Raw genomic sequence first — 922746 nt, forward strand, 5'->3', positions numbered from 1 at the left:
CGGTCAGCGCCCGCCGCAGGTCGCCGAGCAGGGTGAGCCGGTCGGTGCTGTCCTGTGCGGAGTGTCCGGTGAACCGGCGGTACCCGTCGTGCTGTTCCTTCGCGTCGTGCAGGGCGCTGTCGGCGTTCCCGAGCAGGGTGCTCACGTCGTCGCCGTCGGCCGCCGTGGCCGCGCCGATGCTGATCTCCAGGTCCACGGTGACGTCGTCGAGCTGGAACGGCTCGTCGAAGGCCTCCCGCAGCCGGGCCGCCACGTCCTCGGCCCGGGCCGGGTCCAGGTCGCGCAGCATGATCGCGAACTCGTCGCCGCCGGTGCGGGCCACCATGTCGGTGTCGCGCACCACGGTGGACAGTCGCCGGCCCGCCTCGGCCAGCAGCCGGTCACCGACGTGCGGGCCGAGCTGGTCGTTGACGTGCCGGAAGCCGTTGATGTTGACGGTCAGCACGGTGACGCCGGGCGCCGTACGGTCGGGCGGGGCGACGGCCAGCGCCCGATGCAGGTGCTCGGTGAACGCGATCCGGTTCGGCAGCCCGGTGAGCATGTCGGTCGTGGCCATCGTCTCCACCTGGCGGCGGTGCGCGCGGCTGTTCCAGACGAACAGCGCGATCACGATCAGGCTCAGCACGAACGTGAAGACGGCGGCGAGCAGCAGCCGCCGGGAGTCGTGGCGGGCGTCGGCCACCCGCTGGTCGTACTCCTGCTGGTAGCGGTTGCGCAGTTCGAGCAGCTTGGCGGCGTTGCGCCGGTAGGTGGGGGCGATCGCGGTCTCCAGCGACTCCCGCGCCTCGGTGATCTTGCCATGGTCCAGCATCGACAGATACCCGATGATCACCTGGCGCAGGTGGATCTGCCGCTGGACGACGGTCGTCGCCTCCGGGTTGAGCTCGGCGATCCGCAGCGTCGCCTGGTAGGCCTCGGTGTCCGCGCCGAGCACCTGGCGCCGCTCCGCGCTCCGCGGGTTGGCGGCACTCGCCCGGAGCAGCGACATCTCCCGCGCCGACAGGTACGCGGCGTCCTGGTAGGCCGACACCTGGTCGCCGGCGTGGGCGATGTCCTCGACGATGCGGGCGTGCCGCTGACTGTCCACCAGGGCCAGCCCGGACAGCAGCGCCAGCGACGCGATCAGGGAGCCGAACATCAACCGGCGGGAACGGTGCCTCATCCGGCCACCACCCGGTTGCGCCCGGTGTGCTTGGCCGCGTACAGGGCTTCGTCGGCGAATTTGATCATGTGCTCGGGCTCGTCGCCGTCGGCCGGGGAGCCGGACGTGACGCCGACGCTGACGGTGACGACGCCGCCGTCGGTGAGCGCGTGCGGCTCCGCCAGTTGGGACACGGACCGGCAGGCCCGTTCGGCGACGATCATCGCGTTCTCCGGGGACGCGCCGGGCATCACTATGCAGAACTCCTCGCCGCCGTAGCGGGCCACCAGGTCGGTCGTCCGTGCCGAGGCGAGCAGTGCCTCCGCGACCAGCCTGAGGGTGTCGTCGCCACCCTGGTGGCCGTAGTGGTCGTTGTACTTCTTGAAGTGGTCGATGTCGATCATGGCGATGCCGACCGGCTCCCGGGACCGGGCCGCACGCTGCCACGCCTCGTCCAGGAACATGGTGAGCTTGCGCCGGTTCGGCAGACCGGTCAGCGGGTCGGTGACGGTGAGCAGCTCCAGCTGGTGGTTGGCCTCGGCCAGCTCCTCCGTGCGCTCGGCGACGGCCCGCTCCAGCGACGCGTAGACCTGCGCGTTCTCCAGCGAGACGGTGGGTTGCCCGGCGATCAGCAGGACCGCGTCGAGCCGGCCGGCCGAGAACGCGCGACGGCTCAGCCGGTTCTCCAGCACCAGCACGGCACGCGGCTGCCCCTGCCCGATGACCGGCACGACCAGCAGCGAGCAGTGGTCCAGACCGGCCAGGTACGGGTCCCGCCCCACCCGGTCGTCGAGCGTCACGTCGTCGACGAGCAGCGGTTCGCGGGTGCGCTCGGCGTACCGGATCGCGGTCAGCGGCAACAGGCCGAGCCGTGCCGCCCGGTCCGCGTCCATCTCCGGCCGGTCGCCGTCCCCGGGCAGAACCCATCCACCGGTACGGTCATCGCGCAGCACCACATGCACGGCGGTGGCCCCGGTCATCGCGCCGAGCACCTGCCGCACCCGCACCCGCAGCGCGTCGAGACTCGTCTCCGAGCTGAGTGCCCGCGCCGCCTCGAGGACCGCCATCAGGTCGATCACCTCGGTGGACAGGTTCACGCTGTGGCCGCCGCCGAGCGTGGAGGCCCGGGTCCCGGAGGTACCGGCGACCGCCGATCCGAGCGCCGGATGGGTGCGCTTGAGGGCGTGCACCTTGCCGGTGGCGCCCCAGCGCGCGTACCCGGGCAGCGCCTCGGCCAGCAGCCGGGCGCCCACGTGCTCCAGACCGGCGTCCAGGTAGAACAGTGCCGCCCGCTCGGTGATCAGCGGCGTGTGCCAGGACCGTCCGGCGGTGACGGCGTCGGCCATCGCGGCGTCGTACGCGGCCGCCGCCGACGCGAAGTCGCCGTGTGCCGCGGCCCGGGTCGCCTCGGCGAACCGGTGCAGGTGCCGGAAGTTGCCCGGCTGCGCGGCGGCGCGGGCGGCCAGGAACGCGACACCGCGGTCCATGACGGCCAGGGCCCGCTCGCGGTCGGCGCCGGTGGCGGTACGCGCGGACACCTCGGCGCCGAGCACGGCCAGCAGGTGCGCCGGAACGTGCAGGTAGGTGCCGGGCACGGCGGGCAGCAGCGCCACCGCTGCCGCACTGTGCCGGACCAGCGCCTCGTCGTCGCCGAAGATCGCCGCGTCCAGCGCCCGTACGGTCGAGTAGAACTGTGTGGCCGGCTCGTTGCCGGTCAGCGTCTCCAGGTAGGCGTCGTCGAAGGTGGTCTCGCCGCGCAGCGAGGCGACCAGGTGGGCCGCGATGACGAACATGGAGGTCTCCGGCCCGGCGCCGATCCGCTCGCCGAACTCCAGCGCGGTCCGGGCCTCCCGGTGGAAGGACGCCAGGTCGGCCGAGCAGTCCAGCATCTGCGGAACCGATGCGAAGTACGTGTAGAGCGCGGTACGCAGGTCGCCGCCACGCAGCAGCCCGTCGCGGGCCTCGTGTGCCAGCCGCACAGCGGCCTCCATCGGCTCGAACCAGGGCACGGTGCCCAGCGCGTGCAGGAACCGCACCTGCGAGGTCTCCGGCTCGTGGCCGTGCTCCTCGCCGGCCGCCAGCACCCGGCACATCGCCCGGTAGGCGGCCCGGTGGCCGCCGCCGCCGGCGATCGTGACCACACCCAGGTGGCCGAGCGCGCCGGTCAGGGCGGCACAGGTGCCGTGCGCCGACCACAGTTCGGCGGCCTCCACCACGAGCCAGGCCATCGTCGTACGGTCGGCGAAGAACGCGGTCGGGACCAGCCGGTTGATCAGGTGGGCGACGGCCAGCAGCCGCGGATCGGTCAGCTCCGGCCGGACGGCTCCGGAGGCGCCCGGCCCGCCGTGGAAGGCGGCCAGCCCGGCGCCGATCCGGGCGCCCATCGCGGCCGGCTCCGGCACGTCGACGCCGAGCCGGGCGAGCAGGCCGGTACCGAGCGTCAGGGCGTCGCCGAGCATCCGGCGGTTGGTCAGTGCGCCGATCTGCTCGGCCACCGGGCGGGCCAGCCACACCGGGTCGCCGGCGTCCGCGGTGATCTCGGCGAAAACCTGGTCGGCCTCTTCGAATCTGGCCAGCGCGCACAGGACGGCATGACGATCGGCGCGCGTGTCCGCGTACCCCTCGCCGGTCCTGTCCAGAAGACGCAGCGCGACCGAGAGATGCACCTCGGCCTCCGCATGGTCGGCGACCAGCCGGGCCGACGTGGCGGCCCGGCGCAGCAACGCCGCGGCCGACGCCCGCTCGGCCGGATCGGTGAGCAGATCCGCCGCGGCCAGATACAGCGGCGCGGCGGCCGGGGCCGGGGCGATCCGGCGCGCGAGCGCCAGACTCAGCCGGGCCCGGTCGTCCAGGGAAAGGCGGGCGTACGCGGCCTGATGCACCCGATCGTGCCGGAACCGCGCGCGGCCGCCGTCGACCACGACCAGGCCGTCGTCGACCGCCGGCTGCAACGCCGCGGACGCCTCCAGCGAATCGCCGAGACAGGCCATGACGTCGACGAGCTCACGTGCCCGCGGCGGCAGCGCCTCGATCCGGGCGCTGATCAGGGCGACCACATCGCCGTGGCCGACGAAGTCCCGCACCTCGGCCGGATCCCAGCGCCAGCCGCCGTCCTCCGGGACCAGCACACCCTCCCGGCGCAGCGCGTTGACCAGTTCCACGGTGTCGAACGGGTTCCCGCCGGTCCGCTCGGCCAGCACGGCGGCCAGCGGCGCCGCGTCCGCCCCGGGCAGGCGCAGCATCCCGGCGATCAGCCCGGCCAGGTCGTCACCGCTCAACGGGGAGAGCGCGATCCGGTGCGCCCGCGCCACGATCGCGGTCAGCGGGTGCGTCTCGTCCACCTCCTCCTCCCGGTAGGCGCCCAGCACCAGCAGGCCCGGCAGGTCGCCGGCGTCGAGCACGTCGCCCAGGAACGGCAGCGACGGGCCGGACGCCCACTGCAGGTCGTCGAGGAAGAGCACCAGCGGGCGCTCGGCGCTCGCCAGCGCCCGCAGCAGGGTGAGCGCGGCCGTGCGCATTCGCGCGAACACCACCCGCGGGTCGTCGCCGGACGGCTCCTCCGGCTCCACGGCCAGCAGCGGCCGGAACGACGGCATGATCGCGGCGATCAGGCCGCGGTCCGGGCCGAGCGCGGTACGCAGCCGGTCGCGCAACCCGGCGACCACGTCCTCCGGTTCGGCCAGCAGCTGCTCGCCCAGCCGGTCGAACGCCTCCCGGATCCCGCCGGCCAGATCGTGGTGGAACTGGTCGAACCGGCCGGCCACGAACCGGCCCCCGGCCCTGGCCAGCGCCGGGCGCAACCGATCCACCAGGGCGGTCTTGCCTACCCCGGCGGGCCCGGTGATCATCGCGAGCCGGCCGGATCCGGCGGTCCCGCTGTCTTCGGTGGCTCCGGCGGTCGCGCTGTCTCCGGCGGTTCCACTGCCCTCGGTTGCTCCGGTTGCTCCGGTTGCTCCGGTTGCTCCGGTTGCTCCGGTTGCTCCGGTTGCTCCGGTTGCTCCGGTTGCTCCGGTGGCTGCGGCGGTCGCCTCGGTCAACAGGGCATGCAGGGCGGCCAGCGGCTCGTCCCGGCCGATCAGGCGGGCGGGCGGCGCGAGACGCAGCGGGAAGTCGTGCTCACCCAGCTCGAACGCCTCTTCCGCACGGAACCGGACGAGGTCGTGGATCAGACCCTCGTCGCTCTGGTAGCGCTGGTCGGGCTCCTTGCACAGCAGCCGCAGGATGATCCGCGACAGAGCGGACGGGATGGCCGGATTCACCTCGTCCGGCGGCATCGGGACACGGGCCAGGTGGTCGTGGATCAGACTGAGCGGCTCCCGGTCACGGCCGAACGGCGGCTCCCCGGTGGCCAGCTCGTACAGGGTGGCGCCGAGGGCGTACAGGTCGCTGCGGTGGTCGACCGGCCGACCGGTGCGCCCGGTCTGCTCCGGCGACAGATAGGGCAGGGTGCCGGCCAGCACCTCGCCCGCCTCCCGGCCCGCGTCCCCGGCCAGCTCGAAGTCGATCAGCGTGGGCCGGCCGTCGTCGTCGACCAGCACGTTCGCCGGGCTCACGTCCCGGTGCACCACGCCACGCCGATGAATCCCGGCGAGCACGCCGGCCAGGCGGACGGCCAGCTCCGTCAGCGCGCCCGGCTCCCACGGCCGTTCAACATCAGCGAGCGTACGCGCGGCGTCGTCCACCAGCGCCAAGGAGCGCTCGTCCAGCTGCCCGGCCAGCCGCGGGGTACCCGGAACACCGTCGAGGCGGCGCAGCATAGCGATCTCGTTACGCAGCCGGTCAGCCGCACCAGGCCCGAGCGGCTGCTTGCGAACCACCCACGCGCCACCCACCACGTGGACGCGCGAAACACGGGTGCGGTCGCTGTCATGCAGCACTTCTTCCAGGCCGTTGAGAGTCACGAAGTGCGAATCGGCCCCCCACGACCCTCACTGAGCCTTGCTACCGCACCGCCACCGTTCACCCACCCACCCCCACCCCCACCCACCCACCTGCCGTTCACCCGCTGCCCACCACCTGCCGATCACCCGCTGCCCGCTGCCCGCTGCCCGTCGCCGCCCGCCTGCCGTTCACTTGCCGGCCGTTGCGTCCGGCCCGCCGCCGTGGTCGCGTCCGCGCACCCGTCGCCCACCACCTGCCGTTCACCCGCTGCCCGCTGCCCGCTGCCCGTCGCCGCCCGCCTGCCGTTCACTTGCCGGCCGTTGCGTCCGGCCCGCCGCCGTGGTCGCGTCCGCGCACCCGTCGCCCGCCCACCTGCCTTTCATCCGCCGCCCGTCGCCGCCCGTCGCCGCCGGCCTCCCAGCCGCCACCATTCCGCTGTCCTGCCTGCCTCCCGCGGCCTCCACACCGCTTCTATTTCGCGGTCTCCGTTGGGTTGCTGCCTCCGAATCGCTGCGCCGCTGAACTCGTGGTCGCGACCCAAGCCGCCAGTGGATAGTTCGCGGGTCGACTGGCAGCCTTTCCGGGGTAATACAGCTGCGGTGCACAGGTGATGGGGTGCCGGTACCAGATCGGAATTGAATCGATTCCGAGATGGCCTTGCGTATTTTGCCTCCCGCGATGGGTTTCTCCATGCGGCAGCATGAATGCAGGAGTGAGCCGTACTTTCCAGCCTTTCTCCTTCGCCGTTCGTTGATGGCGGAGAAGGATGATGGTCGGGCTTGGAGTTACGGTGATCGTCTATGTATCGGCGCGATGGCGGCGGGTAGAACACCCCCATCTGGCCACTTTGGTCGCCTCCTCGCCCCGTTCAGGAAGGTCGCCGGCAGCGGACCCCGCGCCCTCATTGGCCGATGATCGCCTTGGCTTGGCTGGCCGAATCGGTGGCCGACGCGGCGGCTCGATGTCGGTTGATGGGCCGTCATGGTCGGCGGCCTACCCCGGTGTGCGGTGGTGGTCGCCGACCTGTCGGGGTGCGGTAGTGGTCGCCGACCTGCCTGGGTGCGCGGTAGTGGTCGCCGACCTGCCTGGGTGCGCGGTAGTGGTCGCCGACCTACCTCGGTGTGGGGTTGTGGTCGGCGACCTACCTCGGTGTGGGGTTGTGGTCGGCGACCTTCCGCGATGGGGGTGTAGTTGGCGGGTTCGGTCGGTGTGGAGTTGCGGGCGGTGGGTTTGACGGGTGCGGGGTTGTGGGTGATGGGTTTGACGGGTACGGGGTTGTGGGTGATGGGTTTGATCGGCCTGGAGTCGTGGCCGGCGGGCACGATCGATTTGCCTACGTGGTTGGTGCACCTGAGCGGTGGGCCACTACGGGCGAAGGCCTTGAGTGGCGGGCGGTTCCGTTCACGCGGCGGGCCGGTCCGTTCATCGAGGCTGGTGAGTTGATCAGCGGTTTCGTCCGCGGAAGGGCCGTCGGTGGTGACGGTGCCAGCATGCTGGCCCGGTGTGCGGAACTGCTCGGTGGAGTCTTCCGGAGCGCCCGTGTCGTTGGCCTGTTCGTGCAGCTCAAACACTTGATCTACGGGTCTTCCAGCCGTGCGGTCCGGGGCTGGTCCCCGAAGTGAGGTGCTCCTCGGCCGGCCAGGTCGCGGCTCCGCCCGACAGCCATGGGGCTGGATCAGGCCGTCACTAATCGGCTGATCTTGTGCTGCCGACCGCTCAACCGGGTGCGTGCCGTTCCGTTCCAGAGCGGGCTGTGCACCGACCGGCGGGGTGGGGCAGGCCGTGCCCAGGCGCGCTGGGGTAGTCCTGTCCAGGCGCGGTGGGGTGGCCGTGTTTGGCTGCGCGGGAGTAGTCCTGTTCGGACGAGGTGGGGTGGCCGTGTTTGGCTGCGCGGGAGTAGTCCTGTTCGGACGAGGTGGGATGGTCGTGTCTGGCCGCGCTGGGGTGGTCGTGTTCGGGCGCGCTGGGGTGGTCCTGTCCAGGCGCGGTGGGGTGGCCGTGTTTGGCTGCGCGGGAGTAGTCCTGTTCGGACGAGGTGGGATGGTCGTGTCTGGCCGCAGCGAGGTGGTCCTGTTCGGTCGCGCTGAGGTGGTCGTGTTCGGGCGCGCTGGAGTGGTCGTGTTCGGGCGCGCTGGAGTGGTCCTGTTCGGGCGCGCTGAGGTGGTTGTGGTCGGGCGCTGTGACGTGGTCGTTTCGGGGCGCGCTGGGGTGGTCCTGTCCGGTTGGGGTGGGCTGGTTGTGTCCGGGCGCCCGTCCGCGCTGTGCTCCGGCGCGCGGCCGATCGACTGAGTTGCCTCGTCGGCGCGGATGCGGCGGAGGCGCTCAGCGTGTCGCCTGCGTAGACCCCATGCGCGGTGACGCTCGTGTTCGCGACGGAATTTTTCAGCGGCTGGGGAGTGGTTTCGGCGCGCGCTCCGGTCACGCATCTCGGAAATCTCTTCCCTGGTGAACAATTGGAGCTGCGGCATACTTCAATTCTCCTGCGCCGACGCGAAGAAGTGTAAGCCTGACCTTAAAGTCGATCATGCCAAATTGGCTTCCGCGGGGGATACTCTTTCGCGGCCGGTAGATATCCTCGCTGTCGGCATCGTCCGCCGCCATTCCGAGTTCGGATGCACTCACGTGGTCAAGGCATTTAATGGGCGTCTCTGAGATGATCTTGCGGATCCGGGCTGGTATGGCAGACCCGGTGATCGGCCGATGTGAGGCTCAGGTCGAGCAGTTGCCAACCGAGACCCGAAGCCTCGACGCCACCTTCCCGGCCCGTGGCTGGAACTCGGCGATCTCCAACTTCTCGCCACCGAAGACGACCGACTTGATCGAATCCTCGGCCCGAATCCTCGGCCCGAATCCTCGGTGGTTAGGGCGTTCGCGGGTGCTCCGATCGTTCGGGGCGGGGTGGGGTGGGGTGGGGCGTCGGTGGAGACGGGTCTCGGGGTCAGCGTTTGCGGACGATCAGGAAGGCGCCCTGCCTTGTGGGGTTCGGGACGGTGTAGGGCGGGGGGATCTCGTGGATCGTTGTCACCGCCGGCTCGAAGCCGGCTTCGGTGAGCAGGGCGGCGACCGCTTCCGGGCGGCGGCGATGGATGGTCAGGGTGACCTCGTGACCCCACGCCTCGGTGTAGTGCTTGTCGTCGTCGCCGGCCTGGAAGGCCAGCATCAGGTGGGCGCCGGGTCGTAGTACGCGGTGGAATTCGGCGAACACGCCGGGTAGTTCGCGGTCCGGTACGTGGATGGTGGAGAACCAGGCGTTCAGGCCGGCGAGGCTTTCGGTGGGCAGGTCGAGGGCGGTCATCGAGCCAACCTCGAAACGTAGGTCCGGGTAGTTGGCGCGAGCCTGTTCGACCATGCCGGGGGAGAGGTCGACACCGAAGACGTCCAGGCCCCGGCCGTGCAGGAAAGCGGTGACGTGGCCGGGGCCGCAACCGACGTCGGCGGCCGGGCCGTCCACCAGGTCGGTGAAGAGGGCGAGCAGGCTTCGCTTCAGCGGCTGGCGCGGCAGGTCGTCGGTGAACAGGGTGGAGTAGCTGGCGGCCACCGTGTCGTACGAGGAACGGGTTTGATCGAGGAAGTCCAGATCGCGCATGGCCGGGAAGGCTATCGGGCCGAGCCGGACGGGAACCGTTTCCGCCCAACGGGGCTGCTCGGAGAGGCGAGTCGGGTTCTCGACCGCAAGCGGGTGCTGGCGTAGCCGTACCGGAAGGGTCTGGAACGGCGACCGCGTGCCGGAGCGCGGCAGTTGGGTGGGGCCCGGATGGTGGCGTGGGCTGCGGGCGCGGTGTGCCGGAGCGCGGCAGGAGGGTGAGGGCCCGGGCGGTGGCGTGGGCTGCGGGCGCGGTGTGCCGGAGCGCGGCAGGAGGGTGAGGGCCCGGGCGGTGGCGTGGGCTGCGGGCGCGGTGTGCCGGAGCGCGGCAGGAGGGTGAGGGCCCGGGCGGTGGCGTGGGCTGCGGGCGCGGTGTGCCGGAGCGCGGTAGGAGGGTGAGGGCGCGGATGGTGGCGTGGGCTGCGGGCGCGGCAGGAGGGTGAGGGCCCGGGCGGTGGCGTGGGCTGCGGGCGCGGCAGGGGGGGGTGAGGGCGTGGGAAGCGGGTGAGGGGTGTGGGAAGCGGGAGAAAGAGGACGCGCGGAAAAGTGAGTGGAGGCAGGGGCGGGCGTGACGCGTCCCCCGTGCGCGTCACGCCCGGGTGCCCGGTCCATCCCCCACCGTCCTGGGGATGGACCGGGACGAATCAGTCCTAGAGGGACCACCACACGGTGGTGTCCGGCGGAAGGACCACGTTGTCGCTGGTGCCGTCGATCGGGCCGCTGGCCAGCAGCAGCTCGCCGGGGCGGCCGACGGCGACCGGCTGGTCGCTCATGTTGACCGTGCAGCGGAAGACCGGTGCGCCCTCGACCTCGCGTTCGAAGGCGAGCACGCCGGCCGGTGCGGGCACCCAGCGCAGGTTGTCGGTGGGGGCGAGCGCCGGGTCGGTGCGGCGGATCGCGAGGGCCGAGCGGTACAGCTCCAGGGTGGAGCCGGTGGCGCCGGCCTGCGCCGCGACGCTGAGGGCCGCCCACGAGTCCGGCTGCGGCAGCCAGCTTCCGCCGCCGTCGGGGCCGAAGCCGTACGGGGCCTCGGAGCCGCTCCACGGGATCGGCACGCGGCAGCCGTCGCGGTAGCCGTCCTGGCCGGCGGCCCGGTGGAACGCCGGGTCCTGGCGCACCTCCGGCGGCAGGTCGACGACCTCGGGCAGGCCGAGCTCCTCGCCCTGGTAGAGGTAGGCCGAACCGGGCAGGGCGAGCATCAGCGTGCTGGCCGCGCGACCGCGGCGCAGACCGGCCGCGTCGTCGACCGCGGTGGGTTTGCGGCCGGCCGCCTCGCCGTCGATCTTCTGCATCAGGCGGGTGGTGTGGCGGACCACGTCGTGGTTGGACAGTGTCCAGGTGGTCGGAGCGCCCACCTCGCGCATGGCGGCGAGCGAGTCCTCGATCATCTGGCGCTGCTCGTGCACGTTCCACGCGGTGCCCAGGTAGCTGAAGTTGAACGCCTGGTGCAGTTCGTCGTCGCGGACGTAGTTGGAGACCCGGGCCAGCGTCGGCGCCCACGCCTCGGCCACGGCGATGCGCTCGCCGGGGTACTCGTCGAGGATCTTGCGCCAGTCGCGGTAGATCTCGTGCACGCCGTCCCGGTCGAAGAACGGGCTCTCACCGGCGCCGAGCAGGTGCCACTCGCCGGTGTCGCCGATGTCGGGCAGGCCGTCCTCCTTGACCATGCCGTGCGCCACGTCCACCCGGAAGCCGTCGACGCCCAGGTCGAGCCAGAACCGCAGGATGGTCTTGAACTCGTCCCGTACGGCCGGGTGCTCCCAGTTGAAGTCGGGCTGTTCGGGGGCGAACAGGTGCAGGTACCACTCGCCGTCCGCGACGCGGGTCCAGGCCGGCCCGCCGAAGATCGACGGCCAGTCGTTCGGCGGGAGTTCGCCGTTCTCACCCTTGCCGGGGCGGAAGTGGTAGCGCTCGCGGAACGGCGAGCCGGGGCCCTCGGCGAGCGCCCGCTTGAACCAGTCGTGCTGGTCCGAGGAGTGGTTGGGAACCAGGTCGACGATGACTCGCAGACCGAGGGCGTGCGCGCCGGCGATCAACTGCTCGGCGTCGGCGACGGTGCCGAAGATCGGGTCGACGGTCCGGTAGTCCGAGACGTCGTAGCCCGCGTCCGCCTGCGGCGAGGCGTAGAAGGGGGAGAGCCACACCGCGTCCACACCGAGATCCCGCAGATACGGCAGCCGGCTGCTGATGCCGGGCAGGTCGCCGATGCCGTCGCCGTTCGAGTCGGCGAAGCTGCGCGGGTAGATCTGGTAGATGACCGCGTTGCGCCACCACGATGCCGGGGGCGCCTCCACGGTGGGCGGTGCGATCAGTTGATCCGTCATGGCGACGAACGCTAGCAAGAAACTAACACGTGTTACATAGCCCGAGGCTTGCTTTCTTGCAGCAAGTTCTTGCAACAGTCGGTTATGCCGGTTTTGTGGTTGATTCCCGGACGATCAGCGAGGTGCCGAGAACCTGGTGCGGGTGCTGTTCCTCACCCCTGATCGCCGAGATCAGGAACTCCGCGGCCATCCGCCCCTTGGTGACGATCGGCTGCCGGACGGTGGTGAGCCGGGGACGGAACCAGGCCGACTCGGAGAGGTCGTCGAACCCGGTCACGGACACCTCTGAGGGCACTTTTATTGCAAGTTCTTGCAAGGCATCCACGGCCCCGTACGCGAGGATGTCGGACAGCGCGAGGATAGCGGTGGGAGCGTGCCCACCGGCCATCAGGTCCCGGGTCGCCCGGTAGCCCTCGGCGCGGGTCACCGGCACCTCGACGAGCTGGACGTCGGCCATCGTGAGATCGCATTCGGCCAGCGCGTCGGCGATCCCGGCCATCCGCCGGGCCAGCGGCCCCCGGTAGCCGCGCTCGGTCACCGCGGCGCCCGGGTCCATGGACAGCACTGCCAGCCGGCGGTGGCCGAGATCGAGCAGGTAGCGGGCCACCTCGCGGGCGCCGCCCCGGTCGTCGACCTCGACGCTGGGCGCGCCCGGCACCCGGTCGCTGTCGATCAGCACGAACGGGATGCCGCGCCGGCTCAGCTCGGCCACCTCGCCGCGGTCGGCCTCCAGGCCGCAGACGACGAAACCGTCGACCGCGGCGTACGGAATGGCCTTGAGCACCGAGTCCTGCAGCGGCGGGGTGAGCAGCAGCGTGTAACCCTCCTGATCGCACACCTGCCCGGCGCCCATCAGGAAGCGGGAATAGTACGGGTTCTCCAGGATCCAGGCCAGCCGCTGGGGCAGCAGCACGCCGATCGAGTTGGTGGTGCCGGCCCGCAGCATCCGGCCCAGCGGGTCCGGCGTGTAGCCCAGTTCCTCGGCGGCGGCCAGGATCCGCTCCCTGGTCGCCACCGAGATCCGCTGCGGGTTGTTGAACGCGAACGAGACCGCCGAGCGGGAGACGCCCGCCGCTGCCGCGACGTCGTTCGACGTGGCCTTCCTCGACGACATGGGCCATGTTATCGAGGCCGGGTCACACGGCGCTCACCGGCACACGGACCACCGCGTTGAAGACGTAACCGAGCGTGTTGTGCCGGGCCGCGTCGGGCTGGGTGTTCCCGCGTACGTCGGTGGCCCGCGCCAGCAGGGTGTGCTCCCCGGCCGCCGGCGTCCAGTCGACCTCCCAGCGCTGCCAGACCCCACCCGGGGTGGCGCCGTACGGGCGGGCCCGCCGCCACGTCGTACCCCCGTCGGTGCTGACCTGGACGTGCCGGATCGGGCCGTCCGCCGACCACGAGCGCCCGGTGAGCCGCGTCCGTACCCCCGCGGTGAAGGTCGTTCCCGGGTCCAGTTCGAAGGCGCTCTTGATCACCTGCCGGTCGAAGGGCTGCCCCTCGGCCGGGTAGCCCTCGCCGAACAGCCGGTAGAACTGCGTGTTCCAGGGGGAGAAGAGCGGCTCGGTGGACACGTCGATCCGGCCCACCCACTTGATCGAGGAGATGCCGATCCAGTGCGGGACGACGACGCGGACCGGGAAACCGTGATCCGGCGGCAGCGGCTCGCCGTTGAGCTCGTAGGCGAGCAGCACGTCGTCGAACGCCTTGCCGACCGGGAGCGGCCGGCGGACCGGGCCGAGGTCGACGCCGCCGCTCACGAAGTTCGGGTCGAGGCCGATCGGCTGCACGTCGACGGTCTTCCTCGAGATGCCCGCCCGGCGCAGGACGGTGGACAGTCTGACACCGGTCCACTTGCCTACGCCGATGCCGCCCAGGCCCCACGCCGTACCGGAGACGGTCTGGCCCTGCTGTGAGGTGTAGTAGCTGCGGCCGTTGCCGGCGCACTCGATGGCGACCGGCCGGGTTTCGCGGGGAAGCCTCTTCAGGTCGTCCAGGCTGAAGTGCGCGGCCTGGGCGAGCCCGGATCCGGAGAGCTCCAGCGACCAGGTGGAGGCGTCGATCGCCGGTGTGACGGTGTGGTTGCGGACGAAGAACCGGTCCACCGGGACGTAGTAGCCCTGGTCCTTGAGCGCCGACCATTTGGTTTCAGCGTTGGTTCCCAGCTGCCGGAACAGCTCGGGCGGCAGGGGTTTGACGATCGGGCCGGCGGCCAGCGCCGGACCAGGGATCGCCGCGCCCGCGCCCACCGCGGCGGTGAGTGCCAGCAGGTTCCGCCGGGAGAAGCCACGGGTCCGCCCGGCAAGGAAATCGCGCAGTCTGCGCTCGTCGTATGCGCCCTCGTTCATAACTACTCATCCTATCGACTACATAGGATTTGTGGAAAGGGTGGCGGAAACGCCGACGCCGGGTGGTCCCTGTCAGGGACCACCCGGCGTCCTTCTCTGGCGGTGAGTGAAGCCTCAGGCCTTCGGCCCGTCGGCCGTCTCGGAGAGTTTCGTCCGGTCGACGGCGTCCCAGTCGGTGTGCGGCCGGGCCGGCGCGGGAACGGTTCCGGCCGCGACGGCCGCCGGGCGGCCGGGCCACCAGAACCGGTCGCCGGTGAGCGTGGCCAGGGCCGGGACCAGGACGGTACGCACGAGCAGCGTGTCCAGGAGCACTCCGATGCCGACGATGACGCCGATCTGGGTGAGCGTGACCACCGGCAGCACCCCGAGGACCGCGAACACCGCCGCCAGCAGGATCCCGGCGCTGGTGATGACGGCGCCGGTGACCGCGAGAGCGTGCACCATGCCGTCCCGGGTGCCCCGGGTGGCCGCCTCCTCCTTGGCCCGGGTGACCAGGAAGATGTTGTAGTCGACGCCGAGCGCCACCAGGAACAGGAACGAGAACAGCGGGACCGCGTTGTCCAGGGCCGGGTAGTCGAACACGGTGCGGAACAGCCACGATCCGGCGCCCAGCGAGGCCAGGAAGCTGACCACCACGGTGATCATCAGCAGGATCGGGGCGACCAGGGCGCGCAGCAGGGCGACCAGGACCAGGAACACCACCGCGAGGATGACCGGGACGATGACGATCAGGTCGCGGCGGGCGGCGTCCCGGGTGTCCAGGGCGGTCGCCACGGTGCCGCCGACCAGGGCGTCGCCGTCGAGGTTCGCGCGCAGGTCGCGGATGGTCTGGAAGGCCTCGGCGGTGTCCGGGGCGGCCTCCAGCACGGCGCTGATGCTGACCCGGGCCGGAGTCTCCTCGGCGATGCGGGCCTGGGCGACGCCGGGCGTGCCGGAGACGGTTTCCAGCACCTGGGAAGCCTGATCCGGGGTGGTCAGGACCACCGCCGGCCCCGCGGCGCCGGCCGGGAAATACTTGGAGAGCGTTTCCAGGCCCTGCACCGACTCGGCCTCGACCCGGAACTGCTCGGTCTGCGACAGGCCCACCTTGGTGCCGAGGCCGCCGAGCGACAGCAGCCCGAGCACCACCGCGGACACGACGGTCACCGCGACCGGGCGGCGCACCACGGCCCGGCCGACCTTGGCCCACATGCCCTTGCCGTCCTCCGGACCGGACTCGCCGACCCGGGGGATGAACGGCCAGAACAGGCCGCGACCGCAGACCACGAGCGCGGCCGGCAGCACCACCAGGGCGAACAGGGCGGCGATGGCGACACCGGCGGCCGACGTGATGCCCAGCGCGGTGTTGCTCTTCAGGGTGGCCAGCACCAGCGTGAGCAGCGCCAGGATGACGGTGCCGGCACTCGCCGCGATGGCCGGGCCGGCGCCGCGCAGGGCCTTGCCCATGGCCTCGAACCGGTTCTCGTACTTGTGCAGCTCCTCCCGGTAGCGGGAGATCAGCAGCAGCGCGTAGTCGGTGCCGGCGCCGAAGACCAGCACCGTGACGATGCCGGTGGTCGAGCCGTTGACGGCCAGGTCGGTGTGCTGGGAGAGCAGGGCGACGACCTTGGCGGCGAGCTGGTCGGCGAACCCGACGACGAACAGCGGGACGATCCACAGGATCGGGCTGCGGTACGTGACCAGCAGCAGCACCGTGACCACCACGACGGTGACGAGCAGCAGTTTGGTGTTGGCGCCGCTGAAGCTGTCGGCCAGGTCGGCGCTGAAGCCGGCCCCGCCGGTGACCTGGGCGGTGACGCCGGGCGGCAGGCCGGTGGAGGCCTTCTCGCGCAGGTCGCGCACCGCGTCGATGGTGGCGGTGGCGTCACCGGTGGTCGGCAGCGGCACGGTGATCAGGGCCGCCTTGCGGTCCTCCGACAGGATCGGCCGGCCGAGGGCCTGCACCGTCGCCAGATCCGCGTCGGAGAGCGGTTGCCCGCCCTTGGCGACCACGATCAGCGCCGGGTTGGTCCGCCCGGACGGCAGCTCCTTCTGGAGCTGGGCGACCTTCGTCGACTCCGCCGAGGACGGCAGCGAGGAGGCCGGATCGTTGTCCGTCTCCGTGGAACCGGCGAGACCGAGGACCAGCCCGCCGAGCAGCAGGGCCAGCAGAAGCGTCGCCCATGCCCTTCTCATCTGAAAGCCTCCAAGAGCGAGAATCTTTACAATCGAGATTGTTCACGACGAAGCCGGGATCTGCAACACTTACCCCGTGGAAGGCAATGAGACCGCGGAACGCCAGCGGTTACGCGGGGACCTCGTCGATCTGTTGAACACGTACAGCAGCGAGGCGAATCACATCGGGCACGCCTTCGCGCACCTGCACCGGCTGAACGCGACGGATCTGCACGCGCTGCTCGCCGTCATGCACGCCGAACGGCGCGGGGCCCCGCTCACCCCCGGCAAGCTGGGCGAGGCCATCGGCCTCACCTCCGGCGCCACCACGGCGCTGATCGACCGGCTGGAACGCGGCGGCCACCTGCGCCGATCACGGGAGAGCGCGGACCGGCGGGTGGTCCATCTGCGCTACGCGGACGCCGGCATGGCCCTCGCCCTGTCGTTCTTCGCCCCGCTCTCCCCGCGCACCGACGAGGTGATGGCCCAGTTCGGCGTCGGAGAGCTGCAGACCATCGAGAAGTTCCTGCACGGCATGATCTCCGCGCTCATCTCCTACCGCGACGAGCTGCGCAGTCACTGATCAAAACCATTTCATCGGTACGGGCTGGAGAGCCCTTTCCCGGCACTCCGCGAGCCGCTGCCGGGTCCGGCCGGTGCCGCGACCGCCGGGCGTAGATCGGTGGTCGCCCCGCGCGAGAGCGCTTACTCCGTACCGGGAATGGTGTTGATCGTGATTTTGCAACGCAGCCGCACCGGATGATCATCGGAGGTCGGGCGGTCGGCTGCCGATCGAAGGGCCGTGCGAACCGAGCCCCTCCTGGCCGAGGCCGACGCCCTGCTCGCCCGCGGGCGTGCCCAGCATGCCGAACGGCTGCTCACCCCGTTCGTCGTGCGGGAACCGGAGAACGTCGGCGCCTGGCACCGGATGACCCGGGCCCGGCTCGACCTCGGTGACACCGCCGGCGCGCTGCTGGCCGCGCGGGCCGCCTGGAACCTGGACCCGCACGGCGCCGAGTCGCTGCTCTGGCTGAGCGCCGCCCGCTCGCGGGCCGGTGACCACGCCGAGGCGCTCGCGGCCGCGGCCGCGGCATGCCGGGAGGACCCCGGCAACCCCCGCCTGCACAACCGGCTGGCCCGTGCGCAGCTCGCCGCCGGGCTGCCCGGCGAAGCCGCCGAAAACCTGCGCTGTGTCGCCGACCTGGCCGGGTACGACGCGGATCTCCAGGTCACCTACGGTCAGGCGCTGTTCGCGATCGGCCGGCCGCTGAGCGCCCGCGAGGCGATCGGGCGGGCCCTGACGATCGATTCCGGACATGCCGGAGCGCGCGCCACGCTGAGGACCTTCGCGAAGGTGATGCGCACGGCCGTCGACGCCGCGTCGCTGGCCCGGGCGGCGGACGAGTTCGGCGAGTCGCTGCGGATCCATCCCGGCCGTACCGCCCGCCGCGCAGGCGCCGGCCGGGACGCTCTGGCGCACGTGGCGCGGGTGTCGCTGGTCTGGTTCCTGGTCGCGCTCGCCGCGGTGGGCGCCGTTCAGGCGGCCGGCCTGCTGACCGTGCCGTTCAGCCTCTACCTCACCCTGATCTGCGCCGCCGGTGTGGCGGGTTGCGTCTCCGCGGTGGCCCGCCCGCCGTCAGCGGGCGTCGCGTAGTGCCGGGCTTCGCGTCCTTACTCACCGGGCTTCGCGTAGCAGGTTCAGGATGCGTGCCAGTTCGGTCCGGTCGGCCGGGTCGAGCCCGGCGAACAGGCGCTCGCCCTCGGTGGCCCGGGCCTCGTGGATGGCGGCGGCCGTGGCGACACCGCCGGGGGTGAGCACGACCAGCGTGGCGCGGCGGTCGGTCGGGTCCGGCTTGCGCTCGACCAGACCGCGTTCCTGCAGGTCGTCGACGACCTCGGTGGCCGAGCGGGGAGCGATGTGGAGCCGCTCGGCGAGCACGCTGAGCCGGACCTCGCCGTGCCTGCTCAGCACGCCCAGCGCCCGTGACTGCGACGGCGAGACGTGCCACGGCTCCAGGGTGATCTTCGTCCGCTCGCGCAGGCGCCGGGTCACCGCCCAGAACGATTCCAGCAGGCTGTCGTCCTCCACCGGAACAAGATAGCAGCGACTACCGTTGTTCCCTCATGTTGAGGTAACCTCAGCTTGTCGTCGTCGTCCGGAGAGAGGCCCCATTTGCCGAAGGATCTACCCCGCAGACTCACCACCGAGGAGAGAGCGCAGGCCCGCGCCGTCTCCCTGCGCCGCATCGGCGCCCTGTTCACCGGCCACCGCCGGCACCTCGCCGTCGTCGTTGCCGTCATCGTCCTGTCGTCCGTCATCTCGATGGGCTCGCCGTTCCTGCTGCGCGAGGTCATCGACGTCGCCCTCCCACAGTCCGACCTGCGCCTGCTGTCGCTGCTGGTCGCCGGCATGGTCGGCATCGCCGCGGCCACCTCCGCGCTCGGCGTGGTGCAGACGTGGATCTCCACCACCGTCGGGCAGCGGGTCATGCACCGGCTGCGCACCGACGTCTTCGCCCACCTCCAGCGGCAGTCCGTGGGCTTCTTCACCCGCACCCGCACCGGCGAGGTGCAGTCCCGCATCACCAACGACATCGGCGGCATGCAGCGGGTGGTCACCTCCACCGCCACGTCCGTCGCCGCCAACCTGACCACGGTGATCGCCACCCTGGTCGCGATGACCGCCCTCTCCTGGCAGCTCACCCTCGCCTCGCTGGTCGCACTGCCCCCGGCGATCTACTGGACCCGGCGGGTCGCCCGCATGCGGCAGAGGATCACCGCCCAGCGGCAGCGCGAGCTCGCCGACCTCAACGTCATCATCGACGAGGGCCTGTCCATCAGCGGCGTCCAGCTGGCCAAGACGATGGGCGCCGGCGGTGCGCTGATCGAGCGGTTCACCGGCTCCTCGGCCCGTCTCATCGACCTCGAGCTGCGGTCCGAGCTGGCCGGCCGCTGGCGGATGGCCACGATGAACGTGGTGTTCGCCGTCATCCCCGCGGCCATCTACCTCGCCGCCGGCCTGCCGTTCGCGGCCGGCGCCATGAGCATCGGCACCCTGGTCGCCTTCACCGGCCTCCAGACGGGCCTGTTCCGGCCGCTGATGAGCCTGCTCGACGTCGGGGTCACCCTCACCGCGTCACTCGCGCTGTTCCAGCGCATCTTCGAATACCTCGACCTGCCGGTCGGCATCCGGGAGCCGGCCGAGCCCGTGCGCCTGCCCACGGTGCGCGGCCACCTGCGCTTCGAGGACGTCACTTTCGCGTACGACGGGGGCGCCACCGCCGCACTCGCCGGCGTGAGCCTCGACGTGCCCGCCGGCACCTCCCTGGCCCTGGTCGGCGAGACCGGCTCCGGCAAGAGCACCATCGCCGCCCTGATCGCCCGGCTCCACGACCCCACGTCCGGCCGGGTCACCATCGACGGCGCCGATGTGCGCGACCTGGCCCTCGACGACCTGGCCGCCATCGTCGGCGTGGTCAGCCAGGAGACGTACCTGCTGCACACCACGATCCGGGAGAACCTGCGCTACGCGAAACCCGGCGCCACCGACGCCGAGATCGAGCGTGCCGCCCGCGCCGCCCAGATCCACGACCTGATCGCCGCCCTGCCCGACGGCTACGACACGATGGTCGGCTCCCGCGGTCACCGCTTCTCCGGCGGCGAGAAGCAGCGCATCGCGATCGCCCGCACGCTGCTGCGCGACCCCCGCATCCTGGTCCTCGACGAGGCCACCAGCGCGCTGGACAACGAGACCGAGCGCGCCGTCCAGCGCGCTTTCGACGAGCTGTCCCACGGCCGCACCACGGTGACCATCGCCCACCGCCTGTCGACGATCCGCGACGCCGACCAGATCGCCGTGATCGACCACGGCCGCATCCTGGAGTCCGGCACCCACGACACCCTCCTGGAGGCGGAGGGCCACTACTGGACCCTGGCCCGCTGACCGCCCCCGGTCACTCGCTGCGCCCCCGGTCACTCGCTGCGCCTCCGGTCTCGCGAACCGCCGGCTCCCGCCTGGCGGCCCGTTCGCCGCGGTGCGGGTCATCGGCCGGCCCAGCGCTGCGGCGCCCGCCTCCGATGTGTCCGTCCCGCCGGGGCCCGTCCCGCCGGCCCGGGCTCGGCGGGCGTCGGGCGGTGGCGGTTCGCCGATGGTTCAGTCGTGCGCCAGGATCAGCGTCTCCAGGAGTTCCGGGCGGGCGCGGCGCTCCTCCAGCAGGCAGGTGGCGGCGGCCAGCTCGATCAGGGTGGCGGTGAGGCGGTTGTTGTCGGCCTTCTGCGCGAACCGGGCCAGGACCAGTGCGGGAGCGCGGATGGCGGCGGCGGCCGCCGGAGTGATCAGGCGCTCCCGGGTCACGATCGGCTGCGCCACCCGGAGCAGCCGGTTCAGCGCCGCTTCGAAAGGCGAGGCGTCGGCGGGTGATCCGAGGCGTTCCGGCATCGCCCAGAGCCTGGCCACCAGACCACTGAGGTCGACCGGGAACCGATTCGCCTTGACCTGGCGGTCGGGCAGCAGCGACTCGGCCACGATGCGTACCGGGTCGCCGGGCCCGGCCGACACCGGTAGCGCGAGGTCGCGGTAGGAGATCGGCCCGAGGACGTGGTCGATCGCTGACTGTCGTTCGACGGCCGGGGGAGCGCCGTCGGCGATCGACCGGATCCGGCTGACCAGGGTGCCGATCTCCTCGAATTCCGCGCGGATGATCGGGAAGAACCCCCTGGCGCGGGGCGTGCTGCCCGGCTCCGCCGACTTGAGCGCCCGTCGCACCCGGCCGAGGTCGACCACCAGGTCTCCCCATCTCGCCGAGGCCCGGCGACGGTCGGACATCCCGAGCAGCACGGTCTCCAGTCGGCCGAGCTCCGTGTGCAGGCGTTCGGCTCTGTCCCGTAGATCCTCCACCATGCCGCCGGTCCGGTTCCCGGGTGCGTTGTCCGTGTCTGCGGACCGGACGTACTGGGTGCTCTCCCTGACGAGTTCGGCCATCTGGGCGGCGACATGGTTCATCTCGGTCATGGACCGGCGGACCATGTCGGTCTGGCGGGCCGCCAGGTCCTCCAGCCCCTTGTCGAGCAGGCGCGATCCGGCGAGGTCGGCGCTGAGCGCGTCGAGCAGCGCGCCGGCGGTGACAACCGCCGCCTTCCTGTTCGGGTACCAGACCCTCCACCGTTCGTCCACGACCCACACCGGTTGGGCCGGGTGCACCGTGGCGAGCTCCGCGCCGGCCGGCAGGCGGAACACGATGCCCTTGCCGCTTCGGGGGCCGGCCGCGACCAGCGCGTTGATCCAGGTCAGGAACGCTTTCGCGTCTCGCTGCCAGATGCCGCGGGCCGGAGCGTCCGGGTCGGCCGGTTCCGTGCCCTCGATGAAGGGTGTGCCGGTCTCCGAGCAGAACAGCTCGTACAGTTCGGTCGTGATCGGCCACCGGCTGATCCGGGTGCCGTCCGGCGTGGTCACCATCGCGCGCAGCATGCGGCCGATGAGGACGTCGAGGGCCAGGGTCCGGTCGGCGGCGTCGGCGTCCGGACGCAGACCGCGGTGCAGGAGGCGATCCAGTTCGGCACGCAGCCCTCGGTCGACGCGGTCGTCGGATTCGGCGAGTTCGAAGGCCAGGGAACGGGCGACGAGGGTGCCCGAACGCACGGCGCTCGCCACGATCGGGTTCGGGTCCTCACCGGCCCCGTACAGCAGGATGGTCTCCCGCCACCACGGGTCGTCGACCACTTCGGTGAGCAGGTGGTGCAGGCCGCTCTCGGCGATGTAGGCGGCGGCCAGGTACTCCTGGAAGGTCTGGTGGGTGAAGGCGAAGTTCTCCAGGTCGGGGACCGGTAGCAGACCGGTGGCCTCCATGTCCTCCAGGAACCGCTCGGCGGTGATCCCGGGCGCGGTCTCGTCGAGCCAGGGCTGCACCGTCCGGACCAGGGTGCGCCGGTCCTGGCCGCGGATTCCCTGGCGCATCCACTCGAAGGCGAGCCGGCCGAGCAGCATCAGCCGCTGCCGGAGCGCCAGCGCGACGATCTGGCCGCGTGCCTCGTCGCGGCGGCCCAGCATCGTCTCGCACACCTCGCGGTAGAGCATGGCGCGGTTCTCCGGGAGCTGCTTCCCGTACCGGTGCACATTGGCGATCATCGTGAGCAGCAGCGGGTTCGCGGTGAGATCGGTCAGCCCGGGAATGGCGTCGATCTGCCCCAGCAGGTGCGCGGCCGCCTCCTTTCCGCGTTCGGCGGCGACCGCGTGCCCGTCGTTGTCGGCGTCGTGCCGTTCCGCGGCGGTGTACCACTTCTCCAGGAAGGCGCGGACCTGCGGCCGGCCGAACGGCAGCACCTGGACCGTCTCGGTGGCGTCGACGAACGCGTTGCGATAGCCGGGCGGCCGTGAGGTGATCACGAAGTCGTTGCCCGGATGCGCCGCGACCTGCCGGTTGACCCATTGCGCCACGTCGCGGCGCGTCCCGGCCTCGCCCGCCTCGTCGAGCCCGTCGAGCAGGATCACACAGCGGCCGCCGCGAAGCCGCTTCTCCCACCAGCGGGCCGGTTCGGGGCCGACCGAGTCCGGGATGGAGTCACGAATCAGGCTGGGCAGTGAGACGTTCGGGTCGGCGACGATGGCCTTGGCCTGGTCGCGCAGTTGCAGCCACACCGGGACCGGGCGCGTCATCGCACGGTTCGCCTCGACCGTCCGCCGCGCGACATGGCTCAGCAGGGTGGTCTTGCCGCTGCCCGGCGCGCCGAGCACCGCGAGCACGACGCGTCGCCGGCGGTTCAGGAAATACCAGATCGTACGATCGCGGCCGTTCTCCCGGGCGGTCGGCACCATGCCGGAACCCACCTGGCCGGGCGCGCTCGACGTCAGCGCCAGGCGGACGAAACTGGCGTCCAGCTCGGGGATGAACGGGCCGATGATGTTCAGCCCCTTGGCGTCCAGGTTGCGGCGGCTCTCACTGACCCAGCGCCGGTAGTCGCGGGCGTACCGGGAAGTGAGGAGGTCGAGAAGCGCACGGGCGCCGCCCGGCGTGTCCGGGTCGCGCCGCAGGTGGCGGACGGCCACGGTGATCGACAGCACCAGGCAGCCCACGAAGATCGCGCCCATCAGCTTCACGTCGCCGGCCCACTTCCAGTCGGCCGGGAACGTGTTGGTGAAGACGTTGGTGACGGTCCCGAGGGCGGCGCCCGCGAGCACGCCGACGGTCACGGACGACCGGCTGTCCGTGGGCCGGCGACCGTCCGTCATCGAGACATGATGGCAGTCCCGCGCCGCCGCCGGAACCCGGGAACGTCCTCTGTGAACGCCGGGCCGACGACCCTGACCGGCTGGCCGTGAGCGCTGTTCCGGGGTCGTTGATACAGCCCTTCCCCGCCAGCCGGGGTCCGTCACCGGAGGTGGTGGTCGCGCGGGTGGGCGGGGTCGCGGTCCAGGGTGACGGTGCGCGAGCTGCGCCGGTGGGGAGTCGCTCCGCGCTCAGATCCGGCGGGTGCGCTGCGGCCTTGCGCTGCGGCCTTGCGCTGCAGTGCGCCCACGCGGGTGCGCTGCGGCCTTGCGCTGCAGTGCGCCCACGCGGGTGCGCTGCGGCCTTGCGCTGCAGTGCGCCCACGCGGGTGCGCTGCGGCCTTGCGCTGCAGTGCGCCCACGCGGGTGCGCTGCGGCCTTGCGCTGCAGTGCGCCCACGCGGGTGCGCTGCGGCCTTGCGCTGCAGTGCGCCCACGCGGGTACGCTGCGGCCTTGCGCTGCAGTGCGCCCGCGCGGGTACGGGAAGCGGTTCAGCTCACCCGTACCATCAGGCGGTTTGGAACTTCTCGAAATGGACCACCTCGTCGAGTGGGCGGCGCTTCGGCTGGGACCAGCGGCCCTTCGCGGGGTAGCCGAGCGGGATCAGCGCCATCGTGAGGGCGTCCTCGGGAAGGCCGAGCAGTTCGCGGACCTCCTCCTCGTGGCCGATGTGCAGGGTGGTGAGGGTGGCGCCGAGGCCGTGCGCGCGGGCCGCGAGGATCAGCTGCTGGACGGCGCCGTAGATCGACGAGCCCAGCCGCGGGTTGGTGGACCTCGCGGCGCCGAGCAGCACCGGGAAGACCCAGACGGGGGCTTCCTCCAGGTGGTTGGCCAGGTGGTCGGCGGCGAGGAAGCTGGCCTTGCTCATCGGGCCGCCCTCGGGCGCGTTCAGGATCTGCTCGCGGCGGGAGCCGTAGTGGCGCTCCCAGCCCTCCCGGTACCAGCCGGCGATCCGCTTCTTCGTCTCCGGGTCACGGACCACGATCCACGCCCAGAACTGGCCGTTGCCGGCGGACGGGCCACGGATCGCGGCGTCGAGGATGTCCCGGATCACGTCGTCGGCGATCGGCTCGGTGGACAGGTAGCGGCGGGCCGGGGTGGAGTGCAGCGCCTCCAGCACGGACAGGTCGGTGGTCATGAGGTGAGACTAATGATCCGTTCAGCGACGCGCCGAGCTCCCGCCCCTTGCAGGATCGTGTAGTGGTTGACGTCGGGAATCAACTCGGCGTCAACTCCAGTCAACTGTTCATGTTGATACAGTCCACGCGGTTCATCCATCAGTCCACGTGGCGCCCACAGCAGGGGATGGGGCGCCGGGATCGGGTTGGTCAACATGTCGTGCGCGTCGGCGCGGATGGCGTCGATGTTGCAGGACGATCCGGTACCGGTGAAGTCGCGGAGGATGTAGGCCGCCAGTTCCGGCGTCCAGTGGTCGCCCAGCGCCGGGTTCTGCCGGAAGTAGTCGAGGTAGGCGGTCTCGTCGCTGAACGTCATCGACAGCCGGCGCATCGCCGGGCCGATGACCGCGTGCAGCGCCGTGTCGATGTCGATGCCCGGCGGCACGGGCAGCGCGATCCCGCCGTCGACCATCAGCACCGGGCCGACGTCATGAGCGGCCGCGGTGACCGCGACCACGAAGGCGCCCATCGAATGGCCGACGAGCGCGGGCCGCTCGATGCCGAAATGGTCGGACACCGCGATCAGGTCGGCGATGTGCGCGGCCATGCCGAACGGTCCGGGCAGATGCGCGCTTCCCGCGCGACCCCGCAGATCAGGGGCGATCAGATGTACGCGTCCGCGCAGCTCCCGGGCCACCGAGGTCCAGGACAGCGCGTTGGCCGTGATCCCGTGCACGGCCAGCACCACCGGACCGTCCCCCGGCCAGCTCACCACTCGTAGCTTCCCGCCGGTCACCGCGATGTCGATCTCTTCCATCACGTCAGTGTGCCGTCCATCCGCAGTCGATGGTGATCGAGGATCCGGTGATCAGCCGGGCCGGCGGCGTGCACAGGTAGGCCGCCAGCTCCGCCACGTCCGCCGGGTCGACCAGTTCCTTGATCGCCGCCCGGGCCAGCAGGATCCGCCCGATCACCTCGGACTCGCCGATGCCGTGCACCGCGGCCTGGTCGGCGATCTGCTTGTCGACCAGCGGCGTCCGGACGAATCCGGGGTTGATGCAGTTGGAGGTGACGCCGTGTGCGGCCCCCTCCAGGGCGGTGACCTTGGACAGCCCCTCCATGGCGTGCTTGGCGCTCACGTAGGCGGCCTTGTACGGCGACGCCACCAGTCCGTGCACCGACGATATGTTGACGATCCGACCCCATCCACGTTGATACATGTGTGGAAGCGCCAGCTTGATGAGCCGGAACGGCGCCTCGGCCATCACCTTCTGGATCAGCGAGTACTTGTCCGGCGGGAACTCGGTCAGCGGCGCCACCACCTGCAACCCGGCATTGTTGACCAGCACGTCCACCTGTGCCGGCAACTCGTCCACCCGGTCCAGATCGGACAGGTCCGCCGGGAACGCCCGGCCTCCGGTCGCGGCGGCCACCTCCTTCGCCGCCCGCTCGTCGATGTCCACCACCACCACGTCCGCGCCGGCCGCGGCCAGCCGTTCGGCGCAGGCGCGCCCGATACCGCTGCCGGCGCCGGTCACCAGCGCGGTGCGGCCGGTCAGATCAAGGTCGACCACTCGTGCCGTCGTCATGGCGGTGAACGTACGGGCCGGGCCGTTCCCGCGCCTATGTGCGCGGCCCACACATCCGGCCACCGTCCCGTGTGATCGACGCCCGTGGTTTTGATGCGGCCGTGTTTCTAGCGTGTGGCCACATGAAACGAGTTCGTATGACTTCCGTCCTCGCGGCGGTGACCCTTTCCCTGGCCGCGTGCGGCAGCCCACAGGCCGCCACCGACGGCGGCTCAGGCCCGCTCAAGGTCGGCATCGTCTACTCGTATTGATTCGGCCGCTGTACACACGACACACCGAACAGGTGCTGGTCACCGTCGGGCTGTCGCTGGCCGGCGTCGCGCTGCTCCAGTCGGTGTGGGGCGCCGACGCCCGCGTCTTCCCCCGTCCCGCGTGGGCGTCGTCGGTCGTCAGCGTCGCCGGGGCGCAGGTGCCGGCCGACCGGTTCCTGCTCATCGGCGCGGCCGTGCTCGTGCTCCTCGGCCTGCTCGCGTTCCTCCGATTCACCCGGTACGGCCTGGTCATCCGGGCCGTTGTGGAGAACCGCGACATGGTCAGCGCCCTCGGCATCGACGTACGCAACGCGTTCACGCTGGTGTTCACGATCGGCGGGGCGCTCGCCGGGCTCGCCGGGATCCTCGCCGGCATGTACTTCAGCTTGATCTCACCGGGGCAGGGCGCCTCCCTGCTGCTTCGGTCTCCTGGCCGGATCCGCTTCGGTCTCCTGGCCGGATCCGCTTCGGTCTCCTGGCCGGGATGCTTCGGTCTCCTGGCCGGGATGCTTCGGTCTCCTGGCCGGGATGCTTCGGTCTCCTGGCCGGGATCAGAGTGGCGGCAGGCCCGCGTAGGCGCCGGTCGGGCGAAAGCGGCTCGGCCGATCCCCGTACTCCTCCAGCGCGTGCGCCAGCCATCCCGCGGTCCGGGCCACCGCGAAGATCGCCTCGCCGGCGTCCGCCGGCATGCCGTGATGCAGCGTGAACGCGGCGAGCGCGAGGTCGATGTTGGGAGCCTGTTCCGCTCTCGCGCGTACCGTGTCCGCCACCTCCAGCGCGGTCTCCCGCACCGGCCCGTCGGCGATCAGGTCGAACAGCGTCCTGGCACGCGGATCGCCGTCCGGATACAGCGGATGCCCGAAACCCGGGATCGGTGTTCCGGACCGGTGGAGATCAGAGAGGGCGGCCACCGGGCCGGGGCCCCTCACGGCCTCCGCCAAGAGGGGGTACGCCAGCGCGCTCGCCGCCCCGTGCAGCGGCCCGTCGAGTGCGGCGAGTCCGGCGCTGACCACCGCATAGGGATGTGCCCGGGTGGAGGCGGCCACCCGGGCGGCCAGTGTCGAAGCGGCGATGTCGTGATCGGCGAGCAGGATCAGCGCGGCGTTGAGCGCACGCAGGCCGGGCTGGGTCGGGGTCTCCCTGGTGAGCCGGTGCCAGAGCTCCTTGGCGAACGACGCCCCCTCGACCGGGTACACACCGGACCGCGACGGCAGAGCCTGCACCATCGTGGCCAGCAACTGACGGCCGGTGGCGAGGACGGCGGCCGGCGCGATGTCGAAACGGAGCGGGTCGGCGGCGGCCGCCGCGGCGACCGTGACCCGGAGGCGGTCGGTGAGCCGGGCGGTCTCCGGCAGTGGCGCGGTCACGGCGACGGCAAGTTCCCGCAGCTCGGGCGCGGCTTTGAACGGCGTGTCCTGGAGGTCACCGGTCCAGAGCAGTGCGGCAACGGCCTCGTAGGTGGCGGTACGGGCGAGCACCGTGGCGTCCCGTCCGCGGAAGTAGAGGGATCCGTCCTTGATCAGGGTGATGCCGGTCTGGATGCCGGGGGTGGTGGTGCGTTTGCGGCTTGCCAGGAACGCGTCTACGTCGGTCTTCGCGAACAGGCTGTTCTTGCCGTCGGCGTTGCGCTGGCTGGTGAGCAGTCCGCGGCTGACGTAGGCGTACACGGTAGTGGGTTTGACACCCAGGAGGACGGCGACCTCTTCGGTCGTCAGCAGCGGCTGTGCATTCATGTCATCAGGCTCTCATATTGACTGGATCAACATTGACATCAACACATGACGAGTACAGATTGACGTCATGTTGACAGTCAATCCAGGACTCGCCGGTGTCGTTGCATTCGACACCGAGATCGCCGAACCCGACCGGGACGGCGGGGCGCTGCGATACCGCGGCGTCGACATCACCGCACTCGCCGGAACGGTGTCGTTCGGCGACGTATGGGGCCTGCTCGTCGACGGCGACTTCACCCGCGGCCTTCCGGTCGCGGAGCCACTGCCGCCGCTGACGGCCAGCGGTGACATCCGGGCCGACGTGCAGGCGGCGGTCTCTCTGCTGGCGCCCCGGTGGGGGCTCGGGCAGCTGATCGACATTCCTGACGATCAGGCCCGGGACGACCTGGCCCGGGCATCGGCGGCCACGCTGTCCTATGTGGCCCAGGCGGCCCGGGCAGCCTATCCGCCCGCGCCGCGATCGGCCCGGGCCCCTGTGGACAACCGTGCGGTGTGGACTCCCGCTGTGCCGCAGCGTCTCGTCGACGCCGGGCGGACCGCCACCGAACGGTTCATGATCGCCTGGCAGGGCGAGCCGGACCCGCGGCACGTCGCGGCGATCGACCGGTACTGGATCTGCGCGGCGGAACACGGCATGAACGCCTCCACGTTCACCGGCCGGGTGGTCGCCAGCACCGGCGCGGACGCCCCGGCCTGTCTGTCGGCGGCCGTCGCGGCGTTGTCCGGCCCGTTGCACGGCGGGGCGCCGTCCCGGGCGCTGGGGATGATCGAGGAGGTCGAGAGCGGGGTCGACGCCCGCCGCTACGTGCGCCGGATCCTGGACGGCGGCCAGCGGCTGATGGGTTTCGGGCACGCGATCTACCGGGCTGAGGACCCTCGGGCGCGCATTCTGCGGGACGCCGCTCGCGAGCTCGCCGCACCCCGTTACGAGGTGGCCCGCGAACTCGAGCTGGCGGCCCTGGCCGAGCTGCACGACCGCAAGCCGGACCGGGTACTGGCCACGAACGTCGAATTCTGGGCCGCGGTGATCCTGGACTTCGCGGGGGTGCCGGCCGAGATGTTCACGTCCATGTTCACCTGCGCCCGTACGGCCGGCTGGAGCGCGCACATCCTGGAACAGAAGCGCCTGGGCAAGATCATCCGCCCGTCCGCGGACTACGTGGGCCCCACCGGGCGCCCGGCCGCCGAGGTGCACGGCTGGCCGGAGGCCCTCCGCCGCAGCTCGTGATCGTGGGCGTGGCCGGTCCGGGCTTTCGGTTCGCTGAGGTGCGTGGCCGGCTCGATGTCCTTCGCCGCGGCTCTGTTCTGTGAGTCCGGCGGGTCTGGCTTCTTCGTCTGCCGAGGTGTGCGGTTGATCCGAGGCTTTCCGCCGCGACTTCTGATGGCGAGTGTGGTCGGACTCGGCCTTTCGTTCGCCGTCGTCGGTTCCCGTGTGCCCGTCGCTGTCGGCCCCGCGGGCATGCGGTTCATGGCGGGCGAGGTGCCGGCCAGCCGTGGTCGGTGCCCAGAAGGGAGAGTAGCGCCACAATTCCGACACTACGGACAACCGCATCTAAGTCGGGAGTGTCCCGGTTATCGGGACGGATGGCGTCCCCAAGCGCTGTCCTCCGGCCGGCGGTTCTGCCGCCGGCCGCCGATCACGGGTTGCCGGTTCGCCGTGAGGCCCTGATCGCGGACTTCCGCCTCGATGGAAGGCCGCCTGGTCAGGTTCTTTCCGGATTGCCGGCGGGCCACGTGCGCAGCGCACCGGGTCGTCCGGTCGCTCTGGGCACGGGCCGCGGTTCGCTGCTTGACCCGTAGATCGGGATGGGCTCCTGGTCCGGCGTTCGGCTCGCGATACGCGGGCTGATCGCGGTCAGGCGGCCCAGCTCCCGGCCGCGGTCAACCGGCGGCCCCCGACCAGGCAGAAGGTGTTCGATGGCAGTCACCCCCCGAGGAAACGCGTCCGATGACCTACCCGGGTATCCCGCAGCATCCGTACCTGACCCGGTCGGATGCGGGTCTACTGCAACAACCTCAATATCAAGCCGTTCTGCAATCCCGCCAACATTGATCACCTCAACGCCGAGTCCGTCAACGCCGAGTCCGTCAACGCCGAGTCCGTCAACGTTGACGGACGCAACGTTGATCCAGCCAATCATTGTGGACTCGCCGTCAATCCGTTCAGCATTGAGTGGTACAACGACGAGCGGTCCAGCATCGAGCGGTGCGACACCGATGAATCCATCATTGAGCGGTACGACGGCGAGGAGTGCAGCGGCGAGTAGCTCGGTGTTGAGCGGTACGACCGCGAGCAGTTCAGCGCTGAGTGGAGCGATGTCGGGCGGTGCGGCGGTGAATGCTTCGGTGCCGGGCAGTGTGACCGCGAGCAGTTCAGTGCTGAGTGGTGTGTTGCCGGGCGGTGCGGCGGCGAGTGGTTCGGTGCCGGGCAGTGTGACCGCGAGCAGTTCAGTGCTGAATGGTGCGTTGTCGAGTAGTGCGGCGACGAGTGGTTCGGTGTTCAGCGGTTCGATGTCGGGCGGTGCGGCGGCGAGCACATTGGTGCTGAAGGGTGTGCCGGCGGACAGGTCCACGTTGAGCGGATCAGCGCCACGCCGCACGGGGGCGGGTGACTCGGGTGTCTGGTCGCGGGTGCCGAATGGTGGCCGTCCGAGGCGGCCAACGCTCGCCGAGTTGGCTGAGACACAGGTGATGTCGAGCGAGGCGATCACCGCACGCATCACCGCGAGCCGAATGGGCGGCGAAGGCCCGGCCGGATCCTTCCCGCGAGCAGGCTCCGGGGTCACCGCCACGGGCCGTGCTCGGCTCGCCGCTCCGGCGCCCGCAGGTCTGTCAGCGGTGCGGGGGCGATCCACCGTGGTGGCATCGCGGCTGCTGAATGCGACCGGCAACCTCGCGGCCCTCGGATGGGCCGCACGGAAACGACCGGCCCTGAGTGTCACCTTCGCCGCCGCCGGGCTCGGGGCGGTCGTCGCGTCCGTGTTCGGGCTGGCGCCGGAGCGTGCGGAGTTCCGTCCGCCGCCGGTTTCCGGTCTGCGGGCTCCCACCACCGCGAAGGCCTCCGCCGATGCCGCCCACGCCGGGATCGCCCCCTATGCGCCCACCTCGGCCGCGGCCGGCGAGCAAGTCACACCCGGAACCCGGTCGGGCCGGGCCAGGAACGGCCGGTCATCGGCTCGCCCCTCGTCGAGCGGCAGCATGTCGGCGGACTCCCTGGTGAGTGCCGACCCGGCGACGCCGAAACCACGCGGCGCCAAGGCGCGGGACCACACCGGCCCGGCCGGCTCCGGAACCCCGGAGACCGCGTCGATCAGGCTGGGCCAGCCAAGCGACGGCGGCACTCTCAGCGCCGGTACGTCGATCACCGGCAGCGCCGACCTTCCCGCCAATCACCAGATCTGGCTGTTGTGGCGGCAGGGAGCCGGCTCCTACCACGTCGGAGGCGCCTGCCGCGGTGGCCGGACCTTCACCTGCGATCCTCCCGGACTCGAAAGCGGCGGCGACGACACCTTCCAGCTCACGGTTGTCGTCGTCGATCCGGACACCGGGCGGACACTTCACGCCGGCGAGACCCGCGATGCCCTGCCGAGCCACCTCGCCCGTCACGACATCACGATCACGGTCCGCCGCGCCGCGGGGTAGCGGTGCCCACTACGACTGGCCAGGCGTCTCACCTGTCACGACATCGATGCTGGGGTTGTGGCGCCGAGTCCTGGTGTGACCGTCCTACCCGGAGGGTGGCGGGCCCGGGCGGCGCCCCCTTGACGCCACCCGGACCGCGCTCGCCTTCCGGGGAAGGGCTTCAGACGGCCACCTTCGCCAGCATCGGGCGGACCAGGCCGGCGAACTCCTCCGGCCGTTCGATCTGAGGCATGTGGCCGGTTTTCGCGAACATGTGCGACTGCGCGTGCGGGAACGCCGTCCGCGCCGCGGCCAGGTGGGTGCTCGGCAGGATCCGGTCGCGGTCGCCCCAGACGATCATCGTGGGCCTGGCATTGCCGGCGACGCGGGACAGCAGGTCGGCACGCCAGGCGGCGGCTACACCGCGGAGACCGCCGAGTTCCTTGGCGATCTCCAGGTAGACGGCGGCGAAGTCCGGCTGCCGGGCGATCCGGATGGCCATCTCGATGCGCTCGGCGGTGACCAGCGTGCGGTCCGCGAAGATCATCCGTTCCATCCGGGGTGCGGTGAGCCGGTCGATGCGGCGCAGCATCTGCCTGCCCAGCCCGGGTACGGCGAGCATGCGCAGCGCGACGGTCACCTCCTTGCCGAACCCGGCGCTGTTCACCAGGGTCAGCGTGGACACCCGCTCGGGCGCGCCGGCCAGCATGGTCATCGACACGGCGCCGCCGAGCGAGTTGCCCATCAGGTGCACGGGACGGGTCTCGCCGAGTTCGTCGAGGGTGGCCCACACGCCGTCGGCGAGCACGCCGAGCGTTGTCGGCAACGGCATTCGTTGCGACAGGCCGAAGCCGGGCATGTCCACACTGATCACCCGGTACTCGCCGTCGAGCAGCGGATGCTGCAATGCCCAGTCCTCCAGGCTGCGGCCGATGCCGTGCAGCAGGACAACCGGCGGAGCGGCCGGATCCCCGCTCTCGTGAAAACGAATCCGGCTTCCGCGTACCTCCAGATATCTCATCGCCGGGCCACCGATCTCGCCGGACGCGCGCCGCGGGACACCGACGCCGTGGTCAGCGCGCGCACGATCCGTGCGTGACCGACCGGCAGAAGCCGGGCCAGCAGGTCCGGGGCCTTGGCGCTGGAGGCGATCAGCAGCCGGGCCTTCCGCTTCGCGACGGCCCGCAGGATCTGCTCCGCGGCCTTGTCGGCGGGATAGCTGAGCAGCGCGGCGAAGACTTTGCGGTTGGGTTCGATCTCTTCTTCCGGTACGTGTGAGCCGACCAGCGCCGATTCCGCGATCCTGGTCCGGATGCCCCCGGGGTGCACCGTCGTGACGCCCACCCCGCTGTCGGCGAGCTCGCCGCGCAGCGACTCACTCAGCCCGCGCAGTGCGAACTTGCTGGCGCTGTAGGCGGTCTGCCCCGGCGGCGCGATCAATCCGAACAGACTGGACACGTTGACGAGATGTCCACCCGGTGTGGCGGTCAACGCCGGGAGCAATGCGTGGATGAGCAGCATCGGCGCCCGGAAGTTGACGTTCATGACCTTTTCGAACTGCTCGACCGACACCTGGTCGAAGCGCCCGCCGAGCGCGATCCCGGCATTGTTGACCAGCAGACCGATCGCCGGGTGCCCGGTGAGCACCCGCGCGGCCACCGATTCGACCGCTGCCCGGTCGGAGAGGTCAGCGACAATCGTTTCCACCTGGAGAGCGGGATGGGCGCTCCGGATCCGCTCGGCCACCGGGTTGAGCCGGTCCTCGTCGACGTCGATCAGGACCAGGTCACTGCCGCGCAAGGCCAGGCCGTAGGCGAGTTGTTCACCGATGCCGCTGGCCGCGCCGGTGAGCACGGTGGTGCGCCCGGCGAACCGGTACTCGGGGAGTCGGGTCATGAGACCACCTCTTCAGGGCGACGGACGGGTGCGGGACGACGGGTGAAGCTCATGTCGCGGGTGACATCGGCACGCGGGGTGGTGAGGACGTCGCGCAGATAGTTCTGCCGGACCAGCCACGGATCGCGGTTTCCCTGGTGCGGGAACTTGTCGAGGGCGCGCTGCACGTATCCGGACGACAGGTCGAGCAGCGGGCGGCCGGTCCCGGACGGGGCGGTCGGGGTGGCGCTCGCGTAGCCGTGCCGTTCCATGTGGTCGAGCAGTTTCAGCAGGTAGCGGTGGGACAGGTCGGCGCGCAGGGTCCACGACGCGTTGACGTATCCGATGCAGTAGGCGAAGTTCGGCACCCCGCCGAGCATCAGCCCGCGGTAGGCGGCCGTCCCGCCGACCTCCACCGGGTCACCGTCGACGGACAGCGCGATCCCACCGACCGGCAGCAGGGACAGCCCGGTGGCGGAGACGACGACGTCGGCATCGACAACCGTTCCCGACCTGAGGCGGATACCTCCGGGAACGAACGTCTCGATGTGGTCGGTCACCACCGAGGCGCGGCCACTCGTGATCGACTGGTAGAGGTCGCCGGACGGGATCACGCACAGGCGCTGGTCCCACGGGTCGTAGTGCGGTTTGAAGTGCTCGTCCACGTACCCCGGATTGTGGAGGAAGTGGATGGCGACGCTGCGCAACGCGCGTCGCACGAGCTTGGGGCGCCGCCTCGCGAGTTGGTAGAAACCCTGCGTGAGCAGGATGTTCTTGGCGCGTGCCACGCGGTTGGCCGCCTTCGGCGGCAGCAGGCGACGGGCCAGGTCGGCGATCACGTCACGGTTCGGCAGAGGAGTGACGTACGTGGGGGAGCGCTGCACCATCGTGACGTGCGCCGCGTCGGCGGCCATGGCCGGAACCAGCGTGACAGCGGTCGCGCCGCTGCCGATGACCGCGACGCGCTTGCCCCGGTAATCGAGATCCGGTGGCCAGAACTGCGGGTGCACGAGCCGCCCGGTGTAGTCGCCGAGGCCCGGGAAGTCCGGCTGGTAGCCCTCGTCGTAGCTGTAGTAGCCGGCGCAGCCGTAGATAAAACCGCAGGTCAGGACCTCCCCGTCGGCGATGTGCACGGTCCAGCGGGCGTCTGCGGTGGACCAGTCGGCACGCACCACCCGGGCGCCGAAGCGGATGTGCCGGGTGATGCCGGCCTCGTCGGCGGTGTCCTCGATGTACCTGCGGATCTTGTCGCCGGAGGCGAGTGACTCGGATTCTCGCCACGGGCGGAACGGGTAGCTGAGCGTGTACATGTCCGAGTCGGAGCGGACGCCCGGGTAGCGGAACAGGTCCCAGGTGCCGCCGATCGCGCCGCGCGCCTCGAGGATGGCGTAAGTGTCGCGCGGGCGCTGCTTCTGCAGCCGCCAGGCGGCGCCGATCCCGGACAGGCCCGCGCCGACGATCAGGACGTCGAAGTGCTGGTCAGTGGGCATCTTGAGCCTCCCTCGGAAGCGGTGTGAACCACGGTGGAGTGCCGGTGCCGGAGATTCGGACGCCACCCCAGGGGTCCGGATCACTCAGCTTCACCGTGGTCTCGGGCGAGCCGGGAACGACAATCGTCGCCATGCGCAGGCCACCGCTGACCCGCTCGCGCAGCAGATCCGACGGCCCGGTGCGCCCGGCCCAGCGGAACCGGCCCTCCACCGGCTCGAAGTGGGCCGACATGCGCACCTCGACCGCGACCGTGCCGTGGTCGTCGATGCGTAACGTGGCCGGTCCGCGGTACTCCTCCTCGCCGGTGCTCACTGGTCTCTGGCCCACCCGACGCGAGCGGCGAGTCCGCCGGGGACGTCGGCGGCGCGGCGCATGCCGGCGATGCCTCCCCAGAGGAACGTCGTCAGGTATTCGCTGAGCGCTTCCCGGCTGATCGGCTGCTGCTGGCGCAGCCACCAGTCGCCGACCGCCTGCACGTAGCCGACCACCCCGTACGCCCAGGGCAGCGCGGCGCCGGAGTCGAGGCCGCGGGCGCGCAGCCGGTCGCCGAAGATCCGGGCCAGGCCGCTGGCCACGGTGTCCATCACGTCGGCGACCACGTCGCGATGCCGGGCGATGTCCGGCTGATGCACGACGAACCGGTACAGGTTGAGATCGGCCTCGATGTGCGCCAGGTAGACGTCGATCGCGGCGCCCACGATCGCCCGTTCCTCGCGGACCGCCGCGACCGCCGGGACGATCGCCTCCAGGACCATGGCGCCGGCCTGCTGTCCGACGGCCAGCCACAGTTCCGACTTGTCGGCGAAGTAGCGGTAGAGGACCGGCTTGCTGACGCCGGCGTGGGCGGCGATGGCCTCCATGCCGACGTCGGGGCCGTGCATCCGGATCGCCTCGATGGCGGCGGTGGTCAGCTCCGCCCGGCGCTGTTCACGATGACCGTCCCAGCGGCCTCGACGGCCGTCGCCTCGATGGGCACCTGATGAGCCGCCGGCCGAGCCGGGATTGACTGGCGGAGTGACCGAGTTCATAGTACTAGAAGTAACTGTTACCGCCGGTAACGTCAAGTGCGTTGAGGCGATCGTATTGATCAATCCAGTCGACTTGAGTTGATCAAGTCCAATCAAGGCAACGTCAGAGTTCGGAGGACGGCATGACCACAGTGACTCCGCCCGATCGTGACCGCACCGCCACTCGGCTGCTTCGCTCCTCGGCCGAGCATTCGTACGACCCCGAGGTGGAGATCGACTGGGAGGCGCCGCTCGTCCCCGGCAAGTACTTCGTTCCCCCGCACCGCTCCAGCCTCTACGGCACCCCGCTGTGGGAGGGCATGACCGAGGACCAGCGCATCGAGCTGACCAGACACGAGGTCGCCAGCATCGCGGGGCTCGGCGTCTGGTTCGAGACGATCCTCATGCAGTTGCTCATCCGGGAGTACTTCAAACAGGACCCGACCGCACCCCACGCCCAGTACGCGCTCACCGAGATCGGCGACGAGTGCCGCCACTCGGTGATGTTCGGCCGCATGATCGCCCGCCTGGGGACCCCGATCTACCAGCCCACCGGCGTCAACCAGTGGCTCGGCAAGTGGATCGCCCACACCGGAGTCGGCCCCCGCATGTACGCCGCCATCCTCATCGCCGAGGAGATCCTGGACACCCTGCAACGCGAGGCGATGAACGACGAGAACGTGCAGCCGCTGGTCCGGATGGTCTCCCGCATCCACGTCGTGGAGGAGGCCCGGCACGTCCGGTACGCCCGCGAGGAACTGGCCCGCCAGATCCGGTCCGCCGGCCGCGGCCGCCTCGCCTTCGACAAACTGGTCATCGGCCGGGCGGCCTACCTGACCGGGACACGGCTCGTCGACCCGCGCGTCTACCGGGCGGTCGGCCTCGACCCGGAGGAGGGCCGGCGGGCCGCGCGCGCCAACCCGCACTTCCGCGAGACGATGCGGTGGGCGGGGGAGCGGGTGGTCGCCTTCCTCACCGATCTCGACCTGATCGGCGGTCCGGGCACGGCGCTCTGGCACGCCTCGGGGCTTCTTCCGCGTACGGTGCGCTCATAGATCCTGTCCGGTGTGACCGGGTGGCCTCCGCCGCCGCCCGAACCTCGTCTCGCGCCCGCGTGATCGACCGGGGCATGCACAAGCGTCTCGCGCCCGCGTGATCTACCGGGGCACGCACAAGCGTCTCGCGCCCGGGATCCGCCGGGCAGGAACAAGATCGATCCTCTGGATCCTCTTTGGAGCGTCGGGAGGTCCTACTGTGAGGGCATGCGTGTCGCCGTGTTCAGCGCCAAGCCCTACGACCGACGATTCCTGACCGAGGCCGACCAGGGGGCCGGCCACGAGCTGGTCTTCCTGGAGCCCCGGCTGTCACCGGACACGGCATCCCTCGCCGGCGGGTGCGACGCGGTGTGCGCGTTCGTCAACGACGACCTGAGCGCGCCGGTGCTGGAGCGGCTCGCCGCGATCGGGGTCCGGCTGGTCGCGCTGCGCTCGGCCGGTTACAACCACGTCGACCTGACCGCGGCCCGCAAGCTGGGCCTCGCGGTCACCCGGGTGCCGGGCTATTCGCCGTACGCGGTGGCCGAACACTGCGCCGGCCTGGTGCTCGCCCTCAACCGCCGGATCCACCGCGCCTACAACCGGGTACGCGAGCACAACTTCGCACTCAACGGCCTGCTCGGCTTCGACCTGCACGGCCGTACCGTCGGGGTGATCGGCACCGGGAAGATCGGCGTCCGCTTCATCCGGATCATGGCCGGGTTCGGGTGCCGGGTGCTGGCCTACGACCCGTACCCGGGCGACGAGGCGGTCGCGGCCGGCGCCCGGTACGTGCCGCTCGAGACGCTGCTCGGCGAGTCGGACATCGTCACGCTGCACTGTCCGCTCACGCCCGGCACCTACCACCTGATCGACGAGCGGCGGATCGCGCAGATGCGCGACGGCGTCATGCTGATCAACACGAGCCGGGGCGCGCTGATCGACACGGCGGCCGTGCTGCGGGCGCTGAAGACGGGCCGCATCGGACATCTCGGCCTCGACGTCTACGAGGAGGAGGCGGACCTCTTCTTCGAGGACCTCTCCGACGAGATGCCCGGCGACGACGTGTTCAGCCGCCTGGTCACCTTCCCGAACGTGCTCATCACCGGTCACCAGGCGTTCTTCACCGAGGACGCGCTGCGCAACATTGCGGCCAGCACGGTGGCGAGCCTGACCGCGTACGCCCGGGACGGCTCCACCGCCGCCATCGCACCCGACGCGCTGGTGTGCTGACCTTTCCGCACGCGTACGCCCGGGGCGGCTCCACCGCCGCCATCGCACCCGACGCGCTGGTGTGCTGACCTTTCCGCACGCGTACGCCCGGGGCGGCTCATCGCCGCCACCGCCCGCGGCGCGCTGGTGTGCTGACGTTTCCGCACGCGTACGCCCGCGGCGCGCTGGTCTGCTGATGTTTCCGCACGCGTACGCCCGCGGCGCGCTGGTCTGCTGATGTTTCCGGCGCAAGCGGGCCGGAGGCCCCGCCGGAAGGGGACCTCCGCCTTCCTCGGCGGCCCTAGTTGATCAATACCGTTGCTGGTGGAGATCGGGGGAGGTGGGTTCCATGAGCGAACTCGGCGGCGGCTGGCAGGACCTGTGGCTCGGCACGGCGACCGCGTGCACGGACCGCACGGCGGAGGCGGCCGGACAGGCGAAGAACCGGGACGGTTCGATCAGCGTCACCGTCGGGTCCGCCGGGCAACTGCTGAGCCTCGACCTGGACGACCGTGTCCGCGACCTGACCGGCCCGCAACTCGCCCGCGAGATCCTGATGGTGATGCGCTGCGCCCACGCCTACATCCCGGCGCCCGCCCACTGACCGTTGGCCCCGGCCTTGCCCCTTTCGGCCGACCGACGTGGCCCGGTTCGGCGGAGGCGGGGTCAGCCGCCGACCAGGGGGACCAGGCGGATGAACGCGACGGCGCCGCCGTCGCGCAGGTCGATCGGCTCGTCGAGATCCTCCACCTGACGGCCGCCGGCGAGCATGATGAAGGCGTTGCGGTCGAAGGCCCGGCAGGCCGCGTCGGCCTGGGCCTCCCCGTCGATGCGGGCGCTCCCCGGCATGCGGAAGCCCTGCGGAGTCTCGGTGGCCCCGCACGGCTGGACCAGACCGTGGAACGTCTCGTCCCGGGTCGCGTTGAAGCGGGCCACCTCCGCACGGACCCGGAGACGGATCAGTTCGCGGGCGGTGATCCGGTCCGGGAGATCCGGCAGCACCCAGGAGGTGATCTCCCGCCCGGTCATCGTCTCGTCGCGCAGCAGCGCCTCGGCCATCGGCTTTCTCCTCGTCTCGTGGTTCAGCGGGGCAGCTGGCGCAGGATCGTCGGGTCGGTGATGCGCTGGTCGGCGGCGAGCAGGAACGCCTTGGACAGGATCAGCGACAACCGCTCGTCGTCGTCGAACGGCAGGCTCACCCGCGCGCCCCGGCCACCGGGCACGATGCACAGATAGGCGTCGTTCGGCTCCATCAGCACGTTGCCGGACCCCAGGTGGATCCGGTAGACGGCACGGGTGCCGCGGACCCGCAGGAAACGGTCGGTCAGCTCGCACTTCGGGCCGATCGCCAGCCCGGGCAGCAGGCGGGCCAGCACGTCCCGGCGCACCTCGGCGCTGCCCGACAGGTCACCGAAGACGGCATTCGACCAGTACGCCCGGAACGGGTGCTCGCCCCGGTCGAACCAGCTCTCGTCGGCGGCGATCGACGTCACCCCGACGAACAGGTCGACGTCGCGCATCGCCTCGCTGAGCACCCGTTGCGGCACCTCGGCGAGCGGTGCCGGCTCCCACCGGCGGCCCTCCCGGCGGGCGAACCGCACCTGATCGGTCGAGCAGAACTCCGCCTCGTGGCCGCCGGAGTCGACGGCCTCGTGAAAGAACGACGCCTGCCAGCCGCCGGCCGCGAACTCCTTGACGGCCTCGCTGCGATGGCCGCCGTCCCACGGGCCGAGGAATCCGGCCGACCAGCCGCGCACCCGCATGAGGGCGTGGGCCTGCCGGTACCTCAGGATGTGCCCGGCGAACCGGTTGGAGTAGACGCGGGTCTGCTCCTCGGCCGGCGTCAGCGCGTACACCTCCCGGAATGCCTGTTTGAACGGCTGCCGCAGCCCGGCCGCGGTGATCCGGTCACGCCAGCCGGACACCTCGGCCGCGTCGGCGACCGCCGGATGCCACAGCCGCACGGCGCACCCCGGACCGCTCAGGCCGCCCACCGACCAGCCGTCGCCGGCCGGCTCGGGCAGCCCGGTCACCCAGCTCCGCCGGTCGGTGGAGACCTGCCAGATCAGCCGCCGCCCGAGCGTGCCGGTGACCGGATGCCGCAGGTAGCGCCGCTCCCACGTCTCCCACTCCCAGACCCGGTCCAGGGAGGACAGTGCCTCCACCCGGACCCGCTCGGTGGCCAGCGTGGCGGTGACCTGCTTGGCGAACTCCTTCGCCGCCCTGACCACCTCGTCGTCCCGGATCGCGGCCGGCATGCTCCGCAGCGGCTGCCCGGCCCGCCAGGCCCGGACCACGGCCTTCTCCCCGGCGATCTCGGCGATCACGGTGTGCCCGCCGGGCGCCGGCCAGGAGCGGCGGCCGTCGGCGTCGAGGTCGTGATGGTCGACCGCCAGCTCGAGTGCCTCGCCCGGCTCCCAGCCGCGGACCGTGCCCATCCGCTCCAGCCCGGTCCGCACGCGGGCGCGGACGGGCCTGCTGCGGGCGGTCAGGGCGAGCCGGGCCAGCACCCGGGCCGGCTCCGGGCCCGGCCGCTCCACCAGGATCTCGATGACGGCGGCCGCGGTGCGTGACGCCCTCGGCTCGGCGGTGCGGCCCGGCGACCGACCGGCCGACTCGGCGACCCGCGCCAGCCGCACGGTCGTCTCCTCGGACGGGTCGGTCGCGGCCAGCCAGCAGAGGCCCCGCACCAGCCGGTCCTGAGTCTCCCGTGTCCAGCCGGTTGTCCCGGTATAGATGTCGAGGACGTCATGCACCGCCGCGACGGCCTGTGGCGTGTCCCGCAGCAGGGCCTCGCCCTGGCGCAGCCACGCCTTCGTGGGCACGGGCTTCGGCAGGGTGGACGCGAACTCCAGCACGGCGATCGTGCCCGGATCGGTGAGCCGCCCGCCCAGTTGGCGGCGGGCGGCCAGGCCGGCCGCGTCGTACGCGGGCAGCAGGTGCGCCGGCACGCCGGCGCCGACCCGGGTCAGCAGCCGCTCATATCGCCCGGCCAGCGGATCGCGGAGGGAGTGCGGCATGAAGTAGCCGGAGCAGGTCTCCTCGAGGATCGAGGCGAGAGCCGGCTCGAAGGCGGCCAGCCGCTCGGCCGGCAACTGCTCGGCGATCAGGAGCGGCAGGTGGTAGAGCATGCCGTCGTAGATGCGGCCGCCGTGCGCGACCCGCAGTGCCCACCCCAGATCGCCGGTCGTCCAGGGCAGGGGACCGGCGGCGATCCGGTGGATCTCCGGATCGCGGTCGAAGCTCGGCTTCTCGATCTCGGAGGCGGCCAGGTGCCACCGCAACGCCAGCACGCGCCGCCGCTCGCCGCCGTCCGCCGGCGCCGACGGATCGGCCGACGCCACCCAGGCCGTGTCGATGTCACCGGGAGCCGGCGGCGGGATCAGATCGAGCCACTTGAACATGCCCGCATCATGCCGAGCGGGTACGACAAGAAATGCCACGCCGGCGGACGGCCGGGTGGCCGGGGCACGTTCAGCGGTGGACGGGTGATCGGGACGCCGCAGCGGTGGACCGGCCGGGTGACCGGGAAAGCGCTCACCGGCGCCGGGTCACCGGAAAGCGCTCACCGGCGGACCGCCCACGCGCCGGGAGCGCGCCAGCCCCGCCACAGGGCGAGCAGGCGGAGGCCGGAGACGAACACGGCCGCCCCGGCCGCGGCCGCCGGCAGCAGCCATCCGCTCTGGTAGGCGACGGCCACGATGATCGCCCCGATCGCGGACGGCACGGCGTACAACTCGTTCTCGGTTTTGAAGAGCTCCGGGGTCTCGCGGGCGAGCACGTCACGGAGCACGCCGCCGCCGACGGCCGTGGTGACGCCGAGGATGACGGCCTGGAGCATGCCGAGGCCGGCGTCGAGAGCCTTCACCGTGCCGGTCACGGTGTAGAGGCCGAGGCCGCCGGCGTCGAAGATCAGCACGGCGATGCCGAGCCGGGCGACCTGCGGGTGGAAGAAGAAGGTGACCGCCGCGGCGACCAGGGGGATGGCCAGGTAGAGCGGATCCCGGAAGGCGGCCGGGGGATGGGCGCCGATGATGACGTCACGCAGGACGCCGCCGCCCAGAGCGGTCGTCTCGGCGAGCACCACGATGCCGACCACGTCGAAACCGCTGCGGATCGCCATCAGCGCCCCGGACGTGGCGAAGACGAACACGCCGATGAGCTCGAGCACGTAGATGGCGGTGTCCGGCGACATTACGGCAGCGTACGAGATCGGGTTTGTGATCTTCCGATTGCGCGCCGTGACGGTTCTGAGCTGCGGTGACGTAGATCGCATGGGGTGCGGAACGGTTTCAGCGAGGTTGCCGGTGTACCACCGACGGCCGTACCGGCCGGCGCGCCCGAGGGCCCGGGCCGAACCGGACAAACGGATGGTGGGCCGATCTTTCACGGTGTGCGAGATTGTCGCGGCGTTGCGCGTGGGGAAACCGTGGCGTGCGCGTGGCAGGACGACGGAATCACGCGGCGACGCCGGGAGAGAGGAAACGATGGACGACGCTCTGGTCGCCTACAACGCCGGGCGGGTGGACGGCGCGGCCGGGTACCGGGACCCGCAGGTCGCCGAGGATCCCGAGGTGGGCGCCGACTACCGGATCGGGCTGCTGGACGGGCGGATCGCGGCGTTCCACCTGATCGCGGAGGTGCGGAGGATCCTCGGGGCGGAAGGGTCCCTCTTCGACCGCCCGGACGATGTCACCGACTCATGATCAACTAGTCACACGGTTCCGAGTGGCCAAGTGAGTGGCCGTTATTCTCGCGGAAACATTCACTTGGCGGTCCCGAAACCAGGCCTTAGGACTCTTGCACCGGACAGCGGCACAGGATGGGGACCGGATGATCGAGGGCGCACTGGCCGGCTTCACCGTGGCGGTGACCGCGGAACGACGCCGGAGTGAGATGGCCGCGCTGCTGGAACGGCGCGGAGCACGGGTGATCAGCGCACCCGCGATCACCATCATTCCACTGATCGACGACGAGGCATTGCACGCGGCGACGGCGGCCTGCATCGGCCTGGAACCGCATCTCGTGGTGGCCACCACCGGCTTCGGGTTCCGCGGCTGGCTGGAAGCGGCCGAGGGCTGGGGGCTCGCCGAGAAGCTCCGCGAGGTGCTGGGCCAGGCCCGGATCCTGGCCCGCGGGCCGAAGCCGTGCGGGGCGATCCGGGCGGCCGGGCTCACCGAGGAGTGGGCGGCGAAGACCGAGGCCTCCGAGGAGGTGCTCGAACGGCTGCTCAGCGAAGGCGTCGCCGGCAAGCGGATCGTCGTGCAGGAGCACGGTGAGCCGCAGACCGAGTTCGTCAATGCGCTGCGTGCGGCCGGTGCGGCCGTCGTCGAGGTGCCGGTCTACCGGTGGGCGATGCCCTCCGACACGGCCCCGGTGCGGCGGCTGGCCGAGCAGGTCGCGGCCGGTCAGGTCGACGCGGTGACGTTCACCAGCGCGCCGGCGGTCAAGGCGTTCATGCAGATCGCGGAGGAGGCCGGCGCCGATGTCGAGCAGGCGTTCGCCTGTCGCACCCTGGCGGCCTGCGTCGGCCCGGTCACAGCCGCGCCGCTGATCGAGCGCGGGATTCCGGTGGTGATGCCCGAGCGCTACCGGCTGGGGGCGCTGATCAAGACGGTCACCGACGAGCTGCCGCGGCGCGCGGTCCGGCTTCCGGTCGCCGGATCAACCCTTGAGGTACGCGGACACGCCGTCCTCATCGACGGAGTTACGCACGCGCTGGCCCCGGCGGCGATGGCGATCCTGTCGGCGCTGGCCCGCAAGCCCGGCGCCGTGGTGTCGAAGGACCAGCTGGCGGCCGCGCTGCCCCGCGGCAACGACGGTCATGCGGTCGATGTGGCGGTGGCGCGATTGCGTGCGGCGCTCGGTTCGGGCAAGCACATCGAGACGGTGATCAAGCGTGGTTACCGCCTTCGCATCGACGAGGCGGCCTGACCACCCGATCAACCCGTCAAGACGTCAACTCAATCAAGACGTCAACACGTCAACTCAATCAACCGAATCAAGTCGTTCGACTCAAGCAGGACGGTCAACTCAAGCAAGTCGTTCAACTCAAGCAGGACGGTCAACTCAAGCAAGTCGTTCAACTCAAGCAGGACGGTCAACTCAAGCAGGACGGTCAACTCAAGCAAGGCGTCAACTTGAGTAGCTGAGTCAAGGCAAGCAAGACGATCAACGCGAGCAAGACGTCAAGTAGTGCCGAGTGCCGGACGTGACAACCCGATGACCAGCCGGGGCCGTCCGGTCAGCTCAACCCCCGGCGACGAGGCCGGATCCGGATGAGCCCGATGTCCATGCCGGGCCACCAGGAACCCGAGGTCGACGACACGATCTGCCGCACGCCCACCGCGATCAAGTGGGCGCGCGGCCGATCGATGGCCCGCACCCGGATCGGTTACTGGACGACCAGGGACCGCTCCGGCCGTACCGGAAACGAATCGCGTGCCCGGCGCCGATGCCAGGCCGCACCTGATCACGCACCGCAACCCGTGATCGTGCCGTGAGGTGCGTGGAGCGGGCCGGGCACCGCAACCCGTGAACGCGCCGTGAGGCGTGTGACCTGGGCCGAAGACCGAGGAGACGTCCCGTGAGTGAGTCCACCACCCTGATCGCCGTGGCGCACGGCACCCGCTCGCCCGCCGGCATCCGTCAGATCCAGGAGCTGGCCGCCGCGGTGGCCCGGCGCCGCCCCGGCCTGGACGTCCGCCTCTGCTACGTCGACGTGCAGGAGCCGAAGGTCGCCGACATCGTCCCCACCTGCGAGGACGCGGTCGTCGTCCCGTTGCTGCTGTCGTGCGGCTACCACGTGCGGGTGGACATCGCCGAAGCCGTCGCGGGCACCCACTTCCCGGTGTCGGCGCCGCTGGGCCCGGACCCCGTGTTCACCGAGAGCCTGCGCCGAAACATTCCCGTCACAGCGGACGCGATCGTGCTGGCGAGCGCCGGCTCCTCGGACCCACTGTGGGTGGCCGGCATCCGCGAGGTGGCCGCCCAACTGCCCGGCCGGGTCGAGCTCGGTTACACCTCCGGCGGCGGCCCGCGCGTCGCCGACGTGGTGGCAAAGCTGCGCGCCGAGGGCGCCCGGAGGATCGCCGTGGCCGCGTATCTGCTGGCCGAGGGCCTGTTCTACCGCACCCTGCACCAGGCCGGCGCCGACTGGGTGACCCCGCCGCTGTGCCACGACCCGGCGGTCGCCGACCTGGTATTGCGTCGGTTCGATGCCATGCGGCTCACAGCGGTGGGTAGCCGTTTGTAGTCACAACTGTGGCGAGGCGGTTGTGGGGATTCCTGAACAACAGCGTCACCGTGAAGCGTCGTAAGGGTTAACGGCGGCCCGCAAACATCATCGGTGTGACGGCGACCCAGACGCATTGCCCCTACTGCGCTTTGCAGTGCGGGATGACGCTGACGCCCGAGATCCCTCGGGTGCGGCTTGAGCCGGCCGAGTTCCCGGTCAACCGGGGCGGCCTGTGCGCCAAGGGCTTCACCGCGGCGGACCTGCTGGACCACCCGGATCGGCTGCTGACGCCGCTGGTCCGCAAGGAGCCCGGCAACCGGGAGTCTCCCCTGCGGGAGGCGTCCTGGGAGGAGGCGTACGAGCGGATCGTCACCGCGATCCGGGACAGCCAGGAGCGGTTCGGCCCGGACAGCGTCGGATGTTTCGGCGGTGGCGGGCTGACCAACGAGAAGGCGTACGCCCTCGGCAAGTTCGTCCGTGTGGCCCTGCGGTCGTCGGCGATCGACTACAACGGCCGGTTCTGCATGTCGAGTGCGGCGACGGCGGCCAACCGGGCCCTCGGGATCGACCGTGGCCTGCCGTTCCCGCTTGCCGACGTGGCCGAGGCGAAGACGGTGATGCTGGTCGGCGCGAACCCGGCCGACGCGATGCCGCCGTCGATGCAGTACCTGGACACGGGGCGGGCCAACGGCGCCAAGCACATCGTGATCGACCCGCGCCGCACCAACACGGCCAACGGCGCGCACATGCACCTGGCGCCGCTGCCCGGCACCGATCTGGCGCTGGCGAACGGGATGCTGCACATCGCGATCCGCGAGGGCTGGATCGACGAGGCGTACATCGCGGAACGAACCGAAGGGTTCGAGACCCTCAACAAAGCGAACGCCTACTGGCCGGAGCGGGTCGAGCGGATGACCGGCGTCCCGGAGGCGCAGTTGCGCGAGGCGGTGCGGCTGCTCGCCACCGAGGGCCCGAGCATGATCCTCACCGCGCGCGGCGCCGAACAGCACAGCAACGGTACGAACACCGCGCAGGCGTGGCTCAACCTGGCGCTCGCGCTGGGCCTGGTCGGCCGGCCGTTCTCCGGGTACGGCACGATCACCGGCCAGGGCAACGGGCAGGGCGGCCGCGAGCACGGTCAGAAGGCCGATCAGCTGCCCGGTTACCGCCGGCTCGACGACCCCGCGGCGCGCGCCCACGTGGCCGGGGTCTGGGGCATCGATCCCGACGAGCTGCCACAGCCGGGGCGTTCCGCGTACGAAATGATCGACGCTCTCGGCAGTGACGGCGGCGTCCGGGTGCTCTGGATCCTGGCGAGCAACATCGCCGTGTCGGCCCCGCACACCAGTCACGTCGTGAATCAACTCAACATGACCGACTTCCTCGTCGTCTCGGACATCTTCCCGTCGGAGACCGCGCAGCTCGCCGACGTCATCCTCCCCACCGCCCAGTGGGCGGAGGAGGAGGGCACCATGACCAACCTCGAAGGAAGAGTCATCCGCCGGAGGATGGCGCTGCCCCCGCCGCCGATGGTGAAGAGCGACCTCACGGTGCTGACCGAGCTGGCCGGCCTGTTGGGCCGCGGCGAGTTCTTCACCGACGAGCCGAAGGCGGTGTTCGAGGAGCTGCGCCGGGCGAGCGCCGGCGGGATCGCCGACTACGCCGGCATCAGCTACGAGCGCATCGAGGCGGAACAGGGCGTGTTCTGGCCGTGCCCGGACGAGCAGCATCCGGGCACGCGCCGGCTGTTCGCCGACGGCTTCCCCACGGCCTCCGGCCGGGCCAGGTTCGTGCGGGTCGATCACCGTGATCCGGCCGAGGTTCCCGACGATGCCTTCCCGTACGTGTTGACGACCGGCCGCAACATGCAGCAGTACCAGAGCGGCACCCAGACCCGGCGGGTTCGGGCGCTCAATGTGGCGCTGCCCGAACCGCGCGCCGAGATCCACCCCGACCTGGCCCGCCGGCACGGCATCGCCGACGGCGACATGGTCGAACTGCGCAGCCGCCGGGGCGCCGCGACGTTGCGGGCCCGCCTCAGCGACGGCATCCGCCCGGACACGGTGTTCGCGCCGTTCCACTGGCCCGGAGCCAACCTCTTGACCAACCCGGCACTGGATCCCCATTCCAAGATGCCTGCTTTCAAGGTGTGCGCGATCGCTCTTTGCAAAGCCGAAGAAGGGAGTTCCTGACGATGTACTCCACACCTCGCTTCCTGCAGGGCGTGTTCGCCTTCGAGGGCAAGGGCCTGGACGAGCCGGCCCCGCTCGGCGCGGCCCTCAGCTACACCGTTCCGGCCGGTGCGACCGCGCAGGCCGTCTACTTCCGTGGCGGGAACGCCTCGGACGAACTGATCTGCGTCGTGCTGGTGCGCGACGGAGCACCCATGCGGTACTTCCCGGTCGGCGCGAAGAGCGACGTCCACGTGCCGCTGCGGGTGCTGGAGGACCTCGCCGGTGGCACCACGGTGGAGCTGTGGCTCGCCGCGCCGGCCGGACTGAACGGAAATGTGATCGTGGACCTCGGACTGGTGGAGATCTGATGACCCAGCGACTTGTAGTCATCGGCAACGGCATGGCGGGCGCCCGTACGGTGGAGGAGATCCTCGCCCGCAACGGCGACTTCACCGTCACGATGTTCGGTGACGAGCCGTACGGCAACTACAACCGGATCATGCTCTCCAACCTGCTGGCGGGTGTGGAGAGCGAAGAGGGCATCTACCTCAACGACCTGGCCTGGTACCAGGACAACGGGATCACCCTGAACGCCGGTGTGCGGATCGAGCGGATCGACCGGTTCGCCAAGATGGTGTACGCGACGGACGGGACGGCCACCCCGTACGACAAGCTGATCATCGCGACCGGGTCGTACTCGTGGACGCCGCCGATCAAGAACATCCACAACCCGAAGCGCGGCTTCCACCAGGGCGTCTTCGCGTTCCGGACGCTCGACGACACCCGCGGCATGATCCGGTACGCCCGGGACCACGAGCGCGCGGTCGTGATCGGCGGCGGCCTGCTCGGCCTGGAGGCGGCTCGCGGCCTGCAGAACCACCTCAGCGACGTGACGCTCCTGCACGCCATGGGCCACCTGATGGAGCGGCAGCTGGACGAGAAGGCCGGCCACATGCTGCAGGCCAGCGTGGAGAACAAGCTGGGCATCAAGGTCATCACCAACGCGATGACGACCGAGATCCTCGGCAAGGACCGGGTCACCGGGGTCAAGCTGGCCGACGGCACGGTGATCCCGTGCGACGTCGTGGTGGTCGCCGCCGGCATCCGGCCGAGCACCCAGGTCGCCGCGGACAGCGGGCTGACCGTCGAGCGCGGCATCGTGGTCGACGACCAGATGCGGGTGCAGGACGAGGACGACATCTACTCGGTCGGTGAGTGCGCCCAGCACCGCGGCAACCTGTACGGCCTGGTCGCGCCGCTGTGGGACCAGGCGAAGGTGCTCGCCGACCACATCACCGGCCGGGACACCGAGGCCGCCTACACCGGTTCGAAGCTCTCCACCAAGCTCAAGGTCGCCGGCATCGACGTCGCCTCGATGGGTCTCATCGCCCCGGAGACCGACGACGACGAGGTGATCATCTACAACGAGCCGAAGAAGGGCGTCTACAAGCAGCTCATCATCCGTGAAGGGGCGCTGGTCGGCGCGATCCTGGTCGGCGACAACAGCAAGGCCGCCAGCCTGATCCAGTCGTTCGACCGGGTTCAGGCCCTGCCGGAGGAGCGCGCCGAGCTGCTGTTCGACATCGGCGGCCCGGCCGGCGAGGTCAAGCCGGAGGACATGCCGGACGACGCCCAGGTCTGCAACTGCAACGGCGTCAGCAAGGGCGCCATCTGCGGCGTCGTCAACGCCGGCTGCAAGACGGTCAGCGGCGTGATGGACAAGACCCGCGCAGGCAAGGGCTGCGGCACCTGCAAGCCGCTGGTGCAGCGGATCGTCGAGTGGGCCGCCGGCGGCGAGGCCGAGGAGGACCCGGCCGCGTCCTGGTACGTGCCGGGCGTGCCGATGCCGAAGCCGGAGCTGATGGCCGCGATCCGCAAGTACGAGCTGAAGAGCGTGTCGGCGGTCTTCGACAAGCTGGTGGCGGGCGGCGAGCACGACGCCAAGAGCAAGATGGGCCTGGCCTCGCTGCTCAAGATGATGTGGGCCGATCAGTACGTCGACGAGCGCGACGCCCGGTTCATCAACGACCGGGTGCACGGCAACATCCAGAAGGACGGCACCTTCTCGGTGGTCCCGCAGATGAAGGGCGGTGTCACCACCCCGGCCGAGCTCAAGCGGATCGCCGAGGTGGCCGAGCGGTACAACGTGCCGATGGTGAAGCTCACCGGCGGCCAGCGCATCGATCTGCTGGGCATCCCCAAGGAGCAGCTGCCGGCGATCTGGGCGGACCTCGACATCCCGTCCGGGTACGCCTACGCGAAGAGCTTCCGCACCGTGAAGACCTGTGTCGGCTCCGACTTCTGCCGGTTCGGTGTCGGTGACTCGACGGCGCTGGGCATCGCGATCGAGGAGCGGTTCCAGGGTCTCGAGGGTCCCGGCAAGATGAAGCTGGCGGTCACCGGCTGCCCGCGGAACTGTGCTGAGGCGTACGTCAAGGATCTCGGTGTCGTCGCGATCGACGGCGGTAAGTGGGAGATCTACGTCGGCGGCGCCGCCGGCGCCCACATCCGCAAGGGCGACCTGCTCGCCACGGTGGATTCGGCCGAAGAGGTCATCCGCCTGACCGGCCGGTTCCTCCAGTACTACCGCGAGAACGCCAACTGGCTGGAGCGCACCTACGCGTGGGTGCCGCGGGTCGGCATCGAGAAGATCCGCGCGGTGGTCGTCGACGACGCCGAGGGCATCGCCGAGGCTCTGGACGCCGCGATCGAAGAGGCCGTGCAGGCCTACAAGGACCCCTGGAAGGAGCGGGCCGTCCCGGCCACGCCCGGCCAGTTCCGTACCTCTCTTCCCCTGACCGTTCTCCCCCAGGTTCCGGTGCGCTCATGACCATCGCCCCCATCGCCAAGACCATCCTCGGCCCGATCGACGAGATCCCGTTCGGCGAAGGACGCACCTACGCCGTCGGGCCCGACATGATCGCAGTCTTCCGCCTCCGCGACGGCTCCCTTCGCGCGGTGTCCGCGGTCTGCCCGCACAAGGGCGGCCCGCTCGCGGACGGACAGATCGACAACAAGGTTGTCGTCTGCCCCTTGCACCTGTACGCATGGGACCTCTCCACCGGGTGTTCCCAGTCCGGCCAGCCCCCGATCAGCGTCTACCCGGTCCGGGTCGATGACGGTCACATCATTCTGGGAGACTGAACATGACTGCGACATTGCCCGCTGCCGACATCTCGGCCGCGAGACCCGGCGCCGCGACACTCAAGGGTCACTGGATCGACGACTGGCGGCCCGAGGACCGGGAGTTCTGGGAGGCCGGCGGTAAGAAGGTCGCCAAGCGCAACCTGATCTTCTCGATCTTCTCCGAGCACATCGGCTTCTCGGTGTGGTCGCTCTGGTCGGTGATGGTGCTCTTCCTGGGCCCGCAGTACGGCTTCGACCCGGCCCAGAAGTTCCTGCTCACCGCCGTTCCCACGCTGGTCGGCGCGGCGCTGCGGATCCCGTACACGTTCGCGGTGGCGAAGTTCGGCGGCCGGAACTGGACGATCGTCAGCGCGTCGCTGCTGCTCATCCCGTCGGTGCTGATGTCCTTCATGATCCAGCCGGGGGTCGAGTACAACACGCTGCTGGTCCTGGCGGCGCTGGCCGGCGTCGGCGGCGGCAACTTCGCCTCCTCGATGGCGAACATCAACGCCTTCTACCCGGACCGGCTCAAGGGCTGGGCGCTCGGCATCAACGCCGGCGGCGGCAACATCGGCGTACCGGCGGTGCAGCTGGTCGGCCTGTTCGTCCTCGCGGTCTTCGGCGCCGACAACCCGGGCATCGTGGCCGGGATCTACATCCCGCTGATCGTGATCGCGGCGCTCGGCTCGGCGCTCTACATGGACAACCTGACCCAGGCCAGGAACGAGAAGGGCGGCATGCGCGCCGCCGCCAAGGAGGGCCACACCTGGATCATGTCGGTGCTCTACATCGGCACCTTCGGGTCGTTCATCGGCTTCGGGTTCGCGTTCGGCCAGGTGCTCCAGGTGCAGTTCGCGGAGACGTTCAACACGCCGATCAAGGCCGCCTATCTGACCTTCCTCGGGCCGCTGCTGGGCTCGCTGATCCGCCCGTTCGGTGGGGCGCTGGCCGACAAGCTGGGTGGCGCGAAGGTCACGTTCGTCAACTTCATCGCCATGGCGGTGGGCGCCTCGATCGTCCTGTTCGCGGCGCAGCAGCGGTCGCTGCCGCTCTACCTGCTCGGCTTCATCACGCTGTTCATCCTCAGCGGACTGGGCAACGGCTCGACGTACAAGATGATCCCGGCGATCTTCAAGCAGAAGTACGCCGGTGACGAGCCGCGCGCCCGCCGGGTCTCCGGTGCGGTCATCGGCATCGCCGGCGCGATCGGCGCGGTCGGTGGTGTGCTGGTCAACCTGGCCTTCCGCCAGTCGTTCCTGACCTACAAGGACGCCGACGCCGCGTACATGGCGTTCATCGGGTTCTACGCGCTCTGTGTGCTGGTCACCTGGGTGGTCTACCTCCGCCCGGCGGCCCGTACGAAGATCGCGGTCTGACGTTCCACTTTCAGCCGAAGAGCCCTCCCCTTTTCGGGGGAGGGCTCTTCGGCTGTCCGGGGGAGGTTTTCGAGATTGATCACCCGATCGTGGTGTGCGTGTTCCCGGTCGAAGATCGCGGCGATTCATAAGATCCAACTTGTCCAGAAATTACCCTTTCTTGCGGAAAGAGTGATCCGATGAACAAGATGACGCGCGCGTTCGTCATGACTGGCGTGGCCGCTGCCGCCGGCCTGGCGATCTCCGCGGGCCCGGCAGTCGCCTCCCCGGCGGGGCCGTTCGCCGCCGAGGTCAAGCCGAAGGCCGCCGCGACGCAGCAGAAGGGCTTCAAGGGCCGCGAACGGATCCACGGGTTCTACCGCAGCCCGCGGACCTGCCACCGGATCGGCAAGTCCGGCGTCTGGCAGGACCGGTGGGAGCGGTACACCTGCTTCCGCGTCTACCGTGGCATCCACCGCGGCGAGTGGGCCCTGAAGGTCTCCTACGGCTTCGGCTTCAACGACCGCGACCGCAACCGGGACTGGAACGACGGCCCGAACAACAACAACCGCTGGAACGACGGTCCCAACAACAACAACCGCTGGAACGATGGCCCGAACGACAACCGGCGGAACGACGGGCCGAACGACAACCGGCGGAACGACGGGCCGAACGACAACCAGTGGAACGGCGGTCCCAACGACCGTGACCAGGGCCCCCGCGGTCAGTGGAAGAAGAACTGAGCGCACCGCTCGATCGGCCGAGGGCCGCACCCGTCATCGGGTGCGGCCCTCGGCCGATCGAACGAACTCACCGGCACGGGCCGCCGTGCACACCGAGCCCAGCGCCGCCACGTCCCGGTTCACCCCGCCGGACGGGGACGGCGACCCCACAGCACCAGCCCGGTCAGCAGTATCGCGCCGCCCAGGGCGACCATCGCGACGGCCGTGCCGGTGCGGGCGCCACCCTCCAGATGCGACGCCACGATCCACCCGCCGGAGATGTCGAACACCAGCACCATGAGCCCCTGGGGGATGACCGGGATCCAGCCGACCGTCAGCAGAGCCAGAGCCCAGGCGGTGGGGCGATTCTCCCGGTACCAGTCGGCGTCCCACTTCATCGGGATCGGCGTCTCCGGCGCGCGTGTCCGCTGCCCGGCCGCGGTCAGAACCTCGGCGCCACGGTTGGTCAGCCGGTCGTCGGCCAGCCACGCGCCACCCCACCAGGCGCCGGCGCCGGCCGCGATTCCGGCCAGCGGAGCGAGCCAGCGCAGGCTCTCCGGACCCCAGATCAACATCGCCATCGGTACGGACGACGCGATCACGGCGGCGCCGGACGCCACCAGCACGCTGATGATGTCGGTCGGATTGTCCGCCGAGGTGGGATGCCGCGGATCGGGCACCGGCCGAACCCGTAGCAGCGACACCCAGACCGGCACCGTGGCACCCGCCCCCAGCACGGCGGGCAGCACCGCGAACGCGGGCAACGGGTCGACATGCGGAGCGGCCAGAACTCCACCGACAGTCAGCAACAGCGCGATCGGGGTGACCAGAAGCAGCCAGGCGAGCGCCCGCCCGCGCACCTCGGCCCGCTCCCCACCGGGCACGGTGAACGGCATCCACAGAGCGGTGCCGTCCAGTCCGACGAGCCCGGCCGACATGGCCGCTGCCCACAGTGCGGTGAAGACCCCGGCCCACGGCACGAGCAGATCCGCGTCGGCGAGCATCGGCAGCCCGGCGAGCAGTACCCCGTAGACGACCGCGAACGCCAGATACTGCACTCGCAGCGGATGCCGCGCCCAGGTACGCAGCTCCCGCCCAGTGACCGCCCACACCGGCCCGGGCCCCCACCTGCCGCCCGGCATCCGCCCCACACCGCCCACGCCCACTGCATCGCGCGCGTTCGCTGAGTTGTTCGTGTTGACGGCATTGCTCGTGTTGACGGCATTGCTCGTGTTGATCGGGTTGCTTGCGTTGACGGCATTGCCTGTGTTGATCGGGTTGCTTGCGTTGACTGGGCCGCCGGTGTTGACTCTGTTGCTCGTGCTGGGCGGGGGAGCGAGTATCGGGGCGGGTTCGAGACGGAGACCCGCTGGGCGGCGGGGGCGCCACGACGAGCCGGCCACCAGGGTTCGCCGGACGAGTGCCACATAGGCGGCGGCCGTCGCCGCGACCAGCAGCACCAGGCCGGTGATCATCCAGAGGCCCTGGAGCGGCGGGCCGGACACCGCGGACACCGGCCAACTGCCGGGGAAGTAGCGCAGCCAGCGGGCGATGTGCTCGGGCGCCCCGTCGAGCAGGACCGTGATCCACGGCGCGACCGCCCACGCCGAGCCGAGTACGCCCATCACGGTGCCGGTGAAGGCGCCGGTCACGATGGCGCCGACCGGGCCGCCGGCGTGGCCGACCGTCTCCAGGGCGACCGCCGAGCCGATCAGCCCGGTCAGCCACAACAGCAGCGCCCCGAGCCCGGCGACCAGGACACCGTCCGGACCGTACCGGGCGGCGTGCACCGGCAGTGACGCCAGCGCGATCAGCGAGACCACCGGGCCGATGCCGACCGCGGACGCGGCGAGCAGACCGGCCGCCGCGGTCGCGCCACCGACCGGCTCCAGGCGCAGGTGGGAGGGGCGGACCCGGCCGCGGCCACCGCCCAGCATCAGCGGGAGAACGATCCAGCCGAGCACCCAGCTGCCTGCCAGGATGGAGAGGGTGTGCTGGTCGCCGCGTACCGCGTACCGGATCAGCCATGCGGCCGCGAGAAGACCGCACAGGCCGGCCACCGCGGGACCGGGATGCTCGCGCAGCGAGCGCCGCAGCATAGCGACCCGCATCCGGGCGACGAAACCGGCCGTGCTCATCGCACCGATCCCGGCGCGCTGCGAGCTCGTGGCCTCGGTCGCCGCGTCGCCGCCTGGGTCCGATGATGGGTTCGCGATGATGGTCGTCGCGTCGTCGCCGCCCGGGGATGGGCTCGTGGTCTCGGTCATCGGACCAGCCAGCCCAGGCCGTCGGCGCCCCCGGCCTCGGCGCCGACCAATTCGACGAAGCGGTCCTCCAGGGCGACGCCGCCGGCTACCTCGGCGACCGGCCCGGCGGCCACCACGCGGCCCTGGTGGATGACGGTGACCTCGTCGCACATCTGCTCGACCAGCATCATCGAGTGGGTGGACAGCACGCACGTGCCGCCGCCGTCGACGAAGCGGCGCAGCACCCGGCGGATACTCGCCGCCGACACCGGGTCGACCGCCTCGAACGGCTCGTCGAGCACCAGCAGGCGGGGAGCGTGCAGCAGCGCCTGGGCCAGGCCGACCTTCTTGCGGTTGCCGGTGGAGCAGTCGGCGAGCGGGGTGGCGGCCGCCTTGGTGATGCCGAGTACCTGGATGAGTTCGGTGACGCGTTCGGCGGCGGCGCTGCGGGACAGGCCGCGCAGCCCGGCGCTGTAGCGCAGCAGTTCCGCGCCGGTGAGGCGTTCCGGCAGGTCGAGCCCGTCGGGCAGGACGCCGGTGAGGGAGCGGGCGGCGCCCCGGTCGTGCACCGCGTCGATGCCCAGGATGCTGATCTCGCCCGCGTCCGGGACGACGAGACCGACCGCCATGCCGATCGTGGTGGATTTGCCCGCGCCGTTGGGGCCCACGATGCCGTGGAAGGTGCCGGGACGGACGACGAGGTCTATGTTGTCCACCGCCCGGAATGTCCCGAAAGTTTTGCAGAGTCCACGGATCTCCAGGGCGGGGGATGGCATGACCGTGAGGATAGTCAATGTCTGGACCGCGGGGGTTCCCATCGGCAGGGGTTGATGGAAGCGTGTCCACATGGGATGGAGAAGATCTTTCGCCGTGACACTCGTCGCGGCCATCGTGGCGGCCTCGGCGGGACCCGCCGGCTCCGCCGCGGCCGCGTCGTCGTTCGGCTATCTACAGCCGGGCGGTCAGCCACGCCTCGTCGAGAAGGTGCCGGTCAACGTGGTGTTCGTCGGCTACGAGCCGGCCCAGGTGGCGAAGTCCGGCTTCCTGGCCGAGTTGGCCGGGGAGTACGAGCCGGTGGTCCGTTCCCGGCTGTGGTACGGCGTGACCGAGAAGCTCGGCATCAAGTACCGATACGACTACCGCCTCACGTACACCGGCAAGCCGTACGAGGACCAGCTTTTCAAGCAGCTCGGCAAACTGGCGAAGCCGGCGCCGCTCACCGCCTACCAGCAGGCCTACAACGACCAGGCGAACAACGTCCTGGACATCGCGGACAACCACACGATCGACGCCCCGAGCGTGGAGAAGTGGCTGGCCTTCAACCCGCCGGCCGGTGTGGACACCCGCCGCAACACCGTCTTCTTCATCAACTGGTACGGGCGCAGCGATTTCGAGCACCACGTCTACACGAAGACCGGTGAGCCCGACCCGGACACCGGCTACGACTTCGGTGTCCAGCGGGAGAGCCGCAAGCTGATCGCCTGGGGCGGCACCACCGCCGACGACGAGGAGACCGGTCTGGGCGCCACCCGGCGGGTCTGGTTCCACGACCTGTCGGCCGGCCCGGAGGCCTGGACCAGCAATTTCGACGTGGACAACCCGGACCTCGACGGTGACGGCGTGGTCGACTACCGGATGCCGCCGACCTGGGAGTACGCCACCGGTGGCTTCCGCTCGCCGTCCGCGCTCGCCGGCGACCTCGGCAAAATCACCCGGTACGTGGCGCTGAACCTGCTGTTCACCACGTCCCCGATCTACCCGGTGGAGCTGCCGACCACCAACCCGCCGCGGACGCTCAACCTTGACAACAACACGTACGAGGGCTGGCCCGGTGTTGACGCGTCGGCCAGGTACATCAAGCCGAAGCTGCTCATTGACGAGTTGAGTGAACTGCGCTGGCGCAACCGGTTCAGCCACGACCAGCAGGATCTGCCGTACGATGCCCGCGCCGAGGAGTGCTATCTCGGTGTGCTCACCGACGAGTCGTGCTACCCGGACAGCGGCTACCCGGCGGTCGCCAACCTGTACCTTTACAACACCGAGAACCTCGACCGCGCCCTCGACGACCAGGGCAAGGTGGACTACGAGATCCCGCTGTTCAACTACGCGGTCGGTGAGGGTGTGGACACCCCGGGCCTCGGGTTCGCCGACGACAACTACGTCGACGGCGACCAGAGCTACGTGTTCTCGTTCATCTCCCCGGACGTGGTCGCCTCCGGCTACGGCCTGACCACCACCCAGATCCACGAGGTCGGCCACCACCTGGGCATGAGCCACCCGCACGACGGCTACGACAGCGCCACCGGCGTCGACTACGGCACGGACGGCGAGTTCTACTTCGCCAACGCCGGCGACGAGAACAACTCGATGATGAGTTACATCGACGTGAACTGGGACTTCAGCCAGTTCGACCGGGACAACAGCGACCGGTTCCTGACCGCCGCCTACTGGGAGGCCGCGAACCGGCTCGCCGCGACCGTCCCGGCGGGTAAGGGCCGGACCGCGCTGAAGGCCGCCGACCTGCTGCTGGGCGGCGCGTCGAAGGCGTTCGCGGCGCACGACTACCGGGCCGCGTACGCGCTGGCCGACAAGGCCTACAGCACGGTCGCCGCCATCCCGGGCGTCGACGCCGGCTCGGTGTCCGCGCAGATGCGCGCCGAGGCCGAGCAGGCCCGCAAGAGCAGCAAGATCCACGACGCCCACGAGTTCATCGACACGCTGGCCCCGGAGAGCCCGCGCAGCCAGCCGTGACCCCGCGCCGGCCCCGGGCTTCCCGGGGCCGGCTTTCCACCCCGTGGGTGGTCACTCACAGGTCGCAGAGTCGCGCTCCGGTGCGCATTTCCGAGAGGTACGACCGGAGCGCGGCCGTCCGTTCCTCAGCTTCCCGGATCAGGGTCTCCGCCACACCTCCCCAATCGTCCGGGCCCGGATCGTCGGGCAGCGCGGCGAACACCTCGGCGATCTCCCGGACGGTGAGGCCGACCCGCTGCGCCACCTTCGCCACCCGGATCCGGCAGGCCGCGTCGGTACTGAACCGGCGCTGGTCACTGCTGGTGCGCTCGGCCCGGACGATGCCGTGCCGTTCGTAGAACCGAACCGCCGAGGTGGCCACCCCGCTGTCCGCGGCAACCTCCCCGACCGTCAGCGTGTAACTGCTGGAGAGCTGTGCGGTCATTTCCTCATACTGCTCCGCGCCGGGCCTTGACTTCAACATATGTTGAAGGCCGAGTCTGGCCGTATGACTGAGACGTCCGTTGCCGAAGTACCCACCTCCAGCACCGTGGGAGACGAGCCGCTGCGACTCGCGGTGATCTCCGCCAGCGTCCGTGACCAGCGGATGGGGCGCGCCCTGGCCGAGTGGGCGGCCTTCCGCGCCGCGGCCGCCGGCGCCGAGGTGGACCTGATCGACTGCGCCGAGTGCGCGCTGCCCGACGACGGCGGACTGCGTCCCGGCGGAAGCACCGGCTCACCGGTCGCCGAGCGCCTCGACGCCGCCGACGCCTTCGTGTTCGTCACCCCGGAGTACAACCACAGCTATCCGGCGAGCATCAAGCGCCTCATCGACTGGCACTACCGGGAGTGGATGTTCAAGCCGGCCACCGTTCTGTCATACGGCGTCCACGGTGGCCTGCTCGCCACCGAGCACCTGCGCGGCGTCCTGGCCGAACTGCACGTCGTCACCACCCGGCGGGTCGTCGGCCTGAGCCAACCGTGGTCCGACCTGAGCCCCGCCGGATACACCCCACCCGCCGACGTGACCGAGGCGTTCGGCTCCGCCGTCCACGAACTCACCTGGTGGGCCGGCCTGCTGCGCACCGCCCGCCGCGAGCGCCCCTACGCCCGCTGATGCCACGCCACACCGAAACGCGGTAAGCCGGGCTGCCGAACCACACCGGCCAAGCGCGGACCGAGCTGCCCGCCTTGCCGCGGCAACTGTCGACGGCGATCGGCGGGGCGGCCGTCGCGGTGACGCTCAGCGTGCTGGTCCGCGAGCGGACCGGTGATGGGGGAGTGGCCGCGATGCTCAGGTGGACCGTCACCGCTGACCGGCCGAATCGCAAGGCGGCCGCGATGGTGGTGAGACCGGGCGGCCCCGACGGGGGGTGGGGCCGCCCGGATCGCCGGGTGGCCTCGATGGTGGTGAGCTTGCGCCCGGGATCCACACGGCGATGGTCAGGCTCATCGGGGCGCGCGCAGGCCGGCGATCAGGATGGCGGTCATTCGGCGCGGGTCGTACCGGTCGTCGCTGGCCGCGCCGATGCAGAGGTTTCCGACCGCGCGCAGCAGTTGGTAGGCGCCCAGGCCGGGGATCACCTGGCCGGCCTCGGTGGCGGCGGCGAGCAGGGTGTCGCAGACCGGTACGAGCCGGTCCACGAAGTAGGCGTGCAGGGCCTCGAAGGTGGCGTCGCCGGAGCGCAGCGCCTCGGGTAGGCCGTGCTTGGTGATCAGGAAGTCGACGAACAGGTCGATCCAGCGGGCCAGCGCCTCGTGCGGGGTCGCGCTGTCGGCGAGCAGGGCGGGCCCGGCCTCGGCGCAGGCCTCCACCTGGTGCCGGTAGACGGCGACGATCAGGTCGGCGCGGGTCGGGAAGTGCCGGTAGATGGTGCCGACGCCGACCCCGGCCCGGAAGGCGATGTCGCGGACGGGGGCGTCGACGCCGGATGCCACGAACGCCGCGGCGGCCGCGTCCAGCAGGGTCTGCTCGTTGCGGCGGGCGTCGGCCCGTTTCCGCGGCACGGCGGCCACCTGTTACCTCCGTCACTCCGATTGGTAAACGGAACACTGTTCCGTATCGTTGGTTAACGGAACGTGGTTCCGGTTCCACTCACGTTACCTGAGGAGACCGCCATGCAGTACCGCACCCTCGGCCGTACCGGCGTGCAGGTCAGCACCCTCGTGCTCGGCGCGATGAACTTCGGCCGGATCGGGAACACCACCCAGCGGGACGCCGACGCCATGATCGGCGCCGCCCTCGACGCCGGCGTCAACCTGATCGACACCGCCGACTGGTACAGCGACGGTCAGTCGGAGGAGATGGTCGGCAAGGCCATCGCCGGCCGCCGCGACGACATCGTGCTGGCCACCAAGGCGACCATGCCGATGAGCGACAACCCCAACCACCGGGGCGGTTCACGCCGCTGGCTCTTCACGGCGCTCGACGACAGTCTGCGCCGCCTCGGCGCCGACCACGTCGACCTCTACCAGATCCACCGGTGGGATCCGGAGACCGGCGACGAGGAGACCCTGGCCGCGCTGACCGACCTGCAACGTGCCGGGAAGATCCGCTACTTCGGGTCGTCGACGTTCCCCGCCTACCGGATCGTGCAGGCGCAGTGGGCGGCCCGGGAGCACCGTCTGAGCCGGTATGTCACCGAGCAGCCCAGCTACTCGATCCTCCAGCGCGGCATCGAGGCCCACGTCCTGCCGGCCACCCGGGAGTACGGGATGGGCGTGCTGACCTGGAGCCCGCTCGCCTCGGGCTGGCTGTCCGGGGCGGTCCGGGTCGGCCGGGAGATCACCACGAACCGCTCGGCGATCCTGCCCGAGCGCTTCGACCTCACCATCGCGTCCAACCGGGCCCGGATGGACGCCGTCGAACGGCTCGCCGTGGTCGCCGACCAGGCCGGACTCACGATGATCCAGCTGGCCCTCGGCTTCGTCACCGCGCACCCGGCGGTGACCGGTGCGATCATCGGCCCGCGCACGACGGCCCACCTGGAGGCGCAGCTCGCGGCCGCGGACACGGTGCTGCCGGCGGACGTGCTGGACGCGATCGACGAGATCGTCGCGCCCGGGGTGGATCTGGCCGCGCACGAGAAGTTCGACACGCCCCCGGACCTGCTGGATGCCGCGCTGCGCCGCCGGTGAGAAGCGGCAGAGCCGCCGCCGGGTCGCAGCAACGCCCGGCGGCGCCTCGCGGGCCGGACCCGGCAGATGGTCGCGGCGCGCCAGGGGACGGCGACCGGTGCGGTCGGGGACGGCTCACCCCGTACCGGAAATGGTCGAAGGCCGCACCCTCGCGCGGAGAATGCGGCCTTCGGGGGTCTTGCGGAGGGGTCAGCCCTTGACGCTGCCCGCGAGCAGGCCGCGGACGAAGTAGCGCTGGAGCAGGAGGAACACCGTGACCGGCACGATGATCGACACGAAGGCGCCGGCGGAGAGCAGGTGCCAGGCCGTGCCGCGGGTGCCGCTCAGGTTGGACAGCTGCACCGTCATCGGGGAGATCTCCGGCGAGCCGGCGAAGGTCAGCGAGACCAGCAGGTCGTTCCACACCCAGAGGAACTGGAAGATGCCGAACGCGGCCAGGGCCGGCACGAGCAGCGGCAACAGCACCTTGAAGAAGATCGACACGTGACCCGCGCCGTCGATGCGGGCGGCCTCGATGAGGCTGGCCGGGACCTCTTTGATGAAGTTGTGCAGCAGGTAGATCGCCAGCGGCAGCGCGAACGTGGAGTGCGACAGCCACAGCGTCCAGAACGTGTTGTTCAGGCCGGCCTTCACGTAGAGCTGCAGCAGCGGCACCAGGGTGACCTGGAGCGGGACGATCTGCAGCGCGAAGATCGCGATGAACAGGACGTTCTTGCCGGGGAAGTTCATCCAGGCGAACGCGTACGCGGCCAGCGACGCCAGACACAGCGGGATCACCACCGAGGGGATGGTGATGACCAGCGAGTTCAGGAAGAAGTCGGCCAGGTTGATGCCGCCGTCGTCGAAGACGGCCCGGTAGTTGTCCAGCGTGACTTCGGGGTCGGAGAAGAACGTCCACCAGCCGGTCCGCTTGATCGCCATCTCCGGGCGGAACGAGGAGATCAGCAGGCCGAACGTGGGGATCGTCCAGAGCACGGCGATGACGACCGCGGCGAGCGACGCCCACGGCGAGGTGAGCCGGTTCTTCGCATCCGCCGCGGCGGACAGCTTATGGGCTTCCGACTTCGACACCGGCGTGGTGGTGAGAGGAGCTGCGGTGGTCATCTCACGCCTCCGAACGGCGAAGCTGGCGGATGTTGTACACGACGATCGGGATGACGAGGATGAACAGCACCACCGCGAGCGCCGAGCCGAGGCCCTTGTCGTTGCTGCGGAAGCTCTGGCTGTAGAACTCGTTGGCGATCACGTTCGTGTCGAACCGGCCACCGGTCATGGTCTGGACGATGTCGAAGACCTTCAGGGTGCCGATCGCGATGGTGGTCAGCACGACCACGACCGCGGGGCGGATCGCGGGCAGCGTGACGAACCGGAACATGCCCCACGGGCCGACGCCGTCGAGGCGGGCCGCTTCGATGATGTCGTCCGGGATCGCCTTGATGGCCGCCGACAGGACGGTCATCGCGAACCCGGCCTGGATCCAGATCATGACCACGATCAGCAGGAAGGTGTTCAGCGGCGACTCGATCAGCAACTGCACCGGCTCGCCGCCGAGCCAGACGATGACCTGGTTGATCAGGCCGATCTGCTGGACGTTGCGCTGGTCGGGGCGGTATTCGTACATGAACTTCCAGATCACCGACGCCGCGACGAACGAGATCGACATGGGCAGGAAGATCAGTGCTTTGGCGAACGACTCCATCCGGGCCTTGTCGACCAGGATGGCGTAGAGCAGGCCGATGCCGGTCGCCGCGAACGGGGTGACCAGCACCCAGAACGCCGTGTTGCGCAGCACGATGAGCTGCTCGGCGTCGGTGAAGATCTTCGTGTAGTTGTCCAGGCCGATGAAGTTGCTCAGCGAGGCGTCGAAGAACGACTGGTAGATGGTGCGAACACCGGGGTAGAGCAGCCCGACGCCGAGCATCAGCACGGTCGGGAGGAGATAGAGCGCGGCGACCGCACGGTCGCGCTTGCCGGACACCCGGCTGGCGGCGAACAGGACCAGGCCGACGACGGCGGTGAACAACAGGATCGCCGCGAACATCTGCAGGATCTTGTCTGAGGTGGTGGAGGCGGTGGTGAACACGCGGCCCGTTCCTCCTTGGCTTGACGCAAGCGAGAGGTTAAGTGAAGAACAGATGTGGGCGAACTGCCAGGGCCGGTCGGGTATGACCCCCGACCGGCCCCGGTATTACCAGTTCGTCACTTGGGCCAAGAGTTCTCGATGTTGTCGAGCGTGGTCTTGGTGTCCTGACCGGTGATCCAGGCCGTCGTCTGCTTCCAGAACGAGTTGGCGCCGACCGCACCGGGCATCATGTCCGAACCGTCGAAGCGGAACTGCGCGTTCGGGTCCTGGAGGATGCCGGCCGAGAGCTGGTCGATCGGGTTGGTCAGGTTCGCCGGGTCGAGACCCTTGTTCGCGGAGACCCAGCCCGAGGAGAGCTTGGCCTTGGTGTTCGCCCACACGTCGCTGGACAGGTAGGTCTGGAAGGCCTTGACCTCCGGACGGTCCGCGAACGCCAGGACGAACTCACCGCCGCCGAGGACCGGCTTGCTGGTGGCGTCCTTGCCCGGCAGGTAGAAGGCGTAGATGTCGCCGTCCTTGGCCACCTTGGTGCCGGCCGGGAAGTTGGCCGCGTAGAAGCTGGCCTGGCGGTGCAGCGAGCACTGGCCGTCGAGGATCGGCAGACCCGCGTCCTGGAAGGTGGTGCCGGCGATGCTCTTGACGTCGCCGAGGCCGCCGTTCACGTACTTGTCGTTCTTGAGGTAGGCGCCCACGGCGTCCAGGGCCTGGGTGGCCTCGGGGCCGTTGAAGGGGATCTCGTGCTTGACCCACTTGTCGTAGGCCTCCGCCCCGGAGAGGCGGAGCATGAAGTCCTCCATCCAGTCGGTGAGCGGCCAACCGGTCGCCTCACCGGACGCGATGCCGGCACACCACGGCTTGCCGCCGTCCGCGACGATCTTGTCGCTGAGCGCCTTGAGCTCGTCGAGGGTGGTCGGGATCTGGTAGCCCTTGTCCGCGAACTCCTTCGGCGAATACCACACCAGGGACTTCACGTTGGCGCCCAGCGGCGCGGCGTAGAACTTGCCGTCGACCGTGCCGTAGGCCTTCCAGTCGGGGCCGAAGAACTTGTCGACGTTGGCGGCGGTCTCGGCCGGGGCCTCGACGGCCTTGCCGGTCTTCACCAGGTTCTGCAGCAGACCCGGCTGCGGCACGTAGGCGATGTCCGGCGGGCTGCCGGCCTCGGCGCGGACCAGGATCTGGGTCTCGAAGGCCTTGTCGCCCTCGTACTTGACCGTGACACCGGTGCACTGCTCGAAGGGCTTGTAGGACTCCTTGTGCGGAGTGTCCTCCGGGGTGACGATGCCGGTGTAGATCGTGACCGTCTTGCCCTTCAGGTCACCGAACGCGGTGTAGGGCGAGCAGTCGATCGCCGCCGCCGACGAGCCGTTGGTGGCCTCGGTGTCGTCGCTGTCGCCGCAGGCGCTGAGGCCGAAGACCAGCCCCACGCTGAGGGCACCGGCGAGCGCGACCCGCGATCGCGAACTCCCACGTTGAACGAACATACCGCTCCCTATGTCTATAGCGCCTCCGGCGCCTTGCGGCGCCGCCGTCCGAAGCGCTTCTTGACCAACAGTCAAGAGGTAACCAGCAAGTTGCGCAATGATTTCAGCGCGATCGAGTCGGTAACGATATCGCTGCGACCCATCGGCACCTTAACCGGTTAAGGATATTGGCGGAAGAGCCTACCGGGCCCCGGGATTTCCCGGAGCGTATATCCAGTTTTTTCCGGATAAAACCTTGGGTGAGTCGGTTTTGTTGGCGCTACTTCTGGCGATACGGGTCCACTGTCGCAAAAAGGAACCGCCGCACCCCTCGGCGAGGGATGCGGCGGTTCCGGCGATCAGCGTTCTAGCGGGCGACTGCGAGGTACTTGTAGCCGATCCGGCGCATCCGCTCCGGGTCCAGGACATGACGGCCGTCGAGCACCACCGGGTTGCGCATCAGGCCGATGAACTTCGACCAGTCCAGCTCCAGGTACTGCGCCCACTCGGTGACCAGCACAACCGCGTCGCAGTCGGCGAACAGGTCGTCGATCGTGGCGCTCAGGTACGGCGCCAGCTCCGGCTGCTCGGCGCGGAACCGCTCGGCCGCCACCGGGTCGTGCAGCTTCACCCGGGCGCCCCGGGCCAGCAGCGAGTTCGCGATGTCCAGCGCCGGCGCGTCGCGCAGGTCGTCGGTGTTCGGCTTGAACGCCAGCCCGAGCAGGCCGATCTTGCGGCCCTTCAGGATGCGCAGCTCGTCCTGGAGCCGCTCGACGGCGATGGCCCGCTGCCGGCTGTTGACGTCGCGGGCCGCCTTCACGATCGGCATCTCGAGGTTGTACTCGGACGCGGTGGCGATCAGGGCCTTGGTGTCCTTGCCGAAGCAGGAGCCGCCCCAGCCCACGCCGGGCTGGAGGAACCGGGAGCCGATCCGCTGGTCCAGCCCCATGCCGCGGGCGACCTCGGTGATGTCGGCGCCGACCTTGGCGGCCAGCTGGCCGATCTCGTTGGCGTAGCTGATCTTGAGGGCCAGGAACGCGTTGGCCGCGTACTTGATCAGCTCGGCGGAGGCCAGGTCGGTGGAGACCAGCGGGACCGCGTTGGCGTCCTCCGGCCGGGGCATGAAGGTCGGCGGCGTGAACGTCTGGTTGATGATCGGCCGGTAGAGGCGGTTGAGCACCTCGAGGCTGCGCGGGTTGTCCGAGCCGATGACGATCCGGTCCGGGTACAGGGTGTCGGCGATGGCGTTGCCCTCACGCAGGAACTCCGGGTTCGACGCGACCGCGAACTCGGCGCCCTCCGGCCGGTCCTCCCGGGTGGCGAACGAGTCACGCAGGATGGCGTCCACCCAGTTGCCGCTGCCGATCGGGACCGTGGACTTGTTGACCACCACGGTGAAGTCGTGGTCGAGAGCGTGCGCCACGCTCTCCGCCGCGCCGCGCAGGTAACGCAGATCCGGGCTGCCGTCCGGGGCCGACGGGGTCTGCACCGCCACGAAGACCACGTCCGCGCCGGGGACGGCCTCCTCGTACGACGTCGTGAACGTGAGGTTCTGCGCCGCCTCGGCGAGCAGATCCTCCATCCCGGGCTCGTAGATCGGGCACTTGCCACCGCGCAGCATGTCGACCTTGGCCTGGTCGAGGTCGACACAGGTGACGTCATGGCCGAGGAAGGCCAGGCTGACGCCCGTGGTGAGGCCGACATAGCCGGTACCGACAACGCAAACCTTCATGCAATCTCCTCCACCGCTATGCCGGCCCGCGGTTACACCACGTATCGGGGGCGTGGCTCACCGGCCTCTGTCGGAGCCGGCCGGCCGATGCCGCCGATGGCACCGACCTGCGTGTTCCGCCGAATGATACACAGCCTTTTGGCTCACTTTTTGTCACTGAATGTGGCCTTCCAGCGAGCCGGGTTCCCTCCTCATCGGCAGTTGAACCCGGAGTGCTGCGAAGGATGCGGAAAGTTTCCGGCTCTTGACAGGAAGATGACGGAGACCGACGCTGCTGGGAGCGCTCCCACTTACATGCTTCAATGGAAGGGTCGTCCCCCATGCGAAGGTCCCCCGGCGGCGCGATCGTCGCCGCCCTCGTGACGGCAGCGACCGCCGTCGCTGTCGCGTCAGGCCCGAACATAGCCTCGGCCGCCCCCGCCGAGCCCTACACCTGGAAAAACGTCCGGATCGACGGCGGTGGTTTCATCCCCGGCATCGTCTTCAACCCGGGCGAGAAGGACCTCATCTACGCGCGCACCGACATCGGCGGCGCCTACCGCTGGACCCAGTCCACCCAGAGCTGGACCCCGCTGCTCGACTGGGTCGGTCAGGACGACTGGGGACACAACGGCGTACTCAGCATCGCCCCGGACCCGGTCGACACCGCCCGGGTCTACGCGGCCGTCGGCATGTACACCAACAGCTGGGACCCCAACAACGGCGCCATCCTGCGCTCCACCGACAAGGGAAACACCTGGCAGCGGACCGCCCTGCCGTTCAAGGTCGGCGGCAACATGCCCGGCCGTGGCATGGGCGAGCGCCTCGCCGTGGACCCGCGGAACAACCGGAACGTCTATTTCGCCGCCGAGGGTGGAAACGGGCTCTGGCGCAGCACCGACTACGGGGCCACCTGGGCGAAGGTGTCCAACTTCCCGAACGTGGGCAACTACGTGGCCGACCCGTCCGACACGAACGGCTACCTGAGCCAGAACCAGGGGCTGACGTGGGTCACCTTCGACCCGGCGTCGACCAACGTCTACGTGGGCGTGGCCGACAAGGAGAACCCGGTCTACCGGTCCACCGACTCCGGCGCCACCTGGTCGCGGATCGCCGGGCAGCCCACCGGCTACCTCGCGCACAAGGGCGTGGTGCAGGGCAACTACCTGTTCATCGCCACCAGTGACACCGGCGGCCCGTACGACGGGACGGCCGGCCAGGTCGCCCGGCTGGACACCACCACCGGCGTCTGGACCGACATCTCGCCGACCCCGGTGGCCGACCGCTACTACGGCTACTCCGGGCTCACCGTCGACAAGCAGAAGCCCGGCACGCTCATGGTCGCCACCCAGACCTCCTGGTGGCCGGACGCGATCTTCTTCCGGTCCACCGACTACGGCGCCACCTGGACCCGGATCTGGGACTGGAACGGCTACCCGAGTCAGACGAAGCGTTACACCATGGACATCTCGGCCAACCCGTGGCTGGACTTCAACAGCAATCCGCAGCCTCCGGAGAGCACCCCGAAGCTCGGCTGGATGAACGAGAGCCTGGCGATCGACCCGTTCGACTCCAACCGGCTGCTCTACGGCACCGGCGCCACCCTCTACGGCACCACCCAGCTCACCAACTGGGACTCCAACACCACCTTCTCGATCAAGCCGTTCGCCAAGGGCATCGAGGAGACCGCGGTCCAGGACCTGGCCAGCCCGCCGACCGGGGCGCCGCTGGTCAGCGCCCTCTACGACGTCGGCGGCTTCTACCACGCCGACCTCGACACCGTGCAGGCGAGCTTCCACGACAGCCCGGCGCTGGGCAGCAACACCGGCCTGGACTTCGCCGAGCTCAACCCGCAGTTCTTCGTCCGGGTCGGCAACGCCTCGGCCGCCCCGCACATCGGCATCTCCAACGACGGCGGCAAGAACTGGTACCAGGGCCAGGAGCCGTCCGGCGTGACCGGCGGCGGCACCGTCGCGGTCGGCGCCGACGCCAACGCGGTGGTCTGGTCCCCGGCCGGCACCGGCGTGTACTACTCCACCACCCGGGGCAGCTCGTGGACCGCGTCGACCGGCATCCCGGCCGGGGCGAAGGTGGAGAGCGACCGGGTCAACCCCAAGACCTTCTACGGGTACGCCGCGGGCAAGTTCTACACGTCCACCGACGGCGGGGCCACCTTCACCGCCTCGGCGGCCGCCATGCCGACCGAGGGCCGGGTCAACCTGAAGGCCGTGCCGGGCGCCGCCGGTGAGGTGTGGCTGGCCGGCAAGACCGGGCTGCTGCGCTCCACCAACTCCGGCCAGACGTTCACCACGATCGGCGGTGGCGTGTCGGAGGGGATCAACGTGGCCTTCGGCAAGGCCGCTCCGGGCGCCACCGCCCCGGCGGTCTACCTGGTCGGCACGGTCGACGGCGTGAAGGGCGTGTTCCGGTCCGACAACACCGGCGCCTACTGGGTCCGGATCAACGACGACAAGCACCAGTACGGCAACGCCGGCGACGCCCTGGCCGGTGACCCGCGCGTCTACGGCCGGGTCTACCTGGGCACCAACGGCCGCGGCATCCTCTACGCCGACCGGCAGGGCGGGCCGACCTCGCCGACCCCGTCGACGTCGGCCTCCTCGGCGTCACCGTCCCCGTCGGTCTCGGTCTCGGTGTCCCCGTCCGTGTCGGTCTCGCCGTCCGTGTCGGTGTCGCCCTCCACCTCACCCAGCACCTCCACCGGCTGCACCGCCACCTACAAGGTGACCGGGCAGTGGGGCGGCGGCTTCCAGGGCGAGGTGACCGTCAAGAACACCGGTACGGCCTCCACCACCGGGTGGAAGGTCGGCTGGACCTACACGGCCGGGCAGACCGTCACGCAGAGCTGGGGCGGCACCGCCACCCAGTCCGGCGCCGCGGTCACCGTCGTGAACGCCGGATACAACGGCACCCTCACGTCCGGGGCGTCCACCACGTTCGGATTCCTCGGCAGCAACACCGGCACCACCAACCCCGTTCCGTCCCCGATCAGCTGTTCCACCACCCCGTAGGCCGGATCCCGGGCGGTCTACGGGCCGCCCGGGCCCCGGCGGAGAGGAACATCCCCCGTGAGTCCATTCAGAGACCGCCTGCGACGCAGGCTGGCCCTCTCCGGCGTCGCCGTTCTCGGCGCCGGAGCGGTCCTCGCGGCCGGCGCCCCGGCCTATGCCGCGGCCGGCTGCACCGTCGTGTACAAGGTGCAGAGCCAGTGGACCGGCGGGTTCACCGGCGACATCCAGATCAAGAACACCGGTGACCCGCTGACCAGCTGGAAGCTCGAGTTCGACTTCCCGGACGCGGCCCAGAAGGCGGTGCAGGGCTGGAACGGCGTCTACAGCCAGTCCGGTCAGCACGTCACCGTCAACAACGCCGCCTGGAACGGCTCGATCGCCACCAACGGCACCGTGGGCACCGGCTTCAACGGCACCTTCGGCTCGGCCAACCCGGTGCCGACCGCGTTCACCCTCAACGGCACCGCCTGCAACCAGGCGGCGAACGCGCCGACCGTGGCGATCAGCAGCCCGGCCGCCAACACCCGCTACACCGCGCCCGCGTCCATCCCGATCGCGGCGACCGCCACGGCGGCCAGCGGGCAGACCATCAGCAAGGTCGAGTTCTACCACGACGGCCTGTTGCTGGGCACCGACACGACCTCGCCGTACGCGTACACCTGGGACGGGGTGCCGGCGCAGACCGCGGCCTACCACCTCCAGGCGATCGCGTACGACAACGCCGGCACCAAGAGCAGCACCGCCGACGTGCCGGTCTTCGTCGACGCGGCGACCACCCCGGCGATCGTCGCCGACGCCACCTCGCTGGCGATCAACCCGGGCGCCAGTGGTTCGTTCAAGCTCGCGCTGAGCAAGGCGCCGACCGCGAGCGTCACCGTGGCCGTGGCCCGTTCCGCGGGTTCCACCGCGGTCACCGTGGCCCCGGCGACGCTGACCTTCACCACGTCGAACTGGAGCACCGGCCAGGCGGTCACCGTCTCGGCCGCCAGCACGGCGACGGCCGGTTCCACCGCGACGATCACCGCCAGCTCGACCGGCTACACGTCGGCCCAGCTGGGTGTCACGGTCACCGAGCCCGGTTCGGTCGACACCAGGTTCACGCAGCTCTACAACGACCTGAAGAACCCGGCGAACGGCTACTTCAGCCCGGAGGGCGTGCCCTACCACTCGATCGAGACGCTGATCGACGAGGCGCCCGACCACGGTCACGAGACCACCAGTGAGGCGTTCTCCTACTGGCTGTGGCTGGAGGCCGCGAACTCGCGGATCACCGGCGACTGGGCGCCGTTCAACAGCGCCTGGACCACGATGGAGAAGTACATCATCCCGTCGCACGCCGACCAGCCGACGAACGCGAACTACAACGCGTCCAAGCCGGCGACGTACGCGGCCGAGTACCCGCTGCCGTCGCAGTACCCGTCCCAGCTCGACACCGGCGTCTCGGTCGGCACCGACCCGCTGGCCGCCGAGCTGAAGAGCGCGTACGGCACCGACGACATCTACGGCATGCACTGGCTGCTGGACGTCGACAACACCTACGGCTTCGGCCACTGCGGTGACGGCACCACCCGGGTCGCGTACATCAACACCTTCCAGCGTGGCACGCAGGAGTCGACCTGGGAGACCGTGCCGCAGCCGTCCTGCGACACGTTCAAGCACGGCGGCCCGAACGGCTACCTGGACCTGTTCACCAAGGACGCGTCCTACGCCAAGCAGTGGAAGTACACCAACGCGCCGGACGCCGACGCCCGTGCCGTGCAGGTCGCCTACTGGGCGCTGCAGTGGGCCACCGAGCAGGGCAAGCAGTCGCAGATCTCGACGACCGTCGCGAACGCCGCCAAGATGGGCGACTACCTGCGGTACTCGTTCTACGACAAGTACTTCAAGCAGCCCGGCTGCGCGTCCACCTCGTGTGCCGCGGGCACCGGCAAGAACGCCTCCAGCAACCTGATGTCGTGGTACTACGCCTGGGGCGGGGCCTACGACACCAGCGCCGGCTGGGCGTGGCGCATCGGTTCCAGCACCAGCCACTTCGGCTACCAGAACCCGATGGCCGCCTACATCATGTCCAACGTCAGCGCCTTCAACCCGAAGTCGCCGACCGCGAAGGCCGACTGGCAGGCCAGCCTGACCCGCCAGCTGGAGTTCTACCAGTGGCTCCAGTCGTCCGAGGGCGCCATCGCCGGCGGCGCGACGAACAGCTGGAACGGCAACTACTCGGCGCGGCCGACCGGCACGCCGACCTTCTACGGCCTGGCCTACGTGGAGGCCCCGGTCTACTCCGACCCGCCGTCCAACCAGTGGTTCGGCATGCAGGCCTGGTCGCTGGAGCGGCTGGCCGAGTACTACTACACGACCGGTGACGCCAAGGCCAAGACGATCCTCGACAAGTGGGTCACCTGGGCGCTGGCGAACTCCACCATCACCGCCACCAGCTTCGAGATCCCGTCCGACCTGACCTGGTCCGGCGCGCCGGCCACGTGGAACCCGTCGAGCCCGGCGGCCAACACCGGCCTGCACGTCACGGTCAAGACCAAGGGCACCGACCTGGGTGTCGCGGGCTCGTTCGCGAAGCTGCTCACCTTCTACGCCGCCAAGTCCGGCAACGCGGCGGCGAAGACGGCGGCGAAGAACCTGCTCGACGCGATCTGGACGCACAAGGACGGCAAGGGCGTCTCGGTGACCGAGACCCGTGCCGACTACAACCGGTTCGACGACGTCTACAACGCCTCCACCGGTCAGGGCATCTACATCCCGCAGGGCTGGACCGGGAAGATGCCGAACGGCGACGTGATCCAGCCGGGTGTCTCGTTCCTGGACATCCGCAGCTTCTACCGCAGCGACCCGGACTTCCCCAAGGTCCAGGCCTACCTGAACGGCGGCGCCGCGCCGACGTTCAACTACCACCGGTTCTGGGCGCAGGTCGACGTCGCCACCGGCTACGCCGAGTACGCCCGCCTCTTCCCCCAGGGGTGACGATGTGAGAATCCTTCGATTGGCCGCGGTGGCCCTGTTCGCCGCCGCGGCCGGGCTCCTGGCCCTGCCCAGCAGCCCGGCCCAGGCCCACGGCGCCATCCAGGTGCCCGGCAGCCGTACCTGGTTCTGCTACCAGGACGGCCGTAACCCGACCACCGGCGCCATCGAGCCGAAGAACGCGGCCTGCGCCGCGGCGGTGGCGCAGAGCGGGGTCAACGCGCTGTACAACTGGTTCGCCGTGCTCCGGTCCGACGGGGCCGGGCGGGTCAGCGGGTTCCTCCCGGACGGCCAGTTGTGCAGCGGCGGGACGGGTGGGCCGTACAACTTCACCGGGTTCAACCTGGCCCGCACCGACTGGCCGACGACGCACCTGACGGCCGGGGCGAACATCCAGTTCAAGTACAACGACTGGGCGAAGCACCCGGGCACGTTCTACCTCTACATCACCAAGGACGGCTACGACCCGACCAAGCCGCTCGCCTGGAGCGACCTCGAGCCGACGCCGTTCGACCAGGTGACCAACCCGCCGGCCAACGGCGGGCCGGGCACCGACGACGGCCACTACTACTGGAACGGGAACCTTCCCGCGGGGAAGACCGGCCGGCACCTGATCTACTCGGTGTGGTCGCGCTCGGACAGCACGGAGACCTTCTACGGCTGCTCGGACGTGGTCTTCGACGGCGGTAACGGCGAGGTCACCGGGATCGGTAGCGGGGGCACCACCAGCCCGTCCCCGAGCACCCCGGCCAGCCCGTCGCCGAGCGTCTCGGTGTCGCCCAGCACGCCGGGCGGCGGAACCGGCGGCTGCTCCGGCATGTACAACGTGGTCTCGGCGTGGAGCGGTGGCTTCCAGGGTCAGGTCATGGTGCACGCCGGCGCGACGGCGGTGAACGGCTGGAACGTCTCCTGGACGTTCCCGGGCGACCAGAAACTCGCCCAGCTGTGGAGTGGGAAGGCCACCAGCAGCGGATCGCTGGTGTCGGTGACCAACGAGAGCTGGAACGCGAGCGTCCCAGCGAACGGTTCCGTCACCTTCGGGTTCCTGGCGTCCGGCACAGCCGCGACACAGCTGCAGAACCTAACCTGCACCACGGGGTGACACCCCGGTGACGGTTCCCCCGGCAGTGTGATGGAGGTCGCGCCGCCGGGGGCGCCGTACATCGGGAGGTAGCTTGACGAGCTACGGACGATATCCGTACCTTACCCGCATTAAGAATAAAAGCTCTATTTCACGTCGATCGGGTCAAGAAGAACCACCCGGTCCAGCCGGCCGGCCCGCGGTCGGCCGCGCGCTCACCCGCCGGGGCCTGCTGCTGGCCGGTGGCGGTGCCACGCTCGTCGTGGCCACGCCCGGCGCCGCCGGGCAGCGCGCCACCCTGGAACGTGAGCCCCCGCGGGTCGGCACCTGGGCGGCCGCCCCCACCGCGGTTCCGGTGAAGAAGGTTCTCACGCTCGAGGACCAGACCGTACGGCAGGTCCTGCACACCAGCATCGGCGGCGACCTTCCACAGCTCACCCTGTCGAACGAGTACGGCGCCGAACCGGTGCGCATCGGCGCCGCCCGGATCGGGGTGCGTACCGGTGGCCTGGGATCCAGCGCCACCGTCCCGGGCAGTGACCGGCCGCTCACCTTCAACGGCTCGCCGGCCCCCGTCCTGGCTCCCGGGCAGGTGCTGGTCAGCGACCCCACCGACCTCGTCATCGGGGCCGGCTCCGACGTGGTGGTCAGCCTCTACCTGCCGGAACGCGTCCGGGCCGGCACGATCAGCCCCCGGTCGAAGCAGGAGAACCTGATCGTCGCGGGCGACGCCACCGCACGGCCCGAGCCGGGCCCCGGCCGGACCATCACCCGGTACCTGTGGGTGACCGGGCTGAGCGTCCGCGCGGTCCGGGCGGCGTCCGCGATCGTCACCCTCGGTGACTCGATCACCTGCGGCACCGAGACCACCGACAACGCCAATCACCGCTGGCCCGACCTGCTGGCCGCCCGGCTGCGCGTCGAAGGGCTGCCCCGCGGGGTGCTCAACGTCGGGCTCAGCGGCAACCGGCTGCTGTTCGGCTACGAGGACCCGACCGGCAGCGCGGACAAGAAGGCGTACATCGGCGCGGCCGCGCTCCGGCGCTTCGACCGCGACGTGCTCACCCACCCGGGGGTGGGCCACGTGATCGTCCTGATCGGCGTGAACGACCTGGCCAACAAGCCGGCCCGGACCGCCGGCGAGATGATCGCCGGGCACCGGGAGTTGATCCTGCGGTCCCACGCGGCCGGGCTGCGGGTGATCGGCGGCACCCTGCTGCCCTTCGCCGGCGCCTCGGACCGCTACGACAGGCAGCCCAACCAGCGGGTCCGAACGGAACTCAACGCGTGGATCCGGGGCAGTGGCGAGTACGACGCGGTGATCGACTTCGACGCGGCGCTGCGCGACCCCAACGATCCGTGGCGGCTGAACCCCCGCTACGACTCCGGGGACGGGCTGCACCCGAACGACGAGGGCACCGCGGCGCTGGCCGCGGCCGTGCCGCTGAACCTGTTCGGGGACTGACCCGTCACCTCCGGTGCGGATCAAACCTCGCTCGTGAACCGGTACGGATCCCCGGCGCCCACCCGCAGGATCTCCGGGGCGCCGCCGGACAGGTCGATCACCGTGGTCGGCTCGGTGCCGCAGTCGCCGGAGTCGACCACCGCGTCCAGGGCGTGGTCCAGTTCCTCCTTGATCTGCCAGCCGTGCGTCATCGGCTCGGTCTCGCCGGGCAGCAGCAGCGTGCTGGAGACCAGCGGCTCGCCCAGTTCGGCCAGGATCGCCTGCGCCGTGACGTGACCGGTGATCCGTACCCCCACGGTCTTCTTCTTGGGGTGCAGCAGACGCCGGGGAACCTCCTTGGTGGCCGGGAGGATGAACGTGAACGGCCCCGGGGTCGACGCCTTCACCGCCCGGAACAGCGCGTTGTTGATCGTCACGAAATGGCCCAGCTGGGCGAAGTCGTGACACATCAGGGTGAAATGGTGCCGATCGTCGAGATGACGGATCGCCCGGATCCGGTCCAGCGCCTCCTTGCTGCCCATCCGGCACCCCAGCGCGAAGCACGAGTCCGTCGGATAGGCGATCAGAGCGTCGCCGCGGATCAGGTCGGCGATCTGATGGATGCTGCGCTGCTGCGGATTGTCCGGGTGCACGTCGAAGTACTTGGCCACTCGTCGCAGCTTAGGCTGCGGGCATGGCATCCGTTCACCGCCCGGCTGCACGAGTGATCTGTTTCGACGCCGACGGGCGCGTCCTGCTCCTGCACTGGGAGGATCCGGTCACCGGCGACCGCCTCTGGGAGCCGCCCGGCGGAGGCATCGACCCGGGCGAGACGCCGCTGCGGGCCGCCCGGCGCGAACTGGCCGAGGAGACCGGGCTCGACCCGTCCGCGGTCCGGGAGCGGTGCATCGACGTGCCGCGCGACACCTGGTGGAAGGGGACCCACTTCGTGGGCCCCGAACAGTTCTTCCCGGCCTTCTTCGGCACCGCACGGCCGTCCGTGACCAGAGAGAACCTGCTTTCGTACGAGCAGAGCGAACTCCAGGGACATCGGTGGGTCCACCCCGCCGACCTGCACACGCTGCCCGGCCGCCTCGAACCGCCCGATCTGGCGGCCGTGATCCGCGAGTTGAGCTGAGCTACCCCGGCCCGGGCATGGACAGCTTCGCGCAGGCAGCCCGGTCGGCGGCGCAGTCCCGGCGGACGATCACGTCGTCGTCGCCCCACTCGTACTGGAGCCGGTAGTCCTCGCCGCGCGGCGCGAAAGCGGTCATCCGGAACGTTCCCGGAACCGTCAGCTCCCGTTCGGCGCCCCGGTAGCGGATTCGCAGGTACAGACGCCAGGCGTGCTCGTGGCGGGTCGCGGTGTTCAGGATGCTGATCACCCAGATCTCGTTGCGGGTCAGCGAGATGTGCTTGGCCGCGAAGTACGGGCCGCCGTCCGGGGTGGCCACGGCCGGGATCGGGGCGTCCAGGTTCAGCACCAGCTCGGTGCCGTCGCCCTCGCCCTGCGCGCCGATCGCGTAGACGGTCCCGGTGCGGATCTCCTTCCGCTCGGCGACCTCCACGCGTACGTCGAGGATCGTCACCGCCGAGGAGCGCTTGCCCTCCAGGATCACCTTGGTGCGGGAGCGCCCCGCCGGGACGAAACGTGGGTCCTTCCCCGGGTCGGCCGGCTCGGTGGCCACGGCCTCCGCGGCCGCGAGGAAGAGGCCTTTTTCGGACACGCCGAAGTCGGCCCGCACGGTGACCACGTCCGCGCCGGCCAGGTCGAGCACCCGGTCCGAGAGGTACGGGATGACGCCCGGCACCACCGTGGCGATCGCGGTGGTCGCCACCAGCGCCACCCAGGTCTTGGTCCACCGAGACAGCCGGGTCCAGCCGGTGGCCTCCGGCGCGGTCGTCTCCGCCGGGGCCGGCGGGGCCGCTCGCCGATCCCGCTGCCTGCGCCGCGCCCGGCTCATGCGGCGCTCCTCGACGGGCCGGGCAGCAGGGCGAACGCCGCGCCGAACGCCAGCATCGAGCACGCCGCCAGCAGGTAGCCGCTGTCCGCCGCCACCGTGGCGGTGGCGCGGACCGACGGGGCCGTGATCCGGGCGGCGTCCCAGCGCAGCACGTAGTAGCCGGCCGCCAGGATCGCGAACACCGCTCCGGCCAGCGTGATCCCGGCCGTCCCGGCCCAGTGCGCCACCCGTGGCGCCAGCAGCGCGGGCGCCATCAGGGCCAGGCATCCGGCCAGGCCCACCCGGTACAGGGTGGCCCACCGGTCCACGTCCGCCGGGGCCGGCGCCAGCGGGTCCAGAACGAACAGCCCGATCGCGGACGGGGCCACGTGATGCCACGACAGGGCGACGGCGAGCACCGCGCCGATCAGCGCGGCCCCGAGACTCACCCGGAACGCGACCGGCGCCGCCACCGGGAGCCCGCGGCCGGCGGCGAGGAGGCCGAGCAGGGCCAGCACCAGGCCGCCGATGAAGAGCAGGCCGCCCACCGCGGGCGTGACCTCGCCGACCGCCAGCTGTCGCGGGACGTGGTCCGTCGTGTTGTACGCCACGACGAACCGGTTCGCGGTGGTGTGGACGGTCAGGAACACGGCCAGGACGGCGGCCCCCTCCAGCAGGAAGACCGTCCCCCAGCGCAGCGGAACGGCCAGCGGCCGCCGCGAGCCGAAACAGACCACGGTGGCGGCCGAGGCGACGATCACCACCAGCACGGCCCGGGTCGCGCCGAGCGGCCACAGATCGCCGAGCATCACGTACCGCCGGATCCCGTCACCCAGCGGCGGCACCTCCAGGTACGCCCACGGCAACGTCGTGCCGATCAGCGCGGCGGCCAGGCCGTTGCCGGCGCTGAGCAGCCCGAGCCACCACCACCCGGACCGTCCCGCCGACCCTTCGCCCTCCATGGGCCATCATCTTAGTGATCCCGATCTATCGCTGTCGGAATCAGCCGGAGAAGCGGGTGGAGCGCACCATCCTGCGGTAGGCGGCCAGCGCCTCGGCGTCGCTGTCCGGCCGGAAGTTGCGGGACGTCCCCTTCTGCCGGTCGGTGTCGAACCAGACGACCGCACCGACCGACGGGGTCTCCTTCACGTAGGCGGAGAGCTTCCGGATCCACGGGGCCTTGGTGCCCTTGCCGTGGCCGATCGCCGCCGTCTCGGCCAGCACGATCGGCTTGCGCTTGCCGTAGGCCGACACGATCGGGCTGAACAGCGTCCGCGGCGACTCCTTGGAGAAGTTGTAGCCGGAGACGCCCACCCAGTCGACGTAGGCGTCGCCCGGGTAGTAGTTCTCGAACCGGTTCCACGAGACGTCCGGGCCGGAGTTCCAGTTCGGCGCCCACACCCAGGCCACATTCGTCGCGCCCTCGTCCCGGAAGATGCGGTGGATGCGCCGCCACGACTTGATGTAGCCGGACGGCTTCTTCCCGTTGTGGGCGCCGTCCCAGGCGAACCAGTTGCCGTTCATCTCCCAGGCCCAGCGCAGCATGATCGGCCGTTTCATGCCGGCCAGCCGGTTCGCCATCAGGGCGATGTCCTTGTCGGACTTGCCGCTGGTGATCCGCTGGTGGGTGGTGCCGTCCCAGGAGATCATCAGGACCGCGCCCGCGGGGACCTCCGGCTCGGCGAGCGGCGCGTACCCGGACCACGGGTAGTACCGGTGCACGATCCGCTGCTCCCGGCCGAGCTGCTGTCGGCGCAGCGCCAGACTCTCGGTGAGGGTCCGCCCGCGCAACGACAGATACGAGCCGAGCAGCGCCTTGCCCTTCCGGAAGGGGACCGCGCCGCCCCGGGCGGCGGCCGCCTCGGCGCCGCCCGCGACGGCGCCGGACAGGGCCACGGCCGGCACGGTCAAGGACAGCAGGCTCAGCACCCGCCGGCGGGCCAGCCCGTCAAGCTGCTCGTTCTCCACCAGCACCAGACTGCCGCAGACCCGGGCGGTCGCCCTCACACCCGCGGCCCGTGAAGATCACCCGTTCAGCCGTACGGACCTCAGCGATCCAGCAGGTCGCGGCGCGCCTCCGCCAGCGCGTCGGTGACGTCCTCCGGATCGAGACGGCGTACGTCCCAGGCGTCGACCAGATGCCCGGCGAGCCCGTCCCAGATCTCGATGGCCTCCTCGACCAGCTCCAGCGCCTCCGTGCCGGCCGGCCCGGCGCACAGGATCTCGGTCTCGGTGATGAGGCGGCGGCCCGCGTCCTCCACGTCGGCGATCTCCCACCGGGATCCTGTGGTCACGGCCGCGACCTCCTGGAGGACGGCCTCGTACACCTCGACCGCGGAACGGTGCTCGAGCAGGCCCGCCGCGCTCAGCAGGCGGGCCGCGAACAGCCGGTCCCGGGTCGCGTGATCGACCACCAGCGCGGCCAGCCGCCCGGGGTCGAGCGACCGGACGGCCCGCTCGTAGACGACGTGGTCCGGCTCCTCGGCGTACGGGTCGGCCTCGGCGGCGAACCGCACGTCGGCGTCGAAGGAGGCCAGCGCCACGGCGACGGCGTGGGCGCAGAACCCGTCGTCGTCGGCCGGGCCGTCGCAGTCGCACTCGCCGGTGAACGCCCGGTCGACGACACCCACCCAGGCCAGGAACACCGCGCCGTCGTCGGTCACCTCGGCCTGCGCGCCGCCGCCGACGGACGCCAGCTCGCCGACGGCGCCGGTGGCGGTCAGACGGTCGGCGACCGCGATGATGCCGGAGGGGATCGAGTCACGGAACGCGGGTACGTCGATGAGAGCCGCCATGATCCGGAACCCTACCGGTTGGTAGACGCCACCACATGGCGGTCAGCGACGGTGGCCCCGGCTCTGCAGGCGGGTCAGCAGGTTGCGGAGGCGGGCCTGGTTCTCCGGCTTGGCCAGCTCGCGGCGGCCCCTGTCGACGATCTGCCGGCCGCGCGGGCTGTTCAGAAACGCTTGGATGCGCTGCGTGATGGTGGGCATGTCCCCAGTGTGCCCGGCTTCGCGTGGCGCGGCGCGTGCGAGCGGACGATGCTGAGGGCGTAACCACCGTGAGTGTGAGGAGTCCCCGTGGAGACCGATCTGTTCATCGCCGGGAAGTGGGTGCCCGCGTCCTCGGGCGGCCGGTTCGACGTGCTCGATCCGGCGACCGGTGACATCATCGCGTCGGTCGCCGACGGCGGGGAGGCGGATGCGATCGCCGCGGTGGAGGCGGCCGCCGCGGCCGGCCCGGGCTGGGCCGCGACCCCGCCGCGGGTCCGGTCGGAGGTGCTGCGCAGGGCGTTCGAGCTGATCACCGAACGCGCCGCGGACCTGGCGAGGCTGATCAGCCTGGAGAACGGCAAGGCGCTCACCGACGCGAAGGGTGAGGTGACGTACGCCGCCGAGTTCTTCCGCTGGTTCGCCGAGGAGGCGGTGCGGGGCGACGGTGCGATCGCGACGGCGCCGTCCGGCGCCAACCGGATCCTGGTGGTACGCCAGCCGGTCGGCGTGTGCGTTCTGGTGACGCCGTGGAACTTCCCGGCCGCGATGGCCACCCGCAAGATCGGCCCGGCGCTGGCCGCCGGCTGCACGGTGATCCTCAAGCCGGCCAGCGACACGCCGCTCACCGCTCTGGCGATGGCCGCGATCCTGGCCGAGGCCGGCGTTCCGGACGGTGTGGTGAACGTGCTGCCGTCCCGTGGTTCGGGCCGGGTGGTGTCGGCCATGCTGCGTGACTCCCGGGTGCGCAAGCTGTCGTTCACCGGTTCCACCGAGGTCGGCCGGATCCTGCTGGCCCAGGCCGCGGAGAACGTCGTGAACACGTCGATGGAGCTGGGCGGGAACGCCCCGTTCGTGGTGTTCGCCGATGCCGACCTGGACGCCGCGATCGAGGGCGCGATGATCGCGAAGATGCGCAACGGCGGGGAGGCGTGCACCGCGGCGAACCGGTTCTTCGTCGAGGCGCCGGTGGCCGACGAGTTCGCCCGGCGGCTGGCGCTGCGCATGTCGGAGCTGGTGGTGGGCCCGGGCACGGACGAGAAGACGCAGGTCGGGCCGCTGGTCAACGAGGACACGGTGGCCAAGGTGGACAGTCTGGTCCGGGGCGCCCTGGACGGTGGCGCGTCGGCTGTCACCGGGGGCAGCCGACCGGACGGTCCGGGCTTCTACTATCCGCCGACGGTGTTGACCGGGGTGGCCGCGGACGCGCCGATCCTGCGGGAGGAGATCTTCGGGCCGGTCGCGCCGATCGTCACGTTCACCGGCGAGGACGAGGCGGTCGGGCTGGCCAACGACACCGAGTACGGCCTGGTCGCGTACGTCTACACCAGAGACCTGGCGCGCGGCCTGCGGGTGAGCGAGGCGATCGAGGCCGGCATGGTCGGCATCAATCGGGGCCTGGTCAGCGACCCGGCCGCGCCGTTCGGCGGGGTGAAGCAGAGCGGCATCGGCCGGGAGGGCGGCCACGAGGGTCTGCTCGAGTACCTCGAATCGAAGTACATCGCCGTCAACTGGTGATCCGCCTTCAGCTATTCTGCTAGGCAACTAGTGGAATAGAGGTTGCGGATGATCGAGTTCCATCTGGACGCCCGGTCCGGTGTGTCGCCGTACATGCAGCTCATCCAGCAGGTGCGGCACGCGCTGCGGCTGGGCGTCCTGCGCGAGGGCGACAAGCTGCCCACCGTCAAGGAGGTGGTGGCCCGGCTCGCCATCAACCCGAACACGGTGTCCAAGGCGTACCGGGAGCTGGAGTACGAGGGGCTGGTCCAAGCGCGGCCCGGGCTCGGCACGTTCGTCACGCGGACCCTCGCCGGGGACGCCGAGATCCATCGGCCGCTGCGCCGCGACCTGGAGCGATGGCTGGCCGGGGCGCGCGCCGCCGGCCTCGACGACGAGAGCATCGAGGCCCTCTTCCTCAGCGCGTTCCGCGCGTCCCAGGAGGCGCGACCGTGAGCGCCGCGCTGGAAACCCGAAACCTCACCAAACGGTACGGGCGGCGCACCGCATTGTCCGACTGCACCCTCACGGTGCCGGCCGGCCGGGTCGTCGGGCTGGTCGGGCCGAACGGCGCCGGCAAGTCCACCCTGCTCCAGCTCGCCTGCGGCCTGCTCACCCCGAGCGGCGGCGACATCCGGGTGCTGGGGGAGCGGCCGGTCAGCGGCTCCCCGCGGGTGGCGTTCGTGGCCCAGGACACCCCGGTCTACCCGGGTTTCACCGTCGCCGAGCACCTGCGCCTCGGCGCCCACCTCAACCCGTCCTGGGACTCCGGGTACGCCGACCGCAGGATCGCCGCCCTCGGCCTGGACCCGGCGCAGAGGGCGGGCAGCCTCTCCGGGGGCCAGCGCGCCCAGCTCGCCCTCACGGTGGCCGCCGCGAAACGGCCCGAGCTGCTGATCCTGGACGAGCCGGTGGCCGCGCTCGACCCGCTCGCACGGCGCGGCTTCCTCCAGGCGCTGATGGAGCTGGCCGCCGAGTCCGAGGTCAGCGTGATCATGTCGTCGCACCTGATCGCCGACCTGGAGCGCACCTGCGACCACCTGATCGTGCTGCGCGGCTCGCGGGTGGGGGTGGCCGCCGACGTCGACGACCTGCTCGCCACCCACCACCGGCTGACCGGCCGCCGACGGGATCCGGCCGCGGTCTCCGCCGGCCGGGTCGTGATCGGAGAACGGCACACCGACGTGCAGTCGACGCTGATCGTGCGCAGCACCGCGCCGATCGACGACCCGGAGTGGCAGGCCGGCCGGCTCGACCTGGAGGACATCGTCCTGGCGTACCTGACGGAGGGACAGCGATGATCTGGCTCACCTGGCGGCAGTCCCGGGCGCAGGCCCTGGCCGCCGCCGCGCTCCTGCTCGTGGTGCTGACCGCCGTCGCCCTGACCTGGCCGTCCCTCACCGACGCCGCCCGGGTCAGCGGCTTCGCGGCCTGCCACGGCGACTGCGAGGCGGCCGCCGGCGAGTTCTCCGCCCTGGTGGCGCAGCGGACCGCGGTCCTCGTCTACTACGCCGGCACCGCGCTGCTGCTCCTGCTGCCCGCCCTGGCCGGCGCGTTCTGGGGCGCGCCGCTGGTGGCCCGCGAGCTGGAGTCGGGCACGTACCGCATGGTGTGGAGCCAGAGCGTCCCGGCCCGGCGGTGGCTCGCCGTCAAACTGGCCGGCGTGGGCGGCGGGGTGGTCCTGCTGGCCGCGGCGACCAGCACGACGCTGACCGTCTGGGCGGGGGAGATCGACCGGGCGTACGCGAACCGGGTCGAACCGGTGATCTTCGCGGCCCGCGGTGCCGTCCCGGTCGGCTACGCGGCGCTGGCCCTGGTCACCGGGGTGCTCCTGGGTCTGCTGCTGCGCCGTAGCCTGCCGGCGATGGCGGTGACGCTGCTCGTGGTGGCGGCCGTGCAACTGGCCGTCCCGGTCACGGTGCGCCCGCTGCTGGCCGACCCGGTCACCACCGTCTCCGCCCTGGAGCTGACCGCGGAGAGTGGGCTGTCCCTGTCGGTCGACGAACGGGACGGCAGCGTGGAGGTGCTGGTGGATCCCGGCGTCACCGGGTCCTGGGTGCTCGGCAACCGGGTGCTCACCGCGGGCGGCGAGGAGTTCACCGGGCCGATGGATCCCACCCGCTGCGGCCTCACGGCGGCCCACGGCGCCTGCCTCGCCTGGCTGGGAGAGCAGGGTCTGCGGCACGAGGTGACGCACGTGCCGGCCGACCGGTTCTGGGCTCTCCAGTGGCGTGAGTTCGGGGTCCTGGCACTGCTCACGGGCGTATTGTCCTGGTTTTGTCTGTCGCGTAGCCGTCGCCGGAACCGGGGAGCCGCTGATGGCGGATCGCGCCGATGAGACCGCCCTGACGGCCGGTGTGGTGATCCCCCCACCGGCTATTCCCCGAGGGGCCTAACGGCCGGTACCGAGGAGAGATCGCACCATCACACGCAGTGATTGTTGGCAGTCGGCGTACAGAAATGAATAATCTTGTTTCCCGGCCCCCCAACCCGACGATCATCACGGTGCGTTCTGACCGATACTTGGCGGACCGTTCAGTGCTCACCGCAGCTCGGGACACCCTGAGAGGACACCTATAGCCATGCGCAAGTCTTTGCTCGCTCTGGTCGCCGCCGGCCTGCTGACCACGGCCACGCTCACGGCTTGTGATGACGGGGGTGACACTGAGACGGCGGGTGGCAACACCTCGACGACCACGAACGGTGGCAGCGAGGAGGTGACCGGCGAGGGTGGCATCGGCGTGATCCTGCCCGACACCAAGAGCTCCCAGCGGTGGAAGTCGGACGACCCCCGCTACATCGAGGCGGCCTTCAAGAAGGCCGGCGTCAAGGACTACTCGATCGTCAACGCCGAGGGCGACAAGGAGCAGTTCAAGCGTCTCGCCGAGACCATGCTCGACAAGGGCTTCAAGGTCCTGGTGATCGTGAACCTCGACTCGGTCAGCGGCAAGGCCGTCATCGACAACGCCCACTCCCGCGGCGTCCCGGTGATCGACTACGACCGGCTCACCCTGAACGGCGCCGCCGACTACTACGTGAGCTTCGACAACGAGGCCGTCGGCCAGCTGCAGGCCAAGGAGCTGCTGAACTGCCTGGACCAGAAGAAGGTGACCAACGCGGTGGTCGCCGAGCTCAACGGCTCACCCACCGACAACAACGCCACCCTCTTCAAGAACGGCTACGACACCGTCCTCAGCGCCAAGTACGACTCGGCCCAGCTGATCAAGGGCCCGGACCAGTGGGTGCCGGACTGGGACAACGACGAGGGCCGCGAGATGTTCTCGCTGATGCTCAAGCAGTACCCGAACATCGGTGGGGTGCTCGCCGCCAACGACGGTCTCGGCAACTCGGCCATCGAGGTCCTGCGGGAGAAGAAGCTCAACGGCAAGGTTCCGGTCACCGGGCAGGACGCCACCGTCCAGGGCCTCCAGAACATCCTCACCGGCGACCAGTGCATGACCGTCTACAAGGACGTGAAGCAGGAGGCGGACGCCGCCGCCGAGCTGGCGATCAACCTGTTCAACGGCGTCAAGCCGGGCCTCCCCGACAAGCTCAAGGACCCGGAGTCCGGCCTCTACATCCCGTTCAAGAGGCTGCTGCCGAAGGCCATCACGATCAAGAACGTGAAGTCGGTCGTCGAGTCCGGCTTCGTCGACGTGAACACGCTGTGCAACGCCAAGTACAAGAACGCCTGCAAGGAAGCCAACGTCATCAAGTGATGACCGGCACGGGCCGGTAGGACCTAGTCCGCGATCCTGATCCGGACGCGGCGGTTCTGCCGGCCCTTGCTCTCCACCTTCACCACCTCGACCCGGCCCACCTGCGCGGTCGACGCCACATGCGTCCCGCCGTCGGCCTGCACGTCCAGCCCCATGATGTCGATCACCCGGATCTCCGGATGATCCAGCGGCGGCAGCGCGTCCTGCGTCCGCACCAGTGTCGGAATCTCCAGCGCCTCCGCCCGGGGCAGCACCCGCGCCACGATCTTCCGGTCCGCCGCGATCTCCGCGTTGACCGCGTCCTCCAGCGCCTGTTTGAAGCCCGGCGGAACCTCCGGCAGGTTGAAGTCCATCCGCGCCTCGCCCGGCTGCATGTTCCCACCGGTCACCAGCGCCCCGAAATCCCGGAACACGGTCCCGCACAGAATGTGCAGCCCCGAGTGCGTCCGCATCAGGCTGCCGCGCCGCGCGTCGTCGATCGCCCCGCGCACCGTCGTCCCCGCCTTCGGCACCGGATCCCCGGGCGCCGGGATCAGATACTGCTCGTCGCCCTTGCGCGTGTCGACGATCCGGGTCTGCACACCCTCCCAGAGCAGCACCCCGTGATCCGGCGGCTGCCCACCCCCACCGGGATAGAACGCCGACCGGTCCAGCACGATCCCCGCCTCCGGATCGGACCACAACACCGTGCAGTCCCATTCGCGCACAGTCGGGTCGATCCAGTCCAGCCGCTCCGTCACACCCCGACTCTATGACAAACACCCCACCGGCGCGGTCACCCTCACCGCCACCAGGCCTTTCCCCCATATTTCGTACGGCCTGCGCCGCCCCCGACCACACCACCGGCGTCCCGCCACCTCCGCGACCCGGTGCCGGGTCGAGCCCGCGAGGCCCCGCCGGGCGGAGATCGCCGCTCACCCTCCCGCTGCGCGAACAGCCCGCCATGGCACGCTGGAGACCGAACACCGCCAGAGATGAGGCGACGCCGGAGCGAAGCGGAGGTGGCGCAATGAGCTTGGCAGTGCTGGAGCACCCGGAGCCGTGGACCGAAGACGAATACTTCGCGCTCGGCGAGACCTCGAATCGAATCGAGCTGATCGATGGGAGCCTGTGGGTGGGTCCCGCGCCGGGCAAACGACACCAGCACATCGCGTTTCTGCTCGCTATGGGGCTCTACGCCGCAGCCGAACGATCGGGATTCCTGGTGCTGCAGGATGTCAATCTGAGGCTGGCCGGTGGCCGGATTCTCCAACCCGACATCGTCGTGGCCGACACCGACGACCTCGGCACGACGGTGGAGGCGGCCGAGGCCAAGCTCGTCGTCGAGGTGGTGTCACCGAGCAACGCCGGTACAGACCGCCTCCTGAAGCCCCAGTTGTACGCGGCGGCCGGAATCGGGTGGTATTTGCGCGTGGAGCAGCCGGACGACTCGGTCGAACTGCACCTGCACCGGCTGGTCGACGATCGCTATGCTCCGGCCGAGGTCGTAGGCCCCGGCCAGACACTCACCTCCGACGAACCGTTCCCCTTCGCGATCGAAGTGGCGTCCCTGCTGCGCCGCCGTCCCCGCGACTGAATGGAGCTACTCCGTCAGGAGTTCGCGGACTCGGGGGACGACCTCGGTGGCGTAGAGCTCGACGCAGGTCATCAGGTGCTCGTGGGGGAGCGGGCCGTGTGAGTACTTCAGGTCGAAGCGGTCGATGCCCAGGTCGCGGATCGTGGTGGCGATCTTCTGGGCGACCGTGTCCGGGGAACCGACGTGCCAGGCACCCTCGGTGATGTCGGCCTCGAAGCGGTCCCGGGTGATCGGGGGCCAGCCCCGTTCGCGGCCGATGCGGTCCAGGTTGCGGCGGGCGTGCGGCCACAGGATGTCGACGGCCTCGGCGTCGGTGGCGGCCACGAAACCGGGGCAGTGCACGGCGATCGGCTGCGGCTCCCGCTCCAGCTCCTTGAGCGCCCGGTGGTAGAGGTCGACGTACGGCGCGAAGCGGGCCGGGGCGCCGCCGATGATCGCCAGGACGAGCGGCATGCCGTACCGGGCGGCGCGGACCACCGACTCGGGGCTGCCGCCCACGCCGATCCAGGTGCGGATCCGGCCCGACTCGGTCTTCGGGTAGACCTGCTGGGCGCGCAGGGCCGGGCGGATCGAACCCGCCCAGGTGACCGGGCCCTCGGTGAGCAGCTCGGCCATCAGGTCCAGCTTCTCGGCGAACAACCGCTCGTAGTCGGCCAGGTCGTAGCCGAACAGCGGGAACGACTCGGTGAACGAGCCGCGGCCCAGGATGATCTCGGCACGCCCGTTCGCCACGGCGTCCAGCGTGGCGAAGCGCTCGAACACCCGTACCGGATCATCGGAGCTCAGAACGGTGACCGCCGTGCCCAGCCGGACCCGCTCGGTCCTCGCGGCGATCGCCGCGAGGACGATCTCCGGAGCCGAGATCGCGTAGTCGTCGCGGTGGTGCTCGCCCACCCCGAAGAAGTCCAGGCCGAGCCGGTCGGCGAGCACACCCTGCTCGACCACGTCCCGGATGACCTGCGCGTACGGCTGGTCGTTGACGTCGCCGAAGGTGTCCAGACCGAATTCCACCAGTCGACCCTACCGGCGGCCCTTCAACCGCCGGCCCATCTCCTTGGCGATCTCCTTCTTGGCGTCCCGCTCGGCCATGACCTGCCGTTTGTCGTAGCTCTTCAGGCCGCGGGCCAGGCCCAGCTCGATCTTCGCCCAGCCGTCCTTGAAGTAGAGCGACAGCGGCACCAGGGTCAGCCCGGAGCCGTCGCGCAGCTGGTTGAGGATCTTCACGATCTCGACCTTGTGCAGGAGCAGTTTCCGGGTCCGCCGTGGGGCGTGGTTGGTCCACGAGCCGAACCCGTACTCGGCGATGTGCAGGCCGTACAGCATGATCTCGCCCTCGTGCTCCTGGGCGAACGTGTCGACCAGCGACGCCCGGCCCAGCCGCAGCGACTTCACCTCGGTCCCGGCCAGGACCAGACCCGCCTCGTACGTCCTGAGGATCGCGTAGTCGTGCCGGGCCTTCTTGTTCGACGCGATCAGCTTGACGCCGGTCTCCCTAGGCACCTGGATCCACCAGGTTCGATGGGACCGGCCGGCGCATCGAGTAGGTGACGCTGTTGAGCCGGTGCGGCTCGCCCAGCACATGGATCGCCGCACGGTTGTACGCCTGCCACCCGGCCGCCCCCGCCCGGTTCAGGTGGCGCAGGTCGTCGAACCGCTCGTCGGTGCCCCAGCGCAGCACCCCGCCCGGGTGGTGGAAGGTGGCGGTCCAGTCCATGTACCGGTCCTCGCCGAGGGTGCCGGCCGCGCGGTACTCCAGGCGCGCGTATTCCCAGTTGTCCACCGGATGATTATGACGTCCGATTCGAGCGGAGGCCGCCCGGAGACGACCATCCGGCCGTCCAATGCCGGAAACCCCTCGACGACCAGGCCTTTCATCACAGCTCGGCCGACGTCGGCGCGTCGTTGGGGTTGGCGTACGCTCACCCGCCATGACCAGGGGTGACGGGGTGCTGCGGCACCAGTCTCAGCATGACGGCTTCGTGCCGTCGCAGGGCGCGCGGCAGGAGATCGCCGAGGCCATCGACCAGCACATCGCCGAGCACTTCGGGCCGGTCGAGTTCGTCTACCACGAGATGCTGTCGCACCTGGTGGCCGTGCACGTCCACCTGGTGGAGCCGACCGAGGACCGGCCGTACCGGACGCTGATCACCTCCGGCATGAGCGAGCTGCCGATGGCCGTTCCGGACGGCGTCAGCCCGTACGCCGAACTGATGCTCTGCCTGCCCGCCGACTGGCCGCTGGACCAGGAGGCGCTGTCGGATCCGGCGGTCCACTGGCCGATCCGGGTCCTCAAGGAGATCGCCCGGCTGCCGCACGAGTACGGCACCTGGATCGGTGAGTGGCACTCGGTCCCGAACGGCGACCCGGCCGAGCCGTACGCTCCTGGCGTGCCCTTCGCCGGTGTCGTCGTCACGCCGATGGTGCGGGCGCCGGAGGAGGCGGGCACGATCGTCGCGCCGGACGGCACCGAGATCAACGTGCTCGCGGTGATCCCGCTGCACCCGGCCGAGGTGGCGGTCAAGACCGGCCAGGGCACGCAGGCCCTCATCGAGATCCTCAACCGGGGTCACGTCTCCGAGCTCCTCGACCCGGCGCGCCCGTCCTTCGCCTGACCGCGCTGTCTCACGGGCCCTGAGCCAGCCCTGACAGCCAGCCGGGATCGGCCGATCTGTGCCAGATATCGGGTTGGCTCCATTTCGGTCGGGGATCCGATTGCCCGGTGTGTTCGGGATGGGTCACGGTGGAGTCCGCGAAGCATTTCGGCCGGGTGGGCGGAGGATGCCGTGGACAACGCGTTTTCGCTGAATCAGGGCCGGGCGGACGGTGGGCCGGTCAACCGCAAGGCATACACGAGCAGGTCACCCCGGGGTGACGCGCTGGCCCGCAAGCCACCGGGCCGCTGCTGGATCCACGACTACGAGGACGGTGCGGACGGGCCGCGGTTCGTCTGCCGGGATGCGGACGGGGAGACGGTCGTCGCGGTGCGGAACGTTCCGCACCATCGTTTTCGGTCAGCCGGGAATTCCGATCCCGACGTGCGGGACGAGCCCGGGGACATGCGGTAGTGCCGGTGGGCCCGGCGCCCTCTCCGTACCGCGAAGAGGGCGCCGGGCCTGGAGTTGCGCCGGGCCTGGAGAGGCGCCGGGCCGGCGCGATCGCCTGTCGCGAACGCGCCGGGCCGGCGGGACCGGGTCAGGCGATCGCGGCCTGGACCGCCGGGAGCCAGCGGGCGGCGATCTTGACGTTGCCGGCGTCGTTGGGGTGGACGCCGTCGTAGGTGTCGGTGGTGGTGTTGAAGCCGGTCCACTGGTCGACCACGGTGACCGGCGACGCGGCGGTGTTCAGTGAGGCCGCCCAGGCCGGGATGGCCGCGTTCAGGTTGACCACGCGCTGGCCGCAGTCGGTGCAGGTGGACGGGTTCAGCGGGATGATCTGCGCGACGATGATCTTCATGTTCGGCTTGTAGGCGCGCATCTGCCCGACCAGGGTGGTGTAGGCGTTCAGGATCGTGGTCGTGGAGAGGTTGCTCCAGGCGTCGTTCGTGCCGAAGTGCATGAGGACGACGTCCGGGCCGGAGGCGGAGAGCCAGGCCGGCAGCATGTTCTGGCTGGCGACGTTGGTGACCAGGTAACCGCCGTGGCCCTCGTGCTCGCCGTCGTAGGGGAAGCCGCATCCGTCGCCGGGCAGGGTGCCGACGAAGTCCACCTGGGCGGCCGGGAGTTGCTGCCAGAGCAGGGCACGCCAGCATCCGGGGGAGCCGGTGATCGAGTCGCCGAGCGCCATGATCTTCTTCTTGGTGGTGGCCGAACTGCTCGGCGAGGGAGGTCCCGAGACGTCGGTGGGTGTGGGCACGACGCCTCCGGTACAGGTCACGCCGTTGAGGGTGAACGACGCGGGGACCGGGTTGCTGCCGGTCCACGAGCCGTTGAAGCCGAACGACGCCTTGCCGTTCGTGGCGATGGCGCCGTTCCAGGCGGCGTTCTTGACGGTGACCGTGGATCCGGACTGGGTGACCGTGCCGTTCCACAGTTGGGTGATCGTCTGGCCGGCCGGGAACGTGAACACCAGCGACCAGGAGGAGACCGGGTCGCCGAGATTGGTGACGTCCACGGCCGCGCCGAATCCGCCGGGCCACTGGCTGCTGACGGTGTACTTGACGGCGCAGCCGGCGGCCGCGTTCGCGCTGGTGGCGGTGGCTACGGCGGTTGCTGAGAGCAGGGCGGTGACGAGGCCGAGGACGGCCGCCTTTCGTCGTTGCATCGGGATGCCTCCGGGGATGTGCTTGACGGGGGTCCGGGGACGGAGCACGCTGGGAGCGCTCCCAATTAACGCACATCAATGCGTGGTTGGAGAAGGGCGTGCGGCGCGATGGGATGGGCGCCGCGCGGGTGGGCGACTGCGGTGGGGGTGAGATCCGCGCGCGATTTCACCCGGCAGCCGTCCGGCCGGGAGAGCGGGGAGAGCGGGTGCTACGGGGCCCGCCTCCCCGCGTTACCCCACCAGGTGATCAATCACGGTCGAGGAGTGCCGCGGGGCCGAGATTGCGGATCGACGCGTCCAGGACGTGGACGGTGTGCGCCAGGGCGATCGACCCGCCCCGGCGGCGGACCGCGGCCGCCACCTGCATGAGACAACCCGGGTTGGCCGTCACCAGCAGGTCGGCGCCGGTCGCCAGGACCGCCTTCGCCTTGCGGTCGCCCAGTTCGGCGGCCGGGACCGGGTTCAGCACGTTCCACACGCCGGCCGAACCGCAGCAGATCTCCGGATCGGCGATCGCCCGCAGCTCCACCCCCGGGATGCCGCGCAGCAGGGCCCGCGGCTGCGCCCGGACGCCCTGGGCATGCGCCAGATGGCAGGCGTCGTGATAGGCCACGGTCAGCGGCAGCGGATGACGCGGCGCGACCGGGCCCAGCTCGGCCAGCAGCTCGGACAGGTCGCGGACCTTCGCGGTGAACGCGGCCGCCCGCTCGGCGTAGACCGGATCGTCGGCGAGCAGCTCGCCGTACTCCTTCAGCGACGAGCCGCAGCCCGCCGCGTTGACCACGAAGTAGTCCATGCCGCAGCGCTCGAACGTGTCGATCAGCTTCCGGGCGAACCGCTGCGCCTCGGCACGGCGCCCGTTGTGCACGCTCAGCGCCCCGCAACAGCCCTGGCCGGGCGGGATCAGCACCTCACAGCCCTCGGCGGCGAGGACCCGTACCGTCGCCGAATTGACGTCCGGGAAGAACGCGGACTGAACACAACCGGTCAGCATGCCCACCACCGCGCGCCGGGCGCCGCGTGCGCGCACGCGCGCCGGCGGACGCGGCACGCCGCGCAGCCGCGGCGCCAGCGAATCCAGTGTGGCGAGCGTCGGGGCCAGCCGCTGGAGCAGGCCACTGCGGGCCACCAGCCTTTGCAGACCCGACATCTGGTACGCGCGAAGCGGCCCCCGCAGCAGCCGGAGCCGTTTCGGGTACGGGAAGAGCGCGAAGATCGCCGTCCGCAGGGCCCGCTCCCGGGCCGTCCGTGGGTGCCGGCGCTCCACCTGGGCGCGGGTGTCCTCGATCAGCCGGTCGTAGCGCACCCCGGACGGGCACGCGGTCACACAGGCCATGCAGCCCAGACAACGGTCGAAGTGGGTGACCATCGAGTCGCTCAGCGGCTCCCCGGACAGACCCTGCCCGATCAGATGGATCCGTCCGCGAGGCGAGTCCATCTCCTCACCCCACAGCACGTAGGTGGGGCAGGTGGTCAGGCAGAACCCGCAGTGCACACAGTCCGACACCAGATCGGCGCGCGGCGGATGGTCGGAGTCGAACGCCGGCCCGCCCACCGGCGGACCGGGCGTCCCGGCCGCCCGCAGCGCGTCGACCGGCGGCGTCCCGATCCCGCGTGCCGCGTCCACCGGCGTGTGGAGTCCGTCGTCGATATCGGACATCAGATCCCTCCCACGAATCGGCCGGGCGCGAAGCGGTGGTCCGGATCGAACTGGTCCTTCACCCGGCGCATCAGCTCCAGCCCGGGCACCGGCCCCCACATGTCCAGGCCGTCGAGGGTCCCGTCGGGCGCGGTCAGCACGACGGCATGGCCCTCGGCCCGGGTGGCCGCCGCCCGCAAGGCGCCCACCACTCCCGGGATCCCGGCCGGCGCCCCGGACGGGAACCCCGCGTGGAGGACACCGGTGGCGGCCGAACCACGGATCGTGCCGCCGGCCGCGATCACGGCCTTCACCAGGGCGGGGACCGCGGAGAGGACGCCGGTCAACTTCACGCCGAGACCGCCCGGCGGCCACGGTGGGGTGTCCCACCAGGACGGCGGCAGGTCGGTGACCTCACCGTCGAGGAGCCGGGCCAGGGCGGCCGCGCGGTCGCGGACACCCTCCTCGGTGCCCTCCACCAGGACCGCGATCTCCGGGGGCGCGCCGGGCCCGGCGTCGATCTCCACGGCGCTCGGGGCCAGCTGGGCGGCCAGGATCCGCGCCACCGCGGTGGGCGGGGCGGTCGCCCGTACGAAAGCGGTGTCGAGAGGGACCGGATGCAGGCGGAAGACGCACTCGGTGATCAGCCCGAGCGTGCCCTGCGCGCCGGTGTAGAGCTTGCCCAGGTCGTACCCGGCGACGTTCTTCACCACCTTGCCGCCCGCCCGGGCGATCCGGCCGTCCGGCCGCACCACCGTGACGCCGATCAGCAGGTCGCGGGCCGTGCCGTAGCGCAGGCGCCGCGGCCCGGAGGCGTTCGCCGAGACGGCGCCGCCGGCCGTCGCGGTGGGCGGCGCGTCCAGCGCCAGCTGCTGGCCGGGCAGGGCGTGCAGCTCGGCCATCGGGGTGCCGGCCCGGACGACGGTGATCAGGTCCCCGGCGGCGTGCTCCACCACCCCGGCCAGCCGGCGGGTGTCGATGATCAGATCCAGGTCACGCGGTGGCGGTCCCTGCTGGATCTTCGTGCCGCCGCCGCGGATCACGACGGTGAGATCGCGGGCGGCCGCGATCAGCGCGGCGGCCTCCTCGGTGCTTGCCGGAGCGGCGACGAAGCGGGCCGGAACACCGCACACCACATCGTCGTCACCCGCCTTGACGGCGAGGTCGTCGAGAACGCTCATCAGAAGATCTCCGCCACGCCGGACTCCTGCAGGGGATGTGGGCCGGTGCGGCGGCCGGGGCGTTCGCCGCACAGGCGGGGAGTGGGGAAGATCTTGCCCGGATTGGCCAGGCCGCCGGGGTCGAAGGCGCAGCGGACCAGCTGCATGGTGTCCAGGTCGGTGTCGGTGAACATGCGCGGCATGTAGTGGGCCTTCTCGACGCCGACGCCGTGCTCGCCGGTGATGGAGCCGCCGTACTCGATGCAGAGGTCGATGATGGCGCCGGAGACGGTCTCGGCGCGGCCCTCCTCGCCGGGAACCCGGGCGTCGAACAGGACCAGCGGGTGCAGGTTGCCATCACCGGCGTGGAAGACGTTCGCCACCCGGACGCCGTGCGAGGAGGCCACCTCGTCGATGCGGCGCAGCACCTCCGGCAGCGCGGTCCGGGGGATCACCCCGTCCTGGACGATGTAGTCGGGGCTGATCCGGCCGACCGCCGCGAACGCCGACTTGCGGCCCCGCCAGATCAGCTGCCGCTCGTCGTCGTCGGCGGCCACCCGGGTCTCGAAGGCGCCGTTGGCGTCGCAGAGCCGGGTCACCTCGTCGAACTGGGCGGCGACCTCGGCCGACGGTCCGTCCAGCTCGACGATCAGGACGGCGCCCGCACCGGCCGGATAGCCGCAGTGGACGGCGGCCTCGGCGGCCTCGATGGACAGCGCGTCCATCATCTCGATGGCGGCCGGCACCACCCCGGCCGCGATGATCGCCGAGGTGGCGGCGCCCGCCTGGTCGGTGCCGTGGAAGGCGGCCAGCAGTGTGCGCACGGTCTCCGGCAGCCGGGTCAGACGTACCGTCACCTCGGTGGCGACCCCGAGCGTGCCCTCCGAGCCGACGAACGCGCCGAGCAGGTCGTAGCCGGGGGTGTCCGGGGCGGCGCCGCCGAGCCGGACCCGGTCGCCGTCCGGCGTGACCACCTCCAGCCCGGTCACGTGGTTGGTGGTGAAGCCGTACTTGAGGCAGTGTGCCCCGCCCGCGTTCTCCGCCACGTTGCCGCCGATGGAGCAGATCTGCTGGCTGGACGGGTCGGGGGCGTAGTAGTAGCCGTGCTCCTTCGACACCGTCGACACCTGGAGGTTGATGACGCCGGGCTGGACGACGGCCCGCTCGTCCTCCGGCCGCAGCGACAGGATCTCCCGCAGCTGCGAGGTCACGATGAGCACCCCCTCGGCGTGCGGGAGCGCCCCACCGGACAGGCCGGTGCCGGATCCGCGGGCCACGAACGGCACCCCCGCCCCGGCACAGGCGCGGACCACGGCGGCGACCTCGGCGGCGGTGTGCGGGAGGGCGACCAGCGCCGGGATCACGCGGTAGTGGGCGAGGCCGTCACACTCGTACGTCCGCAACTGCTGCCGGTCGGTGAGCACCTGGTTCGGGCCCATTTCGGCCCGCAACCGCACGGCCAAGGCGTCGATGCCCATCGCGAACCTCCTCGGCGTCACTGCCCTGGGCTCACGCTAACCGTGATCGTCCCGCCGCGCGATGGGAAGCCGGCCGGATCGACCGCCCGGCATCTTTCGGCCGGCGGTCTGGCACTATTGCCGGATGCTCCAGACCGCCAGACCCCTCCGTGCCGTCCTCGGCGCCGCCTGCGCCCTGGTCCTGGCGGCGGGGTGCACCTCCTCGGACGACCCCGACGAGAGCCTGATCACCACCACCACCATGCGCGGCGCGTTCCTGCAGCCCACCGAGATCGGCCCGGCCTGGGCGGCCCCGGAGGAGAGCGCGAGCCCGCAGCAGATGGTCAGCTTCTGCGGCGGCGCGAGCACGCCACCGCAGGCCCCGCCGGGCGCCGAGGTGGTGACGTCGTCGGCCGCCGACGAGGGGGAGAAGGGCGCGCAGACCCTGCACCAGACCGCTCTCGTCTTCGCCGACGAGGCGAGCGCCAAGGCCGGGCAGGAGCTGCTGCGGGTGGTCGCCGACCAGTGCCCGCCCTCGGCGAGTGTGGCGGCGGCCCAGACCGCCGACCGCAACGAGCCCGCCTACACCGAGACGGCCGAGGTGCGCGATCTCAGTGAGGGCGCCTGGTCCGGGTTCGTGATCGTCCGCCACAAGCTGTACGAGTCGGAGCACCCCGGCACCGCCGACACCGCCGTGTCCGTGCTGCGCACCCGCAATGTGGTGCTCGTCGGCACGTACGCCATCTACCGGCTGGAGAACAGCACCCCGTCGCCGGGCTTCGAGGCCGACTGGCAGCGGCTGGTCGGCTCGGTCGTGCAGCGGGTGGGATAGACACACGGACAAACGTCGTCTAATGTTCGCGGTGCGCCGTTGCGAGTTCTTCCCCCGTGGAATTCGCAGCGGCGCCCTTACTTCTGCCGGACTCTTCGCCCCCGTGCGCGTTGCTGCGCGGAGAGAGCGCGTACCGAGCAGACATCACCGAACCCCTGTGGAAAAGTCCACGAGACTGTTAACTATTCACTCCGGACGTGCTTAGCCTTACGAATCCCAGGGCAGGACTTAGTATCCGCCGCGGATTCTTCACCGGAGGTATGGGGCATGAAGTTCGTCTACGACTTCGCCGAGGGCAACAAGGACCTCAAGGATCTGCTGGGTGGCAAGGGCGCCAATCTCGCGGAGATGACGAACCTGGGCCTGCCCGTGCCGCCCGGCTTCACGATCACCACCGAAGCCTGTCAGCAGTACCTGCGCAACGGCACCCACGTCGACGGCCTCGCCGCCGAGATCGACGCGCACCTCGCCGCGCTCGAGGCCGGGATGGGCCGCCGCCTCGGCGACCCGGCCGACCCACTCCTCGTGTCGGTCCGCTCCGGCGCGAAGTTCTCCATGCCCGGCATGATGGAGACCGTCCTCAACGTGGGGCTCAACGACGAATCGGTGGCCGGGCTGTCCCGTCAGGCCGGAGGCAACGACCGGTTCGCGTGGGACTCGTACCGGCGTCTCATCCAGATGTTCGGCAAGACCGTGTGCGAGGTGCCCGGCCACGAGTTCGAGGACGCGCTGCACGAGGCCAAGGTCGCCAAGGGGGTGCGCGACGACGTCCAGCTCGGCGCCGACGACCTGCGGGAGCTGGTCACCGCGTACAAGAAGGTCTTCGCCAAGCACACCGGCCACGAGTTCCCGCAGGACCCGCGCGAGCAGCTCGACCTCGCCGTCGAGGCGGTCTTCCGGTCGTGGAACGCCGACCGCGCCGTCCTCTACCGCCGCCAGGAGCGCATCCCCGCCGACCTGGGCACCGCCGTCAACGTGGTCGCCATGGTCTTCGGCAACCTCGGCGCCGACTCCGGCACCGGCGTCGCCTTCACCCGCGACCCGGCCACCGGCGAGCCCGGCGTCTACGGCGACTACCTGGCCAACGCGCAGGGCGAGGACGTGGTCGCCGGCATCCGCAACACGCTCCCGCTGGCCGACCTGGAACGGCTCGACCCCGACTCGTACGCCGAGCTGATGCGGATCATGGCCACTCTCGAGGGCCACTACCGCGACCTGTGCGACATCGAGTTCACCATCGAGCGCGGCAAACTGTGGATGCTCCAGACCCGCGTCGGCAAGCGCACCGCGGCCGCCGCCTTCACCATCGCCGCCCAGCTCGTCGACGAGGGCGTCATCGACCTCGACGAGGCCCTCACCCGGGTCACCGGCGCGCAGCTCGGCCAGCTGATGTTCCCCCGATTCGACCTCACTTTCGAGCCTTCTTCGTTGACGCGCGGCATCGGAGCGTCACCGGGCGCGGCCTACGGACAGGTCGTCTTCACCTCGCAGCGGGCCGTCGAAGTGGCCGCCTCCGGCGCGCCCGTCATCCTGGTTCGGCGCGAGACCAACCCCGACGATCTGCCCGGCATGATCGCCGCCAACGGCATCCTCACCAGCCGCGGCGGCAAGACGTCGCACGCCGCCGTGGTCGCCCGCGGCATGGGCAAGACCTGCGTCTGTGGCGCCGACGAGATGGAAGTCTCCTCCGCCAGCTTCACCATCGGCTCACACACCGTCCGCGAGGGCGACACGATCTCCATCGACGGCACCACCGGCCGCGTCTACCTCGGCGAGGTCCCGGTCCGGCCCAGTGAGGTCGTGCAGTACTTCGAGGGCGACCTGGACCCGTTGAACGCCAACGATCCACTGGTCGCGGCCGTGCACCGGATCCTCACCCACGCCGACTCGGCGCGGCGGCTCAAGGTGCGCACCAACGCCGACACCGGCCTCGACGCCGCCCGCGCCCGGCGCTTCGGCGCCCAGGGCATCGGCCTGTGCCGCACCGAGCACATGTTCCTCGGCGACCGGCGGGAACTCGTCGAACGCCTGATCCTGGCCCGCAACGAGGCCGAGCGCAACGACGCCCTCGCCGCCCTCCAGCCACTCCAGCGCGCCGACTTCCTGGAGATCTTCCGGGAGATGAACGGGCTGCCCGTCACCATCCGGCTCATCGACCCGCCGCTGCACGAGTTCCTGCCCTCACTGGAAGAACTCGCCGTCAAGGTCGCCGTCGCGCACGAACACGGCCGGCACGTCGAACACGACGAACAACTGCTCGCCGCGGTCCGCCGGATGCACGAGCAGAACCCGATGCTGGGGCTGCGCGGCGTACGCCTCGGCCTGGTCATCCCCGGCCTGTTCGCCATGCAGGTCCGCGCCATCGCCGAGGCCGCCGTCGCACTCGCCGCCGAAGGCGGCCGACCCCGACCCGAGATCATGGTCCCGCTGGTCGGCGCCGTCCAGGAACTGGAGACGGTCCGCGCCGAAGCCGAGAAGATCATCGCCGCGACCGTCGGCGACTCCGGCGTCGACATCCTGATCGGCACCATGATCGAGGTCCCGCGCGCGGCCCTCACCGCCGGCCAGATCGCCGAGGCCGCCGAGTTCTTCTCCTTCGGCACCAACGACCTCACCCAGATGGGCTGGGGCTTCTCCCGCGACGACGTCGAAGGCGCCTTCTTCTGGCGCTACCTCGAACTCGGCATCTTCGGCATCAGCCCCTTCGAATCCATCGACACCGACGGCGTCGGCCGCCTCGTGAAGATCGCCGCCGACGAGGGCCGCGCCGCCCGCCCCGGCCTCAAACTGGGCGTCTGCGGCGAACACGGTGGCGACCCCGACTCCGTCCACTTCTTCCACGAGGTCGGCCTCGACTACGTGTCCTGCTCGCCCTTCCGGGTGCCGATCGCCCGCCTGGAAGCCGGCCGGGCGGCCATCGAATCCGAGGGCTCCGACCACCGCTGATCTCTACCCACTCAGCCGGGCGGTGGGTGCGGCTCCGTTCGCACCCACCGCCCAACCCCATTTCCGGTACGCACGTCGCCGCCCCCAAACGCACCTTCCCCGTCCCGCCGGCTCCCGAGATCTTGGACGTCTATCCACCGCGTCCGGTGATGATTCGTCCAAGGTCCGGCAGGGCTGGTGTGTCCTGTTTGCGTCGTGCCCTGCCGTCCGAGATCTTGGACGTCTGCCCACCGCGTCCGGTGATGATTCGTCCAAGGTCCGGCAGGGCTGGTGCGTCCTGTTTGCGTCGTGCCCTGCCGTCCGAGATCTTGGACGTCTGCCCACCGCGTCCGGTGATGATTCGTCCAAGGTCCGGCAGGGCTGATGCGTCCTGTTTGCGCCGTGCCCTGCAGTCCGAGATCTTGGGCGATCAGCCACCAGCGCGGGTGGGAAATCGTCCAAGATCGCGACGGGTGGTGGGTGGCGGTGGGCGGTGGGTTGGGGCCGTGAGGCCTGGAGTGAGGGGCGTCGGTGGTGATGATCTTGGGTGATCGGATACGCCCCGCCCGGACAGCCGCAATGGTGCAAATCGCGCCATTCAGCGACGATCGCTCAAGGTCTACATCGGTACTTGCGGATGGCTCGAGCGGTCGGCGGTGACCGGTCGAATGTCGCGGCGAAGGCGGGAAAGCACGCGAGCAGGCGACTTTGCATCGACGCCAGGCAACAACCGAAGAAGAGACTCCCAGGGCTGTCTCAACTGCCTCGAATCGATCCGCGCCTGGCCGGACCAGCAGCGCCTGGCCGGACCAGCAGCGTCTGGCCAGGCGCGGATCGCCGCGGCCGGACCGGGTCGGCCGGCGCAACCGCCCTGAAACCAGCCGCTGAGATCCACAAGCTCGTCGCTTCCCGACCCGCAGCCTGACCGCCGGCTCCTTGCCCGGCGAGCCGGAGTGCGGCCCGCCCTTGTCCGGTCAGAGCCGGGTGGCGGTGGTCTCCACCTACCCATCCGTACTCGCGCGTTGCGTGTTCGCCGAAGCAAGCGCTGTCAGCGAGCGGAAGTCCCGGCCGGGGCCTGGGGGTCAACTGGTTGCCGAGAGGGCGTAGAAGAGGGGGATACGTGGGGCGTCGTCGGGAAGGCGCCAGAAGCCGGTGCCGATGGGGCGCATGTGGGGCCAGCGTGGCCAGGGGATCTCGTCGCTCTCGTGCAGGGAGCGGATGGTCAGACCAGCCTGGACCAGGGATGTCACCACCTCGCCGAGACCGTGGGACCACTCGTAGCTGACGGTGGCCCCGGTCAGGGCCGGGCCGTCGGTGTAGGTGCGGGTGGCGTCGAGTTCAGCGGCACCGCGGCCGGCGAGGTAGTCCTTGCGGAGCAGCAGGGACTGATCGCCGGGGTCGCGCTGAACCATGCCGATCGACTGGAGCACCGGGTGAAACTCGACCACGTAAAGTGAGCCACCGGGCTTCAGGAGTTGCTTGATCACGCCGGCCCAGCGATCCAGGTCCGGTAGGTAGCAGAGGGCGCCCTTCCCGGTGTAGACCAGGTCGAAACTGCGGCCCGGCAGGGCCTCTGCGGCGTCGTAGACGTTGGCGTGGACGTATTCGATCGGGAGGCCGGCGTCGGCGGCCAGCTTGCGCGCTGTCCGGACGGAGGCGCTGGACACGTCGAGGCCGGTCACGGAGTGTGCGCCCCGGCGGGCGAATGCGGCTGTCTCGGTGCCGAGGTGGCACTGGAGATGCAGGACGTCGCGGCCGGTCAGGTCACCCATGTCGGACCACTCGTAGTCGGCGAACCAGCTCTCCGGGTCGCGACCGGCCACATCGTAGAACCGGCTCGCGGCGTGGATGGGGGTGCGCTCGTCCCAATTCGCCTCGATGGCGGCCATGCGATCGCGGGTCGCGTCGTCGAAGGTCATCGGATTCCTTTCAGGACCGTGATTCCGCCGGGTGGGACCCCGCGGGTCTCGCTTCGGTTCGGCCGGTGCTGAGCCGGCCGCTCCGTGGGTTCGGATGGGCGGGGTTGGTTCGGGTTCGCCGGTTGGGGCTGGCGTTTTTGTGGGCTCGGGCGGCCGGGGTTGGTTCGGGTTCGCCGGTTGGGGCCGGCGTTTTGTGAGTTCGGGCGGCCGGGGCTGGTTCGGGCTCGCCGGGCTGGGGGGCGTTCTGTGGGCGCTGTGGGACGGGATCAGCCGCTGGCGTCGGGGTAGGTGCCGTCGATCACCGAGGGTGGGCTTGCGCCGGGTGGGGTGGCGCAGGTGAACGCGCTGGTCACGGCTCGGTGCAGGTCGTGGGCTATGCGTGGGCCGGCCGACGCGAGCAACTCGGTGACGGCGTGCTCCAAGACGGCCGCGGCGGTCGGCCAGTCGGCGACGGCGGCGGCGCTCAGGTGGCGGGCGGCCTCGGCCGGGCGATGCCGGAAGAGCAGCGTCGACAGCTCGGGAACCGGTGGGCCGGCGGCGGCCAGGACCGCCTGCGGGGTGGCGTAGGCGGCGCCGGCCAGGACCGCGAGCGGATCGGTGTAACCGGCGTCGGCCAGGATGAACAGGGCCTCTCGGTCGTCGCGGGCGGTGGCCTCGGCGCGGACCCGGCCGGCCAGGGCCGCGACGATCGGGGTGTCGGCGTTGTGGCGGACTATTCCCGCATACGCCGGCAGGCGAGCCGGATCGAGCGGGGCGGGCACCGGCTCCGGGGTCAGGTCGTCGGCCCCCAATTGGTGGGCGCGGACGGTGCGCGCGGTGATCCGGGCGTGCAGGCGGTAGACCGGGTCGGCGACCGGCAGCTCCGGACCGCCGAGGATCTGCTCGTTCGCGGAGACGACCGCCGCCGCCACGGCGCTGCTGCTCGACGGGGTCTGCCGGATGGTGTTGTGCGCGTGGGCGAGAGCGGGGTCGGGCCGGCGGCCGGCCAGGCGCTGGGCGGTGTAGCGGTCGGAGGCGTCGCACGCGTAGGCCTCCCGGTAGACGGCGCTCAGCCCCGGCAGCTCGGCGAGCAGGGCACGGCCCAGGTCGGGGGCCAGCTCGAGGATGCCGATCGCGGTGTCGAACCGGGCCCGGTGATCGGGCCGCAGATAGGCCAGGACGTCACGGTCGTGGGCGGTCGCGCCGCCGGGCCAGGACAGTGACGGCATCCGGGTGATCAGGTGCCGCAGCCGGGACCAGGCGTGTGCCTCACCCTCCAGGTCGTGGACCCGGACGGCGGCGCGGACCAGGGCGCAGTGGGCGACGGCGGCCTCGCCGGGATCCTCGATCAGGTTGGCCAGGGCGGTCGCGGTGTGGCGGTCGGTGGGCGCCAGGTGGGTGACGAAGACGCGCAGGAGGCGGGCCAGCGAATACGGGTTGCCCGGATGGGGTGGCGCCGGGAGCAGGGCACGGGGCAGGTCGGCGGGCGCGGTGAACAGGTGCCGGCGGGGGTCGGCGGGCTGCTCGCTCCGGCGCGGGCCCGGGGCGGCCGGGGTGGAGAGCAGGCCCCGGAGCACGCTCAGATGGAGGATCCGCGGCAGGTCGGCCCCGGTGCCGAGGACGGTTGCCAGGGCGTCGTCGAGCAGGCATCGGAAGTGGTCGTCGGAGCCGTTGCGGGTGTGCAGGGACAGCCGCAGCGTGCGGTCGAGGATGGTCACGCCGTGATCTTCGGTCGCGGTCACGTGTCCTCCGATCGATGGTGGTGCCTGCCGGTCTGCTGCGGGAATGCTACCGGCCGGGTACGACAAGTCACGTTCCGTCGCCGACCCGGCCGGGTGGAGCGGAGCCGATCGGGCCGAAAACGTCAGGGGGCGGGTCTAGCGTTCGAGGGGATCGCGAATTCGACGATGATGGAGTGCTAGATGACGTCCCGGCTCAACCCGTACATCGCGTTCAGCGGAAACGCGCGTGAGGCCATCGAGTTCTATCAGTCGATCTTCGGTGGTGACCTGACATTGCACACGTTCGGCCAGTTCGGCGCGCCCGATCCGGCCATCGCCGACCAGGTGATGCACGCCCAGCTCGAGACGCCGCAGGGCTACACCCTGATGGTGTCCGACACCCCGCCGGGCATGAGCCACACGCCGGGCGACAACATCACCGTCAGCCTCAGCGGCGGGGACGGTGACGAGCTGCGCAAGGCCTGGGCGGGGCTCTCGGCGGGCGGCACGATCAACGTGCCGCTGGAGAAGCAGATGTGGGGCGACGAGTTCGGCCAGCTGGTCGACCGGTTCGGCATCCCATGGATGGTCAACATCGTCGGGGCCAACTGACGGCGGCCCGTGGGTGGCCCCGATGACGCCGGGGCCGCCCATGGGCCGGAGGCCGGGTGGCCACGGCTTTCCAGGATCTCGCGGATGGGGGTCGGAGGTCAGGTGGCCGCGGCTTCCAGGATCTCGCGGATGGGGGTCGGAGGTCAGGCGGCCGCGGCTTCCAGGATCTCGCGGATGGGCCGGAGCGCGGCGAGCGCCTTCGGCAGCCCGTCCTCCCACAGCTCGGCCCACTCGGAGTCGTCGCCGGCCACCCGGTCCAGGGCGCGCAGGGCCAGGGCGGGCAGGTCGCCCGGCAGGTCGAGGACGCCGCCCTCGGTGCGGAAATCCGGGGCGTAGGGGGTGGTCAGCGCCGTGCCGCCGGGTAGCAGCGAGGCGATCACGGCCGCCGCGGCGACGGCATGGTTGCCGGAGTCCACTTGGAGGTATTCGCCCTCGTGCAGGACTTCCTCGAGGGTTTCGCGGATCAGGACGGCGCGCTCGCCGGGGGCGGCCTCACGCAGGTCGCCGCTCCAATCTGCGGCGTCGTCGTTGTCGAACGGCCCGAAGTCCCAGGCGCCCATCCATTTCCTCCTATGTGTTTCGTGGCGTCGTGTCCTGGAGATGATCACACGTTCCCCGGTGACTCCAATGGTGAAGGTGTTGCGTCACGCTGAGTGACAGTCAAGCGCTACGCGCACTCCGTGTCACTCTTCCGACAGGGGTCTTGGAGGGGTGTCCCGGATAGTGCGACGGAATGGCGTTCCCGCTGCTCAGGAAGAGTGAGAAGGGGCACGCGCGGCCGATGATTTTGGGGGCTAATGACCAATCTTCGGGTGGCTGGTCCACTGTGGTGGCCGACACGAAACGCATTCCTCGGGGTGACTGTGTGATCACAGTCGTGCTTAGACTCCCGGAGAAATCGACATCAGGCGAGCCGGGGGGCTCGTGCGCCGCCGTGCGGCCATGATGTTGCTTGAGGGGGAGAGCGACGTGACGGTCGACCGGCCGATCCGTGAGTGGAACGGCCTGATCATTCCGGACCCAGGGGTTTACACACTGGACGAGGCACACAAGAGGATCGGCTTCGAGGCACAGCACATGATGGTCAGCCCGATCCGGGGTGAATTCGCGAAAGGCGGCGCGACGATCGTGGTGGCGGGGGATCCGCTGCGGTCGTCGATCACCGCGACCATTCGGGCGGACTCCATCAACACCCACAATCCGGAGCGGGACGCGCACCTGTCCAGCCCGGATTTCCTGGACGTGCAGCGTTATCCGACGCTGACGTACCGCAGCACCGGCATCGTCTGGGAGTCGGACAGTGATCCGATCTTCCACTGGGCCCGGCTGCGCAACAATCCGCTCGGCCGCCGGGGGACCACCGCCGATCTGCCGCCCGCGGCGACCCGGGACTCCGGCCGTTTCGTGATCAAGGGCTATCTGACGGTCAAGAACGTGAGCCGGCAGATCGACATGCACATGGAGTTCGGTGGGGCCCGCCGCGATCCGTACGGCCGGGAGATCTTCGGGTTCAGCGCCACCGCCGAGATCGACCGCGAGGACTACGGCCTCATCTGGAACGTGATGCTGGAGGCGGGCGGCGTCCTGGTCGGCAAGAAGATCCGCATCGAGATCGCCGGCGAGGCCGTTCGCGACTCCTGACCCGGCCTGTGAGCCCGGATCCGTCCGGGCTCACAGGGGGTGCCGCGCGAGACCGTCGGCCTCAGTCGTCGAACGGGTTGGGCTCCTCGTCGAAGAGGTCGTACTCGGCGTATCCGGGGTCGGCCTCGGGCTCCGGCCCGTTGTAGAGGCCGGCGGGCCCGGTGGACTGCCGCGGAGGCCGGGCGCCCGACGATCCGCCGGAACCCGGGCGGGCGGCACGACCCGAATCCCGGGCGGTGGAAACAGGCGCCGAGCCCGGCCCGGAAGCGGGAGCCGATGCCGTCCCGGAGGTGGAGGCCAGGGCGGAGGCAGAGGCAGAGGCAGGGGCGGAGGCGGAGGCGGAGGCAGGGGCAGGGGCAGGGGCAGGGGCGGAGGCGGAGGCAGAGGCCGGGGCGGAGGCAGGGGCAGGGGCAGGGGCGGAGCCGGAAAGGTCGGCCGCGGCGGCATCGGGCAAGGGCTCGCCGAGGACCACGGCCAGGACCTGGTCACCGAACTTGGTGAGCTTGCTCTGGCCGACCCCGCTCACCGTCCCGAGCTGGTCCAGCGAGGTGGGCGCCAGAGCCGCGACGGCCCGCAGCGTGGCGTCGTGGAAGATGACGTACGCCGGGACGCCCTGCTCCTTGGCGGTGGCGCCGCGCCAGGTCCGCAGCCGTTCGAAGAGACCCACCGCCTCCCCGGTGAGGTCGGCCGGCGCGGCGGCCGCCTTGGTCGCGGACCGGGAGGAGGACCGGGACGCTCGCGGGGCCGCCACCTCACGGCGCATCAGCAGTTTCCGTTCCCCGCGCAGCACCTCACCGCTGCGCGCGGTCAGCGTGATCGTCTGATGGGCGGGTTCGACGGCCAGGAAGTCGCCGGCGAGCAGTTGCCGCACCACGTTGCGCCACTCGACCTCGGTCAGGTCGGCGCCGATCCCGAAGACGGTCAGCTGGTCGTGGCGGAACCGGCTCACCTTGTCGGTGCGCTTGCCGAGCAGGATGTCGATGGTCTGCTGGGCGCCGAACCGCTGCCCCCGCTCCTTGTGCAGCCGGTACACCGTGGACAGCAGTTTCTGCGCGGGCACCGTGCCGTCCCACGACTCCGGCGGGTTGAGGCAGCTGTCGCAGTTCCCGCACGCCTTCTCGAAGGTCTCGCCGAAGTACTGGAGGATCTGCGCCCGCCGGCAGGTGACGCTCTCGCACAGGGCCAGCATGGCCTCCAGGTGGCGGGCCGCGTTGCGCCGGAACGCCAGGTCGCCCTCGGAGCCCTCGATCATGCGGCGCTGCTGCATCACGTCCTGCAGCCCGTACGCCAGCCAGGCCGTGGACGGCGACCCGTCCCGTCCGGCGCGCCCGGTCTCCTGGTAGTACCCCTCCAGTGACTTCGGCAGGTCGAGGTGTGCGACGAAGCGTACGTCCGGCTTGTCGATGCCCATGCCGAAGGCGATGGTGGCGACCATGACGAGACCGTCTTCACGCAGGAAGCGCGACTGGTTCTGGAAGCGGGTCCGCGCGTCGAGGCCGGCGTGGTAGGGCAGCGCCGGGATCCCGTTCTGGGAGAGGAACTCGGCGTGCTTCTCCACCGACGCGCGGGACAGGCAGTAGACGATCCCGGAGTCGCCGGCGTGCTCGGTGCGCAGCAGGTCGAGCAGCTGACGGGACGGGTTGTTCTTGGGCACGATCCGGTACTGGATGTTGGGCCGGTCGAAACTGGCGGTGAAGTGCCGCGCGTCGGTGAGCTGGAGCCGGGTGGCGATCTCGTCGCGGGTGGCCGGGGTGGCGGTGGCGGTCAGGGCGATCCGCGGCACGTCCGGCCAGCGCTCGTGCAGCATCGACAGGGCCAGGTAGTCGGGCCGGAAGTCGTGGCCCCACTGCGACACGCAGTGCGCCTCGTCGATGGCGAACAGCGAGATCTTCCCCCGGTCGAGGAGCCGCTGCACCCCGGCCGTGCCGAGGCCCTCGGGCGCCACGTAGAGCAGGTCGAGCTCGCCGGCCACGAACTCGGCCTCGACGACGCGCCGTTCCTCCAGGTCCTGCGACGAGTTCAGGAAGTTCGCCCGGACGCCCAGGGTGCGCAGCGCGTCGACCTGGTCCTGCATGAGCGCGATCAATGGGGAGACCACCACGCCGGTGCCGGGCCGGACCAGCGCCGGGATCTGGTAGCACAGCGACTTGCCGCCGCCGGTGGGCATCAGCACCAGGGCGTCGCCGCCGCCGATGACGTGTTCGACGATGTCGCCCTGCTGCCCGCGGAACGACGGGTAGCCGAAGACCCGGTTGAGGGCGTCGGTGGCGCTGGACACGGAAAGCGAGGGGGCCGAAGTCACCCCGCGAAGTCTAGAGAGCCGAACGGATGATCGGTTTCACCCTGTGGATGACGGGAGTCCGACCAGGTCGAGAATCCGCTGAGCCGGGGAACCGGTGGCCGCGACCAGGACGAGCGGCGCCTTCTCGTCGTGGTGGCTCTCGGCGACCTGGTGCAGCGCGGACACCCCGGCGCTGGCCAGGTGGCTGACCCCGGACAGGTCGACGGTCATCGGCACGGTGCCGCCCCGGCTGCGGCGCAGCAGCTCCTGCCGCACCTGCTGGGCCGACGCGGCGTCCACCGGGCCGTCCAGGCGGACCCGGGCCTCGACCCCACCGGGCAGTTCGGCGATGGTGAGTTCGGTGGCGTGGGGCACGACGACGGCCGCCTCGTCGAAGCGGACCAGCAGCCGGGCCGGGCGGGCCAGCGGATGCCGGACGGTGACGACGGTGCCGTCGGCGCCCGGCTCGACCCGCAGGCTGCGCACCAGTTGGGCGGTGAGCGCCAGGCCCCGGCCGCGGGCCGGCTGCCGTTGCGGCACCTGCCAGCCGCCGTGGTCGGTGACCGTGACCTCGACCGTGCCGGTACGGTCCAGCCCGGCCCGGATCTCGACGACGTCGCGGCCGAACTCGTACCCGTGCTCGATCGCGTTGGTGGTCAGTTCCCCGACGGCGTGCTGGAGGGCGAAGACGTCGTGTTCGGCCGCGCCGACCTCGGCCAGCCAGGCGGCCAGCCGGCTGCGGACGCCGCGCAGCGCCGCCGCCTCCGCCGGCAGATCGATCGTCAGTTCCGGTACGGCCGGGACACGCTGGGCGGCCAGCAACGTGATGTCGTCGGCGTGCCCACCTGCCCGGACCAGCAGCTCCAGCGTCTGGGTGCAGACCCGCTCGGCGGCCGTCTCCGGGTCCCGCAGCGCCCGCCCGGCCGCCGCGTCCGCCGCCACGTGCGCCAGTTCGACGGCACTGTCCAGGGTGCCGTCGCGCCCGTTGCCGGGCCGTTCCAGGATCCCGTCGGTGTAGAGCAGCAGCAGGTCGCCCTCGGCGAGCCGTTCGGTGCGGACCGGGAACGTTCCGCCGGTGCCGAGCGGGACACCCCACGTGCCGGGCAGGTAGCGGGCGTCGCGGCCGGCCGGGATGAGCAGCGGCGCCGGATGGCCGGCCGTGCAGTACGACAGCTCACCGGTGCCCGCGTCGAGGACGGCCAGGCACACCGTCGCCGCGTACGCCGCCCGCACCCGCCCGGCGAACCGGTCCGCGGCGGCCAGCGCCTCGGAGATGCCGGCCCCGGCGTCGAGCCGTTCCTGGAGCACCGCCCGCAGCTGCCCCATCACCCCGGAGGCGGTGACCCCGTGCCCCACCACGTCGCCGACCACCAGCGCGACCCGCCCGTCCGGCCGGGCCACCACGTCGAACCAGTCGCCGCCGGCCGCCGTGTCCGCGTCGGCGAGCAGATAGCTGGCCGCCACCTGCAACCCGGGCAGCACCGGCAGCCCGGCCGGCAGCAGCTCCCGTTGCAGGGCGTTTATCACGTCCCGGCTCTGCTCGTAGCGGCGGCGCAGCCGGTCCGCCTCGGCCTCGGCGGCCAGCCGGGTACGGGCGAGTTCGGTGACGTCGAACCCGGCCCCGATGACGCCGCGCCGCCCGCCGTCGGCGTCCAGCCACGGCACGATCGTGAACGTCGCGAACATCTCCAGCACCGAGCCGTCGGGCTGCTCGATGTGGGTCCGCCACTGCCGCCCGATGACGGGCTCCCCGGTGCGGTACACCTCGTGATAGGCGTCCACATACTGCTGTCCGGCCAGGTCGGCGATGACCTCCCGGATCGGGCGGCCCAGGATGTCGCGCCCGGGCAGTACCGCACGGGTCGCCGCGTTGCACGCCACCAGCAGCAGATCCGGCCCCTCGCACACGGCGACGATGAAGGGCAGCTGATCGACCGCGGCCATCATCGCGTCGAGCTCACCGGCATCCGGTAGGTTCACGCTCGTCACCATGCCATCGTGCCGGACCCGCCGCTAGAAGGCGCCGAACGTCACTCGGCCAGGGACAGATCGATGGTGTGGGCGGTGTGCGACGCCTTGACGCTCAGGTAGCGGACGTTGGCGGCGGACAGGTGCACCCCGGTCGGGATCCGCTGAGTGACGTCGATCCCGAGGTCGGCCAGCTGGCCGGCCTTGTCCGGGTTGTTGCTGAGCAGCCGCACCCGGTCGACACCGAGGGCGAGCAGCATCTGCGCGGCCGCCGTGTAGTCGCGTTCGTCCTCGCCCCGCCCCAGCGCCACGTTCGCCTGGTAGGTGTCGAGGCCGTCGTCCTGGAGCGCGTACGCGTCGAGTTTCGCGTACAGGCCGATGCCCCGGCCCTCCTGGCGCAGGTAGAGCAGGAAACCGCCCTGTTCGGCGATCCGTTCGACGGCCTCGCGCAGCTGCGGACCGCAGTCGCAGCGCTGGCTGCCGAAGACGTCGCCGGTGAGGCACTCGCTGTGCGGGCGGACCAGCGGGGCCCGCCCGCCGGCCGCCGACTTGGTCAGGGCCCGTTGCCAGTCGCCGAGGCCGAGCGCCAGATGTTCCTTGCCGTCGTCCAGCCCGTTGAAGGTCATCACCCGGGCGGTCGTCGCGTAGCCGTCGGGGAAACGCAGCGGCACGGTGACCTGACGGCGAATGCTCGCCTTGGCAACCGTCATATGCATGGCCGTGGCCTCGAACATCGGTCCTCCTCGTTGGTTCCCGCCGTGCTCGGCGACGTCAGATGCACTGCCCGGAGATCGGTCCTCGCACACAGCGGATTATGGTGAGGAACAATCCCGGGAGGCGTCATCGGTGGCTGAGCGTCCTTACACCTTGCTGAGCTGTGGCATGTCCATCGACGGTTACGTCGACGACACGACCGAGGAGCGGCTGCTCCTCTCGAACGACGCGGATTTCGACCGGGTCGACGAGGTCCGCGCACAGTGCGACGCGATCCTGGTCGGCGCCGGCACGATCCGCCAGGACAATCCGCGGCTGCTGGTGCGCTCGGCGACCCGCCGGGCCGAGCGGATCGCCCGCGGGGAAGATCCGGACCCGGTGAAGGTCACCGTAACGGGTAGCTGCCACCTCGACCCGGGGGCGTCCTTCTTCACCACGGGGGAGTCCGCGAAGCTGGTCTACTGCGCCACGTCGACCGTGGACGAGGCCCGGAAGCTGCTGGACGACCGGGCCACCGTGGTCGACGGAGGTGACCCGGTGGACGTCCGCCGTGTCTCCGCCGACCTCGGCGCGCGCGGCATCCGCCGCCTCATGGTGGAGGGCGGTGGTCACATGCACACCCAGTTCCTCGCCGCCGGTCTCGCCGACGAGTTGCAGCTGGTGGTGGCCCCGTTCTTCGTCGGCGACTCGCGGGCGCCGCGGTTCGTCTACGACGGCGACTTCCCGTGGAGCTCCGGCAACCGGGCCACTCTCGCCGAGGTCCGCCCGATGGGTGACGTGGTGCTGCTGCGCTACGCGCTGTCCGAGCGGTTCGGCCGACCCTGAGATCAAGCCGCGACCCCGCCGGAGTAGGCGGGGCGCGCCCCCACCCGTACCGGAACTCGCCGGCCACGATCGGCCGGAAGCGGCACGATGACCGGGAGCGGCGCCATGGCCGGCGCCGGAACGACCGGGAGCGTCACCGGGGCAGCGGTGAGCGCTGGGAGCGCCGGGGCGGCCATCGGCTGCTCGCGACGGCGCGCCACCAGGCGCAGCACCAGGATCACCGCGCCGGGCGCCGCCGCCACGAACGCCAGGATGCCGTAGGCCACCGCGATCGTCAGACCCTGCGCCGCGCTCAGCCCGGCCGCGCCGAACGCCCACGCCATGATCCCCTCCCGGGGACCCCAGCCGCCGACGTTGACCGGCAGGCCCATCGCCAGCAGCGCGAGCAGCAGCATCGGGGCCAGTTCCAGCAGCGACGCCGTGCTGCCCGCGGCCCGCGCCGCCACCATGAACATCGCCAGGTGCCCGGCCAGCGCCGCGGCCGACGCCAGCAGCACCGCGGGCCCGTTGCGCCGCGACAGCAGACCCACGCGGATCTCGGCCATCCCGGTCCGGGCCGCGCCGGCCGTCCGGGAACGCCCACGCCGCAGCCGCCGCAGACCGGCGACGATCAGGACGCCGGCCAGCGCGACACCCACGCTCACCGCGGCCACCCGCGCCGCGTTCCCCTTCATCAGGGTCAACACCGGCGATGGTACGGAGACGAGCACCGCAGCACCGACCACCAGCAGCACGACCTGCCCCGCGATCCGTTCCAGGACCACCGCCCGGACGCCGCGGCCCAGGTCACCGGAGTCCCGGCCGTGCCGGACCGCCCGGTCCACGTCGCCGAGGATCCCGCCCGGCAGCGCGGCGTTGAGGAACAGCGCCTGGTAGTAGTCGGCGGTCGCGTCCTTCAGCGACAGCCGCATGCCCAGGGCACGCGCCACCACACACCACCGCCATGCGGTCAGCACCGTGGTCGCCGCGCCGATCCCCAGCGCCGCCACCAGCGCGCCCGTGTCGAGCACACGCAATCCGTCCAGGAACGCGCCGGTCCCGAACCGCCACAGGACCAGTGCCAGGATGCCGGCACCGCCCAGCAGTTTCAGCCAGGTCCAGATCGCTCGCGTCACGTCCATCGTCCCCTCGTAGCCTTCGAGGACTAGTACGCCCGACCGGCGGCTTAAGGTTCAGCTGAAGATCGCTAAAACATCCTGGTGTCCCACGGACGCGTGCGGTAGCGACGCCAGACGCCGCTCCACGTAGTCGCCGACCGGCAGATCGGGCCGCTGATCGAGAGCCGCCGCGACCCAGCCGCGCAGCCATTCGGCGGTCAGCGCGGGCAGCGCCGGCCCCAGCCGCCACGCGCTCGGCCGGACGATCACCCGGGCGCCCACCTTCTCGAACGCCGCGACCGCCACCTCCGGCGCGTCCGGCCCGAGCAGCCGGCGGCCACCCTCGGCGCGCCGCTGGTGCTCGTTGAACGCCGCCTCGATCTCCGTGTCGAGCGGGTCGTCCGGCGCGAGCCGCACCTCGCCGGTCACCGACAGCGTGAACAGTGCCGCCACCCTCGCCTCGGCGCACACCGCGGCCAGCCGCTCCACCTCCGCGGCGGTCAGCAGGTCCAGCAGCGCCGAACACGTCACCAGGTCGGTGCCGGCCAGGTCGGCGGCGGTCAGCTCGGTCACGTCACGGCGCTGGGTGCTGACGGTCACCCCCTCGGGCATGTCCCCGGCGGCCCGCAGCAGCAGCGCCGGGTCCCGGTCCGTCATGATCCAGTGCTGGGGCAGCGGCAGCCGCGGGGACAGCCACCGGCCCAGCGAACCGGTCCCGCAGCCCAGGTCACGCACCGTCCGTACCGGGCCGGGCAGCTCTCCGACCAGCTCGGCGGCCCGGGCGGCCGCGTCGGCGGGCTCGCGCAGCGCCAGCCAGGACGCGCTGAAGTCGCCCTCGCCGTCGCCGCTGATCGTCGCCGCCCGCTCGTGCCCCGCGGCGCGCGGCCCGGCCCCGCTGATCGGCCCACTCTCAGTGAGAGTCCCGATCCCCCCGGTCCCGCCGAGCGCCCCGCCCAGGTTGAGCGGCCCGGTTTCGCTCAGCGTCTCGATCTCCCCGGCCGTCCCGCTGTCGCCGGGCGTCCCGGTCTCGCTGAGCGGTTCGCCTTCATGGAAGGGGCCGGTCTCGCTGAACGGTCCGATTCCACCGGCGGTCTCGCCCGCACCGGCCGTCCCGGTCCCACCGGCGGTCCCGCCCTCGCTGAGCGTGCCCGTCTCGGTGAGCGGTTCGCTCTCACGGAACGGGCCGGCCTCGCTGAACGTGGCGATCTCCTGGTCCGTGTGGTCGCGCAGTGCCGTGCCGGGCGCCGCCGGGTCGTCCCCGATCTCGATCCTGCCGTGCACTTCCGTCATGACTGCCTCCTCGGCGTGGTCGCCCGGTCCGGGCGCGGTCCCGGCCGGCTGTCAACGCTGTGTCCCGGCCCGGGAGACAGCACTGACAGCCGGCCGGATGAGTTCCGGAGAGCGCGCTCGGTCATGCGAGCGCCGCGACTCACGATCGGCGTCGCGTGTGCCCGCGCCAGGCCGGTGACCGCGGTGAGCGGGCCGCCTCGCCTCGTACTCGGGTGATCCACCGGACAGGTCCTAGCAGCGACGCGGCGCGCTGTGGTGTTGGTGTGCGCCTGGGCGATGTCGGTCGGGTTCCAGGCTGTCAGGTTTCGGTGGCGGCGGGCGCGGGTTGGTGCTTCGGGGGCGCGGAGCGGCCGGGCGGGGTCAGGGGAGGCCATCGAGCACCTCGCGGATGCGCTTCGCGGTCTCGTCCCAGCCGGTCAGGGTCTCGCGGCGGGCGCGGGCCCGGTCGCGCCAGCGGGCTCGCAGCCCGGGGTCGGTGAGCCACTCGCGCAGGGCGCCGGCGAGGGCGTCGCGGTCGCCGGGCGGGATCAGCCTGCCGGGGCGGCCGCCGCCTGCTTCGCCGAGAGCCTCCGGGACTCCGCCGACGTCCGTCGCCAGCACCGGCAGGCCGCGGGCGAGCGCTTCGGTCACCACCATCCCGTACGTCTCCGCGCGCGACGGCAGCACGAACAGGTCGGCGTCCGCGTAGACGGCGTCGAGCGCGGCCCCGGTCAGCGGCCCGGTGAACCGCACACTGCCCTGATCCGGAACCGGCCCGTCCCGCTCCGGCCGGCTGACCCGCCAGCTCCCCTCGGCCGCCCGGCCAGCGGCGCCGTCGCCGAGCCGCCCGGCCTCGTCGCCGAGCCGTCCAGGACCGTCGTCGAACTGCCCGGCCTCGTCGCCGAGCTGGCCGGCGCTGTCCGGGGTTCGCGCTTCGGTGCGCCGGGGCAGCGGGTCGCCGTTCGCATCGAGGGTGGCGCCCAGGCCGGAGGGGGTGGTCAGGGTGAGGGTGGCGGGGGTGGGGATCTCGCCCAGGATGCGGCCCGCGCCGGCGATGGTGCACGTCCACGGGAGGCCGGTGAGGGTCTGGAGGGCCTGGAGCAGCAGGGGGTAGCCCTTGCGCGGGGTCAATGAGGCGACCATGAGCAGCCGGTGGCCGGTGGGCGACGGGACGGCCGGGGGAGCGGGGTCGACGCCGGGTGGGACGGCGTGGACGCCGGTCAGGTCGTGGAGTTCCTCGACGCGGCGGGCGGCCGGGGTGCTGGTGGCGATGACGGCGGCGGCCAGGTGCAGGGCGCGGCGTTCCCGGGCGCGCAGGTCGGCGGCGGCCTCGGGGGTGAGGCCGGTCTCGTCGCAGAGCGGCAGGTGCACGAGGATCACCGGGCGCAGCCGGGTGGCGTGCGGTTCGAGCAGGTCCGGGACACCGCAGACGATCAGGCCGTCGAGCAGGACGACGGCGCCGTCGGGGATGTCGGCGAGGATCCGGGCCAGTGCCTCGCGGGCGGCCGGCGCGGGACGGGGCCAGTCGCCGGGGACGAGCTTCTCCCGTACCGCTGAAGGGGTTTGATCGCCGGAGGCGGGGGAGGGACCACCGGGGAGGGTGAGGCGGCGCAGCACCTCGCGGTCGTAGCGGTTGCCGCCGGACGGTGCCGCCGGGTCGTCGATCGACGCCGGCAGCACCGCGAACAGCGTGTGGATCACCGCAGGGTGCGCTCGTAGGTCGCCCAGGCGATGTGCGACTCGTGCAGGGTGATCGAGATGCCGGTGAGGCCGGACGCGCCGCGGCCGAATTCGCCGGCGTGGATGCGGACCGCCAGCCGGTCAGCGATGATCTTGGCGAGGAATTCGGTGGACGTGTTGACGCCGGTGAACTCGGGATCGTCGTCGAGGTTGCGGTAGCTGAGCCCGTGGCAGACGGTGTGCAGCTGTTCGCTCGCCTTGCCGATGTCCACGACGATGTTGTCGTCGTCCAGGTCGGGACGGCGGAAGGTGGCGTCGACGACGAAGGTGGCGCCGTGCAGGCGCTGCGCCGGGCCGAAGACCTCGCCGGTGAAGCTGTGCGCGATCATGATGTGGTCGCGGACGGTGACGCTGAACAAGGGCTCAACTCCTCAGGTGCGGTTCGTGAGGTAGTACGGGTACCCGTTCCGGAAAGATCAATTCGCCGGATGGTCGATGACGTGACAGAGCGCGGGCAGTGAGCCGTCGGCGATCCGTGGCATCACCTCGGGCAGGTCGTCGAAACCGCTGCGGCCGCTGATCAGGGCGTCGAAGCGCGGGTCTTTCAGCAGGTCGAGGGCAAGGGCGAGACGCTGCGCGTAGGAGCGGCGGCGGGCCGGGGCGATGCCGCCGACCTGGCTGCTGCGGATGGTCAGGCGACGGGAGTGGAAGAACTCACCCAGGGGTACGGCGATGCGGCGGTCGCCGTACCAGGAGAGTTCGACGACCGTGCCCTCGGCGGCCAGTAGTTCGAGGGCGGTGGTGAGGCCCTGTTCGGTGGCGCTGGCGTGGATGACGATGTCGCGTTCTTTCCGCGCCTCGGCCGGCAGTGCGAAACCGACATTCAGCTTGTTAGCTTCTTTTTCGCGATTTTGTACGTCGACCAGCTCGACATCCGTGCCCGGCATCCCGGCCAGCACCGCGGCCACCGACAGGCCGACCATTCCGCCGCCCACCACCGAGATCCGGTCACCGATCTGCGGGGCGGCGTCCCACACCGCGTTCACCGCCGTCTCCACCGTCCCGGTCAGGACGGCCCGTGCCGCGGGCACCCCGTCCGGCACCACGGTCACCGCGGTCGCCGGGACCACGTACCGGGTCTGGTGGGGGAAAAGGCAGAACACCGTCTTCCCGATCAGCTCCGGGACGCCGGCCTCGACGAGTCCCACGTTCAGGTAGCCGTACTTGACCGGGGCCGGGAAGTCGCCACTCTGGAAGGGGGCGCGCATCGAGGGCCACTGGCTCTCCGGGACCCGCCCCTGGAACACCAGCGTCTCGGTGCCCCGGCTCACCCCGGAGTGCAGAGTCCGGACGAGCACCTCATCCGGGCCGGGATCGGGCACCCGTTCGGTGCGTATCTCCCCGATCCCCGGGGAAGTCATCCAGAACGCGCGAGCCGTCAAGAGCCTCATCCTTTTGCGCCGTTGAACCGGGTGCCCCCGGTCGGTGTGTCCACTGGTTGAACCCTATGTTGTTCAGGAGGAATGGTGACGATCAGTACGACACTGCGGCCTCTGGCCGGGTTTGCCGCGCAGATCCTCCTGCTCGCCGTACTCGCCGCCACCGTCGGCCTCACCGGGTGGGGATGGCTCGCCGGGCTGCTGTACGGCCTCCTGCTCTGCGGCCTGCTCGCGGCCGGCCTGCGCCGCGCCGGAATGACCAGTCTCGGATGGGCGAACGCGGTCACGTTCGGTCGCGCGATCCTGGCTGGCGGGGTCACCGCGATGGCCGCCGGCTCGGGCGCCCCGGCCTGGCTGCTGGCGACCGTCGCCGGGGTGGCCCTCGCGATGGACGGGCTGGACGGGCAGATCGCCCGGCGGACCGGCACCACCACCGGACTGGGCGCCCGCTTCGACATGGAGGTCGACTCGGCGCTGGCCCTGGTCCTGAGCGTGTACGTGGCCGTCGGCCAGCACTGGCTCGCCCTGGTCATCGGTCTGGCCCGCTACCTGTTCGGCGCCGCGTCGTGGGCGCTGCCCTGGCTGAACGCGCCCCTGCCGCCGCGATTCAGCCGCAAGGTCGTCGCCGCCGAGCAGGGCGTCGTGCTGGTGGCCGTGGCGAGCGGGGTGCTGCCGCCGGTGCTCGCGGTGGCCGCCCTGGCGGTGTCGGTGGCGTCGCTGGCCTGGTCGTTCGGCACCGACGTGTTCTGGCTGTACCGGGCGTCCCGGGTCCGGGAGCAGGCCCGCAGCCGCTGGTCCGGAACGCGGGAGCACGCCCTCGCCCGCAGTTGACCCGGTGGCCCACTCCCACCCGGGACGGTCCACGATGTCCCGATGGGTGCGCAACAGCATGGCGCGAGCCGGTGGACACCGTGGCGGCAGACGCGGCAGACGGTCACCGGCAGTGTCGTCCTCGGTGACGTCGTCCAGGTCGCGCACGTCGGCGGGGACGTCACGATCAGCCCGGACCGCCCGGCCTACCGGGTGACGGCCGCCCAGGCCGCCGCGGTACCGCTGGACCAGGAGGACGCCCGCCGGCAACCGAGCCGGCTGCTGGCGGCCCGCCACCGGATCGTGCCGTTCACCGGACGTCATGCCGAACTGGACGAACTCGCCGCGTGGGCCGGGTCGGCGGCCACCGTCTCGGCGCGGCTCGTGCACGCCGCCGGCGGGCAGGGCAAGAGCCGGCTCGCCGCCGAGGTCGCCGCCCGGTGCGCCGGCGCCGGATGGACGGTCTGGGAGGTCACCCACGGTGCGGCGCCCGCCGCCGGGGAGCGGGTCGAACTGGACAGCGGCGCCCTGCTCGCGGTGGTGGACTACGCCGACCGGTGGCCCATGGACGACCTGCTCGGGCTGCTCGGCCAGATGCGGGCGCTGCACGCCAGGACCGGGACACGCGTACGGGTCCTGATGCTCGCCCGCTCGGCCGGCTACTGGTGGCCGAGCCTCGCCGGACGGGCCGAGAACGATCACGGCATCGACACCGGGCCGATCGTCCTGGGCGGGCTGGACGCCGGCCGGGAGACGCTGTTCGCCGCGGCGGCCGCCCGGTTCGCCGCCGCACTCGGCGTGCCGGACGCGGACTGGATCGCGCCCGACCTGTCCGGGCCGGGGTTCGCGCAGGTGCTGCCGGTGCACATGGCGGCGCTCGCGGCCGTCGAGGCCCGGCGGCACGGTGACGAGGCGCCGGTCAGCCCGCGGGCGGTCTCCGAGTACCTGCTGGTCCGGGAACAGCGGTTCTGGAACATGAGTGAGGTCATGCACCGGGCCGTGTACACCGCGACCCTGACCGGGCCGGTGCCCCGCGACACCGCCCGGCGTGCCCTGGGCGCGGCCGGTCTCGCCGACGGGACCGCCGCCGCCGATCGTGTCATCGACGACCATCGGGCCTGCTATCCGCCGGCCGACCGCCGGCTCGTGTTCGAACCGTTGCATCCGGACCGGCTCGGCGAGGACCTGATCGCCCTGTCCACGCCCGGCCACGACGAGCCGACCGTGTTCGCCTACGACGACTGGCCGCTCAGCGCACCGGCCGCCCTGCTCGCACACGCGGAACGGCCCACGGAGTGGACGGCGACGGCGATGACCGTTCTGATCGAGGCCACCCACCGGTGGCCGCACCTCGCCGGGGAGGTGCTGTATCCGCTGATCCGCCGGGACCCGTGCGTCGCGGTCGAGGCGGGCGGCGCCGCCCTCATCCGGCTGGCCACCCTGCCCGGGATCGACCCCGGCGTGCTCGCCTCCGTCCAGGCGGCGATGCCGGACGGCCGGTTCCTCGAACTGGACGTCGCGGCCGCCGTGATCAGCGATCAGCTCACCGGGCCCCGGCTGCGGGCGGCCGGCGACCCGGCGACCACCGCGGCCGTGCACGCCGATCACGCGTACCGGCTCTCCCGTGCCGGCCGCTGGACCGAGGCGCTCGGCGCGGGCGAGGCGGCGGTTGCCCTGCTCCGGCCGCTCGCCGGGCAGGACCCCGGCAGGTATCTGCCGGAGCTGGCGATCGCCGTCAACAACGTGGGCACCTTCCTCTCCGAACTGGGCCGCCGCGAGGAGGCGCTGGCCCTCGGGCAGGAGGCGGTCGCGATCCGCCGCCGGCTGGCCGGGACCGACCCGGCCGCCGTGCCCGCCCTGGCCGGGAACCTGGCCGACGTGGCGGCCCGCTTGGCGGCCCTGGACCGGCGCGAGGAGTGCCTGGCGCCCGCGGCCGAGGCGGTGGACCTGCTTCGTGGGCTCGCCACGCACCGGTACGAGCTGGCGCTCGCCCTGAACAACCACGGCGCGTTCCTGGCCGACGCCGGCCAGTGGCAGGCGGGCCTCGACCTCACCGAGGAGGCGGTCGGACTGCTGCGGGACACCTCCGAACACCTGCCGGATCTCGCCATGTTGCTGGGGAACCTGGGCAACCGCATGTCCGATACCGGCCGCCATACCGAGGCGCTCGCCCCCGCCGCCGCCTCGACCGACCTCTACCGCGCGCTCGCGGACGTGAATCCGGCCCGGTACCGGCCCGATCTCGCCCTGTCGCTGAGCAACCTCGCCATCAAGCACGCCGAGCTGGGCCGCTGGGCGGAGGCGCTGCCGCCGTCCGAGGAAGCGGTCGCCCTCTACCGAGAACTGGCCGGGACGAACCCGGACCGGTACCGGCCCGACCTGGCTCGCGCCCTGAGCAACCACAGCCTGCGGCTGACCGAGATCGGGCGCTTCGGTGAGGCGGTCGCACCCGCCGAGGAGGCCGTCGCCCTGGGGCTCGGCGGGGAGCGGCTCGCGGTGGCGCTGACCAATCTGAGCGCGGCTCTCACCGGCCTGCGCCGCCACGCGGAGGCGCTGGCCGCGATCGACGAGGCGACCGCCCTCTGGCAGCGGATGGCCGAAGACCACCCGGAGGTGCACCTGCCCGACGTCGCCGTCTCGCTGTGCAACCGCGGGGCGGCCCTGTCCAATCTGGGCCGGACGGCGGAGGCCGTGGAACCGACGACCGAGGCGGTGGCGCTGCTGCGGCGGCTGGCCGGGGAGGACCCTGCCGTGCACGAATTCCGCCTGGCCGCCGCCCTGGGCAGCCTGGGCAGCCTGCTCGCCGCGACCGACCGCTCCGGGGAGGCCCTGTCGGTGCTGGAGGAGGCGGCCGCGCTGCACCGGCGGCTGGCCGAGACGAACCGGGAGGTCAACCTGCCGGGGCTCGCCGACTCGCTGCGCGGCCGGGGGATCCGGCTGTCCGAGACCGGGCACGCCGACGAGGCACTGACCTGCGCCGTGGAGGCGGTGGACCTCTACCGGCGGCTGGCCGGGGCCTACCCGGAGAAGCACCTGTCCGGATTCGGCGGGGCGCTGACGCACCTGCTCATCGCGCTGTGCGACCTGGGCCGGCTCGCCGAGGCGCGGCCGGTGTGCAAGGAGGCCCGGACGGTGCTGCGCCGGCTCGCCCGTCACGAGGAGACGGCGCTACAGGGTCTGGGCCTGGCCTCGACGATGTACGCCTGGATCTGTCTGGAGCTGCGGCGCGACCTGCTCGGCGCCGAGGCGGCGGCCGTCGAGTCGGTGCGGATCCACACGTCCCTGGCCGAGCGATACCCGGACGTCTTCGCGGACCGGCTGGCGGAGGCCCACGCCGTCCACGCCGCCGTGCTGGAGGCGCCCGGCAGACGTCCGCGGTTCCTCAGCGCCCAGCGGTGAGGACCACGGCGCGGCCGTCCACGTTGAGGACGTGACCGTCACCCAGGGTGGCCACCGGCTCGTGCCAGTGCACGTGACCGCAGACGGTGAGGGCCGGGCCGGCGAGCAGCACGCCCACCCGTTCGGGCGGTGTGCCGGGCAAACGCATCATCGGGTGCCTGCCTCGGGCTCGTCAGGGAGCCCTAGTGTTGCATTACGGTGAACTTCTTCTATGCCTGGCAGCCGGGGCCCGCGGGCTTGCCCCCGACGATCCGGTACCGCGAGATGTCCCCGCTCACGTAGTCGCCGAGCTGTCGTACCGAGGTGGGCGCGACCCCGTTGTTCATCACGTAACCCACGATCGCCGTCTCCACGGTCCGGCAGTTGGCCTGGTCGGCGACGACCTGGGCACGTGCCTCGAGCTTCGCGGGGTTCACCGCAACGTAAGAAACACCGCCGATACTCACCGTAAGGGCGCTGGCCATCGCAAGTTCGATCAAACGCACTGACGCAGGCTAGCCATGATCACTCACCGTAGGAAAGTGGGCCTTTCGGTCGAGATCAACAACCCTCTGTCACGGTACGGGCGGGCGAATGAATCGACGTGAGCCGCCCTCCGGGTGTTACCTTGATTACTCGGAGCAACGGTTTGATTGCGCTGGAGGATCCCATGCGTCGTGCCGCTGTCGTTCTCGCCCTCGTCCTCGCCGGTCTCTGGGTCGCCTCACCCGCCCAGGCGTTCGCGCACACCGCCGTGCACAACCCGGCCCTGCACACCCTGCTCGACGGGCTCACCCTGCTGGTCGCCACGGCGCCGGTGTGGACCGCCCTGCTCTGGGCCGGTGATCGTCGCTGGCTGCTCGCCGCACTGATCGGCGTGGTCCAGATCCCGGTCGCGATCATCGGCTTCATGCCGATCGCGAACCCGTGGCTGCACCTGTCCCTGTTCGCCCTCGCGCTCGGCCTGACCGCGGTGTCGCTGCGGGTGGTGCGTGGACAGGCACGGTCCACCGCCGCTGTCACGACTGTTCGCTGACAGGCCGCCTCCGGCCGCCGCGGCGTCCTCGCGCCGCGGCGGCCTCTGGCGCATGATCGGTCCCGTTGTTGCCGCGGCGGGATCTTCGCAGGTGCCGGTCCTGCTCCCGCGCCGTTCCCTCCACCGGAATCCCGGGTCTCGGCCGGTGCCTGTCCCGCTCCCACCCTTCGGCCATGCGGCCCGGCGGATGTCGATCGTGCGATGCGGGTGTTGCGGGAGCCTCTCAGCAAGCACGTCGTCGGATGTGATGTCGGCGTAACGTGGTCGTCAGTGAGGCTGGCCACAATGAATTCGTGGTGACGGAGACGATGATGCCGGTCAACGGCATCCAGGTGTGCCTGGAGACCTTCGGCGAGCCCACCGATGCCCCGCTGCTGCTCCTGGCCGGGGATGCCAGTCCGATGGACTGGTGGGACGACGAGTTCTGCCGCCGGCTAGCGGCCGGCGGCCGGTTCGTGATCCGCTACGACCACCGGGACACCGGCCGGTCCACCTCCTACCCGGCCGGCGCGACCGCCTACTCCGGCGCCGACCTCATGGACGACGCCGTCGGCGTGCTCGACGCGCTTCGGGTGCCGGCCGCGCACCTGGTCGGCTTCTCGCTCGGCGGCGCGCTCGCGCAGCGCATCGCGGTCCACCATCCCGAGCGGGTGCTGTCGCTCACCCTCATGGCGACCAGCGCCGACGGGGCGGGAGGGGAGACCGCGCCGGTCACCGTGGGCGGTCCGGTCACGGTCGTCGCGGGCACGGTCACGGCCGGCATCCGTACGGTGGAAGCCGCCCCGATCACCGACGAGACCGACTGGTCGAACCGGAAGTCCGCGGTCGCCCGGATGATCGCCGAGGTGCGCGACCACGGTGGCCCGTTCACCCCCGACGAGCCGCAGCTGCGCCGCCTGGCCGAGCGCATCTTCGACCGTTCCGCCGACCTGGCCGCCACCCGCCTCAATCACCGCCGTGCCGGTTACGGCCCCCCGGTCCGCGACCTGCTCGGCGCCATCGAGACCCGGACCGTGGTCCTGCACGGCACCCTCGACCGCCGCTTCCCGGCCGAACACCCGGAGGAGCTGGCCCGCTGCATCCCCGACGCCCGCCTGGTGTGGCTGGACGGCGTCGGCCACGAGTTCCCGCCCCGGGCCGTCTGGGACCAGGTCCTCGACGAGATCCTCCACTGACACCGTCCAGCCCGCGCCGCCGGGCTTGATCGGCTGTGCGAGCATCGCCGCGTGCGAGTGTTCCGGGGCGCTGGGCGGGATCGGCTCGGGTGGTTCGCCGCCGTACCGCTCGGGGTCCTGGCCGCCGGGGCGATGGTCGCCCACCCGGCGCTGCCCGGCGGAAGCCTGCTGCCGACCTTCCTGCCGTGGCTGGGGTTGAGCGTTCTCCCGATCCTCGCCCTGGCCGCGTGGCGCCGCTCCGGGATCGCACTGGCCGCGGCGCTGTTCCCGCTGACGGCCTGGCTCGCCCTCTTCGGCGGTCACCTCGTCCCGGCCCGGGAGCCCGCGCCCGATCTGGTCGCCGTGCAGCACAACGTCAGCGACGAGAACCCCGACGTGCCCGGCACCGTCCGCACGCTCCTGGAAGCCGACCCCGACCTGGTGGCCCTGGAGGAGGTCACGCCGGAGGCACTGCCCGCCTACCGGGCCGCGTTCCCGGCCGCCTACTCCCATCACAGCGTCCACGGCACGGTCGCGCTCTGGTCCCGGCACCCGCTCGCTGAGGAGGCCGCGCTCGACATCCGCCCGGCGACCCTCGGCGCCGACTGGAACCGCGGCCTGCGCGCCGTCGCCCGCACCCCGTACGGGGACATCGCCGTCTACGTGGTCCACCTGCCCTCGGTGCGGCCCGGCCCGGCCGGCCTGGACGCGGAACGCCGCGACGACAGCGCCCGCCGTCTCGCCGCGGCCCTCGCCGCCGAGCCGCTCGACCGGGTGATCCTCCTCGGCGACCTGAATGCCACCACGAAGGACCGTGGCCTCGAACCGGTCACCTCCCTGCTCGGCACCGCCGAGTCGGATTTCGCCTTCAGCTGGCCCGCCGCGTTCCCGGTCGCCCGCATCGATCAGGTCCTGGCCCGCTCGCTGACGGTCACCTCGGTCCGCACCCTCCCCGGAACCGGCAGCGACCACCTACCGATAGCCGCGCACCTCCGCCGGTGAGCGTCAGTGTGGCCGGCGCCGGGATCCGGCAGCATGGGTGCATGCGACTGGTCTCCCTTCTCCCGTCCGCGACCGAGATCGTCTATGCCCTGGGGCTGGGCGACGATCTGGTCGGGGTGACGTTCGAGTGCGACGAGCCGGCGTCCGCCCGGCAGACGAAGGCGGTCGTGGTCGGTGGGCGGGACACCCGCGGTATGACGCCCGCCGAGATCGACGACTACGTGCGCACGCAGATGTCGGCCGGCGGCGACCTCTACACCCTGCACGCGGACGCGCTGGCCGGGCTGGATCCGGAGCTGATCCTCACCCAGGATCTGTGCCGCGTCTGCGCGCTGCCGTCGGGGCACGTCGATCAGGCGCTGAGCCATCTGGGCTGCCGGTCGGAGGTGCTGTCGCTCGATCCGTACTCGCTGGAGGAGGTCCTCGGCACGTTTGTCGAGGTGGCGCGCGCGGCGGGCGTACCGGAACGGGGTGTGGAGCTGGTCGGCGCTCTGCGGGAGAGGCTGCGCGGGGTGAGTGACGCGGTGGCCGGGAGGCGGCGACCGAAGGTCGCGGTGGTGGAGTGGGTGGATCCGCCGTTCACGGCGGGGCACTGGGTGCCGGATCTGGTGGTCGCGGCCGGTGGGGAGCCGGTGGCGGCGCGGGCCGGGAAGCGGTCGGTGCAGGTGTCGTGGGCCGAGCTGGCCGCGCCCGAGCCGGAGATCGTGCTGGTCACGCCGTGCGGTTACCACCTGGACGGTGCGGCCCGGCAGGCCGGGGCGGTGATCGAGCACTTCCCGAAGGCCGCGGTGTGGGCGATCGACGGGGACGGGCTGGTGGTCCGGCCGGGGCCGCGCCTGGTCGACGGGGTCGAGGCGATCGCCGCGATCCTGCATCCCGGGGCGGTCCCGGCGCCTGCCGAAGGAGCGATCCGGCGGGTCAGCTGACCCGGGGCGCATCGGCGGCCGGGCGGTCGTCCTACGATCGTGGTGAACCACCGGACATGACGGAAACGGGTGACGATGGAGACGTTGGAGTTCCAGGCCGAGGCGCGCCAGCTACTGCAGCTGATGGTCCATTCGATCTACTCGAACAAGGACATCTTCCTGCGCGAGCTGATCTCGAACGCGTCGGACGCGCTGGACAAGCTGCGCCTGGCCAAGTTGCAGGACGGCCTGGAGGCGGACACCTCCGACCTGCACATCGAGATCGAGGTCGACGCGGAGGCGCGGACGCTGACCGTGCGGGACAACGGCATCGGCATGACCCGCGACGAGGTCGTCGAGTTGATCGGCACGATCGCCAAATCGGGCACGGCCGAGCTTCTCGGCAAGCTCAAGGAGGCCAAGGAGAGTCCCGAGCTGATCGGCCAGTTCGGCGTCGGCTTCTACTCGACCTTCATGGTCGCCGACAAGGTCACGCTGGTGACCCACAAGGCGGGCACCGAGGGCCACGGCACGCGCTGGGAGTCGGCGGGCGAGGGCACGTTCACGATCGACGACGCGCCGGACGCGCCGGTCGGCACCACGATCACGCTGCACCTGCGTCCCAAGGACGAGGACGACGCGCTCTACGACTACACCGACGAGTGGAAGATCAAGGAGATCGTCAAGCGGTACTCGGACTTCATCTCGTTCCCGATCCGCAAGGTCTCCGGTGACGGCGAGGCGGAGACGCTCAACTCGATGAAGGCGCTGTGGGCCCGGCCGCGCAGCGAGGTCACCGACGAGGAGTACCACCAGTTCTACCGGCACATCAGCCACGACTGGACCGACCCGCTCGAGATCATCAACATGAAGGCGGAGGGCACCTTCGAGTACGAGGCCCTGCTCTTCATCCCGGCGCGGGCCCCGCACGACCTGTTCCAGCGGGATGCCCGCCGTGGCCTCCAGCTGTATGTCAAGCGCGTCTTCATCATGGACGACAGCAAGGAGCTGATCCCCGACTACCTGCGCTTCGTCAAGGGCGTGGTGGACGCGGCCGACCTCTCGCTGAACATCTCCCGCGAGATCCTGCAGCAGGACCGGCACATCCAGATGATCCGGCGCCGCCTGGTCAAGAAGGTCCTCTCCACGATCAAGGACCTGATGGGCGGCAACCCGGAGAAGTACGCGACGTTCTGGCGCGAGTTCGGCCGGGCCGTCAAGGAGGGCCTGCTCGCCGAGCCGGACAACCACAAGCCGATCCTGGAGATCGCGTCGTTCGCCACCACTGCGCTCACTACCGACGGTGGCAGCGAGCCAACCACCCTAGCGGCATACGTGGAGCGGATGAAGGAGGGCCAGGAGGAGATCTACTTCCTGACCGGCGAGAGCCGCTCCCAGGTGGAGAACTCGCCGCACATGGAGGCCTTCCAGGCGGAGGGCTACGAGGTGCTGATCCTCACCGACCCGGTCGACGAGGTGTGGGTCGACGTGGTGCCCGAGTTCGACGGCAAGAAGCTGCGGTCCATCGCCCGGGGCACCGTCGACCTCAAGAAGGACGAGGAGGAGAAGCAGCCGGAGGGCGACTTCGGGCCGCTGCTCGGGTTCCTCACCGAGAAGCTGGACGAGCGGGTCAAGGAGGTGCGCCTGTCGCACCGGCTCACCACCTCGGCGGCCTGCCTGGTCAGCGATGCCGACGACATCACTCCGGCGCTGGAGAAGATGTACCGGGCGATGGGCCAGGAGGGGCCGCGGGTGAAGCGGATCCTCGAACTCAACCCGAACCATCCGCTGGTCGCCGGTCTGCGGTCGGCACACGAGCGCAAGGCCGACGACCCGGCCCTGCCGGACACCGCCGAGCTGCTGTACGGGACGGCGCTGCTGGCCGAGGGCGGCGACCTGGACGACCCGGCCAGGTTCGCCAAGCTGCTCGCCGACCGGCTCGCGCAGACGGTCTGAGGGAGTCCCGCCCGCCGGACCGATCCGGCGGGCGGGGCGGCCCGGTCAGGGAAGCGGCAGGTGGGCCAGCCAGGCGCGGGGCCCGGCGTGCGCTACCCGGGTGGCGGCCACGCGCACGGCGTACCCGATGGCGGTTTGAAGATCGTCGCTCTGGGTGAGGGCGACGGCGAGCGCGCCGTGGAAGGCGTCGCCGGCGCCGGAGGTGTCGACCGCCGTGACCCGCGGCACCGGGACGTGTCCCGATGAGCCCGCGCTGAACCAGCTCACCGGCGCGTCACCGTGGGTGATCACCACGTGCGGCGCGGGGACGGCGGCCGCGATCGCCGCGTCGCCCGGACCGGCCGCCGCCGGATGGCGGAAGTCGCCGGAGCAGGCCACCACCTCGGCGTGCGGGAAGACGTCGGCGAAGACCGGGCGCCAGCTTCCGGCGTCGACCAGCAGGCGCCGCGCCGACCGCGCCGCGGCCATCGCCAGCGCGGGATGATGTCCGTCGACCAGCGTCAGGTCCGCGTCCGGCAGACCCCTCTCCGGTACGGCCACCGCACGCGTCCCGGCGTTGCGGCTGACGATCGTCCGTTCACCGGTCGCGTCGAGCACCGTGACGGCGGAGACCGGCGGCGGCTGTTCCGCATCGGGCGCCGCGTCGATCAGGGTCACCCCGTGCGCGGCCAGATCAGCCCGCACCAGGTCACCGAGCGGATGCGCGCCGACCGCGGTGACCAGCGTGACGTCGGCGCCGAGCGCGGCCGCGGTGACCGCCGCGTTGGCCGCCGGCCCGCCCGCCGCCACGTCCACCGACTCGGACTGCACCTTCTCGTCGATGCCCGGCATCCGCGCGACCCGCTGCACGAGGTCGACCGTGGCCAGGCCGACGCACAGGATGCGCACGTCAGTCGTTGGCCAGTTCCACGAAGAACGTGCCGATGTTGGTGAAGATGTCGGCTATGCCCTGCCCGATGCTGCGGGTCACGTCGGCGGCCGAGGCCGGGTCGGTGCCGATCCAGAAGATGAGCAGGAACAGCAGGATCCAGCCCAGAATCTTCTTCATCGGAGCTCCTCCACTGGTGCAACGCCGCCCAAGATCGTGACACAACCTCGCAACCGCCGCAGGCGGGCGCGCCGCACGGGGGTAAATGGCAGTCACTTGTTTTTGAGAGCTACTGTCATTTCATGGCAACTTCCTCATCACCCCGGCGCTGGTACGCGCTGATCGCCCTCGCCCTCTGCACCCTGGCCATCGGTCTGGACAGCACGGTCCTCAGCGTCGCGCTGCCCACCCTGGCCCGCGACCTCGGCGCCACCACCGGCGACCTCCAGTGGTTCACCACGTCGTACCTGCTGGTCCTGGCCGCCGCGCTGCTCCCGGCCGGCATGCTCGGCGACCGGTACGGCCGCAAGCGCCTCCTCCTGATCGCCCTGGTCCTGTTCGGCGCCGCGTCGGCCGCCTGCGCCTGCGCCGAGACCACCGGCCAGCTGATCGCCGCCCGCGCCGCCCTCGGACTCGGCTCCGCGGTGATCCTGGCCCTGATGGGCGCCGTCCTCACCGTCCTGTTCGGCGAGGACGAGCGGCCCCGCGCCCTGTCCGTCTGGGTCACCGCCAACGCGCTCGGCGTACCGCTCGGACCGCTGCTCGGCGGCTGGCTGCTCGACAACTTCCACTGGGGTTCGGTCTTCCTGATCAACCTGCCGCTCGTCGTCCTCGGGCTGGTCGCCGTGGCCACCCTGCTGCCCGAGTCGCACGGCGACCGGGAGCGCCGCTTCGACTGGCTCGGCGTGGTGCTGTCGGCTTCCGGGCTGGTCGCTCTGACGTACGGCATCATCGAAGCCGGGGAACGTGGCTGGAGTGACCCGCGCGCCCTGCTCACCATCGCCTTCGGCGTGCTCGCGCTCGGCGCGCTGGTGTTCTGGCAGCGGCGCGCGTCCGCCCCGCTGATCGAACTCGAACTGTTCCGCGACCGCGCGTTCACCGGCGGCACCGTGCTCTCCACGATCGCCGGATTCGCCTTCTTCGGGCTGCTCTTCGCGTTGCCGCAGCTGTTCCAGGCGGTCGGCGGCCACGACGCGCTCGGCACCGGCATGCGGCTGCTCCCGGTGATCGGCGGCCTGATCGCCGGCGCCCGGGCCGCCGACCGGCTCACCGCCCGGCTCGGCGCCCGTACCCTGATCGCCGCCGGGCTCACGGTGATCGCCGTGGCCCTCGCGGCCGGCGCCGTCCTCGGCTACACCCTGTACGGCGTGTGGGTCACCGCGGCCGGTGTGGGTCTCGGCCTCACCATGCCGCCGGCCATGAACGCCGCCCTCGGCGCGCTCACCCCCGGCCGCAGCGGCGTCGGCAACGCCATGGTGCAGTCGATGCGGCAGGTCGGCAGCGCGATCGGCGTGGCGGTGCTCGGCACGGCGATGAACACCGCCTACCGCGACGCGCTGCCCGCCGCCGCGCCCGACGGGGTTCGCGACAGCGTCACCGCCGGGGTCGCGGTCGCCGGGCGGCTCGGCGATCCGGTGCTGCTCGGTGCGGTGCGGGCCGCGTTCACGGACGGGATGGGTGTGTCGCTGCTCGTGGCGGCCTTGGTGTCGGCGGTGGGCGCGGTGCTCGCGCTGGTGCTGCTCCCGGCGCGGATGGAGCGGGCGGCGGTGCCGGCGGAATCCGGGACATGAGGAACGGCCTCCGCTCCCGGCGCGGAGTCCGGGACATGATGAACGGCCTCCGCTCCCGGAACGGATGGAGCGGGCGGCGGTGCTGGCAGAATCCGGGACATGACGAACGGCCTCCGTGAGCGCAAGAAGGCGAAGACCCGGGCCGCGATCCGCGACCACGCCCTGCGGTTGTTCGAGGAGCGGGGGTACGCGGCGACCACCGTGGACCAGATCGCGGACGCGGCCGAGGTCTCGCCCAGCACGTTCTTCCGGTACTTCCCGACGAAGGAGGACGTCATCCTGGTCGACGACGTCGACGAGGTGCTGCTCGGGGCGATCCGGGCCCAGCCCGCCGGGGTCCCGCCGATCGAGGCGATCCGGCGGGCCATGCGCGAGGTGTTCGACGCCATGAGCCCGGAGGCGTGGGAGTTCGAACGCCGCCGGCAGCGGCTGGTGCTCATCGTGCCCGAGTTGCGGATGCGCATGCTCCAGCAGATGACCGGGGCCATCGACCTCATGGCCGGGGTGATCGCCGAGCGCGCCGGCCGTCCGGACGGCGACTTCGCCGCCCGGGTGACCGCGGGCGCCGCGGTCGGGGCGATGCTGTCGGTGCTGCCGACCGGCCACATCGACGGGGTTCAACCGGCCGACTTCCAGCGGGTGGAACAGGCTCTCACGCTGCTGCAGAACGGTCTGCCCCTGGACTGACCGGGCGCCCTTGCATCGGCAGGCTTGAATGGGTCGCGTTGCTGTCGCCGACCCGTGAGGTTGCCCATGCGCCGCATCACCGTACCGATCGCTCTGCTCGCCCTGTTCGGACCGGCCGTCCCGGCGGCGGCCGCCCAGGCCGCGCCACCATCGCCGTCCATCGCCTGGACCGCGTGCGATCCCGCGGAGGAGGCCCCGGAAGGTCTGCTCTGCGCCACGATCAAGGTTCCGGTCGACTGGTCGAAGCCGGGCGGGCCCACCATCGACCTGGCGCTGGCCAAGCGGCCCGCCACCGACCCGGCCCGGCGGATCGGCTCGCTGCTGATCAACCCCGGCGGGCCGGGCGGCTCCGGGGTCGACTTCGCCTACTTCTCCGGTGAGGCGTTCTCGCCGGCCGTCACCGACCGCTTCGACGTCGTCGGGTTCGACCCGCGCGGGCAGGCCCGCAGCAGCGTGATCAACTGCGACAGCGAGCTGATCGGCGCCCAGGCGATCCGGCTCTACCCGGACGATCATGCGGAGTACGCCGACCTGCGCGCCACCAACAAGGCCCTCGCCCTGAGCTGCCGCGAACTGAGCGGCCCGCTGGTGAAGTACGTCGACACCGCCGGCGTGGCCCGGGACATGGACGCCATCCGCGCCGGGCTCGGCGAGAAGAAGATCAGCTACTACGGCGTCTCCTACGGCACCATGATCGGCCAGCAGTACGCCGAACTGTTCCCGGGCCGGATCCGCGCCCTGGCCCTGGACTCGAACATGGACCACGCGCAGACCATCGCGGGCTACCAGAAATGGGAGACGCTCGCCATGGAGGGCTCGTTCCTCCAGTTCACCGCCTGGTGCGACCGGACCGAGGCCTGCGCGCTGCACGAGCAGGGGGCCCTCGCCCACTTCGACGAACTGTACGCCCGGGCCGAGGCCGGCGAGCTGATCGTCGACGGGGCGCCGCTACCGCCGGAGGACCTGGTCAACTGGGTCTTCGGCTACATGTACAACCCGAACTCCTGGTTCGACCTCGCGGAAACGCTGATCTACATCCAGGAGGGCGGCGAGAGCGCTCGCGGCGAGCCCGCGCCCAACGGGTACCTGCCGGTGATGTGCTCCGACTTCCACTTCGACGTCGGAGCCTTCCCGGTGATGCGGGCCATCGAGCTGGCGCAGAACCGGCTCGCCCCGCACACCCGGCTCAACCCGTTGGCCTGGTCCGATCTGGCCAGCTGCCAGAACTGGCCGTGGGAGGTCACCAACCCGCCGCACCGGCTGCGGGCGTCGGCCAAGCTGCCGCCGATCCTGCTGGCCAACAGCCGGTGGGACGTCGCCACCCCGTACGAGTGGGGCACCAGCCTGGCAAGCCAGCTGCCGAGCGCCACGTTCCTGACCTACGACGGCGTGGGGCACGGCACCTACTGGCGCAGCGACTGTGCCCGGGCGGCGATCGACACGTACCTGGTCGAGCTGCGTACCCCGAAGAAGGGCACGCACTGCCCGGCCGTCTTCCCGTCGTCGCCGGTCACCGCGCAGGCGGCACCGACGGTGGTGGACCCGCTGCCTGAGTTGACCGGCCCGTCCCGCCGGTGATCATGGCGTAGGGGCGCCGCTGGTCGCGGCCCGCGGGCCGACCGCTTTGCGGGCCGCTTTGCGGGCCGCTTGGCGGGACCGCTTTGCAGGCCGCTTGGCGGGACCGCTTGGCGGGCCGCGACCAGAACCCGGTTCGCCGGGCGAAATCCTCGACCCCGCCGGACCGTGGATTGAAACAGGTTTCGATGGGGTAGAGCCGCCCCATGACGACCATCGCCGCTGAGTCCATCACCGACGCCGGGACCACGCAGCTCGTTCTCGCCGCGGTGCTCGGCATCGCGGCCGTCGTCCTACTGATCGCCTGGGCCAAGTGGCACCCGTTCCTGGCCCTGATCTCCGGCGCCGGCGTCCTCGGCCTGGCCGCGGGCGCCGCTCCGGAGGCGGTCGTCGACTCGTTCACCGCCGGGCTCGGCACCACGGCCGGCGGCGTCGGTGTGCTCATCGCGCTCGGCTCGATGATCGGCGCGCTGCTGGCCGAATCCGGGGGCGCCGACGGCATCGTGACCCGGATCGTCAACGGCGTCTCCGGGGCCGCGCTGCCATGGGCCATGGCCGGGGTCGCCGCGCTCATCGGGCTACCACTGTTCTTCGAGGTCGGCGTCGTGCTCCTGGTGCCGATCGTGCTGCTCGTCGCACGGCGTACCGATGTCGGCCTGCTCCGTCTCGGCATCCCGGCCCTGGCCGGACTGTCGGTGCTGCACGGGCTCGTGCCACCACACCCCGGACCGCTGGTCGCCATCGAGAGCCTCCAGGCCGACCTGGGCCTCACCCTGCTGCTCGGCCTGATCTGCGCGATCCCCACGGTGATCGTCGCCGGCCCGGTCTTCGGCAACTTCATCGCCAAGCGGGTCCCGCTGCCGGTGCCCGCGCTGCTCGCCACCCCCTCTTCTTCCGGCGGCCCCGTCTCCGGCCCCTCGTCCTCCGGCGGCCCCGTCTCCGGCCCCTCGTCTTCCGACCGCCCCGTCTCCGGACCCACTGGCGGGCAGGACTTCGTCGACCGTGGCGATCTCGCCAACCCGACCGCTCCCGGCGAACTCGTCGACGACCAGGTCGGACCACGCCGCAACCCCGGTTTCTGGCCCGCGGTCCTGACCGTACTGTTGCCGGTCGTCCTGATGCTGGCCCGCGGCATCGCCGAACTGCTCCTCCCCGAGGGATCCGCCCTGCGCGACGCCCTCGAGGTCCTAGGCGAACCGGTCGTCGCTCTGCTCGCCGGTGTCTTCGTCGCGATGTACGCCCTCGGCAAACGGGCCGGCTTCGACCGCGGAGAGACATCCGCGGTGCTCGGCGGCGCCCTCCCGCCGATCGCCGGCATCCTGCTGATCGTCGCGGCGGGAGGCGGATTCAAGCAGGTCCTGGTGGACGTCGGCGTAGGAAACGTGATCGCCGACGCGGCCCGCGACGCCAACATCAACGCCCTGCTGCTCGGCTTCCTGGTGGCCGTCGGCATCCGGGTCGCCACCGGTTCGGCCACCGTCGCCACGATCACCGCGGCCGGCATCGTCGCCCCACTCGCCACCACCCTCGACCGCACCGACGTCTCACTGCTCGCCCTCGCGATCGGCGCCGGCTCACTCTTCTTCTCGCACGTCAACGACGCTGGCTTCTGGATGGTCAAGGAATACTTCGGCATGACCGTCGGCCAGACCATCAAGACCTGGTCGGTCATGGAGACCATCATCTCGGTGGTCGGTTTCGCGTGCGTCATGTCGCTGTCGCTGCTTCTCTGAAGTCCTTTCCCCGGTACGCCTACCCGAACCCGCCGTAGCAGACCCGCGAGGCGCTGCAACTCCAGACCATGCCGTGCCTGCCGGCCGTTCGCCCTCACCCTGCCGTGCCTGCCGGCCGTTCGCCCTCACCCTGCCGTGCCTGCCGGCCGTTCGCCCTCACCCTGCCGTGCCTGCCGGCCGTTCGCCCTCACCCTGCCGGGCCTGCCGGCCGTTCGCCCTCACCCTGCCGTGCCTGCCGGCCGTTCGCCCTCACCCTGCCGTGCCTGCCGGCCGTTCGCCCTCACCCTGCCGTGCCTGCCGGCCGTTCGCCCTCACCCTGCCGTGCCTGCCGGCCGTTCGCCCTCACCCTGCCGTGCCTGCCGGCCGTTCGCCCTCACCCTGCCGGGCCTGCCGGCCGTTCGCCCTCACCCTGCCGTGCCTGCCGGCCGTTCGCCCTCACCCTGCCGTGCCTGCCGGCCGTTCGCCCTCACCCTGCCGTGCCTGCCGGCCGTTCGCCCTCACCCTGCCGTGCCTGCCGGCCGTTCGCCCTCACCCTGCCGGGCCTGCCGGCCGTTCGCCCTCACCCTGCCGTGCCTGCCGGCCGTTCGCCCTCACCCTGCCGGGCCTGCCGGCCGTTCGCCCTCACCCTGCCGTGACCGTCCAGCCACCTGCCAATTCGCCCATCCGGCCCTCACCTCTGTCCCGCCACAGCCGAGACAGCGCCGACCCTGCTGATCAATTGGTCTACTGTCCGTTCCTCCGGCTCGTGTGCGCCGGCTGGCGCACACGAGCCGGTTTCCGTGGTCGCCCGCCCGCGTCATGGCGGCAGGCCGAGCACGCGGACGGTGCGACGTGAGCACCCGCCGGGCCGGAAAGCGCGGGCGGCGCATGGCTTCGGGGGCGCGGCGAGCCCTACGGCGTTCGGCCCGTGAACCCGTGGCGGGATGGTGGAGCGAATTCTGCAAGATCATCACTATGATCGGCGGCCATGGGGAGCACCTATCAGACCGTGCTGGCCACCGGTGACCTGGACGGTGTCCGTAGAGCGCTGGCCGAGTCCCGGCAGAAAGCCGTGATCATCCCGGTGGCCGAGCGGCGCTGGGCGGTGATCCCGCGCGGCGAGAGCGGCTACGCCGAGACCGCGACCCTGGCCCGGCTCATGAGCTTGCGCGCTGGTGAGTACGCGGCCCGGTTCGAGATGTACGACTCCGACGCACTGCTCGTGGAGATCCTGCACCGCGGGGCGACCGTCCACGACTACGTCTCCGAGCAGCGGTTCGTCATCGAGGACTGGGACGACGAGGACAACGAGATCCTGGTCGACCTGCGCGGCAACGTCTACCACGACCTGGAGGACGTGCCGCGCGGTCCATACGGCGCCGACTCGTTGGCATTCGCCCCGCTCGGCGTCGGCACGGTGGACTTGACCGGACTGGACGCCGCTCTACGTGGTCCACAGTTGATGGCCGAGTCGCAACATCATGACGCGATGCATGCTCTCAATGTTGATCCTCGTCCACTGCAGATGACATATGAACAGGCCCGCAAGTCACGTCTAGGCGTCTGAACGGTCGCCCGGGCCGTCCAGCGGATACGGCGGCAAGGGCGGCGCGGTGGCGCTGGGTGGCGGGTGCGGCGGCCGGGTCGTTGGGGTGGCGCTGGGCGGTGCGGTGGCGCCGGGCGGACGGTGGAAGAAGGCGAGCGATGACGGCCGCAGCACCAACACCACGGCGCCGGCCTGCGCGACCATCGATGTGGCGAGCACCAGCCAGGCGAGCGCGGGACCGGACGGATTCTGCACAGCCAGGCCGGCGCACCAGACGGAGAGAAGGGGCAGCGCCGCCGTCGCGATGTGCGCCCCCGGATAGCCGGACCAGACGGCCATCGCCGCGGCCGCGAACAACGGCATGGTGACCAGCCCACCGCAGATCCAGATGTTGCCGGGAAACCCGTCATACACCGTGCTGCCGACAAAGCACATGGTCAATTGCAGTGCTGCGCAGAGCCAGAGGAGCAGCGCCGCGACGGACACGCCGCCGGGCCGGGTGGCCGGGGGAGGATTGGACACGGCCGGACCGTAACCGCCTTCCGCCCGGTGGAGCCGTCTACACGCAACCCCTGCCTGGAACCTCCACGACTCCGTCACCGACGCGGCACACCCAGGAACGAGTACCGGCGCACCGTCGGCACCGACTCACCGGCCGGCACCGGCTTGCGGCGGGGCCGGTTTACGGCGGGGCCGGTTTACGGCGGGGCCGGTTTACGGCGGGGCCGGTTTACGGCGGGGCCGGTTTACGGCGGCACCGGCTTGCGGCGGGGCCGGCTCACCGGCGGGGCGGGTTCGCCGTGGCGAGCGGCCTGCGGACAGGGCTGGCCGACCCAGAGGGGTGGTGACGGGCGAAGGCTGGATGAGTGGTGGGGGGAGTGGCTTGCGGACGCGAGGACGGGCGTGAACCCCGCGACCTCGTGACGGGACCGGTCAGCGGGCCTCGGGGTCGGGGCCGTTGACCGCGCGGCCGCCGTCGACCGGGAGGACCGCCCCGTTGATGAAACCGGCGGCCGGGGAGAGCAGGAAGGCGACGGCGGCCGCCACCTCGCCGGGGGTGCCGACCCGGCCCAGCGGGTGCAGTGCGGCCATCTGGGCGTCGGCTTCCGGGTGTTCGGCGCGGTACTTCTCGTACCGTGCCGTGGTGATCGAGCCGAGCGCGACCGCGTTGGCGCGGATGCCGTCCGGGCCGTGGTCGACGGCGACCGCCCGGGTCAGGCCCTCGATCGCGGCCTTCGCCGTGGCGTAGGTGAGCGCGCCGCGAACCGGGCGCTGCGCCTGGTGCGACGAGACGTTGACGATCGCGCCCGGGCGGCCGTGGGCGCGGAAGTGGTTGACGGCGGTGTGGCAGCCGGTCACCGCGAGGGCGAGGTTCGTGGTGATCAGGTCGAGGACGCGCGGAACCGGATCGGATGCCAGCCCGGCGTCGTGGAAGACCGCCGCGTTGTTGACCCAGCCGGCCAGCGGGCCGGTGGCCTCGGCGGTAGCGGCCGCGTGCCGTGCCGCCACCGGGTCGGCGGCGTCGCCGGATACCAGCGTGACCCGGTTGTGCTGCCAGTCGAGCCGGCCGACGAGGTCCATGACGACCACGTGACCGTCGGTGGCCAGGCGTTCGGCGATGGCTCGGCCGACGCCCTGAGCCGCCCCGGTCACCACGAAGGAGAAGGACATGTCGGCATCCTGCCTCGGGAAAGCACTCTGTCTGGATCCGGTATCGGGTATTTGCGGTGGAGAGATGGTCACCTGAGAGAGTTACTGCATATCTGGAAACTTTATGCCTATAACAAACTGAAAAGGCCTGTAAGTCCGTTTCTATATACCGTATTGTCGGGATGACATGTTTCTAGGATGTTTCGTACCCAATTTCTCCTGCGGGCGCTTCGTCGGGATGCCTAAGATTGGGACAAATCGGACCCCATTCAGAAAGGTTCTTGGGTCAACATGAAGCACATCACTCGTAAGGCCTTCGCCGTCGCCGCTCTCGCCGCCGGTGCCCTGATGATCGCTCCGGCCGCCGCTCAGGCGGGTGGCCCCCCGCCGAAGCCGGCCGGCCACGGCGGTGGCTTCGACTTCGACTTCGACCAGAGGAACGACTGCGGCAAGATCGGTGACCAGGGTGGTAGCCAGTTCGGCCTGCTCAACCTGCAGGACGTCGATGTCGACGTCCAGGCCCTGAGCGGTATCGGCATCCTCGGCTACGGCTCTGCCAACCAGAACGACTACGACATCAACGCTTGCATCCCGTCGAACAGCATTTTCGGCAAGTGACACTGTCACTCGCTGGGTGAACTAAGTGGTACGGCCCCCACCGTTCGGTGGGGGCCGTCTCGCGTTTCCGCCGAACCCGTCGGACGATAGTGGAGGGTGCTGATCGACGCCGGTCCGGAAGCCTCCGGCGAGGAGCGCGGGACTCCGTCCGACCGCCCTCCGATCAGGACCGACATCCATTACTGGGTCGTGTGAACCGTTTGCGGGGTTCGATCCGATGATGGGTTGTGACCAGTACGCGCGGGCCCGGCCCGACGGACGCCGACCTACTGACCCGCATCGCGGGCGGCGACCGGAGCGCGTTCGAGGCGTTCTACCGGCGTCACGCGGCGTGGCTGGTGCTGCGCCTGCGCTACCGCTGTCTCGACGACGCCGTCGTCGATGACGTGGTGCAGGAGACCTTCCTGGCCGTGTGGCGGGGGACTGCCAAGTTCCGGGATCCGGGCGGTGACGTCGCCGGATGGCTGTGGCGGATCGGTTCCCGCCGGCTGATCGACTCACTGCGGGGGCACGGGGCCCGGCAGCGGTTGACCGGCCTGCTGGCCCGGCGCCGGTCCACCGAGGAGCCCTCCGCCGAGGAACAGGTGCTGGTCGGCGTGGAACACGGCGACCTCGGTGGCGCGCTCGCCCGGCTCTCCCCGGAACTGCGCGCGGTGGTGCAGGCGACCGTCCTGGACGGGCTCACCACCGCGGAGGCCGCCGTGCTGCTCGGCATCCCTGCGGGCACGGTCAAGACCAGAGCCATGCGGGCCCGCCGGCAGCTCCGCCAGGAGCTGGCGTGATCGACGAGGGGAGGGCGGCCATGGAAGCGTGGCATCTGCCGGACGAGGAACTGCGACGGTACGGGGAGCGGACACTGGCGCCACCCGTGCTCTGGTCGGTCGAGGCGCACCTGACGGCGTGCGCGCACTGCCGGGACCGGCTCGCCGCCACACAGCCCGGCCTGGTGCGGGACGGCTGGGAGAGGCTGGACGCCGAACTGGACGCACCCGTCCCGGGAGCGGTCGAGCGCCTGCTGACCCGGGCCGGGGTGGCCGAGCACACCGCCCGCCTGCTCGCCGCGACACCGGTGCTGCGACTGTCCTGGCTGGCCGCCGTGGTGTCGACGCTGGCGCTCACGGCGGTGCTGGCCGCCGTCCTGCATCCGGTGGTCTTCCTGGCCGCGGCGCCGTTGCTGCCGGTCTGCGGGGTCGCGCTGTCGTTCGGGCCGCGCGCCGATCCGACGTACGAGATCGCCGTGGTCGCCCCGATGCACACGTTCCGGCTGCTCCTGCTGCGCTGTGCGGCCGTGCTGTCGGCCACCACCGCGCTCAGCGCGGTGGCGAGTCTCGCGGTGCCCGACGCCGGCCTGGCCGCCCTCGGCTGGTTTCTGCCGGCACTGACGCTGACGCTGCTCAGTCTCGCACTGACCGCCCGCCTCGGCCCGGTCCTCGCCGCCGCCTGCGTGGCTCTCGGCTGGATCGCGGTGGTGGTGGCCACCCGGGGCGCCGGCGCGGGAGGTTCCGCCGTCTTCGTCCCGGCCGGTCAGCTCGCGTCGGCGGTCGCCGCCGTGCTGGCCGCCGTCGTCCTCGCCCGGATCCACCGGGCGTTCGAATCCCCCAGGAGGTTCCGGTGACCGTCGCCGCGGCCACGTCCGTGGTCCACGCGTCCGGCCTGACCCTGCGGTACGGCCGCACCGCCGCACTGTCCGATGTGTCCTTCACCCTGTACGACGGCGTGACCGGCCTGGTCGGCCCGAACGGGGCGGGCAAGACGACGCTGCTGCGGATCGTCGCCACCGCGCTCCCGCCCGACCAGGGATCGCTCAGCGTGCTGGGCAACGACCCGCGCACTCCGGCCGGCCGGCTCGCCGTGCGGCGCCGCCTCGGCTACCTGCCGCAGGATCCCGGTTTCCATCCGGGTTTCACCGCGTTCGAGTTCGTCGACTACGTGGCGATCCTCAAGGAACTGACCGACCGTCGCGCCCGCCATCAGGAGGTACGCCGGGTGCTGGACGCGGTCGGGCTGTCCGGTCAGCGCGGCCGGCGGATCCGGGCGCTGTCCGGCGGGATGCGGCAGCGGGTGGCGCTGGCCGCGGCGCTGGTCGGCGACCCGGACCTGCTCGTCCTCGACGAACCGACGGTGGGCCTCGACCCCGAGCAGCGGCTGCGGTTCCGGGAGGTGATCGCGGAGCTGGGCGAGGGCCGCTCGGTGCTGCTGTCCACCCACCAGACCGAGGAGGTGATGGCGCTCTGCCAGCGCGTGGTCGTGCTGGACGGGGGCACGGTCCGGTTCGAGGGCGCCCCGGCGGATCTCGCCGCGCTCGCCCGGGGCCGGGTGTGGACCAGCGGCGCCCGGGTGCCCGGGGCGCTCGCGTCCTGGCGGGCCGGCGACGGGCGCTACCGCAACGTCGGCGACCCGCCGGCCGGTGCCGACCTGCTCGAACCCACCGTCGAGGACGGCTATCTGACGCTCGTCGACGCTGATGAGGAGCCCACGCGATGACCGCCGCACTGGCCCGACGGCAGACCCCTGCCCCGTCACGGCCGGGCGATCCGCGCCGGGCCATGCTGGCCCTCACCCGGACCGAGGGGGTACGGCTGCTGCGCCATCCGGCGGTGATCGCCGGGCTGCTGCTGTTCACCGGCCCGGAGATCTACCGGTGGCTGACCGGCCGGGCCAACCGGTTCCCGGTCCTCCAGGACGAGGACTGGTCGACACAGTTCCTCGCCCTGCTGGTGCTGGGCGGCGGCGCGCTGATCGCGGCCAACCTCGCGGCGTTGCGCGCCGACCGGCACGCCACCACCGGGCTGTACGACACCCTCGTACTGCCTCCTCCGTGGCGGACCGGCGCCTTCCTGCTGGCCGTGCTGCCGTTCACGGTCCTGGTCGCGGTGCTGACCGCCACCCGGATCGCGCTGCTGGCCGCGCTGCCCGGCTCGGCCGGCCGCCCCGATCCCGCCGAGCTGGCCCTGCATCCCGCGGTGGTGCTGCTGTTCGGCGCGGCCGGGGTGCTGCTGGCGCGGCTGGCCCGTACCGTGATCGTGGCGCCCTTGTTGTTGCTGGCCGCGGCCGTCGCCGTCTATGCCGCCGGGCTGTCGTCGCTGCCGGGTCACGTCCGCTGGCTGCTTCCGGTGGCCCTGGAGCAACCGCCGATGCCGGTGCCGGTCGCGCTGACGTCCCGGCCGTCCGGCTGGCACCTGGCGTACGTCTCCGGTCTGATCTTTCTGGTGGCGTTGGCCGCGCTGGCCGCAGCGGGCGCCCGGAGCCGCCGCCTCGTGATGGCCGGCGCGGCCGCCCTGTCCGTCACCGCCGGGGCCGGAGCGGCCCAGTACCTGCCGGTCGGCGACGCCGTCCGAAACGCCCGGGTCACCGCCGCCGAGCATCCCGCCGAGATGCAGGACTGCCGCTCGATCGGCTCGGTCACCTACTGCGCGTTCGGCGACTTCCGGTCCTGGACCGGCGGCTGGGACGCGGTGGTGCGCGGCGTGCTCCGCGGGGTTCCGGCCGAGGCGGCCGGCCGGCCGCTCGTCGTCAGGCAACGGGTGTCCACCGACGACCGGATGATCGACGGCCGGGTGGTGACCGCCGAGGAGCAGGTCGCCGCGGCGGCGGAATGGCAGCGGATCGAGCCCGGCGCGGTCACGGTCGGCACACGGTGGGGCGACGGCCGGTCCGAGATGTCGCTGGCCGGCCTGGTCGCGTACCGGATCGTCACCGGTGAGGCGGCGCCCGCACACATCCCGGTCTGCGGCGCTCGCGGCGTGCTGGTCGCCTGGCTCGCCGGGCAGGCGACCCCGGCGACGGCCGCCGGCCTGCGGGCGGTCGACGCCACCAGCTGGGGCGGTGTGCCGTTCGGCGACATGCAGTTCCCGGTCGGGTTCTCGGTGCCGGACCGCGAGATGTCGGCGGCATCGGCGCTGCTACGGCGCCCACCCGGGGACGTCGCCGCGACGGTCGCGCGCTCCTGGACCGAACTGACCGCCGCGGGCGCCACCGCCGACCGGGCCGGTGAGCTGCTCGGCGTCGGAGTCCCGCCGCTGCCGCCCGTCGAGGAGCGGACCCGGTGCGACGGATGAGCGTACGGGTCCTGCCCCTGCTGGTGCTCCCGGCCGCGCGGGCCACACCGTGGACGGCATTCCTGGCCGCGGCCGGTGTGGGGCTGACGATCGTCGCCGTGCCCGCCGCCCTCCGGGTGGAACTGACCGCCGAGGATCTCGTGGGCCTGCTGCGCGCCGCCGCGGTCTGCGGTGCGCTCGGCCTGGCGTTCGTCCTGGACGACCCGGCCGCGCGCACCATCGCGACGGTGCCCACCCCGCGCCCGCTCCGGTACGCCGCCCGGGCCGGCGTCATCCTCCCCGCGGCGGCGGCCTGGTGGGCTCTCGTCCTGACGATCACCGGCGCCGGTGATGTCCTCCCGCTGGGCGGCGTCACGGTGGAGGCGGCCGCGCTCGGCGGGGTGGCGCTGGCGGCGGGGGCCGTCCGCCTGCGATCCGGCGACAGCGGCGGCATCGTGGCGGCCCCGGCCGTGTTGGTCCTGGTGGTCGCGGCGAGCCGGATCCCACCGAAGCTGGCCCTCTTCGTGCCGCCCGGCGACGAACGCTGGGCCGCCGCCCACGATCGCTGGGCCGTCCTGCTGGCGGCGGCCGTCGTGGTGTCGGTATGGGCCGCCGCGGAGCCGGTCCGACAGGGCCCTCAATGGTGACCGAAATAGATTACAAAACCTCTTCAGGGTACGACCGAAGCATTCCCGAAAGTGTTTCACGCATTGAACACGCTGATAGCCTGGGATGCGTTTCGCTTTCGGGGGTGATCGGCTGTGAGCGAGGAAATGCACGGTGCGGTGTTCGGTGGTCCGCTCGAACGGCTGCGCCAAGCCGCCCGGATCGACCTGCCACGCCTGGTGGACGAGTATGCGCAGATCCGCAACGCGTGTGAGACCACCTCGAGCTATGACGACCGGCTCGACCGGCCCGGCTACTTCGGGCCACCGGCTTTCCAGAGCAGCTGGACACGACTGCGCGACATCGTCTGGACCGCCGCCGGCGAGACCAGCGACAACCTGTGGGAACTGTCGCAGGGCCTCGAAGCCGCGCTCAACCGCTTCCTCCACGAGGACGACATCGCGGCGCGCGAGATGGACGAGATCCGTGACCGCCTGCAGGGCGACAGGTCCCCGGGCAACGACGAGTGGACGGTAGGCCACGACAGCGGCGAATACCCGAGGTGACGATGGCGGATTTTCCGAAGAGTCTCGAGTTCGCGATCAGCGGCCTCGTCAACACGCTCGTCAACAAGGTCATGACCCGTGCGGGCGACGCCGACGCGCTCGAGGAACTCGTCCAGGTCACCGGAGTTCCGTACGTCAGCGACGTCACGATTCGCGACTACGCCACCCGGAAGGCCGAGGAGATCTGGGGTCCCTACATGGAGCTTCCCCCACCCTCCTCGTTCGACGGAGCGATCGAGGCTCTGCGCGGCGCGCACCAACGGCTCACCAACACCGGGGTCACCAGCATCGAGGACGCCGAGCTGTTCAGCCTCGGCGCGCTGGTGCCGGACTTCATGGCGGACTTCCGGACCAATCAGGCCGGCTGGCGCGGCCGGACCATCGACGCCGTCCGCAGCGGCTACCTCGACCGGTGGGGAGGGATGGTGTTCCTCCAGGCCAACACCATCGCGCTCCTCTGGCTGGTGCTGCGGGGATATCAGGAGCAGGTCAGGCAGGCGCAGAACGACGTGGTCAAACTCGTCGAACTCGCCGAGGAGGTCATCGCCGCGTACGACCCGCAGTCGCTGTGCGGATCGACCGAGAGCAAGAACCTGACGTTCAACATCGCCATCGGTGTGCTGGGTGTCCTGTCCGCCGGCGCCGGGGCGGCCGGGATGGCCGTCGCCAGCGTGGTCGCGGCGGTCGGCGCGGCCGGCCTCGGCGTGGCCAAGGACATGTATGAGCCGGACGCGCCCCGGGACGCGGACATCGGGGGCGACAGTGTCGGCGCGATCTGGCAGAGCATCCTCGACGCGACCGAGAAGCTCCGCCTCCAATTCAGCGCATCAGAGAGGGAACTGCACGACATCATCGACGGATTTCACAACAGGGTCGTCAGCGGAAGCATTCTTCTCGGAGTGTCCGGAGCAGGGGTGAGACAGACCGTGCCGGCGCTGGAAGCGTTCCGGTCGAAGCCGTTGGGTGTGAGCGTCAGCAACCTGGAACGGCCGCGGACGGGTTCGGACAATCCTGACCCGGCCCATTCGCCGGAGTACTGATCCGCACCCGCATCGGAGGGGAGGAACCATGGCCACCATCGCGGACGACCTCAACGCGATAGTCGTCAGGGCGAGTTCACCGGATGGGCGCATCGAAGGGGAGGTGGAGTCGCTGCAGCACATCACGCTGCGGTTCGTGCACGACAGCTATGAGCGGTACTACCGGGACCGTGACGCCGGGACGCTGGCGCATCAACTCGGGCGCGGGGCGACGTTGATGGCCGCGGCATACCAGAAAGCGCGGCGGGAGGTCATGCGCGCGCACAGCTTCGAGCGGTACAGCGAGCTGAGCCCGCCGTTCTCGTCCCGGCATCGGGAGTACCTGGAGCGGGGAGCGAGACTCACCGCGCACGGCAGCTCGCCGGATCGGGAGATCGTGGTGACGACGGTCGGCCTCCTCGACTTCCACGTAAGCATCGCGCCCGACGTGATGGAACGCCACGACGAGCGGGAATTTCTCCAGCTCGCCGACCGCGCGATGAGGGACCTGCAGGCCGGCCATCAGCGGGCGCACACCGAGTTGCGGCACGAGCTGTATCTGAAATACAGGGACAGGGAACGGTGAATCACCTCCCGCGACTGCCACGACGGCGCCTGCTCGCGGCCGCGCTCGGTGCGGCCGGCCTCGCGGTGACCGCCGGCTGCACCGGGCCGCCGGAGAACCACGACCCGCCCGAGCCGTCGGCCAGTCCCGACCCGGCGATGCTTCGCGACGACATTGTCGATGGAGTCACCGTCGACGAGCGGGGATTCGCGACCTTCCCCGTACCGAGTGGCGACGCCACGAGGCGCATCGTCGGCGCGGCGGCGGTCTTCCGGAACGGTTCGGACCAGCCGATCAGGGTCCATGTCCGTTTCCAGTTCGTGGACGGCGCGGGGCGGGGGTGGCGTTCCGAGGACCTGAACGACTGGCAGGCGATCGTCAATGCGGGCTGGGCCTACCTGCCGGCGGGGCAGGCCGTCGAACTCGGGGGCATTCTGCAGGTCGGCGCGGACGAGGCCGGGCGGGTCGCGCGGATCGTGCTGGACGTGACGGGGGAGGGGATACCGCCGCCGCGGTCCGTGCTGCTGCCGGCGAGGATCGATGCGTTGCGGCACCGGCCCACCCCGAAGGACGAGTGGGACTACGTCTCGTTCGACGTGGACAACCCCACCGCCGGTTTCGAGGAGCCGAACTACGGCCTGGTGTACCGGTCCACCGACGGGCGCCTGATCGGCGGATGGTTCGTCGACCGTGCCCACTGGTGGGACATCGAGTCGGCGCTGCCGGAGGGCGAGACCGACGAGTACCCCCGGGGCATCAGCCGCCACACCCTGCCCACGTGGCTGCCGCCGGACATCCAGCCGAGCGGCGTGACCATGTACGTGTGGCCGCGGTGACCACATCGACTGTCGATGGCCTTGAGGGGTGTCGGCCCGTCGTCAAGAGTTGGCTGATGCCGCTGAACAACCGCCGAATTGCTGTCGAATCCGTCACATTGCCGAAGGAGGCGCCCGGGGCGTCCGTCATGAGTGGCCATGAAAACTCGTGAGGACGTGCAGGTCTGGCTGCCCGGGGCGATCCGCCCGGCCGACGCCGTCATCGACGGCTATCGCCGCCTCGGGCTCTGGCACGACGAGCACCTGCTGACCCATCTGGAACGGCACCGGCGGCAGCGGCCGAACGCGACCGCGCTCATCGGCTTCCACGCCGAGGGCCCGGCCGACGTGGTGTCCTGGTCGCGGTACGCCGCGGAGGTGGAGAAGTACGCCGCGGCCCTGCGCGCGCTCGGCGTCGGTCCCGGGCAGGTCGTCGCCGTCCAGATGCCGAACCGCTGGGAGACCGCCGCGCTGATGCTCGCCGTCATGCACACCGGCGCGATCCTGGCACCGTTGGTCACCGCCATCCGCGGGCGGGAGCTCGAGAAGATGCTCGTCCAGCTGCGGGCCACCGTCGTGGTGACGGTCGGCGAGTGGGCCGGCTTCGACCACGCGTCATCCCTCGCCGAACTGGCCGGCCGCCTGCCGGATCTGCGGCACCGGGTCGTGCTCGGCTCGAAGTCGGGCGGCGAGATCGATTTCGACGCCCACTTCCGGAACACCGACTGGACCGCCGACCACCCGTCGCCGCTGGCGCACAGCGTCGCCGACCCGGACAACGTCGCCGTGGTGCTCTTCACCTCCGGCACGACCGGCGAACCCAAGGCCGTCCTGCACACGGCCAGCACCCTCCAGGCCGGCGCAGCGCCCGTGGTGAACGAGGAGAAGCTCGGAACCGGCGACGTCAGCTACAACCCGCACAACCTGACACACATCTTCGGCATCACCACCGGCCTCGCCTTCCCGCTGCTCAGCGGCGGCTCGGCGGTCCTGCTCGACACCTGGTCACCGGCCCGGGCGGCCGAGATCATCCGGGACGCGCGGGTGACGGTCTTCTCCGGCGCCGCGGTCTTCCTCGATGCGGTCGCCAAAGTGGCGGACGACCTGTCCTCGCTGCGCCTGCTGTGCTGCGCCGCCGCCCCGGTGCCGCCGAAGCTGGTCCGGGAGATCCACGCGAAACTCGGCGTGCCGCTACGGGCCGGCTGGGGCATGACCGAGGTGCCGCTGGGCACCTTCACCCGCGCCGGCGACCCGGTCGACCACGCCACCATCAGCGACGGACGGCCACCGGCCACCCTGGAACTCGATCTGCGCGTCGAGGGCACGCTCTCCAAAGAAAACCCGGCCCGGCTGTACGTCCGTGGCGCCGCGCTGTGCATCGCGCTCGTCGGGCGGGACACCGGCACGGTCCACGTGCTCGCCGACCACGACAACGGCTGGTTCGACACCGGGGATCTGGTCCTGCCGGACGGTCACGGCGGCATCCGCCTGGCCGGGCGGGCCGCCGACCGGGTCGGCGGAATCCTGATGGTCCCGGTGGCCGACGTCGAGGCCCAGCTGCTGGAGCATCCGGCGGTCGCGGACGTCGCCATCGTCGGCTACGAGGACGAGCACGGGCACGACGCGCCCTGCGCGGTCGTCGTCCCGGCCGGCGAACCGCCCACACTCGCCGGCCTGCGCACCTATCTCGACGGTGTCGGGATGACCGAGTTCTACCAGCCGACCCGGCTCGAACTGGTGCCGATGCTGCCCCGCACGGTCAGCGGCAAGGTGCTGAAGCGGGAGCTGCGCGACCGGCTCAAACGCTGAGGTGATCAGTGGGGGTTGGCCTGGTAGCCGTGGATGTCAGACTCTGGGGTGCCGGCGCGGCGGCACACCTGGACGTGGTCGGCTTCGGGCTCAGTTGTGGAGGCCGGCCGCCTGCCCCAGTCGATTCACGAATCGAACCCGGACGTCACCGCCGCCGCTCGCGTTGTTTTCGGGGGCAGAGCTGCTGCAGGCTCCGATCGCACGGCAGGCTCGTGGGGCCGCGACGGACGATGACGCCAAGCCGAGTGTGGCCGTCAGCAGGCCGATCGCTGCTGCCACCAGTCCAGTGGTACGTCCCGTCACGCCGCCCCCACTTCCGCTGTTCTCCGAAGTGGAACTCTATAGCTCTGCCACGGCCGGCAAAGGTCGCCACCGTTGTGCCAATAGCAACCGCGATGGTTAACCCTACGTTCAGGGTCGGTCGAACGGATGAATCAACGAGGAGTCAACGCCTGCACGCCGGTCCGCAGGGCACCCGATCAACGTACCGGCCAAGGGGGTTGATCTTCGAAAGGGTTGACCAACCGGCCTAGCGGACATGCAGATCATGGAAGCGGCGAGTCAGCGGCTGGTAGGGAGGTCACCTGCGTGGAGCTGGGGTCTCTGGTCGGGATGATCGAAATAGAACCTGATTGCCTGGTATGCCGGTACCGCATTGGCGCCGAGCCATGAGGTTCGGGCGACGAGGAAGGGAAGGAGTCCTCCCTCGAAGGTGTGAAGGCGTCCGGTATGGCGACGCTCGCGGGTGCCGTCCATGGGTAGCGCCTTGACGGTGATCCATGGGTTGGGTCCGTCGCGGGCCTGGACATCGACGACCGCGTCCCACGGGACGAAGTGTTCGAGGACCAGGGAACGATGGTAGATCCCGGAGGGGGTCAGCACGATGGTGCCCGGTGCCAAACGCAACAGGACGATGAGGAACCAGCTGGCGAAGACAGCGAATCCTCCGGAGATGGCCGCCAGCACCCAGCCGGTAGCACTGCCACCGGCAGCCATCACGGCGGTGAAACCCGCGGCAAGCAGGGCGACCAGGACCAACGTCACCGTGATCAGGTAGTACGGCAAACGGGCGTACGGGAAAGCCAATCCGCTCTCCCCTCGATCGTTGACACCGGCCGAGGGAGGCTCGGTGGCTGGGCGAGGATGCCGCAGACCCGTGATCCCTATCGCGGTGACATGGCCGGCAAGGATGGCCGCCAGGCCGAACCCGATCGCTTCCACGGTGTCACCGGTCACCGCGGCGGCGACCGCGACGACTGCGATGAGGCCGCTGATCAGGCCGAGGAAAATCGCGGCCAGCACTCGGACGGCGGAGCGGCGAGGTGCCGGCCATCCGGTCAGAGGGTCAGGGTTCAATGGCATTCGTGTGTACGCCTTCGTGAGTCGAATCAGAAGATGCTGTTCCAGACCTTCTTCGCGTTGTCGGCGACTGCCTCTCTGGCGTCAAGCACAGGCAGGGGCTACCACGAGTGGTTGGCCGCCGAACCCGCCCGGCAGGCACGCGAAGTCGACGACGAGCACCTCGCTGCTCTGATCCGGCAGATCCAGGCCGAACACCGAGGCTACGGGTGCCGCGGATCGCTGCCGAGCTGCGCCGCTGCGGCCTGCGGATCAACCGTGAATGTGGTCGACGGTGCGGGCCATGTCGGCGAGCAGCTCCGGGTTGCGGTAGTTGTTGCAGGCGACCAGTGCGCTGATCTCCACCCGCGATGTGGACTCGGCCCAGGCGGCGAACATGGTCCAGCACTTGAAGTGCAGACCGTCCGGCTCGCCGCTGAGCGGGTAGAAGTGGTCCCAGATCTTTTGCCTACCGCAACCAGTCACGCGACAAGCCCCGGTGGACGGGACTCGGCGGAAGCGTAGCCCGACCGGTGACGCTGTGCTACCGCGAGGATGGGGCCACGGTATCTTTGGGCCGACAGCCGAGCAGTGTTCGGGAGGTGTACATGACTGCCGAGATGGTCGCGCCAGCCTGGATGCATGAGCAGGTCACGGCTGAGCGATACGCGACGTGGACAGAAGAGCAGTGCGCCGGTATCGAGATCGTGGATGGGATGGTCCTCGAGAGCCCGAGTGCCTCCAAGCGGCACAACCGCTTGGCCAGACTTCTGGCCAACGCACTGGACGCTGCCGCCGGCCCGGATTGGAACGCTGACACCGACTTCGACGTACGGCTTCAGGACGTGCCGTTGAACAATCGTCGGCCCGACGTGACGGTCTATCGGGCGGAGACCATCGACATCACTCCGACCCGGCCCGAGCATGTGCTTCTCGTGGTCGAGGTGGTCTCTTCCGGCTCGGAGACGACTGATCGGATCGTCAAGGTCGACCAGTACGCGCGAGCTGGTATTCAGTTCTATTGGCGTGTTGAGCAGGCCGCGACTGGTGCGCCTCTCATCTATACCTACATCCTCGACCCGGCAGCCGGACGTTACCGCGATGGCGATGTCTTCACTGGGATCGTGAAGCTGACCGCGCCCTTCGCCATCGAAATCGATCTCGGCCAGCTCTGATTCCGCCAGGTCCCGGCGGCGGTGATCAATGAGTCGATCATCGGGCCTACGGTTTCGGCGGCCAGTGCGGTGCGATGCTCGGCGACCCGCCGACGGTGCTCGAACAGATCCCGGTCCGGGTCGGCCTGCACGGCCCTGCCCCGGATCGGCCAGGAGATCGGCGTCCTGCCGACGACTTCTTCTTACGCTTGCGAGACACCGGCATGTCGGCGAGTCCTACTGGGGGGCGGGACGGCCACTTCTCAGCCGGTTGGGCGCCGCACCAGGAGGCGCCGGGCCGATGGCGTGCCGGTGGGGGCGGTTCTGATGAGAGGGAGGCCCGCCCCCGCCGTAGGTGCTACGCGTTCAGTTTGTCGCGCCAGGCGAGGAAGTCGCGGAGGTCGGTGAGGTCGGGCTCCGGGCCGCCGGTGTGGATGGTGAAGAGGCGGGCGCCCAGCTCGTACATCTCGTCGCGGTTCTCGGTGTTGCCCATGACTGAGATCTCGATCTCGGCGGGGTCGCGGCCGATGTCGGCGCAGTGCTGTCCGAGGATGCCCAGCTTGCGCTCCAACGTCGAAGGGTCGGAGAAGCTGTGCCAGATGTCGGCGTGTTTCGCCGTGAGGCGCAGGGTCTTCTTCTCGCCGCCGCCGCCGATCAGCACCGGGATGTCGCGGGTCGGCTTCGGGTTCAGTTTCTCCCAGCGGGACTCGATGCGGGGCATGGCGACGGCCAGGTCGTCGAGGCGGCTTCCGGCGGTGCCGAACTCGTAGCCGTACTCGGTGTAGTCGCGTTCGAACCAGCCGGAGCCGATGCCGAGGATCAGGCGGCCGTCGGAGATGTGGTCGACGGTGCGGGCCATGTCGGCGAGCAGCTCCGGGTTGCGGTAGCTGTTGCAGGCGACCAGTGCGCCGATTTCCACCCGCGATGTGGACTCGGCCCAGGCGGCGAGCATGGTCCAGCACTCGAAGTGCAGACCGTCCGGCTCGCCGCTGAGCGGGTAGAAGTGGTCCCAGTTGAACAGGATGTCCAGGCCCAGGTCCTCGGCCTCGGAGGCGGTACGCCGGATGGTGGCGTAGTCCATGTGTTGCGGCTGTAGTTGCAGCGCGATGCGAACCGGCCTATCGATCATGTGACCGAGCCTACGTGGGCTCGCCGCCGATGGTGGCGAACCCGGCCGGGCCCGCTCGCCGGCCGGGTGACGGGCCTGGTCAGCAGTGGGACAGACTGAAGTTGAAAAGGGTGTCGACGTCGCCCTCGGTGGTGTTCATCGACATCGTGCTGAGGCCGGTGGAGGTTCCCGGGTCGATGCGCAGTTCGGTGTTGACGTTGAGGACGCTCTGCGAGCCGCACTCCGCGTAGGTGAGCACGGGTGCGACGTCCCAGGTGGTCCAGAGACCGTTCAGCGGCCCGGCGAACGTGGCGTCCTTGCGCTGGGTCGCGGAGGAGCCCTGCCAGTAGTAGCTGGTGCGCTGGAGGGCGGTCGCGCCGGACCGGAGGCTCGCCTTGCCGCGGTAGTTGGCGGAGGCGATCGCGATGGTCCAGCCGTCCGGGATGGTCACCAGGACGCCGAGCTGGCAGTTCTTGCGGCGGTCGATCAGGGCGGCGCCGTCGCCGGCCTCGGCCACGAAGTCCCGGTACTTGACCCGGAATCCGGTGTCGTCGCCGTTGCTCACGACCGTGGCGGTGCCGGGCGCGCATCCGGATCCGCTGCTGGCGAGCACCTCCACGGTGATCGCGGCCGCGGCCGCGGCGTGGGCGGGTGTGCCGAGGGGAAGCGCGAGAGCGGTGGCCAGCACGGCCGCCATCACGCGGTTGCGGTTCTTCATGGACTTCCTCCGGGGGGAACGGGGCATGCTTTCTGGAACCATTCCAGAATGACGGTCATCGCGTCCGCGACCACCGTAGTGGTGCACCTCAGGCATTTACAAGTATGAATTGCTAATGATCTCGGCATGGGCAAAAACCTCCCATAGGGGTGAAATTTCGGGGGCTTTGCGACCTTTGTGAGCTTCGGAAATCATCCTACAACGATTGACTTCCATTGATTTTCATCAATAGCTTCAGCTCGATCCGTTCCCGATCCCGAAGGGGATGAAAAATGAAAAGGTTGTTAACCCGCGGTTGTGCGGTGCTGGCGCTTCTGGCGTCGTCGCTGCTCGTCGCGACACCGGCCTCGGCGATCATCGTCATCGTCGACCCGCCGCCCGCCGGCGAGATGTCCATCGAGCTGGTCGCGATGGCCGGCTCGGGCTGCGCCCCGGGCACCGCCGACGTGGCGATCTCGCCGGACAACTCCGCGTTCACCGCGATCTACAGCGCCTATCTGGCGCAGGCGGGCCCCAGCGTGCCGGTCACCGAGAATCGCAAGAACTGCCAGCTCAACGTGCTGGTCCACGCGCCGTCCGGCTTCACCTTCGCGATCGCCAAGGTGGACTACCGCGGCTACGGGTACCTCCAGCCCGGCGCGGTCGCGCAGCAACGGGCCAACTACTACTTCCAGGGCATGACGGTCGGCAGCTACGCCAATCACGCGATCGCGGCGCCGCTGGACGACAACTGGATCGTCACCGACCAGGTGCCGATCGCCTCGCAGGTCTTCCGGCCTTGTGGCGAGCAGCGGAATCTCAACATCAACACCGAGCTGCGGGTCGCCAAGGGCACCTCGACCGACGTCAGCTACCTGACGATGGACTCCACCGACGGCAGCATCGAGACGATCTACCACTTCTCCTGGATGCGGTGTAACAACAAGTGAGTGAACGGGTGGCGATGGCGGTTCGCGCCGCCATCGCTACTCGAGGCACGTGCCGTCGAGCCTCTGGCCGATGGTGGCGAACTCGCCGGTCAGGAACGCCTCCGGGTCGGTCTGCCGGGATCCTTCGGTGAGGGCGGCGGCGATCTCGCCGGTCGCGGCCCGCTGGACGGGGTCGGTGCTCTGCTCGCCGGCGGTCGTCACCTGGCTCGCCATGTCGGCGAACGTCCGCTGCAACCCCGCGGCGTCGTCGTTGGCGGTGTGCTCGGCCAGCCGGACCGCGCCCTCGGTGAGGATCTTGTAGACGGTGCTGCACACGTACTTCGGCTGACCCGCCGAGGCCGACGGCACCGGCGCGATGCTGACCGGTGCGGGCAGGGATCCGGCCGGGACCTCGATCTCGATCCCGTCGCATCCGGCGGCGGCGACGGCCAGGCCCGCGATCAGGGCGGTGGTCACGGCCGTGCGGCGACGTTGCGGCACTCGATTCCCCTCCTTCGATGGCGTACGCCGGAGCATAGTGCCCGCCGTGACTTTTGCGGATCTCGGAAGTTAGCTCTGACGTGGTCAATATCCCCAAAAACGGCAAAAAGGTGGTACGCCGTGCGATGATCACCGGCCTGGCGACGGTTCTCGTCGCGGTCGGTGGCACGGCGTTCGCGGAGATCGTCTCGTCCCGGCCGGCTTCGTCCCCCTCGTTCAACGGCCCCGTCTACGCGGTCGCCTACCACGGCGACACCGTCTACGTCGGCGGCAACTTCACCACTGCCTCGGTCAACGGGCGCACCCAACAGCGGACCCGGCTGGCCGCCTTCGACGCGCACACCGGCGCGCTGCGCGACTGGAAACCGGCCGCCGACGCCAACGTGCGCGCGCTCGCCGTCGGCGACGGGGTGGTCTACGCGGCCGGGGACTTCGACACGGTCAACGGTGAGTCGCGGGATGCGGTGGCCGGCATCGGCGAGGCGGACGGGCAGGTCACGTCGCTGCGGCACACCGTCGCGGGGCAGCCGAACGCGATCGCCGCCGGGCACGGCCGCATCTACCTGGGCGGCCGGATCAACTCCGTGGACGGTCAGCCGCGCCGCAACCTGGCGGCCTTCACCGCCGCCGACGGGACGCTGGACGCGTGGGCGCCGACCACCGACGACACGGTCAACGCGCTCGCCGTCACCGACGACCGGGTCTATCTGGGCGGAAGCTTCCATCGTACGAACGACGTGCGCTCGACACTGCGGCTGACCGCCGTCGACCCGGACACCGGCGTGCTCGACCGGAGTTTCGCGCCGAAGCCGGTGTCGCAGGTGTTCGCGCTGGCCACCCACACCGACGGGGTGTACGCGGCGCTCGGCGGACAGGGTGGGCGAGCGGTGTCGTACACCCGGGAGGGGCAGACCCGCTGGACCCGGGTGTTCGACGGCGACGCCCAGGCGATCACCCAGCTCTCCGATGTGATCTACGTGGGCGGGCACTTCGACAAGGCGTGCACCACCACCAACAACGGGGTACGGGGCGTCTGCACCGACGGCTCGGTGATCCGCGGCAAACTGGCGGCGATCGACCGGGAGGGCAACCTGCTCGAATGGGCGCCGCAGGCCAACGGGATCGTCGGCACCCGGCAGTTGGCGGCCAGCGCCCGGCTCGCCTCGGTCAGCGCGGTCGGCGACTTCACCCAGGTGGACGGGGTGATCCGGAAACGGTACGCCGAGTTCACCGGGGTCATGCCACGGACGGAGAAGGCGGCCGTGGACGATGTGGCGGCGTACAACTTCGACACCACCATCGCGGACGGCACCTTCGACGACGGCTCCGGGCACGGCCACCTGCTGCGGACGGTCACCCGCAACGGCGGGGAGCCGCGGATGGTGCCGCACGGGAGCGGCCAGGCGCTGAGCTTCCCGGCCAAGTGCCCCACCGAGAGCAGCTGCCCGCGCCTGATTCTGCAGGCCGGCGACACTCCGGATCTCAACCCCGGGACCAAACCTCTGCGGTACGGGGCGGGCGTGCTGTTGTCGCTCGCGGAGACCGGCGGGGGCGAGAACATCCTCCAGAAGGGCTACTCGAACGGCGGCGGCCAGTACAAGCTCCAGGTCGACGGCCAGTCCGGCAAGCCGAGCTGCGGCATCAGCGACCGGACCGGCACGACGGTGTACGTGGCCCGCAGCCGGACCTCGGTGGCCGACGGCCGCTGGCACAACCTGGAGTGCCGCCGCACCGGCCCCACGCTGGCGATCATGGTCGACGACCGCCTGGAGACGGTGACCGCCGTCCCGGAAACCCTGTCTGTGGAGACGAACCAGCCCTTCACCGTCGGAGGCAAGGGCGTCGGCCAGAACAACGACCAGTTCCACGGAACCTTGGACGACATCTGGGTCCACATCGGCTGAACAAAAAAAGAGCCGACAACAAGCAAAGGCCGACAACAAGCAAAAGGCGCTTCAAGCGATCTTCTTGAAGCGCCTAGGAGCACTTCAAGTGGGTTGTCTTGAAGTGCGACCTTTTCAGTTTTCCGCCGCGGATTAGCAGAGTGTGCCGGTCGGAGGGCCGGCACACGCTGCTTCACCACTCACGCGCGCCTAGGGGGAGGCCTGGGCGGCGGGGGTTCCGTGTCGTCCGGTCCGGGGAGAGCGGGGCGGGATCACGCCGGCGAGGACGGTGCCGGCGAGTCCCGCGTGACCGGGCGGCGCAGAATCGAAGGTCATCGTTGCAGCGATGTTGCGGCGATGCAACAGTCTGTTTCGACTTGTTTCAGATTCGGTTCGGCAGCCGGGTGGCGACGATCGCGCCGACCGCGAGGATCGCCGCTCCGGTGAGCACCGCCGGCACCACGCCGTCGACGAAGTTCTGGGCGCTCGCGAAACCGCCCTGGCTGCTGAAGACGGAGGAGAGCGTGGCGACCCCGGCCGCCACCCCGAACTCCCGGATCGTGTTGTTGGCGCCCGAGGCCACCCCGCGCTGCTGTTCGCCGACGCTGGCCAGGGTGACCGTGCTGATCGGCGCGAAGGTCAGGCCCATGCCGATGCCGCCCAGCACGAAGGCGCCGATGAATCGGGCGTACCCGGCGTCGGTGGTGGTGGCCAGCCCGATCCAGAGGATGCCGGCGGCCAGGAGCACCTGCCCCGCCACGATCAGGTTGCGCAGCCCGATACGGGACCCGAAGATGCCGGCGAGCGGGGCGACCACCATCGGGGCCGCGGTCCACGGCAGCGTCCGCAGGCCGGACTCCAGCGGGGTGAGGCCCTGCACCACCTGGAAGTACTGGGCGAGCAGGAAGACCGAGCCGAACGCGCCCGCCGAGAAGGTCAGGGTCACCACGTTGACCAGGCTGAACGACCGGGACTTGAACAGGCTCAGCGGCAGCATGGGCGTACGATTGCGGCTTTGCCAGAAGAGGAACCCGGCGAGAAGCGCGACGCCCGCGCTCAGCATGAGTGGCACTCGGCCGCTGGTCCACCCGCGTTCCGGGCCGTCGACGATGCCCCAGATCAGCAGCAGCATGCCGCTCGCCGACAGCAGCAGGCCGAACGGGTCGAGTTTGCGGGCGCCGCCGTAGGACTCGCCGAGCACGAAGGCGGCCAGCGCCAGGGCGACCACGCCGATCGGCACGTTGACCCAGAAGATCCAGTTCCAGGTGAGGCCGTCGACGACCGCGCCGCCGATGACCGGGCCGAGCGCGACGCCGAGGCCGGTGATGCCGCCCCAGATGCCGACCGCGGCATTGCGCAGCCGGTCCGGTACGGCGGCGGCCAGCAGGGTCAGCGACAGTGGCGCGATCATGGCGCCGCCGATGCCCTGCGCGGCCCGGGAGGCGGTGAGCTGCCACGGTTCGGTGGAGAGCGCGGCCCCTGCCGAGGCCAGGGTGAACAGGGCGATGCCGGCCAGGTACATCCGGCGGCGGCCCAGCCGGTCACCGAGCGCGGCCGCGGTGAGCAGGAACGCGGCGAACGGCAGGGTGTACGCGTTCACGAACCACTGGAGGTCGGAGATGGACGCGCCGAGTTCGGTGCGGATGACCGGGAGCGCGGTGCTGACGACCAGGTTGTCGAGGGCGCCCATGAAGGCCGGGATGCCGACGGCGGCGATCACCAGGCCCAGCGGGCGGGTCTTGGCTGTCTTTGCGGTGCCGAGGGTGGCGGTGGCCACGAACTTCCCCCTAGAAGTTGTTATCCACTGATAACTAAGCACGGTAAGCATCGACTGATAACCTGTCAATGTGACCCGGATCCGTCTCACTGCTCAGGAACGCCACGCTCAACTGGTGGCGGCCGCCGTCACCGCCTTCGCCCGGGGCGGCTACGCCGGCACCACCACCGACCAGGTGGCCCGCATCGCCGGCGTCTCCCAGCCGTACGTGATCCGGATCTTCGGCTCGAAGCAGGAGCTGTTCCTGGCCACCATGTGGCACGCGTCCGACCGGGTGCAGCGGATCTGGCGGGAGGCGGCCGCCGTCGATCCCACGCTCCCCGGGCTGGGCAAGGCGTTCAAGGCGCTGCTCGCCGAACGGGACCTGCTGGTCGTGCTGCTGCACGCGTTCACGACCGGGGCCGACCCGGGGCTCGGCGACGCGGTCCGCCAGTGCTACGGCAACATGTTCATGCTGGTCCGCGAGCTGACCGGGGCGACCGCCGAACAGGCACGGGACTTCTTCGCCGCCGGCATGCTGATCACCGTGCTCGGCGCGATGCGGGTGCTGGGGCCGGACGCGGTGCCGCCCCAGCCGTGGATGACCGACCTGTTGGGCACCCTGCCCTACGACCAGGAGTGAGGCGTCACATGTTGTGGCGGGTGTAGGCCGGCTCCCGCCAGCCCAGCATCGCCTCGGTCATCCGGATCGCGTCGTGGTTCGCCCGTACGTCGTGCACCCGCATGATCCGGGCGCCCCGCATGATCGAGAAGACCACCGTGGCCAGCGTGCCGGCCAGCCGCTCCTGCTGCGGCCGGTCCAGCGTCTCGCCGATGAAGTCCTTGTTGCTCAGCGCCGCCAGCATCGGAAAGCCGATCGCCGCGATCTCGTCCAGCCGCCGGGTCAGCTCCAGCGAGTGGTAGGTGTTCTTGTTCAGGTCGTGACCCGGATCGATGATGATCTGGTCCGGGCGGACCCCACGGGACAGCGCCAGCTCCACCTTCTCCCGCAGGAACGCGCCCACCTCGGCGGTCACGTCGTGGTACCGCGGCTTCGGGTACTCGGTGCGCGGCGCGGCCAGGCTGTGACAGATCACCAGCTGCGCGTCCGTCCCCGCCACGGCGTCGGCCATCGCCGGATCACGCAGCCCGGACGTGTCGTTGACGACCCCGGCGCCCGCCCTGATCACCTCGGCGGCGACCTCGGGCCGGAACGTGTCCACCGACACCACCGCCAGACCACGGGCCGCCTCGACGACCGGCAGCACCCGGTCCAGCTCCTCGGCGGCGGTCACCTCCGGGCCGGGCGCGAACGGGACACCACCGATGTCGATCCAGTCGGCGCCGTCCGCGGCCGCCGCCCGCACCGCCTCGGTCGCCTTCTCCAGCGCGAACGTCCGGCCCTTGTCGTGGAACGAATCCGGCGTACGGTTCACGATCGCCATCACCACGACCTGCCGGGAGAAGTCGTAGGTCCGGCCGCCGATGATCCGCTCGCTCACACCCGGACCCTAACAGGCGGCGTTTGGGCCGCTCACGGCCACGGCGGCGACGCGGGCGCGGGCGGCGGGCGCGGTGCCTGCCGGGGCACCCACCTTCCGCGATCTTGGACGTTTTCCCGCCGAGTGCGGTGGCCTATCGTCCAAGATCGCGTTCGGCGGCGGGGTGCTGCGGGGCCTGGCACGACCGTACGGATCAGGGGAAGCCTTGGGTGCGGCGGACGGTGACGTAGGTTTCGGTGGCCTCGTCGATGTTGCCCGGGTCTGCGCGTAGCGCTCGGAGGATGAGGCGTGCGGATTGTGCCTGGGTCAGGGCGGCGGGGTTTTCGGGGTTACGGCCGGCGGCGGCGGTGAGGGCGCGCGCGAACCGGGTGAGGACCTCGGCGCAGGTGCCGCCGGGGACCGCGGGCCAGCCGTAGCGGGAGGCCGCGGCGCACGCGTAGTCGGCGGCCGGGCCGGGGCGGTCGGCGCGCAGGTGGGTGACCGCCGCGTGCACCAGGATCGTGGTGGCCTCGGCGTCCGGGACGGCGGGGCGGGAACCGGCCAGGGTGACGGCGCGGGCGGTGAGGCGGCAGGCGATCCTGTGGTCGCGGGCGGCGCTGCGTAGCAGGCCCGCCTCGGCGGCGGCGACCGGCAGCAGGTCGGGCAGCGGGGTGTGGCGGCAGAGGGCGAAGGCCTCCATGGACAGTTCGACGGCCTCGCGGAGGCGCCCGGAGTGGCGGGCGACGGTGACCGCCTCGGCCAGGTCGCCGGCGAGCAGGGCGGCGCGGTCCGGGTCGGCGCGGTAGGTGTCGTGCAGGGAGCGGCTCATCGCCAGCCCGGCGGCGTAGACCGGTTCGGCGTCGGCGAGCCGGCCGGTACGGCGCAGGCAGCGGCCCAGATGGCGATGCATCAGGGCGACCCGTTCGCGGGGGGCGCGTACCGGCGGGTCGAGGGTGGGATCCCGGTCGAGGCAGTGGCGCAGGTCGTCGATCGCCTCGGCGGGCCGGTCCAGGTCGGACAGCAGCAGGCCACGCAGCCCCCGCAACTCGATGAGCGCGATCTGCTCGTCGTAGGTGCGGGCCACCGGTTCGGCGTACTGGCACACCTGGAGAGCGACTTCCGGATCGACTACCTCGATGAACGCCATGGCCATGTCGTAGAGCGGCAGCCCCAGCCATTCGGCGGCGTTCGGGCCGGGCATGTCGAGGACCGCGCGGACCTCCGACCACCGGGCGGCGGCCTCCTCCGGGTCGCCGTCGTGGGCCGCGTCGACGGCGAGCCCGGCGGCGACGCCGGCGTGCAGGGCGCGGTCCGGCAGGGTGACCCCACCGCGGGTCCGGTCCAGCAGTTCGCGCGCCTTGCCGGTGCCGGCGGCCACATCGGTGAGGTGGTAGCCGAGCAGCCCCAGCCGGACGAGCAGGGTGGACGCGATCTGATCGTCCGGGTCGGCCGGATCCTTCTCCGGCACCAGGGAGAACGCGGCCGTGAACAGGCGGCGGGCGTGCTTCGGCCGGTCGCCGACGTGGGCGATCACCCCGCCGTCGTGGAGTTCGATGACGCGCATCAGGTGCTCGGACGTGTACGGCGTGGGCGGGTCACCGGCCCGCTGCCCGATCCGGCGGGCGCTGTCGTGCTCGTGGCGCAGCCGGCAGTGCAGTGACAGCAGGTGTACCAGCCGGTCGCGGGTGAACGGCAGGTCGACGCCGTCGGTGACCGCCTGTTCCCGGATCGCGCGGTCGTAGTCGCGGGCCTCCGCCATGCCGGTGTGGTTCTCGGCGGCGGCGAGCATCCCGGCGGCGACCCGGCTGTGCAGGTTGAGGCCGAACGCCGACGAGTCCACCAGCGGGGGAAGCAGTTCCTGGACCGCGCCGAGCTGGGCGTGGGCGCCGGCCGGGTCGGCGCCGATGAGATGGTGGGCGAGGGCGAGCCGGGCCAGTGCCAGCGACTCGACCGCGCCCGGCCGGCGGTCGGCGGCCGGCTGGGCGCCCAGCGCGACGGCCTCGACGGCGTACGCCCCTCCTGCGTCGACGTCGAGGAAGTGCGCGGCCCGGATCGCGGCCCGGGCCAGCGCCTGGAACAGGTCGGTCTCGCCGATCGGCTGGCCCGCGGCGATCCGGCTTCGGCACACGTCGACCAGGTCCAGCGTGGTCCGGTACGCCTGGAGACCGAGGCCGTGCTGTTCCTGCCAGTCGGCGAGTTCCCCGGCGACGGTGGGCAGCCCGGCCGCCGCCCACATCGCCGGCGCCTTCGCGACGACCGCCTCGATCTGTCGTTTCGCCTGGCTGCCCGCGCTGATCGCGCCGGAGATGTCACCGGCCTCGATGCGCAGCAGGCCCAGCATCCGCCACATCTCGCCGTCGCGGACGGCGAAGCCCGGCTCGCTGACGTCGTCGGGCACGGTGCCGCGCAGCCCTTCGACCAGGTGCCGTTCGGCGTCGGCGTTGCGGTCCGTGAGAATCGCCAGCCGGGCGGCGGCCCAGTGCGCGGACCGTCGCAGGTGCACGCCGATGGGCAGGCCGCTGACCCGCTCGGCGACCCGGAACGACTCGTCGGACCAGCGCTGGGCCAGGCCGTGGTCGTCCAGTTGGGCCGCGATGCCGATCGCCACCACCAGCGACTGGGCGAGCAGGATCTGCATCTGGGTGTAGCTGGGCGGCTCGGCGCGCAGCAGCGCGAACAGCTCCTCCGCCTCGGCCAGCGTGTCGGCGGTGACGGTGCCGATGGCCAGGACCTGGAGACGCAGATGGCCCACGAAGATCGAGGCCGTGCGGTAGACCGGGTGGTCGCCGGGGATGCTCGCGAGCGTGTCCACGGCCTGCTGGGCGAGCCGGGTGGCCTGGTCGTGGTCACCGACCACGACCAGGTTCATGGCGTTGCTGGCCAGGGTGATGGCCAGTTGCATGGCGGCCACCGGGTTCATGCCGATCCGCTGGTAGGCCTGGTGCGCCTCGTCGAAGAACGCGGACGCCTCGGTGGCCGACCCCTGCGACATCAGGATCTGGCCGAGACCCAGGCTGGCCTCGGCCACCTGTACGTCGTCGAGCCCGCTGGCCCGGCGCAGCAGCCGCAGCGCCCGGCCGGAGGCGGCGCTGGCCTCGCCCGGCTGCCCGAGACCGTTGTGCAGCTGCGCCTTGAGGGTGAGCGCCTCGACCAGCCGGCCGGTGCGCTCGGGACCGTCGGGGGTGATCCGGATCGCCGGTTCCAGCCGGTCCAGGGCCTCCCGCAACTGGCCGCCGACGAGCAGGTAGCGGGCGATCGTGATGCGGAACATGACGACCACCGACTCCTCGAACCCGTCGTGGCCGGCCGCGTCCAGGATCTTGCCGAGGACCACGACGGCCAGGTCCTTGAGCGCCCATTCGACGTGGTCGGGCAGGTAGGAGCCGACCTCGTAGAACAGGTCGTCGTCCAGGGCCAGCTGCGCCTCGACCACGGCGCCGGCCGCGTTGCCGAGCTCACCGCCGACCGACGGGGCGAGGCGTACGGCCAGTGGCACCAGCCGGCGGATGTCGGCGCCGAGCAGGTCACGCAGGGCGGCCGTGGCGGTGGGGGAGTGCCGTCCGGCCCGGGCCAGCACGGTCAGCGCCTGCCCGGCGCGGCGGTCGTCGACGACGGCGACGACCCGGCGCAGCAGGTCCGGCTCGGCCTCGCAGACCTCGGCGGCGAGGCGTTCGGCGAGCAGGTCGGGGCCGAGCGGGGTCCAGTAGCCGGTACCGTGCTGGGCGCCGTCGTACAGGTCGTGCAGCCACTCCGCGACCGGCTCGGCGCGTTCCAGCCGCCAGCCCAGCACGTCACCGAGCAGGGCGCATCCCTCCGCCTCGGCGGCGGCGCCGGCCAGGCTCATCAGCGCCACGGCCCGGCGCTGCGCCAACGGGTCGAGGCGCAGTCCGGCGACCCGGGCGGTGGCCTTCCAGTAGACGTGCTCGTGTTCCAGAACGGCATCGAGGGCGTTCACACCGCTGCGCGCGACCGTGCCCGGGTTCAGGGCGGCCACCACGGCCGCGGCGTGCAGGTGCAGCAGCGGGGTGTCGCCGCGGAAGTCCGGCGGCGGGCCCGGCGGTCCGGGCGGCACCCCGGCGTGGGCGGCGAACGCGGCCAGGGCCCGTTCGTACTCGCCGGTCCAGTCGCCGGGCGCGACACCGGGCAGGTGCAGCCCGCAGATCCGGGCGTCCAGGTTGGTCCTCAGGGAGGCGCTGATGCCGATGCCGACGTCCTTCCACCAGGCGCCGGCCCGGCGGGCCAGGACCAGCAGCCGGATCGGTGGGCGCTCCGAGCGGGCCAGCTCGTCCAGTTCGGAGATCAAATGCCTGAGGCGTACGTGGTCCTCGCCGTAGTCGGCGACGATCAGCACCGGTTCGCCCAGCCTGTCGAGCGCCTCGATGAGCCGGTCGACCGGGCCGGGGCCGGGGTCCATCCGGTCCACCGGCCGCAGGAACCCGGCCACCCAGCCGTGCTCGTGCCGGCCGCTGACCAGCTGCCCGGCCAGCCGGGTCTTGCCGACGCCGCCCGCGCCGGTGACCAGCCGCACCGAGAACGGCTCGGCCGAGTCGCACCAGGCGGTGAGCGCCTCGATCTCGGCGTCGCGGCCCTCGAACGGCACGATGCCGCGTTCCGGGCGCAGCAGGTCGGCGGTGCTGCCGTGGGCGCCGCCGCGGGTCGCGCGCTCACCGGGCCGGTGCAGGATGGAGCCGAGTCTCGGGACCAGCCAGCGGCGGCGGGCCGCCTTCCAGCCGGGACTGCCGTCCAGACCCTCCAGACCGGGTACGCCGGCGAGCGGCACCACCCAACCGCCGCGGGCCCCGTGCTCGCCGCCGCGGGTGGCCTTGACCGGCCCGATCACCCGCCCGGTCCGCACGTCGAACGCCGGTGACCCGCTGATCCCCGGCTCGACCGTGTCGTCCCCGATCTGGAGGAACCGGACGCCGTCGGCCTCGGTCGGGCCGTCGATCCGGTACCGGCCGTGGACCAGGGTGGGCCGGTCGCTGAACAGCCGCTGGTAGCCGGCGATCCGGACCTCGCCCGGATGGGCCTCGTCGGGGCGCGGGGCGTGCTGCACATCGGCGTACGGGTGCTCGTCGCCGATCGTCACGTCCACGACCGCGAGGTCCGGCAGCGGGGTCCAGCCGTCGTCCGGCCGCTGCTCGGGGCGCCGCCAGCGGACCGTGCCCGGGTAGTCGCGGCCGTGCCAGTGGACCGTGCACTCCGCGTGGTCCTGAACCACGTGCGCGCAGGTGACCAGGACTCCCGGCGCGACGAAGAAGCCGTTGCCGTCCGAGTCGCCGGCCCGGACGGCCGCACACACGTCGTACAGCTCGTCGGTCGTCACGCCGACGATGCTCCCGTGCGGACGGTGCGGGCGACATACCTCGTTCGGTTTCGTTCACCAGCCGGAGGGCGGGGCCTCGCTCGGCTCTGTTCACCGGCCGGTGGGGGCCTCCAGGTGCACCACTGTGGTCACGGTCTCGGCCAGTCCGCCCACACCGGATCGTACGGAAACGTGCCTTGCGGCAAATGTTCGCCGTGAAAGTGCAGGAAAACCGGGATACCAGCTATCCGGGGGAAGTTGATGATCATGCGGTTAGAGCGGAGATCCAGGGGTATGCGGCCCGGCATGCGCGTTCTCGGGATCAACGCCCAGACCTACCGGAGCGTGGAGTGACGTTCGCCAGCATCGTCGTACCCACCGTCGGACGGGTCAGCCTCGGCGCGCTGCTGGCCGCGCTCGGTTCGCTGCCGCCCGACATCGAGCTGCTGATCGTCGACGACCGGGCCGACCGGCGTACCCCTCTCGAAGTGCCCGCCCGGGTGATCGCGGGCCGCGCCGCCGGGCCCGCCGCGGCCCGCAACACCGGTTGGCGGGCCGCTGCGGGCGAATGGGTGGCGTTCCTCGACGACGACGTGCTGCCCGACCCGGACTGGGTCGAACGGCTGGTCGACGATCTGCGATCGACGGCCCCGACCGTCGGCGGGGTGCAGGGCGATCTCCGGGTGCCGCTGCCGCCGGACCGGCCGCCCACCGACTGGGAGCGGGTCACCGCGTCCCTCGCCGACGGCGAGTGGCTCACCGCGGACATGGCCTACCGCCGGGCCGCGCTGGCCCGCGCCGGCGGCTTCGACGAACGGCTGCCGCGCGCCTTCCGCGAGGACGCCGAGCTGGCCTTCCGGGTCCGGCTGGCGGGCTGGGAGCTGCACCGCGGCCGTCGCCGGGCCACCCATCCGGTCCGTCCGGAAGATCGATGGATCAGCGTACGGGTACAGCGCGGCAACGCCGACGACGCCCTGCTGCGCCGCCTCTACGGACCGGCCTGGCATACGGTGCTCGGGATTCCGCCCGGACGCAGGCACCGGCACGCCGTGGTCACCGCCTGCCTGGCCGCGGCCGCCGGATCGGCCCTCCTGCGCGTGGCCACCGGAGACCGGGTCTGGTCGCCGGTGGCCGCCCTGGCCGCGGCCGGCTGGGCGGCCGGGACCGCCGAGTTCGCGCTGGCCCGCATCGCTCCCGGCCCCCGCGACTCCCGCGAGGTCGCCACCATGCTGGTGACCAGCACCGTCATCCCCCCGGTGGCGATCGCCCACTGGCTGCGCGGCTGGTTGCGATGGCGCGGCGCCGAGCCGCACCGGCCGGTTCCCGAGGCGCCGTCCGTTCCACTGCCCGACGGTTCCACCGCGCCACACGGAGGGTGGCCCCGGTGAGCGCGCCGCTCCACGACGCGGTGCCGTTCGACCGGGACGGCCTGCTGGAGGCGGAGACATGCGCATCGCGATGATCTCCGAACACGCCAGCCCGCTCGCGGCGCTCGGTGGCGCCGGCGCGGGCGGGCAGAACTCGCACGTCGCCGAACTCGCCGCCGCCCTGGCCGCCAACGGGCACGAGGTACGCGTCTACACCCGCCGGGACAGCCCCGGCCTGCCGGAGGTCGTGCCGATGGGGGAGCGGGCCGACGTGGTCCACGTACCGGCCGGGCCGGCCGAGGCGCTGCCCGAGGATGAGCTGCTGCCGTACCTGGGCGCCTTCGCGGCGTGGATGGCCGCCGACTGGCGCGCCGAGTGGATGCCGGACGTGGCGCACGCCCACTTCTGGATGAGCGGGCTGGCCGCCCTCGACGCCGGGCACTCCTGCGGGGTGCCGATGGTGCAGACCTTCCACGCCCTCGGCACCGTCGAACGCCGCCACCAGGGCGCCGCCGACACCAGCCCGCCCGGGCGGATCGGCTACGAACGGCACATCGGGCGGGCCGCCGACCGGGTGATCGTGCAATGCCGCGACGAGGTCGGGGAACTGCTGCCCCTCGGGGTGCCGCGGTCGAGGATGTCGCTGGTGCCGTCCGGGGTCGACACCGAACGGTTCAGCTCGCGGGGTCCGGCCGTGGAGCGCACCCCCGGGCTGAACCGGATCCTGACGGTGGCCCGGTTCGTCGAGCGCAAGGGCATCGAGGACAGCATCCGGGCCATGCCGGCGGTGCCCGGCGCCGAGCTCGTGGTGGTCGGCGGTCCACCGGCCGCGGAACTCGACGCCGAGCCGTACGCCCGCCGGCTCCGGGCTCTCGCCGAGCACTGCCGGGTCGCGGACCGGGTCCGGCTGGCCGGCGCGGTTCCGGCGCACGAGATGCCGGCCTGGTACCGGTCCGCCGACGTGCTCGCCACCACGCCCTGGTACGAGCCGTTCGGTCTCACCCCGCTGGAGGCGATGGCCTGCGGGGTGCCGGTGGTCGCCACCGCGGTCGGCGGGCTCACCGACACGGTCGTCGACGGCGTCACCGGCGATCTGGTGCCGCCCCGCAACCCGCGCGCCCTGGCCCTCGCGCTGCGCCGGCTCGCCGGGGACGAGGTCCGCCGGTACGGCTACGCCGCCGCGGCCGCCGACCGGGCCGCCGCCTCCTACTCGTGGCCACGTATCGCCGAGCGCCTGACCGCCGTCTACGCGGCCGTCGCGAACCTGGAGGCAGTCGCTTGAACCCCCTCGACGTCCACCTGACCGGGCTCGTACAGGAGAGCTCGTACCCGTGATCCTGGTCCTGCGCGCGCTCGGTGTGGGAGATCTGGCGACCGCGGTGCCCGCCCTGCGCGGGCTCCGCGCCGCCTTTCCCGGCGAGACCCTCGCGCTGGCCGCCCCCGCCTGGCTCACCCCGCTGATCGTCACGATCGGCGGTATCGACCGGATCGTCCCGGCCGGCGAGCTCGAACCCCTCGACGGCGCGCCCGCCGAGCCCCGGCTCGCGGTCAACCTGCACGGCTCCGGTCCCGAATCGCACCGCCGCCTGCTGGCGCTGCGGCCGGGCGCGCTGTGGGCGTTCGCCAGCACGCCGGCCGGGCACCACGACGGGCCCGGCTGGCACGACGACGAACACGAGGTCCGGCGCTGGTGCCGGTTGGTGCGCTATTACGGCGTACCCTGCTCGGAAATTGATCTTGATCTTGAAGCGCCGCACGCGGATGTCCCGGCCGGGATGACGATCATCCATCCCGGCGCGAAATCGCCGGCCCGGCGATGGCCTCCGGACCGCTACGCGGCCGTCGCACGACGGTTGCGCGCCGCGGGCCACCACCCGCTGATCACCGGTTCCGCCGCCGAGAGAGACCTATGTGTACGGGTGAGCGCGCTCGCCGGGCTCCCGGAGGAGGCGGTCGCGCGCACCGGGCTGAGCGAACTCGCCGCCCTGGTCGCGTCCGCCCGGCTGGTGATCAGCGGCGACACCGGGATCTCCCATCTCGCCACCGCCTACCGGACGCCGTCGGTCACCCTGTTCGGCCCGGTGTCGCCGCAACGCTGGGGGCCGCCGGCGGACCGCCCCTGTCATCGCCCGATCTGGCACGGCACCCGCAGCGAACGCGGCGACCTGCCCGGCCCGGTCCACCCCGCGCTGCTCGCGATCACCCCCGACGAGGTGCTCGCCGCCGCCGACGAGGTCCAGGTAGTCGAGTTGCCGACCGAGGATTCTGGTTGACTTTCGCCGTGGGCGACTGGGAAGTACGGCTGATCGGATCCGACGGGCTGACCGAGGGGGAGACCGCCGGTGTCGTGGCGCTGCTGCGCGCCCTGGTCGCCGGTGGCGCGGCGCTCGGCTGGGTGGAGCCGCCGCCGGCCGCCGAGGTGGCCGCCCTGCTGGAGACGCTGACCGCGGCCGTCCCGTCCGGCGACGCCGCGATCGCCCTGGCCGTCCTCCCCACCGACGGCGGCGAGGAGGTGGCCGGATTCGGGTACTGGCGCCGTTACGGCCGGCCCACCCACCGGCCCAACGCCGACCTGGAGAAACTCGCCGTCGACCCGGACCGGCAGGGCCTCGGCCTCGGGCGGACCCTGCTGACCGCTCTGATCGCGGCCGCGCTGCGCCACCGGATCGAGGTCCTCACCCTCGACCTGCGCGGCGACAACACCCGCGCGGCGGCCCTCTACAAGAAACTCGGCTTCCACCAGTACGGCCGTCTCGACCGTTTCGTGGCCGTCGGCGAGGCCCGCTACGACAAACTCCTCTACGCCCTGGACCTGCGCGAACTCCGCTAGTTCGGGGCGACCCGGCCGGGGATGGTGGCGATCAGCACGTGGGCGATCGTCCGCCAGCCCAGCCTAGGGTAGAGCATCTGGCCGTCCACGCTCGCGATGAGCAGGCCCTGCTCGGCGCCCGCCGCCACCGCCTCGGCCGCCAGCGAGCCCATCACCGTGCTGGCCAGACCCCGGCGCCGGTGGGCGGCATGTGTCTCGATCTTGTCGGCGACCGCGTCCGTGCCGGACAGCCCGGCGTTGCCCCACGCGGCCACCTCACCCGACTCGTGGACGACGGTGGCCGTCACCACCGCACCGGACCGGACGGTCTCCACCCGGTAGCCGGCGGCCGCCTCCCGCCGGGGATGCTTCCGCAGGTCGATCGCCATCATCGCCTCGGACTTCTGCAGCAGCACCAGCCCGGCCGCCTCCAGCGCCGCGGCCGTCGCGTCCGGATCGATGGTCGCCACGGTCAGCCAGGTCACCGCCCGCTCCGCCGCGACCCGGCCGGCCAGCCCGGCGAGCGTGGCCGGATCCACGTCGAGGGCCAGGTAATCGACATCGCGGGTCGGCTGCCGGGAATCCGACCGCAGCCCGCCGTCGACCGCCTCCGGCGGGGCGACCGAACGCGCCACCGCCCAGCCGTGCTGCCACCGGACGACGGTCTCACGTAGATCAGTCACCCACCCAGTAGATCATCCACACGCGACTACCAGTCCATCCAGCCGTCCAGGCTGGGTTTGCGCAGGTAGGGCGGCTCCTCGAAGTCGATCGCGGTCAGCCACCGGGTGCCCGGCTCGACCCGGTGGCCGATCCTCCGCAGCTCGCGGACCACGACCGGGATGTGCAGGGCGCCGAAGACGACGGCGACCTCCATGTCCTCCGCCGCGAACTCGCCGTCGATCTCCCCGATCGCGCCGAGCAGCAGTTCGTCGCGTTCGGTGAGGATGATCCGGGTCAGGTACTCGTCGGCGAACCGCGGCCTGCTCTCGTCGGTCAGTTCCAGCGACGTCATGCCCTCCACCGGGTCGGACCCGGTGAGAGCCATCTGGATGGCGAGATACGGGGTCATGAGGGCGAGATCCGCCAACCCTTCGCGGGGCATGCGACGGTCCGGCTGCGCTTCCGGCCCCAGGTGCGCGTCCGGAAAGATGATCGGTACGCCCAGAGCGCCGTAGTCGATGTCCTGGTGCACCAGTCGCCGGGCCACCCGCTGCCCGGTCCAGCGCATCGCGGTGATGTAGGCGAGCCCGGTCGAGCTGGGCCCGTCGTACTGTTCGGCGATGACCGCCTGACAGGTGCGAAGCCGCTGCCAGATCTCCCAGTAGTAGTCCGCATGCCCCATGTGGATCGTCGGGATCAGCACCCAGCGGATGCCGCCGCCCGGCCGTCCCAGCACGCTGATCGAGGTCCGGTAGCAGGTGCCGCTCATCTCCGTCAGCCGCATCCCGCCAGAGTAAGTAAGCTTCGCTTCTCACCAGGCTCTTGGCCGTAGGCAGCGCTCCGTCCGCCGTCCTTGGCCCGCCGTCCTTGGCCCGCCGTCCTTGGCCCGCCGTCCTTGGCCCGCCGTCCTTGGCCCGCCGTCCTTGGCCCGCCGTCCTTGGCCCGCCGTCCTTGGCCCGCCGTCCTTGGCCCGCCGTCCTTGGCCCGCCGTCCTTGGCCCGCCGTCCTTGGCCCGCCGTCCTTGGCCCGCCGTCCTTGGCCCGCCGTCCTTGGCCCGCTGCCCTTGGCCCGCTGCCCTTCGCCCGCCGGCCGTCGGCCTTCGGGTGCCGCGTCGGCCGGCGTTTGCCGCCTTTGGGTAGTGCGGCCGCGGCCGGGCGCCGTGGAGGGGCGGCTCCCGGACCGGTCAGCCGCGCCGGGCCTCGATCAGCGTCCGAGTCGAGCACGCGGCGAACGACCCGTGTTCCCGGATGTGCGCGTCCAGCGCCCGTAGCCGCTCGCGATACCTGTCGACGGTGAAGTCCGGCACCCACCAGACGCATTTACGCAGGATCCATACGACGGCCCCGATGTCGCAGAACTCCATCCGGCACCGCGCCGTCCGCAGATCCACGACCTCCAGGCCGGCCCGCCGTGCCGCCGCCGCCTCGCTTTCCGGATCGCGAGCGAGATTCGTCACCGGCAGCGGCCCGAGAAACCACTCGATCAGCTCGAACGCCGACGCCGGACCGACATGCTGCGCCAGGTAGCCGCCACCGGGCACCAGCACCCGGGCGATCTCCGGCCAGTCCGGCCGCACCGGATGACGGCTGCTGACCAGCTCGAACGTCCTGTCCGCGAAGGGCAGCGGATCACCCGGCGCGACCTCGGCGACCACCACGCCACGCGGCCCCAGCAGCTGCCGGGCACGTGCGGCGTTCGGCGGCCAGCCCTCGGTCACCACCATCCGCGGCGGCAGCACCGGCATCCCACCGATGATCTCCCCACCGCCGGTGTCCACATCCACCGCCGACGACACCCCGGCCAGCCGGGCCGCGAGCAGCCGCGCATATCCCCACGGCGGCCGCTCCTCGGTGGCCCGCCCGTCCAGCCAGCCGAAACCCCACCCGTCGACGTCCGCCGAAGAGCCTTCCAGAACCAATTCCTCAAACGTACGCACGACGCGCTCCCCCCGATGCCGCTCCGCAGTCTGCCCGCGCCACAGCCGAAAACGCATCCCGTTTCCGCGGCCGCCGACCGTCAGCCAGGCGGTCGACCCCGGCCTTCAACTTCGCGGGCCAGGCTCCCGGCCCCGGCTTATCCGCTTCGTGGGCTAGGTTCGCGGCCTCGGCTTATCCCGGCCCGTGGGTTCCCGCCGACGCCGACCGCCGGGATTCGCGCGGTGGTCCGCTGGCCTCACCGGATCTGCGGCCGCTGTTCGCAGGAGAGGCCACGCCCGCCCTGGATCTGCGGCCGGCTCCGGTGCAACCGGGAATCGTTCTCGGCAACGACGCGGTCGGCCTGCTGCGCGACGGACTCGGCCGGTACGCAATGGAGATCCGCTGGATGGTCCACCTCGATGACGCCGGCGTGCTGCGGTTGTGGCGGTCGTGGAAGGGTCAGCAGGTCTACGAGGCACGGCTCGTCCCCGGGCCGGACGGCGCGACGCTGACCGGGCTCACGGTCGAGCAGGATCAGTCGCGCTACCAGGGAACGCTGGACCGGGAGCCGGACCTCTTCGAGAAGGTGCTGCGGTCGTGCCTCGATCACCTGCGGCGATTCCGGGCCGGTCACACTCCGTACGGGCTGTCATCGGTCACACGCACTCGCGGCTGAGCGTGATGACACCGGTCCCGTCGAGACGCATTGACAGCAGGCGCAACTCCATCTCGGTGCCGGTCACACCTTGACCAGTCAATGTCGTCAACATTGCGGCGATGTCGGAGAGTGCCGCGCCACGCTCCCGGAGCACCTTCATCACGGTGACCCGCGAGGTGATCCCGGACAGGCGCAGCCGGAACACGCCGCACTGGTCCAGCAGCACCTGACGCAACTCCGGCGGAGGCTCGTCCCAGCCGCATTCCAGGACCGGGCCGTCCGTACAGGAGTGGAGACGTGACCAGCACAGACGGCCGTAGGCGATCGTCTCGCTGAACGTGGCGGTCGCGCCCGGCGGACAGGTGCCGCAGTCGAACGGCACGACAGCTTCGTCCGGGAATGCCGTCACGGGAGCGGAACGTCCTGACGGTGGAGGGTGATCCGGTCCCGGGAGATCGTGCCGGGAAGGTATTCGAACCCCTTCGGCGACATGACGAGCGACGCCGGGTCGATGCCGTCGGCCGCCCACACGTCCACCGGTCCGCCCGTGTTGTTGATCCGGATGAAGAAGCCGGCGGTGTGCTCGTCCACCAGGAAGATCCCGTCGACCTCTGGTCCCCGGCTGCCCGCGATGCCACGGGCCGCGCCCATCCGTGACGAGTCCAGGCCGAATCTCCGGATCGAATCCCGGTTGCGGACCGAGGTGACATGGTAGAGACGTTCCACCGGCCGAACATAGCGGTCGCCCCCGACCCGCTCACCCGGATATTCGTAGGCCACCCTCCCGACCCCGGATCCCGAGACCGACCCGGCTTCGCGCTGGCTCTCCCGGCTTCGCGCTGGCTCTCCCGGCTTCGCGCTGGCTCTCCCGGCTTCGCGCTGGCTCTCCCGGCTTCGCGCCGGCTCTCCCGGCTTCGCGCCGGGTAGGTGCGCTTCGTGGTCGGGTGGCGCCTCAACGGGTGGCGCTGATGACGCTGCCGGGTTCCGCGCGGACCAGTTCGGTGATCCATTCGACGGCGACGTCGGCCTGCCCGGGCGGCCCGGTGTACAGGCCGTTCACGATGAGCCAGATCCGGTCGGCGAGCAGTGCGTTCCCGCCGATGCCGGTGACGAGGCGGTCCCACTGAGCGCGGCTGTCGGCCAGATAGGCCTGGGCGACACGGGCGGGCTCGTCGTCCTCGTCCGGGAACTCGGTCAGATAGTTGCGGAATGCGCACCCCCGATAGCCCGGCCGCCGAACCATGTCGGCGACCTCCCCGGTCAGCGCGAGCAGCCGATCAACCGGATCGGTGGACCAGTGCAGAGCCTCGGTCACCGAGCGTTCCCGCTCATGGCGGACGAGCGTGAGGTACGCCGCCGCCAGCTCCGCCTTGCTCGGAAAGTGCCTGTAGAGCAGGTTCTTGCCGCAGCCGGCCGCCTCGACCACCTGGGCCATGCTGACAGCGCGGACGCCGTGCTCGTAGAAGAGCCCGGCGGCCGCGGTCAGGATGCTGTCCCGGGTGCCCGGTGCAGGCGTGCGTGCCACGATATCCAGCTTAAGGGGTTATATCGGTCAGTTTGCCTCGGCTGAGGCTGAGGATCCGGTCCGCGAGCCCGAAACCCTCCACACGATGCGCGAAGACCAGCACGGTACGCCCGTCGGCCGCCCCCAGTAGGTCCGCCATCAGCCGGTGCGCGCCGTCCTCGTCGATCCCTTCGGTGGGTTCGTCGAGAATCAGCAGCGCCGGATCCGCGAGGAGCGCCCGTGCGGTCGCGAGACGGCGGCGTTGCCCACCGGATACGGTGCTGCCGCCGGTGCCCAGCCAGGTGTCCAGCCCGGCCGGCAGCCCCGCCAGCCACTCACCGAGCCCCACCCGCCGAAGAACAGCGTCGAGCTGCTCATCGCTCGCGGCCCGGTCCCCGAGCCGCAGATTCTCCCGCACGGTCGACGCGAAGACATGCCCGGTGTCGTCCCCCACCAGCACGGTCTGCCCCACCGCGGTGACAGTGGTGGTGCGGTTGCCGCCGGCGGTGCCGCCTTCGGTTCCGGTGCGGGTGCCGCCCTCGAAAGCGGTGCGGGCGCCGTCTCGGGTAGCGGCGTGCGCGCCGGTGTTGTCTGCGTTGCCAGTGCTGGGCGCGTCGACGATGGCCGTGCCGGCGTCGGGCACATTCACGATGGCCGTGCCGGTGTTGGGCGTGTTGGCATTGGTTGTGCCGGCGTCGGGCGTGTTGACGATGACCGCACCGGCGTGGGGCGTCAGGAGACCCGCGAGTACGGCGGCGAGCGTCGACTTGCCGGAGCCTGATCGTCCGGTGACCACCGTCCGCGATCCCGCGGGAAGGTGCAGATCCAGGCAGTTGAGTACCGGCTCCCGCCTCGGATCCCACCCGGCGACAAGCCCTTCGACCCGAACCTCGCCCCGTCCACGGTCGACCACGGCGCCGGCCGCCCGCATCTCCGATGATTCCGAGGCTTCCGCGGCCGGCATCGGGCGAGCAACGGAGATGCGCCCATCCACGCCGAGAATGTTGACGTCTGTATGGATTACGCCGTCATCCATGTTGAAGTCGGCATCGGCTGCACCGTCGTCCATATCGAAATCTGGCTTGACTGTCATGTTGATCGGTGGGCGACCGGCTGTCAGGACGGAGACACGGTGCTCGGCTCCGGCGGCACGCCGCCCGGCGATCGCTGCCTCAGGTAGGCCGGCCACCGTTTCGCCGAGCACGATCACGCTCAGCAGCACCACGGCGCTCCACTCCGCGGACAGACCTCCGCGCGTGAGAAGAACAGCGGCTCCGGCAGCGGCAGCGCCCCAGCCCAGGTGGGCGGTCGCCGCTGCCAGCCCGGCTCCACGGGCCGCCCGTGCCTCCAGCGCGGCCAGGGTTCGGCTTCGCTCCTGTGGTACGCCCGGGTGGCCGCCTCCGCCGCTCAGTTCCTCGATTCCGTCGACGGTCTCCACGACCGCGTCGCGGAGTGCCGAGCGGGCCGCGCCGGTTGCCGCTTCCTGGCGGTCCACCTGCCGGGCGGCGATCGCCGGGGCGAGGACTCCCGCGATCACCAGGCCCACCGCGAGCGGTACCCCCAGCGCCGGGGCCGCCCACACCACCACCAGCACGCAGACCGTCACCGTCACGGCGGCGGTGATCATAGGCAGGCGGCCGCGGAGGAGCCCGTCGACCCGGGCGTCGACATCATCGACGAGCCGGGTGAGCAGGTCGCCGCGCCGGTGCAGCCGCGGCCCCGGAACGTGCGGGATCAGGTTGGCGTAGACCTGCGCACGGCGGGCGCCCAAGGAGGCGAACGCCACGTCGTGCGCGAGTAGCCGTTCCAGGTAGCGCAACAGCGGCCGGGCCACCGCGCTGCCCCGCACCAGCACGACCGCCGCCGAGAGACTCAGCACCGGCGGCAGGACGGATGCCCGTACGAGAAGCCACGCCGCAGCCCCGGTGAGCAGGATCCCGGCCAGCGACGACCCGGCGCCGAGCGCGACCGCCGTCCCGGGCCGCCGCAACCGGCCCCACCCCCGCCGCCCTGGGAAGCCGCGGCCGGCTTCGGCGGCTTTCTGGGCCGTGCCCTGTCGTTCTTTCGGGCCTGATCGGCTGGGGCGGGTGTGGGTGGTGGCGTTCAGGTCTCGTGCGGCTTCGGCTGCCTTCTGTGCCGTGCCCTGTCGCCCTGGCCGGCTGGCCGTGTGCGGGGCCAGGCCATGCGGTGGTGGTGCCGTATTCGGGGCCGGAGTGGGCAGCGGCTGGGCGGGTGTGGCCGGCGATGGCTGAACCGGCTGGTGGGTGGGGGTGGGCGATGAGGTCGTGGGCCGGAGGACGGCGGCCGTCGATGGCCCGGCCGACCAGGAGGGCTGTTCGGCATCGTTGGGGATGACGGCCGTCACCGTGCTGGTCAGCAGGGCCGGGGCAGCGGGTGGGGCGACGTCGATGATGCGGTCGGCGGCGGCCAGCAGGGCCGGGCGGTGGGCGACCACCAGGACGGCACAGCCCCGGGCGGCAAGGTCTCGCAGGCGGTTGATGATCAGGCGTTCCGCCGTCACGTCCAGGTGGGCGGTCGGCTCGTCCAGCAGCAACGTGACCACCGGTGGGGGGAACCGGGGCGCCAGGCGGCCCTGTGCGGTGGTGACCAGGCGCGAGGAGGAGGACGACATCGCCCGGCCGGCCCGGTGCAGCAGCACGGCGAGCGCCAGGCGCTGGCGCTGGCCCGCGGAGATTCCGGAGACCTGTTCGCCGAGTGGTGTCTCCGGGGTGATCTCGCCGGTCAGGCCGGCTGATCGCAGCGCGGCAAGGATCTCCGCGGGGCCGGTCCCGGCCGGGAAGGCGTCGGCGACCGTACGGGCGTGCGGCAACGCCGAGCGCTGCGGCAGGTAGAACGTGCTGCCCACGGCGAGCGCACCGGATTCGGCGGGATGCAGTCCGGCCAGTACGCGCAGCGCGGTGGTCTTGCCCGCGCCGGACGGGCCACGCAACGCGACCAGTTCCCCCGCGTGCACGAACAGCTCCGGCAGGAGCAGCGCGTCGGTGAGCGAGCCGGGGTAGCGGGCCCGGAGCCCGGCGGCGCGGACACCCCACCGGCCGGTGTCGCTCGGCCGGAATCCCTCGGGCGCCGGGACCCGGTGCGATGAGGTGGGGACGCATCGGACCTCGACGGCGAGACCGGTCGCTGACGGTGACGGGGCGGTGAGGATCTCGTCGACGTCGGCGATGACGGCGCCCGCGTCGGTGGAGGCGTGGTAGCGGGCGGCCATCTCACGCAGCGGGCGGTAGGCCTCCGGTGCCAGCAGGATCACCAGCAGGGCCGGGCCGAGGTCCATGGCGCCGGCCGCCACCCGGAGGCCCGCCTGGACGGCGATCAGGCCGACCGCGAGGGTGCCGACCAGGTCCAGGGCGGTCGAGGAGAGGAACGCGACCCGCAGCACACGCATGGTCGCCGCTCGATGGCGGTCGGTCAGATCGGCGATGACGTCGATCTGGTGGTCGGCGCGCCCGTACATCTTGAGGGTCGGCAGGCCGCGCACGACGTCGAGGAAGTGACCCGCCAAGCGTGCGTCCGCGGCCCAGCGCCGTTCGGCGCGGGCCTTGGTGGCCCAGCCGATCAGAGCACCCAGGATCGGCAGCAACGGCATTGTGAGCAGGGCGATCACCGCGGAGGCGGGATCCACCGCGGCCATGATCACGATGACGAGCGGGGGCAGGAGGGCGCCCAGCACGAGCGCGGGCAGGTAACCAGAGAACCATGGGCGCAGGGCGTCGAGGCCGGTACCCAGTACGGTCGTCAGCCGGCCGGAGCCGTAGGCGGCGACCCAGGCGGGGCCGCGACGGATCACCCGGTCCAGGAGGGAGCGGCGCAGCTCGTCGGTGACCGTGGCGGCGGTGCGCTGGGCGACCACCTGTTCCGCCCAGGCCAGTGCGCCGCGTGCCGTGAACGCGGCGGCCAGCAGGAGGATCGCGGTCGTCCCGGTCAGTTGCTCGGGGAAGACCGTCACGGAGCGGCCGGTCACGAGCCCGGTCACGATCCCGCACAGGGCCACCGCGATGGCGATCGTTGCCGCGGCCTGGCCGATACCGATGAGCGTGAGCAGGGCGATCCCGGCTCGGCTGGTCCGTGCGTGGCGGAGCAGCCGTGGGTCGACCGGCCCGCGGGAGACCCGCGCGCCCGTCAGTCCCGACGTCGTCTCCTGTCGCGCGGCCGCACTCGGCCGCGACTCCTGTCGTCCGGTCCGCCTCGCAACCTTGGGCCTCTCCCCACCCGTCGCGGTGGTGGATCGTCCAAGATTCGCCGTGGCTGGCTCGCGGTCCTCCCGCTCCCGGATCTTGGGCGCTTTCCCACCCGTCGCGGTGGTGGATCGTCCAAGATTCGCCGTGGCTGGCTCGCGGTCCTCCCGCTTCGCGATCTTGGGTGTTTTCCCACCCGTCGCGGTGGTGGATCGTCCAAGATTCGCCGTGGCTGGCTCGCGGTCCTCCCGCTTCGCGATCTTGGGTGTTTTCCCGCCCGTGGCGGTGGTCGATCGTCCAAGATCGCCAGACGTGGCGGGTGAGGGTGCGGCGGGTGAGGATGTGGAAGAAGGGGAGGTGGGGGCGCCTCTGGGTGCGGGGTGAGGGCCGTTTGCCGAGAGCTGTTCGGGGGAGGGCGGCTCGTCGACGGTGGCCCGGGAGACGGGGTGGGCCGGGTTCACGAGGCGACCCGCTCGCTGGCGACACGGCGCCGGAAGACCCAGTACGACCAGGCCTGATAGACCAGGACGCCGGGCAGGATGAGCACCCCGGCGATGGTGATCAGGCGGAGGGCCTCGGGGCCGGCGGCGGCCGAGGCACGGGTCAGGGACCAGGCCGGGTCGAGGGTGCTGCGCAGCACCACCGATCCGTGGGCGGTGAAGACCGCGGCGACCGCGCCGGCGACGGCCAGGGCGACGGCCGTGAAGGCGGTGCCCTCCCGGGAGCGCCGCGCCTGCAGCCCGGCGATGAACACGACGGCCGCCGCCGCCAGGGCGAGGCGATTGCCCGTACCGATGCCGATGAGCAGAAGGGTGACCGCGCCGGCCGTGCCGGTGTGGCGTGCCACGTCGCGTGCCCGGCGGCGCACCGGGCCGGTGGTGCGCAGCGCGAGGAACGTCGCGCCCAGCAGGACGGCGGCGAGCAGCGCGGCGAGCGCGCCGAGACCGGCGGCGGGGCTGAGCAGGGGACCGAGGCTGCGGCTGAGCCCGGTGCCGGTGACCTCGCCGTCGCTGCCGAGGGCGAGGCCGTCGACCAGTACGCCGAGGACCGCTCCCCAGAGCAGCACGATGCCACCGGAACTCGCGGCGAGCAGCAGGTCGCAGCGACGGCGCCACGACGGCGAGTCGTGTTTGCCGCGGAACTCGAGAGCGACTCCGCGAACCGCGAGGAGCAGCAGGATGGCGACCATCGGCAGGTAGAGGGCGGACATCAGCGCGGCGTACCAGGCGGGGAAGGCGGCGAAGGTGACGCCGACCGCGGCGACCAGCCAGACCTCGTTGCCGTCCCAGAACGGGCCGACGGTACGGATGATCGCGCCGCGCTCGTGCTCCTCGCGGCCGAGGACCGGGGAGAGGACGCCGACGCCGAAGTCGAAGCCCTCGAGGACGAAGTAGAGCACCCAGGTGAGGACGAGGACCGCGAACCAGAACGTGATCATGGGAGACGACTCCTAGTAGGCGGGAACCGGCTCGGGCTCTTCCTGCTCGGAAGCGACCGGGGTGAGCGGCTGGCGGGAGAGGTGGACGATCAGGCGGTACCAGGCGATGGCGAGCAGGCCATAGATCAGGGTGAATCCGGCCAGGGAGGCGATCACCTCGGCGCTGGTGAGGCCGGGGGAGACGCCGTCCTCCACTTTCGAGATGCCGAACGCGAGCCAGGGCTGTCGTGCGGTCTCGGTGAAGATCCAGCCGAAGGTGTTGGCGGCGGCCGGCAGCGCCGGGGCGAGCAGGACGAACCGGCGCAGCCAGCGTGGCGTGCCCTGGCCGGGCCGCAGGAACGCGGGGAGCGGCGGGACACGCCGGGTGGTCTCCCAGGTGGACCACAGGTGGTAGGCGGCGACCGCCATCGCCAGGATCCCGGCGCCCATCATGAGGCGGAAGGTCCAGAACGCGACCGGGATCATCGGTACGTAACTGCCCGGCCCGTACTGGGCGGTGTACGCCGTCTGCAGGTCGTCGATGCCCTGCACGGTCCCGCCGAACGATCCGGTGCCGAGGAAGGACAGCAGGCCCGGGATCTCGATGCTGAAGAACGGCCGGTCGTGGCCCAGCTCGCCGATCGCGAAGACGGAGAACGGCGCCGCGGTCGCGGTCTCGTAGAGGGCCTCGGCGGCGGCCATCTTCATCGGCTGCACGGCCGTCATCACCTTGCCCAGGTGGTCGCCGCTGATCGCGGTGACCGCACCGCCGATCAGCATGGTCCAGGCGCCGACCCGGGCGAGCGTGCGGAAGGCGGGGTCGGCGACGGTGCGCCAGATGCCGATGGCCATGAGGAGCCCGCCGCCGGCCATCGCGGCGCCGCCCATCGTGTGCGGGAACGCGGCGAGCACCACCTCGTTGGTCATCAGCTCGGTGAAGCTGGTGAGCACGGCCCGCCCGGTCGACGGATCCAGTTCGTACGCCACCGGGTTCTGCATGAACGAGTTGGCGGCCAGGATGATGTACGCCGACAGCAGCGTGCCGACCGCGACGACCACGATGGTGGCGGCGTGCAGGCGGCGGGGCAGCCGGTCCCACCCGAAATACCACAGCGCCAGGAACGTGGCCTCGAGGAAGAACGCGAGCATCCCCTCGATGGCCAGCGTCGGCCCGAACACGTCGCCGTAGAACCGGGCGAACGCGCTCCAGCCGAGCCCGAACTGGAATTCCTGCACCAGGCCGGTGACCACGCCGACCGCGAACGTGACGATCAGCAGCTTCCCGGTGAACTTGGTCAGGTGCAGGTACTTCTCGCGGGCGGTGCGCAGCCAGGCCAGGTGGAATCCGGCCGCCGTGGCGGACAGGCAGATCGACACCGGCACGAACAGGTAGTGGTAGATCGTCACGACCGCGAACTGCAATCGAGTCAGGTCGAGCACGTCCATGGCAACCCCTCTACGACGATTCGTAGTAGATACTACGACTCGTAGTACGACGCTGTGCAGTAGACTGCCTCACATGGCGAGGAACGACCTCGAGCGCGAGGTCATGGCGAAACTGTGGGACGCACGCGAGCCGCTCACCGTCCGGCAGGTGCACGACCGGCTCAGCCGTGACCGCGACCTGGCGTACACGACGGTGATGACCGTCCTCGACCGGCTCGCCAAGAAGGGCCTGGTCGTTCAGCAGCGAGCGGATCGCGCCTACCGTTACGCCCCGGCGCAGACCCGCGAGGAGATGACCGCCGGTGTGATGCTGGACGCGCTGAGCGCCACGCCGGACCGGGATGCCGCGCTCGCCTACTTCGTCGGCCAGCTGCCACCGGAAGCGCTGAAGGCGGCCATCGAGAAGGCCGCCCGTAACATCGAGCGGTGACCGCCCTCCTGCTCGGCGCCCTCGGGCTGACACTGTCGCTTGCCGTGCCGAGGCTGCTGGCGAACGCCCGCTGGCCGGACCGCGCCCCGGTCGCCGCGGTGCTGCTCTGGCAGGCGCTGACCCTGACCGCCGTGCTCTGTGCGCTCGGGGTCGTGCTCGCCGCCCCGGAGGAGGTGGTCCGTGCGGCCGGCGCACGGCACCCGGAGACCGTCGCGGCGCTGCTGTTCTCCCTGGCGGTGGCCGCGACCATCGTGACCCGGCTGGTGGTCTCGCTCGTCAAGGTGACCTCCCGGGCCCGTGCCCGGCGCGACCGGCATCGCATGCTCGTCGACCTCCTTGATCGGGTGGAACGCCATGACGGGCTGAGCGGGGGAGAGGTGCGGGTGCTGGAGGCGCCCCTGCCGCTGGCCTACTGCGTGCCGGGCCGGAACCCGCGGGTGGTGCTCAGCGACGGCGTGCTCGACGTGCTCGACCGGGAGCAGATCGACGCCGTCCTCGCCCACGAGCGAGCCCACCTGCGGCACAAGCATGAACTGGTGATGGAGTCGTTCACGGCCTTCTATCAGGCCGTGCCCGGGCCGCTGCGGTCGAAGGCGCCGCTGGACGCCGTACACCTGTTGTTGGAGATGGTGGCCGACGATGCCGCGAGGCGCCGCGCCGGGCACGCGCCGCTGCGGGCCGCGCTGGCTCGTCTCGCCGACGCCGTCCCCTTGGCGGAGGAGGTGACCGCCGACCCGGAGGGTGAATCGCGGCGGCGGCGCCTGGCGCGGCTGGATCGTCCGGGCCGTAGCTCGACGGCCCTCGCGGTGGCCGGGACGGCAGCGGCCGCGGGCCTGTTGGTGTTACCCACAGTGATCGTCGTCGTGCCGTGGCTGGGGCGTGCACTGAATACCTGGCCATTTTAGTAACCCTCCGTATCGACAACTGTTCGTACAGTTCGGCGGGCTGTGCGACCTTCATTTGCCGGCATGATCCGAGTACGGTGGTCCCCGGTTCGGCAGCCCCCCATCGTCCATCCGGCCGATCTGGCGAACCACCGCCCAATCGCGACACGCGAACCGGGGACCCAGGTCAGTGGGGTGAAGCCGTGGCACCACGCCCGGCCGGGCATGCTTCCCGCCCGAACCCGTCAGCTAACCCGGTCGGCGGCTGAGTGGGAAGAAAGGACGACGCACACAACGTGAAACGCAATGGCGCGCGTCGCGCCGGCCTGCTGCGCATCCTGGTTTGCGCGCTCGCCGCGGCCGGCCTGGTGATCACGGGTCCGGTGGCGGCCCATGCCACTCCCTCGCCGTCCACCGTCGAGGGTCAGATCGACGAAGAGTGGAACAAACTCGAGCCCGTCATCGAGGATTACAACGCCAACCACACGAAGCTGACCAAGCTGCGGAAGCAGCAGAAGCAGCTGGCGAAGACGCTGACGCCGCTTCAGCTTCAGGTGGATGTCGCGATGGCGCAGGTGCGAGGTCTGGCGGTCGACGCCTACATGCAGGGCCCGCCGGGAAACCTCAACGCTCTGCTGAGTGGTGACCCGGACGGTCTGGTGGAGAAGCTCACGCTGCTCGACCAGCTCGCCCAGAACCAGGAGGCCTCGATCTCCAACGTCGCGAAGCTCCGCGACAAGTACGCCGCCGACAAGGCCAAGGTCGACCAGCTCGAGTCCGAGATCTCCGCCCGCGACACGGATCTCGGGACGAAGAAGACGGCGATCGAGAAGGAGATCACGAAGCTCCAGAAGCTCCGGATCCAGGCGTACGGCGACGCGAACATCGACGACGGCCCTCTGCGCACCGGCCCGTGCCCGGTCACGTACACCAACGACAAGGGTGGCCGTGCCGCGCAGAAGGCGTGCGACCTGATCGGCAAGCCCTATGTCTTCGGCTCCGAGGGGCCGGGCAGTTACGACTGCTCGGGCCTGACGAAGGAGGCGTGGGCCGCGGTCGGTGTGCACCTCGAGCACTACACGAAGGACCAGTGGGGCTCGGGCACAGCGGTGAGCCGGAGCGAGTTGAAGCCGGGTGACCTCGTCTTCTACTACTCCGACGTGCATCACGTCGCCATCTACATCGGTGGCGGTCAGGTGGTGCACGCTCCGCACACGGGAGACCATGTGCGGATGGCCACCATCGATCGGGGGCCCATCGCCGGCTATCGCCGACCGGGCTAGAAAACCCTCCGGGAAAGACCGCCGTCGTTTCGCGCCGGCGGTCTTTCTTTTGATTCCGTACGCCTTCGTGAACCGCCGTGGGCGACCCGCGAGCTCTCCGGTCCGTCCCGGCCGTGCCGCGCCCGCCGGGCGTGAGCGGCCCGTCACCCACCCGATCGATGGTGCTCCCACAGTCGCTGCAGCAGCCCGGTCAGCTGCTCGCGCTCGGGGCCGGACAGGGGCGCCAGCAGCTCGTCCTGGACCGCGTGCGCCCGCTCCGACAACTCCACGGCCCGCTCCCGCCCTCGCTCGGTGAGCCCGACGACGTTGCGCCGCCGGTCCGCCGGGTCGGGTGACCGCTGCACATAGCCCGCCGACTCCAGCTCGTTGAGCGCCCCGACCAGATCGCTCAGATAGATCCCGGTGCGGCGGCCGAGCGCCGCCTGACTGGCCGGACCGTCGGTGACCAGTGAGTGCAGCAGCCGGTAGTGGTAGCCCCGCGCCCCCACCGCCCCGAACCTCTCGACGATGATCCGGTGACCCTGCGCCGAGACCTGACTCAGCACCCAGCTTGGCAGCTCTTCCACGTAGCGATTTTAACATTGGGCTCTCTAACGTTGATGAATCTAACGTTGGACTTCTGAACGTTCGCCAGTCTAACGTTAGCCACATGAACGAATCCAGTCTCCGGGTCCCGCAATCCGAACTCGACGATCTGACCGCCCGGCTCGGCCGCACCCGGTGGCCCGACGCCGCACCCGGCGACTACGGCATCCGGCTCGACCGGGTCCGGGCACTCGCCGACCGCTGGCTCGGGTTCGACTGGCGGGCGCACGAGGCCGAGCTCAACGCCATCCCGCGGCAGGTCGTCGAGATCGGCGGCGACCGGATCCACCTCTTCCACGTCCGTTCGGCCGACCCCGGGGCCCTGCCTCTGGTGCTCACCCACGGCTGGCCCGGCTCCACCGTCGAGTTCCTCGACGTCATCGGCCCGCTCAGCGAGCACTTCCACGTCGTCGTCCCGGCCATCCCCGGGTTCGGGCTCTCCGGGCCCACCACCCGGCCATGGGGCCTGCGCCGGGTCGCCGAGGCCTGGGCCGAGCTGATGTCCCGCCTCGGATACCAGCGCTACGGCGCCCAGGGCGGTGACTGGGGCTCCGGCATCTCCCGGGCGCTCGCCGCGGTCGCCCCCGACCGGGTCGTCGGCGTCCACGTCAACTACCTGCCGACCCCTGGCCGGGCGGAGGGTCTCGGCCCCGAGGATCAGGAGCGGCTCGCCAGGACGATGCGGCTGGCCGCCAACCGGCACCCGCACCAGATCCTGTTCGCCGCGACTCCGCAGACCCCGGCGTATGCGTTGAACGACTCCCCGGCCGGGCTGCTCGCCTTCCTGGGGGAGAAGTTCGACACCTGGGCCGACCCGGCCACGCCCGTCCCCGACGACCGCATCGTGGCGGACGTCGCCCATCACTGGCTGTTCCGCACCGCGGGTTCGGCGGCCCGCATCGTCAAGGAGAGCGGCCTGGACGGTCAGCAGGCGCCGTGCCCGGTCCCGCTGGGCGTGGCCGTCCTGCCCGGCGACATCACGCAGTCCGTGCGCCCGCTCGCCGAGCAGCGCCACGACATCCGCCACTGGACGGAGTTCCCGCGCGGCGGCCACTTCGCCGCCCTGGAGGTCCCCGATCTGTTCACCGCGGACGTGACCACCTTCTTCCGCACCCTGACCGGCCGATGACCCCGGCACGAGCGCCGGGAGCGGCCAGGGAGGAGCGGTGGGTGCGAAAAGCGGATCGGCGTCGGGACAGCCGTCGGGGCCCGTCCGTGGCCGGTGGGCGGCGCGACGGGGGCATAATCGCCCGCATGAGCGATGCCTTGATCAACAGCCTGGCGGCCGCCGTCGAAGCACGGCCCGACGACCTGACGCTGCGGCTGCACCTGGCCGAGATGCTGGTGGCCGCCGGCCGGGGGCCGGAGGCGATCGGGCATGCCGCTCAGATCCTGGCTCGCGAACCCGGCAACACCGGAGCGCAGCAGGTCATGGCCCGGGCGCTGGGCGGGACAGCGCCGCCCGTGCCTCCGGCTGGTGAAGACCCGGCGCCACCGACCGCGACCGACGTGCCCGCGCAGCCGCCGGAAGCGGCGCCGGAGGGACCCGCGCCGAGCGGGTCCCGCATCGACTGGGCGGCCATGGAGGAGCAGTTCGGGGACGTGGTGCCACCACGGTTCGCACGTGCCGACGGGGAGCCCGATCCGGTGCGCGGGAACGCCGACCGGGCCTTCGACGTGGAGCGCTCCGCCGTCACACTCGCCGACGTCGGCGGCATGGCCGAGGTGAAGAAGCGGCTGGAGGTGTCGTTCCTCGGGCCGCTGCGGAACCCGAAGCTGCGCAGCCTGTTCGGCAAGAGCCTGCGTGGTGGGCTGCTGCTCTACGGTCCGCCGGGGTGCGGCAAGACGTTCCTGGCGCGGGCGGTCGCCGGCGAGATGGGGGCGGCGTTCATCTCGCTGTCGATCACCGACGTGCTGAACATGTGGATCGGCAGCTCCGAGCGCAACCTGCACGACCTGTTCGAGTCGGCCCGCGGGCACGCTCCGTGCGTGCTGTTCCTCGATGAGATCGACGCCCTCGGGCACAAGCGCAGCCAGTTGCAGTCGTCCATGCGCACTGTGGTGAACCAGCTGCTCACCGAACTGGACGGCGTCGACGGCGGCAACGACGGGGTGTTCGTGCTGGCCGCCACGAACGCGCCGTGGGACGTCGACTCGGCCCTGCGCCGCCCCGGCCGCCTGGACCGCACCGTGCTGGTGCTCCCACCGGACCGGCCCGCGCGCGAGGCCATCCTGGAATACCACCTGCGGGACCGCCCGGTCGCCGGGATCGACCTGGCCGCCGTCGCCGCCGCGACCGAGCACTACTCCGGCGCCGACCTGGCCCACGTCTGCGAGACCGCCGCCGAGTACGCGATGCGCGACTCGATCGCCGCCGGCGAGGTCCGCATGATCAGCCAGGCCGACATGCTGAGCGCGGCGCGCGAGGTCCGGCCGTCGACGGACGCCTGGTTCGCCACCGCCCGCAACGTGGCGATGTTCGCCAACGAGAGCGGCGAGTACGACGATCTGGCCGCCTACCTCAAGAAGCGCAAGATCCGATGATCCGCTCCCTCGTCGCGGCGGTCGTCCTCTCCGCTGTCCGCGTTCTGCTGGCCGGTTGCCACCTGCTGCGGGCGGGCCGGCCGGCCGCGGCCCGTTTCCTGCGCGCGACCCGCTTCGGGTTCACGGCCCGGATCCTGCGCGCGGTGCGCCTGGTGTTCGCGGCCCGTGTCCTGGGCGCGGCCCGCCTCCTGCTCGCCGTCCGGCTCCCCACCGCGGCACGCTTCCTGTTGGCCGCGCGCCTCCTGCACGCGGCCCGCTCTCTCGCCGTGGCCCACCCACGTATCGCGACCGGTGACGGCGGCGGCCGGTGAGTGCCGCGGCGCGGGCACGGGCGCTTGCCGACGTCGGGCGTCTCGAACAGGCCGAGTCGGCCGTTCGTGCGGGACTGGGCGAGACGCCCGCCGACCCGGAGTTGCTCGGACTGCTCGCCGGTCTCCTGCGGCTGCAAGGCCGTCACCAGGACGCTCTGGTGTCGGCCGAGGCCGCGGTCGCGGTGGCTCCGGAGATGGCCGCCGTGCACATCGAGCACGCCGAGTGCCTGCTGTTGCTCTCCCGGCTGGACGACGCGCTGGCCGCCGCCCGCGAGTCGGCCCGGCTCCGCCCGGACGCTCCGGAGCCGCACCGCTCGGTGGCCCGTTGCCTCATACTGCGCCGCGACTTCGACGGTGCCCGCGAGGCGGCCGGGCGTGCGGTCGGGATCGCGCCGCAGTCCGTACCGGATCTGATGACGCTGGCGGAAGCGGAACGCCATGCCGGCCACCGCGACGCCGCCCGCGCGGCAGCGGCCCGGGCACTGGCCGAAGACCCGGACGACGCCGACGGCCGCTGGATGATGGCCCTGCTCGACGCGGAACGGATGCGTGTCCGCGACGCCATGCGGGGGCTCCGGCGACTCGCCGCCGACCGGCCCGACCGGTACGGCGCGCCCGCCCTCACCTGGCCCGTCCGCGGTCTGCTCGCGGGTCTGCGCCGCGGCCTGTTCGCCGGGATCCCGCTCACCGCCGTCCTGGCCGTGATCGGTCACTGGTGGGCGCCGGCGGAACTGCTGGCCCGCGGCGCCGCCGCCGTCATGGTGTTCGTGACGGTCGGCCTGGCCGGCCGCGTGCTGATCCCGGCCGGCCGGCTCCCGTGGATCTGCGTGGGCCTGCTTCCGGCCCGCACGCGCCGCGCCGTCGTGGTCGGCCTGATCAGCGCGGTCGCCCTTCTGCCAATTCTCATCCGGTACGCGGTGAGCGCCACGTGGCCGACCCTGGCCTGCGCGTTCGCGGTGCTGATCGTGCTGCTCACCGCCGGAGCGGTCGAGCGAACGGACGGTGATCTTCCCGATTAAAACTTGCCCAATCGGCAAGATCGTCGGATGCTATGCCCCTTGATCGACGGGGGAGCGTCATGGCGATTTCACATTCCAGTGACCCAGCGGATACCTCGGAGTCTCCGCCCCCGTCCCGTACCCGCGTGCCCAGGCAGCGTGGCGCCGGCAGTGCGTCGGGTGCCGCCGGCCGTCCGGGCCGTGCGGCGGGTGCTACCGCCCGCCTGGAGGGTCCCGGCCATGGAATGGGTGGCGCCGGACGTCCGGAGGGTTGGCGTCGGGCGCCGGGCGTTGCCGGCGGCCATGGGACGGGTGGCGCCAAGCGTTCGGGGAGCCTACGCCGTGGAGTGGGTGCCGGTGGGCGCTCGGGCCGCGCGGCGGGTGCTGCCACCCGCCTGGACGGACCCGGCCAACGACTGAGCGCTCCTGATCATCTGGCCGAAACGGGGAAAACCAGGCTGGGTCGGTTGCCGGCGTTGTGGGGCTGGGCCGGGACAACGGGGCCCGGTCGATTGTCGGCGGGGCGGGGATCGGCCGAAGCGGCTGCGTCGGGTCAGCTGTCGGCGGGGCGGGGATCGGCCGGGGCAACCGGGCCGGGACGGTTGTCGGCGCTGCGGGAGTTCGCGCTGATCGCCGTGCTGTTTCTCGTCTACAAGGTGGCGCGGCTGGCAGTGAACGGCCACGTCGACGAGGCGTTCCGCAACGCGCGCGCCGTCTGGGACGCCGAACGCTGGCTGCGCCTGCCCGGCGAACTGGCCGCCCAGCAGAGCCTGCTCGGCTGGGACATCCTGGTCGAGGCGGCGAACAGCTACTACGCGTACGTGCACTTTCCGGCGACCGCCGCCTGCCTCATCTGGCTGTACCGCTACCGCCCCGCCCACTACCGCTGGACGCGGAACGTGCTGGTCCTGCTCACGGGCGGTGCCCTGGGCGTACATTTCCTGGTCCCGCTCGCCCCGCCCCGCATGCTGACCGAAACCGGAATGCTGGATCTCGGCCGTCTCTACGGCCCGGCCGTCTACGGCCCGCCGGAGACCGATCAGATCTCCAACCAGTACGCGGCCATGCCGAGCTTGCACGTCGGCTGGGCCCTGGTCGTCGCGATCGCCCTGATCGCCGCGACCACCTCCCGGTATCGCGGCCTGTGGCTGCTGCACCCGGCGATCACCCTGCTGGTGGTCGTGGTCACCGGCAACCACTACTGGCTCGACGCGCTCGCCGCCGCGGCGCTGCTGGTAGTCGCCTACACCATGCTGCGTGGCCAGCGCCCGGTGCCGGCGGTTCCGCGACCACGTGCCGAGGAGGCCCTGGCTCACGTACCGTGAGCGTCCGGTCAGGCGCTGGACACGGCGGCCTATGTTCGCGGATGTGCGACTCGACTGGCCGGACTGCGGCAATGCCCGTGACCTGGGCGGCACTCCCACCCGTGACGGCGGGCGGGTCCGTGCCGGCGCGCTGATCCGTTCCGACAGCCATGCCCGGATGACCGCCGCCTCGGTCGGCGTGCTGCGCGGCCACGGTCCCGGGCTGATCCTGGATCTGCGCTGGGTTCATGAATGCGACAGTGCGCCGAGCCCGTTCGCGGCCGATCCGGTCTACCGGAACGTGCCCCTGCTTCCCGATCCGATGGACTACGAGGTTCCCGACCACACGTACGTGCCGATGCTCGATCACAACGGCGAGCGCGTCGCCCGCGCCGTCCACGAGATCGCCGTCGCTCCACCGGGCGCTGTGGTGATCCACTGCCACGGTGGACGGGACCGGACCGGCCTTCTGGTGGCCCTCCTGCTCGGCATCGCCGGGGTGGACGCCGACGTGATCGCGGCCGACTTCGCCCGGACCCCGGGAACCGATCCCGCCGCCATGCGCGACACTCTCACGTACGCCGACGCCCGCTACGGCGGAATGGTGCCCTACCTGCTTCTTCACGGTGTCCCGCCGGCGGAGGTCACCGCGATCCGCCATCGTCTGGTGGACCGCTGAAACCCGTCACGCCGCGTCAGGAGCAGCCGCAGAAGCCGAGTCGAAGTCGCGGCCACGGCCGGACGCGTTCGCGTACCACTCGTTGATCGACTCCGCCATGGATCCCCCAAGCCATGCTGATGTGCCGCACCTCGGACGCTACGGGGCCTTCAGCGGCACGCGCATGATCTACAAAGGCAGTGGATCATCAGACGGTCGGTCGGCTCCAGTGGAGGGTGAGGCCGTGCACGGCCCGCTCGGTACGGATCTCCATGGCCGACCCCAGGATGGTCGCCCGGTCCACCACCAGGGCCGAGTCGTCCAGCCCGTACGAGATCCGCTCGGACATCAGCACCGGCTCGCCGGGGGAGCGGCGCAGCAGCGTGGCCGCCGGTTCCTCCAGCAGAGCGGGCCGCACCACCTCGGACGCCCGCCGGACGCCGATGCCGTACTCGGCCAGCGCCGCGTAGAGCGAGGTGCCGCTCAGGTCGGCGCCGGCCAGGACGGTGCCGCGGATCCACGAGAGCTGGTGGACGGCGGGACGCCCGGCGACCAGCCGCAGCCGTTCGAGGCGGACCGCGGGGCCGTCGCCGAGGACCGTGCCGGCCCAGTCCGGGGGTGTTCCGGTGTCCTGGCCGAGGATCTCGGTGGTCACCGTCTGCCCCTGGGCGCGCAGGTCCTCGGCGAAGCCGCGCAGGGAGTCGAGTGTGTACGTCGCCCGCGGTGAGAACACGAACGTCCCCCGTCCGGCCTGCTGGGAGAGCAGCCCCTCGTCCTCCAGCCGCTTCAGCGCCTGCCGCAGCGTGGCCAGCGTGACCCCGTAGCGGGCGCTGAGCTCCTTCTGCGGCGGCAGCGCGGAGCCCGGCGGCAGCTCCCCAGCGCGGATCTTGCTGCTCAGGTCAGCCGCGATCACCTGATACTTCGGCGTGCGCGTGGTCAGCGGGCACCTCCTGGTCGGCCTGGTCGACGGCGGCCCGCAGCGCGGCGACGTCGTCCAACAGCTCGCCGGGTGTGGCCCCGTCCAGAACCCTACGCATCAGGGCGGAGGCGACGACCACCCCGTCCCCGGCCCGGGCCGCGGTGGTGGCGTGTTCCGGACGGGAGATGCCGAAGCCGATCAGCACCGGCAGATCGGTGACCGCCTTGATCCGGGCGGCGAGCGGCGCGGCGGTGCCGGCCAGTTCGTCCCGCTCGCCGGTGGTGCCCAGCACGCTGACCGCGTAGACGAAGCCCCGGCTGCGCGCGGCGATCTCGGCGAGCCGCTCCGGCGGGGTGACCGGGGCGGCCAGAAGGACCAGGTCGACCCCGGCCGCCTCGGCCGCGGCGGAGAGACCGTCGGCCTCGTCGACCGGCACGTCCGGCACGATCAGCCCGGAGACGCCCGCCTCGGCCAGCCGCCGGCAGAACACCTCGGGACCGTCACTGAAGACCAGGTTCGCATAGGTCATCGCGAACAGCGGAACGGTGATCCGGTCGCGCACGGCGGCCAGGTCGGCCAGGATTGCGTCGACCGTGGCGCCACGGCGCAGCGCCCGGTCGGAGGCCTGCTGAATGGTCGTGCCGTCGAGCATCGGATCGGAGAACGGCAGGCCGATCTCGATGGCATCGGCCCCGGCCTCCTGATAGGCGAGCAGGTAGTCGGTCCAGTCCTCGGTGATGCCGCCGGTCAGATAGGGGTAGAGCCGCTTCATGCGGCACCTCCAGTCGGTAGAGGAAGCACGCGGCGGTGCCGCGCGGGAATGTGGGTCTCGCGGATGAGCCGCCGGCCGGGGCCGGCCCTGATCAGTGGGCGACGAACACAGGGCGGCGGGGGCCGGGGAGAACGCCCGTCAGCGACGAGCCGGGACGACCGGCGTTGCGGTCGAACCCGTGCCCGGGACGACCGGGGAAGTGCCGTCCCGAAAGTGAGGCGGATCGTGAGGGAGGGGCGACCGGGATGCGACGCCGGCGGGATCACTCGGTGACGCCGGCCAGGGTGGCCATGTCCTTGTCGCCGCGGCCGGAGAGGGTGAGCAGCACAGTGGAGCCGGCCGGCAGCTCGGGTGTGCCGGCGGCGCGGAGCACCCAGGCGACCGCGTGCGCCGACTCCAGGGCGCAGATGATGCCCTCGGCGCGGGCCAGGCGGCCGAGCGCGGCGACCGCCTCGTCGTCGGTGACGGTCGCGTACTCCGCGCGGCCGGTGGCGCCGAGATGGGCGTGCTCGGGGCCGATGCCGGGGTAGTCCAGTCCGGCGGAGATGGACTCGGCCTCCAGGATCTGGCCCTGGTCGTCCTGGAGCAGCATCGAGCGGTAGCCGTGGACGATGCCGGGCCGGCCGTGGGTCATGGCGGCCCCGCCGGCGGCCTCCACACCGACCAGCCGCGCCCGGGTGTCGGCGAACCCGGCGAACGTGCCGGCCGCGTTGGAGCCGCCGCCCACACAGGCCACCACCACATCGGGCTGAACCGCGGCCTGGGCCCGGGCCTCCTCGCCGATCACCCGCTGGAACTGGCGGACCAACCACGGGTACGGATGCGGGCCCGCCGTCGAGCCGAGGCAGAAGTGCGCCTCCTCGACGGCGGCCACCCAGCCGCGCATGGCCTCGTTGGTGGCGTCCTTCAGCGTGCGGCTGCCGGCGGTGACCGGGATGACCTCGGCGCCGAGCAGCTCCATGCGGAAGACGTTGAGCCGCTGCCGGGCCATGTCGCGCTCGCCCATGTAGATGGTCGCGCGCATGCCGAACAGGGCGGCCGCGGTCGCGGTGGCCACGCCGTGCTGACCGGCGCCGGTCTCGGCGATCAGGCGGGTCTTGCCCATCCGCTGGGCGAGCAGCGCCTGCCCGAGGACGTTGTTGATCTTGTGGGACCCGGTGTGTGCCAGATCCTCCCGCTTGAGCATCAGGGTGATGCCCAGGTCGGCGGAGAGCGTGGTGGCCGGGGTCAGCGCGGTGGGCCGCCCGGCGTAGACGGAGCGCAGCTCGGCGAGGCGCTCGTGGAAGGTGGCATCGGCCCAGGCCTCCCGGAAGGCCGTCTCCAGCGCCGCGCACGCCGGGACGAGGGACTCGGGCACGTAGCGCCCGCCGAAATCACCGAAGCGGCCGCCGGTGGGAGGGGCCATCGATTCGAGCACGGTCATCACCATCTCCTAGAGTTCTAGAACTCTTGCCACTCCAGTCTGCCATGAACGCGGCGAGAGTTCTATAACTGTAGGCGGGTGCAAACGGAAGAACGCCCCGGCAGCGTGCACCGGGGCGTTCTGCGTGTAGCTGACTACTTGGCGGCCGCCGCGTACAGCGCCTCCGGCGAGACCAGCCCGCCGAGCACCCGTCCGTCGTCGGTCAGCAGCACGCTGAACAGCGAGCTGCGGAGCAACCGGCCCTTGCCCCAGGACCCCTCGACCTTCTCCAGGGTGCCGAGGAACTGCTCGGCGACCTGACCCGCCTGAGTTTCCTCAGGCGAGGAGGAAGAGGACTTGGCGCCCTCCAGTTCGTCGAGCACCGGCGCCTTCCCGACCACGATCGTCGTCCAGCCCTCGCCGATGACCTTGACGCCGTCGCCGGCCGGAGAACCGGCCGGAGCGCCGGGAACGGACGGCTTGGCCGGAACACCAGGAGCGCCCGGAACCGCCTTGCCGGAGTGGTCGGCGATGCCACCCTCACTGACCTTCGCACCCGGCGGCGGGTTGAAGCTGAACTGGTCGTCCGCCGGAACCTCGAAGGTGATCTGCTCGAACGCCACCCGGAACGCGGGCTTGCTGGTGTTCTTCGCGTAGACGTCCACCCGCAGCGGGATGTGCTGCTCGGCGTCGATCGCCAGGCGCACCTGCCCGACCAGCGACGCGGTGTCCCGCGGGCTGAGCACCAGCTCGTACGCGTCCCGCCCGGCCACCTCGGCGGCGCCGGTCGTCTCCACCTTGGTGCTCTCGTCGATCGCGGCGAGTGCGGCCTCGGCGGCCTCCTGCGGCGTCGCCGGGAGCCCGGCCGGCGCCTTGTCCGGCTTCCCGCCCACGTCGGCGGGGAGCTTCACGTGCGTACCGGTGTTGTCCTTGCTGCTCCAGATCCACACGTCGGAACCGTTGCGGATCACGTCGGTCTCGCCGCTCGTGCCGAGCAGCGCGAACCGTGCCTTGTCCTCTCCCGCGTACCAGACGCGGGCGGTGTTGCTCCCGGCGATCAGGCTGGTCAGGTTGCCGCCACCGCCGGAGACGTTGCCGAGCAGCCCCGCGATGCCCGGAAGCCCCAGGTCGGCGCTCTGCACCAGGGTGCCGGACAGACCTTGCGGATCGGCGCTCTGCAGGTCGACGAGCAACTGTGCGGCACTGCGCTCCGGCAGTGCCGGGTCGGCGTTCGCCACGATCGTCCCGGCCGCTGCGCCGCCCCCGATGACCGCCACCGCCGCAGCCGACGGGACCAGCCAGCGCAGCGCCGGCCTGGACCTCAACACGGACACGATGTCCACCTCCCGAATCTCTGGGGCAATCGTGCATCGGGGCCGCTGTGATCCCGCTGAGAAGCTCCCCTAGGGGTTCGACGCCGATATAGCGTTATATGAGACATAGGGGGAATTCATGGCTTCCTATCGGGGGCGTCCACTGCCCCGGCCCGACGAGGACATTCTCCACCAGGGTCTGGCCTTCGACCTGGCCACCATGCGCCGCCGTCAGGCGCTGCGCGTCCTCGGGCTGGGCGCGGTCGCCCTCGGGCTCGGCGGCTGCGGCGACGACGAGGAGACGCCGAGCACCGAGACCGACACGGTGATCGGCGAGATCCCCGACGAGACCGCCGGGCCCTACCCGGGCGACGGCTCGAACGGGCCCGACGTGCTGACCCGGAGCGGCGTGGTCCGCAGCGACATCCGGTCCAGCTTCGGCAGCTCGACCACCCGTGCCGAGGGCATCCCGATGACCCTCACCCTGGCCGTCCAGGATCTGGCCGGCGGCGGCGCCCCCTTCGCCGGCGTGGCCGTCTACGTCTGGCACTGCGACCGGTCCGGCCGCTACTCGCTCTACTCCGAGGGCATCACCGGCGAGAACTACCTGCGCGGCGTCCAGATCGCCGACGACGGTGGCGAGGTGACCTTCACCAGCATCTTCCCGGCCTGCTACACCGGCCGGTGGCCACACATTCACTTCGAGGTCTACCCCGACCAGGCGAGCATCTCCGATGCCTCGAACGCCATCGCCACGTCGCAGGTCGCGCTTCCGGAGAACATCTGCGAGGAGGCATACACCCAGACCGGGTACGAGGCCTCGGTCACCAATCTCGCCCAGGTCTCGCTGGACACCGACAACGTGTTCGGCGACGATTCCGGCGCGCTCCAGCTGGCCACCGTGACCGGCGACGCGATGAGCGGGTACACGGTCACCCTCGAGGCCGGCGTGGACACCACGACCACCCCGACCGGCGGCCGGCTCACCGGCGACGGCGCCCCGTCCGGAGCGCCACCGGGTGGCCCACCGCCCAGCGGAGGGCCGGGCGGGCCGGGTGGGCCACCGCCGAGCCGCTGAGAGGTCGCTGAGAGTCCCTGACAATCGCGTGCCCCGGCATGCCAAGGTGTGGGGGTGCGGTTGCTGGTGGTGGAGGACGAGGCGCGGTTGGCCGCCGCGCTACGGCGTGGCCTGCAGGCCGAGGGCTTCGCGGTGGACATCGCCGCCGACGGCCAGGACGGTCTCGAGATGGCCCGCCATGGTGGGTACGACGCGATGATCCTGGACGTGATGCTGCCCCGCCTCTCCGGCTACCGGGTGGTGCGCCAGCTGCGCGCCGAGCGGCACTGGCTGCCGGTGCTCATGCTGAGCGCCAAGGACGGGGAGTACGACCAGGCCGACGGCCTCGACTGCGGCGCCGACGACTACCTGACCAAGCCTTTCTCGTACGTCGTGCTGTTGGCCCGTCTCCGCGCCCTGCTGCGCCGCGGCGCCCAGGCCCGTCCCGTCGTGCTCGCGTTCGGTGATGTCGAGTTGGATCCGGCGGAACGCCGGGTCCTGGTCCGCGGCGACGAGGTGACCCTGACAGCCCGCGAGTTCGCCCTGCTGGAGTACCTGATGCGCCATCCCGGCCAGGTCGTCTCCAAGACCGAGCTGCTCGACCATGTGTGGGATGCCGCGCTCGAGACCGCGCCGAACGCGGTCGAGGTCTACGTCGGCTACCTGCGCCGCAAGATCGGCCGGGAGCGGCTGGAGACGGTCCGCGGCGCCGGCTACCGGCTGGCGACAGTCGAGTAGACGATGCAACGCGTCAAGGAGCTGAGCCTGCGGGCACGGCTGCTGCTCGTCTCCCTCGCCGGCCTCGTCTTCGGCCTGTCCGCCGGCGCCGTCCTGCTGATCGCGGTCCTGGGATATGCCCAGGTCCGCTCGGTGCAGAGCGAGGCGATGGCCACCGCCCGCGGCGTGGCCGCGCTCGTGGACCAGGGCGCGCTGCCGAACCCGATCCCGGTCACCCCGGGCGTCCAGGTGCAGGTCATCGACGACGACAACAGGGTGCTGGCGTCGTCGGCCACCGCCGACGACCTCACCCCCATGCTCGGCGCCGCGGAGCTCGCCCACCTGCGCGACGGCGAGGGCCGGCAGATCCCTGGCTACCTGATTCACGACCAGGGCGAGGCCCGTGTCGTTCAGCTCACCGCCGGCCCGCCGACCGCGCCCGTCCGCATCCTGGTGGCCCGTTCCATCGACCACGTGACGCAGAACCTGCACATCCTGCGGATCACCCTGCTGATCCTGTTCCCGCTGCTGGCCGCGTTGCTGGCGGCCGGCCTGTGGCGGGCGCTCGGCGCGGCGCTGCGGCCGGTCGACGCGCTGCGGGCCGGCGCCGAGGAGATCACCGGCGGCACCCGGGCCGGCCGGCTGCCGGTGCCGGACTCCCGCGACGAGGTCCACCGGCTGGCCGTGACGCTCAACGACATGCTGCACCGGCTCGACGCGGCCCGCGCACGGCAGCGCGCGTTCGTCGCCGACGCCGCGCACGAGCTGCGCAGCCCGCTCACCAACATCCGTACCGAACTGGAGGTCGCGCAGCACCTGCCGGACGACACCGACTGGCCGGCGCTCACCGATGATCTTCTGGCCGACGTGCAGCGACTGTCCCGCCTGGTCGACGACCTGCTGCTGCTGGCCCGCTCGGACGAGGGCGTGCCCGCCACCCGTCTCGAGGAGATCGATCTCGCCCAGTTCGTCGGCGAGGCGGCGCTGCGCTACCCCGATGTGGAATACCGGGATCCGGGCACGCCGCTGCCCACGCTCGCCGAGCCGGACGCGCTGGCCCGGGTGGTGACCAACCTGCTGGACAACGCGGAGCGGCACAAACGCGAGAAGGTGACGGTCAGTGTCTCGGCCGGCGGCGGGCACCTGCTCATCGTGGTCACCGACGACGGCCCCGGCATCCCGGAACACGACCGGGAGCGGGTGTTCCAGCGCTTCACCCGCCTCGACGACGCCCGGGCCCGCGACGCGGGCGGCTCCGGCCTCGGCCTCGCCATCGTCCGCGAGCTGGTCCGCCGGCATCGCGGTTCGGTCACCCTCGGCGACAATCACCCCGGTCTCCGGGTCGAGGTACGCCTACCGAAAGCGTGACCACCCGCGTTACCCTTCCGCGGCGAGTTCGGTGAGGGGTGGGGAAGTCATGAGGTCCCGGGTCTGGCACGGCGCCCTCGCCGTGATCGTGTTCGCGTCGCTGGTCACCCAGATCGTGCTGACCGCCACCGACACCGCCCCGCACGCCGGGCCGCCCGTGTACGAGCCGGCGTTCACCCGCTTCGAGCGCCTGTTCAGCTACTTCACCATCCAGAGCAACCTGCTTCTGCTGATCGCCGTGACGGCCCTCGCCGTGGACCCGCGCCGCGACGGCCGGGTGTGGCGGGTGATCCGCCTCGACGCCATGCTCGGCATCGTGATCACCGGCATCGTCTACGGCACGATCCTGGCCGGCCAGGTCGAACTGCACGGCGCCGCCTACCTGTCCAATCTGGGCTTCCACTACATCGCCCCGTGGGCGGCCCTGCTCGGCTGGCTCCTGTTCGGCCCGCACCAGCGCATCGACGCCCGCACCATGGCGTGGGCGGCCCTGTGGCCCCTGCTGTGGATCACCTACACCCTGGCCCACGGCGCCGCCACCGACTGGTACCCGTACCCGTTCTCCGATGTGACCGTGCTCGGCTACCCGGCCGTGCTGATCAATCTGGGCGTGGTCGTGCTGATCGCGGTCCTGCTCGGGGCGGTGCTGCGGCTGCTCGACACCCGCCTCCCGTTCCGGCCGCCGGCCGGGGCCGTCGCCGACCGGGAGAACAGCGCCGGCCGCTAGAGATCCTTCGTGGGCGGCAAGGATCTGCTACGTGGCCGCCCGGCGGGTGCTGCCATGGAGCATCTTCTTGTCATTGTTCGGTCCGTGCGCGTCTACCTAACGTGAGGTGATCGACAAGGAGGTGTCTGTGCCCGAAACACAGGAGATTCAGCGGTTCCCGTTCCCCACGGCGTTGCCGGCGGAGCCCGCCCCACGATATGCGGAACTGCGGAACACGGAGCCCGTCTCGCCCGTGCTGCTGCCGACCGGGCACGCGGGCTGGGTGGTCACCCGCTACGACGACGTCCGGGCGGTCTGCACCGATGCGCGGTTCAGCAAGCAGGCGGTCACCGAGCCCGGTGCGCCGCGCCTTCTGCCGATCTTCCAGGAGCTCAGGTCCATCGTGGTGATGGACGCGCCGGAGCACACCCGGCTGCGCAAGCTGGTGGTGAAGGCGTTCAGTGCCCGGCGGGTGGAGAGCCTCCGGCCGTACATGCGGCAGGTGACCGAGGAGCTGATCGCGGCGATGACCGCGGGGCCGCCGGAGGCCGATGTGGTCGCCGCGGTGGCCATGCCGCTGCCGATCAAGGTCATCTGCGAGTTGCTGGGGGTGCCGTTCCAGGACCGTGAGCAGTTCCGGATCTGGGGCGACGCGGTCGTCGGCCTCTCCGGCTCGGCGGGCGGCCCGGACGCGGTGAAGGAGGCGGCCGTCCAGCTGTTCGGCTACCTCGACGCGCTGATCGACAGCAAGCGCCGTACGCCGGCCGATGACCTGCTCACCGCCCTGCTGGCCGCGCACGAGGCGGACGACCGGCTGTCCGCCGAGGAGTTGCGGGTCTTCGCGCTCACGCTGCTGATGGCCGGCTACCACACCACGGCGAGCGCGATCAGCCAGGCGCTGTTCCATCTGCTGCGCCGGCCGGAGAGCTACCGTTCGCTGGTGGGCGCGCCGGGCGACGTGCTGGACCGGGCGCTGGAGGAGCTGCTGCGCTACAGCCAGGTGGCCAACGGGCTGGGCGCGATGCGGATCGCGCTGGAGGACGTGGAGCTGTCCGGTGTGCTCATCCGCAAGGGCGACGCGGTGGTGCCGGCGTTCGGATCGGCCAACCGTGACGGCGCCGTCTTCCCCGACGCGGACCGGCTCGTCCTCGACCGGCAGGACAACCCGCACATCTCCTTCGGCGCCGGTATCCACTACTGTCTCGGCGCCCAGCTCGCCCGGGCGGAGATGCAGATCCTGCTGGCCACCCTCACCGAGCGGCTGCCGACCCTGTCCCTGGTGAACCCGGACGACCCGCTGACCTGGACCACTCCGGCCTTCCCCCGGCCCGCCGCGATGCTCGTGCGGTGGTGAGCCGGAGCCGGCCGGGCCGCGACGGCCCGGCCGGCTCCGCGGGCTACCGCCAGTCGCCCAGCATCTCGACGTGCACCAGGGCGCGCGCCGGCCGGCCACGGTACGTCCCGGTCGCGGTGGCCGCCCCCTCGTACACCCCGGACGCGGCACTGGTGCGCACGATCTCCTGCGCCCGGGGACGCGCGTCCACCACGAGACTGGTGTCGATCGACGGGATGCGCACCACCCATCGGGTCGGGAACCGCTTCCCGGTCACCGGGCTCGTCCAGAAGGCGCCCGCGTCCTCGGCGAGCGGCACCAGTTCGGCGACCTCGATGCGGCCGTCGGGGTGCAGCACGGTCGCGGCGTGGTCCTCGTCGACGGTGGAGTAGTTGTCCAGCAGCGCGATCCGGTCCCCGTTGTCCAGGGTGACGGCCATCCACGTCCACTTCTTGAACTTGGAGAAGTCGCCGGCGAAGTACTGGTGGTCCATCCACGCCGTACCGGTCACCGGGTATTTCGTTCCGTCCACGGTGAGTGTCCCGGCGGCGGCGAGGTACGGCAGCTCGATGTTGTAGGTGGTCGTGCCCCACAGCGGGATGAGCCCGGTGCCGCCGAAGTACAGCGCCGGCCCGGTGGCCCGGAGGCCGAGGTCGATGTCGGCGTTCGGCAGGACTCCGCGCAGTGACAGCGCGTCGAGTGTGCCGGTCAGCGACCCGGTCGGCATCTGCACCGCGATCTCCGACCCGGAGGCGCTGACCTGGTCCAGCGGAAAGCTGCTCCACTTCTGGTGGAAGGCGCCGGTGTTCAGGTCGGTGACGGCGATGTTGGTCTCCGCGGTGTTCTTACCGACGGTGAACGCCACCTGGTAGGCGAACTGGTGCGGGCCCGCGCACAGGTGGCCGACGAAATACCAGCCCTCCCAGCCGATCCCGGGGTGGGCGGCCAGGTCGCCGGGCAGTTTCGGGAATGTCGGGAAAGCGGGATCGGCGGGCACCGCGGTCGGTGCGGCGCCGGCCGTGCAGGCGATCCTCTTGAACGGATCGGCGGAGCTCTCTCCCGCGGCGGAACCGCGCACCGGTGCGAGCACGATCAGTGCGGCCACCCCTGATGCCGTAATTCTTCGCCAACTCTTGGCGTACCTCATGTCATTTCCTCCCCGTAGGCGTGCGGCAGCCCCGCACTTTTCGCGCGGCCTGCGGCAGATGAATCCATTGATGCGGCGCCGAATGCGCCCGGGCCAGGGTAGGAGCGGTGCCGGTGGACCGCCAATAGCAATTTACTGCCGGGTGCCATCGGGCCGTACCCGCACCGAACCGAACCCCGTACAAAACTCATTTCCGCATTGACGCTCGCCGAGCACGGCTAAAAGACTCGGGGCAACAACCCGGATTCATGGGAGTCCGCAATCGGGAGATGAGAACATGACCGCCACCTATCTCGAAGTGGCCGCCGCCACGGCCGCCGTCGATGTCGCGATCAGGAACTTCTTCATCGAACGCCGTGCCGAGGCCGCCGCGCTCGGACCGGACTTCGCGGTGATGGTCGGCGATCTGGAGAGTTTCGTGCTGCGCGGCGGCAAGCGCATCCGGCCGACCTTCGCCTGGCTGGGCTGGATCGGTGCGGGCGGGGACCCGGAGGGCCCGGGCGCCGAGGCGGTGCTGAGCGCCTGTTCCGGTTTCGAGCTGCTGCACGCGGCCGGCCTGATCCACGACGACATCATCGACGCGTCCCGGACCCGCCGGGGGCATCCCGCCGCGCACATCACGTACGCCGAACGGCACCGGGCGAGCCGTTTCTCCGGTGACTCGCAGATCTTCGGCACCGGCACCGCCATCCTGATCGGCGATCTGGCCCTGATCTGGGCCGACGTCCTGGTCCGGGGGTCCGGGCTGCCGGCCGACGCGCAGGCCCGGGTGTCGCCGGTGTGGTCCGCGGTGCGTTCCGAGGTGATGTACGGCCAGCTGCTCGACCTGATCAGCCAGGCCCGCGACGACGAGGACGTCGACGCGGCGCTGCGGGTGAACCGGTACAAGACGGCGTCGTACACGGTGGAACGTCCGTTGCAGTTCGGGGCGGCCATCGCCGGCGCCTCGCCCGATCTCATCGCGGCGTACCGGAGTTTCGGCGCCGGTCTGGGGATCGCGTTCCAGCTCCGCGACGACCTGCTCGGTGTCTTCGGCGATCCGGAGGTGACCGGCAAACCGTCCGGTGACGACCTGCGCGAGGGCAAGCGGACGGTGCTGCTCGCGACCGCGCTGAAGCTGGCCGACGAACAGGACCCGGAGGCCGCGGCCTTCCTGCGGGCGAGCGTCGGCACCGACATCTCCGAGGCGGACCTCGCCCGGATCCGCGCCGTCCTCGTCGACGTCGGCGCCGTCGAGCACACCGAACGGCAGATCACGCTGCGCACCGACGAGGCGGTGGCCGTGCTGGAGGCGAGCAGTGCCACGAGTCCCGCGAAACATCAGCTCGCCGAAATGGCGATCAAGGTGACGCAGCGGGCCCTGTGATGTCGTCGACGGATCTGGTCACCTTTCCCGGCCGCGGTGGCACGGGCGCCGACGCCGGCCGCCCCGGTGTCGGCCGCGCGCACGCCAAAGCCATCCTGCTCGGCGAGCACGCCGTCGTGTACGGCGCTCCGGCGCTGGTCATGCCGATGCCGGAGCTGACCGTGACGGTGCACGCGACACGGTTCGCGTGCCCGGGCGACGGCGCCGACAAGATCTCCTTCGCGATCGCCGGGCAGCATCCCGCACCGGTGACGCCACTGGTCACCGACGGCCTGCGGTACCTGGTGGAGAAGTTCAGGGAGAGGGCCGCCGTCACCGGGCGGATGTGCGCCGACGTGCTCATCGACTCCGGCATCCCGCAGGGCCGTGGGCTCGGCTCCAGCGCCGCGTGCGCCCGGGCGGCGGTGCTCGCCCTGGCGGACGCCTTCGGCCGCCCGCTCGACGCCGGCGCGGTCTACGACCTCGTGCAGGCGTCGGAGACGGTGGCGCACGGCCGGGCGAGCGGCATCGACGCGCTCGCCACCGGGGCGACGGCCCCGCTGCTCTTCCGCGGCGGCAGCGCCCGGGAGCTGCCGATCACCATGTCCGGGCCGCGGCCCGCCGACGGCGTCTTCGTGGTCGCGGACAGCGGCGCCGGGGGCAGCACCAAGGAGGCGGTGGAGCTGTTGCGGCACCGGTTCGAACAGGACGAACAGATCAAAGAAGCATTCGTACGCCGGGTGTCGGACCTGACCGTCGCGGCACTGCGCGATCTCGAGGCCGGCCGGCTCACCGGGTTCGGCGCCCACATGACCGAGAACCACCGGCTGCTCCGTGATCTCGGGATCAGCACGGCGCCGATCGACGCGATGGTCGAGGCGGCGCTGGCCGCCGGTGGCCTGGGCGCCAAGATCACCGGCGGTGGGCTGGGCGGCTGCATGATCGCGCTGGCCGGCGACCCGGGCCGGGCGGAAGCGGTCGCGCACGGCATCGAGGCGGCCGGCGCGGTGAGGACCTGGGTCGTACCGGTGGGGAGGGTTCGCCAGTCATGACCGTTGAAAATCAGTTGAAAGCCGCTGCCGCGACCGCGGTGGCCCATCCGAACATCGCGCTGATCAAGTACTGGGGCAAGAGCGACGAGCGCCTGATGATCCCGTACGTCGACAGCCTGTCGATGACCCTGGACATCCTCCCCACCGTCACCACCGTCCGGCTCGGCCCGGGGGAGCGGACCGATCAGGTCACGCTCGACGGCGCACCGGCCGAGGGCGACTTCCGGCAGCGCGTCGTCACCTTCCTGGACCTGCTGCGGGCGATGGCCGGGCGCGACGAGCGGGCCGTCGTCGACACCCGCAACGTCGTACCCACCGGGGCCGGGCTCGCCTCCTCGGCGAGCGGGTTCGCCGCGCTCGCCGTGGCGGGCGCCGCCGCGTACGGTCTCGATCCCGATCCCACCGCTCTCTCCCGGCTGGCACGGCGGGGCTCGGCGTCGGCCTCCCGGTCGATCTTCGGCGGCTTCGCGATCTGCCACGCCGGTCAGGGTGGCGGTGAGGCCGCCGACCGGAGTGCCTTCGCCGAGCCGGTGCCCGTCACCGGCCTGGACCCGGCACTGGTGATCGCGCTGGTCAACGCGGGTCCCAAGGCCGTGTCCAGCCGGGAGGCGATGCGGCGTACCGTCGCCACGTCACCGCTCTACCAGTCCTGGGCGGCGTCCAGCAAGATCGACCTGGCCGAGATGCGGGGCGCGCTGCACCGCGGCGATCTGGCGGCGGTGGGGGAGATCGCCGAGCGCAACGCGCTCGGCATGCACGCCACGATGCTGGCCGCACGCCCCGCGGTGCGATACCTGTCCGCGGACACCGTGACCGTGCTCGACAGCGTCCTGCGACTGCGGGCGGACGGCGTCGCGGCCTACGCGACCATGGACGCCGGACCGAACGTCAAGGTGCTCTGCCACCGGGCGGACGCCGGCCGGGTGGCCGACGCGGTGCGCGCCGCCGTACCGGACTGCTCGGTGCTCACCGCCGGTCCGGGGCCGGCCGCCGTGCTGCGGACGGAGGCCGGGCGGTGAGCGGCCCGCCCCCGGTCCGCTCGGACGCGCCGGGAAAGCTGTTCGTCGCGGGCGAGTACGCGGTGATGGAACCGGGCCATCCGGCGATCCTGATCGCCGTCGACCGGCAGGTGAGCGTCACCGTGTCCACACCGGACGGCGCCGACGTCGTGATCGACTCCGATCTGAACCCGGCCGAGACGCGACTGGAGCGGCGCGGTGGCGACCTCGTGGTGGCCGGCGCGGACACGGGGCAGAAATCCGAAGGGCTCGGCCACGTGCTGTCGGCGATCGGTGTGGTCGGCGAACTGCTGGCCGAACGCGGGTCGCGGATGCCCGCCGTGCACCTGTCGATCCGCAGCCGCCTGCACCGCGACGGCACCAAGTTCGGCCTGGGTTCGAGCGGCGCGGTCACGGTGGCGGTGGTGACGGCGGTGGCGTCGTACTGCGGCGTGGAGCTGTCCCCCGAACAGCGGTACCGGCTGGCGATGCTGGCGACGGCACGGCACGACGCCGGCTCGTCCGGGGGTGACCTGGCCGCCAGCGTGTGGGGCGGGTGGCTGGCGTACCACGCGCCGGACCGGGCCGTCGTCCTCGACATGGCCGGCCGGCGCGGTGTCGGGGAGATGCTGCGCAGCCCGTGGCCGGGTTTCTCGGTCCGCCGGCTGGAACCGCCGCGGGGACTGGCCCTGGAGGTGGGCTGGACGGGCCAGCCCGCCAGCACGTTCTCCCTGGCCCAGCGCCTGGGCTCGGGGCGCTGGCGGGGCAGCGCGGCGCAACGTGGCTTCCTGGCGCGCAGCGACGAGTGCGTACGGGCCGCGATCGGGGCCCTGGACCGGGGTGACGACCGGGAGCTGCTGGAGCACATCCGGGGCGCCCGCCGGGTGCTCGCCGAACTGGACGACGAGGTCCGGCTGGGCATCTTCACCCCCCGGCTCACGGCGCTGTGCGACGCCGCCGACGCCGTCGGTGGAGCGGCCAAACCGTCGGGCGCCGGCGGTGGCGACTGCGGCATCGCCCTGCTGGACGCCACCGCCAAACGGGAGATCTCACAGCTGCGGAAGGAATGGGTCGCCGCCGGGGTGCTGCCCATGCCGATCCATGTCCAGCCCACGAAGGGAAGCCCAGAATGATCGCCAACCGGAAGGACGACCACGTCCGTTTCGCCGCCGAGCAGCAGCGCCGCCCCGACGGGCACAACCAGTTCGACGACGTGTCCTTCGTCCACCACGCGCTGGCCGGCATCGACCGTACCGACGTCTCGCTGACCACCCGGTTCGGCGGCATCGAGTGGCCGGTCCCGCTGTACATCAACGCGATGACCGGCGGCAGCGCCAAGACCGGCCTCATCAACCGGGATCTCGCGATCGCCGCCCAGGAGACCGGGGTGCCCATCGCCACCGGGTCGATGAGCGCGTACTTCGCCGACGACGCGGTGGCGGACACGTTCAGCGTGATGCGCCGGGAGAACCCGAAGGGGTTCATCATCGCGAACGTCAACGCCAACGCCACCGTCGACAGGGCGCGCCGGGCGATCGACCTGATGGAGGCCGACGCACTCCAGATCCACCTGAACTCCATCCAGGAGACGGTGATGCCGGAGGGCGACCGCGCGTTCTCGTCGTGGGGGCCGCAGATCGGGAGGATCGTGGCCGGCGCCGGCGTACCGGTGATCGTCAAGGAGGTCGGCTTCGGGCTCAGCCGCGAGACCCTGGACCGGTTGCGGGATCTCGGCGTGACGGTGGCCGACGTCGCGGGCAGCGGCGGCACGAACTTCGCGCGGATCGAGAACGACCGGCGGGACCGGGCCGACTACTCCTTCCTCAACGGGTGGGGACAGTCCACCCCCGCCTGCCTGCTGGACGCCCAGGGCGCCGGCATCCCGGTGCTCGGCTCGGGCGGGGTACGCCACCCGCTCGACGTGGTACGCGCCCTGGCGCTCGGCGCCTCCGCCGTCGGAGCGTCCGGCCTGTTCCTCACCACCGTGCTCGACGGCGGCCCGCCCGCCCTGATCGCGCTGATCTCCGGATGGCTCGATCAGCTGAGATCCCTGATGACCGCGCTGGGCGCGCGGAACCCGGCGGAACTGACCCGGTGCGATGTGCTGATCAGCGACGGCCTGCGCGACTTCTGCGCCGACCGGGACATCGACATCCGCCGGCTCGCTACACGCTCCCGGTCGCACCGTGGCGACTCGGAGCCGATCGGAGGTACGCGATGAGCGACACGACATTGACCGCCAGTGTTCCCCTGCGGTGGGTGGGCCCGCTGCGCATCACCGGGAACGTGGGAGACATCGAGACGGAGGTCCCGCTCGCCACCTACGAGTCGCCGCTGTGGCCCTCGGTCGGCCGGGGCGCGAAGATCTCCCGGCTGGTCGGGCCGGGCATCGTCACCACCCTCGTCGACGAGCGCATGACCCGTTCGGTGCTGGTCCGGGCGGAGGACGCGCAGACCGCCTACCTGGCGGCGCTGGAGGTCGACGCCCGGCTCGACGAGCTGCGGGAGATCGTGCGCACCTGCGGCCGGTTCGTCGAGCTGATCGGCTTCCACCACGAGATCACCGCGCACCTGCTGTATCTCCGCTTCGACTTCACCACCGGCGACGCGTCCGGGCACAACATGGCGACGCTGGCCGCCGACGCGCTCCTCGCGCACATCCTCAAGACGATTCCGGGGATTTCGTACGGATCGATCTCGGGAAACTACTGCACCGACAAGAAGGCGACCGCGGTCAACGGCATCCTCGGCCGCGGCAAGAACGTCATCACCGAACTGACGATCCCGCGCGACATCGTCCGCGACAACCTGCACACGACGGCCGCCGCGATCGCCGAGCTCAACGTGCAGAAGAACCTGATCGGCACGCTGCTCGCCGGTGGTATCCGCTCGGCCAACGCGCACTACGCGAACATGCTGCTCGGGATCTATCTGGCGACCGGGCAGGACGCCGCCAACATCATCGAGGGCTCGCAGGGCGTGACGGTGGCCGAGGACCGGGACGGCGACCTCTACTTCTCCTGCACCCTGCCGAACCTGATCCTCGGCACCGTCGGCAACGGCAAGGGACTCGACTTCGTCGAGGAGAACCTGGCCCGGCTGGGCTGCCGGGAGGCGCGCGAGCCCGGTGAGAACGCCCGCCGGCTCGCGGTGATCACCGCGGCCACCGTGCTGTGCGGGGAACTGTCCCTGCTCGCGGCGCAGACCAACCCGGGTGAGCTGATGCAGGCGCACGTCCGGTTGGAGCGCGACACCAAGACCGCCAAGATCGGAGAGTAGCGATGTCCGCGGATTTCGCCATCGGCCTGCACGACTTCTCGGCAGCGACCGGCCAGTACGTTCTGACGCACGAGACGCTGGCCGCCGAGAACGGCGCCGACGTCGCCAAGTACCACAAGGGCATCGGCCAGCGGTCGATGAGCGTGCCCGCCGTCGACGAGGACATCGTGACGATGGCGGCCGCGGCGGCCGCGCCCGTCGTCGCCCGGCACGGCGCCGACCAGATCCGGACGGTCCTGTTCGCCACGGAGTCGTCCATCGACCAGGCGAAGGCCGCCGGCATCTATGTCCACTCGCTGCTGGGCCTGCCGGCCGGCGCCCGGGTCGTCGAGCTCAAGCAGGCCTGCTACAGCGGCACCGCCGCGCTCCAGTTCGCGCTCGGACTGGTCCACCGGGACCGTTCCGAGCAGGTCCTGGTGATCGCCAGTGACGTCTCGAAGTACGAGCGGGGCACGCCCGGCGAGGCCACCCAGGGGGCCGCCGCGGTGGCCATGCTGGTCAGCGCGGAGCCCGCGCTGATGCGGATCGAGAACCCCTCGGGCATGTTCACCGCCGACATCATGGACTTCTGGCGCCCGAACTACCGCACCACCGCCCTGGTCGACGGGCAGGAGTCCATCTCCGCCTACCTCCAGGCGGTGGAGGGCGCGTGGAAGGACTACACCGAGCGAGGGGGCCGCTCGCTCGACGAGTTCACCGCGTTCTGCTACCACCAGCCGTTCACGAAGATGGCCTACAAGGCACACCGGCACCTGCTCGACCACTGCGGGTACGACGTCGACGACGGCGAGATCACCCGGGCCATCGGCCAGACGACCGGCTACAACGCCGTCATCGGCAACAGCTACACCGCGTCGGTGTACCTCGCGCTCGCCTCGCTGCTCGACAACGCCGACGACCTGACCGACCGGACCGTCGGTTTCCTCAGCTACGGCTCCGGCAGCGTCGCCGAGTTCTTCGCCGGCACGGTGGTGCCGGGGTACCGCTCACACCTGCGTACCGACATGCACCGGGAGGCGATCGACCGGCGGCAGGAGATCGGCTACGCCAAGTACCGGGAGATCCATGACCATTCCTTCCCGGTCGACGGCGGGAACCACCCCGTGCCGAGGGAGACCACCGGCCCCTACCGCCTGGCCGGGATCGCCGGCCACAAGCGCCTCTACGAGCAGCGGTGACCGGGCGCCTTCGTCAGGAGCGGGCGGGCGCCTGCTCCGGCTGATCGATGAAGTGGTCGTGGGCCCAGCGGTCGAGCTCCTGCAACGCCGGCCGCAGCGCCGCGCCTTTGGCGGTCAACCGGTACTGAACGCCGAGCGGCGGGCCCTCCAGCACCTCACGCACCACCAGGCCGGACTCCGTCAACTCGGCGAGCCGGGCGGCCAGCATGCGCTCGCCGATGCCGGGAACCGCCTGGCGAAGCTGCCCGAACCGGGCGGGGCCGCCGAGCAGGATCGCCAGGATCAAGCCGTTCCACCGCTTGCCGAGCACGGCGAAGACCTGCGTCAGGGCGTCGCTGACGCTCTCGCACTCGTCATGACCGGCATCCACCCGCCCAGGTTACCCCGGTGGCGCCGTTGCACCCGAGGACCCGGACACCGTACGACCGCGACAAGGGGGAGACATGGGAATCCTGTCGGCAGAGCACATGACGCCCCGGCACGGCACGACCGTCCGGCTGCCGGGCCGGGTATCGATCGGGATCCTGGCGACCGGCTCCTACCTGCCGGAGACCGAGATCGGCAACGACGAGGTCGCCGGACCGGCCGGAGTGGACGCCGCGTGGATCAGCGAACGGACCGGCATCCTCAGCCGCCGCCGGGCCGCACCCGACCAGGCGACGTCCGACCTGGCGATCGCCGCGGCCCGCCGGGCGCTGGAGGAGGCGGCGGTGCGTGCCGGGGACCTCCAGCTGATCATCGTCGCCACCTCGACGCCGGACTACCCCCAGCCGTCGACCGCCTCGCTGGTGCAGGGCGCGCTCGGCGCCACCGGTGCCGCCGCCTTCGACATCAACGCCGTGTGCAGCGGGTTCGTCTTCGCGCTCTCGGTGGCGCAGCGCTTCCTGGCACAGACCGCCGGCGGCCGGGCCCTGGTGATCGGTGCGGACGTCTACTCGCGCATCCTCAACCGCACCGACCGGCGTACCAGCACACTCTTCGGCGACGGGGCCGGAGCCGTGGTCCTCGGCGACGTCCCGCCGGAGCGGGGCATGGTGGCCGACCAGCTGGCCAGCTTCGGCGAGTACGCGGATCTCATCCGGGTGCCCGGCGGCGGCAGCCGTACCCCGCTGACCACCGAGGCCCTCGCCGCCGGCCTCCAGCACTTCACCATGCAGGGCCGGGCGGTGCGCGAGTTCGTCGAGAACCACCTGCCGCCCGCGGTCGCCGGGTTCCTCAAGGACGCGGGGCTGTCCCCGGACGACATCGATCACGTCGTCCCGCACCAGGCCAACGGGCGGATGCTCGACAGCCTGCTGCCGCACCTGGACCTGCCACGGGCGGTGCTGCACCGCACCGTCGAGCGCTACGGCAACACCGGCGCCGCCTCGATCCCCATCACGCTCGACCACGCCAACCGGTCCGGCCGGCTGCGAGCCGGTGACGTGGTGCTGCTCGCCGGCTTCGGTGGCGGAATGGCGACCGGGATCAGCGTCCTGCATTGGTGAGGACAAGCGATTCCCATTCTTTCGAAAGGCCGGGAAACGGTACGGCCACCCGAACCGATCCCCGAACAGAATAGACGGTGATCTTGTTGGGCCAGCAATGCGAACCGAGACTCGGAGCATCACCACGGGGCATATACGGGAGAGGCGATGAATGACCCAGGACCGATCACCGTGACGGGCAGCAGCGGTTCCGTCGTGGCGTCCGAGAGGCTGGTGGCGGGCCGCAACGGGCGCGACACCCCGGTGTATCAGGTGCGGAGCTGGTCGGTGACGGCTCCGGACGAGTTCGCCTACGAGGTCCAGCTCGCCGACGGCCTGCTCGACCCGGAGAACCCCGCGCTGCTGGACGCCGCCGGCGGTTCAGGCGGCCCGGCGCGCCGCTTCGTGGTCATCGACGACCGGGTGGCCGACCACTACGGCGACCGGGTGCGCGACTACCTCACCCGCAACCAGGTCCAGCACCGCATCCTGCGGCTGCGGGTCTCCGAGGAGACCAAGACGATGCGGGCGGTCCTGCGGCTGGTGTCGGCGCTGGACGACTTCGGCATCAGCCGCCGGCGCGAGCCGATCATCGCGATCGGCGGTGGGGTCCTGCTGGACATCGCCGGTCTCGCCGCCAGCCTGTACCGCCGGGGCACCCCCCACGTCCGGGTGCCGACCACGCTGGTCGGGCTGATCGATGCGGGGATCGGGGTCAAGACCGGCGTCAACCACGGTGCCCACAAGAACCGGCTCGGCACCTACTTCGCGCCGGCCGCCGTACTGCTGGACCGGTCGTTCCTGGCGACGCTGGACCGCCGCCATCTCAGCAACGGCCTCGCCGAGATCCTGAAGATCGCCCTGGTCACCGACGCGCGCCTGTTCGACCTCCTGGAGACGCACGGTCAGCTCCTGATCGACGAGCGGTTCCAGGGCACGACGGAGACCGGCCGGCGGGCCGCGGACGAGGTCCTGGACCGGGCGATCGCCGGGATGCTGCACGAGCTGGCCCCCAACCTCAAGGAGCAGCAGCTGGACCGGCTCGTCGACTTCGGGCACTCGATCAGCCCCAGCATCGAGATGGTCGCCCTGCCCGAGCTGCTGCACGGCGAGGCGGTCGCGATCGACATGGCCCTGTTCACCATGCTGGCCGCCCGGCGCGGTTCGGTCGGCCCGGAGGAGAGCGGTCGCGTCCTGCGGCTGATGCGCGCGCTCGACCTCCCGGTGGACCACCCCGCCGTCGACTGGCCGCTGCTGGTGGAGGCCATGGAGAGCACCATCCGGCACCGGGACGGGCTGCAACGGCTGCCCCTGCCGGCCGGGATCGGCACGGCCGCGTTCGCCAACGACGTCACCCTCGGCGAGCTCGCCCGCGCGCTGGAGGACCTACGGGAGATGGAGCGTGCCCATGCGTGACGGGGTGGTGGTCGCCGACGTGTCGGATCCGTCGGTGGTCTACGGGGTGCACGGCACCGAGGGCGCGTCCCGGTGGAAGTGCCTCGCCCGGCGGGCCGGGCTGTCCGCCGGCTGGGAGGCGATCGAGTGGGCGTGCCTGCCGCCCGGCGGCGTGAGCGGGGAACACCTGCACACCCGTACCGAGGAGATCTATTTCGTGCTGTCCGGTACCGGCGAGATCCTCCTCGACGGCGTGGCGACCCGGGTGACGGCGGGGTCCCTGATCCTGACCGGCGCCGGGGTGACGCACGGGCTGCGCAACGTCGGCGAGGACGACCTCGCCTGGCTGGTCGTGGAGATGTCGACACCCGCCACCGCAGCGGTGTTGAGCGAAGGGAGTGAGGCGGGATGAGCCGTGCACAGGTGATCGGTCTTCAACAGCCCGGCGAGGTCGACCCGGCCGGCGTCCTCGGCGGGCCGGTGCGCGGCATCCGGCGGGTGCGGCTGGAGGCGGGCGAGCAACGGCTGCTCTCCAGCCCCGGTACGGAGACCACGCTCTTCGTCCTCGACGGCGACGGCGACGCGCGCTCGGGCGCCACCACCGCGGCTCTGACCAGCGGGGTGTCGGTGACGGTGCCGCTGGAGACGGAACTGTGGATCACCGCCGGTACGGGCGGGATCGAGTACTTCGCCGTCGTCCTGGCCGTCCCGGAGACGGCACGATGATCGTCACCCGTACCGCGCGGGGCTCCCGCACCGTGGCGCGGACCGGCGAGCGCATCGACTGGCGCTGCCTGGCCAGGCGCGGCATGCTGCACAGCGAGTGCGAGTCCATCGACCATCTGCGGCTGGCGCCCGGCACCGAGTTCGCACTGACCGGCCGCTCCGGCCTGGAGAGCGTCTGGCTGGTCGTGGACGGCGCCGGGGAGCTCTTCGACGGCGGCCCCCGGCCCCGGCCGATCGCGGCCGGCGACGCCGTGCTCACCCCGCAGGAGCGCCGGATCCGGCTGCGCGGCGGTGACGACGGCCTGGAACTGCTGTGGATCGCCGTGCTGCCCGAACCGGTCAGCGCACGGCTGCCCGGCCGGAAGCCGAGGCTGTGATGTCGCTGCTCAGCGAGGTCCGCACCGAGCCTTCCGCCGGGTGGCCGTCCGGCTCGATGGAAGCGGTCACCATCGTCGGCCCGGGACGTCTGGAAACGGCCTCGGTGCCGGTGCCGGAGCCGCTGCCGGGCACCGTCCTGGTGGCTCCGCGACATGTCGGGATCTGCGGGACCGATCTGGAGCTGTTCCACGGCACGTCGAGCTACCTCGCCGACGGCCGGGCGGCCACCCCGCTGATCTTCGGCCACGAGTGGTGCGGCCGGGTGGTCAGCGCCGATCCGGGCACCGGCTGGCGGCCGGGCGACCGGGTGGCCGGTCAGACCATGGTGCCGTGCGGCGGCTGCGCCCGCTGCCGGGCCGGGCGGCGCGGACTGTGCCGGCGCATGCGCGAGGTCGGGCTGTACGGGCTCGACGGCGCCGCCGCGAAGTACATCCGGGTCCCGGGGCACGCCCTGGCCCGGCTGCCCGAGGCGGTGCCGGACCGGACCGCGGCCCTGGTCGAGCCGGCGGTCACGGTGGTCGAGTCGTTCGCGCGTACGGGCTGTTCCTTCTACGACCGGGTCGCCGTCCTCGGCACCGGCACGATCGGCCTGCTCGCTGTGCAGTTCGCCCGCCGGGTGGCCGGCGAGGTGGACGCCGTCGGCGTGGACCCGGCCGGGCTGGCGCTGGCCGTCCGCTGCGGCGCGGACCGGGCGATACCGGTGGGCGAGACGACCGCCGGCTCGTACTCCCTGGTCGTGGAGGCCTCCGGGGCCCCGGAGGCGTTCGCCCACGCGCTCGACCTGGTCGAGCCGGGTGGGCGGGTCGGGGTCATCGGGGTGGCCAACGAGCCGACCGTGGGAGTGGTCGCCGGGTCCGTCGCGCTGCGCGGTGTCTCCGTCCTCGGCATCCAGCACGGACTCGACCACTACGACCGCACGATCGAGCTCTTCGCGACCGGCGCGCTCACGGCGGACCCGCTGATCGGGGCGACGTTCCCGGCCGGGGCCGCGGCCGAGGCGTTCGCCTTCATGGAGAGCGCCCGGTCCGGGCCGCCCAAGGTGCTGCTGGACCTCACCGAGTGGGAAGGGGACCGGTGATGCGCCTGATCCACACGCACGACGACGCCGGCGAAGGCATGCGGCGGCTGGTCGCCGGGGCGCGGGGCTCGCTCGCGGTGCACCGGCTCACCCCCGGCGCGGTCGCCTCCGGCATGCCGGAGACCGAGACCGCGGTGCTCGTACGGGAGGGCGGCGCGCGCTGGCACGACGAGGCGGGCGACCAGCCGCTCGGCCCCGGCGACGGCATGTTCGCCGCCGCTCCCGGCGGCCGGTGGCGGGTGACCGCCGGTCCGGCCGGCGCGACGCTGCTCCTGGTCCAGGGCGGGGAGACCGCCCCCGGCACGGTCGCCGCCACGGCCCCGGCCGGACGGTTCACGCTCGACGCCCGGCCGCACGGCGACGCGCTGACCGGCTTCGACGGCTTCGCCGACATGGGGGTGCGCTGGCTGGTCACCGCCGCCACGCTGGGCGCCCGGAGCCTCGTCGTGGCCACCTCCACGTTCACCCCCGGCGGCAGCCACGACCTGCACCGTCATCCGTCCGCGGACGAGTACTTCCTGGTCCTGTCCGGCGGTGGCGAGCACCTGACCGAGTCCGGCCCGGTGCCGGTGGGTCCCGGCGACCTGGTGTACGTGCCGGCCGGCGAATGGCACGGCTACCGCACCTCACCCGGCGTGATCACCCGCACGGTCTACGGCTACCTCGGCGCCGGTGACCTCGACACGGCCGGATACCAGCTGATGTCCCGGAAGGCGAACGCATGAGTGACAAGCGACGACCGATCGCGATCGTGACCGGCGCCAGCTCCGGCATCGGCCGGGCCACGGCGACCGTCCTCGCCGGACGTGGTTTCGACGTGGGCATCGGCTACCGGGCCAACGAGAAGGCCGCCCACGAGACCGCCGAGGCGGTGGCCGCCCGCGGCGCCGCCGCCCTGGTGTTCGCGCAGGACCTGGCCGATCCGGCGGGTGCGGCGGAGGCCCTCGACGCCGCGGTCGAACGGCTGGGCGGGGTGGACGTGTTCGTCAACAACGCGGGCGTGAACCGGCGTGCGCCGTTCCTGGAGGAGACCCTCCAGGACTGGCAGCGGGTGCTCGCCGTCGACCTCACCGGACCGTTCGGCTGCGCCCAGGTCGCCGCCCGTCACATGGTCCGGCAGGGGCGTGGCGGCCGGATCGTCAACGTCAGCTCGGTGCACGACACGATTCCGATCGCGGGCGGCGCCACCTACTGCGCGGCCAAGGGCGGGCTGTCGATGCTCACCAGGGTGATGGCGCTGGAGCTGGCCGGACACGACATCACCGTCAACGCGGTCAGCCCGGGCGAGACGGCCACGCCGATGAACGGCGTGCCCGACGAGGTCGACGCCGCCGAGGTCGCCCGGCCGGAGATCCCGCTGGGCCGGCCCGGACGGTCGCGCGAGGTCGCCGAGCTCATCGCCTTCCTGGCCGGGCCCGGCGCCGCCTACCTGACCGGCGCCCTGATCACCGTCGACGGCGGCCTCTCGCTGATGGCCGCCGTGGCCAACGCGCGCTACGCCGGGCGCAACTGAGCCGCACCCGCGGCACCGCATCCACGAAGGAGACCACCAGCATGGCAGCACAGGGAATTCCGGGCGCCGGGTACGTGCACCACGTCGCCTACACGGTGCCGGATCTGGACGAGGCGGTCCGGTTCTTCGTCGACGTGATCGGCGCACGGCTGCTCTACCGCCTCGGGCCGGTGGAGGACACCACCGGCGACTGGATGACGCGCCAGCTGGACGTCGACGCGAAGGCCTCGGCCCACATCGCGATGCTCCGGCTCGGGCCGTCGACCAATCTGGAGCTTTTCGAGTACGACGCGCCCGGCCAGAACCGCAGGCTCCCGCGCAACAGCGACTGGGGCGGCCACCACCTCGCCATCCACGTCGACGATGTGGACGCCGCCGTCGAGTACCTGCGCGCCCAGCCCGGGGTGCGGATCCTCGGCGAGCCGCAGACCATCACCGACGGGGTCATCGCCGGGGACCGGTGGGTCTACTTCACCACGCCGTGGGGCCTGCAGATGGAGGTCCTCAACATGCCCGCCGGCATGCCGTACGAGGCCCAGGTGCCCGACCGGCTCGCCGCCGTAGACGCGACCTGGAACGACTGAGGCGCCGCGGATGACCGCCGTCGACAACGAGCGGGCCGCGCCGCCCCGGTCCCGCCGGGAGGTGATCCTCGCCTTCATCCGGCTGGCCCGGCTGAAGTTCCTGCTGGAGAGCCTCATCACGGTGGCGCTCGGGATGGGGCTGGCCGCGCTGGCGGGGGAGGGGCTGCGGTGGCGTGAGTACCTGCTCGCCCAGGTCTTCATCTCCGGCACCCACCTGATGACCCACTTCTGCAACGAGTACTTCGACTGGGACGCCGACACCGCGCACGCCTCGCCGACCGCCTGGACCGGGGGCAGCCGGGTGCTGACCCAGGGCCTGCTGACCCCGATGGCCAGCCTCTCGGCGGCGTTCGTGGCACTGTTCGCGATGACGGCGGTGGCCGCCCTGATGCCGTCGGCGGGCAGCCGGCTGACCGCCGTCCTGATCCTGGCGCTCGCCTGGTTCTACACCGCGCCGCCGGTCCGGCTGAACTACCGCGCGCTGGGCGAGGTGACGACCGCCGCCGTGCTCACCCTGCTCACCCCGGGCCTGGTGTGCTACCTCCAGGCGGGCCGCATCCCGGTCGAGCTGCCGGCGGTGTGCGTACCGCTCTTCCTGGTGATGAGCGCCCGCATGATGGTGATGAACCTGTGCGACCACGAGGCGGACCTCGCGGTCGGCAAGCACACGGTGCCCAACCGGCTGGGTCCCCGGCGCGCCGTCGGGCTGATCGCCGTGCTGAACGTCGCCGCGTACCTGCTGCTGATCGTGGTGACGGTCGCGGGCGCCCTGCCGCCGGTGGTGGGGGTGGCCGTGCTGCTCACCGCGCCACTGGCGTACTGGCTGGTGCGGGGTCTGCTGGACGATCCGCTGAGCGACCCGGCACGCAGCAACGCGGTGGCGTTGCGGGCCACGCTGCACGCCGCCTCCACGGGTTTCGCCGCGACGCTCGGCGTGCTGATCCAGGCCGGCGGCGACCCGCTGGTGGGCGCCCTGCTGGTGGCGTACCTGCTGCTGTTCATCGTCCTGATCGCGGGCGTCCGTCGCCGGGCCTGACCCCCGTCCCGCTTCCTTCACGAGAGGTCTCTCCGCATGCCGCAATGGGAAGCGCTGCTCGCCGCCGGTGACCCGGTGCCGGCGCTGGCGCCCAAACACGAGATCGACCTGACCGTGCAGACGATCCTCCAGCTGGTCTTCGCGGTCGGCTGGTCGGCCATCTACCTGATGGCGATCCGGCGCGGTTTCAAGGACGGGCGCCTGGGCATCCCGCTGCTCGCGCTCGCCGGCAACATCGGCTGGGAGACGATGTTCACCTGGGTGTTCCCGGTGGACCGTGCGAACTGGACCATCAACGTCTTCTGGTTCGCCATCGACCTGGTCATCGTCTACCAGGCGATCAGGTTCGGCCGGCGCGACTTCCCCGGGGTCCCGCCGGCGGTCTACCGCTGGTCCGTCGCCGGCCTCTTCGCGTTCGGGTTCGGGTTCATGTACGCGCTCCCGCACGACCTGGGCGGCGACTTCCTGTACCCGGCCCTGCTCCTCGACTGTTTCCTGAGCTACGCCTTCATCTGGATGCTGCTGCGCCGCGGTTCGACGGACGGGCAGACGATGTACATCGCGGTGCTCAAGCTGGTGGCGAACGCGGCCGCCACGGTCCTCGCGATCGCCAACTATCCCGACCGGCTGCTGTTCCCGGTGCTCTTCGCCACCACCGTGGTGCTCGACATCCTCTACATCGTGATGCTGCACCGCGCCTTCGTGAAGGAGGGCCGGCCGATCTGGCGTACGGTATGACCGGGTCTAGTCACTGCAAAAAAAGAAGTTACTATACTTCCTGCCGGTAGATGCCGTCGTCTGGTCTCCGAAGGGCTGTCTCATGTCTGTCGTCTCGACCACCCTGTCGATCCTTCTCGCCGTCGTGTTCCTGTCGCTGGGGCTCGCGAAACTGTTCGGGGCCAAGCCGATCCGGGAGACCTCGGAGCGGATCGGTGTCCCGTTCCCGTTCCTGCGGTTCGTCGGCGTGCTGGAGGTCTCCGCCGCGGTGGGCCTGCTCATCGGCCTCGCCTGGAAACCGCTGGGTGTCGCCGCCGCGATCGGGCTGACCCTCCTGATGGCCGGTGGCTACATCGCCCACGCCCGGGCCAAGGAGCCGGCCCAGGGACTGCCGGCCGCTGTGCTGGCCGTCCTCGCCGGCGGCGCGGCCACCGCTCTCACCCTCAGCTGAGCGGGTGGCCCACCGAGGCCGCCACGGCGGACGTCGCCGTGGCGGCCTCAACTCTCCAGAGCGGATCTCAGTGGCCCGGGGCGGACTCCATCGCGGCCGGCAACTGGAGCCGCCCGGCGATGCCGAGCTTGCGGTACACCGAGGTGAGCGCCTTCTCCACGGCCCGCTGACTGACGAAGAGGCGGGCCGCGATGTCCCGGTTGGAGCAGCCACGGGCGGCCTCCATCGCGGTGCGCTGCTCGGTCGGGGTGAGGGCGGCCAGGCCCGTCCCGCGCAACCGGCGCGGCCTCGCCCCGGTGGCCACCAGAGCCGCGTAGGCCTGCTCGGCCAGCGGCAGCGCGCCGCACTCCTGGGCCAGGTCCAGCCCGCGGCGCAGGTGCGGGCGCGCCTGCTCCGGCTGGTCCTGTCCGGCCAGGGCCGTACCGAGGTCGACCAGGGTGCGGGCGTGTTCGAGGCGGGCCGGCGACCCGGCCAGCACCGCGGCCGACTCCTCCAGCAGGCGCAGCCCGTCCGCCCCCGGGGTGACGTTGCCCAGCGTCCGCAGGGCCGCGCCCACCGGCGTGGCGGCGCCCCAGCTGCGGGCCAGCGCGAGCTCCTGCACGGCGAGCCGCCGCGCGGCCTGGGAGCGGCCCGTCTCGGCGTACGCGATCACCGTCATCGACCGCCAGTTCAGGATCGCCGGGTTGGCCCACGGCGCCCAGGAGACGAAGTTGCTGCACGCGAGCAGGTCCGCCAGCGCCCCGGCGTGGTCGCCCTGGATGTGCCGCAGCCGGCCGCAGGCCACCAGCAGCGCGGCCCAGCCCTGGGTGCCGGGTACGGTGTCGCCCCGCCACTCGCGCAGCAGGGCCTCCGCCTCCTCGTGCTGCCCCATGCTCATCAGCGTGTCGGCGAGACCCGCGGCGGCCGTGGCGCTGAACAGCATTTGGCGGTCGGCGCGCCGCAGGATCCGTACCGCGTCCCGGCCCGCCGTCCGGGCGGCCGCCAGATCTCCGGTGCGCCGGGCGAGGTCGGCGCGGACCAGCGAGACCAGCCCCTCCATCAGGCTGGAGTGCAGGCAGCGCGGCGTGTCCAGCGGCCAGCTCAGCAGGTGCTCGGCGAAGTCGATCCGGTCGCTGAGGCCGAGGGCGGTCAGCGCGCAGAGGAAGTAGGGCAGACCGGAAGCCGCCGCGTGCAGGCCCGCGGTGAGCTGCCGCTCGATGACGGCGGCCGTCTTCTCGGCCGAGGCGGAGAGCGCCGCGGCCCGGCACAGCGCGGCCACCGCGAGCGCCTGCTGCTCGTCGTGGGTGCGCCCCGGCACGGTACGGCTGATCCGGTCGGCCAGCGCGGCGGCGTCCGGTGCGGTGGCGGAGCACCAGTACCCGTGGAACATCAGTTGCGTCTGCAGTTGCAGCGTCAGCGTGCGGTCCGCCTCGTCGTCGCTGCCGGCCAGGCCGTTGATCGCGTTGTGCAGGGCCTCCGCGGTGCCGCAGGGATTGCGCGCGCTGTGCAGGCTGTAGGCCAGCCGGGCCGCCACGGTGCCGCGTTCGTGCGGGGTGGCGGCCAGTCGCATCCCCTCGTCCAGCCCGTGCATGCCGCCGGTGTTGCTGCCGGCCTCGATCTGCGCGGTGGCCAGCGCCAACGGCACGTTGAGCCGCTGCTCGCCGTCGAGGGGCTCCCGCATCGCCCGGCGCAGCAACCGGGCCGCGGTCCCGGCCCGGCCGCCCGCCATGTGCTCCCGGGCCGCTTGCAGGAGCGTGCACACCACCCACTTCTCGCCGTACGTCGGGGCGGCGAGCAACTGCTCGGCGATGTCGGAATGGCTGGCCCCCCGCCGGCGCAGGGCCAGGGCGGTACGGGTGTGCTGGGCGCCGCGTTCGTCCGGGCTCAGACTCGCGCGGATCGCGTCACGCAGACCCGGGTCGCTCAGCCGCCCGGGATCGTCCGGATGCAACAGTCCGATGTCGGCGAGCTGTTCGAGCGCGTGCTCGATCCCGGGCGCGTCGGCCATGGCGACCTCGGCCACCAGGTCACGGTCGGAGTGCTCGGGGAGGACGGCCAGCGCCGCCGCGACCGCGGCGAGCTGCCGGGGCTGTCGGTGCAGCCGCGCCAGCAGGGTGTCCAGCAGGACCGGGCGGAAGACCTCCTCCAGATGATGGACCGGGGTGGCGGTGGCCAGCCGTTCCAGCAGTGCGCGGACCAGCTGCGGATTGCCCCGGCAGAGGGTGTGGCAGGCGAGGACGAAACGGTCGTCGACCGGGTGGTCCAGGATCGTCCCGGCCAGTCTCCGGACCCCGTTGACGCTCAGCGGCGGCAGGCGCACCCGGGTGAAGGCGGTGTGCGCGGCCAGTTCCGCGAGGACCACGGCGTGCTCGCCGCGCTGTGACGGGCGCCGGGTGAGAAGCAGCAGCACCGGCAGGCCGTCCAGCCGGCGGCCGGTGTAGTCGAGCCAGCGCAGCGACTCGTCGTCGGCGAGATGCATGTCGTCGACGACGAGGATGACCGGCTGCTGCCGGGCCAGCTCGGCGAGCTGGTGGTGCAGCCGGTGATGGACGGTGTACGCGGTGGGCAGCCCGCCGCGCAGCGCCTGGCGGCCGGCGACCGGGGTGGCCGGTTCGAACAGCTGCCGGACGGTGCTCAACGGCTTGTCCTGCTCCAGTTGACCGCACCGGGCGCGCATCGTCCGCCATCCGCCGGCGTGGCCGGTCAGGAACTCGTTGACGAGGGCGGTCTTGCCGGCCCCCGCGGATCCCTCCACCAGCACCACCTGTGCGGCCCCGGTCTCGGCCAGATCGGCGAGCCGGCGAAGATCGTCAAGACGGCGCGACTCATCGAGATAGTGCGTCCTGGTCAACACAGCCACTCGGATCCCCCATTAACTGTTCTTATCCGATGAAACGCAGCCCGCTGCGGACTTCGGTAACCCTAGCTCGCCCATATATGGACGTCGATTAAATTCTCTTTTCGAGAAAGTGTCACGAGTCACCCGCCGAAATTGTTGGGAGCCTTTCCGAAAATGAAATGCCGAATCGGGGGACGCTCCGGTGAGCCCCCCTTTCGGCGACGGTTCGCGGGTGGCCGGGATCAGGCGGCGGTTCCCTGGAGCCGCAGCACGGCGGCGGACACCGCGCCGGGCCGGGTGTCCCGGTAGTTCTCGGCGAGGGCGGAACAGAACGCCTCCGGTGTGAAGGCGTACTCCTGGCTGCCCTCGTGCCGCAGCGCGAAGGCGGCGACCTGGCATCCGACCGCGGCGGCGTCGCCCGGCGCGAGTCCCCAGGCGATCCCGGCGACGAATCCCGAGCGGAACGCGTCACCTCCTCCGGTCGGGTCCACCACCGCCGGGACCGGCGCCGCGGGCACCGACGTCTCGCCGTGCCGGTCCCGGATCCGGACTCCCCGCTCGCCCCGGGTGGTCACCACCGTGCCGACCAGGCCGAGCAGGTCCGGTTCGTGGATCCCGCACTTCTCCAGGAGCAGATTCAGCTCGTACTCGTTGGTCATCAGGTAGTGCGCGCCCGAGACGAAATCCTTGATCTCGGGGCCCGACATCCGGGCGATCTGCTGCGACGGATCCGCCGCGAACGGCCACCCGTGCTCGCGGCAGGCGGCCGCGTGCCGCACCATGGCGCCCGGCGCGTCGGGCGCGACGATCACCAGTTCGGGCCGCGTCGCGCCGACGATGCCGGCCAGGTCGATCGTGGCGGCCTCCGCCATGGCGCCCGGGTAGAACGACGCGATCTGGCACTGCCGGGCGTCGGTGGTGCAGATGAACCGCGCGGTGTGGGCGGTGCGGCTGACGTGTACCGCGGAGCAGTCCACCCCGGAGCGTTCCAGCCGGCGGCGATACCCGTCGAAGTCGGCGCCGACCGCGCCGACCAGCCGGGGGTGACGGCCGAGCAGGGCCAGGCCGTAGGCGATGTTCGCGGCGACCCCGCCATGACGTACGACCAGGTCGTCCACCAGGAACGACAGGGACACGGCGTCGAGGCGGTCGGCGATGAGCTGCTCGGCGAAGCTGCCGGGGAACGTCATCAGATGGTCGGTCGCGATCGACCCGGTCACGTAGATGCCGGTCATCTCAGGCCGTTGCCGCGCTCTTGAGATCGGTCGCCCGGTCGGTGCTCTCCCACTTCAGGTCCGGCAGCTCGCGGCCGAAGTGGCCGTAGGCGGCGGTCTGCTGGTAGATCGGGCGGAGCAGGTCGAGGTCGCGGATGATCGCGGCCGGGCGCAGGTCGAAGACCTCGTTGATGGCCTTCTCGATCCGCTCGACCGGCACGTTCTCGGTGCCGAACGTCTCGACGAACAGCGAGACCGGGTGGGCCTTGCCGATCGCGTAGGCGACCTGGATCTCGCAGCGCTCGGCCAGGCCGGCGGCCACCACGTTCTTGGCGACCCAGCGGGTGGCGTACGCCGCGGAGCGGTCCACCTTGGACGGGTCCTTGCCGGAGAACGCGCCACCACCGTGCCGGGCGTAGCCACCGTAGGTGTCCACAATGATCTTCCGGCCGGTCAGGCCGGCGTCACCCATCGGGCCACCGATCTCGAAACGGCCGGTCGGGTTGACCAGCAGCCGGTAGCCGTCGGTGTCCAGGCCGAGACCCTCCAGCTCCGGCGCGATCACGTGCTCCCGGACGTCCGGGGTGAGCAGCGATTCGAGGGAGATGTCGGCGGCGTGCTGCGACGACACGACGACCGTGTTCAGGCGGACCGGGCGCAGGCCGTCGTACTCGATGGTGACCTGGGTCTTGCCGTCCGGGCGCAGGTAGGGGATCGTGCCGTCCTTGCGGGCGGCGGACAGGCGCCGGGCCAGCCGGTGCGCCAGCGCGATCGGCAGCGGCATCAGCTCGGGCGTCTCCGAGCAGGCGAAACCGAACATCATGCCCTGGTCGCCGGCACCCTGCGAGTCCAGGGAGTCCCCGTCGACACCGAGGGCGATGTCCGGTGACTGCCCGCCGATCGACACGCTCACCCCACAGGAGGCGCCGTCGAAGCCCTTCTTCGACGAGTCGTAGCCGATGGTCAGGACGGTGTCGCGCACGATCTTGGGGATGTCGGCGTAGGCCTGGGTGGTGACCTCACCCGCCACGTGCACCTGGCCGGTGGTGATCAGGGTCTCCACCGCGACACGGCTACGCGGATCCTGCGCGAGCAGGGCGTCGAGAATCCCGTCGCTGATCTGGTCAGCGATCTTGTCCGGGTGGCCTTCCGTGACCGACTCGGAGGTGAACAAGCGAAGGTTCATCGTCTTCTCCAGCTGTCCGGGATGAGATGTGGGGCCTGACCGGGCACGCGCCGCCGGGTCAGGATCAGGTGGGCCAGGATTCCGAGGACCAGGCCCCAGAACGGGGCGGCGAGACCGAGCACGGTGATGCCCGACCCGCTCACCAGGAACGTGATCAGCGCGCTCTCCCGGTCCCGCGGCTCGGCGAACGCCCCGGCCAGGCCGTTCAGCAGCGGGCCGAGCAGCGCGATCCCGGCCATCAGCGCCACCAGGTGCGACGGCAGGGCCAGGAAGACCTGGGCGAGCGCCATGCCCACCGAGCCGACCAGCAGATACCAGAAGCCGGTCGACAGGCCGGCGATGTACCGACGGCGCGGATCCGGGTGGGCGTCGGGGCCCGCGCAGATCGCCGCGGTGATCGCCGCGACGTTGATGCCGGGGCTGCCGAACGGCGCGAGCGCCACCGACGCGACCCCGGTCGCCAGCACCACCCGGCCGGCCGGTGGGTGGTAGCCGGCCGCGTTCAGCACCGCGAAGCCCGGCGCGTTCTGCGAGGTCATGGTGACCACGAAGAGCGGCAGCGCCAGACCCACCAGCGCGGCGGCACTGAACTGCGGCGTCGTCCAGAGCGGGACGGCCGGGTCGAGCCGGGCGCCGCCGAGGTGCAGGCCGGTGGTGACCGCCGTGGTGAGCACCCCGGTCGCGAGGGTGAGGGCCAGGGCGTACCGGGGGAGCAGGCGCCGCGCCACCACGTACGTCAGGATCATGACGCTCGCCAGCAACGGAGCCTCGTCGAGGGCGCCGAAGGCGCCGAGGCCGTAGCGCAGCAGGATGCCGGCCAGCATCGCGGCGGCGATCGTCACCGGGATGCGCGCCATCAGCCGGGTCAGCACCCCGCTCAGGCCGGCGAGGACGGTGAGCACCCCGGCGACCAGGTAGGCGCCGACCGCCTCGGCGTACCGGTACTCGGCGAGCCCGGTGACCAGCAGCGCGGCGCCCGGGGTGGACCAGGCCGCCAGGATCGGCATCCGGTACCGCAGGGAGAGCACGATGCCGACCAGCCCGCTGCCGATCGAGATCGCCCAGATCCACGACGCGAGCCGCTCGTCGCTCAGCTGCGCCGCCCGGGCCGCCTGGATGACGACCACGAGCGGGCCCGCGTAGGAGACCAGGGCGGCCACGAGACCGGCCACCACGGCCGGGAACGAGAAGTCGCGCAGCAGGGACGGCTCAGAGGAGTTCGACATTGGCGTGCCCGGCCGGCGTCCGGTTCCGGCAGTCGAAGACGTACCGCGCGTGGCGTACGACCATGTCGTAGTCGAAGTCGTCGTGGTCGGTCAGGATGACCGCGACGTCGGCCGCCTCCACCTCCTGGCGGGTCAGTTCGACCCGGGTGACGCCGGCGCCCGGCGGGGGCGCCTCGACGGCGTGCGGCTCCGCGGCCCGGACGTCGGCGCCCCGTGCGGCGAGCAGTTCGGCGACCCGTACGGCGGGCGACTCCCGTACGTCACTGGTGTTCTTCTTGTAGGCCAGCCCGAGCAGCAGCACCCGCGAGCCGTTGATCGCCTGCCGCTGCCGGTTGAGCCCCTGCAACAGCCGGTTGACCACGTAGTTGGGCATGTGCTCGTTGACGTCGTTGGCGAGTTCCACGAACAGGAACCGTTTGCCCAGCTTGCGCTGCACCCGCCAGGACAGGTAGTGCGGATCGATCGGCAGGCAGTGGCCGCCGACCCCGGGCCCGGGCGTGAACCGCATGAACCCGAACGGCTTGCTGGAGGCGGCGTCGATCGCCTCCCAGACGTCGATGCCGAGCTCCTCGGCGCACATCGCGACCTCGTTGACGAAGCCGATGTTGACGTGCCGGAAGGTGTTCTCGATGAGTTTGGACAGTTCGGCCACCTTCGGCGAGCTGACCGGGACGGTGCGCTCGACGACGCTGCCGTAGAACTGCTCGGCCCGCCGCAGCGCCGCCTCGCCGAGCCCGGAGACCAGCTTGGGCGTGTTCTCCAGGTGCCATTCCCGGTTGCCCGGGTCGATCCGCTCGGGGCTGTAGCCGAGATGGAAGTCGTCGAGCCGCAACCCGGACGCCGCCGTGAGCAGCGGCGCCACGATCTCCTCGGTGGTGCCCGGATAGGTGGTGGACTCCAGGATCACCAGGGCGCCGGGCCGCAGATGCCGCCCGAGGGTCCGGGACGCGTCCTCGATGTACGACAGGTCGGGCGCGCCGTCGCGCAGCGGCGTCGGCACAGTGATCACCGCGACGTCGAACCCGGCCAGGTCGGCCTCGACGAGCGTGGGCTGGAACCGGCCGCTGCCCAGCACGGCGGCGAGCCGCTCGGCCGGGATGTCCTCGACGTACGACTCGCCGGCCGCCAGTCGCTTGATCCGGCGCTCGTCCACGTCGTACCCGATGACGGTGTGCCCGACCTCGGCGGCCCGGACGGCCAGTGGCAGCCCGACGTAACCCTGGCCCACGACGACGACCCGCAAGCCGCTGTCGTGGACGTCGGTGGCCGGCGCCGGGCCGGCTTCGATGCGCGTCACCATCGCTGATCTCCTTGTGCGTGCGTTCGATTGCGTACGGTGCTCAGCGGACGTGGAAGATGAGCAGGTTCGCCACGACCAGGACGGCCACCCCGGTCCGGTGCGCGGTGATGCCCAGCTTGCGGGCGGCGAGGGGCTGCGCGCGCAGCAGGCCGAAGCCCACCTGCCGGAGCCGGATCAGCAGCACCGGCAGGTAGACCAGGGCGAACCACCACGGCGCCGCTCCGGTGGCGATGGCGACGCCGATCGCCACCGGTTCGAGCAGGGTCAGCAGGCCGATCAGCACCCGGTAGGTGTCCGGGGACACCCGGGTGGCGAGGTTGCGCCGGCCGGCCGCGCGGTCGCCCTCGACGTCGTTGACGTTCGAGTAGACCGAGACGAGCAGGCTCCACAGGCCGAACAGGAACGACTCCAGCAGCGCCAGCCCGCTGACCGAGCCGGCCAGCAGCCAGTACGGGATGAGCACGCAGAGCGCCGTGCTGAGCAGGATCACCAGCTCCTGGCCGCCGCGGTAGCTCAGCCGCAGGCCGTACGAGTACTGCACGCTGATGAACACCGAGAACGCGGCCGCCACGATGGCCCCCACCGGCTGGTACGGGGCGATCAGGATCGCCGCGGTCCAGCAGAGCACCCCCCACAGCGCCGCCGCGTAGCCGAACCGCACCGCCTGCCTGACGGTCAGCGCCCCGCTCAGCAGCGGCTTGCGGGCCCGGTCGCGCAGCACCGCCCCGGGCGCGTAGTTGCGGTCGTCGCTGCCGTCGCGGTAGCCGGTCACGTCGTCGAGGGTGACCGTCGCCGCGACCACGCCGACCCAGCCCAGATCGAAGAGCAGCAGCACGGCGAAGGTGCTCGGATCGGTCCGCGCCGGTGCGGTGAGCAGCGTCCACACGACGAAGACGCAGAGGTAGTAGTCGTAGAAGGAGAGCTTCGCCAGTTTCGCGTACGCCCGCAGCCGGTCGCCGAGCGGTGGCGTCACCGGCAGCACGGTCATCGGCCGGCTCCCGGTGAGCCGGAGGGCCGGCGGGCGATCGTGGAGATGAGGATCTGGCTGAGCCAGTAGTTCTCCGGGTCCGCCATCTCGGCCAGCGCCTCGTCGATCCGCTCGGCGGTGAGCAGCCCGGCCGCCAGGATCCTCGGGCGCATGTAGTCGAGCCACAGCATGTAGTGGCGGGCCTGCGGGGAGCCGCCGCGCACCATCACCACACGCCCGTCGGCCTGGGCGTCCAGCCCGAGCGCCCGGGCCGCCTGGAGGTCGAAGTGGCCGCCGCGGGGCTCGTGCCCGGCCTGGGCCATCAGCCCGTACCCGGCTTCCCGGACGTCCTGGAGGAAGTCGGTCGAGCGGAAGCTGCGGAACAGCGGCAGCGAGTCGGTGTCCTCCAGGAAGAGGGTGCCGCCCGGGCGCAGGGCCCGGACCAGCCGGGCGATGGCCGCCTCCCGGTCCGGCAGGTGCTGGATCAGCATCCGGGAGTGGATCAGGTCGAACGCGTCGGCCGGCAGGTCGTCGGAACGCAGGTCGTGGCACCACACCTCGACCTGGTGGCCGCTCAGCCAGCCCAGCCGCTCGACCTCCAGATCGGTGGCGACCACGCGGCCGCCGGGCCCGACCCGGTCGGCCAGCCACTGGGCCGCGGAGCCGTACCCGGCGCCCACTTCCAGGCAGGACCAGCCGGGGGCGACACCGATCTGGTCGAAGCGCGCGACCGTTCCGGGGTCCCAGAGGGCCTCGTTGGTGCGCAGCCGTTCGGTCTCGCGGTCCCAGCCGGGATCGAAGACGTAGCCGGAGGAGATGTCGTCGGTGGAGGATTCGAGCAGATTCATGTGGGTGGCTCCAGTGGTCACGGGCGGCGGCTCTCAGGAGACGAACGCGCAGACGGTGTCGGCGATGTACTCGACGTCGGCGTCGGTGAGGTGCGGCCAGATCGGGATGGCCAGGTTGGTGCGGCCGGCCCGGCGGGCGTTCGGCCAGGTCCGGTCCGGCGTGGCGAAGTTCGCGAAGGCCTGCTGCTCCGGCAGGGGGACCGGGTAGTAGACGTGCGACCCGATGCCCTTCTCGGTCAGCCAGGCCCGCATCTCGTCACGACGGTCCACGAGCAGGGAGTAGACGTAGTAGCAGCGGCCGTCGCGGCCGGGCGGCGGCGCCTGCACCCCGCGGTCGGCGAGCCCGGCGAAACGCGCGGTGTAGTAGTCGGCGATCCGCGCCCGGCGTTCCAGCCGGTCGGCGAAGCCGGGCAGCCGGTGCAGCTGGAACGCGGCGAGCACCTCGTCGAAGCGGCTGTTGACGCCGAGCCGGTGGTGCAGGAAGCGGGTCACACCGTCCTGGCCGTGGTTGCGGATCATCCGGCAGGCCCGCGCCAGCTCGTCGTCGTCGGTGAGCACCATGCCGCCCTCACCCGGCGTGCCGAACGCCTTGACCTGGAAGAAGGAGAACACCCCCAGGTCACCCCAGCGGCCGGCCGGGTGGTCGCCGAGCACCGCGCCCTGGGCGACCGCGGCGTCCTCGACGAGCGCCAGCGAGTGGCGCGCCGCGATGTCCCGGAACGCGGGCATGTCGGCCATGATCGAGAAGACGTGGGCGGGCAGCAGCGCCCGGGTCCGTGGCGTGATCAGTTTCTCGGTCTCGACCGGGTCCATGACCAGCGTCCACGGGTCGATGTCGGCGAACACCGGCACCGCCCCCACGTTGGCCACCGCGCTGGCGACCGGCTGGCAGCAGAAGGCCGGCACGATGACCTCGTCGCCGGGGCCGAGGCCGAGCGCCCGCACGCTCAGCTCCAGCCCGCCGGTCCCGCTGCCGCAGGCGATGACGTGCCGGGCGCCGGTCATCTCGGCCAGCGCGGCCTCCAGCCGGGCGGTGCGCTCGCCGAGGATGAATCTCTGGTCCGGTGTCGTGCCGACCTCGTGCACCAGGGCGAGCATCGCGTCGCGGTCGGTCTCGAACAGGTCGGGCGGGAAGAAGGGCAGATTCACGCGGCGCTCCCGGTGTAGAACTCGCGGACGGCGTCGCACACCCGGTCCACGTCGTCGATGCTCAGGTCGGGGTGGAACGGCAGGCCGACCGCGTGCCGGCAGGCCGCCTCGGCGTGCGGGAACCGGCCCTGGCGATAGCCCAGCTCGGCGAAGACGGGTTGGGTGTGCAGCGGGATCGGGTAGTAGACCTCGGTGCCGATGCCCCGGGCGGTGAGGTGCGCGACCAGGTCGTCGCGGCGGTCCACCTCGATCAGGTAGACGTAGAAGACCGAGTCGGTGGGCACCGGCCGGGTCACCACCCGCGGCGTCTTCCGCACCCCCGGCACGCCGGTGAGCCGCGCGGTGTAGGCCTCGGCGAGCCGGGCCCGGGTGGCGATGTCGTCGTCCAGGTGCGGCAGTTTGGCGAGCAGGACCGCGGCCTGCAGATCGTCCATCTTGCTGTTGGTGCCGGAGGCGCCGGAGAGGTTGGAGATCCCCGCGATGTGGTCGATGGTCCGGCCGATGCGCCCGTGGTGGCGCAGCGTGCCGGCCCGGTCGGCGATCCCCGGGTCGTCCGTGATGATCATTCCGGCGTCACCGATCGCGCCGAGCGTCTTGGTCGGGAAGAACGAGAGCACGCCACCCGCGCCGAGCAGCCCGGCGTGCCGCCCGTCCCAGCGCATGCCGATCGCCTCGGCGCTGTCCTCCAGCACCGTGATCCCGTGCCGGGCGGCGACCTGGAGCACACCCTCCATGTCGCACATCTGCGTGAACAGGTGCACCGGCATGATCCCGGCGGTCCGGGGCGTGATCGCCGCCTCGGCGGAGGCGGGATCGATGCCGTAGGTGTCCGGGTCGATGTCGGCGAAGGTGGGGCGGGCCCGTGCCAGCGCCACCGAGCTGGCCGACGCCACGAAGGTGAAGGCGGGCACCACGACCTCGTCGCCCGGGCCGATCCCGGCGGCGCGCAGCAGCAGCGTCAGGGCGTCCGTGCCGTTGTTGACGGCCACCGCGAACCGGGCGCCGGTGTAGCCGGCGATCGCCTGCTCCAGTTCCTCGACCTTGCGGCCGTGCGAGAACTTGCCGCGGTCGAAGACGTCGTGGAGGTGCCGGGCGATCTCCGGCCACCTGGCGTCGAAGCTTTTCGCCTGGGTGAAGAACGGGACACCGGCAGGTGGTGCCGTTGCTGGCTTCACGCGCAGCTCCTCAGAATCGGTGAATGCGGGAGTCTCTTTACAGGTCGTGGACAACCCGGAGAATGTTTCGAAAGATTCGCCGACGTCAATCGTGGTCGATCGTGGGCAACCTCGACGAAGCCTAGGTCACGGCTATCTCCAGCGACAACTGACAGCTTCTGGCAATGCCTATCGGCGGCCATAACAAGAACCAGCCATGCCTTGCCAGGGTCCTGCCAGGGGAGGGGGCAGACCGGATTTATCGGGCATTCCTGGTGCCATTTGCCCGTTATATCAGTCTATTTAGCAACGCCCGAATGTCCTTGACAAGGTACGCGGTGGTCCCCGAGCGTATTAGCCGACGCGCTGCCGGGCCTCTTCCGGCGGCATCCGGCCTCCTTTCAGGCGTTACTCGGTTATCGGCAGCCGACCGGATTCCGCGCGTTCAATTTCAGTTCAGCAGTGGTGGATCGGGGGCTTCATTTATGTCCGCAGATCAGGAAACCGGCCTGCCGCCGGCCGCTCAGGCCGCGGCCGCGGCCCGGGACCGCCTGCTCGCCCGCGCCGACGAACGCATCGGCGAGCTGCTGGCCGGCGAGCGCGCCCGGTGGTCCGCGGTGCACGACCTGGCGGCCGCCCCGGTCGAGGCGATCGAGACGCTGGTCGGATCCGGGGGCAAGCGGCTCCGGCCGTCCCTCGTGATCAGCGGTTACCTCGCCGCGGGCGGTGACGAGGCGGCGTCCGGGCCGGTCGTCGACGCGGCCGCGGCGATCGAACTGCTGCACGCCTTCCTGCTGCTGCACGACGACGTCTTCGACGACTCGGCGCTGCGCCGCGGCCGGCCGACCGCCCACGAGCACCACGCCGATCAGCACCGCGCCGCCGGGTGGGCCGGAGAGTCCCGCCGCTACGGCGAGGCGGTGGCGATCCTCGCCGGCGACCTGGCGCACGGCTACGCCGACCGGCTGACGGCCGACCTGCCCGCCGACGCCCGCCGGATCTGGTTCGAGCTGCGCGAGGAGGTCCTCGTCGGGCAGTTCCTCGATCTGCGGGCGGCGGCCGGGCGCCGGTTCGACGCCCCGCTGGCCCGCTGGATCGCCATCGCCAAGTCCGGCCGGTACAGCATCCAGCGGCCGCTCGCCCTCGGCGCCGTCCTGGCCGGGCGGCCCGATCTGATCGAGCCGTTCACCCGCTTCGGCGACGCGCTCGGCGAGGCGTTCCAGCTTCGCGACGACCTGATCGACACGTACGGCGACTCCGCCGCCTCGGGCAAGCCGTCCCGACTCGACGTCGCCGGGCACAAGATGACCCTGCTCCTGGCCCTCGCGGCCGCCCAGAACGACCGGATCGGCGACCTGCTCGACCGCGCCGAGACCGATGCCGGGACCGGCGCCGCGACGCTGATCGGCGAGCTCGACCGGCTCGGGGTACGCGAGCAGGTGGAGAAGCACATCGACGAGCTGGTGGCCGAGGCCGGAACCGCCCTCGACGGGGTCGACCTGTCACCCGGCTGGGATCCGGCACTGCGGCTGACGGCGAATCACGTCGCCTACCGCGACCGGTGACGAGGGGGAGACCGTCATGTTCCATGTCTTGATCATCGGCTTCGGGCGCTCGGGCCACGGCCTGCACCTGCCCGTCCTGCGCAGGCTGCGCGAGGGGCGGCACGCCGGCCTGTTCACGGGCGCGCCGATCGTGGTCCACGACCCGTACGCGCCCGCACCGGCCCCCGAGCCGGACCTGCGGTCGCTCGCCGACCTGGCCACCGCCCCCGCCGTGGCGCCGCCGGACGAGACCGTGGTGCATCTCTGCACCCCACCCGAGGTACGGGTTCGCGTCCTGCGCGAGCTGGCCGCGAGGGGCTACCGGCGTTTCCTGGTGGAGAAGCCGGTGGCCACCGACGAGGCCTCGGCCGAGCAGATCCTCGACCTGCGGCGCCGCCTCGGCCTGCACCTGGTGGTGGTGGCGCCGTGGCTGGCCAGCACCCTCACCGCCGGCCTGCGCCGGCTGGTCACGGACGGCACGCTCGGCACGCTCAGCCGCATCGACATCCTCCAGACCAAGCCGCGCCTCGGGCGTACGCTGCGCGGCGACGGCCACCCGACCGCGCTCGACGTCGAGGTGCCGCACTCGACCGGCGTGGCGCTGCGCCTGGCCGGCCCCGCCCGGCTGGTCGACGCCGGCTGGACCGACATGCGCGCCGGCGACCAGGTGGTCCCGCGGATGGGCACCGGCCGGCTGACCCTGGCACACGCCACCGGTGCCCGTACGCACATCTTCACCGACCTCACCTCGCCGATCCGCGAGCGGCGGATCACCCTGACCTTCACCGGGGGACAGGCCGTCGGGTTCTACCCGAGCAGCGAGACCGACCACTACGCGCATCTGCGGACCTCCGGACTGGCCCATCCCGGCGCACGGCAGATGTTCGTCGACGACTCGCTGACCGAGTTCATGCTGCGCGCGTACACGGCGTTCCGGGACGAGACCGACCACGAGCTGGACCTGCTGCTCAACATGGACGTGGTACGCCTGATCAGCGCGGCGAAGACCCGGATCACGGCGGCCGAGCAGGCGACGCGGCCGCCGACGCTCGCCGGGACCAGTCATGGCTGAGCGGCGGCTGACCGTGGCGCCCTCGGGCATCACCCTGGGCGGCATCGGCGACGAGGCGGCCCCCGATCTGGCCGGGCAGATCGAGGCGCACACCCGGCTCGGCTGGTCGGCGATCGAGCTGCGCAACGTCGATGGCCACGCTCTGGCCGACCTCGGCGACGGCGCCTTCGAGCAGGCCCGGGAGTCGATCGCCGCGGCCGGCCTGCGGGTGACCTGTGTGGACTCGCGGATCGCGAACTGGGGCCGGCCGATCAGCGGCAACCTGGGCGCCGATGTCGCCGAGCTGGCCACCCTCGCGCCGCGCTGCCGGGCGCTGGGCACCCGGTACGTGCGCATCATGTCCTACCCCAACGACGGGCTGACCGCGGCACAGTGGGGCGCCGAGGTGGTCCGCCGGATCCGGTTGCTCGCCGCCCAGGCGGCCGACGAGGGACTGGTCCTGCTGCACGAGAACTGTGCCGGCTGGGCGGGGGAGAGCGCCGAACGGACGCTGCGCCTGCTGGACGCGGTGCAGAGCCCCGCACTACGGCTCGTCTTCGACATCGGCAACGGCCTGGCGTACGGCTACCAGGGCTACCACTTCCTCACCCAGGTGGTCGACGCGGTGGCGCACGTGCACATCAAGGACGGCGTCGTCCGGGCCGGCACCCCGGTCTGGACCGGTCCCGGTGACGGCGACTGCCGGGTCGCCGACTGCCTGCGCCTGCTCGCCGAACGGAACTGGACCGGGGTCTGCTCCATCGAACCGCACCTCAACGTCCAGCCGCACGCCGGCGTGACCGACGCCGGGGCCGCCGGGAAGGACGCCTTCGTGGCGTACGGCCGGCGGCTCGAGGAGCTGCTGCGCACCGCCGACCCGCGACTACGGGTCCGCACGTGAGCGCCCCGCAGATCCCGGCCGGGCAGGTGGAGCTGCGGCGCGCGGACCGTGACCTCCTGCTGCGCCTGCTCGCCGTGGACACCGTCAGCCCGCTGGAGACCGGGGTCCTCTCGGACGGTCTGTGGCAGGCCCAGCGTGCCTACGCGGCCGCGGCGGCGGAGCAGGGTTTCGTGGTGGCCCGGCACGAGGCGCCGACCGCCGCCGACCTGACCGGGACCGGGGTGCCGGAGTCGGTCCGGCGGGCGGCGGCCGACCCGGGGTTCCTCGCCTGCCAGCCGAGCCTGGTGCTCCGGCTCGGTCCGCGGCGGGCCGCCGCCCGCACCGTGATGTTCAACGTCCACCTCGACACGGTCGCCGGCCTGGAGCCGGTCCGGGAGGAGGCGGACCGGATCCACGGCCGCGGCGCGGTGGACGCCAAGGGCCCGGCGGTGGCCCTGCTCGCCGGCGTCCGCGCCGCACTGGAGACCGAGCCGCGGCTCACCGACCGGGTCACCGTGCTGATCCAGGCGGTGGCCGGCGAGGAGGGCGGCGCGATGGGGGTCTTCGGCACCCGGCCCCTGGTGCGGGCCGGCTTCACCGGCCGGATCAACCTGTTCTGCGAACCGACCGGCGGCCGGCTGCTGGACCACTGCACCGCGTCGATGACCGCGTGCCTGTCGGTCGACGGGGAGGACGCCATCGACGACCGGCCCGGCGCCGGGCACAACGCGACAGTGCTCCTCGGCTACCTGGCCCAGCACCTGGCCGTGGCGCTGTCCGCCGGGACCGCGGGCGGACAGGTCTGCGTCGCCGGGATGCACACCGGCGACGCCCACAACCGGGTGTACGGCTCGGGCCGCCTGCTGCTCAACCTGTCGTACGGCACCCCGGAGGCGGGCCGGGCGCTGGCCGCCGCGACCGAACAGGCCGTGGCCGAGGGGCTCGCCTCCTTCCGTACCGTCTTCGCCGGCCGGCCGGGATTCGCCCGGACCGCGACCGACGCCGCCGCGGTGACCCGCCTGGAATGGCTCAAGCGCGACCTGCCCGCGCTGACCCCGTCCGCCGACCCGGTCGCCCGGGCGCTCCTGGAGGAGCACGCCGGACTGCCGCGCTGGCCGGCGGACGAGCCGGGCTTCACCTGCGACGCCATCTGGATGCAGGGGGTGCCCGGCGCGCACACCGCCGTGTTCGGGCCCGGCGATCTCGCCGCCAACCGGGCACACGCGGCGGGGGAGTACGTCGACGTGGCCGACCTCGAGCGGTACGCCGCCGCGATCGGCCGTGTCCTGGTCCAGTTCAGCCGAACCGAAAGTTGACCATCGATGACCTCAGCAAGCACCGTGGCGGTGACCGGAGACGTCTCGGTCGCCTACCCGGACCTGATCACCTTCACCACCGGCGTCTTCGAACATCACGGGGTGCCGGCCGCTCGGGCCAGGACGGCGGCCGAGGCCCTGTGCCACGGCGACCTGACCGGCGTGCGATCGCACGGGCTGGCCAATCTGACCCGCCTCTACCTGCCCCTGTTCGCCGAGGGGCGGGCCGATCCGGTCGCCGAACCGCGGGTGCTCGCCGACCGCGGCGCCAGCGTGCTGCTCGACGGCGGCCGGGCGCTGGGCCTGTGGCTGGCCGCCGAGGCGGTGGACCTCGCCGTCGAACGGGCCCGCGAGCACGGTGTCGGCCTGGTGTCGATCCGCAACGCCACCCACTTCGGCTGCGCGGGCTTCCACGCGGCCCGCGCCGTCCCGCACGACATGGTCGGCCTGTTGGCCGGCAACTGCGGCCGGCAGCGGATCGCCCGGCCCCCGGGCGCCCGGCCCGCGCTGCTCGGCACCAACCCGCTGAGCATCGCCGCGCCGGCCGGCCCGCACCACCCCTTCGTGCTGGACATGAGCACGACGGTGGTGCCGACCGGGCGGATCCGGGCGGCCGAGCGCGCCGGCGAGACGATCCCGGTGGGCTGGCTGGAGGACACCGGCGGCCGGGCGGTCACCGACCCGGGCGCGCTGGACCGGCGGGAGGCGTACGTGCAGTGGCTCGGCGGCTCGCCGGAGACCGGCGCCTTCAAGGGGTACGGGCTCGCGCTGCTGGTCGAGGTGCTGGCGGCCGCGGTCGCCGGAGCCGGCCTGGGCCCCGATCCGGAGGCGTTCGGCGGCGACGGCGGCCCCACCGGCCGGGACGACGACATCGGTGTCTTCGCCCTGGCCGTCGCGCCCGGCGAACTGCGCGGCGCGGACGGCTTCCGGCAGACCGTCACCGGGCTGTTCGGCGCGCTGCTCGACAGCCCGGCGGTGCGGCCCGGCCAGGCGGTCCGCTACCCCGGCTGGTACGAGGCGGAGCGGGCCGGCGAGTACCGGCGAGACGGTGTTCCGCTCGGCGCGGCCCTCGCGGCCGAACTGCGTACGGTCGCCGAACAGACCGGCGTCGCCTTCCCGGAGGTGGCGCGATGAGCGAGTCGTCGAGCACGCTGCGGGTGGGTGTGATCGGCCTCGGCGTGATCTCCCGGTTCTACGTCGAGGCGTTCGCCGGGGTGCCCGGCATCCGCCTCGAGGCGGTGTGCGACCTGCGCCCGGAGGTGCTCGCCCCGTTCGCCGGGCGGGCGCGGCGGTACACCGGCCACCGGGAGATGCTGGCGGCCGGTGGGATCGACGCCGTCGTGGTCAACGCCCCGAACGACGTGCACCTGGAGATCTGCCGGGACGTGCTGAACGCGGGCCTGCCGGTCTGCGTGGAGAAGCCGCTGGCCCTCGACGTCGCCGGGGGCCGCGAACTGTCCGATCTGGCCCGTGCCCGTGGGCTCACCCTGTTCACCGCCTTCCACCGCCGGTACAACGACAACGTCCTGCGGCTGCGCGACGGGCTGCCGGCCGGGGTGCCGATCGCCGGCCTGACCGTGCGGTACCTGGAGAAGATCGAGGAACACGCCGGCACGGACAGCTGGTACCTGGACCCGGGCCGGTGCGGTGGCGGCTGCGTCGCCGACAACGGGCCGAACGCGTACGACCTGGTGCGGCTCTTCCTCGGTGAGGTCTCCGTCGAGGACGTCCGGGTGACCCGGGACGGCGCCGGCGTCGACCAGCAGGCCGTCGTGGAGCTGCGGTCCGCCGGCGGGGTCCCGGCCCGGGTCGAGCTGGACTGGGCCTACCCCGGAGAGACCAAGGACGTCACGGTACGGCTGGCCGACGGGACCACCGTGTACGCCGACATGCTGGCCGGCCACTCCGAGTTCAAGAGCTCGCTGTGGCACGAGTACGTCGCGGTGCTCACCGACTTCGCGGCGGCGGTGCGGGGCGAGCCGTCGTCGCACCGTACCGAGGACGGTCTCGCCGCGCTCCGGCTGGTCGAGCAGACGTACGCCCGGGAGGAGCGATGAACCCGGCCGAGGACGGGCCGAAGCGCCCGGTCCGCGCGGTGGTCGTCAAGACGCTGGTCCACCGGCGTGACGACCGCGGCATGAGCCTGGAGCCGTTCGCGAGCCGTTGCGTGCGGGCCGGCGAGGTGCACGAGCTGGTCACCACCGACCACACCGAGACCGCCGCGGGCGCCCGGATCGACCGGGTCGGCTTCCTCGGGTTCGCCGAGGTCGGCAACGCCGGCGTGCTGGACCGCGGCGACGAGGTGGTGATCGGCGGCGAGGTGGTGGGCACGGTGCTCGGCTTCGACGGCTGCCACTTCCCGAACCACTACAACGTGCTGATCCACACCCCGGTGCCGGTCACCGGACCCGACCTGGGCCTGAAGCCGGAGATCGAGATCCAGTTCCGCCCAGCCCGGCGTTTCCCGAAGGAGAACAGCATGTCAGCCAACCGTGCGATCACGTTCGACGTCGCGCTGCACGACGGCGATCCGGTCCGTTACCCGGTGCACGCCGAGCTCTTCCTGCCCGAGGGCGAGACCCCCGAGTCCGTTCAGGTCCTGATCTCCGGACTGACCTACGACAGCCGGTACTGGACGCTGCCCGGGGAGAACGACTACGTGGCACACCAGGTCCGGGCCGGTCGCGCCGTGCTGGCCCTGGACCGGATCGGCACCGGGCGCAGCGGCCGGCCGCCGGCCACCGAGGTCACCGTGGACGGCAACCTCGCGGTGCTGCACCAGGTGATCACCGCGCTGCGGGCCGGTCACGCCGGCCTGCCCGCGTTCCGCCGGGTGGTCGCGGTCGGGCACTCGCTCGGCTCCGGCCTGGCGCTGCTGGAGGCCGCCGAGCACGGGGACCTCGACGGCGTGGTGGTCACCGGGCTCCAGCACCGCCTCGGCCCGCTCCACGACGAGGTCGCCGGTGGGCTCTACCCGGCGGCGCTCGATCCGGCGTTCGAGGCGGACGCCGCGCCGGACGGGTACCTCACCACCCAGCCCGGAAAGCGGGCCGACTTCTACGAGCACCCCGGCGCGGTGACACCCGAGCTGAGCAAGTGGCACGAGGAGACGAAGTCGACGGTCACCCTCGGCGAGGGCGGCACCCTCCAGCGGATCTACGACCCGGCGGTGCCGGCCGGCGTACAGGTCCCGGTCCTGCTGGTGGTGGGAGCCGAGGACCGGATCTTCGGCGGCGGTGACGCCGCCACGGTCCTCGCGCACGAGCGTCAGCTGTACGCGCCCGCGGCCCGGCTGGAGGTGTTCGTGCTCCCCGCCGCCGGTCATGCGCTGAACGTGCACACGAACGCCGCGGAGTGGTTCGCCGCCGCCGGCGCCTGGATCGACGGGATCCTCCGGTGACCGCCCCGGCCGTCGGCGGCCACGCGATCGTGCTCGGCGCCAGCCTCACCGGCCTGGTCATGGCCCGGGTCATGGCCGACCACGTGGAACGGGTGACGATCGTCGAGCGCGACACGCTGCCGGACCGGCCCGCCTGGCGGCGCGGTGTGCCGCAGGCGCGGCACACCCACAACCTGCTCGCCGCCGGGCAGCGGGCGCTCGACGAGCTCTTCCCCGGCCTCACCGGCCAGTTGCGCACGGCCGGCATGGTGCCGGTCCGGATGCCCCGCGACATGCTGCTGCTGGTCGCCGGCGGCTGGGTGAACCGGTTCGACGGCCCGCACGTGGTGCTGACCGGGACGCGCGACCTGCTGGACCATCACGTGCGGTCCCGGCTTCGCGAGATCCCGAACGTCGACTGGCTGGAGGCCACCGAGGCGACCGGTCTGCTCGCCGCCGAGGACGGTGGCGTCGCCGGGGTCCGGGTCCGCACCCGGACCGCCGGCGGCGGCACCGAGGAGAGCGACCTGCGGGCCGACCTGGTGGTGGACGCGACGGGCCGCACCTCACAGGCGGCGAACTGGCTGCGGGCCCTCGGGTACGACGCGCCGGAGGAGTCCGTGGTGGACCCCCGGACCTCCTACGCGACGTGCGTGTTCGAGCCCGGGCCGGATCAGCGGCGCGACTGGAAGTGCATCCTGATCCAGTCCACCGAACGGGAACCGCGCCAGGGCATCCTCAACCCGATCGAGGGCGGGCGCTGGATGGTGTCGGTGACCGGGATGAACGGGGAACGCCCGCCACACGATCACGACGGCTTCGTGGAATTCGCGCGGGGACTGCGTACCCCGGTGCTCTACGAGGCGCTGCGGACCGCGACCCCGGTGTCGCCGGTGTACGGGTCCGGCCGTACCGAGAACCGCCGCCGGCACTACGAGCGGCTGTCCCGCTGGCCGGACCGGTTCATCGTGGCCGGTGACGCGTTCGGCTCCTTCAACCCCTCGTACGGCCAGGGCATCTCGGTGGCCGCCCGGACCGCGGTGACGGTGGGCAGGGCGATGGCCGCGGCCCGGGAGCGCAACGGCGGCCGCCTGCCGGCCGGGCTCGCGGCCCGCCTGCGCAAACCGATCGCGGCCGAGGTGAACGCGGCCTGGGCGCTGTCGGCGGCGGCCGACTCGGGCTACCCCTGGGCGCGCGAGGGCAGGCAGCCGCTGCCGGACCGGCTCGCCGGCCGGTACATGCAGCGCCTGCTCCGGGTGGTCACCGACGACCAGCGTGCGGCCAGCGCGCTGTTCGACATGACGCATCTGGTCGCGCCGCCCACCGTGGTCTTCCGGCCGGGCATCGTGGCCGCGGTGCTCCGCGGCCCCCGCCGGACCGTCATCGACACCGTCACACCCCCGGCCGACCGGGGCCTGATCTTCGAGGGGGAGCGGTCATGACCGTCGACGAGAACCGCCGCATGGTGGATGTCTACCGCAATCTGGCCGGCAGGTACGACATCCTGTCGAACCGGCTGTACGTGGTCGGCCAGCGCACGATGGCCTACAAGCATCTGGCCGTCCAGCAGCTCGACCTCAAGCCGGGCGACACCGTCGTGGACGCGGGCTGCGGCACCGGCCACAATCTGCCGCTGCTGTCGAAGGCGGTGGGTCCGACCGGGAGGGTCATCGGTGTCGATCTCACCGACGCCATGCTGGCCCGGGCCGACGACCGGGTGCGCCAGCACGGTCTGACCAACGTCACGTTGCAGGAGGCGGACCTGACCAGGTTCGTCTTCCCGAAGGACACCGCCGGCATCATCGCGTGCTTCTCGCTGACCCTGATCAGGGAATTCGGCACGGTGGTCCAGCACGGGTTCGATGCGCTGGCGCCCGGCGGCCGGTTCGTGGTGCTGGACTACAAGCTGCCGCGCTGGTGGCCGAATTTCGCGGTGCCGGCGATCGGGCCGATGGTGGCGCCGTTCGGCGGGACGCTGGAGATGGTGCGGCGCAAGCCCTTCGAGGAGGTGGACCGCCATGCGGAGACCATGCGCATGCTGGAACGCTACTTCGGCTGGGTGTACGTCGCCGTCGGTGTCGCGGGCGAGAGATCAACGGTTTGATCGACGTTTATGTAATGTCAATCACGCCTGGCGATCTGCGCCCGGAAGGTGGGAGAACTATCTAATGGGACGACGAGAGCCGATGTAACGGCTCGCTTACCGATTGGTGATCTTCATCAGATGTACGGGGGCTATGAGGTGTCGCGTGATCATTTACCGGGGGTTACTGAAACGATCGAGCGCTCCTCAGGATTCATTCCGGTCGGTTCGCTCCTGCCGCTCGTCGGCCGCACCGAGGAACTCGCGACGCTCACCGGGCACCTGCTCTCCCCGGACCTCCGCATCCTGAACCTGACCGGGCCGGGTGGGGTCGGCAAGACCCGCCTGGCCCTGGCCGCCACCGAGCTCGCCGCCGACGAGCACCCGGTCGACGTCGTCATCGCCGATCTGGCCGGGGTGACCGACGGCCGTGCGGCGCTCGCCGCCCTCGCCGACCGGGTCTTCCCGCCGGGCGCCGGCGACGGGCACGAACTGCTGCTGGTGCTCGACGGCTGCGAGCGGGCCGCCGGCCTCGCCGCCGAGCTGCATCACCTCCTCACCGCGGCGCCCCGGCTGCGGGTGCTGGCCACCAGCCGGGAAGCCCTGGGGGTGTACGGCGAGCGCCTGTTCCGGGTGGACCCGCTGCCCACGCCGCGCCAGGGTGCCCGGGCCGACCCGCTGGAGATCGAGGAGTACGCCTCGGTGGCGCTCTTCGTCCAGCGTGCCCGGACCGTCGACCCCGCCTTCGCCCTCACCGCGGACAACGCCGCCGTGGTCGCGCGGCTCTGCGCCCGGCTCGACGGACTGCCGCTGGCCATCGAGCTGTGCGCCGGGCGCCTACGGCTGTTCTCCCTCGCCACGATGCTGACCCGGGTGCGCGCCGGCAACGGTGTGCTCACCGGGGGACATGTGGCCGCACATCCCCGTCAGCGTTCCCTGACAGCCACCATCGAGTGGAGCCTCGACGCGCTCGAACCGCCGCTGCGGGAGGCCCTGGACCGGCTCAGCCTCTGCCTCGACGGCTTCGACCTGCGAACCGTCGAGGAGCTGTGCGAGCTCACCCCCGATGCGGCCGAGCACACGGTCGAGGCCCTCGCCGACCGGAGCCTGATCACGGCCGCGGAGCACACCGGCGACGAGCCGCGGTTCCGGATGCTGCGGACCATGGCGGCGCACTGCCGGGACCGGCTCACCCGGATCCCCGGACAGCTGGAGGCCGCACGGGACCGCCACGCCCGCTACTTCGCCGCGCTCGCCGCCCGGACCGGGCCCGCCCTCGACGGCAGCACCCAGGCCACCGCCCTGAGCCGGCTGCGCACCGTCCACGACGATCTGCTCGCGGCCCTGACCCACCTGAGCGCCGGCGGCCTGCACCGGGAGGTGGCCGCGCACTGCCTGAACCTGCACCGGTACTTCCTGATCGACACCCGCGCGGCGGAGGGCCTGCGGCTGCTGGACGCCGCCGCCGAGCAGTGCGCCGAGACCGACCCGTCGCTCGCCGCCCGGGTCCGGGACGCGGCCGGCCAGCTGGCCATGGCCATCGGCGACCCGGGCGCCGCCGCCTCGCGGCACGAGCGGGCGGTGGACGTGCTGGCCGATGCGGTCGGCGACCCCGCCGACGCGCTCCAGGCCCGGGCCCGCGGCCGCACGGCACGCCTGCTCGCCGGTTCCGGCACCGGCCGCGACCCGGCCGCCAGAATCCTGCCGGCCCTCGACGAGTCCCGGCCCGCGGCGGCCGCGGCCGTCCGCCTGAGCCTCGCCGACGTCCTGATCCGCAACGGTGACCTGGTCGCCGCGGCGGAACACGCGGAGACCGCGCTCGCGGCGTACCGGCGCCTCGACGACACCTACGGCGAGGCCCTGGCCCTGCGCCAGGCCGCCGTCATCGCCGACGCCGAGGGCGCCGTCGAACGTGCCGACCAGTTGCACCGCCGCAGCCTGCGCATGCTGTACGAGGTCGGCGCCGAAGGTGAGCTCGGCCGCGGGATGACCCACGCCGCGCTGCTGCTGCTGTCCTGTGTGGCCGGGCAGGAGACCCGGGTCGCCCGGGTGCTCGGCACCGCCGACGCGGTGCGCGAACGCGCCGGCATCACGCTGCTGCCCCACGAATCGGCGGCGCTGCGGACCGCGGCGGACGACGTCCGTACCCGGCTCGGAGCCCTGGCCTTCGAGACCGCGTGGCGCACCGGCGGCCGGTCCAGCGCCGCCGCCGCGACCCTGGACCTGCTGTCCGCACCCGGCGCCGAGCCGGTCGAGATCCTCGACGGCAGCCGCGCCCGCACCCTGACCGCCCGGCAGTTCCAGGTCGCGATGCTGGTCGGGCAGGGCATGACGAACCGGCAAGTGGCCAAGCGCCTCGAACTGTCGGAGTGGACGGTGATCAACCACGTCCGGCAGATCATGCGCAAGCTCGACCTGCCGTCGCGGGTGCACGTGGCTCAGTGGATCTCGCAGCAGCGGGGCGCCGAGTCCACCGGTTACGCCGAGGCCGCCGGGCGTGCCGATGCCGGCTAGAGATCTGTCGTGGCCGAGGTCCATGTTTCGCTTCCGGCGCGCGTACCGGAAAAGTGCCGGAAGCGAATCGCGGACCTCGACCACCAGGGATCCCTAGGCGCCGACCGGGCCGAGCCGGGTGAGTTTCTCCGGGTTGCGGACCAGCCGGACCACGGCCACCCGGCCCTGCTCGTCGAGGTCGAGCAGGACCGCCGCGGCGATCCCGTCGGCGGTGGCGAGCAGGCCGGCGGGCCCTCCGTTGAGGTCGGCCGGGAGTGCCGCGATGTCCGGGGGGAACAGCTTGATCGAGTCGCGGAAGAACGCGAGCACCGCGTCCCAGCCGTACAGGACCTCGCGCGGCATCTCGTTGGAGCCGTTCGCGTCGGCCCACAGCGCGACGTCGGGGGCGAGCACGTCCATCAGCCCGCTCAGGTCACCGCCCAGGCAGACCTTGAGGAACCGGTCCGTGACGGTCCGCCGGAGCGCGGGGTCGGCGTTGTACCGCGGGCGGCGTTCGCGAACGTGCGCGCGGGCCCGGGCGGCGAGCTGGCGCACCGCGGGCTCGGCACGGCCGACGGCCTCGGCCACCTCGGGGTAACCGAACTCGAAGACGTCGTGCAGCACGAAGACGGCACGCTCCAACGGCGACAGCGACTCCAGCAGCACCAGCATGGCCATCGAGACGGACTCGGTCCGCGCCACCGGCTCGTCGGGGCCCGGCGTGCTCGGCAGCGGCTCGGGCAGCCAGGGTCCGATGTACGCCTCCCGGCGCACCCGCTCGCGGCGGAGATGGTCGATCGCCAGTCGGGTGGCGGTGCGCACCAGGAAGGCACGCGGGTCACGGACCGTCCCGGGCTCCACCCGGTGCCAGCGCAGCCAGGTCTCCTGGACCACGTCCTCGGCGTCGGCGGTGCTGCCGGTCATCCGGTACGTCAGCTGGAACAGCAGCCCGCGATGGCGCTGGAAATCGTCGGTGAACACGGTCTGTCCGGACACGCGCGGCCTCCTGCCGTGGCTTACCGATCTCGATTTCACCTTACTTCGCGCGGCATGTCACAGACGACGGGTGCCCCGCGTCGTATGGGCCGAACGCACCGACGCGGAACCGAAATCCGAGGAGACGTGATAGTGAGGAAGTTGCAAGGAAACCCGTGGGCCGTGCTCGTCACCCTGTGCCTCGGCTTCTTCATGGTCCTGCTGGACACCACCATCGTGAACATCGCGATTCCCAGCCTGACCGCCGATCTGGGCGCCTCGTTCGACGAGATTCTGTGGATCGTCAACGCGTACACCCTGGTGTTCGCGGCGCTGCTGCTGGTCGGCAGCCGGCTGGGTGACGTGCTGGGCCGGCGTACCGTGCTGATCACCGGTGTCCTGGTCTTCACCGCCGCATCGCTGCTGTGCGGCCTGGCGCAGACCTCCGCCCAGCTGATCGGCGCCCGGGCTCTGCAGGGTGTCGGCGGCATGCTGTTGCTGCCGCAGACACTGGCGCTGATCACGATGGTCTTCCCGCGCGAGAAGCGGGGCACCGCCTTCGGGGTGTGGAGCGGTGTCGCCGGCCTGGCCCCGGTGGCCGGCCCGATCGTGGGTGGCGTGCTGGTCGACAACGGGTCCTGGCGCTGGATCTTCTACGTCAACGTGCCGATCGGCCTCGCGGTCCTCGCCCTCGCGGTGCTCGTGATCCCGGCCACACCCCGGATCGGCCGCTCGATGGACCCGCTGGGCGCGCTGCTCTCCACCGTGGGCCTGACGGCGGTGATCTACGCGCTGATCGAGGGCGAGCGCTACGACTGGGGCCGGATCAACGCGGTCTTCTCCATCCCGCTGCTGCTGGGCGCGGGTCTGCTGCTGCTCGCCCTCTTCGTGGCCGACCAGTGGCGGCGCCGTGACCGCAACCCGCTGCTGCCGCTGAGTCTCTTCGCCGGCCGCGACTTCTCGGTGATGGCCTTCGTGACGACCGCCGTCCTGTTCTCGGTGGCCGCGCTCCTGCTGCCGCTGACCCTCTACCTCCAGTCGGTGCTGGGCCTGTCGCCGTTGCAGGCCGGGCTGGTGCTGGCCCCGCCGTCGATCGTCCAGCTGCTGATCGCCCCGTTCGCGGGCAAGCTCGCCGACCGGGTCGGCGGCAAGTTCATCCTGTTCGGAGGTCTGGTCCTGTTCGCGGCCGGTTTCGGGATCCTCGCGGCCACCGCCGAGGCCGACTCGTCGCGCCTGTCCCTGATGCCGGGTCTGCTGGTCGCGGGCGTCGGCATGGGCGCGGTCTTCGCGCCGATGAACACGCTGGCCATGCGGGGCGTCACGGTGCAGATGGCGGGCGCGGCCTCCGGCGTGATCAGCCTCGCCCGCCAGTTCGGGGCGGTGCTCGGCGGCGCCGCCGTCGGCGCGCTGTTGCAGTCCCAGCTGTCGAGCCGGATCGTCGTGGCCGCGTCCGACCGGGCCGGCGAGGTGCCGCCGGGTGTGCGCGACGGGTTCGTGGCCGCCATGCACAGCATCGCCGACGGCAGCTCCTCGTTCTCGCCGCTGGCCGCGCTGGCCCGCCTCGGCATCCCCGAGGCCCAGCGGGCGCAGGTCGGCGCGCTGGCCTCCGAGGTGTTCGGGCGGAGCTTCGCCGAGGCGCTGCCCCCCACGCTGCTGCTGCCCATCGCGACCCTGGTGGTCGCCGCCCTCCTCTGCCTTCTGCTGTCCAACCGCGACGCGGTTCCGGCCACCCCCGAACGGCCGGAGACCGAGGACGTCACCGAGCCGGCGACCGCTGTCCAGCAGGTCCGCTGATCCGTTCCACTTCGACCGAAAGGCAACAACCATGACCGACAGCTTCGGCGTCCGCTACCTCACCGCGGTGGCCTCCGCGGACTACGACACCCTGACCGAGATGTACGCCGACGACGTCGTCTTCTACACCCCGTTCCGCCGCGGTGACACCGGCGTCGCCTTCATCAAGGGCTTCCTCGCGGCGTTCCACCGGGCACACCCGGGGCTGACGGCCTCGCTGCACGACGAGTTCAGCAACGCCGACGGCACCAAGGTCACGCTCCGGATGAGCATCCGGTGGCACAACACCGGCCCGTTCATGACGTTCCCGCCCACCGGATCCGAGGGCGTGGAGAGCGAGATCCACACCTTCCGGCTGCGTGACGGCCGGATCGTCGAGCAGTGGGTCGGCCACAACACCCTCGGGCTGACCCGCCAGCAGCTGACCGACTGGCAGATGCCCCTGCCGCAGGACGAACAGGATCCGGCCCCGGCGATCGTGACCGTCCAGGCGACGCCGGTCGAGGTCGGCTGACACCGAGAAGAGGAGATCGAGATGCCGTCGTCACCGGTACTGGTGGAGGAACAGAGCGATTTCGCCGCGCTGGCCCGGGCGCTGCGACCACCGCCGTACGTCGCTGACCGTTTCTATGCCGAGGGCTGGTGGCGACGGCAGACCATCCTGCACGACCTCTATCTGGTGGCCGCCCGCTACCCGGACCGGCCGGCGTTCCTGCTGCACCAGGCGGCCGCCGGCCGTACCGTCACCATGCGGTACGCCCAGCTGGTGCAGCACGTCGACCGCTTCGCCCGGGCGCTGCTCGCCCTCGGGGTCCGCCGCGGCGATCCGGTGGTGGTCCAGCTGCCCAACTCGTGGGAGGCGATCGCCCTCCTGCTGGCCTGCCTGCGTGCCGGGGCGGTCGCGGTGCCGGTCTCCCCGTCGGTCCGCCAGCGGGAGCTCGAACGCGTGCTGCGGATGACCCAGGCGACGGTGTGCGTGGTGCCCGACCAGTGGCACGGCTTCCCGCACGCCGAGGCACTGGCCGAGGTGGCTCCCCGGCTGCTCTGGCTGCGGCACCGGGTGGTGCTCGGCGACGCGGCCGCCACCGGGGCGATCGACTTCGCCGGCTTCTTCGTGCACACCTGGCACGACCTGCCGGACGCGCCGCACCGGCTCACCCTCGACGACCCCGACCGGGCGTCCATGGTGGTCTTCACCTCGGGCAGCACCGGCGAGATGAAGGCGGTCCTGCACAGCCACAACACGTTCCGCTGCGGGACCGGCGCCCATGCCGCCGAGCAGGAGCGGGGCTGGGGTGACAACGAGGTGTTCGCGACACCGTTCGCGGCGTACGACACCACCTCGCTGCTGTTCGCGGTGTGGGGGCCGATCCTCTCCGGCGGCACCGGGATCTTCCTGGACCGCTGGGATCCGGAGGTCATGCTCGACGTGGCGGACGGCGCGGGCGTCACCCAGCTGTCCGCCGCGCCGCCGCACTGGCAGGAGCTGGCCGCCGCCCAGCGCCGCCGGCCCCGCGCGCTCACCCGGCTGCGGACCGCCATCACCACCGGCGCCGCCATGCGACCGGCCATGTTGCAGGAGGTGTCGGCCGCGTTCGGCAAGCCGATGCACCGCGTGTGGGGGATGACCGAGACCGGCATGGGCATCCGCACCCGCCCGGACGCTCCGCCCGCGGCGGACGACCTCCAGGTGGGGTACCCGGTGACCGGCCTGGAGACCGATCTGGTGTCCACCGGGGATGCGGACGAGATCTTCCCGATGCGGGTCCGTGGGCCGTCCGTCTGCCTGGGCGTGTGGCACGACCAGCTCACCGTGCGCGAGACCTGGAAGCACGACGACGGCTGGTTCTCCACCGGGGACCTGGTCACCCGCGTGACCAGCGGGGCGATGAGCATCGCCGGGCGCGTCGACGACCGGATCGGCCATCCGCACATGATCCCGGTGCAGGAGGTCGAGATGGAACTGGCCCGGCATCCCGCGGTGCGCGAGGTCGCGGTGGTGGGGTACGTCGACCAGCGGGGCGGCGAGCAGCCGTGCGCGGTGGTCGTACCCAACGGGGTCCCGCCGACCCTGACCGAACTGCGCGACTACCTGACGTGGCGGGGGATGACCGGCTGGTACCGGCCGACCCGGCTGGAGGTGGCGGCCGCGCTGCCCCGCAGCCACGTCGGCAAGATCCGCAAGGACGTGCTGCGCCGCTGGCTTGCCGGCGCCGAGGTGCCGGACTGAGCGCGGGTCAACCGTCCATGGCCCGGGCGAGCAGGCCGACCGCCCGGGTTCTGGCGGTGGCGCACCTGGCCGCCGGCCCGGGCTCAGCGGCGGCAGCGGTAGACGACCGGCGCCGTGGCCTGGACCGGTGACGGCTCGATGATGTTGACGGTGGCGGTCTCGGTGGCCGTGCCGACGCCGCTGAACGTCCAGGTGAGCGTGAGAGTGGCGGTGTCCTGTCCGCGGCCCACCCGTTCGGTGAGCACCGGTCCCGGCGGCGCGTCCGAGCGGAACCACTGGTAGCGGATCGTGCCGCCGCGGCCGTTGGTGCGCACGGTGGCGACCACGTCGACGGCGACGTCGCAGCGGTTCCCGGCGGGCCGGGGCACGGCCACCGTGGCGCCCTCCACCTCGAGGGGGCGCAGCCGCTGCCACAGGTAGAGGCCGACCACCACGACCAGCGCGAGGGTCAGCAGGCCGGAGACCAGCGACACCAGCCGGCGCAGCAGCGGGCGCGGGCGGGCGGCCGGGGCGGCGGCCGGCCAGGCGGGGGTGGCCACCGGGGTCACCGGGACGCCGGGCCCGAAGCGCATCTCACTGTGGGCGCGGAGGGTCGGCTCGGACTCACCGCCCGCGTGGACGGTCGGCGCGAGCGGCGGCCCGGACAGGTGCACCGTCTGGTCGGGCGAACCGATGGAGACGGTTGCGTCCAGATCACCGAAATGAGCGGTGCGTTCCTCCGCGGAACCGAGATATGCGGTGCGCTCGTCGGGAGTACCGGGGCGGCCGATGGTCCGCCACGGATCGGCGGGCTCCGGCATCGCCCGCTCGTCGAAGTGTTCCTCCGGCACGGCGTACTCCTAACCGGGGGTGCAGATGTTGTCGAGGGTCACGTAGACCGGTGACGCCGACGAGCCCGAATTGCCGGCGGCGTCGACGGCGACGACGGTGATCGGGATCCTGGTGGCCACCTTGGGCATCGGCAGCGAGGTGAGCGTCCCCCGGAAGAGGTTGCGGCCGGCCGAGCTCATCGCGACGGTCGAGGTGGCGCCGTTCAGGGTGTAGCGGAAGGTCACCTTCAGGTCGGCCGCCCCGCTCACGTCGTCGGTGACGGTGGCCGTGACGGTGCTCGACCGGTTGCCGTAGGTGCACTTCTCCGACTCCAGCGCGGTCGGGCTCGCCCGGACCGCGCCGACCGTGGGCGCGACGGTGTCCGGCGGGGGCGTGGGGGAGGTGCTGACCGACGGGCTCGGCGCGCTCGTGGTGGCCGGTGTGGACGGTGACCTGGTCGTGGGGGCTGTCGTCGGTGTCGGGCCGGTCGTGGCGTCCGGTGTCTCCGGGCTCTCCGTGGTCGGCGCGACCGTGGTGGGTGTCGCCGACGCGGCCGGGGGGATGGTGCCGGACGGTTCGGTCGATGCCGGTGCGGCCGCGGTGGGGCTGCCGGCCTCACCCGCCGCGATGACGGGGGAGACGTCGTCGGCGGCGGCGAAGCGGTATCCCGCCCCGCCGATCACCAGGGTCGCGACGACGGCGGCCGCGGCGAACACGGTCACCTTGCGGCTGCGGCGGCCGGTGGCGGCGCCGGACCCGAGCGCCGTGGAGGCGAGGCTGGTGGCGTTCCCGGCCTGGTCGGGGAACGGCCACAGCATGGCGAGCAGGGCGGCCCGGCGGGCCAGTTCGCGCAGCCCACGGTCCTCCCAGTCCGGCCCGTACGCCGCACCGGCCACCCGTTCCAGGATGTCGAGGAAGGCGACGGCGTGCTGGGGCCGGTCGGCGGGCTGCTTGGCCATGCCCTGCCGGAGAAGGTCGTGCACCGGTGCCGGGGCCGGATCGGTCGGGATGGGCGCGTTGGCGTGCTGGTCGTGCAGGGCGAACAGGTTCGCCCCGTCGTACGGCGGCCGGCCGGTGAGGCATTCGAAGAAGGTGGCGGTGGCGGCGTAGATGTCGCAGGCGGGTGTCGCCGGGGCGCCGGTCCACTGCTCGGGGGCCATGTAGCGGGGGTGCCGGTGACGACGGTGCCGGTGCCCTGACCGGCCTGCGTGGCGATGCCGAAGTCGGCGAGTTTGCTCAGCCCGTCGCCGGTGACCAGCACGTTCTCCGGCTTGTAGTCGCGGTGCACGACTCCGTGGGCGTGCGCCGCGGCCAGTCCGGCGAGGGATCCTTTCAGCACCACCAGCGCCGACTCGGGGGTGGTGGGGCCGTTCTCCCGCAGCATCTGCCGCAGCGACACCCCGTTGACCAGCTCCATCACGATCGCCGCGCCGTCGGCGGTCTCCACGTACTCGTAGAGGCGGGAGACGTGCGGGTCGTCGATCTCGCCGAGCAGCTGTGCCTCCCGGCGGAACGCGGCCCGGAAGGCGGCGTCGTCGCCGAGCACGTGCACCAGGTACTTGATGGCGACCGGGGTGCCGGTCTCGTCGTGGGTGGCGAGCACGACGCTGCCCGACGCGCCGGCGCCGAGCTGACGAACGGTCGTGTAGCCGGACAGCTGCCAGCTGCTCATGTCGACCCACTCCACCATCCAAGGGGCGGAGGCCCCCTCCGCCGCGCCGATCATTCTGGTCGCGGAACAGCCACCCGGGGGATCAGCGCATCGGGTGATTTCCCCGGGCCGGATCGGCGACCTCGAATGCGTCCAGAGCCCGAACGTGTACTGACCAGCCCGACGCTATCGACTGGCCGCAAGTGTCAAAAATCGGTGCGTAATGTGGGCATCGCGGTGTGTCAGTAGACACGTATACGTCATTCCGGCGTCGTTTTCCGTTCTCGTCTCGTAGTTTCGAAGGCTGCCGCGGACGGTTTCCGGGGCGGAGAGGAAGTGCGCCCGGTGACCGCGACGACCGACCTGCGACTGATCGAGCTTCCCGAGTTCACCCTCGAGCCGGAGGCTCCGGCGGTGTTCCGCTCCCGGTCCACCCCGGTCCGGCGCACGCTGGTCGACATCCTCGACGCGACGATCGCGGCCCACGCCGACTCCCCCGCGATCGACACCGATGCCGGCGCGCTGACCTACCGGCGGCTGTCCGCCGAGGTGGAGGCGCTGCGCGCCACGCTGAGCGGGCACGGGATCGGCGTCGGCGACCGGGTCGGCATCAGGATCTCCTCCGGTACGGCGGAGCTGTACCTGGCCATCCTCGGTGTGCTGGCGGCCGGAGCCGCGTACGTGCCGGTCGACGCCGACGACCCGGAGGAGCGCGCCGAGCTCGTCTTCGCCGAGGCGGGCGTCTGCGCCGTCCTGGGCGACGACCGGGACGTGTCGCTGCGGCGTACCCCGCAAGGGCGGCCCGGGCGCCCGGGCCCGGCCGACGACGCCTGGATCATCTTCACCTCGGGATCCACCGGCACCCCGAAGGGGGTGGCGGTCCCGCACGGCGCCGCCGCCGCGTTCGTCGACGCCGAGGCGCAACTGTTCCTCACCGGCGACGGCGTCGCGCCGCTCGGGCCGGGCGACCGCGTCCTGGCCGGCCTGTCGGTGGCCTTCGACGCGTCCTGTGAGGAGATGTGGCTCGCCTGGCGGCACGGCGCCTGCCTGGTGCCGGCCGCGCGGTCGCTGGTGCGCAGCGGCGTCGACCTGGGCCCGTGGCTGGCCGGGCAGCGCATCACGGTGGTGTCCACGGTGCCGACGCTCGCCGCGCTGTGGCCCGCCGAGGCGCTCGAGGACGTCCGGCTGCTGATCTTCGGTGGTGAGGCGTGCCCGCCGGAGCTGGCCGAGCGGCTGGCCGTCGGGGGCCGCGAGTTGTGGAACACGTACGGCCCGACCGAGGCGACCGTGGTGGCCTGCGCCGCCCGGATGACCGGCGAGGGCCCGGTGCGGATCGGGCTGCCGCTGGCCGGCTGGGAGCTGGCCGTCGTCGATGCGTCCGGTGAGCCGGTCACCATGGGGCAGACCGGCGAGCTGGTGATCGGTGGTGTCGGCCTGGCCCGCTACCTCGACGCCGCCAAGGACGCCGAGAAGTTCGCGCCGCTGCCCGCCCTGGACTGGGATCGTGCCTATCGCAGCGGCGACATCGTCCGCGCCGAGCCGGAGGGTCTGCTGTTCCTGGGCCGCGGCGACGAGCAGGTGAAACTCGGCGGCCGCCGGATCGAGCTGGGTGAGGTGGACGCGGCGCTGCAGGCACTGTCCGGGGTGGCCGGCGCGGCCGCCGCGGTGCAGCGGACCGCCGGCGGCAACCAGCTCCTGGTCGGCTACCTGGTGCCGCACGACGGCGAGAGCTTCGACCTGGAGGCCGCCAACCGGCGGATCCGCGAGCAGCTCCCGGCCGCGCTCGTCCCGCTGCTGGCCGTGGTGGACGGGCTCCCGACCCGCACCTCGGGCAAGGTGGACCGGGCGGCGCTGCCCTGGCCGCTGGCCGTGCCCGGCGCGTCGCCGGACGGCGAGCTGACCGCGACCGAGCAGTGGCTGGCCGGCGGCTGGGAGGAGATCCTCGGGGTCCGCCCGGCCGAGGCCGGCGCCGACTTCTTCAGCAGCGGCGGCAGCAGCCTGAACGCGGCGCAGCTGGTCGCCTGGATCCGGCGGGACCACCCGCGGGTGTCGGTGGCCGACGTCTACCAGAACCCGCGACTGTCCGAGATGGCGAGCGTCCTCGACGGCCTCGGCGCCGAGACCACGGTCCACCGGGCGGTGCGGCCCACGCCCCGGCGGACCGGTTTCGTCCAGGCCCTGCTCATGGTGCCGATGCTGGCGATGGTGGGGCTCCGCTGGCTCACCGTGGTCGCCGCGCTCGGCAAGGTCGTGGGGCTCGTCCCGGCGGTCTCCTGGTGGTGGATCGCGGCGTCCTGGGCGCTGCTGTTCAGCCCGCCGGGCCGGATCGTCATGGCCGCGTCCGCCGCCCGGCTGCTGCTGCGCGGCGTCGGCCCCGGCGCCTACCCGCGCGGCGGGCACGTCCACCTCCGGCTGTGGGCGGCCGAACGCTTCGCCGAGCTGACCGGCGCGACCGGGGTGGCCGGGGCGGGCTGGATGATCACCTACGCGAAGGCGCTCGGCGCACGGCTCGGCCGGGACGTCGACCTGCACTCCGCGCCGCCGGTCACCGGGCTGCTCAAGCTCGGCCGCGGTGCCGCGATCGAGCCGGAGGTCGACCTCTCCGGCTACTGGGTCGACGGTGACGTGGTCCGGATCGGCACGGTGCGCGCCGGCGCCGGCGCCCGGGTCGGCTCCCGGAGCACCCTGATGCCCGGCGCCCGGGTCGGCAAGGGCGCGCGGATCGGCGCCGGCTCGACCGTGACCGGCACGGTGCCGGCCGGACAGCGCTGGGCCGGCTCCCCGGCCGTACCGGTCGCCGGGAAGGACGCGACCGGCTGGCCGGAGCGGCGCCCGGAGCCCTCCCGGCTCGGCGGCCCGTTCTGGGTGACCGCCTACAGCGCCACCGCGCAGCTGCTGGGCCTGCTCCCGGTGCTGGCCGCGCTACCCGCGCTCGCCCTGGTCGGCTGGGCGTTCACCGGCGGGCCCGCGCTGCTCGCCGTCCCGGCCGCGCCGGTCGCCTACCTGGTCGCCTACGCCCTGCTCGTGCTGGTGGCGGTCCGCCTGCTCAGCATCGGCCTGCGGGAGGGGTTCCACCCGGTCCGCGGGCGCGTCGCCTGGCAGGTGTGGACCACCGAGCGCCTGATGGGGATGGCCCGCGTCGCGCTGTTCCCGATCTACTCCAGCATGTTCACCCCGGTGTGGCTGCGCCTGCTCGGCGCGAAGGTGGGCCGCGGCGCGGAGATCTCCACGGTCCTGGCGGTCCCGGCCATGACCACCGTCGACGACCACGCCTTCCTGGCCGACGACACGATGGTGGCCACCTACGAGCTGAGCCACGGCTGGCTGCGGGTCGCCCCGGCCCGGATCGGCAAGCAGGCGTTCCTCGGCAACTCGGGGATGGCCGCGCCGGGCCGGTCGGTGCCCAAACGCGGCCTGGTCGGGGTGCTGTCGTCGGCGCCGCGCGGGGCGAAGAAGGGCTCGTCCTGGCTGGGCGCCCCGCCGATGCCGCTGCGCCGCGTCGTCGAGGCCGCCGACACCGGCCGCACCTTCGCCCCGCCGCTGCGGCTGCGGTTGGCCCGGGCCGCGATCGAACTGTGCCGGGTCGTCCCGGTGATCTGCGCCGGCGCCCTCGCGGTCCTGGTGCTCGCCGTGCTCGCGCTGATCTGGCGGACCGCCGGCGGACCGGTGGCCGTGCTCGCCGCCGGTCCGGTGCTGGCCGCCGCCGCGATCGTCGCGGGACTCACCGCGTCGGCCGCCAAGTGGCTGCTCGTGGGCCGGTTCCGGGCCGGCGAGCGGGCGCTGTGGACGTCGTTCGTCTGGCGCAACGAGCTCGCCGACACGTTCGTCGAGGTGCTCGGCGCGCCCTGGCTGTTCCGGTTCGTCACCGGGACGCCGCTGCTGAACCTGTGGCTGCGGACGCTCGGCGCGCGGATCGGCCGCGGCGTGTGGCTGGAGACGCTGTGGCTGCCGGAGTACGACCTGGTCCGTCTCGGCGCCGGCGCGACCGTGAACCGGGGGTGCGTGGTGCAGACCCACCTGTTCCATGATCGGATCATGAGCATGGATGAGGTCACTCTCGGCGCGGGCGCCACCCTCGGCCCGCACGGCATCGTGCTGCCCGGCGCGAGCATCGGCGCCCGCACCACCGTGGGCCCCGGCTCGCTGGTCACCCGCGGCGACGCCGTGCCCGCCGACACCTGCTGGCTCGGCAACCCGATCGCGACCTGGGCATGAACCCACCGGCCACGCCGGGCGCCGACCGTTCCCCCGATCCCTACCTGCCGGAGCACGGCAACGGCGGCTATCGGGTGCTGCACTACGAACTCGACCTCGACTACCGGGTGATGTCGAACCGGCTGGCCGGAAAGGCGATCGTCACGGCGCGGGCGGTCCAGCCGCTGTCGCGGTTCAGCCTGGACCTGGCCGGGATGCGGGTCCAGGGGGTGCGCGTCGACGGCCGCCCGGCGAGCTTCGACCACCGGCGGGGCAAGCTCCGGATCAAACCGGAGCGCCCGATCGGCTACGGCGTCACCTTCAAGACCGAGATCCGGTACGGGGGGAAGCCCGCGCCGGTCTCGGGGCGGTGGGGCGACATCGGGTGGGACGAGCTGACCGACGGTGTGCTCGTGGCGAGCCAGCCGAACGGGGCGCCGTCCTGGTTCCCGTGCAACGACCGGCCGGACGACAAGGCGAGTTTCCTGGTGCGGTTCACCGCGCCGTCGCCGTACACCGTGCTGGTCACCGGCGACCTGGTGTCCCGGCGCCGCGGGGCCGGTTCGACCACCTGGGTGTACGAGCGCGACGAGCCGACCGCCCCGTACCTGATGAGCGTCCAGATCGGCCGCTACGACCTGGTGGAGCTGGCCGCCGGCGGGGTGACCCAGCGGGCCGCGATCACCCCTCGGGTGCGTCACGCCTTCCGGCACGACTTCGGCCGGCACGGCGAGATCATGGCGGCCCTGGAGCGGCTGCTCGGGCCGTACCCGTTCCGCGAGTACGTCGTGGTGGTCACCGACGACGAGCTGGACGACCCGATCGAGGCGCAGGGCATGGCCGTCTTCGGGCGCAACCACGTCGACGGGCGGCGCACCCACGAGCGGCTGGTCGTGCACGAGCTGGCCCATCAGTGGTTCGGCAACAGCCTGACGGTCGCCGACTGGCGGCACATCTGGCTCAACGAGGGCTTCGCCACGTACGCCGAATGGTTGTGGTCCGAGGTCTCCGGCGGCGTGCCGGAGCATGTGCACGCGGCCCGATGGCACGCCTGGGCGGCGGCGCAGCCGGCGACCGTCGTCGTCGGCGACCCGGGCGTCGACAAGATGTTCGACCCGCGCGTCTACAAGCGCGGCGCGCTGACCCTGCACGCCCTGCGCGTGCGGGTCGGTGAGCAGGCGTTCTTCGCGTTGCTGCGCTCCTGGGTGGCCGAGCACCGGCACCGGACCGTGACGACCGCGCAGTTCCGGGCGCATGCCGCCCGCTTCACGGCCGCGCCGCTGGACGACCTGTTCACCGCGTGGCTGGACCGCCCGGTGCTGCCGCCGCCCCCGCGCCTGCTCTGACCCGCCCACCGGCACCGTTCATGTTCGTCTGTGAACGGTTCTGAGTGCCCTTGCTCGCTTCGTGGACACGTGCCTACCCGACTGAACATATTCAGGTGCGGTCCACGAAGGGAGGAAGGAATGAAACGCATTCTGATGGCGGTGACCGGTCTGGTCGCCCTCGTCCTCGGCGGCCTGGCCCTGCCCCAGCCCGCCAGCGCGGCGACGACGCTGATCTACGCCACCTTCAAAGGTGACGCGGCGGCCGACCAGGAACTGTGGATCTACCAGTCCACCAACGGCGGCACCACCTACAACGTCCTGTACGACACCAACTTCCGGGGCCCGACCGGGGTGCTGCGCGACCCGAGCATCATCAAGCGGGGCAGCACGTACTTCATCGCCTACACCTGGCAGTCCTGGACGACGAACTCGACGTACTTCGCCGTGGCCCGTAGCACCGACCTGCTGAACTGGACCAACATCGCCACGGTCCCGTCCGGGATCAGCAGCACCCGGTTCACCTGGGCGCCGGAGTTCTACATCGAGGGCACGACGGTCAACATCATCGCCAACGTGGCCCAGACGACCTGCTCCAACTGCTTCCGGCCGTACGTCTACACGGCGCAGAACAGCGACCTCACCTCGTGGAGCGGGCCGCAGCAGATGTGGGGCCTCGGCTTCAACCACATCGACGCGTACGTGGTGAAGTCCGGCAGCACGTGGCACTCCTTCGTCAAGAACGAGACCACCAAGTACATCGAGCACTGGACCAGCACCGACCGGCTCACCGGCGGCTGGATCAACCAGGGCACCCTGTGGGCCTCGGGTTACGAGGGGCCGTCGCTGGTCCGGCTGGACGACGGCCGGTGGCGCATCTACATCGACAAGTACACCAACGGCGGGATCTGGACCGCGACCAGCTCCGACCTCAACACGTGGACCGGCCTGAGCGCGGTCGGCTGCTCGGGTTGCCGCCACGGCACCGCCATCCCCCGATGATTGGATCCCCATGACACCGTTGCGCAGGCTCCTCACCCCCCTCCTGGTGACCGCCCTGACCGCGCTGGGCGCCGTCGCCGTCGGCTCGTCGCCGGCGGTTGCCGCCACCAACCAGTTCCGCGGCATGAACTGGGCGGTGCTGGGTGACAACTTCAGCACCGGCCCGCTGGTCGTGCAGGGCCTCAGCTCGTCGGACAGCAACGCGACGGTCCGGGCCAAGGCCAACGCCCTGTACGACGACATGGCCGCGATCGGCGTCAACACGGTCCGGCTGCCGATCAACACGCACACCGTCGGCACGGCATGGTGGGAGAACTACCGGGGCGCCATCGACGCCGCCACCGCCCGCGGGTTCAAGGTGATCCTCGCCTACTGGGAGGACGGCGCCGCCTCCGGTGGCCGGATCACCAACATCGCCGCGTGGAACACCATGTGGTCGAAGGTGACCTACCAGTACGGCGCCAACACCAACGTCTACTTCGAGCCGATGAACGAGCCGCACGGCTACACCTCGGCGGAGTGGCGCAACGTGGCGGCGACCTGGATGAGCTACCACTACTCGGCGGTGCCGGCCCGGACGCTGATCGGCGGCACCGGGTACAGCCAGGACCTGCGCGACGTCTGCAACGACAGCCGGTTCAGCGGCACGCTGCTCTCGTTCCACCACTACGCGTTCTTCTACAGCGCGATGACCTACGACGCCTTCCGCAGCCACGTCCAGACCCGGCTCGGCAACTGCGCCTCCCGCGCCGTGGTCACCGAGTTCGGCGCCCCGATGTCGACCGGGCTCAACTACGCCGACGCCAACAGCACCGACAATTTCGTACGCCACATCCGCGCCGTCACCCAGGTGATGCGGGACAACCAGATGGGCGGCACCTACTGGCCGGCCCTGGGTGGCAAGCCCACCGGCACCTCGGGCTTCGACTACTACTCGATGTTCGCCTTCAGTGGCAGCGGCACCAACCTCAACCTGGCCGTCCGCAACGCCTCCGGCCGCGACCGCATCCGGTACGGCTGGGGCCTCTGACGCTCGGAACGGACCGGCCCCCTGCCACGGCACGTGCCGCTGTGGCAGGGGGCCGGTCCATGTCGAACAGACACGGCACGGGTGGAGCCGCGTGCCGGGGCCGCGACCGCCGGTCCTCCCGGCGGCCGGCCCGTTGGTGTGAAGCCCGGCACGCCGGAGAATCTCCCGGCGGCCCGGCCGTCCGCTTGACCCTATTCTGGTAGCCCCCGGACCCGGGGGAGGCAGGTCACGCCCTCGACCGGATCCGGAGTCACTCGGGATGTATGCGCTCGGCATCGATCTGGGAACCACCTACACCGCCGCCGCCGTCTGGCGCTCCGGTCATGCCGAGATCGTCTCGCTGGGCAGCAGGACGGCGGCCGTCCCGACGGTGGTGCTGTTGCGGGCCGACGAGAGCATCCTGACCGGCGAGATCGCCAGCCGGCGAGGGCTGACCGAACCGCACCGGATGGCCCGCGAGTTCAAGCGGCGCCTCGGTGACCCCACGCCGATCCTGCTCGGTGGGGTGCCGTACTCGGCCGAGTCGCTGATGGCCCGGATGCTGCGGGCCGTGATCGACGAGGTGTCGTCACGAGAGGGCGGCGAACCGAACGCCATCTGCGTCTCGCATCCGGCCAACTGGGGGCCGTACAAGATCGATCTGTTGTATCAGGTGATCCGCCTCGCCGGCATCGAGCTGCCGGTCCAGTTGATCACCGAGCCGCACGCCGCGGCGGTCTTCTACGCCCGGCAGCAGCGGCTGGAGCCGGACGCGACGGTGGCCGTCTACGACCTCGGCGGCGGCACCTTCGACGCGGCGGTGCTGCGCAAGACCCCGGAGGGTTTCGAGCTCATCGGCAAGCCGGAGGGGATCGAGCGGCTCGGCGGCGTCGACTTCGACGCCGCCATCTTCGCCCATGTGGCCGGGGCGCTCGACGGCGCGCTGGACGACCTCGACGAACAGGATCCGGCGGCGAGCGCCGCGGTCGCCCGACTCCGCGAGGAGTGCGTGCAGGCCAAGGAGGCTCTGTCGGCGGACACCGACGTGACGATTCCGGTGCTGCTGCCGGCCGTCACCACCGAGGTCCGGCTCACTCGCGCCGAGTTGGAGGCGATGGTCCGCCCGGTGCTGAGCGGCCCGATCGAGGCGCTGCGCCGAGCCGTCAAGTCGGCCGGGATCGAGCCGGCGGACCTGCACTCGGTGCTGCTGGTCGGCGGTTCGTCGCGGATTCCGCTGGTCGCGCGGATGGTCGGTGCGGAGTTCGGGCGGCCGGTCGCGGTCGACGCCCACCCCAAGCATGCGGTGGCGCTCGGCGCGGCCTGGCATGCCGGTGCCTCGATCGCCGAGGCCCAGACGGCGCTGGTGCTGCCCGAGGCCGTCGACCCGTGGGCGACCGGCGCCGCCGAGGCGGTCGCCCCGGCCTGGCCGGACGCCCTCGTGGTTCCCGCCGAGCCCGCCCAGCCGGTCCAGCCGTCTCCGGCGGCGCCCTCCCCGGCGTCTTCGCCGGAGCCGGAGCCGGTCTCGTCCCCGGAGGCAGCCGGGCCGACCGCCGCCGTCGCGCTGCCCGCCGATGCGGCGACTCGGGTACGGATTCTCGGCGCTGTTCTGGCTGCCGCCGTGGTGGTGTTGCTCGCCGGCGTCACCGGCGCCGTCTGGGCCGTCGACAGGTTCGGCGGCGACGGCAAGAAGGACGTTCCGGCGACCGGGGCCGGCATGCACAGCCCGATCCCGAGCGCGGCCGCCTCGGCGGGCGCGAGCGTGCCGGCCAGCGCGGCCGCCGCCCCGGTGCCGGCCGACGAGGCGTGCACCGATCAGATGAGGCAGAGTCCTCGCTGGGTCTGCCTCACCCGGGCCACCGTCCGGGACGGAAGGTTCACCGTCTGGTACGAGGCGGACTGGAACGGCGAGACCCCGGACACCGCGAAGGGCTTCCACCTGCACATCTACGGCGGCGACGGGCAGAGCCCCGACGAGACGACGATGGGCAGCCAGGCGACCGCACACGGCGAGTACTACTTCGAGGACCAGCAGCCCTCGGTGCGGCGGACCGGCGACGCCGACTTCGAGGCCGTCAGCGATGCCCCGAAGGTGTGCGCCCGCATTGCCAAGAGCGGGCACGGGCTGGCCAGGGCCGCCGACGGCAGCTACCACACCGGCAACTGCATCCCCATCCAGCGGGACTGACGGCCGCGCGCCGGTGCCGGGCCGGGGCGGCACGACCACACCGTCAGCAGCGCTGTAACCATCCCCGACGGCACCGCCGCCGTGATCCGGTCGACCGTCGTCCGGTTCATGGGGGCGAGCTTTCGCGCGAACATGTCCGAAGCTGTTGCCTTCTGTTGACTTCATACATGCAAATAGTTCAGTGTGTTTGCAGTCTCGTCGATCGAAGGGAAACAATCGATGCCCCGATCACCCGGGAGAACCCTGCTCCTCGCCGTCCTGCTGGTTCTCTCCGTCCTCGGCGTGCCCGCCGCGCCCGCCTCCGCCGCGGCGCCGGTGCACGGTCTCAAGGGTGAGTACTTCCGGATGTCCGCACCGGGCGCCCGGGACTTCGCCGAACTCGGCGGGATCGTGCTCGACCCGAACATCGACCTGCCCGGCCTGGCCGGCACGTTCGAGTCGCTGACCGGGCGCACCGAGCACACCACCGCCCGCTGGACCGGGAAGATCACCGCGCCGGCCACCGGCGACTACACGTTCTCCATGATCGGCGACAACGGGTTCCGGTTCCTGATCGACGGGCGGCCGGTGATCGACCACTGGGTCGGTGACTGGGACCGCGAGCAGGTCAGTGCCCCGGTGCCGCTGGTGGCGGGGGAGGCGCACGACCTCCGCATCGAGATGTTCCAGGACGTCGGCGGCGCGAACCTGTTCCTGCGCTGGTCGGGCGCCGGGCTCGATAAGCAGATCGTTCCGGAGAGCGCTTTCACGCCGCCGGACGGCTTCCAGATCTTCCCGGTCGCGTTCACCGTCCAGCCGGACGGCCGCACCCTGATCGCCGACTTCGACGCGGCCGTTGACGACCTCGGCGCGCTGGCCGAACACCTCAAGGTCGAGGTCGACACCACCGTCTTCCCGATCCGGAGCGTCCGCGGGAGCGGCGACAAGGCGGTCGTCACCCTCAGCGAGAAGATCCAGAAGGACCAGCGGGTCCGCGTCAACTACGACGGCACCGGCGGGCTCGTCGTCGGCGGCGAGACCGTTCCGCAGGTCATCCGTTCGGCGGGCAACACGTCCACGCACCGGCTCACCACCCCGTGGGGCGACCGGGTCGACGAGCGTCATCCCCTGCCCGAATACCCGCGTCCACAGTTGATCCGCAAGGACTGGATCAACCTGAACGGGCCGTGGGAGTTCGCCGCCGCCCAGGCCGGGGAGCAGCCGGTCTTCGGCAAGGCCCTCGGCGAGCGGATCATCGTGCCCTACCCGGTCGAGTCGCTGCTGTCCGGCATCGAACGGCGCGAGGACCACATGTTCTACCGCAAGCTCGTCACCGTTCCCGGCAACTGGACCGGCAAGCGGATCAGGCTCAACTTCGGCGCCGTCGACTACGAGGCGAAGGTGTGGGTCAACGGCACGCTCGTCATCACGCACACCGGCGGCTACACGGCGTTCACCGCCGACATCACCGGCGCGCTCCGTAGGCACGGGCCGCAGGAGATCATCGTCGCGGTCACCGACGTGACCGGGCCGAACCAGCCGAAGGGCAAGCAGTCGCTGAACCCGGGCGGCATCGTCTACGAGCCGTCGTCCGGCATCTGGCAGACGGTCTGGATGGAGCCGGTCGCGCCGGTCGCCGTCGACGGCCTCGTCATCACCCCCGACGTCGCGACCGGGTCGGTCGTCGTCCGGGTCGATTCCGCGGCCGATGCGACGGCGGTCATCGTGGCCCGGGACAGGAAGGGCCGGATCTCGGGTAGGGCTGTAGCGAGGACCAACACCGACGTCCGGCTCAAGATCGATAAGCCGCGTCTGTGGAGCCCCGACGACCCCTACCTCTACGACCTCGACGTGCGGCTCGGCAGCGATTCCGTCCGCGGCGATTCCGTCCGCGGCGACGCTGTCCGCGGCGACGCTGTCCGCGGCGATTCCGTCCGCGGCGATTCCGTCCGCGGAGACGCTGTCCGCGGCGATTCCGTTCGCGGCTACTTCGGCCTCCGTGAAGTCGCCGTCCAGAACGTCGGTGGTTTTCCGAAACTGGTGCTGAACGGCAAGCCGATCTTCTCGCTCGCCACCCTCGACCAGGGGTTCTGGCCGGACGGCCTGTACACCCAGCCCAGCGACGCGGCCCTGCGCTTCGACCTGGAGGAGACGAAGAAGCTCGGCTTCAACGCGGTCCGCAAGCACATCAAGGTGGAGTCGGCCCGCTGGTACCGGCACGCCGACGAACTCGGCCTGCTCGTCTGGCAGGACTTCGTCTCCGCCGACATCAACAGCACGGCCGGCCAGGAGGCGTTCCTGAGCCAGAGCCGGGAGATGATGCGCCAGCTGCACGGCTTCCCGTCGATCATCGGGTGGATCGTCTTCAACGAGGGCTGGGGTGAATGGGACCGCACGACGACTGGACAGATCGCCACCGCCGTCAAGATTGACGACCCGTCCCGCATCGTCAATGCGCACAGTGGCGTCAACTGTTGCGCGTCCAAGGGTGACTCCGGCAAGGGTGACGTGATCGATCACCACGACTACGTCAACAATGATCCGCCCTACCCGGACGCCACCCGTATCGCGATGGACGGTGAACACGGTGGCTTCACCCTGCGCACCCCCGGGCACATGTGGCCGGGCACGCCCGCCGTCATCTACAGCGGAGTCGCCGACAAGGCGGCACTGACCGCGAAGTACGTCGACAACACCGAGCGCTTCTACCTGGAGGCGGCCGGGGCCGAGTTGTCCGGCTCGGTCTACACGCAGATCACCGACCTGGAGACCGAGCTCAACGGCCTCTGGACCTACGACCGGCGAGAGATAAAGGTCAACCCCTCGGCGGTACGGGCGGTGAACGCGAAAGTGATCGCGGCCGGGGCGGCGTCCGGTCAGGCCCGGACGTATCCCGGGCACGGCGACTGGAACCTGGACGAGGGCAGCGGCACGACCGCCCGCGACAGCGGCGGCGACAGCCACCTCACCCTGACCGGCGACACCGCGTGGGCTCCCGGCGTGAGCGGCACGGCGCTGCGGTTCGACGGTGACGGCGACTACGCCGACACGGCGGCGCCGGTGCTCGACACCACGAAGGACTACACGGTCGCGGCCTGGGTGACCCTCGACGAACTGCCCGGCAACTACGCCACCGCGCTCAGCCAGGACGGCCGCCGCACCGAGAACCCCTTCTACCTCCAGTACGGGCAGGGCGCCTTCGCGTTCAGCACCCCCGGCGGCAACCGGGCCCGGCTGGTCACCACGCCCGAACTGAACCGCTGGTACCACCTGACCGGCGTCCGCGACCACACCACCGGCGAGATCCGCCTCTACGTCGACGGCAAGCGTGTCGCCACGGTCCCGGCCGGTCCGGACGTGGTGAGCACCGGCCCGCTGTCGGTGGGCCGGGCGAAGTACGCGGGCAACCGCACCGACTTCTGGTCCGGCTCGATCGACCGGGTGCACGCCTACAACCGCGGCCTGACCGACGAGGAGGTGTCCGCCCTCTACACGGCCGAGGCCGCCTGACCGGCCCCGGCGAGGATGGCCGGGGCCTGCTGACCCACTCCGGCGAGGATGGCTGGAGCCGGCAGGCCGTCCCGGCGCCGGGATCGTCCTGATCCCGGCGCCGGGATCGTCCTGATCCCGGCGCCGGACATGACCGAAGAAGTAGTTCGCCGCCACCACGAAGATCACCAGGCTCACCAGGCCGGCGATCAGCCAGGCCCGGGCGCGTACGGTCTCGCGCTGCACCCGCTTCTGCACCGGCAGGGCGGTGATGCCCTTGAGGCGCAGCCGCTCCTGCCGGAGGACGGCCTTGCCCTCGGCGGGCGTCAGACCCAGTTCGGTCAGCATCCGGCGGTGCGGGACCCTGAGGACGGCCCCGACCGCGACGCCCAGCGGCCCGCCGAAGCTCGCCAGCTGGGTGGCGCCGCTGGCGATCGCGACCGCCGGCACCGCGCCCATCAGCACGACCACCGCCACGGCCGACCGCTTCAGTTGGCGATTCGAGCGTTTCAACCGGTCCAGCTCGCCCGCGTCCAGGTCGCGCATCGTCTCTCCCGGTCTCTGTCCCGTTCCGGCCGCCGGAATCTACGCGGGGAGAGGCCGTGCCGGGTTGCCCGCGGCATGCCGGACGGTGTCGTGCGACCGTGCTGAGCTGCTGGGACAGCCGGAGCGCCGATTTCGGCCGGTGTCCGGCCGTGTCCGACGTGAGCCCGGCAGTGCCGAAATTCAATCGATGGACATCGAAGCTTGACCCTCGATTGAATCGTTAACATACTCAAGAAACCGCGAGCCGCCCCGAGGCTCGTTCCGCCCGCGCTTTCCCCGAGCGCGGTCCGTGTGTCCCCGTTCCTGCACACGATGGGATCCCCATGCACATCTCTGCCCTGCCCCGGAAGGCCGTCGCGCTGACGGCCACGACCCTGCTCCTGCTCGGCGGCGCCACCTCCGTGGCCGCCGCCGCCGAGAGCGGCCCCCTCGCGGCTGCCGCGCCGTCCGCCCGTACCACTGAAGATCTTGATCGTGGTCTGATCGCTCTGCGCACGTCGGGCGGGAACTTCCTGTCGTGGCGGCTGCTCACGTCGGACCCGGCCGGGGTGGCGTTCAACGTCTACCGCGGATCGGTCAAGGTCAACGCCGCGCCGATCGCCGCCGGCACGAACTACACCGACGCCGGCGCGCCGGCCGGCGCCTCCTACACCGTGCGGCCGGTCGTCGACGGCGCCGAGGCCGTCACCCTGGCCGCCGAGGAACCCAGCGTCGGGCTGCTGGCCGCCTACCAGGACGTGCCGATCCAGATCCCGGGCGGCGGCACCACACCGGACGGGGTGGCCTACACCTACTCGGCCAACGACGCGTCGGTGGGCGACCTCGACGGCGACGGCCAGTACGAGATCGTCCTCAAGTGGGACCCGTCGAACGCCAAGGACAACTCGCAGTCCGGCTACACCGGCAACGTGTTCATCGACGCCTACAAGCTCAACGGCACCCGGCTGTGGCGCATCGACCTGGGCCGCAACATCCGGGCGGGCGCGCACTACACCCAGTTCCAGGTGTTCGACTACGACGGCGACGGCAAGGCCGAGGTCGCGATGAAGACCGCCGACGGTACGAAGGACGGCGCCGGCGTGGTGATCGGCAGCTCGAGCGCCGACTACCGCAACTCGTCGGGCTACATCCTGTCCGGTCCCGAGTTCCTGACCGTGTTCAACGGGCAGACCGGGCGGGCCATGGCCACCGCCGACTACGTGCCCGCCCGCGGCACCGTCTCGTCGTGGGGCGACTCCTACGGCAACCGCGTCGACCGGTTCCTGGCCGGAACCGCCTACCTCAACGGGTCGTACCCGAGCATCATCATGGCCCGCGGCTACTACACCCGCAGCGTGATCGTCGCCTGGGACTTCCGCAACGGCGCGCTGACCCGGAAGTGGACGTTCGACAGCAACTCGTCCACCAACGGCTCCGCCTGGGCCGGGCAGGGCAACCACCAGCTGTCGATCGCCGACGTGGACGCCGACGGCCGCGACGAGATCATGTACGGCGCCATGGCGGTCGACGACAACGGCTACGGACTGTGGACCACGGGCCGGGGACACGGCGACGCCTACCACGTCAGCGACCTGATCCCGAGCCGGTCGGGGCAGGAGGTCTTCAAGGTGTCCGAGGACGGGACCAAGCCGGCCATGTGGATGGCGGACGCCCGTACCGGTGCTCTGATCTGGTCGACCGCGACGTGCGGCTGCGACAACGGCCGGGGCGTGTCCGCCGACATCTACGCGGGCAGCGCGGGCGCCGAGTCGTGGTCGTCGGCGGTCGACGGCCTGCGCAGCGCCAGCGGCGCGAACATCGGCCGCAAGCCGTCGTCGACGAACTTCGTGATCTGGTGGGACGGTGACGCCCAGCGGGAGCTGCTCGACCAGACCCGGATCGACAAGTACGGGACCGGCGCCGACACCCGGCTGCTGACCGCCAGCGGCGTGCACTCGAACAACGGCACCAAGGCCACCCCGTCGTTGCAGGCCGACATCCTCGGTGACTGGCGCGAGGAGGTCATCTGGCCGACCACGAACAACACCGCCCTGCGGATCTACTCGACCACCGATGCGACCAGCATCTCGCGGGCCTCGCTGATGCAGGACCGGCAGTACCGGGAGGCGGTCGCCTGGCAGAACACCGCGTACAACCAGCCGCCGCACCCGAGCTTCGCGATCGGCTGAGTTTCCGCATGACGAAGGGGCGGCGGCAGATGCCGCCGCCCCTTCGTCAAGGTCAGCCGAGTCGCCAGTTCTGGGCGGCCAGGCTGTTGCAGGTGTAGAGGGAGAGGCGGGCGCCGTTGGCGGCGTCCCAGTTGTAGTTGTCCAGGCACGTGTTGCCGGCGACGTTGCGCAGCGAGAACCAGCCGCTGCCCCGGTCCAGCACGATCCACTGCTGGCTGGTGGAGCCGTTGCAGGTGTAGAGGCCGACGTCGGCGTTCGCGGCGGTGCTGGCGTTGATGTTCGACAGGCAGGTGCCGGTGTTGCGGTTACGGATCTCGTAGTACGACCCGTTCTTGTAGGTCAGCTCGAAGTGCTGGGCCGTGCCGCCGTTGCAGTCGTAGAGGCGGACCAGGGCGCCGAGCGTGGTGTCGCGGTTGTAGTTGTCGACGCACCGGTTGCTGTGCTGGCCCCGGATGCCCGGGTTGGTGACGGTGCTCGGGATCGGCTGGCCGAAGAACGGGTCGCCGTTCTCCCGCCACAGAAGCTGCTGCATGCGGGTGTGCCGGTTCGGGTCGGTCAGCGCGTCCGGCGTCGGGGTGGCGTAGTCGCGGGCGTGGTAGACCAGCATGTCGGTGACGCCGTCCTCGGCGACGGTGAAGCTGCCGTGGCCGGGACCGTAGACGCCGTTCGCGGTCTGGAAGACCGGGTTCGGGTGCTTGTACCAGGACGCCGGGTCGAGCAGGTCGGCGGTGTCCCACGAGGACAGCAGGCCCAGCTTGTAGCGGGAGTCGGTCGCGGACGCCGAGTAGGCGATGTAGACGCGGCCGTTCTTGACCAGCGGCGACGGCCCCTCGACGACGCCGGCGACGCCCTCCTTCTCCCACGCCACGGTGGGCCGGGCGATCTCCACGGCGGTGCCGGTGATCGCGGTCGGGCCGTTCATCTTGGCGATGTACATGTGGCTGTTGAAGCTGGTGGACGGGCTGTCCTGGGCCCAGGCGAAGTAGCGGACACCCTTGTTGACGAAGACCGCGGCGTCCAGCTGGAACGACTCCCAGCCGGTGTTGAAGCGCTGCGGGGCGCTCCACGTACCGGTCATGGGGTTGGCGCTGGTGTTGCGGATCCAGTAGAGCCGCTGGTCGAACTGGGCGGTGTTGGGCGACGCCGAGAAGTACATGTACCAGGCGCCGTCGATGTACTGGATGTCGGGCGCCCAGATCCAGCCACTGAGGGCGCCGCTGGACGGGGCGACGAACGCGTTGCTCGTGGCGGCGGTGCCGAGACCCTGGAGGGTGGTGGCACGGCGCAGTTCGACGCGCTTGTAGTCGGGCACCGACGCGGTCATGTAGTAGTAGCCGTCGGTGTGCTTGAAGATCGCGGTGTCGGCGCGCTGCGAGATGACCGGGTTCTTGACGCTGATGTATTGGGCGGACGCCGGGGAGGCGAAGCCGGCCAGCAGCACGACCGTCACGGCCAGCGCGACGGTGAGCTTGCGACGGACTCGAGCACGAAGATCCATCGATGACTTCCTTGTGGGGTGGGGACGGGATGTGTGATCGTTAACATGCACGTCGATCACCCGTTACGTCAAGAAACGTCGCCGAAATAGAAGGCGGTCGCGGGAGCTGGAGATCAAGCCTTGTGACGGGTATGGATGTCTCGTAACATGCCGGTCATCTTTGTGAGCGTTAACGCTGAGGAGGCGCGCCGTGCGGATACGGGCCATGATCACCGCGTTGATCACCGCGATGGCTCTCATCGGGACGCCCGACCCAGCCCTCGCCGCGCCGGGAGCGTCCTATCAGAACCCCGTCGTCGGCACGCCCAACAGCGCCGACCCGTGGATGAGCTACTACAACGGCAACTACTACTACGCCGCCACGACGTGGACCGGGAAGATCCTCATCCGTAGGTCGGCCACCCTGGCCGGGCTGAAGACCGCCGCCGAGACGACCGTGTTCACGATGTCGCAGCCCAACGCGGTGTCGAACATGTGGGCGCCCAGCCTGCACCTGCTCAACGGGCCGAACGGGCAGCGCTGGTACCTCTACTACTCGGCCGGGCCGTCGGCCTGCTGCGGCGGGCAGCGCCAGCACGTGCTGGAGAGCGCCGGCACCGACCCGATGGGGCCGTACACGTACAAGGGCGCACTCACCCTGATGCCGAACAACGGCTGGTCGATCGACGGCAGCGTGATGACCGTCGGTGGGGTCAACTACTTCGTGTTCTCCGCCTTCAACAACAACAGCGGATTCGAGAACGGCGGGCTCCAGAGCCTCTTCATCACCCGCCTGACCAACCCGTGGACACCGGCGTCGCTCGGCATCATCATCTCCGAGCCGACGCTGTCCTGGGAGCGGGTCGGCAACCCGGTCAACGAGGGGCCGTACGTGCTCCAGCGCAACGGCCGCACCTTCCTGACCTACTCGGCCAGCTACTGCGGCACCCCCGACTACAAGATCGGCGCGCTCGAGCTCACCGGCTCCGACCCGCTCAGCCGTTCCGCGTGGACCAAGCTCGCCAACCCGCTCTTCCAGCGCAGCGACGCCAACGGGGTCTACGGGCCGGCCCACCACAGCTTCTTCAAGTCACCGGACGGCACCGAGGACTGGATCGTCTACCACGCCAACGACTCCACCTCGCAGGGGTGCGGCACCACGCGTACCAGCCGGGCCCAGCGGATCTCCTGGAACGCCGACGGCACCCCCAACCTGGGCGTCCCGGTCTCCACCGCGACGGTGCTGGCCGGACCCTCCGGCGAGCTGGGCAACCCGGGCGCGGTCACGGTCCAGCGGATCCAGTCCTACAACTTCCAGGATCGATTCGTACGCCACTCGAACTTCGCCACCCGCATCGACGCGAACGTGACCCCGGCGCTGGACTCGCAGTTCCGTGTCGTGGCCGGTCTCGCCGACAGCACCGCCGTGTCGTTCGAGTCGGTCAACTTCCCCGGCCACTACCTGCGGCACAACAACTACGTCCTGCGGCTCGAACCGAACAACGGGACGGCGACGTTCCGGCAGGACGCCACCTTCCGTCAGGTGGCCGGGCTGGCGGACTCCTCCTGGTCGTCGTTCCAGTCGTACAACTTCCCGGACCGCTACATCCGGCACAGCAACTACGTGCTGCGGATCGACCCCGTCTCCACCGCCACCGAACGCGCCGACGCCACCTTCCGCCGCACCTCCTGACCGCGTTCGCCGTCGGTCGCCAGCCACAGCCACACCAGGAAGGCGCCGGCGACGACCGCGGCGATCCCGGCCGCCCCGGAGGCGACAGCGATACGGCTCGGCTCCGGGGTGGTGGTCATCGGCTCGGACGCCTTCGCGGCGAGGAAGCCGAGAGCCGCGGCGGGCGCCGTGACCAGGCCGGTCAGGGCCAGCGGCAGCACACCCAGCGGGCTCGGGCGGCCGGTCGCGGCCGCCCGGTCCCGGCTCGCCAGCCGTACGCCGAGGAGCACCAGCGCACCCCAGCCCAGCACCACGAGCATGGCGGCGACCGCGTCACTGGGCCGGTGCCACTGCGACCACACGGTGGCGATCGCGATGGCCGCCGTGTAACCGGCCCCGCACAGGGCGGCGGTGGCGCGGACCGCCTCGGGCAGTACCAGGACCACCGCGAACGCCACCGACGCGGCGGCCGTCGTATGGCCACTGGGCAACGAGTTCGCGAACTCCAGCCGGTCGATGGGCGGCCGGGTCAGGACGTCCTTGAGGAGCTGGGTGGTGCCGTTCGCGCCGAGCACCAGCACGGCCGCCGCCACCGCCAGGCCGGGCCGCCGCCGGATCACGCCGACCGCGACCACGACCAGGCAGACCAGCACCAGACCGGCCAGCGTGGTGCCGTTCAGCACCCGGGTCAGGATCTGCACGAGCCGGGGATGATCCACGTCGGTGCCGAGCATCGCCGCGGTGTCCAGCCACTGCCCGGAGATGGTGCGCACGAACACGTGATAGGTCGCCAGCGTCCCGAGAGCGGCGAGCACGCCGACGACCAGCGGTGCCAGCAGACGACGCCGGTGGGTCATGTCGGTCATGTCGCGGCCGCCTCCAGCATGTCGAGCGACCGAGCTTAGAACCCCGGGTCAACCGGCGCTTCTCAGGGACCCCGGCCGCCGATCACGGTGGAATGACGAACGGCGACCCGCTGAACCAGCCGGGCCGCCGTTCGAAGATCGGAGATCAGATCGTACGAATGTTCTCCGCCTGCGGACCCTTCTGGCCCTGGGCGATGTCGAACTCCACGCGCTGATTCTCTTCCAGGGTGCGGAATCCGCTCGTCGCGATCGCCGAGAAATGCGCGAAGACGTCGGGGCCGCCGTCATCCTGGCTGATGAAGCCGAAACCCTTGTCGGCGTTGAACCACTTCACGGTGCCTGTAGCCATGTCTGCTCCTTAGCAGGCTGTAGGAGGGCCGCAAAGCCCGGCCCTCGTCGCCGCCCAGTTGATCGCCCGCGCCGAACCGACACGAAAACGAAAAGCGCCCGGATGGGTTGTTGGATGACCCATCAGGCGCTTGATACGTCTACGGAAATCAAGAGTGCAACATCGGGAAACCTACCACAGCGAACCGGCGCCGTCGGGTGAACGGGACCGGTGTCGCACGGCGGCGCGATCGCGAGGGCCCTCAGACGGGGGCCGGCACCGGGCGGGCCAGTTCGGTCAGCTCCCCGTCGAGCAGTTCGGCCAGCCGTTCGTAGCGGTCCGGCTGCGCCTCCCGGGTGATCCGCCGGCTCGGCATCTCCACGGTCATCAGCAGGTAGAGGTGCAGCCGGTAGAGGCTGAGGCGGCGCAGCACCGGTGCGTCGAGACGGACCCCGCCGTACCCCTGGAGGAAGGGGTGTTCGGGTTCGTCCTCGATGCGCCGGAACAGGGCGGCCGAGGTGAAGTCGAGCAGCGGGTCGCCGTAGAGGAACCGCTCGCCGTCCACGAACCCGGTCAGGCGGCCGTCCGCCACCAGCAGGTTGCCGTCCCAGCCGTCGAAGTGCAGCAGCGCCGGGCGGCGCACGCTGTCGAGCAGTCCCGCGTGCCGGACGATCAGGTCGCGGATCCGCCCGGCCGGGGCGGGCGTCTCGACCTGCCACTCGGCCGCGTCGTCGAGCAGGTCATCGATCATCGCGAGGAACGCGGCCGACCAGGTGGAGGCGCTGGTCCGGCCGGCGTCGTAGCCGAACCGGTCGCCGGTGAGCCGGTGCACCCGAGCCAGTTCGGCGCCGAACGCGGCCCGGACCGGCGCGTCGTCCACCGGCGCCGGGCCCGACTGGACCTCGAACAGGTTGCGGCCGGGCAGGCGTTCGGTGACCAGGAGATCCGGCGACGCGTGCAGCACCCGCGGCACCCGCACCTCCGGCGCCTCGGCCGCCAGCCGCCGCAGGTAGCGGCCCTCGGCGGCGATCAGATCCCGCTCGTAGCGCAGCAATCGCACATCGTCGCGGGGCGCCACCTTGAGCACCACGTCGGCGCCGTCGTCCAGCCGTGCCGACCAGACCGTGGCGAAACCGCCCCCGCTGAGCGGTGCGGACGTCACCACCCGCCGGCCCGGGAGAACCGTGGCCACCGATCGTTCGATGTCGGTGGCATCGAGGAGGCGCTGGGTCGGGCTCGGCTCGCTCACCCGCCCGACCCTACCGGGACGAGATTTTTCTCCGATGGGAGCAACCAATCCATGATCCGTCACCACTAGTGGGTGATCGACACGGCGGCCATCCCCCAGTGCCCGCCGCCTCATCCCCCGGAGAACAGGTGAACACCATGAAACGATCAGTCGCGCTGCGACTCTCCGCCGTCCTCGGCGTGGCCGGCGTCGCCGGAGCCATCGCCTTCGGGCTGCCTCAGCACGACGCGTCGGCCGCGGAGGCCACCGTCACCGGTTTCGCCAGCGAGAACGGCGGCACCACCGGCGGCGCGGGCGGGGCCACCGTCAAGGCCACCACCGGCACCCAGATCCACAACGCGCTGTGCACCCGGGCGGCGAGCGACACGCCGATCATCATCCAGGTCGAGGGCACGATCAATCACGGCAACACGACCAAGGTGTCCGGCGACAGCTGCAACACGGCGGCCGACAAGATCGAGCTGAAAGAGATCAGCAACGTCACGATCGTCGGCGTGGGCGCGGGCGCCACGTTCGATCAACTCGGTATCCACATCCGGGACTCCAGCAACATCGTCATCCAGAACGTGACGGTGCAGAACGTCAAGAAGTCCGGCTCGCCGCTGTCCAACGGTGGCGACGCGATCAGCATGGAGAGCACGGTCCGCAACGTGTGGGTGGACCACACCACGCTGATCGCCTCGGGTGGTGAGTCGGAGGGCTTCGACGGCCTGTTCGACATGAAGGACGACACCGAGTACGTGACGCTGTCCTACAGCATCCTGCGCAACTCCGGCCGCGGTGGCCTGATCGGCTCCAGCGAGACCGACACCGGCAACACCAACATCACGTTCCACCACAACAAATACGAGAACATCGACTCGCGTACGCCGTTGCTGCGCGGCGGGATCGCCCACATCTACAACAACCACTACTTCAGCCTCAACGAGTCGGGCATCAACTCGCGGGCCGGCGCCAAGGCCCGGGTGGACAACAACTACTTCGAGGACTCGAAGGACGTGCTCGGCACCTTCTACACCGACGCGGCCGGCTACTGGCAGGTGTCCGGCAACGTCCTCGACAACGTGACCTGGTCGGCGAAGGGCACCGAGAACAACCCGGCCGGCCCGGACCTGGTGTCCACCACCAGCGTCACCATCCCGTACGCGTTCGCGCTGGACAACGCGTCCTGCGTGCCGTCGATCGTGGCGGCCACCGCGGGCGCCGGCACCGGGCTGAAGGTCTCGGACGGCAAGTGCAGCGCCACCGCAGCGCCGACCACCTCGGCCACCGCCACCGCGACCGCCACCGTTTCTCCCACCGCGACCGCCACCGTTTCTCCCACCGCGACCGCTTCGGCGACCGCTTCTCCGACGGTCACCGCGACCAGCGGCGTCAACCTGAGCATCGGCGCCGGCGCGGACGGTTCCAGCAAGGCGAGCGGCACCAGCTACGGCAACGTGAAGGACGGCAACACGGCCACCTACTGGTCGCCGAGCGGCGCCACCGGTGACATCTCGATCAAGTGGTCGGCGGCCACCAAGGTCTCCCGCATCACCATCGTCGAGGCGTCCGGCTCGTCGATCGGCGCCTACCAGGTGATCAACGGCGCGACCGGCGCGGTCCTGGCCTCCGGCACGGGCGGCGGGACCGTCACCTTCGCGGCCACCGCCACCACCAAGCTGACCTTCAAGATCACAAGCTCTTCCGGTACGCCGAAGATCGCCGAATTCCAGACGTACGCCTCCTGACGGACCGTCGCCGGACCGGGCGCACCCCGGTCCGGCGACGGCTCAGTTCTTCTGTTCGGCGAGGGTGTGGGCGACCAGGGCGTTGGCGTGCCCGTGCCCGAGGCCGTGCTCGGTCTTCAGCCAGGAGACCAGCTCGCCGTGCCGGGTGAGCGGGGACGAGCGGATGAGTTCGGTCCAGTACGCGATCGGCTGCCCGTACTTCTTCTCGATCGACGGAAAATAGCTGGCAGGGCCCTTCACCGGGTTGGTCATACGGGGTGGACCGGCCCCGGCCCGGGAACTCATCGGTGATCTGGGTCACCGAAAGGTATTTCCTGAAATCCGTTCATGTTCTTCAATGGATGGGTGCTCATCGTCGTACGCCTGCTCGTTGTCCTGTCGTTGTCGTTCGCGACCCTGCTGCCCGGCGCGCCGTCCGCCGTCGCGGCCGAAACCGGATGGACCGGCCCGTTGTCGACCCGTGGCCGCTACATCGTCGACGCCGACGGGCAGCGTTTCAAACTGCGCTCCGGCAACTGGCACGGCGCGAACGGCACGTGGAACGGCTCCGGCGACACGGCCGACAACGCCAACCACCACGCGGGGGAGAACTCGGGGCGGATCCCGCTCGGGCTCGACCGGGCGCCGCTGGACACCATCGTCGCCGGATTTCGGGAGCTGGGGCTCAACAGCGTACGGCTGCCGTTCTCGAACGAGATGCTGCGCGACACCGTCCCGGTGACCGACCCGGCCGTCGCCGCGAATCCGCAGCTGCGCGGGCTCACGCCGTTGCAGGTGTACGACCGGGTCGTCGCCGCGCTCACCGGCGCCGGGATCGCCGTCATCCTCAACAACCACACCAACACCACCCGCTGGTGCTGCGCCGTCGACGGCAACGAGCGCTGGAACACGTCGCAGAGCGTGCAGCAGTGGGAGGACGACTGGCTGTTCATGGCCCGGCGCTACCGCGACAATCCGCGGGTGGTCGGTGCCGACCTCTACAACGAGGTGCGGCGTACCGTCCTGGACGACCCGAACTGGGGCTGGGGAAACGCCCACGACTGGTTCGCCGCGTCGCAGCGCACCGGCGACCGGATCCTCGCCGAGGCCAACCCGAACCTGCTGATCATCGTGGAGGGGATCAACTGGACCGGGATCCCGGTGGACGGGTTCGCGCACGAGCGGCCCACGCTGCGGCCGGTCCGTACCCTGTCGCACACCCTGGTCCGGTCCGGGAAGCTGGTGTATTCGGCGCATTTCTACGACTACACCGGCCCGAATCACAGCGGTGCCACCGGGACCGGCGAGACCAGCGATCCCCGCTACCGGGATCTGAGCGCCGCCGATCTGGCCGCCGTCGTGCAGCGGGACGCCCTGTTCGTGGCGGGGGAGCCCGGCAACCACTTCACGGCGCCGGTGTGGATCAGCGAGTTCGGGGTGGCCGCCGACGCCGCGCCGGGCAGTCTGCAACGGGCCTGGTTCGAGAACTTCGTCGACATCCTGATCCGGGCCGACGCCGACTTCGCCTACTGGCCGGTGGTCGGCTGGGCGGAGAGCGGCAACGAGTGGGGGCTGCTGTTCTTCGATGCCGCGGGGCGGCGATCCGGGCTGCTCGACGGTCCGGATTGGCGGTCGGCCGCCTGGCAGCGGCTGGTCAACGCCACGACACGACAGGGGTACGTTGATCCGGTCCCGTCGCGGTCAATGTTGAGCCCGGATCATGTTGACTTCATCGCGTCAACGTTGATGCATGCACAGCCGGACTGGGACCGGGGCGCCCGCAAGGCCGCCTGCCCGGACGGTCAACGGTTGATCGGGTTGAGCCACACCGGCAACCGCGGCCTGTGCACCGACGTGTCCGGCGCGACCGTCTGGAGCAGCTACCAGGTGGTGACCGACGAACGGCACGTCTCCCGGGACTGGGCGTCCGGCTACACGAAGTTGCAGTGCCCGGCGTCGTCGGTGCTGATCGGCTACGCGGTGCGGGGCGCCGCCGTGTCCAGCGTCCTGTGCGCCACCGCCCTGCCCACGGCGGCCACCGACACCGGCCGGACCGTGTGGTTCGACCGCGGCGACAACCGCCCGGCCGGTGGGCCGGGCGGTGACTTCGCGAGCGGCCACTACAAGGGCCAGTGCGCCGACAACGAGTACGCGGCCGGCATCGCCTACACCGGCCGCTTCCTGTCCTCGAAAACCCCGGACGCCCTCTTCTGCCGTCGCCTATGAGCGGCCGGGCGCCTGTCCGCCGTCGTCCGCGCCCAGCCGTGCGCCTGTTCCGCTGTTGCGGGTGAGCGGCCGGGCAGCCGGGCGGTCGTCCGCGTCAGGCAGCGCGGCCAGTGCCTCCCGCGGGCGGTCCGGTCGCGTGCGCCTTGGCTGTTGCTGGTGAGCGGCCGGGCGCCTGTCCGCCGTCGCCTATGACAGGCCGGCGTCGAACACCCCGTCGAGGCGGAGGCCCGGGTGGCGGCCGGCCACCGTGCGCATCCGCCAGCGGTGCTGGAAGACGGCGAGCAGCGCGTCGTCGCGGACCCGGGTCATCACCTCGACGTTCGACTCGCCGCGCAGCATGTCGCGGCCGGCCGCGTCGGTGACGGCGGCGATCTCGTACGGCAGGAACTCCAGCCGCACCCGCACCCCGAACTCGGCCTCGAGGCGGTGGGTGGCGACCTCGAACTGCATCGGCCCGACGGCGGCGAACACCGGTGTGCCGTCGCCGCGCTGCTCGGAGCGCAGCACCTGGATCACACCCTCGGCGTCGAGCTGCTCGATGCCGCGGCGGAACCGCTTGTAGGCCGAGGTGTCGTCGGTGCGGACCGCGGCGAAGTGCTCCGGCGGGAACGACGGCAGTGCCGGGTACCGCACCGGGCGGCCCGCGTAGAGGGTGTCGCCGATGCCCAGCGCCGTCGCGTTGACCAGGCCGACCACGTCGCCCGGGAACGCCTCGTCGATGGTGTCGCGGCCCTGCCCGAAGATCTGCTGCGCGTACTTCGTGGTGAACGGCTTGCCGGTGCCGCCGTGGGTGACGACCATGCCGCGCTCGAACCGGCCCGAGCACACCCGCATGAACGCCACCTGGTCGCGGTGGGCCCGGTTCATGTTCGCCTGGATCTTGAAGACGAACCCGGAGAACGGCGCGTCGACCGGCTGGTCGGCGCCGGCCGCGGTCGGCCGCGCGGTCGCCGGCGGCGCCAGCTCCACGAGCACGTTCAACAGCTGGCGTACGCCGAGGTTCGCGACCGCCGCGCCGAACAGCACCGGAGTCGTGGTCGCCCCCAGGAACGCCTCCTGGTCGTGGTCGGCGCCGGTCAGGTCGAGGAGTTCCAGCTCCTCGGTGGCGGTGGTCCAGTCCGCACCGAACCGCTCGGCCGCCTCCTCGGCGGTCATGTCCTCCTCGATCGCCAGGTCGGCGCCGCCGGGGGAGCGCTGCATGCGGGTGAACACCCCGGTCCGGCGGTCGATCACGCCGTGGAAGTGCCCGGCGATGCCGACCGGCCAGGTCAGCGGCGTCGGCTTCAGCCCGATCCGCTGCTCGATCTCGTCCATCAGGGCGAGCGCGTCGTTGCCCGGACGGTCCCACTTGTTGATGAAGGTGATCACCGGGATGCCGCGCTGCCGGCACACCTCGAACAGCTTCAGCGTCTGCGGTTCGAGGCCCTTCGCGGCGTCCAACAGCATGACGGCGCTGTCCACCGCGGTGATCACCCGGTAGGTGTCCTCGGAGAAGTCGGCGTGACCCGGCGTGTCCAGCAGGTTGATGACCGTGTCCCGGTAGGAGAACTGCAACGCGGCCGAGGTGACCGAGATGCCGCGCTCCTGCTCCATGGCCATCCAGTCGGAGACCACGCCCCGGCGGTCGCCCTTGCCGTGCACCGCGCCGGCCTGGCCGATCACCCGCGCGTGCAGGGCGAGCGCCTCGGTCATGGTCGACTTGCCGGCGTCCGGGTGCGAGATCACCGCGAAGGTACGCCGTTTGGCCGCCTGGACTCCGACACCCGCCGTCGTGGCTGCTGACGACACGCTCTGACTCACGAAACCCCAACTTCCCGTGTGACCCGCCCGGCGCCTCCGCGCCGCCGCCCCTGCAACTTTAGGGTCGGCCCGGATCAGTCCCACGGAAAGCCCCGGTGGGAAGCGTCATACCTGGCGTCACGGGAGCCTTGACTTCGATGTTTATCGATGCCTAGTCTCGCGGTGACAGGCTGTCGTGAAACGATTCATCCCCCGATCGTGCAGCGACCGCTCCCCGTAGCCGTGCATCCCCACATGGAGGACCCATGCGCACGCTCCGTCTCCTGATCGCCACCGCACTCGCCGTGCCGCTGCTCCTGGCCGCCCCCGCCTCGGCCGACCTGCCCGGATGCGGCGCCCGCCCCGCGGCCGCGGCGGAGGCCGCGGCCACCACCACGGTCTGGCTCGCCGGCGACTCCACCATGGCGAACCCGTCCGCCACCTGCCCGGTGGGCTGGGGCGCCCAGTTCGACCCCCTGTTCACCAGCGACGTCGTCGTCAACAACCTGGCCCTCGGCGGCCGCAGCATCCAGACGTGGCTCTACGAGGGCAACGTCACCTCCACCATCGGCGCCGACGGTGAATGCGTGCTGAGCTCGACGACGGCGTCGGCGCGCTGGCAGCGGGTGCTCGACGGCATCAAGGCCGGCGACTACCTGTTCATCCAGTTCGGCATCAACGACGGCTCCACCACCTGCCCCCGTCATGTCGGGGCCGCCCGCTACCAGCAGCTGATGACGATGATGGCCCGCACGGCACTGGCCCGGGGCGCCCACCCGGTGCTGCTCACCGCGGTGGCGGCCATCACCTGCTCGGGCAGCACCGCGGTCAAGAACCGCGGCTTCGTCACCCAGACCCAGGCGGCCGCCACCGCGACCGGCGCCCCGCTCATCGATCTGCAGACGCTCAGCGTCAACCACTACAACGCGGTCCGGCTCTGCCCCAACAACGGCGACTACACCGCCGGGCTGGTCGGACAGTACTTCTGCAACGACCACACCCACTTCGAGACATACGGCGCACAGCGCATCGCCGGCCTGGTCGCCGGCGCACTCCGCACCCAGAACATCCCGCTGGCCACCTACCTGCTGTAGACGGTGTCGGCGGAGGCGTCGCGCATGGCGTCGAGGATGGCGCCCGCGCCGAGTTCGCCGATGCGGCCCACGTCGTGGCTCATGGCGGACAGTGCGGCACGGCGAGTTGGCACTGGGCCGAGTCGTCCCAGGCCACGACCGAGACCTCCGCCGGGACCCGGAGACCGCGTTCGCGTGGCTCCTCCCCGAGGACCTGCGAGGCGCGGGCCAGCACCAGACCGACCCGCGGTGGTTCCAGGGACACCGATCTCCTCCTTCTGATGAATTCCGCTCCGCGACGGCCCATCCGTACGGGAGGAGGCGCCGACCGGGCCCCCGCGAGATCCTGCGGCGATGAGGCGGAGACCCGGGGCGGCGGTGCTCGTGTGCCTGCTGGCGGCCGCCGCACTGGTGACCCCGGCGCCGGCCGCCGCCTTCGGGACGATCGAGGGTGGCGGCCAGCATCGCGAGCACGAGCACATCACCCGTGCCGCGCTGGCCTGCCCCGGCCGTGACTGTTTCGAGCCCGGCACGCTCGGCCGGCTCGCCGGGGACGGCCGGGGGTTCGGCGCGGTCGGGTCACCGGACCTCACCGAGGTGAACGTCCCGGCCGCCCACTGCGACGACGCCGACTTCCTGGCCGGCGGATACCCGCGCACCCGGGGCCAGGCCACCGCGGCCGTCACCGCCTGTGTGGAGCATCTGCGCGGCCGTTTCCGGGCGGCGGTCCGCGACGCCGCGGGACTGCTCGACGGGTATGGCCGGATCCTGCCGGACGAGGTGCTTCTGGACGGCGGCTGCGCCCTGGCCGAGCAGGGGGAGCAGCGCGCCAAGTGCACGACCCTGGAGGAGTTCGGGCGGGCGCTGCACGGCGTACAGGACTTCTACGCGCACAGCTCCTGGGCCGACGAGGCCGACCCGGCGCGCCCGGTCGGCCCGGACAACCCGCCGGGCCTGAACCGGCCCGCGCCCAGCCCGGTGCTCGATCTGCGCGGCACCGGGGCGCCGGACGTGCCGCCGGACCTGGCGACCGGCTGCTTCGTGCTGCACGACGCCGTCCCCGGGGTGGGCGTGTGTGAGCGGCGGATCACCCATGCGGCCCTCAACAAGGACAACGGCCTGATCGACGCGGTCACCGGTGAGGCGACCGGGCCGGGCACACCGCGCGGCCGGGTGGGGACCAACTTCGCGAAGGCGGTGACCGGCGCCGTCGTGGAGAGCCGGCACCAGTGGCGGGAACTGCGGGACGCGTTGCGCGACGAGTACGGCGAGCGGCGCGCGTCGGTGATGGTGTGCGCGCTGACCCACGACGATCCGCTGTCCGATTGCGGCGGTGCTTCCGACCGTACGATGATTGCGTCCTTTGTCATGTTTGCCCTGTTCCTTGGGGTGATCGCGCTCTCGTCGCGGCGTCGGAACCCGGCCGGGTGACGCAGGTCTCCTCACTGAATCGGGGTTTCCGGGCCATCGAAGGCGGATGCGGTGTATCGGGCAGGCTCAAGATCTGTCAGGATGTCCTCTCCAGAAACACACCTGCATAGTTCGATCGACTCGACAGGCAACGTTCCGAGCCTCAGCCACGTCATCTAGATGAACGACATCAAGATGTACGGCCCCGGATGGCGCCGACGGGACCCCCTCGATTGTGAGAGCCATGATTCAGCGACGTAAGGTCATCATCGGCACACTGGGCGTGGCCGCAGCCGCCACGGCAGCCGGGTGCACCTCGCGTGACAGCAAAGGCGGCACCGACTGGGTCGAGCCGGTGGCGAACATCGAGCCCCCGGTCGCGCCGGTCAAGCTGAACGTGACGCCCGTGAGTGGCACCAAGGACGTGTCGCCGGTGACGCCGATCACCGTGGCCGTCGAGGAGGGCACGCTCCAGTCCGTCACCGTCACGGTCGGCAAGGCCAAGGTCGAGGGCGCGCTCCAGGTCGACGGCACGTGGAAGTCGACCGAGGACCTGGACTACGGCAAGACCTACAAGGTGGTCGCGACGGCCGCCGACAGCAAGGGTGTGGCCAGCGAGCACACCTCGAGTTTCGCCACGGTGAACCCGAAGAACGTCGCCAAGATCACGTTCCAGGCCAACGCCATGACGTCGCTCAAGACCGGGCAGACGTACGGCGCCGGCCAGCCGGTGATCGTCGCGTTCAGCCGCGCCGTCAACAAGGCCGCGGCCGAGAAGGCCATCGAGATCACCACCTCGCCGTCGGTCGACGGCAAGTTCTACTGGAAAGACGACAAGACCGTGCACTGGCGGCCCGCGAAGTACTGGGCCGCCGGCACGCGCGTCAAGGTCAAGGTCAATGCCTTCGGCGTCAAACTCGGCAAGACGGTGTACGGCGCGAAGAACGCCTCCACCAGCTTCGACGTCCGTCGTCAGCTGATCGCGATCAGTGACAACCGGACGCACATGACGAAGGTCTACATCAACGGCAAGCTCGTCCGCAGCATGAAGAGCAGCCTCGGCAAGGGCGGCGGCACCACCGGGGCCAACGGCGAGCGGATCAGCTACTGGACGACCGGCGGCCCGCACGTCGTGCTCGGCCGGCTGCGGACGCACACGATGACCTCGGCGAGCTACGGCGTCAGCGACCCGAAGGACCCGAACTACTACGTCTCCGAGGACATCGAGTACTGCACCCGGATCAGTTACTCCGGTGAGTACCTGCACGCCGCCCCGTGGAACGGCTCGCTGGGCCGGGCGAACCTGTCGCACGGCTGCATCAACCTGAGCACCTCCGACGCCAAGTGGGTGTACGAGAACTTCCTGATCGGCGACATCGTCGACGTCAAGAACAGCCCCCGGGAGCTTCAGATAGGGAACGGTCTCGGCGACTGGACCGTCCCCTTCGACAAGTACGGTCGCTGACGACGAACAGTGAAAGGCCCCGCCGATCCACTCGGCGGGGCCTTTCACTGTTTTTTCAGGCGGTGACCGGTTCCGCGGTGGCGCCGGCCTTCCGGCGGGACAGCAGCGCCTCCACCGACCACGGGCCCGCGCCGAGGGCGGCCACGGCCAGGAACGACCACGCGTAGAGCGCCGAGGTGACGCCGCCGTTCTCGATGGGCATCAGGCCGGTCTTCTGGTGGACGACGAAGTAGGCGTACGCCATCGAACCGGACGCCAGGATCGCCGCCGGGCGCGTGAACAGGCCGATCAGGACCAGGCCGCCGCAGACCAGCTGGATGACGGCCGCGTACCAGCCGGGCCAGGTGCCGAGCGGGACGGCCTCGCCGGTGCCCTTGCTGCCGCCCAGCAGACCGAACAGGCCGGCGAGGCCGTGGCAGGCGAAGAGCAGGCCGACGACTATCCGGAAAAGCGACCAGACCGGGCCGGTGAAGCGGTCGAACGTCATGGGGATCTCCTAGATCATCTGGGGTGAGGTAAGGCTACCCTAAATAGAGATCATTCGATTGAGTGAAAAGCGGAGGGACCTGTGGCGTGAGCCACAGGTCCCTCGGGAGAGCCTGAATCAGCGTTTACGGGCGACCAGCGCGTTGCACATGACGTCGGCGGCGGACGGCCGGGCCGGATCGTCGTTGTGCCAGTGGGCCACCGAGACGACACCCGGCTCGACGATCTCCACCCGGTCGCCGAACAGATCGCGGAGCCGGTCCCCGTCGCGCGGGACGAACCGGCCGTCCCGGTTGGCCTTCGCCAGGCCGGCGACCACCTCGGCGGGCATGAACTCGTACGTCGCGTGACTGGCGGCGACCCAGCTGCCGGCCGGAAGCCGGTCGAGCAGCTTGGTGACGACCCCCTCGACGTCCTCGTCGTCCCGGACGAAATGCAGCACCGCGATCAGCAGCAACCCGACCGGCCGGGAGAAGTCGATCAGCGCGCGCAGGTCGTCGTGCTCCAGGATGGCGGCCGGATCCCGCAGGTCGGCGTCCAGGTACGCGATCGTGCCGGGCGTCCCGGACAGCAGCGCGCGGGCGTGCGCCAGCACCAGCGGATCGTTGTCGACGTAGACCACCCGGGTCGCCGGATCGATGGCCTGGACGACCTCATGGGTGTTGCCCGGAGCCGGGATGCCGGTGCCGATGTCGAGGAACTGCCGCACCCCCTGCTCGGCGATGTGCCGGGCCGCGCGGCCGAGGAAGGCCCGGTTCTCCAGCGCGGCCGTGCGGATCGACGGCGTCACCGCGGCGATCTGGTCACCGGACTCCCGGTCGGCGGCGAAATTGTCCTTCCCGCCCAGCCAGTAGTTGTACCGGCGGGCCGGATGCGGCCTGCTCGAATCGATCGGTTCCGTCACCGCTGCACCTTTCACCCCGTATAGACGTCTCGGGATGTTACCGGAGGTCTGTATCCGATGTGGACCGATGCTCAACCTTTGGCGAGACGGGGCAGCAGCACCAGCAGCACCACCGAGAGTGCCGCCAGCACGACGACCGCCTTGAGCAGCCGCTCCCTGCGCAGCCGGGCCCGGATCAGGCGGGCCGCGTCCGGCCGCTCACCCGCCCACTGGGCCACCAGCCGCTCGAACGGATCCGTGGTGGCGCCGGCCGGGCAGGCCGTCTCCAGGCGGTTGCAGACATCGGCGACCCCCGGGAAGCCGCTGGCGACCTCACCCGCGACGGCCCTCGCCCGAACCGAGCCGACCACGCCGGTCAGCGTGACGACCCGGTTCTGCGCCACCACGCCGATGGGCTCACCCGCGAGCCGGGGATCGGCCAGGATCCGCTCGGTCACCCGCCAGGCGAGCCGGAGATCCGGGCTGATCACCGGCGGGTCTTCCATGCTGTACTCCGTCCACTGCGCGGCGCGCTCGGCCCCCGTGGGACGGACGCGGTTACACGGCACAGTCTGGGAAACGGGCGCAAGCCGCCAGGATCGCGGCGAAACGGCGACGGGCGGACCTTGGCCACGAACGATCTTCAGCAGCCCAGGCGGTTCGAGGAGAGGGCTATGTCGTCGATCCAGAGGTTGAACTCGGTGGGGGTGGTGTTCGGCTGGTAGAGCTGCCAGCCGATCTTCACGGTGTCGACCGTGGGGAGGATGAACGGGACGTCGTTGCCGCCGTGGTCGGTGGTGGAGGCGGTCAGGTCGGGGTTGGCCACGCCGTCGATCCAGACGGTGATCCGGTTGTCGGTGCGGTCCAGGGACCATTCGAAGCACTGCCAGGTGTCCTCGGCCACCGGGGCGGATTCGCGCCATTCGGTCCAGTCGCCGGTGGGGCCGCCGTCGGCGCCTACGCCCCAGAACGTGCCGGGGACGGTGGGGGCGTACTGGCCGCCGATCGGGCGGACCACCTCGGGGCTGCCGGTTCCGGTGGCCTCGACCAGGGTGAAGTGGGCCCAGTCGGGGGCGGTGGGGAAGGCGTCCACCCGCAGCCGCATCCGGCCGAAGAAGCGGGTGCCGGGCGCGGTGAGGTCGTCGACGCGGAGGAAGGCGCGGCCGTTGTCGACCGTGTGGATGTGCAGGTGCTTGCCGTGGCGGGCGCGTTCGACGGTGAGGGTGCCGTTGCGGGTGTCGACGCCCCAGTTCAGGGTGTTCGGGCCGCCGGACGGCAGGCGGTCGAAGTCCTCGCAGAAGAGCAGGTCGCGGGTACAGGAGCCGCGGTGGGTGGCGCCTGCCGGGCTGGACGGGACGCTGCCGGCCGCGATACCGGCCACCAGGGCCGCGGCGCACGCGGCGAGGAGCTTGCGCATCGTTCTCCTTCGGAAGGTCGTGAGTGGCGGCCGGCTGGACGAGATCAGCGGCTGGCCGGGCGGTTGTTGAGGGTGGGTCCGGATGTTCTGGGGCTGGGGAGAGGGCCGGGGAAGGGGAAGGGGAGGGGTGTGTTGCGGTTGGGGACGGGACGGTTGGGTGAGGGCTGCGGTCGGGTGGTGGGGGGTTGGGGTGAGGGTGAGGTGGCGCTCACGCCCGGCGGGCGCGGCACGGCCGGGAGGGGGCGCCTGGCTCGTGGGGAGACGGCGGGGCGGGTGGTGTGCGGTCGGGGGCGGCGACGTGCGTACCGGAAATGGGGTTGGAGAGGCCGCCGGGGATCGACGGCCTCTCCGGAGGGTGATCAGGCTCGGGTGCAGGCGGTTCCGTTCAGGGTGAACGTGGTGGGTGAGGTGAACGTGCCGCCGTAGGTGCCCTGGAAGCCGAAGGATGTGCTGCCGCCGGCCGGGATGCTGCCGTTGTGGCCGGCGTTGCGGGCCGTGATCGCGCCGGATGTGCCGCTGAGGGTGGCGTTCCACGAGCCGGTGACGGACTGGCCGGACGGCAGGGTGAAGTCGAGGGCCCAGCCGTTGACGGCGCTGGTTCCGGTGTTGGCGAGGGTGACGTTCGCGGTGAAGCCGGTGTTCCAGACGTTGGTGGCGTAGGTGACCCGGCAGGCCGCCGTGCCGGTGGGCGGGCTGGACGACGACGCTGACGGGGACGGCACGGTGCCGCCGCCGTTGACCGCCGCGGCGAAGCTGTTGACGGCGAGGCCGGCGCCGCCGATCCAGGGTTCGAAGCCGGCCTGGATGCTGGTCAGATACCACGAGCCGGTGATGGCGCCGCGGTTCTTCACGTCGGTGATGAAGTCCAGGACGCTGAAGTTCCAGCTGGAGACGGGGGAGGGCGCCACATAGGAGACGACGGCGTTGGAGCCGTTGCTGCCCTGCCACACGTCCCAGGAGCGGCCGCCGATGGTGGCCGTGCCGATGCGGGAGCCGATCGGCTGGATGCTGCCCTGCCGGTTGAACCAGATCATGATCTCCTGCGCGTTGACCCCGTCGGTCTTCGGCGCCGGGTCGAGCCAGATGTCGTAGGCGGCGTCGTAGGTGGCGCCGGAGACGAAGTTGTAGCTGATGCTGCTCGTGGCGCTGCTGATCGCGTCGACGCGGATCGGCAGGTTCGTGCCGGGGGAGCACTTCGTGTAGTGGCAGCCGAGGTAGACCGCGGGGTAGGACACCGGGGCGCCGCTGGTGTTGCCGGTGCCCTGCTGGCTGGTGATGGTGAAGCCGGAGGCGGTGACGTTGATGCACTGCTCGGCGCTGGTGCCCCAGCGGTTGTTCATCGCGATGTAGCGGCCGCCGATCGTGGTGGAACCGTACTGATCGCAGATGAGGGTGTCGGCCTGGGCGGGGGTGGCCAGGGTGAGGGCGGTCAACCCGGTCGCGGCCAGCAGGCCGGCGGCGAACAGGGCACGGAGGGAACGGGCCATGGAAGCTCCTTCAGGGGATTGTGGGAGCGCTCCCAGATCACGTTAGCCTCCTCCCGGGTTCGTGCCAACGGGCATCTTCTTCACAGGAACTTCATAGCCGTCCTATTCGGATGAACCGGCCGCGGCCATCCCTCGGCCGCCCGACCGGAAGGACAGCATGACCGATCCGACGAACCGTCGTCGCCGTTCCCGCCTGCTGACCCTCGGCGCCGTCACCGGCGCTCTCGTGCTCACCGCCGCCGGCGTGGGGGTGGCGCAGGCCGCGGCCACGCCGCCACCGCTCTCCTTCGTGGCCGCCAGCACCACGGTGACCGCCGAACGCTACGACTACGACGGCGAGATCTATCTCTCGCTCGACCTCGGCCTGCACGTGATCGCCGGCAAGGACCCGTTCGAGATCTGGGCCAAGCGGTCCGGGTACGACAAGCCGATCACCGCCGAACGGGTGGTGGTGCAGAACGGCAAGAAGAAGAAGGTGGCCCTGCCGTCCGGGACCGTCACCGACTTCTACGGTCTCAAGGACTTCACCACGATCAGCTTCACCGACGAGTCCGGGGCGAAGGTCGCCGAGTACAAGACCACGTTCTGCGGCAACGGCTGGGGCTCGGCGCGGACCCGGCCGGACGCGCCGGCGACCAACCCGTACCCGACGGGCTGCAACGGCTACAACCCGTTCACCCTGGGCGCCGTCTGGGGTGTGCAGGCCGGGTGGAACGCGCAGGTGCCGGACCAGCCGAACTACGTGCCGGGCCAGCCCTCGTTCGACCTGGCGCCCGGGAAGTACACGGCCACCGCCACGGTGAACCCGGTCTACCGCGAGATGTTCGGCATCCCGGAGGGGTCGGCGACCGCCACGGTCGGCGTCGACGTGGTCGACGAGTCCAAGGGCGGCGAGGCCGCGCTGGCCAAGGCCAGGAAGGCGGAACCGGCCGCCGCGCCGCCGGCCGAGGGCGAGCACGCCCTGCACGCCGGTGAGGGCGACGCGAGCCGGCAGGTGTCGTCGTACCTGCCGGAGTTCCGTGCCCCGGCCAAGCGCCCGGCCACGCTGAAGGCGGCGCCGGCCAGCGGGCCCAAGCCGGACCTCAAGTCGCTCCCGGCCTGGGGGATAACCCTCAGTGACGAGGACGGCAAGTGGTACGTCAACTTCGGCGCCACGGTCTGGAACGCCGGCACGTCCCCGCTGCTGGTGGACGGCTTCCGGCGGACCGGAACGGATCTGATGGACGCCTACCAGTACTTCTTCGACGCCAAGGGCAACCAGGTCGGGTCGAAGGAGGCCGGCACCATGCAGTGGGACCCGCGGGAGGGGCACAAGCACTGGCACTTCACCGACTTCGCCCAGTACAACCTGCTCTCGTCCGACCAGAAACTGGCGGTGCGCAGCGGCAAGGAGGCGTTCTGCCTGGCCAACACGGACGCGGTCGACTACACCATCACGGGCGCCAAGTGGCGGCCGGAGAACACCTCGCTGGAGACCTCGTGCGGCGCGGACACCGTGGTTGCGGTGCGTGAGGTGCTGGACATCGGCAACGGTGACACGTACAGCCAGGACCGGCCCGGCCAGTCGTTCGAGATCACCGATCTGCCGAACGGCACCTACTACATCCAGGTGCTGGCCAATCCGGAGAAGAAGCTCGCCGAGCTGAGCACCACCAACAACACGGCGCTGCGCGAGATCATCCTCGGTGGCACGCCGCAGGCGCGGACGTTGACCGTTCCGCCGGTGCACGGCCTCGACGGCTGACCGATAGCGTTCACCGTCGGCGCCCGTTGTGGGGCGTCGGCGGTGAATGTATCGATTGAGTCTTATAAGTGCTGTCCAGGGCCGCTGATATGACTCGGAAGATATAGATGCCCTTCGCTTAATATTCTCCATACTGGGCCGACACGTTGTCCGACGTGGATATCGGGTTCGGGGAGGAACCAAGTGAAGAGACCCCTTGCGCTGGCCGGCGCCACCCTGTTGGCCGGCAGCGTCCTCGTGGCCACCGCCACGAGCACCTCAGCGGCGCCCACGCCCCCCGTCACTCCGCCCTCGGAAGCACAGGCGGTCCGTACGGCCGAGGACCACATCGACGCCCGCCCGGCCGCCATCGAGGCGGCGCCCGGCGAGACCTATTCCGCCTACCGCACCACGGTGGACGACAACGGCGCGGCGCACGTCCGGTACACCCGCGAATACCAGGGGCTGCGGGTCTACGGCGGCGACTTCGTCGTGCACTCCAAGCCGGGCGGCGCCTTCGACGGCACCTCGGTCGGCCTGGCCGGCCCGCTCAGCCTGAGCACCACCGCGAAGGTCAGCGCGGCCAAGGCGCAGAAGGCGGCCAAGGCCCGCTTCTCCGGCCGGATCACCGGTACGCAGAGCCCGGAACTGTTCGTCGACGCGAGCACCGGCACCGGCGTGCTGGCCTGGGAGACCGTCGTCGACGGCTGGGCGCCGGACGGGCAGACCCCGTCCAAGCTGCACGTCATCAGCGACGCGGTCACCGGCACGTACATCGGCGAGTTCGACGACATCGAGACGGTCGCCGGCACCGGCGCGAGCCTCTACTCGGGCAGCGTCGCCGTCGACACCACGCTCTCCGGCTCCACCTACAGCATGATCGACCCGTCGCACGGCAACGGCCGCACCTGCGACATGAACAACGGCACCAGCACCTGCACGACCTTCACCGACGCCGACAACGCGTGGGGCACCGGGGCCAACTCCAACCGGCAGTCCGCCGGGGTCGACGCCCACTTCGGCGCCGCCAAGACCTTCGACTACTTCAAGAACGTGCACGGCCGCAACGGCATCTTCGGCAACGGCACCGGCGTCCCGTCGCGCGTCCACTACGGCAGCGCGTACGTCAACGCGTTCTGGGACGGCGCCCAGATGACCTACGGCGACGGCTCCGGCAACTCCCGCCCGCTGGTCGCGCTGGACGTGGCCGGCCACGAGATGTCGCACGGCGTCACCGAGAACGTCGTCTCCGGCGGTCTCACCTACTCCGGCGAGTCCGGCGGCCTGAACGAGTCCACCAGCGACATCTTCGGCGCGATGGTCGAGTTCTACGCCAACACCAGCGCCGACCCCGGTGACTACCAGGTCGGCGAGAAGATCAACATCAACGGCAACGGTACGCCGCTGCGGTACATGTACAACCCGACGCTGGACGGATCCTCGCACGGCTGCTGGTCCACCAGCACGAACAGCGTCAACGTGCACTACTCGTCGGGCCCGGGCAACCACTTCTTCTTCAACCTGTCCGAGGGCACCGGGGCGACCTCCTACGGCACCTCGCCGGTGTGCGGCTCGGCACCCGCGGTGACCGGCATCGGCCGGGACAAGGCAGCCGCCATCTGGTACCGGGCGCTCGACTCCTACTTCACCTCCAACACCCGCTACGTCAACTCGTCCACCCCGGCGAACACGTCGCGGGCCTACACCCTGCGGGCCGCCACCGACCTGTACGGCTCCTGCTCCACCGAGTACAAGGCCGTGCAGGCCGCCTGGACCGCCGTGAACGTGGCCGGCAGCGACGCCACCTGCTCCACCGGCAACGACTTCTCGGTCGCCGTGTCGCCCACCTCCGGCTCGGTCAACCCCGGCTCGTCCGCCACCGCCACCGTCAGCACCGCCGTCACCAGCGGCTCCGCGCAGACCGTGACGTTCAGCGCGAGCGGCCTGCCGACCGGCGCGACCGCCTCGTTCAGCCCGGCCTCGGTCACCGCCGGCGGCACCTCGACGGTCACCATCGCCACCACGACGGCCACCCCGGCCGGCACCTACACGGTCACCCTCAGCGGCGCCGGCACCTCGGCGACCCGGACCGCGTCCTTCACCCTGACCGTCAACGGCGCGGGCGGCACCTGCTCGGGTACCAACGCCACCGACGTGACGATCCCGGACAACACCACCGTCACCTCGACGATCGCGATCAGCGGCTGCGCCCGTAACGCGTCGTCGACCAGCACCGTCGAGATCCACATCGTCCACACGTACGTCGGTGACCTGGTGGTGGCCCTGGTCGCGCCGGACGGCAGCGCCTACACCCTGCGCAACCGCAGCGGTGGCAGCGCCGACAACATCGACACCACCTACACGGCCAACGTGTCCTCCGAGGCGGCCAACGGCACCTGGACCCTGCGGGTCCAGGACGCCGCCTCCGCCGACACCGGATACATCAACAGCTGGACCCTGACGCTCTGAGCCCGTGAGCGGTCGTCAGGATGAGGGCATGACGACTCATCAGGACGACAGCCGAATCGTCAGCGCCGGCCGCGTGATCGCGGCCGGCGCCGACCGGATCTTCGAGCTCATCGCCGACCCGGCGCGACAGCCGCACTGGGACGGCAACGACAACCTCGCCGAGGCGGCCGCCGGCCAGCGGGTCCGGGCCGCCGGCCAGGTCTTCACCATGGCCACCACGAACAACAACGTCCGGGAGAACCACGTCGTCGAGTTCACCGAGGGCCGGCTCATCGCGTGGCGGCCCGCCGAGCCCGGGCAGCCGGCGCCCGGCCACCTGTGGCGGTGGGAGCTGGAACCGGTCGACGCCACCCACACCCGGGTCACGCACACCTACGACTGGACCGAACTCACCGACGAGCGGCGCCTCCCCCGGGCGCGGGCCACCACGAGCGAACGGCTCCAAGCGTCGGTGGACCGCCTGGCGGCCCTCGCCGAAGAGCCGGTGGGGTCACCTGCCGTCACCACCTGACCGCGGCCGTACAGATGTCCCGCCGGCGAGGGACAATGGTCGCTGGTGGGCCGGTCTAGACGGAAAGGTGACGCCATGGGAACCGGTGACAGGCAACGCGAGTTCGAGCAGATCGTGGCGGGCCTGACCGCCGACTACCCCTCCCTGGCGGGCCGGCGCCGCTGGTCAGGCGCCACCCGGGCGGTCGTCGCGGTGGTCGGCGGCGTGGTGTGGGCGCTGCTGTCGGTGGCGATGGTCGCCTGGGGGACCGCCGGGGTGCTGCTCACCCTCGCGGTGGTCGCGCTCGCCGCCACGGCCGCGGCCGTCGACGCCCACCGCCGTCGTCGCTGGTGAGTCAGGCGACCACCAGGGTCCGGGTGCCGCATCCTCACCGCTGAGTGAGCGTGGCGAGCAGATCGCGGGCCAGCGGGGCGGCCAGAAGATCCTCGACCGGGGCGGGCAGGGCGATCCGCCAGTTCGGGTACTCGTCGATGGTGCCCGGCATGTTGGGCCGCTCGGCGACCCCGGCGGCGTCGTCCAGGGTGGCCAGCGCGATCCGGGACGGGCAGGCCGCCAGCCGCCGGTGCTGGGCCAGCACCGCCGTACGGATCTGCTCCGGCCCGACCGGCCGTGCCGGATCGATGCCGGCGTCCCGCCGCAGCTCGTCGCGGGTCCGCTCGATGTCGGCGGCGTCGAAGTCCTTGCCGATGCCGGCCATGTCCTGCTGGTCGGAGCGGGTCAGGATGCCGGCGATGGTGGCCTGGTCGTGGGTGCCGGTCGCGCCGACCGTGTTCTCCGGGTTCCACGCGCAGCGGTCACCGGTCTCGGTCCGGTAGCCGAGCATGCCGATCGCCGCCATCGCCTCGCGGACCTCCCCGGCGACCGTGCCGATGTCCTCGCCGACGATCCACGCGCCGGCCCGGCACGCCTCGATGCGAATCACGGCGAGCAGCGCGTCCACCGGGTACCGCACGTAGGCGCCGTCGGCGACCCGGCCGCCGGCCGGCACCCAGAACAGCCGCCACAGCTGCATCACGTGGTCGATGCGCAGCGCGCCGGCGTGCCGCAGCGCCGACCGGACCAGGTTGCGCAGCGGCGCGAACCCGGCCGCCGCGAGGGCGTGCGGGTCGAACGGCGGCAGGCCCCAGCGCTGGCCCTCCCTGTTCCACGGATCGGCCGGGCAGCCCACCTCGAAGTCCAGGGCCAGCAGATCCTGGTACAGCCAGGCGTCCGCCGAACCGAAGTCGAAACCGACCGCGGCGTCCAGGCAGATCGTCACCCCGCTGTGGCAGGCCACCGCGAGCTGCCGGTCCGCGACCCACTGGCACCACATGTGGAAACGCACCCGGTCGGCGTGCTGATCGGCGAACGCGGCCACCGCCGGGGCGAGCGGGTGCGCGTACCCCTCGGGCCACGCCCGCCAGTCGCCGCCGTGGGTCTCGGCCAGCACCGTCCACGTCGCGAACGCGCGCAGGTCGTCGCCGTGGCCGGCCGCCCAGTCCCGGAACTCGGCCGGCTCGTCGTCGCGGACCACCGCCCAGATCCGGGCCAGCGCCTCCTGCTTGATCCGGGACACCGCGTCCCGGTCGATACGCCGGGCGGCGTTCAGCGCCCGGCCCGCCGCGGCCAGGTCGGACAGGCCGGCCCGCTCCGCGCCCGGGGCGTCACCGGGGGCGATGTGCAGCACGTTCAGCCACTGCCGGCTGGCCGGGCTGTACGGCGAGTTCGGCGCCGGCCGGACCGGGGCCATCGCGTGCACCGGGCTGACCAGCAGCACGCCCGCGCCGCGCGCCGCCACCGACCGGGCGAGGTACGCCAGGTCCCGGAAGTCGCCGATGCCCCACGAGTCGCGGGTCCGGGCGGCGTACAGCTGCACGGCCAGGCCGGCGGTCCGCGGCGGCTGCGGCAGGTACTCCTCGGCGGCGAGCACCTGGCGTACCGTGCCGTCGTCGGCGGTCAGCGTGTGGTAGCCGGCCCGGTCGACGGTGCCGTCGGCCCGGGTCGTCGTGCCGTCCTCGTGGCGCAGCGTGCCGTACAGGGCCGGATGGTGCCGGCCGGGGGTGGCCACGAGCGGCTCGGCCGCCAGCAGGCTGGTGCGCCGGAACCGCTCGGCGAGGGCCCGGCGGGTCGGCTCGGCCGGCGTCCGCTCGACACCGAACGCGTCGGTGAAGCTCGGCACGACACCGAGAGCGGCGAGGTCAACGGCAGGCGACGGAGCGGTCATGGCGTTCACGGTTCCGGCCGCCGGGTGTCGGCCGGGCCCGGCCGGGGAGCGATCCGGGTGCCAGGGCCTGCCGGCCCTACCGGCCCGGCGCCCGGCGGAAGCACTCTGGGGACAGCCACCCGAGGGGAGCGCATCATGACACCGCTCGACGAGCGAGCTCTCGCCGACTGCGTGGAGACCGCGGCGCTGGCGCCGTCGCTGCACAACAGCCAGCCGTGGCGGTTCCGGATCTCCGGCGACACGGTCGAGGTGTACGCCGACCACGGCCGGCAGCTCGAGGTCCTCGACCCGGCCGGCCGGGAACTGCTGATCAGCGTCGGCGCCGCGCTGTTCACCCTGCGGCTCGCGATCGGCGTACGCGGATGGGTGCCGGAGGTGTCGGTGCGGCCCGACCCGGACACGCCCGACCTGGTGGCCCGGATCCGGGCCGACCGGGCCACCACACCGTCGGAGCAGGTCGGCGCCCTGGCCGCGGCGATCCCCGCCCGGCACACCAACCGGCTCCCGTTCACCACCGCCGTGGTCCCCGCCGACGTCATCGAACAGCTGGCCGGGGCCGCTTCCGCGGAGGGCGCGACACTCACCGTGGCCGGCGCGGTCAGCCGCGACGCGATCATCGGCCTCGCCCGGGCCGCCGAGCAACGGCTCGGGACACGCGGCGGCTACCGGGCCGAACTCGGCCGGTGGACCCGTCCCGGCCCGCACCGCCGCGACGGCGTCCCACCGACCGCGATCGGCCCGTGGGACGCCCTCGAACACCTGCCGATGCGCGACTTCGGCCTGGTCCACCCGCAGCCGTTCCGGCCGTCGGAACGCTTCGAGCCGCATCCCACGATCGTCGTGCTCGCCACCGGCGGCGACGGCCCGGCCGACTGGATCCGGGCCGGCCAGGCCCTGCAACGGGTCCTGCTGACCGCCACCCACCTGCATCTGGCCACCACGCCGATCAGTCAGGCGCTGGAGGTCCCCGCCGTCCGGGCGATGCTCACCGGGACCGGCGACCACCGGTGGCCGCAGATGATCATCCGGATCGGTTACGCGGCACCGGCGGCCGCGACCCCGCGCCGCCCGGTCGGCGACATCCTGATCTGAGGATCACCGGCCCAGGTGCACGAAGGCCGCCCACCCGTGGTCGTCGTCGTCCTCGTCCAGCTCGCCCAGCATGGCGAGCTGGGCCAGCCGCAGCGCGTCCACCGGGGCGTGGCCGCCCACCGACAGGTGCTGGTGCATGTCGTACATCAGCCGCGCCGTGCCGTCGTCCGGCACCGGCCACAGCGAGCCGAAGACGGTGTGCGCGCCACCGGCCAGGAACGCGGTCGCCAGACTGACCGCCTCGTCGTGCAGCGAGCCGACCGCCCCGGTGGAACAGGCGGACAGCACCACCCGGTCCAGGTCGAGCCCGGCCGAGCGGGCCCGGGCGAGCAGCTCCAGCACCGGCAGGTCACCGTCGGCCAGGGCCAGGCGCGCCTCCGCCGGACGGTCCTGGTCGACGTGCCCGTGGCAGGCCAGGTGCAGCAGCGACGGGCCGCGGCCCGGCTTGGCGATCCAGTCGAGCACGTCGTCCCGGGTGGCCGTGTGCAGCAGCGTGCCGCCGGGATGGAAGTCGCGGTGCACGTCGCGCGCCTCCTCGGCGGCGTACCGCAGATCGCCGCGGGGGTCGCCGACGATCAGCGCCGACTCCGGGGACCGCAGCGGCATCCCGGCGGTGTCCCGGAACATCCGGGCCGAGACGCTGTACGAGACGACCAGCCGTTCGATCGCGTGGTGCCGGCCGGTGTCGTCGTCGTATCGGGCGGCGTGCCACGGCACCAGGGTCAGCGCGCCGGTCGGGATCAGCACCAGCCGGGCCGGCCGGTCCAGCCGCCACCGGCCGGTGAACGCGGTGAGCGGCTCCATGCACGCCGTCCACGCCCACCGGCAGACGTCGTCGAACGAGTCCCGGCCGTCGTCGTCCTCCGGCACCAGGTCCCGGCCGGACTCGATCCATCCACCGACGGCCCGCCCGGCGGCCAGATCCGGCAGCGGCAGCACGTGGACCGGGCCGGTCACCGGCACGATCACCGCCAGGCCGGGCCGGTCGTCGTCGGCCGCGACCAGGTAGACCAGCGCGTCCGCGCCGACCGCGGTCAGGGACCGCCGGATCCCGGCCGGATCCGGGGCGGCGAACAGGCCGGAGCCGGCGGTGAGGGCGTGCAGCGCGCGTACCCGCAGATTGTCGTCGGGTGAGTCACCGGCGCCGCTCGTCTCCCGCCAGGCGGTGGCGAGATCCGGGTGGCCGGCGGCGATCAGCCGCTCGGGCATCGAGCGGGACGCCGAGGCGGCGTGCAGGGCCAGGCCCCGGCCGGCGTCGAGGACGGCCACCAGGTCGTCGGCGGCGGCCGGATCGGCGGCGTCCTCGGCGCACCAGGCGACGACGGCCCGCACGTGACGGGCGGCGGCGGCCGCCGACTCCAGGGCACGGTCGGTGTCCGCCTGGATCAGCGCCTGCCAGGTGAGCGCGATCAGGGCGGACCGGCCCAGTTCCCGGCTGCGGGCCCGGTCCGGGCGGTCACCGAGACGCAGGCTCTGGCCGTGTGCCACGACCAGCTGCGGCCAGAGCGCGTGGTGCGGGCCGCCGGCGAGCGCGCACGCGGCGGCGTAGTGGGCGGCCGCCCGAGCGGCCGCGCCACCGGACGGGTCGCGGCGGGCCAGCTCCCGTTCGGCGGAGCCCGCGGTCTGGTACGCCGGGATCTTGAGCATCGCGTAGTCGTCCGGGATGTGGCCGAGCAACCCGCCCACCTCGGCGGCGAGCCGGCGCAGAGCCGCCGTGTCGTCCGCGGACGCCGCGGTGTACACCGCTCTGGCCAGCGTGTAGACGCGGGTGGCGGCCGCGACCGGGCTGTCGGCGGGATCCCCGGTCACAGTGCCACCGAGGATGCCGCGCAGCAGGTCGGTCGCGGGATTTCCGGTGGGCAGCGCCTCTCCGGCCGCGTACAGGACGGCGGCGGCCTCCAGTTCGTCACCCTCCTCGGCCAGCCGGAGCGCCTCGCGGCGGGCGGTGAAGACCGTGGCGAGGGCCCGCAGGGCCGGGTCGGACGCGTCCTGGAACTCGGTGAGGACGTTCTCGAAGGCGGCGAGATCGCCCTCCTGCAGGGCACGGCCGCCGCGCGCGAGGGCGAGCATGTCGGCGAAGTCGGCGCGGTTCCTCTCCGGATAGCGGTCGTCACCGGTGAGGTTGGCGAGGATGCCGACGCCCCGATCGAGGTCGCCGGGAGTGCCGGCGATCTGGTCGAGGAGCGCCTGGGCGGCGTCGAGCTCGGCACGCAGGTGCGGGTCGGGCAGCTCCACGTCGCGGTACCGGGCGAGCAGGTCCCGGACCCGGGTGAAGTCGTGGGCGCGGCCCTCCGGCTCGGCGGTGCCGATCTCCACCATGGCCAAGGTTCCGGCCAGCAGCGCCTGGTCGCCCAGGGCGGCGTCGCCGGGGGCGTCGAGCACGACGTATCCGAGATCGACGTAGCCGTGGAACTCGTCGCGTCCGAGCTCCTTGCGGCCGTACCGGATGAACGCGGCCCGTAGCTGCTCGCGGGCGATCTCGCAGCGCAGCTGATCGTCGGGGTCGCGCCGCAGAGCCTCGGCGAACCGGTCGAGCGCCACGGCGAGACCGTCCCGCTGCCCGCCGGAGAACGCCCGCACCAGGTGGGCCCGGCCGGACAGGTGCCAGGCCGCGCCGTTGTCGAGGGTCCGGGTCGCGATGTCCGCGAGATGCACGGCCCGTGCCATGTCGGCCCGGTCGCGGGTGCGCTCGGCCAAGAAGGTGACGAGGGTGCCGCAGAAGAAGGCGGCGACCGGGTCCTCCGGCGTGCGGTCGAGGACGTGCTGCCAGAGGCCGATGGCCCGGCCGGCGTCGTCGAAGCGGGCGCGGTCGCGGTTCCACCGCTCGTGGAGGGCGATCGCGAGCAGCCGTTGCGCCTCACCGCCGGTGTCCGCCGCCAGGGCGGGCCGTCCCCGGCTGATCACCGTGTCGAGCTCGGGGCCGGACACGGTCTCGCCGTCCGTGACCCGCTGCCACCAGTCGCGCAGGGCGGCCAGGGCGGTGTTCGCGTCGTTCTCCGGCATCCGTGTCCCTCTCGCGCCGCGTCGTCGGACGCCGGGTACTGACGGACCGGAAACGCGTCAGGGGTGCGGATCGGGTGAATGCGGGCGTTCGGACAGCCCGTGCCGGGTCTCGGCCGGGTGAACCGGTCCGGCGCTCCCGGGCGGTACCGGCGGCAGCGTGAAGGTGAACCGGGAGCCGCCACCGGGGTCGTCGGCCGCGCTGATCACGCCACCGTGCCGGTGGACGATCCGCTGGCAGATGCTCAGCCCGAGGCCGGTGCCGGCGAACGAGGAGCCGGTGTGCGCCCGGTGGAAATTGCCGAAGATCGCCTCGTGCTGGCCGGCCGGGATGCCGACGCCGTTGTCGGCCACCGTCACCGCGATCCGGTCGTCCTGCTCGGCCGACGTGACGGTGACGGCCGGCACGACGTCCCCGGCCGTGTACTTGATCGCGTTGCCGATCAGGTTGTCCAGCAGCTGCCGGATCAGGGGCGGGTCCCCGTACACCTGATGTGGGGTGTTGATCGTGAAGCGTGGCACCAGGCCGCCGGCGGCGATCGCGGCATCGACCCGCGCCGAGGCGATGTCGGTGACCAGACGTTCCAGGTCGAGCGCGACCGGCCGTACGGTGGCGTCCCGGGCCGTGGTGTAGGCGAGCAGATCATCGATCAGGGCCCGCATCCGGGCGCCGGCCCGCTGCGCGCGCAGCAGGCTGCTCTCCGCCTCGCTCACCATCGGGTGCGGCGGCACGTCCTGGAGCGCGTCGGCGGCCGCCTCGGTCCAGGCGCGCATGGCCATCAGCGGGTTCTGGAGATCGTGGGCGACCACCCCGGCGAACGCGGTGAGCTCGTCACGGTGCCGCCGTTCGGCGGTCGCGTCGTGCAGCACCACGACGGCGAGCGGAGCGCCCTGCCCGTCGAACAGGCGGGTGCCGGTGGCGGTGACGATCTTGCCCTCCGGCACCTCCGGGTTGCGCAGCAGCATCTCGACCCAGGCCCGTTCCTCGCCGGCCAGCACACGCGCGTTCACCGTCTCGTGGTCGGCCATCGGCCGGCCGTCGAGGTGGTACAGCCCGTAGAAGGAGGTGCTAGCGACCCGGTCGGTCGGGCTGATCCGGCCACCCAGCAGCCGGACCAGGGCCGCGTTGCGCAGCACCACCCGGCCGTCGGCCTCGACCACCGTGACGCCGTCGGTCATCGAGTCGATGATCGCGCCCAGCAGTTGGCCGTGCCGCTGGGCCTGGTCCTTCTGCCGGGCCAGGTCGGCCTTGTCGCCGGTGAGCTGCCGCAGCAGCGCCTGCCGTTCGTCCCGGCCCAGTGCCAGGACCAGGCCGACCACCGCGACCATGCTGACGAACAGCTGTGCGACGAATGCCCGTGGGGCGTGCCCGGCGATGCCGGCGAACGGCCCGGGCCCGGCGAGGGTGAACGTCACGGCCACGGCGCCCGCCACCAGGCCGTGCGCGGCCACGAAGGTGGTCGGCATCCGCAGCCCGGCCCAGATCGTGATCGCGATCAGGGTGAAGGCCACCGGCAGGCCGTTCAGGACGACGAACGTGAACCAGTACGCCAGCACGGAGCCGGCGATCAGGGCCCCGCACTCCGCGCCGCGCCACCACGGGACGGCCCGCCACCACGTCGCCCGGACCGTCAGACGGCGCAACCGCAGCCCCACCGGCACGATCAGCAGCACACCGGCGGCGTTGCGGATCAGCCACACCGCGCCGCTGGACGCCGAGACGTCCCCGTTGATCAGCCACATCCCCACGGTGCCCACGACAGCGCCCAGGGCGGTGCCGGCGATCGTGACGGCCAGCAGGATCCACAGGTCACGGGGGCGGGCGAGATCCAGTTGACGGTCCGCGCGCCACTGCGCCGGCTGCCATCGGCGCAGCAACCACAGGGTGAGCGCGACCTGGCAGAGATTGGCGACCACGACGACCACCACGAAACGGCCACTCGCGCCGGTGGACAGGTTGACCACCACCGTGACCGCGACCAGCGCGGCGACGTCCACCGCGAGAGTGCGCGAGTGCCGTTGCGCGCAGAGCCACAGCACCATCACCCCGGCCGCGGGCCACACCATGCTCAGATTGGTGTCGTCCATGACGGTCAGCCGGCCGGCGACCGTGGCCACGGCGTACGCCAGCGCGAACAGGCCGGTCCGGAGCAGAGACATGCCGCACCCCCCCTTCGGCACGGTCGCCGGGGACACTGAACCCCGTTACCAGATTGGCCCCGGAAGGCGGCGCGCGTTGTGACTTCGGCCGCTGTCACAGGATCCTGTAAGGCGGGCTCGGTAGTTTCGCGGCCATGACCGTCACCGATGCGCCGCCCGGGAAACGCCCGAGCCGCGGCCGGACCGTCCTGTCCGTGGCGATCTGGCTGCTTCTGACGCCCGGTGCCCTCTGGCTGGTGGGCCGGGCCCTCGGGCTCGAACGCGGTCCACTGATCACGCTGTTCGCCGCCACGCCGTACGTCGCCGCCGCGACCCTGATCCCGCTGCTCGCCGCGCTCGCCGCCAAACGGTGGCGGGCCGCCGCGGTGGCCGGGCTGGTCGCCGCCGGAATGGGCGCGTGCGTGCTGCCCCGCGCCGTGCCGGACTTCGACAAAGGCCCGTCCGAGGGAGTCGCGCTGCGGGTGCTCACCCTCAACACCCTGTACGGCGAGGCCGACCCGGCGCAGGTCGTCCAACTGGTTCGCGACAACGACGTGGCAGTGCTCGCCGTACAGGAGTTCACCCCCGACGGCGAGGCGGCCCTGAACGCGGCCGGCATCGGCGAACTGCTGCCCTACCAGCAGCTTTCCCCGGCGTACGATGCGGGCGGCTCCGGCCTCTACTCCCGCCACCCGATGCTCACCAAGGCGACCCGCCGCAACGACGGTGGCTTCCAGCAGGCGTACGCCACGATCCAGCCACCCGGCGCCGCCGCCGTGCACGTCGAATCGGTGCATCCGCTGGCGCCGGTCGGCCCCGAGATGTACCCCCGTTGGAGGGCTGACCTGCGGGAACAGCCGCACGCCGGGACCGGCGGCCCGCCGCCCATCCTGCTCGGCGACTTCAACGCCACCCTCGACCACGCCGAACTGCGCGACCTGATCGACACCGGCTACCGCGATGCGGCCGACGCCGTAGGGGCGGGCCTGACCACCACCTGGCCGTCCTTCGACGGATCCCGCGGGCTGGTGACCATCGACCACGTGCTCGCCGACGAACGCATCGGGGTGCGCGACGTCTCGGTGCACACCGTGCGCGGCTCCGATCACCGCGCGGTCCTCGCCTCCCTCACCCTTCCGGCCGGTTAGATATCCGGTACGGGCGACGGTCGTCCCGTCCTTTTCAGGGCCGTTCCGCCCGGCTACGCGATCTCGCTGCCACTCCCGCCTGTGCCGCCCCGCCGGGCTGAGATCGGTGGCCCGGCGGGCCGGCCCGCCGCCCCGGCCCCGCTCCTCTGGCGCCTCTCGTGTCCCGCGCTCTCGTGTCCCGCGCTCTCGTGTCCCGCGCTCTCGTGTCCCGCGCTCTCGTGTCCCGCGCTTCCGTGCCTCGCGCTCTCTGACCCCGCGATCTTGAACGCGTTCTCACCGCCGAGGGTGGCTGATCACCCACGATCGCGCCCGGCGCGCGGCTGTCAGCCGCTACCCTCTAGCGATTCTCGCGCTTTGCTCGATCGTGGACGTTTTCTCACCGTTGGGGGTGGCTGGTCGTCCAAGATCGTGCCTGGCGGTGGTGGTGTCGGCCGTTAACCTCCCGCGCTTCGCGCTCTTTTCGCGATCGTGGACGTTTTCTCACCGTTGGGGGTGGCTGGTCGTCCAAGAACGCGTCGGGCGGTGGTGGTGTCGGCCGTTAACCTCCCGCGCTTCGCGCTCTTTTCGCGATCGTGGACGTTTTCTCACCGCTGAGGGTGGCTGGTCGTCCAAGATCGTGCCTGGCGGGGATGGCGTCTGCCGCTACGCTTCCGCGCCTTTCTGTCTTCCATGCCATCCCCCGCGATCTTGGGCGCTTTTCGACCGCTCGGAAGATCATCGATCTACTGCACACCTCTTCGCGCTCATCGCCACAGTCACGGTGAGTGACTTTCGGCGGGGTTTCCCATGGCGCGACCGGCATCAAGCGCCACCACCCGCCTGGCGCGACCGGCGCGACGGCCGGGACCAGGCAACCTCCGTGCCTGGCGAGCACTACGGCGACCACTGATCGGCGTGACCGATGGCAGGAGCAGGGGCGGGTGTTCGCGGGCGGGCTGGCGGCGGGGCGGGTGTTCGCGGGCGGGGCCGGCGGCGGGGCGGGTGTTCGCGGGCGGGGCCGGCGGCAGAGGGCTGGGGCAAGGCGGAGGCCGGCCTGCCAGCGATCTCAGCCCGGCGGGGCGGCACGGGCGGGAGTGGGCAGTTGGATCGCGTGGCAGGGCGGGACTGTCCTGATAAGGACGGGACGGGCGTTACACGTACCGAAAGTTAGGGTTTGGGGCTGTCTGTGGCGGTTTTTGCTTGGCGGTCGTCGCCTGTGGCCCGGTCGACGTCGGCGGCGAAGCGTTCCTCGTCGAAGTCCTCCAAGCGCTCCAGGCCCTGCTGGAGTGCGTCGCGGAAGAAGCTGGAGGCGGCCACCTGTTTCAGGTCGATGGCGCCGTCACGTAGCTGTTCGCCCATTTCGCGCAGCACCGGGTCGCTGGTGCCGGCCAGGGTTTCGAAGAGGAAACGGTTGCCGGCGCGCTCGTCGAGGAGGATGTCGCGGTAGCCGGCGTCGGCGACCTTCTGGAGCATGTCGCGCAGGTGCGGAGGGTATTCGTCGAACGAGCCCATCGGGTCTCCTTCCGAGGTCAGCGGGGTCAGGGTCGCGGGCTGGGTCATCGGGGGCCGAGATCAGCGAGGGCCGAGGTCAGCGGGGCGGGGTCAGCGGGGCGGGGTCAGCGAGGGCCGAGATCAGCGGGGGCCGAGGTCAGCAAGGGCGGGGTCAGCGGGGGCGGGGTCGGCGGGGGTGGGGTCAGCGGGGCAGTGTGGGGGCCGGGGGGGAGTGGGGCGGAGCCGAAGTCGCTGACGTCGAGTATGCCGAAGTCGCCGGCGCTGGCGTCGACGGCGCTGACGGCGGCATTCACCCGGGAGACCATGTCCGCGATGATCTTGATCATGGTGTAGACCTCCTTGCACACCCGGTAGACCTTGGTCACCGTGAACGCGCCGAGCAGCAGGGCGATCGGCACGCCGGCGCCGCTCGCGGTGAGGGCTCCGGTCGCGGCGGCACCGGCGGCGGCGGCCACCGCGGCGTCGGTGATGTCGGACAGGATGTTGCCGATGGTCCCGCTCATGTCGTAGCAGCCCTCGGCCGCGTCGTCGTACTCCTTGCCGATTTTGAGCAGGGCGGTGGCGGTCCGCAGCAGCGACTTGCGGACCTCGTGCAGGTTGGCGACCGCGGCGTCGGCCGCGTTGCCCTCCCAACTGCCGCGGATGCCCAGGATCGCGCGTCCCAGGTTGGAGTGCAGGTCGACGATCGCGTTCGACAGGTTGACCATCGTGACGCCGGTCGCCTTCATGCCGGCCCAGTCGCCCAGCACCGGCTTCAGGACCACCTCGGCGATGTCGTACTGCCGGTCGCAGACGCCGAGTTTCATGCCGAGCCAGGTGACCGACCAGATGGCGTCGCGCAGCAGCGACGTCGGGCTGGACAGGTCGGTCCAGCTCGGCTGGTACGGCATCCGCTGGTTGAAGTTCGGCAGCCCGGCCAGGCGGGCGCCCGGGTCGGCGGCGTCACTGAACGACGGCGCGGGCCGGTAGTAGTCGAACGCGATCGGCACGTCACCGTCGGCGGCGGCCGTCACGTTCGCACCCGGCAGGGCGCTGTCGATGCTCGCGGCGGCGGCCTGATCGGTCGCTCGGTAGTGCCGGGCGGCCATGTCGATCGCCTCGGCCAGGCCCGGCATCGTCCGGCCGGCGAGGGTGTCCAGATAGGAGCCGATGCTGCTCTCGACGTGGTCGTCGGAGCGCTGGATGAGGTTGATGACGCCCTCACCGAGGAAGTCGATGCCGGCGTTGCCCTCCCAGTAGGAGCGCATCGACGACGCGTCCTCACTGCCGCGTTCCAGCAGTTTCCTCAGCGACTCCATGGCCGCGAGATCGACGTCGAACCGCACGGAGTCCCCACCCCCTCGGACGAAGGGCAGAGGCTAGCACTTCAGCGGGTCCCCGGGCCGCCCCGTGCCACAATGGCACCCGTGTGGGAGACCCGCGTGCTGCGCTCCAGGTACAACAGCACGGTCCACGCCATCGTGGCGGCGGCCTTCGCGGCGGGAGCGATCACGACGGTGGCGATCGTCGCCACACAGGACTGGGAGGCGCCCGGCCGGCTGGTGCTCGCCGCCGTCGCGCTGCTGTTCGGTGCGGTCTCGTTCCGGCTGAGCCGGCTGCGGGTGGTGCTGCACGCGGATCATGTGGAGCTGGTCAATCCACTGCGGACCCACCGCATCCCGTGGCGGGAGATCGACGCGGTCGAGGCGTTCGTGTTCGCCGGCTGGCGGGTGCGGGTGTGGAGCGGGGGCCGGGCCCGGGTCGCGTTCGGGCTCTCGCAGTACAGCAAGTACACGCCGGCCCGCCCCGGCGACGACGTCGACGAACACGCCCCGAAGTGGCTCAGCCAGGGCTATCACGAGCTGCGTGACACCTGGCAGGAGCGGCGCCGGGTGTCCGGCTGACGCGACTCGTCGGTTCCCTGCCTTGTCCGTACCGGGGAGGGGTTTGAAAAAAGTGATATCACATTGCTATTGTTGAGCCATCGAACACGGGAGGAGCCCCACATGACCGAACACCTCGACCTGCCGGCCCCGCAGGTCCGCGAGCGCGCCGCCCGGGACGTCTCGGGCTGGCCTTTCATGATCACCGCCCTGGTGGTGGTGGTCCTCAGCATCGTGGTCTTCTTCATCGTCGTCCCGCGGGACGACGCGGTGGCCGGGATCGTCGGTGGCCTCTGCGTCCTGCTCCTGCTCGGCGCCCTGATCACCCTGGTCGGTCTCACTCCGGTCGCGCCCGGTGAGGCCCGCGTCCTGCAACTGCTCGGGCGGTACACCGGAACGGTGCGCGACGACGGGCTCCGCTGGGTCAACCCGCTCACCGCCCGGCACAAGATCTCCACCCGGATCCGCAACCACGAGACCGACGTCCTCAAGGTCAACGACGCCGATGGCAACCCGATCGAGATCGCCGCCGTCGTCGTCTGGCAGGTGGAGGACACCGCCCGCGCCGTCTTCGAGGTCGACGACTTCATCGAGTTCGTCGCCATCCAGACCGAGACCGCGGTGCGGCACATCGCCAACAGCTACTCCTACGACTCCCACGACACCGACCGGATGTCGCTGCGCGACAACGCCGACGAGATCACCGCGCGGCTGTCCGAGGAGATCGGGGTACGGGTGGCGGCCGCCGGAGTGACGATCGTCGAGTCCCGGCTGACCCGCCTCGCCTACTCGCCCGAGATCGCCCACGCCATGCTCCGCCGGCAGCAGGCGAACGCCATCGTCGCCGCCCGGACCCGGATCGTCGAGGGCGCCGTGGGCATGGTGGAGATGGCCCTGCTCCGCCTCGCCGAGCACGACGTCGTCGACCTCGACGAGGAGCGCAAGGCCGCCATGGTCAGCAACCTGCTGGTGGTCCTGTGCGGCGACCGGGACGCGCAGCCCGTGGTCAACGCGGGAACGCTCTACTCCTGATCGGATGGCCACCGAACGCAAGAAGCTGCTGTTGCGGCTCGATCCCGCGGTGCACGACGCGCTCGCCCGCTGGGCCGGGGACGAGCTGCGCAGCACCAATGCGCAGATCGAGTACCTGCTGCGCAAGGCCCTCGCCGACGCCGGCCGCCTTCCCGGTGGCGTCGGCCGGATGCGGGGGCCCGGCCGGCCTTCCGCCACACCTGAACCGTCCGAGCCGGAAGAGGAGTGACATGGCAGTTCCCGGAAGTCTTCCCCTGCGCGTCTACCTGCTGGCCCACGATCCCGCCAAGGGCCGGGTCCGGTTCACCACCCAGCTCGGCGCCATGCTGCGCGCCGCGGCCCTCGCCGACCTGTACGGCAGCGGCCACCTGACCGACGAGAAGGGCCGCGCCGTCGTCTCCGGAAGGCATCGCCCCTGCGGCGACCCCTTCCTGGAGTCGGTCCGCGCCGAGATCGCCGCCGCCAAGCCGCGCAAGTGGCAGCACTGGGTCGGCCGCAACCAGGGCGCAGCCACCAGGGCGGTCCGGCAGCAGCTCGGCGACGGTGGCTGGGCCCGCCTCCGGCCGTACCGGATTCTCGGGTTGTTCCCGGCGACCAGGGTGACCATCCGTGATCCCCGGGTCCGCAAGGAGCTGCTCGGCCGGGTCAACAACGCCGTGAAGAAACCGATGGGCCGCGTCGACGCGGCCGACGCCGCACTGGTGGCCGTGATCGCGGCGGGCGACCTGGGCCTGGTCCTCGACCGCCGGACACGGCGTACCCACAAGCGGCGGATCCACGAGCTGACCGAGATCAGCGGGCCGGTCGCGCCCGCCCTGAAGAAGTCGATCGAGGCCGCCAACAGCGGCGGTTGACCTCATGCATGGACCACTGGCGATTTCACGGATGTGTGGCGAACTTATTACACAAAGGATGCAGAGACCCCCCTGAACTTCCCCTGGAGGTCTCATGCGCCGTCTTCTCGTCCTCGTCACCGCCGTGGTGGCCGCGCTCGCACTGAGCCCGGCCCTGCCCGCGGCCGCCGCCCCGGGCACGCCGGTGGTCTTCGTGCACGGCTACACCGGCAGCGCGTCCAACTGGACCACCGCGATGTCGCTGTTCCGTGCCGGCGGCTACTCGAGCAGTGAACTGTTCGCGTACGAGTACAACTCCTACGGCAACAACATCACCAACGCCCAGGGCCTGGCCACCTACGTCAGCCAGGTCCGGGCCCGCACCGGCGCATCGAAGGTCGACATCGTGAACCACTCGATGGGTGGCCTGGTCAGCATGTGGTACGTCAAGCAGCTGGGTGGCGCCCAGTACGTCCGGAAGCTCGCGTCGATCGCCGGCGCCAACCACGGCACCACCTACGCCAGCGCCTGCCTGATCTACGTCACCTGTCAGCAGATGTATCCCGGCTCGTCGTTCATCAACACGCTCAGCTCCGGCGACGAGACCCCGGGCAGCACCACCTACGGGACCTGGTACTCCCCGTGTGACGGCGTCATCATCCCCTACACCAGCACCATCCTGAGCGGCGCCACCAACAACTACGTGGCCTGCCAGACCCACATCGGGTTCCTGACCGACACCATCACCCTCACCCAGATCAGGTCCTTCCTGAACTGATCGACGACGCACGGCCCCGGCTATGCTGGGGCCGTGCATCTTTCCTCATGCCTGAGCTGGTGGCGCTCCTCCTAGGAGCGGCACCTCTCAGTCATGAAGCGGGCCGTTCGGACGAACGGCCCTTTTTCGTGTCCCGGAAACGAGGGCCGGTCGTCCTCGGCAGCTGCGACGACCCCCACCGAGGAGACACCCATGGACACCATCACCGACCCCACTCGCTACCGGATCCTGACCGGCGACCGGCCCACCGGGCGCCTGCACCTGGGCCACTACTTCGGCACCCTCCAGAACCGGGTCCGCCTGCAGAACCTCGGCGTGGAGCTGTACGTCGTCATCGCCGACTACCAGGTCCTGACCGACCGGGACGTGGCCGACGACCTCACCGGGCACGTCGAGGAACTCGTGCTCGATCATCTGGCCGCCGGCGTCGACCCGGCCCGCGCCACGATCTTCACGCACAGCGCCGTCCCCGCCCTCAACCAGCTGCTGCTGCCCTTCCTGAGCCTCGTCTCCGTCGCCGAACTCAACCGCAACCCCACGGTCAAGGACGAGATCGCCCACTCCCGGCAGTCCGCGGTCAGCGGGCTGATGTTCACCTACCCCGTGCACCAGGCCGCCGACATCCTCTTCTGCAAAGCCAACCTGGTGCCGGTCGGCCAGGACCAGCTGCCGCACCTGGAACTCACCCGGACCATCGCCCGCCGCTTCAACGACCGGTACGGCGCCGGCATCTTCCCCGAACCCGAGGCCCTGCTGTCGAAGGCGCCGCTGCTGCTCGGCACGGACGGCACCAAGATGAGCAAGAGCCGCGGCAACGCCATCACACTGGCCGCCGGCGCCGACGAGACCGCCCGGCTGATCAAGCGGGCCAAGACCGACACCGAGCGGCACATCACGTACGACCCGGAGGGCCGCCCCGAGGTGTCGTCGCTGCTCCTGCTGGCCGCCCTCTGCCTGGACCGCACTCCCGCGCAGGTCGCCGACGGCATCGGTGCGGCGGGCTCCGCGGCGCTGAAGAAGGTGGTCACCGAGGCGGTCAACGAGTACCTGGCTCCGATCCGGGCCCGCCGTGCCGAGTACGCCCGTGACCGCGCCCACCTTCGTACGGTCCTGCGGGAGGGCAACGAGCGGGCCCGGGCGGTGGCCGACACCACCCTCGCCGAGGTGCGCGCCGCCATGAACTGCCACTACTGACCGGCGATCGTCGAGGTCCGGCGCCGGCTGGTGAGTGCGACCGCCGCGGCTGTCACCGCCAGCAGCGCCGCGCCGGTCAGGAAGCCGGGGCCCGGGCCGCGGGACTCGGCGATGATGCCGGCCAACGCGGCGCCGGCCGAACTGCCCGCGTTGGTGGCGACGTTCACCCAGGTGCCGGCCTCGGCGGCCGCGCCGTCGCCGGCCAGGTCGTCGGCGGCCAGATAGGCGACCACGTAGACCGGGGCCAGCGCCGTCCCGGTCGCACACAGCACCAGACCGAGCGTGACCAGGCCGGGCGCCACCGAGGCGGCGGTCAGACCGGCCGCCAGGACCCCGGCCAGCGCCGCGAGCTGTCGCAGATGGTGGCGGCCGGGTTCCCGGCGGGCCCACAGCAGGCCACCGGCGACGCTGCCCACGGCGAGGGCCGCCTCCAGCAGGCCGGCGGCGCCGGGACGGCCGTGGTTCTGGGCGGTGGCGGCGATGCAGGTGTACGCCACACTCGTCCCGGCGCCGACCCCCAGGATCGCGGCGAGCAGCCCGCGCACCCCGGGTGACCGCAGCGGGCCCGGATCGAACAGCCGTCCCGGGGCCGCGGGGTCCCGGTGCCGGGCCGGCGGCGCTGTGGCCATGCCGAGAGTGCCGGTGAGCAGCAGGAACGCGGTGAGCAGCAGCGCCCGGTGGGCCGGGCCCGCCGCCACGAGCAGACCGGCGATGAGCGGCCCGACCAGGTACAGCGTCTCCTCGACGACGGCGTCCAGCCCGTACGCCCGCGGTTTGAGGGAGGTGCCCGCGGTGAGCCGGCGCCAGCTCGCCCGCATCGACGGGCCGAGAGGCGGCGCGGCGAAGCCGGCCAGAGTGATCAATGCGACCAGTACGGCCGGCTCGCGTGCCACGGAGGCGACGGCCAGGGCGACGGCGCACACCAGCGCGAGCGGCGGCAGGACGGCGTGCTGGCCGTGCCGCTCGGCGAGGCGGGTCTTGACGGGCAGGGTGATCGCGGTGATGCCGAAACCGGCGGCCGCGAGACCGGCGACGGCATACGAGCCGGTGGCCTGCTGGACGGTGAACAGGATGGCGAGCGGGAGGATGCCGTAGGCCAGCCGCCCGCCGATCGCGGGCACGAAGGTGCGCAGCGCGAACGGCAGGCCGAGAACGGCACGGTAACCTCCCACGCCGACGGCGTGGGGCATGAGGGAGACTCCTCGAACGAAGCGACAGGAACCGGGGGAGTGGCCCGTTCCTACGGCGGCGTCGAGGTCATGCCGCGATCTTAACCCTCCTATTCGCTGCGCAGGTTTCCGGGGCGGGTGAGGCGCCACAGGATCGGCAGGCCGGCGGCGGTCGTGCCCAGGACCACCACGGCGGCGATGCCGGAGGTGGCGGTGATGCCGAACCAGTCGACGGTCAGCGGTGCGCCGACGGCCGTCATCAGGACGCCGGCCAGCACGCTGCCGACGGCCACGGCCAAAACCATGCCCAGTACGACGGGAACGGCCACCTGAAAGAGCACCGAACCGCCGAGCGTGCGCCGGCGGGTGCCGAAGGCGACCAGGACGGCCAGCACCCGGCGGCGTTCGCGCAGCTGTTCGACCACGTTGACGACCATGCTGGCGCCGATCAGGACGAGCAGGACGATCGCACCGGCGAGCAGGGCGTCCCGCATCCCGGCCAGCGCCGCGCGAACCGAGTCGTTGCCGTACGAGTACAGGTACGCCTGAAGGTCCAGCCGGGCCGCGCTGTTACGCAGATGCTCCATGGCCTGCGGCACACCGGGGTCGAGGGCCACGTAGAAGTTGGTGTCGTCCGGCTGGACGGCGACCCCGGCCAACGCACCCGGGGTGATCAGCAGCGTCTCGCCGGAGGTGGGCTCCGCCTCGGCCCGCGACACTGCCCGGGTGCCGGCCGGCGACGTCCAGGACGTGTCACCCAGCCGGTACGTCGTCCCGGCGGCCGCCCCGTCCAGCCCGAACACGTCGCCGTCGCGGCACTCGCCCACCTCGGCCAGCTGGCTCAGCAGGGCGCAGTCACCGATCCGCAGCGTGGCCCCGTCGAGGCGGACGATCCGCAGTGGCCGCCACTCCTGGACACCCGGAGTGGCGTCGAGCGCCGCCGTCCAGCTGCGGTCGGGCAGGCTGCTGCCGGGCAGGATGGCGATGCCGTATCGAACCGGTGCGCTTGCCGAACCCCGGGTGTAGAGGGACTCGATGCCGGTCACGATGCCCTGCATGGCGATCACCCCGGCCACCGAGACGGCGATGCCGGAGACGGCGCGGATCGCGGTGCCGCTGTCGAACTGGAGGCGGCGCACGGCCAGTTGCCACGCCGGGGACCCGCCGGCGCCGAGCCGCCCCACGACCGCCTCGACCTGCCACGGCAGCAGCAGCGCGATGCCGGTCAGCAGCGCGGCCATCCCGGCGACGACCTGGATCTCGTAGCCGGCCGAGTGCTCGTCGATGCCCCGGTAGAGCGGCCACAGCAGGACCACGCCGGCGGTCGGCAGGAGCAGCCGCCACCACAGGCGGCGGCGGACCGGGATGCTCATCCGGGTCACGCCGAGCGGCTCGACCACGACCCGGCGCATCGCCGACAGTGTCACCGCGACGGCCACGACCGGCACCGCGATCACGATCAGGACCACCAGCGACGGCACCGGGCGCAGGTCGGCCAGGTAGAAGGAGAGCGCGCCGGTGCCCCACCGGTGGGCCAGCAGGATCTCGCCCACCCACAGGGCGGCGCCGATCAGCAGGCCCAGCACGGCGCCGGCCAGGGTCTCCCCGGCGGCGATCCGGCGGGTCGTCGCGGCGTCGGCGCCGACCAGCCGCAGCGCCGCCAGCCGGCGGTCGCGGGCCTCGTCACCGAACCGGACGGCGGCGGCCATGAACACCATCACCGGGATCAGCAGCACCACCATGCCGACCAGGGTCAACAGCACGAAGATCGGGACCGGGTCGCGCACGATCGCGCCCGGGGTGCCGAACTCGCGGATCCGGCCGTCGTGCTCCGCGGACAGCGTGTCGGTGCCCATGTAGAAGAAGAGCTCGGCCGGACCGGACAGGCCCTCCGCACCGATCACCCCGGCCACCTCGGCGTCCCAGCGGTCACGCAGCAGACCGTTCGCCGGATCGTCCAGCAGCCGGGCGAGCGCGGGGGAGACCACCATCCGGCCGGGACCGGGGACCGACGACACCCCGGGCGGCACGGGCGGGTGCGAACCCTCCGGCTGCAACAGCTCGCCACTGATCGCCCAGCCCTCGAAGCGGGTGTTGAAATGGCTGGTCAGCATGGTGTCGTCGGCGCGTGGCAGGTCCTGGTAGCCGTCGATGGCGCGAGCGTCGGTGCGCGCGTTGCTCGCGGCCATGGCGGCCGGCACGGTGGCCGCGCCGAGCAGCACCGCCACCCCCAGACCGACCCCGACCGCGATCAGGCCGAGACGGAACCAACCGGCCCGGCCTCCGGCGACACTCATCCGGACGCCGAGAGCGAGCTCGAAGAACCAGTTGCGGACCCTCACCGCGCCGGCTCCTGCTCACGAACCCGGCCGTCGCGCACGACGGCCTCGCGGTCGGAGTAGGCGGCCACCCGCGGCTCGTGCGTGACCAGCACGACGGCGGCCCCGGTGTCCCGGGCCGCCGCGATGAACAGCTTCATCACCAGCTCGCCGTTGAGCGAGTCCAGCGCGCCGGTCGGCTCGTCCGCGAAGATCACCGAGGGCTCGGTGACCAGCGCCCGGGCCACCGCGACCCGCTGGCCCTGACCGCCGGACACCTGGCCGGGACGTTTCCCGGCCAGGTCGGCGACCTCCAGCCGGTCCAGCCATGTGGCCGCCCGCCGCTGTGCCTCCCGCCGGCCGGCGCCGCCCAGCCGCAGGGGCAGAGCCACGTTCTCCAGGCAGGTCAGCTCCGGCACCAGCTGCCCGAACTGGAACACGAAGCCGAACTCGCCGCGCCGCAGCGTGCTGCGCTCCGCGTCGGACATTCGAGCCAGGTCGCGGTCGCCGTAGCGGATGCTGCCCGAGCCGGGCGTCAGGATGCCGGCGAGGCAGTGCAGCAGCGTCGACTTGCCGGAGCCGGACGGGCCCATCAGGGCGAGGACCTCACCGGCGTACACATGCAGCGAAGCACCGCGCAAAGCGGTGGTCTCACCGAAGCTCAGGTGGACGTCGTCGGCGGTGAGCAACGGCATGTCTCTCCCCACGGTGGTGGTCACGGGCGGACCCGGGCGGCGAGCCGGTCCAGCCGGGCCGCGGTCAGCTCCAGCCAGCGCAGATCGGCCTCCAGGTGGAACAGGGCGTGGTCGCAGATCAGCTCGTCGGCCAGATCGCCCTCGTTCTTGCGCCGGGTGAGCACCCGCATCAGCCGCAGGTGCTCGGCGCGCTGAGCATCCAGCACCTCGGTGGCGTCGCGGCCGGTCATCAGGGCCAGCACGACCTTCGTGTAGAGGGTGCTCTGGAGGTACGGCTCGGGCTTCTCGGGCCGGGAGATCCACTCGGCGACGTCGGTGATCCCGGCGTGGGTGATCGCATACTTCTTGCGCTCCGGTCCGTCGCCCGGCTCGGACTCCACCTCGACGAGGCCGTTCTTCAGCAGGCGCGCCATCGTCGAATAGACCTGGCCGTAGTGCAGCGCCCGGTCCCGGCCGAACGCCTCGTCATAGGAGCGTTTCAGGTCGTAACCGTGGCGTGGGCCGTTCTCCAGGAGCCCCAGCAGGGCGAAACCGACTGACATGCCGGCCACTATACACACGATGTATAAACCTGGTGCATAGCTTGCGGCCATGTGTTCTACTGTCGGCCATGAAACGGCGGATGGGTCTGATCCTGAGCGTGGCGCTCCTGGTCGTGGGCGTCGGCGGCCTGGCCGTCCACCGGTGGTGGGAGCGAGCGCCGTTCGGGCCGAGGGCGATGGGCGCCCAGGCCACGCTGCGGCTCGTCGACCAGGCGACCGCGAACGCCGCCCTCGCCCCGGTCAACGCGCAGTTCGCCAACGACGAAGGCGACCAGATCCTCCTGGGCCGGGTCTCCTGGAAACGACCACCCTCGGCGCGGGACGGCAGCTCCCTGCGGATTGTGCTGCTGGACAAGCGCCGCCATCTGCTGCCCGGCTTCATCGCCGTGACCTCGGCGAACCCTGACCAGGTCAGCAGCGGGACGGACGGGGCGGTGGACACCGCCGAGCGGCGTTACCGCTGGCTGAAGGGCGCGGGCGCCCAGGAGATCGACGGGTCCTTCTGGACCTCTGGCGTTGTCGTCAACGTGTCCTCGCTGGACGCGTCGCCGGTGACGTTCCAGACCGTGCTCCGTGCCGGAAACCCGGAGACGCCAGCCGAGTCGATGATCGCCACGGCGCCGGTGGCCGTAAAGGACATGCTGGTCGCCCTGATCTGTGTGGGGCCCGAAGGGCAGGTCTACTGGGCGCAGCGCCTGCTGAACTGAGCCGGTCACCCGGACCACGACCAGGGCGGGGATTGGGATAGTGTCGCGATACATCTGCGGGTGAGGCGGCGCGACGACCATGGGACTACACGGAGGCCGGCGCGGGTTCGGCGGCGGCGAGGGCGGCCGGATGCGCCGGGGGATGGTGCCCGACCTGGTGCTCACCGCGCTGCTCGACGGTCCCGCCCACGGTTACGAGCTGATGGACCGGCTGGAGCGGTTCAGTGGCGGCAGCTGGCGGCCCAGCCCCGGCTCGATCTACCCGCTGTTGCAGATGTTCCAGGACACCGGGCTCGTCAGCAGCAGCGAGACCGACGGCCGCAAGGTCTTCGACCTGACCGGCGAAGGCCGGGAACGGGCGGCGGAGCGGCGGGTCGACGCGTTCGGGGCCGGCTTCCCGAGCGATCCGCAGGAGCACTCCCAGCTCCGGACCGAAATGCACCAGTTGCGGGCCGCCGCCCAGCAGGTGTCCGCCATCGCCTCCCCGGAAGCCGTCGACCAGGCCGTGGCCATCGTGAAGAACGCCCGCCAGGCCCTCTACCGCCTGCTGGCGGAGCAGTGACGCGATCGTGGACGCCGGTCGCCCCTCATTGTCCGCGTGCGGAGCCGTGACGCGATCGTGGACGTCGTCGTGGTGGGGGCCGGGGTCGCCGGGCTGTCCTGCGCGCGGGCGCTGACTGACGGCGGCGCCCGGGTCCGTGTCGTCGAGCGGAGCCGCGTGGTCGGCGGCCGGCTGGCCAGTAGGCGCTACGACGACCGGTATGTGGACATCGGCGCCGCCTATCTGGTCGCCGACGACCCGGACTTCACCGCGCAGGTCGACGCGTGGCGGACCCGTGGCCTCGCCCGGCCGTGGACCGACACCCTCAGCGTCTACCCCGGCGGGGAGCGGACCACCGGGCCGGTGCGGTGGGCGGCGCCCGGCGGACTGCGCTCGCTCGCCACCGATCTGGCCACGGGCCTCGATGTGCGGTTGTCGACCGATCTGGACACGATCCCGGCGGACGCGGACATTGCCGTACTGGCCATGCCCGGCCCGCAGGCGCTGCGCCTGTCACCGCCACCGGCGGTCGCCGCCGCCGCGCGGGCACAGATCTGGAAGCCGGTGATCGCGGCCGTCCTCACCTACCCGGCCCGGGAGTGGGGCGACCTGCGTGGCGCTTTCGTCAACGACCACCCGTTGCTCGCCACCGTCTGTGACGACGGCGACCGGCGTGGCGACGGCGCGCCCGTCCTGGTGGCACATTCGACGGCCGCGCTGGCCGCCCGGTACCAGGACGATCCGGGCAGCGCGGGCCCGATCCTCGCCGGCGCGGTCGGCGAGTTGCTCGGCCTCGCCGCCCGGCCCTCGACACACGTACACCGCTGGCCCTGTGCCCAGCCGGAGGCCGTTGACGCCCCGTACGCCGTCGACGGCCGCGTCTGGCTCTGCGGCGACGCCTTCGGCCGCCCCCGGGTCCAGACCGCCTGGCTCTCCGGCCGCGCCGTGGCCCGAGCCCTCCTCGCCTGACCGATCCCGCCCGCTTCGGTGGCATAGCGTGATCAACATCAGTGGTGAGGACTTTCCGGTACGAGTGAGCCCGCCCCGTCATCTCAGGGCCGTCCCGCCCTGCCCCGCGAGCGTCTGCCCACGCACGCCTCTGCCGCGCCCGCCGGGCTGAGGTCGGTGGCCGGGCAGGCCGTCCCCGCCGGTGTGCCCCGCGCCTGCCGCCGGTCGCCGCGTGCGTTCCGGCCGGCTTCGTGTCACCTGTTTGCGCCGGTCGCGGCGTGCGTTCCGGCCGGCCCGTGTCGCCTGCCTGCCGTTGATCGCCGCGTGCGTTCCGGCCCGGCTGTCTGCTGCCGATCGCGGCAGGCCGCCGGCGCGGGGCGTGTCAGCCGGCTCTTCTCGGTAGGCGCCTGAGGTGCTGGGCCGCCGGCGCGGGGCGTGTCAGCCGGCTCTTCTCGGTAGGCGCCTGAGGTGCTGGGCCGCCGGCGCGGGGCGTGTCAGCCGGCTCCTCTCAGTAGGCGCCTGAGGCGCTGGGCCGCCGAGTGGATCGGGTTGCGGCGGGGCCGATGTGGCAGCACCGGGGCGTGGGGCAGCGCCGAGCCGACGTCGCGCCGTGCGATCTCGATGCTCAGCACCACCGCTGACATGTCCATGAAAGCCTCCCTCATCGATCCCGTTACCGTTCACGTTAACGGTAACGGACCCGATTGGCACGCACGTTTCTCGATCCGTGGTGGCGGGATACGATGCGGTCACCGTGGAAGACGACAGCCGGGGCGTTTCGCCCGAGACCAGCCGACGAGTGACCCTGCGTGACGTGGCCCGGATCGCCGGGGTGTCGCACCAGACCGTGTCGCGGGCGATCAACGGCAAGGGCGAGATCGACCCCGAGACCCGCCGCCGGGTGCTCGAGGTGGTCCAGCAATTGCGGTACCGACCGTCGCGTCATGCCCGTGGACTGGTCCGGCCGGACACGACCACCATCGGGCTGATCGTCGCCGACGTGGTGAACCCGTACTTCCCCGAGCTGATCGCCGGGGTGATCAGCGCCGCCGAGCAGCGCGGCTGGAAGGTGCTGATCAGCACGACGCAGGACGACCCGGGCCGCGAGCCGGAGCTGCTGCGCTCGCTCGCCGGGCAGGTCGACGCCCTGATCGGCTACCTGTTCCAGCCGGAGGACGTGATCGCCGGCGCGGTGGAGGGCCTGCCGCTGGTGGTCATCAACCGGCCCGCCCGGCATCCGGCGTTCAGCGCCGTCGAGGTGGACGTGCGCGCCGGGGTGGAGGCGGCGATGGAGCACCTGATCGCCCGGGGGCACCGCCGGATCGGCATGATCGACTGCCCGTCCGCCGCCGACCCGTCCCGGCGGGACGTTCTTCTGGCCGCGGCAGCCGCGCACGGCGTCCCGATCGCCGCGGACGCGATCGTCGAGGTCGAGCAGTCCCAGGCCGGCGGGGAGGCCGGTCTCGCCCGGCTGCGCGAGGTCCGCCCCGACGTCACGGCGGTGATGGCCTTCAACGACATGGTCGCGATGGGCGCGCACCGCACCGCGCGCCGCCTCGGCCTGAGCATGCCCGGTGACATCGCGCTGATCGGCTTCGACGGTCTCAGCTTCGGCGAGCTGCTCGAACCGCCGTTGACCACGGTCGGCATCGACAAGCGGGGGTTGGGCGAACTGGCCGTGGCCCAGGTCGAACGGCTCCTGGCCGGCGACACTCCGCCCACCGTGGTGGCCCCGACCCGGTTGCTGATCCGCGGCTCGGCCTGATTCGCCCCGGGAGGCGCGGCCGCCGCGGAGGCCGATCGGGTACGCGCGGTCCGGTTGCGGTCGTAACGGTCTGGTCATCGTCGTGTGTCGATGATATGAACTCTGTGGGCGCTGTGGGAGCGCTCCCAGAGTGAGGAGACGTTACATGCGTGAACATCGGCGCCGCTGGGCAACCGGCATCGTGACCGCTGTCGCGGCCGTCATGACGGCACTCGGCGCGACGGCCGGCCCCGCCGCGGCGGACGCCGCCGGGAGCGCAGGAGTCGCCACCGGCTACTCGCACACCTGCGCGATCCCGGCTGGCGGCAGCCTCTGGTGCTGGGGTGGCAACGGGCGCGGCCAACTCGGCAACGGCACCACGACGGCCAGCACCACCCCGGTACGCGTCGGCACCGCCACCGACTGGACCGCCATCGACGCCGGACCCTCGTTCAACTGCGCCCTGCGTGCCGACGGCGGCCTGTGGTGCTGGGGCAACAACCTGCGCGGCCAGCTCGGCGACGGCACCACCACCAACCGTCCCACCCCGGTACGGGTCGGCACGGCGGCGTGGAGCACCGTGAGCGCCGGCGACAGCCACACGTGCGGTGTCCGGACCGACGGCACCCTCTGGTGCTGGGGCTTCAACCGGCTCGGCCAGCTCGGCACCGGAAGCAACTACTACGAGACCGCCCCGGTGCAGGTCGGCACCGCCACCACCTGGGCAGACGTCACCGCCGGGTACGGCCACAGCTGCGCCACCCGTACCGACGGCAGCCTGTGGTGCTGGGGTGACGGCACGACCGGCCAGCTCGGCATCGGCGTCCTCAGCTACCGCACCACCCCGGAGCGGGTCGGCACCGAGACCAGCTGGAACGGGGTGACCGCGGGGTACGGCTTCACCTGCGGGACCCGTACCGACGGCAGCCTGTGGTGCTGGGGCGAGAACGGGTACGGCCAGCTCGGCAACACCGGCAGCTACCAGACCACCCCGACCCGGGTCGGCGCCGGCACCACCTGGGCACGGGTCGCCGCCGGTGACAGTTCCGTCTGCGCGGTGCGTACCGACGGCAGCCTGTGGTGCTGGGGCAACAACGCGAACGGCCAGCTGGGCGACGGCACCACCACGCACCGGTCCGCGCCCGTACGGGTCGGCGACGCCGTCACCTGGAGCAGCGACGTCGCCGTCAACTACCACGGGTGCGGGGTGCGTACCGACGACAGCCTGTGGTGCTGGGGCGGCAACGGCTCCGGCCAGCTCGGCGACGGCACCACCACGCCGCGGACCAGCCCGGCGCAGGTGACGCTGTAGGTCAGCGCAACCGGGAGCGGAACTCGGCGAGCGTCAGCACCGCCGCGTTCCGCTCCTCCACCGGGAAGACCGCGATGTCGGCGTCGTCCTCCTCCAACTGCGGCAGCCATTCGCGCAGGAACACGTCGGCCGGGATGCGGATGGCGTGCTCGCCGTCGACCTCGCCCTCGTTCTCCAGCCGGGCGACCGTCGCGTACGGCCAGATCGGCAGCAGGTTGCGCCGCCGGGCGTCCTCGGTGAACAGGACGTCACCCTCGTCGCCCCACACCCACAGGGCGCCCCGGTCCGCGATGGCCTCGAACGTCCGGGCCACCCGGGCCGTCTCGTCCAGCCCGCGCAGCTGCTCCGCCTCAGGGCGGGGAATGTCATCCGATGTCACCCGGCGATGCTATGGCACCCGCCCAGCGCGCCCACCAACTGGGCCGCGGTCTTCGCGTGTTTCGCGTAGGCCTCCGGGAACGCCGACACCTGCACCGCCTGGGCCGCCTCGGTGAGCCGCATCTCCTGCCAGCCGTCGACGGTGAGCAGGCGGTCGTAGAACTTCCCGGTCTGGTACGCCGGGTCGGTGAGCTGCCGCGGCGTGCCCCACCCCTGGCTGGGCCGCTGCTGGAACAGGCCGATCGAGTCACGGTCGCCGCCCGGCAGATTGCGCAGCCGGGACTCCTGCAGCGCGGTCGCCACCGCGATGACCAGCGCCTCCTCCGGCACCCGCCGCTCGCTGCCGATGGTGACGATGAGGCGCGCGTTGGCGAGCTGCTCGTCGGTCCAGTGGCCGAGCGCCGACGGTGTGGGGGAGGGCGCGCAGTTCTCGTCGGCGCGTACCAGCGGGCTGATCAGAAAGGCGGCGATCACGGCGACCGCGGTCACGAACAACATGCGCACGACGGGGAACGATATCGAAGACCATCGTGGCCCTCACCGCCGGAGCACGAAATCCTCGTACGCCTGGAGAAGCAGGCCGTGGAAGTGGTGCACGCCGTGTTCGGAGAGACCGGGCGCCTCCGGGTCGTACACGATCCGTCCCTGATCGAAAGCGGGCGTCGCCATGCCACGCTGGACGCTCTCCACGATCGCGATGTCCTGCTGCTGGAGCACCTCGTCGATGTAGCGGACCGCCTCGGCCTCGGCCCCGTCCAGCTCGGGCGTCTCGAAGTAGAAGTCCCACGTCTCGAGCGTCCGGTCCGGCCCGGCCGGAATCACCTGCAATACCATGAAATTGCCACGCCCCGGATACCGCAGCAGGCACGTGTTCGGCCACAGCCACCACACCGCGTGCTGGGTCACCGAGGCGCCGGCCACGTTGTACGCCGGATTGTCCGCCCGCCCCGCCTCGGCGAAATGGCTGGACCAGATGCCGTGCGTGCGCACCTCGTAGGTGTCCATGTCGACCAGCGCCACGAACTCGCGGTGCGCGACATGACAGTGGTAGCACTCCAGGAAGTTGTCGATGACGTTCTTCCAGTTGGACCGGATGTCGTAGGTGAGCCGCTTCGCGAACGTCAGCGACGCGACGTCCGGCGCCCACCGGGCGATCTCGGCGGCCAGGTCCGGCGCCTGTTCGGCCAGCGGCGCGGCGTCCGGATCCAGGTTGACGTAGACGAAACCGCCGAACTCCTCGGCCCGGATCCGGTCCAGGCGGATCTCTCCGGGATCGAAACCCCGCATCCGGTCGGTCTTTCGGGCCCGGCGCAGGCCGCCGTCGAGGTCATAGACCCAAGCATGGTACGGGCAGACGATGCTTTTCGTGACGCCCGAGCCGGACAGCAGCTCATGGGCCCGGTGCTTGCACACGTTGTAGAAGGCGCGCAGGGTGCCGCCGGAGTCGCGGACCACGGCGACCGGCATCCCGGCCACCGTCGCCGCCACATAACTGCCCGGCGCCCGCAGCTTTTCCACGTGACAGACCCACTGCCAGGTGCGGGCGAAAACGGCCCGTTGTTCGAGATCCAGCCACTTCGGGTCGAGGTACGCCTCGGCCCGCAGCGACATCGACCGCCCGGGATCGGTGTCGTACCCGGATCCGATGTCCTTGACGTCCCGCCCATCGACATTGGTCATGATCCGAACGTTAGGGCCGCCCGATGCCGCCGTTCAAGAGGCGTCTGATTTGCTGATCACCATGCGCAGCACCGCCGAGTTCGACGCCTTCGGGCCCTGGATCGACGAGGTCACCGACGTCGACGGCCTGCCCCGCCTCTACCGGGACTCCGGCCTCGATCCGCGGGCCCACCGGCTGGTCCTGAAAGTGCCGCGCGACATCGAGCGCCGCAACGCCAACCCGCACATGCATCTGTACGACTACGTGATCGCGGTCGGCGACGAGATCCTCACCGTTCTCATCCGGCACGAGGACACCTACCGCACCGCCCGCATCCCGTTCGACCGGATCGCCGCCATCCGGGACAGTGTGCGCCTGCTCAACGGCCAGTTGACGATTCACACGCTGGACGGGCCGGCGCTGACCGTCCCGTACAACGGCTCGGCCGGCGGCCCGGTCCGCGACCTGATCCGGCTGCTCCGCGAGGTGTACCTGCCGGCCGGGCCGCCCGGTCCGGACGACCCGTACCGCGTCGATCCGCACGTCGGCCCGGAGGACATCGGACTGCTCACCGACTACCGGCGGCTGATCGCCCGGGAACCGGGGATGCGGCTGCTCAACGTCTCCTACCGGCAGCATCTGCGCCACCGGATGCGGCTGGTGGCCATGCCGCCCTCGATCGTCGTCGGCGACGACCGCGAGTGGCAGATCATCCACCGCCGGGACTGGTTCACCGGCCCCGGCGACGACCTCTCGCTGGCCCGCACCGTCCTGCCCCTGGCCCGGATCGGCAACCTCTGGGCCCGGCCGCACGAGCGCTACCAGCACGTGCACGTCATCACGGCGGAGTCCGGCGCCACCACTCTCGAGATCCCGGTCGTCCCCGGCCCGTTCAGCGAGGCCCTCCTCCCGCCGGCGAGGTGAGGCCGAGCAGGGCGGCGAGCTCGCGCCACCGGGGGAGGGTCGGGGCGGCACCGTCCCCATATCCGCATGCGTCGATGCTGCCCCCATGGGCGGCCGCCACGTTCCGCCCGGGCGTTCCCGGTGAAACGCCTGTCGGTGCGGTTGCGCTGGTGGAGACTAGGAATGCCACCGGTCGCGGCGCGACTGGGCGGGCGTCCGTGCTCCAGCGGAGATCTCGCTACGGACGGTGATCCTCATGGTCATGCAGGGCAGGAAACGAACCGGGAAGAGGCATGACGAGGGCATCCTGTCGTCGGTCGTGAGTTCCACGGCGGACGCCATCATCGGCTGCAACACGCAGGGGCGGATCACCGCATGGAATCCGGCGGCCGAGCGGATCTACGGCTACCGCTGCGACGAGGCCCGACGCCGGCCGGTGACGATGTTGTACCCGGCCGACGTCGCCGAGCGTGACTGGCAGATCTTCCAGAAGGCCCTCCGGGGCACCCCCACGGCGCAGGTGCGGACCGTACGGCTGCACAAGGACGGCACGCGCGTACCGGTCCGGATGTCGTTCGCGCCGATCGAGGGCACCGACGGGTCGGTACGCGGCGTGGTCAGCGTCGCCCACGAGCTGACCGACGAGATCCGGTCGGAGGCCCGGATGACGGCGCTGCTGGAGGCGACCCCGGACGCGATCGTCGGCGTCGACCCCGGCGGGCGGATCGTGTTCGCCAACCGGTCCTGCGAACGGCTGCTGGGGTACCGGCCGGAGGAGCTGACCGGCCGGCAGGCGGAGATGCTCTTCGCCCAGGACGCCCGCGCCGACATGATCGAGCTGTGTGAGCGCCTGTTCGCCGATCCCCGGCTGCGCGACCGCACCCGGACGCTGACCACCCGGCTGCGGCGCCGGGACGGCACCGAGTTGCCCGGCGAGACGACGCTGAGCTGGCGGGAGGAGCCCGGCGGGCCGCTGCTCATCGCGGCGACCCGCGACCTGACCGAGCAGCACCGGGCGGAGGACAAGCTGCGGGCGCTGCTCGAGGCGGTGCCGGAGGCGATCACCGGGGTCTCGCTCGACGGCCGGATCGTGATGGCCAACCGGGGCACCGAGAGGCTGCTCGGCTACTCCCGGGAGGAGTTGCTGAACGAGCCCTACGACCGGCTTCTGCCCGGGTACGAGCGGGAGCGCGTCGCCCGGATGGTGGCCGGCCTGTTCGAGTCCGAGCTGCCGTCGACCGTGGTCTACGTCGACATCCTCCGGGCCGACGGGACCCTGGTGCCCACCGAGAGCACGGTGTCCCGGTTCGACGGCGGCGGCGAGCGCATGCTGCTGGTCGCCGGCCGCGACATCACCGACCGGGTGGCGGCCGAACGGGAACGGGCCCGCCTCGCCGAGCAGGTGCAGCGGCAGCGGACCCAGCGGCTGGAGGCCCTCGGACAGCTGGCCGGCGGTGTCGCCCACGACTTCAACAACCTGCTCGCCGTCATTTCCAACTACACCGAGCTGCTCGGGGACGAGGTCACCGATCTGGCCCGGAGCGACCCGAAGCAGTGGCAGCCGTTCGCCGACGACCTCGACCGGATCCGGAAGGCCGCCGAGCGGGGCGCCGCGCTCACCCAGCGGCTGCTCACCTTCAGCCGGCGGGACCTCAGCCGGCCACGGGTGCTGGAACCCGGCGCCGTCCTGGACCGGCTGCTGCCGTCGCTGCGCACCGCGGTCGGTGAGGGCCACGAACTGCGGCTGACCGCCGTACCCGAGTTGTGGCCGGTCCTGCTCGATCCCGGGCAACTCGACCAGCTGCTGGTCAACCTGGCGATCAACGCCCGGGACGCGATGCCCGGCGGCGGCCCGGTGGTCATCGACGCCGACAACCTCCGGTTCGACGGTGACGACCCCGGCTATCAACCGCCACCCGAGACCGGGCGCCGCTACCTGCGCCTGCGGGTCACCGACACCGGCGTCGGCATGTCCGCCGACGTGGCGGCGCGCGCCTTCGAACCGTTCTTCACCACCAAGACCAAGAACCCGGGTACGGGACTCGGGCTGGCCGCCGTCTACGGGATCGTGGGCCAGGCCGGCGGCTGCCTGGCCGTGACGTCGATTCCCGGCGCCGGCACCACCATGACGGTCCTGCTGCCGGCCACCGACGAGGCGTACAGCGACCCGGCGGACGAGATCGTCCCCGACGACGGCGGCCCGGACGGCGGCGAGCCGGGGCGGTACCACGTCATCCTGCTCGCCGACGACGAGGAGGGCGTCCGCGAGTCCACCGCCCGGGCGCTCTCCCGCCACGGCTACCGTGTCCTGACCGCCCCCGACGGCCCGGCCGCGCTGACCCTGGCGCACCAGCACCGCGACGAGATCGACGTGCTGCTCACCGACGTGATCATGCCGAGGATGCACGGCGGCGAGCTGGCCCAGCGGGTGGTCGAGCTGATCCCGGACATCCGGGTGATCTACATGTCCGGGTACGCCGAGCCGCTGCTCGACGTCGCGCCCGCCGGCTCCACGGCCACCCCGCTGCTGGAGAAGCCGTTCGCCATCGCCGAGCTGCTGCGCACCCTGCGCCCCGGCCCGATTCGCTCCGACGGCAGGGGAACCGGTATGCACGTCACGTGACAGACGGATCTTCGATCGGGCGCGCCGGGCAGCGAATGGCCGTCGCCACCCTCGCCTCGCGGGTCGCCGGGTTCCTGCGGATCCTGGTGCTCGCCGCCGCGCTGGGGCTGGGCGGCCGGCTGCTCGACACGTACAACCTGGCCAACACCGTGCCGAACGCCGTCTACGAGCTGATCGTCGGCGGCACCATGGCCAGCATCGTGGTACCGCTGCTCACCCGGGCGGCGCTGCGCGAACCCGACGGCGGGGTGCTCTACGCGCAGCGGCTGCTGTCCCTGATCGTGTACGTGCTCGGCGCGGTCACCGTACTGGCCGTGGTCGCCGCACCGCTGCTGATCGACCTGTACGCCCCCGGCTTCACCCCCGATCAGCGGGACCTGGCCATCGTGTTCAGCCGGTTCTTCCTCCCGCAGATCCTCTTCTACGGTGTCAGCGCGACCACCGGCGCCATCCTCAACATCCGCGGCCGGTTCGCCACCGGAGCCTGGGCGCCCCTGGTGAACAGCGTCATCGTCATCGCGGTGGGGCTCGTCTACCTGGCGATCGGCGGCGCCACCGGCACCGGCCTGACCACCGGGGAATTGCTGCTGCTCGCGGTCGGCACGACGGCCGGGGTGTTCGCGCAGGCGCTGCTCGTGGTGTGGGCGCTGCGCCGCAGCGGCTTCCCGATCCGGCTGCACCTGGACCCGCGCGGCATCGCCATCCGGCGGATCGGGAAGCTCGGCGTGTGGGTGCTGGTGGCGGTCGTCGCCTCACAGACGCTCACCGCGGCGGCGACCCGGGCCGCGTCCTGGGGCGGCGCGGGCGGCATCACCGCCTTCCAGAACGCGAGCGCCGTCTACCTCGTGCCGTTCGCGGTCATCGCGGTGTCGGTGATGACCGCCATGCTGCCCCGGCTCAGCGAGTACGCGGCACGCGGCGAACACCAGCGGGTCACCGTCGGGCTGTCCCGGGCGGTGCGCACCGCCCTGGTGGTGATGGCGCCGATCGCGGCCGCCTTCGTGCTGCTCGGCCCGACCGTCGCGGTGGTGCTGTTCGACCACGGCAACAGCGATCCGGCGACGGTCCGGGTGCTGGGCCTGGTCCTGACCTCGTTCGGGCTCACCCTGGTGCCGTTCACCAGCTACATGATCCTCCAGCGTGGCCTGTACGCCCTCCAGGACACCCGGACGTCGGCGCTGATCACGGCGCTGGTCGCCGCGGTCGGGGTGGCCGGATGCGCCGTCGCCGGGGCGGTGCTGCCGAAACGGGACATCGTCATCGGCATCCCGGTGGCGTACGCGGTCGCCTACCTGGCCGGGCTCATCGTGACCGCCCTCGTGCTGCGCCGGCGGCTCGGCCACATCGACGGGTGGCGCCTCGTCCGTACCCATCTGCGGGTTCTGGCGGCGACCGCGGCCGGCGCGGGATGCGCCGGCCTGGTCCTCTGGGTCACCGGCCCGGCCTCCTGGACGGGCGCCCTGCTCACCCTGCTGGGCGCGGTGGCCGCGGGTGGCGCCGGCTACCTGCTCGCCGGGCGGCTGATGCGCCTCGCCGAGCTGCGGCACCTGCTGAACACCGCGCTGCCGGGCCTGCGGACCTGGTGAGCTACTTCGTCGGCGGCGCCGCGTCGGTGGTGGTCTGCTCCAGCACGACGCTGTAGCCGATGAGGTCGCCCGGCCGCAGCCGCGAGGTCGTGCCGCCCGGCTTCACCACCCGGGACTCCTGGCCGAGCGCCCGGCCGGTGGCGGTGTCGATGATGAAGCGGCGCTCGATCGCGCCGGTGAACGCGCTCTGCGCGGTGAACGCGAAGCCCTCACCCGTCCGGCCGTGCTGGTCGGCCACCACCCCCAGGGAGCGGGTGCCGGGCAGGTCGGCGATCAGGCGGAAGGCCGCCGCCCGGACCGGTCCGCTGACCGGGACGTCGGTGATCAGGCCGGAGGCGACGTTCAGCAGCCACTGGTCGCGGTCGGTGGGCATGTCGCCGCCACCGCCGTCGAAGTGCTTCAGCAGCGCGGCCCGCAGCGCGGCCGGCTCGGTCGGCAGCTTCTCCAGATCGCGGACGGGGAGGAACGCGTACACGTCCGCGTCACTGGTCGACACCCTTCGCGGTCCGGCGCCGGTGCCGACCGGTGATCCCGGCCCCACCTCGCCGTTCGGCAGGGGCTTGCCGACCAGCACCGTCGCGGGGGAGCCGGCGGCCTGCCAGGCGGCCTCGTCGGCGGGGGTCAGCGGGGTCAGGCCGAGCGTCTGGGAGACCACCCGGGTGGGCTCGTCGCCGGCGCGGGCCAGCCAGGTCTCGTCCGACGACTTCGCCGTCATCCGGAAGGTCGCGGTGCCGGAACCCACCGTGAGCACCGACCCGTTCTCGTGCCGGAACAGCAGGTACCTCCCGGAGCCGGGGGCCTCCTGGCTGCTGCGCTCGGCGGCGGCCAGCAGGATCTGCGACCCGGTCAGCCGGCCGGTCGCCTCGACCGAGGACCCGGATTCGGACGGCGCGGGCGTCGCGCCGCCGTTGACCACGACCACGGCCACGGCGGCGATCGCGGCGGCGGCCAGCGCCCCGGCCGGGATCAGCGCGGCGGCCCGGAACCGGCGGGGACGGGCCCCGGTGATCGGCTCGGTGCGCGGGGCGAAGGGGAGCGGCGGCGTGCCGGACGGGTCCAGCCGGGCCGGCCGGGCGTCGGCGAGGGACTTCATGACGTCGGTCTGCTTGCTCATCGGCTCGGCTCCTTGATGACGACCGGCTTGACGAGCGCCGGCTGGGGGGTGGTCGGTTCGCCGGCGGCCGCGACGGCGCGCTCGAGGCGGGTGCGGGCACGGTGCAGGCGTACGAGGAACGTCGCGGTGGAGCAGTTCACGACCCGGGCCGCCGCACGGGCGGACAGCCCGTCCCAGGCGGTGAGGGTCAGCACCTCCCGGTCGTTCTCGGAGAGCCGGGCGAGCGCCGCCAGGATCGCCGAGCGTTCGGCGACGCTGTCGGCGACGTCGGGGGTGTCGTCCGCCCACGCCAGCATCTCGGCGGCGAGGGCACGCTGCCGTTCCTCGTCGCGGTAGCGCTCGCGGATCACGTTGCGCGCGACGCCGAGCAGCCACGGCAGCGCGGCGCCGCCCGGCATGCTGCCGAACCGCCGCCAGGCCACGAGGAACGTGTCCGCCACCACCTCGTCGGCGTGCGGTCGCCCGGCCCGGGCGACCGCGTACGCGTAGACGCGGGGATGGTACTCGGCATACAGCGCGGTGAACTCCTGCGCATTCTCAGGGTCTGCCACTGATGGGCCGTCCTTAGGGAAGGGGTCCTGTCACCTGGTAATGCGCCGGGGAGCCGAATCCTTACAGCCGTTTCTCCCGCGACCGATTCGCCCACCGGCGCGACGGCCCGTGACTAGGCTCGGATCAACGACGAAAGCGGGTGTCATCGTGTTGTCGGACAGGTCCCGGCCGATCATCCAGGCCACGCTGCCGGTCGTCGCCGACCATATCTCGGAGATCGCCAGGCGGTTCTACGCGCACATGTTCGCCGAGCACCCGGAGTTCCAGGACGGGATGTTCAACCGCGGCAACCAGGCCGAGGGCTCCCAGCCGAAGGCGCTGGCCGGGTCGGTCGCCGTCTTCGCCACCAGGTTGCTGTCGCATCCGCCGAGGATCCCGGAGCGGCTGCTCACCCGGATCGCGCACAAGCACGCCTCGCTCGGCATCCGGCCCGACCAGTACGACATCGTCCGTGAGCACCTCATGTGGGCCATCGGCGACGTGCTCGGCGACGCCGTCACACCGGACGTCGCGGCCGCCTGGGACGAGGTGTACTGGCTGATGGCGTACGCGCTGATCCACCAGGAACGCGGCCTCTACAGCGCCCGCGGCGTCACCCCGGAACGGGTGTGGCGGCAGTGGCGGGTCGCCGCCAAGGAATGGGAGACCGACGACGTCGTGTCCTTCGTGATGCGGCGCGTCGACGACCGGCCGGTCAAGACGTCCCTGCCGGGCCAGTACATCACCCTCCTCGCGACCATGCCGGACGGCGTACGCCAGCCCCGGCAGTACAGCCTGACCCGCGCCGACGACGGCGAGCACCGCTACTTCGCGGTGAAGCGGGTGCACGGCGGCGGCAAACCCGACGGCGAGGTCTCCAACCTGCTGCACGACTCGGTCAATGTCGGTGACGAACTGACCATGAGCGTTCCGTACGGCGACGTGGTCCTGGACGACTCCGGACGGCCGGTCGTGTTCGCCAGCGCCGGCATCGGGGTCACGCCGATGGCCGGGATGCTGTCCCACCTGGTGGCCGCCGGCTCCCACCTGCACATCACGATGCTGCACGCCGACGCCGCCGAGTCCACCTTCCCGCTGCGCGCGCAGATCGTCGACGACCTGGCCCGGCTGCCCAAGTCCGCCCTGTACGTCTGGTACGAGCAGGACCAGCGCACCGACCTGCCGGTGACCGCCGCCTTCTCCGGCGCCATGAACCTGGACCAGGCCGACCTGCCCGAGGGCGCCGTCCACTACCTGTGCGGGCCGCTGCCGTTCCTCCAGTCGATCCGCAGCGCGCTGATCGACCGTGGCGTCCCGCCCCGCGACATCCAGTACGAGGTGTTCGGTCCCGACCTGTGGCAGGCCGACGCCGACTGAGGCGCCCGGCCTGACCGGTTAGGCTGTCCGGAGGTGTGCCGGGAAGTCTGGTCGGCGGGAGATTCACCGACCCTCGATCTGGAGGCCCCGTGCCCGACGACCCCAGCCCGTCCCCGATCGTGCTGAGCCGCGGGTCCTGGGCCGAGGCCCGCCGGATCGCCGACGTGCTCCGCAAGGAGACCGTCGGCGGCGTGCTGCTGCTGGCCGGCGCGCTGATCGCCCTGCTCTGGGCGAACTCCCCGTGGTCCGCCTCGTACGAGGCGCTGACCGGGTTCACCGTCGGCCCGCACGCCCTGCACCTCGACCTCACGTTGGCCACCTGGGCGGCCGACGGCCTTCTGGCGATCTTCTTCTTCGTCGCCGGTCTCGAGCTCAAACGCGAGTTCGTGGCCGGCGACCTGCGGGATCCGCGCCTGGCCGCGGTGCCGGTCGCCGCGGCCGTCGGCGGGGTGATCGCGCCCGCGGTCCTCTACCTGGCCGTCAACCACGGCGGCGCGACCGAGGGCTGGGCGATTCCGACCGCCACCGACATCGCCTTCGCGCTCGCCGTGCTCGCCGTCGTCGGCCGCAGCCTGCCCACCGCGATGCGCACCTTCCTGCTCACCCTCGCGGTGGTCGACGACCTGCTCGCCATCATGATCATCGCGGTGTTCTACACCGAGGACCTGGCGATCCTGCCGCTGCTCGGCGCGCTGGTGCCGCTCGGGCTGTTCACCTGGCTGGTGCAGCGCCGCGTCCGGAGGTGGTGGCTGCTGCTGCCGCTGGCGTTCGCCGTCTGGACGCTGGTGCACGCCTCCGGGGTGCACGCCACGGTGGCCGGTGTGCTGCTCGGCTTCGCCGTCCCGGTGCTCCCGGTCTCCGGCGAGCACGGTCTGGCCGAGCATTTCGAGCACCGGTTCCGGCCCCTCTCGGCCGGCGTCGCGGTGCCGATCTTCGCGCTCATGTCGGCCGGGGTGACCGTCGGCGGGCTGGACGGGCTCAGCGAGGCGCTGTCCGACCCGGCCGCGATCGGCATCATGGTGGGCCTGCTCGCCGGTAAGCCGATCGGCATCCTCGGCGCCACCTGGCTGACCGCCCGGTTCACCAGGGCCCGCTTCGCCGCCGGTTTCGCCCCGATCGACATGGCCGGCCTGGCCGTGCTCGCCGGCATCGGCTTCACCGTCTCGCTGCTGATCGCGGAGCTGGCGTTCGGCGCGGGCAGCGTCCGCGACGGCTACGCCAAGATCGCCGTGCTGGCCGGGTCGCTGGCGGCCGCCCTGGTGGCCGGTGTGCTGCTGCGGGTGCGTAACCGCGCCTACCGCCGCCTCCGGGCGGAGGAGCGGATCGACTCCGACGGCGACGACATCCCGGACGTCCACCAGCGCTGAACGACCGGGGGCTCAGGGCCGGGTCGGCCCTGAGCCCCGGTGGTTCAGCGGGCGATCATGGTCCGGTTGACCGGGGTCCGGCCCCGGCGGGCGAACCCCATGTTGGGCGGCCGGGTGGATCCGCCGCGGGTGACGACGACCACCTCGTCGGCGGAGATCCGGCGGTTGACGGTCCGGCGCAGGCCAGGATGCCGGGTCTCCCACGCCTGGCGTATCCGGACCGGCAGATGCAGGTCGCGCCACACACGGCGCAGCATCAACGGATTGATCAGATCTTCGACCTCGTTGCACTCGGCGGCCTCGCACAACACCTTCTCGTAGGCGTGCCGCAACTGGACCGGGTCGTCCAGGTCGTAGCGGCGGCGGCTGGCGTGCCCGCAGGCCATGTGGTGCGGCACCTCCAGCACCCCGAGGCTGCTGCCGTGCAGGTCGTCGATCCGGTCAGGGACAGCGGGAGCCCGGCTTGCGGCGCTGCGGTTCTTGCGTCCGTCCCGGGCGGCGACGTACGACATGCCTCCCAGGCTAGGCGCGCCGGAGCCGGTCGGCGGGCTAAATCGGTGGTGGAGCCGCAGGCCCCGTGCCAGGGTGGGAACCGTACCGGCATCCGACCCAACTCGACTTCGTCATTGCTGAACCGAGGAGTAAACCGATGCGAGCAGCTTCCACGCTCCGGACCCCGACCCGTCCCACCGTGGAGATCTGCTTTGTCATTGTTGAACCTCGGGATCGTCGCCCATGTTGATGCCGGCAAGACCAGCCTGACCGAGCGGCTGCTGTTCGAGGCCGGGGCGGTGTCCCGGCCGGGGAGCGTCGACGACGGCACCACCCGCACCGACTCGATGGAGCTGGAGCGCCGCCGCGGCATCACCATCCGGGCGGCCGTCACCTCGATCGACCTCGGCGACCTGACCGTCAACCTGCTCGACACCCCGGGCCACCCTGACTTCATCGCCGAGGTCGAGCGCTCGCTGGCGGTCCTCGACGCCGCCGTGCTCGTGGTGTCCGGCGTGGAGGGTGTGCAGCCGCAGACCGTCGCCATCTGGCGGGCGCTGCGCCGCATCGGCGTGCCCACGCTGTTCTTCGTCAACAAGGTCGACCGGCGCGGCTCCGACGTGGACCGGGTGCTCGGCCAGATCCGGCGACGGCTCGCCACCTGCCCGGTCATGCTCACCACCGTCACCGGGCAGGGCGGCCGCGACGCCCGGGTGCGGGCGCTGCGCCTCGACGCTGAACCGGTCGTGGCGGCGGTCGCCGAGGCCGACGACGTGATCGCCGGGCGGTGGCTGTCCGGCGAGCCGGTCCGGGCCCGCGACGTGCGCCGCGCCATCCGCCGGGCGGTCCGCCGCGCCGAGCTGGCTCCGGTGGCGTGCGGCTCGGCGATCACCGGCGCCGGCGTGCCGCAACTGCGTCATGTCCTCTCCGGTCTGCTGCCCCGCTGCGACGAACGGGACGGTCCGGTGGCGGGCACCGTGTTCGCCGTCGACCGCGACGCCCACGGGCGGCGGGCCTGGCTGCGGTTGTGGTCGGGTCGTCTGCGCGTACGCGATCGGGTCGCTCTGAACGGTGACCGGCCGCAGACGGTGACCGAGATCGCGGTGAGTGAGCCGGACGGGGTCCTGGTCCGGGCGTCGGCGTCGGCCGGCCAGATCGCGGCGGTGCGCGGGCTGTCGGCGCGGATCGGCCAGCACGTCGGCGATCCGCCGCGCCGCCACCTCTACCGGTTCCCGCCGCCGACCCGGCAGGCCCTGGTCGAGCCGGTCGATCCGGCGCAGCGGCTGGCGCTGTTCGCCGGGCTCGCCGACCTGGCCGACGAGGATCCGCTGGTCGACCTGCGGCTCGACGAGCACCGGTCGGAGGCGGTCATCCGGCTGCACGGCGAGGTGCAGAAGGAGGTGATCGCGTCGCTCCTGGAGGAGCGGTACGGCGTCCGCGTGCGCTTCTCCGGCACGCTGACCGCCTGCATCGAACGGGTGGTGGGCGAAGGCCACGCCGAGGACCGGATCCGGGAGCGCGGCAACCCGTACCTCGCCGGGGTGGGGTTGCGGGTCGAGGCCGCGCCGGTGGGGCACGGCGTCGAGTTCCGCCCGGGCATCGAGCCGGGCCGGCTGCCAACGGCGTTCATCGCGGCCACCGAGGAGGGCGTGCGGGCCGCGCTGCGGTACGGCCGGTTCGGCTGGCCGGTCACCGACTGCGTGATCACCATGACGTCGTCGCAGTACTGTCCCCGGCAGAGCCGGCCGCACCAGAAGTTCGACAGGTCGATCTCCTCGGTGGCGGCGGACTTCCGCAACCTCGCCCCGGTGGTGGTGACCGCCGCGCTGCGCGGGGCCGGCACCCGGGTGTGCCAGCCGGTCGAACGGTTCGACGTCAACCTGCCGCACGAGCAGGCCGACGCGGTGACCGCCCTGCTCGGCCGGCTGGGTGCGGCCATCGACGACACCGCGGACGCCGGCGGCTACCTGGAGGTCAGCGGCACCCTGCCGTCGTCACGGGTGCCGCGGATCGTGGCGGCGCTGCCCGACCTGACCGGCGGCGAGGCCGTGCTGACCGCCCGCTTCGACCACTACGCGCCGGTCACCGGGGAGGACCCGCCGGTCCTGCCCCGGCGCGGCCCCGATCCGGCCGACCGGCGGGAGTGGTTCCGGGCGGTGCCCCGGTAGGCGCCGTCAGCCGGCCAGCACCTCGTCCATGCCCTCGCCGCGCCAGGTGCGCAGCAGTTCGTGGAAGACGACCGGTCCCGGCCCGAAGGAGTGGTTCACGGGCCGGGGGCTGCCCTCGCCGTTGTAGTAGCCGGGCGTGCACTCGGCCTGGAACCGGTAGTTCTCCAGCGCGTGCTCCCGGATCGTGGCGGCCCACCGTTCCTCCGCCTCGGCGGTCGGCTCGATCCGCTTCGCGCCGCGCTCGCCCGCCTCGGCGACCACGGCACCGATGTGGGTGGCCTGCTCCTGGAGCACGTGGACGAAGTTGACCGCGGCCGCGTTCTGCAACGACCCGAGGTGGAACAGGTTCGGGAAGCCGTGGCTGTAGAAGCCGTGCAGCGTACGGGGACCGTTGCGCCAGTGCCCGAGCAGCGGCAGACCGTCGCGCCCGTACACCGGCAGGGTTCCGGAGACGACGCCGGAGATGCCGACCTCGAAGCCGGTGGCGAAGATGACGCAGTCCACCTCGTACTCCCGGTCGCCGACGACGACGGCGGACGGCGTCATCGCGGTGATGCCGCCGTGGTCCGCGGTGTCGACCAGGGTGACGTCCGGCCGGTTGAACGCCGGCAGGTAGTGGTCGCTGAAGCCGGGCCGCTTGCACATGTACCGGTACCAGGGCTGGAGGACCGCGGCGGTGACCGGGTCGTCGACCACCTCCTCGACGCGGGCGCGGATCTCGTCCATCTTGCGGAAGTCGGCCAGTTCGTCGAGGTGGTCGCGTTCCTCGGCGGAGATGTTCGGGTCCAGTGATCCGGTCAGCATCTGCCGCTGGAGTCGGGCCGTGGCGGTCCAGCCGTCGCCGATCAGATCCTGTTCGGTGTGGCCGCCGGTGACGACGGTCAGGAAGTTCTCCATCCGCTCCCGCTGCCAGCCCGGCTCCAGTGTGGCGGCCCACTCCGGGTCGATCGGCCGGTTGTCGCGGACGTCGACCGACGACGGGGTGCGCTGGAAGACGTACAGGTGGCCGGCGGCCTCGGCCAGGTGCGGAACCACCTGGATGGCGGTGGCGCCGGTGCCGACCACGGCCACCCGGCGGCCGGCCAGCCCCGACAGGTCGTCGCCGGTGTAGCCGTGGTCCCAGCGGCTGGTGTGGAAGGTGTGCCCGGCGAACGTCTCGATCCCGGGGATGCCGGGAAGTTTCGGCTGGGTCAGGGTGCCGGAGGAGACGACCACGTAACGGGCACGGAACTCGTCGCCGCGGTCGGTCGTCACGGTCCACTCGCAGGCGTCGTCGTCCCACCGCAGCTCGGTCACGCGGGTGTGGAACATCGTGTCGTCGTACAGGTCGTACCGTTGCGCGATGGCGACGCAGTGCCGCCGGATCTCCTCGCCCGGGGCGTACCGCCACTTCGGGACGTAGCCGACCTCTTCCAGCAGCGGCATGTAGACCGTGGACTCGATGTCGCAGTGGACGCCGGGATACCGGTTCCAGTACCAGGTGCCGCCGAAGTCCCCGGCCTCGTCGATCATCCGGATCCGCTGGACCCCGGCCTCGCGCAGCTTCGCGCCGGTGAGCAGACCCCCGAAGCCGCCACCGACGACCACGGCCTCCACCCGGTCGTTTTTCGGCTCCCGGACCGCGAACGGCGTGTAGGGGTCTTTGGCGTAGTAGCCGAACTCGCCGGCCGCCCGCCGGTACCGGGTCGCTGCGTCCGGGCGGATCCGGCGGTCGCGTTCGGCCCGGTAGCGCGCCCGCAGCGCGTCGAGCTCCGCGGGCCGGTAGCGGTGGGGGATGTGAGACATGAGGTGGATTTTAAATCAGCTGACTGACTTAAAGTGCGGGCCCCGGGGTGTACCGGACGATGTGGACGCTGGGTGATCAGAGGTTCGGCGCTCGGTAGAGACCCTCGATCGCGTTGATCAGACCATCCGCGATCGACGGCCACGCCGGGTCGGCGGCGCGCTCCCGCTCCGCGCAGAAATGCACGATCAGCGTACGGGCCATGTCGTCCCGTTCCAGGCGGACCCGCGGCGGCAGATCCGGCAGGCAGTCGTGCAGCCGCTCGGAGACCCGGTGCAGCATCTCCATCCCCTCGAACTCGGTCGCCGCCAGCTGCCGCAGCGTCGGCTCGGTCATCAGCTGGGCGGCGAACCGGGCGTACCAGCTCGGGCTGCCCAGCGTGGCCAGGTGGTCGGTGATCGGCCGGACCGTGCAGGTGACCCAGTCCCGCAGGGTGGCGCTGCCCGCGTACCGGTCGTGCAGTCGCCGCCGGATCTCCTCCACCGGCGCCGCGTGCCGGGCGATGATCGCCCGCACCAGGTCGTTCTTGCTGCCGAAGTGGTAGCTCACCGCCGTATTGTTGCCCTGCCCGGCCGCCTCGCTGATCTGCCGGTTCGAGACGTTGAAGACGCCGTGCTCGGCGAAGAGCCGCTCGGCCGCGACCAGGATCCGGGCGCGGGTGTGCTCGACCCGCTCGGCGCGCAGCCCGCGTCCGGGCTCTCTGGTGGGCTGCCTCATCGATACAGAACGATAGGGGATCAGGGCCGGTGGGCGATCCGCCGGGTCAGCGCGTGCGCCGCCTCCAGCGGCAGGTACGCCAGGATCGCCAGGCCCGCCGACGCCACCCCCAACGGCAGCCGCAAGCCCTCGTACAGCACGTGCGACCGCAGCGGGAAACTGCCCTCCACCTCGGCCAGGCACACCGTCTCCCCGCCGCGCCGGGCCGAGAAGAAGGCGCTCTCCCCGGTCCGTTCGGCCAGCGAGCGCAGCACCTCCCGGGCCGTGGACGTCACGTCGTACCGCTTGGTCCTCCGCCCGCCGTACCGATGGTGGGGTTTCAAATCGGACGTCGGTTGTCAGGTTTTGGCGGAAGCCTGGGTGGCATGACGCAGAAAGCATTGGCCGGAAAGGTGGCCCTCGTGGCCGGGGCGACACGCGGCGGCGGCCGGCAGATCGCCGTGCAGCTCGGCGCGGCCGGGGCCACCGTCTACGCGACCGGCCGCACCACCCGGGAGGCTCGCTCGCCGATGAACCGGCCGGAGACGATCGAGGAGACCGCCGAGCTGGTCACCGCGGCGGGCGGCACCGGCATCGCGGTGGCCGTCGACCACCTGGACCAGGACCGGGTCGCCGCGCTGGTGAAGCGGATCGACGACGAGCAGGGCCGCCTCGACGTGCTGGTCAACGACGTCTGGGGCGGGGATCCGTTGACCACCTGGAACGAGCCAATCTGGGAACAGGACCTCGACCAGGGGTTCCGGCTGCTCCGCCAGGCCGTCGACTCGCACATCGTGACCAGCCATTTCGCGCTGCCGCTGCTGATCCGCAACCCGGGCGGCCTGGTGGTCGAGGTCGGCGACGGCACCACCGATTACAACACCGTCAACTACCGGTTGTCGGTCTTCTACGACCTCGCGAAATGGTCGGTGAACCGGCTCGCCTTCTCCTGGTCCCGGGAACTGGCCGGCCATCAGGCGACCGCGGTGGCGCTCACCCCGGGCTGGCTGCGCTCGGAGATGATGCTGGAGAACTACGGCGTCACCGAGGAGAACTGGCGGGACGCCTGCGCCAAGGAGCCGCATTTCGCGATCTCCGAGACCCCGGCGTACGTGGGCCGCGCCGTCGCCGCCCTGGCCACCGACCCGGATCGCGCCCGCTGGAACGGGAAGTCGGTGTCCAGCGGCGAACTCCCAAGGTCTACGGGTTCACCGACGTCGACGGGAGCCGGCCGGACGCCTGGCGCTATCTCGTCGAAGTACAGGATCCCGGCCAGCCGGCCGACGTCACCGGCTACCGATAAAGCCCGCCGACGTCATCGGCTACCGATAGAGATCGCCGAGGCGCCGCGCGGCCTCGGTGAGCCGGGCACGTAGGGCCGGCGGCTCCAGCACCTCGGCCTCCGGGCCGAACCGCAGCAGGTACGTGTAGGCGACGTCGATCGACTCCACCGGCAGCCGGGTCCGCACCCATCCGTCCGGATCCGGCTCCCCGGCCGCGTCGAGGGCCTCCCGCGCGGCGGGCGGCTCGACCACGTACCGCAGGATCCGCCGCCCGTGCGGGCTGAGCCGGATCGTGATCGTCTCCCGCAGCATCCGCCGCACGAACTCAGCCGCCCGTTCGGCCCAGAACGACGGCAGATCAAACCCCGTTTCGCGTACGAACGAGGCACCGTCCTCCTCCACCCCGGCGATCCGGTCCACCCGGTAGGACCGCAGATCGCCCCCGACCCTGCCGACCAGATACCAGACCCCGTTCTTCAGCACGAGCCCGTACGGCGCGACCGTCCGGGTGACCTCCCCGTCCCGCCGGTAGCGCATGGTCAGCACCCGGTCCTGCCATACGGCCCGGGCCAGCGCGGCGAGATGCTCCGGCGGTTCGGTGTCGTCGAACCATCCCGGCGCGTCGAGGTGGAACCGTTGCCCGGCCCGTTCCGAGGCCTCCCGCAGCCCGGCCGGAAGCGCGGCCAGCATCTTGCGGCGCACCGACCGCACCGGCTCGCCGAGTCCCATGTCCCGGGCCGGTCCGGGCAGCCCGGCCAGGAACAGCGCCTCCGCCTCGTCCCGGTTCAGCCCGGTGAGCCGGGTCCGGTAGCCGCCGACCAGCCGGTACCCACCGGATCGCCCCTGCTCGGCGTAGACCGGCACCCCGGCCGCCGACAGCGCCAGCACGTCCCGGTAGACGGTCCGCTCGGACACCTCCAACTCGGCCGCCAGTTCGGCGGCGGTCATCGTGCCCCGCGACTGGAGCAGCAGAACCAGGTTGATCAGGCGGGCGGCGCGCATACCGGAGATTCTCGGCCATCGGAACGCCAGGTCCGATCCCCGCCAGCGTCCCCGCCCACCGGCGGACAGGGTGGAGCGCATGCATGTGGTTCCGGGACTCAAGGTCCTCTACTTCGGCACACCGGTCGTACTGATCAGCTCGCGCAACCCGGACGGCTCGGCGAACCTGGCCCCGATGTCGTCCGCCTGGTGGCTGGGCCAGACCGCCGTGCTCGGCCTCGGCAACACCGCCCGGACCACCGAAAACCTTCGACGGTACGGCGAATGCGTACTGAACCTCGTACCGTCCGGCCTGGTCGCCGAGGTGGACCGGATCGCCCTCACCACCGGCGTCCCGCAGGTGCCGCCCCGCAAGCTGACCCAGGGATACCGGCATGTGGCCGACAAGTTCGCCGAGGCCGGCCTGACCTCGCAACCGTCCGACCTGGTCGGGCCGCCGAGGGTGACGGAGTGCCCGATCCAGCTGGAGTGCCGGGTGACGGCCACCCACCCGATCGGCGCACCGGATCCGTGGGGGACCGCCTTCCACGTGGACGTCCTGCGCACCCACGTCGAGCAGGACCTGCTGATCCCCGGCACCGCCCACGTCGACCCGCACCGCTGGGATCCACTGATCATGAAGTTCTGCGACTTCTTCGGCGGCGGCGAGAACGTCCACCCCTCCCGGCTGGCCGCCGGCTGGAAGATGCCGGTAGCCGATATCGCCCGAAGCTAGAGCCCTTTCGGGGTCCCTTTTTTGGGGGTACGGGTGTCCTCGTCCCCCCTTTTCAGGGTCGTCCCGTCCGGTCGGCGCGCGCTTGCTGCCTGCTCCGGCCTGTGCCGCGCCCGCCGGGCGTAGATCGGTGCCCGGGCGGGCCGGCCTATTCGCTGCCACCCCGTCTGCCGCCGGTCAGGGCCGTCCCTGCTTCGGTCACGCTGGGTGGGTGGTCGCGGTGTTGTCGGCCGGGCCTCTGGGTTGCCCTCTGCCGTAGTGCCGGTCGCCCGGTGCGGTGGTCCCGCTCTTGCTTCCCAGGCACGAGGGCTGCCTGCTCTCGGCCGTTGCGCCGGTCGCGCCGGGTGGGTGGTCGCGGTCTTGCTTCCCAGGCACGGGGCTGCCCGCTCTCGGCCGTTGCGCCGGTCGCCCGCGGTGGGTGGTCGCGGTCTTGCTTCCCAGGCACGGGGCTGCCCGCTCTCGGCCGTTGCGCCGGTCGCGCTGGGTGGGTGGTTGCGGTTTTGCTTCCCAAGCACGGGGCTGCCCGCTCCCGGCCGTCACGCCGTTCCCTCTGGGCGGGTGGTCGCGCTTTCACGAGGGTGGGCGCGCACGGTGGTGGCGGTGTCGTGGTCGCCTGCGTGGCCTATCGCGGCGATGGCCGCTCACGTGGCGGTTTTCGTGTGCGTTCACCGCCGAAAGCCCGCCCGGCCGGCACTCCGTGTGAGAGGGGAACCCGGTTCACCGGCTCTTGTGGAAGACAGAGGTAGCCAGGGAGTCTCTTTCTCGGGTGTCGGCGGGGTGGATGTCAAGTCGCCTGTTTGCGTGTTTCCCGTCTTCGCCGCGAGGTTAGGCCGGTCACCGTCGGCCGCGCAAGTCATCCGCAGGCATCGATGTGAATCTTGGGTGATCGTCACCGTACGCGTGATCTTGCGCCATTGTGGCCATCCGGGAGTCTCCTTCTTGGGCGTTCGCGGTTCTCCGTCAAGCGCCCGGTCGGGCGAACCACCAAATGGGGGCGCCGTCCGCCGTGCTAGGCGGAAATGGGGCTTTCGCCGGAAACAGGTGCCCGTTTCGCCCGCTTTGCACGCCGCTGTTGTGCGATCTTGAACGATTTACCACCGCCTCGGGTGGTAAATCGTTCAAGATCGCTCCGAGTGACGCGTCCTGCTGTCGAGGGATTGCGGATTCGGCCGTGGGCGACCAAGAAGACGACTCCCGGATGTATCCGATAGCCCAAGGTCTTCCAGCGGAAATAGATCATGGGCAATGATTGACCGCCGGACGGCAACCAGGAATCAAGATCGGCCCAACGGCCACCATCACCCAAGATCACGGTCACGGTGAGTGGCTTTCAGCGGGTTTCCCGTGGCGCGACCGGCACTGAGCGCCACCACCCACCCGGCGCGAGCGGCGGGACGGCCGGGAGCAGCGCCCAGGATGCCTGGCGAGCACGACCGCAACCACCCACTCGGAGTGAGCGGCGGCACATGCGGGGGTGTCCCACCGATCTCCGCCCGGCGGGGGCGGCACAGGCTGGAGCGGGCAGCGAGAGGGGCCGGGCGGACGGGACGGCGCTGACAAAGGCGGGACGACGACGCGCGTACAAGAGGAAAGAGCTGGAAGCGAAACGCGGACCTCGACCACAAAGGCGCCCGGCGCCGGGCCCTATGGTGATCGAATGGCATCAGTGAGGCAGTTCCAGGTCACTTTCGACTGTGCGGATCCCGAGCGGGTCGCCCGTTTCTGGTGCGAGGTGCTCGGTTATGAGCCACCATCACCACCCGGCGGTTTCGGCACCTGGGACGCCTACTGGCAGTCGCGCCCGGAGGAGAAGCGCGGCGCCTGGTTCGCGTGCAGCGACCCGAACGGGGTGGGCCCGCGCCTGTATTTCCAGCGCGTCCCGGAGGGGAAGGCTGTCAAGAACCGGGTGCACCTGGATGTGCGGGCCGGCACCGGACTGGTGGGCGACGAGCGCCTGGCCACCCTGGAGGCCGAGCGCGACCGGCTGGTCGCGCTCGGCGCCACGTACGACTACACCCTGTACGCCGACGGCGAGAACGAGTCGTGCATCGCCATGCGGGACGTCGAGGGCAACGAGTTCTGTCTGGACTAATCCGCCTCGATCACCAGGAGGACGGCGTCTTTGGCGACGGTCGCGCCGGCCCGGGCACGCAGTTCGGTGACCGTGCCGTCGACCGGGGCGGTGAGGGCGTGTTCCATCTTCATGGCCTCGACGACGGCGACGGTCTGCCCGGCGGTGACCCGGTCGCCCTCGCTGACGGCGACGACGGTGACGGTTCCGGGCATGGGTGACAGGATCGGGCCACCCGCTCCGGCGGTCCCGTCCGCCGAAGCGTCCAGCGCCTCGTGGTCGTGCAGCGCCCAGGCCTGCCCGTCACGTCCGATCCACAGCACCCCGGCCGCGTCCCGGGCGTACGCGTAGGTGCGGGTCACCCCGTCCTGCGTGTGCCGTCCGTCGGCCCGGGTGGCGATCGCTACCGGCGGCCCGCCGTCGATGCTGATCTCGGCGTCGGCGGCCCGTCCCCGGTACCGGATGGCGACCGGCTCGTGCCCGGCCGCGCTGATCCGCCGGGTGGTCCAGGCCCGGTCGCCGAGCCGCCACCCGCCGGGGATGTCGAACGGGTCGGCCAGGGCGGGTGTGGCCGGTTCCAGGTCGAGCAGGGCCAGTCCGACGGCGGCGCCGAGCACGTCGGACGGCAGGTCCTGGCCGGTGAGCGTGTCGAGCCGGCGGCCGACGAGCCCGGTGTCGAGGTTCCCGGCCCGCACGTCGGGGTCGGCGAGCAGCGCCCGCAGGAACCCGATGTTGGTGCCGAGCCCGAGCAGCACCGTCCCGGCGAGGGCGGCGTCGAGCCGGTGCAGTGCCTCGGCGCGGTCCGCCCCGTACGAAATGATCTTGGAAAGCATCGGGTCGTAGTCGGAGCCGACGACGCCGCCCTCGGTCACGCCGGAGTCGACCCGGACGCCGGTGGGTTCGCGCAGCGCCAGGATCCGCCCACCGGTCGGCAGGAATCCGGTGGCCGGGTCCTCGGCGTACACCCGAACCTCGATCGCATGCCCGCGCGGTCTCGGTGCGGCCGGCCACGGCGCCACCTCGCCCGCCGCGACGCGCAGTTGCGCCTCGACCAGGTCGACGCCGTACACCTCCTCGGTGACCGGATGTTCGACCTGGAGCCGGGTGTTCATCTCCATGAAGTACCAGTGGTCGGGCCGGTCACCGGCGACGATGAACTCCACGGTGCCGGCGCCCACGTACCCGCAGGCACGGGCCGCGTCGCAGGCGGCCGCGCCCATGGCCTGCCGCTGCTCGTCGCTGAGCAGCGGCGACGGCGCCTCCTCGACGATCTTCTGGTGGCGGCGTTGCAGTGAGCACTCGCGTTCGCCGAGGTGGGTGACGTTGCCGTGCCGGTCGGCGAGCACCTGGATCTCGATGTGCCGGGGCGTGGTGACGAGCCGTTCGACAAGCAGCGTGTCGTCGCCGAACGAGCCACGCGCCTCCCGCCGGGCACTCGCGATCGCGGCGGCCAGGTCCTCGGCCCGGTGCACCTCGCGCATGCCCTTGCCGCCGCCGCCGGCCGACGGTTTGAGCAGCACCGGATAGCCGATCCCGGTGACCGCCGCGGTCAGCTCCCCGTCGGACAGGCCGATGCCCTCGGATCCGGGGACGACCGGCACGCCGGCCTTCGCCACGGTCTGCTTGGCGCGAATCTTGTCGCCCATCGCGTCGATCGCCATGGCCGGCGGTCCGATGAAGACCAGGCCGGCGGCCTCGCACGCGGCCGCGAAGGCGGTGTTCTCGGACAGGAAGCCATAGCCCGGGTGGACGGCCTCGGCGCCCGCGTTCCGGGCCGCCGCGACGATGGCCTCGATCGAGAGGTACGACGAAGCGGCCGCGGCCGGGCCGATGCGGACCGCGATGTCAGCGGCCGTGACGTGCGGCGCGCCGGAGTCGGCGTCGGAGTGGACGGCGACCGAGCGGATTCCGAGGCGCCGCAGCGTGCGGATGACGCGGACGGCGATCTCACCGCGGTTGGCGACGAGGACGGTGGAGAACATGGCGCTCACATCCGGAAGACGCCGAACGCCGGTTCGGCGAGGGGCGCGTTGGCGGCGACGGACAGGGAGAGACCGAGGACGGTACGGGTGTCGGCCGGGTCGATGACCCCGTCGTCCCAGAGCCGCGCGGTCGAGTAGTAGGGGTGGCCCTGTGACTCGTACTGGGCGCGGATGGCGTCCGGGTCGTTGCCGGACCCGACCGTCCCCAGCACGAGGGCGGCCTGTTCACCGCCCATCACCGAGATCCGCGCGTTGGGCCACATGAACAGGAACCGGGGCGAGTAGGCGCGGCCGCACATGGCGTAGTTCCCGGCCCCGAACGAGCCGCCGATCACCACGGTCAGCTTCGGGACCCGGGTGGTGGCGACCGCGGTGACCAGCTTCGCCCCGTGTTTGGCGATGCCGCCCGCCTCGTACTCGCGGCCCACCATGAACCCGGTGATGTTCTGGAGGAACACCAGCGGGATGCCGCGCTGGTCGCACAGTTCGATGAAGTGCGCGCCCTTCATGGCCGACTCGGAGAACAGCACCCCGTTGTTGGCGACGATCCCGACCGGGTGGCCGTGGATGTGCGCGAACCCGGTGACCAGCGTGGTCCCGTAGTCCGGTTTGAACTCGCCGAACCGGGAGCCGTCGACGATCCGGGCGATGACCTCCCGCACGTCGTAGGGGATCCGCGGGTCGGTGGGCACCGCTCCGTACAGGTCGGCCGGGTCGACGGCCGGCTCCTCGACCGGTATCCGCTGCCACGGCGCGGGCGGCCGCGGGCCGAACGTGGACACGATGGACCGGACGATCCGCAGCGCGTCGGCGTCGTCGTCGGCCAGGTGGTCGACCACCCCGGAGGTACGGGCGTGCACGTCACCGCCACCCAGCTCCTCGGCCGTGACGATCTCGCCGGTGGCCGCCTTCACCAGCGGCGGCCCGCCCAGGAAGATGGTGCCCTGGTCGCGGACGATGACCGCCTCGTCGGACATGGCCGGCACGTACGCCCCACCGGCCGTGCACGAGCCCAGCACCGCCGCGATCTGCGGGATCCGCCGCGCCGACAGCTGCGCCTGGTTGTAGAAGATCCGCCCGAAGTGGTCGCGGTCCGGGAACACCTCGTCCTGCTTGGGCAGGAACGCGCCGCCGGAGTCGACCAGGTAGATGCAGGGCAGCCGGTTGTGCAGCGCCACCTCCTGGGCGCGCAGGTGCTTCTTCACGGTCATCGGGTAGTAGGTGCCGCCCTTGACCGTGGCGTCGTTGGCCACGATCACGCACTCGCGCCCGGCGACCCGGCCGATCCCGGTGACCATCCCGGCGGCCGGCGCCTGCCCGTCGTAGAGGCCGTGCGCGGCGAGCGGGGAGAGCTCCAGGAACGGCGACGACGGGTCGACGAGGGTGTCGACACGGTCGCGGGGCAGCAGTTTGCCGCGTTCCACGTGCCGGGCGCGGGACTTCTCCGGTCCGCCGAGCCGGGCCGTCGCGAGTTCCGCGTTCAGGTCGGCGACCAGCGCGCGGTGCGCCTCGGCGTTGCGGGTGAACTGGTCACCGCCCGGGTCCACGCGTGTGCCCAGGACCGGATGTGCGGTCATCGGTTCTCCTCAGCAAGTGCGGTCACGGTTCGTGATGAGCTGGGGCGGCCCAGGAGCTCCGCCATCCAGACGCTCGTGTCGATCAGTTTGCGCAGGTCGACGCCGGTTTCGATGCCGAGCCCGGCGAGTTGCCAGAGCAGGTCCTCGGTGGCCAGGTTGCCGGTGGCGCTCTTCGCGTACGGGCAGCCGCCGAGCCCGCCCGCCGACGCGTCCACGATCGTGACCCCGTGCTGGAGGGCGGTCAGGGTGTTGGCGAGCGCCTGCCCGTACGTGTCGTGGAAGTGCACCGCGACGGTCTCGATGCCGATGCCGGCGGCGGTCAGCGCGCCGAGCAGCGCGGCGACCCGGCCGGGAGTGGCCACGCCGATGGTGTCGCCCAGGCTGAGCTCGGTGCACCCCATCGCCATCAGGCGTTTCGCCACGTCGACCACCCGCTGCGCGGGCACCTCACCCTCCCAGGGATCACCGAAACACATCGAGAGGTACGCGCGGACGCGCACTTCCTCACGACGGGCACGCTCTACGACCGGCGCGAACATGGTCAGCGACTCGTCGACGGTGCGGTTCAGGTTGCGCCGGGCGAACGTCTCGGTGGCACTGGCGAACACCGCGATGTCGCGGACCCCGAGGGCGAGCGCCCGGTCCAGGCCGCGCTCGTTGGGCACCAGCACCGGGTAGCGGACGCCGTCGGCGAACGTCAGCCGGCCGAGCAGTTCCTCGGCGTCGGCCAGCTGGGGAACCCATCGCGGGTGGACGAAGCTGGTCGTCTCGACCACGGTGTGACCGGCGTCGACGAGCCGTTCGATGAACTCGGCCTTGACCTCGACCGGCAGCGGACGGGCCTCGTTCTGCAGTCCGTCGCGGGGCCCGACCTCGCAGATCGTGACGCGGGCCGGCAGCCCGGACAACGGTGTGACGCCGTAAGCGGTCACGGCGATACCTCCTGGGGTTGCTCGTTCGGACCTTAACTGACCGCACGTACGGTCAACAAGCGTCTAGCGGCCGCCGGAGGGATCTTCGTATAGTGGGCGGGTGACCGTCCGGCCCGCACGTGCCAGCTCCCGTGACGCCATCCTGCGGGTGTTCGCCGAGCACGTGGCACGGCGTGGATACGCCGACACCAGCCTCGGGGACATCGCCGCCGAGCTGGGTCTGAGCAAGGGCACCATCGTTCATCACTTCCGCAGCAAAGAGGCGCTGCTCGGAGAGCTGCACGAGGCGTATTTCGGCCGGCGGTTCGCCGAGGCGGAGTTCATTCTCGCCGAGCTGGACGACCCGGTGGGCCGGCTCGTGGCGATGATCTACGCGTTGCTGGCGGCGCACCGCGACGACCGGGCGGCGAGCCTGGCCTGCCTGCGGGAGCTGATCCGCTACTTCGAGGGCGAGCTCAACGACTTCGTGCGCCAGCAGCGGGTCGGCTACACCCAGATCGTGGTGGACATCCTGGCCGACGGGGCCCGGCGGGGGGTGCTGCACACCAGCGACCCCCGGATGACGGCGTTCCACATCTTCGGCATGTGCAACTACGCGTGGACGTGGTATCAGCCGGACGGCACCCAGTCGGTGGAGGAGATCGCGAGCCGGTTCGCCCGGGAGATCCTCGGCGGGCTGGCCGGCTCCACGGAGCAGGGCGCCGCGCTGGACGACCGGATCGCACACGCGATCGCGACCGTCCAGCGGGCGCCCGGGCGGCTGCCGGCGGCCGTCAGTTGACGAAGACCGGCGATCCTGCCGAGTCGACGACCGGGGTGTACTTCGCGGTGAAGTAGCCGTTCGCCACGCAGGCGGCCGGTCCGGTGGACTTGTTGAACTGCTGGTCGGTGAAGGTGATCGAGTTGTCGGCGTTGTCCGCCGTACCGGTGATGCTGTTGTTGTTGGCCGTGAAGACGCAGGTCACCGTGCCGAGCAGGGTGCGCAGCACGAGGGTGGCGGAGATCGGCGCGGTGTCGGTGCCGCTGACCGTGACCGTGCCGTCGCTGGCGACCGTGGTGGCGTAGGGCTGGTTGTTGATCGCCACGCTGTTGACACCGAGGACCCCGATCACCCCGGTGACGGTGCAGTTGGCGAGTCCGAGGGTGGCGCCGAGCGCGGCCGCCCCGGGCGCGGCGGGGTTGTCGTTGACCACCGCGCTGAGGCTGGAGGTGTTGCACTTCATGCCGTTCGCGCCGGCCGCGGCGGTGGCGAAGACCGCCTGGGTGCCGGTGGCGAGGCCGGACGCGATGGTGTCACCGACGGCGACCGCGGTGCCGGCCGGGGCGCCGGCGGTGAGCACGGCGTCGTCGTCGGCCAGCGCCGGTGCGGCGGTGGCCAGTAGCGGGACGAGTACGCCGGTCAGTGCGGCGACGATGATGCGCTTGCTGTGCATGGGGGTGCACCCTTCTCTATCAGGAGGCGGCTAGTGCCTGGGTCAGGTCGTCCAAACTGGGGGACAGTGCGAGGGCCGTGTCGTTGGCGCTGAACACGACGGCGTTCTTCCCGGCCGCCGACGGCAGGCCGAAGGCCAGGTTGATGATGGCGTCGAGGCTTCCCGGGATGAGGCCGCAGCCGTTCGCCTTCGGTACGGCGTACGCGTTGTCGACCAGGGTCGCGCCGGTGAAGCCGGCGCCGAGGGTCTGGAAGCCGTTCGGGTCGGGGACGATGTTCAGGGTGCCCGGGTCGCCGGTGACCGGCCCGTTGGGCGCCGGCGGGCTGGTGGTGCCGGTCGTCGGCCGGAACCGGATCGGGGTGGCGTCCGAGCCGATGTAGCAGTGGCCGCCGAAGAGCGCGTTGCGCAGGCGCAGCTTGACCGGCAGCGTGAAGACCGGGGTGTTGGTGCCGGTGGCCAGCGGGACGAACTCGGTGATCGGCCCGGCCAGCTCGACCTGGGCGAAGACACTGGTCACGCCCGGGATCAGGTTGGCGATGCCGGGCAGGGTGACCTGGAGCGGCTTGGCGATCAAAGTCTTGCCACCGGCCGCGGGGACGGTCGAGTAGACGTTGGCGGCGCTGCCGTCCGGGAACTCGCGGACCGGCGCGCTCGCCGGCCAGTAGATGCCGAACTGGACGGTGATCGGGTCCTCGAAGGTCACCGTGGTGGAGCCGATCGTGATGCTGCCCCCGTTGGTGAGCGAGTGGACGCATCCGACCTGGAGATTCGCCGGATCCTTCATGGTCGCGGCGGCGAGCGGGCACTCGCCGAGACCGGTGTAGGCGCCGCCCGGGTCGGCGCGTACCGGGGACGGGACACTGAGGACCAGAACCGTGGCGGCGATCGAGGCGAGGACCGAGCTGAGCCGTGACGCGGGCATGGCGCCACCCTTCTTTTTCGTCGAAGGACGTGGCCCGGCCGTTTCCGCAGCGTTCCGGGGATTGAAGACAACCATCGAGGTCCGTACCTTTCGGTATGAGAAACCTGCGCGGTATCCGATGTCAAGACATTGGGGGATGTCGATGACCGATGCGGTGGTCAGCCCGCTTCCCGGCGCCCGGCCCGGACGTGACCCGGCCCGGGCCATCAAGCGCGGTCCACGGTCCATGACGCCCGAGGCGGTGGCCGCCCGGCAGCGCGAGCGGCTGTACGACGCGCTCGTGCACACGGTCGCCGAGAAGGGCTACGCGAACGCGCGGGTCAGCGACATCTGCACGGCGGCCGGGGTGACCAGGCCGGCGTTCTACGCGCTGTTCGCCGGCAAGGAAGACGCGTTCCTCGACACGTACCGGCACGGCACCGGAGTGCTGCTGTCGCTGATGGACTCCTCGTACGCGGCGGCCGGCGACTGGCGCACCGGTGCCCGCGCCGCGCTGAAGGTGCTGCTCGACGTGCTGGCCAGCGTCCCGGCGTTCGCCACCATGGCGATCGTGGAGATCGACGCGGCCGGTCCCCTGGCGCGCCGGGAGCGGGCCGAGCTGCTGGGCCGGTTCGCGCGCTTCTTCGCCGACGCCCCGCCGGTCCCGGACGGCCTGGTCGAGACCGTGGTCGGCGGCGTCTACGCGACCATCTACCGGCACGTCGCCGGCGGCCGGGTCGCGGATCTGCCCGGCCTGCTGCCGATGCTCGGCTACTTCATGATGGCCCCGTTCCTGGGCCGCGACGGCGCCGCCGCCGAGCTGGCGGCGCCCCCGGTGGGGGAGCGGGTGGTGGCCCCGTGCGCCACGTCAGATACCGACGAGGTTTTTCACTGACCGAATGAGTCTTGACGGCTCTGGTTACCGGGGCGTAACTTCGCCGAAATCCATCGAGTAGCGCCAATGTGCGGCATCCGCAGTGCCCACACAGCGTCTTTCCGCAGGGAGAGTGCATGTCCTCCACATACGGCCGGACCCGCTGGCGCCGGTTCACCGCGATGCTGCTCGGCGGCCTCGCGGCCACCGCCGGCCTGATCCTGCTCACCGGCGAGGGGGTGCTCGCGGCCTCCTTCTCCATCTCCGGCATGCCGTTCACCGTCACCTCGCCCAAACTGCACGGGTACGGCTTCGCCCAGTACGCCGAGATCGACAACATGGCGCCGGGCAGCCCCAACGAGGGTGACACCGGCGGCCAGGTGCTCGTCATCGTCTCCGCCATCCGCGACGCCGAGCTCGACGGCCTGTGCCAGAGCATCGCCCTCGGCGGCATCAACCTCAAGATCACCGCTGGCAGCCCCACCAACAAGGTCACCGCCGACACCCTCGTCGTCGACTCCGACGTGATCACCGCGAACGCCACCTTCAAGACCATCGACATCGGCCAGGACGCCAGCACCCTGGACCGGGTGCCCGGCAAGAAGGGCGCGATCGGGGTCTTCGGCCAGCAGGCCGAAGAGGTGACCCTCACCAACCTGCGGCAGAACAACTACGCCACCACCGCGGCCACGTTCTACCTGCCCAACCTGCGGATGGCCTTCACCTCGGACGGCTGCTGAGCATGCCGGACCTCGATGACACCCGGGTCTCGCCAGGCGCCCGCGCCTGGCGGGCCTGGGGCGTGTGGCGGCACGCCCGCCCGTTCTGGGCCGGCCTGTTCGTCCTGCTTGGCGGCGTGGAGATCCTGTTCACCGTCTGGGCCCCGCTCGGCGTCGTCCTGCACGTCGGCATGCAGGGCTTCATCGGCTACCTGATCCCGGTCGTGCTCGTCCTGTGCGGCCTGCTGCTCTGGTTCAACCCGGCCCAGCGCCTCTTCTACTCGCTGATCTGCGTCGTCGGCGCCCTCGCCTCATGGATCACGTCCAACATGGGCGGCTTCGTCATCGGCCTGCTGCTCACCCTGATCGGCGGCGCGCTCGCCTTCGCCTGGACCCCTGAAACCATCGAGGAGAGCGCCTCCCCTCTCTAACGTATCGCTTTGACCGGGGCTTGCCGCAAGGCCCGGGTGATCGGCCAGAATCGCCTGGTGAACCGCTACATCGTGACGTTGACGGAGATCGGCCGGACGGCGACTGCCCTCGCCGGGGGCAAGGGCGCCAACCTCGGCGAACTGGGCCGGATCGGCGGCCTCCGGGTGCCGTCCGGGTTCGTCGTGACCACCGAGGCGTACGACCTGATCGCCCCCGAGATCGCAGACCGGCTCGACCGGCTGTCCGCGGTCGCGGCGGACGACCGGGAGACGATCCGCGTGCTCAGCGCGGAACTGCGCCACGCCGTCGAGTCGATCCCGCTGCCGCCGGAGATCAGCCTGCCGCTGCGGGCCGACACCGACTACGCCGTACGGTCCAGCGCGACCGGCGAGGACTCGGCGGCGGCCTCCTTCGCCGGGCAGCACGACACCTACCTGAACGTCGCGGCCGGGGCGGTGCCGGAGCACGTACGCCGCTGCTGGGCCTCGCTCTTCGCCGAGCGGGCCGTCGCCTACCGGCTGCGCAACGGCATCGACCACCGTACGGTGCGGATGGCCGTCGTCGTCCAGGAGATGGTCGCCCCGCGGGCCGCCGGGATCATGTTCACCGCCGATCCGGTCACCGGCGACCGGAAGGTCACCTCCATCGACGCGGCCCCCGGCCTCGGTGAGGCGCTGGTCTCCGGCCAGGTGAACGCGGACGTCTACCGGGTACGCGACGGCGCGGTCACGGCCCGGGCGATCGCTGACAGCCCCGCCAGCCCTGACAGCCCCGCCAGCCCCGCCAGCCCTGACAGCCCCGCCAGCCCCGCCAGCCCTGACAGCCCCGCCAGCCCCGCCAGCCCCGCCAGCCCTGACAGCCCTGACAGCCCTGACAGCCCCGGCGGTCCCGACAGCCCCGGCGGCCCGGACGGTCCGGACGGCTCCGACGGCTCCGACCATCGCGAGGCCGGGTCGTCGCTGGGGGCGCCGCCGGTCCTCACCGACGACGAGGTGCTACGTCTCGCGGACCTCGGCCGGCGGATCGAGGCCCATTTCGGCGGCCCGCAGGACATCGAGTGGTGCCTGGACGCCGACGGGTTCGCGATCGTGCAGAGCCGGCCGATCACCACGCTCTTCCCCGTCCCGGAGACCACCGACGACGACAATCACGTGTACGTCTCGGTCGGCCACCAGCAGATGATGACCGAGGCGATCGCCCCGCTCGGCCTGTCGGTGTGGAAGCTGACCTCGCCCGGCCCGATGGTCGACGCGGGCGGCCGCCTGTTCGTCGACGTGACCAGCCGGCTCGCGTCACCGGCCGTCGGCGCGGCCCTGGCCGAGGCCCTGACCAGGTCGGATCCGCTGATCGGCGACGCGCTGCGGGCCGTCCTCGACCGCGAGGGCTTCCTACCGCCGCCGCCGGAGGAGGTCCCGCGCACCCCGGGCCTGGACCGGCCGGAACCCATCGAGACCGACCCGGCGATCGTCGCCGACCTGATCCGGCTGCGGCAGGCCGAGTTGGCGGCGCTCGAACAGGACATCGCGGGGCTGTCCGGGCCGGAGCTGATCGACTTCGTCATCGCCGACATCCGGGGCATCCGGCGGACCCTCTTCGAACCCCGGAACATGCAGGCGATCATGGCCGGGATGGACGGCACCTGGTGGCTCAACGAGAACCTGGAGGCCTGGCTGGGGGAGAAGAGCGCCGCCGACACGCTCAGCCTGTCCGCCCCCGGCAACGTCACCTCCGAGATGGGGATGGCGCTCCTGGACGTCGCGGACGCGCTCCGCCCGTACCCCGAAGTCGTCGATCTTTTGTCGCGGGCCGGGGACGACGCCTTCCTGGACCGGCTCCCGGAGCCGGCGCGCGCCGCGATCCAGGGCTTTCTCGACGAGTACGGCATGCGCTGCGTCGGCGAGATCGACATCACGCGGCCGCGGTGGAGTGAACACCCCCTCGCGATCGTGCCGATGATCCTCAGCAACATTCGCAACGCCGAACCCGGTGCCCACGCCCGCCGCGTCGAACAGGGCCTGCGGGAGGCCGCCCGCAAGGAGCGGGAGGTGCTCGCCCGGCTGCGGGAACTCCCGGACGGGGAGGCGAAGGCCGCCGAGACGAAACGGATGATCGACCGGGTCCGCACTTTCATCGGCTACCGCGAATACCCGAAGTATCACCTGGTCAGCCGCTATTTCATCTACAAACTGGCGCTTCTGGAGGAGGCTCGACGTCTGGTCGATGCCGGAGTCCTCGTCAATGTTGACGACATCTATTTCGTCAACATTGACGAACTTCACGACATCGTACGGACGAAGCACGCCGACGCCCGGCTCATCCGTGACCGGCGGGACGCGTTCCGGACGTATCAGGCGCTCACCCCGCCACGGGTCCTCACCTCGGACGGCGAGATCGTCACCGGGGTCTACCGGCGTGCCGACCTGCCGCCCGGGGCGCTGGCCGGGCTGGCCGTCTCGGCCGGAACCGTCGAGGGCCGGGCCCGCGTCCTGCACGACCTGGCCGACGCCGACCTGGCGCCCGGCGACATCCTGGTCACCCCGTTCACCGACCCGAGTTGGACACCGGCTTTCGTCACGGTGAGCGGCCTGGTCACCGAGGTAGGCGGGCTGATGACCCACGGCGCGGTGATCGCCCGGGAATACGGCCTGCCCGCGGTCGTCGGCGTGGAGAACGCCACCACCCTGATCAAAGACGGTCAGCGCATCCGCGTGCACGGAACCGCCGGCTACGTCGAGATCCTCTGACTCCCGGCATCCGTTGGCGTGCGCCGCTCGTTGGCGTGCGCCGCTCGTTGGCGTGCGCCGCTCGTTGGCGTGCGCCGCTCGTTGGCGTGCGCCGCTCGTTGGCGTGCGCCGCTCGTTGGCGTGCGCCGCTCGTTGGCGTGCGCCGCTCGTTGGCGTGCGCCGCTCGTTGACGTGCGCCGCTCGCTGGCGTGCGGCGTCCGCTGGCGTGCGGCGTCCGCTGGCGTGCGGCGTCCGCTGGCGTGCGGCGTCCGCTGGCGTGCGGCGTCCGCTGGCGTGCGGCGTCTGTTGATCTGTGGTGTCTGCCGGCGTTCGGCGTTCGCTGGTTTCGCCGTTCGCTGACTTGCGGCATCCGCTGATTTACGGCGTCCGCCGGCTTTCGGCGCGGAAAAGTGGTCGATCGGCGGACCCGGCGTCCGTCGCCGCTCCACCGGTGAGCGCGCAAGAATGCGGTCTTCCGTCTCGGACACGAGGAGATAAAGCTTTCATGCGCCGTACCATCCTGGGGGCCGTCATCGCGGTCGCCGCCACCCTGGTCAGTACCACTCCGGCCCAGGCCGCCGCACCCGCCCTGCGATTCCACTCCACGCAGTACGACTCCCCAGGCAAGGACACCCGCTCCAACACGTCCCTCAATGCTGAGTGGATTGCTCTCGTCAACACGAGCAGCAAGGCCGTCAACCTGTCCGGCTGGTCAATTGTTGACAAGTCCAAGACGTACACCTTCGGCAACGTGACCATCGCCGCGAACGGCGGCAAGGTCTACCTGCACACCGGCAAGGGCACGAACACGAAGACCCACCTGTACTGGGGCTCCGGAAACTACGTCTGGAACAACACCGGCGACACCGCCACGCTGCGCACCAAGGCCGGCAAGACCCACGACACCTGCAAGTGGGGCAACAAGTCGGGCCGCACCCGCGTCGCCTGCTGAAAACCACTTTCCGGTACGAGTGACGCCGTCCCGTTCCCGGCAGGGCTGTTCCGCCCAGTCGGCGCGGGGTGGTTGCCTGTTTCGGTTTGTGCCGGAAACAGGTGCCCGTTTCGCCCGCTTTTCTGCCGACGTTGTGCGATCTTGAGCGATTTGCCACCCGAAAGAGTCTTCTTCTCGGCTGCCTACGGCCGAATCCGCAATCCCTCGCCAGCGGGACGCGTCACCGAAGCAATCTTGAACGATTTACCACCGTTGCGGGTGGCAAGTCGTTCAAGATCGCACAACGTCGGCATGAAAAGCGGGCAAAACGGGCGCCGGCTTCCGACGAAAGCCGCATTTCCGCCTAGCACGGCGGACGGCGCCCCCATTCGGCGATTCACCCGACCGGGCGCTTGATGTAGAACCGCGAAATACCCAAGAAGAAGACTCGAAACGGTGGTAAATCGTTCAAGAGCGTCCGGCGTCCGGCGTCCGGCGTCCGGCGTCCGGCGTCCGGCGTCCGGCGTCCGGCGTCCCGCGTCCCGCGTCCCGCGTCCCGCGTCCCGCGTCCCGCGCGGCGAGGGGCGTGAGTAGGCAGGAGATCGCCGTCTGCGCCGGGTGGCGCACGTAGGCGTACCGGAAAAGGGGGTCAGATGGCCTGGCCGGAGATGAACGGGAGCCAGCCCGCGTACCAGCCGGACAGCAGGGCCAGGGTGCCGAGCACGATGACAAGGTCCCGGTTCCTGAGGCGGGCCAGCAGCAGGGCCGGCACCAGCAGGACCGGGAACGCGGGGAGCAGGTGGCGGCCCACCATCGACATGTGGGTGCGGGAGCCGGTGGCCATGATGAGCATGACGGCCGCGAAGACGGTGAGCTGCCACGGGGCCCGGCTGACCAGCAGGGCCAGCAGCAGGATGAAACCGGCCAGGATCAGCAGGGACAGGACCCGGATGGGCTTCTGGGAGTTGTCGTCGTCCACGCCGATGAGGATGTCGGTGGACATGTTCCAGGTGTTCTCGAAATAGTCCCAGCGCGCGCCGAACGTGTTCTCGTGAATGCTGAAGTAACGTTCGTAACCGCCGAGCTTGGCCGAGGCGTAGGCGATGTAGCCGAGCAGCCCGGCCGGGGCCAGGGCCATGGCCGCGTAGGGGCGCCAGCCGCCGCGCCGGGAGAATGCGGCTACCAGCGCGGCCAGGCCCACGGTGCCGATCAGCACGGCGGCGGTGGGACGGCTCAGCCCGGCGGCACAGGCGAGCGCACCGGCGATCAGCCAGCGTTCCTTGAGTACGGCGTAGAGCGCCCAGGCGGCCAATGCGGTGAACAGCGATTCGGTGTAGGCGCCGTTCTGGGTCATGGCGGCGGGCACCACGGCCCAGACGGCGGCCAGCATGACGCCGGTGCGGTGGTCGCGGACGTGACGGCCGATGGCGTACAGGCCCCAGGCGGCCGCGATCGCCGAGACGAACGAGACGATCAGGCAGGCGACCTCGGGGGAGATGCCCAGGAAGGTCAGCGGGCGGGCCAGCCACGGGTAGAGCGGGAAGAAGACCAGGCGCATCTCGTACGGGATGCCGTCGGCGTCCACCGCGCCGACCGGGCCGCCCAGTCCGCCACCTGCGATTTTCGCGTACCAGCGCCCGTCCCAGGAGAGCAGCGCGTCTAGGATCGAGGTGAAGCTTCGCCACTGGTTGTTGATCGACCCGTCCGGGAAGACCTGCCGGCCCGGGGACCGGACCGCGGCGTGGGACGCCAGAATGTGCATGACCCAGAGGCTGATCGTGCGCAGCAGCAGGTAGAGGTAGATCGCGGGGGCCGCGTGGCGGGCCGCGGTCCGGAGCCGGGTGAGCCGATCGGAGGGTTCGGCCGGGCCGGTCTCGTCCGCTGCCGTGTCTGGGCGGGTCGTGGTGGCGTCGGAAATGGGAACAGCCTTTCAGGACGGTTCGGGAGCGCTCCCAATACCAATTTTGACCGCATTGACATAGATCGCTGCGCCAGGTTACCGCAGCCAGGTTATACGTGGCGCGACGGGAGCGTAGCCGAGCCGTGCCGGAGCGCCGTCGCGTGGGCGACATCGGGTTGACCGGCCTCGATTGGTCGGCTACGAAAAAGTTAGTCAGAATTCGCATCGGCGAGAGGGCTCCGATGACCGTCACCGACATCCTGTCCCCCGAATGCCTGGCCGACCCGGCTCCGGTCTGGGCGGCGCTGCGCGACACCGATCCGCTCAGTTTTCACGAGGGCATGAACGCCTACGTCATCAGCCGCTACGACGACGTCGAGCGGGCCTTCAAGGACCCGGTGTTCACCAGCGACAACTACGGCTGGCAGCTGGAGCCGGTGCACGGCCGCACGATCCTGCAGATGGACGGCCGGGAGCACTCGATCCACCGGCGCCTGGTCACCCCGGCCTTCAAGGGCAGCGAGCTGACCACGAAGTTCGTCCCGGTGATCCGGCGCAACAGCCGCGAGCTGCTGGACGCCTTCCGGGGCGACGGCGAGGTGGAGCTGGTCGACGCGTTCACCACCCGCTTCCCGATCAACGTCATCGTCGACATGCTCGGCCTGCCGAAGAGCGACCACGAGCTGTTCCGCCGCTGGTACACGTCGATCATGGCGTTCCTGTCGAACCTCACCCAGGACGAGACGGTCGCCGCGAACGGGCTGCGGACCCGGGACGAACTCCAGGCGTACCTGCTGCCGCGCATCGCCGAACGCCGCGCCGAACCCCGCGACGACCTGCTGTCGCTGCTCGGTACCGCGGAGATCGACGGCGAGCGGATGTCCGATCTGGAGGTGAAGGCGTTCGTCAGCCTGCTGCTGGTCGCCGGCGGCGAGACCACCGACAAGGCCCTCGCCAACATGATGCTCAACCTGGTCAGCGACCCCGGGCAGATGGCGAAGGTGCGCGCCGACCGGTCGCTCATCGGCAACGCGCTCGCCGAGACGCTGCGACACTCGCCGCCGGTCCAGATGATCATGCGGCAGCCGTCCGAGGACGTCGAACTGTCCGGCGGAACCGTTCCGAAAGGCGCCACTGTGATCTGCCTGATCGCCGCCGCCAACCGGGATCCGCGCCGCTACTCCGACCCCGACCGGTTCGACGTCGCCCGCGCGGACCTCGACTTCTCCAAGGCCTACACGGCCGCCGCCAACCACACCGGATTCTCGCTGGGCCGCCATTTCTGCGTCGGCGCGATGCTCGCCAAAACCGAGGTCGAGATCGCCGCGAACGACCTGCTCGACGCCATGGAGGACATCGAGCTCGCCGCCGCGCCGGTGCTCCAGGGCCTGTTCACCAGGGCTCCGTCGAAACTGCGCCTGCGATTCCGTCCGGCTCACTGACACATTCAAAACCGGGTTCGGGTACGCGTACCCGAACCCGGTTTTGAAGGTCTTTCAGCCGCTGACACTCCAGTCCTGGACGTCGATCTGACTGCCGCCGTAACGCGGGGCGAAGAAGCTGAGCGTGCCGAGCGTCTTGAGGCGCTGGTGGTCGATCAGCGGGTCGGAGTAGTAGACGGCCGACGACGTGTAGCGGATCACCCAGTCGGTCCAGCCGGACGCCTTCGACGCGGTCTGGATGTGCAGTTTCCGGGTCGAGGAGTCACCGCTGACGACGTAGAGGTTGTCCTTGGCGTCGACCGCGATGTCACCGCGGGCGGACCGTTCCAGGAACGGCGTGTAGGTCTGGTGCCACACCTTGCTGGCCTTGTCCCGCCAATAGTGAACGAGTACGGCGGATTCCCGCGCGGCTGTGAAGTCGGTGTTGCTCGCGGCCGAGGCGGGCAGGTGCGAGGCGAGCACGTGCACGATGCCGGCCGCGTCGACGACCTGCGACTCCTGGTTGATCAGCCCCCGGTTTTGATCGATGGCCCACACTTTCAGCCCGGCGGCGTTCGAGGCCAGTGGCGTGCTGCCGGTGGTGGCGATGACGGTGCCCGCGTTGTTGCGCCAGGTGCGGCCCTTGTCCTTGCTGTACGCGTAGTACAGGTCGTGGTTGGTGCTCGCGTTCGACGTCTCCCGCACCGTCCACGTGACGTGCAGCAGCGGCGCCGCCGGGTCGTAGTTGTCGCACTCGATGCCGAACAGGTAGGCGTTGTTCCCCGCGGTCGTCCCGTCGATGAACTCGCCGATGTAGCTCCACGCCCCGGACTTGTACTCGTAGAGCACCTCGTCGCCGGTGCCGCTGTACCCGGTCCGGATCGCCAGTTGCAGGGTCCCGTCCGGGTGGGCGAAGAACTGCGGATAGGTGACCACGTCCATGCTGGTGCTGGTCAGTTTCGTCTGCACGGCACCGAAACTCGCGGTCGACCACGAAGCGGCGGTGGCCAGCCCGGCCACCGACTTGCGATAGCGGAACTGCGACGAATGCGTGTCGAACGCCAGGTGGATCGTCCCGTCCGACGGCGCGATCCCGATGCTGATCGTGTTGTGCGAATCGGTCGACGTGGTGACGTAGTCGGTGAGCCGCAGATTCGACCAGGTCCCGGACGGCACCTGACGGCGGGACAGGTTCACATAGCCGCTCTGATCCCAGAAGGCGGAGTACTGCCAACCCTGGTAGGTGACGATGCCGTCCTGCTGGAACGACTCGCCGTTCATGTAGCCGGTGTAGGTGAGCGCGGTGCGGCCACTCGTGGTCAGCACCGTGGTCGACGTCTGGGTGACGGTCGGGGCGGCGGCCGCGGCGGGGAGCGCGGCCAGCATGACGGCCGGTATCGCTACCAGAGCAGCCAGTGTGAATCGTTTCATCATGCCTCGCAGGGGGACGGGGGTGAATGGAACGAGCGGTGGCGCGAACGTTAAGCCGCTATTTCGGGGCCGTCAAGCTGCGAATGTTTCTATCGGTTTCGGTAATCTGAGGGCGCCGTTCGCGGCCCGCGAAGAGGGGAATCGGCCTGCGGTTGGGCGTGCCCACCCCGTACACCGGCGCTCTTCTGGGTTTGACCCGCCCGCGTGCGTGGTCTCTCTCAGCGACCGACGAAGTCGGGCGTGCGTTTCTCCGCGAAAGCGGTGACCGCCGCGTGGAAGTCGGCGCTCTCCAGCAGCGCCGACTGGCCGGTCAGCTCGCGGGCCAGGCTGTCCTCCAGATCGCCGAGCGTGGCCGCGTTGACCGCGCGTTTGGTCTCGGCGAGGGCCAGCGGCGCGGCCCGCGACAGCCGGGTGGTCAGCTCGTCGAGAGCCGGCCGGAGCTGCTCGGGTTCGACGACGCGGTAGACCAGGCCCCACTGCGCGGCGGTCGTGGCGGGCAGCCGTTCGCCGAGCAGGGCCAGGCTCATGGCGCGGGCGCGGCCGATGTTCGCCGGCACCAGCAGGGTCGCGCCGCCGTCCGGCATGAGGCCCACGTTGACGAACGCCAGCTGGAAGAACGCCGACGTCGAGGTCAGCACCAGGTCGCAGGCCAGGGCGATCGAGCAGCCCACGCCGGCGGCCGGGCCGTGCACCGCGGCGACGACCGGGCGGGGCACGGCGCGGATGGCGCGGATCACCCGGTTCGCGGCCTCGACCGTGCCGGCCGGCGAGGAGAAGTCGCCGACCGTCAGATCGGCCCCGGAGCTGAAGGCGCGGCCCGCGCCGGAGAGCACCAGCACGCGTACGTCCGGATCGTCGCCGGCCTCGGTGATCAGCTCGGCCAGATCGTCGAGCACGCCCTCGGTGACGGCGTTGAGCACGTGCGGCCGGTTCAGGGTGATCCGCAGGACAGGCCCGTCGCGATGGCAGTCGATGAACGTCATCACGCCACCGCCGTACGGGTGCGCAGCCGGTTCTCGATGATGTCGACCGCCTCGCCGACGATCCGGTCGAGCAGCTCGGCGCAGGTGGGCACGTCGTCGATCAGCCCCTGGGCCATGCCGACCGACCAGATCCCGGCGTCCAGATCGCCGTCCTCGAACACTTTCCGGCCACGCGATCCGGCGACCAGTTGGGCGATGTCCGGGAACGTGCCGCCGCCGCGCAGGATCTCGACGACCTCCCGGCTGACCGTGTTGCCGGCGACCCGGGCCGTGTTGCGCAACTGCCGGAAGATCAGCTCGGTGCCGCGCTCGTCACCGGCCACGATGGCCTGCTTGACGCTCTCGTGGATGGGCGACTCGGCGGTGCACATGAACCGGGTGCCCATGTTGATGCCGTCCGCGCCCAGTGCCAGCGCCGCCACCAGGCCGCGCCCGTCGGCGAACCCACCGGAGGCGAGCACCGGGATGCCCAGCCGGGCGGTGGCCGCCGGGATCAGCACGAGGCCGGGGATGTCGTCCTCGCCCGGATGCCCGGCGCACTCGAAACCGTCGATGCTGACCGCGTCCACGCCGACCTTCTCGGCCTTCAGCGCGTGCCGGACGCTCGTGCACTTGTGGATGATCCGCACGCCGTGCTCGCGGAACATCGCCATGTGCGGCTCCGGATTGGACCCGGCCGTCTCCACGATGGTGACGCCGGAGTCGACGATCACCCGGCGGTACTCGTCGTACGGCGGTGGGGTGATCGTCGGCAGGATCGTCAGGTTCACGCCGAACGGCTGGTCGGTGAGCTTCCGGCAGCGCTCGATCTCGGTGGCCAGGTCCTTCGGGGTGGGCTGGGTCAGCGCGGTGATCATGCCGAGGCCGCCGGCCGAGGAGACCGCCGCGGCCAGTTCGGCGCGGCCCACCCACTGCATGCCGCCCTGCACGATCGGGTGCCGGACGCCGAAGACCTCGGTGAACCGGGTGCTCAGCGGCCCGGTCATCGCGGAGCCATCCGGATCGCGCCGTCCAGCCGGATCGTCTCGCCGTTCAGCATCGGGTTGCGCACGATGCTCACGGCCAGGTCGGCGAACTCGGACGGCTTACCGAGCCGGGCCGGGTGCGGCACCTGCGCGCCGAGCGAGGCGCGGGCCTCGTCCGGCAGGCCGGCCAGCATCGGCGTCTCGAACAGGCCGGGCGCGATGGTGACCACCCGGATCAGCGGCTTCGCCAGCTCCCGCGCGATCGGCAGGGTCATCGCCGCCACGCCGCCCTTCGAGGCCGAATACGCCGCCTGGCCGATCTGCCCGTCGAACGCCGCCACCGACGCGGTGTTCACGATGACGCCACGCTCGCCGTCCACCGGCTCGGTGGCCGCGATGCGTTCGGCGGCCAACCGGATCACGTTGAAACTGCCGATCAGATTCACTTCGACGGTACGACGGAAGACGTCCAGCGGAAACGGTCCGTTCTTGCCGAGGACCCGGGCGGCCGTGCCGATGCCGGCACAGTTCACCACCACCCGCAGGTCGCCCAGTTCGGCGGCGATGTCGAGAGCGGCCGTCACGGATTCCTCGCTGGTGACGTCGCCGGGGCTGAACCGGGCCGCGCCGCCGAGATGCTCGGCGACGTCCTTGCCGTCGGAGGAGGGTAGATCGACGATCACCACCCGGGCGCCCTCGGCGGCGAGGGCCTGCACGGTGGCTAGGCCGAGACCGGATGCGCCGCCGGTGACGAGGGCGACGTCGTGCTGGGACAGTCTCACGAAAGACTCCTTCAGGCAGCATTGCCGGACCGTCAGAGTCTCACCCCATCGGACAGAAACAGTCAAGGCTGTCTGTTTATGGCCTTCAACTGAGCAGCGCGTGCCGGGCGATCTCCTTCCAGTGCTCCAGCAGCGGTTCGGACGCCGGATCGCGGGCGTCGAAGGCGTAACTGAGCGCCGTGCCCCGCATGCTGGTGAACAGCACCGGGCGTACCGGCAGGTAGAGAGGCCGGCCCACCAGGTCGGGGCCGAACAGCTGGTCCATCCGCGCCCAGATGGCCCGGCCCAGGCGCTTCTCCGCCGGCCGGATCGCCCCGGCCAGCGCCGGTTCGGTCCGCGACGCCACCCACAGCTCGGTGGCCGCCCAGAAACTCGGCTCCCGGAACGTCGCCCAGAGGCAGTCCACCACCACGGCGATCCGCTCGCCCGGGCCGGTCGCCTCGGCGATCCGCTCGGTCCACGGCCCCGGCACCGGCTCGGCCAGCTGCGCCTCGATGATGTGGTGCGCCGCCGCGACCAGCAGCTCCTCCTTCGACCGGAACTGGTGCAGCATCCGGCCCCGCGACATCCCGGCCTCGGCCTGGATGGAGATGGTGCTGGTTCGCGCATACCCGTCCCGCAGCAGGCAGGTGACCGCGGCGTCCAGGATCCGGGACCGGGACTCGCGGGTCCGGTCCGCCCGGGGCCGGCTCTGGGCGGGTGTCGTCGTCATCCGCCGACAATAGCGGTCAGAGTTGACCGCTCACGAACGCTCGACCAGGCCGCACGTCTACCGCCCGGGCGAACTGCTGCTGTTCGGGCTGGGCGGGCTGGTCATCGCGGTCCTCGGCGCGATGCTGCCGGCCGGGTGGGCGGCACGGACCCGTACCGCCACCACCCTGCGCACCGGGTGACGAGATGATGGGGGCATGGATTCCGAGGCCGTACAGGTGCTGACCCGATGGCAGGACAGCGGCGGGACGTGGCGGGTCCTCGTGCGCAGCGACACCCACGTCACCGTCGCCCTGCTGACCTGCACCGAGGAGGAGGTCGAGCGCTGCACCTGGCCCAGCGACCCGCGGCTGCTCGCCCTGATCAGCTGACGCCCGGCCCGTGGTCGGCGTGCTCCCACAGCCGGTTGTGGTACACGTCGTTCAGGTCCCGTCCCTCCTCGATCGACGCGGAGAAGGGGCGGGCCGTGGTCGCGGCCGGCGCCCACGGGGCCGCCGTGTCGAAGCCCGCGCCCAGGAGGCTGTCGCGGATCACCAGCTGGCCGTTCGCGGTGATGCCGGGCAGGTAGCCGGTGGCGCCGGCGCCCTGGTCCCAGGCCCGGCCCAGGCGGCCGGTCGGCGCGGCCGCGTAGCCGTCGTCGGCCACGATCCGGGAACGGGTCACCAGGAATCCGTACGGGTAGGCCGGCGCCGTGTTCGGTGCGAAGATCACGCCACCGGACGGCTTGCGGCTGGACACCAGGCGGAACGTGCAGTTCGTGAAGACAGCGGCGGCCCGGCCGAAGACGAAGTCGGTGTCACCCTCGACGTAGGTGTCGCGCACCGACACCCGGGCGATCCGGAGCACGTCGTCGGCGTTGGTCATCAGGGTGTCCTGGCGGCTGATCAGGCGCAGCCCCTCCAGTTGGGTGCGGTCCGCGTCGGTGCGCAGCGCCAGCGCCTGATGGGTGCCCCGGTCCACGGTGTCCAGCAGCGTGTTCGTGACCGTCAGGTTCTTCAGCTGGAGGTCGGTGCTCTGCGCCCAGACGACCGTGGCGCACAGCCCGGCCGTGGCGCTGGTCTTCGTGGCGCACGACTGGTACATGGGCCAGGCCGGGTCGCCCTCGGCGTACCGGCCGTCGGGGTTGACCTGGGCGGCCCACTGCGCCGGGGTGACCGTGGCGTCGATGGTGAACTCCAGGCGTACGTCCTCGGCCCGCCCGGCGCCGTAGATGGTCAGCGGGGGAGTGCCGGCCGGGATGAAGACCGTGCCGGTGTACGTGCCCGGCCGCACCGCGATCCAGAGCCGCTTCTCGCCGCCGGTCCGGTAGGCGGCGTCGACGGCGTCCTGCACGGTCGCGAAGCCGTGCCCGCCGACGACGAGATCGGGGTGGCGCGGGGTCCGGATCGGGTGCGGCCGCCAGGGGTCGGCCACCGGCGCGGCGTACGTGCCGGAGAAGCCCAGATAGTTCGCGGCCGTGAACGGGGCCGCCTCGGCCGCCGACAGGACCGGCCGGGCGGTGGTGCCCGGCGGGACCTGCGCGGTCAGTGGAAGTGCCAGCGTCACGGCGGCGAGAACTGCTGCTAAACCCATCATCAACCTCCAGGAATGCGCTTTCCCGGAGGATCATACTGTCGAAGTCTGTCGATGCCAGAGAATCGACCGATGTCTTGGGATGCGTCGCACGTCAACCACCGTTCGTTCTGGCGGCATCTGGCCCGCGTGTGCGGTGGCGAAAGCCTGGAGATCCCCGGTGGGCTGCTGGTCCGGGCCGGGCTCCCGGGTGGTTCGTGGAACCAGTTGCACCTCGATCCGGGCGACGGGCAGGAGGCGGCCCTCGACCGGGCCGGGAAGTACTTCGCCGGGCACGGGCTGCCCTGGCGGCTCTACGCCGAGCGGGAGTCGCCGGCCGCGGACGCCTTCGCCGCCCGGCACGGCGTCCCGATGCAGCCGCGGTACCCGGTGCTCAACCGTCCGGCCGGGCCGCTCGACGACCCCGTCGACGGTCTGGAGACCTCGGACGCGGCCGGCCTGGACGACCTGCGCGAGTTCATCGACTGCGCCGGGGCGTCCTACGGGCTGGATCCGGCGGTTCTGGGGCCGCTCGTGAGCCCGCGCGCCTTCGACGACCCGGCGTTCCGGTTCCATCTCGGGCGCCACGCCGGGCGGGTGGTCGCGGTCAGCGTCAGCGTCCAGCACGCCGACACGGTCGGCGTCTACTTCGTCGGGGTACGCCCGGAGCAGCGCCGCCACGGGTTCGGCCGGGCCGTCACCGCGCACGCCGTGCGGGCCGTCCCCGGGGCGGGCACCGCCGTCCTCCAGGCCACGCCCGCCGGACTGTCCATCTACCAGGACATGGGCTTCCACATCGTGACCGAGTACCGCTACTGGAACTTCTTCTAGCGCCTGTTTCGGAAGGGGGACAGCCCAGTCATCCCTTCCGAAACAGGCGCTAGGTCCAGCACTGGGCGGCGACGCGGCGGAAGTTGCCGCCCAGGATGGCCGCCACCGCGTCGGCCGGGTAGCCGCGGTCGCGCAGCGCGGCCTCCACCGCGAACAGTCCCTCCGGCGGGGTGAAGTTGATCGGGCCCCAGCGGGTGAACCAGTCGGGGAACAGCTCCGGGTTGTCGCGGATCGCCGCGTTGGCGTCCTCGAAGTCGAACGAGAAGTCCGTCGACAGGCCGACGTGCTCCGGCCCGACCAGCTCGACCGCGTAGTCGACGTGCCGAACGAAAGCCTCCACCGACGCGTCGTTCGGGCCCAGGAAGATGCCGATGCCGGTGATCCCGACGACGCCGCCGGTGGCCGCGCACGCCCGTGCCTGCTCGTCGGTGATGTTGCGCGGGTGGTCCCACAGCGCCCGCATGCAGGAGTGGCTGTAGATCATCGGCTTGGTGGTGACGTCGCTGATGTCGAGGGCGGTACGGGCGCCGCAGTGCGAGCCGTCGGCCACCATGCCGACCGCGTTCATCTCACGGATCAGATCCCGGCCGTACGCGGTCAGCCCCTCGTCGGTCTCGTCCAGGCACCCGCCGCCGGCCGCGTTGCGGTTGTTGTAGGACGGCAGCATGGTCCGTACGCCCAGGTCGTAGAACTCCCGTACCCGGTCCAGCCGCCCGTCGAGCGGGCCCGAGTCCTCCAGGTCGAAGGCGACCGCCACCCGTCCGGTGTCGCGGGCCGTGTCCAGGTCGGCGAGCCCGGCGGCGAGCACGAACCGCTCGTCGGCCTCGATCCGCGGCCGCCAGTCCGCCAGCAGCGCGATGACCTCGTCGTAGCCGTGCGGGGCGTACCCCACGTTGACCGAGACGTAGCTGCCGCCCGGACGGCGGTAGCGGTCCAGCTCACCGAGGTCGGCCTCGGACGTCAGCGGCAGGCAGCAGTGCTGTTCCCAGAGCAGTGACACGTTCAGGACCCCAGATAGTCGGCGAGCACGAGGGCATGATTGTGCACGGTGTCGCGGACGCTGTAGAGCAGGGTCACCGTGCCGCGCTCGTGCTCCGTGCGGCGCAGCGCCGCGACGGCCTCCGGGTTGGCGTCGAGCTCGGCCCGGTAGCGCCGGGTGAACTCGGCGAACTCGCCGGTGTGCTGGTGGAACCACTGCCGCAGCCCGGTGCTCGGCGCGGCGTCCTTGGCCCACTCGCCGAGGGCCGCGCGCTCCTTGGAGACGCCGCGCGGCCAGAGCCGGTCCACCAGGATCCGGTAGCCGTCGCCCGGATCGGGATCGTCCTGCACCCGCTTGATCTGGAAGGCCATTTCCGCATGTTATGTCCGGGCCCGCGCCGGTTCCGGTGCGGGGGCGCGGCCCAGCTCGCGGACCGCCGGGATGAGCAGCAGGGCGGCGCACCCGAGGACGCCGACCAGCACCGACGAGCCGAGAACCAGTTCCGCGCCGACGACCGCGGCGACCGGCCCGGCGAGCGCCTGACCGATCGGGAGGCTGCCGGTCGAGCCGAGCACCTCGTACGACGTCATCCGGTTCAGCATGTCCGGCGGTACCTGGGTCTGCACGCTGGTCTGCCACTGGACCGACCAGAACGCCCAGACCAGGCCGTTGACCGCGGCCGCGGCCAGCAGCAGCGGCAGATTCGCGTGCAGGGCGATGGCCAGTGGCAGCAGCACGAAGGCGAACATCGCCACGGCTCCGGCGGCGAGCGGGCGGGCGGGCCGCAGCCGGAGGGCCAGGATGCCGCCGCAGACGGTTCCGGCGCCGAGGGCGGAGTGCATCCAGCCGTACGCGGTGGCGCCCAGATCCTCGCTGACCAGGGTGGCGCCGAGCGGGATGAGCGGGCCGAACAGGAAGATGCCGTAGACGATCCAGACCAGGACCACCGACCAGATCCACCGCCGGGCGCGGAACCCGTGCCAGCCCTCCCTCAGGTCGCGGATCGTCGACGACGAGGTGCGCGGGACCTCGCCCAGTCGCAGGCCGGCCAGGCAGAGGGCGCTGATCGCGAAGGTCGCGGCGTCCACCGCGTACACCGGACCGGGCCCGAGGAACGCGAAGATCAGGCCCGCGGCGGCGGGGCCGAGCATCTCGGCGATCGCGACCGCCGTACGGATGACGGCATTGGCCTTGTGGGGATCGCTCGCGACGAGTGGCACGATGCTGTTGACGCCGGGCTGGAACATCGCGGCGGCCGCGCCGCTGACCGCCGCGCAGGCGATCAGCAGGCCCAGCGACGGGGTGCCGGTGAAGAAGGCGACCGCGACGACGCTCTGGGCGACGATCCGCACCAGGTCGGCGCCGAGCATCAGCGGCCGGGCGCCGAACCGGTCCGCGAACACCCCGCCGAACAGGATGGACCCGAGCATCGGCAGCATCCAGGCGGCGAGCACCAGCCCGACCCCGGTGGCGCCGTGGATCCGCCCGACCGCCAGCGCGGCCGCCACCGTGAGCATCGCGTCGCCGAAGACGGAGACGGCCCGGGCGACGAAGTAACGGGTGAATCCGGTGGTCCACATCCGTCGATCTTTGCTCGATCGACCCCGATGGGTAAAGTTTATTTACTATTTGTGAGGGGCGGCACCAGCTTGGCGGTGATGTCGCGCAGCCGGGCGACGTCCTCGGCGGTCAGGTGGTCGAAGACCAGGCGGCGCACCTCGGCCACGTGGCCCGGCGCGGCCGCCCGCAGCGCCGCCATCCCGGCCTCGGTGAGCTGCGCGATCTGGCCGCGTTTGTCGCTCGGGCAGGCCTGCCGCAGCACCCAGCCGCGCTGTTCGAGATTGCTGACCGCGTGCGACAGCCGGGTCGTGGTGGTCCCGGTCAGCCGGGCCAGCCGGGTCATCCGCATGGCCCGGCCCGGCTCGGCGCTGAGCGTGGCCAGAATCTGGTAGTAGGCGTGCGGAATGCCGGCGTCCTGGCGCAACTGCTGGTCCAGGGCGGTGGGCAGCATCATCAGCACCTGCGCCAGGTTGATCCAGGCCTCCGGCTCGGCGCCGGTCAGCCACCGTACGGGTGAGGCGTCGGTCACCGGCTCATCCTCCTCGATCTCCTAGCGCACCGGCGCGAGCAGGTGGGCGTTCACGTCCCGGACCAGATCGCCCAGGCCCGGGTGCTCGACCACGGTCACTCCGCCGTCCTCCAGGATGCGTACACCCTCGCAGTCGGCGAACAGCGACGGCTCGCGCAACGCCAGCACGACCCGGCCGATCCCGGCGGTCAGGATCAGATGCGTGCACGAGGTGGGCCGGGACCGGCGGGTCGTGCACGGCTCCAGCGAGCTGTACATGGTGGCGCCGGCCAGATCGAGGTCGCGGCGGTCGGCCAGCTTGGCGAGAGCCGCCTCCTCGGCGTGGTACGCCGGGTGCACCTCGCCGGTGTAGCCGGTGGCCAGCGCCGTGCCGTGCCGGTCGACGACGACGGCGCCGACCGCGTAGTGGCTCGGCGACGGGGGAGAGAGCCGGGAGAGGTCGATCGCGGTGGTCAGCCAGCGCCGGTCGACGTCGTAGGTGAAGGCCATGCGGGGGTCCCTTCGGCGAGGGGTGGCGACGTCTCATCGGCGCGCCGCCGCCCGGATCGACGATTCCGGCCGGTCCGGATCAGCCGGCCAGCGGCAGGTCGATGGTGTGGTGGGTGTGCGCGACCTTGGCCGACAGGTAGCGGGCGTTGGCCTCGGAGAGGTGCACCCCGGTCGGGATCAGGTCGGCCACCTCCACACCGAGGGCGTCCAGTTGAGCGGCCTTGTCCGGATTGTTGCTCAGCAGCCGGATCCGGCCGGCGCCCAGCGCGGTCAGCATCTGCGCGGCCGGGGTGTAGTCCCGCTCGTCCTCGCCGTGGCCCAGCGCCAGATTCGCCTGGTAGGTGTCGAGGCCGGTGTCCTGGAGGGCGTAGGCGTCGAGCTTCGCGTACAGCCCGATGCCGCGGCCCTCCTGGCGCAGGTAGAGCAGGAAGCCGCCGGCCTCGCTGATCCGCTCGGCGGCCTCGCGCAACTGTGGGCCGCAGTCGCAGCGTTCGGAGCCGAAGACGTCGCCGGTCAGGCACTCGCTGTGCGGGCGGACCAGGGGCGCCCCGCCGCCGGCGATCGCGGCGCGCCAGTCGCCCAGGCCCAGCGCCAGGTGCTCGCGGCCGTCGGACAGGCCGTGGAAGGTGAACACCTCGGCCGTGGTGGCGTAGCCGTCCGGGAACCGCAGGGGCACCGTCACCCGGGTACGAATCCGCGCCGCGGTCGTCGTCGTCACCGTCATGCCCGCCTCCGAAGTTGTTGAAGTTTCACATACGAGCATCCGCGCCAGATGTTGAAAGATCAATAACTTCGCCTGTGGTTCCGGTCACCCGCGTACCGTGACTCCGGTGGAGGTCCTCCGTGGTGGCCGCCTGACCGCCGGGGTGGTGCGGATCGGCGACACGGTGCGGCGTCCCGCCTCGCCCGCGTCGGCGTTCACCGCCACCCTGCTGGCGCACCTGGCCGCGGCCGGTTTCGACGGCGCGCCGCGCCATCTGGGGCGCGATGATCTGGGCCGCGACATCCTGACGTTCCTGCCGGGCGAGGTGCCCGCCAAGTGGCGCGCCCACGACGACGGGCAGGTGGCCGCGGCGGCGGCGCTGATGCGGCGGATGCACGACGCGAGCCGGGATCTGGCCGGCGACGGGCGGGTGGTCTGCCATCACGATCCGGGGCCGAACAACACCGTCTTCCGGGACGGGCGGCCGGTCGCGTTCATCGACTTCGACTTCGCCGCGCCCGGCGACCCGCTCGAGGACCTCGGCTATCTGGCCTGGTCGTGGTGCATCTCGTCGAAGCCCGAGCGCGGGGACGCGGCGCGCCAGGCCGGCCAGGTCCGGGTGCTGGCCGACGCCTACGGGCTGACCGCGGCCCGGCGGCGCGACCTGCCCGGCGCCGTCGAGCAGCGGCTGGAACGCAACGAGCGGTTCTGGGAGCAGGCGCCGGCGGTGACCGCCGGGCCGTCGCCGGCCGAGTGCCTGGCGTGGACCCGGCGTGAGAAGGCCTTCGTGCGGCGCTTCCGCGACGTGTTCGCGGCGGCTATGCGCTAGTTCCGGTACGGGTCGCGGGCGTCTCGGCCGGGGTGTAGGCGGCGTGTACGGCGTCCGCGCCCGCCGTGTGGGCCCGCTCCGCCTCGTCGCCGCTCACCGGCACGCGCTCCTCACCGACCGTCGGCTCCGGTTTGGGCCGCCCGTGGTGGGTGTCCCAGACGTCCCGGGCCAGGATCTGCACGATGCCGGCCACCGGGATGGCCAGCAGCGCGCCGAGGATCCCGGCCAGCTCCACCCCGAGGAGGATCGCCACCAGCACGGTGAGCGGGTTGAGCCGCACCGTCCGGGCGAAGACGACCGGCTGCAGCAGGTGGTTCTCCAACTGCTGGTACAGCACGAAGAACACCAGCACGACGATCCCGGCGGTGGTCGACTGGGTGAACGCCGCGAGGCTCGCCACGACGGCCCCCAGGGTGGCGCCGACCAGCGGGATCAGGTCGACGACGCCGACGAACAGGGCGATCAGGCCGGCGTACGGAACATCCATGATCAGCAGGGTGACGAAGGTGAGCGCGCCGCAGACGAAACTGATCAGCAGGTTGCCGGTGAGGTAGCCGGTGACCGTCCTGGCGCAGTCGTGCCCGACCCGGCGGATGTGCTCGGCCCGGCGCTCCGGGAAGAGGGCCAGGAACCCGTCAACGACCTTCGGCGCCTCCAGCACCATGAGGTAGGAGAGCACGAAGATGGTGACGACGCCGGCCACCCCGGTGGCCACCGAACCGAGGAGAGCGATGGTCGGCGCGCCCAGGCCGGCGGCGTAGTCACGGATCCGGTCGGCGTTGTTCTCGGCGTACTCCATCAGATGGAACCGCTCGACCAGGCCGCCGACCGGACCGCGGCCCGCCCGCAGATCGTCGGCGATCTGCGGGAAGTTCGTGATCAACTGGGCGCCCTCCCGGGCCAGCGGCACCACGAACAGCGTGATCAGACCGCCGAGCAGGGCGAACGCCGCGAGGAACACCAGCAGGGTGGCCAGCCAGCGCCGGCCGAACGCACCGCGCCGGGTCACCCAGCCGACCGCCGGGTGCAGCGCCACCGCGAACAACGCCGCGATCAGGATCCAGGTCAGGACCTGGCGGGTGTGGTAGGCCAGCAGCAGCACCGCCGCGGTGGCCAGCACGATCCCGATGACGACGAGCGTACGGCGCGCGACCACCGCCGTGTCAGTTTGCCCCATGCTCGCGGTGTACCCGGGCCTCACCAGGGCAAACGGGACCGAGCCGGGTTCCGGGCAGGGTGCTGCGCTACGGTGACGGCCATGCCGCGGCGATCACCAGGGAGCTACCGTGTCGGGATCGCCCGGCGGGAGGCGATCCTCGAGGCGGCCGTCCGGCATTTCGCCAAAGGCGGCTACCACCGGACCGCGATGGCGCGGATCGCCGCCGACGTCGGCATCACCGAGGGCGGGCTGCTGCACCACTTCCCGTCCAAGAAGCATCTGCTGCTCGCCGTCGTCGAACGCCGGATCCTCACCGCGGCCCGCTGGCTCGACGAGGTCGACCCCGGCGCCACCGGGGCCGGGGTGCTGCGCCGGCTCGTCGAGATCACCGGGCGGCAGCTCGAGGAACCCGGGCTGATCGAACTGTTCGTGCTGGTCTCGGCGGAGGCCGCGGACACCTCCAGCCCGGCGCACCGGCTGTTCGCCGAGCGCTACGACGACGCCGTCGACAGCCTCGCGGCCCGGCTGCGGCGAGCGGTCGACAGTGGCGAGTTCCGGGCGGACACCGACTGCACGGCCATCGCCCGGGAGTGCATCGCGGTCAGCGACGGCCTGCAACTGCAATGGGTGCTCAGCGGCGGAACCCTCGACCTGACGGTGGCCGTCCGCGCCCACCTGGAGCGGGTCGCCCGCGCCGTCACCACGGACGGCAGCGGCCTCGGCGACTGATCCCGGCGTATCCGGTCGATTGTCCGCCGGTCCCCTATGTACCGGCCGGGCGATCGGGGCATCCGCCGCGGCGCCGCCCCACGAATCGGTTCCGATCGGTCGAGGGGGAAGCGAAGGAGGCCACCGATGTCGCCGTCCACTACTGACAGTGTGCTCATCGCTACTAATATCAAGCGGATGTGCATCGACGGGGATAAGTGGATCGCGGGAGCCGGGTCGTGACCGATCAAGCGGTGCGCGTCGTGGTCACGCCGGAACCCTCACCGGCCCCCGCGGACACCGGTCGCGCCTGGCGGGGACTCGCGGTCGTCCTGGGCTCCCAGGCCTGCGCGCTGTCGGCCAACCGGATGCTGCTCATCGCCATCCCATGGCTGCTGCTGACCAGCACCGGTGACCCGGCCAAGGCCGGGCTCGTGACGCTCTGCCAGGCACTGCCGTACGTCATCGTCCAGGTCGTCGTCGGGCCATTGATCGACCGGCTCGGCGCGCGGCGGATCAGCGTCGCCGGTGACGCGATCAGTGCGGTCGCCATGATCCTGCTTGCGGCGACGCCCGGGCCGCCGCTGCTCATGGTGATGCTCTGCATGGCCTGCGTGGGCGCGGCCGACGGGCCGGCCGTCGCCGCCAAGCACACCCTGCTGCCAGGGGCCACCGAGGACGCCGGCCAGCCGATCGAGCGCGGCACCGGCATGGCGACGGTGATCGAGCGGGCCGCCACCAGCGCCGGGCCACTGGCGTCCGGAGTGCTCGTGGCGGCGTTCGGTGCCCGTACCCTCTGGGCCGTCGCCGTGCTCTTCGCCGCCGCCGCCCTGATCGGCGCCACCGGGCAGCGGGTCGCGGGCCGATCCCGTGCGGCCCGGCCGGACGGCTACCTGCGGCAGCTGCGCGACGGCGCGGGCTTCCTGCACCGCGATCGCTCGCTGCGGGCCATCGTGCTGATGTACGTCGTCACGAACTTCCTGGACCAGGCGTTCCTCACGGTGCTGCTGCCGGTGTGGGCGCACGGGCACGGCCACGGGGTCGCGTTCGTCGGCCTGCTCAGCGGCGTCTTCGGGGCGTGTGCGGTGTTCACGGCCGCGATCGCCGCCTGGATCGGCGCCCGCTTTCCACGCCGGACCGTCTTCCTGGTGGCGATCATCGTGGCCGGGGTGAGCCGGTACGTGGTGCTGGCCGCCGACGCGCCGCCCACCGTCGTGCTGCTGGTCTTCGCGGCGGCCGGGCTCGGCAGCGGCGCGGCCTGCCCGATCGTCGAGGCGGTCGAGGCCGAGCGGGTCCCCGACCACATGCGCGGCCGGGTCCGCACCCTGATCGTCGCCTGGGCGTGGGCCGGGATCCCGTTCGGCGGTCTGGCCGGCGCCGCCATGCTGACCGCGGGCCTGGCCACGGCCCTGTGGGCGTGCGGCGCCGTCTACCTGGCCGCGGTCGTCCACCCCGGACTGCGGGTGACCTGGCGCCGTTGACCCCCCGTCTGCCTGGCCGCCGCTGTCCATCGGCATGCCTGGCGTCGTTGACCCCCGTCCTCCTGGCCGCCGTCTTCCGCCGGCGTCGCGCTGTTGACCCTTGACGGAGTGAGTGCTCACTCCGTACCGTCGCTGTCATGACAGACGCACCCACTAGCCGGCGCCGCGCGCCGGGAATGAGCCCCGACCGACGTCGCGACATGATCGTTCAGACGGCCCTGCCGCTGATCGCCCAGCACGGCGCCGCCGTCACCACCGCCCAGATCGCCCGGGCCGCCGGCATCGGCGAGGCCACCGTCTTCCGGGTCTTCGCCGACAAGGACGCCGTCCTCCAGGCCTGCATCGCCACCGTCCTCGACCCCACCGTGGCGCTGGAGGACCTCGGCGCCATCGACCTCACCCTCCCGCTGGCCGACCGGCTCCTCGAAGCCGCCGACGCCCTCGACGCCTACCTCGACCGGATGGGCACCGTCCTCGGCGGACTGCACGCCTCCGGCCTCCCGAACCGGCGGCCACCCGCGCCCACCGACGGCCCCTCCCGGCGCGACGACGCGCAGGCCGCCACCCGGGAGGCCGTCGTGGCACTGTTCGAACCCGACGGTGACCGGCTGCGACTGCCCACGGACGTGCTCGCCGACGCCTACCTGCGGCTGCTGTTCGGCCGGACCGCCGGGCCCGGCCGCCCCGTCGAAAAACCGGACCGCCGGCAACTCATCGACCTGCTGCTCAACGGGGCATTCCGCGAATCACGCTGATCATTTCGGAAAATAGAATTGCGCGGTACGGCGACCGCTGACTATCGTCGTCCTCACAACACACCGCAACAGACTCGAGGAGCTTCCGATGAACCGCTGGCAAACCGATACGATCTCGGTCGCCGTCGTCATCGAAGCCTTCGATGAGCAGGTGAACAACTTCGAATCCCAGCCCGGGAGGCGCTGCTAGCGCCCGCGGAAGCGCCCAGCGCCGAAGCCGCCTCCCGGACCCGGGGAAGGCGGCTTCACTGTTTTCCACATAGGGGTGTGGCGCAATTCGGTAGCGCAGCGGCCTCCAAATCCGAAGGTTGCAGGTTCGAATCCTGTCACCCCTGCTATTCGCGTTTTTTCACAAGCCCATCAAGCTCAGACGGCGGAGCATCCGGTTGAAGCCCGGGGGGTGCGCGGTTCGATTCCGCGGGTGGGTGCGCACGGCAAGGACCAGCGGAGCAGCCAGGAGTGCTCACCGGTCTCTCAATCCGGAGGTCGCGGGTTCGAATCCCGCCTGGTCCACGACACGGCCGGCCATATGGCCGGTCACTTTCCGAGATGGTGCAACAGGCAGCACGCCCGGCTCTGGACCGGGAGGTTCGAGGTTCGAATCCTCGTCTCGGAGCGCAACAGCACGCCGTTGTAGCTCACCGGGTAGAGCGGCCGCCTCGTAAGCGGCAGGCAGGCGGTTCGAGTCCGCCCTTCGGCTCGAAAGGAGAACACATGCCGACGCAGGGGAGTCCGGAGTCCCCGTCACCCCGTCAAGGTGAAGATCGCGGGTTCGAATCCCGTCGTCGGTGCGAGGCTGGTGTAGCTCAGTCGGTCAGAGCATCGAGCCGATAACTCGAAGGCCGGCGGTTCGATTCCGCCCACCAGCACACGTCCGGCCAGCTCGATGTCTGGGCACCGTCCTGACACGACGGAGGCCGCCGGTTCGACGCCGGCGCCGGACACGTGGAGCCGTCGACTAAACGGTCAGGTCACCGTCCTTTCAAGTCGGAAGGTGCGGGTTCGAATCCCGTCGGCTCCACTCCATCCCTCGTCGCCCAACCGGCAGGGCAGCGCACTGTTAATGCGTACCGGTGTCAGTTCGAATCTGACCGAGGGAGCGTAAGGCAAGACCCGGCAGATCTTTCTTCTTGTGGCTATCTGGGAGTCTTCTTCTTGGTCGCCCACGGCCGAATCCGCAATCCCTCGACAGCAGGACGCGTCACTCGGAGCGATCTTGAACGATTTACCGCCGCCTCGGGTGGTAAATCGTTCAAGATCGCACAACAGCGGCGTGCAAAGCGGGCGAAACGGGCGCCTGTTTCCGGCGAAAGCCCCATTTCCGCCTAGCGCGGCGGACGGCGCCCCCATTTGGCGGTTCGCCCGACCGGGCGCTTGACGTAGAACCGCAGACACCCAAGGAGAAGACTCCTGGATGTATCTGGTAACCCAAGGTCTTCCAGCAAAAATGGATCATGGGCGATGGTTGGCTGCCGGGCAGCGACCAGGAATCAAGATCGGCCCGACGGCCACTATCGCCCAAGATCGCCGGTGGGTCGTGGTGATGCCGCGGCCATCCGAATGCGCGACTCGACATCGTGGCCACCCACAACCGAGAAACAGGTTCTCTGGCTACCTCTATCTTCCACAAAGGCCGGTGAACGGGGTCCCTCGCTTACGCGGAGTGCCGGCCGGTCGGGCTTTCGGAGGTGAGCGCACACGAAAGCCGCCACGTGGGCGGCCATCGCCGCGATAGGGCACGTAGGCGACCACGACACCGCCGCCGTGCGCGCCCACCCTCGGGTAAGCGCGACCACCCGCCCAGAGGGAGCGGCGTGACGGCCGAAAGTAGGCAGCCCCGGTGCCTGGGAAGCAAAGCGCGACCACCCGCTCGGAGGGAGCGGCGTGACGGCTGGGAGCGGGCAGCCCCGGTGCCTGGGAAGCAAACCGTGACCACCCGCTCAGAGGGAGCGGCAGAAATATGCGGGAGTGGCCAACCGGTCTACGCCCGGCGGGGGCGGCACAGACTGGAGTGGGCAGCGAGAGGGGCCGGGCGGGCGGAACGGGACGAATAGAAACGGGGCGGCGACACGCGTACGAGAAATGGAAGCGGAAGCGAAACGCGGACCTTGACCACAATGGCCGGTTTTGAACAGTGGGACTCACCGGACCGGGGCCGGGGCTTCCGCCCGCACCGGCCGCAGGCACAGCACCGCCGTCGCCAGGCCGGCGACGGCCGCGCCGCCGAGTAGCAGCCGGTAGTCGGCGACCGCCAGCAGGCTTGCGCCGGTCGCCTGGCCGATCGCGCCCGGCGCGAAGCTGAGCAGCGTGACGGTGCCCGAGACACGCCCGAGGTAGGCCGCCGGGATCTCCCGCTGGAGGACGGTCGCGCCGGTGATCAGCACCCACGGCGCCGCCAGGCCCGCGAGCAGTGCGGCGACGAGTACCGGGGTGAGTGACGGCAGGCAGCGTAACGCCGCACCGGCCGCGAAGAGGGCGATGCCCGTCCCGGCGAACACGTGTGGCCGCATCCGGCGCTGCAACGGTCCGGCCAGCAGGCCGGCGGCCACCGATCCGGCGCCCTGCACCGTCATCAGCACACCGGCGAAGGCCGGCGTCCGGTGCAGGCCCTCGTCGACCACGGCGAAGACCGTGGTGCCGGCCATCCCGACCAGGAACATGAGCGACGACGTCGACAGGATGATCCGCCGCAGGACCGGATGCCGCCACAGTTGACGGGCGCCCTCGGCGATTCGCTGCCGCCAGGGTTCCGCGGCCGGCGTGGGTTCGATCCGCCCGGGGCGGATGAGCAGGCACAACGCGGCCGCCACGAAGAACGTGGCCGCGTCCAGTACGGCGACGCCGGCGCCGCCCAGCCAGGTGAACAGGCCCGCGCCGAGCAGCGGGGCGGCCAGTTTCACACCCTCGGAGGCTGACATCCGCAGCCCGTTGAGGTCGCCGAGCTGATCCGCCGGGACCGCGGCGGGCAGGACCGCGTTCTCGGCGGCGTCGAGGATCACGAAGCTGATGCCGTAGCAGAGCATGACCGCGAAGATCAGCCACACCTGTGTGTCGGTCTCGACCAGCAGCAGGAGCAGGAGCAGCAGGCCCATCACCGTGTTGGCGCCGATCATCACCCGCTGGCGGCGGGGCGCGCGGTCCACGACGGCCCCGATCACCGGCCCGGCCAGGGTGGGCGCCCAGACCAGGAAGCCGACCCAGGCCGCCAGGCTGCTGTCCCCGGTGAGCGCCATGACCCAGATGCCGGCGGCCAGCATCATCGCGTTGCTGCCGAAGCTGGAGACGAGAACCGATCCGAGATATGCCGTCGCGTTCCGGCTCCACTTCACCTGACGATCCTCCTGGGTTGAGTCGTTGGGGCTCAACGCTAGGTGTCCGGTTTGGCGGGGTCAATGGCGATTTTGTCAATAAATAATTGACAACTTGCGGCGATGAATTCCGGGCCGGAGTGCGGTCTTCTATGACGACGACCCCGAAACGCAGGGAGAAGACCATGGGCACGATCCACATCGACCTCTTCACGACCCTCGATCTGGTCGGCCAGGCGCCGGGTGGGCGCGACGAGGACCCCGACGGCTTTCCGTACGGGGGATGGCAGTTCTCGCAACCCGACCAGACCGTCGGCGAGCACGTGATCGCCGGAATCCTGGCCACGGACGCCCTGCTGCTGGGCCGCCGCACCTACGACATCTTCGCCGGGTACTGGCCGCACCAGGACGATGTCATCGCCGAGCGGTTCAACAGCATCCCGAAGTACGTCGCCTCGCACGGCAGCCCCACCCTCGACTGGGCCGGCACCTCGCAGCTCGGACCGGACCTGCCCGCCGCCGTCCGCGAGCTGCGCGACAAGCACGACGAGGTGCACGTGATCGGCAGCCTCAACCTGGTGCAGACCCTGCTGCGCGAGCGCCTCTTCGACCGCCTCAACCTGTGGGTCTACCCGCTCGTGCTGGGCGTCGGCAAGAAGGTCTTCGACGGCGGCGCGGTCCCCACCTCGCTGACCCTGGCCGAGCCGCCGATCACGTCCGACCGCGGCGCCGTCCTGCTCCGCTACACCCTCGGCGACCCGATCACCGCCTGATCCGGCATCGTTCCAGCCCTGCGGCCAGTTCGGGCGCCACCTTCCGCAGTTCGGTCAGGTCGGTGTGGGCGTTGAGCAGGTGCGTCCAGGCGACGCCGCGCCCCTGTTCGAGATGTGCCAACGCCGTGCCGGGATCTTCCACGGCGATCGCGCAGGCCGCGCCGTCCCGGCCCAGCTCCGCGCCGAAGGTCCGCAGCATGTGCAACTGGTCCCGCTGCTCGATGCCGTGCCACGCGAGCAGCGGGAGAAGTTCGAGCGCCACCCGGTACGGCTCGAGCGCCGCCTCGAATCTCCGGTGTGTCGCCAGCACGTTCGCACAGCTCCGTGCCGCCCGGAACCGGGTCGAGGTCGGCGCGGCCCCCGAGGTGTACACCCACGACCAGTACTTCAGTGCCTCGACCAGATCGCCGTTCGATCCGGACCGCTCGAACAGTGCCTCCGCGAGAACACATCCGAAGGAGAAACCGTCGGTGTGGCCGGCGGGTGTGGCCTGCAATGCCTCGCGGCTCAGCTGGACGGCCTCGTCCAGATCCCCGGCGAATTGGAAACGGGTGTACCGGGTGCGCAGTGCCCGGCTGAGGTTGGACTGGTACACGGGCCGATCCGGGTGACCGGTCGGGCTCAGGGCCACCGCCTGCCGGCCGACGCCGACGGCCTCGTGCAGATCGTCGCCGGCACACCGCTCCAGGAGCACCAATCCGAGACCGGAGAGGCGGCCGGCCGCCTCCGGATGGCCGACGGGCGTCATCCGTGCCGCCTCGCGAATCGCGTCCACGGCCCGATCCAGATCGGCTCCGTCCCGCGTGCGCCCGAATCGGGCGTGCAACACGGCGCCGAGAAGGTCGAGGTATCCAGTTCGATCGATGTTCCGATCGGGTGTGGCCGCGAGCGCGCCCTCGGCGGCGTTCAAGGCGTTCTCCAGGTCGGTGCCGTCGCCGGTTCGCAGGAACCGTTTACGAAGCAGGCCGGCGAGGCGGGCGAGGGCGGCGGCCTGATCGGGGTGACCGTCGGGCCCGACCTCGAGCTGTCGGCGAGCGGCCTCGACAGCCGCGGCGAGATCGGCGTCGGACCCTGTGCGTGCGAACCGCACCGCCATCACCTGGGAGAGGGCTGCCAGGTGAACGTCCCGATCGGGATCGTCAGCGGGTGCCGTCGCCGACGCCATCCGGATGGCTTTCACGGCCTCCTCCAGATCGGCGTCGGCGCCTTTTCGCTCAAACCGGTCGATCAGGGTGAGTCCGAGAGTGTTCAGGCTTCGAGGGTGGTCCGGACGACCGTCCGAGCTTGTCACCGCCTCCCTGGCGCATGCGACGGCCTCGTCGAGGTCGGCGGCGGCGCCGGTGCGCCGGTGCCGCGCCCGTAAGGCGCTGGAGAGATTGATCAGGAACGCCGCTCGACGGGGATCCGGTTCGGGTGTGGCGTCCACCGCCCTCCTGGCCGCCGCGACGGATTCGTCGAGGTCGGCCAGGGTGCCGGTGAACCGATAGCGTTCCCGCAGCATGCTGGAGAGATGGGTCAGAAGCGTTGTCCGTACGACATCGTTCGTGTTCGTGGCGCGGACCGCCCTCCTGGCCGCATCGATGGCTTCGTCCAGGTCTGCTTCGGTGCCCGTGACCTCGGCGCGCAACAACACAGCCGTCGCGAGGTTGGTGAGGCAGGCGGCCCGGTCGGGATGGTCATCGGCGATCATGTCCACCGCTGCCCGTGTCTCTGCGCAGGCCCGATCCAGATCGGCTCGGTCGCCCGATTCCTGATAGCGGATCCGGAGCCTGCCGCCGAGGTTGGTCAGCAGGAGGGGAAGAAGAGGGTCATCGGCCGGTACGGTGACGGCCAGGCCGGTCATCAGATCGATGATCTCGTCCGGTGACGCGGAGGCCTGACCGTTCATGATCGCACGCAGCTGGTTCCGGAGTTGCTGCTGACGCTTGGGATCCGGCATCCATCCAACCTGGATCCCCGCAGCGGCGTGTGTCAATGTCCGCTACCAGGTCCACTTTTGCAGGGCGGCGCCCGTACAGGTGGTGATGTTGATCTGGGCGTTGTTGGCGGTGGAGGCGGCGGCCAGGCACAGGTTCGTGTTGCTGAGCGGGCGGATCGTGCCGTCGGTGTTGGACCGCCACTTCTGGGCGTTCGTGTTGTTGCAGGTGAACATCCAGATCCGCTGGCCGGACGCGAAGTTGCTGTTCGGCACGTCCAGGCAGTTGCCGAGCATCCGCCACGTCCAGTCGCTGATCCTGGTCAGGGCCTGCGCCTTGGTGTTGTTGCAGGTGTACGCCTGGAGGTAGGTGCGGGCCGCGATCGCCGAGCCGGGCACGTCCAGGCAGCGGCCGGTGCTGTTGCGGAACGGGCTCATCAGCGGGTTCGGGCCCTTCGCCACCTGGACGATCTTCGCGACCGACGGGACGCCGTCGGCGTCGACGACGAAGAGCATGTAGTAGCCGGGCGGGGCGACGCCGCCGGTCGGTGGGCCGGTGACGGTCAGCGTCGTACCGGAGGTGGTGAATTTCAGCGGCACGTAACGCTGGCCCTGGTCGACGCCGTGGGTGACGTCGGCCAGGCCGACCAGGGCGACCTTGCTGATGCCGGCCGCCTGCGGGCTGGTGACGGTGAAGACGCCGTTCACGCTGACACCGGCCGGCGCGGCGCTGATCACCGGCCGGTCGGCGAGGTCGCCGCTGCCGTCCTTCTTGTAGAGGTACGGCGGGGTGAAGTACTCGACGTTCTTCTCCAGATAGCCCACCGTCATGCAGACCGCGCAGATCCCGCCGCCGCCGGTCAGCACCCGACCGTCGGGCAGCAGCGCCGCCGTCGAATGGTACTGGCGGATCCGGCTCGCACCGGCCAGCACCGTCCACTGTCCGGTCGCCGGATCCCAGCGTTCGGCCGTCGTCACGGCGTGGTCCAGGTCGACCAGGCCGTTGACGGCGGCGCTGGTCATGCCGCCGGTCGCCAGCACCGAACCGTCGGCCAGGACGGTGGCGTTGAGCTGACGCCGCCCGGCGGTCATCGCACCGGTCGCGGTGACCGTCGGATTGGTGCCGTTGTCGGCGTTCAGCACGACCGCGGTGCGGGTGGGCACCTTCGCCACGCCGTCCTCGGTGACATTGCCGCCACCGACGACCAAAGAAAGACCGATATCGTACGGGGAGAAGCTCCCGTAATCACGATTGATCGCATCCCGGGTGGCGGTTCCGGTGATCACCCCGTCGCCGGATGTGGTGATCGTGTATCCGGTCGTGTTGGGTCCGAAGAACGCGAGCTGAGTGTCCGGCCGCGACCCCATGAACGGATAGACCCGCGCACTGTACTTGGTGAAATTGGCCAGTTTCCGAATGGCGCCGTCGGTCTGATAGACCTCGGCCGTCGCCGGCCCGCCGCCGATGATGACCTCCTCGCCGTTCGCCGTCTCGGCCACCGACGGATACCAGCGGGCCGCGGCCATGTCGTTGCCACGGCTCCACGTCTCGGTCTGCCAGTTGAACACGTAGGTGCGCACCGTCCCGGCGAGCTGCGGGTTGGCGTTCCCGCCGGCGACCAGGATGTTGCCGTTGGCCAGGTGCGCGAACCCGGCGCAGAAGATGTTGCTGCCCGCCAGGTCGACCCGGCGGAACGTGTCGTCGGCCGGGTTGAACACCATGGCCCGGGTGAAGCTCTGATCCGGATAGGTCTCGGTGGCGTCGTCGCCGACCGAGTCCCAGATCAGCACCTTGCCGTTGGGCAGCACCGCGGTGAAGACCGGCACCACGGGCGTGTTCACGACCGGGCTCCACGAACCGGCGGTCCCGGGGTCGGCGACGGCCGCCCGGCTCTGCGCGGTGCCCGGCCGGCGGCCGGTCTCGCGGTGGATGCGATCGGCGTTCTCCGCGGTCCGCTGCTCGATGACCCGCATCGGGGTGCCGACCAGGTCCTGCTCCCGGTGTTGCTGGTCGTCCTCGGCGTGCTCGTGCGCCCGGTGATCGTGCGCGGTCGCGCCGGACGCGGATGGGGATTCCAGACCGACGGCGAATGTCGCGGCTAAAAGACAGAAGACGGTGACGACGCGGCGCGGGTCCATGAGAACTGTCCTTTCGGCAGGTCTTCTCGACAGCGCGCCGGGAATCGTTATCGGTCGGCCACCGGTCCATTCAGATCATGCCGGTGCCGTGGTGTTTCCATGGGAACGGCAATTCCCCCCGTGATCATTTAATTCGCGCCGTCCAGTTCGGTCACCATAACGCCGACTAAGGCGTCCTTCAATATTCGTTACCGTCTCTCCATCGTCTGATCCTGGACGCCGTACCCTGTCTCGCGACGTCCGGAGCGGGAGGGGCCGATGGGAATGAGATGGGACGACGGCCTCGACGACGTGCCGTGGCGGGAACTCTTCGGACCGGAGGGCGGGGCCGAGGTGGTGGCGGCCCTCCGGGAACTGGCCGAGGAAGGCGCCAACGGCGACCGCGTCTACGAGGCCCTGGAGGACCACGACAACGACTACTGGTACGCGGAGTCGTACAACCAGCCCATCGGGTTCCGGCCCGAGGCCCTGTACGCGATGCGATTCCTGGCCGGGATCGCGGCCGACCCGTCCGGCATCGGCAGCACCGCCGCGCTGGAGGTGGTCGAGTCGATGATCGACCAGGCGCTCGACCGGCCGACCATGACCGGCGACGAGCTCGACGCGTACGTCGATGCCCTGCGCGCCGAGGTGGAGGTGATCCGTCCGCTGCTGGAGGAGGCGCACCGGCTCGGCTGCGCGGGGATCTACGGGGTTCCCGCCCTGCTGGCCGGTATCGACACCGGGCACCTGATGGGCGGCGCCTACGAACACCGCTGGCGCGGTGTCGCCCGGCCGCTCGTGGACAGTGCCACCGACCGGCTCACGATCCTTGGCGACCTGCTCGTCACCCATGAGCGCACCGGCCTGACCTTTCGCAGCACGCACGACGGCACCCCGGTCCACGACTTCCGGTTTCCGGCGCGGGCGGCGGACCGCCCGCACCTGACCGTCGACGACCTCGTGTGGTACGACCGCATGTCGGTGCGCCCGTTCGTGGACGGCGACGGGCCGGGTGTGCTCACCGTCGACCTTGGCGACCGCAACCCGCGACTGTGGCGCCTCGACGGCACCACCTGGCGCGAGATCTTCCTGCGCCGGCCCGGCCTGCCGCTGCGCCCGTCGGCGTGGAAGGTCCGGGACACCGCTACCCTCGGCGGCGAGTGCTACATCCGGTACCGCGACGGCGTCACCGTACGGTTCGGCGCCCGGACCGGCGAGCCGTCCGGCGTCCCTTCCCGGGCGCCGCTTCCCCTGACTGCGGACCGCTACGAGGCGAACGGCCGCACCTTCGTGCTGCGCCGGGAGTACGGGCAAGTGGAGCGGGTGGACGCGGAGACCGGCGAGTCGGCCGGATCGCTGAACAGCGTCGGCTACGCCTTTGCCTCCTGCGTCTACCGGGTCGGCGACCGGCCCTATCTGGCCGTGACCGGCCTGCGCCAGCTGCACCGCTTCGACGCGGTGACCGGCGAAGAGGTCGGCCCACCGCTGTTCGGCCACCGCCGCCACGTCCGCGACGTCACCTCCGCGGTTGTTGACGGCCGTCCTCAGCTCTACTCCGCCGATGGCGTCACCGTCCGCCGCTGGGACGCCGAGACCGGCACCCCCTGGCCCGCGCCCCCACCCTCCTGAGCGGGAGCGCCGAGCCCGCGTCCCCGCCCTCCTGAGCGGGGACGCCGGGTCACAGACGGGCCAGTGCGGACGGCGGGTCCTCCATGGCGTCGGCCACCGAGCGCAGGAAACCGGCGGCCGCGCCCCCGTCACACACCCGATGATCAAAGACAAAGGACAACTGCGCGATCTTTCGTACGGCCAGAGCGCCCGCCACCACCCAGGGGCGATCGATGACGCGGCCCAGGCCGAGCATGGCCACCTGCGGATGGTTGATGATCGCCGCGCTGCCGTCGACCCGGAAGGCACCGTAGTTGTTCAGCGTGAACGTGCCCGCCGTCAGCTCGGCCGGGGTGGACTCGCCACGGCGGGCCCGGGCCGTCACGTCCCGGATCGCCGCGTCCAGCCGGGTGGTCGTCATCGCCTGCGCGCCCATCACGGCCGGGACCACCAGGCCGCGGTCGGTCTGTACGGCCAGGCCCAGGTTGACGCCGGGCAGCTCGACGATCTCCTGGCGTTCGGTGTCGAGCCGGGCGTTGAACACCGGATACTCCCGCAGCCCGGCCACCACGAACCGCGCCACGTAGGCCATCAGCCCGGGCGATCCGGCGTCGTCGCGGGTGCGCTCCCGCAGTTCCCAGAGGGCCGTGGCGTCGACGTCCACCCACACGGTCGCCTCGGGGATCTCGGCGCGGCTGCGGGTGAGGACCGCCGACACCGCTTTGCGGAACCCGCTCAGTGGAACCCGGCGCTCCCCGGCGGCCGATGTCGTCGGTTCGGGCGTCCGCGTGGCTGATTCCACGTCCCGCCGGGTGATCACGCCACCCGGCCCGGTGCCGTGCAACCCGGACAGGTCGACGCCGTTCTCCCGGGCGAGACGCCGGACCAGCGGCGACAGCACCAGAGGCGCGGCCGCCGGGCGGTTCGGCGGCACCGGGCGGCTCGCCGGTGCTGGGGCGACGGCGGCGGTGTCCCGGCCCCGGGGTCGGCGGCGCCGGCCGGAGTCGGCGGTCGGGGAGGTTCCGTAGCCGATGAGGACGTTGCCGGAGCCGGCGCGCTCCTCCTCCCGGTAGGTGTCGGCCGCGTCCGGCGCCGCCACCGTGATCAGGGGCGCGCCGACGTCGAGGGTGGAGCCCTCGGCCGCGTGCCGGGTGGTCACCCGGCCGGCGTGCGGGGACGGCACCTCGACCACCGCTTTCGCGGTCTCCACCTCGGCCACCGGCTGGTCCACGGTGATCACGTCGCCCTCGGCGACCAGCCAGCGGACGATCTCCGCCTCGGTCAGGCCCTCGCCGAGGTCGGGCAGCAGGAAGGTCCGGGCGCTCACGCGTCCTCCCACTGGAGGTCGTCGACGGTGTCGAGGATGCGGTCGACCGACGGCAGGTGGACGTGTTCCAGTTTGGGCGGGGGATAGGGGATGTCGAAGCCGGTGACCCGCCGGATCGGGGCGTGCAGCGAGTGGAAGCAGCGTTCGGTCACCCGCGCCACCACCTCGGACGACACACTGGCGAACCCGGCCGCCTCGGCGACCACGACGGCCCGGCCGGTGGAGCGGACGGCCGCGCACACGGTCTCGTCGTCGAACGGCACGATCGAGCGCAGGTCGACGACCTGGAGGCTGCGGCCCTCCTGGGCGGCGGCCTCGGCGGCTTCGAGGGCGACCGGCACGGCCGGCCCGTACGCGATCAGGGTGGCGTCGGTGCCGGGCCGGCGCACCACGGCCCTGCCGATCGGCGGCACCGGAAGGGTGAGGTCGGCCTCGGAGCGGGAGAAGTACAGCTTCTTCGGCTCCAGGAAGATCACCGGGTCGGGGGACTCGATGGCCCTGCGCAGCAGCCCGTACGCGTCGGCCGGGTCGGCGGGGGCGATCACGTGCAGGCCGGGCGTGTGCGCGTAGTACGCCTCGGAGGAGTCACAGTGGTGCTCCACGCCGCCGATGCCACCGGCGTACGGCACGCGGATGACCAGCGGCACCCCGACCCGCCCCCGGGTCCGGTTGCGCATCTTCGCGGCGTGGCTCACGAGCTGCTCGAACGCCGGGTAGGCGAACGCGTCGAACTGCATCTCGACGACTGGCCGCATCCCGTTCATGGCCATCCCGATCGCCATGCCGAGGATCCCGGACTCGGCGAGCGGGGTGTCGAAGCAGCGCTGTTCACCGAATTCGGCGGTGAGCCCGTCGGTGATCCGGAAGACGCCGCCGAGCGGGCCGACGTCCTCGCCGAACATGACCACCGTGTCGTCGGCGCGCATGGCGTCGCGCAGTGCCCGGTTGAGCGCGTTGGCCATGGTGAGCTTCTCGGCGGCCATCAGCGGGCCTCCTCACGGGACAGCTCGTCGGCGACGAGGGCCCGCTGTTCGAGCAGCTGCGGGGTGGGTTCGGCGTAGACGTGGGCGAACAGGTCCCGGTAGTCGGCGACGGTGTCCTCACCGAGCCCGGCACGCATGCGTTCGGCCAGTTTCTCGGCGCTTTCCCCGTACCCCGCGATCTTCTCTTCGTCGAGAAGGCCGCGGCCCCGCAGATAGGTCTCCGCCCGGGTGATCGGGTCGCGGGCCAGCCAGGGGGTGACCTCGTCGGCGGAGCGGTAGCGGCCCGGGTCGTCGGCGTTCGTGTGCGGCTGCACCCGGTAGGTGTGCGCCTCCACCAGCTGCGGGCCGTCGCCGGCGCGGGCCCGGTCCACGGCCGCGCCGAGCACGCTGAGCAGCGCGGCCACGTCGTTGCCGTCGACGCGGGCGCCGGGCACGCCGTACCCGATGCCCTTGTGCGCGAGCGAGGGCGCCGCGGTCTGCCGGGCCAGTGGCACGGAGATCGCGTATTCGTTGTTCTGGATGAAGAAGACCACGGGGGTACGGAAGACGGCGGCGAAGTTGAGCGCCTCGTGGAAGTCGCCCTCACTGGTGGCGCCGTCGCCGCAGACCGCCATCACGACGGTCGGCTCGCCGCGCAGCCGGGCCGCGTGCGCCACCCCGACCGCGTGCAGCAGATGGGTTGCGAGCGGCGTGGCCTGTGGCGCGACCCGGGTGGTCAGCGGGTCGTAGCCGCTGTGCCAGTCGCCGCGCAGCAGGGTGAGCGCCTGCACCGGGTCGACGCCGCGGGCCACGATGGCAGCCGAGTCGCGGTAGGTGGGAAACAGCCAGTCGCCCGGGTCGAGGACCTGTACGCAGGCGACCTGGCAGGCCTCCTGCCCGTGCGACGAGGGGTAGACCGCCAGGCGGCCCTGCCGGACCAGGGCGTTCGCCTGGTCGTTGAAGCGCCGCGCGGAGATCAGTGCGGCGTACGCGTGGACCAGTGCCTGTGGGTCGGGCATGTCCTGGCCGACGTGAACGGGGTTGCCGTCCGGGTCGATGAGCGTCACCGGCTCCGTGGACGGCAGCAGGAGAGCTGCGTCACGTGTCATGCGAGGATTCTGTGCAGGAAGCCAAACGATCACCACAGGTGCGCCGAACGCGAGATAATGTTTCGTCTTCGAGGGCTATCCGGAGCCGAACGTCCAGGCTCGGGCGATCCGGAACCCGCCCGGCGAGACAGGTGGCCAGATGCTCGACGACACCGACCAGCGGATCCTCACCGAGCTGGCGAAGGATGGCCGGATGTCGATGCGGACGCTCGCCGAGACGCTGCACATCTCCCGGGCGAACGCGTACGCCCGGGTGGCCCGGCTGCGGCAGGACGGGGTGATCCGCGGCTTCCACGCCGACGTCGACCCGGTCGCGGCCGGGCTCACCACGGCCGCCTACGTGACGCTCAACCTGCGGCAGGCCAACTGGCGGGAGATCCTGGCCCGCCTGCGGGTGCTGCCCGGGGTGGTGCACATCGGCCTGGTCGGCGGCGACTTCGACGTGATCCTGCTGGTCCGGGTCGCCGACAACACCGAGCTGCGGCATCTGGTGCTCGACGAGATCCAGGGCATGCCCGGTGTCGTCAGTACCCGTACGCTGCTGCTCTTCGAGGAGTCCACCCCGTGAGGATCCGCTGATGAGCATCGACGTGACCGCCCTGCGAGCCCATTTCCCGTCGCTGGAGGGTGGTCTCGCCTTCTTCGACGGGCCGGGCGGGACCCAGACGCCGCGGCCGGTCGCCGGCGCGATCGCCGCCACGCTGACCGGGCCGCTGTCCAACCGGGGTGCGGTCAGCGTCTCCGAGCTGAACGCCGAGCGGGCGGTCGCCGAGTTCCGGGCCGCCTACGCCGACCTGCTCGGTGTCCCCGCCGACGGGGTGGTGTACGGGCGCAGCGCCACGCAGCTCATCTACGACTTCTCCCGGCACCTGGCCAAGACGTGGCGGCCGGGTGACGAGATCGTGGTCAGCCGCCTGGATCACGACAGCAACGTGCGCCCGTGGATCCAGGCGGCCGAGCGGTCCGGGGTGACGGTCCGCTGGATCGAGATCGACCCGGGCACCGCCGAGCTGGATCTCGATTCCTACCAGCGGGCGCTGTCCTCGCGGACCCGGCTCGTGGCGGTGACCGCCGCGTCGAACGTGCTGGGCACCGTGCCGCCGCTGCGCCGGATCGCGGACGCGGCCCACGAGGTGGGCGCACTGGTCCATGTGGACGGGGTGCACTACGCGGCCCATCACCTGGTGGACGTGGCGGCGCTCGGGGCGGACCTGTTCGTGTGCTCGCCGTACAAGTTCCTCGGCCCGCACTGCGGGGTGCTCGCCGCCGATCCGGCGCTGCTCGCGACGTTGCGGCCGGACAAGCTGGTGCCGTCGCCGGACACCGTGCCGGAGCGGTTCGAGTTCGGCACCCTGCCCTACGAGATGCTGGCCGGGGCCACCGCCGCCGTCGACTTCCTGGCCGCCATCGACCCGGGCACGGCGGCCGGTCGCCGGGAGCGGCTCGCACACTCGCTGCGCTCGGTGCACGAGCACGAGACGGCCCTGCGGGGGCGCGTGGAGGCGGGCCTGCGCGGGCTCGGCGACCAGGTCACGGTTCATTCAACGGCCATTGATCGTACGCCGACGCTGTTGATGAATTTCGATGGCCGTGACGCCCGGCAGGCGCAGGTGTTCCTCGCCGGCCGGGACGTGCTGGCGCCGGCCGGGTCGTTCTACGCGCATGAGCCGTTCGCCGCGCTGAAGCTGACGGCGCCCGCGCTGCGGGTGGGGCTGGCGGCCTACAACACCGCCGGCGAGGTGGACCGGCTCCTCTACGGGCTGACCGCCTGGCTCAGTCGTTGACGGGCAGCGACAGCCAGTAGGCGGCGAACTCGTCCGGCACGAAGCCCTCGGCCCGGTAGAGCGCCTGCGCGGTGTGGTTGTCCGGCGCGGTCTGGAGCTGCACACCGATCGCCCCGGCCTTCTCAGCCTCGGCAACGCAGGCCCGCACCAGTGCCCGGCCGGCGCCGGTGCGCCGGGCGGTGGGGGCCACGAACAGGTCGTTGAGCGTCCACACCGGAGCCATCGACAGTGAGGAGAAGGTCGGGTAGATGTGCGTGAACCCGGCCGGCTCGCCGTTCTCGTCGCGGGCCAGCAGCAGCACCGACTCGCCGCGCTCGTGCCGCTCCCGCAGGAACGCCAGCGCCTTCTCCGGGTCGGCCGGCCTGCCGTAGAACTCGAGGTAGCCGCCGAACAGGACCGCCGCCTCCGGCAGATCCTCCACCGTGGCCCGGCGTACCGTGATGCGGGCAGCGGCATTCGTGGTCATGTCGTGGTCCTTTCGTCCGCGCGAAAACCTCGCCCGGATCATGCCGAACGGCGCACCCTCCGCAGAGGACGGCCCACCGCCGTACCGCTCACCGGGACGTGCCCGGTCAGGTGCGCAGCGTGTGGCTGGGGGAGCGGCCGAACAGCTTGCGGTACTCGACGGCGAACCGGCCCTGCGCGGCGAACCCCCACCGGCGGGCGATCGCGCCGACCGTGTCGCCGCGGGCCGGGTCGCCGTCGCGCAGGTCGCGGTGCGCGCCGTGCAGGCGGGCCAGGCGCAGGTAGCCGGTCGGGGTGGTGTCGCCGTGCCGGGCGAAGGCGGCCTGGAGACCCCGTACGCCGAGGTTGGCGACCCCGGCGATGTCCTCGATGGTGATCGGTTCGCCGGCGTGCGCGTCGATGTACGCCATCGCCCGGCGGACCGCGGCCGGCGGCACCCGCCCCGGACCGGGGGTGTAGTCCGTCGTCATCGTGGTGTTCGGGAACACCGCCACCGCGGTGGCGCCCACCAGGTCGAGGAGCGCCGCGTGCACCAGCGGATGCGCCACGGCGGGCTCCGGGCCGGTGAAGGTCGCGGTCACGTACTTGACCGTGGCGATCCAGTGCTGCCGCATCCGCGGCGACACCGGTGCCGGCGCGTCGAATCGAAAATCCACCGTGTCCACTCCGAGCCGGCCCGCCGCCCGGGCCGCCGTCTCCAGGGGGAATCGGACGTTCTGCAGGTCGAGGCCCTGCCAGGCGACCTGGAACGGTGTCCCGATCGGTACCAGGAAGGCATCCCCGGGCACGAACGGGACGGTTCCGCCGCCCGTGTCGACCCGGTACCAGCCGTCGCAGATGACGACCGTGATGATCGAGTCGAACGGGTCGGAGGCCGACTCCACCGCGCCGCGGTAGCGCAGCCGGTCGAGGGCGAGGTCCCCGGCCGCCGCGGTCCGCGAGTGGAACAGGAAGCCGTCGGTGGGACCGCTCATGCGCGGACGGTGGTCGACATACGTACGCCGGAGGATCTCATGGGTCTCGGCGACGTCGGTGGTCCGGAACTCCGCCCGCCGGATCGGCACGGTCGCCAATACCTTGTTCATGACGCCCCCTGTCTGCCCTGGTCACGCACCACCTGTGCAGGATGCGTCCACTGACAAGGCTATTCAGGGTCTTTGTCGTCTTTGCCCGAAATGATCATTAGTGAGCCGAACGGGCGTACTCGACGGTACGGACGGTCAGGAGGCGTAGCGCTTCTCGGCCCGGGCGCGCGCCTTCGCCGCCTCCTCCTCCCGGTTGCGCGGCGGCGCGTTCGTCACCAGGTTCGCCAGCAGTTCCGCGGTGGCCGCCGCGACCGCCGCCACGGCCTGGTCGAACGCCTCCTGGTTGGCCTGCGAGGGCCGGGCCGTTCCGGCGATCTTCCGGACGTACTGGAGGGCGGCCGCCTGGATCTCGTCCGGCGTCGCGGGCGGCTCGAAATTGTGCAGCTGATGGATGCTCCGGCACACGATGCGATCTCCAAGTCGTGGGACAGTCGTGCACCCGAATCTATGCCATACTCGCCCTCTCGATCATCGAGCCGCGGTGCTGGGGAAGCCGGGGTGCGCATGCGACTGCGGACGGCGCTGGTGGCGGGCCTGCTCGTGGCCGTCACGGTCCAGATCCTGCTGCCGATGCTTCCCGGGCCGGCCGGGCTGGGGCTCTGCGACGTGCTGGTCGCCGCCGCGAGCGGCTACGCGGCCGTCCACTACCGGCGGCGCCTCGGTGATCCGGCCAACTCCCGGCGGATGCGGCTCGCCTTCGGCTGCGGCGCGGTGGCCTGCGGAATCTGGTCGGTGGCGAACGTGTTGCTGCTCGCCTGGGCGACGGTGCTGCCCGCGGCGGGACCCTGGGGCGTCGTCCTCTCCACGGTCGCCGCGTCGTTCGTACCCCTCGCTCTGGTTCTGGCCGGGCCGCGCCTGCGTGGTGTCGCGGCAGTGCGCCGGGCCATCGACGTGGCCGCGGTCTTCGGTGCGGTGTTCGCGCTGGCCTGGACATACGTGTTCGCCGGCGCGGGCGCCGAGCGGATCACCGAGTGGGGGTACCGGGTGACGCTGGTCGCCTTGCTGGTGTTCGGCGCGGTGGTGGCGCTCGTGACGCTGGCCGGGTCGGAGCCGGGGCAGAGCGCCAGCGCCCAGCAGCTGCTGGCGGTGGCCACGCTGGTGCAGGCGCTCACCCTGCTGGTCGCCGCGCACAACGGCCTCGAGGGGCACGCCTGGTGGGCGAACGGGGTGGGCGGCGGCTACATCCTCGCGGCCTGGGCGATGGCCGCGTCCAGCCGCCTGGCCGTCTCCCGGGCCGGCGTGGACGGCGTCGACACGCTGGTGTTCCGGGCCTGGGCGCTGCTGCCCTACCTGCCGGTGCTGTTCGCGGTGACGCTCGCCGCGGTCCGCCAGACCCGGACCGGGCACCTCGACCCGGTGCTGGTGTGGCTGCTGCTGGCCAGTTTCACGCTGGTGCTGCTGCGGCAGTTCCTGACCCTGGTCACGGTGGGCCGGATGGCCGTCGTGCTGGAGGTGCAGAAGTCGGCGCTCGAGCACCGGGCCCACCACGACGGGCTGACCGGGCTGCTGAACCGGGCGGCGTTCGAGGCGCGGGCGTCGGTCACGCTCGCCGGCGACCACACCGGGGCGACCGCCATGATCCTGGACCTGGACGGATTCAAGCCGGTCAACGACACCCTCGGGCACGCGGCCGGCGACGACGTCCTGATCGTGGTGGCCCGGCGGCTGCGCGCCGAACTGCGCCCCGGCGACCTGGTCAGCCGGGTCGGCGGCGACGAGTTCGCGATCCTGCTCGCCGGCGCGGACGGCGCCGAGGAGGTGGCCGGGCGGCTGCTGCGCCGCATCGGCGAGCCGATGCGGATCCACGGGCACGACGTCACGGTGGGCGCGAGCATCGGGCTGGCGACGGCCGGGCCGGGGGAGCGGGTCACCCTCACCGGGTTGTTGCGGCAGGCGGACACCGCGATGTACGCCGCGAAGGCCGCCGGCAAGGGAACGGTCAGCCGGTCTTCTCGTTGATGTCGAGCGGCTCCGCGGTGAGAACGTTCGACTTCACGTACGCCAGGTCCAGCGTCACGTCGGTGAACCACAGCACCGGCAGGGTCAGCGGCGGCGGCTGCTCCGGGGTGAACGTGACCGGGATCAGCCCGAACAGCTTGCCCTTGAAGGTGGGGCTGTAGAACTCCACGTCGCCGTCGAGGACCAGTTCGCCGCTCTCGATGACCGTGGTGGCGTTCCCCGGCTCGTCGATGGTGAGGCTGAACGGCGTGTTCACCACCTTGTCCATGGTGAACTTCAGTGACCGGATCGGGCCGTTGGCGGTGGGCACCTCGGCGACCCCGTCGTACGACGAGTTGTACATGGTCACCGAGGCGGCCTTGACCACACCGGGTTTCACGCTGGCGAGGGGGATGTCGCCGTCCTCGGCGAGCAGGCCGACCTGCCGGGCGCCCAGGCACGGGATCTCCTCCGCCGGGTGGGAGGTGGCCTCCTTTGTGGGCGTCCTATTGGGCGTTGTCGTGGGTGTTGTCGTGGGTGTCTTTTCCGGGGCCGGTGCGGTGGTGGAGGCCGACGGGGTGGGCTCCACCTCCTGCTCGTCGTCGTTGCCGCCGATGCCGATCAGGTCGCCGACGCCCTCCCAGAAGTCGTTGATGCCGTCCAGGATCGGGTGATCGCTGGTCTCGGTCGGTGTCGGCGTCGGCGTGGGTGTGGGTGTGGGTGTGGGTGTGGGGCTTGCGGAGGCGCCGGCCGACGGTGTGACGGTCGGTGTGGCGCTCGGCTTCGCCGTCGTCGTGGTCGGCGTGGCGCTCGCCTTACGGGACGGCAGACCCTCCGGGCACTCCGCCGCCTCGGCCGGCCGGTTTCCGGCGACCGCCACGGTGGCGGCCAGCAGCAGCGGCGCCATGATGAGCAGCGCCTTGCGGTGCAGCGAGTGGTGCCCGGTTTCCGGGCCGATGCCGGGAACGATGGTCGGATCCACCGGCGCCGGCGGGATCTCCCGGGTGGGCCGCTTGCCGGTCCCGGCGCGGGGCGCTCCCCACGCCACCACCAGGGCGCCGCCCACGATCCCGAGCATCATGCCGAGGATCCAGCCGCCCAGGTTCAGCCCGATGAACGAGTACAGCGCCGTGATGATCCCGACGATCCCGTAGAACAGCCGCTGCGCCGGGGTGAACCAGGCCAGCGCCCCGCAGGTCAGCATGATCACCGGCAGCAGGTACGAGTAGAACCCCTGAGGCCCGATGTGAATCTGGATGTTGTCCAGCTCCAGGTTGGCGCTGACGAACATCTCCAGCCCGGACAGCAGCATCACGAGCCCGCCCCAGAACGGCCGGGCACGCCGCCACCGGCGGAACCGGTCCCAGAAGTTCTCCGTCGGCACGGCGGTCCTTTCCTCGGGTTCTCAGCAGCGGACGGGCTCGCGGAGACGTGCCCCGCGAGCCCGGTGAGACTGGGTCAGTCCTGGTAGCACTCGTGCGAGCCGCCGACGTGCAGCTTCAGGCTCATGCCGTTGAGGACGAACGTGGAGGCGGAGGTGTAGTACGCCTTCTGCCGCAGGTTCTCGATCGTGACGGTCCGGGACTGCTGCCCGAAGGAGCCCGGAGCGCCGTGGCTCTCCGCACCGTCGCGGGTCATGGTGGAGGCGTCCAGGCCGATCTGAATGTCCTCGAAGGTGGCGTTCCCGCCGAGCTCGGACATGCCGATCAGCAGGTTCTCCGCCTTCACCGGGTTGTTCTCATCGTTGCCGGCCTCGATACGCAGGGTCACCGGCCCGACCGCGACGGACTGGCAGAGACCGACCAGGGTGGCCGACTTGATGCCGGACATGGCCGCCGGGATCTTGCCGCCCGGGTAGTCCGGGTCCTGGGTTTCCAACTCGCCGCTGTACTGGGTGAAGCCGGTACCGACCAGCGTGTCGGCGGTGAGCTTGAACTGCTTGCCGGACACGGTGAAGTTCGCCGCCAGGGCTCCCTCGGCGAGGGCCAGCACCAGGCCACCGGCGACAACGGTCGGCACGCCCACCGCAACGGCGAACCGGCGCCAGTTGGTGCGCCCGTACGCCGGCGCGTTTTGCGCCTCCTCCACGCGGACCTCCTCTTCGATGGTGGACCGGCGACTTCGCAGCGAGGCACGTCGATGGTCGCGGTCGTAATGTGCCCGAAATGCTGCCGCTCGCGGGCCGCGACTACAAGAGGTCGTGTTTACTCGTCAGTAACCCAGATCACTTGATCAACATGACTGACGGTGAGCTCTGCCGCCGAGGTATCCGAAATTTCGGACATTAAGATCGGGGGCGAGCAATTACCCGTTACCCCGGGTACGCAAGGCCAGATTTGTCACGGCTCCATAACGAAGTGTCCCCGTGGCGCCGCCGCTCTCACCGATCCGGCCGCGGAGATGCCCAGGCTCGCTCCCAGTGCTGACCCCGCTGTCAATTGCCCTACTGCCATTCGCCGTCCGTGTTTTCGGCCAGCGGGGTCAGTGCTGTTTCGGCCGGTTCGAGACAGTTCTCACGGCCGGCCGGGTCCGAGGTGGACCACGTCGAGGCCGTCCAGGTCGGTGCGGTGCGTGATCAGCAGGACGGTCCGGTCGCCGGCCGCGGTCAGCAGGTCACGGGTGAGGGCGGCCGCCGTCTCGTCGTCGAGGTGCTCGGTCGGCTCGTCGAAGATCAGCACCCGCGCGTCGGTGAGCAGCAGCCGGGCCAGCGCCAGCCGCCGCCGCTGACCGCCGGACAGGGCCATGCCGTGTTCCCCGACCAGCGTGTCCAGCCCGCCCGGCAGGGTCTCCACCCAGTCCAGGAGCCGGGCCTGCCGCAGCGCCGCCCGCAGTTCGGCGCCGGTGGCCGAGGGGCGCCCGATCCGCAGGTTCTCGCCGATCGTGGTGTCGAACAGGTAGGCGTCCTCCGGCAGATACCCGACCACACGGCGCACCTCGTCCGCCGGGATCCCGCGCAGATCGGCCCCGTCGAGCGTCACCCGCCCGGCCCGCGGATCGAGGAACCGCACCAGAAGCGCGGCCACCGTGCTCTTGCCCGCGCCGCTCGGCCCCACCAGCGCCACGCGGCCGCCGGCGGGCAGCACCAGATCGACCCCGCGCACCGCGGTCCGCCCCGGCGCCCATCCGGCGGTGACACCTTCCAGCCGCATCTCCGGTACCCGTCCGTCGGCGTGCGGCAGTGGATCGGCCCCGTGCGTTGCGGTCGGCCCCGGCGCCCATCCGGCGGTGGCACCTTCGAGCCGCGTTTCGGTTCGGGAGCCCGTTTCCGGTGCTTGAGCGGTCTGCGCATGTGGGAGCAGAGGGTCCGGGGTGGACCAGATCTCGGTGAGACGGTGCAGTGCGGCCCGGGCCGTCGCGTAGTGCTGGGCCGCCACCGGCAGCGGGCCGGCGATCTCGAACACCGCGAGCGGCGTCAGCACCACGAGCGCCAGCAACTCGCCGTCGAGCGTTCCGGCGCTGACCGCGGCGGCCCCGGCGACCAGCCCGGCGAGCACCGAAGCGCCGGTGCTCAGGACGGTGACCGCCGCACCGAGCCCCGCGGTCGCGGCCGAGCGCCGGGCCGCCCCGGTGAGCCGGGCGTCCACCTCGTCGAGCCGGGCCAGACGGTCGGCGGTCACCCCGTACGCCGTCAGGTCCGGAAGCCCGTGCAGCAGATCGACCACCCCGGTGGCGAGTTCGCCGCGCAGCGGCGCGAGCCGGCCATCGGCCTGGCGCGCCGCCGCCCGTTGCAGCACCGGGACGCCGCCCCCGACCACCAGCAGCGCCACCGTGAGCGTGACCCCGGCCGCGGGCACGAGAGCGCCGATCACCAGCACCGACGCGAGCCCGACGACCGCCGCCACCGAGTACGGCAGCAGCACCCGGGTGACCAGGTCGAGCACCGCGTCCACGTCCGCCGCGAGACGGCGCGAAAGATCCGCCCGCCGGAATCCGGCCAGCCCCGCCGGAGCCAGCCGCTCCAGCCGGGTGAACAGCCGCACCCGCACATCGCCGAGGATCCGGAACGCCGCGTCGTGCCCGATCAGCCGCTCCAGGTAGCGCAGCACGCCCCGGCTCAGCCCGCACGCGCGCACCGCGACGATCGCCACCATCAGGTGCAGCACCGGCGGATGCAGCGCGGCCCGCGAGATCAGGAACGCCGACACCGCGGTCAGCGTCACGGCCGCACCGGCCGCGCCGGCTCCGGCGAGCACCGCGAGACCCAGGCGTCCCGCCGCCGGCTTCACCAGGTGGTACGCGCGAAGCCCGCCCCGATCAACCACGGCCGTCATCGCGCGGCCGTCGCTGGTTCGACCGCCGCTGATTCGAGCGCTACTGGGTCGACCGTCGCCGGGACAGGCACGCCGCTGAGGGAGATCTCCCCCGCCGGGACGGGCGTGCCGGCGAGGGAGATCTCCCGGTCGGCGAGGGCGATCAGTTCCGGCCGGTGCGCCGCGATGATCACCGTGCGGCCGTGGGCCAGCCGCCGGATCGCCGCCATGACTCCGGCCGCCGTGACGGCGTCGAGGTTCGCGGTCGGCTCGTCGAGCAGCACGATCGGTGCGTCCCGCAGGAACGCCCGGGCGAGCGCGATCCGCTGCCGCTGCCCGGCGGAGAGCCCGGTCCCGGCGTCACCGAGCATCGTGCCGTAGCCGTCCGGCAGCTCCCGGGCGAACTCGTCCACCCCGGCCCGCCGCGCCGCCGCGGTGAGGGATTGATGGGTGGGCGCCGGCTCGGCGAGGGCGATGTTCTCGTACACCGAGGCCGCGGTGAGGTGAGGGCGCTGCGGGACCCAGGCGAGACGGCGGCGCCAGGCCTCCGGGTCCAGGTCGGACAGGGGTATGCCGCCCACGGTGACCCGCCCGCCGGTGGGGGTCGCGAAGCCGAGCAGCACGGCGAGGGCGGTCGACTTGCCGCAGCCGGACGGGCCGGTGAGTGCCACGATCTCGCCCGGTGTGATGGTCGCGTCCAGGCGGAGGGCGGCGCCGGTACGGCCGGGATAGTGGACCTCGACGCCGTCGAAGACGATCGGGCCGGCCGGCGGGGGCAGGGTTCCGGTGGGCGGGAGCGGGGTCTCCAGGACGGCGAAGACCTCCTCGGCGGCGGCCAGGCCCTCCGCGCTGGCGTGGTAGTTGGCGCCCACCTCGCGCAACGGCCGGTACGCCTCCGGCGCCAGGATCAGCACCAGCAGGGCGGTCGCCAGGTCGAGCTCGCCGGCGACCAGCCGCAACCCGATGCCGACGGCGACGAGCGCGACCGACAGCGTGGCCAGCAACTCCAGCACGAGCGAGGACAGGAACGCGGTCCGCAGCGTACGCATGGTGTGCCGCCGTTGATCGTTGCTGATCCGCCGGATGATCTCGGCCTGGGCCCGCGCGCGGCCGAAGAGCTTGAGCGTCGGCAGTCCGGCGATTACGTCGAGGAAGTGGTGCGACAGCCGGGCCATCAGGCGGAACCGGCGGCGGTTCTGCGCCTCGGTGTGCATGCCGACGAGCGCCATGAACAGCGGGATCAGCGGCAGCGTCACCACGATGGTGACGGTCGCGACCAGGTCGGCCGGCAGTAGCCGCAGCAGCAGGAGGCCGGGCACGAGCACGGCCAGCACGAGCTGTGGCAGGTAGCGGGCGAAGTAGGCGTCGAGGGCATCGAGCCCGTTCCCGGCAAGCGCCGCCAGCTCCCCGGCCGGGCGGGGGCGGTCCGGCTCGGGAGTGGTGGTGTGCGTGATTTTCCCGGCCGGGTGGGAGCGGTCCGGCCCGAGAGCGGTGACGTGCGTGAGGAGCCGCCGCCGGAGCTGGCTCTTGACCGCGGCGGCCGACCGGGCCGACGCCACCTCCTGCGCCCATGCCACCCCGGCGCGGGCGGCGAACACCGCGGCCAGCGTTCCGACGGCCACCGGGGAGAGCCCGGCGCCGTCGAGGAAGACCGCCGTGATCGCCGAGGCCAGCAGCGCCGCCTGGGCGATCAGCAGCGCCGCGTGCACGCCGCCGAGCAGGACGGTGGCGGCGAGGTACGCCCGGGTGGCCCGGGCGTACCTCAGAAGCCGTGGATCGAGCGGTTTCACGCCGGGATGTCGCTCAGCTTGAGCCGCTTGCGGAACACCCAGTACGTCCACCCCTGGTAGATCAGCACGATCGGGGTGAAAATCACCGCCACCCAGGTCATCACCGTCAATGTGTAGTGAGTTGACGATGCATTGTTGACGGTCAAGTTGTAGGTCTCGTCAATTGTTGACGGCATGACGTTGGGGAACAGCGTCACGAACAGGGCCGTGACCGCGAGCACGATGGTCACCCCGGTCGCGGTGAACGCCCAGCCCTCACGCCGGGCGCGGGTCAGCGGCACGGCGGCGACCAGGGCCAGCGCGGCCAGGACGGACAGTGCGATGCCGAGCCCGTCGCGGTTGGCGGCGCCGGTCCAGATCAGGAACGCGGCGGCGACCGGGACGGCGACGAGCGCGAGACGTTCGGCCAGCCGGCCCGCCTCGGCCCGCATCGGACCGTCCGTCTTCAGCGCCAGGAACACCGCCCCGTGCAGGGTGAACAGCGCGAGCGTGGTCAGGCCGCCGAGCAGCGCGTACGGGTTGAGCAGGTTGAAGAACCCGCCCACGTACTCGTGCTGGGCGTCAAGCGGAACCCCGCGCAGGATGTTGGCGAAGGCGACTCCCCAGAGGACCGCCGGGACCACGCTGCCCCAGAAGATCGCCAGATCCCAGCCACGCCGCCAGCGGGCCGAGTCCCGTTTGCCGCGGTACTCGAAGGCGAGCCCGCGCACGATCAGCGCCATCAGGATGACCAGCAGCGGCAGGAAGAACCCGGAGAACAGGGTGGCGTACCACTCGGGGAACGCCGCGAAGGTGGCGCCGCCGGCGACGAGCACCCACACCTCGTTGGCGTCCCAGACCGGCCCGATCGTGTTGATCGCCAGGCGGCGGGAGCGGTCGTCGCGGCCGAGCACCGGCAGCAGGATGCCGACACCGAAGTCGAAGCCCTCGAGCAGGAAGTATCCGGCCCAGAGCACGCCGATCAGAATGAACCAGACGGTGGTGAGTTCCATGACCCCTCAGTAGGCGAAAGCGAGCGGCTTGTCGGTCTCGTCGCTGGCCGGAGGGATGTCCGGTGCCCCAAGAGCAGCATATTTCAGGAAAAGTCCAACTTCGATGACGGCGAGGATCCCGTACAGGACCGTGAGGGCGATCAACCCGGTCGCGGCCTCACCCGTGGACACGGCGGGCGAGCCCGACTGCGCCGTCTTGAATATCCCGAAGACCGTCCACGGCTGCCGCCCCATCTCGGTGAATATCCATCCGAACGAGTTGGCGAGCAGCGGCATGGCCACCGTGGAAACGGCCGCGATCCACAACCAGCGCGACCGCGGGGTCCGGTCACCGCGGGTGAACCACAGCGCGGCCGCCGCGATCAGCATGGCCAGCGCCCCGAAACCGATCATCAGGCGGAACGACCAGTAGGTGACCGGCACGTACGGCACGTAGTCACCGGCGCCGTACTTCTCCTCGTACGCTGCCTGAAGGTCGTTGATCCCCTCGACCTCACCAGCCGGGTCGCCGGTCGCCATGAACGACAGCAGCGACGGGACCCGCACCGACCACAGCTCCTCCGAACCGTCCAGCGACCCGATCGTGAACAGCGAGAACGACGCCGACTCGGTGGTCTCGTAGAGCGCCTCGGCGGCCGCCATCTTCATCGGCTGCTGCTCGGTCATCACCCGCGCCTGGATGTCCCCGGTGATCAGCACGCCGAGCCCGGCGATCAGCACCACCCAGGCGCCCAGCCGCAGCGACGGCCGGAACACCTCGTCCTGGTTGCCGCGCCGCAGATGCCAGGCGCTGACCGCGAGCATCAGCGCCCCGGCGGTCAGGAAGCACGCGGTGATCGTGTGCGGGAACGTGACGAGCGTGGTCGAGTTGGTGAGCACCGCCCCGATGCTGGTCAGCTCGGCCCGCCCGTCACCCATGGTGAAGCCGACCGGATGCTGCATCCACGAGTTCGCGGCCAGGATGAAGTAGGCCGACAGCATCGTGCCGATCGACACCATCCAGATGGCCGCGAGATGGACGAGGCGGGGCAGCCGGTCCCAGCCGAAGATCCACAACCCGAGGAAGGTGGATTCCAGGAAGAAGGCGAGCAGGCCCTCGATGGCCAGCGGCGCCCCGAAGATGTCGCCGACGAACCGGGAGTAGGCCGACCAGTTCATGCCGAACTGGAACTCCTGCACGATGCCGGTGACCACACCGATCGCGAAGTTGATCAGGAAGAGTTTGCCCCAGAACTTGGTGGCCCGGAGGTACTCCTCCTTGCCGGTCCGCACCCATGCGGTCTGGAGGCCGGCGACCAGCGCCGAGAGCCCGATCGTGATCGGAACGAAGATGAAGTGGTAGACGGTGGTGATGCCGAACTGCCACCGGGAGAGATCAAGCGCGTCCACGCATCGACCCTTTCCGCTCGAACGTGCCGTGAGCAGGGCCGAAGGTCCCGGGCCGGATGGCCGGGTGACCGGAACGTAACAGCGGCCCTTCGCCGACGGCCGTGATCGGAAACACCGCGGGCGTAGCGTGCGTCTGTGGATCTGCACACCGTCACCGAAGTGATCAGCCCCGCGTCGCCCGGCCAGTGGCGGCCCGGCGACGCCTGGCTGGGCGGGGGGACAGCACTGTTCGGAGAGCCCCGGCCGCACGTCAGCCGCCTTCTTGATCTTACGGCCGCCGGATGGCCGCCGCTGACGGTCCACGACGACGGTGTCGAGATCGCCGCCACCTGCACGATCGCCGAACTGGCCGAGGGCCTGCGGCGGTACGGCATCGTCCGGCAGTGCTGCCACGCGTTCCTCGCCTCGTTCAAGATCTGGAACGTGGCCACTGTCGGCGGCAACCTCTGCGCCGCCCTCCCGGCCGGACCGATGATCTCGCTGACCGCGGCGCTCGACGGCACCTGCGTGCTGATCGGTCCGGACTCCCGCGAACGCCGGGTTCCGGCCGCCGCATTCGTCACCGGCGAGGGCACGACCGTGCTGCGTGACGGCGAGATCCTGCGGGCGATCCACCTTTCCGAATCACTGTTGAGTATGCGTACGGCGTACCGTCGAGGGTCTCTGCATCGTCATGGCCGATCGGCCGTGCTCCTGATCGGCCGGGCCGACCCCGTCGGAGGAATCTCACTCACCGTGACCGCAGCGACCCGGCGCCCGTACGTCTTCCGCTTCCCGGATCCGCCCTCGGCGGACGAGGTGGAGGCCGCGCTCGACACCATCCCGGACGGCCAGTACGTCGACGACGTGCACGGCCGCCCGATCTGGCGCCGCCATCTGACCAGGCACTATGCGGCACAGATCCGGATGGAGTTGGCCGCATGAGTATCGAGATCAACGGAACCCCGCACGACCGCGCACCCCGGCCCGGGCAGTGCCTGCGCACCTACCTGCGGGAGGAGGGCTGCTTCGGCGTCAAGAAGGGCTGCGACGCCGGCGACTGCGGAGCGTGCACGGTCCATGTTGACGGGACGCCGGTGCACAGCTGCGTCTACCCGGCCTTCCGCGCCCAGGGCCACAGCGTCACCACGATCGAGGGCCTGGCCGGGCACCCGATGCAGCAGTGCTTTCTCGACGCGCAGGGCTTCCAGTGCGGCTTCTGCACCGCCGGCATGATCATGACCGCGGCGGCGCTTTCCCCCGAACAGCGCGAGGATCTGCCACGCAGCCTCAAAGGCAACCTCTGCCGATGTACGGGCTATCGCGCCATCACCGACGCCATCGAGGGGCGCCCCGCGGCCGTGACCCCGCAGGCCGGCTCGGCGGTCGGCGCCAACCTCGGCGCTCCCGCCGGGCCGCAGGTGGTCACCGGGACCGCCCGGTACACGTTCGACCTGGACGTGCCCGGGATGCTGCACCTCAAGGCGCTGCGGTCGCCGCACGCGCACGCCCGGATCCTGTCGATCGACGCCACCGCCGCGCTCGCCGTGCCGGGGGTGCAGGCCGTGCTCACCCACAAGGACGCCCCCGAGCGGCTGTTCTCCACCGGGCAGCACGAGAACGAGGCGGAGGATCCGTACGACACCCGGGTCCTCGACGAGGTGGTCCGTTTCGTGGGGCAGCGGGTGGCGGCGGTGGTCGCCAGTTCCGAGGCGGCGGCCGAGGAGGGGGTGCGCCAACTGCACGTGGAGTACGAGGTGCTGCCCGCGGTGATCGATCCCGCGCTGGCCATGCTGCCCGGGGCGCCGCTGGTGCACGGGGACAAGGGGATCGCGCAGGGGATCGTGCGGGCCGACGCCAACGTGGTGGGTGAGCTGCACGCCGGCATCGGTGATGTGACCGCGGGGTTCGCGGCGGCCGACGCGGTCTATGAGGCGACATTTCGGACACCGCGCGTGCAGCATGCGAGCTTGGAGACGCACGGCGCGGTGGGTTGGCTGGATGACGACGACCGGCTGGTGATCCGCTCCAGCACGCAGACGCCGTTCCTGACCCGGCGCGCCCTGTCACGACTTTTCTCAATAAACCCGGACAAAGTGCGCGTGGTGGCCGGGCGAGTGGGCGGCGGATTCGGTGGCAAGCAGGAGATGCTCGTCGAGGATCTCGTCGCGTTGGCGGTCCTGCGCACCGGCCGCCCGGTCAAGTGGGAGTTCACCCGCTCCGAACAGTTCACGGCGGCGACCACCCGGCATCCGTTCACGATCACGGTCAAGGCGGGGGCTCAGCGGGACGGGACGATCACGGCCCTCCAGCTGAACGTCCTGGTGGACACCGGCGCCTACGGCAACCACGGCCCGTCGGTCATGCACCACGGCTGCCACGAGACGGTAGCCGTCTACAAGTGCGGAAACATCCGGACAGACGCCTACACCGTCTACACGAACACGGTCCCCGCCGGAGCGTTCCGCGGCTACGGCCTCGGCCAGGTCACCTTCGCCGTCGAACAGGTCCTCGACGAACTGGCCCGCATGATCGACATGGATCCGGTGACGTTCCGTGAGCTCAACGTGGTCCGCCCCGGCGACGACCTGACCGCCCCCGGCGCCCACGTCCCCGACCTCGGCATCGCCAGCTACGGCCTCGACCAGTGCCTCGCGAAGATGCGGGAGGCGGCCGCCACCGTCGACGAGGCCCCACCCGGCTGGCTGACCGGCCAGGGGATGGCCATCGCGATGATCGCCGCGGGCCCGCCCGGCGGCCACTTCGCCGACGCGACCGTCACCCTGCTCCCCGACGGCCGCTACGAGCTGTCGGTCGGCACCGCCGAGTTCGGCAACGGCAGCACCACGGTCCACGCCCAGATCGCCGCCGACGAACTGCACACCACCCCCGACCGCATCCTCATCAGACAGTCCGACACCGACGTGGTCCGCCACGACACCGGCGCCTTCGCCTCCACCGGCGTGGTGGTCGCCGGCCAGGCCGTACTCCGCGCCTGCCGCTCGCTGCGGGCCCAGCTCCTCGCCCTCACCGGCCACACCCCCTCCGAGACGTACGCCCTGCGGACCCTGGACCTGACGTCGCTGGGCACCGTCTCGGCGAGTGGCCATTTCGACGGCACCCCACGGTCGGTGGCCTTCAACGCCCAGTTCTTCCGTGTCGCCGTCGACCCCGGCACCGGCGAACTGCGCATCCTCCGCAGCGTCCACAGCGCCGACGCCGGAACCGTCATGAACCCCCTCCAGCTCCGCGGCCAGATCGAGGGCGGCGTGGCCCAGGCGCTGGGCGCCACCCTCGCCGAACACGTCGACATCAACCCTTCCGGCGAGGTCACCACGACCACGTTCCGCCAATACCACCTGCCGACCATGGCCGATATCCCGCCCACCGAGGTCCATTTCGCCACGACGACGGACACGATCGGGCCGCTGGGCGCCAAATCGATGAGCGAGTCCCCGTACAACCCGGTCTCCCCGGCCCTGGGCAACGCCCTCCGCGACGCCCTCGGCGTCCGCCTGACCGACCTCCCCTACACCGCCGACCGCATCTGGCAGGCTCTGAACCCCTAAACCCCCTATTTGGTACGTGTGACCTCGCCCCGCCGAATCCACCCCGTCCCGCCGAGCCCCGCGAGCCGGGTGCAGCCTCCCGGCCGTGCCGCGCCCGCCGGGCGTGAACGCGGCCTCACCCTCACCCCGCCCGCCGCCCCCTCCCGCTCGCGCCGCCACCTCCCACGTCGCGCCGCCGGCCCATCGCCGCCCGCCGGCGAAAGGGCCGTAGGTGCCGTTTTTGACGGATTTGGGCAGCTCCGGGGGCCGGCCGGGCTGATCGATTCTTGGGCCGGGGTGCGCGGGTCGTGCAGAGTGGGCGTCGACACGCGCGGGTGAGGGGGACACGATGGCGCTTCCGGGATGGCTGGAATCCGCACGTCGATGGGTGGTCCGGCCACCGGGCAGCACCGTTGATCTCGGTTCGCTGTGGGCCGAGGTGGCCCGTGCCGGTGAGCTGGAGAGCGAGTTGACGCGACTCGACGACAGCGCCTTGACGAGCCGGAAGTGGAGCGGGCGGGCGGAGTTCTGCGCCGTCGCCCGGGAGGCGGCGCGCCGCGAGCTGGGGCTACGGGCATACGACGAACAGCTCGCCGGCGCGCTGGCGCTGATCGACGGCCGGGTGGCGGAGATGGCCACCGGCGAGGGCAAGACGCTGACCGCCGCGATCGCCGCCGCCGCGCTCAGCGCCGACGGGCCGGTGCACGTGCTGACCGTCAACGACTACCTGGCCCGGCGCGACACCGAATGGATGTGGCCGCTCTACCAGCGGCTCGGCGTCTCGGTCGGCTGGGTCACCGAGAAGTCCACGGCCGCCCAGCGGCGGGCCGCCTACGCGCGGGACGTCACCTACGTGTCCGTGAACGAGGCCGGCTTCGACCTCTTGCGCGACGGGCTGTGCACCGACGTCGCCGACCGGGTGCAGCGCCCGCTCGGCGCGGTGATCGTCGACGAGGCCGATGCGGTGCTGGTGGACGAGGCCCGCGTACCCCTTGTCCTTGCCGGATCGACGCTCGCCGGACCGGATCTCGCGCTCGGGATGGCCGGGGTGGTCCGTGACCTCAGGCCGGGCGAGCATTACCTGCTCGCCGAACAGGACCGGACCGTGCACCTGACCGCCGACGGCATCGCCGCGGTCGAGCGGGCACTCGGCGCCGAGCTGTACGCCGTGCAGAACCTGGACCTGCTCACCGCCGCCAACCTGGCCCTGCACGCCGAGGCGCTGCTCACCCGGGACGTCGACTACATCGTCCGGGACGGCCGGGTGGAGCTGGTCGACGGCTTCCGCGGCCGGGTCGCCCAGCGGCGCCGCTGGCCGGACGGCCTCCAGTCGGCGGTCGAGGCGAAGGAGGGCCTGACCGGCAGCGGCGGCGGCAGCATCCTGGCGACGATCACGCTCCAGGCGTTCCTCAACCGGTACGCGCGGGTCGCCGGCATGACCGGCACCGCCCTCGGCGTCGGCGAACAGCTGCGGGAGCACTACCGGCTGGAGATCGCCGTCCTGCCGCCGCACCGCCCGTGCATCCGCCGCGACGAACCGGACCGGACGTACCGCACCGCCGGCCGGCGCGACGAGGCCGTGATCGCCGAGGTCACCGCCGTGCACGCGACCGGCCGGCCGATCCTGCTGGCCACCCCGGCGGTCGCCGACTCGGAGACCCTCGGCGAGCGGCTGCGGGAGGCGGGAATCGCGTGCACCGTACTGAACGCGAAGAACGACGCCGAGGAGGCCGCGATCGTCGCGGAGGCCGGCGCGATCGGGGCCGTCACCGTCTCCACCCAGATGACCGGGCGTGGCGTCGACATCCGGCTCGGCGGCAGCGACCAGCGCGATCACGACCGGGTGGCGGCGCTCGGCGGCCTCTACGTGATCGGGGTGGGCCGCCACGACAGCGCCCGGATCGACGGCCAGATCCGCGGCCGCGCCGGACGACAGGGCGACCCCGGCGGCTCCGTCTTCTTCGTCAGCCTCGAAGACGACCTGATCACCAGGTACGCGCCGGCCAAGTCACCGGTGGTCGCCGACGCCCAGCGGATCGCCGAACAGGTCAACTTGGAGATCCACCGCAACACGTGGCGCTACCACTACCTGCTGGAACAGCACCGGGTGGCGATGGCCGACCGGCGCGAACAGGTGCTCACCACCGACCGGGGCAGCGAGATCCTGGCCGGGCTGCGATCCGCCGAACACGCGGCGCTGGTCCGTGCGCACGGCGCCGACCGGGTCGCGGCGGTCGCCCGTACCATCGTGCTGCACCACCTGGACACCGCCTGGGCCGACTACCTGGGCTTTATCGGCGAGCTGCGCGAAGGCATCCACCTGCGGGCCGTCGCCAACCTGGATCCGCTCGACGAGTTCCACCGCGCCGCCGTACCGGAGTTCCGCCGCCTGATCCCCGACGCCGAGGAACGGGCGGCCGCCGTGTTCGCGGCCCTCGACCCGTCCGGCGCCGACTGGACCGCCGCCGGCCTGGGCCTCGACCGCCCCAGCGCCACCTGGACCTACGTGGTCGACGACGACGCACTCGGCACCGACATGACCCACTTTCTCGCCGGCCTTGTCGACCTGTTTCGCACCAGGTGATAGATCTTGGAAGGTGAGTGACGACGGCCGAACCCTGTACGTGATCGTCTCCGCAGCCGGCATCGCCTCCGACGTCGGTCAGCTGGTCACGCTCGCCCAGGCCGACGGGTGGACGGTGCAGGTGATCGCCACCCCGTCGGCGATGCCGTTCATCGACGCCGAGGCGCTGGAGGCACAGACCGGGCGCCCGGTCCGCAGCCGCTACCGGGCGCCCGGCGACCCCCGCCCGCCCCGGGCGACCGCCATCGTCGTGGCTCCGGCCACCTTCAACACGATCAACAAGTTCGCCCAGGGCCACGCCGAGAACTACGCCCTCGGCCTGCTCGCCGAAGCGCCCGGCCTGGGCATCCCGGTGGTGGTCCTGCCGTGCGTACAGACCGCCCTGGCGTCCCGGATCCCGTTCCGCGCCAGCGTGGACCAGCTCCGCGCCGAGGGCATCCGCGTCCTGTTCGGCCCCGGCGAGTTCGAACCCCACGAACCCGGCGCCCTCACCGACTTCCCCTGGCACCTGGCCGTCGAGGCGCTGCGGCAGGAGACGGCGTGAACGGGGACGGCTCCGCCGCCCGCCGGCTGGCGGTCCACCTCGAGGAACAGGGCCGCGTCGACGAGGCCGCCGAGATCCTCCGGCAGCAGGACGAGGTCTGGCCGCTGGGCGAACTCCTCGCCCGGAACGGCCGCGTCGACGAGGCGATCGAGGTGCTCTACCCGGGCGGGGTTCGCGGCGCCGACCACCTGCCGGTGCTGTGCGGGCTGCTCGCCGAACGGGGCCGTTTCGACGAGGCCCTCGCCATCGTCGACGCGCTGCTCGAAAGCACCGGCGGAACCGGCCACGACCTCATCGGGCAGCGGCTGGCGATGCTGTCGGCGCACGGGCGGCGGGCTCAGGCCATCGCGGAGGCGCCCCTCGACGACTGGTTCGCCCGCGGGTGGGTCGCCGAGCTGATGGTGGAGGAGGGCCGGCTCGACGATGCGGTCGAGTTGCTGTGGCCGTACCGGAAAGATGAGGGTGAGGGTCTCGAGCTGGCCTGCCTACTGGTCCGGCAGGGCCGCGCCGAGGAGGCGATCGCCGTGGCCCGCGCCCGCGACCGCCCGGAACCGCCCCGTTACGACCCACGTATCTCCGAACCACCGTTCTGACGCTCGACCACGTGTTGCGGTTTGCCGGGAGGGGACTAGATTGCGGCTAAGGCGATCGATGACCCTGGATGGCTGTCATGTTCGAACAGTTCCAGATCGTGACCGACCCGGTGGCCGGCTCCGTCGCGCTCTCCGCGATCTTCGCCGCGCTGCCACTGCTGACGCTGTTCGTGCTGCTCGGTGTGGTACGGATGCGGGCCTGGCTGGCCGGGCTCGTCTCGCTCGGCGTGGCCCTCGTGGTGGCGGTCGCCGTCTACTCGATGCCGGCCGGGCAGGCGCTGCTGTCGGCCAGTGAGGGGGCGGCGTTCGGCTTCTTCCCGATCCTGTGGATCGTCATCAACGCGATCTGGGTGTACAACCTGACCGTCGTGAGCGGACACTTCGACGTGCTGCGCCGGTCGATGGAACGGGTCAGCCCGGACATGCGGATCCAGGCGATCATCGTGGCCTTCTGCTTCGGGGCGCTTCTGGAAGCCCTGGCCGGATTCGGTACGCCGGTGGCGGTGACCGTGGTGATGCTGATGGCGCTCGGGTTCCGGCCGTTGCGGGCCGCCGCCGTGGCGCTGATCGCCAACACGGCGCCGGTCGCGTACGGGGCGCTGGCCACCCCGATCGTCACGCTCGGCACGGTGACGTCCGGGGCGGTGGCCGATCCGCGGCTGAACACCGACACCCTCGGTGCGATGGTCGGCCGGCAGACCCCGATCCTGGCGGTCGTCGTACCCCTGGTGCTGGTGGCCGTGGTCGACGGGCGCCGCGGCGTGCGGCAGACCTGGCCGGTCGCCCTGGTCGCGGGCCTGACGTTCGGTGTCGGGCAGTTCGTGGCGTCGAACTACGTCTCGGTGCCGCTCACCGACATCATCGCCGCCCTGGTGTCGGCCGCGGCGGTGGTCCTGCTGCTGCGCGTCTGGCGGCCGTCCGAGTCGCCCGACCTGCACGCCACCGCCCCGGAAGCCGATCCGGACCGGCCCGCCGCGGCTACCGCGGGCGACCCGGCGGAGGCGGGTGGCGACCGGGTGCCGGCCGGGGCGGCGACGGCTACGGAGGTGCGGCGGGATCCGCCGGTGGAGGTGTTCCGCGCGTACGCGCCGTATCTGATCATCATCGTGATCTTCTCGATCGCGAATCTGGGGCCGGTCAAGGAGGCGCTGGCGCAGGAGCCGTGGACGGTGGTGTTCCCGTGGCCGGGGCTGGACGTGCTGGGCGCCAACGGCAAGCCGCTGTCCTCGACGAACTTCACCTTCGGATGGCTGCCCGCGGCCGGCACGCTGATGATCCTGGCGGGCATCCTCACGGCGCTGGTGCTGCGGATCCGGCCGGGTGCGGCGGTCCGGGCCTACGGGCGTACGTATGTCGAGTTGCGCCACGCGATCGTGACCGTGATGGCGGTGCTGGCTCTCGCGTACGTCCTGAATCAGTCTGGCCAGACCGCGACGTTGGGTGCGCTTTTCGCCCAGGCCGGCGTGGTGTTCGTGTTCCTGTCGTCGATCCTGGGGTGGATCGGTGTGGCGGTGACCGGTTCGGACACGTCGTCGAACGCGCTGTTCGGCGCGTTGCAGGTGCAGACGGCGGCGCAGGCGGGCCTGGATCCGGTGCTGCTGGCCGCGGCGAACTCGTCCGGCGGCGTGCTCGGCAAGATGATCAGCCCGCAGAACCTGGCGATCGCGGCGTCGGCGGTCGGCATGGCCGGCAAGGAGGGCGACATCTTCCGCCGGGTGGTCGGCTGGAGCCTGGTGCTGCTGTTGTTCATGTGTGTGCTGGTGACGTTGCAGGGCACTCCGGTGCTCGACTGGATGGTGCCGCGGTAGAGGGGGAGTGCCGGAGCGCATTGCCCATCGGCGGCGCCGGTTTCGTGTGCGCCGATCTTGGACGCTGGGCAATGCACTCCGGTGCTCGACTGGATGGTGCCGCGGTAGAGGGGGAGTGCCGGAGCGCATTGCCCATCGGCGGCGCCGGTTTCGTGTGCGCCGATCTTGGACGCTGGGCCACCGAATCCGGTGGTCAAACGTCCAAGATCGGCGCGGGCGTGCGCGGTGGCGCGGCCAGCGCGAGGGCGAGCAGGCCGTCGGCGCGGGCTCGTCCCCGGGGGTACGGAGTCAAGGGTGCGGTCATGCACCCGTGAGGCCGTAGTGGGTGGTTTCTGTCTCCGGTCGCCGTGGGGCGGCCGGGGGCGGGCCGTCGTCGACCGGGTAGCCGAGGCGGACGACCAGGTAGGGGTGGCCGGTGGTGCCGATGAGGGTGGTGAGGATGGAGCGGGGCCAGGGGGTTTCGACGAGTTCGCTCATTGGGGAGCAGGCGACGCCGCGGACGGTGGCGGTGAGCAGCAGGGCGGAGAGGGCGGCTCCGGCGCGCAACCAGTCGTCGGGGTCGTCGCTGTGCAGGACGACGTAGCGGGCGCCGATGTCGGAGGCGGCGGCGGAGACGGAGAAGCCGCCGGTGGAGCCGGGTGCGAAGTCGCGCATCGGGACGCGGCGCAGGGTGTCGGTGGCGGCGGTGGCCGCGGGGACGCCGTCGCCGTATTCGGTGGGGCGGTCGGTCCAGGTGGCGACTTCGGCACGCAGTCCGGGGCGGTGGGCGGCGTCGGAGGCGGCGCGGGAGGTGGCGGCGGCCAGCAGGGGGAGCTCGTCACGGCGTACCGGGCGCAGGTGGAGGCCTTGGGCGGCGACGGCTTTGCGCAGGTCGGCGATGATCTCGTCGCCGGGGGTCTGTGAGCCGAAGGCTCGCCGGTCGGTGCGCCGGTGGGTGATGGCGGCGGCGAGATCGGTGTGGCGGGGTGTGTCGGGCGGGCCGAGGGTGAGGCGGGCGAGGGGGTCGGTGCCGCGTTCGACGGTGACCTGCCAGCCCTGTGCCTGGATGGCGACGGTCGCGTGGTGCAGTGCGGCGCCGCAACTGAGCAGCATGAGGTGGTGGTCGGGGTCGAGGTACGGCAGTGCCCTGGTGGTGTCCGGGCGCAGTTCGGCGGTGTGCCGGCCGATGTGCCACTGCCAGGGTTGGGTGTTGAGGATCGACGGCGCGTGCCGGGCGAGGCGTGCGGCGTGTGCGAGGACTGCCGTGCGGGACGTCATGGTTTCAGGGTGGGCCGTCCGGTGCGGTGCGGGCAGGGTCGGAGGTCCCGGTTGTCGCGCCGCCGGCGAGTTCGTCGCGTGGACCGGTCTGGAGGCGCGCGGTGAGGACGACGTGGAGTTGCGTGAGGTGATCGTTCACATGATCGAGCATGCTGATCCGCCGCGTGAGCGCATCGATGGGCGGCGGGGTCGGTGAGGGTTTTGTGAAGGTTCCGTGTGCCGGGTCGCGGCGGGTTCGGGGGCGTGCCTAGGTTGCGGTCATGAGTGCGGGGGACTGGTTCGGGACGATCACCGGGGTGGTGGCGATCACGGTGGCGGTGCTGCCGGTGGTGGTGCTGGGAGTGTGGTTGCTGGCGCGCCGGCGGCGGGCCGCGGGTGTGGTGCGGCCGGGGTGGCGGTCGCTGGCGGAGGTGGGGATCGTCTACGGGACGGTGCCGTGGGTGTGGATGATCCTGACGCCGGGTGGCCGGGCCGGTGAGGTCGCCGGCCGGGTGAGCCTGGTGCCGCTGCGGGATCTGGTCCACGTTTTCGCGGGCGGGTGGCTCACCATCGTGGTTCAGGTGGTGGCGAATCTGCTGGTGTTCGCGGCGGTGGGCCTGTTCGGGCCGGTGCTGTTCCCGGCGTTGCGGTCGGTGCCGCGGGTGCTGGTGGTCGCGGCGGCCGCGTCGTTGCTGTTGGAGGCCGGCCAGTATGTGTTGCGGCTGGACCGGGTGTCCTCGGTGGACGACGTGCTGCTGAATGCGGCGGGCGCCGGGTTGGCGGCGCTGGTGTCGCGGCGGTGGTGGCGGGCTCCGGCTACAGGGATGCCAGCCAGGTGTGTCCCGGATGCACGCGGTTGAGCAGGCGGGCCAGGGTTGTACGGCGGGCCGGTGACAGCAGCGGCAGGGTGCCGTCGAAGTCGGCCTGGTCCTTCGGGCGGCGGTGTTTGGCCTTGAAGAGCAGGACGAGTTCGGGCCGCAGGTAGGGGATCCGGTCCAGGGTGTGTTCGATGATGTCGGGGTAGGGCAGCCGGATCGTCTCGTCGCGGCGGCAGATCCAGGTCGGGCCGTCGTGTGGTTCGCGGAAGACGTCGACGAGGTAGTCGCCGGTGGCCGGGTCGCGTAGCCAGGTCTGGTGGGTGGCGTTCAGGGCCTGCGGTGACGGCGACTGCCAGATCCGGGCGTCGCCGACGGCGTCGAAGGTGTAGCCGGGGAACCGGTCGCGGATCTGCGGGAAGTGGGCGGCGGGGACGGCGATCTCGAGGTCGTGGTGGTGGCGGGTCTGCTCGCCGCGGAACAGGTCGAGGGCCCAGCCGGCCGCGACACACCAGGGTGCGGGGGTGCCGGCCAGGCGTTGGGTGATGTCGGCCGGGGTCCAGCAGCGGGCCCAGCGGGCTTCGAGGGCCGCGATGTCCTCGGCGGCGACGGGGATGCCGCCGCCGGGCGGTCGGTCACTCATCCGCCGACGATAGCCGCGGTGCCGGTCAAGCACGGTCGGCGATGACGCGGAGAGGGCGGCGGTGTCGGCGTTGCGGGTGGTCAAGCATGGTCGGCGAGGACGTGGGAGAGGGCGGCGGCGTCGGCGTCGTGGGTGGTCAGGCGAGGTCGGCGATGATGCGGGAGAGGGTGACGGTGTCGGCCTCGTAGGCGGTTTCGCCCTGGTGGGGGTCGCGGGCGTGCAGGGTGTGCAGGATCGGGGCGGTGGGGACGGACAGGTCGGCGAGGGTGGCGGAGGCGCCGCGGACGGCGCGTTCGGTGCCGGGGGTGGCGGTCAGGTCGATGCGGTTGACGACGCCGGGGGTGACCCAGGTGGGTACGCCGCCGAGCAGGCCGAAGATCTGCAGGTGGAAGTGGCCGCAGAGGATCAGGCGTACGTCGGTGCCGGTGATCACGGTGGACAGTGCGGCCGGGTCGCGCAGGCCGAGGTGGTGCTGGACGGCGACGCCGGGGACGGCGATCGGCGGGTGGTGGAAGGCCAGGGTGGTGCCGTTGGGGGCGGGGGTGGCGAGCAGGTCGGCGAGCCAGTCGAGTTGGGTGGCGCTGATCCGGCCGGAGCCCTTGCCGGGGATGAGCGAGTCGAGGGTGACGATGCGGTGGCCGGCGATGGTGGTGGTGGCGGCGCGTTCGCCGGTGGGGGAGCCGAGGTGGTCGGCGGGCAGGGGGTGGCCGTCGGGGCCGAGGTGGCCGGTGCCGAGGATCCTGGTGAAGGCGGCGCGTTCGTCGTGGTTGCCGGTGGTGTAGAGGGCGGGGATGCCGCGGGGGCCGGTGAACTCGGCGATGATGGCGCGGGTGTCGGTGTAGGCCTCGGGGGTGCCGTCGTCGGCGATGTCGCCGGTGATCACGACGGCGTCGAGGCCGGGGATCTGGCGGCAGTCGTGCAGGATGCGGCGCAGGGATTCGCGGGGGTCGACGCCCGTGCGGTTGGGGCCGGGGTCGCGGGTGACGTGGGTGTCCGACAGGTGAAGGATGCGCACGTTCACACGCTAGGCAGAGGTGTAAACAAGGCTCAACGGTGTTTCCCGGGAGCTGGACCACCGATCTGCGCCCGGCGGGCGCGGCACGGGCGTGCGCGGGCAGGTGCTCGCGTGGTGCCGGCGGGACGGCCGGGGATGCGGCCGGGGGCGGCGAACGCCCGTACCGGAAACGGGGTTGATCTTCAGCGGTTGAGCCAGCGCAGCGGGTCGCCGATGACGTCGTGGATGACCGAGCGGGCGGCGCCGATGGCGGGGGCTTCGGGGCCGTAGGTGGCGACTTCGACGGTGGGGCGGGCCCAGGGTGCGCCGAGGAACTGGGTGGCGACCTCCCGTTCGACTTCGGGGGCGATCCAGGGGGCCAGGTCGCGGTAGATGCCGCCGAGGACGACGTGGCCGAGGTCGAGCAGGTTGAGGCAGTTCGCGAGGGTGGCGCCGAGGACCTCGCCGGCGCGGGTGAGGGCGGCGAGGGTGGCCGGGTCGCCGGAGCGGGCGCGGTCGGCGATGAGGGTGATGGTGGGGCGTACGCCGAGGGCGGTGCCGGGGTCGGAGGAGACGCCGGCGGCGCGCAGGATGGCCTCCTGGCCGGCATAGCGTTCGAGGCAGCCGCGGCGTCCGCAGGGGCATGGCGGGCCGTTGCGGTCGACGGTGAGGTGGCCGATCTCGCCGGACCATCCGTGGGTGCCGCGGTAGAGGCGGCCGTCCAGGACGATGCCGGCGCCGACGCCGATCTGGCCGCTGACGTAGAGGTAGTTGGCGCGGGCGTGCAGCAGGCCCGGTTCGGAGAGGGCGGCGAAGTTGGCCTCGTTGTCGAGCAGGCCGTGGACGTCGGCGGGGAGGACTTCGGTGACGGCGAGGTCGCGCCAGCCGAGGTTGGGGGCGAGGGTGACGGTGGCGCGGTCGCGGTCGACGATGCCGGGGACCGCGATGGCGCTGCCGCAGAGGGTGAGTTCGTTGGCGCGGGCGGCGGCGTGGGCGGCGCGGGAGAGCGTGTTGATGCGGTCGAGGATCTCGGTCATGGTGTGGCCGCGCTGGTCCTCGGCGACGACGTGCTTGTAGCGGACGGCGCCGGTGAGGTCGACGACGCAGACGGCGGTGTAGTCGACGTTGACGTCGACGCCGAGGCCGGCGGGGCCGTCGTCGCGCAGGGCGAGGGCGGTGGCGGGGCGGCCTGCGCGGGCGCGTGGGGTGGCGCCGGTCTCTTTCACGAGACCACCCGTGATCAGCTCGTCGATCAGGCTGGAAGCTGTGGACCGGTTGAGGCCGGTGCGGGCGGCGATGTCGGCCCGGGAGATCTGTCCGGAGGCGTCGGCGACGTGGCGCAGGGCCAGTGACAGGTGGGTGGCGCGCGGGTTGACCGCGGTCGTGTCGTGACGCCGTCGGACGGTTCCGGCATGCATCGCGGCTCCTCTCACGCGTCGTGCAGACACCATAGCGGTCCGTGTAATTCGGGACCCGAGCAGTTATGTCACCAGGGCCAACAAATACGATGGTCACTCTGGGTTAATCCTAACGGCACTTAAGCCCGTTTTCTTCACGGTGAGTGTTACGCAGCCGTTACGAACCCCCGCGTGAAAGATGATCGCGATACCCGTATGTTGTGCCCAGCAACAAATCGAAGCCTCAGTGGCCCGCCGTTGTCGCGGGCCCTATAGAAAGGAGACGTCGAGGTGTCCAAGAACTTCCGGGTCCTCGCGTCCGTCGCGATCGCCGCTTCGCTGGCCGCGACCTCCGCTTGCAGCAACACCCGCGACGAGGAGGCCTCGTCCGCCTCCACCTCGAACCTGATCGGCATCGCGATGCCGCAGAAGAGCCTCGAGCGCTGGAACAAGGACGGCTCGCACCTCGACGAGATCCTCAAGAAGGCGGGCTACGAGACCTCGCTGCAGCACGCCGACAGCGTCGAGCAGCAGATCACGCAGATCCAGAACATGATCAACCAGAACCCGAAGGTTCTGGTCGTCGCCTCCATCGACGGCACCGCTCTGGCGCCGGCGCTGGAGAAGGCCGCCGAGAAGAAGGTCAAGGTCATCGCGTATGACCGGCTGATCAACTCGACCCCGAACGTCGACTTCTACGCGACCTTCGACAACTACCTGGTCGGCAAGCTCCAGGGTCAGTTCATCGAGGAGAAGCTGGGCCTCAAGGACGGCAAGGGCCCGTTCAACCTCGAGGCGTTCGCCGGCTCCGCCGACGACAACAACGCCAAGTTCTTCTTCTCCGGCGCGTGGGACGTCCTCAAGCCGTACATCGACAGCGGCAAGCTGGTCATCCCGTCGGGCAAGAAGCCGGCCACCAACGAGCAGTGGACCACCGTGTCCGTTCAGGGTTGGAAGACCGAGACCGCGCAGTCCGAGATGGACAACCGCCTGAACTCGTTCTACACCGGCGGCAAGAAGGTCAACGTCGTCCTGTCCCCGAACGACTCGCTGGCGCTGGGCATCGCGCAGTCGCTGGAGAGCAAGGGCTACAAGCCGGGCGCCGACTACCCGATCATCACCGGTCAGGACGCCGACCTGGCGAACACCAAGAACGTTCTCGCCGACAAGCAGTCGATGACCGTCTGGAAGGACACCCGCACCCTGGGTGACCAGGTCGCCAAGATGATCGACGCGATCGTCAAGGGCGGCACCGTCGAGGTCAACGACGAGAAGACCTACAACAACGGTGTCAAGGTCGTCCCGTCGTTCCTGCTCCCGCCGGTCGTCGTCACCAAGGACGACGTCAAGACCAAGCTGGTCGACTCCGGCTTCTACACCGCCGACAAGCTCGGCCTGTAAGCCTCCCGTAGCCGGGCCCCGCAAGGGGCCCGGCTTTTGGAACTCGAGAGCAAGCGAGTTGAGCGATGGCACACGACACCACCCCGATCCTGGAGATGCGGGGGATCACCAAGACCTTCCCGGGCGTCAAGGCGCTCTCGGACGTCACCCTCGGCGTCGCCCGCGGTGAGGTCCACGCCATTTGCGGTGAGAACGGCGCGGGCAAGTCCACCCTCATGAAGGTGCTGTCGGGTGTCTACCCGCACGGCAGCTACGACGGCGACATCGTCTTCGAGGGCGAGACCTGCCGATTCAAGACGACCCGCGACTCCGAGGAGCGCGGCATCGTCATCATCCACCAGGAGCTGGCGCTCAGCCCGTACCTGTCGATCGCCGAGAACATCTTCCTCGGCAACGAGCGGGCCCGCGGCGGCGTCATCAACTGGGCACAGACCAACAAGCAGGCCGCCGACCTGCTCGCCCGGGTCGGACTGGAAGAATCCCCGGACACCAGGATCCAGGACATCGGCGTCGGCAAGCAGCAGCTCGTGGAGATCGCCAAGGCGCTCTCCAAGAAGGTCAAGCTGCTCATCCTCGACGAGCCCACCGCGGCGCTCAACGACGAGGACTCCGCGCACCTGCTCGACCTGATCCGGCACCTCAAGGGCCAGGGGATCACGTCGATCATCATCTCGCACAAGCTCAACGAGATCGCCGCGATCGCCGACAGCACGACGATCATCCGCGACGGCCAGAGCATCGAGACCATGGACATGCACGGCGCCGAGCCGGTCTCCGAGGACCGCATCATCCGCGCCATGGTCGGCCGTGACCTGGAGAACCGCTACCCGGCGCACACCCCGACCATCGGCGAGGAGGTGCTGCGGATCGAGAACTGGACCGTGCACCACCCGGCCGACCACAGCCGGGTCGTCGTCGACAACGCCGACCTGAACGTGCGCGGCGGCGAGATCGTCGGCATCGCCGGGCTGATGGGCGCCGGCCGCACCGAGCTGGCCATGAGCATCTTCGGCCGCAGCTGGGGCGCCAACATCTCCGGCAAGCTGTTCCTGCACGGCAAGCCGGTCTCGATCAAGACCGTCGACGCGGCCATCGGGCACGGCATCGCGTACGCCACCGAGGACCGCAAGCACTACGGCCTCAACCTGATCGACGACATCAAGCGCAACACCTCGGCCGCCAAGCTCCAGCGCATCACCTCCGGCGGTGTGGTCGACGCCGGCCGCGAGGTCGTCATGGCCGAGCAGTTCCGCAAGGACATGAAGACCAAGGCCAACAGCGTGGACGTGGTCGTCGGCAAGCTGTCCGGCGGCAACCAGCAGAAGGTCGTCCTCGCCAAGTGGCTCTTCGCCGAGCCCGAGGTGCTGATCCTCGACGAGCCCACCCGCGGCATCGACGTCGGCGCCAAGTACGAGATCTACGAGATCATCAACAAGCTCGCGGACTCCGGTAAGGCCGTCATCGTGATCTCCTCGGAGCTGCCCGAGCTGCTCGGCATCTGCGACCGGATCTACGCGATGAGCCAGGGCCGGATCACCGGGCAACTTCCCCGCGCCGAGGCCAGCCAGGAGAGCCTCATGCGCTACATGACCATGGAGAAGAGCGGAGCAACGCGGTGAGCGCCACCACCACGCTCGAGCAGCCGAAGGCACAGCCCGAGCCCTCCAAGAAGAACGACGGTGGGTCGCTCAAGGCCTACCTCGGTCAGAACGTCCAGCAGTACGGCATGATCGCGGTCCTGCTGCTGATCATCGCGGCCTTCCAGTGGTCGACCGACGGTCTGATGCTCAACCCGGACAACATCGCCGCGCTGATCCAGCAGAACGCGTACGTGTTCGTCCTGACCATCGGCATGGTCATGGTCATCGTGGCCGGGCACATCGACCTGTCGGTCGGATCCGTGGTCGCGTTCGTCGGCGGCATCTGCGCCGTCATGATCACCGACTTCGAGCTGTCGTGGCCGGTCGCCGTCGCCATCTCGATCGTGATCGGCGGTCTCGTCGGCTGCTGGCAGGGCTTCTGGGTCGCCTACGCGGGCATCCCGGCGTTCATCGTCACCCTCGGCGGCATGCTGCTGTTCCGCGGTCTGGCCATCGTCGTGCTCGAGCAGACCATCGCCGGCCTGCCCAGCGGCTTCAACGACATCAGCAACGGCTCGCTGCCGGCCGCCGGTTACGTCGGCAACCTCGACGCCGTCACCCTGTTCATCGGCGTGTTCGCCTTCGCCGGGCTGACCATCGCCCAGATCCGGGCCCGCCGTGAGCTGACCAAGCTGGACCTGCGCACCGAGCCGTTCGCCGCGTTCGCCGGCAAGCTCGTGCTGTCCGCCCTGGCCATCGGCGCGATCACCTACCTGCTCGCGTCCAGCGCCGCCGGCACCCCGATCGTGCTGGTCATCGTCGGCGTGCTGGTGCTGATCTACACGTTCCTGATGAACAACACGATCTTCGGCCGGCACATCTACGCGATGGGCGGCAACCTGCCCGCCGCGATGCTCTCCGGTGTGAAGACCAAGCGGGTCAACTTCCTGATCTTCGTGAACATGGGCCTGCTCGCCGGCGTCGCCGCGGTCATCACCACCTCCCGGGCCGGTGCCGGCATCGCCGCCGCCGGTACCAACTACGAGCTGGACGCGATCGCCGCGGCCTTCATCGGCGGAACCTCCGTCAACGGCGGCATCGGCAAGATCACCGGCGCGATCACCGGTGCCCTGATCATGGGCGTGCTCAACATGGGCCTGTCCATCATGGGCACCGACCCCGCCTACCAGCAGGTGATCAAGGGCCTCGTCCTGATCGCCGCCGTCGCGCTCGACATCCTCAACAAGCGGCGCGGCAAGTAAGACCTTTCAGGGGGTAGCGGCGCCGCACGGTGGACAGACCGGGCGGCGCCGCTCTTTTGTGCCCGCGGCTTTCCGGCCGCGCCCGAAAGGGGCGATCTCCACGCTGCCCTACGACGGTCCCGTCTGACCACACCAAGGCCCACTCCGGCACCGGGGTGCTCGCTACCCCATGATGGACAGCGTGGGTTCGGCCACCAGGATTTGATTGCGGCCCGCCCGCTTGGCCCGGTACAACGCCTCGTCGGCGAGGCGCAGCAGGTGGTCGGGGTTGCCGGTGGCGGCCAACTGCGCGACGCCGGCACTGAACGTGACGTTCAGCGTGCCGAGTGGCGTGTCGACCGGGGTGGCGGCGCACTGCCGGCGCCAGTGGTCGGCGCGTTCGGCCGCGGCCTGCGCGTCGATCCCCGGCAGGACGACCACGAACTCCTCACCGCCGTAGCGGGCCACCATGTCGCCCTCCCGGACCGAGCCGCTCAGCTGCCGGGCCAGGTCGACGAGCACCTGGTCGCCGACCGCGTGCCCGTACCGGTCGTTGACGGTTTTGAAATGGTCCACGTCGATCATCACGATCGACAGCGGGTGGCCGTCGGCGGCGGCGCGGGCCTGTGCCTCCAGCACCGCGTCCAGGTGCCGCCGGTTGTACACCCCGGTGAGGCCGTCACGCACGGCCTGCTCGGTCAGCTCCGCACGGAGCCGCTCCAACTCGGTGATGTCCCGTGCCACCACGACGGTGCAGGTGCAACTGCCGTCGGCCGCCTCGATCTTGACGACCCGGAAGTCGTATACCTCGCCCGAGGCGCCGGAGATGGTGGTCTGGCCCGTGCCGGCGATCATGGCGGTGAAATGCGGGTCGGCGACCTCCTGCCATCGCTTGCCGATCACGGCGCCGCCCGCCGGGTTCACGGCGGCGAGCAGCTTGATGGCCGCCGGGTTGACGTCGAGGATCCGGCCGTTGGGGTCCAGCACCATGACGGCGTCGCTGAGCGCCGAGATGACCTGCGCATAGGTGACCGGCACCCGTTCGGAGGTCACACCCGAGCGGTCAGACCACCACCAGACGACACCGGAGACCAGGAACAGCACCGGCGTCAGATCAAGCCCCTGCATGTCCACGTCGATGAATACCGTCACCAGGTTGCCCACGGTCGGCGCGAGCGCGCCGATCAGGAACCACCGGTACATCCGCCGCTGGCCGCGGACCGCCCGGCGCAGCGCCCGGATCACCAGTACCGTGCCGACCGCCATCAAGACGTAGCCGTACAGGACGTGCACCCAGTACGCCGGACCGCGCTGCGCGATGACCCCGAAGGTGCCCGCCTCGACCTGCCGGTAAAAGGTGTGGTGCCACGGATCGGTGGCGATGACGGCCACCAGTAGCAAAGGCTCGATCAGTATCAGCGCGAGCCGTGGCGGCCGGTGCCCCGAGGAGACCGTGGTGTGCCAGAGGAAGCCCGCGACGACCATCGCAACGCCGGGGAAGATCGCATAATTGAAACCGAGCGCCAGCCCGAGCGTCGGCGCCACGAGGGAGCAGGCGCTGGCCAGCGACCATTCCGCCGCGCCGGCCATGACGAGGCTGAGCGGAACGGCCAGCGGTGTCTCGGACCGCCGCCGATACGTCAAGGCGGCGTACACGACGGCAATCAAACCGGCTCCCGCGTACAGAGCGACGATTGCCATCCGCATCTCTACCCCTTCCCCGAGGTGACACCCGCACCGTCGGCGCCAGGAAGGGCGAGTTGAGCAGACGCCTGGGACATCACGTCGTCGAGGCTCCGAAGGGATAGCCGCGCGGCAGGGTGGGCGAACGGCTCAGTCGCGGGGACCGCCGTGCATCAGACCGCTCAGGCCGCCTGGCAGGGTTTTCATGAGGGCCTCGTCGAATTCGCCGTCGACCAGGACGAACACCACCCGGGCCGGGACGTCGCCGCGGTTGGCCCAAGCGTGATCGGTGCCGCGCTGCACGACCACGTCACCGGCCCGCAGCGTCACCTCCGAGTCGTCGAGGATCAGCGTGATCTCGCCTTCCAGGACGATGCCGTAGTCGATCGACGCGGTCCGGTGCACCGGCGACTGCAAGCCGCGCGAGTCCAGATGGCCGGGCAGGAACTCGTTGACGCGGATCTTCGTGCCGTGCGGGGGCGGCGGCACGGCCAGGGTCCGCGCGGTCGGCTCGTCCGGTTCGGCCGCGACGATCCGGGCCGGAGCGCCTTCGGTGTTCCAGATCTCGTGGAAGAACACGCCGTCGGCGGGCAGCTCCCGGCTGACCGGAACCGGCCCGTCCGACACCACCACCGACACGCCGTCCGGGGTGTGGCCGGTGACCACCCGCCGCGGCGCGCTCATGCGTGGCATGCGATCGGCCCGCCGTGGAAGGCGACCATGTCCGGCCACACCGACGGGACGGTCAGGCGGGTGTCGATCGGGTTGCCCTTGAGCTCCGAGTAGGCGCGGTGCAGGTTGCCGACGAACCGTTCGGTCTCGGCCCAGCCCTTGAAGCGGTTGTCGCGGTGCTTGACCGCCGCCTCCAGCGGGGTGAGGCCCTCCTTGAAAGAGACCTCGGCGACCTCGGCGATGTAGGAGACGTAGGCGTCCAGGTCGTCCAGCAGCACCCCGACCTCGTCGCCGCGGCACACCGGGCCGTGTCCCGGCGCGAGAACCGACGGGGCCAGGTCCCGCATGTGGGCGATCGCCTTCTTGAACCCGGCGACCGAGCCCTCCAGCAGGAACGGCTGCCCACCGGCGAACGCCAGGTCGCCTGCGAACAGCACCCGCTGCTCCGGCAGCCACACCACCACGTCGTTGCTGGTGTGGGCGCGGCCGACGTGCTGCAACTCGACGCCGAACGAGTCCAGGTGCAGGGTCATCCGGTCGCTGAAGGTGACGTTCGGCGGGCGCAGCACCAGGTTGCCGTATTCCGGCGACGTGATCACCCGGGTGGCCTCCAGACCGGCCGCCAGCACCTCGTCGCGGCACTTGTCGTGGCCGATGACCAGGGTCTCCGCGGGCAGGAAGCCGTTGCCGTACGTGTGGTCGGGGTGGTGGTGGGTGTTCACCACGGCCCGCGGCGCACCGGACGACACCTTGGCGACCTCGGCCAGCACGGCCCGGTTGCGGCGCTCGGTCGAGGTGGTGTCGACCAGGATCGCGGTGCCCGCGCCGTCGGCGATCACACCGCAGTTGTTCACCATCCACCCACCGGCCGGCTGGATGTAGGCGTAGACGCCGTCGGCCAGCTTGTCCACGTACGGGTTGCCGTCGTCCCAGGTCACATGTCCTCCTCTAAGGTGCGGTCACCTCATTGGGGCATCTGGTGGGCCGGGTCACAACAGATCGGGCCATCGCCAGCAGCGATTCCTGCCATACCGGAAACGACCGTTCCGGTGGTACGGGTGTGCCGGGTTGACTGCGCCGGTGACCATCCGATGGCCCCTGCTCGTGGTGCTGGCCTCCCTCACGGCGCTGGCGCCGGTCGCCACCGACCTGTACCTGCCCGGTTTTCCGGCGATGGGCGCGTCCCTCGGCGCCGACGCCAGCGGGGTGCAGTTGACGCTCACGTCGTTTCTGGCCGGGCTGGCCCTGGGGCAGCTCGTCATGGGCCCGCTGGCCGACCGGTACGGCCGCCGCCGCCCGCTGATCGCCGGAACCGTGGCCTGCACGGTGGCCGGGGTGGCGTGCGCGCTCGCCCCGACGCTGCCGGCGCTGGTGGGGTTCCGGTTCGTGCAGGGGTTCGCGGGCGCCGCCGGGATGGTGATCGGCCGGGCGGTGATCGCGGACCTGGCCGCCGGGCGGGCCGCGGCACGCGCGTTCACGATGCTGGTGACCGTCGGCGGGGTGGCGCCGGTGCTGGCGCCGCTGGCCGGGGGCGTGCTGTCCGGGCCGGTCGGCTGGCGGGGCATGCTGTGGGCGGTGGCGCTGCTGTGCGTACCGATGGTTGTCGGGGTCGTGGTGGTGGTGCCGGAGACCCGGCCGCCCGGGCTGTCGCCGGCGCCGCTGCGGCGGGCGCTGCGGACCGTGGCCGCAAGTCGCGGGTTCTGGCCGCCGGTGGTGGTGTTCGCCTGCTCGTTCGGGGTGATGATGGCCTACATCGCGGCGTCGCCGTTTCTGTACCAGGACGTGATCGGGCTGTCCGAGATCGGGTACGGGATCGTCTTCGGCGTCAACGCGGCCGGGCTGATCGGGGCGGGCGCGCTGGCCGGCCGGCTGGTACGGCGGATCGACCCGGCCCGGATGGTGCGCTGGTGCGTGGCGGCGCAGGTGACGGCGACCGCCGGGTTCGCGGCGCTGGCGATCGGCGGGGCGCCGGTGTGGACGTACCCGGTGATGATCTTCGTGGCGGTGGCCGCGAACGGCGGGATCATGGGCAACACGGCGGCGCTGGCCATGGAGCCGGTCCGTGCCGTCGCCGGGACCGGCAGCGCGGTCCTCGGGTTCGGCCAGTTCGCCGTCGGGGCGCTGGTGTCGCCGCTGGTCGGGCTGGGCGGCTCCGGGTCGGCGGTGGTGCCGGCGCTGGTGATGGCCGGATCGTCAATGCTCGCCGGGCTGGTCTGCCGGTTCGGTCTCGACCGCGACCGCCACGTCGTAGAGCAGCCGGCGTAGCCAGGCCACGCCGGGATCCTTCTCCCGGCCGGCGTGCCAGTGCGCGGCCTCGGTGATCCGGACCGTGTCCAGCGGCGTCGACGCGATCGCCAGATCCAGGAAGCCGAGACAGCGGTGCGCCAGCCGGGACGGCACGAACGCGCACATCTCGGTGCCGGCCACCGCGTACGGCAGCGTCAGCAGGCTGGTCACCCGCACCAGCACGGTCCGGTCGGCCAGCCCGGACCGCTCCAGGACGATCTCCAGCGGCCGTTTGAGCTCGCCCGCGGCGGAGAACTCGGCCACCGCGTGCGCCATCACACCCAGGTCGGCGGCGCTCAGACCGCCGTCCTTGAGCCGGGGGTTGTCGCGGGCCACGATGCACACCAGGTGATCGGTGAAGACCGGCTGGGTCTGGCCGGGGAACGCGAACCCGAGCGGGCCGATGATCAGATCCCGGCGCATCAGCTGGGTCCCCAGCTGCGGCCCCTCCAGGGTGTCCAGCGCGACCGAGCAACCGGGCGCCTGCTCGGCCATCAGGCGGATCAGCGGCTCGGCGAGGACGGTCATCGCGTACTCGGACATGCTGACGGTGAACCGGCGGGTGCTGGACGCCTCGTCGAACTCCCGCTGCGTGCCCAGCAGCGCCTCGGCGGCCTCCACCGCCCCGGCCACGGCCGGGCGCAACCGCTCGGCCAGCGGGCTCAGGTCGAAGCCGCGACCGGACCGGACCAGCAGCTCGTCGCCGAAGTGCCGGCGCAGCCGGGTCAGCGCGCTGCTCATCGCCGACTGGCTCATCGTCATCCGCTCACCGGCGTGGGTGAGGTTGCGCTCCTCGATCAGGGCGTGCAGCGACAGCAGCAGGTTCGCGTCGACCTCACGCAGCCGCTCCTTCACCGGACATCCCCTCCAGAGCGCACTGTACCGGCCGGCCGGGACGGTGCCGGGACCTCCGGCCCTGGTGGGCGGGACCAGGTTCGCGGTCTGGTGGAGGGGCAGCGGCCGGGCCGGCCGCCACTTCCGGCAAGGGGGTCCGATGACCACTCCGTTCGCCCCGCCGTCGCGCAGGGTTCTCACCGATTGCGTACGGTCGGCCACCACCGCCCCGTCGCTGCACAACAGCCAGCCCTGGCGGTTCCGGATCGCGCCGCCGGCCGTCGAGGTGTACGCCGACCCGGGCCGCCGCCTGCCGGTCACCGACCCGGACGGGCGCGAGCAGCTGATCAGCGTCGGCGCCGCGGTGTTCACGCTGCGCCTGGCGATCCGGCGGGCCGGCTACCAGGTGCGCTGCGAGCTGCTGCCCGACCCGGACGATCCGTCGCTGGCCGCCCGGGTCACCGCGGGCCGGCCGCTGGCCGTCGACGCGACGACCGAGGCGCTGGCCGCGGCGATCCCGTACCGGCACACCAACCGGTGGCCGTTCGCGCGGGTCGCGGTGCCGGCCGGCGCCGTCGAGAAACTGCGCGACGCCGCCGAGCGGGAGGGCGCGGTGCTGACCGTCGCCGACCCGGCCGGCCGCGACGCGATCCTGGGCCTGGCCCGCGCCGCCGACCAGCGGCTGCGTGAACGCGACGACTACGCCGCCGAGATCAGCCGGTGGACCGGCCGGGCGGCACGCCACGACGGGGTGCCGGCGTGGGCGTACGGGCCCGGCGACGTCCTCGGTGTGATGCCGGTCCGCGACGGCGCCGGAACCCTCGCGGTGGCCCGGGCGCCCGTGGCGTTCGAGCCGTACCCGACCGTGCTGGTGCTGGCCACCGACGGCGACAGCGCCGCGGACCGGCTGTGCGCCGGGCAGGCGCTGCAACGGGTGCTGCTGACCGCCACCTGGCTGGGCCTGGCCGCCACCCCGATCAGCCAGCCGGTCGAGGTGCCGGAGATCCGGGCGCTGCTCACCCGCCGGCCGGCGCAGATGGTGCTGCGCATCGGCTACGGCGGCGTCGCCGGGCACACCCCGCGCCGGCCGGTGAACCGGGTGCTGCTGGACGAGCCGCCGGGGTAACCTCCGGCCATGACGCTGGGCGGCACCGATCTGAACCTGCTGCTGTTCCTGCGTGTCCTGCTGGAGGAGGGCAACGTGACCCGGGCCGGGGCCCGCCTCGAGGTGGGTCAGCCCGCGATGAGCGCCGCCCTGGCCAAGCTGCGCCGCCGTTTCGACGACGAGCTGCTGGTCCGGGCGGGGCGGGACTACGAGCTGACACCGTTCGCCCGTGACCTGCTGCCGGAGGTGCAGCGGGCGGTGCGGCTGATCGCCCGCGCCCTGGAGCTGGAGGACCACTTCGACGCCGCCACCAGCGAGCGGACGTTCCGGCTGGCGATGAGCGACTACGCGATCGCCGTGGTGCACGAGCCGCTGGTGCGGCTGCTGCGGGCCACCGCTCCCGGGGTGCGGCTGTCGATCGAGCGGATCGGGCCGAAGGCGCGTACGTCGTCGCGGACTCTGCTGGAGTACGACGCCCTGGTCGCGCCGCTCGGATTCGGGTTCCCCGGGCAGCGGCGGATGCTGTGGCGCGACCGGATGGTGCTGATCGCCGACCGCCGGCATCCGCGGCTGGCCGGCGGCGGCCTGACCCTGGCCGATCTGGCCGAGCTGCCGCACGCCGTGGCGACGTTCGGGCCGGGCATCCTCACCCCGGTCGACCGGGTGTTCGGCGAGCACGGCGTCGACCGGCGGATCGTCCTGCAGGTGCCCGGGTTCCTGCCGCTGGCGTTCGTCATCGAGGGCACCGAGATGGTGGCCGTGGTGCCGGAGCGGCTGGCCCGGCTGCACCTGGCGCCGGGCGGCCCGATCACGGTGATCGAGCCGCCGTTCGGTGAGGTGCTGCTGGCCGAGGGCTACTGGTACGGCCGGGACCGGCTGGCCGACCCGGCGCACCGCTGGCTGTTCGCCCGGTTCGACGAGCTCGCGGGCGAGCTGAAGCGGCCCGGCTGAGGGTCACGCCAGGTAGCCGGTGAACAGCCGGTCCGGGTCCCGGACGTCGAGGATCTCCCGGTAGCGGCGCTCGGCCGGTTCGGACAGCACCCGCATCGGCCGCCGCCGCAGGTCGCTGTCACCCAGGTAGGCGCCGACGGTGACCGGCGCAAGGTCCGCCATGGCGTCGGCCAGCCACGCCTGGCAGCGCTCGTCGTCGGCCGGGGACTCCCACAGCACGTACGACGCCAGGTAGATCTCCGACTGCACCGAGAACGCCATGTCCGGCAGGTCCCGCAGCGGCGCCATGCTGAACCAGATGGTGAACGCCTTCTCATTCGGCAGTGTCGTGTAGGCGCGCCGCATGGCCGGCACCACCTTCTCCGCCGGCCCGGACAGCCACGCGTTGTCGACCGCCCACCGGTGGCCCTCCGGATTGTCGGCGAGCTGCCGCTCCCGCTCCTTGGCGAGCGTGGTCGGGACGGCGTCGATCGACAGCAGCGCCCGGTCGAGTGCCGGGTTGTCCCGGAACGGGGCGAGCGCCGCATCCGCCTCCGCAGCGGAGGAGACCAGCGCGACCGCGGTGACCAGCAGCACCGGCGACGGTGACAGGACCGGGTCGGTCTTGGTGAGGGCGACGATCTCGACCGTGCCGGCGACCGTGTGATGCATGCCGTGCAGCCACGTCATGACCTCGTCGAAGTCGTCCAGCCGGTACGCCTGCACGGTGTGCGCGACGTGCCCCGGCATCGGCAGTGTGCGCAGGTGGAACCGGACGACCACACCCGGGAAGCCGGGGCCGGCGCCGCGGGCCGCCCAGTACAGGTCCGCGTTCTCGGTCGCCGACGCCCGCACCAGCGAACCGTCGGCGGTGACCACGTCGACCGCCTCCACGTACTCGGCGGCCCAGCCCCAGCCGCGGGCGTTCCAGCCCTGCCCACCCTGCAACAGGAACCCGCCGAGGCCGACGGTCGGGCAGTGGCCGCCCACGAAGAACCGGCCGTGCTGCTCCAGGAACGGCGCCAGTTCCAGGCCGCCCCTGATCGCCGGAGACACCGAAACCAGGAACGAGGACGGGTCGTAGCTCATCTCCCGGAGCCCGCCGAGGTCGATGACCAGGGCGTCGTCACGGATCGACCACTGCGCCCAACTGTGCCCGCCGGACCGGACCGCGACCTGCCAGCCACGGTCGCGCGCCAGGCGTACCCCCGCTTGAACGTCTTCGGTGTTCGTGGCCTTGAGGATCGCCGCCGGCTGCCGTCCGGGCAGCCGGCGGTTGAAGATCCGGTCGACGCGGGCCGTCTCGAACCCGGGGTCGCCGGGATACCGGATCTCGGTCATGCCGGGGCGCACAGGGCGCCGAGGGTCTGGCCCATGATCCGGCCCGGGTCGGCGCCCGGCGTGTCCGGGTGGATCTCCCACTGGGCGAGGGTGAGGCTGTTGTCCAGGACCATCCTGACCCGGGGGAAGCGGCGGGCGTGGAAGGCCGGCAGCACCTCGTCGACTCCGGGGCCGGCGGTCAGCATCTCGGCGAGCACGACGGCGTCCTCGGCACACATGGCGGCGCCCTGGGCGATCAGCGGCGGGCAGGCGTGCGCCGCGTCGCCGATCACGATCACCCGGCCGCGATGCCACGGGCCGTCGATCAGGATCGCCTCGATGTGCTGGTAGTTGACGATCGCGTCGTCGGCGAGGCTGTCGCGTACCTGGCCCCAGATGCCGCCGTACCCCTGCCCGTGCTCTTTCATGATCTTGCCGTTGGGGTGTTCGCCGACGAACGAGCGGTCCAGGTTCTCCTCGAGCAGGAACGCGTAGCAGAGGCTGTCCGAGATCGGCGTGTACCCGGCCTTGTACTTGGGGCCGCCGTAGTAGAGGCCGGAGCAGTCCATGGCGTCGGGCCGCTTGGCGACCACCCGCCAGATGCCCATGCCGACCGGCTTCGGCTGCGCGTCGATGCCGATCATCGAACGGACCCGCGAGCGGATGCCGTCGGCGCCGACGACCAGGTCGACGGTCTCTTCCGTGCCGTCGGAGAGGGTGGCCACGACGTGGTCGCCGCGGTCGTCCAGCGCGGTGACCGTGCAGCCCAGCCGCACGTCGACGCCGGCGTCGACGACCCGCCGGGCCAGGATGTCGGCCAGGTCGGCGCGCAACGCGCCCATCGTCGGCGGGACCGCGTCGCCGCCCATCGGGGGTGTGGGCATCTCCATCATCGGTACGCCGTCCGCGCGGAACATGCGCAGCTTGCCGAAGGCGAACCCGTGCTCGGCCAGCTCGTCGTAGATGCCGACGGTGTGGAACGCCTGGAGAGCGTTGCCCTGGAGGGTGATGCCGTGGCCGACACCGCCGAGGGCGCCGCGCAACTCGGCCAGGATGACCCGCACACCGCGCTGGGCCAGGCCGAGCGCGAGCACACCGCCGGTGATGCCGCCGCCGACGACGAGGACTCGGGAGGTCGTCATCTTCTTCTCCTTGAAACTCAGGCGAACTGGGAGGGGCGGGCGCCGGTGATCCAGCCGACGACGTGATCGGGTTCGGTGCCGGCCATCGGCACGTCGGCGACCTTGCTGCCACGATTCAGCACGACCACCCGGTCGGCCACCTCGTAACAGAGCGGAAGGTTGTGGGTGACCAGCACGATCGCCACACCCTGCCCGGCCATCCGGCGGATCAGCGCCTCGACCTGCTTGGTCTGCTCGTAACCGAGCGCCGCGGTGGGTTCGTCGAGCAGCAGGACGCCGTTGGCCTCGCCGGTGACCCGGATGGCGCTGCGGGCCAGTGCGACGACCTGCCGTTGGCCGCCGGAGAGCATCTCCACCGGGCGGGTCATCGGGGCGGTCCGCACCCCGAGCCGGTCCAGTTCCGTCTCGGAGCGTTTGCGCATCGCCTTGCGGTCGACGAAACCGATCCAGCCGAGCGGGCCCTTGTAGAGGATCTCCCGGCCGATGTTGAGGTTGGTGGAGATGTCCTGCGCGTCGACCAGAGCCAGGTCCTGGTAGACCATCTGGATGCCGGCCGCCGACGAGTCGCTGGGGGAGTGGAACTCCACCTCCTTGCCGTGCACGGCGATGGTGCCGCCGCTCGGCCGGTGCGCGCCGGACATCACCTTGAGCAGGGTGGACTTGCCGGCGCCGTTGTCGCCGAGCAGGCCGACCACCTCGCCCGGGTCGACGTGGAAGTCGATGCCGGCCAGAGCGCGGACGTAGCCGTAGTGCATGTCGATGCCGCTGAGTTTCAGTGCGGGGGTCGTCATGGTCAGACCTGCTTCCTGTGCACGGACAGGTTGGCGCTGGACATCAGCCGGTTCGACACGGCGGTCTGCACGATCCGCTCCAGCAGCAGCGACGCCAGCAGCAGCACGCCGGTGATCACGGTCGCCCAGTACGGCTGCACGCCGCGGATGGTCAGGCCGTTGGAGATGGTGGCCAGGATCAGGGCGCCGACCAGCACCCGGGGCAGGCTGCCGCGGCCGCCGGTCAGCGCCACCCCGGCCAGCGCGACCGCGGTGAGGGCGTTGAAGATGATGCTGGGGCTGGCCTCCGGGGTGGCCTCGGTGGTGATCGCCGCGGTGACCAGGCCGCCGAGTGACGCGCACAGGCCGGAGATGACGAAACCGAGCACCTTGTAGCGGTCGGCGTGGATGCCGGAGCGGCGTACCGCCTCGGCGTTGCCGCCGACCGCCATCAGCCGGATGCCGTCGCGGGTGCGGGTCAGGAACACCGTGCCGATCAGGAACAGTGCCGCCACGATGTAGACGGGGGCGGGAATGCCCAGGTAGCGGTCGGTGCCCATGAACGTCAGCCCGGTCAGGCCGGGGAAGGTGTAGCCGCCGGCGATCACCGCCGCCAGGCCGGAGAGCGCCGACAGGGTGCCGATGGTGACGATGATCGGGTTGAAGCCGCGCAGCGCGATCAGGCCGTTGACCAGGCCGACCAGCACACCGCAGAGCATCGCGGCGACCAGGGACAGCCAGACCGGCTGACCGTTGGTGATCATCCAGCCGGCGGCGCAGGCGGAGAACGCGGCGGTGCCCGGCAGCGACAGGTCGAGCACGCCGGTCATCACGCCGAAGCCGACACCGGCCGCGAAGATCGCGGTCAGGGCAGCGGCGTTCGCGATGAGCAGGGCGTTGTCGACGGTGGCGAAGTACGGGGCGCACCAGAACGAGAACGCCACGATGATGACGCCCCACAGCACGAAGATGCCGCGGTCGCGTACGAAGACCAGCGCGGACACCCCGCGTGGCATGTCATGGCCGGCCGGCACCGGCGTCGCCGCCGGTGCCGTCTCGTCCGCGGTGGTCACGGTCACTGCCCGCTTTCCTTCGTGATCACCTTCTGTGGGGTGGCGATCTGCTTACCGAGGGCCGTCGGGTCGGCCATCATCGCGGTCAGCGTGTCGAACGACTGGACCATGTCGGCCTCGAACTGCAGCGCCACCGAAGCGTAGATCTTGCCGTCCTTGACCGCCTGGAGCACCTCGTCGTTGCCGCCGGTCTCGGTGATGCAGGGCAGCTCCTTGCCGGCGGCGGCGAACGCGCCGACCGCGCCGAGGGCGCCCTCGTCGTTGTTGCCGATCACCGCGTTGGCGTCCGGGTTGCCCTGGAGCGCGTTGCCGATGTCGGTCTGCGCCTTGGCCCGCTCGCCGACGGTCACCTCGGTGACGATCTCGGCGCCCGGTGCGGTCGCCTTCAGTGCCTCCAGCTGGGTCTTCTCGACCTCTTCCTTGCCGGCGGTGCCGGGCGCCGACACGGTCAGGACGACCTTCGCCTTGCCGCCGAGTTTCTCGTTGACGCACTTGCCGAGCGACTCGCCGATGGCCTTCCCCTGGGCCGCGTAGTCGATCTTGGCAAAGGTGAGCCCGGCCTGCATGCCGCTCAGCCCGTAGTCCTCGGGTACCCCGTTGAGCACCAGCGGCACCTTCTTCTCCTGGGCGGTCTTCACCAGGGCGGAGAGGGCGGCGGGCTGCACGGCGATCACCCAGGCGCCGCCGGCGCGGCCGGACTCGATGACGCTCTTGAGGTCGGTGAGCTGCTTCTGGGGGTCGAGGTTGGGGTCCTGCACGAGGATCTCGTAGCCCTTGCCGCCGCCGTAGGCCTTCACGCCCTCGGAGAGGCTCTTCATCGCCGGGATCTTCAGGGCCAGGGCGGAGAACACGACGGTCTTCTTGGCGGAGTCGCCGGATCCCGCCGTGGCGGTCCCGTCGGCCGGCTGTGTGGTGCCCGAGCAGGCGGTCACGGCCAGGAGGCTACCGACGGTCAGAGCCGCGACGGGACCATATTTTTTCAACTTCATGTCAACTCCAGGGGCTTCGAGCGACAGCTGTTAACAAACGTGTGCTGGGTCACAGACAACACGGGGCCACCACGATCGGGAACCCTCGTCGCGGTGATGGCAGGCATCGCCGTCGGGACTTTCTCCGGCCGGCACCGGCGCACCTAGCGTGAAAGCGTCACAGGTTCGACATCACCCCGGAGGACTTTCATGGCTTACGTCGTCAGCGCCACCTGGACCGCTCAGCCGGGTCAGGAGGCGATCGTCCTCGACGCCATCGAGAAGCTCACCCCGCCCTCGCGCCAGGAGCCGGGCAACCGCTTCTACCAGGCCTACCAGGACCCGGCCGAGCCGAGTGTCTTCCGCCTGTTCGAGATCTACGACGACGAGGAGGCGTACGCGGCGCACGGCGCGAGCGAGCACTTCAAGGAGTACGCGCTCGGCCAGGCCATCCCGGTGCTCGCCAACCGCGAGCGCGCCTTCTACACCACGATCGGCTGACGACCATGCGACTGGCGGCCTTCCACCTGACCGGCTCGGAGAAGCGGCAGGTCGGCCTGGTGGTGGGGGAGGGCCCGGCCTGGTGGGTGCACCCCTTCCCGGACGGCACCGACCTGGTCGAGCTGCTGGCCGCGGACATCAGCGACCGTGAGGCGGCGGCCGACACCGCCGCCCGCGGCGACGGGCTGCGCCCGGACCAGATCCGGCTGCTGCCCCCGGTCTACCCGACCGCCATGCGTGACTTCCTCACCTTCGAGCAGCACGTGGCCGGCGTCGGCAAGGGCATGCAGGGCCACGAGTCCGTCCCGGACGAGTGGTACGCCGCGCCGTCGTTCCTGTTCATGGCCCCGCACGCGGTCACCGGCGGCTACGACGACGTGACGATCGCCCCGGACACCGAACGGTTCGACTACGAGCTGGAACTGGCCGCGGTCATCTGCCGCGACGTCCGCAACGCCACCCCCGACCAGGCCAGAGCCGCGATCGGCGGCTACTGCGTGATGAACGACTGGTCCGCCCGCGACGTGCAGGGCCGGGAGATGAAACTCGGTCTCGGCCCGTCCAAGGGCAAGGACTTCGCCACCACGATCGGCCCCTGGGTGGTCACCGCCGACGAACTCGACGACCACCGCGACGCCGACGGCTTCCTCGACCTGCGGATGACCGTCAAGGTCAACGGCGAGGTCACCGGCAGCGACCGGTCCGGGCACATGGGCTGGTCGTTCGAACAGATGGTCTCGTACGCGTCCCGCGCCTCCTGGGTCAAGAAGGGCGAGGTCATCGCGTCCGGCACGTGCGGCGGCGGCGCCCTGGCCGAGGGCTGGGGCCGCACCGGCGAACTGCTGCCCCGCCCGCTTCTGCCCGGCGACGTCGTCGAGATGACCATCGAACGGCTCGGCACCATCCGCAACCGCATCGTCGCCGGCACCGAGACCGTGCCGCCGATCATCCCCGCCCGCCGCCGTGTCCGGGAGGAGGTGTGAGCATGCCCGAGGTCGTCACCCGCGACCCGGCCACCGGCCGGGAACTCGGCCGCTATCCCGCCCACGACGAGGCGGCCGTCGAACAGGCCCTCGCCGAGACGGCGGCCGCCGCGCCCGGCTGGGCCGCCACCCCGCTCGGCGAGCGGCTGGCCCTGCTGCGCACGGTCGGGAAACTGCTCACCGAACGCCGCGACGAGTACGCCGCCCTGATCACCGCCGAGATGGGCAAACCGCTCGCCGAGTCCCTCGCCGAGATCGACAAGTGCGCCTGGAACTGTTCCGTCGTCGCCGATCTCGCCCCTGAGTGGCTCGCCGACCGGCCGGTTTCCGCAAGCGCCGCGCAGTCGTGGATCAGCTACGAACCACTGGGCGTGATCTTCGCGGTGATGCCGTGGAACTTCCCGTTCTGGCAGGTCCTGCGGTTCGCCTGCGCCGCCCTCGCGGCCGGCAACACCGCGCTGCTCAAGCACAGCCCGGACGTCACCGGCTGCGCCCTGGCCATCGAGGAGCTGTTCGAGTCACTCCAGCCGGGCCTGTTCCGAGCGCTGGTGATCGACGCCGGCCGGGTAGCCGACGTGTCCCGCCGGATCATCCTCGACCCGCGTATCGCCGCGGTCACCCTGACCGGCAGCGAGCGGGCCGGCGCGGCGGTGGCCGAGGCCGCAGGCACCGCATGTAAGAAGACGGTTCTGGAGCTCGGCGGCTCGGACCCGTTCGTGGTGCTTGCGGACGCTTCGATCTCGGCCGCAGCCGACGCCGCCGCTCGGTCTCGCTTCGGCAACGCCGGCCAGAGCTGTGTCGCCGCCAAACGGTTCATCGTCGTCGAGGAGGTCGCCGACGAGTTCGTGGCCGCACTCCTTGCGTCGCTTGAGACTACGCAAATCGGACCTTTGGCTCGTGCGGACCTGCGCGACAACGCGATCCGCCAGATCGAGGAGACCGTCGCCGCCGGCGCGAGGCTGCTCACCGGCGGCCGCCCGGTCGACGGCCCCGGCTACTTCCTGGAACCGGCCGTCCTCGACCACGTCACCCCCGGTATGGCCGCGTTCACCGAGGAGACGTTCGGCCCGGTCGCCGCCGTGGTCCGCGCCCGCGACGACGACCACGCCGTCGCACTGGCCAACGACACCGACTTCGGTCTCGGCTGCTCGGTCTGGGGCGCCACCGGCCACGCCCTCGCCGTCGGCAGGCGCATCCGCTCCGGCGCCCTCTTCGTCAACGCCCCGGTCGCCTCCGACCCACGGCTGCCGTTCGGCGGCATCGGCCGCAGCGGTCACGGCCGCGAGCTGTCCGCCGAGGGCGTACGCGAATTCACGAACCTGCGCACCGTCGCGGTCGCCTGACTCCCCTGAAAGGAAAGGCAATGTCCCACCTCAACGCCCACGGGATCACCCACCTGCGGCACGTCGACCTCGCTGTGCCGGACTACGCCACCCAGCGCACCTTCTACCGGGACACCTGGGGCCTCACCGAGGTCGGCACCGACGGCGACCTGTCCTACCTGGCCGCCGAAGGCTCGCCGGAGCAGTACATCATCCGGCTGCGCAGGGCGGCCGACAAGCGGCTCGACCTGATCGCGTTCGGCGCGACCGACCCGGCCGCCGTCGACGCGCTCGCCGCCAACCTCGCCGCGCAGGGCGTCCAGCTGGTCAGCCAGCCGGGCAAGCTCCAGACGGCCGGCGGCGGGTACGGCTTCCGCTTCTTCGACGTCGACGGCCGTACCATCGAGATCTCCTCCGACGTCGAGACCCGGCAGCACCGGGCCATCGAGGAGGGTGAGGCCATCCCGGTCCGTATCTCGCACGCCGTGATGAACTCCAACGACCCCACCCGCACCAAGGACTGGTACGGGAAGTACCTCGGCTTCCAGCTGTCCGACACGCTGTGGAGCGCCCACATGGGCGAGATGATGCACTTCATGCGGTGCAACGACTGGCACCACAGCCTCGCCATCGCCCGCGGCCCGCACACCTCCGTGCACCACGTGTCGTTCGAGATGCGCGGCATCGACGAGTACATGCGCGGCACCGGCCGGGTCATGCGTGCCGGCGTCAAGAAGATCTGGGGACCGGGCCGGCACCTGGCCGGCAACAACACGTTCACCTACTTCCTCGACCCCAGCGGCAACACGATGGAGTACACCACCGAGCTGGAGCGCCTCGAAACCGACCAGTGGCACCCGACGCTCTACGACATCGCCGACCCCAACACCCAGGACCAATGGGGTACGGCGGACCCGATGAGCGAGATCATCGCCAAGGACTCCTTCAACGCCCCCGACCGTGGCGTCTTCGTCGCCCCGCCCGTTTAAGGACCACCCATGTTCGAGTACTTCCCCGGCAACTACATCTGGAGTTTCGGCGTCACCGCGGCGCTGAACTCCGGCGGTGCGATCGACGAGGTGGACCGGGCCTGCCGGCCGATCCGTGAACTCGCCCAGCAGGGCTCCGACGTCGGCACCGAGCAGTTCATGCAGTCCTGGCGCAAGGTCGCCGACCAGGTCGAACAGCAGGCCATCGAGGCGGAGAAGGCCGACCACCTGCGCACCGCCGGGCAGAAGTACCTGCGGGCCGGCGGCTACCTGTGCCAGGCCGAGCGGATGCTGTCCAACTCGTCGCCGCTGCGCATCCCCACCTACCGGCACCTGCTCGACGTGATGGAGAAGTCGTTCGAACTGATCGACCCGGCGACCACCCGGGTGGAGGTGCCGTTCGAGGGGACGACCCTGCCGGCGTATTTCACCAACGCCTCCACCGATGGTTCGCCGCGGCCGACGATCATCATGTGGAACGGCTTGGACTCCACCAAGGAGCACATGTACACGTCGGGCTGGCCGGCCGAGATGGCCGCCCGCGGATTCTCGGTGCTCCAGGTCGACTGCCCCGGCTCCGGAGAGGCGCTGCGGTTGCAGGGCCTTACCTCCCGGGTGGAAACCGAGGACTGGGCGCGGGCGTGCGTCGACTATCTGTCGGCGAGAGAAGATGTCCGAAGTGACCGGATCGGCCTGGTCGGCTGGTCGCTCGGCGGCTACTACGTGCCCCGGGCCGCCGCGTTCGAGAAACGGCTCGCCTTCGCCGTCGCGTGGGGCGCCAACCACAACTGGGGCGAGGTGCAGAAGAAGCGCCTCGAACGCGAGGGCGAGAACCCGGTCCCGCACTACTGGGAGCACGTCCTCTGGGTGTGGGGCGAGACCGACCTGGACACGTTCATCGCCAAGGCCGAGCGGATCCACCTCAACGGCGTCGTCGAACACATCACCTGCCCGTTCCTGATCACCCACGGCACCAACGACCGGCAGATCGACGTGGCCTACGCGCACCAGTCGTTCGACCAGGCCGTCAACGCACCGAAGAAGGACCTGCGGCTGTTCACGCCGGAGGAGGGCGGCACCGAGCACATCGGCCTCGACCACCTGCCGCACGTCGGCGCCTACACCGCCGACTGGATCGAGGACACCCTGCGCGAACTGAACGCCGCATGACCGGGTTCCTGTGGGGTGTGGCGGGCGCCGGCCACCAGACCGAGGGCCACAACGACCGCAGCGACACCTGGTTCCTGGAGAACGTCACCCCGACCGTCTTCCGCGAGCCGTCCGGCCCGGCCACCGACAGCTGGGCGCGGTGGCGTGTGGACATCGGCCTCGCCTCCGGCCTCGGCCTCAACGCCTACCGCTTCTCGGTGGAATGGGCACGGATAGAGCCTTCCGAGGGTACGTACGACGAAGCTGCCCTCGATCACTACGAGGCGATCGTCGACCACTGCCTTTCCCTCGGGCTCGCACCGGTCGTGACGTTCAACCACTTCACCTCGCCACACTGGTTCGCGGCCGCCGGCGGATGGCTGAACCCGGACGCTCCACGGCTGTTCGCCCGCTACTGCGACGCGGTGACGGCCCGGTTCGGGGACCGGATCGCGATCGCGGTCACCATGAACGAGCCCAACCTCGCCCGGCTGCTCAGCTGGATGGAGCTGCCGTCGTTCGTACGCGAGCTGGAACGCAAGACGCTCGAAGCCGCGACCGCGGCAGCCGGGGTGACCAGATATCGCGTCGCGAACGTGATGCTGCCGGAGGAGATGGACGCCCTCGCCGACGGCATGGAGGCCGGCCACCGGGCCGCGCGGGCCGCCATCAAGGCCCGCCGCCCGGATCTGCCGGTGGGCCTGTCCCTGGCGGTGGCCGACGACGTCGTCGACGGCGACGACCCATCAGTGCGTGACCGCAAAAGATCAGAGGTGTACGAACGCTGGCTGCACCTGGCGCGCGACGACGACTTCGTCGGCGTGCAGAACTACGAACGACTGCACTACGACGGTAACGGCGCCGTTCCGGTCCCGGCGGAGGCCCCGCGTAACCAGATGGGCAGCGCCGTCGACCCGGAGTCGCTCGGCGGCGCGGTCCGCTACGTGCACGCCGAGACCGGTGTCCCGGTGCTGGTCACCGAACACGGCATGGCCACCGCCGACGACACCCTACGGGCCGCGTTCCTGGAACCGTCGCTGGCCGGGCTGCACGCGGCCATCGGCGACGGGGTACCGGTGCTCGGCTACCTCCACTGGACGCTGCTCGACAACTTCGAGTGGATCTTCGGGTACGGGCACCGGCTCGGACTGTTCGAGGTGGACCGGGACACGTTCGCCCGTACCCCGAAAATCAGTGCCGGGGTCTACGCCGACCTGGTCGCCGCCTACCGCAAGCGGGTCGTGGACGGCCTCCCCGTGACGCTGAATGAGACGGCATAGGGTACTGCGATGGGTACCTGGGGAGCCGGAAACTTCGACAGCGACACGGCTGCGGACCATCTTTCGATCCTGACCGAGCGGCTGGTGAGCGAGGTCGAGGAGGCCATGTCCGGCGATCCGGTCGAGTTGGAGCCCGACGAGTACTGGGGTGTCGCCGTTCCCTGCAATCTCGAGATCCTGCACGTGCTGGCGAGCCGGCGCTGGGTCGGCGTCGTGCTGCCCGAGGCCGCGACAGTCGAGGCGTGGAAGGCGACCTACCTGGCCGTTTGGGATGCGACCATCGACGGGTTGGAGCCGGCCCCCGAGCACCGGACGCAGCGACGAGCGGCACTGGAACGCACCTTCGACCAACTCGTCGAGGCGATCCGCATCAGCTGACTCCGCACACGTCCGGGTGGGCCGGTTTCCTTGCGTCCGCCCGGACGTGCTCGCAGTGTGGCTGATGTCAAAGGCTGATCGATGCGGCCCAGTCGACGTTTGAAGTGTGGCCCAGGGTGGCGTACCAGTTGTTGGGAGCCGGGTGCAGCTGAAGGTAGGGCAGGTCCGGGACCCCGTACGCGTGCAGCACGTCCCACACGGTGTCGGCGCAGTTGTTGCCGATGACGTCGTAGCCCCGGCCGGCCGAGGCTGCCGCGATCACATCGGCGGGGCCGGTGTCGAAGGTCGCCCGGGAGCCCGTGATCGCCTTGTAGGCGTTGTAGCCGCGAGACCTCATCGCGGCCAGCATCTCTGACTCGGTGCCGCTTCCGCGCCAGAAGCCGTTGTCGACGCCCTTGTCGATGTGGGCCTTGCCGGTGGGGTTCTCCACCGAGCCGAAGGCGTAGCCGCCGTCGCAGGTGAGCCGGTAGCCCCAGCCCACATGTCCGAGGCCGTTCGCCCCGGCGGTCCGGACGAACACGTAGGCGCCCTTGGCGGGGCCGCATTGCAGGGTGGCCGCGCTCGCGAATGCCGTCAGCGGCCCGATCGACGCCGCGAGGAGTGCCACCGTCAATGCGCAGAAAACCAGAAACCGGGGGCGTCGGACGGCGCTTGCCATGGACATGGGTGACTCCCTGTATCACCGCGCCCGGAGGCGGGGACGATGTGTGAACGTGCACACATTATGATCACCGTTGATCTCCGTCAAGAGCGACGGGCCTGATGACTTGGCCGCCGAACCACATGGCCGATACTGCAGACGTGACCTCGATCGACGACGACTCTCCCAAGCCGCCGGACACCCAGGCGAAGGCCGGGCCGGATCCGGCCGACCGCAAGGCGCTGAACAGCCGTTGGGTCTTCACCCTGGCCGGCCTGATCGCCGGCGCCTATTTCATGGTCAACGGAGCGATGATGCTCCGGGAGAAGCACGGTGACGGCGTGTTCGCCCTGATCATCGCTGGGACCGTGGTGGTCGTCGGGGTGATCGGCGGCGTGATGCTCAAGTCGTACCTGACGGAACGAGCAGCCCGGAAGTAGTTTGGTGGCTCTACTCCGCCTCGGCCGGCGCCCCGGTCGCGTGGTTACGCACCTCGACAGAGCTGACCGCCCTGGGCTCGAGGCCCAGGGGCGGTCAGCGTGCCCGAGCCGAAATCACGCGGTGTCCCCGTCCTTCGTGTCGGTGGCTGTCGCGGGTTCGAGTCGGCGGATGCTGGACGGGTAGGCCTGGCGTCCGGCGATCAGCAGGATGACGGCGCCGACCGCTGCGAGTGGGACGTATCGCATGGCGGTTTCCAGGCCGAGCCGGTCGGCGAGGATACCTGTCACGAGCGACCCGGCGGCCAGGCCGAGTACGTTGTTGAAGAAGGTGAGGGTGCCGAACGCGGTGGCCCGGATCGATTCGTGGGTCAGCCGCGCGACCATGGCGCCGGTGGGCCCGGTCGTGCCGGCGGCGAAGAAGCAGCCCACCGCGAGCAGCAGCTTCTGCGGTCCGCCGGGCTGCATCGCGAAGCCCGCGCCGAGGAAGGCCAGGGTCAGGGCGGCGAAGACGATGGCGGTGGTCCATTTGCCGATCGGCCGGGTCTGCCCGACGCGGTCGGTGATCAGGCCGCAGACGACCATGCCGGCGCCAATGATCAGGATGTACAGGGCGGCGACCTTGGCGGCCCGGTCGGGGGCCAGGTCGTAGGCCCGGTTGAAGTAGCTGGGCAGCCAGGCGAACAGTGAGCCGGTGATGAACAGTTGCAGTCCGCCGCCGAGGTAGGCGAGGACCACCGCGGGAGTGGAGAAGAGGGTGGTCAGCTTGGCGCGTTGCTGTCCGGCCGCCAGGGCCGGTCCGGTGGCGGCGTCGTCGGCGATCTGGTGTGCGGCCAGTTTGCGTTCGTTGATCGTCACCAGGTAGAGGCCGGCGAGGACGAGGCCGAAGATGCCCATGGCGGCGAATGCCCAGCGCCAGCCGAACTGGGCGGCGAGGACGCCGCCGAGGGCGACGCCGAGCACTGATCCGAAGGAGCCGGCGGCCATGAACGCGCCGGTGAGTGAGGCGCGCCGCTTCGCGGAGAAGACGGCGAGGACGACGGCGAGGCCGACGCTGCCGTACGCGGCCTCGCCCACGCCGATGAGCAGGCGGGCGGCGAGCAGGTGCCCGTATCCGGCGGCGAGGGCGCAGCCGAGGGTGGCGAGGCTCCAGACGACGGCCATGACGACGATCGACCGCACCCGTCCCCATCGGTCGCCGACCAGTGACAGCGGGACCGCGAGAACGCCGACGGTGAGGGCGACGACGCTGGTCAGGCTGCCCAGCTGGGTGTCGGTGAGCCCCCACTCGTCTTTGAGGAACGGGAACACCGCCGACAGGACCTGCCGGGACATGTAGTCCGACAGCAGCAGCCCGAAGGTGAGCGCGAAGACGACCCACGGGAAGACCCGGGAGACCCGGGACAGGGGGGAGGCCGGGGTCGCGACGCCCACACTCACTGGCAAGGACATGATCGCTCCAAGAATGAGCCGGGAGGGGAAGGTACTACATGAGTGAGCGGAAAAGCAGGGCTCAGGCGTGGAAGGTGAAGCCGACCTGGCCGGGTTTGCGGTTGGGGGCGTAGCCGAGCTTGGCGAGGGCTTCGTCGGCGCTGTCCCAGTACTCGCCGATCTTGTAGATGTCGCGGGCTTCCTTGCCGTCGGCGATCTTGCGGCCGAGTTCGCCGGCGATCCGGACCAGCTGTTCGACCTGCCGGACGGAGGTCATCTTCTCGCCCTTGGCGTACCAGAGGTTGTCCTCGTTGCCGCAGCGGGTGTGCAGGCCCATGGCGATGCCCATGGTGTTGATCGGCAGCACCGCACGCATGATCGATTCCATGGTCAGCGACGCGCCGTCTGGCACCCGGCGGATGAAGTCCATCATCGTGTACGGGTTCGGGCCGTCGAAGCCGCCACCGATCGCCACCCAGCTGATGTTGAGCGGACCGGTGTAGACACCCCGGCGGACCAGCCGCTCGACGGTCTCCAACTGCGCGCTGTGGGCGAGCTGGAAATGCGGCTGAATACCCGCCGCACGCAGCCGCTTGAGGTGTTCCTCGACCCACGCCGGCTCGGCCGGGACGACCATGTTACGGAACGCCTCGTGCAGGGCGGGTCGTTCGAAGGAGGTGCCGGCGATGTCGTCGGCGGTCATCAACTCCACGATGTTCATCTGGCTGGTGTTGATGGCGATGGTGACCTGGTCGGGTGCCGGGTCGAGGGTGGTCAGCAGGTGCCGGGCCTCGTCCTCGAGCCACTTGGCGGCTTCACCGTCGTTCTCCGGGGTGAACGAGATCGAGCCGCCGATCTGCAAAATCATGTCGGGTACGGCGTCGCGCAGCCGGCCGAGCAACTCGTTGAACATCGACATCCGCTTCGAGCCCTTGCCGTTGAGCTCACGCACATGGATGTGCAGGACGGTGGCGCCGGCGTTGTAGCAGTCGACCGCGGCCTGAACCTGCTGGTCCATGGTGACCGGAATGTCCTCGGGGAAGTCACCCGGCTCCCACTCCGGCCCGTAGGGAGCGGCGGTGATGACCAGCTTCTCCTGGTTCTCCGGCCACAACGAATCGTCAAGGAAGTGCATGGGGTCTCCTTGGGGATCAGAACGTTTTGTCGCCGATGACGCCGGCGCGTTCCATCTTGCGGACGGCGGGCCAGTAGTCCTGTACGGCGTAGTGCTGGGTGCTGCGGTTGTCCCAGATCGCGAAGCTGTTGCGCGTCCACCGCCAGCGCACCTGGTACTCCGGAATGGCGGCCTGGCGGATCAGATAGTTGAGCAGTTCGCTGCCGCCGGGGGTGTAGTCGAACCCGAATCGCACGTTCGCCGGCGTGTGGAAGTTGGTGAAATGCGTGGTGAACGCGTTGACGAACAGCACCTTCTCCCCGGTCTCCGGGTGCGTGCGGACCACCGGGTGTTCGGCGTCGGGGAACCGTTGGTGCAGGGCGAGGCGCTGCTCGATCGGCATGTTCGCCCCGAAGGACGCCTCGATGCTGTGCCGGGCCCGCAACCCCTCGATCCGGGTTTTCACCTCGTCGGGCAGCCGCCGATAGGCCTCGGCCATGTTCACCCAGATCGTGTCACCACCGACCGGCGGGCCTTCGACCATCCGCAGCACACAACCCAGCGGCGGGGCTTCCCGCCAGGTCGCGTCGCAGTGGTAGGCGTTCTCGTAGTGTTCGGCCGGGCTGTCCAGGTCCTTGTAGATACGCACCAGACCGGGATGGTCCGGGTCGCTGCCGGCCACCGGATGGTCCTCCAGGGGCCCGAACCGTTCCGCCAAAGCCACATGCTCGGCCCGGCTGATGTCCTGATCCCGGACGAACAACACCTTGTATCGCAGCAGCAGCGACCGGAGCTCGGCGAACAGGTCGCTGTTCCGCGAGACCTCGCCCAGGTCCACGCCGCGCAGCTCAGCGCCGATGTGCACCGTCAACGGATGCACCTCGAACGGGCTCGCGGGAGCCGTGACCGGCTCGGTGGCTGGGTCGATGGTGTCCTGCATGGGGTTCCTCCGGTGGGTAGGGGAAGGTCAGTCGAGGGTGAAGACCGAGGAGCCGATGCTGCGGCCGGACTCCAGGTCGTGATGCGCCTGGACGGCCTGCTCCAGCGCGTACCGTTGATTGATCTGGATCTTGATCCGGCCGGACGCGACGTGGTCGAACAGCTCACCGGCCAACGCCGCCCGCTCGCTCTCGTCGGCGATGTAGTCGGCCAGCGCCGGCCGGGTGACGAACACCGAGCCGTGGATCGCCAGCTGCATCGCGTCGATCGGCGGCACCGGGCCGGACGAGGTACCGAAGCAGACCAGCAGCCCGCGGCGCTTCAACGACTTCAGCGACTGGTGGAATGTGGTCGCGCCGATGCTGTCGTAAACCACCGGCACACCGGCGCCGTCGGTCAGTTCGCGCACCCGGGCGGCCACATCCTCACGCGGATAGACGATGGTGTGGGCGCAACCGTGCGCCCGGGCGACCGCGGCCTTCTCCTCGGTGGAGACCGTGCCGATCACGTTGATACCGAGCAGACTCGCCCACTGCGTGAAGATCAGACCGACACCACCGGCCGCCGCGTGCAGCAGCACCGTGTCACCCGGCGCCAACGTGGCGATACGCCGCAGCAGGTAGGCCGAGGTCAGGCCACGCATGGTCATCGCGGCCGCGGTCTCGAACGAAATGCCGTCCGGCAACTTGATCAGAGAAGCGGTGGGCATCACCCGGGCAGTGCTGTACGCGCCGAGCGGGCTACCCGTGTAGGTCACCCGATCACCGGCCGCGAAGTCCGCGACACCGGGCCCGACCGCCTCGACGACACCGGCCGCCTCCACACCCAGACCGGCGGGTAACTCCGCGGGGTAGAGCCCGCTGCGGAAGTAGGTGTCGGCGAAGTTGAGACCGACCGCGTGATGCCGTACCCGAACCTCACCCGGACCCGGCTCACCCACCTCGACCTGCTCCCACCGCATGACCTCCGGCGCACCGGATTGGTAAAAGCGGACGGCCTTCGCCACGTGTCTCCTCCAGGGATATTCGATCTTGCCGGTAGGTGATGTGGGAAACGGTAGGCGTGACAGAGCCCTTGTGCTTAACCTGACGGGACGGATTGCTTATCCTTTTGGGACATTGCGAGTCTGGCCACTCCCGACACCGAGGTCATCGGCTCCCGGTGGCGCGCGCGCCGGGCGGAACGGGAAGGCGGGGGAGAATTCAGCTCGCTGAAGAACAGCACGCTCGGGCGGCTGACGCCGCCCGAGCGTGAGACGTTCCTCGAGGTGCTGCGGAAACTCAGTTCGTGACCAGGACGTCGTCCATGCCCTCGGTACGCCAGGTGCGCAGCAGCTCGTGGAAGACGACCGGGCCGGGACCGTACGAGAAGTTCACCGGCCGCGGGTTGCCCTCGCCGTTGTAGTAGCCGGGCGTGCACTCGGCCTGGAAGTTGAAGTTGTTCGGGGCGGTCTCGAAGATGGTCCGCACCCAGCCCTCCTCCGCCTCCGCGGTCGGCTCCACCCGGATGGCGCCGCGCTTGGTGGCCTCGGCGACCACGGCGCCGATGTGGGTGGCCTGCTCCTGGAGCACGTGGACGAAGTTGACCGCGGCCGCGTTCTGCAGCGCACCCAGGTGGAACAGGTTCGGGAAGCCGTGGCTGTAGAAGCCGTGCAGCGTACGTGGACCGTTGCGCCAGTGCCCGAGCAGCGGCATCCCGCCCCGGCCGGTGACCGGCAGCGTCCCGGACACCACGCCGGAGATGCCGACCTCGAAGCCGGTGGCGAAGATGACGCAGTCCACCTCGTACTCCTGGTCGCCGACGACGATGGAGTTCGCGGTCATCCGGGTGATGCCGCCGTGGTCGGCCGTGTCGACCAGGGTCACGTTGGGCCGGTTGAACGTCGGCAGGTAGAAGTCGCTGAACGTGGGCCGCTTGCACATGTACCGGTACCAGGGCTTGAGGATCTCGGCGACGGCCGGGTCCTCGACCACCTCGTCGACCCGGGTGCGGATCTCGTCCATCGTTCGGAAGTCGGCGATCTCGTCGAGGTACTCGCGCTCCTCCGCCGAGATGGTCGGGTCCAGCGTGCCGGTCAGCATCTGCCTCTGGAGCTTGGCGGTCGCCGTCCAGCGGTCGCCGATCAGGTCCTGGTCGACGTGGCCGCCGGTCACGATGGTCAGGAAGTTGTCCATCCGCTCCTGCTGCCAGCCGGGCCGCAGCGACGCGGCCCACGCCGGGTCGGTGGGCCGGTTGCCGCGGAAGTCCACGGTCGACGGGGTGCGCTGGAAGACGTACAGCCGCTCGGCCGACTCGGCCACGTGCGGGACGACCTGGATGGCGGTGGCGCCGGTGCCGATCACGGCGACGCGCAGGCCGGCCAGCTTCGACAGGTCGTCGCCGGTGTAGCCGTAGTCCCACCGGCTGGTGTGGAACGTGTGACCCTGGAAGTCCTGGATACCGGGGATGCCGGGGAGCTTCGGCTGGGTCATGGTGCCCGACGAGATCGCCACGTAACGGGACCGGAACTCGTCGCCGCGGTCGGTGGTGACCTGCCACTCGTTGGCGGCGTCGTCCCAGGTGAGCGACGTGACGCGGGTGTGGAACATGGTGTCGTCGTACAGGTCGAACCGCTTGGCGATGGCGACGCAGTGCCGGCGGATCTCCTCACCGGGGGCGTAGCGCCACTCCGGGACGTGGCCGACCTCCTCCAGCAGCGGCATGTAGATGGTCGCCTCGATGTCACAGTGGACGCCGGGGTAGCGGTTCCAGTACCAGGTGCCGCCGAAGTCGCCGCCCTCGTCGATCATCCGGAGCTGCTGTACGCCGGCCTGCCGCAGCTTCGCGCCGGTGAGCAGACCGCCGAACCCGCCGCCGATCACCACCGCCTCGACCCGGTCGGTCTTCGGCTCCCGTTCCGCGAACGGCGTGTACGGATCCTTGGCGTAGTCGCCGAACTCGCCGGCCGCCCGCTGGTACTGGGTGGCCCCGTCCGGCCTTGTGCGGCGGTCCCGCTCGGCGCGATACCTGGCGCGCAGAGCGGTGAGTTCCTCGGGGGTGAACCGGTGGGGTGTAGCGGGGATGCCGGAGGGGGACATGTGTGGGACCTTTCGCGGGGAAGCTTCCGGTACGGCACAGCCAGGCGATCAATTTAAAGCAACTGACTGATGTAGATGGTGAAGCTGGGCCGCCTGTCGCGTGAAATGCGGTCCTAAATGCTCTGACACGGCGCCCCGTAGAGCCCTTCGAGAGCGTCGATCAAACTCGTCGCGGTCGCCGCCCATACGGAACGTGAGTCCACACCGGGTGGCATGGCCCGTTCCCGCCGCGCGCAGAAGTGCATGATCAGGGTGTGCGCCATGTCGTCGCGCTCCTGCCACACCTCGGGGGTCAGGTGCGGCAGCCTCTCGTGCAGACCGTCCAGGACCGCGTGCAGCGTCGGCGCCGCACCCACCTCCGCGGCCGCCAGCTGCCGCAGGTTCGGCTCGGTCATCAGCTGGGCCGCGAACCGGGCGTACCAGCTCGGATTGCCCAGCGTGGCGAGATGGTCGGTGATCGGCCGGACCACACAGGTCACCCAGTCCCGCAGCTGGTCGCTGCCGCCGTGCTCGGCCAGCAGCCGCTCCCGGATCCGCTCCGTCGGCGTGGCGTGCCGCCGCACGATCGCCCGGACCAGCTCGTTCTTGCCACCGAAGTGGTAGCCGACGGCCGCGTTGTTGCCCTGCCCGGCCGCCTCGCTGATCTGCCGGCTGGACACGGTGAAGACACCGTGCTCGGCGAAGAGCCGCTCCGCCGTCTCCAGGATCCGCGCGCGCGTCGTCTCCACCTGCTCGGCGCGCGCCCTCCTGGCGTTACTCATGCTCGTGGCTCCGGTGCGACGTGCGAGAGTGGTCGGCGATCAGGATAAAACCCGGTGATCGTACGCCGGAGGCGGATCCGGGGGCGGCGATACGCTGACCAGGTGACACCCGACCTCGTCCTGCTGACCCGGGTGGCCCACCGGGACCGGGAGATCACCGGCGCCCGGCTGCGGGACCTGCTCGCACTGCTCGCCGGGGACCTGCGGACCGGCTGCGGCACCGGCCGGCTGATCGAGGCACTGTGGCCGGACGAGCAGCCGGAGAATCCCCCGAAGGCGTTACAGATCCTGGTGTCCCGGGCACGGTCGCAGCTCGGCGGGGACGTCGTCGTGCGTACCCCGACGGGTTATCGCCTGGCGCTGGCCGACGATCAGCTGGACAGTGCCGCCGTACTGGTCCGTGCCGCCGCGGCGGCCCGGTGTGCCCGCGACGGTGACCATGCCGCGGCGCTCGCCCACGCGGAGGCCGGATTGGCGTTGTGGCGGGGGATCGTGCCAGGGGAACCGGAGGACGACAGCCGGCTCGCCGCGCTGCGGGCCGAACGACGGACCGCGCACCGCGCCCTGACCCGGGCCCGCGCGCTGGCCCTGGCGAGGCTGGACCGGCACGCCGAGGCCGCCGGACCGCTCGCGGAGCTGGCCACGGAACGGCCCCGCGACGAGGAGATCCTGGTCGAGCTGCTGCGCTGCGAGGCGGCGACGGCCGGTCCGGCGACCGCGCTGGCCCGCTACGACACCTACCGGCGGGCGCTGCGCGACGAGCTCGGCGCCGATCCGGGAGCGGCGGTGCGGGCCGAACACCGGCGGCTGTTGCAGGGACTCACCCCGACGGTGCGGCACGGTGTCGCCTACGAGCCGAATCCGCTGCTCGGCCGGGACGAGGACGTCGCCGCGGTGGAGGCGCTGCTGCGTACCTCCCGGGTCGTCTCGATCGTCGGGCCGGGTGGTCTCGGCAAGACGCGTCTCGCCAACGCGGTGGCCCGCCGCGCCGAGATGCCCACCGTGACCGTGGTTCCGCTCGCCGCGATCGGTCCCGGCCAGGTGGCCGCCGAGGTGGCGGCCGCCGCCGGCGCGCATCTGCTGGTGCTGGACAACTGCGAGCACGTGGTCGCCGACGTCGCCGGCGTGGTCGGTGACCTGGTGGCGTCGAACGCCGACGTGCGGGTGCTCACCACCGGGCGTACCCCGCTCGGGTTGTCGTCGGAGACGGTCTACCGGCTGCCGGAGCTCAGCCTGCCGGCCAGCGTGGCCCTGTTCGAGCAGCGCGCGCGGGCGCAGCGGCCCGGCGCCGACCTGCCGGCCGGCGAGGTGGAGCGGGTGTGCCGGCATCTGGACGGGCTGCCGCTCGCCGTGGAGCTCGCCGCCGCCCGGGTGCGGATCATGTCGGTGAGCGACCTGGCCGGGCGGCTCGGCGACCGGTTCGGGCTGCTGCGCGGCGGCGCCCGGGACGCGCCGGCCCGCCACCACACGCTGCACGCCGTCGTCGACTGGAGCTGGAACCTGCTCGACCCGGCGGGGCGGGAGGCGATGCGGTCACTGTCGGTGTTCCCCGGCGGGTTCACCGTCGCGGCCGCCGAACGGATGCTCGGCGGCGACCCGCTCATGCTGCTCGAACACCTCGTCGACCATTCGCTGCTCACCGTGGACGACACGCCGTCCGGGACGCGGCTGCGGATGCTGGAGACGATCCGCGAGTTCAGTGCCGCCCAGCCGGGGGCCGAGCCGACCGGCGCCTTTCTGGAGTGGGCGCGGGAGTTCGGGCTCGCCCACCACGCGCACCTGTTCGGGCCGGAGCCGTACGCCTCGGCCGTCGCGATCAAGGCGGAACAGGAGAATCTCCAGCACGCGCTGCGTCTCGCCGTCGACCGGGACGACCGGCCCACCATCGCGGCGGTCACCGCGGTCCTCGGCGGCCGCTGGCTGGTCGACTCCGACTATCCGCGGCTCACCGTCCTCACCCGGCAGACCTCCTGGGCGCTGTCGCACTACCGGCCGGAACCGGAGTACGTCGAGGTCACCCGCGGCGCCCTGGTGCTGGCGCTGGCCGCCACGTTCGGCACCGAGGGCGCCCGGCCGGTCCGCGCCGTCGTCGCGTTGCGCCGCCTCGGGGCGGCCGACCCGGACACCGTGCTCGCGGCGGTCGACCGGGTGATCGCGGCGGTCCGTGACCCGGCCGAGCTCCAGCGGCTGTGCGGGAGCCCGGAGCCGCTGCTCGCCGGGGCCGCGAGCATCCTGATCAGCTACCACCGGGAGGCCGCCGGCGACCTCGACGGCGCGCTGGCGGCCGCCCGGCAGGCGCTCGGCCACTTCTCCGGGCCGGACCTGCCGTGGCTGCGGTCGGTCAACCACTGCCGGGTCGCCGAACTGTGCCTGCACCTCGAACAGGGCGCCGCCGCCCGCGACCACCTGCTCGCGGCGCTGCCGGTGATGGAACGGCTCGGGGCGCAGTCCACGGTGGCCGGCGCCCGTACCTGGCTGGTGCTCGCCAACCTCCAGATCGGCGACGCCGACGAGGCCGAGCGCTGGCTGGAGGGGGTGGCCGCGGTCGCGTACGCCGAGGAACTGGAGTCCTCCTCGATCGGGTACGACCTGGGCGTCCGCGCCGAGCTGGCGTTCGCCCGCGGTGACGTGGGCGGCGGGCTACGGCTGTGGCGGCGGGTCGCCGACCAGCTGCGCGACGCCGGCGAGGCCTACGGCGTCATCGACCCGTGGGTGATGGAGGCGCGGTCGGTGACGGTCATCGCGCACGCCCGGCACGGACGGCTCGACCTGGTCGCCGACGTCGCGGCGGCCCTGCCCGCCCGGCTGCACGACCTGCTCACCCATCCGCTGGACAACCCGCCGCCGTACCTGGTCGAGCAGACGATCTGCGGGACCCTGCTGCTGGCCGTGGCCACCGCCGACCTCACCCACCCGGATCGGGCCACCGGCGCGGCCCGGATGATCGCGCTGGCCGAACGGTTCCGGACACTGCACAACTTCCAGCCGACCATGTCCACGGCCGCCGCCCGGGCCGACGCCGGGAAGGCCGACCGGCGGGCGTACGAGGAGGCCGTCTCCTCCTACGCCCGCCTGGACGGCGACGGGCTGCGGGCGGCCGCGGTTCAGGCGCTGCGCTCGCGGCCGTAGTTGCGTCTCGCCCACACGTACCCGGCCACCGCGATCGCCCCGCACCAGCCGGCCGCGACCGCGCCGCTGTTCCCGATCGGCGTGCCGAGCAGCAGCCCGCGCAGCGTCTCCATGATCGGCGTGAACGGCTGGTGCTCGGCGAACCAGCTCAGCCCGGCCGGCATCGACTCGGTCGGCACGAACCCGCTGCCGAAGAACGGCAGCAGTGTCAGCGGCATCGGCAGGTTGCTCGCCCCGTTCACCGACTTCGCCGACAGGCCCATCCCGACGGCCAGCCACACCAGCGCGAACGCCGTGGCGGTGAGCAGGGCCGCCGTGGCCAGCCAGTCGGTCACGGTCGCGTCCGGCCGGAAACCGACGAGCACCGCCACCGCGAGAATGATCGCGAGCTGGCACAGGATCTGGAGCACACTGCCCAGGACATGGCCGGTCAGCACCGACGTCCGGGCGATCGCCATGGTCCGGAACCGGTCCATGATGCCGCTCGTCATGTCGATCGCCACCGAGATCGAGGTGCCCTGAACGGCGCTGGCCACGGTGATCAGCAGGATGCCGGGGACGACGTAGTTGACGTACGCTTGCCGGCCACCCTCGCCGCCCAGCCCGTCGCCGAGCGTTCCGCCGAGCACATAGACGAACAACAACAAGAAGATGATCGGTACGGAGAGCAGCAGCAGCGTCGTCGAAAGGTCCCGGGCCATGTGCCGGAACTGGCGGCGCAGCATGATCATGGAATCGCTCATCGCGTCACCGCCATGAACACGTCATCCAGGTCGGGCGTGTGCACGCTCAGCGCCTCCACCTCGACCGCCGCGGCGTCGAGCCGGCCCAGCAGGTCCCTGAGCGTTTTTGTCTTGTTGTCGCCCGGCACCCGCAGCACCAGTTCCTCGCCGGTTTCCATCTCCAGGGCCGCGCCGGCCTCGGCCAACGCTCGATGATCGGCGAACCGCAGCTCCACGTGCCCGCCCGGCACCAGCCGTTTGAGCTCCTCCGGGGTGCCCTCGGCGACCAGCCGCCCGTGGTCGAGCAGCGCGATCCGGTCGGCGAGCTGATCCGCCTCCTCCAGGTACTGGGTGGTGAGGAAGACGGTCACGCCCTGCCCGGTCAGCTCGCGGACGATCTGCCACATGTCCCGCCGGCTGCGCGGGTCCAGGCCGGTGGTCGGCTCGTCCAGGAAGATCACTTTCGGGCGGCCCATCAGCCCCATGGCCAGATCCAGGCGGCGGCGCATGCCACCCGAGTAGGTCACCGCCGGCTTCCGCGCCGCCTCGGCCAGCCCGAAACGGTCCAGCAGATCGTCGGTACGCCGCCGGCGCTCGCTCTTGGACAGATGGTTCAGGCCGGCCATCAGCAGCAGGTTCTCCTCGCCGGTCAGATAGTCGTCGAGCGCCGAGAACTGGCCGGTCATGCCGATCACGGCCCGTACCCGGCCGGGGTCACGGGCCACGTCGTGCCCACAGATCCGGGCCACGCCCGCGTCCGCGCGGATCAGGGTGGCGAGAATCCGCACCATGGTGGTCTTTCCGGCCCCGTTCGGGCCGAGCAGCGAGAACACGGACCCCTCGGGCACGTGCAGGTCGATGGCGTCGAGCACCACCTGATCGCCGTAGGAACGGCGCAGGCCGGTCACCTCGATCGCCGGGATGTCAGTCATAGTGGGGACCATGCGCGCGGCCCGGATCACGGCGGTTTCACCGCGGTTTCACCGTCTCCACCGGGCGGCGCACCGATGACCGCCCCGCTGTCCGGCCTGGTGGTCGCCGACTTCAGCCGGGTGCTGGCCGGCCCGCTCGCCACCATGACCCTCGCCGACCTGGGCGCCACGGTGGTCAAGGTCGAACGCCCCGGGACCGGCGACGACACCCGGCTCCTGGGGCCCGCCGTGGGGCGCCGCCTCCTCCTCGTACTTCGAAGGCCTCAACCGCAGCAAGTACAGCATCGCCCTGGATTTCACCGACCCGGCCGACCGCGCCACCGCCCTGGCCCTGGCCACCCGCGCCGATGTGGTCGTACAGAACCTGCGCCTGGCCGCCTTCGGCCTCGACTACGCGTCGGTGGCCGCCGTCAACCCCGGCGTCGTCTACTGCTCGATCACCGGCTTCGGCGACGCCGACCTGCCCGGATACGACTTCCTGGTGCAGGCGGTCGGCGGCCTGATGAGCATCACCGGCGAGGCCGGCGGCGACCCGCTCAAGGTCGGTGTGGCGCTGGTGGACGTGCTGACCGCCAAGGACGCCACCATCGGCGTTCTCGCCGCCCTCAACCATCGCCGGACCACCGGCCGCGGCGACCACGTCCAGGTGGATCTGCTGTCCAGCCTGCTCGGCGGCCTGGTCAACCAGGCGTCCGGCTACCTGGCCACCGGCATCGCGCCATCACGCATGGGCAACCGCCACCCGTCGATCACGCCCTACGAGACCCTTCACTGCGCCGACGCCCCGATCGCCGTGGCGTGCGGGAACGACCGCCAGTTCGCCCGCCTGTGCGCCGTCGTCGGCGTGCCGTCCCTGGCCGGGGACCCCCGCTTCGCCGACAATCCGTCCCGGGTGGCCAACCGCGAGTCGCTGGTCGAGGCACTGGAGAAGGCCCTGGCCGCGGCCCCCGCCGCCGAGTGGGAGAAGCGCCTGACCGCGGCCGGCCTCGCCGCCGGCGTGGTCCGCGACATCGGCCAGGCGATCGATCACGCCCGCGACCTGGGCCTGGATCCGTTGGTCGAGACCGGTCAAACCCCACAGATCAGACACCCCATCCGGTACGCCCACGCGCACCCGAAACCGGCCACCGCACCGCCGGCTCTGGGTGAGCACGACACCCTGATCCGCTCCTGGCTGTCCGGCGCCACCGACCTGCCGTAGGGGATCGGCGGGTTCAGGCCGCGGCGGGCAGGGTGAAAGCGAAGCGGGTGCCGCCGCCGGGGTTGTCGGTGGCGGTGATGGTGCCGCCGTGGCGCTCGACGGTGAGTTTGCAGATGGACAGGCCGAGGCCGGTGCCGGAGTAGGCCTGGCCGCGGTGGGCACGGTGGAAGGTGTCGAAGACGGCGTCGTGCTGCCCGACGGGGATACCGATGCCGTTGTCGGCGATGGTGACCGTGACGACGCCGTCCACCTGGGTGCTGGTGACCGTGATGTGCGGGATCACACCGGCGGCGGTGTACTTGACGGCATTGCTGACGAGATTGTCCAGAAGTTGCCGCGTGAGTACCGGGTCGGCATGCACGGGGTGCAGGTCGTCGGCGGTGAAGGCGGGCACGGGCGTGCCGGCCGCGATGGCGGTGTCGATGCGCGCGTCGGCGACGTCGGCGACCATCTGGTTCAGGCCGACGACGGCCGGGGTGAGGGTGGCGTCGCGGGTGGTGGTGTAGGTGAGCAGGTCGTTGACCAGTCCGCGCATGCGGGCCGCGGCGCGTTTGACCCGGACAAGGCCGCCGTGGGCGGCGATCAGACCGGGGTGCTCGGGGATGTCGGCCAGGGCGTCGTCAGCCGTCTCCGTCCAGCCCTCGATGGTGGTCAGCGGGTTGAGCAGGTCGTGGGCGACGACCCCGGCGAAGCCGGACAGCGCGTCGAGGTGGCGGGTTTCGGCGGTGACGTCGTGAATCAGTAGCACGGTCCGGTCCATGTAGCCGTCCGGGTGAACCAGAGGGGCGGCGGTGCAGCGCAGGATTCGGTCGTGCGGTAGGTCCGGGTTGCGCACCAGTATGTCCAGGACGTGGGTCTGCCCGTCCGCGGCGCCCCGGCGCCAGGGCAGATCCTGTTCGGGCATCGGGGTGCCGTCGACGTGATGCAGCCCGTAGAAGGTGATGGGGTCGAGCGTCCCGGTGGGGCGGACCCGGCCCAGGAGGGTCACCAGGGCGGGATTGTGCATGACCAGGCGGCCCTCGTGATCGTGGAGGCCCATGCCGTCGGACGTGGAGTCGATGATCGCGTTCAACAGCTGCGCCTGCCGGGAGGCCTGCTCCTTCTCGGCGGTCAGTTCGAGGGTCAGCGTGGCGCGTTCCTCGCGGATCAGGGACAGGGTCAGGCCGATGAGGGCGGACGTGGCGGCGAACACGTGCGCGACCAGCACCTCGGTCTCGGCCGAGCCGAGCGTCGCGAACGGCCCCGACCGGCACAGCGTGGCCGCGCTCGCGGCCAGGGTGACGGCCGCACTGAATGCCAGGACGTAGGTGGTGCACAGCCGGACAGCGGCCCACACGGTCAGGACGAGCAGCGGGAACACCATGGAGATGCCGGGAATGGTGAACATGATGCTGTAGGCGGCCGCCGAACATCCGACCACGGCCAGGTACTCGCCGATGCGAGTGCTCGGCACCTCCCGCATCGCGTACCGCCAGGCCGCCGGCAGGGTTCCGTGCCGGGCCCGCAGGTCGGCCAGCACCGCCGCGATGTGCTGAGCCAGCGCCTCGCAGATCAGCATGCTGATAGCCGTACTGATCAGCACGGTCATGGCCTGGCTCCACACGAGGGTTCCGGTAGCCATCCACAGGCCCGGGAAGCCGACCACAGCGCCCGCGACGGCGGCACCGATCGCGGCGGCGAGTTGCGGCCACAGGTCCGCGGGGCGGCGCAGCCGGGCACGGCCCGGCGCACCGAGACGCTGCGGACGCAGGCGGGCCGACAGCCTCACGTAGACGGCGGCCTGGAGCGGTGCGACCACGGCGCACACCGCGGCGGTCGCCACGGTGTGGCTGGCGACCAGGTTGATGCCCACGATCGCCGTCACCAGCACCGCCAGGTCGACCCATCGCACCGGCGACCGGCGCTGCGCGACGAACCACATCACCACGACGCCCACCGGCGGCCACAACTCGTACAGCCCGGCGTGGGTGAAGGGCACCCGGCTCAAGAACTCCATCAGCAGGAACAGCGATGCGAAGCCGGCAGTGCGCAACAACGATGCCCGGACACCCGTGACACCCGGCTCGTCGTGGGCCGTCATCCTCGCACCTCCGTCGGACGCTGTATGCCAGCCCTTTCGGCCGGCGGCGCAGGCCCATCGAGAACCGGCCGGCCCGATTTCCCCGGGTCCGACGTCCCGAACCGGACATCACGCGTCATACGCCGGCGGGTAGTGGCCGCGGGGCGAACAGGGTGCCGCGGACGCTTCCGCGGGCGGTGCGTGCCGCGACCACGGCCCACGCGACCACCAGGGCGGCGTAGAGGGCGACGGCGCCGACCCGGAACAGGGTGGCCCCGGTGTGCAGGGCCAGTCCTGACGTGCCGGTGACCACCGTGCCGACCGGGAAGGTGAACGACCACCAGGTCAGCGAGAAGGGCAGATGGCGGCGGGCGGTGCGGATCGTGACGGCCGCGGCCAGGGCCGCCCACAGCAGTGTGAAACCCCAGACCGGTACGCCGTACAGCACCGCGAACGCCGCCATCGCGTCCGCGTACGGGGCGGGCAGAGCGGTGGAGGCCACGCCGCCGAGCAGGTTCGCGGCGGTGATCGACTGGCCGAGCGGGCCGAGAACGATCCACAGGGTGGGCACCATCCGTGCCGGCCCGATCTCGTGATGAACCAGCCGGGCCCAGATCATGCTGATGACCACCAGTGAGGCGAGCAGGCTGATCCCGAACATCGCGTAGCAGACCAGCAGCATGGTCAGGCGAGGCTGACCGGCCGGCGTGTGCGGTACGAGCATCGCGCCCGTCGACGCCGACACCATCGGGGGCACGACCGCCATCAGCCAACCGCCGAACGCGCTGCGCGGATCCACGCTCTCGTGCCGGGTGAACTGGAGATACGGAATCGCGAACGCGGTGAACAGGCCCGCGAGCGTCCCGGCGGACCACAGCACCCAGTCGACCGCGACCGCCGCCTGCGGCCCGATCACCTCCGGGCCGGCCAGCAGCGTTCCCGCTCCGACCGTCATCAGCGCCATCGGCGGGGCACCGTAGAAGTGCGCCATGACCGGGTCGCGGTGGTGGCCCCGGGCCGTCCGGGGATGACGGCGCCAATGCGCCACCGTCGCCGCGGTCAGCACGATCAGCAGAAGTACCGCGACCATCCACACGGCGGTGGCGAACATGCGCAGGCCGTCGGACCGCAGCGGCAAAGAAAGCGCGGCAGTCGACACGATGCCGGTCCCCATGACCGCGGCGAACCAGTTCGGGGTCAGATTCTCCAGTACGTCGGTCACATGATCGTTTGCCGCAGGTGTCGAGGTCGTACTCATGGGCATCACGATCCCGGTCCGGTGAACCGGCCGGTAGCTGCCACAACCTTGTGAAGTCACAAGCCGGATTTGTGGCTGTGTACGATTCCGGCTTGTGGCGTTGAGCGCGCGGATGCCGGACCTGTCATCACTGGAACTGCTGCTCGCGATCGCGCGTACCGGGAGCCTGAGCGCCGCCGGACGTGATCTCGGCCTTACCCAGCAGGCCGTTTCCGCTCGCCTGGCCGGGCTGGAGGCCCGCACCGGGATCCGCCTCGCCGTGCGCACCACCCGCGGCGCCGTCCTCACCCCCGCCGGCACCGTGCTGGCCGGCTGGGCCGACCGCCTCCTCCAGGCCGCTCACGAGGTCGACACCGGGATCGCCTCGCTGCGTGCCGACGCCCAGGGCCGGCTGCGGATCGCGGCCAGCCTGACCATCGCCGAGCAACTGCTTCCCGCCTGGCTGGTCACGCTCCGAGCACAGGCCCGCCACCAGGGAAAGGAACCGATCGAGGTGGTGCTCCAGGCCACCAACAGCGACACCGTCGTCGATCAGATCCGGGCCGGGGACGCCGACCTCGGCTTCATCGAGGGATCCGGCACGCCGCGCGGGCTGCGCAGTCGTGTCGTCGCCCACGACGAACTGGTCCTCGTCGTCCTGCCCGATCACCGCTGGGCGCGCCGGACCTCCGGGGTCACCGCCGAGGAACTCAACGACACACCCCTGGTCACCCGCGAGGCGGGCTCCGGGACCCGGGAATTTCTGGCGACCGCGCTCCGGAGCCGCCTGGGCGCCGGCACCCGCCAGCCGAAACCGGCGCTCGAACTGTCCACCACCGCATCGGTGCGCGCCGCCGTCCTCGCCGGTGCCGGCCCGGCCGTCCTGAGCCGGCTGGCGGTCACCGACGATCTGCGCGGTGATCGGCTGCGCCATGTCGCCGTCGTCGACCTCGACCTGCGCCGGGAACTGCGCGCGATCTGGAACGGTCCACGAACACCGCCGCCCGGAGCCGTCCGCACCTTCCTGGCCCACCTCGGGACCCGGACCGGTTGATCCGTCGCCGGCCGGAGCCGTCCGGATCTTCCTGGCCCGCCTCGGCGGCCGGGTCGGTTGATGCGTCGCCGGCCGGAGCTGTCCGGATCTTCCTGGCCCGCCTCGGGACCCGGGCCGGTTGATGCGTCGCCGGCCGGAGTTGTCCGGACCTTTTTGGCCCACCTCGGGACCAGGACCGGTCAATCCGCCGGCATCAGGATGGTGGTCAGCAGCCGGCGGGTGCGGCCCTCGGGTGGCAGTGCCATGCGCCGGGCGAACACTCCGGCCAGTTCGGTGATCAACTCGCCGAGTTCGTCGTCGGTGAGGTGCAGCGCCGCCTGCCGGTAGCCGACCAGGTCCCGGCCGAGGTCGACGTCGCCGCGTGCGAGGTAACGGTCGTAGTCGGCGAGCAGGCCGGCCGCGAACGCGGCGAACGCGGCCCGGTGCTGCTCGACGGTCAGCCGCGCGGCCGCCTCAGCATCGATGACCGTGGTCCCGGTCCGTAGCCGGTAGGTGCGCTCGGCGGCGCCGCGCACCCGGCGCTCCTCGACCACCTCCAGGATCCCGGCCTCGGTCAGGGTGGCCACCTGCCGATAGAGGGTCGCGGTCGCCACGTCGGGGAGCAGCTCGCGTAGTCGCAACGTGGTGAGGTCGCGATCGCCGAGGAAGGCCTGCACTATCCGCAGCCGGACCGGGTGCAGCAGCAGCTCCGCCGTAGTGATCCGGGTCATGTCCCTAGATCATTCTCAAATTTGACATCGTTCGCATGAGTGAGAATGGTACAAGGCATGAGCGTTGTGTCCATGACCTCGTCCGCACTCACCATCGAACTCACCGCCGCCGAGAAGGTCGCCGGACTGCATGGCGACGTCACCATCCCACTGACCGCGATCACCGCGGTCGAGGTGGTGCCGGACGCGCTGGCCGCCGCGCACGGACTGCGCGCTCCCGGACTGTCACTGCCCGGCGTCCGGAAGATCGGCACGTGGCGTACCAGGCAGGGCGCGGAATTCGTCGTCGCCGGGCGTGGCCAGGCCGGGGTGCGGCTCACCCTGACCGGCCAGAAACTCGCCTCGGTGCTGCTCGGCGACGACGACGCCGAAGCGCTCGCCGAACGCATCCGGGCCGCCCGATGACCGCCACGGCGCGTGAGGTCGAGCTGCGCTTCCCCGGCCCGATCGAGACCTCGCCGGCACGCTGACCGTCGCAGGCCGCGACGGCTGCCGCGGTGCAGGCCCGCCCGCCTGTCGGCGCCCGCCCGCCTGTCGGCGCCCGCCCGCCTGTCGGCGCCCGCCCGCCTGTCGGCGCCCGCCCGCCTGTCGGCGCCCGCCCGCCTGTCGGCGCCCGCCCGCCTGTCGGCGCCCGCCCGCCTGTCGGCGCCCGCCCGCCTGTCGGCGCCCGCCCGCCTGTCGGCGCCCGCCCGCCTGTCGGCGCCCGCCCGCCTGTCGGCGCCCGCCCGCCTGTCGGCGCCCGCCCGCCTGTCGGCGCCCGCCCGCCTGTCGGCGAGCACCCGGGCCTGTAGGCGAGCGCCCGCCTGTCGGCGCCCGCCCGCCTGCCGGTCCGCGGCGATGCTCGACTGGCGCCGGAGACCGAACGGCGGGCTCAGCCGGCCGGGCGAAGGATGAGGTCGGCCTCCACCCCGTAATGGTCGGAGAGGTAGGCGTGCCGCCCGTCGGCGAGAGTGACCTCGTCCTGGAAGACCAGTTGGGCGGCCCCGGTCATCGGCGGGCGCACCAGGATGTGGTCGAAGGCGGGCGGGTTCGGCCACCCGGGCGTCGGCCGATAGGTCGGCCGGGCGTCACCGGCCAGCACGTCCCGGAGCCCGGTCTCGTTCAGGAACTCCCGCAGCACGACGGAGTCACGCGGCACGTTGAGGTCACCGGTCACCACGACCGGCGCGCCCGGGTCGACCGCTGCGACCTGCCGGGCCAGCACCCCGAGTTCCGTCCGCGCGATGTCCGTGTACCGGTTTTCCGCCGACCAGTCATCGTCCCGGTTGGCCGAGAGATGGGTGTTGATCACGACCACTTCGCCGTCATCGGTATCGACGGTCACGACCAGTGCACCCTTGCGCATCAGATACTCCGGCCGGGCCGGCGCCGTCAACGGGAACCGGACGAACCGTGACCGCGTCACCGGCCACCGGGACAGCACCACCAGGCCGCCTTTGAGCAGGACCGTCCCGGCCGAGACCCGATGCGGATACCGCGGGATCAGATGCCGGTACATGACCTCCTGCAGGCAGACGACGTCGTACCGGGACTTTTCAAGGATCTCGCCGAGTACCCGCAGCCGCGGTCGGACATCCCCTTTGAACAGTGCGTTCAACGTCAACAGTCGCAGTGTGATCCCACCTCATCGAGCGTTCTCCCCGGGACGGACCATACCGGTCTCGTAGGCGAGGATCACCGCCTGAACCCGGTCGCGGAGCTTGAGTTTGGGCAGGATCCGCTTCATGTGGGTTTTCACGGTCGACTCCTCGACGAACAGCTCCGTCGCGATCTCCGCATTCGACAGACCCCGCGCCACCAGCGTCAGCACATCCCGCTCCCGGGCGGTCAGCACCCGCAGCCGCCGCGTTGTCTCCGGATCCGGCGGCGTGGCCGTCGTCATCCGGTCGATGACCGTTCGCGTGACCGATGGCGACAGCAGCGACTCGCCGGCCGCGACCGTGTGAATGGCTTCGATCAGCTGCTCCGGCCGCGTCCGCTTGAGCAGGAATCCGGACGCTCCCGCATTGAGCGCCCCGAACACGTAGTCATCGTCCTCGAAGGTGGTCAGGATCAGCACCCGAACCTCAGGCACGACCGCACTCAGATCCCGGGTGGCCGCGATCCCGTCCTGCTGCGGCATCCGCACATCCATCAGCACCACGTCGGGCAGGAGCGCCCGGGCCTGCGTCACCGCCTCCCGCCCGTCGGCCGCCTCACCGACCACGGCGATCCGGTCGTCGCTGGAGAGAACGGCCCGCAGCCCGGCCCGCATCAGATCATCGTCATCAACGATGAGTACCCGAAGGACCTCGGTCACCCTTTCACCCCCGTTCCGTCACCAATTCTCCGGCACCGAGCCACGAGGTCTCGCTCTGCGCTCGCCCTATATGGCGGCCTCCGTGGCCGCGATCGGAAGGCGGGCGTGCAGCCGGAACAGGTTTGGTCCGCTTGTGTCCGCCTCCAGGGTGCCGTCCAGCAGGGCGACCCGCTCGCGCATGCCGACGATGCCCATCCCGCCGCCGGGCTGTGAGACCGAGCCGACCGGGTTGCTCACCTCGATCTCCACCTCCGCATTCCCGTAGGCCATCCGAACATCGGCGGTCCCGGAACCGTGCCGGGCCGCATTCGTCAGCGCCTCCTGCAGAATCCGGTAGGCCGCCCAGGCCACCCCACTCGGCAGGCCCCGTGGCGCCCCGTCGAACGTGGTCGACACCTGCAACCCACCGGCCCGGTGCCTGTCCACCAGTTGCTCCAGCGCCGCAGTGTCGGCGGGCGCGGGATCGGCCGGCCCCGACTCCTCCCGCAAGGCCCGGACCAGCCGGTCGATGTCGGCGATGGTGCTCTGCGCGACCTCTTCGATGGTTTCGATGGCCTGCCGTGACCGCTGCGGATCGCGCTCGTGCAGCAGCCGCGCCGCACCCGCCTGCACCAGGATCACGTTGATCGCGTGCCCGGCCGAGTCGTGCAACTCGCGGGCGATCCGGGTACGTTCCTGTGCCGCGGCGAGCCGCCGCTGCGCCGCGATGTCCAGCTCACGCAGCCGCGCGTGCTCCTCCAACTCGGCGATCCGCTCCTGCCGCAGCCGGTTGCGGTCACCGGCGACCCACACCAGCAGAACCATCGTGATCCACGCGGCGAAACCGGGAGCGATCGACAGCATGGACCGCGCCTGGTGGTTGACGGCCATCAGGGCGATCGACAGCGCGGGGAACGACATGACCGCTGTCCACGCCGCATATCTGGGGCGGCGGGACGCGCCACCGAACTTCTCGGCCATCGCGTAGGTCGCGATCAGAGCGCCCGGCGGAACGTCCAGCGGATAGTCGAGGGCGATCAGGCACAGAGAGGCCACCGTCGTGATCGCGTAGACCGTGGCCGGAGCCCGGCGAGCGAAGATCAAGGGCAGCGTCGACGCGAGGGCCAGCACCACCCCGAGCACGTCCAGCTGCCGGTAGACGCCCTCCTGGGCGCCGAGACCGCCCTGCTGGAGCATCACCAGCGTGAACACGGCGGCGAACAACGCCACCATGCTGTCGACCAACCACCGCCTCATCGTCACGCGACCAGCGTACGGCCGCCCAACCGCCCGGCGGATCCTTCACGAGGGGCATCCGGTGTACCCCTCAAGGGGTACGAGCCATGCCCTCTCCGGAGCGATTCGGCCGAGCGTTCATCGTCCCTACCGTCTGCCGCATGACTTCGGTATCGGTGCACAGAACCAGCGTTTTCGAACGGCTGGCCGGGTGGTCCTATCGGCATCGCTGGCTGGCGCTGCTGCTCTGGGTGCTGGTCCTGGCCGGTGTCACGGCCGGCGCGGGCATCGCCGGCGACGACTACCACAACGACTTCAGCCTGCCCGGGGCGCAATCGCAGCAGGCGCAGGACGTGCTGGCCGACCGGGCGCCGACCCGCGCCGGCGCCACCCTGGAGATCGTCGTCCAGGACCCGGCGGGAGTGGAGCGGCCAGCCACCCGGGCCGCCGTCGACGACATGCTGGCCCGGATCCGGAGCCTGCCGCACGTCGCCGACGCGGCGAAGCCGGAGGCGGTCTCAGCGGACGGCACGATCACCTATGCGACGGTCGCCCTCGACGTCACGGCCGAGGCGATGCCGGCCGAGGACACCCGGAAGATCATCGAGGCGGCACAGGTTCCCGGCCTCACCGTCGAGGTGGGCGGGGAGGCGGCCCGAGCCGCCGAGGAGGCCGAGGGCGGTGCCGCGGAGGGCGCCGGCATGCTGGCCGCGCTGATCGTCCTGGTGTTCCTGTTCGGCTCGCTGCTGGCAGCCAGCCTCCCGATCGTGATCGCGGTCTTCGCCGTCGGTTCGGCGATCGGCCTGGTCACCCTCGCCTCGCATCTGGCCACGGTCGCCGACTTCACGGCCCCGCTGCTGATCCTGGTCGGCCTCGGCGTCGGCATCGACTACGCGCTGCTGGTCTTCTCCCGCTTCCGCAGCGAGCTGACCGCCGGAGCTGACCGGGAGACCGCGGTGCGCACCGCCCTCGACACTGCCGGGCGGACCGTCTTCTTCGCCGGCACCACGGTGATCATCGCCCTGCTCGGCCTCGTGTCGCTCGGGATCGGCGCGCTCCAGGGCGTCGCCGTCGCCCTGGCCGTCACCGTCCTGGTCACGATGCTGGCCGCGCTGACCCTGCTACCGGCCCTGCTCGGCCTCTTCGGCGCGCGGCTGGAGCGCACGCTGCGCAAACGTCGCCGGCCGGAAGGGCGGATCTGGCGGAGCTGGAGCGACGCCGTCGGCCGCCGCCCCTGGCCGATCGCGATCGTCACGCTGGGCGTTCTGCTGGTGCTGTCCGCGCCTGTGCTGGACATGCGGCTCGGTTTCGCCGACGCGGGCAGCGACGCCCCGAGCAAGACCAGCACCAAGGCGTATGAGCTGCTCGCCGCGGGGTTCGGTCCCGGCTTCAACGGCCCGCTCGTGATCGTGGTCGACGCCGCCGGTCAGCCGGCCGAGGCCGCGGCACACGCGGTCCAGCGCGCGGTCGCCACCACGCCCGGGATCGCGGCCACCCTGCCACCGATTCCCGCTCCCGGCGGTGACGTGGCCACGGTGATCGCCTACCCGGCGTCCGCTCCACAGAACAAGGCCACCGGCGAACTGGTCGGCGCGCTGCGCGACGACGTGCTCCCGGCGGTCGCGCGGGACAGCGGGGTGACCGTCCTGGTCGGCGGCCCCACCGCTGCCGTCATCGACTTCTCCGACGCGGTCGCCGCCCGGCTGCCCCTGTTCGTGGCCGTGGTGGTGGGCCTGTCCGCGCTGCTCCTGCTGGTGGTCTTCCGGTCACTGCTGATCCCGCTCAAGGCTGCCGTGCTCAACCTGCTCAGCGTCGGTGCCGCCCTCGGCGTCATCATCCTGGTGTTCCAGGAGGGCGCCTTCGGCATCCCGCCCGGCCCGATCGAGGCATATGTCCCAGTCATGATCTTCGCGATCATCTTCGGCCTGTCCATGGACTACGAGGTGTTCCTGCTGGCCCGCATGCACGAGGAGTGGGAGCGCACCCGCGACGCCGCCGGTGCGGTCCGGGAAGGCCTGGCCACCACCGGCCGGGTGGTGACCGCCGCGGCAGCCATCATGATCGTCGTCTTCGGTGCCTTCCTCATGTCCCCCGACCGCATGCTCCAGCAGTTCGGCCTGGGTCTGGCAGTCGCCGTCCTGGTCGACGCCGTGATCATCCGCTGCCTCCTCCTCCCCGCCCTCATGCACCTGTTCGGCCCCCACGCCTGGTGGCTCCCGAGCCCGTTGGCCCGCCGCCTACCCCACCTGGCGCTGGAGCACCGGTGAGAAGCCGTGCTCCAGCGGCGGGTGCTGAGGTCCGCTGGGAGGTTTGTGCCAGCGGCGGGCCGACAAGGCATCCGGTGGGGCGGTGCCGTCGGCGGGAGGCTGGGCCAAAACACGCCGTAGCGCCCCTGGCCCTGGTGGACCGCGATGTCACCGCACCAGGGCGTCGCCCAGGGGCGTTCGTCGGTAGAGCACGGATCTGCCCGCCCGGGCCCTCTCCACCACGCCGGACCGGAGGAGTACGCCGAGATGATCGCCTACCGCACCGACCGCCATACCCAGGGCCCGGGCCAACTGACTCGTGCTCGCGGGATCGGCCAGCATCATCAGGATCAGGGCGCGGGAGCGTCCGATCAGTGCGGCCAGGTGTTCCGGCGCCTCGGGTGGCCCCTGTTCGAGCAGGGTCGCCACACCACGTACCGGATAGACGATGGCCTTCGGCCACGGCTCGTCGGCGAAGACGGCGAATTCCGGCCAGATGAACACCGACGGCACCAGCAGCAGGCCCGCGCCGTCCAGCACCGTGGCGTGGCCGCGTCGGCCGATCAGGTCGATTCCGCCGTCCCGCCAGCGCAGCTTCGGGTGGAGGCCGGACAGGGCCGCCTCCCAGCCGGCGCGGCTGAGTTCGCCGGATCGGTGGACGACGTCACGTTCGCAGAGCAGGCGCAATTTCGGCCAATCCTCGGCGAGCAGGACAGACCAGGCGGCGGCCAGGAAAACGGCCAGCCGGTCCAGGATGTCGGGGGCGTTCAGCACCTCGCGAGCGGCCGGCGACGACGATGACCGTGCGAGGTAGTAGTCGATCTCCTCCTGTACGAGCGGGGGCGGGGCGGCTCGCAACGCCGCCAGGTCGTCCTCGATGGTCTGCCCGATCCGCTGCGGTGGGGGACAGATGAAGGTCGCCCCCGACGTGTCCAGGTGCAGCGCGTGAATCGCATCGAGCACCGGATCGGCCTTCAACGGCTCGAATCGGGGGCGCAACCGGGCCAGCCACGACGCTGGAACACCCCGTCCGTGTGGACCGGCCACCGCGCGGATCAGGTTGATCAGATCGAACACCGGCGACAGTGCGAACCGCGTCCGCAACAGGTCCTCGGCGCCGACGACGAACCGCAGCACCCCACAACCTTACGTCACACGACGAAACATTGGTCCGCCGTAGTGCCCGGCCGGCAAGCTCACGGAATGACCGTCACCGATCGCCAGGCCACCTATCGCGAGGTGTTCGCGGAACCCACGTTCCGCACGCTCTTCGTCGCCCGCACCCTCGCCATCAGCGCGAACTCCCTACAGATCTTCGCGCTGTCGGTGCTGGTCTACGCGAGCACCGGCTCCCCGCTGCTCAGCGCGCTCGCCTTCGGTGCCGGGTTCCTGCCACAGTTCGCGGGCGGTCTGCTGCTCGGCTCGCTCACCGACCGGCTCCCGGCCCGTCCGCTGATCGTCGCCGGTTACGCCGTGGAGGCCGCGCTGGCCGCGACTCTGTGCCTGGCCGGCCTGCCGGTTGTGGTCAACCTGCTGCTCGTGGCCGCGGTCGCCTGCTTCACCCCGGTCTTCTCCGGCGCCGCGTCGAAGGTGATCGCCGAACGTCTCACCGGCGACGCGTACGTCCTGGGCCGCTCGTTGACCAGCATGTCCTCCTCCGCCGCACAGCTTCTCGGCCTGGCCGGCGGCGGCGTCGCGGTTGCGACCCTCGGTGCCCGCCCGGCCCTGCTCGTCGCCGCCGTCTGTCACCTGCTCGCCGCAGCCGCCGTCCGCATCGGACTGCCCGCCGACCGCAGTGGACTGCCCGCCGGCTGTGGTAGCGACCGCGGTGGACTGCCCGCTGAGCGCGTTGGCGACCGCGGTGGATCGCCCGCCGACCGCAGTGGACTGCCTACCGACCATGATGGACTGCACGCCGACCGCGGTGGCGACCGCGCTGGACCGCCCGCCGGCCGTAGTGGACCGTCTGCCGTCCGGGGCCGCGCCGGCTCGAAGACCGGGGGAGCGGTCCGCGACAGCTGGACCGGCGCGATCTCCATGCTCACCGACCGCACCATCCGGCGCCTGCTGCTCGCCCAATGGCTGCCGTCCGCGTTCGTCGCCGGATCCGAAGCCCTGCTCGTCGCGTACGCCGCCAGGCGCGGCTTCGCTCCCGGCGCCGGCGCGATCCTGATGGCGGCCCCCGCGGTCGGCATGCTCATCGGCAACTTCGCCGTCGGCCGCCTGCTGCGCCCGAGCGTCCGCGAACGTCTCTCCGCCCCGCTGATCATCTTGCTCGGCGCCCCGCTGATCACCCTGCTGGCACCGCTGCCGCTTCCCTTGGTCACCGCGGTCCTGGTACTCGCCGGAACCGGCTTCGCCTACGGCCTCGGCGTGCAGCGCGAATTCCTGGAAGCGGCCCCCGCTGACCGTCTCGGCCAACTGTTCGCCCTGCTCTCCACCGGCCTGATGGCACTGCAGGGCGTAGGCCCGCTGGTTTTCGGCGCGCTCGCCGAACTGACCTCACCCGCTACCGCCATCGCGGCCGCGGGCATAGCCACGTCGCTGGTCGCCCTCCCCGTCCACCTCCGGCGCCGCGTCGCCTGAAACCATTCGGGGTACGGATTCCGCGTGCCGCCGCCACCGAATGGGACCCGGGCGTCAGCGGGTAGGAGGGGATTGCCACGGCTGGCTGGCGGTTGTGCCGGCTGGCTGGGTCTTGGTCGAGTGGCGGGTAGAAGGGTTTGTCCGGCTGGTCGTAGCTGCCGGCTGCGGTTGGGCGGTTAGTGGGTAGGAGCGCGTTCCCTGGCCGGTGGTTGAGGTTGCCGGCTGCGGTTGGGCGGTCAGTGGGTAGGAGCGCGTTTCCCGGCCGTTGGTTGAGGTTGCTGGCCGGGCCCGCTTGGACAGCGGCCAGAGCTGCCGTTTGGACAGCGGCCAGAGCTGCCGTTTGGACAGCGGCCAGAGCTGCCGTTTGGACAGCGGCCAGAGCTGCCGTTTGGACAGCGGCCACTTGCGGCAAGGCTCGGTATCGGGCTGCCTGACCGAGCCTCACCCCGTGAGAACCGGAGGGCTCAGGCGACGAGGGCCCAGCGGTGCTGTGGGCGCTCCCGGCGTGCCGGGTACAGCAGCTCGATGACGCTGAGCGCCCACAGCATCCGGGGGACGGCCAGCTCGGGGTGGTCGCCATACTCGGCGGCGACGTCGGCTGCGCAACCGCGGACGCCACCGTGTGCGCGCACCGCGACGCGGATCGCCTCGTCGACGACCTCGTAGTCGGGTCGGCTTCCGGTGGCCAGAGCGGTGGTGAACAGCGCCTCCGCACGGGCGGCGGTCAAAACGGCAGTCATGGTGCTCTCCTCCTTCGCGCGACACTCTCGACCGGTAGACCCTCAAGGTAGCCGTGGGATACGACATCTTTTCCGGGCGTAGTCCTTCGAAGGGGTGAACACCGCCGGACCGCCGACGGTTCACATCACACGGTTTCGTAGGCGACCACCGGGCTCGTCGCCATCCGGTCGGGGCCGGGCAGCAACGCCGGGTCCTCGCCGTCGAGCAACCGCGTCGACATGACCGTGTCGCCGATCTCCCGCAGCGAGTCCGCCGAGGTGGCGAGGTGGACGACGGCGAACTTCGTGTCGCCGGGATGCCACAGGGTCAGCGTCCGGACCAGGCCGGGAACGCCTTGCACGACGGGGCGGATCCGTTCCGCGCCGGCGCGGCGGATGGCGGCGAGCTGGACCGGGTTCATCGGCCCGTCGAAGTAGCCGACCCATGCCGCGGTGGCCGCCTGGCCCGATGCCGTGCCGGTCCGGTCGTCCTCGATCTGATAGATGTCGTCGGTCTGGATCGTCACCGGGCGTGGTCCGCGACCGGCCTGTGAGCGTTCCGAGGCCAGTTCGGCGTCCTCCCGGTTGGTCCACAGCGTGATCAGCGTGCCCTCGAGCAGGATCAGGCCCGCGTACCCCGGATGCCCGGAGATCATTTCGACCAGCTTGCGGGCGAGCTTGTCGGCGTTGTCGGGCCGGGACGCGGTGGTCTGGATTCGTGCATACATCGTCGGTCACCTCCGGTAGTCGTTACCGATGATGTTCGGCCCGCTTCCGTCCCCGCACATCAGTGGAAGTACTGACCGCCAACGTTGGCTTCGACCGCACCCAGGGATCGGATGCCGTCGCGGGATGGCTCGCAGCGCGTGCGGGAACTCGAAGAACGTGCCCGGATCGGCCGGATAGCGGCGTGGCGAGACTCCGGCGAACGCGCCTTTCACACCGGCGCGGTCGAGCAGATCACGCCATTCGGCGGCGGTCACCGAGCCCGGCGACGCGACGCCGTGGCAGAAAAGGCCCAGGTGCAGGAAATCGTACGTGTCCGCGCGGTCCACGTTCCGGGTGCCGGGTTGTTGACCGTGAGGGGCCAGGGCTGAGAAACGGCCAGTCAACTGGTCCAACCAGTTGACGGGTTGGTGTGAGGGCGGGCACACTTCCCGGCATGACGTTCGAGCCGATCTCCCGGCAGTCCGTGTCGGATCAGGTGTTCGGGCGGCTGCGTGACGCCATCGTCAGCGGTCGCTACGCCGCCGACGAAGCGCTGCCCAGTGAGCGTGAGCTGTCCGCGACGTTCGAGGTCAACCGGCATGCGGTCCGTGAGGCGCTGCGGCGGTTGCAGCAGCTCGGGCTGGTGCGGGTGAGCCAGGGCGGGGCGACCCGGGTGCTGGACTGGCGGGCCACCGCGGGTCTCGACCTGGCCATGGCGCTGGCCGGAGCCGAGGACGTGCTGCCCGTCGTCACCCTCGGGCGGGATGTGCTGGAGATGCGCGCCTGCATCGGCTCCGACGCCGCCCGGCTGTGCGCCGAGCGGGCCACACCCGGGGCGCGGGCGGCGATCGCGGAGGCCGTCGACCGGTATGCGGCGGCGATCCCCGATCTGGCCAGGATGGGAGATGCCGACCTGGCGCTGTGGCGGCGGATCATCGAGGGCTCCGGGAACATCGCCTACCTGCTCGCCTTCAACAGCCTCACCGCCGGGGCGCTCGCGGTCGGTCATGTGCCCGCTCCCCGGCGTACCGCTGAGCTCTTGGACGTGGCCGCCCACCGTAGGTTGTCCGATCAGATCGCGCGGGGCGACGCGGCCGGCGCGCAGCGCACGGCCCGTGCGCTGCTCGCGCTGACCGCCACCGGCGAGGCCGCCGCCTACGACGAAGCCGGTGAAGTCACTCCGGAACGCGGCTGACGACAGGCGGGCGCAAGCCCGCCCATGACGAAACCGGCAAGTCACGAGCGATCGCGGCTGACGACGCCGGTCCCAGTGGTGCGCGCGTTCCCGGCCGAGGGAAGTGGCCGACGGAAGTGGCCGACGGAAGTGGCCGACGGAAGTGACCGACGGCAGCCGGGGACGGAAGCGGCTGACGGTAGCCAGGCACGGAAGCGGCTGACGGCAGCCAGGCACGGAAGCGGCCGACGGCAGCCAGGCACGGAAGCGGCTGACGGAAGACGCGGCGATGACCCCTGATCCGGCCAGGGCGGTGACCACCGAAGACCGTCCCGGCTCACCCCATGAGATTGGACGAACACCCCGAATGATTCCCGCCGTCCTCTACGCCGTCCCGGCGTTCCTGTTACTGATAGTCATGGAGGTCCTGTCGTACCGGTTCCTGCCGGACGACGAGGAACGCGGCTACGAGGCCCGCGACACCGCCACCAGCCTGTCCATGGGCCTGGGCAGCCAGATCATCGGCGTGCCGTGGAAGCTGTTCACCGCGGTGCTGTTCGCCGGGCTCTACGTGCTCAGCCCGTTCACACTGGACCCGTACGACTGGTGGGTGTGGGTGCTGCTGTTCTTCGCCGACGACTTCGCCTACTACTGGTTCCACCGGCTGCACCACGAGGTGCGGCTGCTCTGGGCCGGGCACGTGGTGCACCATTCCAGCCAGTTCTTCAACTTCTCCACGGCGCTGCGGCAGAGCTGGACGCCGATGACCTCGCTGCCGTTCTGGCTGGGGCTGGCGGCCCTCGGGTTCCCGCCCTGGATGATCTTCCTCCAGCAGTCGATCAGCCTGGCCTACCAGTTCTTCCTGCACACCGAGCGGATCGACCGGCTGCCCCGGCCGATCGAGTGGTTCTTCAACACCCCGTCGCACCATCGGGTGCACCACGGCTCCAACGACCCCTACCTGGATCGCAACTACGGCGGCATCCTGATCGTCTGGGACCGGCTGTTCCGCAGTTTCGAGCCGGAGGGGGAGCGGGTCAACTACGGCCTGACCAGCAACATCCAGACGTTCAACCCGCTCAAGGTCGCCACCCACGAGTACGCGGCGATCTGGCGGGATGTGCGGGCGGCGACGAGTTGGCGCCACCGAGCCGGGTTCCTGTTCGGCCGCCCGGGCTGGCAGCCGGCGGCATGAGCGCGATGACGGCGCGGCGCCTGGACCTGCCGCTCACCCTGTTCGCCGTCGCGGCGGCGGTCGAGCTCGTCGCGGTCGCGGCGGACGTCACCGCCCTGCAATGGGTGGCGAAACCGCTGCTGGCGCCGCTTCTCATCGCCCATCTGCGCAGGCCGGGACCGATCACGCTGGCGCTGGTCTTCGCCACCGCCGGGGACATCGCGCTGCTGGTCCCGGGGCAGACCGCGTTCCTGATCGGCATGCTGTTCTTCCTCGGCACGCAGATCACCCTGATCGTGGCGTTCCTGCGCCGGTCACGGCCACCGGTGGCGGCGATGATCGGGTACGGGGTGGTCTGGGCGGGCGCGAACGTTCTGCTGTGGAGCGGGCTGGGCGCTCTGCGCGTACCGGTGATGATCTACAGCCTGGCGCTGACCACCATGGCGGCGGCAGCGGCAGGGGTCTCCCGCAGGGTCGCCGCCGGTGGCGCGTGTTTCCTGGTCTCGGACGCGCTGATCGGCCTCGGCGTGGCCGGGTTCGAGCCGCCGGGCCACGGCGTGCTGGTGATGGCGACATACATGGCGGCCCTCTACCTGATCGCCACCGGCTTCGATGGGCGCGGGCCCACCGGGGCCAGGGCACGAGATGAATAGATTTACGACTTCTTGAGGTGATCTGTTCAATAGGGTGATTCGCGGAGTTGAACCTCCTCGAAAGGAGTGCACCATGAGCACCCACACCCTGATCAGGGTGGACGAGACCGTCGATCGGGCGGCGGTGACCGAGCTGTCGCGGCGGCCCGAGGCTCCGGTGAGCGGTGCCCCGACCGGCCCGACGATGGCCGGCGGCCCGCTGACCATCCTGCTGTCGGCGCCACGGCCGAAGAAGGCCCGCTGACCGCCGGCTACGAGCAGGCGGTCGACGAGCTGGCGACCCGTGTCGTGGACGGACTCGCATCCGGCCATGACACGGGTTCGCCCGCACATTTCGTGGCCGTGTGCCCGTCCCGTTCCCGCGCGCTCGCCGCGATCCGCATTCTCGGCGCCGACACCATGGCCGGCGCCGCGCTGCCGGGCCCGGACGACCGTGCGATCCTCGCCGAGGCCGTCGGCACGTTCGCGCAGCCGGGCCCGGATCCGGTGGCCGACTGGCAGGAGTGGGCGATGCACCGCGCCGCGGGCGTCGCCCACCGGATTCCGGCCGGCCTGCCGTTCCATGCGGGCGACTCCTGGCGGACTTTCGCCGGTGCGCTCGTGGCGCTCTCCGCCCTGGCCACGCCGAAACTCGACGGTCCGCTGCACGATGCGGTCCGGGACCGGCCCGCGGACATCGCCCGAGGGGCCACGCGAGCGACGATTCGGCGCGATCATCCGACCGCGGCCGCTCTCACTCGCTGGCTGGTCCTCCTTCAGCGGTACGGCGTACGCGTGCCGCTGGACACCGGCCTCCTGCTCGACCACCTCCGGCTGCTGGGCTGCGCCGACGCCCGGACCGCCCTCGACGTGGCCGTTTGCGATCGGATGCTGCGATGACCGCCACCGTGGCCGCCCACCGGCTGGCGGAGTCGGCCACCGGCTGGCTGAACGGCGGAATTCACCACCTGCGCCTGGATCCGGACGACGACGAGACGTACAAGTCGCTCGGCGAGACGGCGCTGGCGGCGGCGATCATCCTGCGTGAAGGGGTGGCCGGTGCCGGCCAGCAGCACGCCGCCCACGATCTGCTCGAGCACGCCTGGCAGGAACTCGGCCGCGGCGACGTGCTCTACGCCCGCCAGGCCGGGAACCCGGCATCCGCCGATCCGCTGGAGATCTACGTCCATTTCGCTCGGGCCGGTCTCCGGCATCCGGCCCTTGAGGAGCTGCTGCGGCATCTACGGCGGACATGCCCTGAACACGCGATGGAAATGCTGCCGAACCGGCGTCTCGCGGTGGCGAATGCCGCCCGGGCCACCGGCCTGGAGCCCTCCGCCGACATGACGGCACTCGCGGCGCGAACCTGGCTGGGCGCGGCCACCGCGCCGTGGCTCGTCGACCGGGCAACCGCCTACTGCATGACCCACACGGTCTTCCACCTCACCGACTGGGGTGCCGACCCGGGCGGCCTCACGCCGGAGATGGTCGGCTACCTGGAACTCTGGCTGCCGGTGTGGCTCGACGTGTGGACCGAGATCGCCCAGTGGGACCTGGTCGGCGAACTGCTGATCGTCGACGCCTGCCTGCCCGCGCCGGTGTGCCCGCCGGAGGCCTGGACCGGGCTGGCCGAGGTGCAGCGCCCCGACGGCCGGCTGCCACGCGACGCCCAGCCCGGCCCGGACGAGCCCGGCGAGGCCTTCCTGCACGACCACCACCCGACGGTGGTCGCCGCGATCGCCGGCACCCTCGGCCTGTCCCGGCGCCTGCACGCGCCGGCGGTCGTCGTGTGATCGGCCTACCGCCCGGGGCCACCGTGGTCAGCACGGTCACCGTCCGCGACGGACAGGCTTCCTTCACCCATCGGGGTACGGGAGACGCGCATACCCGGTACGAGATCGGATCGGTCACCAAGACCCTGACCGTGCTGCTGCTCTGCGACCTGGCCGCCGCCGGCGTGGTGACCCTCGACGACCCGGTGAACCGCCACCTGCCGCCGCCGGCCCGTCTGCCCGGACCGCACGGCCGCGAGGTGACCCTGCGCCATCTGGCCGCGCACACCTCCGGGCTGCCGCGCGTGCCCCGCGACCTCTACCTGCACGCGCTGCCCACGCTGCTGTCCGCCCCGTACGCCCGCTACCCCGGCAGGATGCTGCTGAGGGCGGCCGGCCGGTGCCGGATCCGCCACGCGCCGGGCAGCCGGACCGGATACTCGACGTTCGGCATCGGACTCCTCGGCGAAGCCCTGTCCCGGGCGGCCGGCGCCGGATGGGCGGACCTGATCGCGGCCCGGGTCACCGTTCCGCTGGGGCTCGCCGACACCGGCTGCGAACAGCGCCCGGCCCGGGACGCCACCGGGCACAACACGCGCGGGCGGGTCCGGCCGCCGTTCCGCATTCCCGGCCTGGCCCCCGCCGGCGCCCTGCGCAGCACGGTCACCGACCTCGGCCGCTACCTGGCAGCGTGGCTGGATCCGGACGGCTCGCCGCTGGCGGCCGCCGTGCGCCTGGCCACCACCGCGCAGATCGGGTGGGAACACGACGGCGACCTGCGCTGGCATTCCGGCGCGACTCCCGGCTTCACCGCCTTCGCCGGATTCTGTCCGCCCCGGCGTACCGCCTTCGCGGCGCTGACCGACGCCACCCCCGGCCGCGACAGCATCGTGACGCCGGCCTTCGAGATGCTGGAGGGGACGGCTGTGTCGAGGTGGTCCTCGAGCCCTGACCGGCGGTCGGATGTGGACGGCGGATGAATTCGGGCCGCCGGGGTGGTGAAAGGTCTGGCCCATCCCCGGCCCGGCCTGCGAGCCTGACCGTTCGTGTCCCTGGATTTCCAGTCAGTCATCGCCATCCTCAGCGTCGTCGTGCCGCTCGGGGCGTTCGTGTGGGAGTTCGCGATCGTCCGCCGCAAGCGGCTCGGCTATCGCGTGCAGATGGACACCCTGCTCACCGGCAAGGCCGGCGCCACCGAGGCCAACGTGCTGGTGCAGCAGTACCAGGACGACCGGTCCCGCAACCCGTCGCTGGTGCTGCTGCGGGTGGAGAACGCCGGTTGGACGGAGATCCGCGAGGAGGACTACCTGGCCCCGGTCGGCGACGTCGGCATGACGGTCCTCTTCCCGGAGCGCAAGGTCGTCGGTATGTCGGTGCCCGACTACAGCCAGGACGAGCTGCACCGCTTCTTCTACGTGCCGAACAGGACGGCCATCGGCGACCAGCCCCGGTTCGTCGAGGCGCCCGGCTTCGAGAGCGACAACGAGGGCACGTCGGGCCTGGTCAACCTGCCGAAGGTCAAGCTCAACCCGGGCGAGCACTACAAGGTCCTGGTGCTGCTGGAACGCTGGAACGGCGACGACAAGCCCGGCAGCCCGCCGCCGACGTTCCGCGCCGCGCTGAGTGGCCCGCAAAACCGGTGGTTCAAAAGAATCGACAAGGTACGGCTGGCGCGCACCGAGAGTCACACGTTCGCGTCCCGGCCCGCCATGGTCGGAATCGGTCTGCTGGCCGTCGCGGTGCTCGTGCAGTCCAGCCTCGCCCTGTTCCTGCGGGCCTGTCGACCCGGCAGATCCGTGACATCTACGCGGGGCGGATCGCCAACTGGTCGGAGGTGGGTGGCGCGGACCTGCCCATCCACCTGGTGAGCCGCCACCGCGGGTCGGGTACCCGTACCGCCCTGGTCGAGCGGGTCCTGACCGACGGCACGACCCGGATCGACGTGCCGGAGGCGACCGTCAACGACTGCGCCGCCATCCAGAAGGACCAGCCGGGCCACTGCGAGACCGACAGCACCGAGACGCTGCTGCGGGAGGTGGCCGACATCCCCGGCGCGCTCGGGCACAGCGAGGTGAGCAGTGCCGCCACCGCCGGGGACGTCGTGCAGGTGCGTATCGACCAGGCGCCGGCCACCCTGACCGGGGTCGAGGACGGCCGGTATCCGTACTGGCAGACCGAGTTCGCGTACACGTACGGGGAATTGCCCGCCGATTCGATCGCGGCGGCCTTCCTGCGCTATCTGACCGACCAGGGTGGCAAGGACATCCTGCGCGAGCACGGCAACCGGCCGTGTTCGGAGACCGAGTTCCCGCTGGTGTGCCGGCCTACCTGACGCCCTCCCGTTGCCGTCCCGGGTGCTCGTCGGCCCGGGGCAGGCCGTCGATCAGCTGGTCGAGGCGCTTCATGTACGGGTCGTCGGCGTCGGCCAGGTAGTCGTCCGGCCGGGTCCGGTCGGCGCCGGACGGCACCTTGGCGGCCCGCAGGACCAGGGTGACCACGACGGTGACCGCCAGGTTCACCACCAGCGCCACGATGCCGACGTAGATGCTGCGGCCGTCGCCCAGTGACCAGCTGGAACCGCCGAAGTGTTCGGCCACGGTCCGGCCGGTGCCGTCGAGTCTCGGGGTCAGGTAGAGCATCACGACGCCGACGGCCAGCCCGGTGATCAGGCCGCTGATCAGGGCGGCGCGGTGGAACCAGCGGGTCATCAGCCCGAGGAGCACGGTCGGGATGGTCTGGAGGATGACGACGCCGCCGATCAGTTGCAGGTCCACCGAGAAGGTGGGGTCGACGGCGAGGATCAGGGCGGCCGCACCGAACTTGACGATCAGCGACACCCAGCGGCTGACCTTCGCCTCGGTCGCCGGGGAGGCGTTCGGGCGCAGGTACGGGCGGTAGAGGCTGCGGGTGAAGGTGGTCGCCGCGGCGATCGACATGACGGCCGCCGGGATCAGGGCCGCGACGCTCAGGGCGGCGTACGCGATCCCCGCCGACCAGGGCGGGAAGAACTCGTGGATCATCTGCGGCACCACGGTGTTCAGGTCGCCGTCGGCCGGCCGGACGCCGCGGGACAGGGCGAAGAACCCGAGCATCGCCATGATCCCCAGAGCGATGCAGTAGACCGGCAGGGCCGCGGCGTTGCGGCGGATCGTCGCCCGGTCCTTGGCCGCCAGCATGCCGAGCAGCGCGTGCGGGTACGCGAAGATCGCCAGCACCGAGCCGATGATCAGGGTGAGGAACCCGAGGTGGCCGGTGTCCGGCAGCAGCAGCCCGTCGGCCGGGTTCGGGGTGGCCGCGAACCGGGTGGCGGCACCGTTGAAGGCGCTGCTCCAGCCGCCGTACATGGCGACCATCAGCACGGCGGTCAGCAGCATCCAGGCGAGCAGCACGTCCTTGACGATGGACAGCAGCGCGGGGGCGCGCAGCCCGGACCGGAACGTGCAGATCGACACCACGGTCACGGCGGCCAGCAGCGGCCACTCCCCGCCGAATCCGACCGTGCGCAGCACCGCCTGCAACGACACCAGCTGCACGGCGACGTACGGAATGGTGGCGAGAATGCCGGTGACCGCGACCAGCGCGCCGAGGCCGGGCGAGGCGAACCGGGCGGTGGCGAACTCGCTGTGGGTGAGAAAGCCGTGCCGCCGGGCCACCGACCAGGCCTTCGTCGTGAAGAAGAAGGTGAACGGGGTGGTGATGACGGCGAACGGGACGGCGAAGTAGCCGATCGCGCCGATGCCGTAGGTGAGCGCCGGCACGGCGATGAACGTGTACGCGCTGTACATGCTGCCGCCGAGCAGGAACCAGATGGTCCAGTTGCCGAACGCGCGGCCGCCGACGCCCCACTCCTCGAGCGTGTGCGGGTTGTCCGGGGCGCGCCAGCGGGCCGCGCCGAAGCCGGCCAGCACGACGACGGCCATCAGGGCGACGAAGACGCCGACCTCGACGGTGCGGTCACTCATGGTCGTCCCCGCGGGTGACCAGGTGGACGAAGGTGATGACCACCATGGCGAGCAGGGCGCAGGCGAGCTGGTACCAGAAGAAGAACGGGACACCGGCCACTCGGGGCTCGATGCGGTTGGTGTACGGGGTGAGCAGTGGCGCGACCGTCGGAACTATCAGCAGCCACTGCCAGTGGCGGGAGCGGGAGCGGGTGGGTGCGGGCATCGATATGTCTCCTGGCGTCGTGGCGCGTCAAGATCAACAATTTGCACTTGGTGTGCCGAAACCTGGCACCCGTTCTACTCGTAGAGATCCAAATAGGAAAGGCCAAATACGAGACGGTTGCCGGTTATGTAGGTGCCGGCCACCAGGCTCCGGAGCCACATGTCACCGCGGCACATATCGAGATCGGCCGACCGCCTCTAAGGTGTCGCCCATGCCGCACGGATGGGAATACCTCGATCTGCTCGCGCGCGAGGCCGCGGTCGTCGAGTTCGAACGGCCGCTGGTCGCCGCGCGTACCGCCGGGCTGTCCGGGACCGAACTCGCCGACCTCGAACAGGCCAAGGCCATGGCCCTGCGGGTGCGGGCGCTGCTGGAACGCCGCCGGCGGCGCGAGGAGGAACTGTCCGCCCTCTACGAGACGGCCGGCGACCTGGCCGGGCTGCGCGACGTCGACGCCGTCCTGCGGGCCATCGTGCACCGGGCCCGGACACTGCTCAACGTCGACGTGTCCTACATGACGCTCAACGACCCGGAGCGCGGGGACACGTACATGCGGGTCACCGACGGCTCGGTGGCGGCCAGCTTCCAGCGGCTGCGGCTGCCGCACGGCTACGGGCTCGGCGGGCTCGTGGCGCTGACCGGAACCCCGTACGCCACCGCCAACTACGCCACCGACGAACGCTTCCAGCACACGGCCGAGATCGATCAGGGAGTCGGCGAGGAGGGCCTGGTCGCGATCCTCGGTGTGCCGATGCGGCTCGGATCGACCGTGATCGGCGTGCTGCTGGCCGCCAACCGCACCGAACGGCCGTTCGCCCGCGAGGAGGTCGCGCTGCTGCTCTCCCTGGCCGCACACGCCGCGGTCGCGCTCGACACCGCCCGGCTGCTCAGCGAGACACAGGCCGCCCTCGCCGAACTGTCCGCCGCCAACGCCGTCATCCAGGCACACAGCGAGTCGGTGGAACGGGCCGCCGCCGCCCACGAGCGGATGACCTCGGTCGTGCTGCGCGGCGGCGGGGTCGGCGACGTCGCCGCCGACCTGGTCGACGTCCTGCACGGCGCCCTGCTCGTGATCGACGCCGAGGGCCGGCCGCTGGCCACCGCCGCCAGCCCCGGCTGCGCCACCCTGGACGGGCCCGGCGACACCACGGTCGGCGAGGCCGTCGCCGCCTCCCGCGGCGCCGGCCGCAGCGTGCGCCGCGGCGAGCTGATCATCGCGGCGGTGGTCGCCGGCGCCGACAACCTGGGCGCCCTCGTCTTCCGGCCCGACCGGACGCTGTCCGAGATGGATCAGCGCATCCTGGAACGCGCCGCCCAGGTGACCGCCCTGCTGCTGCTCTTCCGGCGCACCGTCGCCGACGCCGAGGCACAGGTCCGCGGCGACCTGCTCGACGACCTGATCAGCCGCCCGGTCCGCGACCCGGCCGCCGCCCGCTCCCGGGCCGCCCGGCTCGGCCTCGACCTGGACGCGCCCTTCGTCGTGGTGGCCGCCGGCGACGACACCGGCGACGGCCCCGGCCAGCGCGCCACCTCCTGGGCCCGCACCTTCGCCGCCGCCCGGCACGGGCTCGCCCTCACCCGCGACGACCGGGTGGCCCTGCTGCTGCCCGGCGACGACCCGGCGGACACCGCCCGGCAGGTCGCCCGCGAACTCGGCCGGGCCCTCGGCCGGACGGTCACCGCCGGCGGCGCCGGCCCGTCCCACGGCGCCGCCGCGGTCGCCCCCGCCTACCGGGAGGCCGGCCGCTGCCTGAGCGCGCTGGTCACCCTCGGCCGCGCCGGCACCGGAGCCGGCGCCGCCGAACTCGGGTACGTCGGCCTGCTGCTCGGCGACCGCCGCGACGTCACCGGCTTCGTGACCGCCCTCGCCGGGCCGGTGATCGACTACGACGCCCGCCGGGGCACCGCACTGATCCGCACCCTGGAGGCCTGGTTCGACGCCGGCGGCGCCCTCGGCCGGGCCGCCGAAACCCTGCACGTGCACGTCAACACGGTCACCCAGCGCCTGGAACGGGTCGCCCGACTGCTCGGCGAGAACTGGGACGAACCACGCCGCGTCCTCGACCTGCAACTGGCCCTGCGGCTGCACCGGCTGCGCGGTCCACTCGAGCCGGTGGACTGACCACACCGTCGGACACCTCAATGTGTGGATTCGATCCATGGGCTACCGGCCCCGGAAGACCTACGGTCGGCGATACCCCGCTGGAGAAAGGACCACCCATGCCCACCACCGCAGCGGTACGGGCCGGAACCGACCGTGCCCCCATCGTCAAGGTCGTCTTCGCATCCCTGGTCGGCACCGCCGTCGAGTGGTACGACTTCTTCCTCTACGGCTCGGCGGCCGCCCTCGTCTTCGGCGCCCTGTTCTTCCCGTCGTCCGATCCGGTCACCGGCACCCTGCTGTCCTTCGGCACCTATGCGCTCGGCTTCGTCGCCCGCCCGCTGGGTGGCATCGTCTTCGGGCACTTCGGCGACCGGGTCGGCCGCAAGAAGATGCTCGTCGTCTCACTGTTCGTGATGGGACTGGCGACCGTGGCGATCGGCCTGCTCCCGACGTACGCCTCAATCGGTGTCGCCGCCCCGATCCTGCTGCTCGCCTGCCGTCTCGCGCAGGGTTTCGCCGTAGGCGGCGAATGGGGTGGCGCCGTGCTGATGGCCGCCGAACACGGCGACGACGCCCGCCGCGGATTCTGGTCCTCCTGGCCGCAGGCCGGCGTCGCCCTCGGAAACCTGCTCGCCACCGGCATCCTGTGGCTGCTCGCCCTGGTCCAGTCCGACGAGGCGTTCAAGGCGTGGGGCTGGCGCATCCCGTTCCTGCTCAGCGCCGTCCTCGTCCTGGTCGGCCTGTGGGTGCGGCTCAGCATCGAGGAGTCCCCGGTCTTCAAGCAGGCGCAGGAGAAGCTCGCCGACCGGACCCACCAGCCGCTGCTCGAGGTGATCCGCCGCTACCCGCGCGAGGTCCTCATCGCGATGGGCATGCGAATGGCCGAGAACATCGGCTACTACCTGGTCACCGTCATCTCCATCACCTACCTGACGACGTACGCCGGAAGCGCCGCCGACAAGAGCATGATCCTGTCCGCCCTGCTCATCGGCTCCGGCGTGCAGTTCTTCGTCATCCCCCTGGTCGGCGCCCTCTCCGACCGGGTCGGCCGGCGCCCCCTCTACCTGATCGGCGCCGCCGGCCTCGCCGTCTGGATGTACGTCTTCTTCGACCTGATCGGCAGCCGCGACTCCGGCAAGATCGCGATCGCCGTCGTGGTCGGCCTCCTCCTGCACACCCTCATGTACGCCCCGCAGGCCGCCTTCTTCTCCGAACTGTTCGGCACCTCGGTCCGCTACACCGGCGCGTCCGTCGGCTACCAGCTTGCCTCGATCCTGGCCGGCGCGCTCGCCCCGATCATCGCCCTCAAACTGCTCGGCGACGTCGACCAGCCGAACACCACGGCCGTGGCCGTCTACATGACGATCGCGTCGGTGCTCACCATCGTGGCGGTCCTGGCCGCCCGCGAGACCGCCCGGACCTCCCTGAACCACGACCGCACCCTCGACTGACCCTCAGCCGGCCGCCGTGGCCGTGACCAGGTACGCGGCGGCCCGCACCCACACGCCACCGGCACGCTGCCGGGCGGCGAACTCTCGTCGGATCGCGGCGCGGATCCGCCCGGCCCGGCCGTCACCGGCGAGCAGCTCACGAACCTGGGTGGTGCCGGTGGCGTACGCCAGCACGTCGGCCACATCGGCGCCCAGCCGCGCCGGCTCCTCGACCGGCCGCACCCGCACCGCACCGAAACCCGCACCGGCCAGAATCGTGGCGATCCGCCCCGGGTCGGCCAGCGGGTCACCGCCCACATCGGCGAGCTCGAACCCGTACCCCTGAAAGACCCGCAACGGGATCGCGAAGACCTCGTTCGCCAGGGGATCCTGCCAGCTCAGGAAGGCCAGGCGGCCGCCCGGCCGCAAAGCGGCCCGGAGGTTGCCGAAGGCCGCCACCGGGTCGTCGAAGAACAGCACACCGAAACTGCTGACCACGACGTCGAAACCGGCCGGCGGCAGCGGATGGACCTGCGCGTCGCCGCGCACGAAACGCACCCCGGCGACCTCCCGGCGCGCCACCGCCAGCAGCGGCTCGGACACGTCCAAGCCGACCACCGTGCCGTCCGGACCGGCCGACAGTGCCAGCGCCCGCGTGGTGTCGCCGCAGCCGCAACCCACGTCCAGGACCCGGTCGCCGGGCATGACAGCCGCCGCGTCCAGCAGATGCGGGATCAGCCGGTCCCGGACGGCGGCGTGCCGGGCCCGTTCGGCCAGCCACCGCCGGGCCGTTTCACCGTTCCAGCGTTCGATCTCGTGCTCGTTGGCCACCCCGCCACCATGGCAGGGCCCGGCGCCCCGCCTTTTGGCAGGGCCCGGTGCCCCATCTATTCAGCAGGGCTCGGCCACCCCGGCTCAGCGGGCGAACCGCTCCCGGCGAACCGTCGGGCGCCGGCCGCGGATGGTGGCCCGCTGCATCGCCGCGATCACCCGGTCCGCGGTCTGCTCCGGCACCTCCACCAGCGAGAACCGGTCGGTGATCTGAATCGCGCCGATGTCGCGGGAGTTCAGGCCGGCCTCACCGGCGATCGCCCCGACCAGATCCTGCGGGCGGACCCCGGCGCGGCGGCCGAGACCGAAGAACAGCCGGGCCACCCCTTCGCCGCCAGCCCGGTTGTCGCGGGCCGGCGCCCTCCGGCCCTCCGGCGTCCTCCGGCCGTCCGCGGTTCTCCGGCCCTCCGGCGGCAGGGACGGTGTCGGGATCTCGTCCTCGTCCCGGTCGCCGCCCGCAGCCTCGTGCAGCAGCTTCACCGCGGCCAGTGCCACGTTCTCGACGTCGAACTCGTCGGTCAGCGACTCCAGCACCACCCGGAACCGCTCCAGGTCGTCGGTCTCCAGGCTGGCCTGCAACGCCGTACGCGTCACCTCCAGCCGCCGCGCCCGCAGATCGGTCACCGTCGGCAGCTTCTCCAGAGTGATCCGCTGCCCGGTGAGCCGCTCGATCGCCTTGAGCATCCGCTGCTCACGCGGCTCCGCAAAGGTGATCGCGCAACCCTCCCGGCCGGCCCGCCCCACCCGGCCGATCCGGTGCACATAGGCCTCAGGCGCCACCGGCACGTTGAAGTTGATCACGTGGGTCAGCTGCTCCACGTCCAGCCCGCGCGCCGCCACATCCGTCGCCACCAGCAACTCGGTGCTGCCACCGCGCAGCCGGCCCATCACCCGGTCCCGTTGATCCTGGCTCATGCCGCCGTGCAGCGCCTCCGCCCGGTAACCGCGCCCGTTCAGCGTCTCGGTGACCTGGTCGACCTCCTCCCGGGTCCGGCAGAAGACGATCGCCGCCGTCGGCGCCTCCACATCCAGGATCCGCCCCAGCGCGGCCGCCCGGTGCGCCCGCGCCACGACGTAGGCGCTCTGCCGGACCAGCGGCAGCTCACCCGGTTCGACCGCCTTGCGGCCCATCGTGATCCGCGTCGGATTCCGCAGGTGACGGCGGGCGATCCCGTCGATGCGGGGCGGCATCGTCGCGGAGAACAACACCGTCTGGCGGGACTCCGGCGTCTCGGCCAGGATCGCCTCGATGTCCTCGGCGAACCCCATGTCGAGCATCTCGTCGGCCTCGTCCAGCACGACGGTCCGGATGTCGCCCAGCCGCAGCGTCCCCCGCTCGATGTGGTCCAGCACCCGCCCCGGCGTGCCGACGACCACGTCCACCCCACGGTTCAGCACCTGCAACTGGCGGCCGATCGGCTGTCCGCCGTACACCGGCAACACCCGGACACCCAGATCACGGCCGTACCGGTGGACCGCCTGCGACACCTGCTCGGCCAGCTCCCGGGTCGGCACCAGCACCAGCGCCGACGGCCCGGCGTCCCGCCCAGCGGGCACCAGCCCCTGCAACAGCGGCAGCGCGAAGGCGGCGGTCTTACCCGTACCGGTGGCGGCCTGCCCGACCAGGTCGTCCCCGGCGATCAGCGGCGGGATCGCCCCCTGCTGGATCGGTGTCGGTTCCTCATAGCCAAGATTGGTCAACGCACGGAGTAGTTCCGCCCGCAACCCCAGTCCGGCGAAACCCGCTTCGGACTCAGACGGATCACATTCCATGCCTGAACCCTATTCCAGACCGTACCCCGGCCCATCGGTACGGGGGGATCCGGCAGTTCAGCCGAGCAGGGGCCCGCCCAGGCAGAGCCGCCCGCGGGCCGCCGTACCCCAAAATGGTTTGATCTTTTCCGGATCAGCGTTTGCGGACCAGGGTGACGCCGTCGCGGACCGCGAGCATGACGGAGTCGACGCGCGGATCTTGCAGGATGTCGTCGTTGAGCTGCTGGATGGCCACATGTGCGGGGCGGCGGGGATCGAGGACGTGGCCGCCCTGGAGGGTGTTGTCGAGGATCAGGAGGCCCCCGGGACGCAGGCGGGGGACCAGCGCCTCGTAGTAGGTGGGGTAGCCGGTCTTGTCCGCGTCGATGAAGGCCAGGTCGATGACGGGGTCGGCGGGCAGGGCCCGGAGGGTCTCGTCGGCCGGGGCGAGGCGCAGGTCGATGCGGTCGTCGACGCCGGCGCGCCGCCAGTACTCGCGGGCGAGGGTGGTCCATTCGTCGGACACGTCGCAGGCGAGCAGCCGGCCGTGCGGGGTGAGGCCGCGGGCGATGCAGATCGCCGAGTAGCCGGTGAAGACGCCGACCTCGACGGCGTAGGTGGCGCCGGTGAGCTGCGTGAGCATGGTCAGGAGGCGGCCCTCGTCGTGGGACACCTGCATTCCGGCGGCGTCGGGGAACAGGGCGGCGGTTTCGGCGCTGAGGTCGCGGAGGACGTCGTCGGGGGCGGTGCTGTGGGCGTACAGGTAGGCGGCGATGTCCGGCTCGATGATGTCGGTCATCCACGAAGCATCTAAGATTCTCGACGCTTAGGCAAGGCATGGTTGAAAAAGCGGCGAGAATCCTCGACAGTTGACCGGTGCGCGACGACCGGGACGACCTGGTGCTGACCGAGGCCGACCAGTTCAAGGCGCTCGGTCATCCGCTGCGTCACCGGCTCGTGCTGGCGCTGCGGCAGCGGCCGGCGACCCTGGGACAGCTCGCCACGGCGCTCGCGGCGACCAAAGGCACCGTCGCCTACCACGTCAAAGTTCTGGAACGGGCCGGATTCGTACGGGTGGCGTACACCCGGCGGGTACGCGGCGGTGTCGAGCAGTACTACGAGCCCACCAGTGAACGGCTGCGTATCGGGACCGGTGCGCCGGTCGGTGGGGACTTCCTGGTCCGGGCGGCGCTGGGGGAGATGCTGCCGGCTGACGAGACCGCCCCCGACCTCACGATCCTGCGTCACGTGCGTCTCACGGTCGCGCAGGCCCGGGCGCTCGCCGCCGGCCTGGAGCGGTTCGGCGAGCAGGTGCCGGATGATCAGGGCGCCGGCCGGCCCTACGGGATGCTGCTCAGCCTCTACCGTGCCGACATCCCGGTCCTGCCCGACGATCCCGCCGGCTGAGCCCGGTCAGGCGGTGTCGGAGGTCAGGAACGCGGCGAGCTGAGCGACGTCCTCGGGCCTGCCGAGTCGCCGTGACGGGATTGCCGATCATGCCGCACCGACCTCGTCCAACCTCCAGCCCTGGAGCGTCGTCGCGGTCCGCGACCCGGACCGCAAGAGACGGCTGTCGGTACTCGCCGGCAACCAGGCATTCGTCGCCCGGGCGCCACTGTTCCTGGTCTGGATCGCCGACCTGGGCCGGGCCCGCCGCCTCGCCGCCCGCGCCGGAGCCGACGTGCACGCCGCCGACTACCTGGAGACCACCCTCATCGCTTTCGTCGACACCGCCCTGGCCGCACAGAACGCGGTCGTGGCCGCGGACTCGCTCGGGCTCGGCTCGGTCTTCGTCGGCGGCATCCGTAACCACCCCGAGCAGGTGGCGGCAGAGCTGGGATTGCCGGCGCACACCGTGGCGGCGTTCGGGCTGGCGGTGGGGGAGCCGGACCCGAGCGAGCGGGCGGGCGTCAAGCCGCGCCTGCCGCAGGCGGCGGTGCTGCACCGGGAGAGGTACGACGCACCGGCCGCGGACCGGCACATCGGCGCCTACGACGAGCGGCTGTCGGCCTACAACACCCGGTTCGGCCTGCGCGGCGGCTGGACCGACCGGGTGCTGACCCGCCTGCGCGGCCCGGAATCGATGGCCGGCCGGCACCTGCTGCGCGGAACCCTGGATCGCCTGGGCCTACCCTCACACTGACCGGTGATCAGCGGCGTAGGTGTCGCCTGGGCGGTGCCGATCGGGCTCCCCGCCCATGCGCGCCGTGACGAGTGTGACGGCTGTGCGGCCGCTGATGTAACAAGGTTCGGCCATGATCGATGGTGGCTGTGTTTCCGCTGGTCGACGCATTTTCGGAGGTGCCATGAGTCTCGGTGTGGCGATCGGCCCGGCCGACGCGGTCAACTACGTGGACGAGACGATCGAGTTGACCCGGGAGGCCGCCGAGGCCGGCCTGACGAGCGCCTGGTTCGGGCAGCGGTTCGAATACGACGCCGCGGGCCTGGCCGCGGTGGTCGGCCGGGCCGTCCCCGGTATCCGGGTCGGCACCTCGGCCATTCCCGTCTTCGGCCGGCATCCGATCCTCGTGGCGGCCCAGGCCCGCACCGCGCAGGCGGCCACGCACGGTCGGTTCCAGTTGGGTTTGGCGCTGGGCGCGCCGGCGTTCGTCGAACCCGCCTTGGGTACGCCGTTCGAGCGCCCGATCGCGCGGCTGCGCGAGTTCCTCACCGCACTCCGGACGGTTCTGGAGACCGGTCACGTCGACCACCACGGTGAGCTGATCACGGCGGTGACGCCGCTGCCGTCCGCGCTGCCCGGCGCGGAACATCCGATTCCCCTGCTGGTGGCGGCGATGGGCCCGCAGGCGCTGCGGGTCACCGGCGAACTGGCGGACGGCACACTGCCGAACCTGGCCGGCCCGCGCACCCTGGCCGAACACATCGTGCCCGCGATCACCCGGGCCGCGGCCGAGGCCGGCCGCCCCCGGCCGCGGATCATCGCGCTGGCGCCCGCGGTGGTGACCGCCGACGTCGACCGGGCCCGCGAGACGGCGGCGAAACAGCTCGCGATCTACGACTCCATTCCCTCGTACCACCGGGTCATCCAGTTGGAGGGCGCGGACAGCGCCGCCGATCTCGCGGTGATCGGCAGCGAGGAGGAGGTCGCCGCGGCGGTACAGCGGTACTACGACGCGGGCGCGGACGAGGTGGTCCTCACCCAGACCGGCCTCGACGGCACCGAGAACCGCCGCCGCACCTGGAAACTGCTCGGCGCGCTGAACCAGCAGCGATCATCGTCCTGAGAGAGCCGCCGTCAGCGGGCGGAATGAAGACCCTGCCCTGAGGTGAGCTGATCGACGGGAGGCGGTCCGCGACCTCCCGGTGACCCGGCACAGCATTCCTCGCCTGCGCCGGGTGGTGGCCGGATCCCGCGGGCAGACCTCAGCGTCCCTCGCCCAGCAGGGTGTCGGGATCGAACAGCTCGGCCTCCATCCGGGCGATCAGGTCGGCGTCGATCAACTCGGCGACCGGCCCCGAGTCGGTGGAGATCAGTAGGTCGAGCAGGTCCTCGAGAACGATCAGCGTGATCAGCGGCATGCTCGGCACGGGCGCCAGGTCCGGTCCGTACAACGCCGCGTGCTGTGCGGAGACCTTGATGACGCCGGCGAACGGTGGGTACACGTGCCACCGGTAGCCCGACGGAAGGACGATCGCGACCGCCGACTCGGGTCGCAGGACCTGGATGCCGATGCCGTCACGTTCGCCGAGCAGCCGCTGCACGGCCTGGTGCAGGCTATCGACCGGCGACGCGGCGGCGGCCACGCTTTCCGTGACGACCAGTACGGCATTCTCCGTACACATGGAACAGGTGAAAGCCAGGGCGAACGCGTCGACGGCGGCCTCGATGGCTCTCCTCGCGCCGCAGCTGGCACAACGCTCCCGCCTCGGAGCTCGTGGGGCGTGGGAATCCGACATCGGCGCCTCCTCTACCTGGTGTCCGCAACGATCGGTGCGGTGAACCACACCGGGCGCGCGCCCGACACCTCGCGGATGACGAACGACCACGCTGACCTCACCAACGGCCGACAGCCGGCGAACTTGAACCATCCGCGGGAAGAGAAGGCCGCCCGGCCTCCAGGTGGGCGGCCAACCGGTCCCGAAGACCGGTGAGACGGTCGATCTCGGCGTTGAGGGTGGCGATCCGGCGGGCGGCGACTCCACTGGGATTCGAACAGGCGCCGGGTGCCCCGTACGCGGGAAGGTCTTCGTCTTCGAGAAGGTCCAGAGGGCCGGCGCAGTCGCGTAGATCGGCGACGGTCAGGCCCAGCGACAGCAATCGGCGGATCACCCGGACACGTGCGACGTCCCGCGTCCCGTAGACCCGCTGGCCGGTCACGCTGCGCCGCGGTGGCGGGAGCAGGCCGTTCGCCTCGTAGAACCGCAGCGCCCGAGGTGTGGTGCCGGCCGCTGCCGCCGCGTCGCCGATCCGCATGAGGCCCCCTGCCTGTCGACGTCAGACGGTCACGACTACGGTGCCGAGGTGACGTCCGGTCAGTACGTCGTGCAACGCCTGCGGGGCCCGCCCGATGCCGTCCACCCGGTGGTATGGGAAATCGATGACACCGTCCCGCAGCCAGCCGGCGAACCGGGGGATCCACTCCGTGCGGACCTCGCTGTCGCCAAACGCACTGTAACCGGCCATCGACACCCGTTTGAGAATCAGCCGGTAGGTGTCGATCTCCACGGGCGCCTCGCTGCCGTTACGGTCCGGGTCCAACTGCCCGGACAGCGCCCCGACCAGCGCGACCCGCGCCCCCGGATTGGCCAGATCGAGCGCGGCCCGCAGATCCTCGCCGCCGACGTTGTCGAAGACCACGTCGATGCCCTCGGGCGCCGCTTTCGCCAGCTGCTCGGCGAGCGGGGCCGCGCCGCGTACCACGACCGCGTCGTAGCCCGGCATCCGCTCGGCCTTCCACGCCGAGCCGGTGCTGCCGATCACCCGGGCCGCACCCAGCAGCCGGGCGACCTGCCCGGCCATCGAGCCGACCGAACCCGCGCCGCCGGAGACGAACACCGTGTCACCGGGGCGGACCGGCGCGGCCCGGGTGAGCGCCCCGTACGCGGTCACCCCCTGCGAGAGGTGGGCGACCGGGTCCGGCAGCTCGTCGCCGGCCAGCTGCCAACCTCCGGCCGGCAGGACCGCGTACGTGCGCCACCCGAGCATGTGCTGGACCAGGTCTCCGGCGCGCAGACCGCTGTCGTCGGGTGCCGTCACGACCTCACCGACGGCTGGCCCGAACAGCGTGTCCCCGACCCGGAACGGCGGCATCGGCGCTCCCTGGACGCCACCGAGCAGGCTCCGCAGCGCTGCGAAGATCGTGAAGAACCGGTTGCGCACCAGCACTTCCCCGGCTCCGGCGACCGGCACCGGCGTCTCCACGACGGCCAGGTCGGACGGCTGGGGCAGTCCCTCGGGGATGGTGGCGACTCGCACCTCGTACGGGGCCATCCGAACTCCTTCGCGTGCGGCGGGATCAGGCGGCCCCGACGGTAAACCCTGACCCACGCGTCAACGGCAAGCCCGGGTCCTACGCCCCGACGTGGATGCCCGGGCGGCGGTCCGGATCGGCCTCGTGTTCGCGGATGATCTCGCGGGCCACCGGCGCGGTGTCGCCGCGGCCCAGCAGGAAGTAGCGGACCATGTGGACCAGCGGGCTGCCCTCGGCCCAGGCGAAGTAGCAGTGCGGGCGTACGCCGGTGGTGTCACGCAGCGCGAGCAGGATCGCGGCGATGGCATTCGGCGCGGCGGGCGCCTCGGCACGCAGCACCCGGTGACCGTCGACCTCGACACCCCGGACCGAGAGCGTGTCGCTGAACGCCGACGGGTCCACCACGTCGATCTCGAGGAAGATGACGTCCGCCGTACCGGGCACCGGGTTGTCGCCGCGCTGTTCGCGCTCCTTGGCGGAGTACTCGGCCGCGTCGCCGCCCTGCCGGCGGTTGGCGATGAGATTGATCCGTCCGTCGTACGCGATGGTGTCGGTGATGAACCGGCGGGCGTTGTCGTCGAACTCGATGTGGTCGGCCCGCAGCTCGGTGGTCCGCGACACGCGGGAGATCAGCGAGACGACGATGATGCCGGCGATGAACATCGCGGAGATGGCGAGCCCGTCCGGCTTGTCGATGACGTTCTCCACCAGCGCGTAGCAGAGGATCGCGGTCAGCAGCCCGAAACCTGCGCCGGCCGCCCGCTGACCGGCCCGGAACGCGGCGACGGTGACGGCGAACGCACCGGAGACCATCATCGCCAGGATGCCGGTGGCGTAGGCGCCGGCCTGGGCGTCGACGTCGGCCTCGAACGCGATCGTGAGGACGACGCTGATGAGCGTGTAGACGAGCACGACCGGCCGGACCGCCCGGCCCCATTCCGGGGCCATGCCGTAGCCGGGCAGGTAGCGGGGCACGATGTTGACCAGGCCGGCCATCGCGGACGCGCCGGCGAACCACAGGATGAGCACGGTGCTGATGTCGTAGACGGTGCCGAAGGCCTCGCCGAGATGCTCGTGCGCCAGCCAGGCCAGGGCACGCCCGTTGGCGGCGCCGCCCTCCTCGAACTCGGCGGCCGGGATCAGCACCGTGGTCACCACACTGCTCGCCAGCAGGTACACGCTCATGATCAGCGCGGCTCCGGTGAGCAGCTTGCGGGTGTTGTGGATCCTCGACCGCAGCCGCTGCTTCTCGTCCTCGCCGGTGGACGCGACCAGCGGCATCATGCTGACACCGGTCTCGAAACCGGACAGACCCAGCACCAGCAGCGGGAAGGCCAGCACCGCAGGCACCAGCAGACCACCGCCACCACCCTCGGCGGTCAGCGCCGTGGTCCACGCCGACCAGGCGCCGGGCGTGGTGACGATCTCCGCGACGCCGACCGCGATGATCACGGCGTTCAGCCCCAGGAACACCGCCACCAGCGGGATGGCGACACTGACGGCCTCACTGAAACCGAGCAGGAACACCCCGCCCAGCACCAGCAGCAGGACGACGGTGAGCGCGACCGCGTGCCCGTGCAGGGCCTGCGGGGCGTGCGGGTTCTCCAGCACGTGCAGGCTCGCGTCCGCGGCCGACAGGGTGATCGTGATGATCCACGAGGTGGCGACGAATCCGAGCAGCACCAGCACGAAGATCTTGCCGCGCCAGAACGGCAACAGCCGCTCCAGCATGGCCACCGAACCGGCGCCGTGCGGGCTCTCCCTGGCGACGCGCCGGTACATCGGCAGCATCCCCAGCAGGGTCAGCGCCACGATCAGCAGCGTGGCCAGCGGGGACACGACCCCGGCCGCGGCCGCGGCGATCGCCGGCACGTAGGCGAGGCTGGAGAAGTAGTCGACGCCGGTCAGGCACATCACCTTCCACCAGGCGTGCTGCTCGGCATGCGCCTCACCGGCGGCCGGGCCGACCGGCTGGACCCGGTGCCTGAGCAGCCACATCGCCAGTGGCCCGCCGCGCTGCTCACGCTGGGCCGGTGTGTCCACGACCGCCGGTATGACATACCCGGAATCAGCACTGTCCGAACTCGACTCCGCCGGATCACCGATGGTTTCCATCATTCACTTCCCCTGTGGCTCCGGCGGCGCCTCACCGCCCCGATCACGCTACGACTGCCGGTCCGAACTGGCTATCGCGGGGGATCATGCTCCCAGGCGAACACGACCAGCCGCCCGTTAGCATCGGCGGCATGGCAACGCGGCTCGTCCAGATCAACATGAAGGCTCACGACGACGCGAAGCTGGGCGGCTTCTGGGCGGAGGCGCTCGGCTGGGCGGTCTCCAGCGAGGGACCCGGCGTGACCAACCTCGAACCCGAGGGCTTCGTCTACCCCGACCCCGACCCCGTCGCCGTCTGCGTCGACCTCGTCGTCTCCGCGGAACCCAAGACGGCGAAGAACCGCGTGCACCTCGACCTCGCCACCACCTCGAAGGACCATCAGGCTGAACTGGTCGAGCGCCTGACCGGGCTCGGCGCCACACCGATCGACATCGGGCAGGGCGACGTGCCGTGGAAGGTCATGGCAGACCCGGAGGGCAACGAGTTCTGTGTGCTGGACTGGCACGACCCGGTCGCGGACACCGGGCCGATCGCCACGGTCGTGGTCGACTGCGCGGATCCGCGAGCCATGGCCCGGTTCTGGGGTGAGGCGACGGACTGGACCGTGCACAGGGTGACCGATCAGAACGCGGTACTGCGTTCGGCCCAGGGTGTCGGCCCGTACCTGCAGTTCCTTCGCACGCCCGATCCAAAGACGGTGTGGAACCGCGTGCACCTCGACCTGCGCCCCTACCCGGGTGACGAGCGGGACGCCGAGGCCGCTCGACTGCGCGCGCTCGGGGCTACCGCCATCGACCTGGGTGACAGCGATATCCCGTGGACCGTCCTCGCCGACCCGGAAGGCAACGAATTCTGCCTGCTCGCCCCGGGCTGATCCGGCTGCCGGCGGGCCTCGCTCACCGGGTGTGGGTGTTCTCGCAAGGAGCCATGCGAGGCAGGACACTGACGCCATGAACATCACCTCGATCCGGGCGGACGTCGCCGTCATCGACGAGCTGTTGCGGGAGATCGCGAAGCGGCCGGTCGACGTTGGTGACCCGAACTGGGTGGCCACCATGCGCCAGGCGCCGCCGCCGGTCGAGGAGGCCGGGGTGGCGGTCGAGGCGGCGGCCGCGCTGGAGGCTCTTCTGGACGCGTACGAGACGGGTGGCGCGGCCGCCCGCGAGGAGGTGCGGGCCGTCTTCCGGGATCATCCGAGGTTCCGCTGGGCCGTCCATCTGCCGGCCGCATGGGAGTCGGAGGCGGAGTTCCGCCGCAGGCTCGTCCACGTCTCCGCCGGGAGTCAAGGGTGCGACCCACGTGACGAGCTGATGAGCATCTGGTGGCTGTGCAACCGGGCCCGCGAACGGGGCATCGACGTCGAACCCGTGCTCCGTGACGTCGCGGACCTGTCGTCCGATGTGGATATCGGCGGTTTCGGGTCCATGCGAATGCTGATCATGCGCGGACTGGAGATCCACGACATCGACTGACACGGTGCTCACGCGTACCGGAAAGAGGCCGGAAGGGGAACGCGGACCTCGACCAACGTGGGTTCTTAGGTGAGGCTAGCCTTGCCGATGGCCGGACCGAGGGGGTGGGTGCACGATGCGACGGACATCGCTCGCCGAGACCGTGCGACGGCTGGCCGCCCTCGACCCGGACGCCGGCTTCGACCTCTGCCCACCGTCGGGGGAGGGCTGGCTGCCGCTGGCCGAGGCCGCCGGCGACGAGGCGCTGGACGGCTGGCTCGCGGTGCTGGTGGACCAGCACGGGCGGCGCAACGTGGCCGGCAGCGTGCTCGCCTACCACCTGGGCAGCGCGGTGATCCTGCCGACGGTCGGGGCCATGGTGCTCGACGGCGTCTGCCCGGACCCGGCCGTCGGCAATCTGGCCATTCGGGTGGACGGCGACGGCAATGTGGAACGTGTCGCCGTGCGTACGCTCGCGGTCGCGCCCGTCGCCGACGACGCGGCGCTGCGGGTGTGGTGGGCGCGGCGGGCGGTGGCCACGATCACGCCGCTGCTGGCGGCCGTCGGTGCCCGGGCGCCGTTCAGCGCGCGCAATCTGTGGGGTGTGGTCGCCGACCAGGTGACGAGCACCGCCCTCTGGATCGGGCAGCTCGCCGGCCTCGGTCCGGGTGCCGCCTGGGCGCGGGCCGAAGGGCTGGCCGCGGCCTTCACCGGGGCGGCGCCGACCGCGGTGAGAGCCGGTAGGCCGTTCCCGGTCCGGGAGCGCATGTTCCAGGTGGGTGGCACCTGCTGCCTCAACTACCGCAGCGTCCTGGAATCCGGGCCGCCCGCGGAGACCTACTGCGACACCTGCCCACTGCGCGACGACGAGTCGAGACGGCGGCGCCTCGAGGAGTACCTCGACTCAACCGCCGCGTAGGGCGGCGCTATCCTGCGGCGCCGCAAGATCGAAGTCGGGTGTCGGGCGCGTGACGACCTATCGGCGGCGACGAGGGCCGAGCCGCCACGACTTCAGTCTCGGGCAGAGCCCGGCGCAGCTGCGTGACCGCAGTTGGCAGGCGTGTGCGGTCAAGGCGGTGACGGTCGAGGGCGACTACACACGGATCAACCTGCAGGGGCTCGACGGATCCGGGACCGGCCTCACCAGGACCGTCTCGGGACGGTCGCCGCTGCGCGCGGACGACCTCGTGTTCGTACGGTTCAGGCAGATGTCCTATTTTGATGTCGCCGCGGGTGAGCCGGTCGTCGTCGAGGACGCCAAGCATGCCGCCGCGCTCGCTCGACGGTTGATCACCGAACGGGATGGGCGGCATGTCCTGGCGGCGTGACGGCGGCCCTTGGAGTGCGGATCAGCCGTCTACGGGGTGAGGATCGGAGTCGATGTCCCGCAACAGTTCACTGATCCGCTCGATGAGAGATGTGAACCCGACCTTGGTCGCCGCCGCGAGGCTCTTCTCCCATACCTCCCGGGCGCTGTCCGGTTTCCCACTGGCAGCCAGAAGCTCGCCAAGGCTGACGCCTACGACCGCAATCCCATCGGGTCGTTGCAGGCGGTCGAGGATCTCGAACGCCTTGAGCGCGTTGGACAACGCTGAGGAGAAGTCCCGTTGATCTAGTCGTATCTGTGCGATACCCCAGGTGGTGTTGGCGATGCCGACCAGGTCGTTGATCCTCTCGACGACCGGCAGCACCTTGTCTTGGCGGATCTGGAGTGCTTCGTCGTGGTCGCCGCGTTGGTAGAGGGTGTCGGCGATATTTCCCCAGGTGACGGCGATGGAGCGGGCGTTGCCGAGTCGTTCGTAGACGGGTAGCTGGACCTCGTGGCGGATGCGGAGTGCTTCGTCGTGGTCGCCGCGTTCGTGCAGGATGTCGGCGATTTCACCCCAGGTGACGGCGATGGAGTAGGTGTCGCCGAGTCGTTCGTAGACGGGTAGTTCGACGTCGTGGCGGATGCGGAGTGCTTCGTCGTGGTCGCCGCGTTGGTAGCGGGTGTCGGCGATCTTTCCCCAGGTGATGGCGATGGAGCGGGCGTCGCCGAGTCGTTCGTAGACGGGTAGCTGGACCTCGTGGCGGATGCGGAGTGCTTCGTCGTGGTCGCCGCGTTCGTGCAGGATGTCGGCGATTTCACCCCAGGTGACGGCGATGGAGTAGGTGTCGCCGAGTCGTTCGTAGACGGGTAGTTCGACGTCGTGGCGGATGCGGAGTGCTCCGTCGTAGTCGCCACGCTGATAGAGGATGTCGGCGTGCCTTCCCCGTGCCGCTGCCGCTTCGCCTTCGGAGCCTGCGGTGGTGAACATGTCCCGGGCTTGATGGAGCAACTGTTCGGCCTGCTCCAGCGCGCCCCGGGTGATCAGGAACTCGGCGTAGAAGGCAATGACTCGCGCGTGTTCCAGCGGCTCAGCGGCGCCACCTCCGGCCGTGGCCCGCTGGACTGCCCGCTCGAACAGTGCGACCGCCGTGTCACCGTCGCCGCTGACTCGTGCCGCCTCAGCAACCTTGCGTAACAACTTGACTGGCGCAGGTGTAACGCACCGGTCCAGCACGGCGATGGCCTGCTGCCCGAGCGCGAGCGCCTGCTTCGCCGGTCCCGCGAGCAAGGCGTCCACCGCATCCCCGGCGCACAGCGCGACCACCGTCGGATCATCAGCCAGCACCGCCAGCCGGGTGAGTTGCAGATCCAAGTCGGCGTTCCAGGCTGGTCGATCGTCGGGGCCACCCCACGCGGCAAGCAGGGGCTGCACCACCACAGCCGCGAGTTCGGCCTCGTCGGCCTCGGGCAGCGGGGTGAGCCGGCCGGCGGCCAGCGCGTTTACCGCGGCAGCGGTCGCCCGCTGATCGCGGACGTCGGGGAAGGTGTCGGCCAGCCCGAGACCGCAGAGCCGCTGCACGGACCCACCGGTGCGGGTTTCCAGCAGGTCGGTGACCGCCGCCGGCATCGGCAGGTCGAAGAGGGTCAGCGCTCGTAGTAGGGCGATGTGAGCAGTGCCCGCCTGCTCGATCAGCGCGTCGAGTGCCAGGTTCTCCACGAACGCGCGGACCTCGGCGTCCGTGGGTAGATCGCCACGATCGAGATAGGCCTCCATGTCGGTGACCGCCTGCTCGGCCCGGGCCAGGTCGACCTGCGGGCTGTAGACCAGCCGCAACGCGACCAGGTCCTGCAGGCCGGGGTTTCCACCGCTGACCGCCACCGCCCGTGCCGCCAGCCCAGCCCGCGCCTCCCGCAACTGTTCGGACGGCACCGCCCGCTGCCGCACTGCCAACTTCCGCTGCGCCACCCCCGTCAACGGCGCCAACTGCACCGGCTCCAACCGCTCCTGCAACCGATCCAGCGTGAACACGAACCGGCTCGTCAGCACCAACCGGCTGTCACCCCGCTCCGGATCGAACGCCCCCAGTACCGCCGCCAGCACCGGGGCACACCCGGCGGCCACCCGATGCGGACCCTCCGACTGCGGTTCGAGAATCTGTTCGAGATCGTCGATGATCAACAGTAGCGGCCGTTGTCCCTCGCTACCGGCCTGGAAACAGGGACCGGACAGCAGGTCCACCAGCAGCCACCGCAGAGCCTCCGGCTGGTCGCGTACCTCGGCCCGCCGTGCCTCGATCAACGATCGGGCCGCCGGGTTGTCCTCCACCGCGGCGGCGACCGCCTCCAGCACCCCCAGTGCGGTGTAGTCACCGAACACCACCGCCACCGCGCGATCGCCGAACCGGTCCGCCAGCCGAGCCGCCAGACTCGACTTACCCAGCCGGCCCTGGCCGTGCAGCAGCACCCCGGCATGCTCGTTGCCGCGCAACACCCGCAGCGCCTGCCGCATCTCCCGGCGCCGGCCGACGAACATCTCCGCCGCGGCCACCGGAACATGCCGCCGCTTGAGATCCAGAAACGTCTTCGTACCGTGCAGCGCCGACATCCACTGCCGCTTGCGTGTTCCGGCCACCACCGGACCGCCACCGGCCGGACCCAGCCAGATCCGGGCCAGATGCCAATCCGCCCGCAAAAGCGGCTGCTCACAGGCCAGCAACTTCCGGCGAGCGTCACCCACCGCAGCGGCCAGATCCAGCCGTAACCCCAAGCGCTGGTAGAGATGTCGCGCGAACAGGGTCGCGGCGCCATCGGTTACCGACCCGTCCCAGCCGACCACCGCCGGCACCCCGGCACGGACCAGACTGGTGGACAGCGAATGCGCCACCGGAACCACCTCGGATGTGCCCGGCCCGCCGTCGGCCGGCTCACCGGGGGAGCGGTGATCCTGCCCGGGTGGCAGGTAGCCCTCCGCGTCCGCCGGTGTCGCCGTCAGGCACGCCGACACGAACATCAACCGCGGCCTCACCGACAACCGGCCGATCAGCTCCGAAGCGGTCACCGGCAGACCGTCGCCGACCTCGTCCTCCATCATCAGCACCGGCACCCGGGGCCCGCCCGGAGACGCCGGCCAGTTGTTCACCCCATGGCAGGACAGATGCAGCACCGGCAACCCACCCAGATCAGCCCACCGCAACCCCAGTTGCTCCGGATCACCGGTGTCCTCCACCACCAGGTCCACCCGGGTGTCGCCGACCGCGGTGAGGATCGCCGACTCCTCGGCCTCGAAGTCGAGTTCCCGCTGCCGCCGCGGTGCCGAGGCCATGAACATCAACCCCAGCCGGTACTCGTCAAGCGGCGTAGCGTCCGTCGGCGTCCCCAGGCGGCGAACCACCTCGAACCGGCGCAGCCCGTCAGCGGCCAGGAACCCGGTCTGGTCGGCCAGCACCTCCCACGGCGCCCGCAACACCACCCATCCCGCCGCCGAGGGCGACCACGGCGCCCGCACCTCGAACACCAGCGGCGCCGCCACCTGCTCCAGCCGCGCCGCCACCTGCCCATGGCCGCCGTCGATCCATGCGAACAGTTCCCGGCCCAGCCCCACGAACACCGCGTCGTCGGAGCGAGCATGCACCGCGTCCACATACCGCCCCGCGATGTCCTGCAGCAGCTCGACGTCAGGGGCGCCCAGCTTCCGGCGAGCGTCCACCGGCTCGCCGCCGACCAGCACCTCGAACCCGGTGTCCGTCACCATCAGACCGGTAACCACTCGCGCGGACCTCCTCACCCCACCAGGCCGTCACCATTACCTGGCGGACAGGCGCGTGCGGGGCCACCCGTAGGGGAGTAACCAGGGCCGCCGGAGATTGACCGTGTTCGCTGGCTCCTGGCAGCGTCGATGGCGTGGAAATCACTCGGGGGAACACCGAAACCATGCTCAGCCGCCGAACCGTCCTGGCCGGTTCCGCGGCCGCGGCCGTCGCTGCCACCGTGGGCGCCACATCACCGGCGGAAGCGTCCTCGAGCGGCCTGGACCGGGCCGCCCTACAGGCCGCGCTCGACCGGATCGGCGCCACCGGCGCCACCGCCGCACTGGCCCGCGTGGACAGTCCGTCCGGCAGCTGGCGCGGCGCCAGCGGCGTCGCCGAGCTCGGACGTCCGGCCAAGCCGCCGGTAGGCGGACAGTTCCGGGTCGGCAGCATCACCAAGACCTTCGTGGCCACCGTGATCCTGCAACTCGCCGCCGAGAAGCGGCTGCGCCTCGACGACACCCTGCAACGATGGCTGCCCGGAGCGATCCCGAACGGCGCCCGGATCACCATCCGCCAACTGCTCCAGCACACCAGCGGTGTGTTCGACTACACCGAGGTCCTGTTCGCCACCCTCGACGACGTCCTGCGCGCCCGCTACCGGACCTTCCGGCCGGAGGAACTGGTCGCGCTCGCCGCCGCACGGCCGCCGGTTTTCGAGCCCGGCACCTCCTGGTCGTATTCCAACACCAACTACGTCCTGCTCGGCCTCATCATTCAAAAGATCACCAAGCATGCGTACGCCCGAGCGGTCGGCAACCGCATCCTGCGGCCGCTGCGGCTGCACGGCACCGAGGTCCCCGGCACCGACGCCACGATCGACGGCCCGCACGCCCACGGGTACGAGCCGATCGAGCAGGACGGCGAGATCGTCCCGCTGGACTTCACCGACCTCAACCCGTCGATGGCCTACGCCGCCGGCGAGATCGTCTCCACCACCGCGGACCTCAACCGCTTCTACCGTGCCCTGCTCGGCGGCCGGCTCCTGCGGCCCGCACAACTGACCGAGATGCTCGGCAACCCGGCCGGCGAGATCGGCTACGGCCTCGGCATCTTCCAGCAGCCGCTGCCCGGCGGACCGACCCTGTGGGGGCACACCGGCGGCATCTTCGGCTACCTCACCTACTCGTTCTCCACGGCGGACGCCAAGACCCAGCTCACCGTCTCGATCAACCCGTGGATCGGCGACTTCGGCCCGGCCCTGACCGACCTGGCGCTGCTCGCCTTCGGGGTGACCGCCTCCACCGCGAGGACCCTGGCGCCGGTCGTCCCGTTCCCGATGCCGGGCGTGCGCTTCCCGGCATCCTGACGCCGAACCGGCCTGCCCGGCACCCCGCCGGGCAGGCCGTCACCGCTGCTGCCCCAGCATCCGCCAGCCCCGCGACAGCCACGGCTGGGCCCCGGTCCGCAGCACCTCCGCGCACTCCTCGGCGGTGACCCGGGCGAGTTCGGCGTCGTCCGCGCTCATCCAGCCGGCGTCGCGCGACTCCTCGTACTCGTCCCGGTCCTCGATCTCGACGCGCCCGTCACTCGCGTGCCACACCGGATCCAATTCGAGATCCACATACCGCCAGCCCGTGCTGGTGGCCTCCGGCGGAAGGCAGACGTCGATCTCCAATCGCCGATCCGCGGGATCATCGACCCACCACGCGGCCCACGGCCGGTCGCTCCGCAGAAGAACCATCACCGGTACGGGCAGAGCGCCCCGATCGTGCGGAGCCTCCCACGCCGAACCGACCGGCCCGAACAGCCACGTGCCGTCCTCGTCCTCGGCGACGTGCCGAAGATCGAACCAGTAGACGCCGCCGGGGCGTTTGATCTTGGACAGGCGGACACTCATACGGCAGCCGGCTCCTCACGACGGGGTAGGGATCGTGGAACGGACCAGCAGCGGACCGCGACGGCCCAGCGCCCACACCGCGAGCCCGGCGCAGCAGAGCCCCGCGCCCGCGCCCGTCACCGCCGTCCAGCCGCCCACCGGCCAGAGCGTGGCCGCGGCGGCCGACCCGAGAGCGGCGCCGGAGAAGTTGCCGGCGGCCAGCGCCGTGTTGAGCCGGCTGCGGGCCCCGGGACGGAGCGCGAACAGCCGCGCCCGGTTGAGCAGTGCCTGCGTCTGCAGGGCGACGTCGATCACGACGATGACCATCACGATCGGTACGACGGACCGGCCCGCGAACGCGGCGGCGACGAAACCGCCGAGCGCCAGCATCCAGGCCGCGCCGGTGGCCGGAAGCGACCGGCCGCGGTCGTGCAGACGGCCACCGTGGAGTCCGGAGAGGACACCGGCGAGCCCGGCCAACCCGAACAACCCGATCACCTCGACCGGATACCCGAACCGTGGGCAGCTGAGCAGGAACGTCAGCCCGGTCCAGAACAGCGAGAACGCCGCGAACCCGGTGGCCGCCAGAACCAGCGTCCACCGGGCCGCCCGTTCGCGCCGCACCACCGTGCCGATCGAGGCGATCAGCCGCCGGTACGGCAGGCGCGCCCGTGGCGCCGGTGGCGGGATCGCCCGGTGCAGCAGAACCGCGAGCAGGACGGCGGCGACCGCGGCGACGGCGAAGACCACCCGCCACCCGGCCGTCCCGGCGACGAGACCGCTGATCGTGCGGGACGCCAGGATGCCGGTGAGGGTCCCGGAGCCGACCACGCCGACGATCCGGCCGCGGTCGGCGTCACCGGCCAGGTCTCCGGCGAGCGGTGTGAGGACCTGCCCGGAGACCGTCGTCATGCCGAGCACGCCGACCGCCGCCAGCAGCACGCCGATCGACGGCGCCAGCGCACACAGCAGGAGCGCGGCGGCCGAGGCCAGTAGCAACACCGGGACGAACCGGCGCCGGTCCAGCATGTCGCCGAGCGGCACGAGCAGGAGTACGCCCACGGCGTACCCGATCTGGGTGGTGGTCGTCAGCCACCCGGCCGTCACGGTCTCGGCGTGCAGATCGCCGGCGATGAAGCCGAGCAGCGGCTGTGTCCAGTACAGGTTGCCGATGGCCACCCCCGCGGCCACCGCGAACAGCACCGTCAGCCGGCGGCTCATCCCATCACAGTAGAGCCTCGTCGGCCTCCATCTCGGGTGCGGTGAGGCGCGGTCGCGGTGCGCGGGGCAGGAGCCGGCCCACGGCGGCGGCGGTGATCACGGCCAGGGCTGCGCCGACCGCGAAGACGGTCACGAACTGTGCTTCCCGGGGCAGCGGCAGCGGGCCCGGGACCGGGTTGCGGGTCATCATGGTGACCACGAACGCGGTGCCCAGTGACATGCCGACCGAGCGCGCGATCGAGTTCACGCTGTTGGCGATGCCGGTCTCGGCGGGTTCCACGTGGGCGATCAGCAGCGCGGGCAGGGCGGCGTACCCGAAGGTGACCGCGGTGTTGACGACGAGCGCCCCGAGGATGACCTGCCAGGCGGCCGAGTGCAGCACCGCGAGCATGGCGAAGCCCGTGCCGGCCAGCGCTGCCCCGATCACCAGTGTCGCCTTGGCGCCGAAACGCGCGACCAGCCGGCCGCCGAGCGGTGCGGTGAGCACGCCGCTGGCCGTGCCGGGCAGCAGGTAGACGAGGCTGGCGGCGAGCACGGTGGCGCCGAAGCCGTAGCCGGCGACCGCGGGCGGGGTCTGGACCAGTGTGGAGACGGCCAGGAAGACGGCGAACATCGAGAAGCCGAAGAACAGGCCGGCCGCGTTGGCCACCACGATCGGGCGGTGGCTGAGCATCCGCGTGCTGACCAGCGGGTGGGTGACCCGCCGCTCGAACAGCACGAACGCGGTCAGCACCACGACGGCGGCGGCCAGCAGACCGATCACCCGGGCGGAACCCCAGCCCCAGCCGTTGCCCTCCTCCAGCGGCAGGAGCAGCAGCACCAGGCCGAGCCCGAGCAGCGCGGCGCCCGTCCAGTCGAGGGTGCCGGTGGCGGCGCCCGGGCGGTGGGGCAGCAGCCACGCCCCGGCCAGGCCGATCGCGGTCATCACGGTGGCCAGCCAGAACAGCTGGTGGTAGTCGCCGCCGTGGCGCATCAGCAGTCCGGTGACGACGAGGCCGAACCCGGCGCCGACCGAGAGCATCCCGCTGACCAGGGCCATGGCGCCGGTCAGGCGGTGCGGCGGCAGCTCCTCCCGGAGCATGCCGATGGCGAGGGGGAAGAGCCCGAAGCTGGCCGCCTGGGCGATCCGGCCGGCGAGCAGCAGCGGCAGGCTGGAGGTGGTGGCGGCGAGCACGGAGCCGAGCAGCACCACGGTCAGCACCCCGAGCATCACCGGGCGGCGGCCGTAGAGGTCGCCGAGCCGGCCGAGCATCGGGGTGAGCACGGCCGCGGCGAGCAGGTTGGCGGTGACCACCCAGCTGGCGGCGCTGGTCGAGACACCCAGGTCGGCCCGGATGTTGGCGACGACCGGGACGACCAGGGTCTGGAGGGCGGCGACGAGGAGCACGACGTAGCAGGCGACGGGCAGGGCCAGGCGCGTTCGTGTGGGCATGAGCCGAACGTAGACCCGTCGCCAAGAATTTTCAACGCCGCGTCAAAAACTAAAGATGCACCGTCAATTACATTTGATGGGCTGTAGAGTGGTCGCCGTGCCAGCCATCAAGAGCCGCCGTGGCCCCACGAAGGGCGACCAGCGGGAGCAGGCCCTGGTCGACGCGGCCCGGGCGGTCTTCCGGGACAAGGCGATAAGCCAGGTCACGATCGACGAGCTGGCCGGGGCGGCCGGCATCACCCGCTCCGGGTTCTACTTCTACTTCGAGTCCAAGCAGGCGCTGCTCGCCGCGGTCGTCGACCAGGGGATCGCCGAGGCCAACCTGGAGATCGCCGAGTGGCTCGACTCCGACGGGCTCGACCGCGGCGCGCTACGCCGGGGCCTGGCCGCCGGGCTGGACCGGTGGAAGATCGACGGGCGCTGGCTGAGTGAGGCGTTCATCGCCCCCGACCCCGGTCCCGACGTGGCACAGGTCCGCGACCGGCTGGTCGACCAAGGCTGCACGATGTTCAGCAAGCGCATCGAGCGCGACGCCCGCGCCGGCCTGACCGTCGGCGGCCCACCCGACCTGCTCGCCAGGATGGCGGTGCACCTGCGCAGCGCGATGTTCGCCGACGTCTACGCCAACCCCGGCGCCTTCGACGAGGACGCCATGCTCGACACGCTCACCGACGCGATCCTGCGCCTGGTCTACGGCGTGAGCCCGGGCGACGCCACACCCTGATCCGCCACGCCGTGATGTGGGTCCGCGACTGACCACCGGCCAGGCGACCGCCATGGGTACGGGCGGTAAGCCGATCCAAGACCGGGGTCAGGGGTGCCAGGCCGACCAGCGGTCGACGGTGATCTCCAGGAACGGGCCGGGCGGCGGGGTGGCGTGGTACTGCGGATAGCGGGCGATCAGCGCGGCCAGGCCGGTGGGGGAGGAATCGAGGATGCGGGCGGTGCCGTCGGCGCGCACCCACCACAGGGCCGACCAGTCGTCGTCGTAGTGGTCGGCGAGCACGCACACGCGCGGGTTCGCCGCGATGTTCGCGAGCCGGCGCAGATGGCGGCTGCGTTTGGGTTTGGCGTCGACAGCGGTGTGGATGACGTCGCCGGTGACCGCGAAGACGATCGGGACCAGGTGGGGGACACCGTCGGCGCCGACCGTGGCGAGCCGTGCCACTCGCGCGGACGCGAACAGTTCGGCGGCTGACTCCATGATCTGATCCTAGGTCGCGGGGGCTCACTCGTTCCGGATCGCTTGTTCGGCCGGGATGTGGTGCCCGGCCGTGTACTCCATCAGGTGACCTCGATCCGGCACGGTGCCCCCGTTCAACCGTGCCGTGAGCTGCGGCAGCGGTATGTCAGCGCGGTGTCCGGAGAGGTGGTTTCGGCGTCGCGACCGGCGGAACCGGCGGCCGTGGCTCTGGCACGCTGCGGCGATGAACAATCCCCTGCGCTTCCTTCGGCGCCGATGGACCCCGGTGGCCGCCCTCGTTCTCGCCGGCGCCGTGGCGATGCCGGCCGCGGCCGGGCAGACGGCCGAACCCGGCGGTGCGCGGCATCTGCGGGTGATGACCCACAACGTCTACTTCGGCGCCGACCTCACGCCCGCGCTGGCGGCCCGGGACACTCCCAGCCTGCTCGCGGCGGTCTCCACCATCTGGGCGGGCGTGCGGGCGACCGATTTCAGCGCGCGGGCCGAGGGCCTGGCCGACGAGATCCAGAAGGCGCGGCCCGATCTCGTCGGGCTTCAGGAGGTGGCCACCTGGACGGCGGCCGGGCCGGGCACCGGGCCGTCGCAGGACTTCCTGGCCATCCTCCAGCGCGCGTTGCAGCGGCGTGGCCTGCGGTATGTCGTGGCGTCCACGTCGGCCGGCACCGATGTGGGTCCGATTCCGCTCACCGCACCGTGCGGGTCCACGACGGTGGGGGCGTGCACGCTGCGGTTCCAGGACCGCGAGGTGCTTCTGGTCGACGAGCGGGCGCCGGGTCTGCGCTGGTCGGCGCCCCGCAGCGGCGTCTACCAGGCCCGGCTGACCGTTCCGCTGCCGGTTCCGGGTGTTCCGCCGGTGCAGGTGATCCACGGCTGGGCGTCCGTCGAGGCCACCCAACGCGGTGTGCCGTTCCGGTTCGTCACCACGCATCTGGAGACGGAGCAGTCGCCGGCCGTGCAGCGCGCTCAGGCGGCCGAGTTCCTCGCCGGGCCGGTGTCCGGAGCGGACAACGTGATCGCGGTCGGTGACTTCAACAGCACCGTGGACACCTATCAGCTCTTGACCGGGCAACTTCGGGACGCCTGGACCGCGTCGCCGCCGGGGTTCACCTGCTGTCAGGCCGCCGACCTGGCCAACCCGGCACCGCAGCTGACCTCGCGGATCGACCTCGTGCTGCTGGGCGGAGCGGCGAAGGCGGAGCGGGCCAGTGTCGTCGGCGCCGAACCGTTCCGGCGCACCGCGCCGCGGTACACGTCGGACCATGCGGGCGTGACGGCCGACATCGACTGGCGGCGGCCCGTCAAGAAGCCGTGATGCGGTAGCCGAGGGGCAACAGCGACACGTCCCAGCGGCTGGAGACGGCGCCCCAGATGCCGCGCGGGGCGAAGAGGGTGACCAGCATGGCTACGGCGCCGAGGACCACGAGGTAGGCGGCGCCGTAGCCGGCGAGGGTCTGTTGCAGGGCGAAGAAGAGCAGGGCGCCGAGGATCGGGCCCTCGATGGTGCCGATACCGCCGATCAGCACCATGAACAGCATGTAGACGCTGTACTGGGGGCCGAATATCGAGCTCGGCTGCACGTACAGGTGGTGGCAGAACAGGACGGCCCCGACGGCGCCGGTGCCGAGCGCCGCGAGCAGGTAGGCCACCCGCCGGACCCGGCCGACCGCGACACCGGCGGCGGCCGCGGCCAGCGGTTCGGCGTGCACGGCCCGCGCGTCCAGGCCGAAACGGCTGCGCATCAGCAGTCCGATTCCGATCACCGAGGCGATCATCAGGCCCAGCGCCCACCAGTAGGTGATCGCATGCCACAGCACCAGCGGGTGGCGGCCGGCGCCGGGCAGGCTGACGCCGGTGTTGCCGCCGACCCGGGGCGAGACGGTGGCGAGCATGCGCAGGACCTCGGCGACCACCCAGGTGGCGACCGCGAAGTAGCCGGCGGTCAGGCGCAGCACCAGCAGCGACACCGGCAGGGACACGAGCGCGGCGGTGACGGCGGCCAGCAGGACGCCCCAGGCCGGGTCGACGCCGGCTGACGCGTACAGATGAAGGGCGTAGGCGCCGACGCCGAGATAGGCCTGCTGTCCGAACGAGGTGAGGCCGGCGAAGCCGGCGAGCAGATTCCACAGCCCGGCCAGGGCCACGAACAGGAACAGGTCGATGAGCGCGGTCTCGGCGCGGGCGGCGAAGTACGGTACGGCCGCGAGCGCCACCGCGACGACCGTGCCGATCGTCGCCGTGGCCGAGGCGGTCCGGGTCCACCGGCTGATCGTCGGCATGCCTCACACCTCCGGGCGTGCGAACAGGCCCTGCGGGCGCACCGCCAGGACGATCAGGAACAGCAGGTGTACGCCGAGGACGGCGTACTGCGCGTTCCACTGGCCGACGAGCTGCTGGGTGAGGCCGAGCGCCACCCCGCCGGCCAGGGTGCCCCACAGGGAGCCGAGCCCGCCGATCACCACCGCCTCGAACGCGAAGATCAGGATGGTGCCGCCGGACAGCGGGTCGAACGCGGAGATGAGGCCGAGGAACACGCCGGCCAGTGCCGCGGTGGCCACGGCGATCCCGGCGACGGTGGCGAAGAGCGGCCGGACCCGTACGCCCACCAGCCGTGCGGTGTCCGGGTCGTCGGCGACGGCGCGGACGCCACGGCCCCATGACGTGTACGACAGCAGCACCTGGAGCAGGGCCAGCACGAGCACCGCCGTGAGGAGTCCGGTGAGCCGCAGCCAGGAGACGACGACGCCGTCCACCGGCTGGAACCCGGCGAGTGCCGCGGCGCCGCCGTCCAGCGTGCGGGTGTCGGCGGAGACGGCGACCAGCAGCAGGTTCTCGATCATCACGGACAGGCCGAAGGTGACCAGGATGGGGGCGAGTTCGCCGCCGCGCAGCGCCCGTTCGAAGACGGCCAGGTGCAGCAGCACGCCCGCGGCGAAGGCGGCCGGCAGCATCAGCGGCAGCGTCCACCAGACCGGTACGCCCAGCGCCGTGCACAACAGCAGGGTGAGGTAGGCGCCGCAGACCGCGAAGTCGCCGTGCGCCAGGTTGACCAGCCGCATCACCCCGAACGTGAGCGACAGCCCGCACGCGACGAGCGCGTACTCGCCGCCCAGCAGCACACCCTGGAACGCGGCGTTCACCCAGGTCACGACACGGACCCGAAGTAGGCGCCGATCACCTGGTCGCGGGGCAGCCGGTCGGTGGGGCCGGACAGCGCCACCCGGCCTTCGAGCAGGCAGACCAGGTCGTGGCAGGCGGCCAGGGCGCGGTCGAGGTCCTGCTCGACCAGGATGACGGCGGTGCCGGTGGCGCGGAGTTCGGCCAGTGCGCCGTAGAGGCCGTCCACCACGGCGGGGGCGAGGCCGAGGGAGATCTCGTCGAGCAGCAGCAGCCGGGGGCCGGACGCCAGTGCCCGGGCGATCGCCACGGCCTGCTGCTCGCCGCCGGACAGCAGCGCGGCCCGGCGGGTGCGGCAGCGGGCGATCAGCGGGAACACCTCGTACAGGCGGGGGAGTGTCCAGGCGCCGGGGCGGGCCCGCACGGCGCCGACCCGGATGTTCTCCTCGGCGGTGAGGCTGGGGAACAGCCGACGGCCCTCCGGCACGAGGGCGATGCCCGCGCGTACCCGCTGGTGGGGTGGGCTGTCGGTGACGTCCGCGCCGGCGAACCGGATGCGGCCACGGGCCGGGCGGTGCGCGCCCGCGATCGTACGCAGCAGGGTGGTCTTTCCGGCGCCGTTCGCACCGACCAGCGCGAGCGCGCCGCCTTCGCCGACCCGCACGCCCACACCCGACAGCGCCTGGAAATCCCCGTACCGTACGTCGAGATCCTCCGCCTCCAGCAGGACGTTCACGGCGCCGCCCGGCCGAAGTAGGCGCGCTGCACGGCCGGGTCGCCGAGCACCGCGCGCGGTTCGCCGTCGGCGAGCACCCGCCCGTCGGCGAGGCAGACTAGCCGGGTGGCGACCCGGACCAGGGCGCGGATCACGTGTTCGACCCAGACGATCGCGATGCCGGCGGCGGCGAGGTCGCCGATCGTGCCGACGAGCGCGCCGGTCTCGGCGTCGGTGAGGCCGCCGGCGATCTCGTCGAGCAGCAGCACGCGGGGTCCGGCGGCGACGGCGCGGGCCAGTTCGAGGCGTTTGCGGGACAACAGCCGGAGTCCGGTGGAGCGGCGGTCGCCGTCGGCGAGCAGCCCGGCCGTCTCCAGGGCGCGGATCGCGGCCTGCTCGGCACGCCGTCCGTGCAGGCCACCGCCGCGCACCGCGGCGAGCAGGGCGGTCTCGAAGACGGTCAGGTCGCCCATCGGCCGGGGCACCTGGAAGGTACGGGCGAGCCCGAGCCGGCAGCGGCGCTCCGGTGGCAGCCCGGTCACGTCGGCGCCGCCGAGCAGCACCCGGCCCCGGTCGCGGCGCCGTACCCCGGCGACGATGTCGAGCAGGGTGGTCTTGCCGGCGCCGTTCGGTCCCACGACGCCGACCGCCTCACCGGCGGTGACCGAAAACGACACCCGGTCGAGGACGGTGAGGGCGCCGAACCGTTTGCCGATGTCGCGCACCTCGAGGGCCGCGGTCATCGCAGCAGTTCAAGGTCGCCCTGAACTCCGATGTCGGGGGCCGCGCTGTTGTCGACGACCACGAGGTCGAACTTGCCGGTGTCGTTGCGGCGCCATTGGCCGACCAGGTCGGGGGCGAGGGAGACGTTCTTCACCGGGCCGGTGGTGAAGTCGTACCGTCCGGTGATGGCCTCGCCTTTGAGGCCGCCGATGGCGTGTGCCACGGCGGTTTTGTCCTTGGGGTCGCCGGACGCTTTCAGGGCGGCTACGGCGATCTCGAAGAGGGCGTGGTCCATGCCCATCGGCTGGGTCCACTGCCGGCCGGTGAGTTTCTGGTAGCCGTCGGCGAACGCGGCCGCCGTGATGCCGTCCAGCGAGGACCGGTACGGGTAGTCGCGGTGCCACCAGGCCGGTGCGACGAGGTTGTGCCCGAGCGGGCCGAGCGCTTCCACCACGCTCGGGAAGAGCAGCGCCTTGGCCACGGTCGCCAGCCGGGGCCGGAACCGGTTCTGGGCGGCCTGCTTCCAGAAGGTGATGAAGTCCGGCGGGATCGGAGCGGCCTGGAGGATGTCGACGCCCTCCCGGTTGAAGGTGGAGATGATCGGGGTGAAGTCCTGGGTGCCGTCCTGGTAGGCGCCGGGGTCGACCAACTTCCAGCCGAGTCCCTGCACGACCGGGGTGAAGTACTTGCGGTAGGTCTCGCCGTCGACGTCGTTGGGCCACAGCGCGCCGACCGTGTGCGGGGCGCCCGGCACCCGCTGCCACAGTTTCGAGAACACGTCGGCTTCGGCCTGGGTGCCGATGAAGTGCAGGTACGTGTACTCGAACGTCTTCGTGCCGCTTCCGCCGCGCGGGTAGTACCAGATCTCCCACGGGCAGATGGTGGCGATGCAGGGCACGTGCGCGGCCTCGCACTGGTCGCTGACCGGGTTGGTGGTGTCCGGGGTGGAGGTGGCGAGCACGATGTCGACCTGATCCTGGTTGATCAGCTCGCCGGTGACCTGGGCGGCCCGGGCGCTGCTCGACTGGGTGTCCTTGTCGATGATCTCCACCGTGTACCGGTTGCCGCCGACGGTGATGCCGCCGGCCAGCGCGGTGCGGACGACGCCGAGGACGTAGTCGTTGGACTCGCCGAAGACCGCGAGGGGGCCGGTCTTCGGGATGGCGTACCCGATCCGGATCGTTCTGCCGCCGGAGTTCGGCGTCTCCTGAAGCCCTCTGCCGCAGCCGGCGGCCAGGCTCGCGGTCGTCAGGCCCGCCGCCCCGAGCAGGGTCCGGCGGCTCATCGTCCTTCCCATGATGACGGTGTACTCGCCGGCGCCGGGCGGGTCTTGAACGGCGGCGCACAGCGCTTGACCGTGTGCGCCTGCTGCCGCCAAGCTGAGGAGCACACCGGAGGTCGAGGATGATCGATGTGGTGCGTACCGGGGATCTGCCGGAGGCCGAGCGCTTCGACTTCTGGCGCCAGGCGGTGTCCGAGGCGTTCGTGCCGCTGGACGCGTCCCGCACCGGCAGCGGCGCCTTCCGCGGCGAGCTGCGCGGCGCCGGCCTCGGGCCGATCCGGCTGTACCAGGTCGACGCCGACGGTCATCAGGTGCGGCGGACCAGCCGGTTGATCGCCGCCGAGCAGGGTGACTACTTCAAGCTCGGGCTGCAACGCCACGGCGGGAGCGTGCTGGCGCAGGACGGGCGCGGCGCGGTGCTGCGGCCCGGCGACTTCACCGTCTACGACACCACCCGGCCCTACACGTTCACCTTCGGCGATCCGGGGCGGCTGCTGGTGCTGATCTTTCCGCGTACGCTGCTCGGCCTCTCCGCCGACGACGTCGGCCGGCTCACCGCCACCCGCTTCTCCGGGCGGGCCGGGCTCGGCGCCCTGATCAGCTCCTTCCTGATCCGGGCGGCCGACGTCCTCGACGACGTCGATGTCCGCGACAACCACCGGCTCGGCGCCAACGTGGTCGACCTTCTGACCACCGCCCTCGCCGGGCGTCTGGACCTCAGACCCGAAGACCCCGACACGGTACGCCGGGCGCTGTTCACCCGCGCGGTGGCGCACATCGACCAGCATCTCGGCGACGCGTGGCTCGCGCCGGACCAGATCGCGGCCGCGCTGCACATCTCCACCCGTTACCTGCAGAAGCTGTTCCAGGCCGAGGGCGTGACCGTGTCGGCGTGCGTGCGGCAGCGCCGGCTCGAGGCGTGCCGTCACGATCTGCTGCTCACGGCCCGGCCGGTCAGCGCCATCGCCAGCCGGTGGGGGCTGCCCGACGCCGCCCATTTCAGCCGGCTGTTCCGGGCCACCTACGGCGCCAGCCCCCGTGAGTACCGCCGGGCGCACACCGTTTGAACTCTCGCCACCAAAAATGTCACACGTGTGTTATTTTTCTGCCCGCTGCGCGACGGCGTCAGGGAGGCGATCGTGACAATGAGCTGGCAGAGCAAGCTCGCCTACGGCTGGGGAAGCCTGGGCAACAACATCCTCTACGGCTTCGTCGCGACCTATCTCGCGCTCTTCTACACCGACGTGCTCGGCATCGCCGCCGCCTCCGCGTCGGTGCTGTTCCTCGTCGTACGGGTGGTCGACGCGCTGTTCGACCCGGTGATGGGGATGCTCGTGGACCGCACGGCGTCGCGGTGGGGCCGGTTCCGCCCGTACCTGCTGTTCGCGCCGCCCGCACTGGCGCTGCTCACGGTGCTCGCGTTCTCGGTGCCGCGGCTGGACTCCGCCACGACGCTCGCGCTGGCGTACGTGACGTACCTGCTCTGGGGGATCGCGTTCTCGGCGATGGACGTGCCGTACTGGTCGATGTCGGCCGCGCTGACCCTGGACGCCCGGGAGCGCACGTCCCTCGTGATGGTTCCCCGCACCCTGGCCAGCGTCGGCTTCATCGGCGTGAACATCGTGACGTTGCCGCTGGTCGCGGTCCAGGGGTGGCGTAACGTCGCCGTCCTCTACGCGCTGATCGCCGTCGCGCTGACCTGGATCACCTTCGCCCGGGTACGTGAACGCGACGACCACGTGCCGTCACCCCGGTACGCGGCCGGGGAGATGCTGCGCCTGTTCGCGCGCAACCGGCCACTGCAACTGCTGCTGGCCGCCATGCTGATGACCGAGGTCGCCTTCACCGTCCGCAGCATCATCCCGGCCTACTACCTGCGGTACAACTTCGACGCCGAGGCCCTGGTGCCGCTGTTCGTCGGCGTCTTCGCCGTCACCACGATCACCGGTTCGCTGCTGAGCCCCCTCGCCGCACGGCGCTGGGGCAAACGCGGGGCGGCCCTGGCCGGGCTCGCCGTCACGACGGTCACGTCGGTGGGCTCGTGGCTCACCGGCTACCAGTCGCTCGCGCCGATCCTGGGATGGATCGCGCTGACCGGGATCGGCTACGGCGTCACCAACATCACCCTGCTGTCGATGCTCGCCGACACCGTGGAGTACGGCCACTGGCGGACCGGCCGCCGTACCGAAGGTCTGGTCTTCTCCAGCAACATCTTCAAGACCAAGGTCGCCTCGGCGCTGGGCGCCTCGCTGGGACTCGCGCTGCTGGCCGCCTTCGGGTACGTGGCCGGAGCGCGGCAGAGCACCGCCGCACTCGACGGACTGCACGCCACGATGACGATCGTCCCCGGCGTGATCGGAGCCCTCGCCGCGATCCCGCTGATCTGGTACCGGCTGGACGAGCGCCGTCATGCTGAACTGGTGCGTGAACTCGATGAACAAGCCGCGGTCGCCTGAGTCATGGGCGTACGGGAAAGAAGGCGCGAAGCGCTGATCGCCGCCGCCTATGAGCTCTTCCTGGACCGGGGCGTCGACCAGGTCACGATCGACGACATCGCCGACCGGTGCGACGTCACCCGGCGCACCGTCTACCGGTACTTCGCCACCCGGGATCAGGTCGCGCTCGCCGTCGAGGTGGAGATCCTCCAACGGTGGGCACGCGTGCTGCACGACCTCAGCGCCGGCTGGAAGGGCACCGGCGCCGACCGGCTCCGGGCCGCGCTCGCCGACGTCGAGCAACTCGTCGACGACGCCGCCGACGAGGTCCGGTTCACCCGGGTGTTCGACGCCAAGCCCGCGGGCGACGACGACAGCGATCTCGGCGGACAGTTCCGGGCCGTCATCCACCATCTGCTCGCGCCGATCGTGGAGATCCTCCGCCACGGCCGGCAGGACGGCACCCTGATCCTGACCTCGTCACCGGAACTGACCGCGTCCACGCTGACCAACGCCTACCTGGGCCTCGCCCAGCGCGTCTACGGGCTGGGCGACCGTCTCGCCGAGGAACAGCTGATCGAGCCGCGCCGGATGCTGACCGAGCTGGCCCGCCTCTACGTCGCAGGGCTCAGCGCCGGTGGTGGGCACACGGCACACCACCGGCGCGACGACTCAGAGGATCAGTAGGCGGTGTCGAGTGCCACCGCGATGTCGGACACGTCCAGCGCGAACTCGCCGACCATCGACGCCGCCCCGGTGAGCAGATCCACGGTGTACAGCGTCTGATAGCCGCTCGCCGGAGTGAGCACGGCGAACGCCGTCGACGACACGGTCTTGCCGTTGCTCAGGTCGCTGAAGATGTCGAAACCGGCGTCCGGCGCGGCGTCGACACCCAGGTTGCCGGTGGCGACCAGGAAGCCCTGGTTCGCCGGGGACTGGATGACCACCTGGTCGGACGTGGTGTTGATGTCGAACAGCGTGGTGTTGGTCGTGGCGTCCAGATCGTTGTTCGTGTACGCCGCAGCGGTGACACCCTTGGCCGGGCCGGTCATCGGCGGGGTGGTCAGCGTGGTGTCCGCGATCGTGGTGTGGTCGCCCAGGTTGTGCCGCAGGTTCTGGCCGTTGTCGCTGATCACGCGCAGCCGGTCGGCGGCCGGGTTGAAGTCGACGCCGAACCGGGTGCCGTACAGGGTCTCCTGCAACTGCGACACCTTCGTCGCGATCGTGCTCGGGATCCCGATGGTGTAGATCCCGCCCAGGTTGCCGACGGCGTACAGGGTGTTGTCCTGGACCCGCATGTCGATCCCGATCACCGACGTGTCGCCGACCAGGCCGGTGATACGGCGTACCCAGTCCTGCTGTTCCGGGGTGTTGGTCTTGAAAGCCAGCATCCGGGTGCCGTTCTGGGAGATGCCGTAGGCCTGCAGGCCGGGGGTGGCCGCGGCCGAGCCGCTGCCCGGCTGCGCCGCCACCAGCGTGGTGGTCGCGATCACCAGAACCGCCGCCGACGCGGCCCACTTCTTCATCCGTGCCCTCATGAGTGTTCCTCTCCGATTCCCCTCGAGCGGCTTGCGCATCGAAAGTTAGGAATGCGGAATGGAGCCGGACTGGACGCGGAATGGACCTCCGGACAGTCAGCGGTCGATGAGGCGGCGGATGTCCTCGGCCTCCGGGGCGCCGATCTCGGTGTAACCGGTCCACGCCTGATTGCGGTGCTTCCCGGCGGTGTCCGGGTCGCCGAGCATCTCGGCCGCCCGGGCCAGACCGGCGTGCGCCCGCGCCGACTCGTACCGGTCGCCGGTGCCGGTCGCCAGGGTGAGCGCCGCCAGATGCCGTTCCCGGCCGTCCGCCGGCCGGCCGGTGGTGGTGAGCGCCTCGCCGAGGCTGTTGGTGACCCGGGCCTCGCCGGCCCGTTCGCCGAGCTGCTGGAAGATCTCCAGCGCCTCGCGGAGGAAGACGACGTCGTGGGTGACCGCGCCCAGCCCGTCGAGCGCCAGTGCGGTGCCGGCGCGTTCGTTGGTGCGCCGGAAGATGTCCAGCGCCTCGCGGTGGGAGCGGACCGCGCGCCGGCTGTCGCGCTGCCGGGCGGCGATGTCGCCGAGGCTGACCAGGGCGTACCCCTCGCCGACCGGATCGCCGATGTCGCGGCAGATCCGGACCGACTCGTTCAGGTAGGCCGCGGCCTGCTCGTCGAGGCCCTGCCGTCGCAGGACCTGGCCCAGGTTGCCGAGCGCCCGCGCCTCGGCCGCCCGGTCACCGGTGAGCCGGCACAGCTCCAGCGCCTTGCGCAGTGAATCGGCCGCCTCGTCGTAGCGCCCCTGCCACTGGTCGACGTGGCCGAGGTTGCCGAGCGCCCGCGCCTGGACCGCGTGGTCGCCGCACGCCCGGGCCAGCACGACCGCGCGCCGCAGCACGGTGTCCGCCCGTTCGTAGTGGCCCTGCTGCACGTCCATGACCGCGAGGTTGGTCAGCAGCTGCGCCTCCGCGGCGGCGTCCCCGGTCAGCCGGGCGGCCCGCACCGCGTGCTCGTGCATGACGACCGCCTCCGGGTAGTGGCCGCCGCTCTCCAGGTAGCGCAGCAGTGTGAGGGTGAGACCGACGGCGTGCGCGGGCCGGTCGTGGACGGCCGCGTGCGCCACCAGCGCCACCAGGTTGTCGCGTTCCCGGTCCAGCCAGGCCTGGGCGCCCGCGCCGTCGCCGACCGGCGGGATCGGCGACCGCGGCCGGACGGCGCGGACCCGCCGGTGCCGCTCCGCCGGATAGAGCGTGTCCATCGCGGCGGTCGCGGTGAACAGGGTGGCGTCGGCGAGCCGCTCCAGTGCCCGGTCACCCTCACCCCCTTCCAGGCCGAGACCGATCGCGTACGCCCGGAGCAGGTCATGCTGGCTGTAGCGGTCGGCCGTCACGTGCTGGACCAGGTGGGCCCGGGCCAGCACCTCCAGCACCTCACCGGCCTCGACGACGCCGGTGCCCAGCAGCGCGGCGACCGCGTAGCCCGCCACGTCCGGGCCGGGAACCAGGCCGAGCAGCCGGAAGGCGCGTGCCGCGGCCGGTGCGAGCTGACGGTAGGACCAGGAGAACACGGCACGGACCCCGGTCTGCGGGTCGCCGCCGGCGTTCAGCAGTTCCAGGCGGCGGCTCTCGTCGGCGAGTTCGGCGACCAGCATCCGCAACGGCGCCTCGGGCCGCCCGATCGCGAGTTCGGCGGCGACCCGCAACGCCAGCGGCAGCTGCGCACACCGTCCGATCAGGTCGGCCGCCGCCGCGGGATCGTCGCGCACCCGGTCGCCGATCAGCCGGGTGATCAGGACCAGCGCCTCCCCGGCGGGCAGCAGTGGCACCACGAGCCGGCCCGCGCCGTGCCGGGCGACCAGTCCCGGCAGCATGTCCCGGCTGGTCACCACCACGGTGCAGGACGAGGTGCCGGGCAGCAGCGGCCACACCTGGTCGACCGACACCGCGTTGTCCAGCACGACGAGCACGCGGCGGCCGTCGAGCAGGCTCCGGTAGGCGGCGGCGCGCTCGTCCCGCCCGGCCGGGATGTCGTTTCCGGCCATGCCCAGGGCGCGGAGGAACCCGGCGAGCGTGTCCTCGGGCGTCATCGGCTGTTCGGAGTCGTAGCCGCGCAGATTCACGTGGAGCTGGCCGTCCGGGAACCGGGAGCGGGCCCGGTGCGCCCATCGCACCGCCAGCGCCGTCTTGCCCACGCCCGCCATCCCGGACACCGTCACGACGGTCTGCTCACCGGACGTGACCAGGCGATCCAGTGCGGCGAGCTCGTCGGCGCGGCCGGTGAACCCCGGTACGTCCGCCGGCAGTTGGGCGGGCTTCGGCCGTACCGGAAGGTGGTCTGTGGTGTTGATCTGCGGCGCCGGAACGGCGACGGCCTCACCGGGATCCCGCAGCAGGGACGCGTGCGCGGCGGACAGTTCCGGGCCCGGATCGACGCCCAGTTCGTCGGCGAGCAGGCGGCGCGTGTCGTGGAACGTCGCGAACGCCTTGGCCCGGCGGCCGGCCGCCGTGTAGGCGCGGATCAGCCGGGCCTGGCCGGCCTCGTCCAGCGGTTGGGCCGCCGCGGCCTCCTCCAGCGCGGGCAGCGCCTCGGACACCGCGCCCAGCATGATCATGAGTTCGCCGTAGCGGCCCAGGGCGGCCCGCCGCTCCTCGATCAGGGCGAGGACCTTGGGGTGCCCGGCCAGCATCGGCACATCCATCAGCGGCGTGCCCTGCCACTGCGCGAGCGCCTCGGCGGACAGGTCGGCCGCGGTCCGCTGATCCCCGTTCTGCCGCGCGGTGGTCGCCTCGGCGAGCAGCCGCCGGAAGCGCAGGAGGTCCACACTGTTCTCGGGCACCCGTAGGGCGTACCCGTCGCCGACGCGGGGGAGGAGGGTGCTGTGCGAACGGAACGCCCGCCCCGGTTCCAGGAGCCGGCGCAGATGCTTGACGTGCGTCTGGATGATGTTGGCCGCGCTCGGCGGGGGCCGGTCGCCCCACAGCGCGTCGACGAGTTCGGCTTGGCTCAGCGGCTGCCCGCCGGCCACCGCGAGCAGGCCCAGCACGGCGCGCCGGCCCGCCGAGGTGAGTGCCACCGGGTCGTCGCCGAGCCATGCGCGGACCGGGCCGAGCACTTGGATCCGCACGCTCTCACCCCCGGCGCAGGGCGGTGGAGCGGCGTCGTCCAGCCATCGTCCAGTCAGGATCCAGTCTGGTGCTCCACCCTGCTCAAGGAACCTTAGGTGGACCTGAACCGATACCACAAGCACGGGGAGTGCATCGTCATGCATCGATCAATGGCGGTTGTCGCCGGCCTGGCCGCGGCCCTGCTCACGCCGTCCGCGCCGGCGGCCGCCGCGGATCCCGCGGTGTGCCATGTCGGCTATGTGACCAACGGCGACCCGTGGTCGTTCAACGGGCAGATCACCATCACCAACACCAGCGGTCTCACCCTGTACGGCTGGACGCTGAGGTTCGCGCTGCCGGCCGGGCAGACCCTCCGCAGCGGCTGGGAGGCGACCTTCACCGTCACCGGGCAGGAGGTGACCGCGAAGAGCCTCGCCTACAACAGCGACGTGCTCTCGGGGAAGTCGGTGTCGGTGGGCTTCCACGCCTCCGGCGACGTGAAGGGCCCCTATCCGGCCGAGTTCCGGATCAACGACAACCTGTGTACGACCGGCCCCGTCTGACCGGGAGCGGACGGCTCGCACCGTCCGCTCCCGGTCACCACCGGATCGCGAGTCGCCGTCGCGAACCGGAGAGCCCGGCGGCCGGGGGGACCGCCGCCGGGCTCTGGGCTGAATCGGTCAGCGGGCGGCGGCGGCCTCACCCGCGGCCTTCAACTCGGCGGCGGCTTCCAGGTCCTCGGTGCTGACCGCGGCGAGCGAGCCGGCGATGGACACCGCCTCGTAATAGGTCCAGGCCAGGCTGTTGCAGGCCGGGCGGACGGCGGCCGAGTAGGTGGCGCACTTGCGCTTCAGGTCCTCGTAGAACATCGAGTCGAGACGGCTCTTGTTCGCGCTGAACGCGCCGATCTCCTTGTAGTTGCGGTAGCCGAAGTCGTGCCGCCAGCAGGACAGCTTGAAGTCGAACCCGAGGGGATTGTCCGGGCTGGACGAGCAGTAGTCGGTGCTCCAGTTGAACGTGTACGCGGACCAGGCGCCCTGGTTCTGCCGCGCGGCGTTCCAGGAGTTGTAGCTGCTCACGCTGGTCTGGGTGAAGGACGAGAGAACGGCCGCCTTCTCCGCCGCGGTGACGGCGTAGGCGGGGCTCGCCGCGCCCAGCATGGCGACCACGGCGGCCGCGGCGGCGAGGACGGTACGGAGGGGGCGGGGGGTCGGGACTGACGGGTACATCCGGCTCCTCATGAGATGCCCGCCCCGGTGGATGGGCGGGTTTTTGGGGATGGCACCGCCGGGGCACCGCCGTTTGTTACCGGCGAGTTCCCAAACGATGACTAAGTTGAATGCCTAACCGGGCGGCGCCCGATCCCTTGATCGCAATTTTTCGATGTGTGCAAAAACGGACACCGGGGCGGTCTCTTCCCATCACCGCAGTGCGCACATCGCCTAACGGTGTGCGCTCCTGGTCAAGACAGCTCCGCCGGTGCCGCCCGAGGATGGCCGGGTGGGACGGTTGGACGGCCAGGTGGCATTGATCACCGGCGGTGAGGGAAGCGTCGGCATGGCGACCGCACGGGCCTTCGTGCGGGAGGGCGCGCGGGTGGTGCTGGCCGGCATCGCCGAACCCGGGCTCGCCGCCGCCGGACGGGAGCTCGGTGACGACGCCGCCAGCTGCACGGTCACCGACGTGACCGATCCGGCCTCGGTACGGGCGGCGGTCGCGCACACCGTGCGGCGGTTCGGGCGGCTGGACATCGTGTTCAGCAACGCCGGGATCAGTGGGCCGGTGGCTCCGGTCGCCGGCTATCCCGACGACGAGTTCGACCGGGTCCTCGCCGTACACGTGCGGGGGTCGTTCCTGACCTGCAAATACAGTCTGCCGGTGCTGTCCGACGGCGGTCGCATCGTGATCAACTCCAGTGTGGTGGGGTTGACGTCGGATCCCGGCATCGCGGCGTACGCCACGGCCAAGCACGCGGTCGTCGGCCTGATGCGCACGCTCGCCAAGGAGGTCGCGGGCCGGGCCATCCGGGTGAACACCGTGCATCCGGGGCCGATCGACAACGACTTCCAGCACGGCATCGAGACGGCGGCGACCGGCCGCCCGGCCCCCGAGGCGGCCGCCGTCTTCGACGAGATGATCCCGCTGCGCCGGCATGCCCGGCCGGACGAGATCGCCGCGGTCGTGCTCTTTCTGGCCAGCGCCGACAGTTCCTTCATGACCGGCGCCACCCTCGTCGTCGACGGCGGCATGAGCATCTGAGCGCCGTCACGGCCGGGCGGACATGCCGGCGGCCGTGTAGATGGCGTCCAGGGTGCGCATCTGGGCCACCGCCTCGGCCGGACCGGTGCCGCGGTCGTCGCCGTCGCGGAAGGCCTCCAGCTGGAACGCATAGGTGGACCGCCGGTCGGCCGCCTCCACCCGGCTGCCGTGGCGGCCACGGACGCGGATCCTCCCGCGGATCTGCGGGTGGTAGGGCCAGGAGACGCGCATCCGGCCGTCCGCACCGGCGACCTCCAGCGTGGCGCCGATCAGGTGACGTGACCAGATCGACGACACGATCCGTCCCTCTACACCGGACTCGAACCGCAGGGTCGCGGTGACCAGTCGATCGACGCCGCCGCGTTCCCACGCCCGGGCCTCGGTGACCTCCGGCTCCGGCCCGAACAGGTCACGCAGTTGGCGGACCGGGTAGTAGCCGACGTCGAGGAGGCCACCGCCGCCCAGGGCGAGATCCCAGCGGATGTCCCGGCCGGGCGGGACCGGCGCGCAGAAGGTGGCACGGGCCGAGGTGATCCGGCCCAGCTCACCGGAGGCGATGATCTCCCGCAGCCGGGCCTGCAACGGATGATGGTGCGAGTGATAGGCCTCCATCACGACGCTGTCCGACGACGCGGCGACCTCCGCGACCCGCTCGGCCGCCGCGGTGTTGCTGGCGAACGGCTTCTCGCACAGCACGTGCTTGCCCGCTTCGATCGCGGCGATCGTCCAGGACGCGTGCAGGGCCGCGGGCAACGGGATGTAGACGGCGTTCACCACCGGGTCGGCCAGCAGCGCCTGGTACGACGGGTGCACGTGACCGATGCCGTGGCGTGCCGCGTACCGCCGGGCCCGGTCCTCGTCGCGGGCGGCGATCGCCACCACCTCGACACCGTCGACGGTACGGGCCGGATCGATCAGGGCGCTCTTCACGATGCGGGCGGCGCCCAGCACACCGATGCGCATCACCGTCTCCCTTCTGGATCTTGTCAGGGCCGGAGAGGCTGACTTAGATGGATACCGGAGCGATTCTCACAGGTGGGCTCGGGCGGGGGCATGGACGAGCAGGAAGACGCCAGGATCTGTAGTACCTGTCAGGTGGTGACGATCTTCGATGCCGGATCGGGTAGGTGGATCCATCCCGATCCGTACCGTGCGAAGTTCTCCCGCGACGTCTGCGACGCACCGGCGCCGGGACGCCCGGCCAAGGGCAGCGAACGCAGGTTCGGGCGTGGCCGGGCGTACCGCCGCGACCGATGGACCATCACCGGATCCGTCGTCGACACGAAGCCGGACCCGGACGAGCCCGTCGCCGTCGGCACGGACAGCTCCTACAAACCCGTGCGCACCGAGGCCGGCGTCCATCGGCCGATCTCCTGGGGATTCGTGACCACCACCGGCCGGTACGGCATGGGCGCGAACGACAGCCGCGGATCGGTGCCCGGCCGTGACCGGGTGCTGCAGGGCGAACTGCGCGCGATCTGGTGGGCGCTGCTCGACGTTCCCGCCACCCATCCGATCACCGTCTACACCGACTCGCGGGACGCGATCGACCTGCTCACCCGGTGGCGCGACGGGGACCGGGCGATGCCCGACGGGTACACGGTGGAACGTACGAGCGGCCGGGAGGCGACGCTGGTCCAGCTGGCCGGGCGGGTCGAGCGGGCCGGCGACCGGTTGCGGGTGACGTGGGTTCGCGGGCACACCGGGCATCCGCTGAACGAGTGCGCGGACGCCCTGGCGAAGCTGGCCCGGGCCTGGGCGGATGAGCGGCTGGCCAAGGGAACGGTCGAGGCCGACGCGCGGCGGGCGGTGCGTAACGCCCTGACCAGGTTCGCCGCATAGTCCGGGTTCTGGGAAACGGCGTGGACCGCGCTTGCGGGCGTGGGGCACAGTCCAGGCGTGGACGACACCATCGCTGTACGGCATCGCTCGCTGGACGAGATCCTGGAAGGCCTGCACCTGGTGCGGCAGTCCCCGCGGGGCACGGGCACCCTGGCGCTGGCCGTGCGCCGGCCCTCGACCGGCGCCCGCGAAGTGCTGGCCCAGGCCGAGCTGCACCGGGAGACCGGGCTGGTCGGCGACAACTGGAGCCGGCGGCCCAGCTCCCGGACACCCGACAACACGCCGCATCCCGGCATGCAGCTCAACGTCATCAACGCCCGGTTCGTCGAACTGATCGCCGGACCGGATCGCGACGCCTGGGCACTCGCCGGTGACCAGCTCTACGTCGATCTCGATCTGAGCTTCGACGCCCTGCCGGCGGGTTCCCGCCTCGCGATCGGCGATCAGGCCGTCATCGAGGTGACCGACCAGCCGCACACCGGCTGCGCCAAGTTCGCCGCCCGGTTCGGGCGCGACGCCCACAAGTTCGTCTGGACCGACGAGGCCAAGAGCCTGCGGCTGCGTGGCCTCAACGCCCGGGTGATCACCGGCGGGACGATCACGCCCGGCGACACCGTGCGGCAGATCCTCTGATTGTCGTTTCCGTCCAAGACGGCGGGCGGGTCCCGCCCTAGCGTGGACCCGCAGCCCGCCCGAGCAGGAGGAGACAGCATCATGCGCGATCTGGTCTACACCGGTTTCATGTCGCTCGACGGCGTCGTGGACTCGCCCGGCGGGCCGGAGGAGGGGCACCGCAGCGGCGGCTGGGTGGTCAAGGACCTCGAGTTCGTCCCCGAAGCCTGGTCGCTCAAGGGCGAAGAACTCGCCGACACGACCGCGCTGATGTTCGGCCGCCGCAGCTACGAGGCGTTCGCGCCGTTCTGGCCCGGCTCGGAGGACCACGCCGCCTACAAGGACCTCCCCAAATACGTGGTTTCGGCCACGCTGTCCGGCGACGCCCTCGTCGACGGGTGGGGGCCCACGACGATCCTGCGTTCCACCGACGACGTCGCCGCGCTCAAGAACGGTGACGGCGGCGCCATCTTCATCCACGGCAGCGCCGAACTGGCCCGGCGGCTGTCCGGCGCGGGCCTGATCGACCGATACCACCTGCTCGTCTTCCCCACGCTGCTCGGCGCCGGCAAGAGCCTGTTCGGCCGGGCCGACCGGGACAAGCAGATGCTGAGGCTGCGCGAATCGCAGACCTACCGCAACGGCATCCTGAAACTCGTCTACGACGTCGAACGCTGACCCAGGTCCAGGCCGATCGCGCCGCCCGCGCCGTCCCGCAACTGCCGCACGGTGCGCCCGACGTACGAGCGCAGCGCCCGCGCCAGATGCGGCTCGTCGAAGTAGTCGAGCTTGGCGACGACGTCGGCGGCCGCGTCGCCCGCGGCCAGCAACTCCGCCGCCGTGCGGGCCCGCTCGATCTGCCGGACCGCGCCCCGCGTCAGGCCCGTCGCGGCGCGGAACCGGCGTTCGACGGTGCGCCCCGAGACGGCCGGCAGGTGACCCCGCAGCACCTCGGCGACAAGTGGATCACGAACCACGGTCCCGGCCCGGACCAGAGCGCCGACCAGCGTCTCGACGTCGTCGGGGCCGGGCGTCTCCCAGCGCGCGCCGTCCAGCCGGAACGTGCGGCGTTCGGTGCCGGGCAGCTCGATACCGCCGTCGACCAGCGCCGGCGTGGACACGTTGCGCAGCGAGGTGCCCACCGCGAAGTCGACGCCTGTGAAGATCGCACCCTCGGGTACCGGCGCCGACCGGGTCCGGGTCTCCGGGCCGGTGACACTCGCGAACGACCGGCCCTCCCGCTCCCAGAACACCAGGCCCCAGCGCACCCCCGCGACCGATGTCATCGCGGTGACCCGCTCGCTCGCGCACGTCCACACGGCGTCGACCCATGGCGAGTCGGACCGGCGTGTCTCGAACCGCAACTCCACGCGTGAAGGCTACGCGGGTTCGGTAAACCCGGTCTTCTCGTGGTCGATTACCCGTGGCGAGTCGTTCGCCCCGGGGCCTGAAATCCCGCAACCGGGTGGCACCGGTTCGGGCACTTGGTGTGCACCTGCCGCCCTGGAATCTCTTTCACATGCCCGGCCGACTTCGAGGCCGGACTAACGGGGGAGATTGTTTTGCGACGCGCCAAGCTGCCGATGATGCTGACAGCCTTGACCGCCGTATTCGCGGGTGGCACCGCTGTCGTGGCGCCGACTGCCGCTGTTGCGGCGCCGGCCAGCAAGTGTGTTACCGACGCCAACCTTGTCCCGTCCTGTGGCGTGTTGTGGGGTGGTGCGGCTGGTGGGTTCACCAGTAAGCCCCGCGACCTGGAGCACAAGAACTGGGAGAAGATGTCCGGGCGGACCGCGACGATCTTCCACACCTATCACAAGGGTGACGAGGAGTTCCCGACCAAGGCTGAGATCGCGATGACGCAGGATCCGGCGAACCCGCGGGTGCTGCTGCTGAACTGGAAGATCGCCTACGGCTCGTCGTGGGCGAAGGTCGCCAAGGGTGAGCAGGACGACCGGATCGACGCGTTCGCCAAGCGGATCAAGGCGTACGACAAGGACGTGTTCCTGGTGCTGAACCATGAGCCGGAGAACGACGTCAAGCCGAAGAAGGGTTCCGGCTGGGAGGCCAAGGACTTCAAGGCGATGTACCGGCACACGATCCAGCGGTTGGAGGCGCAGGGCGCCGACAACGTGGTGAACGTGATGGCGTACATGGGTAACGAGCGGTGGATGGCCCAGTCGTGGTGGAAGGACCTGTACCCGGGCGACGACGTCGTGGACTGGATCGGCCTGGACTCGTACGTGAGCGTGGAGAAGGGCTACTACCACTACGGCACGTTCGGTGATCTGCTGGACCGTAAGCCGAAGAACGGTGGCCCGGGTTTCTACGAGTGGGCGACGACCAAGCACCAGGGCAAGCCGATCATGGTCGCCGAGTGGGGCGGGTATCACCGGATCGGTAAGAAGACCGACAAGTCGGCGGTGTACAACAGTGTGCTGCCGCAGCTGAAGAAGCGTCCCGCGATCAAGGCGATCGTGCACTTCGACACGAAGGCCGATGACCAGGGCAACCGGGACATCAGCATCAACAGCACCCCGGCCAGCCTCGCCGCGTTCAAGAAGCTCGCCGCCAACCCGATCTTCAACGTCAAGCTGAGCTGACACTCACCGAAGCCGCCACCCCACCAGGGGTGGCGGCTTCGGTGCTTCTGTCCGGGTCATCCGACGTTGACGGCTTCCATCAGGCGGTCGGCGAAGGCGGCCAGCCGCCGGGCCTGGCCATCGTCGCTGACCAGGAACTGGAGACCGACCTCCTGCCCGTTCTCGTGCTCCGCCATGTTGACCACCCGGGCCTGTGCGGTCAGTTCGTCGTCGCCTCTGCGCAGGTCGACGTCGAAAGCCACCCCCTCGATGAACTGCTGGCCGGCCGGGGCGATGCACCGCAGGCCGCCGGCGCTGACGTTGACCAGCAGCGCCTCGACCGCCGGCCGGCCGGCGGGGCGCAATGTCACCTGGCCGGCGGTGGCGATCCGGTCGTGCTCGCGGCGTTCCAGATGGCTGGCCAGGTTGGCCATCTCCTCGACCCGGCCCAGGGTGGCGTTCATCTGCGCGGTGAGGTTGCCCATCAGGGTGGCCTGCTCGGCCGCCACCTCCCGCAGCGAGGTGGCGGCATCGCCCACTCCGCCGATGCCCTCGATCATCGCGGTGATGGTCTGGGACATCGCGGTGGTGTCGCGTTCCAGGTCGTGGATGGTCTGGGTGATCTGGTCGGTCGACTCGGCGGTGTTGGTGGCGAGCTGTTTCACCTCGTCGGCGACGACCGTGAAGCCGTACCCGAGATCACCGGCCCGGGCCGCCTCGATGGTCGCGTTGAGTGCCAGCAGGCGGGTCTGCCCGGCGATCCCGTTGACCAGGTTCACCATCGAGGCCGCCCGGCGCAGGCTCTGCTCCAGTGAGGCGATCACCTGTTCCGCCTCGCGGGCCTCGTCGACGATCGCGCCGGCGGCCTGGTTGGCCACCGAGATCCGGTTGTCGATCACCTCGGAGGAACCTTTGACCTCGCCCACCTTCTCGGTGACCTGGCGCAGTTCCTCGGCGATCACCCCGGTGGACTCGTCGATGATCTCCTGGGTGCGGCGGCGGAACTGCTTCTCGGCCTGGCGCTGATGCTGGAAGCCGGCTCGCAGCTGTTGTTCGCGCGCGGCCTCCGCGGTGAACAGGGCGGCTTCCTGGTCCGCCAGCCGGGTCCGCGCCACGATCAGCGCCCGCCCGATGTCGCCCATCTCGTCGCGGCCCTCCGGCAGCGGCCGCGGAGACAGGTCGGCTGCGGCGATCGCGGTCACCGCGTCGACCGTCTGCCGGACGTCATGGTTGGTCCGCCAGAGCACCGCGACGGCACACCAGAGGGCGAGCCCGAACCCGCCGATCGAGATGGCCAGCACCACCGCCCCCTGGATCTTGTAGGTGCTGATGCGCTCGTCGATCAGACCGTTCAGCGCGTCGTTCAGCGGTACCACCGCGGCGGTCGCCGCCTCGGCGGCCTTTCCGGTATCGGCCGGCCCGGGCTCGGCGAGTGTCGCGGTGAGCTGCTTGGCCAGTTCGTCGAGCCGGTCGGCGAGGGCCTCGACCGGTCCGGTGATCTGGCCGGCCAACTCGGTGTCCTCGGTGTTCGCGGTGGCGGTCGCGACGTCGTTGCGGAAGACGGTGGCGCTGCTGGCCAGACGTCCGGCCAGCACCGCCTGATTGGCTACCGCGGTCAGGCGGGCGCTGCCGGCGGGGACCGGCATCTCTGTCTGGAGCGTCGTCAGCATCGCCACCGGCAACTGCACCGCCTGGGCGTGCATCACGTAGAACGAGTCCAGGTCGGGGTCGAGAGCCAGGTTCGACTCGTTGCTGACCTCGGTGACCAGCTTGGCCAGGGCGGTGGCGGTGGCGATCCGCTCGGGGAGCGAGTTGCCGCCCACCTCGGGTACGGCCGCCGCGGTCTCGGAGACCTCCAGATCCGGATGGGCGTCCGCGGCGGCGCGGACAGCGGCCAGATCAGGGGTACGGCCGGCGGCCGTGTCGGTGAGCGCGACCAGCACCGGGCGCAGCACCTCGGAGCCCTCCCGCTCCCGGGTGCTGAAGTTGATCTTGGAGCTGTTCACCGCCGTGTACATGCCGGTGGCCAGCGCGCCGGGCACCAGCAGGGCGAGAACGACCACACCCAGCCGGGTCGCGGTACGGATTCGGTCGGTGATCCGCAGCATCGGCCGCAGCAGTACGGGTGGCGAACCGGCCCCCTCTGCCATGGTGTCCACCTTCCCGACATTCCCGGTTTACACCGTTTATACGGGAGTCGCGGTTACCTGTCCGGCGTTCCACCCGCGCCGGGGCCGGCGGCGTCACCCTGGAAAGGTATCCGTCCCGGGGTCCGCCGGGTCGGCCGCATCACCCCGGAGTCGCGGAAACCCGCACGCACCCGGTCCCGGATCTCCCAGAGCCCGATCAGCAGGACCGTGAGACCGGCCAGCCGCACCACGTGCTGCAATGCCTCGACCTGCAGGGCCCACACCATGCCGTCGAGGTCCTCGGCGGACGTGTCGACGTTCATCCGGATCAGGAAGGACGCGAAGATCGCGGCGTTCCACACCGGCACCGACCAGTGCGAGAGCAGCCCGTCCGGCTCGGCGACATAGCCCCGCAGCGCATCCTTGGTGCGGCGCCGCCAGACGAAGAACCCGACGAGATACGCGCCGACCAGGAACAGGCCGAGCAGGTTGAGCGAGTCGATGTGCTCGATGATCCAGATCAGCGCCGGCGAGACGGCCTCGTCGCCGGACCGCAGGTGGGACCAGACGGCCAGGTCGCAGACGAGGAACAGCGCGGTGAGGCCGCAGGTCGCGGCGACGGCCAGCATCAGCGCGCGGGTGCCCCACTCCCAGGTCTTCGGCGGGCTCGCCGGAACCCATCCGTCGTCCGTCGTCATCGTTCCCCCGCCGCTCAAGATCAACTGTTGCCACGGAGAAAATAGCCGGTCGGCAGAGGCAACGGAAGATCCAGCCTTGGCGGGGCGGTGGCTGATCAGCCCATCACCGTTCCGGACGAGTCCGCGTTGACCTTCCGCCTACGGGAGAACGCGCCCAGGTCGACGATGTGGCCGGTGTACGGGCAGGTGAACCGCACCGGGTCGGTGTCGTGATCGTGGCCGTTCTCCACCGCGTCGATGATCGCGTCCAGCAGCGAACCGATCACCGGCGCGTTCTTGAACTGGTTCCCGCTGGTGCCGATCGCGACGTAGAAGCCCGGCACCGCGGTCCGGTCGTAGATCGGCGTCCAGTCCCCGGCCACGTCGTAGACGCCGGCGATACCCCGCGGCCGGTTCGGCACGGTCATCCCGGGGAGCCGGCGCGCGGCCCGCAACACCTGCGCCTCGAACCCCGCCGAAGTGGCGTTCAGGTCGGCGGCGTCCGGGTCGTCGATCCACTGCAACGTGTCGCATTCCGGTTCCGTGCCGCCGACCAGCATGTTGCCGCCCGACTCGGGCCGCAGGTAGACCCCGAGGTCCATGTCCCCGATCACCGGGAAACCGCCGCGCAGCCCGGCCGGCGCCGCGACGTGATGCACCTCCTGGCGCATCGGGCGGACCGTCACGGCGAAGTCCCCACCGGCGCCGGCCATCTCGTTCACCGCGCTGGACCACGGACCGGCCGCGTTCACCACGATCGGCGCCTCGACCGGCGGATGACCCTCGAAACCGGCCCGCCAGACGTCCCCCACCCGATCCAGCGACGTCACCCGCCGCCGGAAGGCGAACCGGGCCCCGCGATGGCCGGCCGCCGCCGCCAGGTTCGCCGCGGCCAGCCGGGGATCGTCGACGTAACCGCCGTCCGGTGTGTAGACGGCCCCGAGCCGCCCGTGCGGATCGGCGAAGAACTCCTCGGAACCGACCGGCTTGGGCGGATAGAACGAGCCCGTCTCGATCCCGGGCAGCCTTTCGGAGAGCATGTCGAAATCCCAGATCTCGTACGGGACACCGGCCCGCTCGAACAGCGACACCATCCGTTCGCGATCGAGCAGCGGCACGTCCAGGACCACCTTGCCGACCCGGTGGAACCGTGCCATTCCGTTCGGGTCCCGGTAGCCGAGGTGCTGCTCCCACTCCTGCCAGCCGAACCGTGACTCCCACGCGATCGCGACCCCGGCCCAGGTGGAGAAGCCGTACCGCACGATGGCGCTGGAAGCGCTGGTCGAGCCCATGCCCGCCGCACCCGCCTTGTCGACCACGAGCACATCCAGCCCGCGCCGCGCCAGCGCCAGCGCGCACGAGGAGCCGACGACACCGGCTCCGAGGATGAGGACGTCAGCGGTTTCAGCCATGGCGATCATGATCCCACCGTCATGTGAACCGGCTTTGTCGAATGTTGTCGGTCGCCCAAGCGACGCCGTGAAGAACCTGGCCCGGCGATCCGGCTGAGTTCGCCGGGCCAGAGACTCTCAGAACTGGTCGGGGGTGTCCAGCTTGCGGTAGAACGAGATCTCCGGCGGGCCGTCGACGCCGGCCGCCTGCATGATCCGGGGGATGTCCGGCTGACTGTCGAAGAACTCCTGGAAGGTGGCCTCGTCCGGCCACTCGTCGATCACCAGGACCTCGCCGTCACGGCCGGCGAAGGTGTGCCGGGTGGCGCCGGCCGCCTTCCCCGCCTCGGCGATCTGGGTCATCGTTTCGGCATGGGCGCTGGCGGTCTCCTCGACGGTTTTCGGGTCGGCCTTGAGACGAAGGATCGTGATGACGGGCATGTGCTGACCTCCGGATTCTTCGCGGTAGGTCAGATATATCGGATTCCGGCAGGTTACTGACCGGGGTTCATCACCAGGGGTGACGGAAGCGGCTCGCAGGCGGCCAGCCAGGCCTCGGGCACCCCGGCCAGACCGGTACGGGCCGCCACGATCCCGCCGACGATGGCGCACGTCGTGTCGACGTCACCACCGGCCAGAGCGGTCGCCCACAGCGCCTCGGTCACATCGTCCAGGTTGGCGGCCGCGCACCAGATCGCGTACGGAACCGTGTCCGCGGCCGAGATCAGCGACCCGCACCCGACCATCCCGGCCACATGACGCGGATCGGCGGACAGCGCGAACCGGGTCGCCCGCCGCAGCCGCGACGCCACCTCACCGTCCGGCACCCGCGCGGCGACCGCCTCGATCAGCTCCCCGCCCGGGACGCCGCGCACGCTCAGCGCCGCCGCGACCGCGACCGCCACGGCGCCGGCCGTCGCCTCCGGATGCGCGTGGGTGACCTCCGCGGACCGGACCGCCTCGGCCACCACAGTGTCCAGATCGCCGGCGAACCACGCACCGAGCGGCGCCACCCGCATCGCCGCGCCGTTACCCCACGAGCCCATCCCGTCGAACTGCCGCCGGGTCACGACCGGCCACGGCTCGCCGTCGCCGATCGCCCGCAGCACGTCGTGCATGGAGGCCCCGTAGCAGCGGTACGGGTCGGCCGCGTACGCCCCGGCGAACTCGGCGGCCAGCGCGTCCTGGTCGACGCGGCCGTGCCGGTCCAGGATCCGCAGCAGCGACAGCGCCATCGCGGTGTCGTCGGTCCACAACCACGGACCGTCCTTGAGCCGCCGCTCCACCAGCGCGGTCTCCAATGTCTCGGCGGGACGGAAGAACCATGTCTCGCCGAACGCGTCACCCAACGTGAGCCCGCGCATAGATGCCACCGCCGCTGTCCTGTTCGCCACGCCGACATCGTTTCCTGCCACCACCGGTGCCGCCAACCGAGATTCGCCTACGCTGCCCGGGTGCAGATCGATCTCGTCGCCCTGATCGTGGACGAGTACGACCCGGCCATCGCCTTCTTCACCGGCGTGCTCGGGTTCGACCTCGTCGAGGACTCGCCGTCGCTCACCAACGACGGCCGCCCGAAACGGTGGGTGGTGGTCCGCCCGCCCGGCGCGCAGACCGGCCTGCTGCTGGCCCGCGCCGACGGGGAGCGGCAGAGCGCGGCGGTCGGCGAACAGGCGGCCGGGCGGGTCGGGTTCTTCCTGCGGGCCGACGACTTCGACGCCACCTACCGGCGGATGGTCGACGCCGGTGTCACCTTCGTGCGGGAGCCGCGCACCGAGCCGTACGGGAAGGTCGCGGTCTTCCTCGACATCGCCGGCAACCGGTGGGACCTGCTGAGCGGGCCTCCGCAGTGAAACGGGAACTACTCGTGCGCCCATCGGAATACGGTGGTTGACGCCGCTGTTGGCCAGCGGCGGAACGACCACAAAGGAGAACAGATGACCACCGCAGCCGCCATCGTCCCCGACGAGCTTCGTGACCTGCTGGAACGGCCGCTCTTCGCCGACCTGGCGACCGTCCGGGAAGACGGCACCCCCCAGAACAACCCCATGTGGTATGCCTGGGACGGCGAGTTCATCCGCTTCACCCACACGAACTTCCGCCGCAAGTTCAAGAACATCACCGCGAACCCGGCGGTGGCGATCTCGATCATCGACCCGGAGAACCCGTACCGCTACATCGAGGTCCGCGGTGTCGTCGACCGCATCGAGCCGGACCCGACCGGCGGCTTCTTCGTCGAACTGGCCAAGCGCTACAACGCCCCCTTCGGCACCGACACCCCGAAGGACGCCCCCGACCGGGTCGTCCTAGTCGTCCGCCCCACCTTCGTCGGCGGGCACTGACACTCCCAGCGCGCCGAGCTGGGCCAGGATCGACGGGTCGGTGATCTTCTCGTCCTCGGCCAGCAGCAGGATCTTGCTGAGGATGACGCTGGTCATCCGGTCCTCGTCGGCGAACGGCAGGAACAGCCGACGATGAGCGGTCACGCCGAACCGGGCGGGCACCACACACAGGTAGCCGCCCGGTTCGACGTGGATGCTGCCGCTGGTCAGATGCACCCGGTAGGTGGCCCGGCCGCCGCGCACCACGGCCGACGAGCCGTCCACGGTGACCCGGGACAATGCCAGGGCGGCGATCAGCGTGGTCAGGATCTGCGCCCGGCTCGCGGCCTGCGGCGCCGAATCCCACGGCACCGTGCCGGCGACCGACACCACCAGATCCAGGTCGCGCATGACCTCGGAGAACACGACGGCGGGCACCTCGTCGAGCGGCACCGGTTTGCCGTCGGCGAGGAACCGGACGCCGTCGACCAGGACGTCGCCCATGCCGAAGTAGCCGTGGAACTCCGCGGTCAGCGCGGCCGTCAGCTGCCCGGCCGGCCGGGTGGCCTGATGGTCGGCGTACCGACCGCCGACGCTCCAGCCCCGCCCGGACAGCAACTGGGCGGCGACCCGGCCCTCCACGGTCTGACCCGCGAAACGCCACGACACGTCACCCGACTCGCGTTCGGCCGGGGTCAGCGCGTACACCTCCCGGAAAGCCTGTTTGACCGGCTGCTGGAGCCGCCGTCGCATGATCTCCGCCTGCCAGGTCGCGAGGGTCCCGTCCGCGAGCAGGTCGACCGGGTGGACTACGGTCACCGGGCCGGTGGTGTCGATGTCGTCGAGCAGGCCGACCGCGCCGGTGGCGTCGCGCCAGAGCAGTGACGGCAGCATCGCGGCGCCGGCCGGCAGGGTCCGTAGGCGGGCCAGCTCGTCCGGCTGAAGCGTCCGCCCGGTCGCGACGAGACGCTCCACCAGCCCGGTGCGCATCCGCCGGGCCTGGTCCCGCAGCAGCTCCTGATGCTCGCGCAGCTCCTGATAGCCCGGATCGGCGCGGACCGTGGCCGGCACCGACCTGAGCGGCTTCCCGGCCCGGCTCACCGTCAGCACCGGCTCGGCCCCGTCGAACCGGAGGTCCACGCGGTACTCCCCGCAGTCCACCCCGGACGGCGCCCGCGACGCGAGGGCCGCCTCGCAGTCCCACTCCAGCAGGGCCGGCTCCGGCACGCCGGCCACCTGCGCCAGATGGTCGAGGGCGATCGCGATCGCGGCGGCGTGACTGTGCCGACGATTCGGCCCCAGCTTGACTCCCTTCTTCGCGGACGCGCGCAACGCCAGATAGCGGTCGAGGACCGTCTCGTCCGGAGCGAGCGGCAGCATTCCGAAGGCGGCGATGCCCTGCAACGCGTTGTGCTTCACCCGTTTCAGCACGGCGGCCCGGTTGTCGCCGAGCACCGCCGAGACCATCTCGCTGGGCTGCAACTCCAGCAGCCGCCGGGCGTCGTCCACCCCGGCCTCGCCGATCGCGGCGAGCAGGACGGCCCGGTCGTGCCGGACCGCCTCGTGGTCGGGTGTCGCCAGGATCAGGCGCAGCAGCGGAGCGGCGCTCGCCAGCCCGAACAGGCTGAGCAGTTGCTCGTCCTTCCGCCAGCCCCACACCCGGCGCCGGTCGTCGACCGGGCGCTCAGCCAGCAGCGCGACGAGCGTCACCAGTTCGTCGGCGGTCAGCTCGGCGGCCCCGAGGTGAGCGGCGATCCGGGGATCGCCCGTCCAGTCCAGCGCCGCCCGCACGAACCGCAGCCCCCGTGGCGGGATCCCCTTGGGCAGGTCGTCCCAGTCCGGTGGCTCGGGCGCCGAGACCAGCTCCCAGACCAGCGCGTCCACCCGGTCCAGGACCGTGTCGGCGCACGCCGCCCGGGGTGGGCCGGCCACGGCCCGGTCCAGGTGGAGGTCGTCGGCGATGGCCCGGTCGACGACGGATCGGTCCAGCTCACCGGCCTCGTGGAGGGCGTCGAGCACCCGCACCGTCGGCGACCGGGACAGGTGGCCGAGCGGGCTGAGCACGAGCAGCCGCAGCAGGGCCGGGTCGGAGATGTCCGGGACCAGCTGGTCGAGATGCATCCGGTGCCGTGGGTCGCGGCCGAGGAGGGTCGCGAGCAGTCCGTGGCGGTGCGGCGTCGGCCACGGCCCGGACAGCAGCTCCGCCAGGCCGGCGGTGGCGTCGACCGGGAACGCGGCGTCGTAGATCTCGTCCAGCTCGGCGACGACGTCGTCCAGATACCGTCGCAGGTTGCCGATGGCGTGATGCTCCCCGCGCTCCATCCGCAGCCGGATCTCCTCGGCGAGCGCCCGCAGCCCGGCCGGGTCCGTGGTGTGCCGCGCCCGCTCGGTGAGGCGGGACAGCACCTCACGCTCGGCGCGGACGAAGTCCGCGTACTCCTCGTGAACGGGCCACTGAACCATGGCCGGGAGATTAGCCCTCGGGTACGACAAAACCGGTGAGCAGCCCGTCGACCAGCGCCCGCAGGCCGGTCCGGTAGGTGTCCTGCGCGGCGAGGACCCGCCACTGGTCGCCGATGGCCGCCAGGGTCGGCGTGCGGGCCGGGTCGAACCCGGTGAAGTCGACGTCCCGCAGCGTCGTCCGCCCGCCGGCCGAGTGGATGCGGACCAGGAGCTCGCCGACCGTGTAGTACCAGATGCTGCGGAACACGTGCACGGCCTGCTCGCGGGTGCAGCCGCAGTCCACGGCACCGGCCACGATGGTCTCCACCATGCCGGTCAGTGGCTCGCCGACCAGCCCGAGCAGGCCGTCGGTGGTGACCACCTCGGCGGCCCACGGCCAGGCGGCGAGCGCGTCGTGCATGGTGGCCGCGGTGACGATCATCCGTTCCCGCGGGTCGTCCGGCAGGTCGGGGCGGGGGATCTGGGCCGCGTACTCGCTCAGCATCAGCAGCAGCAGGTCCTGCTTGTCGCGTACGTGGTGATAGAGGGTCGTCGTCCCGATGCCGAGCTCGGCGGCGAGCCGCCGGACGGTGAGCCGCTCCCAGCCGTCCTGGTCGATGAGGCGGCCGGCGGCGGCCATGATCTGCGCGCGGGAGGTCACCGGGGGGCGGCCGGTGCGGCCGGTCGATGCGTCGGTTCGGGGCACGGACCCATCTTCGGCCATTTCCCTCGGCGAGGGTTCACTGCTACTTTCGGAACATGTTCCGAAAATCGCCTCTCGCCGCTGTCGCCGTCGTGCAGTTCATGGTGTCGCTGGATCTGTCGGTGGTTAACGTCGGACTTCCGCGCATCGCCGCCGGGCTCGGATTCAGCCCGCTCGGCCTGACCTGGGTCATCCACGCCTACGCCCTCACCTTCGGCGGGCTCCTCCTGCTCGGGGGTAAAGCCGCCGACCGCTACGGCCGGAAACGGGTGCTGCTGGCCGGTCTCGCCGGCTTCGCCCTCGCCTGCCTCGCCGGCGGTCTCGCCCAGAGCCCCGGCCAGCTCGTCGCCGCCCGCGCCGCCCAGGGCATCGGCGCCGCGGCCGTCGCCCCGGCCGCGCTGGCCCTGCTCACCGCCGCCTTCCCGGCCGGTCGGCCGCGGGTCCGCGCGTTCGGCGTGTGGAGCGCCATGAACGCGGCGGGCGGCGCCCTCGGCGTGCTCGTCGGCGGCGTCCTCACCGAGTACGCCGGATGGCGCTGGACCATGTTCGTCAGCGTCCCGATGGCCGCCGTCGCCTACACCCTGGCCTGGCGCGTCGACGCCGACCGGCCGCCCGCGCCCAGCGCCCGTCCCGACGTGCTCGGCGGGATCCTGGCGACCGCCGGGATGACTCTGCTCGTGTTCGGCGTCGTCCGTACCGACCGGCACGGCTGGACCTCGGCGGCCACCCTGATCACCCTGGCCGTCGCGGTCGCGCTGCTGGCCGCGTTCGTGGCCGTCGAACGGGCCACCACCCGCGACCCGCTGATCCGGTTCGAACTGCTCGCCAACCGCTCGGTGGCCGGCGCCAACGGCTACAACCTGCTGGTCGGCGCGGCGATGGCCGCCGCGTTCTACTTCGCGTCGCTCTACCTGCAACGGGTTCTGGACATCGGGCCCGCCCTGGCCGGGGCCATGTTCCTGCCGTTCTCGCTCGGCGTGGTGGCCGGATCGGTGCTGGCCGTCAAACTCGGCTACCGGGTCGCGCCGCGCACCCTGCTCATCGCCGGCGGACTGCTGACCGCCGCCGGCTTCGCCTGGTTCAGCCGGATCAGCCCGGACGGGACCTTCGCCGCCGACGTCCTCGGGCCGTCGATCGTCGCCAGTGCCGGATTCGGACTCTGCCTCGCCCCGGTCGTCTCCACCGCGACCGCCGGCGTTCCGCCGGAGCAGGCGGGAACGGCGTCCGGCCTGCTCAACAGCTCCCGCCAGATCGGCGCGTCACTCGGTCTCGCCGCCCTCGGCACGGCGGCCCAGCACCGCACCGGCGACATCGCCACCGCGACGTCGCTCACCGACGGTTACGCCCTCGCCTTCACGCTCAGCGCCACCCTGCTGCTGGCCGCGGTCGTCGTCGCGATCACCGTCCTGCCCCGGAATCCCGCCACCGCCGACGCGAATCCCGCTACCGGTGGCGCGAATCCCGGTACCGGTGGCGCGAATCCCGTTACCGGCGGCGCGATGCGCTCATCCGCGAGGAGAACCGAGCCAGCCGGGTAGGGAGCAGCTGGGGTTACGGTCGAGGTCCAGGTCAATAGGACGCACGTTCCAGGCGCTCACGTCGTACCGGTGAAAGGGGTTGATCTGATCGCGACGTGGCCTGGCCGGCTCTCATCCGCGGCCCGCTCGTGATGGAGTGCCGGCATGGTTGATTTCACCGCGACATTGCCGCGCAAGCGGATGGGCGCCGGGGTCCTGCTCCTCGACCCGGTGGGGCGGGTGCTGCTGGTCGAGCCCACCTACAAGCCCGATTGGGAGATTCCCGGCGGGGCGGTCGAGGCCGACGAATCGCCGCGGGCGGCGGCCGTCCGCGAGCTCGCGGAGGAACTCGCGCTGACCACGCCGGTCGGCCGGATCCTGGTGACCGACTGGGTTCCGCCGCGCGACGGCCGCACCGAAGGATTGATGCTGGTCTTCGACGGCGGAACCCTTACGCCGCAACAGATTGCGGACATCGTCGTGCCCGAGGCCGAACTGCGTGGATGGGCCTGGTGCACACCGGACGAGGCCGCGGCGCGCCTGTCGCCGCTGCTGGCCCGCAGGGTCACCGCGGCCGTTCTGGCCAAAACCGACGGCACCGCACGCTATCTGGAAAACGGCGTCACGATCTAATTCGCGGCCGGGCCGATCGCCGAGGCGGGTCCCCACCAGTGGGGCCGGCATGTTCCGGGTGTGGGTTTCCTCGCCGCGGGCGGTTCCCGGCTGGCCGTGGGGGCGAGTTCCAACAGCCCCCCGCAGCCGTCCGGACCACCCACTCAAGCGCGTAGAGCGGTGCCCGCTGGCGAAGTGACTGCCCGGCCCAGCGGCCGGGCGGTTGTCGGGCGCTTCGGCCTGGAGCGGGCAGGTGGTCGCCGGGCTTGGCGGGACGGGGTTGGTGCGGTGGGGACGGCGTCGCGCGTACCGATGAATGTGGGTGTTGGTTTGCGATTGTTCGCGTTCACTATTGGTGCGCGGCGTTGCCGGTAAGGACCAGGAAAACCGGTGGGTAGAGCGTGTCCATAACGCTCTGACCAGGCGCGTAGCGGCCGTACGGGCGGGCCGGTTCCGGAACCTGAATGTATTGACAGGATTACTAACTGGTGCCTAGATATGTTCATCTGTGATTGAAAACGTCTCAGCGCTCACGCTTCGCTGTTCAGTTTTGGGGAGTCATGTTGATGAAGTCTGCCCACCGCCGGGTGGCGGTCGCCGCCCTGGCCGCCACCTTCGTCGTGTCCGGCTGCGCCAAGTCGGAGGATGAGCCGGCCGCCACCGGCGCCGGCGCGGCGCCGGCCGCCTCGCAGGTCGTGCAGTCGGCCGCCCCGGGCGCCGCCACCTGCACGATCGACCAGCACGGCGGCGAGAAGATCGATCTCAAGACGGCGAAGGTCGGCTTCTCGCAGTCGGAGAAGGAGGCGAACCCGTTCCGGATCGCCGAAACCCAGTCGATCAAGGACGAGGCCGCCAAGCTCGGCATCACCCAGTTGACGACGGCCAATGCGAACTCGCAGTTCAACAAGCAGATCAGTGACGTCGAGCAGATGATCGACGCGGGCGTGCAGCTGCTGGTCATCGCGCCGCTGAACTCGGATGGCTGGGACTCGGTGTTCGCCAAGGCTTCGGCCAAGAAGATCCCGATCGTCACCATCGACCGGAAGATCAACGCGGCCGCCTGCAAGGACTACCTGACCTTCATCGGCTCCGACTTCGCCGAGCAGGGCAAGCGCGCCGCCGACGAGATGGCCAAGGCGCTCGGCAACAAGGGCGAGGTGGCGATCCTGCTGGGCGCGCCCGGCAACAACGTCACCACGCTGCGGACCAGTGGCTTCAAGGACCAGATGGCGAAGATCGCCCCGGACATCAAGATCACCTTCGAGCAGACCGGCAACTTCTCCCGCGAGGAGGGCCAGAAGGTCGCCGAGCAGCTGCTCCAGTCCAAGCCGAACATCAACGGCATCTACGGCGAGAACGACGAGATGGCCCTCGGCGCGGTCACCGCGCTCAAGGGCGCCGGCAAGAAGCCCGGCGACGTCAAGATCGTGTCGATCGACGGTACCAAGGGCGCGGTCCAGGGCATCGTCGACGGCTGGATCTCGGCGGTCATCGAGTCCAACCCCCGGTTCGGCCCGCTCGCCTTCTCCACCGCGGGCGACTTCTTCGGGGGCAAGCCGGTCGGCCAGGACATCATCATCGCCGACCGCTCCTACGACGAGAGCAACGCCAAGGCCGACCTGGCCAGCGCTTACTGATCCAGATCAAGACCAAGGAGAGGTACGCGTGACGCTGCTCGAAGTGGCCGGCGTGTCCAAGGTCTTCCCCGGGGTGCGGGCGCTCGACGACGTGTCGTTCGCGCTGCGGCCCGGGGAGGTCCACGCGCTGGTCGGTGAGAACGGCGCCGGCAAATCCACCCTGATCAAGGTGCTCACCGGCGTCTACCGTCCGGACGCCGGTGAGCTCCGCTACCAGGGAGAGCCGGTGTCCTTCGCGACGCCGATGGACGCCCAGCGGGCCGGCATCTCGACCATCTACCAGGAGGTCAACCTCATCCCGCTGATGAGCGTGGCCCAGAACCTGTTCCTCGGCCGCGAACTCCGCACGAACCTGGGCCTCGTCGACCGCACCCGGATGGACCGCGAGGCCCGCGACATCCTGGCCGGATACGGGGTCACCACCGACGTACGGGAAAGGCTCGGCTCTCTGCCGCTCGGCGCCCAGCAGATGGTCGCCCTGGCCCGCGCCGTCATGATCGACGCCAAGGTCGTCGTCATGGACGAGCCCACCTCGTCCCTGGAGCCCCGCGAGGTGGAGACGCTCTTCGGCGTCATCCAGGACCTGCACGAACGCGGCATCGGCATCATCTACGTCTCGCACCGGATGGACGAGCTCTACCGGATCTGCGACACCGTCACCATCCTGCGCGACGGAAAACTGGTGCACACCGGCAAACTCGCCGACCTGGAACGGGTCCGCCTGGTCGCGCTGATGCTCGGCCGTGAGGTCTCCGACGTTCGCCGCGAGGGTTTCACGGTCTTCACCGGCGACCACGCGGCGGCCGACGACACCCCGGTCCTGCGCGTGTCCGGGCTCAGCAGCCGCAACCGGCTGCACGACATCAGCTTCGGCGTACGCCCCGGTGAGGTCGTCGGGCTCGGTGGCCTGCTCGGCGCCGGCCGCAGCGAGACCATCAAGGCGATCGCCGGCGCCTACCCGGTCGACAGTGGCGAGATCGAGGTGGACGGGACGCCGCTGCGCCACCCGACCACGGTCAAGGCGGTCGCCGCCGGCATCGCGGTGCAACCCGAGGACCGCAAGGCCGAGGGCATCATCCCCGGCCTGTCCATCCGGGAGAACATCGCACTGTCCATCCTGCCCCGGATGTCGACCTTCGGCCTGGTCTCGGACACGAAGATCGACGAAGTGGTCGACCGGTTCATGACACGGCTCCGGATCAAGGCGTCCAGCCCGCACCAGCGAGTCGGCGACCTGTCCGGCGGCAACCAGCAGAAAGTGCTGCTCGCTCGCCTCCTCGCCACCGGCCCCAAGGTGCTCCTGCTCGACGAGCCCACCCGCGGCATCGACGTCGGCGCCAAGGCCGAAGTTCAGGCGCTCATCGACGAACTCGCCGCCGAAGGACTCGGCGTCGTGCTCGTCTCCTCCGACGCCGAGGAACTCGTCGAAGGCTCCGGCCGGGTCGTGGTCCTCCGCGACGGCGCCGTCGTCGGCGTCCTCACCGGCGAGGACGTCACCACCGAGAGCCTGCTCGCCACGATCGCGGAGGCCGGCGCATGACCACCCTCGCCCTCACCACACCCCGCCGCGCCGACCGGCTGCCGAAGTACGGCGTCTACATCGCCATCGCGGCGCTGGTCGTCTACAACGCGGCCTTCACCCCGTACTTCCTCACCGTCAGCAACCTGCGTATCCAGCTCATCCAGGTCGCCCCGATCATCATCGTGGCGCTCGGCATGGCCCTGGTCATCGGCACCGAGGGCATCGACCTCTCGGTCGGCGCGGTGATGGCCCTCGCGGCGGCCCTCATACCCCTCTATCTGGGGTACGGGGTGATCGCGGCCGTCCTCGTCTCGTTGCTGGCCGGGGTGGCCGTCGGCCTGATCAACGGCGCCCTGGTCGCGAAGGTGGGCCTGCAACCGATCGTCGCCACCCTCGCCCTCTTCGTCGGCGGCCGCGGCCTGGCCGTCGTCATCTCCGACGGGCAGCTCCGGGACATCCGCAACGCCGACCTCATCTACCTGGGCTCCGGCGATCTGCTCGGCATCCCGGTGCTGGTGTGGACCGCCGCCCTGGCCATCCTGGTCGTGGCGTTCACGGTCCGGCGAACCGTCTTCGGCCGCAGGCTTCTCGCCATCGGCGGCAACCGGCCCGCCGCCGAACTCGCCGGGCTCCCGGTCCAGCGCGTCCTGATCACCGTCTACGTGCTGTGCGCGGTCCTCGCCGCGATCGCCGGACTGCTGTCGGTCGGCCGGATCCAGTCGAGCGACGCCTCCTCGATCGGCCTGCTCATCGAACTGTCCGCGATCACCGCGGTGGTCGTCGGCGGCACCCCGCTGACCGGCGGCCGGGTACGCGTCCTCGGCACGGTCGCCGGCGCCGTCCTGATGCAGCTCGTGATCGCCACCATGATCAAGAACAACCTGCCGCCGTCCACCACCGAGATGGTCCAGGCGGCCATCATCCTCGTCGCCGTCTACGCGGCCCGGGAAAGGAAGACCAGGTGACCGTACTGGCCGTCGCCCAACGCCGGGCCGGAACCGCCTTCCAACGGCAGGGCGCCCTCGCCGTGCTGGCCGTCGTGGTGCTGATCGCGTTCGGCGCGTTCCCGAACTTCCGCAGCCTCGACAACGCCGCCACCATCCTGGTCGCGGCCGCCCCACCGATGCTGATCGCGCTCGGCATGACCTTCGTGATCATCACGGGTGGCATCGACCTGTCGGTCGGGTCGCTCTACGTGCTCGGCGGGGTCCTCGCCGCCTGGGCCTCCCAGTACGGTTTCGTCGCCGCGATCGCCGTGCCGCTCGCCGTCTGCGGTGCGATCGGGCTGCTCAACGGGGCGCTGATCGCCTACACCGGGATGGCGCCGTTCATCGTCACCCTGGCCGCGCTGCTCGGCGCCCGCGGCCTCATGCGCGCGGTCAGTGACGAGGGCTCCACCACCTACATCGTCCAGAACGACGCCTTCCACACCCTCGGCACCGGCTCCCTGCTCGGCATCGGCAACCAGGTGTGGCTGGTCGCGATCATCGTGCTGCTCGGCATGGTGGTGCTGTCCCGCACGCGATTCGGCAATTCCGTGTACGCGGTGGGCGGCAGCGAGGACGCCGCCGCGCTCATGGGCGTCGCGGTCCGGCGTACCAGAATCGGGGTCTATGTCTTGTCGGGGTTGCTGGCCGGACTGGCCGGAACCATCAACGCCGCCAAACTCGGGTCAGGAGTGACCGTCCTGGGAGCGGGCATGGAACTCGACGCCATCGCCGCCGTCGTGATCGGCGGGACGCTGCTCACCGGCGGTGCGGGCACCATCGCCGGAACCGTGGCCGGAGTGCTGCTGCTCGGCGTCATCCAGAACCTGATCAACCAGGTCGGTGACCTGAACAGCAACTGGCAACAGGTGATCAGCGGCGCGTTTCTCGCGCTGGTCGTCGTCGCGCAGACCTATCTGGTACGCCTCCGTCGCACGTAGCGGGATAGGATCCGGTCCATGATCGACAGAATCGAGCTCTCCCCGCGCGGATGAGTGCCCTCTTCACCCACGCCCTCCGTCTCCACCAGCGGTATCCCGACGAGCCGCTACCCGGCGACGGTGCGCCGTTCCCGGACGAGGCGGAGCACCGGAGATATCTGCCGGGACCGGAGGACCGCGGCCTTGCGGGCGCCGAGGTCGCCGGGATCCTTGACCGGAACCTGGACGACCCCCGGTATCTGGCCAGCGCGTTTCACGACGTCCACGTCCCCATCCATCCCAGCGAGCACATCGGCGCGGCGGCGGCCCGCGCCGACCCGGAACGCGTGCGCCGCGCCGGCCGATGGCTGGTGCGGCACGGCACCGACCGCTGTGCCGTCACGGTGGGCCTGGCCCTGCTGGCGGCCGGCGACCACCCCGGCGACATCCCGCTGATCCAGACCATCGGGCTGCTGTCCGAGCGGTACGGGCCACTGGCCGCCGTGGCGCTGGCCCGCCGCAGCGGCGGGGAGGAGGCGCTGCGCTGGCTCGCCCAGCGCGTCGCGGGCTGGGGCCGGGTCTACGTCATCGAGGCGATGTGCCGGCGCGGCGTCCACACCTCCCGGGACTGGCTGCTGCGGAACGCCTGCGACGGCGACCTCCTCAACGGATACTTCGCCGGCAAGGTCGCCATCGCCGCGCGCCTCGACGAGGCGATCAGCGACCCCGGGGCGGATGACCCGCTCGTCGACCACACGGGACGCCTGCTGTCGACCCTGGCCATCTGCGGCGGTATGAGCCACACGCTCCGGGACCTGCCCGCGGCCGACCGGATCATCAGCGCGCACGCGGGCCACCTCAGCCGCCGCCCACCCACCTACCTGCGGTATGTCGACGCCGCCGTCGTCGCCGACGTGTCGCCGAACGACATCTATCTCGAACTGCTCCGACGGCCCGACTGGGTGGATGCCGCCCGTGCCGGGTTCGCCGACGATCCCGACTACTTCGACTGGTTCGCCGACAACGTGGCCGCCCGGCTCGGGCTGCCCGACCTCTCCACATAGTCATCGAGGACGAAGGCGGCGGCCAGGTCCGGCGTCGCCTTCGTGATGAACGTCAGGGCCTGCTCCTCACTCATGTCGGGAGATTCGTAGTGGCGCGCTCCGGCCGCCGTCGCGACACCCACCGTCATCCGGCCACCCCAGCGCTGGAAGACCGACTGCTGGACCGTCCAGCCGATCACCGCGCGCCGCTGCAACGCGACCGTGCGGCGGTGGCGGATTCCGTGTCGCACCACCAGATAATCGCCATCGACCGCGTGACCCAGCGAGCGATACGCCACCACGGCCAACGGAAGCGTCACCGGGATCAGCGCCAACGGCAGCAGCCACCACGATCCGGGCAGGACGCCGGTCAGCGTGAACACCAGTACCGCCCCGGAGATCAGCGCCGGACCGTAGACCGCCATCCCGAGCCGCCGGGTCAGCGCGCCACGCGGATGCCGGGCCAGCGCGGCCTCCAGCGGGCGGGCCCCGTCCGGCAGGATCTTCGCCGCCAGGTCGTGGGCCTCGGCCAGGCGGATCCGCGGCAGGATGTCACCGCCGCTCGCCTCACCCGCGGCCGCGCCCAGACCGGACGACAGCACCTTCGTCCGGGCCAGCCGCAGCCAGCGCCACACCAGCGGCTCGTCCACGGCGATGCCGCGCATCCGGGAGTCGGTGCGCTGCACGGTCCGGGTGTTGAGCAGCCCACGCCGGGTCACCAGTGCGGTGTCCGGGGCGGTTCCGGTGCGGACCAGCCGGAAATTGCCGTTCTCCAGCAGGAACGCGACGGTCGTCGCGACGACCCCCAGCGGGTACGCGATGAGCAGCACCAGGGCGATGTTGGCCACCGGCCCGCGGCCGTCCCAGCCGATCAGGTCGCGGCCCAGCTCCGGCAGGTCGACGCCGAGTGCCCGCAGCAGCCAGTTCAGCCCGAACAGCGGCCCGGCGATGGCGAAGACGGCCCACACCGACACCACGTTCAGCGGGATCCACGACCGGCGGAATCGGGTGAGGACGGCCTCCGTGGGCGTCTGTGCCACGGCCGGAACCGGGTCGGGGGAGGCGGGATCGACCGAGGGCGAACCGGGCATCAGTTCACGCTGGACCAGGGCGGCGTGCCGGTGGTCGAGGGCGTCCAGCTTGAACGACGACTCCGTCTCGCCCGAGCCGATGTGCACCGTGCGCAGCCCGAGCAGGCGCTGCAACAGCCGGGCCGAACTGTCCACGCTGCGGATCCGGTCCCGGGACACGGTGCGGTGCTTGCGCGACAGCCAGCCGGTACGCATCTCCACCCGCTCCGGCGTGATCCGGTAGCGGGTGGTCTGCCAGCGCCGCAGATCCAGCAGCGCGGTCAGCAGGCCACCGCAGGCGCCGGCCACCAGCGCCCACACCGGCTCGTCGCTCACCACGATGCCCAGATATCCGGTGGCCAACGAGATGACGACACGGATCAGGTCGAGCCAGACGACCCGTACGCTGAGCCGCCGCCACCCTTCGCCGTCGGTCATGTCGCGTCGCCCGGGGTCGCGGCGGTCACTTCACGTAACCGGTCGACGGTCTCCTCGGCGATCCTCGCGTCCACCCCCTCGATCGTGATCTTGCCTTCCGACGAGGCGGTGGTCACGGTGATCGAGGCGAGGCCCAGCCACCGCTGCAACAGCCCGATCTCGGTGTCGATGCTCTGGATCCGGGAGATCGGCACCACCTTCCACTCCCTGGTCAGCCAGCCGGACAGCGCGTAGACGGCGTCCTCGGTGGCCTCCCAGCGATGCGTGCGGTAACGGGCGTACGGCATCACCGTGATGTTCACCGCGTAGGTCACGGCGACGGCCAGGATCACCGGTCCCAGATATGGGCGGGCGCTCTCGGCGTACCCCCAGATCGCACCGAGCGTGCCCAGCACGCCGATGGACCAGAGGACGGCCTGGAGTGTCCGCCAGGTGATGAACCGGCGATCCAGCCGGTGCCGCGGCGGGCGCAGGGTGAGTGAGGCCTCCATGCGCCCATGGTGACGGGGTCAGGCCACCCGCTCGTCCGCGGAGGGCGCTCCCCGCCGCGGGATTTACCGAACGAACGATTGACCACGCACCGTGATCTCCTTGTCGAACCGGAAACCGAGCCGCTCCATCACCGCCCGCGACCGCTGATGGTGCGGCTCGGTGAACGCCACCACGTGGTCGGCGCCCAGCTCACCGAACGCCAGGTCGAGTCCAGCGCGGCTCTATCTCTGGGCGTGAGGGGCGATCCACCAGCGTACGGCCGGGGCGAGTGCGGCGGTGAGGGCCGCTGAGACGACCAGGCCGCCGCGGGCGCCGAGGAGGGCGATGAGCGGGCCGGCCAGACCCAGGCCGAGCGGGGCGGCCAGGGTGACGCCGGCTGTGTAGAAGGTCAGGACCGGCTGCTGATCGTCGGCGTCCAGATGGTCCTGTAGGTAGGTGTAGGCGAGCGCCGTGAACGGGCCGTAGATCACCCCGCCGATCGTGAAGGCGAGCGCCGCGACCGGGATCGAACCGGCGGCTGCCAGCGCCGCCACCGCCGCCGCCCAGCCGGCGATCACCGCGACGATGCTGGTCCGGGGACGGAACCGCCGCAATTGGCTGGTCAGGGCGGCACCGAGCAGGGCGCCGGCGCCGAAGCAGGTCCACAGGACGCCCAGCGCGCCGGCGTCGGCGGCGAGATCCCCGGTGACCAGTAGCGGAAGCGCCACCTCGACCGGGCCGTAGCAGAGGTTGAAGAGGAAGACGACCAGCAGCAGCCGGGACGCCACCCGGTGCCGGCGGATGATCTCCAATCCGGAGCGGGCCTTCCCGGTGCGGCCGTGGAACGGTGTAGTGGTCGTCGCGGCGGCCGCTATCGGCAGCGTGGCATAACAGGCGGCGGCCACCGCGAGCGCTGCCGCCGGGCCGGCGACCGCCGAGATGAGGCCACCCAGGGCGGGGCCGGCGACGTACAGCGCCAAGCTGTCGGAGATGCCGAGCAGGCCGTTCACCGGAAGCCGGGCCTGCTCGCCGGCCATACCGGTGGCCAGCAGGCGGCGGCCGCTGCTGGACAGCAGCCGCAGCGCGCAGCCCGCGAACAGGCCGCCGATCAGCAGGCCCAGGGTCAGCCGCCCGAAGTGGGCCAGCAGCCACGCCAGGCCGAACGTGGCCGCCCGCAGCAGCCCGTCCGCGGCTACCACCAGGCGCGAATCGAACCGGCGGCGACCCGCTCCGAAGAAGACAGCGATCGCGATCGGCAGGAGGAACGGCGCGGCCAGCACAACGGAGACGGCGGCGGCCGGATCGACGGCGCCCCTGACCTGGAGCGCCAGCAGCGGCAGGGCGACGAAGCCGATCCCGTCGCCGAGTTTGGCGACGGCGTCGCCGCCGATCAGCGTCGCGAGGCGCCGGTCCCGTAGCACCGCTGAGTAGGTCACCGGCTGATTCTCGCCGGTTCTCGTATCCGCCCGGGATGAGGCCCTCCGGGTGGGGTTAGCACCACCATGGAGCGGGAGCCTGCCCCATCGTGCCAGGGCGCGGATCGCGAAAGGCTGGACCACGTCGAACCAGACGGGGGAGGAACAGTGCGCAGCTCAGAGGGGCAAGTGGTCAGCCGGCGGGCCGTTCTCGGCGGGGCGGTCGCGGCGGCGGCCGGGGCGTGGCTGACGTCGACCGAGGCGGCCTCGGCGACCGACCGGGTGGCCCTGGCCGTGGAGGCGGAGGCCGCCCGGATCGACGGCGCGCTGATCGAGCTTCGGCGCGACCTGAACACCCATCCGGAGGTTTCCGGCCAGGAGCAGCGGACCGCCGGGGCGGTCGCGGCCCGGCTGCGGGCGGCCGGGCTCGACGTCACGACCGGTGTCGGCGGGCACGGTGTCGTCGGCGTCCTGACCGGGGCCCGGCCGGGGCGGACGGTGGCGTACCGGGCGGACATGGACGCGGTCGGCCCCCAGGACCAGATCGGCGGCGGCCCCGGACCGGCCCATCTGTGCGGCCACGACATCCACACCACGGTCGGGGTGGGCATCGCCGAGGTGCTGGCCCGGCTGCGGGAGCGGGTCGCCGGCCGGGTGGTGTTCCTGTTCCAGCCGGCCGAGGAGAACCTGTCCGGCGCCGCCGCGATGATCGCCGGCGGCGTCCTCACGGCGACCCGCCCCACCGAGATCCACGCGCTGCACTGCGGGCCGTTCCCGGTTGGCCGGTTCGCGACGATCGCCGGTTTCGGGATGCCCGGCCAGGACCGCGGCCTGATCACCCTCACCGGCGACGATGCCGCGGCGCGCGCTCAGCGGTTGGCCACGAGCATCAACAACATCGGTACGGTTCAGCGCCCGTCCACCCCCGCCGACCTGGAGCAGTTGGTGGCCTACCTGCAGACTCCGGGCGGCCCGCTGGCCCGGTTCGTCTTCGTCCAGGCCCGGGCCGCCGGCGCGACCGTCCAGGTGGCGTCCCGGTGCTGGCCGGAACACCGCTACACGGAGGTCCGCGCCGAGATCCGGCGCCGCGCCCGGGCAGAAGGTCCGGCCACCGTGGACTTCCCGGCCGACCCGTTCCCGGCGATGGTCACCCCGCAGCGTGAGGGCAAGGCCGTGGAGCGGCATCTCCGGCGCACGCTGGGCACCGAGCGGGTGATGCCGCTGCACGCCGCGATCCCGTTCAGCGGCGAGGACTACGCCCTGTTCCTGGACCGCCTTCCGGGCACCTACACGTTCCTCGGCGTCCGGGCCCCGAACACCGGCGTCGAGACCAGCTACCCCCACTTCGCCACCTTCCAGCCAGACGAGAGCGCAATCGGCCACGGCGTCCGCGCCATGTCCGGCTGGCTCCTGTCCCGCACCCGCCCCTGACATTCCGCGCCGGCGATCCAGTCCGGCCGACTGCCAGCGTGTCCGAGACAGCGCTCGCCGCCGTTGAAGCACCTCGGCCGGCGCGGTCTCGGGCGCTTGGGTCAGCGCTGGCAGCGGCCTTGGCGAGATTCGCCGCGCCCGCTCGGCTGTTGCTTGATCGCCCGCGCGGCTGACCCTGGCCCGCTACAGAACTTTTGTGGTCGAGGTCCGCGTTTCGCTTCGGCTTCTTTGCCGGTACGCGTGACGTCGTCCCGCCTTATCCGTCCTGTCCCGTCCGGTTGGCGCGATCTCGCTGCCCGCTCCGTCCTTTGCCGCGCCCGCCGGGCGTAGATCGGTGACTGGGCAGGCCGGCCGATGTGCCGCGTCCCTCTCCTTGCCGCCGGTCGCGGCCGGGGCGTCGGCTCTCGCCCTTGGCGGACCGGGTCACGCTGGGCGGGTGGTCGCGGTGTTGCTCGCCAGGCACCCGGGGTGCTTGCTGTCGGCCGTTGCGCCGGTCGCTCTGGGTGGGTGGTTGCGGTGTTGCTTTCCAGGCAGCCGGGGTGCCTGCTCTTGGCCGTTGCGCCGGTCATCCTGGGTGGGTGGTTGCGGTGTTGCTGGCCCGGCAGCCGGGTTGCCTGCTTTCGGCCGTTGCGCCGGTCACGGCGATCGTCATCCGCGGTCCCGCCGGGGCCCAGCGGCCGCGCACGGCCACCCTCCGGGCGGGCGGGGCTACACGGTTGGACTCCAACACGGGTGGGTGCGCACGGCCGAGCCTCAGCGCGGGTGGGTGCGCACGGTCGGGCTGTCGAAGCGGTGGTGGCCGCACACGAAAGTCGCCGCGTGCGCGGCCACCACCGTTACGGGCAGGTAGGCGACCACGACATCGCCAGCGTGTGCGCCCACCCCGCCCATCGCCGTGACGGCCGCCCACCCGACGGCTGTCGTGCCCGCTCACAGCGAAACCCGGCCGGCCGACACTGCGTGTTAGCGTGGGATTCCGTTCACCGGCCCTTGTGGAACATCGAGATGGCCGGAGCAGCACCGATGTACCACGCGCCTCCATGCACTCACCACCATGGTCACGGTGGGTGACTCCCGACGGGCTCCCTCCTGGCGCGACCGGTGTCAACCGCAACCACCCACCCGGCGCGGCCGGCGTGATGGCCGGGAGGAGCGCCTCGGTTGCCTGGCGATCACTACCGCAACCACTCGCCCGGCGCGGCCGGCGTGATGGCCGGGAGGAGCGCCTCGGTTGCCTGGCGATCAGTACCGCAACCACTCGCCCGGCGTGACTGGCGTGACGGCTGGGAGGAGCGTTTCGGTTGCCTGGCGATCAGTACCGCAACCACTCGCCCGGCGTGACTGGCGTGACGGCTGGGAGGAGCGTTTCGGTTGCCTGGCGATCAGTACCGCAACCACTCGCCCGGCGTGGCCGGCGTGACGGCTGGGAGGAGCGTTTCGGTTGCCTGGCGATCACTACCGCAACCACTCGCCCGGCGTGACTGGCGTGACGGCTGGGAGGAGCGTTCCGGCGGCCTGGTGATCACTACCGCAACCACCCATCCCGGCGGGACCGGCAGTACATGCGGGGGTGTCCGACCGATCTACGCCCGGCGGGCGCGGCACAGGCGGGAGCGGGCAGCAAGCGCGCGCCGACCGGACGGAACGGTCCGGATCAGGCGGGACGAGGACACGCGTACAAGAAAGGAGCTGGAAGCGAAGCGCGGACCTCGACCACGAACGATCTTCAGGGGCGGAAGCTGGCGCGGTATTCGGTGGGGCTTCGGGTGGTGAGCTGGCGGAAGGCGGAGTTGAAGGCGGACAGCGAGGTGTAGCCGACGGTGTAGGCGATCTTCGTGACCGGGGTGTCGCCGGCGGCCAGTTCCTCGATGGCGCGCAGGATCCGCATCCGGCGCAGGGTGGCACGCCAGGTCATGCCGCACTCGTCCTCGAAACGGCGGGCCAGCGAGCGCGGGGCCAAGCCGACCTCGGCGGCCAGTTCCTCGAAGGTGAGCTGTTCGGCCAGGCGCTGTTCGGTGAGGTGCAGGGCACGGCGCAGTTCGGGGGAGCGGCCGGTGGGCACGACCACGGGGCTGGGCTGTTCGGCGAGCTTCCAGGTGACGGCGGCCAGTGCGTCGAGGACGCTTTCGGCGTACCGGGAAGGGGGTTGATCCTCGGTGGCGCAGAGGCCGCACTCGGCGACCAGCGCGCGGGCCAGCGGGGTCAGGTCGAAGACCGTCAACGGCGCCGGAGGCGGCGGGACGAAGGTGGTGTCGAACAGGACGGAGGAGGTGGTGACCGGTTGCGGGATGCTGATCCGAATCGGACGGCCGGCTGTGATGAGGGCGGCTCGGGCCGGTGGCAGCAGCCAGGTGGCGCCCTCCGCCTCGAGGCGGAGGGCGCCGGTCGAGGCGCAGAGCAGATAGTGCCGGTCGACCTGGAAGTCGCTCGCCGGGGTGGCGGGAAACGACCGGACGAAGCTGTACGCCGGGCGGTGCATGGTCAGGCGACGGTTTCCAGGAGGTCGGCGCGGAATCGGCGGCTCACCGGGGTTCCGGTCATGAGCGGGCGGATCACCCGGCCGGAGCGGGCGAACGAGGGCGTGCGCTGATAGTCGGCGAAGGACTGCTCGTCGGCCCATTCGTGGACCAGGGTGACGGCGGTGTCGTCGTGCCGGGACGCGTAGACCCGGTAGGCGAGATTGCCGGGAAGCGCCCGGATCTCGTCGTGTTCGCTGTCGAGTTGGGTGAGGGCCGCGGCCCGGTCGGCGGCGGCGGTGGTGAAATCGACGATGACGATGACCATGAGTTGATCCTGCCGCCGGGAGCGGGGTGCCGGCTCCCGCCGGCCGGACGTGTTCACGCTTCCATCGGACACGGGCCGGTGAGGGTGTCGAAGTCCAGCGGCCGGCCGACGGGCACGGGCCGGGTGCGTTCGACCAGTTCCGCCGGTGGCTCCCCGCCGTCGCGGAGCGCGTCGACGTACGCCTTCGTCTCGCGGAGGGTGAGCCGTGGCGCGACCGCGCGCAGATGTCGCAGGACGGCCATCGTGCCCTCGTCGCGCAGCAGTTCGCGGGCGGCGGCGAGCACCGGATCCGGCTTCGGCTCACCGCGGATCCGCTCCCGGTACAGCTGGAGCCACTCGTCGTGGCTGACGACGGTGACCGGGATGTGATGGATGCTGCCGTCCAGGCCGTCGACCAGGTACGGGCCCTGCCCGATCAGCATGTCCCGTATATCGCGGCTACGGGCCCAGGCAGCGGACTGCCAGGTGACGAGCCAGCCGAACTCGTGTTCCTTGACGCGGACGACGGCGACTTCCGGCAGGTGAGGATGGGCCCGCCGCTCCTTGGCCAGCAGAGCCTCGACGAGGGCGACGGCACGATCCCGGTCGATCATGATTCCAGGCGTGCGGTCAGGAAGCGGCGTTCCGCCTCGGTGGGTGCGAGCGCCGATGCCCGGCGGTAGCTCTCCGCGGCCTCGGTGGGGCGGCCGGTGCGGCGCAGCAGGTCGGCGAGGGTCGCGTGCAGCAGATGGTAGTCGTCGAGGCGACCGGTTTCGGACAGTGCGACGACCAGTGGAAGCGCGGCCGCGGGGCCGGAGGCCATGCTGACCGCCACCGCCCGGTTCAGTTCGACGACCGGGCCCGGTTCGAGACGGGCCAGATGGTCGTAGAGGGCGACGATCTGCGCCCAGTCCGTCGCCTCGGCGGTCGGCGCGGTGGCGTGGCAGGCCGCGATCGCCGCCTGCACCTGGAACGGCCCGGCCCGGCCGCGGCGCAGCGCCCGCTCGCACAGGGCGGCGCCCTCGTCGATGGACAGCCGGTCCCAGAGGGTGCGGTCCTGGTCGGTGAGGGTGACCGGGTCGCCGGCCGGATCCCGGCGGGCTGCCCGCCGGGCGTCATGCAGCAGCATCAGCGAGAGCAGGCCGAGCGCCTCCGGCTCGTCCGGCATGAGCGCGGCCAGCACCCGCGCCACCCGGATCGCCTCGGCGCACAGCCGCGCCTTGACCGGATCGGTGTAGCCCTCGTTGAACAGCAGGTACAGCACGTGCAGGACGGCCGGCAGCCGCTCCGGCAGCAGGTGGGCGGGCGGCACCCGGAACGGGATCCCGGCGTTGCGGATCCGCTGCTTGGCGCGGAACAGCCGCTGCCCCATGGTCTTCTCCGGCAGCAGGAACGCCCGCGCGATCTCGGCGGTGCTCAGGCCCGCGAGGCAGCGCAGGATCAGCGCGACCTGCGCCGCCAGGCTCAGCGCCGGATGGCAGCAGGTGAACATGAGTTCCAGCCGCTCGTCCGGGATGTCGCTGTCGTCCGGGTAGGGCGCCGGCTCCGCCATGGCCACCTCCGGCAGCTTCGCCGCCTCCAGCGCTTCGCGGCGGATCAGGTCGATCGCCCGGCGGCGGGCCGTCGTGGTCAGCCAGGCGAGAGGCTGATCCGGTACGCCGTCCGCCGGCCACCTGCGCAGCGCCTGCGTGAAGGCGTCCTGCGCGCACTCCTCGGCCAGGTTCCAGTCACCGCCGGTGAACCGGATCATCGTGGCGACGATCCGGCTCCACCCGTCGGCGTAGATCCCGGCGATACGGTCCTGAGTGGTCAGAGCTCAGTCCTGCTCGAAGGGCCAGAACGGCCGCAGCTCGATGACGCCGCGGTAGGCCATCGGGTGCTTGGACGCGATCGCGACGGCCTCGTCCAGGTCCGCGCAGTCGATCACGTCGAAGCCGGCCATCAGGTCCTTGGTCTCCGCGTACGGGCCGTCGGTGAGCAGCACCTGCCGGTCCCGGACGCGGACCGTGGTCGCGTCGGCGCCCGGCCGGGTGCGGCTGCCGACCACGTGGTTCTCCTTGATCTGGGCGAACCACTCGTCGATCTCCGGCGCCCCGTCGTTCTCGTCGGGCACGAGGTCGGGGTCGACGCAGACCAGCATCAGGTACTTCATCGGGTGGCTCCCGTCGAGTCGAGGGTCATCGCGGTGATCGTGGACGTCATGATGCGGCAGAGGGTGACGAGCCGGTCGTTGATGCTGTCGGTGTCGGCGGGGACGCCGGTACGGCCGGGGCCGTGCACGAAGCTGTGGCGCACCTCCGTGGTGCCCGGCTCGGCGCCGTCACGCAGCTCGTACCGCCAGTGGGAACCGGGCCGGCCGGCGTCGTCGAGCGCGTCCCAGGCGAACACCCGCGGCGCCGTCGACTCGGTGATCACGCAGGTGACCGTACTCTCGAATCCGTCCGGAAAGCGGTTGTGGCCGATGAATCGCCGGGGTCCGTCCCAGGTCGCGCCGATCGTCTCCGGGCTCCATTCGCCGATCCGGTCGACCGCGGTGACCAGTTCCCACATCTTCTCGCGGGGCAGCGGCACGATCACCGTCACTGTCACCTCCGCGCCGGTCTTCACGTCCATGACGTGACTCCTCTCGTCGTCACTCCGACTGTCTTCAGTCCGACTGTCTTCACTCCGATGACGAACGGGATCGGGCTTCTACTACCGGCCGGGCAAAACTTTTTGCCGGGCCGGGCGACACTGGTCTCATGGGCGAGTCAGCGAGGGCCGTCGAGGCGCGCCGGATCTGGGATCGGGTGGCGCCCACCTACGACCGGCGGATGGCGTTCCTGGAACGGCACATGTTCGGCGACGGCCGGGTGTGGCTGGCCGGGCGGGCGCGGGGCCGGGTCCTGGACGTCGGCGTCGGCACCGGCGGGAACCTGGCGCACTACCCGGATGACGTCACGGTCACCGGCCTCGATCTGAGCCCGGCGATGCTGGCGCTGGTCCGGCGTCGGGCGGCGGACCTGGGCCGTACGGTCGATCTGCACGAGGGCGACGCGGAGCGGCTGCCGTTCGCCGACGGCTCGTTCGACACGGTGGTCTGCGCGCTGGCGCTGTGCACCGTCCCCGATCCGGCCGCCGCGATCGCCGAGGCCCGGCGGGTGCTGGTGCCGGGCGGCCGGCTGCTGCTGCTCGATCACGTGGTGAGCACGTGGCCGCCGATCCACTGGTTCCAGTGGGTGTTCGAGCGGTTCACCATTCCGGCGGCCGGCGAGCACTTCACCCGCCGCCAGGTGCCGCTGGTCCGCGCGGCCGGGTTCACGATCGTGGCGACGCGGCGTACCAGGGCCGGAACCGTGGAGTGCGTGGACGCGGTCAGGCCCGCGGACCCCGGCACGCCAGGGCGATGATCCGGTCCCGGCTGTTCCATGAGGGACAGTCGCCGTTCACCCGGACCGCGCACACTGCCTCGACTCGATCCCGGCGCCGAGTCGGAAGTGCGTGAGCGTGATGTGTGGGTAGGTCCGGCTCTCGAGGTGCGGTTGCCGGACCTACCCGGCAGGGGTCACCAGTAAGGCGTGAACTTCATCATCGTGCACCTCCCTTGGTCGGCCTGGCGAAACGAAGTTCATCAACGGCTACTGGACAAAGAGTGACGAGCCGATTCACACGGTGGGAAGTGTCCATCCAGTGGGTGCGGGCAGCGTGTGCCCGGAGCCGACCGGGAAGGGGCCACCATGACGTCGCTCGTACGCAACCGGGAATTCCGTGCCATCGCGGTGACCGAGCTGCTGTCGGTGCTCGGTGACCAACTGTCCCGGGTGGCGCTCGCCCTGCTGGTCTTCGGGCGGACCGGGTCCGCCGGTCTCGGCGGCCTGACGTACGCGTTGACCTATCTGCCCACGGTCGCCGGTGGCTTCCTGCTCTCACCGGTGGCGGACCGGCGGCCGCGGCGCGAGATCCTGATCGCGATCGACACGGTCCGGGCGGTGGCCGTCCTGGCCATGGCCATTCCGGGCACCCCGCTGGCGATGCTCTGCGTGCTGGTCGCCGTGTCGGCCTTCCTGAGCGGTCCCTATCATGCGGCCCGTCTGGCGATGCTGCGCGAAATCCTGCCGCGGGAGCAGTACGGGCCCGGCATGGCGGTGCGGCAGTCATTGAATCAGGGCGCGACGCTCGCGGGGTTCGCCTCCGGCGGCTTCCTGGCCACCGCTTTCGAGCCCACGACCTGCCTGATCATCGACGGTGTCACGTTCGCCCTGTCGGCGGTCGTCCTGCTGCTGTTCGTCCGCCACCGCCCGGCCGCCCTGCCGTCCGGCCGGCCGGCCGCCATGACCACCACCCTCCGGCTCGTCTGGCGGTCGCCGGCCATGCGTGCGGTCTTCCTGATGACTTTCTCGGCCCTGTTCCTGATCGCCCCGGAGGCCCTCGCCGCGCCGCTCGCCGCCGAGATGTCCGTCAGCCCTCGGTGGGTCGGCCTGTTCATGGCGTCGGCCGGGCTCTTCTCCGTGGTGTTCCTGGCGTTGCTGGCCAGATTCGTGACGGCGGCCCACTACGCGAAGGCGTTCCCGGTCGCCTGCGTGGTGCCCGGCGTGCCGTTGCCGGCGGTTGCCGCGGTCGACGACCCGTACCTCATCCTGTTGGTCTTCGGTCTCAGCGGCGCGATGTGGGCGGTGCTGATCGTCATATCGGTGTCGTTGTTCGCCGAACTCCTGCCGGACGACCAGCGAGCCCGGGGCATGGGCATCGCGGCGTCCACGAACCTGACGGCGCACGGCATCGGGGCGGCCGTCGCGGGGCTGGTCGCCGAGCGGATCGGCGCCGGGGTAGCGATCAGTGTGCTCGGACTGGCCGGCCTGGTGTTCGCGATACCGCCGATCGTGCTGTGGCGGCGGGCCGTCTCCGGGCGTGTAGCTCGGGCGAGCTACACGCAAGTGTCCGCCGAGAGGTGACGTTTTCTCTCGTGACGATCCGTAGTTTTCTTCGCAGTCGCGGTGGCCTGCCGCGGATTCTGCGAAGGGTGTGTCATGCGGTTCCTTCTTCAGTTCGTCGCGGTGGTAGCGGCCACGTTCGTGGCCGGTCTGGCGGTCCGTTCAGTGGACGGCAACGTCTGGCTCTCGCTGGCCGTGGGCGTGGGCGCCGCGTTCTTCACGACGGCGGTCTACTACGGCGTGGTCCGGGCCACCGAGAAGCGTGCGGTGACCGAGCTGGCCGGCCGGGCGGCTGCCTCCGGGCTGGTCAGGGGCACGCTGATGGGTATCTCGATCTTCGCGGCGGTGATCGGCGTGATCGCGGCCAACGGCGGTTACCGGATCGTCGGGCTCGGCGACGACCCGGTCAACGCGGTGGGCCTGATCGGGTTCATGGCGGCGGCCGCGACGACCGAGGAGCTGATCTTCCGGGGCGTGTTGTTCCGGCATCTGGAGAAGCTCACCGGCACGTGGCTTGCGCTGGTGGGGTCGGCGCTGGTGTTCGGTGGCATGCACCTGCTCAACAAGGACGCCACGTTGTGGGGCGCGCTCTGTATCGCGATCTCCGGTGGCGGCATGCTGACGTCCGCGTACGTCGCCACCCGTAGCCTGTGGCTGCCGATCGGCCTGCATTTCGGCTGGAACTACGCGCAGTCCGCGATCTTCGGCTCCGCGGTCTCCGGAAACGGCGTACAGCAGGCGGTTCTGGACTCGGAGTCGACCGGTGACGCGCTCATCAGCGGTGGGCGGTTCGGCCCGGAGGCGAGCGTCTTCACCGTGGTGGCCGGCGTTCTGGTCACGGCGGTGTTCCTGTGGCTGGCCCACCGCCGCGGCAACCTGATGCCGAGGCGCCGCAACGCCGAGCCCGCGCTCGCCTCTAAACTCGACGGGTGAAGAGCGTCGCCGATCTGCGGGACCAGTGGCGCCGCCTTGACGTCACCGTCCAGGACCTGCCGGTCGCGCTGCTGCTCACCGCGCTGGCCCTGGTTCCGGCCTGGCACCGGCACGGCACCCAGCTCGCCGACCTGGTGCCGGCCCGGCCGTTCGGCGTCTGGGGCGTGCTCGTCATCACCGTCGAGTGCCTGCCGCTGGCGATCCGCCGTAAATGGCCCACTTCCAGTCTGGCCCTGGTGTTCGCCGGCTTCGCGGCCGACCAGCTCTGCGGCTGGAACACGCTCGGCGGCACCGCCCTGTCGATCGCGCTGATCAGCGCGGGCATCCACATTGCACGTCACCGCCGGGCGACGGTGATCGTGGCGTCCGCCGCGTTCCTCGCGCTGGCCGCCGTGCTGGCCCGCATGGGGCAACTCGGATTCGACGTGGTGGTGCTGTTCTACGCGGTGCTGGCCTCCCTGTGGGCGGTCGGGGACGGGATACGGCGCAACCGGCTGGCCGAGACGGAACACCGCCGGCATGCGGAGGAGACGGCGCGGGTCGCCGAACGCACCCGGATCGCACGGGAGCTGCACGACGTGGTGACGCACCACGTGACCGCGATGGTGGTGCAGGCCGAGGCGGCGCGATACCTGGCCGCGGCACCCGAGCGGCTCGACGAGGCGCTGACCGCGGTGTCGGGCACCGGGCGGCACGCGATCGCCGACCTGCGTCACCTGCTCGACCTGCTCAACCCCGCTCATGGCGATGAGCTGCGGGTGCTGGTCGAACAGACCCGGCGGGCCGGGCAGCCGGTGGAGCTGGTCGAGCAGGGCAGTTCGCCGGACACCCCGGGCGGTGCGGGCGCCACCGTCTACCGCGTCGCGCAGGAGGCGCTGACGAACGCCCTCAAGTACGACCACGGCGCGCGGACCAGCGTCACGGTGCGCTACGGGGTGGGGGAGATCGACGTGCGGATCAGCACGGACGGATCGGGGTCGAGCACGGCGTCACCCGGTGGGAGCGGGCGCGGCCTGGCCGGGTTGCGCGAGCGCGTCGGCACGCTGGGTGGAGACTTCACCGCGGGCCCGGGCGCCGATGGCGGTTTTCTGGTCACCGCACGGATTCCGGTCGGGGTGGGCTCGTGATCCGGGTGCTGGTCTGTGACGATCAGCCGTTGATCCGGACCGGATTCGCCACGATCATCGGCGCCCAGCCGGACATGGCGGTGGTCGGTGACTGCGGTGACGGCCACGCCGCGGTCGCGCTCGCCCGTGAACTCGAGCCGGACGTGGTGGTGATGGACGTACGCATGCCCGGTCTCGGCGGCATCGAGGCCACCGCCCAGCTCGCCGGCGCGGGCGTGCCGCATCCGGTCAAGGTGCTGGTCGTGACGACCTTCAACCTCGACGAGTACGTCTACGAGTCACTACGGGCCGGTGCCAGCGGTTTCCTGCTCAAGGACGCCCCGCCGGCGCACCTGCTGCACGGCATCCGCACCGTGGCGGCCGGTGCCGCGCTGCTCGCCCCCGAGGTCACCCGTCAACTCGTCGGCCGGTACGCGGCCCGGATCCGCCCCGCCGCGGGCACCCCTGGTGACGTGCCGCTGAGCGCCCGCGAGCTGGAAGTGCTGTGCCTGATCGCGAACGGACTGTCCAACAGCGAGATCGCGGCGACCCTGGTGATCAGCCAGGAGACGGTCAAGACGTACGTCTCGCGGATCCTCACCAAGCTGGACCTGCGCGACCGGGTCCAGGCCGTGGTCTACGCCTACCGTCGCGGCCTGGTCACCTGACGCCGTCCGGTGGCGCCCAGCCCTGCGCCAGGATGTCGAAGATCGCCTCGATGGCGGCGCGAGGGTCCGGCCGGCCGCGGACGAGGGCGGGGATCTCGAGTACGAATCTGGCCAACGTCACGCAGGCGAGGTCGTCGTGGTCCACGCCGCACTCCTCGGCGATGGCGGCGCTGAGACTGTCGGTGTGCCGGGTCCACATGCGTTCGGCGTACGACCGCAGCGCCGGCGTGGTGTCGACCAGGGCGACGAACTCGGCCGCCTGGGGATGCCCCGCGATGGGAAGGTAGGCGCCCAGCAGGTGCTCGCGGAGAGCCTCCACCATGTCCCGTCCGGCGGCCCGCCCGCGCACCACCGCGATCAGTTGAGCCTCGTTGTCCTGCTCCTGGTCGAAGACCAGCGCTTCCTTGCCGGAGAAGTGCTTGAACAGCGTCGTGGTCGACACATCGGCCGCGTCGGCGATGTCGCGCAGGCTCACCCGGTCGTAACCGTGCTCGAGGAACAGGCGGAGAGCCGCGTCGGCGATCGCCTGCCGCGTCGCCGCCTTCTTGCGCTCCCGACGGCCGACAGGGGTCTGGGTCATGAGCCGAGTATAGGGGTAGGTGGCATCAGGCAAAAAGTTGACTCGTTGCACTTTTGAACTCGTTCTGCTTTTCTGAAGCCATGACAACACCCACCAGGCAGGCCCGGATCAGCGTCGTCGGTGCCGGGCCCGCCGGGCTCACCTGCGCCCGCATCCTGCAACGGCACGGCATCGCGGTCACCGTCCACGACCGCGACCCCGGCCGCGACGCCCGCGACCAGGGCGGCACCCTCGACCTGCGGGCCGGCGACGGCCAGCTCGCCCTGCGCGAGGCCGGCCTGCTCGACGAGTTCCTCCGGCTGTGCCGCCCGGAGGGCCAGGAGATGCGCGTCCTCGGCACCGACGGCGAGCTGCGGGCCCGCATCGTCCCGGCGGAGGACGAGCTGTTCAAACCCGAGATCGACCGGGGCCAGCTGCGCGACCTCCTGCTCGATTCGCTGTCGCCAGGCACCGTACGGTGGGGCCGGGCGCTCACCCACGTCGGCGGGCCCGCCGACGGTCCCCGCACACTGCACTTCGCCGACGGCACCGTCGTCGAGACGGACCTGGTCATCGGCGCCGACGGAGCGTTCTCCCGTGTCCGCCCGGCCGTCTCACCCGCCGTCCCGCGGTACACCGGCGTGAGCTTCACCGAAGCCTGGTTCCATGACGTGGAGGATCGGCACACCGAGCTGTCCGCGCTGGTCGGCCCGGGCAGCGCCACCGGCGCCGACGGGCAGCGCGCGCTGTGGGGCCAGCGCAGCAGCGGCGACCACATCCGCGTCTACATCATCCGCCGGGTCCCGGCCGACTGGATCACCGCCGCCGGTCTGCGGCCCGGCGACACCGCCGGTATCCGGGCCCACCTGCTCGACGAGTTCGCCGGCTGGTCCCCTCACCTGCGACAGATGATCAGCGACAACGACGGCCCCTACCTCGACCGGCCGATCTTCGCGCTCGGCGTTCCGCACGCCTGGGAGCACAATCCCACCGTCACCCTGCTCGGTGACGCCGCCCACCTCATGCCCCCGCTCGGCGTCGGCGTCAACCTCGCCATGCTCGACGCCGCCGAGCTCGCGCTCGCGCTCGCCGGCTCCGCAACCGTCGACGAGGCGGTTCGCGCGTACGAGGACACCATGCTGCCGCGCTCCACCGAGACCGCCAAGCTGCTCGAAGGCCGCGCCGAGGACCTGCTCAGCGACGACCTGCCGCCCGAGTTCGGCGACGATCATGGCGCCTGACGCCACAGCGGTGCCGGGCCTCACAATGGTCCGGTGAATCACCTCGGGCGATGGATGCGGATCATGGCGGGCATCACCGGTCGCGGCCCGCGGGAACGCCGGCTGCGGGCCGCCGTGTCCGGCCGCACGGTGCTGATCACCGGCGCCTCCGAGGGGATCGGCGCCGCCACGGCCCGCCGGCTCGCCGCGGCCGGCGCCACCGTGCTGCTGGTGGCGCGCACCGCCGAACGCCTCGACGAGGTACGCGCGGAGATCGAGGCGGCGGGCGGGCGCGCCTTCACCCACCCGGCCGATCTGTCGTCACCGGAGGCGGCCGCCGCCCTGGCCGCCGAGCTGGTGGCCGGCCATCCCCGGATCGACGTGGTGGTCAGCAACGCCGGGCGGTCCATCCGGCGATCGGTCGCGGACACCGCCGACCGGTTCCACGACATCCAGCGCACCATCGGCGTCAACCACCTCGGCCCGGTCCAGCTGCTGCTCGTGCTGCTCCCGGCGATGCGGGCGGCCGGCGGCGGGCACATCGTCAACGTCTCCACCGCCGGGTTGTCCCTGCACACGCCGCTCTGGTCGGCCTACCACTCGTCGAAGGCCGCGTTCGACACGTGGCTGCGCAGCGCCGCCGTCGAGCTGCGGCGCGACCACGTCACCGTCAGTACGGCGTACCTCAATCTGGTCCGCACCCGGATGAGCGCGCCCACGCCGCACTATGCGCGGGCCCCGATGATGTCGGCGGCCGAGGCCGCGGAGATCGTCTGCCGGTCGGTGGCGCACCGCAGCTCCTGGTCGCCGTGGTGGGCCCGGCTCGGCGCGGTCGTCGCGGCGGCGATGCCGCGGACCGTCGAACGGACGCTGGCCGCCGGGGTACGGGCGATCGACGCCGCCGAACCGTTGCGGGTGCTGGCCGCGACCGGTCTGTGGCGGCCCGGCCGGGTGGTACGGCTGCTGCGCGCCAGTCGCCGGCACGGGCGCAGCCTCGCCACCGCGCTCGCCGCCGGACCGCCCGGCGGGATCGCCCTGGTCGACGCGGACGGGCCGGTCACCTACCCGGAGCTGGACGAGATGGCCGGCGCCTGCGCGGCGGGCGCGGCGGCCCTCGGCGTAGGGCCCGGCGACCGGGTCGGCCTGGCCTGCGGCGGGCACCGCGGGTTCGTGGCGGCCGCGGCCGGGCTGTCCCGGCTGGGCGCCGATGTGATCCTGCTGCCACCGGACCTGCCCGGCGATCGCCTCGCGGCGGTGGTGAAACAGGAGCGGATCGGCCGGCTGGTGCACGACCCGGACGCCGGCCTTCCCGCGACGCCGTGGCCGGATCTGATCGGCGGCGACGCCACGCATGCCTGGCCGGATCTGATCGCCGGGGAGGGCCCTCCTCCCGCTGCGGCGCGGCGACCGGGCAATGTGTACGTGCTGACCTCCGGCACCACCGGAGTACCCCGCGCCGTCTCCCGCCCGCTGCCGCTGCGCATGCTGCTCGGGCCGGTCACCACCCATCTGCGGTTGACGCCGGTGCGGCCCGGCGAGCCCATCGTGGTGGCCACCCCGCCGCATCACGGTTACGGTCTCACCTACCTGTCCGCCGGCCTCACTCTGGGCGCTCCCGTGGTGCTCGTGCCCGGTGGCGACCCGGAGCGGATCCTGGCCGCGGTCGCCGCCAACCGGGCCGGCCTGCTCTTCGCGTTGCCGGTCCAGCTGCGCCGCATCTGCGCCCTGCCGGAGTCGGCGTGGCCGGATCTCGGCTCGCTGCGGGCGGTGATCAGCGGCGCCGCCCCGCTCGACCGTGACCTGTGCGAACGGCTGCGCGAGCGGTTCGGGGACCGGACGTTCAACATGTACGCCACCACCGAGGCCGGCTGGGCCGCGATGGCCACCCCGGCCGATCTGCGGGCCGCGCCCGGCACGGTCGGGCGGGCACCCCGCGGCGTACAGGTCCGGATCGCCGCCCCGGACGGCACACCGCTGCCGCTGGGCCGCATCGGCGAGATCCGGGTGCGGGGCTGGCATCCGGACGGCCGCTGGCACCCCACCGGCGACCTCGGCCATCTCGACCCGGCCGGACGGCTGTTCGTCGACGGCCGGCTCGACGACATGATCGTCTCCGGTGGCGAGAACGTGTATCCCGGCCCGGTGGCCGCCGTGATCACCAGCCATCCCGACGTCGCGGACGTGCTGCTGGAACCGGTCGCGGACGGCGAGTTCGGCCGGCGGCTGCGGGCCACCGTGGAGATTCACCCCGGCCGTACGCTGACCGCCGACCAGCTGCGGGACTGGCTCACCACCCGGCTGTCCCGCGCCGAACGACCGAAAGAGATCGCCGTCGTGACGGAGCTGCGCCGCACCGCGACCGGAAAACCGCTGCGCGGCTGAGAATCGGTGGCGGCCTGTCTATGCCCGCGTGGGCCACAACTGGATCAACCACTCCTCGACACCGGCGTAGCCGGTCTCGACGGTCAGCCGCTCCATCGCCTCGCCCCGGCCGCGGGTGTGCGCCCGTAGCCGCTGCGAACCCTCCACCTCCAGGTCCGGGCCGGCCGGTTCCCCCATGATGGAGCGCAGCCGCAGCCGGCCCGACGGCGCGGACAGCGACGCCTCGGCGACCTCGTCCCACTCGCCGTCGGCCGTGCCCGGGTCGGCGGCCCATCGCTCGATCGTGACGGCCGGCCGGAACAGGTCGCCGCCGGAACGGAACACCACGCCGTGCTGTCCGGCGCGCAGGATCTCATCGTGTTCGGGTAGCCCCTCGTCCAGCGGTGTGGGCCGGCTGCGCGGGTCGAGCAGGACGAACATGCGGTGGTCGACGCGCGGAGCGTACTGGAACCGGCTGATCGGCGGCATGAACCCTCCCGGGACGGTCATCAGGGACGGTACAGCGGTGCCCGGCCGATCGGCCGGGCACCGCTGTACCGGTCAGGGACCGGTGACGGGGTGGATGGTCACCGCGCCGGCGGTGAGGTTCTGCGGCTCGGTGACGTCCACGTCGTAGCCGGCTTCCGGCCGGTTGTCGTACCAGGTCTCGTTGCCGGGATGAGCGCCGCTGCTCAGCGGCCAGATCACCAGCCGGAAACGGTCGTCGCCAGCCTGGCACTGACCGGCCCGGCCGGTGGTGCAGCCGTCGTATCCGTAGTAGACGAAGCCGTACCCGCTCTGGCCGTTGACTGTCGCCTTCCCTCGTGCGGCGACCTTGCCGTCGGGGGTGACCACCAGCCATTCCAGGCCCTTGTTGCCGGCGTCCAGGCGCAGGTCGGTGTTCGCGAGGTACGCCTTCGCCGTCCCGGTCACCGTGTCGGTGTGGTAGTAGTTCCCGGCCAGGTGGAACGACATCGAGCCGGCGGTGGGCTTCGCGGCCCAGGCGCTCGCCGCCGAGGTGAAGGCGCCGTCGGCGTTGACGAAACCGGCCTCCGGGTCGTAGACGACGATCATCGTGGTGGCGGTGTCCGAGGCGCCCCCGTCGTCGGTGACGGTGACCGAGATCGTGTACATGCCGGCGTGTGCGAAGGTGTGCCGCCGGTCGCAGGTGTGCGACTCCGCCGGGTAGGTGTCGGCGCCGCCGCCGTCGTCCCAGCGGACCGAGCAGGTGTGCGTGTCGAGGACACCGGGGTCGGTGAACGGCGCGTTGAGATTCACCGCGGCGCCCGCCTTGAAGACCTGCCACGGATCCGGGCCGTTGATCTTCACACTCGGCGGGGCGTTGCGGACCGTGACGGTGGCCCGGTCGGACACCGGCGTGTTGAGACCGTCGTCGGCGGTCAGGGTGACCTCGACGGTGCCCTCGTCGTTACAGGTGATCCGGGTGACCGGCCGTTCCGGCGTGGCGAGGGTGCAGGACATGCCGTCGCGGCCGGAGGTGACCCGGTAGGTCCACCGGGTCGACGGGGCGCCTTCGAAGTCGTGGACGGCGCCGCGCAACGTGCCGGGTGCGCCCTCGTCGGTGGTGATGTCCTCGCCCGCGTTCACGGTCGGCGCCGAGTCCGGGATCACGCCACCGCCGCCACCGCCGCCACCCGTGCCGGTGAAGCCGAGCAGCACGTAGAACGGGTCGTTGTGCAGGATGCGCTGCGATTCGTACCAGCCGCCGAGGACGGCGCCGCCGGAGGCGTTGTCCGAGCCGTCGATGACCCGTGCGGAGTAGTGGCCGTTGGATTGCGAGGCGCCCTGATAGGTGGACTTGAACGGGTATTCGTCACACTCGAACTGCCCGCCCTGCGAGTAGTCGGCGCCCCACCATTCCCGGCAGGTGCGGACCGCCTCGTTGTTGTTGTCGCGCACGATCGTCGCGTCGTACGGCTCGTAGATGCGGTGCAGTGGCCGGGGTTGGTCGGCGAAGGGATCTCCGGCCACCTTCTTGCCTTCCAGCACCGGCCGGGTGTTCTGCGGTTGGTACATGGCGTCGTAGATGTGCAGCGCGGCCTTACGGTAGTTCTGGTACTCGTCCATCGCCATCGGGAACAGCTCCGACACCCGGTCGAAGACGCACCCGCGGTCGCCCTGTAGATAGGTCGCCTCGTCGCAGCGGTAGCCGTTGTCGCCGGTGTCGTCGGCCACCGTGTTCGCGGCGGGGTAACTCGCGGTCGACTTGATGTGGAAGTCGAAAAAGCTGACCTTGTCCACGCCGAGGCCGTACCCCGGATCGGACTGGTAACGGAAGACGGTGTCGCTGTTGTGCTTCCACTCGGCGATCGTGCGGGGCTCCACGTCGTCACCCAGCTGGTGCAGGCAGGGAACGCCGTTCCCGTCGCACACCAGGTTCAGTTGGAGCACCATCGCGTCCAGCATCGGATTGTCGGTCTGGATGTCGTGAATGCGGGTGGTGAACGAGATCTGGCTGTACCGGGGGTCCAGGGCCGGCTGCGTCGCGTCCCAGCCCTCGCCCTTCGTGGTCATCCGCCAGCTGATGTCGCCGATCTCCTGACTGCGGACGCAGACGAAGATCCTGATCTGGCAGACCTCCAGCTCGGTGCTGTACACCACCGTGTGGCACCAGTTGAAGTGGTCGATGACGAAGCCGCCGGACCGGTCGGCCCATTCGTCGGCGGCGCATTCCTCGATGGTGGTGCTCGGAGCGCGCAGGGAGGCTCCGGTCTTGGCGTACTGGCCGCGGTGAATGGTTTCCGCCGGGTCGACGGTGGTGGCGGACATCGTGGCGCGCGTGGTCTGCGCCTCCTGCGAACTCTTCAAATCGGTGAGCCGGTATTGCCCGCCGGCGGCGGGGGCCGGTTCGGCCGGCGCAGCCTGGGCGACGCCGGCGAAGCCGAACGACAGCACCAACACCGACAGCACGGATGCCATGCGTCTCACTCGGTCATTCCCTCTCGATCGGTTGACTGGGGTCGACGGACCCCTGCACCGCGGGGAAGGGCGCACGCCACATGACCGGCCGTCGGCCGGCGCTGGGCAGCGAAAACTTGATCATCCCCCGTGGATGGAATCGCTCCCAGAGCGATTCATCGCCACCCTTGTTGATCGATTCGTAGATGTCAATACCCGGCGTTCGGCTCCCGGGTGGCGAGAACCAGGGTGGTGCGCAGATCCAGGACCACCGTGCCGCCGAAGCCGTCGATCAGGCGGCCCAGCGCGGTGAGACCCTTCCGCTGCACCTCGGGGGAGTGGCGCAGGAACGGACCGAAGGTCCGGATCAGAGCGAGATAGTCGCCCTTGGCGAGGGGCAGGCTGGTGTTCAGGACCTTCTTCCGTACGCCGGTGAAGCGCCCGGATGCGAGAACGTCGTCGTGGAACCAGTCGACCGGCCGCTCCTGAACGGTCGGGTCGAGGGCGTTCAGCGCCTCCTGAACGGCGGTGCCCTGCTCCGGATCCTGGTAGCCGTAGCGGTGACCGAGGACGGCCAGCGTGCCACCGGGCGCGAGCGCGGCGCAGGCGAGATCGTTGCGGCGTCCCGGATCCAGCCAATGCCACGCCATCGCGCAGGCGATCAGGCCGACACCGCCGGCCGGAGGCGCCCACTCCTCGAAGGACCCCGCGTGGATGTTCGCCCGGGGAAACCGCCCGGCGAGCACGGCGGCCATCCGGGGATCCGGCTCGATGCAGGTCAGCGGCGCGCCGACGGCGGCGAAGACCTCGGTGCCCTTGCCGGTGCCCGCGCCGATCTCGACCATCGAGGCGGGGACGCCGCCGTGGTACTCCAGGATCATGTCGGCGACCGTCGGCGGATAACCCGGGCGGGCGGTGTCATAGAGGCCGGCCACCGTTCCGAACAGTTCCATGGGGGCGACCCTAACGGCTCGGCGTGCATTGCCCGTACCGAAAATGGTCTTGCCCGAACCGTTGACGGTCAGTGTTCGGCGACCGGTGAACCGCGCAGGTCCACGCGTTTCAGGCCCTCGCCGTCGCGGTCGAGGTCGTACTCGAGGTAGCCGTCGGCGCTCCAGCCGCCCGCGGCCGGGACCCGCAGTTCCACCTTCTCGCACTTGTAGGCGCCGGTGGCGGTCGCGTTGAGGCGGGGCGCGAGGTCGCAGGTGCCGAGGGCGATGTTCTCGTCGTGCCGTTGCAGGTGGTAGTGGAGGGTGAGCGCGTCGAACCCGCGTTCCCCGTCGTCGTCACCGCCCCGGGCCCAGGCGACGTGGGCGTAGGCGCCGCGGGTGGGTGTGCCGTGCAGCAGGCACAGCCGTACGTCCATCCGGGTGTCGTGGCCCGGCGTGCCGAAGGCGACGTGCCGTGGCGCGCTGCACGTCCCGGCGTCGGCGCGGGCCGGCGGTGCCACGCCGGCGAGCAGTCCTGACCCGAGCATCGTGATGGTGATCAGCCCATGAGTTCCCGTCATGTCGGATACCCCCGTGTGTGGATCTTTCATGATGGAGTACCCATGGGCTGATCAGGAGAAACAGTGTCAGGCGAGGTTGATGTAGTCGAGTTCGGCGTAACCCGTGCCGGCCGTCAGGTTCGGTGAGCCCTTGGCCAGGCGGATCAGGTTCCAGCCCGCCTTCAGCGTGACCGTGGCGTTCACCGTCGAACCGAACACACCCCACGCGGCGGTCGGCGGGTAGCTGATCGTCTGCCAGCCGCCCCCGTTGTACGCCAGCCCGTGCGTGGCCGTCGCCCCGGTCGCGTTGGCGTACCCGATCGTCATCGTGTACGACCGCGCTGTCGGCACGTTGACCAGGAAGTCGACGAACGACTGGTTACGGGGGTTCGCCGAACCGTCGATCTGCCCGACGTACCCGCCGTTGGACGCCGAGCCGGACGAGAACCGGTTCGCGTTGACGACAGTGGCGTTCTCCGCCTCGTACCGCTGCTGCCATGTCGGCACACCCGAGGTGGGTGTAATCAACAGTTGATACGAATCCCATGCATGCATGCCGGTCACCGGCACACTGATGCTGCCGCTCGACACCGTGTAGGTGGCCGACGACACCGCGATCGGCGCGCTCTGGCTGGTGGTCCGGCCGGTCGTGCCGCTGCGTGACAGGGTGACCCGCACCTGCGAGCCGAGCGCGCCCAGCCCGTTGACCCGGACCGTGTTGTCGCCGCTGTCCCCGCCCAGCACCACGTTCACGACCTTGCGGGTGCTGTCGTAGGCGGCGACACCCTCCAGCCACGAGCCGGGGACGGTCTGCACGATGTTGCCGGCCATGTCGCCGTACCACTTGTAGGTCCAGTACGACGAGGTCGGCGCGTTGTTGTACAGCAGGCCGTTGAGGGTGCCCGCCTCGTACCAGTAGGCACGCTCCGCCGACCGGATGCCGTGCCGCTCGAAGACCGCCATGTAGTGCACGGCCACGCTCGGGATGTCCACCTGGGACGGGGAGGCGTACTCGTTGATCGAGATCGGTCGCGCCGAGATGCCCAGTGACGACTCGATCGCCCGGTAGTCGGCGACGTGCGCCTGCACGTTGAGGTAGCTGTCGTTGTCCAGCTCGTGCCAGACGATCACGTCGGGCAGGGTGCCGGTGTCGCGGGCGTTGGTGAGGAAGCTGACCATCCAGTCGTGGTTGTAGATCGAGTGGCTGGGCCCGACGATCGGGGTCACCGTGTCGAGCGTGCGGATCAACCTGTGGGTACGGGTCCAGCCCGCGTTGAACGTCCCGGCGGCGCTGGTGTTCCAGGTCCAGTCGGGTTCGTTCCACAGCTCGTAGCCGTCGACGTTGGTGGTGGTCGTGGCGTTGAGCCGGGTCTGCACCATGGTGCGGACCTTGGACTCCCAGTCGGTCCAGCTCACCCACTTGTACGGGAAGTCCTTGTAGATGTCCGGCAGCCGCCAGAACTGCTGGGCGCCGCCGCTGGTGACCTTCCCGGCGACCAGCGCGCCGTCGCAGCAGGGGGTGGTGGCGCCGTTGCCGAGCTGCTGAACGCCGGGCGGCGGCTGGGTCAGGTGGTTGAGCCGGAGCGGGTACATCTGCTCCAGCGGCGGTTTCGTACCGGTGTCCACGGCGTACAGGCCGCCGGAGGCGACATGGGTGACCGGCCGGACGACGGTGCCGACGTTGACGGTGAGGGTGTTGCCGGCGGCCTGTGCCGGGCTGGGGACGGCCAGCCCGGCCAGGACCAGTAGGAGAACTGCGGGTCTGTAGCGCACGGTTCACCTCGGTGGATGGGGGAAGGGGACGGTTTACTCCTCCCGTGGCGCCAGCGGGATCCAGACCCGCATCGGGCCGGGTTCGCGGTTGGCCCACAGGAAGTAGGGGATGGCGGTGACCGTGGTGGTCGCCGCCGGGGGCGGTCCGGTCCGGTTCAGGTCCCGGTAGAGCGGGCCGCCGGACGCCGTTCGGAGACGGACCCCGACCCGCAACGTGACCGGCGCCAGGCCGCTGCCGTGGTAGGCGACCGCGGCCGGGGCGGCCGGGTCGAGTTCCAGATCCTCGAACAGGGCGCCGGCCAGTGGCCCGGACGTGGGCAGGTCGGCGTGTTCCAGGCAGTGCACGAGCGGGCCGCGGGTCAGGGCGGCCGTGCCGCGGACGGCGTCCACCCGGGGGTGCGCGGCGACCAGGCGGACCGGCATGGCCAGGGTGAGCACGATCCGGTCGCCGGGATGCCAGATGCGGTGCAGGCGCAGGTAGCCGTCCTTGACCTGGTCACGGGACGGGGCCGGGGTGCCGTTGACGGCGAGCCGGGCGTCCGGGCACCAGGCCGGGATCCGCAGCGACAGCGTCCACGGCTGGTCGGACGGCGAGGTGACGGTGACGGTGATCTGCTCGTCCCACGGGTACCGGGTCTCCACGGTGACCGCGTGCCCGCCCGCCGACACCGTGCCGTCGGCGTAGAGGTGCAGTTGAAGACCGTTGTCGTCACCGGTGGCGGCGTAGGTGTGCAGGGACGCCATCAGCCGGGCCAGGTTCGGCGGGCAGCAGGCGCACTCGTACCAGTCCAGACGGTGACCGGGCGCGTTCTCCCCGCCGCCGTCGTGGCCGGTGCGGCGCTGCAACGGGGTGGAGTAGAAGAACGCGGTCCCGTCGACGGCGGTGCTCGCGGCGATCGCGTTGTAGAGCACCCGCTCCATCTCGTCGGCGTACTTCACCTTGCCGGTGGCGAGCAGCAGCCGCCAGCCGAGCTGGAAACTCGCGATCGCGGCGCAGGTCTCGGCGTAGGCACGGTCCGGCGGCAGCTCGTAGGCGTCGCCGTAGGCCTCGTCCCGGTGCCGGGAACCCTGCCCGCCGGTGATGTAGGTGCGGCTGTCCAGCGCCGAGTCCCACAGCCGCTCGGCGACCGCCAGCAGCTCCCGGTCACCGGTCTCCACGGCCACGTCGACCGCGCCGGCCAGCAGGTAGAGCTGCCGGACCACGTGGCCGGTCACCTCCTCGGTGTCGCGCAGCGGTTGGTGGTCCTGGTAGTAGGCCGGCCCGAACCGGCCCGGCCCCAGCACCTCGTGGCCACGGTTGTCGAGGAAACGGGCGGCCAGATCGAGGTACGGGCGGTGCCCGGTCACCCGGTACAACTCGGCGAGGGCGGTCTCGATCTCCGGATGGCCGTCGGTCTCGCGCGATTGCCCGTACCGTTGCACCAGAAGATCGGCGAAACGGCGCGCGACCGAGACGACCTGCTGGGCCACCGGATCGCCGGGCGCGGAACGTGCCGCGGCGACCGCCGCCTGGATCAGATGGCCGGCCGTGTACATCTCGTGGCTGAAGTGCAGCTCCGTCCACTGCCGGGACCGGTGCTCCGGATCCTGGTAGTAGGAGTCCAGGTAGCCGTCCGCGTCCTGGGCCTTCTCCAGCAGGGCGGCGGCCTCCTCCACGAAGGCCGGTTGGCTGCCCGACCAGAACGCCGCCTCGAGCGTCTTGTGCACATCGGTGTCGGCGAACCAGAAACCCGTGAACGCGGTGTCGGAATCCCCGGTGACCCGGCGCAGATTGTCCAGGTTGCCGTGGGTGGACAGCCGGGTGACGCAGTGCGGCAATGTGGACGCCGCGTTGCGTTCCTGCCAGGCGCCGAGCAGACCGTCCGGGGTGAGCCGCACCGCGTCGGCGGGCAGCGGCCGGAGCGCGGCGAGGGCATCGGGCGTGGGCACGACGGGGCCCTGGAGTGCAGACATGTGGTTCCTCAGTCCTTGACTGCGCCGGCGGTGACGCCGGCCGCGACGTAACGCTGGGCGATGATGAGCAGCAGCGTTGCGGGGATGGAGGCGACCACGGCGGTCGCCATGATCGCGTTCCACTGCTGGTTGTTGTTGCCGATGTACTGGTAGATGCCGAGGGTGATCGGCTGGGCGTCACCGCCGCCGTCGAGAGTGCTGGCGAAGACGAAGTCCGACCACGCCCACAGGAACGCGAAGAGTGACACCGTGACGATCGCGTTGCGTGACACCGGCAGGATCACCGAGACGAAGGTGCGCCACCGGCTCGCGCCGTCGATCAGCGCCGCGTTGATCAGCTCGTCGGGGATGCCGGACATGAACGCCGTGAAGATCAGCACGCCGAACGGGACCGCGATGGTGGAGTCCGCCAGGATCAGGCCGGGCACCGTGTTGAGCACGCCGAGCCGCAGATAGATGGCGTAGAAACCCATCGCCATGATGATTCCCGGGATCATCTGGGCGATCAGCAACACGAAGCTGAGTGCGCCGCCGCCCTTCGGGCGCAGCTTCGCCAGGGCGAAACCGGCGGGCGCGGAGAGCGCGAGGGTCAGGGCCACCGTGCCGAGACCCACGATCAAACTCGTTCCGAGGTACGGCATCTGCTGCTCGATGACGGCGCGGTATCCCTCCAGCGTCCCGTCGAGGGGGAGCAGGTGCGGTGGGTCGGCCCGCATGTCGGTGTCCTTGGTGAGCGACACGTTGATCATCCAGTAGATCGGGAACAGCATGACCGCCGTGAAGAACAGCCCGAGCCCGGTCTTGGCGTGCCGTTTCCATCGCCCGGCCGCATGCCCGCGCGACGCTCGCCCGCCCGGGTTGCGTTCGCCGGATGCCTGCTCGCGGGGCTCTCGGCCGCGGCCCTGGGGTGCGGGAGCGGTCATGCCTGCCTCCTCTGGAAGCGGATGTAGAGCAGGCCGAAGAAGAGCGCCATGATGATCAGCAGGTTGCCGACCGCCGCGCCCGGACCGAACTCGGGCAGCAGGTTGCCGAAGCTGAGCCGGTAGGACCAGGTCGCGAACGTCGTCGACGCGTCCGCCGGACCGCCCTTGGTCATGATCCAGATGATGTCGAAGACCTTGAGCGTGTAGACCAGACCGAGCAGCAGCGTGATCGCCGAGACCGGCCGCAGCAGCGGGAACGTGATCCGCCAGAACCGCTGCCATCCGGTCGCGCCGTCGATGGCGGCCGCCTCGTACACATCGGCCGGGATGGCCTGGAGGCCGCTGTACAGCACGACCAGGTTGAACGGGATGCCGATCCAGACGTTCGCGATGATGACGCTGGTCAACGCCCAGTCCGGCGACGTCAACCAATTGACCGGATCAACATGGATCAACTCAAGTGCAGCGTTGACGATGCCGGAGTCACTGTTGAGCATCCACGTCCATGTCGACGCGCTGACGATCAACGGCAGCAGCCACGGGACGAGGAACAGAGCCCGCAACGTTGCCGACAACCTGAAGTTCTGCGCGAAGAACACCGCCAGCGCCAGCCCGATGGCGAACTGGAACGCGATGCTCACGAACGTGAACACCAGCGTGTGCAGCAACGCCGGCCCGAAGGTCGGATCGGCGAACACGGTCCGGTAGTTGTCCAGCCCGGAGAACGGGGCGTCGCCCTGCACGAACGAGCGGACCGTGTAGTGGCGCAGGCTCAGATCGAGGTTGCGGTACAGCGGGTAGGCGTAGAAGGCGACCAGGTAGACGACGACCGGCGCCAGGAACGCCCACGCCGTCCAGTGCCCGGCCCCGCGCCGCCGCCGGGGAGGCCGCGCCCCCGCCCCCGCCTTCGCTTGAGCGGAGGCGGCGGCGGAGGCGCGGGTCATCACGTCGTGTGCCATCGTCACTTGGTGGCTGCGGCGGCCGTGGTCTGCGCCGTCTTGAGCGCGTCGGCGGGGGAGGCCGAGCCGCTCAGCGCCGCCTGGAAGGCGGTCCACATCGGCTGGGAGATCTTCGGGTACTTGGTGCCGAGGTCGTCACTGGTCCGGCCCTTGGCGGCCTTGACCGCGTCGACCCACACCTTCAGTTCCTCGTTGGCGGCCACCTGCTTCTGCTGCACGGCCTCGGTCGCCGCGATGTAGGAGAGTGTGGTGTCCGTGGTGTAGGCGTTGTCGGCGCTGGTCAGGCAGGCGATCAGCTTCTCGGTCACCGCGTACCGGCCGGTCTTGGCCTGCACCGGGGCGGTGACGAACTCGCCGCCGGTCGGGGCGGGCGCGGTGCCGCCGGCCTGCGACGGGATCGGGATGATGCCGTACTCGAAGCCGGTCTTCTTGGCGTTGGCCAGCTGCCAGGTGCCGTTCTCGCTGAACGCGAAGTCGCCGGTGGCGAACTCCTGCCAGCTGGTGGTCTGGGTGTTGTTGAGGACCGAGTTGGGCGCGTACCCGCTCTTCACCCAGCCGTTCCACAACTCCAGCGAGGCGATGCCCTGGGCCGAGTCGAGCTGGGTCAGGTCGGCGCCGGAACCCCAGAACCAGGGCAGGAACTGGAAGCTGCCCTCCTCGGTGCCGATCGCCGAGAAGGTGATGCCCTTCTTACCGGACGCCTTCACCTTTTCCAGGGCCGCGGTCAGCGCCGCCCAGTCCTTGATCGCCGCCGGGTCGACGCCGGCCTTGCTCAGGACTTCCTTGTTGTAGTACAAGGCGAGGGTGTTGGCGCCGATCGGGATGCCGTAGGTCTTCCCGCCGATCTGGCCGGCCGCCAGCAGGTTCGGCTCGATCGCCGCGGTGTCCACCTTGACCTCGTCGGTGGTGGTCAGCACCCCGGCATCGGCCAGCGTGGAGACCACCGGGTTGTCGACGATCAGCACGTCCGGCGAGTTGCCCTGCTGGGCGGCGAGCAGCGCCTTGTTGGTCAGGTCGGTGGTGTCGTAACCGGTGCGCTCGACGGTGACGCCGGCGTCGGTGCCGCACTTGGTCAGCAGCTTCACCCAGTCCGAGCCGCCGTCGAACTGCGGGTACGGGTCCCAGATGGTGTAGGTGCCGCCGGCCTCGCCATCGGTGTCCCCGGAATCGGAGGAGGACGAGCAACCCGCCACGAGGCAGGCTGTGATGGCGAACGCGGCCGCGACGCGGAGGCGGAGTGTGGTCATATGAGTTCCCCTTGGACGCTCGTAGGCAATGTCAAGGAAATCGATTGCCTAGAAGCTAGGGAGCCACTTGTCCCGATGTCAAGACCAAGTTACGGTCGGATTACGCGCCGCACTGGCGTCGTCTAGGAAACTGGGGAGGAAACGCTGAGCACCATGGATCGCGCCGTCACCATCAGCCAGGTGGCCGCGCTCGCGGGGGTTTCCACGGGTACGGCGTCGAAGGCGCTCAACGGCCGCGGCGCTCTGCGCCCGGAGACCCGGTTACGTGTTCAGCAGGCCGCCGAGCAGCTCGGATTCGTCGCCAACGCGGCGGCCCGCAGCCTGCAGACCGGCCGCACCTACACGGTCGGGATGATCACCACCGACAGCATCGGCCGGTTCAGCATCCCGCTGCTCATCGGCGCCGAGGACGCGCTCGGGGCGGGCCAGATGTCGGTGTTCCTGTGCGACGCCCGCGACGACCCGATCCGTGAGCAGTACTACCTGCGTACCCTGCTCAGCCGCAAGGTCGACGGCATCATAGTGACCGGCCGGCGCACTCAGGCCCGCCAGCCGATCGGCCGTGACCTGCCGGTTCCCGTCGTCTACGCGTTCATCAGCTCGGCCGACGGGCGGGACTGCTCGGTCGTGCCGGACGAGGCCGACGGCGCCCGCCGCGCCATCCAGCACCTGCTCGCGGTCGGCCGGCGCCGGATCGCCCATGTCACCGGCCCGGAGCACCACCACTCGGCACAGATGCGGGCGGCCGGCGCGGTCGACACCCTGGCCGCCGAGGGCCTCCACCTGGCCACCCCGGTCCTGTACGGGGAGTGGAGCGAGGCGTGGGGCCGCCAGGCCGCCGGGATCCTGCTGTCCACCGGCGCCGATGTGGACGCGGTGTTCTGCGGCAGCGACCAGGTGGCCCGCGGCCTGGCCGAGGGGCTGCGCGACGCCGGCCGGGAGATCCCGCGGGACATCGCACTGGTCGGCTTCGACAACTGGGACGTCATGGTGGACGGCTCCCGGCCGGCCCTGACCAGCGTGGACATGGACCTGGAGGGAATCGGCCGGACCGCCGCCGAGATGCTGCTCGCGGCGATCAACGGCGAGCCGGTGCACGGTCATCAGGCGCGCCCGTGCCGCCTGGTCCCGCGCGCCTCCACCGCTGTCTGACCCCTCCCGCGCCGGGCCGGTGTCGGTTAGGCAATCGTTTTCCTTCAGGGCATTGACGGGCATCGCTGGGTCACGTAACTTGGCCGAAACGACTCCCGTGTTAACGCTCACATCAGCGTTGGAGAACGCATGCCCGGAAGAAGAAGCCTGTCCACGGCGGTCGCGGCAGGCCTGCTGACCGCCACCCTGCCGGCGATCCCCGCGCTGGCAGCCGACGTACCGAACCCCGTCGTCGCCTACGAGTTCGACGCCGACGACCTCACCACCGGCGTCGTCACCGACACCTCCGGCAACGGCCTCGACGGCACCCTCGTCAACGGCGCCACCGCGGCACTGGTCGACGGTCGCGACGGCGGCCACGCCCTCCAGTTGCCCGGCGGGGCGCCGACCTCGAACGGCGCCTACGTCACCATCCCGCGGAAGGTGCTCGAGGGGCGTACCGACCTGACCGTCTCCGCCCGCGTCAAGTGGGACGGCACCACGGCGCCCTGGCAGTGGATCTACGCACTCGGCAAGGACACCAGCCGCTACCTGTTCAGCACGCCGTACAACGGGGACGGGAAGCTGCGCACCGCCGCCACCAAGGACTGGGCCGGCGCCGAAGCACAGGTCACCGGCTCGGCCGCGCTGCCCGCCAACGCCTGGAAAACGGTCACGGTCACCCTCGGCGGGGGACGGCTCACCACGTACCTCGACGGGGTGTCGGTCGCTGCGGCGACGACCACCGCGACCGCGGCCGACCTGATCGACGCGAGCACCACCAGCGCCGGCTTCATCGGCCGCTCCTTCTATCCCGACCCGCTGTTCGACGGCGCGGTCGACGACTTCCGCGTCTACGGCTCGGCGCTCACCGCGGCGCAGGTCGCCGACGAGTTCGGCGCCGAGATCCCCACGGTGACCGCGCTGTCGCAGACGACGTTCGAGATCCGGACCACCATCGGGACCGCGCCCGCACTGCCCGCGTCGGTCACCGCCGACTTCACCGACGGCTACGACCGGCAGGTCCCGGTCACCTGGGACCCGGTCGACCCGGCGAAGTACGCCCAGCGCGGCACCTTCACCGCTGCCGGAACCGCGGCGGGCACCCCGGTCTCCGCCACCGTCACCGTGATCCGCGAGGGCGAGCTCACCATCGACCTGGCCGCCACCACCGGCGACTTCCACGGCGGCGCCTCCGGAACCCTCTACGGCCTGTACGCCGACGGCGTCCCCAGCGACAACCTGATCGAGGGCATGCGCCTGCGCACCGTCTCGACCAAGGCGCAGGACGGCCCTCAGCACCCCGGCGCCGACGCGCTCGAGGTGGTCAAGCCGCTCGCCGACAGCACCGACGGCGACGTGTACATCTACATGACCGACATCCACCGCGGCTTTCCCTACCAGTGGCCGGGCGGTACACCCGTCGAGAAACTCGCCACCTACCGCGAGAAGATCGCTCAACAGGTGGATCAAGTTCTCAACCTTGACGAGGTGTATCAAGACAACATCGTCTTCGTGCCGTTCAACGAGCCCGAAGGCAACATGTTCGGCACCGGCGAGTGGAGCTACAACGGGGTCAGCTGGCTCAGCGACCCGGACGACTACTTCGCCGCCTGGGACGACTTCTACCGCCTCATCAAGCAGAAGATGCCGTCCGCACGGATCGCCGGCCCCAACACCAGCATCCTGTTCGAGCAGGTCAAGGGCTTCCTGGAGCACACCGTCGAGGCCGGCACCGTACCGGACGTGATCACCTGGCACGAGCTGAGCCACCCGGAGGCGGTCCGCGACAGCGTCGCGAAGTACCGCGCCTGGGAGAGCGAGATCCTGCCCGGCCGGAAACTGCCGATCAACATCAACGAGTACGCGTTCAACTACCACACCAGCGTGCCCGGCCAGATGATCCAGTGGATCTCGTCGATCGAGGAGTCCAAGGTCGACGCCGACATCGCCTACTGGAACATCGACGGCAACCTGTCCGACTCGGCGGTGCAGGCCAACCGCGGCAACGGGCAGTGGTGGCTGTACAACGCCTACGGCAGCATGACCGGCCAGACCGTCAAGGTGACGCCGCCCTACCCCGGCCAGAACTACACGCTCCAGGGGGTGGCCGGCCTCGACAAGGCGAAGAAGCAGGCCCGCGTCATCTTCGGCGGGGCCACCAGCGCCGGCTACATCCGGTTCGACAACGTGCCGAAGTACTTCGGGAAGACCGTGCACGCCTGGATCCGGGAGATCCCGTGGACCGGGCAGGTCGGCGACTCGGCCCAGCCGCGGCTGCTCGCCGAGAAGGACGTGGCGGTCGCCGACGGCGCGATCGCGTTCGAGTTCGACCGGCTCAGTGAGGCTTCCGCGTACGAGATCGTCTTCAGCCCCGCCGGGGAGAGTGACCGGACCGCGGCCTCGCCCACCACCTGGCAGGGTTCCTTCGAGGCCGAGGCGGCCACCTACACCGGCGGCGGCTACAGCAAGAACGGGCCGGAAGGTTCGCCGCGCGACGTCTCGAAGTTCTACACGTCCGGCGCCTACAACGTCGGCGGCCTGCGCACCGGCAGCGACGGCGTACTCGACTTCACCGTCACCGTGCCCACCGACGGTCTTTACGACTTGAGCGTATTCGCCAATTCACTCAACACGTTCGACCTCGTCAAGGAGCAGGGGCCGACCAACGTGTTCCTGCGTGTCGACGGCGCCGCCGAACAGGAGGTGTTCCTGCCGCTCGGCTACAAGTGGGTGGTCTGGGACCACGCCGACACGACGGTGCGGCTGACCGCCGGCGAGCACACCATCTCCCTGGCCGCGCGCAGCCTGGACGGCACGAAGGCCACCAAGGGCGACGCGATCATCGACCGGATCACCCTGGAGCTGCCGAATCCGGCCGCCGCGACCGACGTGTACGAGGCGGAGCTGGCATCCCTCGCCGACGGCGCGAAGCCGGTCTACGCGGGCCGGAAAACCTCCGGATCGGGCGTCGCCGACCTGGGCCGCGGCGGCACCGCCACCTTCTGGGTGTACTCGGAGGCCGACGCCGCGGCCGTCCTCGACGCCGGAGTCACCGGCGGCTCCGTGGAGATCGAGGTCAACGGCATCGCGGTCGGCGGATCCCGGTCGACGGCCGTCTCCCTCTCCGGCGGCATCAACAAAGTCAAGATCAAGGGCAAGGCGAGAGGTACGGCCATCGACCGCCTCGCCGTCCGATCCGCGACGGCCCTGCCCGCGACCGCCCTGGAGACCGAGGCCGTGACTGCCTTGCCGGCGACCGTCCTGGAGGCCGAAGCCGCGCAACTCGCCGGCACCGCCACGGTCACCGCGAAATCCCTGGCCAGCGGCGGTTCAGCGGTCACCGGCGTCGGTGGCGAACCCGGCAACGCCAACATCCTCACCTTCACCGTGAACGCCGCGAAACCCGGCACCTACGCCATGCGCGTCCGCTACGCCAACCCGGAACAGGCGGTCGCCACCCACTACAACCCCGACCCGCTCGCCCGGCCCGCCGACATCGCGATCAACGGCGGCCCGGCGAAACGAACACTGTTCCCGCACAGCTTCCACGACAACAACTTCTGGGAGCTGACCATCCCGGTCGTCCTCAAACGCGGCGCGAACACCATCGCGTTCTCGTCCGAGGAACTGCCGAACTTCGACGGTACGACCTACGCCTCCGACACCTGGCCGGATGTGCTGCTGCGCTCCAAGTACGCCCCGGTCATCGACAAGATCACGGTGGCCCCGTTCAGCGCACCCGTCCACTGACCCGACGGCGGGCCGGCTCATGCCGGCCCGCCGTCGCACAGGGTGAGCCAGCGCCTCGACGAGCTGCGCACCCTGCTCACCGACCTGGAACGGGAGCCGCGGATCGACCGCCGAGACTGACCGCCGCCCGGACGGCCGGCGCCACCTCGTTCGCCCAGCGCCCCAGCGTCACACCGTCCGGCGTGCCGCCGGTGGGGGAGAAGAGCGTGAACCCGGCCGCACCGTGCTCGACGACCGCGCCGGTCAGTTCCTCCACCCACTGCGCGGACGAACCCCCGAGCCAGCGGCCGTCACCGTCACGGGTGGCCGGCAGCGGCCGTTCGGTGATTCGCCCCGGCACGTTGTAGATCGTGGCGACCTCGGACGGGTCCCGGCCCACCGCGGCGGCGGCCTCGTCGATCACCGGCCGTGACTCCCGGTAGCGGGCGCTCAGCCAATCGGCGGCGTGACCCGGGATCCAGCCGTCGGCGACCCGCCCGGTCGCGGCCAGCGACTTCCGGCCCACCGAGCCGGTCCACACCTTCGGCGCCTCGACCGGAGCCGGCTCCAGATTGGTCACCCGGTAGTGCTTCCCCTCGAAGGTGACCGGGCCGCCACCGCCGGACAGCAGCCGGATGAGCACGATCGCCTCCTCGAACGCCTCCACCGCCTCACCCGCCGACAACCGCGGCACACCCATGTCGGCGATCCGGTCCCACAGGCCGCCCGCGCCCATGCCGAGAACGACGCGGCCACCGGAGAGGGCGGAGAGCGTCCCGACCGTTCGGGCCAGCATCGCCGGCGGCCGGGTCGGCAGATTGGTGACGTTCGCGAATCCGGCGATCCGCTCGGTGCGTCCCAGGACCATGCCGATCGCGGCGTACGCGTCCAGCCGCCCACCGAGATACGGATGGTCGGACAGCGAGAAATGGTCCAGCCCGTCCCGGTCCGCCTGCGCGGTCAGGCGCAGCCACTGCGGCCCGTCGGCGATCCCGTCGTGCGCGCCGAAACCGAAGACGACGTTGCCCATGGTTACCTCCACGTGTCGTAGTTCGTACTCCGAACTATGCGTAGTTCGTAGCACGAACTGCGAGGGTTGCGCTAGGCTTCCCCGGTGGCCAAGCCGGAGGATCAGATCGGGGTCGTCGCCGCACTCGTGCGCACGGCGTTCCTGGTGAACGCTGTCTATGCCGAGTCGGCCCGCGAGTTCGGCCTCACCCAGCAACAGGGCCAGCTGCTCTGCGTGCTGATGCCCCAGGCCTATGCGATGGGCGAATTGAGCACCATTCTCGGCCTTGCCAAATCCAGCCTCACCGGCCTCGTCGACCGCACCGAACGTAACGGCCTGGTCCGCCGCGAGCCCGACCCACGCGACCCGCGAGGCATCCGCGTGACCCTCACCCCCACCGGCGCCGAACTCGCCGACCGCTTCTACACCGAAACCTGCCGCCGCGTCGCCGACCTCCCCGCCACCCTGACCGACCAGGAACGCGACACGGTCGCCGCTCTCCTCAGCCGGGTGATCCACCACAACCAGGTGCCACTCGTCTTCAGCGAAACCCTTTGATTGGTACGGCGTTCGCCGCCCCCGCCGATTCCACCCCGTCCCGCCGGCTCCACGCGAGGCGCTGCAACGCAAGCCCGCGACGCGCCCGCCGGGCTGAGCTCGGTGGCCGGGCAGGCCCGTCTCCGGCGGCAGGCCCGCAGCGCCGGGAATCGGCACCGCAGACTGGTGTGATGGCCACCTCCGCCGCGCGGCACGCCACTCTCCGGCACGTCACCGACCGCATCACCCAACTTGACGATGGCGGCGGGCCCCGCATCGGTGTCGACGGCGTCGACGGGGCCGGCAAAACCGTGTTCGCGGATGAACTCGCCGCCCAGGTTCGTGAGCTCGGACGGCCCGTCGTGCGGGTGTCGCTCGACGACTTCCACCACGTGCGGGCTGTTCGCCATCGGCAGGGCCGTGACTCGCCGCGGGGCTTCTGGGAGGACTCCTACGACTACGAGCGCTTCCGGCGTGACGTCCTCGAGCCCTTCGGGCCGGGCGGGTCCCGGCTCTACCGGGCGGCAGCCCACGACCTGGAAACCGATGTCGTTCTCGACAGGGAGCCGTGCCTCGCGGACCCCGGCGCGGTGCTCATCGTGGACGGTTTGTTCCTGCACCGCGACGAACTCGTACCGGTCTGGGATCTGTCGATCTTCCTCGACGTCCCCTTCGAGGAGACGGCCCGGCGCATGGCCGACCGGGACGGCACCAGCCCCGACCCGGACCACCCGGGCATGCGGCGCTACGTCGAGGGCCAGCGCCTCTACTTCGCGGCGTGCGCACCTCAGGACCGTGCCACGATCCTGATCGACAACCGCGACTTCGGCGCTCCCCGGATCCTCCGCGAACGGTAGGCGAATCTTCCCGGCCGGTGCGGTGCGCGGTTCAAGACAAGGCCCCCGATCGCGGTGCCGACCGTGTTCGACGTCCCGCCGTTCCACTTCTGTAGTCGTTTTCTGCAGTCGTTCCGCGCGGAACCGGTCGAGGCCGTCAGAATCCGGCCTAACGTTGACGGTGACCGGCTTCCCGACTCTCCTTGGGGGTGCCCTGATGCAAACGTCAGTCGGTAGAACTCTGATCACGGCGGTCCTCGGCGTGGCGCTTGCCGCCTGCGGCGCCGTGGCCGCCGACTCCTCTTCCGCCAATAGCGGCACCGCCCCCGCAGCCGGGGAGGCTCGGGCCGGTCTGGCATCGGCTCCCGCGTGCGCCATCACCTGGGGCAGCGGCGAGAAGACCGCCGGCGCACTCAGTTCGGCTCTCCTGCTCACTGCGGAGACCGGCCGGCACGAGTGTTGGGACCGGGTGGTCTTCGAGTTCGGCGGCAGCGCACTCGGCTATTCGGTGCGTTACAGCGATCAGGTCCCGACCGAAGGCCGGGGCGAGGATCTGGTCCCCTATACCGCGGGCGGATCGCACCTCTGGGTCACCCTGCGTGCGCCGGCATCGACATTCGATGCGACCAGCGGTGAACATGTCGCCAACGTCCTGTCCTACGACACCCTGCGAGATGTCGTCTTCGGCGGCTCCTTCGAGGGGTACACCACCTTCGCCGTCGGTGTGCGCGCCCGGCTTCCGTTCCGAGTCACGACTCTGGCCGGTCCGGGCACTCACTCCCGCATCGTTGTGGACGTCGCACACCGCTGGTGACGGTTCTGGCTCCTCGCCGGTCAACCCCGCGGCGAGCGGATGACCTCAGAGGCTGACCGGGTCATGCCATGCTCCTGGGTCGGGCACCGGACAGGCCCTACGCTGTGCTGGTCAGCGGGCGGTCGCGCGGTGAGGTGAGCATGGGGTGGCGGCACGGATCCGGCGAGGCGGAGCGGCTGCAACGGGCCGCCGCCGTGGAACTCACCCGGGCGATGGAGGACGACGACCCGGCTGCCTATGAGCGGGCCACCGACCTGCTGGAACAGGTGCTGCGGATGTTCGGGCCGGGCGTTCCACAGTGGGCGCCACTGCACGCCGCCTGCGGAAACGCGCTGCTGCGCCGGTTCCAGCTGACCGGGGACATCGCCGTGCTCCGCGAATCGGTGCGATGCGGCCAGGTCGCTGTCGACGCGGCCGGAACCGTGGACGCGGAGACCCGGGCGGTCCTGCACCACCAGCTCGCGGTGGCGTTGCGGCACCTGTTCGAGGCCCGGGGCAACCCGGACGATCTGGAAGCGGCGCTGCTCAGTGCCCGTCTCTCGATCGCCGTACCGATTCCCGACCAGGACTTCCTTGCCTCCTGCCAGGCGCAACTCGGGGTTCTCCTGCGGCTGCGGCACCTGATCAGCGGGTCGGTCGCCGACATCGACGAGGCCGTGACGGTGTGCCGGCAGGCGGTGGCCGCGGTGCCGAAACCGGGTGGGGACCGTGCGTCCCATCTGAACAATCTGGCTTCCGCGCTGTGGGCCCGCTTCGAACAGGACGGCGGCATGCGCGACCTGGAGGACGCGGCACGGGCCGCCGAACAGGCGCTGGACGCCTCGCCGGACGAGCACCCGGAACAGCCGATGATCATGGGCACGCTCGGGACGGTCCTACGCTGCCGGGGCGAGCGCACCGGGTCGGCCGAGGACCTCGACACCGCCCTCGACCTGCTGGATCGTGCGATCGCCGCCACCGAACCGTCGTCGGCGCGGTGGCCGCTGTACATCGCCGACCGGGCCGCCGTGTTCCGCGCCCGGTTCGACCTGTCCGGTGCCGACGAAGACCTCGACCGGGCCGTCACCGAGACCGCGGCCGCCCTGCAACGCCCCGATCTGGTCGGGGCCGAATACCCGGGCATACTGGTCAACCTGGCGACCGCCCGGGCGGTACGGTTCGCGCGACTTGGTGCGGCCGCGGACCTCCGCGACGCCGTGGCGGCCCTACGGAAAGCGCGGGCACTGCTGTCCAGCGACGACCCGCGGCGGGCCGTGGTCACCGCCGAACTGGGCTCCTGCCTACTCGGCCGCCACGACCGCACCGGCTCCGCGGACGATCTGGACGAGGCGGTCCGCCTCCTCGAAGAGGCGGCGCTCCCCGACCTGACGCCCCTCTCCGGCTCCGGTGTGCTTCCCGGCTCGCTCTCCGATCCTGGGACGCTGCCTGGTCCCGGGATGCCGCCTGGTCCTGGGACGGTGCCAGATTCTGGGATGCCGCCTGGTCCTGGGACGGTGCCTGGTCCTGGGACGGTGCCTGGTCCTGGGACGCTGCCTGAATCCGGGGCGATTTCTGGTCCGGGCGCGACTCCTGATCCCGGTGCGATCCCCGATCCGGGGGCGCGCCCGGACCCGGGGGCGAACGCCGACCCCGTACGGGGGGAGGATGACACCTCCTCTCGCGGTGGTGGTGATCGTGGTTCCTCCCGCGGGGATGACGATGGTGGTTCTCATCGCGGTGCCAGAGACGGCAGGTCTCCTCACGGTGGTACCGCCGACAGGGAGCAGGCCGCGGGCTGGCTCGTCAATCTGAGCCATGTACTGCGACGACGCTGGCAGGAACGGGGAGATCCCGCTGATCTGGACGCGGCGGTCCGGCACGCCGCAACGGCGGCGCAACGGCTCGCGGCCGTCGACCCCCGGCGGATCGCCGCGTTGACCGCTGAGGGCATCGCCCGGTACGACCGTTTCCGGAGCCGGGGTGACACCACCGATCTGGCGGCCGGTATCGCGGTGCTCGGCGAGGCTCTGGACCGGACCGGAGGCCGGCGTCCCGGGCATGGCCTGCTGCTCAGCGCCTACGGAGCGGCACTTGCCGCCCGAGCCGAGCGGACCGGCCGCTCTGGCGATCTACGCGGCGCCGTCTCCTACTGGCGGGAGGCGTCCTCGACCGGTGCCGCCCATGTCACCGATCGTCTCGACGCGGCCGTCCGCTGGGGTCAGACGGCGGCCGCGTCCGGAAATCCACGGCTGGCGGCGGAGGGATACCGGACCGCGGTGACGCTGCTGGACCTGCTCGCCTGGCGAGGGCTGGACGGCGGAGACCAGCGGCACCGGCTCGCCGCCTGGCCCGGCCTCGCCGCCGACGCCGCGGCCTGCGAACTGACCGCCGATTCCGCGGCCCGCGAGATCGCCGATTCCGCGGCCCGCGAGATCGCCGATTCCGCGGCCCGCGAGATCGCCGATTCCGCGGCCCGCGAGATCGCCGATTCCGCGGCCCGCGAGATCGCCGATTCCGCGGCCCGCGAGATCGCCGATTCCGCGGCCCGCGAGATCGCCGATTCCGCGGCCCGCGAGATCGCCGATTCCGCGGCCCGCGAGATCGCCGATTCCGCGGCCCGCGAGATCGCCGATTCCGCGGCCCGCGAGATCGCCGATTCCGCGGCCCGCGAGATCGCCGATTCCGCGGCCCGCGAGACCGCAGATTTCTCGGCCCGCGAGGCTGTCGATTTCGCGGCCCGCGAGGTGACCGCCGATCCGGCCGGGGCGATCAGCGGCCTGGAAGCGGGCCGGTCGGTCCTCTGGGCCCAACTGCTCGAGCTCCGTGCCGACGTCCGGGACCGCCATCCGAACCTGCCGCCCGATTTGGCCGCCCGGCTGAATCGGGTTCGCCGGGCTCTGGACCGGCCCGCCGCCTGAAGGACAGCGCGCGAAACAGGCCGGCTCGCGGCGCACGAGCACCCGTGGTCAAGGTCCGCGTCTCGCTTCCGGCGTCTTTCCCGGTACGCGTGACGCCGCCCGTTCCTATCAGGACCGTTCTGCCCAGCCACGCGAGCTTCGTGCCACCCCAGCCTTTGCCGCGCCCACCGGGCGCAGATCGGTGGTCCCGCACCACCACGCCGCCCGCCTTGAGTTGACGACAACCGCATCAACATGTTGACGACGGGGTTGACGGTGTTCAGTGCAGACGACGAGGTTGACGGTGTCCAGTACATAGGTGATGTAGCTGTCGGCGTGTCTGTTCACCTCGGCTGTGAATGCTGTGGGCGACGTCCGAGGGGCCGGCGCGCACGAAGGCCTGTGCGTGTGCACGTGTCGGGGTCACCGGCCGGGTGGGCGGACACGGTAGCGGCGGCGTGTGAGCCGGTCTGGGCTGTGGGTCTGTGGACGAGGACCAAGTGGGACGGCGCTACGTCAGGGAGTGGACAGCCCGGGTGGCTGGTGAGCTGGGCGCGGTCACTGATCAGCGTGAGCGGCAGCAGAAGCGGGCGCCGGAGCTCGCCGTGACCACGCTGGGTTGCCGGGCCACCGATCTCAGCCCGGCGGGCGCGGCACGGGCTGGAGTGGCAGGGAGCTCGCGGGGAGCCGCGGGGCGGTCAGGATTTTTCGGGGGCGGCCTTTGCCCGTACCGGAAAGGGTTATGGGCCTGTGTGTGAGAAAGGGGTCCAGACGCTGGGCTGGTCGGGGTGGTCGCGGCGGAGTTCGCGGACCGCGTGGTGCAGGGCCTCGGCGGCGCGGTCGGCGTCGAGGACGCCGTTGTGGGCGAGGCGTTCGTAGACGCGTTCGGCTACCTGGGCGGCTTCGGCGTCCAGGACCGACCACAGGGTGGCCACGACGTGCCGGAAGCCGGTGTAGTGCAGGGCCGCGGCCAGGGTGATCGCCTCGTCGGGGAGGGTGACACCGCCGACCGCGGTCTTGCAGCCGGACAGGTAGGCGAAGTCGCCGCGATGCTGCTGGGCGCTCAGGTCGGTGACGGTGAGCATGCCGTCGTGGACCAGGACGCCGCCGTGGGACGGGTCGGCCAGGTTCTGTTCGCCGTGGCAGGCGAAGTGGGCCCAGCGGTGGCCGCGCATCTCGCGCAGCACGTCGTCGCGGGTGGCGTGGGAGCCGATCAGCTCGGTGCGGTTGTCGCCGAACAGGCGTGCGACCAGGCGTTCCTCGACGCGGACGTTCGGCAGGGAGGCCTGGCCCTCGGTTTCCGGCATGCCGACGAAGAGCATCCGCGCGGCGCCGGCCTCGGCGTCCGGCTGGGGGCGGCGGGCTTCGACGAGGGCGCGCAGCGTCGGCGTGTACGACGAGATGACCCGGTCGATGACGGCCGCTCCGGGTGTGGCGTGGTCGCCGGCCGCGTGGATCGGCAGCAGGGTGAGCGGGCCGGTCGGGCACCACCAGACGCGTGGCCACTCCCCGTCGGCGGGCGGGGGCGCCGTGTGGCCGAGATGGTCGAGCACGGGCCGGGCGAACGACTCCCACATCCAGCGCAGGCAGTCGTCCAGGAGGGATTCGACGTCGTCGGTCGCGCCTTCGACGACCAGGTCCCGGGGGTCCCGATGGTCGCCGCGCAGCACCCGGAGCTGACGGTCGCCGACCGCCTCCAGGTACGCCTCGACGCGCTCGCCGACGATGTTCTGGGTGAGGTCCGGCAGGGGGATCGTGGTGACCTCGGTCTCGTGCACGATCAGGGCGTCGCAGCGCCAGCGGCTCACGTTGATGATCACGACGGGGCCGCCGGACGCGGCCGGGAGCAGGGTCTCCAGCCTCGGCGGGCGCAGGAAGTCCTCGAAACCCTCGATGGCGCGGACCTGTTCGACCAGTTCGTCCCACTCGCGGGCGAGGGCCATCCGCCGGTCGACGTCCTGGGTGAAGCGCTCGGGGCTGCCGGGCATCATCGCCCCATCAAACCCGACGATTGTCCGCAGTGGAACCGGCGGAACGTCCGACCCCGTACGGCTGTCGGTGGGCAGCGCGACGCCCCAGGGTTGCGTGACCGGCGACACTTTCGATACGAGACCGTTCCGTTTTGATGGAGGCGGGACTAGCGTGGCGATAGGAAACGGAACGGTTCCGTTTCGAAAAAGGTTTCGGGGGCCGCACATGACCAAAGCTCAACCCCAGACCGGGCATCCCCGCCGATGGGCGATCCTCGGTGTGCTGGTCATCAGCCTGCTGGTGGTCGTGCTCGACAACACGGTGCTCAACGTCGCGATGCGCACCATCGCCGACCCGGACAAGGGCCTCGGCGCCACACAGAGCGAACTCGAATGGGCGATCAACTCGTACACCCTGGTGTTCGCCGGACTCCTCTTCACCGCCGGCATCCTGGCCGACCGGCTCGGCCGCCGGCTCAGCCTGGTCGCCGGCCTGGTGATCTTCGGTGTCGCGTCGCTCATCTCGGCGTACGCGAGCTCGCCCGACCAGCTGATCGCGGCCCGCGCCGTGATGGGCCTCGGCGCCGCGGCCGTCATGCCGGCCACCCTGTCGATCATCGCCAACGTCTTCGACCCGCTGGAGCGCCCGCGCGCCATCGGCGTCTGGGCCGGAGCCGTCGGCCTGGCCGTCGCGATCGGCCCGGTCCTCGGCGGCCTGCTGCTCGAACACTTCTGGTGGGGTTCGGTCTTCCTGATCAACGTGCCCATCGTGGTGATCGGCCTGGTCCTGGTGGCCGTGCTCGTGCCGGAGTCGCGTGACCCGAAGCCGGGCCGCATCGACGTGCTCGGCGTGATCCTGTCGATCGTCGGCCTCACCCTCATCACCTACGGCGTGATCAAGGGCGGCGAGGACGGCTTCGGCGAGACGGCGGCCTGGTCCACCCTCACCGCCGGCCTGCTCGTCCTGGCCGGATTCGTGCTCTACGAGCGCCGGATCACCTTCCCGTCGCTGGACGTGCGCCTCTTCACCAACCGGCAGTTCTCCGCGTCGACCGGCATCATCGGGCTGGTCTTCTTCGCGGCGATGGGGTCGATGTTCTTCGGCGCCTTCTACCTCCAGATGGTCCGCGGGTACGGTCCGCTCGCGTCGGGCGCGCTGTTCGTGCCGTTCGCGCTCGGTCAGATGATCTTCGCGCCGGCCAGTTCCTCGCTGGTCAAGCGGTTCGGCCCGAAGGCGGTCAGCACCGTCGGCCTGCTGCTGGTCTCGGCCGCTCTCAGCCTGTGGCTGTTCATCGGCGTGGACACCCCGATCGCGCTGGTCGCGCTGGCGTTCTTCGTCCAGGGCGTGGGCATGGCCAACGTCATGCCGCCGGCCACCGAGGCGATCATGTCGGCGCTGCCCCGGGAGAAGGCCGGCGTCGGCTCGGCGGTCAGCAACACGATCCGCCAGCTCGGCGGCGCGCTCGGCGTGGCGGTCCTCGGCGCGGTCGTCTCCTCGGTCTACCGCGATCACCTGACCACCCCGGCCGGGCTGCCGGACGCCGCCGCCGACGTGGCCCACGAGTCGATCGCCGGCGCCTACGCGGTGGCCGGGCAGGCCGGACCGGCCGCGCCCGCGCTGCTGGCCGGCGCCGACAGCGCCTTCGTCACGGCGATGCACTACGCGGCCGTCGGTTCGACCGTCTTCGCCCTGCTCGGCGTCCTGGTGGCGGTGCTCTGGCTGCCCGGCCGGCGCCCCGCGGCCGCCCCCGCGGAAGCACATGACCTGCAACTAGCCGACGCGTAAACCGGTCGGCAACAATGAACGCCATGAACACCAGCACCGCGGCCGGCCAGGAGCGCAAGGCTCCTGGCCGGCCCCGCAGCGCCCAGGCCGACGAGACCATCCTCGACGCGGTGCTGGCGCTGCTCGGCGAGGGCCAGAGCGCCGCGGCCGTCTCCATCGAGGCGGTCGCCGCTCGGGCCGGCGTCGGCAAGGCCACCATCTACCGGCGCTGGCCCAACAAGGAGGCGCTGCTCATCGACGCGGTCCGGGCCATGAAGGGCCCGCTGCCCGAACTGGCCGGCCACTCGGTCCGGGAGGACCTGATCGCGCTGGTCCAGGCGAACCGCACAGCGCGCGCCCAGCGGCACAGCAAGGTGACCGCCTGCCTGATGCCGGAGCTGCTCCGCGACGACGAGCTGAGCCGGATGTACCGGGACTTCATCGAGCCCCGCCGCGAGGTGACCCGCCAGGTGCTGCGGCGCGGCATCGAGACCGGCGAGCTACGGCCCGACCTCGACGTCGAGTTGACTCAGATCATGCTGTCGGCGCCCGGCATGATGCAGTCGATCTTCCACTTCAACCTCGCGATCCCGGAGGACAGGTTCGCCGAGACCCTCGTCGACGCCGTTCTCCGCGGCGCCGCCGCTTGAACGGTTGTGGCGCGGCCACCGTAGAGAACGGTGGCGGGCTTTCGTGCAACCGGTGCGGGTCGCGAATCGTCCTCATTGAGGAGGCTCGGTCGGCTTAGGGAGGGTTGCGGCGGTGGCGTACTCTCCACACCCGTTGAAAGCGATAGCGAAGTTCCTCACTGGGCTGGCCGTGCTCTCGATGGTGCTGGGGGTGTTCGGTGGGCCCGCCCATGCCATCGCCAACGGGGACAGCGTGCCCGACGGCCGGTACCCGTTCGCCGTCAAGATCAGTGCGCTGGGGATCCCCACGGCCGACGGCGGCACCCGGGACAGCTCCTGCTCCGGCGGGCTGGTCTCGCCCCGCTGGGTGATCACGGCGGCGCACTGTTTCCGGGACGAGAACGGGCGGCGGGTGTCGCGGACCGTGGCGGAGAAGACCATCGCCACCGTGGGACGGGCCGATCTGACCGGAAAGGCCGGGTTCACCGCCAACGTCGTCCAGGTCGAGCAGCACGGGAAGTCGGACGTCGCGCTGATCCGTCTGGACCGGGCCATCACCGGCATCACCCCGCTGCGGCTCAGTAAGCGCAAACCGGCCTCCGGGCAGGAGGCGCGGCTCGTCGGGTACGGGTTCACCAGCCCGAACGCGTCGAACACCCCCAACCGGATGCGGACCGGCCGGTTCGAGGTCACCTCGGTGGCGGCCACCGAGATGGGGTTGTCCGGGATCGCGCCAAGGTCGAACACCAGCCCCTGCGAGCGGGACTCCGGTGGGCCGTACTTCACCGAGGAGCAGGCCGGCGCCGTACTGATCGCGGTGGTCAGCCGCGGGCCCGACTGCCCGCACACCGGACCGGACACCGCCACGCGGGTCGACGCCCTGCGCCCGTGGATCATGTCGGTGATCGGGGACGATCTGGCGGCGACCACGCCCTCGCCGAGCCCGTCACGACAGGCCAGGACCAAACCTTCAGGCACTTCCGGTACGAAGGGGGCGGCCGCAGCCGCACCACCCACGACTCCCGCGGCCACCGGCTGGGGGATCTCGCCGGTCATGCTGGTGGCGTTCCCGGCCGTGGCGGTGGGATTCGTCGTGCTCCTCGTGACGCGGCGCCGGGCCCAGCAGGCGCGGCGGTACCGGGGTAGTCGCCGAACGCGACGGACTTACTAGGACGGCATAACGCCTCCCGCCTCCCGCCAACCGTGTGATCATGCGCGAGTTGGCTGAAATCGGGAGGTATCGCGTCAAATGGCCAGGTCCGAAGGTCGCCGGGCTCCGTTGTGGGCCAGGATCAGTATCGCCGTGGGAGCCCTTCTGCTGATCCCGGCCGGGGCGGCGGTCGCGGCGGGCGGGCCGCGCAAGGAGGGCATTCCGGGCGCCGGCTCGCCTGCTGCCGTACGGCCGGCCGATGTCCGCCGGCCCCTCAACTTCCTGCTCGTCGGCATCGACCCGCGTGGCTCGCACGTCAAGCCGCTGTCCGACACGATCGTCGTGGCACACGTGCCGTCGGGGTGGAAGGACGTCTACCTCTTCTCGGTGCCGCGGGACCTGGTGGTGCGGATCCCGGCGTTCAAGGCGTCCGGCACCGCCGCCGTGCGGACGAAGATCAACGCCGCCATGGCGCTGGGCAGCCAGATGCCGAACGGGACGTTCAGCCCCCGGCAGGGCGTCTACCTGCTGGCCCGGGCGGTCGGCAACCTCACCGGGATCCGCTCGTTCGACGCCGCCGCGATCGTGAACTTCGGCGGCTTCAAGAAGGTGGTCGACACGATGGGCGGCGTGCGGGTGCCCGTCGACCAGGTGGTCAAGTCGGAGCATCTCAAGCCGAACGGCAGCCCGCGGGACCGGACCGCCGTGTGCACGACCACGTGCCTGCGCCCGTACGTCGGCTCGCAGAAGACCTATCCGCTCAGCGCCACCCCGGTGCGGTTCCGGGGCTGGGAGGCTCTCGACTACGTGCGCCAGCGGTACGGCCTGCCACGCAGCGACTACGACCGGACGCGGCACCAGCGGCAGTTCCTGAAGGCGATGGCCAAGCGGGTGATGAAACGGGACGTCACCAAGATCGTCCGGTCCGCCGGTGACTCGCTGACCGTCGTGGACGGTGGCATCCGGCTCGCCGACTGGCTGACCGTGGCACGCAAGCTGGACGTCCGGAGCATGACCTCGATCGACCTGCCCGGCACGGCGCTGTTCGAGGGTGGCGTCTACCGGGGTGAGAAGTTCCTGCCCGGGGTGAAGGGCTTCTTCGCGGCCGTCGCCGAGGACCGGGTGGGGTCGTTCCTGGTCGACCATCCCAAGGCCGTGCGGATCGACCGGTAAACGTATTCATCGACGCTGTTCCATGTCGGAGATCCCTGTTGTAACGTCTCGATTCGACGGAACGTGTTCGCTTCTGGTCGAACGTGTTGCCGTTGTGATCGTTATGTCGCCACAGCGGATGGGGAACCGTCATGTCCCGAGGACTGCTTGCCTTCCGGTGGCCGCTCGCTCTCCGGTGGCCGGCCGTCTTTCGGCGGCCGGTCGTTCTTCGGCGGCTGCTCGTCTTTCGGTGGCCGGTCGTTCTTCGGTGGCCGCTCGCTCTCCGTTGGCTGGTCGTCTTTCGGCGGCTGGTCGCTCTTCGGCGGCTGGTCGCCGGAGTCGTCGTCGCCCTGCTCGCCGTCGTGCTTCTGCCGGCGGCGGCCAGGGCGGAGACGGTCACCGAGACGAGGACCATCCGCATCGACCCCGGCTACCAGCAGCAGGAGTTCGAGGGCTGGGGCACCAGCCTGGTCTGGTTCGCCAACGCCACCGGTGGCTACCCCGAGCCGATCCGCCGGAAACTCGCCGACATGCTGTTCGGGCCGGACGGGCTCGACCTCAACATCGCCCGCTACAACATCGGCGGCGGCAACGCGCCGGGCGTGCGCACGAACTATATGAAGAACGGCGCCACCATGCCGGGCTTCTGGAAGGCTCCGGCCGGCACCACGGTCGCCGACCGGGAGTGGTGGAACCCGGAGGATCCGTCGCATTGGGACCTGGACGCCGACGCCAATCAGCGCTGGTGGATCGACCAGATCAAGGACGACGTGACGATCTGGGAGGCGTTCAGCAACTCGCCGCCGTACTTCCAGACCGTCAGCGGCTACGTCTCCGGCGGTTTCGACTCCAGCGCGGATCAGATCCGGGCGGACCGGGTGGACGAGTTCGCCACCTACCTGACCACCGTGGCGGAGCACATCGAGGACGCGCACGGCATCGACTTCGCCACCATCGATCCGCTCAACGAACCCAACACCAACTACTGGGGTACGACGCTCGGCGCTGACGGGCAGCCGACCGGTGGACGGCAGGAGGGGGCGCACGCCGGGCCCGCTCTGCAACAGGCGGTGATCCTCGCTCTGCGGGACAGGGCCGCACGGGCCGGGGTGACGGTGTCCGCCATGGACGAGACCAATCCCGGCATCTTCATGACGAACTGGAACGCGTACGGCGCCGAGGCCCGGGCCGCGGTTTCGCAGCTCAACGTGCACACGTACGGGACCGGGTCGCGGACCAGCGTGCGTGACGCGGCGAAAGCGGCCGGCAAGAGGCTCTGGATGAGTGAGGTCGAGGGGAACTGGGGTCCCGGGACGACCGACTACACCGGGATGCTGCCCGGGCTCGGGATCGCGACACGCATGGTCGACGACATCCGTGAGCTGGAGCCGTCCGCCTGGGTGTTCTGGCAGCCGATCGAGGACGCTGTCCCGCAGCAGGCCGGCAACGGCAACTGGGGAAGCATCCATATCCCGTTCAACTGCACGGCTGATGCGACATTGGAGACCTGCCCGATCAAGACGAACTCCAAGTTCGACACGATCCGGAACTTCACTCAGCACATCCGTCCTGGTGATCGCTTCGTCAAGGTTGACGACACGTCAACTGTCGCCGCGATCAAGCCGTCCGGTGATGACTTGACGGTTGTACACGTCAACTCAAGTGCAGTCGACAGGATCGTCAACATTGACCTGTCGGCATTTCGGTCCGTGCGGTCCGGTGCGTCCGTCACGCCGGTCGTCACCAGTGCCGGCGGTGCGTTGATCAAGGGCAGTCCGGTCCGTGTGCGTGGTGATCGGGCCACGTTGACGGTGCCTGCGCAGTCGGTCACGACGTTCCTGGTCGACGGTGTGCGCGGGGTCGACCGTGACGCCGCATTGATCCGGTCCGGTCATGTCTACCGGGTGCAGGGTGTCGCGAGTGGGCGGTCGCTCACCCCGAACGCCGGCGGGACGGCGGCGGTGCTTCGCACCAACGCCGCCGGGGATCCGGGCCAGTTGTGGTCCATCACGAAGCTGACCTCCGGCAACACCAACCGGGAGAGGTACGCCGTGAGCGCGGCGGCCTCGGGAGCAAGGCTCGCCGTCCGCAACAACATCCTGGTCCTGGAGCCGCCTCCCACCGTCGAGCAGAGGCCCGCCGAAGCCGGGAGCGCCGCCGACGTGGGCGCGAGCGCAGCCGGCGCGGTGGATGTGAGAGAGAGCGGAGCTACCTCGGTGGCCGTGGGGGACAGCGAAGCTGCTCCGGCGGACGCTGGTGCGGGTGGAGCCGCCGCGGTGGAAGAGGCGGCGCAGTGGATTCTGTCCGGTACCGGGGACGGGACGTGGACGCTGGTCAACGTCGGGAGTGGGCGCCTTGTCGATGTGACCGGGCAGGCGACCGCGGACGGGAGCCCGGTGGGCACCTATACGCCCAGTTCGGGAGCCAACCAGCGGTGGGCGATCGTCGATGAGACGGTGCTGCGGACGCGGACGGTGGCGGCGCACACCGTACCGCGACTGGCGCCCACGCTGCCGGAGCGCGTCGCGCCGGTCTACCGCGACGGTGCTCGCGGCAGTCTGCCGGTGGTGTGGGACATGCCGGACGAGCGGCGCTGGCGGCGGCCCGGCACGGTGACCGTCGCCGGGACCGCGACCGATCCGCTCGGCGGAACCCACCGGGCCACCGCCGTCGTCACCGTCGACACCTTCGTCAGGACGCTGCCGGCGCAGGCCACCACCTACCCGGGCGGGCGCCCGGCGCTGCCGGCGACGGTCACCGGCGTCGGACGGCACGGCGGCCGGGCCGAACTGCCCGTCACCTGGGAGGTTCCGGTCCTGGACCGGCTCGGCGAGTTCCCGGTGACCGGCACGGCCACGGTCGCCGACGGGACCACCCTGCCGGCCACCGCGACCGTCACCGTGGTCGAGCCGATCGAGGTCAACGCCGCCCTCGACGACGGGGTGACGGTGTCCGCCACCTACACCGAGAGCGGCTACTCGGCGGCCGGTCTGCGAAACGGCAACCGTTCCGAGAAAGCGTGGTCGAACTGGCGGTCCGGCACCAAGAACCCGTCCGACACGATCACCGTGACGCTGCCCGCCGAACGTGACCTGACCCGCGTCGTCACCTACTTCTACCGGGACGGCGCCAACCTCAGTTTCCCGGCGAGCCTGCGGGTGCAACTGCTCGGCGCGGGCGGCGTCTGGACCGACGCGAGCGCCGACATCCCGGTGCCGACCGAGGGCAGCCCTGTCGTCGACGTCCCGGTCGCCTCTGCCGGTCCGGTCGTCGCGGCCCGGATCGTGATGACCGCTCGCCCTTCCGGGTACATCACTGTCAGTGAGGTGGAAGTGAACGCGAAGGCCGTACCGTGAAGAAGATCTTGACTTTGATCCTGGTGCTGATCACGGGTGTGAGCGTTCCGGCAAGCCCGGCGCTCGCCGCCGCCGGACCGCAGAGCGTCGCGGATGTGTATCGCTACCTGGAGGATCCGCGGATGACGGGTGAGGGCCAGGAGGCGCCGCACGCCGACCTGCGGCCCTTCGCGACCGCGACCGCCACGAAGGACGCGAAGTCACCGTGGGTGACCAGTCTGAACGGTGGCTGGCGGATGCGGCTGTTCGACCGGCCGGACGATGTGCCGTCCGGGTTCGCCGCCGACGGCTATGACGTGTCGGACTGGAAACGGGTGTCGGTGCCGCACACCTGGCAGTCCGACTTCATCGACCATCCGATGTTCCGCAACATTCCGGAGGAGGTCTGGCCGGACGACCCGCCGTTCGTGCCGAAGGACGTCAACCCGACCGGCGCGTACGTGCGGACGTTCGACGTGCCGCAGAACTGGGACGGCGGCCGCGAGTTCCTCCGATTCGAGGGTGTGACCAGCGGATACTTCGTCTGGGTGAACGGCCGCTACGTGGGCTACGACCAGGGTGGCTACACCCCGGCCGAGTTCGACGTGACCGAGTTCCTGCGGCCGGGGCGCAACACGATCGCGGTCCAGGTGCACCGATGGGGTTCCGGCTCCTACCTGGAGGACTTCGACCAGTGGCGGTACAGCGGCATCTTCCGGGACGTGTGGCTGTACCGTACCGAACAGGTGCGGCTGCGCGACGCGTACCTCACCACCGATCTCGACAACGATTATCGTGACGCGACACTGACCGCCCGGGTGGAGGTGGCTGGGGCGAGCGACGGCTATGCGGTGCGGGGCACGCTGCGGGACGCCACCGGGGGTACCGTCGCGGTTGTCGACGGAAACGTCGACCAGGGCGCCGTCAGGCTGAGCACCCTCGTCACCGATCCGGCGAAGTGGACGGCCGAGGACCCCAACCTCTACACGCTCGGCCTGGAACTGATCGCCCCGGACGGCCACGTGGCACACATGAGCGCGCAACCGGTCGGCTTCCGCGAGATCGAGATCCGCGACAGGCAGCTGCTCGTCAACGGCAGGCGCATCCTGGTGAAGGGCGTGAACCGGGCCGAGACGAATCCGGACAGCGGCCGTCACCTGACCCGCGAAGCACAGCGCGACGACGTGTTCCTCATGAAGAAGCTGCACGTCAACGCGGTACGGACCGCCCACTACCCGTCCGACCCGTACCTCTACGACCTGGCCGACAGGTACGGCCTGTGGATCGACGACGAGGTGGACATCGAGACCCACTCGCGGGAGAACTGCCCCAGCACCTGTCTCGCCTCGAAACCGGAGTGGCAGGACGCGTTCGCCGACCGGTTCCGGGCGATGGTGGCCCGCGACCGCAACCATCCGAGCGTGCTGCTGTGGGACACCGGCAACGAGGCGGGTCTCGGCACCGCCCACTACGCGATGGCGCAGTGGGCGGACGCCAACGAGCCGACCCGGCCGCTCTACCACCAGTCGAACAACCCGGACGGCGACGCCCCGTTCGCCGACGTGTCCGGGCCGCGCTATCCCACTCCGGCGTCGCTGGAGAACAAGGCCCGCACCGGCACCAAGCCGATCATCATGGGCGAGTACGCGCACGCCATGGGCAACAGCATGGGCAACTTCGACGAGTTCTGGGCGATCGCCCGCAGGCAGCCGTCGATGCAGGGCGGTTTCGTGTGGGACTGGGCCGACCAGAACCTGCGCCAGCCGCTGATCACCACTCCGGACTCGTCGGGCAACCGGATCCAGGCATTCCTGGTCGGCAAGCCCGTCCACATTGACGGGCACCGCGGGAAGGCGATCAACCTGTCCAGTCTTGACGACTTCGTCAATGTGTTCCGCGACCGGCGGCTCGACCTCACCGCGCAGGTCACCCTGGACGCCTGGGTGAAACCGGGACAGTGGGCGGGCAGTTTCCCGATCGTCACCAAGGGGCGGGCATACGCACTCCAGATGCGTGACCAGGACACCCTCGAATTCGGGGTGGATCTCGGTGACTACATCTCGGTGGCCGCCGACGTGCCGGCCGACTGGTACGACCAGTGGCACCGGGTCACCGGAACCTACGACGGCTCCGCACTGCGCCTGTTCATCGACGGTGTGCAGACCGCGGAAACGGCCCGCACCGGCACGATCGACCCCGGCCTGTACGAGGTCAACGTGGGCCGCAACGCCGAGACCCAGCAGGACGACCTTCGCGTCCGCACGGGCCGCGGACTGGTCGACGACGTCCGCGTCTACGGCACCGCGCTCACCACCGAACAGTTGGCGGCCGACCCGAAGGACGACGCGATCCTGGCGCTCGACCTCGACCGGTTCGAGCGGCGCGGCGACTTCCTCAGCCTCGGGATCAGCCTGTCCGGCACCGACGGCATGGTCACCTCCGACCGCCGGTTGCAGCCGGAGACCGAGGAGGTGGCGTGGGCGCACTCGCCGATCCGGTTCACCGTGGTCGACGCGGCCGCCGGGATCGTCCGGGTGCACAACGAGCAGACGGCCGGAACCCTGCGGTTGCGGCTGAACTGGTCACACCGTGAGGTCGACCGCAAGCTGCGCGGCGGCGTACGGTCGCTGGATCTTCCGGCCGGTGAGACGGCCGAACTGGACCTGGGCGCGGCGCCCGCCAACCCGGACGACCGGGAGCGCTGGCTCGACCTGGAGGCGGTGACGGTCGACGACCTGCCGTGGGCGCGCAAGGGGTGGGTTTTCGCGAAGGAGCAGTTCGCCGCCGGTGGGCGGGTGGTTCCGGGCATCCTGCCGGGTCCGGCGAGCGGCCGGGCGCCGGCTCTCCGCCACCACGACGACACCATCGAGGTACGGGGTGACGGCTGGCGTTACCGGTTCGCCGACGGGATTCTCACGTCGATGGCCGCCGACGGTCGTGAGCTGCTCACCGCCGGGCCGGAACTGGACGTCTACCGGCCTCCGACCAGCAACGAGACGTACGGCTGGGGCACCGCCGACCGCAACATCTGGCACGACGCCGGGCTCGACCGGCTGAGGACCACCGTCGAGGACGTGTCGGCGAAGGTGGACGGTGGTGAAGCGGTGATCACTGTCCGGGCCACGGCGGCCGCCCCCGGCCTGGCCGACGTGTTCGCGATCGGGCAGACCCTGACGTACCGGATCGACGCGAACGGTGTCCTCACCCTGGCCCACGCCGTGCAGGCGAAGGGCAGCCGGGTCGGTTCGCTGCCCTACCTGCCGCGGGTCGGTGTGCAGGTCAAGGTCCCGGCGTCGATGGACGAACTCACCTGGTACGGCACCGGACCGCACGAGACCTACAACGACCGGCAGAGCGCCGCGACCGTCGGCGTGTGGAGCAGCAGTGTGAACGACCAGTTCACGGCCTATTCACGACCGCAGGCGAACGGCAACCACACCGGCACCCGCTGGGCGGCGCTCAGCGACGGCCGCCGGACCGGGATCCTGGTCGGCAGCCCGGTCGGCGAATCGCTGGACGTCAGCGTGAGCCGCTACGACGACCTGGACCGGGCCGAGTACGACCATCAGCTGCCGTTCGTGCGTAACGCCGGCTGGGTGACCCTGCACGCCGCCACCGGGGAGACCGGCATGGGGGAGACGCCGAACTCGGTGCTCGCCCCGTACCGGTTGGCGCCCGGCGCCGCCTACGACTACGAGCTGGTGCTGCGGCCACTGTCGACCGGTGGGCTACCGGACTCAGCCGCCGCCGCGCCCTGCCCGCCGGACGTCAGCGTGCAGACCGACGGGACGGCCGAGGCCGGGGTGCCCGAGCGGATCGGCGTGACCGTCACCCCGCGCTGCGCCAGTGCGCCCGAGGATGTCGTCACCACCCTGGAGGCGCCGGACGGCTGGCAGGTCACACCGGTCGACGGCGGCTTCGACGTGACCGCCCCGGCCGGCACCGACTGGGGACAGCACCAGCTCACCGCGACGGTCACCTCGGCGACCCCGGACGGGTTCCGCAGCACGGTACGGGCCACGGCCGTCGTCCGTACCCCGCTGCCGTCCGGATCGCTGTGGGTGAGCGACCTGCCGTTCCTCGACCAGGTCAACGGCTGGGGCCCGGTGGAACGCGACCGCAGCAACGCCGAGCAGCCCGCCGGCGACGGCCGCCCGATCACCATCGGCGGTGTCGTCTACGACAAGGGTCTCGGCGGGCACGCGGTGTCCCGGGTGGCGGTCGACCTGACCGGCCGCGGCTGCACCGGCTTCCGCGCCGACGTCGGCGTGGACGACGAGATGGGCTCGTCCGGGTCGGTGGCATTCGAGGTGTGGGTGGACGGTGTCCTCAAGTCGTCGTCCGGCCGGCTCACCGGGACGGCCTCCGCCCAGCCGCTCACCGCGGACGTGACCGGCGGCAGCCGCCTCGAACTACGGATCACCGACGGCGGCGACGGTGTCGGCGCGGACCACGGCGACTGGGCGGCCGCCCGCCTGATCTGCTAGGCACCCGATTCGGAAGGAACGGTGGGCCGGCTGCTCCGCGCGCTACGACGCCGGGCCCACCTCGATCACGCCGCGGGCTCCGCGCTCGGCATCGACCATCGAGTGGCTCACGAACGGGTAGTGGCCGGACTCCGGCAGGACCGCCTCCACATAGCCACCGGAGGCCGGGCCCAGTTGCAGCACCTGGGCGCCGCCCGGATCGTCCGGCCCGAGCACCCGGCGGCCCTCCAGATAGACCGTGTCGAACTGGGCGCCGACCACATGGAACGACGACGAGCGGTTCGGGCCGGCGTCCAGCACCCAGATCCGTACCCGGTCGCCGGCCGTCGCGGTGAGCGGCCGGTGCGCGTACTGGTTCGGGTGGCCGTTGAACATCACCGCGTCCGGCTGCTCGGCCTGCATCTTGGCCAGGTCGCCGACCTGGCCGTCGGCGCCGGCGTACAGCTCCGACTGGACCAGCACGTACTCGTGGTCGACCTTGGCCAGATCCGGTGGATCGATGATCACCGCGCCGTACATGCCGTTGCCGATGTGGTGCAGCATCGGCATCGTCGAGCAGTGGTACATCCAGATGCCGGCCTTCGTGGCGGTGAACCGGTAGGTGAGCGACTCGCCCGGGTCGATGGGGCGCATCGGCTGGTCCGGGGCGAGTGCCCCGGCGTGGAAGTCGACACCGTGATCCATGGTGCCGTCGTTGGTCAGCGTCACCTCGAAGACGTCACCGACGCGGCCGCGCAGCACCGGGCCGGGAACCGTGCCGCCGTATGTCCACATCAGTTGCCGCACACCCGGGGCCACCTCGATCTGCACCTCCTTGACGTGCAGGTCGACGCGGTGCACCGCCTCCGCCGGCGTGGTCGGCGCGGTGGCGTCCCGGACGGTTTCGATGCCGTGCTCATCGGCCGCCATGTGCGTGCCGGCGCCGGTGACGATCGTCAGGGTCATGCCGGCCTGCCGGTGCGCGGGCAGTGAGCACCAGCCCTCGACCGTCGCGCCGACGACGCCGGCATCCAGGCGGGCGGTGCCGTGCCGCTCGACCATTCCGGTGCGGGCGCCGTTGGCCAGAACCAGGTCGTGCCGCCGCTCGTCGTCGTTGGTCAGTTCGATGACCAGCCGGTCGCCGGGCGGCACGGTGATCGTGTCCGGGTGGTACCGCATGTCCTTCGCGGTCACCGCCACGGTCGTGGTGTGGCCGGTCGGGGCGACGTCCGCCGCCGCGACGGTCGTGGGCGGGTCGGTGGCGCGTTGCGCCACGGTGCCGGCCAGCACGGCCAGCAGGACCAGGGCGACACCGGCGGCTGCACCGCCGAGCGGACGGGACACGGCGGTTACCTCCGGGCTTGCACGAGTACGCGTACGGCGGGCACCAGGAACTGGCACAACGCGACGAGCAGCAGCAACGACGTGGCGATCCGGGCGTACGGGCCGGTCGGCAGCAGGAACGCCAGCAGCGCGGCGTTGGCCATCGCGACCCGCTGCGCCCAGTTCCGGTCCAGCGCCGCGCTCCGTTCCCGCGCCACGGCCGGGCCGCCGCCGAGCACCATCGGCAGCAGGTACGCCAGCGACCCGAGCAGCACCTGCGCCACCGCCCCGGCCAGCAGCGGCAGCAGCACGATCCCGAACCGGTCCACGGCCACGTCCGGGCCGCCCGCGGTCAGCAGCGTCCACGCGTCCAGCCCGAGCGCGGCCAGCAGCCAGGCCGCCCCGGCCGCGATCGACCAGGCGGCGAACGACTCCGGCGGTTTGGCCAGCCCGACCCGTACCGCCGGGATCGCGGTCCGGACCACGGCCGCCGCGATCAGGCCCAGCCCGGCGGCCGTCACCACCGGCCACCAGGCGAGCACCGCCACCGCCAGCAGGACCAGGCCGGACACCGCAAGCGGCAGCGCGATCCGGGCCGCGGCGACCGCGTCGTCGGCCATCCGGGTCCGCAGCACGGTCGGCCACAACGTGAGGATCGTGCCGAGGATGGTCAGCATGATCCAGCCGAGCAGGTTCACGTGGGCGTGGAACAGGATCAGCCGGGACCGGGCCGCGTCGTCGGTGACCAGCATCCACGCGCCCGCCGGGATTCCGGTCAGCAGCGCCACGGCCGCCGCCACGTAGTAGTGCACGGTCACCGTGAACCGGGCCGGCAGCGCCGACCGCAGCCGGGCGGTCAGCCACCACAGGTGCGCGGCCACCGCCGCGAACACCGCGGCCGCGCCGCCCACGCCGATCCACGGCAGTTCCGCGGCGCCACCGGCCAGAACGGCCAGCACACCCGCGTTGAGCAGGAGCAGCCGGATCGCCTCACCGGTCCGCCGGGCCGGGATCGGGGCGCGTAGCACGGCCACCGTGAAATGGGCGCCCCACACCAGGATGGCGTTGGTGGCCGCGCCGAGCAGCAGCATGTGGATCGCCAGCCACCGCCACGTGGGCAGCATCGGATGGGCGAACGCCAGCACCACCAGGCCGGCCAGATACATCAACGGCAGAGCCCCGGTACGCCGGTGCCAGCCGGCCCGCCCGTTCACGCCATCACCGCCCAGGCCCGCCGGGACAGGGTGACCGCGCAGCCCGCGAAGGTCAGAACGGCCAGGATGTTGGCGGTCCCGGCGAAGCGCCACACCGGCTCGAGCCCGGCGGCGTCCCCGGCCACCACCCGGACCAGCAGCGACAGGTGCAGCAGGGCGAGCGGCAGGTACAGCACCGGGTGGTACGGCAGCGGGCGGCGCACCACCGCCGGCAGGATCACCGGGGCGTGCACGAAGATCATCGACAGGACGAAGCCGAGGAACACGGCGTGCAGCGTCGCGTCGTACCGGGGGCCGTCGGCCACCGGCCCGGCGCCCGCCCACAGCAGCCCGGCCACCGCCAGCCACCCGTAGCCGGCCAGCAGACCCACCGCGATGTACCGGGGCAGACCGGTCGACCGGACGGTGCGGCGGGCCACGTCGTAGACGGCCAGCCAGGCGGTCACCGCGAGCAGTGCCAGCCCGAACAGCCGGGTGCCCGCCTCCGGCCGGACCGTGGCCGCGGTCGCCGCGAACACCAGCGCCGACATCACGGTCAGGAACCAGCGTTCGGCGGCGGGGGAGCGCAACGCCACATGGGCCAGTTCCAGGCGCTCGCCCGCGATCGTGCCGACCACGAACACCACCATCCACGGCACGGTCTCGGCGACCGGGTAACCGGCCAGCCACAGCAGGGTGGCGGCGTACCAGCCGAACGCCCCGGCCGCCTGGGCCAGCAGGGCCGCCGACTGCTGCCGCGCCCACAGCGCCCGGTAGATGCCGAGCAGTCCGACCGAGGCCAGCATGAGGGCCGCCCGGCCGATCAGGACCGGGCCGAACACCAGCAGGATCAGGGCGCCCACGGCCGAGCAGGCCGGGGCCGACAGCGCCCAGGTGCGGCGCAGGGCGACGGCCCGTTCGACGGCCACCAGTGTGCCGGCGAAACCGAACACCATCACCGGGCCGTGTACCTCGTCGACCGGGCCGGGTGGCGCCGGCACCGGCACGCCGAGAAGCAGCAGAGCGCCGTACAGGCCGCCGAGCAGCGCGAGCGCGGCACCGGCCAGAACGGGAAGCCGGATCCTCACGACCCGAACGCTAGGCCGCGGGTGGTCCCGTCCGGCAGGGCCGATGGGCCCCTACGGCTCCTGCACCATGAAGGAACTCGCCTTCGGGAAGCCGGCCGAGCCGTCCGGCTTGTCGATGTAGAGCTTCTCGCCGCGCCGGTGCACCAGATACTCCGGATAGTTCTTCGAGCGCAGCCGGACCGTACCGATCGCGGTGCCCGCCTCCTGGCAGAAGGTGGCGTCGGCGCGGAACAGGTCCGATTCCTCCGCGACGTCGAAGCGCAGCCGGTAGTCGTAGTGGCGCAGGTAGTGGCCGTCCTCGGTGTGGAACGAGTAGCAGGTGCCGTCGGCCAGGCCGGGAACCACGGTCAGCGGCAGCGGGCCGACCCGGGACAGCGCGGCGAAATCACCATCGGTGGTCAGGTAGGTGCCGGGGTCGCCGAGCGGGGACACCACCCAGGTGCCGGCGGCCAGCTGGGCCGGGACGGAACTCGGCGAGGCGGTCGCGGCCGGTGACGGCGGTGCGGTCACGGCCGCCGGCGCGGACTCCGCCCGGTCGGCGCCTCCGGTGGAGTTCCAGGCCACGAAGCCCACGCCGACCACGGCGACGGCGGCCACACCGACGATGATCGGCATCACCGGAGGTGTACGGCGAGTCTGCCCGTAGACGGTGCCCGCGGGTTCAGGAGCCTGGTCGATCATGGCGGTGACCCTAACCGGTTCCGGCCGCGGGGTACGAAGGGCGTCCCACTGTCCATCCTGGTCTTGACGCTGCGCAACCTCACCGCAACCATTCGCCGATATCGTGATGTGCCGTGAAGCTTGCTCCGGCGGACGACTTCTACCTGGCAGCCCACGACGGCATCGGCGGGCGGCTGCTGATCACCGCTGAGCTGCTCGGCGCGGGCCTGGGCGCCGCACTGCTCGGCGAGCTGATGTTCTGGCGCCGGCTTCAGCCGGACGGCGACATGGTGCACGTGATCGACCCGCGGCCGACCGGCGACCGGGCCACCCTGGTCCTGCTGGAACGCCTCGCCGCCACCCCCGGCCCGCATGCGCTGCGGCGCTGGATCGCCCACCTCGCCACCAGCGGCATGGCCGTCGACCTGGTGGAGAAGCGGCTGATCGCGGCGGGGGCCATCCGGTGGGAGGCGAAGCGGCGGCTGCTCGGCTCCCACCCGCCGCAGCTGGTGTTCGCCGATCCGAAGAGCACCGGTGAGCCGACCACCCGGATCCGGACGCATCTGTCGTACAACGAGACGCTGGAGACCGCCGACCTGATGCTCGCCACGCTGATCATCGCGACCGGGCTGGACGCGTACGTGCTGGACAACTGCAACCCGCGGGACCGGGCCCGGCTGTTCGACCAGTTCCGCCGGCACCTGCCGCGGGCGCTCGGTGATCTGGCCGGTCAGGTGAAGGAGGCCGCCGAGGACCTCGCGGCTACTCGCATCGCCTGACCGGCGGGGATAGGCTCACTTCCGTCCGTTCGGCCCTGCCGTTGCGGGCGCTCCGGGGACCATGGTGTTGTCGATGGAGGTGGCCGCCGTGCTCATCATTCTCGTCATCGTCGTGACCGTGGCCCTGGTCCTCGCCAGCGCCTTCTGGCCGGAACCGGAACAGGAACAGGAACCGGCCGGGACGGAGACCGGCCCGGCGGCGGTCCCCGAACCGCCGGCCGGACCGACCACCCTGGAGGGCGCCCTCGTCGCCCAGCTGATCAGCGGCGAGATCAGCGCCCGCCAGTATCGGCGCGCCGTCGCGAAACTGGCCGCCCGCGACGACCAGCGGCAGCCGGTCCGGCCGCCGTCCGGTCTCGTCTAGGCCGCGCTCACTGGCAGCCGAGGCCCTCCTTGTAGCCCTTCGGCACCTCGTTCTTCTTGATCATCTGGTCTACCAGGTCCCAGGTCACCTCCGGCCAGTCACCCTCGGCGTTCATGTCGTTGAGGACCTTCCACTGGTGGCTGCTCTGCAACGCGGACGCGGCCTGGCCCTGCGCCTCCTTGTCGCCGGCCTCCTTGGCCCGCGACCACTCGGCGATCCAGCTACAGGTCACCTGGCCGGTCACGGCGGCCCCGAAGTGGTACGGCGAGTTCGCGCCGTCCACGTTCACCGCTGACATGTCGAAGCCCGGCGGGATCGGGATGTCGGCGAGCACCTTGGCGGCCTCCTCGCGGACCTTGCCCGGGGTGACCACCTCCGGCGGCAATGCGGCCAGGAACGCCTTCGCGTCGACCCGCTTCACGGTGGCCAGCAGGGCGTCGAACTCGGACCGCTCCCAGCCGCTGCTGGTGCGCAACTCGACGAAGGAGCTGTCGATCGGCTTCAGCATGGCCGCCCAGTCGCCGCCACCGTAGGTGAACACGCTCGCCTCGGTGCCCGCCACCGTGGTCGGCTCCGGCTTGCTGACATCCAGCCGGTCCTTGTAGTAGCTGTCGTACTGGTCGGCCTTGTACCAGTTCATCTGGACCGACCGGTTTCCGTTGACGAACTCGATCGTGCCTTCGGCGGCGGCGAACCCGTACACCGTGGTGATCTTCCAGCCGGGCTGGCCGACCAGCAGGCGCGGATGCTCCTGCGCGGCCTTCAGGTCCAGCTCGTACCCGCCGCCCGTACCGCCCGTACCGGAACTCGGCAGGCCCAGCGGCCCGGACCAGGCACCGGGGGCGGCGCCCTCCGGCTGGTCGAGCAGCAGGGCGGTGGCGCCGATGACACCGGTGACGACGGCCGCGGCGGCCACCGCACCGGCCAGGCGACGGGGCAGGCCGCGGCGCGGCGCCCGGCTCTCGACGACATCGAGCTTCGGTGTGGACATGATCTCCTCCAGGAGCTGCTGCTCCGCCCCGCCGAGGCGGGCGACGAGATCGGGACGGTAGGGGTCGGCGTCTCGAACCATGCGGTCGAGGTGCTTGTCGGTCATCGGCCCTCCTCCGGGACGATCGCGGTCAGGACGTCGAGTACATGTCCGGGTGATCCCAGATCGTCACCGACCATTTCCCGCATCCGCGACCGGGCCCGCGACAGCCGCGTGCGCACCGCGGCCGCGCTGGCCCCCACCACCTCGGCGATCTCGCGCGGCTGCAAACCCTCCCACACGGTCAGGGTGAGCACCTCACGGTCCGTCTCGGCAAGGCGGGACAGAGCATCCTGTACGGCCAGACGCTGCGGAACCTCGCTACCCGGATCCCGGGTCACGATGGCGGTCAGTCGCTGGCGCAGGCGCTCGCCGAGTCGTTCCCGCCGGATGCCACCGCGATGATGGTTGGCCAGAACCCGGCGGGCCACGCCGTACAGCCAGAGTTTGATCTCGTCGTCCGGTGGCAGCTCGCGGCTGCGGCGCCAGGCCACGAGGAAGGTCTCGGCGACCACGTCGGCGGCGTCCTCCGGCTGATCGACGCGCCGCAACGCGTACGCCAGGAGCGCCTCGAAGTTGCCGGCGTAGACGCGCCGGAATCGGTCTTCCTGCTCAGTCCCAGAACCCACGTCACGTCCATGTCCGGTCGAGGGCCGAACGTTACAGCAGTATCGGCCCTCGACCGCGCTCTCAGCTCACCCCGAAGCGGTAGATCGTGGTGGACCGGTACTCCTGGCCCGGGCGCAGCACCGTGGACGGGAAGTTCGCGTGGTTCGGCGAGTCCGGGAAGTGCTGCGTCTCCAGCGCGAACCCGTCACCCTGCCGGTACGGCCGTCCGCTGCCGCCGATGATCGTGCCGTCCAGGAAGTTGCCGGAGTAGAACTGCATGCCCGGCTCGGTGGTCAGCACCGTCAGGGTGCGGCCGCTCACCGGCTCCACCACGAGGGCGGCCGACTCCGGTTCGCCGTCCCGCGGGCGCAGCACCCAGTTGTGGTCGTAGCCGCGCCCGTACAGCATCTGGGTCTCACCGGCCCGGATGCGGCCGCCGATCGTGGCCGGATCGCGGAAGTCCAGCGCGGTTCCGGCCACCTCCGCGATCTTCCCGGTCGGGATGAGGCCCGCACCGACCGGCGTGAACTCGTCGGCGTCGATGCGCAGCACGTGGTCGTAGACGTGCCCTTCACCCTCGCCGGCCAGGTTGAAGTAGCTGTGGTTGGTCAGGTTCACCACGGTCGCCGCATCGGTGGTGGCCAGGTAGTCGATGCGCAGGCCGCCGTCCGCGGACAGGGTGTAGGTGACCGTCATGCTCAGCTCACCCGGGAAGCCCTGGTCGCCGGCCGGGCTGACGTGGGTGAGCGCGATCCCGCCGTCCACCTCGGTGGCCGTCCAGATCACCTTGTCGAAGCCGGTCGTGCCGCCGTGCAGGCTGTTCACGCCGTCGTTGACCGGGGTCTGGTAGGTGACGCCGTCGAGGATGAACCGGCCCTCCGCGATCCGGTTGCCGAACCGGCCGATGATCGCGCCGAAATACGGGCCCGGGTTGTCCAGGTAGCCCTGGAGGGTGTCGAAACCCAGTGCCACGTTCGCGGTCTCGCCATCACGGTCCGGCGTCTCGATCGACTGGACGATGCCGCCGTACGTGATGACCCGCACTCGCAGCCCTCGACCGTTGTCGAGGGTGAAGCGCTCGACGGGGCCATCCGGCGTGGAACCCCACGCCTCACGGGTGATCGCGACAGCATCCGATGACATGGGGGAGACACTCCAGACGTTTCGGCAGCGGGCGGCCTTTTCGGCCGCAGCATATCGTCCGGGCGCGGCCCCGTGGGAGCGCTCTACAACAGGTGGGACGCTGCTCCTCGCCGAGTCAGCAGGGTGCTCCTCGCCGGATCACCCCTGTGCTTCTCGCTGGATCAGCCCAGGAAGTCGAGCACCCGCCGAAGCGCCAGGGCAGTAGCCTCGCGGTCGTAGGACGGCAGCGTCAGATCGGCGAAATAGTGCTGGTCACCGGGGTAGAGGAACAGCTCCGCGGACTTGGTCTGGGCGACGATGTCACGAGCCGCGTCGAGATCGCCCTCGTCGGCGAAGATCGGATCCCGGTCCATGCCGTGGATCTGGACGGGCACGTCGTCGGGCCACGCCGTGCCGAACTCGGACGCCGGAACGCAGGAGTAGAACAGCAGCGCGCCGCGGGCGCCGGGCCGGGTCTGCGCCAGCTTCTGCGCGGGCAGCACGCCGAGCGAGAAACCGGCGTAGACCAGCTCGGCCGGCAGGTCCCGGACCGAGCGGACACCGCGCTCGATCACCTCACCGAACCCGATCCGCTCCGCGTTGCGAACACCCTCGGGCAGCGTCGCGAAAGTCTCGCCCTCGAACAGGTCGGGGGTGTGCACGACGTGACCCGCGGCACGCAGGTCGTCGGCGAAAGCGGTGACACCGGGCGTCAGCCCCAGTGCGTGGTGGAACAGGACGACCTCGGCCATACCGGCATTCTAATCGCCCTTGACGTTGACCAGCTGGCGCAGCGTGTGGCGGATCTCCACCAGGTCGGCGGCATCCCGCATGACCACGTCGATCGGCTTGTACGCCTGCGGGATCTCGTCGAGGAACGCGTCGGTGTCCCGGAACTCGATGCCCTTCATCGCCTCCCGCAACTGCTCCCGGGTGAAGGTCTTACGCGCCCTCGTCCGCGAATACGCCCGCCCGGCACCGTGCGGCGACGAGTTCAGCGACATGGCGTCACCCTTGCCGACCACCACGTACGAGGCGTCGCCCATCGACCCCGGGATCAGGCCGGGCACCCCGCGGGCCGCGTTGATCGCCCCCTTGCGCGACAGCCATACCGTCTCGCCGAAGTGCGTCTCCCGCTCGGTGTAGTTGTGGTGGCACTGCACCCGCTCCACCTCGTCGACCGGCCCGCCCACGAAATCCGCGAAGCAGGCGATCACCCGGTCCATCATCTCGTCCCGGTTGACCAGCGCGAAGTTCTGCGCCCACCGCAGCTCCCGCAGGTAGATGTCGAACTCCTCGGTGCCTTCCACGAGGTAGGCGAGATCCGGATGGGGCACGCTGATCCCGCCACGGGTGACGAACTCCTGCGCCACCCGGATGTGATGGCTCGCGATCTTGTTGCCGACGCCCCGCGACCCGGAGTGCAGGAACAGCCACACCGTCCCGGACTCGTCCCGGCACACCTCGATGAAATGGTTGCCGCTGCCCAGCGAGCCGAGCTGGAGCTCCCAGTTCTTCGCGTACCGGCCCGGGTCGAAACCGGCCCTCTCCGCCTCGGCGGCAAGCCGGCCCACCCGCTCGCGCGCCGAATCGGTCAGCCTCTGGTTGTTCGACCCGGCCGACAGCGGCACCGCCCGCTCGATCGAGGTACGCAACGTGCTCAGCTTCGGCGGCAGATCGTCCCGGTGATAGCGGGTCCGGACGGCGGCCATCCCGCAGCCGATGTCCACGCCGACCGCGGCCGGGATGATCGCGCCGCGGGTCGGAATCACCGAACCGACCGTGGCGCCCTTGCCCAGATGCGCGTCCGGCATCAGCGCGATGTGCGGGTGGATGAACGGCAGCTGCGACGCCAGCTCGGCCTGCCGCCGGGTCTCGTCCTCGAGGAGACTCGCCCAGTTCATCAGACGGCTGTTGATCTGCTGCACCCCGCCCACATTAGCCGGTATTGACCTCCACCGTGGTTCAGGTTGCAGGCTCGTCACCATGGCGAACGCGACCCTTGACGAGGTGTACGAGCGGCTGTGCGACACCGGGCCGGAGTTCGACGGCTGGCTGTCCAACCACGCGCCGATGGCGGCCGAGGCCCTGATCCACCACGGCCACGCCGACCGGGTGCACCGCTGGCTCGACGACTACCGCCGCAACCTGGAGCCCCGCCCGCGCGGCATCAGCCCGATCGGCGCCGACGAGTGGCCGGCCGCGCTCGGCGATCCCACCCGCACCGGCGACTGGCTGAACTTCTTCGAACGCGAGATGACCACGGACCCGTGGCCCGACGTGCTGGCCCGCTGGTGGCCGCGGCTGCTGCCGGGCATCGCCGCGGGCGCCACCCACGGCGTGATCCGGGTGGGCCACGCGGTCCGCGCCCTCCTCACCCCACCCGGCTCGGCACTCCCGGCTGCCGGCCGGATCGCCGAACTGGGGCAGGCGCTGGCGTACTGGGCCGCCCGTTGGCAACCGATGGCCCTGCCCGGTTCGGGCCCGTACCGGACAACCGACCCACGCTCCGCCCTGGACACGGTCCCGCGCGTGCCGGACCAGCGCTTCGGGATCCGCTCCCGGCTGGCCCAACTCGCCGGCCTCCCGGCCTGGCCCGGCGTCCCCGCAGGCCCTTCTCCGGCACCGGTCGGCTCTCCCACCGTGCCGTTCCTGAACGGCCGCGACCCGGTGCCCGCCGGGCCGCCGACTGTCGGCGAGATCCCGTCGGCGGCGCGGCTTCTCGCCGCCGACAACAACACGGTGCACGACCGGATTCTCGCCATCATCGAAGCAGCGGTAGTCCGGCAGGCGGGTTACGGCTATGCCAACCCGGTCATGCTGGTGCACGCCGCCACCGCCCCGACCGCGGTGCTGCGCACGCTGCCCGCCCTGCCGGGCGCGCTGCACCTGCCGAGCCTGGCCGCCGCATGGGCCGCGACCGCCGCGGTCACCTCGGCGTACGCCCCGGAGCAGCCGAGACCGGTGACTCCGCGCCCCGGCACCGGTCCGGAAGACCTGATGGCGTACGCCGCCGACAACGGCGACGCGCACGCCATCAAACTCGCCGACGCGGCCATCGAGGCGGGCGACGCCGAAGCCCTCGCCTGTGCCTACCGAGCCCTGGAACGCTTCGCCCCGTGAGCGGTCACCTCGATCGCTGCCGTAGTGGCATCCCGCGTGTTGGGCCCGTTGGGGGCCGTGTTCTGGAACGCGCTGTGAGCGGCGACGCCGATCGCTGTCGTGGCGGGATCCCGTGTGTTGCGCCCGTCCGGGCGGGCCGACCATCACGTCTGCCGTTCACGTGGTGAGCCACCACGGGCTTGTGCAGGCGACTCCCCGTTGTTGCACGTGTGCCCGGACGGCGGCGCTGGTGGCCCGGGCCCGGGCGGCGCACGTGGCGACGCCGGTCGTGGCTTGTGCGGAGTCGGGGGTGCTGGCCGGCATCAGAAGTGCGCCGCTGTCGGCTCCGGGTCAGTTCGGTCACGGGGCTCAGCCAAGCTCACCACCTCGAGGCTGATGTCCACATGGTGAACATCAGCCTCGGAAGACGAGCGGCGAGTAGTGCAGCGCGCCGGCGACGTGGATCAGGCCGGCGGTCATGGCGGCCGCGAAGAGAGCTGCCAGCACGGCCGGCGGCCATGCCCGTGTCGTTGAGCGGCTAGACCGTGCGGGCAGCAGTGGCAGGAGAAGTGCGACCACGGCGATGCCGGTGGCCAGAACCGCGAGGGGGTACACCACGACGTGGACGGCCCGGCCTACGGGGAATACCCAGTCGCCGAACTGATGGAGGTAGATCACCGCCGAGGCGGCGACGGTGGCGATCACGGACGCGTACAGGGTGGCGGCGAAATCCTCGGCACGGGCCAGCGCCAGGATCGCGAGGACGACCGCGAGTCCGGCCGCCGCGGCCGACCACAGATCGATCCAAGCGTCCGCGTTCGGCACTTCCGGCACCGCGGGCCGCGGGGCCAGCAGGCGCACGACGGTAGCGGCGGCGGCCGCGGCCACTGCCGAGAACAGCAGCGGCCTCCGTCGATGCGGCATCCGCCACGCGAAGATCGCGCCGGCAGCGAGCGCGGCGGCCAGGAACAGGGCCCACGGCGCGGTGGTCGCGATCAGCAGAAACTTTCCGGGACCGTGCTGGACGAAGGTGATCGCTCCGCCGCTGCCCAACCAGTAGGCGAGCCCGAAGAGAACGGTGTTGACCAGCACGGGTGTCAGTAGTCCCGGTCTCCGCCGGTCTCCGGCCCACCGGTGAGCCAAACTGACACTGATCGCTGTGGCGGCCGCGACCGCGAGCGGCACGGTCAGCAGACTCCACCAGTTGATGTACGACCCCGCGGCGCCGTCGGCACGCGTCTGGCTCACACCGGTGAGCATGCCGACCGGCACCCCGGCGAGCATGGCGAGAACCGGCCGCTGGCGGCGCCACCCCAGCGCGGGATGGCGATAGGCCCGGCGCCACCAGGACAGTCCACAAGTGGCCGTGATCAGCAACCCGGCGAGCCCGGCGTCGATCATGTTGATCCAGCCGCCGATCGGCGTGCCGACCAATCCGGGGTTGGTCACCTGGTAGGAGGTCACCAGGACGGTCGTCGCGAGGATCCCGGCGACCATCTCATCGGGCCAGCCGTACGGCGCCGCGCCGTCCGTCCGGTCGATGAAACGCCGGCGCCTGGCGTGTGAGGGATGGGCGGCGGAGATCCGCTCGCGCAACGGCACCGGCTCCTCAGTGGCCCGGCTGAGCAGGGCGGCGAGGCCGGCACGGCCACCGGCCGCAGCGGTCAGGGCATCCGCCTCGTGTTCGCGGGCCCTGTTGATCCGGGCCGCGAGCACCCAGGCGGCCACCAGCAGCATCATGGTCCGCACGGTGTACTCGATCCACATCCACAGCGCCTGCCAGTCCAGTGGCGACATCTCGCGAACGGTCACCAGCCAGAGGACGACCTGGGGAAACGGCAGGACAGCCACCATCGGCAGAGCCCAGCGCATGCCCCGGGTCAGCCAGACCAGCCGGACATCACCCGCGGCCACGTGCGCGGCCTCGTGCCCGAGAAGGGCGGCGACCTCGGCGTCGGATCTCCGGCGTGCCCCCGCCGGCATGATCACCTCGGGTGTCCGGCCACGCTTGATGGTGAAGGCCTCGAGCAGATCACCCGGGCCCAGCCACACCCGCGGGGGCGCCGTGAGGAAGAAGACGGGTGCGATCCGGGCCATCGCCTCCGGCCACCGAGGCGGCGGCGGTCGCAGCTTGCCCAGGCGTTGCAGATAGACCCGGGGAAGCACCAGGGCCAGACCGAGAGCGAGAGCCAGAACCGCCGCCCCGCCGGTCAGCGCGGCTACCGCCCGCGGGCGCTCCAGAGGTGCGGTACAGGCGACGAAACGCTGCTGCTGAGCGAGGACCTCCGTATCGGGCAGTGGGCGCGGATCCAAGCCGGCGAGACACTCACGGACGCCGGCCAGCCAGGTGAGGCCGAAGAACTCGAAGAAGAGCAGGGTGCCGGCATAGGTGCCGGTGGCGACCAGAACGGTCATGAGCAGCACGTACTGGCCGCCGGTAGGAGACGGGACGCGGGCGTGTGAACGCGGGGCCGGTGCCGCTTCGGTCATCGACCGGTCGAGCGCATCCGAAGGGCGCCGATCACCCCGTGTGCGACCCGCTGTGCCTCCTCCGGATCGACCTTCCCCTCCAGACTGAGCAGGACCGAATCGAACACCTCCCGCTCCTGCTCGGGCGTCATCGGGCCGGCTCCCGGTCCCGGCCGGTCGCGTAGCTCGGCGAGCAGCGCCCTGGTGCGGTCGGTCAGGGCATCGGTGGCCCGTTCCGCGATCCGGCCCGATGCGATCCCGAACAGGCCGGCCACCACCGGAATCACGTAGTCCGCCAACGGCAGCAGCTCCACACCCATCCCGACCGGCGGTTTCGGCCTCCGGCGGGCGTTGCCGCGGAACCGGCGCAGCGCGGCCTCCACCTCGTCCACCTCGTCGGGATAGGACAGCTGCAGGGTCTGCCGGCCGACCTCGCTGAGCACGGTGTCCACTGGGCGTTCTTCCTCTCGCTGGACCGGGCGCCAAGCGTAGAGAGCCGTACCGGTACGAATTCGGCATCCTTGTCAGCTTCCGTGAGCATTCCCGCCGCTGTTGTTCACCCTCACGGGGTCAGGACGACCTTGCCGAGAGTGTGGCGGCGCTCCAGGTGCCGGTAGGCGTCGGCGACCCGGTCCAGCGGGTAGACCGCCTCCACCGGAATGTCCAGGTCGCCCCGGGCGTGCAGGGCGGCCAGGTCGGCGAGCACCTCGGGAACGGACACGTGGTTGCTGCCCCGCGCGTGGACGCCGTGCTCCCGGGCGGCCGTGAAATCGGCCAGCGTGTTGATCCGCTCGGGGCGCACACCCAGGGACAGGGCCAGCTCCACGTAGGGCGCGCCGAACGCGTCGATGAACGCGTCGACCCGGCCGCCGGAGGTCTCCTTGATCCGCTGCTCGACACCGTCGCCGTACGCGACCGGGACGATGCCGTGGTCGCGCAGCCAGTCGTGGTGTGCCGGCCCGGCCAGGCCGATCACGATCGCGCCGGTGAACCTGGCCAGCTGGGTGGCGAGGGAGCCGACGCCGCCGGCCGCGTTCGCCACCACGACGGTGTCACCGGAAACCGGGGCCACGGCATGGACCGCGGCGTACGCGGCGGCGCCCGCGGTGGGCAGGGCGCCCGCCACCTCCCACCCGACCCCGGCCGGACGGGCGGCCAGTTGGGCGGCCGGCACGATGACGTGCTCAGCATGCGTGCCGGGAACGGAGGTGAGGCCGATCACCTCGTCGCCGTCGGCGAAGCCGGTGACCCCGGCCCCGACAAACCTGACCACACCGGCCACGTCCTTGCCCTGCCGGGCCGGGAAGGTGGTCGGATAGACCGCCTCGAGGAACCCGCCGCGGATGGCGGACTCGACCGGGTTCAGGCCCGCGGCACGAACCTCCACCAGCACCTCGCCCTCGCCGGGGTCACCCGGCTCGGCGGTGATCACCTCCAGGACGTCGGTTCCGCCGAACCGGGTGAAGCTGACAGCTCGTGACATCGGGCCGCTCCTTTGTGTGGATGTCGGGGACGGCTCGACTCTGGCAGCGTGCGGCCGGGCTGAGAATCGGATCGCTGTGCCTAGGACCAGCGATCCATGGCTATGGCCTGGGGCCGCGCGGGATGATGGCCGGCATGAATCGCCGTGAACTCGCCGACTTCCTTCGCCGTAGCAGGGAGCGGCTCAAACCCTCCGATGTGGGCCTTGCCGACGACGGCCGCCGTCGCACGCCAGGGCTGCGCCGCGAGGAGGTGGCGATGCTCGCCGCGATGTCCGCCGACTACTACATGCGCCTCGAACAGGCGCGCGGTCCACAACCGTCGACGCAGGTGCTGGCCCCGCTGGCCCGCGCGTTGCGGTTGTCCGAGGACGAGCGCGACCATCTTTACCTGCTCGCCGGTCACCGCCCACCCGCCGGGCGGCAGGCGGGCGATCGTGTCCGGCCCGGTCTGCTGTTCCTGCTCGACCGGCTCGTCGACACCCCGGCGCAGATCCTCACCGACATCGGCGACCTGCTGGAGCAGAACAGCCTGGCCGAGGCGCTGTTCGGAGGCGTCTGCCCGACCCGGCAGGAGGAGCGCAACATCGTCTGGCGGTGGTTCACCGACCCCGCCCACCGTGAGGAGTACCCGCCGGAGGACCGTGACCACTGGAGCCGGGTGCACGCCGCTGATCTGCGGGCCGCCGCGGCCCGGCGTGGCGATGACCCGGTGGTGTCCGACCTGGTGCGGCGGCTGCGGCAGGTCAGCGCCGAGTTCGACGAGCTGTGGAGGCGGCACGAGGTCGGAGTGCGGCGCACCGGCAGGCTGCGGCTGAAACACCCGAGCGTCGGGCTGATCGACCTCGAGTGCGAGCAGTTGCTGTCCCCGGCGGAGGACCAGCACCTGATGCTCTACACCGCCCAGCCGGGCAGCCCCAACTTCGAGCAGCTGCGCCTGCTTCGCGTGCTCGGCGGTGAGCGCTTCGTTCAAGCTGCCGGCCCGGATCAGCCCGGCGGCAGCGTTGCGGCCGTGCACGGCCAGGCGGTCGCGTGGCTCGGCGGGATGGGGTAGCCGTGCCCACGGCGGCGGCCGCCGGCCGCGGGCCGGTCACGGTCAGCTTGGGCTGGTCGCGGTCAGGGCCGGCTGGGGCCGGAGCCCGCCCCGGCCGTGACGATCGCGGCCGCCACCTCGTCCAGGTCGGCGTCGGTCAGGGTGAGAGCCGCCGCGGGGAGCCATCCGGCGATCTGCTCCGGGCGCCGGGCACCGACGATCGCACCGGTCACCCCGGGCCAGGCCAGCGTCCAGGCGACGGCCGCCGCCGCCACCGGGACGCCGTGCCGGGCGGCCACCCGCCGCAGGGCCTCGACCACCAGCAGGTTGCTGTCCAGGCGTGCGGTGAAGTCGGGATGCCCGCGCCGCCAGTCGTTCTCCGGCAGCGCCGCCACCCGCGCCGCGTCGAAGGCGCCGGTCAGCAGACCGGAGTGCATCGGCTGGTAGGCGATGACCCCGGTGCCGTGGCCGGCTGCCCAGGCGATCTCGTCGGCCGACTGCCGGGCCAGCGCCGAGAAGGGCGGCTGGATCGCGTCCACGTGCGCCACCTTCTCGGCCCGTCGCAGGTCGTCGACGCCGTGGTTGGACAGGCCGATGGCCCGGACTTTGCCTTCCTGCCGCAGGTCGGCCATGGTCTGCCAGTAATCCTCCATCGGGGTGGCACCGACCGGCTCGGAGCCGGGATCGTCGCCGAAGGCCAGCAGCCGGCCGTCGCCGGGCCAGTGCACCTGGTAGAGGTCGATGTGGTCGACGCCGAGCCGGATCAGCGAACCCTCCAGCTCACGGCGCACACTCGCGGCGGTCATCAGCTTGCGCGGGGGCATGTGGCGCTGCCGCGGATCGTCCCAGACCAGGCCGGCCTTGGTGAACAGATAGGGACGGTCGCGCTCCGGAAGGCCGGCCACGGCCCGGCCGACGATCCGCTCGGAGTGGCCCAGCCCATAGGCGGCGGCGGTGTCGATCCAGTTCACCCCGGACTCGACGGCCCGGTGGATGGTGGCGATCGAGTCGGCGTCGTCCTGCGGGCCCCAGGCGTACTCCCAGTCGCTGCCGCCCATCACCCAGGCCCCGAGGCCGGTGGCGGACAACTCCATCCCCGTCGCGCCGAGCGGATAAGTGGGCACAGTGGAATCGGTCATGCCGGTAACCCTCCCCGGGCCTTCCGAGCACAGCCAGGAGCGTGCGCTGCCTAGGCACGGCATGACCAGGCAGCGCCCGCGCCCGCACGGAATACTGGCGACATGACCTTGGAACGGCGTACCGAGTTGGGTAAGTTCCTCCGGTCCCGGCGCGCCCGGTTGAGCCCGGACGAACTCGGTCTGCCCCGCGACACCGGTCAGCGCCGGGTCCCGGGTCTGCGGCGGGAGGAACTGGCCCGGCTCGCCGGGGTGAGCGTCGACCATTACGTTCGCCTCGAACAGGGCCGCAGCCTGCACTTCTCCGCGGCCGTGCTGGACGCGGTCGCCCGTGCCCTGCGCCTCGACCCGCTGGAGCGCGACCACCTCTACCGGCTGGCCCGGCCGCACACCGATCCGGGACCAGCGCGGCCCGAGCAGGTCCGGCCAGGTCTGCTGCGGCTGCTGGCGTCGGTGCCGGATGTCCCGGCCTACATCATCGGCCGGGACACCGACGTGCTGGCCTGGAATGATCTCGCCGCCGCCCTGCTCACCGATTTCGGCGCCCTCGACCCCGGTCAGCGCAACCTGGCCCGGCTGATCGTTCTCGACGAGGGCATGCGCAACCTCTACGCCGACTGGCCCGCCAAACTCCGCGACGTCACCTCCTACCTCCGGTTCGGCGGGGCGAGGCACCTGGACGACCCGAAGACCCGGGCGCTGGTCGACGAGCTCTGCGCGGCCAGCCCTGACTTCCGCGCGGCCTGGACCGCGCACGACATCAAAGACAAAACCCATGGCGGGTACGCCTACCGGCACCCGATCGTCGGCGAACTGGAACTGGGGTTCGAGACGCTGCGGCTGCCCGACGACCCGGACCAGGCACTGGTCGTCCACACCGTTGAGGACGGCTCGCCCTCGCAGACCGCGCTGCGGTTGCTCGCCGCGTGGGCCACCGAGCCGGCCCGCCCACCGGCACGCTGAGGCCCCCCACCAGACGGCCCGGTGACCGTCGTCTCTGGAATGAGGGGAGGCAGGAAGCGCGCCGGGCCGCTAGGATCGTGATCGGGCGGAGCGCCCGCCCGAGCCTCGTGTGGCTGCCCACGTCGACCATGGATGTGGCCAAGAGTCTTCGACTCAGCGCGTTCTGTTCCGCTGCGGTGCGCTGATGTGCCGTCCGTCTTGCGGGTGACGTGGGTGCCCGTCGAGGGCGTGATGGTCATGTTCGAAAGATTCACCGACCGGGCTCGTCGGGTTGTCGTCTTCGCGCAGGAAGAGGCGCGGATGCTCAACCACAACCACATCGGCACGGAACATCTCCTGCTGGGTCTGACCCGCCAGCGCGAGGGCGTCGCCGCGATGGTCCTGGAGCGTCTCGGTGTCTCGCTGGAGGCGGTGCGGCAGCAGGTCGAGGAGGTCATCGGCCAGGGCCAGGAGCCATCGGGCGGGCACATCCCGTTCACCCCGCGGGCCAAGAAGGTTCTGGAGACATCGCTGCGGGAGGCGCTTCAGCTCGGCCACAACTACATCGGCACCGAGCACCTCCTGCTCGGGCTGACTCGTGAGGGCGACGGTGTGGCGGCCCAGGTGCTGGACAGGATGGGCGCCGACCGCGATCAGGTGCGCCGGCAGGTCGTCCAGTCGGTGACCGGCGCCGGTTTCGGCCGCGAGCCGGAGGAGGGCCGGCCGTCGGGCGTCGCGGCGGTGTCGCCGGTGCTGGACCAGTTCGGGCGCAACCTGACCCAGGCCGCCCGGGAGGGCAAACTCGACCCGGTCATCGGGCGGGAGAGTGAGATCGAGCGGGTCATGCAGGTGCTGTCCCGTCGGCGCAAGAACAATCCGGTGCTGATCGGCGAGCCGGGGGTCGGCAAGACCGCCGTGGTGGAGGGCCTGTCCCAGTCCATCGTCAAGGGCGAGGTGCCCGAGACGCTGAAAGACAAACAGCTGTACACGCTGGATCTCGGCGCGTTGGTGGCAGGCTCCCGCTATCGCGGCGACTTCGAGGAGCGCTTGAAGAAGGTGCTCAAGGAGATCCGGGTGCGTGGCGACGTCATCCTGTTCATCGACGAGATCCACAACCTGGTGGGCGCGGGCGCCGCCGAGGGTGCGATCGACGCCGCCTCGATCCTGAAACCGATGCTGGCCCGCGGCGAGTTGCAGACCGTCGGGGCGACGACCAGCGACGAGTGGCGTAAGTATGTGGAGAAGGACGGGGCGCTGGAGCGGCGTTTCCAGCCGATCGTGGTGGGTGAGCCGTCGCTGGCGCACACCATCGGGATCCTCAAGGGTCTGCGCGCCCGCTATGAGGCCCATCATCGGGTCACGTTCACCGACGCGGCGCTGGTCGCGGCCGCGACTCTGGCCGACCGGTACATCTCGGACCGGTTCCTGCCGGACAAGGCGATCGACCTGATCGACGAGGCCGGCGCCCGGATGCGGATCCGCCGTCTGAGCACGCCACCCGAGCGGCTCGCCTTCCCGGACGTGGTTTCCGAGATCGATGACGAGCAGATCGCCGAGGTGCTGGGCAACTGGACCGGCATTCCGGTCCACCGGTTGACCGAGGAGGAGACGACCCGCCTGCTGGGCATGGAGGACGAGTTGCACAAGCGCGTCATCGGCCAGGACGAGCCGGTGCGGGCCGTCTCGAGGGCAATCCGGCGGACCCGGGCCGGATTGAAGGATCCGAAGCGCCCCTCCGGTTCGTTCATTTTCGCGGGCCCGTCCGGCGTGGGTAAGACGGAGCTGTCCAAGGCGCTCGCCGAGTTCCTGTTCGGTTCCGAGGATGCGCTGATCCAGCTGGACATGTCCGAGTTCCACGACCGTTACACGGTGTCCCGCCTGGTCGGTGCGCCTCCCGGTTACGTGGGTTACGACGAGGGTGGCCAGCTGACCGAGAAGGTGCGGCGCAAGCCGTTCTCGGTGGTGCTGTTCGACGAGATCGAGAAGGCGCACCCGGATGTGTTCAACACGCTTCTGCAGATCCTGGAGGACGGTCGGCTGACCGACGGTCAGGGCCGGATCGTGGACTTCAAGAACACGGTCATCATCCTGACCACCAACCTCGGCACGCGGGATGTGGCGAAGGCGGTGTCGCTGGGCTTCCAGGCGTCGGAGGCCGAGGAGTCGTCGTACGAGCGGATGAAGATCAAGGTCAACGACGAGCTGAAGCAGCACTTCCGCCCGGAGTTCCTGAACCGTATCGATGACACGATCGTCTTCCACCAGCTGCGGGAGGCGGAGATCCTGCAGATCGTCGACATCTTCACGGCGCGGATCGAGGGCCAGCTCCGGAACAAGGACATGGGTCTGGAGCTGACCGACAACGCCAAGAAGTATCTGGCGGCCAAGGGCTTCGACCCGGTGCTCGGCGCCCGTCCGCTGCGCCGGACCATCCAGCGCGAGTTGGAGGACACGCTGTCCGAGCAGATCCTCTTCAACGAGCTGCGCCCCGGCCAGATCGTCGCGGTGGACTACGACGACGATCGGGCCGGGCTGGTCTTCCGCAGCGCGGCTCCCATCGAGTCAGTGGGGGAGGAGCTCCTGCCCGGCTAACACCACCAGGTCGTGGGGCGCCATCGTCAGCGTGTGGCCGGACCGCTCCCGGCGGACCCGGTAGGCCACCGGCGGACCAGCGGCGCCCCACACCGCGCCGACGATCATGGCACGCAGCCCCTGATAGGGCCCGGTCAGCAACCGGACCTGCGTGCCGGGGGCGTGGCCGTCGTCGGCGACCATCAGCACCGCGTCGAGCGTCTGCGCCACGCCGGCGACCGGCGCCTCCGGGTGCGCCGCCCACAGGACCTGGCTCAGCGCGGCCAGCCGGATGCCGACCTGCCGCATGTGCCAGTCGGCGCCGTCACGGCTGGCGGCCACGGCGCGCTCCAGGACCGGCCACAGCTCGTCCGGCTCCCGGTCGAGCAGCGCGCGTGCCGCCCGGTCCAGAGCGGCGCACTCCATGTCGACAGTGGTCTCCTCGCCCATCTCGGCCACCCAGGCCAGGAAACCGGGCTCCGGCAGCAGTGCCGGTGACTCGAAGACGACCGCCATGTACAGCATCGACAGCAGCTCGGCGCGGTCCTCGCCGTGGTAGAGCGACCCGGTCGACGGGAACCGCTCGACCAGATGCTGCGCCCGGCCGTCCGGCAGCAACGCGGCCCGCCGGGTGTCGTCCAGCCGCTCCTCGAAAGACCACCGGGCGCGGGCCTCGATGAGACGCTGCCGCTGTTCGTCACCGGTGAACGGATAGATGGTGCGGCCGCTGCCGGCCACGGTCTCGCCCGGCCGCAGGCCGCTCGCCTCCAGTTGGCGGGCGGCAACCGAATACCGCACACCGGTCAGGGCGGCCTGGGCGCGAATGGCCCGCTTGCGGGCCCGGCCCTGCCGGGGAGTCCGCCGGGGATGCTTCTCAACCATGGTCGTCTCCGGAGCAGTCCCACGCCCTGCGCGGACGGGCGACATAACGGCGCCGGGGCAGGATCCAACGGCGCTGAGTCGCGGACTCTTGGCCCCTGATGGGCAACCGGGCGTGGGCCGGCCACCCGTGGGCTCGGGCGGGCGCACCGCCTGCCATGAATCATATCTACGCCCGTCCGGCGCCGCCGCCCCGCGCCACCGTTCCGCAGACCCCCGCGCTGCCCGTCCGCCTGCCCCGCGCTGCTTGTCCGTCTTCCTCCGCGCTGCCGTACTGCATGGTTCCGCGCCGCCGTTCCGCCTGCCCCGCGCTGCCTGTCCGTCTTCCTCCGCGCTGCCCGTCCGCATATCCCCGTACTGCCGTTCCGTGCCCTCGTGATGCCCCCCGCGCGGGCCGGCCGATGCATCCGGGTCCGGCGGCAGAAAGTAGGGAGTCGCCCGGAACGTCCCGGCGACGCCCTTCGCGACCAACCGACCAAGAACTGGTGTGCCGAAGGTCGGCGCCACCTCGTGCGACAGGGAGTTGCGGGCGGTCAGATCAAGATCAAGACATGGGGGTACGCGATAAGGGCGCTCAAACTCACGACGGCCGCCATCCTGGCGCTGGGCCGTCTCCGGGTGCGGCGGTGGTGATGCGGCCGTGCCCTGTTCGGCTATCGACCCGGTTCGCGGCGCCGGGAGATCACCGTCGTTTTCGCGACTGGTCCTGGTAGGGGCGGTCGCCTGGAGATCCTCAACGAGGGCCCCGAGCGGGTGACCGTCCGGGTTTTTTGAACCGGCCGGATGGAGGCGATGACCCGAATCCGTTGATCGGCGTCGAGCGCACGGTCAGCGGCGCTCTCGATCGGCCACTCGGTGATCGGCGGGTTGTCGGCCAGCACGGCGTGGTGATCCCTCCAGGATGGCTCACGCCTCGGTGCATATGTTGACGAATGTCGATGTAACTGTTTGCATGGCAACGCGGTAAAACGATTCACCGTCTGCGTCATCCGTCAGAAGGAGAACCGGTGCGGAGATCACGATCGCTCGTCCTGGCACTGACCGCCGTCACCGCTGTCGGCGGCGTTCCCGCCCCGGCCCACGCCGGTGGCCCGCGCGCCATCCCGGGGGAGTGCTCCGGTACCGCGCCGATCGTCTGCCACTTCGACGTCGCCCCCGGTGTGTACGACGTCTCGGTGGTCCTCGGCAATGCCGAGGAGGCCGCCGTCACCGGAGTCCGGGCCGAGGCCCGCCGGATGATGCTCGGTGAGATCGCCACCGAGGCCGGCCGGTATGCCCACCGCTCCTTCGCCGTCGACGTCCGCGAACCCGAGGGTGAACCGACCAAGGTCACCTCCGGCACTCCCGGCCTGACGCTGACCTTCACCGGCTCCGCGCCGCGGGTCGAGCGGGTCACGGTGCGCCCGGCCCGCCGCCACGGCCCGACCCTGTTCCTGGCCGGCGACTCGACGGTCTGCGACCAGGACACGTTCCCCTACACCGGCTGGGGGCAGGCGATCCCGCAGCACCTGCGGCGCGGCGTGACCGTGGCGAACTACGCCGACTCCGGCGAGAGCACCGGGTCCTTCCTCGCCGAGCCGCTGCTCTGGGCCACCATGCTGCCGCGGGTCGGGCGGGGTGACGTGGTGCTGCTGCAATTCGGCCACAACGACAAGACCACGACCGCCGAGGACTATCGCGCCAACCTCACCCGGATGATCACCGAGCTGCGTGCCCTGCATGCGAAGCCGGTGCTGGTGAGCCCGCCGGTGCGGCGCCGCTTCGACGCGACCGGGCATCTGGACGCGGTGGCCCGGCACACGAACGGTCTCGGCGTGGACCTGCCGGCGGAGATGGCCGCGGTCGCCGGCGAGCAGGCCGTGCCCTACATCGATCTGACCGCGGACAGCGCGGCGCTCGTCGAGGGCCTCGGCGTCGAGGGGTCCAAGCCGATCTACCTCTACAACGAGCTTCGCGACAACACCCACTTCTCCGAGTACGGGGCGGATCAGATCGGTCTGCTCGTGCTTGCCCGGCTCAACGAACTGCGCCTGTTCCCGCATGCCTCCTTGCGTGGGCCCGGAGCGTCCCTTTAGTGTTAAAACGTTTCATGGAATGCGATCTCCGCCGAGTTGTCCCGTGATCATCGTGGGGCGGCTCGGCGCATCGTCACGAGACGACGGAGCCGCCATGATCGACGCCACCGTCCCTGGTCCGCACGGCCCGGCGCCCATCCGGAGCGGGTCGCAAGGGTTGAGCGAGCGGCAAGGGTTGAGCGAGCGGCAAGGGTTGAGCGAGCGGCAAGGGTTGAGTGGGTCGCAAGGGTTGAGGGACTTGCAAGGGTTGAGCCAGGTGCGAGGGCTGGGCGAGATGCGATGGCTGCGCCGTGACGGTGAGCCCCGGATCGAGTACGGCGCCGACTACAACCCCGAGCAGTGGCCGCGCGACGTGTGGAAAGACGACGTGGATGCGATGCGGGCGGCCGGCGTCACCATCGTCTCGCTCGGCATCTTTTCGTGGGCGCACCTGGAACCCGCCAGCGGCGAGTACGACTTCGGCTGGCTCGACGAGATCATGGATCTGCTGCACGAGAACGGCATCCTGGTCGACCTCGCCACCGCGACCGCCTCGCCGCCCCCATGGCTGACCAGCGCACACCCCGAGATCCTGCCGGTCGACCGGGACGGTCGCACGCTCTGGCCCGGCGGCCGACAGCACTGGCGGCCCACCTCACCGGTCTTCCGCGCGTACGCTTTGCGGCTGGTCCGAGCCCTGGCCACCCGTTACCGAGACCATCCGGCGCTGACCGCCTGGCACGTCAACAACGAACTCGGCTGTCACAACGCCCATGACTACTCCGACGACGCGGCGGCCGCCTTCCGCGAGTGGCTGCGCGACCGCTACGGCACGGTCGAGGCGCTCAACCACGCGTGGGGCACCGCGTTCTGGTCACAGCGCTACACCGCGTGGGACCAGATCCTGCCACCCCGCCTGGCCGCCGCACAGTCCAATCCGACCCAGCAGCTGGACTTCAAGCGGTTCTCCTCGGACGCGCTCCGGGAGCACCTGCGCGCCGAACGCCGCATCCTGCGCGAGCTCACCCCGGACGTCCCGGTGACCACCAACTTCATGGTGGCCGGCGAGATCAACGAGATGAACTACGCCGACTGGGTGGACGAGGTCGACTTCGTCGCCAACGACCACTACGTGCGTCCCGGCCCGCAGTCCCGTGATGAGCTGTCCTTTTCCGCCAACCTCACCGGCAATCTGGCCAGGGGCCGGCCCTGGTTCCTGATGGAGCACTCCACCAGCGCGGTCAACTGGCAGCCGGTCAACCTGCCGAAACGCCCCGGTGAGATGGCCCGCGACGCGCTCACCCACGTGGCGCACGGCGCCGATGCCGTCTGCTTCTTCCAGTGGCGCCAGTCGCGTGCCGGCGCCGAGAAGTACCACTCGGCGATGCTGCCGCACGCCGGCCGCGACAGCGCGATCTTCCGTTCGGTCACCGAACTGGGCGCGCGTCTCGCCGCGCTCGGCTCGATCGCAGGCCTTCCCCGTACGCCCGCCCGCGCCGCGATCATCGTGGACTGGGAGTCCTGGTGGGCCGCCGAGCAGGACTCCCATCCCAGCTCCCGGCTGCGGTATCGGCAGGAGGCGCTGGACTGGTACACGGCCTTCCTCGACCGGGGTGTGCGCGCCGACGTGATCCCGGTGTGGTCCGACCTGACCGGCTACGACCTGATGGTGGCGCCGATCCTGCACATGGTGCCGTCCGCGCTGCGGGACCGGCTCACGGCGTACGCCGAAGGTGGCGGGAATCTGGTGACCACCTACTTTTCCGGCATCGTGGACGAGAACGACCACGTCTGGCTGGGCGGCTATCCGGGCGCGTTGCGGGAGTTGCTGGGCATCCGGGTGGAGGAGTTCGAGCCGCGGCTCGACGACACGCTCTGGGCGGAGCGGGTGCACCTCACCGATCCGGCCACCGAGGTGCTGTTCCCCGAGGTCACCCGCCGTCCGGTGGGCGACGGCTCCGCGGCGTACGTCTCGGCCCGTCTCGGCCCGGAGGGTCTCGCCCCGGTCCTGGCCGAACTGCTGGCCCGTGCCGGCGTCGAGCCGGAACTCCCGCCCGGCCTGTGCGGAAAGGTGGAGCTGACGGTGCGGGGTGGGGTCCGCTTCTACATCAACCGCACCGATTCCCCGCTGGTCGTCGACGGCACCGACCTGCCCGGCCGGGGCGTCCTGGTCGTCGAATAAGGATTCAGGCCCGGGGCGTGGGAGAGGAACGCGTCGTAGGGCCGGTTCGGCACGTCGGCCTGGGCGGCGGCGGGTTCCTTGCGGCCGGCCGGAGCTTGCCACGCACCGGGATGTGGTTGAAGTAGGCCATGGCGACGATGATGCCGACGACCACCCCGGCGGTTCACATGCGGCCCACGATAGTGGCCGCCGTCCCGGGAGCGCTCATGCCGACCCGGGCGGCGGCCTGACGATCACGCCGGCTCGGGGTGCTCCGTGACGTTCTGGAGGTAGAGCTGCTCGCCCAGCTTCTCGATCAGACCGAGCTGGGTCTCCAGGTAGTCGACGTGGTGTTCCTCGTCGGCGAGGATGTCCTCGAAGATCCGCGCCGAGGTGACGTCACCGATCGAGCGCATGTACTCCAGGCCGCGGCGCAGCCGGTCCACGGCCTCGACCTCGATCTTCATGTCGCACTCGAACTGCTCCTTGACCGACTCGCCGATCCGCAGCACACCCAGCTTCTGGTAGTTGGGCAGGCCTTCGAGGAAGAGGATCCGGTCGGTCAGGATCTCGGCGTGGCGCATCTCGTCGATGGACTCGTGCCGGGTGTGCTTCGCCAGTACACCGTGTCCCCAGTTCTCCTGCATCTTGTAGTGCAGGAAGTACTGGTTGATCGCGGTGAGCTCCGCGGTGAGCTGTTCGTTCAGGAATTCGATGACGCGGGCGTCGCCTTGCATGCCAAATACCCCCAGTTATGGCTAACTGGGGTTAATCGTACGCGTCCCGTGACGCTAAGCGACCATGGGCAGGCGTGTGTCCGCGGATTCCTCCTTGATCAGCTCACAAATTCGGTCAAGACAGCTGCCGCAGCCCGTACCGGCGCCGCAGGCGTCCCCGACCTCTTCCTCCGTCCTCGCACCGTCCTGAATGACAGCCCGGACCTCACGCTCGCGAACGTGATAACAGATGCAGACGTACATCGAGCGCCGATCCTTCGAGAAGCCTAGCCTTATGTTGGTTAGGCTGCCCTAAAAATCGAGGACCTGCAAGATGAGGCCGTCGAGGTTGGCCCTCCAGGGACTGTGATCAGAATCAGCCATCACTGCAGGTCACCCTGCGTGGCGCCGCCACGGTCGGGGCTCGTTACGCACCGCGGCCGTCCACCAGGCGCGCACCGACACCACCGGAACCGCCACCATGCCGGCGACCATGAACAGGTACGCGAACACCCCGAGCCGGCGCGAGGCGAGGGCGAACCCGTCACCGCTCAGCGCCCGGGCGAGGTTGACGTCGAAGTCGATGGAGGCCAGCAACCACGCCACCGCGATCCAGATCGGCGCGCCCGCGGCCAGCACGGTCGCGCAGCCCCGGAACCCCGGTGGCAGGAACGGAATCGCGCACAGCAATGCGGCCAGGCCGAGCAGCGTCAGCGACCACCACGGCGCCGACCCGCCCACCTCGACGGCCCAGTAGCGGGCCCCCTCCACGGCCCCGTCGCGCAGCCCCCAGAAACTCGTGCCCGGCGGCGCCGGGACGGCCGGCAGGGTCACCGCGACGGCCAGGATCCCGGCGACCAGCAGCTCGTACCGGCCCGCCACCAGCAGTACGGCCACCAGCATCAGTAGGACCGTGCCGGTGAAGGCGAGCACCCAGCCGAGCCTCGCCTGCACGCCGAAGTCACCGACGGACACGTCCCCGGTCGGCTTCAGCGTTGGCAGGACCGCCGCCGCCCGCCGGGCGTCGGCCTGCTGGATCCGGGTGTAGAGCGTGAGCAGCAGACCCAGCAGCAGCCCTCCGGCCGCCAGCGCGGACGGCCCGGCGACCAGCCGCAGGACGCGCCGCCGCACCAGCAGAGCCCAGGTCAGCACGGTGAGCAGCCCTGCGCCGATCAGGTACGCCACCCAGTAGATCCGCAGCTCGGACAGGGTGACGCGGGCACCGGAGACGGTGCCCGCGAAGTCGGCGCGGGTGGCGAGTGCCAGGGCCACCGTGCCGGCGGCTGCCAGGACGTAGAGGCCGGGAGCGGGCCGTTCCCCGGCGGGCGCCCGGTTCCGGTGCAGCAGGGCCAGACCGCCGAGCAGACCCAGGGTCGCCACCACCTGGGCGATCACCCAGACGGTGACGGCCACGGTCTCCGCCGCGGTCGGCGCCAGTTCCGCCATGGGTGCACCTCCCCGGATCGGCTCACGATCGTAGATGTCACCCTCGACCGGAGCGCGTCCGCCGTACCGTTGCCGGGTTTTGATCCAGGTCTGAAGCGCTCTCCAGGCGGGCGCGGCAGGCGGCGAGGCGCGCCGCCAGCTCCGGGGCCTGTTCAGCAAGAGCCCGCAGATCGGTACGTGTGTTCAACAGTTGACTCCAATACACACCCCGGCCCGTCTCCAGCAGCTCGGTGGCCAACCCCGGCCGCTCCGCCAGCGCCGCGGCGGCGCCGTTGGGCACCAGGTCCCCGGCATAGGCATGCAGCAGGCCCCACTGGTCGTGGCCGTCGATTCCCCGCCACGCCAGCAGCGGCAGCAAACGGACCGCCTCGGTGTACGCGGTGACGGCCGTGTCCGGACCGGTGGAACCGGTGACCGCCCGCACCCAGCCGGCCGCGGCGTCGACCCGGTTGACGATCGGCGCGAGCGTGCACCCGGTGGCCTCCCGGAGCACCCGGACAGCGGTGGCCAGATCGCCCCGCTCCCCGGTGAGCTGGAACCGGGCGAAGAGCGCGCCACCGAGGTTGGTGAGGCGTCCCGCGAGGTCGGGATGGTCCGGGGGAGTGGCGCGGACCGCCTGTTCGTGCACCGTGACGGCCTCGTCCAGGTCGGCGTGGCTGTGCAGCGCGCAACCCAGGTTGGAGAGGATCGCGGCGCGATCCGGATGGTCCACGGCCAAATCCGCCACCGCCCGCCGCCCGGTGGCGATCGCCTCCGCGAGATCGGACGGGTCGCCGTGCCGCTCGAACCGCATGTAGAGCGCCCTGCCGAGATTGGCGACGTAGGTGACGCGAGCCGGGTGACCGATCGGTGTGGCATCCACCGCGGCCCGCCCGATCGTGACCGCCTCGCCCAGGAAACCGTCGTCGCCGAACCGCTTGAACCGGGTGACCAGGGCGCCACAGAGGTTGGCCGCACATCTGGCGCGATCCGGGTGATCGGCCGGGGACCCGCCGAGCGCCGCCCGGCCCGCCTCGATCGCCGTGTTCAGGTCCTCCCGGGCCCCGGCCAGCTCGAAGCGGGTGTGCAGCGCGACGGCGAGGTTGGACAGGGCGCCGGCCCGGTCCGGGTGCCCGGCGGGCAGACGGCGTTCGACCTGGCGGAAGCCGGCGACCGCCCCGTCGAGATCGGCCCCGGTCCCGGTCCGGTCGAAGCGCCGGTGCAACGCGGCGGCCAGGTTGAGCAGGACGGCCGTGTGCTGGAGCCGGTCCGGCGACGCGGCGGCGAGGGCCCGCCGGTGAACGGTGACCGCCTCGTCGAGATCGGCGACAGCGCCCAGGCGCTCGAACCGGTTCAGCAGCGCCACCCCGAGGTTGGTGAAGGCCGCGGCGTCCCGGATGCCGTTCTCGGTGAGAGCGCCGGTGACCTCCCGGAAGCTGTCGACCGCCTGGTTCAGGTCGGCGATCTCCCCGGTCCGCTGGAAACGGCTCAGCAGGGTGTTCCCGAGGTTGCTCGCGTGCACGGCGAGCGCCGGGTCGCGTGCCGGGGTGGCGGCGATGGCCGACCGGTGGGCGTCGACGGCCCGGTCCAGGTCGCCCTGGTCGCCGGCGTGCTGAAAACGGGCCAGCAAGGCGTTCCCCAGCCCGGACAGCAAGGCTCCCCGGCGAAGGTCGTACGCGGGCGCGGCCTGGACCGCCGCCGCGGCGAGCTGGATCGCCTCCTCCAGGGAAGCGCTGTCCCCGGTGTGCTCGAACCGGAGCCGCAGGGGAATGCCGAGATTCGACAGACGCTGCGGATGGTCCGGGTCGTCCGTGGAGCCCGCGGCCACCGATCGTCTCGTGGCGGCGATCGCCTCGTCCAGGTCGGCGAGGTTGCCGAACCTGTCGAACCGGGCCCGGAGCGCCACGCCGAGGTTGGACAGCGTGACGGCCAGATCCGGGTCGCCGGCCGGTGTCGCGGCCACGGCCTCCCGCTGACAGTCGATCGCCGCGTCCAGATCGCCGGTGGCGCCGGCGGCTTCCCATCGGTGCCGCAGGGCGACACCGAGGTTGATCAGGGCATGGGTCCGGTCGGGATGATCCGTGGGGACGGCGGCCAGGACGGCCCGGGCGAAGTCGATGGCATCGTCCAGCGGCCCCGGCTCGCCGAGCAGCGTCGCCACCTCCAGCAGGTCGCCCGCCCTCCGCAACCTCGCGGTGGCCCGGCCGCCCAACATGGCACCAATCTACGCCGGGCGTCGGGACGGATGGCTCAGGTGGCGGCGTAGTTGCGCAGGGCGTGCAGGGCCGCCTCGGCGTGCGGCCCGCGCGCCGTGAGCCCGGAGTCGGCCGGGGCCAGCCGCAGCGCCCCGACCCGGCAGAACGCCCCGGCCGGACCGCTGATCACCGACTCGGCCGCCGGGTCGCCGAACCGCCAGGTGGTGCCGTCGGGCGCGGTCAGCTCGCAGCACAGATCGGGGGCGGGCTGCCCGGCCAGCCGGTACGCGTACGGCAGCGTGTGGAAGCCCAGCCAGGCGACGTGCCGCAGGCGCATGCTGTCCGGGTAGCCGATGCCGAGCGGCCCGGTGATGTCCAGGGCGTGCGCCCAGTGCTCGGCCAGCCGGGTGGTGGCCAGCGTCGGCGGCTTCAGCGACGACGCCACCCACTGCACCGGCTGCTTCGGATCGGCCGTCCGCAGCGCCGCGACCGATGCCCGCCGGGCGGCCCGCCACCGTGTGAACACCTCGTCGGGCGCGGCCTGCTCAGCCCGGACCAGCGCGTTCATGGCGTCGTCGACGTTGTCGCCGAGATCCCGCCAGCCGATGGCGTCCGGCGCGCCGCTCAGCGCGACCGGCACCGCCTCCTCGGTCTGGGCCAGGTGCAGCACCACGTCGGCGACGGTCCAGCCGGCGGCCGCCGACGGGGACAGCCAGTCGGCGGCCGTGAGCCGGGACAGCACCGACTCCAGCTGGTTCTGCTCGGTCTCGAAATCGTCGATCACGTCCGGGCGGCCATCCATGCCGATCACGCTACAGCGACGACGGGGCGGTCCCAACCGACCGGCAGCTCCGGCGACAGCGGCGGCCAGGCGGGATCCGGGCGGAAGTCGCACCACGTGCCGTCGAACGGGAACGCGCCCGCCTCGACCAGCTCGATGACCTCCTTGCCGGCCCGGCGGACCCGGTCCTCGTCGTCCACCCAGTACGCCTCCGGCATCGTGAGCCGCTCCGCGAACAGCTCCTCGTCCTTCCAGGCCCACCTGCGGTCCGGTTCGATCACCACGTCCAGATCCCAGTCGACGGTGTCCAATCCGGCCATCCCCCCGTCGCGCCAGAGGACCAACGGGGCCTCCAGGTTCGCGTACCACCGGTAGAAGGTGCCGTCCGGCCGGTAGAACCACCGGATCGAGTAGTCCCGTCCGCGCGGATGCCAGTTGAGCACCCCGTGGTCGATGGCGTGCGGTGCCGGGACCCGCGAGGCCGCCGACCACTCGGGCAGCGGCGTCTGCCCCATCGTCCGGCCGTCCGGCATGTTGGAGTGCCAGCCCCGCGTGCCGGCCGGCGCCCACAGCACGACCGCGTCGCCGCGCTCCTCGACCACCCGCATCGGGAACACCAGACCCACCTGTTGCCGCTGCGCGTGCCGCAGGTAGATGGTCTCACCGGGCACGAACTCGACGTTCTCCTTCGACATGGGATCGAGGTTATCGAGCCGCCGCCGCGGAACGGCCCGGAACGGGCCGTCCCGCGGCGGGGTGGTTCAGCGACGGCCGGGCAGCGGAACCGTCGACCAGTCGGTGTCCGAGGCCAGATAGAAGCTCGGGTACGACGGCTGGTTGTACGTGGTCTGCTGACGCGCCACCTCGACCCGGTACTGCGGGTCGTGCATGAGCGTGTACAGCTTGTGGTTCGTCACCTCGGTGCTCAGGTAGATCCGGATCGCCGAGGAGTCGGCGGTACGGACCAGCAGCTCCTCACGCCAGTCACCGAGGATGTCGGCGACCAGGCTCGGATTGCCCTTCGTCCCGTTGTTGGCGAGTGTCCCCTCGGCGGTCAGCAGGCGGCCACGGTTCCAGTCGTCGATCGTCGGCGTGACGGTCTGCGCCCCGTTGACGATCTGCGTGGTGAGGTCGGCCGACCAGCGGATGCTCTGGTTCGTACCGGGAATGGTGTTGGTCAGGATCTCGCCTTTGGCGCTGTGCAGGCCGAGCGCCTCGGACCCGCCGGGCATGCTCGCCCACGACTCGATGCCCCGGGTGCCGGGCAGCACGTCGCCGATCATGCCGCGGCCGGTGTCACGCCCGGAGTAGGTGCCGAAGAGCACTTCGCCGGTGGCCGCGTCCCGCATCGCCATGCCGTAGGGCGCCGACGTCGCGCCCTCGTGCACGGTGAAGATCTCCTGGCCGGGCCGGTCCGGATCGATGTCGGTCACGTGCATGGCGTCGCCGTGGCCGAGTCGCGCCTGCCCGCCGGTCGGCAGCGTGCCGAACGACGAGTACAGGACGTCGCCGTCGTTGTCGATCGTGGCGGAGCCGTAGACGATCTCCTGCTTTCCGTCGAGGTCGACGTCGGCGGCGCTGAGCGAGTGGAAGCCCTGCGTGGTGAGCCTGCCGTACTCGGGATCGGTGCCGTCCCGGCCGTGCGGAGAGTCGTTGAACGGGTTCGTCATCGGCGTCCAGCCGGAGTCGACGTACCAGTTCTCGACCAGCCGCCGCCCGTTCCAGTGGTAGGCGACCAGCGTGGTGCGGGTGTAGTAGCCGCGGGCGAACACCGCCGACGGCCGTTTCCCGTCGAGGTAGGCCACTCCGGACAGGAACCGGTCGACTCGGTTGCCCGGCTCGATCCGGGCCATCGCGTAGTCGCCCCACATCAGGCCGTCGTCGTGGCGGCCCGGCTTGTAGTCGATGGTCTGCAGCTCACGGCCGGTGGCCCCGTCGAAGACGGTCAGGTACTCGGGCCCGTCGACGATGAAGCCCTCGAAGGCGCGCAGGTTGTTGCGGGTGCTGCGGGACGGCGCGTAGACGTCCATGAAGTAGTCGGTCAGCGCCTCGGCGTCGGCCCGGCTGAGCGGGTACTGGTACCGCGGCTCGATGCCGAACGCCTGCTCCAGGGTGGCCGGCCAGTTCCCGGCGACCACCTCCGGATGGGCGTGCCAGCCGAGGAACATGTCCACGATGTGCTGGTAGTAGTCGGCGGCGCTCATCCGGTGGTCCTCGGTGGGCGAGTGACCCGGCGTGGTGATGTAGCGTTCCCGGCCGTTGCGGATGGTCTTCGTGCCCGGCGCGGTCTTCATCATCATCTCGGCGCGGCCGTCGCCGTCGAAGTCGTAGACCAGGAACTGCGTGTAGTGCGCTCCGGCCCGGATGTTCACGCCCAGGTCGATGCGGTGCAGCAGGGTGCCGTCGGCCCGGTACGTGTCGACGTAGACCGGCCCGGTCCAGCCGACCTGGGACACGTCCTTCGAGTTCGACGGGTCCCACTTGACGATGTATTCATATTTCCCGTCGCCGTCCACGTCGCCGACGCTCATGTCGTTGGCCGAATACGTGTAGGTCTCCCCGGCGGGCGTCACGCCGTCCGCCGGCTTCTGCAACGGCAGGTCACGGTAGTTGGTGGCCCACGGTGTGGCGGTGGCGCCCGCGACCCGGTACTTCGAGGTCGCGGTGCCGCCGGAGTCGAGATAGTTGGTGCTGTCGGTGACGGTGGCGATCTTTCGGCCGTCGCGGTAGACGTCGAAGTTCCGGCCGGTCAGCCCGGTCGGCGAGGAGCCGGTGGCCTCGGCGCCGAGCAGCCGCCAGCTCAGGAAGACACCCTCGCCGGTCGTGGCGGCCACCAGGCCGCGGTCCAGGCGTTCCAACTGCGGTCCGCGCGGCGCGTGCGCCGCGGCGGACGAGGGGATGGCGGCGGCCAGGAGCATGGCCGCGGTGCAGGCTTTCGACAACTTTCCGGTACGAGCGTCCATGCTCTCTCCTGGAAATGGGGGATGGGGTGGGGCGTCAGGCCGCGTCGATCTCCGTCTGGAGTTCCTTGATGAAGGACTCGGCCGCGGCCTGCGGGGCCAGCCGCTCGAAGAGCACCTCTTCGGTGTGCCGCTTGAGGATCGCCTCGATGCCGCTCGCGCCGTTGGGGGTGACCCGCGGGGCGGCGCCGACCTTGAGGGCGGCCAGGTACTCGGCGGCGGCCTTGTCGGTGTCGGCCAGTTTGGGGGTGATCGCCGACCGGACCGTGCTGTTCGAGGGCACGCCGCGGTCGGTGAGCAGCACCTCGCCGGCCTCGGTGGTGTTCAGCAGGAAATCGGCGAACAGGGCGGCCTCGGCCGGGTGCTTCGACCGCGACGAGACCGACCAGAACATCGACGGCTTGTAGTACGGGCTCTCCGCGGCGGCGGCCTGGCCGTTGGTGGGCAGCTTCAGCAGCTTGAGCTGCTGGCCGCTGGCCGCTGTCAGCGAGGTGAGCTGGGTGTTCCACCAGGTGCCGAAGGCGGAGGTGTTGGTGGCGGTGCCGGACTGGTCCAGTGACGCGCCGGCCCGCTCGACCGTCACCGACGGCGCCGGGGCGATGCCCTGCTTGGCGAGATCCAGCAGGTACTGCCAGTATCCGGCCAGGACGGCGGGCGGGATGGACACCTTGCCGGACGCGTCGTAGAGGGTGGCGCCGGCCTGGCGGGCCCAGATGTTCACGCCACCGGCGTCGAAGCCCCAGGACTGTACGCCGGTGACCTTGCCGCCGCTGGCCTTCGACACCTCGAGGCCGATGCGCTTGAGGTCGTCCCAGGTCCAGGTGGAGTCGTCGGGCACCGGGATCTTGTACTGGTCCAGCAGGGTGGTGTTGGCGATGATCGAGTACGCGGCCACGCCGGTCGGTACGGCGTACTGCTTGCCGTCGACCTTGCCGGTGTCGAGGGCGGCCGGGTCGATGCCGTCGGTCTTCAGGTGTTTGGCGGCGGTGCCGAGGTCGAGCAGGGCGCCGCGTTCGGCGTAGGAGGCGAGGTAGAGCTCGTCCATCTGGATGATGTCGGGGGCGTCGTTGGCGGCGACCGTGGTGGCGAGGCTGTCCCAGTAGCCGTTCCACTCCTTGAACTCGCCGGAGACGGTGATGTTCGGGTACTTCTTCGTGAACATGTCGATGGCCTGCTGCGTCCGCTTGTGCCGGGCGTCCGATCCCCACCAGGTGAACCGCAGCTTCACCGCGTCCTTGGAGATGTCCCCGCCGGCGTCGCCACCACCACCGCCACAGGCGGCCAGAGCGGACGCGGCGGCGGCACCGGCACCGAGGGAGAGCAGGGAACGCCGGGAAAGACCGTTATGCATGTTGATTCCTCCTGTTATTTGATTCCGGTGGTGGCTATGCCTTTGACCAGGTAGCGCTGGCCGAGAAGGAAGGCGAGGAAGATCGGGAGCAGGGAGACGACGCTCATCGCGAACATGGAGCCCCACGAGGTGGACACGGTGGCGTCGACGAAGGAGCGCAGGGCGACCGGGACGGTGTACATGTCCGGGTCGGTCAGGTAGATGAGCTGGCTGAAGAAGTCGTTCCAGGTCCAGATGAACGTGAAGATCGTGGTGGTGGCCAGGGCGGGCAGCATCAGCGGCAGGATGACCTGGGCGAAGATGCGGGGATGGCCGGCGCCGTCGATACGGGCCGCCTCGTCCAGTTCCCGGGGCAGCCCGCGAATGAACTGAACCATCAGGAACACGAAGAACGCGTCGGTGGCCAGGAGTTTCGGGACGATCAACGGCAGGAACGTGTTGATCCAGCCGAGGTTCGAGAACACGATGTACTGCGGCACGATCAGCACGTGGATCGGCAGCATGATGGTGCCGAGCATGACCGCGAACCACAGCTTCTTGCCGGTGAAGTCGAGCCGGGCGAAGGCGTAGGCGGCCATCGAGCAGGACACCAGGTTGCCGATGATGCAGCCCAGGACCACGATCGCCGAGTTGAGCAGGTAATGGCCGAACGGAGAGGCCAGCGCGTTCCAGCCCTCGCCGTAGTTCTGCGTCTCCAAGCCGTCGAGCACCAGGCCCGGGGAGCGGAAGATGACGTTGCTCGGGCGCAGGGAACTGACGACCATCCACAGCACCGGGTACAGCATGATCAGGGTGAGCAGGCCGAGACCGGTGTGTTTGAGCAGGCTGTGTCCCCGGCGCCGAACCCGGATGGGCGCTTCGGCGTCGATCGGCGCGGTGGTGACGCGTCCTTTGAGGTCAGTCATCGTAGAAGACCCACTTCTTCGCGGCGAGGAAGTTGATGGCGGTGAACGCGGCGATGATGATCAGCAGGAGCCAGGCCAGGGCGGAGGCGTAACCCATGTCGAAGTTGTGGAAGCCGCGCTGGTAGAGGTACAGCGTGTAGAACATCGTCGAGTCCGACGGGCCGCCGGTGCCGCCGGAGACGACGAAGGCCTGGGTGAACGACTGGAACGCGTGGATGATCTGCAGCACCAGGTTGAAGAAGATGATCGGTGACAGCAGCGGCAACGTGATCCTGCGGAACTGCAGCCATCTGCTCGCGCCGTCGACCTGGGCGGCTTCGTAATACATGACCGGGATCTGCCGCAACCCGGCCAGGAAGATCACCATCGGTGCACCGAACGTCCACACGTTCAACACGATCAACGTGGACAGTGCAGTATCGGGATCCGAAATCCAGCCGCGTCCAGTCAACCCGAACACGCTGAGCAACTGGTTGAACAACCCCTCCGCACCGAAGATCTGCCGCCACAACACCGCGATCGCGACACTCGACCCCAACAGCGACGGCAGATAGAACGCCGACCGGTAGAACGCCAGCCCGCGCATCCCCCGATCCAGCAACATCGCCAAACCCAGCGCCGCCGCGAGCTGCAACGGCACCGAGATCAGCACATACTCGAACGTCACGCCGAGCGCGTGATGCAGCCGCTGGTCACCGAGCATCCGGGTGATGTTCTCCAACCCGTTGAACTCCGGCGGCTGAATCAGGTTGTAGTCGGTGAACCCGAGCACCAACGACGCCGTCACCGGCCCCGCAGTGATCAGAACCAGCCCCGCGAACCACGGCAACAGGAACAGAAACGCGGCCTTGTTGTCACGCTTACGCACAGAACCGAGGGTGCTCACATGACCCTCCTTCTCGTCGAACCCAGTGAGCGGCTAGAACGAAGCGCTCACCTCCCGGCCGACGATTCAGCAGGAGGAAAGCGCTTTCCAGGAGTCTGCATGGGTGCAACGAACACGTCAACGGTTTCACCGCGGTAAATTCTGGATCGTTTCAGATGCCGCAAGCACGGGCCGCCCGCCTCATCAGCAAGATCATCTTTGAATGATTCAATCGGCGTGCCGGCCACCCGGCCCACGCCCTCCGGACGATGTTCCCGTCACCAGGTGAAATTCCCGGTCATACCTCGACCAGGCCCGTCGAAGGTTCTAACCTTGAGCCCCGGCGAACGCCGGGTAACGGAAGGCAAACGCGATGACCGCTACCACGGTCGCCGTCAACACCGGCCCCGACGGAACCCTTGTCATCCAGCTCCGTGGCGTGCTCAACGCCGAACATGCGGCTGATCTACGCCACGCCCTCATCCACGCCATCCGGCACACCCGGCCGTCCTGCCTGATCCTGGACCTGGCCGGAGTTCGGGAGATCGACGCGATCAGCCTCGGTGCCCTGGCGGCCGCCTGCCACCTCGGCGATGTCCAGCACGTCGCCGTCTACCTCGACCACCCACCGGAATCGGTGGCCAGACAACTGGCCGCGGCCGGTGTCGCACACCACCGGCTTCGCGACATCACGCGGTGAGCGCCACCTCGGATGTCCGGATCCGGTTGCGCCCGTCATTCTTCGCCACGTAGAGGGCGTCGTCGGCGCGCTGCAACAACTGCTCGACCGACTCGGTGCTGTTCCAGGTGGCGCAGCCGATGCTGCACGTCTGCCCGTCCGGCATCGCCGTCCGCAACCTCTCCAGCACGGCCACCGCCTCGGCCGCGCTGGCGCCCGACAGCGCGATCACGAACTCTTCGCCACCCCAGCGCGCCAGGAAGTCGTCCTCGCGCAACTGGCCGCCGAACGCGGCCGCAGCCCGCTGCAACAGGTCGTCGCCGGCGGCGTGCCCGTACGTGTCGTTGTATCGCTTGAAATGATCGAGATCGGCGATCGCCACCGTCAGCGGCGCACCCGTGGCCCGCGCCTCGCCGCAGAGCCGGATCATGTTCTCCTGCCAGGCCCGGCGGTTCGGCACCCCGGTCAGCGTGTCCGTGAACGCCATCCGCTCCAGCCGGCGCAACAGCCGATCATGGTCCAGGGCCAGCGCCGTCTCGTCGGCCAGCAGCCCGACCGCCAGGAACCGGTTGTCGCTGACCGACTCGACCCGTCGCGTCCAGCCGACCACGAGCACCGCCATGATGATGCCGTTCACCACCACCGGCTGCCACAGCATCGACTTGCCGTCGACCATGCTGAGCAACGCCGTCGAGACCCGCGGATCCTTGGCCGGATCGGCCAGGAAGATCGGCTCCCCGCTGTGGTAGACCCGGGCGATCATCGACGAGCCGTCCAGCGGCACCCGCGTACCGATCACGTCTGCACCGTCCGCCCCGGTCGCCACCAGCACGGATCCGCAGTCGGCCGGCTCCAGCAGCGTCACGTTGTCGGCGTACGCCAGATCCCGGATCGCCGCGATGATCGTGGTCCGCGCGTCCTCCCCGGTACGAATCCGCCGGGCCGCCGCGCCCACCGCCGCCACCAGCCGGTGGGAGTCACGCACCGCTTCCTCAGCCAGATGACGCTCAGTGATGTCCTGGAGCTGAACCAGCGTCCACGACTGCCGCCGCCGGACGTCCTTGACCTCCGTGCCGACGTTGCTGCGCCCGATCGTCAGATAGGCCCACCGCACGCTGCCGTCCGGCCGGGTGATCTCGCGCTGTCCCTCGTCGGTGCCGTCTTCGAGCAGGTAGCGCCGCATGCTCCCGCCCACGACCTCGTCCACGGGCTGACCCACCAGCTCGCAGAAGGCCGGATTCGCGGCGATCACCTGTCCATCGTCATCCGCGATCGCCACGCCGGACGGCGACGCGTGGAAGAGCCGCTCGAACCCGTCCGCGACCGTCACCGCGCGCTCGTGCACCGATCGCAGCTGCCGCTGACGCCGGCGCAGCGCCTCGTGCAGCAGCCCGCCGAGAATCACCGCGAAGGTCAGCTGCAAGCTGTAATGCCCCAGGTCGGTGCCACGCAACTCGGGCAGCGCGACCACCGTCGCGACCCAGCCGGTCAGGCCCGCCAGGCTCGCCACCGCGGCGAGCCGCCGGGACGTGACCGCCGCGCCGAGCCCGAGCAGCGTCAGCATCAGCGAGGTCGTGTAGTGCAGCCGCCCGGTCACCGCCACCTGCACCACGCTGTCGGCCACCGGCAGGAACGCCAGCCACTCGCCACGCCCGCGAGCCAGCAGCCGCCACGCGCGAGACGCCACCACCGGCATGGCGGCCAGGCACAGCAGCACGGCCGTCGCCCCGTAGAGCACCGTCATCACGGTGCGTGCCGAGCCGTCCAGCGTGAGAAAGTTCGTCACCGAGAGCAACAGGTAGACCGCCGCCACAGCACCGCGAATCCACCGCGAGGCGGAATCCGGCATCCGGCCACCGGCCGTGCGACGCCAACCCCTGTCGTGCTGCATGCCCAATGTCCACCTCCCCGGCCTTCCCGCCTTGTCGGCGCCGCCGAGGCCGACTGAAGAGAAAACCCGTCATCGGTACGGCCCAGCGGTCCCGGGCGACAGCGGCCGAACCCGTGAGTCCCCGCGAGCCGCCGCCACTCCAGACCGTGCCGCGCCCGCCGGGCGTGAGCGGGTGGCACGCGAGCCCGCTGCCACTCCGGGCCGTGCCGCGCGGCCGGCGTGGGTGGGTGGTGCGCGTCGTCCGTGTGCCTGGGGCGAGCGGGCTGTTCGTCCAGCTCGGGCCAGGTGGCGGGACTGGGTGGGACACGCCCCGTGCTCGGTGGAGACTTGGATGTGGGCCGGAGGCGTGGCTGGAATCGCGCGGCCACATGAACATCCGCGCGGTTGGGTATGCACGGCGGAGAGGAGGTGGCGGTGATGGAAGAACCGATCGGCACCCTGACACCGCTGAGCGAAACCGACCAGATGATCGCCGACCCGGAGCAGGACGTGCGGGGCCGCACCGTGATCGACAGCAACGGTGAGAAGGTCGGCACCGTCGCGGACCTGCTGGTGGACACCGTCGAGAACCATGTGCGGTTCCTGCGCGTGACGCACGGGGGCATCCTCGGGATCGGCGCCGTCTCGTCGTTCATCCCGGTCGACGCCGTCCGCCGGGTCACCGACGACGAGGTGCTCATCGACTCGGCCAAGGACCGGATCGCGGGCGCCCCACAGTACGACCCGGACCTCATCGACCAGCGCGACTACTACGAGAAGATCTACGGCCACTACGGTTACCCGCCGTACTGGGCGCCCGGATACCTGTACCCGCCGTTCCCCGGCATCCGCTGATCACGCGGCGAAACGGCCACCGACGTGGCCGGCTTCGGAACGGGAGGATCGGGGGCGCTTCGGCCGTACCCTCTCCGGGGTTTTCTGGCGCGAGGTGGGCAACCGGGCCGGGGCGCCGAACGAGGGTGAGGTCGCGCCGGAGGCCGCGAGCGTCACCGTGGGGACGGTGACGCTCGCGGACGTGTGTCCTCAGGTGGCGGCGATCTCGTTGATCTTCGCCTGGACCGTCAGCTTCTTCGACGTGGTGCCGTTCTCGCTGGTCGCGACCAGGGTGTAGGTGTGCGCCTGGTCGTCGCCCGCCGCGCCCTCGCACGGGAAGTTCAGCTTCTCCGAGCCCGCGGCCTCGTAGGTGCCGTAGATGCCCGGGCCGTCGACGGCCAGTGTGGTCGTCGGCGCGCCGGTGACCTTCCACTCCAGGACCACCGGCCGGCCGTCCTGCCGGGCCTGATCGGTTCCGGACGGGCAGGTCGGCTCCGACGCCACCCGGAAATAGTCGATGGCCGGACCGGACGGGGTCCGCGCGGTCGGTTCGGTCAGTTTGAGGGTCCTGATCGGGCTGGGAGAGGTGGCCGCGGCCTCCGGCGAGATCGGCGTGGAGGGGGGTACGGACTCGGCGGACGGTGTGCTCGACACCGGGATCCCGCCACTGAGGCTCTGGCCGGCGCCGATTCGTGCCATCCGGTTCAGGATCTGGCCGGCGACCACCGCGAGCGTGACCATGACCAGCAGGACCGCTATGAACCACCGGCGCCCGGCCGCCGAACTCTGGGCCGCCACATGTCCTCCCTGGTGGAACGGGCGTTTCGCGGCAGCCTATGCGGGGCGTGACCGTGCCGGGGTGGTTCCCGGCGGCGCTTGGCACGAAGCCGGTAGCGGCCTTGCCGATATCAGGTGAGCGTGACCGGGAACAGGTCGGTGCGGGCGATCGCCGCGTCCCGTTCGGCGCTCATGGCGGTCCGGCGGGGGTCGGCAAGAAATCCGTCGTAGCCGGCTTGCGAGCGGAATTCGATCAGCTGCACCTCGGCCGGGGCGTCCGGGGCGGCGCCGTCGGCGGTGCGGGCGCGCTCGACCAGTCGGCCGTCATGCTGGGAAAGCAGGGCCAGGACCTTGTCCTCGTACGCGGTCAGGGCTTCGACGGCGCCGGGGCGCGCCCACAGGAACACACACAGCTGGATGGTCACTGGCCGACCCTACCGGTGGTGGCCGGATGCCTTCGTCCGACGGGACAGTGCGGGGCGGGCACCGGTGGGCGCGCCCGGCGCGATACAAGTATCTGCGTGGACAACAGTGAGGGCGGGACCGGCGACCGGCCGCAGATCCGGGACGTGGCGGCCGCGGCGGGGGTCTCCTACCAGACGGTGTCGCGGGTGCTGAACAACTCGCCCCGGGTGCGGCCGGAGACCCGCCGCCTGGTTCTGGACGCCATGGACCGGCTGCGTTACCGCCCCAACCGGGCGGCGCAGACGCTGGGGTCGGGCCGGGCGAACGCGGTCACCGTGATCACCGCGAACACGACCCTCTACGGGTACGCCGCCGTGCTCCAAGGGGTGGAGGAGGCCGGCCGGCAGCTCGGCCTGGCGGTCGGGGTGCGGGTCGTCGAGTCGGAGGCGGCCGCGGACGTGCGTCAGGCCGTCGACCACCTCAGCGATCCGAGCTCCGGCAGTGTCGTGGTGGTGGCGTTCGATCCGGCCGGCGCCGCCGTGGTGCGCGCGTTGCCGCCCGGGGTGCCGGTGGTGGCGGCGACCGAGGCGGGCGGGCTGCCGGACGTGTCGCGGCCGATGCTGTTCCTGGACGAGCGGCAGGCGGCGGCCGAGGCCACCCGGCATCTGCTGGGGCTGGGGCACCGGACCGTCCACCATGTGGCGATCCCGTCCGAGGCGCGGGCCAGCGCGCGGCAGAGCGGGTGGCGGGAGGCGCTGTCCGGGGTGGGTGCCGAGATCCCGCCGGTGGTGGCGGCCGGATGGGATGTGGCGTCGGCCTACCGGGCGGTGCGGGAACTGGTCGCGGATCCGGCGGTCACGGCGATCCTGTGCGGCAACGACGACACGGCGCTGGCGGTGCGCCGGGCGCTGTACGAGGCGGGGCGCGACGTTCCCGGCGACGTGAGCATCGTGGGGTTCGACGACGTGCCGGGGGCGGCGTTCTGGACACCGGCGCTCACCACCGTACGGATGGACTTCCTCGGTCTGGGCCGGGCCTGCGTGAACCGGCTGGTGGATGCGCCGGTCACCGAGCCGGAGGTGCCGCACCTGGTGATCCGCGAGTCGACGGCGGCCCCGTAAAGCCGGTAACGAAACCGTAACAGCGTCTTCCGGTCGTGCTGTGTGACCGGTCACACTAGCCGCAGTCCTCCATCGTGTGACCGGTCACATGGATTGCTGTCGAATTCGGAGTGGAACCCCCATGAGACGAAGAATCGGCAAGACCCTGACCACCGCGGTCGTCGCCACCACGACCGCGGCCCTGCTCACCGCACCCGCGGCACACGCCGCCCCGTCCACCTTCGTGGTCGATCTGGCCACCGGCACCGGCGCGCTGCGCTACGGCGCGACCGGCTTCCTCTACGGCCTCGGCGACGAGGGCATCCCCGACGAGACCATGCTCGCCGCCCTCAAACCACAGGTCGCCGCCCAGAAGGCGCCGGACGGGCTCCAGCACCCGAACGGCGACGCACTCAAGATCGCGCCGATGTTCAAGCGCGCCGGCGGCCGCGACATCCAGATCTACATGCAGGACATCTACCAGCAGTGGCCGTACGAGAACCTGGGCATCGCCGACTATCTCGCCAAGGTCGACACGATGACCCGCAAGGTGGTCGCCGACCCGTACCGCAGCTCCTACGTGTACGTGCCGTTCAACGAGCCCGACGCCATCTGGTACGGCGGGAACCTCAACGGCCTGCTCACCGACTGGAAGACCGTCTTCCAGCGGATCCGCTCCATCGACCCGGGCGCCCGCATCGCCGGGCCCAACTTCGCCTCCTACCGTTCCGCCGACCTGCGGACCTTCCTCACCTACGCCCGCGACAACGGCGTGCTGCCCGACGTGATGGCCTGGCACGAACTCGGCGACGACTTCTTCACCAGCTGGCACCTGCACTACGCCGACTACCGGGCGATCGAGACGAGCCTCGGCATCAGCGCACGGCCGATCACCATCAACGAGTACGGCCGGATCTCCGGCGACCTCGGTGTGCCGGGGAACCTCGTGCAGTTCGTCGCCAAGTTCGAGAACAGCAAGGTGGACGGCTGCCTCGCCTACTGGACCACGGCCGGCGGGCTGAACGACCTGGTCACCCGCAACAACCAGGCGACCGGCGGCTGGTGGCTGCACAAGTGGTACGGCGAGCTGACCGGCAACACCGTGGCGGTCACCCCGCCCTCGCCGGGCGGCTCCCTCCAAGGGCTCGCGGCGGTGGACTCGGGCAAGAAGCAGGCCCGGATCATCCTCGGCGGCAACAACCCGGCCTCCGGCACCTATGACACGAACGTGCAGGTCCGAGGGGTGCCCAGCTACCTGGGTACGACCGTGCACGCGACCGTCTGGGGCGTCGACAACTCCGGCCTGAACCCGTCGGCCGGGCCCTATGTGGTCAGCGAAGGAGACTTCACCACCAGCGGCGGGCAGCTCACGGTTCCGCTCACCGGGCTGAAGGGCGCTTCCGCGTACCAGGTCATCCTGACCCCCAACAAGGACCTGACCGCGGCCGTGACCAGCCGCTACGAGGCGGAATACGCCGCCCTCGGCGGCAGCGCGCGGATCACCTACGGCACCAACACCGGCTACTCCGGGACCTACTTCACCGAGGGGTACGGGGCGAGCAGCACCGCCGGCACCAAGTTCGTGGTGACGGCGCCCGCCGACGGCTACTACAACCTCAGCCTGCGCTACAGTGCCGGGCCCTACACCGGCGCCCCGGCCGACCGGTCGATCCGGCTGCGGGTGAACGGCTCGAACCTGACCGACGTGGCACTTCCCGCCACCGCCGACTGGAACACGTGGCGCACCGTCACCACCAAGGTGTACCTGCCGGCCGGCATCAACCGGATCGAGTACAACGCCTACGCCACTGACGACCGTGACGCCGTCAATGTTGACTATCTGGACTTCGCGGCCACCAGCGGAACCGTCAACGCGTACGAGAGCGAAAGCGCGGCCAACACGCTCAGCGGGACCGCCGCCGTGGTGTCCGACAGCGCCGCCTCGGGCGGCCGGTACGTCGGCTGGCTGGGCGCCGGCGCCGCCAACACGCTGCGCTTCAACGGTGTGACCGTGCCGTCGGCGGGCCGCTACCGGCTGGTGGTGAGCTACGCCAACGCCGAGGTGGTCGGCGACCACGCCTACAACAACAACATCGTCGACCGGTACGCCGACATCAGCGTCAACGGCGGCGCGGCGAAGAAGGTCGTCTTCCGCAACACGCTCGCCTGGAACACGTACCGGACCAGGGTGGTCGACGTGGATCTGGCCGCCGGGGCCAACACCATCACGTTCAGCAACGCCTCCACCGGCTACGCGCCGAACATCGACCGCATCCAGATCGCCGCCGTTCTCGGCTGAGTAGGGAGTCTTCGTGAGCTTGGCCTGGGGACGGTTCGTCATCGACACCCCCGCGGACGGACCGGTGACCATGCGTCTCGACGGTGGGGCGGCACAGCCGCTGGTCGAGGTGCTGACCGCCGGGAGCGGGCGCGGGCACGTCTCGGCGCGGTTCTCCGAGACGACGATCGGCCGCCGGTTCCGGTTCGCCGGCAGTTCGCTTTCCGGTAGCTCGGCTTCCGGTAGCTCGCTTTCCGGCAGCTCGGCTTCCGGCAGCTCGGCTTCCGGCAGCGACCAGCTGCGGATCCGGCTGCGGGACGGCGAGAGCGGGCTGGCCGCCGAGGTGGTGCTGACGGGCGGAACCCAGGTCCGGACCACGATCACCAACGAGGGGCCGGAACCGGTCCTGCTGCTCGGCGTCACCACGTGCGCGATCGGGCTGGGACCCGTCGACAACCTGGATCTGGTCAGCGGGGACGGCGAATGGCTCGGCGAGGGCCGCTGGACCCGGCGGCCGCTGCGTGAGCACGCGCCCGACCTCAACCTGCGGATCCACGGTCAGGACGGGCGCGGCCGGTACGCCGTGACCAGCACCGGAACCTGGTCGACCGGAGCACGCCAGCCCACCGGCGTCCTGGTCGACCGGGTCACCGGGACGGCGGTCGCCTGGCAGGTCGAGCACAACGGGCCGTGGCGGTGGGAGACCGGCGAGCGGCTCGACGGCGGCTATCTGGCGCTGACCGGCCCGACCGACATCGATCACCAGTGGCAGCGGCCGCTCGCGCCGGGCGAGTCGTTCACCACCGTCCCGGCGTCGATCGCGGTCGGCGACGGCCTGCACGGGGCGGTCGCGGCGCTCACCACCCACCGGCGCGGGCTGCTGCGGCCGCACCCCGACCGGGCCGCGCTGCCGGTGGTGTTCAACGACTACATGAACACGCTGATGGGCGACCCGACCACGGCGAAGCTGCTGCCGCTCATCGATGCGGCGGCCGCGGCCGGCGCCGAGGTGTTCTGCGTCGACGCCGGCTGGTACGACAACGACACCACCTGGTGGGACAGCGTGGGGGAGTGGCAGCCGTCGGCCGGCCGCTTCCCCGGCGGCCTGATCGAGGTGGTCGACCGGATCCGGTCACACGGCATGGTGCCCGGGCTGTGGCTGGAACCGGAGGTCATCGGCGTGCGCAGCCCGATGGCCGACAAACTGCCTGCCGAGGCGTTCCTCCAGCGCGGCGGGACCCGGCTGGTCGAGCATGGCCGGTACCACCTCGACCTGCGGCATCCGGCCACGGTCGCGCACCTGGACGAGGTGGTGGACCGGCTGGTCGAGCAGTTCGGGGTGGGCTACTTCAAACTCGACTACAACATCGACCCGGGCGCCGGAACCGACTGGGACGCGCCCGCCGCCGGAGCCGGGCTGCTCGACCACAACCGTGCCCACCTGCGGTGGCTCGACGGGATCCTGGACCGGCACCCCGGCCTGATCCTGGAGAACTGCGCGTCCGGCGGGATGCGGGCCGACTACGCGATGCTCAGCCGGATGCAGGTGCAGTCCACCAGCGATCAGCAGGACTTCCGCCGGTATCCGCCGATCGCCGTCGCCGCGCCGCTGTCGATCCTGCCGGAGCAGGCCGCCAACTGGGCCTACCCGCAGCCGGAGATGAGCGACGAACAGATCGCCTACACGATGTGCACCGGCATGCTCGGGCGGCTCTACCTGTCCGGGCGGCTCGACGCCATGAGCGACGGGCAGCGGGCGCTGGTGCGCGAGGGCGTGGCGGCCTTCCGGGGCATCCGGGCCGATCTCGCCGGGACCGTGCCGGTGTGGCCGCTCGGGCTGCCCGGCTGGGACGACCCGTGGCTCAGCCTCGGGCTGCACCACCACGACACCACCTACCTGGGGATCTGGCGGCGAGCCGGCGCCGGAACCGACCTGACGCTCGACCTCCGGCACCTGCGCGGGCAGCCGGTGACGGTCGAGGTGCTCTATCCGCGGCGGCTGCGCGCGTGGGCGTACCGCTGGGAAAGCGCCACCGGCTCGCTCACCGTGACCACCGCCGACACCGACCCGTATGCCGCGCGGATCCTGCGGATCCGCCCCTCCCGATAACGAAGGATCACCGATGAAACGCTGGATAACCATCGGCGCCGCCCTCACCATGGGGCTTGCCGCCTGCACCGACCCGTCCGCCTCCACGACCAGCGGTGACACCGTCGCCACCTGGGCCGATCCGACCGCCGAGCTGGACGGTGTGAAGCTCACCATCTGGGCCGCGCAGAACAGCAACACTGTCCCGAAGAAGGTGGTCGAGGGTTTCCAGCAGGCCACCGGCGCCACCGTCGAGATCGTCACCGTCCCGGACCCGTACGAGCAGAGCGTGCAGACCAAGGTGGCCACCGGCGACAAACCGGATCTGGCGTTCTGGCAGCCCACCGCCTCGATGCTGACCGCGATCAACGCCAAGACCAACCTCCAGCCGCTCGGCGAGGCGCCGTGGCTGCCGTCGATGGACCCGGCGCTGCGCGACATCACCGGCCTGCTCGACGGAACCCGCTACGCCGCGCTGGTGACCAGCCCGGCCGTCGAGGGCGTCTACTACAACAAGGAGGTCTTCGCGGCGAACGGGATCACCGCGACGCCGAAGAGCTTCGACGAGATGATCAAGCTGGCCCGCGACCTGAAGGCCAAGGGCGTCACACCGTTCTACGAGATGGGCGCGGACCGGTGGGCCACCCAGTGGTGGGTGCAGGTGCAACTCGCCGACGCCGCGAAGGCCGGGCTGTGGGACCGGATCAACACCGGTCAGGACAAGTTCACCTCGCCGGCGGTGGTCGACACCATCAAGCGCTACGACGCGCTGATCAAGGAAGGGTTGTTCAACAGCGACATCAAGACCGCCAAATTCGAGGACCAGGGTACGGCGCTGCTGGACGGCAAGGCGGCCATGGTCGTGCAGGTGAACTCGTTCTTCGGGCAGTTGCAGGCCAAAGCGGACACCGCCACGCTGGACCGGAAGATCGGCTTCTTCCCGATCTCGCCGTCCGGGAACGTCGGCACCTTCATCCCGGACCAGTCGAACGCGCTGGTCGCCTTCAAGACCGGTGACGCCAAGCGGGAATCGGCGGCCCGCCAGCTTCTTGCCTACTGGATGGGCCCCGGCTACAGCGACTTCGTCACCGACCGCAACACCGTGTCGTTGCAGACCGCGGTGGCCAGCCCGGCCGGCGTGCCGAAGGCGCTCCAGGACGTGCACGCCTCACTGCCCACGTCGGTCGGCTCCATGCAGGCCCTGGCCGTCGCGAACCCGGACCTCTACATCAATCTGGCCGACATGATCGCCGGCACCATGACGCCCGACCAGGTGGCCACCGCCACCCAGGACCAGTTCGTACAGCTCGCCAAGGCCGCCGGTTATCTCAAGTGACCACGGCAGTCGAAACACTCGCTCCGGCCCGGGCGCTGCCGTCGGCACGCCCGGGCACCATCCGGCGCCGTACACATCCACTGTGGTTCCTTCTTCCGGCGTACGGGCTGCTCCTGGTCTTCTTCTTCCTGCCGACGGTGTTCAACTTCGTCTACGCGTTCACCGACTGGTCCGGGTTCAAGGCGGAGATCAACCCGGTCGGGGTGGAGAACTTCACCCAGCTCGCATCCGACGGCACGCTGTTCCGGTCGTTGCGGATCACGGTCGTGTACGCCGTACTCGTCGCGATCTTCCAGAACGTCTTCGGGTTCGGTCTGGCCGTGCTGCTGGAACGGGACACGGCGGTCAACCGGATCGCGCGCACGTTCTTCCTCGTCCCGGTGCTGATGTCCGCGCTCGCCGTCGGCTACATCTTCCAGGCGCTGCTCAAGTCGTCCGGACTGCTCGCCGACACCACATGGACGATCGTGGTCGTCGCATTGATCCACGCATGGAAGTGGATGGGACTGTCAATGTTGATCTACCTTGCCGGTCTCAAGTCGATTCCACTCGACGTGACCGAGGCTGCCCACATCGACGGCGCGTCACGATGGCGGACGTTCTGGCGGATCCGGGTGCCGCTGCTCGCGCCGGCGATCACGTTCAACGTCGCCACCGCACTGCTCGGCTCGATGAACGGCTTCGACATCGTGCAGGCCACCACCGGCGGCGGGCCCGCCCGCACGACCGAGATCCTCAACATCTTCATCTACCGGACCTTCGGCCAAGGGCTGTTCGCGCAGGCCACCACCATGAGCCTGGTGCTGTTCCTGCTGGTCGCGCTCATGGCGTTCCCGGTCATCTACGTGCTGCGCAAACGCGAGGAGGTGCTGTGAGCCGCCGTCTGCAACCCGTGTTCGCGCTGCTCCTGGTCGCCGTGGTGATCGGGGTGCCGCTCTGGCTGGTGATCGCCACCGCCGGCAAGAGCCAGGGCGAGGCGGTCGATCCGGACCTCACCCCGCCGAGCGAATGGCACCTGCTCGACAACCTGCGGCAGGTGTGGACCGACGCGGACATCCCGGCCGCCCTGCTCGGCAGCCTGCTGATCGTCGCGCCGACCGTGGCGATCGTGCTGCTGCTCGGCTCGATGGCGGCATGGGTGCTGGCCCGCCGCGGATCCCGGCTCACCGCGGTGCTCTACGCCCTCGGCATCAGCGGCATCATCCTGCCTCCGGCGGTCGTCACGGTGGTCCTGCTGCTGCGCCAGCTCGGCCTCGCCGGCACCGCGGTCGGGATGATCGGCGTGTACGTCGGGATCTACCTGTCCACGGTCATCTTCTTCGTGACGGGCTTCGTGCGTACCATCCCGGAATCCCTCGAGGAGGCCGCGCGCATCGACGGCGCCGGACCGTTCGCGGTTTTCCGTCGTGTCGTGCTGCCACTGCTGCGCCCGGTTCTCGCCACCGCCACCATCCTGATCTGCCTGTACGTGTGGAACGACGTCTTCTACGCCTTCTTCGTCATCGGCGGCCGGATCGACACCCTGCCGCTGAACCTGTTCCAGGTGGCCAGCGCCGGGCTCTACCTCAACAACTGGCACCTGATCTTCGCGTACGTGATCCTGATGAGCCTTCCGCTGATCGGCGTCTTCGCCGTCGCCCAGCGCCGCATCATCTCCGGCATCACCTCGGGAGCCGTCAAATGACCGTGCCCACGGCCCGCGCCCGCTCCGCGTGACCGAGCAGATCGGTGTTGTCGGCGAACTGGTCGACCGCCCCGATCAGCGGCCGGACCGCGTCCCCGGCCAGCGCCTGCGCGAACCGGCCGCCGCCGATCACCCGGAACGGGCGGTCGAAGAAGAACCGCACCTTCGGGTCGACCGGGTCGGTCAGCCCGAGATCGTTGTGCATGCGGGCGACCGTCTCGTACGCGACGACCAGGTGATGCTCGCGGGCGTGCCAGTTGGCGGCGGTCAGGCCCGCGGTGAGCGCCGTCCGCAGCCCGTCCACCCCGGGCAGCCGGGCGAACGCGGTGCCCAGCCACTTGCTGTACGGCGGATACCGGCGATTCATCAGCAGGACCAGGCGCATCAGGTCACGGGCCAGCCGGGCCGCCACCACCGCCGAACCCAGCTCGTCGCCGACCTCACCGCAGCGGCCGACGAAGGACTCCTCCTGGCTGATCCGCTGCCACTGGCAGGCCAGCACGTAGCGCCACACGTCGTCGGGATACCAGGCCAGCGACTCGCGGACCCGGTGCAGACGGTCGAGGCCGTCGTGGTGCACCACACCCGCGGTGACCTCGGCCAGCGCCTGCGCCGGGGTGGCCAGCCAGTCCCGGTCGGTGATCCCGTCCCGCGGGTCGAACCCGAGCCGCCCGGTCAGCCAGGCGCCCAGTTCGGCGACCACCACACCACGGCCCGGCAGCACGGTGGTGGCGTGCCCGGCGACCCTGTCCGGCAGGTCCGCGTCCAGCCGGGCACGGATGGCGTCACCGTGCGCGGCCAGGTCCGCCGCGCTCAGGAACAGTTGCAGGCGTGGCCCCCAGTCGTGGTCGGTGGAGCGCTCGGTGTCGAAGCCGAGGACCTCCGAGCCGGGCCCGATCAGGGCGGCGGTGTGGGCGACGTTCGGCAGCAGTGGGCGTATCGACTGGTAGAAGCGGCGGGACAGTTCCACACCGGACACAAACGCAGGGGACATGTCAGGCATGGTGCCACCGGCGTCGCGTAGTCTGCCGGTGGGCCGTGACTGGCGCTGAGGTGGGACACCACCGGGAAGCGGCCTGCCGACACGGCTGTGCCGCGCGCCTGGGCGATCCGTCCCACCCACGCGGAGTCAAACCTTGTCCGACCAGCGCAGAATCCTCGACTACGCCCCGCCGTCCGCGGTCAACGCGGGACTGCTCGCCGTACTGATCGGCTTCACCAGCTCGGCGGCGATCGTGTTCAGCGCCGCCCGCGCGGCCGGCGCCGACGACGCGGAACTCGCCTCCTGGATGCTGGCGCTCGCCGTCGGCATGGGCGTCACCTGCATCGGCCTGTCGCTGCGATTCCGGGCGCCGGTCGTCACCGCCTGGTCCACGCCGGGCGCCGCGCTGCTGGTCACCGGCCTCGAAGGCGCCACCATGCGGGAGGCGATCGGCGCGTTCGTGGTGTCCGCCGCGCTGATCACGCTGACCGGCGTGACCGGCTGGTTCGGCCGGATGATGGACCGGGTGCCGACGTCGCTGACGTCCGCGCTGCTCGCCGGTGTCCTGATCCAGTTCGGCATCGGCCTGTTCGCCTCCGCCAACCAGGACCTCCCGCTGATCGCCGCGATGTTCGGCACCTACCTGGTGGCCCGGCGGTTCCTTCCCCGGTACGCGGTGCTCACCGCGCTGGCCGCCGGGATCGCGGTGGCCGCGGCGACCGGCTCGTTCCGGCCGGGCGAGGTGCGTTTCGGCTGGGCGTCGCCGGTGTTCACGATGCCGTCGTTCACCTGGCAGGCCATCATCGGGGTGGCGCTGCCGCTGTTCGTGGTCACCATGGCGTCGCAGAACCTGCCGGGCGTCGCCGTGCTGCGCAACGACGGCTACCAGGTGCCGGTGTCGCCGCTGATCACCTGGACCGGGGCGGTGAACCTGGTGCTCGCCCCGTTCGGCGCGTTCGGCCTCAACCTGGCCGCGATCACGGCGGCGATCTGCACCGGCCCGCACGCGCATCCCGACCCCAAGCGCCGGTATCTCGCCTCGGTGTGGGCCGGCGTGTTCTACCTCTGCGTGGCCGCGCTCGGGGCGACCATCACCTCACTGCTGGCCGCGCTGCCCGCGGTGCTCGTGCTCGGGATCGCCGGGATCGGCCTGCTCGGGACGATCGGCAGCTCCCTGACCACCGGCCTGCGCGACGACCGGTGGCGCGAGGCCGCCGTGGTGACGCTTCTGGCCACCGCCTCCGGCATCGAACTGCTCGGCGTCGGGTCGGCGTTCTGGGGACTCATCGCCGGCCTGCTCACCGCGGCGGCCACCGGAGCGTTTCGCCGCGAGGCGAAGGTAGCGGTCTGAGCCGGGTACGGGTGGTGCCGGACGGCCTACTCGTTGCTGGGGCTCACGATGCCGCGGCTGGCGAACGAGCGGGCGACCTGGTCGAAAATCGTCACGGCGAGTTCGGGTTGCCCGGCCGCCTCCGCCACGCCCAGCCCGACCTGGCCGTCGTAGCCCGCCAGCCCGGTGTGGCGCTCGACGACCAGGCCCAGCCGGTAGATCAGGGCGACGATGCGCTCGGCGTCCTGGCCGGAATACCAGTAGGGGACCGCGATCCCGGCCTCCCGCGCGTACAGGCTCAGCTGAATGCCGGTCGCCTCGTGATCCAGCTCCAGATACGACCCGTCCTCGTACAGCTCCACGTCGCCCAGGAACTCGCGGGCGTCGGCCACGATCCGGTCCCACGCGGCCCGGTCCGGGGACCCGCCGTCGTCGCCCTGTTCCTCCTCCAGCGCCTCCAGCGCATCCTCCCAGTCCTGGTCGTCGCTCTTGGCGAGGAAGGTGAGGTCGTAGCTCATGAAACCGCACGATACGGCCTGGTCACGGGTCGTCGCGCCAGGCGTCGCGCAACTCGCGGCGGGTCTCGGCCCACCATCGGCGCAGCTCGGCACGCAGCTCGCGGAGCTGGCGGGCGATGTCACGAAGCGCGTGCATGTGGCCCGGATCGTCGAGATGGGCGCCGATCGCGGCGATCAGACCCAGGAGCAACTGCAGGGGTACGAGGGCGACCGCGATCACCGTCAGTGAGGTCGTCGAGGTGGCGGCGTACCCGATGAGGAGCCCGGCCTGCACGACCGCGGTGACCATGCGGGCGTAGAGCGCACGGCGCAGCAGCGGCGGCGTGAGCTGAAGGCTGCGCCAGGGAAGAGCACCCGCCGGCAGCAGCAGGCGAAGGCTGAAACCGGTCGCGAGCAGCACGAACGTGGCTGCCATCAGGCGGCTGGGCGGCAGCATCGGCGGGAACCGGACGGCGATCAGGGCGGCCGCGCAGGTCAGCACGACGGCCACGGTGAGCCAGCGGCGCAGGCCGGACAGCAGCCGACGGATCGGCCAGGTCATCGACAGCACGTTCGGGCGGGCGGGATTGTCCCGGGCGACATCACGCAGAGTGCGCAGGGAACGGCGGACGCGAAGACGTTCGGCGTCGAGCATCGCGAGCAGCCAGCGGCCGTAGTCGTTGTCCGGATCGATACGCAGGGCGGCGCGGGCCGCCTCCTCGGCCTCATCCCGGCGGCCGGCGTCACGGGCCACGTCAGCCACGGTGAGCAGGGCCTCGACCGAGCGGGGCGCCAGCGCCAGCCCGCGTGCGGCGGCGGCCCGGGCCTCGGCGAGGTGCCGGTCGGCGGCCAGCGCGCGGGCCAGCACCAGATGCCCGGACGGGCGGTTCGGGGCCAGGCGGACGGCCTGCTCGGCGGCCGTCCGGGCGTCGCCGTCGCGCAGCAGGGCGAGCAGGGTCTCGGCGTGCTCGACGTGGGCCTCGGGACGGCCCGGCTCGGCCGCGAGAGCCGCCTCGGCGGCCGCCAGCGCTCCCGGCAGATCACGCCGGCGGCGCAGGGCGAAGGAGAGCAGGGTGAGAAGGGCGGCGTCGTCCGGCGTCCCGGCCAGCGCGGCCCGTAGGGTCTCGACGGCCTGAGCGTCGCGGCCGACGTCGAGGAGGGAACTCGCCCGCTGATACGCCGCCACTTCACTCACGGCTGGCGATTATGCCCGTCCCCGCCCAGGATCGGTTACAGCCGCGATCGCGGACGGGGACGACGGATCGCCCGGCACGGTGTCAGGTCGCCCGGCCGTGCCGGCGTTCGGCGGCCAGGCGGCGCAGGACCAGAAGGCCGCCGATGCCCGGGATCAGGGCTGCCAGGCGAGTGCCGGTGGATCGGGTCTCCCGGACGGCGAGGACGATCACGAACAGGTAGGCGCAGCCGTGCAGGGGGCCGATCGCCGAGGACACCGGCGGCCAGTGGACGGTGGCCAGATTCGCGAACAGGACCAGCAATGTCGCCAGCTCGGCCGCCGCTGCGATACGGAGGGGCATGGGTGTCACGCTCCGGTGGTCGAGCCGGGCCGCACGATCATCAGCACGGTGACCACCGCCCAGAGGATGTTGAACAGCCCCGTGAACATGGCGAGCCGGGCCGGCGCTCCCGGGCCGTCCACCGTGGCCAGCAACCTCCGCTGACGGGGAAGGACCGCCAGCACCAGCACGGCCGCGGCGGCCGCGGTCAGCGCGATCGACGTGAGCAGCCAGGCGTCGCCGAGGACGCCGAGACTGTTCGCGGTGGCGAGCCCGAACACCGGGACCACGATGCCGAGCGCGGCGTAGACCCGGCAGATCCGGTGCAGCGAGCGGGGCACGGCGAGATCCCGGCCGGCGCCGGGTCCGGCCCGGCGAATCGCGGCCGGGAACATGCTGGCGGCGACGGTGACCGGCCCGATCGCGATGATCGCGGCGAGAACGTGCACGGACAACAGGAACTTCGTCATCGGATGACCGGCTGGGCAGCGGCGGGGGCGGGGCGCCAGACGGTGCCCCGGCGCTCGTGGTGGAAGAGGCGTTCGACGGCATGGGCCGACGGGGCACCCAGGGTTCGTTCGAGCAGGTAGAGGCCCAGGTCCAGACCGGACGTGACGCTCGAGGCGGTGACCAGGTCACCGTCCTCGACGATACGGGCGTCGATCGCCACGGCGCCGGCCGCGGTGAGGGCGTCCAGACCGAACTGGTGGGTGGTGGCGGGACGGCCGGTGATCAGCCCGGCCATGGCCAGCAGCAGCGAACCGCCGCAGACCGTGGCCGTGATCGCGCCCGGCCGGTTCAGGACGACGGCGAGCATCCCGGGCAGCGGGGTCTCCAGCGCGCGGGCCAGCACCGCCGGGATCTCGTCCAGAGCCGCGGCGGCCGCCCCGGGGACGACGACCAGGTCCGCCCGCTCGGGATCCAGGTGGGCGGTCGCGTTCAGGGTCAGGGGGCCGATCCCGCTGGGGACGGCACGCGGCCCCCCGGCGGACACCAGCTCGACCCGCGGGATCCCGCCGGCCACCAGAGCCTCGTACGGTGCGATGACGTCCAACGGGTCGAATCCGTCGAACAACACGATCTGTGCAAGCAACGCGAATCAGTCCTTCTCGTGGGGAACAAGATGACCCTAGGAATTGGTCGTCCCACCGAGAAGTGGCTGGATTGCCAGGTATCAACGGGTTCTCGCCAGTGACGAGTTATCCACAGGATCGCTGTCCGCGGCTTGGTGGGCGCCCGTCCGGGCAGTACCTTCGCGCCATGCTCACCGTGGCCGTGCTCGCCCTGGACGGCGTCATCCCCTTCGACCTGTCCACCCCGATCGAGGTGTTCAACCGGACCCGCCTGCCGGACGGCCGGCCCGCCTACCGGGTCCGCGTCTGCGGGCTCGGCGGCCCCGTCGACTCCGGCGCCTTCCACCTGACGCCACCATGGGGGCTGGACGCCCTGGCCGACGCGGACACGATCATCATTCCGGGCTGCGCCGATCCGGCCGCCCCGCTCCCACCGCGGGTGCTCGGCGCTCTGCGTTCGGCCGCGGCCGACGGCACCAGGATCGCGTCGATCTGCGCGGGCGCGTTCGTTCTCGCCGCCACCGGGCTGCTCGACGGGCGGCGTGCGACCACACACTGGCTGGCCACGAAGCGGCTCGCGGAGGCGTACCCGGAAGTGGAAGTTGATCCTGATGTTCTCTATGTCGACAACGGGCAGTTCCTCACCTCGGCCGGCGCGGCCGCCGGGCTCGATCTGTGCCTGCATCTGATCCGGCGCGATCACGGGTCGGCGGTCGCGGCCGACGCGGCCCGGCTCTCGGTCATGCCGTTGGAGCGGGAGGGTGGCCAGGCGCAGTTCATCGTTCATGATCAGCCACCGACTCCGCGCGGGTCCGAGTTGGAGCCGGTGCTGAAGTGGATGCAGGACAACGCGGACCGGGCACTGTCGCTCGACGACATCGCCGAGCAGGCGGGGATGAGTTGCCGCACCCTGAACCGCCGGTTTCGGGAGCAGACCGGGACCACGCCGCTGCAATGGCTGCTGCGTGCGCGGATCCGTCAGGCGCAGTACCTGCTGGAGGCCACCGACCACTCCATCGAGCGGATCTCCGGCCAGGCGGGATTCGGGTCGTCGACGGCTTTCCGTGAGCGGTTCAAGAAGATCGTCGGCACCAGCCCGTACGCGTATCGGGCGGCCTTTCAGACCGCGGAGGCCCGGTGAGCCGCTGCCGTGCCCGGCGACGGTGGTGGACAGCGGCAATGACCCCGACAGGGACCGGGTGGCGAACGGGCCTCACCCTGTCTCGCACCGGACCGGTCGGCCGGGTCGAGGGGGATGCTCGATGATCGCGTCACCGTTTTCGAGGTGACGTGTCAACCGGTCCGGTGACCCTGTGGGGCCCGGCCCGGATCTTCCTCGAGCGCGGCGTCCGCCGTAGCACGTGATCGATGTGATGATCACGGCGAGTACCGGTGATGCGTGTATCGCCAGTACATCCCGGGTGGCCGTATCGCGTCGTACGGTCGTGTCGTGGACAACCGAGCCGAGGTACGCGACTTCCTCACCTCCCGACGCGCCAAGATCACCCCGGAGCGGGCCGGGCTCCCCGCCGCCGGGCAGCGCCGGGTTCCCGGACTGCGCCGCAGCGAGGTCGCCGCCCTGGCCGGGATGAGTGTCGAGTACTACGCGAAGCTCGAACGCGGCACGCTGGCCGGGGTGTCCGCCGGGGTGCTGGACGCGATCTCCCGGGCCCTGCAACTGGACGAGGCCGAGCGCGCCCACCTGCTGCGGCTCGCCCACGAGGCGGACGGCAGCAGCGCCGTGCTGCGGCCCCGGCGCCGGCCGAAGCAGTGGACGGTCCGGCCCAGTCTGCAATGGTCGCTCGACTCGATCAGCGCACCGGCGATCCTGTCCAACATGCGGGGCGATCTGCTCGCCGGGAACCTGCTGGGCCACGCCATGTACAGCGATGCGTTCGCGGGCGGCCACCCGAATTTCGCCAGGTTCACCTTCCTGGACTCGGCGGCCCACCGGTTCTTCCCGGACTGGGACGGTGCGGCCGACATCACGGTGGCGAACCTGCGGACCGCGGCCGGCAAGGATCCGCACGACAAGGGCCTGCATGATCTGGTCGGCGAGCTGTCCACCCGCAGCGACGATTTCCGCCGCCGGTGGGCGGCGCACAACGTGCGGATCCACGGCACCGGGGTCAAGCACTTCCGGCACCACATCGTCGGGGACCTGATCCTGAACTACGAGACCATGGACCTGCGGGCCGAACCCGACCTGACGCTGACGATCTACACTGCCGAGCCGCAGTCATCGACCGATCACGCGCTCGCACTGCTCGCCTCCTGGGCCGTCACGGCCCAGGAGATCGGCTGACTTCGTCAAGGAGAGAGAACCGTGCAGAAACGCACCCTCGGCCAGGGCCTCGAAGTGTCCGCACTGGGCTTCGGCGCCATGGGGATGAGCCACGGGTACGGACCCGGCCCGGACCGGGACGCCAACATCGCCCTGCTGCGGGCCGCCGTCGACCGGGGCGTCACGCTGTTCGACACCGCCGAGGTGTACGGACCGTACGTCAACGAGGAACTCGTCGGTGAGGCCCTCGCACCGGTCCGCGACCAGGTCGTCATCGCCACCAAGTTCGGCTTCGCCATCGACGGCGCGGGCGGCCGCGACGTGGACAGCCGGCCCGAGCACATCCGGCAGGTGGCCGACGCGTCGCTCAAGCGGCTGCGCACCGACCGGATCGACCTGCTCTACCAGCACCGCGTCGACCCGGACGTGCCGATCGAGGACGTCGCCGGGACGGTCAAGGAGCTGATCGAGGCCGGCAAGGTCGGCCATTTCGGCATGTCCGAGGCGGCCGCCGCCACGGTCCGGCGGGCGCACGCCGTCCAGCCGGTCACCGCGGTGCAGAACGAGTACTCGCTGTGGTGGCGTGGCCCGGAGGCGGAGCTCATCCCCACCTGTGCCGAGCTCGGGATCGGCCTGGTCCCGTTCAGCCCGCTCGGCCGGGGCTTCCTCACTGGCAAGATGGATGCGGACACCACGTTCGCGCCCGGCGACATGCGTGCCGGCCTGCCCCGTTTCGACGCCGAGGCGCGGCGGGCCAACAAGGCGCTGGTCGACCTGCTGACCTCGGTCGCCGCCCGTAAGGGCGCCACGGTCGCCCAGATCGCGCTGGCCTGGCTGCTCGCCCGGCAGCCGTGGATCGTGCCGATTCCCGGCACCCGCCGCCTGGAGCGCCTCGACGAGAACCTGGGGGCCGCCGAGATCGGCCTGTCCGCGGCCGACGTCGAGGAGATCGAGACCGCGGCCGCCGCCATCGAGGTGCACGGCGCCCGCTACCCCGAGCACATGGAACGCATGACAAACCGATAAAGAGCTTTCCGGTACGCGTGTCCTCGTCCCGCCTTTCGAGGGCCGTTCCGCCGTGCCGGCGATCTCGCTGCCACGCCGGCCCGTGCCGCGCCGCCGGGCTGAGATCGGTGGCCGGGCGGGCCGGGCCGGTCGCCGCCTCCCGCGGGTGCCGCCGGTCGCGGCCACGGTCGGCCCCGAGGCGTCAGTGGCAGAGCCCCAGCAGGCGCAGGAACAGCGCGCAGGACAGGAGCATCGCGATCAGGACGGCGCCGAGCCCTCTGGCGGTGATCTCCCATCCGGAGCGGCCCCGCCAGGTCCACGGCAGCAGCTGCTCCACGATGATCAGCAGGATCCAGAACACCGGCGCGGCCAGGAAGAACAGGTCCCACCGCTCGTCGTCGAAGACGCTGGCGTTGCCGGCGGCGTGGTAGTTCTGGCAGTCCTCCTGCCGGGTCACCGGGTCGAGGATCAGCAGCAGGACCACGAACCCGATGGTCCCGCCGATGAGCACCCGGAAGCCGCTGAGTGGGGATGGCTTGATCACCGGGGTCACCGTAGAGGGGTGCGGCAAGAGCATTACCTCCGCGGTAATCGTGTGTCCGGCACAGCGTCGTTAGCGTCCCTTTCATCGATATCCGAACGGTGAAAGGGGAGGACCGATGCGGGTCTCCGACCAGATTCCGGCCACGGCCAGGGTGAACAGCAACGCGCTGCTGCGGTGGACGCTGCGAGCGGATGCCCTGGTCACCGGCGCCAACGGGGTCGCCTACCTGGCGCTGGCCGGTGTGCTGACCGACGTGCTCGGCTATCCGGTTTCCGTGCAGCACGCGGTTGGCGCGTTCCTGGCGGTGTTCGCCATCGTGGTCGGGGTGATCGCGACCCGCCCGGTGCTCAGCCGCGCCGCCGTCCGGGCGGTGATCGCGGTCAACGTCGCATGGGTGCTGCTCAGCATCGTCGTGCTCGGCACCGGCGCGGTGGAGGCGACCACGCTGGGCCGGGTGTGGATGGCGGCGCAGGCAGCGGTCGTCGCCGCCCTCGCCGCCATCCAGGGCTACGCCCTCAGGTCCCGGTGAGGTGTCAGCCCAGGGCGTTCAGGAACGGCTCGTGGCTGTTCTTGAACTCCCAGCCGTAGAACCGGTCCCAGTTGATCGACCAGGTCATCAGGCCGCGGAAGTTCGGGTTGAGCCCGCTGCGCGGCGTGTAGCCACCACAGTTGGCGCCCTTGACCAGGCAGTTGACGGCCTGCTGCACGCCGGCCGGTGCCACGTAGCCGTTGCCCGCGCTGGTCGAGCTGGGCGCGCCGAACGCGATCTGGTCCTCGCGCAGCGCCGGGAACATGTTCGCGGTGTTGCCCGCGACCGGGAATCCGGCCAGCATCATGTCGGTCATGGCGATGTGGAAGTCGGCGCCACCCATCGAGTGGTACTGGTTGTCCAGGCCCATGATCGAGCCGGAGTTGTAGTCCTGGACGTGCAGGACCGTGAGGTCGTCACGGAGCGCGTAGATGACCGGCAGGTAGGAGCCGGCCCGCGGGTCCTGGCCACCCCACGGTCCGGAGCCGTAGTACTGGTAGCCGAGCTGGACGAAGAACGTCTCGGGCGCCATCGTGAGGACGAAGCCCGCTCCGTACCGTGTCTTCAGGGTCTTGATCGCGCTGATCAGATTGACGATGACCGGCGTGGTGGGGTTCTTGAAGTCGGTGTCGCCGGTGTTGAGCGAGAGCGAGTGGCCCTCGAAGTCGATGTCGACGCCGTCCAGCCCGTACCTGTCGATGATCGCGCTGACCGAGCTGACGAACTTGTCGCGGGCCGCCGTGGTGGTGAGCTGGACCTGGCCGTTGGCGCCGCCGATGGAGAGCAGCACCTTCTTGCCGGCGGCCCGCTTCGCCTTGATCGCGGCGATGAACTCGGCCTCGGTCTCGACGCCCGGGCACTCGGTGGCGGGGCAGAGGGTGAACCGGATGTCGCCGGAGGTGGCGCTGGTCGGCTCGCCGAAGGACAGGTTGATGATGTCCCACTCGGCCGGCACGTCGGCCATCCGCAGGTAGCCGGCGCCGTTGGCGAAGCTGGCGTGCAGGTAGCCGATGAGGGCGTGCTTGGGCAGCCCACCGACGGGGATGGGGGTGCTCGGCGACGTCGACGGGGACGGTGACGTCGACGGGGAGGGCGACGTGGAGGGGGACGGCGACGTCGTAGGGGAGGACGACGGGGACGGGTTCACCACGCCGCCGCAGGCGCCGTTGTTGATCCAGACGTCCCACTGGCCACTCTTGACGGCCGGATCCTCGCCCTGGGTCCACCACTTGGCGGTGTAGTTGTTGCCGCCCTTGGACGCGACGTTGTCCTTGACGTAGACGGCGGAGGCGCTCCAGGCGGGCGCGCAAGCGGTGGCGGCGCTGGCGGTGGAGGCCACATATACGGCAGAGCACGCGGCGGCCAGCACAGCCGCCACGGAGAGAACCACGGATCGACGCATGCGCAATTATTAAGACTGTTTACTGAAGATGTAAAGAGTCAGTCCGGTTCCGGGACGGTGGCCAGGAATTCGTCGAGCCGGTGGCGGCGGCGGGCGCGCTCGGCGGACAGGTGGTCGCGGGTGAACGACTCCGGAAGGTAGCGCAGCCGCGAGCGGCCGGCCGGGGTGCGGAACTCGCCGTCCGGCACGGCGCCCGCCCCCGGCGGCAGCAGGGCCAGCAACTCGTCGTAGACGGCGACCGACGTGGCCAGAGCGGCCAGCATCGCCTCCCAGCTGTCGTCGTCCCAGTCGCCGGCGACCGCGTTTTCCAACCGTTTCGCCCGCTCCGCGTTCATCTCGCCGATCATCCACAGCTGACCGGCGTCGAGCAGTGCGGACGGCCCGTCGCCGGGCATGCTCAGCCCGTATCCCAGAGGGTCCGGGTCGGGGTCGTCGCGCGGCACCGTGAAGACGAACGCGCGCTCGCGCCGGCAGGCCAGGCAGACCCCGTGGTAGCGCAGCGTGAGCCGGGCCGGGTCGCCGCCGCGCTCCTGCACCTGCCGGTGGAACTCGGCCGTCCCGCACTCGCACCGGTGCAGGTCCATGAACATCAGCGCCTCGGTGACGCCGCGGGCCGGCAGCGGGTGGAGCTCCGGGCCGGGATCCTCCGGGCCGGACGCCGCCAGGTAGTCGTCGCGGGCGGCGAGCAACCGCGGCCACCGGAACCGGTCGGGCTCGGCGGCGAGCATCTCCTGTGCGTGCCGGCCGCGGATCTCCTCCTCCGGTACGACGTCGGCGCCGGGCGGCACGAACAGCATCGCCTCCTCGACCGAGGAGGCGGCCAGTTTCATGTTCATCGCGTGGGTCTGCTCGTCGCCGGCCGCGTACACCGTCGCCATGAACAGCCACTGACCGGGATCGACCACATGTGACGGCTCGCCGCGCAGGGACATCTGCCAGTGGGCGGTGCCCAGCGTGCCGGGGCGGACGGTGAACCGGAACCGGAAGCGGTGCCAGACCCGGCGGATGCAGCGGGCCTTGACGGTCAGCACCTCGTGGTCGCCCGCCGGCAGGCTGCGCTCGCCGAAGGACAGCAGCTTGCCGCCGCAACGGCACTCCTGGAAGTCCAGGAACATGCTGGCGTCGGAGCCGGGCCGGGCCAGCGGCGGATCCGTCGGGGCGGTGCGTTCCGCCGGCGGCGGTCCGAAGACCGCCGCGAACTCGGCGAGATCCAGGCGGCGCCGCGCCAGCTCACGATCGATGCGGGGTACGCCGAAGTCCGCCGCCCGCTGTCGTAGCGCCTGGAGCCCGTCGGCCGTCCAGAGATGGCGCACCGGCACCCGACCGGTCCCGGCGGGCACCAGCCGGGCCACCTCGGCGGCGCAGTCGACGGCGCATTCCAGCAGGTGGCGGGCCTGCTCGTGCTCGGCGGCGGTGGGCCGGCGCTCCCCGAACACCCGCAGCAGCCCGGCGGCCCGCCGGGCGCACCGGCGGGAGTGCTCCTGCCACTGGGCGGCGTCGAGCAGTCCGTCCGAGGCGGGGTCGACCAGGACCGTGCGCTCGCCGCGCCGGACCTCCGTCCGGTCGGTCGTGACCCGGACCTCGCCGTCCGGATCGCCGGTGAGGTAGAGGACCGCCTCGGTGACCGACCGGGCGACCGGCTCGAATTCGGCGCCGGGCAGCCCGCCGCTCATCCAGCTCAGGTCCTGGTGGGTGAGGCCGGACTCGGCGAGGAGCTCGGCGACCACCTCGCGCGGGGGCCGGGCCGTGTAGTGCACGACCTCGACCCCCGGCTCGGAGTCGTATTGCAGGCGACCGAAACCGATCAGGTCGCCGCCGGCCAGCCGGATGAGGGCGAGTGCCGCCGGGCCGAGATCGTCGTCGACGGTTTCGAACCGGAGCCCGAACCTGGTCTCCACCGTGGCCCGGTCGAGACGCAGGCGGGCCAGGTAGGAACTCGGGCCTCTCCGGACCCCGACAGCGACGGCTTCCACCCGGGCGGCACCTCCACATCGGCGCCCGTCAGTCTACGAGGCCGCGCAGCTCACCGGGGACGGTACGGCGTTGGTCGCCCCGCTGGAGGCGGTGAACCCGAAGCTGGTCGTGGCGCCCGCGGCGAGCGTGCCGTTGTACGGCGCGTTGCGGGCGGTGACCGTCTCCCCGGAGGTGGTGACCGTGGTGTTCCAGGTGTTGGTGAAGCGCTGCCCGTTGGGCCAGGTCCAGGTCACGGTCCAGCCGGTGATGGCGCTGCTGCCGGCCTTGACGGTGACCGAGCCCTGGAAGCCGCCGCCCCACTGGTTGCTGATCGTGTAGGTGGCGGTGCAGCCGCCGGCCGGCGGCGGGGTGCTGGTGCTCGGGGACGGCGACGGCGAGGCCGATGACGAGCTGACCGACGGCGACGGCGACACCCCGCCGAACACGGTGGCCTCCTTCGCGGTGGCCTTGATCCCGTTGGCGCCGTTGAAGATCCGCTGGCCCCAGCTGGTCAGCTGCGCCGGGTTGAAGCTGGTGACCATGTCCAGGTACTCGACGCCGCCGCCGTTGCCGGACCAGGACCAGCCGAGGTAGCCGATGCCCCGCTGTTGTGCGGTGGCGAGGATGGTGTCCTCGTCGGGGTTGCCGTCGGAGTGGTTGTCCCCGAACTCGCCGACCACGATCGGCAGGTTCGCCGACTGGAACCGGCCCAGGTAGTCGTTGATCTCGGCGGCGGTGTCGAAGACGCCGTACATGTGGATCGAGAAGACGGTGTTGCGCTGCGGGTCGGCGGCGAACACCGAGGCGGCGTTGTCGCGCATGATGAACTGCCAGTCCTGTCCCCAGTTCGGCGCGTCCACCATGATCTGGTGCTGGAAGCCGGCGGCACGCAGCCGGGTGATGGCGGTCTTGGTGTCGGCGGTCCAGTTGGCGGACGCGGTGCCGTTGCCGTACGGCTCGTTGCCGATGTTGAGGACGACGAAGTTCTCCTGACCGGTCAGGGCGCTCTTGATGGAGATCCAGTAGTCGACGGCCTGGGCGAGGGTGGCGGCGCCGGACTGTTCGCCGTAGCCCGTCGTGTCGTGCACCTCGAGCACGCAGATCAGCCGGTTGGCCTTGCACTGGCTGATCACGGTGGTGACGTCCGAGGCGGGGTTGGCCGTCCAGCGCTGGCCGCTGGCCAGCACGACGCGGACCGTGTTGGCGCCGAGGGCCTTGATGTTCGCCAGTGAGGTGCTGGTCTGGCCCGGGTACCAGGTGTGCGCGTGGTTGACGCCACGCATCAGGAACGTGTTGCCGTTAGCGTCCAGGATGCGGGTGCCGGAGACGGTGAAACCGGCCGCGGCCTGGGCGGGCTGGGCCATGGTCAGGACTGCCGCGGCGGTGGTCAGGACGGCCGCGAGGCCGCCCCACCATTTCGCTCTCATGGGGATCCTCCGGGGGACGGGGGTGGGGACGAGGGCTTGCGGGGGAGAATCTAAAAGGACTTAACTAAGTGGGTCAAGCCAGAATCCAAGTCGATCATGGTCGATGCAAGTCGGCCTTGACACCGCAAACTTAAGCCGCTTAATAATGATCAGCATCGAAGACGATCCCTGCTTCCCGGCTCGGGAGGCGGGTGGCCCGCGCACCCCCACTCGCGGAGGAAATCGACGATGTCCATCCCCAGCGCACGCCGGATCCTCGCCGCGGCCGCCGCGGCACTCCTGCTGGCCGGTTGCACCGGCACCGACGGCGAGGAGAAGTCCGGCAACGCCGATAGCTCGATCACCGTGTTCAACGGCGCTAACGGCGCCATCGTGGAGAACTGGAACCCGTTCTCACCGACTCAGCTGCAACCCACCAACGGCACCATGTACGAGGCCCTGTTCTGGTACAACCTGGCCACCGACGCGCCGCCGCAACCGATGCTCGCCACCGGGTATTCGTGGAACACCGACGGCACCGAGCTGACCATCACCGCCCGCGAGGGTGTCAAGTGGTCCGACGGGCAGCCGTTCACCGCCAAGGACGTGGCCTTCACCTTCGACCTGATCAAGCGCACCAAGGCGATCAACGCCACCAACCTGGACATCCAGAGCTCGGTGGCCAAGGACGACAAGACCGCGGTGATCACCTTCGGGGCCAAGTCGTTCACCGACGAGGCGGCCATCATCGGCCACACCCCGATGATCCCCGAGCACATCTGGAGCAAGATCCCCGACCCCGAGAAGACGATCAACCAGAACCCGGTGGGCACCGGCCCGTTCAAGCTGAAGTCCTTCTCGGCGCAGAGCTTCGTCATCGAGAAGAACCCGAACTACTGGCAGCCGGGCAAACCGCAGATCCAGAACGTGCGCTACATCTCGCTGGCCACCGCCGACGCCGCGAGCGCCGCGCTGACCGCCGGCCAGGTCGACTGGATGAGCTCCTACCTGCCGGGTCTGGACCAGTTGCTGAAGAACCACACGGACCTGTCGTATGTGAACACGCCCACCATGACGACGTCGATCTTCACCTGCTCGGGCACCGAGTACGGCTGCAAGGGCCCGCAGACCGACCCCGCCGTGCGCCAGGCCATCTACCACGCCATCAACCGTGACCAGCTCAACAAGCTGGCCGGCGGCGGGTACGCGGCCACCGCCTCGCCCACCATGCTGCTGCCCGAGCGCGACCAGAAGTGGATCGCCGATCCGTCCCAGCAGACCATCCCGGGCACCGGCGACGCCGCCAAGGCCAACCAGATCCTCGACGCGGCCGGCTGGGCCAAGGGCGCCGACGGCATCCGCGCCAAGGGCGGCGAGCGGCTGTCGATGACCATCCAGACGGTCAGCGGCTGGAGCGACTACATCTCGCTCAACGACACGATGGCCCAGCAGCTCAAGGAGGTCGGCATCGAGCTCAAGCCGACCCAGCTGTCCTGGAACGAGTGGAACAACAACCAGGTGCAGGGCCGCTACCAGCTCTCACTGGACTCGATCGGGCTCGGCGCCAACTCCAACCCGTACCACATCTACCAGCCGAAATACGCCAGCGGGACGACCGCGAAGGTCGGTGAGAGCGCCCGGACCAGCGGCAACTTCGCCCGCTACCACAACGAGGCGGTGGACAAGGCTGTCACGGTGGCGGCCGGCACCAACGACGAGGCCACCCAGAAAGAGCAATACAAGATCATTCAAACCGAGATCGTACGGGACCTGCCGTACATCCCGATCTATGTGAACTCGCTGCTCACCGAGTTCAACACGAGCCGTGCCACCGGCTGGCCCAGCAACGACAACAAGTACGCGCTGCCCGCCTCCTGGAAGATCTGGGACAACGGCATCGTCCTGGCCAACATCACGCCGGCGAAGTAGCCCGGCCGATGCGCTACCTGTCCCGCAAGCTCGGGTTCTACCTGGTCGCCCTCTGGGCGGCGCTGACCCTCAACTTCCTCATCCCCCGCATGATGCCCGGCGACCCCGTCGAGATCATGCTGGCCAAGCTGGGGCAGAAGGGGCCGGTCACGCCGGAGTCCCGGGAGGCGATCGAGGCGATGCTGGGCACCGACTCGAGCCGGCCGCTGTGGGCCCAGTACGGCGACTACCTTGCGGGACTGGCCAACGGGGACCTGGGCGTCTCCCTGGTCTTCTTCCCGGCCCCGGTCAGCTCGATCATCGCGCAGACCCTGCCCTGGACGATCGGGCTGATCGGGCTGGCCACGATCATCTCCTTCCTGACCGGCGTGGGCATGGGCACCCTCGCCGGCTGGAAGCGGGGCTCGTGGATGGACAACCTGATCCCGGTCACCACGATGTTCCAGTCCGTGCCGTACTTCTGGCTGGCCCTGATCCTGCTCTTCCTGCTCGGCAGCGTCTGGCCGGTCTTCCCGCTCAACGGCGGCTACGACGTCTACACCGTCACCCCGGGCTGGAACGGGCCGTTCCTCGCCTCGGTCGTCTACTACGGCACCCTGCCGGCGCTCACCATCATCCTGTCGTCGATCGGCGGGTGGATGCTCGGCATGCGCAACATGATGGTCTCCACACTGTCCGACGACTACATGGTCACGGCCGAGGCCAAGGGCCTGCGCTCCCGGCGGATCATGATGCGGTACGCGGCCCGCAACGCCGTCCTGCCGTCCATCTCCGGGTTCGCCATCTCGCTCGGCTTCGTGGTCGCCGGATCGATCATCACCGAGGCGGTGTTCTCCTACCCGGGCATCGGGTCGGCGCTGCTCCAGGCGGTCGGCGGCAACGACTACGCCCTCATGCAGGGCATCCTCCTGATCATCACGTTGTCGGTACTGGGCGCCAACCTGCTGGTCGACCTCCTGTACTCGGTCATCGACCCGCGCATCCGGGCGCAGGGCTGAGGAAGGGACTCCATGGCCGCCGCCGACACCGTCACCGTGAACCTCGCGGTCCCTCGCCGCCGCCCCAGCCTGCCGCCGATGACCGGCAAACTGGCCACCGGCCTGATCATCGCCGGGCTCATCACCCTGTTCGGGCTGATCGGACCACTGTTCGTCCAGGACCCGGCCAAGGTCGACGACATCGGCCTCACCCCACCCAGCGCCGATCACCTGCTCGGCACCACCCAGACCGGGCAGGACGTGCTCGCCCAGCTCGCCTATGCCACCCGCGGCTCGCTGATCGTCGGCGCCGTCGTCGGGCTGCTCACCCTGATCCTGTCCGGCTTCTTCGGCATCGTCGGGGCGTACGCGGGCGGCTGGCTCGACGAGGCGTTCTCCCTGTTCACCAACGTCGTCCTGGTCATCCCCGGGCTGCCCGTGGTGATCGTCATCTCGGCCTACGTCGCCGAGCGCAGCCTCCTGCTCGTCGCGATCGTCCTGGCGATCACCAGCTGGGCCGGGTCCGCGCGGGTGCTGCGCGGCTCCACCCTCAGCCTGCGCAGCCGTGACTACGTGCTGGCCAGCCGGGTCGCCGGGGAACGGCGATGGCGGATCCTGCTGGTCGAGATCCTGCCCAACCTCATCCCGCTGCTCGCCTCCCAGGTGGTGTTCGCGGTCATCTTCGCCATCCTGGGAGAGGCCGGCCTCTCCTACCTCGGGCTGGGCGCCACCGAGTCGTTCACCTGGGGAACCATGCTGTACTACGCGCAGAACGGGCTCGCCCTGCGGCTCGGCGCGTGGTGGTGGTTCGTACCCCCGGGATTGATGCTGGCTCTCTTCGGCGCGGCGCTGTCCCTGATCAACTTCTCGATCGACGAGATCATCAACCCCAAGCTGCGCAACCAGACCCGGGGCGCCCGCCGCGGCTGGCGGATGTCGCGCGAGCAGATCCGTAGGGCCAAGGAGTCGACGCTGTGAGCGAACCGGTCCTGACCATCGAGAACCTCAGCGTCGACTATCTGGTCGACCCGGTCGTGCACGCCGTCCGGGACGTGTCGCTGACCCTGCGGCGCGGCGAGGTGCTCGGCCTCGCGGGGGAGAGCGGCTGCGGCAAGAGCACCCTCGCCTACGCGATCGTGCGCCTGCTCAAACCGCCCGCCATGATCACGTCGGGGCGGGCGGTCTTCCACGCCCGTGACGGCGGCGACATCGACTGGGGTGATCTCCGCCCGGAGGAGCTGCGGGCCGCCCGCTGGGACAAGATCTCCATGGTGTTCCAGGGGGCGATGAACTCCCTCAACCCGGTCATCTCGATCCGCGACCAGTTCGAGGACATCTTCACCACCCACCGGCCGGCCATGTCCCGCCGTGACCGTCGCCTGCGCTGCGGCGACCTGCTCGAATCCGTCGGCGTGGACCGGGGGCGGCTCACCTCGTACCCCCATGAGCTGTCCGGCGGCATGCGGCAACGCGTCATGATCGCGATGGCCATGGCCCTGGAACCACAAATCATGATCATGGACGAGCCGACCACCGCCCTGGACGTCGTCGTGCAACGCGAGATCCTCCGCGAACTCACCCGGCTACGCGACGAACACGGCTTCGCCGTCGTCTTCATCACCCACGACCTGCCGCTGCTGCTGGAGATCAGCGACCGGATCGCGGTCATGCGCGACGGGGCGATCGCCGAACTCGGCGACGCCTACCAGCTCTACACCGAACCGCGCCACGACTACACGAAACAGCTGCTCGCGTCGTTCCCCAGCCTCACCGGCGACCGCGGCTCCTTCATCCGTCTCGCCCCGGAGGGGATGTCATGACCACCCTCGAAGTGCGCGGGCTGAGCAAGGACTATCGCCTACGGCACGGCATCCGTACGCGTACGCTGCGCGCCGTCGACGACGTCAGCTTCACCCTCGACCACGGGCGCACCGTGGCACTGGTCGGGCAGAGCGGCAGCGGCAAATCCACCATCGCCCGCCTGCTGCTACAGCTCGAACAGCCCACCTCCGGGCGCATCCTGCTCGACGGCGAACCGGTGGCCCGCCGTGGCTCCGCACTCGCGCGCTATCGGCGTACCGTGCAGATGGTTTTTCAAGATCCGTTCGCGTCGCTGAACCCGTTCCACGACGTCGAGCACCACCTCACCCGTCCGGTCCGGCTGCACCAGCGCGGGCTCAGCGACGCCGAAGTCCACCAACGGGTGCTGCACCTGCTCGAACGCGTCCGCCTCACACCGGCCGCCGACTTCGCCCGCCGCCGCCCACACGAACTCTCCGGCGGCCAGCGGCAGCGCGTCGCCATCGCCCGCGCCCTCGCACCGTCACCCGGCGTCCTGATCGCCGACGAACCCGTCTCGATGCTCGACGTGTCGATCCGGCTCGGCGTGCTCAACCTGCTCGCCACCCTGCAACGGGAGGAGGACCTGGGCGTCCTCTACATCACCCACGACCTGGCCACCGCCCGGCACTTCTCCGACGAGATCCTCGTCCTCTACCAGGGCCGGGTCGTCGAACGCGGGCCGGCCGACGAGGTCATCCTCAACCCGCGGCACGAGTACACGCGTACCCTCGCCGACGCCGCACCCAACCCGGAACGCCGTCTCGGCGAGCTACGCCGCTGATCCGGCGTAGCGTCGCGGGACGCTATGCCGCTGAGGCGGCGTGCCGGTCCGCGACCTGGCGCGCCCAGCGACGGGCGCGCTCGATCTCGCCGTCGACCAGCGGGCCGGTCATCCCGCCGACCCGGAAGTCCTCCGCCGGCATCACCGGCTGCCCGCCCAGGCTGTGCAGCCGGCGCAGCGCCTTGCGAGCGGCCGAGCCGGTCGGGAACCGGGTGTCCATCCGCGTGTCGAAAGCCGCCACCGGCAGGCCGGCCAGCGGGGGAGTGGCATCCAGATACTCCCGGATGCCGGCCTCCTGCGCCCCCGCCCGGACCTCGCCGTGCTTGACCGCGTCCGCCCTGGTCGACGGCCGGCTCAACCCGAACGCGTGGGTCGGTGCGCCGACCACCAGCAGATCCACGCCCGTGACCGCGGGCCGTTCGTGCACGTCGGCGAGCGTCACCTCGAACGGCCCGGCGAGCCCCTCAGCGACCGCCTGCGCCACCGCGGCCGTGTTGCCGAACATGGATTCGTAGACGACGAGCGCTCGCATGGCCGATCCCTCCCGGCGGTGGGTCCGTTTTCGCCAGTAGACGCCCGGCGTGACGCCTCCCGACAGGGCCGGACGGCCCTACCCGGAACGGTCGCTGGCAGGATGGCCGGCATGAGTGCCGATCTCACCGAAGTCCGCCGGGCCATCGACGCGATCGACGCCGAGGTGGTGCAACGGCTCGCCGCCCGGGAGCGGCTGGTCCGGCGGGCCGCCGCGCTGAAGACCGACGAACAGGCGGTCCGGGCGCCCGCCCGGGTGGAGGAGGTCATCGCCAAGGTGCGCGGCCTGGCCGTCGCGGCAGGCGGGTCACCGGAGGTCGTCGAGCGGGTCTACCGGGCGATGATCAGCGCCTTCATCGACCTGGAACTCGCCGAGCACCGGGAACTCGCCGGCGAATAGGAGAGCTTGTTGCTTTCGGGGGGCGATGGTGACGGCTGCCGGGACAGAGCCCAGTCACTCCTTCGCCTCTGGCGGGATCACCCACGGGCTTCGGGAAGCTTCGAGCCCGGTGGATGAGGCGGTGTGCTGGTCCAGCTGAGTTCGGCACTTCTCCAGCTTCGTGGCGAGGTTGGGTGCAGCGTCCCGCACGGCCGTGAGGTCGGTCCGAGTGTCGAGTAGTTGGTTCCAGTAGATGCCTCGGCCGACTTCGAGCATGGCGATCGCCCGGTCAGGGACGCCCGCCGCGACGGCACTCCCGGCACCCTCGCGCGCCAGCGGCTCAGCGTGGGACCGCAGCAGTTGATGCTGGTCTTGCTGTCGGAGGCCACGCCACGCCAAGAGGGGGAGCAACTCCAGGGCAGACGCATATGCGTCGACGGTGACCGCGGGACCGTATCGCAGGCCGAGGTGGAACGCCTGGCTGATAGCCGCGCGCAGGCGCGTCGTGATGGGGGCGTGGACCGTGTCGCATGCCTCGCTCCAACCACGCAGTGCCTCGGACAAGCCTGATCCGCTGAAGACCAGCGCGTTGCTCAGGTTGTTGAGGGTGGCGGCCCTGTGGGAATGGCCTTCTGGGGTGGCTGCGACGGCTCGCCGAGCGATCTGAATCGCCAGGTCGAGATCGTGAATCGCCCCGTGTCGCAGGTACCGCGTGAGCAGAGTGTCGGAAAGGTTGGTCAAATGCTTGTGAAGATCGATATGGCGGTGAGGAGTGGCGGACACCGCCGCGGTGCTTACGGTGATCGCCCGATCGAGGTCGGTGTCCGCTTCGGAGGACTGCCATCTGAGGATTAGCGCGTTGCCGAGATTGGTGAGAAATCTGTGGTTGGACGGATCGAGGTCCACGGCCTGCTGGCTGAGGTTGATGGCCTCATCCAGGACCTCGGAGTAGGCGCTGGTCAGCTCGTACCGGTTGCGTAAGGCTATGCCCAGGCAGGACAGCAGGCGTGCGCGATCAGCAGCGCCCTCACCGGTGTCCTGGATTGCCCGCCGGTAGGTATCGATCGCTCGGTCGAGATCTTCGGCGGCGCCGATGCGCTGGAACCGCTGTGTCAGAAAGTTGCCGAGGTTTCCCAGGCATGTGGCTCGATCGGTGCTGTCGCCCCGGGTGGCGTCTATGGCTTGTCGGCCGACGCGGAGGGCCTCCTCCAGATCCTCAGGGGCGCCGGTGCATTCGAACCGCATAGCAAGCGCGCTGGCCAGGTTGGTAAGCCGGATCGGTCGACTCGGGTCGCGGTTGCATGGTGCTTGGGCGGCTTGCCGGTAGGCGCCGATCGCTGCGTCAAAGTCGTGGCCGTTTCTGGTGTGCTCGGCAAGCCGGCGCCAAGCATCACCGAGCGAGGAACGAGCCTGGGCTCCGAACCGCTCGTGGAGGGCATTGGCTTTCACGGCACGCTGGCCGGTCTGAACTGCCTCCGTCAGATATTGAGGGTCCCGGGTGCGGTCGTATTGGAAGTACTGGATTTCGCAAATCAATATCAGGCAAATGCCCCCATACTTCGTATGGGCCCACATGGGGTTCGCGAGCTGAGTGAGGACGCGGTTTACCCGGGCCGGGTCATACCGTTCTACCGGTGACCGCAACGCTTCCTCGGCTTCGTCAATGACGCTTGGCAGAGCCCGCATGAGTCCAGAACCTAGCCTGCTTTGCGGCCAGCGGATGAATAGTCATTCGGACGAGTCAGGGTCGCGATCTTGCCCGGCGGAGCGGCTGTCCACGATCGCCTGGACGAAGGCCCGGATCAGGGCGGTCTCGCCGGCCGCCCGCCACGCCGGGGCGTAGCGGAGGACCGGGCCGTCGGTGATCGGTATGAAGGCGAGGTCGTCGCGCAGCCGCGCATCCGCCGCGAAGACGCCGACCGGGCAGACGACGCGGCCGGTGCCGATCGCCGTGAGCGCCTCCTCCAGGGTGGTCACGGCGATCCCCTGTGGGATGGGCCGCCCGGACGGGGTGGTGGCCGGGGTGTGCGCGTGCCACACGTACGCCGGGATGGGCCCATCCGGCGCGATCACCGGGTGGTCGCCGAGATCCTCCATGGACACCGCGTCCCGGCTCGCCAGCGGGTGACCGGCGGCGACCGCCAGAACCAGCGGCTCGGTGTGCATCTCCGGCCCGACGACGAGATCGGGCTCCCGGACCGGCAGCCAGAGTACCGCGACGTCGACGATGCCGGAGCGCAGTCGGCCGAACGGGTCGCTCGGCAGGATCTCGCGCATCCGCACCTCACACTGTGGATGCCGCTGCCGGAACAGGTCGAGGACCGCCCCGATCGCCCGGTGGTGGGTGTCGAACGTGCCGATCGTCAGAGTGCCGGTGTGCCCCCGCGCGGTGGCGGTCGCCTCGTCGACGGCCGCCGTGATCTCGCGGTAGCCGGCGTCGAGTCGGCCGCGCAGCTGTACGCCGAGCGGGGTGAGCCGCACGGTGCGGCTGGTGCGCTCGAACAGCGCGCCACCGATCCGGCGCTCCTGCTGCTTGATCGACTGGCTGACCCGCGCCTGCGACACGTGGAGACGCTCCGCCGTACGCCCGAAATGGAGCTCCTCGGCCAGTGTCAGAAAGATCTCGATGTCCCGGAGCTCCACGACGCCGAAGTGTACGAGGTCGAACGATAACCATCGACTTAAGGATCGGTGCGGATTCTCGCGTTGTTCGGCGGCGGGCGGCCCGCGATCGTGGTGCCATGGACGAACGCTTGATCGACATCGTGTCGATGTCGGACGGGACGATCGCCGGGAGAGCCGAACTTCGGCCGATCACCCCGGCCCCGGGCGTCTTCGAGCTGACCCTGTTCGTCGAACCGGAGTGCCGGCGCCGTGGCGTCGGCTCCCGGCTGCTGACCGCCGTCCTCGACCGGACCACCGCGTCGCGACTGGTCACCGAGGTGGAGGCGGGGTCGCCGGGCGAGGCGTTCTGTCTGCGGCACGGCTTTCGGCACACCGGCGCCGGGCGGCACGACCTGCTCCTCCTGGGCGACCTGCACCGGGCCTGGCTGGGCGAGCTGATCGACGCCGAACCGGGTGAGTACCGGCTCACCCACTGGACCGGCGAACTGCCCGAACCGCGTTCGGTGCTGACCACGGCGTACGCCGACGGGGGTCTGGCCGCGTACGCGCTGGCGATCGTCGGCGTACTCACCGAGCACCGGGCCCGGCAGTTCGGGCCGGCCGTCCTGCCCGGACACCGCGGGCGGCGGCTCGAACTGCGGGTCAACGCCGCACTGATCCAGCACCTGCGGGAGTCGCACCCGCACATCGACGAGGTCGAGACGGTCATCACCGGCGACGACCCGGTGCTCGCCGCCCGCGAGCACCTCGGATTCCGCCTGCTCCGGCGTACCCATCGCTATGAGCTCGATCCAGGAGGTTCCTCATGACGCGCGCCGAATGCCATACCGGGTTCTCGCCACGTGGCCCGCCCTCCGCCCGGTTCGCCCGGCGTTCCGCGATTCCCCGTACGCATGCCGGGGTCGGGACCCTCAGCGGGCTCGCGCCGGTCACACCGCCGTTAGTGCCACCGGGTCAGCAGGTTCCGCTGTTCCGGCGAGAGCTTCCCTCCGGCACCGTTCACAGTGGTCATCCTAGGTCTGCGAGCCGGGGCGCGGGTGGCACCGCGGGGCGTCGAGGGTGTCCGTCCCGCGGTGCCGCCGGGCTACCTGGCGACGAGGAGAAGCACGGCCCGGGCGCGCAGCACGTACGTGGTGGAGGCGCCGCCGATGAGGGCCTCCGCGCCGGGGCCGGCCACCTGGTCGGGCCCTTCGGCCCAGGTGGAGGTGTCGGTGACCCGGTACCACTGCTTGCCGGTGGGTGGTGCGGGCAGGGTGAAGGTGACGTCGCCGGACCAGCCGTTGTAGGCGACGTAGATGCCCGGCGCGGAGTCACCGAACTCGCTGCCGTCGATGCGCCAGGCCAGCGCGTGGTTGTTCGCGTTCCCCCAGTACGCGGCGTCCGGAGTGGTGCCGGCCGGGGTGAACCAGGCCAACTGGCCGAGTCCGTTCCCGTTGGTGTCGGTGGCGGTGTAGAAGTTCACCGGCCGCAGGGCGGGATGTGCCTTGCGGAACGCGAGCAGGCGGCCGGTGAAGGTGGCGAAGTTCGTCTGGTCGGTGCCGGGCGCCCAGTTGAGCCAGTTGGCGCTGGAGTCGAGGTTGTAAGGGTTGTTGTTGCAGTTGACGCCGCGCAGATACTCGTCACCGCCGGTCATCATCGGCGTGCCGCCCGACAGCAGGAGCAACGCTTGACCGTTGCGTGCCGCCTTTCGCTGGTCGGCAGCCGCTCCGCCCTGATCCCAGGAGATGTTGTCGTCGGAACCGCCGTCCGACGGCCCGTACGGCCAGGGTTGGTTGTTGTTCTTCGCCGCACAGGAGTACAGGTCCTTGAGGGTGAACCCGTCGTGGGCGACCATGAAGTTCACCGAGTTCCATGGCCGGCGGCCGTCGTCGCCGTAGAGATCGGACGATCCGGCCAGGCGGTTGGCGAGCTCGCCCGGGGTGACCGCGTCGACACCCAGCTTGTTCTGGTCGCGGCGCACGGTGTCGCGGTAGATGCCGTTCCACTCCGACCAGCCGGCCGGGAAGTTGCCGACCTGGTAGCTGTTGCCACCGATGGCCCACGGCTCAGCGATCCAGTCGACACCGGAACCTCCGCTCGCCGGGCGGGCGGGCATTTCGGCGACGAGGCGGTTGAGGGCCGTGCCGGCGTTGGTGCGGTCGTAGTTGAAGCATCCGTGCTGGCAGGTGTTGCCGAGGACGGACGCCAGGTCGAACCGGAAACCGTCGATGCCGAGCGTGTTCTTCCAGTAGGCCACCGAGTCGACGATGAGGTTCTGCGCGACCGGGTTGGCGGTGTTGTAGTTGCCGCCGACACCGGTGTTGTCCCACGGACTCTGCCGATCGCTGGTCAGCGAGTAGTAGGTGGGGTTGTCGAGGCCGCGCCACGAGAACAGGTTGTAGGTGTTCTTGTCGCCCTGCGCCCCCTCCTCGCCGGTGTGGTTGTACACCACGTCGACGAGGACTTTGATGCCGGCGTCGTGGTACGCCTTCACCATGGCCTGGAACTCCGCGGTGGGCCCGCCGGGGGACTTGTCGTAGGCGTAGCGACGGTCGGGGGCGAAGTAGTTGAGGGTCATGTAACCCCAGTAGTTGTCACCGGAGGTGCCGGTGGCGTCGACGTCGTTCGTGTCGTTCTGTGTCTCCTGGACCGGCAGGAACTCCACCGCGGTCACACCCAGCGACGCGAGGTACGCGGCCTTGAGCCCGGCACCCCGGTACGTGCCTCGATAGGCCGCGGCGATCGAGGGGTCGTTCCTGGTCAGGCCGCGCAGGTGCACCTCGTACACGATGTCGTCCTTGAAGGCCCTGGTGGGTTTCGTGCCTGTCAGGCCGGTCGACGCGGGCAGGACGATGCCCTTGGGGGCGAACGTGCCGGTGTCGGTCGCGCGGTTGGCGCCGGAGCGGTATCCACTCGCACCGGCCTGGCCCGGGGTGAGCGGGTCATGGCTGATCTCCCTGGCGTACGGGTCGATCAGGAGCTTGTTGGGGTTGAACCGATTGCCGGCGGAGTCGACGTCGGAGCTGAATCCGGCTGTCGATCCCTTCGTCCAGCCCGCGTTGTAGGTCCAGTTGGGCCCCCAGGCGCGGTAGCCGTAATAGACCGTGCCGGTGATCCCGCGGGTGGCCAGGTCGGCCACGCTGACGGTGGTGGAGAAGGTGTCGCTGTTCTCGGTCAGGACGTAGCCGGCCTTCTCCTGCGCGCCGGTTGCGGCGCTGTAGAGGTAGACCGCGATCCGGGTGGCCGTCGCCGAATAGACCCGGAACGTGATGTTGCTGCCCGTGCCGTCGTAGCGCGCTCCCAGGCTCTGGGCGTCGATCGCGGCCCGGGCCGGTGGCGCGGTGACGACGCCGCCGGACAGGGGCACGGTGGCTCCGATGAGCAGGATGAGGGCCAGGGCAAGGCGCCGGGCCGGGGCTCGTGTCGTCCGGTCTGATGTCGGCGGCATCGGGCGCGAGCGGGGATTCATCGCGGAAGACCTCCTCGTGGGGACGGGGTGGTACGAGGAAGTCGGTGAGTGGCGCCCCTCTGCCGACCGTGATCGATGCAAGACCTTGCAATGTTTCCGAGACGCTAGCATCCGATGACATAAATGTTAACGAGAATTCAGGGCTCGAACTAAGGGGTTCACCGCCAAAAAAGTGGCAAATGGGAGCTAATGGTCAGGGATCCGCTGCCAGGATCTGCAAGAAGTTGCCGTCACCGGCTGGCTTGCCGAAGTCGGCGGCCCGGTTACTCGGAATCGGAAGACGTAAGGGTCGACTTGACCGCCTCCGAAGTACGGGCGACGGTGGCCGTACCGTCGTCAGCTGTGATGATCGGCCGCTGGATCAGCACCGGATGCTCGGCCAGCGCCTCGATCCACCGCGATCGGGCCTCCGCGTCCCGGGGCCAGTCCGCCAGGCCGAGTTCCGCCGCCACCGGCTCACCCCATCGGGCGATGTGCCAGGGATCAAGCCCCAGCCTGGCGAGCACGGCAGTCAGCTCGGGCACCGTCGGCGGGTCCTCGAGGTAGTACCGGACGGTGTACCGCGCCTGCTCGGCATCGAGAATCGACAACGCGGACCGGCATTTCGAGCAGTCGGGGTTGATCCAGATCTCCATTCACTCACCCTGACACGCGCCGTCCCGCATGACCATTTCCCGTACGCATGCTGTGGGTTTGCCGGAATCTTGACCTCGTGGAGTAGCAAGGTCGGTAGGCCGGAAACCGTTGCTGGGGGGCAGTATGGACTGGGCAGTGATCGGCGCCATGGTGGGGCTCGCCGCCCTGATCGTCCGGGGTGTGCTGGCGTTCGGGATGGCCGGCAAGGAGATCGGGAAACTGCGCGTCTCCGGCCAGAGTGTGCGGACCCTGCGTGCTCAGGCGCTGGCCCGGAGATGGACGTGGGATCCGGCCGCCCATCAGCCCACCGTGCCGGTCGGCCGCCTCGCCGGGCTGCCCGATCTGCGGCAGCGCGGGGCCGCGCACGGGAAGTTCCGCCGGCGCCAGGCGAGCGCCGCGGTGGTGGCGGCCGTCGTGCCGTCCGGGCTCACCTCCCGTCTCGGCATCGACCACGGCACCACGGTGCTGGCCGTGGTGATCACCATGGAGGCGCCGGAACTGGACGGTGACCTGCACCTGGACCCTCAGCGAGGTGGCGGCTACGACGTCTCCGGCAGCCTCGCGGCGCTGCTCGCCGGCACCGACCTGCTGAACCGGCTCGGCTGGGTGGGCTACCCGGCGGTCGACGTGGCCGACGGGCAGGCGAGCTTCCTCTACCCGAGCCTGAGCAGCGCCGCCGAACTCGACCGGCTGCTGTCCGTCGGCGACGACGTGCTCAGCGGCCTCGCTCCGGTCACACCGCCGTGAGCGCCTCGTCGATCATCCGGTGGCCCTGAGCCTCGAAATCCTCGACGCGCCCTCAGTGCTGTCTCCGGTCGTTCTCGGTAGCGTGGGGCGCCAGCCGGGTTTGCCCGCCCGGCGCTGGGCGGGGACGGTCAGCGGCGCAGGTGGGACTGGAGGACCAGGGCGGCGGCGCCGGTCGCCGAGGCGGTCGCGGCGGCCAGGGAGACGGTTACCGTCGCCGAGCGGTGCCAGGTGCGGTGGTCCGCGGGCTGGACGCGGCGCATGATGGCCGGGCCGTAGACGAACGACGCCGCGGCGAAACCGGGGCCGGTGAGCACCACCAGGTCGATGTCGAGCAGGTTCACCACCGACTCGGCGGCGGCCGCGACATACCGTGCGGAATCCTCCAGCAGCGCGAGGCAGCGTGGAGCGCCCGCCCGCGCGGCCCGGGCCACCGCGGCGAAATCGGCGGTCACGCTCCGCGGTGCGGACTGGCCGAGGCCGGCCTCCGCGGCCGCCGTGCCGTCGGCGCGGGCCGCCGCCACCACGGTGCGGGGCCCGGCCAGGACCTCCAGGCACCCTCGACTGCCGCACCAGCATTCCGGGCCATCGACCTGTACGCACACGTGGCCGAACTCGCCCGCCGCACCGTGCCCGCCCCGCATCGCCCGGCCCTCGACGACGATCCCGGCGCCGATGCCGCTGCCCATGTAGAGGGCCGCGAACGCCTGTTCCGGCCCGACCCGCGCCACCCAGTACTCACCGACGGCGGCGGCGGTCGCGTCGTTCTCCACGAGCACCGGCCAGCCGTTCTCCTCGGCCAGCTGTCGCCCGAGCTCGTCGGCGTCCCATCCCCGCAGGTGCGGTGGCGCGTCCCAACCGCGTAGGCGGGCGGCGTCGTCGCTCGCGTGCGGCAGCGCCTCCGTGCTCAGTGAGACCGACGGAGCTCCTGGGCCGCTGAAGTGGGAAATGTCAGGTAATCCTGGTACGCGGCCCTCGGCCGCTGGGATGTCGGCGCCGGGCGTGCGGCGGACGTTGCCGTTGCGGGGGCCGGGCCAGACGACGCCGAGGCCGAGGCAGCGGGCCCGGACCACGCCGGAGGCCGCGAGCAGGGTGCCGATGCCGTCGGCGAGATGGGGGAGCAGGTCGCCGGGCGGTGCGGGACGGGCGAGGCGGGAGATGACGCCGCCGGTCTGGCCGGTCAGGACGAACGTGGTGACGTCCCGGTCCAGGTGGACGCCGACGGCGAGGCGGGCGGCCGGGTCCAGGCGCAGCAGGGTGCGAGGCTTGCCGCCGGTCGGGGCGCGGCCCGTCTCCACGACCAGGCCCTCGTCGAGGAGGCGGCGCACGGTCATCGACACGGCCGCCTCGGTGAGCCCGGTGATCGCGGCCAGCTCGACGCGGCTCAGCGGCTCGGAGGCGCGGATCGCGTCGAGGATGCTCTCCCGGGCCGCGGGACGGCGCCCCCGGCCCGGCCGGCCCACCGCCGTAGCGTCACCGATCGCTTCCTTCACCCAGCCACCACCATGTCGCCGAAACCCTCCGTCATCGCGTCACCATCCTGCCCGCACAGGCGTGGGTCGTGGCACCGCCACGTCCGGGACGCGGATGCCGCCACTCGATCATCGATCCTGTGTGCCGTCAAACGGCTCCGGCCGGGGTGGCGCGGACCAGCAGGACCCGGTCCGGGTAGAGGACCGGGAGCCGCAGGCCGGCCGTGCCGAGGGTGCGGCCGGTCAGCCGGACGCCGGCCGGTGTGTACCACGGCAGGGCGGCGCCCCAGGCCGCGGCGTTGCCGTCGGGCACGTCGCCGGGTGGCTGTGGCCGCACGTGGTAGAGCCGGCCCGGGTCGAGGCCGGGGAAGGCCACGGCGCCCGGTGGGTAGGCCTCGCTGGTGGCGGTCGCGGTCACCGCGAACAGGGCGTCGGATTCGGACACCACGCCGGTCAGCGAATACGCCGGATCGGCCACGTCCCCGTGCACCAGTGTGCCGGTGTGCAGCAGCGACCGGACCTCCTTGTAGAGGGCCACCCACTCGCCCAGCCGGGCCAGCTCTCCGGGTGTCGCCCTGGTGAGGTCCCACTCGATACCGAGGTGGCCCCAGACAGCGGTGCCGGCGCGCATGTCCAGTGGCAGGTCGCGGTGGGTGGTGTGCGAGCGTGGCGCGCCCACGTGCGAGCCGATCAGCTCCAGCGGCACGAGGAGGCTGGTCCACCGCTGGATCGCCACCCGTTCGTGGGCGTCGATGCAGTCGGACGCCCAGATGCGGTCGGTGCGGGCCAGGATCTCCAGGTCGACGCGGCCGCCGCCGGACGAGCAGGACTCGATCTCCACGCCGGGATGCCGGGCGCGCAGCTCGTCGAGGAGCCGGTAGACGGCGTGTGTCTGGTCATGCACACCGGCGCGCCCGGACCCGGGATGGCCGGCGTCGACCAGGTCGCGGTTGTGGTCCCATTTCAGATACCCGATGTCGTGGTCGCTGAGCAGCGCGTCCAGCCGGTCGCGCACGTAGACCCACGCCGAGGGGTTGTGCAGATCGAGCACCTGCTGAGATCGCGCCGTCGGTGGCAGCCGGTCCCCGGCGGCCATGATCCAGTCGGGGTGGGCGCGGGCCAGGTCCGAGTCGGGATTGATCATTTCGGGTTCGACCCAGAGGCCGAACTCCATGCCCAGGTCACGGACCACGCTGATGAGGGGATCGAGCCCGTCCGGCCACACGTCGGGGGAGACCGTCCAGTCGCCGAGGCCGGAGGTGTCGTCGCGGCGGGACCCGAACCAGCCGTCGTCCAGCACGAACCGCTCGGCCCCGACGGTCGCGGCCGCCTTGGCCAGCTCGGTGAGCCGGCCCAGATCATGATCGAAGTAGACCGCCTCCCACGTGTTGACCACGACCGGGCGTGGCCGCGTGGGATGGCCCGGCCGGGACCGCATGTAGCTGTGGAAACGCTCCGACACCGAGTCGAGCCCGTGCGCGCCGAAGGCCGCGAACACCCACGGGGTCGTGTAGGACCCGCCCTCGCGCAGCCCGATCTCGCCGGGTAGCAGCAGCTCACCGCCGCCGAGCGCGGAATGCCCGTGATAGTTGCGCTCCGCGACCGTGCGCGAGTTGCCGGAGAACGCGGTGTGCACACCCCAGACCCGTCCGTGCCGGTTGCCGAACCCGGCCGTGCCCGCGCAGAGCAGATAGGCCGAGTCGTAGCCGGTGCGACCGGTCCGGTTCTCCCGGACCCGCACGCCGTGCGCGAACGCGGTCCGTTGTGGGGAGCGTTCCCGCAGGTGGTGGCCGGTGAAGTCGAGCAACTCGGTGGTCTCCGCCGGCACCGGCAGGAACAGTGTCAGATGATCGAGCCAGTAGGTGCCCGGCGCCGTGCTGGTCAGCCGCGCGCGAGCGCGCAACACCCCGGCCGGGTGCAACTCGATCTCGATCACCAGCTCCAGGCCCGCGGTCTCGTCGAAACCCCTCACCCGTACGCCCAGAGCGCTCCGGTCCACGCCACGCACCGTGAACGCGCTGGACCACGCCGTGCCGTCGCGATGCCCGGCCAGACCCGGATGACCGAGCCAGCCGGCCGACTGCTCGGGCAGGATGGAGACGCGGACCGGGGTGTCGGCGGAGAACCCGATCGGCTGTGGCTCTGTGGCCAGCGCCACCTCGGCCAGCTCCTCGGGGCCGAGGTCGCCCAGGGCCTCGCCCCAGTGCACGACGGCTGGCAGCGAGGGGCCGCGAAAGTCCAGCACAAGGCTCACGCCGGCGGCGCTCAGGTGCACGAAATCGGCCATCGGACCTCCGGCCTGATCATCGTTGACGGACTTCGTTCAGTTGCTTAAGAATGTGGGAGCCGCGGCGCGACGGCAACCCGATTTTCCTCACGCAGGGGGCACCACCGATGCTCAAGACCGACCTTCACCAGGGCTGGACCGTCCGTTCCGTGGGTGGCCGGGTCCCATCGGAGATCGCCGCCTCGCGGCTGCCCGCCGCCGTCCCGGGGACCGTCCACACCGACCTGCTCACCGCCGGTCTGATCCCCGACCCATACCTGGGCGCCAACGAGGCCGGGCTGGCCTGGTTCCATCGCAGCGCCTGGCTCTACGAGACCACGTTCACGGCCGCCCCGGCCGCGCCCGGCGAGCGGGTCGACCTGGTCTTCGACGGGCTGGACACGGTGGCGACCGTCGAGGTCGACGGGACCGGGCTGGGGCGCACCGCCAACATGCACCGCGGCTACCGGTTCGACGTGCGGCACCTGCTGCGTGACGGGGAGATCCCGTTGAGCGTGCGGTTCGACTCGGCGCTGGAGCACGCGGAGCGGTTCGAGGAGCAGGCCGGCTCCCGTCCCCGGCCGTACCCTCATCCGTTCAACGCGGTCCGCAAGATGGCCTGCTCGTTCGGCTGGGACTGGGGCCCCGACCTGCAGACCGCCGGCATCTGGAAGCCGGTCCGGCTGGAGCGCTGGCACACCGCCCGGTTCGCGTCGGTGCGGCCGCTGGCCACCCGTGACCGGCTCACCGTGCACGTAGCCGTCGAGCGGGCGTCGGACGCGCCGCTGACCGTCGAGGTGACGGCCGCCGGGCGCACCACCCGGGTCGACGTGGTCGCCGACCAGGCCACCGTGGAGCTGCATGTGCCGGGCGCGCCGGTGTGGTGGCCGGTCGGCCTCGGCGAGCAGCCGCTGGTGCCGGTCGAGGTCACCCTCGTGACCGGAGACCACGTGCTCGACGAGCACCACGCCAGGGTCGGCTTCCGTGACGTGCGGCTCGACGAGAGCCCCGACGAGCACGGCAGCCGGTTCACGCTGATCGTCAACGACCGGGAGGTCTTCGTCCTGGGGCTCAACTGGATCCCCGAGGACCACCTGCTCACCCGCATCACCCGGGAGCGTCTCGAAGCGGCGGTGGACCGCGCGGTCGCCGGCAACGCCAACCTGCTGCGCATCTGGGGCGGCGGCATCTGGGAGTCCGACGAGTTCTACGACGTCTGCGACGAGCGGGGCGTGCTGGTCTGGCAGGACTTCCCGCTCGCCTGTGCGGCCTACAGCGAGGAGGAGCCGATGCGGTCGGAGATCCTCGCCGAGGCCCGGGAGAACGTGACCCGGCTGGCCCCGCACCCGTCGCTGATCCTGTGGAACGGCGGCAACGAGAACATCTGGGGCCACGAGGACTGGCAGTGGAAAGAGGCGCTGAACGGCGCGACCTGGGGTGCCCGCTACTACTACGAGGACTTCCCGGCGCTGCTGGCCGAGCTCGACCCGACCCGGCCCTACCACCCGGGCAGCCCGTCCAGCCCCGGCCACGACCCCGAGGCGGTCCACCCCAACGACGACCGGTTCGGCACCCGCCACGAGTGGGAGGCGTGGAACCGGGAGGACTACCGCTTCCACGACAACTTCGTGCCACGGTTCTGCTCCGAGTTCGGCTGGCAGGCGCCGCCCGCCTGGTCGACGCTGACCGCCACGCTGGCGCCGGAGGATCTGCGCAAGGACTCGGCCGTCTTCCTGCTGCACCAGAAGGCGGAGGACGGCAACGGCAAGCTCGACCGCGGGCTGGCCCACCACATGGCGGTGCCGTCCGACTTCGCGGCCTGGCACTGGGCCACCCAGCTCAACCAGGCACGGGCAACGGCCTATGCGGTCGCCCACCTGCGCGGTCACGCCCCACGGACGATGGGCAGCATCCTGTGGCAGCTCAACGACTGCTGGCCGGTCACCTCGTGGGCCGTCGTCGACGGTTCCGGACGGCTCAAACCGGCCTGGTTCGCGCTGCGCCGCACGTACGCACCGGTTCTGCTGTCCTTCCAGGAGCGTGACGGCCGCACCGTGCTGGCCGTGATCAACGATCGCGATGAGCCGTGGCGTGACAGCGCCCGGCTGCGGCGGGTCCGCTTCGACGGCGCCGAACTGGCCGCGATCACCGTGGAGGTGGACGTGCCGGCCCGGTCGGTCGGGCTGATCGAGCTCGACCCGGGCCTGCTCGCGGCCACCGAACCCGACCGGGAGGTGCTGGTCGCCGACAGTGGTGGGCTGCGCGCCACCCACCTGTTCGCCGAGGACTTCGATCTGCGGTACGACCCGGCGGCGGTGCGGGCACACGCGGTGGCCGTCGAGGGCGGATACTCGATCACTGTGACCGCCGCATCGTTCGCCCGGGACGTGGCCGTACTCGCCGACCGGGTCGCGCCCGACGCCGTCGTCGACGACATGCTCGTCGACCTGCTGCCAGGGGAGACACACACGTTCACCGTCACCACGGCCGCGACCGTGGACGGCGAGGCGTTCGCGGCGCCCGAGGTGCTGCGGTCGGCGAACGCGCTCACCGCTCCGGCGCAGGTCGGCTGACGATGCCCACCCCGGGTGGCCTGATCGGGCTGGTGCTCACCGGCAGCGCCGCCCGGGTCGGCGTCGAGCCGTTCTTCATGGAGCTGATCGCCGGCATGGAGGAGGCGCTCGCGCCCTACGGGGCGAACGTGCTGCTGCTCGTGGTGCCGGATCTGGAGGCCGAGCTGGCCACCTATCAGCGCTGGGCCGGCGACCGGACGGTGCAGGCCGTCGTCGTGGTCAACCTGGTGCACGACGACACCCGGCCGGAGTTCCTGGCCGGGCTGGGGCTGCCCGCGGTGCTCGCCGGGCGGGCCGGCACGGCGGCCTTCCCACGGGTGGTCACCGACGACGCCGGAGCCATGACGGTCGCCGTGGAGATGCTCGCCGGGCTCGGCCACCGGGTGATCGGGCGGGTCAGCGGGCCCGCCGACCTGGTGCACACGGCCGACCGCACGGCGGCGATGCACGCGGCGGCCACCCGGCAGGGCGTCGAGGCGCGCATCGTCGAGGGCGACTACGGGGCGGAGGCCGGGGTGCGTGGCGTCCATGACCTGCTGGCCGGTTCGCCGCCGCCCACCGCGGTGATCTTCGACAACGACGTGATGGCGGTCGCCGCGGAGCAGGAGCTGATCCGGAGCGGGGTGCCGGTCCCCGAGCGGGTGAGCCTGCTGGTCCACGACGACTCGCCGCTGTGTGAGCTGGCCGTGCCGCCGCTGTCCGCGCTCAGCATCGACGTGCACGACCACGGCCTCAGCCTGGCCCGCGTGGTCATCGCCACCCTCGACGGCGTCCAGCCGGCCGACTACCCGGGCCCACCGATCCGCGTCCTCCGCCGCGAAAGCACCGGCCCGGCCCCGGTCGCCGTCACCTGACCGGCCTGCCGGTCAGTGGGGGTGGCAGGGGGTGCGGCCAGGCGGATCGCTGTTAAGAGCCTGCCGAGTGGGTGGCAGGGGCGCTGCCGGGCGGATCGCGGTGAAGAGCCTGCCTAGTGGGGTGGTAGCGGGGCGGCCGGGCGGATCGCGGTGAAGGAGTCGTGTTCGTAGCGGGTGGCGGAGAGCAGCAGGAGCCACTCGTCGCAGCCCTGCCACGGGTAGAGGTCGGCCGCGCCGCCGCGGACTGTTCGTGGGCCGTCGCCGGTGCGGGGGCTCGCGTCCAGCGGGGCGCCGTCGAAGCCGGGGATCCACACGTCGGAGCAGAGTTCGCCGGCTGAGCCCATGCCGGCCAGGCCGAACGGGTTCTCGGCGGCGGCGGTGCGGGCCTCGTCGCCGAAGTCGTCGAGGAGCTGGTCCTCTCCGGGTCTGGCGTCGCCGCGGAAGGTGAGCGTGGTGGTTCCGGCGCGGGCCGCGTACTCCCATTCGGCCTCGCTGGGCAGGCGGAACGGCCACGTGGCCAGCAGGTCGCCGAGGTCGCCCGTCAGGCGCGCGGCGGTCGTGCCCGCGCGGGCGTAGAAGTCGTCGTAGTCCGGCAGCCAGTGCCGCACCTGGTCGACGGTCAGCGGGTGCCGGGCCAGCAGGAACGGCTCCACCTTCACCTCGCGGACCGGGCGGCATTCGCCGGCGCCGGAAAGGAACGGTTCGACCGTGTCCTCGGTGTCGCCCGCGCGCTCGATGGCGCGTACCGCGTCGATCTCCGCATCGGACAGGCCCATCCGGAAGACGCCGGCCGGCACCTTCCGGAACACCACTCCGGACGGGGTGTGCCGCCATGCCGGGCGCCCGGCCACGGCCTCCTCGCTCCACATGGGCCGGAACGGTAACAGACGCCGCGGAAGCGATGAGAAATCGTGTGCGGATTTCTGTAATGTGCGCGCTCCCGGAATGCACGTGCCTTTAGGAATTGACCGTCTTGACAGCCAATGTGTTAGCGATAACATGTGCTCTTAACAAAGGATTAACAAGGCATGCCATTCCCGGAGGCATTTCATGAGCTATCAGCCACGACGGCGGGAACTGCTCGCGGCGATCGGCGGCGCCGTCGTCACGGCCGCCGTCGGTCTCCCGGCGCGGCCCGCGGCGGCCGCCGACGTGTACACCGCCTATCTCATGGCGCACTTCACCGGTGAGAGCGCCACCGGTGAGCAGATGTACTTCGCCACCAGCACCGACGGCCTGCACTGGACCGACCTGAACGGGTCGCAGCCGGTGCTGCTGTCCAGCGTGGGGGAGAAGGGCGTCCGCGACCCGGCCCTGGTCCGCTCCCCGGCCGGCGACCGGTTCCACCTGATCGCCACCGACCTGCGGATCGCCAGCGGCAAGGGCTGGGACGTCGCCCAGCACAGCGGCAGCACCTCCCTGGTCGTGTGGGAGTCCACCAACCTGACAACCTGGTCGGCGCCGCGCCTGGTGAACGTTGCGGGCGCCATTTCCGGCGCCGGTTGCGCCTGGGCGCCGGAGGCCATCTACGACCCGGCGGCCGGAAACTATGTCGTCTACTGGGCGACCATTACCGACAAGGCGCGGATCTACTATTCCCGCACCACCGACTTCCGTTCTTTCACCAGCCCGCAGGTCTACATCGACCGGCCGGGCACGCAGGGCATCATCGACACCCAGATCCTGGAGATCGCGGGCAGTGTGGGTGGTTACCGGTACGTGCGGGCCTCCGGCGACGGGCAGATCACCATCGAGGGCAGCAACCAGATCGTCGGCGGCTGGACGCGGCTCGGCGACCTGTCCGGGCTGGGCCTGACCGGGGCTCAGGTGGAGGGCCCGATCCTGCACAAGTTCAACGACCGCAACGAGTGGGGCCTGTGGGTCGACCAGTACGCGTCCGGCCGCGGCTACCTGCCGTTGGCCACCACGAATCCGGCCTCGCTGAGCGCCTACCGGATCCGCGGCACCTCGGAGTACGCGCTGGGCGCCAGCCGGAAGCGGCACGGCACGATCCTGCCGATCACCCAGGCGCAGTACACCGCGCTGCACGGTAAGTGGGCGACGTTCACGACCGGGGTCAACCGGATCCAGTCGTACAACTTCACCGACCGGTACGTGCGGCACAGCAACTTCGACGCCCGCATCGACGCCGGTGTCTCCCCGCTGGCCGACTCCCAGTGGCGGCTCGTGCCCGGCCTGGCCGGCGCGAGCGGTGTGTCGATCGAGTCCACCAACTTCCCCGGCTACTACCTGCGGCACAGCAACTTCGACTTCGCGCTGGCCCCCGACGACGGCAGCACCGCCTTTGCGGCCGACGCCACCTTCACCCGGGTCGCCGGGCTGGCCGACTCCTCGGCGGTGTCGTTCCGGTCCTACAACAACCTGACCCGCTACCTGCGGCACTACAACTACCTGCTGCGGCTCGACGAGATCACCACCGCCACCGGGCGGGCCGACGCCACCTTCCGCCTGACCAGCTGACCGGAAAGCGAGCAACCATGCGCAATCTCGCCCGCGCGGCGACCGTACTCCTGGGCTCGTCGATGGTCGTGGCCGTCGCCGCCGGCCCGGCGGCGGCCGCCGAGATCCCGACCGGCGCCCGGTCGCTGGAGTCGGTCAACCTGACCGGCCGGTACATCCGGCACAGCGACTATCTCGGCAGCGTCGCCGCGGTCACCTCGAGCAGCACGGCCCAGGCCAAGAGCGACGCCACCTTCACCGTGACGCCGGGTCTGGCCGGCGGCGCCGGCTGCGTCTCGTTCCAGGCGGCCAACGGCATGTGGCTGCGCCACCGCGACTTCCGGGTCCGCCTGGAGACCAACGCGGGCACGGCCACGTTCCTGGCCGACGCCACCTTCTGCGTACGGGACGGGTCGGTCAGCGGTTCGGTTCGGCTGGAGTCGTCGAACTACCCGGGACGGTTCCTGCGGCACCGTGACAACCAGTTGTGGATCGACCCCTCCACCACCAACCCCGGCACGTTCGCGGCCGACAGCTCGTTCCGCGTCACCACCCCGTGGGTGGCCGGCCGCCGCAGCCCGGTGATCAAGGGCCTGTACGGCGACCCGAACATCGCCTACCTGAACGGCCGCTACTACATCTACCCGACCACCGACGGGTACGCCGGCTGGAGCGGCACCCGGTTCAAGGCGTTCTCCTCCACCGACCTGGTGAACTGGACCGATCACGGCACCGTCCTGGATCTGGCCACCCAGGTCGACTGGTCGAGCGGGCGGGCGTGGGCGCCGACCGTGGCCTACCGCAACGGCCGCTACTACCTCTACTTCTGCGGCGACACCAACATCGGCGTGGCCACCTCGACCAGCCCGGCCGGGCCGTTCACCGACGCGCTGGGCAAGCCGCTGATCGCGGCCGGGTTCCGCAGCGGGCAGATGATCGACCCGGCGGTGTTCACCGACGATGACGGCCAGTCCTATCTGTACTGGGGAAACGGGTACGCGTACGCCGTACCCCTGAATGCCGACATGATCTCGTTCGACTCGGCCAGGGTGACCACCTTCGGGTTGCCGAACTTCCGTGAGGCGCCGTTCGTCGTCAAGCGCAACGGCGTCTACCACATGACCTACTCGGTGGACGACACGCGCTCGGAGAACTACCACGTCGAGTACGCCACCAGCACGTCACCGCTCGGTCCGTGGACGCATCGCGGCACGATCCTGTCGAAGGACCTGAATCTGGGCATCAAGGGGCCCGGGCATCATTCGATCGTGCAGGCGCCCGGCACCGACACCTGGTACATCGCCTACCACCGGTTCGCGATCCCGGCCGGGGACGGCACCAACCGCGAGGTCACGATCGACCCGTTGCGTTTCGGCGCCGACGGCATGATCATGCCGGTGGTGCCCACCCTGTGACGGGATGAAGATGATCGCTGATGAGACCTGCCGACGCCTCGTCAGCGCGGCCCGCGCGGGTGATCAGCGGGCACTGGAAGAGCTGATCAGGGCGTTTCTGCCACTCGTCTACAACGTCGTGGGCAGTGCGCTCTATCGGCACGCGGACACCGACGACGTCGTCCAGCAGGTGCTGCTGGACGTCGTCCGGGATCTGGGCTCCCTCCGGGATCCGGACAGGTTCCGGTCCTGGCTGCTGGTCATCACGATGCGCGAGATCAGCGCGCATCGTGGCCGCCGGGACCGGGAGGCGGTACGGGCCGTGCCGCTCGACGACGCGGCGGATCTTCCGGAGTCCGGCGGTTTCGAGGAACTGGCCGTCCTGCGGCTGGGCCTGCACGATCAGCGGCGGGAGGTCGCGCGGGCCGGCCGGTGGCTGGATCCCGATGACCGCGGCCTCTTCGCCCTGTGGTGGCAGGAACTGGCCGGGCGGATCACCCGGCAGGAGACCGCCGACGCACTCGGGGTCAACCTCACCCACGCCGGCGTCCGCGTCCACCGGATGCGGGAGCAACTGGAGAACGCGCGGGCTGTCGTGGCCGCGCTCTCCGCCGAGCGGGTCTGTGCCGGGCTGACCCGGGCGGCGGACGGCTGGGACGGGGAGCCGTCGTCGCTGTGGCGTAAACGGCTCGCGCGACACGTACGCGGATGTGGGGTCTGCACGCGGGCCGAGGGTGACCGGATCCCGGTTGACCGCCTGTTGGGAGACCTGGCTCTCGTCGCCGTGCCGGCCGCTCTGGCCGGTGCGGCGCTGAGCCGCCTCGCCAAAACAGCAGCCGCGGCCAAAACAGCAGCCGCGGCCAAAACCGCGGCGGTGGCCAAAACCGCAGCGGCGACCAAGACGACGACGGCGGCCAAGACATCGGTGGCGGCCAAGGCGGCGACGGTGCCGGTGACGGTCAAGACGGCGACGGTGTCAGTGGCGGCGGTGGCCACCCTGACCGCCGGCGTGGTGATCCTGCCCGGCATGGCGAGCACGCCTGCCGTGGTGAGCACGCCCGCCGCGGTGAGCACGCCGAGCACGGAGTCCACACCGAGCACACCGAGCAGAACCGCGGCCCCGGTGACACTGACCGGCACCCATTCCCTGGAACTGGTCGCCACCCCGGGCCGTTTCCTGGCGTCCGGCCCCGAACTGGCCACACTGGCGCAGACCAGGACCCGGCGGACCGCCTTCACCGTGGTCGGGGGAATGTCCAACCCCGACTGCGTCTCACTGCGTGCCGCCGATGGCCGCTACCTGCGCCACTACGCCTTCCGGATCAAGCTGGCGGCGCCGGACGGCAGCGCGATCTTCCGGGCCGACGCCACCTGGTGCCCGCTCACCGGCGACGACGGCCGGGTGACGCTGCGCTCGGACAACTATCCGGCCCGGGTGATCCACTACCGGCCCGACGGCGAGCTGGGCATCGACGAGACCGACGGCACCCCGGGGTTCACGGCGGCGAGTACCTGGATCGTCCGTAAGGGCTAGGCGGTGTGCGACAGCAGCACCCGGCTGACCGCGGCGGCCGTGGGCAGGTCGTCCACGGTCACCATGGCGCTGTCGCGGGCGCACATCGCGTACCCGAAGCCCGGCCCGACCACCGCCGCCACGAACTCGCCGCCGACCGGCTGATCGAGCAGCACCACCGCCCGTCCCGGCGCGGCGAGCCCCTGGAGGAGCCCGGCGAGCCCCGGGTGGGACACCACGACGACCGCGCAGTCGTGATCGATCGCGGTCTCCCGCAGCCGGATGAGCCCCGCCTCGACGTCCCCGGGAACCCGCTGCCGGGCCGGCCGGCTCCGCGTCGCGACCTCGAACGGCGTACCCATCGGCTGGTGGAATCCCGGCCGTGACCCGCGCAGCATCTCGGCCCCCGCCGGGTCGAAGTGCCGCACGTTCTCGATCGGCCCGGGCCGGCCGAACAGCCAGCCCTGCCCCCAGCGCGCCCCGAGCCGCAGGGCCGTGGCCAGGTGCTCCTCGGTCTCGATGCCCTCGGCGATCACCACGGCGCCGGTCCGCGCGGCCTCGGTCCGCACCACGGCGGCGACGGTCCGGGAGTGCTCGGTGTCCGGGTCGCGGATCACGCTCATGTCGATCTTGATCACCTCGGGTTCGAGGATCGGCAGGAACGCCAGTGACATCGGGTCCACCCCGACGTCGTCCAGGGCGATGCCGTTTCCGTCGACCTGGACCGTTCTGGCCAAGCGGAGCATGCTGCCGGGGACGGTCGGCAGGGCGCGCTCGGTGTATTCGAGGATCGTCCGGAACGGAGGCCGGGCCGCGAACAGGTCCATCAGCCAGGGTGACCGCGGCCGGTCCATGACGCCGGGCTCGCTGTTGGCGAACAGCAGCGGCGGGGCGACCGGCGCCACCAGCACGCTTTCCATGGCGCGTTCGAAGCAGAGCATGTCCAGCTCGCCGAGCCGTCCCGCTTCGCTGGCCGCGGCGAAGAGCCGGTCCGGGAATTCCAGGGTGGTTCCGGCAGGCCCGCGGGCGAGGGCTTCCAACCCCATGACGGTACGGGTGGACAGGTCGACGATCGGCTGGAACACCGACCGTACGCGCCGTTCCTCCAGCAGTGCACCGATGGTGAGGTCGATCGTCGGCACCGAGCGCATCAGCCTGTGACTCCTTCGCGTGGCGGACTCTGATGTCTTTCGGTCCCCGCACCCCCGGAGTTGAGGGTTGCACTTGTGCAAATTGGTTTGTGATGGAAACCTGTTGGCATGACAACTGATGCGGTGCCCGGCGACCCCCGCCGGCTGCTGTCCGAGGTGCACGACCTCGCCCACCGGGTCCGGCGCGATCAGCGGGTGACCTGGGTCGCACTGCTGGTGCTGGCCGTCGTGACGTTCGCGGCGATCCCGTTCGACTGGTTCGGCATGAAGGTGGACTGCGCGCCCACCGGCGAGTGCGAGTTCTCCCGCGACGGCGTGCTGTATTACTGGCCGCCCGCACTGCTGGTGGCGTATGCGGCGATCGCCTACGCCTACCGGCGGATCGCCCGGTCCCGCGGGGTGGACGCCCGTGTCCTGCCGTATGCGATCACCGGCGCCGGCCTGATCCTCGTCTTCCTCGCGGCCTGGGTGGCCGTCCGGATGTACCTCGCCGACAACCCGCCACCCACCGAGCCGCTGCCGTACGGGTGGATGGTCCTGGACCGGCTGGTCGCGCCGTGGGGCATCATCGGCGTCGCGCTGCTGGTGCTGGCCCGGCTGGAGCGCAACACCGGGCTGCTGCTGTTCACCCTCGGCTACCTGGCCGTGGTCCTGGTGCCGATCGACTTCGGCTGGCAGGCGCATCAAAGCGTACGGGCCGAGTTCCTGCCGCAGCAGGTCATCAGCGGTCTGGTGCTGCTGCTCGGCGCGGCCGGATTCGCGCTGGCCCGGCGGCGATGACCGCCGAGACCGAGCCGGCCCACCCGGTCACCGGCCTGGACGACGTGGTGCACCAGCGGGTCCGCCTCGGCATCCTGACCATCGCCCACGAGGCGCGGCGGGTCGAGTTCGGCTACCTGCGTGGCCAGTTGCAGTTGACCGCGGGAAACCTGTCCCAGCACCTCGGCGTCCTGGAGACGGCCGGCCTCATCGAGGTCGAGAAGGGCTACGAAGGCAAGCGCGGGCGGACCTGGATCACCCTCACCGCGGCCGGGCGGACGGCGCTCGCCGAGGAGATCGGGCGGCTGAAGCTGCTCATCGCCCGCGTCGAGACCACCGAGGGTAGGGAACCGGCCGAAATCGGTCATGCGGTCGGGAAGCGCGGGTAGCGTGAACCGGCGTGCACATTCAGGACGCGATCGACCGGGTCGGGTTCGGCAGATTCCAGCGGCGGCTCTTCCTGCTGTGCGGAATCACCTGGGCCGCCGACGCCGCCGAGATCCTGCTGCTGTCGTTCGCGCTGCCCGGCGTGACCGAGGAGTTCGGCCTCACCTCCGGGCAGGCCGGGCTCGTGGTGGCGTCCACCTTCGCCGGGATGCTGGCCGGCGCCTGGTTCTGGGGGATCATGGCGGACCGGGTCGGCCGGCGCCTCGGCTTCCAGCTCACCATCGCGATCTTCGCGGTGTTCGGGGTGGCGTCCGCGTTCGCGCCCGGCCCGGTCTGGCTCGCGGTCCTGCGGGCACTGACCGGATTCGGGCTCGGCGGGGCGATGCCGCTCGACTTCGCACTGTTCACCGAATACCTGCCGACCCGCGACCGCGGCCGCTGGCTGGTACTGCTGGAAAGCTGGTGGGCGGTCGGCACGGTGGCCGCGGCCGCGCTCGCCCTGATCATCATGCCGACGGTGGGCTGGCGCTGGCTTCTGGCCACCTCGGCGGCCGCCGCGCTGCTGGTGCTGTGGGCCCGGCTGCGGGTACCCGAGTCGGCCCGCTACCTGCTCGCCCGCGGCGACGTGGCCGGAGCGTCCACGCTGGTGGCCGAAGTGGCGCGGATCAACGGGGTCACGCCACCGGCCAGGCCACTGACACTGCCCGCCGGCCAGGGCACGGCCGGCCCGGGCGACCTGCTGCGCGGCGCGCTCGGCCGGACCACCCTGCTGCTGTGGGCGGTGTGGCTGCTGATCGGTTTCGGCTACTACGGCATCTTCGCCTGGCTGCCAAAGATCTTCGCCGACGAGTTCGGGTTCCTGCGCAGCTACCAGTACGTGTTCTTCCTGGCGCTCGCCCAGCTGCCCGGCTACCTGTCGGCGGCCTGGCTGGTCGAACGGGTCGGCCGGAAACCGGTGCTCACCGGCTATCTGGCCGCGGCCGCCGTCGCCACGTTCGGCTGGGCGGTGGCCGGCACGTCGGCCATGGTGCTGATCTCCGCAGGCCTGATGAACTTCTTCACCCTCGGCGCATGGGCCGCGCTCTACGCGTACACCCCGGAGCGTTATCCGACCCAGCTTCGCGCCTCCGGGCTCGGCGCGGCGAGCGGCTTCGCCCGCATCGGCGCGGTCACCGCCCCGCTGGCCGGCGGCGCCCTGCTGGCCCTCTCCCTGACGGTCGCGCTGACCGTCTTCGCGGCGGCGTTCCTGCTGGCCGCGCTCGCGGTCGCCGGCTACGCGGCGGAAACCCGCGGCACCCGGCTCGACGACACCGTGGCGGAGCGCGTCCCGCTCCGCTAGATGTCTCTGCCTTTCCGGTACGCGTGTCCTCGTCCCGTTTTCTCAGGGCCGTCCCGTCCGGTCAGCGCGCGCTTGCTGCCCGCTCCGGCCTGTGCCGCGCCCGCCGGGCGTAGATCGGTGACCGTCACCACCCATCTGCTTTGGTCGCGCTGGGCGGGTGGTCGCGGTCTTGCTTCCCAGGCATCGGGGTTGCCTGGTCCCGGCCGTCACTCCGCTCCGTCTGGGTGGGTGGTCGCGGTTTTGCTTCCCAGGCATCGGGGTTGCCTGCTTTCGGCCGTTACGCCGGTCGCCCGGTGTGGGTGGTCGCGCTTTCGCGAGGGTGGGCGCGCGCGGTGGCGGTGTCGTGGTCGCCTACGTGGCCTATCGCGGCGGTGGCCGCACACGTGGCGGCGTTCGTGTGCGCTCACCGCCGATAGCCCGGCTGGCCGGCACTCCGCATGAGCGAGGGACCCCGTTCACCAGCCTTTGTGGAGGATAGAGGTAGTAAGAGAGCCTGTTTCTCGGTTGTGGGTGGCCGCGATGTCGAGTGGCGCATTCGGATGGCTGCGGCGTCATCCCGACTCACCGGCGATCTTGGGCGATGGCGGCTGTCGGGCCGATCTTGATTCCTGGCTGTTGTCCAGCGGCCAACCATCGCCCATGATCCATTTCCGCTGGAAGACCTTGGGCAATCGGATACATCCGGGATGTCTCCTTCTTGGGCGTTCGCGGTTCTACGTCAAGCGCCCGGTCGGGCGAATCGCCGAATGGGGGGCGCCGTCCGCCGCGCTAGGCGGAAATGGGGCTTTCGCCGGAAACCGGCGCCCGTTTCGCCCGCTTTGCCCGCCACTGTTGTGCGATCTTGAACGATTTGCCACCGCCTAGGGTGGTAAATCGTTCAAGATCGCTCCGGGTGGCGCGTCCTGCTGTCGAGGGATTGCGGATTCGGCCGTGGCGACCAAGAAGAAGACTCCCGGATGGCCACAATGGCGCAAGATCGCACGTTCGGTGACGATCACCCAAGATCTACATCGATGCCTGCGGATGACTCGCGCGGCCGACGGTGACCGGCCGAATCTCGCGGCGAAGGCAGGAAACACGCAAAGAGGCGACTTGGCATCCACCCGGCGACAACCGAGAAAGAGACTCCAGAACAGCACGGATGCACCACGCACCCTCACGCACCCAAGATCGCGGTCACGGTGAGTGACTTCCGGCGGGTTCCGTGGCGCGACCGGCATCAAGCGCCACCACCCGCCTGGCGCGAGCGGCGTGACGGCCGAGAGTAGCGCCCCGGTTGCCTGGGGAGCGCGACCGCAACGGCTCGCTTGGCGTGAGTGGCGTGACGGCCGGGAGTGGCGCCCCGGTTGCCTGGGGAGCGCGACCGCAACGGCTCGCTTGGCGTGAGTGGCGTGACGGCCGGGAGTGGCGCCCCGGTTGCCTGGGGAGCGTGACCGTAACGGCTCGCTTGGCGTGAGTGGCGTGACGGCCGGGAGTGGCGCCCCGGTTGCCTGGGGAGCGTGACCGTAACGGCTCGCTTGGCGTGAGTGGCGTGACGGCTGGGAGTGGTACGCCGGTTGCCTGGGGGGCGCGACCGCGACCACCCGCCCGGAGTGAGCGGCAGCAACATGCAGGGGTGTCCAACCGATCTCAGCCCGGCGGGGGCGGCACAGGCCGGAGTGGGTTGCGAGATCGCGCCGAGCGGACGGGACGGCCCTGAGAAGGCGGGGCGAGGACACGCGTACCACAAAAGGAGCGACACGAAAGGCTTCGGTACGTCCTCCGAAGACTTGTGTGATCCGCCGGCGTGGTCATAGCCTGCCGGCTGTGTCCGGATTCACGGTGCGAGCTCTCGACCCGGCGACCTGGCCGGATTTTGCTGCCCTTGTCGAGGATCAGAACGGCGTCTGGGGCGGCTGCTGGTGCATGGGCTTCCACTCCGAGGGCGTCGGCCGGGATCGGACTCCGCAGCAGAACCGCGAGGACAAGCAGCGGCGGGTCGCGGCCGGAGACGCGCATGCGGCGCTCGTGTACGACGGCGACCTCTGCGTCGGCTGGTGCCAGTTCGGGCCCACCGGCGAGCTGCCACGGATCAAACACCGCCGGGCGTACGAGGTGGGTCTGAGCGTGTTGCCGGACTGGCGGATCACCTGCTTCTACGTGCACAAGAAGTACCGTCGCCGCGGGGTGGCCGAGGCCGCGCTGGCGGGTGCGCTGGATGAGATCGCCCGGCTCGGTGGCGGCACTGTGGAGAGCTATCCGGAGGACACCGACGGCCGTACCCCGTCGTCGTCGTTTCTCTACAACGCCACGGTGGCCCTGTTCGAGGGGCAGGGCTTCACCCGAACCCGGCAGATCGGCAAGCATCACTGGGTGGTGACCCGGGTCGTCCGGAAATAGTCGCCCGCCGGCCCGGTGAACATCAGCGGGGTCGCGGCCAGCACACACAGCAGATGCAGCACCCGGGAGGCCGCCACGAGCAGGGCGGTGAGGTCGGCCCGCCCGATGGCCGCGCCCAGGTCGTTGCCGTCGAGCAGCCAGCCGATCGGTTCGGCGATCAGCGACAGCGTGCCGAGCACCCCGAGCCCGACGGCGAGGGTGAGCCGGGCCCAGTTGCGGCCGTCCCGCATCCGGACCATCACGAGGGCGAGTACGGCGTAGAGGCCGGTCCGTACGGCGATGCCACCCGGGCCGGCCTCCTCCCAGCGCAGCAGCGTCTCGGCGAGGCCGGCCCCGAGAGCCCCCAGCCACAGCCAGAAGGCGAGATCGACGGCGGCGGGCCGGACAGCGGTAGCACTTCGAATGGTCATACGCCGAGTCTCGGCCGCCGGGATCCCGCATTCACTGGCGTGAACTCCCCGTTTTGTACGGGGGACAGCCCCACCACCGATCTGAGCCCGGCGGGGCGGCACGGGCGGGAGTGGGCAGCGAGATCGCGTGGGCCGGCGGAACGGTCCGGAAAGGGCGGGGCGGGGTTTGCGCGTACCGGAAAAGTCAGGCGATGGCCTCGAGTTGACCGCGCAGCTTGACCAGCGCCCTGGCCAGGAGCCGGGAGACGTGCATCTGGGAGATGCCGATCCGGTCGGCGATCTGCTGTTGGGTGAGATTGCCGTAGAAGCGCAGCGTGACGATCTTCCGCTCCCGCTCGTCCAGGCTGGACAGTGCCGGGCCGAGGGCGACGCGCAGCTCGGCGGCCTCGTAGCCGGCGTCCTCGCCGCCCAGGGTGTCGCCGAGTTCGGTGCCGGTCTCGGCGACCGGGGTGGACAGACTGGTCGAGTTGTAGGCGCGGGCGCCCTCCAGGCCTTCGACCACCTCGTCCTCGCTGATGTCCAGGTAGGCGGCGATGTCGGCGACCGTGGGAGAGCGGCCCAGGGTGTTGCTCAGTGTGCTGTTGGCGGCCGTGATGGCCAGGCGCAGCTCCTGGAGGCGGCGGGGCACCCGCACCGACCAGGTGCGGTCCCGGAAGTGGCGCTTCAGCTCGCCCACGATGGTGGGGATCGCGTAGCCGCTGAAGTCGACGCCCCGGTCGGCCTCGAAGCGGTCCACCGCCTTGATCAGACCGACCATGGCGACCTGGTGGAGGTCGTCGCGGGGTTCGCCGCGGTTCGCGTAACGGTTGGCCAGGTGCCGGGCCAGCGGCAGCCAGGCCTCGATGGCGCGGTCCCGCAGGGCGGGCCGGGACGGGTGGCCGGCGGGCAGGGCCGCCATCGCGCTGATCAGCTCACTGGCACGGTCGGTGCTGGTGGCGGCCTCGTCGTGGACGGCGGTGTCGGCGAGGACGGTCATCCGGATCGCTCCCTCGGTCTGTCAGGAATCTGCGGCGGGCGCCCGGGTACTTCCCGGGCGCCCGCGCCGATAAACCGGTTCAGAGTTTGGATTCGCGATTGAACAGACGCTTGGACCAGAGGTAGCCGCCCAGGGCGATGGCCGCGCACCAGCCGAGCGCGATCCACAGGTCGTTGCCGGGCGGGTTGCCGCCGAGCAGGGCGCGCATGGTCTCGATGATGGGGGTGAAGGGCTGGTACTCGGCGAACCAGCGGATGCCGGTGGGAAGTGACTCGGTGGGTACGAAGCCGCTGCTCAGGAACGGCAGCAGGATCAGCGGCATGGGTGCGTTGCTGGCCGTCTCGACCGTGCCGCTGGCCTGGCCGAGGGCGACGGCCAGCCAGATGAAGGCGAACGCCACGACCGCGACGAAACCGGCGGTGGCCAGCCATCCGAGCAGGTCGGCCGCGGGGTCGAAGCCGACCAGCAGGGCCACGCCGGTCACCACGGAGACCGCCAGCATCGCCTGGATGAGGCTGCCGATGACGTGCCCGGTCAGCACCGAGACACGGGCGATGTGCATGGTCCGGAACCGGGTGATGATGCCCTCGGTCATGTCCATGGCGATCGCGATGGCGGTGCCCTGCACGGTGGACATCACGGTCATCAGCAGGATGCCGGGGGTCAGGTAGTTGGCGTAGGCGGCGCGCCCGTCGGCCGGGGACCCGCCGAGACCGGCGCCCATCGTGCCGCCGAAGACGTAGACGAACAGCAGCAGGAAGATGACCGGCATGCCGATGAGCAGGACGGTCATCGACGGGTATCGCAGCATGCGCTTGAGGTTGCGGCGCAGCATCGTGGTCGAGTCGCGCAGCGGGTGGAAACGCAGCGCCGGGGCGGCGGTGAGGGTCGGGGTGCTCATGCGATGGCCACCTTGTCGTCGGTGAGGGCGAGGAAGACGTCGTCGAGGTCGGGGGTGTGCACGGACAGCTCGTCGACCTCGAGGGACTGCGCCTCCAGCTGGTCGATCAGGGCTTTCAGCGAGCGGACGCTGCCGTCGCTGGGCACCCGCAGGGCGAGCGCGTCGCCGTCCGGGGCGGTCTGGCCCAGCACCCGGACGGCCTTGTCGTGGCCCCGCTGCTCGGCGAACCGGAGGCGGATGTGCCCGCCGGGGATGCGCCGTTTCAGCTCGTCGGCGGTGCCCTCGGCGACCAGCTTGCCGCCGGCCAGGACGGCGATCCGGTCGGCGAGCTCGTCGGCCTCCTCCAGGTACTGGGTGGTGAGGAAGATGGTGACGCCGCCGGCGACCAGGTCCCGGACGATCTGCCACATGTCCCGGCGGCTGCGCGGGTCGAGGCCGGTGGTCGGCTCGTCCAGGAAGATCACCTGCGGGCTGCCGACCAGGGTCATCGCCAGGTCGAGCCGCCGCCGCATGCCGCCGGAGTAGGTGGACACCGCCTTGCCGCCGGCGTCGGTGAGGCCGAACTGCTCCAGCAGGCCGGCGGCCTTCCGCCGGCCGTCGCGCCGGCCGAGGTGGTGCAGGTCGGCCATCAGCCGGAGGTTCTCCTCGCCGGTGAGCAGGTTGTCGACCGCGGAGAACTGGCCGGTGACGCCGATCGCGGCGCGGACCGCGTCGGCGTCGCGGGTGACGTCGTGCCCGGCGACCCGGACGTCACCGGCGTCCGGGCGCAGCAGCGTGGAGAGGATCTTGACGGTGGTGGTCTTGCCGGCGCCGTTCGCGCCGAGCAGGGAGTACACCGTCCCGCGGGCCACGGTCAGGTCGAGGTTGTCGAGCACCACCTGGTCGCCGAACGACTTGCGGAGCCCGGTCACGGTGATCGCGGAGGTCATGGTGGTCCTTTCGGGGAGTGTCACGCGCGGTGGATGGTGATGTCGCCGTACGAGGTGCGGCCGCGGATCTCGACGGTCTCGTCGCCGCTGCCCGGGCCGGTGGTGTTCGCGAGCTGGTTGGACACCCGCCCGAAGGCGGTGTCGACGGACACCCAGGCGGCGGTGCCCTCGGCGATGCCGATGTCGAGGTCCCCGAGGGAGGTGCCGATCGTGATCGAGCCGCGGACCACCTCGCCGAGCCGGATCTCGCCGTTGGACGTCTTCGCGTCGACTCCGGCGCCGGCCCGCCCGACGGTGATGGCGCCGTTGGCCGACCGGACCCGTACGTCACCGCCGGCCGCGTCGATCGTGGTGTCGCCGTTGCTGTTCTTGACCGCCGCGTCGCCGTCGACCTCGCCGACCCGGACCCGCCCGCTGCCGCTGGAGATGTCGGCGTGACCGGTGACGCGGCCGACCGTGACGTGCCCGGCGGCCGTGGTGACGCGCAGGCCGGCGGCGTGTTCCACGGAAACGTGCCCGGCGGAGGTCTTGAACCGGCTGTCCCCGAGCCGGCCGGCCGACCGGTAGTTGCCGATCTGCACCTCGGCGGAGACGGTCGAACCGCTGGGCAGTTCGACGGTCACGTCGACCGCCTTGGACCGGCGGGAGAACTCGAGCGGGCGGTACTTCGGGCCGGTGATCCGCAGGGTGCCGTCGGTGTGGTCGATCCGGACCTGCTCGGCGGCCTTCGTGTCGGACTCGTCGGAGGCGTTGCGGGGGCGGACCTCGACCAGGGTGTCGGTCCGGTCGGTGGCGGTGATCTGGACGTCGGCGCCGCCGAGGTCGAGGTCGAGGGTGATCGGGCCGGGGGTGCCGAATTTTGGCATGGTGGTCTCCACATCATCGGTACGTGGACCGTCGCCGCAGGTGGGGACGGGTGTGAGGGTGGTGCGGTGGGTCAGCGGACCCAGCCGCTGAAGGTCTTCCTGCCGGGCGGGCCGGGGATCGACGGCTCGGCGGGCCGGGCGGGCTCGGACTGCTGGAGGGCGGTGGCCGCGGCCCGGACCAGCCAGGCGTTGGCCGAGCGGCCCTCGCGGGCGGCGGCCTCCTCGATCGCGGCCTTGAGCTGCTCGGGCATCCGCACGTTGAGGCGGGTGGCCGGGCCGTCCTCGGCGAACTGCGGGTCGGCCTTGGTGTCGGCGGTGGCACCGGCCGGTGCCACCGGCTCCGCGGGGGGCAGCGCCACCACGAAGTCCGGGTCGCGGCCGCGCAGGCGCAGCTCCACCGAGCCGGGCGCCAGGTCGCGGGTGATCTCGTCGGCGGCGGCGGTCAGTGTCTCCAGCAGCGTCATCCGGATCGCCGACTCCAGCGGGCCGGTCAGGCGCTCGACCAGCGCACGCGCCTCCTCGCCGCCGGCCTCGGCGAGCGCGGCGAACTCGCGCCCGAGGTTGTTCACATACGTGGTCAAGTCCATGGCATTACTGTGGCACTGCGATGGCACATGCGCAAGACCTTATGGCACAACATCGGTGCCAAATTGGCACCGCGGGTGGAGGATGCCCTGTCAGTACACCCCTCCGGAGTGGTCGCCCCCGCGGTTTCCCAGGCAAGATCTTCGGTACGGAGAGACATCACCACCTCGGAGGACACCATCTTCACCGTCAATGCCATCGCGGCTCCGTCGGCCACCGAACCGCTCGTGCGCACCACCGTCGAGCGGCGCGACCCCGGACCCCGCGATGTCCTCATCGAGATCAGCTACGCCGGCATCTGCCACTCCGACATCCACACCGTCCGCGGTGAGTGGGGCGAGGTGCCGTACCCGCTCACGGTCGGCCACGAGATCGTCGGCCACGTGACGAAGGTCGGCGCCGAGGTCACCAGGCACCGGGTCGGCGACCGGGTCGGGGTCGGCTGCATGGTCAACTCCTGCCGGGAGTGCGCCAACTGCCGGGCCGGCCAGGAGCAGTACTGCCTGAACGGCAACGTCGGGACGTACGCGTCGACCGACCGGGACGGCACCGTCACCCAGGGCGGCTACTCCACCCACATCGTCGTCGACGAGGACTTCGTCCTGCGCGTGCCGGAGGCCATCCCGCACGAGGCCGCCGCCCCGCTGCTCTGCGCCGGCATCACCACCTACTCGCCGCTGGCCCACTGGAAGGCCGGGCCCGGCAAGAAGGTGGCCGTGGTCGGCATGGGCGGCCTCGGGCACATGGCTGTCAAGATCGCCGTCGCCATGGGCGCCGAGGTCACCGTGCTGTCGCAGACCCTCGGCAAGAAGGACGACGGGCTGCGGTTCGGGGCCGAGCACTACCACGCGACGAGCGACCCGGCCACGTTCGAGGCGCTCGCGAACACCTTCGACCTGATCGTCAACACGGTCAGCGCGCCCATCGACGTCAACGCCTACCTGCGGCTGCTGCGCCTGGACGGCACCATGGTCAACGTCGGCGCGCCGCCCGAGGCGCTGCCGGTGAAGGTGTTCACGCTGTTCAGCAACCGGCGCTCGTTCGCCGGATCGAGCATCGGCGGCATCGCCGAGACCCAGGAGATGCTCGACTTCTGCGCCGGGCACGGCATCGCCCCGGAGATCGAGCTGATCGACGCCGACCGGGTCAACGAGGCGTACGAGCGGGTGCTGACGTCCGACGTGCGCTACCGGTTCGTGATCGACGTCGACTCGCTGCGCTAGCGGAACCGGCGGGCATCCGGGCACGTCACACCGGCGGAACACAGAAACCGCCGATGCTGGAGGACCCGGATGCCCGTTCGAGCGACAGTCGCGACGATCGCGATGCTCACCCTTCTCGTGGGCGGCTGCGCCCGGCCCGGCGAAACCGTGGGCGACAACGACCTCGTGTTGGCGGACCGGATCGGCACCCTCACCGTCAACGACCGGTGGGAGTCCTGCGACAAGCACCGGCCGGAGGACGCGACCGGCGTCGACGGGGCGCAGGAGGCCCTCACCATGCCGCTGCTGGACGACTCGTTCCAGCCGGTCAGCGCCGTCATCTGCGGCTCAGGCGTCAAGGAGCGGCCGTCCGGAGGCAGCGACTACGTCGAGTTCGAGTCGACGGCCGGCGACCTCGGCGCGCTGCTGCCGGCCCTGCGGCTGCCCGACGTCGACACCCAGGCCGAGGCGTGCACCGCCGACCTGCCGGCCGTGCCCTGGCTCGTGCTGCTCGACGCGCAGGGCCGGTGGGTGCGGCCGGGCGTCCCGATCGACGACTGCGGCAAACCCCGCCGGGAGTTCCGCGACGTCTTCGAGAAGCTGAAGACCACCGAGGTCTCCAGCAGGGTGGTCAGCGAGATCGAGTCCGACGCCGCGGCGAAGGCCGGCTGCTCCCAGACGTACGGGGACATGACCTGGGCGTACGGGACGTTCGACAACGTCCGTGAGGTGGACGTCGAGTCGCTGCCGGCCGCCACCGAGGTCCGGCGCTGCGTCTACTTCGTGCCGGAGAAGGAGCGGGGCGGCGACAAACCGGCCGGCGACTTCCGCTCCGGCGGCCTGATGGACGACAGCGCGTGGGCCGCCATCCGCAAGGAACTGGTCGCGTCCGCGCCGGCGCCCGCCTGCACCACCCCGGCCAGCGGCTTCGCCCTCCTCCAGCTGACCCGGGGCGGTTCCGTCTCGGTGGAGAAGGACGGCTGCAAACGGGCGCTCGTCGAGCCGATCGACGGCGGCGCCACCCTGCGCGTGGCCGGCCCGGCGCTGCTGGAGCTGGTCTTCACGAAGTAGCGGTGAGCTTCATGATGTCGGGGGCGTAGACGGTCATCCAGTGCGGGTGGAGGCGGTAGTAGACCACCTCCAGCTCCCAGTCGAACGCGTCCGCGCCGTAGAAGTCCTGGAAGTAGGCGAGCAGCTCCGGCCAGTCGTCGGCCGGGGCGCCGCCCAGCGGGTTCAGGGTCTCGACCGTGCCGTGGGTGAAGACGCCCAGATCCTCGCCGCGCAGGTGGGCGACGCTGGCGGCCGGGCGGGCGGCGAGATGACGGGCCTTCGCTGCGGTCCGGGCGGTGCCGAAGATCCACCGGCCGTGCAGGAAGTGGCCGTCTGCCCCGCTGATCCGCGGCTCGCCCTTGGCCGTCACGGTGGACAGGGCGAGCGTGCACATGCCGGTCAGGACGCCGGTGAGCTGCTCCGCCGTCACCGTACGATCCGTGAAGATCGACTGGAGGTGGTCGGTGGAGCGGGACAGCGAGGCGTCGAGAAGGGCCTGGAGCTCGATCAGTTCTACCGGCGTTTCACGCATACCGTCACGGTAGCGGGACGGTCACCAGCCGAACCGCGGTGCGGGAACCAGCACCCCGTCGGGGCGGCGGTCGGTGCGCAGCGTCAACTCGCCGTCGATCCAGTGCGGGGTCGGGCGGCGGGTGGTGTCGAGCAGGTCGTCCGGCTGGGCGGGCAGATCGCCGGCGGTCACCCGTACGATATCGGTCCTCTCTTGCAGATCACCCACCGTGAGCAGGCCCGGAGCGAGCGCGCACCCGCGGAAATGGACCGCCCGGCCGGACCGGCCGGAGGCGTGCGCGGCACACGCGCGACCCGCCGCCTCGGCGAAGGCCGCACCCACCGTGATGAGCGGCAGGCCCGTCCCGGCGGGCAGCGCGACGCTGATCGTGAAGTGCGGGAACGGCAGATCCTCGCGGTGCACGCAGGCCTGCGCGGAATCCGGCAGGCCCAGCGAGCGGATCCAGAGCCCGGCTGCCTGCTCGGTGAGATGGCCCAGGCTGAGCCCGTAGTGACGCAACGGAGTACGCAGCGCCGTGGTGGCGAACATGGTGCCAACGGTGGCCGCCGCCGGTGGACTCCGGGTGAGCGGCGGTCATCCGCCAGGTGAACGTGTCACTCCTCGGCCACGACGGGCTGGGGCACCTCCCGCAGATTCCGGTTGTGGCGCGGCTCGTTCCTGGTCTTGACGCCGTCGATACGCCGCCGGAGATCGTCGCGGACGTCCATGACGGCCGCGTGCAGGTCTTCCTCGGAAGACGTGGTGACGACCTTCTCGCCCCCGCTGAGCCAGCACTCCAGGGTGACCTTCTGGCCGCGGGCGCCCCGGTCCTTCACCATGATCTCCAGCTCGGTGGCGTCGGCGTGGAACCCGGCGAGCCGGGCGTCCAGGGTGCTGAACTGCTCGACCAGCCAGTTCCGGTCACCCTGGGAGAAGCCCGTGCCCACACGCAGGCACTCCGCGACGGTGGCCGGGTCGGTGACGGCACTCATCTGTTCAACTCCTCTGTCGGGGCGAATACGGTCGGACACCTCATACCCACTTGATCTCAGCGAACACCGCCCTATGGTCTTGGTCATGCACATCCGGCCGATCCATCAGGGCGACGTGGCCCGCCTCGCCGTGCTCCTCGAGCAGCTCGGGTTCCCGTCGACCGAGCGTGACGTCCGCCATCGCCTCGACTACTGGCTCGGCGACCGGGCCGGCGCGCTGCTCGGCGCCGACGACGACGGCGTCCTGGTCGGCGTGGCGGCGCTGCACGTCACCCCGCTGCTCGAGGTCACCGGCAAGTTCGGGCGGCTCGCGGCGCTGGTCGTCGACGAGGCCAGCCGTGGCCGCGGGGTAGGGCGGCTGCTGATCCGGGCGGCCGAGGAGCGGGCGCGGGCGGCCGGCTGCCTGTTCCTGGAGGTGACCAGCAGCAGTCACCGGCATCCGGCGCACCTGTTCTACGAGAGCCTCGGCTTCACCGACAGCCGGGAGGACTGGCGCCGCTTCGTGCTCAAACTGGATGAGGCGGCGGATCCACGCGCACGGTGAGCCCGCCGGTGGTGTGCGGGAACGGGTCGGGCAGCCGGCGCCACCCGGCCTCGCCGCGGGAGAGTTCGGAGTCGGTGAGCAGGCAGGCGGTCAGGGTGCGGTGCAGGCGGACCGGGTCCAGGTCGAAGCCGATGAACGCCAGGTGGTGGTGGCGGTCGCCGTAGTAGGGGTCCCAGTCCAGGTCGGCGGCGATCCGGCGTTCGGCGTGGACGGTCTGCCACGCCTCGTCGCCGAGGCCGGCCAGCCAGACGCTCGCCGGGGCCAGGTGCGGGGTGGCCGCCGACTCCCAGGACATCACCAACTCGGGGCGGCTGGCCAGCCAGAGGTGGCCGCGGGAGCGCAGCACCTGGTCGATCACGTCGTCGAGGGCCGCGTGCAGGCGTTCCGGGTGGAACGGGCGGCGGGCCTTGAAGACGGACGAGACGACGCCGTTGACGGGTAGCGGCTCGTGCAGGCCGACCGTGCGGCCGCGCAGGCCCCGGGTGACCGGGGTGAGCGGGACCGGACGGTGGGCCACGGCGGGTGGGTGGGTGTCGGCGGTGGTGAGCACGGCCGCCCACGGGGCGAGCCGGTGCAGCAGGACGCGCAGCCGGTCGGCCTCCCACGGGTCGTCGCCGGGCAGGTCGGCCAGGACGATCGTGTCGGCCTGCTCGATCTGGTGGGCCACGATGTCGCCGATGCCGCGGCCGTCGCCGGCCTCGGGCAGGACGGTCTCGTTGGTCAGCGCGTCGAGCAGCAGGTCGGCGGCGACCGCGGTGACGGTCCGGCCGAGCGACACGCCCGGTGGTGGGTCGGCGGTGGCCCAGTCGAGGCGCAGGCGGTCCGGCTCCCACGTCTCCGGGAACACCACGAGCAGGTCGCCGTTGTGCCGGCCGGCGATCGTCAGCAGGTCGTCGAGGGTGGACCAGGTGATCAGTCGCGACGGCCGGTCGGCCAGCAGACGGTGCGCCACCGTGCCGGTGACGTGCGGCCAGAATCCGAACAACGGGGTGACGGTCGCCATCTTTCCTGCTCATCGCTGATGTAGGAGTGCGGCCGAGCATAGCGGTCGGCGCGTGTCCTCCGGAAGATGCTTACTGAAAACGATTTTCGTTATACTATGAGTTCGTCAGGTTACGTCAAGCCCGGCTCATCGATTACGTTGGAATGGACCGGCGCCAAGCGCGGTCGGGCGGGAGTGTAGATGGCGCCATATCTCCAACCGCGCGTCGACGGCGATCTGCGGTCCATCCTCGACAGTCACGACACCCTCCACCGGATGCTCGACACCCTCGGCTCACCGCTGAACCTGGTGCTGCCGGACCGGCTCGCCGCCAACGTGCGAGACTTCGAAATCACCCTCCGGGCGTACGACCTGGGCGGCACCGTCTACTTCGCGCACAAGGCGAACCGGTCCAGCGCCCTGGTCCGGGCCCTGGCCACCACCGGCGCCGGGATCGACGTGGCCTCGCTGGGGGAGTTGCAGCACGCGCTCGGCGCCGGCATCGGCCCCGACCGGATCATGGCGACCGGGCCCAAGAGCCGGGAGTTCCTGTGGCTGGCCGCGCGCACCGGGGTGACCGTCGGCGCCGACTCGGTGCCGGAGCTGGCCGAGCTGGCCGGAATCGTGGCGGCGCACGGCCTGCCCCGGGTACGGGTGATGGCCCGGCTGTCCGGGTTCGCCTCCACCGGGACCACCGTGCTGAGCCGGGCCAGCCGCTTCGGCGTACCGGTCTCCGATCTTGATCCGCTCTGGACGGTGTTGGACAAACACCGTGATCAGCTCGACTTCCACGGCGCCGCCTACCACCTGGACACCAACGGGCTCCCGGAGAAGGCCGCAGCCCTGGAAGGCTGCCTGGAGGCGATGGCCGAGGCGCAGCGGCGCGGCCTGAGCCCGCGGGCGGTCGACGTCGGCGGCGGGTTCGGCGTCAACTACCTGGCCGACAGCCGGGAATGGGAGACGTGGACCACCCAGTTGACCGGCGCGGTCCTCGGGCAGCGGCCGCCGATCACCTGGGACGGGCACGGCTACGGGCTGCGCAACGAGGGCGGGCGGCTGCGCGGGGCCCTGGCGGTGTACCCCGCGTACCGGGCGGTGGCCGGACCGGCCTATCTGGACCGGCTTCTCGCCACCGCGTCGGCGGCGCACCGCCGGCCGCTCGGCTCGCTGGTCCTGGACAACCTGTACGACCTGCACCTCGAACCAGGCCGGGCACTGCTCGACCAGTGCGGCGCGGTTCTCACCCGTGTGGAGGAGGTGCGCGACGGCCTGGTCCGGGTGGCCGCGAACAGCAACGACGTCGGTCTGGAGGCGCACGGCGTACTGATGGATCCGATCCTCGTGCCCCGCGGAGAGCCGCGGCCGGACGACGGCCCGGTGGAGGTCTTCCTGGCCGGCAACCTGTGCCTGGAAGCCGACCTGATCACCCGGCGGCGGGTGCTCCTGCCGCGCCCGCCGCGCGCCGGTGACCTGCTGGTGTTCGCGAACACGGCCGGCTACCTGATGGATTTCAGCGCCGGGAGTGCGCTGATGCAGCCCACCGCCCGGACCGTGGCCGCCTGGCGGCACGGCGGCGACTGGCGGTGGTGCCTGGACGAGCGGTACTGGCCCGTGACGGGCCGGGAGGAGACCGGGTGAGGTACGACAGCGTCACCGAGATCATCGGCGACACCCCGCTGGTGCGCATCGCCGAGGCCGTGCACGGCCTGCGCAACATCGACCTGTACGCCAAGATGGAGCTGTTCAACCCGTTCGGATCGGTGAAGGACCGGGCCGCGTGGAACATGGTCCGCCACCGCCTCGCCGACGCGGCCGACCGTGGCGACACCGTGGTCGAGCTGTCCAGCGGCAACACCGCCAAAGCCCTCGCGGTGATCGCCGGCATGCACGGGCTGACCTTCCGCAGCGTCACCAACCGGATGCGGATCCCCGAGGTCAAGGACCTGTTGCTGCTGCTCGGCGCGCAGATCGACGAGCTGCCCGGCCGGTCCGAGTGCCTGGACCCGGCGGACACCGACGATCCGCTGACCCGGATGTACCACACCGTGTCGGCGGCCGGTGGCGGCTACCTGCACACCGACCAGTACTTCAACTCACGCAACGTGCAGGCGCACCTGCACGGCACCGGACCGGAGATCATCGCCGATCTGGACGGTCGGGCGCCGGACTACTTCATCGCCTGTGTCGGCACGGCCGGATCGTCCACCGGCGTGGCCCGGGTGCTGCGCCGCCACGATCCGAACGTGACAGTGGTCGGGCTGGTCGCCGGGAAGTCCGACTTCATCCCGGGGATCCGCAACATCGACGAGGTGCACGAGGTCGGCCTGTTCGACCCGGAGGTGTACGACACGATCGAGGCGGTCAGCTCGGACGAGGCGATCGACGGGCTGCTCACCCTCGTCCGCCGGTGCGGCACCCTGGCCGGGCCCACCGGGGGCGGCGCCTACCAGGGGGCGGTCCGCTACCTGCGCGGGGTCGACGAAGGGCTGACCGAACGGCGTACCGCGGTGTTCATCGTCTGCGACCGGGTCGAGAGCTACATGAGCTACCTGCGGGAACGGCGTCCCGAGCTGTTCCGGCAGCCGGCCCGCGCCCACTCGGTGCGCACCCTCACCGGTGACGAACTGGCCGCCGCCCGGACCGTCGACGTGGCCGGGGCGGTCGAGTGGATCGAGGAGGAGCAGCCGCTGATCGTGGACCTGCGCAGCCCGTTCGCGTACCGGGCCCTGCACCTGGACGGGTCGGTCAACATCGTCGACGACCTGTTCGAGGAGATGCTGCGCGGTGGGCTGCCGTTCAGCCGCCGCCGCCCGGTGCTGCTGGTCTGCCCGGTGGGGGAGAAGTCGGCCCGGTACGCCGCCCTGCTCACCCGGATGGGCCACCCCGACGCCCGCTCCCTGTCCGGCGGGGTGATCGCCTGGCGTGACGCCGGCGCGGAACTGGTGCGGGACTGACCATGTTCCCCGACGAACTACGGTGCTGGCAGGAGGGCCTGCGGGAGCAGTTCCCCATCCTCGTCGCCGACCCCGGGCAGGTCTATCTGGACAGCGCGGCCACCGCCCAGAAACCGCAGGCCGTCCTGGACGCCGTCACCGGCTATCTGACCAGCGAGAACGCCAACGCCGGACGGGGCACCTACCGGTGGGCCAACCGCACCACGGCCCTGATCGACCAGGCCCGTGAACGGGTGTCGGCGTTCCTCGGCGACCCGTCGCCGTCGCGGTCCGGGGTGCACTTCGTGAGCGGCACCACCGACGGTCTGCGGACGGTCGCCCGCGACTGGCTGGTGGGGGAGCTGCGCGACGGCGACGAGATCATCGTGCCGTTCGCCGACCACACCGCCAACACGATGCCCTGGCAGGAGGCGGTGGAACTGCTGGCCCGGCAGGGGATCCGGGTCACCGTGCGGGAGATGCCCTACGACGCGGCACACGACTACGACACGCGAGCGCTGGCGGGGATGGTCCATTCGCGAACCCGGTTCATCGCCACCACCCACGTGCACCACGTCTACGGCGGCGACATGAACCTGGCCCGCCTCCGGGCCGCCGTCGGCCCGTCCCCGGTCATCTGCGTGGACGCCGCGCAGAGCGCCGGGCACCTGCCGGTCGACGTGGCCGCCATGGACGCCGACTTCGTGGTCTTCTCCGGCCACAAGGCAATGGCGCTGCCCGGCACCGGTGTGCTCTGGGCGGCCAACCGGCGCGGCGCCCGCTTCACCCCCGGCGGCTGGAGCGGCACCCCCAACACCAGCGGCATCGTCTCCCTGGTCGCCGCCCTCGACTGGCTGGACGCGGCCGGCCTCGACCGGATCGCCCGCTGGACCGTCGCGCTGGGCGCCCGGCTCACCGACGGTCTGCGCAAACTGCCCGCCTACGAGGTGCTGGGCTGTCAGCGGAGCCTGGCCGCCGACTCGCCGGTGCAGCAGCGGCACGGCATCGTGACCCTCCGCCATCACGCCATCGGCTCCAACGACCTGGGATTCATCCTGGCCGCCGAGGGGTTCATGGTCCGCTCCGACGGTCACTGTCAGGCCCACAAAGGCGAGAAGACCTCATCGGTACGGGTGAGCCTGCACGTCTACAACACGGCCGACGAGGTGGACCGCCTCCTCGACGTCCTCGCCGGCCTCGACAACTGACCTCGACGAGGTGGACCAGCCGCGGCGTTCCTGGGATGAGGTGATGGGCACCCCATCGGTGACCCGGCACCGGACCACGGCGTGGGAGGCCTGCCTCGGCGGAGCCGTCGTGGACGCGCAATGCGGCGATCAAGAGCTTGGCGGGCCCGGATTCTCCAGTTCGGTACGACATCTCGTGAGCCGTCCGGCAAGACCGGGCGCCGCCTCCTGGAGAGCGGTCAGGTCGGTGCGGGTGTCGAGCAGGCGGGACCAGTAGACCGATCGGCCCCGCTCCAGCAACTCCACCGTCGCCGGTGTGTCGGCGGCGTCGACTGCGCAGGCGGCCGCGTCCCGGGCCAGCGTCGAGGCGTGCCGGGCAAGCAGGTACCGTTGGTCGTTTGGGCTGATGCCACGGCCGATGAGCAGCGGCAACAGATCAATCGCCGCCGTTTGAGCGGCCAGCGCGGCCGCCGGCCCGTCGCGCACGCCGACCGTCCGTGCCCACGCTTCGGCTGCCCCGATCCGCACGGATGCTGCGGCCGAGGGCGAGGCTGCCGCCTCCGACCACGCGGCGATTCCCTCGGCCAGCGCGTCCTGGTCGCCGGTCCGCTCGAACCGGGTGCGCAGCTCGACGCCGAGGTTGGACATTACGATCGCCCGGTCGGGGTGGCCGAGCGGTAGCACATCGATCGCCTCCCGGGCGGCGGTGATCGCGGCATCCAGATCATCGGGAAGGCCCAGGATCCGGAACCGCATGGACAGCGCGATGGCGAGGGTGGAGAGAGCCCCGGATCGGCCGGCCGGATGCGCCGCGACCGCGCGGCGTGCCGCGATGAGCGCGGCATCCACGTCGGCTAGCCTCCGCGTCGCCTGGCAGCGCCTGGTCAGCGCGGTGGCGAGGCCGTGCAACATCGGAAGGCGCGACGGGTGATCGTCGGGTGTCACCTCGAGTGCCGCCCGGTGGACGGCGATCGCCTCGTCCAGGTCGGCGGACCGGCCCGTCCGGTGGTAGCGGTCCTCCAGTACGCCGGCCAGGTTGAACAGCAACGCCGGCCGGGCGGCGGCACCCGCCGGGGTGGCCTCGACCGCGGCCCGGTGGGCGGTGACCGCCCCGTCGAGGTCGGCGATCGCCGCTGCGGCCGAGAACCGGGCCTGAAGCGCGACACCGAGGTTGGTGAGCAGCCCGGCTAGGTCGGGGTGGCCGATCGGCGTCGCCGCGACGGCTGCCCGGTTGTTGGTGATGGCGTCGTCCGAGTCAGCCGGATCCCCAGTGTGCTCGAACCGGAGACGCAGCAGGGCGCCCAGGTTGGACAGGCGCGTCGCACGGGACGGATGATCCGTGGCACTGGCGTCGACCGCGGCGCGGAGCGCGGTGATCGCCTCGTCCAGGTCGCCCGGGTCACCGGCATGCTCGAACCGGAGCCGCAGGGTGATCCCGAGGTCGGAGAGGACGCCGGGAGGGGCCGACGTGCTCATGGTGACGACCTGGCGGATCACGGTGATCGCCTCGTCCAGGTCCGCGATGGCACCGAACCGCTCGAACCGGGTCGACAGCCCGACTCCGAGAGCGCCCAGCATCTCCGGCCGGCCCGGGTCATGGGCGTCCGCCGTCTCGACCGCCTCCCGGTAGGTCTCGATCGCCGCTGCCAGGTCCGCCGTTTCGCCGGTCCGCTCGAAGCGGGTGCGCAGCGATCGGCCCAGACCGGTGAGATAGGCCGGGCGGTACCGGTCCTCCGGCGGGGTGACATCGACCGCCTCCTGGGCGGCTGTGATCGCCGCGTCGATGTCCGCGAGGTCGGCGAAGCGCTCGAAACGCGTCCGCAGTGCGTTGCCGAGGTTGTTGAGGTGCCCGCCACGGTCAGGGTCTCCCGGTGGGCTTGCGTCGACCGCCGCGCGCACGATGGTGACCGCCTCGTCCAGGTCAGCGATGTCGCCGAACCGTTCGAACCGACCGCTCAGGGTGCCGGCCAGGTTGGAGAGCCGGCGTGCCCGTCCGGGATCACCGGGTGGGGTGGCCGCGACTGCCGCGCGGGAGGTGCTGATCGCCTCCACCAGATCGTCGGCCCGGCCGGTGCGTTCGAACCGGGTCCACAGCGCGACCCCGAGATGGGACAGGCGCTCGCCCCGCTCCGGGTCTTCCGGTGGTGTGGTGTCGACTGCCGCGTTGAGCAGGGCGATGGCGTCGTCCAGCGCGGCGGTCCGGTGAGGGTCACGGACGGCCTGGTTCAGGAGGGCGAGACCGATCTGCGCCGGCCGGTCCGGACCGTCGCTCAGGTGCCGGCGGATCGGTTCCGGTACCCGGTCCGGTGCGACCTCGACCAGTGGCGTGAAGAGCAAGATCGCGGCCCGCAGGTCGATCAGGTCAGGTCCGGACGGCAGGTATTGGAAGCGGTTCCAGTGCAGCCATCCCAGGACGTGCGCGACCTCCAGCGGCATGCGGTCCTCGCCGGTGATGTCGGTCAGTTCCCCGGCCTCGGCGAGGGCGTCGGGATGCAGCACCGGGCCGGGGTCGCCGGCGGCGCACGCGCCAGTGCGGGCGGACAGTGCCGTGATCAACTCGTCCTTCCGGGACACGGACACCATCATTTCGCGCGTCGCTCGTGGCGGGAAGGCGGTCTATGGTGGCCGCATGCCGGGAACCGGGACGTTCGTCATCGTCGGGGCATCGCTGGCCGGGGCCAAGGCGGCCGAGACACTGCGGGCGGAGGGCTTCGCCGGGCGGGTGGTGCTGGTCGGTGAGGAGGAGCGGCTGCCGTACGAGCGGCCGCCGCTGTCCAAGGGGCTGCTGCTGGGCAGTGCCGAGCCGGAGAGCACGCTCGTCCACGACCGTGAGTGGTATGCGGCCAGTGACGTCGAGCTGCGCCTCGGCACCCGGGTTACCGAGGTGGACGCCGAGCGGCGGGTGGTGCGGGCCGGGGACGACGAGATCGCGTACGACCGGCTGCTCCTGGCCACCGGATCGCGGCCGCGCCGGCTGCTCGGGGGCGACGAGAACGTGCTCTATCTGCGCGGCCTCGACGACTCGCTGCGGCTGTTGGCGGTGCTCGGCACCGGTGGGCATCTGACGATCATCGGATCCGGGTGGATCGGGCTCGAGGTGGCGGCGGCCGCCCGGGAGCGTGGTGTCGCGGTCACCGTGGTCGCCCCGGAGGCGGTTCCGCTGCAACGGGTGATGGGTGAGCGGATCGGTGGGGTCTTCGCCGATCTGCACCGCGAGCACGGCGTCGACTTCCGCTTCGGGTCGGGCGTCCAGGAGCTGCGCGGGTCGGAGGTCGTCCTCGACGGTGGCGAGATCCTGCGCACCGACCACGTCCTGGTCGCGATCGGCGCCGAGCCGAATGTCGGGCTCGCACGGCGGGCGGGCCTGGCTGTCGGCGACGGTGTGCTGGTCGACGCGCTGCACCGGACCAGCGATCCGGCGATCTTCGCGGCCGGGGACGTCGCGGCCGTCGAGCATCCGGGCTACGGAGAGCGGATCCGGGTCGAGCACTGGGCCAACGCCCTGCACTCCGGCCCGGCGGCGGCGCTGTCCATGCTCGGGCGGGGCTCCCCGTGGACGAACGTGCCGTACTTCTTCACCGACCAGTACGACCTGGGCATGGAGTACGCGGGACGGCTCACCCCGGGCGCGACCGTGGTGATCCGCGGTGATCTGGCCGGGCGGGAGTGCATCGTATTCTGGGTCGACCACGGCCGGGTCGTCGCCGGGATGAACGTCAACGTCTGGGACGTCACCGATCAGATTCAGGACCTGATCCGGGCCGGTTTCCACGGCCACCGGGTCGACGAGATCCGGCTCGCCGACCCGGACGTGCCGCTGCCCGAGCTGCTTCCCTGATCAGACGGTCTCGGTGACCCGCATGCCGATGGGGAAGTGGTCGGAGAAACCGGTGATGTCGACGTCGTGGCCCATGCCGCCGAACGGGCGTGGTTTCGGATAGGCGCCGGTGTCGACGGTTCCCGGGAAACGCAGCACCTCCACCGAGGCCGGATCCACCCGCAGCGGGTCCGTCTCGCCGGCCATGTTGACGTTGACCAGGAACTGGTCGAGCTGGTTGGGCTCGTTTTCGAAGTAGAAGCTGCCGTCCGGGACGCCGGTCTCCGGCCACATCAGGTTCCACAGGCGCGGGGTGTCCGCTTCGATCACCCGCCGCCGCTGCCGGGTGCTCAGCGCGTGCTTGACCATCGACACGTCGAACGGCTCGTCGTTGAAGTCGCCCATCGCCAGGGCCGGTGTGCCGGGGCCGAGCACCTCCAGGGCACGGGAGTGGAAGTAGGCCAGGGTCTCGCCGGCGATGTGCCGGTACCCGGCCGACTCGAACTGGCCGCCGGAACGGGACGGCCAGTGGTTGCCGAACACCACCAGGGTCTGCCCGGTGGTGGTCCGGAAGTTGACCTGCACGATCTCGCGGGTGGCGTTGCGGCGCATCACCACGTGGAAGAACACGTCGCCGGCGGCAGGTACGGCGAACCGGTCCAGGCTGTAGAGGAACGCGACGTCGATGCCGCGGGCGTCACCGGTGTCGGCGTGGACGATGCCGTACTTGCGGCCGGGCAGCTCGGTGTGCACGGCCTCGGCGAGCAGGTCCAGGACGAACCGGTTCTCCACCTCGCAGACGCCGAGCAGGTCCGGGCCGGCGCCGCCGTTCATCCGGACGATCACCGACGCCAGCTGGGCGATCTTCTGGTCGCGCAGTTCCGGCGTCCATCCGGCGATGTCGTTGCGGATGGCGCGGGCGACCTTCTCGGTGCGGTGGGGCGAGTTCTCCTCGTCGAAGAGGTTCTCCAGATTCCACCAGGCCAGGTAGTAATCGGGCATGTGCGTAACGTAACCCCCGGGTGGCGTCCGGTCAGCCGCCGATCATCCTGACTCGCCCGCCTTTTCGGCGGCCCGGGCGGCTTCCGGGTTTCCGGCCCGGCGTTCCAGGTCGGCCAGGGCCCGCCACCCGGCCGCCAGCTCGACCGGGCCGCGGGCGAAGGCGAGGAGCTCCCGCTGGGCGGCCGCCGCCTCGGCGTACGAACCGAATTCCGCCAGCCGGTGGCGGAGCAGGGTCAGCGTGTCCCGGTCGCGCGGGCGGCCGTCGGCCCACCGGTCCAGCCAGTGCCGGGCCAGGACCGGGTCGTCGAGGAGCCGGGCCCGGTCGAGCCAGGTGATCTCGTCCTCGTCGGCCGGATCGGCGGGGAAGTACGACCGCCGGCCGTCGAACCATTCGGCCAGTTCCTCCGCGGACACGATCGGCTGCCCGTCGTCGCCGAGCAGGAGTTTCAGGGTGGCGTCGCGTTCCGGGTGCGCGCTTGCCCGTACGAAATCGATGGTTTCGGCAATGCCCGCCGCGAAGAGGAACTCGACGTCGTAGCCGCACCACGTGTCGTAGTTGCCGTTCTTGATCTTCCATTGCAGCCAGACGTCGTCGGTCTGCCGGAATTCGGCCAGCAGGAAACCGGCCAGCTTGGTCTCCTCGGTCAGCCCCTGGAACGCGGCCTCGGCCTCCTGCCCGGCCAGCCAGCGGACCAGCGCGAGATCGCCGGGACGGCGGTCGTACTGCAACGCCCACAGCACCGGCGCCCGCTTTCCGGCGTTCCGGTCGTAGGTGTCCCCGTCCTCGTCGGTCGCGGCCTCGTGGCGCAACTCCGGCCACGCGTCCGGAAATCGCCGCATCCGGTCCAGTTCTTGTCTCGCGGTGTCCAGCACCGGGCAAGGATGCCACGGCCCCGGATCGCCACTGTGGATCACTGGGTGTTAGATGGCGGGCGTGGATGACAGGACCGCTGCCGCCCGGGGCATCGACCCGACCCAGGCACACCCCGCGCGCCGCTACAACTACTGGCTCGGCGGCAAGGACAACTTCGCCGCCGACCGTGCGTCCGGCGATGAGCTGGAAAGACACTTCCCGAAGGTGCGTCTCGGCGCGCTCGCCAACCGGGCGCTGCTCCAGCGGGCCACCCGGTTTCTCGCCGCCGAGGCCGGAATCCGGCAGTTCCTGGACATCGGCACCGGCCTGCCGACCGCCGACAACACCCACGAGGTCGCGCAACGGCACAACCCCGAGAGCCGGATCGTGTACGTGGACAACGACCCGCTCGTCATGGTCCACGCCCGGGCCCTGCTCAACAGCAGCCCGGAGGGACGGACCGCGTACATCGAGGCGGATCTCACCGAGCCGGACGCGATCCTGTCGCACCCGGTCCTGCACGACACCCTCGACCTGAAGCAGCCGGTCGGCCTCATGCTGATCGCCGTCCTGCACTTCATCCACGGCGACGGCGCCGCCAAGCGGATCGTCGGCCGCCTGCTCGACGCCCTGCCGTCCGGCAGCTTCCTGGTCGCCACGCACGCCACCAGCGACTTCGGCTCCCCCGAGCAGCAGGCCCTCTACCGGCAGCTGGTCGAGTCGGGCCGGTCCGACGTGTGGACCCGGCCGCGGGACGAGTTCGCCGGCCTCTTCGACGGCCTCGACCTGGTCGACCCCGGCGTCGTCCCGGCCAGCGAGTGGCGGCCCGAGGCGGGCGCGGTCATCCCGGACCGCTCCGACATCAACGTGTGGACCGCGGTCGGGCGCAAACCGTGACGTCCGTCTATCCGCCGCTGAACCTCGCCGTTCGCACTCCGCGGATCACCCTCGCCGCGGCCACCGACGAGATGCTGGAACGGCTCGTGCCGGTGGTACGGGCCGGCGTCGTCGTCGAGGGTGAGCCGTTGCCGTTCGATGATCCGATGTCGCTCTACCAGGACAGCCCGGCCCGGGAGTGGAACTGGATGCGCCGGATCTGGTCCGGCCGCTCCCGGATCGACGACGGCTACTGGCGGCTGTACTTCGTGGTCTGCGACGACGGCGAGCCGGTCGGCATGCAGGACCTGATCGCCGACGACTTCACGGCACTCGGCACGGTCCACTCGTTCTCCTGGCTGGCGCCCCCGGTCCGCGGCCGTGGCCTGGGCAGGGAAGCCCGGGCGGCGATCCTGCACCTCGCCTTCGCGGGGTTCGGCGCCCGCGAGGCCGGCAGTGAGGCGTTCGCCGACAACCACGCCTCCAACCGGGTGTCCGAGGCGCTCGGCTACCTCCGCAACGGCACGAACTGGGCCACCCGCCGTGGCGAGCCCGCCGAGCTGATTCGCTGGCGTCTCACCCGCGACGCCTGGGCCGCCCGCCGCCGCTCCGACATCGAGCTCTCCGGCGTCGAGGAGTGCCGGCCGGTCCTCGGGCTGTGACCGCTCAGCGGCCGTACGCCTCGAAGAGGCCGTTGCGGAAGACCAGGTTCGGGTCCAGGCGGCGTTTGGCGGCCATCGCGGCGTCCCAGGCCGGATAGGCGCGGCGCAGCTGGGCGGCGGTCGCGTGGAGGCGGTACGGCAGGTAGAACGTGCCGCCGGCCGCGGCCACCGCGTCGATCAGCGCCCGGGTGAGATCGCGCATGCGGTCGTCGGCGCGTGCCGTGTGTTCCTGGCGGAAGTTCATGACCAGGCCGAACACGTCCTCGCGGGCGTAGGCGAGGGTGGTGCGGCCGTCGGCGCGGACGTCCCGGACGGTGACGTTGAGCAGGTCCACGCCGCTCGGCGCGATCAGGTCCCGGGCCGCCCGCACGAACTCCCACAGGCGTGCGCGCGGGACGAAGTACTCGTGCAGGATGTCGCTGCTGTCCGGGGAATGGTCGGCGAAGACGGCGGCCGGCTGGTTCTGGATGGTGTTGCGGCTCATCGGGGCGGCCAGCCAGGGCGCGGCCTCCCGTTCCAGGGTCCAGCGCAGCGTCTTGCCGACGCCGCTGCCCACCGAGTTGCGGAAGATGGCCCGCTGTAGTTCCGGGGCGGCCGGGCTGGTCAACGGCAGGACCGTGCCGGCCGTGCCCGCCTCGGGGGTGAAGCGGACCAGGATCGCCTCTTCCAGGAAGCTCAGCGGATCGACCGACAGCCGCCCGTACGCCATCTCCGACGTGCGCGCGGCGAACCGGGTGGCGTACTCGCTGGTCGGCATGGACTCGAAGTGCGGTTCGTAGATCGCGTTCGGCCAGACCTCCAGGTCGGCCTCGAGGATCACGCCGTACAGGCCGTAGCCGCCCAGGGCCAGGGCGAAGAGCTCGGCGTTCTCGGTGGGCGAGCAGGTGAGCACGTCACCCTCCGCGGTCAGCAGGCGGATCCGGCGTACGGTGCTCGCGATCGGTGGGTGGGACGCGTGCCAGCCGTGACAGTTGACGCTCAGTGAGCCGCCGATCGAGAAGTCGTGGTTCGACTGCATCACCTTGGGGGAGAACCCGGCCTCGTTCAGTACCGGGATCAGCTCCCGCCAGGTGGCGCCCGCCCCGACCCGGACCACGGCGGCGGCCCGGTCCAGGTCGATCCGGTTCATCGGCCGGGTGTCGAGCACCCAGCCTCCGGCCAGCATGCTCTGGCCGCCCATCGAGTGGCGGACGCCGGCGACCGCCATCGCCGGATCGTCACCGGTGGCGATGCGGCGCAGCAGTGGGGCGACGGTCCGCGCCGTCCGCTCCGGGGACGGGTCGGCGAACAGCACACCGCGTACCGATGTGGGGTTGATCCGGCTGGCGTCGTCGAGGAGCGCGCCGGGCGCGGACGTGGCCGGAATGGCACCCTGCCCGGCCCATCTCGTCACCGCGAGCGTGGTGGCGCTGCCCAGAGCGAGCGCGCCCGCGGCCGTCACACCGTGGGTGAGGACCTGTCGCCTGGTCGGGCGTCGTCCGCTCATGATCACATCGACAGCCTACGGTCGTCCGCGCGGGCGCTCAGACCCGGAACGTGGCGACGAGGCTCTGCATCTCGCTCGACATCCGCTCCAGCTCGGACGCGGCGGTCTGTGCCTCCCGGGTACCGGAACTGGTCAGTTGCGCCGCGTCGGCCACTCCGGTGATGTTCTGGGCGATGTCGGCGGACCCGGAGGCGGCCTGGGCCGCACTGCGCCCGATCTCGCTGGTCGCGGCGGTCTGCTCCTCGACCGCCGCGGCGATGGTGGTCGTGTAGCCGTGGACCTGGTCGATGATCTCGGAGATCTGCGTGATCGCACCGACGGCGGCGCCGGTGTCGCTCTGGATCGTCTGGATCAGGGTGGAGATCTCCTCGGTGGCCGAGGTGGTGGCCTGCGCGAGGTCCTTCACCTCGCTCGCGACGACCGCGAAGCCCTTGCCCGCCTCACCGGCCCGGGCGGCCTCGATGGTGGCGTTGAGCGCGAGCAGGTTCGTCTGCTCGGCGATCGTGGTGATCAGCTTGATGACGGCGCCGATGTCCGCGCTGGACCGGCCGAGCTTGGACACGGTCTGGTTGGTCTGTTCGGCCACCTGCACCGCGTTCTGTGCCACCGTCGCGGCGTCGGTGGCGCTGGCGGCGATCTCCTGGATCGAGGTGCCCATCTGCTCCGCGGCGGCGGCGACCGTCTCGACGTGGTGGGAGACGACGTCGGCGGCGGTGGACACCCCGCCCGCCTGGTCGTCGGTCCGCTCGGCGGAGTCCGCCATCTGCTGGCTGACCGAGGTCAGCTCGTGTGCCGCTCCGGCGAGCAGCTCGCCGTGGGTGCCGAGCATGCTGACGGTCTCGCGCAGGCGGCCGGTCGCGGTGTCCAGTCCGGTGGCCATCCGGCCCAGCTCGTCGTGGCTGGTCACGTTCGCCGAGACGGTCAGGTCACCGGCGGCCAGCCCGTCGACGACCGTGGAGACCCGGCGCAGCGCGCCGGCGACGCGCCGGGCCACGAACAGCCCGAAGGCCACGGCCAGCACCAGCCCGGCCACCAGCCAGACGATCGTCTGCTGCCGCGCGGATTCGTACGTGGCGTTGGCCTCGTCCGCCTGCTTCTGGGAATCCTGCTGCTCGAGGGCGATCAGGTCGCGGGTGACCGCCGCCGCCTTGGCGATCTGCGGTTCGGCCAGCTTGTCACGGAGGCGTTCGATGGTGGCGAAGTCGTTGCGGCGGCTGGCGGCCGTGATCTGCTGCCGGCCTTCGGCCCGGTACTCGTCCCATGCCTCGACGAGTTGATCGACGAGGTCGGGCGCGACCGATTCCGCACGATAGAGGCCGGCCTGGGCGTCGAATGCCGCGTCGTCGGCCGCCATGGCCTTCTCGAAGCGGGTCATGTTCTCGTCGGTGGTCGACAGCGCCTGGTTGAAGCTGTCCTCGGTGGTACGCCGCATGATCAGCGCGAGCGTGTCCACGTGCTCCTGGGACAGCACGCCACGCTGGTAGAGGTAGTTGGAACTGTCGTTGAGCGCCGACATCCGGTCCAGGCTCAGCAGGCCCTGCGCGGTCGCGGTGACCGCCAGCACCCCGATCACCGAGAGGATCTTCGTCTTCATCCGGCGGTTGTCGACCCACCGACCGAAGCCACCCGTGACCTGCTGAGAAATAGTTATTCGCTGCGCTCTCGATCCCGAGCCGGTCACATGCGGCGGCTCATTCGTTGCGGCTGGTTCCGGAGAACCGGTTCGGTTGCGGGCGAGGGCCCATGAGCCCGGCAACCGACTCGCATCGCACGGTGACCGGAAACTACCGAAGCGTCGTTCGGTGCATGCCGGGTGCGCTGCGGTCAGAGGCGCTTCCGGCTCCTTCTTTCCGGTACGCGCGGCAGCGAGATCGCGCCGACCGGAGGGAACGGCCCTGATGAGACGGGGACGGCGTCACGCGTACCGGGAAAGGGGCGGAAGCGACCGACGGGACCTCGACCACAGACGATTCTTTAGACGCCGTCGGTGGTGAATTCGCGGGTGGTCCGGGTCAGCACGGTGAAGCCGGCCGCGGTCAGGAACTCGGTGTAGTCCTCCTCGGTCACGTCGGCGTAGTCGAGCAGACGCGTGGCACCGCCCAGTTCCAGCCAGTCGGCGGCCTGCCCGAGCAGCCAGGTGCCGATCCGCCGACGGCGATGGTCCGGCTCGACCCACAGGTTGCCGACCTCCGCCCACGCCCCGACCCGGGACACCCGGGGGCCGGCGTCGAGGTTCGTGTCGACCTCGATGTAGCCGACCTCGGCGCCGTCCAGCAGCGCGGTGATCCGGGTGCCGTTGATCCCGACCGTGCGGCTCGTGGTCAGTCCGTCCACCGGCGCGGGCGGCCGGGCGAGACGGTCCACCGGGGCGAGCAGCACGGTCTCCACCCGCCCGTCGTTGCGGAACCCGATCCGCTGGTAGATGGCGCGAATGTGCGGCCACTGCTCCGGAACGCCGTACACCCCCGGGGCGGGCAGCGAACCCTCGGCGAAACTGCGGGTCACACCCCACCGCCGCAGCTGGGCGTGGCAGGCCACCGCGAGCGCGTCGCCGGCCGCCTGCGAGTCCGGCCAGTACGGGGCGTCCGGCCAGCACACCAGCCACCGGATCTCGCCGGCGTTGCGGTACATCTCCCCGGTCTCCGGGCCGTCGCCGTACCGGATCAGATGGGCGGCGGCCACGACCCGGCCGCGCTGCTCGGCGACCAGCGTGATCCGCTCCCGGGCCCAGCGGTCGACGATGAACTCGCCCGGCTCCCGTTCCAGCTGGCTCAGAAGTACCTGAACGGAGACGGACACGCCGGGTACGACGGCGGCGATGTGGGCATTGACCAGACCGGTGACCTGTTCCCGGTCGCCACGGCTGAACGGGCGGACGGAAATCGACATGAGCGGACCCTCCAACACGATGGACTGGACGAGCCGCTACCGAGCGGTACGCCACCACTTTACAAAGGGGCGCAAGGTGGACGACATGACGAACACGAGGATCCGCCGGGCCGCGAGCGCAGGACTGCTGGTCGCGGCGATCGCGGCGTGCGGTTCCAGCCCCGGTCCGGCGCCGGCCGCGCCGATCGCCTCCGCCGCGCCGCCGTCGGTCCCGGCCTCCGTCCCGGCGCCGGCCGGAATCCCCGCCGCGGCCCTCCTGCAACCCGAGGACGTACGCGGTGCGACGCCCGAAACGCTGGAACAGGGCGAGTACGCCTACGTCCGCCCGCTGCGCCCGTGCGGCGGCCGCTACCCCAGCGACCCCACCCGTACCGCCGCCGTGGCGAAGCGGTACGTGGTCCCCGGCCGTACCCCGGAGACCGTCCCGACCGTGGTCGTGCAGTTCATCGGCCGGCACCGGCCCGGCGGCGCGGCCCGGCAGATCCAGGAGATCGACGCGGCCCTGAAGAAGTGCCGTGGCGGGCTCGCCGAGGGCCGGCGGAAATGGGACGTCATCGAATCGGACGGCGACACGATGCTGGTCCGGATCGGTCAGCGGTTCAGCTACGCCGACGAGGAGCCGGCCACGGTCAACCACTACGCCGCTCTGGCCCGGGTCAACGACGTCGTCGTCGTTGTCGCCGACATGGGCTGGGAGAACATGGACGGCTCCGAGAAGCTGGTCCGCGACCTGATCGGGAAGGCGAAGACGCGGGCCGGGACGGTCCACTAGACACCGGCCATCACCCAGCGGCCCCGGCCCAGCTTCTTCGCCTCGTACATGGCCATGTCGGCGTCGCGCAGCACGTCGTGGTCGTCGGCCGTGCCGTCCGGGCCGTACGCCGCGATGCCGACGCTGACCCCGATGTCCAGGGTCTCGCCGTGGAACGGGATCGGCTGGGCCACGTCGCCGAGCACCCGTTCGGCCAGGCGGACCGCCTCGGCCTCCGGCAGGTTCGGGCAGAACAGCACGAACTCGTCGCCGCCGAGGCGGACCACCAGCTCGCCGGTGAGCACCGCCCGGATCTGTGGGAAACCAGAGTGACGTAGGGCACCGGTAGAGTCGCGCTGTGACGGTCGTGGTCGGTGTGGACGGCGCGGGCCGTACCCATCGGCTCCGTGTCCTCGCCGCGGCCGTGACCGGATCGGTGTGGTTCGACGGCGTGGCGACTGCCGCGCTCAAGGACGCGCCGCTGGTGGTCGTCGACGACGCGCACCGGCTGGATGCCGTCGCCCTGCGGGAACTGGCCACCCTGTGCCGGGCCGGGGTGCCGATGGCGGTCTCCCGGCGGCCCACCATCGACCGGCCGGAGCTCGCCGCCCTCGACGAGGCCGCCTCCGCCGGTGGTGTGGAGGTGCTCGGGCCTCTGGACCCCGGCGCGGTGGCCCGGCTGGTGGCCACGGTGACCGGGCGTCCGGTGTCGCCCGAGGTGGCGGAGGCCGTGCACGAGGCCTCCGGCGGGATTCCGGTGGTCGCGGTCGCGATCGCCACAGCGTCGGCCGGTTTCGAGGCCGGGGAGGTGGCGCCCGCGCTGCTGGCCCGGGTGCAGCGGCGGTTCGCGGTGCTCGGCGACGCGGCGGTGACCGTGGCGCGGGTGCTGGCGCTGCGGCTGGATCTCGGCGATCCGGTGCTCGCCGCCGCCTGCGGGCTCGATCTGACCGGGCTGGCCACCGAGCTGCGGACGCTGCGGGACGAGGGTCTGCTCCTGCCGTCCGAGCGGATGATCCCGGCGATGGCCGAGGCGGTGCTCGCCGAGCTGCCCGGTGCCGAGCGGCGGCGGATCCACGACGCGGTGGCGGGTGCGCTGCTGGCGGCCGGCGCCGATCCGGTCGCGGCGGCCGGCCAGCTGCGGGCGGCGCGGGCGGCGACCCCGGCCGCGGCGGCCGTCTACCGGGCGGCGGGGGAGCGGCTGCGGTTCACCGATCCGGCGGCGGCGCTCGGCTGGTTCGACGACGCGGCCGATGCCGGGGCCGGGCCCGCGGAGCTGGCAGCCGGCCGGGCCGAGGCGAGCGCGCTGCTCGGCCTGCCGGTCGACGTCGACCAGCTCACCCTCACAACAGCCCGGGAGAAACTGGTCGCCGGGGCGATCGCCGCTCAGGAGGGCCGGGCCGGGCGGTCCGCCGAGCTGCTGCTCGCCGCCGGCGGCCCGGGGCCGGTTCTCGCGGTGCCCGCGCTGGTCGCCCTCGGCCGCCCGGTTCCTGCCCCGCCCGCGCTCGGCTTCCCGGCCTCGACCGGTTCCCCGGCCTCGGCTGGTTCCCCGGCCCCGGCCGCGCTGGTTCGTCTCGCCGAAGGCGCGCTGGCCGCCACCGCGCCGGAGAGCGCGTTGCCGCTGCTCATCGAGGCCACCGAGGCGATGGAGCGCGGTTCCCCGCAACTGGTTCTGCCGGACACCCCGCACGCGATCGCCGCCGTGGTGGCCGTCGCCGCCGGTGACGTCGCCTCCGCCGAGCACCTGCTCACCCGGGCGAGGGCCGCCCGGGTCGGCGGCCCGGCAGCCGACGAGCGGCACCGGCTGCTGCTGGCCTGGGCCCGGATGCGGGCGGGCCACTACGACACCGCCCTGCACGAGCTGCGGTTCCCACCGGGCGCCGAACCGAACGGCCGGGACCGCCTGCTGCGTGCCGCGCTGGCCGCCGGGATCGCCCGCCGGCGCGGTGACATCGCCGGGCTGCGGGACGCGTGGACCGGGATCGAACCGCTGCTCGCACGCCGTACCGTGGATCTCTGGCAGCTGGAACCGCTCGAAGAGCTGGCGGTGGCGGCGGCCCGGCTCCGCGGGATCGGCCGCCTCACGCCGGTGCTGGCGCTGCTCGACGACATCGTCACCGGCCTGGGCCGCCCGGCCGCCTGGTCGGTGGCCCTGGACTGGCTGCGTCTGCAGACCGCGATCGTCACCGAGGACGCCGGCGCCGCAGCCGAGACGGCCGAGCGGATGACCGCGACCGGCGGGACCCGCCCGCGGGCGCAGTGCGTGGCGGCCCGGCGCTGGGCCGAGGTGCTGGCCGGAATCGTGGACACCGACGAGGTTCTGGCCGCCACCGAGGACCTGCACGCCGCGGAGCTGCCGTGGGAGGCGTCCCGGCTGGCCGGGCAGGCCGCCATCCGGACCGGCGACGCCACCGCCGCCCGCCGTCTTCTGGAGCGGGCCCGGGAGCTGTCCGAACCGGAGGCCGACAGCCCCGGTGGCGGTGGCGGACTGTCCGAACGCGAGGTCACCGTGGCGCGTCTCGTCCTGGCCGGCAGTACGCACCGTGAGATAGGTGCTCAGCTATATATTGCGCCGAAGACCGTCGAGCACCACGTGGCACGGATCCGCGGCAAGCTCGGCGCGAACACGCGGGCCGAGCTGCTGGCCATGCTCCGCGAGATGTTGGACGGCTAGACAGCGCCGGTTTGCAAAGATTCCGCGATCCGATGGGTTGGATCTCGGACACCACACTGTGGATCCCCTAGCGCACCCCCTATACCACGGGGGACACCCCGATGCCCGGACCGGGTCACGGGTCGCACGCTGGTGCCGTGCCCGGATGAAGGAACGGGACACACGCCGAGCTAGGAGAGATCATGACCGTCAACGCAGCTGAACTCCTCAAGGACTTCGTCGTCAACCTGCTCACCGACCGTGACTTCGCGGCCCGGTACGCCGAGGACCCGAACGGCACCCTGACCGCCGAGGGCGTCACCGACGTCGACCTGTCGGCCGTGGACGTTCCAGCGGTCGTCAACGACGCCGCCACCGAGCCGGGGGTCTCCTCCGAGGCCCGGTCGGCGCTGACCAACTACTCCGGCGGCGGTGGTGGTGGCGGCGGCGGGGCTTCGGCCCACTCGGCCGGCACCCAGTCCGTCGAGCACGTGGTGCAGCACCTGAACTACGTCACCTACGCCACCTACGAGGGCGACGAGACGATCACCCAGAACCTCGACCTGTCCGTCACCACGATCACCGACAACAGCCTCGACCTCGACGTGGACGGCAACGTCTTCGGCGACATCGACGCCACCAACATCAGCGCGTCCGGTGACGGCGCGGTGGCCGGCGGCGACGACGTGAACGCCGCGACCGGTGACGGCGCGGTCGCCACGGTCGGCGACGGTGACGTGAACGCGGCCACCGGCGACGGCTCCACCGTCGTCGACGGCGACATCAACTCGGTGAGCGGCGACGGGGGCCTGCTGATCGACGGCGACAACTTCGGCCAGGCGAACACCGGCGACGGTGCCGTGCAGGCCGGCGACGACATCTCCGGCGCGGTCAACACCGGCGTCAACACCGGCATCGTGGCCGACGAGCTCGACGACGCCGTGGTCGGCGACGGCAACCAGACCGTCCAGGTCGACGGTGGCGCCGACGAGTCGGTGTTCAACTTCGGTGACGGCGACGTCGCCAACCTGCCGGACGCCGAGATCGAGGACAGCGCGGTCACCTTCGGCGACGGCAGCGACGCCACCAACCTGTCCGACGTGACCGCCGACGACGGCTCGGCCATCGCGGTGGGCGGCAACGCCAGCGGCAACAACGAGGACAACGACACCACCGTCACCACGGTGTCCGACGACGACACCACGATCAACGACAACGACACCACCGTCAGCGACAACGACACGACCGTCACCGACATCGACACCACCACCGTGACGTCGGACGACGACACGATCGAGAGCGGCGACGACACTACCGTCGTCGGCGCCTGACCCTGGAGGAACCGTGGCCGAGGTCGCGAAGGCCGTTGCCCTGATCGATCTGGCGCTGCGCGCCTGTACGGCGTACGACCGACCCGACGCGGCCACCCGCCTGACCGCCGCCAAGGAGTCCCTGGCCGACCCGGTGCTGCACGTCGTCGTGGCCGGCGAGTTCAAACAGGGCAAGAGTTCCCTGGTCAACGCCCTGGTCGGCGCGACCGTCTGCACGGTCGACGACGACGTGGCCACGGCGGTGCCGACCTACGTGCGGCACGGTGCGAAACCCGAGGCGGCCCTGCTGTACGAGCCGGGCCGCCGCGAGCCGATCCCGGTCGCCGACGTCCGCCGGTACGTGCTGGAGGGCGGCGCCGGCGGCGTGAACTCCGACCGGGTGTCCGGTGTCGAGGTCCGCATCCCCCGCAAGATCCTCGCCGGTGGCCTGGTCCTGGTGGACACCCCCGGCGTCGGCGGCCTCGGCTCGCCGCACGCCGCCGCCAGCCTGGCCGCCGTCTCGATGGCCGACGCCGTCCTGTTCGTCACCGGCGCCGCCCAGGAGCTGACCCGCAGCGAGGTCGACTTCCTGCAACGCGCCCGCTCGCTGTGCCCGGTGGTGGCATGCGTCGTCACCAAGACCGACTTCTACCCGGCGTGGCGGCGCATCCGCGAACTCAACGAGAGGCACCTGGCCGCCCACTGCCCGATGCCGCTCATGCCGGTGTCGTCGGCGCTGCGCTCGCGGGCGGTGAAGGCCAACGACACCGCCCTCAACACCGAGTCCGGCTTCACCCATCTGGTCGCCTTTCTCACCGAGAAGATCGGCGCCTCGGCGGTCGACAGGCTGGCAGGAGAGGCGGCGGCCGAGGTGTTCGCGCTCTGCGAGCAGCTCGACAGCCGTTTCCAGGCGGAACGGGCGGCGCTCGCCGACCCGGAGGCGGCCGCCCGGGTGGTCCGCGAGCTGACCGTCGTGAAGGAACGCGTCGAGGCGCTGAAGAGCGCCGCCGCCAAGTGGAACCAGACCCTCAGCGACGGCGTCACCGACCTCACCTCCGACGTGGACCACGATCTGCGGGCCCGAGTGCGGGTGGTGATCGCCGAGGCGGACACCGCCATCGAGGAGGGCGACCCGGCCGACACCTGGGCCGAGATGGAGGCGTGGTTGCAGTCGCGGATGGCCGACGAGCTGCTGGCCAACTACGAGCTGCTCCGCGATCGGGCCACCGACCTGGGCGTACGGGTGGGCGACCACTTCCACGAGGCGTCCACGATGATCATGCGGCGGCCGACCGTGGCCGACCCGACCCCGCTCGCCACGGTCGCCGACTTCCAGCACAAGATCGACCTGGACCGGATGAAGCTCACCAAGCAGGCCATGGTGGCGCTGAAGAGCGCGTACGGCGGCGCCCTCATGTTCATCATCCTGGGCAGCCTGGTCGGCGTCTCGCTCGGCCCGATCGGCATCGGCATCGGTCTCGTGATGGGCCACCGCGGCCTGCGCGACGAGAAGAAGCGCCAGGTCACGAAACGCCGCGCCGAGGCCCGCAACGCGATCCGCCGCTACTGCGACGAGGTCAGCTTCGTGGCCGGCAAGGACTCCCGGGACACCCTGCGCCGGGTCCAGCGACAGTTGCGCGACCACTACAGCGGCCTGGCCGAGGAACTGAACAAGGCCAACGCGCAGGCCCTGAACAGCGCCGCCGAGGCCGCCAAACGCACCCATACCGACCGGGAGAAACGGCTCAAGGACGTGGACGCCGAACTGGCCCGGGTCCAGCAACTGCGGCAGCGCGCCCAGGCGGTGGCCAAATGAGCGAGCTTGCGAGCGAATCATTCAGCTCAGTCTTTAATTCATTGCGTCGCCGGAGCGCAGCGGAGGTGACGCAATGAACCTTACTGACCGGACTCGCGCCGTCCTCGACCAGGCGATCGCCACCTACCGCGGCACCGCCGACGCGGCCCGGCTCGGCGCGATCCGCGACCGGCTCGCCGCCCCGCTGCGGGTGGCCGTCGCCGGCCGCGTCAAAGCCGGCAAGTCCACACTGCTCAACGCCCTGGTCGGGGAACGGCTGGCGCCGACCGACGCGGGCGAGTGCACCCGCATCGTCACCTGGTACCAGGACGGCCACGCCTACCAGGTGCACGCCGCCCTCAAGAAGGGCCCGGCCCGGCCGCTGCGGTTCACCCGCGACGACGGCGCCATCGACGTCGACCTGGACGGGCTGAGTGCCGCCGACATCGACCGGCTCACCGTGACCTGGCCGTCGCGGGCGCTGCGCACCGTCACCCTGATCGACACGCCCGGCATCGGCTCACTGTCCGAGCAGACCGCCCGGCACACCTGGGAACTGCTCGCCCCCGAGGACGAGGAGACCCCCGCCGACGCGGTCGTCTATCTGCTGCGGCACCTGCATCCGGGCGACGTCGAGTTCCTGCGCGCCTTCCACGACACCGAGGTGTCCCGGCCCAGCCCGGTCAACGCGATCGGGGTGCTGTCCCGGGCCGACGAGATCGGGGCCGGCCGTCCCGACTCGATGGCCTCGGCCCGGCGGATCGCGACCCGGCTCGGCACCGACGGGAACGTGCGCCGGCTCGTGCAGTCCGTCGTACCGGTCGCGGGTCTTCTCGCCGAGACGGCCGTGACGCTCACCGAGACCGAGGTCTCGCAGCTGCGGAAGATCGCCGCCCAGCCGGTCAAGCAGGCCGAGGAACTGCTGCTCTCGGCCGACCGCTTCGCGTCGGCCATGCCCGGGCTGGGTCTGACCTCACTCGAGCGCGAGGCGCTCCTGGCCCGTTTCGGGCTTTACGGGGTACGGCTGACGAGCACCCTTCTGCGCCGGGAGGTGGCGACGACCGCGACCGCCCTGGCCAAGGAACTCACCGACCGCAGCGGCCTCACCGAACTCAAGGAGATCATCGGCTCGCTCTTCTACGACCGCGCCGACGTGCTCAAGAGCCGGTCGGCGCTGCTCGCGCTGGCCGAGATCGTGCGGGAGCGCCCCCGGCCCGGCAGCGAGGCGGTGGCCGCCGCGGTCGAGGAGATCATGGCGTCCGCGCACCCGTTCAACGAGCTGCGGGTGCTGTCCAGCCTGCGCGCCGGTTGGATCACCGGGAAACCGGACGCGGTCGCCGACCTGGAACGCCTCATCGGCGGCTCCGGCAGCGCCGTCAGCGACCGGCTGCACCTGCCCTCGGACGCGCCGGAGAAGGAGCAGACCGCCACCGCGCGGGAGGCGCTGGCCCGCTGGCAGCGGCGTGCCGAGAACCCGCTGACCTCGTACGGGATGGCCGTCGCCGCCCGCGTGGCGGTGCGCTCCTGCGAGGGCATGCTGGCCCGGCTGGAGCAGGGACGATGAACCGCTCAGAGGATGTCGTCGGCGTCGTCGTCCAGCTCGTCCGGCAGGTCGTCGATCTCCGGCCAGTCGACCGTCAGGTCCGGGCCGGTCTCCTCACCGGTCTCCTCGTCGCCGGTCTCCGGCAACTCGTCGGCGATCGGGCTCTCCACGTCGAACAGGTCCGGCTGGTCCACCTCGACGGCGTCGGCGCCCGTACCGAAATCGAGGTCCGTCTCGTCGATCTCCGGCTCGGCCTCGACCGGGGCGGTCGTCAGCAGCTCCAGCCAGCCGAGCTCACCGGCGGTCTCCGCGCCGACCACGCTGTGGGCGCCCACGAACGACGACAGATGCTCGGCCACCTCGGCGGGCGCGGTGTCCGCGTAGCTGACCACCGCTTCGGCGACCAGGTCCTCCGGCAGCTCGCGCAGGAAGTCGCCGGGGGCGCTGCCCGGGCCGGCGAGCCCGGCGAACACATCACGGAGGGGTTCCATGCCTCTACCTTATGAGCGCCGCGCGCCCGCCTGCCTGGGGGAAACCCCCACACGTACCCCCAACCGTCACGACACGATACGGAGCATCCGGCGATGTACGCACTCGGCATAGACCTCGGCACCACCTACACCGCCGCCGCCACCTGGCGCGACGGGCACGCCGAGATCGTCCCGCTCGGCAGTCACAGCGCCGCGATCCCGTCGGTGGTCCTGCTCCGTGAGGACGAGACGTTCCTGACCGGCGAGGCGGCCAGCCGTCGCGGCCTGACCGAACCGCACCAGGTCGCACGCGAGTTCAAACGCCGCATGGGCGACACCACCCCGATCCTGCTCGGCGGGGTGCCGCAGTCGGCCGAGGCGCTCACCGCCCGCATGCTGCGCGCGGTCGCCGACCAGGTGATCGCCCGGGAGGGTGGTGCCGCGGCGGCGACCTGTGTCTCGTACCCGGCGAATTGGGGCCCCTACAAGACGGACCTGATGCGGCAGGCCGTGCGGATGGCCGACCTGGACGGCCCGATCACCTACACCACCGAGCCGGAGGCGGCCGCCGTCAGCTACGCCCAGCAGCAGCGCATCGAGCCCGGCTCGATCGTCGCCGTCTACGACCTGGGCGGCGGCACCTTCGACGCCGCGGTGCTGCGCAAGACCGGCCTCGGCTTCGACATCCTGGGCCGCCCCGAGGGCATCGAGCGGCTCGGTGGCATCGACTTCGACGCCGCCGTGTTCAGCCACGTGCAGGCCGCCCTGGGCGGCAAACTCGCCGAACTGGACGAGGACGACGGCACCGCGATCGCCGCGGTGGCCCGGCTGCGTGAGGAGTGCGTGCACGCCAAGGAGGCGCTCTCCTCCGACACCGACACCACCATCCCGGTGCTGCTGCCCAACATCGCCACCGAGGTCCGGCTCACCCGCGCCGAGTTCGAGGCCATGGTCCGCCCGGCCCTGTACGGATCCGTCGAGGCCCTGAAACGCGCCATCCGCTCCGCCGACGTCACCCCCGGCCAGCTGCACTCGATCCTGCTGGTCGGCGGCTCGTCCCGGATGCCGATCGTCGCCCAGTTGGTGGCCTCCGAATTCGACCGGCCGGTCGCGGTCGACGCCCATCCCAAGCATGCGGTGGCGCTCGGTGCGGCGTGGCTGGCCAGCGGCAAGCAGGCGCAGCCCAGCGGGCCGGTGTCCGGTCGCGCGAGCGCGCGCCCGTCCCGCCCGGCACCCCTCCCGGTGCCCCAAGTCAGTTCCACCCCGGTCAGTTCTGCTCCGGTCAGTTCCGCGCCGGTGAGTGTTCCTCAGGTCAGTGCGCCGCCGGTGACGTTCCCGGCGCAGCCCACCGCCTTTCTGGCCGCCTCGCCCACCCCGCCGGCCGCGCCCGTCAAGGCGCGCGCCGCAGCGGTCCCGAGCGGCGGGTTCCCGACCGTCAAGCCGCGACCGGCGCCGACCGGGCGGGCCGCCGTCGAACGCCGCCGATCGCGCCGCCGGCTCACCCTGCTCATCGCCGTGGGCGCGGTCACGGCCGTCCTGGCGGCGGCCGGCGTCGCCTACGCCCAGTTCGGCCTCAAGGACCGGGCCAAGGAGCTGACCGGCGCGGGCGCCACCACCCCGGCCTCGCCGAGCGTGAACGCCGGACCGCCGGCCGACGAGGTGTGCAGCGACGCCATCAAGAGCAACAAACGCTGGGTGTGCCTCACCTCGGCGGTCGTCGCCGACGGCAAACTCACCATCGACTACGACGTCGAGTGGGCCGGATCCACGCCCGACGTGAGCGGCGGCTTCCACCTGCACATGTGGGGCGGCGACGGCACCTATCCGGCCGACCACGACATGGGCTCCCACGCCCCCAAGGCCGACCAGGGCGAATGGTACGTCGAAGACCGCAACCCGTCGGTCCTGGACCTCGACGACAAGCGCTACACCAGGGCGATCGCCGACGCGCCCAAGGTGTGCGCCCGGATCGCGCTGGCCGGGCACGGCCTGGTCAAGGACGCCAACGAGGGCTACCTCACCGGAAACTGTGTCCCGATCACCCGGGAGTGACCGGCCCCCTACGGCTCACCCGGTTGCGCCATGATGGAGCGATGGCAGTCAAACAGCGGCGAGTCGTCATCATCACGATGATGGTGTTCGGCCTGATCCTGATGGGTGTCGGGCTGTTCTTCCTGGACCTGGGCCTGGAGGACGCCGACAAGGCGGCCAGCGTCGTCGGTGCGATCACCGGCATCGCCGGCCTCGGCCTGTCGACGGCGAGTTTCCTGCTCGCCCGGCCCGGCGCCGGCTCCGCCGCCCAGCGAGTCGACAACGTGGAGTCCGGCGCGACCATCGACGTCGTCGACGGGGTGGCCGGCAACGCCCGGCTCGGCGACCACCCGCCGGTCGTCACAACGCAGCCCGGCGAGCGCCCGGCCACGCCGTCCCACCCGCAGGGCGAGCAGTCGGTGACCAACACCAAGGCCACCGGCGCGATCCGCATCGTCCGCGGCGTCGACGGAGACCTCGACATCAACTCCTGACCGCCGTGCCCAGCGTTCCGCGTCCCGCAACCGGTCCTCGTTCTGACCGCAGGAGGATGTAGGCGGGACTACGCCGAGGGGCGCCATCCGACGCTTGCGGAGTGCGGCGATCCTGGGAGATGGACTGCTCGTAGAGGTTCGGCTAGGAGCGCTGCCTCTGTGGCGTCAGCGTGTCCAGATTTGGTCGGCGGATTCGGCGGATCTTGTTCAGCGGGGCCGATCCGCTGAACCCGCCAACCTCCAACATGGCTTCGAGCAGGAGCCCACGACTGTCGACGCCGAGCTACGTCCTACCGGTCTCCGGTCCAGTTTGTTCCCACTAGCGCTTGCGGTATCAAGTGCTTGTGCTCCAAGCCAAGTTTGGACGTCCGTCCCTCCGCATTCTTGAGCGGGGCGTACACACGGACCGCTGCGCCTGGCTCGATGATGGTTGGCAGCCGCTGAGACTTCAGATATTTGATGTCCGCTGGATGCGCGGGCCGGAGTTGCACCAGGACGCAACCTGCCAGAGGAGCGATGCGACCGATACTGCCAGCGCGAGGCATGCGATGACCGTCGTCACGCGTCTTCAGCTCCCAGGAAGGCGACGGAAGGGAGCCCGAGGAGGTACCGGCTCGGTGCAGCGATTATGCGCTACGACCAACCGCGCCGACGTCGACAATGTCGTTGATCCATTGAGAAACGTCACATCTGATGAGTCAAGATTCGTCCCAAACAGAACCAACCGGGCAGCAATCGTCAAGTCGATCGAGAATCGGCCATCTGGATGCTGAGACCCACCGGATCCACCCGAGTGTTGGGCGTGGGTTTTTGCTCTACACCTGGTCGTTGAGCTGGTGGCGTGCCAGTTCGGCGGCGTAGGAGTTCGGCTCGTCGATATCCAAGACCGCCTGCGTGGCCGCTCCGTACTTGCCTTGTCCGCGAAGTAGGCGGACCAGGAGATATAGAGCGGTCTTGTCGCCGCGTTCGGCGCGCTGGCGTAGGTCGCTGTCGCGGCCTTCCTCGAACAGGAACCGGTCGAGTCGGCGTCGCGCGTGCACATCGTTTTCGGCTAGATCGGCGAGCTCGTGTAGGCGCCCAGCCTTTGCGAGCAGGTCCATGTGCCACAAATGTGCGTGGTGCCGGTGATAGTCAGGGCTGTAGCACTCGGCGAACTGACTGACCTCTGCGATGGCAGCATCCCAGTCACCGCGGGCTTCGGCCGCTTCCGCTGAAGCTTGATCGAACGAGGTCACCGCATCAGTATGCGACCGGCAGAAGCGCAGCAGCGAACTACAGCAACGCCAGCAGTTGGACCGGCCCGGACCGAACCTGATCAAGCCGTCTGACCCCGTACGACTCTTGATCCACCCTTACCGCGGGTAATCCATAGGTTCGGGGTTTCCGCGCTCTGTTTGCCGAGCGACTGATCCGGTTGTTCCTGCGTGAACTGACGACTAGGTTGGCAGCCGAGTCGATGCATGCGGAGGTCGCTGCTACATGACGAACAGCGAGGATGACCCCGGCCCGGTTAGCGACCCCAGCGAGCTGACCGTCTGGTTCGAGGTCCTCGAACCCTTCAAGGCCCGAACCTACGACGACGCACCGGTGCGGGACGACTACAGCAACCTCTACTTTGTGGGCACCGGGAAGTCCCGTGCCCATGCAGGCCGACTAGGCAGGCGTCCCGACTGCATCCCAGAGGGCGCCCGAGCCCACTGGGCGCATGACCTGTGGAATGGGCCGGTACAGATCCCCCGGTGCACGGTTTGCCTCGTGAAGCATCCCGTCACTCAGGTGATCGACTAGTCCGCAATCAGTCCGCACGAGGTCCGGAAAGGTAGCGGAACGCTGTCAGATCATGGCAAGCGTTTTCGCAGGTCGTCGGGTGTTTGTGCCGGTAGATCGACTCGGGTTGTCGATCTCATAATTCCTCGGTCGCGGGTTCGAGTCCCGCCCGCCCCACCAAGTGGAGCATTGTGCGAACCGAATCCGGTTCGCCGGCGTCACCGGTGGACATGGCGGTGGTATCCGCGTTCACCGGGACGTTGCCCGGTACACGGAACACCGGGACGATCTCACCGTTCTCGGTGATCCGGATTTCGGCGATGAGCTTCTCGATGGTTGCTTTGCATTCGCCGGTCTCGATGGCGTCGAACGGCTCGTCAGCGGTGTTGAGGCCGCCACGACCCTCTCGCCCGCAGCCCAGATCGCCTCGGGGGCTGGGGTCTCGGCAGGTTCTTTCGGCCGGATCGAGCGGCGCGTGATTGTCGGGCTACGTACCCGCTCCGCTCCGGCAGGAGGCGCCGATGACCATCTCCTCTTCCACGATCCGCCGACGTACGGCGTCGCCTTCCGCTGGAAGGCGGATCGGCTACAGCGCATGGGGTAAGCCGGGCTTACCAACGATCAGGAGTGCGTGTCCTGAGGTACGTCGGTCTGCCAGTTCCAGCTGGTGATCGTGGTGCGCATCAGTTGGGCGGCGGTTGACAGGTGGCTGTCGATGCCCCAGTAGAGGGTGACGGCGCGGGAGCAGTCGGGATCGTCGACGTCGATCCAGGCGACGGGGGCGCGGGTGGTGCTGCGGCGGGCAAGGGCGGGCACGAGGCCGATGCCGAGACCGGCGCTGATCAGGTCGGCGATGGCGCTGTGTTCGTCGCTTTCGCAGACGATCTTCGGGGTAAGGTCCCGCGCGGCGAACAGCCGATCGAGCAGTCTGCGGAGCCAGTGCCCCTTGCGGGCGGTGACGAACGGTTGGTCGGCGAGCTCATCGATGTTCACGGACGTCCGGCCTGCCAGCGGATGGCCGAGTGGCACGCCCACGCCCACCGCCTCGCGGAACAGCTGCGCGGCTGCCAGGCCCTCGGCGTGGATCGGTTGCGAGGCGAGGCACAGGTCGACCTCTTGGGCGCGTAGGCGGCGGGCCATGTCGTCGGCGGGTGACCAGTGCAGCTCGACCTCGGCGGCGGGGTGAGCTCGTTTGTAGACGGCCAGTGGGCCCGTGAGGGTGAGGAAGGTTTCCGAAGCCAGTCTGACGGTGCCCAACCCGTGGCTGGTGGCGTCGTTGACGGCGCGTCGTCCGGCATCCAGCTCGCCGAGAGCTCGTTCGACGTGATGCCGGAAGACCTTGCCCATGTCGTTGAGCCGCAGGCGGCCACTGCGATCAAACAGTGGTACGCCCAGTTCGCTCTCCAGCCGGGCGATGGTTCGGCTCAGCGACGGCTGGGCGATGCGTAGTTCCTCGGCTGCCCGGCTGAGGTGCTCCAGGCGCGCCACGACCAGGAACTGCTTGAGCGAGTTCAGGTCCATCATGCCCTCCAGCGCATAACGCCATAGCAATATTGATCTTAGACAAGATAGCCCCGCGGTCATAACTTCGAGCATGAGCCAAGAGCCATCGCGAAGGGGTGACCACAGCAATGCCGACGCAGCATGACATTGACGAAGCCAAGATCCGCCAGCAGATCGAGACGATCGTCGAAGGGCTCCGGGCCAAGGACCTCGGCGCGCTGAAGCAGCCTTACTCGACGGACGTCGTGTCGTTCGACGTCGAGCCTCCGTTGCAGCACGTGGGCATCGACGCGAAGCTCAAGAACTGGGCGAACGTGTTCGCCTTCTTCGAAGACGTGAGCTACGAAGTTCGCGATCTGAATGTCATCGTCGGCGAGGAGGTGGCCTTCGGGCATGGCTTCACTCGTCTCAGCGGCACGTTGAAGGACGGCACGGCGACTCCCGGCATGTGGGTCCGGGTCACGTACTGCTTTCGGAAGATCGACGGCACTTGGCTGATCACGCACGACCAGGTCTCCGTGCCGTTCGACGTCCGCAGCGGCAAAGGCGTCGTCGACCTCGAGCCCTGACAGCCGCAGGGTCCGAAACGACGTGAGGCGGGCTCACATCATCCAGCGAACAGGAAGGTCCGGCGACACCATGACCACCACAAATCCGCAGACGACATTCGCCGAAGCTGCACCCGTGCAGCGCCTGGAGCGCGCGGCCGCCGCGCTGACCGCACACGGTTTCACCGTCGAGATCCTCGATGACGCCGCCGCCGCGCGTACCCGTGTCAGGGAGCTGATCCCCGAGGGCGCCACGGTGTTCACCGGGGCCAGCGAGACCCTCCGCCTGTCCGGCATCGATGAGGACATCAACAACAGCGGGCGCTACGAGTCCGTCAAGGCACGCAGCAGGACCATGGACCGCGCCACCCAATTGGCCGACATTTGGCGGCTGCTCGCCTGTCCCGAGGTCATCGTCGGCAGCGTCGCCGCGGTCACCGAGACCGGATCCCTCGTGGCCGCCTCGGCCAGCGGAAGCCAACTGGCCGGCTACTCGGGCGCCGCGGCCCGCGCGATCTGGATCGTCGGGGCGCAGAAGGTCGTACCCGACCTGGACACCGCCCTGCGGCGCGTCGAAGACCACTGCCTTCCGCTGGAACACGAACGCGCCATAAAGGCCTACGGGCAGCCCAGCGCCCTCAACCGCCTGCTCATCCTCAACGCAGAACCCCACCCCGGGCGTGGCACCGTTCTACTGCTCCGCGAAGCCATCGGATTCTGACCACCGGCATGCCCGGCTGGGGAACCCAACTCGGCAGAGACACCAGTGGGGCAAGCTATGTCAGTTCTCGTGGAGCCCGGCTCGCGCCCGTCACAGTTACCCCTTCTTCGTCCGCTCCTCGGCCGCGTCCTCGGCTCGGGCGGCGAGGTACTCGGCCAGTCGCGTCTGGCATAGAGGACCCAGCGGATGAAGGTGTGACGGTGTATGCCGGTCAGGTCGGCGAGGATCGGGCTGGGGAGATCAGTGGCGAGTGCTGCAAGCGAACCTCAAATGTGTGGCGTGAACTGGTCAAACGTCCCGGCAACGGTCGGCCGGGGACGGTGGTGGTGCGGTTCGCATGGTGCATCGTCCGGCCCACTTTGATCTTGCATGCGAACCACCGACCGGTGGCCGGGCCAAGAGCCGTCCGTGTCATCGCGGCTTCTCAGGCTCCCTGATAAGGCGCCGGCGGCTCGGTCCGGCGTGAAGACGAGTCCAGCTGGACACGGCCGCCACGCGGTGAGGATGCCCCGCCGCACAGCATCGCCAGCAGCGCCAGGTTGTCGTGGGAGCTGCTGCCCGGGTCGGTGTGGTAGATGAACAACACTTGGTTCGCGTCGCCGGGCAGCGGCAGCGCCTCGTACCGGAGCGTCATCGGGCCCACGGCGGGGTGAGCCACCCGTTTGACGCCATGGGTGCGCTCGTGCACCTGGTGTCCGTTCCACCATGCGGAGAACTCGGCGCTTTTGATGGTCAGCTCTCCGACCAGCTCGTTCAGCCGTACGTCGTCGGGATGGCGCCCGGCGTAGAGGCGGAGCGTGCCGACCACCTCGCCGGCCACCGTGCGCCAGTCGAGGAACAGCTCGGCCGCCGCCGGATCCAGGAACATCCACCGTGCGTAGTTGCGTTCCCGCGGCGGCATTCTGGTCCAATCGGTGAACAGCTCCCGGGCCAGCGTGTTCGCGGCGAGTACGTCGGTTCGACGGCCGAGGATCAGGGCCGGGTGCTCGCTCATCGAGGCGATCAGCTGCTGCATGGCCGGCCGCACACGCTGCGCGGGTGGTTGTGCCGCCTTGTGCCGTGCAGGGCGGGCGAGGTCGGCCAAGTGGGCGCGGGCCGCCGGTTCGAGCCGGAAGACCCGAGCCAGCGCTTCGAGCACCGCCTCCGACGGGCTCGCGTGCCGGCCCTGTTCCAGCCGGGTGTAGTAGTCGACGCTGACCCCGGCGAGCTGAGCGACCTCCTCGCGCCGCAGCCCGCGGACCCGCCGTTTCGCCGGGCCGCCGTCGTCGAGTCCCACGGCCTCCGGCGTCAGGCCGGCCCGGCACCTGCGCAGGAAGTCGCCCAGATCCGTACGCGAAGCTGCCATGCCCCGATGGTCGCACCAACCGCGCCCGGCGCACACGGACCTGGGTAGGCATGCCGTTCCCAGGTAGCGCTGGGCCTGCTCAGCCATGTCCGTCCAGGTCCGGGCGATCGAGCATGGAACCATGTCCAACACATGGTTCGTCACTGGCACCTCCCGCGGCCTCGGCCTCGAACTCGTCCGCCAACTGCTGACGCAGGGGCACAACGTCGCGGCCACGTCCCGCTCCGCCGAACGCCTCACCGCCGCCCTCGACGACGTCGACCGCACGCGGCTGCTGCCGATCGAACTCGACCTCACCGATGAGCGGGCCGTCACCGCCGCGATCACCGCGACCACCGACCGTTTCGGCGGGATCGACGTCGTGGTCAACAATGCCGGCTACGGGTTCCTCGGCGCGGTCGAGGAGACCAGCAGCGCCGAGGTCCGGCGCATGTTCGAGGTGCAGATCTTCGGCGTCTGGAACGTGTTGCGTGCCGTGCTGCCCGGCATGCGGTCCGCCCGGCGCGGACATGTCATCAACGTGTCGTCGATCCTTGGCCTGACCGCGTTCCCCGGGTGGGGGCTGTACTGCGCCGGCAAGTTCGCCCTTGAAGGACTCTCCGAGTCGCTCGCGGCCGAGGTTGCCGAGTTCGGCATCAGGGTTTCGCTGATCGAGCCCGGCTACACACGGACCGACTTCCTGCGGCCGGTCTCGCTTGGTCTGCCCGCGTCGACCGTGGACGGATACAGCACGATCCGGGAGATGACCACGGCACACCTCGCGATGCCGGGCACCCAGCTCGGCGACCCGGCCAAGGTGGTGGCGGCCGTCATCGCAGTCGCCTCGAACAGCGCTTCGCCACTGCGCCAGGTGCTCGGCTCCGACTCGTACGGGCTGGCGAAGGGTCGCGTGGAGTCGCTGCTCAGCGACGTGGAGGCGGGCCGTGAGCTGGCTCTGACGACGGACGTCAGCCCCGCACGTCCGTTGTAGACAGCCGTACCGGTGCGAGCCGGAACGACGCGCCGCTCCCGCGCGTCGAGCCGGTTACCGGTGCTGCCCGGCAGCGGGGTCGCCGGCCACCGCGGTGAGCCCGCGCTGATCGGCCGGTGGAGGCCTGTCATCGGTGAGCTGCCGTGCCAGCCGCTCACCTTCGACGTCGACGTCCGGCAGGATCCTGTCGAGCCACCTCGGCAGCCATCACGCTGATCGCGACAGCACAGCCGGGACGATGGTTATCCGGACCAGTAGGGCGTTGACCGCCACTCCAAACGCGAGGGCGAACCCGAGCGACTTGATGATGATGATGTCGTCGGCGAGGGCGAAGCCCGCGAAGACGCTTATCATGATCAGCGCCGCGGCGGTGACGACTCGGTCGCCGATCAGCTGATCGCCGTCAGCGTTCACGCGGTACCCCAATTGCCGCGTGAACTGGTCAAACGTCCCAGCAGAGGGGCGCCGGTGAGGGTGGCTGGGCGGTTCGCATGGTGCAACGTCCGGCCCACAACTTGTCGATTTGCGAATCCGCGCGGGTCGAGTGAGGCATTGCGCGAACCGGCCGCTGTTTGTTCAGCCCGAGTTGTGCGGGCGGAGACGGCTGCGGCGGACGTAGGAGCCTTCGATGTCTCCGGGTGAGCTGGAGCGTGAGCATTCCGTACGACTACGGGTTCGGCCGTTCGTCGCGAACGCGGACGAGGCGTGGCTGCTCGCCTACGTCCACGAGGACGAAAACGACGCCATCGACGAGATCGACCTGGGACGTCACCCCGGTCTGGACGCCGCCAAGGCGGCTCCGGCCCGAAGACCAGGCCGGCCAGCGACTTCGCTGCGATAATGGGGCGCTCCGGCGTACGACCCATCTCCACCGGCGCGGTGCGCAGGTCCACCACCGTGCGGACCCCGGCCGCCTTCGCCGCGGCTCAATTCTGCCCGGAGCGGTCCGCTTCCGGCCAAGCCGAACCCCGCCACGTACCCAAAGACAAGCCCGGGGGTGCCGATGCGGCACCCCGGGCTCGGGAGAAGGCGGCTGTCAGCCGATCGGGTTCCAGTTGTCGGAGCCAGCCAGGTACTTCTGCGGGGTGTAGTTGGCGGCGGTCGAGGCGCTCATCTGCGGGCGATTGCTGTTGGTGGTCGCGCCGGAGCCGGTGTTCTTGTATTCGAAGAACCGGGCGTTTTTCCACGAGTTGCTGGACATGTCGATCCACGGCTGCCCGGTCGCGATGGTGGCACTGAGCGACGACTCGCGGAACAGCACCTGCGCGGTCGCGCCCCACGGGCGGCCGAGTTGGGTGGTGTTGTTGGTCGCACCGGTGATCGTGCTCTTGTAGATCAGGAAGCCGTATGTGTTCCCGGACGGCGTCCTGGCCGCTGTCAGCGGGCCGCCGGTGGAGCGCTTCTGGTAGATCGAGGTCGCGTTGAAGACCGCGGTGGCGTCGCCGAAGATGAAGTCGACGGTGCCCTCGACGTACGAGTTGGTGATGTACTGGCGTTGGGTGTTGGCCAGCAGCGTGTCCTGGTTGCCGAGGAACCGGACATTCTTGTAGATGCCCTTGTCGCCGTTCATGTTGATCGCGACGGCCTGGCTACCTGTGCCGTAGTCGTTCGAGAATGTCAGGTTCGTGGCGATGAACTCCTTCGCGGCGACCGTCACCGTGGCGCTGCCGAAAGTGCCGTAGCCGCCGGCGTTGCTGCGGTTGTTGACGATCACCACGTTGCTCGGCCCGGAGCCCGTGCCGTTCAGCGTGATGTACGGCTTGTTCGACGGGATGCTGACAATCTCCCGGTACGTACCGGCCTTGATATTTATCGTGGCGCGGCTGGAGTTGTTGGCGGCGACTGCGTTCACCGCCGCCTGCACGGTCTTGTACTGGCCGGTGCCGTCGGCCGCGACGGTCAGCGTGGTGGCGGCCTCGGAGGACAGCGCGGTCACGCCGACGAAGGCGGCGGTGCCGCTGACGACGACGGCGAGCGCCGCCGACCACTTGATCATTCTGGTCACTGCATTCTCCTGGTGGGGATGCGGGCGGGGGACGGTGCGCGCCGCATGACCGCTGCAGGCGCGTGGCGGGGGGAAACGCCTCGCACCGGACAGTGCCGTTCGCGGCGGTGGCTCGCGCGGCACCATCGTTCGGCGGCATCGGCAGGCCGTCGCTGGCCGAGGATTCCCAGGCCTCAAGGCCACTGCGCGACGGCTACGCATGCGAACCCTACGGCGGCCGATTGACGAAAGTCTATCGATGCAAATAAATGCAACAAGGTCGGCATTCGGCGCGGTCACGCGAGCAAGCGGGGGTGGACCTTGACCAATATGCCTGCCCCGGGGATCCGGCGACGATGGCACGAAAGTTGGTCGGCCACCGCTGATTCCGACCACTTGACGACCGCGGACATCACCCGTCATAGCGCGTCCGAGTAGTCCATGAGCTGGCCAAGCGCCCCAGCAATGGGTCGCCGGGAATGACGACGGTGTGGTTCGCATGGTGCAACGTCCGGCCCACTTTGATCTTGTATGCGAACCGCGGCCTGGTTGTCAGGCCGATGGTTTGAATGCGGTCATCCCGGGCGAGTCAGGTGCGGCCGTCGCGGGGTTGCGTCGCGATCTTGAAGCGATTCGAACCCCGAGCACGGTCGCACCTCCTCGACGGTCAGCGGGCTACGTGGGTGAAGCCGCATTGTCTTTGGTGTCGAGGGCGTTCGGTCAGGGGTGGGCACCTTCGTGTCAGGGCCATGCTCGCGCTCTTCCGGCGCCGCTCCGCTGCCCTGTCAGGCTCGCCGCGGCACCGCCCCGGGTTTGCCGACCAGAAGCCAGACGAGAAGCGAATTATCCCGTATTTCTCCTGGTGAGCAGGATGGGCGGCGTAGCGTCGCGGTGATGGAGCGCAAGGTCGAACTGGGGCATGGCCGTGTCGGCGTGGTCTCGCTGAACGAGCCAATGCTGCGCTATCCGGACAATCCGGTGTTGACGGCGCAGCATGTCAACGAGGTGTGGACCGAACCGCATCGCCAGGTGGTCACGGTGCACAACGCCGGCGTCGCGGTTGTCGGCGATGAGACGGTGATGGTCTTCCGGTCGCATCTGCGCTGCGGGGTCAGCGTGATCGGAGTTGCGCGGAGCGCCGACGGGATCACCGACTGGCGGGTTGCGCCGGCACCGTTGCTGGAGCCGGCCACTCCGGCGGATACCTTCGCATCGGGTGTCGAGGAGTCCGCGATGGTGCGGATCGAGTCGGGTGGGGTCGAGGATCCCCGCATCAACGTCGTCGACGGCGAGTACGTGATCACCTACAGCGGCTACGATGCGCAGGTCCGTAACCAGGTGCGGGTCTGCCTCGCTGTCACCGACGACTTCACCAGGGTCGTCCGCCATGGGCCGGTCCTCCAACAGGACATGCGCAACGTCGTGATTTTCAGTGAGCGGATCGGCGGCCGGTACTTCGCGCTGTTCCGGCCCAACGACGTACTGCCGGGCGACACCGGCGGCGCGTACACCCAGATCCGGATCGGGACCGCCGTCGACTTCCGCGCGGGGGAGTGGGAGATCGACGACGAGCCGATCATGCGTACGGGCTGGGGACCCAGCGCCTTCTCGGACAAGATCGGGCCGGGTGCGCCTCCGGTCCGGACACCGGCCGGCTGGCTCAACCTGTTCCACGGTGTGCGCACCACCATGGACGGGAATCCGTATGTCCTCGGGGTCGCGCTGCACGACCTGGACGATCCCCGGCGGGTACAGATGTCCAGTGTCCCGGTGCTGTTCCCGACGCGGGCCGACTGCCGGGTCGGGGAATCCGACTACGTGCATGTGCCCAACGTGGTCTTCTCCTGCGCGATGGTGCCTCGCACGGATGGCACGCTGCTGGTCTACTACGCGGGCAACGACACGGTGATGAACGTGGCCGTCACCCACGAGGACGTTCTGGTCGAGCTGTGCCGCCGGTACGGGCAGAACCCGTTGACCGGACAATTGCTTTACCCAACCTGAATCGTCCATCGCCTGTACGGAGGTCGCGGCGGCCAGCACGATGCGCCGATCGCCGGGGACAACGGTGGGACGGTTCGCATGGTGCAACGTCCGTCCCACTCTCCCTGCCTGGCGTTTTGCAGGCGGCCGGACCGCGTCGAAGGCCGGTCCGGCGTGATCAGTCCGCAAATAGTCCGCACTACGGCCGGTGACCGCCTGGCCAAGGCGGTCTGCGACCGCGTCGAGGTCGTCCTCGAAAGGTCCGCTGGGTTTCCGCCGGAGCCCAGACCTTCTACCCGAAGATCGATTGTTCTCTTCAGGTGTGCTCAGGCGCTCAACCGGCGATCATTACGGGCCACGAGGATCGTGCCCATCACGCCCATGCCGAGTACCGTGCCGCCGAAGACCGTGGTCCCTGTCGCATCGAGCACTGATCCACGTGCATACGCGCGGCTGTTATCCCAAGGAAACACCGTTGCCTCGATGGTCGCGCCTACTCGGTCGGCGCTCTGAACGCTCACTGTGCGGGCCACTCCGTCTGAGGTGGTGAACACGCCCTCGCAGGCGAGACCGCCGCGGGAAACCTCCGCGCAGTACGACACGGTCAGCATGCCGGCGTCGCCCGCTCCTGGCACCTGCGCGAGCAGGCCGAGGGCGCCGTGCCAGGTCAGAAATGCGCCAACGACCGAGAAGACGGCCGAGACCACGAAGAAGAGCGCACGGCGAGGCATTTGGCCAGCGTAACGTCTGGTGCGTGAGCCGCCGCCCGGCCGCTCGTCGATCAGGCCGCGGGCCGGTTCAGCTCACCGGACCACCGATCAGCCTCGATCGCCGTCACACACTCAACAACGAGCCGATCATCGATGCATTCGCCTGTTGAGTGCCGTTGCAGTACTAGTCGGGCGCGCCGAGCACGGCGGCGACGCCGTCGACGAACCATCGCTCGAACCGCTCGACCGGCCACCCGCGCTCGCGTACCAGCCAGTCGTAGTTGCGGATGTCCTGCGCGAGCCACAGCATGTCGGCGGCTCGCTCCTGACTCACCAGCACCTCGCCGGTGGCCGCCAAATCGGCGGCGAACATCACCATGCCGCGGCGCCGGTCCTCGAGGTTCTTGCGCCAGATCGCCGCGGCGTCGGCATCGGCGGTCGCCGCACCGGCCAGCGCCAACATCACGTGCACTTGCCGGGCATGGGTCTCGGTGAGATGCCGGGCGTACCGGGTCAGCTTCGCCCGCAGGCCGGTCAGCGCGCGGATGTCGGCCACGAACGACCGTTCCGCCATCGTGATCCGCTCGTCGTCGCCGACCAGGGTGACATCGACAAGGTCGGAGAGCAGTTGGCGCTTGTTGCCGAACACCGCGTACACGGTCTGCACGGCGACGCCGGCCTCGGCGGCGACGGCGGTCAGCGGCGTCGCGGCGTAGCCCGGGTCCACGAACAGTTTGGCGGCCGCGTCGAGGATCGCTCGCCGGGTCTGCCGGGCCTGTTCCTGACGTCGGGGGGAGACGTAACGACGGTTGACAGTCACGCCTTCACCGTAGTCCACTATTAGATAGAGCTTCACTCTATTGTATCGACATCAGGGGACAGCTATGCCGTACGGCGTCGTGCAAGACATGCCCGGAGTCAGCGAGCAGGAGTATCGGCAAGTGGAGAAGCACCTCGGTCCGGACCGGCCGCCGGGCCTGCTGGCCCACGTGGCCGGCCCGTCCGACGACGGCTGGCGGATCATCAACATCTGGGCCGACGAGGCCGCGTTCCGCAGGTTCCAGTCGGAACGCCTGATCCGTGCCGCCGGACTGGCCGCCCAGGAGGAGGGCTTCGATCCGGCGAAGGCCGCCGCCTTCCGATCGGCGAGCGTCGACGGTGCCGAGATGCCGTTCTGATGGATGACACGGCCACGCTGCGCGCCCGCAACTCCGACTTCTGGGCCCGGACGGCGCCGGGGTGGGTCCATCAGGCCGACCGGCACGACGAGATCGGCCGGCCGATGGGTGCCGTGGCACTCGACTGGCTGCGACCCCAGGCCGGTGAACGGGTGTTGGACGTCGGCTGCGGGTGTGGCGGCACGACCGCCGAAATCGCGCGGGTCGTCGCTCCGCTGGGCAGCGCAGTCGGTCTCGACCTCGCGGAGGCGATGGTGGCGACGGCCCGGGACCGGTTCACCACGCCGGGCGGCGGAGGACCGCGGTTCGTCGCCGGTGACATCGAGACGCTCGATGCCGTGCCCGGGGCGCCGTTCGACGCCGTCTACTCCCGGATGGCGTTGATGCTGCTCGCGAATCCGGTGGCCGGCCTGACCACAGTCCGGCGTTCGATGCGTACCGGCGCCCGGTTGGCCGCAACGGTATTCCGCGACGGCCGCGTGAACCCGTGGCTGTCGACGGCGCTGCTCGGTGCGGCGGCACACCTGGGACCGTTGCCGCCGCTGCCGATCGGCGACGAGCCGGGCCCCTTCGCGTTCGCCGATCCGGCCCGGGTGACCCGCCTGCTCACCGCCGCCGGATTCACCGACATCGGCATCCACCCGTACGACGTCGCTCTCGAGGCCCCGGACGACCCGGAAGTGGTCACCGAATGGCTCATCGAGATCGGTCCCGCCGGCGCGGCCTACCGGGACGCCGAACCCGCCGTTCAGGGGCAGGCCCGGGCCGGGGTGGTACGCCTGCTCGAACGGTTCCTCACCGCCGGCACCGGTTATCGGCTGCCGACCGGACTTTGGTTGATCACCGCTCGCTCGGACGGGACCAGCACACAATGACCTCTCACCGGCGTCTTGCCGTCTCCCTCGCACTGATCATCAGCATCGCCGTGCTGTCCGGCTGCGCCCCAGCCGATACCGAGCCGCCGTCCACCGATGCACCCATGTCGGGCGGTGACGGAGCAACCCGGGCGGGCGGCTCCTATTCAGCGACGGACGTCTGCACCTACCTGCAGGGCGAGATCCCAGCGCTGAAGGAGATCGGCAGCCCGGTCGGGCGGCACGCCAACCTGGCCGGCAAACTGACCACCTTCTTCGAGTCACACGGCAAGCCGGAGAACGGCGCCGCACTGGACGCCGCGATCAAGGCGGAATGCCCGGCCGTGCGTACCGAGGTGCTCCGCCTGATGGGCGTGGACAGCTTCAGCTCGTTCTAGCTCCGGACGGTACGTGGGCGCATCCCGCGGGATCCTGGGATTCCCGCTGAGGCGGGTTCTGCGCTACGGCATTCTGGATAGCCTATGCGGGTCGCGTGCTGATGAGGCGTCCGAACAGCGGGGTACCGAGAACGGCGGGGCGTCGATCACGTAGGCGCTGTAGATCTGCAGGCGGTGTTCTCGCCATTCGCGGTTGAGCGCCCACCGCTCCCGCCGGCCTTCTCGTAGTAGCGCGAACGCGTACGACAGCAGAACACCGACGACGACGCCGGCAAGAGCGATCAAGGGACCCGCGATGCTCACAAGTCACCTCCGGAGGGGCGCGCCGGGTCAGCCTGGGACTGCTGCGGTGTTGATCGCGGGGGTGGGGCGCTCCGGCCGGGTTCGGGGGCGGGGTGGGGTGGTGACGAAGCCGATCGCGCCGATTGTCAGGTAGAGGCCTCCGAACCACCAGAAGGCCGCGAACAGGAAGCCGCCGTCGAGCAGGGCCATCAGCATGACGGCGGTGCCGGCCAGGGCGGTTGCCGTGTATCCGGGGCGGCGGCCGAAGGCGCAGAGTGCGGCCAAGGTCAGCGGCAGCAGGACCCACACCAGGCCGGCCGGTTCCAGGCCGATCTTGCCGGTGCCGGCCGAGGCGCCGGTCAGCAGGCCGGGGAAGGCGATGAGCAGGGCGGCGGTGAGGTGCCACAGCCGTACGGCCAGGCGGCCCCGTTCGCGGCGCATCGCCCACGGGACGATGGCCGCTGCCCAGAGCAGGAGCATCAGCGGGACGTAGTGCAGGCCGATGTCGTGCTTGACGACCACGAACACGGTGAGCACCGCGGCGACGGCGGCAGCGGCCGGGCCGCGTCTCCTGGTCGGGAGTACGGACGGTGCGGCGGCGAGGAGCGCCGGGAGCAGGGTGAGCATCGCCAGGCCGGGGCCGTACTGCTGCATGAAGGTGGTGCCGGCCTCGGTGTCGTCCACCGGCAGCGTGCTGGGCAGCAGGAAGGTCACGTAGACGGCGGTCAGCACACCGACGGCGACAGCGACGGCGCGTAGGAGCCGGGCGGCACGTGCTGCCAGGTCCGGAGTGCGGTCGGGCAGGGCGAGTTCCTCGCGGGCCTGGGCTGCCACGGTCTGCGGGCTGCCGAGGCCGGCCAGCGCCTGTTCCAGCGTCCGTCCGCCGGCCAGGGCGTCGGCGATGTGTGCGCGGACGTCGTCGACGATCTCCCGTACGGTGTCCGGCGGCGCGTCGGGCAGCTCGGCGCCGAGTGCTCGCAGATAGGTCTCCGCCGCCTCGGGCAGGACGTCGCTGGTCATGCTTCCTCCGCTATCAGCTCGTCCACGTGCGGCTGGATGTCGCGCCAGGCCGCCGCGAACTCGCGCAGATGTGCTCGTCCCTGGGTGGTGATCGCGTAATACCGCCGGGCGTGCCCCTGTTCGGGGGTCAGCCAGCGGGTCTCGACGGTGCTCGCCTGCCGCATGCGGGCGAGCAGTGGGTAAAGGCTGCCCTCGCTCGCGGTCAGACCGCGTGCGACGAGTTTGTCGGCCAGTTCGAGGCCGTACATGTCGCGCTGGGAGAGCAGCGCGAGCACGCAGTACTCGAGTACGCCCTTGCGGATGTTGGTGACGATCCGCTCGCGCGTGTTGTCCATGGGAAGCAAGATACCTTGCGTAGCAAGACCTTGGATAGTGTGGTGACCGCGGGCCAGGCTTCGGCTGCCGGGATCAGGCCTACGCCACCACGCGGATGATGGAACCGCCGCTGACGCTCCCGCCACCCTGATTCTCGGATGTGATCAGGTAGTAGTAGCCGGGCCGGGCATCGGCGCTGATCGGAATGCTGCTCACCGGCTGCTCACCGGGCGTGCCGGTCGGCCTGATCGGCGGGGCGGTGAAGGTGACATCGCCGGCCGGGTTCCGTAAGTCTCCTTCCGCGGCCTTCAGTTCCTCCACCGTCGCGTACGGTCCGCTCAGGCGTGCCGTCAGCTCGACCGGCGGCGCGTCAGTGGCCGGGCCGTTCGGCGCCTCGACCATCCAATGGACGGACATGGTCTGGCCGGGACGGTAGAGCGTGTCGACGTCCTCGGCGGAACAGCAGGAGTACGTCACCTGGGCCGCATCCTCTTCCGCATTCTCGGGCACGCCGGAGTCGCAAGCGCCGAGAAGCGCGACCGTGGCTGCTGCGGCACACAGCGAAGTCGACCAGCTCACAGCGCACCCGAGTCCGTACGGCCAAGCCGATCGAGACCGCCGGCCGGGTCGATCATCGTCATTCCGGCGACCGTCGCGCTGTCGAAGCGGGGGAGCAGGTCGGCGGCCTCCTCGAGGCCGATGGTGCGTTCGATCAGGCGTTGCGGGGCCAGGGCGCCCCGCTCGATGAGGGCCATCATGGCCGGGTAGTCGGCGGCCGCCATGCCGTGGCTGCCGAGCACGTCCAGCTCCCAGCCGATCACCCGGGCCATCGGCACCCGGGGGTGGCCGTCGACCGGTGGCAGCAGGCCGACCTGCACGTGCCGGCCCCGGCGGCGCAGGCTGAGGACGGCGTCGGCGCAGGTCTGCTCGCTGCCTACGGCGTCCACCGCGACGTGGCTGCCGCCGTCGGTCAGGCCGGCGACGGCGGCCGGGACGTCGGTGCCGTCGGTGAGCAGGGTGTGTTCGGCGCCGAGAGCGGCCGCGACGGCGAGCGCCTCCGGGTTGCGGTCCACGGCGATGACCCGGCCGCCCAGGGCGCGGGCGATCATCACGGTGCTCAGGCCCACCCCGCCGGATCCGACGACGGTGACCCACTCGCCCTCGGCGAGCCGGGCGCGGCCGGCCAGAGCACGGTACGCCGTCGCGAACCGGCATCCGAGGCTCGCCGCCGCCGCGAAGTCCACACTGTCCGGTACGGCGACCAGGTTCGTGTCGGCGGCGTGCAGGGCCACGTACCCGGCGAATGATCCCCAGTGGGTGAAGCCGGGCTGTTCCTGGTCGGGGCACACCTGCGCCTGTCCGGAGCGGCACCACCCGCACCGGCCGCAGCCGCAGACGAACGGCACCGTCACCCGGTCGCCGACCTGCCAGCGGGTCACCTCCGGGGCGACCTCGGCGATCACACCGGCCAGCTCGTGACCGGGTACGTGCGGCAGGGTGATCTCGTCATGGCCCGCCCACGCGTGCCAGTCGCTGCGGCACATTCCGGTCGCGGCCACCCGTACCACCACACCGCCGGGCGGAGCCTCCGGGTCGGGCACCTCTCGGACCTCGGGCCGGCCCTTTATCGCATCGAAGATCACTGCGCGCACCGGGACATCCTGCCAGGCTTTCGAGTAGCGGTCAGGAAATGGCCGCAATAGGCGCGAGAATCAGGTCATGACAGCGACGTGGAAGATCGAGCTCGTTCCGGTGCCGGTGACCGACGTCGACCGGGCCAAGGCGTTCTACGAACGGATCGGGTTCAACGCCGACCATGACTACACGGTGCGTGAGGGGTTGCGCTTCGTGCAGCTGACCCCGCCCGGCTCCGCGTGTTCCATCGCGATCGGTGAAGGCCTCACCGAGAAGACGCCGGGCACCCAGGAGATCCAGGTGGTGGTCGCCGACGCCGACGAGGCCCGCAAACACCTGCTGGACGCCGGGGTCGAAGTCGGCGAGGTCGACGAGCAGCCGTGGGGCCGCTTCGTCTACTTCCGTGACCCGGACGGCAACAGCTGGTCCCTCCAGGCGATCGAGCGCCGGCCCCAGGGATAGGTATACCTAGAACCCCTAGTCGACCCTCCTAAGTACTCCTGAGCAGCGAAGATACGCAGGGTGCTGCCGATGTGCCGGGGCCTTCCGCGACCGAGGATCGATGTATCAGGTCGACAGGGAGGAACGGACCATGTTGCTGCACCCCGAGATGATGCTGGATCTGGTGAACGCGCGGCACCGCGAGCTGGCCGCCGAGGCGGAGCGTGGGCGGCTGCTCGGCCGGGCCCGGTGGTTCCGGACCGGCCGGGGCGGGAAAGCCCCAGCGGTACGCGGACGCCCCACCGGTACCCTGGCGTCGTGCGAACGATCCGCGGCGGCGCCAGCCCGATGATGGTCGGGCGGGAGAGCGAGCTGCGCCGGTTGGCGCGGCTCGCTTCGTCGCGTGAGCCGGCGGTCGCGATCATCGCGGGGGAGCCGGGCATCGGCAAGACCCGGCTCGTCCACGAGCTGCTGAACACGGTGCCCGCCGGCACGGTCGTGCTGGTCGGGCAGGCCGAGCCGGGATCGCTGTCCCGGCCGTACGAGGTGCTGCTCGACGCCATCGACGGCCGTCCCGGCGTCGACGAGGAGCGGCTCGCCGCGCTCACCGACCCGAAACGCAGCCCGGTCGAGCGCCTGCACATCGGGCTCGCCATTCTGGACGATCTGATCGGTGACGCCCCGGCCGTCGTCGTCTTCGAGGACCTGCACTGGGCCGACTCGGAGAGCGCCGCCCTGTTCGAGCGGGCCGCCGACCATCGAGGCCCGCGGCTGGTCATCGGCACCTACCGGCCGGACGAGGTGAGCCGCCGCCAGCCGGTCGCCGGTCTGCTCGCCCGGATGGAGCGACGGCACGCCGTCACGTACGTACGCCTCGATCGCCTGACGCCCTCGCAGACCGCGGCCATGCTCGCGGCCGCGACCGGCGCGCCCGCGCCGCTGCGCGCCGCGACGGCGCTGCACCATCGCACCGGCGGGAACCCGTTCTTCCTGGAGGAGCTGCTGCGGGCCCTTCCGGGGTACGACGTGGAGGCGCTCGTCGAGCAGCCGCTGCCGTGGAGCCTCGCCGACGTGCTGCGCCGCCAGGTCGACGACCTCGACCCGGTGAGCCACCGCATCGTCGAGGCGGCCACCGTGCTCGGCCACCGCATCCTGTTCGACCTGCTCGCCGACGTGACCGGCACGCCTGAGGACGAGCTGATCACCGTGCTGCGCGACCTGGTCACCAGGGGAGTGCTGGTGGAGTCCGGTGCGGACGAGTTCGCGTTCCGGCACGCGCTGGTCCGTGAGGCGATCGCCGGGCAGCTGCTCGCCCGGCAGCGGCGCCGGCTGCACGAGGCGGCACTCGACGTGCTGCTGCGCGGCGGCGCGTCCGACCCGGCCATGGTGGCGCACCACGCCTGCGGCGCCGGCCGGTACGACGACATGATCGCGGCCGCCCGGCGGGGTGCGGCGCTGTATCTGTCGATCGGCTCGGCCTACCAGGCGCTGCAACTGGCCGAGATGGGCCTCGACGAGGTGCCCGACGACACCGAGCTGCTCGCCTCGGCGGCCCGTGCCGCATGGCTGGCCGGGCTGCTCGACGACGCCCTACGGTACGGGCGGCGCTGGCGGGACCTGACGGACAGCACCTCCGACCGGGCCGAGGCGCTGTACCTGCTGGTGCGGATCGCCTGGGAGTCGCGGGAACCCGAGGAGATGCGCGCACTCACGTACGCCATCGAGGTTTTGATCGCGCAGTTGCCGCCGGGCGCGGCACAGGCCCGGGCCATGACGGCGATCGCGCAGTCCGCCTATCTGCGCGACGAGCTGGACGCCGCGGTGCTCTGGGCGGATCGTGCGCTGGCCTTGGCCGACGAGTTCGACCTGCCGGCCGTGCGGCTGGCCGCCCTGCTGGAGAAGGGCTCGACGCTGATCGAGCGCCCGCAGACCGCCGCCGACGGCCGTAGGATCCTGCACGCGCTGGTCGACGAGGCGGAGAAGGCCGGCGAATGGGTGCTGGCCGCCCGCGCGCTGCACACCCTCGTGCACGGCGAGCCGCCGACGTCGCCCACCGAGTACGCCGAGATGCTGGAACGGGCCCGGATCAGCGCCGAACGCGCCGGATTCGAATCGCTGTCGGTGGCCGCCTACTTCCAGGGCCGGGCCCGGCTGGCCGTCCGCTCCGGTGACCTGCGCGCCGCCATCGCGGCGCTGGAGGAGGGCCGCGAACAGGACCGCGGCTACCGGCGGCGGGGCCGCTGGGCCGACTACCACGGCCTCTTCCTGGCAGGGCTCCACCTGGAGGCCGGTGAACTGGACCGGGTCGAGCAGCTGATCGCCGACCTGGCGGCGCTGCCCAACAACCCGCCCACCGTCATTCCCGGCCTGGAGTTCCACCTGGCCTGCCGGCGCGGCGACCGGGCCCGCGCCGAAACGCTCCTGGACCAGCTGCTCACCGCCCTGGCCGCCCAGACGTGGCGCAACGGCGAACAGGCCCACGACCTGATCTCCGCCGCCGTGGAACTCGGCCTGTCGCCGGCCCGACTCGACGAGATGGCGGTCGCGCTGCTCGACGCCGAGGTGTGGGACGCCTACCGCACCCTCGTCGACGCCCAGCTCGCGGCCGTCCACGGGCGGCACGCCGAGGCGCTGGCCGGATTCGAGACGATCGTCGAGGCGCACGTGCTGGGCCCGGCCGCCCGCGGCACCGTCCGGGTTGGGGCGGCCCGCTGCCTGCTCGCCCTCGGCCGTACCGGCGAAGCCGCTGTCCACGTGTCCGCGGCCGGCCCACTGCTGGCCGGGTGGGGCGGCTGGCGGGTGGCGCACCTCGCCCTGGTTCGCGCCCAGCTGGGCATGGACCCGGCCGGCGCCGAACCCGTCGCGGCCCTGACCCCGCGCGAGCGCGAGGTGGCGGTCCTGATCAGCGACGGCCTGACTAACTCCGAGCTGGCCCGGCGCCTCTTCATCTCCCCGAAGACGGCGGCCGTCCACGTCTCCAACATCCTCCGCAAGCTGGGCGTCACCTCCCGTACCGAAGTCGCGGACCTGGTCAGCCGCCACTGACCCGGTCGCGGAGCGCCGGATTCCTCCGAAACCGATCGTGAACGGTGCCATGATGAGGTGATGGCTACGCCGTCGACGCTCGCCGGAAAATCCGTTCCCACACCCCTTTTCGCATGGGCCTTGAAAAGCGCGTCGATTGCCGTCCACCGCGATATGACCGACAGCCGAAAATTCGGGATCAGCCGATTCGAGGAGACCAGCACCCAGCAATCCCTGCTCTCCATCGCGAGGAGTCTTCCTCACGGGGCGGCCTACACCCTCGAAAGGGGCGGGGAGAACCTGACCGGCGCCGACTGGCTGTGGGAAATCTGGTTCGTCGGAGGGCGCTGCCTGGGCATACGGATCCAGGCCAAGCGACTGTACGCGAACGGGGTGTACAAGGAGCTGGGTCACCGGATCGCAGCGACCAGGTTCAAGAAGAGCCGGCTGCAGGTGGACGTGCTGATCGAGCAGTGCCGGATGCGGGGACTGGTGCCCGCGTATGTCTTCTACAACGACTCTCAGATAGATTCCTGCACCTCGGTGATATGCCCGATGAGTGATGGCTTCCCGGAGAATCTCGGAGCTACCTTCGCTCATGCCAGGGAGGTGCGTGACCTGATTCTCCAAGGGAAGAAGAGGGTCGAGGACGTGGCGCGGATATCCAAACCGTGGTGCTGCATGATTCGGCCCTGGAGAGGCGTGTGCTGCCGCGGTTCCCATCACGAGGAGCCGTTCTGGTCGGTGGCTCTCGACAAGGAGGGATCCTTCTTCGGCGGGCCCGGTGATGCCGGCGCTGACCTGGCCCAGAGTGTCGCGCGGGCCTTCGGTGTGCCGGAGGATTCCGGGCTTCTGCGTGACGCCCCGCCGCCGGAGATCCAGCGCTTGATGGAGCCGCGAGAAGGGGACCGGGGCTTCCGCTGGCCGAGGCATGTCGCCGTGACGACGATCCTGACCCAGCACCCGCGTCCGGAGTCCTAGGCGAGCTGGGGTGTCCGGAAGCATCGAACCGGCCGATCACCTGATCGCCGACTTCGGACTGGACAAGCGAGCCACCCGGCTCGGTGATTTCCGGGAGCTTCCCGAGGATTTGCCGTCCGCGGAGTCCGTCATGAACGAGGTCGCGGAAGCCATCCGTGCCGAGGCCGTCCCGTTCTTCGACCGGTCCGGAGGCCTTGCGACGTTCGCGATCGCGGCCGAGGTCCACGCGAATGGGCGCGTGAACTGGCCGACCGCATTACGGCGATCGCGGCGACAGCCCGGCGTGACCCGGCCGAGGCGGTCGAGATGCTGGCCGGGCAGGCATCGTGGAGCCGGGCCAAGCTGCGCCTGTCCGGCGGTTAGCGACGGGGTCGGAGCGCAGGTGATTGAATCGGACGGCATGAAGCCCAACCGTTCCATTCCCGCGGCCACGGTCATTCCGGTGCTGACCTATCCCGACGTTCGCGAAGCCGTGGAGTGGCTGGCGGCGGCGTTCGGGTTCGAGGAGCGGGTACGGATCGGGGAGAACCATCGCGCGCAGATGCGGTTCGGGGACGGAGCGCTGATCGTCGCAGATGTCCGGAACGAGCGGCGGCAGCCGGAAGCGGACGTGGTCACGCATTCCGTGATGGTCCGGGTCGAGGACGCGCGGGGGCACCGCGAGCGGGCCGGGGCGCACGGGGCGCGGATTCTCATGGAGCCGACCGACTTCGAGTACGGCGAGCGGCAGTACGAGGCCGTCGATCTGGCCGGGCACCACTGGACGTTCTCCGAGACGCTGGCTGACGTCGCTCCCGAGCAGTGGGGTGGGGAGTCTGCCGGCTAGCGGTCTTTCGTGGTCGAGGTCCGCGATGTCAAGCCGCCTGTTCGCGTGTTTCCCGCCTTCGCCGCGAGATTCGGCTGGTCACCGCCGACCATTCCGGCCATCCGCAAGGATGGCCGGAATGGTCGGCGGTGATTTGTGTGATCGCGGCCATTCGGGAGTCTTCTTCTTGGGTGTTTGCGGTTCTACGTCAAGCGCCCGGTCGGGCGAACCGCTAACGGGGGGGCGCCGTCCGCCGCGCTAGGCGGAAATGGGGCTTTCGCCGGAAACAGGCGCCCGTTTCGCCCGCTTTGCACGCTGCTGTTGTGCGATCTTGAACGATTTACCACCGCCTCGGGTGGTGAATCGTTCAAGATCGCTCCGGGTGACGCGTCCTGCTGTCGAGGGATTGCGGATTCGGCCGTGGGCGACCAGGAAGAAGACTCTCGGGTGTATCCGATAACCCAAGATCTTCCAGCGGAAATAGATCGTGGGCGATGATCTGCCGTTGGGCGACAACCAGGAATCAAGATCGGCCCGAAAACTGCAATCGCCCAAGATCGTCGGCCGGTCGGGGTTTTCGGAGTGAGCGTGCACCTGTGGGTGACTGGCGCAACCACCGATCTACGCCCGGCGGGGGCGGCACGGGCCGGAGTGGGCAGCGGGATCGCGCCGACCGGACGGGACGGCCCTGGTGAGGCGGGACGACGTCGCGCGTACCGGAAAGAAGGAGCTGGAAGCGAAACGCGGACCCTGACCACTGATAGTGGCGTGCGTCGATAACATGCCGTCATGAGAGGTCTTGGCCTGTTCCTGATCGGTGTCGGCGCGGGGCTCGCCGGCGCGGCGCTCGCCGGGCGGGTGGGCATGGTGGCGGCGTTCGTTCCGGTGGTGGCGGGGCTGATCCTGCTCGCCACGAAGGGCCGTTCCGCATCGGACGAGACGCCGGCCCCGGCGCTGCGGGGTCTCGGCACCCGTGTTCACGAGCTGCTCGAACTCGCCGAGGCGCAGGCCGCCGACCACGTCGCCGAGGGCCGGCGGCAGGCCGACGACATCGTCGCCCAGGCGCGGGCGGAGGCCGATGAGATCGTCGCCCGGGCGCGGGCGGAGGCCGGCGAGATCGAGGCTGAAGCCAGACGTATCGACGCTGATTGAGCGTGGTTGGATAGGCGGGTGACGATCACGGTTGACGAAGCGCCCGAGCGGGAGCGTTTCGAGGCGCGCGACGAGTCCGGCGAGCTGGCCGGGGTGCTGACCTACCAGGTGAGCGGCAACATCGTCGTCTACACGCACACCGAGGTCGATGCCCGCTTCGAGAGGCAGGGTGTCGGTTCGGCCCTGGCGCGCGCCGCGATGGACGATGCGCGCGGGCGGGGCCGCACCGTCGTACCCATGTGTCCTTTTCTTGGCGAGTGGCTCGACGAGCACAAGGAATACGACAAGATCGTGGTCCGGTCGACCCGCCGGGTCAAATAGCCGTTCGCTGCAGGCGGGGGGCCAGTTCGGACTCCGGGACCGGTTCGCCGATGTGGGCGATCAGGGTCCGGGCCCAGGCGGTCAGGTCGGTTACGGCCACGTCGTGCGGGGCCGTCCCGGCGTACGGCTCGATGCGATCCGCGGCGCGGGTGAGCAGCCGGACCGCGCCCACCGTGTTGCCGCGCCGCAGATGGGTGATGCCCACCGCGAGCTGCGCCAGCCCTTTCCACAGCTCGCGGTTGTCGTCGTCGCACGCCTTCCACGCGGTCTCCAGCACCTCGTGGGCGTGGAACGGGCGCCCGGCGTCGAGCAGCCGCTGTGCCTCCCGCAGCGACTCGTCCGGCGGCAGGATCAGGTCCTCCGGCGTCGTCGGCACCCCGGTGAGGCCGCGTGGCAGCGGGCGGCCGAGGCCGTCGCGAGGGCGATTGTTGCGGGCCCGCCCGGACTCGTCGCGATCACGGGGGACAGGTGTTCCGGCGGTCATGGCTTCATCGTGCCGTGCCCGCTCAGGCGGGGCCGACGAGGGTGGCGATGCGGGCGGCGTCGCCCCAGGACAGGGTGAAGCCGGCGCCGCCGTGGCCGTAGCAGGCGTAGACCGGCCGGTCGTGGCCGGCGACCGCCTCCACCCGCACGCCGGCCCGGCCCGGCCGCAGCCCGGTGGCCCGGGACAGCACCGGCTGCCCGGCCAGCTCCGGTACCAGGGCGCTCACCCGCCGCAGGATGCCGGCCTCGATGTCCGGGTCGATCTGCTCGTCCCAGGAGCCGATCTCGCCGGTGCCGCCGCAGACCACGTCGTCGCGCCGCGGTACGACGTAGGTGAGCCCGTCGGGATTGTCCGAGTCGGTGATCCACTCGGTGAGCCCGGGATTGGCCAGCCGCACCACCTGGCCCCGGATCGGGAAGCAGTCCTGATCGTCGCCGAGCAGCGCCGCCGACCGCAGCCCGGCCGCCACCACCACGGCGTCGGACGGCGGCAGGTCCGCCAGCGCCTTCACCTCGGTCCAGTCGACATCGACCCCGAGGGAGAGGACCGCGGCACGCAGCCACGTCAGGTAGGTGCTGGTCTCGACCAGTGGCACGACGCAGCGGATCCCGGTGATTCCGGCCCACTCGACCGGTTCGGTGTGCGGCACCGCCCGGGTCCAGCTCAGGTCCGGGTCGGGCCGGCGGGACAGGACGGTGCCGGTGCGCATGTGGACACCGGTGCTGGGATTGCCGGCCAGCTCCTGGAGCCGCCGGTAGGTGACCGCGGCCGAGTCGAGGACCGACGGGGAGTGGTCGACGTCGTGCGGGAACCAGATGGCGGCGGCCACCCCGGAGACGCCGTCCACGGCCTCCCGGTCGGCCACGATGCGCACCTCGTGGCCGGCCACCGCCAGCTCGTACGCGACGCTCAGCCCGATGACCCCGGCGCCCACCACCGTCACACTGCCCACAGGCTCCGACGATACCGGCGTTCGGCCATCGATCATGGAGGCATCCGAGCGCCAGAAGGTTCCCGCCGCGCCCGGACCCGTCTCGTCGGGCCTGGCAACGGCGCTCGAGCACGGTCACGCCGTGCCCGTCCTCGCCGGAGATCATGACGGCCGCCTCAGACGTCTGGTGACCGTGAGCAGGACGAGGGCGATGCGCTCGGCGTGGGCGTAGGCCGGGCGGTCCAACTCCTCGCCGTACACGTCCGGGTCCACCTCCCGGTACGTCCAGGTCAGCCCGGTTCCGGCGAGGCGCTCGACGGCGGCCTCGTGGAACAGGTCGCGGCCCTCGACGATGGCGATGCCGGAGAACAGCACCAGGGTGCCGCCCACGGCGAGCCGGTCGACCGCCGTGCAGGCGATGGCCAGGGACAGTTCGTGCCCGTGCGGGCCACCGTCGCGGTTGGCCCGCCCGGCCGGGTCGATCATGAACGGCGGGTTGCTGACGATCAGGTCGAAGTCGCCGTCGACGGCGTCGAGCAGGTAGCTGTTACACACCCGCACATGCGGTGTGCGGGCCAGGAGGGCGTTGAGCCGGGCGAAGTGGCGGGCGACCGGATTGATGTCGACGGCCAGGATCTCGCCACCGGGCGCCCGTTTGGCGACGGCGATCGCCCCGGCTCCTGTTCCGCAGCCGATGTCGACGGCCCGCCGGACCGGACGGCCACGGCTCTCGATCACGGCGATCGCGGCGTTCACCATCGGGTAGGTGTCGGGACCGAAGAACACCGCGTCCGGGTCCGTCGCCGGAAACGCCGAATGCACCAAGATCTCGCCGTCGTAGCAGGAGAAACGTACCCGGCTGCGCCAGATGTCCCCGTCCCGGTCCAGCACGCCGGCGAGGTCCATCAACTCCACGATCCGCTCCGGCAGCACACCCGGCCCGAACGGCCGGTTCCAGCCGAAGACGTCGCGCAGGCTCCGGGCCCGCGCGTTGCCGGGCCGCCGGTTGACCCGCTCGTGCGTGGCCGGCGTGGTGGTCGTGAACCGGTAGCCGCCGGCCCGTAACGCGTCCCCGAGGTCCACGAGTGCGGCGTCGGTCTCCTGCGGCGTGGTGATGACCGTCATGACGGTCCGGATGCCCACCGCATGCCGGTTCAATCCGAGTGGGCTGACCTCAGCGGTTGAAGACGGTCACCTCGATGGCGTAGTGGTCGGCCCGGTACAGGTTGTCGGCGTATTCGACGGCCGTGCCCGTGCTGTCGAACGACGTACGCTGCATGCTGATCAAAGGGGTGTGCGGGCCGATGTCGAGGAGCCGCGCCTGCTCGGGTGTCGCCGCCTTGGCGGTGATCCGCTGTCTCGCCACGGCGGGCCGCCCGTTGCGTTCGGCCATCATCCGGTAGAGGCCGTGGGTGGCGAGCGCGTCGGCGGTCAGGTCGGCGAAGCGTGGCGGCAGCCAGTTGCGCAGCAGGGCGAGCGGCGCCCCGTCGGCGAGCCGCAGCCGTTCGCAGTGCACGAGTTGTTCGGTGCCGGGCAGGCCGAGCATGCGTGCGGCGTGCCGGTCCACGCGGTCGGTGCCGAAGCGCAGCACCCGGGTCAGCGGCTGCCGGCCGGCCGCGACGAGGTCGTCGTAAAGGCTGGTCAGGGCGATGCGGCGGCGCACCTGGACGTCGGTGACCCGGGTGCCGACACCACGTCTGCGGGTGAGCAGGCCCTTGCCGACGAGTTCTTCGATGGCCCGCCGGACGGTCGGCCGTGAGATGTCGAGTGTCGCGGCGAGTTCGATCTCGGTGGGCAGCTTCTCGCCGGGCGCGAGTTCGCCGCGTTCGATGGCCTCCTCGATGCGGCGGCCGATCTGGAAGTAGAGCGGCACCGGGCTGCGCCGATCGATCTCGAGCGGTGGCATGGGCATCGCGCGGAAGTTTGTCAATGTGTTGAGAAGAATGTCAATACAAAGTCTTGACGTGATCGACCGGCGACCGGAGGCTTCATGACACATCGCCGTAACAAGGCGCGGAGGTGAGATGCCGGATTTCGAAGTCGTCACCATGGGCCGCGTCGGTGTCGACCTCTACCCCCTGCAGACCGGTGTCGGCCTGGAGGACGTCACCTCGTTCGGCAAGTTCCTCGGCGGCAGCGCGACGAACGTGGCGGTCGCCGCGGCCCGGCACGGCCGCCGGACCGCCGTGATCACCCGCGTCGGCGGGGACCCGTTCGGCCGGTACGTGTGCCGCACCCTGGCAGAACTCGGGGTGGACCACCGGTTCGTCGCCACCGTGCCGGGCCTGCCGACCCCGGTCACGTTCTGTGAGATCTTTCCGCCGGACGACTTCCCGCTCTACTTCTACCGCCTGCCGACCGCCCCGGACCTGATGATCCAGCCGGACGAGCTGGATCTCGGCGCGATCCAGGCGGCCGGCGTGTTCTGGTGCACGGTCACCGGCCTCTCCCAGGATCCCAGCCGGTCCGCGCACCACGCCGCCTGGCGGGCTCGGGGCCGCCGTCCGTTGACCGTGCTGGATCTCGACTACCGGCCGATGTTCTGGTCTTCGCCGGAGGCGGCGCGGGCCGCCGTCCAGGAGGCGTTGCCGCACGTCAGCGTGGCGGTGGGCAACCTGACCGAGTGCGCGGTCGCGGTCGGCGAGGACGATCCGGACGCGGCTGCCGCCGCGTTGCTCGGCGCCGGGGTGTCACTCGCCGTCGTGAAGCTGGGGCCCGAGGGCGTTCTGGCCAAGACCAAAGATCATGGGGTACGGCTGCCGCCCGCCGAGGTGGAAGTGGTGAACGGGCTGGGCGCCGGGGACGGGTTCGGCGGCGCGCTGTGCCACGGTCTGCTGGCCGGCTGGCCCCTGGACCGTCTCATCCGGTTCGCCAACGCGGCCGGCGCGATCGTGGCGGGCCGCCTGGAGTGCTCCACCGCCATGCCGACCACGGCCGAGGTGGAGCGGGTGCTGGCGGCCGGCCGTGTCTGAGCTGGATTTCGCCACGCTGCGCGGGGTGCGGGCCACCCGTCCGGAGGCCGTCGCCGAGGCGGCCGCCCGCCGGGTCCGCCGGCCTCTGCTCACCGATCCGGGTGACCGCCTGGTCCTGGTCGCCGCCGACCACCCGGCCCGGGGCGCGCTCGGCGTCCGCGGTGACGGCGCGGCGATGGCCGACCGGTACGAGCTGCTGCGCCGCCTGCGTACCGCCCTGCGCCATCCCGGTGTGGACGGTGTGCTGGGCACCGCCGACATCCTCGAGGACCTGCTGCTGCTCGGTGACCTGGACGGCAAGATCGCGATCGGCTCGATGAACCGCGGTGGCCTCCAGGGCGCCGTCTTCGAGCTGGACGACCGGTTCACCGGTTATGACGCGGCCGCGATCGCGCGGATGCGGTTCGATGGCGGGAAGATGCTGGTGCGCATCGATCCGGCCGACCCGGCCAGTGTCCGCACGCTGGAGGCGAGCGCCCGGGCGGTCGACGACCTGGCGGCGCGTGGCCTGATCGCGCTGGTCGAGCCGTTCCTGGCGGCGCGCGGCGAGCGCGGTGGGGTGGTCAACGACCTGAGCCCGCACGCGGTGGCCCGGTCGGTGGCGATCGCCGCCGGGCTCGGTGGGACGAGCGCCTACACGTGGCTGAAACTGCCGGTGGTCGAGGACATGGCGACGGTCATGGCGGCGACCACGATGCCGGCGCTGCTGCTCGGCGGGGACCCGTACGGCAGTCCCGAGCAGATGTACGCGTCCTGGGGCCGGGCACTGGCCGTACCGGGAGTTCGGGGTTTGATGGTGGGCCGGGCGCTGCTCTACCCGCCGGACGGTGACGTGGCCGCCGCGGTCGGCGCCGCGGTGCGGCTGGTGCGGGCGGGAGCGGCGGCGTGATCACCGAGGATTCGAGGGGGCAGGTCATGGGCATTGCGGACCGCATCGGCGGGGCGCCGATCTCCTGGGGCGTGTGTGAGGCGCCCGGCTGGGGCTACGAGCTGTTCGCCGACCGGGTTCTCGCCGAGATGGCCGCGCTCGGGTTGCGTGCCACCGAGCTGGGCCCGACCGGCTATCTGGGCATGACCTCGGCGGATGTACGGGCGATGCTGGACCGGCACGGGTTGCGGTTGATCGGCGGTTTTCTGCCCGTACCCATGCATGTCGGCACCGAGGCCGACCTGGCCGCGGCGGCTCTCGCGATGGACACGCTGGCCGCCGCGGGAGCGGAGGTGGTGGTTCTGGCCGCCCGCTCGGCTGACGGGAGCTACGACCGGAAGGTCCGCCTGGACGACGGCGAGTGGCGCCGGCTCTTCGCCACCCTGGAGATCCTGCGGGAGATGGCCGCCGACCGTGGTCTATGGCCCAGCCTGCATCCGCATGTCGGCACGGCGGTCGAGGACCGGGACGCGGTGCTGCGGCTGCTCGACGGCAGTGACGTGCCGCTCTGCCTGGACACCGGCCACCTGCTGATCGGCGGCATGCACCCCGCCGAGCTGCTGGAGCAGGCGGCCGACCGGATCTCCCACGTCCATCTGAAGGATGTGGATCTCGCGGTGGCGGCCACCGTGCGGGACGGTGGCCGCAGCTACATGGACGCCGTCAAGGCGGGCCTGTACACGCCGCTCGGCGCCGGTGACGCGGATGTCGCCGGGATCGTCGACCGCCTGGAAACCGCCGGCTACACCGGGTGGTACGTGCTCGAGCAGGACTGCGCGCTGTCCGGGCCGCCGGTCGCCGGTGACGGCCCGGTCGGCGACGTGCGCCGCAGCCTGGCGTTCCTGATGGAGGTGGCACGGTGACGACCATGGCTCAGCCGGGGCAGATGCCGGCCGAGGCGGGCGGGCCGACGGTGACCCGGATCGGCGTCATCGGCACCGGTGTCATGGGCGCCGACCACGCCCGGCTGCTCACCGAGGCGGTGTCCGGCGCCCGGGTCGGCGGTGTCTTCGACGTCGACGGGAGCCGGGCCCGCGGTGTGGCGGCGGCCAGCGGTGGGGCGCGGGTCTTCGCCGACCCGTACGCGCTGATCGTCGACGACGGCATCGACGCCGTGCTGATCGCCTCGTCGGACGCCACCCACGAGGACTACGTGCTCGCCTGCGTGGCGGCCGGGAAGCCGGTGCTCTGCGAGAAGCCGCTCGCCCCGACCGTCGAGGCCTGCGCCCGGATCGTCGAGGCGGAGACCGAGCACGGCAGCCGGCTGATCACGGTGGGGTTCATGCGGCGCTTCGATCCGGGTTACACCGGCATGCGGGCGCTGCTGACCGGCGGCGAGATCGGCGCGCCGCTGCTGATGCACAACGTGCACCGGAATCCGGCCGCGGTCCCGGGCCTGCCGAGCTCCGCCCTGATCGCCAACTCGGCGGTGCACGAGCTGGACATCGTGCGGTGGCTGTTCGAAGAGGAGATCGTCGAGGTGGCGGTGCACACGCCCCGGCCGAGCGGGCAGGCGGGCGGCACCCAGGATCCGCAGCTGCTGGTTCTCACGACCGAGTCGGGGGTGCTCGCCGACGTGGAGATCTTCGTCAACGCCCGGTACGGCTACGAGGTGCGCTGTGAGCTGGTCGGCGAGACGGGCACGGTGACGGTGGACGCGCCGCCGCCGACGTCGCTGCGCCGGGGCGGGCTGCACGCGCGGGCGCTGCCGGGGGACTGGCGGCCGCGGTTCGCCGAGGCGTACCGGCTGGAGTTGCAGGACTGGATCGACGGGGCGGCCGGTGGCGCGTCCGCCTGGGACGGTTTCGCGGCGACGTTCGTGGCGCACGCCTGTGTGGCGGCGCTGGCCAGCGGTGAACGCCACGCCGTGAACCTGCCACCGGCGCCCGCCCTCTACCGGAGGTGAGGGTCTACCAGCGGACCGGCACCTCCTCCAGGCCACCGACCAGCAGGCCCTGCCGGCGGCGCAGCTCCTCGACCGGTACCGCCAGCTCCAGATCGGGCAGCCGTTCCAGCAGGACGGCCAGGACGGTGCGCAGCTCGACCCGGGCCAGCGACTGACCGAGGCAGGAGTGCGGGCCCGCGCCGAACGTGAGGTGCGGGTTGGGGGAGCGGGCCAGGTCCATCTCGTCGGGGTGGTCGAAGACCCGTTCGTCACGGTTGGCGGACGGCACCGCCGACAGCACGGTGGTGCCGGCCTCGACGGCGGTCCCGGCGATCTCGGTGTCTTCGGTGACCATGCGGTGCATCCCGAATCCGAGGTTGGCGTCGAAGCGCAGCACCTCCTCGACGGCGCTCGGCACCAGGCCGGGTTCGGCGAGCAGCCGTTCCCAGCGTCCCCGCTCGGCGAGCAGCATGGCGGCCATCTTGCCGATCATGTTGGCGGTGGTCTCGTGCCCGGCGACGAGCAGCGCCTGGCCGGTGAAGACGCACTCCTGTTCGGTGAGCCGGCCGTCCTCGGAGTCGACGACCGTGACCAGTTCGGACAGCAGGTCGTCGCCCGGTGACGAGCGTTTCGCCTCGACGTGGGCCTGCATGTACTGCCACATCTCCAGGCCGGAGCGCCTGGTCTCCTCGGCGGTGAACCGGGTGATGTTGAGGAAGTGGTCGGACCAGCGGGCGAACCGCTCCCGGTCGGCGGCGGGCACGCCGAGCAGGTCGCAGATCACGTAGACGGGCAGTGGGAACCCGAGGGCGGTCCGCAGGTCGGCGGGTGGGCCCTGCTTGGTCATCTCGTCGATGAGGTCGTGGGCGATCCGGGCGATGCCGGGTTCCAGGGCGGTCATGCGTTTGGCGGTGAACGAGCGGCTGAGCAGCCGTCGCCAGCGCATGTGCTGGGCCTCGTCGGCCATGAAGGCGGCCTGTGTGCCGACGGCGTTGCTGCCGGCCGGGGTGTTCCGGACGAAGCGGCGGTCGGTGATGGTGGCGCGCACGTCGTCGTACCGGGTGAGCAGGAACGCCTCGACGCCGGCGGGCGTGCGGACCGGGGCGACCGGGCAGGTGGCACGCAGTTCCCGCCATTCGTCGGGCGGGTCCACGGCGGTCGGTGGCGTGAACGGGTAGTCGAGCATCTGCACCCTCTCCCTGAGGTAAACGCCTGATTACTTGGTACCGTACGCACGGGATGACCCGGTAGCAAACGGTTGAAAACGATCACCGGAGGAGCCATGAAGGTCACCGTCGACGAAGACAAGTGCATCGGTGCTGGTCAATGCGCTTTCACTGCTCCGCACGTATTCGATCAGCGCGACGAGGACGGCGTCGTGATTCTGCTGGCGGAGATCCCGTCGGCCGCCGACGAACCCGCCGCCCGGGACGCGGCCACCCTCTGCCCGGCCGGAGTCATAAAAATCTTGGACGATGGTGTCGAGAACCGGTGACCGGCTCCGTCCCCGGTCCGAACGCCGACCGCAATGGGTCGCACCCAGCACTCCGGGAGAACCATCATGGCCAAGTACCTGCTGCTCAAGCACTACCGCGGTGCTCCGGCCCCGGTCAACGACGTGCCGATGGAGAAGTGGACGCCCGAGGAGATCTCGGCGCACATCGCCTACATGAGCGATTTCGCGAACCGGCTCGTGCGGACCGGCGAGTTCGTCAGCGAGCAGGCGCTGCTGCCCGAGGGCACCTGGGTCCGCTACGACGGGGAGGGCCGCCCGCCGGTCACCGACGGCCCGTTCGCCGAGACCAAGGACCTGATCGCCGGCTACATGATCATCGACGTGGACAGCCACGAGCGGGCCGTCGAACTGGCCGGCGAGCTGTCCGCCGCCCCCGGCAAGGACGGAAAGCCGATCCACGAGTGGCTGGAACTGCGCCCCTGCTTCGCGGAAATGCCGACGATCACCGAATGACGCCGGAGGAACTGCGGAGCCTCACCCCGGGCGTGCTCGGGATCCTCGTCCGCCGCGGAGCCGACTTCGCGGCGGCCGAGGACGCCGTCCAGGACGCGCTGGCCGAGGCGCTGCGGGTGTGGCCGGACGACCCGCCCCGCGACCCGAAGGGCTGGCTCGTCACGGTGGCGTGGCGGCGGTTCCTCGACGCGGCCCGGTCCGAGGCGGCCCGCCGCCGCCGGGAGGAGGCCGCCGACCAGGAGCCGCCGCCCGGCCCGGCGACCTCGGTCGACGACACGCTCCAGCTCTACTTCCTGTGCGCGCATCCGTCGCTGACCCCGGCATCCGCGGTGGCGCTGACGCTGCGGGCCGTCGGTGGATTGACAACCCGGCAGATCGCCGAGGCGTACCTGGTGCCGGAGGCCACCATGGCGCAGCGGATCAGCCGGGCCAAGCGGACGGTCTCTCTCGTGCGGTTCGATCAGCCCGGTGACGTGGCGACCGTGCTGCGGGTGCTCTACCTGGTGTTCAACGAGGGCTACACCGGCGACGTCGACCTGGCGGCCGAGGCGATCCGGCTCACCCGGCAGCTCGCCACCACGATCGATCACCCCGAGGTGTACGGGCTGCTCGCTCTGATGCTGCTGCACCACGCGCGGCGCGCAGCCCGTACCGGTGATGACGGTGGCCTCGTCCCGCTGGCCGAGCAGGACCGCACACGCTGGGACACCACGCTGATCGCCGAAGGCGTCCTGATCCTTCAGGCGGCGCTGGCGCGCGACCGCCTTGGCGAGTTCCAGGCGCAGGCCGCGATAGCGGCCCTGCACGCCGACGCGCCCCGCGCCGAGGAGACCGACTGGGTGCAGATCGTGGAGTGGTACGACGAGCTGGCCCGTCTCACCGACAGCCCCGTGGTCCGGCTGAACCGGGCCGTCGCGGTCGGCGAGGCGGACGGCGCACGGGCGGGCCTGGCGGCCCTGTCAGACCTCGATCAAACCCTTCCCCGGTACGCCGCGGTCGCCGCCTACCTGTACGAACGTGACGGAGACGGGAAACGGGCGGCCGAGCTGTACGCGGAGGCCGCCGCCCAGGCACCGAACCTGGCCGAACGCGACCACCTGACCCGCCAGGCCGCCCGTCTGCACCGTCAGCTGTGACGGGTCGCCGCCTCCTCGACCGGGAGCGCGGCCACGTACCGCCGCATGAAGGCGTTGAAGCCCTCGACGTCCGCCGCATCCGGCTCGGCGGTGTCCAGCCGTGCGCCGGCGAAGACGACGTCGGTCAGGAAGGCGTCCAGGCTCTGGCCGGGCGTGCGGGCGGTGCGGAAGGCGGCCAGCACCGCGATGCCCCAGGCGCCGCCCTCGGAGGCCGAGTCGCCGACCGCGACCGGGGTGTCGATGGCGGCCGCGAGCAGCCGCTGCGCCACCCCCTCGGTCTTGAACAGGCCGCCGTGCGCGAACATCCGGTCCAGCTGCACCGACTCGGCCTTCTGGAGCACGTCCATGCCGATGCGCAGCGTGGCCAGGGCCGAGTACAACTGGGTCCGCATGAAGGTGGCCAGATTCAGGCTGCTGCCCGGCTCCCGCAGGAACAGCGGCCGGCCCTCGTGCAGCTTCGTGATCGGCTCACCGGACAGGTAGTTGAACGCCATCAGGCCGCCGCCGTCCGGTGCGCCGTCCAGCGCGGCCTTGAACAGCGTCTCGAAGACCGCGTTGCTGTCCGCCTTCGCCCCCAGCGCGGTGGCGAACTCGGCGAACAGGCCGGCCCACGAGTTCAGCTCGCTGGCGCCGTTGTTGCAGTGCACCATCGCCACCAGGTCGCCGGCCGGGGTGGTGACCAGGTCGATCTCCGGGTGCCGGCGGCTCAGCTCGCCGTCCAGCACGATCATGGCGAAGATGCTGGTGCCCGCGCTGATGTTGCCGGTACGGCGGGCCACCGAATTGGTGGCCACCATGCCGGTGCCGGCGTCACCCTCCGGCGGGCACATGGCGGCGCCCGGCTGGAGGCCGCCGGTCGGGTCGAGCAGCCGTGCGCCCTCCTCGGTCAGCGTGCCGGCCGCCTCGCCCGCGGGCAGCACGGCCGGCAGCAGCTCGGCCAGCTTCAGCGGCACCCGGCCGGCGGCCAGCTCGTCGAACTGGCCGAGCATGCGGGTGTCGTAGCCGCCGGTGGCGATGTCGATCGGGAACATGCCGCTGGCGTCGCCGACACCGAGTACCTGCCGGCCGGAGAGCTTCCAGTGCACGTACCCGGCGAGGGTGGTGAGGTGGGCGATCCGGCCGAGGTGCTCCTCACCGTTGAGGACCGCCTGGTAGAGGTGGGCGATGCTCCAGCGGTGCGGGATGTTGTAGCCGAACAGCTCGCTGAGCGCCTCGGACGCGTCACCGGTGTTGGTGTTGCGCCAGGTGCGGAACGGGGTGAGCAGCTCGTCGTCGCCGTCGAACGCCAGGTAGCCGTGCATCATGGCGGAGACGCCGAGAGCGCCGATCGTGCGCAGCTCGGTGCCGTGCTTGGCGCGCACGTCAAGAGCGAGCGCGGCGAAGCAGCCCTGGAGCCCCTCCCACACCGCCTCGAGGGAGTAGGTCCAGGTCCGGTCGACGAACTGGTTCTCCCAGTCGTGGCTGCCGACCGCGATCGCCGTGTGGTCCGGGCCGGTCAGCACCGCCTTGATGCGGGTCGATCCCAGCTCGATGCCCAGGGCGGTCCGCCCCTGGTCGATCGCCTCGCGCAAGTCAGCCATCGTGAAAGAGTCCTTCCGTACGTGTTTCCGACCTTCGCCCGACAGGGACACTACGCCCTGACACGTACGGCGAGACCTAGCGGTCTGCCCTCGTGGTGACCGTCTTCTCCCAGATCATCCGGACCGCGGGCAGCACCTCGGAGACCGCCGGGACGGCCGGGCCGGGCTCGCGGACGCCGACCGCGAGGGCCGGGGCGGACCGCTCCAGGCTGCCGGCCATCCGGTCGATGTCGGTCATGATCGATCCGGTGAGCACCAGCACACCGGTGTCCTCGGTCTCGGTGCGCACCTGCCGTAGCGTCCGCTGACGGGTCTCGCGCAGGTCGTTGAGCACCTGCTCCAGCTTGCCGGCGTCGGAGGCGTGCGCCTCGAACGCCTCGGAGACGGCGATCAGCACCTGGCCGAGGCGCTTCGGCACGGCCGGGGTGTGCGAGGTGGCGGCCGCGTCGAACATCGACCGGGCCACCGAGTTGAGCTGGTGCACCCCGTGCTCCAGGGCACGGACCTTCTCGTCGAGCGGGGTGACCTTGGCGATCGGGGTGGTCAGCGACCAGCGGGCCTGCTTGGTCAGCTCCTCCACGGCGGCGATCGCGTCCTCGAGGTCCTCGTCCAGTTCCCGGGAGCGGGCCAGCCACTGCTCGGCCTGTTCGCGGTCGTACCCGTCCTGGACGCCGTTGCCCAGCCGGCGCAGCAGCCGGGCGATCTCGGTCGACAGGTGGGTGGCCTTGACGCGCGCGCGCTCCAGTGGGGTCATGCCGCCGACCAGCGGCGACAGGATCACGCCGACCACGATGCCGAGGGCGGTGGCGGCGACGCGCTCCCACACGAACGCCTCGGTGACGGCGGTGCCGCCGACCAGGATGCCGAGCGAGGTGAGCGGCACGAGCACCGAGGCGTCGCCGAGGCGCAGCACCCGGCCCACGGCCAGGCCGAGACCGGCGATCACCGCGATCGACCACGCGTTGAGGCCGAACACGTTCCACGCCGCGACCGAGAGCGCGATCCCGGCGCCCGTGCCGATCAGGCGCTGGGCACCCGCGCGCAGTGACGCGTGCGAGGTCATCTGCACCGACAGGGTCGCGATGATCGCGGCGGTGACCGGGCCGACCAGGTGCAGCATGTCGGCGGCGTTCCAGGCGATCCCGGCGGCGAGGGTGGTGACCAGGACCTCGCGGACGGTGGCCGGCTCGACGCGCTCGTAGCAGCGGCGGGCCAGCCGGCGCAGCTCGGCGGGCAGGTGCGGTCGCATCCGGTCGAGGGCGGTGCGGCAGGCGTCCTCCACGACGGGGCGGACGGTGCGGCGCAGCAGGGTAACGACCAGTGCGCAGAGCACGAGACCGGTGACGACGAGGGTGATCGGGTCAACGTTGGCGGCGAGCGAGCTGAGCACCATTCGGCTTTCTCTTCACGATCGGGTTCGTCAGAAAACCTATCGGCGCCGCTGAGAACAAATGAGGAAAATAGGGCTAATGTGACGGCCGTCGCCCCGGTCCGGGTCGATGCCCGGACCGGGGAACGGGCATCACACGCTGGTGCAGACGTTCCCGTTGAGCGTGAAGACGGTCGGCAGCACGTTCGGGCCGCTGTAGTTGCCGACGAACCCGACGCCGGTCGATCCGCCGGCGGCCAGCGTGCCGTCGCTGGTCACCCGGACCGTGCGGCCGCTGGAGGTCCAGGTGGCGTTCCAGCCGCTGCTCACGCTCTGCCAGGTGGTCGGCCAGGTGAACGTCAGCGTCCAGCCGTTGACCGCGGCGGCCGTGTTGTTGGTGATGTCGACCTGACCCACGTAGCCGTTGCCCCAGTCGTTGACGTCGCGGAACTTCACGGTGCACGCCGACGTCGCCGGGGTGCCGGTGGTGAAGGTCAGCGGCGGCGAGCCGGCCGACGCCCGCCCGGAACCGTCACGGGCCACCACGTTGACCGTGTACCGGCGGCCCGGCTCCAGGTTGTTCGCGGTCAGCGAGGTGCCGGTGGTCTCGCCCAGCAGTTCGGCGGCGCCGCCGTTCTGCCGGTACACCTCGTACTTGAGGCCGGATCCGGTCGACTGCCAGGAAATCGTCGCCGAGCGGTCGGTCACCGTCGCGGTCGGCTGGGCCGGCGCCTTCGGCGCGCCCGTCACGGTGTCGGCCGACTTCAAGGTCAAGAGCGAGATCGAGTACGGGGGAAGCGTCTGCGCCGCGGCCGTGCCCTTCGGTGCCGTGGTCACCGCGCCGGCGCCGTTGGTGTAGGTGGACACCGTCGGGGTCCCCGCCGCGGCCGTGAAGCCGTGGTAGTTCAGCGACACGGTCCGTTCGGCGTCCGGGTCCTTGTTGATCATCAGCACCGCCACGTCACCGTTCGCCCGGCGTACCGCATGGGTGCTGACCAGTGCGTCGCCGGAGCCCGCGGCGATGAACCGGTCGCCCGGCCGGGCGAAGTCGCCCACCAGCGACAGCGCGTGGTACGGCGCGAACGGCGTGTTCAGCGGCGGCTGGCAGACCGAGTTGTCGGCCGTGCAGTTCCCGCTGGACAGCAGCCCGTAGTCGCCGTAGTCGGTCTGCCCGGCCACCGTGGAGACGGTGCCGAGGCCGTTGTGGACGTTCCACCACTGGACCGTGAAGACGCCCTGGGCCAGCAGGCCGCTGTAGACGTCGGCCAGGAACAGCGCGCCCGGCTGGGTGTTGCGGCCGACCTCGACGTTGGTCTCGGTCATGCTGATCCGGATGCGGCTCGCGCTCGCGGCGGCGTACCGCTCGATCTGCTGCCGCAGCGTCCAGACGGCGTCCTGGATCTGCGCGGGTTTGGTGAGCGTCTCGGCCGGGGTGCCGCCGCCCGGGTACCAGTGCACGTCGACGAAGTCGATCACGTGGCCGGCGCGGGTGAGTACCTCCTGGTTCCAGGAGCCCTGGTCGCCGGCGCCGACGATGGCGTCCGGCCAGTTGCCCGGCATGGTCAGCACGGCGCCGATCTTGATGTCCGGGTCGACGGCCTTCATGGCCGCGGCGTACGCGATGACGTTCGCCGCGTACTCCTTGGGGCTCTTGTCGGCGTGGTCGTCGGCCTCCCAGGAGGCGCCGTAGTGGCCGTTGCCGTAGTTCTCGTTGCCGATCGTCCAGTAGGTGACGTCGTAGTTCTTCTCGACGTTCGCGTACCGGACCCACCCGGCCGCCTCCTGCGCGGTCCCGGTGCCGTAGTTCGCGATGATCATCGGCTCGGCGCCGGTGCGCTGTGCGCCGGCCATGAACGTGTCGAAATCGGTGTTGGGCGCCACGTAACCGCCGGGCGCGGTGTGGTTCTCCCAGTGGTAGATGTCGGCGTAGGAGCCGCCCGGGTACCGCAGCATCCCGACCCCGGCGTCCTTGAGCAGGTCGGCGACGGCCGGGGTGCCGAGCTGCGAGTCCCAGATGGCGTGGTTGACGCCGACGGCCTGGTCGGCGACTCCGGCGAGGCCGGCCCGGACGTCGACGTCGACGCGGGTGGTGGTGGCTGGGGCGGTGGCGTGGGCGCCGGATGGCGCGGCGGCGACGCCGGCGAGCAGGACGGTGCTCGCCAGCGCCTTCCACAACAGGGATGTGCGCACGGGGGTCTCCGGGGGAGCGAGGGGATGGGAGCGCTCCCAATAGTGATCCTCTGAATAGAAACCTGTCAATCAGCGAGGGCGGTCAGGTCCGCCGCGGTCATCCCCACGTGCGGCGCCACCGCCTCGATCACGCGCTGGTGCGGTCGGCGGCCGCCCATCGCCGCCCGGATCGTCGCCATGGCGAGGCCGCACCGGATCCCCATCTCCCGCTCGGTGATGCCGTGCGATCTCATCAGCGCGGTGAGCACCACGCCGAAGCGGTGCCGTTCCGGCTTCCCGGCCGGCTCACGGCCGGGCCCGATGACCAGATCACCCACCTTCACCTCGAAACGGACCAGCCGGTCGCCGTGGATCCGGATCCGGGCGGACAGCGGCAACTCGTCCGTGCCGTCCCGGCTCACGGCGCCGGGGACCGCCACCTCCACCGGATCCGGCACCACATCGGTCCGGGTCATGTCGACGGGATCGGCGTGGCCCGCGCCGGTCACCCGCCACGCGCGGTCCCACCAGGGCAGCTCGCCGAGGATCTCGTTCAGCAACGGCACCAGGACACCGGGGTCGACCGTCGTCCGGCTGGTGTGCGCATAGCGCGGCCAGTGCCGCAGGGCCTCGATCTCCGCCTCGCTCAGCGGACGGTCCAGAGTCGCATCCATCGATGGATGATCGCAGGTCACCGTTCCCGGTCGGGGACCATCCACTCGGCGGCCAGCCGCCGGTAGTAGGGGCTGCTGACCAGGAGATCCGCGTGATCGCCGACCGCGACAACCCGGCCGCCGTCCAGCACGACGATCTGGTCGGCGTCCCGGACGGTCGAGAAGCGGTGCGCCGCCACCAGCAGGGCACAGTCCCGGGAGACCTGCTCGATGGCCCGGCGCAGGGCGGCCTCGTTGACCGGATCCAGGTGGGCGGTGGGTTCGTCCAGCAGGAGCAGGACCGGGCGGGCCAGCAGCGCCCGGGCCACGGCGATCCGCTGGCGCTGGCCGCCGGACAGCCGGACCCCGCGCTCGCCGAGCTGGCTGTCCAGCCCGTCGGGCAGACGCTCCACCAGATCGTCGAGGTTGGTCAGCTCGACGACCCGGGCGATCTCGGCGGGGCTCGCGCCTGGCGCGCCGTAGGTGAGGTTCTCCCGGAGGGTGCCGTGGAAGATCGGCGAGTGCTGTTCGACCAGGCCGATCCGGGCGCGGCACTCGGACCGGCGCATCGCCCGTACGTCCGTGCCACCGAGCAGGATCTGGCCGCTCTCCGGCTCGTAGAACCGTTCGGCCAGGGCGAAGATCGTCGACTTGCCCGCGCCGGAACCGCCGACCAGCGCGATGTGGCCCCGCTCCGGCACCCGCAGCGTGAGACCGCGCAGAACCGGCTGCCCCGGGTCGTACCCGAACCAGACGTCGCGGAACTCCAGCGCCGCCGCCGACTGCCCGGACGGCCGGCGTGCAAGGGGCGCCAGCTCGTCGGTCTCGCCCGGCAGGGCCAGAATCTCGTTGACACGCTCCAGCGCGCCACGGCTCTCCTGGATCGCGCTGATCGCCTGGAAGACCGAGCTGATCGGCACGGCCAGATAGGTGATGTACAGCAGGAACGCCACCAGATCGGCCAGCGAGCTTTCGCCGGTGGTGACACGTACGCCGCCGACCAGCAGCACCACCAGGAAGGAGCCGTCCACTGCCAGGTGGCTCGCCACCCCCACCGCGGCACTCAGCCGGGCCGTACGGACACCGTGCGCATAGGCGGTACGCGCCTGCGCCCCGATGCGTTCGGTCTCCCGCTGCTCGGCGCGGCTGGCCCGTACCGTCCGCAGCGACGACAGCGCCCGGTCCAGGTCGCCGGCCATCTCACCGGTGGCCTGCTGACCGCCGAGCGAGGCCTGCCGCATACCGCGCATCATCGGCACCAGTGTGGACAGGCCGGCCGCCACGAGCACCGCCACCACGAGGAACAGGAGGGGGTCGAGCCAGATCAGAACGGCCACCGCCCCGCCCAGCCCGATCACGCCGGCGACCGCGTCCGTACAGCCGTCGGCGACGAGCCGGCGCAGCGCGAAGCTGTCGGTTCCGGCCCGCGAGATCAGATCGCCGACCCGGTAGCGGTCGTGGACCGGCATGGTGAGCCGCAGCAGGCGGTGCACCAGGTTGAGCCGGATCCCGAGAACGATCTCCTCCCCGGCCCGGGCCAGCACGAACCCGGCGACGGCCTGCACCAGCGCCTGCGCCGCGAACAGCGCCACCAGCAGCAGGACCACGACGGTGAGCGGCCGCCCGGCGCCGCTGGCCTCGACGAGATGCCGGACCAACAGCGGCTGGGCGAGGCCGAGCGCGGAACCCGTGAGGGTCAGCGCCACGGCCAGGGCGATGCGCCGGCGGTGCCCCCGGATCAGGTCGAGCAGACCCAGCCGGCCGTCGGCCGGGCGCGCCGGGTCAGCGGTCACCGGACGCCGGAACCGTGATCAGCTTGGCCAGGTAGCCGTCGGGCATCGGCTCGTCCACCATCCGCCCGTCGGCCTCCACCCAGGCATGCGCGGTGAACGGCGGCGCCGTCCCGACCCCGACGCACCAGGCCGGCCAGTGACCGGCGAGGCGGCACAGGATCACGGTGGCCAGCGAACGGGGCAGACATCCCTGCGGTCCCAGGCATCGCAGGCTGACCGCGAGGACCATGTCCCGGGAGGCCTTCGCCTCCGCGTACCCGGACGGCCGGGCCCCGCGGCGCAGCACCGTCAGCACCGCGCGGATGCGTTTGGGCGGCGCCATCGCCAGACCACGGGCCAGGAGTACGGCGACGCGCGCCACCGATCGCCGGCCGACGGTGCCCGGCGGCGTGGGCCGTACCAGTGCCGCGGGCGTGGTCACGAGACCACCAGCCCGGCCGCGGTGAGTTCCGCGAGCACCGCGTCGACGTCGCGCAGCGCCCTGTCCCGGTCCACGTCGAACGCGTCGAGCAGCGTGTCGGCGGCGCGGTCGCGGTCACCGCCCCCGGTCAGGACCCGCATGATCAGGGCCGCGCTCGGGTTGAGCTGCCAGTACCGCCCGTCCCGCTGGTCCAGCAGGACGGTGCCGTACTCGGTGTCGGCCGTCGTCAGATCAGGGTGCAGCCGTGGCGACATCGCCGGAACTCCTCTCCATGGTGTCGAGCCCGCGCAGCCACACTTCGCAGCCGATGGTCGTGTAGAGGACCGCGTGGCGCAGGCTCGGATCGTCCGGCCGCTCGGTCAGGTCGATGAGCCGGTCGCGGTCGACCAGGCCCATCTCCGCCAGGCGCGACTGCTCCCACATGGCGATCAGGTCGGCCCGGTTGCGGCGCAGGCCCAGGGCGGCGTCCCGGGCGGCCTGGGCCTTGCTGGTCCGGGCCAGGCACTCGTCCGGGACGATGCCGCGCATGGCCTCCACGAGCAGCGGTTTGTAGCGCCACGGGGTGACCCGCTCCAGTGGGTTCACCGAAAGGCACGCGCTGATCACCCGGTCGTCGAAGAACGGCGAGGCCATGGGCAACCCGGCCCGCCGGCTCATCTGCTCCCACTGGCGGACGATCCGGCCGGTGACCAGGATCTGTTCGATGTCGGCGTGCATGCCGCGGTCGTCGCTCAGCGGTTCCACCGATTCCGCCGCGGCCCGCATCGCCTCCACCACCAGTTCGGCGGCATGATCGGTCACCCACGGGAACAGACGCGGTGGCGAAGTCCAGCCGAGCGTGCCCCGTACCGGCTCCGGCAACGGTTGCCGCAGTTCACCGGCCGCGCCGGCAAACCAGCGCGGGTACGACCTGGTGTCGGCGAGCGCGCCCAGCATCGGGAGCAGCGGCCAGGTGAACAGGGCCCTGAAGCCTCGTAGCTGCCGGATCGCCGCTACCGGACGGCGGCGCAGCAGCCGGTGGTAGTAGGCCTCCGAGCACCAGGCGAGGTGGTCGCCGCCGATCCCGGTCAGATGCAGCCGGCTGCCCGCGGCTGCCAGATTCGGTACGTGACTCAGCGCGCGGGCGCGGTCCAGCATGCCGATGGTCGGCTCGTCGAGGGGGTCGTCGATGTCGAGCAGGCCCTCGTAGACCAGCGGGGAGTCCTCGGCCCGCCACACCAGGTGCTCCACACCGGGCATGTGGGCGGCGGCCCGACGTGCCCACGGCAGGTCGTCATCGGTGGGGTCCAACCCGGGCCATGTGCTCGCGAGCACGCGGCTGTCACCGGTCGCGGCGAGGAAACACACCGACGTCGAGTCCAGGCCTCCGGACAGGTCGCTGCTGATCGTCCCGCCGGCCGCGGTTCGCGCGCGTACCGCGTCGGCGAGGGCCTCACGGACCAGGGGAGCGCCCTCGGCGAGCGACCGGGTGGGCTCCGGGGGGTTCCACCAGCGTGCGATGTGTACGGTCCGGCCGCCGCGGTCCAGCACCGCGTACCGTCCGGACGGAACGCCGTGCACTCCCCGCCACAGCGGCGCGTCCAGCAGCGGATGCGGCGCCGGCCAGAGCAGCCGCACCGCGATCTGCCGCTCGTCGAGCGCCGAGCCGGCGAGCGCGGCCAGCACATCGGCCCGGTCGCAGCCGACCTGGATGCCCTCGACCTGGGCGTAGTGGGCGATCCGCAGATTCGAGACGCTGCCCTGGAACCGGACCCGCCCGGCCGCGGTGGCCACCAGGTGGAAGCTTCCGGTCAGTGACGCGGCGAACGCGTCGAGGTCGACGACCTCCCGCAGCCGGCCGGCCCGGCGGGCCAGCGCCTCCGGATCGATCGGGCAGCAGCCGAGCAGCGCGATCCCGGCGGAGCCCGCCTGCGCCACGGTGAGTTCGTCGTCGGACCAGCACCCGACGATCCAGGGTCGCCCGGACGCGTGCCGGAGGGTGCGGGTGTGCGGCCCGTCCAAGCGCCGGGCCACGGCGAGGCCGGCCTCGTGGTCGGGGAGGACCACGAAGTACGGCTCGCCGTGGCGCAGCATGTCAGTCACGACAGACATGAATTCAGTGCGGCGGCCGAGAGATCAGTTCTTGCTCAGGATCAGGCGGTCGCGGCCGTTGCGCTGCAGGAGCCCGGTCTCGGTGCGGAAGTCGCCGAGGACCGTCACCTGGGGAGCCTCGTACGGGCGCTTGACAGTGGTCTTCTTCATGACATGGTTCCCTTCTCTCGGGACGGCGGAACAGAACCCGCCGCCGACGAATGAGAACCCTATGCCCGATTTGGGCGATTAGTCCACTTATGTGCGGCGTTTCTCGGCGCAGCGGTGGCAACGGGTCGGGCACGGGGTCAGGGCGGAGGCCGCCGCGAGGCCGCTGACGTGCAGGATCGTCTCCACCGCCGCGTCGAAGCCGGTGGACTCGCCGATGACGTGCTCGCCCTCGACGCTGAGCAGATCACGGTCGGCGTACCAGTCGCGCATCATGTCGGCGGTGACCGGAATCGGCTCGGCGCGGCCGGCATGCCGGCGAACCGTCTCCTCGAACGACACGTCGAAGTAGAAGACGCTCGCCGGGCCGGCATGGTCGGCGATCAGCCGGCGCAGCACCGTGCCGTGGCCGCCGGAGTCCAGAATGCCCTCCAGCACCACGTGATAGCCAAGGCCGAGCGCCGACCGCACGGTGGCGTCGATGAACGCGGGCGCCACCGGATCGTGGCGGTTGCTGCCGTGCTCGCGCAGCAGGACCCGGCGTAGATAGTCCTGTTCGACCAGAGCGGCGCCACGGCCGTAGCGCCGGCGCACCTCACGGGCCGTGGTGGTCTTCCCGGAGCCGGAGTTGCCGCGGATGACGACCAGGGTCGGCAAGCCCGGGGAATTGCATCCGATGCGTGATCCTTGGCCACCTTCGGGCTCCGACGTGGACGTTACCACGACCGCCCCCTCTCTTCGTTCCAGGCGATTGACGTGCAGGGATGCGCTTGGCCGATCATCTGATGCATGATTCTCGCGTTGAATGCATGGGAAGGATCTCGAAGCCAGCAACGCCCCGACCGTGCTCGGCTGGCTGGAACGCGAAGGACCCCGCAGTCTGCTGACTACCTTGGCGACCGCTTCCGGTCCGGTCACTCACGAGACCCTGGACGCGCACCCCGCCAAGTTCGTGTCCTACCCGCGCGCCGCGCTGGTGGCGCACCAGGCGCTGCCCGAACGCGACGAGCATCTCGCCTCGTTCATCAGATGGCTGCCGGCCCAGGTCGACGCCGTCCAGGACCCCGGTGACCGTCACACCCTGCGCCGCTACCTCACCTGGACTCATCTGCGCCGGCTCCGTGCCGCCGCTGAACGTGGCCCCTTGGTTTATGGGCAGCTTGCCGGTCCCAGGGGCGAGCGTCCCACCGGACGCACCATCATCGGACGCGAAGCCCAGCACCCCTGGCTCTTCCCAGGCGGGCACGCCGGCCGCCACATCAGTGCGGCCCGCATGGGCATCCGACTGACCGATCTCGGCTTCTCCACCCGAGCCGGCCGCGCCACCGCGCTGATGGAGCTCGGCGCCGAGCTGCCACCGGTCGTCCTCAGCAAGCTGCTGGGCATCCACATTCACACAGCAACCGCCTGGTCGCAAGCGGCCGGCCACACCAGAACCGGCTACACAGCGGCGTTGAGCCGACGACGCCGCAAATGACCGCAACACGTCCCGCTCACCAGCGGCGCCCTTGCCAAGCACCGGGCCGATAGGCTCCCCGCCGTGGCCGTCACCTCGAACGACATCCTGACCGAGAACACCGCCAAACGCCTCGCTGGCGACAACACCATCGTCTGCGAGACCGACGGCGCGTCTATCGTTCTCGGCAACGACGCCATGGTCATCATCGCCGAGCGGGGAAACGGCCTGGACATCAGCGGTGTATGGAACAGTCGGCGGTTTCATCTGCACGGGCCACTCGTCGAGGACGTCGCCGTTCGGCTGTTCGGACACCAACCAACCTCGCCGCAATTCAGCTGGGCGGCACAACGCGACGTCCGGCCAATCCACCTGCTGACCCGCCTCCCCGCGGGCTGCCTCTACCTCGGCCTCGGCAAGCCCGCACAGGGCCATTACACCGACGATGTCCTGGTCAGCGCCGAGCTGACAATCGACCCAGAACTGACCGACGAGCTTTTGGACCGCGTCTGGCCGCCCACTGAACCCGACACTCTGCCCGACCAGACCTGGCTCGCCAACATCCAGGCCAGCCCGACCACTGCACTCAAGCAATTCGTCGAAGGCTGGGTCCCCGAAACCGACGACGACCTCGGCGAGTTCGCCACGAGCGGCTGGACCGTGCCCGAACCACTGGCCGCCTTCTACCAGCTGGCCCGGTATCGGCCAGCCCTCCTCGGCCGGCAAAACTTCCTGATACGCCCGGAGAAGTGGAAGCTGACACAGGATGGTCTCATCGATTTCGGACACGAGAACCAGGGAGGCTTCATCTGGCTCTTCGATCCTTCGGACGCCGACCCCGTGGTATGGATCGACCAAGACGATTACGGCCTGCGGCCTGAACACGAGCGGATGAGCGGCTTCCTTCTCAAATTCGCCGTCTACGAGACGATGATGAACGCCCACTACATGGCCCTGAGCACCGAGCTCGAAGCCGAGCACGTTGAGATGGTCACAGCGAGATTGACACCGCTGCCGTGGAAGCCATGGCGCTGGCCGAATGACTCGACGCGCTTCTTCGTTGCGCCAGGCATGATCGCCGAAGTGACCGACTCCTGGCACGGGAAGTTCTCGATGTGGATCGGCGCCGCGCACCGTGGTGTGCTACGCCCACTGCGTGGTCTCGAGATCCCGTGGAGGCGGTTCGACGGCTGAGCCCGCCCCACGACGGCTACCCGTCGACCCTGGGCATTCCGCACGTTCTGATATCCGAACCCGCCAATATTCGGCATGGCGAATCCTGACGTCACAGCAGCCCGGCCAGCCTGTAGAGCACCAGCGACCCGGCCACCGCGACGTTGAGGCTCATCCCGGTGCCGACCATGGGAATCTCCACGGCGCCGTCGAGCAGGTCGAGCGCCTCCGGCGGGATCCCGGTGGCCTCGTGCCCGAGAACCATGACGGTCCGTCGCCGGGCGGCGGGCAGGTCGGCGAGCCGGACCGCCTCGTCGGCGAGTTCCACCCCGACGACGTTCGCGCCCGCCCGGCGTTCCTCGGCGAGCCAGCGCAGCGGATCGCCGACCCGGTGCACGCAGGCGGGTTTGCGCAGCGTGTTGCCGCGGGCGAGGGCTTCGTCGACCCAGCGGAACGGGGGCACCGCGAGGCACGCGCCGACGGCGTCACAGGTGCGCAGGAGGGTGCCGAGATTGGCGCCGTGCATCGGCCAGAGGGGCGCCGCGACGAGATGCCCCCAGCATCGGTGGCGACGAGGGCGGCGGGCCGACCGGATCTCCCCGGGAGTCCGGGTGCGGATCGCGGGCTTCACCGGGCGAGAGCGGAGACGCTCCAAAAATCAAAGATCATCTGGTACGTGCTTGTCGGCGCACGTGGGGCCATCGACGAGGGATGTTCCGCCGAGCAGCATACATCCTCCGGACGCGTAACAAATGAGTTACGCTTCCCGGGTGGACGAGGTGGCGGGCGCGATCGCCGACCCGGTGCGGCGCGAGATCCTGCTGATGCTGCGCGGTCAGCCGATGACGGCCGGGCAGGTCGCGGACCGGTTTGCGATCAGCCGGCCCGCGGTCAGCCGGCATCTGCGGGTCCTGCGGGAGGCCGGGCTCGTCCGCGACACCGCCGACGGGCGGCGCCGGGTCTACCAGTTGGTCACCGCGCCGCTCGACGAACTCGCCGGGTGGCTGGAGACGCTGCGGCGCCCGGCCGGATGGCAGCACCACCTCGACGCCCTGGAGACCGAGGTGTACCGAACCCGCCGAGAACGGCGCGACGTTTCCGTTTCCGTTTCCGAGAAGGAGAGCGCATGAGCCCGACACCCACTGGCCGGATCCTGGGCGGTGACCTGGTTTTGACCCGCAGCTTCCGTGCGCCCGTCGACGACGTCTGGGCCAGCCTGACCGATCCTGAGCGGACCGCCCGATGGTTCGGCCCGTGGAAGGGTGACGGCGGTCCCGGCAACACCATCCAGGTCCAGATGGTCCAGGAGGAGGGGCGGCCGTGGATGGACATGACCATCGACGCGTGCGAGCCGCCCCGTCGCCTGGCGCTCTCCGCCGTCGACGACTACGGCAGCTGGCATCTCGACATGGTGCTCACCGAGACGGGCGGCGTCACCGAACTGCGTTTCACCCAGCACCTTTCCGGCACGGAGAACGTCGGCGAGGTCGGTCCCGGCTGGGAGTACTACCTGGACCTGCTGGTGGCGTCCCGCGACGGCACCCCGTTCCCCAGCTTCGACGACTACTACCCGGCCATGAAGGACCACTTCGAATCGCAGCGCTGACTACGGCGGGGTGACCGGGCGGGTGTAGCGGTGCTTCACGCCGCGCGGGAAGAACTCCGGGTCGTCGGCGGGGCGCAACTCGATCCGCGGCGTCTGGTGCTCCGGCGGCACGTAGTTGGCGAACTCGCTGTTCAGGCGTAGCAGCTCGGTGCGGATCGAGGCGGCGGCGAGCGCCGAACGCTCCGGTGTGGGCTCCGCGTCCGCGGCCAGTTCCACCACGACCGACAGATGCCGGTCACGGTCCTCGTCCTCGATCGTACGGAGCACGAAGCGCCCGGTCGTCCAGTCGCTGACCCCCGGCCGTTCCAGGCCGACGGTGACGTTCTCCGGGTAGACGTTGGCGCCGAAGAACGACACGGTGAACAGGGAACGGCCGAACACGTACACGAACGGCAGTTCCGGGCCGTCACCCGGATCGAAGCCGTGCTCCCGGCAGAGCGCGACCATCTCCGGGTACGACAGCAGCCCGCCCTCGTCCGCGATGTGATACCTGACCAGTGGCACCATGCCGTCGGCGCTGAACGCGAGCGTCCCGTCCGGCGCCGTCTCGAACCGGCGGGCCGCCGGGTCGTACTGAACAAGCGTCGGCAGCCGGGAGTCGCCGAACAGCTTCGTGGCGACCTCCGGGCGGTCGGCGAGAAACCGCCTGATCCGTACGCTCAACGCCGTCTCGTTGCCGAGCACCCCGGCGTCGGCCGTCCCGTACAGCGACGCCACCCCGGACACCGGGTCGGTGATCCCGGCCCGGGCGGCGACCAGATCCCGCCACTGCTCGCTGAACACCTCGCCGGCCAGGACCAGCTTCACGTCGTACTCCGGCCAGTTCACGCCCCGGGCCGGACCGGCGTCCATGACGTTCTTCACGAACGGCGGATAGCCCAGCAGCACCACCTGCTCGAAGTGCCCGCCCAGCTCGCCGACCACCCGCAGGATCTCGCCGATGTCGTTGCCCGGGGCGGCCACCGTGACCGGAAACCCCGCGGCCGACAGCTGACGGCAGGCCGCGACCGTGTACATCCCGCCGACCCAGTTGCCCAGCGCGAAACACACCACCGCCAGGGTGCTGCGCCGGTCCGCGCCGAACCCGTCCCGGAACACCTGCGCGAACCGGGCGGTCACCGGCTCCTCGTCACGCACCGAGCGCGGCCACACCGTCGCCCGCCCCGACGAGCCGGACGACAGCGCCACCATCGCGGCCGCGTCCAGCCGCCCGCCCCGGCACCGCTCCGGCAGCGGGAACCGCAGGTGGTAGCCCTCTTTGGTCATCAACGGGATCCGTGCCGGGTCGCTGACGGTGGCCGGGTCCACGCCCTGTTCGGCCAGAAACCGCCGATAGGCCGGAACACTGCCGGCCGCGTCCCGGAACAGATCCAGAATCGTGGTGTCGAGCTGCATACCGCCAGCCTGCCCTATCTAGACTCACGCGGTGCCGCAAAGCCGTTTCGTCGACAGCGGGCGATGGCTGCCCTCGTTCGCCGGGGAGTTCCTCGTCCGGTGCCCGCGCTGCCCGGCCACCGCGACCGTCCGGCGGGACTGGGACCGGGACGCGCGCTGGTGGGAGCCCGCCGCGGTGACCTGCGGCGGCTGCGGCTTCGCCCGCCGCCAGGACCGGCGGGCCGGGTGCGAGTGCGGGCGCTGCCGCCGCCCACTGCCACCGGGCTGGTCCGGACCGGTACGGGTCTGCGTACGCGGGCACTGCGGCACCTGCGGCAGCCCGGTCGGGATGTGGCGGCGGGAGGAGGCGGCGCCCGGCTACCGGACCGTCACCGTGGACTGCGCCACCTGCGGGGCCACCGGGGAGCGCGGATACGACCTGCACCCGGTGACCGTCCCGGACGCCGTCGTCGACAACTGCTTCGGCCTGCCGCTGCGGTTGCAGGCGCCGTGCGCGGGCCACACCCTGTGGGCGTTCAACGCCGCCCACCTCGCCTACCTCAAGGACTACCTGCGCGCAGGGCTCCGGGAACGGCACGACGCCCCCGCCAAGTCGGTGATCTCCCACCTGCCGCGCTGGCTCAAACAGGCCGGGGTCCGGTCCGAGGCCCTCCGCGTGGTGCGGCGCCTGGAACACCTGCTGCCGTAGGGTTCGGGGCATGCTGGTCGACGGCTCCTTCGAGGTTCCGGCGTCATACACCGCCGGTGGACTGCGGCTCGAACTGCTCGGCCCCCGCCACAACGAGGCGGACCACGCGGCCTGGACGTCGAGCATCGACCACATCCGGTCGACCCCCGGATTCGACCGTGGCTGGCCGCCCGTGGGCGGGATGACGCTCGCCGAGAACCTGGCCGACCTGGAGAGCCACGCCGACCGGTCGGCCCGCCGGGTGGACTTCGCGTACTCGGTCCTCGACCCCACCACCGGCGATGTGGTCGGTTGCGTCTACCTCAAGCCCACGGCGGCCGGCGAGATCCAGGCGACCTCCTGGGTTTCCGCCACCCACGCCCACCTGGACGGTCCACTGACCGACATCGTGGGCACATGGCTGCGCGAGTCGTGGCCGTTCGAGACCGTCCACTACCGCACGGGCCGCACTCCGATCACCATCCGCGGAAATCCCGGCTGACCCGGTTCCCGCAGCCTGCCCACCCGGCTGCGCCGCTCCCCGACCTGGGACCAAGGCCGCGGGACGCCGCACCACGCCCGGACCAGCGCCGCCACCCACCTCAATGGCAGACCCCGCAGGTCACAGGGCGGCGAGGAAGCGGTTGACCTGGCGGTGGCTGGTGAAGCGCAGGTAGCGGGCGTCTCGGCCGTGTTCGGCGATGAGAGCCTCGACGCGGGGGCGCATCGTGCGGCGGTAGCGGATCACGTACCTGAGGAAGGGCAGGGTGATCCGGTGCCGGCCGCGGCGCCGGGCGATGCCCCACAGGCAGGTGTGTGCGGGCAGATCGAGGAGGATGACCGTGTCGGCGCGGGTCAGGCGGATCGGTAGCGTCGACGCGTAGTTGCCGTCGATGATCCACCAGTCGGCGGCCACCAGGTCGCGCTGCGTCGCGGCGAATTCTCCGGCGGGGGCCGGGTTCCAGTCATCGTCGTAGTAGCGGTCGTCCAGGTGGGTGACGGGGAGACCGAGCCGGTCGGCGAGCTGCCGGGCGAGGTGGCTCTTGCCGGCGCCGCCGCAGCCGAGGATCGCGATGCGCTGCATCGGTGTCGATGTGTCCTCGTGTTCCGCCGGGCCGGGGGACAGGAGACTGTCGACGATCCGCAGGTAGGCGTCCACCTGCCCGGACGGGGCCAGGCTGGGCGGATCCGTGTGGCTGAACGTGGATACGATCCGCTCGGCCAACCGGAAGTCGCCATCGTCGGCGAGCGCCGCGGCGAGCTCGACCATCGCGTGTCTGCGCCAGAACCGGTCGTCCATCGAGGAGAGCAGGTGGCGGGCCCGGTTCTGGGCGCCGGTCCGGGCGTACGCCGCCACCAGGAACCTCTGGGCGCTACCGCGGATGTTGTCGTTGGTTGCCGCGGCGATCAAGGGCTCGGCCCGCCCGGCCAGTTCCATGGCCCGTTCCGTGGCGTCGAGGTGGCTGAACATCGCGGCCACGTGCGCGTAGCCGTCGGGCTGCTGGTCGGCGCTGAGGTCGGGCAGAAGCAGCGCGGCCTCCTCGGCCACCTCCAGGGCGTCCGCCACGCGGTCTTGGCCCAGCAGGGTGTACCCGATCAACATTCGGACGGTGACCGGGTCCTCCAGCGAAGGGGTGTCGCGGGTGAGTTGTGCGGCCTCGTCGGTGAGGCGGGCGGCGTCGTGTGGTTCGACCACGCTGGGCGGCTGATCTAGCTGGGCGCATTGGGCGAGCGACAGCAGCGCGCGGATCCGCGCCAACGGATCGGGGAGGGACCGGGCGAGTTCCTCGGCGGGGCCGAGGTGGCCGAGGAACGTGATGATCGTGGCCAGCTCAACTTGCGCGATCATGGCAAGACTGGCGTGTTCGATGGTGGGAATCAGCTTCCGAGCCCTGCGCATGTGACGTCTTACCCGGTCCAGGGCGCCGACCCGGGCGTACGCGTTGGCCATTGCCAGGTGGTGAAGGGGATCGTTCGCCCCGGCCCTGGCGCCGGCCGCCGTGGCGGTGGCGGTGGCACGTTCCAGGTCGCCGAGCCGGGTCCAGGCGCAGGTCACCGCCACCAGGTAGCGGGGGCCCCACGGAGACGCGTCGAGGGATCGGGCCAACTGCTCGGCGCGGTCGGTCAGCGCCCGGGCCCGTGCCAAACGGCGGGATGCGGTCAACCGGCGGGTCTCCCTCGGGAGTCGGTGCGGCGTGATCCGAGGGTATCCGGGTCATCCGGCCGAGCGCAGCCGTCCCATCACGACGCCGGCCACGTCGGTCAGCGGGATGAAACCCCAGACGCGCGAGTCGATGCTCTCCGGATGGTCGCCGAGCAGCACGCCCATCCCGGGCGGCACGGTGCGGCCGGCGTGCGCCACCGACTCCGGCGCCGGGTCGCCCGGGAGTGCGGCCAGCCTCTTCACCAGCCACGTCGTCACGTAGGCGCCGTGGCGGCGGTCGCCGTCGGGGTGGTGGGCGATCACCACGTCGCCGCGCCGAAGCCGGCGGGTACGGCGTACCAGAAGGCGGTCTCCGGGGTTGAAGGCCGGCGACATGCTGTCGCCGACGACGTCGATGAGCAGCAGCCGCCGCCGCGCCAGGGCGAGCCCGCCGATGGCCGCGAGCATGGCCAGAATGCCACCCACCATGCCGGTTCGGTCCCTTTCGATGGCGGGATGGTGGCCGGCCCGGCGGGACCGGCCACCCGGGAGTGTCAGCAGCAGCCCGCGCGTGAGCTGTAGTACGGCCCTGCGCAGCTGCGCTGCTGGGAGGCGTAACAGCGGGGCGAGCCGCTGACGATCCGGTTGTAGTAGTAGGTGCAGACGGGGCCGCCGCAGCCGATGTAGGCGAGCGTGCAGTTCGTGCACGCGGACGCCTTCGCCTTCGGCAGCATGACGCTCAGCATCTTGTCGCCCAGCCGGGCGATGGTCCTGGTCATGCGAGTCGTTCCCTTCTCGATGAACCCGACGAGGTGTCGGCGCGGACCGAGCCTCACAACGGCCGCTAACGAGCCGCTAACGATGCGCTGTCGCCGATCGGCTGCGGACGGTGTCGATCAGGTGGGCGATCCGGTGGCCCGGCGCCACGCCTAGGCCGCTGGCGAGAGTGCGGCTCAACCGGTCGTGAACCGCCAGGGCCGCCGCGATGTCGCCGCGTTCGAGATGTGCCGCCATCAGGTGCTCCCAGGCGCGTTCCCGGTACGGGGCCTGCCGCACCAGCGATTCCATGGCGTCGATGGCGGCGGCCGGATCGCCGAGTGCCAGGTCCGCCTCGGCGAGGTCCTCCATGACCCGCCAGCGGCGTTCGTCGAGCGCGTGCGTGACACCGGCCGCCCAGGCCGACCGGAGGTCCGCGCACGCCGACGCGCCGCGCCACATCGACAGTGCCGTCCGTAGCAGTTCGGCCCGCTCCGGCAGGCCGGCGTCACGGGCCCGCCGGATCAGTTCGTCGTGCCGGACCAGGTCGGTGGTGACCCGATGCCGGCACAACACGTACCCCGGAGGTTTGGTCTGCAGGGCGTCGGCGGCGCCGAAGCCGGCGAGAGTCTGGCGCAGCGCGCAGATGTGGCCTTGCAGTTTGGTCGTGGCGGTCATCGGCGGGCGGTCGTCCCAGATGGCCTCGAGCAGTTCCGGCACGCTGAGGGTGGTGCCGAGGCCGAGGCTGAGGGCGGTCAGCAGCGCACGCCGGCCGGGTCCGCCGATGGCGGTCATCGGGTGGCCGGCCACGGTCACCTCGAGCGGGCCGAGCAGCGACACCCGGACCGTCGCGGTCATGGCGTCGCCCCGGTGACGAGCACGTCGTAGCCGGACGCCTGCAACCGGAACAGTTCGGCGTAGCGGCCGTTCGCCGCCATCAGGGCGGCGTGGCCGCCCTGTTCCAGGATCCTGCCGTCGCGCAGGACCACGATCAGGTCGGCGTCCCGGACGGTGTTGAGCCGGTGCGAGACGAGCAGGCTGGCGCGGCCGTGCCGCAGCGACGACAGCCGCCGGTGGATCTCGTGTTCGGCCTCCACGTCCAGCCCGGACGACGGCTCGTCCAGGATCAGCAGGTCCGCGCCGTCGCGCAGGCAGGCCCGGGCCAGGGCCATCCGCTGCCACTGACCGCCGGACAGCACGACACCGGCGGACGGGTCGGCCTCATCGGTGAACGCCCTGGTCAGCACGGTGTCGTAGCCGCGGGGGAGGGCGCGCAGGACGTCGTCCACCCCGGCGGCGCGGGCCGCGGAAACGATGCGTTGCGGGTCGTCGGTGGCGGTCACGTCCCCGACGGCGATGTTGTCGTGGGCGGACAGCTCGTAGGACATGAAGTCCTGGAACGTCGCGGAGATCCGGGCCCGCAGCGAGGCCGGGTCCAGGCCGGTGATGTCGGCGCCGTCCCAGCGGATCACGCCCCGGGTCGGCGGGTAGAAGCCGCAGATCAGCTTGACCAGAGTGGACTTACCCGCCCCGTTCTCGCCGACGACCGCGAGCGAGGCGCCGTACGGGACGGTCAGCGTGACGCCGCGCAGTACCCAGTCGTGGTCGGGGGAGTAGCGGAACCAGACGTCGTCGAGCTCCAGCCCGTGCCGCAGCGGCGGCGCCTCCGGCAGCGGTACGGCGGGCGCCCGCCCGGCGGCGGTGACGTCCACGTAGTGACCGAACATGATCATCGTTTCGCCGGCCATCGCGAGCTGCTGGACGAGACCCGAGACCGACATCTGTACGGCGGCGAGCGCCGCGATCACCACGACCAGGTCGCCTACCGTGCCGTGGCCGGCCAGCACCTGCCGCACGAAGACGGCCAGCGCGACCAGCGACACCACCCCGGTCAGCGCGGCCAGGGAACCGTCCACCCATAGGGCGATCCGGTCCTGCCGCCGCTCCTGGGACTGGGCGGCGTGCAGCTCACGCATCATCCGGCCGCGCAGGAACCCGCCGAGCCCGAACAGCCGGATCTCCTTGGCGGCGCGCATGTCGAGCAGCAGCCCGGCGTAGAACGCCTGCCGGCGGAACAGTGGCGCGGTGCGTTCCAGCATCTCGCCACGCAGCCGGGCCAGCCGGATCTGGGCGGCGAGCGTGGGGGCGGCGGCCAGGAACACCAGGGCCGCCACCGGACCGGACCAGACCACGAGGGTCGCGGCGAACGTGCCGATCGTGATCAGTTCCTGGCCGACCCCGAGGAACATGGTGCTGAGCTGGGTCGGGGCGTACCGGCTCGCCTCGCCGGCCAGGCGCAGCCGGTCGTGGTAGCCGCTGTCCTCGAGTTCGGCGAGGCCCGGGTGCGCGGACACCGCGGTGAACAGTTCGGCCTGGGTGCGGACGAGGACCCGTCGTTCGGTCTCCCGCTCCACGTAGTGCGACACGTGCGCGATGACCGGGGTGAGCAGGCCCAGGAGGCCGAGGCCGGCGACGCCCAGGACGATCTCGGAGGTGTCGTGTGCGGACAACCCTTCGATGATCGCCCGGGTGAACCAGGCGACCGCCACCGGCGTCAGCCCGCCCACGACCATGAGCACGATGCTGAGCCCGGCCGCCCACGGCGCCGCGCCCACGTGGATGGCGAGCGCTCGGCGGGTCAGCGTTGCCGCGCGCCGCACGCCCGGTAGCCCGGCCGGCCGGCTCGTCGCGGTGGCTCCGGGGCCGGGTGCGGCATTCGCCAGCTCGCTCATGACGCCACCTCCGCTGCGCTCCGGCGTCGCCATGAGTTCGAGACTGAGCTGAATGATTCGCTCGCAAGCTCGCTCATGACGCCACCTCCGCTGCGCTCCGGCGTCGCCATGAGTTCGAGACCGAGCTGAATGATTCGCTCGCAAGCTCGCTCATTGGCCGCCCAGTACGTCGTCCAGGCCGTGGTCTCGGTTCAGCAGGACACCGGCGTCGTCGAACAGCAGGAACGTCGGCGTCGCCTCGGCCTGGAAGACGCTCATCATGTCGCTGGTCCCGGTCTCGACGATCAGCCGCCCGGCCTTTTCGAGCCGCGGCGACAGGTCGTCGGTGTCGCCGCCGGCCACGGTCAGGACGCTGACCACGGAGATGCCCATGGCGGCCAGGTCGTCGGCGCGTGCCGCGAGCCGGTCGGCCTGGGCCGGGCAGTGGTGGCAGCCGGCCGAGAAGAATCCGATGAGCGCCTGTGTTCCGGCCAGATCGGCGTGGGACAGCCCGCCGTCCGGTGACGTGAACTCGGGCATCGGGTCACCGGGACGCATCCCGGTGTCGGGTGGTGTGGTGATCTCGATGAGCCGCTTCTCGGTCTCCCGCAGCCGCCGGATGACGGCGCCGGTCAGGACCAGATCGAGCAGGACGAGCGCGGTGAGGACAGCAACCGCTACGGACAGCAGGGCCATGGGTCTCTCCGGTGTGGTCGGTGGTTCCGGACGAGTCAGCGGACGGGGGTCGCTCCGCGGAAGAGCCAGACGATCTCGTCGAGCCAGGCCAGCATGGCCACGCCGATCGCCGCGACCGCGACCGCGGCGAGGGCCTGCGGGGCGGTGATCCCGGTGAGCGGATCGGCGGGGCCGGCGAGCGTGCCGACGGCGACGGCACAGAGCAGCGCGGCGCGCAGCACGTGCCGGCGGGACACCGGGGCGCTGGATGCCCCGAAGCAGTGGCAGCCGGCCCGGGAGCCGCGCCGGACCGCCGTGGCCAGGGCGGCGGTGAAGACCGCGAACAGCGCCGCCGCCAGGGTCAGGCCCACGGTGGCGCCGGACGGCCGGAGCAGGGCCGCCACCACGATCGCCTCGGCGGCCACGGCCGCGGCGGCGACCGGACGGGCCCAGCGGCGCGGTGCCAGACCGAGATCCACGACGGCGCCGGCGAACGCGGCGAACCCGGCGCGGCTGCGCAGTTTGCTGATCAAGGAGATGGCGAGAACGCCGGTGAGCAACAGAATGCCAATGACGGTGACGACGCGCATGAGGCCCCCGATGACCGCGTGTCGATGTCTTAACAAGTACGAATCAACGGTTAGGAAACTACGTCCCTCGATCGACGCTAGTCAACCGCTTCGGTGAAGATTCCGGTATTCCATGTGAGCGCTCACAGGCGTACGACGGTCGTTGATCTTCCTAGTCGCAGCGGATGAGCGAGCCGAAAGGTTTGATCTAGGCGTTCCGTTGTTAGCGCGTCACTCGGCCGGAAAGTCTGCTGAAACAATCGCGTCCCGATCCGTTTTCCAGCCATTCCGTGGGCGCCGGTAGCCTTGGTCCCGTGCTCCGGATGATCTCGCTGGCGGCGGTGATGGCCGCCCCGCTGCTGGCCGGGCCGCTCAACGAGGGCCTGCCGGTGTGGATCACCCCGCTCAACCTGCTCCTCGTCGCCGCGGCCCTGGCGCTGCACCGGTCCCGGCCGTCGGCGGCGGCGCTCGGCCCGCTGGCCGCCAGCGCCGTCGACTGGCGGCTCCTCCCCGCCGCGGCGATCCTGTGCTACCTGGCGGGCCGCCGCGAGCCGCCGGCCGCGACCACCCTGGCCGGGCTCGCCGGTGTGCTGGCCTTCGGCACGGCGGTTCCCCTGCTGCGCGGCCCCAACCTCTACGGTTGGCTGGTCTGGATCACCGGTGTGATCGTTCTCGGCCTGCTCCCGGCCCTGATCGGCTCGTTCCGGCGCCTCCAGGCCGAGCTCGTCCAGGCGGGCTGGGACCGCGCCGCCCAACTGGAACGCGAACAGCGGATCGTCGCCGATCAGGCCCGCCTCCAGGAACGCGCCCGCATCGCCCAGGACATGCACGACTCCCTCGGCCACGAGCTGAGCCTCGTCGCCCTGCACGCCGGCGCTCTCGAACTCGACGGCACCCTCACCGGGGAACAGCGGGCCGCCGCCTCCGAGGTCCGTGCCGGGGTGACCACCGCGGCCGACCGGCTCAGCGAGATCATCGGCCTGCTCCGCGACGACGACACCCCGCCGCGCCCGGCCGGCGACCACATCGAGGCCCTGGTCGACCGGGCCGCAGCGGCCGGTGTGCCGGTGGAGCTGACGGCCACCGGCGACCACGGCGACGTGGCGCCCATGCAGTACCGCGCCGCCCACCGGGTGGTGCAGGAGGCGCTGACCAACGCCACCAAACACGCCCCGGCCGCTCCCGTACGGGTGCTCGTCGACCGCACCGGTGACGAGATGACGGTGACCGTCCACAACGGGCCACCCCCGCGCCCGCCGGTGGAGCGCGTGCCCCACGGCGGCCGCGGCCTCACCGGACTCGGTGAACGGGTCGGCCTCGCGGGTGGCGTCCTGCGTGCCGGACCACTGCCGGACGGCGGGTTCCAGGTGGTCGCCCGGTTACCGACACGGCCCGGTCCGGTGCTCGAAGCCGGCCCGGACCCCCTCCCACCGGCCGGGCCGGAGACCGCCCGCCGCAGGGCCCGGCGCGGGCTGGCGCTCGCGGTCACCCTGCCCACGCTGCTCACCGCCGGGCTGGCCGGCACCCTGATGGCGGTCTACGCCCACGACAGCCGCACCTCCCACCTGACGCCCGAGCGGTTCCGGGAACTGGCCGTCGGCGCGAGCCGCGACGAGATGGCCGGCCGGCTCCCCGAACGGCAGGCGCCCGAACACCGCGACGAGAACGGCCCGCCCCCACCGCCCGGCAGCGCCTGCGAGTACTACCGGTCCACCGCCGGGTTCCTGCCCACCCCGTTCGACGTCTACCGGCTGTGCTTCCGCGACGGCCGGCTCGTCGCCAAGGACGTGCTCCCACCGAGCCGCTGAGAGGACCATGTTGATCCGCGTGCTGCTCGCCGACGACGAGGCGCTGATCCGTGCGGGCGTCCGCGCGATCCTCGCCGCCGACCCGTCGATCGAGGTGGTGTCCGAGGCCGCCGACGGCCGGGAGGCGGTGGAACAGGCCCGGCTGCACCGCCCCGACGTCGCCCTGCTCGACATCCGGATGCCCGTCATGGACGGTCTGGAGGCGGTCGCCGAGATCCGGCGGACCGTGCCGTCGACCGCCACCGTCGTGCTGACCACCTTCTCCGAGGACGAGTACATCGCCCGGGCCCTGGACGGCGGCGCCAGCGGGTTCGTCCTCAAGACCGGCGACCCCCGCGAGCTGATCGCCGGGGTGCGGGCCGTGGCCGAGGGCGGCGCCTACCTGTCGCCGCGTGTCGCCCGACGGGTCATCACCCACTTCCGCGGCGGGCACGTGACCCGGGGCGCGGCGGCCCGCGAACAGCTGGCGGTCCTCACCGGGCGGGAACGCGACGTCCTGCGACTGGTCGGCGAGGGACTGTCCAACGCGGAGATCGCGGCCCGGCTGCACCTCGTCGAGGGGACCGTGAAGGCACACGTCAGCGCGATCCTGGCCCGCCTCGGACTGCGGAACCGGGTGCAGGCCGCGCTTCTCGCGTACCAGGCTGAAATGCTCTGATCAGCGGGAGCCGCGGCAGCAGGGTGACCGCGATCGCGGTGGCGACCGCCCCGATCAGGAAGCCCGCCACCACGTCGTGCGGGTAGTGCACGCCGACGAACACCCGGGAGAATCCGGCCAGCAACCCGACCGGCAGCGCCAGCAGGCCCGTCCGCCAGGAGACCAGCAGGATCGCCACGACCAGGGCGGCCGCGACGGTGCTGTGGTTGCTCGGGAACGACCAGTCCCCGGTGGGTGGGCACTCGCTCGCCACGATCGGCAGATCCGGGAAGGTACGGCAGGGGCGTTCCGCGTCCAGGTAGGTCTTCGACCACTCGCTCAGCCCGTACGCGAGCACCACCCCGACACCGCCGGCCAGCACTCTCGTCAGGGCCGGGCTGCGGCGGGCGCGCCAGAGGGTCAGCGCCCACATTCCCGCCAGCAGCGCCACGCCCAGCTCGGTGAAGTGCGCCATGAAACCCTGCACGAACTCCGGGGTGGTGGCCGCCCACTCGACGATCGCCCGATACCAGCCGCCGGCCACATCCGGAACATTCTCGATCCGCGTCTCGATTGCCATGCCCATGAACCGTAGGCACGGCCGGGCCTCCGGACATTGAACGTCGGTCAGGACCGGCCCCTGACGAAAGTGAGGGTACTGGAGTGAGGGATTCAACCTCTGGAATGTCTCACTACCTCTGGTTACCGTCCGGTAACACGCGCGACTCATCGGAAACAGTCGATGAACGTGCGGGCTCACCCGAGGGAGGCCGGACATGTCCGTACGAACCCGCATCGCTGCCGCACTGCTCGCTGGAACCGTCGCCGGGGTGACCGTCCTACCGGCCCAGCTGGCCGAGGCCGTCACGTCCCGTCGCGTCACGATCCCGGCCTTCTACACCCCGCCGGCGGTGCTGCCGGCGTCGAACGGCACGCTGATCCGCACCGAACCCCTCAAACTCGCCCTGTCGCTGCCCGGCATCACCGGCACGCTGCCGGGCAAGGCGACCCGCATCATGTACCGGTCCACCGACGCGGGCGGTGGGCCGGTCGCCGTGACCGGCGCCTACATCGAACCGTCCGCCGCCTGGCGCGGACCCGGCGCCCGCCCGCTGGTCGTGCTCGCCCCGGGCACGATGGGCCAGGGCGACCAGTGCTCCACCTCGCTGGCCCTCCAGAAGGGCCTGGTCGTCGGCCTGGGCACCCAGACGACGGTCTCGATCGGCTACGAGGTCCTGGCGATGTACCGGCTTCTCGCCAAGGGCATCGCTGTCGTACAGACCGACTATGTGGGACTCGGCACCACCGACCGCCTGCACACCTACGTCAACCGGATCGATTCCGGCCACGCCGTGCTCGACGCGGCCCGGGCCGCCCTGGCGCTGCCGAACACCTCGCTCACCGAGCGGTCCAGCGTCGGCCTCTACGGTTACAGCCAGGGCGGTGGCGCGGTCGCGTCGGCCGCCGAACTTCAGGCCACCTACGCCCCGGACGTGCCGCTGAAGGCCACCTACGCCGGCGCGCCCCCGGCGAACCTGGCCGACGTCACCGCGGCCATCGACGGCAGTGAGCTGCTCGGCGCACTCGGCTGGTCGGTGAACGGCTTCGCCCAGTCCGAACCGGCCCTCCAGCCGCTGTTCGACCGCTACCTCAACGACGCCGGCCGGTCGACGCTCAAGAAGCTGTCCACGATGTGCGTCGGCGACGCCCTCCTCACCTACGCCAACAAGCGGAGCACTGCCTGGACGACCACCGGCCAGTCGGTCTCCGAGATCATCGAATCCGAGCCGGCGCTGCGCGACTACATCGCCGGGCAGACCATCGGGAAGCTCAGGCCCACCGGCGTGGTCCGGGTGGCCACCGGCGTCAACGACAACCTCGTCCCGTTCGCGCAGGCCCGCGTCATGGCCGCCGACTGGTGCCGGCTCGGCGGCGACGTCGTCTTCGCCCCGATCAGCCTGCCCAAGCTCCCCAGCCCGGTGATCAACCACTTCGGACCGCTGCTCAAGGACCAGGGCACCGCGATCGGCTGGCTCCGCGACCGGCTGGCCGACCGCCCGGCCACCGCCAACTGCTCCGCCGTGAACGGATCGTAAAACCTGTCAACAGGGGGATCTCACTAGGCTGGCGGCATGACGCCGCGCATCGGAGTGATCTTCCCGCAGACCACGCTGGGCGCGGACCGCATCGCGGTCCGCGCCTACGCACAGGCCGTCGAGGAACTGGGCTACACCCACCTGCGGGCCGCCGACCACGTGCTCGGGGCCGACCGGGCGGCCCACCCCGGCTGGACCCGCCCCTACGACGTCGACAGCACCTTCCATGAGCCGTTCGTCCTGTTCGGCCACCTCGCCGCGATCACCTCGCTGGAACTGGCCACCGCCGTCATCATCCTGCCGCAGCGGCAGACCGCCCTGGTCGCCAAGCAGGCCGCCGAGGTCGACCTGCTGACCGGCGGCCGGTTCCGGCTCGGCATCGGCGTCGGCTGGAACCATGTCGAGTTCGAGGCGCTCGGCCAGGATTTCGACAACCGCGGCCGCCGCTACGACGAGCAGATCACCCTGCTGCGCCGCTACTGGACGGAGCGGTCGATCACCCACCACGGCGAATTCGAGACGGTCACCGGCGCCGGCATCGCGCCACACCCGGTGCAGCGGCCCATCCCGCTCTGGTTCGGCGCCGGCTCCGTGCCCGCCTACCGCCGCATCGGCCGGCTCGGCGACGGCTGGTTCCCGCAGCTGGCGCCCGGCAGCGCCGAACTCGAGGCGGCCCAGCGCGTCATCAACCGGGCGGCCGTCGAGGCCGGACGCGACCCCGCCGCCATCGGCCTGGAGGCCGCCGTCTCATGGACCGGCTCCGCCGACGAACTGGCCGAGAAGGCGCAGGCGTGGCGGGAATCCGGCGCCACGCACCTTGCCGTCAACACCACCCAGCCCGGCATCACCACGGTCGACCAGCACATCGACGCCCTCACCCGGGCTGCCGCCGCCCTGAACCTCAAACCATCTCTCCGGTACGCGTGACCTCGCCCCGCCCGATGTGGACCGTCCCGCCCGCTCAGCGCGAGCCGGCTGCCCACTCCGGGCCGTGCCGCGCCCGCCGGGCTTGAGTGGGTGGTCCCGCAGGCCGGCCCCGCTGCGACTCCAGCCCTTGCCACCGCTCACGGCAAGGGCGGGGCGGGTGGCCCGTACCGGAAAGGGCGAAGGTTGGTTTTGTCCAGTTGGATGGAGGGGTGGCCTACTGGAGGCCGGAGCGGACCGAGGTGATGCGCTGGGTGTTGAAGCCGAGCCAGTGCATGCGGCCGACGTAGCGGGCGTGTTCGACCTTGAGGCAGCGGTCCACGATGACGGTCAGGCCGCCGGATGTGGCGATGTCCGCGCCCTCCTGGTTGATCACGCCGAACTGGGTCCACAGGGTGCCCGCGCCGATCGCCACCGCCTGCCGGGCGATGTCCGGCAGCGCGCTCGGGGCGCGGAAGACGTTGACCACATCGATCGGGACAGGTACGTCGGTGAGGCTCGGATAGGAGGTCTCGCCGAGGATCGCGGACTCGCGCGGGTTGACCGGGATGACCCGGTAGCCGTGCCGCCGCATGTAGTAGCCGACGAAATAGCTGGCCCTCAACTCGTTTCCGGACAGCCCGACGATCGCGATCGTCTTCGCCGTGTTGAGCACCCGCTGGATGGTCAGCGGATCCTGGTATCGCGTGGTCACGGCTGCGCCACCTCCCGGAAGCCCTGTTCCAGGTCCCAGATCAGGTCCTCGACCGACTCGGTGCCGACCGACAGCCGGACCGTTCCCGGCCCGACCCCGGCGGCCCGCAGTTCGTCGTCGCTCAGTTGCCGGTGTGTGGTGCTGGCCGGATGGATGATGAGGCTCTTCGCGTCGCCGACGTTGGCCAGGTGTGACCACAGCCGGACGCCGCGGATGAGGTTCTGGCCGCCGTCGCGGCCGCCCGCGCAGTCGAACGAGAAGACCGCGCCCGGGCCGAGTGGCAGGTATTTCTCCACCAGCGGCCGGTAACGGCTGCCGGGCAGGCCGGGGTAGGTGATGCTGGACGCCAGCGGGTGGGTGGACAGGAATTCGGCGACCCGCCGGGCGTTCGCCACGTGCCGTTCCATTCGCAGCGACAGCGTCTCCAGGCCCTGGAGGAACAGGAACGCGTTGAACGGCGACATCGCGCCACCCAGGTCCCGCAGCGTCTCGGCGCGCAGCTTCATGAGGTAGCCGTAGGTGCCGAAGGTCTCGTGGAACTTCAAGCCGTGGTAGGCGGGCGAGGGGTCGGCGACCACCGGGAAACGGCCGTTGGACCAGTCGAACGTGCCGGCCTCCACGACCACGCCGCCGATGCTGGTGCCGTGCCCGCCGATGAACTTGGTGGCCGAGTGCACCACGATGTCGGCGCCCCAGTCGATCGGCCGGCACAGGTAGGGCGTGGCGAACGTGTTGTCCACGACCAGCGGCAGCCCGTGCTCGTGGGCGATCCCGGCGATCGTGGCGATGTCCAGGACGTTGCCACCCGGGTTGCCGATCGTCTCGCCGAAGAACGCCTTCGTGGTGTCCCGGACCGCCTTGCGCCAGAGTTCCGGGTCGTCCGGGTCCACCCAGGTCAGCTCCACGTTCATCTTGCGCAGCAGATGCTTGAGCTGGTTGACGGTGCCGCCGTAGAGGGCCGACGACGCGACCACGTGGTCACCCGGCTCCAGCAGGGTGAACAGGGCCGCCGCCTGGGCCGCGATGCCGCTGGCGAAGGCGACCGCGCCGCTGCCGCCCTCCAGGTTGGCCACCCGCTCCTCGAAGACGGCCACGGTCGGGTTCATGATGCGCGAGTAGGTGTTGCCGTACTCCTGGAGGTTGAAGTAGGCGGCCGCCGACTCCGGATCCTCGAACACGTAGCTGGTGGTCTGGAAGATCGGCACCGCCCGGGCGCCGGTGTTCGGATCCGGCCGCTGCCCGGCGTGCAGCTGTCTGGTCTCGAACCCGAACTCGTGCGGCTCCTCCGCCCGGGTCATGCCGTCACCTCCGCTTCGCTCCGGCGCCGGCATGCGCAAGCTCGCTCATGAGATTTTCGCCTCCAGGAAGTCGCGGACGATGGGGGTCTGCCGGGCCTCTTCCAGCAGGAAGCAGTCGTGGCCGTAGGGCGCGTCGATGACGTGGTTCTCCACCGGTCTTCCCAGCCGGGTCAGCACGTCGGCGATCTCCCGGGAGGCGGCCGGCGGGTAGAGCCAGTCGGAGCTGAAGGAGATCAGCAGGGTACGGGCCCGGACGCGGGCCAGGGCGGCCTCCAGCGAGCCGTGGTCGCGGGCCAGGTCGAAGTAGGTGAGCGCCCGGGACGTGTAGAGGTAGGTGTTGGCGTCGAAGCGGCGCACGAACGAGGCGGCCTGATGGCGCAGGTAGCTCTCCACCTCGTACTCGGGTTCGCTGATCGTGTAGCGGATGTCCGTGCCGGATTGCAGGCGCCGCCCGAATTTCGCCGCCAGGCCCGGCGCCGACAGGTAGGTGATGTGCCCGACCATGCGGGCCACGCCCATCCCGGCGTCGGGGGAGCGGCCGGTGCCGTAGTAGCGGCCGCCCTGCCAGTCGGGGTCGCGCTGGATCGACTCGCGGGCGATCGCGTTCCACGCCACCCCCTGCGGTTGCAGCGCGTGCGTGGAGGCGATCACCACGATCGCGCCGACCGCATCCGGGTGGTCGACGGCCCATTGCAGGGCCTGCATGCCGCCGAGGGAGCCGCCGGCCACCGCGGCCAGCCGGTCGATGCCGAGCTGGGCCAGGAACGCGCGTTCGCACCGGACCATGTCGGCGACCGTGATGACCGGGAAGTCCGGCCCGTACGGCTCGCCGGTGGCCGGATCGGCCGACGACGGGCCGGTCGTGCCACGGCAGCCGCCGAGCAGGTTGGTGGAGACCACGAACCAGTGGTCGGTGTCGAACGCCTTGCCCGGCCCGATCATGCCGTCCCACCAGCCGAGGCTCTTCTCGAATCCCTCCCGGGTGCCCTCCTGCGGGGGAACCGCGGCGATTCCGGCGGCGTGTGCGTCACCGGAGAGCGCGTGGCAGACGAGAATGACGTTGTCCCGATCAGGGGCGAGGGTGCCGTACGTCTCGTAGGCCACCCGGACCGACCGCAGCTCGCGCCCACAGTCGAGTGGCAGTGGCTCCGGCAGGTCCAGGAACCGCGTTTTCACCACACCAACTGTCGTCATCAGGAAACAACGCTAGGCCAGGCCAAGATCATTGTCTAGCATCCCGATGGGTGTTGTAGATGAGTGGATCAAGCGGAAGGATTCCAGCCATGACCACCACGGATAACGGCGTCAACGTTCAGGCCCTGCTCGATGCGCGCGAAGCCCTCAAGGGTGCGCCGGAGGCCGCCCAGTTCACCTGGCGGGCCACCTCCACGTGGAAGAACGGCGTGCACAGCACGACCACGATCCAGAACTTCTTCGGCCTCGGCCAGGAGCAGTCGCACAAGACGAAGACCGAGTTCACCGCCGACCACCCGGAGATCTTCGCGGCCGAGGACAACGGCATCACCCCGATCGAGTACCTGCTGGTCGGCCTGGCCGGCTGCCTCACCGCCGGCGTCGCCTCGGTTGCCCAGAACCGGGGCATCCAACTGCGTTCGGTCACCTCGACGGTCGAGGGCAACCACGACATCCGCGGCATCCTCGGCGCGGACAGCGACGTCCGCAACGGCTTCAACGACGTCAAGGTCACCTTCGCCATCGACGCCGACGCCAGCCGCGAGGAGATCGAGGCCCTGGTCGCGCAGTCGCAGAAACGGTCCGCCGTCTACGATGCGCTCACCAACCCGACCAGCGTCACGGTCGAGGTCGCCTGAGTGTCGCAACGGGTCACCACGGTCGTCATCGGCGCCGGGCACGCCGGCCTCGCCGCCAGCCACTTCCTGAGCGAGCGGTCGATCGACCACATCGTGCTGGAGCGGGGCCGGATCGCCAACACGTGGCGGCGGGAACGCTGGGACTCGCTGCGCCTGCTCACGCCGAACTGGCTGAACCGGCTGCCGGGCCACCCGTACGGCGGGCCGGATCCGGACGGGTACATGACGGCCGGCCAGGTGGCCGACTTCATCGGCGACTACGCGACGGTCACCGCCGCGCCGGTCCGGGAGAACACCACTGTCACTTCGGTACGGCGTACCGATGGCGGCTATCAGGTCTCCACCGGCGAGGGTGACCTGGACTGCGCGACCGTCGTGATCGCGTCCGGCGCGTGCAACGCGCCGGTCGTGCCGGAGTGCGCCGCCGGCGTGCCCGACGGGATCACACAGCTGACCCCGTTCGAGTACCGCAACCCCGGGTCGCTGCCCGACGGCGGCGTGCTCGTGGTCGGGGCGTCGGCCTCCGGCGTGCAGATCGCCGCCGAGGTGCGCCGCTCGGGGCGGCCGGTGGTGCTGTCGGTGGGCGAGCACGTACGGCTGCCGCGTACCTACCGCGACCGTGACGTGCTGTGGTGGATGGACGCGACCGGGGTGTGGGCGCAGCGTTACGACGAGATCGAGGACCTCGCCCGCGCCCGCCGGCTGCCGTCGCCGCAGCTGGTCGGCGAACCGGGCACCACCATCGACCTCAACGCGCTGACCGGGCTCGGTGTCGAACCGGTCGGGCGGCTCGCGGTGATCCGGGACGGGGCGGCGCTGTTCTCCGGCGGCCTGCGCAACGTCTGCTCGCTGGCCGACCTCAAGATGAGACGGTTGCTGGCCGGATTCGACGAGTGGGCCGGGATCGGTGACGACCCGGCCGGGTTCGAGCCGACCAGGATTCCGGCCGTGCCGAGGTTGCGGCTCGATCTGCGCGGCGGCGAGATCACCACGATCATCTGGGCGACCGGGTTCCGGCCCGACTACCGCTGGCTGGACGTGCCGGTCGTCGACGAGAAGGGCCGGCTGCGCCACGACGGCGGTGTCGTGGACAGTCCGGGTCTCTACGCGCTGGGCCTGCCGGTGCTGCGCCGTCGCCGGTCGACGCTGCTGCACGGCATCGAGGACGACGCCCGCTTCGTCGCACGGCACCTGGCCGAGCGGCTCACGCCAAGGGTAGTCGCATGATGGTCAGGTCCAGCCAGCGGCCGAACTTGGTGCCCACCTCACGGATCGTGCCGGCGTGCTCGAAACCGAACCGCTCGTGCAGCCGGATCGACGACGTGTTGCCCGCCTCGATGCCGGCCACCATGACGTGGTGCCCGGCCTCCCGTGCGGCGGCGATCACCGTCGTCATCAGGGCCGATCCGATGCCGAGGCCGTGCCGGTCCTCGCGGACGTACACCGAGTTCTCCACCGTGTGCCGGTAGCCGTCGAGCGGCCGCCACGGCCCATATGTGGCGAAACCAGCCACCTCCCCGTCGATTTCCGCCACGAACGCCGAGCCCCGCGCCAGATGGGCGGCCAGCCAGGCGGTCGCCTCGGCCGGGGACTGCGGCGTCTCGGTCCACAGCGCCGTCGTCTGCTCGATGGCCCGGTTGCGGATCGCCCGGATGCCCTCCATGTCGCCGGCGTCGGCCGCCCGGATCGTCGTCTCGTATATTAGATTCATGTCCAATATCGTAGACCCGCTGGTGGGACGGATCGCAACCCGTATCCGTGCCGAGCGGGAAGGCCGTCGCTGGACCCTCGCGCAACTCGCTGACGCCTCCGGGGTGTCGTCCGCGATGATCAGCCGGATCGAGCGCGGCGAGAGCAGCCCCAGCGCCGTCATCCTCGGCAAACTGTCGGCCGCGTTCCAGCTCAGCATCGCCGCCCTGCTCGCCGAGACCGATCCCGAGCCGGCGAGCGGGGTCCGTCGCCGGGACGAGGCCGTCGAGTGGCGAGACCCCGGCACCGGCTACCGGCGCCGCCAGATCACCGGCCCCGACTTCCCGGCCGAGATCGCCGAGATCCACCTGCCGGCCGGCGCCCGGGTGCCCTACCCGGCGGCCGCGTTCGCCTTCATCCGGCAGGTCGTGTGGGTGCTCGACGGCGAGCTCACCTTCCACGACGGCGACACCGTGCACGTGCTCGGGCCGGGCGACACCATCGAGCTGGGCGAACCGGCGGAGCGGGCCTTCGTCAACGCCACCGGCAGCGAATGCCGGTACACCGTGATCCTCACCCGGCACACCGCGCCGTGACCGTCGCCCGCCTGCTTCTCGCCACCATCGCCGGCACGGCCATCGCCAACAACTACGCCATCCAGCCCGCGCTGGCCACGGTCGCCGCCGACCTCGGGGCCGGGCTCACGCTGATCGGGCTGGTGCCCACGGCCGCGCTCGCCGGATGCATGGCCGGATTCGCCCTGCTGCTGCCGCTCACCGACCGGATCGCCCCGGACCGCCTCGTCGCCGCGCAACTCGCCGTGCTGGCCACCGCGCTGACCGTCGCCGCGATCAGCTCCCACCCGGCAGTGCTGCCGGCCGCCTACGTCGTCATCGGCGCCGCCGCGAGTGTGGCGGCGCAGGCCGGCGTCATCGCCGGGCGGCACGCGCCGGCCGGGCAGCGGACGGCCGCCATCGCCACGGTGGCCGCCGGGATGTCGGCCGGGATCCTGCTCAGCCGCCTGGCCGGTGGAGTGCTCACCGACCTGCTCGGATGGCGGTGGATGCTGCTCGTCTTCGCCGCGGTCGCCCTGGCCGGGGCGGTCGCCGCCAGGCTGCTGCTACCCGGAACCCGGCCGCGCGCCGCCGGTCCGGCGGCCCTGCCCGGTGACGAGCCTCGCGGGGAGCAGACCTATGCCGCCGCGCTGGCCGCGCTTCCGCGGCAGCTGCACCGCCACCGGGCGCTGCGCTGGGCGGTCGCCTCGGGCGGCTTGTGGTACCTGGCTTTCCACCTCGTCTGGGTCGCCCTTGCGCTCGCGCTCGCACCGCTCGGCCCGACTGTCATCGGCCTCTACAGCCTGGCCGGTCTTCTCGGGTTCGCCGTCCTGCCGTACACCGGGCGGCTCACCGACCGGCTGAACCCGGCCACCGTCATCATGGCGAGCCTGCTGATCGCCGCCGTCGGCGCCGGCCTGCTGGCGACCGGCCTCGACCGTCCGGCGGTGACCGCGTTGGGCCTGGCCCTGCTCGACGCCGGTCTGTTCGCCGCCCAGGCCGCCAACCAGAGCCGGGTACAGGCCCTCGACCCACGGCATTCGGGCAGCCTGAGCAGCGTCTATCTGGTGCTGTACTTCGCCGTCGGGGCGATCGGCGCCGCGCTCGCCGCGCCGCTGCTGCACAGCGTCGGATGGCACGGCGCCGTTCTGGTCGCCCTCGCGGCCCTACTGGCCGCCCTCTTCGTGGACCAGACGGCCGTACGAGGTGAGCGTCCGCAGCGCCTGGAACGTGACGAACCCGCGCCACTCCAGACGTGACGCCTCGCTCGGCGGCTCCCAGGTGACCGGCCACCCGCCGTCCGGCAGTTGCGCGGCGGCCAGCTGGTCCAGGTGCGCGTCGATCTGCGCGTCATCGAAGAGTTTCCGCCATGGCGAGGAGGCGGTCGGCGCCACGTGCAGGGGAGTGAGCCCGTACTCGCCGGGTTGCGGGGTCGCCTGGAACATCGACGTGCCGATCATCTGATCCAGAACGGTCCGGGCGTGCTTCTCGGCCCGTTCCCGATCGGGCACGTGCGCAAGGAACGCCATCACCTCGGACAGCCCGTGCACCTCGTCCGGCAGGGTTCCGCCCTCGATGGCGTTCCAGCAGAACCGGGCCGCAGCCTCCCGCCACGGGTGGCCGAAACCGAGCGCGTACAGGTGCCCGGCCAGCCCGGCGGTCGGATTGACGCCCGGCTGGTAGGTCCAGTCGGTCCAGTGGGCGGCCCGCGGACAGTCCTCGATCACCGGGAACGCGAGTGGCACCGCGCCATCGGTGGAGACTCCGGCCAGGAAGTCGCAGGCCGCTGTCAGCAGTGGGACGTCGTGGGCGCCGGCGATCGCCATCGACTGGAAGGCGATCTCCACGTCGATCGGCAGACTGGCCGGGCAGCGCTTGTCGGGTTCGAGGCCGTGCCCGAACCCGCCGTCGGCGTTGCGGTAGGCGCGCAGGGCGTCCACCACCCCGTCCGGTGACTCACCCTCGAAACAGGTGGCGAAGAGGCGGCGCTCCAACGGGCGGGCCTCACGGTGCAGGAAACGGGTGGCGGCGAGGAATTCGGTCACGCCCCCGAACATAGGCAGTGGTGCCCGGGGGCGTCTTGTAGGAAACGGACACCCGGCGATACTGGGAGCCATGGGCTACGAGGAGTTGGCGCCGCCGTCTTCGCTGCGTGGCTCCGTGGCCTGCCTGTGGCGCCGGACCGCCTCCGCCGGCGACTCGTCGGCGCTGGTGCTGCCGGACGGCTGCGTTGACCTTATCTGGGAACAGGGGCGGGGCGCGTTTCTCGCCGGCCCGGACACCGGGCCGATGCCGGCCACGGTTCCGGCCGCAACGATCATGATGGGGGTACGGCTGAGGCCGGGCGCCGGAGGACCGCTGCTCGGCATGCCGCTGGACCCGCTGCGGAACCTCCGCGTCGACCTGTCCGACCTGCGCCCCGACGCGGCCCGGCGACTGCCGGACGACCTGCCACCGGCCGAGGCGCTGCACCGGCTCGTGACGATCTCCGGTGGGTTCGCCGAGGAACGGCCACCGGACCCGGCCATGCTGGCGGCGGTGCGGTGGCTGGACGACCCGCACACACAGGTCCACGACCTCAGCGGGCGGCTGGACATCGGCGACCGCCAGCTGCGGCGCCGGTTCACCGCGGCCGTCGGCTACGGCCCCAAGACCATGCACCGGGTGCTGCGATTCCGCCGTTTCCTGGACCTGCTGGACTCGACGGGCGGCCTCGGCGAGCTCGCGGTCCGGGCCGGCTACGTGGACCAGGCCCACCTCAGCCGGGAGACCGTGGCGCTGGCCGGGCTGCCGCCGGCCGTGCTCGCCCGGACCGTCAAGGCGCGGCCCTGACGGTCCGGACAGAGGAGGATCAGCTGGTCTCGAACGCGCCCAGGTCAGGGGCCGCGCCGTGGTAGGCGATACCCACATTCGTGCCCTTGTCGATCAGCGTGCTGGTCGACGCCAGGTGCAGCGAGGTCAGCACCGGCAAGTCGCCGTTCGACTGCCGGGACACGTTCCAGCCGGTCGTCGACACGCTCTGGAACTGCGCGTCGGACATCGTCACCCCGATGTTCCACGAGTTGTAGGACGCGCTCGTGCCGCTCATGTCGGCGGTGAGCGTCCCCCCGTACGAAATGTTGTTCTTCAATGTCCCGAGGCCGACCGCGGCGCCGCTGGAGTTGATCCCGAGCATGTTGAAACCGATGCCGTTGCTGTAGGCCGTGTTGTTGAAGTAGTCGTTGGCGACCGGGTGGTGGTTGCTGTAGAAACCGGGACCCCGGTTCAGGAACGCCACCGAGTTCTTCACGGTGTGCTTCGCGCCATTGGAGACATAGACCCCGCCGTACCCTCCGGCCTTGAAACCGGCCCCGTTGCCGGATGCCGTCGTGGTCTGCGGGAGGTAGCCGTTGCGCCACGCCCACGAGTTCTCGATCGTCACCGGCGCATAGGCGTTGATCAGGTCGAAGCCGTCGTCGGAGTTCCACCACGCCCGGCAGCCGCGGAACACGTTTCCGGAATAGCCGGCCGCGATGTGCGCGCCGAACCCGTCACCGTTCTCACCGGCCCCGTTCGAGCTGTACGGGTCGTAGTTGTCGTGCGAATCCGAGTTGAGCACCAGATTGTTGCCGCCCTTGGCGATGAACAGCCCCGGGCCCATGTTGTTGTGCGTGTTCAGCTTCTCGAACGTGTTGTTGCTGCCGGAGATCCACACGCCCCACGACTCGTGGTTGAGGCTGTTGTTCTGCGGCACCCCGGTGATCTCGATGCCGCGCAGGTACAGATAGCTGCCGGTCACGTCGAAGCCCTTGATCCGGCAGTTCACACCGGTCATCCCGGCGAAGCTGAAGACCGGCTTCTCACCCGGGTAGTTCACGTAGCTGATCGGGCTGCCCGACGTGCCGCTCTTGCTCAGCGTGATCGCGTCGACCACCGCGGTCTGGCTGGAGCAACTGGCGGTCGCCGTGGTGTACGCGTAGGTCCCGCCACGCAGATAAACCGTGTCACCGGCCGCGGCCACGGTCTGCGCCTTCGCGATCGACTTGAACGGGGCCGACGCCGTACCGGCCGCGCTGTCGCTGCCGGTGGGGGAGACGTAGTAGGCGGCCGCCGCGTGTCCCATCGACGGCCATGCGACGACGGCCGCCGCGGCACAGGTCGCCAGGGCTGAGACGAGTGCCGCTCTCTTTCTGATACTCACAGGTTGACTCCTTGTTGGGGGATTCCTCTTGGTGGGGGCCAAGAGGTCCCGGATCCTAAGGATGCAAACTGTGCAAACGGTTGACCCTCCCACTGTGTGAGGCCCGAACCCGGCTTCTGTCTCGCCGGCCATCATGCTCGGCGCCGGCGCGCCGGCCCGCCCCACCTGTCCGGAGCTGGCCGGCGCCCTCGGCTAGTGCACGATCTCGGCGAGGGCCTCGACCTGCGACGGATTCTCGCCGTAGCAGTAGAAGACGAGTTCGTCGGCGCCGAACTCGCGGTACGCCGCCACTGTTTCGGCGATCTGGGCCGGATCGGACAGTGGCGCGCCCCAGCCGGCCCGGCCGGTGAAGGCGTAGTAGCCGGCGACCGCCCGGTTGGCCTGTTCGATGGTGGCCGCTGAGCCGACCGCCACGTTGATCTGGCAGACCAGCCGGGGGCGGCCGGCCCGGCCGGCCGCCGCCCACTCCTCATTCACCGTCTGAACCAGAGGACCGGCCCAGGACAGCGGGGCCGCGCAGAGGAAACCGTCGGCGTGTTCCGCGATCCGGCGCAGCGCCGGCCGGGCGAATCCTCCGATGAGGATCTCCGGGCCGTTCGCGGTGACCGGGCGCGGGCCGATCGTCGTCCCGGCGTACGGCTCGCCCCGCCAGATCCGGCGGAGGGCGGGAAGTTGCTCGTCGAGGGCGCGTCCCCGCCGGTGAAGAGGCGTGCCGGCGGCGTCGTGGTCGTCGGCCCGGCCGCCGACGCCGATACCGAGCACGAACCGGCCGCCGGACATCCGGTCCAGCGTGGCGACCTGCTTGGCCAGCAGGGCGGTCTGCCGGAGCGGGCCGAGCAGCACCTCGGTCTGCAGACGGATACGGGAGGTGGCGCCGGCCAGAGCGGCCAGGGTGATCAACGGTTCGGGGTTGTCGAAGGTCAGCCGGTCCAGCAGGGCCAGGCTGTCGAAGTGGTGTGCTTCCGCCGAGCGGGCCCAGTCGAGCAGGCGGGCGGGCGCGCTGATGGGGAGGCCGAGGCCGAAATCCATGTGAATCTCCGTAAAGCAGGCAGCGAACATCGAGTCGCCACCTCCTCCCCGTCAGCGGGGTCCCGGGCTCGTCTGCGACGTGTCTCCTGAGCCGGAAGCGGAGTGCCGCCGACTATACGCCCGCGACGCAGAACTCGTTGCCCGAGGGGTCGCGCAGGACCGTCCAGCGGACGCCGTATTCGTCGTGTTCGGCCTCGTGGGTCGCGCCGAGGCCGAGCAACCGCTTGACCTCGGTCTCCCGGTCGTCGGAGGAGAAGTCGAGATGGCAGCGGTTCTTCGCCGCCTTCCGCTCGCCGACCTGGAGGAACATGAGCGTGGGGCCGGTGTCGGCCGAGCCGATGGTGGCGTGGAACCGGTTCGCGCCGTCGTCGACCGGCCGTTCCAGCGCCCGTGACCAGAATCCGGCCAGCTCCGCGGCGTCGGCGCAGTCGAACGTGATGTTCTCCAGCTTGAGCATCATTTCTCCGTGAGATGTAGGGGCCAGCAGATGTCGGTGCGATAGCGGTCCTCGGGCACACCGTCGCCCGGGCCGATCAGGTAGGACTCCCGGACCGGCCCGGCGATGGCCATCCCGGTTCCGGCCAGCCAGGCGCCCAGCGACCGGTAGCCGGTGGTCATCTCCCGGTACGGCCCGGTGAACTCGAAGACCGCGAACCGTCCGCCCGGCAGCAGGGTGGGCCCGTCGTCGGCGGGCATGTAGGCGGTCACCGGCACCGGCTCGTCCCGGTACTCGGCCGGGAACACAGCGCCCGGCGGCCCCACTGCGGCGACGGCTGTGAGCTGCCGAAACGCCTCGCCCAGGAATCCGGCGAAGTCGTCCTCGGCCACCTCGCGGGTGATCGTGAACGCGCGGACCGGCGGCAGGACCCGCTCGATGACCGCGGCCGGGGTCACCATTTCCGGCGCGTCCAGCAGTTCTCCGGTGGTGCGCAGCACCCGTTCCAGGTGGGCCGCCCGTTCGAGCGTCCGGTCCCGGTGCTCGGCCAGCAGCCGCCGGGTGACCTCCGGATCGCGGGCCGCCAGGATCTCCCGGATCGCGGCCAGCGGCACATCCAGCTCCCGCAGGTGCCGGATGACCGCCGCGTCCCCGAACTGGGCGACCCGGTAGCCGCGATACCCGGTACGCGGGTCGACCACGGCCGGTTCCAGCAGCCCCGACTCGTGGTAGGCCCGCAACGTGTTGGCCGAGATCAGCGTCGCCCGGGAGAACGCGCCGATCGGCAGGAGTCCGTCCATGCCGCCAAGTTTCGACCTTCACCCGGGGCGAAGGTCAAACCGCCGGAACACCCAGACGGTCGAGCAGGTGCCGGCGCAGTCCGCCGAAGCCGGGATCGTCCTGATGGCGCGGCCGCGGCAGGCCGATCGGCAGCTCCTCGGCGATCCGCCCGCCCTCCAGGACGAGGGCCCGGTCGGCCAGCAGCAGCGCCTCGTCCACGTCGTGGGTGACCAGCAGGGCGGCGAAGCCGTGCCGGTCGCGCAGGCGTTGCAGCAGCTGTTGCATCCGCAGCCGGGTCAGCGCGTCGAGCGCCCCGAACGGTTCGTCGAGCAGCAGCAGCTCCGGTTCGCGGACCAGGGCGCGGGCGACCGCGACCCGCTGGGACTGGCCGCCGGACAGCTCGGCCGGCCAGGCGTCACCGCGGTCACCGAGACCCACCTCGGTGAGGGCGGCCAGCGCGCGGGTCCGGGCGCCCGCGCCGGGCAGGCCGAGCGCCACGTTGTCGGCGACCCGCTTCCACGGCAGCAGGCGGTGCTCCTGGAAGACGACGCCGTAGCTGTCGGGGACGGTGATGTCGCCGGTGGCCTCCGGGTCGAGTCCGGCGAGCGCCCGCAGCAGGGTGCTCTTGCCGGAGCCGCTGCCGCCGAGCAGGGCGACCACCTCGCCGCGGCCGACGGTGAGGTCGGCGCCGTCCAGGACGACCGTGTCGCCGAAGGCCCGGCGCAGGCCGGTGACCCGTACGGTCAGGTCGCCTGCAGGCCGCGTCGCCATGCGAGGGTCCTCCGTTCCGCGATCCGGATCAGGGTGTCGGAGAGCAGCCCGAGAGCCGCGTAGACGAGCAGGCCGAAGACGACCACGTCGGTCTGCGCGAACTCGCGGGCCTCCATCATCAGGAAGCCGATGCCGGTCTGGGCGTTGACCTGCTCGCCGACGACCAGGCTGAGCCAGGCGGCGCCGATCGCCAGCCGCAGTCCGAGGAACAGCGACGGCAGGGCGCCGGGCAGCACCACGTGCCGCAGCCGCTCCCACTGGTTGAGCCCGCACGTCTTGGCGGCCTCGACGAGCCGCTGATCGATGTCGCGGATCCCGGCGTACGTGTTGAAGTAGAGCGGGAAGAAGCTGCCCAGCGCGACCAGGCTGATCTTCAGTTCCTCGCCGATGCCGACCCAGATGATCAGCAGTGGCACGAGTCCGAGGTGCGGCAGCATGCGGGCCATCTGCACCGGCGGGTCGATGGCGTTGTCGCCGATGCGCAGCAGGGCGGCGGTGGCGGCCAGCGCCACGGCCAGGGTGCCGCCGATGAGCAGGCCGGCGGCGGCCCGGGTGAGCGAGTCGAGCAGGTGTTCGCTGAGCTGTCCCTCGGTGGCCAGCCGCCAGCCGGTCTGGGCGACCAGGCTGGGGGCGGGCACCTTCTCCTCGGGCAGGACGCCGGTGCGGGCGGCCGTCTCCCAGAGCACGAGCAGTACGAGTGGGCTGATCAGCCGGTACCAGCGGCGCGGCCCGCGGGTGCGCCGCCGCAGGGGAGCGCGGCTGCGCAGGGCGGGCGGGTCGGCGACCGCGGTCACAGCAGGGCCTCGTTGAACTGCTCGTCGATGCGTTCGGCGATCTTCACCTCGACCGGGATGAGACCGAGCTCGGTGAACCCGTCGGCGATGGTCTGGAGCTCGGTGCCGATTTCCGGGGTGATCGGGGCGAGCGGTTTGGCGCTGCGGGCCAGGGCGCGGGTGGTGGTCGCCTCGTCGATCTTGAGTTCGGGGGCGAGGATCTTCGCGCGTTCGGCCGGGTTGGCGATGCCCCAGTCGGTGGTGGCCCGGTATTTGGCGAGGAACGTGCGGATCAGGTCGGTCTTGCCGGTGACCGCCTCCGGGGCGGCCAGCAGGTATTCGCGGTTGTTGGCGAGGCCGGTGGCGTCCGCCAGGACCTGGACACCGGGCTGTTCGGCGAGTGCGAAGTACGGGTCCCAGATGATCCAGGCGTCGACCTGATCGGAGTCGAAGGCGGGGCGGCCCTCGGCGGGTTTCAGGTACTTCACGTTGATGTCGCCGATGGTCAGGTTCGCCTGTTCGAGGAGCTTCACGAGCAGCCAGTTGACGTTGGAGCCCTTGTTCAGCGCCACCGTCTTGCCCTTGAGGTCGGCGAACGTCTTGTAGCCCTTGGCCGCCTTGACCATGACGGCTTCACCCTGGGGGACGGGCTCGCTCGTACCGATGATCTTGAAGTTGATCTTGCCGGCCGCGGCGAAGATGGGCGGCGCCTCGCCGGTCTGGCCGATGTCGATGGCGCCCGCCTTGAGCGCCTCGGTGAGCGCCGGCCCGCTCTCGAACAGTGACCATTCCGCGTCCGGCGCGTCCCCGCGTGCCTTGGACAGGCTCAGCCCGCCGAACCGCTGGTAGCCGATGCGCAGCGTCCCCGAGGCGCTGTCGGCGCTCGCGCCGGATTCCGTCCCGCCGCAGCCGGCGAGAAACGCGGCGCCGGCGGCGCCGATCAGGAGACGACGGCGAGAGGTGGGCATGGGGAGATCTCCTTTTTCAGCGGTACGGGGAAACGCGCCCGAATCCGGAACGGTGGAACACCAGCGGCCCGCCGTCCTGGTCCGTGCTGTGGTCGGCGGCGTGCAGGCGCAGCAGCACGATGGTGTGGTCGCCGGCCGTCACCTCGCGGTAGATGGAGCAGTCGAACCGGGCGAGCCCGTCGTCGATGGTCACCGCGCCGGTCTCGGCGGCCGACGCGGCGGCCCCGTCGAACCGGTGCTCGACCGGCCCGGCGAGCCGCCGGCACAGGTCGCCGTGATGGGCGGCCAGCACGGTGACCCCGAGGCGGCCGGCCCGGCGCAGGTCCGGCCACGTCTTCGAGGTGTTGGCGATCGACACCGACACCAGCGGCGGGTCCAGGCTCACCGAGGTGAACGAGCTGGCGGCCAGGCCCACCAGGATGCCGTCGACGGCCGCGGCAACGGCCACCACGCCACTGGGGAAGACCCCGAACGCCTGGCGCAGGCGTACCGGATCGAGGTCCTGATTGGTGGTGAAGGAGGTCACCGCACGGCTCGTCCCACGGCGGCGAACGGCACGGTGGGGCTGCTCCGGCGGCGTGGCCGTTCGTCCTTCCACAGCCCGCGTTCGGCCAGGATCGGCAGGACGCCCTCGCCGAACCAGTAGGCGCCCTCCAGATGCGGGTACGCCGACAGCACGAACTCCTCGATGCCGAGCGCCGCGTACTCGGCGATCCGGTCGGCGACCTGCTCGTGGCTGCCGACCAGGGCGGTGCCGGCGCCGCCGCGGACCAGGCCGACGCCGGCCCACACGTTGGGGTAGATCTCCAGGTTCGCGGTCTTGCCGCCGTGAAGGTCCAGCATCCGCTTCTGGCCCTCCGACTCGGACAGCTGCAGCCCGGCCTGGACCTTGGCGATCGTCTCCGGCGGAATCCCGGCGAGCAGCCGGTCGGCCTCGGCCCACGCCTCCTCGGCGGTGTCGCGGGTGATGGTGTGCATCCGGATGCCGAACCGGATCGTCCGGCCCTGTTCCGCGGCGAGTTTCCGGATCCACGCGATCTTTTCGGCCACCGCCGACGGCGGCTCGCCCCAGGTCAGGTAGACGTCGGCGTGCTTGGCGGCGACGATCCCGGCGGCCGGCGAGGAACCGCCGAAGTAGACGTCCGGAATCGGGTCCGGGATCTGGCTGAGGGCGGCCGCGCTGACGGACAGGTGCTCGCCCTGGAAGTCGACGGTCTCCCCGGCCCACAGCCGGCGCACGATGCCCAGGAACTCGTCGCAGCGGCGGTAGCGGGCGTCCTTGTCCAGGAAGTCGCCGTACATCCGCTGCTCGTGGCTCTCCCCGCCGGTGACGACGTTGAGCAGCAGGCGGCCGCCGGACATGTTCTGGAAGGTGCCGGCCATCTGCGCGGCCAGGAACGGCGAGATCACACCGGGCCGGAAGGCGACCAGGAACTTGAGGCGGTCGGTGGTCTGGCTGAGCATCGCGGTGCTCAGCCAGGCGTCCTCGCACCAGGCGCCGGTCGGGGTGAGGGCGGCCTCGAAGCCGTTGTCCTCGGCGGCGCGGGCCACCTGGGTGAGGTAGGCGACATCGGCGGGGCGGCCGGAGCCGCCTGCGGAGACGCCGTGACCGCCGCCGACGACGTGCCGTCCGTCGCCGCCGTTGGTGGGCAGGAACCAGTGGAACTTGAGAGACATGCGAGCCCTTTCAACGCAATACCTATAGGCTCGCTAGATTTTGTGGGAGAGGCAAGTGCTGAAGTGACCGGCGGTGCCGAACACCCCTTCGGCTACGTCGAACGGGCGAGCCGCACGATGGTCTCCTCGAAGTCCAGGATCGTCGGCGGCACCCGGTCGAACCGGCGCCGCAACAGCACCATCATCACCGGCGGCACCTCCTCGGCCAGCGGCCGCATGGTGATCAGCCCGGCCTGTTCCAGCGGGTCACCGGCGATGCTGTAGTCCGGCAGGATGGCCGGTCCGGTGCCGCTGGCCACCAGCGACTTGCCCATCTCGGCGCCGTCCGCCGAATACGTCTCCGGCGGCGGATCACCACCGAACAGCCGCTGCGCGAGCCGGTGCATCAGATAACCCGGCCGCATCCCCACGAAGGCGCGTGCCCGCAGGTCGTCGACGCTGATCCGGTCCTGGGCGGCGAGCGGGTCGTCGGTGCGGCAGCAGACCGCCGGAGTGCCGTGCAGCAGCGTCGTCCGGTGCAGGACCGCCGGGATGTCGTCACCCGGGAAGACGTTCACCAGGCCCACGTCGAGGCGGCCCTCCAGCAGGCCCTCCTCGATCTCCGGCTGGAACATCGTGGCGACGTCGACCGACGTGTTCGGGTGCCCGGCCCCGAACTCGCGGACGGTCGGCACCAGCAGCACCGACGTCCCGGCGTTGACCGTGCCGACCCGGATCGCCCGGCTGGTCCGCGCGTGATCGCGGGCCGCCGCCTTGAGCTGCGTCACCCCGGCCAGAATCTCGGTCATCAACGGCAACAGGTCACGGCCCTCGCGGCTCACCCGCGCCCCCGACCGGTGCCGCTCCAGCAGGGGTACGCCCAGCTCCCGCTCCAGGGTGCTGATCGCCTCGCTGAGCGCCGACTGGGACACGTGCAGGTGCTCCCCGGCGCGGCGCAGAGACCCGTGGCGAATCACCGCCGTCAGGTACTCCAACTGTTCGAACCGCACCGCCCCGACCCTATAGTCATCTCGATGCAGCGGCCCCGGCTCCCCGAGTTCAGTCGACTCACCTGGCAGGACGTCGATCCGGTCGGGCGCGACGTCGATCCGGCCACCATGCGGGCGCTGGTGCGGTCACTGCCGCCGGTCGCCGCGATGCCGCCCGCCGGTGCCGACTGGCGGCTCGCCGGCATCTGGTTCGACCACATGGTCGCCGCCCTGGTGGAGCGGCTCGGTGACTGGGTGGTGGGCTGGCGCTACACCCTGGAGATGCGGGACCACGAGGGCCGCGGCCGGATCCCGGTCTGGCTGACCAGCCTGCCCATGGTGACGACGCCGGACGACACGCTCGACCGGCTCGCCACGGGCATCGTCGCCTTCCACGAGCTGACGGTCGAACTGGCCACCGGCACGCCGGGCCGGTTCGCGGCCGCCGCGCCGGGACCCGACACATGGCAGGCCGTGCGCGCTCCCGGCATCACCCAGTACGTCGGTGACTGGCCGCCACCGCGCGTACCCCACCCGACCAGCCTGACCTGGGCCGACGTCGACGTGACCGGCCGCGACTTCGACCCGGCGACGGTGCCGGGCGTGGTCGCGGCCCTGGTCGCGGCGTCCGAGATCCCCGACCGCGACGACGACTCCCGCCTCCGGGGCCTCTGGCTCGACATCGTCGCCGAGGGGATCGTCGAGCGGTACGGACCCTGGGTGACCGGCTGGCGGTGGTCGGTCGGCGAGGGCGACTTCGACGGTGGCCCGGTCGGCAGCTGGTGCTGTTTCGGCCACTCGGTGAGCACCCCGGAGGCGACCACCGCCGCGATCGTCGCGGCCGTGCTGGAGTGGCACGACTTCCTGGCCGACCTGGCCGAACGGTTCGACCGCTTCCTGCCGGTGCCGGACGGCGACCCGGAACCCTGGGAGCGTGCGGTCGCCCACCTGATCACCGCGGTCGGCGACCGCACCGAGTACGAGTCCGGCTGGTACTCGTGCTGCACCACCGTCCTGAGCTGGTTCCTGGAGGCGGCCGGTGTCGAGGAGTCCCGGCGAGGGCCGCTGATCGGGCACGCGGTCGGTGGCAGTTTCTCGAGCTGGGTGGAGCCGAAGCGCAAGGACGTCCTGGTGGTGGCCGAGCGCTTCGCGCAACGGGCGACCGGTGACGCCTGACCACCTGGCGGTGTGGCGGCGGGTGCGGGAGGAGGTCGCCTGGCGTGACGTGGTTCCGCATCCGGTCACGCCGTCGCCCGCGCTGCACGACGGCTTCGCCCACTTCGCGCGGGAGAGCCCGCGCCTGCTGGCGTCCTACGCCGACGTGCGGCGGGAGGCGGCCGCCGGTGCCGCTCTCACCACGGACCTGACGGCCCGGTGGAACGGCATCGGGCGCGGGGTCGCGGTGGCGCGTTTCCGTCGCGGTCCGGCGTTCGCCAAGAACGGCCGGGAGCGGTACGGGCTGAGCGTCGGCACCCAGCGGGATTTCGCCACCTGCCTGGCCCAGAGCGCCGACCGGGGAGTGCCGGTGACCGCCCGCGCCGCCCGCGCCTACCTGGACGTGGCGTTCTTCCACCCGTACGACGACGGCAACGCCCGCCTCGCCGGGATGGTCCTGCACTTCCTGTTGCTGCGCGACGGCATCGAGCTCGACGAGGTCGCGCCCATCCTGAGGACGGTCCGCCGGGCCGACGACGCGGAGGGCGCCGCCGGCCTGGCACGGATGGTGCACGGGATCGCGGCCGCCACCGGACGACGGTGGCGGCGCGCGCATCCCTGACCGTCAGTGGTGGTGCGCCTCGTCGTGGGCGGCGGAGATCTTGGCCCAGGACTTCGGCTCGGACGGGACGCTCAGTGCCGAGATGCCCAGGCCGGGGCGGCCCGGGGTGTAGAGCCACGTCTGCAGGAACGCGTCCAGGTCCACGCCGGAGATCCTCTCGGCGAGCGCCTGGAACTCTCCGGTGGTGCCGTCGCCGTCGCGGTTGGTGCTGGTCCACGCCTGGAGGATGGCGAAGAACTTCTCGTCGCCGACCAGTTTGCGCAGGTGGTGGGCGGTGAGGGCGCCACGGTCGTAGACCGCGCTGTGGAACAGGCGGGTGGGGCCGGGGTCGCCGGGCAGCACCTGCCAGAACGGGTCGTCGGCCGGGTGGGCGACCGAGTAGACGTAGTCGGCGATCTCGTCGGCGGTGCCCTCGTTCTGGTCCTCCGACCACAGCCACTGGGCGTACGACGCGAAGCCCTCGTTGAGCCAGATGTCCTTCCACTGGCCGAGCGCCACCGAGTCGCCGAACCACTGGTGCGCCAGTTCGTGGACCACGAGCGAGTTGTTGCTGCCGCGGGTGAAGGAGACTCCGTCGTACACCGGACGGGTCTGGGTCTCCAGGGCGAAGCCCTGATCGCTGATGCCGGTGACCACGCCGCCGCGGGCGGTGAACGCGTAGGGCCCGAACTTGCCGGCCGCCCAGTCGACGATCTCGTCGCTGCGTTCCACGCTGGCCCGGGCGGCCGCCGCGGTGGCCTCGTCGAGGCGGGTGTTGTACGCGGTGACGATCGGGCTGCCGTCGGCGGAGGTGTCCCGGTAGGTGTCGAAGTCACCGATCGCCAGGAACGTCAGATAGGTGGCCTGCGGCCGCTCCTGCCGCCACGACCAGCGGTCCCAGCCCACCAGAGCCTGCTGCGCCCACCGGGTCGGGGTGCCGTTGGAGATCACCTCGACGCCGTCCGGGACCAGCACCGACACGTCGAAACTGGCCTTGTCGGTGGGGTGGTCGTTGCTCGGGTACCACCACCAGGCGATCTCCGGCTCGTTGACGGCGAGCGCGCCGTCGGCCGTACGGTTCCACGAGGTGAAGCCGGACGCCACGACCTGTGACGGGATGTCGTCGTACTCCACCACGACGGTCACCTGGCTGCCCTTGGTGATCGGCCGGGCCGGGGTGACGACCAGTTCGTGGTCGCTCTGCCGGGCGAAGGTGGCGGCCCGGTTGTTGACCCGCACCGACTGGGTGGCCAGGGCGAAGTCCAGGTTGAAGGCGGACAGGTCCTGGGTGGCGGTGGCGAGAATCGTGGTGGTGCCGGTCAGGCGGTCGGTGTCCGGGTAGTAGCGCAGGCGGATGTCGTAGTGGCCGACGTCGTAGCCGCCGTTGCCGTACTCCGGGTAGTAGACGTCGCCGATGCCGGGGCTGCCGGGGGTGGGGGCGGCCTGGGCGCCGGCCTGGATGCCGAGGACGACGGTGAGGACGGCCGCGGTGACGGCGACGGTCCTGCTGAGCATGGGTCTCATGCGGGCAACGTACCAATGCATTTAAAACGATCTATTAACGGGACTGGGTCGTACGTCACACCGAATACCCTGTGGACACAGTACGCACATCTCCTATAGAAAAAGTAGGTTACTCGCCAAGATCACTCAAGGAGATGTGATGTCTGAACCGCAACTGCCGGCCCGCCGCCGCAGCCGCTGGCCGTGGATCGCGGCGACCGTCGCCGTCGTGGCCGCCGCCGGTGTGGCCATCGCCGTGGTCACCACCTCGGACGACGAGTCCACCGAGGCGAAGACCGTGCGCATCGGTGTCGCCGACGCCGCCCAGCCCTACTGGCGCACCTACGCCGATCTGGCGAAGCAGCGCCTCGGCGTGACCGTCGAGCTGGTCAACTTCAACGACTACAGCCAGCCCAACCCGGCGCTGAAGGAGAAGCAGCTGGAGCTCAACCAGTTCCAGCACATCCAGTACCTGGCGAACTACAACGTCACCGCCAAGGACGACCTCCAGCCGATCGGGTCCACTGCGGTCTACCCGCTGCCGCTCTACTCGCTGAAGCACAAGGCGCCGTCCGAGCTGCCGGCCAACGCCAAGATCGCCATTCCGAACGACGCCATCAACCAGGCGCGCGGCCTGCTCGTGCTCCAGGCGGCCGGGCTGCTCACCCTGAAGAACGGCGGCACCGCCTTCTCCAGCACCGCCGACGTCGAGAGCACCAAGGTCGAGGTGGTGCCGCTGGACGCGTCGCAGACCGCGAACGCGCTCCAGAGCGGCTCGGTGGCCGCGTCCATCGTGAACATCAACTACGCGACCAGCGCGAAGCTGCCCAAGGAGGCGGCGATCTTCCAGGACGACCCGGCCAGCGCGTCCGCCGCCCCGTACGTCAACATCTTCGCCGCCCGCGCCGCGGACAAGGACGACCCGACCTACCTCAAGCTCGCCGAGCTCTACCACGACCCGGCCGTGGAGCAGGGTCTCCAGGAGGCCAACGGCGGTGTGGCGGTGCTGCGCACGGTCTCCGCGGCCGACCTCCAGGCGCTGCTCGCCAAGGTGCAGGACCAGGCCGCCGCGGCAGGTAGGTAGGCGTGACACACGTACGCCTGAGCCATGTCTCGAAGACCTTCACCCGCGGCCGCGACGGCGGCCGCGTGGTGGCCCTCGACGACGTCAGCCTCGACGTCGCCGAGGGCGAGGTCTTCGGGATCATCGGCCACTCCGGAGCCGGCAAGAGCACCCTGATCCGCCTGATCAACGGCCTGGAGTCACCGACCAGCGGCCAGGTGTTCGTCGGCGACCACGAGATCGGCGCCCTGCCGGAACGCGACCGGCGGGGCCTGCGCCGCGACATCGGCATGATCTTCCAGCAGTTCAACCTGTTCCGGTCCCGGACCGTCGCCGGCAACGTGGCCTACCCGCTCAAGGTGGCCGGGATCGGCCGGGCCGAACGGGACCGCCGGGTGGCCCGGCTGCTCGACTTCGTGGGCCTGCTCGACCGCGCCCACGACCACCCCGAGCAGCTGTCCGGCGGGCAGAAGCAGCGGGTCGGCATCGCCCGCGCGCTGGCCACCGAACCGTCGCTGCTGCTCGCCGACGAGGCCACCAGCGCGCTCGACCCGAAGACCACCGCCGAGGTACTGGCACTGCTCGGCCGGGTCAACCGGGAACTCGGCGTCACCATCGTCCTGATCACCCACGAGCTGGACGTGATCCGGGCCGTCGCCGACCGGGTCGCGGTGATGGACGGCGGCCGCATCGCCGAGTCCGGCACGCTCTACGACGTCTTCGCCCACCCGAAGAGCGCCGCGACGGCCGACTTCGTCCGCGGCGCGCTGCGCGACCGGCCGTCACCGGAGACCCTGGCCCGGCTGCGGCACACCCACGGCGGGCGGATCGTGACCGTCGCGATCCGCGACCGTACCGGCTTCCAGACCGCGCTGGCCCGGACGTTCCTGGAGCATCAGGTGGCGGCCGGGATCATCTACGGCGGCATCAGCGAGCTGCAGGAACGGGCGGTCGGCAGCCTCACCTTCGAGCTGACCGGACCGGACGAGGGCATCGACGCGGCGCTGGCGGCGCTGCGCGCCGACGGCGTGGACCTGACCGAGGAGAACGGCTGACGTGGACGAGTTCATCGCGAATCTGCCGGTCTTCCGCGAGGCCATCTGGCAGACGTTCTACATCGTCACCGTCTCGGTGGTGGCCGGCGGCCTGCTCGGCCTCGGCCTGGGCCTGGTGCTCTACGCGACCCGGTCCGGTGGCCTGCTCGCCAACCGGGCGGTCTACCTGGTGGTCAACATCCTGGTGAACGTGATCCGCCCGATCCCGTTCGTCATCTTCCTGACCGCCATCCAGCCGCTCATGCTGGTCACGATCGGCACCACCATCGGCACCGACGCGGTCACCTTCGCGCTGTCGCTGGCGGCCGCCTTCGCGGTCAGCCGGATCATCGAGCAGAACCTGCTGGCCGTCGAGCCGGGAGTCATCGAGGCGGCCCGGGCGGCCGGCGCCCGGCCGTTGAGCATCCTGCTGACCGTGGTCGTCCCGGAGGCGCTCGGCCCGGTCATCCTGGGCTACACGTTCATCTTCGTCGGCGTGGTGGACATGTCCGCCCAGGCCGGGCTCTTCGGCGGCGGCGGCCTCGGCGACTTCGCGGTCACCTACGGGTCCCAGCGCTACAACTGGGTGGTCGTCTACATCACCGTCGCGGTGATCATCGCGATCGTCCAGGCCGGCCAGTTCCTCGGCAACCACCTGGCCCGTAAGGCGCTGCGCCGCTGACCGGTCACACCCGGACGGGGGACGCGGCCGGCCGCCCGGGGCGGGCCGCTAACCTCGGGGTTATCGAGGACGACCTGCGCCTGCTGCGCGCCTACGAACCGGTGGCCCGGTTCACCGAAGGGGAGTACTTCTTCCCCGTCTCGGTCGAACGGTACGTGGGCCGTGCCAGCCTGTGGCGTGCCCGGCCCGGCAGCGGCCCGGAGCAGGAGGCGCCCCCGGGCGGGCTCACCCTGGACCGGCTGCCCGCCGACGCCGGCTACTCGCTGTCCGGCATCGGCGCCAACGACCGGCACGCGCACATCCCGCTGCGGGAACGACCACCCCACCTGCGCCGGTCCAGCCGGCTCGCCTCGGTCGGCCCGACCGCCCGGCTGCTCGACGCCATCAACCGGTTCTCCCTGCTGTTCCGTGGCAGCGTGCCCGGCGGCAGCGCCGCCCAGTCGTTCCTGCTGCAACGCGACCACCTCCGGGCGGACCGGCCCACCTACTACGGCCGGGTGCTGCGCGACGACCCGTGGATCGTCTGCCAGTACTGGTACTTCTACAGCTTCAACAACTGGCGGTCCGCGTTCGGCGGCGTCAACGAGCACGAGGCCGACTGGGAACAGGTCACCGTCTACCTCGACGGCACCGCCACCGGCCCGGACGGGCTGCCGCCGCCCCGCTGGGTGGTCTTCTCCGCCCACGAGGAGACCGGCGACGACCTGCGGCGCCGCTGGGACGACCCGGACCTCACGGTCTACGCCGACCGGCACCCGGTGGTCTTCGTCGGCGCCGGCTCGCACTCCGGCGCCTACCTGCCCGGCGACTACCTGATCACGGTCAAGCCGCCGAAACTGCGCGGCCTGGTCGGGGCGCTGCGCTGGTCGGCCCGGCTGTTCGCGCCCTGGCACCACGAGCACCACCCGTCGGTCGGCATCCCGTACGTCGACTACGCCCGCGGCGACGGCCGCGCCGTCGGCCCCGGCCACGACGAACCGTGGCACCCGGTCCTGATCGGCGACGACACCCCGTGGGTCCGCGACTTCCGCGGCCTGTGGGGCCGCGACACCCGCGACCGGCTCGGCGGCGAACGCGGCCCGGCCGGCCCGCGCTACAGCCGCGACGGCACGGTCCGGCAGCCCTGGGCCGACCCGATCGGCTGGGCCGGCCTCGCGAAGGTCGCCCCCAATCCGGAGGCCGAACGCAAACTCGCCGAGATCCGCCTGAAACGCGACCACGACCGCCTCACCGCCCTCGACGACCAGATCACCACCCTGCGGCAGGAACTCGCCGTCGCCGCGGCCGGGCTCCCGGCCGGCTCGGCCGAGGTCCGTGGCCTGCTCCCGGACGAACGCCGGCTGCTCAACCTGCGCATGGAACACACCCGCCTCGCCGACGAACTGGCCGGCGCCGCCACCGCCGCGCCGCTGACCGACCACCCGCACGCCCACCTGCTGCACCGCCGCGTCCCGCTGGAACCCGCCACCGGCGTCCGTGGCCGGATCATGTCGTGGTGGGCGGTTCTGAGCACCCCGCTGATCCTGGGCGCGCTCGGCGCCCTCGCCTTCCCGCTGGGCACCGGGGGAAGCGACATCGCCCTGGCCCTGCTGCTCGGCCTGCTCGCCGTGGAAGGCCTGGTCCGCGGCAAGTTCCTGGCCGTCCTGCTGCGCCTGATCCTGGCGGCCGCCGCGATCGGGGCACTGGTCCTGCTCTGGTACGACGGCCGCTACGTCGTCACGTTCACCTTTTTCGCCGCTGCGCTGTTGGTCCTGCTGATCAACGTGCGCGAGGCGATGCGCAGATAGGCTCGCAGTGTGGACCAAGAAGAACGCATCGCCCTGTTCCTGGACTACGAGAACCTGGCGATCGGCGCCCGCGACCACCTCGGCGGCATGACCTTCGACCTGCGGCCGGTCACCGACGCCCTGGCCGAGCGCGGCCGGGTGGTGGTGCGCAGGGCGTACGCCGACTGGTCCTACTTCGACGAGGACCGCCGCCTGCTGACCCGTTCGCACGTGGAACTCATCGACATCCCGCAGAAGATGGGCGCCTCCCGCAAGAACGCCGCCGACATCAAAATGGTCGTCGATGCCCTGGAACTCGCCTTCGAACGCGCCTACATCTCGACGTTCGTCCTCTGCACCGGCGACAGCGACTTCACCCCACTCGTCCACAAGCTGCGCGAACTCAACAAGCGGGTGATCGGCGTCGGCGTCGAGCGCACCACCTCGGCCCTGCTGCCGCCCGCCTGCGACGAGTTCCTGTTCTACGACCGCCTCGAAGGCGTCGAGATCCCGGCCCCCGCTCCGTCGCGTACCCGCCCCGCCAAGACCCCCGCTCGGCCGGAACCCGTGCCGGTCCCGGAAACCGTCGCCGACACACCCGCCCGCGACCCGGAGTCACTGGCGACCCTGGTCGCACAGACCGTTTCCGGCCTTCAGCACAGCGCCAGCGGCACGGTCACCGCCTCCATCCTCAAACGCACCCTGCTGCGCAAGGACCCGACGTTCAGCGAGGCCGACTACGGCTTCCGCGCCTTCGGCGAACTGCTGCGCCACCTCGCCGGCCGCAACGTCATCGAACTCGGCGACGGCCAGGCCAAGGGCGACCCGGAGATCTCACTGCCCGAACACGGCGACCGCGAGGCCGCGTTCGCCCTGCTCAAGACGGTGGTCGCGGACGCCGGGCCGGTCGCCCTCTCCGGCCTCAAGAACCGGGTGCGCAAGGTCGCCCCCGACTTCAGCGAGAAGAAGCTCGGCTACCGCAGCTTCCTCCAGTTCGCCAAGGCCGCCGCGACGGCGGGCGCCATCGACCTGGCCTGGAACCCCGACATCGACGACTACCTACTGACAAAACCCCTCTGATCGTACGGGCAAAAAAGCCCCCAACCGCAAGAAAACCGCCCCGCCCGCGCCGCGCGGCCGCTCTGCACCGTTCCGGCCGTGCCGCGCCCGCCGGGCGTGAGCGGTCCGTCACCCGGTCCGCGCCCCGCCCGGCGAGCGGCTCAACAGGTTCGGCAGGATGCCGATGAACCAAGGGTGAGCGCCATGACAGCGCGTCAGATCCTGCCTGACGTCCTTCTCGACGTGCACTCTTCGTCAACCTGGAGCCGAGCACGCTGACCGGCCGGCCCGACGTCATCCTCGACGGGCTCGACGAGCGGGCCGACCATGTGCAGGTGGTCGTCTTCGTCGTCAGTTACGACCGGGCTCTGGTGACCGCCGCCGCCCACTCGATGGCGGGACGCCTCACCCGCTGGCGCTCTTCGGCCGTCGTCCAGGCGTGGGGCTGTCCGGCCGTCGTCCAGGCGTGGGGCTGTCCGGCCGTCGTCCAGCCGTGGGGCTGTCCGGCCGTCGCTCGGCCGTGGGGCTGTCCGGCTGTCGTCCAACCGTGGCGCCAGGACGACCACGCCGGCCCCATCGCTGACCGGGACGCGTTCCCGGCCGCCCGGAGCCGGTGGCGCCGGGCCTCGGCGCGGGCGGACGCGGCGTTCGCCTCGCGGCGCAGGCTGTCCCGGGCGGCGACGGCGAGCTGGGCGTCGTGCCAGGCGGTCGCCTCGGTGGCGGCGGCCCACCGGTACAGCTGATGGCGGACGGCGGCGATCGCCCGGCCCAGGACCAGCTCCTGGTCGACCGGGTGCAGCTTCGGATTCCAGCCGCCCTCGCCGGAGGCCAGGTCGGCCAGCACCGTGGCGGGCAGGTCACCGCGCTCGACGGCGGCCGCGGCGGCGCGGTGCAGGAAGCGGGCGCGGTCGGCGTACTCGGCGACGGTCCGCCGGGTGCGCGGTGTCCGGAACGCGGCGGCCGTGCGGATCCGCGCCAGCCGCTCCTCGGCGTCCTGCCAGCTCTGCCAGGCCTCGGCGGCGGCCTGATCGGTCTGCCGCCAGTGCTCCCGCCAGCGGTCGGCGGCCTCGGCGGCGCGGGTGGCCGCGACCAGCACCTCGACGGCGTAGCGCTGGGCCTCGACCGCCTCGGCGTGCCACCGGGCGAGAGCGTCCCGGCGGCGGCGCACCGTCGGGATCCGGGCCAGCAGCAGGTGGAGACGCCGCCACGCGCCCTGAGAGGCGGCCACCAGCAGGTGGAGTCGTCGCCACGCGCCTTGACCGGCGGCAGCCAGCAGGCCGGGGACCCGGGGCAGGAACAGCCGCAGCCACCGTGTCGTCCGGGCGCGGGCCGCCACGATCCGTGGTGGGAACTCGCGAAGACGCCGCACCGCCCGGCGGCGGGCCGCGGCCGGCAATGCGGCGATGTGCGGAAGGTGCAGATGCAGATGCCGTCGCGCTCGGCGGCCTGCCGCGGCCGGCACTTCCGCGAGCCGCTCCTCAGCGCTCCGGCGGGTCACGGTCAGGAGCGCGGAGAATCCGGTCGCGGCCCGGTGGAGAAGCACGGCCGGCAGTCGGCTCGGGGTCACCGGCGCGGGGAGGCCGTCCCCGGCTCTCCGGGTGCGGCCGGTCGACAGCGTGCGGGCGCGATCCTGAATGCCGGCCAGGAGCGCGGGGACGCGCGACAGCGACCGGCGGAGACGACGGTCGGCCACCAGGAAGAGCGGAGACAGGCTCAACACGAGCGAAGTCAGCCGGCGCACGACGATGAGCCACGCGGACGATCGCGGCCAGGTGCGCGACGGGTCCTTGGGCATGTGTCCGACCGTACCCGCAGGTCATGGTCACCTCATCCGCCCCAGAGGGTGATGTGAGGCTCTTTCGAGGCCGCCGGTGAAAGTGTGACCACCCGCCCGGGCGGGACCGAAAGGCGGGCGGTGAATCGGTCGTGACCGGCGGCACAGGCGCAAGTACCGGTCGGGCCGGCCTGCCCGGGCACCGATCTGCGCCCGGCGGGCGCGGCACGGGCCGGAGCGGGCAGCGAGCGTGCGCGAACCGGACGGAACGGTCCTGATGAGACGGGGCGAGGTCGCGCGTACCGGAAAGGAGCGGGAAGCGGAACGCGGACCTCGACCACGAAAGATCTCTAGATCTTGGCGCCGACGGCGGAGCCGTTGGCCGGTACCAGGAAGTTGGACGACGGGATGGAGCCGTCGGCGGCGCGTGCCCCGGTGATCACCGACTGGTCGGTGCTGAGCAGGGTCCACGTGCCGCCGATGTTCCACGAGTTGCCGGAGGCGGTGGACGAGCCGAGGGCGACCGCGGTGGCGTTGCCGACGGCCAGGTTGGCGGTCAGTTTCGAGGTGGAGCCGCCGTCCACGTCGAACCCGGTCTTCACGTTCTTCCAGGCGGTGCTGCGGTTGATCACGATGGCGCCGGTGTTGCCGTTGTCGGTGAAGCCGTGTGCCGCGTTGCTGAACGAGAACGTGTTGGCGATATTGTGCGCGGCCGCCGGGCCGGTGCCGCTGCTGCCGCCCAGCTTGAAGCCGTTGCCGTCGCCGGAGAAGTCGGGGATGCTCCAGCGGTTGTAGCCGTTGCCGTACGCCACGCTGTTCTGGATCGTGATCGGCGAGGTGAACAGCCACGCGTCGAAGCCGTCGTCGACGTTGTTCCACAGCCGGGCGCCGCGGACCACGTTGCCGGTGCCGGTGCCCTCCTTGATGCCGAGACCGTCGGCGCTCTCGCCGTTCTTGCGCGGGTCCCGGTTGCCGTAGCTGTCCAGGTTCAGGATCAGGTTGTTCGCCGAGGACCCCTGCAACTGGAAGCCGGTCTCGTAGTTGTCCCGGGTGACCAGCCGCTCGAAGGTGTTGTTGTTGCAGCCGGCGCAGTAGATCCCGTACGGGCCGTTGGCGATTTCCAGGCGGACGAGCTTCCAGTACGACGCCTCCATGTGGATGGCGCCACGCTGCGCGCCGGGGATGGTGGAGCCGACCGCGCCCGGGGTGTAGCCGAGTGCCTCGCCGTCGATGATCACGCGTTCGCTGCCGTACGCCGTGAGGGTGTAGGGCGCGCTCGCCGTACCGCTCTTGGTGATCTGGATGTTGGTGGTCAGCGCGTAGGTGCCGCCGCGGACCGAGACGGTGCCGCCGGCCGGGACCAGACTTATCGCTTTCTGAATGGTGGCGAGCGGCGCGGACAGGGTGCCGGCGTTGCTGTCGCTGCCGTTCGTCGCCACGTAGAGCGTAGTGGTGGCCGCCGATGCCGACGGGATTCCGGTGATGATTCCGGCGGTTACCGCGATGCCCGCGACGGCCGTGGCCAGCACATTCCGGGATTTCATGGGGATCTCCTTTACGGGAACGCGCCGACGTGGGGGAATGCGCTTTCCCGCCGGGAACCTACAGCAGGGTTCGAGGTGGGTCAATCCGTCATGGTTCGCAGTGGGTGCGACTGCAACATTCCTGCAAACGGAAAGCATTGACTGCCTCGGATGCGCGATTTTAAGGTCGGCCACAAGGTTTCGCGGAGGTTTCACAGCCACGGACGGGCGCATTCCCCGATGCGACCGTCCACATCCCCTCGACGCTGTTTCCGCTACCCGTCCCCGTTCCCCCGGGAGTAGCCATGCGCAAGATCGGATGGCTCGTGGGCGGTGCCGCCATCACCGTGCTCGCCAGCGCGGTGATCGGCGGCCCCGCCCGGGCCGACGCCCTGTTCACCGACGATTTCGACGACGGCAACGCCGACGGCTGGAGCCGCAACGGCGGCGCCTGGTCGATCGTCACCGACGGCACACCCGCCTACCAGCAGACCAGCACCGGCACCAACGCCCGCGCGCTGGCCGGAACCACCACCTGGACCGACTACTCGGTGCGGGCACGGGTCAAGCAGATCGGCGCCGGCACCTCCGCCGGGGTGGCCGCCCGCGCCCAGTCCACCAGCCAGTACTACACCCTCGTGATCGCCGGCGGCGCGGCCCAGTTGCAGCGGGTCTCCGGCGGCACGGCCACCACCCTCGCCACCGCGGTCGTCGGCGGCAGTGCCGGGACGTGGCGGACCCTCGCGCTCGACGTGCGGGGCAGCGCGCTCACCGGCTACGTCGACGGGGCCGCCGTGGTCCGGGCCGCCGACACCACGTTCGCGCGGGGCAGGATCGGGCTCGTCACGTCGTACGCCGCCGCGGTTTTCGATGATGTCGCGGTCGACACCGCCGCGCCGGGCCCCGGCCCGTCGCCCACCTCGCCGTCACCGACCACCCCGCCGCCGCCCGGCGGATGCGCCGTCACCGGCGCGGCCACCGGCTTCGCGGCCGGCACCACCGGCGGCGCGGGCGGCCCGACCGTCCAGGTCGACACCGCCGCCGAACTGCTCTCCTCGATCGCCACGCCCGGCCCGCTCACCATCTGCGTCGCCGGCACGATCACGCTGCCCGCCGGGATGTACGACGTGACCAGCGACAAGTCGATCGTCGGCATCGGCGCCACCGCGGGCATCACCGGTGGCGGATTCAACATCGGCCTCCCGGTTTCGGACGTCACCTCGCCGCCCGCCGACGCGGTGCACAACGTGATCGTCCAGAACCTGACGTTCCGCAATGCCAGTGATGACTCGATCAACGTACAGATGTACTCCCATCACGTATGGATCGACCACAACGATCTGGCCCAGGGCTACGACGGGCTGATCGACATCAAACGCGGGTCGTCGCTGGTGACGGTGTCGTGGAACCACACCCACCACCACACCAAGAACATGCTCCTCGGCCACGACGACGCGAACGGCGCGCAGGACACCGGGCGGCTCAAGGTCACCTACCACCACAACTGGTTCGACGCGACGCCGCAGCGCAACCCGCGGGTCCGCTTCGGAGAGCCGGTGCACGTCTACAACAACTACTACTTCTACAACACCGACACCGGTGTGGCCTGCCAGAACACCGCCGGGTGCCTGGTCGAGGGCAACTACTTCGAGGACGTCGAGGAGCCGGTCACCAACACGTACGCCGGGCCGTCCGGTCGCTGCGTGGCCCGCAACAACGTGTTCGTGGGGGAGTCCGGCGCCCCCGAATGCAGCGGCACCGTGCAGGAGCCGGCCACCTATTACAGCTACACCCTGGACGACCCGAACCAGGTGAAGGCCATCGTCACCGCCGGCTCGGGCGTCGGGAGGCTCTGATGCACACGCTCCTGGCTCTTGTCCTGGTCTGGCCCGGCGTCTTCGCGGCGTCCGCCGCGGACGGTTTCGCCACCGGGACCACCGGCGGGGTGGGCGGGGCCACCGTCACCGTCGACACCACCGACGAACTGCTCGAAGCCATCGACACGGTGGGCCCGCTGATCATCCAGGTGTCCGGCACGATCGCCATCACCAGCAAACAGGGGGTACGCCCGAACAAGACGATCGTCGGCCTCGGCGCGAACGCGACGATCACCGGCGGCGGGTTCGACATGTACCGGTCGTACAACGTCATCATTCGCAACATGACATTCGTTGACGCCGAGGATGACGCGATCAATGTTGGTCAACAGTCACATCACGTGTGGATCGACCACAACACGTTCATCCGTCCCGTCGACGGGTCGATCGACATCGTGCGCGGCGCCGAGTACGTCACCGTGTCGTGGAACCACTTCGCCGGCACCGACAAGAGCATGCTGATCGGCCACTCCGACGGGGCGTCCGGCACCGACGTCGGCCATCTCAAGGTGACCATCCATCACAACTGGTTCGACGGGTCGCGGCAGCGGCATCCGCGGGTGCGCTTCGGCGAGCCGGTGCACGTCTACAACAACTACTTCAACGGCAACGAGCTGTACGGGGTCGCGTCCACGATGAACGCCGGCGTGATCGTGGAGGGCAACTACTTCAACGCGGTGCCGTACCCGTGCTACTCCACCGGCGGTTACGCCGACAGCGGTCCGGGCCGCCTGGTTCAGCGGGCCAACGTGTTCACCGGCTCCGGCACATGCCAGGCCGGTGGGACGGTGGTGGAGCCGAGCACCTACTACTCGTACACCCTGGATCCGGCCTCGGCGGTGCCGTCGCTGGTCCAGGCGGGCGCGGGAGCCGGCCGGATCTGAGATCGGCCGGCCGGCCGGGCGGTGAGGCAGCGGCAGCCTCGCCGCCCGGCGGATCAAACGAGCACCCGAAACAGGACCGAGGACTGGCCGTCGCGTTCCTCGGGGCGCGGCTGCTCAGGCGGGTGCCTGGAACAGGACCGAGGACTGGCCGTCGCGTTCCTCGGGGCGCGCCTGCCGCACCATGCGGGCCACCTCGCGCAGGCCGAACGCCTCCGCGCGGGCCGCCACCTCGTCGGCTGTGTAGTTGTAGCGCTCCAAATCGACGTCGTAGCCCATGCCGCGGTAGATCTCGCCGACGTCGCGGCTGCCCCGGCCGTGCTGGAAGCCGACGAGCAGATGCCCGCCCGGCCGCAGCACCCGCGCGGCCTCGGCGAAGATCCGGTCCTGGCCGGCCGGCGGCGTGTGAATGATCGAGTACCAGAGCATGACACCGGGAAACGCGTCGTCCGGGAACGGCAGCTCGGTCAGCGACGCCACCGAGAAGGTCAGCTCGGGACTCTCCTTGCGGGCCCGGGCGATCATGCCGGGTGAGAGGTCGACGCCCTCGGCCAGAACGCCGCGGCCGCTCAGATATCGGCTCAGCCGGCCCGAGCCGCAGCCGGCGTCGAGAATCCGCGGGTCGCCGCCGGCGATCACCGCGGCGGCGAAGGCGTCAACCATCGCCAGGTCCAGCGCATGCTCGGCGCTGGTGTCCGGAAAATAGTCGGCGTACGCGTCCGCGACCGTGTTGTAGGCCTTCTCCACACCGCGATAGTCCACTGAGTCCGTCACGCCCGGCATCATCGCACCGGTGGCCCGGTGTGCGAAGATCGGTTCCATGACCAACGGAAAGGGCGCCGCGCGCCCCGTCGAGTGAGCATCCCGGCTCCGGCGGACGGCTGGAGATGGCTGGAGGCGGGCCTCCGAACCGGCGACGTCCTGACTCCCGGTGACGACGCGCGGGAACACGTCGCCTACTTCGTCCGGGCCGACCGTGACGGGCCGACGACCCACCGCCTGCTGAGATTCGCGGCCGAGGGCGGGGCACGAATACGTCGTGTCGCCCTGGAACTGCTGGATCAGCTCTGCTTACCGCCGTCCGGCTGGCCCCTGGTGGCCGACGCCGCCGAACGGGCCTTCGGCGACGTGGATCCCTCGGTCCGGTCCGCCGCGGCGAGGCTTCTGGTGAACACCGCCGAACCGGGCCGTGTCATGGCGGCCTTCAACGACTCAGCCGATCCGATCGTCCGGACCGCCCTGATGGAGATGATGCCCTGGCAGCGGATCCGGCGACATCGAGCAATCCTGGAGCGTCTACGGACGGACCCGGTAGCGGCCATCCGGTTTCTGGCCAACATCGCCCTGCTGGGCCGCGACGAGTCGCCGGTACGGGACGCCGCGATCCGGGCCGACCTCGAGGCCTCGATCGACGCCCTGGAGATGCGGGGTTCCGCCGGGCAGCGGTGGGCGTGGGCGCTGGCCGGTGCCGACCGGGAGAAGGACCTTTATCACCTCGCGGAACGGCTGACGGACCGGGCCGAGAGCGAGAGCGTCAGACTCGAAGGCGTCCGGATGGCGGCCGTGGCGATGGGTGAGTGGCGCGCCGCGCCCGCCCGGGTGACGCCGATGCTGATCCGGCTCCTGCATGACGATGGCGTACGGACGGCGGCACTGCACACGCTGGCCGCCTCGTTGACCGCGTCCCGCCTGGCCGCGGACGAACTCGCGGCGATGGCGGACGACCCGCGACTGGGCGCGACGGCCGCCATCGCACTGGGCTGCGCCGGCGATCACCGTGCGATGCCCCATCTGGTACGGCTGCTGCTCGCCGACAGTGATCAGCCCCGTCTGACCGAGGCATTCCGGGCGCTCGCCAGGGCGGGCACCGATCCGGAGGCGCCGGTGATCGCCGCCCGGCGGATTCTCGCCAGTCATCCGCACCACTCAGAACCGGAGCGAGCGATGCGGGTGCTGGCCGCGTTCGGCCCACGGGCGGCCGCCGCGGTCCCGGAACTGATCGTCCGGCTCCAACAGGCGGTGAACGACACCCCGGACTGGGCCATGTGTGTCCTGGGCCGGATCGGCCCGGCGGCCACCGCGGCGATTCCGTACCTGCGCGAGTATCCGACGCAGGCCGCCAGACACGCCCTCGTCGAGATCACTTTGGACCGGGCATCGGCCGACCGGTATCTCGCCAACTGCCCGGAGAGACTTCGCCACGGCGGCCTCGCGATGGATTTGCTGAACGGGCTCGCCGGGAACGGTGGGCTCACGCCCCGCCAGCACCGGCAGCTGCGAAGCCTGTTCGAGACATCCGGATCCACCCAGGTGGGAACGGCTGCTGCACTGTGGCTCCACGAGGGCCCGGCGGCGGCCGAAGAACTGCTGGAGGTGCTGCCGGAGTACCTGTCCGACCACCGGCACGCGTTCACGGCGCTCAAGGTGTTCACCGCGATGGGACCGCATGCCGGGCCGGTCCTCGACCGGCTGGACCGGTTTGTGGCCGCACGGCGGCGGGCGCGCTTCACCACCGGCGACCGCGAGGTCGCCATGCGGGCGGACGAGGCGTTGTTGGCCGAGATGGTCAGGCCGGGGCCTCCATGCCGTTCGCGACGGTCAGGAGCCGGTCGGCCAGGGCGGGAGCCGCGGCCCGCACCGCGGTGAGGTCGGTACGGGTGTCGAGCTGCTGCGTCCACAGGACTGCCCGGCCCACCTCCAGCAGGCACAGCGCACGTGCCGGGTCGCCGGCCGCGCAGGCGCAGGCCGCCGCGTTGTCGGTCAGGTGGCGCCAGTCGAGCAGCAGCAGTTCGCGGCTGGCCCGGTTCAGGCCACGCCAGGCCAGCAGCGGCAGCAGGTCGACGGCGGCCGCGAATCCGTCGGCGGCGTCCGCCCAGTCGGCTGTCGCCGCGGCGCTGCGGCCCCAGTGCTGGGCCGCCTTCACCCGTTCGGCGACCGGTGCCGATCGCACCGCGACACCCTCGTACGCCGTGTCGCGGGCCCGCCGGCCGTCCACCGGCCGGTTCGACAGCGCGTGGCGCGATTGCAGGGTGTGGCTGAGATTCGACAGGTACATGACCCGGTCGGGGTGCCCGTCCGGGGTGCCGTCGACGGCCTTCTCGAACAGGCGCACCGCCTCGTCGAGGTCCTCGGCCGCGCCGGTGGCGTCGAACCGGTGACGCAGCGCGAGGCCGAGGTTGGAGACGTACCCGGGAAGTTCCCGATCGTCCGGCGGCAGCAGCGTGATCGCCTCCCGCAGCACCTCGATCGCCTCGGTGAGGTCCGGCAGCCGCCGGTGCGCCTCGAAGCGGATCTGGAGGACCACGCTGAGGTTGCTGAGCATCTCGGCCCGGCCCAGCAGGGTCGTGCCCCCACCGCCGGGGAGCGAGGTCGCGGCCCGGCAGGCGTCGACCGCCGCGTCGAGATCCGCGGGGTTCCGCCGACGGTCGAACCGGCCCCGCAACGCCACTCCGAGCGCCGACAAGGTCGTGGGCCGTGCCGGGTCGCGGCGCCGCAGCGCGGTGAGCGACCGCCGGAGGACCTCGATCGCCTCCTCCACGTCGTCCAGTTCGCCGAGGTGGCCGAACCGGATCGTCAGCAGGGTGCCCAGCCCGGACAGGACGATGCCGCGGGCCGGCCGGCGGCGGCGCCGGGGCAGCCGTTCCAGCACGTCGCGTTTCAGGTCGATCGCCTCGTTGAGGAACCGGATGTCGCCACTGAGCTCGAACCGCTCCCGCAGCCGGCCGGCGAGCAGGTCATGAGTGGCGAAGTCCGGGGTCTGCGCCAGCCGGTCCCGCAGCAGCGGAAGCTCGAAGTCGATCCGTTCCAGTTCGGGCGTCTCGCCGATGTGGTCGACCCGGGCCGCGGCGCCCTCCCACAGGTTGCGGGGAATCTCGTCGATGTCGCGGCGTGCCCGCTCCGGCACGATCTCGTCGCCCTGCCGGTGCAGCAGCAGCTCGGAGAAGTGGTCGAGAGCGGCCGCGTGGTCGTCGGCCAGCGACGGGTCGGCCAGATGGCGGCACCAGTGCAGCCATCCGGACAGGGCCAGCAACTCCCACTCGGCGGGCCCACCGCCGCCCTCCCACAGGGCGGCGTAGACGCCGGCCAGCCACAGCCGCCGGACCTCATCGACCGCCTCCGGGGTCAGCACGGCCGCGGCGTCCCCGGACCGGCGGTAGGCGCCGATCCGGGCCGCGATCGTTCCGGCCAGGGCGAGGGCCTGCTCGGACGCGGTCGGCATGGCAGGTCAACCTCTCAGGGAATACAACTCCACCAGGGCCTCGGACAGGGCGACCGGATCACCGTCGCCGAACGGGATCCGCCGTGCGGCCCCGAAGTGATCCGATTGCGCTTCGTCGACCCAGATCTCGGTGATCCGGTGCTCGCTACCCGGATCGTACGACGACGTCGACACCGGCTTGTCCAGCTCGGCCAGCAGGGTCAGCCCGCCGGGCAGTTCGGTCCACAGCCGGGTGTACGGCGAGTGCGAGGTGCCGTGCCCCTCACCGTGCCAGCGGCCGTTGACCGGTTCCTCGAACCGGTTGTTGCGGACCGGCCCGAAGCCGGGCAGGCTGGTCGCCGCCCGCTCGGCCTCGGTGAGCACCACCGCGGGCCGGTTCACCTGCGGGAACGGCTGCATGATCTCGTAGTCGGCGAAAACCCGTGCCCACGCCGTCAGATCGTCACCGAGTTCCGCCGGGTGCACGATGCGCAGCCGGGCGTCGCCGTCGACGGTCACCGTGTCGTCGTCCAGGTCGGCGAGACTGCCGTCCTCGGCGACCCGCACGGCCCGGATCAGGCGATCGCCGGCGTCGTACTCGCCCCACAGCAGCCGGCGCGCGATCGGCCCGAGGATCGGGTGCGGCAGCAGGAAGCCGGGCAGATCGCGGGCCGGCCGCTCGTAGCGGGCGAACATGTCGCGTTCCAGGCGGACGAGCTGTACCGCCGCGGCCGCCCGCAGATCCTTCTTGAACTGGAGGAACCACGGGTACGCCTCGGGCCTGGTGTCCCTCACGCCGGGCTTGGGCAGCCGGGCCAGCAGTTTCCCGGTCGGCCCCTGCACGAAGGCGGTCAGGTGCTCGTCGGTGACCACCGGGAACGAGCGCGGCCCGTAGTCCAGCGTGATCCCGGCGTCCAGGCCGAGCGTCGGCGCCAGGCGGTCGGCGACCTGCGCAACGGTCAGGCCGCGGCCCGCGGCGGCCTGGGCGAGGTAGACGCGGAGTCGCTGGTTGCGGGATCCGGGTGTCATGCGCTGTTCGATCGCCAGCAGATGCCGCATCGCGGTGTCCGAACCGATCGCGCACAGCACCGCGTACCCCTCGATGGCCCGCTGGTGACGGCTGTCCTGCGGCCAGGCGCGCACCTTGGGCGCCAGATGCTCCACCGTGGCGTCGTCGCCGAGGTGCGCCTGCGCCACCACCACCCACGCCTCGGACGGCGGAAGGCCACCGGAGATCCAGGCGTCCAGCATCGCCCGCCCGAATTCGGCCACACTCTGCCTGTCGCATTCGGCGATCAACTTCGCCGCCTCCGGGGTGGGCGGCGCCACCATCGGCTGCGCGGCCTCCCACGACTCGACCGCCACCGGCCGGCCGAGCGGCCCCTCCGGATCACCGGGCGCCGGCTCCGGCGGATCCGCCAGCCGCGACGAGGTCAGCGCCAGGATCAGGCGCCCGGTGTCCTCGGCCGACATGATCCCGCCACCGGCCAGCACGATCTTCGGCAATTCGCCGAGATCCAGCCACGACGGAACCTTCACCCTCCGCGCGGCTCGCGCCGGCGTCGAAAACAGCGGGGGTACGGGTGTGAGCACACCGTCGTCCGCTCCCACCAGGGCGATGACCGCGGCGTGCACGCCCGTCCCGTACCCCTCGGCGGTTTTGATCAGCATCGGGCCGTGACCGATCGACGCGAGATGGCGCACCGCGTCCTCGGCGTTGCGCCGGCCCGCGCCGGCCCGCCCGATCGTGGCCGGAACCAGCGCCCGCGCCGCGTTCTCGGCGTGCCGCTCCAGCCACAGCCGCGCCCACGCCCGGGCCGAGCCGAGCTGGCGCAGCCATCCGGCGACGAGACGGGCCGGCTCCGGACCGCGGAACGGCAGCAGCAGCACGCCCAGCTGGTCGGCGGAGTAGGCGGTGCCCGCCACGGCGAGCGGCAGCGCGTCCACCCCCAATCTGGCCACCGCGACCCGGCTCAGGTCGATCCGGTGCGGCACCCGGTACCGCATCTCGTCGGTCTTGCCGAGCAGCTTCCGCGCGGTCGCCTCCGGGCCCTCGGCGAGCAGCCACGACACCTGCCGGGACTTCAGATCGGTGAGGTCCTTGGCAGCGTCCACCGCGTCGGCCCAGCCGGGTTGCTCCGGCCCGTGGCCCAGCGCCGCGGTCCGCGACAGCCACCGCTCCCGCTCGCCGTCCTCCCACGCCATGACCGTCGCATCGTCCGTCACCGGCACACCCCCGTGCTCGTATGTCTGTAGCCGGAGACCGTATCCGAGCGCCGCTCAGGCCGCGCCGGCGGAGGAACGGACGTGGTGCCGGCCGATCGGTGGCATCAGCGGCCTGCCGGGACCGGGCCGATGATCACCTCGGTGGGGTACAGGTCCTCCGGTCGGGGCGATACGGTCCTGAAATGGAGCTGTCCCGGTCCTTCGGCGCGGCGGCGACCGCGTACGCCGTACACCGCCCCGACTACGCGCGCGCCGCCGTCGAGTGGGCCCTCGCGTCCGCGCCCGGCCGGCGGGTGCTCGACCTCGGTGCCGGGACCGGCAAGCTCGCCGCCGTCCTGGCCGCGATGGGCGCCGAGGTCACCGCGGTCGAACCCGATCCCGCGATGCTGGCCGAGTCGCGCCATGCGTTGCCGGAGCTCCGGGCGCTGCCGGGCAGCGCCGAGGCGATCCCGCTGCCGGACGGATCCGCCGACGCGGTGCTGGCCGGAAACGCCCTGCACTGGTTCGACATGGACACCGCCGGGCCGGAGATCACCCGCGTCCTCGCGCCGGGCGGTGTCCTCGCCGGACTGTGGAACGTCGTCGACGACCGGATCGACTGGGTTGCCGGTCTGGCAGAAGTCAGCGGCAGCGCCGCCATCGGGCCACGGGACACACCGGACAACTGGCGTGCCGAGGCCGCCCGTCTGCGGCTGCCCGGCTTCGGCACGCCCGAGCAGGCGACGTTCCCGCACGGGCAGCGCCGCACCGCCGACTCGCTGGTCGCGACGCTGGCCACCCGGGCCGGCATGCTCGTCATGCCGCCGGGGGAGCGGGAGGCCCGGCTCGGGCGGATCCGCGCCTACCTGGCGACCCGCCCGGAGACCGCGGACGGCGAGTTCACCCTTCCGATGCTGACCTGTGTGCTCCGGAGCTCCCCGGTGACATGATCATCGGATGTCGAATCTGACCGACTACTTCGTGGCGCCCACGGACGAGGTGGCGGCCACCGCCGCGGAGTACACCGAAGATCGGCTGGGGCTGCTCGACCTCACGCCGGAGGACGTGGCGGCGGGCAAAGCCCTGTACCAGCAGAATCCCGTGCTGGGAGCGATGCCCCGGGTGCGTACCGCCGCCTCCGGGACACTCGTGGTGCAGCGCAAGAATGTCGAGCCCGCTCTGTCGATGGCCCAGCTCGAGGAGATTCTGACCGGCCGAATGCAGCGCGTCGTCAAGGACGACCTCCGATGGGCCGCACTGATCGGTCCGGCCGGCCCCGAGGACGTCGCCGACGCCGTGGTCGTCTCCCTCACCGACACGCTCCGCGACGCTCTGGCCGGGCTGGACGCCCCGGCGATCCAGGAGGCGGCCCGGCGGTGGGGCGAGGCCGAGGAGTTCACGGACGCGGACACGAGCGGCCTCGCACCGTTTCTCACGGCGCTCGCCGATCTCGCCGCCCGCGCGCTCCCCGGAGGCGAGCACCTCTACTGCCGGGTCATCTTCTGAACGGCCCTGTAGGGAAGCCGACAACTGGCAATGAATCGCCTGGTCGACATCGTGGGTAGCGGTGAATACCGCTTCGGACGGCGAGTGTTGATCATCTACTCTCGGAGGGATTTCGGTGCAACGAGGGCGGAACGATGCGTAAGCAATTGACGGCAGTGGCGGCGATCCTGGCGGTGTGTGTGCTGGCCGGATGCACGGGCGGCAGCGGGACGCCGAAGTCATCGAAGACGACCGGGCCGACCCGGACCACCGTTAAGGCGACCACGAAGCCGAGCCCCAATCCGGTCGTGACGGCCAGCGGCCCGAGCCGGTTCGTCCTCGTGGTCAAGCAGGAGCTGCCGGAGATCGCCAAGGACCGCACCGACCAGGACATCCAGGCGATCTCGGACACCGCCTGCGCGGCGCTCGCCGCCGGTGATTCCGCGGACGAGATCGTCGCGGTGACCCGCTCGCTGGGCACCCTCGACGCCGAGGCGACCGATCAGGCCACCGCCCGCGAGCTGATCAAACTGGCGATCGACAGCGACTGCCTGAAGCAGGCGACCCGCGTCGACGAGTTCTGAGCCGAAGCCGGCCTCCACGGTGTCGTGGCCGCCGCCTGCCGAACTCGTTCTCCCTGCTGGCCCGCTGCAACGGAGGGCAGATCACGCCGTGACGGAGGCGGCGTGCGCGCGGGCCAGGTCGTGGAAGCGGTAGCGCCCGGCCGCCGGTTCGAGCAGCAGGTTGGCGTCCATCAGCTGGTGCAGCACCTGGGTGGCGGCCACCGGGGTCGCGCCGAGCAGTTCGGCGGCGGCGTGTTCGTCCAGTTCGGGGCCGGGGTGGCCGGCCAGCGCCCGGTAGGCGTGCCGCGCGGGGAGGCTGAGCCGCTGGTAGGACAGGTCGAAGGCGGCGGCCACACTGCGCTGCCCGGCCTCCAGTTCGGCGAGCCGGTAGCGGGGGTCGCGCAGCCGTTCGACCAGGTGCGCCAGCGTCCACGTGGGATGTGCCCGTAGGCGGGCCGCCGCGATCCGGATGGCCAACGGCAACCGGCCACACAGGTCGGCCAGTTCGGTCACCAGTTCGGGCGGATGGCCACCGGCGCGGCGGGCGAACAGTGCGATCGCGTCGGCCGTGGTGAGGGTCTCCAGCGCCAGCCGCCGGGTGTTGTCCAGGCCGGCCAGCTGCCGTCGGCTGGTCACCAGCACGAGGCAGCCGGGCGCGCCGGGAAGCAGCGGGGCCACCTGGTTCTCGCCGGCGGCGTTGTCCAGCAGGATCAGCATCCGGCGGCCGGCGAGCCGGGTGCGGTAGAGGGCGGCCCGCCCGTCGAGGCCGTCCGGGATCTGTGCCGACGGTACGCCGATGCCGTGCAGCAGGTTCCCGAGCGCCTCGGTCGACTCGACCGGATCGGCGTCTTCGCTGTATCCGTGCAGGTCGAGGTAGAGCTGCCCGTCCGGGTAGCGGTCGGCGATGCGGTGCGCGGCCTCGACGGCGAGCGCGGTCTTGCCGGCGCCGGCCATCCCGTCGATCACGGTGATCAGCACGTCGGCGCCGTCGCTGGGCGAGGTGAGGCGGGCCAGTTCGCCGTCGCGGCCGGTGAAGGCGGGTGGCGGTGCGGGCAGTTCGTGGGGCGTCCACCGGGTGTGCGCCTCGGTGGCGGCGGGGGTGAGTGCCGGGTCGGCGGCGAGGATCTGCCGGTAGAGCTGTTGCAGTTCGGGACCGGGGTCGGCGCCGAGGCGCTCGGCGAGATGCCGGCGGATGACGGCGTACTGGTCGAGCGCGTCGGAGGTCCGCCCGGCCGCGTACAGGGCCCGGATGTAGGCGCCGGCGAGAGGTTCGTCGGTGACGCGCTCGGCGGCCAGCCCGGCCAGCAGGGCCAGCACCGGGCCGGTCTCACCGGCCTGCACAGACGTGGCCGCCCATTCCTGGACGGCGTCGAGGTACTGCTGCTGCCACGCCTGCCGGACGGTGGCCGCCCACTGTCCGGGCAGGTCGGACAGCGGTGGACCGCGCCACAGGTCCATCGCCTCGGCGAGCAGTTTCATCCGTTCCAGGTCGGTGCGGTGACGTTCGTGGGCCTGCTCCACGAGGCGGCGGAACCGGTGCGCGTCCACCTGGTCCGGTTCGACGTCCAACTGGTAGCCGCCGGAGCGGCGCACCACCCGTACCGGTGCCTGGTCGTTTGATTGTGCGGTGTCCAGAAGCCGTCGCAGGCGGCTGAGATGGACTTGAAGCGTGCGCCGCGCCCCGCTGGGCGCCTGGTCCCACACCCGGTCGATGAGGGTCTCGGTGCCGATCAGCCGGCCGGCGTCGGCGGCGAGCGCGGTCAGGACAAGCCGCTGCTGCGGCGGGCCGGCATCCAGTGCCCGCCCGTCGTTGATGATCTCGACCGGCCCCAACAGCCGAATCAGCATCCCGTGCACCCCGACGATGCTCGTCCCGCGGAATCCGCGGGCCGGGCGATCTGCCCGTTAGCTTTTCAGCAGCAATCTATACATCGACGGGGCTCACCCTCTACCGGATACCGGCGCTAGTTCACTTTAAGTCGGTTTTCCGACTATCTACCGCGTATCGGTCGATGACGAGGGATTGGAGACGGGATGCCGGCGGAGACGACCTATCCCGGGGTGTACGTCGGGGAGATCTCCACGAGCACACGCAGCGTCACACCGGTGTCCACCGCGACGGCCGCGTTCGTCGGTTACACCCGGCGCGGCCCGGTCGGCCAGCCGGTGCGGATCGGCGGTTTCGGCGACTTCGAGCGCTACTTCGGCGGGCTGAGCAGGCACGGCGCGGTCGGATACGCGGCACGCCAGTTCTTCGCCAACGGCGGCACCTCCGCCGTGATCGTCCGGGTGATCAAGGAGGGCAGCGCCGAGGCGGCGTCGGTCACCCTCACCGCGCGCGATCACGGCCACGATCATCACCCGCACGACAAAGACGATCGAGGGGTACGCGAGACGCGCGCCGATGCCGAAGTGGCCGAGGACCGCGGCCGCCCCGACGACCACGATCACCATCCGCGGGAGCGGCCGGTGCTGGAGGTGTCCGCCAAGGAACCCGGCTGCTGGGGCAACGACCTGCTCGTCCGCGTCGACCACGGCACCCGCGACCCGCACGAGACGTTCAACCTGCACGTCGCCAACGGCCCGGCCCGCGAGTCCTACCACGACCTGTCGATGGACCCGGACTCCGACCGCTACGCCCCCGAGGTGATCAACGAGGCGTCGAGGCTGATCCGGGTCGAGGCGGTCGGACAGGATCGGCCGGACCCCAACGGCACGATCTCCCACGAGTTCGACCGCGACCTGCCGGCCTGCGACGACCTGGAGATCACTGTCCGGATCGGTGGTGAGGAGCGGCGTTTCCGCCTCTTCCACGGCCACCACGACGGCCCGCCGCCGCGCCGCCTGTCCGAGCTGGCCGCCCTGCTGGAACGCAAGCTGCGCGCCCAGCCCGACTGCCCGGGCAGCACCGCCTTCTCCGGCGCCCGGGTGCGCGCTTTCGGCCGCCGCCTGCAAACCGTCGCCGGATCGGTCGACGAGAACGACGTGGTCCACTTCGAGGGGCGCGACGCCGAGCGGCTGGGCCTGGAGGCGTACGCGAATCCGCCGGTCTCCACCCTGTCCGGCGGCGACGACGGCGACCCGCCGCAGCCCGGCGACCTGATCGGCGCCGAATCCGCCAAGAGCGGCCTGCACGCGCTGACCGACCTCACCGACGTGAACCTGCTCAACCTGCCCGATCTGGCCGGCTGGGAGTCGATCGAGGACGCGTCGACGGTGCTGTCGGTGGCCGACCGGATCGCCCGCGAGCTGCGGGCCCTGCTGCTGATCGACGCGCCCGCCACCTGGAACAGCGTGGACGCCGCCCGCAGCGGTATCGAGCAGCTCGCCGCGGTCCGCAGCGACCACGCCGCCCTGTACTTCCCGCACCTGCTGCTCGACGACCCGCAGTCCGGCCGCCCGTGCGCCGTCCCGCCGTCGGGCGCGGTCGCCGGGGTCATCGCCCGCACCGATGCCGAACGCGGTGTCTGGAAGGCGCCCGCCGGGACCACGGCCCGCCTGATCGGGGTGCGCGCCCTCACCGTGCCGCTCACCGACCGGGAGAACGGCCTGCTCAACCCGCTCGCCGTCAACTGCCTGCGCACCTTCCCGGGCAGCGGCCCGGTGGTGTGGGGCGCCCGCACCCTGGACGCCGGGGAACAGCCGGCCGAATGGCGGTACGTGCCGGTCCGCCGGCTCGCCCTGCACATCGAGGAGAGCCTGCACCGGGCGCTGCGCTGGGTCGTCTTCGAACCCAACAACGAGCAGCTCTGGCAGGCGATCCGCCTGGAGGTGGGCGCCTATCTGGACAGCCTGTTCCGGCGGGGCGCGTTCGCCGGGCGCACGCCCCGGGAGGCCTTCTTCGTCACGTGCGACGCGTCCACCACCACCCCGGCCGACATCGACAACGGCGTGGTCAATGTGGTCGCCGGGTTCGCGCCGGTGGAGCCGGCCGAGTTCGTGATCGTCACCATCCGGCAGACGGCCGGGCAGTTCGCCCTCTGACTTAGGGACGGAAAACTTTCGATGGCCGAGTTCGAAGTCAACGCGCACCGGTTCGACCCGTACAAGAACTTCAAGTTCCTGGTCCGGTGGGACGGGCGCACGGTAGCCGGGATCAGCAAGGTCAGCCCGCTCAAGCGCACCACCGAGGTGATCAAGCACCGGGACGGCGGCTCGCCGAGCACCCCGGTGAAGTCGCCGGGCCGCTCCGAGTTCGAGGGCGTCACCCTGGAACGGGGCGTCACCCACGACCCGGAGTTCGACCGCTGGGCCAACAAGGTCTGGCAGGTCGGCGCGGGACTCGGCGCCGAGGTGTCGCTCGCCGACTTCCGCAAGAACATCATCATCGACGTGCTGAACGAGGCGGGGCAGGTCGCCGTCTCGCACAAGCTGTACCGGGCCTGGCCGAGCGAGTACTCGGTGCTCGGCGAACTCGACGCCAACGCCAACGCGGTCGCCATCCAGAGCCTCAAGCTGGAGTGCGAGGGCTGGGAACGCGACTACGAGGTGCCGGAGCCGGTCGAGCCGTCGTTCACCAACCCGGCCTGATGACGGTTCACGGATCGGCCGGCCTGCTCGCCACCTGGGAGGACGGGCTGGCCCACACGGGGCCGGCCCGCGCCCTGGCGCTGCACCGGGCCGCCCGCCCCGGAACCGCCACGGACGATCTGCTGCGGCTCGCGGTCGGGGAGCGCGAGACCGACCTGTACGCGCTGCGCCGCGCCCTGTTCGGCGACCGGATGCCGGTGCTGGCCGACTGCGCGCACTGCGGCGAGATCCTGGAGTTCGATCTGGACGCCGCCGCCCTGGCTCAACCACCGGAGCCGGTCGACGGGCCGCTGCGGGTGGCGGAGGACGGGTGGGAGGTCGAGTTCTGGCCACCCACCGTCGCTGACCTGGCGGCCGCTGCCGAGTCCTGGGATCCGCGCGGTGAGTTGCTGGCCCGCTGTGTCGTCACCGCCCGTCACGGGACCCGGGTGGTGACGGCGGCCGGCCTGCCGGAGACGGTGCAGCGGCGGCTCGCCGAGGCGGCCGAGCGCGCCGACCCGGCCGGCGACATCATGCTGCGGGTGCCCTGTCCCGGCTGTGGCCGGGCGACCACGATACGGCTGGACATCGCCGCCCACCTCTGGGCCGAACTCGACTTCTGGGCCCGGGACCTGCTCGCCGACGTGCACGTGCTGGCCGGCGCCTACGGCTGGACCGAACCCGAGATCCTGGCGCTGAGCCCGGTGCGGCGCCGCTACTACCTGGAGTTGTGCGCCGATGCCTGAGCCGACTCCGGACTACTTCGACCGGCTGCTGGCCCGCCACACCGGGCGCGGCGACACCGGTGGGACGCGGCCCCGGCTGCCCGGCCCGTTCGAGCGTGGCGAGGCCCGCTGGCAGGAGGTGGAGATGCCGCCGCTTCCGGCCGCGCACCCGGTCGTCCGCGAATCCGGCGATCGGCCGCCGACCGCACCGGTCCGTGTCGAGCGGCATACCGAGATCCGTGTCGAGCGGCCGGATCCTGGATCGGCCGATCCGGCACCGGCTCCGCTGCGCCGGTCCACCGAGATCCGGTCGGCTGAACCCGCTGCGGTTCGCGAGACTGTCACCCAGGTCATCTCGGGCGCGCCGGTCCGGCCCGCTGTCACCGCGCCGCAGCGTCCCGCGCCGGCGACCGCGCCGGCGGATCGTCCCGTGGCTGGTCCGGCTCCCGTCATGCGGCCGGCGGCCGGTGTCGCCCCGGTCGTGGCCGCACGGCGCGAAACCGCGCTGCCGCCGGCCTCCCGCCGCCGGGCGCGTCCCGCCGAACCGTCGGTGCACGTCACGATCGGCCGCCTCGAAGTCCGTGCCACCGCGCCCGAGCGCGCGCCCGCCCGTACCCCGCGAAGTGGCCGGCCGTCTCCGGTCGTGAGCCTGACCGACTACCTGGCGGGGGAGGGACGCCCGTGAGCAACGCGCTGGCGATCGCGACCGTCACCCAGGCGCTGGCGATGCAGATCGAACGGAACCTGCCACCGGAGATCGACTTCGCGGTCAACGTGCAGACCCGGCGGCCGCACACCGAACCCCCGAACGAGCCGTCCGTCACGGTCTTCTGCTACCAGGTCACCCCGAACGCGGCCCTGCGCAACGCCGACCTGCCGGTCCGGGCCTCCGACGGCACCCCGATCGGCCGGGCCGCCGCGGCGCTCGACCTGCAATACCTGATCAGCGCGTACGGCGAGGAGAACGAACTCGTCGGCCAGCGGCTGATCGGCAGCATCGTCCGGACCCTGCACGAGCACCCGCTGCTGCCCGCCGACGTCATCGAGGAGGCCGTTCGGCAGCCCTACCTGAACGGCAGCGACCTGGCCGCCACAGTGCAGCGCGTCCGGTTCTCGCCAACCGCCATGGACATCGAGGAGACCTCCAAGCTCTGGGGCATGTTCCACCAGACCCCGTACGTCCTGTCCGCGGTCTACCAGGCGTCCCTTGTCCTGATCGAGGGGCGTGAGACGCCGCCGCAGCGGCCGCCGGTGCGGGAACCGTCGATCCGGGTGACCGCTCGTGAATGACCCCGCGGCACTCGCCGACGCCGTCCGCTGGGTCCTGACCCGCCTCGACGCGCACGCGGGCGGGGCGGACCCCGAGCCACCGCCCGGCACCGGCCCGGTGACGCTGCGGGTGCTCGTGGACCGCTTCGGGCTGAGCGCCTTCGAACGGGCCGTGCTGCTGCTGGCCGCCGCCGTGGAGATCGACCCGACCACCGGCAGCCGCTGCGCCGCCGCGCACGGCGACCCGGAACGCGCCTACCCCACCTTCGGGCTGGCGCTGGCCGCGCTGCCCGATCCGCACTGGGACGCGCTCACCCCGGTCGCGCCGCTGCGCCGCTGGCGGCTCGTCGAACCGGCCGACGAGACCCGGCTCACCGCCTCCCCGCTGCGCATCGACGAGCGGGTGCTGCACTTCCTGGCCGGAACGCCCTACCTCGACGCCCGGCTGCACGGCCTGCTGCGGCCGGTGCCGGAACCCGCCGGCGTGGCGCCCGGCCACCGCACGGCCGCCCAGCGGGTCGCCGTCGGCATCACCGAACCGCCACTGCGGATCGAGCTGGTCGGCGGCACCCGGCGGATCCGGTCGGACATCGCCGCCGCGGCGGCGGCCCAGCACGACCTTTCCCTGTACGCGATGAGCGCCGCCGACGTGCCCACCGACCCGGCCGACCGGGACCGGCTGGCCCGGCTGTGGCAGCGCGAGGCCGTACTGCTGCCCGCCGCGCTGCTGCTCGAAGTGGACACCCTGGAACGCGACCGGACGGCGGCCGCCGACGCGTTCGCCGCCGCCGCGGCCGTACCCCTGATCGTCGGCGGCGACGAGCCGCGCCGCGACGGCGGGCCACGGGTGACCGTCCCGGACCTGACCGACGACGAACAGCTCGGACTGTGGCGGGACGCCTTCGCCGACGTGCCCGACCTCGGCGACGAGCAGCTGCGCGACCTGGTCGCCCAGTTCCAGCTACCGCCGCACACCGTCCGGTCGGTGGCCGCCGCGGTCCGCCGGGACCTGGCGGACGCCCGGATTCCCGCCACCGAGGTGGCCTGGCGGGCCAGCCTCGACGAGGCGCGGATGGGCCTCGACGGACTCGGCCGCCGCATCGGACCCCGCGCCGGCTGGGCCGACCTCGTACTGCCCGAACGGCAGGTCGCCGTCCTGCGGGAGATCATCGCCCAGGTTCGCCGGCGCGCCACCGTCCACCAGGAGTGGGGCTTCGCCCGGACCCTGCGGCGCGGGCTCGGCGTCACCGTCCTGTTCGCCGGCGGCTCCGGCACCGGCAAGACCCTGGCCGCCGAGGTCATCGCCGGTGAACTGGGGCTCGACCTGTTCGTCATCGATCTGTCCCAGGTGGTCAGCAAGTACATCGGCGAGACCGAGAAGAACCTGCGGGCCGTCTTCGACGCGGCCGAGCACGGCGGGGCGCTGCTGCTGTTCGACGAGGCCGACGCGCTGTTCGGCAAACGCAGCGAGGTCAAGGACAGCCACGACCGGTACGCCAACCTGGAGGTCAGCTACCTGCTCATGCGGATGGAGGCGTACCGGGGACTGGCGGTGCTCACCACCAACATGAAACAGGCGCTAGACCCGGCGTTCATGCGCCGCATCCGGTTCGTCGTCGACTTCCCGTTCCCCGGCGAGCGGGAACGGGCCGAGATCTGGCGGCGGGTGCTGCCCGCGCAGGCGCCCGCCGCCGGGCTCGACCCGCACCTGCTGGCCCAGCTCACCGTGGCCGGCGGGTCGATCCGCAACATCGCGTTGTCCGGGGCGTTTCTCGCCGCCGACGAGGGCGACAAGCTGCGGATGCGACACCTGCTGGCGGCCGCCCGCACCGAATACCTCAAGCTCGAACGCTCCCTCACCCCGGGCGAGGTGCGCGGATGGGTCTGACCGGAGACGTACGGGTCGAGATCGGCGAACTGGTGCTCGACGGATTCGGGCCATCCGTGGACGTGGACCTGGTATCGGCCGCGTTCACCACTGAACTTGTCCGGCTCGTGCGCGCGTACGGCGTACCGCTGGCTTCGGGACGTGAGCGTGAGCTGGACGCCCTGGCCGGATTGCCGCCGATCTCCCCGGCGGTCTCGCCGGAGCGTCTCGGGATCACGCTGGCCCGGTCGGTGCACGCCGGGCTGAGCGGGCGCGGGAGGCGGCGATGAGCGCCACCCGCGCCACACCGGACCGGCGGTCGAAACAGGACGACCGGCGCCGCCGGCGTGGCCGGAACACGTCGACACCGTCGCCCAGGAACATCGTCAGCGGGGCCGGGCAGCCACTCGACCTCAGCGTGCGCCGGGCCGCCGAGGAGCGGCTCGGGTACGACTTCGGGCAGGTCAGGCTGCACACCGACCGGGACGCCGACGCGCTCACCGGGCTGCTCGGCGCGGACGCGGTCGCCGTCGGACGGGACGTCTTCTTCCGGGCCGGCGCCTACCAGCCGGGCACCACCGGCGGGCAGCGGCTGCTCGTCCACGAACTGCTGCACACCGTGCAGGAGCCGTACGGGGCCGGGGCGTTGCGGGCCGGGCGTGCGGCCGGGGCGGTGAGCCTGCCCGCGGAACCCGCCGAACAGGCCGCCGAACGCGCCGCGCGGGAGTCCGTGGAGCCGTCCGGCGCGGCGGCCGTGGAGCTGTCCGGCGCGGCGGCCGTCGACGCGGAGGCGCCGCTGCCCGCCTGGATGCGGTACGCGACGGTCACCGCCGACCAGATGCGGGTCGAGCGCCTGGATCCGGCCACCCTGCCGGACCGGTTGGCGGCGACCATCGTGCGGTCCCTGCGCGGGGACCCCGCCGACTGGTCGCATCGGACCCGCACCCAGTTGGCGCGGTTGCCGGAGGAACTCGTCGAGCCGGTCCTCGACCGGCTGGAGAACCGGTTGCTCGGCCCGGAGTACGAGCGGGTCCTCGACCTGATCGACGAGGTCGACGGCGAGATCCCGGAGCCGGAGGCGCACGCCGCGCCGCTGCCCGAGCCCGACTCGGCCGAGGATCTCCGGTACGCCCGTGAGCTGGACCGGCGGCGTGCCGATGAGCAGCGGGAGGCCTCGGGACGGCCGGAGCCCGCGCCCGGTCCGGAGAAGGAGCAGTACGGGACGCCCGGCGGGCCAGCCCTCACGCCCGGGCCGTTTCCCGCTGCCCGACCGAATCCGGCCGCCCGGCCGGATTCCGGTGGGCGACACGATCCTGCCGCCCGTGCTGATACCGGCAACCGGTCGGATTCCGGTGCCCGGCAGGAACCCGCCTCTGGCTTTCCCAGTTCCTCTGGCTTGTCCGGGTCCGCGGCGAAGGGCGAGTCCGCGTCGGCTGCTCAGAGTGGATCCGCGGCCTCGCGGGAGAAGGCCGCCGCCGAGAAATCCGGTGGGGAGACGGCGCAGCGGGAGGTGCCCGTCGCCAGTGCTGAGGGGTCGGCGGCCAGGAACCGGCCCGAGGCCGCCCAGGCCCGGGCCGCGGGGAGGCAGGTGCGGCCGGAGGAACGGTTCGAACCGGGGCGGACGGCCGGCACACCGGCGACCGTGGGCAAGGACACCCAGATGTCGTCGGCGGTGGGGACACTCGATCCGCTCCGCAACCAGGACCTGCCGGAGCTGCGGGAGACGGAACCCGAATCGCCGCCGCCGACCAACTGGTCCGAGGTGGAGGTCGGTGGCGGGCCGTCCAGCGCCTGGGATGTCAGCCTGCGACCGGACGACTTCCTGCCGGCTCAGGACCCGGACGTGTCCGCGATCCCGACCGTCGACATGATGGATCCGGCGTCGAGCGTCGAGCCGTCGATGCCGTCGTTCCCGGCAGCGCCGATCACCCGTGCCGACCGGGTGCAGGCCGAGCGGGAGGCGGAGGACGCCGAGGAGGAGCAGGCCGAAGCGGAGTTGGCGGAGCCGGAGCCGCTTCTTGCCGACGATCAGTCCGGGCCGGACGTGGTGGGGCCGGCTCTGTCGCTTTCGGACCTGGTCGCCGGGATACCGTCCGCGACCGGTGTCGCCCTGCGGGACCCGGCGAGTGGCGCCGACCCGAGGAGCGGGCCGGTCGACGCGCAGACCACCGTGCAGGAGGTGGCCGGGCGTTCCGAGGGCGGCACTCGCGAGACTGAGCCGGCCGCGAAAGAGGCGAAAGGTACGTCCGCTGCGGGTGACAACGTCGCGGCGGCGCCCGAGAAGGCAAGCCAGCAGGCGGTCGGTGGGCAGGCGACCGCACCGGCCACGGAGTCCTCCAGCCGGTCGGCCGGCGGCCCGGCCGCTGAACCCGGGACGACAAGCGAGCCGTCGACAGCACCCGCCGCCGGGACGGGGTCGCCGTCGAGCGCGCGGCCCGCCGTACCGGAAATGTCTTCTCGTGAGCCCGCGCCGACCCCGCCCGCGCCCGATGCACCTGCCTTGGCCACCGATCCGGCCTCGCGGGAAGCGGCGCCTGGCGCCGCCCCGCCATCAGTGCGCGCCGAAAACGCTGGCGGCGGGAGCGCTGGCGGCGGGAGCGCGGGCGCCAGTGGTGGAGGCGGCGGAGGCGGGAGCGCGGCCGCCCCCGTCAAGCGCAAGGACGAATCCGCGCCCGCCCCGGACCTGTCCACCGCATCCCCCGAAGGGGGCCTGGCCACCGCCGCCACGCTGAAACCGCACCGCGCCCTGGAAGCGATGGGCGGGGTGGGCCGCGCCGCCGACCGCAATGTCGGCGACGAGCACAAGAATCTGGCCACCGCCCCGCCCGCCATGCAACGCCCGGCCGGCGCACCGCAGACGCTGTCCGGCCCGCCGAAGGCCGACACGGCGGTGCGGTACTCGACGGATCCGGCCCAGCGTTCCACCGCGCCGGAGAGTGGGAAAGCCGAGGTCACCGGCGCGCAGGAGCCGGCCGGGCCGATCGAGGCGGAGCAGGCCGAGGAGCCGGGCGGCTGGGACACCTTCAAGATGGCGCTGGGTTTCGGCATCGGCAAGGTCGCCTCGTGGCTGGGTTTTGAGGTGGACGCCCAGGAACTGGCCGCCAAGTTCGCCGGGCTGCCCACCAGGGACGAGGCGCTCAAGCAGGCGATGGCCGGGAACGCGCCGGGCGTACAGATGAGCGGCGCGGCCGGGCAGACGTCGGCCGACCAGGGCGCCGCCGTCGACGACAAGGGCCGGCAGACGGTGAGCGCCGCCCGCGAGGACGCCGGCCGGGGGATGGGCGAGGACCAGGTCTACCCGGACGTGCCGCCGGAGACGATGGAGGCGGCGGTGCCGGGCCGGCCGGGTGGCGCCCCGGTTCCGGCCGTCGGCGCGCCGACCGGTGCGGTGCCCGCCGAGGCGGCGTCCAAGGTGGCCGAACATGACAACGGCCCCCGGATCCAGACAGCGTTCCAGCAGGGCGGTCAGGGCATGGCGCAGGGCCGCCAGGACCGGGACCGTGGTTTCCGCGACTCGCAGGCACGCCACCGGGCCGAGGTCACCGCCGAGGTCGCGACCAACACCGAAAACCAGGCGGGGGTACGGGGTGGCGCGCTCGACGACGTGAATTCGCAGCGTGCCGCCTGGCGTACCGATCAGGACCGGGAGCTGTCGAAACTCGGCACGAAGAAGGCGGACCGGCAGGCGAAGGTCCGTAAGGACGTGCAGGACCGGGAGAAGAAGGCCGACGACGACGTCACCACCGAGAAGGACAACAGCGACAAGAGGATCCGTGCCGAGGCGACCCGGGCGGAGCAGGACGCCGAGCGGCAGCGCGACTCCGCCGTACAGAACTCGGGCAACTGGGTGGCCAAGGCCTTCGAATGGCTGAAACAGAAGGTCATCGAGATCAAGAACGCGATCGTACGGGTGATCCGGGCGGCCCGGGACGCGGTCGTCGGCTTCATCAAGAACTTCAAGTCGACCGTCGAGCGGTGGATCAACGAGGCCCGCACGTTCATCGTCGACGCGATCACGAAGCTGATCACCGAGCTGATCGAGTTCGCCAAAGCCATGGTGCAGGCGGTCATCGAACTGGCCAACCGCATCCGGCGACTGATCACCGACCTGATCAAGGCGGCGATCGCCCTGGTCAACCGGCTCGCCGCGATGCTCAAGCAGATCATCAAGGATCTGCTCGACGCGCTCGGCAAACTGCTCGCCGAGATTCTGCGGATCCTGCTGAAAGCCCTGATGGACGTCATCAAGGCGGTCGTGGACGCGGTCAAGCAGGTCCTCGCGGCGGCCTCCCAGTTGCTGGGCGCGTTGGGCAAGTTCATGTTCATCGCCATCGACTTCCTGTCCGATCCCGGCGGCTGGCTGGGCGGCGCCAGGAATTCGGCCGTGGACGGTGCGAAGAACCACCTGTTCCGCGAGGTCAAGTCGGCGGTCAAGGCATGGTTCCAGCAGAAGGTCGAGGAGATCCTCGGCGTCGGCAGGGCGGTCATCGACGTACTGGTCAAGGGCGGTTTCACGCTCGAGAAGATCGTCAAGGAGACGTGGGACGCGATCCTGCCCATGCTCCCGGTCATCATCGGCGAGATCGTCATCACCAAGGTCATCGCCAAGCTGATCCCCGGCGCGGGCTGGGTGATGGCCGTCATCGACGCGATCCGGACGGCGATCGGCTCGCTGGGCGCGATCCTGCGGGCGGCCGGCGCGGTCCTGTCCTGGCTGCTGGCGGTCCGGCAGGGCAGCGCCGGGATTCTGTTCGCCAAGGCGGTCGCCGCCGGCATCGTGGCCCTGCTGGAACTGGCCTACGAGGCGCTGGTGAGCGGCATCGGCAAGTATGTCGCCAAGGTCGGCAAGCGCCTCAAGGCCGTCGCGCAGCGGCTGGCCAGGGGCAAGAAGCGCGACACGCCGGGCGCTCCGGGCGACGGCGGCCGACCCGGCCGGGCACCGGATCGGCCCACCACCGGGACGCGGGGCGCCGATACCCCGCGTGCGGCGCCCCGGGGCGGCCTTCCTGGGCGGCCCGCCGCCACGCCGAGGCCCCGTCCCGCCGCCGGGCCGAGACCCGACCGGCGGCCCCCGGCCGGCCCGGGACCCCGATCGACGGGTGCCCCGGATCGCCCCGGTAGCCGGTCGGCCGGTGCTCCGGACCGGCCCGGAACCCGATCCACCGGTGCTCCGGACCGTCCCGGGGCAAGGCCCGCCGGTGCTCCGGATCGGCCGGGGACGAGTCCTTCCGGAACCTCGGATCGGCCCGGAACCAGCCCGGCCGGCGCTGCGGACAGGCCGTCGGCTGCTTTGCCAGCCGGGTCGACGCCGGCCCCTGCCAGGTCGCCGGGCCGGGTGCCGCCCGCCACCGCAAAGAACCGCGACGGCACTCCTAGGACCGCCGCGGATCAACGGCCGGACACCCGCCCCACCCCGCCGCCGAGACCGCGGCCCGAGGCGAAGGCCCCGGCGAAGCCGTCGCCGGGTCCGAAGGACGCCGACCCGGCGAAACCGAAGAACACCGACCCGGACCGCCCCAGGGACACCGATCCGTCCCGGTCGAAGCCCGACGGCACGGGTGCCCCGAAACCGGGACGGGACGGCGACCGCCCGGGCGGCCCGCGTGACCGCCGGGATGCCGATCGACCGGACCGGGATCCGTCGTCCAGGCCCTCGCCGGAGCGGAGTCACTCGCCGGATCGCAAGGACCGGGAGCGAAAGAAGGACGAGGAGTCCAAGGACGAGCGGCTGCGCCGGATCGTGGCCCGGATCCAGCCGAAGGTGAGACGGCTCGTCGACCGGGGAGTGCTCGGCCGCCCGCTGCGGGCCGCGCTCTCCGGGTTGCGCCTGTGGTACCGCCTCACCGGCCTGGACACCGCCGGGCAGCCCGACTTCGGGATCACGGCGGTGCTGAATCCGCGGCGGGATGTCCAGCGCGGATGGGTGCTCACCGGCTCCGATCTGCGCCGGCTGGTCACCGAGGTGTCCGAGGAGATGCTCCAGCGGCCGGACGTGCAGGACGCGGCGCGGAGGATGCGCATCACCATGGCGGTGGCCGGGGTCAATGCCGAGGAGCAAGCACTGGAGATCGCGGAGTCCCGCGACATCCCGGGCGCGGTCCGGTACCTGCAGAACCGGGGAACCGGCTTGGAGCTGGCCCGCCCGGGCGGGCCGAGCCGGGTCGCCGGTCCGCACCGGCCGCGTGAGGGGCGTGGGCGACAGCCCGGAGCCATGGAGACGTACCGGGTCGGGCCCGACCGGGACCCGGTGTCCGAGGAGAACCGCGTGGGCGCCACGAATGCGCTGACGCAGGGAGTCGGCACCTATCCGGAGATATTCCGGGTGATCCAGCGTATGCGTCATGGGGACCGGGCCATCGCGCACGCGCTGCGGCAGTATTCGAGGACGAGGCGATTTCCGGGCGGATTCGACGCTGACCAGCGTGAGTTCCTGCGAGCCCTGCACTGGCTGATTTTCGTCCGCGAATCGGTGCGCGACCGGGCGAATCTCGGATTCGCGCCGATGATGGTGCGGCTCATCGAGCGAGGTCAGCTCAGCTGGGAGGAGGCCTTCGTCCAGTTCGAGGCCAGGGAGAGCGGCCGGAGGGGTGGCCGGGGGTCCTTCCCGATGTCGATGCGGCTGGCGGCAAGCGCTTCGCGTGGCATCGCGGCCCGGATCCGGAGCCGGCGGCGCAGGCCGAGCAACGCGTTGCTCAATCGGAGGGAGCTGGCGCGCAGGCAATTCGAGTTGAGTGAACGGTGGATGCGTGCTGTCACCAATGGACAGGGGATTTACGGTCCCACCGCATCGCAGGCCATTCAGAACGGGCGTGAGCAGGTGCAGCGCTTCATGCTGAGATACTACGGTCTCGACTAGCGGATTCTTCAGGGGAATATGAATGGCTGAGATGAAGGCTCGAATGGTGTTCAAGAATGTGGACGCCGAACTGGAGGTCGACCAGATCTCCTTCGATGACGGTTGGGACATGCTCCAGGTCGAGGACCCCGCCTCGGACACGTTCGTCAACGTCTGGGCGACCGCGGACGGCTCCGTCGAGATCCATCTCGTCAAGGACCCGATGGTGGGCCTGGACTATCTGACCCTGTACGGCGACGACGTGGCGGACGTCCAGCTCGACATCGAGGAACGGTCGTCCTTCTGGTCCACCGGGGAAGCGCTGCGGGAGATCGGGCGGGCCACCGACCGCGACGACCGGCTGCGGGCCGTCTACACGGCGGCGCTGTCCGCCACCGACGCCGAGAGCGACGCCGTGGCGGAGGCGTTCCGCACGGTCAGCCGGGACGACGATCCCGGGATCCGGCTGTCGGTGGTGGTCGCGACGGGTTATCTCCAGACCCCCGGCCTCGTGGAGATCGTCGCCGGGCTGGCCGCCGACGATCCGCACGACACCGTCCGGGAGAACGCCCGGATCCTGCTGGAGGGGATCGAACGAGAACGTGGAGGTGGGTGGTAGATGAGCACGTTCGCCGACATTCCCAAGGCGATCCGGGCATCGATCGTGGTGATGGATCCGGGCGGCGCGGCACCGCGGCGGGTCATCGTCATGCAGTTCAATCCGGACTCGCTGGAACGCAGCATCCAGCCGCAGGCGGCCGGGGGCACGTCCGGTGCGAGCGGAACCGGGACCGACGGTGACCGCAACGAGGCGCTGCGGCTCAAGGGCCCGGCCGAGGAGCAGTGGAAGTTCACCGCTGAGATCGACGCCACCGATCAACTGGACGTCGCCGCGCCGGACGGCATCCACCCGCAACTGGCCGCGCTGGAGATGCTCGTCCAGCCGACGGTCGCCCAGTTGCGGGAATCCATCGACGCGGCCCGCCGGGGCGCCATCGAGGTCAACCCGATCGAGATGCCGCTGACCCTGTTCACCTGGGGCGGCAAGCGGATCATGCCGGTCCGGCTGACCGAGTTGTCGGTCAACGAGCAGGCGTTCGACGTCGACCTCAACCCGATCCGCGCGTCGCTGAGCATCGGCATGAAGATCCTCACCGTCAGCGACCTGCCGTTCGGGCATCCCGGCGGCGACTTCTACCTCGCCCACCTGGCGATGAAGGAACAACTCGCCGCCCGTGGCAGCAGGATCGGAGGCTGACGTGCCCGAGCCCTACCCGAACGTCTACGACGGGATTCCCGGCGCCGCACCCTACCCGCGGACCAGCCGCTACGCCGCTGTCGAGATCGCGGTGCACACCCGGCCGGACGGCCAGGAGATCCGGTACGCCCGGCACCGGCTGCTGCCACCGCTGCCTGACGGCGACCACACAGGCGTCCACACGGTCACCGCCGGGGAACGGCCCGACCTGCTGGGACGGCGTTTCTACGGCGACCCGGAGCAGTGGTGGCGGATCGCCGACGCCAATCCGGTGCTCGACCCGCGTGAGCTGACCGCCGAGCCGGGCCGCGCGATCGGCGTACCGGAACGGGGTTTTGATCTTGGCTGACGAACCCTTCGGGCGCGGGCCGCTGCACCTCGATCTCAGCATGGGCCGCGACCTGCCCCGGCCGGTGCCGCCGGAGGTCGGCGACGCGCTGCTGTCCGCGCAGATCACCGCGACCGCGGGCGAACGCAGCGGCTTCCAGCTCGCCTTCGACCTCACCAAGAACGGGCCGATCGCCCGGCGCTACCTGCCGGAACGCTTCTTCCACCCGAGGACGCGGGTGGTGCTGAGCACGACGCTGCGCGGCGCTACGACGGTGCTGTTCGACGGGCTCGTCACGCGGCAGGAAGTCGGCGCCAGCAACCGTCCCGGCCAGTCCACGCTGACCGTCACCGGCGAGGACCTGACGCTCGTCATGGATCTGGACGAGCGCGCCGAGGGCTTCCCCAACCTGGCGCCCTCGCAGCGGGCCGAGCTGATCCTGCGCCGGTACGCCGGGTACGGCATCACGCCCCGGGTGATCACCGAGCAGGTGCCGCAGCCACCGGACGCGGCCCAGCGCATCGACTTCCAGAGCGGCACCGACCTGCGGTACCTCAACCAGCTGGCGCGCGCCAACGGCTACACCTTCTATCTGGAGCCGGGGCCGGAGCCGGGCCGGTCGACCGCCTACTGGGGACCGCAGATCCGCACCGGGGTCCGGCAGCACGCGCTGTCGGTCAACATGGACGCGAACTCCACCGTCGACCAACTGACTTTCGCCTACGACGGGCTGGCCCGCGAGGAGCCGACCGCTCTCGTGCAGGATCCGGCCACCCGCGAGATCGTCCAGCTCGCCCAGCCGCCGATCGACCCGCTGCGCCCGCCGCTGGGCCGGGATCCGACCGAGGCGCTGAAACGGCCCAGCCTCCGCAACACCGCCAAACTCGGCACCGCCCAGGCGCAGGCCGAGCTGCTGGCCCGGGCCGCCACGTCGGCCGACGCCATCGCCGGGTCCGGGTCGCTCGACGTCACCCGGTACGGCTTCGTGCTGCGCCCCCGCGAACTGGTCGGCGTGCGCGGTGCGGGCGTGGCGTACGACGGCGACTACTTCGTCACCTCGGTCACCCACACGCTGCGGCCGGGGCAGTACCTGCAGAACTTCACGATCTCCCGCGAGGGAATGGTCGCGCGCGGCGACACCGTGCGGCCCTAAGGAGCATCAGATGCCGGAACCGAGCAACCGTTTCCTCGGCAAGTACCGGGGCCGGGTCGTCGACAACGCCGACCCCCGGCGCATCGCCCGGCTGCGGGCCGAGGTGCCCGACGTGCTGGGCCGGGAGTGGTCCACCTGGGCGCTGCCGTGCCTGCCGTTCACCGGTGAGGGGTTCGGGCATTTCAGCATGCCGGCGGTCGGCGCCGGTGTCTGGATCGAGTTCGAACAGGGCGATCCCAGCCACCCGATCTGGTCCGGCACCTGGTACGGCGACGCCGCCGAACTGCCGCCGGACGCCCGTACCGCCCAGGAGGCCGAACCACCCACCCAGCCGGTCGTCATCCAGACCCGGGCCGGCCACAAGGTGGTCGTCTCCGACACCGCCGGTGGCGGAATCCTGTTGCGGGCCGGCGGAGCGTCGGTGCGGATCGACGGCGGCGGCGTCCGTCTCGAGGACGGCCTCGGCGGCGTGCTCACGGTCTCCGGCGGCCGGGTCGACGTGAATGGCCAGATCTTCCCGGGGAGGGCCTGATGCGCATCGACATCGCCGTCCCGTTCCGGTTCGGGGCCCGCGGCCGGACCGCCACGGCGACCCACGACGAGCACGCCCGCGACCTGATCGAGCAGCTGCTGTTCACCAGCCCGGGGGAGCGGGTGATGCGGCCCGACTTCGGCTGCGGCCTGCTCGACCTGGTGTTCGCCCCGACCGCCCCGGAGCTGGTCGCGGCGCTGGAGCTGTCGGTGCGGGCGAGCCTGCAACGCCTGCTCGGCGATCTGGTCGAGGTGCGGGCGCTGGACATGTCCGTCACCGGCGGCATCGTGCGGGTCGAGTTGCACTACACCGTGCGGCGGACCGGCAGCGAGCGCAAGGACGTCTTCGAGGGGCGATCATGAGCGAGCTTGCGAGCGAGTCATCCAGCTCAGTCTTGAACTCATTGCGACGCCGGAGCGCGGCGGAGGTGGCGCAGTGAGCGAGCTTGCGAGTGAATCATTCAGCTCAGTCTTGAACTCATTGCGACGCCGGAGCGCGGCGGAGGTGGCGCAGTGAGCGAGCTTGCGAGTGAATCATTCAGCTCAGTCTTGAACTCATTGCGACGCCGGAGCGCAGCGGAGGTGGCGCAATGAGCGACCGTAGGCGCGCGGCGATCCGGGTGGCCGGCCACAACGGGGTCGACGAGATCGAGGTGAGCGACGACGGGCTGCGGCTCTCCGTCACGTTCCTGGGCCGGGCCCCGGCCGATCTGGGACCCGGCAACATCCGCATCGACGGTGGCCGCCGCGTCACCGGCGTCACCGCGGTCGAGGTGGAGGTGGAGCACGCCGGCGACCCGGAGCTGGACGACCGGCTGCACGTCACCGTGGACCGGGCCGGCGACACCTCCCGCTACCGGCTGTCGATCGTCGAGACCGACGCCTACGGGCGGCCGGGGACCAGGCCCTACCCGGGTTTCGACCAGCGCTATCACGGTGCCGGGTTCCGGTTCCGGCCACAGTGCGCGCCGCCGTTCGAGCCGCCACCGCCGGACCGGGTGCGCCCGCCCGCGCCGGTGATCGACTACACGGCACGCGACTACGACACGATCCGGCGGCTGCTGCTGGACCGGATGGCGCTGACCGTTCCGGCGTGGGTGGAGCGCGGTCCGGCCGATCTCGGTGTCGCCCTGGTCGAGTTGCTGGCCTACACCGCTGACCAGATCTCGTACCAGCAGGATGCGGTCGCCACCGAGGCGTACCTGGACACCGCCCGCCACCGGGTCTCGGTCCGCCGCCACGCCAAGCTGATCGACTACCCGATGCACGACGGCTGCAACGCCCGCACGGTCGTCGTCGTGGACGTCGCCGAGCCGGTCACCCTCCACCCGGGCGAGTACCGGTTCGCGGCCGCCGACGCGCACCGGGGAGGCGTCGAGCACGCCCTGATCTTCGAACCGCTCGACCGGCGGCCGGCGCGACTGTGGCCGGAGCACAACGCCATCCGGTTCTGGACGTGGGAGGGCGACGAGCCGACGCTGTTGGCCGGGGCCACCGCGGCGACGCTGCGCGACGACGACCGCTGTCTGCGGTTGCGGCCCGGCGACGTGCTGGTTCTCGAGGAGACCCGTGGCCACCGACAGGCGGTTCGGCTGATTTCCGTCACGCCCGGCACGGACCGGCTCCGCGGGCAGGAGATCGTGGAGGTGACCTGGGCGGACGGGGACGCTCTCACCGGACCGCTGGACCTCTGCGACAGTGTGGCACGGGGCAACGCGATCCTGGTCGATCACGGCCGCACCCTCCCTGAACCCGAGCCGGTCAGCACGCCGGGGCCACGGTCGGTGACGCAGGCCGTCCCGTACCCGCTTCCCGAGCACGTCCGCGCCGGCCAGGCCGCCCACCTGGCCGCACTTCCGGAGCGCGCCCGGGAACGGCTGGCCGACCTGTGGCGCAGCGCCGTCGACCGCAACGGGCTGTCCGACGGCGAGGTCGACGAGCTGACCGTCCTGTTCGACCTGCCCTACGCCGAGCGCACCCGGCTGCGCGAGGACCCGGCCGGCACGCTGCGCGACCTGCTGGCCGGGAACAAGCGCCGGCTGGCCGGGAAGCTGCGCCGGCTGGAGGTGCTGGCCGCCCGCGCCCGCGCCGGAACGGTCCTCGGCGACCACATCGCCGAGGAGATCGCCCAGACCTGGGGAGACCGGTACGCGGACGGGCTGCGCCCCGGCGACCCGGTGCTGGCCGGCCCGGTCAGCGCGCTGGCCGGCGACCCAGGACGGGCCCTGCCCGTCCTGCACGGCGACTGGACACCGCGCCGCGACCTGCTCGACAGCGGCCCTCGCGACCGCCATGTGGTCGGCGAGCTCACCGACGACGGCCGGCTCCTGCTGCGCTTCAACACCCCACCCCCGCCCGGTACGAGGATCGGCTACCGGGTCGGCGGCGGCACGGCCGGGAACGTCGGCGCCGAGGCGATCACCCACCTGGTCATGTGCCGCGACGACGGCGAAAGACCGGCGGTCACCGGCGTACGCAATCCGCTGCCCGCCGTCGGCGGCACCGACCCGGAACCGGTCGACCAGGTCCGCCGTCTCGCCCCGCTCGCCCTGCGCCGTGAGCGGCAGCGGGCGATCACCGCGGCCGACTACGCCGAGCTGGCCTCCGCGCTGCCTGGCGTGCAACGGGCGGCCGCCGAGATCCGGTGGACCGGCAGCACCGCCGAGGCGCACGTCGCCATCGACGCCCGTGGCAGTGGAGTCCCGTCCCAACGGCTTCTGGACGAGGTGGCGGACCGGCTTGAGGCGTACCGGCGGATCGGCCACGACCTGGTGGTCGCCCCGGCGCGCCCGGTCCCGCTGGACATCGTGATCGAGGTGTGCGCCGCCCCCGGCCACCAGCACGGCCGCATCCTCGCCGAACTGCACCGCAAACTGTTCGCCGCCTTCCGCCCGGACGCGCTCACCTTCGGCGACCCGGTACGGGTGAGCCGGCTGACCGCCCTGGCCGCGTCCGTGCCCGGGGTGCGCACCGCCCGGGTGACCCGGCTGCGGCGGCTGTCCGCCCCGGACTCCGGGGAACTCGAGGCCGGCCTGCTGCGCCTCGGCCCGCTGGAGATCGCGCGGTGCGACAACGATCCGGACCGGCCGGAGAACGGCCGCCTGGAGACAGTCCTGACCGACGGAGGCGACTGACGTGGACCACGGCACGTTCCTCAGCGACATGCTGGACCACCCGGCGCTGCGCCGGCTCACCGTGCGCACCACCGACGACCCGGCGATCGCCCTGCTCGACGCGGCCGCCGTGGTCGCCGACCTGCTCACCTTCCACGGCGAGCGGATCGGCGACGAGGGCTACCTGCGGACCGCCCGGGACCGTCGCTCGCTCGGGCTGCTCGGCCGGCTGGTCGACTACCGGCCGCGGCCGGGGCTCGCGGCGGACACGCATCTCGCGTACCGGCTGGATCCCCGCTCCCAGCCCGGCGGCGCGGACGCGGACGTGCTGATCCCGCGCGGCTCGCGCAGCCGCAGCGTGCCCGCCGCCTCCGGGGAGCCGCCGCAGACCTTCGAGACCGACGCCGACCTGGTCGCCCGCGCCGCGTGGAACGACCTCGCGGTCCGCCGGCAGCGCCCCGATCCGCTCACCACCGACGATCTCACCCGGCGCGCCGAGATCCTGGTGGCCGGAACGGACACCCTGCTCGTGGTGGGGGACCGGCTGCTGTTCGTCTTCGGCGACGACCGGCGGCTGATTCCGGTGGCCCGCCTACGGATAGACAGGGAGCGGGACGTCACCGCGATCGGCCTGCCCGGCTCGCCGCCGCCGAGCCTTCCCGAGCTGATCGCCCAGCTCCGGCGCCGTCTCGCCGAGCCGCGCCCGAACGGCACGCTCGTGACCGAGACGGACCGGTCCGTGCTGGCCCCTCTGGACGCCGATCTCGATCAGATCAACACCACCGAGGGGTACGCCGAGCGCCTGGCCGATCCGATCCAGCGGCTCACCGAGGCCGCCGCCGTGGCCGGAACCCGTCAGGACATCGCCGACTGGTGCGAGCGGCTCGCGGCGGCCCTGGTGGATCAGGCCGCCCGCGCCCGGGATCTGGGTGGAGTCCACATCGAGGAGCCGACCGGTGCCGGGCTCGCCGCCGTGGCCGCCCTGACCGGCCTGTTCGCGCTGCGGGTCACCGCCACGCCGTTCGGCGCCACGGCACCCCTGCAACCGGTACGCGACCAGCAGGGCCGGGTGATCAACGTGACCGACTGGCCGTTGCCCGGCGCCACGCTGACCACCACCCGGATCGTCTTCGACACGGCCGGCCGGGTCCCCGTACGGGCCGAGTTCGTCCACGCCCAGCCGGACGGCACCGTCCAGCACGGCGAGAACCTGCCGGTCGCCGAGACCACCGTCGACCTCGGCCCCGGCCGGGTCACCGTGACCGGCACCGCCGAGAGGGTGACCGTCAACCTGCGGCCCGGCCTGCCCGAACACGAGCTGACCGTCACCACCCCGACCGCGGAACGCCGGGTCACGGTCACCGTCGCCGGCCAGTCCTTCGATCTGAACCCGGGCGACACCCGGCCGGTCACCGTGGACGGCCAGGTGATCGCCATCCGGTACCCGGGCGCCCTGGAGATCGCGGTCGCGACGGTGCCGGACGAGAGCCTCCGCACGGTGCTGTCGCTGGACGCCGTCCACAACACGGTCACCCCCGGCAGCCCGATCGTCGTCGAACGACCGGGCCGGCCGCCGCTCATCACCCGGGTCGCCGAGGCCCGCACCGCCACCTACGCCCAGTTCGGCATCACCGGCCGCGGCACCCGGCTCGTCCTCGACGACGCCTGGCTGGGCGAGGGCGACGTGCTGCTGTCCCAGATCCGCGACACCACGATCTACGCGGGCGGTGAGCCGCTCCGCCCGGCCGGGCAGCCGCTGGCCGAGGACGTGCACGGCGACCGGATCGAGCTGGACGACCGCCACGACGCCCTGCGCCCCGGCCGGATCCTGGCGGTCACCGGCGAACACACCGAGATCGTCACGATCGCCGCCGTCGGCCACGGACCGGCGAACACCACCATCGTGCTGGCCGGTCCGCTGGCCCACCGCTACCGGCGCGACACCGTCCGGATCCTCGGCAACGTCGTCCCCGCCAGCCACGGCGAGACCCGCGACGACCCGATCGGCAGCGGCGACGCCACCGCCGTCCACCAGACCTTCACCCTGTGGCAGGAACCGCTCACCTGGCTGCCGTCCGGCGACCCCGTCGGCGCCCGCCCGGCCTTGGAGGTCCGCGTCGACGGCCTGCTCTGGCAACTGGCCGACAGCCTGGACGGACGTGGCCCGGCGGAACGGGTCTACGTCCTCGGGAACACGCCGGACGGCCGGACCACGGTCACCTTCGGCGACGGTGTGCACGGCGCCCGGCTGCCGACCGGGCAGGAGAACATCCGTGTCCGCTACCGGTTCGGGGCCGGACCGGAGGGCAACCTGCCAGCCGGGCGGATCACCCAGCCGGTGACCCGGCCGCTCGGCGTCATCGGGGTCACCAACCCGGTTCCGGCCACCGGCGGCGCCGACCCGGACGGTCCCGGACTGGCCCGGCGGCGCATCCCGCTCGCGGTGGCCACCCTGGACCGGCTGCTGTCCACCCGGGACTACGCCGACTTCACCCGCTCCCGGGCCGGTATCGGACGGGCCACGGCGCGGGAGGTGTTCGACGGCCGCCGCCGGGTCGTGCACGTGACGGTGGCCGCGGTCGACGACGTACCCCTGGATCCGGGATCCGACCTGTTGCCCGCGCTGCGGGCGGCGCTGGCCGCCCACGGTGACCCACGCCTGCCGGTGCGTGTCGAAGTGCGTGAGCTGGTCGCGTTGCGGCTGGTCGCGGGGGTGAAGGTGGCCGCCGGGCACGCGTTCGAGATCGTCGCGCCACGGCTGGGACGGGCGCTGCTGGACCGGCTCGGCTACCGCGGCCGGGATCTCGCCCGGGACGCCTACCTGAGCGAGGTCATGGCGGTGGCCGACCGCACGCCCGGCGTCGACTACGTGGACGTGGCCGTTTTCGCCCCCACCGACGGGCCCGGACAACCGCTTCCAGTCGTGCCGGCGAGGCCCGCCCGCTACGTCGAACAGATCCACCGGGTCACCGGCCCGGACCCGCGGACCCTGACGGCGGTGGCGGCCGCGGCCGGAATCCCGCTGACCGAGCTGGCCCGCCTCAACCCCGACATCACCGATGTCCGGCCGCTCCCGCCCGGCCGGACGGTGACCGTCTTCCGCGGTCTCCGGCCGGCGCAGTTCGCCGTCCTCGCCGCCGACGGCCTGACCCTGACGGAGATCGCATGACCAGCGAAAGGCTCGCGGCCGGCGGATATCGCACGGGCGCCGCCGACGAACTCGTGGACCTGCTGCCGCGCTGGTACCGGCTGGCCGACGAGGAGGGCGGCGAGCCGCTGCGGGCGCTGCTCGCGGCGATCGAGGAGCAGATCGACCGGGTACGCGACGCGACCACCCGCCAGTACGAGGACTGGTTCGTGGAGACCGCCGCCGCCCGGGCGCTGCCGCTGATCGGCGACCTGGTCGGCTACCGGCCGCTGGCCGGATACCAGCGGATCCTCAGTGAAGGGCTGCACGACGGCGGCCCGTCCGGTGACTCGATCCGCCGTCTCGCCGAGGCGCTCGCCCCCAGGCGCGATGTCGCCGGCACGGTCGGATACCGCCGCCGCAAGGGCACCCTGTCGCTGCTGGAGGAGCTCGCCGACGCGGCCGCCGGCTGGCCGGCCCGCGCCGTGGAGACCTCCCGGCTGCTGGCGCACACCCAGCCGGTGCGCCTCTACGGGGGCACGACCCGGACCGACACGGTACGCGCCACCCGCGGCAGCCTCGCCGACCTGCGTGACGGCGGCGCCCTGGACCTGATCGGCACCCCGTTCGAGTCGTCCGCCCGCACCTTCGACGTCCGCCGCGCCGGGGTGGAGGTGCACGTGTGGCGGCAGAAGGCGTACCCGGTCACCGACGCCCCGGCGTACCGGGTGGAGGGGGCCCGCAACCGGTTCACCTTCTCCGTCCTGGGCGCCGACACCCACCTGGTGACCAGGCCCGAACCGGAGCCGTCCACCACCCATGCCGCCACCGTCGACAACGTGCCCGCCCGGCTGCGGCGGCGCCTGTTCGCCGACCGTCTGGCCGACTACTACGGGCCCGGCAAGTCGGTGGTGATCCGGCGCGGCGACCGGCTCGTCCCGGTGTCCGGCATCGTGGTCGCCGACCTGACCGGATGGCACTACCAGCCGGCCCGCGACCGGGTGGCGGTCGACCCGGAGCTGGGCCGGATCGCGTTCAGCCCCCGCGCCGACCTGGACGACGGGGTGCACGTCAGCTACCACTACGCGTTCAGCGACGACCTGGGCGGTGGCGAGTACCCGCGCGACCTCGTGGATCCGGACGGCACGACGGTGTACCGGGTGGGGCCTGGCCAGCCGTACCGCCGGATCGCCGACGCCCACCGCGAATGGCGTGCCGACCGGCCCGCCGACGCCGTCATCGAGATCACCGACAGTGGCGCCTACCAGGAGGAACTCGCGTTCCGGCTGGGCGGCGGGCAGCGGCTCACCCTGCGGGCCGCGGACGGCGCCCGGCCGGTGCTGCGGTTGCTCGACTGGTCCAGCAACCAGCCGGACGCCCTCGACATCGAGGCCGAGGACGGCTGCGCGGACGCGTCGGTGACCCTGGACGGGCTGCTGGTCGCCGGGCGCGGCATCCGGGCCGGCGGACCGCTCGCGACGCTTACCCTCCGGCACTGCACCCTGGTCCCGAACGGCGACGAACCCAGCCTGTTCCTGGAACGCGCCACCGCCACGGTCCACATCGAGCGGTGCGTGCTCGGCCCGATCCGGGTGCTCGCCGACGAGGTCGGCACCGACCCGGCGGCGATCCTCCTGCGCGACAGCATCCTGGACGCGGCCTGCCACGACGGTGCCGCACTGGCCGCGCCGGACGGCCGCCACGCGCACGCCGAACTGCACGCCGACCGGACCACGGTCATCGGCGAGACCCACGTCCACGCCGTCGGAACCGTCTCGGACAGCATCTTCACCGGGATCCTGCACGTCGCCCGGCGGCAGCGCGGCATCCTGCGGTTCTGCTTCGTGCCGCCGGGCTCCCGGACACCGCGCCGCGTCCGATGCCAATCCGGCCGCCGGCCGGTGTTCGCCGGGCTGGGGTACGGGGCGCCCGACTACGGCCGGCTCGCCGCCGACTGCCCCGCCGAGATCGCCCGCGGCGCCGGGGACGGCTCCGAGATGGGCGTCTTCCACGACCTCTACCAGCCGCAACGCGAGGACAACCTGCGTGCGCGGCTCGCCGAGTACACGCCCGCCGGCACCCGCGCCGCCATCGGCTTCGTCAGTTGAAGGGGAACCCGCACATGCACGCAGATCTGTCCCGCGACACCTTCCGTGCCGGCCGGAACTACTCGATGGTGCTCGCCCAGCAGGGCCGGGTCCAACTGGACGCCGACCTCAACGAGCAGGCCGCCATCCAGGAGCACCGGCTCCGTACCGTGGCCGCCGACCTGATCGGGCCGGACGGCGGGCCCCGCGACGACGCCGGATTCGCCATCACGCATGTGCCCGGCGAGGGCGGCGCCCCCGACGACCTGGCCATCGGGGAGGGCCGCTACTACGTCGACGGTGTCCTCATCGACGCCACCCGCCCGGTTCCCGCCATCGCGGTGCCCGACGAGGGTGCCCCGCCGGAGCCGGAGGACCCGCGCCCGTGGACCTGGTTCACCCAGCCCGACGGCTTCCGCGACCAGGACCGTACCGGCGACCGGCTGCCGGGCGTCTACCCGTACCTCGTGTATCTGAAAGTGTGGGAACGGGCCGTGACCGCCGTCGAGGAGCCCTCGTTGCGCGAGGTCGCGCTGGGTCCGGCGATGCCGGACACCGCGGCGCGGATCCGGGTGGTCTGGCAGGTGCACACGGTGCCCGAGGCGGAGCTCGGCCTTTCCGGGGACCCCGGCCCCGACACGGTACGGGCGGCGCTAGCCGACTGGGCCAGCCGTGACGACGAGCCGCGACTGGCCGCCCGCGCCCGCCGCCCCGAGGACACGACCGGCGACCCGTGCCTGATCCGGCCGGAGGCCCGGTTCCGTGGGCGTGAGAACCAGCTGTACCGGGTGGAGATCCACGATGCCGGCCCGGCCGCCGTGGCGACATTCAAGTGGTCGCGGGAGAACGGCTCGGTGGTGTTCGCCGTGCACGACGTCGACGGCGCCTGGGTGGAACTCGACACCCTGGACAAGGTGCAGCTCAGCGTGGGGGAGTGGGTGGAGGTGGTGGACACCGCCTACACCAGCCGGCAGGAGCCGTTGCCGCTGCTGCGGGTCGAGGAGGTGGACCTGCCGGGCGGCCGGGTACGCCTGTCCGCCGAACCCGCCGCCGGTGTGGGCCGCCGCCCGGAGTTGCGGCCCTACCTGCGGCGCTGGGACCACACCGCCGGCAGTCCGGACGGTGTGCTCCGGGTGGAGGAGGGCCGCTGGCTGCCGCTGGAGGACGGCGTCGAGGTGTATTTCGCGGCCGGGGACTTCGCCTACGCCACCGGCGATTCCTGGCTGATCCCGGCCCGGACCGCCACCGGCGACGTCGAGTGGCCCCGCGACCCGGCCGGCCGCCCTCTGCTGGCCGAACCGTCCGGCGGCGCCGTCGCGCACGCCCCGCTGGCCTGGGTCACCGGCCCCGGCGAGCAGACCGACCTGCGCCTGCTCTTCGACCCGCTGGCCCGTGCCGTGCGGCCCGCCGCGGAGGAGGGCGCCACCAAGGCCGCCCGCCCGGCCGCCAAGCGCCGCACCCGCCGGACCACGGGAGACAGCCGGTAACGCCCGGTGGGCCGGGTGGGCGCACACGCGGGACCTCTCGTGTGCGCCGGCCACCGTCATACCCGAGGTGGGCGATCCCGGTGCCGCCATCGTGCGCGGGCGTTCACCCGCCGTGGCCGTAGATCACGATCACCAATCTGTCTAGTGGTCGTTAAGGTTCTCTTATGGAAGTCCCCGCTACGTTCTCGCCATGGCGGTCATGTCTTCCCCACAACTGGCGGCGCTGACCGGGCAGCGGCTCACCAGCGTCCTGCTCGGGGACGCCGTCTCCCTGCGGTTCACCGGCGGCGACGAGGTGCTGTTCGAGGGCGTCGCACACCTCGACGGTTTCGGCATCCGGCCCGGCGACGACTCGGTGGACGCTCTCGTGACGCTGCTCGGCGATGAGGTCCGGGATGCCCGCGCCGGGGCCGGTGGCGAGCTGCGGATCAGCTTCGGCAGCGGGGCGCAGCTGGTGGTCGACGCCGACGCGGAGGCTGAGTCGTGGGCGATCGCCGGGGCGGACGGCCGGCTCATCGTGTGCCTGGCCAAGGGGGAACTGGCCGTCTGGGATCAGGCCGGCACGAGGCCCTGATCGCGTAGCCACCGCCCGGTTCGCGCCATCCCCTCGGTGAGGTCCACCCGGGGCTGGTAGCCGAGCAGCCGCCGGGCCTTCTGGATCGAGTAGGTGCCGGTCCGGGTGAAGTAGAGCATCGAGGTCGCGTTCACCTCGGTCGGGCCGCTGACCAGCCGGATGGCGGTGCCCATGATTCCGGCCACGGCGACCGCCAATGGGGTGGGCAGCACGACCGGGCCGCGTTTGCCGAGCATCCGGTAGTAGTGGCCGAAGAACTCCCGGCACGGCACCCCGGCACCGCCGGTCAGCGTGAAGATCTGGCCGGCGGCCTCCGGCTTCCCGGCGGCGAGCAGTACCCCGTCGATCAGGTCGTCGATGTAGACCGGGCTGAAGATTCCGTGGCCGCCCGCGGGCAGCAGGAACCGGTTCGTGCGGATCAGTTCGACCGGCAGGACCGTCCACGGACGTGAGCCCGGCCCGTAGACGTCACCGGGCCGCACGATGGTCACCGCGATCCGGCCCTCGGCGTGCGCCTGCAACGCCACCTGCTCGCCGGCGATCTTGGTGTCCACGTACGGGTTCCCGTCCGTCCGGACCGGATGGTCCTCGCTCACGCCGTCCGGGAAGCCCAGGTCGGAGAACGCCCGGATCGACGAGAACTGGAGGAACCGGCCGGCCTTTCCGCGGACCGCGGCGTCCAGGGCGTGGCGGGTGCCGGCCACGTTGACCCGCCACTGCTCGTCCAGGCCGACCGCGTTGGAGACCACGGCGGCCGTGTGGATGACCAGATCCGCTCCGGCGGCGGCGTCCTGCCAGGAGCCCTCCTCGCCGATGTCCCCGGCGACCACCCCGGCGGCCTCGTCGGCGCGCAGGTCCACGCCGGTGACCGTGTCGCCGCGGGCGCGGAGCCGGGTGGCCAGAGCGCGTGCGATGAACCCGTTGGCGCCGGTGATGAAGACTACGGACACTCGATCTCCTCGGCGCTCGTCCCGATCCGTTCCGATATGGATGCAGCTCGTTTCTAGCACCCGGTCGAGCGCGTCCGTAGGACCGGAAAGGTGGTGAGATCAGCCGACCGGGATGGCCGATGCCGGGCGACGGGTTTTCGTCAGCACGCACATCAGGGCGAAAGCGGCCGCGAAGAAGCCGCTCATGGCGATCGCCATCGGCGTCAGCGTGTCGTGGCCGAACACGCCGGTCAGCGGTGTCACCAGGGCCGCGGTCAGGAAGGTGAGGCCGCCCTGGAGTGCCGACGCGGTGCCGGCCGCCCGGCGCCCGGCCTCCTGCGCCAGCGCGGTGCTCGCCGGGATCGAGAAACCCATCCCGGCGACGACGGCGCACAGCAGCGCCCACGGCACGGCCAGCGGAACCGACTCCGGCCCGGCGAGCGCCACCGCGGGCAGGCCGGCCGCGCCGAGTGTCGACACGGTGATGCCGACCGCCCGCAGCCGGACCGCTCCGGCCCGCACCACGAGCGCCCGGAAGAGCAGGCTGAACAGGGCCATCCCGGCGGCGTTCGACGCGAAGACGATCGTGTACTGGGTGGGGCTCAGGTCGTACACCGAACGCAGCACGAACGCCGATCCGCCGATGTAGGTGAAGAAGCCCGCCGCGGCCAGGCACTGCAGCGTCACGTGCCGCATGAACGACCAGTCCCGGGTCAGGTCGGCCATCCGGACGCCGAGCGCCCGCAGGCCGGCCGGATGCCGCTGCGGCGGTGGCAGGGTCTCGGCGATGCCCAGTGTCACCGCCACGGCCATCGCCGCGCCCAGCAGGGTCAGGGCCGCGAAGACGGTCCGCCAGGTGCCGTGCGCCAGGATCACGCCACCGATCGCCGGCGCCACCACCGGCCCGAAGAAGGTGACCGACGAGATCGCGCCGAATGCGGCCGCCGCCCGGTCCCCGCGGTAGGTGTCGGTGACCACCGCGCGACCCAGCGCCACACCGCCGCCGGCCACGAAACCCTGCAACAGCCGGGCGGCCACCAGCACCGTCCCGGTCGGGCTCAGCCCGCACACCACCGACAGCACCGCGAACAGCACGCTGCACCCGATGAGCAGGCGGCGGCGACCGTACGAATCACTCAGCGGCCCGATCAGGAACTGCCCCGCCGCCATGCCGACGATGAACGCGGTCAGCGTCAGCTGCGCCACCGTCGCGCTGGTCTCCAATGTGCGCCGCAACTCCGGCAGCGCCGCGATGTAGGTGTCGGTGGCGAACGGGCCGACCCCCATGACCAGGATCAACGCGACCAGGGCGGGCCGCCGGGGCGGGGTGGACAAGACGGTTTCCCTCCTGTCCGGCGGCACCGCGCCACCGGACAGGGTGAAGTCTGCCCAATCCGCCGCGGGGCCGCTGTGATCGGCCGTACGTTCTATGCGGAAACTGTGCGGTCGATAGCAATATCGTGTGCCCGCCTGTCGATTCTTGACACTGCCTGACCAGGATTCCTAACGTTCTCGCAACAGCCGGAATTCTTTTCTTCGGAGGGTTTCATGTCCACCGCCGTCCGCGCCGCCATAGGTTTCATGATCCGGCTCCATCGACCCGCTCTGGCCAGCCCGGACAGACGTCCCGAGCCGCAGGTGGGCTACGATTTCGACTTTGATTTCGACGACGCCGACGACGACCGGGAATTCGAGGACGACGATTTAGATCCTCATTTCCCCCACTCATGACCACAGTGCTGTACCGGCGCTGTGAAATAGCCGCGAATAGCCTGTGGATCGCATCTTCTACGATGTTGACGTGCTGAATTCGGCGTTCACCGCCCGGGTTGTCGTCCCCGTCGAGATCCTGTTGGCCGCCGCCTATGTCGCCGTGGACGTCCCGACCGGGGGCGAGTTCGGCCGGACCGCCTTCCCATGGATGCTGGGCCTGGTCCTGCTGTTCGGCGCGCTCAGCTTCTGGGCCGCCCTGCGCCGGCATCCGGCCGCCCTTGTCCTGCGCCCGGGAGTCGCCGCCTTCGACGCGCCGCCGAGCCCGCTGCCGGTTCTCGCCTTCACCGCACTGATGCCGATGACCACCGAGAAGCTGAGCACCACCATCGACCGGGTGGCGAACCGGGTGGACCCGTGGTGGCTGGACATTCTGAGTACCACGGTGTGGATCGGGTTCCTGACCGTGCTGGCGGTGGCCGCCTGGCGCGGGTTCGGCGTCCGCCTGCGCCCGGACGGGATACTGGACCGCCGTCCGGTCCGCCCGGTGTTCATGCCGTGGCAGTCCCTCGGGCCGGGACGGCCTGTCGTGGCCGGCCGTTTCCAGGTCCTGGTCGGGCGCCGTGGCCTGTCCACGTGGAACATCGACAGCACCTTCCTGGCCCGGGTCATCCAGGAGTACGCCGACCACCCCGAACACCGGCCCGCCATCGGCACCGAGGCCGAACTGCGCCGCCTTCTCGACTAGCCGACTCTCAGCGCTGTCCCGACGCGCGTGAGCCGGCCGGCGCCGAGGTCAGGGGGCGGTGACCCGGTAGACGGCGCCGGCGTGGTCGTCGCTGACGTAAAGGGCGCCGTCCGGGCCCTGAACCGCCATCACCGGGCGGCCCCACCGGGAGCCGTCCTCGTTCTGGAAGCCGGTCAGCAGGGTCTGCTGCGGGCCGAGCGTCCCGTTGCGCCAGGCGAAGAAGGACACCTCCGGCGGCCGGGGCGGGTTACGGTTCCACGAGCCGTGGATCCCGGCCAGCGCGCCCGGCCCGTACGACCCGGCCAGACCCGGCGACACGGCGAAACTCAGGCCGAGCGGCGCCGAGTGCGCGCCCATGCCCTGCTCGACGGGCGCCAGCTTCGAGCAGTCCAGCTTCGCGCCGCCGGGATTGGTCTGGAAGTCCCGCACGAACGGCCGCCCGGTGTAGCTCAGCGCCGACTCCGGATCGCCGGGTGACAGGTCGGGCTCCGAGTTGCAGTACGGCCAGCCCAGCTCACGGCCCTGCGTCAGCCGGGCCAGTTGCTCCATCGGGTGGTCGTTGACGTACGACTGCATCACCTCGCCCCGGTCGCCGCCGCTGTTGCCGTCGTAGTCCCGGTCGTACGGGAACTCGATGTTGTCGCGGTGATTGACCGCCGTCCACACCGCCCCGTCCGGGTCGACGGCCAGCCCGGTCCCGTTGCGGACACCCCGCGCGAACACGGTGGGCTCGCCACCGGCGGCCGGCGCCTTCAGGATCGTCGCCCGCTCCGGCGAGGCGTCCCGGTCCTCCTCCGAGATGTTGCCGGTCGACCCGACCGAGATGTAGATCGCCCCGTCCGGGCCGATCGCCACGCTCTTGAGCGCGTGCGAATAGGCGCCGCGCAGCTCCGGGCTCTTGTCGTCGGGCAACCCGCCGACGACGACCCGCCCATTCAAGACCTTTCCATGCCGGTACGTGTACGCGTTGACCTGGTCGCTTTCGGCCACGTAGAGGGTGTCGCCGGAGAACGCCAGCCCGTGCGGCTGATTGAGCCCGCTGAGCAGGGTCTCCTGTCGTGGCACCCCACCGCCCGGCACCAGCGCGACGACGTCACCGAACTTGGGCCGCGACACCAGCAGCCGCCGGTCCGGCGTCCAGGCGAGCAGCCGTGCGCTGGGGATCCGCGCCCACACGCTGACCGTCCAGCCGGGGGGCGCCTGCATCCGCCGTTTCTCGTCGAACGGCGCCGTTCCGGCCCCATCGAGGACCCGCACATCGGTGGCCTCCAGGTCCGGCACCTGAGCCACGGCCGACGACGGCGGCGGCACGGTCGGCCGCGCCGCCGCGACCGGCTCGTCCGCCGAACAGCCGGCCAGACCGGCCAACAGGCTCAAACCCACGACACCCCGGGTGATCGTCCTCATCGGCCCACCTTATCGACGCGCCGCCCGGTGGAGCCGGTTGCGCGAACCGCGCAGCGACCGCCCTGCCGCCGAGATCCTGCATTCACCGGTACGGGCGTGACATCCCACCACGGGTCCGACCGTATGCTACGAAGCGTAACCATCATGATCATCGGGGCTGAAAATGAGTGACCTGCTCAAGACGCACATCGAGAACGTGCTCGAAGCCAACTACGCCACCGTCTCCAAGACCATGCAGCGCGTCGAGGACTACGAGGCGCAGGGCCGCCGCGTCATCACCGGCGGTCAGATCGGCGAGGACTCCTGGGACATCATCGACTGGCGTACCAACGAGATCCTCGCCGCCGGTACCGACGGCCTGGCCGGGTACGCCGCGGCCGGCACCGAGCTCGACCCGGACGGCACCTGGATCCACCTCGACCAGATCCTCGAGGAGGACGAGTCGGAGTATGTGGAGACGCCCGGCCTGCCCGAGGGTCTGGCCGCCACCATCGAGGACTGGGTCCTGACCGGCGACCCGGAGGAGATCGCCGCGTTCATCGGCTGGCCTCTGGAGAAGGTCGAGGAGTACCAGGCCGAGGCGTGACAGTTTCGCGAATCGGCCACAGTGCTGCGAACCTGGACCGATGCGTCTCCTAGTCTTCGGCGCCGCGCTCCTCGTCCTGCTGCTGGCGCTGCTGGTCCTGGCCCTCGGCATCGCCTCCGCCATGGGCCTGGTCGAGCTGCGGTTCGGCGCCCCATCCTGACGCCTGCCGCCGCCGGGCGAGGAGTTCCGCGTCGGCCTCCCGCCCGGCCAGGCGGCCCGTCTCGTACCACCGGGCCGCCTGTCCGGCCTTGCGCTGGGCATGGATGAACCAGTTGTCCGCCGCGACCGCGTCACGGAATGCCGCCTCGCCTCTCGCGAGCAGCGTGTCGGCGGGGACGTCCACCGGGAATTCCCGCCAGCCCGCAGCCTCGGTGGACCGGGTCATCCGGTGGTGACCGGGAGAGTGGCGTAGCCGCGCAGAACCAGGCGGTCACGGCGTTCCGGGACGCCGGCCAGGGCCAGGCCGGGCAGCGTGGCCAGAATCAGTGGGAACGCCACCTGCGCCTCCAGGCGGGCCAGTGGGGCGCCCAGGCAGTAGTGGGCGCCGCCGCCGAAGGAGACCGGCTGGACGTTGGGCCGGTCGGGGTCGAAGCGGTGCGGGTCGGGATAGCGGGCCGGGTCGCGGTTGGCGGAGCCGAGCAGCAGCGTCAGCGCCGAGCCGGCCTCCAGCTTCCGGCCGTCCAGCTCCACCGCCGTCGAGGTGAACCGGGACGCCAACTGCACCGGGGAGTCGTACCGGAGCATCTCCTCGACGAACGCGGGCGCGAGGCCCGGATCGGAGCGCAACCGGGTGGCCAGATCGGGATGGTCCAACAGGATCTGTAGCCCGGTGCCGAGCAGGTTGGTGGTGGTCTCGAAGCCGGCGACCAGCAGCAGCACCAGGTTGGCCAGCAGCTCACTGCCGGTCAGGCCGGATCCGGCGGCGGCGAGCGCGCTGGTCAGATCCTCCCGCGGGTGGCGTTGCCGTTCGGCGATCAGGCCGATGAAGTAGTCCTCCAGTTCACGGGCGGCGGCGTCGGCGGCCCGCATCTCCTCCTCGGTGCTGATCGGCTCCAGCACCACGGTCAGGTCGGCGGCCTGCCGCCGGAACCACGGCATGTCGGTGTCCGGAACTCCGAGCAGCGCACAGATCACGCCGATCGGCAGCGGGTAGGCGAACGCCGTCATGAAGTCGGTCTCGCCCGGCATCGCCTCGATCAGCTCCCCGGCCTGACGAGTGATCACGTCGCGCATCGCGGCGACCCGGCGGGCGGTGAACGTGGACGCGGCCGCCCGGCGCACCCGGGTGTGGTCCGGCGGATTGTTCTGCAACATGGACCGCACGATCGCGGCGACGCCCCGGTTCTCCCGCCAGTCCGGCCAGAACCCGTCGTAGTCGGCGGCGTCGGCCACCCGCATGCCGGGATCCCGCAGGATCCGGCTGGTCAGCTCGTGGGTGGTGACGAACCAGCGATCGTCGATCGCCTGGAAGACCGGCGCATGGCCGCGAAGCACCTCATAGGCGGGATACGGATCCTGGCGTCCTTCGGCCGAGAAGAGTGAGGTCAGCGCGCTCTGGAAATCCATGCCGCCCATCATGGCGCGGGCAGGCCAGTGCGGCGACGGCGCGAGCGCGGATCATTCTCAGACCATTTCGGGGGTACGCCGCGCGGCGCAGCGGGCTACCAGGAGCGATGACCGGCCGCCAGGATGGCGGGATGACGGATTCGAAGCCGCTCGTCGAGAGCCTTCGCCGCCGGATCCGTGCCTACCTCGACGACGGCGACCGGCTGGGCCTGTTCGATCCACGGTCGAACACCGAGGTGGCCGAGTTGACCGAGTTCTGCCTGGCGCATGCCGACTCGGTCGCGGTGGAGGTCGTCGAGACGCTGGCCTGGCTGCACTGGGTGCGCTGGCAGGTCATGCCCGATCAGCGGGATCTGGACATCGCGCAGGCCCTTTTCGGGCAGCTTCGCGATATATATCCCGAGCTGACCCCAGCCGAGTTCCGGAACCCGGACCGGACGCAGTGGCCGTATGCGGGCGCCCGCGTCCTCGACGACCTCGGGCTCGACGCCGATCCGGCTCATCTCGACACCGCGATCGAGCTGTTGGAACAGGGTCTCGACAGCGTGCCCACCGGGGATCCGGATCGTGGCGTACACCTGATGAATCTGGCGAACGGGTACATCCAGCGGTTCGATCGCGCGGGCGCGGCCGCCGACCTCGACGGGGCCGTCCAGACGGCCCTGGACGCGCTGCGTACCGGCCGGTTCGCGGACCTCGGCGCCGACGTCTTCCGGGAGACCCTCGAACGTGCCGTCGACAGACGCCATGATCTGTATCACCGCATCGACGATCTGGACAAGCTCATCGATGTAGCCCGCGCCCGGTGGCGAACCGTGGCCGCCGACGATCCCCGACGGGTCTTCCGTGCCGTGCGCCTGTCCGCAGTCCTGCAGGACCGGTTCGAACGTACCGAGCGGCGATCCGACCTGGACGAGGCCATCACCGTCGAGCGGGCCGCGCTGATCGGCGACCGAACCGATCTTGACGCGGCGCTCGCGGAGATCCGGGACGAGCCGGTGGGCGACCCGGACGTGCGCCTGGCCCGCGTCGTGCTGCTGTCGGGCCACGGCACCTCGCTGTCCGTTCGCTATGGTCTGAGCGGCGTGGACAGCGACCTGGCCGCCGCGATCGTCGTGTGCCGCATCGCCGTCGAGATGATGCCGGAGCGTCCGGCCGGGCCGATCGGTCTCGCGATTGCCCTGCGTATGCGGTTCCTGATCGCGGGTGATCCCGCCGATCTTGAGGAATCGATCCGGCTGGCACGGGCGGCGGGCACCGGCCTCAGCCCCGGCGATCCGGAGTACGGGCACCAACTTGCCGTGCTGAGCCAATCCTTGCGGTACCGCTACGAACACCGGGGCGATCTCACCGACCTCGACGAGGCGGTGTCCACCGGGCGAGCGGCCCTCGGCAATCTGGCCGGCGACGACCCGGAACGGGTGCTCTGCGCCGTGAATCTCCTCAGCGCGCTGCGGGCGCGGGCCGTCCAGCGCGGTGAGCTCAGCGACCTGAACGAGGCGGTCGAGATCGGCCGGACCGGGCTGGCCTCGCTCCCGGCCCGGCACCCGCATCGCCCGGTCTGCCTTTCGAATCTGGCCCTGTCGCTGATGGACCGATTCGAGGCGGTCCACGACCGGTCCGACGCCGACGAGGCGGTCGAGGCGGCCCGTACCGCCGTCGAGATACTCAATCCCACCGACCCGGACCGGCAGGCCTACCACTTCACCCTCAGCCGCATCCTGCGCAGCCGCTACCAGGACACCGGCCGGCCGGACGATCTGGACGGAGCCCTCGAAGCCGCCCGGACCGCCGTCGCCCTGGCCGGTGCGGACCTCCCGACCCGCCTGTATGCCCTGGGCGAGCTGAGCGTCATCCTCACCCAGCGGTTCGCCGAGACCGAGGCCGAAGCGGACCTGGACGAGGCAGTCGAATACGCCCGGCTCGCCGTTGACGCATGCCCGCCCGGCAATCCCAACCGGGCCGGCTACCTCTACCTGCTCGGTCGCGTGTTCGAGGCCCAGAAGCAGGTGGACAGCGCCATCGATGTGTGGCGGGATTCCGTCGGCGCCGGCAGTGGACCACCACGCAACCGCATCTCCGCGGCTCGTGCCTGGGGTGCGGCGGCGGCCCGCCGAGCGCAATGGCGGTCCGCGCGGACCGGGTACGCCGCAGCGGTGGAGCTCATCCCCGTGCAGGCGTGGCGCGGCATCAACCGGGCCAGCCAGGAACTCCTGCTGGCCGACTGGTCCGGGCTCGGCGCCGACGCGGCGGCGTGCGCCGTGCACGCGGGCCCACCCGGCGAGGCGGCCCAGCTGCTGGAGATGGGCCGCAACGTGCTGTGGGGTCAACTGCTGGAGACACGTACCGCCCTGACCGATTCACTGCGGAAACAGGCCCCCGACCTGGCCGAACGCCTGGACACCGTCCGCGCCGCCCTGGACCGCCCGCTCTAGGATCACCGACCATGATCACGATCGGGCGGGCTCGGCACACGTATCTCGCGGTGGGCAGCCCGCGCCGGCTGATGGCGGCGCTCGCCCCCGGGTACGTCCTCGTCCTGGCCGTCGGACTGGCGCTCCAGGACAACATTTGGCTTCTCGCCTTCGGTCTCCCGTATACGCTGTTCGCCGCTGTGCCGCTGCTGTTCCGCGGATCACGCGGCTTCAACTGGGCCTGCTACACGGTGTCGGTTTTGCTGTGGTTGTGCGGGGCCTTCGGCGCGATCCTGTTCATCCCGGCGTTTATCCCGCTGCTGTTCGCCACCCCGCCGTCACTGCGTGCTTCCGCCCTTCATGCCGTCGTGGCGGCCGTCCTGGGCGTGCTGGCCACCGCCATCATCCTGGTGTTCTGACGCGGTGAGGTTCATAGCCGCCGATTCGGCCTACCGGTATAGTCGCGCCGCCCGGTTGATTGATCTTGAGGAATCCGTATGCGAAGCACCCTCGCCGTCCTGGCGCTCGGCGGTTGCCTGTTGACCGCCGCCTGCGGCGAGACCGCGGAGCCGGTCCTGGTGTCGCCGGGCACCTCGGCGATCGCCGCCGGGGCCCCCGCCACCTCGGAACCCGTGTCCTCGCCCGAGCCGGAGACGTCGAAGCCGAAGTCGAAGAAGCCGTCCCCATCCGCGTCGGCGTCGAAACGCAGCCCGTCGCCCAAGCCGACGACCGCCGCCGCGAAGAGCGACCCCGAGGCGGCCTGTGACGCGACCATGAAGGCCGAGGACCGCCTCAACACGGTCAAGGAGGCCAACGGCCCGTTGGCGGTCGGCGACGACGCCACCCCGGCCGAGGTCGCCGCCGCGGTGGCCGCGTTGCGTACCGGCGTTCAGGCCAACGTGCAGGCCGTGACCAAGGCCCGGGGCCTGACCACCGACACGGATGTGCGGGCCGCCCTCGCCGATCTGATCGCGGCCCGCAAGGCGATGATCGCGCTGCTGAACAAGGCCGGCACCGACGCCGGGAAGAAGAACGCGACCCTCAACACGGTGGCCGAGGTGAAAGCGACAATGAACCTCTGGCGGTACCCCGAAGGGCTGTGCATGCCCTACGTCGACTGACCGGGAAAACGTTTGCGCGGGTCCGGCCGGTTGTGGAGGATCCGCCCGTGACGAATCCTGAGCAGACCCGGCCGACCGCACTCCTCACCGGGGTCGGCCGCACCGTCGGGATCGGCGCCGGCATCGCCGCCCGCCTGGCCGCCACCGGGTGGAACATCGCGTTCACCTGCTGGACGCCCTACGACGACCGGATGACCTGGGGTGTCGAGACCGGCGCCACCGAGGCGATCACGAAAACCCTCACCGGGTACGGCGCGGCCGTCACCGCCATCGAGGCCGACCTCGCCGACCCGGCGGCGCCCGCGGCGGTCTACGACGAGGCCGAGCGCCGCCTCGGGCCGGTCACCGCCCTGGTGATGTGTCACGCCGAGTCGGTCGACTCCGGCCTGCTCGACACCACGGTCGAGAGCTTCGACCGCCATTTCGCCGTCAACACGCGGGCCAGCTGGCTGCTGATCCGGGAGCACGGTCAGCGGTACCGCGGCCGCCACGGCGACGGCCGTGTCATCGCGCTGACCAGCGATCACACGGTCGGAAACCTGCCGTACGGGGCGAGCAAGGGCGCCCTCGACCGGATCACCCAGGCCGCCGCCCACGAGCTGGCGCACCTCGGGATCAGCTGCAACGTGATCAATCCCGGTCCGATCGACACCGGCTGGATGTCCGACGAGGGCCGCGAATCGCTGCTGCGGCAGACGCCGCTCGGCCGGCTCGGCACCCCGCGGGACACCGCCAACCTGGTCGCCTTCCTCTGCTCGCCCGAGGGTCAGTGGATCAACGGCCAGCTGCTGCTCAGCAACGGCGGCTTCGCCTGACACTCGCCGGGCGTGGACGGATCGGTCTGAAGTACGGGATCCGGACGGCACTTCAGCACGGGCCGGTTCCGGACCTCGCTCCGATGAGTTCGGCCGCCGCCGTCGCGACGATGGGCGCATGCGAACACAGGTGGCACGATCGAACTGGCTCGTTCCGGGTGCGTTACTGCTTCTCGCCGCGGTTCCGGGGATCGCCGGAAGTCTGCGGCTGGCCGAGTTCGCGGGTGGCGCCCAAACGCTGCCGGACAGCGAGCGGATCACCTCGGCGCCGCTGCCGGTCATCGTGCACATCGTCAGCGTCCTGGTGTTCAGCGTGCTCGGCGCGTTCCAGTTCGCGCCGGGGTTGCGGCGGCGGCGCGGCTGGCATCGGGTGGCCGGGCGGATCGTCGTGCCGGCCGGTCTGGTCGCGGCGCTCAGCGGGCTGTGGCTGAGCCTGTTCCTGCCGCGTTCGCCGATCGACGGTGACGCCACCGCCGCCGTCCGGGTCCTGGTCGTCGTCTACATGGCGGTGTCGCTGTGTCTCGGGCTGGCGGCCGTGCTGCGACGGGATTTCGCCCGGCACCGGGCGTGGATGATCCGCGGTTACGCGATCGGGATGGGCGCCGGCACGCAGGCGTTCACCCAGGGGTTCTGGCTGGCCACGGCGGGGCCGCTGACGATGTGGGGCAAGACCGGGACGCTGGCCGCCGGATGGCTGATCAACATCGTGGTGGCGGAGTGGGTGATCCGGCGAACACGGTCTTGAGCGTCTGCTCAAAACTGCTAGACTTTGAGCACTCGCTCAAAGGGGTTGCCGTGGCCAGGATCTACGTCGAGACGATCATCAGAGCGCCGCTGGACGAGGTCTGGGCCGCGACCCAGGACCATCGGCGGCACGCCCGGTGGGACGTCCGGTTCGGTCGTATCGACCCGGTGCCGGGCAGTGTTCCGGCGGCGTTCACCTACGCCACCGCGGTGCTGCCCGGCGTCGAGATCGCCGGGCACGGCGTGCACAGCGGGGAGCGGCGACAGGCCGACGGTTCCGCCACGTCGGCGCTGCGGTTCGGCTCCGCCGACCCTCGATCGCCCATCAGGGACGGGGCGGGCTACTGGCGCTATGTCCCGGTTCCCGGTGGGGTGCGCTTCTTGACGGGGTACGCCTACCGCACCCGCTGGGGGCGCACCGGCCGTCTGGTCGACCTGGTGTTCGGGCCGGCGTTCGGGTGGGCCACCGCCTGGTCGTTCGACCGGCTGCGCCTGTGGCTGGAACACGGCGTGTCCCCGGAAAGCGCCCGCCGCCGGGCCCTCGCCGAACTGTTGGCACGCGCGGCTCCGGTCGCCGCCGCCGTCACGTTCGACGGCCGCCCGCTCGCCGTCCTGCTCACGCTGGGGCTGGCGCTCGGCGTACCCCCGCACCGGCACACGCCCGCGGCACGACGCTGCCGGCGCCGACCCGGCAAGAGCGACCCACCCGAAATGCGTGCCCCGCTCGAAAGCCGCCACGGGCACGAATCGGGTGCCCCGCTCGAAAGCCGCCGCGGGCACGAATCGGGTGGCCCGCTCGAAAGCCGCCGCGGGCTTGAATCGAACTGCCCGCGAGGGCACAGCGAACCGCTTGTGACGGGTGGCCTGCCCGGCGCGGGGGACCCGCGATGACCTCGGTTTTCGAGCATGCGCTGCGTGCGGATTTCGGGCGGCTGCACCCGCGGCTGCAACGGCGCTTCGGCGTCGACGGCGACCGCGACCAGGGCTGTGTCGGCACCGGCGTGATGGACCGGGTGTGGCGCGGCGGCGCTTTCACCGTGCCGTTCCTGCATGTCGGCACGCTGCGGCACATCCTGTTCCCGGAGACCGGCACCGGTATCCCGTTCACCATCGAGAACTACGCCTACCCGGACACTTTCGGCCGGCCCACGCTGACGTTCGTGCGGACCTTCCAGGTGCGGCCACACCGGCGCCGCCGGTTCGACGCGACCATGGTGTACGACGGCGCCCGCGATACGGTGATCGACTACCTCGGCACCACCCAGCATCTGGCCGTCGACCTGGACGTGTCCGTCGACGCCCGGGGCGGCCTGCGGATCCGCAGCGGGCCGCAGACGTTGCGGGGCGGGGTGCGCTGCCCGGCGGCGGTGACCGGTGAGGCCGAGGTGCACGAGTGGTGGGACGAGCGGGCCGAACGGTTCCGGATCCGGGTGACCGTCACGAACCGGCGGTTCGGGCCGCTGTTCGGCTATCACGGCAGTTTCACGGCGGCCTATGTCCCGGCCGGTTCGCCGGTTCCGGCCGCCGTCCGCCCGCTGCGGGAGAACCCGAGCGGTGCCCGCGCCCGACCCCGCGCGCTGGAGAACCCGAGCGCCGACCGCGCCCGACCCGGCGCGCTGGAGAACCCGAGCGCCGACCGCCCCCGGCCCGCCGGCGCCGGCGCGGTGGACATCCGGTCAAGATCAATCGGCCGCAGATCTCCGGCGGCTTAGCCCGGCTGGAACCAGCCCGGTTGGCTGGAACCAGCCCGGTTTGGCTGGAACCAGCCCGGTTTGGCTGGAACCAGCCTCGCTTGTTGGAGCCCGCCCCCGTTGGCTGGAACCTGCCCCGCTGGCTGGAGACCGCCCCCGCCGGGCGGACCGTCGCCGTGCCGAACCGGCCGGTCTCCGTGCTCCCGGGCTGCTCCCGGCGGACGACCCACCGGATAGAGTGCCGCGTGTGCGGGTTGTGGTGACGGGGGCGTCCGGTTTCATCGGCGGGCATCTCGTGCACGCGCTCACCGGGCAGGGCCACGACGTGGTGCCGGTCGACGTGAACGGCCCGGACCGGTGCGATCTCGCCACCGGCGACCTCACCGCGCTGGCCGGGGCCGACGTGGTCCTGCACCTGGCGGGCCGGCCCGGGGTGCGCGCGTCGTGGGGTGACGGCGCGGCGGCTGCCTGGCGGGACAACGTCACCGCCACCGAACGCCTGCTCGCCGCCTGTGCGGCCACCCGGCCCCGATTCGTGCTGGCGTCGAGTTCGTCGGTGTACGGCAGCGCCGACCGCCCGTGCGCCGAGGACGACCCGATCGACCCGCGCAGCCCGTACGCCGCCTCGAAGGCCGAGGCGGAACGGCTCGCGCACAAGGCCGCGGCGAACGGCCTGCCGGTCGTCATCCTGCGCTACTTCTCGGTGTACGGGCCCGGGCAGCGCCCGGACATGGCGTTCCACCGGTTCATCGAGGCGGCCCTCGACGGTTCACCAGCCCCGCTGTACGGCGACGGCGCCCAGAGCCGCTCGTTCACCTACGTCGGCGACGTGGTCGACGCGACCGTCCGCGCCGCGGGGACGCCGCTGCCGCCGGGGACCGTCCTGAACATCGGCCACCCCACGACGACCAGCCTGCGCGACGCCCTCGACCGCATCGCCGACCTGCTGGGAACCCCTGCGCCGACCGTTGCGAAGGACGTCGCGCCCGGCGACGTGGCCAGAACATGGGCGGGCACCACCCGGGCCGCCGAACTGCTCGGCTGGACGGCGACGACCGGCCTGGACGACGGCCTGGCCGCACAGATCGACTGGCATCGGGGGAGGCGCCGTGCATAGGGCCGCATATCTGGCGTTCGACCGGTTCCCGTCGGCCAAGGGCTCGGCCGTGCACATCCGGCACATGGCGGCCGAACTGTTCGACCGGTACGGCGGCGGCCTGCTCTGCGTGCTCGGCGGTGGCGAGCTGCCCGCCTACCAGCGTGAGGGCGGCGTGGAGATCGTCCGGTTCACCGATGTGGTGCCGAACCTGCTGGACCGGGCCGAGGCGTTCTCCCGGTGGGCCGCCGACCGGCTCGCCCCGCACCGCGACACCCTGGAGATCTGCCACGTCCGCGACCCGTGGGGCGCGCTACCCGCACTGTCCACCGGCGCCCGGCTGGTCTACGAGGCGAACGGCCTGCCGTCCGTCGAACTGCCGTACCACTGGCCACTGGCCGCACCCAGTACCCTTTCCAAGATCCGTGAACTGGAGGAGCACTGTCTCCAGGAATCGGATGCGGTGGTCGTACCCTCGCGGGTGATCTTGAAAGCGGTGACCGACCGCGGCGCCGGACCGGACCGCGTGCATCTCGTCCCGAACGGCGCCGACCCGGTGCCGGCCGACGTGCCGCGACCACCCACCGCGCCGGGCCGTTACGTGATCTACGTGGGCGCGCTGCAGCCGTGGCAGGGCGTCGACGTGCTGCTGCGGGCCTTCGCCCGGCTCGCCGACCTCACCGACCTGACCCTGGTCGTCTGCTCGTCGGTGTCCCCGGCGCGGGCCCGCCCGCTGCGCCGCCTCGCCGAACGCCTCGGTGTCCGGATCCAGTGGGAGCACCAGATTCCGCACGCCGACGTGGCCGCCTGGCTGGCGCACGCCGAACTGTCGGTGGCCCCGTTGACCGCCGGCCCCCGCAACCTCGACCAGGGATGCAGCCCGATCAAGGTGTGGGAGTCGATGGCGGCCGGAACTGCGGTGGTCGCCTCGGACCTGCCAGTGATCCGCGAGGTGCTCGGCGACCACGGCCGGCTCGTGCCACCGGACCGGCCGGCCGAACTGGCCCGCGCCATCCGGGTGCTGCTGGAGTACCCGGACGCCTGCCGGGACCTGGGCGAGCGCGCCCGCCGCCACGTCGAGGACGGGTTCACCTGGAAACACGCGCGCGCCAGGCTGGCCGACGTGTACGACCGGGTCGAAGCCCACTGATACGGTCCGGGTCATGTTCTGGCGCAAGCAGAAGGCGGCCATCGCGGGATTCCACCCGCTGCACCAGGCGCTCATCTTCGAACGAGGGTTCGCCGCGACCCATCCGGCCGCCGAATGGGCCGCTCTGGCCGCCAGTCTGCACCGGCACGCCGGGCTGATCCGCCGCCCCAAATGGGCGCTGCCGCCTCGGGCGATGGACGTGATCCTGCCACTGCTCACCGAGATCTGCGAGGACCTCGGCCCGAAGGGCGTCCTCGCCGTCACGGCCGACCTGCGCGGCATCCACGCCCACGGCAAGTCGCATCCGGCCCGCAGCATCCCGGTGCGGCCACCGGCCCGCTCGGCCACCGAGACCTGGTCGATCGACCCGTGGCTGCGCCTGCACGCCGGCCTGCGCGACGGCAGCAGCCTGGACATCCTGCTCGTCGACCGGGAGCGCATGCGCCGCGTCAACAAACGCAGCCGCAGCGGAAAGACGAAAATCAAGCGGAAGACGCAGATCACCCAACTGATCAAAGTCCGCCGCCGGCTCCCGCGCGGCGTGGCCGGGGCCCGCCCGCAGACCGCGCCACCGGCCTGGATCGGCGTGACCCTGCGCGACGGGGAGCGCCGCAGCGTGCTCGCCGCCGCCAAACTGTTGCGGCTGCCGCAGTCCGCCGACGAGCAGCTCGACCGGATCCTGACGGTCGCCACCGAAACCTTCCGCTGGACGAGGTAGATCTGATGACGCCCTGCGCGGTCACGACCGGCTTCTTCACCCTCGGCAAGTGCGGGCAGATGGCGGTCGCCGGCTGTCCCGCCTGCGGCCGGGCCGTCTGCGCCGACCACCTCGCCGACGGCGGGCTGTGCCCGGAGTGCGCGGCCGCCCGCAACCGGTTCGGCCATCCGGCCGCGGCCGCCGCCGCCCGCCGTCGTACCTACCGGCAGCGGCAGTCCCAGTACTACGGGGACACCGTCTACTACAGCGGCTTCGACGACTACGACCGGGCCGCGTTCGAGCCGGGTGCCGCCGCCGACCAGGACTACCTCGACGACGGCGACGACGCCCTGGTGGACAGCTGAATGCGGTTGCTCTGGATCACCGAGAACTTCCCGCCAAGCCCGGGCGGCATGGCGAACTCCTGCGACCGCATCGTCCGCGGGCTGCGGGGCGCCGGTGTCGACGTCGACGTCGTCCACCTGAGCCGTCGTGGCACCGCCCAGCGGGTCACCGGCGTACGGACCGTGCCGCTCACCGACGACCCGGAACACACGCTGCGCCTGCTCTGGACCGGCCTCGCCCCGGTGATCGGCGACTACACCCACATCGTGGCGTTCGGCGGCACCTATCCGTTGCTGTCCGCGCCCGTCTACGCGGCCTGGTCCGGGCTGCCGCTGATCACCCTGCTGCGCGGCAACGACTTCGACACCGGCATGTTCTCGCTGCGCCGCCAGCCGGTCGTCCTCGAGGCGCTGCGCTCGTCGGCCCACGTCTGCGTCGTCGCCGCGAACACCGCGCCGCTGGTGTCCGCGCTGGCCCCGCACACCCCGGTCACCTGGGTCGCCAACGGCATCGACACCACCGAGTGGCGGATCCTGCCGTCCGAACGACGCGAAGCGCAGGCGTGGCGGGACAGGCACGTGGCGCCGGGGAAACGCACCGTCGGCGTCATCGGCCAGCTGAAGAACAAGAAGGGGGTACGGCTGCTGCTCGACGCCGTCGCCGCGGGCCGGCACGACCTGCACGTCATCCTGGCCGGTGACCTCGAACCCGGCATCGGCGAGTTCCTGGCGGCCCACCCGGAGATCGCCTATACGGCGCTGCCGTTCCAGGACCGCTACCAGCTGCTGTCCGTCTACGCCGCCTGTGATCTGGTGGCGCTGCCGTCGTTCTACGACGGGTTGCCCAACGTCGCCCTCGAGGCGGCCGCCCTCGGCATCCCGCTGCTCGCCTCCGATGCCGGTGGGCTCGCCGACCTGGTCGATGACACGATCGGGTTCCCGTTCCCGGCCGGTGACCCGCATGCCTGCCGGGCCGCCGTGCACCGTGCCGCGAACGCCACCGCCGACCAGTTGGCCGTTTTGGGCGCGGCCGCCGAGCGGCGGGTCCTCGACCGGTTCGGGGTGGCCGCCGAGACCGAGGGCTACCTGAAGGTCCTGGCCGCCGTGCCGTGATCGTCTGCTATGCGCAGGGTGGCGGGCTGGGGCATCTCACCCGGATTCGCGCCTACCTGCACACCTGCCACGGCGACGAGCCGGCGACGATCCTGAGCACGTCGCCGTTCACCGCCGACCCGCGGGTGCTCGGCCCGCACCGGCTGCTGCCCACGTCGGCGCTGCCCACGTTGCGCCCGTCGTTGCTGGTGGTGGACGCGTTCCCGGCCGGCATCGACGGTTCGCTGTCGGCCGCGTCGGTTCCGCCGGGGGCGCGGACCGTGCACCTGGCGCGGCTGCTGCGCTGGGACGTCTACCGCCCGTTGATGCCCGTGGACCCGATCCGCTACGACCGGATCTGGGCGGTCGAGGAACTCGGCGACTCCCCGCTGCCCGTGACCGGCCCGTTGTCCCTGGCCGACCCGCCGGCCGCCGGGGACCCCGATCCGTCCGGCGTCGCGGACGGCGCCTGGCTCATCGTTCACTCCGGGCCTTCGGCCGAGATCCAGGAGCTCATCGGGTACGCCCGTGACTGCGCCGACCTCGAAGGCGCCCGCCCCCGGTTCGTGCTGGTGGCGCCGCACCGCCCGGCCGGGCTGCCGTCCGCGGTCGGCCACCTCGACCCGTACCCGGCGTGGCCGCTCTTCGCCCGCGCCGAGCGGGTCGTCACCGCGGCCGGATTCAACGCGGTCCGCCAGATGCGGCCGTGGCGGGAACGGCACCTGATGCTGCCGTTCCCGCGCCGCTTCGACGACCAGTTCACGCGAGCCGCCCGCGCCCGCTCCTGACCGGTCAGCGGTTGCCGCCTCGGAAGATCCGCAGGAAGAAGAGGAACACGTTCAGGATGTCCAGGAAGATCGATGCCGCCAGCAGCGGGGCCGAGTCGATGTCCCGCGAGCGCCGCAGCCGCTGGAAGTCGAACATGATGAAACCCGCGAAGATCACCAGGCCGAGGATCGAGTAGATCAGCGCGCCACCCGGGATGTTCACGAAGATCAGTACGATGCCGAAGATCAGCAGGCCGACCAGCGCCCAGAAACACAGCCGGGCCAGCGCCGACAGGTCACGGCGGGTGGCGTACCCGGCGGCTCCGAAACCGGCGACGAACAGCGCGGTGGCCGCCCCCGCCTGCCACAGCGCCTGCGGGTCGGTGTTCGCGTAGTAGACCAGCGTCGGCGCGAGCGCGACACCCATCAGCAACCCGAACGCGCCGAGCAGCGCGACCGTCGTCTCCTTCGACTTGCGGACCGTGAACTGCATGGCGATCAGGGCCGCGAACGACGCCAGATAGGCCATGAACGCGGCGAAGCTCGGCAGGTTGCGGCCGAGGTAGGCGCCGAGCGCGAACAGCGCGGTCGTGCCCGCCACGTACCCCATGGTCTGCCCGAACAGGGTGTGGCCGCGATCCCGGGTGGCCATCGCGGCCGGACGGTACGGATAGGCGTCGTCCATCGGAAGTCCTCCGCGGTCGTGGTGGTCTCGCCCCCCACTCTGACCCCGCGCGATCATCCTGACTTCCTTCGCCAGGGATGAGATCCGGCGTCACCTACGGTCGAGGACCTTCACCTGCCTGCGATTTCAGTTGATCCGGTGGCGGATCCACCAGAAGCAGAACGCGGCGAGCAATGCGGCCAGCCCGATGAAGACTCCGGCCTCCGCCCATTGCAGTGGCCAGAAGTGGGTGCCGGGGTGGTAGAGGGCATCCTGACGCAGGCCGAGCGATCCGAGCCACTCGTGGCACTTGACCTGGGTGCCGTTCGGGCCGCAGACCGTGAGGTCGGCAGGGCCGGTGAATGTGGTTCCGTCGCTCGTGATGGTCCGGTTGCTGATCGTCCAGGTGTTCGGCACGTCATCGCCGAAGACCTCCATCGCACCGGTGTCGCCACTGATGGACATCCCGCCGAGGTTCCCGGCGGTCAGCGGGGCCGTGTGCTGTTGGGCCGGGACCAGGTGCGCCCGCGCCCACAGTGGCATGGCCGCCGCCGCTGCCACGTAGACCGCCAGTGTCGTGGCCATGGCTGGAACGGTCCGGCGGATGAGCATCCCCACGGTGGCGCCCAGCAGGAAGGCGAAGATGGCGTACGCGACGGGCACGATCCCTCGCGCCCCGAACACCAGTGGCGTGATCCTGTCGTGCGAGGCGCTGTCGAGGCGCTGCGACCAGACGGTCACCGCCCAGCTGAGCAGGCCGGTGGCCGCCACGACGAGGGCGCCGCCCACCGTGAGTTCGGCGACCAGCCAGCGGGTACGGGTCACCGACTGGTTCCAGGCCAGGCGATGGGTGCCGGTCTCCACTTCGCGGGCGATGAGCGGAGCGCCCCAGAAGACCCCGATCAGGGCCGGCACCACGTACAGGGCGGCCATGGCGGCGAGGGCCGCCGGGAAGGCGGCGCTGTCGTTGAACCGGATGAGAAATGCGGTCGTGACGCCGGCACAGTCACTCGAGCACGCCGCGACGTCGGCGTACAGGTTGGTGATGGTGAGTGCGGTGACGGCCAGCAGGACGCCGAAGGCCGCAAGCGCTGCCGCGGCGATCGCCGCCCGGGTGCGGAACTGACGCCAGGTGAACCAGATCATCGGGTGGGCTCCCCTGCGGGCCGAGACGACATGGCCTGCGACATGTAGGCCAGCACCAGGTCTTCGAGGGTGGGCTGCGTGACGGTGAACGACCCGAGCGGAACGTCGGCGCGGACGATGAGCGTGGACTGCCGCTCGGTGTGGCCTTCCTCGATGACCTCCACGCCGCCGGGCAGGTCGGCGAGTTCACGCCGGGTGCCGGTGAGCCGGAAGTGCCCGGCCAACAGGTCGTCGACGTCGCCCGCGATCTGCACCCGGGAAGCGACCAGCACGACGAGGTAGTCGCAGATGCGTTCCAGATCCGACACCAGATGGGAGGAGAGGATGACGCTGGCCTTGTCCTCCGCGGTGACGCTCATCAGCCCTTTCATGAACTCCCGCCGGGCCATCGGGTCCAGGCTCGCCACCGGCTCGTCGAGGATGAGCAGCTCCGGCCGTTTCGCGATGGCCAACGTGAGGGCGAGCTGCGCCCGCTGCCCGCCCGAGAGTTTGCCGGCCTTCTGCCGCGGATCCAGGCCGAGCTGGGCGATCCTCTTCTCGGCCGTTGCCTGGTCCCAGTGCGGATTGGTGCGGGCGCCGAATCGCAGATGATCGATGATGGACAGGTTCGCATAGGTCGGTGTGTCCTGCGCGACGAAACCGACTTTGCCCAGTTGGTCCGCGCCGGAGGCCGGGTGGCCGCCGAGGACCTCGATGGTGCCCGCCGTCGGGGCGAGCATGCCGGCCGCCAGCTGCAGCAGGGTCGTCTTGCCGGCGCCGTTCGGGCCGACGAGACCGACGACCCGGCCCGCCGGGATGTCGAGGGTGCAGCCGGACAACGCGTGGTGTCGTCCGAATCGCTTGGTCAGACCCACGGTCTTCAGCGCGGGGGTGGTCATGTGGGCTCCTCGGTGGGGATGCGGACGCTGTTCGTCACGGTCACAGGCTGCGCATCGCCGGATCGGTCGCGCACCTGTCCGTGGTCATGTTCCGAATCCTGACTTTCGACGGGTGCCCGGTGGCCGCGCCGAGGTTTAGGGTGGCGCCTGGTATGAGGATTCACGTGGCGGTCCCATGGGGCGCCTTACGCAGATCGAGCTTGCAGGACGCCGGCCTCGCCGCCCTCCTGCTGATCGGCACGTGGGCGGTCGACGGTGCCACCGCGACCCCGGTGACCAGCGGTTGGTTTGCCGAGGTGGCCTGGTTGCGGGGAGCGCCGGCAAGGTGGGTCCTGATCGGGGTCTGTATCGCCGCGGTGGCGGTGCGCCGCAGGTGGCCGATTCCGGCGTTCGCCGCGGCGTCGCTCGCCGCCGTGGTGCAGATGGCGCAGGCGGTAGCACCGGTGGCCGCCGACCTGGCCGTTCCGGTCATCCTCTACACGATCGCCGCTCAGCGACGGCGCGAGGTGTCGCTCGCGCTGCTCGGCTCCGCCCTGGCCGTGGCGACGGCATGGTCGGTGTACGTGGCGCTCGACGGCAGGACGGACGGCTGGTTCTACAAAGGGCCTTTCGGCGTCGGCGGAGAGGTGCGTGCGCCGGACTTCGCGATGTTCGGGCCGGCGGACTGGGGCGGGATCCCGGTGCTCGGCTCCACCATGGTCGTCGCCTGGGCGATCGGGTGGGGTGTCCAGAGCCGCCGCGCCTATCTCGGCGAGCTCAGGGCGCGGGCACGAGACCTGGAGCGTGAGCGCGACCAGCAGGCCGCGCTGGCAGTCGCCGCCGAACGGGCCAGGATCACCCGCGAGCTGCACGACGTGGTGGCGCACGGCCTGGCCGTCATCGTGATGCAGGCGCAGGGCGGCGCCGCGGCGTTCGCCAAGCGGCCCGCCGACACCCTTGCCGCGCTGGACACCATCGCGGCGACCGGCCGAGCCTCGCTCGCCGACATACGTCACGTGCTGTCCGCGTCCGGGCAGATCGACGGCCCTGCGCAGCCGGTGCCGGGCCTGGCGCAGCTGCCCCGCCTCGTCGAGCAGGTGCGGCAGGCGGGCACCCCGGTTCAGCTGCACATCAACGGATCGCTGCGTCCGCTGCCCGCCGGCGTGGACGTCTCGTCGTACCGGATCATCCAGGAAGCGCTGACCAACACCATGAAGCATGCCGGCCCGGGAGCCGGCGCCCAGGTGACGGTGTCCTTCGGCAGCGACGAGCTCAGGCTTGAAGCCGGCGACAACGGCACCGGCGAGTCGGCCTCCGGCGGGACCGGCAACGGACTGAGGGGCATGCGGGAACGCGCGGCGCTGTTGGGCGGCGAGGTGGCCGCCGGCCCGGGGCCGGACGGTGGCTACGTCGTGCGGGCCCGTTTCCCCCTCGATGCGGGAGAAACCGCATGATCCGTGTGCTCCTGGTCGACGATCAGGCTCTGCTCCGCGCCGGCCTGCGGATGATCCTCGAGAACGCCGAGGACCTGGACGTCGTCGGGGAGGCCGACGACGGCGCGAGGGCTACCGCCCTGGCGATGGAAACGATTCCCGACGTCATCCTGATGGACATCCGGATGCCCGAGGTCGACGGACTGGAGGCCACCCGCCGCATCCGCGCGTCGCTTCCGGACGGCCCGCGCATCCTGATTCTCACGACCTTCGATCTCGACGAGTACGTGTACTCCGCACTGCGGGCCGGCGCCAGCGGATTCCTGCTCAAGGACACCCTCGCCGCCGATCTACTGTCCGCGATCCGCGTGGTGGCCAGGGGCGACGCCATCGTCGCACCACCGATCACCCGGCGGCTGATCGAACGCCACATCGGCACGTCCGGCGACCCGCTGCCCCGCACCGAGGCCGAGCTCCGCGTCCTCACCGAGCGAGAACGCGAGGTGCTCGAACTGATCGCCCGAGGCCTGTCCAACGCCGAGATCGCCGGCCGCCTCTTCCTCACCGAGGGAACCGTGAAGGGCCACGTCAGCCGCATTCTGACAAAGCTCGGTCTACGGGACCGGGTACAGGCAGTGATCTTCTCCTACGAGTGCGGCCTGGTCCGCGCCGGCGCATGATGATCCAGCACGACCTGCGTCGCAGATCATCGGTATCTTTGCGTCCGTGACCGGAACGCTGCTGTTCATCGTCGGGCCGCCGGCCGTCGGGAAGATGACCGTGGGGGAGCGGATCGCGGCCCGGACCGGGTTGCGGCTGTTCCACAATCATCTGGCGATCGAGCCGGTGCTGCGTTTCTTCCCGTTCGGCAGCCCGCCCTTCCACCGCCTGGTGGAGGGATTCCGCCGGGAGATCGTCGAGGAGGTGGCGGCCAGCGACCTGCCCGGCCTGATCTTCACCTACGTGTGGGCGTTCGACGAGCCGGCCGACGAGCAGGCGATCACCCGGTACGCCGAGCCGTTCCGCAGCCGCGGCGGCCGGGTGCTGCACCTGGAATTGGAGGCGGCCCAGCAGGAGCGGCTACGGCGTAACGAGGGCGCGTCCCGGCTGGCCGAGAAGCCGTCCAAACGGGACCGGGACGCGTCCCGGCGCAATCTGCTCGCCCTGGACGAGCGGTACGACCTCAACTCCGGTGGCCGCTTCGACGACCGCCCCGACTACCTGCGGATCGACAACACCCACCTGGAACCCGCCGAGGTGGCCGAAACGGCCATCACCCACTTCCGTCTCGCCACGATCTGATCAGGGTGCGGCGGGTAGCCCGCTGCGGCACAGTTCCAGCACGTCGTCGGCGCCACGCAGCGCGGCGACCACGGTGGGTGACGGCGACACGTGCACCTCGGGCAGATCGCCCTCGCCGGCCGGGAAGGCGAGCCGCTCCTCGCCGAGCCGGAACTGTGCGTCGATGCCGGGCCGGTTGCCGCGCGGATCCTGCCGGTGCCAGCGGCCGTCGAGATGGACGGCGACGAGCCCGTGCAGCACCGGCCCGCTGTCGCCGGCCAGTCGCTGGTAGCACAGTCCGGTGGGGACGCCGCCGGCCCGGCTGACCGCCGCCAGCAGGTGCGACTTGGCATAACACAGCCCGACCCGGGCGTCGAGCACCTCACTCGCGGTGAGCGTGACCCGAGGGTCCCGCGCGTCGATCGAGTGCTGGACCCGGTCCCGTACCCACTCGAAAGCGGCCCGCGCGAACTCCGCGTCCGAGGGGTGGGCCGCGCGTAGTTCGGCGGCCAATGCGCGTACCCCCGGATGGTCTGTCTCGACGATGTCGTCGGCGCCGAGATAGTGCGAGGGGTCGCCAGCTCGAAGATCCATTTCTAGAGTGTCCCGGATGGGGTACGACTTTTACATCACCCGGGCCGCGAACTGGTTCGAGAGCGAGACCGACCCGATCAGCCGGTCGGACTGGGAGGAACTCGCGGCGAGGCGTTCGAGCAATTGGTCAAGGTCTTGTCTGGTGTAGCGCCAGTCGAACGGTCGGGCAGCGAAAGTTGTAGTGCTGTTCGAACGCCTCCAGCCGGGCGGCGACGTCGGCCAGCGGCCACCGCCTTCCACTGGATCCGACGAAGGGCTGTCCCCGCAGCACGGGACGAAAGATCATGGACGGAATGACCACTTCTGTTGCGGGCGTCCGATGGACGGCTGCGGACATCCCGGACCAGACCGGCCGGACAGCCGTCGTCACCGGCGCCAACAGCGGCCTCGGCTACGAGACCTGCCGGGCGCTGGCACGGCACGGCGCTCGCGTCGTCATGGCCGTCCGGGACAAGGACAAGGGCCGGGCCGCCCAGGACCGGCTGCGCGCCGAAGCACCGCCCGGTGAGGTGGTGCTGGAACGGCTCGACCTGGGCGACCTCGGCTCGGTGCGGGCGTTCGCGGCGACCCTCCTCGACGCTGGAACGCCGGTGGACGTGCTGGTCAACAACGCCGGCATCGGGATGCCACGACGCTCGCTGACCGCCCAGGGCTTCGAGTCGCAGTTCGGCGTCAACCACCTCGGGCACTTCGCGCTGACCGGACTGCTGCTGCCGCTGCTGCGCCGGCGCGCTGGCGCACGGGTGGTGACCGTCAGCTCCGACGCCTACCGCGGCGGATCCATCCACTTCGACGACCTGACCGGCGAGCGGTCCTACCGGCCGGCCACGTTCTACCGGCAGTCCAAACTCGCCAACGTGCTGTTCGGGCTGGAGCTGGACCGCCGGTTACGTGCGGCTGCGGTGCCGGTAGCCAGCCTGTTGGCCCACCCGGGCTTCGCCAGCACCAACATGCCGGCATCCGGTTCGGGCGGGCTGGTCGGGATGGCTCTGCGGATCGCCAACGCGCTGGCGCAGCCCGCCGAACGAGGCGCGTGGAGCCAGCTTTGCGCGGCCACCGCACCCGGCGTCGAGGGCGGGCAGTTCTTCGGGCCCGGCGGCCTGGCCGGCACGAGAGGGCATCCGGTCCTGATACGGCCCGTTGCGAAGGCCACCGATGCGCAGACGGCCGAGCGACTATGGCAGGTCTCGACGAACCTCACCGGCATCCTGTACGAGTTCTGACAGAAGGCTCCTGGATGCTTGTGACCCCCGACCGACCAACGACGCGGATCACCAAGTAGGGGCGTCCGCTCCACAGACACCGTGGACGTGGCCGGCTATCCGTGCTCGGCAAGCAGGGATGGTGCAGCGGGTACAAGCACCTCTGCCGGTGTGCGCCGGGCGGCGGTGGAGACGCCGCGGCTACGCCCCAGCTGGAACAGCATCTGCGGGTACCCGCCACCGGTCAGTGCGGCCATCCGGGCGCGGACCGACGGCACCTCCAGCGGCTGCGTGTAGATCGCGGCGTTGACGCCATGGCGAGCGGCGTGCAGCAGCATGCGCTGCAACGCCTCCCCGGCACGCAACCACGCCATCGGGTCGTCCCTGCCGGAGGCCAGCAGTATCGTGGTCGCCCGCCGGTCCGGCAGGGCGTCCGGACGGGTGTCGCGGAACCGGACAGGCGTCGTGCCGGCGGGCGGATCCGGCTCGGGCGAGACGATGCCGTCGCGCTCCGGGGTGTCCGCGGCGCGCAGCCAGTACGTGAGCTCGTCTTGTACGGGCGGTTGGCGAAGCTGTATCCGCTGTGCCGCAGTGGTCAGCCGGGTCATCCGGCGTAGCTTGCGCTGGTCACGGATCAGGCAGGCACGGACGCCGGCCGAGCGCGCGAGGGTTGTCAGCCGGGCCAGCAGTGCGGGCGCGACCGCGATGTCGGCGAACCGGCCCCGGTGCGTGTGCCGGTCCAGAACGGCGTGGAACATGTCCAGCTCCTGCTGGCCGGGTGAGTAGGCTGGACCCGCCGCGACGTGGGCCAGCAGATTCGGCTGGGCGGGATCCGGCAGTCTTCGTACCACCGCCTGATGGCCGAACCAGCGTATTCCGAGAACCAGCGTGGCCAGCGCCGCGCCGCAGCTGATCACCAGCTCACGCCCGGCCGGGTCGGCAGCCGGCAGGGCCTGGCAGCGGTCGGCCCACACCTCGATCGTTCCGTCGTCCCGGTGGGCGAACCGCCAGGGCTGTGTGTTGTACACGGACGGCGCCCGCACCGAGGCGCCGACGAGGAATTCAGCCGTGTCGGGACCTATGCGCACCATCGCGCCACCATTCTGCACAATCGACGGCCCCGGGTAGGGCCTTTCGCCCTACGAACGGGTAGCCAATTGCCGGTCGCTCTAATGCGGGTAGGCACGCGGGATCCGCGGTGACACCTCGTTGCGGAACGTCTCGATCCGGGTGATCACCTGCCGTCTGCCGACGGTGTTCTCCAGGCGATCGAGATAGAGGCAGCGGGCGGCGAGTTTGTCCAGGTCGACGGTGAAGTAGATGGCCATCAGCGGGTTCACGAAGAGCGTGCTGCCACTGGTACGCCGGGTGAACTGGACGTCGCCGAACTCGCCGCCGACGGCCGCCGCGATCTGGCCGTTGACGATGCTCGGCCGGTCCGGGGTGGCCCGCTGGGCGTCGGCGACCGCGTCGCGGTACAGCACGGCCTCACGGCTCGTACCCGGGATCGACAGCGCCCCGAGGTAGCCGCCGTCGCGGTCCAGCGCCGCGATGTTCTCCAGCACCTGCACGTGGTTGACCCCGTGGTACGCGTCGATGCCGAAGCCGAGGCAGGTCACCAGCTTCACCGGGAGGTCGATTCCGGCCACCGCGCCGACGCTGGTGATGTCCTCGACCGGGGTGCCGAGCGCGTCCTCGTCACCGCGGCACAGGATGTCGGTGCCGCCGTCGACCAGGACGATGGCGTCGATATCCAGGCGGTCGACGAGAAACCGGTACGCCTCCCGCAGCGTCTGCACCCCGAGCGGCGGGAAGGCGTGCACGGTCGACGGCAGCTCGTTCTTCGCCAGCCAGCGGGCCAGCGTCCCTTCCGGGAAGTACCAGTCCGGGGTGGTGGTCGACGGGGTCACCGCCACCACCTGGTCGGAGATCCAGGCGTCCCGGTCGATCAGCTCCAACTCGGAGAACGACAGGTTCGCCAGGTGCACCTCCGTGCCGTTGTTCCACAGGGCGAGGGCGAGCGGCAGCCCGGCGTAGATGTCGAAACCACCGCCCGCTCCGGCGATCAGCACCCGGCGGGCCGAGGAGAGTGCGGCGAACAGGGGAGGGGTGGCCAGCGATGCGGCGAAGTCCGTCACCCGCCAATGATCAACCACGGGCCCGCGGCGCGGCGGCCCGCACGGACGGCAACATGGCGATCTGCTCGGGTTCGGCCAGCCCGGCGTCGACCGCCAGCAGCGACAGCAGGCGCAACGGCCGGCCGGTCCCGGCGGCCGCCTGCATCCGGTGGTGCCCGTCGAGCAGGAAGTGGGTCAGCGCCCAGTGGCTGTAGTAGTCGGGCCCGTCCGCGACGGCGGGCGCGCAGACGTCCAGGATCGCCACGGCGACCGCCGTCGGTATCGCGCCACCGGACAGTTCGGCGGTGTGGGCGGCGACCCGGTCGGGTTCGTTCCAGGACGGCGGCACCATCGGGACGACGAACTCGTACAAGTGTGCGTCGGCGTCCACCGCGGTTTCAAAGGTGCGGTAGTAGGGCGTACGCGGATAGGCGGGCAGCCCCCAGAACGATTCGAGTCCCCAGGTGCTGATCTGCTCCTCGGCGAAGTAGTCGCCCGGCCCGGACGGCCGTACCAGCCGGGGTCGCACCTGTAGCAGCAACGGCTGGTAGAGGCCCTCCGGCAGCAGTGCCGCGAACCGGGCGATGAGCTGGTCGTCGAGTTCGGCCGTGCCGTCCGGGTCGTCCGGCGAGAAGGTCGTCGTGGCGCCTTCCAGACGCTGGAACAGGAATTGGCATGTGCCGCACCAGTTGCTCAACTCGAACGCCGGCGCGTCGTCGACGGTCAACAGCCGCCGCCCGCGCCAGTTGACGTCGTCCTTCGGCCCCTCCACGAATCGCAACCGCGGCTCGCCGGGATTCCCGAGCACCCGCGCCTCGCCCACAGTCACCAGCATCTCGCCACGATAGGCGTCGCGACCGCCGCCGCGGGAAGCCCGCGGCGACGGTCGCGACCCGGACCGGATCAGTCGGATCCGCAGATGACGTCGTCGATGAGACGTGTGGCGCGCTGGTACACGTTGCGGGACGCCTCCTCGTCGGCCAACTGTGTGGTCAGGGCGAGCACCGCGACCCGGTCGCCGTCGGCGCTGACCCCGTTGGCGTTGTTGACGCCGGGCACGTCACCACCATGCGCCCAGTAGCCGCCGCACCGGTTCGGGATGAACGTGATGCCCAGCCCGTACCGTCCTCCGGGAATGAAGTCCTGGTAGGTGGTGGCCAGCACGGTCTCGTGCATCTGGGCCATCTGCCGTGGCTTGAGCAGCCGGCCACCCTGGAGCGCCTGCCAGAATTTCGCCACGTCCGACGGCGTGCTCACGATGGCGCCGGCGGCGCTCGCCGCGCTCGGGTTCCACTGCGTGACCTCGGACAGCGTCCCGCCCGGCTGCCACTGCTGGTAGGCCTTGGCGTGCGGCCGGGGCAGCGTCGTCCGGTCGCCCGGCGCCGACGTCTCGGACAGGCCGAGCGGGCGCAGGATCCGCGACCGGACCTCGGACTCCCACGGCCGCCCGGTGACCTTCTCGATCACCATCCCGGCGAGGATGTAGTTGGTGTTGGAGTAGTCCCAGCTCGTGCCGGGCGCGAAACCCGGCTCGTGCTTCATGGCGAGAGCGACCAGATCAGCGTCCTCCCAGTGATCGAACCGGTGCTCCCGGAAGCCCTCCTCGGTGAAGAGCCCCGACATGTCGCGGGTGTAGTTGTAGAGGCCGCTGGTGTGCTGCAACAGCTGCCGGACGGTGATCCGGCGGCCGTCGTTGCCGTTGCCGGCGACCACGCCCGGCAGCCACCGGTCGACCGTGTCATCGAGCGACAGTCGGCCCTCACCGACCAGCTGCAACACGACCACGGAGACGTACGTCTTGGTGTTGCTGCCGATCCGGAACCAGCCGTCCATCGGCACCGGTGTGCCGCGCTCGAGATCGCCGACCCCGGCGCGCGCCCGGCTGACCACCCCGTCGACCCGGGTGAATCCCTGCACCCCGGTGATGCCCAGCTCGTGCAGATCGTCGACGGCGGCCGGCAACGGGCCGGGCCGGGCAGCGGCCGAGACCGGTGCCGCGGCGACCCCGGCGGCGATCGCGGTCAGAGCGGCGGCCGCGCCGAATCGACGCAGGTGTACGCGCATGTTCATGCCCTCCATACGGATGCGGGAAATGCTGCCCCCCGACCGTATGAAGGTTCATGAATCATTCCCATCCGGCTAGCTCCCGGACAAAGGTGGTGCTGACCCCACCCGGTTAACCTTACCGGGATGAGCAACTGGGCCGATCACGCCATCTGGTGGCACGTCTATCCGCTCGGCTTCACCGGTGGCCTGTACCAGGGCCCCGGCCACCGGTTCGGTCACCTCATCGACTGGCTGGACTATGCCGTCGAGATGGGCGTCAACGGCCTGCAACTCGGGCCGGTCTTCGCCTCCGAGTCGCACGGTTACGACACCATCGACCATTTCCGCATCGACCCGCGCCTCGGCGACGACGCCGGCTTCGACGAGCTGGTCGCCGCCGCCCGGTCGCGCGGTGTGCGGGTGATGCTCGACGGTGTCTTCAATCATGTCGGCCGCGGATTCTCAGCCCCCCGTCACTGGTTCCGGCACACCGGCCCCGGAGCGGACGACTTCGAGGTGTTCGAGGGCCACCACGCGCTGGTCGCCCTCGACCACGACGAACCCGAGGTCCTCGACCACGTGATCCGGGTGATGAACCACTGGCTCGACCGCGGTGTGTCCGGCTGGCGGCTGGACGCCGCCTACGCGGTGCCGCCACGGTTCTGGCGGGCCGCCGTCGACCGGGTGCGTTCCCGCCATCCGGAGGGCTGGTTCACCGGTGAGCTGATCCACGGCGACTACACGGCCTACCTGCGGGAGAGCGGCCTCGACTCGATCACCCAGTACGAGTTGTGGAAGGCGATCTGGAGCAGCCTCAACGACCGCAACCTGTTCGAGCTGGTCTGGGCCCTGGAACGGCACGGCGAGGTCCTCGGTGCGGGGCTGCCGCTCACCTTCGTCGGCAACCACGACGTCACCCGCATCGCCAGCAAACTCGACGACGTACGCCATCTCGGTCACGCCCTGGCCGTGCTGTTCACCACGGGCGGCGCGCCGAGCATCTACTACGGCGACGAGCAGGCCTACCGCGGCGTGAAGCAGGATCGTGCCGGTGGCGACGACGACGTCCGCCCACTCTTTCCCGCCAAACCCGAGGACCTTTCGGCGTACGGGTGGCCGACCTACCGTCTGCACCAGCGGCTCATCGGGTTGCGCCGTCGCCATCCGTGGCTCACGCATGCCCGTACCGAATCCTTGTCCTTGACCAACACGGCCGCCGCCCTGGTCTCCACCGCGCCCGGAAACCGCCTGATCACCCTGCTCAACGTCGGTGACATCGAGACGACGTTCGACATCGACGTGGCCGGTCTGACGGTGCTGGAGGCCGACGAACCCGGCGACCACCGGAATCCGGCCACCGTCCCCGCGCACGGCTGGCAGATTCTCGGCTGAGATTTCTCCGGGGAGGACGTCAAGACGACGGGAGCGGCTCCGACTACTGGTCGAGAACCAACCCCGAAGAGGAGAACGACGATGCGTTTCCTGATCAGTCTGCACATCAACCCGGCCGTGCTGGACGCACTGACCGACGAGGAGAAGGCGGCCATCGGCGACGGCCACGGCACGTTCATGGAGGAGATCAAGGCGTCCGGCGAACTGATCACCACGCTCGCCCTCGCCGACCCCTCCCAGGCCGCGGTCGTTTCGGTACGGGGTGCGGCGCCCGTCGTCACCGACGGCCCGTATGCGGAGGCGAAGGAGTTCCTCGGCGGCTTCTACCTGGTCGACTGCGAGGACCGGGAGCGCGCGCTCGCCCTGGCCGCGAAGATCCCGGACGCCGCCATCGAGGGCCTCGGTGTCGAGGTGCGCCAGGTGATGTTCGCCGACGGCAATCTCGACGCGTGACCGAACCGGCCATCGAGGACCTGTTGCGCGAGTTCGCGCCACAGGTCCTCGGCGCGCTGGTCCGCCGGCACGGCCGTTTCGAGGACTGCGAGGACGCCGTGCAGGAGGCTGTCCTCGCCGCGACCGTGCAGTGGCCGGGCGAGGGCGTGCCGGAGAGCCCGCGCGCCTGGCTGACCACCGTCGCGTCCCGGCGGCTCGTCGACCAGGTGCGCAGCGAACAGGCCCGCCGCGTACGGGAGGTGGCCGTCTCCGCCGAGCCTCCGCCGGAGGTGCCGGACACCGACGACACGCTGCTGCTGCTGTTCCTGTGCTGCCATCCGGCGCTGACCCCGGCGTCGCAGACCGCGCTGACGCTACGGGCGGTGGGCGGCCTGACGACGGCCGAGATCGCCCGCGCGTTCCTGGTGCCCGAGGCGACCACGGCGGCCCGGATCAGCCGTGCCAAGCAGCGTATCCGGCAGGCCGGAAGCTCGTTCCCGCCGCCGGACGGCCCCGATCGTCTCGGGGTCGTCCTGCACGTCCTCTACCTGATCTTCAACGAGGGCTACACGGCGTCGTCCGGTGACCGCCTGATTCGCGCGGACCTGGCCCGGGAGGCGATCCGCCTGACCCGGCTGGTGCACGCCCGACTGCCCGACGACAGCGAGGTGACCGGCCTGCTGGCGTTGATGCTGCTCACCGACGCCCGCCGGGACACCCGTACCACCTCGTCGGGCGACCTGGTCCCCCTCGACGAGCAGGACCGCACCCGCTGGCACCGGCCCCAGATCGACGAGGGCATGACCCTGGCGAAGGCGTCGCTGGCCGGATCGGCGCTCGGCCCGTACCAGTTGCAGGCGGCCATCGCTGCCACCCACGCCGACGCACCCACCGCGGCCGGCACCGACTGGCGCCAGATCCACGCCCTCTACCTGATCCTGGAGCGCATCGCCCCGAACCCGATGGTCACCCTCAACCGTGCCATCGCCCTGGCCGAGATCGACGGCCCCGCCGCCGGCCTGACCCTGCTGGCCACCCTGGACGCCGACGACCGCATGGCCGGCCACCACCGCCTCCTGTCGGTCCGCGCCCACCTGCTGGAACGCTCCGGCGACCTCGCGGCCGCCCACGACTGCTACCGCCGGGCCGCGAAGGCCACCGCCAGCCTCGCCGAACAACGCCACCTGGAGTCCCGGGCCCGCCGCCTGCACCGGTGACCGCCCTTTTCGTCAGACGCCGGGTTGGGAACGATGACCGGATGGACGACAGCCGGGCGCTCACCCTCCAGGCCATCACGATCCTGCGGGGCACGCCGGACCGCGCCGCCCTGGACGCCGCGATCGACCTGCTGCGACGGGCCCTGGCCGGCACGCCGGAGGACAGCCCCGATCACGCCGGCGGCCTGGCGAACCTCAGCGGAGCCCTGCACCAGCGGTTCGTCGCCTTCGGTGATCCCGCCGACCTGGACGCCTGTGTGGACTTCGGGCAGGCCGCCGGGGACGCGGCCGAACCGGGCAGTGACGCGTACGCGATCTCCCGTACCAATCTCGCCGCCTCGCTGCGGCTGCGCTTCGACCGGCGGCAGGACCCGGCCGACCTGGACCGGGCCATCGAGACCGGGCGGGAGGCGGTCCGGGCGACCAGCGGCGACGACCCGCGCCTCGCGGTGCGGCTGTCCAATCTGGCCAACGGCCTGCGCACGCGTGGCGAGGAGACCGGGGATCGGCAGGACATCCTCGAGGCCGCCGACCTGGCCGTCGACGCCTTACGGCGGTGTCCCGCCGGTGACCGGAGCCGCGCCGCGATCGCCTCGAACGCCAGCATGAGCCGGCACGCCCGATATCGCGCCACCGGTGATCTCACCGACCTGGAGGCGGCCGTCGCCGCCGGCCGCGAATGCCTTGCCCTCGCCCCGGCGCCGTCCGCGGCGGCCGCGATCCGGCTGTCCAACACCGCCCTGATGCTGCGGGAACTGGGACGGCACACCGGCAGCACGGACCGCTGCGCCGAGGCGGTGACGATGGCCGAACGGGCCGCCGCCCTGGTCGAACGGGTCGGCGTCGAACACGAGGCCAACCGGGTGTCGGTCCGGCAGACAGCCGGCGTCGCCCGCCTCGAACACTTCGAACAGACCGGCGACCTCGGCGACCTGGACGCCGCGCTGCGCTGGGCCCGCGCCGCCGTCGAGGCGGCAGCCGTGCTCGGCCCGTCCGGCGCCGTCGTCGCCCGTGCCTGGCACCACCTGAGCAACGTCCTGCAAGCGCGCGTCGAGGCGCTCGGCGACCACGGCGAACCGGACGGCGTCGACGCCGCGGTACGGGCCGCCGAGACGGCGGTCGCGGCGGTGACCGAGCGCTACCCGGAACGGCCGGCACTGCTCACCACCCTCAGCGCCGCCCACCGGCTGCGGTACGAGGAACACGGGACCGTCGCCGACCTCGACCACGCCGTCAGTCACGCGCGTACGGCGCTGCGGCTCGCCGGTGACCGGATCCGGTCCCGTAGTACCGCCCTGGTCACCCTGGGCGTCGCCCTGCAGGCCCGGTTCGAGTCCGGCGCGCCGGAACGGGACATCGACGAAGCGGTCACCGTGTTCCGCGAGGCCGCCACCACCGCATCCGGCCGTGCCAACCTGGCCGCTGCGCTGCTGCGTGCCTACATCGTGAGCCGGAAACGCGCGCTGCTCGACGAAAGCATCGAGACGGCCGACCGTGCCGTGGCGGAATCGGCAGTGGGCGACCGCTGGCTGCCGGCCCGGCTGAACACCCTAGCCATGGGCCTGCGGGAGCGAGCCGAACGCGACGGCAGCCGTACCGACGCGGACAAGGCCGTCGACCAGGCCCGGCGGGCGACGGCCGCGGCAGGTGCGAGCGTCGGCCAGCGGCGGTCCGCGCTGGCCGGCCTGGCAGTGGCGTTGCAGACCCGGTACACGCTGACGGCCGCCGCGAGCGACCTCGACGACGCGATCCAGGCGGGCAGGGAGGTTCTCGCCGGCCTTCCCGCCGGCCACCCCGGCCGGCCCCGCTACCTCGGCAACCAGGGCAGCGCGCTGCACGAGCGGTTCACCGCCCGCGGGTCGGCCGCCGACCTCGCCGCCGCGGTCACCTGCCTGCGGGACGCGGTCGACGCCACCCCGGCCGGCGACTCCGACCTGCCCGGCCGTCTCGGCAACCTCTCCTCGGCGCTGCGCGAGGCGGGCGACGCCGAGGGCGCCGCAGCGGAGGCCCGCCGGGCGACCGGTCTGGTTCCGGTCGGCCATCCCGAGGCGCCCCGCTTCGAGGAACTGCGCGCCCTGGCCCTGGAACACCTGGACCGCATCGACGAGGCCCGCGAGCACTTCGCGGCCGCGATCGCCGCGACCGCCGAGGAGGATCGCGCCGACCGGCTCTCCAACCAGGGAGGCCTGCTCATCCGGACCTTCGACCGCACCGGCGAGGTGACCCACCTGGACGAGGCGGTCGCGGCGGCCCGTGAGGCGGCGCGCATCTGCCGCCCCGGCGACCCGCGCCGCCTGATCTACCGGTCCAACCTGGGCGTGGCGCTCATGCGCCGCCACGGCGAGACCGCCGATCCGGCGGACATGGCCGAGGCCGTCGCCAACTTCCGCGAGGTGGTGGCGAGCACGATCACCCCCACAGCGGTACGCGCGGCCGCCGGCCGTGGCTGGACCATGCTCGCCGCGGACCGCGCCGACTGGGCCGACGCCACGACCGCCGCCCGCCACGGCCTGGAGCTGGCCGCCCGGGCCGCCGACCGCGGCGTGGCCCGCTCCGACCAGGAACGCCTGCTGGCACCCAACCAGGGCTTCGCCTCGCTGGCCGCGGCGTGCGCCCTGAACGCCGGCGACCGCCCCGAGGCCGTCGAACTCCTCGAAGCCGGCCGAGCGGTCCTGCTGGCCCGCTCCCTCGACCTGCGAACCGACCTGACCGCCCTCGCCGCCGTCGACCCCACCTTGGCGACCCGCCTCGCCGACCTCCGAACCGGCCTCGACGCCCCGCCCGTCCGGCGTCAGGTGGTGGCGTAGAGGGCCAGGATCTGGTCGGCGAGGCAGGCCGGGCGGGTGGAGCCCTCGATCTCGGCCCGGGTGCGGACCACCAGGCGGGCGCCGCCGTCGATGCGCCGGGACTCGCGGAGGGTGACCAGGCCGCGCAGGCGGGCGCCGGCCGGCACCGGCGCCTGGAAGCGGACCTTGTCGAAGCCGCCGTTGACCACCAGGGAGACGCCGTCGACCTGGACCACCTCGGTCAGGAACGTCATGCACAACGACAGGGTGAGCGCGCCGTGGGCGATCGTGCCGCCGAACGGGCTCTCCCGGGCGGCCCGCTGCGGGTCGGTGTGGATCCACTGATGGTCGCCGGTCACCTCGGCGAACCGGTCGATGCGGTCCTGGTCGACCAGATGCCAGTCGCTCACCCCGAGTTCGGTGCGGTCGAGCAGGTCGTCGATGCCGGTGAAGCGGGTCATGAGGCTCCTAGATTCAGTGGGCAGATTGTTCAGTGATCCGGGCTCCAAACTAAGGGATCTGGGCAGGTTGCTCGCCGACGGATGGACTTGTTGCGCAGCCCACTGCCCTTGAGCAGGCTGCCTCTCAACAGCAGCCCGCGGTGAAAGGGAGCAGGATGTCTGTCAACGACACGCTGACCGACGAGGAGAAGCTCGCCGAGCTCGACCTCGCCACTCTCAAGCAGCTGGTGGGGCTCGTCGAGTACGACTCCGCCGGCGACCCCTTCCCGGTCACCGGGTGGGACGCGATCGTGTGGGCGGTCGGCAACGCCACCCAGACGGCGCATTTCTTCCAGTCCGCGTTCGGCATGGAGCTGATCGCGTATTCGGGGCCGGAGACCGGCAACCGTGATCACATGGCGTACGTGCTCAAGAGCGGCGCCATCAAGTTCGTCATCAAGGGTGGTGTGGACCCGGACAGCGAGATCATCGCCCACCACGCCCGCCACGGTGACGGCATCGCCGACATCGCGCTGACCGTGCCGGACGTGGACAAGTGCGTCGAGCACGCCCGCGCCCAGGGCGCCACCGTGCTGGAGGAGCCGCACGACGTCTCGGACGAGTTCGGCACCGTGCGGATCGCGGCCATCGCGGCGTACGGCGAAACCAGGCACACCCTGGTGAACCGGACCCACTACACCGGCCCGTACCTCCCGGGTTTCGTGGCCCGGACCTCGACGCACCGTAAGCGACCCGGCGCGCCGAAGCGCATCTTCCAGGCCCTGGACCACATCGTCGGCAACGTCGAGCTCGGCGCGATGGACGAGTGGGTGGACTTCTACAACCGGGTCATGGGCTTCACGAACATGGCCGAGTTCATCGGCGACGACATCGCCACCGACTACTCGGCGCTGATGAGCAAGGTGGTGGCGTCCGGTAACCACCGGGTCAAATTCCCGCTCAACGAGCCGGCGCTCGGCAAGAAGAAGTCGCAGATCGACGAGTACCTGGAGTTCTACCGCGGTCCGGGGGCGCAGCACCTGGCGCTGGCCACCAACGACATCCTCCAGGCGGTCGACGCGCTGGTCGAGGAGGGTGTCGAGTTCCTGGCGACGCCGGGCTCCTACTACGAGGACCCGGAGCTGCGGGCCCGTATCGGCAATGTCCGGGTCCCGATCGAGGAGCTGCAGAAGCGCGGCATTCTGGTAGACCGGGACGAGGACGGCTATCTGCTGCAGATCTTCACGAAGCCGATCGGCGACCGGCCCACCGTCTTCTTCGAGTTGATCGAACGGCACGGGTCGCTCGGGTTCGGCAAGGGCAACTTCAAGGCGCTGTTCGAGGCGATCGAGCGCGAGCAGGCCAAGCGCGGCAACTTCTGACCTGATCGGGAGGGTCCCATGGCGCACTACCAGAGGGCGGGCGACGTCCCGGCCAAACGGCACACCCAGCACCGCGACGGCGACGGCAGGCTCTACTACGAGGAGCTGATGGGGGAGGAAGGCTTCTCCTCCGACTCGTCGCTGCTGTATCACCGGCACGTGCCGTCGGCGGTGATCGGCGCTCGCCTCTGGCAGTTGCCCGACCAGTCGACCGAGCCGAACCAGCCGCTGCTGCCCCGGCATCTCAAACTGCACGAGCTGTTCGACGGCGAGGAGTGGAAGTCCTGTGACGCGGTCCGGGACCGGCGTCTGGTTCTCGCCAACACCGACGTCCGGATCGGGTACGTGGTGGCCGGCGCCGCCTCCCCGCTGTACCGCAACGCGACCGGCGACGAGTGCGTCTACGTCGAGGGGGGCTCCGGCGTCGTCGAGACGATCTTCGGGGACCTGACCGTCGGGGCCGGCGACTATGTGATCATCCCGCGGGCGACCACGCACCGGTGGGTGCCGTCCGGGGACGAACCGCTGCGGTTGTACGCGATCGAGGCGAACAGCCACATCGCGCCACCGAAGCGCTACCTGTCCCGGTACGGGCAGTTCCTCGAACACTCGCCGTATTGTGAACGCGATCTGCGTACCCCCGATGCGCCGCATGTCGTCGAGGGGGAGAACGTCGAGGTCTACATCAAGCATCGCGGCGACGGGCCGGGCGGGCTGGCCGGAACCGTGCACGTGCTGCCGCATCACCCGTTCGACGTGGTCGGCTGGGACGGCTGCCTGTACCCGTACGCGTTCAACGTCGACGACTTCGAGCCGATCACCGGCCGGGTGCACCAGCCGCCGCCGGTGCATCAGGTCTTCGAGGGCAACAACTTCGTGATCTGCAACTTCGTGCCGCGGAAGGTCGACTACCACCCGCTCGCGGTGCCGGTTCCCTACTACCACTCGAACGTCGACTCGGACGAGGTCATGTTCTACGTGGGCGGCGACTACGAGGCCCGCAAGGGTTCCGGCATCAACGTCGGCTCGGTGTCGCTGCACCCGGGCGGCCACTCGCACGGCCCCCAGCCGTCCGCCATCGAGGCCAGCCTGGGCGCCGAGCGGTTCGACGAACTGGCGGTCATGGTCGACACGTTCCGGCCACTGGGCCTGGGCGAGGCCGGGCGTCTCTGCGACGACGGCGTCTACGCCTGGACCTGGGCGAAGAACTCATGAACCCGCTGTTCACCGGCCTGTTCGACGACGCCGCGATCTTCCCGCCCGGCAATCTGCCGATGGCCGACGCCGTTCGGGCGCATCGGGAGCGGGCCGAATCCGGATGGGCGCCGCTTCTCGGCCCGTTCATCTGCTCGCTGGCCCGCTGGGACGAACTGGTCGCCGCCACAGCCGGCGGGCCGACCCTGCGGGTGTCGCTCGTCGTTCCCGATCTCGGGGCTGACCTGCCCGAACACCCCTCGGTGGAGATCGTCGCGGTGGAGGGCCCGGCCGCGTCCGCCTACGGCGGCACGCTCACCGCGTACCAGGAGATCGGCTGCGACGAGATCACCGCGACGCGCGTCGCGGCCCTGCGTGACGCCGGCCTGCGTTTGAAGATCAGGACCGGAGGGGTACGCGCGGACGCGTTCCCCAGCGAGGCACGGTTGGCCGGTGCCCTGTGGGCGGCGGTGCGCGGCGGTCTCGCGTTCAAACTGACCGCCGGGCTGCACGATCCGCTCCGGCACCGGGATCCGGCCACCGGGTTCGCGCACCACGGCTATCTCAACGTCATCCTGGCGACCGCCCGCGCGCTCCAGGGTTACGACATCGAGCGGGCGCTGGCCGACCAGGACGGCGAACGGGTCGCGGCCGCCGTCGCCGGGATCGACGAGGTCCTGGTCAAGGCGGTCCGGCACCACTTCGTCAGTTTCGGTACGTGCAGCATCAGCGAGCCGGTCGACGGCCTGCTGCGTTTCGGCCTACTGGAGGATCCGCGTTGACCTGGCTCGACATTCCGGCCGGCCACCCGTTCGGTGTGGCCACCCTGCCGTACGGGGTGTTCCACACCGCGGCCGACCCGCATCCGCGCGTGGGTGTCGCGGTCGGTGACCAGATCATCGACCTGCCGGCGGCCTGCCGCCGTCTCGCCCCGGAACTGGCCGGCGCGGTGGCCGGGCCGTCGCTGGACACGCTGCTCGCCGCGGGCCCGAGGGTGTGGGCGACGCTGCGCGGCGCGCTGACCACCTGGCTGTCCGACGAGGTGTACCGGGATCTTCTCGGCGGCCACCTGATTCCGGCCGGCGACGCGATCATGCATTTGCCGTTCACGGTCGCCGACTACGTCGACTTCTACGCCTCCGAGCAGCACGCCACCAACCTGGGCCGGATGTTCCGGCCCGGGCAGGACCCGCTCACCCCGAACTGGAAGCACCTGCCGATCGGCTACCACGGCCGGGCCGGGACAGTCGTGGTGTCCGGAACCGAGGTGGTTCGCCCCAGCGGCCAGCGCCGCAGCCCGGACGGTGAGATCACTTTCGGTCCGTCGCAGCGGTTGGACATCGAGGCCGAGCTGGGGTACGTGGTGGGCCGCCCCTCCACGCTCGGCCGTCCGGTCGGGCTGGCGGCGTTCGAGGAGCACGTCTTCGGGGTGTGCCTGGTCAACGACTGGTCCGCCCGCGACATCCAGGCCTGGGAGTACGTGCCGCTCGGCCCGTTCCTCGGCAAATCGTTCGCCACCTCGATCTCGCCGTGGATCGTGCCGCTGGCCGCCCTGGAACACGCCCGGGTCGCGCCACCGGCCCGGAGCGTGCCGCTGCTGCCCTACCTCGACGACGAGAAGACCCCGCTGTGGGGCCTGGACATCCGCCTGGAGGTACGGCTCAACGGCCACGTCGTGGCCCGGCCGTCGTTCGCGGGCATGTACTGGACCGGCGCGCAGATGCTGGCCCACCTCACCGCCAACGGCGCCTCGCTGCGCACCGGCGACCTGTACGCCTCCGGCACGATCAGCGGCGGTGAGCCCGGCTCCCTGATCGAACTGTCCTGGAACGGTCAGCAGCCGCTCACCCTGCCGGACGCCTCGGTCCGCACGTTCCTGGCGGACGGCGACGAGGTGGAGATCACCGCGACCGCCCCCGGCCCGGCCGGCACACTGATCGGCCTCGGCACGGTCCGCGGCCGGATCACGGCGGCCAACTCGATCTGACCAGCCGCCGGGCCGGGCACCTCAGGGGAGTTCGGCCCGGGGCGCCGTGACCAGACCGGTTTCGTAGGCGACGACGACGAGTTGGGCCCGGTCGCGAGCGTTGAGTTTGGTGAGCAGACGGCCGACGTGGGATTTGACAGTGGCCAGGCTGAGGCCCAGGTGGGTGGCGATGTCGGCGTTGGACAGCCCGCGGGCGATCAGCACCAGGGTCTCGCGTTCACGGTCGGTCACCCCGTCGAGCCTCCGGTGGAAGACGCGGGACGGGCGGGGCTGAGCGCCGAACGCGGCGATGAGCCGGCGGGTGACACTGGGCGCCAGAAGCGCCTCCCCGGCGGCGACCACGCGGATCGCGGCGACGAGGTCGGCGGCGGTGGCGTCCTTGAGCAGGAAGCCGCTGGCGCCCGCGCGCAGCGCACCGTAGATGTACTCGTCCAGGTCGAAAGTGGTGAGGATCAGCACTCGGGTGTCGGTGGTCTGCTGGCAGATCTCTTCAGTGGCGTCGATGCCGGTCATGTCGGGCATGCTGATGTCCATCAGGACCACGTGCGGCTGTTGGGCCAGGGCGAGCTGGACGGCTTCGCGGCCGCTGCCGGCCTCACCGACCACCTCGAAGCCGGGAGTCGTGTCGAGCAGGATCCGGAAGCTGTCGCGGAGCAGCGCCTGGTCCTCGGCGATGAGGACCCGGATGGGATCGGTCATGGTCGGCCACCCTGGCCCGGCGCGGGGTACGGGATGTGCGCGGTCACCGCGAACCCGCCGTCCGGTTGCGGGCCGGCCAGCAGGCTGCCGCCATGGGCGCCGACCCGTTCGCGCATACCGCGTAGTCCGTGCCCGCCGTCTCCCGGTGCCACCGTGGCCGTGCCGTTGTCGGCCACCAGCACGGTGACCGACTCCCTGCCGGCCTGGACGTCGACGGTGCATCTGGTCGCTTGCGCATGACGGACGACGTTGGTGAGGGCTTCCTGGACTATCCGGTACACCACGAGGCGGATGCCGGCCGGCGGTGTGGTCGTGCCGGCGAATGTCGTCTCCACCTGGACGCCGGCCTCCTCGGTGCGGCGGGCGAGGATGCGCAGGTCCTCGTCTCCACCCGATGGCGTGGCGGGGCCCTGGTCCGCGCGGAGCAGACCCACGGCGCGCCGCATCTCGGCCAGCGCCTCCCGGCCGGCCGTCTCGATGACCTCCAGGGCCGTCAGGCTCTCCTCCGGCCGAACATCGGCGACGTGGCGTGCGACGCTGGCTTTCATCGTGATCATGCTGAGGCTGTGCGCCACGATGTCGTGCATGTCGCGGGCGATGCGCAGCCGCTCCTCGGCCACCGCGTGGGCGGTCCGGGCTTCGAAGACCTGCTCGGCGACTTGCCGGCGGTGGCGAACGGACCAGCCGGTCACCCACGGGACCGCGACCGCCGGAACGGCGACCAGCGGCGCCGCCGGCCACAGCAGCCCGAGCGCGGCAGCGCCGCCGAGCCCCGCGGCCAGCGCCGGAACCGAACGCGACGGCGGCAGACCGGCCGCTGCCGCGAACTGGGTCAGCGCCACGGCCGCGCACAGGCCCGGTGCGGCGTGCACAGGGATCACACCGTCGATCAGAACGCCACCGGATGCGGTCAGCGTCAGCACAGCGGCCGGCAACGCCCACCGGCGGCGGACGGCGACCGGAACGGCGACGGCGCACACCATGGCCCACTGCCACCAGGCCGGATTCCCGGACTCCTGTGCCGCATAGCCACACACCACCAGAACAGCCGCGGCCACCGCCGCGTCGACGACCTGCCCCCGTGTCCCGATCACGTGGCCACGCTACCGACGTCCGCCCTGGTTGCCATCAGACTCAGGGTGGTCATCCTCCGGTAGCAGGCGCACGCTCCGGCTCGTCCCGGCGGTACGGCCGCGGATTCGTTCCGTGGCCCGATGTGCCGCACCTCGGGGTGGCGGCAGAGTCCAGGCATGCTCACCGTGACAGTCGACTCGCCGCACACCGCCGACCGGGCGTTCACCTTCCCCGGCCCCTGGATGGGTGGCGTGTCCCTCATCGCCGGGCCTCTGCTCCTGCTGGCCGGCACGCTCCTGCGACTCGGCGTCCCGTTCTTCTTCCCACATCAGCTGGCTGCCTATCAGCGGCACCCCACGCTGATCGCCACCGCGTACGCGCTGTTTCTGGCCGGCGTCATCGCACTGTGGCCGGGGATCGTCGCGGTCGCCGTCCGGATCGGCGAGACCCGGCCGGGCTGGGCGCTGTGGGGTGGCAGCCTGGTGATGTTCGGGCTGTTCGCCCGCGCCTTCCACTACGGCGTCAACACCTTCGCCCTCTCCCCAGGGTCATTGCGTTCTCGGATAGCTGCTGGTCACTGCGGTGATCAGGTCGTTTGACCGGCGGTTGGCTTGACGGGTGGCGCGGGCGATGTTGGTGGCGCCGGTGGTGCGGTGCCAGCCGATCGCAGTGTTACGTAGGGTCGCGATGACGGCGGGTCCGGTTCCGGTCCGGGCTTGGTGTTGGTCTTCACGGAACGTCACGTCGCGGACGTGATGGAGGCGGTTCTCGATGTGCCAGTGCCGGCGGATCCAGGTTTGCAGGTCGCGGGGCAGGGCTTGGCCTGCGGGTAGGGACACGGTCAGGTAGGCGGTTTCTCGGCTGGTCCTGCCTGCGATGATGCGGGTCCGGGTGATCCGGACGGCCTGCTGGGCGTGGGGGAAGGTGATGCCGCCGGGCGTGGCGACGGTGACGGCTTTGACGGTGCGGGTCTCGCGGCGGCCGTGTCCGCGGTCGCGGGTCCGGTCACCGACCGGGATCTGTGCCCAGGGAAGCCGTTTGAGCTGCTTGAACAGGGTCGGCTGGTTACCTTTCACCTGGACGAGCAGGTGTGCCTGGCGGATGGTGACCTCGTCGGCGTGCCTGGTTTGGGTGTGCAGGGCGTCGGCGATGAACAGGACTCCGGCGAGGGTTCCGAGGACCGTTTCGACGGCGTCGAGCAGCGGTGCGAACGACGTGATCTCGTTGCTTTTCGTGTCCACGGTGACCTGGGCGAGCACAATCCCGGTGGCGGTGTCCAGGGCGGACATCAGGTGGACCTGACGGCCGTCGCCGAGGCGGGCGCCGCGCAGGGTCTTGCCGTCGATCGCGATCACCCGGCGGTACCGGCGTGGTGGTGGGCCCGGCGGGTCGGTTCGGGTGTGCAGCCAGCCTGCGAGAACGGCGGCAAGCAGGGTCGGGTCGAGACGGATCAGTAGTCGCCACATCGTTGTCGAAGCGGGAACGGCATTGCCGAAGCCGAGCCGGTTGCGGGCGTGTTCGTCGAGGTCATGGAGCCAGTCGGTGATCGCCGCGAATGATGATGCGCCGGCTATGACCGCGCAGACCGCGACTGCCAGTACCGCGGCCAGCGGGTAGCGGATTCCTCGTGGGTCACGTGGATCCGGAACCTTTGCGAGCGCGTGCAGCAACCCGTTGTGTTCACCGTCGGTGATCAGTGCGGGTGCGCCGATGGCGTGGGGTGTCGTGACGGTCAGTGCGGTGATGAGAGATGATGCCATCGGCGGGTGAGGTCCTCGGAGCTTCGTGCGGCGTAGAGAACTTCATGATCACCGATGTGATCTCACCCGCCACCTTCGCCTCCACAGAGGCCACTCATCTCATGAAACCCCAGTTCAGACGTCCTCCTTCGGACTACGCAATCGCCCTGGCCCTCTCCCTCTCCGACAGCCTTGGCCAGATCACCGCGACCCGGGCCGTCGGCGACTACTACGGCTATCCGGAATGGGTGGCGTCCAGCCTCACCATCGCGGTGATGGCCGGCTGGATCGTCCTCGCCGGTGGTTGTCTGCTCGCCGGCGTCCTGCGCCTGGCGCCCTCGATCGCCCTGGCCCTGATGTCCGGCCTGATGGTCGGGGTTCTCAAGGGGAGCACCTGGGCATCCGTGGTGCAGGTCGCCGGGATCACCGTGGCGTTCGTACCCCTCGGCGTCACATTCCTGCGCGGTGCCGGTCGTCCGTCCAGGCACGCGGTCATGCGTACGGCACCGCTGATCCTGTTGTTCGTCGCGGGTTCGATCATCCTCGGACAGCTCGGTTGACGGTCCGGGGAAGCCGGATCACGCGGCCCGGCCGGCGGGGGTGAGCCCGCCGGCCGGACCATTCCTCAGACCGATTTCTGGTACGCGCGGAACGTGCGCGTCGACAGCAGCAGCATCCCGACCGCCGCCGCCAGCAACCATCCGCCCCGGATCAGCACGGTCTCCCATTCCGGATCGGTGCTCATCGCGGCCCGCGCCGCGTCGAGCGCCCAGTTCACCGGATTGGCAGCCGCCACCGTCCGCATCCATTCCGGCATCAGCGTCTCGGCCATGAACGCCGACGACAGGAAAGTGAGCGGCAACAGCAGCATCGTGTTGATCCCGATGATCGTCTCCCGTTGCCGGGCCAGCATGCCGACCGTGTTGGAAAGAGCGCTGAAAATCGTCCCGAGAAGGATCGCCGCCACGGTCAGAACCGTCAGCCCGGCCACGCCACCCGGATATTCGGCGCCCGCGACAAGCCCGAGCAGAATGATCGCCACCACCTGGACGGAGGTGCTCAGCGCCTGCTCGACGACCGCCGCATTCATGATCGCGCTGCGTGCCACCGGGGTGGTGAGCAGCCGGTTCATGGTGCCGCGCTCGATCTCCTCGAGCATGCCCATGCCGGCCCACATGTTCGACGACACGGCGGTCATCACCACCACGCCGGGGACCAGGTAATCCAGATAGGAGGCCGCCCCGAAACCGGGGAGCTCGACCACCCGACGGAACAGATTGCCGAACAGGAACAGCCAGATCGCCGGCTGCACCAGCAGGATCAGCACGAATGCCGGCTGCTTCACCAGCACTTTCAGCCGCCGGTTCGTCATCCAGAAGGTGTGCGTCACGAGAGTGGTCATGCCGCGAACCGCCTTCCCGCGTGACGCAGATACACGTCGTCCAGGGAGGGCCGGGCGACGGTGACGGTCGCGACGCCCACTCCGGCGGATTCGAGGGCGGCCAATGCGGCCGGAACCGCGGCCGCGCCGTCGTCGGCCCGCGCGCTCAACAGCCGGCCGTCGAAGGAGACCTCCCGCAAGCGGGTGACGGTCCCGATCGCCTGCCGCGCCTGCGGCTCGTCGTCGGCTTTCTCCAATTCCAGGTGTACGGCGTCCCCGCGCAATTCCCCTTTCAGCTCCCCGGGCGTTCCCTCGGCCACGATCCGGCCGCCGTCGACGATGGCGAGCCGGGCGGCCAGCCGGTCGGCCTCGTCCAGATAGTGGGTGGTCAGCAGGATCGCCATCGACTCCTCGGTGGCGAGCCGGCCGATCTCCGCCCACATCGCGCCCCGCACCTCGGGGTCGAGCCCGGTCGTCGGCTCGTCCAGGAACAGCACTTCGGGCCGGTGCACCAGGGCCATCGCGACGTCGAGGCGCCGCTGCATGCCACCCGACCAGCCGCGCACGGCCCGTCCGGCCGCATCGGTGAGGTCGAAGCGTTCCAGCAGTTCGCCGACGCGCGTGTGGAGTGCGCGTCCCCGTACCCCGAAAAGTCTGCCTTGAAGGGTGAGATTGTCGCGGCCGGAAGCCATCGGGTCGAGGCCCGATCGCTGCGCGACCACGCCGATGGCGCGCCGCACCCGGTCGGGATGGCGCAGGACGTCGTGGCCGGCGACGGTGGCCGTGCCGGAATCCGGACGGGCCAGCGTCGTCAGGATCTTGACGGTGGTGGACTTGCCGGCGCCGTTCGGGCCGAGCAGCCCGAAGACCTCGCCGGCGCGGACGGTCAGCGAGAGCCCGTCGAGGGCCCGGACGCCGCCGGGATAGGACTTGCCGAGATCACATGCCGTGACGGCATCTGTCATGGGATGACTCCATGCGGACGGCCGCGGACCCGGCCCCGGCTATCCTCGATGCTGCGACACGCCTCGGATGCGCCGGCCCGTTCCCGCGGATCGGTGTGTTGGGGTGGCGGTTTCCGGGCCGGGTGTTCCCGCACCCGGCCCGGAAACCGCCGTTTCTCCCGGGACGCGCCTACGGCGGCTCCGGGAAACCGGTTCACGCCTACGGCGGCTCCGGGAAACTCGTGAAGTCCGGCGTCTCACCGGTCTCGTGGTAATGCCGCCACAGGTCGAGGCCGCCGAGCGAGCCGTCACGCAGCTCCTTGAGGAGCCGCTCGATCCAGGCCGCCTCGGCCTCCCGCATCGCCAGCTGGAACTCGCTTTCGACCAGGAAGACGCGGGGCACCTCGTGGGCGGCGCCGCGCAGGCTGGAGCGCTGTGAGTCGTTCTCCACGGCGAGCACGCTCAGCCGCTGCTCCAGCAGCTCGATCACCTCGTCGGGCGGCAGGACGCCGATCACCGACAGCGCCGTCTGGAGGCGGGGGAACTCGGGGACGGGGTGGCCGACCAGCTCCCGCAGCCAGTCCTTCATCTCCTCGCGGCCGGCGTCGGTGAGCCGGTAGACGGTGCGCTCCGGGCGGCGGCCGGCCCGGACGGTCTCGGCCGCCTCGATGAAGCCGTGCTTTTCCAGGTTCTGCACCACGGTGTAGAGCGAGCCCCACTGGATCTTGAGGTCCTGGTCCTTGTTGCGGGTGCGCATGTGGGCGGCGATCTCGTACGGATGCAGCGGCGTCGTCGAGAGCGTGGCCATGATGTGCAGCCCGAGCAGGTTGCCCACCTTCCGTCGCTGCGCCATCCCCGCTCCCTCGCCGTCGTAATACTCGGGTACGAGTATTACTCATCCGAGTGCAGATGCAAAGCCCCGGAAATCGCTGTGACAGCCGTGTGACCGCCCAGGTCGTAGGCTGGCGGCGAACGGCGGAGGTGGCGTGTTGAGAGTCCTGGTGGTCGAGGATCAGATCCGCCTCGCCGACTCGGTGGCCCGGGTGCTGCGCCGTGAGGGCATGGCCGTCGACGTCGCCTACGACGGGACGGTCGCGCTGGAACGCGCCGCCGAGACCGACTACGACGTCGTCGTCCTCGACCGTGACCTGCCCGGCGTGCACGGCGACGAGGTGTGCGGGGAGCTGATGCGCGAGCCACAGCGCACCCGGGTGCTCATGCTGACGGCGGCCGGGACGCTCGCCGACCGGGTGCTCGGCCTCACCATGGGCGCCGACGACTATCTGCCCAAACCTTTCGCGTACGCCGAACTCGTCGCCCGGATCCGCGCCCTGGGCCGCCGCACCCAGCCCGCCGTGCCGCCCACGCTGGCGCACGGTGACCTGACGCTGGATCCGGCGCGGCGGGTCGCGACCCGCGCCGGGCAGCGGCTGCCGCTCAACCCGAAGGAACTGGCCGTCCTGGAGTACCTGCTCACCTCCCGGGGCCGGGTGGTGTCCGCCGAGGAGCTGCTGGAACGGGTGTGGGACGAGGCCGCCGACCCGTTCACCACGACGGTCAAGGCCACCATGAACCGGCTTCGCGCCAAACTGGGCGAGCCACCCGTCATCGAGACCGTGCCCCGCGCCGGTTACCGCATCTGAGAGGGGAACCCTGGTGGGCTTGACGGTCCGGTTGCGGCTCACCCTGCTGTACGGCCTGCTCTTCCTGTTCTCCGGCGGCCTGCTGCTGACCATCACCTACGCCCTGGTCGCCTACAACCGGGGCGCCTCCTCGCTGTCGGTCGAGAGATCGACGGACGGCCGCGAGATCATCACCGCCGTCGTGCTGGGCGACACCGCGCCGCCGGACTCCGAGCTGCCCGCGGATCTGCGCCAGGTGGTCGCGGCCGCCCGCGAGCAGGTCAGCATGGAGAAGGCCGAGGTCATGCACCTGCTGGTCGTCCAGGGCTGTGTGGCGCTCGGCGTCATGTCGGTCATCTCGATCGGCCTGGGCTGGGTGGTGTCCGGACGGCTGCTGCGCCCGTTGCAGACCATGACCGGCACCATCCAGCGCATCTCGGCGCACAACGTGCACGAACGCTTGGACGCTCCGGGCCCGCGTGACGAGCTGAAGAACCTCGCCGACACGGTCGACGGTCTGCTCGGGCGACTGGAATCGGCCCTCGACTCGCACCGGCGGTTCGTCGCCAACGCGGCACACGAGCTGCGTACCCCGCTGACGTTGGAACACGCCCTGCTGGAGGAGGCCGTCATCGACCCGGACGCGACGGCCGACACCTTCCGGGAGCGGTTCAAGGAGCTGATGGCGGTCAGTGAACAGCAGGCCCGCCTGCTGGAATCGCTGCTGGTGCTGGCGACCAGCGAACGTGGCCTGGACCGCCACGACAGCATCGATCTGGCCGGGCTGGCCGGCGACGTGGGACGGTCCTTCGCGCGCCGTCACGACTTCACCGTGGCGGCCGACCTGGCACCGGCCCGTATCACCGGCGATCCGGTGCTGATCGAACGGCTTCTGGCCAACCTGGTCGACAACGCGATCAGCTACAACGTCCCGGACGGGCGGGTCGACGTGACGACCGGCGCCGAGGACGGCCGCTGCTTCCTGACGGTGACCAACACCGGGCCGCCGGTCCCGCCGGAGCTGGTGGACCGGCTGCTCACCCCGTTCCAGCGGCTCAACCGGACCGCCGACGACGGCCACCACGGCCTGGGTCTGTCCATCGTGGCGGCCATCGCGACCGCCCACTCCGCCGAGCTTTCGGTGCGCGCCCGGCCCGACGGCGGGCTCGCCGTCACCATTCGTTTCCCGCCGGAGAATGTGCCCGCCGTGTGACCGGCCGGGGCGTAGAAATCCCGGCATGACGAAGACCAGAACGGCCTGGACGGTCGCCGCGCTCCTGTGCGGAACACTGCTTTCCGGCTGCGGCGGAGCGCTGGACGGATCGGACGAGGACCACTTCCAGCAGGCGATGGACTACGCGAAATGCCTGCGGGAGAACGGCATCCCGAACGCCCCCGACCCGGTGCGGGAGGACAACGGTGTCGGCATGGAATTGCCGAAGGTCGACGACGCGGTGCTGAAGAAGGCGGAGGAGGCCTGCCGCGACAAGCAGCCGCAGGGCGATGCCGGCGACAGCGACCCCGTCGATCCGGCGAAGGTCACCGCCTGGGCCACATGCATGCGCGGAAAACTGCCGAAGTTCCCCGATCCCGAGGTCGAGGGCAACACCATCAAAATCATTCTCACCGGTACGGGCATCGAGCCCGATTCCTCGCAGTTCAAGGACGCCCGAGAAGCCTGCGACTCCCAAGATCCCGGCGGCAACACGCATTTCGAGGACCTGGACTGATGGCCCCGAAACGAACCCTGCTCGTGCTGCCGGCCCTGGGTGCCACCGTGATCGCGGTCGCCGCCGGCACCGGGATGCTCGGCGGCGACGGCGACACCGGTGACGTGGCGCTCGCCGGGCCACCGGCCACCGCCACCGTCGAGAAGCGCACCCTGACCCGTACCGAGAAGGTCGGCGGCGACCTCGGCTTCGGTGACACCACCGGGGTGCAGGCGCCACCGGCCGGCGGCGGCATGGTCACCTGGCTGCCCGGCGAGGGCGATGTCCTGCAGCGCGGCGACACCGTCTACCGCGTCGACCAGCGGCGGGTCCCGCTGCTCTACGGCACGATCCCGCTCTACCGCACGCTGTCCGCCGGCAGCGAGGGCGCCGACGTCCGGCAGCTGGAACGCAACCTGCATGCCCTCGGCTACACCGGATTCACGGTCGACACCGAATACACGTCGTCGACAGCGGCCGCGGTCCGCGACTGGCAGGAAGACCTGGGCCGCACCGAAACCGGCCGGATCGAACCGGGCGACGCCGTGGTGTCATCGGGGGCACGTCGCGTCGCCGAGGTCGCCACGCAGACCGGCGCCGCCGCGTCCGGCGTGCTGCTGCGCTGGACCGGCACCACCCGTGTCGTCACCGTCGACCTGGACACCGACTACGCCGACCTGGTCCGGAACGGCACCACGGCGACCGTCGAACTGCCCGACGGCACGGGCGTCACCGCGCGGGTCACCGACATCGGCACACCCACCTCGCAGGAGAAGGGCGGCGCCACCCTGCCCGTCGAACTCGCCGTACCCGATCAGAAGAAGCTGGGCCGCTACCAGGTGGCGACGGTCCAGGTGATTCTCGCCGCCGAGACCCGCGAGGACGTGCTCGCCGTACCGGTCACCGCCCTGGTCGCGCGGTCCGGTGGCGGCTATGCCGTGATGACCGGTGGCGAGTATCTGCCGGTCACGACCGGGCTGTTCTCCGGCGGCTACGTGGAGATCTCCGGCGACGGCGTCACCGAGGGACTCTCCGTGGGGGTGCCGGCATGACCGCACCCGTGGTCGAGTTGTCCGGAGTCTCCAAACGGTACGGCGACGTGATCGCCCTCGACGACGCCGACCTGCGCATCGACCGTGGGGAACTGCTCGCCGTCGTCGGTCCGTCCGGCTCCGGGAAGTCGACCCTGCTGCACATCATGGGCACCCTCGACCGGCCCACCACCGGGACGCTGCGCATCGACGGGTACGACGTCGGCGCGCTCAGCGACCGGGAGCTGTCGGTGTTGCGTGCCCGTGCCATCGGCTTCGTCTTTCAGCAGTTCCACCTGGCCCGCGGGGTTCCGGCGATCGACATCGTCGCCGACGGCCTGCTCTACACCGGCAGGTCGCGCGGCTTCCGGCGGCAGGCCGCCGAGCGGGCGCTGCACCGGGTCGGCCTCGGCCACCGGATGAGGCACCTGCCGCATCAGCTGTCCGGCGGCGAACAGCAGCGGGTCGCCATCGCCCGCGCCGTCCTCGGCGATCCGCCGCTGCTCATGGCCGACGAGCCGACCGGCGCCCTCGACTCACAATCCGGAGAGACCGTGATGGCGCTGCTGCGCGACCTCAACGACGCCGGCACCACGATCGTGGTGATCACCCACGATCGCGACATCGCGGCCTCGCTGCCGCGACAGGTCCGGCTCAAAGACGGCAAGATCATTTCAGGGGTACGGGCATGAGCGAGCTTGCGAGCGCCCCGCCGCTGGTTCCGGCCAGAATGCCGGTCGCCGACGTGATCCGGGTCGGCGGGCACGGCCTGCGCTCACGTCCGCTGCGGGTGTTCCTGTCCGCGCTCGGCATCGCGATCGGCATCGCCGCGATGGTCGGGGTCATGGGCATCTCCGCGTCCTCGACCCACGAACTGGACCGGCGGCTCAGCTCGTTCGGCACCAACCTGCTGACCGTCACAGCGGGAGAGGGGTCGCACCTGCCGACCACGGCGGTCAGCATGATCGGCGCGCTGCCGGCCGTCGACACCGTTTCGGCCGTCGGGCGCACCGGCGTACGGGTCTACCGCAACGACCACATTCCCACGGAGCGCACCGGCGGCATCGTGGTCTACGCGGCCCGGACCGACCTGCCCACGGTGGCCGGCGCCCGTACCGTCGCCGGGTCCTGGCTCACCGAGGCGCACACCGCCTACCCGGCCGTGGTGCTCGGCTGGACCGCCGCGAGATCCCTGGCCGTCTACGAGACCGGCCCGGACCAGCTGGTCTGGCTCGGCGGCCGATGGTTCACCGTGGTCGGCATCCTGGCCCCCAACGACCTGCTCACCGACCTCGACTACGGCGCCTTCGTCGGCTGGCCGGTGGCCGAACGCGAACTCGGCTTCGACGGCTACCCGACCACCGTCTACACCCGTCCACAGCAGAGCGCGGTCACGGCCGTACAGCCGCTGCTCGGCGCCGCCGCCAACCCGGAGAACCCCGGCGAGGCCACCGTCTCCCGCCCGTCCGAGGTGCTGAAAGCCCAGCTGGAGACCCGCCGTACGCTCAACGCCCTGCTGCTCGGCCTGGGCGCCGTGGCCCTGCTGGTCGGTGGCATCGGCGTGGCCAACACGATGGTCATCTCGGTCCTGGAACGCCGCTCCGAGATCGGCCTGCGCCGTTCCCTGGGCGCCACCCGGGGCCAGATCCGCACCCAGTTCCTGGCCGAGGCCCTGCTGCTGTCCCTGCTCGGTGGTGCCGGCGGCGTCGCCCTCGGCATCGGCATCACGGCCGCCTTCGCCGCCACCCAGGGCTGGGCCGCCGTGGTGCCCCCGTGGGCGATGGGCGGCGGCGTCGCCGCCACCCTGTTGATCGGCGGCCTGGCCGGCTTCTATCCGGCCGTGCGCGCCGCCCGCCTCCCACCCACCGAGGCTCTGGCCAACCCCTGAGGGCGATTCAGGCGTCCCGGCGGCGCAGCAGGAGCGCCGCCACGGCCAGGACCGCCGTCACCCACCACACCAGCACCGCCAGCCTGGCCAGATCGCCGGTGTCCGCCACGGCGAGGGCCGCGTCCGGGCTGATCCGCTGGAGGCGGCGTTCCCAGCGCTCGTCCGGCATCGCGGCCGCGACGACCGGCAGGACGTACAGCAGGCCGAGCACCGTGCCGATCGCCGCGGCCGGCCCGCGCAGCATCGTGGCCACACCCAGGCTGAGCAGTGCGATGAGCACCAGGTAGAGGACCGCGCCGACGGCGGCCCGCAACACCCCGGGATGGTCGTGGACCGGCAGGAGCGCGCCCGTCACCCCGGCCACCGCGGCCGGGGTGACGGCGGCGGCCAGCACGACGATCTTGCCGATCAGTACGTGGACGCGGCGCGGTGTCGCGGCCAGCGTCACGCGGATCATGCCGGTCCGGTACTCGTCGCCGATGATCAGCACACCGGCGATCGCGACCACCGCCTGCCCGGCCCGGACGCCGGTGAACGCCATCGCGACGCCACAGTCGGTGCGCGGGCAGCCGCTGTTCAGGATGGCCAGAACACCGATGGCCGCCGTCACGGCCGCCGCGGTCACGAGCAGCCGGATGAGGCCGGGCGTGGTCCGCAGCTTCGTCCACTCGGCGTGCGCCACGGATCGGCCGGCGCCGAACACGCGGCGGTGATCGCGGCTCCCGGTGGTGGCCCGGCTCCGGGCGGTCACGCGTCCCTCCGGCGCAGCAGAACGGCGGCGCCGGCCAGCGCGGCCGCGGTCCAGGCGGCCAGCACCGCGAACCCGCCCCACGCGGGCAACGGGAAGAATCCCTGCGCGGCCGTGTACAGGTTGTCGACCTGCGGATACTCCGGGGTGCTCTGCTGCACGGCGAACGCGGCGGCCGGTGTCACCCGCAGCACCCAGTCGGCCGCGGCCCCGGACACCGCGGTGACCGTCACCAGGTAGGGCAGGACGATCAGCGCGATCCCGGTGGTCACCGCGGTGAGACTGCGGCGCAGGATCGCGCCGAGCGCCAGGGCGAGCACGGCCGAACACGCGAGCAGCAGGCCCGTACCGATGATGATCTGGATTTTGATCGGGGTCGTGGCGGGATGCAGGTAGACGCCGCGGGAGATCAGCATCCGGCCGCCGACCTCGACCAGCACGGCCGCCGCGACCACGCCGGCCACGAAGGTGACGGATCCGAGCACGATCGCCTTGGCCGCCAAGAAGTGGCCACGGTGCGGGGCCGCCGTCAGCGTGGTGCGCACCAGCCCACGCCGGTATTCCGCGGTCATGAACACGGCGCCGAGCACCACCACGGCGAGCAGCGCCACGAACGTGCCCACCAGCGTCTGCGTGATCGTCGCACCGATCCCGGCCACCCCGGCGACGGCGGGGGAGACGTCACCCGAGCCGGTCACCGAGTACTCCGGACCGTCGGCGTCGAAGCCGCTCCGATCCAGATCGTCCGGACCCCCGATCCGGGTTCCCGCCCAGTTTCCGGCCGGCCAGTCGCCGTCCAGCCGCACCTGGTCGAACTCGCCGGTCGCCTCGCTCGGCCCGTCGGCCACCGACGTGCCGACCAGGTTCTGGACGATCTCGCTGTGCTGCGGCGACGTCGCGAACATGCCGGCCTGCACGGTTTCCGCCAGACCGTCGAGACGGACCTCCCGGACCTTCGTCCAGGAGCGGCCATCTGCCGATTCCTCTCCGATGATCACGTCACCCTCGCGGGTCAGGCGCAACCACAGGGGTACGCCTCCCGGCGACCCGGCGGCGTCGTGCGCGAAATCGTGCTGCATGCGTACGCCGTGCGCGCCGGTCATCATGATCGCCGCGTAGGTGGCGCCGGGCTGCGTACCGTTCTTGATCATCAAACCGGTCTTGGCCCACGGGGTGAGGCCGGTGACCTGTTCCTGCTGTTCCTTGCCGGATGTCTGCTGTTCCTTGCCGGGTGCCTCCTGCTCCTCGCCGACCGATGGCAGGATCCCGGTCATCGACGTCAGGCGCACCGTGATGCTGCCGTCGCCGGTCAGCGGACGGTGCAGGAACGTGAACGCGTCCCGCACCTCCTGCCCCTCCGGGCCGATCGGCTGGGCGCACGTGTCCTGGGTGCAGGTGCCCTGCATGCCGGTCAGCGTGCCGAGCGCGACCATCGCGGCGATGCCGCCCAGCAGCGCCGCCATCCAGCCACGGACCGTCCGCAGCTTCGTCCACTCGGCACGCAGTAGCCGCCCGAACCCGGTCATCGCGCCGCCTCCGCCCGGTAGACGACCGCGTCCCGGGTCAGCTCCAGGTACGCCTCCTCGAGGCCGGGCCGGTAGGCGGACACCTCGGAGAACCGGATCCCGGCACGGTTGAGCAGCATCACCACCGCCTCGGCCTCGACCCCGCCGACGTGCAGCAGACCGGGACCGTCCTCGGCGACCGTCGCCCCGCCGCCGGTCAGTGCCGCCACCGCGGCCGGATCGCCGGTGCGTACCGTGATCCGGCCCCGCGCCGTCCGGGCCAGCAGCTGGGTGAGGTCCGCGTCGGCGATGACCCGGCCCCGGCCGCACACCACCACGTGATCGGCCACGTCCTCGAGCTCGTTCATCAGATGGCTGGACAGCAGCACGGCCCGGCCCTCGGCGGCCAGCGACCGCAGGAAACCCCGCATCCAGATGATGCCGTCCGGATCCATCCCGTTGAACGGCTCGTCCAGCAGCAGCACCGGCGGGTCCCCGAGCATCGCGGCCGCTATCCCCAGCCGCTGCCGCATGCCGAGCGAGAAGCCACCGGCCGCGCGGCGGCCCACCGCGGCGAGCCCGGTCAGCTCCAGCACCTCACCGGCCCGGCGGGCGGGCAGACCTTGCGAGTACGCCAGCCACAGCAGGTGGTTGCGGGCGGACCGGCCGGCCTGCAACGCGCCCGCGTCGAGCAGCGAGCCCACATGACACAGCGGCCGGTCCAGATCCCGGTAGCGGCGCCCATCGATCAGGGCGGCGCCGGAATCCGGCCGGTCCAGGCCGAGGATCACCCGCAGGGTGGTCGACTTTCCGGCGCCGTTGGGCCCGGCGAACCCGGTGACCCGCCCCGGCTCGACGGTGAAGGACATCCCGTCCAGCGCCACGGCCGGGCCGTAGCGCTTGTGCACACTGTCCACGGTGACGTTCATGCCGCCAGGTCTACGGGGCGGGCGGTAACACCGGCCTATCGCCGGCTGTCACACCGTTGTCAGGTGCCGGCCCCTTCCAACACGTCGCGCCGCCGGTCCGCTGACCTGGTGCTGACTTTCCGGTCAACCGTTTACCGGGTGACGTGGGCGGGTAGGCGATCTGTTCAGAATCGGGCGAAATCGCAAGGAGGTCACCCGATGCCTATGGCGAGTATCCCATCGAATCCGGACAAATATCCGCCCCTTGATCCGGGCGCGCCGATCCCCGACGACCCGGGCGAGCTGTCTCCCGACAACCCCGACCCGCTGCCCCCGCCACCGCCCGATCCGGTCCCGGCCATACCGGTGCCCGCCACGCCTGTCCCGGACGAGCCCGAAGCGGTCCCGGAGCCCGCCTGACCGTCCCGAACCCGCCTGACCGTCCCGGCTCGGCGGGCCGCGGCCGACTCCAGGAAGCGGGTCACGGTGTCCGTCCAGATCTGGCGGGCCTCGGCGGCGGATTCCGGTGAGGGCAGGCCCGAATGCGTGGCCACCAGCGATGCCGTGCCGTTCGGCTTGGGCTCGCTGGTGACGGCGATCGCCGTACCGTCCGGGGTCTTGACCCGCCAGGTGATCCGCCGTTCGGTGCCGCTCACCCGGGGCGGGGCGGCGAGCAGCCCGGCGGTGTGCGGGTCCGCCGCCGCGAACCCGGTCCACGCGTCCATCAACGCGGCCATGCCGAGACGGGTGGCCCGGCTCACGCTCACCTCGAACGTGCCGTCCGGGCGCTGGCCGGGCAGCCGGCGGCCGACGTACTGCTCGTACGCCACCGTCACCGACTGTGCCCACCAGCCGGGCGAGTCGATGCCGGTGGCCTCCAGCTCCTTGTGCACCCTGGCCACGATGGCGCGGTGGCACAGGTCCTCCGCGCCGATGCCGGCCAGGAACGTCAGCCAGTCGTCCCAGCCGCGGCTCGTGGCGGTTTCGATCGGCTTGATCCGGGCGTTCGTCGCCATCTCGCCATGATGTCAGCCCGGACGGTCACTGGCAGTGACGCTGCACGGGGGACAGCCATTCGGTCAGGTTCTGGCCCATCGTCTTGTTGACGTCCTCGGGCGTCTTGATGGCCTGGAAGAACTTGGCGTCACCCGACTTGGTGCGCAGCTGTTCGGCGGCCTTCTTCCCGTCGGTACGTAGCTGGGCGTCCTCGCTGCCCTTCGTGGCGTCGTCGACCGCGGTGGCGAAACTGGCCAGGGCCTGCTGGGCCTTGGACGCCGCCTTGGGGTCGGAGACCGTCTCGGTGAGCGCCTTGGCGAACGGCGCCATGTTGGCCCCATATGCTTTGGCGAGCGCCTGACAGCCGGTCGCGACGCCCGGGGCGACGACCGCCGCGCTGCCGGCTGGTGCGGCGGTGTCGGCGGCGGTGCCGCAGGCTGTCGCGGTGAGCAGGATCCCGCCGGCGAGCAGGATGATGGCGTTGCGCATGAAAACCTCCATGGGGATGGGGGAGTGGGAGCGCTCCCATGCCGCGAGCACCATAACGCCTCCATGCGAGGCTGTCGATTCCTTAAGGCGATCTTCAGGCTGGCCGCGAGCGGAAGGCGGGGGCGTCCATTGACTGTCTCCGTTCTCGTCCGGTCGGGCGAATGACAGAAATGTTATGGCGTGATGTCCACTGCGTACCTATAGCCTGTTGCGGTGAGCAGTGACTTCGCGTTCTGGAAGGCCGGTAGCGGCAACCCGGCGGAGATTTACGACGCCCTGGCCGAGGGGGCCGCCGACGCGCTCGAGCCGCATCCCGACGTCGCGGTCTTCCGGGGCGAGCTTCTCGGGCGCTGGCCCGATCTGGCCGACGTGCTCGAGCCGGGCGACGGCCCCGGCGATCGGTACGTGCTGCTGACCCTGCCTCTGCGGATGCTCAGCTACCTCGACGGCATCTTCGAACTCGCCGGGAAGTACGAGCTGCACGGCTACAGCGGCGTGGCCGGCGAGCCGTTCTAGAACTTCGTGGTCAAGGTCCGCGCTCCACTTCCGGCTTCCTATTTGGTACGCCTGACCTCGCCCCGCCTCATCAGGGCCGTCCCGTCCGGTCGGCGCGATCCTGCTGCCCGCTTGGGCCTGTGCCGCGCCCGCCGGGCGTAGATCGGTGTTCGGGTGAGCGCGCGCCGACCGGGCGGGACGGTCCTGATGGGATCGGAACGGCCTGGCACGTACCGGAAAAGGAAGTGAGACGCGGACCCCGCCGGACTCAATCCGCGGTGTGGCGCAGCAGCAGCCACGCGTCCGCGGGGAAGAGACGGCTCGCGATCGCCCAGGCGACGCGGCCGTAGTACGGGCGGGCCTCGGTGGCGTCGACGATCCGGGGATCCGCCATCCGGTGATCGGCGCCCTTCCAGCGGATCACGCAGCCGCCGGCGGCGATCACGTTGCGGACCCAGTTGGTGCGGGCGCCCCACGGCAGGTTGATCACGAAGCCGTCCGGGGTGGTGGTGATCGCGATCGGCACCCGCAAGTCGCGGCCGCTCACCCGGCCCCGGTGGTGGACCACCGCCCAGAGCGGAATGAGGCGCCGCCCGGCGAGCACCCGGACGGCCGGAGCGGTGGTACGTGCGAAACGCCAGGACGTCGTAGAGGTCGTCATGCCGCTGATCGTCCGCTGCGGGAGGGTGGGTTCGCGTCCCGGTGACCCGTCAGCCGGGATGGCGGAATTCCGTCATGCGCAGCGCGTAGGCCACCGCGTCGGTGCGGCCGCGGGCGCCGATCTTGCGGTACAGGTTGGCGAGATGGCGTTCCACGGTGTGCACCGCGATGCCCAGCTGACGGGCGATCTCCGTGTTCGAGTCACCCGCCGCGAGCAGGCGTAGCACGTCGGTCTCGCGCGGGGTCAGGGTGGCGGGCGCGATGGACGGGCGGTGGACCCGGCCGTGTGTCACGAAGTCGGTGACCAGTTTCAGGTCGGCCGCCGGGCTTTCCATGAACAGCGTCGGGGTGGATCCGGGCAGCTCCACCAGTTGGGCGTCGGGCAGGCCCGCGGCCATGCGCCGGGCCACCTCGACCGGGATCTGTTCGGCGCTCTGCCGGTGCAGGACCAGGGCGGGCGCCCGGACCCGGGCCAGCTCGGCGGTCACGTCGATATCCCGGGCGGCCTCGAACCAGGCCTTCGCGACGGGCGCGCTGGTGGCCGTACGAAATGCGTCTGCCGTGAAACGGCCGGAAGGCGCGGCATCCCAGCCGAGCCAGGCCGTGGCCGCGGCGTCCGCGAACAGGCTCCAGTCCTGCTCGACCAGCGACAACAGCGCCTGGGTCTGTGCCGGAAGCATCGCCTCCCGCATGCGCGGCGCCCCGCCGAACAGCACCAGCCGCTCGACCCGCTCGGGCTCGCGGGCGGCGAACGCGATCGCGGTCGCCACCGAGTGGTAATAGCCGAACAGGGTGGCCCGCCGGATGCCCGCGTGATCGAGGACGGCCCGCAGATCCCGCAGGTGCGCGTCGACACCGAGATCATCGAGGTCGACGCGGCGGTCGGAACTGCCGGTGCCGCGACCGTCGTAGAGGACGACAGTCAGATGTTTGGCCAGGCCGAGGTAGGCGGCCCGCACCGCCGGGATGCGCCACTGGGCGAGAATGTTGCTCAGCGACGGCATCCAGACGAGTGCGGGCCCCTGCCCGAAGACCTGAAAACCCAACGTCACACCATCATCGGTACGGGCGAAGCGCAGGTCCTCCACGCGCCCAGTATCACTCCCCGTCGACGCGTGCCTGAATGGACTCGGCGATCCGCTTGATGCGCCGCAGCCTGGCGTCCCATGCCGATCCGACCGCCGCGAGCTGCGCCACGGCCCTGGCGAGCTGGGCGTCGTCCACCCGATATCGCCGCTCCCGGCCCTCGGCCGTGCCGTGGACCAGCCCGGCCCGGTCGAGGACGGCCAGATGTTTGGCGACCGCCTGGCGGGTGACCGGAATCCGCTGGCTCAGCGTCGTCGCGGTGCCGGCGCCGTCGGCCAGCAGCAGGTCGAGCATCCGGCGGCGGGTGGGGTCGCCGATCGCCGCCCACAGGTCGTCGTCGACGGTCGCCGTGCTCATGGACTCACCCGCAGCGTGGCGACGTAGGGGGCGATCCGCGCCAGGAAGTGGCCCCAGCCGGCGACGTGGTCCTCGTACTCGTGCTGGAGAACCGCCTCCGACCAGCCCATCTCCCGGAAGCCGGTCTCGGTCATCCGCAGCAGGGTGCCGTCGCCGGAGGCGGTCAGGTCGAAGGTGACCAGCAGCGAGTTGCCGGCCGTGGCGGTCTCGCCCGCCGGATGGGTCCAGCGGAACGAGAACGTCTCCGGCGGCCGCGCGTCGACGACGGTGAACTGGACGGTCGTCCCGCCGGCGTTGCAGTCCCCGAAGACGATGTGCCCGGTGGACCCCGGCGCCGGGTCGTAGTGTGCGTCGTCGGGCCACCACTGCTTGACGTGATCCGGGCTGCTCACCACGTCGAAGACGATCTCGGGCGCGGCCTCGATGAAGATCTCGCGTTCGATGGTTCCGTACTCCATGACATCCTCCTGCAACCTTTGGTTGCGTGTCACGTTACCCCTCGGTGTGGTGACCTGCAACCGATGGTTGCGCTTTGCGGACGGTGCGACGGGCATCCCGCCAGGCGATCAGGGCGGTACGCCAACGGGGCGAGACGACCGGCGATCCCTGACGCCGCGTTCGTAGCTGGGCGATGAGCCAGGGCGGTGCGGCGGCCTGCTCGATCGCCGCGCTCTTGCTGAGCAGGCCCCCGGTCCGCAGCGCGTGACGGCCCCGGGCCATCGAGGTGAGACCGAGGTCGGCGATGACCGGATCACACCAGATCCACGGCCGGCGTGCCGCCCACGCCCAGTACCCGGTCAGCTCGGCGCGCGCGGCGTCCCGGACCGCGTCGCCGGACATCGGCGGGAACAGCTCTCGCGGTGGCCGGCCGAACACCGCGTACCCGTGCCGGACCAGCTCCGCCCTGCTGATCCCGGACAGGACGCGCTGGACAAGAAGCCCGTGGGTCCAGGTCGGATGCCGCACGTCCACGGCGGTGAGCCGTTCCACGTCGACGTAGACGCACCCGAGGTTCGTGCCGTCGAAGGCCGAGTCGACCTGCCGGTGCAGGGCGGTGAGCGCCGCCTCGCGCGCATCGGTCACCGGCCCGTCGACCACGGCGACCAGATCCAGGTCACTGACTCCGGGCCGGTAGTCGCCGGTCGCCAGCGATCCCGCCACGTACAGACCGATGAGCCAGTCCAGGCCGGCCAGCAGCCGCCCGAATTCCGCCAGCGCGGGAACCTCGCTGATCGCGGCGGCCACCTGCTCGGGCGGGGGAGTGGCGTCGACCCGTAGCCGGTCTGTTCCGGCCGGGATCAGGGCGCATCGCCGGCGGTAGTCGCTGAGCCGCCGGGCGACCGTCTCCGGGGAGTCGTCCGGGCGGCGGACCGCCTCACCACCGCACCCGGGACAGACCTCGAACCGCCCGGCCCGCCCGCAGGCCCGGCACATGCGGCGAGTCGTCAGGCGGTCCGTCGCCTCGGTGTCGTCCAGGATCAGCTCGACGACGTGGCAACCCATCGCCAGCAGAACCGCGATGACCGGCGGGCTGGGCGACGCGGTCCAGAAGACGAAACCGGCGGCGGTGTCGAACTCGTGCAGGCGGCGTGTCAGGGCGTCGGCCAGCCCCTCCTCGGACGGCGTACCGGTCATGAAACGTGTGGCGTCGCGAGGAGAGATGCAGGGTGACCCACGACGGCTCGCGAGGAGCTCGGCGGTCTCCACGGTCGCCGCGCCGGGTGGTCCGAAGAGTGCGAATCTGGTTGCCCGCGGTTGATCCACGCCTCGATGATGCCGGAATGGCCGATTGCCCGGCCACGCCGCCGGCCGCAGCGGTCGATCCTCGAAGCGGGTTGACCGGCGTCAGCTCTCCGCGGGGCGGGTGGGCGGCCAGACCAGGGCGTCGTCCGGGATGCCGGTGCGGCACAGCGCCCGCTGGTCCCGGCCGGGGATGTGCCGGCTCGCGGCGACGACGAGGCGGGCGACCTCGATCGCGCCATGAGCCTGGAAGTGGGTGTTGTCGACGACCCCGTCCGGGTAGTTGGGTGACTCGCCCGCGTCCAGCCACAGGAAGTAGTCCTTGGTGGCCTCCGGGCCCAGCTCTCCCCACAGGGCGAACGACAGGTCGGTCAGGTCGATCAGCGGGGTACGGGTCGTGGCGGCGAGATCTCGCATGGCCGCCGGGTATTCGCCGTGGGACAGGTACGGCGTCCCCTCCGCGGTGAACCGCCGCCGCTCCACCGGAGTGACCAGGATCGGGGTGGCCCGGGCCGCGCGTGCCCCGTCCAGGTAGAGCCGCAGGTAGTCGTGGAAGGTGGTCCACGGCTCGGTGTACCTGGCCGGATCCGCCGTCTTGGAGTCGTTGTGGCCGAACGAGACGAGCAGGACGTCGCCGGGGCGGATCGCGGCGAGGATGCGGTCGAGCCGTCCCAGGTCCACGAAGCTCTTCGAGCTGGCGCCGGAGAGCGCCTCGTTCACCACCCGGATGTCGTGACGCAGGAACACCGGCAGGGCCTGGCCCCAGCCGGCCCGGGGGTGGTCGGCGACCGCATAGGTGGCGGCCGTCGAGTCGCCGGCCACGAAGACGGTGGGGCGGGGGCGCCCGGCGGCGGCCGGTGCGGCGAGTCCGAGGGGGCCGGCGATCGCGCCGCCTGCGGTGGCGCGGAGCAACGTTCTGCGATCGATGGTCATGGCGTCACATTCAATCAACCGCAGTCGATTCAGGCAAGCGCTTTCCTGCAGGTCGAAGCTGTGAATGTGCGGGAGTCGAGGGCCGGGGCGGCGGCCGGGCGCCGAATTTGGCATGATCCGCCGGGTGATTCGTGTCTATTCGTTGTTCGCCCTGATAAATCTGATCCTCATCGTCGTCGCGCTGATCGACTGCCTGTCCACCGACGAGGTGCTGATCCGGGCGCTGCCGCGGGTCGTCTGGGTGCTGCTCATCCTGCTGTTCTCGCCGATCGGCGCGATCGTCTGGTTCGTCGCCGGCCGCCCGCCGCGCCCGGTTCGGCTGAGCAACGGCACCACCTGGCGTCCCGGCAGCGGTTTCCCGGAGAGCGAGCGCCCGAGGCGTTCGGCGGCTCCGGACGACGACCCGGAGTTCCTTCGCGATCTCGCCGCCCGGCATGCCCGGGAGAAGGCCGAGGATCAGCGGCTGATGAAGGACTGGGAGGCCGACCTGCGCCGCCGCGAGGAGGATCTGCGCCGCCGTGAGGGTGGCGAGAAGACCGGCTGACCCCGCGGGGCCGGCGGGCGGCAGTTCGGGTTCTGCGCGCCCGCCGGTCCGGTTGGGTGACTGTGGTGCGATTCAGGCGCAGACCCAGTCGACGCACGCGAGTGAGCGCAGCCGGGGGACGTTCGCGAAGGCGAGGGCCCGGCTGGCCGTGGGGAGCACGCCCGTGTCGTACCCGTACTTGACGGGGGCGGGGCGGGACTGCTGCGGGTTGGCGGTCTGCGGGCCGGAGGCGGCGCCGCCCTGCAAGCCGGACGGCGGCGGGGATGCCAGCGCCGGGCTCGCGGCCAGTGCTCCTCCCGCCAGGGCGAGAACGATCAGGCCGCCTCGAACTGTGCCTCGGGTGCTCATCGTGTGCCACCTTTCATAGCCTGGTCGGCTGCCGCGGACCTCGCGGCGCGGTCCATTCTGCGCGTAACACCCCAGAAAGTGCAAAACGGGCATAAAGTCGCATAAAGGCGGCAAAAACATCAAAAGATCGGTCAGGTACGGCCGAGGCGCTCCTGAGCCTCCCGCAGCGACCTCTCGTACGGCACCCAGTCGGCCAGCCGCACCGGGAACCCGTCCCGTTTCAGCCGGGTGACCACCGCCGGATCGTCGTCGACGACCACCGCGATCGTGGCCGTGGACGCCAGTCGCCGCAGCCGGTCGCTCTTGTAGTCACGGGCCGGCCGGCGATCCGTCTCCGGGCGCATCAGCAACCGTCCCTCCGGCAGGCCGTGCTCGGCGAACCACCGCTCGGTCACCATCCGCAGATGCTCGGGGCGCCCGGTCAGCCACACGAGATCGTGGTCGTGCGCGTATTCATGAACCAGATCGACGCCGGGCGCGAGCGGCCGGTCCCGGCCGGCCGCCGCGAAGAACGCCGCCCAGTTCTTCGGCCGGCGGGCCACGTGGCGCAGCCGGTGCCGCACGTCGGCGACCACCCCGTCCACGTCGAAGACCGCCAGCGGCCTCATCCGGTGCCCAACCATCCGGGCATGCTACGTCAGGCCGAGATCGTCACAGCGAATATTGTGGTCTGTCATCAATCGGCGCCCGTGGAGGCGTTTACCTGCCGTGACGTTCGAAGAGTTCGTATCCGCCCGCCTCGGCACCCTGGTGCGCTACGCGACCGTGGTCACGTGGGATCCGCACCTGGCCGAGGACATCACCCAGAACGTGCTGGTCCGCGCGCAGGCACGCTGGGCGCGTATCAGC

Annotated in this window: 824 protein-coding genes, 9 tRNA genes, 8 pseudogenes and 2 riboswitches (2 of these 843 cut by a window edge); of the genes and pseudogenes, 436 read left to right on the forward strand and 405 right to left on the reverse strand. The window is 71.2% G+C overall.

The window, feature by feature from the left end:
• The 7 genes from BJ964_RS24445 to BJ964_RS24475 all read right to left on the reverse strand — a co-directional run.
• Positions 1-1162 carry the 5' portion of a putative bifunctional diguanylate cyclase/phosphodiesterase gene (locus BJ964_RS24445; RefSeq protein WP_188122856.1) on the reverse strand. It extends 737 nt beyond the left edge of the window, so 1162 of the gene's 1899 nt are visible here — the first part of the coding sequence; it begins with the start codon at positions 1160-1162; its stop codon lies off the left edge, out of view.
• Entirely contained in the window at positions 1159-6042 is a 4884-nt protein-coding gene (locus tag BJ964_RS24450; RefSeq protein WP_307838038.1) for a diguanylate cyclase, read from the reverse strand. The genes BJ964_RS24445 and BJ964_RS24450 overlap by 4 nt, the downstream gene beginning before the upstream one ends.
• Before the next feature lie 2918 nt (positions 6043-8960).
• Positions 8961-9608 (reverse strand): class I SAM-dependent DNA methyltransferase, encoded by a 648-nt coding sequence (locus BJ964_RS24455; RefSeq protein WP_188122858.1) that lies wholly within the window; start codon positions 9606-9608, stop codon positions 8961-8963.
• A 647-nt stretch (positions 9609-10255) separates the two neighbouring features.
• On the reverse strand, positions 10256-11929 hold the full coding sequence (locus tag BJ964_RS24460) for a glycoside hydrolase family 13 protein (RefSeq protein ID WP_188122859.1): 1674 nt from the start codon (positions 11927-11929) through the stop codon (positions 10256-10258).
• Between the two features lie 82 nt (positions 11930-12011).
• Positions 12012-13043, reverse strand: coding sequence for a LacI family DNA-binding transcriptional regulator (locus tag BJ964_RS24465; protein WP_188122860.1), 1032 nt, complete (start codon positions 13041-13043; stop codon positions 12012-12014).
• Positions 13044-13065: 22 nt separating this feature from the next.
• Complete coding sequence (locus BJ964_RS24470; protein ID WP_188122861.1) at positions 13066-14274, reverse strand: molybdopterin-dependent oxidoreductase; 1209 nt, start codon at positions 14272-14274, stop codon at positions 13066-13068.
• A 114-nt stretch (positions 14275-14388) separates the two neighbouring features.
• Complete coding sequence (locus tag BJ964_RS24475) at positions 14389-16449, reverse strand: MMPL family transporter (protein ID WP_188122862.1); 2061 nt, start codon at positions 16447-16449, stop codon at positions 14389-14391.
• Between the two features lie 76 nt (positions 16450-16525).
• Between BJ964_RS24475 and BJ964_RS24480 the strand changes: the two genes are divergently transcribed.
• On the forward strand, positions 16526-17011 hold the full coding sequence (locus BJ964_RS24480; protein WP_188122863.1) for a MarR family winged helix-turn-helix transcriptional regulator: 486 nt from the start codon (positions 16526-16528) through the stop codon (positions 17009-17011).
• 219 nt (positions 17012-17230) lie between these two features.
• The gene (locus tag BJ964_RS24485) at positions 17231-18082 is read left to right on the forward strand and encodes a tetratricopeptide repeat protein (RefSeq protein ID WP_188122864.1); all 852 of its coding nucleotides are present in this window, start codon (positions 17231-17233) and stop codon (positions 18080-18082) included.
• Between the two features lie 21 nt (positions 18083-18103).
• On the opposite strand, the gene BJ964_RS24490 is transcribed toward BJ964_RS24485, so the two are convergent.
• Positions 18104-18517, reverse strand: a complete 414-nt coding sequence (locus BJ964_RS24490) for a MarR family winged helix-turn-helix transcriptional regulator (RefSeq protein ID WP_183222167.1) — start codon at positions 18515-18517, stop codon at positions 18104-18106.
• A gap of 84 nt (positions 18518-18601) precedes the next feature.
• Between BJ964_RS24490 and BJ964_RS24495 the strand changes: the two genes are divergently transcribed.
• Positions 18602-20371 (forward strand): ABC transporter ATP-binding protein, encoded by a 1770-nt coding sequence (locus BJ964_RS24495; RefSeq protein WP_188122865.1) that lies wholly within the window; start codon positions 18602-18604, stop codon positions 20369-20371.
• A gap of 210 nt (positions 20372-20581) precedes the next feature.
• Here the strand turns inward: BJ964_RS24495 and BJ964_RS24500 are convergent, their stop codons facing one another.
• The 4 genes from BJ964_RS24500 to BJ964_RS24515 all read right to left on the reverse strand — a co-directional run bounded on the left by BJ964_RS24500 (position 20582) and on the right by BJ964_RS24515 (position 26396).
• Positions 20582-23653 carry an NACHT domain-containing protein gene (locus tag BJ964_RS24500; RefSeq protein ID WP_188122866.1) on the reverse strand — a complete coding sequence of 1024 codons (3072 nt, stop codon included), beginning with the start codon at positions 23651-23653 and terminating at the stop codon, positions 20582-20584.
• Between the two features lie 544 nt (positions 23654-24197).
• Positions 24198-24827, reverse strand: coding sequence for a nitroreductase family protein (locus tag BJ964_RS24505; protein ID WP_188122867.1), 630 nt, complete (start codon positions 24825-24827; stop codon positions 24198-24200).
• The gene (locus BJ964_RS24510) at positions 24824-25624 is read right to left on the reverse strand and encodes an alpha/beta hydrolase (RefSeq protein WP_188122868.1); all 801 of its coding nucleotides are present in this window, start codon (positions 25622-25624) and stop codon (positions 24824-24826) included. Before BJ964_RS24510 ends, BJ964_RS24505 begins: the two co-directional genes overlap by 4 nt.
• Before the next feature lie 4 nt (positions 25625-25628).
• Entirely contained in the window at positions 25629-26396 is a 768-nt protein-coding gene (locus tag BJ964_RS24515; RefSeq protein ID WP_188122869.1) for a 3-hydroxybutyrate dehydrogenase, read from the reverse strand.
• Positions 26397-26679: 283 nt separating this feature from the next.
• On the opposite strand from BJ964_RS24515, the pseudogene BJ964_RS24520 reads away from it, so the two are divergent.
• Positions 26680-27054: pseudogene (locus tag BJ964_RS24520) on the forward strand (ABC transporter permease subunit); the annotation flags it as partial.
• 144 nt (positions 27055-27198) lie between these two features.
• Here BJ964_RS24520 and BJ964_RS24525 read toward each other — a convergent pair.
• Positions 27199-28380 carry a citrate synthase family protein gene (locus BJ964_RS24525; RefSeq protein WP_188122870.1) on the reverse strand — a complete coding sequence of 394 codons (1182 nt, stop codon included), beginning with the start codon at positions 28378-28380 and terminating at the stop codon, positions 27199-27201.
• Between the two features lie 67 nt (positions 28381-28447).
• On the opposite strand from BJ964_RS24525, the gene BJ964_RS24530 reads away from it, so the two are divergent.
• Entirely contained in the window at positions 28448-29608 is a 1161-nt protein-coding gene (locus BJ964_RS24530) for a citrate synthase 2 (RefSeq protein ID WP_188122871.1), read from the forward strand.
• 475 nt (positions 29609-30083) lie between these two features.
• On the opposite strand, the gene BJ964_RS24535 is transcribed toward BJ964_RS24530, so the two are convergent.
• Positions 30084-31100, reverse strand: a complete 1017-nt coding sequence (locus BJ964_RS24535; protein ID WP_188122872.1) for a hypothetical protein — start codon at positions 31098-31100, stop codon at positions 30084-30086.
• A 118-nt stretch (positions 31101-31218) separates the two neighbouring features.
• Here BJ964_RS24535 and BJ964_RS24540 point away from each other — a divergent pair, with 118 nt between their 5' ends.
• Entirely contained in the window at positions 31219-32022 is an 804-nt protein-coding gene (locus tag BJ964_RS24540; protein ID WP_188122873.1) for a hypothetical protein, read from the forward strand.
• A 160-nt stretch (positions 32023-32182) separates the two neighbouring features.
• Here BJ964_RS24540 and BJ964_RS24545 read toward each other — a convergent pair whose 3' ends face one another.
• From BJ964_RS24545 to BJ964_RS24565, 5 genes are read right to left on the reverse strand one after another with little or no spacing between them, the layout of a single operon-like run.
• The gene (locus BJ964_RS24545) at positions 32183-33022 is read right to left on the reverse strand and encodes an alpha/beta fold hydrolase (protein WP_188122874.1); all 840 of its coding nucleotides are present in this window, start codon (positions 33020-33022) and stop codon (positions 32183-32185) included.
• Positions 33019-33897: an SDR family NAD(P)-dependent oxidoreductase gene (locus BJ964_RS24550; RefSeq protein ID WP_188122875.1), complete on the reverse strand. Its 879-nt coding sequence runs from the start codon at positions 33895-33897 to the stop codon at positions 33019-33021. Before BJ964_RS24550 ends, BJ964_RS24545 begins: the two co-directional genes overlap by 4 nt.
• Positions 33894-35366, reverse strand: a complete 1473-nt coding sequence (locus BJ964_RS24555; protein ID WP_188122876.1) for a flavin-containing monooxygenase — start codon at positions 35364-35366, stop codon at positions 33894-33896. Before BJ964_RS24555 ends, BJ964_RS24550 begins: the two co-directional genes overlap by 4 nt.
• Positions 35356-35679, reverse strand: coding sequence for a DUF4873 domain-containing protein (locus BJ964_RS24560; protein ID WP_188122877.1), 324 nt, complete (start codon positions 35677-35679; stop codon positions 35356-35358). The genes BJ964_RS24555 and BJ964_RS24560 overlap by 11 nt, the downstream gene beginning before the upstream one ends.
• On the reverse strand, positions 35676-36395 hold the full coding sequence (locus BJ964_RS24565; protein WP_188122878.1) for a TetR family transcriptional regulator: 720 nt from the start codon (positions 36393-36395) through the stop codon (positions 35676-35678). Before BJ964_RS24565 ends, BJ964_RS24560 begins: the two co-directional genes overlap by 4 nt.
• Positions 36396-36517: 122 nt before the next feature.
• Here BJ964_RS24565 and BJ964_RS24570 point away from each other — a divergent pair, with 122 nt between their 5' ends.
• From BJ964_RS24570 to BJ964_RS24580, 3 genes are all read left to right on the forward strand, one after another.
• Positions 36518-37429, forward strand: a complete 912-nt coding sequence (locus BJ964_RS24570) for an AurF N-oxygenase family protein (RefSeq protein WP_188122879.1) — start codon at positions 36518-36520, stop codon at positions 37427-37429.
• A 207-nt stretch (positions 37430-37636) separates the two neighbouring features.
• Complete coding sequence (locus BJ964_RS24575) at positions 37637-38641, forward strand: 2-hydroxyacid dehydrogenase (protein WP_188122880.1); 1005 nt, start codon at positions 37637-37639, stop codon at positions 38639-38641.
• 328 nt (positions 38642-38969) lie between these two features.
• A complete protein-coding gene (locus BJ964_RS24580) occupies positions 38970-39224 on the forward strand; it encodes a hypothetical protein (protein WP_188122881.1) in 255 nt (84 codons plus the stop codon).
• 62 nt (positions 39225-39286) lie between these two features.
• Here BJ964_RS24580 and BJ964_RS24585 read toward each other — a convergent pair whose 3' ends face one another.
• The 3 genes from BJ964_RS24585 to BJ964_RS24595 form a co-directional block, all read right to left on the reverse strand.
• Positions 39287-39679, reverse strand: coding sequence for a hypothetical protein (locus BJ964_RS24585; protein WP_188122882.1), 393 nt, complete (start codon positions 39677-39679; stop codon positions 39287-39289).
• Between the two features lie 23 nt (positions 39680-39702).
• Positions 39703-42024: a DUF4132 domain-containing protein gene (locus BJ964_RS24590; RefSeq protein ID WP_188122883.1), complete on the reverse strand. Its 2322-nt coding sequence runs from the start codon at positions 42022-42024 to the stop codon at positions 39703-39705.
• Positions 42025-42185: 161 nt separating this feature from the next.
• Positions 42186-42815: a trimeric intracellular cation channel family protein gene (locus BJ964_RS24595; RefSeq protein WP_188122884.1), complete on the reverse strand. Its 630-nt coding sequence runs from the start codon at positions 42813-42815 to the stop codon at positions 42186-42188.
• A gap of 292 nt (positions 42816-43107) precedes the next feature.
• Between BJ964_RS24595 and BJ964_RS24600 the strand changes: the two genes are divergently transcribed.
• From BJ964_RS24600 to BJ964_RS24640, 9 genes are all read left to right on the forward strand, one after another.
• Positions 43108-43326 (forward strand): hypothetical protein, encoded by a 219-nt coding sequence (locus BJ964_RS24600; protein ID WP_188122885.1) that lies wholly within the window; start codon positions 43108-43110, stop codon positions 43324-43326.
• Between the two features lie 127 nt (positions 43327-43453).
• Positions 43454-44554 carry a uroporphyrinogen-III synthase gene (locus tag BJ964_RS24605; RefSeq protein WP_188122886.1) on the forward strand — a complete coding sequence of 367 codons (1101 nt, stop codon included), beginning with the start codon at positions 43454-43456 and terminating at the stop codon, positions 44552-44554.
• 652 nt (positions 44555-45206) lie between these two features.
• Positions 45207-45875: a sirohydrochlorin chelatase gene (locus BJ964_RS24610; RefSeq protein ID WP_188122887.1), complete on the forward strand. Its 669-nt coding sequence runs from the start codon at positions 45207-45209 to the stop codon at positions 45873-45875.
• Between the two features lie 95 nt (positions 45876-45970).
• Entirely contained in the window at positions 45971-48049 is a 2079-nt protein-coding gene (locus tag BJ964_RS24615; RefSeq protein ID WP_189638239.1) for a molybdopterin oxidoreductase family protein, read from the forward strand.
• A 2-nt stretch (positions 48050-48051) separates the two neighbouring features.
• Positions 48052-48399, forward strand: a complete 348-nt coding sequence (locus BJ964_RS24620) for a molybdopterin oxidoreductase (protein ID WP_188122889.1) — start codon at positions 48052-48054, stop codon at positions 48397-48399.
• Entirely contained in the window at positions 48399-50861 is a 2463-nt protein-coding gene (gene nirB / locus BJ964_RS24625) for a nitrite reductase large subunit NirB (RefSeq protein WP_188122890.1), read from the forward strand. The genes BJ964_RS24620 and nirB overlap by 1 nt, the downstream gene beginning before the upstream one ends.
• Positions 50858-51175 (forward strand): Rieske (2Fe-2S) protein, encoded by a 318-nt coding sequence (locus tag BJ964_RS24630; protein WP_188122891.1) that lies wholly within the window; start codon positions 50858-50860, stop codon positions 51173-51175. Before nirB ends, BJ964_RS24630 begins: the two co-directional genes overlap by 4 nt.
• A 2-nt stretch (positions 51176-51177) precedes the next feature.
• Positions 51178-52533, forward strand: a complete 1356-nt coding sequence (locus tag BJ964_RS24635) for a nitrate/nitrite transporter (RefSeq protein ID WP_188122892.1) — start codon at positions 51178-51180, stop codon at positions 52531-52533.
• A gap of 179 nt (positions 52534-52712) precedes the next feature.
• Positions 52713-53255 carry a hypothetical protein gene (locus tag BJ964_RS24640; protein WP_188122893.1) on the forward strand — a complete coding sequence of 181 codons (543 nt, stop codon included), beginning with the start codon at positions 52713-52715 and terminating at the stop codon, positions 53253-53255.
• Positions 53256-53374: 119 nt separating this feature from the next.
• Here the strand turns inward: BJ964_RS24640 and BJ964_RS24645 are convergent, their stop codons facing one another.
• Entirely contained in the window at positions 53375-55501 is a 2127-nt protein-coding gene (locus tag BJ964_RS24645; RefSeq protein ID WP_188122894.1) for a DUF963 domain-containing protein, read from the reverse strand.
• Positions 55498-56256 carry an ABC transporter ATP-binding protein gene (locus BJ964_RS24650; protein ID WP_188122895.1) on the reverse strand — a complete coding sequence of 253 codons (759 nt, stop codon included), beginning with the start codon at positions 56254-56256 and terminating at the stop codon, positions 55498-55500. Before BJ964_RS24650 ends, BJ964_RS24645 begins: the two co-directional genes overlap by 4 nt.
• A 94-nt stretch (positions 56257-56350) precedes the next feature.
• Between BJ964_RS24650 and BJ964_RS24655 the strand changes: the two genes are divergently transcribed.
• Positions 56351-58231 carry a zinc metalloprotease gene (locus tag BJ964_RS24655; protein ID WP_188122896.1) on the forward strand — a complete coding sequence of 627 codons (1881 nt, stop codon included), beginning with the start codon at positions 56351-56353 and terminating at the stop codon, positions 58229-58231.
• A 55-nt stretch (positions 58232-58286) separates the two neighbouring features.
• Here the strand turns inward: BJ964_RS24655 and BJ964_RS24660 are convergent, their stop codons facing one another.
• On the reverse strand, positions 58287-58655 hold the full coding sequence (locus BJ964_RS24660; protein WP_188122897.1) for a MerR family transcriptional regulator: 369 nt from the start codon (positions 58653-58655) through the stop codon (positions 58287-58289).
• 63 nt (positions 58656-58718) lie between these two features.
• Here BJ964_RS24660 and BJ964_RS24665 point away from each other — a divergent pair, with 63 nt between their 5' ends.
• Positions 58719-59327, forward strand: a complete 609-nt coding sequence (locus BJ964_RS24665) for an NADPH-dependent FMN reductase (protein ID WP_188122898.1) — start codon at positions 58719-58721, stop codon at positions 59325-59327.
• A gap of 332 nt (positions 59328-59659) precedes the next feature.
• Here BJ964_RS24665 and BJ964_RS24670 read toward each other — a convergent pair whose 3' ends face one another.
• Complete coding sequence (locus BJ964_RS24670; protein ID WP_188122899.1) at positions 59660-60226, reverse strand: TetR/AcrR family transcriptional regulator; 567 nt, start codon at positions 60224-60226, stop codon at positions 59660-59662.
• Positions 60227-60328: 102 nt separating this feature from the next.
• Between BJ964_RS24670 and BJ964_RS24675 the strand changes: the two genes are divergently transcribed.
• Positions 60329-61348: an aldo/keto reductase gene (locus BJ964_RS24675; protein ID WP_188122900.1), complete on the forward strand. Its 1020-nt coding sequence runs from the start codon at positions 60329-60331 to the stop codon at positions 61346-61348.
• 189 nt (positions 61349-61537) lie between these two features.
• On the opposite strand, the gene BJ964_RS24680 is transcribed toward BJ964_RS24675, so the two are convergent.
• From BJ964_RS24680 to BJ964_RS24695, 4 genes are all read right to left on the reverse strand, one after another.
• Entirely contained in the window at positions 61538-62452 is a 915-nt protein-coding gene (locus tag BJ964_RS24680; RefSeq protein ID WP_188122901.1) for a carbohydrate ABC transporter permease, read from the reverse strand.
• A gap of 1 nt (position 62453) precedes the next feature.
• Positions 62454-63389, reverse strand: a complete 936-nt coding sequence (locus BJ964_RS24685; RefSeq protein WP_188127131.1) for a carbohydrate ABC transporter permease — start codon at positions 63387-63389, stop codon at positions 62454-62456.
• Positions 63390-63547: 158 nt separating this feature from the next.
• Positions 63548-64912 carry an ABC transporter substrate-binding protein gene (locus BJ964_RS24690; protein ID WP_188122902.1) on the reverse strand — a complete coding sequence of 455 codons (1365 nt, stop codon included), beginning with the start codon at positions 64910-64912 and terminating at the stop codon, positions 63548-63550.
• Between the two features lie 346 nt (positions 64913-65258).
• Positions 65259-66623 carry a UDP-glucose dehydrogenase family protein gene (locus tag BJ964_RS24695; RefSeq protein ID WP_188122903.1) on the reverse strand — a complete coding sequence of 455 codons (1365 nt, stop codon included), beginning with the start codon at positions 66621-66623 and terminating at the stop codon, positions 65259-65261.
• A 320-nt stretch (positions 66624-66943) separates the two neighbouring features.
• On the opposite strand from BJ964_RS24695, the gene BJ964_RS24700 reads away from it, so the two are divergent.
• The 4 genes from BJ964_RS24700 to BJ964_RS24715 all read left to right on the forward strand — a co-directional run bounded on the left by BJ964_RS24700 (position 66944) and on the right by BJ964_RS24715 (position 75150).
• Complete coding sequence (locus BJ964_RS24700) at positions 66944-69631, forward strand: cellulose binding domain-containing protein (protein WP_188122904.1); 2688 nt, start codon at positions 66944-66946, stop codon at positions 69629-69631.
• A gap of 57 nt (positions 69632-69688) precedes the next feature.
• A complete protein-coding gene (locus BJ964_RS24705; RefSeq protein ID WP_229806871.1) occupies positions 69689-72607 on the forward strand; it encodes a glycoside hydrolase family 48 protein in 2919 nt (972 codons plus the stop codon).
• Positions 72608-72611: 4 nt separating this feature from the next.
• Positions 72612-73706, forward strand: a complete 1095-nt coding sequence (locus BJ964_RS24710) for a lytic polysaccharide monooxygenase auxiliary activity family 9 protein (protein WP_188122905.1) — start codon at positions 72612-72614, stop codon at positions 73704-73706.
• 241 nt (positions 73707-73947) lie between these two features.
• Positions 73948-75150, forward strand: coding sequence for an SGNH/GDSL hydrolase family protein (locus BJ964_RS24715; RefSeq protein ID WP_229806870.1), 1203 nt, complete (start codon positions 73948-73950; stop codon positions 75148-75150).
• Positions 75151-75170: 20 nt separating this feature from the next.
• Here the strand turns inward: BJ964_RS24715 and BJ964_RS24720 are convergent, their stop codons facing one another.
• The gene (locus BJ964_RS24720) at positions 75171-75800 is read right to left on the reverse strand and encodes an L-threonylcarbamoyladenylate synthase (protein WP_188122906.1); all 630 of its coding nucleotides are present in this window, start codon (positions 75798-75800) and stop codon (positions 75171-75173) included.
• A gap of 23 nt (positions 75801-75823) precedes the next feature.
• Between BJ964_RS24720 and BJ964_RS24725 the strand changes: the two genes are divergently transcribed.
• A complete protein-coding gene (locus tag BJ964_RS24725; RefSeq protein ID WP_188122907.1) occupies positions 75824-76267 on the forward strand; it encodes an NUDIX hydrolase in 444 nt (147 codons plus the stop codon).
• Between the two features lies 1 nt (position 76268).
• Here the strand turns inward: BJ964_RS24725 and BJ964_RS24730 are convergent, their stop codons facing one another.
• From BJ964_RS24730 to BJ964_RS24750, 5 genes are read right to left on the reverse strand one after another with little or no spacing between them, the layout of a single operon-like run.
• The gene (locus BJ964_RS24730) at positions 76269-77093 is read right to left on the reverse strand and encodes a hypothetical protein (RefSeq protein ID WP_188122908.1); all 825 of its coding nucleotides are present in this window, start codon (positions 77091-77093) and stop codon (positions 76269-76271) included.
• A complete protein-coding gene (locus BJ964_RS24735; protein WP_188122909.1) occupies positions 77090-78034 on the reverse strand; it encodes a hypothetical protein in 945 nt (314 codons plus the stop codon). Before BJ964_RS24735 ends, BJ964_RS24730 begins: the two co-directional genes overlap by 4 nt.
• Positions 78035-78074: 40 nt before the next feature.
• Complete coding sequence (locus BJ964_RS49175; protein WP_188122910.1) at positions 78075-79079, reverse strand: glycoside hydrolase family 26 protein; 1005 nt, start codon at positions 79077-79079, stop codon at positions 78075-78077.
• A gap of 41 nt (positions 79080-79120) precedes the next feature.
• Positions 79121-79867 carry a hypothetical protein gene (locus BJ964_RS24745; RefSeq protein WP_188122911.1) on the reverse strand — a complete coding sequence of 249 codons (747 nt, stop codon included), beginning with the start codon at positions 79865-79867 and terminating at the stop codon, positions 79121-79123.
• A 42-nt stretch (positions 79868-79909) separates the two neighbouring features.
• On the reverse strand, positions 79910-80065 hold the full coding sequence (locus BJ964_RS24750; RefSeq protein WP_188122912.1) for a hypothetical protein: 156 nt from the start codon (positions 80063-80065) through the stop codon (positions 79910-79912).
• Between the two features lie 87 nt (positions 80066-80152).
• On the opposite strand from BJ964_RS24750, the gene BJ964_RS24755 reads away from it, so the two are divergent.
• The 5 genes from BJ964_RS24755 to BJ964_RS24775 all read left to right on the forward strand — a co-directional run bounded on the left by BJ964_RS24755 (position 80153) and on the right by BJ964_RS24775 (position 85278).
• Positions 80153-81580 (forward strand): NAD-dependent succinate-semialdehyde dehydrogenase, encoded by a 1428-nt coding sequence (locus BJ964_RS24755; RefSeq protein WP_188122913.1) that lies wholly within the window; start codon positions 80153-80155, stop codon positions 81578-81580.
• Positions 81581-81628: 48 nt separating this feature from the next.
• Positions 81629-82015, forward strand: coding sequence for a GntR family transcriptional regulator (locus BJ964_RS24760; RefSeq protein ID WP_188122914.1), 387 nt, complete (start codon positions 81629-81631; stop codon positions 82013-82015).
• On the forward strand, positions 82012-82860 hold the full coding sequence (locus BJ964_RS24765) for an ABC transporter ATP-binding protein (RefSeq protein WP_188122915.1): 849 nt from the start codon (positions 82012-82014) through the stop codon (positions 82858-82860). Before BJ964_RS24760 ends, BJ964_RS24765 begins: the two co-directional genes overlap by 4 nt.
• Entirely contained in the window at positions 82857-83897 is a 1041-nt protein-coding gene (locus tag BJ964_RS24770) for a hypothetical protein (protein WP_188122916.1), read from the forward strand. The genes BJ964_RS24765 and BJ964_RS24770 overlap by 4 nt, the downstream gene beginning before the upstream one ends.
• Before the next feature lie 244 nt (positions 83898-84141).
• Positions 84142-85278, forward strand: a complete 1137-nt coding sequence (locus BJ964_RS24775) for a sugar ABC transporter substrate-binding protein (protein WP_188122917.1) — start codon at positions 84142-84144, stop codon at positions 85276-85278.
• 23 nt (positions 85279-85301) lie between these two features.
• Here BJ964_RS24775 and BJ964_RS24780 read toward each other — a convergent pair whose 3' ends face one another.
• The gene (locus tag BJ964_RS24780) at positions 85302-86018 is read right to left on the reverse strand and encodes an alanyl-tRNA editing protein (protein WP_188122918.1); all 717 of its coding nucleotides are present in this window, start codon (positions 86016-86018) and stop codon (positions 85302-85304) included.
• A gap of 269 nt (positions 86019-86287) precedes the next feature.
• Here BJ964_RS24780 and BJ964_RS24785 point away from each other — a divergent pair, with 269 nt between their 5' ends.
• The gene (locus BJ964_RS24785) at positions 86288-86854 is read left to right on the forward strand and encodes a Uma2 family endonuclease (protein WP_188127134.1); all 567 of its coding nucleotides are present in this window, start codon (positions 86288-86290) and stop codon (positions 86852-86854) included.
• 6 nt (positions 86855-86860) lie between these two features.
• Here the strand turns inward: BJ964_RS24785 and BJ964_RS24790 are convergent, their stop codons facing one another.
• Genes BJ964_RS24790 through BJ964_RS24800 form a run of 3 tightly spaced genes read right to left on the reverse strand, consistent with a single transcriptional unit; the run spans position 86861 to position 88634 of the window.
• Positions 86861-87868: an LLM class flavin-dependent oxidoreductase gene (locus BJ964_RS24790; protein WP_188127135.1), complete on the reverse strand. Its 1008-nt coding sequence runs from the start codon at positions 87866-87868 to the stop codon at positions 86861-86863.
• Positions 87869-87874: 6 nt separating this feature from the next.
• Complete coding sequence (gene smpB, locus BJ964_RS24795; RefSeq protein WP_188122919.1) at positions 87875-88354, reverse strand: SsrA-binding protein SmpB; 480 nt, start codon at positions 88352-88354, stop codon at positions 87875-87877.
• Positions 88347-88634, reverse strand: a complete 288-nt coding sequence (locus tag BJ964_RS24800) for a hypothetical protein (protein WP_188122920.1) — start codon at positions 88632-88634, stop codon at positions 88347-88349. Before BJ964_RS24800 ends, smpB begins: the two co-directional genes overlap by 8 nt.
• Positions 88635-88782: 148 nt before the next feature.
• Between BJ964_RS24800 and BJ964_RS24805 the strand changes: the two genes are divergently transcribed.
• Positions 88783-89466 carry a suppressor of fused domain protein gene (locus BJ964_RS24805; protein ID WP_188122921.1) on the forward strand — a complete coding sequence of 228 codons (684 nt, stop codon included), beginning with the start codon at positions 88783-88785 and terminating at the stop codon, positions 89464-89466.
• Between the two features lie 171 nt (positions 89467-89637).
• The gene (locus BJ964_RS24810; RefSeq protein WP_188122922.1) at positions 89638-89919 is read left to right on the forward strand and encodes a hypothetical protein; all 282 of its coding nucleotides are present in this window, start codon (positions 89638-89640) and stop codon (positions 89917-89919) included.
• Positions 89920-90046: 127 nt separating this feature from the next.
• Here BJ964_RS24810 and BJ964_RS24815 read toward each other — a convergent pair whose 3' ends face one another.
• From BJ964_RS24815 to BJ964_RS24830, 4 genes are all read right to left on the reverse strand, one after another.
• Positions 90047-91114, reverse strand: coding sequence for a cellulose binding domain-containing protein (locus BJ964_RS24815; protein WP_188122923.1), 1068 nt, complete (start codon positions 91112-91114; stop codon positions 90047-90049).
• A gap of 247 nt (positions 91115-91361) precedes the next feature.
• A complete protein-coding gene (locus BJ964_RS24820) occupies positions 91362-92774 on the reverse strand; it encodes a heterodisulfide reductase-related iron-sulfur binding cluster (RefSeq protein WP_188122924.1) in 1413 nt (470 codons plus the stop codon).
• Positions 92774-93934, reverse strand: a complete 1161-nt coding sequence (locus tag BJ964_RS24825) for an FAD-binding oxidoreductase (protein ID WP_188122925.1) — start codon at positions 93932-93934, stop codon at positions 92774-92776. Before BJ964_RS24825 ends, BJ964_RS24820 begins: the two co-directional genes overlap by 1 nt.
• Positions 93934-95391, reverse strand: coding sequence for an FAD-linked oxidase C-terminal domain-containing protein (locus tag BJ964_RS24830; protein WP_188122926.1), 1458 nt, complete (start codon positions 95389-95391; stop codon positions 93934-93936). Before BJ964_RS24830 ends, BJ964_RS24825 begins: the two co-directional genes overlap by 1 nt.
• Positions 95392-95515: 124 nt before the next feature.
• Here BJ964_RS24830 and BJ964_RS24835 point away from each other — a divergent pair, with 124 nt between their 5' ends.
• Positions 95516-96202, forward strand: coding sequence for a hypothetical protein (locus BJ964_RS24835; protein ID WP_188122927.1), 687 nt, complete (start codon positions 95516-95518; stop codon positions 96200-96202).
• A gap of 267 nt (positions 96203-96469) precedes the next feature.
• The gene (gene ppdK / locus BJ964_RS24840) at positions 96470-99148 is read left to right on the forward strand and encodes a pyruvate, phosphate dikinase (RefSeq protein WP_188122928.1); all 2679 of its coding nucleotides are present in this window, start codon (positions 96470-96472) and stop codon (positions 99146-99148) included.
• Between the two features lie 1061 nt (positions 99149-100209).
• Here ppdK and BJ964_RS24845 read toward each other — a convergent pair.
• Together BJ964_RS24845 and BJ964_RS24850 are read right to left on the reverse strand one after the other, a co-directional pair.
• Positions 100210-101046, reverse strand: coding sequence for a class I SAM-dependent methyltransferase (locus BJ964_RS24845; RefSeq protein WP_188122929.1), 837 nt, complete (start codon positions 101044-101046; stop codon positions 100210-100212).
• Positions 101047-101312: 266 nt separating this feature from the next.
• Entirely contained in the window at positions 101313-102767 is a 1455-nt protein-coding gene (locus BJ964_RS24850) for a hypothetical protein (RefSeq protein ID WP_188122930.1), read from the reverse strand.
• Between the two features lie 180 nt (positions 102768-102947).
• On the opposite strand from BJ964_RS24850, the gene BJ964_RS24855 reads away from it, so the two are divergent.
• Positions 102948-103358 carry a VOC family protein gene (locus tag BJ964_RS24855; RefSeq protein ID WP_188122931.1) on the forward strand — a complete coding sequence of 137 codons (411 nt, stop codon included), beginning with the start codon at positions 102948-102950 and terminating at the stop codon, positions 103356-103358.
• Positions 103359-103501: 143 nt separating this feature from the next.
• On the opposite strand, the gene BJ964_RS24860 is transcribed toward BJ964_RS24855, so the two are convergent.
• Positions 103502-103918, reverse strand: a complete 417-nt coding sequence (locus tag BJ964_RS24860; RefSeq protein WP_188122932.1) for a DUF4259 domain-containing protein — start codon at positions 103916-103918, stop codon at positions 103502-103504.
• Positions 103919-104300: 382 nt separating this feature from the next.
• Between BJ964_RS24860 and BJ964_RS24865 the strand changes: the two genes are divergently transcribed.
• On the forward strand, positions 104301-104999 hold the full coding sequence (locus BJ964_RS24865) for a YceI family protein (protein ID WP_229806868.1): 699 nt from the start codon (positions 104301-104303) through the stop codon (positions 104997-104999).
• Between the two features lie 460 nt (positions 105000-105459).
• Here BJ964_RS24865 and recQ read toward each other — a convergent pair.
• From recQ to BJ964_RS24880, 3 genes and pseudogenes are all read right to left on the reverse strand, one after another.
• Positions 105460-107301, reverse strand: a pseudogene (gene recQ, locus BJ964_RS24870) (DNA helicase RecQ); the annotation flags it as partial.
• A gap of 36 nt (positions 107302-107337) precedes the next feature.
• Complete coding sequence (locus tag BJ964_RS24875) at positions 107338-109260, reverse strand: SpoIIE family protein phosphatase (RefSeq protein WP_229806867.1); 1923 nt, start codon at positions 109258-109260, stop codon at positions 107338-107340.
• A 50-nt stretch (positions 109261-109310) separates the two neighbouring features.
• Entirely contained in the window at positions 109311-109964 is a 654-nt protein-coding gene (locus BJ964_RS24880) for a GTP cyclohydrolase II (RefSeq protein WP_188127137.1), read from the reverse strand.
• 130 nt (positions 109965-110094) lie between these two features.
• Between BJ964_RS24880 and BJ964_RS24885 the strand changes: the two genes are divergently transcribed.
• Positions 110095-110787, forward strand: coding sequence for a RibD family protein (locus BJ964_RS24885; protein ID WP_188122935.1), 693 nt, complete (start codon positions 110095-110097; stop codon positions 110785-110787).
• Between the two features lie 2 nt (positions 110788-110789).
• Here the strand turns inward: BJ964_RS24885 and BJ964_RS24890 are convergent, their stop codons facing one another.
• From BJ964_RS24890 to BJ964_RS24910, 5 genes are all read right to left on the reverse strand, one after another.
• Entirely contained in the window at positions 110790-111908 is a 1119-nt protein-coding gene (locus tag BJ964_RS24890) for a lysylphosphatidylglycerol synthase transmembrane domain-containing protein (RefSeq protein WP_188122936.1), read from the reverse strand.
• A 51-nt stretch (positions 111909-111959) separates the two neighbouring features.
• The gene (locus BJ964_RS49565; RefSeq protein WP_407650853.1) at positions 111960-112736 is read right to left on the reverse strand and encodes a class I SAM-dependent methyltransferase; all 777 of its coding nucleotides are present in this window, start codon (positions 112734-112736) and stop codon (positions 111960-111962) included.
• Between the two features lie 798 nt (positions 112737-113534).
• Positions 113535-114854, reverse strand: coding sequence for a glycosyltransferase family 4 protein (locus BJ964_RS48140; RefSeq protein ID WP_229806866.1), 1320 nt, complete (start codon positions 114852-114854; stop codon positions 113535-113537).
• Positions 114851-115252: a 6-pyruvoyl trahydropterin synthase family protein gene (locus BJ964_RS24905; protein WP_188122938.1), complete on the reverse strand. Its 402-nt coding sequence runs from the start codon at positions 115250-115252 to the stop codon at positions 114851-114853. Before BJ964_RS24905 ends, BJ964_RS48140 begins: the two co-directional genes overlap by 4 nt.
• Positions 115253-115309: 57 nt before the next feature.
• A complete protein-coding gene (locus tag BJ964_RS24910; protein ID WP_188122939.1) occupies positions 115310-116284 on the reverse strand; it encodes a zinc-dependent alcohol dehydrogenase in 975 nt (324 codons plus the stop codon).
• Between the two features lie 72 nt (positions 116285-116356).
• Here BJ964_RS24910 and BJ964_RS24915 point away from each other — a divergent pair, with 72 nt between their 5' ends.
• Both BJ964_RS24915 and BJ964_RS24920 read left to right on the forward strand, forming a co-directional pair.
• The gene (locus tag BJ964_RS24915; protein ID WP_188122940.1) at positions 116357-117103 is read left to right on the forward strand and encodes a CDP-alcohol phosphatidyltransferase family protein; all 747 of its coding nucleotides are present in this window, start codon (positions 116357-116359) and stop codon (positions 117101-117103) included.
• A gap of 42 nt (positions 117104-117145) precedes the next feature.
• Positions 117146-120481 (forward strand): tetratricopeptide repeat protein, encoded by a 3336-nt coding sequence (locus BJ964_RS24920; protein WP_188122941.1) that lies wholly within the window; start codon positions 117146-117148, stop codon positions 120479-120481.
• Here the strand turns inward: BJ964_RS24920 and BJ964_RS24925 are convergent.
• Both BJ964_RS24925 and BJ964_RS24930 read right to left on the reverse strand, forming a co-directional pair.
• Positions 120465-120632, reverse strand: a complete 168-nt coding sequence (locus BJ964_RS24925) for a hypothetical protein (protein ID WP_188122942.1) — start codon at positions 120630-120632, stop codon at positions 120465-120467. The two genes, BJ964_RS24920 and BJ964_RS24925, sit on opposite strands and share 17 nt — an antisense overlap.
• A 58-nt stretch (positions 120633-120690) precedes the next feature.
• Entirely contained in the window at positions 120691-120897 is a 207-nt protein-coding gene (locus tag BJ964_RS24930; RefSeq protein ID WP_229806865.1) for a hypothetical protein, read from the reverse strand.
• Between the two features lie 233 nt (positions 120898-121130).
• On the opposite strand from BJ964_RS24930, the gene BJ964_RS24935 reads away from it, so the two are divergent.
• From BJ964_RS24935 to htpG, 5 genes are all read left to right on the forward strand, one after another.
• On the forward strand, positions 121131-121496 hold the full coding sequence (locus BJ964_RS24935; RefSeq protein ID WP_188122944.1) for a hypothetical protein: 366 nt from the start codon (positions 121131-121133) through the stop codon (positions 121494-121496).
• A gap of 293 nt (positions 121497-121789) precedes the next feature.
• Entirely contained in the window at positions 121790-122671 is an 882-nt protein-coding gene (locus BJ964_RS24940; protein ID WP_229806864.1) for an alpha/beta fold hydrolase, read from the forward strand.
• 51 nt (positions 122672-122722) lie between these two features.
• A complete protein-coding gene (locus BJ964_RS24945) occupies positions 122723-123652 on the forward strand; it encodes an endonuclease/exonuclease/phosphatase family protein (protein ID WP_229806863.1) in 930 nt (309 codons plus the stop codon).
• Positions 123653-123693: 41 nt separating this feature from the next.
• Positions 123694-124578, forward strand: coding sequence for an ABC transporter substrate-binding protein (locus BJ964_RS24950; RefSeq protein WP_188122945.1), 885 nt, complete (start codon positions 123694-123696; stop codon positions 124576-124578).
• Between the two features lie 69 nt (positions 124579-124647).
• A complete protein-coding gene (gene htpG, locus BJ964_RS24955; protein ID WP_188122946.1) occupies positions 124648-126513 on the forward strand; it encodes a molecular chaperone HtpG in 1866 nt (621 codons plus the stop codon).
• A gap of 45 nt (positions 126514-126558) precedes the next feature.
• Here htpG and BJ964_RS24960 read toward each other — a convergent pair whose 3' ends face one another.
• Together BJ964_RS24960 and BJ964_RS24965 are read right to left on the reverse strand one after the other, a co-directional pair.
• Positions 126559-127401 carry a PfkB family carbohydrate kinase gene (locus BJ964_RS24960; protein ID WP_188122947.1) on the reverse strand — a complete coding sequence of 281 codons (843 nt, stop codon included), beginning with the start codon at positions 127399-127401 and terminating at the stop codon, positions 126559-126561.
• 1 nt (position 127402) lies between these two features.
• Entirely contained in the window at positions 127403-127561 is a 159-nt protein-coding gene (locus BJ964_RS24965; RefSeq protein WP_188122948.1) for a hypothetical protein, read from the reverse strand.
• A 122-nt stretch (positions 127562-127683) separates the two neighbouring features.
• On the opposite strand from BJ964_RS24965, the gene BJ964_RS24970 reads away from it, so the two are divergent.
• The 5 genes from BJ964_RS24970 (at position 127684) to BJ964_RS24990 (ending at position 134712) form a co-directional block, all read left to right on the forward strand.
• A complete protein-coding gene (locus BJ964_RS24970; protein ID WP_188122949.1) occupies positions 127684-129171 on the forward strand; it encodes a DHA2 family efflux MFS transporter permease subunit in 1488 nt (495 codons plus the stop codon).
• Between the two features lie 99 nt (positions 129172-129270).
• A complete protein-coding gene (locus BJ964_RS24975) occupies positions 129271-129858 on the forward strand; it encodes an acyl-CoA-like ligand-binding transcription factor (protein ID WP_188122950.1) in 588 nt (195 codons plus the stop codon).
• A gap of 66 nt (positions 129859-129924) precedes the next feature.
• Positions 129925-131436 carry an alpha/beta hydrolase gene (locus BJ964_RS24980; RefSeq protein WP_188122951.1) on the forward strand — a complete coding sequence of 504 codons (1512 nt, stop codon included), beginning with the start codon at positions 129925-129927 and terminating at the stop codon, positions 131434-131436.
• A gap of 203 nt (positions 131437-131639) precedes the next feature.
• Positions 131640-133166 (forward strand): GntP family permease, encoded by a 1527-nt coding sequence (locus tag BJ964_RS24985; protein WP_188122952.1) that lies wholly within the window; start codon positions 131640-131642, stop codon positions 133164-133166.
• A gap of 967 nt (positions 133167-134133) precedes the next feature.
• The gene (locus BJ964_RS24990; protein ID WP_188122953.1) at positions 134134-134712 is read left to right on the forward strand and encodes a hypothetical protein; all 579 of its coding nucleotides are present in this window, start codon (positions 134134-134136) and stop codon (positions 134710-134712) included.
• Here the strand turns inward: BJ964_RS24990 and BJ964_RS24995 are convergent.
• Together BJ964_RS24995 and BJ964_RS25000 are read right to left on the reverse strand one after the other, a co-directional pair.
• Positions 134701-135213 (reverse strand): hypothetical protein, encoded by a 513-nt coding sequence (locus tag BJ964_RS24995; protein ID WP_188122954.1) that lies wholly within the window; start codon positions 135211-135213, stop codon positions 134701-134703. The genes BJ964_RS24990 and BJ964_RS24995 overlap by 12 nt on opposite strands.
• A 411-nt stretch (positions 135214-135624) precedes the next feature.
• Complete coding sequence (locus BJ964_RS25000; RefSeq protein WP_188122955.1) at positions 135625-136362, reverse strand: SDR family NAD(P)-dependent oxidoreductase; 738 nt, start codon at positions 136360-136362, stop codon at positions 135625-135627.
• 270 nt (positions 136363-136632) lie between these two features.
• On the opposite strand from BJ964_RS25000, the gene BJ964_RS25005 reads away from it, so the two are divergent.
• The 11 genes from BJ964_RS25005 to BJ964_RS25055 all read left to right on the forward strand — a co-directional run bounded on the left by BJ964_RS25005 (position 136633) and on the right by BJ964_RS25055 (position 146376).
• Positions 136633-136959: a hypothetical protein gene (locus tag BJ964_RS25005; RefSeq protein ID WP_188122956.1), complete on the forward strand. Its 327-nt coding sequence runs from the start codon at positions 136633-136635 to the stop codon at positions 136957-136959.
• A 227-nt stretch (positions 136960-137186) separates the two neighbouring features.
• Entirely contained in the window at positions 137187-137741 is a 555-nt protein-coding gene (locus tag BJ964_RS25010; protein WP_188122957.1) for an RNA polymerase sigma factor, read from the forward strand.
• Positions 137738-138574 (forward strand): cupin domain-containing protein, encoded by an 837-nt coding sequence (locus BJ964_RS25015; RefSeq protein WP_203832790.1) that lies wholly within the window; start codon positions 137738-137740, stop codon positions 138572-138574. Before BJ964_RS25010 ends, BJ964_RS25015 begins: the two co-directional genes overlap by 4 nt.
• Positions 138571-139443 (forward strand): ATP-binding cassette domain-containing protein, encoded by an 873-nt coding sequence (locus BJ964_RS25020; protein WP_188122958.1) that lies wholly within the window; start codon positions 138571-138573, stop codon positions 139441-139443. Before BJ964_RS25015 ends, BJ964_RS25020 begins: the two co-directional genes overlap by 4 nt.
• Positions 139440-141017, forward strand: a complete 1578-nt coding sequence (locus BJ964_RS25025) for a hypothetical protein (protein WP_188122959.1) — start codon at positions 139440-139442, stop codon at positions 141015-141017. The genes BJ964_RS25020 and BJ964_RS25025 overlap by 4 nt, the downstream gene beginning before the upstream one ends.
• On the forward strand, positions 141014-141643 hold the full coding sequence (locus BJ964_RS25030) for an ABC transporter (protein ID WP_188122960.1): 630 nt from the start codon (positions 141014-141016) through the stop codon (positions 141641-141643). The genes BJ964_RS25025 and BJ964_RS25030 overlap by 4 nt, the downstream gene beginning before the upstream one ends.
• Positions 141644-141757: 114 nt before the next feature.
• Positions 141758-142168 (forward strand): hypothetical protein, encoded by a 411-nt coding sequence (locus BJ964_RS25035; protein WP_188122961.1) that lies wholly within the window; start codon positions 141758-141760, stop codon positions 142166-142168.
• 2 nt (positions 142169-142170) lie between these two features.
• Positions 142171-143208 (forward strand): hypothetical protein, encoded by a 1038-nt coding sequence (locus tag BJ964_RS25040; protein WP_188122962.1) that lies wholly within the window; start codon positions 142171-142173, stop codon positions 143206-143208.
• Between the two features lie 28 nt (positions 143209-143236).
• The gene (locus tag BJ964_RS25045) at positions 143237-143773 is read left to right on the forward strand and encodes a hypothetical protein (RefSeq protein WP_188122963.1); all 537 of its coding nucleotides are present in this window, start codon (positions 143237-143239) and stop codon (positions 143771-143773) included.
• On the forward strand, positions 143770-144588 hold the full coding sequence (locus BJ964_RS25050) for a hypothetical protein (RefSeq protein WP_188122964.1): 819 nt from the start codon (positions 143770-143772) through the stop codon (positions 144586-144588). The genes BJ964_RS25045 and BJ964_RS25050 overlap by 4 nt, the downstream gene beginning before the upstream one ends.
• 138 nt (positions 144589-144726) lie before the next feature.
• Entirely contained in the window at positions 144727-146376 is a 1650-nt protein-coding gene (locus BJ964_RS25055; RefSeq protein WP_188122965.1) for an AMP-binding protein, read from the forward strand.
• A 561-nt stretch (positions 146377-146937) separates the two neighbouring features.
• Here BJ964_RS25055 and BJ964_RS25060 read toward each other — a convergent pair.
• Positions 146938-147678 (reverse strand): hypothetical protein, encoded by a 741-nt coding sequence (locus BJ964_RS25060; protein WP_188122966.1) that lies wholly within the window; start codon positions 147676-147678, stop codon positions 146938-146940.
• A gap of 309 nt (positions 147679-147987) precedes the next feature.
• Complete coding sequence (locus tag BJ964_RS25065) at positions 147988-148200, reverse strand: LLM class oxidoreductase (RefSeq protein ID WP_229807352.1); 213 nt, start codon at positions 148198-148200, stop codon at positions 147988-147990.
• Between the two features lie 122 nt (positions 148201-148322).
• Between BJ964_RS25065 and BJ964_RS25070 the strand changes: the two genes are divergently transcribed.
• The gene (locus tag BJ964_RS25070; RefSeq protein WP_188122967.1) at positions 148323-148889 is read left to right on the forward strand and encodes a Uma2 family endonuclease; all 567 of its coding nucleotides are present in this window, start codon (positions 148323-148325) and stop codon (positions 148887-148889) included.
• A gap of 337 nt (positions 148890-149226) precedes the next feature.
• Here BJ964_RS25070 and BJ964_RS25075 read toward each other — a convergent pair whose 3' ends face one another.
• Positions 149227-149997: an LLM class F420-dependent oxidoreductase gene (locus BJ964_RS25075; RefSeq protein WP_188122968.1), complete on the reverse strand. Its 771-nt coding sequence runs from the start codon at positions 149995-149997 to the stop codon at positions 149227-149229.
• A gap of 79 nt (positions 149998-150076) precedes the next feature.
• Complete coding sequence (locus tag BJ964_RS25080; protein ID WP_229807351.1) at positions 150077-150694, reverse strand: DUF4360 domain-containing protein; 618 nt, start codon at positions 150692-150694, stop codon at positions 150077-150079.
• Positions 150695-150966: 272 nt separating this feature from the next.
• On the opposite strand from BJ964_RS25080, the gene BJ964_RS25085 reads away from it, so the two are divergent.
• A complete protein-coding gene (locus BJ964_RS25085) occupies positions 150967-151623 on the forward strand; it encodes a DUF4360 domain-containing protein (RefSeq protein ID WP_188122969.1) in 657 nt (218 codons plus the stop codon).
• Between the two features lie 36 nt (positions 151624-151659).
• Here BJ964_RS25085 and BJ964_RS25090 read toward each other — a convergent pair whose 3' ends face one another.
• Positions 151660-152103 (reverse strand): hypothetical protein, encoded by a 444-nt coding sequence (locus tag BJ964_RS25090; protein WP_229807349.1) that lies wholly within the window; start codon positions 152101-152103, stop codon positions 151660-151662.
• 125 nt (positions 152104-152228) lie between these two features.
• Between BJ964_RS25090 and BJ964_RS25095 the strand changes: the two genes are divergently transcribed.
• Positions 152229-154007, forward strand: coding sequence for a LamG domain-containing protein (locus tag BJ964_RS25095; RefSeq protein ID WP_188122971.1), 1779 nt, complete (start codon positions 152229-152231; stop codon positions 154005-154007).
• A gap of 361 nt (positions 154008-154368) precedes the next feature.
• On the opposite strand, the gene BJ964_RS25100 is transcribed toward BJ964_RS25095, so the two are convergent.
• Complete coding sequence (locus BJ964_RS25100) at positions 154369-155763, reverse strand: DHA2 family efflux MFS transporter permease subunit (RefSeq protein ID WP_229807348.1); 1395 nt, start codon at positions 155761-155763, stop codon at positions 154369-154371.
• A 70-nt stretch (positions 155764-155833) separates the two neighbouring features.
• On the opposite strand from BJ964_RS25100, the gene BJ964_RS25105 reads away from it, so the two are divergent.
• Positions 155834-156385 carry a TetR/AcrR family transcriptional regulator gene (locus BJ964_RS25105; RefSeq protein WP_188122973.1) on the forward strand — a complete coding sequence of 184 codons (552 nt, stop codon included), beginning with the start codon at positions 155834-155836 and terminating at the stop codon, positions 156383-156385.
• Positions 156386-156389: 4 nt separating this feature from the next.
• On the opposite strand, the gene folP is transcribed toward BJ964_RS25105, so the two are convergent.
• Together folP and BJ964_RS25115 are read right to left on the reverse strand one after the other, a co-directional pair.
• Complete coding sequence (gene folP, locus BJ964_RS25110) at positions 156390-157187, reverse strand: dihydropteroate synthase (RefSeq protein ID WP_223150537.1); 798 nt, start codon at positions 157185-157187, stop codon at positions 156390-156392.
• 250 nt (positions 157188-157437) lie between these two features.
• On the reverse strand, positions 157438-162549 hold the full coding sequence (locus BJ964_RS25115) for a tetratricopeptide repeat-containing serine protease family protein (RefSeq protein WP_188122974.1): 5112 nt from the start codon (positions 162547-162549) through the stop codon (positions 157438-157440).
• 329 nt (positions 162550-162878) lie between these two features.
• Here BJ964_RS25115 and BJ964_RS25120 point away from each other — a divergent pair, with 329 nt between their 5' ends.
• The 4 genes from BJ964_RS25120 to BJ964_RS25135 are packed head-to-tail and all read left to right on the forward strand — an operon-like array spanning position 162879 to position 166725.
• Positions 162879-163916 carry a glycosyltransferase family 2 protein gene (locus BJ964_RS25120; RefSeq protein ID WP_188122975.1) on the forward strand — a complete coding sequence of 346 codons (1038 nt, stop codon included), beginning with the start codon at positions 162879-162881 and terminating at the stop codon, positions 163914-163916.
• A 58-nt stretch (positions 163917-163974) separates the two neighbouring features.
• Entirely contained in the window at positions 163975-165177 is a 1203-nt protein-coding gene (locus tag BJ964_RS25125) for a glycosyltransferase (RefSeq protein WP_188122976.1), read from the forward strand.
• Positions 165178-165226: 49 nt separating this feature from the next.
• On the forward strand, positions 165227-166168 hold the full coding sequence (locus BJ964_RS25130; protein ID WP_188122977.1) for a glycosyltransferase family 9 protein: 942 nt from the start codon (positions 165227-165229) through the stop codon (positions 166166-166168).
• A complete protein-coding gene (locus BJ964_RS25135) occupies positions 166165-166725 on the forward strand; it encodes a GNAT family N-acetyltransferase (protein ID WP_229807346.1) in 561 nt (186 codons plus the stop codon). Before BJ964_RS25130 ends, BJ964_RS25135 begins: the two co-directional genes overlap by 4 nt.
• Here BJ964_RS25135 and BJ964_RS25140 read toward each other — a convergent pair.
• From BJ964_RS25140 to BJ964_RS25150, 3 genes are all read right to left on the reverse strand, one after another.
• Positions 166722-167387, reverse strand: coding sequence for an N-acetyltransferase (locus BJ964_RS25140; protein ID WP_188122978.1), 666 nt, complete (start codon positions 167385-167387; stop codon positions 166722-166724). The genes BJ964_RS25135 and BJ964_RS25140 overlap by 4 nt on opposite strands.
• 26 nt (positions 167388-167413) lie before the next feature.
• Positions 167414-168151, reverse strand: coding sequence for a hypothetical protein (locus tag BJ964_RS25145; RefSeq protein WP_188122979.1), 738 nt, complete (start codon positions 168149-168151; stop codon positions 167414-167416).
• A gap of 399 nt (positions 168152-168550) precedes the next feature.
• Positions 168551-169303, reverse strand: coding sequence for a class I SAM-dependent methyltransferase (locus BJ964_RS25150; RefSeq protein ID WP_188122980.1), 753 nt, complete (start codon positions 169301-169303; stop codon positions 168551-168553).
• A gap of 302 nt (positions 169304-169605) precedes the next feature.
• Between BJ964_RS25150 and BJ964_RS25155 the strand changes: the two genes are divergently transcribed.
• Positions 169606-169959 carry a hypothetical protein gene (locus BJ964_RS25155; protein WP_188122981.1) on the forward strand — a complete coding sequence of 118 codons (354 nt, stop codon included), beginning with the start codon at positions 169606-169608 and terminating at the stop codon, positions 169957-169959.
• On the opposite strand, the gene BJ964_RS25160 is transcribed toward BJ964_RS25155, so the two are convergent.
• The 6 genes from BJ964_RS25160 to BJ964_RS25185 form a co-directional block, all read right to left on the reverse strand.
• Positions 169940-170350, reverse strand: a complete 411-nt coding sequence (locus BJ964_RS25160) for a hypothetical protein (protein WP_188122982.1) — start codon at positions 170348-170350, stop codon at positions 169940-169942. The two genes, BJ964_RS25155 and BJ964_RS25160, sit on opposite strands and share 20 nt — an antisense overlap.
• Complete coding sequence (locus tag BJ964_RS25165) at positions 170347-170667, reverse strand: hypothetical protein (protein WP_188122983.1); 321 nt, start codon at positions 170665-170667, stop codon at positions 170347-170349. The genes BJ964_RS25160 and BJ964_RS25165 overlap by 4 nt, the downstream gene beginning before the upstream one ends.
• A gap of 226 nt (positions 170668-170893) precedes the next feature.
• Positions 170894-171466 carry a TetR/AcrR family transcriptional regulator gene (locus BJ964_RS25170; RefSeq protein ID WP_188122984.1) on the reverse strand — a complete coding sequence of 191 codons (573 nt, stop codon included), beginning with the start codon at positions 171464-171466 and terminating at the stop codon, positions 170894-170896.
• A gap of 10 nt (positions 171467-171476) precedes the next feature.
• Entirely contained in the window at positions 171477-175589 is a 4113-nt protein-coding gene (locus tag BJ964_RS25175; RefSeq protein WP_188127145.1) for an ATP-binding cassette domain-containing protein, read from the reverse strand.
• A 509-nt stretch (positions 175590-176098) separates the two neighbouring features.
• Positions 176099-177079, reverse strand: a complete 981-nt coding sequence (gene cydB, locus BJ964_RS25180; protein WP_188122985.1) for a cytochrome d ubiquinol oxidase subunit II — start codon at positions 177077-177079, stop codon at positions 176099-176101.
• A gap of 12 nt (positions 177080-177091) precedes the next feature.
• Complete coding sequence (locus tag BJ964_RS25185) at positions 177092-178504, reverse strand: cytochrome ubiquinol oxidase subunit I (protein ID WP_188122986.1); 1413 nt, start codon at positions 178502-178504, stop codon at positions 177092-177094.
• 73 nt (positions 178505-178577) lie between these two features.
• On the opposite strand from BJ964_RS25185, the gene BJ964_RS25190 reads away from it, so the two are divergent.
• The 3 genes from BJ964_RS25190 to BJ964_RS25200 all read left to right on the forward strand — a co-directional run bounded on the left by BJ964_RS25190 (position 178578) and on the right by BJ964_RS25200 (position 181101).
• Positions 178578-178934, forward strand: coding sequence for a BlaI/MecI/CopY family transcriptional regulator (locus tag BJ964_RS25190; protein ID WP_188122987.1), 357 nt, complete (start codon positions 178578-178580; stop codon positions 178932-178934).
• Positions 178931-179839 carry a M56 family metallopeptidase gene (locus tag BJ964_RS25195; protein ID WP_188122988.1) on the forward strand — a complete coding sequence of 303 codons (909 nt, stop codon included), beginning with the start codon at positions 178931-178933 and terminating at the stop codon, positions 179837-179839. The genes BJ964_RS25190 and BJ964_RS25195 overlap by 4 nt, the downstream gene beginning before the upstream one ends.
• A gap of 122 nt (positions 179840-179961) precedes the next feature.
• Positions 179962-180097: riboswitch (cyclic di-AMP (ydaO/yuaA leader) on the forward strand.
• Between the two features lie 17 nt (positions 180098-180114).
• Positions 180115-181101, forward strand: coding sequence for a C40 family peptidase (locus tag BJ964_RS25200; RefSeq protein WP_229807344.1), 987 nt, complete (start codon positions 180115-180117; stop codon positions 181099-181101).
• 143 nt (positions 181102-181244) lie between these two features.
• On the opposite strand, the gene BJ964_RS25205 is transcribed toward BJ964_RS25200, so the two are convergent.
• Positions 181245-181667, reverse strand: coding sequence for a MarR family winged helix-turn-helix transcriptional regulator (locus tag BJ964_RS25205; protein ID WP_188122989.1), 423 nt, complete (start codon positions 181665-181667; stop codon positions 181245-181247).
• Positions 181668-181750: 83 nt separating this feature from the next.
• Here BJ964_RS25205 and BJ964_RS25210 point away from each other — a divergent pair, with 83 nt between their 5' ends.
• The 6 genes from BJ964_RS25210 (at position 181751) to BJ964_RS25235 (ending at position 187522) form a co-directional block, all read left to right on the forward strand.
• Positions 181751-182815, forward strand: coding sequence for an epoxide hydrolase family protein (locus BJ964_RS25210; protein WP_188122990.1), 1065 nt, complete (start codon positions 181751-181753; stop codon positions 182813-182815).
• 125 nt (positions 182816-182940) lie between these two features.
• Complete coding sequence (locus BJ964_RS25215) at positions 182941-184230, forward strand: ATP-binding protein (RefSeq protein ID WP_188122991.1); 1290 nt, start codon at positions 182941-182943, stop codon at positions 184228-184230.
• Complete coding sequence (locus tag BJ964_RS25220) at positions 184227-184541, forward strand: hypothetical protein (protein WP_188122992.1); 315 nt, start codon at positions 184227-184229, stop codon at positions 184539-184541. The genes BJ964_RS25215 and BJ964_RS25220 overlap by 4 nt, the downstream gene beginning before the upstream one ends.
• Positions 184538-185560, forward strand: coding sequence for a tetratricopeptide repeat protein (locus tag BJ964_RS25225; protein WP_188122993.1), 1023 nt, complete (start codon positions 184538-184540; stop codon positions 185558-185560). The genes BJ964_RS25220 and BJ964_RS25225 overlap by 4 nt, the downstream gene beginning before the upstream one ends.
• Positions 185561-186141: 581 nt before the next feature.
• Complete coding sequence (locus tag BJ964_RS25230; RefSeq protein ID WP_229807343.1) at positions 186142-186864, forward strand: phosphatase PAP2 family protein; 723 nt, start codon at positions 186142-186144, stop codon at positions 186862-186864.
• Between the two features lie 43 nt (positions 186865-186907).
• Positions 186908-187522 (forward strand): tyrosine-protein phosphatase, encoded by a 615-nt coding sequence (locus BJ964_RS25235; RefSeq protein WP_229807342.1) that lies wholly within the window; start codon positions 186908-186910, stop codon positions 187520-187522.
• Between the two features lie 187 nt (positions 187523-187709).
• On the opposite strand, the gene BJ964_RS25240 is transcribed toward BJ964_RS25235, so the two are convergent.
• The 4 genes from BJ964_RS25240 to BJ964_RS25255 all read right to left on the reverse strand — a co-directional run bounded on the left by BJ964_RS25240 (position 187710) and on the right by BJ964_RS25255 (position 191928).
• A complete protein-coding gene (locus tag BJ964_RS25240) occupies positions 187710-188414 on the reverse strand; it encodes a GntR family transcriptional regulator (RefSeq protein ID WP_229807341.1) in 705 nt (234 codons plus the stop codon).
• Positions 188401-189192: a tryptophan synthase subunit alpha gene (trpA, locus tag BJ964_RS25245; protein ID WP_188122995.1), complete on the reverse strand. Its 792-nt coding sequence runs from the start codon at positions 189190-189192 to the stop codon at positions 188401-188403. The genes BJ964_RS25240 and trpA overlap by 14 nt, the downstream gene beginning before the upstream one ends.
• Positions 189193-189454: 262 nt before the next feature.
• Complete coding sequence (gene trpB, locus BJ964_RS25250; protein ID WP_188122996.1) at positions 189455-190615, reverse strand: tryptophan synthase subunit beta; 1161 nt, start codon at positions 190613-190615, stop codon at positions 189455-189457.
• A 134-nt stretch (positions 190616-190749) separates the two neighbouring features.
• On the reverse strand, positions 190750-191928 hold the full coding sequence (locus BJ964_RS25255; RefSeq protein ID WP_188122997.1) for a LolA family protein: 1179 nt from the start codon (positions 191926-191928) through the stop codon (positions 190750-190752).
• A 118-nt stretch (positions 191929-192046) separates the two neighbouring features.
• Between BJ964_RS25255 and BJ964_RS25260 the strand changes: the two genes are divergently transcribed.
• From BJ964_RS25260 to BJ964_RS49180, 5 genes are all read left to right on the forward strand, one after another.
• Complete coding sequence (locus tag BJ964_RS25260) at positions 192047-192985, forward strand: intradiol ring-cleavage dioxygenase (RefSeq protein WP_188122998.1); 939 nt, start codon at positions 192047-192049, stop codon at positions 192983-192985.
• A gap of 54 nt (positions 192986-193039) precedes the next feature.
• Entirely contained in the window at positions 193040-193702 is a 663-nt protein-coding gene (locus BJ964_RS25265; protein WP_188122999.1) for a response regulator transcription factor, read from the forward strand.
• 3 nt (positions 193703-193705) lie between these two features.
• Positions 193706-195049 carry a sensor histidine kinase gene (locus BJ964_RS25270; protein WP_188123000.1) on the forward strand — a complete coding sequence of 448 codons (1344 nt, stop codon included), beginning with the start codon at positions 193706-193708 and terminating at the stop codon, positions 195047-195049.
• Between the two features lie 49 nt (positions 195050-195098).
• Positions 195099-195776 (forward strand): Pr6Pr family membrane protein, encoded by a 678-nt coding sequence (locus BJ964_RS25275; RefSeq protein WP_188123001.1) that lies wholly within the window; start codon positions 195099-195101, stop codon positions 195774-195776.
• Between the two features lie 127 nt (positions 195777-195903).
• Positions 195904-197109, forward strand: coding sequence for a cytochrome P450 (locus BJ964_RS49180; RefSeq protein ID WP_203832793.1), 1206 nt, complete (start codon positions 195904-195906; stop codon positions 197107-197109).
• Positions 197110-197152: 43 nt separating this feature from the next.
• On the opposite strand, the gene BJ964_RS25285 is transcribed toward BJ964_RS49180, so the two are convergent.
• Positions 197153-198193, reverse strand: a complete 1041-nt coding sequence (locus BJ964_RS25285) for a lipocalin-like domain-containing protein (RefSeq protein ID WP_188123002.1) — start codon at positions 198191-198193, stop codon at positions 197153-197155.
• Positions 198194-198512: 319 nt separating this feature from the next.
• On the opposite strand from BJ964_RS25285, the gene BJ964_RS25290 reads away from it, so the two are divergent.
• The 7 genes from BJ964_RS25290 to BJ964_RS25320 are packed head-to-tail and all read left to right on the forward strand — an operon-like array spanning position 198513 to position 206087.
• A complete protein-coding gene (locus BJ964_RS25290; RefSeq protein ID WP_188123003.1) occupies positions 198513-199601 on the forward strand; it encodes a polyprenyl synthetase family protein in 1089 nt (362 codons plus the stop codon).
• On the forward strand, positions 199601-200632 hold the full coding sequence (gene mvk / locus BJ964_RS25295; RefSeq protein WP_188123004.1) for a mevalonate kinase: 1032 nt from the start codon (positions 199601-199603) through the stop codon (positions 200630-200632). The genes BJ964_RS25290 and mvk overlap by 1 nt, the downstream gene beginning before the upstream one ends.
• Positions 200629-201651, forward strand: coding sequence for a diphosphomevalonate decarboxylase (mvaD, locus tag BJ964_RS25300; RefSeq protein WP_188123005.1), 1023 nt, complete (start codon positions 200629-200631; stop codon positions 201649-201651). The genes mvk and mvaD overlap by 4 nt, the downstream gene beginning before the upstream one ends.
• Positions 201648-202763: a phosphomevalonate kinase gene (locus BJ964_RS25305; protein ID WP_229807340.1), complete on the forward strand. Its 1116-nt coding sequence runs from the start codon at positions 201648-201650 to the stop codon at positions 202761-202763. The genes mvaD and BJ964_RS25305 overlap by 4 nt, the downstream gene beginning before the upstream one ends.
• Complete coding sequence (gene fni, locus BJ964_RS25310) at positions 202760-203851, forward strand: type 2 isopentenyl-diphosphate Delta-isomerase (protein ID WP_188123006.1); 1092 nt, start codon at positions 202760-202762, stop codon at positions 203849-203851. The genes BJ964_RS25305 and fni overlap by 4 nt, the downstream gene beginning before the upstream one ends.
• The gene (locus BJ964_RS25315; RefSeq protein ID WP_188123007.1) at positions 203848-204909 is read left to right on the forward strand and encodes a hydroxymethylglutaryl-CoA reductase; all 1062 of its coding nucleotides are present in this window, start codon (positions 203848-203850) and stop codon (positions 204907-204909) included. Before fni ends, BJ964_RS25315 begins: the two co-directional genes overlap by 4 nt.
• Positions 204910-204911: 2 nt before the next feature.
• A complete protein-coding gene (locus BJ964_RS25320; protein WP_188123008.1) occupies positions 204912-206087 on the forward strand; it encodes a hydroxymethylglutaryl-CoA synthase in 1176 nt (391 codons plus the stop codon).
• A gap of 13 nt (positions 206088-206100) precedes the next feature.
• Here BJ964_RS25320 and BJ964_RS25325 read toward each other — a convergent pair whose 3' ends face one another.
• The gene (locus BJ964_RS25325) at positions 206101-206457 is read right to left on the reverse strand and encodes a winged helix-turn-helix transcriptional regulator (RefSeq protein WP_203832794.1); all 357 of its coding nucleotides are present in this window, start codon (positions 206455-206457) and stop codon (positions 206101-206103) included.
• A gap of 73 nt (positions 206458-206530) precedes the next feature.
• On the opposite strand from BJ964_RS25325, the gene BJ964_RS25330 reads away from it, so the two are divergent.
• From BJ964_RS25330 to BJ964_RS25385, 12 genes are all read left to right on the forward strand, one after another.
• Positions 206531-207574, forward strand: a complete 1044-nt coding sequence (locus BJ964_RS25330) for a 3-oxoacyl-ACP synthase III family protein (RefSeq protein WP_223149611.1) — start codon at positions 206531-206533, stop codon at positions 207572-207574.
• A 147-nt stretch (positions 207575-207721) separates the two neighbouring features.
• A complete protein-coding gene (locus BJ964_RS25335; RefSeq protein ID WP_188123009.1) occupies positions 207722-208969 on the forward strand; it encodes a sedoheptulose 7-phosphate cyclase in 1248 nt (415 codons plus the stop codon).
• On the forward strand, positions 208962-209360 hold the full coding sequence (locus tag BJ964_RS25340; RefSeq protein ID WP_188123010.1) for a cupin domain-containing protein: 399 nt from the start codon (positions 208962-208964) through the stop codon (positions 209358-209360). Before BJ964_RS25335 ends, BJ964_RS25340 begins: the two co-directional genes overlap by 8 nt.
• Positions 209357-209674, forward strand: a complete 318-nt coding sequence (locus tag BJ964_RS25345) for a hypothetical protein (RefSeq protein ID WP_188123011.1) — start codon at positions 209357-209359, stop codon at positions 209672-209674. Before BJ964_RS25340 ends, BJ964_RS25345 begins: the two co-directional genes overlap by 4 nt.
• Positions 209671-210051: a cupin domain-containing protein gene (locus BJ964_RS25350; RefSeq protein WP_188123012.1), complete on the forward strand. Its 381-nt coding sequence runs from the start codon at positions 209671-209673 to the stop codon at positions 210049-210051. The genes BJ964_RS25345 and BJ964_RS25350 overlap by 4 nt, the downstream gene beginning before the upstream one ends.
• The gene (locus tag BJ964_RS25355; RefSeq protein ID WP_203832795.1) at positions 210051-211130 is read left to right on the forward strand and encodes a zinc-dependent alcohol dehydrogenase; all 1080 of its coding nucleotides are present in this window, start codon (positions 210051-210053) and stop codon (positions 211128-211130) included. The genes BJ964_RS25350 and BJ964_RS25355 overlap by 1 nt, the downstream gene beginning before the upstream one ends.
• Positions 211130-211855 (forward strand): cupin domain-containing protein, encoded by a 726-nt coding sequence (locus tag BJ964_RS25360; RefSeq protein ID WP_188123013.1) that lies wholly within the window; start codon positions 211130-211132, stop codon positions 211853-211855. The genes BJ964_RS25355 and BJ964_RS25360 overlap by 1 nt, the downstream gene beginning before the upstream one ends.
• A complete protein-coding gene (locus BJ964_RS25365) occupies positions 211852-212643 on the forward strand; it encodes an SDR family oxidoreductase (RefSeq protein ID WP_188123014.1) in 792 nt (263 codons plus the stop codon). The genes BJ964_RS25360 and BJ964_RS25365 overlap by 4 nt, the downstream gene beginning before the upstream one ends.
• Positions 212644-212684: 41 nt before the next feature.
• Positions 212685-213227 (forward strand): VOC family protein, encoded by a 543-nt coding sequence (locus BJ964_RS25370; protein WP_188123015.1) that lies wholly within the window; start codon positions 212685-212687, stop codon positions 213225-213227.
• A gap of 10 nt (positions 213228-213237) precedes the next feature.
• The gene (locus BJ964_RS25375) at positions 213238-214263 is read left to right on the forward strand and encodes a prenyltransferase (protein WP_188123016.1); all 1026 of its coding nucleotides are present in this window, start codon (positions 213238-213240) and stop codon (positions 214261-214263) included.
• Positions 214264-214299: 36 nt separating this feature from the next.
• The gene (locus BJ964_RS25380; protein WP_188123017.1) at positions 214300-215001 is read left to right on the forward strand and encodes a transmembrane-type terpene cyclase; all 702 of its coding nucleotides are present in this window, start codon (positions 214300-214302) and stop codon (positions 214999-215001) included.
• A gap of 82 nt (positions 215002-215083) precedes the next feature.
• Positions 215084-215431, forward strand: a complete 348-nt coding sequence (locus BJ964_RS25385; RefSeq protein ID WP_188123018.1) for a DoxX family protein — start codon at positions 215084-215086, stop codon at positions 215429-215431.
• A 67-nt stretch (positions 215432-215498) separates the two neighbouring features.
• On the opposite strand, the gene BJ964_RS25390 is transcribed toward BJ964_RS25385, so the two are convergent.
• From BJ964_RS25390 to BJ964_RS25430, 9 genes are all read right to left on the reverse strand, one after another.
• Positions 215499-218270 (reverse strand): AAA family ATPase, encoded by a 2772-nt coding sequence (locus BJ964_RS25390; protein WP_188123019.1) that lies wholly within the window; start codon positions 218268-218270, stop codon positions 215499-215501.
• A gap of 221 nt (positions 218271-218491) precedes the next feature.
• On the reverse strand, positions 218492-219484 hold the full coding sequence (locus BJ964_RS25395; RefSeq protein WP_188123020.1) for a carbohydrate kinase family protein: 993 nt from the start codon (positions 219482-219484) through the stop codon (positions 218492-218494).
• Between the two features lies 1 nt (position 219485).
• Positions 219486-220649, reverse strand: a complete 1164-nt coding sequence (gene metK, locus BJ964_RS25400; protein WP_188123021.1) for a methionine adenosyltransferase — start codon at positions 220647-220649, stop codon at positions 219486-219488.
• Positions 220646-221875 carry a benzoate/H(+) symporter BenE family transporter gene (locus tag BJ964_RS25405; RefSeq protein WP_188123022.1) on the reverse strand — a complete coding sequence of 410 codons (1230 nt, stop codon included), beginning with the start codon at positions 221873-221875 and terminating at the stop codon, positions 220646-220648. Before BJ964_RS25405 ends, metK begins: the two co-directional genes overlap by 4 nt.
• Positions 221859-223175 carry a nucleotide sugar dehydrogenase gene (locus BJ964_RS25410; protein ID WP_203832721.1) on the reverse strand — a complete coding sequence of 439 codons (1317 nt, stop codon included), beginning with the start codon at positions 223173-223175 and terminating at the stop codon, positions 221859-221861. Before BJ964_RS25410 ends, BJ964_RS25405 begins: the two co-directional genes overlap by 17 nt.
• Positions 223176-223215: 40 nt before the next feature.
• Complete coding sequence (locus tag BJ964_RS25415) at positions 223216-224163, reverse strand: UbiA family prenyltransferase (protein ID WP_188123023.1); 948 nt, start codon at positions 224161-224163, stop codon at positions 223216-223218.
• Positions 224160-224990 carry a class I SAM-dependent methyltransferase gene (locus BJ964_RS25420; RefSeq protein WP_188123024.1) on the reverse strand — a complete coding sequence of 277 codons (831 nt, stop codon included), beginning with the start codon at positions 224988-224990 and terminating at the stop codon, positions 224160-224162. Before BJ964_RS25420 ends, BJ964_RS25415 begins: the two co-directional genes overlap by 4 nt.
• 33 nt (positions 224991-225023) lie before the next feature.
• Entirely contained in the window at positions 225024-226139 is a 1116-nt protein-coding gene (locus BJ964_RS25425) for a DegT/DnrJ/EryC1/StrS family aminotransferase (RefSeq protein WP_203832722.1), read from the reverse strand.
• Positions 226136-227314: a DegT/DnrJ/EryC1/StrS family aminotransferase gene (locus tag BJ964_RS25430; protein ID WP_229807228.1), complete on the reverse strand. Its 1179-nt coding sequence runs from the start codon at positions 227312-227314 to the stop codon at positions 226136-226138. Before BJ964_RS25430 ends, BJ964_RS25425 begins: the two co-directional genes overlap by 4 nt.
• 464 nt (positions 227315-227778) lie before the next feature.
• On the opposite strand from BJ964_RS25430, the gene BJ964_RS25435 reads away from it, so the two are divergent.
• The 10 genes from BJ964_RS25435 to BJ964_RS25480 all read left to right on the forward strand — a co-directional run bounded on the left by BJ964_RS25435 (position 227779) and on the right by BJ964_RS25480 (position 240060).
• Positions 227779-228858 carry a polyprenyl synthetase family protein gene (locus tag BJ964_RS25435; RefSeq protein WP_188123025.1) on the forward strand — a complete coding sequence of 360 codons (1080 nt, stop codon included), beginning with the start codon at positions 227779-227781 and terminating at the stop codon, positions 228856-228858.
• 16 nt (positions 228859-228874) lie between these two features.
• A complete protein-coding gene (locus tag BJ964_RS25440) occupies positions 228875-229909 on the forward strand; it encodes a Gfo/Idh/MocA family oxidoreductase (protein WP_188123026.1) in 1035 nt (344 codons plus the stop codon).
• Complete coding sequence (locus BJ964_RS25445; RefSeq protein WP_188123027.1) at positions 229902-230789, forward strand: sugar phosphate isomerase/epimerase family protein; 888 nt, start codon at positions 229902-229904, stop codon at positions 230787-230789. Before BJ964_RS25440 ends, BJ964_RS25445 begins: the two co-directional genes overlap by 8 nt.
• A complete protein-coding gene (locus tag BJ964_RS25450) occupies positions 230786-232084 on the forward strand; it encodes a M20 family metallopeptidase (RefSeq protein ID WP_203832723.1) in 1299 nt (432 codons plus the stop codon). Before BJ964_RS25445 ends, BJ964_RS25450 begins: the two co-directional genes overlap by 4 nt.
• A 6-nt stretch (positions 232085-232090) precedes the next feature.
• A complete protein-coding gene (locus tag BJ964_RS25455; protein ID WP_188123028.1) occupies positions 232091-233218 on the forward strand; it encodes an Ldh family oxidoreductase in 1128 nt (375 codons plus the stop codon).
• Positions 233215-234141 (forward strand): Gfo/Idh/MocA family protein, encoded by a 927-nt coding sequence (locus BJ964_RS25460; RefSeq protein WP_188123029.1) that lies wholly within the window; start codon positions 233215-233217, stop codon positions 234139-234141. The genes BJ964_RS25455 and BJ964_RS25460 overlap by 4 nt, the downstream gene beginning before the upstream one ends.
• Positions 234138-235484 carry an alpha/beta hydrolase gene (locus BJ964_RS47390; protein ID WP_203832724.1) on the forward strand — a complete coding sequence of 449 codons (1347 nt, stop codon included), beginning with the start codon at positions 234138-234140 and terminating at the stop codon, positions 235482-235484. The genes BJ964_RS25460 and BJ964_RS47390 overlap by 4 nt, the downstream gene beginning before the upstream one ends.
• The gene (locus BJ964_RS25470) at positions 235481-236905 is read left to right on the forward strand and encodes an NAD(P)/FAD-dependent oxidoreductase (RefSeq protein ID WP_188123030.1); all 1425 of its coding nucleotides are present in this window, start codon (positions 235481-235483) and stop codon (positions 236903-236905) included. The genes BJ964_RS47390 and BJ964_RS25470 overlap by 4 nt, the downstream gene beginning before the upstream one ends.
• On the forward strand, positions 236902-237567 hold the full coding sequence (locus tag BJ964_RS25475; RefSeq protein ID WP_188123031.1) for a class I SAM-dependent methyltransferase: 666 nt from the start codon (positions 236902-236904) through the stop codon (positions 237565-237567). The genes BJ964_RS25470 and BJ964_RS25475 overlap by 4 nt, the downstream gene beginning before the upstream one ends.
• Positions 237568-237687: 120 nt before the next feature.
• Complete coding sequence (locus BJ964_RS25480; RefSeq protein WP_188123032.1) at positions 237688-240060, forward strand: ATP-binding protein; 2373 nt, start codon at positions 237688-237690, stop codon at positions 240058-240060.
• Positions 240061-240153: 93 nt separating this feature from the next.
• Here BJ964_RS25480 and sigJ read toward each other — a convergent pair whose 3' ends face one another.
• Positions 240154-241035, reverse strand: coding sequence for an RNA polymerase sigma factor SigJ (gene sigJ, locus BJ964_RS25485; RefSeq protein WP_188123033.1), 882 nt, complete (start codon positions 241033-241035; stop codon positions 240154-240156).
• A gap of 132 nt (positions 241036-241167) precedes the next feature.
• Between sigJ and BJ964_RS25490 the strand changes: the two genes are divergently transcribed.
• Genes BJ964_RS25490 through BJ964_RS25500 form a run of 3 tightly spaced genes read left to right on the forward strand, consistent with a single transcriptional unit; the run spans position 241168 to position 245038 of the window.
• Positions 241168-242808, forward strand: coding sequence for an MFS transporter (locus BJ964_RS25490; RefSeq protein WP_188123034.1), 1641 nt, complete (start codon positions 241168-241170; stop codon positions 242806-242808).
• A gap of 31 nt (positions 242809-242839) precedes the next feature.
• A complete protein-coding gene (locus tag BJ964_RS25495; RefSeq protein WP_188123035.1) occupies positions 242840-243322 on the forward strand; it encodes an ester cyclase in 483 nt (160 codons plus the stop codon).
• Between the two features lie 21 nt (positions 243323-243343).
• Entirely contained in the window at positions 243344-245038 is a 1695-nt protein-coding gene (locus BJ964_RS25500) for an AMP-binding protein (protein ID WP_188123036.1), read from the forward strand.
• An 83-nt stretch (positions 245039-245121) separates the two neighbouring features.
• Here BJ964_RS25500 and BJ964_RS25505 read toward each other — a convergent pair whose 3' ends face one another.
• The 3 genes and pseudogenes from BJ964_RS25505 to BJ964_RS48150 form a co-directional block, all read right to left on the reverse strand.
• Positions 245122-245868, reverse strand: a complete 747-nt coding sequence (locus BJ964_RS25505; RefSeq protein WP_229807227.1) for a hypothetical protein — start codon at positions 245866-245868, stop codon at positions 245122-245124.
• A 9-nt stretch (positions 245869-245877) separates the two neighbouring features.
• A complete protein-coding gene (locus BJ964_RS25510) occupies positions 245878-247008 on the reverse strand; it encodes a serine/threonine protein kinase (protein ID WP_229807229.1) in 1131 nt (376 codons plus the stop codon).
• Between the two features lie 62 nt (positions 247009-247070).
• Positions 247071-247574: pseudogene (locus BJ964_RS48150) on the reverse strand (protein kinase domain-containing protein); the annotation flags it as partial.
• A 270-nt stretch (positions 247575-247844) separates the two neighbouring features.
• Between BJ964_RS48150 and BJ964_RS25515 the strand changes: the two are divergent.
• From BJ964_RS25515 to BJ964_RS25545, 7 genes are all read left to right on the forward strand, one after another.
• Complete coding sequence (locus BJ964_RS25515) at positions 247845-251714, forward strand: Pls/PosA family non-ribosomal peptide synthetase (protein ID WP_188123037.1); 3870 nt, start codon at positions 247845-247847, stop codon at positions 251712-251714.
• Positions 251711-253039 (forward strand): M1 family metallopeptidase, encoded by a 1329-nt coding sequence (locus BJ964_RS25520; RefSeq protein WP_188123038.1) that lies wholly within the window; start codon positions 251711-251713, stop codon positions 253037-253039. The genes BJ964_RS25515 and BJ964_RS25520 overlap by 4 nt, the downstream gene beginning before the upstream one ends.
• Positions 253040-253159: 120 nt before the next feature.
• Positions 253160-254020: a glycoside hydrolase family protein gene (locus tag BJ964_RS25525; protein ID WP_229807226.1), complete on the forward strand. Its 861-nt coding sequence runs from the start codon at positions 253160-253162 to the stop codon at positions 254018-254020.
• Between the two features lie 10 nt (positions 254021-254030).
• The gene (locus BJ964_RS25530; RefSeq protein WP_229807225.1) at positions 254031-255050 is read left to right on the forward strand and encodes a glycoside hydrolase family 5 protein; all 1020 of its coding nucleotides are present in this window, start codon (positions 254031-254033) and stop codon (positions 255048-255050) included.
• A gap of 259 nt (positions 255051-255309) precedes the next feature.
• On the forward strand, positions 255310-257214 hold the full coding sequence (locus tag BJ964_RS25535) for an Hsp70 family protein (RefSeq protein WP_188123039.1): 1905 nt from the start codon (positions 255310-255312) through the stop codon (positions 257212-257214).
• 219 nt (positions 257215-257433) lie between these two features.
• On the forward strand, positions 257434-260703 hold the full coding sequence (locus BJ964_RS48155) for a LamG-like jellyroll fold domain-containing protein (RefSeq protein WP_188123040.1): 3270 nt from the start codon (positions 257434-257436) through the stop codon (positions 260701-260703).
• Positions 260704-261551: 848 nt separating this feature from the next.
• Positions 261552-263396, forward strand: coding sequence for a rhamnogalacturonan lyase (locus BJ964_RS25545; RefSeq protein WP_188123041.1), 1845 nt, complete (start codon positions 261552-261554; stop codon positions 263394-263396).
• A gap of 52 nt (positions 263397-263448) precedes the next feature.
• Here BJ964_RS25545 and BJ964_RS25550 read toward each other — a convergent pair whose 3' ends face one another.
• Positions 263449-264894, reverse strand: coding sequence for a family 43 glycosylhydrolase (locus BJ964_RS25550; protein WP_188123042.1), 1446 nt, complete (start codon positions 264892-264894; stop codon positions 263449-263451).
• A gap of 190 nt (positions 264895-265084) precedes the next feature.
• On the opposite strand from BJ964_RS25550, the gene BJ964_RS25555 reads away from it, so the two are divergent.
• Positions 265085-266566, forward strand: a complete 1482-nt coding sequence (locus BJ964_RS25555; protein ID WP_188123043.1) for a family 43 glycosylhydrolase — start codon at positions 265085-265087, stop codon at positions 266564-266566.
• Here the strand turns inward: BJ964_RS25555 and BJ964_RS25560 are convergent.
• The 3 genes from BJ964_RS25560 to BJ964_RS25570 form a co-directional block, all read right to left on the reverse strand.
• A complete protein-coding gene (locus tag BJ964_RS25560) occupies positions 266494-267411 on the reverse strand; it encodes a phosphatase PAP2 family protein (protein WP_188123044.1) in 918 nt (305 codons plus the stop codon). The two genes, BJ964_RS25555 and BJ964_RS25560, sit on opposite strands and share 73 nt — an antisense overlap.
• Positions 267412-267556: 145 nt before the next feature.
• On the reverse strand, positions 267557-267760 hold the full coding sequence (locus BJ964_RS25565; protein WP_188123045.1) for a cold-shock protein: 204 nt from the start codon (positions 267758-267760) through the stop codon (positions 267557-267559).
• Positions 267761-268001: 241 nt separating this feature from the next.
• Entirely contained in the window at positions 268002-268988 is a 987-nt protein-coding gene (locus BJ964_RS25570; protein ID WP_229807224.1) for a phosphotransferase family protein, read from the reverse strand.
• Positions 268989-269125: 137 nt separating this feature from the next.
• On the opposite strand from BJ964_RS25570, the gene BJ964_RS25575 reads away from it, so the two are divergent.
• Positions 269126-270718 (forward strand): pectate lyase family protein, encoded by a 1593-nt coding sequence (locus tag BJ964_RS25575; protein ID WP_188123047.1) that lies wholly within the window; start codon positions 269126-269128, stop codon positions 270716-270718.
• Positions 270719-270760: 42 nt separating this feature from the next.
• On the opposite strand, the gene BJ964_RS25580 is transcribed toward BJ964_RS25575, so the two are convergent.
• Positions 270761-270958 (reverse strand): DUF4287 domain-containing protein, encoded by a 198-nt coding sequence (locus BJ964_RS25580; protein ID WP_229807223.1) that lies wholly within the window; start codon positions 270956-270958, stop codon positions 270761-270763.
• Positions 270959-271045: 87 nt separating this feature from the next.
• Here BJ964_RS25580 and BJ964_RS25585 point away from each other — a divergent pair, with 87 nt between their 5' ends.
• The gene (locus BJ964_RS25585) at positions 271046-272923 is read left to right on the forward strand and encodes a glycoside hydrolase family 5 protein (RefSeq protein ID WP_188123049.1); all 1878 of its coding nucleotides are present in this window, start codon (positions 271046-271048) and stop codon (positions 272921-272923) included.
• Positions 272924-273109: 186 nt separating this feature from the next.
• Here the strand turns inward: BJ964_RS25585 and BJ964_RS25590 are convergent, their stop codons facing one another.
• Complete coding sequence (locus BJ964_RS25590) at positions 273110-274723, reverse strand: peptide chain release factor 3 (RefSeq protein ID WP_229807222.1); 1614 nt, start codon at positions 274721-274723, stop codon at positions 273110-273112.
• A 245-nt stretch (positions 274724-274968) separates the two neighbouring features.
• Between BJ964_RS25590 and BJ964_RS25595 the strand changes: the two genes are divergently transcribed.
• Positions 274969-275796: a GDSL-type esterase/lipase family protein gene (locus tag BJ964_RS25595; protein WP_188123050.1), complete on the forward strand. Its 828-nt coding sequence runs from the start codon at positions 274969-274971 to the stop codon at positions 275794-275796.
• 79 nt (positions 275797-275875) lie between these two features.
• Here the strand turns inward: BJ964_RS25595 and BJ964_RS48160 are convergent, their stop codons facing one another.
• Positions 275876-276040, reverse strand: coding sequence for a substrate-binding domain-containing protein (locus tag BJ964_RS48160; protein WP_229807221.1), 165 nt, complete (start codon positions 276038-276040; stop codon positions 275876-275878).
• Positions 276041-276129: 89 nt separating this feature from the next.
• Between BJ964_RS48160 and BJ964_RS25605 the strand changes: the two genes are divergently transcribed.
• On the forward strand, positions 276130-277206 hold the full coding sequence (locus tag BJ964_RS25605; RefSeq protein WP_188123051.1) for a CinY protein: 1077 nt from the start codon (positions 276130-276132) through the stop codon (positions 277204-277206).
• Between the two features lie 223 nt (positions 277207-277429).
• Positions 277430-278650, forward strand: a complete 1221-nt coding sequence (locus BJ964_RS25610) for a L,D-transpeptidase (RefSeq protein ID WP_188123052.1) — start codon at positions 277430-277432, stop codon at positions 278648-278650.
• Positions 278651-278705: 55 nt separating this feature from the next.
• Here the strand turns inward: BJ964_RS25610 and BJ964_RS25615 are convergent, their stop codons facing one another.
• From BJ964_RS25615 to BJ964_RS25635, 5 genes are all read right to left on the reverse strand, one after another.
• Entirely contained in the window at positions 278706-279137 is a 432-nt protein-coding gene (locus BJ964_RS25615; RefSeq protein WP_188123053.1) for a DoxX family protein, read from the reverse strand.
• Positions 279138-279254: 117 nt separating this feature from the next.
• Positions 279255-280040: an SAM-dependent methyltransferase gene (locus tag BJ964_RS25620; protein ID WP_188123054.1), complete on the reverse strand. Its 786-nt coding sequence runs from the start codon at positions 280038-280040 to the stop codon at positions 279255-279257.
• Between the two features lie 71 nt (positions 280041-280111).
• A complete protein-coding gene (locus BJ964_RS25625) occupies positions 280112-280525 on the reverse strand; it encodes a BON domain-containing protein (RefSeq protein WP_188123055.1) in 414 nt (137 codons plus the stop codon).
• Between the two features lie 137 nt (positions 280526-280662).
• The gene (locus tag BJ964_RS25630; RefSeq protein ID WP_188123056.1) at positions 280663-281436 is read right to left on the reverse strand and encodes a hypothetical protein; all 774 of its coding nucleotides are present in this window, start codon (positions 281434-281436) and stop codon (positions 280663-280665) included.
• 359 nt (positions 281437-281795) lie between these two features.
• The gene (locus tag BJ964_RS25635; protein WP_188123057.1) at positions 281796-282923 is read right to left on the reverse strand and encodes a GH12 family glycosyl hydrolase domain-containing protein; all 1128 of its coding nucleotides are present in this window, start codon (positions 282921-282923) and stop codon (positions 281796-281798) included.
• A 157-nt stretch (positions 282924-283080) separates the two neighbouring features.
• Here BJ964_RS25635 and BJ964_RS25640 point away from each other — a divergent pair, with 157 nt between their 5' ends.
• The 4 genes from BJ964_RS25640 to BJ964_RS25655 all read left to right on the forward strand — a co-directional run bounded on the left by BJ964_RS25640 (position 283081) and on the right by BJ964_RS25655 (position 287959).
• Positions 283081-284667: a lysyl oxidase family protein gene (locus tag BJ964_RS25640; RefSeq protein WP_188123058.1), complete on the forward strand. Its 1587-nt coding sequence runs from the start codon at positions 283081-283083 to the stop codon at positions 284665-284667.
• Positions 284668-284850: 183 nt separating this feature from the next.
• Positions 284851-287115 (forward strand): M4 family metallopeptidase, encoded by a 2265-nt coding sequence (locus BJ964_RS25645; protein WP_188123059.1) that lies wholly within the window; start codon positions 284851-284853, stop codon positions 287113-287115.
• Between the two features lie 28 nt (positions 287116-287143).
• Positions 287144-287626 carry an SRPBCC family protein gene (locus BJ964_RS25650; protein WP_188123060.1) on the forward strand — a complete coding sequence of 161 codons (483 nt, stop codon included), beginning with the start codon at positions 287144-287146 and terminating at the stop codon, positions 287624-287626.
• Positions 287627-287701: 75 nt separating this feature from the next.
• Positions 287702-287959, forward strand: coding sequence for a hypothetical protein (locus BJ964_RS25655; protein ID WP_188123061.1), 258 nt, complete (start codon positions 287702-287704; stop codon positions 287957-287959).
• Positions 287960-287993: 34 nt separating this feature from the next.
• Here BJ964_RS25655 and malQ read toward each other — a convergent pair whose 3' ends face one another.
• Entirely contained in the window at positions 287994-289829 is a 1836-nt protein-coding gene (gene malQ, locus BJ964_RS25660; RefSeq protein ID WP_188123062.1) for a 4-alpha-glucanotransferase, read from the reverse strand.
• A 135-nt stretch (positions 289830-289964) separates the two neighbouring features.
• Here malQ and BJ964_RS25665 point away from each other — a divergent pair, with 135 nt between their 5' ends.
• Entirely contained in the window at positions 289965-290921 is a 957-nt protein-coding gene (locus tag BJ964_RS25665) for an Acg family FMN-binding oxidoreductase (RefSeq protein WP_188123063.1), read from the forward strand.
• A gap of 3 nt (positions 290922-290924) precedes the next feature.
• Here the strand turns inward: BJ964_RS25665 and BJ964_RS25670 are convergent, their stop codons facing one another.
• Together BJ964_RS25670 and BJ964_RS25675 are read right to left on the reverse strand one after the other, a co-directional pair.
• Positions 290925-293924, reverse strand: a complete 3000-nt coding sequence (locus BJ964_RS25670; RefSeq protein ID WP_188123064.1) for a CHAT domain-containing protein — start codon at positions 293922-293924, stop codon at positions 290925-290927.
• A gap of 57 nt (positions 293925-293981) precedes the next feature.
• The gene (locus tag BJ964_RS25675) at positions 293982-296081 is read right to left on the reverse strand and encodes an ATP-binding protein (RefSeq protein WP_188123065.1); all 2100 of its coding nucleotides are present in this window, start codon (positions 296079-296081) and stop codon (positions 293982-293984) included.
• Positions 296082-296215: 134 nt separating this feature from the next.
• Between BJ964_RS25675 and BJ964_RS25680 the strand changes: the two genes are divergently transcribed.
• A complete protein-coding gene (locus BJ964_RS25680; protein ID WP_188123066.1) occupies positions 296216-297208 on the forward strand; it encodes an endonuclease/exonuclease/phosphatase family protein in 993 nt (330 codons plus the stop codon).
• Between the two features lie 1146 nt (positions 297209-298354).
• On the opposite strand, the gene BJ964_RS25685 is transcribed toward BJ964_RS25680, so the two are convergent.
• Positions 298355-298699, reverse strand: a complete 345-nt coding sequence (locus BJ964_RS25685; protein ID WP_188123067.1) for a hypothetical protein — start codon at positions 298697-298699, stop codon at positions 298355-298357.
• Between the two features lie 104 nt (positions 298700-298803).
• The gene (locus BJ964_RS25690) at positions 298804-300024 is read right to left on the reverse strand and encodes a WXG100 family type VII secretion target (RefSeq protein WP_188123068.1); all 1221 of its coding nucleotides are present in this window, start codon (positions 300022-300024) and stop codon (positions 298804-298806) included.
• An 81-nt stretch (positions 300025-300105) separates the two neighbouring features.
• On the opposite strand from BJ964_RS25690, the gene BJ964_RS25695 reads away from it, so the two are divergent.
• The 6 genes from BJ964_RS25695 (at position 300106) to trpS (ending at position 304398) form a co-directional block, all read left to right on the forward strand.
• A complete protein-coding gene (locus tag BJ964_RS25695) occupies positions 300106-300582 on the forward strand; it encodes a PH domain-containing protein (protein WP_188123069.1) in 477 nt (158 codons plus the stop codon).
• 102 nt (positions 300583-300684) lie between these two features.
• Complete coding sequence (locus BJ964_RS25700; protein ID WP_188123070.1) at positions 300685-301593, forward strand: SPFH domain-containing protein; 909 nt, start codon at positions 300685-300687, stop codon at positions 301591-301593.
• A gap of 4 nt (positions 301594-301597) precedes the next feature.
• Positions 301598-301822: a hypothetical protein gene (locus tag BJ964_RS25705; protein WP_188123071.1), complete on the forward strand. Its 225-nt coding sequence runs from the start codon at positions 301598-301600 to the stop codon at positions 301820-301822.
• 1 nt (position 301823) lies between these two features.
• A complete protein-coding gene (locus BJ964_RS25710; RefSeq protein ID WP_188123072.1) occupies positions 301824-302447 on the forward strand; it encodes a GOLPH3/VPS74 family protein in 624 nt (207 codons plus the stop codon).
• Positions 302448-302541: 94 nt separating this feature from the next.
• Positions 302542-303204, forward strand: coding sequence for an esterase/lipase family protein (locus BJ964_RS25715; protein ID WP_188123073.1), 663 nt, complete (start codon positions 302542-302544; stop codon positions 303202-303204).
• Positions 303205-303396: 192 nt separating this feature from the next.
• The gene (gene trpS, locus BJ964_RS25720; protein ID WP_203832725.1) at positions 303397-304398 is read left to right on the forward strand and encodes a tryptophan--tRNA ligase; all 1002 of its coding nucleotides are present in this window, start codon (positions 303397-303399) and stop codon (positions 304396-304398) included.
• Here the strand turns inward: trpS and BJ964_RS25725 are convergent.
• The 4 genes from BJ964_RS25725 to BJ964_RS25740 all read right to left on the reverse strand — a co-directional run bounded on the left by BJ964_RS25725 (position 304392) and on the right by BJ964_RS25740 (position 309122).
• Positions 304392-305588 carry an MFS transporter gene (locus tag BJ964_RS25725; RefSeq protein WP_188123075.1) on the reverse strand — a complete coding sequence of 399 codons (1197 nt, stop codon included), beginning with the start codon at positions 305586-305588 and terminating at the stop codon, positions 304392-304394. The two genes, trpS and BJ964_RS25725, sit on opposite strands and share 7 nt — an antisense overlap.
• Positions 305589-305677: 89 nt before the next feature.
• Positions 305678-307909 carry an FtsX-like permease family protein gene (locus BJ964_RS25730; protein ID WP_188123076.1) on the reverse strand — a complete coding sequence of 744 codons (2232 nt, stop codon included), beginning with the start codon at positions 307907-307909 and terminating at the stop codon, positions 305678-305680.
• Entirely contained in the window at positions 307906-308580 is a 675-nt protein-coding gene (locus BJ964_RS25735) for an ABC transporter ATP-binding protein (protein ID WP_188123077.1), read from the reverse strand. Before BJ964_RS25735 ends, BJ964_RS25730 begins: the two co-directional genes overlap by 4 nt.
• Before the next feature lie 20 nt (positions 308581-308600).
• A complete protein-coding gene (locus tag BJ964_RS25740) occupies positions 308601-309122 on the reverse strand; it encodes a PadR family transcriptional regulator (protein ID WP_188123078.1) in 522 nt (173 codons plus the stop codon).
• 68 nt (positions 309123-309190) lie between these two features.
• Between BJ964_RS25740 and BJ964_RS25745 the strand changes: the two genes are divergently transcribed.
• From BJ964_RS25745 to BJ964_RS25755, 3 genes are all read left to right on the forward strand, one after another.
• The gene (locus BJ964_RS25745) at positions 309191-309829 is read left to right on the forward strand and encodes a hypothetical protein (protein ID WP_188123079.1); all 639 of its coding nucleotides are present in this window, start codon (positions 309191-309193) and stop codon (positions 309827-309829) included.
• Positions 309830-309908: 79 nt separating this feature from the next.
• Positions 309909-310391: a PadR family transcriptional regulator gene (locus BJ964_RS25750; protein WP_188123080.1), complete on the forward strand. Its 483-nt coding sequence runs from the start codon at positions 309909-309911 to the stop codon at positions 310389-310391.
• 36 nt (positions 310392-310427) lie between these two features.
• Positions 310428-311339: an NAD(P)/FAD-dependent oxidoreductase gene (locus BJ964_RS25755; RefSeq protein WP_229807220.1), complete on the forward strand. Its 912-nt coding sequence runs from the start codon at positions 310428-310430 to the stop codon at positions 311337-311339.
• A gap of 473 nt (positions 311340-311812) precedes the next feature.
• Here the strand turns inward: BJ964_RS25755 and BJ964_RS25760 are convergent, their stop codons facing one another.
• Complete coding sequence (locus BJ964_RS25760) at positions 311813-311968, reverse strand: hypothetical protein (RefSeq protein ID WP_188123081.1); 156 nt, start codon at positions 311966-311968, stop codon at positions 311813-311815.
• Between the two features lie 104 nt (positions 311969-312072).
• Here BJ964_RS25760 and BJ964_RS25765 point away from each other — a divergent pair, with 104 nt between their 5' ends.
• Both BJ964_RS25765 and BJ964_RS25770 read left to right on the forward strand, forming a co-directional pair.
• A complete protein-coding gene (locus BJ964_RS25765) occupies positions 312073-313083 on the forward strand; it encodes a LacI family DNA-binding transcriptional regulator (protein WP_188123082.1) in 1011 nt (336 codons plus the stop codon).
• Positions 313084-313228: 145 nt separating this feature from the next.
• Positions 313229-314374, forward strand: coding sequence for an RCC1 domain-containing protein (locus BJ964_RS25770; RefSeq protein ID WP_407650816.1), 1146 nt, complete (start codon positions 313229-313231; stop codon positions 314372-314374).
• A 1-nt stretch (position 314375) separates the two neighbouring features.
• On the opposite strand, the gene BJ964_RS25775 is transcribed toward BJ964_RS25770, so the two are convergent.
• The 3 genes from BJ964_RS25775 to BJ964_RS25785 are packed head-to-tail and all read right to left on the reverse strand — an operon-like array spanning position 314376 to position 316432.
• Complete coding sequence (locus BJ964_RS25775) at positions 314376-314753, reverse strand: DUF2750 domain-containing protein (protein WP_188123083.1); 378 nt, start codon at positions 314751-314753, stop codon at positions 314376-314378.
• On the reverse strand, positions 314750-315250 hold the full coding sequence (locus tag BJ964_RS25780; protein ID WP_223150550.1) for a peptidase M23: 501 nt from the start codon (positions 315248-315250) through the stop codon (positions 314750-314752). The genes BJ964_RS25775 and BJ964_RS25780 overlap by 4 nt, the downstream gene beginning before the upstream one ends.
• Positions 315251-315289: 39 nt before the next feature.
• On the reverse strand, positions 315290-316432 hold the full coding sequence (locus tag BJ964_RS25785) for an aromatic ring-hydroxylating oxygenase subunit alpha (RefSeq protein ID WP_203832729.1): 1143 nt from the start codon (positions 316430-316432) through the stop codon (positions 315290-315292).
• 61 nt (positions 316433-316493) lie between these two features.
• On the opposite strand from BJ964_RS25785, the gene BJ964_RS25790 reads away from it, so the two are divergent.
• The 3 genes from BJ964_RS25790 (at position 316494) to murJ (ending at position 321524) form a co-directional block, all read left to right on the forward strand.
• Positions 316494-317336 (forward strand): hypothetical protein, encoded by an 843-nt coding sequence (locus BJ964_RS25790; RefSeq protein ID WP_188123085.1) that lies wholly within the window; start codon positions 316494-316496, stop codon positions 317334-317336.
• Between the two features lie 241 nt (positions 317337-317577).
• On the forward strand, positions 317578-319938 hold the full coding sequence (locus BJ964_RS25795) for a PAS domain-containing hybrid sensor histidine kinase/response regulator (RefSeq protein ID WP_262479364.1): 2361 nt from the start codon (positions 317578-317580) through the stop codon (positions 319936-319938).
• Between the two features lie 35 nt (positions 319939-319973).
• Positions 319974-321524 (forward strand): murein biosynthesis integral membrane protein MurJ, encoded by a 1551-nt coding sequence (gene murJ / locus BJ964_RS25800; RefSeq protein WP_188127163.1) that lies wholly within the window; start codon positions 319974-319976, stop codon positions 321522-321524.
• Position 321525: 1 nt separating this feature from the next.
• Here murJ and BJ964_RS25805 read toward each other — a convergent pair whose 3' ends face one another.
• Complete coding sequence (locus tag BJ964_RS25805) at positions 321526-322638, reverse strand: CU044_5270 family protein (RefSeq protein WP_188123087.1); 1113 nt, start codon at positions 322636-322638, stop codon at positions 321526-321528.
• Positions 322635-323189 carry an RNA polymerase sigma factor gene (locus tag BJ964_RS25810; protein WP_203832730.1) on the reverse strand — a complete coding sequence of 185 codons (555 nt, stop codon included), beginning with the start codon at positions 323187-323189 and terminating at the stop codon, positions 322635-322637. Before BJ964_RS25810 ends, BJ964_RS25805 begins: the two co-directional genes overlap by 4 nt.
• A 148-nt stretch (positions 323190-323337) precedes the next feature.
• On the opposite strand from BJ964_RS25810, the gene BJ964_RS25815 reads away from it, so the two are divergent.
• Together BJ964_RS25815 and nhaA are read left to right on the forward strand one after the other, a co-directional pair.
• The gene (locus BJ964_RS25815; protein ID WP_188123088.1) at positions 323338-324546 is read left to right on the forward strand and encodes a globin domain-containing protein; all 1209 of its coding nucleotides are present in this window, start codon (positions 323338-323340) and stop codon (positions 324544-324546) included.
• Positions 324547-324635: 89 nt separating this feature from the next.
• Positions 324636-325913, forward strand: a complete 1278-nt coding sequence (gene nhaA / locus BJ964_RS25820; protein WP_188123089.1) for a Na+/H+ antiporter NhaA — start codon at positions 324636-324638, stop codon at positions 325911-325913.
• Positions 325914-325957: 44 nt separating this feature from the next.
• Here nhaA and BJ964_RS25825 read toward each other — a convergent pair whose 3' ends face one another.
• Complete coding sequence (locus BJ964_RS25825) at positions 325958-326425, reverse strand: hypothetical protein (RefSeq protein WP_188123090.1); 468 nt, start codon at positions 326423-326425, stop codon at positions 325958-325960.
• 192 nt (positions 326426-326617) lie between these two features.
• On the opposite strand from BJ964_RS25825, the gene BJ964_RS25830 reads away from it, so the two are divergent.
• On the forward strand, positions 326618-328573 hold the full coding sequence (locus BJ964_RS25830) for an elongation factor G (protein ID WP_188123091.1): 1956 nt from the start codon (positions 326618-326620) through the stop codon (positions 328571-328573).
• Between the two features lie 6 nt (positions 328574-328579).
• On the opposite strand, the gene BJ964_RS25835 is transcribed toward BJ964_RS25830, so the two are convergent.
• The 3 genes from BJ964_RS25835 to BJ964_RS25845 all read right to left on the reverse strand — a co-directional run bounded on the left by BJ964_RS25835 (position 328580) and on the right by BJ964_RS25845 (position 331348).
• A complete protein-coding gene (locus BJ964_RS25835) occupies positions 328580-330358 on the reverse strand; it encodes a flavin-containing monooxygenase (protein WP_188123092.1) in 1779 nt (592 codons plus the stop codon).
• A 76-nt stretch (positions 330359-330434) separates the two neighbouring features.
• Positions 330435-331073, reverse strand: coding sequence for a TetR/AcrR family transcriptional regulator (locus BJ964_RS25840; RefSeq protein ID WP_188123093.1), 639 nt, complete (start codon positions 331071-331073; stop codon positions 330435-330437).
• 20 nt (positions 331074-331093) lie between these two features.
• Complete coding sequence (locus tag BJ964_RS25845) at positions 331094-331348, reverse strand: IclR family transcriptional regulator domain-containing protein (protein ID WP_203832731.1); 255 nt, start codon at positions 331346-331348, stop codon at positions 331094-331096.
• 90 nt (positions 331349-331438) lie between these two features.
• Here BJ964_RS25845 and BJ964_RS25850 point away from each other — a divergent pair.
• Positions 331439-332355, forward strand: a pseudogene (locus BJ964_RS25850) (SDR family oxidoreductase).
• 19 nt (positions 332356-332374) lie between these two features.
• On the opposite strand, the gene BJ964_RS25855 reads toward BJ964_RS25850, so the two are convergent.
• Positions 332375-333337, reverse strand: coding sequence for a helix-turn-helix transcriptional regulator (locus BJ964_RS25855; protein WP_188123094.1), 963 nt, complete (start codon positions 333335-333337; stop codon positions 332375-332377).
• 79 nt (positions 333338-333416) lie between these two features.
• Here BJ964_RS25855 and BJ964_RS25860 point away from each other — a divergent pair, with 79 nt between their 5' ends.
• Both BJ964_RS25860 and BJ964_RS25865 read left to right on the forward strand, forming a co-directional pair.
• Positions 333417-334052 (forward strand): flavin reductase family protein, encoded by a 636-nt coding sequence (locus BJ964_RS25860; protein ID WP_188123095.1) that lies wholly within the window; start codon positions 333417-333419, stop codon positions 334050-334052.
• Between the two features lie 1654 nt (positions 334053-335706).
• The gene (locus tag BJ964_RS25865; RefSeq protein ID WP_188123096.1) at positions 335707-336141 is read left to right on the forward strand and encodes a VOC family protein; all 435 of its coding nucleotides are present in this window, start codon (positions 335707-335709) and stop codon (positions 336139-336141) included.
• On the opposite strand, the gene BJ964_RS25870 is transcribed toward BJ964_RS25865, so the two are convergent.
• Genes BJ964_RS25870 through BJ964_RS25880 form a run of 3 tightly spaced genes read right to left on the reverse strand, consistent with a single transcriptional unit; the run spans position 336138 to position 340611 of the window.
• Positions 336138-338102 carry an acetyl/propionyl/methylcrotonyl-CoA carboxylase subunit alpha gene (locus BJ964_RS25870; RefSeq protein ID WP_188123097.1) on the reverse strand — a complete coding sequence of 655 codons (1965 nt, stop codon included), beginning with the start codon at positions 338100-338102 and terminating at the stop codon, positions 336138-336140. The genes BJ964_RS25865 and BJ964_RS25870 overlap by 4 nt on opposite strands.
• Positions 338103-338107: 5 nt before the next feature.
• Complete coding sequence (locus BJ964_RS25875; RefSeq protein ID WP_188123098.1) at positions 338108-339679, reverse strand: carboxyl transferase domain-containing protein; 1572 nt, start codon at positions 339677-339679, stop codon at positions 338108-338110.
• The gene (locus tag BJ964_RS25880) at positions 339676-340611 is read right to left on the reverse strand and encodes a hydroxymethylglutaryl-CoA lyase (RefSeq protein WP_188123099.1); all 936 of its coding nucleotides are present in this window, start codon (positions 340609-340611) and stop codon (positions 339676-339678) included. Before BJ964_RS25880 ends, BJ964_RS25875 begins: the two co-directional genes overlap by 4 nt.
• Before the next feature lie 100 nt (positions 340612-340711).
• Here BJ964_RS25880 and BJ964_RS25885 point away from each other — a divergent pair, with 100 nt between their 5' ends.
• Positions 340712-341392: a TetR/AcrR family transcriptional regulator gene (locus tag BJ964_RS25885; RefSeq protein WP_188123100.1), complete on the forward strand. Its 681-nt coding sequence runs from the start codon at positions 340712-340714 to the stop codon at positions 341390-341392.
• Here the strand turns inward: BJ964_RS25885 and BJ964_RS25890 are convergent.
• Together BJ964_RS25890 and BJ964_RS25895 are read right to left on the reverse strand one after the other, a co-directional pair.
• Positions 341385-342044, reverse strand: coding sequence for a Tat pathway signal sequence domain protein (locus tag BJ964_RS25890; RefSeq protein WP_188123101.1), 660 nt, complete (start codon positions 342042-342044; stop codon positions 341385-341387). The two genes, BJ964_RS25885 and BJ964_RS25890, sit on opposite strands and share 8 nt — an antisense overlap.
• Positions 342045-342063: 19 nt before the next feature.
• On the reverse strand, positions 342064-342966 hold the full coding sequence (locus BJ964_RS25895) for a hypothetical protein (protein WP_188123102.1): 903 nt from the start codon (positions 342964-342966) through the stop codon (positions 342064-342066).
• 142 nt (positions 342967-343108) lie between these two features.
• Here BJ964_RS25895 and BJ964_RS25900 point away from each other — a divergent pair, with 142 nt between their 5' ends.
• The 5 genes from BJ964_RS25900 (at position 343109) to BJ964_RS25920 (ending at position 348645) form a co-directional block, all read left to right on the forward strand.
• Positions 343109-343840: a TetR/AcrR family transcriptional regulator gene (locus tag BJ964_RS25900; protein WP_188123103.1), complete on the forward strand. Its 732-nt coding sequence runs from the start codon at positions 343109-343111 to the stop codon at positions 343838-343840.
• 116 nt (positions 343841-343956) lie between these two features.
• Positions 343957-344559 carry a DUF6230 family protein gene (locus tag BJ964_RS25905; RefSeq protein WP_188123104.1) on the forward strand — a complete coding sequence of 201 codons (603 nt, stop codon included), beginning with the start codon at positions 343957-343959 and terminating at the stop codon, positions 344557-344559.
• Between the two features lie 2 nt (positions 344560-344561).
• Positions 344562-344969 (forward strand): DUF6114 domain-containing protein, encoded by a 408-nt coding sequence (locus BJ964_RS25910; RefSeq protein ID WP_188123105.1) that lies wholly within the window; start codon positions 344562-344564, stop codon positions 344967-344969.
• Between the two features lie 57 nt (positions 344970-345026).
• Complete coding sequence (rph, locus tag BJ964_RS25915; protein ID WP_188123106.1) at positions 345027-347714, forward strand: rifamycin-inactivating phosphotransferase; 2688 nt, start codon at positions 345027-345029, stop codon at positions 347712-347714.
• Positions 347715-348198: 484 nt separating this feature from the next.
• Entirely contained in the window at positions 348199-348645 is a 447-nt protein-coding gene (locus BJ964_RS25920) for a lamin tail domain-containing protein (protein WP_188123107.1), read from the forward strand.
• Between the two features lie 628 nt (positions 348646-349273).
• Here the strand turns inward: BJ964_RS25920 and BJ964_RS25925 are convergent.
• On the reverse strand, positions 349274-350386 hold the full coding sequence (locus BJ964_RS25925) for a glycosyltransferase family 39 protein (RefSeq protein WP_188123108.1): 1113 nt from the start codon (positions 350384-350386) through the stop codon (positions 349274-349276).
• A gap of 380 nt (positions 350387-350766) precedes the next feature.
• Between BJ964_RS25925 and BJ964_RS25930 the strand changes: the two genes are divergently transcribed.
• Complete coding sequence (locus BJ964_RS25930; RefSeq protein ID WP_188123109.1) at positions 350767-351966, forward strand: cytochrome P450; 1200 nt, start codon at positions 350767-350769, stop codon at positions 351964-351966.
• Positions 351967-352020: 54 nt separating this feature from the next.
• Here BJ964_RS25930 and BJ964_RS25935 read toward each other — a convergent pair whose 3' ends face one another.
• The 5 genes from BJ964_RS25935 to BJ964_RS25955 all read right to left on the reverse strand — a co-directional run bounded on the left by BJ964_RS25935 (position 352021) and on the right by BJ964_RS25955 (position 356818).
• Entirely contained in the window at positions 352021-353376 is a 1356-nt protein-coding gene (locus BJ964_RS25935; RefSeq protein ID WP_188123110.1) for a BNR repeat-containing protein, read from the reverse strand.
• 218 nt (positions 353377-353594) lie between these two features.
• The gene (locus BJ964_RS25940; protein ID WP_188123111.1) at positions 353595-354359 is read right to left on the reverse strand and encodes an enoyl-CoA hydratase; all 765 of its coding nucleotides are present in this window, start codon (positions 354357-354359) and stop codon (positions 353595-353597) included.
• Positions 354359-355345 (reverse strand): NAD(P)H-dependent flavin oxidoreductase, encoded by a 987-nt coding sequence (locus BJ964_RS25945; RefSeq protein ID WP_188123112.1) that lies wholly within the window; start codon positions 355343-355345, stop codon positions 354359-354361. Before BJ964_RS25945 ends, BJ964_RS25940 begins: the two co-directional genes overlap by 1 nt.
• Positions 355342-356106, reverse strand: a complete 765-nt coding sequence (locus BJ964_RS25950) for a 3-hydroxyacyl-CoA dehydrogenase (protein ID WP_188123113.1) — start codon at positions 356104-356106, stop codon at positions 355342-355344. Before BJ964_RS25950 ends, BJ964_RS25945 begins: the two co-directional genes overlap by 4 nt.
• Before the next feature lie 85 nt (positions 356107-356191).
• Positions 356192-356818, reverse strand: coding sequence for a TetR/AcrR family transcriptional regulator (locus tag BJ964_RS25955; protein WP_188123114.1), 627 nt, complete (start codon positions 356816-356818; stop codon positions 356192-356194).
• Between the two features lie 22 nt (positions 356819-356840).
• Between BJ964_RS25955 and BJ964_RS25960 the strand changes: the two genes are divergently transcribed.
• Positions 356841-356999, forward strand: coding sequence for a hypothetical protein (locus BJ964_RS25960; RefSeq protein WP_188127579.1), 159 nt, complete (start codon positions 356841-356843; stop codon positions 356997-356999).
• A 15-nt stretch (positions 357000-357014) separates the two neighbouring features.
• A complete protein-coding gene (locus tag BJ964_RS25965) occupies positions 357015-357188 on the forward strand; it encodes a hypothetical protein (protein ID WP_188123115.1) in 174 nt (57 codons plus the stop codon).
• Here BJ964_RS25965 and BJ964_RS25970 read toward each other — a convergent pair.
• Entirely contained in the window at positions 357181-358389 is a 1209-nt protein-coding gene (locus tag BJ964_RS25970) for a putative acyl-CoA thioester hydrolase (RefSeq protein ID WP_188123116.1), read from the reverse strand. The two genes, BJ964_RS25965 and BJ964_RS25970, sit on opposite strands and share 8 nt — an antisense overlap.
• Before the next feature lie 72 nt (positions 358390-358461).
• Between BJ964_RS25970 and BJ964_RS25975 the strand changes: the two genes are divergently transcribed.
• A complete protein-coding gene (locus BJ964_RS25975) occupies positions 358462-359199 on the forward strand; it encodes a GNAT family N-acetyltransferase (protein WP_188123117.1) in 738 nt (245 codons plus the stop codon).
• 49 nt (positions 359200-359248) lie between these two features.
• Here BJ964_RS25975 and BJ964_RS25980 read toward each other — a convergent pair whose 3' ends face one another.
• The 6 genes from BJ964_RS25980 to BJ964_RS26005 form a co-directional block, all read right to left on the reverse strand.
• A complete protein-coding gene (locus BJ964_RS25980; protein ID WP_188123118.1) occupies positions 359249-360199 on the reverse strand; it encodes a dipeptidase in 951 nt (316 codons plus the stop codon).
• Between the two features lie 2 nt (positions 360200-360201).
• Positions 360202-360549, reverse strand: coding sequence for a DUF488 domain-containing protein (locus BJ964_RS25985; RefSeq protein ID WP_188123119.1), 348 nt, complete (start codon positions 360547-360549; stop codon positions 360202-360204).
• A 9-nt stretch (positions 360550-360558) separates the two neighbouring features.
• Positions 360559-361758: an MFS transporter gene (locus tag BJ964_RS25990; RefSeq protein WP_188123120.1), complete on the reverse strand. Its 1200-nt coding sequence runs from the start codon at positions 361756-361758 to the stop codon at positions 360559-360561.
• A 38-nt stretch (positions 361759-361796) separates the two neighbouring features.
• Positions 361797-362267 (reverse strand): MarR family winged helix-turn-helix transcriptional regulator, encoded by a 471-nt coding sequence (locus BJ964_RS25995; protein WP_229795038.1) that lies wholly within the window; start codon positions 362265-362267, stop codon positions 361797-361799.
• Positions 362268-362288: 21 nt separating this feature from the next.
• Entirely contained in the window at positions 362289-362756 is a 468-nt protein-coding gene (locus tag BJ964_RS26000) for a cytidine/deoxycytidylate deaminase family protein (protein WP_188123121.1), read from the reverse strand.
• A 79-nt stretch (positions 362757-362835) separates the two neighbouring features.
• Positions 362836-363480, reverse strand: a complete 645-nt coding sequence (locus tag BJ964_RS26005; protein ID WP_188123122.1) for a GTP cyclohydrolase II — start codon at positions 363478-363480, stop codon at positions 362836-362838.
• A gap of 106 nt (positions 363481-363586) precedes the next feature.
• Here BJ964_RS26005 and BJ964_RS26010 point away from each other — a divergent pair, with 106 nt between their 5' ends.
• Positions 363587-364288 (forward strand): phosphotransferase family protein, encoded by a 702-nt coding sequence (locus BJ964_RS26010; RefSeq protein ID WP_188123123.1) that lies wholly within the window; start codon positions 363587-363589, stop codon positions 364286-364288.
• On the opposite strand, the gene BJ964_RS26015 is transcribed toward BJ964_RS26010, so the two are convergent.
• Complete coding sequence (locus tag BJ964_RS26015) at positions 364278-365465, reverse strand: AI-2E family transporter (RefSeq protein ID WP_188123124.1); 1188 nt, start codon at positions 365463-365465, stop codon at positions 364278-364280. The genes BJ964_RS26010 and BJ964_RS26015 overlap by 11 nt on opposite strands.
• An 81-nt stretch (positions 365466-365546) precedes the next feature.
• On the opposite strand from BJ964_RS26015, the gene BJ964_RS26020 reads away from it, so the two are divergent.
• The 12 genes from BJ964_RS26020 (at position 365547) to BJ964_RS26075 (ending at position 369491) form a co-directional block, all read left to right on the forward strand.
• On the forward strand, positions 365547-366176 hold the full coding sequence (locus tag BJ964_RS26020; RefSeq protein ID WP_188123125.1) for a TetR/AcrR family transcriptional regulator: 630 nt from the start codon (positions 365547-365549) through the stop codon (positions 366174-366176).
• A 218-nt stretch (positions 366177-366394) separates the two neighbouring features.
• Positions 366395-367636, forward strand: a complete 1242-nt coding sequence (locus BJ964_RS26025; RefSeq protein ID WP_229807219.1) for an MFS transporter — start codon at positions 366395-366397, stop codon at positions 367634-367636.
• Positions 367637-367836: 200 nt separating this feature from the next.
• Complete coding sequence (locus BJ964_RS26030) at positions 367837-368391, forward strand: TetR/AcrR family transcriptional regulator (protein ID WP_229807218.1); 555 nt, start codon at positions 367837-367839, stop codon at positions 368389-368391.
• A gap of 261 nt (positions 368392-368652) precedes the next feature.
• Positions 368653-368726 (forward strand) — tRNA-Trp (locus tag BJ964_RS26035).
• A gap of 20 nt (positions 368727-368746) precedes the next feature.
• Positions 368747-368819, forward strand: a tRNA-Phe gene (locus BJ964_RS26040).
• A gap of 10 nt (positions 368820-368829) precedes the next feature.
• Positions 368830-368904: transfer RNA gene (locus BJ964_RS26045), tRNA-Glu, on the forward strand.
• 30 nt (positions 368905-368934) lie between these two features.
• A tRNA-Gln gene (locus BJ964_RS26050) sits at positions 368935-369007 on the forward strand.
• Between the two features lie 11 nt (positions 369008-369018).
• Positions 369019-369091, forward strand: a tRNA-Thr gene (locus BJ964_RS26055).
• 16 nt (positions 369092-369107) lie between these two features.
• Positions 369108-369182 (forward strand) — tRNA-Asp (locus BJ964_RS26060).
• Positions 369183-369186: 4 nt separating this feature from the next.
• Positions 369187-369260: transfer RNA gene (locus BJ964_RS26065), tRNA-Ile, on the forward strand.
• A gap of 78 nt (positions 369261-369338) precedes the next feature.
• A tRNA-Glu gene (locus BJ964_RS26070) sits at positions 369339-369412 on the forward strand.
• A 5-nt stretch (positions 369413-369417) separates the two neighbouring features.
• Positions 369418-369491 (forward strand) — tRNA-Asn (locus BJ964_RS26075).
• 1041 nt (positions 369492-370532) lie between these two features.
• Here the strand turns inward: BJ964_RS26075 and BJ964_RS26080 are convergent.
• The gene (locus tag BJ964_RS26080; RefSeq protein ID WP_203832837.1) at positions 370533-371720 is read right to left on the reverse strand and encodes an MFS transporter; all 1188 of its coding nucleotides are present in this window, start codon (positions 371718-371720) and stop codon (positions 370533-370535) included.
• Between the two features lie 164 nt (positions 371721-371884).
• Between BJ964_RS26080 and BJ964_RS26085 the strand changes: the two genes are divergently transcribed.
• The gene (locus BJ964_RS26085; RefSeq protein WP_188123127.1) at positions 371885-372472 is read left to right on the forward strand and encodes a dihydrofolate reductase family protein; all 588 of its coding nucleotides are present in this window, start codon (positions 371885-371887) and stop codon (positions 372470-372472) included.
• On the opposite strand, the gene BJ964_RS26090 is transcribed toward BJ964_RS26085, so the two are convergent.
• Both BJ964_RS26090 and BJ964_RS26095 read right to left on the reverse strand, forming a co-directional pair.
• Positions 372462-374411, reverse strand: a complete 1950-nt coding sequence (locus BJ964_RS26090) for a tetratricopeptide repeat protein (protein ID WP_188123128.1) — start codon at positions 374409-374411, stop codon at positions 372462-372464. The two genes, BJ964_RS26085 and BJ964_RS26090, sit on opposite strands and share 11 nt — an antisense overlap.
• Before the next feature lie 42 nt (positions 374412-374453).
• Entirely contained in the window at positions 374454-376526 is a 2073-nt protein-coding gene (locus BJ964_RS26095) for a galactose oxidase-like domain-containing protein (RefSeq protein ID WP_188123129.1), read from the reverse strand.
• A gap of 258 nt (positions 376527-376784) precedes the next feature.
• Between BJ964_RS26095 and BJ964_RS26100 the strand changes: the two genes are divergently transcribed.
• Positions 376785-378137, forward strand: coding sequence for a YncE family protein (locus BJ964_RS26100; protein ID WP_188123130.1), 1353 nt, complete (start codon positions 376785-376787; stop codon positions 378135-378137).
• Positions 378138-378186: 49 nt separating this feature from the next.
• On the opposite strand, the gene BJ964_RS26105 is transcribed toward BJ964_RS26100, so the two are convergent.
• From BJ964_RS26105 to BJ964_RS26115, 3 genes are read right to left on the reverse strand one after another with little or no spacing between them, the layout of a single operon-like run.
• Entirely contained in the window at positions 378187-379443 is a 1257-nt protein-coding gene (locus BJ964_RS26105) for a dihydrolipoamide acetyltransferase family protein (RefSeq protein WP_188123131.1), read from the reverse strand.
• A complete protein-coding gene (locus BJ964_RS26110; RefSeq protein ID WP_188123132.1) occupies positions 379440-380426 on the reverse strand; it encodes an alpha-ketoacid dehydrogenase subunit beta in 987 nt (328 codons plus the stop codon). The genes BJ964_RS26105 and BJ964_RS26110 overlap by 4 nt, the downstream gene beginning before the upstream one ends.
• Positions 380426-381514: a thiamine pyrophosphate-dependent dehydrogenase E1 component subunit alpha gene (locus BJ964_RS26115; protein ID WP_188123133.1), complete on the reverse strand. Its 1089-nt coding sequence runs from the start codon at positions 381512-381514 to the stop codon at positions 380426-380428. The genes BJ964_RS26110 and BJ964_RS26115 overlap by 1 nt, the downstream gene beginning before the upstream one ends.
• Positions 381515-381653: 139 nt before the next feature.
• Here BJ964_RS26115 and BJ964_RS26120 point away from each other — a divergent pair, with 139 nt between their 5' ends.
• Together BJ964_RS26120 and BJ964_RS26125 are read left to right on the forward strand one after the other, a co-directional pair.
• Positions 381654-382082, forward strand: coding sequence for an Lrp/AsnC family transcriptional regulator (locus tag BJ964_RS26120; RefSeq protein WP_188123134.1), 429 nt, complete (start codon positions 381654-381656; stop codon positions 382080-382082).
• Between the two features lie 10 nt (positions 382083-382092).
• Complete coding sequence (locus BJ964_RS26125) at positions 382093-383298, forward strand: cysteine desulfurase-like protein (protein ID WP_188123135.1); 1206 nt, start codon at positions 382093-382095, stop codon at positions 383296-383298.
• Here the strand turns inward: BJ964_RS26125 and BJ964_RS26130 are convergent.
• The 3 genes from BJ964_RS26130 to BJ964_RS26140 form a co-directional block, all read right to left on the reverse strand.
• Positions 383288-383764: a GNAT family N-acetyltransferase gene (locus BJ964_RS26130; RefSeq protein ID WP_188123136.1), complete on the reverse strand. Its 477-nt coding sequence runs from the start codon at positions 383762-383764 to the stop codon at positions 383288-383290. The two genes, BJ964_RS26125 and BJ964_RS26130, sit on opposite strands and share 11 nt — an antisense overlap.
• A gap of 106 nt (positions 383765-383870) precedes the next feature.
• Positions 383871-384848: an AraC family transcriptional regulator gene (locus BJ964_RS47405; protein WP_203832839.1), complete on the reverse strand. Its 978-nt coding sequence runs from the start codon at positions 384846-384848 to the stop codon at positions 383871-383873.
• Positions 384849-384983: 135 nt separating this feature from the next.
• Positions 384984-385253 (reverse strand): DUF2277 domain-containing protein, encoded by a 270-nt coding sequence (locus tag BJ964_RS26140; RefSeq protein WP_188123137.1) that lies wholly within the window; start codon positions 385251-385253, stop codon positions 384984-384986.
• A gap of 99 nt (positions 385254-385352) precedes the next feature.
• Here BJ964_RS26140 and BJ964_RS26145 point away from each other — a divergent pair, with 99 nt between their 5' ends.
• Entirely contained in the window at positions 385353-386807 is a 1455-nt protein-coding gene (locus BJ964_RS26145) for a GGDEF domain-containing protein (RefSeq protein ID WP_188123138.1), read from the forward strand.
• Here BJ964_RS26145 and BJ964_RS26150 read toward each other — a convergent pair.
• The 6 genes from BJ964_RS26150 to BJ964_RS26175 all read right to left on the reverse strand — a co-directional run bounded on the left by BJ964_RS26150 (position 386788) and on the right by BJ964_RS26175 (position 395207).
• A complete protein-coding gene (locus tag BJ964_RS26150; protein ID WP_188123139.1) occupies positions 386788-388170 on the reverse strand; it encodes a DUF6114 domain-containing protein in 1383 nt (460 codons plus the stop codon). The two genes, BJ964_RS26145 and BJ964_RS26150, sit on opposite strands and share 20 nt — an antisense overlap.
• 74 nt (positions 388171-388244) lie before the next feature.
• Positions 388245-388874, reverse strand: a complete 630-nt coding sequence (locus tag BJ964_RS26155) for a DUF6230 family protein (RefSeq protein WP_188123140.1) — start codon at positions 388872-388874, stop codon at positions 388245-388247.
• Between the two features lie 425 nt (positions 388875-389299).
• Positions 389300-391057, reverse strand: a complete 1758-nt coding sequence (cydC, locus tag BJ964_RS26160; protein WP_188123141.1) for a thiol reductant ABC exporter subunit CydC — start codon at positions 391055-391057, stop codon at positions 389300-389302.
• Positions 391054-392826: a thiol reductant ABC exporter subunit CydD gene (gene cydD / locus BJ964_RS26165; protein ID WP_188123142.1), complete on the reverse strand. Its 1773-nt coding sequence runs from the start codon at positions 392824-392826 to the stop codon at positions 391054-391056. The genes cydC and cydD overlap by 4 nt, the downstream gene beginning before the upstream one ends.
• Positions 392823-393818 carry a cytochrome d ubiquinol oxidase subunit II gene (cydB, locus tag BJ964_RS26170; protein ID WP_188123143.1) on the reverse strand — a complete coding sequence of 332 codons (996 nt, stop codon included), beginning with the start codon at positions 393816-393818 and terminating at the stop codon, positions 392823-392825. Before cydB (BJ964_RS26170) ends, cydD begins: the two co-directional genes overlap by 4 nt.
• Positions 393819-393824: 6 nt before the next feature.
• Positions 393825-395207 carry a cytochrome ubiquinol oxidase subunit I gene (locus BJ964_RS26175; RefSeq protein WP_188123144.1) on the reverse strand — a complete coding sequence of 461 codons (1383 nt, stop codon included), beginning with the start codon at positions 395205-395207 and terminating at the stop codon, positions 393825-393827.
• Positions 395208-395342: 135 nt separating this feature from the next.
• Here BJ964_RS26175 and BJ964_RS26180 point away from each other — a divergent pair, with 135 nt between their 5' ends.
• From BJ964_RS26180 to BJ964_RS26205, 6 genes are all read left to right on the forward strand, one after another.
• Positions 395343-396131 (forward strand): FAD binding domain-containing protein, encoded by a 789-nt coding sequence (locus BJ964_RS26180; RefSeq protein ID WP_188123145.1) that lies wholly within the window; start codon positions 395343-395345, stop codon positions 396129-396131.
• On the forward strand, positions 396128-398755 hold the full coding sequence (locus BJ964_RS26185; protein WP_188123146.1) for a molybdopterin-dependent oxidoreductase: 2628 nt from the start codon (positions 396128-396130) through the stop codon (positions 398753-398755). Before BJ964_RS26180 ends, BJ964_RS26185 begins: the two co-directional genes overlap by 4 nt.
• Before the next feature lie 328 nt (positions 398756-399083).
• The gene (secA2, locus tag BJ964_RS26190; protein ID WP_188123147.1) at positions 399084-401318 is read left to right on the forward strand and encodes an accessory Sec system translocase SecA2; all 2235 of its coding nucleotides are present in this window, start codon (positions 399084-399086) and stop codon (positions 401316-401318) included.
• A 13-nt stretch (positions 401319-401331) separates the two neighbouring features.
• On the forward strand, positions 401332-401862 hold the full coding sequence (locus BJ964_RS26195) for a flavoprotein (protein ID WP_188123148.1): 531 nt from the start codon (positions 401332-401334) through the stop codon (positions 401860-401862).
• Positions 401859-402455 (forward strand): tetratricopeptide repeat protein, encoded by a 597-nt coding sequence (locus BJ964_RS26200; protein ID WP_188123149.1) that lies wholly within the window; start codon positions 401859-401861, stop codon positions 402453-402455. Before BJ964_RS26195 ends, BJ964_RS26200 begins: the two co-directional genes overlap by 4 nt.
• A gap of 68 nt (positions 402456-402523) precedes the next feature.
• Entirely contained in the window at positions 402524-404263 is a 1740-nt protein-coding gene (locus BJ964_RS26205; protein ID WP_188123150.1) for an L-lactate permease, read from the forward strand.
• Between the two features lie 300 nt (positions 404264-404563).
• Here the strand turns inward: BJ964_RS26205 and BJ964_RS26210 are convergent, their stop codons facing one another.
• On the reverse strand, positions 404564-405520 hold the full coding sequence (locus BJ964_RS26210) for an Acg family FMN-binding oxidoreductase (protein ID WP_188123151.1): 957 nt from the start codon (positions 405518-405520) through the stop codon (positions 404564-404566).
• 52 nt (positions 405521-405572) lie between these two features.
• Between BJ964_RS26210 and BJ964_RS49690 the strand changes: the two are divergent.
• Together BJ964_RS49690 and BJ964_RS26215 are read left to right on the forward strand one after the other, a co-directional pair.
• Positions 405573-405716: pseudogene (locus BJ964_RS49690) on the forward strand (DUF664 domain-containing protein); the annotation flags it as partial.
• Positions 405717-405780: 64 nt separating this feature from the next.
• A complete protein-coding gene (locus tag BJ964_RS26215) occupies positions 405781-406359 on the forward strand; it encodes a VanZ family protein (RefSeq protein WP_188123152.1) in 579 nt (192 codons plus the stop codon).
• Here the strand turns inward: BJ964_RS26215 and BJ964_RS26220 are convergent.
• The 3 genes from BJ964_RS26220 to BJ964_RS26230 form a co-directional block, all read right to left on the reverse strand.
• Positions 406316-406957, reverse strand: coding sequence for a nucleotidyltransferase domain-containing protein (locus BJ964_RS26220; protein WP_188123153.1), 642 nt, complete (start codon positions 406955-406957; stop codon positions 406316-406318). The genes BJ964_RS26215 and BJ964_RS26220 overlap by 44 nt on opposite strands.
• 136 nt (positions 406958-407093) lie before the next feature.
• Entirely contained in the window at positions 407094-407972 is an 879-nt protein-coding gene (locus tag BJ964_RS26225; protein WP_188123154.1) for a metallophosphoesterase family protein, read from the reverse strand.
• A 182-nt stretch (positions 407973-408154) separates the two neighbouring features.
• Positions 408155-409369 carry an ROK family transcriptional regulator gene (locus BJ964_RS26230; protein WP_229807354.1) on the reverse strand — a complete coding sequence of 405 codons (1215 nt, stop codon included), beginning with the start codon at positions 409367-409369 and terminating at the stop codon, positions 408155-408157.
• Between the two features lie 270 nt (positions 409370-409639).
• Here BJ964_RS26230 and chvE point away from each other — a divergent pair, with 270 nt between their 5' ends.
• The 3 genes from chvE (at position 409640) to mmsB (ending at position 413591) form a co-directional block, all read left to right on the forward strand.
• Positions 409640-410749 (forward strand): multiple monosaccharide ABC transporter substrate-binding protein, encoded by a 1110-nt coding sequence (gene chvE / locus BJ964_RS26235; RefSeq protein WP_188123156.1) that lies wholly within the window; start codon positions 409640-409642, stop codon positions 410747-410749.
• A 65-nt stretch (positions 410750-410814) separates the two neighbouring features.
• Complete coding sequence (mmsA, locus tag BJ964_RS26240; protein WP_188123157.1) at positions 410815-412368, forward strand: multiple monosaccharide ABC transporter ATP-binding protein; 1554 nt, start codon at positions 410815-410817, stop codon at positions 412366-412368.
• Complete coding sequence (gene mmsB, locus BJ964_RS26245) at positions 412365-413591, forward strand: multiple monosaccharide ABC transporter permease (RefSeq protein ID WP_188123158.1); 1227 nt, start codon at positions 412365-412367, stop codon at positions 413589-413591. Before mmsA ends, mmsB begins: the two co-directional genes overlap by 4 nt.
• Before the next feature lie 162 nt (positions 413592-413753).
• On the opposite strand, the gene BJ964_RS26250 is transcribed toward mmsB, so the two are convergent.
• The 3 genes from BJ964_RS26250 to BJ964_RS26260 all read right to left on the reverse strand — a co-directional run bounded on the left by BJ964_RS26250 (position 413754) and on the right by BJ964_RS26260 (position 416863).
• A complete protein-coding gene (locus BJ964_RS26250; protein ID WP_188123159.1) occupies positions 413754-415271 on the reverse strand; it encodes a sensor domain-containing diguanylate cyclase in 1518 nt (505 codons plus the stop codon).
• Between the two features lie 132 nt (positions 415272-415403).
• Entirely contained in the window at positions 415404-415937 is a 534-nt protein-coding gene (locus tag BJ964_RS26255; protein WP_188123160.1) for a cupin domain-containing protein, read from the reverse strand.
• Positions 415934-416863: an MBL fold metallo-hydrolase gene (locus tag BJ964_RS26260; protein WP_203832843.1), complete on the reverse strand. Its 930-nt coding sequence runs from the start codon at positions 416861-416863 to the stop codon at positions 415934-415936. The genes BJ964_RS26255 and BJ964_RS26260 overlap by 4 nt, the downstream gene beginning before the upstream one ends.
• A gap of 142 nt (positions 416864-417005) precedes the next feature.
• Here BJ964_RS26260 and BJ964_RS26265 point away from each other — a divergent pair, with 142 nt between their 5' ends.
• Entirely contained in the window at positions 417006-418190 is a 1185-nt protein-coding gene (locus BJ964_RS26265; RefSeq protein WP_223149615.1) for a multidrug effflux MFS transporter, read from the forward strand.
• Here BJ964_RS26265 and BJ964_RS26270 read toward each other — a convergent pair.
• Positions 418119-419066, reverse strand: coding sequence for a LysR family transcriptional regulator (locus tag BJ964_RS26270; RefSeq protein ID WP_188123162.1), 948 nt, complete (start codon positions 419064-419066; stop codon positions 418119-418121). The two genes, BJ964_RS26265 and BJ964_RS26270, sit on opposite strands and share 72 nt — an antisense overlap.
• A gap of 139 nt (positions 419067-419205) precedes the next feature.
• Between BJ964_RS26270 and BJ964_RS26275 the strand changes: the two genes are divergently transcribed.
• Together BJ964_RS26275 and BJ964_RS26280 are read left to right on the forward strand one after the other, a co-directional pair.
• Complete coding sequence (locus BJ964_RS26275) at positions 419206-420171, forward strand: Acg family FMN-binding oxidoreductase (RefSeq protein ID WP_188123163.1); 966 nt, start codon at positions 419206-419208, stop codon at positions 420169-420171.
• A gap of 9 nt (positions 420172-420180) precedes the next feature.
• Positions 420181-421101: a LysR family transcriptional regulator gene (locus BJ964_RS26280; RefSeq protein ID WP_188123164.1), complete on the forward strand. Its 921-nt coding sequence runs from the start codon at positions 420181-420183 to the stop codon at positions 421099-421101.
• A gap of 3 nt (positions 421102-421104) precedes the next feature.
• Here BJ964_RS26280 and BJ964_RS26285 read toward each other — a convergent pair whose 3' ends face one another.
• From BJ964_RS26285 to BJ964_RS26305, 5 genes are read right to left on the reverse strand one after another with little or no spacing between them, the layout of a single operon-like run.
• The gene (locus BJ964_RS26285; RefSeq protein WP_188123165.1) at positions 421105-422421 is read right to left on the reverse strand and encodes an FAD-binding oxidoreductase; all 1317 of its coding nucleotides are present in this window, start codon (positions 422419-422421) and stop codon (positions 421105-421107) included.
• Positions 422418-423542 carry an FAD-dependent monooxygenase gene (locus BJ964_RS26290; protein ID WP_188123166.1) on the reverse strand — a complete coding sequence of 375 codons (1125 nt, stop codon included), beginning with the start codon at positions 423540-423542 and terminating at the stop codon, positions 422418-422420. The genes BJ964_RS26285 and BJ964_RS26290 overlap by 4 nt, the downstream gene beginning before the upstream one ends.
• Before the next feature lie 17 nt (positions 423543-423559).
• A complete protein-coding gene (locus BJ964_RS26295; protein WP_188123167.1) occupies positions 423560-424333 on the reverse strand; it encodes an ATP-binding cassette domain-containing protein in 774 nt (257 codons plus the stop codon).
• Between the two features lie 2 nt (positions 424334-424335).
• Positions 424336-425391 (reverse strand): ABC transporter permease, encoded by a 1056-nt coding sequence (locus BJ964_RS26300; RefSeq protein WP_188123168.1) that lies wholly within the window; start codon positions 425389-425391, stop codon positions 424336-424338.
• The gene (locus BJ964_RS26305) at positions 425388-426317 is read right to left on the reverse strand and encodes a sugar ABC transporter substrate-binding protein (RefSeq protein WP_188123169.1); all 930 of its coding nucleotides are present in this window, start codon (positions 426315-426317) and stop codon (positions 425388-425390) included. Before BJ964_RS26305 ends, BJ964_RS26300 begins: the two co-directional genes overlap by 4 nt.
• 246 nt (positions 426318-426563) lie before the next feature.
• Here BJ964_RS26305 and BJ964_RS26310 point away from each other — a divergent pair, with 246 nt between their 5' ends.
• Genes BJ964_RS26310 through BJ964_RS26340 form a run of 7 tightly spaced genes read left to right on the forward strand, consistent with a single transcriptional unit; the run spans position 426564 to position 432955 of the window.
• A complete protein-coding gene (locus BJ964_RS26310; protein ID WP_188123170.1) occupies positions 426564-426854 on the forward strand; it encodes a putative quinol monooxygenase in 291 nt (96 codons plus the stop codon).
• A gap of 5 nt (positions 426855-426859) precedes the next feature.
• Positions 426860-427837 (forward strand): fumarylacetoacetate hydrolase family protein, encoded by a 978-nt coding sequence (locus BJ964_RS26315; RefSeq protein ID WP_188123171.1) that lies wholly within the window; start codon positions 426860-426862, stop codon positions 427835-427837.
• 2 nt (positions 427838-427839) lie between these two features.
• The gene (locus tag BJ964_RS26320) at positions 427840-429180 is read left to right on the forward strand and encodes an aldehyde dehydrogenase family protein (RefSeq protein ID WP_188123172.1); all 1341 of its coding nucleotides are present in this window, start codon (positions 427840-427842) and stop codon (positions 429178-429180) included.
• 20 nt (positions 429181-429200) lie between these two features.
• Positions 429201-430148, forward strand: a complete 948-nt coding sequence (locus BJ964_RS26325; protein ID WP_188123173.1) for a VOC family protein — start codon at positions 429201-429203, stop codon at positions 430146-430148.
• Positions 430149-430157: 9 nt separating this feature from the next.
• Positions 430158-431318: an alpha/beta hydrolase family protein gene (locus BJ964_RS26330; RefSeq protein ID WP_188123174.1), complete on the forward strand. Its 1161-nt coding sequence runs from the start codon at positions 430158-430160 to the stop codon at positions 431316-431318.
• A complete protein-coding gene (locus BJ964_RS26335) occupies positions 431315-432577 on the forward strand; it encodes a glycoside hydrolase family 1 protein (RefSeq protein ID WP_188123175.1) in 1263 nt (420 codons plus the stop codon). The genes BJ964_RS26330 and BJ964_RS26335 overlap by 4 nt, the downstream gene beginning before the upstream one ends.
• Before the next feature lie 9 nt (positions 432578-432586).
• Complete coding sequence (locus tag BJ964_RS26340) at positions 432587-432955, forward strand: DUF4259 domain-containing protein (protein ID WP_188123176.1); 369 nt, start codon at positions 432587-432589, stop codon at positions 432953-432955.
• Between the two features lie 67 nt (positions 432956-433022).
• On the opposite strand, the gene BJ964_RS26345 is transcribed toward BJ964_RS26340, so the two are convergent.
• Positions 433023-433562 carry a hypothetical protein gene (locus BJ964_RS26345; protein ID WP_188123177.1) on the reverse strand — a complete coding sequence of 180 codons (540 nt, stop codon included), beginning with the start codon at positions 433560-433562 and terminating at the stop codon, positions 433023-433025.
• 194 nt (positions 433563-433756) lie between these two features.
• On the opposite strand from BJ964_RS26345, the gene BJ964_RS26350 reads away from it, so the two are divergent.
• A complete protein-coding gene (locus BJ964_RS26350) occupies positions 433757-434035 on the forward strand; it encodes a hypothetical protein (protein WP_188123178.1) in 279 nt (92 codons plus the stop codon).
• Between the two features lie 114 nt (positions 434036-434149).
• Here BJ964_RS26350 and BJ964_RS26355 read toward each other — a convergent pair whose 3' ends face one another.
• The 6 genes from BJ964_RS26355 to BJ964_RS26380 all read right to left on the reverse strand — a co-directional run bounded on the left by BJ964_RS26355 (position 434150) and on the right by BJ964_RS26380 (position 441354).
• On the reverse strand, positions 434150-435484 hold the full coding sequence (locus tag BJ964_RS26355; RefSeq protein ID WP_188123179.1) for an MFS transporter: 1335 nt from the start codon (positions 435482-435484) through the stop codon (positions 434150-434152).
• Positions 435485-435545: 61 nt separating this feature from the next.
• A complete protein-coding gene (locus tag BJ964_RS26360; protein WP_188123180.1) occupies positions 435546-436598 on the reverse strand; it encodes a BKACE family enzyme in 1053 nt (350 codons plus the stop codon).
• A gap of 16 nt (positions 436599-436614) precedes the next feature.
• Positions 436615-437517 carry a TauD/TfdA dioxygenase family protein gene (locus tag BJ964_RS26365; protein ID WP_188123181.1) on the reverse strand — a complete coding sequence of 301 codons (903 nt, stop codon included), beginning with the start codon at positions 437515-437517 and terminating at the stop codon, positions 436615-436617.
• 27 nt (positions 437518-437544) lie between these two features.
• Positions 437545-438522, reverse strand: coding sequence for a quinone oxidoreductase family protein (locus BJ964_RS26370; RefSeq protein ID WP_188123182.1), 978 nt, complete (start codon positions 438520-438522; stop codon positions 437545-437547).
• A gap of 274 nt (positions 438523-438796) precedes the next feature.
• The gene (locus BJ964_RS26375) at positions 438797-440593 is read right to left on the reverse strand and encodes a flavin-containing monooxygenase (protein ID WP_188123183.1); all 1797 of its coding nucleotides are present in this window, start codon (positions 440591-440593) and stop codon (positions 438797-438799) included.
• 113 nt (positions 440594-440706) lie between these two features.
• Complete coding sequence (locus tag BJ964_RS26380; protein WP_188123184.1) at positions 440707-441354, reverse strand: TetR/AcrR family transcriptional regulator; 648 nt, start codon at positions 441352-441354, stop codon at positions 440707-440709.
• A 102-nt stretch (positions 441355-441456) separates the two neighbouring features.
• Between BJ964_RS26380 and BJ964_RS26385 the strand changes: the two genes are divergently transcribed.
• Entirely contained in the window at positions 441457-444483 is a 3027-nt protein-coding gene (locus BJ964_RS26385; protein ID WP_188123185.1) for an ATP-binding protein, read from the forward strand.
• On the opposite strand, the gene BJ964_RS26390 is transcribed toward BJ964_RS26385, so the two are convergent.
• Both BJ964_RS26390 and BJ964_RS26395 read right to left on the reverse strand, forming a co-directional pair.
• On the reverse strand, positions 444459-445226 hold the full coding sequence (locus tag BJ964_RS26390; protein WP_188123186.1) for an ABC transporter permease: 768 nt from the start codon (positions 445224-445226) through the stop codon (positions 444459-444461). The two genes, BJ964_RS26385 and BJ964_RS26390, sit on opposite strands and share 25 nt — an antisense overlap.
• Positions 445223-446137 carry an ATP-binding cassette domain-containing protein gene (locus BJ964_RS26395; RefSeq protein ID WP_188123187.1) on the reverse strand — a complete coding sequence of 305 codons (915 nt, stop codon included), beginning with the start codon at positions 446135-446137 and terminating at the stop codon, positions 445223-445225. The genes BJ964_RS26390 and BJ964_RS26395 overlap by 4 nt, the downstream gene beginning before the upstream one ends.
• A 277-nt stretch (positions 446138-446414) precedes the next feature.
• Between BJ964_RS26395 and BJ964_RS26400 the strand changes: the two are divergent.
• Positions 446415-447338 (forward strand): annotated as a pseudogene (locus BJ964_RS26400) (CaiB/BaiF CoA transferase family protein); the annotation flags it as partial.
• Positions 447339-447351: 13 nt separating this feature from the next.
• Here the strand turns inward: BJ964_RS26400 and BJ964_RS26405 are convergent.
• Together BJ964_RS26405 and BJ964_RS26410 are read right to left on the reverse strand one after the other, a co-directional pair.
• Positions 447352-449418 (reverse strand): sensor histidine kinase, encoded by a 2067-nt coding sequence (locus BJ964_RS26405; protein WP_188123188.1) that lies wholly within the window; start codon positions 449416-449418, stop codon positions 447352-447354.
• A gap of 115 nt (positions 449419-449533) precedes the next feature.
• Entirely contained in the window at positions 449534-450655 is a 1122-nt protein-coding gene (locus tag BJ964_RS26410) for a TDT family transporter (RefSeq protein WP_229807353.1), read from the reverse strand.
• Positions 450656-450749: 94 nt separating this feature from the next.
• Here BJ964_RS26410 and BJ964_RS26415 point away from each other — a divergent pair, with 94 nt between their 5' ends.
• Complete coding sequence (locus BJ964_RS26415) at positions 450750-451688, forward strand: LysR family transcriptional regulator (RefSeq protein WP_188123190.1); 939 nt, start codon at positions 450750-450752, stop codon at positions 451686-451688.
• Positions 451689-451867: 179 nt separating this feature from the next.
• On the opposite strand, the gene BJ964_RS26420 is transcribed toward BJ964_RS26415, so the two are convergent.
• Entirely contained in the window at positions 451868-452398 is a 531-nt protein-coding gene (locus BJ964_RS26420) for a helix-turn-helix domain-containing protein (protein ID WP_203832812.1), read from the reverse strand.
• A gap of 57 nt (positions 452399-452455) precedes the next feature.
• On the opposite strand from BJ964_RS26420, the gene BJ964_RS26425 reads away from it, so the two are divergent.
• Positions 452456-452803 (forward strand): hypothetical protein, encoded by a 348-nt coding sequence (locus tag BJ964_RS26425; protein WP_188123191.1) that lies wholly within the window; start codon positions 452456-452458, stop codon positions 452801-452803.
• 12 nt (positions 452804-452815) lie between these two features.
• Entirely contained in the window at positions 452816-453292 is a 477-nt protein-coding gene (locus BJ964_RS26430; protein ID WP_188123192.1) for a hypothetical protein, read from the forward strand.
• Here the strand turns inward: BJ964_RS26430 and BJ964_RS26435 are convergent.
• From BJ964_RS26435 to BJ964_RS26445, 3 genes are all read right to left on the reverse strand, one after another.
• Complete coding sequence (locus BJ964_RS26435; protein ID WP_188123193.1) at positions 453270-454001, reverse strand: endonuclease/exonuclease/phosphatase family protein; 732 nt, start codon at positions 453999-454001, stop codon at positions 453270-453272. The genes BJ964_RS26430 and BJ964_RS26435 overlap by 23 nt on opposite strands.
• Positions 454002-454022: 21 nt before the next feature.
• Entirely contained in the window at positions 454023-454697 is a 675-nt protein-coding gene (locus tag BJ964_RS26440; RefSeq protein ID WP_188123194.1) for a response regulator, read from the reverse strand.
• Positions 454698-454763: 66 nt separating this feature from the next.
• On the reverse strand, positions 454764-455933 hold the full coding sequence (locus BJ964_RS26445) for a sensor histidine kinase (protein WP_229807399.1): 1170 nt from the start codon (positions 455931-455933) through the stop codon (positions 454764-454766).
• A gap of 140 nt (positions 455934-456073) precedes the next feature.
• Here BJ964_RS26445 and BJ964_RS26450 point away from each other — a divergent pair, with 140 nt between their 5' ends.
• The gene (locus tag BJ964_RS26450; RefSeq protein WP_188123196.1) at positions 456074-458179 is read left to right on the forward strand and encodes an MMPL family transporter; all 2106 of its coding nucleotides are present in this window, start codon (positions 456074-456076) and stop codon (positions 458177-458179) included.
• Positions 458180-458326: 147 nt separating this feature from the next.
• On the opposite strand, the gene BJ964_RS26455 is transcribed toward BJ964_RS26450, so the two are convergent.
• On the reverse strand, positions 458327-459295 hold the full coding sequence (locus tag BJ964_RS26455) for a DUF5937 family protein (RefSeq protein WP_188123197.1): 969 nt from the start codon (positions 459293-459295) through the stop codon (positions 458327-458329).
• Between the two features lie 66 nt (positions 459296-459361).
• On the opposite strand from BJ964_RS26455, the gene BJ964_RS26460 reads away from it, so the two are divergent.
• Entirely contained in the window at positions 459362-460744 is a 1383-nt protein-coding gene (locus tag BJ964_RS26460) for an MFS transporter (RefSeq protein ID WP_188123198.1), read from the forward strand.
• A 464-nt stretch (positions 460745-461208) separates the two neighbouring features.
• On the opposite strand, the gene BJ964_RS26465 is transcribed toward BJ964_RS26460, so the two are convergent.
• The 3 genes from BJ964_RS26465 to BJ964_RS26475 form a co-directional block, all read right to left on the reverse strand.
• On the reverse strand, positions 461209-461484 hold the full coding sequence (locus tag BJ964_RS26465) for a hypothetical protein (RefSeq protein ID WP_188123199.1): 276 nt from the start codon (positions 461482-461484) through the stop codon (positions 461209-461211).
• 125 nt (positions 461485-461609) lie between these two features.
• Entirely contained in the window at positions 461610-462191 is a 582-nt protein-coding gene (locus tag BJ964_RS26470; RefSeq protein ID WP_188123200.1) for a hypothetical protein, read from the reverse strand.
• Positions 462192-462197: 6 nt separating this feature from the next.
• Entirely contained in the window at positions 462198-462518 is a 321-nt protein-coding gene (locus BJ964_RS26475) for a hypothetical protein (RefSeq protein WP_188123201.1), read from the reverse strand.
• A 107-nt stretch (positions 462519-462625) separates the two neighbouring features.
• Here BJ964_RS26475 and BJ964_RS26480 point away from each other — a divergent pair, with 107 nt between their 5' ends.
• The 9 genes from BJ964_RS26480 to BJ964_RS47410 all read left to right on the forward strand — a co-directional run bounded on the left by BJ964_RS26480 (position 462626) and on the right by BJ964_RS47410 (position 469255).
• Positions 462626-463366: a FadR/GntR family transcriptional regulator gene (locus BJ964_RS26480; RefSeq protein WP_188123202.1), complete on the forward strand. Its 741-nt coding sequence runs from the start codon at positions 462626-462628 to the stop codon at positions 463364-463366.
• Between the two features lie 346 nt (positions 463367-463712).
• Complete coding sequence (locus BJ964_RS26485) at positions 463713-464540, forward strand: sterol desaturase family protein (protein ID WP_188123203.1); 828 nt, start codon at positions 463713-463715, stop codon at positions 464538-464540.
• Positions 464537-465172: a lysoplasmalogenase gene (locus tag BJ964_RS26490; RefSeq protein ID WP_188123204.1), complete on the forward strand. Its 636-nt coding sequence runs from the start codon at positions 464537-464539 to the stop codon at positions 465170-465172. The genes BJ964_RS26485 and BJ964_RS26490 overlap by 4 nt, the downstream gene beginning before the upstream one ends.
• 73 nt (positions 465173-465245) lie before the next feature.
• A complete protein-coding gene (locus BJ964_RS26495) occupies positions 465246-465416 on the forward strand; it encodes a hypothetical protein (RefSeq protein ID WP_188123205.1) in 171 nt (56 codons plus the stop codon).
• Between the two features lie 98 nt (positions 465417-465514).
• Positions 465515-466051, forward strand: coding sequence for a hypothetical protein (locus BJ964_RS26500; RefSeq protein WP_188123206.1), 537 nt, complete (start codon positions 465515-465517; stop codon positions 466049-466051).
• Complete coding sequence (locus BJ964_RS26505; RefSeq protein WP_188123207.1) at positions 466048-466944, forward strand: DUF6895 family protein; 897 nt, start codon at positions 466048-466050, stop codon at positions 466942-466944. The genes BJ964_RS26500 and BJ964_RS26505 overlap by 4 nt, the downstream gene beginning before the upstream one ends.
• Positions 466941-467903, forward strand: coding sequence for a serine hydrolase domain-containing protein (locus BJ964_RS26510; protein WP_188123208.1), 963 nt, complete (start codon positions 466941-466943; stop codon positions 467901-467903). The genes BJ964_RS26505 and BJ964_RS26510 overlap by 4 nt, the downstream gene beginning before the upstream one ends.
• 66 nt (positions 467904-467969) lie before the next feature.
• Entirely contained in the window at positions 467970-468791 is an 822-nt protein-coding gene (locus tag BJ964_RS48170) for a hypothetical protein (RefSeq protein ID WP_229807397.1), read from the forward strand.
• Positions 468725-469255, forward strand: coding sequence for a substrate-binding domain-containing protein (locus BJ964_RS47410; protein ID WP_229807400.1), 531 nt, complete (start codon positions 468725-468727; stop codon positions 469253-469255). Before BJ964_RS48170 ends, BJ964_RS47410 begins: the two co-directional genes overlap by 67 nt.
• Here BJ964_RS47410 and BJ964_RS26520 read toward each other — a convergent pair.
• Together BJ964_RS26520 and BJ964_RS26525 are read right to left on the reverse strand one after the other, a co-directional pair.
• Positions 469248-470885 carry a sodium:solute symporter family protein gene (locus BJ964_RS26520; protein WP_188123209.1) on the reverse strand — a complete coding sequence of 546 codons (1638 nt, stop codon included), beginning with the start codon at positions 470883-470885 and terminating at the stop codon, positions 469248-469250. The two genes, BJ964_RS47410 and BJ964_RS26520, sit on opposite strands and share 8 nt — an antisense overlap.
• Complete coding sequence (locus BJ964_RS26525; protein ID WP_188123210.1) at positions 470878-471090, reverse strand: DUF3311 domain-containing protein; 213 nt, start codon at positions 471088-471090, stop codon at positions 470878-470880. Before BJ964_RS26525 ends, BJ964_RS26520 begins: the two co-directional genes overlap by 8 nt.
• A 211-nt stretch (positions 471091-471301) precedes the next feature.
• Here BJ964_RS26525 and BJ964_RS26530 point away from each other — a divergent pair, with 211 nt between their 5' ends.
• Positions 471302-473212 carry a helix-turn-helix domain-containing protein gene (locus BJ964_RS26530; protein WP_188123211.1) on the forward strand — a complete coding sequence of 637 codons (1911 nt, stop codon included), beginning with the start codon at positions 471302-471304 and terminating at the stop codon, positions 473210-473212.
• Between the two features lie 98 nt (positions 473213-473310).
• Complete coding sequence (locus tag BJ964_RS26535) at positions 473311-474645, forward strand: MFS transporter (protein ID WP_188123212.1); 1335 nt, start codon at positions 473311-473313, stop codon at positions 474643-474645.
• 3 nt (positions 474646-474648) lie between these two features.
• On the opposite strand, the gene BJ964_RS26540 is transcribed toward BJ964_RS26535, so the two are convergent.
• From BJ964_RS26540 to BJ964_RS26550, 3 genes are all read right to left on the reverse strand, one after another.
• Positions 474649-475455, reverse strand: coding sequence for a class I SAM-dependent methyltransferase (locus tag BJ964_RS26540; RefSeq protein ID WP_188123213.1), 807 nt, complete (start codon positions 475453-475455; stop codon positions 474649-474651).
• An 84-nt stretch (positions 475456-475539) separates the two neighbouring features.
• The gene (locus BJ964_RS26545; protein ID WP_188123214.1) at positions 475540-477228 is read right to left on the reverse strand and encodes a DEAD/DEAH box helicase; all 1689 of its coding nucleotides are present in this window, start codon (positions 477226-477228) and stop codon (positions 475540-475542) included.
• 133 nt (positions 477229-477361) lie between these two features.
• Positions 477362-478006, reverse strand: coding sequence for an O-methyltransferase (locus BJ964_RS26550; RefSeq protein ID WP_188123215.1), 645 nt, complete (start codon positions 478004-478006; stop codon positions 477362-477364).
• A 77-nt stretch (positions 478007-478083) separates the two neighbouring features.
• Here BJ964_RS26550 and BJ964_RS26555 point away from each other — a divergent pair, with 77 nt between their 5' ends.
• From BJ964_RS26555 to BJ964_RS26565, 3 genes are all read left to right on the forward strand, one after another.
• The gene (locus tag BJ964_RS26555; protein ID WP_229807398.1) at positions 478084-478614 is read left to right on the forward strand and encodes an ArsR/SmtB family transcription factor; all 531 of its coding nucleotides are present in this window, start codon (positions 478084-478086) and stop codon (positions 478612-478614) included.
• Positions 478615-478693: 79 nt separating this feature from the next.
• A complete protein-coding gene (locus tag BJ964_RS26560; protein ID WP_229807401.1) occupies positions 478694-479350 on the forward strand; it encodes a nitroreductase family protein in 657 nt (218 codons plus the stop codon).
• Positions 479351-479513: 163 nt separating this feature from the next.
• Positions 479514-480452 (forward strand): TIGR03564 family F420-dependent LLM class oxidoreductase, encoded by a 939-nt coding sequence (locus tag BJ964_RS26565; RefSeq protein ID WP_188123216.1) that lies wholly within the window; start codon positions 479514-479516, stop codon positions 480450-480452.
• Between the two features lie 139 nt (positions 480453-480591).
• On the opposite strand, the gene BJ964_RS26570 is transcribed toward BJ964_RS26565, so the two are convergent.
• The 4 genes from BJ964_RS26570 to BJ964_RS26585 all read right to left on the reverse strand — a co-directional run bounded on the left by BJ964_RS26570 (position 480592) and on the right by BJ964_RS26585 (position 484637).
• The gene (locus tag BJ964_RS26570) at positions 480592-481011 is read right to left on the reverse strand and encodes a hypothetical protein (RefSeq protein WP_188123217.1); all 420 of its coding nucleotides are present in this window, start codon (positions 481009-481011) and stop codon (positions 480592-480594) included.
• Between the two features lie 211 nt (positions 481012-481222).
• Positions 481223-481642, reverse strand: a complete 420-nt coding sequence (locus tag BJ964_RS26575) for a MerR family transcriptional regulator (RefSeq protein ID WP_188123218.1) — start codon at positions 481640-481642, stop codon at positions 481223-481225.
• Between the two features lie 21 nt (positions 481643-481663).
• Complete coding sequence (locus BJ964_RS26580; protein WP_188123219.1) at positions 481664-482659, reverse strand: MDR family NADP-dependent oxidoreductase; 996 nt, start codon at positions 482657-482659, stop codon at positions 481664-481666.
• Positions 482660-482738: 79 nt separating this feature from the next.
• Entirely contained in the window at positions 482739-484637 is a 1899-nt protein-coding gene (locus tag BJ964_RS26585; RefSeq protein ID WP_203832817.1) for an APC family permease, read from the reverse strand.
• A gap of 248 nt (positions 484638-484885) precedes the next feature.
• Between BJ964_RS26585 and BJ964_RS26590 the strand changes: the two genes are divergently transcribed.
• The 4 genes from BJ964_RS26590 (at position 484886) to BJ964_RS26605 (ending at position 487534) form a co-directional block, all read left to right on the forward strand.
• The gene (locus BJ964_RS26590) at positions 484886-485629 is read left to right on the forward strand and encodes a VOC family protein (RefSeq protein WP_188123220.1); all 744 of its coding nucleotides are present in this window, start codon (positions 484886-484888) and stop codon (positions 485627-485629) included.
• Positions 485630-485705: 76 nt separating this feature from the next.
• Positions 485706-486227 (forward strand): hypothetical protein, encoded by a 522-nt coding sequence (locus BJ964_RS26595; RefSeq protein ID WP_188123221.1) that lies wholly within the window; start codon positions 485706-485708, stop codon positions 486225-486227.
• A 115-nt stretch (positions 486228-486342) separates the two neighbouring features.
• Positions 486343-487125: a (2Fe-2S)-binding protein gene (locus tag BJ964_RS26600; protein ID WP_188123222.1), complete on the forward strand. Its 783-nt coding sequence runs from the start codon at positions 486343-486345 to the stop codon at positions 487123-487125.
• Between the two features lie 49 nt (positions 487126-487174).
• A complete protein-coding gene (locus BJ964_RS26605) occupies positions 487175-487534 on the forward strand; it encodes a hypothetical protein (protein ID WP_188123223.1) in 360 nt (119 codons plus the stop codon).
• Positions 487535-487555: 21 nt separating this feature from the next.
• Here BJ964_RS26605 and BJ964_RS26610 read toward each other — a convergent pair whose 3' ends face one another.
• Entirely contained in the window at positions 487556-491281 is a 3726-nt protein-coding gene (locus BJ964_RS26610; protein ID WP_188123224.1) for a tetratricopeptide repeat protein, read from the reverse strand.
• 134 nt (positions 491282-491415) lie between these two features.
• Between BJ964_RS26610 and BJ964_RS26615 the strand changes: the two genes are divergently transcribed.
• A complete protein-coding gene (locus BJ964_RS26615; protein ID WP_188123225.1) occupies positions 491416-492630 on the forward strand; it encodes a serine hydrolase domain-containing protein in 1215 nt (404 codons plus the stop codon).
• Between the two features lie 39 nt (positions 492631-492669).
• On the opposite strand, the gene BJ964_RS26620 is transcribed toward BJ964_RS26615, so the two are convergent.
• The 3 genes from BJ964_RS26620 to BJ964_RS26630 are packed head-to-tail and all read right to left on the reverse strand — an operon-like array spanning position 492670 to position 495793.
• On the reverse strand, positions 492670-493161 hold the full coding sequence (locus BJ964_RS26620) for a DUF402 domain-containing protein (protein ID WP_188123226.1): 492 nt from the start codon (positions 493159-493161) through the stop codon (positions 492670-492672).
• Positions 493162-493176: 15 nt separating this feature from the next.
• The gene (locus tag BJ964_RS26625) at positions 493177-494361 is read right to left on the reverse strand and encodes an MFS transporter (protein ID WP_188123227.1); all 1185 of its coding nucleotides are present in this window, start codon (positions 494359-494361) and stop codon (positions 493177-493179) included.
• Positions 494362-494365: 4 nt separating this feature from the next.
• The gene (locus BJ964_RS26630; protein WP_188123228.1) at positions 494366-495793 is read right to left on the reverse strand and encodes an MFS transporter; all 1428 of its coding nucleotides are present in this window, start codon (positions 495791-495793) and stop codon (positions 494366-494368) included.
• A 97-nt stretch (positions 495794-495890) separates the two neighbouring features.
• Between BJ964_RS26630 and BJ964_RS26635 the strand changes: the two genes are divergently transcribed.
• Positions 495891-496517, forward strand: a complete 627-nt coding sequence (locus BJ964_RS26635; protein ID WP_203832819.1) for a TetR/AcrR family transcriptional regulator — start codon at positions 495891-495893, stop codon at positions 496515-496517.
• 87 nt (positions 496518-496604) lie between these two features.
• On the opposite strand, the gene BJ964_RS26640 is transcribed toward BJ964_RS26635, so the two are convergent.
• Positions 496605-496997 carry a TIGR03668 family PPOX class F420-dependent oxidoreductase gene (locus BJ964_RS26640; protein WP_188123229.1) on the reverse strand — a complete coding sequence of 131 codons (393 nt, stop codon included), beginning with the start codon at positions 496995-496997 and terminating at the stop codon, positions 496605-496607.
• 223 nt (positions 496998-497220) lie between these two features.
• Here BJ964_RS26640 and BJ964_RS26645 point away from each other — a divergent pair, with 223 nt between their 5' ends.
• On the forward strand, positions 497221-498309 hold the full coding sequence (locus BJ964_RS26645) for an endonuclease/exonuclease/phosphatase family protein (RefSeq protein ID WP_188123230.1): 1089 nt from the start codon (positions 497221-497223) through the stop codon (positions 498307-498309).
• Here BJ964_RS26645 and BJ964_RS26650 read toward each other — a convergent pair.
• Genes BJ964_RS26650 through BJ964_RS26670 form a run of 5 tightly spaced genes read right to left on the reverse strand, consistent with a single transcriptional unit; the run spans position 498296 to position 502834 of the window.
• On the reverse strand, positions 498296-499273 hold the full coding sequence (locus BJ964_RS26650; protein ID WP_188123231.1) for a branched-chain amino acid ABC transporter permease: 978 nt from the start codon (positions 499271-499273) through the stop codon (positions 498296-498298). The two genes, BJ964_RS26645 and BJ964_RS26650, sit on opposite strands and share 14 nt — an antisense overlap.
• 3 nt (positions 499274-499276) lie before the next feature.
• Complete coding sequence (locus tag BJ964_RS26655) at positions 499277-500143, reverse strand: branched-chain amino acid ABC transporter permease (RefSeq protein WP_188123232.1); 867 nt, start codon at positions 500141-500143, stop codon at positions 499277-499279.
• Positions 500140-500847 carry an ABC transporter ATP-binding protein gene (locus BJ964_RS26660; RefSeq protein WP_268248043.1) on the reverse strand — a complete coding sequence of 236 codons (708 nt, stop codon included), beginning with the start codon at positions 500845-500847 and terminating at the stop codon, positions 500140-500142. Before BJ964_RS26660 ends, BJ964_RS26655 begins: the two co-directional genes overlap by 4 nt.
• Entirely contained in the window at positions 500844-501569 is a 726-nt protein-coding gene (locus BJ964_RS26665; RefSeq protein ID WP_188123233.1) for an ABC transporter ATP-binding protein, read from the reverse strand. Before BJ964_RS26665 ends, BJ964_RS26660 begins: the two co-directional genes overlap by 4 nt.
• Positions 501566-502834: an ABC transporter substrate-binding protein gene (locus BJ964_RS26670; RefSeq protein WP_188123234.1), complete on the reverse strand. Its 1269-nt coding sequence runs from the start codon at positions 502832-502834 to the stop codon at positions 501566-501568. The genes BJ964_RS26665 and BJ964_RS26670 overlap by 4 nt, the downstream gene beginning before the upstream one ends.
• A gap of 119 nt (positions 502835-502953) precedes the next feature.
• Between BJ964_RS26670 and BJ964_RS26675 the strand changes: the two genes are divergently transcribed.
• The 3 genes from BJ964_RS26675 to BJ964_RS26685 all read left to right on the forward strand — a co-directional run bounded on the left by BJ964_RS26675 (position 502954) and on the right by BJ964_RS26685 (position 505953).
• The gene (locus BJ964_RS26675; protein ID WP_188123235.1) at positions 502954-503898 is read left to right on the forward strand and encodes an AraC-like ligand-binding domain-containing protein; all 945 of its coding nucleotides are present in this window, start codon (positions 502954-502956) and stop codon (positions 503896-503898) included.
• A 78-nt stretch (positions 503899-503976) separates the two neighbouring features.
• Entirely contained in the window at positions 503977-505287 is a 1311-nt protein-coding gene (locus BJ964_RS26680) for a glycoside-pentoside-hexuronide (GPH):cation symporter (protein ID WP_229807402.1), read from the forward strand.
• Positions 505288-505290: 3 nt separating this feature from the next.
• Positions 505291-505953 carry a TetR/AcrR family transcriptional regulator gene (locus BJ964_RS26685; protein WP_188123237.1) on the forward strand — a complete coding sequence of 221 codons (663 nt, stop codon included), beginning with the start codon at positions 505291-505293 and terminating at the stop codon, positions 505951-505953.
• On the opposite strand, the gene BJ964_RS26690 is transcribed toward BJ964_RS26685, so the two are convergent.
• Positions 505947-506804, reverse strand: a complete 858-nt coding sequence (locus BJ964_RS26690) for a DUF4394 domain-containing protein (RefSeq protein WP_188123238.1) — start codon at positions 506802-506804, stop codon at positions 505947-505949. The genes BJ964_RS26685 and BJ964_RS26690 overlap by 7 nt on opposite strands.
• 96 nt (positions 506805-506900) lie before the next feature.
• Positions 506901-509906 carry an AfsR/SARP family transcriptional regulator gene (locus BJ964_RS26695; protein WP_188123239.1) on the reverse strand — a complete coding sequence of 1002 codons (3006 nt, stop codon included), beginning with the start codon at positions 509904-509906 and terminating at the stop codon, positions 506901-506903.
• 96 nt (positions 509907-510002) lie between these two features.
• Here BJ964_RS26695 and BJ964_RS26700 point away from each other — a divergent pair, with 96 nt between their 5' ends.
• A complete protein-coding gene (locus BJ964_RS26700; RefSeq protein ID WP_188123240.1) occupies positions 510003-510449 on the forward strand; it encodes a cellulose binding domain-containing protein in 447 nt (148 codons plus the stop codon).
• A gap of 117 nt (positions 510450-510566) precedes the next feature.
• Here the strand turns inward: BJ964_RS26700 and BJ964_RS26705 are convergent, their stop codons facing one another.
• Positions 510567-511115: a phospholipase gene (locus BJ964_RS26705; protein WP_188123241.1), complete on the reverse strand. Its 549-nt coding sequence runs from the start codon at positions 511113-511115 to the stop codon at positions 510567-510569.
• 271 nt (positions 511116-511386) lie between these two features.
• On the opposite strand from BJ964_RS26705, the gene BJ964_RS26710 reads away from it, so the two are divergent.
• Entirely contained in the window at positions 511387-512145 is a 759-nt protein-coding gene (locus tag BJ964_RS26710; RefSeq protein ID WP_188123242.1) for an SDR family NAD(P)-dependent oxidoreductase, read from the forward strand.
• 6 nt (positions 512146-512151) lie between these two features.
• Here BJ964_RS26710 and BJ964_RS26715 read toward each other — a convergent pair whose 3' ends face one another.
• Complete coding sequence (locus BJ964_RS26715) at positions 512152-513108, reverse strand: Gfo/Idh/MocA family protein (protein WP_188123243.1); 957 nt, start codon at positions 513106-513108, stop codon at positions 512152-512154.
• Between the two features lie 135 nt (positions 513109-513243).
• On the opposite strand from BJ964_RS26715, the gene BJ964_RS26720 reads away from it, so the two are divergent.
• From BJ964_RS26720 to BJ964_RS26730, 3 genes are all read left to right on the forward strand, one after another.
• Positions 513244-513987: an RNase H family protein gene (locus BJ964_RS26720; protein ID WP_188123244.1), complete on the forward strand. Its 744-nt coding sequence runs from the start codon at positions 513244-513246 to the stop codon at positions 513985-513987.
• A 57-nt stretch (positions 513988-514044) separates the two neighbouring features.
• A complete protein-coding gene (locus BJ964_RS26725) occupies positions 514045-514620 on the forward strand; it encodes an MOSC domain-containing protein (RefSeq protein WP_188123245.1) in 576 nt (191 codons plus the stop codon).
• Between the two features lie 81 nt (positions 514621-514701).
• Positions 514702-515277, forward strand: coding sequence for a dihydrofolate reductase family protein (locus tag BJ964_RS26730; protein WP_188123246.1), 576 nt, complete (start codon positions 514702-514704; stop codon positions 515275-515277).
• Here the strand turns inward: BJ964_RS26730 and BJ964_RS26735 are convergent.
• Complete coding sequence (locus BJ964_RS26735) at positions 515259-515969, reverse strand: helix-turn-helix domain-containing protein (RefSeq protein ID WP_188123247.1); 711 nt, start codon at positions 515967-515969, stop codon at positions 515259-515261. The genes BJ964_RS26730 and BJ964_RS26735 overlap by 19 nt on opposite strands.
• A gap of 228 nt (positions 515970-516197) precedes the next feature.
• On the opposite strand from BJ964_RS26735, the gene BJ964_RS26740 reads away from it, so the two are divergent.
• On the forward strand, positions 516198-517202 hold the full coding sequence (locus BJ964_RS26740; protein WP_262479368.1) for a glycoside hydrolase family 26 protein: 1005 nt from the start codon (positions 516198-516200) through the stop codon (positions 517200-517202).
• 56 nt (positions 517203-517258) lie between these two features.
• Here BJ964_RS26740 and BJ964_RS26745 read toward each other — a convergent pair whose 3' ends face one another.
• The 5 genes from BJ964_RS26745 to BJ964_RS26765 form a co-directional block, all read right to left on the reverse strand.
• Positions 517259-519331 carry a methyl-accepting chemotaxis protein gene (locus tag BJ964_RS26745; protein WP_188123248.1) on the reverse strand — a complete coding sequence of 691 codons (2073 nt, stop codon included), beginning with the start codon at positions 519329-519331 and terminating at the stop codon, positions 517259-517261.
• 53 nt (positions 519332-519384) lie between these two features.
• Complete coding sequence (locus BJ964_RS26750; RefSeq protein ID WP_188123249.1) at positions 519385-520008, reverse strand: hypothetical protein; 624 nt, start codon at positions 520006-520008, stop codon at positions 519385-519387.
• A 95-nt stretch (positions 520009-520103) separates the two neighbouring features.
• On the reverse strand, positions 520104-521399 hold the full coding sequence (locus BJ964_RS26755; protein WP_188123250.1) for an NAD(P)/FAD-dependent oxidoreductase: 1296 nt from the start codon (positions 521397-521399) through the stop codon (positions 520104-520106).
• A 117-nt stretch (positions 521400-521516) separates the two neighbouring features.
• The gene (locus tag BJ964_RS26760) at positions 521517-521819 is read right to left on the reverse strand and encodes a hypothetical protein (RefSeq protein ID WP_188123251.1); all 303 of its coding nucleotides are present in this window, start codon (positions 521817-521819) and stop codon (positions 521517-521519) included.
• A gap of 53 nt (positions 521820-521872) precedes the next feature.
• The gene (locus tag BJ964_RS26765) at positions 521873-522742 is read right to left on the reverse strand and encodes an ADP-ribosylglycohydrolase family protein (RefSeq protein WP_188127176.1); all 870 of its coding nucleotides are present in this window, start codon (positions 522740-522742) and stop codon (positions 521873-521875) included.
• 90 nt (positions 522743-522832) lie between these two features.
• Between BJ964_RS26765 and BJ964_RS26770 the strand changes: the two genes are divergently transcribed.
• Positions 522833-523231 (forward strand): VOC family protein, encoded by a 399-nt coding sequence (locus BJ964_RS26770; protein WP_188123252.1) that lies wholly within the window; start codon positions 522833-522835, stop codon positions 523229-523231.
• A gap of 84 nt (positions 523232-523315) precedes the next feature.
• Positions 523316-523720 (forward strand): PPOX class F420-dependent oxidoreductase, encoded by a 405-nt coding sequence (locus BJ964_RS26775; protein ID WP_188123253.1) that lies wholly within the window; start codon positions 523316-523318, stop codon positions 523718-523720.
• On the opposite strand, the gene BJ964_RS26780 is transcribed toward BJ964_RS26775, so the two are convergent.
• Together BJ964_RS26780 and BJ964_RS26785 are read right to left on the reverse strand one after the other, a co-directional pair.
• Positions 523685-526162 carry a DUF4132 domain-containing protein gene (locus tag BJ964_RS26780; protein WP_188123254.1) on the reverse strand — a complete coding sequence of 826 codons (2478 nt, stop codon included), beginning with the start codon at positions 526160-526162 and terminating at the stop codon, positions 523685-523687. The two genes, BJ964_RS26775 and BJ964_RS26780, sit on opposite strands and share 36 nt — an antisense overlap.
• A 10-nt stretch (positions 526163-526172) precedes the next feature.
• A complete protein-coding gene (locus tag BJ964_RS26785) occupies positions 526173-526847 on the reverse strand; it encodes a TetR/AcrR family transcriptional regulator (protein WP_203832780.1) in 675 nt (224 codons plus the stop codon).
• A 53-nt stretch (positions 526848-526900) separates the two neighbouring features.
• On the opposite strand from BJ964_RS26785, the gene BJ964_RS26790 reads away from it, so the two are divergent.
• The 7 genes from BJ964_RS26790 to BJ964_RS26820 all read left to right on the forward strand — a co-directional run bounded on the left by BJ964_RS26790 (position 526901) and on the right by BJ964_RS26820 (position 535102).
• Positions 526901-528382: an MFS transporter gene (locus BJ964_RS26790; protein ID WP_188123256.1), complete on the forward strand. Its 1482-nt coding sequence runs from the start codon at positions 526901-526903 to the stop codon at positions 528380-528382.
• Positions 528383-528526: 144 nt separating this feature from the next.
• Positions 528527-528994: an NUDIX domain-containing protein gene (locus BJ964_RS26795; protein WP_307838048.1), complete on the forward strand. Its 468-nt coding sequence runs from the start codon at positions 528527-528529 to the stop codon at positions 528992-528994.
• A 545-nt stretch (positions 528995-529539) separates the two neighbouring features.
• Positions 529540-530610, forward strand: a complete 1071-nt coding sequence (locus BJ964_RS26800) for an ABC transporter substrate-binding protein (protein ID WP_188123257.1) — start codon at positions 529540-529542, stop codon at positions 530608-530610.
• Positions 530611-530638: 28 nt separating this feature from the next.
• Positions 530639-532150 (forward strand): sugar ABC transporter ATP-binding protein, encoded by a 1512-nt coding sequence (locus BJ964_RS26805; protein WP_188123258.1) that lies wholly within the window; start codon positions 530639-530641, stop codon positions 532148-532150.
• A complete protein-coding gene (locus BJ964_RS26810; protein WP_188123259.1) occupies positions 532147-533097 on the forward strand; it encodes an ABC transporter permease in 951 nt (316 codons plus the stop codon). Before BJ964_RS26805 ends, BJ964_RS26810 begins: the two co-directional genes overlap by 4 nt.
• Positions 533094-534059, forward strand: a complete 966-nt coding sequence (locus tag BJ964_RS26815; protein WP_188123260.1) for an ABC transporter permease — start codon at positions 533094-533096, stop codon at positions 534057-534059. The genes BJ964_RS26810 and BJ964_RS26815 overlap by 4 nt, the downstream gene beginning before the upstream one ends.
• Positions 534060-534109: 50 nt before the next feature.
• A complete protein-coding gene (locus BJ964_RS26820; protein ID WP_188123261.1) occupies positions 534110-535102 on the forward strand; it encodes a hypothetical protein in 993 nt (330 codons plus the stop codon).
• On the opposite strand, the gene BJ964_RS26825 is transcribed toward BJ964_RS26820, so the two are convergent.
• The 4 genes and pseudogenes from BJ964_RS26825 to BJ964_RS26840 form a co-directional block, all read right to left on the reverse strand.
• Entirely contained in the window at positions 535039-536589 is a 1551-nt protein-coding gene (locus BJ964_RS26825) for a PH domain-containing protein (RefSeq protein ID WP_188123262.1), read from the reverse strand. The two genes, BJ964_RS26820 and BJ964_RS26825, sit on opposite strands and share 64 nt — an antisense overlap.
• Positions 536586-537080, reverse strand: coding sequence for a PH domain-containing protein (locus tag BJ964_RS26830; RefSeq protein WP_188123263.1), 495 nt, complete (start codon positions 537078-537080; stop codon positions 536586-536588). Before BJ964_RS26830 ends, BJ964_RS26825 begins: the two co-directional genes overlap by 4 nt.
• A gap of 63 nt (positions 537081-537143) precedes the next feature.
• Positions 537144-537287: pseudogene (locus BJ964_RS26835) on the reverse strand (GNAT family N-acetyltransferase); the annotation flags it as partial.
• A 15-nt stretch (positions 537288-537302) separates the two neighbouring features.
• A complete protein-coding gene (locus BJ964_RS26840; RefSeq protein ID WP_188123264.1) occupies positions 537303-538496 on the reverse strand; it encodes an MFS transporter in 1194 nt (397 codons plus the stop codon).
• Positions 538497-538643: 147 nt separating this feature from the next.
• Between BJ964_RS26840 and BJ964_RS26845 the strand changes: the two genes are divergently transcribed.
• Positions 538644-539906, forward strand: coding sequence for a M20 metallopeptidase family protein (locus BJ964_RS26845; RefSeq protein ID WP_229807416.1), 1263 nt, complete (start codon positions 538644-538646; stop codon positions 539904-539906).
• Between the two features lie 753 nt (positions 539907-540659).
• Here the strand turns inward: BJ964_RS26845 and BJ964_RS48175 are convergent.
• The 7 genes from BJ964_RS48175 to BJ964_RS26875 all read right to left on the reverse strand — a co-directional run bounded on the left by BJ964_RS48175 (position 540660) and on the right by BJ964_RS26875 (position 545282).
• Positions 540660-540788 carry a hypothetical protein gene (locus tag BJ964_RS48175; RefSeq protein ID WP_262479369.1) on the reverse strand — a complete coding sequence of 43 codons (129 nt, stop codon included), beginning with the start codon at positions 540786-540788 and terminating at the stop codon, positions 540660-540662.
• 844 nt (positions 540789-541632) lie between these two features.
• Positions 541633-542385, reverse strand: a complete 753-nt coding sequence (locus tag BJ964_RS26850; protein WP_188123266.1) for a helix-turn-helix domain-containing protein — start codon at positions 542383-542385, stop codon at positions 541633-541635.
• Positions 542386-542387: 2 nt separating this feature from the next.
• Complete coding sequence (locus BJ964_RS26855; RefSeq protein ID WP_188123267.1) at positions 542388-542690, reverse strand: putative quinol monooxygenase; 303 nt, start codon at positions 542688-542690, stop codon at positions 542388-542390.
• 53 nt (positions 542691-542743) lie between these two features.
• Positions 542744-543283 (reverse strand): YrhB domain-containing protein, encoded by a 540-nt coding sequence (locus BJ964_RS26860; RefSeq protein ID WP_188123268.1) that lies wholly within the window; start codon positions 543281-543283, stop codon positions 542744-542746.
• Complete coding sequence (locus BJ964_RS26865) at positions 543280-544482, reverse strand: RNA polymerase sigma factor (RefSeq protein ID WP_262479904.1); 1203 nt, start codon at positions 544480-544482, stop codon at positions 543280-543282. The genes BJ964_RS26860 and BJ964_RS26865 overlap by 4 nt, the downstream gene beginning before the upstream one ends.
• 3 nt (positions 544483-544485) lie before the next feature.
• A complete protein-coding gene (locus BJ964_RS26870; protein ID WP_188123270.1) occupies positions 544486-544821 on the reverse strand; it encodes a YciI family protein in 336 nt (111 codons plus the stop codon).
• Positions 544818-545282, reverse strand: coding sequence for an SRPBCC family protein (locus tag BJ964_RS26875; RefSeq protein ID WP_188123271.1), 465 nt, complete (start codon positions 545280-545282; stop codon positions 544818-544820). Before BJ964_RS26875 ends, BJ964_RS26870 begins: the two co-directional genes overlap by 4 nt.
• A 128-nt stretch (positions 545283-545410) precedes the next feature.
• On the opposite strand from BJ964_RS26875, the gene BJ964_RS26880 reads away from it, so the two are divergent.
• The 5 genes from BJ964_RS26880 to BJ964_RS26900 all read left to right on the forward strand — a co-directional run bounded on the left by BJ964_RS26880 (position 545411) and on the right by BJ964_RS26900 (position 550286).
• A complete protein-coding gene (locus BJ964_RS26880; protein ID WP_188123272.1) occupies positions 545411-546058 on the forward strand; it encodes a class I SAM-dependent methyltransferase in 648 nt (215 codons plus the stop codon).
• Positions 546059-546385: 327 nt separating this feature from the next.
• Complete coding sequence (locus tag BJ964_RS26885) at positions 546386-547600, forward strand: MFS transporter (RefSeq protein WP_188123273.1); 1215 nt, start codon at positions 546386-546388, stop codon at positions 547598-547600.
• A 75-nt stretch (positions 547601-547675) separates the two neighbouring features.
• Complete coding sequence (locus tag BJ964_RS26890; protein ID WP_188123274.1) at positions 547676-548512, forward strand: CPBP family intramembrane glutamic endopeptidase; 837 nt, start codon at positions 547676-547678, stop codon at positions 548510-548512.
• Positions 548509-549639, forward strand: a complete 1131-nt coding sequence (locus BJ964_RS26895) for a sensor histidine kinase (protein WP_188123275.1) — start codon at positions 548509-548511, stop codon at positions 549637-549639. The genes BJ964_RS26890 and BJ964_RS26895 overlap by 4 nt, the downstream gene beginning before the upstream one ends.
• On the forward strand, positions 549636-550286 hold the full coding sequence (locus BJ964_RS26900; protein ID WP_188123276.1) for a response regulator: 651 nt from the start codon (positions 549636-549638) through the stop codon (positions 550284-550286). Before BJ964_RS26895 ends, BJ964_RS26900 begins: the two co-directional genes overlap by 4 nt.
• On the opposite strand, the gene BJ964_RS26905 is transcribed toward BJ964_RS26900, so the two are convergent.
• Complete coding sequence (locus BJ964_RS26905; RefSeq protein WP_188123277.1) at positions 550279-550866, reverse strand: TetR/AcrR family transcriptional regulator; 588 nt, start codon at positions 550864-550866, stop codon at positions 550279-550281. The two genes, BJ964_RS26900 and BJ964_RS26905, sit on opposite strands and share 8 nt — an antisense overlap.
• Positions 550867-550946: 80 nt before the next feature.
• Here BJ964_RS26905 and BJ964_RS26910 point away from each other — a divergent pair, with 80 nt between their 5' ends.
• Both BJ964_RS26910 and BJ964_RS26915 read left to right on the forward strand, forming a co-directional pair.
• Positions 550947-552086 carry an FAD-dependent oxidoreductase gene (locus BJ964_RS26910; RefSeq protein ID WP_188123278.1) on the forward strand — a complete coding sequence of 380 codons (1140 nt, stop codon included), beginning with the start codon at positions 550947-550949 and terminating at the stop codon, positions 552084-552086.
• Positions 552087-552119: 33 nt separating this feature from the next.
• Positions 552120-554447: an SDR family NAD(P)-dependent oxidoreductase gene (locus BJ964_RS26915; RefSeq protein ID WP_188123279.1), complete on the forward strand. Its 2328-nt coding sequence runs from the start codon at positions 552120-552122 to the stop codon at positions 554445-554447.
• 18 nt (positions 554448-554465) lie between these two features.
• On the opposite strand, the gene BJ964_RS26920 is transcribed toward BJ964_RS26915, so the two are convergent.
• The 9 genes from BJ964_RS26920 to BJ964_RS26960 form a co-directional block, all read right to left on the reverse strand.
• On the reverse strand, positions 554466-554936 hold the full coding sequence (locus BJ964_RS26920) for a hypothetical protein (RefSeq protein ID WP_188123280.1): 471 nt from the start codon (positions 554934-554936) through the stop codon (positions 554466-554468).
• Positions 554937-554987: 51 nt separating this feature from the next.
• Complete coding sequence (locus BJ964_RS26925; RefSeq protein WP_188123281.1) at positions 554988-557366, reverse strand: PKD domain-containing protein; 2379 nt, start codon at positions 557364-557366, stop codon at positions 554988-554990.
• 188 nt (positions 557367-557554) lie between these two features.
• On the reverse strand, positions 557555-558298 hold the full coding sequence (locus BJ964_RS26930; protein ID WP_188123282.1) for a class I SAM-dependent methyltransferase: 744 nt from the start codon (positions 558296-558298) through the stop codon (positions 557555-557557).
• A 68-nt stretch (positions 558299-558366) separates the two neighbouring features.
• Positions 558367-558855, reverse strand: a complete 489-nt coding sequence (locus BJ964_RS26935; RefSeq protein WP_188123283.1) for a hypothetical protein — start codon at positions 558853-558855, stop codon at positions 558367-558369.
• A 66-nt stretch (positions 558856-558921) separates the two neighbouring features.
• On the reverse strand, positions 558922-560607 hold the full coding sequence (locus tag BJ964_RS26940; RefSeq protein ID WP_188123284.1) for a carbohydrate-binding protein: 1686 nt from the start codon (positions 560605-560607) through the stop codon (positions 558922-558924).
• A 33-nt stretch (positions 560608-560640) separates the two neighbouring features.
• Positions 560641-562560, reverse strand: coding sequence for a glycoside hydrolase family 127 protein (locus BJ964_RS26945; RefSeq protein ID WP_188123285.1), 1920 nt, complete (start codon positions 562558-562560; stop codon positions 560641-560643).
• An 8-nt stretch (positions 562561-562568) separates the two neighbouring features.
• Entirely contained in the window at positions 562569-563330 is a 762-nt protein-coding gene (locus BJ964_RS26950; RefSeq protein WP_188127179.1) for a carbohydrate ABC transporter permease, read from the reverse strand.
• Positions 563331-563479: 149 nt separating this feature from the next.
• Positions 563480-564442: a carbohydrate ABC transporter permease gene (locus tag BJ964_RS26955; protein WP_188123286.1), complete on the reverse strand. Its 963-nt coding sequence runs from the start codon at positions 564440-564442 to the stop codon at positions 563480-563482.
• A 2-nt stretch (positions 564443-564444) separates the two neighbouring features.
• Positions 564445-565689: a sugar ABC transporter substrate-binding protein gene (locus tag BJ964_RS26960; protein WP_188123287.1), complete on the reverse strand. Its 1245-nt coding sequence runs from the start codon at positions 565687-565689 to the stop codon at positions 564445-564447.
• A 153-nt stretch (positions 565690-565842) separates the two neighbouring features.
• Here BJ964_RS26960 and BJ964_RS26965 point away from each other — a divergent pair, with 153 nt between their 5' ends.
• Both BJ964_RS26965 and BJ964_RS26970 read left to right on the forward strand, forming a co-directional pair.
• Positions 565843-566841 carry a LacI family DNA-binding transcriptional regulator gene (locus BJ964_RS26965; RefSeq protein ID WP_188123288.1) on the forward strand — a complete coding sequence of 333 codons (999 nt, stop codon included), beginning with the start codon at positions 565843-565845 and terminating at the stop codon, positions 566839-566841.
• A gap of 129 nt (positions 566842-566970) precedes the next feature.
• Entirely contained in the window at positions 566971-570573 is a 3603-nt protein-coding gene (locus BJ964_RS26970) for a LamG-like jellyroll fold domain-containing protein (protein ID WP_188123289.1), read from the forward strand.
• Positions 570574-570649: 76 nt separating this feature from the next.
• On the opposite strand, the gene BJ964_RS26975 is transcribed toward BJ964_RS26970, so the two are convergent.
• Entirely contained in the window at positions 570650-571582 is a 933-nt protein-coding gene (locus BJ964_RS26975; protein ID WP_188123290.1) for an LLM class flavin-dependent oxidoreductase, read from the reverse strand.
• A gap of 84 nt (positions 571583-571666) precedes the next feature.
• On the opposite strand from BJ964_RS26975, the gene BJ964_RS26980 reads away from it, so the two are divergent.
• From BJ964_RS26980 to BJ964_RS26995, 4 genes are all read left to right on the forward strand, one after another.
• A complete protein-coding gene (locus tag BJ964_RS26980) occupies positions 571667-572119 on the forward strand; it encodes a MarR family winged helix-turn-helix transcriptional regulator (RefSeq protein WP_203832778.1) in 453 nt (150 codons plus the stop codon).
• A gap of 170 nt (positions 572120-572289) precedes the next feature.
• On the forward strand, positions 572290-572955 hold the full coding sequence (locus tag BJ964_RS26985; RefSeq protein ID WP_223149617.1) for a nucleoside/nucleotide kinase family protein: 666 nt from the start codon (positions 572290-572292) through the stop codon (positions 572953-572955).
• A gap of 241 nt (positions 572956-573196) precedes the next feature.
• Positions 573197-573748 carry an AMIN-like domain-containing (lipo)protein gene (locus BJ964_RS26990; RefSeq protein WP_239163880.1) on the forward strand — a complete coding sequence of 184 codons (552 nt, stop codon included), beginning with the start codon at positions 573197-573199 and terminating at the stop codon, positions 573746-573748.
• 140 nt (positions 573749-573888) lie between these two features.
• A complete protein-coding gene (locus tag BJ964_RS26995; protein WP_188123291.1) occupies positions 573889-576645 on the forward strand; it encodes a tetratricopeptide repeat protein in 2757 nt (918 codons plus the stop codon).
• A gap of 719 nt (positions 576646-577364) precedes the next feature.
• Here the strand turns inward: BJ964_RS26995 and BJ964_RS27000 are convergent.
• Positions 577365-578615: a CHAT domain-containing protein gene (locus BJ964_RS27000; RefSeq protein ID WP_188123292.1), complete on the reverse strand. Its 1251-nt coding sequence runs from the start codon at positions 578613-578615 to the stop codon at positions 577365-577367.
• 205 nt (positions 578616-578820) lie between these two features.
• On the opposite strand from BJ964_RS27000, the gene BJ964_RS27005 reads away from it, so the two are divergent.
• The 6 genes from BJ964_RS27005 to BJ964_RS27030 all read left to right on the forward strand — a co-directional run bounded on the left by BJ964_RS27005 (position 578821) and on the right by BJ964_RS27030 (position 591112).
• Positions 578821-580380, forward strand: a complete 1560-nt coding sequence (locus BJ964_RS27005; RefSeq protein WP_188123293.1) for an MFS transporter — start codon at positions 578821-578823, stop codon at positions 580378-580380.
• A gap of 23 nt (positions 580381-580403) precedes the next feature.
• Complete coding sequence (locus tag BJ964_RS27010; RefSeq protein WP_307838046.1) at positions 580404-581009, forward strand: TetR/AcrR family transcriptional regulator; 606 nt, start codon at positions 580404-580406, stop codon at positions 581007-581009.
• Positions 581010-581121: 112 nt separating this feature from the next.
• Positions 581122-582159 carry a S1 family peptidase gene (locus tag BJ964_RS27015; protein WP_229807439.1) on the forward strand — a complete coding sequence of 346 codons (1038 nt, stop codon included), beginning with the start codon at positions 581122-581124 and terminating at the stop codon, positions 582157-582159.
• Positions 582160-582291: 132 nt separating this feature from the next.
• Positions 582292-583311 (forward strand): LCP family protein, encoded by a 1020-nt coding sequence (locus tag BJ964_RS27020; RefSeq protein WP_229807440.1) that lies wholly within the window; start codon positions 582292-582294, stop codon positions 583309-583311.
• A gap of 131 nt (positions 583312-583442) precedes the next feature.
• A complete protein-coding gene (locus BJ964_RS27025) occupies positions 583443-586646 on the forward strand; it encodes an RICIN domain-containing protein (RefSeq protein WP_188123296.1) in 3204 nt (1067 codons plus the stop codon).
• Positions 586643-591112, forward strand: coding sequence for a glycoside hydrolase family 2 TIM barrel-domain containing protein (locus BJ964_RS27030; RefSeq protein WP_229807441.1), 4470 nt, complete (start codon positions 586643-586645; stop codon positions 591110-591112). Before BJ964_RS27025 ends, BJ964_RS27030 begins: the two co-directional genes overlap by 4 nt.
• Before the next feature lie 42 nt (positions 591113-591154).
• Here the strand turns inward: BJ964_RS27030 and BJ964_RS27035 are convergent, their stop codons facing one another.
• From BJ964_RS27035 to BJ964_RS27050, 4 genes are read right to left on the reverse strand one after another with little or no spacing between them, the layout of a single operon-like run.
• A complete protein-coding gene (locus BJ964_RS27035) occupies positions 591155-592435 on the reverse strand; it encodes a multicopper oxidase domain-containing protein (protein WP_188123297.1) in 1281 nt (426 codons plus the stop codon).
• A 5-nt stretch (positions 592436-592440) separates the two neighbouring features.
• Positions 592441-593628, reverse strand: a complete 1188-nt coding sequence (locus BJ964_RS27040) for a hypothetical protein (protein ID WP_229807442.1) — start codon at positions 593626-593628, stop codon at positions 592441-592443.
• Positions 593625-594695, reverse strand: coding sequence for a hypothetical protein (locus tag BJ964_RS27045; RefSeq protein WP_188123298.1), 1071 nt, complete (start codon positions 594693-594695; stop codon positions 593625-593627). Before BJ964_RS27045 ends, BJ964_RS27040 begins: the two co-directional genes overlap by 4 nt.
• Positions 594696-594746: 51 nt before the next feature.
• Positions 594747-595376 carry an AbfB domain-containing protein gene (locus BJ964_RS27050; RefSeq protein ID WP_188123299.1) on the reverse strand — a complete coding sequence of 210 codons (630 nt, stop codon included), beginning with the start codon at positions 595374-595376 and terminating at the stop codon, positions 594747-594749.
• 113 nt (positions 595377-595489) lie between these two features.
• Between BJ964_RS27050 and BJ964_RS27055 the strand changes: the two genes are divergently transcribed.
• Positions 595490-596134 (forward strand): GOLPH3/VPS74 family protein, encoded by a 645-nt coding sequence (locus BJ964_RS27055; RefSeq protein WP_188123300.1) that lies wholly within the window; start codon positions 595490-595492, stop codon positions 596132-596134.
• 88 nt (positions 596135-596222) lie between these two features.
• Positions 596223-596498: a hypothetical protein gene (locus tag BJ964_RS27060; RefSeq protein ID WP_188123301.1), complete on the forward strand. Its 276-nt coding sequence runs from the start codon at positions 596223-596225 to the stop codon at positions 596496-596498.
• Between the two features lie 7 nt (positions 596499-596505).
• On the opposite strand, the gene BJ964_RS27065 is transcribed toward BJ964_RS27060, so the two are convergent.
• The 5 genes from BJ964_RS27065 to BJ964_RS27085 all read right to left on the reverse strand — a co-directional run bounded on the left by BJ964_RS27065 (position 596506) and on the right by BJ964_RS27085 (position 601187).
• On the reverse strand, positions 596506-597594 hold the full coding sequence (locus BJ964_RS27065; RefSeq protein WP_188123302.1) for a hypothetical protein: 1089 nt from the start codon (positions 597592-597594) through the stop codon (positions 596506-596508).
• On the reverse strand, positions 597591-598157 hold the full coding sequence (locus tag BJ964_RS27070) for an RNA polymerase sigma factor (RefSeq protein WP_188123303.1): 567 nt from the start codon (positions 598155-598157) through the stop codon (positions 597591-597593). The genes BJ964_RS27065 and BJ964_RS27070 overlap by 4 nt, the downstream gene beginning before the upstream one ends.
• Before the next feature lie 61 nt (positions 598158-598218).
• Positions 598219-599280 carry an aldose epimerase family protein gene (locus BJ964_RS27075; protein WP_188123304.1) on the reverse strand — a complete coding sequence of 354 codons (1062 nt, stop codon included), beginning with the start codon at positions 599278-599280 and terminating at the stop codon, positions 598219-598221.
• A 161-nt stretch (positions 599281-599441) separates the two neighbouring features.
• A complete protein-coding gene (locus BJ964_RS27080; protein ID WP_188123305.1) occupies positions 599442-600011 on the reverse strand; it encodes a dienelactone hydrolase family protein in 570 nt (189 codons plus the stop codon).
• A gap of 9 nt (positions 600012-600020) precedes the next feature.
• On the reverse strand, positions 600021-601187 hold the full coding sequence (locus BJ964_RS27085; RefSeq protein WP_188123306.1) for an RtcB family protein: 1167 nt from the start codon (positions 601185-601187) through the stop codon (positions 600021-600023).
• A gap of 58 nt (positions 601188-601245) precedes the next feature.
• Here BJ964_RS27085 and BJ964_RS27090 point away from each other — a divergent pair, with 58 nt between their 5' ends.
• The gene (locus BJ964_RS27090) at positions 601246-602382 is read left to right on the forward strand and encodes a questin oxidase family protein (RefSeq protein ID WP_188123307.1); all 1137 of its coding nucleotides are present in this window, start codon (positions 601246-601248) and stop codon (positions 602380-602382) included.
• 393 nt (positions 602383-602775) lie between these two features.
• Here the strand turns inward: BJ964_RS27090 and BJ964_RS27095 are convergent, their stop codons facing one another.
• The 3 genes from BJ964_RS27095 to BJ964_RS27105 all read right to left on the reverse strand — a co-directional run bounded on the left by BJ964_RS27095 (position 602776) and on the right by BJ964_RS27105 (position 606313).
• Positions 602776-604776 carry a M48 family metalloprotease gene (locus BJ964_RS27095; protein ID WP_188123308.1) on the reverse strand — a complete coding sequence of 667 codons (2001 nt, stop codon included), beginning with the start codon at positions 604774-604776 and terminating at the stop codon, positions 602776-602778.
• A 71-nt stretch (positions 604777-604847) separates the two neighbouring features.
• Positions 604848-605282, reverse strand: a complete 435-nt coding sequence (locus BJ964_RS27100; protein WP_188123309.1) for a hypothetical protein — start codon at positions 605280-605282, stop codon at positions 604848-604850.
• 110 nt (positions 605283-605392) lie between these two features.
• The gene (locus tag BJ964_RS27105; protein ID WP_188123310.1) at positions 605393-606313 is read right to left on the reverse strand and encodes an NADP-dependent oxidoreductase; all 921 of its coding nucleotides are present in this window, start codon (positions 606311-606313) and stop codon (positions 605393-605395) included.
• A gap of 134 nt (positions 606314-606447) precedes the next feature.
• Here BJ964_RS27105 and BJ964_RS27110 point away from each other — a divergent pair, with 134 nt between their 5' ends.
• A complete protein-coding gene (locus tag BJ964_RS27110) occupies positions 606448-607365 on the forward strand; it encodes a helix-turn-helix transcriptional regulator (protein WP_203832773.1) in 918 nt (305 codons plus the stop codon).
• A 62-nt stretch (positions 607366-607427) separates the two neighbouring features.
• Here the strand turns inward: BJ964_RS27110 and BJ964_RS27115 are convergent, their stop codons facing one another.
• Positions 607428-608483: an aldo/keto reductase gene (locus tag BJ964_RS27115; RefSeq protein WP_223149618.1), complete on the reverse strand. Its 1056-nt coding sequence runs from the start codon at positions 608481-608483 to the stop codon at positions 607428-607430.
• Positions 608484-608585: 102 nt separating this feature from the next.
• Here BJ964_RS27115 and BJ964_RS27120 point away from each other — a divergent pair, with 102 nt between their 5' ends.
• A complete protein-coding gene (locus BJ964_RS27120; protein ID WP_188123312.1) occupies positions 608586-609443 on the forward strand; it encodes a helix-turn-helix transcriptional regulator in 858 nt (285 codons plus the stop codon).
• Positions 609444-609680: 237 nt separating this feature from the next.
• Positions 609681-612014 (forward strand): ATP-dependent Clp protease ATP-binding subunit, encoded by a 2334-nt coding sequence (locus BJ964_RS27125; protein WP_188127187.1) that lies wholly within the window; start codon positions 609681-609683, stop codon positions 612012-612014.
• On the opposite strand, the gene BJ964_RS27130 is transcribed toward BJ964_RS27125, so the two are convergent.
• Positions 611985-612875, reverse strand: coding sequence for a hypothetical protein (locus BJ964_RS27130; RefSeq protein WP_188123313.1), 891 nt, complete (start codon positions 612873-612875; stop codon positions 611985-611987). The two genes, BJ964_RS27125 and BJ964_RS27130, sit on opposite strands and share 30 nt — an antisense overlap.
• A gap of 1004 nt (positions 612876-613879) precedes the next feature.
• On the opposite strand from BJ964_RS27130, the gene BJ964_RS27135 reads away from it, so the two are divergent.
• Together BJ964_RS27135 and BJ964_RS27140 are read left to right on the forward strand one after the other, a co-directional pair.
• A complete protein-coding gene (locus tag BJ964_RS27135; RefSeq protein WP_203832831.1) occupies positions 613880-614947 on the forward strand; it encodes a rhamnogalacturonan acetylesterase in 1068 nt (355 codons plus the stop codon).
• 256 nt (positions 614948-615203) lie between these two features.
• Entirely contained in the window at positions 615204-617108 is a 1905-nt protein-coding gene (locus tag BJ964_RS27140) for a beta-galactosidase (protein WP_229806751.1), read from the forward strand.
• Between the two features lie 233 nt (positions 617109-617341).
• On the opposite strand, the gene bfr is transcribed toward BJ964_RS27140, so the two are convergent.
• The 10 genes from bfr to BJ964_RS27190 all read right to left on the reverse strand — a co-directional run bounded on the left by bfr (position 617342) and on the right by BJ964_RS27190 (position 628288).
• Positions 617342-617824, reverse strand: a complete 483-nt coding sequence (bfr, locus tag BJ964_RS27145) for a bacterioferritin (protein ID WP_183226659.1) — start codon at positions 617822-617824, stop codon at positions 617342-617344.
• Between the two features lie 54 nt (positions 617825-617878).
• Positions 617879-618067, reverse strand: coding sequence for a (2Fe-2S)-binding protein (locus tag BJ964_RS27150; RefSeq protein ID WP_183226660.1), 189 nt, complete (start codon positions 618065-618067; stop codon positions 617879-617881).
• 129 nt (positions 618068-618196) lie between these two features.
• Positions 618197-619249 carry a hypothetical protein gene (locus BJ964_RS27155; protein ID WP_188123314.1) on the reverse strand — a complete coding sequence of 351 codons (1053 nt, stop codon included), beginning with the start codon at positions 619247-619249 and terminating at the stop codon, positions 618197-618199.
• A 37-nt stretch (positions 619250-619286) separates the two neighbouring features.
• Positions 619287-621443: a tetratricopeptide repeat protein gene (locus tag BJ964_RS27160; RefSeq protein ID WP_188123315.1), complete on the reverse strand. Its 2157-nt coding sequence runs from the start codon at positions 621441-621443 to the stop codon at positions 619287-619289.
• A 35-nt stretch (positions 621444-621478) separates the two neighbouring features.
• Positions 621479-622225, reverse strand: coding sequence for a maleylpyruvate isomerase family mycothiol-dependent enzyme (locus BJ964_RS27165; RefSeq protein ID WP_188123316.1), 747 nt, complete (start codon positions 622223-622225; stop codon positions 621479-621481).
• A gap of 5 nt (positions 622226-622230) precedes the next feature.
• Positions 622231-622899, reverse strand: a complete 669-nt coding sequence (locus BJ964_RS27170; RefSeq protein WP_188123317.1) for a DUF402 domain-containing protein — start codon at positions 622897-622899, stop codon at positions 622231-622233.
• A 66-nt stretch (positions 622900-622965) separates the two neighbouring features.
• On the reverse strand, positions 622966-625167 hold the full coding sequence (locus BJ964_RS49185; protein WP_188123318.1) for a rhamnogalacturonan lyase: 2202 nt from the start codon (positions 625165-625167) through the stop codon (positions 622966-622968).
• Positions 625168-625201: 34 nt separating this feature from the next.
• On the reverse strand, positions 625202-626515 hold the full coding sequence (locus BJ964_RS27180; protein WP_188123319.1) for an ABC transporter substrate-binding protein: 1314 nt from the start codon (positions 626513-626515) through the stop codon (positions 625202-625204).
• Positions 626516-626529: 14 nt separating this feature from the next.
• Positions 626530-627420, reverse strand: a complete 891-nt coding sequence (locus BJ964_RS27185) for a carbohydrate ABC transporter permease (protein WP_188123320.1) — start codon at positions 627418-627420, stop codon at positions 626530-626532.
• Positions 627413-628288, reverse strand: coding sequence for a carbohydrate ABC transporter permease (locus BJ964_RS27190; protein ID WP_229806752.1), 876 nt, complete (start codon positions 628286-628288; stop codon positions 627413-627415). Before BJ964_RS27190 ends, BJ964_RS27185 begins: the two co-directional genes overlap by 8 nt.
• A 370-nt stretch (positions 628289-628658) precedes the next feature.
• Here BJ964_RS27190 and BJ964_RS27195 point away from each other — a divergent pair, with 370 nt between their 5' ends.
• Positions 628659-628985 carry an STAS domain-containing protein gene (locus BJ964_RS27195; protein ID WP_188123322.1) on the forward strand — a complete coding sequence of 109 codons (327 nt, stop codon included), beginning with the start codon at positions 628659-628661 and terminating at the stop codon, positions 628983-628985.
• On the opposite strand, the gene BJ964_RS27200 is transcribed toward BJ964_RS27195, so the two are convergent.
• Positions 628975-630750: a sensor domain-containing diguanylate cyclase gene (locus tag BJ964_RS27200; protein WP_229806753.1), complete on the reverse strand. Its 1776-nt coding sequence runs from the start codon at positions 630748-630750 to the stop codon at positions 628975-628977. The two genes, BJ964_RS27195 and BJ964_RS27200, sit on opposite strands and share 11 nt — an antisense overlap.
• 522 nt (positions 630751-631272) lie before the next feature.
• Here BJ964_RS27200 and BJ964_RS27205 point away from each other — a divergent pair.
• Positions 631273-631689, forward strand: a complete 417-nt coding sequence (locus tag BJ964_RS27205) for a PRC-barrel domain-containing protein (RefSeq protein WP_188123324.1) — start codon at positions 631273-631275, stop codon at positions 631687-631689.
• 189 nt (positions 631690-631878) lie between these two features.
• Here BJ964_RS27205 and BJ964_RS27210 read toward each other — a convergent pair whose 3' ends face one another.
• Together BJ964_RS27210 and BJ964_RS27215 are read right to left on the reverse strand one after the other, a co-directional pair.
• On the reverse strand, positions 631879-632466 hold the full coding sequence (locus BJ964_RS27210; RefSeq protein ID WP_188123325.1) for a hypothetical protein: 588 nt from the start codon (positions 632464-632466) through the stop codon (positions 631879-631881).
• 110 nt (positions 632467-632576) lie between these two features.
• Complete coding sequence (locus BJ964_RS27215; protein ID WP_188123326.1) at positions 632577-632870, reverse strand: hypothetical protein; 294 nt, start codon at positions 632868-632870, stop codon at positions 632577-632579.
• 96 nt (positions 632871-632966) lie between these two features.
• Between BJ964_RS27215 and BJ964_RS27220 the strand changes: the two genes are divergently transcribed.
• The 6 genes from BJ964_RS27220 to BJ964_RS27245 all read left to right on the forward strand — a co-directional run bounded on the left by BJ964_RS27220 (position 632967) and on the right by BJ964_RS27245 (position 641337).
• On the forward strand, positions 632967-633971 hold the full coding sequence (locus BJ964_RS27220) for a LacI family DNA-binding transcriptional regulator (protein ID WP_229806754.1): 1005 nt from the start codon (positions 632967-632969) through the stop codon (positions 633969-633971).
• A 121-nt stretch (positions 633972-634092) separates the two neighbouring features.
• A complete protein-coding gene (locus BJ964_RS27225; RefSeq protein ID WP_188123328.1) occupies positions 634093-636249 on the forward strand; it encodes a carbohydrate-binding protein in 2157 nt (718 codons plus the stop codon).
• Positions 636250-636262: 13 nt separating this feature from the next.
• On the forward strand, positions 636263-638338 hold the full coding sequence (locus BJ964_RS27230; protein WP_229806755.1) for an alpha-galactosidase: 2076 nt from the start codon (positions 636263-636265) through the stop codon (positions 638336-638338).
• Between the two features lie 13 nt (positions 638339-638351).
• Positions 638352-639653: an ABC transporter substrate-binding protein gene (locus BJ964_RS27235; protein WP_188123329.1), complete on the forward strand. Its 1302-nt coding sequence runs from the start codon at positions 638352-638354 to the stop codon at positions 639651-639653.
• Positions 639650-640528 carry a carbohydrate ABC transporter permease gene (locus BJ964_RS27240; RefSeq protein WP_203832830.1) on the forward strand — a complete coding sequence of 293 codons (879 nt, stop codon included), beginning with the start codon at positions 639650-639652 and terminating at the stop codon, positions 640526-640528. Before BJ964_RS27235 ends, BJ964_RS27240 begins: the two co-directional genes overlap by 4 nt.
• Positions 640525-641337 carry a carbohydrate ABC transporter permease gene (locus tag BJ964_RS27245; RefSeq protein WP_188123330.1) on the forward strand — a complete coding sequence of 271 codons (813 nt, stop codon included), beginning with the start codon at positions 640525-640527 and terminating at the stop codon, positions 641335-641337. Before BJ964_RS27240 ends, BJ964_RS27245 begins: the two co-directional genes overlap by 4 nt.
• Here the strand turns inward: BJ964_RS27245 and BJ964_RS27250 are convergent.
• Complete coding sequence (locus tag BJ964_RS27250; RefSeq protein WP_188123331.1) at positions 641330-642331, reverse strand: DUF4037 domain-containing protein; 1002 nt, start codon at positions 642329-642331, stop codon at positions 641330-641332. The two genes, BJ964_RS27245 and BJ964_RS27250, sit on opposite strands and share 8 nt — an antisense overlap.
• A 34-nt stretch (positions 642332-642365) precedes the next feature.
• Positions 642366-642451, forward strand: a riboswitch (ZMP/ZTP riboswitch).
• Between the two features lie 22 nt (positions 642452-642473).
• Between BJ964_RS27250 and BJ964_RS27255 the strand changes: the two genes are divergently transcribed.
• Positions 642474-643670, forward strand: coding sequence for a benzoate/H(+) symporter BenE family transporter (locus tag BJ964_RS27255; RefSeq protein WP_223149619.1), 1197 nt, complete (start codon positions 642474-642476; stop codon positions 643668-643670).
• Between the two features lie 26 nt (positions 643671-643696).
• On the opposite strand, the gene BJ964_RS27260 is transcribed toward BJ964_RS27255, so the two are convergent.
• The 5 genes from BJ964_RS27260 to BJ964_RS27280 form a co-directional block, all read right to left on the reverse strand.
• Complete coding sequence (locus tag BJ964_RS27260; protein WP_188123332.1) at positions 643697-644167, reverse strand: hypothetical protein; 471 nt, start codon at positions 644165-644167, stop codon at positions 643697-643699.
• A gap of 22 nt (positions 644168-644189) precedes the next feature.
• Positions 644190-645341, reverse strand: a complete 1152-nt coding sequence (locus BJ964_RS27265; protein WP_188123333.1) for a tetratricopeptide repeat protein — start codon at positions 645339-645341, stop codon at positions 644190-644192.
• An 82-nt stretch (positions 645342-645423) separates the two neighbouring features.
• Positions 645424-645681, reverse strand: a complete 258-nt coding sequence (locus BJ964_RS27270) for a DUF3817 domain-containing protein (protein ID WP_188123334.1) — start codon at positions 645679-645681, stop codon at positions 645424-645426.
• 5 nt (positions 645682-645686) lie between these two features.
• On the reverse strand, positions 645687-646130 hold the full coding sequence (locus tag BJ964_RS27275; protein WP_188123335.1) for a hypothetical protein: 444 nt from the start codon (positions 646128-646130) through the stop codon (positions 645687-645689).
• A complete protein-coding gene (locus tag BJ964_RS27280) occupies positions 646127-646753 on the reverse strand; it encodes a DJ-1/PfpI family protein (protein WP_188123336.1) in 627 nt (208 codons plus the stop codon). The genes BJ964_RS27275 and BJ964_RS27280 overlap by 4 nt, the downstream gene beginning before the upstream one ends.
• A 167-nt stretch (positions 646754-646920) precedes the next feature.
• On the opposite strand from BJ964_RS27280, the gene BJ964_RS27285 reads away from it, so the two are divergent.
• From BJ964_RS27285 to BJ964_RS27295, 3 genes are all read left to right on the forward strand, one after another.
• Positions 646921-647874 carry a GlxA family transcriptional regulator gene (locus BJ964_RS27285; protein WP_188123337.1) on the forward strand — a complete coding sequence of 318 codons (954 nt, stop codon included), beginning with the start codon at positions 646921-646923 and terminating at the stop codon, positions 647872-647874.
• Between the two features lie 309 nt (positions 647875-648183).
• Positions 648184-649038 carry a helix-turn-helix transcriptional regulator gene (locus BJ964_RS27290; protein WP_188123338.1) on the forward strand — a complete coding sequence of 285 codons (855 nt, stop codon included), beginning with the start codon at positions 648184-648186 and terminating at the stop codon, positions 649036-649038.
• Between the two features lie 21 nt (positions 649039-649059).
• Complete coding sequence (locus BJ964_RS27295; RefSeq protein ID WP_188123339.1) at positions 649060-650043, forward strand: aldo/keto reductase; 984 nt, start codon at positions 649060-649062, stop codon at positions 650041-650043.
• A gap of 181 nt (positions 650044-650224) precedes the next feature.
• On the opposite strand, the gene BJ964_RS27300 is transcribed toward BJ964_RS27295, so the two are convergent.
• Positions 650225-650566, reverse strand: a complete 342-nt coding sequence (locus BJ964_RS27300) for a hypothetical protein (RefSeq protein ID WP_188123340.1) — start codon at positions 650564-650566, stop codon at positions 650225-650227.
• Positions 650567-650681: 115 nt separating this feature from the next.
• Between BJ964_RS27300 and BJ964_RS27305 the strand changes: the two genes are divergently transcribed.
• The gene (locus BJ964_RS27305) at positions 650682-651095 is read left to right on the forward strand and encodes a hypothetical protein (protein ID WP_188123341.1); all 414 of its coding nucleotides are present in this window, start codon (positions 650682-650684) and stop codon (positions 651093-651095) included.
• A gap of 4 nt (positions 651096-651099) precedes the next feature.
• Here BJ964_RS27305 and BJ964_RS27310 read toward each other — a convergent pair whose 3' ends face one another.
• From BJ964_RS27310 to BJ964_RS27320, 3 genes are read right to left on the reverse strand one after another with little or no spacing between them, the layout of a single operon-like run.
• Positions 651100-652497 carry a chitinase gene (locus BJ964_RS27310; protein WP_188123342.1) on the reverse strand — a complete coding sequence of 466 codons (1398 nt, stop codon included), beginning with the start codon at positions 652495-652497 and terminating at the stop codon, positions 651100-651102.
• 38 nt (positions 652498-652535) lie between these two features.
• A complete protein-coding gene (locus BJ964_RS27315; protein ID WP_188123343.1) occupies positions 652536-654470 on the reverse strand; it encodes a hypothetical protein in 1935 nt (644 codons plus the stop codon).
• A 33-nt stretch (positions 654471-654503) separates the two neighbouring features.
• A complete protein-coding gene (locus BJ964_RS27320; protein ID WP_188123344.1) occupies positions 654504-655877 on the reverse strand; it encodes a cellulase family glycosylhydrolase in 1374 nt (457 codons plus the stop codon).
• Positions 655878-656105: 228 nt separating this feature from the next.
• Between BJ964_RS27320 and BJ964_RS27325 the strand changes: the two genes are divergently transcribed.
• From BJ964_RS27325 to BJ964_RS27345, 5 genes are read left to right on the forward strand one after another with little or no spacing between them, the layout of a single operon-like run.
• Positions 656106-657785: an ABC transporter substrate-binding protein gene (locus BJ964_RS27325; protein WP_188123345.1), complete on the forward strand. Its 1680-nt coding sequence runs from the start codon at positions 656106-656108 to the stop codon at positions 657783-657785.
• Between the two features lie 8 nt (positions 657786-657793).
• Positions 657794-658783 carry an ABC transporter permease gene (locus BJ964_RS27330; RefSeq protein WP_188123346.1) on the forward strand — a complete coding sequence of 330 codons (990 nt, stop codon included), beginning with the start codon at positions 657794-657796 and terminating at the stop codon, positions 658781-658783.
• Between the two features lie 12 nt (positions 658784-658795).
• A complete protein-coding gene (locus BJ964_RS27335) occupies positions 658796-659740 on the forward strand; it encodes an ABC transporter permease (protein ID WP_188123347.1) in 945 nt (314 codons plus the stop codon).
• On the forward strand, positions 659737-660582 hold the full coding sequence (locus BJ964_RS27340; protein WP_188123348.1) for an ABC transporter ATP-binding protein: 846 nt from the start codon (positions 659737-659739) through the stop codon (positions 660580-660582). Before BJ964_RS27335 ends, BJ964_RS27340 begins: the two co-directional genes overlap by 4 nt.
• Positions 660579-661385 (forward strand): ABC transporter ATP-binding protein, encoded by an 807-nt coding sequence (locus BJ964_RS27345; RefSeq protein ID WP_188123349.1) that lies wholly within the window; start codon positions 660579-660581, stop codon positions 661383-661385. The genes BJ964_RS27340 and BJ964_RS27345 overlap by 4 nt, the downstream gene beginning before the upstream one ends.
• A 22-nt stretch (positions 661386-661407) precedes the next feature.
• On the opposite strand, the gene BJ964_RS27350 is transcribed toward BJ964_RS27345, so the two are convergent.
• Positions 661408-661917, reverse strand: a complete 510-nt coding sequence (locus tag BJ964_RS27350) for a flavodoxin family protein (RefSeq protein ID WP_188123350.1) — start codon at positions 661915-661917, stop codon at positions 661408-661410.
• A 111-nt stretch (positions 661918-662028) separates the two neighbouring features.
• Between BJ964_RS27350 and BJ964_RS27355 the strand changes: the two genes are divergently transcribed.
• A complete protein-coding gene (locus BJ964_RS27355; RefSeq protein ID WP_203832829.1) occupies positions 662029-662316 on the forward strand; it encodes a chorismate mutase in 288 nt (95 codons plus the stop codon).
• Positions 662317-662370: 54 nt separating this feature from the next.
• Here BJ964_RS27355 and BJ964_RS27360 read toward each other — a convergent pair whose 3' ends face one another.
• Entirely contained in the window at positions 662371-663981 is a 1611-nt protein-coding gene (locus tag BJ964_RS27360) for a tetratricopeptide repeat protein (RefSeq protein WP_188123352.1), read from the reverse strand.
• Between the two features lie 42 nt (positions 663982-664023).
• Positions 664024-664938: a LysR family transcriptional regulator gene (locus BJ964_RS27365; RefSeq protein WP_188123353.1), complete on the reverse strand. Its 915-nt coding sequence runs from the start codon at positions 664936-664938 to the stop codon at positions 664024-664026.
• A 98-nt stretch (positions 664939-665036) separates the two neighbouring features.
• Here BJ964_RS27365 and BJ964_RS27370 point away from each other — a divergent pair, with 98 nt between their 5' ends.
• The gene (locus BJ964_RS27370; RefSeq protein WP_188123354.1) at positions 665037-665729 is read left to right on the forward strand and encodes a GNAT family N-acetyltransferase; all 693 of its coding nucleotides are present in this window, start codon (positions 665037-665039) and stop codon (positions 665727-665729) included.
• A gap of 275 nt (positions 665730-666004) precedes the next feature.
• Here BJ964_RS27370 and BJ964_RS27375 read toward each other — a convergent pair whose 3' ends face one another.
• Together BJ964_RS27375 and BJ964_RS27380 are read right to left on the reverse strand one after the other, a co-directional pair.
• On the reverse strand, positions 666005-668368 hold the full coding sequence (locus BJ964_RS27375; protein WP_203832828.1) for a glycogen debranching protein: 2364 nt from the start codon (positions 668366-668368) through the stop codon (positions 666005-666007).
• 263 nt (positions 668369-668631) lie between these two features.
• Complete coding sequence (locus BJ964_RS27380) at positions 668632-669003, reverse strand: ArsC/Spx/MgsR family protein (protein WP_188123355.1); 372 nt, start codon at positions 669001-669003, stop codon at positions 668632-668634.
• 124 nt (positions 669004-669127) lie between these two features.
• On the opposite strand from BJ964_RS27380, the gene BJ964_RS27385 reads away from it, so the two are divergent.
• On the forward strand, positions 669128-669751 hold the full coding sequence (locus BJ964_RS27385; RefSeq protein WP_188123356.1) for a hypothetical protein: 624 nt from the start codon (positions 669128-669130) through the stop codon (positions 669749-669751).
• Between the two features lie 128 nt (positions 669752-669879).
• On the opposite strand, the gene BJ964_RS27390 is transcribed toward BJ964_RS27385, so the two are convergent.
• Entirely contained in the window at positions 669880-671241 is a 1362-nt protein-coding gene (locus BJ964_RS27390; protein WP_188123357.1) for an ROK family transcriptional regulator, read from the reverse strand.
• Between the two features lie 127 nt (positions 671242-671368).
• The gene (locus BJ964_RS27395) at positions 671369-673507 is read right to left on the reverse strand and encodes an alpha-galactosidase (RefSeq protein ID WP_188123358.1); all 2139 of its coding nucleotides are present in this window, start codon (positions 673505-673507) and stop codon (positions 671369-671371) included.
• A gap of 107 nt (positions 673508-673614) precedes the next feature.
• Here BJ964_RS27395 and BJ964_RS27400 point away from each other — a divergent pair, with 107 nt between their 5' ends.
• Positions 673615-676059, forward strand: a complete 2445-nt coding sequence (locus tag BJ964_RS27400) for a glycoside hydrolase family 2 protein (RefSeq protein ID WP_188123359.1) — start codon at positions 673615-673617, stop codon at positions 676057-676059.
• A 2-nt stretch (positions 676060-676061) separates the two neighbouring features.
• Entirely contained in the window at positions 676062-676913 is an 852-nt protein-coding gene (locus BJ964_RS27405; protein ID WP_188123360.1) for a LacI family DNA-binding transcriptional regulator, read from the forward strand.
• A 113-nt stretch (positions 676914-677026) separates the two neighbouring features.
• Here BJ964_RS27405 and BJ964_RS27410 read toward each other — a convergent pair whose 3' ends face one another.
• Positions 677027-677782, reverse strand: a complete 756-nt coding sequence (locus tag BJ964_RS27410; RefSeq protein WP_188123361.1) for a formylglycine-generating enzyme family protein — start codon at positions 677780-677782, stop codon at positions 677027-677029.
• 181 nt (positions 677783-677963) lie between these two features.
• Between BJ964_RS27410 and BJ964_RS27415 the strand changes: the two genes are divergently transcribed.
• The 3 genes from BJ964_RS27415 to BJ964_RS27425 are packed head-to-tail and all read left to right on the forward strand — an operon-like array spanning position 677964 to position 682301.
• On the forward strand, positions 677964-679394 hold the full coding sequence (locus tag BJ964_RS27415; protein WP_188123362.1) for an AbfB domain-containing protein: 1431 nt from the start codon (positions 677964-677966) through the stop codon (positions 679392-679394).
• 17 nt (positions 679395-679411) lie between these two features.
• Positions 679412-680788, forward strand: a complete 1377-nt coding sequence (locus tag BJ964_RS27420) for a family 43 glycosylhydrolase (protein WP_188123363.1) — start codon at positions 679412-679414, stop codon at positions 680786-680788.
• Between the two features lie 4 nt (positions 680789-680792).
• Entirely contained in the window at positions 680793-682301 is a 1509-nt protein-coding gene (locus BJ964_RS27425) for a sigma-70 family RNA polymerase sigma factor (RefSeq protein WP_203832827.1), read from the forward strand.
• Here BJ964_RS27425 and BJ964_RS27430 read toward each other — a convergent pair.
• Complete coding sequence (locus BJ964_RS27430) at positions 682298-683431, reverse strand: EAL domain-containing protein (protein ID WP_188123364.1); 1134 nt, start codon at positions 683429-683431, stop codon at positions 682298-682300. The genes BJ964_RS27425 and BJ964_RS27430 overlap by 4 nt on opposite strands.
• A 108-nt stretch (positions 683432-683539) precedes the next feature.
• Here BJ964_RS27430 and BJ964_RS27435 point away from each other — a divergent pair, with 108 nt between their 5' ends.
• The 4 genes from BJ964_RS27435 (at position 683540) to BJ964_RS27450 (ending at position 688295) form a co-directional block, all read left to right on the forward strand.
• Positions 683540-684211, forward strand: coding sequence for a hypothetical protein (locus BJ964_RS27435; protein ID WP_188123365.1), 672 nt, complete (start codon positions 683540-683542; stop codon positions 684209-684211).
• Entirely contained in the window at positions 684208-684579 is a 372-nt protein-coding gene (locus tag BJ964_RS27440) for a transcriptional regulator (RefSeq protein ID WP_188123366.1), read from the forward strand. The genes BJ964_RS27435 and BJ964_RS27440 overlap by 4 nt, the downstream gene beginning before the upstream one ends.
• Positions 684580-684590: 11 nt before the next feature.
• Positions 684591-685916, forward strand: coding sequence for an MFS transporter (locus tag BJ964_RS27445; RefSeq protein WP_188123367.1), 1326 nt, complete (start codon positions 684591-684593; stop codon positions 685914-685916).
• 1806 nt (positions 685917-687722) lie between these two features.
• Entirely contained in the window at positions 687723-688295 is a 573-nt protein-coding gene (locus BJ964_RS27450; RefSeq protein ID WP_188123368.1) for a GNAT family N-acetyltransferase, read from the forward strand.
• On the opposite strand, the gene BJ964_RS27455 is transcribed toward BJ964_RS27450, so the two are convergent.
• The 6 genes from BJ964_RS27455 to BJ964_RS27480 all read right to left on the reverse strand — a co-directional run bounded on the left by BJ964_RS27455 (position 688262) and on the right by BJ964_RS27480 (position 692964).
• Entirely contained in the window at positions 688262-688705 is a 444-nt protein-coding gene (locus BJ964_RS27455) for a hypothetical protein (RefSeq protein ID WP_188123369.1), read from the reverse strand. The genes BJ964_RS27450 and BJ964_RS27455 overlap by 34 nt on opposite strands.
• Before the next feature lie 184 nt (positions 688706-688889).
• Positions 688890-689681, reverse strand: a complete 792-nt coding sequence (locus tag BJ964_RS27460; protein ID WP_188123370.1) for an RNA polymerase sigma factor SigF — start codon at positions 689679-689681, stop codon at positions 688890-688892.
• A gap of 79 nt (positions 689682-689760) precedes the next feature.
• Complete coding sequence (locus BJ964_RS27465) at positions 689761-690582, reverse strand: ABC transporter permease (RefSeq protein WP_188123371.1); 822 nt, start codon at positions 690580-690582, stop codon at positions 689761-689763.
• Positions 690579-691511 (reverse strand): ATP-binding cassette domain-containing protein, encoded by a 933-nt coding sequence (locus tag BJ964_RS27470; protein WP_188123372.1) that lies wholly within the window; start codon positions 691509-691511, stop codon positions 690579-690581. Before BJ964_RS27470 ends, BJ964_RS27465 begins: the two co-directional genes overlap by 4 nt.
• Positions 691512-691531: 20 nt before the next feature.
• Complete coding sequence (locus BJ964_RS27475) at positions 691532-692377, reverse strand: DUF4097 family beta strand repeat-containing protein (RefSeq protein WP_188123373.1); 846 nt, start codon at positions 692375-692377, stop codon at positions 691532-691534.
• Positions 692378-692448: 71 nt separating this feature from the next.
• A complete protein-coding gene (locus tag BJ964_RS27480; RefSeq protein WP_188123374.1) occupies positions 692449-692964 on the reverse strand; it encodes a ribbon-helix-helix protein, CopG family in 516 nt (171 codons plus the stop codon).
• A 177-nt stretch (positions 692965-693141) separates the two neighbouring features.
• Here BJ964_RS27480 and BJ964_RS27485 point away from each other — a divergent pair, with 177 nt between their 5' ends.
• Positions 693142-694185: an NAD(P)-dependent alcohol dehydrogenase gene (locus tag BJ964_RS27485; RefSeq protein WP_188127195.1), complete on the forward strand. Its 1044-nt coding sequence runs from the start codon at positions 693142-693144 to the stop codon at positions 694183-694185.
• 69 nt (positions 694186-694254) lie between these two features.
• Positions 694255-695235 (forward strand): hypothetical protein, encoded by a 981-nt coding sequence (locus BJ964_RS27490; RefSeq protein ID WP_188123375.1) that lies wholly within the window; start codon positions 694255-694257, stop codon positions 695233-695235.
• Here the strand turns inward: BJ964_RS27490 and BJ964_RS27495 are convergent.
• The 3 genes from BJ964_RS27495 to BJ964_RS27505 form a co-directional block, all read right to left on the reverse strand.
• Positions 695225-695746, reverse strand: a complete 522-nt coding sequence (locus tag BJ964_RS27495) for a pyridoxamine 5'-phosphate oxidase family protein (RefSeq protein ID WP_188123376.1) — start codon at positions 695744-695746, stop codon at positions 695225-695227. The genes BJ964_RS27490 and BJ964_RS27495 overlap by 11 nt on opposite strands.
• 21 nt (positions 695747-695767) lie before the next feature.
• On the reverse strand, positions 695768-696274 hold the full coding sequence (locus tag BJ964_RS27500; protein ID WP_188123377.1) for a hypothetical protein: 507 nt from the start codon (positions 696272-696274) through the stop codon (positions 695768-695770).
• A 65-nt stretch (positions 696275-696339) separates the two neighbouring features.
• A complete protein-coding gene (locus BJ964_RS27505) occupies positions 696340-696717 on the reverse strand; it encodes an HPF/RaiA family ribosome-associated protein (protein WP_188123378.1) in 378 nt (125 codons plus the stop codon).
• An 85-nt stretch (positions 696718-696802) separates the two neighbouring features.
• Between BJ964_RS27505 and BJ964_RS27510 the strand changes: the two genes are divergently transcribed.
• Positions 696803-697261, forward strand: coding sequence for a GNAT family N-acetyltransferase (locus tag BJ964_RS27510; RefSeq protein WP_188123379.1), 459 nt, complete (start codon positions 696803-696805; stop codon positions 697259-697261).
• On the opposite strand, the gene BJ964_RS27515 is transcribed toward BJ964_RS27510, so the two are convergent.
• Entirely contained in the window at positions 697224-698264 is a 1041-nt protein-coding gene (locus BJ964_RS27515; RefSeq protein WP_188123380.1) for a GTP-binding protein, read from the reverse strand. The two genes, BJ964_RS27510 and BJ964_RS27515, sit on opposite strands and share 38 nt — an antisense overlap.
• Positions 698265-698444: 180 nt before the next feature.
• Here BJ964_RS27515 and BJ964_RS27520 point away from each other — a divergent pair, with 180 nt between their 5' ends.
• Genes BJ964_RS27520 through BJ964_RS27530 form a run of 3 tightly spaced genes read left to right on the forward strand, consistent with a single transcriptional unit; the run spans position 698445 to position 702384 of the window.
• Complete coding sequence (locus BJ964_RS27520; protein ID WP_188123381.1) at positions 698445-699881, forward strand: type III PLP-dependent enzyme domain-containing protein; 1437 nt, start codon at positions 698445-698447, stop codon at positions 699879-699881.
• Positions 699878-701197, forward strand: a complete 1320-nt coding sequence (locus tag BJ964_RS27525; RefSeq protein ID WP_188123382.1) for a pyridoxal-phosphate dependent enzyme — start codon at positions 699878-699880, stop codon at positions 701195-701197. Before BJ964_RS27520 ends, BJ964_RS27525 begins: the two co-directional genes overlap by 4 nt.
• 2 nt (positions 701198-701199) lie before the next feature.
• Positions 701200-702384, forward strand: a complete 1185-nt coding sequence (locus BJ964_RS27530) for an aminotransferase class V-fold PLP-dependent enzyme (protein ID WP_188123383.1) — start codon at positions 701200-701202, stop codon at positions 702382-702384.
• Between the two features lie 129 nt (positions 702385-702513).
• Here BJ964_RS27530 and BJ964_RS27535 read toward each other — a convergent pair whose 3' ends face one another.
• Positions 702514-704937 (reverse strand): tetratricopeptide repeat protein, encoded by a 2424-nt coding sequence (locus BJ964_RS27535; RefSeq protein WP_188123384.1) that lies wholly within the window; start codon positions 704935-704937, stop codon positions 702514-702516.
• A 55-nt stretch (positions 704938-704992) separates the two neighbouring features.
• Between BJ964_RS27535 and BJ964_RS27540 the strand changes: the two genes are divergently transcribed.
• Entirely contained in the window at positions 704993-706201 is a 1209-nt protein-coding gene (locus BJ964_RS27540; protein ID WP_188123385.1) for an NAD(P)/FAD-dependent oxidoreductase, read from the forward strand.
• On the opposite strand, the gene BJ964_RS27545 is transcribed toward BJ964_RS27540, so the two are convergent.
• Together BJ964_RS27545 and BJ964_RS27550 are read right to left on the reverse strand one after the other, a co-directional pair.
• The gene (locus BJ964_RS27545) at positions 706202-707182 is read right to left on the reverse strand and encodes an endonuclease/exonuclease/phosphatase family protein (protein WP_188123386.1); all 981 of its coding nucleotides are present in this window, start codon (positions 707180-707182) and stop codon (positions 706202-706204) included.
• Between the two features lie 42 nt (positions 707183-707224).
• The gene (locus BJ964_RS27550; RefSeq protein WP_188123387.1) at positions 707225-708055 is read right to left on the reverse strand and encodes a hypothetical protein; all 831 of its coding nucleotides are present in this window, start codon (positions 708053-708055) and stop codon (positions 707225-707227) included.
• A gap of 52 nt (positions 708056-708107) precedes the next feature.
• Between BJ964_RS27550 and BJ964_RS27555 the strand changes: the two genes are divergently transcribed.
• Complete coding sequence (locus tag BJ964_RS27555; protein WP_188123388.1) at positions 708108-708932, forward strand: SAM-dependent methyltransferase; 825 nt, start codon at positions 708108-708110, stop codon at positions 708930-708932.
• Positions 708929-709573: a GNAT family N-acetyltransferase gene (locus BJ964_RS27560; protein ID WP_188123389.1), complete on the forward strand. Its 645-nt coding sequence runs from the start codon at positions 708929-708931 to the stop codon at positions 709571-709573. The genes BJ964_RS27555 and BJ964_RS27560 overlap by 4 nt, the downstream gene beginning before the upstream one ends.
• A 4-nt stretch (positions 709574-709577) precedes the next feature.
• On the opposite strand, the gene BJ964_RS27565 is transcribed toward BJ964_RS27560, so the two are convergent.
• From BJ964_RS27565 to BJ964_RS27575, 3 genes are all read right to left on the reverse strand, one after another.
• On the reverse strand, positions 709578-711059 hold the full coding sequence (locus BJ964_RS27565) for an FAD-binding oxidoreductase (RefSeq protein ID WP_188123390.1): 1482 nt from the start codon (positions 711057-711059) through the stop codon (positions 709578-709580).
• Positions 711060-711096: 37 nt separating this feature from the next.
• Positions 711097-712653 carry a methyl-accepting chemotaxis protein gene (locus BJ964_RS27570; RefSeq protein WP_188123391.1) on the reverse strand — a complete coding sequence of 519 codons (1557 nt, stop codon included), beginning with the start codon at positions 712651-712653 and terminating at the stop codon, positions 711097-711099.
• Between the two features lie 380 nt (positions 712654-713033).
• Entirely contained in the window at positions 713034-713948 is a 915-nt protein-coding gene (locus BJ964_RS27575; protein ID WP_188123392.1) for a GNAT family N-acetyltransferase, read from the reverse strand.
• 85 nt (positions 713949-714033) lie between these two features.
• Here BJ964_RS27575 and BJ964_RS27580 point away from each other — a divergent pair, with 85 nt between their 5' ends.
• Positions 714034-714720 (forward strand): hypothetical protein, encoded by a 687-nt coding sequence (locus BJ964_RS27580; protein WP_188123393.1) that lies wholly within the window; start codon positions 714034-714036, stop codon positions 714718-714720.
• Here BJ964_RS27580 and BJ964_RS27585 read toward each other — a convergent pair.
• The gene (locus BJ964_RS27585) at positions 714717-715004 is read right to left on the reverse strand and encodes a GGDEF domain-containing protein (RefSeq protein WP_229806756.1); all 288 of its coding nucleotides are present in this window, start codon (positions 715002-715004) and stop codon (positions 714717-714719) included. The genes BJ964_RS27580 and BJ964_RS27585 overlap by 4 nt on opposite strands.
• Positions 715005-715057: 53 nt before the next feature.
• Between BJ964_RS27585 and BJ964_RS27590 the strand changes: the two genes are divergently transcribed.
• From BJ964_RS27590 to BJ964_RS27605, 4 genes are all read left to right on the forward strand, one after another.
• Positions 715058-717370, forward strand: coding sequence for a helix-turn-helix transcriptional regulator (locus tag BJ964_RS27590; RefSeq protein ID WP_188123394.1), 2313 nt, complete (start codon positions 715058-715060; stop codon positions 717368-717370).
• Between the two features lie 182 nt (positions 717371-717552).
• Entirely contained in the window at positions 717553-718680 is a 1128-nt protein-coding gene (locus BJ964_RS27595; protein ID WP_188123395.1) for a hypothetical protein, read from the forward strand.
• A 13-nt stretch (positions 718681-718693) separates the two neighbouring features.
• Positions 718694-720475, forward strand: coding sequence for a dynamin family protein (locus BJ964_RS27600; RefSeq protein WP_188123396.1), 1782 nt, complete (start codon positions 718694-718696; stop codon positions 720473-720475).
• A 73-nt stretch (positions 720476-720548) separates the two neighbouring features.
• Positions 720549-722018 (forward strand): dynamin family protein, encoded by a 1470-nt coding sequence (locus tag BJ964_RS27605; protein ID WP_188123397.1) that lies wholly within the window; start codon positions 720549-720551, stop codon positions 722016-722018.
• 5 nt (positions 722019-722023) lie between these two features.
• Here the strand turns inward: BJ964_RS27605 and BJ964_RS27610 are convergent, their stop codons facing one another.
• On the reverse strand, positions 722024-722488 hold the full coding sequence (locus BJ964_RS27610; protein WP_188123398.1) for a hypothetical protein: 465 nt from the start codon (positions 722486-722488) through the stop codon (positions 722024-722026).
• Positions 722489-722581: 93 nt separating this feature from the next.
• Between BJ964_RS27610 and BJ964_RS27615 the strand changes: the two genes are divergently transcribed.
• Together BJ964_RS27615 and BJ964_RS27620 are read left to right on the forward strand one after the other, a co-directional pair.
• A complete protein-coding gene (locus BJ964_RS27615) occupies positions 722582-724519 on the forward strand; it encodes an Hsp70 family protein (RefSeq protein ID WP_188123399.1) in 1938 nt (645 codons plus the stop codon).
• A 41-nt stretch (positions 724520-724560) separates the two neighbouring features.
• Positions 724561-724992 carry a hypothetical protein gene (locus BJ964_RS27620; RefSeq protein ID WP_188123400.1) on the forward strand — a complete coding sequence of 144 codons (432 nt, stop codon included), beginning with the start codon at positions 724561-724563 and terminating at the stop codon, positions 724990-724992.
• Positions 724993-725807: 815 nt separating this feature from the next.
• Here the strand turns inward: BJ964_RS27620 and BJ964_RS27625 are convergent.
• Positions 725808-726227: a hypothetical protein gene (locus BJ964_RS27625; protein ID WP_188123401.1), complete on the reverse strand. Its 420-nt coding sequence runs from the start codon at positions 726225-726227 to the stop codon at positions 725808-725810.
• Between the two features lie 244 nt (positions 726228-726471).
• On the opposite strand from BJ964_RS27625, the gene BJ964_RS27630 reads away from it, so the two are divergent.
• Entirely contained in the window at positions 726472-726780 is a 309-nt protein-coding gene (locus BJ964_RS27630; protein WP_188123402.1) for a hypothetical protein, read from the forward strand.
• A 160-nt stretch (positions 726781-726940) separates the two neighbouring features.
• Entirely contained in the window at positions 726941-727363 is a 423-nt protein-coding gene (locus BJ964_RS27635) for a hypothetical protein (RefSeq protein ID WP_188123403.1), read from the forward strand.
• Positions 727364-727380: 17 nt separating this feature from the next.
• On the opposite strand, the gene BJ964_RS27640 is transcribed toward BJ964_RS27635, so the two are convergent.
• Positions 727381-728343: a LysR family transcriptional regulator gene (locus BJ964_RS27640; protein WP_203832580.1), complete on the reverse strand. Its 963-nt coding sequence runs from the start codon at positions 728341-728343 to the stop codon at positions 727381-727383.
• Positions 728344-728390: 47 nt separating this feature from the next.
• Between BJ964_RS27640 and BJ964_RS27645 the strand changes: the two genes are divergently transcribed.
• Together BJ964_RS27645 and BJ964_RS27650 are read left to right on the forward strand one after the other, a co-directional pair.
• Positions 728391-728831: a YybH family protein gene (locus BJ964_RS27645; protein WP_188123404.1), complete on the forward strand. Its 441-nt coding sequence runs from the start codon at positions 728391-728393 to the stop codon at positions 728829-728831.
• 70 nt (positions 728832-728901) lie between these two features.
• The gene (locus BJ964_RS27650; RefSeq protein ID WP_188123405.1) at positions 728902-729531 is read left to right on the forward strand and encodes an LUD domain-containing protein; all 630 of its coding nucleotides are present in this window, start codon (positions 728902-728904) and stop codon (positions 729529-729531) included.
• A gap of 424 nt (positions 729532-729955) precedes the next feature.
• Here BJ964_RS27650 and BJ964_RS27655 read toward each other — a convergent pair whose 3' ends face one another.
• Positions 729956-730876, reverse strand: coding sequence for a helix-turn-helix transcriptional regulator (locus BJ964_RS27655; RefSeq protein ID WP_188123406.1), 921 nt, complete (start codon positions 730874-730876; stop codon positions 729956-729958).
• Positions 730877-730997: 121 nt separating this feature from the next.
• Here BJ964_RS27655 and BJ964_RS27660 point away from each other — a divergent pair, with 121 nt between their 5' ends.
• Positions 730998-731846, forward strand: coding sequence for an SDR family NAD(P)-dependent oxidoreductase (locus tag BJ964_RS27660; RefSeq protein WP_188123407.1), 849 nt, complete (start codon positions 730998-731000; stop codon positions 731844-731846).
• Positions 731847-731900: 54 nt separating this feature from the next.
• Here the strand turns inward: BJ964_RS27660 and BJ964_RS27665 are convergent.
• Positions 731901-732233, reverse strand: a pseudogene (locus BJ964_RS27665) (MMPL family transporter); the annotation flags it as partial.
• Positions 732234-732474: 241 nt separating this feature from the next.
• Here BJ964_RS27665 and BJ964_RS27670 point away from each other — a divergent pair.
• Positions 732475-732687 carry a hypothetical protein gene (locus tag BJ964_RS27670; RefSeq protein WP_188123408.1) on the forward strand — a complete coding sequence of 71 codons (213 nt, stop codon included), beginning with the start codon at positions 732475-732477 and terminating at the stop codon, positions 732685-732687.
• 195 nt (positions 732688-732882) lie between these two features.
• Here the strand turns inward: BJ964_RS27670 and BJ964_RS27675 are convergent, their stop codons facing one another.
• On the reverse strand, positions 732883-733842 hold the full coding sequence (locus BJ964_RS27675) for a pectinesterase family protein (protein ID WP_188127197.1): 960 nt from the start codon (positions 733840-733842) through the stop codon (positions 732883-732885).
• An 801-nt stretch (positions 733843-734643) separates the two neighbouring features.
• On the opposite strand from BJ964_RS27675, the gene BJ964_RS27680 reads away from it, so the two are divergent.
• A complete protein-coding gene (locus tag BJ964_RS27680) occupies positions 734644-735834 on the forward strand; it encodes a glycoside hydrolase family 130 protein (protein ID WP_188123409.1) in 1191 nt (396 codons plus the stop codon).
• A 305-nt stretch (positions 735835-736139) separates the two neighbouring features.
• Here BJ964_RS27680 and BJ964_RS27685 read toward each other — a convergent pair whose 3' ends face one another.
• Together BJ964_RS27685 and BJ964_RS27690 are read right to left on the reverse strand one after the other, a co-directional pair.
• Positions 736140-736544 (reverse strand): hypothetical protein, encoded by a 405-nt coding sequence (locus BJ964_RS27685; RefSeq protein ID WP_188123410.1) that lies wholly within the window; start codon positions 736542-736544, stop codon positions 736140-736142.
• A 163-nt stretch (positions 736545-736707) separates the two neighbouring features.
• A complete protein-coding gene (locus BJ964_RS27690) occupies positions 736708-737343 on the reverse strand; it encodes a TetR/AcrR family transcriptional regulator (protein ID WP_229806757.1) in 636 nt (211 codons plus the stop codon).
• Between the two features lie 121 nt (positions 737344-737464).
• On the opposite strand from BJ964_RS27690, the gene BJ964_RS27695 reads away from it, so the two are divergent.
• The 3 genes from BJ964_RS27695 to BJ964_RS27705 are packed head-to-tail and all read left to right on the forward strand — an operon-like array spanning position 737465 to position 738953.
• Positions 737465-737701, forward strand: a complete 237-nt coding sequence (locus tag BJ964_RS27695; protein ID WP_188123411.1) for a hypothetical protein — start codon at positions 737465-737467, stop codon at positions 737699-737701.
• Positions 737701-738576, forward strand: a complete 876-nt coding sequence (locus BJ964_RS27700; protein WP_188123412.1) for a class I SAM-dependent methyltransferase — start codon at positions 737701-737703, stop codon at positions 738574-738576. The genes BJ964_RS27695 and BJ964_RS27700 overlap by 1 nt, the downstream gene beginning before the upstream one ends.
• Positions 738573-738953 carry a hypothetical protein gene (locus tag BJ964_RS27705; protein WP_188123413.1) on the forward strand — a complete coding sequence of 127 codons (381 nt, stop codon included), beginning with the start codon at positions 738573-738575 and terminating at the stop codon, positions 738951-738953. Before BJ964_RS27700 ends, BJ964_RS27705 begins: the two co-directional genes overlap by 4 nt.
• Before the next feature lie 330 nt (positions 738954-739283).
• On the opposite strand, the gene BJ964_RS27710 is transcribed toward BJ964_RS27705, so the two are convergent.
• The 4 genes from BJ964_RS27710 to BJ964_RS27725 form a co-directional block, all read right to left on the reverse strand.
• A complete protein-coding gene (locus tag BJ964_RS27710) occupies positions 739284-740255 on the reverse strand; it encodes an HAAS signaling domain-containing protein (protein WP_188123414.1) in 972 nt (323 codons plus the stop codon).
• Positions 740252-740590 carry a PadR family transcriptional regulator gene (locus BJ964_RS27715; protein WP_188123415.1) on the reverse strand — a complete coding sequence of 113 codons (339 nt, stop codon included), beginning with the start codon at positions 740588-740590 and terminating at the stop codon, positions 740252-740254. Before BJ964_RS27715 ends, BJ964_RS27710 begins: the two co-directional genes overlap by 4 nt.
• 79 nt (positions 740591-740669) lie before the next feature.
• Positions 740670-741080, reverse strand: a complete 411-nt coding sequence (locus BJ964_RS27720; protein ID WP_188123416.1) for a hypothetical protein — start codon at positions 741078-741080, stop codon at positions 740670-740672.
• A gap of 65 nt (positions 741081-741145) precedes the next feature.
• Positions 741146-742222 carry an alcohol dehydrogenase catalytic domain-containing protein gene (locus BJ964_RS27725; RefSeq protein WP_188123417.1) on the reverse strand — a complete coding sequence of 359 codons (1077 nt, stop codon included), beginning with the start codon at positions 742220-742222 and terminating at the stop codon, positions 741146-741148.
• A gap of 67 nt (positions 742223-742289) precedes the next feature.
• Between BJ964_RS27725 and BJ964_RS27730 the strand changes: the two genes are divergently transcribed.
• The 7 genes from BJ964_RS27730 (at position 742290) to BJ964_RS27760 (ending at position 748929) form a co-directional block, all read left to right on the forward strand.
• Positions 742290-742667, forward strand: coding sequence for a VOC family protein (locus BJ964_RS27730; RefSeq protein ID WP_188123418.1), 378 nt, complete (start codon positions 742290-742292; stop codon positions 742665-742667).
• Between the two features lie 130 nt (positions 742668-742797).
• Positions 742798-742998 carry a hypothetical protein gene (locus BJ964_RS27735; RefSeq protein WP_188123419.1) on the forward strand — a complete coding sequence of 67 codons (201 nt, stop codon included), beginning with the start codon at positions 742798-742800 and terminating at the stop codon, positions 742996-742998.
• Positions 742965-745691 carry a helix-turn-helix transcriptional regulator gene (locus BJ964_RS27740; RefSeq protein WP_229806758.1) on the forward strand — a complete coding sequence of 909 codons (2727 nt, stop codon included), beginning with the start codon at positions 742965-742967 and terminating at the stop codon, positions 745689-745691. Before BJ964_RS27735 ends, BJ964_RS27740 begins: the two co-directional genes overlap by 34 nt.
• Positions 745692-745751: 60 nt before the next feature.
• Entirely contained in the window at positions 745752-746651 is a 900-nt protein-coding gene (locus BJ964_RS27745; RefSeq protein ID WP_188123420.1) for a DUF6615 family protein, read from the forward strand.
• A 10-nt stretch (positions 746652-746661) separates the two neighbouring features.
• Positions 746662-747477, forward strand: coding sequence for a VOC family protein (locus tag BJ964_RS47415; protein ID WP_203832582.1), 816 nt, complete (start codon positions 746662-746664; stop codon positions 747475-747477).
• 768 nt (positions 747478-748245) lie between these two features.
• Positions 748246-748608, forward strand: a complete 363-nt coding sequence (locus tag BJ964_RS27755; RefSeq protein WP_188123421.1) for a V-type ATP synthase subunit E family protein — start codon at positions 748246-748248, stop codon at positions 748606-748608.
• Between the two features lie 18 nt (positions 748609-748626).
• Positions 748627-748929: a GNAT family N-acetyltransferase gene (locus tag BJ964_RS27760; RefSeq protein ID WP_188123422.1), complete on the forward strand. Its 303-nt coding sequence runs from the start codon at positions 748627-748629 to the stop codon at positions 748927-748929.
• On the opposite strand, the gene BJ964_RS27765 is transcribed toward BJ964_RS27760, so the two are convergent.
• The 4 genes from BJ964_RS27765 to BJ964_RS27780 form a co-directional block, all read right to left on the reverse strand.
• Positions 748922-749413 (reverse strand): DUF309 domain-containing protein, encoded by a 492-nt coding sequence (locus tag BJ964_RS27765; RefSeq protein ID WP_188123423.1) that lies wholly within the window; start codon positions 749411-749413, stop codon positions 748922-748924. The two genes, BJ964_RS27760 and BJ964_RS27765, sit on opposite strands and share 8 nt — an antisense overlap.
• Positions 749414-749435: 22 nt before the next feature.
• Positions 749436-750365, reverse strand: a complete 930-nt coding sequence (locus tag BJ964_RS27770) for an FAD-dependent oxidoreductase (protein WP_229806759.1) — start codon at positions 750363-750365, stop codon at positions 749436-749438.
• Positions 750366-750506: 141 nt separating this feature from the next.
• Positions 750507-751469: a methyltransferase gene (locus BJ964_RS27775; protein WP_188123425.1), complete on the reverse strand. Its 963-nt coding sequence runs from the start codon at positions 751467-751469 to the stop codon at positions 750507-750509.
• Between the two features lie 49 nt (positions 751470-751518).
• Positions 751519-752256 carry a GntR family transcriptional regulator gene (locus BJ964_RS27780; protein ID WP_188123426.1) on the reverse strand — a complete coding sequence of 246 codons (738 nt, stop codon included), beginning with the start codon at positions 752254-752256 and terminating at the stop codon, positions 751519-751521.
• Between the two features lie 112 nt (positions 752257-752368).
• On the opposite strand from BJ964_RS27780, the gene iolC reads away from it, so the two are divergent.
• The 4 genes from iolC to BJ964_RS27800 are packed head-to-tail and all read left to right on the forward strand — an operon-like array spanning position 752369 to position 756150.
• Complete coding sequence (gene iolC / locus BJ964_RS27785; protein WP_188123427.1) at positions 752369-753316, forward strand: 5-dehydro-2-deoxygluconokinase; 948 nt, start codon at positions 752369-752371, stop codon at positions 753314-753316.
• Positions 753309-754205, forward strand: coding sequence for a Cgl0159 family (beta/alpha)8-fold protein (locus BJ964_RS27790; protein ID WP_229806760.1), 897 nt, complete (start codon positions 753309-753311; stop codon positions 754203-754205). The genes iolC and BJ964_RS27790 overlap by 8 nt, the downstream gene beginning before the upstream one ends.
• A gap of 26 nt (positions 754206-754231) precedes the next feature.
• A complete protein-coding gene (locus BJ964_RS27795; protein ID WP_188123428.1) occupies positions 754232-755107 on the forward strand; it encodes a TIM barrel protein in 876 nt (291 codons plus the stop codon).
• Between the two features lie 5 nt (positions 755108-755112).
• Positions 755113-756150, forward strand: coding sequence for a Gfo/Idh/MocA family protein (locus tag BJ964_RS27800; RefSeq protein ID WP_229806770.1), 1038 nt, complete (start codon positions 755113-755115; stop codon positions 756148-756150).
• Positions 756151-756154: 4 nt separating this feature from the next.
• Here BJ964_RS27800 and BJ964_RS27805 read toward each other — a convergent pair whose 3' ends face one another.
• Positions 756155-757315, reverse strand: a complete 1161-nt coding sequence (locus BJ964_RS27805; RefSeq protein ID WP_188123429.1) for a cytochrome P450 — start codon at positions 757313-757315, stop codon at positions 756155-756157.
• Positions 757316-757387: 72 nt separating this feature from the next.
• On the opposite strand from BJ964_RS27805, the gene BJ964_RS27810 reads away from it, so the two are divergent.
• From BJ964_RS27810 to BJ964_RS27820, 3 genes are all read left to right on the forward strand, one after another.
• Positions 757388-757624, forward strand: a complete 237-nt coding sequence (locus tag BJ964_RS27810; protein ID WP_328515439.1) for a ferredoxin — start codon at positions 757388-757390, stop codon at positions 757622-757624.
• 66 nt (positions 757625-757690) lie between these two features.
• Positions 757691-758098, forward strand: a complete 408-nt coding sequence (locus BJ964_RS27815; protein ID WP_188123431.1) for a YciI family protein — start codon at positions 757691-757693, stop codon at positions 758096-758098.
• On the forward strand, positions 758095-759234 hold the full coding sequence (locus BJ964_RS27820; RefSeq protein WP_188123432.1) for an RNA polymerase sigma factor: 1140 nt from the start codon (positions 758095-758097) through the stop codon (positions 759232-759234). The genes BJ964_RS27815 and BJ964_RS27820 overlap by 4 nt, the downstream gene beginning before the upstream one ends.
• Here the strand turns inward: BJ964_RS27820 and BJ964_RS27825 are convergent.
• From BJ964_RS27825 to BJ964_RS27870, 10 genes are all read right to left on the reverse strand, one after another.
• Positions 759225-760814, reverse strand: coding sequence for a xylulokinase (locus BJ964_RS27825; protein WP_188123433.1), 1590 nt, complete (start codon positions 760812-760814; stop codon positions 759225-759227). The two genes, BJ964_RS27820 and BJ964_RS27825, sit on opposite strands and share 10 nt — an antisense overlap.
• A gap of 76 nt (positions 760815-760890) precedes the next feature.
• On the reverse strand, positions 760891-762207 hold the full coding sequence (locus BJ964_RS27830; RefSeq protein WP_188123434.1) for an FUSC family protein: 1317 nt from the start codon (positions 762205-762207) through the stop codon (positions 760891-760893).
• Positions 762208-762336: 129 nt separating this feature from the next.
• Positions 762337-764373, reverse strand: coding sequence for a cellulose binding domain-containing protein (locus tag BJ964_RS27835; protein ID WP_188123435.1), 2037 nt, complete (start codon positions 764371-764373; stop codon positions 762337-762339).
• 65 nt (positions 764374-764438) lie between these two features.
• Positions 764439-765026 carry a hypothetical protein gene (locus tag BJ964_RS27840; RefSeq protein WP_188123436.1) on the reverse strand — a complete coding sequence of 196 codons (588 nt, stop codon included), beginning with the start codon at positions 765024-765026 and terminating at the stop codon, positions 764439-764441.
• A 17-nt stretch (positions 765027-765043) separates the two neighbouring features.
• Positions 765044-766798: an ABC transporter ATP-binding protein gene (locus BJ964_RS27845; RefSeq protein ID WP_188123437.1), complete on the reverse strand. Its 1755-nt coding sequence runs from the start codon at positions 766796-766798 to the stop codon at positions 765044-765046.
• The gene (locus BJ964_RS27850; protein WP_188123438.1) at positions 766788-767219 is read right to left on the reverse strand and encodes a lasso peptide biosynthesis B2 protein; all 432 of its coding nucleotides are present in this window, start codon (positions 767217-767219) and stop codon (positions 766788-766790) included. Before BJ964_RS27850 ends, BJ964_RS27845 begins: the two co-directional genes overlap by 11 nt.
• Positions 767216-767473: a lasso peptide biosynthesis PqqD family chaperone gene (locus tag BJ964_RS27855; protein WP_188123439.1), complete on the reverse strand. Its 258-nt coding sequence runs from the start codon at positions 767471-767473 to the stop codon at positions 767216-767218. Before BJ964_RS27855 ends, BJ964_RS27850 begins: the two co-directional genes overlap by 4 nt.
• The gene (locus BJ964_RS27860; protein WP_188123440.1) at positions 767451-769310 is read right to left on the reverse strand and encodes an asparagine synthase-related protein; all 1860 of its coding nucleotides are present in this window, start codon (positions 769308-769310) and stop codon (positions 767451-767453) included. Before BJ964_RS27860 ends, BJ964_RS27855 begins: the two co-directional genes overlap by 23 nt.
• Positions 769311-769334: 24 nt before the next feature.
• The gene (locus BJ964_RS27865; RefSeq protein WP_188123441.1) at positions 769335-769460 is read right to left on the reverse strand and encodes a keywimysin-related RiPP; all 126 of its coding nucleotides are present in this window, start codon (positions 769458-769460) and stop codon (positions 769335-769337) included.
• 87 nt (positions 769461-769547) lie between these two features.
• Positions 769548-770114, reverse strand: a complete 567-nt coding sequence (locus BJ964_RS27870) for an AAA family ATPase (protein WP_223149623.1) — start codon at positions 770112-770114, stop codon at positions 769548-769550.
• A 148-nt stretch (positions 770115-770262) separates the two neighbouring features.
• Between BJ964_RS27870 and BJ964_RS27875 the strand changes: the two genes are divergently transcribed.
• Together BJ964_RS27875 and BJ964_RS27880 are read left to right on the forward strand one after the other, a co-directional pair.
• Positions 770263-770934 (forward strand): hypothetical protein, encoded by a 672-nt coding sequence (locus tag BJ964_RS27875; RefSeq protein WP_188123442.1) that lies wholly within the window; start codon positions 770263-770265, stop codon positions 770932-770934.
• A 63-nt stretch (positions 770935-770997) separates the two neighbouring features.
• Complete coding sequence (locus BJ964_RS27880) at positions 770998-772107, forward strand: hypothetical protein (RefSeq protein WP_188123443.1); 1110 nt, start codon at positions 770998-771000, stop codon at positions 772105-772107.
• A 91-nt stretch (positions 772108-772198) separates the two neighbouring features.
• Here BJ964_RS27880 and BJ964_RS27885 read toward each other — a convergent pair whose 3' ends face one another.
• Positions 772199-772612 (reverse strand): TrmH family RNA methyltransferase, encoded by a 414-nt coding sequence (locus tag BJ964_RS27885; protein ID WP_203832583.1) that lies wholly within the window; start codon positions 772610-772612, stop codon positions 772199-772201.
• A gap of 244 nt (positions 772613-772856) precedes the next feature.
• Here BJ964_RS27885 and BJ964_RS27890 point away from each other — a divergent pair, with 244 nt between their 5' ends.
• Both BJ964_RS27890 and BJ964_RS27895 read left to right on the forward strand, forming a co-directional pair.
• Positions 772857-773216, forward strand: coding sequence for a metalloregulator ArsR/SmtB family transcription factor (locus BJ964_RS27890; protein ID WP_188123445.1), 360 nt, complete (start codon positions 772857-772859; stop codon positions 773214-773216).
• Positions 773213-773692 (forward strand): SRPBCC family protein, encoded by a 480-nt coding sequence (locus tag BJ964_RS27895; protein WP_188123446.1) that lies wholly within the window; start codon positions 773213-773215, stop codon positions 773690-773692. The genes BJ964_RS27890 and BJ964_RS27895 overlap by 4 nt, the downstream gene beginning before the upstream one ends.
• Here the strand turns inward: BJ964_RS27895 and BJ964_RS27900 are convergent, their stop codons facing one another.
• Positions 773693-775087 (reverse strand): phenylacetate--CoA ligase family protein, encoded by a 1395-nt coding sequence (locus BJ964_RS27900; protein ID WP_188123447.1) that lies wholly within the window; start codon positions 775085-775087, stop codon positions 773693-773695.
• A 31-nt stretch (positions 775088-775118) separates the two neighbouring features.
• Here BJ964_RS27900 and BJ964_RS27905 point away from each other — a divergent pair, with 31 nt between their 5' ends.
• Together BJ964_RS27905 and BJ964_RS27910 are read left to right on the forward strand one after the other, a co-directional pair.
• Entirely contained in the window at positions 775119-775775 is a 657-nt protein-coding gene (locus BJ964_RS27905) for a hypothetical protein (RefSeq protein WP_188123448.1), read from the forward strand.
• A 10-nt stretch (positions 775776-775785) separates the two neighbouring features.
• Positions 775786-776256, forward strand: a complete 471-nt coding sequence (locus BJ964_RS27910) for an N-acetyltransferase (protein ID WP_188123449.1) — start codon at positions 775786-775788, stop codon at positions 776254-776256.
• A 120-nt stretch (positions 776257-776376) separates the two neighbouring features.
• Here the strand turns inward: BJ964_RS27910 and BJ964_RS48200 are convergent, their stop codons facing one another.
• The 7 genes from BJ964_RS48200 to BJ964_RS27945 all read right to left on the reverse strand — a co-directional run bounded on the left by BJ964_RS48200 (position 776377) and on the right by BJ964_RS27945 (position 782629).
• Positions 776377-777918 carry a hypothetical protein gene (locus BJ964_RS48200; protein WP_229806761.1) on the reverse strand — a complete coding sequence of 514 codons (1542 nt, stop codon included), beginning with the start codon at positions 777916-777918 and terminating at the stop codon, positions 776377-776379.
• A gap of 51 nt (positions 777919-777969) precedes the next feature.
• The gene (locus BJ964_RS27920) at positions 777970-778386 is read right to left on the reverse strand and encodes a S26 family signal peptidase (RefSeq protein ID WP_188123450.1); all 417 of its coding nucleotides are present in this window, start codon (positions 778384-778386) and stop codon (positions 777970-777972) included.
• 65 nt (positions 778387-778451) lie between these two features.
• On the reverse strand, positions 778452-778676 hold the full coding sequence (locus tag BJ964_RS27925) for a hypothetical protein (protein WP_188123451.1): 225 nt from the start codon (positions 778674-778676) through the stop codon (positions 778452-778454).
• Positions 778677-778752: 76 nt separating this feature from the next.
• Entirely contained in the window at positions 778753-779511 is a 759-nt protein-coding gene (locus BJ964_RS27930; RefSeq protein WP_188123452.1) for an AfsR/SARP family transcriptional regulator, read from the reverse strand.
• Complete coding sequence (locus tag BJ964_RS27935; protein ID WP_188123453.1) at positions 779508-781385, reverse strand: ABC transporter ATP-binding protein; 1878 nt, start codon at positions 781383-781385, stop codon at positions 779508-779510. The genes BJ964_RS27930 and BJ964_RS27935 overlap by 4 nt, the downstream gene beginning before the upstream one ends.
• Before the next feature lie 150 nt (positions 781386-781535).
• Positions 781536-782060 (reverse strand): redoxin domain-containing protein, encoded by a 525-nt coding sequence (locus tag BJ964_RS27940; protein ID WP_188123454.1) that lies wholly within the window; start codon positions 782058-782060, stop codon positions 781536-781538.
• 35 nt (positions 782061-782095) lie between these two features.
• Positions 782096-782629, reverse strand: coding sequence for a MauE/DoxX family redox-associated membrane protein (locus BJ964_RS27945; RefSeq protein ID WP_188123455.1), 534 nt, complete (start codon positions 782627-782629; stop codon positions 782096-782098).
• A gap of 302 nt (positions 782630-782931) precedes the next feature.
• On the opposite strand from BJ964_RS27945, the gene BJ964_RS27950 reads away from it, so the two are divergent.
• Both BJ964_RS27950 and BJ964_RS27955 read left to right on the forward strand, forming a co-directional pair.
• Positions 782932-784416: a sensor histidine kinase gene (locus tag BJ964_RS27950; protein ID WP_229806771.1), complete on the forward strand. Its 1485-nt coding sequence runs from the start codon at positions 782932-782934 to the stop codon at positions 784414-784416.
• Between the two features lie 7 nt (positions 784417-784423).
• Positions 784424-785074, forward strand: a complete 651-nt coding sequence (locus BJ964_RS27955; RefSeq protein ID WP_275407711.1) for a response regulator — start codon at positions 784424-784426, stop codon at positions 785072-785074.
• Here BJ964_RS27955 and BJ964_RS27960 read toward each other — a convergent pair.
• Positions 784995-785633, reverse strand: a complete 639-nt coding sequence (locus tag BJ964_RS27960; RefSeq protein ID WP_229806762.1) for a phosphatase PAP2 family protein — start codon at positions 785631-785633, stop codon at positions 784995-784997. The genes BJ964_RS27955 and BJ964_RS27960 overlap by 80 nt on opposite strands.
• A gap of 196 nt (positions 785634-785829) precedes the next feature.
• On the opposite strand from BJ964_RS27960, the gene BJ964_RS27965 reads away from it, so the two are divergent.
• Together BJ964_RS27965 and BJ964_RS27970 are read left to right on the forward strand one after the other, a co-directional pair.
• Positions 785830-787149 (forward strand): lipase family protein, encoded by a 1320-nt coding sequence (locus BJ964_RS27965; RefSeq protein ID WP_188123458.1) that lies wholly within the window; start codon positions 785830-785832, stop codon positions 787147-787149.
• A 36-nt stretch (positions 787150-787185) separates the two neighbouring features.
• Complete coding sequence (locus tag BJ964_RS27970; protein ID WP_188123459.1) at positions 787186-788076, forward strand: LLM class F420-dependent oxidoreductase; 891 nt, start codon at positions 787186-787188, stop codon at positions 788074-788076.
• A 214-nt stretch (positions 788077-788290) separates the two neighbouring features.
• On the opposite strand, the gene BJ964_RS27975 is transcribed toward BJ964_RS27970, so the two are convergent.
• Genes BJ964_RS27975 through metX form a run of 3 tightly spaced genes read right to left on the reverse strand, consistent with a single transcriptional unit; the run spans position 788291 to position 791259 of the window.
• On the reverse strand, positions 788291-788767 hold the full coding sequence (locus tag BJ964_RS27975; protein WP_188123460.1) for a CoA-binding protein: 477 nt from the start codon (positions 788765-788767) through the stop codon (positions 788291-788293).
• Positions 788764-790065, reverse strand: a complete 1302-nt coding sequence (locus BJ964_RS27980) for an O-acetylhomoserine aminocarboxypropyltransferase/cysteine synthase family protein (RefSeq protein ID WP_188123461.1) — start codon at positions 790063-790065, stop codon at positions 788764-788766. The genes BJ964_RS27975 and BJ964_RS27980 overlap by 4 nt, the downstream gene beginning before the upstream one ends.
• A gap of 45 nt (positions 790066-790110) precedes the next feature.
• A complete protein-coding gene (metX, locus tag BJ964_RS27985; protein WP_188123462.1) occupies positions 790111-791259 on the reverse strand; it encodes a homoserine O-acetyltransferase MetX in 1149 nt (382 codons plus the stop codon).
• An 89-nt stretch (positions 791260-791348) separates the two neighbouring features.
• On the opposite strand from metX, the gene BJ964_RS27990 reads away from it, so the two are divergent.
• Positions 791349-791897, forward strand: a complete 549-nt coding sequence (locus BJ964_RS27990) for an OsmC family protein (RefSeq protein WP_188123463.1) — start codon at positions 791349-791351, stop codon at positions 791895-791897.
• On the forward strand, positions 791898-793124 hold the full coding sequence (locus tag BJ964_RS27995) for an NAD(P)-binding domain-containing protein (RefSeq protein ID WP_188123464.1): 1227 nt from the start codon (positions 791898-791900) through the stop codon (positions 793122-793124).
• Here the strand turns inward: BJ964_RS27995 and BJ964_RS28000 are convergent.
• Positions 793102-793608 carry a GNAT family N-acetyltransferase gene (locus BJ964_RS28000; RefSeq protein WP_188123465.1) on the reverse strand — a complete coding sequence of 169 codons (507 nt, stop codon included), beginning with the start codon at positions 793606-793608 and terminating at the stop codon, positions 793102-793104. The genes BJ964_RS27995 and BJ964_RS28000 overlap by 23 nt on opposite strands.
• Between BJ964_RS28000 and BJ964_RS28005 the strand changes: the two genes are divergently transcribed.
• Positions 793607-794182, forward strand: a complete 576-nt coding sequence (locus tag BJ964_RS28005) for a helix-turn-helix domain-containing protein (RefSeq protein WP_188123466.1) — start codon at positions 793607-793609, stop codon at positions 794180-794182. The two genes, BJ964_RS28000 and BJ964_RS28005, sit on opposite strands and share 2 nt — an antisense overlap.
• The gene (locus BJ964_RS28010; protein WP_203832585.1) at positions 794179-795399 is read left to right on the forward strand and encodes an MFS transporter; all 1221 of its coding nucleotides are present in this window, start codon (positions 794179-794181) and stop codon (positions 795397-795399) included. Before BJ964_RS28005 ends, BJ964_RS28010 begins: the two co-directional genes overlap by 4 nt.
• Here BJ964_RS28010 and BJ964_RS28015 read toward each other — a convergent pair.
• The gene (locus tag BJ964_RS28015; RefSeq protein ID WP_229806764.1) at positions 795307-796185 is read right to left on the reverse strand and encodes a hypothetical protein; all 879 of its coding nucleotides are present in this window, start codon (positions 796183-796185) and stop codon (positions 795307-795309) included. The genes BJ964_RS28010 and BJ964_RS28015 overlap by 93 nt on opposite strands.
• A 70-nt stretch (positions 796186-796255) precedes the next feature.
• On the opposite strand from BJ964_RS28015, the gene BJ964_RS28020 reads away from it, so the two are divergent.
• Positions 796256-796972: a helix-turn-helix domain-containing protein gene (locus BJ964_RS28020; RefSeq protein WP_188123469.1), complete on the forward strand. Its 717-nt coding sequence runs from the start codon at positions 796256-796258 to the stop codon at positions 796970-796972.
• 19 nt (positions 796973-796991) lie between these two features.
• Here BJ964_RS28020 and BJ964_RS28025 read toward each other — a convergent pair whose 3' ends face one another.
• The 10 genes from BJ964_RS28025 to BJ964_RS28070 form a co-directional block, all read right to left on the reverse strand.
• Positions 796992-798320 (reverse strand): right-handed parallel beta-helix repeat-containing protein, encoded by a 1329-nt coding sequence (locus BJ964_RS28025; protein WP_203832586.1) that lies wholly within the window; start codon positions 798318-798320, stop codon positions 796992-796994.
• Between the two features lie 192 nt (positions 798321-798512).
• Entirely contained in the window at positions 798513-799349 is an 837-nt protein-coding gene (locus BJ964_RS28030; RefSeq protein WP_188123470.1) for an LLM class flavin-dependent oxidoreductase, read from the reverse strand.
• Between the two features lie 112 nt (positions 799350-799461).
• Positions 799462-799806, reverse strand: a complete 345-nt coding sequence (locus tag BJ964_RS28035) for a VOC family protein (protein ID WP_203832587.1) — start codon at positions 799804-799806, stop codon at positions 799462-799464.
• Positions 799806-800585, reverse strand: a complete 780-nt coding sequence (locus BJ964_RS28040; RefSeq protein WP_188123472.1) for a MerR family transcriptional regulator — start codon at positions 800583-800585, stop codon at positions 799806-799808. The genes BJ964_RS28035 and BJ964_RS28040 overlap by 1 nt, the downstream gene beginning before the upstream one ends.
• A 34-nt stretch (positions 800586-800619) precedes the next feature.
• A complete protein-coding gene (locus BJ964_RS28045) occupies positions 800620-801336 on the reverse strand; it encodes an ABC transporter ATP-binding protein (protein ID WP_188123473.1) in 717 nt (238 codons plus the stop codon).
• Positions 801309-802130 carry an ABC transporter permease gene (locus BJ964_RS28050; RefSeq protein ID WP_188123474.1) on the reverse strand — a complete coding sequence of 274 codons (822 nt, stop codon included), beginning with the start codon at positions 802128-802130 and terminating at the stop codon, positions 801309-801311. Before BJ964_RS28050 ends, BJ964_RS28045 begins: the two co-directional genes overlap by 28 nt.
• Positions 802127-803077 carry an aliphatic sulfonate ABC transporter substrate-binding protein gene (locus BJ964_RS28055; protein ID WP_188123475.1) on the reverse strand — a complete coding sequence of 317 codons (951 nt, stop codon included), beginning with the start codon at positions 803075-803077 and terminating at the stop codon, positions 802127-802129. The genes BJ964_RS28050 and BJ964_RS28055 overlap by 4 nt, the downstream gene beginning before the upstream one ends.
• Before the next feature lie 16 nt (positions 803078-803093).
• Positions 803094-803603, reverse strand: coding sequence for a flavin reductase family protein (locus BJ964_RS28060; protein WP_188123476.1), 510 nt, complete (start codon positions 803601-803603; stop codon positions 803094-803096).
• The gene (locus BJ964_RS28065; protein WP_188123477.1) at positions 803600-804754 is read right to left on the reverse strand and encodes an LLM class flavin-dependent oxidoreductase; all 1155 of its coding nucleotides are present in this window, start codon (positions 804752-804754) and stop codon (positions 803600-803602) included. The genes BJ964_RS28060 and BJ964_RS28065 overlap by 4 nt, the downstream gene beginning before the upstream one ends.
• Before the next feature lie 92 nt (positions 804755-804846).
• Positions 804847-805743: a LysR family transcriptional regulator gene (locus BJ964_RS28070; protein ID WP_229806765.1), complete on the reverse strand. Its 897-nt coding sequence runs from the start codon at positions 805741-805743 to the stop codon at positions 804847-804849.
• A 24-nt stretch (positions 805744-805767) separates the two neighbouring features.
• On the opposite strand from BJ964_RS28070, the gene BJ964_RS28075 reads away from it, so the two are divergent.
• Positions 805768-806898: a hypothetical protein gene (locus tag BJ964_RS28075; RefSeq protein ID WP_188123478.1), complete on the forward strand. Its 1131-nt coding sequence runs from the start codon at positions 805768-805770 to the stop codon at positions 806896-806898.
• Positions 806888-807499: a hypothetical protein gene (locus BJ964_RS47420; RefSeq protein ID WP_203832588.1), complete on the forward strand. Its 612-nt coding sequence runs from the start codon at positions 806888-806890 to the stop codon at positions 807497-807499. Before BJ964_RS28075 ends, BJ964_RS47420 begins: the two co-directional genes overlap by 11 nt.
• 3 nt (positions 807500-807502) lie before the next feature.
• On the opposite strand, the gene BJ964_RS28085 is transcribed toward BJ964_RS47420, so the two are convergent.
• Positions 807503-809002 carry a M1 family metallopeptidase gene (locus BJ964_RS28085; protein WP_188123479.1) on the reverse strand — a complete coding sequence of 500 codons (1500 nt, stop codon included), beginning with the start codon at positions 809000-809002 and terminating at the stop codon, positions 807503-807505.
• Between the two features lie 139 nt (positions 809003-809141).
• Between BJ964_RS28085 and BJ964_RS28090 the strand changes: the two genes are divergently transcribed.
• The 5 genes from BJ964_RS28090 to BJ964_RS28110 all read left to right on the forward strand — a co-directional run bounded on the left by BJ964_RS28090 (position 809142) and on the right by BJ964_RS28110 (position 814606).
• Positions 809142-810065 carry a MetQ/NlpA family ABC transporter substrate-binding protein gene (locus BJ964_RS28090; RefSeq protein ID WP_188123480.1) on the forward strand — a complete coding sequence of 308 codons (924 nt, stop codon included), beginning with the start codon at positions 809142-809144 and terminating at the stop codon, positions 810063-810065.
• 2 nt (positions 810066-810067) lie between these two features.
• Complete coding sequence (locus BJ964_RS28095) at positions 810068-811099, forward strand: methionine ABC transporter ATP-binding protein (RefSeq protein ID WP_188123481.1); 1032 nt, start codon at positions 810068-810070, stop codon at positions 811097-811099.
• Position 811100: 1 nt separating this feature from the next.
• A complete protein-coding gene (locus BJ964_RS28100) occupies positions 811101-811760 on the forward strand; it encodes a methionine ABC transporter permease (RefSeq protein WP_188123482.1) in 660 nt (219 codons plus the stop codon).
• Between the two features lie 101 nt (positions 811761-811861).
• Positions 811862-813547, forward strand: a complete 1686-nt coding sequence (locus tag BJ964_RS28105) for a hypothetical protein (protein ID WP_229806766.1) — start codon at positions 811862-811864, stop codon at positions 813545-813547.
• A gap of 9 nt (positions 813548-813556) precedes the next feature.
• Entirely contained in the window at positions 813557-814606 is a 1050-nt protein-coding gene (locus BJ964_RS28110) for an NYN domain-containing protein (protein ID WP_188123483.1), read from the forward strand.
• A gap of 334 nt (positions 814607-814940) precedes the next feature.
• Here the strand turns inward: BJ964_RS28110 and BJ964_RS28115 are convergent, their stop codons facing one another.
• Together BJ964_RS28115 and BJ964_RS28120 are read right to left on the reverse strand one after the other, a co-directional pair.
• Complete coding sequence (locus tag BJ964_RS28115) at positions 814941-816380, reverse strand: hypothetical protein (RefSeq protein ID WP_188123484.1); 1440 nt, start codon at positions 816378-816380, stop codon at positions 814941-814943.
• 329 nt (positions 816381-816709) lie between these two features.
• On the reverse strand, positions 816710-817903 hold the full coding sequence (locus tag BJ964_RS28120) for a right-handed parallel beta-helix repeat-containing protein (RefSeq protein WP_188123485.1): 1194 nt from the start codon (positions 817901-817903) through the stop codon (positions 816710-816712).
• Positions 817904-818187: 284 nt separating this feature from the next.
• On the opposite strand from BJ964_RS28120, the gene BJ964_RS28125 reads away from it, so the two are divergent.
• Complete coding sequence (locus tag BJ964_RS28125; protein ID WP_188123486.1) at positions 818188-819738, forward strand: pectate lyase family protein; 1551 nt, start codon at positions 818188-818190, stop codon at positions 819736-819738.
• Complete coding sequence (locus BJ964_RS28130; RefSeq protein WP_188123487.1) at positions 819738-820643, forward strand: pectate lyase family protein; 906 nt, start codon at positions 819738-819740, stop codon at positions 820641-820643. The genes BJ964_RS28125 and BJ964_RS28130 overlap by 1 nt, the downstream gene beginning before the upstream one ends.
• 114 nt (positions 820644-820757) lie before the next feature.
• Here BJ964_RS28130 and BJ964_RS28135 read toward each other — a convergent pair whose 3' ends face one another.
• Positions 820758-821414: a class I SAM-dependent methyltransferase gene (locus tag BJ964_RS28135; RefSeq protein ID WP_229806767.1), complete on the reverse strand. Its 657-nt coding sequence runs from the start codon at positions 821412-821414 to the stop codon at positions 820758-820760.
• Between the two features lie 81 nt (positions 821415-821495).
• Between BJ964_RS28135 and BJ964_RS28140 the strand changes: the two genes are divergently transcribed.
• On the forward strand, positions 821496-823286 hold the full coding sequence (locus BJ964_RS28140) for a hypothetical protein (protein ID WP_188123488.1): 1791 nt from the start codon (positions 821496-821498) through the stop codon (positions 823284-823286).
• Here BJ964_RS28140 and BJ964_RS28145 read toward each other — a convergent pair.
• A complete protein-coding gene (locus BJ964_RS28145; protein ID WP_188123489.1) occupies positions 823207-824859 on the reverse strand; it encodes a tetratricopeptide repeat protein in 1653 nt (550 codons plus the stop codon). The genes BJ964_RS28140 and BJ964_RS28145 overlap by 80 nt on opposite strands.
• Positions 824860-824865: 6 nt before the next feature.
• Positions 824866-827064: a DUF4132 domain-containing protein gene (locus tag BJ964_RS49190; protein ID WP_188123490.1), complete on the reverse strand. Its 2199-nt coding sequence runs from the start codon at positions 827062-827064 to the stop codon at positions 824866-824868.
• 182 nt (positions 827065-827246) lie between these two features.
• On the opposite strand from BJ964_RS49190, the gene BJ964_RS28155 reads away from it, so the two are divergent.
• The 3 genes from BJ964_RS28155 to BJ964_RS28165 all read left to right on the forward strand — a co-directional run bounded on the left by BJ964_RS28155 (position 827247) and on the right by BJ964_RS28165 (position 829112).
• Complete coding sequence (locus BJ964_RS28155) at positions 827247-827993, forward strand: class I SAM-dependent methyltransferase (protein WP_188123491.1); 747 nt, start codon at positions 827247-827249, stop codon at positions 827991-827993.
• A gap of 7 nt (positions 827994-828000) precedes the next feature.
• Positions 828001-828549: a hypothetical protein gene (locus tag BJ964_RS28160; protein WP_188123492.1), complete on the forward strand. Its 549-nt coding sequence runs from the start codon at positions 828001-828003 to the stop codon at positions 828547-828549.
• A 134-nt stretch (positions 828550-828683) separates the two neighbouring features.
• A complete protein-coding gene (locus tag BJ964_RS28165) occupies positions 828684-829112 on the forward strand; it encodes a hypothetical protein (RefSeq protein ID WP_188123493.1) in 429 nt (142 codons plus the stop codon).
• An 81-nt stretch (positions 829113-829193) separates the two neighbouring features.
• Here the strand turns inward: BJ964_RS28165 and BJ964_RS28170 are convergent, their stop codons facing one another.
• A complete protein-coding gene (locus BJ964_RS28170; RefSeq protein WP_188123494.1) occupies positions 829194-830939 on the reverse strand; it encodes an AfsR/SARP family transcriptional regulator in 1746 nt (581 codons plus the stop codon).
• A gap of 186 nt (positions 830940-831125) precedes the next feature.
• Between BJ964_RS28170 and BJ964_RS28175 the strand changes: the two genes are divergently transcribed.
• The 19 genes from BJ964_RS28175 (at position 831126) to BJ964_RS28265 (ending at position 857954) form a co-directional block, all read left to right on the forward strand.
• Entirely contained in the window at positions 831126-833075 is a 1950-nt protein-coding gene (locus tag BJ964_RS28175) for a phage tail sheath family protein (RefSeq protein ID WP_188123495.1), read from the forward strand.
• A 21-nt stretch (positions 833076-833096) separates the two neighbouring features.
• On the forward strand, positions 833097-833621 hold the full coding sequence (locus BJ964_RS28180; protein WP_188123496.1) for a phage tail protein: 525 nt from the start codon (positions 833097-833099) through the stop codon (positions 833619-833621).
• Positions 833621-834346 carry a hypothetical protein gene (locus tag BJ964_RS28185; protein ID WP_188123497.1) on the forward strand — a complete coding sequence of 242 codons (726 nt, stop codon included), beginning with the start codon at positions 833621-833623 and terminating at the stop codon, positions 834344-834346. The genes BJ964_RS28180 and BJ964_RS28185 overlap by 1 nt, the downstream gene beginning before the upstream one ends.
• Positions 834339-835010, forward strand: a complete 672-nt coding sequence (locus BJ964_RS28190) for a hypothetical protein (protein WP_188123498.1) — start codon at positions 834339-834341, stop codon at positions 835008-835010. The genes BJ964_RS28185 and BJ964_RS28190 overlap by 8 nt, the downstream gene beginning before the upstream one ends.
• The gene (locus tag BJ964_RS28195) at positions 835007-835615 is read left to right on the forward strand and encodes a DUF4255 domain-containing protein (protein WP_188123499.1); all 609 of its coding nucleotides are present in this window, start codon (positions 835007-835009) and stop codon (positions 835613-835615) included. The genes BJ964_RS28190 and BJ964_RS28195 overlap by 4 nt, the downstream gene beginning before the upstream one ends.
• A complete protein-coding gene (locus BJ964_RS49195) occupies positions 835608-837482 on the forward strand; it encodes an ATP-binding protein (protein WP_188123500.1) in 1875 nt (624 codons plus the stop codon). Before BJ964_RS28195 ends, BJ964_RS49195 begins: the two co-directional genes overlap by 8 nt.
• Positions 837473-837751, forward strand: a complete 279-nt coding sequence (locus BJ964_RS28205) for a hypothetical protein (RefSeq protein WP_188123501.1) — start codon at positions 837473-837475, stop codon at positions 837749-837751. The genes BJ964_RS49195 and BJ964_RS28205 overlap by 10 nt, the downstream gene beginning before the upstream one ends.
• Positions 837748-844317, forward strand: coding sequence for an eCIS core domain-containing protein (locus BJ964_RS28210; RefSeq protein WP_188123502.1), 6570 nt, complete (start codon positions 837748-837750; stop codon positions 844315-844317). The genes BJ964_RS28205 and BJ964_RS28210 overlap by 4 nt, the downstream gene beginning before the upstream one ends.
• A gap of 43 nt (positions 844318-844360) precedes the next feature.
• Positions 844361-844915 (forward strand): HEAT repeat domain-containing protein, encoded by a 555-nt coding sequence (locus tag BJ964_RS28215; protein WP_188123503.1) that lies wholly within the window; start codon positions 844361-844363, stop codon positions 844913-844915.
• A complete protein-coding gene (locus tag BJ964_RS28220; RefSeq protein WP_188123504.1) occupies positions 844916-845554 on the forward strand; it encodes a hypothetical protein in 639 nt (212 codons plus the stop codon).
• A gap of 1 nt (position 845555) precedes the next feature.
• Positions 845556-845903: a LysM domain-containing protein gene (locus tag BJ964_RS28225; protein ID WP_203832589.1), complete on the forward strand. Its 348-nt coding sequence runs from the start codon at positions 845556-845558 to the stop codon at positions 845901-845903.
• Complete coding sequence (locus tag BJ964_RS28230) at positions 845896-847035, forward strand: hypothetical protein (protein WP_188123505.1); 1140 nt, start codon at positions 845896-845898, stop codon at positions 847033-847035. Before BJ964_RS28225 ends, BJ964_RS28230 begins: the two co-directional genes overlap by 8 nt.
• A 10-nt stretch (positions 847036-847045) precedes the next feature.
• A complete protein-coding gene (locus BJ964_RS28235) occupies positions 847046-847567 on the forward strand; it encodes a phage baseplate assembly protein V (protein ID WP_188123506.1) in 522 nt (173 codons plus the stop codon).
• Complete coding sequence (locus tag BJ964_RS28240; RefSeq protein WP_188123507.1) at positions 847567-847929, forward strand: GPW/gp25 family protein; 363 nt, start codon at positions 847567-847569, stop codon at positions 847927-847929. The genes BJ964_RS28235 and BJ964_RS28240 overlap by 1 nt, the downstream gene beginning before the upstream one ends.
• Before the next feature lie 227 nt (positions 847930-848156).
• Entirely contained in the window at positions 848157-850700 is a 2544-nt protein-coding gene (locus BJ964_RS28245) for a putative baseplate assembly protein (protein WP_188123508.1), read from the forward strand.
• 1 nt (position 850701) lies between these two features.
• Entirely contained in the window at positions 850702-853848 is a 3147-nt protein-coding gene (locus tag BJ964_RS28250) for a putative baseplate assembly protein (RefSeq protein WP_188123509.1), read from the forward strand.
• On the forward strand, positions 853845-855914 hold the full coding sequence (locus BJ964_RS28255) for a hypothetical protein (RefSeq protein WP_188123510.1): 2070 nt from the start codon (positions 853845-853847) through the stop codon (positions 855912-855914). The genes BJ964_RS28250 and BJ964_RS28255 overlap by 4 nt, the downstream gene beginning before the upstream one ends.
• Positions 855915-855928: 14 nt before the next feature.
• Positions 855929-857380, forward strand: coding sequence for a DUF6519 domain-containing protein (locus BJ964_RS28260; RefSeq protein WP_188123511.1), 1452 nt, complete (start codon positions 855929-855931; stop codon positions 857378-857380).
• 190 nt (positions 857381-857570) lie between these two features.
• Positions 857571-857954, forward strand: coding sequence for a DUF6188 family protein (locus tag BJ964_RS28265; protein ID WP_188123512.1), 384 nt, complete (start codon positions 857571-857573; stop codon positions 857952-857954).
• Here the strand turns inward: BJ964_RS28265 and BJ964_RS28270 are convergent.
• Both BJ964_RS28270 and BJ964_RS28275 read right to left on the reverse strand, forming a co-directional pair.
• On the reverse strand, positions 857933-858904 hold the full coding sequence (locus tag BJ964_RS28270; protein ID WP_188123513.1) for an NAD-dependent epimerase/dehydratase family protein: 972 nt from the start codon (positions 858902-858904) through the stop codon (positions 857933-857935). The two genes, BJ964_RS28265 and BJ964_RS28270, sit on opposite strands and share 22 nt — an antisense overlap.
• A gap of 99 nt (positions 858905-859003) precedes the next feature.
• Entirely contained in the window at positions 859004-860218 is a 1215-nt protein-coding gene (locus BJ964_RS28275) for a multidrug effflux MFS transporter (protein ID WP_188123514.1), read from the reverse strand.
• Positions 860219-860431: 213 nt separating this feature from the next.
• Here BJ964_RS28275 and BJ964_RS28280 point away from each other — a divergent pair, with 213 nt between their 5' ends.
• Together BJ964_RS28280 and BJ964_RS28285 are read left to right on the forward strand one after the other, a co-directional pair.
• Entirely contained in the window at positions 860432-860614 is a 183-nt protein-coding gene (locus BJ964_RS28280; protein WP_188123515.1) for a hypothetical protein, read from the forward strand.
• Between the two features lie 70 nt (positions 860615-860684).
• Entirely contained in the window at positions 860685-861341 is a 657-nt protein-coding gene (locus BJ964_RS28285; RefSeq protein WP_188123516.1) for a hypothetical protein, read from the forward strand.
• A 48-nt stretch (positions 861342-861389) separates the two neighbouring features.
• Here BJ964_RS28285 and BJ964_RS28290 read toward each other — a convergent pair whose 3' ends face one another.
• Positions 861390-862748 carry a PQQ-dependent sugar dehydrogenase gene (locus tag BJ964_RS28290; RefSeq protein ID WP_188123517.1) on the reverse strand — a complete coding sequence of 453 codons (1359 nt, stop codon included), beginning with the start codon at positions 862746-862748 and terminating at the stop codon, positions 861390-861392.
• A gap of 163 nt (positions 862749-862911) precedes the next feature.
• On the opposite strand from BJ964_RS28290, the gene BJ964_RS28295 reads away from it, so the two are divergent.
• A complete protein-coding gene (locus BJ964_RS28295) occupies positions 862912-863334 on the forward strand; it encodes a hypothetical protein (protein WP_188123518.1) in 423 nt (140 codons plus the stop codon).
• 49 nt (positions 863335-863383) lie between these two features.
• Here the strand turns inward: BJ964_RS28295 and BJ964_RS28300 are convergent, their stop codons facing one another.
• Entirely contained in the window at positions 863384-863719 is a 336-nt protein-coding gene (locus BJ964_RS28300; RefSeq protein ID WP_188123519.1) for a hypothetical protein, read from the reverse strand.
• The gene (locus BJ964_RS28305) at positions 863716-864900 is read right to left on the reverse strand and encodes a cytochrome P450 (RefSeq protein WP_188123520.1); all 1185 of its coding nucleotides are present in this window, start codon (positions 864898-864900) and stop codon (positions 863716-863718) included. Before BJ964_RS28305 ends, BJ964_RS28300 begins: the two co-directional genes overlap by 4 nt.
• 131 nt (positions 864901-865031) lie before the next feature.
• Between BJ964_RS28305 and BJ964_RS28310 the strand changes: the two genes are divergently transcribed.
• From BJ964_RS28310 to BJ964_RS28370, 13 genes are all read left to right on the forward strand, one after another.
• Positions 865032-867335, forward strand: coding sequence for a tetratricopeptide repeat protein (locus BJ964_RS28310; RefSeq protein ID WP_188123521.1), 2304 nt, complete (start codon positions 865032-865034; stop codon positions 867333-867335).
• A gap of 11 nt (positions 867336-867346) precedes the next feature.
• Positions 867347-867733: a hypothetical protein gene (locus BJ964_RS28315; RefSeq protein WP_188123522.1), complete on the forward strand. Its 387-nt coding sequence runs from the start codon at positions 867347-867349 to the stop codon at positions 867731-867733.
• A gap of 78 nt (positions 867734-867811) precedes the next feature.
• The gene (locus BJ964_RS28320; RefSeq protein ID WP_188123523.1) at positions 867812-868435 is read left to right on the forward strand and encodes a hypothetical protein; all 624 of its coding nucleotides are present in this window, start codon (positions 867812-867814) and stop codon (positions 868433-868435) included.
• Between the two features lie 47 nt (positions 868436-868482).
• A complete protein-coding gene (locus BJ964_RS28325; protein ID WP_203832594.1) occupies positions 868483-869250 on the forward strand; it encodes an SDR family oxidoreductase in 768 nt (255 codons plus the stop codon).
• Between the two features lie 118 nt (positions 869251-869368).
• Positions 869369-869995: a DUF2306 domain-containing protein gene (locus BJ964_RS28330; protein WP_188123525.1), complete on the forward strand. Its 627-nt coding sequence runs from the start codon at positions 869369-869371 to the stop codon at positions 869993-869995.
• 50 nt (positions 869996-870045) lie between these two features.
• Entirely contained in the window at positions 870046-870885 is an 840-nt protein-coding gene (locus BJ964_RS28335) for a hypothetical protein (protein WP_229806768.1), read from the forward strand.
• A complete protein-coding gene (locus BJ964_RS28340) occupies positions 870882-871706 on the forward strand; it encodes a DUF4166 domain-containing protein (protein ID WP_188123526.1) in 825 nt (274 codons plus the stop codon). Before BJ964_RS28335 ends, BJ964_RS28340 begins: the two co-directional genes overlap by 4 nt.
• Before the next feature lie 226 nt (positions 871707-871932).
• Positions 871933-872802, forward strand: a complete 870-nt coding sequence (locus BJ964_RS28345; protein WP_188123527.1) for an NAD-dependent epimerase/dehydratase family protein — start codon at positions 871933-871935, stop codon at positions 872800-872802.
• On the forward strand, positions 872795-873931 hold the full coding sequence (locus BJ964_RS28350; protein WP_229806769.1) for a glycosyltransferase family 4 protein: 1137 nt from the start codon (positions 872795-872797) through the stop codon (positions 873929-873931). The genes BJ964_RS28345 and BJ964_RS28350 overlap by 8 nt, the downstream gene beginning before the upstream one ends.
• Positions 873932-873944: 13 nt before the next feature.
• The gene (locus tag BJ964_RS28355) at positions 873945-874649 is read left to right on the forward strand and encodes a hypothetical protein (RefSeq protein ID WP_188123528.1); all 705 of its coding nucleotides are present in this window, start codon (positions 873945-873947) and stop codon (positions 874647-874649) included.
• A 5-nt stretch (positions 874650-874654) separates the two neighbouring features.
• Entirely contained in the window at positions 874655-874993 is a 339-nt protein-coding gene (locus tag BJ964_RS28360) for a hypothetical protein (RefSeq protein ID WP_188123529.1), read from the forward strand.
• A complete protein-coding gene (locus tag BJ964_RS28365; RefSeq protein WP_188123530.1) occupies positions 874994-876085 on the forward strand; it encodes a glycosyltransferase family 4 protein in 1092 nt (363 codons plus the stop codon).
• Positions 876082-876852 carry a hypothetical protein gene (locus BJ964_RS28370; protein ID WP_188123531.1) on the forward strand — a complete coding sequence of 257 codons (771 nt, stop codon included), beginning with the start codon at positions 876082-876084 and terminating at the stop codon, positions 876850-876852. The genes BJ964_RS28365 and BJ964_RS28370 overlap by 4 nt, the downstream gene beginning before the upstream one ends.
• Before the next feature lie 4 nt (positions 876853-876856).
• Here the strand turns inward: BJ964_RS28370 and BJ964_RS28375 are convergent, their stop codons facing one another.
• The 3 genes from BJ964_RS28375 to BJ964_RS28385 all read right to left on the reverse strand — a co-directional run bounded on the left by BJ964_RS28375 (position 876857) and on the right by BJ964_RS28385 (position 879519).
• A complete protein-coding gene (locus BJ964_RS28375) occupies positions 876857-877516 on the reverse strand; it encodes a Bax inhibitor-1/YccA family protein (RefSeq protein WP_188123532.1) in 660 nt (219 codons plus the stop codon).
• 126 nt (positions 877517-877642) lie between these two features.
• Entirely contained in the window at positions 877643-878641 is a 999-nt protein-coding gene (locus tag BJ964_RS28380; protein WP_188123533.1) for a hypothetical protein, read from the reverse strand.
• On the reverse strand, positions 878638-879519 hold the full coding sequence (locus BJ964_RS28385) for an ABC transporter ATP-binding protein (protein WP_188123534.1): 882 nt from the start codon (positions 879517-879519) through the stop codon (positions 878638-878640). Before BJ964_RS28385 ends, BJ964_RS28380 begins: the two co-directional genes overlap by 4 nt.
• A 200-nt stretch (positions 879520-879719) precedes the next feature.
• Between BJ964_RS28385 and BJ964_RS28390 the strand changes: the two genes are divergently transcribed.
• From BJ964_RS28390 to BJ964_RS28400, 3 genes are read left to right on the forward strand one after another with little or no spacing between them, the layout of a single operon-like run.
• Entirely contained in the window at positions 879720-880952 is a 1233-nt protein-coding gene (locus BJ964_RS28390; RefSeq protein ID WP_203832595.1) for a sensor histidine kinase, read from the forward strand.
• The gene (locus BJ964_RS28395; protein WP_188123536.1) at positions 880949-881611 is read left to right on the forward strand and encodes a response regulator; all 663 of its coding nucleotides are present in this window, start codon (positions 880949-880951) and stop codon (positions 881609-881611) included. Before BJ964_RS28390 ends, BJ964_RS28395 begins: the two co-directional genes overlap by 4 nt.
• A 46-nt stretch (positions 881612-881657) precedes the next feature.
• The gene (locus BJ964_RS28400; protein ID WP_203832596.1) at positions 881658-882233 is read left to right on the forward strand and encodes an AAA family ATPase; all 576 of its coding nucleotides are present in this window, start codon (positions 881658-881660) and stop codon (positions 882231-882233) included.
• On the opposite strand, the gene BJ964_RS28405 is transcribed toward BJ964_RS28400, so the two are convergent.
• Positions 882234-882806 (reverse strand): transglutaminase-like domain-containing protein, encoded by a 573-nt coding sequence (locus BJ964_RS28405; RefSeq protein ID WP_188123537.1) that lies wholly within the window; start codon positions 882804-882806, stop codon positions 882234-882236. It abuts the gene before it with no gap.
• A gap of 293 nt (positions 882807-883099) precedes the next feature.
• Between BJ964_RS28405 and BJ964_RS28410 the strand changes: the two genes are divergently transcribed.
• Complete coding sequence (locus BJ964_RS28410) at positions 883100-884029, forward strand: oxidoreductase (RefSeq protein ID WP_188123538.1); 930 nt, start codon at positions 883100-883102, stop codon at positions 884027-884029.
• 95 nt (positions 884030-884124) lie between these two features.
• Here the strand turns inward: BJ964_RS28410 and BJ964_RS28415 are convergent, their stop codons facing one another.
• The 4 genes from BJ964_RS28415 to BJ964_RS28430 all read right to left on the reverse strand — a co-directional run bounded on the left by BJ964_RS28415 (position 884125) and on the right by BJ964_RS28430 (position 888189).
• A complete protein-coding gene (locus BJ964_RS28415) occupies positions 884125-885099 on the reverse strand; it encodes an Acg family FMN-binding oxidoreductase (RefSeq protein WP_188123539.1) in 975 nt (324 codons plus the stop codon).
• Between the two features lie 78 nt (positions 885100-885177).
• On the reverse strand, positions 885178-886146 hold the full coding sequence (locus BJ964_RS28420) for a DUF1152 domain-containing protein (RefSeq protein ID WP_188123540.1): 969 nt from the start codon (positions 886144-886146) through the stop codon (positions 885178-885180).
• A 10-nt stretch (positions 886147-886156) separates the two neighbouring features.
• Positions 886157-886960: a hypothetical protein gene (locus BJ964_RS28425; protein ID WP_188123541.1), complete on the reverse strand. Its 804-nt coding sequence runs from the start codon at positions 886958-886960 to the stop codon at positions 886157-886159.
• 68 nt (positions 886961-887028) lie between these two features.
• A complete protein-coding gene (locus BJ964_RS28430) occupies positions 887029-888189 on the reverse strand; it encodes a serine hydrolase domain-containing protein (RefSeq protein ID WP_188123542.1) in 1161 nt (386 codons plus the stop codon).
• A 126-nt stretch (positions 888190-888315) separates the two neighbouring features.
• Between BJ964_RS28430 and BJ964_RS28435 the strand changes: the two genes are divergently transcribed.
• The 4 genes from BJ964_RS28435 to BJ964_RS28450 all read left to right on the forward strand — a co-directional run bounded on the left by BJ964_RS28435 (position 888316) and on the right by BJ964_RS28450 (position 894019).
• Entirely contained in the window at positions 888316-889563 is a 1248-nt protein-coding gene (locus BJ964_RS28435; protein ID WP_188123543.1) for an alpha-amylase family glycosyl hydrolase, read from the forward strand.
• An 81-nt stretch (positions 889564-889644) separates the two neighbouring features.
• Entirely contained in the window at positions 889645-890016 is a 372-nt protein-coding gene (locus tag BJ964_RS28440) for a YciI family protein (protein ID WP_188123544.1), read from the forward strand.
• Positions 890013-891212 (forward strand): RNA polymerase sigma factor, encoded by a 1200-nt coding sequence (locus tag BJ964_RS28445; RefSeq protein WP_188123545.1) that lies wholly within the window; start codon positions 890013-890015, stop codon positions 891210-891212. Before BJ964_RS28440 ends, BJ964_RS28445 begins: the two co-directional genes overlap by 4 nt.
• Positions 891213-891253: 41 nt before the next feature.
• Positions 891254-894019, forward strand: coding sequence for an ATP-binding protein (locus BJ964_RS28450; protein WP_188123546.1), 2766 nt, complete (start codon positions 891254-891256; stop codon positions 894017-894019).
• Here the strand turns inward: BJ964_RS28450 and BJ964_RS28455 are convergent.
• On the reverse strand, positions 894004-894459 hold the full coding sequence (locus BJ964_RS28455; protein ID WP_188123547.1) for a MaoC family dehydratase: 456 nt from the start codon (positions 894457-894459) through the stop codon (positions 894004-894006). The genes BJ964_RS28450 and BJ964_RS28455 overlap by 16 nt on opposite strands.
• Before the next feature lie 155 nt (positions 894460-894614).
• Here BJ964_RS28455 and hppD point away from each other — a divergent pair, with 155 nt between their 5' ends.
• From hppD to fahA, 4 genes are read left to right on the forward strand one after another with little or no spacing between them, the layout of a single operon-like run.
• Complete coding sequence (hppD, locus tag BJ964_RS28460) at positions 894615-895820, forward strand: 4-hydroxyphenylpyruvate dioxygenase (protein ID WP_188123548.1); 1206 nt, start codon at positions 894615-894617, stop codon at positions 895818-895820.
• A gap of 18 nt (positions 895821-895838) precedes the next feature.
• Positions 895839-897035, forward strand: coding sequence for a homogentisate 1,2-dioxygenase (locus BJ964_RS28465; RefSeq protein WP_188123549.1), 1197 nt, complete (start codon positions 895839-895841; stop codon positions 897033-897035).
• Positions 897032-897796, forward strand: a complete 765-nt coding sequence (locus BJ964_RS28470) for a hypothetical protein (protein WP_188123550.1) — start codon at positions 897032-897034, stop codon at positions 897794-897796. Before BJ964_RS28465 ends, BJ964_RS28470 begins: the two co-directional genes overlap by 4 nt.
• On the forward strand, positions 897793-899001 hold the full coding sequence (gene fahA / locus BJ964_RS28475) for a fumarylacetoacetase (RefSeq protein WP_188123551.1): 1209 nt from the start codon (positions 897793-897795) through the stop codon (positions 898999-899001). The genes BJ964_RS28470 and fahA overlap by 4 nt, the downstream gene beginning before the upstream one ends.
• Positions 899002-899022: 21 nt before the next feature.
• Here the strand turns inward: fahA and BJ964_RS28480 are convergent, their stop codons facing one another.
• Positions 899023-899700 (reverse strand): response regulator, encoded by a 678-nt coding sequence (locus BJ964_RS28480; RefSeq protein WP_188123552.1) that lies wholly within the window; start codon positions 899698-899700, stop codon positions 899023-899025.
• Positions 899697-900794: a sensor histidine kinase gene (locus BJ964_RS28485; RefSeq protein WP_188123553.1), complete on the reverse strand. Its 1098-nt coding sequence runs from the start codon at positions 900792-900794 to the stop codon at positions 899697-899699. The genes BJ964_RS28480 and BJ964_RS28485 overlap by 4 nt, the downstream gene beginning before the upstream one ends.
• Before the next feature lie 156 nt (positions 900795-900950).
• Here BJ964_RS28485 and BJ964_RS28490 point away from each other — a divergent pair, with 156 nt between their 5' ends.
• Complete coding sequence (locus tag BJ964_RS28490) at positions 900951-901373, forward strand: hypothetical protein (RefSeq protein WP_188123554.1); 423 nt, start codon at positions 900951-900953, stop codon at positions 901371-901373.
• Here the strand turns inward: BJ964_RS28490 and BJ964_RS28495 are convergent.
• Positions 901323-902534 (reverse strand): ISAs1 family transposase, encoded by a 1212-nt coding sequence (locus BJ964_RS28495; RefSeq protein WP_239163896.1) that lies wholly within the window; start codon positions 902532-902534, stop codon positions 901323-901325. The two genes, BJ964_RS28490 and BJ964_RS28495, sit on opposite strands and share 51 nt — an antisense overlap.
• 101 nt (positions 902535-902635) lie before the next feature.
• Between BJ964_RS28495 and BJ964_RS28500 the strand changes: the two genes are divergently transcribed.
• On the forward strand, positions 902636-903073 hold the full coding sequence (locus BJ964_RS28500; RefSeq protein ID WP_188123555.1) for a hypothetical protein: 438 nt from the start codon (positions 902636-902638) through the stop codon (positions 903071-903073).
• A 65-nt stretch (positions 903074-903138) separates the two neighbouring features.
• Here the strand turns inward: BJ964_RS28500 and BJ964_RS28505 are convergent, their stop codons facing one another.
• The 3 genes from BJ964_RS28505 to BJ964_RS28515 all read right to left on the reverse strand — a co-directional run bounded on the left by BJ964_RS28505 (position 903139) and on the right by BJ964_RS28515 (position 905691).
• Positions 903139-903885 (reverse strand): ABC transporter permease, encoded by a 747-nt coding sequence (locus tag BJ964_RS28505; protein WP_229806773.1) that lies wholly within the window; start codon positions 903883-903885, stop codon positions 903139-903141.
• Between the two features lie 26 nt (positions 903886-903911).
• Positions 903912-904859, reverse strand: coding sequence for an ABC transporter ATP-binding protein (locus BJ964_RS28510; RefSeq protein WP_188123557.1), 948 nt, complete (start codon positions 904857-904859; stop codon positions 903912-903914).
• A 199-nt stretch (positions 904860-905058) separates the two neighbouring features.
• Positions 905059-905691: a PadR family transcriptional regulator gene (locus tag BJ964_RS28515; RefSeq protein WP_188123558.1), complete on the reverse strand. Its 633-nt coding sequence runs from the start codon at positions 905689-905691 to the stop codon at positions 905059-905061.
• Positions 905692-905827: 136 nt separating this feature from the next.
• Between BJ964_RS28515 and BJ964_RS28520 the strand changes: the two genes are divergently transcribed.
• The 6 genes from BJ964_RS28520 to BJ964_RS28545 are packed head-to-tail and all read left to right on the forward strand — an operon-like array spanning position 905828 to position 911088.
• On the forward strand, positions 905828-906481 hold the full coding sequence (locus BJ964_RS28520) for a response regulator transcription factor (protein WP_188127213.1): 654 nt from the start codon (positions 905828-905830) through the stop codon (positions 906479-906481).
• Positions 906482-906494: 13 nt separating this feature from the next.
• The gene (locus tag BJ964_RS28525) at positions 906495-907673 is read left to right on the forward strand and encodes a sensor histidine kinase (protein WP_229806774.1); all 1179 of its coding nucleotides are present in this window, start codon (positions 906495-906497) and stop codon (positions 907671-907673) included.
• Between the two features lie 25 nt (positions 907674-907698).
• Positions 907699-908190, forward strand: a complete 492-nt coding sequence (locus BJ964_RS28530) for a hypothetical protein (protein WP_188123559.1) — start codon at positions 907699-907701, stop codon at positions 908188-908190.
• Positions 908190-909221, forward strand: a complete 1032-nt coding sequence (locus BJ964_RS28535; protein WP_188123560.1) for a peptidoglycan-binding protein — start codon at positions 908190-908192, stop codon at positions 909219-909221. The genes BJ964_RS28530 and BJ964_RS28535 overlap by 1 nt, the downstream gene beginning before the upstream one ends.
• Complete coding sequence (locus BJ964_RS28540) at positions 909218-909892, forward strand: ABC transporter ATP-binding protein (RefSeq protein ID WP_188123561.1); 675 nt, start codon at positions 909218-909220, stop codon at positions 909890-909892. Before BJ964_RS28535 ends, BJ964_RS28540 begins: the two co-directional genes overlap by 4 nt.
• Positions 909889-911088, forward strand: coding sequence for an ABC transporter permease (locus BJ964_RS28545; protein WP_229806775.1), 1200 nt, complete (start codon positions 909889-909891; stop codon positions 911086-911088). The genes BJ964_RS28540 and BJ964_RS28545 overlap by 4 nt, the downstream gene beginning before the upstream one ends.
• A 7-nt stretch (positions 911089-911095) precedes the next feature.
• Here BJ964_RS28545 and BJ964_RS28550 read toward each other — a convergent pair whose 3' ends face one another.
• The 5 genes from BJ964_RS28550 to BJ964_RS28570 form a co-directional block, all read right to left on the reverse strand.
• A complete protein-coding gene (locus BJ964_RS28550; RefSeq protein WP_188123562.1) occupies positions 911096-911839 on the reverse strand; it encodes an ABC transporter permease in 744 nt (247 codons plus the stop codon).
• Complete coding sequence (locus tag BJ964_RS28555; RefSeq protein ID WP_188123563.1) at positions 911836-913362, reverse strand: ABC transporter permease subunit; 1527 nt, start codon at positions 913360-913362, stop codon at positions 911836-911838. The genes BJ964_RS28550 and BJ964_RS28555 overlap by 4 nt, the downstream gene beginning before the upstream one ends.
• Positions 913359-914270: an ABC transporter ATP-binding protein gene (locus BJ964_RS28560; RefSeq protein ID WP_188123564.1), complete on the reverse strand. Its 912-nt coding sequence runs from the start codon at positions 914268-914270 to the stop codon at positions 913359-913361. The genes BJ964_RS28555 and BJ964_RS28560 overlap by 4 nt, the downstream gene beginning before the upstream one ends.
• Before the next feature lie 191 nt (positions 914271-914461).
• Positions 914462-915265, reverse strand: coding sequence for a hypothetical protein (locus BJ964_RS28565; protein ID WP_188123565.1), 804 nt, complete (start codon positions 915263-915265; stop codon positions 914462-914464).
• A 25-nt stretch (positions 915266-915290) separates the two neighbouring features.
• Positions 915291-915734: a hypothetical protein gene (locus BJ964_RS28570; RefSeq protein WP_188123566.1), complete on the reverse strand. Its 444-nt coding sequence runs from the start codon at positions 915732-915734 to the stop codon at positions 915291-915293.
• A 213-nt stretch (positions 915735-915947) separates the two neighbouring features.
• Here BJ964_RS28570 and BJ964_RS28575 point away from each other — a divergent pair, with 213 nt between their 5' ends.
• Positions 915948-916250 (forward strand): hypothetical protein, encoded by a 303-nt coding sequence (locus tag BJ964_RS28575; protein ID WP_188123567.1) that lies wholly within the window; start codon positions 915948-915950, stop codon positions 916248-916250.
• A gap of 247 nt (positions 916251-916497) precedes the next feature.
• Here BJ964_RS28575 and BJ964_RS28580 read toward each other — a convergent pair whose 3' ends face one another.
• The 6 genes from BJ964_RS28580 to BJ964_RS28605 form a co-directional block, all read right to left on the reverse strand.
• Positions 916498-916890, reverse strand: a complete 393-nt coding sequence (locus BJ964_RS28580; protein WP_188123568.1) for a PNPOx family protein — start codon at positions 916888-916890, stop codon at positions 916498-916500.
• Between the two features lie 49 nt (positions 916891-916939).
• A complete protein-coding gene (locus BJ964_RS28585; RefSeq protein ID WP_229806776.1) occupies positions 916940-917977 on the reverse strand; it encodes an alpha/beta fold hydrolase in 1038 nt (345 codons plus the stop codon).
• A gap of 10 nt (positions 917978-917987) precedes the next feature.
• On the reverse strand, positions 917988-918332 hold the full coding sequence (locus tag BJ964_RS28590; RefSeq protein ID WP_188123569.1) for an ArsR/SmtB family transcription factor: 345 nt from the start codon (positions 918330-918332) through the stop codon (positions 917988-917990).
• On the reverse strand, positions 918329-918790 hold the full coding sequence (locus BJ964_RS28595; RefSeq protein WP_188123570.1) for an SRPBCC family protein: 462 nt from the start codon (positions 918788-918790) through the stop codon (positions 918329-918331). The genes BJ964_RS28590 and BJ964_RS28595 overlap by 4 nt, the downstream gene beginning before the upstream one ends.
• 34 nt (positions 918791-918824) lie before the next feature.
• The gene (locus tag BJ964_RS28600) at positions 918825-919547 is read right to left on the reverse strand and encodes a nucleotidyltransferase domain-containing protein (RefSeq protein ID WP_262479938.1); all 723 of its coding nucleotides are present in this window, start codon (positions 919545-919547) and stop codon (positions 918825-918827) included.
• A gap of 630 nt (positions 919548-920177) precedes the next feature.
• Entirely contained in the window at positions 920178-921005 is an 828-nt protein-coding gene (locus tag BJ964_RS28605; protein WP_188123571.1) for a rhamnogalacturonan acetylesterase, read from the reverse strand.
• A gap of 124 nt (positions 921006-921129) precedes the next feature.
• On the opposite strand from BJ964_RS28605, the gene BJ964_RS28610 reads away from it, so the two are divergent.
• Complete coding sequence (locus BJ964_RS28610) at positions 921130-921549, forward strand: PLD nuclease N-terminal domain-containing protein (RefSeq protein ID WP_188123572.1); 420 nt, start codon at positions 921130-921132, stop codon at positions 921547-921549.
• Positions 921550-921621: 72 nt separating this feature from the next.
• Here BJ964_RS28610 and BJ964_RS28615 read toward each other — a convergent pair whose 3' ends face one another.
• Both BJ964_RS28615 and BJ964_RS28620 read right to left on the reverse strand, forming a co-directional pair.
• Positions 921622-921897, reverse strand: a complete 276-nt coding sequence (locus tag BJ964_RS28615) for a hypothetical protein (protein WP_188123573.1) — start codon at positions 921895-921897, stop codon at positions 921622-921624.
• Positions 921898-922028: 131 nt separating this feature from the next.
• Positions 922029-922520, reverse strand: coding sequence for a phosphatase domain-containing protein (locus BJ964_RS28620; RefSeq protein WP_188123574.1), 492 nt, complete (start codon positions 922518-922520; stop codon positions 922029-922031).
• A gap of 85 nt (positions 922521-922605) precedes the next feature.
• Between BJ964_RS28620 and BJ964_RS28625 the strand changes: the two genes are divergently transcribed.
• A protein-coding gene (locus tag BJ964_RS28625; protein ID WP_188123575.1) for a SigE family RNA polymerase sigma factor crosses the window boundary here: on the forward strand, positions 922606-922746 show its 5' end (the start). Its footprint extends 366 nt past the window's final position; 141 of the gene's 507 nt are visible here — the first part of the coding sequence; the start codon lies at positions 922606-922608; its stop codon lies beyond the right edge, outside the window.

Source organism: Actinoplanes lobatus, from assembly GCF_014205215.1.
GTDB lineage: Bacteria > Actinomycetota > Actinomycetes > Mycobacteriales > Micromonosporaceae > Actinoplanes > Actinoplanes lobatus.

What these genes read in the sequence shown, in the direction of transcription:
- BJ964_RS24455 (WP_188122858.1), bottom strand. Translation starts at nt 9,608, where the DNA reads ATGCGCGATCTGGACTTCCTCGATCAAACCCGTTCCTCGTACGACACG.
- BJ964_RS24460 (WP_188122859.1), bottom strand. Translation starts at nt 11,929, where the DNA reads ATGACGGATCAACTGATCGCACCGCCCACCGTGGAGGCGCCCCCGGCA.
- BJ964_RS24465 (WP_188122860.1), bottom strand. Translation starts at nt 13,043, where the DNA reads ATGTCGTCGAGGAAGGCCACGTCGAACGACGTCGCGGCAGCGGCGGGC.
- BJ964_RS24470 (WP_188122861.1), bottom strand. Translation starts at nt 14,274, where the DNA reads ATGAACGAGGGCGCATACGACGAGCGCAGACTGCGCGATTTCCTTGCC.
- BJ964_RS24475 (WP_188122862.1), bottom strand. Translation starts at nt 16,449, where the DNA reads ATGAGAAGGGCATGGGCGACGCTTCTGCTGGCCCTGCTGCTCGGCGGG.
- BJ964_RS24500 (WP_188122866.1), bottom strand. Translation starts at nt 23,653, where the DNA reads ATGACGGACGGTCGCCGGCCCACGGACAGCCGGTCGTCCGTGACCGTC.
- BJ964_RS24505 (WP_188122867.1), bottom strand. Translation starts at nt 24,827, where the DNA reads ATGACCACCGACCTGTCCGTGCTGGAGGCGCTGCACTCCACCCCGGCC.
- BJ964_RS24510 (WP_188122868.1), bottom strand. Translation starts at nt 25,624, where the DNA reads ATGGAAGAGATCGACATCGCGGTGACCGGCGGGAAGCTACGAGTGGTG.
- BJ964_RS24515 (WP_188122869.1), bottom strand. Translation starts at nt 26,396, where the DNA reads ATGACGACGGCACGAGTGGTCGACCTTGATCTGACCGGCCGCACCGCG.
- BJ964_RS24525 (WP_188122870.1), bottom strand. Translation starts at nt 28,380, where the DNA reads ATGAATGCACAGCCGCTGCTGACGACCGAAGAGGTCGCCGTCCTCCTG.
- BJ964_RS24530 (WP_188122871.1), top strand. Translation starts at nt 28,448, where the DNA reads ATGTTGACAGTCAATCCAGGACTCGCCGGTGTCGTTGCATTCGACACC.
- BJ964_RS24535 (WP_188122872.1), bottom strand. Translation starts at nt 31,100, where the DNA reads ATGCGTGCGGTGATCGCCTCGCTCGACATCACCTGTGTCTCAGCCAAC.
- BJ964_RS24545 (WP_188122874.1), bottom strand. Translation starts at nt 33,022, where the DNA reads ATGAGATATCTGGAGGTACGCGGAAGCCGGATTCGTTTTCACGAGAGC.
- BJ964_RS24550 (WP_188122875.1), bottom strand. Translation starts at nt 33,897, where the DNA reads ATGACCCGACTCCCCGAGTACCGGTTCGCCGGGCGCACCACCGTGCTC.
- BJ964_RS24555 (WP_188122876.1), bottom strand. Translation starts at nt 35,366, where the DNA reads ATGCCCACTGACCAGCACTTCGACGTCCTGATCGTCGGCGCGGGCCTG.
- BJ964_RS24565 (WP_188122878.1), bottom strand. Translation starts at nt 36,395, where the DNA reads ATGAACTCGGTCACTCCGCCAGTCAATCCCGGCTCGGCCGGCGGCTCA.
- BJ964_RS24570 (WP_188122879.1), top strand. Translation starts at nt 36,518, where the DNA reads ATGACCACAGTGACTCCGCCCGATCGTGACCGCACCGCCACTCGGCTG.
- BJ964_RS24575 (WP_188122880.1), top strand. Translation starts at nt 37,637, where the DNA reads ATGCGTGTCGCCGTGTTCAGCGCCAAGCCCTACGACCGACGATTCCTG.
- BJ964_RS24580 (WP_188122881.1), top strand. Translation starts at nt 38,970, where the DNA reads ATGAGCGAACTCGGCGGCGGCTGGCAGGACCTGTGGCTCGGCACGGCG.
- BJ964_RS24585 (WP_188122882.1), bottom strand. Translation starts at nt 39,679, where the DNA reads ATGGCCGAGGCGCTGCTGCGCGACGAGACGATGACCGGGCGGGAGATC.
- BJ964_RS24590 (WP_188122883.1), bottom strand. Translation starts at nt 42,024, where the DNA reads ATGTTCAAGTGGCTCGATCTGATCCCGCCGCCGGCTCCCGGTGACATC.
- BJ964_RS24595 (WP_188122884.1), bottom strand. Translation starts at nt 42,815, where the DNA reads ATGTCGCCGGACACCGCCATCTACGTGCTCGAGCTCATCGGCGTGTTC.
- BJ964_RS24600 (WP_188122885.1), top strand. Translation starts at nt 43,108, where the DNA reads ATGGACGACGCTCTGGTCGCCTACAACGCCGGGCGGGTGGACGGCGCG.
- BJ964_RS24605 (WP_188122886.1), top strand. Translation starts at nt 43,454, where the DNA reads ATGATCGAGGGCGCACTGGCCGGCTTCACCGTGGCGGTGACCGCGGAA.
- BJ964_RS24620 (WP_188122889.1), top strand. Translation starts at nt 48,052, where the DNA reads ATGTACTCCACACCTCGCTTCCTGCAGGGCGTGTTCGCCTTCGAGGGC.
- nirB (WP_188122890.1), top strand. Translation starts at nt 48,399, where the DNA reads ATGACCCAGCGACTTGTAGTCATCGGCAACGGCATGGCGGGCGCCCGT.
- BJ964_RS24630 (WP_188122891.1), top strand. Translation starts at nt 50,858, where the DNA reads ATGACCATCGCCCCCATCGCCAAGACCATCCTCGGCCCGATCGACGAG.
- BJ964_RS24635 (WP_188122892.1), top strand. Translation starts at nt 51,178, where the DNA reads ATGACTGCGACATTGCCCGCTGCCGACATCTCGGCCGCGAGACCCGGC.
- BJ964_RS24640 (WP_188122893.1), top strand. Translation starts at nt 52,713, where the DNA reads ATGAACAAGATGACGCGCGCGTTCGTCATGACTGGCGTGGCCGCTGCC.
- BJ964_RS24645 (WP_188122894.1), bottom strand. Translation starts at nt 55,501, where the DNA reads ATGACCGAGACCACGAGCCCATCCCCGGGCGGCGACGACGCGACGACC.
- BJ964_RS24650 (WP_188122895.1), bottom strand. Translation starts at nt 56,256, where the DNA reads ATGCCATCCCCCGCCCTGGAGATCCGTGGACTCTGCAAAACTTTCGGG.
- BJ964_RS24660 (WP_188122897.1), bottom strand. Translation starts at nt 58,655, where the DNA reads ATGACCGCACAGCTCTCCAGCAGTTACACGCTGACGGTCGGGGAGGTT.
- BJ964_RS24665 (WP_188122898.1), top strand. Translation starts at nt 58,719, where the DNA reads ATGACTGAGACGTCCGTTGCCGAAGTACCCACCTCCAGCACCGTGGGA.
- BJ964_RS24675 (WP_188122900.1), top strand. Translation starts at nt 60,329, where the DNA reads ATGCAGTACCGCACCCTCGGCCGTACCGGCGTGCAGGTCAGCACCCTC.
- BJ964_RS24680 (WP_188122901.1), bottom strand. Translation starts at nt 62,452, where the DNA reads ATGACCACCGCAGCTCCTCTCACCACCACGCCGGTGTCGAAGTCGGAA.
- BJ964_RS24685 (WP_188127131.1), bottom strand. Translation starts at nt 63,389, where the DNA reads ATGTTCGCGGCGATCCTGTTGTTCACCGCCGTCGTCGGCCTGGTCCTG.
- BJ964_RS24690 (WP_188122902.1), bottom strand. Translation starts at nt 64,912, where the DNA reads ATGTTCGTTCAACGTGGGAGTTCGCGATCGCGGGTCGCGCTCGCCGGT.
- BJ964_RS24695 (WP_188122903.1), bottom strand. Translation starts at nt 66,623, where the DNA reads ATGAAGGTTTGCGTTGTCGGTACCGGCTATGTCGGCCTCACCACGGGC.
- BJ964_RS24700 (WP_188122904.1), top strand. Translation starts at nt 66,944, where the DNA reads ATGCGAAGGTCCCCCGGCGGCGCGATCGTCGCCGCCCTCGTGACGGCA.
- BJ964_RS24725 (WP_188122907.1), top strand. Translation starts at nt 75,824, where the DNA reads ATGGCATCCGTTCACCGCCCGGCTGCACGAGTGATCTGTTTCGACGCC.
- BJ964_RS24730 (WP_188122908.1), bottom strand. Translation starts at nt 77,093, where the DNA reads ATGAGCCGGGCGCGGCGCAGGCAGCGGGATCGGCGAGCGGCCCCGCCG.
- BJ964_RS24735 (WP_188122909.1), bottom strand. Translation starts at nt 78,034, where the DNA reads ATGGAGGGCGAAGGGTCGGCGGGACGGTCCGGGTGGTGGTGGCTCGGG.
- BJ964_RS24745 (WP_188122911.1), bottom strand. Translation starts at nt 79,867, where the DNA reads ATGGCGGCTCTCATCGACGTACCCGCGTTCCGTGACTCGATCCCCTCC.
- BJ964_RS24750 (WP_188122912.1), bottom strand. Translation starts at nt 80,065, where the DNA reads ATGCCCACCATCACGCAGCGCATCCAAGCGTTTCTGAACAGCCCGCGC.
- BJ964_RS24760 (WP_188122914.1), top strand. Translation starts at nt 81,629, where the DNA reads ATGATCGAGTTCCATCTGGACGCCCGGTCCGGTGTGTCGCCGTACATG.
- BJ964_RS24770 (WP_188122916.1), top strand. Translation starts at nt 82,857, where the DNA reads ATGATCTGGCTCACCTGGCGGCAGTCCCGGGCGCAGGCCCTGGCCGCC.
- BJ964_RS24775 (WP_188122917.1), top strand. Translation starts at nt 84,142, where the DNA reads ATGCGCAAGTCTTTGCTCGCTCTGGTCGCCGCCGGCCTGCTGACCACG.
- BJ964_RS24785 (WP_188127134.1), top strand. Translation starts at nt 86,288, where the DNA reads ATGAGCTTGGCAGTGCTGGAGCACCCGGAGCCGTGGACCGAAGACGAA.
- BJ964_RS24805 (WP_188122921.1), top strand. Translation starts at nt 88,783, where the DNA reads ATGACCAGGGGTGACGGGGTGCTGCGGCACCAGTCTCAGCATGACGGC.
- BJ964_RS24815 (WP_188122923.1), bottom strand. Translation starts at nt 91,114, where the DNA reads ATGCAACGACGAAAGGCGGCCGTCCTCGGCCTCGTCACCGCCCTGCTC.
- BJ964_RS24820 (WP_188122924.1), bottom strand. Translation starts at nt 92,774, where the DNA reads ATGTCCGATATCGACGACGGACTCCACACGCCGGTGGACGCGGCACGC.
- BJ964_RS24825 (WP_188122925.1), bottom strand. Translation starts at nt 93,934, where the DNA reads ATGAGCGTTCTCGACGACCTCGCCGTCAAGGCGGGTGACGACGATGTG.
- BJ964_RS24830 (WP_188122926.1), bottom strand. Translation starts at nt 95,391, where the DNA reads ATGGGCATCGACGCCTTGGCCGTGCGGTTGCGGGCCGAAATGGGCCCG.
- BJ964_RS24835 (WP_188122927.1), top strand. Translation starts at nt 95,516, where the DNA reads ATGCTCCAGACCGCCAGACCCCTCCGTGCCGTCCTCGGCGCCGCCTGC.
- ppdK (WP_188122928.1), top strand. Translation starts at nt 96,470, where the DNA reads ATGAAGTTCGTCTACGACTTCGCCGAGGGCAACAAGGACCTCAAGGAT.
- BJ964_RS24845 (WP_188122929.1), bottom strand. Translation starts at nt 101,046, where the DNA reads ATGACCTTCGACGACGCGACCCGCGATCGCATGGCCGCCATCGAGGCG.
- BJ964_RS24855 (WP_188122931.1), top strand. Translation starts at nt 102,948, where the DNA reads ATGACGTCCCGGCTCAACCCGTACATCGCGTTCAGCGGAAACGCGCGT.
- BJ964_RS24860 (WP_188122932.1), bottom strand. Translation starts at nt 103,918, where the DNA reads ATGGGCGCCTGGGACTTCGGGCCGTTCGACAACGACGACGCCGCAGAT.
- BJ964_RS24865 (WP_229806868.1), top strand. Translation starts at nt 104,301, where the DNA reads ATGATGTTGCTTGAGGGGGAGAGCGACGTGACGGTCGACCGGCCGATC.
- BJ964_RS24880 (WP_188127137.1), bottom strand. Translation starts at nt 109,964, where the DNA reads ATGCATATGACGGTTGCCAAGGCGAGCATTCGCCGTCAGGTCACCGTG.
- BJ964_RS24890 (WP_188122936.1), bottom strand. Translation starts at nt 111,908, where the DNA reads ATGGACGTGACGCGAGCGATCTGGACCTGGCTGAAACTGCTGGGCGGT.
- BJ964_RS24910 (WP_188122939.1), bottom strand. Translation starts at nt 116,284, where the DNA reads ATGAGGCTCTTGACGGCTCGCGCGTTCTGGATGACTTCCCCGGGGATC.
- BJ964_RS24915 (WP_188122940.1), top strand. Translation starts at nt 116,357, where the DNA reads ATGGTGACGATCAGTACGACACTGCGGCCTCTGGCCGGGTTTGCCGCG.
- BJ964_RS24920 (WP_188122941.1), top strand. Translation starts at nt 117,146, where the DNA reads ATGGGTGCGCAACAGCATGGCGCGAGCCGGTGGACACCGTGGCGGCAG.
- BJ964_RS24925 (WP_188122942.1), bottom strand. Translation starts at nt 120,632, where the DNA reads ATGATGCGTTTGCCCGGCACACCGCCCGAACGGGTGGGCGTGCTGCTC.
- BJ964_RS24935 (WP_188122944.1), top strand. Translation starts at nt 121,131, where the DNA reads ATGCGTCGTGCCGCTGTCGTTCTCGCCCTCGTCCTCGCCGGTCTCTGG.
- BJ964_RS24950 (WP_188122945.1), top strand. Translation starts at nt 123,694, where the DNA reads ATGCGACTGGTCTCCCTTCTCCCGTCCGCGACCGAGATCGTCTATGCC.
- BJ964_RS24965 (WP_188122948.1), bottom strand. Translation starts at nt 127,561, where the DNA reads ATGAAGAAGATTCTGGGCTGGATCCTGCTGTTCCTGCTCATCTTCTGG.
- BJ964_RS24970 (WP_188122949.1), top strand. Translation starts at nt 127,684, where the DNA reads ATGGCAACTTCCTCATCACCCCGGCGCTGGTACGCGCTGATCGCCCTC.
- BJ964_RS24975 (WP_188122950.1), top strand. Translation starts at nt 129,271, where the DNA reads ATGACGAACGGCCTCCGTGAGCGCAAGAAGGCGAAGACCCGGGCCGCG.
- BJ964_RS24980 (WP_188122951.1), top strand. Translation starts at nt 129,925, where the DNA reads ATGCGCCGCATCACCGTACCGATCGCTCTGCTCGCCCTGTTCGGACCG.
- BJ964_RS24985 (WP_188122952.1), top strand. Translation starts at nt 131,640, where the DNA reads ATGACGACCATCGCCGCTGAGTCCATCACCGACGCCGGGACCACGCAG.
- BJ964_RS24990 (WP_188122953.1), top strand. Translation starts at nt 134,134, where the DNA reads ATGGGGAGCACCTATCAGACCGTGCTGGCCACCGGTGACCTGGACGGT.
- BJ964_RS25000 (WP_188122955.1), bottom strand. Translation starts at nt 136,362, where the DNA reads ATGTCCTTCTCCTTCGTGGTGACCGGGGCGGCTCAGGGCGTCGGCCGA.
- BJ964_RS25005 (WP_188122956.1), top strand. Translation starts at nt 136,633, where the DNA reads ATGAAGCACATCACTCGTAAGGCCTTCGCCGTCGCCGCTCTCGCCGCC.
- BJ964_RS25025 (WP_188122959.1), top strand. Translation starts at nt 139,440, where the DNA reads ATGACCGCCGCACTGGCCCGACGGCAGACCCCTGCCCCGTCACGGCCG.
- BJ964_RS25030 (WP_188122960.1), top strand. Translation starts at nt 141,014, where the DNA reads ATGAGCGTACGGGTCCTGCCCCTGCTGGTGCTCCCGGCCGCGCGGGCC.
- BJ964_RS25040 (WP_188122962.1), top strand. Translation starts at nt 142,171, where the DNA reads ATGGCGGATTTTCCGAAGAGTCTCGAGTTCGCGATCAGCGGCCTCGTC.
- BJ964_RS25045 (WP_188122963.1), top strand. Translation starts at nt 143,237, where the DNA reads ATGGCCACCATCGCGGACGACCTCAACGCGATAGTCGTCAGGGCGAGT.
- BJ964_RS25055 (WP_188122965.1), top strand. Translation starts at nt 144,727, where the DNA reads ATGAAAACTCGTGAGGACGTGCAGGTCTGGCTGCCCGGGGCGATCCGC.
- BJ964_RS25070 (WP_188122967.1), top strand. Translation starts at nt 148,323, where the DNA reads ATGACTGCCGAGATGGTCGCGCCAGCCTGGATGCATGAGCAGGTCACG.
- BJ964_RS25075 (WP_188122968.1), bottom strand. Translation starts at nt 149,997, where the DNA reads ATGATCGATAGGCCGGTTCGCATCGCGCTGCAACTACAGCCGCAACAC.
- BJ964_RS25080 (WP_229807351.1), bottom strand. Translation starts at nt 150,694, where the DNA reads ATGAAGAACCGCAACCGCGTGATGGCGGCCGTGCTGGCCACCGCTCTC.
- BJ964_RS25085 (WP_188122969.1), top strand. Translation starts at nt 150,967, where the DNA reads ATGAAAAGGTTGTTAACCCGCGGTTGTGCGGTGCTGGCGCTTCTGGCG.
- BJ964_RS25095 (WP_188122971.1), top strand. Translation starts at nt 152,229, where the DNA reads ATGATCACCGGCCTGGCGACGGTTCTCGTCGCGGTCGGTGGCACGGCG.
- folP (WP_223150537.1), bottom strand. Translation starts at nt 157,187, where the DNA reads ATGGCGATCGTGAACCGTACGCCGGATTCGTTCCACGACAAGGGCCGG.
- BJ964_RS25125 (WP_188122976.1), top strand. Translation starts at nt 163,975, where the DNA reads ATGCGCATCGCGATGATCTCCGAACACGCCAGCCCGCTCGCGGCGCTC.
- BJ964_RS25145 (WP_188122979.1), bottom strand. Translation starts at nt 168,151, where the DNA reads ATGCGGCTGACGGAGATGAGCGGCACCTGCTACCGGACCTCGATCAGC.
- cydB (WP_188122985.1), bottom strand. Translation starts at nt 177,079, where the DNA reads ATGATCACGTTCTGGTTCGCGGTCCTCGTCCTCACCTGGGTGCTCTAC.
- BJ964_RS25185 (WP_188122986.1), bottom strand. Translation starts at nt 178,504, where the DNA reads ATGGACGTGCTCGACCTGACTCGATTGCAGTTCGCGGTCGTGACGATC.
- BJ964_RS25190 (WP_188122987.1), top strand. Translation starts at nt 178,578, where the DNA reads ATGGCGAGGAACGACCTCGAGCGCGAGGTCATGGCGAAACTGTGGGAC.
- BJ964_RS25210 (WP_188122990.1), top strand. Translation starts at nt 181,751, where the DNA reads ATGAACGAATCCAGTCTCCGGGTCCCGCAATCCGAACTCGACGATCTG.
- BJ964_RS25215 (WP_188122991.1), top strand. Translation starts at nt 182,941, where the DNA reads ATGAGCGATGCCTTGATCAACAGCCTGGCGGCCGCCGTCGAAGCACGG.
- BJ964_RS25220 (WP_188122992.1), top strand. Translation starts at nt 184,227, where the DNA reads ATGATCCGCTCCCTCGTCGCGGCGGTCGTCCTCTCCGCTGTCCGCGTT.
- trpA (WP_188122995.1), bottom strand. Translation starts at nt 189,192, where the DNA reads ATGAAGCGGCTCTACCCCTATCTGACCGGCGGCATCACCGAGGACTGG.
- trpB (WP_188122996.1), bottom strand. Translation starts at nt 190,615, where the DNA reads ATGACCGTGCTCGAATCGATGGCCCCTCCCACCGGCGGCCGCTTCGGT.
- BJ964_RS25260 (WP_188122998.1), top strand. Translation starts at nt 192,047, where the DNA reads ATGGCTTCCTATCGGGGGCGTCCACTGCCCCGGCCCGACGAGGACATT.
- BJ964_RS25270 (WP_188123000.1), top strand. Translation starts at nt 193,706, where the DNA reads ATGCAACGCGTCAAGGAGCTGAGCCTGCGGGCACGGCTGCTGCTCGTC.
- BJ964_RS25275 (WP_188123001.1), top strand. Translation starts at nt 195,099, where the DNA reads ATGAGGTCCCGGGTCTGGCACGGCGCCCTCGCCGTGATCGTGTTCGCG.
- BJ964_RS25290 (WP_188123003.1), top strand. Translation starts at nt 198,513, where the DNA reads ATGACCGCCACCTATCTCGAAGTGGCCGCCGCCACGGCCGCCGTCGAT.
- mvk (WP_188123004.1), top strand. Translation starts at nt 199,601, where the DNA reads ATGTCGTCGACGGATCTGGTCACCTTTCCCGGCCGCGGTGGCACGGGC.
- mvaD (WP_188123005.1), top strand. Translation starts at nt 200,629, where the DNA reads ATGACCGTTGAAAATCAGTTGAAAGCCGCTGCCGCGACCGCGGTGGCC.
- fni (WP_188123006.1), top strand. Translation starts at nt 202,760, where the DNA reads ATGATCGCCAACCGGAAGGACGACCACGTCCGTTTCGCCGCCGAGCAG.
- BJ964_RS25315 (WP_188123007.1), top strand. Translation starts at nt 203,848, where the DNA reads ATGAGCGACACGACATTGACCGCCAGTGTTCCCCTGCGGTGGGTGGGC.
- BJ964_RS25320 (WP_188123008.1), top strand. Translation starts at nt 204,912, where the DNA reads ATGTCCGCGGATTTCGCCATCGGCCTGCACGACTTCTCGGCAGCGACC.
- BJ964_RS25330 (WP_223149611.1), top strand. Translation starts at nt 206,531, where the DNA reads ATGGGAATCCTGTCGGCAGAGCACATGACGCCCCGGCACGGCACGACC.
- BJ964_RS25335 (WP_188123009.1), top strand. Translation starts at nt 207,722, where the DNA reads ATGAATGACCCAGGACCGATCACCGTGACGGGCAGCAGCGGTTCCGTC.
- BJ964_RS25340 (WP_188123010.1), top strand. Translation starts at nt 208,962, where the DNA reads ATGCGTGACGGGGTGGTGGTCGCCGACGTGTCGGATCCGTCGGTGGTC.
- BJ964_RS25345 (WP_188123011.1), top strand. Translation starts at nt 209,357, where the DNA reads ATGAGCCGTGCACAGGTGATCGGTCTTCAACAGCCCGGCGAGGTCGAC.
- BJ964_RS25350 (WP_188123012.1), top strand. Translation starts at nt 209,671, where the DNA reads ATGATCGTCACCCGTACCGCGCGGGGCTCCCGCACCGTGGCGCGGACC.
- BJ964_RS25355 (WP_203832795.1), top strand. Translation starts at nt 210,051, where the DNA reads ATGTCGCTGCTCAGCGAGGTCCGCACCGAGCCTTCCGCCGGGTGGCCG.
- BJ964_RS25360 (WP_188123013.1), top strand. Translation starts at nt 211,130, where the DNA reads ATGCGCCTGATCCACACGCACGACGACGCCGGCGAAGGCATGCGGCGG.
- BJ964_RS25365 (WP_188123014.1), top strand. Translation starts at nt 211,852, where the DNA reads ATGAGTGACAAGCGACGACCGATCGCGATCGTGACCGGCGCCAGCTCC.
- BJ964_RS25370 (WP_188123015.1), top strand. Translation starts at nt 212,685, where the DNA reads ATGGCAGCACAGGGAATTCCGGGCGCCGGGTACGTGCACCACGTCGCC.
- BJ964_RS25375 (WP_188123016.1), top strand. Translation starts at nt 213,238, where the DNA reads ATGACCGCCGTCGACAACGAGCGGGCCGCGCCGCCCCGGTCCCGCCGG.
- BJ964_RS25380 (WP_188123017.1), top strand. Translation starts at nt 214,300, where the DNA reads ATGCCGCAATGGGAAGCGCTGCTCGCCGCCGGTGACCCGGTGCCGGCG.
- BJ964_RS25385 (WP_188123018.1), top strand. Translation starts at nt 215,084, where the DNA reads ATGTCTGTCGTCTCGACCACCCTGTCGATCCTTCTCGCCGTCGTGTTC.
- BJ964_RS25395 (WP_188123020.1), bottom strand. Translation starts at nt 219,484, where the DNA reads ATGACCGGCATCTACGTGACCGGGTCGATCGCGACCGACCATCTGATG.
- metK (WP_188123021.1), bottom strand. Translation starts at nt 220,649, where the DNA reads ATGAACCTTCGCTTGTTCACCTCCGAGTCGGTCACGGAAGGCCACCCG.
- BJ964_RS25405 (WP_188123022.1), bottom strand. Translation starts at nt 221,875, where the DNA reads ATGTCGAACTCCTCTGAGCCGTCCCTGCTGCGCGACTTCTCGTTCCCG.
- BJ964_RS25410 (WP_203832721.1), bottom strand. Translation starts at nt 223,175, where the DNA reads ATGGTGACGCGCATCGAAGCCGGCCCGGCGCCGGCCACCGACGTCCAC.
- BJ964_RS25415 (WP_188123023.1), bottom strand. Translation starts at nt 224,163, where the DNA reads ATGACCGTGCTGCCGGTGACGCCACCGCTCGGCGACCGGCTGCGGGCG.
- BJ964_RS25420 (WP_188123024.1), bottom strand. Translation starts at nt 224,990, where the DNA reads ATGAATCTGCTCGAATCCTCCACCGACGACATCTCCTCCGGCTACGTC.
- BJ964_RS25435 (WP_188123025.1), top strand. Translation starts at nt 227,779, where the DNA reads ATGTCCGCAGATCAGGAAACCGGCCTGCCGCCGGCCGCTCAGGCCGCG.
- BJ964_RS25440 (WP_188123026.1), top strand. Translation starts at nt 228,875, where the DNA reads ATGTTCCATGTCTTGATCATCGGCTTCGGGCGCTCGGGCCACGGCCTG.
- BJ964_RS25445 (WP_188123027.1), top strand. Translation starts at nt 229,902, where the DNA reads ATGGCTGAGCGGCGGCTGACCGTGGCGCCCTCGGGCATCACCCTGGGC.
- BJ964_RS25455 (WP_188123028.1), top strand. Translation starts at nt 232,091, where the DNA reads ATGACCTCAGCAAGCACCGTGGCGGTGACCGGAGACGTCTCGGTCGCC.
- BJ964_RS25460 (WP_188123029.1), top strand. Translation starts at nt 233,215, where the DNA reads ATGAGCGAGTCGTCGAGCACGCTGCGGGTGGGTGTGATCGGCCTCGGC.
- BJ964_RS47390 (WP_203832724.1), top strand. Translation starts at nt 234,138, where the DNA reads ATGAACCCGGCCGAGGACGGGCCGAAGCGCCCGGTCCGCGCGGTGGTC.
- BJ964_RS25475 (WP_188123031.1), top strand. Translation starts at nt 236,902, where the DNA reads ATGACCGTCGACGAGAACCGCCGCATGGTGGATGTCTACCGCAATCTG.
- BJ964_RS25480 (WP_188123032.1), top strand. Translation starts at nt 237,688, where the DNA reads ATGTACGGGGGCTATGAGGTGTCGCGTGATCATTTACCGGGGGTTACT.
- BJ964_RS25495 (WP_188123035.1), top strand. Translation starts at nt 242,840, where the DNA reads ATGACCGACAGCTTCGGCGTCCGCTACCTCACCGCGGTGGCCTCCGCG.
- BJ964_RS25500 (WP_188123036.1), top strand. Translation starts at nt 243,344, where the DNA reads ATGCCGTCGTCACCGGTACTGGTGGAGGAACAGAGCGATTTCGCCGCG.
- BJ964_RS25510 (WP_229807229.1), bottom strand. Translation starts at nt 247,008, where the DNA reads ATGGCCCCCGAGCAGTGGACCGGCGCCCCGGCGACACCCGCCTGCGAC.
- BJ964_RS25520 (WP_188123038.1), top strand. Translation starts at nt 251,711, where the DNA reads ATGAACCCACCGGCCACGCCGGGCGCCGACCGTTCCCCCGATCCCTAC.
- BJ964_RS25525 (WP_229807226.1), top strand. Translation starts at nt 253,160, where the DNA reads ATGAAACGCATTCTGATGGCGGTGACCGGTCTGGTCGCCCTCGTCCTC.
- BJ964_RS25530 (WP_229807225.1), top strand. Translation starts at nt 254,031, where the DNA reads ATGACACCGTTGCGCAGGCTCCTCACCCCCCTCCTGGTGACCGCCCTG.
- BJ964_RS25535 (WP_188123039.1), top strand. Translation starts at nt 255,310, where the DNA reads ATGTATGCGCTCGGCATCGATCTGGGAACCACCTACACCGCCGCCGCC.
- BJ964_RS48155 (WP_188123040.1), top strand. Translation starts at nt 257,434, where the DNA reads ATGCCCCGATCACCCGGGAGAACCCTGCTCCTCGCCGTCCTGCTGGTT.
- BJ964_RS25545 (WP_188123041.1), top strand. Translation starts at nt 261,552, where the DNA reads ATGCACATCTCTGCCCTGCCCCGGAAGGCCGTCGCGCTGACGGCCACG.
- BJ964_RS25550 (WP_188123042.1), bottom strand. Translation starts at nt 264,894, where the DNA reads ATGGATCTTCGTGCTCGAGTCCGTCGCAAGCTCACCGTCGCGCTGGCC.
- BJ964_RS25560 (WP_188123044.1), bottom strand. Translation starts at nt 267,411, where the DNA reads ATGACCGACATGACCCACCGGCGTCGTCTGCTGGCACCGCTGGTCGTC.
- BJ964_RS25565 (WP_188123045.1), bottom strand. Translation starts at nt 267,760, where the DNA reads ATGGCTACAGGCACCGTGAAGTGGTTCAACGCCGACAAGGGTTTCGGC.
- BJ964_RS25575 (WP_188123047.1), top strand. Translation starts at nt 269,126, where the DNA reads ATGAAACGATCAGTCGCGCTGCGACTCTCCGCCGTCCTCGGCGTGGCC.
- BJ964_RS25585 (WP_188123049.1), top strand. Translation starts at nt 271,046, where the DNA reads ATGTTCTTCAATGGATGGGTGCTCATCGTCGTACGCCTGCTCGTTGTC.
- BJ964_RS25595 (WP_188123050.1), top strand. Translation starts at nt 274,969, where the DNA reads ATGCGCACGCTCCGTCTCCTGATCGCCACCGCACTCGCCGTGCCGCTG.
- BJ964_RS25605 (WP_188123051.1), top strand. Translation starts at nt 276,130, where the DNA reads ATGAGGCGGAGACCCGGGGCGGCGGTGCTCGTGTGCCTGCTGGCGGCC.
- BJ964_RS25610 (WP_188123052.1), top strand. Translation starts at nt 277,430, where the DNA reads ATGATTCAGCGACGTAAGGTCATCATCGGCACACTGGGCGTGGCCGCA.
- BJ964_RS25615 (WP_188123053.1), bottom strand. Translation starts at nt 279,137, where the DNA reads ATGACGTTCGACCGCTTCACCGGCCCGGTCTGGTCGCTTTTCCGGATA.
- BJ964_RS25625 (WP_188123055.1), bottom strand. Translation starts at nt 280,525, where the DNA reads ATGGAAGACCCGCCGGTGATCAGCCCGGATCTCCGGCTCGCCTGGCGG.
- BJ964_RS25630 (WP_188123056.1), bottom strand. Translation starts at nt 281,436, where the DNA reads ATGCGCAAGCTCCTCGCCGCGTGCGCCGCGGCCCTGGTGGCCGGTATC.
- BJ964_RS25635 (WP_188123057.1), bottom strand. Translation starts at nt 282,923, where the DNA reads ATGGCCCGTTCCCTCCGTGCCCTGTTCGCCGCCGGCCTGCTGGCCGCG.
- BJ964_RS25640 (WP_188123058.1), top strand. Translation starts at nt 283,081, where the DNA reads ATGACCGATCCGACGAACCGTCGTCGCCGTTCCCGCCTGCTGACCCTC.
- BJ964_RS25650 (WP_188123060.1), top strand. Translation starts at nt 287,144, where the DNA reads ATGACGACTCATCAGGACGACAGCCGAATCGTCAGCGCCGGCCGCGTG.
- BJ964_RS25655 (WP_188123061.1), top strand. Translation starts at nt 287,702, where the DNA reads ATGGGAACCGGTGACAGGCAACGCGAGTTCGAGCAGATCGTGGCGGGC.
- malQ (WP_188123062.1), bottom strand. Translation starts at nt 289,829, where the DNA reads ATGACCGCTCCGTCGCCTGCCGTTGACCTCGCCGCTCTCGGTGTCGTG.
- BJ964_RS25665 (WP_188123063.1), top strand. Translation starts at nt 289,965, where the DNA reads ATGACACCGCTCGACGAGCGAGCTCTCGCCGACTGCGTGGAGACCGCG.
- BJ964_RS25670 (WP_188123064.1), bottom strand. Translation starts at nt 293,924, where the DNA reads ATGCCGGAGAACGACGCGAACACCGCCCTGGCCGCCCTGCGCGACTGG.
- BJ964_RS25675 (WP_188123065.1), bottom strand. Translation starts at nt 296,081, where the DNA reads ATGTCTCTGCTCCGGACCGGCCTGTTCGCGCTGGCGTACGCCGTGGCC.
- BJ964_RS25680 (WP_188123066.1), top strand. Translation starts at nt 296,216, where the DNA reads ATGACCGTCACCGATGCGCCGCCCGGGAAACGCCCGAGCCGCGGCCGG.
- BJ964_RS25685 (WP_188123067.1), bottom strand. Translation starts at nt 298,699, where the DNA reads ATGGGCTCGTTCGACGAATACCCTCCGCACCTGCGCGACATGCTCCAG.
- BJ964_RS25700 (WP_188123070.1), top strand. Translation starts at nt 300,685, where the DNA reads ATGACCGAACACCTCGACCTGCCGGCCCCGCAGGTCCGCGAGCGCGCC.
- BJ964_RS25705 (WP_188123071.1), top strand. Translation starts at nt 301,598, where the DNA reads ATGGCCACCGAACGCAAGAAGCTGCTGTTGCGGCTCGATCCCGCGGTG.
- BJ964_RS25710 (WP_188123072.1), top strand. Translation starts at nt 301,824, where the DNA reads ATGGCAGTTCCCGGAAGTCTTCCCCTGCGCGTCTACCTGCTGGCCCAC.
- BJ964_RS25715 (WP_188123073.1), top strand. Translation starts at nt 302,542, where the DNA reads ATGCGCCGTCTTCTCGTCCTCGTCACCGCCGTGGTGGCCGCGCTCGCA.
- trpS (WP_203832725.1), top strand. Translation starts at nt 303,397, where the DNA reads ATGGACACCATCACCGACCCCACTCGCTACCGGATCCTGACCGGCGAC.
- BJ964_RS25725 (WP_188123075.1), bottom strand. Translation starts at nt 305,588, where the DNA reads ATGCCCCACGCCGTCGGCGTGGGAGGTTACCGTGCCGTTCTCGGCCTG.
- BJ964_RS25735 (WP_188123077.1), bottom strand. Translation starts at nt 308,580, where the DNA reads ATGCCGTTGCTCACCGCCGACGACGTCCACCTGAGCTTCGGTGAGACC.
- BJ964_RS25740 (WP_188123078.1), bottom strand. Translation starts at nt 309,122, where the DNA reads ATGTCAGTCGGTTTCGCCCTGCTGGGGCTCCTGGAGAACGGCCCACGC.
- BJ964_RS25745 (WP_188123079.1), top strand. Translation starts at nt 309,191, where the DNA reads ATGAAACGGCGGATGGGTCTGATCCTGAGCGTGGCGCTCCTGGTCGTG.
- BJ964_RS25750 (WP_188123080.1), top strand. Translation starts at nt 309,909, where the DNA reads ATGGGACTACACGGAGGCCGGCGCGGGTTCGGCGGCGGCGAGGGCGGC.
- BJ964_RS25760 (WP_188123081.1), bottom strand. Translation starts at nt 311,968, where the DNA reads ATGGACATGTCAGCGGTGGTGCTGAGCATCGAGATCGCACGGCGCGAC.
- BJ964_RS25770 (WP_407650816.1), top strand. Translation starts at nt 313,229, where the DNA reads ATGCGTGAACATCGGCGCCGCTGGGCAACCGGCATCGTGACCGCTGTC.
- BJ964_RS25780 (WP_223150550.1), bottom strand. Translation starts at nt 315,250, where the DNA reads ATGTTGTTCGTGACCGCGGTCGCCGTGATCGCCGCCTTTCTGATCAGC.
- BJ964_RS25785 (WP_203832729.1), bottom strand. Translation starts at nt 316,432, where the DNA reads ATGACCAATGTCGATGGGCGGGACGTCAAGGACATCGGATCCGGGTAC.
- BJ964_RS25790 (WP_188123085.1), top strand. Translation starts at nt 316,494, where the DNA reads ATGCGCAGCACCGCCGAGTTCGACGCCTTCGGGCCCTGGATCGACGAG.
- BJ964_RS25795 (WP_262479364.1), top strand. Translation starts at nt 317,578, where the DNA reads ATGCAGGGCAGGAAACGAACCGGGAAGAGGCATGACGAGGGCATCCTG.
- murJ (WP_188127163.1), top strand. Translation starts at nt 319,974, where the DNA reads ATGGCCGTCGCCACCCTCGCCTCGCGGGTCGCCGGGTTCCTGCGGATC.
- BJ964_RS25805 (WP_188123087.1), bottom strand. Translation starts at nt 322,638, where the DNA reads ATGAGCAAGCAGACCGACGTCATGAAGTCCCTCGCCGACGCCCGGCCG.
- BJ964_RS25825 (WP_188123090.1), bottom strand. Translation starts at nt 326,425, where the DNA reads ATGTCGTACGTCGCCGCCCGGGACGGACGCAAGAACCGCAGCGCCGCA.
- BJ964_RS25835 (WP_188123092.1), bottom strand. Translation starts at nt 330,358, where the DNA reads ATGTCTCACATCCCCCACCGCTACCGGCCCGCGGAGCTCGACGCGCTG.
- BJ964_RS25840 (WP_188123093.1), bottom strand. Translation starts at nt 331,073, where the DNA reads ATGAGGCAGCCCACCAGAGAGCCCGGACGCGGGCTGCGCGCCGAGCGG.
- BJ964_RS25855 (WP_188123094.1), bottom strand. Translation starts at nt 333,337, where the DNA reads ATGCGCGCCGCCCGCCTGATCAACCTGGTTCTGCTGCTCCAGTCGCGG.
- BJ964_RS25860 (WP_188123095.1), top strand. Translation starts at nt 333,417, where the DNA reads ATGCATGTGGTTCCGGGACTCAAGGTCCTCTACTTCGGCACACCGGTC.
- BJ964_RS25865 (WP_188123096.1), top strand. Translation starts at nt 335,707, where the DNA reads ATGGCATCAGTGAGGCAGTTCCAGGTCACTTTCGACTGTGCGGATCCC.
- BJ964_RS25870 (WP_188123097.1), bottom strand. Translation starts at nt 338,102, where the DNA reads ATGTTCTCCACCGTCCTCGTCGCCAACCGCGGTGAGATCGCCGTCCGC.
- BJ964_RS25875 (WP_188123098.1), bottom strand. Translation starts at nt 339,679, where the DNA reads ATGACCGCACATCCGGTCCTGGGCACACGCGTGGACCCGGGCGGTGAC.
- BJ964_RS25890 (WP_188123101.1), bottom strand. Translation starts at nt 342,044, where the DNA reads ATGCACAGCAAGCGCATCATCGTCGCCGCACTGACCGGCGTACTCGTC.
- BJ964_RS25895 (WP_188123102.1), bottom strand. Translation starts at nt 342,966, where the DNA reads ATGCCCGCGTCACGGCTCAGCTCGGTCCTCGCCTCGATCGCCGCCACG.
- BJ964_RS25900 (WP_188123103.1), top strand. Translation starts at nt 343,109, where the DNA reads ATGACCGATGCGGTGGTCAGCCCGCTTCCCGGCGCCCGGCCCGGACGT.
- BJ964_RS25905 (WP_188123104.1), top strand. Translation starts at nt 343,957, where the DNA reads ATGTCCTCCACATACGGCCGGACCCGCTGGCGCCGGTTCACCGCGATG.
- BJ964_RS25910 (WP_188123105.1), top strand. Translation starts at nt 344,562, where the DNA reads ATGCCGGACCTCGATGACACCCGGGTCTCGCCAGGCGCCCGCGCCTGG.
- BJ964_RS25920 (WP_188123107.1), top strand. Translation starts at nt 348,199, where the DNA reads ATGCGCCGTACCATCCTGGGGGCCGTCATCGCGGTCGCCGCCACCCTG.
- BJ964_RS25925 (WP_188123108.1), bottom strand. Translation starts at nt 350,386, where the DNA reads ATGCACATTCTGGCGTCCCACGCCGCGGTCCGGTCCCCGGGCCGGCAG.
- BJ964_RS25930 (WP_188123109.1), top strand. Translation starts at nt 350,767, where the DNA reads ATGACCGTCACCGACATCCTGTCCCCCGAATGCCTGGCCGACCCGGCT.
- BJ964_RS25935 (WP_188123110.1), bottom strand. Translation starts at nt 353,376, where the DNA reads ATGAAACGATTCACACTGGCTGCTCTGGTAGCGATACCGGCCGTCATG.
- BJ964_RS25940 (WP_188123111.1), bottom strand. Translation starts at nt 354,359, where the DNA reads ATGACGTTCATCGACTGCCATCGCGACGGGCCTGTCCTGCGGATCACC.
- BJ964_RS25945 (WP_188123112.1), bottom strand. Translation starts at nt 355,345, where the DNA reads ATGACCGGGCCGCTGAGCACCCGGTTCACCGAGGTCTTCGGCGTCCGG.
- BJ964_RS25955 (WP_188123114.1), bottom strand. Translation starts at nt 356,818, where the DNA reads ATGACGACGACACCCGCCCAGAGCCGGCCCCGGGCGGACCGGACCCGC.
- BJ964_RS25965 (WP_188123115.1), top strand. Translation starts at nt 357,015, where the DNA reads ATGGATTCCGAGGCCGTACAGGTGCTGACCCGATGGCAGGACAGCGGC.
- BJ964_RS25970 (WP_188123116.1), bottom strand. Translation starts at nt 358,389, where the DNA reads ATGGGTTTAGCAGCAGTTCTCGCCGCCGTGACGCTGGCACTTCCACTG.
- BJ964_RS25975 (WP_188123117.1), top strand. Translation starts at nt 358,462, where the DNA reads ATGTCTTGGGATGCGTCGCACGTCAACCACCGTTCGTTCTGGCGGCAT.
- BJ964_RS25985 (WP_188123119.1), bottom strand. Translation starts at nt 360,549, where the DNA reads ATGGCCTTCCAGATCAAGCGGGTGCAGGACGATCCCGATCCGGGCGAC.
- BJ964_RS25990 (WP_188123120.1), bottom strand. Translation starts at nt 361,758, where the DNA reads ATGTGGACCACCGGATTCACCCGTTACTTCGTCGCCCGGGCCGTCTCC.
- BJ964_RS26000 (WP_188123121.1), bottom strand. Translation starts at nt 362,756, where the DNA reads ATGGCCTTCACCTACGACGTCGACCGGCGCTGGCTGACCACCGCGATC.
- BJ964_RS26005 (WP_188123122.1), bottom strand. Translation starts at nt 363,480, where the DNA reads ATGACGGTGACGACGACGACCGCGGCGCGGATTCGTACCCGGGTGACG.
- BJ964_RS26015 (WP_188123124.1), bottom strand. Translation starts at nt 365,465, where the DNA reads ATGGGGCAAACTGACACGGCGGTGGTCGCGCGCCGTACGCTCGTCGTC.
- BJ964_RS26020 (WP_188123125.1), top strand. Translation starts at nt 365,547, where the DNA reads ATGCCGCGGCGATCACCAGGGAGCTACCGTGTCGGGATCGCCCGGCGG.
- BJ964_RS26030 (WP_229807218.1), top strand. Translation starts at nt 367,837, where the DNA reads ATGATCGTTCAGACGGCCCTGCCGCTGATCGCCCAGCACGGCGCCGCC.
- BJ964_RS26085 (WP_188123127.1), top strand. Translation starts at nt 371,885, where the DNA reads ATGGGCACGATCCACATCGACCTCTTCACGACCCTCGATCTGGTCGGC.
- BJ964_RS26090 (WP_188123128.1), bottom strand. Translation starts at nt 374,411, where the DNA reads ATGCCGGATCCCAAGCGTCAGCAGCAACTCCGGAACCAGCTGCGTGCG.
- BJ964_RS26095 (WP_188123129.1), bottom strand. Translation starts at nt 376,526, where the DNA reads ATGGACCCGCGCCGCGTCGTCACCGTCTTCTGTCTTTTAGCCGCGACA.
- BJ964_RS26100 (WP_188123130.1), top strand. Translation starts at nt 376,785, where the DNA reads ATGGGAATGAGATGGGACGACGGCCTCGACGACGTGCCGTGGCGGGAA.
- BJ964_RS26110 (WP_188123132.1), bottom strand. Translation starts at nt 380,426, where the DNA reads ATGGCCGCCGAGAAGCTCACCATGGCCAACGCGCTCAACCGGGCACTG.
- BJ964_RS26115 (WP_188123133.1), bottom strand. Translation starts at nt 381,514, where the DNA reads ATGACACGTGACGCAGCTCTCCTGCTGCCGTCCACGGAGCCGGTGACG.
- BJ964_RS26120 (WP_188123134.1), top strand. Translation starts at nt 381,654, where the DNA reads ATGCTCGACGACACCGACCAGCGGATCCTCACCGAGCTGGCGAAGGAT.
- BJ964_RS26125 (WP_188123135.1), top strand. Translation starts at nt 382,093, where the DNA reads ATGAGCATCGACGTGACCGCCCTGCGAGCCCATTTCCCGTCGCTGGAG.
- BJ964_RS26130 (WP_188123136.1), bottom strand. Translation starts at nt 383,764, where the DNA reads ATGACCACGAATGCCGCTGCCCGCATCACGGTACGCCGGGCCACGGTG.
- BJ964_RS47405 (WP_203832839.1), bottom strand. Translation starts at nt 384,848, where the DNA reads ATGAACAAGGTATTGGCGACCGTGCCGATCCGGCGGGCGGAGTTCCGG.
- BJ964_RS26145 (WP_188123138.1), top strand. Translation starts at nt 385,353, where the DNA reads ATGCGACTGCGGACGGCGCTGGTGGCGGGCCTGCTCGTGGCCGTCACG.
- cydC (WP_188123141.1), bottom strand. Translation starts at nt 391,057, where the DNA reads ATGACGGCCGTGGTTGATCGGGGCGGGCTTCGCGCGTACCACCTGGTG.
- cydB (WP_188123143.1), bottom strand. Translation starts at nt 393,818, where the DNA reads ATGGAACTCACCACCGTCTGGTTCATTCTGATCGGCGTGCTCTGGGCC.
- BJ964_RS26185 (WP_188123146.1), top strand. Translation starts at nt 396,128, where the DNA reads ATGAGTATCGAGATCAACGGAACCCCGCACGACCGCGCACCCCGGCCC.
- secA2 (WP_188123147.1), top strand. Translation starts at nt 399,084, where the DNA reads ATGGCGCTTCCGGGATGGCTGGAATCCGCACGTCGATGGGTGGTCCGG.
- BJ964_RS26205 (WP_188123150.1), top strand. Translation starts at nt 402,524, where the DNA reads ATGGCTGTCATGTTCGAACAGTTCCAGATCGTGACCGACCCGGTGGCC.
- BJ964_RS26210 (WP_188123151.1), bottom strand. Translation starts at nt 405,520, where the DNA reads ATGACGTCCCGCACGGCAGTCCTCGCACACGCCGCACGCCTCGCCCGG.
- BJ964_RS26215 (WP_188123152.1), top strand. Translation starts at nt 405,781, where the DNA reads ATGAGTGCGGGGGACTGGTTCGGGACGATCACCGGGGTGGTGGCGATC.
- BJ964_RS26220 (WP_188123153.1), bottom strand. Translation starts at nt 406,957, where the DNA reads ATGAGTGACCGACCGCCCGGCGGCGGCATCCCCGTCGCCGCCGAGGAC.
- BJ964_RS26230 (WP_229807354.1), bottom strand. Translation starts at nt 409,369, where the DNA reads ATGCATGCCGGAACCGTCCGACGGCGTCACGACACGACCGCGGTCAAC.
- mmsA (WP_188123157.1), top strand. Translation starts at nt 410,815, where the DNA reads ATGGCACACGACACCACCCCGATCCTGGAGATGCGGGGGATCACCAAG.
- BJ964_RS26250 (WP_188123159.1), bottom strand. Translation starts at nt 415,271, where the DNA reads ATGGCAATCGTCGCTCTGTACGCGGGAGCCGGTTTGATTGCCGTCGTG.
- BJ964_RS26255 (WP_188123160.1), bottom strand. Translation starts at nt 415,937, where the DNA reads ATGAGCGCGCCGCGGCGGGTGGTCACCGGCCACACCCCGGACGGCGTG.
- BJ964_RS26275 (WP_188123163.1), top strand. Translation starts at nt 419,206, where the DNA reads ATGACCACTCCGTTCGCCCCGCCGTCGCGCAGGGTTCTCACCGATTGC.
- BJ964_RS26280 (WP_188123164.1), top strand. Translation starts at nt 420,181, where the DNA reads ATGACGCTGGGCGGCACCGATCTGAACCTGCTGCTGTTCCTGCGTGTC.
- BJ964_RS26285 (WP_188123165.1), bottom strand. Translation starts at nt 422,421, where the DNA reads ATGACCGAGATCCGGTATCCCGGCGACCCCGGGTTCGAGACGGCCCGC.
- BJ964_RS26290 (WP_188123166.1), bottom strand. Translation starts at nt 423,542, where the DNA reads ATGACGACCTCCCGAGTCCTCGTCGTCGGCGGCGGCATCACCGGCGGT.
- BJ964_RS26295 (WP_188123167.1), bottom strand. Translation starts at nt 424,333, where the DNA reads ATGACGACCCCCGCACTGAAACTCAGCGGCATCGACATGCACTACGGC.
- BJ964_RS26310 (WP_188123170.1), top strand. Translation starts at nt 426,564, where the DNA reads ATGGCTTACGTCGTCAGCGCCACCTGGACCGCTCAGCCGGGTCAGGAG.
- BJ964_RS26315 (WP_188123171.1), top strand. Translation starts at nt 426,860, where the DNA reads ATGCGACTGGCGGCCTTCCACCTGACCGGCTCGGAGAAGCGGCAGGTC.
- BJ964_RS26320 (WP_188123172.1), top strand. Translation starts at nt 427,840, where the DNA reads ATGCCCGAGGTCGTCACCCGCGACCCGGCCACCGGCCGGGAACTCGGC.
- BJ964_RS26325 (WP_188123173.1), top strand. Translation starts at nt 429,201, where the DNA reads ATGTCCCACCTCAACGCCCACGGGATCACCCACCTGCGGCACGTCGAC.
- BJ964_RS26330 (WP_188123174.1), top strand. Translation starts at nt 430,158, where the DNA reads ATGTTCGAGTACTTCCCCGGCAACTACATCTGGAGTTTCGGCGTCACC.
- BJ964_RS26335 (WP_188123175.1), top strand. Translation starts at nt 431,315, where the DNA reads ATGACCGGGTTCCTGTGGGGTGTGGCGGGCGCCGGCCACCAGACCGAG.
- BJ964_RS26340 (WP_188123176.1), top strand. Translation starts at nt 432,587, where the DNA reads ATGGGTACCTGGGGAGCCGGAAACTTCGACAGCGACACGGCTGCGGAC.
- BJ964_RS26355 (WP_188123179.1), bottom strand. Translation starts at nt 435,484, where the DNA reads ATGTCCTTGCCAGTGAGTGTGGGCGTCGCGACCCCGGCCTCCCCCCTG.
- BJ964_RS26360 (WP_188123180.1), bottom strand. Translation starts at nt 436,598, where the DNA reads ATGCACTTCCTTGACGATTCGTTGTGGCCGGAGAACCAGGAGAAGCTG.
- BJ964_RS26365 (WP_188123181.1), bottom strand. Translation starts at nt 437,517, where the DNA reads ATGCAGGACACCATCGACCCAGCCACCGAGCCGGTCACGGCTCCCGCG.
- BJ964_RS26375 (WP_188123183.1), bottom strand. Translation starts at nt 440,593, where the DNA reads ATGTCCCCCTCCGGCATCCCCGCTACACCCCACCGGTTCACCCCCGAG.
- BJ964_RS26380 (WP_188123184.1), bottom strand. Translation starts at nt 441,354, where the DNA reads ATGAGTAACGCCAGGAGGGCGCGCGCCGAGCAGGTGGAGACGACGCGC.
- BJ964_RS26390 (WP_188123186.1), bottom strand. Translation starts at nt 445,226, where the DNA reads ATGAGCGATTCCATGATCATGCTGCGCCGCCAGTTCCGGCACATGGCC.
- BJ964_RS26395 (WP_188123187.1), bottom strand. Translation starts at nt 446,137, where the DNA reads ATGACTGACATCCCGGCGATCGAGGTGACCGGCCTGCGCCGTTCCTAC.
- BJ964_RS26405 (WP_188123188.1), bottom strand. Translation starts at nt 449,418, where the DNA reads ATGACGGCCCACGACGAGCCGGGTGTCACGGGTGTCCGGGCATCGTTG.
- BJ964_RS26410 (WP_229807353.1), bottom strand. Translation starts at nt 450,655, where the DNA reads ATGAGTACGACCTCGACACCTGCGGCAAACGATCATGTGACCGACGTA.
- BJ964_RS26420 (WP_203832812.1), bottom strand. Translation starts at nt 452,398, where the DNA reads ATGACCCGGATCACTACGGCGGAGCTGCTGCTGCACCCGGTCCGGCTG.
- BJ964_RS26425 (WP_188123191.1), top strand. Translation starts at nt 452,456, where the DNA reads ATGAGCGTTGTGTCCATGACCTCGTCCGCACTCACCATCGAACTCACC.
- BJ964_RS26445 (WP_229807399.1), bottom strand. Translation starts at nt 455,933, where the DNA reads ATGAGGCGGTGGTTGGTCGACAGCATGGTGGCGTTGTTCGCCGCCGTG.
- BJ964_RS26450 (WP_188123196.1), top strand. Translation starts at nt 456,074, where the DNA reads ATGACTTCGGTATCGGTGCACAGAACCAGCGTTTTCGAACGGCTGGCC.
- BJ964_RS26460 (WP_188123198.1), top strand. Translation starts at nt 459,362, where the DNA reads ATGACCGTCACCGATCGCCAGGCCACCTATCGCGAGGTGTTCGCGGAA.
- BJ964_RS26465 (WP_188123199.1), bottom strand. Translation starts at nt 461,484, where the DNA reads ATGACTGCCGTTTTGACCGCCGCCCGTGCGGAGGCGCTGTTCACCACC.
- BJ964_RS26470 (WP_188123200.1), bottom strand. Translation starts at nt 462,191, where the DNA reads ATGTATGCACGAATCCAGACCACCGCGTCCCGGCCCGACAACGCCGAC.
- BJ964_RS26480 (WP_188123202.1), top strand. Translation starts at nt 462,626, where the DNA reads ATGACGTTCGAGCCGATCTCCCGGCAGTCCGTGTCGGATCAGGTGTTC.
- BJ964_RS26485 (WP_188123203.1), top strand. Translation starts at nt 463,713, where the DNA reads ATGATTCCCGCCGTCCTCTACGCCGTCCCGGCGTTCCTGTTACTGATA.
- BJ964_RS26490 (WP_188123204.1), top strand. Translation starts at nt 464,537, where the DNA reads ATGAGCGCGATGACGGCGCGGCGCCTGGACCTGCCGCTCACCCTGTTC.
- BJ964_RS26495 (WP_188123205.1), top strand. Translation starts at nt 465,246, where the DNA reads ATGAGCACCCACACCCTGATCAGGGTGGACGAGACCGTCGATCGGGCG.
- BJ964_RS26505 (WP_188123207.1), top strand. Translation starts at nt 466,048, where the DNA reads ATGACCGCCACCGTGGCCGCCCACCGGCTGGCGGAGTCGGCCACCGGC.
- BJ964_RS26520 (WP_188123209.1), bottom strand. Translation starts at nt 470,885, where the DNA reads ATGAGTGACCGCACCGTCGAGGTCGGCGTCTTCGTCGCCCTGATGGCC.
- BJ964_RS26525 (WP_188123210.1), bottom strand. Translation starts at nt 471,090, where the DNA reads ATGCCCGCACCCACCCGCTCCCGCTCCCGCCACTGGCAGTGGCTGCTG.
- BJ964_RS26530 (WP_188123211.1), top strand. Translation starts at nt 471,302, where the DNA reads ATGCCGCACGGATGGGAATACCTCGATCTGCTCGCGCGCGAGGCCGCG.
- BJ964_RS26535 (WP_188123212.1), top strand. Translation starts at nt 473,311, where the DNA reads ATGCCCACCACCGCAGCGGTACGGGCCGGAACCGACCGTGCCCCCATC.
- BJ964_RS26545 (WP_188123214.1), bottom strand. Translation starts at nt 477,228, where the DNA reads ATGGAATGTGATCCGTCTGAGTCCGAAGCGGGTTTCGCCGGACTGGGG.
- BJ964_RS26550 (WP_188123215.1), bottom strand. Translation starts at nt 478,006, where the DNA reads ATGACCGACATCATCGAGCCGGACATCGCCGCCTACCTGTACGCCCAC.
- BJ964_RS26565 (WP_188123216.1), top strand. Translation starts at nt 479,514, where the DNA reads ATGAGTCTCGGTGTGGCGATCGGCCCGGCCGACGCGGTCAACTACGTG.
- BJ964_RS26570 (WP_188123217.1), bottom strand. Translation starts at nt 481,011, where the DNA reads ATGTGTACGGAGAATGCCGTACTGGTCGTCACGGAAAGCGTGGCCGCC.
- BJ964_RS26575 (WP_188123218.1), bottom strand. Translation starts at nt 481,642, where the DNA reads ATGCGGATCGGCGACGCGGCGGCAGCGGCCGGCACCACACCTCGGGCG.
- BJ964_RS26580 (WP_188123219.1), bottom strand. Translation starts at nt 482,659, where the DNA reads ATGGCCCCGTACGAGGTGCGAGTCGCCACCATCCCCGAGGGACTGCCC.
- BJ964_RS26585 (WP_203832817.1), bottom strand. Translation starts at nt 484,637, where the DNA reads ATGTGGCTGCTCAGGCACCGGGTCCAGCCGGTCGGCCCGGCCGCCGGT.
- BJ964_RS26590 (WP_188123220.1), top strand. Translation starts at nt 484,886, where the DNA reads ATGGCAACGCGGCTCGTCCAGATCAACATGAAGGCTCACGACGACGCG.
- BJ964_RS26595 (WP_188123221.1), top strand. Translation starts at nt 485,706, where the DNA reads ATGAACATCACCTCGATCCGGGCGGACGTCGCCGTCATCGACGAGCTG.
- BJ964_RS26600 (WP_188123222.1), top strand. Translation starts at nt 486,343, where the DNA reads ATGCGACGGACATCGCTCGCCGAGACCGTGCGACGGCTGGCCGCCCTC.
- BJ964_RS26620 (WP_188123226.1), bottom strand. Translation starts at nt 493,161, where the DNA reads ATGAGTGTCCGCCTGTCCAAGATCAAACGCCCCGGCGGCGTCTACTGG.
- BJ964_RS26625 (WP_188123227.1), bottom strand. Translation starts at nt 494,361, where the DNA reads ATGAGCCGCCGGCTGACGGTGCTGTTCGCGGTGGCCGCGGGGGTGGCC.
- BJ964_RS26630 (WP_188123228.1), bottom strand. Translation starts at nt 495,793, where the DNA reads ATGCCCACACGAACGCGCCTGGCCCTGCCCGTCGCCTGCTACGTCGTG.
- BJ964_RS26640 (WP_188123229.1), bottom strand. Translation starts at nt 496,997, where the DNA reads ATGGAGTCAGCCGCCGAACTGTTCGCGTCCGCGCGAGTGGCACGGCTC.
- BJ964_RS26645 (WP_188123230.1), top strand. Translation starts at nt 497,221, where the DNA reads ATGAACAATCCCCTGCGCTTCCTTCGGCGCCGATGGACCCCGGTGGCC.
- BJ964_RS26650 (WP_188123231.1), bottom strand. Translation starts at nt 499,273, where the DNA reads ATGCCGACGATCAGCCGGTGGACCCGGACCGCCTCGGCCACGGCGACG.
- BJ964_RS26665 (WP_188123233.1), bottom strand. Translation starts at nt 501,569, where the DNA reads ATGACCGCGGCCCTCGAGGTGCGCGACATCGGCAAACGGTTCGGCGCC.
- BJ964_RS26670 (WP_188123234.1), bottom strand. Translation starts at nt 502,834, where the DNA reads ATGAGCCGCCGGACCCTGCTCGGGGCGGCGGGCCTGACGACCGCGAGC.
- BJ964_RS26675 (WP_188123235.1), top strand. Translation starts at nt 502,954, where the DNA reads ATGATCGATGTGGTGCGTACCGGGGATCTGCCGGAGGCCGAGCGCTTC.
- BJ964_RS26680 (WP_229807402.1), top strand. Translation starts at nt 503,977, where the DNA reads ATGAGCTGGCAGAGCAAGCTCGCCTACGGCTGGGGAAGCCTGGGCAAC.
- BJ964_RS26685 (WP_188123237.1), top strand. Translation starts at nt 505,291, where the DNA reads ATGGGCGTACGGGAAAGAAGGCGCGAAGCGCTGATCGCCGCCGCCTAT.
- BJ964_RS26690 (WP_188123238.1), bottom strand. Translation starts at nt 506,804, where the DNA reads ATGAGGGCACGGATGAAGAAGTGGGCCGCGTCGGCGGCGGTTCTGGTG.
- BJ964_RS26705 (WP_188123241.1), bottom strand. Translation starts at nt 511,115, where the DNA reads ATGTACCCGTCAGTCCCGACCCCCCGCCCCCTCCGTACCGTCCTCGCC.
- BJ964_RS26715 (WP_188123243.1), bottom strand. Translation starts at nt 513,108, where the DNA reads ATGCGCATCGGTGTGCTGGGCGCCGCCCGCATCGTGAAGAGCGCCCTG.
- BJ964_RS26730 (WP_188123246.1), top strand. Translation starts at nt 514,702, where the DNA reads ATGCGCGATCTGGTCTACACCGGTTTCATGTCGCTCGACGGCGTCGTG.
- BJ964_RS26745 (WP_188123248.1), bottom strand. Translation starts at nt 519,331, where the DNA reads ATGGCAGAGGGGGCCGGTTCGCCACCCGTACTGCTGCGGCCGATGCTG.
- BJ964_RS26750 (WP_188123249.1), bottom strand. Translation starts at nt 520,008, where the DNA reads ATGACGACGGACGACGGATGGGTTCCGGCGAGCCCGCCGAAGACCTGG.
- BJ964_RS26755 (WP_188123250.1), bottom strand. Translation starts at nt 521,399, where the DNA reads ATGGCTGAAACCGCTGACGTCCTCATCCTCGGAGCCGGTGTCGTCGGC.
- BJ964_RS26760 (WP_188123251.1), bottom strand. Translation starts at nt 521,819, where the DNA reads ATGCCCGTCATCACGATCCTTCGTCTCAAGGCCGACCCGAAAACCGTC.
- BJ964_RS26765 (WP_188127176.1), bottom strand. Translation starts at nt 522,742, where the DNA reads ATGCGCGGGCTCACGTTGGGTGACGCGTTCGGCGAGACATGGTTCTTC.
- BJ964_RS26775 (WP_188123253.1), top strand. Translation starts at nt 523,316, where the DNA reads ATGACCACCGCAGCCGCCATCGTCCCCGACGAGCTTCGTGACCTGCTG.
- BJ964_RS26780 (WP_188123254.1), bottom strand. Translation starts at nt 526,162, where the DNA reads ATGGTTCAGTGGCCCGTTCACGAGGAGTACGCGGACTTCGTCCGCGCC.
- BJ964_RS26790 (WP_188123256.1), top strand. Translation starts at nt 526,901, where the DNA reads ATGTTCCGAAAATCGCCTCTCGCCGCTGTCGCCGTCGTGCAGTTCATG.
- BJ964_RS26795 (WP_307838048.1), top strand. Translation starts at nt 528,527, where the DNA reads ATGGTTGATTTCACCGCGACATTGCCGCGCAAGCGGATGGGCGCCGGG.
- BJ964_RS26800 (WP_188123257.1), top strand. Translation starts at nt 529,540, where the DNA reads ATGAAGTCTGCCCACCGCCGGGTGGCGGTCGCCGCCCTGGCCGCCACC.
- BJ964_RS26810 (WP_188123259.1), top strand. Translation starts at nt 532,147, where the DNA reads ATGACCACCCTCGCCCTCACCACACCCCGCCGCGCCGACCGGCTGCCG.
- BJ964_RS26820 (WP_188123261.1), top strand. Translation starts at nt 534,110, where the DNA reads ATGAGTGCCCTCTTCACCCACGCCCTCCGTCTCCACCAGCGGTATCCC.
- BJ964_RS26825 (WP_188123262.1), bottom strand. Translation starts at nt 536,589, where the DNA reads ATGACCGACGGCGAAGGGTGGCGGCGGCTCAGCGTACGGGTCGTCTGG.
- BJ964_RS26830 (WP_188123263.1), bottom strand. Translation starts at nt 537,080, where the DNA reads ATGGAGGCCTCACTCACCCTGCGCCCGCCGCGGCACCGGCTGGATCGC.
- BJ964_RS26850 (WP_188123266.1), bottom strand. Translation starts at nt 542,385, where the DNA reads ATGCACCGCCCGGCGTACAGCTTCGTCCGGTCGTTTCCCGCCACCCCG.
- BJ964_RS26855 (WP_188123267.1), bottom strand. Translation starts at nt 542,690, where the DNA reads ATGGTCATCGTCATCGTCGATTTCACCACCGCCGCCGCCGACCGGGCC.
- BJ964_RS26860 (WP_188123268.1), bottom strand. Translation starts at nt 543,283, where the DNA reads ATGATCGACCGGGATCGTGCCGTCGCCCTCGTCGAGGCTCTGCTGGCC.
- BJ964_RS26870 (WP_188123270.1), bottom strand. Translation starts at nt 544,821, where the DNA reads ATGAAGTACCTGATGCTGGTCTGCGTCGACCCCGACCTCGTGCCCGAC.
- BJ964_RS26875 (WP_188123271.1), bottom strand. Translation starts at nt 545,282, where the DNA reads ATGGACGTGAAGACCGGCGCGGAGGTGACAGTGACGGTGATCGTGCCG.
- BJ964_RS26880 (WP_188123272.1), top strand. Translation starts at nt 545,411, where the DNA reads ATGGGCGAGTCAGCGAGGGCCGTCGAGGCGCGCCGGATCTGGGATCGG.
- BJ964_RS26885 (WP_188123273.1), top strand. Translation starts at nt 546,386, where the DNA reads ATGACGTCGCTCGTACGCAACCGGGAATTCCGTGCCATCGCGGTGACC.
- BJ964_RS26890 (WP_188123274.1), top strand. Translation starts at nt 547,676, where the DNA reads ATGCGGTTCCTTCTTCAGTTCGTCGCGGTGGTAGCGGCCACGTTCGTG.
- BJ964_RS26905 (WP_188123277.1), bottom strand. Translation starts at nt 550,866, where the DNA reads ATGACCCAGACCCCTGTCGGCCGTCGGGAGCGCAAGAAGGCGGCGACG.
- BJ964_RS26910 (WP_188123278.1), top strand. Translation starts at nt 550,947, where the DNA reads ATGACAACACCCACCAGGCAGGCCCGGATCAGCGTCGTCGGTGCCGGG.
- BJ964_RS26920 (WP_188123280.1), bottom strand. Translation starts at nt 554,936, where the DNA reads ATGACCGTCCCGGGAGGGTTCATGCCGCCGATCAGCCGGTTCCAGTAC.
- BJ964_RS26925 (WP_188123281.1), bottom strand. Translation starts at nt 557,366, where the DNA reads ATGGCATCCGTGCTGTCGGTGTTGGTGCTGTCGTTCGGCTTCGCCGGC.
- BJ964_RS26930 (WP_188123282.1), bottom strand. Translation starts at nt 558,298, where the DNA reads ATGGAACTGTTCGGAACGGTGGCCGGCCTCTATGACACCGCCCGCCCG.
- BJ964_RS26935 (WP_188123283.1), bottom strand. Translation starts at nt 558,855, where the DNA reads ATGACGGGAACTCATGGGCTGATCACCATCACGATGCTCGGGTCAGGA.
- BJ964_RS26945 (WP_188123285.1), bottom strand. Translation starts at nt 562,560, where the DNA reads ATGTCTGCACTCCAGGGCCCCGTCGTGCCCACGCCCGATGCCCTCGCC.
- BJ964_RS26950 (WP_188127179.1), bottom strand. Translation starts at nt 563,330, where the DNA reads ATGCTGTTCCCGATCTACTGGATGATCAACGTGTCGCTCACCAAGGAC.
- BJ964_RS26955 (WP_188123286.1), bottom strand. Translation starts at nt 564,442, where the DNA reads ATGGCACACGACGTGATGACCCGCGCCTCCGCCGCCGCCTCCGCTCAA.
- BJ964_RS26960 (WP_188123287.1), bottom strand. Translation starts at nt 565,689, where the DNA reads ATGACCACACTCCGCCTCCGCGTCGCGGCCGCGTTCGCCATCACAGCC.
- BJ964_RS26965 (WP_188123288.1), top strand. Translation starts at nt 565,843, where the DNA reads ATGGATCGCGCCGTCACCATCAGCCAGGTGGCCGCGCTCGCGGGGGTT.
- BJ964_RS26970 (WP_188123289.1), top strand. Translation starts at nt 566,971, where the DNA reads ATGCCCGGAAGAAGAAGCCTGTCCACGGCGGTCGCGGCAGGCCTGCTG.
- BJ964_RS26975 (WP_188123290.1), bottom strand. Translation starts at nt 571,582, where the DNA reads ATGGGCAACGTCGTCTTCGGTTTCGGCGCGCACGACGGGATCGCCGAC.
- BJ964_RS26985 (WP_223149617.1), top strand. Translation starts at nt 572,290, where the DNA reads ATGGCCACCTCCGCCGCGCGGCACGCCACTCTCCGGCACGTCACCGAC.
- BJ964_RS26995 (WP_188123291.1), top strand. Translation starts at nt 573,889, where the DNA reads ATGGGGTGGCGGCACGGATCCGGCGAGGCGGAGCGGCTGCAACGGGCC.
- BJ964_RS27000 (WP_188123292.1), bottom strand. Translation starts at nt 578,615, where the DNA reads ATGATGCCCGGCAGCCCCGAGCGCTTCACCCAGGACGTCGACCGGCGG.
- BJ964_RS27005 (WP_188123293.1), top strand. Translation starts at nt 578,821, where the DNA reads ATGACCAAAGCTCAACCCCAGACCGGGCATCCCCGCCGATGGGCGATC.
- BJ964_RS27010 (WP_307838046.1), top strand. Translation starts at nt 580,404, where the DNA reads ATGAACACCAGCACCGCGGCCGGCCAGGAGCGCAAGGCTCCTGGCCGG.
- BJ964_RS27025 (WP_188123296.1), top strand. Translation starts at nt 583,443, where the DNA reads ATGTCCCGAGGACTGCTTGCCTTCCGGTGGCCGCTCGCTCTCCGGTGG.
- BJ964_RS27050 (WP_188123299.1), bottom strand. Translation starts at nt 595,376, where the DNA reads ATGATCGACCAGGCTCCTGAACCCGCGGGCACCGTCTACGGGCAGACT.
- BJ964_RS27065 (WP_188123302.1), bottom strand. Translation starts at nt 597,594, where the DNA reads ATGACCGACAAGCACCTCGACCGCATGGTTCGAGACGCCGACCCCTAC.
- BJ964_RS27075 (WP_188123304.1), bottom strand. Translation starts at nt 599,280, where the DNA reads ATGTCATCGGATGCTGTCGCGATCACCCGTGAGGCGTGGGGTTCCACG.
- BJ964_RS27080 (WP_188123305.1), bottom strand. Translation starts at nt 600,011, where the DNA reads ATGGCCGAGGTCGTCCTGTTCCACCACGCACTGGGGCTGACGCCCGGT.
- BJ964_RS27090 (WP_188123307.1), top strand. Translation starts at nt 601,246, where the DNA reads ATGGCGAACGCGACCCTTGACGAGGTGTACGAGCGGCTGTGCGACACC.
- BJ964_RS27095 (WP_188123308.1), bottom strand. Translation starts at nt 604,776, where the DNA reads ATGACCGTTCTGGTCGCCACCGGCACCTATGCCGGCACCCTGCTCTTC.
- BJ964_RS27105 (WP_188123310.1), bottom strand. Translation starts at nt 606,313, where the DNA reads ATGTCACGAGCTGTCAGCTTCACCCGGTTCGGCGGAACCGACGTCCTG.
- BJ964_RS27110 (WP_203832773.1), top strand. Translation starts at nt 606,448, where the DNA reads ATGAATCGCCGTGAACTCGCCGACTTCCTTCGCCGTAGCAGGGAGCGG.
- BJ964_RS27115 (WP_223149618.1), bottom strand. Translation starts at nt 608,483, where the DNA reads ATGACCGATTCCACTGTGCCCACTTATCCGCTCGGCGCGACGGGGATG.
- BJ964_RS27120 (WP_188123312.1), top strand. Translation starts at nt 608,586, where the DNA reads ATGACCTTGGAACGGCGTACCGAGTTGGGTAAGTTCCTCCGGTCCCGG.
- BJ964_RS27125 (WP_188127187.1), top strand. Translation starts at nt 609,681, where the DNA reads ATGTTCGAAAGATTCACCGACCGGGCTCGTCGGGTTGTCGTCTTCGCG.
- BJ964_RS27130 (WP_188123313.1), bottom strand. Translation starts at nt 612,875, where the DNA reads ATGGTTGAGAAGCATCCCCGGCGGACTCCCCGGCAGGGCCGGGCCCGC.
- bfr (WP_183226659.1), bottom strand. Translation starts at nt 617,824, where the DNA reads ATGCAAGGCGACGCCCGCGTCATCGAATTCCTGAACGAACAGCTCACC.
- BJ964_RS27150 (WP_183226660.1), bottom strand. Translation starts at nt 618,067, where the DNA reads ATGTACGTCTGCATCTGTTATCACGTTCGCGAGCGTGAGGTCCGGGCT.
- BJ964_RS27155 (WP_188123314.1), bottom strand. Translation starts at nt 619,249, where the DNA reads ATGGCGGAACTGGCGCCGACCGCGGCGGAGACCGTGGCCGTCACCGTC.
- BJ964_RS27160 (WP_188123315.1), bottom strand. Translation starts at nt 621,443, where the DNA reads ATGTTGGGCGGCCGGGCCACCGCGAGGTTGCGGAGGGCGGGCGACCTG.
- BJ964_RS27165 (WP_188123316.1), bottom strand. Translation starts at nt 622,225, where the DNA reads ATGGATGGCCGCCCGGACGTGATCGACGATTTCGAGACCGAGCAGAAC.
- BJ964_RS27170 (WP_188123317.1), bottom strand. Translation starts at nt 622,899, where the DNA reads ATGTCGAAGGAGAACGTCGAGTTCGTGCCCGGTGAGACCATCTACCTG.
- BJ964_RS49185 (WP_188123318.1), bottom strand. Translation starts at nt 625,167, where the DNA reads ATGGACGCTCGTACCGGAAAGTTGTCGAAAGCCTGCACCGCGGCCATG.
- BJ964_RS27180 (WP_188123319.1), bottom strand. Translation starts at nt 626,515, where the DNA reads ATGCATAACGGTCTTTCCCGGCGTTCCCTGCTCTCCCTCGGTGCCGGT.
- BJ964_RS27185 (WP_188123320.1), bottom strand. Translation starts at nt 627,420, where the DNA reads ATGACTGACCTCAAAGGACGCGTCACCACCGCGCCGATCGACGCCGAA.
- BJ964_RS27195 (WP_188123322.1), top strand. Translation starts at nt 628,659, where the DNA reads ATGACCGCTACCACGGTCGCCGTCAACACCGGCCCCGACGGAACCCTT.
- BJ964_RS27205 (WP_188123324.1), top strand. Translation starts at nt 631,273, where the DNA reads ATGGAAGAACCGATCGGCACCCTGACACCGCTGAGCGAAACCGACCAG.
- BJ964_RS27225 (WP_188123328.1), top strand. Translation starts at nt 634,093, where the DNA reads ATGAGACGAAGAATCGGCAAGACCCTGACCACCGCGGTCGTCGCCACC.
- BJ964_RS27235 (WP_188123329.1), top strand. Translation starts at nt 638,352, where the DNA reads ATGAAACGCTGGATAACCATCGGCGCCGCCCTCACCATGGGGCTTGCC.
- BJ964_RS27250 (WP_188123331.1), bottom strand. Translation starts at nt 642,331, where the DNA reads ATGTCCCCTGCGTTTGTGTCCGGTGTGGAACTGTCCCGCCGCTTCTAC.
- BJ964_RS27260 (WP_188123332.1), bottom strand. Translation starts at nt 644,167, where the DNA reads ATGAGCTACGACCTCACCTTCCTCGCCAAGAGCGACGACCAGGACTGG.
- BJ964_RS27270 (WP_188123334.1), bottom strand. Translation starts at nt 645,681, where the DNA reads ATGCCCCTCCGTATCGCAGCGGCGGCCGAGCTGGCGACATTGCTGGTC.
- BJ964_RS27275 (WP_188123335.1), bottom strand. Translation starts at nt 646,130, where the DNA reads ATGACGAAGTTCCTGTTGTCCGTGCACGTTCTCGCCGCGATCATCGCG.
- BJ964_RS27285 (WP_188123337.1), top strand. Translation starts at nt 646,921, where the DNA reads ATGCTCACCGTGGCCGTGCTCGCCCTGGACGGCGTCATCCCCTTCGAC.
- BJ964_RS27305 (WP_188123341.1), top strand. Translation starts at nt 650,682, where the DNA reads ATGCGGGTCTCCGACCAGATTCCGGCCACGGCCAGGGTGAACAGCAAC.
- BJ964_RS27310 (WP_188123342.1), bottom strand. Translation starts at nt 652,497, where the DNA reads ATGCGTCGATCCGTGGTTCTCTCCGTGGCGGCTGTGCTGGCCGCCGCG.
- BJ964_RS27320 (WP_188123344.1), bottom strand. Translation starts at nt 655,877, where the DNA reads ATGAGAGCGAAATGGTGGGGCGGCCTCGCGGCCGTCCTGACCACCGCC.
- BJ964_RS27325 (WP_188123345.1), top strand. Translation starts at nt 656,106, where the DNA reads ATGTCCATCCCCAGCGCACGCCGGATCCTCGCCGCGGCCGCCGCGGCA.
- BJ964_RS27330 (WP_188123346.1), top strand. Translation starts at nt 657,794, where the DNA reads ATGCGCTACCTGTCCCGCAAGCTCGGGTTCTACCTGGTCGCCCTCTGG.
- BJ964_RS27335 (WP_188123347.1), top strand. Translation starts at nt 658,796, where the DNA reads ATGGCCGCCGCCGACACCGTCACCGTGAACCTCGCGGTCCCTCGCCGC.
- BJ964_RS27345 (WP_188123349.1), top strand. Translation starts at nt 660,579, where the DNA reads ATGACCACCCTCGAAGTGCGCGGGCTGAGCAAGGACTATCGCCTACGG.
- BJ964_RS27350 (WP_188123350.1), bottom strand. Translation starts at nt 661,917, where the DNA reads ATGCGAGCGCTCGTCGTCTACGAATCCATGTTCGGCAACACGGCCGCG.
- BJ964_RS27355 (WP_203832829.1), top strand. Translation starts at nt 662,029, where the DNA reads ATGAGTGCCGATCTCACCGAAGTCCGCCGGGCCATCGACGCGATCGAC.
- BJ964_RS27360 (WP_188123352.1), bottom strand. Translation starts at nt 663,981, where the DNA reads ATGCGGGCTCTGCCAAGCGTCATTGACGAAGCCGAGGAAGCGTTGCGG.
- BJ964_RS27370 (WP_188123354.1), top strand. Translation starts at nt 665,037, where the DNA reads ATGGACGAACGCTTGATCGACATCGTGTCGATGTCGGACGGGACGATC.
- BJ964_RS27375 (WP_203832828.1), bottom strand. Translation starts at nt 668,368, where the DNA reads ATGAATCCCCGCTCGCGCCCGATGCCGCCGACATCAGACCGGACGACA.
- BJ964_RS27380 (WP_188123355.1), bottom strand. Translation starts at nt 669,003, where the DNA reads ATGGAGATCTGGATCAACCCCGACTGCTCGAAATGCCGGTCCGCGTTG.
- BJ964_RS27385 (WP_188123356.1), top strand. Translation starts at nt 669,128, where the DNA reads ATGGACTGGGCAGTGATCGGCGCCATGGTGGGGCTCGCCGCCCTGATC.
- BJ964_RS27395 (WP_188123358.1), bottom strand. Translation starts at nt 673,507, where the DNA reads ATGGCCGATTTCGTGCACCTGAGCGCCGCCGGCGTGAGCCTTGTGCTG.
- BJ964_RS27400 (WP_188123359.1), top strand. Translation starts at nt 673,615, where the DNA reads ATGCTCAAGACCGACCTTCACCAGGGCTGGACCGTCCGTTCCGTGGGT.
- BJ964_RS27405 (WP_188123360.1), top strand. Translation starts at nt 676,062, where the DNA reads ATGCCCACCCCGGGTGGCCTGATCGGGCTGGTGCTCACCGGCAGCGCC.
- BJ964_RS27410 (WP_188123361.1), bottom strand. Translation starts at nt 677,782, where the DNA reads ATGTGGAGCGAGGAGGCCGTGGCCGGGCGCCCGGCATGGCGGCACACC.
- BJ964_RS27415 (WP_188123362.1), top strand. Translation starts at nt 677,964, where the DNA reads ATGAGCTATCAGCCACGACGGCGGGAACTGCTCGCGGCGATCGGCGGC.
- BJ964_RS27420 (WP_188123363.1), top strand. Translation starts at nt 679,412, where the DNA reads ATGCGCAATCTCGCCCGCGCGGCGACCGTACTCCTGGGCTCGTCGATG.
- BJ964_RS27425 (WP_203832827.1), top strand. Translation starts at nt 680,793, where the DNA reads ATGAAGATGATCGCTGATGAGACCTGCCGACGCCTCGTCAGCGCGGCC.
- BJ964_RS27430 (WP_188123364.1), bottom strand. Translation starts at nt 683,431, where the DNA reads ATGCGCTCGGTGCCGACGATCGACCTCACCATCGGTGCACTGCTGGAG.
- BJ964_RS27435 (WP_188123365.1), top strand. Translation starts at nt 683,540, where the DNA reads ATGACAACTGATGCGGTGCCCGGCGACCCCCGCCGGCTGCTGTCCGAG.
- BJ964_RS27440 (WP_188123366.1), top strand. Translation starts at nt 684,208, where the DNA reads ATGACCGCCGAGACCGAGCCGGCCCACCCGGTCACCGGCCTGGACGAC.
- BJ964_RS27455 (WP_188123369.1), bottom strand. Translation starts at nt 688,705, where the DNA reads ATGACCATTCGAAGTGCTACCGCTGTCCGGCCCGCCGCCGTCGATCTC.
- BJ964_RS27460 (WP_188123370.1), bottom strand. Translation starts at nt 689,681, where the DNA reads ATGACCGTCCTCGCCGACACCGCCGTCCACGACGAGGCCGCCACCAGC.
- BJ964_RS27465 (WP_188123371.1), bottom strand. Translation starts at nt 690,582, where the DNA reads ATGAGCACCCCGACCCTCACCGCCGCCCCGGCGCTGCGTTTCCACCCG.
- BJ964_RS27470 (WP_188123372.1), bottom strand. Translation starts at nt 691,511, where the DNA reads ATGACCTCCGCGATCACCGTGACCGGGCTCCGCAAGTCGTTCGGCGAC.
- BJ964_RS27475 (WP_188123373.1), bottom strand. Translation starts at nt 692,377, where the DNA reads ATGCCAAAATTCGGCACCCCCGGCCCGATCACCCTCGACCTCGACCTC.
- BJ964_RS27480 (WP_188123374.1), bottom strand. Translation starts at nt 692,964, where the DNA reads ATGGACTTGACCACGTATGTGAACAACCTCGGGCGCGAGTTCGCCGCG.
- BJ964_RS27490 (WP_188123375.1), top strand. Translation starts at nt 694,255, where the DNA reads ATGCCCGTTCGAGCGACAGTCGCGACGATCGCGATGCTCACCCTTCTC.
- BJ964_RS27495 (WP_188123376.1), bottom strand. Translation starts at nt 695,746, where the DNA reads ATGCGTGAAACGCCGGTAGAACTGATCGAGCTCCAGGCCCTTCTCGAC.
- BJ964_RS27500 (WP_188123377.1), bottom strand. Translation starts at nt 696,274, where the DNA reads ATGTTCGCCACCACGGCGCTGCGTACTCCGTTGCGTCACTACGGGCTC.
- BJ964_RS27505 (WP_188123378.1), bottom strand. Translation starts at nt 696,717, where the DNA reads ATGAGTGCCGTCACCGACCCGGCCACCGTCGCGGAGTGCCTGCGTGTG.
- BJ964_RS27510 (WP_188123379.1), top strand. Translation starts at nt 696,803, where the DNA reads ATGCACATCCGGCCGATCCATCAGGGCGACGTGGCCCGCCTCGCCGTG.
- BJ964_RS27515 (WP_188123380.1), bottom strand. Translation starts at nt 698,264, where the DNA reads ATGGCGACCGTCACCCCGTTGTTCGGATTCTGGCCGCACGTCACCGGC.
- BJ964_RS27520 (WP_188123381.1), top strand. Translation starts at nt 698,445, where the DNA reads ATGGCGCCATATCTCCAACCGCGCGTCGACGGCGATCTGCGGTCCATC.
- BJ964_RS27530 (WP_188123383.1), top strand. Translation starts at nt 701,200, where the DNA reads ATGTTCCCCGACGAACTACGGTGCTGGCAGGAGGGCCTGCGGGAGCAG.
- BJ964_RS27540 (WP_188123385.1), top strand. Translation starts at nt 704,993, where the DNA reads ATGCCGGGAACCGGGACGTTCGTCATCGTCGGGGCATCGCTGGCCGGG.
- BJ964_RS27545 (WP_188123386.1), bottom strand. Translation starts at nt 707,182, where the DNA reads ATGCCCGATTACTACCTGGCCTGGTGGAATCTGGAGAACCTCTTCGAC.
- BJ964_RS27555 (WP_188123388.1), top strand. Translation starts at nt 708,108, where the DNA reads ATGGCGGGCGTGGATGACAGGACCGCTGCCGCCCGGGGCATCGACCCG.
- BJ964_RS27565 (WP_188123390.1), bottom strand. Translation starts at nt 711,059, where the DNA reads ATGAGCGGACGACGCCCGACCAGGCGACAGGTCCTCACCCACGGTGTG.
- BJ964_RS27570 (WP_188123391.1), bottom strand. Translation starts at nt 712,653, where the DNA reads ATGAAGACGAAGATCCTCTCGGTGATCGGGGTGCTGGCGGTCACCGCG.
- BJ964_RS27575 (WP_188123392.1), bottom strand. Translation starts at nt 713,948, where the DNA reads ATGTCGATTTCCGTCCGCCCGTTCAGCCGTGGCGACCGGGAACAGGTC.
- BJ964_RS27580 (WP_188123393.1), top strand. Translation starts at nt 714,034, where the DNA reads ATGACGAACACGAGGATCCGCCGGGCCGCGAGCGCAGGACTGCTGGTC.
- BJ964_RS27595 (WP_188123395.1), top strand. Translation starts at nt 717,553, where the DNA reads ATGACCGTCAACGCAGCTGAACTCCTCAAGGACTTCGTCGTCAACCTG.
- BJ964_RS27605 (WP_188123397.1), top strand. Translation starts at nt 720,549, where the DNA reads ATGAACCTTACTGACCGGACTCGCGCCGTCCTCGACCAGGCGATCGCC.
- BJ964_RS27610 (WP_188123398.1), bottom strand. Translation starts at nt 722,488, where the DNA reads ATGGAACCCCTCCGTGATGTGTTCGCCGGGCTCGCCGGCCCGGGCAGC.
- BJ964_RS27615 (WP_188123399.1), top strand. Translation starts at nt 722,582, where the DNA reads ATGTACGCACTCGGCATAGACCTCGGCACCACCTACACCGCCGCCGCC.
- BJ964_RS27620 (WP_188123400.1), top strand. Translation starts at nt 724,561, where the DNA reads ATGGCAGTCAAACAGCGGCGAGTCGTCATCATCACGATGATGGTGTTC.
- BJ964_RS27630 (WP_188123402.1), top strand. Translation starts at nt 726,472, where the DNA reads ATGACGAACAGCGAGGATGACCCCGGCCCGGTTAGCGACCCCAGCGAG.
- BJ964_RS27640 (WP_203832580.1), bottom strand. Translation starts at nt 728,343, where the DNA reads ATGACCGCGGGGCTATCTTGTCTAAGATCAATATTGCTATGGCGTTAT.
- BJ964_RS27645 (WP_188123404.1), top strand. Translation starts at nt 728,391, where the DNA reads ATGCCGACGCAGCATGACATTGACGAAGCCAAGATCCGCCAGCAGATC.
- BJ964_RS27650 (WP_188123405.1), top strand. Translation starts at nt 728,902, where the DNA reads ATGACCACCACAAATCCGCAGACGACATTCGCCGAAGCTGCACCCGTG.
- BJ964_RS27655 (WP_188123406.1), bottom strand. Translation starts at nt 730,876, where the DNA reads ATGGCAGCTTCGCGTACGGATCTGGGCGACTTCCTGCGCAGGTGCCGG.
- BJ964_RS27660 (WP_188123407.1), top strand. Translation starts at nt 730,998, where the DNA reads ATGTCCAACACATGGTTCGTCACTGGCACCTCCCGCGGCCTCGGCCTC.
- BJ964_RS27670 (WP_188123408.1), top strand. Translation starts at nt 732,475, where the DNA reads ATGTCTCCGGGTGAGCTGGAGCGTGAGCATTCCGTACGACTACGGGTT.
- BJ964_RS27675 (WP_188127197.1), bottom strand. Translation starts at nt 733,842, where the DNA reads ATGATCAAGTGGTCGGCGGCGCTCGCCGTCGTCGTCAGCGGCACCGCC.
- BJ964_RS27685 (WP_188123410.1), bottom strand. Translation starts at nt 736,544, where the DNA reads ATGCCTCGCCGTGCGCTCTTCTTCGTGGTCTCGGCCGTCTTCTCGGTC.
- BJ964_RS27700 (WP_188123412.1), top strand. Translation starts at nt 737,701, where the DNA reads ATGGATGACACGGCCACGCTGCGCGCCCGCAACTCCGACTTCTGGGCC.
- BJ964_RS27705 (WP_188123413.1), top strand. Translation starts at nt 738,573, where the DNA reads ATGACCTCTCACCGGCGTCTTGCCGTCTCCCTCGCACTGATCATCAGC.
- BJ964_RS27710 (WP_188123414.1), bottom strand. Translation starts at nt 740,255, where the DNA reads ATGACCAGCGACGTCCTGCCCGAGGCGGCGGAGACCTATCTGCGAGCA.
- BJ964_RS27715 (WP_188123415.1), bottom strand. Translation starts at nt 740,590, where the DNA reads ATGGACAACACGCGCGAGCGGATCGTCACCAACATCCGCAAGGGCGTA.
- BJ964_RS27730 (WP_188123418.1), top strand. Translation starts at nt 742,290, where the DNA reads ATGACAGCGACGTGGAAGATCGAGCTCGTTCCGGTGCCGGTGACCGAC.
- BJ964_RS27735 (WP_188123419.1), top strand. Translation starts at nt 742,798, where the DNA reads ATGTTGCTGCACCCCGAGATGATGCTGGATCTGGTGAACGCGCGGCAC.
- BJ964_RS27745 (WP_188123420.1), top strand. Translation starts at nt 745,752, where the DNA reads ATGGCTACGCCGTCGACGCTCGCCGGAAAATCCGTTCCCACACCCCTT.
- BJ964_RS27755 (WP_188123421.1), top strand. Translation starts at nt 748,246, where the DNA reads ATGAGAGGTCTTGGCCTGTTCCTGATCGGTGTCGGCGCGGGGCTCGCC.
- BJ964_RS27765 (WP_188123423.1), bottom strand. Translation starts at nt 749,413, where the DNA reads ATGACCGCCGGAACACCTGTCCCCCGTGATCGCGACGAGTCCGGGCGG.
- BJ964_RS27775 (WP_188123425.1), bottom strand. Translation starts at nt 751,469, where the DNA reads ATGACGGTCATCACCACGCCGCAGGAGACCGACGCCGCACTCGTGGAC.
- BJ964_RS27780 (WP_188123426.1), bottom strand. Translation starts at nt 752,256, where the DNA reads ATGCCCATGCCACCGCTCGAGATCGATCGGCGCAGCCCGGTGCCGCTC.
- iolC (WP_188123427.1), top strand. Translation starts at nt 752,369, where the DNA reads ATGCCGGATTTCGAAGTCGTCACCATGGGCCGCGTCGGTGTCGACCTC.
- BJ964_RS27795 (WP_188123428.1), top strand. Translation starts at nt 754,232, where the DNA reads ATGGGCATTGCGGACCGCATCGGCGGGGCGCCGATCTCCTGGGGCGTG.
- BJ964_RS27800 (WP_229806770.1), top strand. Translation starts at nt 755,113, where the DNA reads ATGGCTCAGCCGGGGCAGATGCCGGCCGAGGCGGGCGGGCCGACGGTG.
- BJ964_RS27805 (WP_188123429.1), bottom strand. Translation starts at nt 757,315, where the DNA reads ATGCTCGACTACCCGTTCACGCCACCGACCGCCGTGGACCCGCCCGAC.
- BJ964_RS27815 (WP_188123431.1), top strand. Translation starts at nt 757,691, where the DNA reads ATGGCCAAGTACCTGCTGCTCAAGCACTACCGCGGTGCTCCGGCCCCG.
- BJ964_RS27820 (WP_188123432.1), top strand. Translation starts at nt 758,095, where the DNA reads ATGACGCCGGAGGAACTGCGGAGCCTCACCCCGGGCGTGCTCGGGATC.
- BJ964_RS27825 (WP_188123433.1), bottom strand. Translation starts at nt 760,814, where the DNA reads ATGGCTGACTTGCGCGAGGCGATCGACCAGGGGCGGACCGCCCTGGGC.
- BJ964_RS27830 (WP_188123434.1), bottom strand. Translation starts at nt 762,207, where the DNA reads ATGGTGCTCAGCTCGCTCGCCGCCAACGTTGACCCGATCACCCTCGTC.
- BJ964_RS27840 (WP_188123436.1), bottom strand. Translation starts at nt 765,026, where the DNA reads ATGGATGCGACTCTGGACCGTCCGCTGAGCGAGGCGGAGATCGAGGCC.
- BJ964_RS27855 (WP_188123439.1), bottom strand. Translation starts at nt 767,473, where the DNA reads ATGTCGCCACGGCTGCACCCTGATCTGACGACGGCCGACACCGAGTAC.
- BJ964_RS27860 (WP_188123440.1), bottom strand. Translation starts at nt 769,310, where the DNA reads ATGTCTGTCGTGACTGACATGCTGCGCCACGGCGAGCCGTACTTCGTG.
- BJ964_RS27865 (WP_188123441.1), bottom strand. Translation starts at nt 769,460, where the DNA reads ATGAAGAAGACCACTGTCAAGCGCCCGTACGAGGCTCCCCAGGTGACG.
- BJ964_RS27875 (WP_188123442.1), top strand. Translation starts at nt 770,263, where the DNA reads ATGCATGGGAAGGATCTCGAAGCCAGCAACGCCCCGACCGTGCTCGGC.
- BJ964_RS27885 (WP_203832583.1), bottom strand. Translation starts at nt 772,612, where the DNA reads ATGCACGGCGCCAATCTCGGCACCCTCCTGCGCACCTGTGACGCCGTC.
- BJ964_RS27895 (WP_188123446.1), top strand. Translation starts at nt 773,213, where the DNA reads ATGAGCCCGACACCCACTGGCCGGATCCTGGGCGGTGACCTGGTTTTG.
- BJ964_RS27900 (WP_188123447.1), bottom strand. Translation starts at nt 775,087, where the DNA reads ATGCAGCTCGACACCACGATTCTGGATCTGTTCCGGGACGCGGCCGGC.
- BJ964_RS27910 (WP_188123449.1), top strand. Translation starts at nt 775,786, where the DNA reads ATGCTGGTCGACGGCTCCTTCGAGGTTCCGGCGTCATACACCGCCGGT.
- BJ964_RS27920 (WP_188123450.1), bottom strand. Translation starts at nt 778,386, where the DNA reads ATGGTGGGTGGCATTCTGGCCATGCTCGCGGCCATCGGCGGGCTCGCC.
- BJ964_RS27925 (WP_188123451.1), bottom strand. Translation starts at nt 778,676, where the DNA reads ATGACCAGGACCATCGCCCGGCTGGGCGACAAGATGCTGAGCGTCATG.
- BJ964_RS27930 (WP_188123452.1), bottom strand. Translation starts at nt 779,511, where the DNA reads ATGACCGCGACGGTCCGGGTGTCGCTGCTCGGCCCGCTCGAGGTGACC.
- BJ964_RS27935 (WP_188123453.1), bottom strand. Translation starts at nt 781,385, where the DNA reads ATGAGCGAGCTGGCGAATGCCGCACCCGGCCCCGGAGCCACCGCGACG.
- BJ964_RS27940 (WP_188123454.1), bottom strand. Translation starts at nt 782,060, where the DNA reads ATGGCCCTGCTGTCCGTAGCGGTTGCTGTCCTCACCGCGCTCGTCCTG.
- BJ964_RS27945 (WP_188123455.1), bottom strand. Translation starts at nt 782,629, where the DNA reads ATGCGCGTCGTCACCGTCATTGGCATTCTGTTGCTCACCGGCGTTCTC.
- BJ964_RS27950 (WP_229806771.1), top strand. Translation starts at nt 782,932, where the DNA reads ATGATCTCGCTGGCGGCGGTGATGGCCGCCCCGCTGCTGGCCGGGCCG.
- BJ964_RS27955 (WP_275407711.1), top strand. Translation starts at nt 784,424, where the DNA reads ATGTTGATCCGCGTGCTGCTCGCCGACGACGAGGCGCTGATCCGTGCG.
- BJ964_RS27960 (WP_229806762.1), bottom strand. Translation starts at nt 785,633, where the DNA reads ATGGCAATCGAGACGCGGATCGAGAATGTTCCGGATGTGGCCGGCGGC.
- BJ964_RS27965 (WP_188123458.1), top strand. Translation starts at nt 785,830, where the DNA reads ATGTCCGTACGAACCCGCATCGCTGCCGCACTGCTCGCTGGAACCGTC.
- BJ964_RS27970 (WP_188123459.1), top strand. Translation starts at nt 787,186, where the DNA reads ATGACGCCGCGCATCGGAGTGATCTTCCCGCAGACCACGCTGGGCGCG.
- BJ964_RS27980 (WP_188123461.1), bottom strand. Translation starts at nt 790,065, where the DNA reads ATGACCCGGGCGGAGGAGCCGCACGAGTTCGGGTTCGAGACCAGACAG.
- metX (WP_188123462.1), bottom strand. Translation starts at nt 791,259, where the DNA reads ATGACGACAGTTGGTGTGGTGAAAACGCGGTTCCTGGACCTGCCGGAG.
- BJ964_RS27990 (WP_188123463.1), top strand. Translation starts at nt 791,349, where the DNA reads ATGACCACCACGGATAACGGCGTCAACGTTCAGGCCCTGCTCGATGCG.
- BJ964_RS28005 (WP_188123466.1), top strand. Translation starts at nt 793,607, where the DNA reads ATGTCCAATATCGTAGACCCGCTGGTGGGACGGATCGCAACCCGTATC.
- BJ964_RS28000 (WP_188123465.1), bottom strand. Translation starts at nt 793,608, where the DNA reads ATGAATCTAATATACGAGACGACGATCCGGGCGGCCGACGCCGGCGAC.
- BJ964_RS28020 (WP_188123469.1), top strand. Translation starts at nt 796,256, where the DNA reads ATGGGCTACGAGGAGTTGGCGCCGCCGTCTTCGCTGCGTGGCTCCGTG.
- BJ964_RS28030 (WP_188123470.1), bottom strand. Translation starts at nt 799,349, where the DNA reads ATGGATTTCGGCCTCGGCCTCCCCATCAGCGCGCCCGCCCGCCTGCTC.
- BJ964_RS28035 (WP_203832587.1), bottom strand. Translation starts at nt 799,806, where the DNA reads ATGCTCAAGCTGGAGAACATCACGTTCGACTGCGCCGACGCCGCGGAG.
- BJ964_RS28040 (WP_188123472.1), bottom strand. Translation starts at nt 800,585, where the DNA reads ATGGACGGACTCCTGCCGATCGGCGCGTTCTCCCGGGCGACGCTGATC.
- BJ964_RS28045 (WP_188123473.1), bottom strand. Translation starts at nt 801,336, where the DNA reads ATGGCGACGCGGCCTGCAGGCGACCTGACCGTACGGGTCACCGGCCTG.
- BJ964_RS28055 (WP_188123475.1), bottom strand. Translation starts at nt 803,077, where the DNA reads ATGCCCACCTCTCGCCGTCGTCTCCTGATCGGCGCCGCCGGCGCCGCG.
- BJ964_RS28065 (WP_188123477.1), bottom strand. Translation starts at nt 804,754, where the DNA reads ATGTCTCTCAAGTTCCACTGGTTCCTGCCCACCAACGGCGGCGACGGA.
- BJ964_RS28075 (WP_188123478.1), top strand. Translation starts at nt 805,768, where the DNA reads ATGCAGCGGCCCCGGCTCCCCGAGTTCAGTCGACTCACCTGGCAGGAC.
- BJ964_RS28085 (WP_188123479.1), bottom strand. Translation starts at nt 809,002, where the DNA reads ATGAGACCCATGCTCAGCAGGACCGTCGCCGTCACCGCGGCCGTCCTC.
- BJ964_RS28090 (WP_188123480.1), top strand. Translation starts at nt 809,142, where the DNA reads ATGTCTGAACCGCAACTGCCGGCCCGCCGCCGCAGCCGCTGGCCGTGG.
- BJ964_RS28115 (WP_188123484.1), bottom strand. Translation starts at nt 816,380, where the DNA reads ATGCCCAAGGACCCGTCGCGCACCTGGCCGCGATCGTCCGCGTGGCTC.
- BJ964_RS28120 (WP_188123485.1), bottom strand. Translation starts at nt 817,903, where the DNA reads ATGAAATCCCGGAATGTGCTGGCCACGGCCGTCGCGGGCATCGCGGTA.
- BJ964_RS28125 (WP_188123486.1), top strand. Translation starts at nt 818,188, where the DNA reads ATGCGCAAGATCGGATGGCTCGTGGGCGGTGCCGCCATCACCGTGCTC.
- BJ964_RS28130 (WP_188123487.1), top strand. Translation starts at nt 819,738, where the DNA reads ATGCACACGCTCCTGGCTCTTGTCCTGGTCTGGCCCGGCGTCTTCGCG.
- BJ964_RS28145 (WP_188123489.1), bottom strand. Translation starts at nt 824,859, where the DNA reads ATGCCGACCGCGTCCGAGCAGGCCCTCGCCCTGGCCGGAACGATCGCG.
- BJ964_RS28155 (WP_188123491.1), top strand. Translation starts at nt 827,247, where the DNA reads ATGGAGCTGTCCCGGTCCTTCGGCGCGGCGGCGACCGCGTACGCCGTA.
- BJ964_RS28160 (WP_188123492.1), top strand. Translation starts at nt 828,001, where the DNA reads ATGTCGAATCTGACCGACTACTTCGTGGCGCCCACGGACGAGGTGGCG.
- BJ964_RS28165 (WP_188123493.1), top strand. Translation starts at nt 828,684, where the DNA reads ATGCGTAAGCAATTGACGGCAGTGGCGGCGATCCTGGCGGTGTGTGTG.
- BJ964_RS28170 (WP_188123494.1), bottom strand. Translation starts at nt 830,939, where the DNA reads ATGCTGATTCGGCTGTTGGGGCCGGTCGAGATCATCAACGACGGGCGG.
- BJ964_RS28175 (WP_188123495.1), top strand. Translation starts at nt 831,126, where the DNA reads ATGCCGGCGGAGACGACCTATCCCGGGGTGTACGTCGGGGAGATCTCC.
- BJ964_RS28180 (WP_188123496.1), top strand. Translation starts at nt 833,097, where the DNA reads ATGGCCGAGTTCGAAGTCAACGCGCACCGGTTCGACCCGTACAAGAAC.
- BJ964_RS28185 (WP_188123497.1), top strand. Translation starts at nt 833,621, where the DNA reads ATGACGGTTCACGGATCGGCCGGCCTGCTCGCCACCTGGGAGGACGGG.
- BJ964_RS28190 (WP_188123498.1), top strand. Translation starts at nt 834,339, where the DNA reads ATGCCTGAGCCGACTCCGGACTACTTCGACCGGCTGCTGGCCCGCCAC.
- BJ964_RS28205 (WP_188123501.1), top strand. Translation starts at nt 837,473, where the DNA reads ATGGGTCTGACCGGAGACGTACGGGTCGAGATCGGCGAACTGGTGCTC.
- BJ964_RS28210 (WP_188123502.1), top strand. Translation starts at nt 837,748, where the DNA reads ATGAGCGCCACCCGCGCCACACCGGACCGGCGGTCGAAACAGGACGAC.
- BJ964_RS28215 (WP_188123503.1), top strand. Translation starts at nt 844,361, where the DNA reads ATGGTGTTCAAGAATGTGGACGCCGAACTGGAGGTCGACCAGATCTCC.
- BJ964_RS28220 (WP_188123504.1), top strand. Translation starts at nt 844,916, where the DNA reads ATGAGCACGTTCGCCGACATTCCCAAGGCGATCCGGGCATCGATCGTG.
- BJ964_RS28235 (WP_188123506.1), top strand. Translation starts at nt 847,046, where the DNA reads ATGCCGGAACCGAGCAACCGTTTCCTCGGCAAGTACCGGGGCCGGGTC.
- BJ964_RS28240 (WP_188123507.1), top strand. Translation starts at nt 847,567, where the DNA reads ATGCGCATCGACATCGCCGTCCCGTTCCGGTTCGGGGCCCGCGGCCGG.
- BJ964_RS28245 (WP_188123508.1), top strand. Translation starts at nt 848,157, where the DNA reads ATGAGCGACCGTAGGCGCGCGGCGATCCGGGTGGCCGGCCACAACGGG.
- BJ964_RS28255 (WP_188123510.1), top strand. Translation starts at nt 853,845, where the DNA reads ATGACCAGCGAAAGGCTCGCGGCCGGCGGATATCGCACGGGCGCCGCC.
- BJ964_RS28260 (WP_188123511.1), top strand. Translation starts at nt 855,929, where the DNA reads ATGCACGCAGATCTGTCCCGCGACACCTTCCGTGCCGGCCGGAACTAC.
- BJ964_RS28265 (WP_188123512.1), top strand. Translation starts at nt 857,571, where the DNA reads ATGGCGGTCATGTCTTCCCCACAACTGGCGGCGCTGACCGGGCAGCGG.
- BJ964_RS28280 (WP_188123515.1), top strand. Translation starts at nt 860,432, where the DNA reads ATGTCCACCGCCGTCCGCGCCGCCATAGGTTTCATGATCCGGCTCCAT.
- BJ964_RS28290 (WP_188123517.1), bottom strand. Translation starts at nt 862,748, where the DNA reads ATGAGGACGATCACCCGGGGTGTCGTGGGTTTGAGCCTGTTGGCCGGT.
- BJ964_RS28295 (WP_188123518.1), top strand. Translation starts at nt 862,912, where the DNA reads ATGAGTGACCTGCTCAAGACGCACATCGAGAACGTGCTCGAAGCCAAC.
- BJ964_RS28300 (WP_188123519.1), bottom strand. Translation starts at nt 863,719, where the DNA reads ATGACCCGGTCCACCGAGGCTGCGGGCTGGCGGGAATTCCCGGTGGAC.
- BJ964_RS28305 (WP_188123520.1), bottom strand. Translation starts at nt 864,900, where the DNA reads ATGGATTTCCAGAGCGCGCTGACCTCACTCTTCTCGGCCGAAGGACGC.
- BJ964_RS28310 (WP_188123521.1), top strand. Translation starts at nt 865,032, where the DNA reads ATGACGGATTCGAAGCCGCTCGTCGAGAGCCTTCGCCGCCGGATCCGT.
- BJ964_RS28315 (WP_188123522.1), top strand. Translation starts at nt 867,347, where the DNA reads ATGATCACGATCGGGCGGGCTCGGCACACGTATCTCGCGGTGGGCAGC.
- BJ964_RS28320 (WP_188123523.1), top strand. Translation starts at nt 867,812, where the DNA reads ATGCGAAGCACCCTCGCCGTCCTGGCGCTCGGCGGTTGCCTGTTGACC.
- BJ964_RS28330 (WP_188123525.1), top strand. Translation starts at nt 869,369, where the DNA reads ATGCGAACACAGGTGGCACGATCGAACTGGCTCGTTCCGGGTGCGTTA.
- BJ964_RS28340 (WP_188123526.1), top strand. Translation starts at nt 870,882, where the DNA reads ATGACCTCGGTTTTCGAGCATGCGCTGCGTGCGGATTTCGGGCGGCTG.
- BJ964_RS28355 (WP_188123528.1), top strand. Translation starts at nt 873,945, where the DNA reads ATGTTCTGGCGCAAGCAGAAGGCGGCCATCGCGGGATTCCACCCGCTG.
- BJ964_RS28360 (WP_188123529.1), top strand. Translation starts at nt 874,655, where the DNA reads ATGACGCCCTGCGCGGTCACGACCGGCTTCTTCACCCTCGGCAAGTGC.
- BJ964_RS28365 (WP_188123530.1), top strand. Translation starts at nt 874,994, where the DNA reads ATGCGGTTGCTCTGGATCACCGAGAACTTCCCGCCAAGCCCGGGCGGC.
- BJ964_RS28375 (WP_188123532.1), bottom strand. Translation starts at nt 877,516, where the DNA reads ATGGACGACGCCTATCCGTACCGTCCGGCCGCGATGGCCACCCGGGAT.
- BJ964_RS28380 (WP_188123533.1), bottom strand. Translation starts at nt 878,641, where the DNA reads ATGATCTGGTTCACCTGGCGTCAGTTCCGCACCCGGGCGGCGATCGCC.
- BJ964_RS28385 (WP_188123534.1), bottom strand. Translation starts at nt 879,519, where the DNA reads ATGACCACCCCCGCGCTGAAGACCGTGGGTCTGACCAAGCGATTCGGA.
- BJ964_RS28395 (WP_188123536.1), top strand. Translation starts at nt 880,949, where the DNA reads ATGATCCGTGTGCTCCTGGTCGACGATCAGGCTCTGCTCCGCGCCGGC.
- BJ964_RS28405 (WP_188123537.1), bottom strand. Translation starts at nt 882,806, where the DNA reads ATGGATCTTCGAGCTGGCGACCCCTCGCACTATCTCGGCGCCGACGAC.
- BJ964_RS28410 (WP_188123538.1), top strand. Translation starts at nt 883,100, where the DNA reads ATGACCACTTCTGTTGCGGGCGTCCGATGGACGGCTGCGGACATCCCG.
- BJ964_RS28415 (WP_188123539.1), bottom strand. Translation starts at nt 885,099, where the DNA reads ATGGTGCGCATAGGTCCCGACACGGCTGAATTCCTCGTCGGCGCCTCG.
- BJ964_RS28425 (WP_188123541.1), bottom strand. Translation starts at nt 886,960, where the DNA reads ATGCTGGTGACTGTGGGCGAGGCGCGGGTGCTCGGGAATCCCGGCGAG.
- BJ964_RS28430 (WP_188123542.1), bottom strand. Translation starts at nt 888,189, where the DNA reads ATGCGCGTACACCTGCGTCGATTCGGCGCGGCCGCCGCTCTGACCGCG.
- BJ964_RS28435 (WP_188123543.1), top strand. Translation starts at nt 888,316, where the DNA reads ATGAGCAACTGGGCCGATCACGCCATCTGGTGGCACGTCTATCCGCTC.
- BJ964_RS28440 (WP_188123544.1), top strand. Translation starts at nt 889,645, where the DNA reads ATGCGTTTCCTGATCAGTCTGCACATCAACCCGGCCGTGCTGGACGCA.
- BJ964_RS28450 (WP_188123546.1), top strand. Translation starts at nt 891,254, where the DNA reads ATGGACGACAGCCGGGCGCTCACCCTCCAGGCCATCACGATCCTGCGG.
- BJ964_RS28455 (WP_188123547.1), bottom strand. Translation starts at nt 894,459, where the DNA reads ATGACCCGCTTCACCGGCATCGACGACCTGCTCGACCGCACCGAACTC.
- hppD (WP_188123548.1), top strand. Translation starts at nt 894,615, where the DNA reads ATGTCTGTCAACGACACGCTGACCGACGAGGAGAAGCTCGCCGAGCTC.
- BJ964_RS28465 (WP_188123549.1), top strand. Translation starts at nt 895,839, where the DNA reads ATGGCGCACTACCAGAGGGCGGGCGACGTCCCGGCCAAACGGCACACC.
- BJ964_RS28470 (WP_188123550.1), top strand. Translation starts at nt 897,032, where the DNA reads ATGAACCCGCTGTTCACCGGCCTGTTCGACGACGCCGCGATCTTCCCG.
- BJ964_RS28480 (WP_188123552.1), bottom strand. Translation starts at nt 899,700, where the DNA reads ATGACCGATCCCATCCGGGTCCTCATCGCCGAGGACCAGGCGCTGCTC.
- BJ964_RS28490 (WP_188123554.1), top strand. Translation starts at nt 900,951, where the DNA reads ATGCTCACCGTGACAGTCGACTCGCCGCACACCGCCGACCGGGCGTTC.
- BJ964_RS28495 (WP_239163896.1), bottom strand. Translation starts at nt 902,534, where the DNA reads ATGGCATCATCTCTCATCACCGCACTGACCGTCACGACACCCCACGCC.
- BJ964_RS28500 (WP_188123555.1), top strand. Translation starts at nt 902,636, where the DNA reads ATGAAACCCCAGTTCAGACGTCCTCCTTCGGACTACGCAATCGCCCTG.
- BJ964_RS28505 (WP_229806773.1), bottom strand. Translation starts at nt 903,885, where the DNA reads ATGACGAACCGGCGGCTGAAAGTGCTGGTGAAGCAGCCGGCATTCGTG.
- BJ964_RS28510 (WP_188123557.1), bottom strand. Translation starts at nt 904,859, where the DNA reads ATGACAGATGCCGTCACGGCATGTGATCTCGGCAAGTCCTATCCCGGC.
- BJ964_RS28515 (WP_188123558.1), bottom strand. Translation starts at nt 905,691, where the DNA reads ATGGCGCAGCGACGGAAGGTGGGCAACCTGCTCGGGCTGCACATCATG.
- BJ964_RS28530 (WP_188123559.1), top strand. Translation starts at nt 907,699, where the DNA reads ATGACGAAGACCAGAACGGCCTGGACGGTCGCCGCGCTCCTGTGCGGA.
- BJ964_RS28535 (WP_188123560.1), top strand. Translation starts at nt 908,190, where the DNA reads ATGGCCCCGAAACGAACCCTGCTCGTGCTGCCGGCCCTGGGTGCCACC.
- BJ964_RS28540 (WP_188123561.1), top strand. Translation starts at nt 909,218, where the DNA reads ATGACCGCACCCGTGGTCGAGTTGTCCGGAGTCTCCAAACGGTACGGC.
- BJ964_RS28545 (WP_229806775.1), top strand. Translation starts at nt 909,889, where the DNA reads ATGAGCGAGCTTGCGAGCGCCCCGCCGCTGGTTCCGGCCAGAATGCCG.
- BJ964_RS28555 (WP_188123563.1), bottom strand. Translation starts at nt 913,362, where the DNA reads ATGACCGGGTTCGGGCGGCTACTGCGTGCCGAGTGGACGAAGCTGCGG.
- BJ964_RS28560 (WP_188123564.1), bottom strand. Translation starts at nt 914,270, where the DNA reads ATGAACGTCACCGTGGACAGTGTGCACAAGCGCTACGGCCCGGCCGTG.
- BJ964_RS28565 (WP_188123565.1), bottom strand. Translation starts at nt 915,265, where the DNA reads ATGGCGACGAACGCCCGGATCAAGCCGATCGAAACCGCCACGAGCCGC.
- BJ964_RS28570 (WP_188123566.1), bottom strand. Translation starts at nt 915,734, where the DNA reads ATGCGCAACGCCATCATCCTGCTCGCCGGCGGGATCCTGCTCACCGCG.
- BJ964_RS28580 (WP_188123568.1), bottom strand. Translation starts at nt 916,890, where the DNA reads ATGACGACCTCTACGACGTCCTGGCGTTTCGCACGTACCACCGCTCCG.
- BJ964_RS28590 (WP_188123569.1), bottom strand. Translation starts at nt 918,332, where the DNA reads ATGAGCACGGCGACCGTCGACGACGACCTGTGGGCGGCGATCGGCGAC.
- BJ964_RS28595 (WP_188123570.1), bottom strand. Translation starts at nt 918,790, where the DNA reads ATGGAGTACGGAACCATCGAACGCGAGATCTTCATCGAGGCCGCGCCC.
- BJ964_RS28605 (WP_188123571.1), bottom strand. Translation starts at nt 921,005, where the DNA reads ATGACCATCGATCGCAGAACGTTGCTCCGCGCCACCGCAGGCGGCGCG.
- BJ964_RS28615 (WP_188123573.1), bottom strand. Translation starts at nt 921,897, where the DNA reads ATGAGCACCCGAGGCACAGTTCGAGGCGGCCTGATCGTTCTCGCCCTG.
- BJ964_RS28620 (WP_188123574.1), bottom strand. Translation starts at nt 922,520, where the DNA reads ATGGTTGGGCACCGGATGAGGCCGCTGGCGGTCTTCGACGTGGACGGG.